Consider the following 922,746-nt stretch of genomic DNA (forward strand, 5'->3'; position numbering starts at 1 on the left):
TGCGGCGGAATTTAATTGCCTTGGTGCACCATTCGTAAGCGAATGTTACAAGTATTGGTGGGCTCCCACGAATTTGTTTAACTGATCAGCTTTTCATAACGTCAGCAAACTTTTGGCAACGGTTTTGCATGAATCGCGTAGAATGTTGCCTGATAACACTTGTAACAATACCACCATGGCTTCAGAGTTCACCTGGGAGGTCCGTGTCTACTACGAGGATACGGACGCGGGCGGCATCGTCTATTACGCGAATTACCTGAAGTTTTTCGAACGCGCGCGTACCGAATGGCTGCGCGCGATTGGTGTTGAGCAGCAGAAACTGCTGGAAGAGCACGACGCGATGTTCGTGGTGAAAAATGTCAGCGCGGACTATCATGCGCCCGCCAGACTGGACGATGCTCTACACTTGACGCTAGTTATCGAGAAGCTTGGTCGTGCCTCTGTCGTGTTCCGGCAGCAGGCATGGTGCGGCTCGACCCTGTTGAACACGGCTCATGTCAAGGTTGGTTGTGTCGATTCCGCGCTGCGCCCCTGCGCGGTGCCCGACGCCGTCGCCGGACACATGCGCGCCTACGTGAGCTGACCGGCCGGCCTCGGGCACTTTGCACTTCGACGGATTACCGGCATGCACCGTGCCCGTACTCACCAATTGCTTACTATTGTACAACTAATTTATAAATGAACGAGTCCCAAGATCTTTCCTTCATTGCCCTCATCTCCAATGCGCACCTGATCGTTCAGCTGATCATGGCGCTGCTGCTTGGCCTTTCCATCGTCAGCTGGACCTATATCTTCAAGAAATTGTTCGACGTGCGCGCCGCGCGCCGCCTGACGGTCGATTTCGAAAAGACCTTCTGGGCCGGCGGCAACCTGCACCAGCTGTACCAGGCCGCAGGCAGCAACCGCGCCAACAACGGCGCGCTGTCGCGCATCTTCGAAGCCGGCATGGGCGAGTTCATCAAGGGCAAGCAGGCGGTGGCCGCCAACCGTGAGACGTTCGATGGCGGCGCGCTGCTCGATGGCGCCCGCCGCGCGATGCGCGCGGCGTTCCAGCGCGAGATGGATGTGCTGGAATCGCACCTGGCATTCCTGGCGTCGGTCGGCTCCGTGTCGCCGTACATCGGCCTGCTCGGCACCGTGTGGGGCATCATGAACGCGTTCCGCGGCCTGGCCAACGTGCAGCAGGCCACGCTGTCGGCGGTGGCGCCGGGCATCGCCGAGGCACTGATCGCCACCGCGATCGGCCTATTCGCGGCCATCCCCGCCGTGGTGGCCTACAACCGTTTTTCGCATGATATCGACCGCCTGGCGATCCGCTTCGAAAGCTTCGTCGAAGAGTTCTCGAACATCCTGCAGCGTCAGTCGCGCTAGAACGAACGGAGACCACGATGGCTTCTTCCTTCAACAGCAGCATGCGTGGCGGCCGCGGCCGCAAGCTGAAATCCGAGATCAACGTCGTGCCGTATATCGACGTGATGCTGTGCCTGCTGATCATCTTCATGGTGATGCCGAGCTCGAACAATCCGAGTTCGATCGACTTGCCGCACGCGGAAAAATCGGTGCGTCCGCCGGATGCCTATATCCAGGTCACGCTCAAGCCCAATGGTGCGCTGTCGATCGGCATCGCGGGCAAGAATGCCGATGCGCCGGAAACGGCGCCGAACCGCGATGCCCTGGTGCGCAAGCTGGCAACGCTGCACGAGGACAATCCCGATTATCCGGTGCTGATCGCGGGCGACAAGGAAAGCAAGTACGACGACGTGATCCAGTTGATTTCCGAAGCGAAAAAGATGGGCATCAACCGCGTCGGTCTGGCGACGAAGTAAGGCATGGCGACAAATGAAGCAAACACGGGCGGCCCGTATCGGGTGCCCCGCAATGGCAGCGGCTGGCGCGCGTTCGGTCTCGCGCTGGCCACGCACGCGCTGCTGGTCCTGTTCCTGGTAATCGGCGTCAACTGGCAGAACACGCAGCCGGTGGCCGTGGAAGCGGAAGTGTGGGACCTGACCACGCAGCAGGCCGCACCGCCGCCGCCGCCCGCCGAAGCACCGGAACCGGAGCCTGCGCCCGCGCCGGAACCGAAGCCGGAACCGGCTCCACCGCCTCCTGCCCCGACGCCGGCTCCGCCGCCGCCGAAGGAAGTGACGCCGCCGAAGCCCGATCCGGAAATCGCGCTCAGGAAAGAGCGCGAGAAGAAGAAGGAAGAGGAAAAGCGCATTGCCGAGGAAAAGGCCGAGGAAAAGCGCAAGCAGAAGCTCGAGGACCAGAAGGAAGCCGAGCGGGAGCGCAAGCTCGCCGAGCAGAAGCAGAAGAAAGAGCAGGAAAAGCGGGAACGCGAGGAAGAAAAAGAACGCCTGGCCGAGGAAAAAGCGGCGGCCGAGAAGAAGGAACTGGCCGAGCAAAAGAAAAAAGACGACGAAGCCAAAAAGAAACAGCTGGCCGAGAAGAAGGCCGCGGAGAAGAAGGAATCCGATCGCCTGGCGAAAATGCGCGCGGATGAAATGCGGCGCATTACCGGCGCCGCTGGCGGCAGCAGCGGCACGGCCGAGAAATCGACCGCGCCGCGGATGGACGGCGGCTACGTGGCCGCCATCACGGCCAAGATCAAGAGCAACATCAGCTATGCGGGCAGCCAGGATGTTCCGGGCAATCCGCGTGCGGAGTTCAAGATTTCGCAATTACCGACTGGGGAAATCATTTCGGTCCGAAAGATCAAGAGCAGCGGAATTCCTGCCTACGATGCCGCCGTGGAGAACGCGATCAACAAGTCGTCGCCTCTGCCAAAAAAGAAAGACGGCACGGTGGAGCGGGATATCAATGCCAACTTCAATTTGAAAGACTTGCCTTGACGCGAAACATGAAAAAACTCAATACCCTGTTCATCACCGCCGGCATGCTGGCCAGTCTCACCGCCCAGGCGCAATTGCGCGTGGAAATTTCCGGCGTCGGCAGCAACCAGATTCCCGTGGCCGTGGCCGCCTTCGTCGACGAAGGCCAGTCGCCCACGCAGATCTCGTCCGTCATCAAGACCGACCTGGAGCGCAGCGGCGCCTTCAAGGTGATCGATGCCGGCACGATTACCGACATGAATGTCGATGCTTCCACCTACAAGGCGCGCGGCGCCGACGCGCTGGTGATCGGCACCGTGCAAAAGGGGGCGAACGGCACGTACGACGTGCGCTACAAGCTGATGTCGACGATTCAGAACAGCAAGCTGTCGCAGCTGGACCAGCAGGCGCCGGCGCAGTTCACCCGGCTGTCGGCCCACAAGATTTCCGACGACATCTATGAAAAGCTGACGGGCGTGCGCGGCATCTTCGCCACCCGCATCGCCTACGTGACGCAGCAGGGCCGCTCCTACCGCCTGGAAGTGGCCGACGCGGACGGCGAGAACGTGCAGCTGGCGCTGTCGTCGAACGAGCCGATCATTTCGCCGTCGTGGTCGCCGGACGGCACCAAGGTGGCCTATGTGTCGTTCGAGCAGAAGAAACCGGTGATCTACGTGCAGAACCTGATCACGCGCCAGCGCACCGTGATCGCCAACGAACGCGGCAGCAATTCGGCCCCTTCCTGGTCGCCGGACGGCAGCCGCATCGCGCTGGCCCTGTCGAAGACGGGCAACACGCAGGTCTATATCGCCAACAGCAGCGGCGGCGGCATCCGCCGCATCTCGAACAGCAGCGGCATCGATACCGAACCGCAGTTCTCCGCGGACGGCCAGTCGATCTACTTCACCAGCGACCGCAGCGGCGGCCCGCAGGTGTACCGCATGAGCGTGAACGGCGGCGACGCCCAGCGCGTGACCTTCAAGGGCACCTACAACATCAGCCCGCGTCTTTCCTCGGATGGCAAGACGCTGGCCTATATTTCCCGGCGCAACGGCAACTTCCAGCTCTATGTGATGGATCTGGCAAGCGGCCAGGAGCTACGTTTGTCGGATAACAGCAACGACCAGGCCCCGAGCTTCGCTCCGAACGGCAAGTACATCTTGTACTCGACCGAATCGGGCGGGCGCAAGGCCCTGGCGGTGGTGTCGGTGGACGGCCGGGTCAAGCAACGCCTGACCATTCAGGCCGGTGCAATCAAGGAACCCACCTGGGGTCCTTTCATGAAGTAAAACAGGCAGTAAAGACCTTTCACAACGACCAGGAGAATCAATATGCGTAACGTAAAAAGCATCGCCTTCATCATCAGCAGCGCCGCCCTGCTGGCAGCTTGCTCGAGCCCCGTCAAGGTTACCGAGCCGGCACCCGTAGTGGAAAGCAAGCCGACCGACACCACGCCACAGGCCGACAACACCCGTTCCGTGGCACCGGTGGAAACCAAGTCGCTCGACCCGCTGGACGATCCGCAAGGCGTGCTGGCACAGCGCAGCGTGTACTTCGACTTCGACAGCTATGTCGTGCGCGAAGATGGCAAGTCGGTGGTGTCGAACCACGCCGGCTACCTGACCAAGAACACCAGCCGCAACATCCTGGTTCAAGGCAATACCGATGAACGCGGCGGCGCCGAGTACAACCTGGCCCTGGGCCAGAAACGTGCCGAAGCCGTGAAGCGCTCGCTGGTCGCGCTGGGCGTGTCGGATGCGCAGGTTGAAGCTGTTTCGCTGGGCAAGGAAAAGCCGAAAGCCACCGGCAGCAACGAAGAGGCATGGGCGCAGAACCGTCGTGCCGACATCGTCTACAAGTAATTCCTGAATCCACCGATTCGGACACCCGTAACGGGGCAGCGCGCAAGTTATACTGCGCCCTGCCCCGTTTTTTCATTGAAAGCGCTTACGAACATGATCAAATTCGCCAAGACGGCTGTCGCACTGGCAGCCGCCGCCTTCTCCCTGCATGCCTCCGCCGGCGTGTTCGACGACGACGAAGCGCGCCGCGCGATCCTCGACCTGCGTGCCAAGGTGGAAGCGCTGTCGAAGGATCTCGCCTCCCGCATGGACACCAAGGCGGACAAGACCTCCACGCTGGACCTGATCGCCCAGCATGAACAGACGATGCAGGAAATCGCGCGCCTGCGCGGCCAGGTGGAAGTGCTGCAGAACGAAATCGAAGTAGCCTCCAAGCGCCAGAAGGACCTGTACGCCGACATGGACAAGCGCCTGCGCGCCCTGGAGCCGCGCCAGGTCGAGATCGACGGCCAGACCGCATCGGTCGACCAGTCCGAGCAGAACTCCTACGACGCGGCGATGCAGCAGTTCAAGGAAGGCAACTACGAAGGCGCCGCCACCGCGCTGCAAGCGTTCGTGCGGCGCTACCCCGGCTCGGCCTATGCCGCCAATGCCCAGTACTGGCTGGGCAACGCCTATTACGCGAACCGCGACTGCAAGGCCGCGATCGTGGCGCAGCAGGCGGTGGTCAAGAACTACCCGGACAGCCCGAAGGCCGCCGACGCGATGCTGAACATCGCCAGCTGCCAGACCGAGCTGAAGGCCGTCAACAACGCCAAGAAGACGCTGAACGAGCTGATCAAGGCTTACCCGAACACCGCGGCCGCGCGGACCGCCAAGGAGCGGCTGGGGAGCAAGTAGGAAGCGAGGGGAGCAGCAGTACAGTCCGGTTCGTCCGCCATGGGGTGACCACATGGAACGCAGCAGGAGTCGCGCGGAGCCGGCTTCTTGCCTGTGAGCGGGCAATGGCGTGCGCGCCATTGCCCGCCCGGCACCGGTGGACACGGGCACGAATGAAATTTCGTACGATTCGATGCTCCTAAGCATTTGACAGGAACGGCCGGGCCATCCTATAATCCCGCTTCTTTCGGAGGGTCGTTAGCTCAGCTGGTAGAGCAGCGGACTTTTAATCCGTTGGTCGCAGGTTCGAATCCCGCACGGCCTACCACTCGAAAGAAGCAGCGCAGTAACTAGTTTTGCAGGGGGTCGTTAGCTCAGCTGGTAGAGCAGCGGACTTTTAATCCGTTGGTCGCAGGTTCGAATCCCGCACGGCCTACCACTTGCACAATGTGTCGCGCAGTTGTTGTAGATGTTTGTTTTACCTTGGGTCGTTAGCTCAGCTGGTAGAGCAGCGGACTTTTAATCCGTTGGTCGCAGGTTCGAATCCCGCACGGCCTACCAAGATTCATCAGGAAAGCCCACGAATTCACGTTCGTGGGCTTTTTTGTTTCCGGCCAGTTCAGCGCCCGGGAATATCGCGCCATGCGCCATCGAGGCCGGCAGGCTTTACAGCAGCGCGTCGATCGCCGTCGTAATCTGCGCCTGCAAGCCGACGATATCGACGGTCGCTCCGGTGCCATGGGCGACCTCCGTGTAGATACCGTCGCCGTTACCGTCATGGAATACTTCAAACTGGGTCCGGGTGCCGTATGTCACGGTCTGCACCACGTATCCCTCCTCCGGCTGCGTATAGGCGACTGTGGTATTGCCATGGGTCGACACGGCAACCGTCGTGCCGTCCGCCTTGACGACCTGGGCCGCCGTCACCGTATCGCCGCTGAATGTGAAACTCAGGCGGTCGTACGGGTCGACATCGAGCGCCGTGGTCGCGCTGCCCAACGCGGCGAATGCCTGCGTGTCGGATGCGAGGTGATACGTGGTGCCGTCCGTCGACGTGAATTGAAGCGTCTCCAGCGTATTGCCGTGCACCGTTGTCGCGGTGATCGTGCCGCCCTCGACCGTGAAGCTCGTGGCGGCCAGTTTCGTGACATCGACCGTACGGACGTTGCCTGACCAGCCAACGGATTCGGAAACGGCCGTCACCGATCCGTCGGTCACGGTGAAGGTATAGGAACGCGCACTGGCCACCGTCGTGTCGAACGTCTTCACGTCCTGCGACAGGTGGTACAGCGTGCTGTCCGCCGTATCGACCGCATAGGTCGATACCTCGGTCGTCGTGCCGCGGGTGATGGTTTCGGTCACGGTGCCGGTACCTACCGTGAACGTTGCATCGGCAGGCAGTTTCACCGGGATGACATGGTCGCCGGCGACCCGCGCCAGGCCGGTCACCTGGCCGTCGGTGATCGTGAACTGGACATTGCCGGACACATAACCGGAAGATGAGTAGGGGTTGAATCCGTGATTCGAATTGAAATGGTCGTTACTACGCATAGGGCCGTCTCCAGGATTAAGAATGGAAATACGACTATAGGAGCGCCTTCTGTAAATCGGCGTTAAGCCGCGTAAATATATTTCTCAAAGAAAATTATTTAATCGCCCGATGCATATCGGCACCCGCACCCGTGTCACAAGGAAGACCGCAAAGCCGGTCTTCGCAGGGTTCATTTCAATCGGCGCATCAGCATTTGCTTGTCCACCGGTCGCATGTCTCGACCAGCCCCCCACTCCACTCCAGCCATCCCCCGTCATACACGGCAATCTCCGGCCACCCCATCAGCCACGCATAAAAGAACGCCAACGATGCCCGCCAGCCGGTGCCGCAATAAAACGCGATGCGCTGTTCGGCCGTGATCCCTTCCAGCTGCCACATCGCCGCAATCCCGGCGGCCGGCCGCATCGTGCCGTCGTCCAGCTGATAAGCGGTCATGCTGTTGACGTCGCCATCGTCACCCGCCCTGCCCCAGAGCGCGCCGGGGATGTCGCCCCGCGCGGCGATATAACTGTAGCCCGACACCTTGCCCAGGAATTCCGCCTCGCTGCGGATGCTGACAAGCGCGGTGTCGTTCCGGCCGAGCAGCGCGCGGGCCTGCGCCATGTCGGCCAGGAACTCGGGATGCGCGGGAAACGAAATGCCGAAACCGGCAACCGGAGACAACGACCGTGACGGCCCCGCCTCGCAGGAATGGCCGCCCGCCTGCCACGCGGCGAATCCGCCATCGAGCAGGCGCACATCCGTCACGCCCGCATACAGCATCAGGTGCGCCACCCGCGCCGCGGCCAGGTTGTTACGGCCATAGAGGATGACTGTCGTGTCGTGGCGAATGCCGCGCGACAGCAGCACGCGCAGCAGCGCCTCGTCAGGCACCTTGTTCCAGAGGGGCGGCTCCTCGATTTCGCAGGTATCCAGGTAGCCGGCACCGGGAATATGCGACGCCTCGAAGAAGTGCACGGCACCGCACCCCGTTTCGATCAGCCGGCAACCATCGCCAAGGCCACCGTGCAAGATCAGTGCCGCCAGTTCGTTCGCGCTGACGAGTTGCCGCGCCCGGACCAGATCCGCGCGACAGCCAGCTGCAGGAGGTAGATGAACGGGATTCAATGCAATTGCCGGAAGTTGGCCGTAGGCGGGCACGAGTAAAGAAGGCAGCCATTATATCGCTGCGACAATTCAGCAGGGAAAATCGCCGTTCCGGGAAGCGCGCGGGTACTGACAAAACTGATCTCTACAACGAACAATGGCTTTACATATTACTTCCATGCAATTACCAATCGCTTTTTTCATGCTCTTTACAACGCAGTAAAAAATTAAGCTTGAGCAAAATAATAAATCAGCAATAGTATTGTTGAGTTCCATTGCTTAATTTATATCAAGAAATGCGAACTGCCGCTGGGGGAAGCAGCGGATCAAAAGGGATCATGACAAGAGACACAACAACAAGACCACCGAGTAGAGCAAACCAAGTCGCGAAAGGACATTGCATGAGAATCAAGCCGTTCACCCCGTCGAACCACGGCGGGTTGCAGCAGATGCGCACCGCGCCGGGCGTGAAATCCTCCCTGGCGCTATGTGTCGCCCTTGCCTTTACTGCCGCTGCGCCGATCGCGCATGCCGCGAAGGCGGAAAATCCGGCAGTGTCCGTCGAGCGCGCCGCGCCTCATTGGCAAAGCACCGCCATTCCGGCAGCCTCGCTGACCGTTGGCGGCGCGACGAAAACGCCGTCGCTGAAGCTCAAGCGTTTCCACGCCGCCACGCTGGACAAGCCGGGCATGAAGGGCCTGACCGCGGGTGCGCCGCTCGAACGCGGCGACGGCGAAGTTCCCAATACCCTGACCATCTCGCTGCCCCATCCGGACGGCGGCTACCAGCGTTTCGCGCTGGTCGAATCACCGATCATGGAACCGGGCCTGGCAGCCAAGCATCCCGATATCAAGACCTACCGCGGCAAGGGCATCGACGACCCCACCGCCACGCTGCGCATGGACATCACCAGGCTGGGCCTGCATGCTTCCGTGCGTTCGCCGAACGGCGGCTGGTATGTCGACCCCTATTACCACCTGGACGACAGCCTGTATGCCAGCTATCACAGCCGCGACCTGACGAACCAGCATGGCCCGCTCGTCGAAGCCGCACTGGGCGAAGCGCAGCTGACGCTGTCCCGCGGTTTCTACAAGGAAGGCGACAACGTCGAAGTGCGCGGCCTGAACTTCGCGCCGGGCGCGACCGTCAACATCACCGTGCGTACCGAGGGCGAGGAAGGCGCGCTGCAGACCGTGGCCGCCACGGCGGACCGCAACGGCGTCGTGTCGCTGACGCTGCCGGCCGGCAGCACCGGCTCCTTCGAGGTCGTCGCCAGCGATGGCCGCGCCACCAGCACCGCGTCGTACCACGTGGTCGAGGCCACCTCGGCCGCCAGCGCCACCACCGGCAACCAGCTGCGCACCTATCGCCTGGCACTGGTGACCGATCCATCGTATGCCACCTACTTCGGCGGCTCGGCCAACGTGACGGCCGCCAAGGTCACGCTGATCAACCGCGTCACCCAGATCTACGAGGACGAAACCTCGATCCGCCTGGTGCTGATCGAAGGCACCGATGCGCTGAACCTCGATACCGCCGCGCAGATGACCGGCACCAACGGTCCCTGCGGCGGCGCGGCCTGCTACACCACCGCGCAGGCCTCCGGCTGCGCCAGCTCCACGCTGCAGCGCAACCGCATCGTGACCGGCCTGCTGGCCGGCGCCAGCAACTTCGATATCGGCCACATCGCGTTCGGCCTGAACGGCGGCGGCGTCGCCAGCCTGGGTGTCGTGGGCGGCAATGCCAAGGCACAGGGTTGCACGGGCGTGCCGACGCCGGTGGGCGACTATTTCGCGGTCGACTACGTGGCGCACGAGATCGGCCACCAGTTCGCCGGCAACCACACCTTCAACGGCGTCACCGGCAGCTGCGCCGGCGGCAACCGCAACCCGGAGACCTCGGTCGAGGTGGGCAGCGGCTCGTCGATCATGGCCTACGCGGGCATTTGCGCCGCCGATAACATCCAGCCGCACAGCGACCCGTACTGGTCGCAGCGCAGCTTCGATGAAATCACCGCATACGTCACCAGCGGCGAGACGCCGATCAACGAAGTGCAGGCGGGCGTGCTGCGCAACTTCACCGCCGACGGCCAGCAATTCCAGGTCAGCTGGAACGGTAACCTGTCCGCGCCGATCGTGCGCGGCTCCAACTACACGACCGCCGGCGTTCGGGCGGCGATCCAGGCGATTTCGGGCTGGCCGGCCGGCGCCACCGTCACCATCAGCGCACTGACGAACAACGGCTTCACGGTCACGTTCGGAGGCACGCTGGCGGCCACCAATACCGCGCAACTGCAGCTGGTGAACTTCAGCAGCGGCGTTACCGGCTTTACCGGCGAAATCGCGGCCGGCGGCCTTACCACGCGCGGCGGCAGCATCGCATCGACCGGCAACAGCGTACCGCTGGTCACGACGGCGGCCAGCTACACGATCCCGGTGCAAACGCCGTTCGCGCTGACCGGCAACGCCACCGATGCCGACGGCGACACGGTCACCTACCTGTGGGAACAGAACGACCGCGGCGCGACGGCCGGCACGGCACTGCTGAACAACGTGAAGACGAACGGCCCGCTGTTCAGCCAGTTCGGCAAGCGCGCGGTGGTGTCCAGCACCGACACGATCAAGTACAACTCGCCCGGCCAGAACCACGTCACGACCGATCCGACCCGCGTGTTCCCCGACCTGGACCAGATCCTGGCGAACAACACGAACGCGGAAACCGGCGCCTGCCCGACCCCGGCCGCCACGCCGACCGCGGCCGACATCGAGTGCTACGCCGAGTTCCTGCCGACCCCCGCCTACGTGGGCCGCCCCGGCACGAACGCCGCCCCGGCGTCGCTGAACTTCCGGCTGACGGCGCGTGACGGCCGTGGCGGCATCAGCAGCGCCGACACGCAACTGGTGCTGGCGCCCGCGGCCGGGCCGTTCCTGGTCACGTCGCTCAATTCGGCCGCCACGGTCGATGCCGGCACGGCACAGACGGTCACGTGGAGCGTGGCCAACACCAACGCGGCCCCGGTCGGCGTCGACAGCGTGAAGATCTCGCTGTCCACCGACGGCGGCAAGACCTGGCCGCACACGCTGGCCGCCAGCACGCCGAACGACGGCAGCGCCGCCGTCACGTTGCCGGCCGTGGCGACGACGGCCGCGCGCGTCAAGGTGGAAGCGATCGGCAACGTGTTCTTCGACGTGTCGAACACCAACTTCACGATCCGCCTGCCGGGCGACGTCAACACGGACGGTGTCGTAGACTGTGCGGATATTGGCGTCCTCCGCGCCGCGTTCGGCAAGCGCACCGGCCAGCCCGGGTTCGATGCGCGCGCCGACGCGGTCGTCGATGGCGTCATCGATGCGCGCGACCTGAACTACGTGGCACGCCGCGTAACGTCGGGAACGTCCTGCAACTGACCGCTGCCCAGCTCCTCCAGTTCCGCTGGAGCGCCAACCGGCCGGATCGTCTCCGGCCGGTGATACCATATGACTGCCCGGACCGGGCAACTAGGAGAAACAACATGAGTGGATGGAAGAAATACCTGGGCGCGGCACTGCTGAGCGCGGCAAGCGTACAGGCCTACGCAGCGGCGCTGACTCCCGTGGTGTCGCCGAATCCGGCAACCGTGGGCCAGACTGTCGTGCTCGATATCCAGCTGTCGGACGTGACCGACCTGTACACCTACCAGTTTTCGTTCTCGTTCGACCCGAGTGTGCTGCAGGTCACGGGTGTGACGGCGAGCAACTTCCTTGGCGGCGAGACGTTCCCCGGCGACATCGACAATACGGCCGGCAAGATTTCGTACGCCGCGGGCACGCTGATCGGTCCGGTTCCCGGCGTGTCCGGCACCGGCAGCCTGGGCACGATTTCGTTCCTGGCCATCGGCGCCGGCAGTTCCGCGCTGACGTTCTCGGAAACGCTGTTCTTCAACTCCGGCGGCGACGACATCGCCACCAGCCTCAACAGCGCTTCGCTGCAGGTGAGTGCCGTGCCCGAGCCAGCAACGTACCTGATGCTGGGCGTGGGCCTGATCGGCGTGGCCGCGCTGCGCCGCCGCCAGCTGGCCGGCCGCGCCTGAGCGGCGACTGACCGAACCGGACGGGCCCGCACGGCCCGCGCGAAATTACCGGGCTGCCTTGTGCAGCCCGGTGCTTTTCCGGCGGTTGAAGTGCACGCATCGACTTCCGGCCGCAAAGCGCCTATGCTGATCTTGCCACTACCGGAAAGGAACAGCATGGACTCCGATGCCATCCTCGTTGCGATCCTCGCCTTCTTGTCGCATGGCGTGCTCGACTGGAGCGCGTGGGCGATCGCTGCCTGCACGCTGGCGCTGACGCATGTCACGATCGCCGCCGTCACCATCTACCTGCACCGCTGCCAGGCGCACCGCGCGCTCACGCTGCATCCGCTGGCCAGCCACTTCTTCCGTTTCTGGCTCTGGCTCACCACCGGCATGGTCACGCGCGAATGGGTCGCCGTGCACCGCAAGCACCATGCGCGTTGCGAGCTCGACGGCGATCCGCACAGCCCCGCCGTGTTCGGCATTCGCCGCGTGCTGGCGCAAGGCTCGGAACTGTACCGGATCGAGGCGGCCAACCCGGTCACCGTGGCGCAGTACGGCACCGGCACGCCGGACGACGCACTGGAACGCCGCGTTTATTCGCGCTTTCAGTGGCAGGGCGTGGGCCTGATGCTGGTGATCGACGTGCTGCTGTTCGGCGCCATCGGCGTTACCGTCTGGGCGGTGCAGATGCTGTGGATTCCCGTCACGGCGGCGGGCGTCATCAATGGCCTGGGCCACTGGTGGGGCTACCGCAATTACGACGGCCCCCATGCCGCCACCAATATCGGCCCGCTGGGCCTGCTGATCGGCGGCGAGGAGCTGCACAACAACCACCACACCTACCCCACGTCGGCGCGCCTGTCCTCGCGCTGGTTCGAATTCGACGTGGGCTGGCTGTATATCCGCTTGCTGCAGGCCGCCGGGCTGGCCCGGGTAACGCGCGTGGCGCCGCAGCCGCGCCGCGCGGCCGCCAAGCCGGTGGCGGACCTGCACACGCTGCATGCGATCATCGCCAACCGCCACGAAGTGATGGCCCGCTATGCGCGCATGCTGCGGCGGGCTTGCCGGCACGATGCGAAACGGCCGCACGCCGTCACGTTCGACAAACCCTTCCTGGCCCAGGTCTACCGCCTGCTGCGCCGCGATCCGGGCCTGGTCACGGACGAGCAGGCCGCCTCGCTGGCGCTGTTCCTGCGCCACCGCAGCGCCCTGTACAAGATGCAGCAGTTGCGTGCCGAACTGGCCGAACTGTGGCAGCGCCAGCACGCCGGGCCCGAGGAGCTGCTGGCCCACCTGCGCCAGTGGTGCGAACAGGCCGAACGTTCCGGCATCGGCATGCTGCGCGACTTCGCCGCCCGCCTGCGCAGTTACGCCTGACACGCGAGACGCCCGACCTCCAGCGGCCGGCTTCCGGCATGGCCGGGCCGCCGGTTACAATCGGCGGTCTCCCTCCGTTTTCCGCCTCGATGCCGCACACCCTCGCCGCCCCCTGCTCCGCCGAACTGCTGATCAAGAAAAGCCGCTTCCTCGCCTGCGTGCAGCCGATGACCGACCGCGCCGCCGCGCAGGCCGTGGTGGCGCGCCTGAAGGCCGACCACCCGGGCGCGGCCCACGTGTGCTGGGCGCTGCTGGCCGGCGGCCAGTCGGCCGCCGTCGACGATGGCGAACCCAGCGGCACGGCGGGCCGGCCGATGCTCGACGTGCTGCGCCACCAGGACCTGGAAGGCGTGCTGGCCACCGTGGTGCGCTATTTCGGCGGCGTGAAGCTGGGTGCCGGCGGCCTGGTACGTGCCTACACCGACGGGGTGGCGCAGGCGCTGCTGAAGGCGGAACGCATCGCAATCGTCAAGGAGTGCCGCCTCGCCTGCTCGGTGCCCTACGCGATGGAAGGCCTGATGCGCCGCGAGCTCGATGCCGCCGGCGCCACGCTGCTGGCGGTGGCCCATGGCCACGACGTGGCGCTGGAATTCAGCCTGCCGGAAGCCGCGGCAAAAGCCCTGGTGGCACGCCTCAACGAGAGCGGCAACGGGCGCATCGCCTGGGTTAAAGATTAGCAACAGGTTTATTATTTCTAGCAACTATTTCACGATTGCCTGTATAGTTCCGCCTCCCAATTCAAGGAGGCATCATGAGCATGGCAAATTACCCTACCGAGGCAACCACCGTCGGTTCCCTGGCAAACGGAGGGCGGTTTTCCAGCACGATCGCAACCGTTGGCGAAATGGACTGGATCCGGCTGGAGCTCGATCCTGACGATGCATACCGGTTTACCGCCACCACGGCAGCGGGAACCGAACAGGCCATCTACATCATCGACAGGGCGCAACCCGACTGGCCGTTGTCCACCAATGTGACAGACCATTTCACCTACAACCCGCTGGCCAATCCGTACACGTACATACAGCCCGGCCACCAGTACTTCCTGCGGGTCGACAGCGCAATTGCCACGGCATATACGATCGGCATGACAGCCGCAGCGGACGACTACGGCAACAGCAGCGCCTCCGCCCGGGTATTGGCTGCGGGTGGCACGGCGGATGCCTTCTTCGACTATGCCGGCGACAGGGAACACTACAGCGTTTCTGCAACAGCCGGCCTCACCTATACCGTGACCGTGACGGCGGATACGATGGAAGCCGATGCCTGGCTGCGCGCCTTCAACGACAGGGACGCTACTTACTCGCGGCCAGATGGCGGCAACGCCTATGGAGGGCAAGGCGGGACGACCGTTACCATGTCCTTCCTGGCCACCGAAACGCGCGTCTACGACATCACCGTGGGCATGCCGAGCTACTCGACGCCAGCCTCGCCGGTGCACTACCAAGTAGCGGTCTCGGCCGCAGACAAGACCGGGCCTGCGGTAGTCTCCGCCACCAGCACCATCGACGGCCCGATCCGCATCACGTTCGACGAAGGGATCCGCCTTGGCAGCGGCACGATTTCCCTGGACGGCACGACGTGGGACATCGCCAGCGCGGCCGTGTCTATCGACGGCAATACGCTGACACTCAAGCCCGGCTTCAACCTGATGCCCTACCGGAATCCTATCGTTAGCATCAGTGCAAGCGCGCTCACGGACCTGACCGGCAATATCCGGAAAGACAGCTATTCCGAGGGAAATCACACGACCGTGAAAGTCGACGGTGTCTCTGATGGCAACCTGGTCGGGTCAAGCACCGGCGACTATCTGGGCTCGACGCTGCAGGGCACCAATGGCGCCTTAGACGTGGCTATCTACGGAGGCAAGCCAGGCGATTACACGTTTACCATCGGCAATGGCAAGGTCGAGGTCAGCAGGCCATGGAGCAGCTACCGCGACCTGCTCATCGACGTCGAGCGCGTCTATTTCTCAAAGAGCGCCGATGTGATGGCGTTCTCGCTGGATGGCGACCTCGGCCAGCTCTACCGCCTGTACCAGGCCGCGTTCGACCGCACGCCGGACAAGGCCGGGCTCGGCTATTGGACGGGATTGCGCGACGACGGCATGGCGCTGCACGCCATCGCACGCGAATTCATCGCCAGCAAGGAGTTCACCGACCTGTATGGCGCGAACAGCAGCAATGCAGCGTTCGTCGAAGCGCTGTACGAGAACGCCCTCCACCGGCCGGGCGAGGCGGCGGGCGTGACCTTCTGGACCGGCGCTCTGGACCAGGGTGTCGACCGCGCCAGCGTGCTGATCGGATTTAGCGAAAGCGCCGAAAACCAGCAGCTCGCACTGGGCACGCTCGGCAACGGCTTCAGCTACACGCCGTACGGCTGAAACAGCGTCTCAGCTGGCGGCCGGTTGCGCCCGGACGACGCCGATCCAGGTGGCGCGATGCCACAGCGCCTCGAGCGGACCCTGCCGGTGGCGCCGCAGCCACCATGCCGAGAACAGCCCTTGCAGCACCGCCAGCGCGATGCCGATCAGCAGGCAAACGGTCGCGCCCGTGACCTGGTACAGGCCCAGACCGAAACCGTAGTAGAGCGCGGTGCCCACCACCGACTGCGCCATGTAGCTTGTCAGGCTCATCCGGCCGAGCGGCGCGAAGGCGTTCAGCGCGCGGGGGAAAGTGCCGCGCTGGTACAGCAGCGCGAATACGGCAACGATCGCCCCCATCAGCGCGAAATTCGACCATGACTTGGCGATCGCCAGCAGCGGCCGCCGCAGCGCTTCGCCGGCCACGGCCGCATCGATATTTTCCGTTGCAAGATAGAGCGGCACGAAACACGCCAGCGCCAGCACCAGCATGCGCCGCCAGAACAGCCGGTTGGCATCGGTCAGCGCGAACACGCCGGCGCGGCCGGCCAGCATGCCGAGCATGAACAGCGCGGGAATCTGGAAGAAGCGGCCGTTTTCCCAGCTCCACAGCACGGCCGCGGCCTTGCCGTTCGTGAAATTGCCGGCATAGGTCTGCAGCAGCGTGCCCTGCGTCATGTAGTCGTTGGCCCGGCCGAAATATGCCCAGGAGGCCGGGTCCGCCAGTTTCGCGTCCGGCCGCGGCAGCGCCTGCACAACATCGACCCAGAGAAGAGGCTGCAGCAACAGCAGCGCCGCGATGGCCAGCACCCAGCGGATGCCCAGCCGCGCCACCGGCAGCAGCGCGAACGACATCACCGCGTAGTACGACAGGATGTCGCCCTGGTAGAACAGCGAGTTGACGAGCCCGAATGCCAGCAGCAACAGCATGCGCCAGGCAAAGCGGGGCCGGAAATCCTCGCCGGCAGCGGCGCGGCGCCCGAACTGGATGGCGAACGTCACCCCGAACAGCAGCGCGAAGATCAGGTAGGACTTGCCGCTGAACAGGAAGAACGCGGTATCCCAGATACCCTGGTCCAGCGCCACGAGCCATGCCGGCTGCCCGGCCGGCCGGTGGTACAGGTCGAAGTGCTCGATGTTATGCAGCAACATGATCGACACGATGGCGAAACCGCGCAGCGCGTCGACGAGATCCAGGCGGGAAGTGGTGGGCGGCATCGCTGTCCTGTCGGGAGTGAACGGTGCCGACGATTGTCGATGAAATCGTTATCAATTACCAGCGGCAAATGCGCCCGGCACACCGGTGCCAGGCCGCGGAGCTGCAGGAACACTGACGCCGGCTTGTCGTCCGCTCACCGCCGCCGGGGATGCCGCCGCCGGGACGACGTGTTCTGGTCCTGCAGCATCGAATCGACCCGCGCGGATGCCGCGCGCGACAGGTCCAGCGCCAGCTCGATATCGGGGAAATACTCCGGCAGCCGGTAGCCCAGCCACGCGTAGGCGGAATACAGGCGGCAGGTATCCTCGACTTCCTGCAGCGTCATGTGGTGCAGCTGGTAGTTGTCGGCTTGCAGCCGCGTGACGCGCTTCTTCGACAGCGCCACGCACCAGTTTTCCCACGCGCGCTGCAGGGCCACCACCTTGCTCGACACGGGCACCAGCGACAGCGCGAATTTCTCGGCCACCGTCAGGGGCAGCGTGTCGAGCCACTGGGCGCGCTCCATCTGGTCTTCCGTGATGCGCGGGTAGAAGAAGCCGTCCGGCACGTCGATGTTGTGGATGAAGCGCTTGAGCAGCTTGGCGAGCGAGGTTTCCTGCGTCACCGCCGCGATCCGGTGCAGGTGTTCCAGCGTGGGCGCCACCGCGAAGCCGCTGCTGTTCAGCGGCACCGGCTTTTCCTTCAGCAGCGAGCGCATCACCTCGTGGCTGTCCGCGTCGTAGCCGGCGACCAGGCCCTCTTCATGGATGCCGTAGCGGCCAGCGCGCCCGGCGATCTGGCGTGCCAGCGGCGCCGGGATTTCCTCTTCCTCGACACCGTTGAATTTCACCGTGGAAGTCATCACGATGCGCTGGATCGGCATGTTCAGGCCCATCGCGATGGCATCGGTGCCCACCACGATGTCGGCCTCGCCGTCGCGGAAGCGCTGCGCCTGCGCGCGGCGCACCTCGGGCGACAGGTTGCCGTACACGGTGGCGACCGAATGGCCCATCTCCGCCACCATGTCGCGCCACATCAGCACATCGCGCCGCGAGAACGCGATCAGCGCGTCGCCCGGCCGCAGGTTCTTCACCTTGCGCACCGCGCCGTCTTCCATCGACAGCGGTCCCTTGCGTTTCATCACGTGCACTTCGATCGGGCATTCGAGCCGCTCGGCCAGCGCTTCCACCGCGCGGCGCGCTTCGGGCGCGCCCACCAGGTACACGGTGCGGGCCGGGGCACCGCACACGGCCGCCGTCCATGCGGCGCCGCGGTCGCGGTCGGCCAGCATCTGGATCTCGTCGATGACGGCCACGTCGACCGGGGTGCGGGTATCGAGCATCTCCACCGTGCTGGCCACGTGCGTGGCGTCTTCGGCGAGGCGCCGTTCCTCGCCGGTGACGAGGCTGACCGCCAGCGGCTTGCCGTGATGCGTCACCTCCAGCAACCGTTCATAGTTTTCCAGCGCCAGCAGCCGCAGCGGCGCCAGGTACACGCCGCTGGCCGCCTTGGCCAGCGCTTCCATCGCCTTGTGGGTCTTGCCGGAATTGGTGGGGCCCAGCAACGCGATGAACTTGCGCGGCAGCCGGCGCGCCACCTCGAACGAGGCGGGATATTCGGCCAGGTTGATGCTCTGGCGGGTGCGTTCCGCGTGCTGCTCCTCGCGCTGCCGCTCCACCGCGTGGCCCAGCCGCTGCCGGATCCGGTCGAACACCGCGCCGGCCGGCTCGGAGGTCTGCACATCGTGCAGCGTATGCAGGAAATCCATCGGCGCCAGGCCGAATTCCTCGCACTCGGCGGCCAGTTCGGTCACGAACGCGGCCGCGCTGTCATGCAGTTCGCGCAGCGCCCGCTCGTTCGAGCGTTCGCGGATCAGCGCCGCGCGCGCTTCACTGTCGAGCTTGCGCCATTTCGACGGCTTGGCCAGCACGCCCTGCGCCGGCACCAGCGCATACGGCACGCGCAGCCCCGCCGTCTCGACAGTACCGTCGAAGCGCAGGAACACCCTGCCCTCCAGCTTCATCAGCGCGATACCGCGCTGCGCCAGGCCGAGCTCGAGGCTCAACCGGTCGTCATCAAGTTCTTCAGTCATTGCCAACGCGAGGTCTGGATGGGGCCACGAGTATAGCTCGCCTGCCCCGCGGCCTGCAGCACATCAGGGAACAGGCCGGAACCTTGCCCCGGGCCCGGTTCACGTGGCGGGCACCGCTGCCGTCGATATGGAAAATCAGGCTGCCGGCACCGCCGCGCGGGGGGCGCTGTTCCGATCGACCGCCAGCGATATTGCCAGCACGGCGATGCCGCCCAGCGGCAGCAGCGCGCCCACCAGCGCCGTCGATTGCAGGCCGTAGCCCGCCGCGATCGTCAGGCCGCCGGCCCAGGCGCCCAGCGCGTTGGCGATGTTGAACGCCGAATGGTTCAGTGCCGCGGCCACCGTCTGCGCATCGCCGGCCACGTCCATCAGGCGCGTCTGCACGGCCGGCACCACGGCGATGCCGGTGCCGATCAGGAACAGGTTCAGGCCGGCCAGCCACAGGTTCGAGCTCGTCCAGGCAAACGCCGCCAGTACCAGTGCTTCCCAGATCAGCACGCCGAAGATCGTCGCTGTCTGGTTGCGGTCGGCCAGCCAGCCGCCGGCCAGGCTGCCCACCGTCATGCCCACGCCGATCAGGCCCAGCAGCACGGAGATCTCCAGCGGCGACGCGTGGGTGAGCTGCTGCAGCGTGGGCGTCACGTAGGTGTACATTGCGAACATGCCGCCAAAGCCGATGGCCACCATCAGCAGCGTGAGCCACACCTGCAGGCGGCGGAACACGCCCAGCTCGCCGCGGATGCTGGAATTGCCGGCCGCGATGAACGGCAGGAACACGAACACCATCGCCACGGTCAGCAGCGCCAGCGCGCCGACGATCGCGAAGGCCGAGCGCCAGCCCATCACCTGGCCCAGCCAGGTGGCCAGCGGCACGCCGAAGATGTTGGCGACCGTCAGGCCCAGCATCACCCGGCCGACGGCCTGGGCCCGCTTGTCGGGCGTGACCAGCGCGGCGGCGACCAGGGCGGCCACGCCGAAATAGGCGCCGTGCGGAATGCCGGCCACGAAGCGCGCCAGGATCAGCAGGCCGGGGGTGGGCGCCAGCGCGCCGAGAATGTTGCCGACGGCATACATCAGCATCAGGATCATCAGCATCATCCGGCGCGGCATGCGCGCCATGAAGATCGTGATCAGCGGCGCGCCCACCACCACGCCCAGCGCATAGGCGCTGATCATGTGGCCCATGGCGGGCAGCGTGGTGCCCAGGTCCTGCGCCACCAGCGGCAGGATGCTCATCGACGCGAATTCGCCGGTGCCGATGGCCAGGCCGCCGATGGCCAGCGCCAGCTCGGCCATGCCGGCGCCGCGCGGCGCGATGATGGTGGGGAGGTTTGAATCGAGGTGGGATGCTTCTTGCATGATGCCGCCGGAAAAATGAAGCCGGGCAGGATAGCATGGTGCGGAAAATCGTGCTCGAGGCCGCCACGGCAAGCAAATCCGATTGCGTTATTGAATCAACAATGCGACGATTCCTGTGCAATACGCTGTCTTGCACGATCAGCACCTCCCGCGTGCCGGGTCATTCCTCCTTGCGCGGCTATAATGGCGGCCACCGGCGGCAGGCACATCTTCGACCGCCCAGCACCCACATACTGATCAGCATGCATGGATAACAAAGACGAGAAGCGCCGGCAAGTGATTCGCGCGATGCTGGCACAGCCCGGCGGTGCGGACGCCGCGGACCGGCACCTGCTGCCCTGGCGCTCGCTGGCGGTACACCTGAGCCCCCTGATCGGCGAGATGGGATTCGGCGCCCTGTACGGGCGCACGGGACGCCTGCTGGCCCGGCAGCACGGCTGGCTGACCGCCGGCACGTCGTCGCAGACACTGGACGCCTTGTTCAGCGCACTGAAGGAAGACCTTGCCAAGGCGGAACCAGCGCAGGCGGCGCTGGCCAACGAAGCCCTGTTGACCACGTTTACGCGGCTGCTTTCCGAGCTGATCGGCGAAGCGCTGACAACACAACTGATCGATACCGCGTGGAACGGCGCACAGGCACCAAACAATGCAGGGGAGCAGAAGTAAATGACCGACAAAGTGAGTTTGGGATTGCTGGAGACCGGTGTGCCGGGGCTTGACACCCTGCTGGGCGGCGGATTGGGCGAGTATTCCTTCAACCTGATCGCCGGGGCTCCCGGCAGCGGCAAGACCACGCTGGCGCACCAGATGATGTTCGCGCTGGCCACGACCGAACGGCGCGCGCTGTTCTTCACAGTGCTGGGCGAACCGCCGCTGAAGATGCTGCGCTACCAGCAGCAGTACAGCTTCTTCGAACTCGACAAGGTCGGCGGCGCGATCCGCTACGTGAACCTGGCCGATGACCTGCGCGGCGGCGATTTCTCCGGCGTGCTCGAACGCATCATGCAGGAGGTGGAGGCGTTTTCGCCCAGCCTGGTCTTCGTCGATTCGTTCCGCTCGGTGGCGCAAACGGCCAGGAGCGGCAGCGAAGGCATCGCCGACCTGCAGCACTTCATCCAGGAACTGGGCACGCGGATGACCAGCTGGCAGGCCACCACGTTCCTGATCGGCGAATACGTGCATGTCGAGGCCGAGGCCAATCCGATCATGACGGTGGCCGACGGCGTGCTGTCGCTGGCCCAATCCCAGCAGGACAATTCGATCGTGCGCAAGATCCGCATCGTCAAGATGCGCGGGCAGGCGCACATGGCCGGCATGCACACGTTCCGCATCAGCGATGACGGCGTTCGCATCTTCCCGCGCGTGCTGCCGCCACTGGCCGCGGACCGCCTGCCCGGCGTGCCGGTGGACCGCGATCCGCGCCGCGTTTCCATCGGCGTGCCGTCGCTCGACACGCTGCTGCACGGCGGCATCCCGCAGGGTCATTCGATTCTCGTCAGCGGACCCTCCGGCTCCGGCAAGACGATCCTCGGCACCCAGTTCCTGGCCGAGGGCGTGAGACAGGGCGAGAAAGGTGTGGCCTGCTATTTCGAGAAAGGCACGGCGCGGCTGCGCAATGCCGCGCTGGCCGAGATGGTGCAGGCCGGCCATGTGCGGATCGTGGAAAGCCGCGCCCTCGACCTGACCGCGGACGAATTGCTGGAAGACCTGCTGGCTGCGATCGACGAAACGGGCGCGAAGCGGGTCGTCATCGATTCGCTGTCCGAATTCCTGCTGTACCTGGCGCCGGAATTCCGCCGCGAATTCCGCCTGACCGTGTTCCGTATCCTGTCGAGCCTGGCAAAGCGGGGCGTCACCGTCATCCTCACGATGGGCACCGAGGACCGTTTCACCGAGCTGCGCTTTTCCGATTCCGAGATCGCGTTCCTGGCCGACGGCATCATCGCCACCCGCTACGTCGAGATGGCAGGCGAGCTGACGAAGGTGATCTCGGTCGTCAAGCTGCGCGGCTGCTCGCACAGCACCGCGCTGCGCGCGTTCCGCATCACCGACGCCGGCATCGAGGTCGACGATACCCGGGTGCGCTTCGACGGCATGCTGTCGGGCCACCCCTCCGCGCAGTCCGACGGCAGTTAGACGATGGCGGACCTGGAGCAGCAGCGCGACGACGATCCGCGGGACGTGGCGGAGCTGCGTGTCGCGCTGCGGCAGGCCCGCTTCGAAAACGACCTGCTGCGGGAGGCCAACACGCACCTGGTGCAGGCCACGGTCAATGCCCAAACGCTGCAGGACGAAGCGGAAGCAGCCAACCAGCGCCAGAACGAGTTCCTGGCGATGCTGGCCCACGAACTGCGCAATCCTCTGGCGCCGATCAGCATGGCGGCGGCAATGCTCGAACGCATGCCCGCCCCGAGCCCGGAGCTGGTCGCGCTGCGCAGCGTTATCAGCCGCCAGACCGAGCACATGGCCCGCCTGCTCGACGACCTGCTCGACGCGGCCCGCATCAGCAGCGGCCGCATCACGCTGGACGTGGCGCCGGTCACGCTGGCGGACGTGGTCGAACGTGCCGTCGAGACCGTGCAGCCCCGCATTGTCGAACGAGGGCAACGGCTGGCGGTGCGCCTGACGGCGCCGGACCTCACGCTGAACGGCGACCGGGTGCGCCTCACGCAGGTGTTCTCGAACCTGCTCGCCAACGCGTCCAAGTACACGCAGGACGGCGGCCAGGTCACGCTGGAAGCCGGCGCAGGCGAAGGAGAAGGCCGCGTGCTGGTCACGGTCAGCGACAACGGCACCGGCATCGCCGCCGACGTGCTGCCCCATATCTTCGACCTGTTCACCCAGGGGCCGCGTTCGCTGGCCCGCTCCGAAGGCGGCCTCGGCGTGGGGCTGAACGTGGTGCGCAACCTCGTGCACATGCACGGCGGTACCGTGCTGGGCCACAGCGCCGGCCCCGGCCTCGGCAGCATCTTCACGGTGGACCTGCCCTCCGGCGCGCCGGTGGCCGCCGCACCGCAAGACGCTCCGTCGGCGCAGGCTGCCCACGAGGCCTGCCGGGTATTGCTGATCGAGGACAACGTGGACGTGTGCGACACGCTGAAAGGCTTCCTGGAACTCGATGCGCACGAGGTGACAGCGGCCTACGACGGCGTTGCCGGCCTGGCGCAGGCACAGGCGGGCGGCTTCGACGTGCTGATCTGTGATATCGGGCTGCCGGGTCTCGACGGCCTGGAAGTGATCCGGCGCCTGCGCGCCGGCGGCAGCAGCCTCTATGCGGTAGCGCTGTCAGGCTACGGCCAGGCGCAGGACCGCGCCAATGCGATCACGGCCGGCTTCGACGAATACCTCGTCAAGCCGGTGCGGCCGGACAGTTTGCTGGCATTGATCGATTCGGAAGGCTGCCGGCAGCGCCGGCAGCGCTGAACCGGCGGTTCAAGGCCGGCAGCGGTTCAGGCCGGCATCACCGGCCGGGAACTGCACCGGCCGGTGACCGGCATCATGCCTTCTTCAGCGAGGCGGAAACCGGCAGCTTGCGGATACGCTGCCCAGTGGCTGCGAAGATCGCATTGCACAGCGCCGGCGCGATGCCCGAAGTGCCCGGTTCGCCGATGCCGCCCGGTTCGTCCCGGCTGGCCACGATGTGCACTTCCACGCGCGGCGCCTCGTTCATGCGCATGATCCGATAGTCGCCGAAGTTCGACTGCACCACCTTGCCGCCATCGAGCGTGATCTCGCCCCACAGCGCGGCGGTCAGGCCGAACACAATGCCGCCTTCGAGCTGCGCCACGATGCCGTCGGGGTTGACCGGCTGGCCGCAATCGAGCGCGGCGACGACACGGTGGACGGTCACGTCGCCATCCGGCCCCACCGACACCTCGGCGATCTGCACCATGTAGCTGCCGAACGCGAACTGGGCGGAAACGCCGCGGCCCACCTTGCGGCCGGCGATTGCTTTTAGTGGTTTATTCCAGCCGGCCTTCTGCGCGGCCAGGTTCAGCACGCCCAGCAGCCGCGGCGACTTGTCCAGCAGCGCGCGGCGGTAGGCCACCGGGTCCTGCTTCGCCGCATGGGCCAGCTCGTCGATGAAGCTTTCGACCACGAACACATTGTGCGTGGGCCCCACGCCGCGCCAGAACGCGGTGGGCACCGGCGGCTCGTGGCGCAGGTATTCCACGCGTAGCTCGGGGATCGAATACTGCAGGTCGGCCGCGCCCTCCACCGCATCGGGATCGACGCCGTTCTTCACGGCCGGCGGCGCGAAGCGCGCCATGATCGAGGAGCCCGTCACGCGGTGGAACCATGCGTGCGGCATGCCCTTGTCGTCGAGCTTCGCGGCGAGGCGGTCCAGGTAATACGGGCGATACATGTCGTGCTGGATGTCTTCCTCGCGGGTCCAGACGAACTTCACGGGGCCCGGCTTGGCCTTCACCTTGGCAAAGGCCACGGCCTGCGTCACGTAATCGACCTCCAGCCGGCGGCCGAAGCCGCCGCCCAGGTAGAAGTTATGCACCTTCACCTTTTCCAGCGGCAGGCCGGTCAGCTTCGCGGCGGCGCCCTGCGCCAGGCTGGGCACCTGGGTGCCGCAATACAGGTCGCAGCCGTCGGCGCGCAGGTCGACCGCGCAGTTCATCGGTTCCATCGTCGCATGCGCGAGGAACGGCGCCTCGTAGATCGCCTCGATCTTGCGGCCCGCTTTCGAGTCGCCTTCCAGCTCCTTGAGCGCGTTGCCCTTGTCGGTGGCGACGGCACCGGCGCCCTGCGACTTGGCCATCATGTCGGCCACGATCGACGCGGTCGTCACGCCGGCATTCGCGCCGGCTTCCCACTGCGGCGCCAGCGCCGCCAGGCCCTGCTTGGCGGCCCACATGTGATCGGCCACCACGGCCACCGCACTGCCGATCTTCAGCACTTCGCGCACGCCCGGCACGGCCAGCGCCTTCGGGTCGTTCGAGGCGATCAGCTTGCCGCCGACGACGGGGCTGGCGGCCACGGCGGCGATGCCCATGCCCGGCAGCTTCACGTCGATGCCGAACTGCGCGGTGCCGTCCACCTTCGGCGCCGAGTCGAGGCGAGCATGGTTCTTGCCGATCAGGGTGTACGCGCCCGGGTCCTTCAGCGTCACCGTTTTCGGCGCTTCCAGCTTTGCCGCGGCATCCACCAGTTCGCCGAAATGCAGCGTCTTGCCCGCGGCATTCGTGACGGCGCCGTTGGCCACGCGCAGCGTATCGGGCGCCACGTTCCACGTTTGCGCGGCGGCCTGCACCAGCACGGCGCGGGCGGCGGCGCCGGCCTCGCGCAGCGGCTTCCAGGCGCCGCGGATCGATGTCGACCCGCCCGTCACCTGCCCGCCCAGCAGCGGGTCGCTGTACAGGTTGTTGTCGGCCGGCGCATGCTCCAGCTTTACCTTCGCCAGGTCCACGCCCAGTTCCTCGGCGATCAGCATCGGGATCGACGTGTAGGTGCCCTGCCCCATCTCGACCTTGTGCATGACCAGCGTGACCAGGCCCTCGCGGTCGATGCGGATGAAGGCGTTCGGCGCCAGCCCGGGCGCGCGCTCCGACACCGCGGTGGCCGCGTGGCCCACCGCCTTCTCGGACGGCACTTCCTGGCGGTCGCTTTCCTTGCGGTTGCAGCCGGGCAGCACGAAGGCGACCAGCAGGCCGCCACCGGCGGCGGCGCCCACGCGCAGGAAACGGCGGCGGCTCGGGGAAATATCGTTCATGAATCCCATCGCGGTCTCCTTACTTGGCAACAGTGTTGGCGACAACCGCGGTGCCCGCGGCGATCTTGATCGCGGCGCGGATCCGGCCATAGGTGCCGCAGCGACAGATGTTGCCGGACATGGCGTTGTCGATGTCCGTATCGGTCGGCTTCGGCGTGGCGGTCAGCAGCGCGGTGGCGGCCATCACCTGGCCGGACTGGCAGTAACCGCATTGCACCACGTCGATCTTGCGCCACGCTTCCTGCACCCTGGCGCCGACCGGGTCCTGGCCGATCGCCTCGATGGTGACGATCTTCTTGCCCGCCGCGGCGGACACCGGCGTGACGCACGAGCGGATCGCCTGGCCGTCCAGGTGCACGGTGCAGGCGCCGCACAGCGCGACACCGCAGCCGAACTTGGTGCCGGTCATCCCGGCCACGTCGCGCAGGGCCCACAGGATGGGCATATCGTCCGGCACGTCGAGCGTCTTGTCGGTGCCATTGATGTTGAGGGTGGGCATGCGGGCTCCTTCTTTCTGTTGATGGTGATACAGCTGGCACAAAACGTGTAACTATAGGGCAATGACGGCGATCATGTCGTCCCAATGATAGACTCGCATCGCCTTCCAGCCAATTAAACTTCAGTATTAGATGACCGACCGCCGCCGCTTCCTGATCAACGCCCCGCTCGGCCTGCTGGCCGCCACCGCCACTGCCACCGGCACTGGCATTACAACCGCCGCCGCTGCCGCCGAACCGCCGCCCACGGCGGGTGCGCCACCCACCTTCGGCACGCTGCCCGCCGACGGGCCGCAGGTCACCGCCGCCACGTTCGCCGAGGCGGAAAAACTGCTGCAGGTCGCGCTGACGCCGGCGCAGCGCCAGATGGCGGCGCAGGCCTGGCCCACGTCGCTGGCGGGGCTGGCGAAACGCCGCACCGGACCGGCCAGGGTGCCGCTCGATCATGACCTGGTACCGATGTCACGTTTCGATCCGCTGCTGCCGGGCACGCAAGCCGGTCCGGCACGGGCGCGCTTCGTGCGCGGCTTCGCGGATCCCGGCCCGCTGCCGGCGGCCGATGCCGATATCGCCTACGCCAGCGTGGCGCAACTGTCGCGCTGGATCGAAGCGGGCAAGCTCAGTTCCGAACGGCTCACGCAGATCTACCTGGCGCGCTGCCGGCAGTTCGATCCGCGGCTGCGCGCCATCATCACGCTGCTGCCCGACCAGGCGCTGGAACAGGCGCGCGCGGCGGACCGCGAGATCGCCGCGGGCCGCTACCGCGGACCGCTGCACGGCATTCCCTACGGCGTGAAAGACCTGCTGGACACGGCGGGCATCGCCACCACCTGGGGCGCCGAGCCGCTGAAGGACCGCACCCCGGTGACCGATGCCGCGGTCGTCACGCGTTTGCGCGAAGCCGGCGCCGTGCTGCTGGCCAAGCTGTCGCTGGGCGCGCTGGCGATGAACGACATCTGGTTCGGCGGTCAGACGATGAACCCGTGGCTGCCGGAAGAAGGCGCGTCCGGCTCGAGCGCCGGCCCCGGTGCCGCGATGGCGGCGGCGCTGGTGGCGTTCACCATCGGCAGCGAAACCGGCGGCTCGATCGTCAGCCCCAGCATGCGCTGCGGCGTGACGGGCCTGCGGCCCACGTTCGGCCGCGTGCCGCGCACCGGCGCGATGACGCTGTGCTGGTCGCTCGACAAGCTGGGCCCGATGACGCGCTCGGTGGAAGACGCGATGCTGGTGCTGCGCGCGATCGGCGGCCCGGATGCCGGCGACCTGGCCAGCGTGCCGGCGAAGCTGGACTTCGATCCGGCCGTTCCGGTGCGCGGCCTGCGCATCGGCTACCTGCCCGAGTGGCTGCGCGAAGCCACGGACGTGGACCGCGCGGCGCTGGAACTGGCGAAGAAGGCCGGCATGAAACCGGTGCCGGTGGCGCTGCCGGACTGGCCCTACGGGTCGCTGAACACGATCCTGTTCGCCGAAGCGGCGGCCGCGTTCGAGGAATGGACATTGACCGGCAAGATGGAGCAACTGTCCGAACAGACGCCGGACGCCTGGCCGAACCTGCTGCGCGAGGCGCGCTTCCTGTCCGCCGTCGACTTCGTGCAGGCCGACCGGATGCGCCGCCTGGTGGCGCAGCGCATGGCGCAGATTTTCGCGCAGGTGGATGTGCTGCTGGTGCCTTCGCTGCGCGACGAGATGCTGGTCATCTCGAACCATACCGGCCACCCGTCGCTGACCCTGCGTACCGGCTTCGTGCAGGTGAGCGAGGCGCGCAGCGACTGGGCGCCCCACCCTTCCCGCCCGCTGGCGAAGTTCGCGCCGCCGCGGCGCGTGCCGCACGGCGTCACGCTGATCGGCCGCCTGTTCGACGAGGGCACGCTGGCGCGCGCCGGCATGGCGCTGGAACGGCTGGCAGGGGTCGCCAGCGAGCGGCCGCCCGGCTTCTGATCCGGCTTCCGGTCTTCCGCCGCCGTTTTACCCCGTTTCGCGGCGCCGGGCACCGGTTTCGTCGCAACCGGCTGGCCCGGCCGGCGGACCGGCAGCATGATGGCTCCGTCAACCCAACCAGGAGCCATCATGCTGCAACAGATCGTCGCCCACACTCCCATCCACGTCTGGCTGCTGCTGGCCTTCCTGGCCTGGCGCGGCATCGCGGCCAGCCGCGACGGCGAAGTGCCGCTGCGCCGCCTGGCCGTGCTGCCGGTCGTCATGCTGGTGTTGTCGCTGCAGGACATGGCCGGCCGCTTCGGCCTGCACGGCCTGCCGCTGGTCCTGTGGCTCGCCGGCGCCGGGATCGGCATGCTGGCCGCCTGGCGCATCACTTCGCCGGCGGCACCCGGCAGCGCACCGGGCATGGTGCTGCAACGGGGCAGCTGGCTGCCGCTGGCGCTGATCATGGCCATCTTCGCGGCGAAGTATACCGTGGCCGTGCTGTGCACCGTGCGGCCGGAACTGGCAACGCAAACCGGGTTTGCCTGCGCCACCTGCGCGCTGTACGGTGTCTTCAACGGTTTGTTCGCCGGCCGGGCGCTGCGTTGCCTGCCGCTGCCGCGCGCATTGCGGACTGCAGTCAGCCGCTGAGGCACGGCGCCTGCGCGGTGCACGATGCCGGCGGCGGCACCACGCCTGCCGGGCGCGCGGTCTCAGGCCACGTTTTCATCCTCGGCCTTCGCCTCCCGCATGGCCTGCGGTTCGAGATGCTCGGCGCTGACATTGAGCCAGATGAAGCCGCCCCACGCGAGAAGCAGCGCGGCCGCGCAGCCACCGATCACGCCGGCGTTGACCAGCAGTTCGGGGTGGCCATGCAGCGATTCGAACGCCGCCACCAGGCACTCGATCGACAGCGATACGACGACGACGATCAGGAAGCGCGACAGGAAGCGCCGTACCCGGGTCGGCGTGCTGATGCTCGTTTCCCGCTGCACTTCTTCTTCCAGCACGGTCTGCCCCAGCTCGAAGGCGGCGACGGCGATCGTCAACAGGCCGATGCACTCGAGGATGCGCACGAAGCGCGGCGGCGCTTCGGCGTCGACCGCGGCCGTCAGGGCTTCCCAGATTTCCCAGCCGGCCATGCCGACCAGCGCGGTGCCGCAGACGAAGAAGAAGATGGACACGGCGATGTAGCCGGCGCCAAACAGTTTCAGCATGAATTTCATTATGTTCCACATATATCGATATGCGGCAATATTCTCACGCTTGCCGGCCGGCAGTCGCACGCGAGCGACCGGACTTCGGTAAAATTCGTCAAAGCAATGCCCACACGATGGTTTGTCAATCGGGCGTGAACTGATTACCAAACTTTATTACCCCTCATTCACTTATCCTTTGTCAGGATCACGATGACATTCACCGTTCTGCTCAACCTCACTGCCGCCCTGCTCCTGCTCGGGTTCCTGTACAGCCAGCAACGCCGCCACGCGACCTTCACGGTCCGCGTGTTTTCGGCGCTCGGCCTGGGCGTGCTGTTCGGCGCTGCCCTCCAGGCGCTGTACGGCGCCGACAGTGCCGTGATCAAGACCACCGGCGAATACCTGGACATCGTCGGCGCCGGCTATGTGAAACTGCTGCAGATGATCGTGATGCCGCTGATCATGGTGTCCATCGTGGGCGCGATCCTGAAACTGCGCAACGCCACGTCGCTGGGCAAGATCAGCGTGCTGACGATCGGCACGCTGATGGCGACGACGGTCGTGGCGGCGGCGATCGGCATCCTGATGGCCAAGCTGTTCGGGCTGACGGCGGCGGGCCTGACATCGAGCGCGGCCGAGGTGGCGCGCGGCGCCTACCTGGAAGGCAGGCTGGCCGACGCGCAGGCGATCTCGCTGCCGAACATGATCCTGTCGTTCATCCCCGCCAACCCGTTCCTGGACATGACGGGCGGGCGCAAGACATCGACGATCGCCGTCGTCGTCTTCGCCGTGTTCGTGGGCATCGCGGCGATCGGCATTGCCGACAAGAAGCCGGAACTGTTCGTGTCGTTCGATCACGCGGTGAAGGTGGCGCATGCGATCGTGATGCGCATCGTCACGCTGGTGCTGCGGCTCACGCCCTACGGCGTGTTCGCGCTGATGGCGCAGGTGGTGGCCACGTCGAGCTATGCGGACATCGCGCACCTGATCGGCTTCGTCGCCGCCTCCTACTGCGCGCTGGCGCTGATGTTCTGCGTGCACCTGGCCATCGTGGCGGGCACCGGCCTGAATCCGCTGCGCTTCGCGAAAAAGATCCTGCCGGTGCTCACCTTCGCATTCACGTCCCGCAGCAGCGCCGGCGCGATCCCGATGAATGTGCAGACGCAGGTGCAGCGGCTCGGCACACCCGAGGGCATCGCCAATTTCTCCGCCTCGTTCGGCGCCACGATCGGCCAGAACGGCTGCGCCGGCATCTACCCGGCGATGCTGGCCGTGATGATCGCCCCCACCGTGGGCATCGATCCGTTCACCGTCGCGTTCCTGCTGCCGCTGCTGGCCGTGATCACGATCGGTTCGGTGGGCGTGGCCGGCGTGGGCGGCGGCGCCACCTTCGCCGCGCTGATCGTGCTGTCGTCGATGAATTTGCCGGTGGCGCTGGCCGGCCTGCTCATTTCCATCGAGCCGCTGATCGACATGGGCCGCACGGCGCTGAACGTTTCGGGCGCGATCACGGCCGGCACGCTGACCTCGCGCGTGATGGGCGAGACCGACGTGGCGGTATTCGACAGCGATAATGATACCGACGTCGACGCCGATATCGAACCGGCCGCCACCCCCGTCTGAGGGCACGGCCCGCGCGCGCACTTCGGTTGCGCCACCGTTTTGCAGTTTCGTCTAGTATTCGCAAACCGAATCACCAGGACGGACGGCGATGGAACAAAAGTGGCCTCAACAGATCTGGATCGTGCGGCACGGGCAAAGTGCCGGCAACGTCGCGCGCGACGCAGCGGAAGCCGCGTCGCAGTTTCTGATCGACATCGCGGATCGCGACATGGACGTGCCGCTGTCCGCGCTGGGCGAGCAGCAGGCCGCCGCGCTGGCCGGGTGGTTTGCCGCCATGCCGCCGGAAGAACGGCCCAACGTGGTGCTGTTTTCGCCTTATGTGCGGGCCCGCGAGACGGCGATGACCATCGTCAACAGCCTGCCGCGTGACGAACTGCTGACGGTCGCCACCGACGAGCGGCTGCGCGAAAAGGAATTCGGCATCATCGACCGGCTGACGCCGCTGGGCATCGCCGACAAGTTTCCCGAACTGCACGAGCAGCGCCGGCACGTGGGCAAGTTTTATTTCCGCCCGCCGGGCGGCGAAAGCTGGTGCGACGTGATCCTGCGCCTGCGCAACATGCTCGAAACGATCACCCGCGAATACCGCGGCGAACGGGTGCTGGTCGTGGGGCACCAGGTCATCGTCAACTGCTTCCGCTACCTGCTGGAACGGATGGACGAGGAGGCGATCCTGGCGATCGACCGCGCCGCCGATGTGCCGAACTGCAGCGTGACTTCCTACCGTTTCAAACCCGATGCCGGCAAGCGCGGCAAGCTCGTGCTCGAGCTGGAAAACTTCGTTGCTCCGCTGACTTCGACCGGCACGCCGGTGACGAAAAGCAAGGACCAGCCCGCCGCACCCAAGGCTTGACGCCAAGGCTCACAACAGGAACATCGATGACAACCGAGATCACCGCCGCCACGTTACGAGAATGGGCGCTGCCCGAACCCTCGTTCGACGACGACAAGGAAGGCCGCGGCCACGTGCTGATCGTGGGCGGCTCGCGTGAAATGCCGGGCGCCGTGATGCTGGCGGCCACCGCCGCGCTGCGTGCCGGTGCCGGCAAACTGACGATGGCCACGGCGGCCTCGGTGGCACCGCTGGTCGCCGCGGCGATTCCCGAGGCGCGTGTGATCGGCCTGGCTGAAACGAACGGCGGCGGTTTCACCGTGGAGGCGGCACGCCGGCTCGGCGAGCTCTTCGGAAAGCCCGGCAAGCCCAGCGCCGTGCTCGTGGGTCCCGGCATGCAGGACGATGCGGCCACGGCGGAACTGGTGCATGCGCTGCTGCCGCGCCTGGCGGGCGCGCGGGTGATCCTGGATGCCGCCGCGATGGGCGCGGTGCGCGCGCAAGGCGAGCCGCACCTGCTGGAAGAGCCGAAGGACATGGAGCATTTCCGCTTCAAGGAAGCGGTACTGATCACGCCGCACGCGGGCGAGCTGGCGCACCTGACGCGGCGCGACAAGCAACAGATCTGCGATGCGCCGCTCGATGCGGCGCAGGAAGCCGCCCGGCGCTGGAACGCGATCGTGGCACTGAAAGGCGCCACCACCGTGATCGCCACGCCGGACGGCCAGCAGTGGCAGCACCAGGGCGGCAATGTCGGCCTGGCGATTTCCGGCTCGGGCGATACGCTGGCAGGCATCATCGCCGGCCTCGCGGCGCGCGGCGCCACGCTGGAACAGGCTGCCGCCTGGGGGATCGCGCTGCATGCGTCCGCCGGCGAACAGCTGTCGATCCGGTATGGCGTGCTGGGTTACCTGGCACGGGAAATTTCGGCTGAAATACCGGCCCTGTTGAGAACGCTGGCCCCAGCCTGAGGGGACAGCGGCAAGTACCGGGACCTTGAAAAACCGCCGCGAGCGGTGCCGGACCTGGTCGAGAAGCGGCGCCGTACCCTGGTACGGCACGCCTCGGAGACCGGTGGCTGGCGCCGCGCAGGAGGGTTTCGAGGTTCCAATAATCAGGCATGTCTTGAACCGGCAACCATCCTGGCGGTCTAACGATACCTAGTGGTTTCGCCAATCTACCCACTTTTTAAGGAGTCGAAATGATGAAACTGAGCAAACCGTCCGCCCTGATCCTGGCCGCAGTGCTGGGTACCGCCGTACTGACCGGCTGCAAGAACCGCGATGCGGACACGCCGCCGGCAGACACCACGGCACCGGCCGTAACGCCGGACACGAGCACGACCCCGGCCGCACCGGCTACCCCGCCGGCCAGCGGCTCCAGCGACGCGGGTGCAACCGGCGGCGCAACGGGCGGCATGAACAGCGGCACCACCACCACCCCACCGGCCGACGGCAGCACCGCCACGTCGCCGACCGATGGCACGACGACCACCCCGCCGATCGAAGGCGCCAAAACGCCTGCAACCGACGCAGCCGGTACCACGCCGGCCCGCTGATCGGGGCCCGGCAATGAAAAAGCCGGCATCTCTTCGGAGATGCCGGCTTTTTTTACGTTCACCCCGGAATGCCCCACGCGTGGGGCATCGCCGTCAGAACTGGTAGTTGTAGGCCACGCCCAGCAGATTCATGTGCGTCTGCCAGGAGCCGCGCGTGGTTTCCCCATTGCCCGTGCAGGTCAGCAGGCCCGGACGGCAATCGTTCTTGTAGCTGCTGCTGGCTTCCTTGAAATCCAGGTACGTGTACGCCACGTCGATCGACGACTTCGGCGACAGTTTCCAGTTCGCACCGAACGACAGCTGGTTGCGGTCGGAATCGGGCAACGCGGCGTGGCGCAGCGCGTCGCTGCGCACCGGTGCCTCGTCGTGCGCGATACCGGCGCGCAGCATCACGCGCTCGTTCAGCTTGTAGTTCGCGCCCAGCGCCACGCGCACCGTGTTCTTCCACTGCTGGCGGATCACCAGGTCGCCATTGTCGGTATCGAGGAACTGGATGTTGATGTTCTGCATGCGCGAATTGCGCGTCCAGGTCACATCGAACATGCCGGCCCACTGCGCATCGAACTCGTGATAGCCGTTGATCGACAGCGTTTCCGGGGTGCGCAGTTTCACGAGCGCGGCGGAATCCTCGTGGTGCGAAGCGGCTTCGATGACACCGTTCACGACGCGGTCGGTGGTGACGGTGGAGAAGTCCCAGTCCGCGCCGCCGCCCAGATTGTGGTCGATGTGCGAGCGGTAGGCCACGCCCAGGCGCGTGCCCGGTGCCGGCGAATACAGGTAGCCCACGTTGAAGCCGTAACCCCAGTCCTTGCCCTCGACTTCGGCGCGGCCATCGCTGATGGAGCGCAGCGCCGCCGGATTGCCGCCCAGCGCGACGATCTGGCGGATCAGGGCGGCGCCGGTGCCGGCAGCCTGCGAAGCGGCTACCGAACCGGGCACATCCACGTTCTGGCCCAGGCTGGCCTTCATGAATTCGGCGGTCACGCCGAAGCCGAACGAGTGGCGCTCGTTCAGCTTGAACGACACCGACGGGTTCAGCGCGATGGCGGTCAGCTTCATGTCGGTCAGCGCGTAGCGGCCGGCCCAATCCCAGTCATACGACAGGTTGGCGCCGTACGGCACGAACGAGCCGAAGCCCGCCGTCCACTGGTCATTGATCTTGTGGCTGTAGTACAGCGAGGGAGCGGCGACCGCTTTCGGCGCGTACTCGTCCTGCAGCTTCTGGCCGCCGGTGGTGGTGCCGGTGAAGCGGGTCGAGCCGCTGTCCGAGTAGGTGGAATGCGGCACGAGTGCCGTCAAGCCGGTCATGAGCTGGCGGCCTTCCAGGCGCGACAGGCCGGCCGGGTTGGCAAAGATGGTGGAAGCGTCAGCCGCCTCGGCACCGTTGGCCTCGGCCGTGCCTTGCGACGATACGCTCTGCGAGCCGAAACGGTAGCCGGATGCGCCGGCAGTCGCGGACACGGTCGCCATCGCGGCCGTGATGATCAGGGTCAGGTATTTTTTGTTCAAGGTAGTCTCGCTGTCTATTCTTGCCATTCGAATAATTGCTCCCCTCTAACTTCCGGAGTTGCGGGGCCGAGAATACTACACTAAAGAAAATTTTGATACGAGCGTTCGTTTTCCGCACTGCAACATGTATCAAATCAGTTTTCGTAACAAATTGGTTGATGAAACCGCTAGACAATGCACCCTTTTTGGTTTTGATTTTTCCGCCCAAAACAGCACTTATAGCTGAGCTGGTTGCAACACCCCGCGGGGACTGGCACCGAATTTGTACAACACAGTTGCTTCAAACCGGGGTCAGACCCCGGTTTGAAGCAACATTTCCAAGAATCGGGGTCAGACCCCGGTTCTTGGAAATGTCGCCGGAATGAAAAAAGGGGCCGCTTGTGGCGGCCCCAATGGAGAAAGCGTTGGCGATCAGGCGGCTTCGGCCATCGGTGGCGGCGGCTTGTTGCCGCGGCCGGTGACCTTGTGCACGCCCTTCATGACCAGGCGGTAGATCAGCCGCACGAAGGTCAGCGCCAGGATGGCTTCGATGAATGTCAGCACGCCGGCGGTGAACACGTTCCAGCGCCGGGCACGGCGGCCGAACTTGGCGGCCATGCGGTCGCGGGTGATCTCGATGCTGTCGTAGAACGTGGGCACCATCAGCAGCGTCAGCACGGTGGAGGTGATCGTGCCGCCGATGATCGATACCGCCAGCGGACGGTAGAACTCGCCGCCCTCGCCGTGGCCGATCGCCACCGGCAGCATGCCGGCGATCAGCGCGAACGTCGTCATCAGGATCGGGCGCAGGCGCATGCGGCCGGCATACATCAGCGCATCCTCGCGGCCGTAGCCCTCCTCTTCGCGCTTGCGGGCCGCGTCCAGCAGCAGGATCGCATTCTTCGCCACCAGGCCCATCAGCATGATCACGCCGATCAGGCTCATCAGGTTGATCGTTCCCTTCGTCAGCAGCAGCGCGACCACCACGCCGATCAGCGACAGCGGCAGCGACAGCATCACCGCCAGCGGCGCCGTGAACGAACCGAACTGCATCACCAGGATCAGGTACATCAGGCCGATGCCCGATACCAGCGCGATGCCCATCTCGCTGAACACTTCCTGCATGTCCTTGCCCGAGCCGGCCACGGCCAGGCCATACCCAGGCGGGAAGTCCATGTTCTTCGCCAGCGCCATCGCGTCGGCCGTCACTTCGCCCGGCGAACGGCCCTGCACGTTGGCCGACACGGAAATCACGCGCTTGCCATCCTTGTGGGTGATCTTGGCGGGGCCCTTGCCCATCGTGATCGTGGCGATCTGGTCCAGCGGCACCATCTGGCTGGTGCCGGCCACGGCGATCGGCAGGCGCTCGATGTTCTCGGCGCGCATGCGGTCTTCGGGCGCCAGGCGCACCGCCACGTCGCGCGTCTCGCCGGTCGGATCGACCCAGTCGCCCACTTCGATACCGGCAAAAGCCACCCGCAGGGCGGAAGCGGCATCGCCCGCGCCGATGCCCATCGAGTTCGCCAGGCCGCGGTTCAGTTCGATCTGCAGCTCATCCTTCGGATCCTGTTCCGACAGGCTGACGTCCACCGCGCCCGGCACCTTGCGCAATTCCGCCATGAAGCGGCTGGTGATTTCCATCAGCTTGCGCGAATCCTCGCCCATGAACTCGATCTGCACCGGCTTGCCGGAATTGTTCGACAGGTCGTCCAGCACCATGTACTCGGCACCGACGAGCTGGGCCAGCTTGCCGCGCAGTTCACTCGCCACCTCGCCGGCGGAACGGTCGCGTTCGTTTTTCTTGCCGATGTCCACGTAGATGCGCCCGCCCGTCAGGTTCACGTAGCTGCTGGTATTCTTCGTTTCCTTGATCGCATGGGCCATCTCGGCCGCCTTGACCATCTTGATGCGGGAATACTCCAGGCTGCTCGACGATGGCGTGCGTACTTCGATCATGATCGTGCCGAAGTCGGAAGACGGCACGAAGCTGGTACCGCCGAATTTCGCCTGCAGGCCGATGGCGGCCACCAGGCTGGCAACGGCGATCACGGCCATCCAGCGGCGGTGATGCAGCGCCCAGGCGATCACGTTGCCGTAGCGGTCGGCCTGGTGGTCGAACCACGTGTTGAAGCGCTGCAGCAGCTTCTCGAAGCCCTTGCGTGGCATGTCGTGATGACCCGGCGGGTCGCCCCAGTAGGCCGACAGCATCGGATCGAGCGTGAACGAGATGAACAGCGAGACGGCGACGGAAGCGGTCACGGTCAGCGCGAACGGGCGGAACCACTCGCCGGTGATACCTGGCATGAACGCGACCGGAATGAACACGGCCATGATCGAGAACGTGGTGGCCGCGACGGCCATGCCGATCTCGTTGGTGCCGTTGATGGCCGCCGTGCGGCGGTCCGCACCCATCTGCATGTGGCGCACGATGTTTTCGCGCACCACGATCGCATCGTCGATCAGCACGCCGATCGCCAGCGACAGGCCGAGCAGCGTCATGAAGTTCAGCGTGAAGCCGCACAGCCACACGCCGATGAAGGCGGCGATCACCGAAGTGGGCAGCGACAGCGCCGTGATCAGCGTGGAACGCCACGAGTTCAGGAATGCGTAGACCACGAAGATCGTCAGGCCGGCGCCCAGCACCAGGGCCTCGATCACATTGTTCAGGCTGCTTTGGGCCTCCTCGCCGCCGTCATTGGTGATTTCCAGCGTGGTGCCCGATGGCAAGGTCTTTTCGATTTCCTTGACCATCTCGTGCACCGCCTTCGACACCGCGACGGTGGACGCGTCGCGCGAGCGGATGATCGAGATGCCCACGTTCGGCTGGTTCGAGCGCATCGACACGCTGTTGATCTCGGCAAAACCATCCGCGATCGTCGCGACCTGGCCCAGGCGCACGATCTCTTCGCCGCTGCGCTTGACGACGACCTGCTGGAAGTCTTCCGGACGCTCGATGCGGCCCACCAGGCGGATGCTCTTTTCGTCGAGCGAGCCGCGCAGCTTGCCGACCGGGGCGTTGGTATTCTGCATGCGCAGCGCATTGGTCACGTCGCTGACCGAGACGTTGTATTCGCGCAGTTTCTCGGCCTGCAGGAGCACCGACAGTTCGCGCCGCAGGGCGCCGTCGACATTGACGTTGGCAACGCCGTCGACGCCGCGCAGCCGGTCGGCCAGCACGTCCTCGGCCAGGCGCGAGATTTCCGCATGGCCCTGCGTTTTCGACGACAGCGAGAGCTGCATGATCGGCTGCGCGGAAACGTCGACGCGCTGCAGGATCGGCTCGCGCATCTCGACCGGCAGCTTGTAGCGCACGGCCGCGATGGCATTGCGGATATCGTCGGACGCTTCGATCAGGTTGCGCGTGAACGTGAACTTCATGCGGATCTGCGCCTGCCCTTCCGACGCGGTGCCCACCGTCTCGGTCACGCCGGTGATGCTCTGCAGCGATTTTTCCAGGCGGTTGACGATCTCGCGCTCCACCGTTTCCGGCGAGGCGCCGGGATACGGGATGGCCACGATGATCATCGGCACTTCCACGTCCGGGTTCTGGTTGACGCGCAGCTTCTTCAGGGCCATCAGGCCCAGCGCCATCATCGCGATGATCAGCACGATCGTCGCGACGGGCCGCTTGATACTGAAATTGGACAGGAACATGGTCAGTTTCCTTTGGCCGCCGCCGACTTGTCGCCGGCCGACGCCAGGTTCTTCGGCGTTACCAGCTGGACCGGCTGGCCGTCATGCACCGTGGAGCCGGGCGCGCGCAGCACCAGGTCGCCCGACGCGAGTCCGCTCTTCACCTGCCAGTGCCCGGTGCGTTCATCGCGCGCGCCGACCACCACGTTTACCTTCGACAGCTTGTTGTCGCGCACGCGCCAGGCGTAGCTCGTATCGCCGGCCTGGATCATTGCCGTTTCAGGCAGCATCAGCGCATCGCTGGTCTCGGTTTCGACACGGCCCTCGGCGTACAGGCCGGCCACGCGCGGCTGGATGCTGTCGGTGAACTCGACCAGCACCTCGACCTGCCGCGTGACAGCGTTTGCGGCAGGGTCGACGCGCTTGACCTTGCCCTGGAAATTCTGGCCGGGATAGCCGTTGACACGGAACAGCACGGGCTGGCCCACCTTGACCACGCCGATCTTGTCGGCCGAGACCAGGCCTTCGAAGCGCATGCTGTGCGGGTCGATCACCTTGATCAGTTCCTTGCCGATCTGGGCGGTGTCGCCGTTCGAGACCTTGCGCTCGCTGACGATGCCGTCGAACGGCGCGCGCACCAGCGTGCGGTCCAGCTGCTGGCGGGCGCCCACGGCGCGCGCCCTGGCGGCGGCCAGCTCGCTTTGCGCCGTGTTCAGGCGCACCTCGGCATCTTCCAGCGCCTGCATCGATGTCATGCCCGATGCGCGCAGTGTCTTGTTCCGTTCGAGCATGCGCTGGGCCTGGTCCACCACCTGCTTCGCATTGCGTACCGACTCCTCGGAAGAACCCAGGCTGTCGCGGATCGACGTGTCGTCGAGGCGCACCAGCAGGTCGCCCTTTTTCACCGGCTCGCCGTTTTCCTTCAGCACCTGCAGCACGATGGCCGATACCTCGGCGCGCAGGTCGGCGCGGCGTTCCGGCTGGACCGAGCCGGTGATCACGGGGCCGGAAGCCAGCGCATCGCTGTGGACCGTCAGCACATCTTCAGGTGCGATCAGGAGTTTGACTGCCTTCTTATCGTCACCCTTGGCGGCCCCCTCGGCCGCTCCGGGTGGTTTTCCGCAGGCGACGAGGCTCGTGGCGACGGCGAGAGCGATCAGGGTATTTCGCAACATGAAGAATCTCCGAGAGTTTTGGACTGCTGAGCTTGTTGAAGTACCGCTTGTTACGTTCGTTATATTTTTTGTACTACCGGGAGCGCCGAGTATGTCCAGTGCGATACAAGGTGTCAATTCGGCCGGGGCCAGACTGCGGGAAAATGTGGCTGGACTGCTGAAATACGCGGACAGGCTGCAAGGGTGCTGGCCGCTGAGCTGGCCAATGAGCTGGCCGCTGAGTTGGCCGCTGAGTTGGCCGCTGAGTTGGCCGATGACTGATGAATGAGCTGACAGGTGCGCCGGGCGGGCAGCCGACGGCGCACTCGGGGGGACCTCCGTCGTTGTCCACCCCGCTATACGGCGACGGCGTCAGCCCCTGCCGAACACGGCATGCACAAGGTGCCCGAGCGCGATGCCCGTCGCCAGGCCGCCGCAGATTTCGACCACGGTGTGGCCCATCCGTTCCCGCAGCCATTTATGGCCCGGCTTGCCTTCGGCAAGGCGGTTGATCGCCGCCGCCTGGCGGCCCACGTGCTGGCGCAGGCTGTTCGCGTCGATGATCACGATGAAGCACAGCGTGACCGCCGCGCCGAACGCCGGATGGCCGATGCCTTCGCGCAGCGCGATCAGGGTAGCCATGCTGGACACCACGGCGCTGTGATTGCTGGGAAAGCCGCCATTGCCCACCAGGTTGAATGCCCATTTGCGGGCACGAATACTGTTGATCAGGAATTTGATGGGGCCAACGGTGATCCAGGTGAGCAGCGGCGTGACGAGATAGGCGATATCCATGGGTTACTTTCGAGTTCCTTTTTGGCAATTCTTCATTATCGCAGAAGCCGGCTCCCCTCCGGAAGCAGACACAGTAAAATCGCCGGGGCTTTACATATAACTAATAAAACATTTCAATGAAGGATGGGGCATGAAGCATTTCAGGTTTTCAATCATCGTAACCGTCGTCCTGATGGTATTGGCCTGCTGGTGGGGGTACACCCAGCGCGGCATGGCCGGGCTGTTCTCGGCGCTGTGGATCACGGCCGTGCTGGGCGTGATGGAAGTATCGCTGTCGTTCGATAACGCGGTGGTCAACGCCTCCGTGCTGAAGGACTGGAACGCGTTCTGGCAAAAGCTGTTCCTGACGGTCGGCATCCTGGTGGCCGTGTTCGGCATGCGGCTGATCTTCCCGCTGGCGATCGTGGCGGTGGCAACCGGGCTGGACCTGTTCCAGGTCTGGACGATGGCCACCACCCGGCCCAACGAGTACTCGCGCCACCTGATGGACGTGCATGCCGAAGTGGCTGCGTTCGGCGGCGCCTTCCTGCTGCTGGTCTTCCTCAACTTCCTGTTCGATGACGAAAAGGAAGTGCACTGGCTGGGCTGGATCGAGCGGGCGGCCAACCGGATCGGCACCGGCAGCCTGTCGGTGCTACTCACGCTGATAGGCGTGCTCATCTGCACGGAACTGGTGTCCGAAGCGCACCGCTACGCCGTGCTGTACGCGGGCATCGTGGGTATCGCGATCTATCTCGCCGTCGGCTGGCTGTCCGGCCTGCTTGAAGAAAAGGAGCACGATGCAGACGGCAATGGCGGCGAACTCGGCAAGGCGGTGCAGCGCGGCAGCATCGGCGGCTTCCTGTACCTGGAAGTGCTGGATGCATCGTTCAGCTTCGACGGCGTGATCGGCGCGTTCGCGATCACCAGCGACGTGGTCATCATCATGCTGGGGCTGGCGATCGGCGCCATGTACGTGCGTTCGCTGACCGTCTACCTGGTGCACAAGGGCACGCTGGATGAATTCATCTACCTGGAACACGGCGCCCACTACGCGATCGGCATCCTGGCGGTGATCATGCTGGCCAGCGTGAAGTACCACGTGCCGGAGTGGTTTACCGGGCTGTCCGGGGTGGCGTTCATCGTCGTGTCGCTGTACTCGTCGGTGAAGTATCGCAAACGGATGGTGAACGAGTTGCGCATGCAGTAAGATCGCAGCAATTCAACTCTGACCAGCCGCCATGATCCAACGCACCCGACGCTCACCCCTCCTGATCCTCATCGGCATTCTTGTCGTGGCCGCCCTGCTGTTCTGGGCCTGGGCCATGGCCTCGCTCAACTTCTCGTATTCGGAAGGCGAGCGTAACGGCTTTTTGCAGAAATTCTCGAAAGTGGGCTGGTTCTGCAAGACGTGGGAAGGCGAAATGCTGCTGACCTCGATGCCGGGCGCGATCCCGGAGAAATTCCTGTTCAGCGTGCGGGACGACGCGGTGGCCGCCCAGCTATCCGCCGCGATGGGCAAGCGCGTGACGCTGACCTATGCCCAGCACAAGGGCGTGCCGACCAATTGCTTCGGCGAAACGGAATATTACATCGAGAAGGTTCTGGTGCAGTAACCGGCAAACGTTACCGAAGACCCGATCCTGATCCGCCGCGGCGGAGCAGGATCGGGTTTTTTTACGCTTGCAGCTTGCGCTGCACCACGGCCAGCGTGCGCTGGGCGGCTTCGTAGCGGGCGGTTTCCTGTTCCAGCAGCGACTGCTTGGCGGCCGCCAGCGCGGCGGTGGTGTCGGCGGCCTTGCGCTGCATGTCGGCGTGGGCCCGGGCCGCATCGAGCAGCGACTTCTGGTGCGCCGCTTTCTCCTGCGCGGCGGCGGCGGCGGCCGATTCCAGCATTTCGCGTTCGCGCAGCATTGCCGCGGCGGCCAGTTCGGCGTCCGCACGTTCGCGCGCGGTCGTGGCGATCGTGATTTCGCAGGCCATCCGTCCCTCGATCGCACGCGCGGTTTCTTCTTCCGCTGCAGCGGCGGCATGCTGTTGCGCGGTGTGCTCTTCCAGCTGGACCAGCGCGGCCTGTTCGCGTGCGACGAAAGCCCGCTCGGCATCGATCTGCGCCTGCAACGCGGCGGCTTTGGCCTGCTCGGTACGGGTCCGTTCGCGGTGCACCTCGGCCAGTTCGGCGCCGAGGCGGGCCTGCGCGGCGGCGGCCTGGGCGGCCTCCTTTTTCTGTTGCGCTTCCATTTCGCACTGTGCGGCCATCAGCGCCAGCGCGGCGGCTTCTTCGCGCACGGCGTCGGCGCGGCGGATATCGGCGGCGGCACTGCAGGCAAAGGCTTCGGCCTGCTCGCGCTCGGCGGCGGCACGGGCTTCGGCGGCCGCGGCGGCACGCTCTTCTTCGGCCAGGCGAGCCTTCAGCGCGGCGATCGCGTCCTGCTCGGCGGCGGCGCGGGCGTGTTCCGCTTCCAGCAGGCGCGCCGCATCGTCGGCTTTCTGGCGCGCCAGTTGGTTGGCGGCATCCAGCGCCGCGGCATGCTCGGCCAGCGTGGCCACTTCGGCGCCTTCGGCATCGTTGGTTGCCCGTGCCAGCGCCGCGGCGGCACGCGACAGTTCGGCCCGCTCATCGGCCAGCCGGGCGGCACGCTGCTGCTCTTCAGCGTCGGCATGCGCGGCATCGGCGGCGGCCTGCTCGGCCTGCTGGCGCAACCTGGCCTGTTCGGTGGCATGGCGCTCGGCGTCGAGCTTGCCGCGCGCATCGTATTCGGCCTGCTGTTCGGCCTGTACACGGCCCATCGCAACGGCGTGCAGTTCGCGGTCGGCGGCAATGCGCGCTTCGGTGGCGGCAAGGATGCGCGAATCGGCGTCGCGCCGGGCCTGCGCGGCGGTGGCCGCCATGGCTTCGAGGCGTTCGCGGTGCTGGGCCGTGTCGCGCACTTCCTTCTCGGTCTGCAGGCGCAGGTGCAGCGACAGCGCGGCGCTGCGGTCCGATTCGGCCTTGGCCAGCGCGATCGCTTCGCGTTCCTGTTCCAGGTGCGCCAGCGCGCGCGCTTCCTCGGCCGCATGCACTTCGGCGGCGGCGCGGGCGAACGCCGATTCCAGCGCCACCTGGTCGGCCCGTTCGCGCTGGCGCGTGGCTTCCAGCGCCCCGGCTTCGGCTTCGACCAGTTGCTGCGAGGTCTGGCGCGCGGAAAACGCCTGGCGTTCGCGCTCGCGGGCCAGCGTGGCCATGCGTGCATCGGCGGTGGCGATGCCGATCACCTCTTCCTTCGCGGCCTGCACGGCGGCCACGCGCTCGGCGGCCTGCAGGCGGGCATGATTGGTCTGGATCTGCAGTTCGTCGGCGGCCCGGGACGCCTGCTCGGCCAGGTGCGCTTCCGCTTCCATCTGTTCGGCGGCACGGCGGCGGCTTTCTTCCTCGGCGCGGGCACGCACCTCGGCGGCCTGGCGGATCTGGTTATCGGCTTCCACGCGGGCGCGCAGCTCGGCGGTTTCCTGCTTGACGGCTTCCAGCTTGGCCACGCTGGCCTTGGCGGCGGCCCGCAGGCTTTCCAGGCGCTCGCGGTTGGCGGCGATCACATCCTCGGCGGCCTGGGCATTCTGCAGCGCGACGGCGGCCGCGGCGGAATCCATCGCGGCACGGTCCTCGGCCAGTTCGCGGGCGCGCGATTCGGCATGGGCGCGGCTCTCGGCGGCGCAGGCGGCCTTGGCCTCTGCTTCCACCCGCGCGATCGCCTGCTGGATGGCGCGCATTTCCGCTTCGGCACGGCCCGATTTCGGCTCGGACATCGCTTCTTCGTTGCCGGATTCGGCCAGATCTTCACCAAGATCGTGGTCCACCTCCTCGGCGGAGTAGGCGACGTGCAGGGTTGGGGCCAGTTGTGCGTGCATGACAGTCTCGCTCGAGGGTTTCAGGGTTTCCGAGCTGTATTATCCCGGCCGCCGGCATGCGGCCAGCGACCGAGCAAAGCGGGTTTTCCCCGCCAATTCGCTGCTTGGTACCCGGAAATACCTGACAAGGCCTGTTGCTTGTCGTGGCAGCAACGAGATCGTACACTGAGCCATTCCGGCTGGACGCCTTCGGCGCAGACCGGTCATTGAAAGGAAAGCATGGACAGCAAACCGGAACAGATACAGGGCGCATGTCACTGCGGGTCGGTGAGATTTCTTGTCCGGCTTGCCGACGGGCTCGACACCGCGCGGCGCTGCAACTGCTCCTATTGCAGCATGCGCGGGGCGATTGCCGTGTCGGCGGCGCTGCAGGACATCGAAATCACCGCGGGTGCGGAATGGCTGACGCTTTACCAGTTCAACACCATGCAGGCAAAGCACTATTTCTGCTCGAAGTGCGGCATCTATACGCATCACCAGCGCCGGTCCGATCCGGGTCAATATGGCATCAATGCGGCATGCCTGGAGGGGATCAGCCCGTTCGATTTCAGCGAGGTTCCGGTGAATGAGGGGCGGATCCATCCCAGGGACAACCCTGTGCGCAAAGGGTCCGGCATTGCCGGTTACCTGCGATATTTTCCCGGGATGGATAATGAAGCGGGGTCACCCGATTCAATGAAGGTCGATGCCCCCGGTCGACCGGAACGGGACGTTCAAACCTGAAGGCGGATCTGCTTACTTGTTGCGGTTGGCAATCTCGTTGCCGACATAGCCGCCGCCGATGATCCCCGCCAGGGTGGCCAATTTCTTGCCATCGCCGCCGCCGATCTGGTTGCCGAGCAGGCCGCCAACCACGGCGCCTGTGCCGATGGCCACATAGTTCGGCTTGCTTTCCTGGACAATGGGCGCGGGAGCGCGCGCCACTTGCTCATGCCGCGCCTCATGGCTGCGAACCGGCGCCTCGCGCACGGGCTTGCGGGGCGCTTCACGGTACACGATTTCACGCACAACCGCGCGTTCCGGCACGGCCTGCACAGCCGGGGCCGGGGCCGGCACGATGACCGGCTGCTGCAGCGCTTGTGGAGAAGGCTGTTGCGCGGCCAGCTGCGCAGGGATCGGTTGTTGCGCATCATAAGGATGACGACCACCGATAGTTTGCTGTGCAGACAGGCTCATTGGAACAGTGTTCGCAGCCGGTTCGGCTTTGGTGGATGGCAGTATGCCGGTCAGGGCCGCAATACCGGTTGCGCTCAAGGCGATTACCGATACGGCAGCGGCCGCGAACAGTGGGTGGATACGGCTTGCGATAGCGATTTTTTCCATGTTTTTCTCCCGTGGGTCATTGATCTGCCTGTGGAAGCAGATTAAGGGTTGAAGCGCGCATGGAATAGACCTTGAGCTGTATCACTCGTTACCACTTGTAAAGGCATGCTGAATATAAGCGCTGCCGCGGAGATGCGGAAGGCATGGCTGGGACCAGTGCAGAAAGCGTCGAGGTTTCGCCAGCACGAGGTCCGACCTGGCAGACCTGGCAGACCTGGCAGCACGCCGCCACGCAGGCGGATGAACGCAGACCTGTGCGGGCAGCTGGGGACAAGCCGGATGACCGAGAGCGGCTGGGCATGGGTACCAGTCCGGCGATTGGCGGCCAGCCGCGCAGCCCTGCCAGGCGCTCAGGTCACACGGGCCACAGCGGCGGCTCGTCCATCAGCGCCACCTGCTCGCGCAGCTCCAGGATGCGGTCCTGCCAGTAGCGTTGCGTGTTAAACCACGGGAACGCGGCGGGAAACGCCGGGTCGTCCCAGCGGCGCGCCAGCCAGGCCGCGTAATGCATCAGCCGAAGCGTGCGCAGCGCCTCCACCAGGTACAGCTGGCGCGGGTCGAAGTCGGCGAAATCCTCGTAGCCGGCCAGGATATCGGACAGCTGCCGCACCATCTCGTGCCGCTCGCCGGACAGCATCATCCACAGGTCCTGCACGGCCGGGCCCATGCGGGCATCGTCGAAGTCGACGAAATGCGGGCCGGTATCGGTCCACAGCACGTTGCCGCCATGGCAGTCGCCGTGCAGGCGCTGCAGTGCCACGTCGCCGGCGCGATCGTAGCAGCGCCGGATGCCGTCCAGCGCCTGGCCGGCGATGGTGCGGTAGGCATCCACCAGTTCCGGCGGCAGGAAATCGTTGGCCAGCAGGTAATCGCGCGATTCGGTGCCGAAGGTGTCGATGTCCAGCGCGGGCCGGTCGGCGAACGGGCGCGTGGCGCCGATCGCATGGATGCGGCCGATGAAGCGGCCCGTCCATTCGAGCACCGCCGGGTCGGAAAGCTCGGGCGCCCTGCCCCCGTGCCGCGCGAAGACGGCAAAGCGGAAGCCTTCGAACGCATGCAGCGTGCGGCCATCGACCGCCAGCGGCGGCACCACGGGAATCTCCGCCTCGTGCAGTTCGGCCGTGAAGGCATGTTCTTCGAGGATCGCGGCGTCGCTCCAGCGGCCGGGCCGGTAGAATTTGGCGACCAGCGGCTTGCCATCCTCGATGCCCACCTGGTAGACGCGGTTTTCGTAGCTGTTCAGCGCCAGCAGCCGGCCGTCGCCGTACAGGCCCACGCTGGCCAGCGCATCGAGCACGCAGTCGGGGCCCAGCGCCGAGAATGGATGAGAGGAGGAAGTCGTCATCTCGCCATTGTACGGCGGTGGGCGGCAACGCTGACGTATATACTGTCGGATTACTTCAGAAAGAACACCATGCAACTCGATCAGCCCCTGTCGGACAAAGATTTCGACGAACTTGACCAATTCCTGCTGGGCGAGCGCAGCCCGGAAGATTCGATGACGATGGACCACCTGCACGGTTACCTGACCGCCATCGCGATCGGGCCGGAAACCATCATGCCCGCCGAGTGGCTGCCGCGCGTGTGGGGCGAGGACGGCAAGCAGGCGCCGAAGTTCAAGAATGGCAAGGAAGAAGAACGCATCGTCAACCTGATCATGCGCTTCATGAACGAAGTGCTGGTCACGTTCGAGGTGGCACCGAAGGAATTCGAGCCGCTGTTCGTCGAACACGAGCACGAAGGACAGACGCTGATCGATGCCGAGGCCTGGTGCTGGGGCTTCTGGGAAGGCATGGAGCTGCGCGCCGGCTCGTGGGACGAGATCTGGGATTCGGAAATCGGTGCCCTGATGCGCCCGATCTACCTGCTCGGCGCCGACGAGATCGAGGAAGCGGAACTGCCGGAAGTGGAAGACCCGGTCAAGGCGCACAAGCTGGCGCTGGAGATCGAGGCGAACCTGCCGACCATCTACAAGTTCTGGGTCCCGCGCCGCAAGGCCGCCGTGAGCACCGTCAAGCGCGAAGAGCCGAAGGTGGGCCGCAACGACGAATGCCCTTGCGGCAGCGGCAAGAAATACAAGAAGTGCTGCGGCGCGGATACCGCCGAATAAGCGTGCCGTAGCCGGCACGCGGCCGCGTCAGGCGGCCCGCCGCCTGCGCCGGGCCGCCGCGCCGAGGAACACGCCGCCCGCTGCCAGCAGTGCCCATGCCGAGGGTTCCGGCACGGCCGGGGTCAGCGTCCAGTTCAGGGCCACATGCGGCCCCATGTCGCAGGTGCTGAACGGCTGGCACCATTGCGCCAGCGGTACCGGCGCCTGCTGGTCGAACAGGAAACCGGACGCCAGCGCGGTGCCGTTGGCAAAATTGTCGTAGGCCGCGATCGTGAACAGGTAGGTGCCGGGCGCCAGCCCATATAACTGCAGGCCGGAATCGAACACCGTCTGCCCCGGCGCGACGAACGGATTGTCGTCGACCTGCGCGAGCTGCGCTCCGTCGCGCCAGACGGCGACGATCGGATCGAAATTCTGTCCGTCGAGATAGGAGTCCGTCCACGCCACCAGGTCCGATGCCTGCCCGATCGTGAAGGTGTGATGTATGACGTCGTTGTGCCAGGCGAGCTGGCCGCTGTACGAATCGGCGTTCGCCGCCGCGGCGGCGCACAGGAGAATGCCTGCGCAGATGGTGCGCAGCGCTGGAATGCCTGCCGCCGGAAAGCGTGGCCTTGGCGTGTATGGGTTGGTCATGTGGGGCTCCTTGCAAGGAAAGACCGCGCCGGATGGCGCACTCGTCTCTCTTCGCAAGGCCCGTACCAGCGGCACGCCGGCACTGTGAAGCCGCCCGTGCAGGCGGCGGCGCGGCGGCAAACCACGTCGCGGCTGTAAAGATTCCGGACGCCCGGACATTACCGCCTGTTATCGGCAACGGGGCAACATGGCCTGCGCATCCGGATTGCGCAGTACAGCTTCCGAATTACAGTTTGCGGATCACAGCCCGTGAATCACGGCCTGTGAATCACGGCCTGCGCATCACAGCTTGATGAAATGCTCGCGATAGTACTTCAGCTCCTCGATCGATTCGAGGATGTCGGCCAGCGCCGTGTGCTTCTGCGCCTTCTTGAAGCCGGACACCACTTCCGGCTTCCAGCGGCGGCACAGTTCCTTCAGCGTCGACACGTCCACGTTCCGGTAATGGAACACCGCTTCGAGCTTCGGCATGTAGCGCACCATGAAGCGGCGGTCCTGGCCGATCGTGTTGCCGCACATCGGCGCCTTGCCGGCCGGCACCCATTGCTTCATGAACGCGATCAGCTCGGCCTCGGCCTGCTCTTCCGTGACGGTGGAGACCTTGACGCGGTCGATCAGGCCGGAGCGGCCGTGCGTGCCCTTGTTCCACGAATCCATCGCGTCCAGCGTGGCGTCGGACTGGTGGATCGCCAGCACCGGGCCTTCGGCCAGCACGTTCAGGTGCATGTCGGTGATGACGATCGCCACCTCGATGATGCGGTCGGTTTCCGGTTCCAGGCCCGTCATTTCCATGTCGACCCAGACCAGGTTCATCTCGTTGGGACGCTGCTGCTGCGGGGCCACCGCCGCGGTGACGGAAGTATCGTTCGCTTGTGACATAATTCTCTCTTGGCCAAACTAAACCGCCATTTTCTCACAGGCACAGAATGTATTCACACGCGTTTTCATTATTGTTTGTCGCATTTTTGGTGCTGACGCTGGCCGTGCGCTTCTGGCTGGCGTCGCGCCAGCTGCGGCACGTGCTGGCCAACCGCGGCGCCGTGCCCGCCGAATTCGCCGGCACCATTCCACTGGCGGCGCACCAGAAGGCGGCCGACTACACGATGGCCCGCACCCGGTACGGCATCGTGACGATGTTCGTCAATGCCGTTGTGCTGGTGGGCTTCACGTTGCTGGGCGGCCTGCAATGGCTGTCGGTACAGGTGTTCGGGCTGACCGGCGGCGGCATGACATACCAGATCGGCCTGCTGGCGGCGTTCGCCGCGATCTCGGGGCTGATCGACCTGCCGGTCGACTGGTATCGCCAGTTCCGGCTGGAACAGCGCTTCGGATTCAACAAGATGACGCCGGGCCTGTTCGTCGCCGACATGCTGAAGGGCCTGCTGCTGGCCGTGGTGCTCGGCCTGCCGCTGGCGTGGATCGTGCTGGCGCTGATGTCGGGCGCCGGCGACCTGTGGTGGCTGTACGCGTGGTTCGTGTGGAGCGGCTTCCAGCTGCTGATGATGGTGCTGTTTCCCACCGTGATCGCACCGCTGTTCAACAAGTTCACGCCACTGGCCGACGAAACGCTCAAATCGCGCATCGAGAACCTGATGAAGCGCGTGGGCTTTGCCTCCAAGGGCCTGTTCGTGATGGACGGCTCGAAGCGCAGCGCGCATGGCAACGCCTACTTTTCCGGCTTCGGCGCGGCCAAGCGCATCGTGTTCTTCGATACGTTGCTGGCCCGCCTGGCGCCGCAGGAAATCGAGGCCGTGCTGGCGCATGAACTGGGCCACTTCAAGCTGAAACACATCGTCAAGCGCATCGTGCTGATGTTCGGCTTGTCGCTGGCGTTCCTGGCGCTGCTGGGCTGGCTGAAGAACCAGGTATGGTTCTACACCGGCCTGGGCGTGTCGCCGCTGATCGCGCCCGGCCAGAGCAACGATGCGCTGGCGCTGATCCTGTTCATGCTGGCCCTGCCGGTGTTCACCTTCCTGCTTGCCCCGCTGGGCTCGCTCAGCTCGCGCAAGCACGAATTCGAAGCGGACGCATTTGCCGCGCAACACACCGACGCGCGCGACCTCGTCTCCGCACTGGTCAAGATGTATGAAGACAATGCGTCGACCCTGACGCCCGATCCGCTGCATTCGGCGTTCTATGACTCCCACCCACCGGCATCGATACGGATCCGGCACCTGAATCGGCACCTGAACATGGCACACGCATGATTACCACCGCGGACCAACTGCGCACGCTGCACTGCGCCCACGCCACCGAGCCCCTGGCACCGGCCGAAGCGGCACGCCTGCTGGCGCTGCTCGACGGCTGGGCGATCGAAGCGGGCCGGCTTGTACGGGCTTACTCATTCTCCGACTACTACCAGACGATGTCGTTCGTGAACGCCATCGCCTATATCGCCCATTGCGAGGATCATCATCCGGAGCTGATCGTCGGCTACAAGACCTGCGTGGTGCGCTTCGAAACGCATTCCGTCAAGGGACTGTCGCTGAACGACTTCATCTGCGCCGCCAAGGCCGACGCGCTGGTGCGGGTGGCGGGCCGTCCATGAAAAAGGAACAACGCACCGGCATCATCATCGCCGCGCACGGCCGCCACTACCTGGCCGAATCGGAAGGCAGGCGGCTGCAATGCGTCACGCGCGGCAAGAAGACCAACGTGGCGGTGGGCGACATCGTCGAGCTGACGCTCACGTCGCCCGACCAGGCCGTCATCGACAAGATCCAGGAACGCAAGACCCTGCTGTACCGCTCCGACCAGTACAAGTCGAAGCTGCTGGCGGCCAACGTCACGCAGCTGTTCATCGTGGTCGCCACCGAACCGGGCTACACCGACGACCTGGTGTCGCGCGCACTGGTCGCCTCCGAGGCGGCCGGCATCGCCGCGCGCCTGATCCTGAACAAGGTGGATGTCACGGAGAACCTCGCGCATACCCGCCGGCGGCTCGAGATGTATACCGCCATGGGCTACCCGGTGCATGAAGTGTCGGCGAAAGGCCGGCCGGAACAGACCGTCGACGAACTGGCGCCGCTGCTGGCGGACCAGTCGACGATCCTGATCGGCCAGTCCGGCATGGGCAAGTCGTCGCTGATCAACCTGCTGATACCGGATGCCGACATCGCCACGCGCGAAATCTCGGCGGCGCTCGATACCGGCAAGCACACGACGACCTTCACCCGCCTGTACCACCTCGACGCGCATGCGACGGTGATCGATTCGCCCGGCTTCCAGGAATTCGGCCTGTACCACCTGTCCGAAGGCATGCTGGAACGGGCGTTCCGCGACTTCCAGCCCTACCTGGGCGGCTGCAAGTACTACAACTGCCGGCACCTGCTGGAACCGCAGTGCGCCGTGCTGGACGCCGTGCGCACCGGCAAGATCGCCAGGATGCGGCATGAGCTGTACGGGCAACTGCTGCACGAGTCGGCGCAGACCCTCTACTGATCATGGACCTGTTCGCCAGCGACGACGCGATTGCGCAGTGGGAGCTGGCCCTGCCGGAGCTGGCCGGCGCGGCGCGGTTGCCGGTGCTGGCGGAACTGGCCTGGCACCTGCGCCAGCGCGACACCAGCCGCGCCATGGCGCTGGCGGACGAAGCGGAACTGCTGCTGCCGGAACTCGATGCGCAGGCCCGGGGCGCCATCGCCGCCCGGCTGCAGCTGCTGCGCGCCGAGGGGCGCTGGCTGACGGGCGAACTCGATCGGGCCCGGTCGATGGCCGAAGGCGCGCGCGATGCGTTCCGCGCCATCGGCGACATGGCCGGCTGCGCCGATGCGCACTGGCTGTGCGCCTGGATCGCGGTCGACCGGGGCGACCACGCCTGCCGCGACCGCGAGCTGGAATGCAGCGCCGCGGCGGCCCAGGATGCCGGCGATGCGGAACGCGCCGCGATCGCCGAGGCGGCCAGTGCTCGCTGGGCCGTGCTGCGCGACCCGGAGACGGCACGCGCCCGCTGGGGTGCGCACTTCGATCCGGCCCTTCCGCGCCCGCCCGCGCTGGACTGCTGGATCAACGACTTTCTCGGCATGGCCGCCAGCCAGGCCAGCGATTTCGGCGGCGCCGTGCGCCACTACCTGCGCACCTGGGAAGCGGCGCTGGAAACCGGCCAGTTGCGCACCGCGATCATCGCCGCCACCAATATCGGTGAAAAATTCTCGCACCTGAACGACCATCACGCGGCGCTCGAATGGATGCAGCGCGCGCTCGATACCGCGCGGCCGAAGCAATGGCCGCGCAGCACGGCGGCGGCGCTGATGCACACCGGCGACACACTGAGGCGCCTGGGCCGGCTCGATGCCGCCGGCGAACTGCTGCGCGAAGCGCTGGACCTGCTGCGGCCCTATGCGAACAGCCGCCTGTACGCGATCGCGCTGCAGTACACGGGCGACCTGTGCCTGGCGCGCCACGATTACGCCGGCGCGCTCGATGCGTTCGGCCAGCTGTCGCTGCGGGCCGATGCATTGGACCAGGCCGATTTCCGCATGGTGGCGCGGCGCGGCGCCGCCCATGCGCTGTGCTTCCTGGACCGGCCCGGCGAGGCGCTGGTGCTGGCACAGGAAGCGGTCGGCCTGGCAGGCGGGCATCACAACGTCTACAACCAGGTGGCCGGCCTGCGCGTGCTGGCGCTGATCCACGGCCGGCACGCCCTGCCCGGCCCGGCCGGCATGGCGGAAGCCAGCCCCGCGCTGCATTACATCCGCCAGGCGCTGCGGGTGGCGGCCACCATCCAGGGCTACATCGTGCCCGGCGACCTGTACGACGCGCTCGGCGAAGAATATGCGCGTGCAGGCGACTATTGCGAGGCCTACATGGCGGCGCGTGCCGCCAGCGCCGCGCGCGTGAAAACGCACAGCCAGGAAGCGACGCACCGCGCGATGGCGATGCAGGTGCAGCGGCAGACCGAAAAGGAACGCGCCGAGGAACGCCACCATCGCGCGCTGGCGATGTCCGAAGCGGGCCGCGCCGAACTTCAGCAGCAGACCAGCGCCATCCTGCAGCGGTTGTCCGCGATCGGGCAGGAAATCACGATGTATCTCGATGCCAAGGGCATCTACGAGGTGCTGGACCGCCACGTGCATGCCCTGCTGCCGGCCTACGCCTTCGCCATCATGCTGCGCGCGCCGGGCGGTGCGGCGCTGGAGATGGCGTTCGGCACCGAAGCGGGCGCGCCCCTGGCACCGTTCACGATCGCGCCGGGCGACGCCACCGCATGGAGCCCGTGCTGCGTGGACGAACGGCGCGAGATCGTGGTGGACGACCTGGCGCGGCATGCGCCCGCCATCGATGGCTGCAGGCACTGCGCCAGCGCGCTGTTCGTGCCCCTGCTGCTGGGCGAGCGCGTGCTGGGCGCCATGAGCGTGCAGGCGCGCCAGCGTGCCGCCTATGGCGAACGCGAGCGGCTGATCTTCCGCACGCTGTGCGCCTATGGCGCGATCGCGCTCGACAACGCGCAGGCCTACCGCCAGCTGCAGGAAGCCCAGTCGCAGCTGGTGGCACAGGAAAAACTGGCGGCGCTGGGCGCGCTGATGGCCGGCGTCGCCCACGAGTTGAACACGCCGATCGGCAACAGCCTGCTGATCGCCAGCACGCTGGAACAGAAGACACTCGAGCTCGACCGCGCGCTGAACGGGCCAGGCCTGCGCCGTTCCGAACTGGCCGCCTATATCGCCGACGCGCACCGGGCGGCCGAGCTGGTGATGCGCGGGCTGCACAGCGCCGCCGACCTGGTGGCCAGCTTCAAGCAGGTGGCGGTGGACCGCACCACCGAACAGCGCCGCCGCTTCCAGCTGCACCAGGTGACGCACGAGATCGTGGCAACGATGATGAACCGTATCCGCGCCTCGAACCACCGGATCGGCTGCGACGTGCCGGAAGGGATCGAGCTGGACAGCTATCCCGGCCCGTTCGGCCAGGTGATCACGAACCTCATCAACAACGCGCTGCTGCACGCGTTCGAAGGGCGCGGCGGCGGCACCATGCAGCTGACGGCCGTGGCGGGACCGGACGGCAAGGTGACCGTGGTGTTCGCCGACGACGGTGCCGGCATCCCCCGGGAGCACCTGTCGCGCATTTTCGACCCTTTCTTCACTACCAAGCTTGGCCGCGGCGGCAGCGGCCTCGGCCTGTCGATCAGCTACAACATCGTGACCGGCCTGCTGGGCGGCCGGATCAGCGTGGCCAGCAACGGTGCCGGCACGACATTCACGCTGGAGCTGCCGCTGGTCGCTCCGGCCCACGACCCGGAGCGGCGGGTCTACTAGACGTTCGCAAAACCCCTTATAATGAACTTGCTAAGCTGGCTACCCGGGGCGAAGCTTTGGCGGTTTGACACGTTCGAGATGTTTCGACGCGTATTTCGGTGCGCGGCCCGATCCGCATTTCGGTGTGCGTTTCCGTTGTGCGTTTTATATGTTTCATACGTTGATCCGCACCGCCGCCCTGCCTCCCGGCAGTCTCGAACAATGCGCAGCACTCCGGTGCCGTCCAATTCGTCGTGAATATGTCCATACCAAAAAGTATCAAGCATTATCTCCAGTTTTCCGACTTCACCCTCGAAGAATACGAATATGTGATCGAGCGCGCGCACCTCATCAAGCGCAAGTTCAAGAACTACGAGATCTATCACCCGCTGATCGACCGCACGCTGGTGATGGTGTTTGAAAAGAATTCCACCCGCACCCGCCTGTCGTTCGAGGCCGGCATGCACCAGCTGGGCGGCGCCGCGATCTACCTGAACACGCGCGACTCGCAGCTGGGCCGCGGCGAACCGGTGGAGGATGCGGGCCAGGTGATGTCCCGCATGTGCGACATCATCATGGTGCGCACCTTCGGCCAGGAAATCATCGAGCGCTTCGCCGCCAATTCGCGGGTCCCCGTCATCAACGGGCTCACCAACGAGCACCACCCATGCCAGGTATTCGCCGACATCTTCACCTACTACGAGCACCGCGGCCCGATCGCGGGCAAGACGGTGGCCTGGATCGGCGACGCCAACAACATGCTGTATTCGTGGCTGCAGGCCGCCGAAGTGTTCGGCTTCCACGTGAACGTGTCCACGCCAAAGGGCTATGACATGGACATGTCGCAGGTTTCCACCAACCGTTTCACGCTGTTCGACAATCCGTCGGACGCGTGCGCCGGCGCCCACCTGGTCAATACCGACGTGTGGACCAGCATGGGCTACGAAGAGGAAAACGCGGCGCGCCTGAAAGCCTTCGACGGCTGGATCGTCGACAGCGCCAAGATGGCGCGAGCCGCGCCGGATGCGCTGTTCATGCACTGCCTGCCCGCCCACCGCGGCGAGGAAGTCGCGGCCGATGTCATCGACGGCCCGCAATCGGTGGTGTGGGACGAGGCGGAAAACCGCCTGCACATCCAGAAGGCACTGATCGAATACCTGCTGCTGGGCCGCATCGACGGCCAATAACTCCTGAACGGAACCTTGTCATGATCGACCATATTGGAATCATCGTCACCGATTTTTCAACCAGCCGCGCGTTCTACGAGAAGGCGCTGGCACCGATCGGTTATGGCAGGCTGATGGAACTGGGCCCGGAGATCACGGGCACCGTCCGGGTGGCCGGCTTCGGCGAGAACGGCAAGCCCGATTTGTGGATTTCCGAAGCCGCGCCAGGCAAACTTGCCGGCAATACGGTGCACGCCGCGGTACACGTTGCACTGCGCGTGACCAGCCGTGCGCTGGTGGAAGCGTTTTACGCGGCGGCACTGGCGGCTGGCGGGCGCGACAACGGCCCGCCCGGCATCCGCGCCCACTATCACCCTAATTACTTTGGCGCCTTCGTGCTGGACCCTGACGGGCACAACATCGAAGCGGTATGCCACGACCCTGTTTGAACGTAGATTGGAACTGCAATGAGCGACATTAAAAAAGTAGTCCTCGCCTATTCCGGCGGCCTGGACACCTCCGTGATCCTGAAGTGGCTGCAGGATCACTACCAGTGCGAAATCGTCACCTTCACGGCCGACCTGGGCCAGGGCGAGGAACTGGAGCCGGCGCGCGCCAAGGCGATCAAGTTCGGCATCAAGCCGGAAAACATCTACATCGACGACGTGCGCGAAGAGTTCGTGCGCGACTTCGTGTTCCCGATGTTCCGCGCCAATACCGTATATGAAGGCGAATACCTGCTGGGCACGTCGATCGCGCGTCCGCTGATCGCCAAGCGCCTGATCGAGATCGCCAACGAAACCGGTGCCGATGCGATCTCGCACGGCGCCACCGGCAAGGGCAACGACCAGGTGCGCTTCGAACTGGGTGCCTATGCGCTGAAACCGGGCGTGAAAGTGATCGCCCCATGGCGTGAATGGGACCTGCTGTCGCGCGAAAAACTGCTGAAGTACGCGGAAGACGCCGGCATCGCGATCGACATGAAGCACAAGAACGGCGGCGCGCCGTACTCGATGGACGCCAACCTGCTGCACATCTCGTTCGAAGGCCGCCACCTTGAAAACCCGAGCGCCGAAGCCGAGGAATCGATGTGGCGCTGGACCGTGTCGCCGGAACAGGCACCGGACGAGGCGGAGTACCTGGACCTGGAATACGAAAAGGGCGACATCGTGGCCCTGAACGGCAAGCGCATGAGCGCCGCCGAAGTGCTGACGGAACTGAACCGCGTGGGCGGCAAGCACGGCATCGGCCGGCTCGACCTGGTGGAAAACCGCTACGTGGGCATGAAGTCGCGCGGCTGCTATGAAACGCCGGGCGGCACGATCATGCTGAAGGGCCACCGCGCGATCGAATCGATCACGCTGGACCGCGAAGTGGCGCACCTGAAGGACGACCTGATGCCGCGCTACGCTTCGCTGATCTATAACGGCTACTGGTGGTCGCCGGAACGCGTGGCGCTGCAGACGCTGATCGACCACACGCAACAGACCGTGAACGGCTGGGTGCGCATCAAGCTGTACAAAGGCAACGTCATCGTCGTGGCGCGCGATTCGAAGACCGATTCGCTGTTCGACCAGAACATCGCCACCTTCGACGAAGACGGCGGTGCCTACGACCAGGCCGATGCCGGCGGCTTCATCAAGCTGAACGCGCTGCGCATGCGCATCGCCGCCAACGCACGCCTGAAGCGCGGCCAGTAATTGCCGGCGATCTAGTTTCGCTTGAACACCAAGGGCTGCCCCACGGCAGCCCTTTTTACATCCATTCACTCCCGCACGTGCACGCCGCGCGCGCGGAAAGTGATACATTGCCCACGACACGAACTCTTCGCATGCGACAGACACGATGATCCAGAACATGAGCATCAAGAACAAGCTGTACGCCGGCTTCGGCGCCATCCTTGCCATCATCCTGGTCCTGCTGGTCCTGGCATACAACAACTTCGCCCGGCTGTCCGAAGCGAACGGGTGGGACCGGCATACGATGCAGGTGATCCACGCGGTCGACGGCATCAGTATCGCCGTAATGGAAGTCCAGGCCGAGACCCGCGGCTATTACCTCACCGGCTCCGAGGTGCGCATGACCAAGGCGCGCGCGGAGCTCGCCAGGGTGCCCGCCACGATCGAGGCGCTGCGCAAGCTGGTGGTCGACAATCCGGCGCAGATGGCCCGCCTGCGCCAGCTCGAATCGCTGATCAACGCCTGGGTGCGCGACGTGGTCGATCCGGCCACCGCACGCCGGCGGCAACTGGCCGACACGCCCGGTGCCGCCGACGTGATCGGCCGCATGCCGCAATTCCAGCAGGGCAGCCCCGCGATCAGCGCCGTGCACGCGCTGCTCGACGAGATGCGCGCCGATGAAAACCGCCTGCTGGCATCGCGTTCGAAAGTCGCCGCCGACCTGCGCGCCGACATGAACACGGTGCTGCTGGCCGGCGGCGCCACCTGCGTGCTGCTGGGCATGGCGATCGTGTACCTGCTCACGCGCGCCATCATGGGGCCGCTGAACAACCTGACGAACGTGGTGGCGCGCGTCGCGGCCGGCGACCAGGGCGCCCGCGTGGAAGTCGTCACGCGCGACGAACTGGGCCAGGTAGGCACGGAATTCAACCGCATGGCGCAGGCGATCCAGGACAACCAGCAGCGCGAACGCGCCACCACGGACGAGCTGCGTTCGAAGGTCGATTCGCTGCTGGCGGTGGTTTCCAGGGCCGCTTCCGGCGACCTGACCGGCAAGGTGGAGATCGGCGGCAACGACGCCATCGGCCAGCTCGGCCATGGCCTGGCGCGCATGTTCGACAACCTGCGCCTGCTGCTCAACAACATCCAGAAGGCCGGCATCCAGGTCACCACCTCGGCCACCGAGATCGCAGCCTCCGCCAAGGAGCAGGAAGCCACCGGCGTCGAGCAGGCACAGACCAGCGTCGAGGTGCTGTCGACCACCAAGGAAATCTCGTCGAACACGTCGCAGCTGCTCAAGACGATGGAAGACGCCACCGCCGTGGCCGACTACACCACGACCGCCACCGCCGAGGCGCAGGAAAACCTGCGTCGCATGGATGCGACGATGCAGAACATGGTCTCGGCCACCGATTCGATCAACGCCAAGCTGGCTGCGCTGTCCGAGAAGGCATCGAACATCAACAGCGTGCTGACGACGATCACCAAGGTGGCCGACCAGACCAACATCCTGTCGCTGAACGCCGCGATCGAGGCCGAAAAGGCCGGCGAAGCCGGCCGCGGCTTCGCGGTGGTCGCCACCGAGATCCGCCGCCTGGCCGACCAGACCTCGGTATCGACGTGGGACATCGAACAGATGCTCAAGGAGATGCAGTCCGCCGTGTCCGCCAGCGTAATGGGCATGGACAAGTTCTCCGAGGAGATCCGCCGCAACGTGGGCGAGGTGCGCGCGGTCACCGACCACCTGTCCGGCATGATGGAAGAGGTGCGCAAACTGGCGCCGCAGTTCGACGCCGTGCTGCAGGGCATGCAGTCGCAGGCCGTGGGCGCACAGCAGATCACCGAAACGATGATGCAGCTGAACGACGCCACGCAGCAGACGGTGGAATCGCTGAAGGCTACCAGCGAAGCCGTGCACCAGCTGCAGTATGCGGCCACCGACCTGCAGACGTCCGTCGCCACGTTCGCGGTCAACGTCTGAGCCGGCTGCCATGAAGGTGCTGGTCTTCCATATCGGGCCTGACCGCTACGGCTTGCCGCTGGCGGCGATCCGCAGCGTGATGCCGCTGATGGCGCTGAAGGCCCTGCCGGGCGCGCCCGAGGCGGTGGCCGGCCTGATGAACCTGCACGGTACCGGCATTCCCGTGATCGACGTGGCGCTGATCGGCGGCGGCGCGGCGGCGGCGCGCCGGGCCGACACGCGCATCGTGCTGGTCGATTACACGGGTCCGGACGGGGCCGTGCATCCGCTCGGCCTGGTGACGGAACGCGTGCTCGGCGTGCGCGATGTCGACGATGCCGCGCTGGCGTCGGCCGGCGTGCTGGCCGCGCCCTTCCTCGACCGCGTGGCCGGCGACGCGCAAGGCATCGTGCAGCTGGTGGCACCCGACCGCATGCTGCCGGATGCGCTGCGCGCGCTGCTGTTCCAGGACGGACCGCGATGAACACGCTGCAGCGGCTGAGCGCGGCGACAGGCCTGAACCTGACGCGCGACACGGTCGAACGCGCCGTGCGCAGCCGGATGGCCGCCATCGGCATCGCCGACCGCAAGGCGTATGGGCAGCGCCTGGACGATGCCGAACTGGCCGCGCTGATCGAACTGGTGGTGGTGCCGGAATCGTGGCTGTTCCGCGATCCGCAGGCATTTGCGGTGGCGGCCGCCTACACGAAACGGCGGCTGGCGGCGGGCGAGCGGCAACTGCTGCGCATGCTGTCGATCCCCTGCGCCGGCGGCGAGGAACCCTATACGCTGGCGATGGCGCTGGTCGATGCCGGCGTGCCGCCCACCGCCTTCGCGATCGACGCGGTCGACCTGTCCACCGCGTGCATCGCCCGCGCGCAGGAAGGGCTGTACGGCCGCAACGCGTTCCGCGGCAAGGACCTGGGCTTTCGCGAACGCCATTTCACGCAGGAGGGGGAGGACCGGTACCGCATCGATGCGGGCCTGCGGCGGCGCGTGCGCTTTCGCCAGGGCAACCTGCTGACGAGCGAGCTGGCGCCGCCTGGCACGTACGACGTGATCTTCTGCCGCAACCTGCTGATCTATTTCGATACGCCGACCACCGCCGCCGCGATCGCGCGGCTGGCCGCGCTGCTGGCCGGCGACGGCGTGCTGCTGGCCGGCTACGCCGAAGTACCGTCGTTCATGCAGAACGGCTTCACGACGCTGCCCTACCGCCAGGCTTTCGCGTTGTGCAAGGAGAGCGCGCCGGAGAACGGGCCCTTCGCGGGATTGCCGCTGCCGGTCAACGACACGCCGGAGCGGCGCCGCAAGGTGCAGGACGACGTTGCGGCGTCCGACCGCCGCAAGTTGCCGGACGACCCGGCGCTGCGCGAGCGCCGCGCCGCGCTGCGGGGCGCTGTGCCGGCGGCCGTGCCGGGTATCCCCGTCCGCCCCGCTCCACGCCCTGCTCCACGCCCCGCGCTGCAGCCCGCCGCGGCTCCCCCGCCTGCCGCCGCCCCTGCCGCACCGGCGTCCGGCACGCTGGAATCAGCGCAGCGCCTGGCCGACCAGGGCAAACCGGGCGCCGCGGAAGCCATCTGCCGGACGCTGACCACCCGCGAGCCGGACAACGCTGGTGCCTGGTTCCTGCTGGGATTGCTTACCGAAGAGACGGCACCGGACGAGGCCCAGGGCCACCTGCGGCGCTGCATCTACCTGGAGCCCGACCATTACGATGCGCTGTGCCACCTGGCGCTGCTGGCGGGGCGCCGCGGCGACGCGGCGGCGCAGGACACCCTGCGCGAACGCGCTGCCCGCGTGTGGCGCCGGCGCCAGGCCGACCGGGCCGAATCATGAGTACCTGAACGATGAGACCAACCAGACCCTCCGATGTACCGGAAGACCGCCCGCGCAGCGAAGGCCGCGCGATCGACGACGCCTACCTGGACGAATGGGCCGAACACTTCCGCGCGCCGCTCGTCGAGACCGAACTGGCCGATGCTTCCGCCGTGGCATTCCGCGTGGGCGCCGAATGGCTGGCGCTGCCCACGCCGATGCTGCTGCGGGTCGCCCCCCATGTGGTGCCGCACCGGGTGCCGCACCGCACCGCGCGCGCGTTGCGCGGCATCGTCAACGTGGGCGGGCAGCTGTACCCGTGCGTGGCCCTGGCCGACCTGCTCGACATCGACGCCGATGGTGGCAGCGCCCGCACCGGCCGCCATACGTTCGCACGGCTGCTGCTGGTGCAGTGGGAGGGCCGCGTCTACGCGCTGCCGGTGGCGGACCTGCACGGCATCGTGCGCTATGCCGGCGCGCGCGTGCAACCGCCGGCGGCCACCATCAACAAGGGCACGCAGCGCTACCTGGCCGGCGTGGTGGCGGAGGGCGACCTGCGCATCGGCCTGCTGGATGCCGCACTGCTGGGCCCGCAACTGGCGAGGACGCTGCGATGAGGATGCTGCAATGAGCGACGACCTGTCCGGATTCTCGATGCTGGAACTGTTCCGCATGGAGGCGGAGAGCCAGACCCAGGCGCTGACCGACGGCCTGCTCTCCGTCGAACACCATGCCGATCCGGCGGACCTGGAGGCGATGATGCGTGCCGCCCATTCGATCAAGGGCGCCGCCGCGATCGTCGGGCTCGATGTGATCGTGCAACTGTCGCACGGCATGGAAGATGCGTTCATCGCCGCCCAGCACGGGCTGCTGAAACTGACGCCGAACCGTGTCGACGTGCTGCTGGCCGGCGTGGACCTGATCGTGCAGTGCTCGCACCTGCAGGAAAGCGGCCTGCAGGGCTGGCTGGGCGCGCACGGCGACACACTGCGCAGCACGATGGATGCGATCCGGAACATTGCGTTCCTGCCCGAACCGGTGGCCTTTGCGCCGGCGCCATCATCCACCCCCGTGCCGGTACCAGCTCCGGCACCGGCACCGTTCCTTGACGGGCCGGCACCAGCGCACCCGACGCCGCCCCGGCCGGCGGCATCGGACCCGGTGCAGGAGCCGGCGGAGCCGGGTATGGAATCGAATACGGAATCGAATACGGCACCGCGGCCGGCAGCGCAGCCCGAAGCACCGGCGCAGCGCGGCGGCAAGCCGGGCATGCAGTCCGACCGCCTGCTGTCGCTGGCCGGCGAGGCGCGCATCGCCGCGCACCGCATGCAGCCGCTGATCCAGGCGATGCAGCGCCACAAGCGCCACCAGGCGGCGCTGTTCACCGCGCTGGACGACTTGCAGGAAGCGATCGGCCGCAGCGGCGACCCGGTGCTGCGCGAAAAGGCCGCCCAGGTGCTGCAGCGCGGCCAGCCGCTGAAGCAGTTCGTGCTGGCGCACGTGGCGGACATGGAACAGTACGAGCGCCGCCTGCTGAACGTGGCCCAGGGCATGGTCGACGAAGTGCTGGCGCTGCGCATGCGGCCGTTCCGCGATGGCGTGCACCACTTTCCGCGCATGGTACGCGACCTGGCCCGCAGCCTGGGCAAGGATGTGCGGCTCGAGATCCGCGGCGAGGAAACCCTGGTCGACCGCGACATCCTGGCGCGCATCGAAAGCCCGCTGAACCACATGCTGCGCAACGCCGTGGACCACGGCATCGAATCGCCCGAGGCGCGGGTACGCGCCGGCAAGCCGCAGCACGGCACCATCGTCCTGGAAGCGCGCCACCGGGCGGGCATGCTGAACATCGAGATCCACGACGACGGCGGCGGCGTCGACCCCGAACGCATTCGCACCGCCGTGGTGGCGCGCCGCATGGCCGCCCAGGCGATGGCGGACACGATGTCGCACGCGGAGCTGATGCAGTTCCTGTTCCTGCCCGCGTTCAGCCTGAAGGCGGAGGTGACCGAGATTTCCGGCCGCGGCGTGGGCCTGGACATCGTGCACGACACGATCCGCGAGCAGAACGGCACGGTGCGGCTGGAATCGCAGCCGGGGCATGGCTTCCGGACCCACATCACGCTGCCGCTGACACAGTCGATCGTGCGTTCGCTGGTCGTGGACGTGGGCGGCGAAGCCTATGCGCTGCCGATCGTGAAGGTGGAGCGCGTGCTGCAGGTGCCGCGCAGCGCCATCCATACGCTCGAGAGCAAGCAGTTCTTCGAGTTCGATGGCGCGAACGTGGGGCTGGTCTCGGCCGCGCAGGTGCTGGAACTGGGCGAGATGACGCACCAGGAACTGCTGCCGGTGATCGTGGTCGGCACCGGCAGTCACCGCTACGGTCTGGTGGTCGATGCGATCCGCGGGGAACACAGCCTGGCCGTTCACAGTATCGACGCGATCTTCGGCAAGCTGCGCAACATCGCCGCCGCGGCCCTGCTGAACGACGGCGAACCGGTGCTGATCCTGGATGTATCCGATCTGCTGATGTCGATCGACAAATTGCTGGCCGAAGGCGGCCTACACCAATTGGCGCGCGCGGGCAACGCGGCAAGGCGTAAAATGAAACGCATCCTCGTGGTCGACGATTCACTGACGGTGCGCGAGATGGAGCGCAAGCTGTTGACGGGCCGCGGCTTCGAAGTCGATATAGCGGTCGATGGCATGGACGGCTGGAATGCCGCGCGCTCCGGCGATTACGACCTGGTCATCACCGATGTCGACATGCCGCGCATGGATGGTATCGAACTCGTGAACCTGATCAAGAAGGACCTGCACTTGCATACATTGCCCGTGATGATCGTGTCGTACAAGGACCGGCCGGAAGACCGCGCGCGCGGCCTGGCCGCCGGCGCCGACTACTACCTTACGAAAGGCAGTTTCCATGACGAGACGCTGCTCGATGCGGTGGCCGACCTGATCGGAGATGCGTTCCGATGAAAATCGGCATCGCGAATGACATGCCGATGGCCGCGGAGGCGCTGCGCCGCGTGATCGCCTCCACCAAGCTGCACCAGGTGCTGTGGATTGCCCGCACCGGGCTGGAAGCGGTGCGCATGTGCGCCGATTACCGCCCCGACCTGGTGCTGATGGACCTGAACATGCCCGAACTCGATGGCGTGGAGGCCACGCGCCGCATCATGGCCGAGTCGCCGTGCGCGATCCTGATCGTTACCGGGCGGCCGCAGGACAGCGTCAACAAGGTATTCCGCGCCCTGGGTGCCGGCGCGCTGGACGTGACCGCCACGCCGATGCTGCTGCCCGGCCACGACCAGGGCGGTGCCCAGTTGCTGGCCAAGCTGCGCACGATGGAAAAGCTGATCCGGCACAGCGGCGGCACGCAAGGCCTGCAACTGCGCCCTTCCCCGCCGCTCGCCGAACGCGCGGCACCGGCAAAGCGCACGCTGGTGGCGATAGGCGCGTCGACCGGCGGGCCGGTGGCGGTGGCGCGCATGCTGGCCGGCTGGCAGGCGCCGCCTGATTGCGTGATCGTGGTGGTGCAGCACATCGACGAGAACTTTGCCGACCACTTTGCCAGGTGGCTGGGCGACCAGCTGACGATGCCGGTGCGCCCGATCGAGCATCGCGATTCGTTGATGGGCGGCACCGTGATGATTGCAAAGAGCAATGACCATCTGGTACTGGATGAAAATCACCAACTGGGTTACGATGCGGTGCCGAGGGATTATGCTTACCGGCCTTCGGTCGACGTGTTCTTCCGCTGCGTGGCGCAGCACTGGCGCGAGGATGCCATCGGCATCCTGCTCACCGGCATGGGCCGCGACGGCGGCGAAGGCCTGCTGGCCATGCGCCGCGCAGGCAAGACCACGGTGGCGCAGGACCAGGCCACCAGCGCTGTGTACGGCATGCCGCGGGCGGCTGCCGAACTCGATGCCGCGCAACTGATCCTGCCGCTGGAAAAAATCGGCCCCTTCTTGCGCACCACTACTGGAGGCAAATCCTGAGGGCCGCCAGCGCTTAACCCTGATTTAGGAATGCCCGATGTCGCAGGCCTTCTCCGCTGGTGCGGAACCGGAATTTGCCCTCACGAACTTCAAGGTGCGCGTACTGCTCATCGACGACCAGTTGCTGGTGGTCGAAGCCGTGCGCCGCATGCTGGCCGACCAGCCCGACATCGAATTCCATTTCGTGACCGATCCGGCCAAGGCGGCCGATTGCGCCGAGCGGCTGCAGCCAACCGTGATCCTGCAGGACCTGGTGATGCCGGGCTGGGACGGTTTCGACCTGATTCGCCGCTACCGCGCCACGCCCCAGCTGCAGCATGTGCCCGTGATCGTGCTGTCGGCCCGGGATGAGGCCGCATCGAAGGCGCATGGCTTCGCGGTGGGCGCCAACGATTACCTGGTCAAGCTGCCGGACCGGCTGGAACTGCTGGCGCGCGTGCGTTACCACTCCGGCGCCTACATCAGCCGGCTGCAGCGCGACGAAGCGTTCCGTTTCCTGCGCGAGAGCCAGAACCACCTGGCCGAAGCGAATATCGAACTGCAGAAGCTGGCCGCGCTGGACAGCCTGACCGGCATTGCCAACCGCCGCCGCTTCGACAGCACGCTGCACAACGAATGGCAGCGCGGCCAGCGCGAGCGCCGCCCGCTATCGCTGCTGCTGTGCGATATCGACTGCTTCAAGCTGTACAACGACACGTTCGGCCACATGGCCGGCGACCTGTGCCTGAAAAAGGCGGCGGCCGTGATGACGGCCTGCCTGAAGCGCCCGGCCGACCTGGCGGCACGCTACGGCGGCGAGGAATTCGCGCTGGTGCTGCCCGATACGGATGAAGCCGGTGCACAGGCCGTGGCAGACGATTGCCTGCGCGCGCTGGCCGAACTGCAAATCGACAACCCGCAGTCGCCGCACACCATCGTCACGATGTCGATCGGGATCGCCACGCTGATCCCCGTCACCGGCAGCTCGCCGGCCGAGCTGGTGAACGATGCCGACCGCGCCCTGTATGCGGCCAAGGATGCCGGGCGCAACCGGGCCGTCAGCGCCTGGCCGTCGATCTAAGACGATCGATCAACCGCGTCTACACGAACACCGGCTCGGGCTCGAGCAGCACGCCGTAGCGCGCCTGCACGTCGGCCTGGATTGCCTGCGCCAGGCGTCGAACGTCGGCGCCGGTGGCGCCGCCATGGTTTACCAATACCAGCGCCTGCTTCGGATACACGCCCGCCGCGCCGAGGGTCCGGCCCTTCCAGCCGCACTGGTCGATCAGCCAGCCTGCCGCCAGCTTCTCGGTGCCGTCTTCCTGGCGGTGGTGCACGAGATCGGGAAACCGTTCCAGCAGCGCGGAGCACTGCGCGGCGCTCACCACGGGATTCTTGAAGAAACTGCCGGCATTGCCGATCACGGCCGGGTCCGGCAACTTGCGGCGCCGGATCGCGATCACGGCATCGGCCACCTGCCGCGCGGTGGGTTCGGCGCTTCCCCCTTGCGCCAGCGCATTGGCGAGCTCGGCGTAACGCAGGTTCGGCCGCCAGGCGCGCGGCAGCGCGAACGTGACATCGACGATAATCAGGCCGCGCCCGGCCTCGTGCTTGAAGATGCTGTCGCGGTAGGCGAAACGGCAGGCGGCGCCATCGAGCGTGCGCAGCGTTCCGGTAGCGGGATCGAAAGCGGTGAGGCTGTGGAACACATCCTTGGTTTCGAGCCCGTAGGCGCCGATGTTCTGGATCGGCGCCGCGCCCACGGTGCCGGGGATCAGCGCCAGGTTTTCCAGGCCGCCGAGGCCCTGCCCCAGCGTCCATTCGACGAAGCCGTGCCAGTTCTCGCCCGCCTGGGCGCGCACCAGCACGTGATGCCCCGTTTCGCCGGCGATTTCGCGGCCGCTGTTGGCCATGTGGAGCACCAAGCCGGGAAAGTCGCCGGTCAGCAGCAGGTTGCTGCCGCCCCCGAGCACCAGCCGCGGTAGCGCGGCCAGCGCGGGATCGGCCAGCACCGCCGCCAGCTGGCCCTCGGCCGTGATGCGCAGGTAATGCCGGGCACGCGCGGCGATGCCGAAGGTATTGAAGTCGCGCAGGGAAATATCGTGCTGGAGGGTCGGTTCTGGATACATGGCAAGCTGAGTAATTTGCTCGATTATAGAGCGCCGTAATAAAAACGATCGACCGTTCGTTGCGTGCGTCCGTTAAAATGTCGCCATCTCTTACGCGGCATTACCGCGAGCAATAAAAATTCGAAAGGAAACATCATGCCATCGTTTGACGTCGTATCCGAAGCGGACATGATCGAAGTGCGCAATGCAGTCGACCAGTCCAACAAGGAAATCACTACCCGTTTCGATTTCAAGGGCAGCGACGCGCGCGTGGAACAGAAGGAGCACGAGCTGACGGCCTTCGCCGACTCCGACTTCCAGCTGAGCCAGGTGAGGGACGTGCTGACCAACAAACTGGCCAAGCGCAAGGTCGACGTGCGCTTCCTCGACGAAGGCAAGATCGAGAAGATCGGCGGCGACAAGGTCAAGCAGGTGATCAAGGTGAAGAACGGCATCGAGACGGAGACGGCCAAGAAGATCACCAAGATCATCAAGGAAAGCAAGATGAAGGTGCAGGCCAGCATCCAGGGCGAATCGGTACGCGTGACCGGCGCCAAGCGCGACGACCTGCAATCGGCGATGGCGCTGCTGCGCAAGGAAGTGGCCGATACGCCGCTCGAGTTCAACAACTTCCGCGACTGATCCGGCTCCCGGCAGCCCCTGAGGATAGCAATGAAACGTGTTGATGATTTCCGCCTGCGGTTCGGCGACAAAGAGTACGTGCCCATCATGATCGGCGGCATGGGCGTGGATATTTCCACGGCCGGGCTGGCGCTTGAGGCGGCACGCCTGGGTGGTATCGGCCATATTTCCGATGCGATGGTGGAAGACGTTTCCGACCGCCGCTTCGACACCAGCTTCGTCAAGGAAAAGACCAAGCTCTACAAGTTCAACATCAATAACATGGACAAGGCGGTGGTGCAGTTCGACCTCGAGCGCCTGGCCGAAGCGCAGCGCCTGCACATCGGCAAGACCATGGAAGCGAAGAAAGGGCCCGGCCTGATCTTCGTGAACTGCATGGAGAAGCTGACGATGAACGGCCCGCGCGAAACGCTGCGCGTGCGCCTGAACGCGGCGCTCGATGCCGGCATCGACGGCATCACGCTGTCGGCCGGCCTGCACTTCAATTCGTTCGGCCTGATGGCGGACCACCCGCGCTTCCGCGACGCCAAGCTGGGCATCATCGTGTCGTCCGTGCGGGCGCTGCAGATCTTCCTGCGCAAGAACGCCAAGCTCGACCGCCTGCCCGATTTCGTGATCGTCGAAGGCCCGCTGGCCGGCGGCCACCTGGGCTTCGGCCTGGAAGACTGGGCCGAATACGACCTGCACCAGATCACCGGCGAGGTGCTGGCCTACCTGAAGCAGGAAGGCCTCGCCATTCCCGTGCTCGCCGCCGGCGGCATCTTCACCGGCAGCGACGCGGTCTCGTTCCTCGAGATGGGCGCGGCCGGCGTGCAGGTGGCCACGCGCTTCACGATCACGAAGGAATGCGGCCTGCCGGACAAGGTCAAGCAGGAATACGCGAAGGCCACGGAAGAAGACGTGATCGTCAACGGCATCTCGCCCACCGGCTACCCGATGCGGATGCTGCGCAACACGCCGGCGATCGGCACCAACACGCGCCCGGGCTGCGAGTCGTACGGCTACCTGCTGGACGCCAACGGCAACTGCTCGTACATCAATTCGTACAACCGCGAAGTGATGGCCAACGGCGGCAGCGACAAGGGCGTGAAGGTGATGGACAAGACCTGCCTGTGCACGCACATGCGCAACTTCAATTGCTGGACCTGCGGCCATTACACCTACCGGCTGAAGGACACCACGCACAAGCTGGCCGACGGCAACTACCAGCTCCTGAGCGCCGAGCACGTGTTCCGCGATTACCAGTTCAGCACCGACAACCAGATCGCGCTGCCGGCGCGCGAGGAAGCGGAAGCGGCTTAAGGAGTTCGGGTACTTCTCTTCGCGGCCGGATGCGAACAGTCGATGCAAACGAAACGGCGCGGCCCTCCAGGGGTCGCGCCGTTTTTCATGGTGCCGTCAGTGCCGCCCGGCGGCCGGCATGGCCCCCGGGTACAGCCGTTCCAGTACCCGCCGGGTGATACCCGCCAGCAGCGCGGTGGTGTGCGCGATGTCCGGATCTTCCTGGTCGCGCAGCGTGCGCCACAGCGGACCGAACTCCGCCTCGCGCAACGCGATGGCCTGCTCCACCTCATCCTGCCAGAACGCCGGCGCTTCGCTTTCGACGAAATTGCCGCGCCCGCGGCCGAAGTGGGCGACGGCGAGGTAACGCAGCACGTTGGTAACCAGCAGCGTGCGCAGGAATTCGTCGGACAGCGTGATCGACGGCGTGTTGCGGTCGGTGCCGGCATTGAAGCCCCAGGCGGCGCCGGCGAACGTGAGCGCGCCGATCACGCCACCCAGCAGCGCGCCGGTGCCGAGCGTGAGCCCGCCGGCGGCCAGGTCGGCGGAAAGACCGGTGGCGGCACCGGACACGATCGCGCCCAGCAACGCCGCCTGGCCTTTCTCGACCGGCGCCTTGACGACGAAGTTATTGCTGACGCGCGCATTGATCGTGGTGGCCGCGCTGGCATCGAGCCGGTGCAGCGACAGCAGGCTGACGGTGGCTTGCCCGATGCCGAGATTGAGGCGCGCGACGAGCGTGTTCATGGCCCGCTCCTGACGCTTGCGGTCGTCCCCCTTGCCGATACCCACCAGCTTCAGCGCGGAGCCCAGCATGCTCTTCTGCGCGGTCTCGACCACCTGCCGGTCGCGGGCCGCGTCGTGCAGCTGCTGCGCGATCACGGCCATCGACTGGTGGAAGCGCTGCGCGTTGTGCGCTTCCCACGCGGCCAGCAGGCGCTCGTGCGCCTGGCGCTTCGGTTCGGGCACCAGCCGCCCGAGCACTTCGTAGAATACATGCTCGTGCACCCAGCAGCGGGCGAACGCGTCGAGCGGCAGCACGTCGCGCACGGCGCCATACTGGCGCATGTGCTCGCGCCAGCGCAGTTGCTCGGCCTGTTCCTCGGCCGCCGGCCGCGGCGGCCCCATCTGGTTCAGCAGGACCAGCACCGGCTTGCCGAGCCATTCCAGGATGCGCATTTCCGAAGGCAGGTAGCCCGCATCCTCGGGCCGCTCGGCGGAATTGACGAGGTACAGCACGATGTCGGCATCGTCGCGCGCGGCGCGCAGCGCCTGCTGGCTGAGCCAGAACGGGCGGTCGCGATAGCGGTCGATCACTTCGCGCAGGAACCAGCCGATCGGGTTGCCGGCCATGGCGAGGCGCTTCATCAGCCGCACCGAATCGCCGAAACCGGGGGTATCCCACAGTACCAGGCGGTCGCCCTGCTCGGTGGCCTGCAGCGTGTGCGATTCATTCATGGCGGTCACGTGCGCGGCGTCGCGCACCTCGCCCACATCCATGCCCAGCAGCGTGCGGGCCAGCGTGGTCTTGCCGTTGTTGGTGTGCGAGATCAGGGCCAGCTGGATGGTTTCGCTCATGCGCCCTCCCCCCTGGCCGGCACTTGCGCCGCAAGCAGGTCGACCACGACGGGATCGGCGCCATGGAACACGCAGAACTCGCGCCACAGCTCGATCCGCTCGCGCACGCGTTGCGGATCGGGCGTGCGGCTGCTGAACGCCGATTCGTCGAGCAGCACGACGGCGCGCCCGGCCAGCGTGCCGGTTGCATGGGCAATGAAGGCGCCGTGGTTTTCCTTCTCGGGCGTGGCGGCCAGGCTGAACAGCAGGGCCGTCGATGTGACGCCGGGATCGCGCGGATCGAGTTCGCGCAGCGCGGCGGCCGGATCGGCGCCATACGCCACCGGGGGCAGCAGGCGCACGCGGGCCCGCTCGCCCAGCAGTTGCGCGGCCACCGCCTCGAGGCCGCGACTGCGCGCCTCATCCACCGTGAAGCTGTACGGCAGCACGCGCAGCGTGCCCGGCTCGCCACCGGCGGCGTCGTTCAGCTGGCGGAAGTACGGCTGGTCGAGATCGAGGGGAAAGCGGCGTTCCAGCAGCGCGGCGCGGCTGGCGGCAAACGCCGTGAACACGAGGCGCGGCAGGACAACCAGCAGCACCAGGGTTGCCGCGTACAGGTGTACCCAGCGGGCGCCGTCCACGGCCGCCGCCGGCGCGCGGGCGGCGAAGTGCAGCGCCTGCACATCGGCCAGTGTAAAACCCTGCAAGCCGAATACGGTGATCGCCGGCCAGAACAGGATGGCCAGCAGTTCGTGCACCTGCGCGGCGTCGAGGAACGTGCTTTCCCAGCCGGCGCCATATTGCGCCAGCATGCCGCGCGCATACAGCGACGCGATGGCGCCGGCGGCGAACAGCGCGGCACAGAGGTGGATCGTGCGCGACAGCCGCGCGCCGTTCAGCGGCGCGCTCAGCTGCGCCCAGTCGGCCATGAACGCATGGAGGCACGAGGACAACGCGTGCGGCATCTTGCGTGGCATTGCGCCCTTGCCTACCGACAGCGAGCGGATCCATGCCGCCCGGGCACGCGTGACGCCGGCCTTCGGAACGCACAGCCAGACCAGCATCACCACGTAGACGAGCAGGTTCCAGGCGATGATCGCCAGCAGCGGCGCCGACAGCAGGTCGACGCGGTGCGGGTCGGTGATCCGGTCCAGGCCGGCACCCAGCAGCAGGGCCAGCAACGGCAGCAGCCAGGCCGTCGCATGCAGCCCGGGCACGCGTTTAGCAAACGCCGCGAACGCCGCGTGCCGCTGGGACAACTTCTTGATGATCTGTTCGGAGCGCTGCTGCAGGAAATGTTCCGAAGTGGCAGGCCCCCTGGTTTCCGATGCCTGCCACTGCGCCAGCTCGCGGGCGGTCCGGTTGGCATAGCGGCGATCGTCGTCGCTGAGGATTTCACGCTTCTGGTCGGTGGTCTCGATCGCGCGGACCAGGACCACGTTGCGGGCCAGCTCTTCGTTCATGGACGTTCCTCTTCATTGAACGTCCATTGTAGCGTTCCCTCCGAACGGCAGTCGTACGTGCAGGGTACGGTGCGGGATGCGGCGCCGGGGGCAGTACGGGGCGAGAAGCCGGCCCCGCCGGCGATTGCCCGCGGGGCCGGGCGGCATGAGCCGTCAGCGCTTGCGCACTTTCAGCACATCCCCGGAGGCTTCCACGATGTCGAAAGGCGGCGCGGGCTGCTGCGCCGACATCCGGTCATCCGGCCCCGGCATGGCGGTCATGGCGTGGCCGGACGGATCGATGACGAGCGTTTCCCGCCCGCGCCGGCTGGACGGAAACGGAAAGGTGTCGCGCGGGCGGTAGACCTGGATATCCCCCTCGTCTTCTTCGAACGAGTGGGCCCAGGTCAGTGCCGCGCCCATGGTTGGTGGACGGTTTTCCATGGGTCTCCCGTCAGTGGTGCAACGTCAGCGACTGGGGCTGCGTATCCCTGGTGATGTCAGGGAGCGCGGGTTGCTGGGATACGGGTGTCGGTACCGGCAAATTACCCTGCGCCTCCCCACTCTCGCGAAACGCCGAGATCACGCCGCCCATGAACTCGTAATCGGTTGCCGACGGGCCCCATGCCGCGCCATCCCACCACTTGTGATAAAGCGCGCTGTCCGTGCCGGTAACGAAGATATCTAGCCGGTTCGGGCCCCAGGACGCCACGCGGGGTACCGACGTGCAAATGCCTCCCAGGTTCTCGTAACCGGTGAGCGATGGCCCCCATGCGGTTCCGTCGAACCATTTGTGGTACAGCGCGCTGTCGGTGCCGATGACGAACACATCGAGGCGGTTCGGCCCCCATGCCACCACTTCCGGCTGGCCCACGCAGATGCCGCCCATGCGTTCGAAGCCGTCGGCCGACGGCCCCCATGCGGAGCCATCCCACCATTTATGGTACAGCGCTCCATCGGTGCCGGTGACGAAGACGTCGAGCCGGTTCGGGCCCCAGGCGACGGCGCGCGGGGCCGACATGCAGATGCCTCCCAGCCGCTCGTAGCCGGTCGGCGACGGGCCCCATGCGGTTCCGTCGAACCATTTGTGATACAGCGCCCGGTCGGTGCCGATGACGAACACGTCCAGCCGGTTCGGCCCCCAGGAGACGATTTCCGGCTGCCCGATACAGATCCCGCCCATGTCCTCGTAACCGGTGAGCGACGGCCCCCAGGCGGTCCCGTCGAACCACTTGTGGAACAGCGCCCGGTTGGTGCCCAGCACGAATACATCGAGGCGGTTCGGGCCCCACGACACGATGCGCGGGTCGCCGGAGCAGATGCCGCCCATGTTTTCATAACCGGTCAGCGACGGGCCCCAGCCGGAGCCGTCGAACCACTTGTGGTACAGCGCACTATCGGTGCCGGTGACGAAGACATCGAGGCGGTTCGGCCCCCACGCCACCGCCTGCGGCACGCTGGTGCAGACGCCGCCCATGTGTTCATAGCCGGTCACCGACGGCCCCCAGCCGGCTCCATCCCACCACTTGTGGTACAGCGCGCGATCCGTGCCGAGCACGAACACGTCGAGCCGGTTGGGCCCCCATGCCACCACGGGCTCGGAGCTGGGCCGGTTGGACGTCGCCGCGTCCAGCCCGATGCTCGCGCGCACGCCGTCCAGGCATGCCTGCATGCGTGCGACCTGGCCGGCGGTGAACATCACCATCGCCCGGTCGTCGACATAATCCATGTAGTTCATGTACATGTCGCCGTTCGGGCCGTTGTTGCACGAGACATGGGGGAAAGTCGGTGCGCCGGTATTGGCGCCGCCCTGGTTCGGCGTATCGGCCACGTTGTCCGAGCCCGAACAGCCGGTGCCGTCGTCCCCCCAGATATGGAAGAGATCGAGCCAATGGCCGATTTCATGCGTGGTGGTGCGGCCGAGGTCGAACGGGGCCGCTGCCGTGCCGGTGGTACCGAACGCGGACTGCAGGCAGACCACGCCATCGGTCTGGGCCGGGCCGCCGGGGAACTGCGCGTAGCCGAGCAAGCCGCCGCCCAGCTGGCATACCCAGATGTTCAGGTAGCGATCCGCCGGCCATGCGTCCAGGCCGCCGCTGGCCGCCGACTTGACAGCATCGTCGTCGCTGAACGAAGCCACCGTGGTCTGCCGGCGCTCGACCCCCGTCGAGGGTGCGCCATCGGGGTCGGTGGTGGCGAGGAAGAATTCGATGCGGGAATCGGCTGCCAGCGGCAGGAACGGCGCCGGCGTCGTGCTCACATCCGGGTTGTTGCGGCGGAAATCGCGGTTCAGCACATCGATCTGGCTGGCGATCTGTGCATCGGAAATGTTTTGCTCCGCGGTATTCCAGACCACGTGCACGACGGCGGGAATCCGGGTGACGCCCGTGCGCTGCGGACTGGCTGCGCCCAGTTCATAGCGCTGCGCCTGCAGTTCGATGAAATCGCGCGCCCGCGCATAAGCGGGATTGGTCGACAGCAGCCGCCGGTGCACGTCCATGGTTGCGCAACGCCGCACCCGGGGCGGATTGGCACCACCCGACCCGCCAAAACCGGCCCCGCCCGATCCGCCCGACCCGCCCGATCCGCCCATGCCGCCTGACCCGCCATGACTGTTGCCGCCACCGTTCATTTCGCCACCGGGCATGCGGTCATTGCGGCTGTCCGCCCGTTCGGTCATGCCGCCGCCCGGCATGCCGCCTTCCGGTGCCCGCTTCGATACACCTGGCATGCCGCGATCGTTCGGGTCGACCAGCCCTGCCGGTTGTTCGCCGGCCATCTGGAAGTGGGACAAACCGTTGCCCTCGCTGGCTCGTACGCCTGTCGCACCGTTGGGTTCCGCACAGCCACAACCGTCGGTCGTTGGCGCAGCCGCGCCTTTCTGTTGTTTCGCTTTCATGCTGCCTCCTCCCTAGTCTAAGCACCACGTCATCACGCGCAATTCAGAGCGGACATGCGCCCTGCCTCCAGTCCACGGTGGACGGAGTTCCTGTTTTGATACTAGGACAAAATTCGACGAAGGCTTGCTTTATCGTCAGCACCGCAGCAAATTAATTTTGATCCGATGAGCACAGTGCGATAGGCAAAATGGAAGAGCGACGCCGGGCAGTGCCCGGCTGATCAACACCACGGACCTTGCTACGCTCCGGCATGTTGAAAGGCACGACTGTAAAACTGAATACTGGTAGCCGAGTATTGGTGTCAGTCACTTTTTCCAAAGGAAAAGGTGTCTGACACCGGCTTTCCCATGCGTTTCTGCCACACAAAGCAAAAAAACCCGCCAGCGATCGCTAACGGGGTTTTTCTATATAACAGCCTGGTTGAACCCACTTTCACGCTGGTTGCAGTAGCGACGTCTGGCAATGCCAGACGGAGCAATCGGCGCAAAGTGTCACGTCGGCCAATGGCCGGCGTGACGACGGCTCGGGACCTGGCGCCCAGTCCGCAGCGCCCTGCTGAAGCAGCGCTCCAAAGCAAAAAACCCCCATCTGCACTGAACGCGATCTTGAGCGCGTTCAGGCTGGTGGGGGTTTCTCTATATAACAGCCTGACGATAACCTACTTTCACACTGGTTGCAGCACTATCATCGGCGCAAAGTCGTTTCACGGTCCTGTTCGGGATGGGAAGGGGTGGGACCGACTTGCTATGGTCATCAGGCATGACTTGTACGTAGCGTCGCTCCCTGCTGGGCAGCGCAGCTACTAATCTGGAAGAAGTAAAGTTAAGGTAGTTCAAGCTGCATCGTCAAACACAGGCAAATGCTCCATAACCGTCAAGGTTATAGGGACAAGCCTTACGGGCAATTAGTATCAGTTAGCTTAATGCATTACTGCACTTCCACACCTGACCTATCAACGTCCTGGTCTCGAACGACCCTTCAAAGAGCTCAAGGCTCTGGGAAATCTCATCTCAAGGCAAGTTTCCCGCTTAGATGCTTTCAGCGGTTATCTCTTCCGAACTTAGCTACCCGGCAATGCCACTGGCGTGACAACCGGTACACCAGAGGTTCGTCCACTCCGGTCCTCTCGTACTAGGAGCAGCCCCCTTCAAATTTCCAACGCCCACGGCAGATAGGGACCAAACTGTCTCACGACGTTTTAAACCCAGCTCACGTACCACTTTAAATGGCGAACAGCCATACCCTTGGGACCGGCTACAGCCCCAGGATGTGATGAGCCGACATCGAGGTGCCAAACTCCCCCGTCGATATGAACTCTTGGGAGGAATCAGCCTGTTATCCCCAGAGTACCTTTTATCCGTTGAGCGATGGCCCTTCCATACAGAACCACCGGATCACTATGTCCTACTTTCGTACCTGCTCGACTTGTCGGTCTCGCAGTTAAGCACGCTTATGCCATTGCACTATTAGCACGATGTCCGACCGTACCTAGCGTACCTTCGAACTCCTCCGTTACACTTTAGGAGGAGACCGCCCCAGTCAAACTGCCTACCATGCACTGTCCCCGATCCGGATAACGGACCAAGGTTAGAACCTCAAATGAACCAGGGTGGTATTTCAAGGTTGGCTCCACGAGAACTGGCGTCCCCGCTTCAAAGCCTCCCACCTATCCTACACAGATTGATTCAAAGTCCAATGCAAAGCTACAGTAAAGGTTCATGGGGTCTTTCCGTCTAGCCGCGGGTAGATTGCATCATCACAAACATTTCAACTTCGCTGAGTCTCGGGAGGAGACAGTGTGGCCATCGTTACGCCATTCGTGCAGGTCGGAACTTACCCGACAAGGAATTTCGCTACCTTAGGACCGTTATAGTTACGGCCGCCGTTTACTGGGACTTCAATCAAGAGCTTGCACCCCATCATTTAATCTTCCAGCACCGGGCAGGCGTCACACCCTATACGTCCACTTTCGTGTTTGCAGAGTGCTGTGTTTTTATTAAACAGTCGCAGCCACCATTTTATTGCAACCCTTTCACCCTCATGGAGTAAACCATTCAAGCTACCGGGGCGTACCTTTTCCCGAAGTTACGGTACCAATTTGCCGAGTTCCTTCTCCCGAGTTCTCTCAAGCGCCTTAGAATACTCATCTCGCCCACCTGTGTCGGTTTGCGGTACGGTCTCGTATGACTGAAGCTTAGAGGCTTTTCTTGGAACCACTTCCGATTGCTTCGCAGCACATGGCCGCTCGTCCCGTTCCCTTGAATTACGTGCCCGGATTTGCCTAAGCACCTTCTATGAAACAGAAACTGACTATTCCAACAGTCAGACAACCTTCCGCGATCCGTCCCCCCATCGCATCATACGACGGTGCAGGAATATTAACCTGCTTCCCATCAGCTACGCATCTCTGCCTCGCCTTAGGGGCCGACTCACCCTGCTCCGATGAACGTTGAACAGGAAACCTTGGGCTTACGGCGTGCGGGCTTTTCACCCGCATTATCGCTACTCATGTCAGCATTCGCACTTCTGATACCTCCAGCATCCTTTACAAGACACCTTCGCAGGCTTACAGAACGCTCTCCTACCATATCTATTGCTAGATATCCGCAGCTTCGGTGACTGGCTTAGCCCCGTTACATCTTCCGCGCAGGACGACTCGATCAGTGAGCTATTACGCTTTCTTTAAATGATGGCTGCTTCTAAGCCAACATCCTGACTGTTTTAGCCTTCCCACTTCGTTTTCCACTTAGCCAATCTTTGGGACCTTAGCTGGCGGTCTGGGTTGTTTCCCTCTTGACACCGGACGTTAGCACCCGATGTCTGTCTCCCAAGCTCGCACTCATCGGTATTCGGAGTTTGCAATGGTTTGGTAAGTCGCGATGACCCCCTAGCCATAACAGTGCTCTACCCCCGATGGTGATACTTGAGGCACTACCTAAATAGTTTTCGGAGAGAACCAGCTATTTCCAAGTTTGTTTAGCCTTTCACCCCTATCCACAGCTCATCCCCTAATTTTTCAACATTAGTGGGTTCGGTCCTCCAGTGCGTGTTACCGCACCTTCAACCTGGCCATGGATAGATCACTTGGTTTCGGGTCTACACCCAGCAACTAGCGCCCTGTTCGGACTCGATTTCTCTGCGGCTCCCCTATTCGGTTAACCTCGCTACTGAATGTAAGTCGCTGACCCATTATACAAAAGGTACGCCGTCACGGAACAAGTCCGCTCCGACTGTTTGTATGCACACGGTTTCAGGATCTATTTCACTCCCCTCCCGGGGTTCTTTTCGCCTTTCCCTCACGGTACTGGTTCACTATCGGTCGATTACGAGTATTTAGCCTTGGAGGATGGTCCCCCATGTTCAGACAGGATTTCTCGTGTCCCGCCCTACTTGTCGCATACTTAGTACCACCGGTCTGGTTTCGCGTACGGGGCTATCACCCACTATGGCGCCTATTTCCAGAGGCTTCCACTACCAGTCCGACTATCATATGCAGGCTCATCCCATTTCGCTCGCCACTACTTTGGGAATCTCGGTTGATTTCTTTTCCTGCAGCTACTTAGATGTTTCAGTTCGCCGCGTTCGCTTCACACACCTATGTATTCAGTGAGTGATGACCTATAAGGCCGGGTTTCCCCATTCGGAAATCTTCGGATCAATGCTCGTTTGTCAGCTCCCCGAAGCTTATCGCAGACTTCTACGTCCTTCATCGCCTGTAATCGCCAAGGCATCCACCATGTGCACTTATTCACTTGTCCCTATAACCTTGACGGCTATCGGTATCAAGCATTTACTACTGTGTTTTGATGAGCTTTATTACTACCCTGAACATGCGATGTCTCGCACGTTCAATAAAACTTTACTTCTTCCAGATTGTTAAAGAACGAAACAGCAGTAGTCTCTAAAAGACTAAACCTAAAAGCGATATACACGCACTTACGTTTAAACTTTTGGTGGAGGATGACGGGATCGAACCGACGACCCCCTGCTTGCAAAGCAGGTGCTCTCCCAGCTGAGCTAATCCCCCAGGGATTTTCTTGTGCCTGATACGTGGTGGGTCTGGTTGGGCTCGAACCAACGACCCCCGCGTTATCAACACGGTGCTCTAACCAGCTGAGCTACAGACCCGCGCTACAACACGATTGCGGTACTACTGTTTCTTCTTCATTCGACAGTCGATAAGTGTGGACGTTTAATGAGCAAGGATTCCGAAGAATCGTGCCTACTCTAGAAAGGAGGTGATCCAGCCGCACCTTCCGATACGGCTACCTTGTTACGACTTCACCCCAGTCACGAATCCTACCGTGGTAAGCGCCCTCCTTGCGGTTAAGCTACCTACTTCTGGTAAAACCCGCTCCCATGGTGTGACGGGCGGTGTGTACAAGACCCGGGAACGTATTCACCGCGACATGCTGATCCGCGATTACTAGCGATTCCAACTTCATGCAGTCGAGTTGCAGACTACAATCCGGACTACGATACACTTTCTGGGATTAGCTCCCCCTCGCGGGTTGGCGGCCCTCTGTATGTACCATTGTATGACGTGTGAAGCCCTACCCATAAGGGCCATGAGGACTTGACGTCATCCCCACCTTCCTCCGGTTTGTCACCGGCAGTCTCATTAGAGTGCTCTTTCGTAGCAACTAATGACAAGGGTTGCGCTCGTTGCGGGACTTAACCCAACATCTCACGACACGAGCTGACGACAGCCATGCAGCACCTGTGTTACGGTTCTCTTTCGAGCACTCCCAAATCTCTCCGGGATTCCGTACATGTCAAGGGTAGGTAAGGTTTTTCGCGTTGCATCGAATTAATCCACATCATCCACCGCTTGTGCGGGTCCCCGTCAATTCCTTTGAGTTTTAATCTTGCGACCGTACTCCCCAGGCGGTCTACTTCACGCGTTAGCTGCGTTACTAAGTCAATTAAGACCCAACAACTAGTAGACATCGTTTAGGGCGTGGACTACCAGGGTATCTAATCCTGTTTGCTCCCCACGCTTTCGTGCATGAGCGTCAGTCTTGACCCAGGGGGCTGCCTTCGCCATCGGTGTTCCTCCACATCTCTACGCATTTCACTGCTACACGTGGAATTCTACCCCCCTCTGCCAAACTCTAGCCTTGCAGTCTCCATTGCCATTCCCAGGTTAAGCCCGGGGATTTCACAACAGACTTACAAAACCGCCTGCGCACGCTTTACGCCCAGTAATTCCGATTAACGCTTGCACCCTACGTATTACCGCGGCTGCTGGCACGTAGTTAGCCGGTGCTTATTCTTCAGGTACCGTCATGAGGCACGGATATTAGCCGTACCCTTTTCTTCCCTGACAAAAGAGCTTTACAACCCGAAGGCCTTCTTCACTCACGCGGCATTGCTGGATCAGGGTTGCCCCCATTGTCCAAAATTCCCCACTGCTGCCTCCCGTAGGAGTCTGGACCGTGTCTCAGTTCCAGTGTGGCTGGTCGTCCTCTCAGACCAGCTACTGATCGTCGCCTTGGTGAGCCTTTACCTCACCAACTAGCTAATCAGATATCGGCCGCTCCAGGAGCATGAGGTCTTGCGATCCCCCACTTTCATCCTTAGATCGTATGCGGTATTAGCGTAACTTTCGCTACGTTATCCCCCACTCTTGGGCACGTTCCGATATATTACTCACCCGTTCGCCACTCGTCAGCGGAGCAAGCTCCCTGTTACCGTTCGACTTGCATGTGTAAAGCATGCCGCCAGCGTTCAATCTGAGCCAGGATCAAACTCTTCAGTTTAATCTCTGTTTAAAGTCATTGCTGACTTGGTCGCCCATTCAAAATACTGACGAACCTTCTTGCGAAGGTTACGTTTATTTCTTATGAGCGTTTGATGCTATATTTTGAGCTGTCGGGGCCGAAGCCCCGGGCACATCATCAAACGCCCACACTTATCGACTGTTGATTGTTAAAGAATTCTGCTAGCTCGACAAAGCGTTGTGTTTGTCAGCAGAGGAGCGAGATTATCTGGTGTTTCGTGATAACCGTCAAGCTTCTTTTTGCCCCGCTTCAACTTGCCGTCGTCACTTTCGTGCCAACACGTTGCTGCGAGGGACAGAACTATAGCAACCCTCGTGCCGTCCTGCAAGCACTTTCTCGCGACTGCCGCCTGTCACCCTCTTTCCCGCTCCAGCCCCGCGTTTGCGCAGACTGTCGCATGTGGCTCGCCCTGGTGGACAGTTTTGCGTAACGTTATCTACACTTGCTCCCTTATATAGAGAACGGACGTCGTTGATGTTTCCCACGCCAAAAATTCAAGAGACCCTGAAGACTGTCCTGGCTTCGCTGCACAGGGGCTTCGACCAGACCGCTACATGGGTCACCCAATTGTCGTGGTGGAAGTTCTTCCTGTTTGCCGCGCTGGCACTGATCGCCGCATCGATCCTGCAGGATGAGCTGTTCTCGCCGACGATGGATGAAGACGTGGTAATCCGCTCCCACAAGCGCTCGGCCGGAGGCGGCGATACCAGCATCGTCATCGACGACAGCGGCATTCATTTCAATCCGCGCGGCGGCAAGCTGCGCAACCCGGCGCCGCCCGAGACACCGGAAACGCCGGAAGGCGCGGATGCGTCGACCGTACCGGCCCCGCCGGATGCCCCGGATGCCGACGATGCCGCCCCGGCTGCCCCGGCTGCCCCGGCTGCCCCTGCTGCTCCTGCTGCTCCTGCTGCCTCGGCTGCCCCTGCCGCCCCTGCCGCGAAGGCTGCACGCGCCGCGCCGGCCGTGACCGCGCTGCCGGGCGAGGAAGTGCACATCGAACTGCCGCCGCAGATTGGCGAAGAACTGTCGAATGCGCTGGAAGAAGCGGTGGACAATGCCGCCGAAGAAAAAGTCTCGCGTTACCACGAGCAGGCGTCGACCTGGTTCCAGAGCTTCATCTTCCTGCTCGTGCTGACGCTGTTCGGCATGAAGGCGCTAATGGGAGGCAAGAAAAAGGCAGAAGCGCAGACGCTGACCGCCAACGCCGCGGCCGAACGCGAATCGATGCAGCGCCAGCTCTCCGAAGCGAAGATGCAGATGATGCAGGCACAGGTCGAGCCGCACTTCCTGTTCAACACGCTGGCTTCGGTCGAGCACCTGATCGAGACGGACCCGCCGCGCGCCTCGGCGATGCAGCGCAGCCTGATCAAATACCTGCGCGCGGTGCTGCCGCAAATGCGCGACAACACCCTGATCACCAACCTTGGCCGCGAAGCGGACATGGTGCTGGCCTACCTGGCGCTGCTGAAAATGCGGATGGAAGAACGGCTGACGATCGACTTCGACATTCCCGACGGCCTGCGCAGCGCGGCGTTCCCGCCGATGATGCTGCAATCGATGGTGGAAAACGCCATCAAGCACGGCCTCGAGGGCAAACCGGAAGGCGGCACGCTGAAAGTGCGCGCCGACGTGGCGCACAGCAAGCTGCGCGTGATCGTCGCGGACAACGGTCTCGGCTTCGGCGCCAAGCCCAGCGACGGTACCGGCCTGGGCCTGATGACGATCCGCGAGCGGCTCAAGCTGCTGCACGGCGATGCCGGCCATTTGCGCATCGAAGCGAACCAGCCGAGCGGCGTGATCGCCACCATCGAGGTGCCCTACCAGCTTTCGGAAGGAACCCGCAAGTGAAAACCAGGGCGCCGTGGAATTCGCCGGCAGAATCACGGCGGAGCCATTGCGCGGCGTGCCGATTCATTGAATAATTGGCATCCACTGCCCCTTCATTTTGCGAACCCATGCCTACCGCGATTTTAGCCGACGACGAACGTTTGATGCGCGACCAGCTGCGCATGCGCCTGGGCCAGGTATGGCCGGAACTGGAGATCGTGGGCGAAGCCAAGAACGGCGACGAGGCGATCGATCTCGTCGATGAACTGCAGCCCGACTTCACGTTCCTCGACATCCGCATGCCCGGCAAGACAGGCATGGAGGCGGCCGCCGCGATCGGCAACAAGAGCCATGTCGTGTTCGTTACGGCCTACGACGCTTACGCGGTGGAAGCATTCGAACGCGGCGCGGTCGACTACGTTCTCAAGCCACCGGAGCAGGAGCGCCTGAAGATCACCGCCGAGCGCCTGAAGGACCGGCTGAACAAGCCTGCCGGCGACGTCAATGCCAGCGTGACCGCGATGCTGTCGCAACTCGCGGAAAAGATCACCGCGCCAAAACCGAAGTTCCTGCAATGGATCCAGGCCAGCATCGGCCAGGATCTGCGCATGATACCCGTCGAGGAAATCCTGTTCTTCCGCTCGGATGAAAAATATACCTGCGTGCAGACCGACAAGTTCGAAGCGCTGATCCGCAAGCCGGTGCGCGACCTGGCCGACGAACTCGATCCCGCGCTGTTCTGGCAGATTCACCGCGCCACCCTGGTCAATGTGAATGCGATCGAAGGCGTTACCCGCGATATCCGGGGGCGCCACCTGGTCATGGTCAAGGGACGGCCTGAAAAGCTGGAAGTCAGCCGCAGTTTCCTTCACCTGTTCAAGCAGATGTAAGCGCGACAGCAAAGCACACCGACGGATGGCCGGTGCCGCTGCGCCACGTCAATTCTTACCGAGCCCATCTGTATTAGGGTTTTCCGAGCGGCCCTTGGCCGAGAGGAGATCCAATGTCCATGTCACGACCCTTGCTGGTGGCGGCACTGCTGGTAGCGGTGCGCCTCGCCTGGCGGCTGGCCGCACCCCGCGCCATGTCGGCCGAGCAGCACGAAGCCGATGCGCGCGCGCGGATGGCCGGGCGCCGCGCGACCGACTATGCGCTGGAAAACATCCGGGAAGAAGAACGCGCCCACATCGCGCGCGAACTGCACGACGACCTGGGCCAGCTGCTGGCCACGCTGCGCGTAGACATGAGCCTGCTGCTGCAACTGCCGATTGCCGATGGGCCAACGCGCGATTTGCTGAACGGCATGGATGGCCGGCTGCTGTCCGCGATCACGTCGCTGCGCCGCATCGCCAGCAACCTGCGCCCGCATGCGCTCGATGAAGGCGGCCTGTACTTCGCATTGCAATCGCTGCGCCACGAGTTCGAGCAGCGGCATGCCGTGGCGTGCGAACTCGCCGCGCGCGAGGACGAACTGGTGCTCAATGACCGCTACAGCACGGCGATCTTCCGCATCGTGCAGGAATCGCTGACGAACATTGCGCGGCATGCACACGCGCAGCATGTGCACATCACGCTGCGCCGGCACCGGTCAACGCTGTACCTGACCATCGAGGACGACGGCCGGGGCATTGCCCAGGCCGACATGGAAAAGCCCTCGTCGTTCGGCCTGCTGGGCATGCGCGAGCGTGTCTGGGCCATTCGTGGCGATATCTCGATCACCGGCAGCCACCGGGGCACCAGGATCGAGATACACCTGCCCCTGCCGGAGCAGGCGCAGCTCTCCGGATAACACGCCTTCAAAAACAAAAACGCCCGGTTTGCACCGGGCGTCCTGGCTGCAATGCATTGCAGCGCTCCGTTACAGCGATTCCTCGCTGCGACTCGCTGCGAATGCGATCAGAACGTGTGGCGGATGCCCAGGTTGAAGCCGGTGTCGCCGCTGCCCACTTCATTGTTGTTGCCCACCGTGTAGCCGGCACCGTTCTTGTTGTCGATCTTCGCGTAAGCGATGTAGGCGCTCGTGCGTTTCGACAGCGCCTGCGTGTAGCCCACCGCCCACTGGCGCGCATCCTGGTTGTTGGCGGTCTTGTCGTTCTTGTTCATCCACGAAGCGATGACCGTGCCGCCGGTGTCGCCGACCGGCACCTGTACGCCCAGCAGGGCATCGTCGGCTTCGAGCGACGCGCGTGGAGCGACCGCGTAGCCGAAGGCGTTGGTCACCGGGATCGGCGAGCTGTTCAGGCCCTTGTCGCGCTCGAAGGCGGCGAAGACCTTGACGACCTTGAAGTCATAGTTCACGGCCAGCAGCGTGTTCTTGCCGTCATCGCGGTTCGCCGCCGGCGTCGTACCGGTAGCGGCAACGTCGTTGTTGCGGTTGTTGTACACCAGGCTGGCGTTCAGCGGACCTTGCGTGTAGTTGAAGCCGACGGAGAACAGGCGGCCGGCGGTGTTGTCGCCGGACTGCTCGCCCAGCGCGTACATGCCTTCCACGTAGAAGCCGGACCATTTCGGCGTCGTGTACACGATCGCGTTCGACACGCGGGTGTTCACACCGCCGGCCGGGAACAGGTTCTTGGCACTGCCTGCATAGCCGGCGCCGAACGGATCGGCGATCTTGGAGAGCGCGTTGTACAGCGGGTTGTACTGGCGGCCCAGGGTCAGGGTGCCCAGCGTCTTGCTGGACAGGCCCACGAACGCCTGGCGATTGAACAGCGTGCCGGTGCTGTCGACCGTGCCGTCGTCCAGCTTGTAGCCCGATTCCAGCGTGAAGATCGCCGACAGGCCATTGCCCAGGTCTTCGGTGCCGCGGAAGCCGAGACGGGACTGGCTGCCGATGCCGCTCGTGACCTTGGTCACGCTGCCGGCAGCGCCACCCGTTTCACGGACGATACCTGCGTCGACGATACCGTAGATGGTCACGTTCGACTGAGCATGGGCGGTGACTGCGAAGCTGCCGGCGATGAGTGCGGCCAGAGTAAGTTTTTTCACGTTGATGTTCTCTTGTTGAAGTTGGTTGGACTGTGAGACCGCTGCGGGTCTGACGCGGCGTATCATGCCTTCCAAATACTTCAACAATATGACATCGGCAAGTTATTACCGAAACACAACGGGAATTTCCTTACGAGCACTACCTTACTTCAGGCGCGCCATCGCCAGCCAGTAATGCGGCACCCGTTTGGTGCGGATGTCGCGTGCCGCCGTGCCGAGCCGCTTGCGCAGGAAACTGTCGGTCGGAAAATTCTTGAGGATCTCCAGGCGCTCGCCGGAAGGCAACGTGCGGAACTGGTAGGTGTTCCCTTCCAGGTCGGTGCGGGCGATGACGGTGCTGCTGCCGTCCACGTAAACGTTGTCCAGCAGGACCAACAGCACATCCTTGCCCAGCTTCGCACGCAGCCGGGCCAGATAACTGTCCTGCTCCTCGCGCTTCACGTGCGACCACCAGAAGGCGGCGAACACCGCCGTATATTCGCCAACGGCTTCCGGCAGGTCGAACGCATCGGCCTGCGCAAAGGTGACGTTGCCGCCTTCAATCTGGCGGGCACGGGCCAGCGCCAGCGCTTCCTCATTGATATCGATGGCATGCACCGATGCGGCGGCCGGCGCGATCACGCGCGTCCAGTAGCCGGTTCCGCAGGCAAGCTCCAGCACCTTGTGCCCGCTCAGCAGTTCTGCGATCTTCGGGCGCAGCGCGGCCAGGTCGGCCTGCCGTTCGGGCTTGTCGTACACGCGCTCGCAATCGGCCGCGGTCAGCGCGTAGTAACGCGCCAGTGTTTCATGATTCATAACTCGTAGTTTTCGTGCTCGCCGCGCATCGCCTGTTCCACCAGCTTGCGGTTCAGGGTTGGCGCCAGCAATTCAATGAACGTATAAATATAGGAGCGCAGATAAGCGCCCTGCTTGACGGCCACGCGCGACACATTCATGCCGAACAGGTGGCCGACTGAAATCGCCCGCAGGTTGCGGTCCCGCTCCGCGTCGAATGCCATGCCGGCGATGATGCCGATCCCCATCCCCAGCTCCACGTAGGTCTTTATCACATCGGCGTCGATGGCTTCGAGCAGCACGTCCGGCTTCAGGCCACGCAGCGAAAATGCGTGATCGATCTTGCTGCGGCCGGCAAAGGCCCCATCATAGGTAATCAGCGGGTACGACGCGATGTCTTCCAGCGTGACGGATTTTCCTTTGAGCAACGGGTGCTCTGGCGGCACCACCACCACATGTTCCCATTGGTAGCAAGGCAATGTGATCAGGCCGTCCACGCCGGCGATCGATTCGGTGGCGATGGCCAGGTCGGCCTGGTCGCGCTGCACCATCTCGGCGATCTGGCGTGGATTGCCTTGCAATAGCGATAATCTTACTTTAGGGAACTTCACCATGAAGGCCTGCACCACTTTCGGCAACGTGTAGCGGGCCTGGGTATGCGTGGTGGCGATCGTGAAGCTGCCGCTGTCCTGCGCCGCGTATTCCTTGCCGATGCGTTTCAGGCTGTCGATTTCCTGCATGATCAGCTCGACCGACTGCAATACCAGCCGGCCCGGCTCGGTCAGCCCCCGGATCCGCTTGCCATGGCGGGTAAAGATGTCGACGCCCAGCTCTTCTTCGAGCTCGATGATGGCTTTCGACACGCCGGGCTGCGAAGTGAACAGTGCCTTGGCGGCGTCGGTCAGGTTGTAATTCTGGCGGACGGCTTCCCGTACGAAACGAAGTTGATGAAGATTCATGTAGTTCCCGGCAGTAAGCCCGCTATTTTACGCTGAAGCTTATACCGCCTACGCATATAAGCAAATAAAGACTAAGTAGTTTGGAATAAAGCGTGAGTTTATTACGATACGGCCTACCTTGGGGACAACCTGCCGGTAAGCCCCGCCGGTAAGCCCTCGCTTTGCGATTATAGGAATTCCAATGTACCAATATGATCAATACGACCATCTCATCGTGCGGGAACGCATCGCGCAGTACCGCGACCAGGTGCAGCGCCGGCTGTCCGGTGAGTTGACCGAAGAAGAATTCCTGCCGCTGCGCCTGCAGAACGGCCTGTACATGCAGCGCCATGCGTACATGCTGCGGATCGCCGTGCCCTACGGCCTGCTGTCCACTGCGCAGATGCGCATGTTCGCCCACATCGCCCGCAAGTACGACCGCGGCTATGGCCACTTCACCACGCGCCAGAACATCCAGTTCAACTGGATCGAGCTGGAACACACGCCCGACATCCTGGCCGACCTGGCCTCGGTCGAGATGCATGCGATCCAGACCTCGGGCAACTGCATCCGCAACGTGACCTCCGACGAGCTGGCCGGCGTGGCCGCCGACGAGATCATCGATCCGCGCCCGTATGCCGAAGTGCTGCGGCAGTGGTCCACGTTCCACCCCGAGTTCATCGCCCTGCCCCGCAAGTTCAAGGTGGCGATCAACGGCGCGCTGGAAGACCGCGCCGCGATCGCGATCCACGACATCGGCCTGACCGTGGTGAAGAACGAAGCCGGCGAGATCGGCTTCAAGGTCATGGTCGGCGGCGGCATGGGCCGCACGCCGATCATCGGCACCACGATCCGGGAGTTCCTGCCGCGCGAACACCTGCTGACATACACCGAGGCGATCATGCGCGTGTATAACCAGTACGGCCGCCGCGACAACAAGTACAAGGCCCGCATCAAGATCCTGCTGAAGGCGATCGGCGCCGAGGAATTCGCGCGCCAGGTCGAGGAAGAATGGGCGGACCTGAAAGGCACCGAGGAAACCCTGACGCTGGAAGAAATGGAGCGCGTGATCGCCTACTTCCAGCCGCACCCGTACGAAGCGCTGCCGGCCATCGACCCGCGCACCGGCCACGAGGACAACAAGGCGTTCGCGAACTGGCTCGGCCGCAACGTCAAGGCGCACAAGCAGCCGGGCTACGCCGCCGTGATCCTGTCGCTGAAGAAGACCGGCGTGCCGCCGGGCGATGCCACCGCCGAACAGATGGATTTCATGGCCGACCTGGCCGACCGCTACAGCTTCGGCGAACTGCGCGTGACGCACGAGCAGAACATCGTGCTGGCGGACGTGAAGCAATCGCAACTGTTCGACCTGTGGAAGGAAGCCAAGGCGCATGGCCTGGCCACGCCGAACATCGGCCTGCTGACCGACATCATCTGCTGCCCGGGCGGCGACTTCTGCTCGCTGGCGAACGCGAAATCGATCCCGATTTCGGCCGCCATCGCGGAACGCTTCGACCACCTCGATTTCCTGCACGACATCGGCGACATCGAACTGAACATCAGCGGCTGCATCAACGCCTGCGGCCACCACCACGTGGGCAATATCGGCGTGCTGGGGGTCGACAAGGATGGCAGCGAATGGTACCAGGTGTCGATCGGCGGCGCGCAGGGTAACGCCACCGCGATCGGCAAGATCATCGGCCCGTCGTTCTCGGCGCACCAGATGCCGGAAGTGATCGACCGCCTGCTGCAGGTCTACCTGCGCGAACGCACGCTGGACGAAAAGTTCGTCGACACCGTGCAGCGCCTCGGAATCGCCCCGTTCAAAGAACACGTTTATGCCACGCCGATTACCGAACCGGGTCGCCTGGTAGGAGAAGACGAATATGCCTGACCAGAAAATCATCAAGGGTAACCAGATCGTCGCCGACGACTGGACCGTGCTGCGCCTCGAAGAAGGCCAGGAGCCTGCCACGGCGGAAGTCGCCGCCGGCAAGGTGATCGTGCCGCTGAAGGTCTGGCAGGCGCAGAAGGAAACGCTGGCCGGCCGCGCCGATATCGGCGTGTGGCTGAACTCCGACGAGCGCCCCGAGGAACTGACGGAAGAGTTGGCGGAAAATAAGTTCGACGTGATCGCCGTGAATTTCCCGAAGTTCACCGACGGCCGCGGCTACTCGATCGCCTACAACCTGCGCAAGCGCCTGGGCTACACGGGCGAGCTGCGCGCCATCGGCGACGTGCTGCGCGACCAGCTGTTCCAGATGAAGCGCACCGGCTTCGACGCCTACGCGCCGCGCCCGGACCGCAGCATCGAGGATGCGCTGAAGGGCCTGACGGTGTTCTCCGAAACCTACCAGGCCTCGGTCGACGACAAGCTGCCGCTGTTCCGCCGCCATGTCCGCACCACGGGCGTACGCGAGCACAACGACATCGGCTCGGGCATCTGAGGAAGCAAGGAACAAGCATGAGCAAGCTCGATTCTCTCGTTGCGGCCACCAGGCAGACCCTGGAGCTGATCGCACGCGAGTACACGCCAGCCGTATTCGCTTCCAGCCTCGCCGCGGAAGACATGGTGCTGACGGACCTGATCCTGAAAGCGCAGCTGCCGATCGGCATCTTCTCGCTGGAGACGGGCCGCCTGCACAAGGAAACGCTGGCGATGCTGGACCGCGTGAAGGCGCACTACGGCTACGACATCGCCCTGTACCGCCCGCAGCCGGCAGCCGTGGAAGACTACGTGGCGCAAAACGGCCTGAACGCGTTCTACGACAGCGTGGACATGCGGCGCGAATGCTGCCGCATCCGCAAGGTGGAACCGCTGGGCCGTGCGCTGGCCGGCAACAAGGCCTGGATCACGGGCCAGCGCCGGGCGCAGTCGAACACCCGCGGCACGCTGCAGGTACACGAGGACGATCCGGCGCACCTGATGGACAAGTTCAACCCGCTGGCCGACTGGTCCGAGGAAGACGTGTGGGAATACCTGCGCGCCAACGAAGTGCCCGTCAACGCGCTGCACGAGCAGGGCTACCCGTCGATCGGCTGCGAACCGTGCACCCGCGCGATCCAGCCCGGCGAGGATGTCCGCGCCGGCCGCTGGTGGTGGGAAAACCCCGAATCGAAGGAATGCGGGCTGCACGTCGTCGACGGCAAGCTCATTCGGATCAAATCCGTGGCCGCCTGAGGTTTGCGAACCCTGGTCCACAACAAGAGAAAAGACATGAACGCACTGGCAGAAAACAAGATTACCGGGCTGGAGGAATTGAATTCCCGCCACCTGGACGCCCTCGAATCGGAAGCGATCCACATCCTGCGCGAAGTGGCCGCGGAATGCAGCAATCCCGCCCTGCTGTTCTCGGGCGGCAAGGATTCGGTTGTCCTGCTGCGCCTGGCCGAAAAGGCTTTCCGCCCCGGCAAATTCCCGTTTCCGCTGGTGCACGTGGATACCGGCCACAACTTCGCGGAAGTGATCGAGTTCCGCGACCGCCGCGTGGCCGAACTGGGCGAGCGCCTGATCGTGGGCTCGGTCGAGGAATCGATCCGCAAGGGCACGGTGCGCCTGCGTAACCCGCAAACCGATTCGCGCAATGCCGCGCAAGCCGTGACGCTGCTGGAAACGATCGCCGAACACGGCTTCGACGCCTGCATCGGCGGCGCCCGCCGCGACGAGGAAAAGGCCCGCGCCAAGGAACGCATCTTTTCGTTCCGCGACGAATTCGGCCAGTGGGATCCGAAGGCACAGCGCCCGGAACTGTGGGACCTGTATAACACCCGCGTGCACCCGGGCGAGAACATGCGCGTGTTCCCGATCTCGAACTGGACGGAACTGGACGTGTGGCAGTACATCGCCCGCGAAAAACTGGCGCTGCCGTCGATCTACTTCGCGCATGAACGCCAGGTCATTCCGCGCAACGGCCTGCTGGTGCCACTGACGGACATCACGCCGCCACGCGAGGGCGAAACGGTGGAAACCCAGGTGGTGCGCTTCCGTACCGTGGGCGACATCTCGTGCACCTGCCCGGTCTCGTCCGATGCGGCCGATGTCGACGCGATCATCGCCGAGACGGCCGTCACCCAGGTCACCGAACGGGGCGCGACGAGGATGGACGACCAGACCTCCGAAGCCTCGATGGAAAAACGCAAGAAAGCTGGATACTTCTGATGAACGCCATGAACGAAAACCTGTCCCAACATAGTCTGCTGCGCTTCATCACCGCCGGCTCCGTCGACGACGGCAAGAGCACGCTGATCGGCCGCCTGCTGTTCGACAGCAAGGGCATCTTCGCCGACCAGCTGGCCGCCGTGTCGCGCGCCAAGCACAAGCGCACGGTGGGCGACACCATCGACCTGTCGCTGCTGACGGATGGCCTGGAAGCCGAACGCGAGCAGGGCATCACGATCGACGTGGCCTACCGCTACTTCGCCACGCCGAAGCGCAAGTTCATCATCGCCGATACGCCGGGCCACGAGCAGTACACCCGCAACATGGTCACCGGCGCCTCGACGGCCGACGCGGTGATCATCCTGATCGACGTGTCGAAGGTGAAGCTGCATGACGACGGCAGCGTGGACCTGCTGATCCAGACCAAGCGCCACTCGACGATCGCGCACCTGCTGCAGATCGAGCACGTGGTGGTGGCCGTCAACAAGATGGACCTGGTGAACTACGACCAGGTCGTGTACGACCGTATCGTCAAGGCCTACCAGGAGTTCGCGCAGACGCTGGGCCTGAAGGACATCACGCCGATTCCGCTGTCGGCGCTGACCGGCGACAACGTGGTCGAGAAAAGCGTCAACATGGGCTGGTACGGGGGCCCGACGCTGATCGAGCTGCTCGAATCGCTGTCCGTCTACGACGAATCGCACGAGTCGCCGTTCCGCTTCCCGGTGCAGCTGGTGGCGCGCCACAACGGCCACGAAGCCAACGACTTCCGCGGCTACATGGGCCGTATCGAAGCCGGCAATGTCAGCGTGGGCGACCAGCTGGTGGTGCAGCCTTCCGGCCATACCGCCACTGTGAAGGAAATCGTCACGTTCGACGGTTCCCTGCAGTCGGCCAGCGCCGGCCAGTCGGTCACGATCGTGCTGAACGAGTACGTGGACGTGTCGCGCGGCGACGTGCTGGCATCGTCCGCAAAGCCGGCCACGCTGCTCAAGCAGGTGAACGCGGACGTGTGCTGGCTGTCCGAGGAACCGCTGGACCTGCGCCGCAAGTACTGGCTCAAGCACGGCACCAAGCAGACGTCTGCAAAGATCACGAAGATCGACTCGATCCTTGACATCAACACGCAGCAGCGTCACGATGCCGAGGCGCTGAAGCTGAACGACGTCGCACGCCTTGCGTTGACCGTGCAGCAGCCGCTGGCCGCCGATGCCTATGACGACATCCGCGCGACCGGCGCCTTCATCCTGATCGATGAAGTCACGCACCAGACCGTGGCGGCCGGCATGATTCGGCTGTAACTCGGCTTTAATCCGCGCCTCGGCGCCCGGTTCGTTCGGTAATCTAACGCGTCATCAACACGGCCAGCACGGGAGTTCATTTGCCAGCAGTCGGAAAAGTTTATCTGGTGGGTGCCGGTCCGGGCGCCGCGGACCTGATCACTGTGCGCGGCGCGCGCCTGCTGGGCGAAGCCGAAGTCGTTCTCTACGATGCGCTGGTCACTCCCGAAATGCTGGCCCTGTGCCCGCAGGCCGACCTGATCTCGGTCGGCAAACGCGCCGGCCAGCGCTCCGCGGCGCAGGATTTCATCAACCAGCAGCTGGTCGACTGCGCGCGCAAGTATGCGCGGGTGGTGCGCCTGAAAGGCGGCGACCCGATGCTGTTCGGCCGCGCCGACGAGGAACTGACGGCGCTGGAAGCGGAAGGAATCGAAGTCGAGGTGGTGCCTGGCATTACCACGGCGGTCGCCGCCGCCGCGGCGGCCAAGCAACCGCTGACCAAGCGCGGCATCGCCCGCAGCGTGGCGTTCTTCACCTCCAGCACCGCGCCCGGCGAGGACGACCTGTCCGGCATTCCCTCCACCGACACGCTGGTGCAGTACATGGGCGGCCGCGAGGCGATCGCCACGGCGCAGCGGCTGCTGCAGCAGGGTCGCCGGCCGGAAACGCCGGTGCTCGTGCTGGAAAACGTGAGCCGGCACGACCAGCGCATCGAACGCATCACGCTGGCGAAGCTGGCCCACGGCCTTGCCACGCCGCACGGCCCGGTGCTGGTGATGCTGGGCGAAGCGATGGAAGCGCGTCCGCTGCAGGGCTCCTGACTTCCAGGCCGGCACCGGCCGCGAGATCCCGAAGGACACGCCGTCCTTCGCCTCCCGTTGCTTCCCCCTGTTTCTTCCCTTCCCTTCGGTTCCCTTCCTCCAGTACGTGCCGCACGCTGGCAGCGCCCGCCGGCCATGCCTATACTGCCGGGCTCCCATGCATTGCCTGCGCCACGGCAGCGCCACGATGCCTATAATGAAAGACGATGAAAGCCGATCCCGAACACAAATCCGACCGCGACCTGCCGGGTGATGCCGACCTGCCGGACGACGGCGACTTTTCCGACATGCTCAGCGAGATGCGCATCGTGCTGCCCGGCGCGCAGATGCTGGCCGCGTTCCTGATCATCCTGCCGTTCAACGGCGGGTTCCGGCACATCGTGCAGTCGGAAAAATATGTTTTCCTGGCCACGCTGCTCTTTGCCCTGACGAGCCTGATCCTGCTGTCGGCGCCCGCGGTGCAGCATCGCGTGATGCGCCCCCTGATGAATCGCGAACGTTTCAAGTCCCTGGCAACGCGGCAGATCGTGGCCGGCTCGGTCGCGCTCGGCATTGCGCTGGTACTGGGCACCAACCTGGTCGTGTCCGAAGTCTTCGGGCACCACGTGGGCCTGGTCGTGGCCGCGGTGATCGGCATCATCGTCGCCGCCGTCTGGTGGCTGCTGCCGCTCTGGCTCAAGCGCAATACGCGGATATAAGCCACTGAAGCTACAATACCGCCTTTGCAAATTTTCGAGGGCACCATGGGACAAGCACACGAGGTACTGGAACGGGCGCGGGCCGCGCGGCTGGAAGGCCGTCATGAAGACGCGCTGCGCGACCACCTGTGGTTCCACGAGAATGCCCTGTCGGTGGAGCCGGCCCTGGCAGGCGTGCGGCTGTCGTTCGCGCTGCGCGACTGGATCTACCTGGCCGAGCAATTCCCGCTGGCGCGCCGCGTGCTGCAGGGCCTGCGCGACCGCGACACCATGCGGCTGCTGAACGACAGCGAAGACGGCACCGTCGCACCGCGCGACCTGTTCCGCGACGTCGTCGCCATCAACAGCGCGCTGGGTGAGGAACGGGCCACGCACGACCTGTTCGTGCGCATCGACATCCAGGCGCCGGCCGTGGCGGCACAATGCGCCGACCTGGCGCTGCTCGCAATCGCGGCGGCCGAGGATTTCACGCTGGCACGCCGCTACCTCGGCGATCCGGCCGCGCGCGTGAGCGCGCTGGCCGCCAACCTGAACGCCTACACGGCAGAGCTGGTGAAGACGGCCGGCACGTCGTCGGCGCCGGCGCTGCTGTCGTTCGTGCTGAACTACACGAAGGAAGTACGGCTGGTGGTCGAGGTGCTGCGCCGCCAGGACGAGGATGAACTGGCCGAACAGGTTTCGCGGGCGGCACTGGAAGAGCTGAAGTCCGACGCGCTGCGCGATGCCGTGCAGCGGGAGTTCGAAACGCCGGGCGCCACGATCCAGGCCATGGTGGCGCATGCGCGCGCCAATGTGACCGAGCACTGACACGGGGCTGGTCCGGCTGGCCATCGACGCCCGCGAGTGCGGCGGGTATGATGCGGCGCCGGCACCGCTCGTGGCGACCCGCTTCGGTGGCCCTAAGCCGGACGGTACGGCGATCCTGAAGGCTCAGCCGCCGATGCCGGCATGCCAGCCGCGCCAGCGCCCCCGCTCGCGTTCGGCCAGCAACAGGCACTCGCCCACCCCGTCGGCGGCGATGACGGGCTGCCCCGTCTCATCCCACAGCGCGCTGCGCCCGGCACAACTCCAGCCGCCGGTCGGACCGCCATGGTTCGCCATGGCGACCGGCATCCCGTATTGCCGCGCATAGCCGCGCAGCAGGCCGGCATCGTGTTCGTAACCGTTCTCCGATACCAGCACGCTGGCGGCGTACAGGTCGGCTCCGGCCAGGGCCGCGGCGGCCGGATGCTGCGCATGCGCGATCTCGGCACACACGGCCAGCGCTATCCGCGCATCTCCCGCTACCAGGCCTGCGCCACCCTCGCCCACCGCGAACGCGGCCTCTTCGCCGGGATGCAGGTGCTGTTTTGTGTAGACCTGCATCGTGCCGCCTGGCAGGAATGACAGCGCGGCGATACGCGGCAGGCCCGACGTCTTCCATGGCGCGCCGGTGACCAGTACGATGCCAAGCCGCATGGCCGCATGGCGCAACGGCGCCAGTCGCGGATCATCGGCGTCCAGTGCCAGGCCCGCGGCCAGCGCCGGTTCGTAGCCCGTCAGCGCCAGCTCGGGGAGCAGCACGAGGCGCGCCCCGTGACGCGCTGCCGCTTCGGCCAGCACGACGTGGCGCGCGACGTTGGCGGCGATATCGCCCTTGACGACGACCGGCTGCGCAATGGCGAATGCTGCGATATCGACCGGCATCAGTCGGCCTTGGTTGGCCTTAGTCGACATCAACCAGCGCGCCCACGCAGTAGTCTGCAATCGCCTGCAGCACTGCCGCGTTCTCGCCGGCCGCTTCCACCACGCGTACCGCAAGCTGCGGATGCGCGGCGCGTACTTCGTCGATCATGACAGGCAGGTCACGCAGCACATGGCCGCCCTGCCCCAGGAATACCGGCACCAGCGTGATATCGGTGACGCCTTGCGCCACCAGAGCCGCCGTGCGCTCCGGCAGCCGCGGCGACATCAGCTCCAGGAAGGCAAGCGATACGTCCACGGCCGGCTCGCGCGCGGCCACGATGTCGCGCAGGCGTTCGAACGGCGCGGCCCAGCTGGCGGCGCGCGCGCCGTGCGCGAAGAGGATCAGGGCTTTTTTCATCTGCAGTTTCGCTTCGTTTGGTGATCCGCTAATGCCGGTCCACCCAGTATAGGGCCCCCAGTGCGAGGGCAAGGAATATCAGGCTCGGCATCACCGCCGTCACGAACGCCGGCAATGTGGACAGCACGCCGATATGCGAGAACAGCGTGTTCACCAGCAGGAAGCTGACCCCGATCATGATGCCGATGAAGATCTTCAGGCTCACACCGCCGCTGCGCGTGTGCAGGTAACCGAACGGCAGCGCCAGCGCCATCAGCACGAAGATCGCCAGCGGGTCGACCAGCTTTTTCCAGAATGCGATCTTGAAGCGCTCCGTCTGCTGGCGGTTTTCCTGCAGGTGGCGGGTGTAGACGGCCAGTTCGCTGGCCGACATGCGCTCGGGCTCCGAGGCCGACACGGACAGGATCTTCGGCGTGATCTCGGATATCAGCTCCTTGGTGGCATGCCGCTGCGTTTCGATCGCGCTGGTCTCCTGCGCGAAGTTGTTGCTCGACGTGGCTTCGCCCTTGAGCAGCGCCGGATTGGTGAAGTGGTTCTCGGTCACGTCCTGGAGCAGCCACACGTTGTTGCCCCGGTAGGCGCCGGTCTGCGCGGTGGTCAGCGTGCGCAGGCGGAAGCCATTGTCGAATTCGTAGAGTTTCACCCCGATCAGGCTGCCGTCGGGCCGCACTTCGCGCACGTTGAAGAAGCGCGAACCCAGCACGGTACCCTTCATGCCCTCGCTCTTGACGATGTCCTTCGTCCACAGGCCCGAGCGGAACTCGGACGACACCGTGGTGCCGCGCCCCGTCAGGTGCAGCCGTTCGCCGATCGGCGCGGTGCGCGGCGCGATCAGTTCGCCGAAGATGAACGTGACGATCACCAGGCCGATGCCGATCTTGAACAGCATCCAGCCCACCATCCGCGTCGACATGCCGGCCGCGCGCATGATCGTGAACTCGGAGGTCTGCGCGAACTGCGCCATCGTGTAAATGGTGCCGATCAGCGCGGCCACCGGCATCACCTCGTAGATATGCTGGGGAATCATCACCACCACGTAGAGGAATGCGTGCTGCATGCCGTAGCCGTTCTTGCCGACCATCGGCAGTTCGCCCGTCAGGTCCATGAAGCCCAGCAGGCCCAGGAATGCCAGCATCACGAAGGCGACCGCCTGCGTGATCGAGACGGCGAAATAACGCTGGAGGATGCTCATTTCGCCTCCTTGCGCTTGAACGACGCGAGCAGCGCGCGCGGATGCCAGCGGCTGTTCACGTTCAGGCGCCAGGCGAACAGCGCGATCACGGTCAGCAACGCTATCAGGTGCAGCGGCCACCAGCCCATGCCGAACGACAGCTTGCCCTGCTTGACCGTGCCCTCGAACAGCTTGACCGTATTGTTATAGGTGAAGAAGATCAGGATCGCGATGATCAGGTTGGTGGAACTGCCGGCCCTCGGGTTGACGAAGCCGAGCGGGATCGCCAGCAGCATCAGCAGCAGGCACGTGATCGGCAGCGAGATGCGCCACAGGATCTCGGCGCGCGCCTGGTTGGTCGGGATCTTGAGCAGTTCCATCGTGGGGATCGCGTTCACGGGCAGGCCCGCCGCATCGAGCTCCTGCGCCTGCTGCGCCACGCGCATGCTGTAGCTGTCGAACTCCATCGTCTGGAAGTCCGCCGCGCCGGGCATGCCCTGGTAGCGGCGGCCGTTCTTCAGCACCAGGTAGCGCTGGCCGTTGTCGCCCGTTTCGATGACGCCTTCCTTGGCGACGATGACGGAGGTGCCGCGCTCGTCCACCTGGTTGACGAACACGTTCTGCACCGAGGCCGTTTCGCCGGCGTTGCCCTCGACGAAGAAGATGCGGTTCGACGACGACGATTCCTTGAACTGCCCGGGCGACACCTTCTGCAGGTCTTCGCGCTTGGTGAAGCGTTCCACGTATTCGGCGCTTTTCTGCTTCGACCAGGGCGTGGCGTAGAACGCCAGCACGCCGGTCAGGAGGATGATCGGCAACCCGAACGTGAGCACCGGGCGGATCCAGGCGGTGAGGCTCTGGCCCGAGGCGAACCACACCACCATTTCCGAATCGCGGTAGCTGCGCGTCACGGCCAGCAGCACAGAAATAAAGCTGGTGAGGATCAGCACCGTTGGCAGATAATTCAGCGCTGCGAACGCGATCAGCGCGAGCACGTCGGATGAAGCGACCTTGCCCCCTGCGGCCTTGCCGAGGATGGAGATCAGGGTCCACGTCAGGATGATGGTGAACAGTACCGTGAAGGTAGCCCCCGCGGAGCTGATCAGCTCACGCCTCAGGGCACGTTGAAAAATCATTCGAAGCTTATAATTCGATAAGTGAGGTTACGTAACTGAATCCGCCGACAAGTCAGGCCAACAAGTTGCGCAACCAGGTTAAGCAACTGCGTTACCCGGTTCGTCCACAAGACGAACATGCGCGCACCTACGGAGAACAAAAATGGACTTTAGCATAAAAGCATTCGACACAAAAATCACCAGCGCGTCGGCGAAAACCGGCTGTGTCGCAGTGGCCGTATTCGAAAACAGGAAGCTTTCGCAGGCTGCCCAGGCGCTCGACGGCGCCGGCGACATCACGCGGGCACTGAAGTCCGGCGACATCACCGGCAAGGCCGGTTCCACCCTGCTGCTGCGCGGCCTGGGCGGCGTGGCCGCCGAGCGCGTGCTGCTGGTCGGCCTGGGTAACGCGGACAACGTGACCGAAAAAGGCTTCACCAGCGCCGTGCAGGCCGCGTTGAAGGTATTCGCCACGCTGGGCGCGGCGGACGCCATTATCGCATTGCCGCTGGAAGAACTGAAGGAGCGCGACGTGAACTGGGCGATCCGCACGGTGGTGGTCGCCGCCCGCGACAGCGTCTACCGCACCGACGCGCAAAAATCGAAGAAGGACCCGGCGCCGGCCGGTGTGAAGAAGATCGCGCTGGCCGTGCCGAACAACCCCGCCACCAAGCTGGCGCTGGCGCAGGCGATCGCGGTGGCCAACGGCATGCAGCTCACCAAGGATCTCGCCAACCTGTCGGCCAACGTCTGCACCCCGACCTACCTGGCCGAGACCGCGAAGAGCCTGGGCAAGGAATACAAGTTCAATGTGGAAGTGCTGGAGCGCAAGCAGCTCGAGGCGCTGAAGATGGGCAGCTTCCTGTCCGTGACGAACGGCAGCGACCAGCCGCCGAAGTTCATCGTCATCAAGCACATGGGCGGCAAGCCGAAGGATGCGCCGGTGGTCCTGGTCGGCAAGGGCATCACGTTCGACACGGGCGGCATCTCGATCAAGCCCGGCCCCGGCATGGATGAGATGAAATACGACATGGGCGGCGCCGCCTCGGTGCTGGGCACGTTCCGTGCGATCGGCGAGATGAACCTGAAGCTGAACGTGATCGGCATCGTGCCGGCGTGCGAGAACATGCCGTCCGGCCGCGCCACCAAGCCGGGCGACATCGTCACGTCGATGAACGGCCTGACGATCGAAGTGCTGAACACCGATGCCGAAGGCCGCCTGATCCTGTGCGACGCGCTGACCTATGCCGAGCGCTTCAACCCGGCCGCCGTGATCGACGTGGCCACGCTGACCGGTGCCTGCATCGTGGCGCTGGGCCACCACCACAGCGGCCTGTTCACGCGCGACGACGACCAGCACAACGCGCTGGCCGAGGAAATCGCCGCGGCCGGCCGCGCCACCGGCGACACCGTTTGGCGCCTGCCGATCGGCGAGCAGTACAACGACCAGCTGAAGTCGAACTTCGCCGACCTGGCAAATATCGGCACGCCGGGCGGCGGCTCGTGCACCGCCGCCGCGTTCCTGGAAAACTTCACGCGCAAGTACCCATGGGCGCACGTGGACATCGCCGGCACCGCCTGGAAATCGGGCGCCGCCAAGGGTGCCACCGGCCGGCCGGTACCGCTGCTGACAAACTTCCTGATCAACCGCGTGTAAGCCTTACCGCATTGCGCAACCGACGCCGCCCGGCTCGCCCCGGGCGGCGTTTTCATTTCATCTGCCGGTACAGCTGCCACGCCATCGCCCCCAGCACTCCCAAGCCGAGTGCCAGCGTGGCCCACAGGATGCCCTTGCGGGTGGTGGCGGAACCCGCTGCCTGCGCGGCGGCGCCCGGCTGGGGCGCCTGCTGCGGCGCCTGCCCCGGCGCCCGTGCCGCGGGCGGTGCCGCGGCCCGCTCGGGCCCGCCGGTGGCGCGTTCCAGATTGCCCAGCTCCGCGGCGGACAGGCCGGGCGCCACCTGTGCCAGCCCCCACGACGCCGGCCGGACATCGCCGCGGCCGTAGGCCAGCGTATAGGGCGCGCGTCCGCTCGCCAGGAAGACCAGCGTCGCCGGCGACCACGCCAGGTGCAGGGCGGGCCGGCTGCCGCTCGCGATCAGCGGCCGCAGCACCCAATGGTCGCTGTGCAGCGGCGCGATCGCCACTTCCCCCGACGCGCGCTCGCGGCCGCCCTGCCCGAACCGGTAGAACGTGGCGCGCAGCACGGGTTCGAATCGCCATGTCGTCCGCCGGCCGCCGCGCAGCGACGGCACCTCCCGGTAGCTGCCCAGTTCGGCGGGCAGGCTGATATTGTGCTCGGCGAAGCGCAGCCCTACCCGCTCCACGGGAATCGCGGGCGGCGACGGATACATCAGGTCGGCGCCCATCTTGCCGGCAACCGGTTGCACCAGCAGGCTTTCGACCGGGGCCGCGACCTCGCTGTAACGCACCGCTTCCGCGCGGACCGCGGCAAACTGCAACGGCTTGCCCGCCAGCCAGCGGATGCGCGCGTAGCGGAAGGCGCGCGGCGCGAACCCGATGCGGTCGCTGGCCAGCACTTGCCCGTCGCCGCTGACCATCCAGCTGACGTGGCTTTCGGCAACGCCCTGCCAATCCTTCAGGTCGTCGCTGATCTCGAGGCCGAGCTCGGCGTCGTAGCGGCTGGTGCCCGGCGGCAGCGTGAACTGCAGCGTATCGAAGGTGCGGGCCGCGCCGCCGGCACCCATGTCGAGAACGAGCGCCGACAGCACCGGCGCCGCCGGCTGCGTGCCCAGCGTGCGCGCCGCCACCGAAATCACGGTGCCGTCCGGCGCCCGGCGGATCTCGACACCGGCATCGATGCCTTCGCCGTCGGGCTGGGTGAACACTGGGAAGACGCGCACCGGCACGCCGGACCTGCTCGCCTGCGCGGCATCGAGCGGTGCGCGCAGCGCGAACGGCAACAGCGCGCCGTTCGCGTCGAACACGCGCAGGTCGTGCAGCTCGGCCGACCGCGCGTGCAGGTAGACGTTGCGCGGCAGCCGGTATTGCACCACTGCTTCCCGGCCGCTGACGTGCAGTTGCTGGTGATAGGCATACTGCGCGGGCGTCTCGGCCGCCGCCCATGCCGGCAGGCCGCTGGCCGCCAGCACACCCGCCGCGATCATGCGGAGGAATGCCTTCATGCCGTGCCTCCGCTTTTGCTTGCACTTGTGCTTCCGCCACGCACTGGCGGCTCCTGCCGCGGTGGCGCAGGATAAGGCGCCAGGTAGCCGATCGCCAGCATCAGCAGGCCCACGCCCACGAACGACACGATCCGCGCCATGCTGCCGCTGGCGGCCAGGTCCACGAGGAACAGCTTCGCGACCACCAGGCCCAGCATGGCCGCACCGGCCAGCCATGGCCCGCGCTGCAGGCGACCGACGGCGCGGCGCATCAGGATCAGTGCGGTCGCGCTCCAGACCAGCGAGAACGCGGCCTGCACGGCGCGCGATGCGAACAGATCATCCGCCCGGTACGGCAGATCCAGCCAGTGGGACGCACTGCGCAAGACGATCAGGTTCACCCAGGCGAAGGCCGCCGCCGCAGCGATCCATGGCAGCCGCGGCGCCCACGAGCGCGGCAGCGTGATGCCCGGCTCGCCGCGGCACAGCATCACCACCAGCACGGCCGCGAAACCGGTGGAGAGATCGAGCGGATTGGCCAGCGGCAGATACGGGAGCGGCGCCATCGCGCCATCCTGGGTCAGGTTCCACACCAACACGTGGAACACGGTCCATGCCGCCGCCAGCGGCAGCAGCGCCTTGCCATACCACTCCGGCACCGGCTTCACCGGCCAGCCGCCCGCGCGCACCCGGTACAGCAGCCAGCAGGCCACCGCCATCTGCACCCACAGCGGCACGAAGCGTGCCCACGAGCCGGTGGTTTCCCATCCCGCCTGCGCCAGCAGGTCGCGTTGCCCGGGGTCCCCCGTCAGCCACTGGCCGATCAGCAGGAATCCCAGCGGCCAGATCATCATCCAGGGTCCCGCGCAGCGCACCGTGTGCACCGCGAGCAGCGCTTCGCGGCCGATGTGCCAGCCGTTGCGCGGCCAGCGGTGCAGCAGGTATTCGCCCGCCGCCAGCAGCGCGGCCAGCGCGATCCAGTCTTTCACGAAAGGCAGGTGGCCGGCATGCAGCTCCAGCAGCATTTCGATCGTTGCCACCCCCAGCCCGGCCCAGCAGGGAGCGCTCAGCCAGCGCAGCGAACGCCAGCGCAGGCGCGGCGCGGCCCATGCCAGCAGCACGGACGACACGGCGAGGCACAGCGCATAGGCCGGCCACAGGTCGAGGAACGGCAGTAAGCGCCCGTGCGGCGCCATGCCGGTCCAGCCGGCCACATGGGCGGCACCGGTATCGAGCAAAGGGCCGAACCACCACAGCGCGGCCCACGCGAACATGGCCGGCGCGCCGCGCCGTGCCGCCGTTTCCCTCGTGTGGCCCATCTGCCAGGCGGTGAAGAACGCCGCCGCCGTGACCAGCACGACGCCGATCACCGGACGGCCGTCGCGCACCGCCTGCCACGACCATTGCCACGTGCCGGCGATTTCCACGAGCAGGGTCGCGCCGGCCAGCAGCTGCACCATCAGGCCAAGCCCGCGCGCGCCGCGCCAGCCCGCCCGCGCCGCCATCACCGACAGGGCCGCGCCAAGCAGCAGTGCCGTGCCGGCCAGCAGGTTGCCGCGCACCACGCCATCCGTGCGCAGCACGATCTCGGTCCAGGTACCTGCCAGCAGCCATGCCGTGGCAACGCACAACAACATCACGCCCAGCGTGTCGAAGGTGGTGCCGGGCGCCACCCCCTCGGCGCGGCTGAACAGCCGGGATGCCAGCCCGCTGCTGCCCGCCAGGACCAGGAACCCCAGCCACAGCCGCGCCTCGGCCGCCGTTCCCGACGCAACCGTGCCGGCCGCGAGCAGGAAGGCGAACCAGGCCCCCAGCTGCACCAGCAGGCCGAAGCGCCAGGTGCCGGCGCGGCCGTGCCGGAGGCCGAGCCAGGTGAGCGCCGCCCCTTCCACGGCCCAGGCCGCCGAAGTCCAGCGTCCGTCCAGCGCGAGCGGTACCGCGAGCGTGCCCAGTACCACGCCCATGGCCAGGAACGATTCGACCAGCAGGCGCAGCTTGTCGCCGCGCCGCCGCCACAGCGCCAGCGCCAGCGCGGCGTAGAAAACGCCGCCGCCGAGCGCGGAAAATGCCGCGCCGAAGGGCCTGTCGCCGACCAGCGCCCATTGCAGGGCCGCGCCCAGCAGCGGCGTGCCGTACACCAGCACGCCATCGACGTACCTGTTCGCACCGCCGGCCTGGCGCAGCGCGAAGATGATCGAGATGGCGGTAAAGAACACGAAGAACAGCAGCAGGAAGCACTGCACCGAAAAATAGTTCTCCGGCGTGTAGCGCTGCACGGCCCAGGCGATGCCGATCACCGCGGTGAAGGCCAGTCCCGCCACGTTGAGCGCGCGCCATGATCGTTTCAGCGCGATGGCCAGGATGCCGGCATTGAGTACGGCGTAGTACGAGAACAGCGCGATGTGGCTGCCCGTTCCGGACGATGTCAGGACCGGCGCCAGGAATCCGCCGCTGATGCCGAACAGCGCCAGCCATACGGCATTCTGCAGGACGGCCAGCAGGCAGGTGAACATGGTCAGCACGACCAGCAGTGCAAGCGCGGCGCCGCCAGGGATCAGCCCAACCATGCGGTACATGCCGAACACCACCAGCATCAGGATGGCCAGCGCAGTGCCCTGCACTGGCAGGCCGATGCCTCGGCGGGTGGTCCTGATGCGCCAGCCCCAGGCCAGAAGGGCGATGTCGGCGGCGGTGATCGCGGCGATCCGCAACTCGACGGGAATGTCGATGCGCACGGCCACGTACTTCAACAGGAAGCTGATGCCGATGAACAGGATGACCAGCCCGAGCTTGGCGACGAGGTTGCCGGTGACGAGCCAGCGCAGCGCCGCCTTCAGCGCGCGTTGTCCGGGGCCGGGTTCCGTGTCCGGCATCCGATGGCGCCACGCATCCGGAAGTTCGACCGTCGGGCGCTCCGCTGGCGGGGGCGTTGCGGGCGCTTCAGGCGGCACCGGCCGCGATGGACCGGACACGGGGGGACTGATGGGATAGAGGTTTGGCGGTGGTGTACTTGCCGGCGATGGACTCGCAGGAGATGTACTTGACGTCGGCGGGCTTGCCGGAAGCGGCCCGGCCGGCGAATTCGCCGATGGCGCAGGCACGACATCCGCCGGTACAGTCCCGGGCGGCGGCCCGCCATTTTCCGGTGGCTTTGCCTGCTGTGCGGAGCCGGCGGAAGCGGCGGTTACAGTCTCCGGACGCGGGACGCCGGCCGAGGGCGCGGCAGTCCGTTCAGGTCGCTGCGCCGGCTCCGGCGCGGGGCCGACCGGAATACCGCGCAGGCGATAACCCAGCTCCTCGATCCTGTTGCGTGTTTTATCAACGGCGTCTTCCAGCTTCCGGATCCTCGAATAAGCCCCGAGTACCGAAAACAACAGGATGACTGGCAAGAGGAGAATTCCCCCTGCGATGATCATCAACCCTTCCATCGCGCCTCCATTTCCGATTCTTCAAAGAAACGGCCATGTTAGGCAGTCGACATAAGCGCGTCGTGACCTAGCGCAGACGCGGCGTAGAGGAAAGATTCAATAAATAGCGGAACCGCCGGGAGGCTGCGGCGGTTTTGGCGGCGGGGGCGGCGGGGGCGGCGGCGGAGCGGGAGGCAATGCGGGCGGGGGCGCCGCTGCAACCGGCGGCGGCGGCGGTGGGACACGTTTCAACAGCACGGTCAATGTGCCCGGATAATCGAAGCCCGCTCCGGTCTGGCGGTCCACGAGCTGGCCGGTACCGGCCGTCAGCAGGATGTTGCCCCAGCGCGAGCTGTTCTGCCTTGGTGAGATCTCGTCGCGGACATAAACGTCATTGAGCCGGCAATCGACGGCCAGCGGTTTCGTGCTCTTGCGGATACGGACGCGGCCGGGCGACGTGACGAACCAGCGCCCCGCGTCGTTGGTGAGCACGCAGCCCACGCCCGCCACTTGCTGGTGGTCGAGCACGGTCTGCACCATCACATACTGTTCGGTCGATTCGGTCAGCGTCGCGCAACCGGCCAGCAAGGCAGCCAGTGCGGTGCCGGGCAACAGTGCCGGCACCGCGCTGCGCGGCAATACGGGCAAAACCGCGCGCGCGAACCATTGGAGAGACAGTGCCGATCGAAGAGACACCACCAGCGCCCGTCGTACGGGCGCCTCGGGCAGCCCGGCCGCAGTCGATACGGCAGGGTGCGAATGCACCTTGCCGCCCGAAAGCTTGCACCGGGTTGGCATCAGCGCTCAGTCGCCGTTCTTGGCGGCCTGCTGCTTTTGCTTCAGGCCCTGGATGACATGCATGATATCGTCCATGGCCGTGTTGTCCTTGCTTTTCAATGCCGAGAATGCATCCAGCACTTCGTTCAGCACCTGGTTGCGCACGGCTGCCTCGTCCGAAGCAATCACTTGCGGACGTGTTGCCGTGGCAGTGGCAGTCGCGGTGACGCCACGGGCGCCGGCCTTCTCAACGGCTTCCTTGGCTGCCTTGCGGCCACCGGGAGTCTTGCCGTGTTCCAGCGCTGCCTGCCAGATCAGCCAGCGGCGCTGCGTTTCGTATACCAGATATTCTTCCGGCTTGTCTTCGCGGCGACGGACGATGTGACCGTCCTTCTGAGCCCATGTTTCGAATGCAGATCGCATTTTCTTCCTTTACAAATGCTTTGCACGTTTCACCAATATTTCTCTATAGTACCATTCATTGTCGAAAAACAACACCGAAGATGACAGTATTTCGCAATGCGTGGCGTCGACGTCGCCTTGGCAAACCAGCCCGGGCACAAGCTGTTCGTTACGAACAAGCTAAGTATATTGCCCTTTTATGACGACGCTAAGCGAATTTTAGTACTATTTTGATAACGTGGAGGCAAAAACAGCAATAATTTATCAAAGTGGTCGCATTTTGCAACGAAGTTGCGTCTGAGAGTAGTCTTATTGTCTTCAATTGCTGACGCAGCGCAATTGAACTTCCGTACATTGTATTAGGTTTTTGCAACTTGCGGAGTACTCATTACGGTAATATGCGCCCCGAAATGACACGCTCACAAGGAATACTATGCAACTCGCCACCTGGAACGTCAATTCCCTGAATGTCCGTTTGCCGCACTTATTGCAGTGGCTCGCAGAAAACCCTGTCGATGTTATCTGCATTCAGGAAACGAAGCTTACCAATGACAAATTCCCGGTCGCCGCGATCGAAGCCGCCGGCTACGCGGTGGAATTCTCCGGGCAAAAAACCTACAACGGCGTGGCAATCCTGTCGCGTCTGCCAATGACGGATATCGTGCGCAATAATCCGCTTTTCCCCGATGAACAGCAACGCATTCTTGCCGCCACGATCGATGGCATCCGCGTAGTCTGCGCCTATGTACCGAATGGCCAGGCGGTCGACTCGGACAAATACAGATACAAGCTGGGCTGGATGGCGGCATTCCGCGACTGGCTGGCCGCCGAGCTGGCGCGCAATCCGCAGCTGGCGGTGCTCGGCGACTACAACGTGGCACCGGAAGACCGCGATGTACACGATCCGGCCGCATGGGAGGGCGAGGTCCATGTATCGCCGCGCGAACGGCAAGCGCTCGGCGCGCTGCTCGACGTGGGCCTTGCCGATGCATACCGCCTGTTCGACCAGCCGGAAAAAGCCTATAGCTGGTGGGATTACCGGATGCTGCGGTTCCAGAAGAACCAGGGGCTGCGCATCGACCATATCCTGCTTTCCAGCCCGCTGGCGGCGCGCTGCACCGGCTGCACCATCGACCGCGTGCCGCGCAAATGGAAGCAGCCTTCGGATCACACGCCGGTGATCGCCACGCTGGGCTGAAACAAGGACGTTGAACGACGCGGGCGCCGAAGTCGCGGGTACTGCGCAATGCGCTACGGCAGGCGTTCCAGCAGGTTCGCGGCGTTCGCGCCGGGCACCGGCTGCGAGAACAGGTAGCCCTGGGCGAACTGGCAGCCGCCATTCCGCAGCAGCGCGTAGTGCCCTTCCGTTTCCACGCCTTCTGCCACCACCGACAGTTGCAGGCTGTCCGACAGCGCGATGATCGCGGCCACGATCGCGCGGTCCTCGGCGCTCCTTTCCAGGTCCTTGATGAAGGCGCGGTCGATCTTGATCTTCTTCACGGGGAAGCGCTTCAGGTAAGCCAGGCTGGAATAGCCGGTGCCGAAGTCATCGATCGACAGGCGGATGCCCATCGCGTTGATCTGGCCCAGGATGTCCAGCGTCTGTTCGCCGTGCTGCATCAGCGCCGTTTCCGTGATTTCGAATTCCAGCAGGGCCGGGTCGATGCCCGTATCGATCAGGATGCGGCGGATCGCCGGCACCAGGCCACTGTGCATGAACTGGCGCGGCGACAGGTTGACGGCCAGCGGCACCGGCTTCAGGCCCTGCCGTTTCCATTCCATGCTCTGCTCGCAAGCGCGCCGGATCACCCATTCCCCCACCGGCACGATCAGGCCGTTTTCTTCGAGGATCGGGATGAACTTGTCCGGCCCCACCAGGCCGACGCCCGGCCGGCGCCAGCGCAGCAGCACTTCGAGGGAATGCAGCCGGCGCGTGCCGGTGTCGATGATCGGCTGGAAATGCAGCTCGAACTCGTTGTGCGCCAGGGCACTGCGCAGGCTGCTCTCCAGCTCGAAGCAGGAGGCGGCCGCATTCATCTTCTGGGTGAAGAACTGGTAGTTGTTGCGGCCGGCCGCCTTGGCGTGATACATCGCCGCGTCGGCGTGGCGCATCAGTGTTTCCACGTCCTGCCCGTCGTCCGGGCAAATGCAGATGCCGATCGACGGCGTGATGTGCAGCGTGTGCCCGTCGAGAGGAAACGGCAGCGCCAGCGCATCGATGATCTTCTGGGCCACCTGGGCCGCCTCGTCGCCGTCGCGGATATGCGGGGCCAGCACCACGAATTCGTCGCCGCCCAGCCGCGCCACCGTGTCGCTGGCGCGCACCGCCCGGCAAAGCCGCCCGGCCACTTCCTTCAGCAGCGCATCGCCGGTCACATGGCCGAGCGAATCGTTGATGGTCTTGAAGCGGTCCAGGTCGAGGAACATCACGGCCAGCAGCCGCCCGGTGCGCTGCGCGTTGAGCACGGCGCGCTCGAGACGGTCGGCCAGCAAGGCCCGGTTCGGCAAGCCGGTAAGGCTGTCGTGGTAAGCCATGTGGTGCACCCGCGCCTCCACCTGCCTGCGCTCGACGATCTCGCCCTGCAGCATCGCGTTCGCCCCGGCCAGTTCGGCGGTGCGCTCCAGCACGCGCACTTCCAGCTCGTCGCGTGCGCGGCGCACCGAGTCCGCCGCCTGCAGCAACGATTCCTCGGCGGCCTTGTGCTCGGTACGGTCCTCGGCGATCCAGATCGTGCCCTGCTCGGGCGACTCGGGATTGACCACGTAGGCGATCAGCTGGGCCCAGAACGTGCTGCCATCCTTGCGCCGCAGCTCGATCTCGGTCTGGAACGGCCGCGCGGCCGACAGGGCCGGCGCAGCCTGCGCGCTGAGCTCGTCATACGCGGCGGGCGACGGATACAGTGCCTCGCAGGCCAGGCCGATGGCCTCGTCGCCATCGTAGCGGAACATTTCTGCAAAGCCGCGATTGTGGCGCGTGATGGTGCGCTGGCGCGTGAACAGGATGCTGATCGACGCATTGTTCATCAACGCCTCGGTTTCCATCTGGGTCTGCCGCGACAGTGTCACGTCTTCCAGTATCCAGATCGTGCCGCCGTCGTTGTGCTCCTGGTCCACGGCCTTGGCACGCACGCGGCACCAGAACAGCGAGCCATCCTTGCGCTGGAAGCGGAACTCCTTCTTCTCGAACGGCCGGCCGCTGGCCAGCACCGGGCCGGCTTCGCCGCCGAATTTCTCGTACACCGCCTCGGACGGGAACACGGCCCCGGCATACATCCCCGTCATCTCGCCGGGCGTGTAGCCGAACATCGATGCGAAGCGCGGGTTGCAGCTCAGGATATGCCGGTTCTTGGAAAACAGGATACCGTCCGATGCATTGTCGAGGATCGCCTTCTGTTCCAGCAGCACCTTGCGGGTGGCCTCGGCCGCCGCGCGCTGCTCGCTGATATCTTCCACGATCCACACCATGCCGGCCGATTCGTCGGCGGGATCGACCGCGCGGCCGTGCGCGCGGCACCAGAAAAGAGCGCCGTCGCCCCGCTTCATCGGCGTTTCCAGCGTCACCGAGCGGCCCTGGTTCAGTACCGGCATCCATTGCCCGCGCAGGCCATCGAACTGCGCCTCGTCCGGATACAGCATCAGCGTCGGCCGGCCCTCCATCTCGTCGCGCGCATAGCCGAACATCTCGGCCGCGCGCAGGTTGCACTCCTGCACACGGTCATGCTTGCTGAAGATGATGCCGACCGCCGCGTTCTCGAGGATCGCGCGCTGTTCCAGCAGCGCCTTGCGCAATGCACGCTGGTCGCGCTGGGCCGCGCCGATATCCTGAAAGAGGATCGTGGCACCGGCTTGCGCCACCGGGGCCGGAAACGGCTTCGCGGTGAGCTGCACCGCCGCGTAGCGGCCGCCGGCGGCGACCATGCAGCTGTCCCACACGGCGGTTTCCGCGCCGGCCAGTGCTGCAGCCAGCGCGGCGGCGCTGTCGTTGCGCACATGCCGGGCAAACAGCTGCTCCAGCACCATGCCGCGCGGATCGCGGGCCAGCAACGCCTCGAGCTCGGCATTCGCCGCCATCACGATCCCGTCGCCATCGCACGCGCAGGCGGGCATGCCGATCAGCTGCAGCGCTTCGGCGATCGGGGCGACGTTCGTGGAGACAGGGTTCATGGAATCGGATTCATGGAATTACTTCAAGCAAAAATAACTGCCGCAAGGCAACTCAACGAGAAATCATAAACCAGCCATCCCGCAATAGCCATCCTGAAAGCACGAAGCCCGGCAGTGCCGGGCTTCGTTACAACAGATGGTTACAACATTGCCTGCAAACGGGAAGAATTACAGGTTAAAACCTTGCCAGTCAAGCCCCGTCCGGTGAAGCCGGTTCCGGCACACGGACATAACCTTCCATCAACACCCGGGCGCTTCGGCTCATGACCGCCTTCGTCACGTGCCACTGGCCGCCGGCCTCGATCGCCTCGGCGCCCACGCGCAGCGTGCCCGAGGGGTGTCCGAAGCGCACCGCCGTGCGCACGCCGCCACCGGCCGCCGAGTTCACCAGCGTGCCGGGAATCGCGGCGGCGGTGCCGATCGCCACGGCGGCGGTGCCCATCATCGCGTGATGCAGCTTGCCCATCGACAGCGCGCGCACCAGCAGGTCGACGTCTGCCGCCCGCACGGTTTTCCCGGAAGAGGCGGTGTAGGTGGCGGGCGGCGCCACGAACGCCACCTTCGGCGTATGCTGCCGCTGCGCCGCTTCGTCGACATGGCCGATCAGGCCCATGCGCACTGCGCCATGCGCGCGGATCGCCTCGAACATCGCCAGCGCCCGCGGGTCGCCGTTGATCGCATCCTGCAGCTCGCTGCCGGTATAGCCGACACTGGCGGCATCGATGAAGATCGTCGGAATGCCCGCATTGATCAGCGTCGCGCGCAGCGTCCCGATGCCGGGCACCTCGAGATCGTCGGCCACGCGGCCGGTCGGGAACATGGCCCCGCCGGCCCCCTCCTCGTCGGCCGCCGGGTCCATGAATTCCAGCTGTACCTCGGCGGCCGGGAATGTCACGCCGTCCAGCTCGAAGGCGCCGGTTTCCTGCACCCGGCCATCCGTCATCGGCACGTGGGCGACGATCGTCTTGCCGATGTTCGCCTGCCAGATGCGCACCACGGCCAGGCCGTTGTGCGGCACGCGGCCCGGCTCGACCATGCCGTTGGCGATGGCGAACGGGCCGACGGCGGCCGACAGGTTGCCGCAATTGCCGCTCCAGTCGACGAACGGCTGGTCGATCGACACCTGGCCGAACAGGTAGTCGACATCGTGGTCCGGCCGCACGCTCTTCGACAGGATCACGGTCTTGCTGGTGCTCGACGTGGCGCCACCCATGCCGTCGATCTGCTTGCCGTACGGGTCGGGGCTGCCGATCACGCGCAGCAGCAGCGCATCGCGCGCCGGCCCCGGCACGCGGGCCGCTTCGGGCAGGTCTTCCAGCCGGAAGAACACGCCCTTGCTGGTGCCGCCCCGCATGTAGGTGGCCGGGATTCTTGTTTGCGGTGGATGGGCCATCATGCCGCCTTGCTCGTGGCCTGGCCTGCCGAGGCCAGGAAGTCCTGCGCGAAGCGCTGCAGCACGCCGCCCGCCTCGTAGATCGCCAGTTCCTCGGCCGTGTCGAGCCGGCACAGCACCGGCACCGTCACGCTTTCGCCATTTTTCCGGTGGATCACCAGCGTCAGCATGGCGCGCGGCTGGCGCGCACCCGTCACGTCGAACGTTTCGGTGCCGTCGATGCCCAGCGTGAGCCGGTTGATGCCGCCGATGAATTCGAGCGGCAGCACGCCCATGCCGACCAGGTTGGTGCGGTGGATGCGCTCGAAGCCCTCCGCGACGATCGCTTCGACACCGGCCAGCCGTACGCCTTTCGCGGCCCAGTCGCGCGACGAGCCCTGCCCGTAATCGGCGCCGGCGATCACGACCAGCGGCTGCCGGCGCGCCATGTAGGTCTCGATCGCTTCCCACATGCGGGTGATCGTGCCTTCCGGTTCGATCCGCGCCAGCGATCCCGGCCTGACCTTGCCGTCGACCACCACCATCTCGTTCTTCAGTGTGGGATTGGCGAAGGTGGCGCGCTGCGCCGTCAGGTGGTCGCCACGGTGCGTCGCATAGGAGTTGAAATCTTCTTCGGGCAAGCCCATCTTCGCCAAGTATTCGCCTGCCGCGCTGTCCGCCATGATCGCGTTCGACGGCGACAGGTGGTCGGTCGTGATGTTGTCGCCCAACACCGCCAGCGGCCGCATGCCGGTCAGCGTACGCTCGCCGGCCAGCGCGCCTTCCCAGTACGGCGGGCGGCGGATATAAGTGCTTTGCCCCCGCCAGTCGTAAAGCGGAGCGACGGCGGCACCGGCGTCTTCCTGGCGCGCGAACATCGGGATGTACACCTTGCGGAATTGCTCCGGCTTGACGCTGGCGGCCACCATCGCATCGATCTCCTCGTCGCTCGGCCACAAATCCTGCAGCCTGACCGGCTTGCCGTCCGCATCGAGGCCCAGCACGTCCTTCTCGATGTCGAAGCGGATCGTGCCGGCGATCGCGTAGGCCACCACCAGCGGCGGCGAAGCCAGGAAGGCCTGCTGCGCATACGGGTGGATGCGGCCGTCGAAATTGCGGTTGCCGGACAGGACCGCCGTCGCATAGAGGTCGCGCTCGACGATCTCGCGCTGGATGACGGGATCGAGCGCGCCGGACATGCCGTTGCATGACGTGCACGCATACGCGACCACGCCGAAGCCCAGCTGTTCCAGTTCGGGCAGCAGCCCGGCTTCTTCCAGGTACAGGGTGACGGCCTTCGAGCCGGGCGCCAGCGAGGTTTTCACCCACGGCTTGCGCAGCAGCCCGTGCCGGTTGGCGTTGCGGGCCAACAGGCCGGCCGCGATCATGTTGCGCGGGTTGTTCGTGTTGGTGCAGCTGGTGATCGCGGCGATGATGACGGCGCCGTCCGGCATGCGGCCCGGCTCGTTCTCGACCACGCCGGCGATGCCGCGCGCGGCCAGTTCGGACGTAGGCACCCGCTTGTGCGGGTTCGACGGCCCGGCGATGTTGCGCACCACCGTCGACAGGTCGAAACGCAGCACGCGCTCGTACTCGGCGTTTGCGAGGCTGCCGGCCCACAGGCCGGCCTGCCGCGCATACAGTTCCACCAGCGCCACCTGGTCGTCCTCGCGGCCGGTCAGCCGCAGGTACTTGATGGTCTGCTCGTCGATGTAGAACATCGCGGCGGTGGCGCCGAATTCCGGCGCCATGTTGGCGATGGTGGCACGGTCGCCCAGCGTCAGCGCGGCAGCGCCCTCGCCGTAGAACTCGAGATACGCCGACACGACTTTTTCCTTGCGCAGGAATTCGGTCAGCGCCAGTACGGTGTCGGTGGCCGTGATGCCCGGCTGCGGCCGGCCGGTCAGCTCGACGCCGACGATGTCCGGCAGGCGCATCCACGAGGCACGGCCCAGCATCACCGTTTCCGCCTCCAGCCCGCCCACGCCCACGGCGATCACGCCCAGCGCATCGACCATCGGCGTGTGCGAATCGGTGCCCACCAGCGTGTCCGGGTAAGCCACGCCGTCGCCCACCTGCACGACCGGCGACATGCGCTCCAGGTTGATCTGGTGCAGGATGCCGTTGCCCGGCGGGATCACGTCGACGTTGCGGAACGCCCGTTTCGTCCACTCTATGAAATGAAAACGGTCTTCGTTGCGGCGATCCTCGATGGCGCGGTTCTTCGCGAACGCATCGGGATCGAAGCCGCCGCATTCCACGGCCAGCGAGTGATCGACCACGAGCTGCGTGGGCACCACCGGGTTGACGAGCGCCGGATCGCCGCCCTGCTCCGCGATCGCGTCGCGCAGGCCGGCCAGGTCGACCAGCGCGGTCTGGCCCAGGATATCGTGGCACACCACGCGCGCCGGGAACCATGGAAAGTCCAGGTCGCGCTTGCGGTAGATGAGCTGCTGCAGCGACGCGGTGAGCTGCGTGGCATCGCAGCGGCGGCACAGGTTCTCGGCCAGCACGCGGGACGTGTACGGCAGCTTGTCGTAGGCGCCCGCTTCGATCGCTTCGACGGCGGCGCGCGCATCGAAGTAATCCAGCGTGGTACCGGGCAGGTTCGTCCGGTACGCGGTGTTCATTTGAATGGTCACTTGGTTTCCTTGCTTGCCATGCCTGGCTTGATTACTTGCGTTCGGCGATTGGAACGAACTGTAGATCTTCCGGCCCAACGTAGTTCGCGCTCGGGCGGATGATCTTGTTGTCGATGCGCTGTTCGATGATGTGCGCGGCCCAGCCCGACGTGCGCGAGATGACGAACAGCGGCGTGAACATCGCCGTCGGCACGCCCATCATGTGGTACGACACGGCGGAGAACCAGTCCAGGTTCGGGAACATGTTCTTGACTTCCCACATCACCGATTCGAGGCGCTCGGCGATGTCGAACATCTTCAGCGAGCCGGCCTCCTGAGACAGGCCGCGCGCCACTTCCTTGATCACCTTGTTGCGCGGGTCGGAAACCGTGTACACGGGGTGGCCGAAACCGATCACCACCTCCTTGTTGGCCACGCGGGCGCGGATGTCGCTTTCCGCCTCGTCGGCATTCTCGTAGCGTTTCTGGATGTCCAGCGCCACTTCGTTGGCGCCGCCGTGCTTGGGTCCGCGCAGCGCGCCGATGGCGCCGGTCACGGCCGAATAGATGTCGGAACCGGTGCCGGCGACCACGCGCGCCGTGAACGTGGAAGCATTGAACTCGTGCTCGGCGTACAGGATCAGCGACGTGTGCATCGCCTTCACCCAGGAATCGGACGGTTTCTCGCCGTGCAGCAGGTGCAGGAAGTGGCCGCCGATCGAATCGTCGTCGGTTTCCACGTCGATGCGGCGGCCGGCGTGGCTGTAGTGGTACCAGTACAGCAGGATCGAGCCGAACGACGCCATCAGGCGGTCGGCGATGTCGCGCGCGCCGGCCAGGTTATGGTCTTCCTTCTCCGGCAGCACGCAGCCGAGCACCGAAGCGCCGGTGCGCATCACGTCCATCGGATGGGCGCCGGCAGGCAGCGCTTCGAGCGCCAGCTTCACGGCCTGCGGCAGCCCGCGCAGCGATTTCAGCTTGGCCTTGTAGCCCTTCAGTTCGCCGGCGGTGGGCAGCTTGCCGTGCACCAGCAGGTAGGCGATTTCCTCGAATTCGCAGGTATCGGCGACGTCGAGGATGTCATAGCCGCGGTAATGCAGGTCGTTGCCGGTCTTGCCGACGGAGCACAGCGCCGTATTGCCGGCGGTGACGCCGGACAGCGCGACGGATTTCTTTGGCTTGAAGGTGGTCTCGGTCATGCTGTCTCCTGTTATTTTTTCTGTGCCGCGAACAGCGCATCGAGGCGCTGCTCGAAGTGGTGGTAGTTGATGCTTTCATACAGTTCGTCGCGCGTCTGCATGGCGGCCAGCACGTTCTGCTGCGTGCCGTCGCGGCGGATCGCGCCATACACGTTCTCGGCCGCCTTGTTCATCGCGCGGAATGCGGAGAGCGGATACAGTACCAGGCTCACGTCAACCGAGCGCAGTTCGTCCACCGTGAACAGCGGCGTGGCGCCGAATTCGGTGATGTTGGCCAGCACCGGCACCTTGACCGCGTCGACGAAGCGGCGGTACATCGGCAGTTCCGTCATGGCTTCGGCGAAGATCATGTCAGCGCCCGCTTCCACGCAGGCGATCGCGCGGTCGATGGCGGCGTCGAGCCCTTCCACGGCCAGCGCATCGGTGCGCGCCATGATGACGAAGTCCCCGTCCGTGCGGGCATCGACGGCGGCCCGCACACGGTCCACCATTTCATCCTTGCTGACAATTTCCTTGCCGGGACGGTGGCCGCAGCGCTTGGCGCCCACCTGGTCCTCGATGTGCATCGCGGCGGCGCCGGCCTTGATCAGCGATTTGACGGTGCGCGCGATATTGAATGCCGAGGCGCCGAAACCGGTGTCGACATCGACCAGCAGCGGCAGGTCGCACACGTCGGTGATGCGGCGCACGTCGACCAGCACGTCGTCCAGGTTCAGCACGCCGAGGTCCGGCAGGCCCAGCGAGCCGGAGGCGACGCCGCCGCCGGACAGGTAGATGGCGCGGAAACCGGCGCGTTGCGCGAGCAGCGCATGGTTGGCATTGATGGCGCCCACGACCTGCAGCGGCGATTCTTCCCGGACGGCCTGGCGGAACGCGGCGCCGGCGGACTGAACACTCATGATGACCTTTCGAACACATTGAAGATGGAGTTTGCTTCGCAAGGGGCATGCCAGGCCTGCCCGGAGCCTGCAAGCCGTGTTGAATCAATAGCTTGCAACAACTTGACCAAGTGCGCACATGTTTCATTTGAAACGTTTGAAACATACCTGAACTATAATTGAAACATGATATATCCCCCTTCTGCCGAGCATGACAAGCCGGTCATCTGGACCGTTTCCATGTCGCGCCTGTCCGATCTGTTCCGCGACATCACGCCGGAATACGATGCGCTGGCCACGATCGAGCCGATCAATCTCGGTTTCGACGACGCGGTGCGCCATATCCGCGAGCGCCTTGCCACGGAGCGCTGCGACGCCGTCATCTCGGCCGGCTCCAATGCGGCATACCTGAAGGGCCGCCTGCCGGTGCCGGTGGTGGTGGCCAAGGCCAGCGGCACGGACATGATGCGCGCGCTGGCGCGGGCGCGCCGCGTGTCGGAGCGGATCGCCGTGGTTACCTACCAGCATCCGATGCCGGAACTGGCCGAATTCGCCGCCACGTTCGGCTTCGACGTGGCGCAGCGCACCTATGTGACGAAGGAAGATGCGCTGGCCCAGGTGGGCGAACTGAAGGCGGCGGGCATCCGCGCCATCGTGGGCGCCGGCCTGATCACCGATCTCGCCGGGCAGGCGGGGCTGACGGGGGTATTCGTGTATTCGTCGGCCTCGATCCGGCAGGCGTTCGACGACGCCCTGGAACTCGCCCGGCTGGCGCAGCTGGAGACGGGCTGGCGCGGCCAGCGCCGCGGCCGCGGCGGCGCCGCGCAGGATACGCTGCGCGCCCGCCACGGGCTGGCCGACCTGCGCGGCGAATCGGCGGCGATGGAAAAAGTGCGCCAGGCGGTCGTGCTGTATGCGCGTTCGAATGCCACGGTGCTGATCGAAGGCGAGACCGGCAGCGGCAAGGAGCTGGCGGCGCAGGCGATCCACCGCGCCGCGCCGCATGGCAGAGGGGATCAGCCGGGCCGCCCGTTCCTGGCCGTGAACTGCGGCGCGATCGCCGAATCGCTGCTCGAAGCTGAACTGTTCGGCCACGAGGAAGGCGCGTTCACGGGTGCGCGGCGCGGCGGCCGGGCCGGCCTGTTCGAAGCGGCCAGCGGCGGCACGCTGTTCCTCGACGAGATCGGGGAAATGCCGCTGGCGCTGCAAACGCGGCTGCTGCGCGTGCTGGAAGAGCGCGAAGTGGTGCGCGTGGGCGGCACGCGGCCGGTGCCGGTCGACGTGCGCATCGTCAGTGCCACCCACTGCGACCTGGCGCAGCGCGTGCGCGACGGGCGCTTCCGCGCCGACCTGTTCTACCGGCTGGCCGTGCTGCGCCTCGCCCTGCCGCCGCTGCGCGAGCGTACCGCCGACATCGTGCCGCTGGCGGAATGGTTGCTGCGCAACGCGCTGGCGGCGCTGGGGGTTCGCGCGCATCCCAACCTGCAAGCCGAACTGCAGGCGTGCGCGCCATTGCTGGCACGCCATGGTTGGCCCGGCAACGTGCGCGAGCTGCGCAACCTGTGCGAACGGCTGGCGCTGTTCCTGGCCGCGGAACCGCTGCAGGCATTGACGCCGGCCTTCGTGCTCGGCGTCGGGCCCGAACTGGCGGCCGGAGCGGACGGGATCGCGCCGCCCGCCGCGGCGGAACGCGTGACCGACGTGCTGCGCCGCTTCGACGGCCGGCGCGACGCGGCCGCGGCGTATCTCGGCATCAGCCGCACCACGCTGTGGCGCCGGCTGCGCGAGGAAGGCGGCGGCTGAGGTATCGCTTACCCGGCGCCACGCCTGCGCACCGTGGCGCACGTTCATCCTTGCGCCGTTCATCCTCGATTACTGCCGCTCGTCACGCCGCCGTTTCACGGCCCCCGTACCGGTGCGACGATGCATCGCAAGGAGGAATACCCATGAAACGTCATCCAAAGATCATTGCCGCCACCGTGGCGGCCTTCGCCGCCGTCCTGTTCGCCACCCTGCCCGCGCGCGCGGCCACCGCTTTCAACGTGGAAGTTTCCGGCAGCGGCCCCGCCGTGATCCTGATCCCCGGCCTCGCCTCGTCCGGCGACGTCTGGCAAGGCACGGTGGAACACCTCTGTGGCCCGCGCCAATGCCACGTGCTGACGCTGGCGGGGTTCGCCGGCCAGGCCGCCATCGAGGGCGAGCTGCTGCCGCAGGTGGAACGCCAGTTGGCCGACTACATCGCCGCCAACAAACTGGGCAAACCGGTCGTCATCGGCCACAGCCTGGGCGGCTTCGTGGCGATGAAGCTTGCCGCCGGACACCCGGACAAGGTCGGCAAGCTTGTCATCATCGATTCGCTGCCGGCGCTGGGCGCCACGCAGGTGCCGAGCGTCACGGCCGACCAGCTCAGGCAGATGGCAGCCGCCGCACGCGAACGCATGTTGAGCGGCGACGATGCGACCCTGGCCGCCAGCCAGCGCAAGACGGTGATGTCGATGGCGACCAAGCCGGCAGACGTGGACCGCATCGTCGGCTGGGGCCAGCGCTCCGACCGCAAGGCCGTCGCCGGCGCGATGTACGAGCTGCTCGCGACCGACATGCGCGACGACATTGCCCGCATCCAGGCCCCGACGCTGGTGCTCGGCACCTGGATCGCCTACAAGGACTACGCGCCGCGTGCCGCGATCGAAGGGGTGTACAGGACGCAGTATGCGAAGCTGCCCGGCGTGCAGGTGGAAATCGCCGACAGCGCGCGCCACTTCATCATGTACGACGACCCGGCGTGGATGTATGATCGGATCGACCGATTCCTGAAGTGAGCTTGCCCGCCGTGACATTGCCCGCTGTGAACTCACCCGCTGCGATCTTGCCGACCCCGCCCCGCCCCCTCCTTGCACGCGTAAACTGGTACTGGGCATGCCAGGCGCTGGGCTGGTCGGGCATCGCGCTGTTGCAGGCCGCCATGTTCGCCGGCAATCCGGGCGTGCTGGCGGTGGCATTGTGGACACTGGCGACGGGGCTGTTCGTTTCCGACCGCTGGCACGCATTCATCAAGCGCCGCGGCTGGGGGCAGCGCGGTATCGACTGGCGTCTGATGGCCGCATCGGCTTTCGTGCTGGCGCCCGTGACCGTCGCCGCGATCTCGCCGTCGTTCCACATCTTCATGCAGCCGATCACGAACTTTCGCTGGCTGCTTCCGGCGCTGGCCTCGTGGACCGGCAATTTCGTGGTGTGGAACCTGCTGTACACGATGGCGCTCTCGCTGCGCCGGGCCAACCGGTTCGAGGCCGAAACGCTGCGGCTCGAACTGCATGCCAAGGACATCGAATTGCGCGCGTTGCAGGCGCAGGTGAACCCGCACTTCTTCTTCAACAGCCTGAACAGCGTGCGCGCGCTGATCTACGAAGACCGCGAGGCGGCGGCACGGATGATCGACCAGCTCGCCGGCCTGATGCGCTATGCGCTGCAATCCGGGCACGCGGACACGGTGCCGCTTGCGGCGGAAATGGAAGCGGTGGAAGCCTACCTGGCGATCGAGAAGATCCGTTTCGAGGAACGCCTGCGCGTGCAGGTGGATATCGAACCGGGGCTCGAGCGGGTGATGATCCCGCCGATGTCGCTGCAGACGCTGGTCGAGAACGCAGTCAAGTACGGGGTCGAACTGAGTACCGCCGGCAGCGACATCCGCATCCGCGCCTGGCGCGGCGAGGGTGCCACGCTGATCGAAATCGCCAACGCGGGCGCGCTGCGCCGCATCGGCGACTCCACGCAACTGGGGCTGGCCAATGCGCGCAAGCGACTCGAGCTGGCGGTCGGCGGTGGCGCCAGCCTTGCGCTGGCGGAGCACGACGGCTGGGTGCGCGCCACGCTGCGCTTGCCGGGGGGGCCATGAATCGGGAACCGATGCGCGTGCTGCTGGTCGACGACGAACGCCTCGCGCGCGCCGAGCTGCGGCGCCTGCTCGCGGCCCATCCTGAAATCGCGGTCGTCGGCGAAGCGGCCAATGCGGAACAGGCCATCGCGCAAATCGCGGCCTTGCGGCCGGACCTGCTGCTGCTCGATGTGCAGATGCCCGGCGCCAGCGGCTTCGACCTGCTGCAGGCACTCGATACGGCGCCGGAGGTGATCTTCACGACCGCGTTCGACCAGTACGCGCTGCGGGCGTTTGAAGTAAACGCGCTGGATTACCTGCAGAAGCCGATCCAGGCCGGGCGGCTGGCCGCCGCGCTGCAGCGCGCCGCCCTTCGCCTCGGCATGACGCAGGCCGGCAAGCCGGCCGCGCCCGGCAAGCTGTTCATCCGCGACGGCGAGCGCTGCTGGTTCGTCGCGCTGGACAGCATCCGCCTGTTCGAATCGGAAGGCAATTACACCCGCGTGTATTTCGACGGCGTGCGGCCGCTGATGCTGCGCTCCCTGACGCAGCTGGAAGAACGCCTGGACCCGGAATGCTTCCTGCGCGCCAGCCGCCGGCACATCGTCAACCTCGCGTTCGTCGAGCGGATGACGGCCAACGCGGCCGGCGGGCTCGATCTGCTGCTGCCCGGCGGCATGACGGTGGAGGTGTCACGGCGGCGCGCGGCGCAGGTGCGCAGCCTGGGCCTGTAGATCGCCGGCCTGCCGATCAACGATGACTCAGTAGTTGAGCGCCGGGATCGCCTGCGGGCTGTAGGGCTTCACCGGCGCTTCCTTCACCTTCTTCTGCAGCATCTCGATCGCCACCTCCAGCTGGCGGTCGCGGCCCGCGAACGTGGCATGCGGCAGGTTGTCCACTTCCACGTCCGGGATCACGCCCACGCCTTCGATCAGCCACTGGCCCTTGTCGCTGTCGAACTGGCCCAGTTCGGCCACCCGCACCATGCCGTTGTCGGCCAGGCGGTTGCGGTCGCTGAGCCAGACGCCGGCGCCGGCGGTGCGCTTGCCCACCAGCGGGCCGAGGCCGAGCGCCTTCACGCCGGCGGCGAAGGTTTCTCCGTCGGAGTACGTGAGCTCATCGACCAGCACCACCAGGTGGCCGCGGAACGTGTTCTGCATGTTCGGCGAGGCCTGCCCGCCCGGATTGGTCCAGAATGCCCATGCCTTGCGCAGCAGCTTCTCGATGATCCAGCTGTCGATATTGCCGCCGCGGTTGCGGCGCACGTCGATGATCAGGCCGTCGCGGTCGACGTTCGCGTAGAAATCGCGCGCGAAGGCGGCGATGTCGTCGGCGCCCATCGCGCGCAGGTGCAGGTAGCCGATACGCCCGCCGGAAGCCTCGGCCACCTGCGTCGCGCGGCCCTGCTCCCAGTCGGCGTACTGCAGCGCGTCCTCCCTGGCGGCCGTGACCGGCAGCGCAATCACGGCGCGCGCCTTGCCGCGGTGCGGCCCGTCCTTCGGCTGCACGTGCAGCAGCACCTGGCGGCCCGCCTGGTTCAGCAGCAGGTCGGCGATGTCGCGCGCTTCCAGCACGCTCTTGCCGTTGACGGCCGTGATGATGTCGCCCTCCTTCACATCCACGTCCGGCTGCGCCAAAGGCGCCCGTTCGGCCGGCAGTTCAGGCTCGGTACGGTAGACGCGGTCGACCCGGTAGCCCGTCTTCACGCGCGTGAGCACGGCGCCCAGGCCCGACGGCGTGCCTTCCGGCGGCGCCTTCCTGATATCGCCGGGCTGGACCTGCGAATGCAATGCGCCCACCTCGGCCACCATCATGCCGAGGATGTCGTTGAGTTCCGCGCGGTCGGTCACGCGCTCCACCAGCGGCGCGTACTTGTCGCGCACGGCCACCCAGTTCACGCCGCGCATCTTCACGTCGTACAGGAAATCGCGGTGCATGCGCCACGCATCGTTGAACATCTGCTTCCATTCCTGCACGGGGCTCGAGACGATGCTCCAGTCCTCCACCCGCACGCGCGCCTTGCCGAGATCGGCAGGCTGCTTCGCGCCGGCGTCGACGACATACATCTCGCCCGCGCCGGTGGCCGCCACCGTGCGGTAATAGACATGCTTGCGGTCCGGCGCCAGGTCGAAATCGCGCACGTTCGCGGCGAACGTTTCCGGCTTCGGCTCGGTACGCGCGATCGCCAGCGTCTTCAGTGCCGGCTTGCCGTCCGCGCCATCGGCGTCGATGAAATACAGCCGCTTGTCGTCCACCGCCAGCCGGCGGTAGTTGCCGGCCGCGAGCGGCACTTCGAACAGCCGCCCCGCGAGCCCCTTGGAGACGATCGCCGGCAGTGCGGGTTTCGCCGGCCGAAGGGGCTCTTTCACCCCGCCTGCGGGTTCCCTGGCTACCTTGCCGTCGCCGGGCTGCGCCAGCTTGTCGACGACCTTTTCGACGGCCTTCTCGGCTGCCTTCTCTTCCGCCGTTTCAGCGGGCGGCGGCGCGGACTTCGACAGCTCGTCGTCCGGCTTGAACGGGAAGCGGTTGCCGGGCTGCAGCGCCAGCGCATACACGCCGGTCCGCTTGTCGAACACGGGACCCATGTTGCGGTCGCCCCACGGCGAACCGTTGGACAATTTGAAATTGCGCGCCGACAGGAAGTACAGCCAGCGGCCATCCGGCGAAAAGGCCGGATCGGCCGAGGTATAGCGGTCGCTGGTGACGAAGGCCAGTTCGGTCGACGCCAGGTTGTACAGGCCGATCTGGTCGCGCAACTGCGTGCTGGCGCTGCGCACGAACGCGATGTTGCGGCTGTCCGGCGACCATACCACGTCGTCGTGCTGGTCGATGCCGGCCTTGCCGGCGTCATCGACGAGGATCTGCTTGCGGTTGGCCAGTTCCAGCAGCCAGCAGCGGCCCTTCTTGTCGGTATGGGCGATCCACTTGCCGTCCGGCGACGGGTACAGCGCCCAGCGATGGTTGTTGCCGTCGCGGGTCAGCTGCTCGCCGTGGCCGGAGCCATCGGCGGCGAAGCGCCAGATCTCGTTTTCGCCGGTCGTGTCGACGATGGCGTAGACCCATTTCTCGTCGGCCGAGAACACAGCGTCGCGGGCGCGGGCGCCTTTCGGGATCGCGATCTCGACGCGACGCTGGCTGCCGGTCCCGGCGATCGTCACGCGGCCGCGCGCCGTCAGCACCACGCGCTCCTCCTTCGCGGCGAGCTGCACGTTCGTCAGCGCTTCCAGCGGCGAGCGGATCAGGCGGGTGCGCTGCTGGTCGAAGTCCGAAACCAGGCTGACCGGCAGCTGCCGCGTGGCGTTGCGCGCCAGGTCGAACAGGTACAGGTCGGCGCCCTGCTGGTAGACGACTCGGCCGTCGCCCAGTGCGGCGTTGCGCACGTCCCAGTCCTTGTGGGCCGTCAGCTGGCGGGCCGCACTGCCGTCCGGATTGGCCGTCCACAGGTTGTCGGTACCGCCGCGGTCGCTGACGAAGACCAGCATGCCCTGCCACCACATGGGCCGCCGGTCGTTGCCGCCGCTGTCCGGGAAGACGCGCTGCGCCTCGCTGCCGCCGTCGAGGTCGAAGCGCCACAGCTGCGCGTGGGCGCCGCCGCGGTAGTGGCGCACGTTATCGCCCGTCATGACCAGGCCGTGCCGGGTGAAGTAGAGCGTCTTGCCGGCATCGTCGAGGGTCGCGTCGTTGGCGTCCGCCACGGGAAACACGCGGCGTTCCAGCGTGGCGGGCTGCACGGCCGCGACGATGCGGTGCGCGCCCGGCCCGGTCGAGCGGAACGTGCTGACAAGGACCTCGCCCTGCGCGGTCCACCCCAGCACGGTCACGCCGCCGTTCTCGAACGTCAGCCGTTTCGGCAGGCCGCCGGCCAGCGGCATCACGTAGGCTTCCTGCGCGCCTTCGTAGCCGCCGGCAAAGGCGACCCACTGGCCGTCCGGCGAAATGGCCGCGTGCGTTTCCGCGGCGGCGTGCGTGGTCAGGCGCTGCGCCGGGCCGCCGGCGATACCGGTTTTCCACAGGTCGCCTTCGGCCGTGAAGACCACGACACCGGCACGCACGGCGGGGTAACGCAGGTAAGGGGTGGCGGCAACGGCCACGGCCGGCGCACCGGGCAGGCAGGCGGCGATGGCGATGGAAAGGAGCAGGCGGGAAACAGGCATTTGGCACGGTCACGGCAACGAAGAGGAGTCCGATTCTGGCACAGATTTCGACTCGGAAATGGCAGCGCTGGAACGGAAACAAGTGAACCGGGAACCGTGCCACTGGGTATGCCAGCGAGGAACACGTTGACAATGCGTGCCGGATCGACCGCCCGGGAGCGCATTGCGAGCTGGCGCTGGCCATCTTCATTGTGCGGGCCGGCGACGCGGCCACGGGGACAGGTGAACGCGCGGGCGCGCGAATGTAGCACAGCAGGCCGGCGTTGGCAGAGCCCGACGCCCGGGATGTTCAATTGTAAATATCATTGATGGGCTCGCTGGTCGACTTCTACGATGGCAGGCATCCCCTCACCGTCAAGGAGAATCGCCCATGAAGCGCACACCCCCTGTCATCCTCGCCCGCTTTGCCGCCTGCGCCCTGGCGCTTGCCGCCGCCCTGCCCGCCCACGCCGATTCCGTTACCGCCGTGGCGCAGCTGCAGGGCTGGGTCAACAGCAACGGCGGCAGCAATGAAGCCGCACCGCTCAACAACACCTACACGGGCAACGACACCGGCCTGCGCTTCAACAGCTGGGCGGCCTTCTTCATCCCGGCCGGCACCACGTGGAACTCGGCCACCCTGTCGCTGTCGCCCTCGGCTTACGGTGATGCGCCGGCGAGCGTGATCGGCATGTTCGATGTGGATGGCGGGCTGCAGCCATTCCTGAACACGTTCCACCCCGGCACCGGCGTCTACGACGACTTGGGTAGCGGGACGCAATACGCTGCCGCCACGCTGTACGACAGCCCCGTCGCCATCACGCTGAACGGCGCCGCGCTGGCCGACATCAACGGCGTCGCCGGATCGTATTTCGTCATCGGCTTCACGAACCAGACACTGAATGCCGTGTCGCCCGATGCGGGCGACGGGGGCATCTACCTGGGCGGCATCCGGGCGGAGCCGTTTATCGAACTAACGCTGTCGACCGTGCCCACCGTGCCGGAACCCGGCACGTATGCAATGCTGCTGGCCGGGCTCGCGGTCTCCGGCATAGCGGCGCGGCGGCGGCGGCGTAACGGCTGAGCCCGCTCCCCGCGACCGGTGCATGAAAAAACCGCTCTGCCCGAGCGGACGCACGAAAAAAAAACCGCTCCGGCCGAGCGGAGGCACGAGAAAAACTCGCTCCGGCCGAGCGGAGGCACGAAAAAAACCCGCTCCGGCCGAGCGGAGGCACAAAAAAAACCCGCTCCGGCCGAGCGGAGGCACGAAAAAAAACCCGCTCTGGCCGAGCGGGTTTTGCTTACGGAGGATTACTCCACTTCCACCGTTTCCGGCGGCGGCAGCGGTGCCGCATCGGGTTCCGGGAAGTCCAGCTTGATCTGGTCCTTCTCGTCCAGGTCGACCGTGACCCTGCCGCCAGTGACCAGGCGGCCGAACAGCAGCTCGTCGGCCAGCGCCTTGCGGATCATGTCCTGGATCAGGCGCGACATCGGCCGCGCGCCCATCAGCGGATCGAAGCCCTTCTTGGCCAGGAACTTGCGCAGGTGTTCCGTGAAGATCGCTTCCACTTTCTTCTCATGCAGCTGTTCTTCGAGCTGCATCAGGAACTTGTCGACCACGCGCAGGATGATCTCTTCGTCCAGCGCGCGGAAGCTGATGATCGCGTCGATCCGGTTGCGGAACTCCGGCGTGAACATGCGCTTCAGGTCGGCCATCTCGTCGCCGGTTTCCTTGGTGTTCGTGAAACCGATCGGCGCGCGCTGCAGTGCTTCCGCACCCGCGTTCGTGGTCATGATGATGATCACGTTGCGGAAGTCGGCCTTGCGGCCGTTGTTGTCCGTCAGCGTGCCATGGTCCATCACCTGCAGCAGGATGTTGAAGATATCCGGATGCGCCTTTTCGATCTCGTCGAGCAGCAGCACCGCGTGCGGCTTCTTGGTGATCGCTTCGGTCAGCAGGCCGCCCTGGTCGAAACCGACGTAGCCCGGCGGCGCGCCGATCAGGCGCGACACGGCGTGACGCTCCATGTACTCGGACATGTCGAAGCGGATCAGCTCGATGCCGAGGATGAAGGCCAGCTGCTTTGCCACTTCCGTCTTGCCGACGCCGGTGGGGCCGGAGAACAGGAACGAGCCGATCGGCTTGTCCTGCTTGCCCAAGCCGGCACGCGACATCTTGATGGCCGAGGCCAGCGCCTCGATGGCCGGGTCTTGCCCGAACACCGTGTTGCGCAGGTCGCGGTCGATCGTCTGCAGCTTGCTGCGGTCGTCCTGGTTGACGGTTTGGGGCGGAATGCGCGCGATCTTCGAGATGATCTCTTCGATTTCCGTCTTGCCGATGGTCTTCTTCTGTTTCGACTTCGGCAGGATGCGCTGCGCGGCACCGGCTTCGTCGATCACGTCGATGGCCTTGTCCGGCAGGTGGCGGTCGTTGATGAAGCGGGCCGCCAGCTCGGCCGCCGTCGACAGTGCCGACGCCGAATATTTCACGCCGTGGTGCTCTTCGAAGCGCGATTTGAGGCCGCGCAGGATCTGCACCGTCTGCTCGACGGTCGGCTCGTTGACATCGACCTTCTGGAACCGGCGCGACAGCGCGTGATCCTTCTCGAACACGCCGCGGAATTCCGTGAACGTGGTGGCGCCGACGCATTTCAGCTGGCCGTTGGCCAGTGCCGGCTTCAGCAGGTTCGATGCGTCGAGCGTGCCGCCCGAAGCGGAACCGGCACCGATGATGGTATGGATCTCGTCGATGAACAGGATGCCGTTCGGATTGTCCTTGAGCTGCTTGAGCACGGCCTTCAGGCGCTGCTCGAAGTCGCCGCGGTACTTGGTGCCGGCCAGCAGCGCGCCCATGTCCAGCGAATACACGACGGCATTCGCCAGGATCTCGGGCACCTCGCCCTGCGTGATGCGGTAGGCCAGGCCTTCGGCGATCGCGGTCTTGCCCACGCCGGCCTCGCCCACCAGCAGCGGATTGTTCTTGCGGCGGCGGCACAGGATCTGGATCACCCGGTCGACCTCATCCTCGCGGCCGATCAGCGGATCGATCTTGCCTTCGGCGGCGGACTTGTTCAGGTTCTGCGTGAACTGGTCCAGCGGGCTTTCCTTCGCCTGCCCTTCGGCCTGGGCGCCTTCTTCGACGCCTTCCGATGCCTTGGCCGCTTCGCCGGACTGGTCCTTGCGTACGCCATGCGAGATGAAATTGACCACGTCCAGGCGCGTGACGCCCTGCTGGTGCAGGTAGTACACCGCGTGCGAATCCTTTTCGCCGAAGATGGCCACCAGCACGTTGGCGCCGGTGACTTCCTTCTTGCCGTTCGAGGCCGACTGCACATGCATGATCGCGCGCTGGATCACGCGCTGGAAACCGAGCGTGGGTTGCGTGTCGACCTCGCCGGTGCCGGGCACGGTGGGGGTGTTGTCGCCGATGAAGTTGGTCAGTGTCTTGCGCAGGTCCTCGATATTGACCGCGCAGGCACGCAACACTTCGGCCGCCGAAGGATTGTCCAGCAGCGCCAGCAACAAATGCTCAACCGTGATGAATTCATGCCGTGCCTGCCGAGCCTCGACAAACGCCATGTGCAAACTTACTTCCAATTCCTGCGCAATCATACTTCCTCCATCACGCACTGCAGGGGGTGCCCCGCCTTGCGCGCATGCGTTAAAACGAACTCCACCTTGGTTGATGCGATATCTTTTGAGAACACGCCGCACACGCCTTTGCCGTAGCGATGCACACTCAGCATGATCTGTGTAGCCGTTTCCCGATCCTTGTTGAAATATTCCTGGATGATCGCGACCACAAATTCCATCGGAGTGTAGTCGTCGTTCAACAACGCCACCTGGTACATGGGGGGCGGCTTCAGCGTCTGCCGCTCCAGGACGGTCTCGGTGTCATGCTTGGTTGCCATACGCTTATATTCTAATGCTTTCGTGGTCGATGCAACGCCCGTTTAACTGGGCGTTTCCATTTGTCCTCAATCTTACGCGCTTTCCCGACTGGGCGCAGATGGCGCCCTGTGGCGCAAAATCAAGTCCCCCGGTGATTTCTCCTGTTGCAAAAATCGTACTATTGCCGCGACAAAGCGCTTGACACAAAAAATTGTTCCGCCAACAATGACATATCGACTCGTGCAGAAATGTACATGTTGATGAGAAGTGAGTTGTCGAGGAGGGGGCAGGGAAGCTTCTTGCTTTTATGGCTCGTGTGATTCGTTAATATTTGAAAGTTCTTTTTATTATGGCAACAGGTACCGTTAAGTGGTTCAATGACTCCAAAGGTTTTGGCTTCATCACTCCTGATGATGGCGGCGAGGATTTGTTCGCTCACTTCTCCGCAATCAACATGAACGGCTTCAAGACCCTGAAAGAAGGTCAAAAAGTTCAGTTCGAAGTCACGCAGGGCCCTAAAGGCAAGCAAGCTTCCAACATCCAGTCGAGCTGATCAACTCCCTCGATTGAAAAAACCCCGCTTCAGCGGGGTTTTTTTTGCCCAATTTTGCTTGCTCCAATATAAAACCCGCGCGTGGCGCGGGGTGCAAAGGCGGCATCGGCGCACCTTACATATTCTCGATCATCACTTCACCAAAGCCCGAACACGACACCTGCGTGGCGCCTTCCATCAGCCGGGCAAAGTCGTAGGTGACCCGCTTCGACGTGATGGCCTTTTCCATCGACGAGATGATCAGGCCGGCAGCCTCGGTCCAGCCCATGTGGCGCAGCATCATCTCGGCGGACAGGATCAGCGAGCCCGGGTTCACGTAATCCTTGCCGGCATACTTCGGCGCGGTGCCGTGCGTGGCTTCGAACATCGCCACCGAGTCGGACATGTTGGCACCCGGCGCGATGCCGATGCCGCCCACCTGAGCCGCCAGCGCGTCGGAGATGTAGTCGCCATTCAGGTTCAGCGTGGCGATCACGCTGTACTCGGCCGGGCGCAGCAGGATCTGCTGCAGGAATGCGTCGGCGATCGAATCCTTGACGATGATGTCCTTGCCCGTGCGGGGATTCTTCACCTTGCACCACGGGCCGCCGTCGATCAGTTCGCCACCGAATTCCTTTTGCGCCAGCGCATAGGCCCAGTCGCGGAAGCCGCCTTCGGTGTACTTCATGATGTTGCCCTTGTGGACGATCGTGACGGACGGCTTGTCGTTGTCGATCGCATACTGGATCGCCTTGCGCATCAGCCGCTCGGTGCCTTCGCGCGACACCGGCTTGATGCCGAGTCCGGACGTCTCCGGGAAACGGATCTTGCGCACACCCAGTTCTTCCTGCAGGAAGCGGATCAGTTTCTTCGCACCTTCCGACCCTGCCGCGTATTCGATGCCGGCATAGATGTCTTCCGAGTTCTCGCGGAAGATCACCATGTCCGTCTTGTGCGGCTCCCTGACCGGCGACGGCACGCCGGCGAACCAGCGCACCGGGCGCAGGCAGACGTACAGGTCGAGTTCCTGGCGCAGCGCCACGTTCAGCGAACGGATGCCGCCGCCGACCGGCGTCGTCAGCGGCCCCTTGATGGACACCACGTAATCCCTGACCACCTGCAGGGTTTCCTCGGGCAGCCACACATCGGGACCATACACATTGGTCGATTTCTCGCCGGCATAGATTTCCATCCAGCTGATCTTGCGGCTGCCGCCATAGGCTTTCGCCACCGCGGCATCGACCACTTTCAGCATCACCGGGGTGATGTCGACGCCGGTACCGTCGCCCTCGATGAACGGAATGATCGGCTGGTCCGGCACGTTCAGCGAAAAATCCGCGTTGACGGTGATTTTCTCGCCGTCGACCGGTACTTTGATATGTTGGTACATCGAGTTCTCCGAAGTGAAGCGACGCTGGCGGCGCCATGGTGTGTCATCCGCGAATGTCTTGTGAATGTCTTCTATAAGATATAAGACAACTGCCGATTATGCATCAGTATTTTAATGCCCGCCATGGTTTAGTCGGTACAATTCTGCAATGCTGATCTTACTTAACAAGCCATTCGGGGTATTGTGCCAGTTTTCCCCGCAGCCGGAGCGGCTGACACTGGCCGACTGCGTGCCGGTGCCGAATGTGTACCCTGCCGGGCGGCTCGATGCCGACAGCGAAGGCCTGCTGCTGCTGACCGACGACGGCAAGCTGCAGCACGCGATCGCCCACCCGGACCGGAAGGAAGCGAAGACCTACCTGGTGCAGGTGGATGGCGTTGCCGATGCCAGCGCACTGGCGCGGCTGCAGGCGCCGCTCGACCTGGGAGACTTCATGACGAAGCCGTGCCGCGCGGTACGGATCGCCGAGCCGGAATGGCTATGGCCGCGCAACCCGCCGATTCGCGCCCGGGCCGACAAGCCCACCTCGTGGCTGGCGATCACGCTGCAGGAAGGGAAAAACCGGCAGGTGCGCAGGATGACGGCCGCCGTGGGCCTGCCCACGCTGCGGCTGGTGCGCAGCGCGATCGGCGCCGTGTCACTGGCCACGCACCCGCTGATGCCGGGCGAATGGCGGGAAATCGAACCCGATGAATTGAAGGCCGACCCGCAGAGCCAGCCCAACGCTTAAGAAGCGCTTAGGTTAAGGAAAACAGGGCAACGGCCCGGCTATCATTGCGCCGTGGGACATTCCCCGCTCAGCCAAAGGAACCGATCATCATGTCGAAAATCATTGCCGCACTGGCAGCCACGCTGCTCGTCGCATCCACTTCCGCCTTCGCCGCCCCGGCGACGATGCATCACACCAAGGCCGCGCATGCCACGAACGCGCATGCGGCACCGCACAAGCACGCAGTCAAGCACAGCAAGCATGTAAAACAGCAGCCCCACGCCAAGGCGCGCAAGCGCCAGCATGCGGCCTGATCGCGCCACATTGAAATCGCGGGCTGCCAAGCAGGCGGCCCGCCCCTTCCGCTTCCCCTGCCCCTGTCGACGATGAAGACTGCCCTTGCCCTCGGCTTTGCCCTTTCCGCGCTGTTCGCCACTGGCGGCGCCTGCGCCCAGACCCAGCGCTTTGGCACGGCTACGCTGACGGCCGGCATGCATCTGATCAAGGCCGAGGTCGCGGCCACGGATGCGCAGCGCGCGCAAGGCCTGATGTTCCGCGAGGCCATGCCCGCCAACGCCGGCATGGTGTTCGTGTTCGACGCTCCAGCCCCGCAATGCATGTGGATGAAGAACACGCCCCTGCCGCTGTCGGTTGCCTTCATCGATGCCGGTGGCAAGATCGTCAACATCCGCGACATGCAGCCGCAAACGCTCGACAGCCATTGCTCGACCAAAGGCGTGCCCGTGATGTACGCCCTGGAGATGAACCAGGGCTGGTTCCGGCAGAAGCACATCAAGCCGGGTATGAAGATCGGCAACTTGCCGACCAAATAATGCGGAAGGTGCGGCCGGATCAAAGCGAAAAACCCGCGATGGCCAGGCCATGCGGGTTTTAGGTGTACACCTGTCTGGCGGCTGTTGCCGCCGCACGCGAACTTAGGCGGCCAGTGCCTTCAGGGCAGCTGCCAGGCGGCTCTTGTGGCGAGCGGCCTTGTTCTTGTGGATGATTTTCTTGTCAGCGATCGAGTCGATGGTCGACACGGAGGACTGGAAGATTTGCGTTGCAGCAGCTTTGTCGCCAGCCTGAATCGCCTTGCGGACAGCCTTGATGGCGGTACGCAGGGTGGAACGCTGTGCCGAGTTGTGGGCGTTTTGCTTGACTGCTTGACGAGCGCGTTTGCGCGCTTGTGCGGTATTTGCCATGGAATTTCCTAAATCGTTGTCAAAGTTCGTTTGCAAACAACAGCGTTTGCCAAACCGGTGCGTTCAGTCTGACCACGCAGGCCAACGCAGAGCTGGTCAACATCGATGTCTGCGTCACTGAATTCTGTACAGCCTTAAATTATAACGGTCTTTCGATGCCGGGGCAATTCAAAAAGCTACAAACTTGCTGAATTCATACACGGTGCCATTCACGAAATTGTAAGACTTGCACTGCAGCAGCGCCGCTATAATCTCGCCCCATGAACCTGCTCAGAACCCTTGCCGCCGTCTCCAGCATGACCATGCTGTCGCGTGTCACCGGGCTGCTGCGCGAAAGCCTGTTCGCCCGGGCTTTCGGTGCCGGCGCCTATACCGACGCCTTCAACGTGGCCTTCCGCCTGCCCAACCTGCTGCGCCGCCTGTTTGCCGAAGGCGCGTTTTCGCAGGCCTTCGTGCCGATCCTGGCCGAATACAAGAACCGCGAAGGCTTCGAGGCGAGCAAGACCCTGTCCGATCATGTGGCCAACTGCCTGGTCTGGGCCACCCTGCTCGTCAGCGCCGCCGGCATCATCGGCGCGCCACTGCTGCTGGCGGTGATCGCGGGCGGCCTGAAGCAGGATGGCGAAGCGTTCGATGCCGCGGTCTGGATGACCCGCCTGATGTTTCCCTATATAGCCTGCATGTCGTTCGTGGCGATGGCGGGCGGCATTCTCAATACCTGGCGCCAGTTCAAGATTCCGGCATTCACGCCGGTGCTGCTGAACCTGTCGATGATCTCGGGTTCGCTGTTCCTGGCGCCATGGCTGGAACAACCGGTCTACGCGCAGGCGATCGCCGTGTTCGTCGGCGGCCTGCTGCAGGTGGCGATCCAGGTGCCGGCGCTGGTCAGGATCGGCATGCTGCCGCGGTTGTCGATCAACCCCCTGGCGGGCCTGCGCGATGCCGGCGTACGTCGCGTGCTGAAGAAAATGGGCCCGGCCGTGTTCGCCGTGGCCGCCGCGCAGATCAGCCTGATGATCAACACGGCCATCGCCTCGCACTTGCGCGAAGGCAGCATTTCATGGCTCACCTATGCCGACCGGCTGATGGAATTTCCCACTGCCTTGCTGGGCGTGGCACTGGGCACGATTCTGCTGCCCAGCCTGTCGAAGGCCAGTGTCGACGGCGATCCGCAGGAATATTCCGCATTGCTGGACTGGGGCCTGCGCCTGACGTTCCTGCTGGCGCTGCCGGCTGCGGTCGGGCTGGCCGCGCTGGCCTTGCCGCTGGTGGCCACGCTGTTCCACTACGGCCAGTTCAGCGACGAGGCGGCGCTGATGTCGGCGCGGCCGCTGGTCGCCTACGCGGCCGGCCTGATCGGCATCATCCTCGTCAAGACACTGGCACCGGCGTTCTATGCGAAACAGGATATCCGCACGCCGGTGCGCATCGCGGTCGGGGTGCTGATCGCCACCCAGCTGATGAACCTGGTGTTCGTGCCTTACCTCGAGGTGGCCGGCCTGGCCCTGTCGATCGGCCTGGCCGCCTGCGTCAACGCCACGCTGCTGTTTACCGGCCTGCGCAAGCGCGACATCTATCGCCCCCTGCCCGGCTGGGGCAAGTTCTTCGCCCGGCTGGCTGCCGCGGTGGCGATCATGGGCGCCGCGGCCTGGTTCGGCGGCCAGCAGTTCGACTGGCTGGCCATGCGCGCCACGCCGCTGTTGCGCGCGGGTGCGCTGTTCGTGCTGATCGGTGCTTGCGGCGCCGTGTACTTCGGTGCCCTGTTCGCGCTGGGATTCCGGGTGCGCGACTTCCGGCGCACCGGCAAGTAACACCCTGCCTGCAGGGCAAGCGCCTTCCCGGCGCCGTACTGAAGCGATCGGCAGGAAAGAGGATGCGCGCCATGCCGCCGGGAAGCGCTGCCGCACCGGCCATGCGACGAACTCGACACCCGGCACGCCACACACGATACGCAGCACGCAACCACGCAAATTAATGGACGAAAAAAAACCCGCTGCCGAAGCAGCGGGTTTTTTATGGGTGAAACTAATTACGCCTGCTTCGACTTGCGACGGGCCAGGAAGCCCATGATGCCCAGGCCGCCCAGCAGCATGCCGTAGGTGGTTGGTTCTGGAACAGCAGCCATCACGCTGATGTTGCCGTCGTAGAAGGCTGCGCCTTTGGTCGTGCCGGCCAGGTTCAGTACGAACGGGGCGGTGGCGGACGTTTCGATGCCGACAAATTTCACCACTTTGCCGCCGGAGGTCCAGTCGCCCGACACGCCATTGAGCGTGGTCTTCGACAGGTCCCAGTTCAGGTACTGGCCGGCCACGCCGATGTACACGTCGTACACACCGCCAGCAACTGCGCCGGTGAAGGTCAGGACATCGTTGTTGCCTTCCAGGACGATACCAGCAACGTCGGCGCTGGAGAACTGAGCGTAGCCTTCAGCATTCAGTTCGATGGTCTGGTCAGCTGCGAAAGCGCCGAAGGAGGTGGCGGCCAGCAGGGAAGCAACAGCAAAGTTTTTCAGTTTCATGATTTATCCGTGAGAGAGTAGTAGCAGAGAGTAGTAGTAGTTAGTTCTTGTTTCGTCGCTGGTCAGTACATTGCTGAACTGCTGAGTAAGATCATAGCATAAGAACATCTTAAGATTACAAGAATCAATTGTAACTTTTTTATCTCAAGTATTTTTTTAGCAACAATGAGTGCGCATCAGGCACTTCTGCGTGTCGACGCGTCCTTCGACAGGTCAGGCAGCGTTGGGGTCGGCAGGCACCGGTTCAGGCTCGGCCGGCGACTCGGCAGGCTCTCCGGACTCGGCGGGCTGGACCGGCTCGGGCTCGGGCTGGGCCGGCTCGGCAGGCGGCAGGTCGGCTGGCTCGGATGGTTCGACGGGTTTCGGCGGTGTCCCGGGAGGCGGCGTCGGTGTCCCGGCAGCGGGCGTACCCGGAGTTGCACCACCGGTACCCGGCGTGAGCTGGCCTGGCTGGCCTGACTGACCTGGTTGGCCCGCCTGGCCGGGCTTGCCCTGCCCCGGCAGCAACGGATCCTGCCCGTCGAACGTGAATACCCATTCCGAGATCTTTTGCTTGCCCCCGAAAGCCTGGAAGCGCGACGGGAAATTGCCGATCTTGACCGGCTTCGCGGTGGACAGGCTGTAGATGCCCAGCACACCCTTGTCGCCCGCCAGGTAAACGATGCCCCATTCCGCCTTGCCCGTCATGGGGTCGACGAAGATCTTGCGCAGGTGGCGGCGCGTGCCGGGGAAGCGCGGGTCCTTCAGCAGGTCCTTCAGCGTAGGCGGCTGCTGCGGCTGCCCGGCTGTCGTGGCGGCGGCATAGCTTTTCAGCGCATTGCTGAACTGCTCGCCGATATGGAGCAGGTCCCGTTCGGCCTGTGCCCGCTGCAACGTGACGCCGAGGCGCACGGTGGCGGCACCGACCAGCGCGATGATGGCGACCAGGATGATGAGCCCGATATAGGTGAAGCCGCCGGCCGCGCCCGGCCGCTCACCATTCCGAATACGGCTTGCCGCTGCGGTCATTGCCGGGGGCTCCACTCTTGATGTCGGCAATGCCGCCCTGGGCAGGATCTTCCGGCGGCAGCAGTTGCCAGCTGTCGGCCGTCTCCGTGATCGGATCGACCGGCAGCGCACGCAGGTATTTTCTTTCCACCAGCTGCTCCAGCGATTCCGGATAACGCCCGGTGTCGCCGTAGAACTGGTCGATCACCATGCGCGTGTTGCGCAGGTTATCGGCCAGGATGATTTCCTTGGTCTTGTCCACGCTGGGGAAGTAACGGGGCACGGCCAGCGTCAGCAGCAGGGCAATGATGCCCAGCACCACCAGCAGCTCGATCAGCGTGAAGCCCCTGCCCGGCTTGCCGGCACGGGTAATTTGTTTCTTTACCATTTGCGATACGGGATGCCGTTCAGCCCCACCCTGTCGGAATTCGAAAACACGTCGTACACATCCTCGCCTTCGCGCGGCTCCTCGGGCTCGCTCGCGTAGCTGCGCTTGCCCCAGGTCTGCGCGGCGGCCAGTTCGCTGTCCGTCGCGAACGGATCGCGCGGCACGCGGCGCAGGAAGAAGATCTTGCCACGTTTCGGGTCGCGCAGGTCGGTCACGCCGTCGGCCAGCATTTCCAGGTTCTTCGGATACCCGGTGCCGCCGGTGGTCTTCGCGACGCGGCCATCGTCGTATGCCTGCTTGTAGTCGTCGATGGCCTTGCGGATCTGGTACAGCGCCGTGCGCAGTTCCTGTTCGTTGCGCCGCTGCACCGTCACCTGCGCCGTCGGGATCACCAGCGCCGCCAGCAGGCCAAGGATGGCCACGGTGACGAGCAGCTCGATCAGCGTGAAGCCGCGGCGGCGGGCGAACGGCACCTGCATCACTGGTTCTGCGCGGGCTGCGGCGTGGCAGCGGGCGGCACGGTGGTCTGTGGCGGCGGCGTGATCGGCAGCACCTGCACCGGCTGCTGCGTGACGCTCGATGCCGGCCCCGGCTGCGACGTCGACAACGGCACGCCGCTCGATGTGCCGGACTCCTGCGGAGTTCCCTGTGCAGGGGCCGGCAAAGTTCCCTGTGCAGGCACCTGGGGTACGCCGTTCGGCGCCGCGCCACGCTGCGGCAGGGGCACCAGCTCGCGCACGCTCAGCTCGGGCTTGCGGCGGAAGTTCGCTTCGGTACCGGCCGAAAACTCGGTGGCCGCAGCATCCGGGCGCTGCAGGTTGCGCACCAGGTGTGGCGTGATCGACAGCACGATCTCCGTTTTCTGGTTGTCATCGGTCTGCGTGCCGAACAGGCGACCGAGGATCGGCAGGTCGCCCAGCCCCGGGATCTTGTCGCCGCCGTTACGCTCTTCGCTGTTGATCAGGCCCGCAAGCACCTGGTTTTCGCCATCCTTCAGCTGCAGCATCGTCGATGCCTGGCGCGTACCGATCTGATATGCCGTGGTACCGGAGGCCGTTGTAATCGTGCGCACCAGGTTCGACACCTCGAGGGCGATGCGGATCGCCACTTCGTTGTTCAGGTAGATGGTCGGCTCCGCGTTCAACGTGAGACCCACGTCGATGTAGCTGACGCTTTCCTGCGAGAAGGTAGACGCCCCACCGGTCAGGGTGGTGGTAATCACGGGCACCTTGTCGCCGATCACGATCTTGGCTTTCTCCTTGTTGCGCACGCGAATGCGCGGGTTGGCCAGCAAATTCGAATCCGAATCGGTTCGGTTCGCGGTCGCCGTGGCGCTGAGGCTGGAAATCCCCAGCGTACGCCGGTTCAGGTTGTCGAGGTCGCTCAACGTCAGCACCGAGCCCGAACTGCTGATCAGCGGCGTCAGCGTCACACCGGTCGGCCAGGCAATGCCCAGCTCCAGCAGGCGGGTGCGCTTGATCTCGAGGATCTCCACTTCCAGCATCACCTCCGGCTCGGCCATGTCCTGCACCGCCACGATCTTCTCGGCCAGGCGGATGGCATCGGCGTTGTCGCGCATGATCACCAGGTTCAGCTTTTCGTCGGCCACCACGTCGCGCGACTTCAGGATCGTCTTCAGCGTATTGGCCACCAGCTTGGCTTCGGCATTGGCCAGGAAGAAAGTCTTGACGACGGTTTCCTGGTATTCCTTCAGCTTGGCCGCGATGTTCGGATAGATCAGGATCGTGTTCGCATCCATTACCTGCTGTTCCAGCTGGTTCGTCATCAGCAGGTAGTACACCGCCGACTCGACCGTGCTGTTCCTCAGCATGATCGTGGTGCGGGCGTCAGCCTTGACGTCCTTGTCGAACACGAAATTGAGTCCCGAGCGGCGCGAGATCACGTCGAACACCTGTTTCAATGGCGCATCGCGGAACTCGATCGTGATCGGCTGCCTGAAGGCCTTGGCCAGTGCCGTTTCGCCGCCGTTCGGCGGATTCTTTTCGGCGATCTCGCGCAGCAGCAGCCTGGCGCGCGGCTGGTCGGGCTTTTCGGCCACGATCGCCTCGAGCTTTTTCTTCGCCGCGTCGAATTCCTTCTTTTCGACCAGCGTGGCGGCCTCGGCCAGCAGCCGGTCATGGCGTTCCGCCATGTCGAGCGTGCGCAGCGCCATGCGCGCCCGTTCGTTTTGCGGATTGAGCGCCAGCACGCGCTGGATGTTCTGCAGCGCCAGTTCGCGCTGGCCTTCGGCGGTCTGGCGTTCGGCCTGGTCGAGGTAGCGCGTGACGGCGCGGTCGCGCGCCTGTAGGTACGCGGCGCGGTACTGCGCGTTGCCGGGCTCCTTGGTGAACGCTTCCTGCAATTTCAGCAGGCCCGCTTCCACCTGGTCTTTTTCGATCAGGTCGCGGCCGTCGCGAAACGCCATCTGGGCGGCACAGCCGGACAGCGCGAGCGCCAGCGCGGACAGCGTCAATACGCGGCGTATCGTGCCACCGCGGCTAGCGCGGCCACCGGGAATGTGCGTGTTCAATCCATGACTCCAATATTAAGCTGTTGCACCTGTTTCAGGGGCAGGTAGGTGAGCGTCAGCGTGGGCGGCGCGATGGCGTCGACGCGGTACATGCCGTCGATCACGGTGCCCACGCGCGCGATATAGGTGCGGTCGGGGCGGGCCAGGTAGACTTCCCAGGCGCCATCGGCCACGCCCTTGCCGAGTACCGTGAACGGCATCGGCGGCGCGGTCGGAGCCGGCGGTGCCGGCGGCGGGCCGCTCGGCGCTTCGGCTGCCGCGGGCGGCGGGTTCAGGTCCTGGCCGGCGAACACGCCGCCGCTGCCCTGGAATGCGCCCTCCCCGGTCGCGCCGATCAGTTCGGCGCGCGGCACCAGCCGCAGGATCGCACCGCCGGCCGGCGCCGCTGCCGGCGCACGCTCGGCGGCGCGCGGCGCGGCCACCGGTGCCCGGGCGCGCTCGACCGGTTCGGCCACGTCGCTTTCCGGCGTGTTGTCGCCGAAGACGACGAGGCCGGCCGCGATCGCCAGCGCGGCCACCATCAGCAGGTGCCGGGGTGTCACGGTGCTTCCTTCACGGTGTCTCCTTCAGGTACAACGTGATGCGCAGCCGGGCTTCGACGGTGGGGTCGGCGATCGTTTCGCGGCGGAAGCTCACTTCGTCCAGCGCGGCGAACGGTACCGCCGCCAGCCCCTCCAGCGCGAACTGCCAGATGTTGCGGTACGTGCCCTTCACGGGCAGCGCGATCTGGTACGTGGTCACGCCGCTGGCCTTGTCGAATGCCAGCTTGTATTCGCCCTGGCGCAGCACCAGGCCGGACTTGCCGGCCAGGTCGAACAGCGTTTTCACCTGCTGTTCGGCGTGGCGCTTCTCGCCCAGCGTGGCATAGAACAGTGCCAGGTTTTCATTGGCGGTCGGCGGCGCGGGCGCCTCCGCCATGGTGGAAGCGGCCGGCAGCGGCCGCGCCAGTTCCTCTTGGAGTGCCGCCCGCTGCGGCAACAGCCACGCCCAGGTGGCCAGGCCGGCCGCCAGCAGCGCCACGGCGATGCAGGCCGGGGCGCCGGCACGCATCGCGGCCAGGCGCAGCGCGAGCATCAGCGGTGCCAGCTGAATATCATTCCATCCATCATTCCACTGCCCCTTCATTGCGCCCTCCACTGCGCTTCGACCTGGAACCGGATCGCGTGGTTCGGATCCTGCTCGCCGATTTCATGCCGCACCAGCGCCGCGCCGGTAAAGAATTCCTGCTGCTTGAGCACCTGCACGTAACCCACCATGTCGTCGCTGTTGCGGGCCTCGGCCGTGATCTTCAGCAGCTGCTTCTTCGGATCGGGGTCGAGCGCGAGCAGCGCGATATTGGCCGGGGTGGCGGCGCCGATCGCATCCTCGAGCTGGCGCCACGGCACGTTCAGCCGCAGGATCGCGGCGTTGACGGCACTCGCCTGCGCTTCGGGAATCGCCACCTCGGCTATCCGTGCCGGGCGCTTCGACAGCGCTGCCTGGCTGGCACGAATGCGTTCGATCTGCTGTTCGCGCGCGGCACGCTGTTCGGCCATCTGCGTGGCGAACCACAGGCCGCCGGCGCACAGCGCGAGGCCGGCGATGCCCGCCGCCAGCAACGCCGGATGCAGCCGGTACAGCGCGCGCCGCCAGGTGGCCGGTGCGAAATCGATCTGCATCGGCTTCATGGTGCGCTCCCGGCAAGGGCCAGGCGGCCGGCGGCGGACAGCTCGTCGCCCTGTCCCGCATCGAGCCGCGTCACCGGAATCTGCCCTGCCGCCCCCGGTTTCGCCAGCGCGGCCGGCAGCGGGCCGCACAACTGCACCTGCGCCGGCGCTTCCAGTCCGAGCAGCAACGCCTCGCGCCCCAACATCTGCGCCAGCCAGTAATGATCGGCGCCGGGAGGCACCTGCAACGCGCGCACGGCGCGCAGCTGGCGGCCCTCGATCGCGGCCACGGTCAGCAGGCCGTCGTGCAGCTGGCCGAACCAGGCGCCCGGGCGGATCGCGCGGCACCAGCGGTTCCAGGCGGTGACGAAATGCGGCACCACCTGCACCACCTGCAGCCGGCTCTCCGCCGCCACCGCTTCCACCAGCGACAGCAGCGCGCGCGGCACGGCGGCGGCAAAGAACGGTTCGGTGCAATGCCAGTCGGCCGTGACGTGCCAGGCGGCCGGCCCTTCGCCATACAACGCATGGAAGCGCAGCGCCGCCGCTGCCTCGATGTCCGGCAGCCGCGCGGCACCGGGCGGCGGCGCCACCTGCCACAGCCGGCACAGTTCATCGGCCAGCACCACCGTGACCGGCCGGCCGGCCACGGCCTGCCCGGCCACCAGCGCCCGCAGTGCCTGGCCCAGCGGCTCGTTGCCGGGGCCGGCCACCGGCTGCTCGGCCAGCACGGTCGCCTTGCCGCCCCCCCAGCGCGATGCCGCCAGCAGGCTCACGGCGCCGGTGGCGACGCCCAGGCGCAGGACCTGTCCGAACGGCCTACGCATGGAGGGTTACCCGCTTGATCTCGGCCAGCGTGGTGCCGCCGCGCTTGACCACTTCCAGCGCCGCGTGGCGCAGGCTGCGCGTGCCGTTCGCGTAGGCGGCCTGCTTGACCTGGCGGATCGGCCGCTTCTCGACGATCAGTTCGCGGATCTCGTCGTTCAGCGTGAGGATCTCGGCGATCGAGCGCCGGCCCTTGTAGCCGGTGCCGCGGCAGTCGCCGCACCCCTTGCCGGCCTTGAATTCGTAATCGAACACGTCGGCGCGCGCCAGGCCCACGCTGGCCAGTTCGTTGTCGTCCGGCGTGTATTCGACCGCGCAGTGCGGGCAGTTGATGCGCACCAGGCGCTGGGCCCAGATGCCGTTCAGCGCCGACACGAACGCATACGGGTCGATGCCCATGTGCGTGAAGCGGCCGAACACGTCGAACACGTTGTTGGCGTGGACGGTGGTCAGCACCAGGTGGCCCGTCAGCGCCGACTGCACCGCGATTTCCGCCGTTTCGCGGTCGCGGATCTCGCCCACCATGATCTTGTCTGGGTCGTGCCGCAGGATCGAGCGCAGCCCCTTGGCGAACGTCAGGCCCTTTTTTTCGTTGACGGGGATCTGCAGGATGCCGGGCAGCTGGTACTCGACCGGGTCCTCGATCGTGATGATCTTCTCGCGGCCGTTGTGGATCTCGGTCAGCGCCGCGTACAGCGTAGTGGTCTTGCCGGAACCGGTCGGCCCCGTGACCAGCAGCATGCCGTAGGCTTCCTGCGCCAGCGTGCGCAGCGTGGCCAGCGACGGCGCATCGAAGCCCAGCGACTCGAGCGACAGCGAGCCGTACGATTCGATCATGGCGCGCTTGTCGAGCACGCGGATGACGGCGTCCTCGCCATGGATGCTGGGCATGATCGACACGCGCAGGTCGATCTCGCGCCCGGCCGACGACACGCGGAAGCTGCCGTCCTGCGGCACGCGCCGCTCGGCGATGTCCAGCTCGGCCAGCACCTTCAGGCGCGAGATGATCTGCTCGGCGACCTCGATGCCGCCGACGGCGGTGGCGTGATCGAGCACGCCGTCGACGCGGTACTTGACGGCCAGGCCGCCGGCCGTGCTTTCCAGGTGGATGTCGGAAGCGCCGGCCTTCAACGCGTCGTACAGCGTGGAGTTCACCAGCCGCACCGCGGGACTGGCCGCTTCCGACACCGAGGCGAACGACAGCACGGCGGCCGTCTTGCCGTCGCGCCGGCCGTTTTCGGTACCGGGCTGCAGCGAGTCGGTGGCGCGCGCCGATTCTTCCTGTTTCGACAGGTAGGCGGCGATGTCGGACTGCAGCGCCAGGCGCACGTGCAGCGGCGCGTGCGGTGTGGCGCGGGCCTGGGCCGACAGCCACGTTTGCAGGTCCAGGTCGAACGGATCGGCGATCACGCCGGTGAGCACGCCTTCCTGGGTGCGCAGCAGCACGCATTTGCGCGCCATCGCCTGCGACAGCGGCAACAGGTCGAAGGCCGGCGTGAAGGCCAGCATCTCCACCGTTTCGAGCACCGCGAGGCCGAACGGCAGCGCCAGCGCGCGCACCACCAGCCGCGGCTCCATGCCGGTCAGCGTTTCGAGTTCTTCCACCAGCGTGCGTTTCGAGGCGGCCTGGGCGGCGCGTGCCCGCGTCAGCAGCGCGTGGTCGATGGCAGCGACCGACGCGACGGCGGGTGCGATGGTGGAATTGAGGGCCGGATCGTTCAAGACATTTCTCCGGCAAGGTCAAAAATAGGCATGTACAGCAATACGACGATGGCGCCGACGATCAGGCCGATGCCGGCCATCAGCAGCGGCTCGAAGGTGCGCGTGAAACGGTCGATCCAGCGGGTGATCTCGCCGTCGTAGAAAGCGGCCGACTGGGTGAGCATCGGCCCGAGGTCGCCGGTGCGCTCGCCCACGCGCAGCATGCGCAGCGAGATCGGCGTGGTGAGCCCGTTGGCTTCGAACGCGGTGGACAGCGGCAGGCCCGATTCCACCGCCCCCTTGGCCAGCTGCAGCCCGCTCTTGACATTGGCCGATACCATGCCCTGTACGGTTTCCATGGCCTGCACGATCGTGACGCCGCCTTCGTTGAGCATGCCGAGCGTCAGGTACAGCCGCGACAGCTCATAGATCTTTACCCGCTCGCCGACCGCGGGCAGGCGCCCGAGCAGGCGCATCAGCCCCCCGCTCGCCATCAGCCTGCGCACGCCGGCGACCACGGCCGCGATCGTCAATACCAGGCCGCCCAGCAAGGCGCCCGTGTGTTCGCCGGCGAACTGCCCCCAGGCCAGCATGACCTGCGACATCCATGGCAGGTTGCGGCCGGCGCCCTGGTAGACCTCGGCGAAACGCGGCACCACGTAGCCGATCAGGAACATCGACACGCCGCCGCCCACCAGCAGCAGGATGCACGGATAAATCGCGGCGGACACGATCTTGGCGCGCACGATGTCGATGCGCTGCTGATAGTCAATGTAGCGCGCCAGCGAGCGCGGCAGGTCGCTGGTGCCTTCGGCGGCACGCACGATCCCCACGTACAGCGGCGGAAACAGCTGGGGCTGTTCAGCGAGCACGGTGGAAAAGCGCTGGCCTTCGCGCAGGCCGCCCAGCAGGCGCTCCAGCACACCGCGGGTGGCCGGACTGGCTTCCTTCTCCAGCAAGGCTTCGAGTGCCTCGACGATGCCGAGGCCCGCTTTCAGCAACGCCAGCAGTTCCTGGCTGAACAGGACGAGTGAGAGCGCCGCGGCCTTGCCGCGCCGCAGCGCGCCGCGCACCGGGCGGATGGCGCTGACGAACAGCCCGCGCGCCTCGACCTGGCGCCGCGCATCGGCTTCGTCGCGGCCATCGACCACGAGGTGGCCGATCACCATTTCCGGCGACAGGGTACGAACGTCGAACTGCATGGGATCGCTGCTGGGACGGGTTGATTAGGAAAATTCGCGGGACGATTCGGGGATACGCGGTAGATTCGCCGGCTATTGCGAGGAGATGTCGGCGTTGTCGCCGGTGCCGCCCGGCTGGCCGTCCTTGCCCAGTGACGTGATTTCATATTCACCGCGCGTGCCCGGCGCCTTGTACTGGTACACGCGCCCCCATGGATCGGGCGGCACGCTTTTCTTCAGGTACGGGCCGTTCCACTTGGCGCCCGCGGTGGCGGGCGCCACCAGCAGCGCGGCCAGGCCTTCTTCCGTGGTGGGATAGCGCCCCACGTCGAGCCGGTAGGTGTCTAGCGACTTTTCGAACGACTCGATCTGCGCCTTCGCCACGGTGACTTCGGACTTGCCAAGCTGCGAGAAATACTTGGGACCGACATATGCCGCGAGCAGGCCGATGATGACGATCACCACCAGCAGCTCGAGCAGTGTGAAACCACCGGCGCGCCGGTGCCCGGCTGCGCAGGGCACGTCATTCGCCACGCCATTCCGGCGCGCCGGCAGGCTCCAGTGCTGGCCCGCATCCGGCTGCTTACCACGCTTTACATCCATTGCTGCACACATCCGAAACAACCTCCGATTGCCGAGTTGACGGGGAAGGCTACCACGCCATTTAAGGTTTAGACAATTTTTTGTTTGCACATTGTCCTATACGCAATCTTGCAATCCGCCTGGAATGCTCATGGGAGAGGCCATTGCGATCCGTGGCGAAGCCGGGAAGATAGTCAGGCACGACCGCTCAATATCGCACCCATTCACTTCCCGCTTGCCCCCTGCCGAATGCCGTTCATTGATTTTACGTCAAAGAATAAACCGGAACTTCCGACTCAGCCGCACCAGGGCACTTGCAACAATTATCGAAACAAGCAGGACGACTATTGCCATCAATGTCGACCCGATATCCAGGAAAGGACGCAGCGCATACAGGACAAGAATGTGGACGAAATATATCGCACTCGAATAGAGTGCAACATGACCACCAGATCCATGAATTTTCATATTGAAGATACCGATGAATATCGCCGGGCACACCAATAACAGCGCCATATAATTATCAACCGACCCATCATTCCGATAATTTCCGAAATTAAAATACGCCTCCAGCACCAGCAAACCCAGGCCCGCTGCCGAAACGCACATCATCTGCAGTACGGTGAATTTCCGATGCAACTGGGTCTCGCTTATAAAATATCCGATATAGAAGAAAGGGAAGGAAAGGAACAGAAAATTCCTGTGGATCCAGGTAATATTGGCGAATCGATCGAGCTGGGTATTTGTGAAAACGTGATAATTTCCGGCATACTGTATTCCCACGCCGGCAACATAAAGCAGCAGCGCGGCAGCCAGCACCAGGTATCCTGGCAACCGCCTGAACGCCAGAACCAGCAAGCCGGCCCCGATCATTCCTGCAACATACCACAGGTGATAATATCCAACCGCCAGGATACGCACCGCCTTTATTAATCCGGAGACTGTCGGATCGATTTCCGGCACCCAGAAAAACAGATAAACCGCCGACCAGAACAGATACAATCCGCCAATGCGGGAAAACCATCCCCGCGCGCCATTTCTTTGCAAGACCGGGAAAAAGTAGTATCCGTTGATAATCAGGAAAATCGGCACGGCGATCCGGAAGATCCCCTCGCCCGTGAGAAATCCAAGCACCGGACTGACGTCATAAAAAATACCCACGTGCAGGCTGACCACCATGCAGGCGAGTGCCAGCTTCAAGAAATCAAGCGAAACATTTCTTTCGTGCAATTTCGAAGACCCGGACACGGCCGGTGTGGGATTTATTTGAGCAGATATTGACATGGCGACATGATAAATTTTTACTCGGCATGTTGCAAACAAATATAAGAAACATCGCCTGCGCCTGTGCACAGGATGCCCGACAGGCTGAACGACGTATACAGGGCACTCCATCAACAAAAGCGCGGAGCATTCTCCTCGCAGTATCGCAGCATCGTGCCCCGCGCGACAGCGTGGGCGCGGTTGCTGACGCCGAGCACCCGGTACAATCGCTGCAGGTGATTTTTCACGGTGAGCGCACTGATGCCGAGGATGCCGCCGATCTCTTCGTTGCTCTTGCCTTCGCGCAGCCAGCGCAGCACCTGCGTTTCCCGCAACGACAATGGCCGTCGCAGCGGCACCTCCGCGGGAGCCAGCCGCAGCAGTGCCAGGTGCAGGTGCGGCAGCAACAGACGCAGGAAGTGGGCCTGCCGCGCGCCGGGGCGCTGCGGCAGGTCGCACAGCATGAAGAAGGTGGAGCCGCCGGGCACCGGCGCGCTGCCGTGCGCCAGCAGGTTGCCGATGCCCAGCGCCGGCAGCCCGCCGTCGTCCTCCGCCTGCAGGGCCAGCGGCAGGCAGCCGCCCCCGCGCCAGCGCGCCGTTACTGCCGGCAGCCATCCGCTGCCGGGATCGCGGATGGCCTCGGCCAACGCCGGCGCCCCGGCGCCGCCGTGCAGCAGTTGGGCGCGCAGCACATCGCCGGCGCTGTCCAGTTGCGCGCAAACGAGCAGGCGGTGCGGCAGGACAGCCTGCAGCTGGCCCTGCGACCACAGGAACAGCTCGCGCGGTTCAGCCAGGTCCAGGCTGGTTTCGATCGCGTGCAGCAGGTATTCCTGCTCCTGGCGGCTGAGGATGACCAGGGCGTCCATCGCCGTCACGCGGGCACGAAGCGGTAACCGCTGCCGCGCACCGTTTCGATGTGGGCATGGCAGCCGCAGGGTGCCAGCGCGTGCCGCAGGCGGCCCACGTGGGCATCGACGGTGCGTTCGTCGAGATAGGCGTCCACCCCCCATACGCCGTCGAGCAGTTGGGAGCGTGTGTGCACGCGCTGCGGATGACGCATCAGGAAATCGAGCAGCCGGAACTCGACGCTTCCCAGCACGATCTGGCGGCTGCCTGCCATCACGCGCCGGGTGCCCGGATCGATCCGCAGGCCGGCCGCCGGCAAAGCCGGGCAGCGCCGCCGCATCACCGCGTTGATCCGCGCCAGCGTCTCGCGCGGCCCGAACGGCTTGGTCAGGTAATCGTCCGCCCCCGCTTCCAGCGCCAGCACCTTGTCCTGTTCGGCGGCGCGCATGGCGATCATGAGCAGCGGCAGGTCGGCCGTACGGGCCCGGGCGCGCAACCTCCGGATCAGCGACAGGCCGGACTGCCCTGGCAGGTCCCATTCGAGCAGCACGATGTCGGGCACCGTTTCGTCGATCAGCACCAGCGCGCTTTCCGCGTCGGAGGTACCGCGCACGGCATGGCCGGCCTGGCGCAGGTTATGGCCGAGCACCTGCTGCACGGCCGGATTGTTGTCGATGAGGAGTACCTGGATGGACATGGGTCGCCGCGTGACGAATTGACGTGGATCAAACTATGCAGGAAGGGCCGGTGTCCGGGCAAATACAATTTGGCGCGACCATTGATAGCTTGCGCGACTAAATGGGAAGAACCCGCCCGACAATGATCATCGAGCGACTTTGCGCTGCCAGCGCTCCCGATGCGGGCGCGGCCCCCGAGCCATGCCGGACCGATATTGCACCCTTGGCCACGACGGCCGAATGTCAGCCGAATGGCCTGACGCTGGTCATCGGCGCGGCGTCTTTCGCACCGGCGGCTGCATCGTTTTCCTGGAGCGTGCCCTCGATACCGTCCCATGCCTGCACCAGGGCGACCCAGCAGGCCAGGGTCGGATCGGTTCGGGTTGCCAGTGGAACCACGGCTGCGTCATCGCCGAGCTTTACATACCCTGCATGGTGCACTTCCGCCGCATCCGGCTGCCCGATTCGGTCGGCTGCGATGCCGGCACCGGTGCCCTGCGCGCTCACGGCCGTCGATCGCCGGCGCATCAGCAGCTCGAGCGTGCTTGCATTGCTGACGGGATAACTGATTGGACGAAGGGTGCGCATGCCATTACGCTCTCTGTGCTGGGTATGGGAATTACAACTTACTTGACATTTTAGCAAAAATCCTGGCATGAATGTCATGACGATAGCCATCGGCACGGCTGGCGTCTGCGAAAAAACAAACATTTTTATCCGGGTTTGCCGGGAATTTCACCCGGACACCGGCAGCGACCGTTTCGCTCGCCGGTGTTTCGATCCGGCGGGGCGGCGCCCTTCGGCATGACGCGCTTCACGCGCTCCGGCGGCAGCGTAAACGACGATCGCCGGCCTCATGAAGGCCGGCGATCGCATGCCTCTTCATGGCACGCTATGCGTGCCGCCTGTCAGGCACGCCTGCGAGCGGCGCCGGCGACCAGCATCGCGCCGATGCCCACCATCAGCCACGACGATGGTTCCGGCACGGCCGAGATCGTGGCGACAGCGGCATGGCTCTGGTAGGAGAGCACACCGGTGCCGCCCGCGGCCGCGGCCGGGGTCCACATGGCACTGACGAGACGTTTGTCAGCGGCGGTCGAGTTGCCCAGGTCCGTGGTCACGCCGGCGTTGAAGGCATACACCGCGAAGTCGGAGCCGTCGGCGGCGCCGGACAGGTTGACGTTGTCGCCGCTGAAGGTGACGTTGAAGCTCAGCACGCCGCCGAAGTTTACGGCGTGGAACAGGCTGTTGAAGTTCTCGCCGTTGCGGATCACGTAGCCGGACGCCAGCGAACCGGAGACCTGACTGGTGGTTTCCACCGCGGCATTGGCGTCGAAGCCCTGGAAGCCACTCAGCGTCACACTGGTGGCGGGCGATACACCCAGCGTGCCCGGGTTGTACTGGAAGTCGAGCCAGCCGGCGCCGCCGAACAGGCTGGTGTCGATGGTGACGGCCAGCGTGGTGTCGGCCAGCGCGGCGGTGCTGCCGAAGGCCAGCGCCAGCGCGGCGGCGGCGGTACGCAGTGTCAGAATGTTTGCAAGCATGATGTTTCCTTAGAAGTTACCGCTGAAGATTTTTGCCGTGTATGCCGGATTGACCTTGGCCGGATTGCGCAGCGTGAGCGGCACGGTGACCGAGGCGCCCGGGGCCAGGCCGCCGGCGACGCGCAGGTAGGGCGCGCCGTCATGCGTGCCGGCGGCGTTGACGACCGTGACACCGGCCGGCAGGCCGTCCAGTTGCAGCGACAGCGGTCCCTGCAGCGCGGTGGCGGAACGGTTCACCAGCGTGACCGAACCGGTGAACAGCTGCGTGACACGGTTGAAGCCCAGGCCGGTGGCGCTGACCTGCACGCTCGACGTGACGTTGCTGTAGGCCGGTGCCGACTGCAGGGACAGGCTGACGACCAGCGGGTCGTGGTCGGACGCGCGATATGGCTGCGCGTCGTACAGGTCCTGCGGCTTGCCGTTGGTGTTGTAGTCGATGACTTCCGGCTCGTCGGCGTTGTTATGCCACTCGGCGGCGCCGGCGATCTGCGCGCTGAGCGATGCGCTGGCCAGCGCGTGGTCCAGGTAGCCGGCTTCATGGCCGAACACGTAGGAATACGGCACGCCGGCCGGACGCGCGAAGCGTTCCAGCTGGTCGACGAAGCCCTTGGCCGTGATGGCGGTGATCGGGTCTTCCTTGCCATATGAGTTCATGTCGCCGATCAGCAGCACGTCCTGGTCGCCGGCGGCGGCCTGCACCTGCGGCACGAACGTATTCACGAGGCGCTGCGCCTGCGCCACGCGGGTGGCGTTCCAGCAGCTCTGGCCGTCGCCGTTGTCGGCGTCGAGCCCGGAGCCGGACGGGCAGCTGCCCTTCGACTTCAGGTGGTTCACGATCACGGAAAACTTCTCGCCGTTGGCGGCGCGGAACGTCTGCGCCATCGGCGGCCGGTTGTTGACGCTGTCCGCATCGGCCAGTGCGCCCCCGACCAGCGCGACGCTGGCAGGCTTGTAGATCATCGCCACACGGATCGCATCCGTGCCGGTCGCGCCCGGCTTCGGTACTACCGCGTAGACGGGTGCGCCATAGGCGGCGTTCAGGCTGTTGACCAGCACGCTGGTGGCGCTGTCGCCGTCGTTCTGGATCTCCATCAGCCCGACCACGTCGGCGTCGATGGCTTTCAGCTGGTTGACGATCTTGTCGCGCTGGCGCACGTATTCGGCCAGGTTGTCGGCGCCGCGGCAGTTGCCCTGGCTCGTCGAGTTGCCCACCGTGCAGCCCTGGCCGGTCTGGCCGGCGGCGTTGGTGCCGTTGGTGAACGTGGTGAAGAAGTTCAGCACGTTGGCGCTGGCCACCTTCACGTTGCCGGCCGGCAGCGCCGGCGCGGTCTCGCGCGGGTTGGCGCGGACGAGCGACGGCGCCACCGTCGGCTGCAGCTTGAAGCCTGCTCCGCCGCCGCCCAGTGCGCCGAAATCGATCACGCCGGTCAGGTCGTGCACCGTGTCGCCGGCGCGCACCGTATTGCCTTCGCCGATGTACGGGATCACGGTCGGCGTCACGAAAATGCCGTCGTCCAGCACGATGCGGTTGGCGGCGTTCGTGGCAGCCAGCGCCAGCGCTTCCGCGGAACGCGGCGCATAGCGGTTGGTCGGGATTTCGAGGCGTCCGGCGGACAGCGTCAGCTCGCCGCGCGCGCCCAGGTAGGTGGTCTGCGACACCGTCAGCGGCCCGGCGAAGCGCACCAGCATGCCTTCGACCTGGTCCAGGCGGGCGTTCGGCAGGGCGATGTTGGCAGGCACCAGACTGTGGCCGGATGACAGCACCGAGGTGGCCGTAACGTCCGTCATCTCGGTATACGAACGGTTCGCGCCGCTCGGAGTAAATTCGGTGATCTTGCCGGTGATGCGCACGCGCTGGCCAACGGCAACGCCGCCGGCGGCCGAAGCGCTGTAGATGAACAGGCCGTCGGACGTGGCGGGATCGCCGTCGCCGTTCGCGTCCTGCACGAAGAAGCCGCCGGCCACTTTGGCCGTGACGATGCCCTCGGTGGTCTGCACCGTGCCGGCGACCGGGCTGGCGGCGCCGCCGCCCTGGATCTGCGGGATGGTGCGGGTCACCGCCGCCAGCGGGCGCACGGCCACGTTGACCGTGCAGCTGGCTTCCTGCGCATCGTTGTTGGTGAAGCGGATGACGACCGGGTAGTCGCCCTGCGGCACGGTCCCGGCGACCGTCAGGCTGCCCGATGCGCCGCCCCCCGTCTCGCTGGCGGCCGTGAACGCCAGGCTGATGCCCGGCACCGGCGCGGACGTGATGGCGGCGGCGTTGACGATGCTGTCGGCGTCGCTGGCGGCCAGCAGCGCGGTGCCCGCGTAGCCCACGGCGACACCCAGGCTGGCCGGGCATTGCAGCACGATCGGCTTGACGATCGGCGCGCCGCACGAAAGTGCCGGCGCGGCGGCGTTGCGCGGCGCCGGCTCGGCCACCGTGAAGTCGGCGCGGTTGTCGTCGGTATCGACACAGCCGGCCTGGTTGCGCAGCACCGCCGTGGCGTTGGCCGTACCGCCGGCCGGCGCGGTGCCTTCGAAGAATCCGGCGCTGCCCCAGCCCACCAGGTCGACCAGCGCGCTGCTGGTCGGCGTGGCGCCGGACAGCGCCACATCGGAACTGACCAGCGCCACCTTGCCGCCGCTGCCGCCCATGGGGATGGTGCCGGTCGCGTCCGGTTCGAGGGCGACCGAGCCGCCGTTGCCGGTGGCCTGCTGGACCAGGTAATACTTGCCCGGCTCCAGTGTCACGGCCGGCAGCTTCGTGACTTGCCAGGTGCCGCCCGTGGTGCTGGCGTATTGCACGCTCCAGTTCGTCAGTTTGACCGCCGCGTCGCTCCGGTTGAACAGTTCGATGAAATCGGACTTCAGCGTGGCGCCACTGTTGCCGCCGCCTCCGTAGACCTGGCTGATGACGACGTCGGAAGCGGCAAGTGCCGGCACGGCAAGCCCGGCCAATGAGGTGGCCAGTGCGGTTGCCATGGCGGCGGCGAGCACGGTCTTGCGGCCCGGCGTAGGAGCGTGTGAATTCATTGTGATCCCTGCGATGTTGAAGATATGAATCGAATATTGCCAGTTACATATTAACTAAACGATATGACTCCTTAATGACAACTCGTTAGTCCGATCGGGCCAAGCAAACGGCCGCGGCGGATCGCCGCACACGGCAGCGGCAGGAACAGTGGCGGTGGACAAGGCACGGCTGCTCATCAATGAATAAGCGACATCTCCGGCAAGATCATTTCAACTTTCGCAAGAAACCATGATAACTTTGATTACAATAACCGACTGCAACCGATTAATTCTGCACAGGATATGAAATGATTTTCGTGACAGGCGGGGCCGGATTCATCGGCTCGAACTTCGTGCTGGACTGGCTGGCGCAAACGGACGAGCCGGTGCTCAACTTCGACAAGCTCACCTATGCCGGCAACCTGAACAACCTGGCATCGCTGAAGGACGACGCGCGCCACCTGTTCGTGCGCGGCGACATCTGCGACGGCGAACAGGTGCTGGCGCTGCTGCGCGAACACCAGCCGCGCGCGATCGTGCACTTCGCCGCCGAGAGCCACGTGGACCGCTCGATCCACGGCCCTGCCGAATTCATCAATACCAATATCAACGGCACGTTCGCGCTGCTCGAGGCGGCGCGCGCCTACTGGAGCGCGCTGCCGGACGCGGACAAGGCGGCATGGCGCTTCCTGCACGTCTCCACAGACGAGGTGTACGGCACGCTGGGACCAGGCGACCCGCCGTTTTCCGAGGACACGCCGTATGCACCGAACAGCCCGTATTCGGCCTCGAAGGCCGCTTCGGATCACCTGGTGCGCGCGTACTTCCACACGTATGGTTTCCCGACGCTGACGACGAACTGCTCGAACAACTACGGCCCGTATCACTTTCCCGAAAAGCTCATTCCGCTGGCGATCGCCAACGCGCAGGCGGGCAAGCCGCTGCCGATCTATGGCGACGGCCAGCAGGTGCGCGACTGGCTGTATGTCGCCGACCATTGCACGGCGATCCGCCGCGTGCTGGCCGACGGCAGGCCGGGCGAGGTGTACAACGTGGGCGGCTGGAACGAGAAGGCCAACCTGGATGTGGTGCATGCCTTGTGCGATCTCCTCGACAGCCTGAAACCGAAGCCGGACGGCACCAGCTACCGTGCCCAGATCGCCTATGTGAAGGACCGGCCGGGCCACGACCGCCGCTACGCGATCGATGCGCGCAAGCTCGAACGCGAACTGGGCTGGAAGCCGGCCGAGACGTTCGAGACCGGCATCCGCAAGACGGTGCAGTGGTACCTCGATCACCCCGAATGGGTGGCCGACGTGCAGTCCGGCGCCTATGCAAAGTGGGTGGAAACAAATTATTTCAACCGCGATGGATTCGCGCGCGATGAATCCAGGCACGAGACGACAGGTGGAGGCGCCGCATGACCATCGACCCGATCAGCCAGCGCAAGGGGATCATCCTGGCGGGGGGGTCCGGCACCCGCCTGTATCCGGTAACGACCAGCGTGTCGAAGCAGCTGCTGCCGATCTACGACAAGCCAATGATCTATCATCCGCTGACCACCCTGATGCTGGCCGGCATGCGCGAGATCCTGATCATCTCCACGCCGCAGGACACGCCCCGTTTCCGCGAGCTGCTCGGCGACGGCAACCAGTGGGGCTTGCAACTGTCGTACGCGGTGCAGCCCTCGCCCGATGGCCTGGCGCAGGCGTTCATCATCGGCCGCGAATTCGTCGGCGACGCGCCTTCGGCACTGATCCTGGGCGATAACATCTACTATGGCAACGATCTCGATGCGCTGCTGCGCAGCGCCGCCAGCCAGGCCGATGGCGCCACCGTGTTCGCCTACCACGTTCACGATCCGGAGCGCTACGGCGTCGTCGAGTTCGACGGCGGGCGCCGCGCGGTCAGCATCGAGGAGAAGCCGGCCGTGCCGAAATCGAACTATGCGGTGACCGGCCTGTATTTCTATGACCAGCGGGTATGCGACATCGCCGCTTCGATCCAGCCGTCGGCCCGCGGCGAGCTGGAGATCACGGACGTCAACAAGGCTTACCTCGAAGCGGGCAGCCTGCGCGTGGAACTGATGGGCCGCGGCATGGCCTGGCTGGACACCGGCACGCACGATTCCCTGCTCGATGCGTCGCAATTCATCGCCACCATCGAAAAACGCCAGGGCCTGAAAGTGGCCTGCCCGGAAGAGATCGCCTACCGCAAGGGTTACATTGACGCCGAACAACTGCGCCGCCTTGCCGAACCGCTCAGGAAAAACGGCTACGGCCAGTATTTGCTGCAGATCCTGCAAGATAAAGTGATCCCTCGATGAAAGTCACCCCCACCCCCATCGATGGCCTGCTGGTCATCGAACCGAACGTGTTCGGCGACGAACGCGGCTTTTTCTATGAAAGCTTCAATGCGCAGCGGTTCGCCGAACTGACCGGCGTACAACTGCCGTTCGTGCAGGACAACCACTCGCGCTCGGCGCGCGGCGTGCTGCGCGGCCTGCATTACCAGATCCGGCAGGCGCAGGGCAAGCTGGTGCGCGTGACGGCCGGCAGCGTGTTCGACGTGGCCGTCGACCTTCGCACGAGCTCGCCCACATTCGGCAAGTGGCACGGCGTCGAGCTGTCGGCCGAAAACAAGCGGCAGTTCTGGATTCCGCCCGGCTTCGCGCATGGCTTCGTCGTCACCAGCGACTTTGCCGAATTCCTGTACAAGACCACCGACTACTACGCGCCTGCGCACGAGCGCGCGCTGCTGTGGAACGATCCGGCCGTGGGCATCGACTGGCCGATCGATGGCGCCCCCCTGCTGTCCGCCAAGGACCGGAAGGGCCTGCCGCTGGCCGACGCGGAAGTGTTCGAATGACCGCGGCGATGAAGATCTTACTCACTGGCAGCACCGGCCAGGTCGGTTATGAACTCGAACGCAGCCTGCAGGGCCTGGGCGAAGTTATCGCCGTCGACCGTGGCCGGATGGACCTGTCGGACCTCGACCAGGTGCGCGACGTGATCCGGGCAACGCGGCCGCAGCTGATCGTCAACCCGGCCGCCTACACGGCCGTGGACAAGGCCGAAACCGAGCCCGAGCTGGCGCACCGCATCAACGCCGAAGCACCGGCCGTCATGGCGGCAGAAGCCAGGCTGCTGGGCGCGGCGCTGGTACATTATTCGACCGATTACGTGTTTTCCGGCTATGACGCTGCCGCGCGCGGCGAACACGATGCGACCGGTCCGCTGAACGTCTACGGCGCCAGCAAGCTGGCCGGCGAGCAGGCGATCGCCGCCTCGGGCGTGCCGCACCTGATTTTCCGCACCAGCTGGGTGTTTGGCATGCGCGGCAAGAACTTCCTGCTGACAATGCTGCGCCTGGCGAAAGAGCGCGACGAACTGCGCATCGTCGACGACCAGCATGGCGCGCCCACCTGGAGCCGCACGATCGCCGACACCACGGCGCTGATCCTGGCGCAGGCGCGTGCAGGCGGGCCGGACTGGTGGCAGGAAAACGGCGGTACCTATCATCTGTCGAGCCAGGGCCGCACCACGTGGTTCGGCTTTACCGCGGCAATCCTGGAAGAAGCGGGCATTGCCTGCAACCTGGTGCCCATCACGACGAACGATTACCCCCTGCCTGCGGCCAGGCCGCAGTACTCGGCGCTGTGTTCAGACCGCCTGCAGGAACGCTTCGTGCGGTTGCCGGACTGGCGCGATGCGCTGCGGCTGTGCCTGCATTGACCGGTGACCGGCACAGGGCCGCGCGGCCGCTGCCGATGCACCGTGCCGCCCCGGCGGCTCAGCGCCGGTAAGGGGCCGCCAGGGGTTCGCCAATGAATACCCCCTGCGCCGGCCAGGCAACGCTGCGCCAGTAGGCCTCGATCGCCGTGCTGCCGGCAACGTAATGGCGCAGCAGGACTGCCGGATTGGGGAACTTCTGCCAGAAATTGCACGGCTCGCTCACGGTGCCATAGCTGGCGGTGGCACCGGCCTGCAGCCAGCGCAGGCTGCTCATCTGTCCCTCTCCGAGCAAGTCGCCCCCGGTGGATGTCAGGTGATCGGCCAGCGCGCCCGGCAGGAATTGCAGCGTTTCCAGCCCCGTCACCTTCGCCTTGCCGGTCTGGTAGATCATGATGTCGCGCTTGCCCTCGAGCGCGTCATCGCGCAGCGTATGGATCGTCAGCTTGCGTTGCGGGATGGTGCCGGCCGTCGGGAAGAACCGGGCGCGGCTGTTGCGCGCCATTTCGCTGGTGAACAGGTAGTAGGCCCCGGCGGCGGGGGTGCGAAAACCGCTGGCCTTGCCGCGATCGATCAAGGCCTTGCCCTCCTCCACTGAGCCGGTCGGCAACAGCATTGCCAGCCGCATGCCCTTCTCCGCCGCGCCGGGCAAGCCCGTGGCATTGAAGTACGGACTGGGCTTGCCGGCCGCGCAGGTGTTGGCGCACTGGGCGGCGTCGAAGCCCAGTGCATAGGCAGCCGTGATGCTGTTGCATTCCACCGCATAAGGCGCCGTCCAGACCATCAGCACGGCCTGGACATCCGGCCGCAGCTTTCCGTCGATCTCCGCCTTCAACCTGCTGAACTGCTCTTCGGTGAGCTTGCGCGGCTTGCCCGGGATACGGACGTGCACGATGTTCGCTTCGGGAATGCCGCGCGCGATACGGTAGTACTCGCCCAACTCGACGCTGTTTGGTTCATCGTCGTTGATGACGATGCCCAGCTGGGCAGGCTGCAGCGCCGGTGCCGCCTGCGCGGCAGCCGCGGCCAGCAGCACCAGCAGGATGAGGAAGGGACGCAAGATCATGGGGCTCCAGAAGCAGACGAAAAAAACGGAAGCCGAAGCTTCCGTTTTCGATTATACCGTTTCGCTCCGGGCGCGGCGGCGCCCTGGCGTCAGGTGCGCTGGTAGACGTCCTCGAACCGCACGATATCGTCTTCGCCCAGGTAACTGCCGGACTGCACCTCGATCAGGTGCAGCGGCAGCTTGCCCGGATTTTCCAGCCGATGGTTCATGCCGATCGGAATGTAAGTCGATTCGTTTTCCGTCAGCAGCTCGACCTTGTCGCCGCACGTCACCTTGGCCGTACCGGACACCACGATCCAGTGCTCGGCGCGATGATGGTGCATCTGCAACGACAGCTTGCCGCCCGGATTGACGGTGATGCGCTTGACCTGGAAACGATCGCCGATATCGATACCTTCGTAGCAGCCCCACGGACGGTAAACCTTCGTGTGGTGCAGGTGCTCGGTGCGATCCTGGCACTTCAGGTGGTCCACCACCTGCTTCACGCGCTGCACCTGGTCCTTGTGCACTACCAGCACGGCATCGTTGGTCTCGACGACCACGACGTTATCGAGGCCGACCACGGCCACGCAACGGCTTTCGGCACGCACCAGCGAATTGCTCACGCCATCGAGGTAGACGTCGCCACGGGAGACGTTGCCGTTCTCGTCATGCTGCTGCACTTCCCACAGCGCGGACCAGGAGCCGACATCGTTCCAGCCGATCGCGGCCGGCACCACCACGGCATGACGGGTGTGCTCCATCACGGCGTAATCGATCGAGTCGGACGGGCTGGCCGCGAAGGCTTCCTCGTTCAGGCGGCAGAAATCCAGGTCGCGGTAGCCCTTCGACACCGCATCGAAGGTCGCGCTGGCGATCGCCGGCTGGAACTGCTGCAGTTCCTTCAGGTAGCTCTCCGCGCGGAACAGGAACATGCCGCTGTTCCAGAAGTAATTGCCCGCCGCGACAAAGCCTTCGGCAGTCGCCCGATCCGGTTTTTCAACGAATCGATCGACCTTGAAGCAATTGTCGCCGACCGGCAGCGGCTCGCCGCTCTTGATATAGCCGTATCCCGTCTCCGGGGCGGTCGGCACGATGCCGAACGTGGCCAGCGACCCATGTTCGACCAGTTCCGCCGCGCGCATGATCGCCTCATAGAACGCCTCGGTGTCGCTGATCACGTGATCGGCCGGCAGCACCAGCATCACCGCGTCGGCATCCACCGCCTTCAGGTAATGCGCGGCGGCGGCAACGGCCGGTGCCGTGTTGCGGCCTTCCGGTTCGAGCAGGATGCCCAGCGGCTTGACGTTGATTTCGCGCAGCTGTTCGGCGACCAGGAAGCGGTGTTCGTTACCGCACACGATCAGCGGCTGCATCAGTTCGGCCCGGCCATTCAGGCGCAGGGCCGTGTCCTGCAGCATCGTTTTGTCGGCAACCACCGGCAGCAACTGCTTCGGCAGCGCCGCGCGCGACAGTGGCCACAGGCGGGTGCCGGCGCCGCCGGACAGGATGACGGGATAAATTTTCATGCTTTTTTCTGTTCCAATGTTGGGATATCTTGTTCGTTGTCCCGGCGGCGGGCAGCGCGGCGGTCGCGTGCGTTGGCCCACTCATCGGAGTCGTACTGCGACACGTGTTTCATTTCGCCGGCACGGTCGACACTATAATCTTTGAAGACAATCAATTCTTCCAGCGTAACATCCGGTAACACACGCGTATATTCGAACAGAACGCTGCGCGTGACGGTTGCGCCGGAACAGATGTGGCTGCCGTGACCGATCCATGTCGGACCGATGATGTGGGCGCCGGCGTCGACCTTCACGCCCGAGCCGATATACACCGGCCCTTCGATCTTCGTGCCGCCGCTCCAGTCGATGCTGGTGTTCAGGCCGAGCCACAGCCCCTCGTCGACCTGGATGCCGGGCACTGCCATATTGGCCACTTCGCCCAGCAACACGCTTTGCAGCACTTCCCAGTAATCCTTAACGCTGCCGATGTCGATCCAGTTGAACTTGCGGGTCTGGCTGTAGAACGGCAGGCCCTTTTCGGCCAGCAGCGGGAACAGCTCGGAGCCGATGTCGAACGGCTGGTCGACCGGAATCAGGTCGATGACTTCAGGCTCGAAGATATAGATGCCGGTACTGACGCAATTCGATTTGGCCACCGACGGGTCGGGTTTTTCCTGGAACTCGCGGATGCGGCCATCCTCGTCGCTGACGACGACGCCATAGCTCGCCACCTTGTCCCACGGCACTTCACGCGTGATGACGGTTGCCAGCGCGCCCTTGCGGCGATGCTCGAACAGGGCCGATTTCAGGTCGAGGTCGATCAGCGCATCGCCGCACAGCACGATCGTGGTCTCGTCGAAGAAACCGCCGAATTCCTGGATCTTCTTGATGCCGCCGGCCGAACCGAGCGGCTCCGGTACCACTTCACCGTCGTCGTTGGTGTAGCCCTCGAAGGAATAGCCGATCTGCACACCGAACTGGTGGCCTTCGCCAAAATAATCTTCGATCTTTTCGTGCAGATAGCTGACGTTGACCATGATTTCCGTGACGCCGTACCGGGCCAGATGCTCGACCAGGTATGCCATCACGGGTTTGCCGAGGATCGGGATCATCGGTTTCGGTAGTTCGTACGTCAACGGCCGCACGCGCGTGCCTTTGCCGGCCGCGAGAATCATTGCTTTCATGTGAAGCCCCCTGGATAGTTATTTCGATGAAGACTGCCAGCGCCACGTGTCGGAACACATACGGGCAATGTCGAATTGTGCTTTCCAGCCGAGCTCGCGCTCGGCCTTCGCCGTATCCGCATAGCAGGCGGCGATATCCCCAGGTCGTCGGTCAACGATCTTGTAGGGGACTTGACGGCCGCTTGCAGCTTCGAACGCACGCACCATCTCGAGCACGCTGTTGCCGCGGCCGGTCCCCAGATTGTAGGTATATACGCCAGGAGCTGTCGCCAGCTTGTCCAGCGTCTTCACATGACCGATCGCGAGATCGACCACGTGGATGTAATCGCGCACTCCGGTGCCGTCCGGCGTGGGGTAATCGCTGCCGAACACGGACAGCGATTCCCGCTTGCCTTCGGCCACCTGCGCCACGTACGGCATCAGGTTGTTCGGGATGCCGCTCGGCGCTTCGCCGATCAGGCCGCTCTCATGCGCGCCCACCGGGTTGAAGTAGCGCAGCAGCGCGATCCGCCACGAGTCGTCCGACTTGTGCAGGTCGCGCAGGATCTCTTCGATCATCAGCTTGCTGCGGCCATATGGATTCGTTGCCGACAGCGGGGAATCCTCGGTGATCGGCACCGAGGCCGGGTCGCCGTACACCGTGGCCGACGAACTGAAGACGATCGACTTGACGTCGAACTTTGCCATCGTCTCCAGCAGCGCGACGCTGCCGGACACGTTGTTGTCGTAGTAGCGCAGCGGCTGCGCCACGGATTCACCCACCGCCTTCAGGCCGGCGAAGTGGATCACGGAATCGAACTTGCGCAGCGCGAAGGCGCGTTCCAGTGCGGCGCGGTCGCGGATATCCGCCTCGACGAATTCGAACGCCTTGCCGGTAATGCTCTGCACCCGCTCCTGCACCGAGCGGTCGGCGTTCGCGAGGTTGTCCACCACGACCACGTCATGGCCGGCCTTGACCAGTTCGACGACGGTGTGCGAGCCGATATAACCCATGCCACCGGTAACGAGAATGTTCATTCAGCTTCCTTTGTATGATGGGGGAACCGCACCGGGCAGCGGAGCATTGGCCGAGTACAGCCGCTCGTACGCCGCCAGCAGTTTCGGCGCTTCGTATTGCCATTCCAGCTCGTTGACCACGCGATGGCGGCCATAGGCCCCCATGCGTTCGCGGCGCGCCGGATCGTCCAGCAGTTCGGCGATCTTCCGCGCCATGTCGACCGGGTCGTTCTTGTTCGCGTAGAGCGATGCCTCCTGTGCCGACACCTTGCCTTCGACCAGGTCGAACTGCACGATGGGCTTGCCCAGCGCCATGTACTCCATGATCTTGTTCATCGTGGACTTGTCGTTCATGTCGTTCGCCACGTCCGGGTTCACGCATACGTCGGACGTGTTCAGCATTTCCAGCAGGTCCTGGTCAGGCACGCGGCCGGTGAACGTCACGTAGTCGGCAATGCCCATCTTCACGGCCAGCGCCTTCATCTGGTCGAGCGAGGTACCGCCGCCGACGAGACCGAAATGCACGTCCTTGCGGCCCATGTCGACGATCAGGTGGCGGGCGGCTTCCAGCAGCAGGTCGATGCCTTCCTGCGCGCCCATCACGCCGACATAGCCGACCAGGTAGCGCTTGCCCTTCTTCAGCGCTTCCACGGGCGGCAGCACGCGCAGGCGGTCCAGTTTCGGGCCGCTGCGCACGACATAGCAGCGATCCGGATCCATGCCGCCGCGCTCGATGGCGATGCGCTTGTACGACTCGTTGGTGGCGATCGACACGTCGGACGTCTTGAACGACCAGCGCTCGAACAGCACCATCAGCTTGTAGAAGAAATCGCGGCGTCCGAACTTGGCTTCGTACAGTTCCGGGTTGATGTCGTGGTGATCGAACAGGAACTTCTTGCCCATCGTGAGCTTGAAGAAGCCGCCGATCAGGAACAGCAGGTCGGGCGGGTTGCACGCGTGGATCACATCGAAGCCGTGCTTGAACAGCACCTTCCACGCCAGGCGGAAGGTGTGGAACAGCGCCGCCGAATATTCGATCGCGTAGCCCTTCGCGCCTTCCGCTTCGAGCGGGAGCTTGTAGCGGTAGATATGGATGCCGTCGACTTCTTCGTAACGGCCCTCGTAACCCTTGCCCGTCGGGCAGATGATCGAGACTTCGTAGCCGTTCGCATGCAGCGTGGTCGCTTCCTGCCACACGCGCCGGTCGAATGGCGATGGCAGGTTCTCGACCAGGATCAGGACGCGGCGGGGCTTGCCCCCTGCTTTGCCCTTACCAGCAGATACCATCGTACTGGCCTCCGCTTTGCTCCTTGCTGATGCGCACGAGGTCGACGATGTTCTGGCCATCCTTCAACAGGCCCGGGACCTGCTTGAATTCGGCGGCGCCGTTGCCGATCACCACGGTATCGGCGAAGGCCAGCACTTCCTCCATCGAGTTTACCATCAGCTTCGAGATGTGCGGAATGTGGTTCAGGATGTAGTCCTGGTTGGCGCCGGTCAGCGCGGCCAGGTTCACGTTCTTGTCATACAGTTTCAGTTCGTAGCCCTTGCCCAGCAGCGTCTCGATGACGTCGACCAGCGGCGATTCGCGCAGGTCGTCGGTGCCGGCCTTGAACGAGAAACCGAGGATGCCGATCTTGCGGGTGCCCTTGTCGACGATCATCTTCACGCCCTTTTCCACCTGCTTGCGGTTCGACGGCAGGATCGAATCGAGCAGCGGCAGTTCCAGGTCCAGCGAGCGGGCCTTGTAAGTCAGGGCGCGCACGTCCTTCGGCAGGCACGAGCCGCCGAAGGCGAAGCCCGGCTTCATGTAGTAAGGCGACAGGTTCAGCTTGGTATCCTGGCAGAAGATCTCCATCACCTTGTGGCCGTCGATGCCGACCGCCTTGCAGATGTTGCCGATCTCGTTGGCGAACGCCACCTTGACGGCGTGCCAGGTGTTGTCCGTGTACTTGACCATTTCGGCCGTGGCGACATCGGTGCGCACCAGCGGTGCGTCCATCTTCTCGTACAGCTTGACCAGCATCTCGCCGGCGCGCTCGTCGGACTCGCCGATCACGGTCTTCGGTGGATGGTAATAATCGTAGACCGCGGTGCCTTCGCGCAGGAATTCCGGGTTGTTGCAGACGCCGAAATCAACGCCGGCCTTCTTGCCGGAAGCGGCTTCCAGCGACGGGATCACGACCGAAGTCATCGAGCCCGGCAGCATCGTGCTGCGTGCGACCACCACGTGGAAACTATCCTTGTCCTTGATCGCGGCACCGATCTGCTCGCACACCTTGCGCACGTGCGACAGGTCCAGGTTGCCGTTCAGCTGCGACGGGGTGCCCACGCAGATCAGCGACATGTCGCTGCCGAGCACTGCATCGCGCACGTCGGTGGTGGCGCGCAGATGGCCGCTCTTGACGGTCGTCGCGATCATCTCGCCGATATCCTTCTCGATGATCGGCGTGGTGCCGGCGTTGATCAGGTCGACTTTCGTCTGGTTTGGATCGACGCCGATCACTTCATGTCCGTCGGTTGCCAGGCAGCCGGCAGACACCGCCCCCACGTAGCCCAGGCCAAAGATACTGATTTTCAAGATACTGCTCCTTAAATGTTTGATTTACCGCTTGCGATGTCGCCTGCCACGTCCAGCGTGATCCGGGTTTCGATCTCGGTCGTGCCGCCGATCCGGCCGCGCCACACGGCTGTCGTGATCGCGGCTTTTTCGTCGAACCTGCGCGAGATCCAGCCACTGATGGGGGCTTCGCTGCAACGCAACAATTCGGGCCGGTCGCCGAACGTACAGCTCATCCTTAATCCATTGTGCCGGCCATGCGCAACCAGGCCGTTCCCGTCCGCCTCCACCCGGCAGCTTTCGCCGAAGTGCCAGTGCAGGGCGATATCATGGTCGCCCCGGCATTCTAATATATCTTTTACAACAACAGCGTTACAATTTGCATCGAATTGTATGATGCGGCGGTGCAATACGGGGTCCGCCATCCTGCCGTAGCCATCGTGCTCGCCTTCAAATTGTTGCAAATCAGCATCAGCCGAATGGGCCAGCAGGCGTGCATTTGCCTTGCGCAACCACATGAAGTTGCCACCGATTTCCGACTGGTCCTGGCCATCGACCTGCACCGTATTGTGTGCGGCGGTACTGCGGAAATAATCGCGCCATGCCTTTTGCGTGTGATAGGCATATGTACCGGGATCGATCAGCAGCTCTTCGCCGCCGGCCGACAGCGTGAACGACAGCGCATCGGCGTGGCCGTGCGCGGCAATCGACAGGTAGCCCAGCGGCGCACAGTCGACGACGATGCGCACTTCGCCGGGATTGCCGAAGTTCTTGCCCAGCAGATAATAACCGCCTTCGGGGAAGGCCAATACCGGCCGTTCGGGCGCCTCGCCCAGCGCGTCCCACTGCCCGACGCCGCCGGCGCCGAACAGCCAGCGGTTCTTGTCGTCGAGTCCGCCAGCCTTGCGCTTGAAGTCGCCGCGCTTGAACAGCAGCGCGCAACTGGCGAGCAGCGAGCGATAGGGGCTCCAGCCGGCTTCGTAGGACAGGCGGACCATCTGGGCATCGTCGGCATCGCCCGTCATGGGAACATTGCCGCTCACATCCATCAGCGCCGCCACGAATTCGGCCAGCCGTTCGAGCCGTTCCAGGTAGGCCGCCGAGAAGCCGGCGCCGTTCGTCAGGCCGATGCGATGGCACAGCAGCATCATGTCCATCACCTCGTGCTGGTAATAGATCGCCTGCTCCTTGTTGACGCCGTCGGCAAAGTTCTGCTCCATCGCCTCCGCCTCGATGCCGCGCCGCGCCAGGGCTTCCCAGCGCGCGCTTTCCGGCCAGCACGGCCATTGCACGCTGGCCACGAACAAGCCCATGTATTCACCGAACAAGTGATTATTGGCCGACGAATGACGCGAAAAGTAGCCGCGGATGAAATGGCAGTGCTGATAGATGTTGTCGAGCCAGCGGCGCTGGAAGCGCTTGCCGTCGTCGCCCTTGAACAGGGCGCTGTCGGCGCCGCCCAGCAGCTGCCATGCGAAGGCCCAGTTCAACAGGCGCACAGCCAGTTCCAGCGAACTGGTCCAGTGCACGCCGATCGGGTACGGGCATTGATCGAACCAGGATTCCAGCAGCAGGCGCGCGCCGGCCGCATAGCGCTGGTCGCCGGTCGCGCGCCATGCCAGTGCCAGCGTGACGAGCTCGAGGTGCCGGCTGGGCTCCCACAGGTACTTGATATCGCCGACGACCGATTCGCGGCGGTAGTCGATGGCCTTGCCCAGCTTCATCGGCGCCACGGTACCGGTCTTCGGATCGCGGTTCCATTGTGGCGGGAAGCCAAGGTTGAGCCCGCGCATCGCGAAGACATTCCAGCGCCCGGCGAGGATCGCATCGGCCGCGGTGCGCAACGCGGCGGCGTCCACGCCCTGCGCCGGATCGCCGATGAACGTGGCGCCGAAGCGTGCCATGGCCGGGGCTGGCGGCGTGTGCGCGAGGCCGATGCCGACCTTGCTGGCCTTCTTTTGCGCCAGCTGCTGGACCCGCCAGAGGATTTCCGGCACGCCCATCAATTTCAGGCGATTGACCTTCCATGCCAGTGTACTCATGATTTCACCGCTCCCAGCGATTCGTAAAGACGTTCGACCTGCGGCAGGATCGCCTCGGCTGAAAACGATTGTTCGACCTTGCGGCGCGCCGCCTCGCCCATGCGGCGGGCCAACCCTTGATCGCTCAGCAATTGCTGCCAGCGGGCGGCGAGCGCGGCCACGTCGCCCGGCTCGACCAGGAACCCCTCGACCCCGTCGCTGACCGCTTCGGGAATGCCGCCGACCGGCGTGCTCAGGATCGGCAACCCGGCCGCCATGGCCTCGAGCACGCTCATCGGCAAGCCTTCGTTATAGGACGGCAACGCGTAAATCATCGCCTCGCTCAACGCCTGGCGCTTCGCATCGCCGCGCACCCAGCCCAGGAAGCGGACCTGCTGCGCCACGCCCAGCTCCGCCGCCGCCGCGCCGGCTTTTTCAACCTCGCCATCGCCGCCCATGTGCAACGACAGCGCCTGCCCATCCGGCAACGTGGCCATGGCGCCCAGCAGGTCGTATGTACCCTTGCGGGGACCGACACGGCCGAAGAACAGCGTACGGCCCGGCGTGCGGCGATTCCAGTCGGGGGCGGGTTGCGGCACCAGTACCGGGTTGTAGATCACCGACACCCGCGCCTCCGGACATACGCCTTCGATCCACTGCCGCCAGGTATCGGACAGCACGACCACCCGCGACGCATGACGGAACGTCGAGCGGATCAGGTGCTGCTTCAGCGCACCACTTTCCTTGCCGTAGAACACATGGAATTCGGCGCCGTGCAAGTGCAGGATCGACGGAATGCCGAACAGGCGCGCGCCGAGCATGAACATCGACTTGCGCCAGAAACTGGCGCGCGATGCGGTATGCACGTGCACCATCGACACTTGGCGACGCAGCAACATCGAGGCGAAACGCACCAGCGCGCCGCCGAAAGTCTTCAGTTTGACGGCGGCATTGCCGTCGCGGTGGGTCGACAGGTATTCGACCGGATAGCGATCGAATACGCCGCCATCGCGGTAGACGTTGATGACCGACGCAATGCCGCCCATCGTATCGGGATGGGTCCCGATCATTAGGATCTTCTTCATGTTCATTCGTGGAGACCGGCAGCGACCCGGGGCGGGTACTGCCGGGAGCCCTCAGGCCGCGGTACGCTCGCGGGTTTCGACCAGCTTGCGCTTGCCGTTCGGCGCCAGGGGAATATCCTGCACTTCCTCCAGATCGATATCGAAGAACGTGCCCCAGCGCTTGAGCTGCGCGCCGAGCACGAAATCCTTCTGCTCGGCGCTCAGCGGCCCGTGCTTGCCGACCACCGCCAGCCGGATCGCGCCGGGGCGCTTCTGCTGGATCTGGTACAGGCGGACAAAGTCCCACGTCACCTCGTCGATCACGACCGACAGCCCCGGAATCCGGTTACCCGTGCGGTCGATCAGGAATTCCTGCTCGCGGCCGTCGATCACTTCGCACACGCCATTCGCATCGATCTTGCCGAAGTCGTTGGTACGGTACCGGATCAGCGGCATGACATCGTTCCACAGCGACGTGCCGATGATCTCGGACGAAGCACCCTCCACCCGGTTTTCGTTGACGGCATACAGCGGCTCGAAGCGGTACGGCAGGTAGCGCCCGCCCTGGTAACCGCCGAACGCCAGGTTGGTGCGCTCCGATTGTCCGTAGCTCATCGATGCAGGCGCATGGAACAGGCCGTCGATCGCCGCGAGCTGCTGCTGGGTCACCGGCTCGGAAACGAGGAACACGGCCTTGACCTTGAAGTCCAGATCGCTGTCGCGGATGATTTCGGCCAGGGCCGAGGCCGAGCTCGGATACGCGTGCACGTAGGCTGGCTTGACCGTGTTCAGCGCGCTCAGGATATGACTGCGGTGCTTCGGGTCCATATGGTACGGCGACAGCATCAGGCGGTTGCCGATCACGCGCGTGGGATCTTCATGCGCCTGCCGGCGCGCATCCGCTCCGATCCGCAGGTACATGCTCTTGTCGAACGTAAAGCCGGTCTTGCCCCACTCGTGGGTCAGGAAGGCCTTCTCGATGTCGGCCAGGCGCTTGTTGCGCCACAGGCCGATGCCCTGGCCGGACGAGCCGCCGCTGGTCACGTAGTTGAGGAAGCGGGGATTGAGGCGCTCGTCGAGGAAATCGCGCTGGCGGCTCATCACCTCTGCCTTGGTGAGATAGGGGAAGCGCTGCAGCAGTTCGCGCGGCGATTCGTTGGCCAGTTGCGCCGCGCTCAATTTCATCGTTTCGCGGTAATACGGCACATGGGTGCACGCGACTGTCAGGATGTGCCGCAAGCGGGCATCCGCGGCGGCGCGGATCGTCTCCTGATCCGCGTCCAGCAATTTCATTACCTTGAAATAGGCTGGATGATAAAGCACGCGACCGGGGATGTACTTTCGGTACGCGTAGTATTTCTTTTCAAGAAAATCGATGTAACTCATCCGTTAACCTATGGAATACAAATATTGGGGTGCTTGCGGCGGTACGGCTGGAGACGGACTTCCGTCCGGCTGTCTTGCAGGTCCGCTCCCAAAAGCCGGGTCCACATGCCTGGCACCTTACGAGAGCGGGCGGTACGTACTACATGTCTAATTATAAACGTTTTACCCGGCCCGGCAGCAAGGATTGTGCAGCGCAGCACCAGCAGTATATCGACTACTTCGCAGCCAGTGCGCGATAACGCGCGGCCACGCGTGCAGCGATGGTGCGGTAACTGCGTTCCGCCTCGATGAACGCGGGGCCCCGGCCGGCACGCCGGCGCGCAGCCTCCGGGTCGCGCAGGATCCGGCCCAGCGCCTCGGCCATCGCGGCAGGTTCACTGGCCGTCAGCCAACCGGCTTCGCTGCTCTGCAGCACGATCTGCTGGTCCGGAATATCGTTGCCCACGGCAGGCATGCCGAGCGCAAGATATTCGAGCAACTTGGTCGGCGAGCTGACGTCGTACAGCCGGCCCCGGGGGATGTAGGAAACGGCGGCATCGGCGGCGGCCAGCAGTTGCCATGCCTCGATCGATGGCAGCCAGCCGGTGATGAGCATGGCGTCGCCCACCCCGCACTGTTTCGCATATTCCAGCAATTCAATCTCGTCCGAGGACGTGGCCGAATTACCGATCATGAGCAGGCGGGCCGTCGGATGCTGGGCCCGCAGCAGCACGAGCGCGTCGACCACGCGCTCGAGGTTGCGTGCCTTGTCCAGCGTGCCGAGATAGGCAATCAGCGGCACGTGCTCCCAGCCCGGGAGACGCCGTGGCGCCAGAGTGCGATCTTCCAGCAGCTCGGTATCCACCCCCATCGGTACCGGCGTCATGCGTTCGGCCGGGATGCCGCGGTCGCGAACATAATGCAGCATTGCATCGCTCTGGACGAAAACATGGTCGGCAGCCGGAAGTACGCATTTGTACAGCAAGGCTTCTTCCGCCCGTCCTTTCAGCAGGACAAGATAATTGCGGAAGGTTCGGCGGCGGGCCAGATTCGCCTCGGCACGCTCGACCCGCCCTTCGCTCATCAGGTAGGAAACCCAGTAATAGAACGGGATCCCTTTCAGGCGCGCCACGCACAATGCCAGCAGGCCGATCGTGACCATGTCGCGCACCTGGACGGCGGCATATTCGCCCCGCCGCGCCGACAGCAACATGCGCAGGCACAACCACCCATACGCGAGCTCCCTGCGCAGCCGGCTGCCATGGTAGGACGGCCGGGATGCCCGATTGAAGCCCTGCTGCGCGGCTACCGCCTGGGAAGGCATGCCGACCACGTCGCACTGCACGCCATGGCGAGGCAGGTATTTACCGAACAGGGTTGCCACGTCCACCCGGAACGTCGGCAAGGCCTCCGGCACGAACTGCAGAATTCTGACCGGCGATGATTGAACGCTGCTGGACGTATCGCCTGCCGGTGCGAGTTGTGGCTGTTGCTGTGGATGCTGCTGTGGTTGCCGCTCTTGTTGCATTCTGTCTTCCTTAAACTTGCTTCGCGACGACGCAGACCGGCGTGCATGAACGCACGCGCCGACATCCACTACATCATGGCCAGCGCCAGCGGGATCCATGATGACCGACCTGATATTCTCGGATGACGGGCGCCGCCCTGGTGCGGACTGGCCCGGGCGCCGCAGGCGGCGCCGGACAGGACACGGTTGCGAGCAGTGGCGAAACTGCCGTATAACGCCCAGCGGGCTGCAATCGTCGCTAAATCTTGCTAACACAAGTATAACGTTTATTGCCAGCAGTTGTTAGAAGACTTTCAATGGTCCGCCCGCGCCGGGGCGTGACCACATTGCACTATCAGCTCATGAATCCGAGGGTGGATTGACTGAAGTTGCCGATGTTCGGGAAGACATCCCGCAACTGGCTCGTGGACAGGCCGAACCATTTTGCCATCGTCGCGCCATATTGTTCGACCGAGATGGATGGCAACAGGGCCCCGCGCCCCACCTCCTGCTCGTGCCCGAGACCGATCGCTGGAAACGCGCCGTAGATATCCCGGCCCCGAACCGCGCCGCCAGCCACGATGTGGTGTCCGCCCCAGCCGTGATCGGTGCCATCGCCGTTGGTAACGAGCGTGCGGCCGAAATCCGAGGCGGTGAACATGGTCAGCTGCTCGCGCATGTTCGTTCCCATGATATTGCCGGACAGCTTATCGAAGTACGACAGTGCATGCGCCAGGCGTGCCATCAGATCGCCGTGGCGCGCGATCTGATCGGCATGCGTGTCGAAGCCACCCAGGCTGAGATAGAAAACCTGTCGGCGCACGCCGAGGCTGCTACGGCCGGCAATGACCCGTGCCACGGTCTGCAGCTGGACAGCCAGCGGGTTGACGGTAGCGACACCGGTTACCGGGTGCGGATACAACGACGGCTCGGGAATGCCTCCCGAGCCACTGGCGGCCATCGCGCTGGACAGGTAGGCCTGGGCCTCCATCGCGCGACGGGTGGTCGCCGCATATTCCTTGGCAATCAGGTTGTTCGACGGCGCAGTGATGATGTTCGCCAGCGGGTGGTTGTGTGCACCGAACAGCGTGGTGGTCATCGGGCGGATGGCAGTCACGCCGGCAGGCGCGAGCTGGTATTGCGTGAGGGTCCGGCCACTGACAAAGACGGCATTTTCAGCCGTGGAAATGCACGTGAACATATTGTTCGAATTGCCGGCGGCCACCATGTCGGCGATCCTCCCGCCCCAGCCGTATGCCGCCCCCTCGGGTTTGGACGATTGCCAGACCGATTGCTGGTCGTTATGCGAAAAAAGTTCGCGCGGCAATACGGCCGTACCATTTCGAAAGGCTGTGGCCGTGGTTGGCTGAACGAGTGGGCCGACGTTGGCCACGATCGCCGCACGGCCATCATCGAACATTTTCTTCAGCGCACCCAGTGCGGGATGAAGCGTGAATTCGCGCCCTGCCTGCGCGGTGACCGGCGAAAGCCGCAGCGCATCGGACGCACCAAGTGCAATGGGACTGGCACCGCTGGCGCGATAGCGCTGGTATTGCCGCCACGAGTCGGGATCGCATGCCAGCACCGTGTTATAGGCATCGTTGCCGCCGTTCAGGAAAATACAGATCAGCGCCTTGTAATCGTCCGCTGCGGAGGCATTCGCCGCAGCCCCCAGGCCTGCCAGAAGTGGAAGCGACTGCTGGCCGGCCAGAGTGAGCGCCGACGCGAGAAACCGGCGACGTGAATTGAAGTGATTCATATGTGCCTTATTTCATTACAAGATATTCAGGAGACGCCATGGTCAGGTAAATGGCCAGGTGAACACGCCTGAGCCTGGCGTTGCGCAACGTGAGGGCATTGACCCGCTGGGGAATCGGCAGCGTTTCGACCGACGCGATGATCTGTTCTCGCAACGATTCCGACATGTTTCCATTGGTAAGCAGCAGATCGATCCTGTCGAGCAGGGCCTCGGGATCGTCCGCCAGGCCGATCTCGGCGACATAATCGGGCTTGATATTGGCGTTCTGGCCAATGCCATACGGGATGGCGATTTCCATAAAGTTCAGATATCCCACGATGGAACTCTCGCCGGCAATCTGCATTTCCGGTGCGACGTAGCCCTCTGCCGCAAGCCCTGTCTGAGGTGGCGAATAGTTGGGCCGATAAAAGTTGAATACCGATGGCGAACGCATGACGTTCTGACCAATGCCGTTGAGCGGGTCTTCCAGCGTCCAGATGTCGTACAGGCCCGATGTCGACCGCGCATTGAAAGAGCGCAGCCAGTTAGCAAGGCGCAATACAGGTTCGCGCAGTTTGCCCAGTTCGGATTGCGTTCCCGACGCTGCTTCAGGATCGGTGAGAATTGCACGGATAACAGCCTGCATATCGCCGCGAACGCCTTCGCCATTGTTGGCAAACGCAGCCGCCACGCGGCCTACATACCCCGGGCTGGGATTGCTGGTCACCAGCCGCTGGATCAGCTGGCGGCCAATGAAAGGCCCGACATTGGGGTGGTTGAACAGCATGTCCAACGCCTGCGCCAAATCCGACTCCCCGGTTCCGCCGGCCGGAATGACGCTGCCGAGCACGCGTTTCTCCGAGGTCGAGTGATAGGTCGGATAGTTTTGCATCGGCAGGCAATCCTTGTAGGGATCCGAGTAGTTGTACATGCCGAGAAAACGGTTTTCGGTACGCGCTCCGCCGCCCCAGCTCCAGCCGGTAAATACCTTTGCCAGGCCTACGACGTCGTCGCGTGTGTAGGTAGGAACCGGCTGCTGGTTGACGAGTTTCACTGTCCCGTCCTGGTTCAGCTGATGCAGACCGATCGTCATCAACTGCATCAATTCGCGTGCAAAATTCTCGTCCGGCGTCGTGGAGTCGCTTTCCGGACGGTTTTGCATATGGGACAGGTAAATACCCATCATCGGACTGGTTGCCACGCCTTCCAGCAGTTGGCGGAAGTTCCCGAACGCATTCGTACCGAGCATGTCGTAGTAGCACGCCACGCCACGGGGATACATGCCGACCGCGCCGTCCTGGAACGAAATGACAAATATCTGCGACAGTGCATAAGTGACGCGCTGGCGCAGCTGATCTTCTCCGACGATCGCATATTTCCAGAACGTCTGGAAGAAATGGTTTTCATGGAGCACGGCGCCGGGGACCAGCCGCAGTGCGGTATTTCCCATCCACCATTTATGCAGAATCTGCCGCTTCGTATATTGGTCATCGAGCCAGGCATTCATGCCAATCTGGCTCACCCGCGTTATTTCCGGCATTGTCGGGCCAAATGTCGCCCGGCTGAGGAACGCGGATGCTTGCTTTAACGTCAGTTGATCATCGCTTACGACCGCCCGGGCTGCCAGCCGCACGCCGGCCATCTTTGCGCCGATGGCTTCAAGAACGCTCTGCTCCTCGCCTGCGCCTTGCGTTACTGTAGCGCTCGTAACGCTGCCCGATCCTTGTGCCGCCGCCTGGGAATCCGACTGCCCGGACTGATCGCCTCCGCCACACCCTGTCAGCAACAGCCCAGCCATAAGCATGAGTTTCCCGAAACTCAATTTTGTCATGCCTGCCTCATATGTTTGTCAACGAGCGAATTCTAGAGCTCCGAGTACTTTTGAGGTTTGGCAACAAATATTACCCAAACTAAAAGTTAAAATTCTTATATTTTTATGGGCGAAGTAATAGGTATTTTGGCAGAAGTTAGTTGATCTGTTTCTTCATGGAAAATTGCCTTGGAATGTTGACAGTAGAAAATATTTTGTAACTGTTGTTTTACCACACGTTTTTTGATTCATTTTACGACCTACCGTCGCTGTGTGATTTCCACGGTGTATATCAGGGTATTTTTGCGGCTTTGTGCTTCTGCTGAAGATAGCGGTAAATGCCTGCACACTAATGAAATTTTCAGTACGAAGACCGCATTTAGTGTCGGGAATTGGCGACACTAGTTGACGATGCATTATTGACAACGAATATTGGGTTGACGTGTTTGCACTATTGGACGAGGCTAATCTTCCGCAAACCATAAGAATGTGATATCGCTTTGGCACGGGGGGTTGCATAACCACACCAGCCAAAGTCTGCAGAAATTACCGCGCCCGCTTGCGATTTCCGACACCCCCATCGCTGTCTTGTCCAATGCAGATTTCGTAAAGACCAGATAGCGGCAGATCGGGTACAACGCAGGCCGACAATAGACCGGCATTGGCGGTGAAAGCGGTCCGCGGCAACGCAGCGGGTCTGGTTGTACAGGTTGCCGCCGGCCGGGCCGGATCACGGGCTTGTACTTGCAATGCGTGGAACTGGGGCGGTCAACAGCATCCACACGTACGTATCCACGCGGTTGTGCATGTACCGGAGACGAGCGGACAGCGAGTTGCCTTGATTCGATCATTCGTCGAGGCGCTGTTCGCATTAACTATGCAATGCTCCAAGGCAGGGAATCTTTTAGCAGCCTGGTCTCTAGCAACTGTTTTTGGCGACACCGATTCGCAGCCAATGGGCCGCTAAGGGTCCATTCGGCGGTATCGAGCACGCGTTGCCAGCCCGTGTAGTTGGCCAGGTAGCGGCTCGCCACGCCATGGAAGCGGCGCAACCAGGTGTTGAAGCGGCTGTGCCAGCCGTTGACATTGTTCAGGTGGATCGCGCCCCGGACGTGGATGCCACCCCGTCCGTTGATCGCTTCGTGTGTGACAAGGCCCCCTCGGGCAAATGTCCCATAGGCCTTTGCGCCGTCACTGATCAGTAGAACGTCACGACTTAGTACAGGCAGCAGATGCGGCGCGAGTTGCCAGGCACTGACAGGCCCGCGGCCGGTAACGAATTCGTGTGTCGTCCTGCCTCGGTCGCGCGCCACGGGGATGCAGTCCATTTCGCGGCTGATGCCAGGGCGTGCCGCCTTGCCACCGCGCCGCCGCGCAGGGCGGTTCAACTGACGTGAACCCTTTTGCGATTCCAGAAGACAGGTCTCATCCGCCTCGACGGCGCCTGACAATTGCGCAGGGCGCTCGCGGCGCACTCCGGCGATAAAGCGGTGAGGCCATCTGAAACTCGTCGAGCGGGCCACGGCGACGCGCCGGGCGGCATCGCGCACGGTGCGCAAGTCGAGCAGACACTGCAGATACGACAGCCATTTGCCGCGATGCCGCAACCGCGCCAGCGGCGTGCCGGTCAGCGCGTTGTAGCTACGCCCGCATTCCATGCAGCGATACCGTTGCAGGCCATTGGCCTGGCCGCAGCGGTAATGCCGCGGGCATCCGCAATGCGGCCAAGGACACTGGCCGGCCGCCTGTTCGATGAAAGCCGAGACAATCGCCATACGACGACGATACAGTGAGCCACTCCGCAGGCTGGCCACCTGTTGATCGGTCAACGGCTCCTGGGCAAGTGCTTGAAACAGTGCGACAAAGCCAGCGGAGTCCATGTTGGCTCCTCGTCTGCATGAGTTACCTCAACAAGGAGTAAGACAGTGTCTGACTCGATTGGCTCCCTGAGTTAGCGCTGACAGCGCCTTCGTCGAGGTATGCCGGATCGAATGCCTGCCGGCGCGGTTACCGGCTGACGGGGACGTGGCATTGGGCGAACAGCGTAGCGCAGCCCCCTGCAACAGGGAATGCTTACGCCCGCCATGCCCGAGGAAGTGCCGGCGTGCTTCCGGCGGGAGGACATGGCTCCAGAAAGTGGCAGTCGAGACGCAAATCGCCCCCAATACGGGGTATTGGGGGCGATTTGAAATACATGCCACTTTTCTGCGCGGCAAGCCCTTCGCCAGTCCCACGTCAAAAGACAGACAACTATCGTCGCCGTGTGGGATCAAGGACATCGGTTGCCAAGGCCCGACCGGCCTGGCGACCGGTGGCCGCCCGAAGGCGGCCGTGTTGATGAGACCGGTCAGCTAAAATGTCCGACCCGACCTGGATCAGCGCGGCAAGGCAATGGTTTGGGTACCGATCTTCAGCGTGCGCCCGGTTGCCGTGGTGCTCATTTGCACTGTGAGGTTTTTGCATCCAACGTCCAGCAGCATCAGGAACTCAGCCGTCGTTGCCGAAGTGGTGCGGACGTACGTGCCATGGTCTTCGACATTGCCGGCAAGAACCAAGCCCCCAGCCCGTTTTTCAAAGCTTTGGCCGGTCGAGATCGGACGAATACAGACCGATTTGCCTTGCGTGGTAACCGTGACATTGCCGTTCGCATCCGCGACGATCGGAGACAGTGTATGGAAATTCCACTCGAACTTGCGAGGAACAGGCGACGCCAGCTGGTCAAGGATAATCACGGCATCGGACCCACGGACGTACCAAAGGCGACGTTCAGCCTTGGTCAGCGCCTTGCCATAGGCAGCTTCGGCGAGACCGGCCACATAGCCAATTGCACCGGTATCGGAGAACGAGACGACTTTCCCGTTATTCGCCTTCGTCTCGCGGTAGCCGGTAATCAGCTGACCGACGCCGCCGTCATAAGTGATCGCATTGTGGGCCTTGGTCTGGCGATACCAGTTGTTCCAGTTCGGAGAGTCATACCAGTCATACCAGCCCGATTCCGTCAGCAGGGCCACGCCCCCCTTTTTCAACACGAACGAGTTCTGGTCGCCGTGGCTGTGGTTGAACGAACCGTAAGGGCTCGACTTGAAATATACCGAAGTACGGTTGCTGTCACTCATGTTGCTGTGGAATGCCGCCCAGCCGATCGTAGGAAAGACTGCCGAATTCGGCGGCGCCACCGTGGTCGTGACCTTGTTTACCGGCATTGGATACTCGCCCTGCAGATAGGAGACAGGATCTTCGCCACTCGTCAGGTTCTGTGCATACCATTTCGCCTGGGGGGTAGGCACCCGCAAGGCCAGAGCCTTCATGAACTTCATCTCCGGCTTCGACTCATGTGAATCGCCAAACAGATGGTTTTTCGAGCCAGGCGGCATGAACTGCATGAAGGAATTCAGGAAACCATTCACCCACGGAAGTTCGAGCATTTTTACGCCAGTGGCGCGTGCCAGCGGCTGCCATATCTGCAGGAAAATGTCGATCGAGTATTCGCCGTAGGCCGTACCGTTGGCATAGCCGCCTTCCGGGCCGCTCCATGGGCTGAGCGAAGACACGTAGTGCCGGTAGGCGAAATGGAACCACGTCTCGGCTTCCGGGAATTCGCCCATGACCAGCGCGGACGTCAGCGCCAGGACGCCCACATTGGTGCCGCCGTGCGAGTCGAGAGGGTATTGATCCATGTCCGCTTTGCTTTTGGAAAGCTGGGTATAGATCTCTTGTCCGCGCACGCGAACGATCTCGAGCCAGCGCGCACGGCGCGGGGCATCGAGCCCGGTCGAAAGCATGTCCACGCTCTTGGCCAGCATCAGCGCAATCTGGCGTGTCGCCTGATCCTGGTTGACATAACTGGTAGGACCAGTGGGGCTCATGGCGGCCATCTCGTCGCCGCGCCGGATGGCTTCGGTCAGGTAACGCTGCTCATTCGTCATGGCATACAGCAGCGATGATGCTTCCAGCTGGCGCGAGAGCTTCTGGATTGCCGAGCGGATGGCGCTCGTCTGCGCAACGTTCGCCGCGGTTTGCAACGTACCAGTCACCAATGGCCAGTCGGAATCCTTCGCCTGGGGCAGATCGGCTGCCAGACGGATGACTTCGTTGCTCAGCCATACCACATATTGCCCACGCTCCGCCTTCAGCGCGGCATCCCAGTTCTTGTACAGGGGCATGCGTTCCTGCAGGCTGCGCGGCCGCTCCCGGCCAGTGATCCGCTTCACCAAGTCACTGTCTTCCGGCACGACAAACTGCTTCGAGGCATCGGAGATGATAAAGCCGCGATCATCGGACCAGATCGTTCCATTGGCAGGCCTGACGCGCCACGTATAAGTACCGTTTGGCAACGCCACGGACGGCAGATACCAGTTTCGCGTCGCCGACGCGGTTTTCACCACGGTCGTTCCCGAGCGAATCTCGATGATGTAGGAGGCCGGGTTCGTACTATGACGGGCCCACCTGAACGTTGGCGGATTCTGGATCTGCAGCTGCAAGTTCGATGGATTCGGTGCGACAACGAGCGGATCCGTAGAGCTTGCCCAGTCTGCATGTGCTGAACCGCAGAACAGCATCGCCGTGGTAAGCGCAGCCATGCCGAAGGTTCGTATGGAAAGTTGTGTCATCTAGGGGTTCTCCGCTACATAGGAAGGTAGGAGCGTGGCAAAGTCTCGCAGCACGATCATTCGACATGCGCGCCATCACAGGAAGCCCCAATTATACTTGGGTTGCCGTACGCCAACTAAGTCAGCGCTCAAAATTACGACACTTCTGCGAAAAAAAGATTGGCAATTCAAAAATGTCAAGAACCTTATGCGACATGACGGCATAGGCTAGCACGTAGCCACAACAGGTGATGTCCGGCATACGGAAGGTATCGCCCATGGCGCAACGCCCCGCATGGACACAAAAATTTCTTCAATGCAACTTCACGGGCATGTTGTACCGTCCGCCCCCGGGCCGGGCCGGGCGACGGAACTCTGCCTCTTCCAGGCGGCAGGCATGCGTGCAGTAACCGGAGTGGAGAGAAGACAATGCCATCAGTAATTAACACCGTCCCAGGCCCCACAACCGTCGCCGTCATCGTGGCAGCCCTTTCGGCGAGCGATATCGCCGGTGAACGGAAAGATTGAGTCTTCAGCCCAGACCACACGGGCGCGTCACAAGCTACGGCCCAGCGAAATGCGCTGTATATCGCCTCGGTGCGGAGAGCCGGGCTGCGTAGCACCTGGCACCGTGGACAGCAGACAGACATGACAGCAGCAACGGTCGAAAAGTCCATTTCGAAGTCTGCGGGAAGGGCTTTCGGACCTGGAGAATGCGAACCGTGCCATATGTCTACGGCCTGCCGCCCGTAAGTCTGCCCGGCAAGGCATCGACGCGCAGTAGTTCGGACGCCGGTCATTCCCGGCCGTCAAAGCTTGCGCGATTGCCAGGCTTGCCGGCATCGGTTTGGCGTCCAGGCCGGCGTCCGGACCGGCGAGACGTCCAAGAATCTTGCTAACAACCAGTGGCCGGATCGCGCGGCTATGGTTCCAGGCTTCAGACCGCATCGAGGCGAAGGCGTAATGCCATACGCCAGCAACACCGCATTCTTCAGCTTGAAGATACTCGAAGGCAGGCGCCTGCCCCCTGCCCTCCTCGGCATTCCATACATCGTCAGATATATACGGCCGCACGCGGATAAAATCGGTTGAGAGCTAATTTTATTACCACAGGCATTATTGTTCCGCACAGCGCGAGCAAAACGAAATAGATAATAAACCAGGCGTCGCGATAGGGAACCAGCGGCAAGAGTATCCCCTTCATCAAGCCGATGAAGATTGTGTTCATCAGATAAATAGATAACGTGTGATTCCCAAGGAAAACCAGTTTTTCGGCCACGATGCCCCGGGCGGCTTGCGCAGCTACCAACGCGGCTGGAATCGAGAGCGTTCCAACAAACCATTTCGGAAGCCAGTCCACCAGAATGCAATAGGCAATGGCGATGACAAACGGTGCCACCCAGAACAACAAATAGCGCGTGGAAAGAACGCCCGACGCCAGGCGATTCCAGTTCTGCCCAATAAGAATACCGGCGGCGAAGAACGGAATATATTCGACGATCGCCGAAATATTGAGCAATTCAGGCCACTGGAACTGATTGAGCAGGATACCGGCACCCAGCAAATACCATGGGACGCGGCGCTCATCCATCTGCAACATCCATGGAATGAGAAGAAAATACCAGGCCAGAACCTGGATATACCATAAAAAAGCCGAGGGAGATTGCATCGGGTACAGCACGATTTTCACGATGCCACTGACCATACCATCGGGAAGATTGTCTACATGCATAAATTGATGCGCAAACAATTTACCGCCGACGATAATCACCCCGAACAGCAGGTAGGGAATCATCAGAGTGCGGACCCGCTTGGCCACCAACTCCCCTACTGCTGACCACGATTGCCGGTGCCGCCACGACAGGCCCAAACTTATGCCAGAAAGAGCCATGAACAGAGGCATGTGGAATTTATAGAGCGCCCATTTGAGCGTCATGTACCACTCCGCCCCCGGGACAGTACCTCGTGACACCACATGCCCCAGCACGACGCATATAATCGCCCCGCCTTTAGCGATATCCAGCGCTTCAACGCGTTTCATCTACTGCTGTTCCTCTGCTAATCTTTTAATATCAGGCACCGGTAACGGCTGCCCCTGAAGGGGAAGGCATGCCCGAGTTGCCAAGTGCAATGCTATTGCCAAACAATTCCTCGACGCCAAACGCTTGTCTACTGTCATCGATATAAAGCAGTCCTCTTCTCCCTTTGCTGCGGGAGGTGTTGCCATTGTGGTTCCATCTCCGTCGGCGACTGGATGGCTTTTGCCTGCGGAAGCCTATAAGCCGTCAAGACTGCAAGCAGGAGCAAATGGGCCATGGTATCCAGATTAAAACCCGTCATATCCAGCGGAACTTCACTGACTCCTCGCATCACAATGATCAGGAACAAGGCTATTGACAGACCGCCACTTGCCTGGGCAGTACGCAGCGATAACACAAGCAATATTGCCACATAAATGCCGAGCCCGATCAACCCCACCGTACCGGCACTCGATGCGCTTTGAAAGAACTGACTATGGGCATGCACCGCCCCCGGGATACCAATGCTGATCTGGAACGGCAGATTCCAGATAGTCAAACCATGGCCGAAGATCGGGTTTCTGTAGAATTCCTCCATCGCAACGCGCCATATCGCATCGCGCCCGGTAAAGGATGCAAGATCGGCACCGGCCTTCGTCGAAGACATCCGGTCGATGGCACCGCCGACGTCGCCGAACATAAAGAGCAAACCGACCATGGTCGATCCCAACATTACGGCGAGAATGATTAACAACGGCAGTTCAGGCCTGCGTGGATCTCCGAAGCGCGCGGCCAATACGGGCCGATAACGATAGAAAGTAATACAGGCCGCGGCAAGCATGAAAGCTACCCAACTGGTTTTCGACTGAGTCAGCAACAGTGAAAATATACCCAGTGCCCAGGCGCAACGATTCAGCCAGCTACGCATGAATGGATGGTGCCACAGGCATAACAGGCATACGACGGACAAGGGCCCCATCGAGTTTGGTCCAGGGGCAAGGCCTGAATAACGCGGCATGAAAGGGATCAGCCCGTGGTAAGAAAACTCGAGGACTTTCGTCGGTCGAATGACCATCATCAGTGCACTGGCCAGGAGGAACATCAGGCAGGCATTGCGGAGCGATTTTATCGTCAGCTCGGCATCATTGGCGCTGAATAACAATATGCACTGGCCGAACAACGCCATGTAGATATATTCATGCGACAAGCTGGGGTATCGGCCGAAAAAAGCCGGCGCAACGACATTCGTCAGCACAAATACCCAAAAGCCGATGGCAAGCAGCTTCGGTATCGGCTTTGCTTCGCGCAGGTGCACGAGACGATGCAGAATTCGTTCACCACAAGCCAGAAGCACGAATACGGAACTCAACCGGCTGAACCAGGTTGCGATCGGGTGATTACCGCCCGGCACCATCGACGGCAAATCCGAACCGAGATTCAGATTGCGGCTCGACAACGCAATACCGAGCGCGACAGCTGCGAGCATTGCATAGAAAACATACGGTACAAGCCCATGCTCCCGCTTATTACCCCAGTGCATTGCTAGTGCGAGACAACCCAGCGTGGCGAATGCCAAGAGGGCAACGATCAGGGTTAGCAATATTTCAGTCATGGCAGGATCTCGGTGATACAGTGCTCTCGAACAAAATGTACAGGCGTAGCCTGCAGCGTATCAGTTCAGTGAAACGTGCCAAATGTTAACCACATGGCATCCAGTGATTTAAAAATTCCGTACTACGACTCGCTCGATACCCATGGCCCGACAGTCGGCCGGCAAGGAAGCGAATACCAAAGACAGCGGAGGCATGCCGGCAACGCCCGATCCGTTATCCGGTGCAGCCACCAGAACAACGGCCGAATTACATTGCCGATATTTCGTGGCAACGTACTGTGACGATACGATTACTTGCCGAAGCATCGAACAACAAAACCAGAACCCGACCCGTGGTCCGCCCGGCAATCACGCGATCGGTTATCGATGTTCATCCTTGGCCGACCATGACTGCCTTCTGCGATGCGCTATAGAGCTGTCGCGCCTGACATCAATGACACTGCGGTGTACTGCAAGCGTTTTCGATCATATCACAGTGACAACGAGTAATTTCATGATGCGATTATTTAGTGATTATAAGAAATAAGTTCTTTCTTGCAACAACTACGAGCCACGGATACTAGGCGCGTGCAGGTGCCGATGATTCGGCCCGCAGTCAAGTCCCACGACCTTGCGATGTTCTCGATGCGTCGATCTTGTCCAGCAAGCTGGCGGAACGGCGATGATCGAACTTACGGGCGAACAGCTTGCCGGATGCATACAGCTGGTCAAAATCGCGGTCAACGAGGATCGCGGGGTCTTCGCGTTCCGGGTTCCAATCAATGTAATGCAGCGACGCCTTGTTTTCGTTCTTCATTTCGCCGGGTGGGCGGTGGCCATCCACATCGAACAGGTTCAACGTGGATGCATGGGGCGAGTTCAGGACAATGGTCTGGAAAAAGATCTCATCGCTACAGGAAACGCTGCGAAAGAAATCGATAAATCCGCGATTACGTGGTTCATGCGTGAAATCGACGATATGGCGTGCAATCGGCTGGCTGATGCACCAGGAAGTCGAACCGCGGTAGGGCTGCATGCCGTCGATGAATTTCCGGTCAGGCATGCGCGAGCAAATCTCCTTGACGATCCTGCCAGCCGCGCGCTGCAAGAAGCGAGTAGGCAACATGGCATATGCATCGTAGAAGCAATGTTTTCGAATCTTGTTGATCATAGCGGTCCCGTCCGCCAAAGCATAGAAGTTCATATAGCTGCGGCCCGGGTGACGGCCCAGAACTTCAAGAAGATGGCTATGCGAGTACAGGGGATAGTCGCGACCGCTGAGGAATATATAATAATCGTGAGCACCGGCCCGCACGGCCTGCTCCAGCAATCGCAGCATCGATTCGACTTGCGAATATCCGCCCCAGCTCACTTTTACCGGATTTGGCACGAAAGCGACCGGCACGCCGGGACATGCGGCAGCGAATGGTGCGGGATCGCTTTTTGCATCGATATGCGCATATATTGCCACGTCCTCCGCATGGACAGCAGCAACAAGCCGCCCGAAAAGTTCCGGCTGGTCGTGGGCCAGTATCATATAAGCAATCCGCATTATTTCCTCATTATTCAATTCATTCGCGGCCAGTGAAAATCAGCATGCCCGACAATGGCAATGCCGTGCCGTGCTGTCGGTGCCAGCGATGCAGGCGGGCGCGACGCTGCAAGCTGCGTATCCGGGCGCTTGACCATTTCGTCGTGGATACTGAACGGCAACTGTTATCGCAGGTCACGACGAAGGCGCAGCGCGAGATGCTCATGTCAAACGGGGTTAAAAAAGGTATGCATTCCGGTGGGGCCTGTACAACGCGACTGGACAAATACGAACGCTGCCAGAACTGATTTCCCGTGACAAGTGCCTCCTGCTAACCCGCCTGTGCTCTTCCGCCCCGCCATTTTCGGAACCGAAGTGCCATTTTTGGCGAAAATCCTGCCACCATCAGCAGGGAAATCAGCCAATGCTGGGAACATGCGCGCCAGCCGAGCCGTAATTGACGGAATGCCTCGGCGCGATCACCATACTCCAGGTACTCGCGTGCCAACGCGGAGCGGGAATCCCCCACCAGCCTTAATGCGGAACGACGTTGTTCCCCGGTCAGCTGCCCGCTCAATGCGCGCTGCTGCAGACGTTCAAAATAAGGCAACATGCCTTTGGGACGGAGCATCATCAAACTTCCGGGCACATCGATCCGATAGCCCACAAGCATTACCGAACAATAAAGGAGCGTGAATTTTTCGCTCAGACGGAACCATAAGTCCTGGTCCTCCCCATGGGATTCGCCCACCGGGAAACATGGCTGCATTGCCGCCAGCTGCATGCGCCGGATCGCCACTGAGTTGGTATGCACCCCCGGATGATGTTGGCGCAACAACTCGTAATAATTACTCTGCACTGAAACCGGCAAAGGCTGTGGTGGCCTGGACAAATCGCCCGGTACATATTCCAGAGCCCGGTGATAAGCACAACCAAAGAAAACAATCTCCGGATGTTCGGCTGCGAGCGCTGCAACAGTTTCCAGGTAATATGGTCCGTACCAATCGTCGGCATCGAGAAAAGTCACGATGTCGCCCGTAGCGGCATCGATACCGCGATTACGCGCCCGCGACACCCCGCCGTTGGGCTGCCTGATCAGTTTTACACGTTCATCGTCGATCGCACCTACGATGGAAGGTCCATCGTCGGTAGAGCCGTCATCGACGACAATTATCTCGAAATGCCGATAGGTTTGCCCCAGCACCGACTGGATAGTGTCATATACATATCTTCCCTTATTATACAAAGGGATAACAACGGAAAACGATAACATTATGAAAAACCTCTATTTCGCATAATTGACTTCCTGCTCCGGCGCGCGCATTGTGGGCGATTGGCAAACTGCATCCAGTCAGCACGAAAGTTAATAACAATCAGCAATTCTTCAATACGGAAGCCAGTCTGCGCCTATTAAGCAAATGCCAGGAACCCGCTTGTCCCCAATCCTCGTACCGGGTGCCGGATCGCCTTGGCGGCAAACCCGGGCGACAACTTCCCGCCACGTGCGGGCAGTGGAAAATCGACCTTGAACGCTGCAGCCGGCTGTCTGGCGGATGTCCGTCACCGGTGGCGGCGGGATTAACCGCCAGCCACGAAGCCTGTTTCGACAGCCTTGTCCCCGCCACTGCCGCCGGGAAGTGCAAGACGTATTGACCAGGGCTTTCCGTACTGTCGTGCTCCCGATGCAGGACTAATACAGGAGCCTCTGACCAGCGGCGCCGCATTGGCGGCAATGACAGTAACTACCATTTCCGCCATGGCAGTTTCTCACCCGCATTTAGAGCGTAAATAGCCGTCCAGCCGCGCAGGAACCGGGGGGCTGAACCGCCCGAGCAGCTCGATCACCGTACGGCCGAGTACATTTGGCCACGCGAGTACGAGGACCACTGGCAGCAGGGTTCCGCAAAGGGCTCCTGCGGCGAATTGCACTGCCGGGATCTCGCCCGCCGCCGCGCCCATTCCGCCCATGCAGCCGGCCGCGGTAACCGCCATTAACAGTGCCGCTCGCCATGCGATGCCCAGCAGGCTGGCAGCATCGGCCTTGACACGAAGGCAAGCCGTCGTGGCGATGACGAGGGCCCGCGCCAGCAGGGTACCGCTGGCAACGAATGCTACGGCTACCGGCCCCTGCCCGGCAAAAAGCCACAGTGCCACCCCTGCACCCAGCAGGACCGGCACCTGCAACAGGCTCTCAAGGTGCTTGCCGCCGGTATTCCACAGGATAGGCGTCGACAATCCCCAGCATACATAGGCCGGCATCGCAAGCGCCAGGATCGACAACACGGAGCCGGAGGTTTTCCATGCGGGGCCGTACATCGTTGCAATGAGCGGCGACGCAACGCACGACAGCAGCACGAACGCTGGCGCGATCAGGATCCACACACTGGCCTGCACCGACAGGTAGGCGGAACGCAAACGCCCGGGATCGTCTTGCAACTTTGCGCCGGTGGCAAGGAAAGCTGGCTGTAGCGCCGAGATGAACAAGGAGTTGGGTGTATTCGCCAGGTTATAACCCACCGTGTACAGCCCTACTGCATGCGCGTTCAGGAAGCGCCCCAGCAAGAAGCGATCAAGGTTGTTCAGGAACCAGTTGCACAGGTTGGTGAAGAATACGGTCACGCCGATCGAAGTCGACCGCCGCGCACCTTCGTACCACAGCAGCGGTTTGAGCGAATGCGGTGATTTGATGAAGGTCAACACCAGCGCAGATACCGATTGCGAAAGCCATGCGCCAACCAGTGCCCATACCCCTGCCCCCTGCCACGCCATCGTAACGCCGACGAGCAGATAGCCGATTACGTAGCTGGTGATCTGAATGATGTTCAACATACGAAAATCGAGCTTGCGGCGCAACAGATTGGTACCAGGCGTTACCAATGCACTTGAAATGCATGTCAAGCTCAGCCAGCGGATAATCTCCACCACGCGGGGCTCGTTGAAATACTTGGCAATCCATGGGGCCAGCGTGAACAGCAATACGGCCGATGCGATGCCTGACACCATCTGCCAGGTCACGGCAAACCGAATGTCCTCGTCGGTCAACGTCTTGTGCTGCACCAGCCCCCATGAAATGCCGAAATCGGCAAGAAAAGCGCTGAGGGTCAGGACCAGCAGCCCCATTGCGAACAGACCATAGCTTTCCGGCCCCAGCAGGCGGGCCAGGATCACCTGGGTCAGTATCTGGAGACCAAAGCGGATGACTGTTCCTACCGCCGCCCACTTGACGGCGGTAACGCTCTTCCGGTTGATATCGCTGCTCATTTGAAGCCACCTGCCTGCACAACTTTACCCATCAGAAAGTGCCGATCAAGCGCGTGCGCTCCTGCGGCGGCAGGCTGGCGATCAGCGAGCGAACGAAATCCTTGTGGATGCCGAACGCGCGCGTGGTGTCCGTATCGATCGTCGATACGCGCACCAGCATCCCATCCGGGATCGTGCCGGTCAGGCCGATGCGCAATTCCTGGATACGCTGGTCGATGCCACTGCGGGTGACCTTGTCGCCGATGGTGACCCAGTATGTGATCGGTTCGCTGCGCCCGCCAGCCACGGCAAGCAGGTTCCGCACGGGCAGCACGCCTTGCTGCAACTGCACCTCGGCAGGAACATTGCTGCGCACATCGAAGCCCTGGGCTGTATAGCACGTCTCGGGCTTGTGCAGACCCATCTGGTCGCTCTGGTCACCGCCATAGGCCATCGACAGCATCACCCGTGCGCCTTCGCGGTTGATATAAGTACGCGACAGCGTCTGGTTGTAGATGCGGTTCAGGCGCGCCTGCGTATCCGGGTCGACCTGCAGGGGAATCACCGTCGGATCGAGGCGCCATTCGCCGAAGGCTTGCGGGATCTGAGTTTCCAGATCGAACCGGGCGCGTTTATCCGCCATCTTGGCGGTAGGTGCCACGCCATAGGTAACGGCCGCAGTCGATGCCATCAACACGAACAGCACTGCGCTCAAGGTCATTCTTTTCATGCTTTTGCTCCATGCGGCGCGCGACGACGGACAAACCATTGCAACAGCGTATCGACGGAAAGGATCAGGATCAGCGCCGTTATGAACAGCACCATGCCGGCAAACCCGTGCAGGAAGCCCTGCCCCGCCTCGTCGCCCAGGTAATACGTGACCAGGGTCAGCACGATCACACGGATCACGTTGGCGGTGAAGGAGATCGGGATGATCAACAGCGCCAGCGTCAGGTTACGAAACCCCGAGGTATGCCGTACGACATTCAGGTAGAACAGGCCCAGCGCTTCCAGCGTCAGCAGGGTCTGCAGGCCGGCGCACGCATCGGCCACCAGCAACTGGTACTGGCCAATCTGCAGGATCACGCCGCTGCGGGCAATCGGCAACCCGGCCGAGTACAGGATGTGCTCCACCACGTACGAAACCGCCATCTTCATCGGCATTGTCAGGGCGCTGACCACCGGGCCCGGCAGCGGGACGAGGAACAGCATGAAGAAGAACGGGAACCACAGCACGCGCATTGCCGGTTTGCCGCGCGTGAGCAGCAGCAGACCCACCGAGAGCACCAGCAACGACAGGATTTCGAACGACAGGATATGCTGCGAGCGGCCGAGAACGTACAGTGGCAGCGAGATGGCGAGCAGTACCCAGCCGCTGGATGTGGGCTCGGCCGGCTTCGTCATCATCAGCGGCGTCTTGCGCCATATCAGCCACAGCGACAGCGCCAGGATGATCGGGCCATGCGCCTGTTCTTCCGTGGTCCAGGTGCCGGTAAACAGGCGGTAGAGCGTTGGACCCAGCAGGCACAGGAAGCCCGCGGCGATGGGCAGGAATTCCGGTGCCGGCTTGCGCCATACGGCCTGGTCTTCCTGCGCTGACAGTTTCTCGGCCATGTCCATCAGAAGCTCACCAGGACGGAACCAACGATCTTCACCCCATTTTGGGCCAGCTGATCGCTCAGCTTGATGACCTCGTTCAGGGGTGTGACATCCTTGCGGGAAACCAGCAAAACACCGCCGGCACGTGCGGCAACGGCAAGCGCATCCGATCCCGTGCCGCCCGCCGGCACGTCATACAGCACCACGTCGAAGCGGCTTTCCAGCTGCACGCCCAGCGCCGTGAAGCCGTCACGGCTCAACAATTCCTGCGGGTTCGGCGGCAGCGTGCCGGCACCGAGCACCGACAAATCGACGAACGACTCGATCCGCGTTACCGCGTTCAGATCGGCCCGGCCGGCCAGCACGTCCGACAACCCCTGCCGCTGCGCGAGGTTGAACACTTCATGCTGGCGCGGCTTGCGCAGGTTGGCGTCCACCAGCAGGGTCTGTTCACCCAGTTGCGAAAACACGACCGCCAAGTTGGCCGCGAACAGGCTTGCCCCATTCCCGGCCTGTGCGCTCATGATCACCAGCGATTTGTGACCCCGGGCAAACCAGCGCAGCATCAGCTGGCTGCGCACTGCGCGCAGTGCTTCCACCTGCGGGCTGAACGGGTTATAGGCAGCCACCAGTTGCGGCGAGTACTTGCCTTCACCCGGCTGCAGGTAGGGATAGTCGAACTGGCGTGCCAGCACCTGCTGGATATCGGCTTCCGTGACGAGGCCGAGGCGCTGCGCCGCCTCGCCGAAGCGGATACCCAGTTCCTTCTGCATGCGCAGCACGCGTTCTGCGCCTTCCGGCGTGATCTTGCCCGTCTCCAGCAACAGGCCACCGATGCTCGTCCCGGCATTTCGGGCCGGGGTAGCGGCGGCCAAGGGAATAGTTGCTTGGTTCATCACAATCTCCAACAAATCAGGTTAAACGCGGACGACGCGGCAGCAGGGATCCCAGGGCACCGGTACGGCGCTGGCTGGTCTTGTTCCACTCGATCGCGCCCAACAGCGGAATATCGAGCGAATCGGACAGGTCGCCCGCGGAACGTACGCGGCGATCCAGCAGTTCCAGCACGAAGGCAAGGCCAAAGCCGAGCAGGATGCCGAGGAATACGGACAGCAGCACATTGCGGAACACTTTCGGACCGTCCGGTTCGGTCGGCACGACCGCCGGGTTCAGGATGGCGATATCCGACTGTTCGGCCTGGCCCTCGATACGGGTCTGGGAACCGCGCTGCGACGACACATCGAATGCGCGCTGGGCATTTTCGACATCTCGCAACAGCACGTTCATTTCGTCCCGCGTGCGGTTCAGTTCCAGCACCTTGGCTTTTTGCGCCGCCAGTGCTTCGCGGATCTGCGCCTCGCGCTGGCTCAGCACCGTGGCATTGTTGCCGACGCTTTGCGACGTCAGGCGGATCTGTTCGTCGAGTTCGCGGCGCAGCTTGGCCACTTCGGCCTGTGCGCTCAGGTATTGCGGGTGATTGCGGCCCAGGCGCTGCCCTGCTTCGGCCAGTTTGCCTTCGGCGCCGCCCAGGGTCAGGCGCAGGTTCTGAATGACCGGGTTGCTCGCCACGTCCGGCGATGCCGCCATGCTGCCGCTGGCCATGCTCTTGCGCGAGCTGGCTTCCATCAACTGCGCCTGGGCCGCCACCAGCTGCGCGGACAGATCGTTCAGGCGATTCGACTCCACATCGAGGCGGTTGTCGACGCTGACGATGCCATGCTCCTGCTGATACTTCGACAGGCGGCTCTGCGCCTGTTCCACGTTGTCGCGCAACAGCTTGGTTTGCTGGTCGAAATAATGCGACGCGCGGCGCATCGGGTCGACTTTCAGCTGCACGGTGGCGCGCATGTATTCTTCCGCGAAGGCATTGGCCACGGCGGCGACGAATTGCGGCTCGGAGCCGCTGAAAGCCACATCGACCACGCTGCTCTCGCGCGACGGGGTCACGTCGAGCTTGCGCAACAGCAGGCCGGCAAGCCAGCTGTTGATCGAGCCGACGCCGCCCGTCGCTTCCTGGAACTGGGCCTGGACAGCCGGGCTGTTGGCCAGTTGCAGACGCTCGACCACACGGATCGCAACGTTCTTGCTGCCGATGATGTCGAGTTGCGTTGCCATGTAGGCGGGCAGCAGCTGGCCCGGCATCATCACGCCGGTCAACGGATCGACGCCCTTGTAGTTCAGCAGCAGGGTACTGCTGGCCTTGTAGGACTTCGGCAGCAGCAGGCTGACTGCGAGCGCGGCTAGAACGACCACCAGCAGTGTGCCGATGATCACTTTTTTGCGCGCCCAGAGGATCAGCAACAGTTGAGTGAGATTCATGAATACACCTTAAACTTGAGAAACGGAATCTGTGTCAGAACAGGCTTTCCTTGACATAAACGATGTCGTCGGTCTTCAACAGATCGTCGTGCTTGGCATCGATGACCTGGATCTTTCCTTCCGCATCGCGGCGCTTGATGCGCATGCCGCGTTCGGTGCCGCGTGGCGTCAGGCCACCGCCTACCGCCAGCGCCTGCAGCACGGTCATCGAACGCTCGAGCTTGAAGGCGCCCGGGCGCTGCACTTCACCGTAGATATAGAACCGTGGCGCGCGCTCGACATACAGGATGTCGTCGGCCGACAGCTCGACGTCGCGCTGCAGTTCGCCGGTGCGCAGCATCTCGACGATATCCAGGGTTTCCTTGGTCACGGCGCCGTTGCGCTTGCGGATCAGGGTCACGATATCGGAACCGTCGAGATTGGCGCCGCCGGCGAGGGCGAGCATGTCGAGCACGGTACGCTTGCCCTCGATCGGATAACGGCCAGGACGGTTGACCAGGCCCAGCACGGATACCTGCTGGCTGGACAGCGAAGTGACCAGGATCGTTACCTGCGGCTTGCGCAGGAACCCGCCGCTTTCCAGCAGGCCGGCGATCTTCTTCTCGGCTGCCGGAATTTCCAGGCCGCCCACCTGCACCGGCCCGATCAGCGGGAACGTCAGGATGCCGCTCTGGCCGATACGCGTCTCCACGTTCAGATCCGGACTGCCGTAGACGGAAATCCGCACCACGTCACCGGCACCCAGCGTTGCATCGGCGGCATTGGCCAAACCCATGGCAAAAGTCATCAACCCTGCCAAAACCCACATAACGATACGTTTCATATTAGTTTTCCCCGATTTCGTTGATATCGTGATGTTTATTTCAGACCAGCAACGCCCCGCGCGTTAACGTCCTCGGACGTTGCCGGGCTCGTTGCCGTCGCCGGCGCAGGGGCCGTGGCCGGTGCAGGAGCGGCGGCAGGCGCCGTTCCCGCCGCCGCTGCCGCCGCAGGCTTGGCTGGCTGGTTCATGTATTCGATCTTCGCCGTCGCGCGCAACTGCTTGATCGCCGCATCCGCGGCTTCCTTGTTCTTCTTGTTGAACAGGAACTGTTCGATCTGCGGACCGGCCTGTTCCAGTGCGATCGGCGCATCCTTCGTGTCGGCGATCGAAATGAGCAGGCTGCGCGTGCCTTCGCGAACGATGAACAACTGGCCCTTCGGCATCGCCAGCAGGCGCGTGCTCAATTCAGGCGGCAGTTCCGTCGTGCTGCGCACAAGCTGGGCGCGGGCGTACTTGACCTTGTTCTGGTCCAGGAAAACTGCCACTTCTTCCAGCGACTTGGAGGAATCGATGGCTTTCTTCACATCGTCGTTGAGGTCCGCGGTGGCGAGCACCAGCTGCCGCATGTCGAATTGCTTGCGGTTCGAGAACAGCTGCGGGTTCTGGGTGTAGTAGGCCTGAACCTCCTCCTTCGTGGGCCGCGCCACCGTGCCAACCCGCTTTTGCAGGTAAGCCTGGGCGATGATCGTCGCCTTGGCACGTTCGATGGCCTGCACGACCTTCGGATCGCGGTCCATCTTTTCCTTGACGGCTTCGCCCTGCAGCAGCTGTCGGTCGATCAGCGACTCGAGCAGCTGCTTGCGGGCAGCTTCCTGCTGAGCCACCTGTGGATTGACGCGCGTCAACTCCTCATTCAACTGCATGACGGTGACCTCTTCGCCATTCACGCTCGCCAGTGCCTGGCCCTGCTTTTTCTCGGCCTTTTCGCCACAGGCGGTCAATGCGGCGGCAGCCAGTACGAGCAGGCCGGCACGCAATACCTGGCGATGACGGAAGCGGCCATGGGAGGATGCCAGGCTGTGGTATTCAGATTGTTTCAAGAGATTTCTCCGGTTCCATGAGTTGCGCCGTGGCAGACAGCCGGGCAAGCGGTTCTGTAAATTTACAAGATATCAGATTAGAATCAATTTGACAACATATATTACTTATAGGCATCAGCCCAAAGTGGCTAGTATTGCAACATCTGGCATTGTATCGAATAACTTTCGCCAGTCGATTCAAATTAACGGTGCTTAAGGTTCGCTTCAGTGAGCGTTTTCCCGTGCCAGCACGACCTTCACGGTCTTCAGGATAATCCACAGGTCCAGCCATAGCGACCAATTGCGGAGGTAATCGAGGTCGTACCGGATGCGCGCTTCCATCTTGTCGAGTGTCTCGGTTTCACCACGGAAGCCGTTGACCTGCGCCCAGCCGGTGATGCCCGGCTTGGCCTTATGGCGCAACATGTATCCCTTGATCAGCTTGCGGTACTGCTCGTTGTGCGCGACCGCATGCGGGCGTGGGCCGACGATGCTCATCCGTCCCTGCAACACATTGATAAACTGCGGCAACTCGTCCAGCGAACTTTTGCGCAGGAAGGCGCCGACCTTCGTCACCCGCTGGTCATTCTTCTTGGCCTGCACGACGGCGGCGCCGTCTTCCGTCACCGTCATCGAGCGGAACTTGTAGACATAAATCTGTTCGCCATACAAGCCATAGCGGCGCTGGCGGAAAATCACCGGACCTGGCGAGCTCAACTTCACGGCGATCGCGATGGCCAGCATGATCGGCAACAGCAGCAACTGGATGACCAGGGCCAGCACGATATCGCTGGCCCGTTTCAGCAGGCTGTTAAAGCCCGTAAACGGCGTTTCGCAAATGGCAATGACCGGCATGCCGCCCACGTTGTCGAACCGGGCCTGCATCAGGTCGAACACATAAATGTCAGGCAGGAAATAGACCGACGCTGTCGTATCCTGCAGATCGTCCAGCAATTTGCGAATGCGCGGCTGCGCCGAAATCGGCTGGCTGACAAAGATCATCTTGATGTTGTTCTCGCGCACATAAGCAGCCACATCGCACATCTTGCCCAGGATCGGATGTTGCAGGTCGTGGGGGCGCCGGTCTTCCATGCGGTCGTCGAAAAATCCACGTACCTGCATGAAAAGATTCGGATAACGCTCGATCGTGCTCGCGAATTTGATGCCGACATCGTTGGCCCCGACGACCAGCACGGAACGCACCTCGCTGGCCTTGGCCGGATCCGAACCTACCTTGCGCACCGCCAGGTGGCTCACCAGCAGCATGAAGGGCGTGGCAATGAACCAGCCGAGCACCACGCGATCCTCGTAATGATACGCGAGCCCGCTCACGTTGCCGAGGAAGACAAGGATCACGGCCGTGACGAGCCAGCCGCCGATGATGTCACGCGAATAGGCCAGCATGCGGCCGCTGCGCCAGGTGCGATAGGGATCGATGTGCTGGTAAACGGCGGACGAAATGAAGAATGCGAGGATCATCAGCACCAGCGAATAACCCGTGAAAGGGTCGCCGAACAACATCGAACACGCGTAGAGCGTGCCCATGATGATCAGGGGATCGAGAACGCGCTGGAAAAACGAAATGAGGGGAATATCGTTAATGGTCATTACACTGCTTCTTTAGAACTGCACGCTGGCATTGATCGAGATACCATTTGCGCGGTAGTCGCTGGTGCCGGCAAGGGGGCTGCCGTTGCGGTTTTCGCGGAACGCCGTCACGCCGAGCTGGCTGCGCAGGGTCGGCGCATAGCTCAGGCCCAGCTGCACGCTGTTGAGCTTGTCGCGCGTTTCGCCCGTGAAGGTGGAGGTGGACAGCTGCTCGAACTCGCGCGTCTCGTGCCGCACGTTGGCAGTGGCCTGTACTTTTGCCGAGATATCCCATGCGGCGCCAAGACTGCCGCCCTTGTTCAGGCTGTTGCTTACAACCAGACTTTCCACGGCGGCAAACTCGCGCCACAGATCGGCGGTGAACTTGACCTTGCCGAGCGGCGCCCACACGACTGTCGCACGGCCGTTCGCACCGCTCGCATCGCGGCTCGATGTGCGCTCGTACTTGCGCTTGGCATAGCCCGCCAGCACCTGGATGTTCGTGACGCCGGAGAACCGCCAGTTGATGTTGGCCTTGAGCTCGTCCTGCGTGTAGTTGCTGTCCAGCGTGACACCGCCGATCGTGCGCGGGTTCAGATATTCCCCCTTCAGCTGGCGGGCCACCAGGCCGACCCGGCTGCCGCTCGGCGCCAGGTAATCCACACCTGCTTCCGCCGCGTCCTCGGTGCGGTTGTTTACGCGCTGCACGACGAGCTCGTACTCGTACTTGTTCCGTGCGTATCCGGCACGCACCTGCCACCTGGGATGCAATTTCCAGGCGCCATTGAGATAGGCGCGGCGCGATGTCCGCAGGTTCCGCTGGCTGGTGTTGTAATCCGAAAACGGCGTGAGTGTCTCTACATAGTTACCGCCGACATTGCCGGAAAGGCGGTTGCCCACCTCCCACGCCAGATCCGCCTTGAAATCCTTGCCGTTGTAGTCGAACTGGTCGTAATGATCGAACGTGACCCGCGATATCTTGGCGGTAGCGGTCAGGCGCTGCCTGCCGAACGGCCGATCCACAATAATCCCTGCCTGGCTTTGCGTCATCCGGTCCGACATCTGCGTAAAGGCAGACGCTTCCTCCGCCAGCCGCAGCAGATTGTCATCGTAGGTATAGCCGATCGCGACGAAGGGATGAATCGTGTCACTGATTTCCGCGGATGCTGCACCGCAATACAACGCTGCGGCACAAGCCACCGGCAGCAGGCGGCACCGGATGAATGCACTAGAACTCAACATTATGATGTGGTCTTTCCAAGTATTAACTAACCTGCAATCTTACCAGTACGTCCAGTTGGCAGTCGCAACGACCCAGACGCCAAGCAGGCCGTTGGTGACGGCGTGCGCCAGGACCGCGGTCCAGAGATTGCCGGTTCGCATATAGAGCAGGCTGTAGGCGATCCCGGCAACGATGCCGGCGAGCCATAGATTATGCTCGACCCCGAATAATATCACACTGACAATACACGCCTTCAGGCCGACGGCAGCAGGAATCACGTTGAGGAAGTCGTTCCGCTCAATCCAGCGCATCAGGAACGACCGCCAGAACAGTTCCTCCATGACCGGCACCACAAGCGCGGCGCCGGCAATGCGCAGCGTTACCAGCAGCCAGTCGATGCGGCCATCGGCCGCGGTCGGGTTGAAACCGGCGGAAACGCCCATCTGCATCCAGGCCGCATCCAGGTTGACCCACAGCACCAGCACCAGTACGCCGACGGCGACAGCAGCAGCGAGCGCCGTCCAACGGACCGGCTGCCATGCCAGCTCGGCATAATGCCGGCGGTATATCCACAGCACCGCGACCACCGCGGCGATCTTCACCGGGTAAAGCCAGCGCAGGTCGTCGGTGGTCAGGCCCAGCCGGGCCAGCAGATCGGCAATGGCGATGAACGCCATGTAGATGGCGAATGGCAGGATACGTGCGGTGGAAGCCCGCTGGAAGAAGCCCGCAGCCTCGGCGGTCGGGATGGCGGCGGGGGTGGGAGATCGTTTTTGCTGGGCCGTCATGAACAGTTGCTCTCGTGTGATTGCGGGCCACTCCCGCGGGCCCAGTTTTTGCCTATTTTACAACATCATCATTCAGATGACGAAGCAAAACGTGCATCATAGCAATCAAGCGGGCAGCAACCGCCGATTCTGACGAATATTTGTTGCACTGCGATGAAATCGCCACATTGTCATGCGCGCGACTCGAATGTCTCCCATCGCTCCAGCGCGTTCATCAGTTCCGTGTCGATGGCGGCGATGCGTTGCTGCACCGCCGTTGCCTCGGCCGGCGTCTTCTTGTAGAAGTCGGGATCGGCGAGCGTGGCGTTCAGCGTGCCCTGCTCTTCCTCGAGCGCGGCAATGAGCCCGGGCAGCGCATCGAGCTCGCGCTGCTCCTTGAAGCTCAGCTTTTTCTTTGCCACCGGGGCCGGCGCGGCAGGCACGGCCTCCCGGGCCTTTGCTTCGCCCTTCTTCGATACCGCCGCCGCGGGAGCGCTCGCGCGCATGCGCTCCCAGTCGCTGTAGCCGCCGATGTATTCGCGCCATGCGCCGCCGCCTTCGGCGACGATGACCTGCGTGACGACGTTATCGAGGAACATGCGATCGTGGCTGACCAGGAACACGGTGCCCTTGAAGTCCTCGAGCAGCTCTTCCAGCAACTCGAGGGTATCGATATCGAGGTCGTTGGTCGGCTCGTCCAGCACCAGCACGTTGGCCGGCTTGGCGAACAGGCGTGCAAGCAACAGGCGGTTGCGCTCGCCACCGGACAGCGTGCGCACCGGCGAACGGGCCCGTTCTGGTGCAAACAGGAAGTCGCCCAGGTAACTCATCACGTGCTTTTTCTGACCGTTGATTTCAACCCAGTCGCTGCCCGGCGCGATGGTTTCGGCCAGGCTGGCTTCCTCGTTCAGCTGGGCGCGCATCTGGTCGAAATACGCCACCTGCAGCTTGGTACCCTGCTTGACGGTACCGCCGTCCGGCGCGAGCTCGCCGAGGATCAGCTTGAGCAGCGTGGTCTTGCCGGCGCCGTTCGCGCCGATCAGGCCCACCTTGTCGCCACGCAGGATCGTCGCGCTGAAGTCGCGCACGATGGAGCGCTCGCCGAAGCCCTTCTGCACATTGTCCAGTTCGGCCACGATCTTGCCGGAACGTTCGCCGGATGCCACTTCCAGCTTGACCTGTCCCTGCTGGTCGCGACGGACGGCGCGCTGGTCGCGCAACCGTTCCAGCCGGCGCACGCGCCCCTCGTCTCGGGTGCGGCGCGCCTGCACGCCCTTGCGGATCCACACTTCTTCCTGCGCCAGGAACTTGTCGAACTTGGCGTTTTCGATTTCCTCGATCGCCAGCTGCTCGGCCTTGCGCTCCTGGTAGGCGCTGAAGTTGCCGGGATACGACATCAACTTGCCACGGTCGAGTTCGACGGTGCGCGTCGCCACGTTGTCGAGGAACGAGCGGTCGTGGGTGATGAACAGCACGCTGCCGCGGAAATCGCGCAACAGGCCTTCGAGCCACTGGATCGACGTGAAGTCGAGGTGGTTGGTCGGTTCATCGAGCAGCAGCACGTCGGGGCCGGCAACGAGCGCGCGCGCCAGCGCCACGCGCTTCTGCATGCCGCCCGAAAGAGTCTTCATCAGCGCATCCGGTCCCAGGCTCAGCCGCTCCAGCGTCTGCTCCACCTTGTTGTTGATGCTCCACGCATCGGCCGCATCGAGGCGCACCTGGATCTGGTGCATCCGCTCCATCAGCGCATCGTCGTCGCCCTGCCCGAACTGGCCGGTCAGCGCATCGTATTCCTTGAGCAGTGCAGGCAATTCGCCCAAACCGGACGCGACGGCATCGAACACCGACATTTCGGGATCGAACACGGGCTCCTGTTCCACATACGCGATGCGCAGCCCCTGCTGCATGACGAGCAGGCCGTCGTCGAGCTTTTGCTGACCCGAAATAATTTTCAGCAGCGACGACTTGCCGGTGCCGTTGCGGCCGATCAGGCCGACGCGCTCGCCGGTTTCCAGCGAAAACTCGGCATGGTCGAGGAGTGCATGGTGGCCGAAGGCCAGCTGCGCGGAAGAGAGGGAAAGGACTGCCATGATCAACTTTTTAATGCGTGGAACCCGGCATTGTACCGACACCCTGCATTCAGCACGAAAAATTTCCATCGCCTCGGCTATAATTGCGCTCGCCTTGCGTCCTCCCCGTAGCACAATGGATAGTGCACATGCCTCCTAAGCGTGGGATACTGGTTCGATTCCAGTCGGGGGGACCACCGACCGGCATGACATAGGTCCGCATCAAACTTCGGTCTGCATCAACATCGGCTTGCATCTAGAACCCGCCCCACCCTTCCGGCATGGCGGGTTTTTTTATTGTCCATCAAGCCTGGCGAGCCTTGCCGCGGCGGCGGCGTGCGCCCAGGCCGACCAGCGCCAGCCCCACGCCCAGCATCGCATACTGACCTGGTTCCGGCACCGCCGTAACGCCGAAGCTGTAGTTGACGCTGTTGAGCCCCGCTGCCGCGTAGCCCAGTCCGGTGACACTGGCAGCGCCCCGGAATGCGCCGTCGACGGCGATTGCCGAATGGGACGTCACTGGCGTGCCGACCGCCAGCGGAACCGTGCCCGAATCCGAGCCGCCCGAGTACATCTCGTAGTAGAAGTATGCCCACTCGACGCTGCCGCCGATCTCCTCGCCGGGGGCGAAAACCCCACTGCTGAACGCGCCACTTGTATAGACGTTTTCAAGATCGTAGGTGCCGAATCCGCTGCTGCCGGTCGACTCTACCGTGGCGGAGCCAGTCGAGGCGATATCGTTGTTCAGTCGATATCCCGTGTGAGCGACGGCGATCAGACTGCGTTCGAATGTACGCGTGAAATCCACGCCAGCCGTGAAGACCGGTCCCTGGTACGGATCGGCCGCGCCTTCGCTGACGTTCGCGCGCTCGTAGACATTGCCCGGGCTGACAGAAATCGAATTGCCGCTTACCGTGGCCCCCAGGGTCCAGAAATCGGCATCGTAATAGAAGTCGACGTTCGTTCCACTGACCTTGACATAATCTGCTGCCTGGGCCGCACCGGCAGCCAATGCGAGCACTGCTGCGATGTATTGCGATACGCAATGTTTCATTTTGATCCCCTAGAGAAGATGTGCAGGGCTCCCGGCGAATGCCGATCCCGTCGACAGAAGATAACAGAAAGTCAATACAAGAATACAACCGGCGTTGCTTTTTTTGTTCTCTGTTGTTTGCCTGGAACGAGGAGAATCGGATAGCCGCACATGTGCAACGAATCGGCCAGCGTTTCGGTCACAAACTGGCGTTCGATGCACCAGATGTCGATCATACAATTACTATTTTTTCGTTGAAATACGCGGAAATACGCTGCCCGCCAGCCAGCCGGGACAGTCTGGATCCATGCTTTATTGTCCAGTTCGCTTTATATATTTCGTGCAAAAAGAGGATTGCGTTACTTGGACGTACAGCGCGGTAATCCGGTGGCGACCCGACTGCATCTTCGCGGCCCGCGACCACATCGGGAAGATGTACCGGCAGCGGCTCGCCCCCTCCGCAATGCAACCGGGATTGCACTGCAGCTGTGCCAGGCCAGCCAAGTGGTGCATTCAATATTGGAATATGGAAATAATAGAATCTCGAGAAGAACAAGTAATGACTCGTGATCAACATCGTAAATTTCATGAAACTATGAAAACGGCATTCCGTTCAGTTCCGAAAATTCGGTTAATACGTGCAAATCAAGCCAGCCCGCTTCGGGTTGCATGGGCTGCTGGCGCAAGCAGTATTCGACCAAACAATAAATTTCATCTGACAAATTACCTTGAAGAAATTAATATTACATATGAAGGACATGCGTATACTTCATCACAATAAAATTCTCAGTTGCTTATACCAATATCAGGATAATCAGGAATTAATGAAACACCCATCCATCGCTTTATTGTAAAATTTCCATCTTTTGATTTCTGGAGCCGACATGCGCATTACCTGGCACGCCGCCCCCGCCCGCGACTGCAATTGTTTGAAGCAGTGCGATACATTCCAAAACCCGGCCGAGTGCGGCAGGATCGCACGATGATCCGCTCATTCGAAGGCGCACGCGGGCTGGCCGCGCTGCTGGTGGCGCTGTTCCACCTGCATCTTGCCCTGTTCGTGCCGTTCATCGCGCAAGGCTACCTGTTCGTCGACCTGTTCTTTGTTCTCAGCGGGTACCTGATCTGCTCGATCTACACGGAGCGGCTGACACAGCGCGACCAGTTCGCGCCATTCATCGTCCGGCGCTTCGGCAGGCTGTTTCCGCTGCTGATCGCCTCCACGATCGTCTACCTGCTGGTCGTCAATGGCGTTGCCTTCGTCAAGAACGAGGCGGTGGCACGCGGGCTGACGAAGTTCTCCAGCGGCATATCCGCCGTGCCATATACGGTACCCACGCTGGCCGAACTGTCGGCCACGGTGACGATGACCCACGCACTGGGACTGTTCGACCGGCTGATCCTCAATTCAGTCAGCTGGAGCATCAGCGTCGAGTTCTACACCTACCTGCTGTTTGCCGCCATGTGCCTGCTGGCGCCCGCCCGATTCCGCATGGTTGTGTTCGGGATGCTGGCAATCGCCGCGTACATCGTGACCGTCATCGCCAGCGTGGTGCGCCACGATTGTTTTGCAGCAGGTCATTGCATGGACGTTACCTATGATTTCGGCTTTGCGCGGTGCGTGGCGGCGTTCTTCCTCGGTGCGCTCACCTGGCATGCGGGCCGGGGCCTGGGGCAGGTGAATGACCGGACACGTTCGCGCCTGCAATGGATTGCGCTGACGGCCCTCGTGCTGATCTTTTCACTCGTCGAACGGATGCCGGTGCTGACTTTCGCATGTCCGCTGGTATTCGCGCTGCTGGTATTTTCCCTGGAGCGCGACACCGGCCCGCTGGGCACCCTGCTGCAACGCCCCGTGTTCCAGTTGCTGGGAGAACGCTCGTATTCGATCTACATGGTCCATCCCATCCTCTTGATGGTGCTCGAACCGGTGCGGAAGAAATTGCACCAGCTGCCGGGCGGTGACGCGCTGCTGCTGGTCGCGTATGTCTGCATCGCGATCTGGATCGCCGGCTATAGTTACCGGTGGATCGAGGCCCCCTGGCGGGGTTACTTCAACCGCATCGCAGACCGGTTGACGCCGCGCAGGGCAGCCGACGCCGCTCCGCGGTCACAGGTGCGCAGGCGAGTCTGATGTCATTCCGCCGCCGGCCCGGCCCGCCGGGCTCCGGCATCACCGCGGCGGCTTCCATCTCAAATCCGGGCACATGCTTCCGTCAGCCCGGCCAGCATCGCATCAAATAACCGTGGCGCGTGATAATTGGTGATAATTAGACAACTTTTCAACGCTACAATGGCGTCCATGACATTCGTGACAATCGATGAAAGGGACGCATGAAATATCAAAAACCACTTGCTCTTGCTGCATTCGCACTGCTCACCACCGTCAATGCCAGTGGTGCACCGGTAGTCGTGGAATACACGGCTTCAATCGGAAATATTTGCGCCTGGCAAGGCGAGACCTGTGTCGGCATGGCCAGTTCTGCCGCCCCCGGTTTCACCATCGCGGTCGGCGAGCAGGTTACCGGGCGCTTCAGCTATGACGATGCCACCCGGATGACCGAAGACGCATTGGGCTATCCCTACAGGGGCCTGCTGGTCGGCCAGTTTACGCAGTCGCTCACGTTCGGCAGCGGGGCCACGGTTTCAGCGAGCTACGGTCACGGTATCCACATGAGCGACTCGGACAATTACGACCATATTCTCACGGAAGGTTACGACCGGACCGATCTTTCCGGTACCTACGCGATCCTGCGCAACCGGTTCGAGAACGTGACGCAAAGCGGCGTGGCACGGCCATACTTCCTGCCGACGGCGGGCGAATGGCAAAACTACTCGACAACCGGAAGTACCTTTGAATTCATTTCGGGCGTGAACGTGACCGGCAACATCACCAGTTTCCGGGTGTTGTCCGCGGTCCCGGAACCGGCCACCCATGCGATGCTTCTCGCAGGTCTCGTGCCTGTCCTGCTCCGCAAACGCAGGACTACGCAACGCAAGGCATGACGGCACGCGCCCATCGTTCGCACATGAGGCGATGGGCGCGCCCCGCCTGGCACGCCGGATACGATGGCGGCTGCATCACCGGCAAGCACCGGATCCGGTGGCACACCCGTTCCCGCAGCCGCGCCTACGTTCCAGGCACCACCGCCGTCGCCTCGATTTCCACCCGCGCACGCGCCTCCATCAGCCCGGCCACCGCCACGGCCGACATCGCCGGGTAGTGGCTGCCGATCACCGCTCGATATGCAGCGCCGACGGCGTGCCGGGCAAGCAGGTATTCCTCGCGGTCGACGACATACCAGGTCATCCGCACGATGTGCGCGGGCGCCGCGCCAGCCTCGGCGAGCACCTGCACAATGTTTTGCAGCGCCTGCCGCGTCTGCGCGGCGAAATCGTCGCTCTCGAATACGCCTTCGGCATTCCATCCGACCATGCCGCTGACGAACACCATCCGTCCGCTGGCTGCCACGCCGTTCGAATATCCCTTCGGCCGTGGCCAGCCGGGTGGTTGCAGGATCTCCATCATCGTCCTTTTGGCGGCGCTGCGCGCAGCAGCTCGCGCGCGATGATCAGCTGCTGCACTTCCGTCGCGCCTTCGTAGATGCGCAGCGCGCGGATCTCGCGGTACAGGCGCTCGACCGTCGTGCCGCTGACCACGCCCTGCGCGCCGAACATCTGTACCGCCGCGTCGATCACCCGCTGCGCCGTTTCCGTCGCCGTCATCTTCGCCATTGCCGCTTCCTTCGTGATCCTTGCACCGCTGTCGCGCAACCACGCCGCGCGGCAGGTGAGCAAGGCGGCCGCATCGATGTCCGTCGCCATCTGGGCCAGCCTGACCTGCGTCAGCTGGAAGTCGGCCAGCGTCTGCCCGAACATCGTGCGCGAGGCGGCATGGGCCAGCGCCTCATCGAGCGCGCGCCGCGCGAAGCCCAGAGCCGCCGCGGCAACCGACGTGCGGAACACGTCGAGCGTCGCCATCGCCACCTTGAAGCCCTGCCCCGCTGCACCGACCAGGCAATGCGCGGGGGTCCGGCAGCCCTCGAAGCGCAGGCGCGCCAGCGGGTGCGGCGCGATCACGTCGATGCGTTCGGCGATCGCCAGCCCCGCCGCGTCGGCGTCGACAATGAAGGCGCTGATGCCGCGCGCCCCCGGTGCTTCGCCGGTGCGCGCGAACACCACGTAGAAATCGGCGATGCCGCCATTGGAGATCCAGGTCTTTTCGCCATCGAGCACGTAATGGTCGCCGTCGCGCACCGCCGCGCATTGCAGCGCCGCCACGTCGGAGCCGGCCTGCGGTTCGGACAGCGCGAACGCCGCGATCGCGTCGCCGCGCGCCACGCGCGGCAGGTACGCCTCCTTCTGCGCCGCGCTGCCGAACAGGCTGATCGCGCCCGAACCGAGCCCCTGCATCGCGAACGCGAAGTCCGCCAGGCCTTCGTGCCGCGCCAGCGTCTCGCGGATCAGGCACAGCGCGCGCGTATCGAGCGCATCGCCACTGCCGCCGTATCGCTTGCCGCCGACCGCGTGCCGCAGCCAGCCCGCTTCGCCCAGCTGCCGCACCAGCGCGCGGCAGGCGGCATCGACGTCGCTGCCGTGCGCACCGTGCAGGCGCGTGGCCGCCCACGCATCCAGGCTGCGTTCCAGGTCGCGGTGGCGCTGTTCCAGGAAGGGCCAGTCCAGGTATGCCTTGTCCGCCATGTCAGTCTCCTTCGAAGGCCGGTTTCTGTTTCGCCACGAACGCGTGGTAGGCGCGGTGGAAATCGTTGGTGGCCATGCAGATCGCCTGCGCCTGCGCTTCCGCCTCGATCGCTTCATCGACGCCCATGTTCCACTCCTGCTGCAGCATTTTCTTTGTCATGCCGTGCGCGAACGTCGGTCCGCGGGCCAGGTTGCCGGCAAGCGCGCGGGCGGCATCGAGCACCGTCTCCGGTGCGTGCAGCGCATTGAAGAAGCCCCAGCGCTCGCCTTCGGCGCCGGACATGGAACGCCCCGTGTACAGCAGCTCGGCGGCCCGGCCCTGGCCGATCACGCGCGGCAGCAGCGCGCACGCGCCCATGTCGCAGCCGGCCAGCCCCACCCGGGTAAACAGGAACGCGGTCCTGCTGCGCTCCGTGCCGAGGCGGATATCGGACGCCAGCGCCAGCATCGCCCCGGCACCGGCGCAGATCCCGTCGATCGCGGCGATCACCGGCTGCGGGCAGGCGCGCAGCGCCTTCACCACGTCGCCCGTCATGCGCGTGAAGGCCAGCAGGCCCGGCATGTCGAGCCGCGTCAGCGGGCCGATGATCTCGTGCACGTCGCCGCCCGAGCAGAAGTCGTCGCCGGCCCCGGCGATCACCACGGCCTTCACGTCGTCCGCCTGTGCCAATGCGCGGAACAGGTCGCGCAGTTCGGCATACGAATCGAACGTCAGCGGGTTCTTGCGTTCCGGCCGGTTCAGCGTGACCGTGGCCACGCCCCCTTCCACCGCGAACAGGAAGTGCCGCGCGGCGTAGTCCGCCAGCGTGGCGCGGTGGCCGGGCAGCGCATGCGGTTGCCCCTGCAGGTATTTCATGGTTTCTCCTCGCGGGCGTCGGGGTGCCCGATTTTTGCCCGATTTTTGTCCGATCGATTCTCGTTGTTCAGGATCGTTCGCGTTGCAGATTGCGTTCCAGCTGTGCCTTGCCGGCCAGGTACTGTTTCGGCCACGGCATCGCGCGGTAGCCGATGCGCGCCGCTTCCGTCAGCGTCCAGGCCGGGTTGGCCAGGTGCGGCCGCCCGACCGCGCACAGGTCGGCGCGGCCAGCCGCGATGATGCCGTTGGCATGATCCGCCTCGTGGATGGCGCCGACCGCCATGGCCGCGATGGCGGCTTCGTTGCGCACGCGGTCGGCGAACGGGGCCTGGTACATGCGGCCGAACACGGGCTGTTCCCGCCTGCTGACCTGGCCGGACGAGCAATCGATCACGTCCGCCCCGGCCGCCTTGAACAGCCGGGCGACAAGCACCGCGTCATCCGGCGTGATGCCCCCTTCCACCCAGTCGTGCGCCGAAATGCGCACGCTCATCGGCTTGTGCGCCGGCCACGCGGCGCGCATCGCGGCAAACACGCGCAGCGGGAAGCGGCAGCGGTTTTCCAGGCTGCCGCCATGCTCGTCGGCGCGCTGGTTGGTCAGCGGCGAGATGAACGACGACAGCAGATAACCATGCGCGCAGTGCAGTTCCAGCCAGTCGAAGCCCGCCTCGTCCGCCGCGCGCGCGGCGTGCACGAAATCGGCTTCCACCCGGTTCATGTCGGCTTCGGTCATCTCGCGCGATATTTGCGACACGCCTTCGAGGTACTGTTGCGGCGATGCCGACACCAGCGGCCAGTTGCCCTCGGCGAGCGGCCGGTCGATGCCGTCCCACATCGCGCGGGTGGAACCCTTGGCGCCCGCATGGCCGAGCTGGATGCCGATCATCGCATCGCTCGCGGCATGCACCGCGTCGACGACGCGGCGCCATGCGCGCGTGTGTTCCGGCGCGTACAGGCCGGGGCACCAGGGCGTGATCCGCGCATCGGCCGATACGCAGGTCATCTCCGCCATCACCAGCGCGGCGCCGCCGGCCGCGCGCGCGCCCAGGTGCAGCAGGTGCCAGTCGCCGACCACGCCATCCACGGCGCTGTACTGCGCCATCGGCGATACCACGATACGGTTCTTCAACACCAGGCCGCGCACCCTGAACGGCGTAAACATCGGCGGAATCGCCAGGTCCGCGGGCGGCGCCAGTCCCGCCTGCGCAAAGGCCCGCCGCGCGAACCAGCGCTCGTAGTCCGCCACGTACGCCGCGTCGCGCAGGCGCAGGTTTTCATGCGAGAGGCGCTGGCTGCGCGCCAGCATCGCATAGGCGAACTGCGGCGGCGCCAGGGCGGCGTAACGCGCCACGTTCTCGAACCACTCCATCGAATTGCGCGCCGCGCTCTGCAGCTTGAGCACCTCGACGGCGCGTTCCGCTTCGTAGGCGGCCAGCGCCGCGCGCAGGTCGCCGTCACCGTCGATACAGCGGGCCAGCGCGATCGCGTCTTCCAGCGCGAGCCTGGTGCCGGAACCGATCGAGAAGTGAGCCGAGTGCGCCGCGTCGCCCACCAGCACGACCGGCGCGGCGGCTGCCCCGGCATGCCAGTGCACCCACCGATCGCACACGATGCGGGGAAAGCGGCGCCACATGTCCGGCCCGCGCAGGTGGGCCGCGTTCGACAGCAGCGGGTGGCCGTCGAGCCGGTCGGCGAACAGCCGCTCGCAGAACGCGATCGATTCCTGCTGCGTCATCTCTTCCAGCCCGGCCGCGCGCCACACGGTTTCCGGCGCCTCCACGATGAAGGTCGACGTGCCGGCCTCGAACTGGTAGATGTGGGCCTGGAACCAGCCATGCGGCGTCTCGCGGAAATCGAACGTGAAGGCGTCGAACCGTTGCGTGGTGCCCAGCCACGCGAAGCGGCACCGCGGCTGCGCTTCCGGTGCATCGGCCCGCGGCGCGAACGTTTCGGCATGGCGTGCGCGGATGCGGCTGTGCAGGCCGTCGGCGGCGATCACCAGGCCGGCCCCGTAGCGTGCCGCCAGCGCCTGCTCGTCCGTGGCTTCCGTTTCGAACACCAGCTCCACGCCCAGTTCCTCGCAGCGGCGCTGCAGGATGGCCAGCAGCCGCCTGCGGCCGATGCCGGCGAACCCGTGGCCGCCGGAGCGCACCCGTTCGCCCCTGAAGAACACCTCGATGTCGTCCCAGTGGTTGAACGCTGCCAGGATGCCGCGCGCGCTCGGCTCGTCCGCCGCCACCAGCCTGTCCAGCGTCTGGTCGGAAAACACGACACCCCACCCGAACGTGTCGTGCGGCCGGTTGCGCTCGACCACGACCACGCGCCGTGCCGGCACCGCCTTCTTCAGCAGCAATGCGCTGTACAGCCCGGCCGGGCCGCCGCCGATGCAGAGCACGTTCATGACTGGCGCAGCCGGAAGCGCTGCAGCTTGCCCGTCTCGGTGCGCGGCAGCGCGGCCGCGAACACCACGCGGCGCGGGTACTTGTAGGGCGCGATCTCGCCCTTGACGAATGCCTGCAGCGCCGCCGCCAGCGCAGGCGTGGCGTCGAATCCGGGCCGCAGCACCACGTGCGCCTCGACGACCTGCCCGCGCTCCGCGTCCTCCCGCCCCACCACGCCGCATTCGGCCACGGCCGGATGGCGCAGCAGCGCGTCTTCCACTTCCGGGCCGGCGATGTTGTAGCCGGCGGAGACGATCATGTCGTCCGTGCGCGAACGGTAGTAGAAATAGCCGTCGGCATCCATCTCGCAGGCGTCGCCGGTAAGGTTCCAGCCGTTGCACACGTAATCCTTCTGCCGCGCATCGTCGAGGTACCGGCAGCCGGTCGGCCCTTTCACGGCCAGCCGTCCCACCACGCCGGGCCCCACCGGGTTGCCCCGCGCGTCGAGCACGCAGGCGCGGTAGCCGGGCACTACCTTGCCGATGGCGCCGGCACGCACCTCGTCGCCGGCGGCGGAGATGAAGATGTGCAGCATCTCGGTCGAGCCGATGCCGTCGATCATGGCCAGCCCGGTCGCCCGCCGCCAGGCCTCGCGCGTGGCCACCGGCAGCGCTTCGCCGGCCGACACGGTTTCGCGCAGGCTGGACAGGTCGTACCGCGGCGCCAGCGCCGCCATCTGCCGGTACGAGGTGGGCGCCGTGAAGCAGACCGTGGCGCGGTACCGTTCGATGGCCGCCAGCAGCGTTTCGGGCGTGAGTTTTTCCAGCAGCACCGCGGATGCCCCTGCCCGCAACGGGAACAGCAGCAGCCCGCCCAGGCCGAACGTGAAGGCCAGCGGCGGCGTGCCGATGAACACGTCCGACGCCCGCGAGCGCAGCGTGTAACGCGGAAAGCAGTCGCAGATCGCCAGCACGTCGCGATGGAAATGCATGGTCCCTTTCGGCACGCCGGTGGTGCCGGAAGTGAAGCTGATCAGGCACACGTCGTCCGCCGCGGTGTCGCAGGGGGCGAACGTGGCCGGCACTTGCGCCATCAGCGCTTCGAGTCCGTCGCCGGCATCGCTGCCGGGGCCGAAATACACGACAGGCGGCAGGTCCGGCACGGCATCGAGATCGGCGCGCAGCGCAGCCGCGCACAGCACGGCATCGACCTGCGCCTTCGCCGCGATCGCGGCCAGCTCGCGCGTGCGCAGCAGCGGCATCGTGGGCACGGCGACCAGCCCCGCCTTCAGCACGGCCAGCAGGGCGGCGGCCATCAACAAGGTATTGGTGCCACGCAGCAGCACGCGGTTGCCAGGCACGAGCGCCATCGGCCCGCGCAGCACATGGGCGATTCGGTCGACATGTTCCTGCAGCTGCGCATAGGTCCACTGCGCATGGTCGCCGGCCAGCGCCAGGCGCGCGCCGCATCCTTCCGCCACCTGGCGATCCAGCAACTCGGCAACGCAGTTGATCCTCGGCGGATAGCACAGCCCGGGCAGTTCGCACAGCAGTTCGGGCCACAGACCGGCGGGCGGCAGGTGGGCGTGCGCGAACGGATCGGCGTGCGCACTGGCCGAACCGTGGAGGGAATGGTCCATGATCGCCCCGTGATGGATGGTTGGACTGGCCACTTACTGTAGGCGCGAATCAGCCGGCGAACAAGCGCGGACCGCGCCGCGCGCCGTTGCCCGCCCGGGCGCGGTCACGCGGGTATCCGGGACCATGCGGAAGATTGGGCAACACTCGGGAACACTCAGCCACGCAGGCGCTGTGCCTGGCGGCGCACCATGTCGAGCACGGCCGCAAGCGCGGGGGCCAGCGCGGCCGCGGTGGCGGGCGCCTCGGCCAGCAGCGCGGCGGCCCCGTGCAGGCCGAGCATGGCGCAACCGCCGCGCAGCCGCTCCAGCCGCACAGCGGCCTCGTCGCGCGCGCCGCTTGCGAGGAGCCCTTCGATTTCCGTCCTGGCGGCCAGCAGCTGCGTCTCGAACCCGGCCAGGTAGGCTTGCAGCCGGTCGGCATCGATGCCCAGCCGCGCCAGCGTGGCGGCCGGCGCCTCGGCGTGCAGCGGCGCCGCCGCATCGAGAGCATCGAGGGCCGCGAGTTGCGCCCGCACCTGTGCCGGTTCGAACGGCTTGACGATGTATCCGGTGGCGCCGGCCTGCAGGGCCAGTTCCACCGTGTCGCGGTCGTTGGCGGAAGACACCACCACGAACGGCAGCGCGGCCAGGGCACTGTCGCCACGCACCTTCTGCAGCAACTCCATGCCCGACAGCCGCGGCATGCGCAGGTCGCAGAAACAGGCGGCCGGCCGCAAGCCCGCTGCCAGCTGCTGCCACGCATCGGCGCCATCCTCCGCTTCGACGATGTCATAGCGGCCGCAGCTGTCGATCAGGTGCATCAGCATCATCCGCGACACCACGTCGTCGTCGACTACCAGAACTTTCATCACTCTCCCCATCCGGCCACGCGCCGGCGCGCTGCGATTATAACCACAGGGCCGGCGCACGGAAATGCCGCCTTGCAGTCGAGTCCGTGTCACACGGTGCCTGGCACCGATGTGACACGAGCTCATCCGCAAGCCCGACACATGTCACACGGTGCCTGGCACCGATGTGACACGAGCTCATGCGCTGCCGCCGCTCGGCGCTACCAGCCGCCCCAGCAGCGCATGCAGCCGCGGCAGCTTGTGCCGGATCGCCGGCCACAGCGCGCGGTCGGCAGCACGTTCCAGCTCGGCACACAGGGCCTGCAGTTCGATCTCCTGCAGGTAGGCGGCGCTGCCCTTCATGCCGTGGAACAGGCGGCCGGCGGCGTCGGCGTCGGCGGCGCCCAGGGCCGCGTCCAGTTCGTCCAGCTTGCCCGGCAGGTCGGCCAGGAAGGCATCGCGCAGCCGCAGGCGCAGCGCGCCGGCCGCGTCGATGCCGGGCGCCGGCGCCGCCGGCGGCTGCCCGCCGTCGATGCCGAACATCGCATCGAGTTCCGCCACGGTGGGGCGCGGCGCCGCCCCGTGCGGCGGCACCAGCGGCGGCAGCGGGTCGAGCACGATGCCGCGCGCCAGCTGGCGCTCGATGGCCCGCGCCAGCTGCAGGTGCAGCGCGCCTTCGTCGATCGGCTTGGTGAGGAAATCGTCCATGCCCGATGCCAGGTAGCGGCTGCGGTCTTCCTCGCTGGCGTTGGCCGTCAGCGCGATGATCGTCAGGTCGCGGTCGCACACGGGCGCCCCGGCCGGGCCGCCGGCGCGGATCGCGCGCGTGGCCGTGGGTCCGTCCAGTTCCGGCATGCGGCCATCCATCAGGATCAGGTCATACCGTGTCTGCGCGCACGCCGCCACCGCCAGCGCGCCGTTGCCCACGATGTCCACGCCGTGGCCCAGGTCTTCCAGCATCATGCGGATGATGATCTGGTTGGTCGGAAAATCTTCCGCGCACAGCACCTTGAGCCGGTGCGTGTGGGGTTCGCGGGCCGCCTGCGGCGCTAGCAGGGGCGGCACGCCGTCGCACAGCGGCAGCGTGAACGAAAAGACGCTGCCGGCGCCCGGCGTGCTGAGCGCGCCGATCGTGCCGCCCATCAGCCCCACCAGCTGGCGGCAGATCGCCAGCCCGAGGCCGGTGCCGCCGTAGCGCCGCGTGGTGGTGGCATCGGCCTGCTCGAATTTCTCGAACAGCCGCGGCAGTTCGGCGGGCGGGATGCCGATGCCGGTATCCTCGACCGTGAAGCGGATCAGCGCGCAGCCCCCGTCGCCGCTGCCGATGCGCTCCACGCGCAGCATCACATGGCCGCGCTGCGTGAACTTGAACGCGTTGCCCACCAGGTTGACCAGCACCTGCCGCAGGCGGGTCGGATCGCCGACGACGAAGTGCGGCAGGTCGCGCCCGTAGTCGATGCGAAATTCCACGCCCTGCGCCGCCGACTGTTCCTCGAACAGGCTGGCCACGTTCTCCACCGTGGCGGCCAGCGCGAAGTCGATCGTCTCGACCGTGAGCTTGCCCGCTTCGATCTTGGAAAAGTCCAGCAGGTCGTTGATGATCGACAGCAGCGACTGCGCATTGGTCTGCCCGCGCTCGATCTGCTCGCGGGTCGTGGCATGCAGCGACCGGTCGCGCAGCGCGAAGCCCAGCATGCCGATCACGCCGGCCAGCGGCGTGCGCATCTCGTGGCTCATGTTGGCGAGGAATTCGGACTTCTGCCGCGTGGCGTCCTCGGCCCGTTGCGCCGCATGGCGCAGCCGTTCGTCGCGCTGCTCGAGTTCGTGCTTCTGCTCGATCAGCAGCCGGTTCTTCATCTCCACCTCGGCCGTGCGCAGGCTCACCTGCTGCTCCAGGCGCATGTGCTGGCTGCGCAGCACGTGCGTCCGTGCGCGGTAGAGGCCGAACACGCCGCCCAGCAGCACCAGCAGCGCCAGCGTGCGGAACCACCAGGTGCGCCACACCGGCGGCAGGATCGTGATCGCCAGCTCGGTCGGCTCGCCCCACACGCCATCCTTGTTGGCGGCCTTCACGCGGAACACATAGCGGCCCGGGTCGAGATTGGTATAGGTGGCGAAGCGCTTGGCGACGCCGGTGCTGACCCAGTCGCGGTCGAAGCCTTCGAGCTGGTAGGCGAAGCGGTTGTTCTGCGGCCACGCGTAATGCAGCGCCGCGAATTCGAGCGAGAACACGGAATCGCGGTGATCCAGCGTCAACGCGGACGTGGCCTCGATCGCGCGGCGCAGGATCACATCGCCGTCCGGCCGTGCCACGCCGGGGCGCACCGTCTGGTTGAAGATCTGGAAATCGGTGATCGCCACCCTCGGGGCCATGCCGTTCGGGCGCACGGCCGCCGGGTCGAACGCGGTGATGCCGTTGAAGCCGCCGAAGTACAGCGTGCCGTCCGGCGCGGCAAAGGCCGAACCGTCGAAATACGCGCCCTCGATCGTGCCGTCCGCACCCGAGTAGTTGCGCACCCGGCCGGTGGCCGGGTCGAGGCTGGACAGGCCGCTGTTGGTCGACAGCCACAGCTTGCCCTGGCGGTCCGGCAGGATCGCCGCGATCGCATCGTCGGCCAGCCCGTCCTGCCGGGTGTAGCGGCGGAAGGTGACGCCGGCGGCGGTCTGCCGCATCCGGTTCAGGCCGGAGGCGGTGCCCACCCACAGCGTGCCCTGCGCATCCTCGTGCAGGTAGTGCACTTCGTTGTGCGACAGGCTGCCGGGATCGCGCGGATCGTGCTGGAAGTGCCGGAAGCGCCCGGTGCCCCGCTCCAGCATCGCCACGCCGTTGAAGGTGCCCACCCACAGGTTGCCGCGGCTGTCCTCGAGCACCGGCCGCACGACATCGTCGGCCAGGCTGGCGCGGTCGCGCGGGTCGTGGCGGAACGCGCGGATCGCGCCGGTGGCCGGATCGAGCGCATACAGCCCCGCCTTGCTGGACACCCAGATCGTGCCGGCCCGGTCGCCGTAGACATAGCGCACCGTGTCGAGCTCCGGGTTCCCGCGCGACAGCAGCGCCGGCCCGAAGCGGCCATCTTCCGGATCGAAGCGGCGCACCCCGGCGCGGCTGCCGACCCACAGCGTGCCGCCGGGCGTACGCCACAGCGCCGTCACGTTCGCGTCGCTGGTGCCGTTGCCGACGTGCGGCATGCGATACAGCCGGCTCTCCCCGGTGGCCGGATCGTACAGGCTGAGGCCGTCGTTGTTGCCCACCCACAGCTTGCCGCCGCCGGCATCGACGATCGCACGCACCCGGTTGTCGGTCAGCGATGCCGGCTGGTCCGGGTTCTTCACCAGCCGGGCAAAGCCGCCGCTCGACAGGTCCACGCGGCTCACGCCGTTGAACCAGGTACCGACCCAGAACGTGCCGGTGCGGTCGCGGAACAGGGCCGACACGTAATCGTCGGCCAGGCTGTGCGCATCGCCCAGCTCATGGCGGTAGCCGGCGAAGCGGCCCGTTTCGGGCTGCCAGCGGAACAGCCCGTCGTTGCGCATGCCGGCCCACACGGTGCCGTCGGGATCCTGGTAGATGTTCGTCACGCTGCCGGCCGGCAGCCCGGCACTGTCGGGCAGGCGCTCGCGCCGCGGCGCGTCGGCCTGCGCCGTCATTCGCCAGCGCTCCATGCCGGCGTGCGTGCCGACCCACAGCGTGCCGTCGCGGTCGGCCAGCAGCGACTGCACCGCCACGGCCTGCCTGCCGGGTGCCCTGACGGTAAAGTGCACCATCCCGCCAGCGCCGGGGAGCAGCAGATCCACGCCGGCCGGGGTGCCAATCCACAGCCGGCCCGCGCTGTCGCGTGCCAGCGCATTGATCTGGTCGTGCGCCAGGCTGCCCGCGTCGCCCGGCACGTGGTGGCGGATCGTGAACCGGCCGGTCTCCGGGTCGAATTGCTGCAGGCCGTCGGCGGTGCCGATCAACAGGCCGCCGGCGCCGTCGTCGACGATCGCGCGCACGTGCAGGTTGCCGTTGCCGCGCTGCCGCGGCTCAACCGGGCGGTAGTGCGTGAAGCGCTGGGCCAGCGGGTCGAACAGGTCCAGGCCGTTGTCGGTGCCGACCCACAGGCGGCCGGCCGGGTCCACGTGCAGCACGCGCACCCAGTTTTGCGACAGGCTGTGCGGATCGGACAGCGCATGCTGGTAGATCACCGTGCGGTAGCCGTCATGGCGCGCCAGGCCGCCCTGCGTGCCGAACCAGATGAAGCCCTGGCGGTCCTGCACGATGGCCAGCACCGATTCCTGCGGCAAGCCATCCTGCACGCTGAGCTGCTCGAAGCGCAGCGTGCGCGGCGGCGCGGCCGCCGCCAGCTGGCAGAACAGGGGCAGCGCCAGCAGCAGGCACGGCAGAAAGTGGCGCACGCTCCAGGTCATCATGTCAAGCCGTCAGTTACCGAAAAACGCCAGCACGTCGGCACGCCGGGCATGCGTGTCGCGCTGGCCCAGGCGGATCAGCTCGTTGGTGTAGCTCGATTCGAACAGCAGGTAGGATGCCAGCGCGGCGCCGCGCGCCTCGGTCGCGCCGATCCCCGACAGCATGGCCCGGATCGGCGCCGGCAGGCTGCCCACGTGGCGCGCCGCGATATCGTCCAGCCGCTCGGATGGCGCGATCACCAGCAGCTCCACGGGCCGCAGCGGCGTGCGTTCGAGCAGGTCGGCGGGCAGCATCGACAGCGTGCTGTTGATGCGGTTCAGGCGTTCGATGTCCATCGACAGGCCGTCGAGGAAGATCGACGACAGCGCATGGCCGGCGATCTGCGCCAGGCTGGGATAGCGCGCCGCCTCCCCGCCGCCGTTGCGCGCCTTCTCGGTGAGCCGGCCGGCGCCGACCACCAGCACCTTGGTCGCGCCCAGGTGGATCGCCGGCGAGATCGGCGCCAGCTGGCGCATCGAGCCGTCGCCGCAGTACTCGCGCTGGCCGCCCACATACAGCGGCGTGGCCGGGAAGATGAACGGGATCGCGGAAGAGGCCAGCAGGTGTTCGACGCCGATCTGGTCCTGCAGCGCCACCCGCTGCATGCGGATCCACGGCGCGATCTCGGCGGCGGTCTGGTAGAACGTGATGTGCTGGCCGCCCGTGTAGGACGACGCGGTGACGGCCACCGCGTGCAGCAGCCCTTCCTGCAGCACGCCGTCGAGCCGCGGCAGGTCGAGCATGCGGTGCAGCAGGTTGACCAGCGGTGTGTTGTTCAGCAGCGACGCGGGCGGCGCCGCCCGCCACTTGCGCAGCAGCCAGCCGAACGACAGCAGCGACAGCCAGCGCGCACCGGAGCGCAGCACGCCGAGCGAATCGGCGCGGTACACCTGCTCGACGGTGATGTGGGACCACACATCCATCAGCTTGGCCACGCTCTCGCCGAAGTTGTCGGCACGGCAGGCCAGCGCGGTGGCATTGATGGCGCCGGCCGAGGTGCCGCAGACGATCTGGAACGGGCAACGCGCCGGTGCCCAGCCTTCGTCCCACAGGATCTCCGCAATCGCCTGCAATACCCCGACCTGGTAGGCGCCCCGCGCGCCCCCACCGGTCAGGATCAGGCCGGTCTTTTTTTTCATTCCCATTTACCAAGGGTAACACGACAGGGAACGTCCCGAAGGGTCTCCCGGTGCCGCACTGTTGCCTGGTTGCCTCTTCCGGCTGCTCCCCCCGGCCGCGTCGGTTGCGGAGCAGATCATCGGAACCAGGGGTATCTCGCCCGCTTGGGCCGGGTGATATGATACGGGCATATTCTGCCCACAAAAGCCAGGCAGGCGGCGCAAGCGCGATTTCGGACACATGACCGCGGCGTTGCAGGCACCCGGCGCCCCTTCTCCGGGGCCACCGCTCTCCCCGGGCGTTTTCCCAAGCTGATCCAGCAAATCGCCCGCGGCCATGCAGCAGGTGTCCATGGAAGGAAAGTCCAGATGATTACCGATACGCCGCCAGTACGGGAAGACGCAAGCGGGGCGACCCATTTCGTGCGTTTCTACCAGGATGACGAGGCGCTGCTGGCCGAGGTCGCCGAGTTTCTCGATCGCGGCTTGCGCGGGGGCGGCCCGGCGATCGTCATCGCCACGCACGACCACCTCTGCGCGCTGCGCCGCCGGCTGGCGGGGCTCGGCTCCCTCGACGGCCGGCGCGGCTGGTTCCCGGGCGAACTGGTCATGCTGGAAGCAGCCGATGCGCTGGCGCAATTCATGATCGACGACTGGCCCGACGAACGGCGCTTCGACGACGCCATCGGCACCGTCGTGCGCCGGGCCGCCGCGGCGGGAAAGCCGGTACATGCCTTTGGCGAAATGGTGGCGCTGCTGTGCGCGCAGGGCCTGTACGACGCAGCGGTGCGCCTGGAGCAGCTGTGGAACGCGCTGCGCGAGGAATGCCGGTTTTCGCTGTGCTGCGCCTATCCGTGGGAATTGTTCCCGACCGGTGAACAGGCCGCCGCCTTCGGGCGCATCTGCGCGGAACACGACCATGCCTGCCCGCACCACCACGAGGACGCGGCGCCCCGGCGGAACGCCTCCTTGCAACAGGCCCTGCTGGAGCAGGAAAACCGCGCGCTGCGCGGCGAAGTCGCCCGGGCAAGGGAAGCGGAGTACACGCTCAGGCAGCGCGAACGGGAACTGGCCGATTTCGTCGAAAATGCCGCCGAAGGGCTGCACCGGGTCGGCCCGGATGGCGTGATCCTGTGGGCAAACCGGGCCGAACTGGCGTTGCTGGGCTACCGCTGGGAAGAGTACATCGGTCACCATATCGCCAGGTTCCACGCCGACCAGCCCGTGATCGGCGACATCCTGCGGCGCCTGCAGGCGGGCGAAACGCTGCACGACCAGCCGGCCCGGCTGCGCTGCAGGGATGGATCGATCCGGCACGTCGTCATCAATTCGAATGCCTGCATCGAAAACGGCGCGCTGCGCTATACCCGCTGCTTCACGCGCGACGCCACCGAGCGCCGCCTGCTGGAGGAGGCGCACCGGCACAGTGAGACGCTGGTCGCGGAACTTTCCCATGCCAACCGTGCCAAGGATGAATTCCTGGCAATGCTGGCCCACGAGCTGCGCAACCCGCTGGCACCGATCAGCGCCGCCGCCCAGTTGTTGACGCTGGCCATCGACGATCCGGAACGCATCCGGCACGCGGCCGCCGTCATCGCGCGGCAGGTCGGGCACATGAAGGGGCTGATCGACGACCTGCTCGACGTGGCGCGCGTAACGCGCGGGCTGGTCGTGCTGGTGCGAAGCCCGCTCGACCTGCGCGATGTCCTGCCCGAGGCGCTCGAACAGGCTGCGCCATCGATGCACGCGCGCCGCCACGAACTGGTGCTGGATTTACCGTCGGAACCGGCGATGATCGACGGCGACCGCAAGCGCATCATCCAGGTGCTTGCCAACATCGTCGACAACGCGGCCAGGTTCACGCCCGACGGCGGCCGGATCAACATCCGGCTGTCGGTCGCCGGCGACGATGTCGGCCTGTCGGTCACGGACAATGGCATCGGCCTGGACGCCGGGCTCGCGACGCGGATCTTCGACCTGTTCGCCCAGGGCCACCGTACGCCCGACCGGACCCAGGGCGGGCTGGGGATCGGCCTGGCACTGGCCAGGCGCCTGGTGGAATCCCATGGCGGCACGATCTCGGCGCGCAGCGACGGCCCGGGCCAGGGCAGCACGTTCACGCTGCGCCTGCCGCGCCTGGCAGCCAGGCTGCCCGGCGCGTCGGGCACGCCAGCCTGACGCCGGCGCCGCGCCAGTCCGTCACCCGGTCCAGCCGGGCGATCAGTCGCCCCGGACGATGCCCTCGCGCCGCGGATCGGCGCCGCCGAACCACAGCTCCTGGCCATCGCGGCGGATGCGCCCGATACCCTGCAGCCCGGAGTTCTGGTCGAACTCGCGCACCTCGTGGCCCCTGGCCTTCAGCCGGGCGATCACGTCGGCGCCCACGCGGCCCGCTTCGAGCTCGGTGGGGCCGTTGCGGCTGCCGAAGTTGGGCAGGCTGATGGCCTGCTGCACATCGAGGTTCCAGTCCAGCGTGCCCACCAGCACCTTCATCACGTAGTTGATGATCGTCGAGCCGCCCGGCGAACCCGTGGCCAGCACCAGCCGGCCGGGTTCGTTCCCGCCCGTACGCTCGAATACCAGCGTGGGCGACATCGCGCTGCGCGGGCGCTTGCCCGGCTGCACGCGGTTGGCGATCGGGCCGTTCTCGTCGGCCGCGTCGAACGAGAAGTCGGTCAACTGGTTGTTCAGCATGAAGCCGTCGACCATCTGGCGCGAGCCGAAGGCGTCTTCCACGGACGTGGTCATCGACAGCCCGCCGCCGTACTGGTCGACCGCCACCAGGTGCGATGTCGAGGGCCGGTCGAGCGCCGTGTCGGTGCCCCACGCCACCTGCATGCCCTGCGGCGTGCCGGCTTGCGCGCTGCCCATCGATCTGTCGCCGATCAGCGCGGCGCGCTGCGCCAGGTAATTCCTGTCCAGCATCGACGCGATGCCCTTGCCCGGCAAGGGGATGAAGTCCGTGTCGGCCACGTAGCGGTTGCGGTCCGCATAGGCCAGCCGCCCCGCCTCGGAGAACAGGTGGATCGCTTCGGCATCGAGCTGGCCCTCCACCGGCGGATGGGCGGCGATCGGCGTGTTTTCGAGGATGCCCAGCATCTGTGCCACGGCGATGCCGCCGGACGACGGCGGCGGCGCGCCGCACACCTTCCACTTGCGGTAGTCGGCGCACACGGGATCGCGCTCCTTCGCCCGGTAATCGGCGATGTCCTTCACCGTCAGCAGGCCCGGATTGGTCGGATGGTTCGCCACCTTGGCGGCGATGTCGCGCGCGATGCGGCCCTTGTAGAACGCGTCGGCGCCGCCGCGGGCGATTTCCCGCAGCGATTTCGCCAGCTCAGGATTCTTCAGCACATGGCCGACCGGACGCGGCTGGCCGTCCCTGTCGTAGAAGTAAGCCGCGGCGACGGGGTCGCGCGGCAGCCGCGCCTGGTCATACCTGAGCAGCGCGTTCAGGCGCGGGCTCACGGCGAAACCCCTGTCGGCCAGTTCGATGGCCGGTTCGAACAGCTTCGCCCACGCCAGCTTGCCATGCTTGCGGTGTGCCAGTTCCAGCATGCGCACCACGCCGGGGGCGCCGGTCGAGCGGCCGCCGACGATGCCCTGCTCGCGCGACACCGGCTTGCCGTCCTTGTCGAGGAACAACCGCTCGGTGGCGGCCATCGGCGCCGTTTCGCGGCCGTCGTACGAATGCACCTTCCTGCCGTCGTACAGCACCAGGAATGCGCCGCCGCCGATGCCCGACGACTGCGGCTCCACCAGCGTGAGCACCATCTGCGTGGCAATCGCGGCATCGATCGCGCTGCCGCCCTGTTTCAGCATCCGGTAGCCCGCCTCGGTGGCCAGCGGATTCGCCGCGGCCACCATGTAGCGACGTGCGACGGCGCCCTGCTTCTCGGCATAGCCGGTGGCGATTTCGGGGGCACGCTGCAAGGCTGCGGCATCCTGCGCCAGCGCGGCGGGGCCGATGCACAGCAGCGCCGCGGCCAGCGCCACGCGCGTGGAATAAAGTCGGGTCATCGGTTCTCCCAAAAAAGCAAAACGCGCGACGGCGGTCGCGCGTTCTTGGTGATTGGTAACTATAGCCGCTAACACAGGCAGGGCAAGGCGCATCGTCGAAGACAGTACTTCAGTACGGCAAGACGAATGCAACGCAGCCATGTGGCCTGTGTCAGTGACTGAATGCTACCTTATTTCGGCTGCATCCGTATGGCACCGTCGAGCCGGATGGTTTCGCCGTTGAGCATCACGTTCTCGATGATCGCCTTCGCCAGGTGCGCATACTCGGCCGGCTTGCCCAGCCGCGGCGGAAACGGCACCATCTTGCCGAGCGCTTCCTGCACCTCGTCCGGCATGCCCAGCAACATCGGCGTCTCGAAGATGCCGGGCGCGATCGTCATCACGCGGATGCCGCTGCGCGACAGGTCGCGCGCCATCGGCAGCGTCATCCCGGCCACGCCGGCCTTCGACGCGGCATAGGCGGCCTGCCCCATCTGGCCGTCGAACGCGGCCACGGAGGCCGTGTTGACGATCACGCCCCGTTCGCCGTGCTCCAGCGGCTCCAGCCGGCTCATCGCATCGGCCGCCAGCCGGCACATGTTGAACGTGCCGACCAGGTTGATGCCGATCGTGCGCGCGAACGCGTCGAGCGGATGCGGACCTTCCTTGCCGACCGTTTTCGCCGCCGGCGCCACGCCGGCGCAGTTGACGATGCCCCGCAACGGTCCCAGCTCCTGCGCGGCGGCCACGACGGCGATACCGTCCGCTTCCTGCGTGACGTCGCAGCGCACGAACCGGCCGCCCAGCTCGAGCGCCAGTGCCGCGCCGGTCTCCGCCTGCAGGTCCGCCAGCACGACCTTGCCGCCGGCTTCGGCCAGCGTGCGTGCCGTCGCGGCGCCCAGTCCGGAAGCGCCGCCGGTGATGATGAATACGTTGTCCCTGATCTGCATGCCGTCTCCTTTGGTTTACGTTTACGTAAGCGTCAATTGACAGCATTGTAGCGTCATTACATGCAGCGGACAAAGCCTCCCACGGTGGTGCAATGCCGGCCCGTCGCACTTCTCGTCACGCCGGTACCGTTGCCCTGGAACGTGGTGCCGGCCGCATCGCGGCAGACGTTACCCACGCAGGCAGTGGGCGACGGCCGGGTCGGCGTCGGCGTGGCGAACGCGCCGGGGGCGGGACTGGTGTAGGGAGAGGGATTGCCGGGGGATGGATTGACGGCCGGCGGCACCGGCGGCACCGGGGCGGCCGGATACGGCGAGCGTGGCTCCAGCGTGGCCGAAGGCAGCACCGGCCGTGTTTCAGGCGTGGTATCGGGAATGCCGATGTGGGTACCCCGGTAGTCCTGCTGCGGCACCGGTCTTCGGGGCATCGGCCGCTGCGCCGGGGCCGTACGGCACGGCTCGGTTTCCAGGCTGCGGCCATCCGCGCCGAGCCTGCAGACGGGCAGGCTGGCATAGGCTTGCCGGTCGGCCGCGGCATCCTGCCGCGCAAGCACGGGCATCGAAACAAGCGCGCATGCCAGTACGGCGGCCAGCACGGCGGCGAACAAAGGGAAAGCGGGGAAACGGAATGGCGGCATGACAGACCCCAGGCGGAACGGCGTCCTCATGATACGCCGCCCTTCCCGGGCCCTGCCGCACCGCTGCGCGGCTGGCGCCGGCTGTCCGCTCAGCGCCTGACGGCAGGCGCCGCCGGCAGCGCCTGGGGCGCCCCCGTCGCCACGTGGCTCTTCTCCACCATTCTCGCCTGTATCCGGTCGGGCGTCACGGCCAGCCAGCCCGTCGTCGGCAGCAGCGGCACCAGCAGCAGCGCGACGATGTTGATGATCTTGATGAGCGGATTCACGGCCGGGCCGGCGGTATCCTTGTACGGGTCGCCGACCGTGTCGCCGGTCACGGCCGCCTTGTGCGCGTCGGAGCCCTTGCCGCCATGGTTGCCGTCCTCGATGTATTTCTTGGCGTTGTCCCACGCGCCGCCGCCGGTAGTCATCGAGATCGCCACGAACAGGCCGGTGATGATCGTTCCCATCAGCATGCCGCCCAGCGCGGCCGGCCCCAGCAGCATGCCCACCAGTACCGGCACCACCACGGGCAGCAGCGACGGCAGGATCATTTCCCGGATCGCCGAGGCGGTCAGCATGTCCACCGCCTTGTCGTACTCGGGCTTGCCCGTGCCGTCCATGATGCCCTTGATGTCGCGGAACTGCCGGCGCACCTCGATCACCACCGCGCCCGCCGCGCGCCCCACCGCCTCCATCGCCAGCGCGCCGAACAGGTAGGGAATCAGCCCGCCGATGAACAGCCCCACGATCACCATCGGGTTCGACAGGTCGAAGCGGATGTCGATGCCACGCGAGTCCAGCGCATGGGTGTAGTCGGCGAACAGCACCAGCGCGGCCAGGCCGGCCGAACCGATCGCATAGCCTTTCGTCACGGCCTTGGTGGTGTTGCCGACCGCATCGAGCGGATCGGTGATCGCCCGCACCGATTCCGGCATGCCGGCCATTTCGGCGATGCCGCCGGCATTGTCGGTGACCGGCCCGTAGGCATCGAGCGCCACCACGATGCCGGCCATCGACAGCATCGACGTGGCCGCGATCGCGATGCCGTACAGCCCGGCCAGCTCATAGGACACCAGGATCGCGATGCACACGGCCAGCACCGGATAGGCCGTCGATTTCATCGATACGCCGAGCCCGGCGATGATGTTGGTGCCGTGCCCGGTGGTGGATGCCTCGGCGATATGCCGTACCGGCTTGAAGTCGGTGCCCGTGTAGAACTCGGTGATGTACACCATCAGCCCGGTCAGCACGATGCCCACCACGGTCGCACCCATCATCTGCCAGCGCATGTCGTAGTCGGTCCACACCAGCCACGTGACGACGGCGAAGCCGATCAGCGACAGGATCGCCGACCACCACAGGCCCGTGTACAGCGCCGACATGATCTTCTTGCCGGGCTTGGCCTTGACGAACAGGCAGCCGACGATCGACGCCAGGATCGACACGCCGCCCAGCAGCAGCGGATACAGGATGGCCTCGCTGGGCATGTCGGTGATCATCAGCGCGCCGAGCAGCATCGTCGCGATCAGGGTCACCACGTAGGTCTCGAACAGGTCGGCCGCCATGCCGGCGCAGTCGCCCACGTTGTCGCCCACGTTGTCGGCGATCACGGCGGGATTGCGCGGATCGTCCTCGGGGATGCCGGCTTCCACCTTGCCGACCAGGTCGGCGCCCACGTCGGCGCCCTTCGTGAAGATGCCGCCGCCGAGACGGGCGAAGATCGAGATCAGCGAGGCGCCGAACGCCAGCCCGATCAGCGGCTTGATCACGTCATGGTGCGACAGGTTCGGCGCCGGGTAGGCGCCGCTGGCGAACGCGGTCAGCATCCAGTAGAACAGCGCCACGCCCAGCAGGCCCAGGCCGACCACCAGCAGCCCGGTGATCGCGCCGCTCTTGAAGGCCACGTTCAGGGCCTGGTTCAGGCCGATCGAGGCGGCCTGCGCCGTGCGCACGTTGGCGCGCACCGACACGTTCATGCCGATGAAGCCGCAGGCGCCGGACAGCACCGCGCCGATCAGGAAGCCCAGCGCCGTCTGCACGCCGAGCAGGTAGAAAATGGCAATGAGGAGGATGACGCCGACGATGGCGATGGTGCGGTACTGCCGCGCGAGGTAGGCGCCGGCGCCCTGCTGGATCGCCGCCGCGATCTCCTGCATGCGGGCGTTGCCCGCATCCTGCGCCAGGATCCAGCTGCGCGACCACAGCCCGTATATCACCGCGATGACGCCGCACGCCACCGCAAACCACAGACCTGCTGCCATATGTCCCCCTCTTGTGAACCAACGTTATCGAATTACGCAAACTTCATCACGCCGCGCGGGGCGGCAAACGAAACGATGCAAACGAAAACTGCGGCTGCGGCCAAAGGGGGCCGGCAAAAAAAACGGACCGCGCGGGTCCGTTTTTGAAATCTTATTCCGCCAGCGCGGCGAACGCGCGGTCGCGGATCTGGTCGACGGCGCCGACCCCCTCGATCTTGCGGTATTTCGGGGCTGCTGCGTCGCCCGACTTGGCCCACTCGTTGTAATAACCGAGCAGCACTTCGGTCTGGTTGTGGTACACCTCGAGGCGCTTCTTGACGGTCTCGGCCTTGTCGTCGTCACGCTGCACCAGCGGCTCGCCGGTGATGTCGTCGAGGCCTTCGACCTTCGGCGGATTGAACTTGACGTGGTACACGCGGCCGGAGCCCGGATGGCAGCGGCGGCCATCCATGCGTTCGATGATCTGCTCGTCCGGCACGTCGATTTCAAGCACGAAGTCGATCTTCACGCCGGCGTCCTTCATCGCGTCGGCCTGGGCGATCGTGCGCGGGAAGCCGTCGAACAGGTAGCCATTGGCACAGTCCGCTTCTTTCAGGCGATCCTTGACCAGGCCGATGATGATGTCGTCGGACACCAGCTGGCCGGCATCCATCACCGCTTTCGCGGCAATCCCCAACTCGCTGCCGGCCTTGATGGCGGCCCGCAGCATATCGCCGGTCGAGATCTGGGGAATGCTGTACTTTTCCTTGATGAAGTTGGCCTGGGTACCCTTGCCGGCACCGGGTGGTCCTAACAGAATGAGACGCATGAAGATTCCTAAAACGATTTTAATAATTTGATGGTACGTGTGTCAGTTGTGACGAAACTTACCACAAAACGCCGGCCCTACGCCACTTCGGGAGGCCGTTTGACATGCAAAAACGTCAAACGCTCAAGCGAAGTGAGCGCGGACCCGTTCCAGGTCTTCGGGGGTATCGACGCCGGGTGCCGGCGCCGCGTTGGTGACGTGCACGGCGATAGGATGGCCATGCCACAGCACGCGCAGCTGTTCGAGCGCTTCGATGCTCTCCAGCGGGGAGACTTCGAGCCGCGGATACGCCTGCAGGAAATCGTTGCGGTAGGCATACAGGCCGATGTGGCGCAACGGCAGGTAGCCGTCGGGCAGCGCGGCAGGACGAGACTGCGCCGCCTGTGCGAACGCGTCGCGCGCCCAGGGAATCGTGGCGCGGCTGAAATACAGCGCGCGGCCTGCCCGGTCCAGTACCACTTTGACCACGTTCGGATTGAACGCATCGGCCACCTCGTGCAGCGGATGCGCGCAGGTGGACATCGGCACATCGGCGCCGATGCGGGCGGCGCAGGCGGCCAGCAGCGCCGGGTCGATCAGCGGTTCGTCGCCCTGCAGGTTGACGACCACCGCCTGGGGCGGCAGGTCGAGGGCGCGCGCCACCTCGGCGATACGGTCGGTACCGGACGGATGATCGTCGCGCGTGAGCATCGCCGCGATGCCGTGCGCGGCGCACGCTGCCAGGATCGACGGGTGATCGGTGGCGACGATGATGCGGCCGGCGCCCGACAGCGCGGCGCGCTCGGCCACGCGCACGACCATCGGCTTGCCGCCAAGGTCGGCCAGCGGCTTGTCCGGCAGCCGGGTCGATGCCAGCCGCGCGGGAATGATGACGGTGAAGGTCACGGCAGCCGCCCGCTTATTCGACGGTGTCCTGCAGCGTGCGGGCCTCGTCGGCCCACATGATCGGGATGCCGTCGCGGACCGGATAGGCCAGGCGGTCGCCGCGGCAGATCATTTCCTGGGCTTTTTTATCGTATTCCAGCGGGCCCTTGCAAACAGGGCAGACCAGGATGTCAAGCAAACGTGCGTCCACGGCATTTCTCCACAATGTGTTCGATGAGCGCGGCATCGATCTGCGCGTTCACCGGAACGACCCACAGCCGGGGGTCGTTCCTCAGTTCTTCGATGTGCGCACATTTTACTGCATCCTTCTCGGTCATCAGGATCACTTCCGCCTCCACGTGCGCGAAGGGGCGGTCGAGAAAATCGTGATGATCGGGCAGCGGCAGTTCCTGGAACGCCAGCCCGGCATCGGCCAGCATGCGGAAGAAGCGCCCCGGGTTGCCGATGCCGGCGGCCGCCACCACGCGCCCGCGCCCGCCGATATGGCGCAGCGGTACGCGGTCGCGGCGGTCGCCGAGGCGTTCGGCGCAGTCGCCCGCCAGCACCATCTGCCAGGGGCGGCCGCCCACCCTGGCCGCCAGGCGCGGCGTCAGCGCCGGCGCATTGACCACGGTGACGTCGCGCCGGCGCGAAGGCGGTTCGCGCAGCGGCCCGGCCGGCAGGGTCCAGCCGTTGCCGACGCCCCGGCCATCGAACAGCACCACTTCGACATCGCGCTGCAGTGCATAGTGCTGCAGGCCGTCGTCGGTGACGATCACGTTCACTTCCGGGTGCGCGGCCAGCAGCGCCCTGCCCGCCTCGGCGCGGTCGCGGCAGACGAACACCGGGCAGGCGGCGCGGGTGGCGATCAGCACCGGCTCGTCGCCCGCCTCGGCAGGCGTGGACAGCGCGGTGACGGCGCGCGGCCCGGCGGGGCTTGTCCCGCCGCCCTTGCCGCCGAAGCCGCGCGAAATCACGCCCGGCGTCAGGCCCGCCGCGCGCAGCCGCTCGACCAGCCAGATCGTCAGCGGCGTCTTGCCCGTGCCGCCGATGAAGATGTTGCCCACCACGATCACGGGCACCGGCAGCCGGCTCGATTTCAGCACGCCGGCCCGGTACAGCCAACCGCGCAGGGCCGTCAGCGCGCGGAACAGCAGCGATACGGGATACAGCGCGCAAGCCAGCGGGCCGCGCCTGAGCCAGGCGCGGGTGAGGGTCGATTCGAGGTTCATTGGTCGCGAGTCAGTGGATCGGAAGCCGCCGGCCGTGGGCGAACGGGATGGCGTGACGGGCCACGCTTGTTTTCCACGCTTGTTTTCCACCCTTGTTTTCCACGCTTACTTGCCGGCCCCGGTCTGCGCCGCGAACGTCAGCTTGCCGAAACCGGCGATGCGCGCCGCCTCCATCACGTTGACCACCATCTGGTGCATCGCGAACTGGTCGGCATTGACCACGACCACCGGGTCGCTGCCCGGCTTCGCCGCCGCTTTCAGCACCGACGCCAGCCCGGCCACGTCGCGGAACGAGACCTGCTCGCCGTTGATCGTGTAGTTGCCCTTGGCATCGACCGTCACGTCGATCTGCTCCGGCTTTTCGGCCGCCTTCTGCGCATCGGCCGTGGGCAGCGTGATCTGCAGCTCGGTGAACTTGCTGTAGGTCGTCGTCACCATCAGGAAGATCAGGATCACCAGCAGAACGTCGATGAACGGGATCAGGTTGATCTCCGGGTCTTCCCGGCGCGCACCCTTGCGAAAATTCATGTGCCTTGCCCCCCTGTACCTGGACGCATGTGCGCGCTCACTGGCGCGCGCCGTGGACCACGTCGACGAAGCGCACGGCCTGCTGCTCCATCTGGATCACGTAGCCGTCCACCAGCGCGCGGAAGTGGCGGTAGAACACCAGCGTGGGCATCGCGATCGCCAGGCCGAAACCGGTGTTGTACAGCGCCACCGAAATGCCGTGCGCGAGCTGCGTGGGGTTGTTGCTGCCGGAGCCCGCGCCGAACAGTTCGATCATGCCGACCACCGTGCCGAACAGGCCCATCAGTGGCGCCAGCGAAGCGATCGTGCCCAGCGTCGTCAGGAAGCGCTCCAGCGTGTGGGCGACACCGCTGCCGGCTTCCTCGATCGATTCCTTCATCACCTCGCGCGGCGCGCTGACGTTGCGCAGCGCGGCGGACAGCACCACGCCCAGCGGCGAACTGGTCTCGAGCTTGCCGAGGATCTCGGGCGTGATGTTGCCGCTGCGGTAGACGCGCACCACCTCGTCGAGCAGGTTGGGTGGAATGATCCGGGCCTGCCGCAACGTCATCAGACGCTCGATGACCAGCGCGGTGGCAACGATGGAAGCGATCAGCAGCGGCCAGATCGGCCAGCCGGCGGCTTGAAAGATGGCGAGCAAAACGAACTCCTTGTAAAAGCGCAGACGCGCAATGTAGCGTGTTGCCGAGGTGGCGGCAAGTGTGGACAGGCACGATGTCCCCGCCTGGGACCCCGTGCGCGCCGCTGCGCCACCATCGCCTGCCATGTTTTGCACAAATTCTGTGGAAAAGACTGTGCGCAATGCCGACTCAACATTATAAGTCATTGATTTATAAGTAAAATACTTTGTAGCACATTTTTTGAGCAAAGGCTATGCCGCCAGCCGCCCGGGGTTCTTCACAACTTCTGTGGACAATATTGTTGGCAACGCTGCCGGCATGCATGCAAGTCGTTGTTTAAGCAGGTAATTTTCAATGTGCGCAAAATGCTTGCAGTACCGCGGCAAGACCCGTCCCGGGCAGGCGGCCTTCTGCACAGTAACTGTTGATAAGATTGTTGGCAAGGCACTCCGGAGATTGGAAAGTCTTTGATTTATAAGGATAAAATAACAAAGCTCAAAAATGAGGCAATGGCAGGAAATTGCCGGTTTTTTTGCTCGACTGGCCGGGCTGCTCTCCTTCTGCACAAAATCTGTGGACAATATTGTGCGCAATGCGGCTGGTAAGCCGCAACCCTGTTGATTCTTAAGGAAAAAACGTCAACGCCCAAAAATTAGGCAGACGCGGCGAAGACGATGCGGTTGCAGGTACCCCCGAAAAGATGGCCTTTCTGCACAGCTTGTGTGGATAAAATTGTGGGAAAGCAGGAAAATCGGAGCGCAACCCGTTGATTTTCCTGATAAATATTTTCGTGCGGAAATTTTTGGCAAGCGCCTGGAAGTTGTCCACGTTCCCCACAGATTCTGTGGATATCTTTGTGTGTAAGAATCTGCACTGTAGGGGAAGTCCTTGATTTGTAAGAATAATCTTACGCTGCCCACGAATGCGGCAATCGTTTTTATCCTTATAAATCAGCAGGTTGGAAATACACCTTGCTGTTTTAAGCGAGATATGACATAAGCATGACCGCTTGATGACTCTGTGGACAGAATCCGCGATGACTAACCGATGACTACCTTCGACCGCCCCGATTCAGCCCCCGGCCAGAGCGCCGTGATCACTGTCAGCGCGCTGAACCAGGCCGTCTCCCGGCTGCTGGAACGGTCTTTTCCATTGACCTGGATCGCCGGGGAAATTTCCAACTTCACGCGTGCCAGTTCCGGGCACTGGTATTTCACGTTGAAGGATGACGCCGCACAAGTGCGCGCCGTGATGTTCCGCGGCCGTGCCCAGTATGCCGGCTTCGTGCCGCGCGAAGGCGACAAGGTCGAGGTGCGCGCGCTGGTGACGCTGTACGGCCCGCGTGGCGACTACCAGATCAACGTGGAGGCGATCCGCCGCGCCGGCGTCGGCGCGCTGTTCGAAGCCTTCATGCGCCTGAAGGAGCGCCTGTCCGCGGCCGGCCTGTTCGACGAGGACCGCAAGCGCGCCCTGCCCCTGTTTGCCCGCACGATCGGCATCGTCACCAGCCCGCAGGCGGCGGCGCTGCGCGACGTGCTGACCGCCCTGCGCCGCCGCGCGCCGCACGTGAAGGTGGTGCTTTATCCCACGCTCGTGCAGGGCCAGCTGGCCGCCGAGCAGATCGCGCTGGCGATCCGCACCGCTTCGGCGCGCGCCGAGTGCGACGTGCTGCTGGTCTGCCGCGGCGGCGGCAGCATCGAGGACCTGTGGTGCTTCAACGATGAGGCGGTGGCCTATGCAATCGCCGAATGCGCCATGCCGGTGATTTCCGGCGTGGGCCACGAGACCGATTTCACGATCGCCGATTTCGCCGCCGACCTGCGCGCCGCCACGCCCACCGCGGCCGCGGAGCTGGCCGCCACACCGCGCGGCGACTGGCTTGCATCGTTGCGGGCCGACGCCACCGACCTGCACCGCGCGATGCGCCGCACGCTGAACGACGCCGCGCAAACGCTCGACCACCAGAGCCGCCGCCTGCTCAGCCCCACGGCGCGGATCCGCCAGCAGCGCCTGGCCCTGCTGGCGCTGTCGACGGCGCTGATGCATGCCACGCGCACACCCGTCAACCAGTCACGCCACGCGCTGGAACGCCTGGCCGGACGGCTGGCCGCGCAGCGACCGGACACGCGCGCCGCGCGGGCGCACCTGGGCGCATTGCAGCACCGCTGCGCCGTCAACATGGCCAGCCGCGTGCAGCGCGAACGCGAGGCGCTCGGCGCGCTGGCCGCGCAGCTCGAAATGCTGAACCCGCAACGCACGCTGGAGCGCGGCTACGCGATCATTGCCGACAGCAAGGGCGCGATCCTGCGCTCGCCGGCACAGCTGCAGCCGCGCCGCAAGCTGCGCGTGCGGCTGGCCGAAGGCAGTGCCGACATCACCGTGTCCGGGGTACAACCCACGCTTTAAAGTCGTTCTAGTATGTTAATCTTGCCTGTCGGTACACCCACGAGATAACAATTGAACAAACCAACAGCGCCAGCAGTGGCAGCCGGGCCTTCGACCCTGCTCGACGTCGCCCGGGAGGCGGGCGTCTCACCGTCGACCGTATCGCGCATCCTGAACGGCACGGCCCGCGTATCCGACGACAAGCGGCAAGCCGTGATGAAGGCCATCGCGCGCACCAACTTCGCGCCGAACCTGATGGCGCAGGGCCTGAAAAAGGGCCGCTCGCACACGATCGGCATCATCGTGCAGGACATCTCGTCGCCGTTCTTCGACGAGACGCTGCACGGCGTCGACGACGGCCTGAAAGGCACCGGCTATGCGTCCGTCATCGTCACCGGCCACTGGAGCGCGCTGGAGGAAGCGGACCGGATCCGGCTGCTGCTGGCGCGCAAGGTGGACGGCATCATCCTGCTCTCCGGCAACCTGCCGGACGAAGAATTGCTGCACTTCGCCACGCAGCGGCCGATCGTCGTTACCGGCCGCGCACTCGATGCGCCGAATGCGCTGGGCTTCACGATGGACAACGAGCATGGCGCCTACCTGGCCGTGCAGCACCTGATCGAACTGGGCCACCGCCGCATCGCGTTCGTGTCGGGGCCGCCCAGCCATGCGGATGCATCGAGCCGCCTGCGCGGCTACCGCAAGGCGCTGGAAGGCGCCGGCATCGCCGTCGACCCGGCACTGGTCGTAGAAGGCAACTTCCACGAGAACAGCGGCCTGATCGCGATCAACCACCTGTTCGAGACGCGCCAGGAGTTTTCCGCCGTGTTCGCGGCCAACGACCAGAGCGCCTATGGCGTGCGGCTGGCCCTGTATCGCAAGGGCGTGCGCGTGCCGGAAGACGTGTCGCTGGTGGGTTTCGACGACCTGCCCGGTTCATCGTTCACCACGCCGCCGCTGACCACGGTGCGCCAGCCGCTGTACGAGATCGGCCTGACCGCGATCACCGCGCTGCTGCGGCTGATCAGCGGCGACCGGGTGCCCACGCGCGTACCGCCGGTCGAACTGGTGATCCGCGAGACCACGCTGCCGCGCTGACGCGCCTTGCACGGCACGGCGGCCTGGCGCAGTTATCTGAAGCAAGCGGGAAAACGCAGTCGATCCGATATACGCGGTCGCGCAGGCTCACTATTCGAAAGGGTTTCGGCAGGGCGGCGGGGGACGCATTACAATGATGGGCGTTTTGAAAACGTTGATTCTTCAGTCCCCTCATAAGGAAATACACATGGAACATACTCTGCCTCCCCTGCCGTACGCCAAGGATGCCCTGCTGCCGCACATCTCGGCTGAAACGCTGGAATACCACTACGGCAAGCACCACCAGGCTTACGTCACGAACCTGAACAACCTGATCAAGGGCACCGAGTTCGAGAACCTGTCCCTGGAAGAAATCATCAAGAAATCCTCCGGCGGCATCTTCAACAACTCCGCGCAGGTGTGGAACCATACGTTCTTCTGGCACTGCATGGCACCGAACGCCGGCGGCGCGCCGACCGGCCCGGTGGCCGACGCGATCAACGCCAAGTGGGGTGCGTTCGACAAGTTCAAGGAAGAATTCTCCAAGTCGGCCGTCGGCAACTTCGGTTCCGGCTGGACCTGGCTGGTGAAGAAGGCCGACGGTTCCGTCGACATCGTCAACACGTCGAACGCCGCCACGCCGCTGACCACCGAGAACAAGCCGCTGCTGACCGTGGACGTGTGGGAACATGCGTACTACATCGACTACCGCAACGCGCGTCCGAAGTTCGTTGAATCGTGGTGGAACCTGGTCAACTGGGAATTCGTGAACCAGAACTTCGCCTGAATGTGACGTGCTCCGGTTCCGGGGCACGGTTCGGCAAACGGCCCGCCTCGCGCGGGCCGTGTCGTTTGATCGGGGCGTTGTTCGCATTCACTGTGTAATGCTTCAAGGAATGGAAATTTTTCAGCAAACTGGCCCGACTTCCCGCGAAAAGCGCCTTGATCAGCCATAACCTTCGTAGCGCGACCGCTTCGTGGCCCCCTCCCTTCCCCGCTTTGCCTTGATATAGATCAAAGCCCAACCGTCCCTCCTGATCGCATGCTGGCGGTTCGCATCGATTACATTGGCTGGCAGGCAGCACCGCGCCTTCCTGAACGCCTCGAACCCATTCCGCAACCATGCGGCAGGAGACCGACATGAACCAGTTCCCCCGCGATTTCCCGCACACCCTCACCGGTTTCGGCGGCGATCCGTCCCTGAACCAGGCCCAGCACCGGGAAGCCTGCAGGAAATGCCCGGTCATCCTGATGCACGGCAACGGCGGCAATTCGGTGCATCCCAAGTACGGCATGGTGATCATGAAAGGGTTCCTGAAGGAGGCCGGCTACCAGGATTGCGAGTTGTGGTGCTGCGATTACCTCGGCGAAAACAACGAGGCCGCGCCGATACCGGGCGTGCACCGCGACCACATCGACGCCGTTCGCGGCTTCATCGACGACGTGCGTGCCTACCTGGGCGTGGCCAGGGTGGATTTCATCGGCCACTCGCTCGGTTGCGGGATGGTCAACGGCTACCTGCGGGGGCTGCAGCCGGACGGCCAGTGGAACAGCGCCGACCACCGCCTGCATGCGGCCGGAACCTTCGTCAGCCTGGCCGGCGCCCAGTACGGTCTCGGACAGTTCAGTTCGGACGAATTCCGCACGGGCGGCGAATTCGAAACGCTGTCGCATCAATTTCGCGACGTATCCAGCGACGACACCCCGTCCGGCAGCAGCGACAGCTCGGCACAGATCGCGCCGATCGACGCATGGAAGGTCGCCACGTCGCTGGACGACGACCTCGTCAATTATGTCGCCGTGATCGCGCGCGGCGACTTCGTCGACCAGCAGCATCGCGACACGAGCCGGCGCCACGGCGCCCATCTCAACCTGGTGCGCGACCTTGGCGCCGGGCTCGGCGGCCATGAAAAGGTCATCAAGAGCCAGGCCGTGTTCGACGCGTTCAAGGGTTACCTGAACCGCTATCCGCCCATCCCGCCGGTGACGTTCACGGTCGACAGGAACAGCGGCAACTACGGCACGAACCTGCAGGTCACCGTCACGGTATCGCCGCCCGGTGCCACGGTCGCCTATACCGCCCGCCGCGTCACGAAAGCCGTGACGGCGGGCTACCTCGCCGAGTCGGTGGCCGAAACGCTGGAAGGCGCGCTGCCGCACAACGGCACGCTGACACTGGCCCATGACGGCGCCTGGGACGTGCGCTTCTCGTCAGGCACCGGCGACGCGCTCGAACGCGCGTACGGCGTCAACGCAGCCATCCCGAACCTGACCATCGTTACACCGGAAAACCCGCCCTTCCAGGTCAGCCTGGAAGTGGTGACCAGCACCGACAAGGGAACGGTGTACTACAGTACCGACAAGGTGGGCTGGCTGGCGCAGTCCACGGTCTTCATCCGCGAAACCGCCACGCTGCATTTCATCGCGATCGATGCCGATGGCCTGGCGTCGCCCATCGTGTCGCGCTCGTTCCTGAAGAAGCCGGTGGAATTCGTGAAGGCCACGCTGACGGAGCATTTCCTCGCGCACCGGCTCGACGTGGGTGAATACGTCGACCTGACGGTGGAACTCGGCGGCAATGCCGTGATCACACTGTATTTCATCGACAACGACTGGGTGCGCGATCCCGACACGCCCGAAGTGGCGCCCGAGCCGCCGGGCATCACGCTGTCGGACGATTCCGGCGTCAAGACCGGGCCGTTTACGCTGACCGTGGCCGCGCACCATGCCACCGATGCGGCGCCGGCCATTCATTACACGCTCGATGGTTCCACGCCGACCCGCCGCTCGCGCGGCTTCACGTCGCCGGGGCGAATCGTGTTCGATACGGCCGGCACGAAAACACTGAAATGCCGTGCCCGCGACGCGGCGGGCAACTGGTCCGACACGGTAACCAGGACCTACCGGCTGGAGTTCGGCCACCAGCCTCCGGCGATCCGGTGCGACAGGCCCGGCGGCGTTTACGGACGCGCGTTCCATACCGTGATCTCCGGCCCCGACGAGCATGCCATCGTGTACTACACCGAAGACGGCTCCGACCCCGCCGATGGCCGGAACCCGGGCAGGAAATCCTTCGAAGGCAGCAAGCGCTTCCACATCCGCGGCAATGGTCCGCATGCGATCCTGTGCCATGCGAAGGACGGCGCCGGCGGCGAGACCGCCGGCGCCTTCGGCTGGCGGATCGACGATCACCGGTATCCGGAAACCCGGATCGCGCCATCGGCCGGCGGCAGCTTCGTCGACGGGGTCCGCATCGAACTGGAAGCCGCCGGACCGTGCGCATGGACCCGCTACACGCTCGACGGCAGCGAACCGTCGGACACCAACGGTGAAACCTATACGGCGCCGATCCTCCTCGACCGCTGCGCGCGCCTGCGCTTTCGTTCGATGGGCCCGGCGGGGCAGCTGGAACCGGTGCGCAGCGCGGACTTCATCGTGACCCGGCACCCGGACCAGCTGGCATTCGACAGCGACCCGCGGCACACCGGCTACCTGGTCGCCCGGCGCGGCGCCGGTGCCGGCGCTCCCGGCCACGCCGGCGAGGCGATATTCGCCGGCACGGGAAGCCTGCTCAGGATCGGCGACGATGGCGGCGGGCGCGCCGAGGCGAGGGCCTTCGTGCACTTCGACACCTCATCCCTGCCGGACAACGCGGCAATCGGCAATGCGTGCCTGGAAGTGACTTTCCATGGCAAGTCCGGCGATCCGTGGGGCGGCGGCGGGACGGTCGCGATCGACGTGCAACGCGGCTACTTCGGTTCGTCGCGCAACCTGCATGCGGGCGACTGGGATGCCGCGGCAACGGCCGAAGGCGTCGCGCAGATCGGCGGCTTGTCGCCCGGCACGTGCCGGTCCGACGATTTCTCCCAGGCCGGCCTGCAAGCGATCAACAGGGCGGGCGTCACGCAGATCCGGCTGCGGTTGACCGCTCCCGCCGGCGCGCCGTCCGGCGCCTGCCTGCTGCTCGAAGGGGGCGCGCAAGTCAGGCTGCATGTCACGCTGGCCAGCCCGGACCGGTAACGCCACGGCGGGGCAGCGCGGTGCGGCAAGCCGGCCTGCACCCGTGCTATCATCTTCCGAAAGCTCGCCGCCCGGCGGGCTTTTTCTTTGCTGGAGAAACGATGACCTACACCGCATCCCGCCACCGTTATGAAACGATGCAATACCGCACCTGCGGGCGCAGCGGCCTGAAACTGCCGGTGCTGTCGCTGGGCCTGTGGCACAACTTCGGCGATACCACGGCCACGGCCACGCAGCGCGACATGCTGCGCACCGCGTTCGACCACGGTATCACCCACTTCGACCTGGCCAACAACTACGGCCCGCCATACGGCAGTGCCGAAACGAACTTCGGCCGCATCTTCCGCGACGATTTCAAGCCCTATCGCGACGAGCTGATCATTTCCACGAAGGCCGGCTGGGACATGTGGCCCGGCCCCTACGGCCAGGGCGGCGGCTCGCGCAAGTACCTGCTGGCCAGCCTGGACCAGAGCCTGCAGCGCATGGGACTGGACTACGTGGACATCTTCTATTCCCACCGTTTCGATCCGGACACGCCGCTGGAAGAAACGATGGGCGCGCTGGCGCACGCCGTGCAGCAGGGCAAGGCGCTGTACGTGGGCATTTCGTCGTACTCCGCCGACAAGACCGCGGAAGCGCAGCGGCTGCTGGCGGAATGGAAGGTGCCGTGCCTGATCCACCAGCCGTCCTACAACATGCTGAACCGGTGGATCGAAACGGAGGGACTGCTCGACACGCTGGGCCGCCAGGGTATCGGCTGCATCACGTTCACGGCGCTGGCGCAGGGCATCCTCAGCGACAAGTACCTGAACGGCATCCCGCCCGATGCGCGCGTGAACCGCCCCGGCGGCGGCTCGCTGCTGCCGGCCCACCTGTCGGAGGAAAACCTGCGGCGCGTGCGCGGCCTGAACGATATCGCCAGTGCGCGCGGCCAGTCGCTGGCGCAGATGGCGCTGGCCTGGGTGCTGCGCGATCCGCGCATCACGTCCACGCTGATCGGCGCCTCCAACAGCGCGCAGATCCGCGAGAACATCGGTGCCCTGGAGTACCTTGCGTTCACCGATGAGGAACTGGCCGCCATCGATGCGCTGGCCCAGGAAGGCGGCATCAACCTGTGGGCCGGGTCGTCGGCGACCTGATCCCGGATGCGGCCGTGCACGGATGAGCCCGTGAATACCATGGGATCAACCCCGGAAGTGGACACGGCCGCGTCAGTAAATCACGGCCGCGTCAGTCGATCGCCGGACCGTCGTCAGACGATCCCGCCGTTGGCGCGCAGCGTCTGGCCGTTGACCCAGCTCCCCGGCCGCACCAGGAACGCCACCGCCTCGGCGATGTCTTCCGGCTGGCCCAGCCGCTCCAGCGGCGCCATCTTCGCCAGCCGCTCGACCTGCTCGTCCGTCTTGCCGGTCAGGAACAGGTCGGTCGCGGTCGGCCCCGGCGCGATCGCGTTGACGGTAATCCCCTTGCCGCGCAACTCCTTGGCGAGGATGTTCGTCATCGTCTCCACGGCCGCCTTGGTCGCGGCATAGACCGCATAGCCGGGCAGCGCCAGCCCGACCACGCTGGTGGAGAAATTGACGATGCGCCCGCCGTGCGCCATCCGCGTCGCGGCTTCGCGCAAACCGTTGAACGTGCCCTTCACGTTGACGGCGAACAGCCGGTCGAACGTGGCGTCGTCAGTGTCCGCGACGTGCGGCAATGCCGGGGGCAGGATGCCGGCGTTATTGACCAGCACATCGACGCGGCCGAAGCGTTCGATGGCCGCATCGAACAGCGTGCGCACGGCGGCGGGGTCGGCGACGTCGGCCTGCACGGCGGCCGCCCTGCCACCCTGCCCCTCGATCGCCGCCACCACCTGCGCGGCTTCCCGCGCACCGCCCGCATAGTTGACGATGACCGCGTAGCCGTCGGCGGCGAGGCGCTGCGCGATCGCCGCGCCGATGCCCCGCGATGCCCCGGTGACGATGGCGACCTGCCGCTCCGTGCTTGCTTGATTGTTCATTTCACTGCTTTGATTGCTCATTTAACGGCTCCGTGACTGGTTTCGATGCAGGCCAGTATGAATCATGCAGGGTTGCCGCGGGTGCGCGTGTTCGCCGACCGGCTGGCCGAAGCGATGGCCGGTGCCGCCGATCTTGACTGGCGGAATGGTGCGTCGTCCAGCGGGTGCCGCCGGGTACGATAGCGTTTCAGCAACGCGCACGCATCGGCCAACCGATAACCGGCGCGCATCAGCCAACCGATCACAGTCAATACGACGAAGGAGCACAGCATGCGTTTGAAACGACTCTCGGACCAGGTCATCGTCATCACCGGCGCCACCAGCGGCATCGGCCTGACCACGGCCCGCATGGCGGCCGCCCGCGGCGCGAAGGTGGTGCTGGCAGCACGCGGCGAGGAAGCCCTGGAACAGCTGGAACAGCAGTTGCGCCAGCGCGGCGCGGAAGCGCTGGCCGTGCCGACCGATGTCGGCAAGAAGGATGAAGTGCATGCGCTGGCCCAGGCCGCCATCAAGCGCTTCGGCCGCATCGATACGTGGATCAACAACGCGGGCATCTCGATCTTCGGCCGTGCCGAGGAAGTGACGGAAGAAGACAATCATCGCCTGTTCCAGACCAATTTCTGGGGCGTGGTGAACGGCTCCCTGGAAGCGGTGAAGCACCTGCGCAAGGATGGCGGCGCGCTGATCAACCTGGGCAGCGAACTGTCCGAGGTCGCCGTGCCGCTGCAGGGCATGTACGCCGCATCGAAGCACGCGGTGAAGGGCTACACGGATGCGCTGCGGATGGAGCTGGAGCATGACAAGCTGCCCATTTCCGTCACGCTGATCAAGCCCGCCGCGATCGACACGATGTTCTCGGTCCATGCGCGCAACTACATGGACGTGGAACCGAAGCTGCCCGAGCCGATCTACCCGCCGGAAATGGTGGCCGAGGCGATCCTGGACGCGGCGCAGCACCCGAAACGCGATGTCTTCGTCGGCAATGCGGCGAAAGCGAACGCCATCGGCGGCTTCACGCTGCCCAGCCTGTTCGACAAGCTGGGCGCCACGGCCATGTGGAACCAGCAGCGCACGAACAAGCCGTCGCGCTGGACCCGCAGCGACGCGCTGCACTCTTCCGACCCGCAGCAGGAACTGCAGCAGCGGCTCGGCACGCAAACGGTCGATGGGGGCACCACTTACCGCGCCAGGTCGCCTCTGAAGCTGGCACTGCTCGGTGGCGGCGCGCTGGCCGCGGCATGGTTCCTGACCCGCCAGAATGGCGAGGCGGGCCAGCGCGGCAACAGCTGACGCCGCAAGCAACAGGCACGCGAGGCCGGCCCGGAGTCATCCGGGCCGGCCTTTTTATTGGCGCTGCCGTAGTGGCTGAACAGTGCTTGCTGCGTGAGCCATCATTCGTGGCGAACTCTTGACGCAATAACCATCATTCACCAATCAAGTTTTTAACAATAAACCTCTTGCTCCGGTCAGATTGCAATCGCTATACTGCGCAATGTTGTACGACAACTGACAACCACCCCACCATAATCAATCCATAAGGGGCTTACCGGAGGCACCATGGGCAACAGCATTCCCAGTATCAAACCAACCCGCGCGCGCTGGACGATCCTCGCGATCCTGTTCATCGTCACCACCATCAATTACGCCGACCGTGCCACGATTTCGATCGCCGGCCCGGAACTGAGCAAGCAGCTGGGCCTGTCGCCGGTCGAGATGGGGCTGATCTTCTCGGCCTTCTCATGGTCCTATGTGCTATGCCAGCTGCCCGGCGGCTGGCTGCTGGACCGTTTCGGCACCAAGATCGTGTACTTCTTCTCGATCTTCCTGTGGTCGCTGTTCACGCTGGCCCAGGGCTGGGTCGGGTTCTTCAGCGGCGGCGCCGCCGTCGCCATGCTGTTCACGCTGCGGCTGATCGTCGGCGCGGCCGAGGCACCGTCGTTTCCGGGCAATAGTCGTCTGACAACCTCGTGGTTTCCAACCGCGGAACGGGGCACGGCGGCGGCCATCTTCAACTCGGCACAGTACTTCGCCACCGTGCTGTTCGCGCCGATCATGGGCTGGCTCGTGCATACCTACGGCTGGGAAAGCGTGTTCTTCGTGATGGGCTCGCTCGGCGTGCTGATGGCGTTCGCCTGGCTGAAATTCGTCCATGGCCCGCGCCAGCACCCGCGCGCGAACGCGGCGGAACTCCAGCATATCGAAAAAGGCGGCGCACTCGTCGACCTGGAAACGACCGGCCTGCTCGCCGCCGACCGGCCGCAGATCGACACCTGGTCGTGCCTGAAACAGCTGCTGTCTTCGCGCATGCTGCTGGGCATCTATATCGGCCAGTACAGCATCAACACGCTGACCTACTTCTTCCTGACATGGTTCCCCGTATACCTCGTCAAGGAACGCCACATGACGATCCTGAAGGCCGGCTTCATCGCCGCGCTGCCGGCGATCGCCGGCTTCCTGGGCGGGGTACTGGGCGGCATCATCTCGGACCGGATGATCAAGCGGGGCTACAGCACCTCGGTGGCGCGCAAGACGCCGATCATCGGCGGCATGCTGCTGGCCACCACGATGGTGCTGTGTAACTACGTGGAACAGGACTGGGTGGTGGTGGCCGTGATGGCGCTGGCATTCTTCGGCAAGGGCATCGGCGCGCTGGGCTGGGCCGTGGTCGGCGACACATCGCCAAGCCAGGCAGGCGGCATGAGCGGTTCGCTGTTCAACATGTTCGGCAACGTGGCCGGCATCACCACGCCGATCGTCATCGGCTTCATCCTGCAGGCCACCGGCTCGTTCTACGGCGCGCTCGTGTTCGTCGGCGCCAACGCGCTGGTGACGGTGCTGTGCTACCTGTTCCTGGTGGGCGAGATCAAGCGGTTCGAGTTCAGCAAGCCGGTGATCAAGACGGCCGCCGCTGCCTGACGACGGATTGCAAGACGTAAAACGGGGCCTGGCGGCCCCGTTTTACGTTCCCTGCGCGTTTTGTGCGTGTTACCCGCGCGGCATCTCCGCCGCGCCTGCCTGCATCACGCGCCGCGTTCGATATCGTCCGCTTCGCGTTCGCCGTCCAGCGTTACGGTTTCGATATGGTCGACGTCGATGTCGGCGCCATCCGGTGCCGTGGTATCGCGGCCGGCCGTCGCCCGCTCGCCGGTGCCGCCCGAATCGGAATCGCTGTCGAGATCGGCGTCACCCAAGTCCGGCCCCGCCGTGCCGCCGGCCGTGCCCAGGTCGTCATCCTCGTTGGTACCGCCGTCGAGATTGGTTTCCTCGATCTGCTGGGCCAGCCCGGATCCGCCCTGGACATCGCTGCCGGAATCGGACGTATCGCTGGGTCCGAGCGCCCCGGTGCCGTGGCCGCGGCCCAGCACGCGGTCCGGCGCGGTCGGAAAGTTATCGGGATCGAGTGTGCTGCTGCCTGACATAGTGCCTCCTGTTGATTGCGTGGCCGCCACTGCGGCGTTGCAAAGACTGTAACAGCCCGATCCGAACCACGTCGCACTTCAGAACCCATACCCTTGTCGCTCCGGCCGTTCCCGATGCGATTCCAAAACTCGCCCGGCGAATGTCCGGCACCCATTCAGGCGCTGAATCTCACATATCAAAAAACGTTATTTCAGTAATGAATAATTCAGGCATATACTGTGTTCATCAACTGGAGGAACATCATGAAAACCGCAACCACCCTGATCGCCGCTTTGACCCTTGCCTCGGCCGGTGCCGCTTTTGCCGCGGAAGAACCTGCCAACGCGGCTGCCGTCGCCACCTCGACCGCCGCTGCCGCCGGCACGACCACGGTCGCCATCACGCAGCAGGCACCCAGGCAGCAGGGCCGGACCCGCGCCGAAGTGAAGGCGCAAGTGATCGCCGCGCGCAGGAACGGCACGCTGATCGAAACCGAAGCCGACATGGACGTCGCCCAGACCCGCAAGCACTACGCACAGTAAAACCCCTGCAGTCAGCGCCGATGCCGCGTGCCGCCCGAATTTCGCCGCCGTGTTCGCCGCGGCCGGCCCCCGCTTTTGCCGGTACTGTCGCCATCATGTTCGCACTGGTCCTTGCCGGTTGCGCGGACATGGGCAATGTCAAGCCGCAATCGCACCTGTTGCCGGCCAATGACCTGGCGGCCGGTGCCGCGATCGGCGCCGCCGTGGCGCCGGATGCGAAATGGCCGGCCGAACAGTGGTGGCATGCCTTCGGCGATCCGCAGCTCGACCGGCTGATGGACGCGGCGCTGGCCGGCAATCCCGGCCTGAAGGCGGCGCAGGCGCGCGTGCGGCAAGCCGCCGCGCTTGCGGACCTGGTCGATGCCGCCGGCAAGCCACAGCTCGCCGCCAACGCGGGCACCACCCGCGAACGCTTTGCGGCCCATGCTTCCGTGCCGGCACCGCTGGCCGGCAACTGGGCCTGGTACAACTCGGCCACGCTGAACGGCTCGTACGACCTGGACCTGTGGGGCCGCCATCACGACATGCTGGCCGCCGCGCTGGGCGATGCGCGCGCCGCCGCGGCCGAAGCGCAGATGGCGCGCCTGTCGCTGCAGGCCGCGGTGGTGCGCACCTACATCCAGCTGTGGTACCGCCATGCATTGCAGGACAGCATTGCCGACAGCCTCGCGCAGCGGCACCGGATCCTCGAGATCGTGCGCCGCCGGCAGGCTGCCGGGCTGGCCAGCATGATCGACGTGGCCACCATCGAAAACACGTTGCCGGCTGGCCGGCGCGAGCACGAGCAGGTCGGCGAATCGATCGCGGTGCTGCGCAACCAGCTGGCGGCACTGGTCGGCAAGGGACCGGGCGACGCCGAGACGATCGCCCGGCCAGCGCCGGCCCTGCGGCAGGCCGCCACGCTGCCCGGTGCACTGCCTGCGGAACTGCTGGGCCGTCGCCCCGATATCGCCGCCATGCGCTGGCGCGTCGAGGCAGCCGGCAAGCGCATCGAGGGGGCCCGCGCGGCGTTCTATCCGAACCTGAACCTGGTCGCATTCGCCGGCCTGCAGTCGTTCGGCTTCACCCGTTTCTTCGACGCATCGGCCCGCACGCTCGGTTTCACGCCGGCGTTCAACCTGCCCATCTTCGAAGGGGGCCGGCTGCGCAGCCAGCTGGCGGCCGAAACAGCCGCGTACGACGCGGCCGTCGAACAATACAACGGCACGCTGGTCGGCGCCCTGGCCGAGGTGGCAAATGTTGTAGCAAAGATACAGTCATCGGATGAACAGCAACACCTTGCCGAGCATGCGCTGGCCACCGCCAGCCGGGCACATGCGCTGGCCGACAAGGCGTACCGGAGTGGCATCACGGATGCTACCGACGCCCTGCGGGCACAGCTGTTATTGCTGGGTGAACGGGACCAGCTGCTGCGCGTGGAAAGCGAGCGGCTGGACAATTATGCGAGCCTGATGGCGGCGCTCGGCGGGGGTGCCGGAATGGAGGAAGGCATCTAAAAACAATTTACCTTTGTGCAACCACTAGTACAATCCATGTATTGACAGATCTATTGCACAGGAGTGCGCCAATGAGCAGTTTTGACGCGACAAACAAGCGGTTGAAGACCATCCACGAACGGATGCCGGCATTTCCGGAAGACTTGATGCGCTTGCTCCGCATGACCTACCACGTGCAAAAACGCATGAAGGACTTGTCGAACGCGGTGCTGCGCAAGTACGACCTGGTCGATGCCAGCTACATGGTGCTGGCGGTGCTGTACGGCTCGGAGAATGAAACATCCACCGCCTCGACGCTGGGCGAGGCATGCATGGAAAAGCCGGCCAACCTGACGCGGGTGTGCAACGACCTGGAAACGCAGGGGCTGATCACGCGTGGCAACCGCCCTGGCGACCGCCGCTGCGTGATGATCTCGCTGACCGACAGCGGCCGCAGCCTGATCGAGCAGGTGATGCCCGAAGTGTGGGGCCGCACCACGCGCGCCTATGAGGGCCTTTCGGCGGAAGACCTGCGCTTGCAGGAGCAGCTGTTTGCCCGGCAGCTGGAAAACCTGGACAACATATAACGGTCCCTTGCTGCGGCGGGGCTGTTCAAGAAGAACATGACACCCGAACCCGCAGCCCCCTCCGCCCTTCCTTGCCTGCACTGGCTGCGCCGCGAACTGCGCGGCTGGGCCGACGCCGACGGCGAGCGCGTGCTGTTCGTCGTGCGCACGCTGGCCGCCGCGTATGCCGCGCTGTGGCTCGCGTTCCGCCTCGGGCTCGATTCGCCGGCCACGGCGATGACCACGACCTTCGTGCTCGCGCTGCCCTCCTCCGGCCAGGTGCTGGAAAAGGCGCTGTACCGCCTGCTGGGCACGATCGTCGGCTGCGCCGCGGCACTGGCTCTTACCGCGCTGTTCCCGCAGCAGGCGCCGCCGCTGTTCGCCGGCCTGGCGCTGTGGATCGCGCTGTGCACGGCCGGCGCCTCGATGCACCGCAACCAGCAGTCCTACAGCTTCGTGCTGGCCGGGTACACGGCCTGCATGATCGTCGTGCCCGCGCTCGATGCGCCGGCGGGCGTGTTCGCGCTGGCGGTCACGCGCACCACCGGCGTCGGCCTGGGCGTGCTGGTGGCGGCGGCCGTGCACGACGTACTGCTGCCCCGCCGCCAGGGCCTGCAGGTCATGCGCACCGTGCAGGCGCGCCATGACCGCTTCCTCGGCTTCTGCCGGGAGGTGCTCGAACACCGGCTGCCGCCCGCCGAAGCGGAGCTGAACCACCTGCGTTTCGCGGCGGACATCGCGGCACTGGAATCGGGCCGCGCGGCCGCATTCTTTGAAGCCGGTCCGGCGCACACGCGCCAGCTGCACGCCTTCAACGGCGCCTTCATGACGGCGCTGACCACCTTCCATACGCTGCATCGGCTGCTGCACCGGCAACGGCACGAAACCGCCTCGCCCGTGCCGGCGCTGATCGAACCGCTGGAGGCACTGGTCGCGCAGGCACTGGCCCCGGGTGCCGATGCTTCGCTCGCCGGCCTGCCCGCCGCACTGGAACAGGCGGCCGGAGCCGGCCGCGCAGAGCTGCCCGCGGACGACGGCGCAGATGCCCGCCGCTGGCGCATCGACTTCGATACCGCCGCCAAACTGGCCGCGCGCTTCGCGCACGACCTGGCAGCATTCAACGGCATCCACGACAGCCTGGCGCACAGGAAGTGCATGCAGGTCAGCGAGCCGCTGGCGTACGCGCCGAAGACGCCGCCCGGCATCGTTGCCGCCAGCGGCCTGCGCGCCGCCTGCGCGATGCTGGCCGCCGCCACGCTGTGGTACTGGCTGGCGTGGCCGGCGATGGCCAACGCACTGGTCATGACCACCATCTTCTGCGCCCTCGCATCGGGCTCGCCGCGCCCCACGGCGATGGTCAGGCAGGTGCTAACCGGCTTCGTGATCGGCGCCCCGCTCATCTATGCCACCGAGTTCCTGCTCGTCGCGCGGGCCGACGGCTATCCGATGATGATGCTGGCCACGGCGCCGCTGCTGGCCTTCGCCGCCTGGCTGATGACCGATCCGAAACGCGCCGGCGTGGGCATCGGCATGGCGATGTTCAGCAGCCAGTTCCTGGCACCGGCGAACGTGATGCACTATGACGCCGGTGCCGTCATCAACAACATGCTGAGCCAGCTCGGCGGCGTGCTGCTGGCCTTCGTGATCTTCCACGTGGTGCTGCCCGGGCACACGATGGGCAACCGCGCGCACGTGGCGGCGGCGCTGTGGCGCGAAGCGCTGGCGGCGTGCACGGCGCGGCTGCGCGGCCGCGGCGAACGGCTGCGGCACCGCTTCGACAACCGGGTGCGCGACCTGCTGGCGCAGCTGAACGCGGCGGCCGGTTCCGCGCCGTCGCCGGAAACGCGCGCGGTGGTGCGCCAGGGCCTGACGTTGCTGGAGCTCGGCCATGCCATCATCGAGCTGCGCACGCTGTTGCGCGCGACCAGTCCCGGCCCCGTTGCCGGGGTGCTCGACGGCACGCTGCGCGCACTGGCCGCCTGGCTGGCCGCGCCGCGCGAGGACACCCGCACCGCCGCGATCTACGCCGTGCAGGCCGCCGGCCCCACCGTGCGCGCCGGCCTGGACAAAGCCGCCGGCGACGATGCGGCACGCCTGCGGCTCGCGCTGACCGGCCTGCACTCGATCCATACCTCGCTGCTGGACCAGGCGCCGCAGCCCCTGCCCGCCGCTACCGCTGTTGCCGCTCCTGCTGTCCCACCCGTCAACCCGAATGGAACCCCCGATGCCCCGTGAACTGTCGATCTTCGGCCTGCTGATCCCCACCCTGCTGCCGCTGTTCTTCGCCAGCATGCTGCTGCAGGGCGTGCTGGACCGGCTGCTGGGCGCGGCCGGCGTGTATCGCCACATCTGGCATCCGGCGCTGGCGCGCCTGGCGCTGTTCGCCTGCATTTTCGGCGGCCTGACCGCCGCCCTGTACCACTGACGCTACGTTCCCTTCTTCATCAACCTCAACCGGAAAACCTCACCGTGACCTTCGCCGTCAAGCTCTTTCGCACCCTCGTCACCCTGCTGCTCGCCGCCGCCGCGCTGTATGCCGGCAAGGCGGGCTGGGACCACTACATGGAATCGCCATGGACGCGCGACGCCCGCGTGCGGGCCGACGTGGTGACGATCGGCGCCGACGTGGCCGGCGTTGTCACCGGGGTGCGCGTGCGCGACAACCAGTTCGTGCAAAAGGGCGACGTGCTGTTCACGGTGGATGACGAGCGTTACGAGAGCGCGCTGGCTTCCGCCGATGCCGCGCTGGCCGCGCAGCATGTGGAAAAGACGCGCCGCGGCAGCGAGGCGAAACGACGCGCCGGCCTGGACGACGACGTGATCCCGCTCGAGAGCCGCGAGTCGGCCGCCTATGCCGCCGGTACCGCCGGCGCCCAGTACCGCGGCGCGCTGGCCGCGCGCCGGCTGGCGAAGCTGAACCTCGAACGCACGGTGGTGCGCGCCCCCGTTTCCGGCTACGTCACGAACCTGCACGTGCACCCGGGAGACTTCGCCGCCGTGGGCGCGCCGAAGCTGGCGCTGATCGACGGCGCGTCGTATTACGTGATGGGTTATTTCGAGGAGACGCGACTGCCGCTGCTGAAGGCGGGCGCCCTCGTCGACGTGCGGATGATGGATGGCGTGGCGCTGCGCGGCCACATCGAAAGCATCGCCCGCGGCATCACCGACCGCGACGCCGCCACCGGCCGCGAACTGCTGGCCGACGTGAACCCCACGTTCAACTGGGTACGCCTGGCCCAGCGCATCCCGGTGCGCATCGCCCTCGACACCGTGCCGAAACACGTGCCGCTGGTCGCCGGCACCACATGCACAGTGACGATCACGCAGCCGCCACGCAAGAAAGTTGCCTGAAACCGGGGGTGGAGCAGGGGTTTCGCGGAGCATGCTCCGCGCCTGCGAAACGGTGCAGGCTTGCAAGCCTGCACTCCTCCCAGACGGAATTCCTGAAAATGCTCGTCAGCTCTCGGCCCCCTTGCCGCCCAGCTTCGGCCGCCGCCGCGGGGCGGCATCCGACTGGCGCCGGATCAGCGAGAAGTCCATTACGATATGCTCCGGGGCCTGCACGGCGCCATCGCGCTGGGCGCGGATTTGCCGGACCAGGAACTGCACCGCCATTTCCGCCATCTGCGCGATCGGCTGGCGCACGGTGGTCAGCTCCGGCCAGATCGTGGTGGCCAGCGCCGTATCGTCGAAGCCGGCCACGGTCAGGTCGCCCGGCACATCGAGGCCCAGGCGGTGGGCGATGGCCACGGCGGCGGCGGCCATGTCGTCGTTGCTGGCGAAGATCGCCGTGGGGCGCTGCGCCAGGCCCAGCAGGATCTCGGCCGCGTCGAGGCCGGAACGGTACGTGAACATGCCCTGCACCACCAGCTCGGCCGCGCCGTCGGCGCCCTTGTCGGCGATCGCGGCACGGTAGCCTTCGAGCCGGCGCGCGGAAGCGGTCTGGTTCGGGTGGCCGATGATGAAGCCGATGCGGTGGTGGCCCAACGCGATCAGGTGGCTCGTCATCTCGTAGGCGGCATGGTAGTCGTCGATGGAGACGGCGCCCACGCGCAGGTCCGGCTGGCCGCAGGCGACGGTGGCCGCCGGCATGTCAGCCTGCGCGATCAGTTCGATCAGTTCGGGCGTATCGCACAGCGGGGGCGGCAGGATGATGCCGTCGACGCCGTTCTCGATCAGGCGGCGCGAATGCGCTTCCCACGTGTGCCCGTCCTCGCAGTTTTCCACCACGAGCTGCACGTTATGGATGCTGGCCTGGTTCAGCAGGCCGACAAGGAACTCGCTCAGGTAGCCGGCCGACGGGTTCGAATACAGGAAGCCGATGCGGATCGCGCGCGCCCCGGCGAGGCGGCGCGCGGCCTGGTTCGGCACATAGTTCAGCGCCGCCACGGCCTCGTCGACCTTGCGCCGCGTGGCCGGGCGCACGTTCGGGTCGCCGTTCATCACGCGCGATACCGTCATCGGCGACACGCCGGCCAGCTTGGCGACGTCGGACATCGTCGGCACGCCGGGCTTCTCGCCTTTGCGCGCCACCGGCGCCGCCCCATCCCCCGGCGTGCCATGCGCCTTCGCCTGTATTTTCGTCATCGGACTGTACTTATCGAATTGTTATTCGCGGACTCTAACATACGCGCTTCCAGGCGTATCCGCAGCCGGCATTCTAGCATTCGGGGGAGCCGATGTTTGCGCGCACATCGGCCCTTTATCCCGATTTTCAGTGATGCCCGGCGGCGTACGGGAACTTGATCGCCTTGTACTGTTCCAGCGTGCGCTCCGGCTTCTTCACGCCCGGCGGCAGCGGCAGCCCGGAGACGGACTGGAAGTACGCCAGCGAGGCATCGCGCCACCAGCGCGCCTCCTTCACCTGGGTATCCAGCCGCTGTGCGACCTCGTCGTAACGGCGCTCGTCGACCAGCGGCTTCAGCTTCTCCCAACGGGCCCGCAAGCCTTCCGCCTCGGTCACGCCGCGGTCGTAACGCGCGACGAGTTCATTCCACAGCGTGCGGCCGGACGGCATCGCGTAATCCCACGGCAGGTGGTGGAACCACAGCAGCAACTGTTCCGGCGTGGTGCGCGGATCGGACCAGCGCGCCGCCACGCCCGGCGCATACTGCGCCAGCGCCTTGCTGCCGCGCGCGGTGCGGTCGAAGCCGATGCCCTCCTTGTCGGCCTTGTGGTAGTAGGTAGGGTTCCAGTCGGGCCGGCCCAGGTTGTCCACCCACGGGCCGGGGCCATGGTGGTGGCCGGTATCCATCAGGTGGTGCAGGCCGAGCGGCGTCATGTAGTCCACCACCGCCTCGCGCGAGCGCATCATCATGTCGACGATCTGCGCCACGGCCTGCGGATCGCGGCTGAAGGTCTGCGCCGCCCACTCGCGCGCGAAGGCGCGCGAGTCGCCCTGCGGATCCCACGCGAAGCGGCCGTAGGCATACCAGTTGGCCTGGTCGAAGTGCGAGCCGCTCCAGGTGCGCGAGCTGCCGATGTTGGCCACGCCGGCCATGCCGGTGGGGCGCTTGCCGTGCTCCGTGTCCTCGAGCACCTGGGCGACGGTGAGGCCGCCCGGGCGCTGCATCGTGTCGGCCTTCAGCACTTCCTCGAACAGCGGGCCCAGGTAGGCCATGTGCATCGCGAAGCCCAGGTATTCCTTGGTGATCTGGAACTCCATCATCAGCGGCGTGTGCGGCATGGCGCCGAACAGCGGGTGGAACGGTTCGCGCGGCTGGAAGTCGATCGCGCCGTTCTTCACCTGCACCATCACGTTCGGGGCGAACTTGCCGTCCAGCGGCTTGAATTCGTCGTAGGCCTGCTTGGCGCGGTCGTCCGGTTTTTCCGCCGCGTACACGAATGCGCGCCACATCACGATGCCCTTGTGCGGCGCCAGGGCGGCGGCCAGCATGTTGGCGCCGTCGGCGTGGGTACGGTGGTAATCCTGCGGGCCGGGCTGGCCTTCCGAATTGGCCTTGACGAGGAAGCCGCCGAAGTCGGGAATCACGCGGTAGATTTCGTCGGCCTTGGCGCGCCACCATGCCGCCACTTCCGGCGCCAGCGGATCGGCCGTCTTCGTTTCCTTTAGCTCGAGCGGCGTGGACCAGCGCGCCGACAGGTAGACCCTGATGCCGTACGGCCGCAGCACATCGGCCAGCGCGGCCACCTTGGCGATCCATGGCGCGGTCAGGATCTCGGCCTTCGAATTCACATTGTTCAGCACCGTGCCGTTGATGCCCAGCGACGCATTGGCGCGCGCATAGTCGACATATTGCCGGTCGCGGATATCCGGCAGCTCCCACCAGTTCCAGATCGACTGGCCCGAGTAGCCCCGTTCCACCGTGCGGTCCAGGTTGTCCCAGTGGTTCAGCACGCGCAGCTGCAGTTTCGGCGCCGAGCGTTCGTCGATGGCGGCGAGCGCCTTGCCGGTGCCGATCGCGCGCAGCAGGCCGAAGGCGCCGTACAGCAGGCCGATATCATCGTTCGCCGCGATCACCGTCACGCGCTTGCCCGCCAGCGTGGCGCTTTTCAGCAGGTAGCCTTCGCGGCCCAGCTCCGCCAGGCCGTCGGCCTTGAAACCCTGCGGCAGCGCGCCCGACTTCGCCAGCACGATGGCGCCGTCGGCCACCTGCGTGCCCGAACCGGGCGTCTTGCCCGTCATGCCCTGCAGGCCACGGCGCAGTTCGTCGATGGCGGCGCGGACCGTGGGCGATGCCGCGCCGTTGTAGACGATGGCCCTGACGTGCTGCTGCACCTGGCCGGCTTGTTGCAATGGACGGTACCGCAACCAAAGCTCGTAGCCGTCCTCTTCCACCGCATGCGCGGGCGCCAGCACGACCACCAGCGACAATACCGCCGCCAGCGCTCCGCCGACAATCCGCATTTTGTCTCCTGCGCCGCGTGCTCGGGCACAGACCGCAGTAGCACTGGCGCTGCCAGCGCTCCGGTTCCAAATCCACATGTTGTCTCCGTTGTTTTTTGGTAGCGCAACCGTTTGCACCGTTTTCGATGTTAGCGTAACCTTCAAGCGCACGCCACATAAATAAACACGGCCATCGAGCCGTACAGGAGACAACATGACCACCAACCGCCGCGACGTGCTGCGCCTCTTGGCCGGCACCGCCTGCGCCGCCACCCTGACTCCGCTGTTCGCCGCCGACCCGCAGCCGTTGAAGGCCATCGGCGCGGCCAAGGGGCTACGTTTCGGGAATGCCCTCGGCTACAAGTACTTCAAGGATCCCGCGCACCGCGCATTGATGGCGCGCGAATGCAATGTCATCGTGGCCGAGAACGAGACCAAATGGCCGGCCCTCGAACCGAAGAAGGGCCAGTTCAACTTCGGCCCGGCCGACGAAATGTACGCATGGGCCCGCAAGGAAGGCATGCAGGTGCGCGGTCACAACCTTGTGTGGCAGCCGGAGAAATGGCTGCCGGCATGGGTCGCCGCGCACGACTTCGGCCAGGGCTCCCGCGAAGCCGAGCGCCTGCTGCGCGAGCACATCACCACTGTCTGCAAGCATTACGGCACCGCTATCTACAGCTGGGACGTGGTCAACGAGGCGGTCGACCCGACCACGGGCGGCATGCGCGCCAACGTGTTCACGCAGCGGATGGGCGCGGTCGAGCAGGTCGACTTCGCGTTCCGCGTGGCACGCGAACAGGCGCCCCACGCGCAGCTGGTCTACAACGACTACATGCGCGAGGATGCCGGGAGCGCGAAGCACCGCGCGGGCGTATTGACGTTGCTGCGCGAGCTCAGGAAACGCGGCACGCCGGTGCAGGCGCTGGGCATCCAGAGTCATATCGGTTCCTGGGACGACGTCCGGCAGCAAACCGACCCGTTGCGCGACTGGCGCGCCTTCCTCGATGAAGTAACGGGCATGGGCCTCGACCTCCTGATCACCGAGTTCGACGTCAACGACCGCATGCTGCCGGCCGACTTCGCGATGCGCGACGCCGGCGTGGCCGCGCTGGCGAAGGATTACCTCGACGTCACGCTCTCCTACCCGCAACTGAAGGACTTCCTGCTGTGGGGGCTGTCCGACAATGTCAGCTGGCTGCAGACGTGGGACGAGGCCCCGCGCAAGGACAAGCTGCCGCAACGGCCCTGCCCTTACGACGGCCAACTGCGCGCCAAGCCGCTGCGCGACGCCATCGCCGCCTCGCTGCGGGCGATGCCGCAACGCACCGCCTGACGTCAACTGCCGAGTCCGTGTCACTTTGGTGCCTGGCACCAAAGTGACACGGACTCGGCCTTGACGGCAATGCGCGGATGCGCGGTGCCCATTCCCGCCCGCCCGGGTTCCTGCAGGTATAGTGACGCCTCTTGCAAGCAGGAGGCCGTCCATGTCCAATCAACGTATCGTCCCCATCGCCATCGCGCTGTTGCTGCTGCTGGCCGCGGCATTCTGGCATTTCTCGCCCTACCTCACGCTGCATGCGATGCGCAGCGCGGCCAGGGCGCACGATGCGGCGGCGCTGGCGCCGCACGTCGACTTCCCGCGGGTGCGCGAGAGCCTGAAGCGCCAGCTTCACGCTGCGACGGAGCGCAAGGCACGGGACGCCGCCGGCACCGGGACCGGTCTTGCGCAAGCCGGCGCCGCCTTCGGCGCAATGCTGGGCAACCTTGTCGCCGACAAGCTGGTCGATTCGCTGGTCACCGCGGAGCGCCTGGCGGATGCGATGCGCGAAGGACAGATCGCAGGGCAGGCGGAAGACGAAAACGAAGGACAGGCGGCTACCGCCGGGAAGGCGGAAAAACGCTGGACGTTCGAACGCGACGGCGCCGACGTCTTCATCGCCCGGGCGCTCGACAGCCGGAACGAGCCGGCCGTCGGGTTCGTGTTCGAGCGGCGCGGCTTCGCGACCTGGCGCCTGGTGAGCGTCGAACTGCCGCGACCGCGCGAATGACGGCGGCGGCCCGCCTCCCCGGCCTTCACTTCACCCGCGGGCTCTCCGGCGGCCCCAGGTAGCTGGCCTTCATCCCGCCCGCGTCGACCACCACCTTCTGCAGCACCACGGCCGGATCGAGGGCCCAGATCTTCAGCACGTGCGCACCCGGTCTGGCCACCACATGCCTCGTGGTGAACAGCGCGGCGCCATCGCCGACGATCTTTTCCCAGAACTTCTCCGATGCATCCGCATGCAGGTTGACGATCTGCGGCGCCTCGTCGTCGAACGCGACCGCGTAGCGCAGGCCCGCCCCCGGCTGGAATTTCAGGGTCGGCGCCACCGTGACCTGCACGTTCACGTTGCCGGTACTGAACAGGTGCATGTCGTATTCCAGCCGCATGCCGTCGCCCGGCGCCAGCGCCGGCGCATCCACCGGCAACGTCGTCATGCCGGACAGGGTGCGCCCGTGGTCGGGCACGTTCAGCCATTCGCGGCCCGGCGCGGCGACCGCGCGGGCATAATGCTCCGCCTCGATCGACACCACGCCGTGCGTCTCGACGAAACCGCGCACCGGCCCCGTGCCGGCCGGCTTGTGCACCGGCACCTCGATCTTCGCTTCGCCGGCAGGGCCGGTGACGAACAGCGTCGCACTGGCGGCACCCGGCGGCACCTGGTCCCAGCGCGCATCGACGGCGATGCGCTGCACCTTGTCCACCGTGCCGGAGGGTTTGTCGATCACGATCCACGGCTCGCTCGCGCGCACCGAATACCTGAACGGCGTGCCGCCGCGGTTGAACAGTTCCACCGTGCGCGGCTTGCGCTCGAAGGCATCGAGCGCCGGCAGCTTCAGCCCCTGCGCATCCGGCCACACGCCTTCGCTGCCCTCGACGGCCACGCCCAGCTCGCCGGCTTTCGGCACCTGGACCTCGCTGACCGCCGGCATCACGTTGCGCGGCGGCTGCTGCCAATACGTGTAGCCCAGGTGCGTCTGCGCCATCATGTGGTTCCATTTTCCGCCGTTGATCGCATGGTAGCGGCGCGTCAACGCGGCATCGTCGCGAAACAGCGCGCGGGTACGGTCGGCCATGTCGTTGGTGGCCGCCCTGCCCTGCTTCGCATACAGCCGGTTCAGGCCCGCCGCCGCATACAGTTCGTTGACGATGGCGCCCGCTTTCACCGGATGCAGCACCAGCTGGTAGAACGCGTCGCGGCGCTCCTTCGGCAGCGCGGCGGAGATCTTTTCCGCGCGGGCTTCGAGGGCACGGTACTCGGCCACGATGCGGGCCGATTCATCGTAGTTCACGTGGCTGTACGTTTCCGGTTCCAGCATTTCGGGCCGGCGGCGGCTGTTGTACCTGGCATATTTCGCGACGATGTCGGCGATATCGGCGGCGTGGCGCGGACCGAACTCGCGCGCCGCCCACAGCCGCTGGTATTCCTGCAGCCGGTCGGCCGGCCACGCGGCGGGATTCCACGCGTAGGCCAGGAAGAATTCCATCGGCACTTCCATCGGCTTCAGGTCGCCCACGTTGACGATCCACATGCGCGTGGCTTCGTGCTTCCACGCCAGGTGCATCTGTTCCCACACCTTCGGCAACGGCGTCACGTTCAGCCACTTGTAGTTGCGCGGGCCGCCCACGTAGTCGAAATGGTAGTAGACGCCCGCGCCGCCGGCGCGCTTGCGCTCCTGCTGCGTGGGCAGCCGGCGGATGTTGCCCCAGTTGTCGTCGCACCACAGCAGCAGCACGTCGTCCGGCACGCGCATGCCCTGCTCGTAGTAGTCCTGCACTTCCTTGTACAGCGCCCAGGCCTGCGGCACCTTCGTCACGTCCGGGTCCAGTTCCTCGGCGATCAGCTTGCGCTGGTCGGCCACTATCCTTTCCAGCAGCGCCACGTTCGAATCGCGCGACATCGGTTCGTCGCCGTCGCCGCGCATGCCCAGCGTGACGAATTTTTCGTAATCGCGCGTCTTCTTCAAACCGTCGCGCCAGAAGTCCTTCAGCACGCCCTCGTTGCGGCTGTAGTCCCATGGCCCCTTGCCGTAGCGCGACCACTCCTTGTGGGCGCGCATCATCGGCTCGTGGTGCGAGGTGCCCATCACGATGCCGTATTCGTCGGCCAGGCGGCCGTTTTCCGGATCGTCGTCGAAGAAGGCCGCATCCCACATCGCCGGCCACAGGTAATTGCCGCGCAGGCGCAGGATCAGTTCGAACACGCCCTTGTAGAACTTGCTGTTGTAGCCGCCGTAGCGCTGCTTGGCCCAGCCGGTCAGCGCCGGCGCCTCGTCGTTCAGGAAGATGCCGCGGTATTGCACCACGGGCGCGTCGTCGACCGCGGTGCCGGCCCGGGCGTACAGCGCCTTGCGTTTCACGGGCGGCACGTCGGCCCACCAGTACCACGGCGACACGCCGATCTGCTCGGAGACTTGATAGATGCCGTAGATGGTGCCGCGCTTGTCGCTGCCGGCGATCACCAGCGCGCGCTGCACGCCTGGCATCGGGTTGCGCACCGTGCGCACCAGGTAGCCCTCCCACTTGCCGCGGATCGGCGCCACGTCGAGCATGCCCGACTTCGCCAGGCCGTCGATCAGCGCGCTCTTGCCGACGGTGCCGACGATGACGGCGTCGATGCCGATCGGCGAGCCCGGATGCCGGACCTTGTGCAGCGCCGGCTTCACGCCGCCCACGCGGGCGACATCGGCCTGCAGGTCGCCGGTCGCGCGCAGCACGCCCGCATGATCGTTCGCATCGACGAAGATCGGCGCGGCCCGCCCTTTCGCCAGCAGTTCGACCGCGTCGGCGTTGTCGCGTTCGAAGGCAATGAACGGTGCCAGGCCGAGTGCCTGCCCGGCCGAGGAAAGCTGCAGCAGCAGCGCCAGCAGGATGAAACGTGCGATCGTCACTCAGTCTCCCAGCGGTTCGTAGTCGAACCGGTCGAAATCGGCCGGCGCGCCCACGGCCATCATGCCCGCGAACACACCGGTAAAGCCGCCCGCGTCTTCCGACGACAGCGCCGCGGTCGGCGCGCTGCCCAGTACCACGGGCGCCCCGCCGTCCTGCGCGTAGCTGAATTCGTAGCGATCCGGCCACGCCCGTACCTGCAGGTCGACGGCGCCGGCCGCCAGCGCCGCCGATGCCACGACCTTTGTTTCGCCCTTGATGCGCGTAACCAGCTCCACGCGGCGCGCCGCGTCGCTGCCGCCGATGCGCAGCTGGTAGTGGTTGTTCTCGTTCTGCCGCAATGCCAGGCCAGCATACTGGCCCGGCCCGTCCGGCCTGAATTCCACGCGCGTGGCGATCCGCGCGTTCAGGTGCTGCTGCCGCCGCGCCACGAAGGCCGGCGTCGCCACGTCGTCCAGCGTTGCCTTGTTGCCGTTGACACGCAGGAAGCCGGCCCGCTCCGTCAGCGAGTACAGCCCGGTGGACGGACCGCGCAGGAACGTCCAGTACAGGTCCAGCTTCGGCCCGTCGAACCCGTTGCGCACCGGTTCTTTCGGCCACGGCGCCGACGGCGGCAACCCGGCCGCGCTCATTTCCAGCGCCAGCGGTTTGCCGCCGTTGACGACGGGCCAGCCATCCTTCCATGTCACGGGTGCCAGCAGTGTTTCGCGGCCCAGGTGGTGCCTGTTTTTTCCATCCTCCCTGTTCGGCCGCACACCAAGCAGTACCATCCACCACGTGCCGTTTTCGGCCTGCACCAGGTCGCCGTGGCCGGTGGCCTGCAGCGGCAGTTCCGGATGATCGCGGTGCGACAGGATCGGGTTGCCCTTGTGCGCCTCGAACGGGCCGGACGGCGACTTCGAGCGCGCCACCGTGATCTTGTGATCGTACGACGTGCCGCCTTCGGCGATCACCAGGTAGTACCAGCCGTTTACCTTGTACAGGTGCGGTCCCTCCGGCCACACGCCGCCGGTGCCGCGCCAGACCGGTTTCGGTTCTTCCAGCAGTTTCCCGGACTTGATGTCGATGCGGGCCTGGACGATGCCGCCCTTCTCCCCGCCGTCGTGGCGCGTGTAGTACACGGTGCCGTCGTCGTCGAAGAACAGCGACGGATCGATCCATGGCGTCTTTTCCTCCATCCACACGGGTTCCGACCACTCGCCGGCCGGATCTTTCGTATGGACGATGAAATTGCCGCCGCTCTCGACGTTCGTCGTGATCAGGTAGAAATTGCCGCCTTCGCAGCGCAGCGTGGGCGCATAGATGCCGCGCGATGCCCGCTGCCCCTTCAGCGGCAGTTGCGATTCGCGGGTCAGCGCATGGCCGATCTGCTTCCAGTGCACCAGGTCGCGGCTATGGAAGATCGGCACGCCCGGAAAATACTCGAAGGTGCTGTTGGCCAGGTAGTAATCCTTGCCGACCCGGCAGATGCTGGGGTCCGGATGAAAACCCGTGATGACGGGATTGCGGTAGGCGGGCGCGCCCGGCGCTCCGGCAGCTTGCGCCGCCGCCAGCAGCAGCGCGGATGCAAACAGCGCCGCCCTCATTTGGCACCGCCGCAAGTGGTGCGCAGCGCCTGCAGCGGCACCGCCTCGGCCAGCGCACGCAGGCCCGGGATCGACGGATGCAGGCCATCGTTGTCGTATTCCTTGCGCAGCCTGTCCGGCTGCTGCGGGTCGCGCAGCGCGGCATCGAAATCGGCCACGGCGTCGAACACGCCGGACTTGCGGATCCAGTCGTTCAGTTGCTGGCGGTCCGCCTCGTTCGCGGCGGCGGGCCGGTAATAGTCGCTGCCGGCATAGGGCGTGACGGTGGCGCCGATCACGCAGATGCCGTGCGCATGCGCGCGCTCGACGAGCTGCCTGTGCGCCAGCTGCAAGTCCTCGACCAGCTTGGCGCGCGCGGCGGGGATATCCTCGCCGTTGCGGCGCAATACGCCCAGGTCGTTCACGCCGATCATCACCACCGCGTGCGTGACGCCGGCGCGGCCGATCACGTCGCGGTCGAAGCGCGACGCCAGGTTGGGGCCGAGCCCGTCGCGCAGCATCCGGCCGCCGCCGATGCCGACGTTGACCACGCCCATCGGCTTGCCGCCCCGGGCGATGCGGCCGGCCAGCACGTCCGGCCAGCGGTCGTTGCCGTCCGTCGTGGTGCCGTAGCCGTCGGTGATCGAATCGCCGACCGCCACCACGGCGCCCACGTCGCGCGGCGCCTGCACTTCGACGTCGGACAACATGTACCAGCGCGTGATCTTCTCCGCACCGCTCCATGCGGCATCCAGCGTGCGCTGGCCTTTCGCCACGAAGCTGGTCGCGCGCGAACCGGGGTGGCCGGTCTGTTTCGACGGCGCGCCGTTGAAGTACAGGGAGACGGCGATATCGGCACCGGCCTTGTGCGGCATCGCCACCACGTCGCTGTAATACTCGGCGCCGGCGGGAATCATCACGGAAGTGCGGCCGCCGAAGGTCAGCGCCTTCGCCGACTGCGGATCGATATCCGGACTGCCGGGCCCTTTCGCCAGGCCGATGCCGGCCGCTTCCACTACCAGCGGGGTGACGCCGAACACATTGCTGATGCGGATGCGCAGCCTGTCGCCGCCGAGCGCCACGTGCACGACCTGGCGCAGCGTCGCATCGCGCCAGTGCTCCTGCGGCAGTTCGTTCTGGGGTTCCGGCGCCATCTGGGCCGCCCCCCACGAGGCCACCCAGTGCCAGTCCTTCGGGGATTGGGCCGCGCTGGCCGGGTTTGTCCCGGTAGCCAGCAGCAGGCCGGCCGCGAACAGGGCGGCGCCGCGGGCGCGCAGCCCGGTGTAAGTTCCTTGCATGTTTGTCTCCGCTTGTTATCGGTTTTATCGCAGGCGTGCCGCTCAGGGGGCACTGCCCGGCATTTTTTCGTGCAGCACGCGGTGCATGTTGTAGCGCTATCTTCACTCTCCGGCTTTGCCGAGCTTTACATCGCGGAGATGTTGACTTGCCACGTTAATTCGCGCAAACTGCAAAATGTTAGCGCTATTCATTTTAGGCCAGGGCGATGGTACAGGCAACATATAATAACGAGACGAATGTGGCGGCGAAGACCCCGGTGATCACCTCGATGCAGGTGATTCCCGTGGCCGGCCACGACAGCATGCTGTTCAACCTGTGCGGCGCGCATGGCCCCTATTTCCTGCGCACGCTGGTGCTGCTGAAGGATAGCGCGGGCAATACCGGCATCGGCGAAGTGCCCGGCGGCGCCGGCATCACCAGGGCGCTGGAAAATTCGATCCCCCGCGTGGTCGGCACCCAGGTCGGCCGCTTCAACCGCACCCTCAACGCCGTGCGCGAGGGCATTGCCGGTAAAGCGCAAGGCCCGCAAACGCTGCGGCACCAGGTCACCTCGGCCGCCGAGGCGGCCGTGCTGAAACAACCCCACGAAATCAACCTGCGCCTCGAGAACGTCGTCACGGCGATCGAGGCCGCATTGCTCGACCTGCTCGGCCAGCACCTCGGCGTGCCGGTCTGCGAACTGCTGGGCTCCGGCCAGCAGCGCGACAAGGTGCCGATGCTCGCCTACCTGTTCTACATCGGCGACCGCACCCGTACCGACCTTCCCTATCTCGAAAGCTCCGGCACGGGCGACGACTGGTATGCGATGCGCCACCGCGAAGCGGTCACGCCGCAGGCGATCGTCGAACAGGCCGAAGCGACCGTGGCGCGCTATGGCTTCCGCGACTTCAAGCTGAAGGGCGGCGTGATGCGTGGCGACGAGGAAATGGAAGCCGTCGCCGCGATCAAGAAACGCTTTCCCGATGCGCGCGTGACGCTCGATCCGAACGGCGCCTGGTCGCTGGACGAAGCGATCCGCCTGTGCCGCAACCAGGGCCACGTGCTGGCCTACGCCGAAGATCCGTGCGGCCCGGAAAACGGCTACTCGGGCCGCGAGATCATGGCCGAGTTCAAGCGCGCCACCGGGCTGCCCACGGCCACCAACATGATCGCCACCGATTGGCGGCAGATGGCGCACTCGCACCTGCTGGGCGCGGTGGACATCCCGCTGGCCGACCCGCACTTCTGGACCATGCAGGGATCGGTGCGCCTGGCGCAGCTGTGCCAGGAATGGGGCATGACATGGGGCTCCCATTCGAACAACCACTTCGACGTGTCGCTGGCGATGTTCACGCACGCGGCAGCCGCCGCGCCGGGCCGCATCACGGCGATCGACACGCACTGGATCTGGCAGGAAGGGCAGGCCCGCCTGACCCGCGAACCGCTGCAGATCGTGGGCGGCGAAGTGGCCGTGCCCGATCGCCCCGGCCTGGGCATCGAACCCGACCTGGACCGCATCGCCGCCGCGCACGCGCTGTACCTGAAGGTGGGAACGGGCGCGCGCGACGATGGCATGGCCATGCAATATTTGATTCCCGGATGGACGTATTCGCCCAAGCTCCCCAGCCTGGGCCGCTGAACCCGATTCAGATTTCATCCATAACCAGAACAAGAGGAGACTCACATGAAGGAAGCGCCAATTTCGTCACTGCTGCCCGCCGACCTGCCGCAGGCACTGCTCGTGGGCCGCGTATGGCGGACCGGTGATATCGACGGCCCGGCCGTCGTGGCTGTCCGTAACGGCGAGGTGTTCGACATCACCCGCCACGCATCGACCGTATCGGAACTGTTCGAACGGAACGACCTGGTCAATATCGTGCGCTCGGCACCGGGCGAATCGCTCGGCCGCGTCGAAGTGTTGATCGAGAACGCGCTGTCGGCCGCTCCGGCCGCCGATGTGCCGCGCCTGCTGGCACCGAACGACCTGCAAGCCATCAAGGCCTGCGGCGTGACGTTCGCCGTGAGCCTGCTGGAACGGGTGATCGAGGAACAGGCCGGCGGCGTGCCCGCCCGCGCCGAACAGCTGCGCGGCGAACTGCTGGCATCGATCGGCGCCGACCTGTCGAGCATCAAGCCCGGCTCGCCGCAGGCCGAACAGCTGAAAAAGGAATTCATCAGCCGTGGCGCCTGGTCGCAGTACATGGAGGTGGGCATCGGTCCGTATGCCGAAGTGTTCTCGAAGTCGCAGCCGATGTCGGCGGTGGGCTTCGGCGCCGACGTGGGCCTGCATCCGGAATCGAAGTGGAATAACCCGGAACCGGAAATCGTGCTGGCCGTGACGAGCCAGGGCAAGCCGATCGGCGCCGCGCTGGGCAACGACGTGAACCTGCGCGACATCGAAGGCCGCAGCGCGCTGCTGCTCGGCAAGGCCAAGGACAACAACGGCTCCTGCTCGATCGGCCCGTTCATCCGCCTGTTCGACGACAGTTATTCGCTCGACAGCGTGCGCAATGCCGAAGTGCGCCTGACGATCGAAGGTGACGACGACGACTTCGTGCTCGACGGCGTGAGCCTGATGAAGCAGATCAGCCGCGACCCGCTCGACCTGGTCGGCCAGACCTGCGGCGCGCACCACCAGTACCCGGACGGCTTCATGCTGTTCCTCGGCACCATGTTCTCCCCCATCAAGGACCGCGACGCCAAGGGCGGCGGGTTCACGCACCACAAGGGCGACCGCGTCACGATCGCCAGCCCCGCGCTTGGCGCATTGATCAACCATGTCCACCGCAGCGATGAAATCGCGCCATGGACGTTCGGCGTTCGCGCCCTGTACAACAACCTGGCCCGCCGCGGCTTGCTGGGTGATGCAACTGGAGGTAAGTAACGATGGCTGGCGAAACGACTCAAGGCGAACGGACACCGTTTGAATATGCCACCTATCCGGACCTGAAGAACAAGCGTGTCGTCGTGACCGGCGGCGGCACCGGCATCGGCGCCGGCATCGTCGATGCGTACGTCAGGCAGGGCTCGCAGGTGGTGTTCCTGGACATCGACGACGAACCGTCGCAGCGGCTGGCCGCCGGCTATCCCGGCGCGGCGCACCAGCCGCGCTTCATCCATTGCGACATGACCGATGTCGAAGCGCTGAAGAAAACGTTTGCAGACATCGAACGCGATATCGGCGGCGTCGATATCCTGATCAACAACGCGGCCAATGACCACCGCCACGCCGTGGCCGACGTGACCCCGCAATACTGGGACGACAGCCTGGCCGTGAACCTGCGCCACCAGTTCTTCTGCGCGCAGGCCGTGGCGCCCGGCATGAAGGCCGCCGGCGGCGGCGTGATCCTGAATTTCGGTTCGATCTCGTGGTACCTGGCGCTCCCGCAGCTCACGCTGTACATGACCGCCAAGGCGGCCATCGAAGGCCTCACGCGCGGCCTGGCCCGCGACCTGGGCGGCGACGGCATCCGCGTCAACACGGTGATCCCCGGTTCGGTCAAGACGCCGAAGCAGATGGCGCTGTGGTACACGCCGGAAGGCGAAGCCCAGATCATGGCTTCGCAACTGCTGAAGGAACGCATCGAACCGGAAGACGTGGCGGCGCTGACGCTGTTCCTGTCGTCGAACCAGGCGTCGCGCTGCACCGGCCGCGACTACTTCGTGGACGCCGGCTGGTACGGAGACGGCAAATGACGGCGGGAACCGGCGCGACCCCGCGCTGCATCTGGCCGCTGGGCGCCACGCTGGGCGAAGGCCCCGTCTGGCATCCGGCCGAGCAGGCGCTGTACTTCGTCGACATCAAGCAGCACAAGCTGCACCGGGTCGATGCGGACGGCGGCAACACGCGGACATGGGACATGCCCGGCGAGACCGGCTTTGCCCTGCCCGTCGACGGTGGCGGCTTCGTCTGCGGCCTGGCCGGCAAGCTGGTGCGATTCGATCCGGCGACCGGCGCATTCACGCCCGTTACCGAGTTCGAAGCGGACCGTCCCGGCAACCGCCTGAACGACGGCCACGTGGCGCATGACGGCGCGATCTGGTTCGGCTCGATGGACAATGCCGAAACGTCGGCCTCGGGCGCCCTGTATCGCTATGACGGCGAGCTGACGAAGCACGACGACGGCATCATCATCACCAACGGCCCGGCGTTTTCCCCGGACCGCAAGACCTTCTACCACACCGACACGTTCGGCAAGACCGTCCACGCGTTCGACGTCGAGGCGGACGGCACGCTTGCCAACAAGCGCGTGTTCGCGACGATCGCCGAACCCGGCTGGCCGGACGGCACGGCCGTCGATGCCGCCGGCAACGTGTGGGTCGCCGTGTTCCGCGGCGCCCGCGTGGAACAGTACTCGCCAGCCGGCGAACTGCTCCAGGCCATCGCCTTCCCGGTACCGAACGTGACGAAGATCGCGTTCGGCGGCCCGGACCTGAAAACCGCATTCGCCACGACCGCCACGAAAGGCCTGAACGACGAAGAACGCGCCGCCGCACCGCTTGCCGGCGGCGTGTTCGCGTTCCCCGTCGACGTGCCCGGGCTGCCGCAGCACCTGATCGCATTGGACCCAGCAAAATGACCCGCCGTTACCGTTCCCAGGACTGGTTCGACAATCCGGACCACATCGACATGACCGCGCTGTACCTCGAGCGCTTCATGAATTACGGGATCACCCCGGACGAACTGCGCAGCGGCAAGCCGATCATCGGCATCGCCCAGTCGGGCAGCGACATCAGCCCGTGCAACCGCATCCACCTGGAGCTCGCCAAGCGCGTGCGCGACGGCATCCGCGATGCCGGCGGCATCCCGATGGAATTCCCGCTGCACCCGATCTTCGAGAACTGCCGCCGCCCCACCGCCGCGATCGACCGCAACCTGGCCTACATGGGACTGGTGGAGATCCTGCACGGCTACCCGATCGATGCCGTGGTGCTGACCACCGGCTGCGACAAGACCACGCCAGCGCAGCTGATGGCCGCCGCCACCGTGGACATCCCGGCCATCGTGCTGTCCGGCGGCCCGATGCTGGACGGCTGGCTCGACGGTGAGCTGGTCGGTTCCGGCGCGGCGATCTGGAAAGGCCGCCGCCGCCTGGCCGCCGGCGAGATCGACAACGAGAAATTCCTGGAAATCGCCGCCGCGTCGGCCCCTTCGGCCGGCCATTGCAACACGATGGGCACCGCGTCGACGATGAACGCGATCGCCGAAGCGCTGGGCATGTCGCTGACCGGCTGCTCGGCGATCCCGGCGCCGTACCGCGAACGGGGCCAGATGGCCTACGAGACGGGCCGCCGCATCGTGGCGATGGCCGAGCAGGACATCCGCCCTTCGTCGATCCTGTCGCGCGACGCGTTCCTGGACGCGATCGTCACCAACGCGGCGATCGGCGGCTCCACCAACGCGCAGCAGCACATCATGGCGATGGCCCGCCACGCCGGCGTGGAAATCCACACGGAAGACTGGATGAAGTACGGCCACGACGTGCCGCTGCTGCTGAACATGCAGCCTTCCGGCAAATACCTGGGCGAGCGCTTCCACCGCGCCGGCGGCGTGCCGGCCGTGATGTGGGAACTGGAACAGAACGGCCTGCTGCGTTCGGACCGCCCGACGGTCACCGGCAAGTCGCTCAAAGAGAACCTCGTGAACCGCGAAACGGGCGACCGCGAGATGATCTGGCCGTTCGCCGCGCCGCTGAAATCGAAGGCGGGCTTCTTCGTCCTGTCGGGCAACCTGTTCGACTTCGCGATCATGAAGACGTCGGTGATCTCGGACGAGTTCCGCGCCCGCTACCTGAGCCAGCCGGGCAACGAAGGCGTGTTCGAAGCCCGCGCCATCGTGTTCGACGGTTCGGACGACTACCACAAGCGCATCAACGATCCGTCGCTGAACATCGACGAGGACTGCATCCTGGTCATCCGCGGCGCCGGCCCGATCGGCTGGCCCGGTTCGGCCGAAGTGGTCAACATGCAGCCGCCCGATGCGCTGATCAAGCGCGGCGTGAAGAACCTGCCGACGCTGGGCGACGGCCGCCAGTCCGGCACGTCGGACAGCCCGTCGATCCTGAACGCCTCGCCGGAATCGGCCGTGGGCGGCGGCCTGGCCTGGATCCGCACCGGCGACACGATCCGCGTGGACCTGAACAACGGCACCGCCAACATGCTGGTCGACGAGGCCGAGATCGAGCGGCGCAAGGGCGACGGCATCCCGCCGTTCCCGGCCAGCCAGACGCCATGGCAGCAGATCTACCGCTCCACCGTGGGGCAGATGCAGTCGGGTGCCGTGATGGAACTGGCGCTGGAGTACAGGAATATCGGCGAGGTCCTGCCGCGGCATAACCACTGACGCATTGGTGTCGGACACCTTTTTCCGGGCGCCTTTTCCGGAAAAAGGATGTCGGACACCGGTTTTCGCATGCGTCCGGCTACGGCAGGGAAAACCGGTGTCTGACACCGTTGAAGCGGTGCCCTGGCGCCAACCAGCAATTCGACATTGAACGATGAACTGACAAGAACCATCCATTCCATCCAAAGATAACAACAACAGGCCACAGGCCACCCATCTCAGGAGACACACATGAAGTTGAAGATCGCCATCGCGAGCGTCCTGCTCGCCCTCTCTTCCGGCGCCGCCCTGGCCGACGCGAAAAATCCGAAAATCGGTTTCTGCATCGACGACCTGCGCCTCGAGCGCTGGACGCGCGACCGCGACTACTTCGTCAAGGAAGCCGAGCGCCTCGGCGCGAAGGTGTACGTGCAGTCGGCGGACGCCAGCGAACAGCGCCAGATCTCGCAGATCGAGAACCTGATCTCGCGCGGCGTGGACGTGCTGGTGATCGTGCCCTACAACGCCACGGTGCTGAACAACGCGATCCGCGAAGCGAAGAAGGCCAAGATCAAGGTGGTGTCGTACGACCGCCTGATCCTCAATTCCGACGTGGACGCCTACATCTCGTTCGACAACCAGAAGGTGGGCGAGCTGCAGGCCGAGGCGATCAAGGCGATCAAGCCGAAGGGCAACTACTACCTGCTCGGCGGCGCGCCGACCGACAACAACGCCAAGATGCTGCGCGAGGGCCAGCTGAAAGTGCTGCAGCCGCTGATCGACAAGGGCGACATCAAGGTGGTCGGCAAGCAGTGGGTCAAGGACTGGAGCGCATCGGAGGCGATGTCCATCGTCGAGAACGCGCTGACCGCGAACAACAACAAGATCGACGCCATCGTCGCGTCGAACGATGCGACGGCCGGCGGTGCGATCCAGGCCCTCACCTCGCAGAAGCTGCAGGGCAAGGTGCCCGTGTCCGGCCAGGATGCCGACCTCGCGGCGGTGAAGCGCGTGATCGCCGGCACGCAGGCGATGACCGTGTACAAGCCCCTTAAACTCATCGCCACCGAGGCGGCGAAACTTTCCGTGCAGCTGGTGCGCAACGAGAAGCCGGCGTTCAACTCGCAGTACAACAACGGCAGCAAGCAGGTGCCCACGTTGCTGCTCAAACCCATCCCGCTGACGAAGGCCAACGTGCAGGTGCTGGCCGACGACGGGTTCTACTCGAAGGCCCAGCTGACCGCCAATTGACCGGGAAGGATAACTGAGCGCATGAGCGACTACCTTCTCGAGATGCGCCGCATCGTCAAGCAGTTCGACGGTGTGCGCGCACTGAACGGCATCGACATCAAGGTGAAGGCCGGCGAATGCGTCGGCCTGTGCGGCGAGAACGGCGCAGGCAAATCCACGCTGATGAAGGTGCTGTCCGCGGTCTACCCGCACGGCACCTGGGACGGCGAGATCGTCTGGGATGGCACGCCGCTGCAAGCCACGTCGATCCGTGAAACGGAAGCCGCCGGCATCGTCATCATCCACCAGGAACTGATGCTCGTGCCGGAACTGTCGGTGACTGAAAATATCTTCCTCGGCAACGAGATCACCTTGCCCGGCGGGCGGCTCGACTACGACACGATGAACCGCCGCGCCAACGCGCTGCTGGCCGAGCTGAACATCCGCGACGTCAACGTGGTGCTGCCCGTGAAACAGTACGGCGGCGGCCACCAGCAGCTGATCGAGATCGCCAAGGCCCTGAACAAGAACGCCCGGCTGCTGATCCTGGACGAGCCGTCGTCTTCGCTGACCACGTCCGAGATCCGCATCCTGCTCGACATCATCCACAAGCTCAAGGCCAAGGGCGTCACCTGCATCTACATTTCGCACAAGCTCGACGAGATCGCGGCGATCTGCGACACGATCGTGACGATCCGCGACGGCCAGCACATCGCCACCACGCCGATGCGCGACATGAGCGTGGAAAAGATCATCGCGCAGATGGTCGGGCGCGAGATGAACCAGCTCTACCCGGAACGGCGGCACACGCCGGGCGACGTGATCTTCGAGGCGAAGCACGTGACGTGCTGGGACCCGGACAATCCGCAGCGCAAGCGCGTGGACGACGTGTCGTTCACCTTGCGCCGCGGCGAGATCCTCGGCATCGCCGGACTGGTCGGCGCGGGGCGCACCGAACTGGTGTCGGCGATCTTCGGCTCGTATGAAGGCCAGTACCAGGCCGAGGTGTGGTACGACGGGCAGCGCCTGGATACCGGCACGCCGCTGAAATCGATCCGCGCCGGCCTGGCGATGGTGCCGGAAGACCGCAAGCACCATGGCATCGTGCCGGACCTGTCGGTGGGCCAGAACATGACGCTGGCCGTGCTGCAGCAGTTCTCGCATGGCAGCCGCATCGACCAGGACGAGGAACTGCGGGTGATCCGCGGCGAGATCGGCAGGCTGAAACTGAAGACCGCCAGCCCGTTCCTGCCGATCACCGGCCTGTCGGGCGGCAACCAGCAAAAGGCCGTGCTGTCGAAACTGCTGCTGACGAATCCGAAGATCCTGATCCTCGACGAACCCACGCGCGGCGTGGACGTGGGCGCCAAGTTCGAGATCTACCAGCTGATGCTGAACCTGGCCGCCGAAGGCATCTCGATCATCATGGTGTCGTCCGAACTGCAGGAAGTGCTGGGCGTTTCCGACCGCGTGCTCGTCATCGGCGAGGGCGAACTGCGCGGCGACTTCGTCAACACCAACCTGACGCAGGAAATCCTGCTGGCCGCCGCCCTGGCGCAACCGCTCCACTGAAGGGCTTCACGGATATATCCCATGAAAAGTAATCTCCTTAAAAAACTGTTCACGCAGTACAAGATGCTCGCCCTGCTGGTCGCCATCGTGCTGATCTGGGGCTTCTTCACGTCGATGACGGAGGGCGGCTTCCTCACGCCGCGCAACATGTCGAACCTGATGCGGCAGATGGCGGTCACCGGCATCCTGGCCTGCGGCATGTCGCTGGTGATCATCGCCGGCGAGATCGATCTTTCCGTCGGCTCGCTGCTGGGCCTGCTGGGCGGCGTTGCCGCCGTGCTGGACGTCACGCACGGCATGAGCCTGCCCGTGAACATGATTGCCGTGCTGGCGGTGGGCCTGTTCATCGGCCTGTTCAATGGCTACCTGACGGCTTACCTGCATATCCCGTCGTTCATCGTGGGCCTGGGGGGCATGCTGGCCTACCGCGGCATCCTGCTCGGCGTGACCGATGGCGTGACCATCGCTCCCGTGTCGGAGGAATTCGTCTACATCGGCCAGGGCTACCTGCCGCCGCTGTGGGGCATCGTGCTGGGCGTGGCGCTGTTCGCGGTCGCCGTCTTCCTCACCTGGCGCCAGCGCCAGAGCCGCGCGCACCATGGGCTGGAGCAGGCGCCGGTCTGGCGCGACGGCCTGCGGCTGGCCATCATCGGCGCCGTGCTGTTCGGCTTCGTGACCACGCTGAACAGCTATGAAGGCATTCCGCTGCCGGTGCTGCTGCTGCTCGCGCTGCTTGGCATCTTCACCTACATGACGACGCAGACCGTGTTCGGCCGCCGCATCTACGCGGTGGGCTCGAACATGGAAGCGACGCGCCTTTCCGGCATCAACGTGAAAGCCGTCAAGCTGTGGATCTTCGGCATCATGGGCCTGATGTGCGCCCTCGCCGGCCTGATCAACACGGCGCGCCTCGCGGCCGGCGCGCCATCGGCCGGCACCTCGGCCGAACTCGATGCGATCGCCGCCTGCTTCATCGGCGGCACGTCGATGCGCGGCGGCGTCGGCACCGTGTACGGCGCGCTGATCGGCGCGCTGGTCATGGCCAGCCTGGACAACGGCATGTCGATGCTGGACGTCGACACGTACTGGCAGATGATCGTCAAGGGCGCGATCCTGACCCTGGCGGTCTGGGTCGATGTGGCCACCCGCGCAGGCAAGCGCTGACACAGCGCGTTTGCCCGGGCGCTATCCCATCCTGCAGGCAAGCGCTGATCGGCGCGCTTGCCCGGGCGCCATTCCATCCTGCAGGCAAGCGGTAAATATAAAAATTGGAGACACGATGCACCAAGACTCAAACAACGGCCGGCGGCGCTTCCTGGCCACCGTGGCCGCGGCCGGTGCCGCCGGCGCGGCCCCCGCGATGTCGTTTGCAGCGGCCGCCCGCCCGCTCTACAAGGATCCGGCCGCGCCCGTGCCGAAGCGGGTCGACGACCTGCTCAAGCGGATGACGCTGGAAGAAAAGATCGCGCAGATGGATTGCGTGTGGAACGACAAGGGCAAGATCGAGGACAACGGCGCCTTCTCCGCCCCGAAGGCGGCAAAGGTCTATCCGAACGGCATCGGCATGCTGGCGCGGCCATCGGACCGCCAGGGCAAGTCCGACGCGGGCGGTGCCGTGGCGGCCGGCGACGACGGCGCCCGCCCGAACCGCGGCGCGCAGGAGACGGCGAACTACGTGAACGCGGTGCAGAAATGGGCCGTCGAGCAGACGCGCCTGGGTATCCCGCTGTTCATGCACGAGGAAGCGCTGCACGGCTACGCCGCGCGCGACGCCACCTCGTTCCCGCAGGCGATCGGGCTGGCTTCATCGTTCGATACCGACCTGGTGACGCGCGTGTTCTCGGTGGCGGCGCGCGAGATGCGCGCGCGGGGCGCGAACTTCGCGCTGGCACCGGTGGTGGACGTGGCGCGCGAGCCGCGCTGGGGCCGCATCGAAGAGACCTTCGGCGAAGATCCGCACCTGTGCGCGGAAATCGGCAAGGCCGCCGTGATCGGCTTTTCCGGCACGTCGCGCCAGCTCGCCGGGGACAAGGTGCTGACCACGCTGAAGCACATGACGGGCCACGGCCAGCCGGAATCGGGCACCAACATCGGCCCGGCCGAGGTCAGCGAGCGCACGCTGCGCGAAGAGTTCTTTCCGCCGTTCGAGCGGCTCGTGCGCGAGACCACCGTGGCCGCGATCATGCCGTCGTATAACGAGATCGGCGGCGTGCCGTCGCATGCCAACCGGTGGATGCTGAACGATGTCGCCCGCAAGGAATGGGGCTTCCAGGGCGTGATGGTGTCCGACTACATGGGCATCAAGGAACTGGTCACGCGCCACAGGATGGCCGCCACGCCGAAGGAAGCGGGATACTACGCGGTGAAGGCCGGCGTCGATATCGAAACCCCCGATGGCCACGGCTATCGCCACCTGGCCGAGCTGGTCAGGGAAGGCAAGGTCGCAGAGGCCGAGATCGATGCGATGGTGCGCCGCATCCTCGCGCTGAAGTTCAACGCCGGCCTGTTCGAGCAGCCGTATGCCGATGCGCAGGCGGCGGACGCCCGCACCGCGACGGCCGCCGACGTGGCGCTGGCGCGCGAAGCGGCGGCCCGCTCGATGGTGCTGCTGAAGAACGACAAGGGCGTGCTGCCGTTGCAGCCGAAGAAAGTCGGCAAGCTGCTGCTGCTGGGCACGCACGCGAAGGACACGCCGATCGGCGGCTATTCCGACGTGCCGCGCAAGGTGGTGTCGATCCACGAGGCGCTGGCCGCGGAAGCGAAGGCGCAGGGCTTCGGCTTCGATTACCGCGAAGGCGTGCGGATCACCGAGGAGCGCATCTGGGGCAAGGACGAGATCCGGTTCACGGCGCCGGACGTCAACGCGAGGCTGATCGCCGAAGCGGTAGCGGCGGCGAAATCGGCCGACACGATCGTCATGGTCCTGGGCGACAACGAACAGACCAGCCGCGAAGCGTGGGCCGACGGGCACCTGGGCGACCGCGCCACGCTGGACCTGATGGGCCAGCAGAACGACCTGGCAAAGGCCATCTTCGACCTGGGCAAGCCCACCGTGGTGTTCCTGCTGAACGGCCGGCCGATGACGATCAACCTGCTGGCCGAGCGCGCCGATGCGATCGTCGAAGGCTGGTACCTGGGCCAGGAGACGGGCAATGCCGCGGCGGATGTGCTGTTCGGGCGCGCCAACCCGGGCGGCAAGCTGCCGGTATCGTTCGCCCGCAGCGTGGGCCAGCTGCCGATCTTCTACAACCACAAGCCTTCGGCCCGGCGCGGCTACATCGACGGCAGCACGAAGCCGTTGTACCCGTTCGGTTTCGGCCTGTCGTACACGAAGTTCGACATGTCCGCGCCTCGGCTGAAGAAGGCCACGATCCGGCCGGACGAATCGACGCAGGTCGAAGTCGACGTGGCCAACGTGGGCCCGGTTGCCGGCGACGAGGTGGTGCAGATCTATATCCGCGACGACATCTCGTCCGTGACGCGCCCGGTGCTGGAACTGAAGGCCTTCCGGCGTGTGACGCTGCGGCCGGGCGAGAAGAAGACGCTGGTCTTCGACATCCGACCGGCCGACCTGGCGTTCCACAACATCGACATGAAACGCGTGGTCGAACCCGGCAGTTTCACCATCCATGCGGGGCCGGACAGCGTGCAGCTGAAGTCGGTGAAGCTGCTGGTGGGCTGACGCGTCGATTGCCCCCGCAAACAGCGCCGGCGCGCCGCTTCAAAGGTGTCCGACACCAATGCGGCGACTTTCGACGACGTGTCGATCCGCCATGAAAAAAGCCCGCGACGCGGGCTTTTTTCATTGGCGAACAACGCTTACTTTTCCGGCGACAGGTGCCCCATCGCATAGCCGAGGTGCTGCCACCAGTGCTCGCGCGAGCGCACGGTCAGCAGGCAGGTCTTGTTGACCTCCTCCTTGAACACGCGGTCCTGGCATTGCTTCGTGATCAGCGCATGGCGCTGGTTTTCCGCATTGACCAGCGCGGCGCCCATCCAGCCGGCCAGGATCACGAGCAGGATCACCAGGCTCCAGGCGAGATGGTTGACGTTGCTGACGCTGAACAACCGCTTTTCATCGGGTTCCAGCGCATCGTACAGCTTCATGATGCCTTCTTCGCGATCCGTCATGGCTACACCCCAGTTTCAACTTCGTTTCTTCAGTTGCTAATCTACAATTACCTGGAGTACTCAAATTATTAAGTTACTCAAGCTAACCGAAATTACCCGCGGTTACTTCCGCGGTTACGTTTCCGCAGTTACTTCTTCTCCGCGACCTTGGCCACCAGCTGGTCGAGCACGGCGATCGTCTGCCGGCCGGCCTGGACTTCGGAAGCGCCGGCGCCGCCGGCGATCGTCGGCGAGGTCATGTAGCGGCCATCGACGACCAGCGTGGGCGCGGAACTGACCTGGTACTTGGAGATCAGCGTGCCCAGTTGCTTCATCTTAGTCTGTACGCTGAACGAATTAAAGAGCTGTTCGTAGCGCGCCTTGTCGATGCCGTTCTTGAGCAGGAACTGCTTCACTTCGTCATCGCTGCGGTAGATGCGCTGGCGCTCGCCGTGGATGGCGCGCAGGATCTTGCCGTGCACGGCTTCGGTCTGGCCCATCGCTTCCAGCGTCACGTACGCATGCGCCAGCGGATCGGTCGGGCTCTGGGCGAAGTGCAGGCGGCGGAACGAGATCTTGTCGCCCTGCTTTTTCACCCACTCTTCCAGCAGCGGATCGAGCGCGTAGCAGTGCGGGCACGTGTACATGAAGAACTCGATGACCTCGACCTTCTTGCCCTGCGCGGCCACCGGCACCGGCGTGCTCAGGGTCGTGTAGCCCGGCCCGGCGGCATGGGACGTGGCGGTGAACGTGGCGGACATCGCCAGCATCGCGGTGGCGGCAAGCATGAGGCGGCGCGTGGAACGCATGATCTTCCTTCCAGGTTAAGGTCGCATGAAAATACAAACGCCGCGAGATTACCATTTTTTGCGGCAACGTAAGTAGCGTGGCGCGAATTTAGCTCTGAAGGGTTAAGGCTGGGTTAAGGCCGGGTTCGCGCGCGCCGGCGAGGACAAAGGGTTGCCGGACAAGCATGCCCATCGTTATAGTGGCCATACCATCATCCGAACCAGGAGCAGCATGCGCGTCCTGCAATCCCTCGCGGCCGCCGCGGCAGCCGCCCTCCTGCTGTTCCAGCCGGTGCCGCGAGCACAGGGCGTGCCAGCCCAGCCGCCCCGGGACATCCCGTTCGCACCACCCCACGCGGCAGCCGTGGCCACGCCAAGCAGTCCCGGCGCCTGGGGCGGGATACGCACCGGCACCGAAGCCACGCTGTCCGACCGCGTGGCGAACTACCGGATCGAAGCCACGCTCGATCCGGTGCGCCACACGATCGACGGCCGCCAGCAGCTCGCCTGGCGCAACCGCAGCGACCGCACGGTGCACAGCGTGTACCTGCACCTGTACCTGAATGCGTTCCGCAACGGCGACAGCACGTTCAACACCGAGCTGCGCGCCCAGGGGCTTGCCGACGGCATGGGCGAAGGCGAATGGGGCTACATCGAGCTGCGCGACGTGCGCCAGGACGGGGCGGCCGTACCGTGGACATTCGTGCAACCGGACGGCGGTCCGAAGACGGACCGCACCGTGGTACGCCTCGACCTGCCCCGCGGCGTGGCGCCCGGTGCCGCCACCATGCTGGACATCGCGTTCTTCGACCAGCTGCCGCGCGTGACGGCCCGCACCGGCTGGTTCGGCACCTTCCACCTGGTGGCGCAATGGTTCCCGAAGATCGGCGTGCTGGAACTGCCGGGCGAGCGCGGCGCCACCGCCGTGCGCTGGAACGTGCACGAATACCACACCGATTCCGAGTACTACGCCGACTTCGGCCATTACGACGTGAAGCTGACCGTGCCGCGCGGATACACGGTGGGCGCCACCGGCGCGCTGCAGGGCCCTCCGGTGGAACGGGACGGCCTCGTCACGCACCATTACGCGCAGGGCGACGTGCATGACTTCGCCTGGACGGCCGACAGCCGCACCGCGCCGCCGCTGCGCGCCACGTGGACAGGACGCGATCCGGCAGGAAAGACAAGGCCGGTCGCCATCACCGTGCTGTATCCGCCCGACTATGCATCGAACGCCGCGCCGGTGCTGGAGATGACGAAAAAGTCGCTGGACTATTTCGCCCGCAAGCTGGGCCCCTACCCCTACGACACGCTGACCGTGGTGATCGCGCCCTTCAACGCGGCGCACGCCGGCAGCATGGAATACCCGACCTTCTTCACCGCCGACAGCGTGCGCGACCCGTCGCCAGGCACGCGCGACCGGCACGACCTGGACTTCGTCACCGTGCACGAGTTCGCGCACAGCTATTTCTACGGCATCATTGCCAGCAACGAGTTCGAGGAACCGATGCTCGACGAAGGGCTGAACGAATACTGGAACGCCCGCATGCTGGGCGAACGGCCCGTGACGTTGCGCCTCGCGGCATCGCTGCGGGGCGGCGCGTTCGCCTTCGGCGGCTTTCCCGGCGAACGCTTCGACATGCCGCGTCCCGCATCGGCCGATCCGCTCGGCGCCAACGCGTACGACCGGATCGACGGCATCAATTCCGTCTACGCCCGCTCCGCCGTCATGCTGCACGACCTGGAAGCGCAGCTGGGCACCGAAACGATGGACCGCGCTTTCCGCGAATACTACCGGCGCTGGAAGTTCCGCCATCCCGGCGTGGCCGACCTGCGCGAAACGCTGGCCGAGGTCAGCGGGCAACGGGCGCTGGTCGAGGCGGTGTTCGCACAGCAGGTGTACGCGGCGCAGGCGGTGGACGACCGTATCGCCTCGCTGGCCAGCGAAGAAATAGGTCCGCAGCCCGGCTACGCGGCCAGGGATGGCAAGCTGGTGGAAGTCACGCAGCGCATGCTCGAAGAAGGCGCCTCCGGCCCACCACGGTACCGCACGACCGTCGTGGTGCGCCGTGGCGGGGCCGCCGTGCCGCAGGTACTGGCCGTCACGTTTGCCGACGGCAGCCGCGAAACGGTGCGCTTCGACGGCGCGGCAAGCTGGCGGCGCTTCGCATGGGACAAACCGGTACGCGCCGTGTCGGCCGAACTGGACCCCGAGCGGCGCCACCTGCTCGACGTTAACAAGCTGGACGATTCGCGTACCCTCGAACCGGATGCCGGCGCCACGCGCCGCTGGACCTTCGATCTTGCCGCCGTCTTCCAGACCCTCCTCGCCCTGATCGCCACGTTATGAAACCTTTGCGAACAACATTGCACGCCGCGCGCACCGCGCTGCAGTGGCGCCTGCTGCTGCTCTGGCTGGCCTGCCTGCTGCTGCCTGCCGCCCTGCTGGCCGTGCCGGTGGGGCTGGTACTGTCGGAACAGCTCGACCACTCGGTCCATGCGCCGGCGCTGGCCCGCGCGCTCGACCTGGTGGCGATCGCCGATCTCGGCACCGGAATCGACCGCAACGGCAAGCCGCTGACTGCCGCCGCCGCCGCCGCGGTGTTGCTGACGCTGCTGTTGTCGCCGCTGCTGACGGGCGCCGCCGTGGCGGCGGCACGCGCGCCGGAACGCCTGCGGTGCCGGGAACTGCTCGCCGGCGCCGCCATCCAGTATCCGCGCATGTTCCGCATGCTGCTGTGGGGCGCGGTCCCGCTCGGCGTGGCGGCTGCGCTGGGCAGCCGGCTCGCCGAGGCGGCGGACGGCCGCATGGAGCGGGCGATCGCCTGGAGCGATGCACAGCCATGGCAGGTGGGCGCGGCCGTGGCGGCGGTGCTGCTGGTGCTGCTGGCGAACCTGACGCTGGACACCGGCCGCGCCGCGCTGGCGATCGACCTGCGCCGCACGTCGGCCGTCAAGGCGTGGTGGCGCGGGCTGGCCCTGGTGCGGCAGCGGCCGGGCGGCGTGCTGCTGGCGTGGGCCGGGCCGACCGTCGCCGGCCTGCTGCTTGCCGCGCTGCTGGCCTGGGGCCGGCTGCACGTGCCGGCCATCGGCCTTGCCGGCACGGCCGGCGCGCTGCTGCTGGCGCAGCTGATCGTGCTGGTGCTGGCGTGGATGCGGATGACGCGGCTGTTCGCGCTGGTGGCGCTGGCGCGGCGCCAGGCGGGGCCGGCGCAGCTGCACTGAGCGCCTTGCGGGACCGGACGGTTACCAGTTCACCGTCAGACTGCGCCGACCGATTCGAACATCAGTATCGAGATTTTGCGGGTTGCCGCGGCGCGCCGCCGGCCGTATATTCATGGCGTTCGAAACGATGGAGTGCAGCATGTTGCCCACTTATTTCCTGTCGCATGGCGGCGGACCCTGGCCCTGGATGAAGCAGGAATTCGGCGGCGCGTACGACGTGCTGGATGCGTCGCTGCGCGACATTCCCCGCCAGGCCGGCGGCAAGCCGGCGGCGGTGCTGGTCGTGACCGCGCATTGGGAGACGCCGGAATTCGGGCTGTCGGCCGGCGCGCAGCCCGGCATGATCTACGACTACGGCGGCTTCCCGCCGCACACCTACCAGATCCGCTACGGCGCGCCCGGTTCCCCCGCGCTGGCCGCACGCGCGCAGGCGCTGCTGCGGGAAGCCGGCATCGCCGCCGGACTCGATGCCGAACGCGGCTTCGACCACGGCACGTTCTCGGCGATGTACCCGGTGTTCCCCGAAGCGGACGTGCCGATCGTGCAGCTGTCGCTCAAGCGCGGGCTGGATCCGTTGGAACACCTGGAAGCGGGCCGCGCACTGCGGCCACTGCGCGACGAAGGCGTGCTGATCGTGGGCAGCGGGCTCAGTTACCACAACCTGCGCGCCTTCAACGGCGCCGGCGCGGCCGCCTCGCACCAGTTCGACGACTGGCTGCGCAAAGCGATGGCACTGCCGCCGAAGGAGCGCGGCATCGCGCTGATGAACTGGGAGCACGCCCCCGCCGCGCGCGCCGCCCATCCGCGCGAGGAACACCTGCTGCCGCTGATGGTGGCGCTCGGCGCCGCCGAGGAGGAAGCGGCCGCCGTCGTGTACCACGAGGACGCGTTCATGGGCGCCCTGGCCGTCAGCAGTTTCCGGTTCGGATAGCAGCAACGGCATGGGTGACGTTCGCGCCTGAACGTCTGGTGTCCGACGAATTTTTCCAGAAAGCCGGAAAAATTGTCCGACACCTTCGAAGCCGAAGCATTGGTGTCCGACACCTTTTTCCGGGCGCTTCATCCGGGAAAAGGATGCCGGACACCGGTTTTCTTCACCCATTCAGGAAATGGTGTCAGGAGCGACGGAATGCCTGCCATCGCCGCTTGGCAGGCACGGAGCATGCGCCGGCCGGATCAGGTCCCCCGCTTGCCCTTCATCCGCTCGGCTTCCTTCTCGGCGGCCTTCGCCGCGGCCAGTTCCGCCTTGACGCGCTCAGCCTCGGTGAACGCGGCCAGCGCGGCGGCGCGGGTCTCGGGGGTTTCCAGCGAGATGCGGCCGAGCGCGCCGCTGCGGTAATCCTGCAGCAGCATGTGCGAGGCCTTTTCATAGTCCCAGTCGCCGCCGCGGATGCGGTAGCCGCGCTTTTGCGCCAGTCCCTCGACGACGGCGATGGCATCCATCTCCGCCGTCTTGAAGCCGTAGCGGGCGGCCAGCAGTTGCGGGTAGCGCCGCAGCAGTTCGCCGGCCAGCCACTCGGCCACTTCTTCCTCGATCAGCGCATTGGCGCCGATCGCATGGCTGGCGGCCAGCGCCAGGCCGTCGCTCGGCATGGCGATCTTCGGCCACAGCAGGCCCGGCGTATCGATGATGGCGGTGTTCTTGTCGAGGTAGATCTTTTGCTGGGTTTTCGTCACGGCCGGCTCGTCGCCCACTTTCGCCACGCGGCGTTTCAGCAGCGCATTCATCAGCGTGGACTTGCCCACGTTGGGAATACCCATGATCATCAGCCGCAGCGGCTTGGTCGGCACGCCGCGGTGCGGCGCCAGCGCGCGCGCCTTGTCGATCACCCTGGCCACGTCGGCCGGTTTCTTGGTCGTCATCGCGTACGCGGTCACCGCGTCGTCCTGCTCGAAGTACCGGACCCACGCGGCGGTGGCATCGGGATCGGCCAGGTCGATCTTGTTCAGCACCTTCAGGCACGGCTTGGCGCGGAACTTGCGCAATTCCTCGACCAGCGGGTTGGTGCTCGCCTCCGGCAGGCGGGCATCGACGACTTCGATGACGACGTCCACATCCGCCATCTGTTCGGCCGCCTTCTTCTTGGCGGCGTTCATGTGCCCGGGGAACCATTGAATGGCCATGCTGTTACCTTCTGAATGTCTGAAACAATCCGCTATTTTACCGGCACTGCCGGCGCTGGTACCATCTGCGTCTCCCCTGTTTTCCGTCCACAGCCGCCGTATCCATGAAATACTCCGCCGCCCTCCTCCTGTTCGTTGCCGTTTCGGCATCGGCGCAACCCGTCGTCGAAGTAAGCACCGTGCGCGACCCGGAACTGAAATCCTACGCGACGATGGTCAAGGGCCTCGACGCGTTCGACGCCGAGCGCAGCCGCGCGCCGCAGGGGACGCTGCGCTTCCTCCTGCGGCCCGCCAGCCGCGAGGACAGCCTGCAGGGCCTGCAACTGAAGATCGTCGGCGACCGGGTGACGCTGCCGGTGGCGCTCGATGCCGACGGCGGCTTCAGCCTGCCGCGCAGCACGGCGGCGCTCGATGACGATGCCGAACTGGTACTGAACAGGAAACGCCATTCGTTCCGCTGGCGGCCCGAAGTGCGCAGCCCGGGCGTGCCGGCGGCCGCCCGGCGGCTGGGCGACCTGCGCGTGCAGTGCGCCGTGCAGTGGGCGATCGAGCAGGAAGAGCTTGCGCCGCCGGCGCGCGCCGCGCTGTCGGCTACCGGCGGACCGTGCCGCTCGATGACGATGCACATGGGCTTCGATGCGCCGGCGCCGCTGCAGGGCGCCTGGCTGCGCGACGGCGAACGCCGCGAACCGATTCCCGTCAACCGCCATTACCGGCGCGTGTTCAACCCGCCGCTGGCGGACCGCTCGTGGAGCGACGACACGCTGGTGGAATTCCACTACGTGCGCTGAACGCATGCACGATCACGCCGCCCGTTGCGGAGCCATCCTCGGCGCCTGCCCCTGGCTGATGGAAGCGCTGGCAGCGGTGCGGTCGCTGCCGCTGCGGGGCTGATCCCGGGCGGTTCAGATCTCGGCCAGCGCCTTCACGTGCGCCACCACGCTGCGCCCCAGCGCGGACAGGTTGTAGCCGCCTTCCAGGCAGCTGACGATGCGGCCCTTCGCATGCAGCTTCGCCACTTCCATCATCTGCTGCGTCATCCACGCGTAATCCGCTTCCACCAGGCCCATGGTGCCCAGGTCGTCTTCGCGGTGCGCATCGAAGCCGGCGGAAATGAAGATCATCTGCGGCCTGAACGCATGCAGCGCCGGCAGCCACTGTTCGAGCACCAGCCGGCGCACCACGTCGCCTTTCGTGCCGGCCGGTACCGGCACGTTGACGCGGTTGGGCGTGACCGGCAGCGGTTCCGTGTACGGGTAGAACGGGTGCTGGAAAAAGCTCGCCATCAGCACGCGCCGCTCGTCGCGGAACGCTTCCTCGGTGCCGTTGCCGTGATGGACGTCGAAATCGACGATCGCCACCCGTTCCAGGCCGCGCGCGTCGAGCGCATGGCGCGCCGCGATCGCCACGTTGTTGAACAGGCAAAAGCCCATCGGCACCGACGGCCGCGCATGGTGGCCGGGCGGACGCACCGCGCAGAATGCGTTGTCGATCTCGCCGTCGATGACCGCGTCGGTGGCCGCCACCGCCGCGCCGGCGGCGCGCAGCGCGGCCGTCCAGCTGTGGCGGTTCAGCGACGTGTCGCCGTCGATCGGATAGTAATCGTCGCCCTCGTGCGGCTGGCTTTGCACGATGGCGATCGCGTTCGGCGTGTGGTTGCGCGCGATGGCCGCCATGTCGGCGAGCGGCGCTTCGCGATGATCGAGCAGGTCGTCGATGTGGGCATTGATCAGCTGGTCGGCGATGGCCTGCAGCCGCGCGGGGCACTCGGGATGCCACTCGCCCATTTCATGGCGCCGGCAATCGGGGTGGCTGTAGATGGCTGTGCTCATGTCGCAAATTTCTTTAATGCATCAGTCTTGCTGATCGTAACGCATCGATCGTGACTCATGCAGGGTAGAATGGTCCTCATCAGGGCCAACTATAACAGGAACCATGTACACGAAATTGCATGCCGTTGCGCGCCAGGTGGGCAGCCTCATCGTGGGCAAGGACATGCAGATCCGGCAGTCGCTGGCCTGCCTGCTGGCCGGCGGCCACCTGCTGCTGGAAGATGTGCCGGGGGTGGGCAAGACCACACTGTCGCACGCGCTGGCGATTTCGCTCGGCCTGCAGTTCAACCGCGTGCAGTTCACCAGCGACCTGCTGCCGGCCGACGTGGTGGGCATTTCCGTCTACGAGCGTGAAAAGAACGGCTTTGCCTTCCACCCCGGCCCGATCTTCACGCAGGTGCTGCTGGCCGACGAGATCAACCGCGCCACGCCGAAAACGCAATCGGGCCTGCTGGAAGCGATGGAAGAACGGCAGGTCACGGCCGATGGCGTGACGCGGGCGCTGCCCGAGCCGTTCTTCGTGATCGCCACGCAGAATCCCACCCACCAGATCGGCACGTTCCCGCTGCCCGAATCGCAGCTCGACCGCTTCCTGATGTGCCTCACGCTGGGCTACCCCGACCCGGCCGCCGAGCGCGCGCTGCTGGCCGGCGAGGACCGCCGCAGCATGCTCGGGACCCTGCCCGCCGCGATGACCGCCACGGAGCTCGCGGCCGCGCAGCGCGGCCTGCGCGCGATCCACACGTCGGCGGCGCTGATCGACTACGTGCACGCGCTGGTGCTCGCGTCGCGCGGCAACGGCTCGTTCGCCGAGGGTCTTTCGCCGCGCGCCGCGCTGGCGCTGGTGCAGGCAGCCCGTGCCTGGGCGGCGCTGGAAGGCCGCGACCATGTGATACCGGAAGATGTGCAGGCCGTGCTGGTGCCCGTGTGCGCGCACCGGCTGCGGCCCGTGAAATCCAGCCAGGGCGTGGCGCTGGCCAGCCGCGAGCTGGTGCTGCAGCTCCAGAAGTCGGTACCGGTCTAGCGATGCTCGAAGCGTTCTGGCGCCGCGTGTTCCGGTTCGAGCGCCGCAAGGCGCGCGATGGCGACGTGGTGCTGACGCTGCGCCGCGTGTACATCCTGCCGGCACGCGCCGGCATGGCGTTCGCGGTGCTGCTGGTGCTGATGCTGATCGGCGCCACCAACTACACGCTGGGCCTGGGCTTCGCGCTCACTTTCCTGGCCGGCGCCTGCGCCATCGCCGACATGGTGCTGACTGTGAAGAACCTGGCCGGCCTGCGGCTGGCCGGCGGCCGCGCCGCCCCGGTGTTCGCCGGCGACGCGGCCCGGTTCGAGATCGCGCTGCACAACGGCGGCAGTGCCGGCCGCTATGCGATCCGCGTGCGCTTCGGTACCGACGGCGCCACCGAACACCCGGCCGACGTGCCGGCGCACGGCAGCGCCGCGCTGGCGCTCGCCCTTCCCGCCCCCGAACGGGGCTGGCTGCGCGCCCCGCGCATCCGGCTCGAGACCCGTTTTCCGCTCGGCCTGTTCCGCGCCTGGAGCTGGTGGCAGCCCGACCTGCGCGTGCTGGTCTACCCGCGCCCGGAAAGCCCGGCACAGCCGCTGCCGGTGCGCGGCGCCGCCAGCGAGGAAGGCCACGGCGAAGTGGGCCTGGACAACTTCGCCGGCATCCGCAGCTACCAGCCGGGTGATCCGCTGCGCCACCTGGCGTGGCGCCAGATCGCCCGCCTGGCGCCGGAAGACGGCGGCCAGCTCGTCACCAAGCATTTCGAAGGCGGCGCGGTGGCCGAGCTGGCGCTCGACTTCGCGCAGCTGCCGCCGCACCTGGACCTGGAGCTGCGGCTGGCGCGCATGACCCGCTGGGTGCTCGACGCGGAACAGCGTGCGCTGCCCTATTCGTTCCGCCTCGGCCATCACCATTACGTGGCCGCTCTCGGCGACGCCCATCGCGCCGCGTGCCTTGCCGCGCTGGCGTTGCATGGCCGGGAGGCTTTGCCATGATGGGCGCCGGGCCCCTCACGCGCGACAAGCAGGACACGCTGCTGCTGGTCGCCGCGGCGCTGCTGGTGATCGCGCCGCACTTCGCGCACCTGCCGTGGTGGATCATCGGCACCGTCTGCGTCACGCTGCTGTGGCGCGTGCTCCTGACCTGGCGCGGGCGCCGCCTGCCCTCCGCCTGGCTGCTGCTGCCGGTGGCGCTGATCGCGATGGGCGGCGTGTTCCGGTCGTTCGGCACGCTGCTGGGCCGCGACGCCGGCGTGGCGATGCTGGCGCTGCTGCTCGCCTTCAAGCTGCTGGAGATGCACGCCAAGCGCGACCTGTACGTGGTGCTGTTCCTCAGCTTCTTCCTGATGCTGACGAATTTCTTCTACTCGCAGAGCATGCTGACGGGGCTGGCGATGGCCGCCACGGTCGTGGTGCTGCTGGCGGCGCAGATCACGTTCCAGTACACGGGCATCGTGCCGCCGCTGGGCCAGCGCCTGCGGCTGGCCGGCCGGATGTTCCTGCTCGCCGCGCCGCTGGCGGCGGCGCTGTTCGTGCTGTTCCCCCGCGTCGAAGGGCCGCTGTGGGGCATGCCGACCGACACGCCCGGCCCGAGCAGCGGCATCTCCGACACGATGGCGCCCGGCACGATGACGAACCTGGCGCTGTCGGAAGATGTGGCGTTCCGCGCGCGCTTCGATGGCGCGGCGCCGGCGCAGCGGCGGCTGTACTGGCGCGGCGTGGTGCTGAGCCACTACGACGGCCGCACCTGGACCCGCATCGGCGGCCGCCTGTACCGCCGCGACGGCGACGCGATGACCCTGCGCGTGACCGGCAAGCCCGCCCCCTACGAGGTGACGCTGGAGCCCAGCGCGCGGCGCTGGCTGTTCACGCTGGAGCTGACGCCGCCGGCCCTGGACGTGCCCGGCGAACGGGTCGGCGTGACCGACGAACTGGAGAGCTTCACGGTGCGTCCGCTGCACCGGCGCGTGCGCTACCGTGCCGCCGCCTATCCCGAGTACGCGGTGCAGCCGGCGCTCGATGCGGCATTGACGGGCAAGTGGCTGCAATTGCCGCCCGGCTTCAACCCGGCCGCTTACGAACTGGGCCGCACGCTGCGCAGGGATGCCGGCGTCGACGACGGCCGCGTGATCGCGCGGGTGCTGGCCATGTTCCGCAAGGAACGCTTCGCCTACACGCTGCAGCCCCCGCTGCTGGGGCGCAATGCCGTCGACGAGTTCCTGTTCGTCACCCGGCAGGGCTTCTGCGAACACTACGCCGGCGCCTTCGTCGTGCTGATGCGGGCCGCCGGCATTCCGGCACGCGTGGTAACGGGCTACCAGGGCGGCGAACTCAACCCCGTCGACCGCTACATGACGGTGCGGCAATCCGATGCCCATGCGTGGGCCGAGGTGTGGCTGGCCCACCGGGGCTGGGTGCGGATCGATCCCACGGCCGCGGTGGCGCCCGACCGGGTGACGCTGGGCCTGCGCGGCGCGCTGCCGCAACAGTCGCCGTTCGGACTGGCCGCTTTGCGCAGCGACAAGGATTCGTGGTTTTCGCAACTCCGCTTCCGGTTCAATGCAGCAAATAATGCCTGGAATCAATGGGTGCTGGATTACAATCCTGAACGGCAAAGAAATTTCCTTGCGGAACTAACCGGATGGGTGGTCGACTGGCGCGCCCTTGCCGCCGTGCCCGCGCTGCTGGCGCTGGCCTGGCTGTGGCGCCAGCTTCGTGCGCGGCACCGCCGCGATCCCGTGCAGACTGCGTGGGAGCGGTTCTGCGTGTTGCTGGCGCGGCGTGGCGTGCGGCGCGCGCCCGACGAGGGACCGCACAGCCTCGCGTGCCGTGTGGCGGCGTTGCCGCTGCCGGACGACAAGAAAGCGGCGATGGCCGAATTTCTGGCACTGTATGCCGCGCTGCGCTACCGCGCGCTGGATGACGATGAACGAACCCGGTCGGCTCGCCGGCTGGCCAAACTGCTGAGCCTGTCACGATGAATGTCATGAACAACAAGACCCTGCTTACCCTGCTGCTGGCGGCAAGCGTCGCCGCCACGAGCCTGTTCCCGTCCCAGTTGCTGGCCGCGCCCGCTGAAACGGCCAAGGCGAAAAAAGCCAAGGCCGCAACGAAAGGAAAGAAAAAGCCGGCCAGGAAGGCCGTTTCCGCCCCCGTAAGCGACTACTACACAGGCGAATTCGTCAATTTCAACCAGTGGAAGGAAGTCCAGCAATTCACGGACGAGATGGCGACGAAGCACGGCTTCACCCGCTCCGAACTGGAAACGTTGATGGGCAATGTGCGCTACCTCGATTCGGTGGTGCAGCTGGTCAAGCCGGCGCCCCCGGGCAAGCCGAAGAACTGGACGGTATACAGCAGCCGATTCATCGAACCGATCCGCATTGCCGCCGGGGTGCGCTTCTGGAACGAGAACGCCGAGACGCTGGCACGCGCCGAAGCGCTGTACGGCGTGCCGGCCGAGATCCTCGCCGGCGTGATCGGCGTGGAAACGATCTATGGGCGCGACACGGGGCGCTTCCGCGTCATCGACACGCTGACAACGCTGGCGTTCGCCTACCCGGTGGCGCCGAACCGCGAGGCGCGGATGGCGTTCTTCCGTGGCGAACTGGAAGCCACGCTGCTGTATGCGCGGCAGACCGGCATCGATCCCCAGTCACTGCAGGGCTCCTTCGCGGGCGCCGTGGGCCTGCCGCAATTCATGCCCAGCAATATCCTGAAGTACGGGGTGGACTTCGATGGCGACGGCCACATCGATCTGCGCAATTCCACGGCGGACGCGATCGGCAGCGTGGCGTCCTTCCTGGTGGGCCATGGCTGGCAGCGCGAACAGCCGGGACAGATCGTCTACCCGGCCACGGTATCGCCGGCGCGGGCATGGGAACGCTTCGCGGACGGCAGCCTGGAAGCGAAATTCCGGCCGGAAGACTTGACCGCGGCAGGCATCGTCACCACGTCGACATTGCCGCCGGACATGTTGTATGGCCTGGTGGATTTGCAGAACGGCTCCGAGCCGACGGAATACTGGGTGGGAAGCAACAACTTCTACACGATCACGCAGTACAACCGCAGCTATTTCTATGCGATGTCGGTGGTGGAACTGGGACGCTCGATCCGCCTGGCCAGGCCATGATGGCCGGGTGGCCAGGTGTAAAGGTACGTAATGCCGCTTGAAAAGTTGCTTTTTAGAATGTAACGTATGAGCAAATTCATTGCTCAAATTCGTTGCTCGCACTATTGCTTCCAATGCAGCATTGGTGATAAGTTTTATATTACACTTAAACTTGTATGATTGACAAAGTCGGGGCTGCTCATTCGGTTTATCTACCACAATAAGTACGGTAGAATTCTCACAGATTGTTGCAATGCGACAACGGCGTCATCAAAGAGACATATTTTTTTATTGCTCTTGAGTATGAGATTGCTGATTGTTGTACAATTGTGTATATATTATGAAACTTGTTATCCCGGAATCGTGTGTCGATCGTTCCTCAGTGAAGAGAAACTTCCACGCCCAGCATGAGCTCCGAGTGATTCTTTGCAGAACAACTTTACAGAAGGAACAGACGCATCATGACAAACCAAGTCGGCATTGATATGAACAACGATTCGGACGGCGATGATCTGCTGCAGTACAATCCGAACCGTCTGCTGGATACGCTGATCGAAAATCTGCGCCTGAAAAACGACGCCGCATTGTCCCGCGCGCTTGAAGTGGCACCACCGGTGATCAGCAAGATCCGCCACCATCGCCTGCCCGTTGGCGCTTCGCTGCTGATCCGCATGCACGAGGTGAGCGATCTGTCGATCCGCGACCTGCGCTACCTGATGGGCGATCGCCGCAACAAGTTCCGCATCAGCGACAAGCAGTTCAAGCCGAAGGAAGGCGAAACGCCGGCGGCAAGCAGCACGAACAACAACAGCAACAGCTGATTGTAAAAAAAGCCGGGCTAGCCCGGCTTTTTCCTTATGCGGGGAAGACCCCGGTCGACAGGTAGCGGTCGCCCCGGTCGCAGACGATGAACACGATCGTCGCGTTCTCGACCGTTTGCGAAATGCGCAGCGCGATTTCGCAGGCGCCAGCCGCGGAAATGCCGCAGAAAATCCCCTCCTCGGCCGCCAGCCGGCGCGCCATGCGCTCCGCCGCCGCCTGCGACACCGATTCGATCTGGTCCACGCGCGCCTTGTCGAAGATCTTCGGCAGGTAGGCTTCCGGCCACTTGCGGATACCCGGGATCGACGAGCCCTCTTCCGGCTGGGCGCCGATGATGCGCACGTTGCCGTTCTGCTCCTTCAGGTATTGCGACACGCCCATGATCGTGCCGGTGGTGCCCATGGCCGATACGAAGTGCGTGATCTTCCCTTCGGTATCGCGCCAGATTTCCGGACCGGTCGATTCATAGTGGGCGCGCGGGTTGTCGCCGTTGGCGAACTGGTCCAGGATGATGCCCTTGCCGTCGCGCTGCATCTGCTCGGCCAGGTCGCGCGCGTATTCCATGCCACCCGTCTTCGGTGTCAGCACGATCTGCGCGCCGTACGCGGCCATGCTCTGGCGGCGCTCTTCGGACAGGTTTTCCGGCATCAGCAGCACCATCTTGTAGCCGCTGATCGCCGCCGCCATCGCCAGCGCGATGCCGGTGTTGCCGCTGGTGGCTTCGATCAGCGTATCGCCCGGCTTGATATCGCCCCGCTCGGCCGCCCGGCGCAGCATCGACATCGCCGCGCGGTCCTTGACGGAGCCGGCCGGGTTGTCGCCCTCCAGCTTGCCCAGGATGATGTTGTTGCGCGCCGCGGCTTCCGCGCCCGGCAGGCGCACGAGCTGGACCAGCGGCGTGTTGCCGATCGTGTCGGCAATAGTTTTGTAGGCCATGCGTTCGCTTCTTCTCTTCGCCAAAAGAAGCATTTTAATCCGGTTGCCGTTTGGTTGCTCGCGATGGCTCCAAGGCTCAGCCCGTGTCCACCCTGGGGTCAACCCTGAAATAGGACACGATCTCAGCCCTGGTACGGTTCAGCCCGTGTCCGGAAAAGAGGTTGACCCGAGGTGGACACGACCTCTGCGGTATTACGTTACCGGCATGGCTTCAGCGCCGCGCCTTGCCGTCGCTGTCGAACAGGTGCCAATACTGCGGAGCGGCGCCCACGGTGGCGCGCTGGCCGGGGTCCCAGGTGCTGTTGCTGTCGGCGCGGGCGACCAGGGCTTCGCCGGTGCTTTCCGTTTGCAGGTAGACGTAGCTGAAGTCACCCAGCAGTTCCACGGTCTGCACCACCGCGGCGATGCCGTCGCCTGCGCCGGCCAGCACCACGTGCTCCGAACGCAGGCCGAGCGTGACGGGGGCGCCGGCGGGAAGGCCGGCCGCGGTCGGCAGCGCGATGCCGCCGCCGGCGGCCAGCGTAATGCCGCCACTGCCGTCGGCCGCGCCGCGCAGGAAGTTCATCGCCGGCGAACCCATGAAGCCGGCGACGAACAGGTTGTCGGGCCGGTTGTACAGGTCCAGCGGCGCGCCCACCTGCTCGACCTTCCCGCCGCGCAGCACCACGATGCGGTCGGCCAGCGTCATCGCCTCGACCTGGTCGTGGGTCACGTAGACCATCGTGCTTTTCAGGGTCCGGTGCAGGTTCTTCAGTTCGATGCGCATCTGCACGCGCAGCGCCGCGTCGAGGTTCGACAGCGGCTCGTCGAACAGGAACACTTCCGGATGGCGCACGATCGCCCGGCCGATCGCCACGCGCTGGCGCTGGCCGCCGGACAGTTCCTTCGGCTTGCGCTCGAGCAGCGCCTCGATGCGCAGGCTGGCGGCGGCGGCCAGTACCTTGTCGCGGATCGTTGCGGGGGGCGTGCCCGCCAGCTTCAGCGCGAACGCCATGTTGTCATACACCGTCATGTGCGGATACAGCGCATAGCTCTGGAATACCATCGCGATGCCGCGCTGCGCCGGCGGCACGCTGGTCATGTCGCGGCCGCCGATGGCGATGGTGCCGCCGTCCGGCTCCTCGAGCCCGCAGATCGTGCGCAGCAGCGTGGACTTGCCGCAGCCCGACGGTCCGACGAACACGACGAATTCGCCGTCGCCGATGTCCAGGTCGATCCCGTGCAGGATCGTGGTTTCGGCGAACTGCTTGCGCACGCCGCGAATCTTCAGGTCCGCCATGTTCTAGGCTCCTCCCAGCAGGATGTCGACGCCGTGCGGTCCGCCATCCCGCAGCAGCGGAATGCGCGCCACCCCATCGGCGATATTGAGCTGCACGCCGTCGAGCGTGGCGGCGATCACCTTCGCCGCCGTGCCGTTCGGACTGCGCACCGCGACGTTGCAGGAACCGCCGCCCGGCAAATTGTAGTGCACGTGGAATTCCGGCCAGTCGTCCGGGATGCGCGGCGCCACCACCAGCGTATCGCCGTTCTCGATGGTGAAGCCGAGCACCGATTCCAGGCCCACCCGGAACATCCAGCCCGAGGAGCCCGTGTACCATGTCCACCCGCCGCGGCCCACGTGCGGCGCGGCGCCGTACACATCGGCCGCGATCACGTACGGCTCCACCTTGTAGATGTCGGCCGCCGCCTTGTCGAGCGCATGGCTGACGGGCGAGAGCATCCGCAGCAGCCGCGCGGCACGGTCGCGGCGCCCCGCCTCGGCCAGCGCCCGCACCGCCCAGCAGGCGGCATGCGTGTACTGGCCGCCGTTCTCGCGCACGCCGGCGACATAGCCCTTGATGTAGCCGGGATCGTGCGGCGTGTCGACGAACGGCGGCGTGAGCAGCCGGATCAGCTTGTCGTCCTCGGAGACCAGCTGCGCCTCCATCGCATCGAGTGCCTGGCGCGCGCGGTCCGGCGGCGCCGCGCCGGAAATCACCGCCCAGGCCTGGGCCAGCGCATCGATGCGGCACTCGTCGCTGTCCTTCGAGCCGAGCACGGCGCCGTTGTCGTAATAGGCGCGGCGATACCATTCGCCATCCCAGCCGGCATCGTTCAGCGCCTGGGCCAGGTGCGCCAGGTACTCGCCGTAGGCCTTCACGCGCGCGGTGTCGCGCCGCCCCTCGCAGAACGGGATGAAGTCGCGCAGGATGCGGGTCAGGAAAAAGCCCATCCACACGCTCTCCCCCCTGCCTTCGCGGCCCACGCGGTTCATGCCGTCGTTCCAGTCGCCGGTACCCATCAGCGGCAGGCCATGCGCACCCCGCGTCAGCGAGCGGTCCAGCGCACGGCAGCAATGTTCGTACACGTCGGCGCTCGTGCCCGACAGCGCGGGCTTCAGGTAATGCTCGTCCTCCCCTTCGGCGAGCCCGCGCCCGGCGAGGAATGGCGCCACTTCATCGAGAACACCCAGGTCGCCAGTCGTGTCGATGTAGAAGGCGGTGATGTACGGCAGCCAGCACAGGTCGTCCGAGAAGCGCGTGCGCAGGCCCTGCTCCACCGGTGCCGGATGCCACCAGTGCAGCACATCGCCTTCCTCGAACTGGTGGGCGGCATGCAGGCAGATCTGTGCGCGCGCCAGGTCCGGCCGTGCATAGATCATTGCCGAGGCGTCCTGCAGCTGGTCGCGGAAGCCGAATGCGCCGCCGGACTGGTAGAACGCCGAGCGGCCCCAGATCCGGCACGACAGGTTCTGGTACGTGAGCCAGCCGTTCATCATCAGGTCCAGTTCCTTGACCGGCGTATCGATGCGCACGGCACCCAGTGTTTCGCGCCAGAAGGCCAGCACCCCCTCCAGCGCGGCCTGTACCGCTCCCTCTTCGCGATAGCGCTCCACCAGCGCGAGCGCGGCTTCCCGCCCGCCCGTATCGCCTTCCTGCGTTTCGCCCAGCAGGAACACGCAGCTGACCGATTGGCCCGGTACCAGGTCGTACACGGCCTGGAACGCCGCGCACGGATCGAGCCCGCCGCCGGACGCATGGTCGAGCGCCGGCACGGCCAGCCCGGCAGGCCGGCTGGTGGCGCCGTGCCGGCCAAGGAACGCGGCGCGGTCGGCGGTGAAATGCGTGGCCCGGGCGCCGGGCGCCACGGCCGCCGCGAACGTGATGCCGTCGGCGAATACACCGGCCTGCGCATTGGTGGCCAGCAGGACATCGCTCCCGGCCGCCGCGAGCGCGGTAACCACGTAGGGGCTGCTGTCGGCCGGCGTGGCGCCCAGTACCAGCTGCTGGCAGGAATACAGCGACACCCGGCGCGGCCGGCCGCTGTCGTTGGTGACCGTGAGCCGCACGATCTTCACCGGATCGTGGCGCGGCACGAAGACCGTCGTTTCCTGCCGCAAGCCGTGGCTGGCATGGTCGAAGCGGCTGTAGCCGAAGCCATGCCGCGCTTCGTAGGGCGCGGCGGCCGGCACCGGGCCGGGCAGCGGCGACCAGAATTCGCCGGTATCTTCGTCGCGCACGTACAGCGCCTCGCCGTGCGGATCGGCCACCGGGTCGTTGAACCATGGGGTGAGGCGGTGCAGGCGGCTGTTGCGGCTCCATGTATAGCCGGCGCCGCCGTCGCTGACCAGGCAGCCGAAGGTCTCGTTCGAGATGGCATTGCTCCATGCCAGCGGCGGGCGGCGCAGCTGGTGCGTGTGGCGGTCCCAGTCCATCCGGATCACGTATTCGTCGCCGGCCGCGTTGAAGCCGCCATAGCCGTTGAAGAACCGGAGTTCCTCGTGCGCGGTTTCCCGCCGCGGCGCGGAAACGCCCTGCAAGGCCGGTGTACGGCGCGACGGCGGCTTCGCCGCATGGCCGTCGGGCCGCGACAGCGCCGGCAGATTGCCGCGTATGACGAGGTGCGCGGTGCGCTCGAAGTGCGCAAGGTGGCCGGGCGCGAAGTCGGCGGTACGCCGTACCAGCAGTCCCTGCTCGACGGCGGTGCCGTTGCCGTGCTCGTCGAGCACCAGCATGTTCAGGTTCAGGCCCTTGGCCTGCCAGTAGCGCCGCGCCGACAGCAGTGCCCGCAGCATCAGGTCGTCCTGCCCGGCGGTGTGCACGACGGCCAGCTCGCCGGACGGCACCTCGTACCGCGCCGTATCGGCCGGGCCGGGGGAGATCGCCGGCCCGGCCGCGGCGGTGCTTCCCCCTGCCGCGCGCACCGCGGACTGCCCGTACATCACGGCGGCGGCCAGCTGGTGATAATACTCGGCCTGCGCAGCCGGCAGCCCGACCTGTTCGAGCAGCACGGTTTCGCGCAGTTGCGCGTCGCCCAGTATCGCGGGCATGTTCATGCCCGGCAGTTCGCGTGCCAGCGCCAGCGCCTCGTCGCGGGTAGGCGCGGAGCCGAGCATGAACACGAGGCGCGCCTGTTCGCCGGTACCGAGCGCCAGCGTGCGCCGCAGCGCCATCGCCGGGTCGAGCACGTTGCCGGCGGTGCCGGACAGCGTTTCCTCGTCGATGCCGCGCGGATGGCAGGGGCCGCGCCCGCGGCCCATGAAGCGGGCGCGGTCCGTCTCGAACTGGGGATCGGTGCCGCCCAGCGCGGCGTTGACCATCCACAGCCCCGGTTCATTCGCGCCGCGCGGCCGGCGGTGCGCCAGCAGCGCGCCGGTGGCGGCATCGTGCCAGGTCTGCACGAACAGCTTCGAGAATGCGGGATGCGACGCCTCGTCCGCCTGGCGGGCCAGCACGACCTCGAGGTAGCCCGTCAGCTCGATGAGCCGCGAGCGGCCGGACAGGTTGGTGACGACGATGCTGCGCAGCTCCACGTCCTTGTCCGGGTGCACGGCCACTTCCATGCGCGCGAGGATGCCGTGCGCCGATACCTCCAGCCACATGCTGGCGCCGCCGGCGCCGGCGGCCCGCTGCAGGTCGGGGTCGTGCGTGGCGGCGCACGGCTGGGCGCCGATCGACCACAGGTCATGGGTTTCGGCGTCGCGCAGGTAGAAGAACCAGCCTTCGGCGTCCGTCACGCGGTCGCCGTGCCAGCGCGTCAGCGCGATATCGCCGGCACGGGCGAAACCGCTGCCGGATTCGGTGATCAGCGTGGTCAGCCGGCCGTTCGACAGCAGCCGGGCGTTGGGCGGCAGGTGCGCCGCGTTCAGGTGGGTGCCGGTCGGGCTTGCGGTGGCCATGGGGTTTCCTTCACTCTTCGTGTTTCAAACAGGTGCCGTTGCTGCGGCGGTCTTCACGGGCGGCGCGCTGTCCAGCAGCGACGATACCATGCGTGCGCGCGTGCCGACGCCCCGCTCGCGCGCCGCGGCCAGGGCCGCCGTGCCGGCAGGGGCATGGCACCGGGTTCATGGACCGGCCTTCCCGGCCGGGATGCGGATGGCCAGCGTGGCGGGCAGCTTGCGGATCGTGACGGCGCCATTCGTTACCGGCACCGGGCTGCCGTTCAGCCGCGCGGGGCCGGGCCGCCCGTCATAAGGCCAGCGCAGCACGAGGCCGCCGGGCGGGACAGCCATGCCGGCTTCGATGCGCAGCAGCAGTTCTCCCGCGCCGCGCCGCAGGCTGTAGCTCAGCGGGCCATACGGCGTGCGCAGCCGGCGGATCGCGATGCCGGGGCCGTCCAGCCAGTCCAGGGGGATGCCTTCGGCCAGCAGCAATGCATGTTCGGGCTCGCGTTCGTACGCGAACGAGTCGAGCGCGGCGCGCATGAAGTCCGAAGCGATCCAGCCATGCGGCATGTCGCCCAGGAAGCGCGGCGTGCGCGGGTCGCGGCCGACCACCTCGGCCCAGCCGTTCCATGCGCGCGGCCGCTGGCCGGCGTAGAAATACGCGAGCAGCTGTTCGGCCCGGGCGCGCCAGCCCAGCCGCACGAACGCGCTGGCATTGCGCAGTTCGTACGGCGTGTAGTCCTCCCAGGCCATGGTGCCGTCGCGCCGCGCGATGAAGAAATTCCAGTAACGGCGGTAGGTTCCCTCCAGCAGATCGCCCGGCAGGTACCGCTGCTCGCCCCCCGGGGTCAACCCGATGGTCGTCGACGTGGCATCGAAGTCGCCCAGCTCGGCCGCGCCGGGCAGGTAATCGATGCCGTGCCGCGTTGCCGCGGCGCGCAGCGAGGCAAGCAGGTCGCTCCGGAATTCATCGCGCTGCCGGGCCAGCCGGCGCGCATCGGCGCGGCGGCCCAGTGCCCCGGCAATGGTCGCCGCATCCTTGTAGCCGCGCAGCGCCCAGAAGTCGTCCCAGTAGGAATGCATCGGCTTTTCGGCATACCCCTCGTGGCTGATCGAGGCGGGCATCAGGCCGAACAGGGGCGTGCCCCGTTGCGCCGCCGTGCGTTCGGACTGGCGCAACGTCTCCATGTAGCGCGCCGCCGCGTCGACCCGCGGCCACAAAGCCTTCAGCGCGGCCCTGTCGCCGGTGTAGCGGTACAGCTCCGCCGCCAGGAAGATCAGTTCGCCGTGGCTGTCGTTTTCCGGCACGGGGTCGGCGCCGCGCGCGTCCACGCAGCACGGCACCTTGCCGTTGCCGAACTGGTAGGGGGCATACCAGCGCAGGTAATCGACCGCGATCTCCGGCAAGCCCATTCGCAGCAGCGCTTCGGACATCATCGCGCCGTCGCGGATCCACGAGCGCAGGTACGAGCGCGTGCCGGGCTGGATCGCCGCGCCGTCGCGCGTCATCAGGATGTGCGCCAGCGACGAACGCAGCGTATCGGCCATGTGCTGCCCCGCCGCCGGCACCTGCAGCCCCACCCCGTTCAGGCGCGCGCGCCATGCCTGCGCCACGCCGGCCTGCGTGCGGTCGAGCCAGGCGATGCCGTCGGCCGGCGCCGCGAACTCCCCCGTCAGCGGCGCGACGACGCCGAACACGGCGGCGCCCCGTGGCGGCAGTTGCACCTTCCAGCGCAGCGTGCCCGAAGCCATGCCGGTGTCGTCGCGCACCACGCGGTTCGTGTCGCCGCCTTCGAACGGCAGCAGGCCCGCGTCGAGCGAGGACAGCCGCACCGCCGGTGGCCCGTTCACCGGCGCGCCCAGCGGGACGAAGCGGCTGGCGCCGGCGGTCAGCGCGGCGCCGTCCCACGCGATGTCGCGGATCGGCGCATGGCCGCCCGGCGTGTTCAGGAACTGGCGCGGCGCGTTCACCTGGAACGGGCGCGCCGCCAGCACCAGTTCCAGCGCCTGCGGCACGTCCCGCAGGTTGCGCAGCTCGTAGCGGGCCAGCAGTTGCGACGACGCTGGCGTGCCGGCCGCCGCCGCGGTCGTCGTCAGCGTCCAGCCGGGAGTGCGCCAGTGCACCGACGGAACCGGCAGGTAGCCGTCCTGCAGCGAATGCGTGATGTCGACGTCCGCCCAGCCGTGCAGCGTGCCGCCGGCCAGCACGAACGGCTCCAGCGCGGGGCCGCCCCGCACCGGTTCGATCGCGCCATCCTCGGACAGCAAGGCGCTGTGCCGCCCGCCGCCGTCGATGCCCACCAGCGTCCAGTATGGCTGCTGCCCCGAGAAGCCGCGCGGATAGCGGCCCTTCGGCGCGCCGACGGCCAGCGCGGCGACGAAGTCGTTGGGCGTGGCGCCGAACGCCAGGTCCTTGAGCTCGACTTCGGCCAGCGCGTAGCTTTCGGCCGGTCCTTCCCGGAGCAGCAGCCGCACGTAGCGCGCCTCCGATTCCGGCAGCCGCAGCGCATCGGTGCCGCCGTTGCCGTCGCGCACGCTGCGCACGGCATGCCACGCCTGCCCGTCCGGCGACAGGGCCACGTCGTAGCGGCTTGCATGCCGGCCCGGCAGCCAGTGCAGCACAAGGCCGCCGAACTCGCGCACGGTGCCCAGGTCCACCGTCAGCTCCTCGCGCGGGCCGCCCGACGATCGCCAGGCCGTGCCGGCCTTGCCGTCGACCGCCAGCGCCGCCGGGGCCGCGGCGGAACCCGCGTCCGCCCGCAAGGCCGGCCACGCCGCAGGCGGCGGTGGCAGCACGCGCAGTTCCAGCTCGTCGATATCGATCGAGCCCTTGCCGCCGCTGCCGGCGCTGACGACGAATTCGATGTTGTCCGCCCGCCGCAGCGTGCGGTCCTTCGCCGGCCCCCAGGCGAACGCCACCTGCCGCTTCCTGAAGCGCACCCGCGTCCAGTCGCCCGGGAAGGCGTGGTCCGGCAGCCGGTACCACCACACGTTGTCGCCGGAGGCGTCGGTGAGCTTGAATTCGAAATGGTTGGCAGGCGCATCCGCCCTGACCATGAAGGAGATTTCGTAATTGTCCGGCAGCTCCAGCGGCAGCGGGCGGCGGGCGAAGGCGTAGCCGGCCTTGCCGCCGAAGTCGAAGTCCAGCCGCAGCGCCCGCCCCTTGTAGCCGGCGACCGGCGCGGCGGCGGCCGCCACGCCGTCGGACGCGCGGGCCTGCCACGGCGCCAGCGATTCGAAATCGTCGAGCACCTGCTGGGCCTGGGCCAGCGCCGGCAGCAACAGCGGTATCGCGAGCCATGCCCTCATCCCTTCACGCTCCCCACCAGCAGGCCCTGGATGTAATAACGCTGCAGCCCCAGGAACAGCAGCAGCACCGGCACGATGGTCAGCACGGCGCCGGCCATCATCAGTTCGCTGTCCTGCACGTGCTCGCGCGACAGCGAGGCCAGCGCCACCGGCAGCGTGTACAGTTCCTGGTCGGTGAGCACGATCAGCGGCCACATGAAATCGTTCCATGTGCCGAGGAACGTGAAGATCGCCAGCGTGACGAGGATCGGCGTGAGCAGCGGCAGCACGATCGACCGGAAGATGCGCCACTCCCCCGCCCCGTCCATCCGCGCCGCTTCGAGCAGCGCGTCGGGAATCGTCAGCGCATACTGCCGCACGAGGAAGATGCCGAACACGGACGCCAGCGCGGGCACCAGCACGGCGCCATACGTGTTGACGAGCCCCAGGTATTTCAGCAGCAGGAACAGCGGCAGCATCGCCACCTGGGCGGGAATCACGAGCGCGCCCAGCAGCGTCCGGAAGATGCGCTCGCGGCCGCGAAAGCGCAGCTTGGCGAACGCATAGCCGGCGCTCACGTTGAACATCAGCGACAGCACCGTGGCGCCGGTCGACAGCAGCGCACTGTTGAACACGTAGCGCCCGATGCCGGCATGCGCGAACAGGGCCCGGTAGTTGGCCAGCGTGGCTTGCGCCGGCAACAGGGGCGGCGGAAACGCGCTGGCCTCGCCCGGCCGCATCAACGATACGGACACCATCCATGCCAGCGGGAACACGGCCAGCAGACCGGCCAGCAGCACCGCGCCGTTCACCAGGATCTTCCTCATCCGTCGATCCCCCGCGCCACGCGCAGCTGCAGCAGCGTGACGGCGAACATGATCGCGAACAGCACGAACGCCACGGCCGACGCCACGCCCAGGTTCCACCACTTGAAGCCCTGCTCGTACATGAAGTACAGCACGCTGACGGTGCTCTGCACGGGGCCGCCCTGCGTCATCACGTAGGGCTCGGCGAACAGCTGGAAATAGCCGGCCATGCTGAGGATGCTGACCATCACCAGCGTGGGGCCGAGCATCGGCCATGTCACCCAGCGGAACGCCGCCCACGTGCGCGCGCCATCGAGTTCGGCCGCCTCGTACAGGTCGCGCGGAATGCTCTGCAGCCCGGCCAGCAGGATGATCATGTTGTAGCCGAAGTTCTTCCACACGGCGAACAGGATGATGGCCGGCATGGCCCAGTCGGGATCTCCCAGCCAGTCGACCGGCCCGATGCCGAACCACGACAGCGCGTAGTTCAGCATGCCGTAGCGGGTGTGCAGCACGTAGCGCCAGATGACGGCGACCGCGACGAGCGACGTGACCACCGGCGCGAAGTACGCGGTGCGGAACAGGCCCTTGAGCCACGTGACGCGCGAGTTCAGCAGCAGCGCGGCGCCCAGCGAAGCGGCGATCGACAGCGGCACGCCGGCGGCGACGAAGTAGAACGTATTGCCGAGCGCGCGCCAGAACAGCGGCGTCTGCAGCAGTTCGATGTAGTTGCGCAGGCCCACGAAGCGCAGGTTGGCGATATCGGCCAGCGCGTAGATGTCGAAGTCGGTCAGGCTCATCGCCAGCGCGGCGGCCACCGGCAGGAAAAAGAACACGAGGATCGCCAGCAGCGCCGGCGCCACGAAGCACCATGCCGCCCGCCCGTTCACGCGCGCCGCTCCCGGTCGAGCATCCAGCGGCGCTTTCCCAGGATGCGGTCGGTCTTCGCATCGAGCTCGGCGGCGGCGGCATCGACGGCGATGTCGCCGTGCGCCACCCGCTCGCCCATCGAGCGCAGTTCGGCCAGGATGTTTTCCCATTCCGGCACGCGCGGCTCGGGCCGCACGTTTTCCAGCTGCGCGCGGAACGGCCGCGCATGCGGATCGCCGGCCAGGCGGGGATCGGCCCAGTTGGCGCGGCGCGGCGGCAGGTTGCCGGTCAGCGCGTTGAACTTCGCCGCCGTGTCGACCCGCGACAGGTACTCGACCAGCTGCCATGCCGCCCCCTTGTGCCGCGATCCGGCCGCCACGGCCAGGCTGGAGCCGCCTGCCAGCGAGGCGGCGGGACCGTGCGGCCCCGGCAGCAGGGCCGTGGCCCACGTGTGCTGCCTGTCCGGCGCGACGCGCCGCCGGAACTCGCCGATGTTCCATGGGCCGGACATGTAGAACGAGATGTATTCGGTGCTGAACTCGTGGTAGACGTTCGACACGCGCTCCATCGGCGCCAGCCGCTCCCGGTACATGTCGGCATAGAGCTGCAGCGCCCGGCGGAACGACGCGCTGCGGAAGTTGCCGTAGCGGCCGCCGTCGCGCAGCAGTTCCTCCGGCTGCTGCAGCGCCAGCACCAGCAGCGGCGCGAACTCCTCGTGCGGCAGCAGGATCACGTACTTGTCCGGCCCCACCAGCTTCTTCACCGCGCGCATCGCTGCCATCCAGCCCTCCCAGGTGGACGGCATGCGCGCGTAGCCGGCCCGCGCGAGCAGCTCGCGGTTGTAGAACATCACCCGCGTGTCGACATACCACGGCACGCCGTACAGCCGGCCGTCGACGACGTTGGTGTTCCAGATGCCCTGGAAATAGTCCTGCGGGTCGAGCGTCGCCGATGCCGCCACCCGCGCGTCGAGCGGCTCGATGGCGCGCAGGGCCTGCAGCTCGGCCACCCACGTGTTCCCGAGCTGGAACAGGTCCGGCATCGCATCGCCGGCGAACGCCGTGAGCAGCTTTTCATGCGCGGCGGTCCACGGCAGCTGCTGCACCGCCACCTTCACGCCCGGGTGCAGCCGCTCGAATTCGGGGATCAGCGCGGTGACCACTTCGCCCTCCCGCCCCATGGCCCAGAACTTCAGTACGGTGGCGCCGTCGCCTGACGACCGCGAGCACGCCGGCAGGCCGGCGGACAGGCCGCCCGCCAGCATGGCGTGCAACGCGCGGCGGCGGGCCGGCTTCACTTGTCGAGCCACCCGCCGGTGAAGCCGGCCCGCACCAGCCCCGTGCGGATGGCGGGATTGGTGCGCATCACGCGCCAGACGAAATCGTTGCGGTAGTTTTCCGTCATCGCCAGGATAGGGCCCTGGTCGATACCCAGGTAATCGCCGGCCACCCAGCCCTTGCCGGGCACCACCTTGCCGTGGCGGAGCACGGCCTTGAATTCGAAGCTGGGATTGAACGCATCCAGGAAGCCGTAGCGGCCGTAGATCAGGTCGCCGTAGCGTTCCTTCATGGCCACCACGGCGGGAATCGTGATCTCGGGCGCGAACGGCAGCGAGCCCGCCACGGCCGTCGGCGCCAGCGTGCAGTCGTCGTAGTGCGCCAGTCCGCCCATGCCGCGCGCCGCATAGGTGCGGAACGGGATCTTCCGACCCTGCCATGCGAACGTGCCATCCACCGGGCCGTCGCTGGCGGTGATGCCCCAGATGTCCGCGCCGTAGCCCTTGCAGCCGAGCGGATTCTCGATCGCGTAGTCGCGCTGCGCGTAGGTGGCGCGGCGGCTGTTCTCGAAATAGTCGATGCCCTTGCCCCGCATGTACTCGTCGCGGATGCCGCGGAAATCGATCCACATGTGGCTGTACTGGTGCACGAACAGCGAAGGGAACGTCAGGTGCGGCCGGGGTTCGGCGCCATACGGCGGCGCGCCCCAGCTGCGCTCGTAGGTGCCGGTCCACGCCCGCCACGCCTCGGGCCCCAGCGCGTGCGCGGGCTCGGGAGAGCCCAGCGCCAGCACGTACAGCAGCATCGCCTCGTTGTAGCCCCGCCAGTCGTACGGAATGAAGCCCTTCTCCGGCCGCCAGCCCAGCGTGACGGCCGGCGGGTTGGCCGCCGCCCACTTCCAGTCGACGCGCGCGTAGATCTCGGCGGCCAGGCGGCGGATTTCCACTTCCTCGTCTTCCTCGCGGTCGAAGTACGACTGCGCGAACAGCGCGCCGGCCAGGAACAGCGCCGTGTCGATCGTCGACAGTTCCACGTTGCCATGGCGCTGGCCCGTCTGCATGTCGAGGAAGTGGTAGAAGAAGCCCTTGTGGCCGGCCATGCCCGTGCGTGCGTCGCCCTGCGGCGCATTGCGGAAGAAGCGCAGCGTGACGAGGGTGCGCTCGCGCGCCTGCGCCCGCGTGATGTAGCCGCGCTCGACACCGATCGGATACGCCGTGAGCCCGAAGCCGACGGCGGCCACGCTGGAAAACGACGGCGCGGGGTGCCGGTCCGGCACCAGGCCGTTGGCCGGGTTGGCCGTCTCCCAGAAATAGCGGAAGGTACGCTCCTGCAGGTCGTCGAACATCGGCGGCAGGGGATTGGCCGCCAACGGGGGCGCGGATGTCACGCCCGCGAGCAAGAATGCAACGGCGGCCAGTTCGCGGCGCATGCGCATGGTCCGCCCCTCAAAACGCGTACCGCGCCGACAGCTTCAGCGTGCGCATCGGACCGCCCATCGAGTTCGCCAGTGTCACGTTCGGGTTGTCGCCGCCGTAGCGGTTCGGGCTCGCCGCGCCCGGCCCGCCGGTCCAGCCGTCGTAGCCGCCGTAGTTGATGCTGTTGAACAGGTTCAGCACGTCCGCCCGCAGCGTCAGCGCGCCGAAGCGGAACTGCACGTCCTTGGCCAGGCCCACGTCGACCTGCTTGAAGTTGTCGCCGTCGCCCTTGATCGACACGCAGTCGTTGAAGCTGACATGGCAATCCGTTATCCGGTACGGCAGGCCCGAGCCAAACGTGGCCTTGCCCGACAACAGAAGGCCCCACGGCAGCAGGTCGCCGGACGTGGCCGCGACCACCAGCCGGTGCTTTTCCACCACCGTCGACGGATTCCACTGCCCCGGGTACCGGCCGTAGGTCCAGTTGAAGATGTCGTTGGTCCATTCCTTGTTGGTGGTCTGCGCGTCGCTGTACGTGTAGGTGGCCGACACGCTCCAGCGCGAGGCGCGCGAATACGGCTTGTCCACCTTCAGGTATACGCTTTCCGCCCGGGCCTGGCTGATGAAGTCGCCCAGCACCAGCGTGCTGTACGGCGGCACCGACCCCCACAGCGGATCGATCGGGCTCTGGGTGCCCCAGCCGCCCTGCGGATCGCGGTTGCCGCCGAACCAGTTGAACTGGTTGCGGCTGCGCGAGTTCGTGTAGCCCACCTCGCCGTTCCAGATGCCCAGCGCCTGGCGCAGGCCGAAACTGAACTGGTCGGTATAGGGTGCCTTGTGGTCGTTGCGGATCAGCCAGACCTCGCCGTTGGTCTGGGCATTCTTCTGCAGTTCGTCGAGCGCGTAGTTCGCCACGGCGCGGTCGTACGCGCGCCCCCAGCCGCCGAAGATCACCGAGCTGCGGTCGCCCTTCAGGTCGTACGAGAAGCCGAGGCGCGGCTGCCACGCGTCCTTGAACGCCTTGCGGCTGTTGCCGGTGCTGATGTAGTTGCCGATCTCCACACCGCCCCTGGCCAGCGATTGCGCATAGGTCTGGCCGGCCGGCGCGCCTTCGCGCGGGTCCTGCCGGCCGAAGATCGCCATCCGGTCCGCCGGCGTCGCGTAGCCGTCGTTGAGCATGTTGTTCTCGTAGTCGTAGCGCAGGCCCAGGTTCAGTTCCAGCTGCGGCGTGGCCTGCCAGTCGTCCTGCAGGTAGATGCCGTACTGGGTGTTCTTGAAGTTCACGCCCACCGGTGGAATCGCCGGGTCGGTCTTCGTCACGCGCGGCACGCCGGTGACGTTGTCGATCAGCTGCTCGAGCATGTCGACCGCGCGCGCCGTGCCGGACAGGTCGTATTCCATCCATTTGATCTTGATGCCGCCCTTGATCGTGTGCCGGTCCAGTCCCGTCCACGTCAGGTCGTCCTGCAGCAGCAGGCCCTTCTGCTGGCGGAACTGGGCATTCGGCGAGCCGCCGGCGATCAGCACTTCCTTCACGTTGGCGGGATCGTTGCTGGGCGAGATCAGGTACTTGATATACGGGTCGGTGGCCGACGAGTGGGGATTCCACGTGTACTTTTCGTGGCCGATCCGGGCTTCGTTGACGAAGTTGTCCGTGGTCCAGGTGTGCTTGACGTCGAGGCGGTCCTCGTCGTTGTCGCGCGCCACCTCGTTGCCGGGCAGCGAAGTGAGCCTGTTTTCCGGCACCAGGTCGGTTTCGCGGCGCACGCGCAGCGTGGCTTCGAGCTCGTGCTCGTCGGAGATGCGCGCGTTGAGCTTGGCCAGGAACAGGTCCTCGTCGAACTTCGACACGGTGGGGCCCTGCTGCGCCAGCAGCGACGGCACGATGCCCGCGTTCGGCAGAAGGTTGGCGTTCTGGGCGACGACCTGGCGCGGATCGTCGATCTTCTTGCCTTCATAGGCCAGGAAGAAGTGCGCCACGTCCTTCCTGATCGGGCCGCCCAGCGTCATGCCGAACTGGTCCTGCTTCGAGTCCGGGCGCGCAATGCCCTGCGCCTCGGCCTTCTTCTGGAACGGGTTCATCGCCGTCACGCTGGTGCCGGTATGGTCCCAGAACACGTCGCCGTGCAGTTCGTTGGTGCCCGATTTCGTGACCGCCGTAATGGCGGCGCTGGACACCTGGTCGAACTCGGCCTTGTAGTTCTGCGCGATCACCTTGTATTCGGCGATGGCCGACTGCGGGAACGGGTTGCCGCGGCTGGAATCGAGGCCCGACACGCCGCCGCGCAGGATGTTGTTCTTCTGGCTCACGCCGTCGATGAACACGTTGACGTTGTCCTGGTTCTGCGCGCCGCTGCGCAGCGTGACGTTGCCGGACTGGTCGACATCGAACCGCACGCCTGGCGCCAGGTCGGCGAACGACAGGAAATTGCGGGTGACCTGCGGCAGCCGCTCGATCTGCTCGCGCGAGACGGACGTGCCGACCTCGGACGTCCTCACGTCGCGCCGCTGCGCCGAACCGGTGATGACGATGCGCTGCGGCTGCCCGTCGGCGGGGGCCGCCGTGTTCAGGTCCAGCGTGCTGGTCTGGCCCACGGCCAGCGTGACCGTCTCGGTGGCCTGCGTGCCCACCTGGATGCGGTACGAGCCCGGCGCCAGGCCGGTCAGCACGTAGCTGCCGTCGCCGCGCGTGGCGGTGCGGTATGCGTAGCCGTTGGCCTCGTTGACGGCCACGACCGGGGTACCGGCCGGGCTGGCGGCGCCGGCGGCCGTGACCTGCCCGCGCAGCGTGGCGGTCGACAGTTGCGCCGATGCCGGCACGGTGGCCAGCAGGGCCGAAGCCAGCGCCGCGGCCATCGCGGACAGCCGCAGCGGGCGGTGGAACGAAGTGCTCTTCATGTCAGTCTCCTTTTCTTGGAATCCTGCCCGTTGCCGGGGATACGGACGTGGTGCCGCTGGAAGCGCGCACGACGAGCTGCGCGTCCAGCGTATCCGCGACGGCGCCGGGTACCGCACCGGCGACGTTCGCAATGCCGGTTCCTACCTGGGCGATCAGCCGGCGCAGCGCCTGCGCGCCCATGTCGGCGATGGGCACCCGTACAGTGCTCAGGGCCGGGGTCACGTAGCGGGCCACGGGAATATCGTCGAAACCGGCCAGCGCGATATCGTCCGGCACCCTGACGCCGGCCGCCTGCAAGGCGATCTGGACGCCGATCGCCATCATGTCGTTGGCGGCGAACACGGCACGCGGATGGCGCCTGCTTTGCGCCAGCGCGGCGCCGACACGCGTGCCCGATTCCTCGGTGAAGTCGCCCGCGTACACGGTGGCGCGCGCGCCGGGTACCAGCGCCGCCAGCGCCGCGCGATAGCCGCGCAGGCGTTCCTGCGCCTCGAAATTGCCGGCCGGGCCCGTAATGAAGGCGATGCTGCGGTAGGGCGCCAGGTGTTCCACCATTGCCCAGGCCGCGCTGTAGTTGTCGATCGAAACCGACGAATAGGCGCCACCGCCGGCGCCACTGTTGAGCAGCACGATCGGCAGGCGCTCGGGCAGGTTGGCCGCCAGGAACGCCGCGTCGACATGCGGCGACATGACCAGCAGGCCGTCGACCCGCCCGCGCATCGCATGGATCGCGGCGACCGCCTCGTCGGCGCCGCCGTGCAGGCTGGCCACCAGCAGGTGCAGCCCGCTGCTGCGCGCGGCGCGGTCGATGCCGCGGATCATCTCGGAAAAATACTCGCCATAGAGGTCCGGCAGCAGCACCCCCACCGTATTGGTGAGGCTCGTGGACAGGCTGCGCGCGCCCACGTGCGGCACATAGCGCAGCTCCTTCATCACGGCAAGGATATGGGCGCGCGTTTCATCGGTCACGGTGGCGTGGCCGTTCAGCACGCGCGAGACCGAAGCCACCGATACGTTTGCCGCCTGCGCCACATCCTTGATGGTGACCGCCATATCGCTCCCCCGGGTGCCCGGCCCTGCTTCCTGCCTCATGATCCATGACCCATGGCTCATCGCCCATGATTCGTGTTTCATGTTCATGTAACCGGTTACAGCGCGGCATTATAAAAGCGGCCCTCCGAAGGCCGCGTTCTTTTGAACGAATGTAAGCGTTTACATTTGGGCATGCAAAGACTTTATTTTTGCAATGTAGGCATCGCGCCACATCTGCCGAACGGGTTAACCGGCCCGCTCGCCGCACTTCCGGCCAAGGTGATCGGCTACACTGGCGCAGCCACCATCCACCACGCAGGAACCAGCAATGGCCGACATGCACCTTTCCCCACCCCCGATCGATCCCGAACTCATTCCTTCGTCGCCGCGCGGGGAGGCGGCGCCGCACATGCCGCAGAACCTGGAATCGCGGCGGTACCAGATGTTCCCCGTGCTGGCCGAGGCGGAGATCAGGAAGCTGCAGCGCTTCGGCACGCTGCGCACGTACGACAACGGCGTGCGCATCCTCGAAGCGGGGCATACCACGTTCGGCCTGATCGTCACCCTGTCCGGCCACATCGCGATCAGCCGCTACGACGGCCTGGGCAACTCATGGCCGATCACGGAACACGGCCGCGGCGAGTTCACCGGCGAAGTCTCGCAACTGGCCGGGCGCCCTACCCTCGTCAACGCGTTCGCCGTCGGCGAAGTCGAAGCGCTCGTGATTTCCCCCGAGAACCTGCGTGCGCTGGTGATCGCCGAGGCCGAACTGGGCGAGCGCATCGTGCGCGCGCTGATCCTGCGCCGCGTGGGGCTGCTGGAAGCCAATTCGGGCGGCCCCGTGCTGGTGGCGCCGGCCGGCCACCAGCGGCTGCACCAGTTGCGCAGCTTCCTGTCGAGCAACGCCTATCCGCATACCGTGCTCGACCCGAAGCTGGACGAACAGGCGCGCAGCCTGTGCGAGTACTACCAGCCGGGGCCCGACGACTGGCCGCTGGTGGTGTGCCCGGACGGCAGCGTGAAGAAGAACCCGACCAATGCCGATATCGGCCGCTGCCTGGGCCTGCTGCCGGAGCTCGATGAACAGAAGGTGTGGGATGTGATCGTCGTCGGTGCCGGCCCGGCCGGGCTGGCCACGGCCGTGTATGCCGGCTCGGAAGGCCTGTCGGTGCTGGCGCTCGAACAGCGCGCGTATGGCGGCCAGGCGGCGGCCAGTGCCCGCATCGAGAACTACCTGGGCTTCCCGACAGGAATCTCGGGCGGCGCGCTGGCCGGCCGCGCCTACGTGCAGGCGCAGAAGTTCGGCGTGGAGATGGCGATCCCGGCGCCGTCGGCGCGGCTGATCTGCGACACCTATCCGCTCGAGGTGCAGCTTGCCGACGGCAAGCGGATGAAGGGGCGCACCGTGGTGCTGTCGTGCGGCGCGCGCTACCGCCGCCCGGCGCTGGACAACATCGCCCAATTCGAGGGCCGTGGCATCTACTACTGGGCTTCGCGCATCGAAGCCAACCTGTGCCAGAGCGAGGATGTGATCCTGGTCGGCGGCGGCAATTCGGCGGGCCAGGCGGCCGTGTTCCTGGCCGGCCACGCCAAGCGGGTGCACATGGTCATTCGCGGCGAGGGCCTGAAGGCAACGATGTCGACTTACCTGATCGACAGGATCAAGGCCGCGCCGAACATCGAGCTGCACGCGCACACGGAAATCGTGCGGCTCGAAGGCGATGACGACGGGCTGAAAGGCGTGCGCCTGCGTAACAACCGCACCGGCGAAGAACATGACTCCGGCGTGTGCCGCGTGTTCCTGTTCATCGGCGCCGATCCGAACACGGACTGGCTCGGCGACTGCGGCGTGGACGTGGATGCGCAGGGTTTCATCCGCACCGGCCACGACGTGACGAAGGCGCAGTGCCGCGCCAACTTCGACCAGGGCATCTATCCGAAGGACCAGCCGCAGCGCGCGGCGCTGGAGACCAGCGTGCCGGGCGTGTTCGCGATCGGCGACGTGCGGGCCGGCTCGACCAAGCGGGTGGCGGCCGGCGTGGGCGAAGGCGCGCAGGTGGTGTCGCAGATCCACGCGTTCCTGGCCAACCTGCCGCTGGCGGTGTAAGCACCGGCGGGGCCGGCGCTGATCGGCTTATCCGCCGGCGCGGGCGCGGCGGCGCGCGGCGCCGAGGGCCAGCAGGCCGGCGCCCAGCATCGCATGCGTGGCGGGCTCGGGAACCGGGCTGACCGCCGCATCGATGGCGTTGTAGACGATCCGGTTCGACCAGGCCGCGTCCAGCGGATTGCCGTCGGACGTGACCAGGTTGACGTTGAACGCGACCACGGTACCGGCGCCATACTGGCGGTAGCCCAGCAGTGCCGCGCCGTCCTCCCACTCGAGCACCGGCGTCGCGCCTTCGGCGAACGCCGTGCCGACCTCGCGGCCGATCGTCGCGCCGCCCGCTTCCGGCAGGGTCACGCCCTGCAGCAGCCGGTCGCCGGCGGCCAGCGCGGTGATGCCCGGCTGGGTTTCGGCGAGCACGGCATGGTGGTATTCGCCGACGACCGACAGGCCGGCGCCGATGCCCTTGTACGTCATGCTGAGCGGCTGCAGGATCAGTGTGCCGCCGTTGTAGACGAATGCGTCGAGGGCCGCGCCATAAAACGTGGTATCGAACGTGCCGTCGAGAATCAACACGTCCAGGCCGGCCCAGTCGCGCTCGTCGAGCCGCGTGAACGTGCTGACGGTGTCGCCGCGCTGCGCGAGATTGTCGGCCAGTGTCGGGGTATGGAAATGGCTCCAGCCCATGCCGACATTGGCGGCCTGCGCTGGAGCGGCCAGCGCCAGCAGCAGCGCCGCGGTGAGGGTGCCGAACGGTTTGAACATGGGAATCCTCGCCAGGTTTAAAAGTTACTAATGGCAAGTATTATATACAGAAAGAAATATATTCCCTCAATCAATTAGCTGTTTTGCAGGCTGGCGATATCGGCTGTGGCGTATCGGGCACGCGGCCCGGCCGGCGGCAAGGGGCGGCGGATCGCCGCTTTGAATGAAGCAAAAAAACCCGGGCACGGGGCCCGGGTCGTCCGATGCCGGCAAAGCTTACTTCTTCGCCGTGTCCTTTTTCGCTTCCGCCACCTTCACCGGCGCGCCGTCGCGCGATTTGCCATTCACCTGCAGCCCCGCCTCGGACAGCTTGGTGGCGTTCTTCTCCCCGACGCCTTTCACGCGCTTCTCGAAATCGGCCCAGTCCTTGAACTCACCCTTTGCCCGCTCATCCAGGATCGCTTTCGACTTGGTCGGGCCGATGCCCTTGATCGTGTCCAGCGCGGCCTGGTCGGCCTTGTTGATGTCGACCTGGGCAAAGGCGATGCCCATCGTGGCAACGACAGCGGCAACGGCGAGCAATAGTTTTTTCAGCATGGTGACCTCCGTGAGTTGATGGTGACGCATTTGCGCCCCGACACAGAATAGCGGACTGAAGTGGAGTGCACAGCCGGATAACACGCGCCATTGCGGCCGGTCAGCGGGCTCATCGATGAGAGGAACTTCCACCCGGCGCCATTTTTTGCCCGGCTACATGCCGCGGAAGCGCGCCTGGAACCGCTGGCTGACCGGCAGGCGTGCCGGATGATTGCGCAGCGTCAGCCACATGGCACCGTCGGCATCGCGCATGGCGGCGGCGATCCGGCGTACCGCCACCACGTAGCCCCGGTGCACCTGCCAGAAGCCGGCATCGGCGAGCATGTCCGCCAGTTCCTTCAGCGGCGTGCGGATATGGGCTTCAAGGCGGTCGGTAACCACGCGCGTGTACTTGGCCTCGGCGGCAAAATACACGATGTCGTGCAGGTCGATGAAATGAATGGTCTGGCCGACCGATGCCTGGATCCACGCGGGCGCGGCGGCCGGCTGCAGCCGCTGCGCGACCTGCGCCAGGTCCGGCGGCGGCAACGCGATGCGCTCCCGCACCCGTGCCACCGTGCGCGCCAGGCGCACCGGCTCCACCGGTTTCAGCACGTAGTCGAGCGCCCCCTGGTCGAACGCGGCCACCGCATGCTCGTCGTAGGCGGTGACGAACACCACGTGCGTGCGGCCACCGAACGTGCGCGCCACGTCGAGGCCGGAGATGCCGGGCATGCGGATATCCAGGAACGCCAGGTCGGGTGCCAGCTCGCGCCCGAGCCGCAGCGCCTCGTAGCCGTCGGCCGCCTCGGCGACCAGTTCCGCTTCGGGCCACAGCTGCTGCAGCTGCTCGCGCAATGCGCTGCGCAGCAGTGGCTCATCATCGGCGATCAGCATCCGGGGGCGTATCGTCATGCCTGTGCTCCTTCCTTCAGCGGCAATGTGAGCTCGGCCTCGGTCCAGCCGCCGGTGCCGGTGCGCAGTGCGAAGCCGGCGCGCCCGCCATACAGCGCGGCCAGCCGTTCGCGCAGGTTGCGCAAGCCGATACCGCTGCCCAGCACGGTGGCGCCGGGGCCCGCCCCATCGTCGGCGACGAGGATACGCAGCACGCCATCGCCGGCCGAGGCGGATACCCGCACGTTCACCTTGCCGGGCTTGGGCTCCACGCCGTGACGGATCGCGTTCTCCACCAGCGTCATCAAAACCAGTGGCGGCAAATCCGCTCCCAGCAGGCCGGCCGGGCAATCGACCTGCGCGACGAGCCGGTCGCCGAAGCGGATCGCCATCAGCGCCAGGTAGTGTTCGGCCAGCTCGCACTCGCGGCCCAGCGTGGACGACGCGGTGCGCAGGTCGGGCAGCGCCGCGCGCAGGTAGGCGATCAGGTGATCGAGCATGCGCACCGCCTGGTCGGGCGCGTGCAGCGCCAAGTAGCGGGTGTTGGCCAGGGTGTTGAACAGGAAATGGGGCTCGACCTGGGCCTGCAGCGATTTCAGCTGCGCCTGCAATGCGGCGTGCTTCAGGTTCGCCAGCTGCAGCGCCTGGGCCTGGCGCTGGGCGTTCACCAGCGGAACGCCGAACATCGCCACGCCGAATGCCAGCGCGCAGCCGAACAGCTGCGTGTCGTCCAGCATGGCGGGAGTGGCCGTGTCGCACGCGCGATACACGCGCACGGCAACCCACGCGCCCGCCGGCAGCGCCATGGGGATGAGCAGCCAGATCCATAGCCAGCGCGCGGCGGGCGGCAGCACGCGGCGCAGCAATGCCACGCCGGCGTTGACCACTGCCGCCGCGGCAAGCAAGGCCGCGAACAGCGCGCACCATGCCTCGGCATGCAGCAGCCAGCCAGCCCCCGCGAGGCCGGCCGCCAGCGCGGCGCTGATGAAGGCATGGCGCGGCGTGCCGGCGAGCTGGCGCAGCGCCTGCTGCGGGCCGGGCCACGGCGTGGCCGCCGCCGGTTCGCCCATTTACAGCGAAGGCCTGGTGGCCAGGTTCTTGTCCATGCGCAGGCTGTCGACCGGCACGTCCTTGCCGACGACTTCGAGCTTGAGATCGTCGATCCACACGGTGCCCTTGCCGGCGCCGATCACGCCGAAGGCCACCACGCTGGCATCCTGCGGCACGTCCAGCGTGACGCTGCGCGGTTGCCAGCCCGTGGTGCCGCTGATCGGCTTGTCGGCGCTGTTGTAGAAGGCGGCACCGGGCTGGCTGGGGCGATCGACCCGCATCCACAGGCCGCTCCATTTGGAGATATCGCGCGTGCGGACCTGCGCCGTGAAGCGCACCCGCTTGCCCGCATAATCCGCGGCGGAAATCTGCTGCATCAGCGTGCCCCAGCCATCGCCGTCGCCCCGCACCTGCCGCAGGAACTTGGCATTGCCGCCGCGGGCGAAGCCGTCGGCATCGATGCCGATTTCATACTGGTCGGGCGCCTGGCCCGCCTTGACCCAGGGGTCGCCCAGGCTCTTCGCCGGCGAGGCAATGGCAACGACTGAAGCGGCGGCAATGGCCGCCATGACGACGAGATGCGGTTTCATACGGTGCTCTCCGAAAGGCATGACAAAGGTGTCATGCCGTTACTGTGCCGCCTGACCTGCCCCTGTGGCAGCGATGCGACGGGCGCGCCGCCCGCCGGACGAACGCCGCACCGGCGCGATGAACGCGCCGGCCGGTCAGCCGCCGAACAGCTCTTCGCGCGTGACGGTGGCGGTGCCCAGCTTGCCGACGACGATGCCGCCGGCGCGGTTGGCCGTCTGCACCGCGTCCTGCCAGCCTGCGCCGGCGCCCAGCATGGCCGCCATCGTGGCGATCACCGTGTCGCCCGCGCCGGAGACGTCGAACACCTCGCGCGCGGCGGCCGGGATATGGAACCGGTCATCCTTGGTGTACAGCGTCATGCCCTCTTCCGAGCGGGTCAGCAGCAATGCCTCGAGCAGCAGCGATTCGCGCAGGTTCTGCGCCTTCGCCGTCAATTGCTCCTCGCTGTTCCAGCTGCCGACGATGCGTTTCAGCTCGCCCTTGTTCGGGGTGAGCACCGTGGCGCCCGTGTAGCGGGTGAAATCGTCGCCCTTCGGGTCGACCATCACGATCTTGTTGGCGGCGCGCGCGGCCATGATCATGTCGGACACGTTGACCAGGCTGCCCTTGGCATAGTCGGACAGCACGATCACATCGTGGTCGGGCAGCAGCGCGCGGTATTGCAGCAGCTTGTCGCGCAGGACCACGTCGCTGGGCGGTTCCTCGAAATCGATGCGCAGCATCTGCTGCTGGCGGCCGATCACGCGCAGCTTGATGATGGTGGAGATCGCCTCGTCGCGCTTCAGGTAGCTGTGGATGCTGCCGCCGGCCAGCAGCTGTTCGACTTCGGTACCCGCTTCATCGGCGCCGACGACGCCCAGCAGGCCGGCGCGGGCGCCCAGCGCCGCCGCGTTGCGGGCCACGTTGGCGGCGCCGCCCAGGCGCGCTTCGCGTTTTTCGACGCGCACGATCGGCACCGGCGCTTCCGGCGAAATACGGGCGACTTCGCCGAACCAGTAACGGTCGAGCATGACGTCGCCGACGACGAGGAGGCGGACTTTGTCGAGGGCGGGAGGAGTGTAGGTGGTGAGGGTCAAGGCGGATCCTTCAGATTTCGCGTCTCGGGCCGAGGCGAATCGTTGATTCAACAATGCCAACCCCGGCCGTTCGCCGTCGGGGCTGGCGTGCAGATGGGTCAGTTCATCACATTCAGTTCTTCGGTGCGGCGCGGCGGGTAGGTTTCCCAACGGCTACAGCCCGGGCAGTGCCAGTAGAACTGGCGCGCCTTGAAGCCGCAGTGGCTGCACTGGTAGCGCGCCAGCTTTTGCGTGTAGCCGTGCACCAGGTTCTGCACCAGCGACAGCTCGGCCAGCACGGTCGGCGAGGCGTCCAGCATGCGGGCTTCCAGGAACTTGTCGAGGCCCAGCAGGGTCGGCGTGCGGCGCAGCTCGTCGCCGACGAGGTTGCGCGCGGCTTCCACGCCTTCCAGGTCCAGCACGGCCTTGAACACCACTTCCAGCAGGTCGATCGACGAGGCCTGCTGCAGGTACGACTTCAGCAGCGACAGTCCTTCTTCCGAACGATTGACCTTCCTGTAGCCATCCATCAGCCGCTGGGCGACCAGCGCCACGTGCGGCACGCTCTGCTGCTCGACACGGCGCCACATCGCCAGCGCGCCTTCGGCATCGCCCCGGGCCAGATGCACGTCGCCGCACAGGATGGTGGCGCGCACGCTGGTGCGGTCGGCCTGCAGCGCCTTGTCCAGCAGCGGCATCGCTTCGTCGGGATGCATGTGCACCAGCGCATCCTGCGCCAGCTCGCAGTAGAACTGCGCGATCTCCTTCTGGCGCGAACCGGCGCCCGCTTCCTGCAGCGCCAGCGCGGCTTCGATGGCGCGCTGCCATTCCTTTTCGCGCTGGTAGATTTCCAGCAACGCGCGGCGGCCCTGCACCGCGTACGAGGTGTCCAGCAGGCGGGTATAGGTTTCCTCGGCGCGGTCCAGCAGGCCGGCTTTCAGGTAATCCTGGCCCAGTTCATATTCGGCGTGCGCGCGCTCGTCGGCCGGCAGGTCGGGGCGCGACAGCAGGTTCTGGTGCATGCGGATCGCCCGTTCGGTCTCGCCGCGGCGGCGGAACAGGTTGCCGAGCGCGAAGTGCAGCTCGGTCGATTCCGGGTCCTGCTTGACGATGTCGATGAACGAATCGACCGCCTTGTCCGGCTGGTCGTTCAGCAGGTGGTTCAGGCCCTTGAAGTAGCCGCGCGGCAGCGTGCGCGATTCCGATACCAGTTGCCGGATATCGACGCGCGCGGCAATCCATCCCAGGCCGAAGAATGCCGGGATACCCAGTAACCACCAGAGTTCGAATTCCATGTGTTCTTGTTTGTTCTTGTTTGTGCTTCGATAAAACGTGAGGGCGCGCACCGGACCATATCGTCGCGCGGCGGCATCACTGCTGCGCGTTCACGCTGTCGGGCGCGCGGTTGACCTGCAGCGCGGCGCTTTGCAGGGTGGCGATGGTGATCTTTTGCCGCGTCGCTTCGCGGCGCTGGCGAACGATCGAGGGAGTCAGGGCGAGCACGCCGAGGGCGGCGCCGGCCACGAAGAAGGCCAGCAGCAGCAGCACCAGGGGGCCGCGCAACTCGTAATTGAGGAACAGGTGCAGGTCGACTTCCTGCGTGTTTTTCAGGGCGAAGCCGAAGAACAGCACGAACAGCACGATGCCGACGACAGTGGAAATGATTTTCATGCTTTAGCGTTCCCGTTTGCTTCCCGTATCAGAAGACCGGATATTACCGCTTTTGGGGCCGATCCCGAAACGTCCGGACGATAAAAAAGGGCAGGCTCGCGCCCGCCCCTTTTCGACTATCCGGTGCAGAGACTTCAATCCTCGATGATCGGTTGCCCGACCATCGCATCCACACGCTCGCGCAACTGCTTGCCCGGCTTGAAGTGCGGCACCCGTTTTTCGGGCACCATCACCTTGTCGCCGGATTTCGGGTTGCGGCCGATGCGCGGTGGCCGGCTGTTCAGGGCAAAGCTGCCGAAGCCCCGGATCTCGATGCGCTGGCCGGCCGACAGGGCACCGGTCATCGCGTCGAGAATGGTCTTCACGGCATACTCCGCATCCTTTGCCACCAGCTGCGAATAACGCTCAGCCAGGCGGTTGATCAGTTCGGACTTGGTCATCTGCGTTCCAGAAAAAAAGTCTGTCGGTAATTAGTTCTTATTATCGAACTTGGCCTTCAGCAGTGCGCCCAGGCTGGTGGTGCCCGATGCGGCGTTGCTGTCGGATGCCATCTTCTGCATCTGCTCGGCGGTTTCAGCATTGTCCTTGGCCTTGATGGACAGCTGGATGCTGCGTGCCTTGCGGTCGATGTTGATGACCAGGGCTTCGACGGAGTCGCCAACCTTCAGGTGCGTGCCGGCATCTTCCACGCGGTCGCGGGAGATTTCGGAAGCGCGCAGGTAGCCTTCGACTTCTTCGTTCAGCTGGATCACGGCGCCTTTCGGCTCCACCGATTTCACGGTGCCGGTAACCAGCGAGCCTTTGTCGTTCAGGGCTGCGAAGTTGTTGAACGGGTCGCCTTCCAGCTGCTTCACGCCCAGGGAGACGCGCTCGCGCTCGACGTCGATGGCCAGAACAACGGCTTCCAGTTCGTCGCCCTTCTTGAACTTGCGCACGGCTTCTTCGCCGGCTTCGGTCCAGGACAGGTCGGACAGGTGCACCAGGCCGTCGATGTTGCCGGCCAGGCCGATGAACACGCCGAAGTCGGTGATCGACTTGATCGCGCCGCGCACTTTGTCGCCCTTCTTGTGGGTGACGCCGAAGTCATCCCAAGGATTGGCCTTGCACTGCTTCATGCCCAGCGAGATACGGCGACGCTCTTCGTCGATCTCCAGGACCATGACTTCGACTTCGTCGCCCAGCTGCACGACCTTGTTCGGGGCCACGTTCTTGTTGGTCCAGTCCATCTCGGAAACGTGCACCAGGCCTTCGATGCCCTGTTCCACTTCCACGAACGCGCCGTAGTCGGTCAGGTTCGTCACTTTGCCGAACAGGCGGGTGCCTTGCGGGTAACGACGGGACAGACCGGTCCAAGGATCGTCGCCCAGCTGCTTCACGCCCAGCGAAACGCGGTTCTTTTCCTGATCGTATTTCAGGACTTTCGCGGTGATTTCCTGGCCAACCGTCAGCACTTCCGACGGGTGACGCACGCGGCGCCATGCCAGGTCGGTGATGTGCAGCAGGCCGTCGATGCCGCCCAGGTCCACGAACGCGCCGTAGTCGGTGATGTTCTTGACGACGCCGGTCACGACCGTGCCTTCCTTCAGCGTTTCCATCAGTTTCTGACGCTCTTCGCCCATCGATGCTTCGATGACGGCGCGGCGGGACAGAACGACGTTGTTACGCTTGCGGTCCAGCTTGATGACCTTGAATTCGAGGGTCTTGCCTTCGAACGGGGTCGTGTCCTTGACCGGACGGGTGTCGACCAGCGAACCCGGCAGGAATGCGCGGATGCCGTTGGTCAGAACGGTCAGGCCGCCCTTGACTTTGCCGTTCACGGTACCGGTGACGATCTCGCCCGATTCCATTGCTTTTTCCAGTGCCAGCCACGATGCCAGGCGCTTGGCCTTGTCGCGCGACAGGATGGTATCGCCGAAACCATTTTCCAGCGATTCGATGGCCACGGAAACGAAGTCGCCTACTTTGACTTCCAGTTCGCCCTGGTCATTCTTGAATTCTTCAACGGGGATGAAAGCTTCCGATTTCAGGCCGGCGTTCACGATCACGAAGTTGTGATCCAGACGCACGACTTCAGCGGAGATCACTTCGCCAGAGCGCATGTCTTGACGTGACAGGGACTCTTCGAAGAGGGCTGCGAAACTTTCCATTTAAATTAATTCCAGGTTATCCAGCAAGGCTCGCAAAATGCGACTTCAACTGGGTTAGGGGTTGATACATGCCGGGGGCGGACAGAGCACGCCCCGGCTCCAAGCTCACACTGCTCGACTACGACTCTACTCAGCTACCTCCCGGCGGCCGCATACCATCCCAGCACCTGTTCTACGGCGGCTTCCACCGTCATGTTCGAGGTATCGAGTACATGCGCCCCCTCTGCGGGGACGAGAGGTGCGATGGCCCGGTGGGTATCCCGGTCGTCGCGCGCTTTCAAATCCATCAGGAGGTCGTCCATGTTAGCAGAAAATCCCTTGCCGATCAATTGCTTATAACGGCGATCCGCGCGCGCTTCGACACTTGCAGTCAGGAACACCTTTAATTGTGCGTGGGGAAAGATTACTGTGCCCATGTCGCGGCCGTCTGCCACCAGGCCGGGGGCCTTGCGAAACCCCAGCTGCAGGCCGAACAGCGCCTGGCGCACCGCGGGCAAGGCGGCGATCTTCGACGCCGTATTGCCCACCTCCTCCGCGCGGATCGCTTCCGTCACGTTCTCGTTGGACAGGAAAATGGCATCGCCGGAAAAGTGGATATGGAGGTGCTCGGCAAGTTTCGCAAGAGCATGCTCATCGGTCAGCGGCGTCTGGCGGCGCAGCGCCTGCAGCGCCGTCAGGCGGTACAGCGCACCGGAATCGAGCAGGTGGAAGCCGAGTTTCTCGGCGACCTTGTGGGCAACGGTCCCCTTGCCGGAGGCGGTGGGGCCGTCGATCGTGATGACGGGAATGTTCGTGGTAGGCATGAAGCGGATTTTAACCCGCTTATAAATGAGGGACGGACCCTGTTTTTAAGGAAATTTCCTCAAAAACAGGGTCCGTCCCTATTTTTTGCTTTTAATATTTGGCGTCGTGCGCGATACCCGCGAACGCGGTGAAGTAGTCGGGGAACGTCTTCGCCACGCATTTCGGATCGTTGATGCGCACCTCGGCGCCACGGCGCGCGGCGCCGTCGAGGGAGGCCAGCGAGAAGCACATCGCCATCCGGTGGTCGTCGTAGGTGTCGATCGCGGCGGCCGACAGCACCTTCGGCGGCGTCACCTTCAGGTAGTCGGCGCCCTCCTCCACGTCGGCGCCCAGCTTGCGCAGCTCGGTGGCCATGGCGGCGATGCGGTCGGTTTCCTTGACGCGCCAGCTGGCGATGTTGCGCAGCGTGCTCGTGCCTTCGGCATACAGCGCGGCGATCGCGATCGTCATCGCGGCATCCGGGATGTGGTTGAAATCGGCGTCGATGGCCTGCAGCGGACCGGAGGATTTCGCTTCGATCCAGTTGTCGCCCATCGTGATCTGCGCGCCCATCTGCTGCAGCGCGTGCACGAAGCGCACGTCGCCCTGGATCGAATCGCGCCCCACGCCTTCCACCCGTACCGGGCCGCCGGCGATCGCGCCGGCCGCCATGAAGTACGAGGCCGACGACGCATCGCCTTCCACGTGGATGTTGCCCGGGCTCTGGTAGCGCTGGCCGGATGGAATGGTGAACGACTGCCATTCATCCTGCTCCACCGTTACGCCGAAGCGGCGCATCAAGTTGAGCGTGATCTCGATGTACGGCTTCGAGATCAGCTCGCCCTCGACCTCGATCGTCACGGCATGGGCATCGGCCATCAGCGGCGCCACCATCAGCAGCGCGGTGAGGAACTGGCTCGACACGTTGCCGCGTACCGACAATTTGTTCGTATCGAACCGGCCATCGCGGATATGCAGCGGCGGGTAGCCGGGGTTGCCCGTGTATTCGATGCTGGCGCCCACGGCGTTCAGCGCGTCGACCAGGTCGCCGATCGGCCGTTCATGCATGCGCGGCACGCCGCTCACTTTATAGTCGCCGCCGATCACGGCCAGCGCCGCCGTCAGCGGGCGGATCGCCGTGCCGGCATTGCCCATGAACAGCTCGGCCTGGCGGTTCGGGAAGCTGCCGTTGGCGCCCTGCACGCGGTGGATCGTGCGCGCGGTGCCGTTCACGGCGGACGTGGGTTCTTCCGTCCATTCGACGCCCAGCGCGCGCAGGGCGGCCAGCATCACCTGCGTGTCGTCCGAATCGAGCAGGTCGACGATCTTGGTTTCGCCTTCGGCCAGCGCGGCCAGCAGCAGGATGCGGTTCGAGATGCTCTTGGAGCCCGGCAGGCGGACAACGCCTTCCACGTGCATGACCGGCTTCAGGTCGATGTAGGGCGGGTGGTTCTGCTCAGCCATGATGGATATCCTTTGTACTTTGTGATGCGTGCAGGATCATTCTGCATTGTCTTTGGGGGGCGGCGTTTCGGCCGCCTCGATCGCCTCGATCCAGCGCCGGCGGGCGCGCTGCGCGTTGCCGTACACGGCTTCGAGGGTGGCGCCGTCGCCTGCCGCCAGGCGTTCGCGCAGGTGCGCCAGCTGCGCCATGTAGGCGTCGAGCTCGGCCAGCAGCGCGGCCCCGTTGGCCAGGCTGATGTCGCGCCACATTTCCGGCGACGAGCCGGCGATGCGCGTGAAATCGCGGAAGCCGCTGGCGGCATACTGGAACAGCAGGTCCGCGTGCGGCTTGCCGGCGATGTCGTCGACCAGCGCATAGGCCAGCAGGTGCGGCAGGTGGCTGACGGAGGCGAACACCTTGTCGTGCTCTTCCGGCGTGAGGCGATGGATGATCGCACCGCAGGCCTGCCATGCCGACGTCACGCGCTCCACGGCCTGGGGCGGATTTTCCGCCAGCGCCGTGACGACGAATTTCTTGCCGACATAAAGGTCGGCGATCGCCGCATCCGGCCCGTTGGTTTCGCGCCCGGCGATCGGATGGCCCGGCACGAACTGGCCGATGCGCGCGCCCAGCGCGGCGCGCGCGGCCGCCACGACATCGGCCTTGGTGCTGCCGCAGTCGGTGATGACCGTGTGCGCGTCCAGGTACGGCAGCAGCGCGGCCAGGATGCGGCCGGTCTGCGCCACGGGGGTGGCCAGCACCACGAGATCGGCCCCCGCTATCGCCTTCGCCACCGCTTCCGGCGCGGTGGCCGCCTCGTCGACGATGCCCAGTTCCACCGCGCGCAGCGCCGAGGCTTCGGAGCGGTCGATGCCGACCACGTGCCGCACGCGGCCCGCGGCCTTCAGCGCACGCGCGAACGAGCCGCCGATCAGGCCGACGCCATAGATGACGACCTTGTTCATGCCACCATCACTCTGCCTGGCCTTCGGCCAGCGCCTTTTGCAGCGCCGAGATCAGCACCGCGTTCTCCTGCGGCAGGCCGATGGAAATGCGCAGCCATTCCGGCAGGCCGTAATTGCCGACCGGGCGCACGATGACACCCTGCTTGAGCAGCGCCAGGTTGACGCGCGCCCCGGCGCCCGGGTCGTCGCCGACCTTGACGAGCACGAAGTTGCCGTACGACGGCACGTACTGCAATCCCATCTGCTCGAACGCTTCGACGAACTGCCGGTAGCCGGCGGCGTTGTTGCGCGCGCCCTGCTCCAGGAATGCCGTGTCGTTCAGCGCCGCGATCGCGGCGGCCTGGGCCAGCGAATTGACGTTGAACGGCTGGCGGATGCGGTTCATCAGGTCCGTCAGGTGCGGCTGGGCCAGGGCGAAGCCCACGCGCAGGCCGGCCAGGCCATAGGCCTTCGAGAACGTGCGCGACACCAGCAGGTTCGGGTACTGGCGCACCCAGGCGGCCGACTCGTACTGGTCTTGTGCGGCCAGGAATTCGTTGTAGGCCTCGTCCAGCACCACCACCACGTTCGGCGGCACCTTCCGCAGGAACGCTTCGATCTCGGCGCCGGGAACGAACGTGCCGGTCGGGTTGTTCGGGTTGGCGATGAACACCAGACGGGTATCCTCCTCGATCGCGTCCAGCATCGCGTCCAGGTCGTGGCCGTGGTCCTTCGCCGGCACCACGATGTGGCGCGCGCCGAGGCCCTGCGTGGCCAGCGCATACACGGCGAACGAGTACTGCGCGTAGACGACCGACTGGCCCTTCTCGACGAACGCGTGGGCGGCGATTTCCAGGATATCGTTGGAGCCGTTGCCGAGCGTGACCCACTCGGCCGGCACGTCGTAGCGCTTGGCCAGCGCCTGTTTCAGGTCGAAACCGTTGGCATCCGGGTAGCGGCCCAGTTCGGCGATGGCCTGCGCCATCGCCTGGCGGGCCGATTCGGGCACGCCGAACGGGTTTTCGTTGGAAGCGAGCTTGACGATGTTCGCTTCGTCGAGGCCGAACTCGCGCGCCACTTCCGAGATGGGCTTGCCTGCCTGGTAGGGAGCGATCGCGCGGACGTAGTCGGGACCGAACTGCTTGGACATGGTTTCTCTCTCTGTTTGTAAATTCAGTTCAGGCTGGTCGGGTAGGAGCCCAGCACCTTGAAGAAGGCGGCGTTACTGTTGAGTTCGGCAAGCGCCTGCGTCACGGCCGGGTTCTGGACGTGGCCTTCGATGTCGACATAAAAATAGTACTCCCACGTGCCCACGCGCGCGGGGCGCGATTCGAAGCGCGTCATCGACACGCCGTGTTTCGCCAGCGGCGCGAGCAGCTGGTACACGGCACCGGCCTTGTTCGGCACGGCCAGCACCAGCGACGTGCGGTCGCTGCCCGAAGGCCCCGGCTGCAACTGGCCGACGATGACGAAGCGGGTACGGTTGTGCGGATCGTCCTGGATGTGGCCGTTGACGACGCCCAGGTTGTACTGCCCGCCGGCGATCTCGCTGGCGATCGCCGCCACCGTGGGATCGAGGCTGGCCAGGCGGGCCGCCTCGGCGTTCGACGCGACGGCGCGCCGCTCCACGTGCGGATAGTTCTCGTTGAGCCAGACCTGGCACTGCGCCAGCGCCTGCGAATGCGCGCAGATGGCGGTGACGCCCTCCATCGTGCCGGTCTTCGTCATCAGGCTGTGGTGCACGGCGATGGCCACTTCGCCGCTGATGATCAGCGGTGTCTGCAGCAGCAGGTCGAGCGTGCGGTTGATCGCGCCTTCGGACGAGTTCTCGACCGGGACGACGCCGAATTCGGCGGTGCCGGCCTCGGTGGCGCGGAACACCTCGTCGATCGACGCGCACGGCAGCCCTTCGACCGCATGGCCGAACTGCTGGTACACGGCCTGCTCGCTGAATGTGCCGGCCGGGCCCAGATAGGCGACGGTGACGCGCTTCTCCAGTGCCCGGCAGGCCGACATGATCTCGCGGAAGATCGTTTGCGCCTCGGCGTCGCCGATCGGGCCGGGGTTGCGCTCGGCCACGCCGCGCAGCACCTGCGCTTCGCGCTCGGGACGGAACACCGGCGCGTTGGTTTCGGCTTTTACATGCCCCACTTCCTGCGCGACCTTGGCGCGCTGGTTCAGCAGGGACAGGATCTGCGCATCGATCGAATCGATCTGGTCGCGCAGGGGTTTCAGTTTGTCTGTCATGGTTGGCTTTGATCTTTGCGAAACGCCGGCCGGAGCCGGCAAATGCAAGTGAGAGTTACCGGCGGAGGCCCGGCCTTGCAAGGCCGGACCGTTCAGCAGGCGCAGAGCATGCTCCGCGAAGGTTCAGCCTTACATGGCTGAACCGCTCAGCAGGCGTAGAGCGTGCTCTACGAAATCCCTGCCTCGCCCCCTGCCTCACCGCCCCGCGAACTCGTTCAGGTAATCGACCAGCGCCTGTACGCCTTCGATCGGCATCGCATTGTAGATCGATGCGCGCATGCCGCCGACGGACTTGTGGCCCTTCAGCTGCAGCAGGCCGCGCGCCTTGGCGCCGGCGAGGAATGCTTCGTTCTGCGATTCGTCGCGCAGGTAGAACGGTATGTTCATCCGCGAACGGTATGGTGGGGCGACGCGATTCCGGTAAAAATCGTCCGCATCCAGTGCCGCGTACAGCAGCCCGGCCTTTTCGATATTGCGTTGCTCCATCGCCGCCACGCCGCCGTTCTTCAGCAGCCACTGGAACACCAGGCCGGCGATATAGATGCCGTAGGTGGGCGGCGTGTTGTACATGGATTCGTTGTCGGCCACGTTCCTGAAATCGAACGCGGACGGGCAGACCGGCAATGCGTGCCCGATCAGGTCGTCGCGCACGATGACGACGGTCACGCCGGCCGGGCCGATGTTCTTTTGCGCGCCGCCGAATATCAGGCCGTATTTTGCCACGTCGACCTGGCGCGACAGGATGTGCGACGACATATCGGCCACGATCGGCACGCCGGCCGGCACATCCGGCACAAAATCGATCTCGACGCCGTCGATCGTCTCGTTGGTGCACAGATGCAGGTAGGCCGCATCCGGCGTCAGGTTCCACTCCGACTGCGGCGGCACCGTCGTGAAGCCGCTGGCCTCGGCCGAGGCGGCCACGTTCACCTTCGCGTAGCGTGCCGCTTCCTTGATCGACTTGCCGGACCACGAACCGGTGCGGATGAAGTCGATCGTCGCGCTCTCGCCTTTCCTGCCCACCAGGTTCAGCGGGATCACGGCATTCTGCGACAGTCCGCCGCCCTGCATGAACAGGATGCGGTAGTTGTCCGGCACGGCCAGCAGCTCGCGCAGGTCGCGCTCGGCGGCGCGGTAGATCGAGATGAACTCGGGGCCGCGGTGGCTCATCTCCATCACCGACATGCCGCTGCCGTGCCAGTCCAGCATTTCGGCGGCGGCCTGCTGCAGCACTTCTTTCGGCAGCACGGCCGGGCCGGCGGAGAAGTTGTAGATCGTGCTCACGGTGTTTCCTTATTTCTGTTTCTGGTTCAGTTCCTGCATCAGCTTGTTCATGCGCGGCGTGATGATCTGCTGCCCGACCTGCATGCCTTCGCCCATCAGTTGCGGCATCAGGCGCAGCGACTTGACGCCCACCGGCGTCTTGTAGAAGGTGGCCAGCTGGCGCATCTCGTCGACCGTGTAGTGGCGCGCGTAGATCGGCACCATGGCTTCGAGCATCTCGTCCACCAGCGCCGGGTCGGCGTACATGCGGCCGATCGCGTCCACCACCTTCGGCAAGCCCTGCTCCAGCTCGGCCAGCTTTTTCGTGCGCTCCGCATCGGACAGTTTCGGATCGTTGCGCACCGCGCCCTCGGCGCCGGACTTGATCATGGCCGGCATCGCGGCGGTCATCTGCCTGAACGATGCCGACACCACGTTACGGTAATCCATGGCCACCAGCAGCTCGCGCACGGCGGCGGCGGCGGCGGGATCGACGGCGGCCTGGGCGGCCGGCGCCGGGACGGCGGCCTGGGCCAGCGCGGACGAACTGGCGGTGGAAGCAACAGCGGCAACGGACAACAACAGGACTGCGGCGATTTTTTTCATATTCTTATGCACATTTCGTTGGTCTGAAAAACCGCGGGCCCGTTCGATCGCTCGGACGGGCCCGCGGGCTGGCTTATTCCGCTGGAGAATCGTCGGCTGGCAAATCGTCTCCGGCCGCATCGTCGTCCGCAGAATCGTCGCCCGCGGAATCGTCGTCCACGGTACCGGCGGCGCCCGCCACGACCGGCATCTCGGCGGCCGCTTCGATCAGGCTTTCCACCTCGTCCGCATCCGGCTCGACGATGCGCTGCAGGCCGGACAGGTGCGTGCCGTCCTCGACGGCGATCAGCGTGACGCCCTGCGTGGCGCGGCCCATCTCGCGGATCTCGGACACGCGGGTACGGATCAGCACGCCGCCGGTCGTGATCAGCATGATCTCGTCGTTCGGTTCGACCAGCGTGGCGGCAACGACTTTACCGTTGCGCTCGCTCGTCTGGATCGCGATCATGCCCTTGGTGCCGCGGCCGTGGCGGGTGTACTCGGTGATCGGGGTACGCTTGCCGTAGCCGTTCTGGGTGGCGGTCAGCACGGTCTGCTGCTCGTTTTCGGCAACCAGCAGCGCGATCACGTTCTGGCCTTCGTCCAGGTTCATGCCGCGCACGCCGCGCGCCGTGCGGCCCATCGGGCGCACGTCGTTCTCGTCGAAGCGCACGGCCTTGCCGGCGTCGGAGAACAGCATCACGTCGTGCTTGCCGTCGGTGAGCGCGGCGCCGATCAGGAAGTCGCCCTCGTCCAGGTCGACGGCGATGATGCCGGCCTTGCGCGGGTTGGAGAAGTCGCGCAGCGGCGTCTTCTTCACGGTGCCCAGGCTGGTGGACATGAACACGTAGTGATCTTCCGGGAACGAGCGGTTCTCGCCCGACAGCGGCAGCACCACGGTGATCTTTTCATTGTCCTGCAGCGGGAACATGTTGACGATCGGCCGGCCGCGCGAGTTGCGCGAGCCTTGCGGCACTTCCCACACCTTCAGCCAGTACATCCGGCCGCGGTTGGAGAAGCACAGGATGTAGTCGTGCGTGTTGGCGATGAACAGCTGGTCGATCCAGTCCTCGTCCTTGGTGGCCATGGCCTGCTTGCCGCGGCCGCCGCGCTTCTGCGCGCGGTATTCGGAGATCGGCTGCGATTTCATGTAGCCGAGGTGCGACAGCGTCACGACCATGTCCTGCGGCGTGATCAGGTCTTCCGTGCCCAGGTCGGTGGCGTTGTGCTCGATCACGGAGCGGCGCGCATCCTTGGCGCCGTATTCGGTGACGGCGGCCGTCAGCTCGTCGCTGATGATCGTCGTCACGCGGGCCGGCGTGGCCAGGATGTCCAGCAGATCGGCGATCTGCGCCATCACGTCCTTGTATTCGTTGACGATCTTGTCCTGTTCCAGGCCGGTCAGGCGCTGCAGGCGCATCTGCAGGATTTCCTGCGCCTGGTCGTCGGACAGCTTGTACAGGCCATCGGGCTGCATGCCGTAGTGCTTCGGCAGGTGCTCGGGGCGGAACGCATTGATGTCCACCTTGTCGCCGTCGCCGGTGCGTGCCAGCATTTCGCGCACCAGCGACGAATCCCAGGCGCGTGTCATCAGCTCGCTCTTCGCCACCGGCGGCGTGGGCGCGGCCTTGATGATGGCGATGAAATCGTCGATGTTGGCCAGCGCCACGGCCAGGCCTTCCAGCACGTGGCCGCGTTCGCGCGCCTTGCGCAGCTCGAACACGGTGCGGCGCGTGACCACTTCGCGGCGGTGCGACAGGAACACCGACAGCAGGTCCTTCAGGTTCATCAGCTTGGGCTGGTTGTCCACCAGCGCCACCATGTTCATGCCGAACGTGTCCTGCAATTGCGTCTGCTTGTACAGGTTGTTCAGCACGACTTCCGGCACTTCGCCGCGCTTCAGTTCGATCACCACGCGCATTCCCGATTTGTCGGACTCGTCGCGGATATCGGAAATGCCTTCGAGCTTCTTGTCGCGCACATTCTCGGCGATGCGCTCGAGCAGCGACTTCTTGTTGACCTGGTAAGGCAGCTCGTCGACGATGATCGCCGTGCGGCCGCCATCCTTGCCGTATTCCTCGAAGTGGGTCTTGGCGCGCATGACCACGCGGCCGCGGCCGGTACGGTAGCCGTCACGGACGCCCGAGACGCCGTAGATCGTGCCGCCGGTCGGGAAGTCCGGTGCCGGGATCAGCTCGATCAGTTCGTCGATCGTGCAATCCGGGTTGGCCAGCACGTGCAGCGCACCGCTGATCACTTCGGCCAGATTGTGCGGCGGGATGTTCGTCGCCATGCCCACCGCGATACCGGACGAGCCGTTGATCAGCAGGTTCGGCACGCGCGTCGGCAGCACCGTCGGCTCTTTTTCCTTGCCGTCGTAGTTCGGCTGGAAGTCGACGGTTTCCTTGTCGATATCCGACAGCAGTTCGCCGGCGATCTTGTCCAGGCGGCACTCGGTATAACGCATGGCGGCGGCGGCATCGCCGTCGATCGAGCCGAAGTTGCCCTGGCCATCGACCAGCGTGTAGCGCAGCGAGAAATCCTGCGCCATCCGCACCAGCGTGTCGTAGATCGACGCGTCGCCGTGCGGGTGGTATTTACCCATCGTTTCGCCGACCACGCGGGCGCACTTCACGTAGGCGCGGTTGTAGTGATAATTACTTTCGTGCATGGAGTACAGCACGCGGCGGTGTACCGGCTTCAGGCCATCGCGTGCATCCGGCAAGGCCCGGCCCACGATCACGCTCATGGCGTAATCGAGGTAGCTCTTGCGCATCTCTTCTTCGAGGGAAATAGGGATTGTTTCTTTTGCGAATTGATCCATTGGCGGGTCGATCTTCTCTGACGTTGGTTCAGGCTGCTTGGGCGTGCAGACAATCGCACGATTTTACCATGGGGGCATGTACCCCGGCCGATCCGGTTCTTTCCCCTCGGCCACACGGCGCCATGCCCGCGAAAAGCGCGGCACAATGGGTCCCGTCGAGGCCCCCTGGCACGGTTTCGCGGCAAGGAACGCATGCAGGCCGCCGGGAGGCCCGCATGCCGGCCTCATGTAATCGTGCCGACATATTCACGCCTTATGATCCCCGATCATTATTGTCGACGTTGCAACAAAACAACATCTTGGTCGAATGCGGCACGCGTCCTGATCGGAGCGCGATTCGTGCGATGCTGATGCGTATGGCAAAATGACGGAAATACAAACTTGGCTGAATCGCAAAACGGCAGTCGGCCACCCTCGTCGCGTAACAGACTCACTGTGATGAACGGCGGGCAACATGTTAGTATTCGCGCCGTTCGCACACTTGAGCACCATATGTCGCGCGGCGCAGGCTGCCGATATCACCCCGAAAGGAAACAAAAACATGAAAAAACTGATCTCCAGCATCTTCGCAGCGTCGGCCGTTCTTGCTGGCTCCGTGGCCGCGCAGGACAAGCCGACCGCGCCGCCTTTCGCGCCCGTGACCCAGGATATCCAGGCAGTCAAGCCGACCAGCGCCTACGTGCAGGATGCGCGCGGCGTGATCGCCCGCAATCCGTTCGGCCTGTGCTGGCGCACCGGCTACTGGACGCCGGCCGACGCGGTGCCAGGCTGCGACCTGCCGATCTGCGTGGAACCCGAGCGCCTGGAAAACGGCAAGTGCGTGGCCCCGCCGCCGCCTGTCGCACCGACTCCGGCTCCGGCCGCCACCCCGGCTCCGGTCGTCGCGCCGGTGCCAACGTCTGAAAAAGTCAGCTACAACGCCGATGCGTTCTTCGACTTCGACAAGGCCGTGCTGAAGCCGGAAGGCAAGCAGGCCCTGGACGAGCTGAGCGGCAAGCTGGGCGGCATCAACGTCGAAGTGGTGATCGCCGTCGGCCACACCGACTCCGTGGGCTCGGATGCCTACAACGAGAAGCTGGCCGTGCGTCGCGCCGAATCCGTCAAGGCATACCTGCTGTCGAAAGGTGCCGATGCGAACCGCGTGTACACCGAAGGCAAGGGCGAGAAACAGCCGGTCGCCGACAACAAGACCGCCGAAGGCCGCGCGAAGAACCGCCGCGTGGAAATCGAAGTCGTCGGTACCCGCAACAAGTAATCCCCGGCTCATGCCATGAAAATCCCGCTCCGGCGGGATTTTTTTTGTTTGAAGATTTCCCGGAGCCGAAGCCAGCCCCCCAAAATGGCAGTCAATTTCCTGAAACCGGGGTCAGACCCCGGTTTCAGGAAACTTTTTGTCTTCAGGCACTGATCAGCCGCCGAGCTCGCTGGTTGTAAAACAACATCGGGGACAGTCCCCGAATTTTGACAACATTTCAACCTGGAACTTTTTCAGCTGTGCTTTGGAACCCGGCAAATACCCGTTATGATGCCGACATGAACGCAAACGCCGACCCACTTGAATTGCAGAAATTCAGCGAGCTGGCCCACCGCTGGTGGGACCCGACGTCCGAATTCCGCCCCCTCCACGACATCAATCCGCTGCGCCTGGAATGGATCAACGCGCGCGCCCCGCTGGCGGGCAAGAACGTGATCGACATCGGCTGCGGCGGCGGCATCCTGTCCGAATCCATGGCCAAGAAAGGCGCCAACGTCACCGGCATCGATCTGTCGCAGCGGGCCCTGAAGGTGGCCGACCTGCACAGCCTGGAATCGGGCGTGCCGGTGCGCTACAAGCTGATCGCCGCCGAAGAGATGGCGGCCGCCGAACCGGGCCAGTTCGACGTGGTCACGTGCATGGAAATGCTCGAGCACGTGCCGGACCCGGCCGCGATCGTGCGCGCCGCGGCCACGCTGGTGAAGCCGGGCGGCCACGTGTTCTTCTCGACACTGAACCGCAACCCGAAGTCGTACCTGTTTGCCGTGCTCGGCGCCGAGTACCTGCTGCGCTTGCTGCCGAAAGGCACGCATACCTATGAAAAATTCATCACGCCGGCCGAACTGTCGCAGTATGCGCGCAGCGCCGGCCTGCAGGTGGAAAGCCTGAAAGGCATGGGCTACAACCCGCTGACCAAGTTCTATTCGCTGAACAACGACACCAGCGTGAATTACCTGGTGGCGTGCACCCGCCAGGCATGATCCACGGGCGGCCCGGCCGCCCTCTTTCTTCCCGATTCCTACCATGAGCTTCACGACCGCACCGCGCGCCATCCTGTTCGACCTCGACGGCACGCTTGCCGATACCGCCCCCGACCTGGCCGCCGCCGTCAACCGGCTGCGCACCGACCGCGGCCTGGCGCCGACGGCCTACGAGATCCTGCGCCCGACCGCTTCGGCCGGCGCGCGCGGCATGATCGGCGCCGCATTCGGACTGAAGCCGGAAGATGACGGCTTCGACGAACTGCGCGACGGATTCCTCGGCTACTACGAGAATGCGCTGATGGTGCACAGCTCGCTGTTCGCCGGCGTCGGCACGCTGCTCGCGGGCCTGGCCGACAACGGCCTGGCCTGGGGCATCGTCACCAACAAGGCGGCCCGCTTCACCGACCCACTGATGCCGCTGATCGGGCTCGATCACGCGGGCTGCGTGATTTCCGGCGATACGACGCCGCATCCGAAGCCGCACCCCGCGCCGCTGTTCGAGGCGGCACGGCGCCTGGGCCTGGCGCCGGAGCAGTGCTGGTACGTGGGCGACGACCTGCGCGACATCCAGGCCGGCCGCGCCGCCGGCATGCGCACCGTGGCGTGCCAATGGGGCTATTGCGGCACGACCGAGCCGGCGAGCTGGAACGCCGATCACCTGGTCGATACCCCGGAAACGCTGCTGGCCCTGGTGCTCGAATCCGTCGACGGTGTCACGCTGGCCGCGTGAGCAGGCTGGCCGCCGGTGACGCCATGCAAGATTATATTGCCGTACGCCAATAAAACAGCGTACCATAGTGGTCATACACGATAATTAGTCAGCAACTTTCCCGGGGAGGCAGCAATGCCTGGTGAAGACGCAACCGAACAGCCCCGCATTCCGCGCAGCAGTGCGCCGCAAGAGTGGACAGCCTCGGTCGCAGAAACCAAATTCTACTGGTACGACTTGCTGGTCGGCGGCGGTCCGCTCCCGGACTTCCGCGATCCGGTGGGCCGCTACCTGCGCCGCATGCAATTCGCCATCGATGGCACGATGGAAAAGCGCCTGCTGTACCTGCTCGTCTCGCGCCCGCGCGTGCGCATCGACGTGCAGCGCAACGTCAGCTGGAGCTTTTTCTCGCTGAAGCTGACGGTTCCCGTGCTCATCGGCGAGGAAGAGCGCAAGAGTACGATCACGATCGATCTCGACGTGCCGTTCGAAGCCACCTACAAGAAGCCTCTCGTGCAGTTGCAGGACAAGTTCCTGCTGCTGAACTGGGGCGCGCTGGTGGAGACGTTCAGCATCCACGACCTGATCCAGCGCTTCGATACCGGGCTGACTTTTCCGTCCACGGTCCTGTATGTGGGCCAGACGCACGACCCGGCAGGCCGGCTCGCCAAGGGCCAGCACTCGCCGGTCAACCGCGCGCGCAACGCCGGCATGCTGGACAGCGACATGTTCCTGCTGATCCAGCGCTTCGATGTGAAGGTGGACACCGCCGCGACCGACCTTTCCGAGGAAGCATCGATGCGCACGCACGTGGACATGCTCGAGGGCGCGCTGATCGGCTACTTCGAGGGGCCCACGTCGCGGCTGCGCAGTGAAATGGAACAGGGCAACCGCCGCGACCACCTGGCGGAACTGCAGCATACGTACTGGCTCGAAAAACTCACGGTCGACCTGGGATTCCAGGGCGCCGACCACTTCCACGATCTCGGCTCTCCCGTGGCCGCGCTGTCGCGCCGGCACCTGTTCGAATGCGTGTTCACCGCCGGCCGGCCCGTCACCCGGCGCCTGGGCGACAACGCCCGCCCCCTCCCCGTCCTGCGTGCCTGAAGGCATGCCTGAGCGGGCCGTGGCGCACGACAGCGCACATCGGCCTGCACGGCGGCCACGTTTGGAGTACAATCACCTTTCCTTCTGTGGGGACGACCTGGTTTCGACGTGGGTTGCAAAGCAGCGCAGGGCATACCGAGGGCTGGTTACCTCGTAAATACACCCAGAAACAAACTAACTGCAAACGATAACTCGTACGCACTGGCAGCTTAATCGCTGTTAGCTCCACAACACCTCGTCCCTGGGGTGGGCCGTCAAAAGCTGTGGAGTCATTTACAGGGACTCGCGCTCGGAGGGGTCACTTCGAAGAGCGCTAAATCTAAGGTGAATCGCCTGTACACAGCGTGCACGTCCGCGTTGTACGGGTTAAATTAAATGGCAGTGCTAAGTATGTAGAACTGTCTGTGGAGTGCTTGCGGACGCGGGTTCGATTCCCGCCGTCTCCACCACCGAACAAAAGAAAAAGCCCCTAGCTCGCTAGGGGCTTTTTCTTTTGTTCTCTGGTTCCGACCGCGGGAATGGAAGCCGCGTCCATCGGACGCGGGGCTTTGGCGGGGTTTCGCCGAGCACTGCTCGGCGCCGCCAAAGCGACGTGCGCTTGCAAGCGGCTTTGGCGGGGTTTCAGCGAGCACTGCTCGCTGCCGCCACAGCGGGTTGCGCTTACCAGCGCAACCCTCCGGGCTCTCCGATTCGCCCATTCACGACATCGCTCCGCGATGTCGCTACCGCCCGGCGGGCTTGCTTGAACTACTGCATTGCTCTTACGGTTCCGAATGCGGGAATGGAATCCGCGTCCGTCTCCGACGAATGCGGGGCTTTGGCAGCATTCCAGCGAGCACCGCTCGCAACCGCCAAAGCGGATCGCGCTTGCCAGCACAACCCTCCGAGCTCTCCCATTCGCCCATTCCCGATATCGCTTGGCGATGCCGCCACCGCCCGGCAGGCTTGCTTGAGCCCATCCCATCGCTTACAGCCAAAAACCTGTCTGTAATATCCAACACTTTCAGTTGCAAACCAATCGAAACACCCAGTATTGCAAACCAATCTAGAATGCCCCGCTTCAGTGATACGCCCCCGGGAGCTTTTCATGCAGTTGGATCGACGACGAAATACCGAACTCGCGCGCGCCATCGACAGCGCCATACTTCTCGACGCATCCGTCAGCGCTGTGCATGCGTGGACGACCCTCCATCAGCTCGGCGTGAAACGCAGCTGCATTCCCCGGTTACTCGGCATCCAGGGGCAACGCAGGCGCCGGGCATCGATGCCGGCAAGACATCCTGCCCTGCCCGATTGTCGCAGGTAGCGGGCACGTACACACATCTGCCCCAAATCGATTCGTTGCCCCGCAGGTCGGCATTGAACGGCGGCAGCGCAAAGCTTGCTCGCACGATGCGATGCAGGCGGCTGCATGGCCGATGCGCCCGCACGCATCCGGCCCGAGAATAAGTATCCGGCCCAGAATAAGCATCGGCCCGCAATAAAAAAACCCGGGCATGCCCGGGCTTTTTGCTGATACCACCTTTGCCGGAACCGGGGTCCCGGCAAGCACAATCCGATTACTTGGCCCCGCCGTTGATCCGCGCCACGAACTCGCTGGCGCTCAGCCCGCCCAGTCCCAGCTTTTCGAGCGTGCGTGCCTCGGCGTGGAAATCGCGATCCAGCAACCCGCTCGCGATGACGATCAACGCATCCGCGTTCGGGGTCGGCACATCCAGCAGGCGTCCCAGCGAAGCCATCAGTGCCAGGCCCATCGGCACGTCTTCGGTGATGTAACGCGTCTGCAGGGTCGACGGGCCTTTCGGTCCGCCTTCCTGCGCGTAATGGAGGAACGCCTCGAGTGCCGGCTTCGACAGGTCGTCGCCGGTACGGAACTGCCATTCGTCGAAATAAGGCGTCGGCTTGCCGCCCGCGGCGGCGATGACCGCCATTTTTTCCGCATCGAGGCGGTGCACCAGGTTCATCACCGATGGCGTGAAGCCTTCGCGGTACATCCAGAACTCGCCTTGCGCGAACTCGACCCGGCTGGCCGACAGCAAGGTGCCGAGCGTATGTCCGATGATGTTCGGATTATGCAGGGCCGACTCGACAACGTTGTTCCGTGCCGCCACGTAGGTCTCGAACAGGCTGGCTGCAATGGCCAGCCCTTCCGTGCTGCGCTCCTTCGGCAGGAAGGCCAGCGCGTTGCGCACGTTCTTGAACAGCACGTTGACGACGCCCGGGGAGATGATGCGCGCATCGTAGGGCAGGCTCTCGCCTTCGGCCAGGATGAAGGCCTGCTTTTCCTGGTACGGCAGGAAGTAGCACGTTCCCATGTATCCCGGCGCCAGCAGTACCAGCTGGCCCGCGCTCAGGTAAGGGCCGATCAGTTCGGCCACGGCGGCATGCTGGGTGCTTTGGGTGGTGATCATGACAAAGTCGGGGCGCACTTCGAATGCCTCGTTCACGTCACGGGTGACGAGCGCATATTTCGCCGTCGACGTTGCGCCATCTTCCGGATCGCTGACTACGGTGATCTCGCGACGTTCCTGCAACAGGTTGAAGTTTTCGTCGTGCAGGGAGTGGGACGTCTTCAGGATCGTCACCCGGTGCCCCGCCTGCGACAGGATTGCACCATGGGCGCAGCCAGCGTTGCCGGCACCAACCATCAAAACGTTCATGTAGCCTCCAGTAAAAAGGAAATAGCGGTAAAAAAAAGACAAAACTGCGCCGATTATAATCGATTGCCTTATGAAATTGTTGAAACAATAACAATAATTAATTTCTTTTAGACACTATCGTTTGACTCCAGGCACTCCGGCCATGTCGCCGTTCGCCCGGCAACCCGCGCAGTAACCGACTGTACGAATCTCTCCAGCAAGCGCAGGACGAATGCACGCCGCGGCAAGCATGCAACCGTACGGTTTGCGCAGTTCGGCACCATCCCAGCAAGGATAGCCGCCAGGCAGGTTGTCGAGTTGTCGTGTTTCAAGTTCGATGACTCGGCGCCATCCCCGCATGCATCGCCCTGCCGTGCTCATCCACAAATCGCTCGATCGGCTCCTCGAATATGCGGGGGTTACCTGCAATACTGAAGTCACCCGTCGGGAAATCCCGTCGGGCCCCTCCTCCCATCCACCCTTGAACGAAAGAGAACGCCATGAACATCACGAAGTTCTTCCGTGCGGCGATCGCCGCCACCGCGCTGCTCGTCGGGTTCGCGCACACCGCGCAGGCCGACATCGTTACCTGGACCGGCGACACCACCGCCGGGCCAACATTCGACCGCCCGTTTGCGGACTTTTCGGATCTTTCCCCGAACGGACCCGGCGTTCGCTACAACACCATCGCGTTCGCGGTGGACGAGGATGGGGAATATGCCTTCACCCTGCATGGACTGGGGTTCGACACTTTCCTGCTGCTGTATGAGAACGCGTTCGATCCGAACGCCGCGCTGACGAATGGCGTGGCGGCGAACGACGACCTGCTTAATACCAGGACTTCCGGTTTCCCTGCCGAGCTGAGTGCCGGCACGCAATATTTTGCCGTCGTAACGGGTTTCGAAGCGGGAGAAGCAGGCCAATACTCGCTGACGGTCAGCGGCGACGGCACGATCAGCGCAGTGCCGGAGCCATCGGCCTGGCTGATGCTCGCGTTTGGTCTCACGGCACTGGCCTGCAGGCAGCGCTGCAAACCGCAGCGTTGACTCTGCAGGAAGTGCCGCGCAGCGGAGCGGTGTCGGGTTTTCAAGCCAGCCTCGCAGGTGCACTAGCGGTTCGGCGTTACCACCGCTGTGGTTTTTGGCCAACACCTCCGCGAGCATACAATGTTCGCGGATTTCAGCATGCTCCCCAGCAGTGACATAGCCATGCGGAAAATTTAAATTCCTATAAAAAATCGCATATCGAAAACTTAAAAAATACTTAATGCCGCTTGCTTACACGGTAAAAGTTCATGCCATACTGATATCGTCCGTTGAGTTATCTCTTCGGCAAATATCCCTCCCCACTTGAAGAAAAGAGAACCTTATGAACGTCACGAAGTTCTTCCGTGCAGCAATCGCCACAAGCGCGCTGTTCGTCGGTCTCGCATCCACTGCCAGCGCCGAGATCGTTACCTGGACCGGTGATACGACTGGCGGCGCGACGGTGGATTTGACCCCCTTCGAAATCGATGGCGATGCAGTTCCTTATTTTGCAACGACCTTCACCGTCGATGCCGATGGTCCATACTCGTTCCTGCTGACGGGCACGTACGGTACCGACACCGTCACGCTTCTGTACGAGAACTCGTTCGACTCGTCGGATGCGACCGTCAACTTCCTGAACGGGTCGGATGACGACGTGACGATCAACACCTCCTCCTTCGCCGAGGAATTGACCGCCGGCACCACCTATGTATTCGTGGTAACTGGCTACAACAATACCGACTTCGGCAAGTACAGCGTGACGATCGAAGGCCCTGGCCTGGCCAGCGTCTCCGCCGTACCGGAACCTTCGACCTACGCAATGCTGGGCCTGGGCCTGGCAGCGGTCGGTTTCACGGCGCGCCGCCGCAAGGCACTGAAGTAAGCGACCAGAGCGGAGCCGGGTGCTCCGCTTTTTTTATGTCTGTTCGATTCTTTGCCACGTGATTACCCATCATTCCCATAAGGAAACGCAATGAACTTTGACAAGCTCCTCCGTGCAGTGCTCACGATCTGCGCGCTGTTCGGACTCATGAGTACAGCGAAAGCCGATTTCCACATCCAGCGCGGTGATACGACCAATAGTCCGACACTGGACGTTGGTGCCATTTACTTAGACGCCGGCAACGCCGTGCCATACGATGTGCTGACGTTCGAGGTAAGCCAGGCCGGCACCTACCAGTTTCTTGTCATGGCCGAATATGATAGCGCTACCTTCCTTTATGCAAGCGATTTCGATGTGACATCTCCGACCAGCAACCTGCTTCGCCACAATAACGACCTGCTGTCGCCGGACACCTCGGGATTCGTCGAGTTCCTGGTACCGACCGTGCGCTACGCGCTGGTCGTGAGCGGCCTCCATGACAACGATTTCGGGAAGTACAGCCTGACCATTGGCGGACCCGGCAGCGTGATCGCCGCAGTTCCAGAACCGTCCACCTGGCTGATGCTGGGCCTCGGCCTCGCGGCCGTCTCGTTTGCACGGCGCGGCGCCGTGCAGCGCTGATGCCCCGCCGTTCCCGACTTCGCCATCCATCTTGCAAGGAAACGTCATGACCATCAAAAAAATTCTCCGTACCGCGCTTGCCGCATGCGTGCTGTTCGCCGGCTTTGCCGGCACGGCCAGCGCGGAATTCTTTTCGCATGTGGGCGATTCCACCGGTGCGCCAACCTGGGACGTGGACGCCGCCTTCGACGCCCCTGGAACCATGGTGCCCTATGAATCGTTCGATTTCCATGTCGACGCGGGCGGCGCTTACAAATTTTTGGCCGCCGCCAGGTTCGACAGCATGATCATCCTTTACGAAGGCGGCTTTGATGCCTCGGCGCCCAACCAGAACCGGATCCGGTTCAATGACGATATCCTCTCGCCCAACACATCCGGTTTCGTGACGAGCCTGACGGCCGGCCTGCAATACACGTTCGTCATCACCGGCTTTAATGATTCTGAATATGGCGCCTACACGTTCACGATCGGCGGGCCGGGCAATATCATTCCCGGCCCTGTCACGATCGGTGCACCCGTGCTGGCGGTACCCGAACCATCGACATGGCTGATGCTCGGCATCGGCCTGGCCGCCGTAGGGTACGCGGCGCGGCGCAAAACATCGCAGGCTTGACGGACAGCGGCGGAGCGATGGCTCCGCTGTTTTCGTCTGCCTGTCCTCCTACATCCCGTGCGCGCGCGCGCCTATGCCGGCACGATGCACCTCGTCCTAAGATGGTTGCCACGCAAATCTGACAAGGAGACCATCATGTCGAACGAAGACAAGCAAGGCCGCAAGCTGGAGCAGATCACCAAGGATGGCACCGGCAGTGCGGCATCGATGGGCACCGGCGGCACCGGCCGCTCGGATACCCGCACGGAAGCCGAAAAGGGTTATGACGAAGCGGTAAACCGCCCGTGGGAAGGCAGCCAGCAGTCGGCCGGGCGCACGGATGACCTGCTGTCCGACGGCAGCGACGCCGATCGCGACGGGCAAGGATTCGCCGGCGGCACGCGCGACCAGGATGCGGAAGGCAGCGGCGATATGCGCAACCGTACCGGTGCGGGCGCCGGCAACCAGCAGAGCGGCCAGGCGCCGGACCAGCAGGACGATCGCCAGCAAAGCCTGTCCGGCGGTGGCCGCGCCAACGATCCGACCGGCCTGCAGGGTGCCGCCGGCAACCAGCAATCGGGTAGTTAATGAAGTAGTCAAGCGCGAGTAATTGAGCGCGGGCAGTCAAGCGGCTAGTCAAGCTGACGAAACGGCCCGCATTCAGGCCCCATTGACCAGTCCCGCCGCCCGGTGCGCCGAGCGCCGCGTTGGGCAATGCCGCTTCCAGGCCCGGCCCGCCCCCACCGGCGCCCCGGGCATATCGCGTGCCGCATAGCCGCCATTCCCGGCAGTCCGACACGCTTCCCCGATGTTCAGGCAGAATGCCCCCTCTACTCATCAGGGAGCCGTTCATGATCCATGAAATCGCCGAAATCACCATCAAGCCCGACACGCACGCAGCCTTCGAGGCCGCCGTGCGGGAAGCCGTGCCGCTGTTCCAGCGCGCCGCCGGCTGCCTGTCGATACGCATCGAGCGCACGATCGAGCGCCCGGAAACCTATCGCCTGGTGATTGGCTGGGCAACGCTCGAAAATCACACGGTGGACTTCCGCGGCAGCGACGATTTCCAGGCGTGGCGCGCGCTGGTGGGCGGCTTCTTCGCGGAGCCGCCAAGGGTCGAACACACCGAAACGGTCGTGAACGGCTTCTGAGGCATTTTGCTGGGGATCGTGCGGGCCCGGCACTGGCCGGCCTGCGCATCGGGCGCCGCTCTTGTTGTTATTGCAGCACAATGGTGGCAGGACAACCAATACAGGAACTGCCATGCCAGACACCATTCACCGCAACTTCAAGACGGTCGAGGATGCCGAGGCCGCCCGCGCCGCGCTGCTGGACGCCGGCTTTCACGGCTCGGCCGTGCAACTGAACCTGCACGACACGCGCGCCACCGATACCGCCACGCTGGCGGTCGACAACATCATGGACTCGCTGACGCCGGACGACGCGGACAATACCGATCACCCGGCGCAGCGCCCCGCCGCGCTGCTGTCGGTCGATGTCGACACGGACGACAGGCGCGAACAGGCCAACACGATCATGCTGCGCTACGGCGGCGCCGAAGCCTGATCCGCCGTCACCCGCGCTTCACCTCACCTCATGCGGCAGGATGCTCGAACACCTGCCGCAGGTAGGCGAGGAACGTTTCATCCTTGCTCATCGTCTTTCCCGGCGAATCCGACAGTTTCGCCACCGACTGGCCATTGCAGCGCACCAGCTTCATCACGATGTTCAGCGGCTTCACGCCCAGGTCGTTCGTCAGCCACGTGCCGATACCGAAGCCGGTCATGATGCGGTCGGCGAAGTGGCGGTACAGGAAGATGGCCTTGTCCAGGTCCAGCCCGTCTGAAAACACCAGGCGCTTGGTATGCGCGTCGATGCGCAGCCGCGCGTAGTGCGCGATCGCCTTCTCGCCCCACTCGACCGGGTCGCCCGAATCATGGCGCAGGCCGTCGAACAGCTTGGCGAAATACAGATCGAAGTCGCGCAGGAACGCATCCATGCCCACCACGTCCGTCAGCGCGGTACCCAGGTCGCCGCGGAATTCCTGCACCCAGTCTTCCAGCGCGGCCTTCTGGAAATCGCGCAGCCGCACGCCGAACGCCTGGAACGACTGCATGTACTCGTGCGCCATCGTGCCGATCGGGTGGATCTTGTAGCGCATCGCCAGGTAAACGTTCGACGTGCCCTTGAAGAATTCCGGCACCTCGGCGGCCAGCCGGCGCACCACCTCGTCGTGCCACGCGCCCGAGTAGCGGCGGCGCACGCCGAAGTCCGAGAATTCGAACGGGTTGCGCTGCATCGGCTGCTGGCCGAACACCTTCAATGCCGCGATCTTCGCATCGAGCCGGCGGCGCCCTTCGGCCAGCGCGGCTTCGCCGTCGAAGCGGCGGAAATACAGTTCGTTGACGATGTACAGCACGAAGATCTCGAAGCCCATCACGTGCACCTGCGGGCCGCGCGCGTGGACCAGCAGCTCGTCGCCATCCGTTTCCACGGTGATGAACTTGCGCTGGAAGCGGAACACGGTCAGGAAGTCGACGAAGTCGCTCTTGATGTAGCGCAGCGAGCGAAGGTACTCGAGCTCCTCTTCGCGGAACGTCATCGTGCACAGGTGATCGAGCTGCCGTTCGATTTCATCCTTCAGCTCGGCAAGCGGATAGGCGGGCTGGTTGCGGCACTTGAATTCATACTCGGCGTTCGCGCCGGGATGCCAGTGCAACAGCGCCTGCCACATCGAGAACTTGTACAGGTCGGTTTCGAGCAGACTGCGGACGACGGGCTGGAAAGGCATCGGCTGCGGGCTCGACTGGGGGATCAACCGAGGGCTCAACGGGGTGGTCAACTGCGTGGTCGCGTAGGATGTCATAGGAAGTCTACTGAGGTAGCAACTGGGGAGGCAACTGCCGGGGCAACTGCGCAGGCATCGGTGTTCCGGTCATGTCAGCGCCCCGCGTTCAGCAGCAGTTCCTGCAGCACGTCCGAGGATTGGGCAAACCCCACGCCGGCGGTGCGCATGCGTTCGAAGAACGCCGCCTGCTGCGCCTCGAAACCCTGCACGGGGCTCATGCAATCGGTGATCAATACCAGTTTCGACGCATGGGCGCCGAAGCGTTCGGCGATGTGCTCCACCGTCGACTTCACGCAGTGGCTGCCTGCCTCGCCGGCAATGTAGACGCGGTCGGAGTCCTCCAGGCTGTCGAGCAGCCGGCGGTTTTCCTGGGTATCGGGCTCGCCGGCGACGGGCACCTCGGCCATCACGGCCGAATAATGCTCGGTCCATGGATTGGACCCCTTGGCGACCTTCGCCACCACGCCCAGCGCCGCATCTTCCCAGCGGTTATAGGCGGCGCGCACGGCATCGTGCACGTTATGGCCCCAGGTGCCGATCTCGCAGTGCACCGGCCACACCATCAGGCGATAGCGGCCGGCCGCTTCCAGCGTGTCGAGATAGGCCAGCGCGCGTTCGCGCCCGTGCGGATCGCGCGGCAGGAAGCGGGCGGCGCGCACGTCGGCCGCGGTGATTTCGGTGAAGGGGCTGACCGGGCCGCCATCGCCGGCCACCCAGAACGTGGGATGCGCGACGTGGTAGCGGTGATGCGAGTCGAGCGTGACGGTGATCGCGGCGATGCCGGCACGCCCCCGTTCGATCAGCTGCGCCAGCCGCAGCATGTCGGCATGCGCGCCGGGCACCGGCAACGCCGGCATGTGCGCCCGGCCGGTGGCCGCATCGACCGGCAGGTGCCCGGGCGGCAGGTCGCAAAAATCGTTCTGTGGATCGATGACCAGCAGGTGCAGACGGTCTTTCATGGATGGGCTCCGTTGAACGGCAACCCCCATCATACCGGCTGGCACGGGATCGTACAAAACATGCACAAAACCGCACTGCCGGGCGACAACCTTTGCGCAAGATCAAAAAATGTCCTGGGGCCAGGCCCCGGGACATTTTTTGCGTCAAATCAAACAAGATCCGGCGCTGCGCCCCGGATTGCTGGCGGCATCAGGCGGCCAGCGCATCGATCGATTGCCGGCTTTTCGCCAGCGTGGCGGCCAGCGCCTGCTCGCCCAGCGCCACGCCCTCGGCCTGGATGAAGGTGATGTCGGTGATGCCAAGGAAGCCCAGCACGGCGCGCAGGTACGTGGCCAGGAAGTCGTAGCCGGCGGCCGGCCCTTCGCTGTAGACGCCGCCGCTGGCGGTGAACACATAGACCTTCTTGCCGCCGGCCAGGCCGACCGGGCCGGTTTCGGTGTACTTGAACGTGCGGCCGGCGCGGGCGATGTGGTCGATATAGGCTTTCAGGCCCGACGGCACCGAGAAGTTGTACATCGGCGCGCCGATCACGATCACGTCGGCGGCCAGCACTTCGTCGACCAGCTTGTCAGACAGCTTCACGGTGAACGCCTGTTCGGCGTTGCGCGCCTCGGGCGGCGTGAAGAACGCGCCCAGCATTTCCTCGGTCAGGTGCGGCACCGGGCTGGCGGCCAGGTCGCGCTCGACGATCGTGTCGTGCGGGTGGCTGGCCTGCCACTTGGCGATGAACTCGGCCGACAGCTGGCGCGACAGCGAACCGGAAGACCGCACGCTGCTGTTGATGTACAGGACGTTTGCCATGATGAACTCCTCGAAAAGTGATGAATTGCAGCCATCATAGAACGGGATTAATATCGATGAAATCCACTTATTTTCAATCTTTACAATCGATTTTCTTGATATGCGAGACCCCGGCCTTCCCTCCCTCGACCAGTTGCGCGTATTCATTGCCGTCATCGACCATGGCGGCTTCGCCCACGCCGCGCGGGCGCTGCACCGCACGCAGTCGGTCATCAGCTATACCATCGCCAACCTCGAAGAGCAGCTGAACGTCCCCCTGCTCGACCGCAGCCGGCGCAAGGTCACGCTGACGGAGGCGGGCAAGGCGCTGCTGGCCGATGCGCGCGCCGTGTCGGCCAAGGTGGACGACATGCGTGCCCGCGCCAAGGCGCTCGGCGCCGGGCTGGAGGCGGAGCTGTGCCTGGTGGTCGACGTGATGTTCCCGATGTGCCTGCTGGTCACGCTGCTCGAATCGTTCCAGCGCGAATACCCCACCGTGGCGCTGCGGCTGCACACGGAGGCATTGGGCGGCGTGGCGCAGATGGTGCTCGACGGCCGCTGCCAGCTGGGCATCAGCGGCATGCCGGTGCACCTGCCGGACAACGTGGACCGGCAGCTGGCCGGGCACGTGACGATGATGCCGGTCTGCGCCCCCGGCCATCCGCTGGCGCGGTTCGAGGGCGTGGTGCCCACCGCCGCGCTGCGCGAGCACCTGCAGCTCGTGCTCACCGACCGCAGCCCGCTCACGGCCGGCCAGGATTTCGGCGTGCTGGGCCGGCGCGACTGGCGCTTGGCCGACCTGCATTCGAAGCACGCGCTGCTGCGCGGCGGCCTCGGCTGGGGCAGCATGCCGGAGGCGATGATCGCCGAGGACCTGGCACGCGGCCGGCTGGTGCGGCTGAAGCTGCAGGATGGCGATGCGCTGCAATACCCGCTGTTCGTCATCCACCGCGGCGACCATCAGCCGGGCCCCGCGGCGCGCTGGCTGCGCCAGCGGATCCTCGATGTCGACTACACGCTGCCGCACGGCGCGTATTGACTGCTTTCCTGATGCTTCCTACACGGCTACGGCGTGTGCGCTGACACCCCCGAACGCGTCGGAGTCCTACGATAAACCCCTGCCGGGGCGCACCACAGACCGCCCCGGACCACGACTTCGGAAAAGGAGATCCCATGACCAGGGAAAAGGACACGACCACGACGAAGGATGCAGGCGACTTCACGCAAAGCGGCAACCATGCCGCGGGCGGACCGGCCAACGACACCACGCAGGTCAACAGGGCACCCAACATCGATCCGGCATCGACCAGGCAACGCGACAAGGCGGAAACCTCGGGCGGAACCGACTTGGAAAAGGAGAAACGGAAATGACACAGCAATCCATCGGCGGCCGTAACGCACAGGACGGCATCAGCGGCACTCCATCCGGCACGCAGGGTGCCGACAGCGGCCAGGGCATCAACCAGGGCGGCCAGAACCAGCAGAGCTCGCAGGGCCACACGGACCATTCCGTAGCCTCGCCGGGCAACCGGGGCGGCATGCAGGGCGGCATCACCAACAGCGGCTCGGTGCAGCTCGATCCACAGGAAAGCAACCGCGATCGATACGGCGACCAGGAAACGGGCGCCACGTCGGGCGAAGTGGGCGATGGCCGCAGCCGGCAGCAGGTCGCCGTCAGCGGCAGCCAGGCCACGCAGCACAGCAAGGGGCGCGATGACGGCGCGCTGCCGAAAGGTGGCCGCAACCCGCAGTCCGTCGACAGCACGGACGGCACGGGCGAAGGCGGCCTGACGCAGGCGACGCCTGTCCAGCAGCAGCAAAGCAAGCCGCGCGCCGGCACGGGCGGCGGCCACGGCGGCCAGCACTCGGGCGGCATGGGCGGCGAAAGCGGCGGCGCGCTGCACAACGTGGGTGCGCAAAGCGGCCAGACGGGCCGTGGCGGCCTGGGCGGCAACAATGCCGGGATGCAGGGCGGCAGCGAGGGCAACCAGCAGTCCGGCGACAATCCTGGCAACAGCATGGGCGACAGCGGCCTGGCCGATGACGACCTCGACACGCTGCAGGCCGGGGCGACGGGCGGCGAACGCGCCGGCATGGGCAAGCGCGGCAACAGCCAGCAGTCCGACAAGGCCGGCAATGCCCAGGGCGGCATGCGGCAAAACCAGACCGTGCCGAACAACCGTAGCGACAATGAGCAGGCCGACCGCCAGCTCGGCATGCAGGGTTCGCAGGGCGACCCGGGTCATGACATCGACGACCTGGGCAACAAGCAGTCCGGCGGCGGCGGCTCGCGGGGCGGGACCGAAGACCAGCGGTAGGCGGGCAAGCGCGATCCGGTGCATGGCACCGGATGTGCCCGGCGTCACCGGCCCCCGTGCCCGGCACCGATCCCTTCCGGATCGATGCCGGGCACTTTCACGTCGACTTCAAGCCCGCGGCCCGCAAGCGTCGCCGCAACCGCCGGACCTCTTCGGTGAGGTCCACCACCAGCGCGGCCACTTCGTCGTTCGCATCGAAATCCCGTTCGACGCGCAGCAGGCTGCGCGCGCGCACCAGGTCGACACTGGTGAAGCGCCAGGCTTCCGGCGCCGCTTCGGTGCCGCCGAGCAGGATGCCGGTGCGTACCCGCTGCACCACCCAGCCCGGTTCCACGGCGCAGGCCTGCGCCAGTTCGTCGAGCGTCAGCGCCGTCTCGTCGAGCGGCACCGCGCGAATCGGTAGTTCGCCAGTCATTGGATCACCCTCCTCACAGCCCGCGGCGCGGATCGAATTTCAGGTCGCGCGCCATCTGTTCATACAAAGCTTTCGCCTGCGGCGTGTTCGCCGGCGGCAGCGCGATCTCCAGCAGCAGGTACAGGTCGCCCGCCGGCGCGGCGGCCGTGCCGGGAATGCCGCGGCCCTTCAGACGCAGCTTGCGCCCGCCCTGCGAATCGGGCGGCACGGTGACCGACACGCGGCCGGACGGCGTGGCCACCTCGATGCCGGCGCCCAGCGCGGCTTCCCACGGCGCCACCGGCACCGTCTGGTACACGTCGCGCCCTTCCACGCGGTAGCGGCGGTCTTCGGCGAAGCGGATCTCCAGGTACAGGTCGCCCGCCGCGGCACCGCCGCTGCCGGGCTGCCCCTGACCAGCCAGCCGCAGTTGCTGGCCTTCGGTCACGCCTTTCGGAATCGTCACGTCCAGCGTGCGCTCGCGCGTGACCACGCGGCCATGCTCGTCGGCCTGCGGCACGCGCAGGCCGATCGTACGGCTGGCGCCGTGATAGGCATCGGCCAGCGCGATCTCGATGACGGCATGGGTGTCATCGCCCCGCATCGCGAAGCCGTGCCGGCGGCCGCCGCCGACATGGGCGAACAGGTCCTTGAAGAAATCGCTGTCGGCCCCGCCGTCGGCCGATTCGAAGCCCGAGCCCCAGTCCGGCGGCGGCCGGAATCCGCCACCTTCCGGCTGCCGGTATTGCGCGCTGCCCAGTTCGTCGTAGGCCGCCCGTTTTTCCGCGTCGCCCAGCACGCCGTAGGCTTCGTTCAGTTCCTTGGTCCTGACATCGGCGTCGGCTTCCTTGCTGACATCGGGGTGGTACTTGCGCACCAGCTTGCGGTAGGCCTTCTTGATGGCGTCGGCGTCCGCGGTCTTCGGCACGCCCAGCACGGCGTAGTAATCCTTGTACTCCACGATCGGTTCTCCTTGTCGGGTTTCCTCTGCTGCCGCTTTTCGTTGATGAGAAGGTTACAACAAAATCGTCGCCGCGGCATTCATGCACCAGGGTGGTGCCCGCACCCCCCATCTGTGGGTAGAATGCCAAGTTCCTTATCGTCGAGTCGCAGCCAATGCCTTATTCGTTCACGTTGCCCAATATCCGCCAGGAAGCCAGAGCCCTGTGGCAGCTGGCCTGGCCCGTCCTGATCGGGCAGCTGGCAACCGTGGGTATGGGCGTGGCGGACGTGGCGATGACGGGCCACACCAGCGCCGCCGAACTGGCCGCCGTGTCGCTCGGCGCCTCCGTCTGGTCGATCATCCTCGTCACCGTCAACGGCACGATGATGGCGGTGAACACCGTTGTCGCGCACCAGGTGGGCGCCGGGGCGTTCGACAGGATCCCGCACTCGGTGCGGCAGTCGCTGTGGAAGGCGGTGGGCGTGGGCATCGTGGCCGCGCTGGCGGCCAACCTTGCCACGCTGCTGTTCGATCACCTGCAGCTGGAACCCGAAGTGAACGCGCGCGCCTCGATGTTCGTGCACATCGTCAGCATCGGCCTGCTGCCGTTCGCCGCCTACCGGGCGCTGTACGGCTACAGCGCCAGCATCAACCAGACCAAGCCCGTGATGGTGATCGCGCTGATCGGCCTGGCCGTCAACATCGCCGTCAACTGGCTGCTGGTGTTCGGCAACCTGGGGTTTCCGAAGATGGGCGCGCTGGGCTGCGCGGTGGCCACCGGCACCGTGGTCTGGCTCGACCTGCTGGCGATCGTGATGTGGATTCGTATCGCGCCGGCTTACCGGGATTCCTATCCGTTCGACAAATGGGAATGGCCGCACTGGCCCGAGGTATGGAACATGCTGAAGCTGGGCGTGCCGATCGGCGTCACGTACTTCGCCGAGGTCAGCGTGTTCGGCGCCGTCAGCCTGCTGGTGGCGCGCTTCGGCGTGGTCACCGTGTCGGCGCACCAGATCGCGCTGAACTTTTCGTCGCTCACGTTCATGGTGCCGCTGTCGTTCGGCATCGGCATGATCGCCCGCGTGGGGCAGGCGCTGGGCGAAGGCAATCCGCAGCGCGCCCGCTTCGCCTCGTTCGTCGGCCTGTGGATGTCGGTCGGCTTCGCGGTGCTGTCGGCGCTGTTCATCGCGCTGTTCCGCCACCAGATCGCCGCCGCCTACACGTCCGACGTGGCGGTGCGCGAAATGTGCGCGCACCTGCTGCTGTTCGCCGCGCTGTTCCAGCTGTCCGATGCCGCGCAGGTGGCGGCGTCGTGCGCGATCCGCGGCTACAAGGTCACGCGTGGGCCGATGGTGATCCAGCTGATCGCGTTCTGGGGCGTGGCGTTGCCGCTGGGCTGCGTGCTCGGGCTGGCGCCGCAATGGATTCCGTTCGCCCCGGACGAGCCGATGTCCGCCACCGGCTTCTGGATCGGCCTGGTGCTGGGCCTGACGATCGCGGCCGTGCTGCTGACGCTGTTCCTGCAGCGGCTGTCGCGGCAGCGCGCGCTCGCTCCGGCCTGAGGACCGCCAAAACGTGCCGAAGGAAAGTCGGCGGTAGCCCTTGCATTCCGAACTTTCGCGCCTCGCCAGAGGCTGCTGAGTCTGGTATCGTTTTGCGATTTACTCGCAACAGCAAATCGTTTACACCAGGCTCGCAGCCGCGCCGCTCCCGGTACAGCCTGGTATCGTTTTGCGATGTACAGACCATAACAGATCGTTCACTTCGGGACTTCCATGCGCACCGCTCTCAGTATCCTGGCCCTGCTGGCCGCCGGCACGGCATCCGCCGACCGCCTGACCCTCGACCGCATCTACAGCGATCCCGCGCTTGCCGGCAACGGCGTGCGCGCGCTGAAGGTATCGCCGGACGGCGCCCGCGTGACGTTCCTGCGCGGCCGCCCGGACAACCAGTTCCAGATGGACCTGTGGGAGTTCAACCTGAAGGACAAGTCGACCCGCCGCCTGGTCGACTCGAAAGTGCTGGTCGCCGAGGAAAACCTGTCGGACGCCGAAAAGGCGCGCCGCGAGCGCGAACGCACCGCCGCGCTGAAAGGCATCATCAACTACAGCTGGTCGCCGGACGGCAAGCGGCTGCTGGTACCGATCGCCGGCAACCTGTACCTGATCGACGTAGCCAGGCCGGATGCGGCGCGCCTGGTCGCCTCGGGCAACGTGACCGATCCGAAGATCTCGCCGAAAGGCAAATACGTGTCGTTCGTGCGCGACCAGAACCTGTACGTGATCGACCTGGCCACCGGCCAGGAAAAGGCGCTGACGACCGATGGCAAGGGCACGCTGCACAACGGCGAAGCGGAGTTCGTGGCGCAGGAAGAAATGCACCAGTTCACCGGCTACTACTGGGCCCCGGACGATTCCGCGGTGGCCTACCGCCGCTACGACGAAGCGCAGGTGCCGATCGCGCGCCGCTTCGAGATCTATCCCGACCGCACCGAAGTGATCGAGCAGCGCTATCCGGCCGCCGGCGATAAAAACGTGGTCGTGGAACTGCGCATCGTCAACCCGGTCACCGGCGAAACGAAGAACGTGGACCTGGGCGCCGAGAAGGACATCTACCTGGTGCGCGCCGACTTTTCCGCCGATGCGAAAAAGCTGCTGTTCCAGCGCCAGGCGCGCGACCAGAAGAAGCTGGAACTGGTCGCCGTCGATACCGCCACGCTGGCGCAGAAGGTGCTCGTCACCGAAACGTCGAAGACGTGGACCGACATCAGCGACGACCTGCGCTTCCTGTCCGGCGGCAAGGGATTCATCTGGTCGTCCGACCGCACCGGCCGCAACCACCTGTACCTGTACGACATGGACGGCAACGTCAGGCATGCGCTGACGCAGGGCGAATGGGGTATCGACAACCTGCTGGCCGTCGACGAGAAGGCGGGCAAGGTGTACTTCTCGTCCAACAAGGACGCGGTGATCGACAAGCAGACCTATTCCGTGTCGCTCGACGGCGGCAATGCCGGCAAGCCGGTACGCGTGACGCAGGCCGACGGCTGGCACGACACCACGTTCGCGCGCAACGGCCAGCTGTTCGTGGACACCTGGTCGGACCCGGCCAACCCGCCGCAGGTATCGATCCGCAAGCCGGATGGCGCGATCCTCACGTGGCTGGAAAAGAACGAGGTCAACGCCGCGCACCCGTACTACAGGTACAAGTCCGATCACCTGCCGGTGGAATACGGCACGCTGCCGGCGAAGGACGGGCAAACGCTGTACTGGTCGATGATCAAGCCATACCGCTTCGATCCGGCGAAGAAATATCCGGTGTACCTGTCCACCTACGGCGGCCCGACCGCGCAGCACGTCACGCGCAAGTGGGGCGACACGTTCGACATGTACATGGCGCAGCAGGGCTATGTGGTGTTCCGCCTGGATAACCGCGGTTCCGGCCGCCGCGAGCGCGCGTTTTCCGATGCGATCTACCGCAACCTGGGCAAGGTGGAAGTGGAAGACCAGCTGGCCGGCATCGACTTCCTGGGCAAGCAGGGCTTCGTGGATGCGAAGCGCATCGGCGTGTATGGCTGGAGCTATGGCGGCTTCATGGCGTTGCGCCTGCTTTCCCAGGGATCGGACAGGATCGCCGCCGGCGTTTCCGGCGCGCCGGTCACCGACTGGGCGCTGTACGACACGCACTACACCGAACGCTTCATGGACAAGCCATCCGAGAACAAGGAAGGCTACGCCGACAGCACCGTGTTCGCGCATGTGGACGGGCTGAAATCGAACCTGCTGCTGATCCACGGCATGGCGGACGACAACGTGCTGTTCACCAACACCACGAAGATGATCGACGCCCTCGTCAACCGCGGCGTGCAGTTCGAACTGATGACCTACCCGGGCGCCAAGCACGGCGTATCGGACCGCAAGCAGCGCAAGCACGTGCAGGTCAATATCGATGCGTTCTTCCGCAAGCACCTGAAGCCGGAGACGGTGCAGTAACCGGCGGCGCTTGATTTATTGGTGGCGAAGCAGGGGTTTCAAGGAGCATGCTCCTTGCCTGCGGCGCGTCATGCAAGCATGGCCCTCTCCGGACACCGGTTTTTCCATGCGTATCAGCCCCGTTTCACATGCTATCGGTCTGCAACCGAAAACCGGTGTCGGACACCAGGCCCTGCGCCGATGCATTCGATAGCGGGCACCGCAAAACAAAACAGCCGCCCTCGGGCGGCTGTTTCACTTCCGGCATCAGATCGAACCTTACAGACCCTGGCGGTTGCCGCGGTTCACGACCTTGGCATCGTCGACTGCGTCTTCGACAGCTTCGCGGGCATCGCCCACTTTTTTCTGGACCTTGCCTTCTACCTGGTTTGCCACGCCCTTGGCCTGCTGCTTCGAGCTGCCAACCAGCTCACCGGCTTCCTGCTGGATCTTGCCGCCGATTTCCTTTGCCTTGCCTTTGATTTGATCGCTGTTCATGGTGAGCTCCTTTATGTAGTGCGGCTCGGCGAACCCCGATGGTTCGCTGCCTCTGGCACACGCTGTAGTGCGTGTGCATGGAGAAATAATACGATCCGCAAGCGCGATCATCCGTTCGTTCCCTAACATTGCAAAAACAATCAGCTACCGGCGGTCGGGGTTAAGGCCTGCTTAAGGGTCGCTCGAGGGCCGCGGCAGCTTTACCAGACCCGTACGCGCGCCTCCGGCGGCAGGTACAGCTTCTGGCCGGGCTGCACGTCGAACGCCTTGTACCAGTCGTCGATATTGCGCACGGTATAGGTGCGCCACTGGGCCGGCGCATGCTCGTCGGTAGTGACCTGGTTGCGCAGCGCGGCCTCGCGCGGCTTCGTGCGCCATGCCTGCGCGTAGCCCATGAAGAACTGCCGGTCCGTCTCGAGGCCGGCCTTGGCGCCCTGCGACGCATGGTAGGCATCCAGCGCGGCCGCCAGGCCGGCCAGGTCGGCCAGGTTCTCCGCCAGCGTGAGCTGGCCGTTCAGTTTCAGGTCCGGGAAAGCCTCGTAGGCCGAGTACTGCGCCACCAGCGACTGTGTGGCCTTGGCGAAGTGCTCGCTATCCGCTTTGGTCCACCAGTCGCGCAGGCGGCCCTTCGAATCGAATTCGGCGCCGATGTTGTCGAAACTGTGGCTGATCTCGTGGCCGATCACGGAGCCGATGGCGCCATAGTTCACCGCGTCGCTGCCGTTCGGATCGAAGAACGGCGGTTGCAGGATCGCGGCCGGGAAATTAAGCGCATTCTGCATCGGCATGTTGACGGCATTGACGAGCTGCGGCGGCATCGACCACTCCTTCGGATCGACCTTCGTGCCCAGCCTGGCCAGCTTGAGCCGGTAGCGGAACTGGTCGGCACGGTACGCATTGCCGAACGCATCGTCCGGCTTCACCTCCAGGCCATCGTAGGACGTCCATTTTTCCGGGTAACCCACGCCCACGTACAGCGCCTTCAGCTTGGCATGCGCTTCACGCTTGGTGGTCGGCGCCATCCAGTCGAGCCGGTCGATCCGCGCGTGGAAGGCGTCGACGATGTTGGTGACCATCTGCTCCACCTTGACTTTGGCTGCCGGCGGGAAATACTTATCGACATACATCTTGCCCACCGCTTCCGGCATCGCCTCGTTGAGCCACACCAGGCTGCGCTTCCAGCGCGCCGACAGTTCCGGCGTGCCGCTCAGCGTGCGGCCATAGAACTCGAAGCGCTGGTCCACGAACGCCTTCGGCAGCGTACCGCCATACTGGTTGACAGTGTGGAAGGCGAGCCAGTCCTTCCATGTCTGCACCGGCATCTCGGCCACGAGCGCGGCGGCGCCGATGATTGCGCGAGGATGATAGACGATGAATTTCTTTTGCTTGCCCAGGCCGGCGCTGGCGAAGAATGCCTTCCAGTCGAGGCCCGGGGCCCTGGCCGCGAACTCCCTGGCGTCCCATTGATTGTTCGCCTTTTGCATATCGGACGATTCTTCGCGCGCGCCATGCGCCTGCGCTAGCTTGCGTTCCAGCTCGAACACGCGGGCCGCCCGCTCTTCCGGCTCGGAAAACCCTGCCAGTTTCAGCATCGCGGCAATGTGCGCCTGGTAAGCCGTGCGCAGGCGGCTCATCCGCTCGTTTTCTTCCAGGTAGAACGCCCGGTCCGGCATGCCGAGGCCGCCCTGCAGCAGGTAGGGCACGTAATTGTCGGGGTCGGTAAAGCCTTGGGCGATCCACACGCCGAACAAGTTCTCGGTATTGAAATCGGTGGCGTTGAGCGGATCGACATCGGCGCGCAGGCTGGCGCCCAGCGCCCGCGTCAGGCCGGCCTTGTCGCGGATCGCCGCGATCTTGTCCAGCACCGGTTTCAGCGGCGCGGTCCCACGCGCCTCGATGCCGGCTTCATCCATGAGCGCGCTGTAGTAGGTGGCGACCCGTTTCGCATCGCTCGCCCCCGGCTGACGGCCGGCGGCCTCGATCAGCTGAAGGATGCGCTGGTTGGTTTCCTCGACCAGCGCATTGCCGGCGCCCCAGCTGCTGCGGTCGGCCGGGATCTCGGTGGCGGCCAGCCATTGGCCGTTGGCGAACGCATAGAAATCGTCGCCCGGCAGCACGGCGGCCGCCGCGGCTTGCTGCCGGTCCGGGGCCGCGGTGGGTTGCTGCGCATGGGCATTGGTAAACGCCAGCGCGGCGCACAGTGCCACGGCGAGGGTACTCGTCCGCGGCGGACGGCGCAGTACGCGGAATGCTTGCATAAAGTTCCTTATTATTGATGTGAATGAATTTCGTGGCGTGGTACGCCAGCCTGCACTGTAGCCCCTGGCGCGGCATCGCGGCGAGCGCCGTGCGACAGGCTGCACAAATCGTGGATAGGCTGCAGAGGTCTGGAATTTTGGCGCGCAGGATAGTGGCAGCCGGAATACCCTTCCCCGCGCCGGAAAATCCGCTATAGTTCACCTGGAGCAACAATTATGAGGAGAGCACGATGACACTGGAGGATTTGTTCGATCAGGCCACCGCGCTGCCGACAGCGCCGAAGGTCGTCCAGGAACTGGTCGCCAGCTTCGACAAGGCATCCGTATCCACCGAGGAAATCGCCAGGCTGGTGGCGCTCGACCCGGTGTTGAGCGCCAAGCTGCTGCGCCTGGCGAACTCGGCCTATTACAACCTGTCGCGCAGCATCGGTACTGTCGAGGATGCCGTGCTGATGCTGGGTTTCGTGGCCGTGCGCACGCTCGTCATCAGTTCCGGGCTCGTCAACGGCTTCAAGTCGGTGACCGGGCTCGACCTTGGGCACTTCTGGCGCTTCAGCATGCGCACCGCCGTGGCGGCGAAGTGGATCGCCAAAAAGACCCGCGACAACGGCGAACTGGCGTTCACGATCGGCATGATGCACGCCATCGGCCAGCTCGTGATCCATGCATCGATGCCGGCCAAGGCGGCCGCACTGGACGCGATCGCGGCACCGCTCGACGGGCGGCGCCTTGCCGTGGAACGGGAAGCCCTGGGCTTTACCTATGCCGCCGTGGGCGCCGAACTGGCACGGCGCTGGCAGTTCCCCGCCGTGTTCTCGGATGCCATCGCCGCCTTCCCGGCCCCCCTCGAGCGCGGCGCGGTGGACCGGCTGGCGGCGATCGTCCACCTGGCGGCCTGGCGCGCCCGGGCGATGGAGGAAGCGGACAGTGGGCAGCCCACCGGGGATTTCCCGCAGGACGTGGCCGATATGCTGGGGCTGGACGCCGACGTCATCGAGGAAATGCCGCCGCTGGACGAGCTGGCCGCGGGCCTGGACGAGATGATGAAATAGCAAGTTATTGTGCAGCCGGCCATGGCAAAATTTCTTTTCAAAATTTTTCAAAAAGGCCTAAAGTTTTTTCCGCGCCCGACGTAAATCATGACAAGCAGTACTCCGATCACGATTACGTTTTGAAAAGCGGGCATGCCATGACCTCGACCGAAGTCCTCTCGATGTACGAAAATATTGCCGGACTGACCAATAAAATGGTCGTGGCCGCGCAGGTCGGCGACTGGAACACGCTGGACCGCCTCGAGAACGGTTGCGCCGCGCAATCCGTGGCCACGCTGGGCGGCGTGCCGGCACTGGAAGGAAACGCCCGCCAGCGCAAGATCGACCTGCTGAAGCAGATCATGGCCAACGACCGCGCGATCCGCGACGTGACGGAACCGTGGATGGGCCGGCTCAACGGCTGACCCGCGGCGGCGCTCGGCAGGAGCAAGCCGCCGAATAGTTTCCTGGATTTGAAAAAAGCGCCCGCGGGCGCTTTTTTTATTGCCCTCGCCGCGACATCAGCCTTTCAGCGGCGCGGCCACCCCCGGGGCCGGCACCGGGCCGGCGGTGGGTTCGGTGCGCGCCGGCGCATCGTCGTCGTCGCGGCTCCAGCTTTGCCGCACGATCGGACTGCGCCGCATTTTTGCCTTGCGGATGAAGTGGACGATGACGCCGAAGATCGCCAGCAGCACGAGGCTGCCGGCGAACAGGAACGTGAGCAGCTTCGGGCGGGAGATCTTGATTTCCTTCTTCGGTTCCGGGGGTGGCGGTTCGGCCGCCTTTTTTTCCTCCGGCTTCGGTTTGGGTTCCTCGACGGTGGCCACCGCCGCGCTGGTGGTCGCGGCGCTGGCCGTTACCTGTTCGCCGCCGGGTTCCCCAGGTTGCGCAGCACCGGGTTTGACGGTTTCGTCCGCTGCCGCCGTGGCCTGGACCGCAGCGTGGGCAACGGCTGGCGCTGCCGGAGCCTGTGCCGGTCCGTCTGTCGCTGCTGCTGGTGCCGCCGCCATTGCCGCGGCACCAGGCTTGGCTGCCCCGGCCATCTGCGCCGGCGCGTTGGCCGGTGCGGCGGCCTTCGGTGCCCCGGGAGCCGCCGGCTCCGCCTTGCCCGCGGCGGGCATGGCCACGCGTGCCGCACCGGCCGTGTTCGATATCCCCAATTGCGCCTGCAGGGTCTTCAGCTTGCCTTCCAGCTCGGCCAGCTTGTTCAGCATCGCGGCATCGGCCTGGGCCGCGGCAGGTTGAACGGTAGCTGGTTGAACAGTGGCAGGTTGGCCCGCGGCCGGCCTGGCCGGCGAAACGGATGCCGGTGCCGCGGCGAGCTTTTCCTGCCCTGCTGCGCCCTTGCTCGCGCTGACTCCCGCTTCCACGCTGGCCCGCGTGGCGCGTGCCGCCTCGGCCAGGTCGGCCTTCGATGGCAGGATCGACCGCGCCGCGACCTTTTTCTCGCCTTGCGGTTCCGCTTCCTTTGCCTGCTCCGTTGCCGTTTCCTTCTCCGGTTCGTTCTTCGCCACGGCCGGCTTCGCGGGCTTCGCCCCACGCCTGAAATCGTCGGCGGAGGATGCGTGCTTCAGGGCCTCCTTGCGTACCTCCTGCCGGCCTGGCGTGGATGCATCCTTCTTTTCCTCGCGCAGCGCGACCTTGCCGCCGCGCGCACTGAAAGCCCGTTCGACGGCGTCGAGCATTTCCCTCTCGCCGCCGGTCGCTTCCTTGCCGGGCGACGCCAGCGCCACCAGGCCCGCGACCTTGTCGCTGCCGGCGCGATGCACAGCCGGCCTGCCGGCACGCCCGACGGTGGACGGGGCCGGCGCGGCCGCCGCCGGCGCATTGGCGGCCACGGCAGGCGCAGGCGCCGGAACGGCTGCAACAACAGGTGCAACGGCGGGCGCGGGCGACAGCCACAGCGTAACGCTCCGTACACGTTCCTTGCCGCCCGAGACCAGCTGGAAGTACAGGTGCAGCACCTCGGCCTGCACCGGCGCGCTCGTCGTCACGTGCAGCACACGGCGGCTGTCGCGCCGGACGATCGAGATCGCGGCCCCCGCCAGCGCCGGGTTCATCTTCACGCTGGCCCCCTGGAACACGTCCGGTCGTGCCAGGCGTACCTGCAGGTCCGCCATCTCCTGGGCGGTCAGGTCGGTCAGTTCGATATCGGCGGCCAGCGGCTGGCCGGCGAAAGAACGCACCGAGGCGTCGCCGAGTTCGGCGGCTTGGGTACCGCCGGCGGCGGCCAGCGCCAGCACGGCCAGGCGGGAAGAACGTAGCAGGAGCGACATGTTTGTTGGATTCAGAATCGAAAATTTCCGGAGCGTAAGTGTTTAACGGCGGAAATTCTCAATCTTTGAGCGCCCGAACCGAAATTCGTCCCTGGGTTACACTTATTGCAATCACATCCGACAGAGGAAGCCATGGACTACAGAACCGAGCGTGACAGTTTTGGACCGATCGACGTGCCGGCACAGCAACTGTGGGGCGCGCAAACGCAGCGTTCGCTGCATCACTTCCACATCTCCACCGAAAAGATGGCGCCCGAACTGGTCGCTGCGCTCGCCAACGTCAAGCGCGCGGCCGCCAGGGTCAACGTCGAGCTGGGCGTGCTCGATGCCGCGAAGGCCGATGCGATCGTGCGCGCCGCGGACGAAGTGCTGGAAGGCCGGCACGCGGGCGAGTTCCCGCTGTCGGTGTGGCAGACGGGTTCCGGCACCCAGTCGAACATGAACATGAACGAAGTGCTGGCCAACCGCGGCTCCGAGCTGCTGGGCGGCGTGCGCGGCGAGGAGCGGCGGCTGCACCCGAACGACGATGTCAACAAGGGCCAGTCCTCGAACGACATCTTCCCCACCGCGATGCACGTGGCGGCCGGCGTGGCGCTGGCCACCGACGTGCTGCCGGCACTGCGCCAGCTGCGTGCCACGCTGGCCGGCAAGTCGCAGGCGTTCGCCGATATCGTGAAGATCGGCCGCACGCACCTGCAGGATGCCACGCCGCTGACGCTGGGCCAGGAGTTCTCCGGCTACGTGGCCCAGCTCGACCTTGCGGAGCGCACCATCGAACACGCGCTGCCGGCGGTGCTGCAGCTGGCCGCCGGCGGCACCGCGGTCGGTACCGGATTGAACTCCCATCCGGAATACGCGCCGCGCATCGCCGCCGAGCTGGCCGCGCGGCTGCAGCTGCCGTTCAAGAGCGCGGACAACAAGTTCGCCGCGCTGGCCGGCCACGAGGCGCTGGTGGCCGCGCATGGCGCGCTGAAAACGCTGGCGGCGGGCCTGTTCAAGATCGCCAACGACGTGCGCTGGATGGCCTCCGGCCCCCGTTCGGGCCTGGGCGAGATCACGATCCCGGAAAACGAGCCGGGCAGCTCGATCATGCCGGGCAAGGTCAATCCCACGCAGTGCGAGGCGCTCACGATGCTGTGCGCGCAGGTGTTCGGCAACGACGTGGCGATCACCTTCGGCGGCGCTTCCGGCAATTTCGAGCTGAACGTGTACAAACCGCTGATCGCGCACAACTTCCTGCAGAGCGCGCGCCTGCTGGCGGACGGCATGCGCAGCTTCGACGAGCACTGCGCCCGAGGCATCGAACCGAACCGGGCCCGGATCGGCGAGCTGATGGAACGGTCGCTGATGCTGGTGACGGCGCTCGCCCCTCACATCGGGTATGATCGCGCCGCGCAAATCGCCAAGCACGCCCAGCACGAAGGCACCACGCTGAAGGAGGCGGCGCTGGCGCTGGGCTTCGTGACGGCCGAACAGTTCGACGAGTGGATCGTGCCGCTGGCGATGACGCAGCCGGGCGCCAGGGGCTGATCCCCTCGCCGTGGCCGGAACGCCGCGGCGTGCATGTCACGAAACAGGGTCTGGACCGGATGGGGAACCGGCGTGCCGGACCGGCATGCGACATGCACGCCGTGGCGTAAAGTGTACAATTAAACAATTAATTTCCGGCCGCCATCGGATGAGGTTAAAATGGAAAAAGTAGATTTTGAGTTAACGTCGGAATTCATCGAACTGAACCAGTTACTGAAGCTTGTCGGCCTGTGCGACAGCGGCGGTGCCGGCAAGCAGATCGTGGCCAGCGGCGAAGTACGGGTGGACGGCAAGCAGGAATTGCGCAAGACCGCCAAGATTCGCGCCGGCCAGAAGGTCTCCATCGGCGACGTGCGCATCGCCGTGCTGGGTCAGAAAGGTGCCGGCGGGGCTTAACCTGTCGCAATCCCTGTGCCACGGCGGCGGCTATAGTGGACAGGATCACCTATCCGGAGCGCGCGCATGGACCACCTCGACCCTTCCCGATATCCCGAACCTTCGCGGTCGGCATCGGAATCGCATTCCCAGCCACATTCACAGCCACAGTCGCAAGCCCACCTGCCCTCGCAGCCGCAGCCCGTGCAACAGCGCCTGATCGGCGATCTGCAGCAGGTAATCGACACCGCGGAAGACCTGCTCCACTGCACCGATGGCGCGCGCGATGGCGCCTATCGCGCTGCCCGTGAAAAGCTGGCCCACGCGCTGGCCGTGGCGAACGAGGAGCTGCAACGCTTCGAAGATACCCAGATCGAGCGCATGATCGCCGCCACGCACGAGGCCAGCCTTCGCCATAACGATTGCACCGGCGAAGCACGGCTGTTCCGCGCCTTCCATTGACCCGCATCGCCGGGTTCTGAGCGGACTGCCCGGCCCACAGCCGATCGGCCTGCCTGATCGAGCTGCCTGATCGAGTTGCCTGATCCGGCTAACCTGGGCGCGCCGCACAGGAGCTGCTTTCGCAAAGGCCCCCGGAGCTGCTCCGGCAGCCTGTTGCTACTGCTCCCCGTCATCCGCCATGCGCAGGGCCGCGAACGCGCCATGCGCCATCGACCGCTGCAGCCAGGCGGCGAAATCGAACCGCGCATCCGCCGCCAGCGCCGCATCGATCGCCGCGCCCACGGTCGCCCCCTCTTCCAGCGCGGACAGCGCGCGGTACCCGGCCGTATCCAGCGCCAGCACGTCCGGCTGCCATCCGGGCCGGTGCACCAGGCCATGGCTCGCTTGGGCAATGTCGTCCGGGAACGGCACGCCGCGGCCAGGCTGGTGGGCCTGCCACAGCGGCACCACGGCCCAGCGCGACGAAAACACGGTCGCGGCCGGATGCGGCACCAGCCGGCACCCCTCGAACGCCGCCGGCGCAAGCCCGGCCAGCGCCGCCGGTGCCAGCGGTTCCGCGTCGGCGGCATGGGAGGCGCGGTGCAGCAGCCATTCCAGCCTGGCCATGTCCGGCAGGTATGGCAGCCCGGCCACGTGCGGAAAGTCGTCGAGGAAGGAGGCAAAGCCGGTGCCGAAGGTGTTCAGGTCGGCGTCCGCGGCCGGGTGGCGCATGCCGTATTCGCGGGCCAGCGCGGCGAAGAAATCGTCGCCGACCAGCTGTGCGACGACGGGACAGGCCGCGGCCAGCACCCGGGTCCAGGTCCCGGCCAGGTTACGCCGGTAGACCGCCAGCCGCGATGCCGGCGGCGCCGGCTGCAAGGCAGCCGCGAACGCGCCTTCCCGGTCCGGCGACAGCAGCGCCCCGGCAAAGTCGTACTGCATCGCGGCCAGGTCGGCCAGCCCGCCCGGATCAGGTTCGCGCGCGGGTACCCGTGCCGGCAGCGGCCGTGCCGCCTGCGCCGGCACCATGGGCGCCAGCGCCAGCCGCGCGGCGGCCTGGTCCGCCTCGGCCAGCAGCACCTCCAGCGGCGGCACGCCGGCATCCCATTCGATCAGCGTGGGAATGGCGCCGAAGCGCTCCAGCGCCGCCTCGTACAGGCGCCATACCGGCGCGGCGATCGCGGCACCGTGGTGGTCGATGACGGCGTCCGGTGTCACGAGGTGGCCGCCGAGATGGAATTCGCCGACCTGCCCCGGTTCGATGGCCGCCAGCGCGGCCAGCGCATCTTCGCCGTGGTTGCACTGGTTGACATACAGGTTGTTGATGTCGAGCAGCAGTCCGCAACCGGTGCGGCGTGCCAGCGCCGCCATGAACTCCGCCTCGCTCATCGCATCGGCCGCGAAGCGCACATAGGCCGACACGTTCTCGACCAGGAGCTGCCGTTTCAGCACATCCTGCACGCGCGCCACGCGTCCTGCCACGAGATCGAGCGTGGCGTCGTCCAGCGTCAGCGGCAGCAGGTCGTGCAGGTGCCGGCCGGGCACGGCGCCCCAGCTCAGGTGTTCGGAGACGAGAAACGGCTCGATGCGTTCGGCCAGCGCGCGGATGCGCTCCAGGTGGTCCGGCGCGATGCCGTGCGCGGAGCCCAGCCCGAGGCCGACGCCATGCAGGCTGACGGGATAGTCGCGCCGCAGCCGGTGCAGCACGTGCACGTCGCGGCCGCCTTCGGCCAGGTAATTCTCGGTGTGCACCTCGAGCCAGCCGGCGCGCGGCCGGCCCGCGAGGAAATCGCGGTAGTGCGGCGCCCGCAGGCCGACGCCGGCGAGAACTGCCTGAGCGGCCATCGGGTTCAACCGGCCGGCCGCTTATTTGGCCGGCGGCGTGGGCTTGCCGCCCAGCTTTTCGCAGGAGCCCTTCGGTACCCACTTCCACTCGGTCGGCGCGTTGTCGGTGGCGGCCATCGACGCGCAGCCGTGCTTGCCGTCCGACGACGCGCAGTCGTTCTGGCCGGCTTTCGCCACGCCATAGCACTTTTCCTTGTCGGCGCCGCCGCCCATCTGTGCGTTCGCGGAACCCGCGGCGCAGGTCGCCGCCAGCGCCGCGGCAATCATTGCTGCCTTGTTCATCATTGCATTCCTGTTCGAGTACGTGACGGGCATCGGCACGGGCAGCAGCATGCGGAGAAACGCAAGCATGCCGCCCGGCGCGCCAAACCCGTCGATTCTAGCGAAAAGTTTCCTGGAAATGGGGTCCTACCCCGTATTTCGGCAACAAAAAAACCCGCGGTCCACGAGGGACAGCGGGTCAGCGCGCTCGGGGGCACGCTCAAGCCGGGTTGTTCAAGCTGCGCATCTCAAGCCGTAGTATTGACGCGATTACCCAGGTGCGAAGGCAGGTTCGGGGTGGCCGGCAACGCTTCCAGCAGCGCCGCCGCGGACGACGCCTGTACATCCATCGCCTTCTTCAGCACGGCCATGCTGACGTCTTGCCTGGTATTGGTCTCGGCTATCGTCGTCGACAGGCGTGCAATGCTCATTGCGTCCATCATTCCTCCACTTTGCTGCGCCTCGCCACGAGGCCTGTCATACCTTTACGGAAGAGTCACGTCGAACTTGATGCCGGCGGCGGCATTTTTTTCAGCAGCCAAGCCAGCACGGCCTCGCGGTCGTCGAGGTCGAGCCATTCGACGTGCCGCGCCAGGCCGGCCGGGCGCGGCAGCGTCGAGGCGACGGCCACGATGTGCGGATCGTCCGGATACAGCGGCCCCTTGTCGCCCACGTCGCGGTGGATTTCCAGCTTGTCGATCGGCCAGGCCTTGAAGCCTTCCACCAGCGTCAGGTCGGCGGGCGCCAGCCGGGCGACCTGCTCGTCGAGCCCCGGTTCCGCGGCGCCGCGCAGTTCGCGCATGATCGCGAACCGGTACGGCGACGCCACCATCACCTCGGCGGCACCGGCGCGGCGCAGGCGCGCACTGTCCTTGCCGGGCGGTTCCAGTTCGAGATCGTGATGACTGTGCTTGATGACGTTGACCTTGCGGCCCTGCGCCGCCAGCCGGCCGATGAGATATTCCAGCAACGTCGTCTTGCCGCTGCCCGAACGGCCGACGATGCCGATGACCGGCCCAGCGCCCGCAGGTGTTTGCTCCATTGTTGCTCCTGTACGAATGGGGCAATTATACGAGCAAGGAAGCGGGAAGCACCGCGCGTCGGGCGCGGTGGGGCGACACACGAAACCGGGGGCCGGCGCGGTGGGCGGCCGGCTCCGCGCGGCTGAACGGTTTACGGCTCGGGGCGGAACGGGCCGTCGCGGCGCCCCTTGCCCATCAGGCACAGCAGGACCACGCAGGCCAATACGACAACGAGCGCGCCCGGCTCGGCCGCGGCACCGTCGGGCAGGGCGGCACGTACCGGCGCGGCGGCGGCCAGCAGGGGCAACGCATGCAGGAAGGAAGGCTTCATGAGGTCATTCCGAGAAGTTATCGAGATGCCAAGCATGACAATCCTGTATGACGGCACGATGACGTTGCCAATCGTGCGCCACGGTTCGGCCGGCCGGCACCGCCGCCCGCCTTCCTTCCCGCGCCGGTGATCGCCTCGCCGTTCCGTTCGCTCAGTACGGCATCCTGTAGCGGTAGCCCCGGAATGCGAACACGGCGCCTTTCGGCTCCAGCCGCTCCAGCACCAGGCCCGGCGCCACTTCGTCGCCTTCGCGCCGCAGCACCTTGTCGATCAGGATCAGCCGGTCGGCCGGGTTGGGCGAATACATGTAGCCGCTCATCGCCACCGGCGGTATGGCGCGCCGGATCGGCTCCGGCAGGTCGCGCAGCGCCTGCACCGGCTCTTCGCGCGCCGGCTCGTCCGCCTTGGCCACGGCAGCCGGGGCGGCAGCCACGGGTGGTTCGGCGCGTCGCGCCGGTTCCGGCGGCCTGGCGGCAACCGCGGGCGGCTGCTCCCTGGGCGCGGGGGCGGAGATTGCCGGTACAGGCGCCGCCGGCACTGGCGCGGCTGCGGCCGGGGGCGGGCAGCCGACGCGGGAGCGGCGGCCGGCGCCGCGGATAATGGCGCCGTCATAACAGGCGCCGCGACAGCCGTTGGCGCTCGCGCACCTGGGTCCGGTTGCGCGGGCGCGGCAGCCTGCCGCCATACGACGGCCGCCAGGCCGGCGATGACGACACCCATCACCGCCATGACGGCCAGCAGCGGCTTGCGCGGCGTGGCGGGCGCGGCCGGGGCATCGGGCACCGGCGCGTGGATGGTCGGCGTTTCGCCCAGTTGCCGCTCGGCCTGCGCTTTTTTCAATGCTTCGAGAATATAGGACATGTCACTTCCCCCCGGCCGCCGGCGCCAGTCGCGGCTCCGGGTTGGGCATGCTGACGTCACCCAACAGGCTCAGCCGGATAAATGTTTTCGGCCCGGCCACGCCGTCGGCCTTCAGTTGCTGGGCAGCCTGGAACCGCCGCAGCCGGTCCAGCGTTTCGCCATCGAGCGGTGCGCCGTCGCGCGGCCGGGTGCCGCCGGCCCACTGGGCCAGCCGGCGCGCCAGCCAGTCGACTTCGGCGCCGCGGTCGCCGGGGGCCAGCTGCTCGCGCCAGCCGGGCGGCGCGCGCCAGAACGTGGTGAAGGTGCCGCCGTAACGGTTCTCCAGCGCCGTCCGGGTGACCGCCTGGCGCCGGCCGCCGATATCGAGCGTGCCTTCCCGTTCGCCCAGCGCCAGCAGCAGCGCATGGGTCGGCGTTGCGGGATCGTCGTTCAGCGTCACCATCGCCGGCCGGTCCAGCAGACGCAGCTCGTCCAGCGTGCCGCGCGTGGACAGGCAGCGCAGGTTGTGCCGCGGCGCCCCGGCGCAGACATCGCCCTGCCCCGCCGTCACGCCCCACAGCGCGGCGAGGCGGCGCAGCGTGCTTTCGCTGCCGCTGCCCTGCAGCCGGGTGGGTACGGCCACCGCTGGCACGGTAGCCGATGCGGGGGCGGATGCAGCCGCCGCTGACGCGGCGCCCATGGCCGCCCGTGGTGCCGGCTGGCGCGGCGCCAGCTGCCATGCGGCGGCGGTCAGCACGGCGCCGGCCAGCACGCCGCCGGCGACCAGTGGCCAGCGCGGGCGTTCGCGCGGGGCATCGTGCGCGCCGAATACTTCCTGCGCGGCGCGGCGCACGATCCTGCGCGTCACCTGCGCCCTGTTTTCCACGTAGGCGCCGAGCAGCGCGCGGTCGCACAGCAGGTTGATGCGGCGCGGCACGCCTTTCGTCAGCGCGTGGACCCGCGCCGTCACGTCGGCCGGGAACGGCGGCGGCCCCGCCAGCCCGGCCACCGCCAGCCGGTGCGCGATGTATTGCGCCGTCTCCGCGGCCGTCAGCGAACCGAGGTGGTAGCGCGCGATCACGCGCTGTGCCAGCTGTTCCAGTTCGGGCCGTGCCAGCATCGTGCGCAGCTCGGGCTGGCCGATCAGGATGATCTGCAGCAGCTTGCGTTCGCTCGTTTCCAGGTTGGTCAGCAGCCGCAACTGCTCGAGCACGGCGGCGGACAGGTTCTGCGCCTCGTCGATCACGAGCACGTTGTTCTCGCCGCGCGCATGGCTCTCCAGCAGGTGCCGGTTGATCGCATCGACGTAGTGCTTCACGGTGGCCGCGCCTTCTCCCTCGGGCAGGGCGATGCGGAACTCGTCGCACACCGACTGCAGCAGTTCCTCCACCGACAGCTTCGGATTGAAGATATAGGCCAGCCGGCAACCGGCCGGAACCTGTTCGATGAAGCAGCGGCACACGGTGGTCTTGCCGGCGCCGATCTCGCCCGTCAGCAGCACGAAGCCGCCGCCGCCTCCCACGCCGTACAGCAGGTGCGCGAGCGCTTCGCGATGGCGTTCGCTCATGAACAGGTAGCGCGGATCGGGCGCGATGGAAAACGGGCTGCGGGTGAGGTTGAAGAATCGGTTGTACATGAAAATTCCGGGGCCGTTCTGGTGGCAACTTGGCGTAACTTGGCTCAGCGCTTCCTAGCGCAGCGCGGGCGGCAGCGGCTTGAACTTGGCGCAGTAGATCTTGGCACGGCGGTCCGCGTAGGCGATGCGCCCGCCGGTGGACGTCTCGCGCACCGGCGTGGCGGAACCGGCGACCGCCGCATAGCGCAGGCCGTCGCGCTGCGTGATCGCCGCCGCCAGCTTCTCGGGCGTGGTGTCGGCGACCGCGCCGATGAAGCGATAGGGAAACGTTTCATCGCTGACGATCACTTCCCGCACGGGAAAGCCCCACAGCTTCGCTTCGGGCGTGCGAAACCACCACGCGCCGCCCTCGCGCTTGTAGGGCTGGCCGAACCAGCGCACCATGTAGTCGAAATAATACCGGTTCGATGTCTGGTCGCGGCACAGCAGGCCATTGCCCAGCACGACACCGAAATGCGTGGGTACCTTCGCATGCGAAGGCATGCCGGCCACGCCCAGCGCCACCATGCAAGCCACCCTGGCGACGGCGGCCAGGTACCTGGCCAGCCCTGTAGCCGCGGCTGCCGCAGTTGCCGCAGTTGCCGCAGTTGCCGCAGTTGCCGCAGTTGCCGCAGTTGCTTCCAATGCCGCTACAGCTTCTGCAGCCATTTGCGGTTGGCGGCGATCCTGGCCCTGGCCGATTCCGGCAGTGCTTCGTAGCAGCCCGGATACTGCTTCAACGCGCTTTCGCTCACCTGCTTTTCCTGCCCGTTGATGAGGAAAACATAAAGCGTTCCGCCCTGATCGGTTTTTCTGGTCCCTATGTACTTGATCATTTACGACATTCCTCCGGAGTGCATTATGACACCTTCGTGCAACGCCCGGCATTCCGGCCAGCCGATTTCCGCCGATCGTTATCAATTCGCTACGACCCATGCGCCAGACTGTGCTCTAATAAGAAGGCTCAAGTCGGGACGGGATCGTGATGAAAATTCTTCGTGCAGTTGCACTATCGCTTGCCGCCGCCACCGTCCACGCGGCTCCTGCATCCGTCCGCCATCCTGTCCGCAATGCCGCCCCGTTCGTCACCTGGCACATGGCCGACCTGCAGGATGTAACCCAGGCGTGGTACTTCACCGGCGAAGCGCTGGCCAGCCACGCTCGCGACGGCGCGCCGTGGGCCGGCGACCGCCCCCTCCTCCGGCACGCCGATGCCGACCTGGCATCGCCGCCGCCCGCCGTGCCGGCAGTGCCGCCCCAGGTCGTGGTTCCACCCACCATCCCCGAACCGCGCATGGCATCGATGCTGCTGGTCGGGCTGGTACTGATCCTGCTGCGCGTGAACCGCAAGGAAGAACGGTTCGGCTGAGCGGTATCCGTGCCCGGAATCGGCATCGCGGCACGCTACGCCCTCCATTTTTCTGTGCTATTTGCGCCATCCATCGCGCGATAACGCGGCCGGCACCGCGTTTTCTCCACTTTGTCCCGCCACCCTCGCGCCGGGCCTGCCGTTGGCTTATCGTCATGCTTCCACCAACGAGGCCATCACCATGAACCGACTCCTGCCCGCGCTTGCCCTGCTGACCCTGACCGCCGTCCCGCATGCCATCCTTGCCGCTCCCGCGCAGGAGCGCGCCACCGAGACGCGCAACATCGGCGCCTTCAGCGCGATCGACATCGCCGGGCCGTTCGATGTGCACGTGGATGCCGAGGCGCCGCGCGCGTTGCGGCTGAGCGGCACGGCGAAAGACCTGGCCGACATCGAGACCTTCGTCGAGCGCGACACGCTGGTGGTGCGCCGCAAGGCCCGCAACGGCTGGCACTTCAGCTTCGGCAAGCACACCGAGCCGGTGATCGTGACGATCGGCGCGCCGCTGCTGAAAAGCCTGAAGAACGGCGGCAGCGGCGACGTGCGGCTGGACCGCGCGCGCGGCGAAACGCTGCAGCTGACGGTAACCGGCCCCGGCGACCTGGAGGCGAACGGCAATGTGCGCGAACTGGCCGTGCGCGGCAGCGGCAGCGGCGACATCGACCTGCGCGGCCTGCGCGCGGCCACGCTGCGGGTCAAGATGAGCGGCCCCGGCGACGTGGAAGCGGCCGGCGTCACGCAGGAACTGGCGGCCGACGTCACCGGCTCCGGCGACCTCGACGTAAGGGACGTGCAGGCGGACAGGGTGAGCACCACGCTCACCGGCCCCGGCTCGGTCGCACTGCACGGGCGCAGCCGCGCGATCCACGCCACGCTGGCCGGGTCCGGCGACCTCGATGCCTGCGGCCTGGCGGTGGAAAGCGCCAGCACCAGCCTCTCCGGCCCCGGCAGCGCCTGTGTGGCCGGCACCATCCGCAAGTTCGATGCCCAGGTACGCGGTTCCGGCGACCTGGAGGCGCGCGGCCTGCAGACGCAAAGCGTGCGCGTGGCGCTGGACGGGCCCGGCGCCATGAAGCTGGGCGGCACGACCGGCCTGCTGGAAGTTTCCGTCAGCGGTTCGGGCGATTTCGACGGCCAGGAACTCACCGCCGGCCGCGCCGTCGTCCGGGGCCACGGGCCGGGCAATATCGACCTGCAACGCGTGACGGACACGCTGGACGCCGAACTGCGCGGCTCCGGCGACCTGACCGCCGGGGTGGACGCGAAAAGCGTGCGCCTGACGCTGGCCGGCCCGGGCGGCGTGCACCTCGAAGGCCGCACCGCCCGCCTGACGGCCCAGCTGACCGGGTCGGGCAATGTCGACGGCAAAACGCTGCAGGCGGAGCAGGCCCAGGTGTCGGTGCGCGGTCCCGGCAACGCGGTCGTCAACGTGCGCGGCAAGGTCGAAACCTACCACCGGTCGGACGCGTCGCGCCTGGTCACGATCGACCGCGACGGCATGCGCGAAACGCACTGACGTTTCCCCGTCACCGCCCGGCACCGTGCCGGACCAGAACCCGGCCGCGCGCCGGGTTCTTGCATCTGGGGGCAGGCAAACCGGTACCATCGAATACCAAAGACCATACCATTTTAAGATTCATAATAGTCGTTTAAAAACAATAGGCTATGCTCAGTTTTTCGGTTTCGCGCAATACCGCCCCATACACATATACAATACCAGTTAAATACCTGTTGACAAGCCGGTTGCCCAACCCTATAGTCAGCACGACTCTTAACTGACCATACCCATGATCGAATACCTGATCGGCGTCGACGGCGGCGGCACGGGCACCCGCGTGCGACTTGCCCGTCCCGACGGCACCTTGCTGGCCGAGGGCGGCAGCGGCCCTTCCGCCCTGCTGCATGGCATTGCGAACGCCTGGAACGCCGTCGAGCAGGCGGTCGCGGCGGCATTCGCCGCGGCCGCGATCCCGATGCCCGGGCGCGCGGCCATCGCCATCGGGCTGGGCCTGGCGGGCGTGCACAACAAGGGGTGGGCGGCGGACTTCATCGGCGCCAATCCCGGCTACGCGGCGGTGGCGCTGGAAACCGATGCCTACACCACGGTGCTCGGCGCGCACGAAGGCCGGCCCGGCGCGATCATCGCGCTCGGCACCGGCAGCGTTGGCGAGGCGTTGCGCGAGGATGGCAGCCGGTGCGAAGTGGGCGGCTGGGGCTTCCCGGCCGGCGACGAGGCGGGCGGCGCGTGGATCGGCATGCGTGCCGTGAACCACGCGCAGCACGTGATCGACGGCCGCGCCGCCGGCAGTGCGTTCGCCGATGCCGTCATCGGGGAGTGCGGCGAGAATGGCGTCGATGCCGGGGCCGGCGAGAGGGGCGATCCGGGCATCGGCGAAGGCGCCGGCCGGCGCGATGCCGTCCAGCGCTGGCTCGCCGGCGCCACGCAGACCCGCTACGCGCAACTGGCGCGCATCGTGCTGGCGCATGCTGGCGGCGACGATACGGCGCGCGCGATCATGATCGAGGCGGGCCGCCAGGTGGGGCTGATCGCCGGCGCGCTGGACCTGGCCGGCAGGTTGCCGATCGCGCTGTGCGGCGGCCTGGCCGAACCGATGCGCGCTTTCCTGCCCGGCGACCTGCTGGCCCGCATCGTGCCGGCGAACGGCGATTCCGCCGCCGGCGCGCTGCGGCTGGTCCGGCGCAGCCTGGCCGAGGGCGAGCCCACCCGTCCGGCCCAACCTTCCCCCAAGGAGTAGACCGTGCCGGCCCGACTGCGCGATTTCCATCCCGATGCGGCGAGCGACACGCCGCTGTACATGCAGCTGGCGAACCGGCTGTCCGACGGCATCGCCGGGGGCGACTGGCGCGCCAACGAGGCGCTGCCTTCCGAGCGCGTGCTGTCCGATGCGCTGAAGATTTCGCGCGTCACGGCGCGCAAGGCGATCGACCTGCTGTGCGACCGCGGCATGCTCACGCGCCGGCGCGGTTCCGGCACCTACATCACGCCCAAGCTGGAACAGCCGCTGTCGCGCCTGACCAGTTTTTCCGAAGAACTGCGCCAGCGCGGCTTCACCGCCGGCTCGCGCTGGCTGCAGCGCGAGATCGGCATCGCCGCGCCGCTGGAACTGCTGTCGCTCGGCCTGTCGCCCAACGTGCCGGTGGCGCGCCTGAAACGGCTGCGCACGGCGGACGACGTGGTGATGGCGATCGAGACGTCGACGATCCCCGCCACCTACATCCCCGATCCGCAGCGCGTCACCGATTCGCTGTACGGCTACCTGGAAGCGCACGGCACGGTGCCGATGCGGGCGCTGCAGCATATCCGCGCGATCAACGCCAGCGCCGAACAGGCGCGGCTGGCCAACATCGCGCCCGGCACGGCCATGCTGCACATCACGCGCGTGAGCTACCTGGAGAGCGGCGCCGCGGTGGAACTGACCCACTCGTGGTGCCGCAGTGATTATTACGAATTCGTAGCGGAGTCGCGTCGATGAACGATGCCAGCAAGGCAGCAAGCAAGACCAATACCCTGCGGGGCAATATCCTCACCCCGGGCGGCTGGATCGCCGGCACCGTGGCCTTCGGCGAGCGCATCGGCGATATCGCCGGCAACGCCGCCGACCCGCAGGGCAATGCCGACGACTACATCCTGCCCGGTTTCATCGACCTGCACGTGCATGGCGGCGCGGGGCGCGACGTGATGGAAGGCGGCGACGCGGTCCGCGCGATCGCCGCGATCCACGCCCGCCACGGCACCACCAGCATCCTGGCCACGACGATGACGGCGCCGCCGGAAGACATCGACGTGGCCCTGGGCGCGATCGGCGCCGCCGTGGAGAAACGCGGCAAGGGGGAATCGCGCGTGCTGGGCGCGCACCTGGAAGGGCCGTACATCAATTCGGGCAAGCTGGGAGCGCAACCGAACTTCGCGCGCGCCGCCACGCTGGCCGAGGTCAAGCGGCTGGAAACGCTGGCCCCGTTGCGCGTGATCACGGTGGCGCCGGAAATCGCCGGCCACCTGGCGCTGGTGCGCGAACTGGCCGACGAAGGCGTGCGGGTGCAGATCGGCCACACACTGGGTTCGTATGAAGACGGCGTCGCCGCGCTCGAACACGGCGCGGCCGGCTTCACCCACCTGTTCAACGCGATGAGCCCCCTGCACCACCGCGAACCGGGGATGGTGGGCGCGGCGCTGGCGCATGCCCAGTTCGCCGAGCTGATTCCCGACCTGCTGCACGTGCATCCCGGCGCGATCAAGACCGCGCTGCGGGCGATCCCCCGGCTCTACTGCGTGACCGATTCCACGTCCGCCACCGGCATGCCGGACGGCGAATACATGCTGGGCCGGCACACGGTGCAGAAATGCATGGGCGGCGTGCGGCTGCCGGACGGCACGCTGGCCGGCAGCACGCTGACGCTGGACCAGGCGCTGCGCAACCTGGTGGGCCTGGGGCTCGAGCTGGCCGACGCGTCGGCCCGGGTTTCCACGCATGCCGCCGATTACCTGGGACTGGAAGAACGCGGCCGCCTGCGGGCCGGCGCCTGGGCGGACATCGTGGTGCTCGACCGGAACCTGAAACTGAAAGCCGTCTACATCGAAGGAGAATGCATTGACCTCAATGATGCTTAAGGAAGCGCTGTCCGCGGCCGACTGCGTGGCCGGGCAACTGGCGCACGACGCCGACCGCTACGCGGAGCTGGGCCGCCGGCTCGCCGGCACGCCGTTCGCCACGGCGCTGACGGTGGCGCGCGGCAGCTCGGACCACGCATCGAACTACATCGCCTACCTGATCATGGCGCGGCTGGGGCGCGTGGTGGCATCGCTGCCCATGTCGCTCGTCACGCTGCACAAGTCGCCCCTGATCACGCGCGACACGCTGACGATCGCCGTGTCGCAGTCGGGCCAGAGCCCGGATGTCGTCGAGCCGATCCGCTATTTCCGCGACGGCGGCGCTACCACCATCGCGCTGGTCAACGACATCGACTCGCCGCTGGCGCACGCCGCCGAGTGGGCGATGCCGCTGCGCGCCGGCAAGGAACAGAGCGTGGCCGCGACGAAGAGCTTCATCACGTCGCTGGTGGCGGGCGCGCGGCTGGTGGCCAACTGGCAGGACGATCCGGAACTGAAGGACGGCCTGGCGGCGCTGCCCGATGCATTGACCGCGGCCACGCAGGCCGACTGGCAGCAGGCCATCGACGTGCTCGCGCCGGCCCGCAACATCATGGTGGTCGGCCGCGGCATCAGCTTCCCCGTGGCGCTGGAAGCATCGCTGAAATTCAAGGAAACCTCGGCGCTGCAGGCCGAGGCCTTCTCCGGCGCTGAGATCAAGCACGGCCCGATGGCGCTGATCGAGGAAGGCTATCCGCTGCTGATCTTCGCCACGCGCGGCCCCACGCAGGCCGGCCTGCTGGCGCTGGCCGACGAGATGCGCGGCCGCGGCGCGCGCGTGCTGCTGGCCGCGCCGGACGATGTGGCGCAGCGCGACCTGACGCTGCCGGTGGCGGCCACGCCGGACCTGGACCCGATCGTGGCGATCCAGGCCTTCTACGTGATGGCGGCGAGGCTGTCGGCCGCGCGCGGGCTCGATCCGGACAAGCCGAGGCACCTGTCCAAGGTTACAAGAACAAACTGAATTCGCACGCCGGATCGGCGAACTGAAATCGCGAACTGGAATCGCCAACCGGCATCGCCAGCCGCCTGGCGCCCGGCGCGGCACGGCTGGCGGCGGCATGCTCGCCGGCCCTCCCCTCTCAACGTCATTCCGTGCCCGGCATGGATGGAGCATCTCCAATGAATGAACAACACAGCGCACTGCGCAAGCTGGCGGGCCGGCTGATCATGATCCGTTTTCCCGGCACCGAACTCGACGCGGCCACCGCCGGCTTCCTGCGCGACAACGGCATCCGCGCCGTGTGCCTGTTCCGCGGCAACATGACCGATGCCGCGCAGCTGTCGAAGCTGACGGCCGACCTGCGCGCCGTGCTCGGCCCCGAGGCGCTGATCGCGATCGACCAGGAAGGCGGCGCCGTGGTGCGCTCCACCTGGGTACCGGCGCCGCCGGCGGCGATGGGCCTCGGCGCGGCCGACGACACCGGCCTGGCCCGCCGCACCGGCGCAGCCGTGGCCCGCGCCGTGAAGGCGCTCGGCTTCAACTGGAACTTCGCGCCGGTGCTGGACCTGAACAACAACCCGCACAACCCGGTGATCGCCGAGCGCTCGTTCGGCGCCGCGCCGCAGCGCGTGGCCGAACTGGCGATGGCGTGGATGGAAGGCAGCCATGCCGAAGGCATCGCCTGCTGCGTCAAGCACTTTCCCGGCCACGGCGACACCAGCGTCGATTCGCACCGCGACCTGCCCACCGTCGACAAGCGGCGCGACGAGCTCGAAGCGTTCGAGTTCGCGCCGTTCCGCATCGCCGCGCCCGTGGCACCGGCGGTGATGACGGCGCACATCGTCTATCCCGCCATCGATGCCGACAACCCCGCCACGATGTCCCCGGCGATCCTGGACGGCATCCTGCGCCGCGAATGGCACTACGACGGCGTGATCATCACCGACGGCATGGACATGCACGCGATCGCCGGCCGCTACGGCGTGGGCAACGCGGCCGTGCGCGCGCTGGCCGCGGGTGCCGACATGGTGATGGCGCTCGGCACCCCGCAAACGCAGGACGAAACGCTGGACGCCATCGCGCTGGCCATCGCCGGCGGCACCATCACCCGCGCCCGGGTCGACGCGAGCCTGGCCCGGCTGGACGCGCTGGCCGGCAAATATCCGATCGAGCCGCGCGCCTACCACGAAGAGGCAGCCGACCGCGAAGTGATGGCCGAAGGCTGGCGCCGCGCGCTCACTGGCCGCGGCAACCCGCAACGCCCCGCCTCCGGCGGCAAGGTGCGGCTGGTGGTGCGGCAGGATGTCGTCAGCGATGGTGTTTCCGAGGCCGGCGTGCCGGCGGCCAGGGTGGCCGAATCGCTGGGCCGGCTGTACGACGTGGAACTGGTGACGTTCGCCGACGCCGAAAGCTTCGACTGGCCCGCGCTGCCGCGCGATGGCCGCTACACGATCCTGGCTTCCACGTCCCGCCTGCGGTACGGCCCGCGGGCGCGCGCCACGTGGCGCCCCGACCTGCACCTGGCGCTGTGGAACCCTTACCAGGCGCTCGACATCGATGCGCCGGCACTGCTGACCTACGGCTTCGCCGCGCCGGCGCTGGAAGCGGTCAACGCCTGGCTGGCCGGCGAGCTGGAAGCGGCCGGCACGTGCCCGGTGCCGGGCTTCGCATAACCACCAACATCACGGGAGAGACGATGCCGAACGCCGCCGCAGCCAGCCCAGGACGCAACCCGCCGTTCTGGGTGCCCACGCTGTACCTCGCCCAGGGCCTGCCCTTTTATGCGATCGCCGTGATCGCGGCGCAGATGTTCAAGAGCATGGGCGTGGCCAACGACGAGATCGGGCACTGGACCGCCGCGATCGGCATGGCATGGGTGCTCAAGCCGCTGTGGAGCCCGTTCCTGGAACTGGCGCCCAGCAAGAAGAGCGTGGTGGTCACCTTCCAGCTGGTCGGTGGCGCCTGCATGGGCGCGGTCGCGCTCGCGCTGCAGCTGCCGGCCTGGTTCGCCGCCTGCGTGGCGATGCTGTGGCTGGTGGCGATCAGCGCCGCCACCCACGACATCGCGTGCGACGGCCTGTATATCGCCAGCCTCAGCAAGAAGCAGCAGGCGCAGTATGCCGGCTGGACCGGCACCTTCTTCAACGCCGGCCGCTTCATTTCGATGGGCGGACTGGTGATCCTGGCCGGCTACCTGGAAAAGACCCGCGGCATCGTGGCGGCATGGACGATCATCTTCGGCATCCTGGCGGCGACGATGGTCGCGCTGGGCCTGTACCACGCCTGGTCGCTGCCGGCGGCGCGCAACGCCGCCGGCGCGCAGCACACGGCGGCGGGCATCGCCCGCACGCTCAAGGAAGTGATCGTCGACTACCTGAAGAAACCGGGTATCTGGGTATCGATCCTGTTCATCATCCTGTTCCGGGCCGGCGAGGCGCAGGTACAGACCATCGGGCCGCTGTTCCTGCGCGATGCGATCGACAAGGGCGGCCTCGGGCTGTCCACCGCCGAAGTGGGCCTCGTGTACGGCACCTCGGGCACGGTGGCGTTCATCGTCGGCTCGATCGCCGGCGGGTACTTCACTTCGTGGCTGGGACTGCGCCGCGCGATCCTGCCGCTGATCCTGGCGGTGAACCTGCCCAACCTCGTGTTCTGGTACCTGTCCACCTGGCATCCGCACGACCTGGTGATCATCGGCGCCGCGCTGTCGGCCGAGATGTTCGGCTACGGCTTCGGCTTCGTCGGCATCATCCTGTACATGATGCAGGTGGTCGCGCCGGGCAGGTACACGACCGCCCATTACGCGTTCTCGACCGGCATCATGCAGCTCGGTTTCGTGCTGTTCAAGTGGGTCAGCGGCGATATCCAGGCGGCGCTCGGCTACCAGCGGTTCTTCGTCTGGGTACTGCTGGCGGCCATTCCCGTGGCCGTGCTGTCGCAGTTCATTCCGATGGATTCGCGGGTGGCGCAGGATGCCGAGCAGCCGGGCGGCGAGCCGGAGGCCGCGACGGCACGATAAGGCGTGACCCACGACGATTTGAGTGCGCTACCAATAGCGCCGGGGAAGGTTCCGTAGTATCTTTACGCGTCGCGGCAATTGCGTAAGTAGAAACACTATCGTTATTGAAATTTATGGGACAATAAGTGTTTGTCCCTTGATTGAAGGATTTTTTCATCATGCCCCAGTTCCGTCTCGCCCGCATCAGCCTCCTGCTGGCTGCCATCGGCCTGAATGCCGCTTCCGCGCTGACCGGCGCGGCCTACGCTCAAGACAAGCCCGCAGCCCCGGCCGAGGCACCGAAGGACACCGTGCGTCCTGAGATCTTCAAGCTGGTCGATCCGGCCCAGATCAAGCCGCTGATGGATGCCAAGAATTACGACGAAGTGAAGAACCGGCTGGCGCAGGCCGATGCGCTGCCGAACAAGAGCGTGTACGAGGACTTCGTGCTGAACCGCATGCGCATCTCGCTCGCTTCCGCCACCAACGACAACGCCACGCTGACGAAGGCGCTGGAAGCGGTGATCAACTCCGGCAAGCTGCAGGCGGCCGAACAGCGCGACTTCGTGCTGGCGCTGGCGAACCAGTACTACAACAGCAAGGACTACGCCAAGGCGATCACCTGGTTCAACCGTTACCAGACGGAAACGGGCGACACCAAGGTACGCCAGTACATCATCCGCGCGCACTACTTCAACAACGACTTCGCCACCGCGAAGACCGAGCTGCAGAAGGACCTCGAAGCCCACCAGAAAGCCGGCACCACGCCGAAGGTGGAAGAGCTGCAGCTGCTGGCCAATTCCGGCGCCAAGACGAAGGACCAGGCCACCTACCTGCTGGCCCTGGAAAACCTGGTGCGCTACTACCCGAGCGACGACTACTGGCTCGACCTGCTGAGCCGCACGCAGGGCAAGGCCAGCTACTCGAACCGCTTCGCGCTGGACGTGCTGCGCCTGGAAAAGGCCGCCGTGTCGAAGATGGCCGCCGAAGAGTACACCGCGCTGGCCGAACTGGCGCTGCTGGCGGGCCAGCCGATCGAAGCCAAGCAGGCACTCGATGCCGGCTTCGCCAACGGCGTGCTGGGCACCGGCAACAAGGCTGGCGAGCACAAGAAGCTGCGCGCGCAGGCCGACAAGCAGGCCGCGGACGACACGAAGAACATCGGCACCGGCGAAGCCTCGGCGCGCAAGTCGAAGAACGGCACCGGCCTGATCAACCTGGGCTACGCCTACGTGACGCTGGGCCAGTTCGACAAGGGCATCGCGCTGATCCAGGAAGGCATCGCCAAGGGCGGCCTGCAGAACGCCGACGATGCCAAGCTGCGCCTGGGCTACTCGTACGCGCTGGCCGGCCGCAAGGACGATGCCATCAAGACGCTGCAGGGCGTGACCGGCGCCGACGGCCGCGGCGACCTGGCGCGCTACTGGATCATGTGGGTGAACCGCCCTGCCGCCGGCGCGGCGCAGGCGCAGGCTGCCCAGTAATCCCCACGCGCTTCGCGCATGAAAAAGCGGGAACGGCCGATGGCCGTTCCCGCTTTTTTTATCGCGCCAGAAAGTGCCGGCGCCACCGAAGCCCTGGTGCCTGACATTTTTCCGGATGCTTTACCTGAAAAAGGTATCAGGCACCGGTTCTCCCTGGCGACCCCGCCAAGCTTCAGCGCCCTCCCGCAAACCCCGTGCGAAACGCCGCATCGAACGCCCCGGCAGGACCGCTCATCCCGCTGCACCGGTCGCTGGCCCCCTGTACCGGCACCTCGCACGGCCTGTCGCGATCCAGCGACCACCAGTGCAGCCCGGCCAGGCCCATCTCCCTCACCGCCATGCCCAGCATGCGCGCATCGTCGAGCGTGAAATCGTTGCGCGGCACGTCGTTCACGCCGATCATCGGCGTCACCTCGATCTGCGCAAGCGGGATGCCGTATTTCGCGTGCACGTTGCGCACCGCCTGCACCGCCGACCGGCCCATGTCGCATACGTCGCCGCGCAGCACGCACACGTCGGCCGCCGGCGGGCCGTAATCCATCACCATCAGGTTGAAGGTCCAGTCCTTCAGCGTGCTGGCGCGCACCGCGGCGAGGATCGTCTCGCCCAGCGCGTTCAGGCTGCGCCCGCTGCCGTCCGATGCCGCGTGCGTGCCGACAGTAAACGAGAAGCGCAGGTGGGGGCGCTTTTTCTGCGCGGCCGCGGCGCGCTGCACCATCGAGGCGATCTGCTCCTTCGTCTGCTCCGCCTCGATGTCGAAGTCGATGCCGGCCAGGTGTTTCGAATCGTAGCGGGCGATGAAGCGTTCCATCGCTTCGTCGGTGGCGCAGGTGAACACGCCGCCCTGCCCGCCCGTGGAAATGATGTAGTCGACGCCCGCCTTTGCAAACGCCGCCACGTTGGCCGAGGCGACCTGCGCGCCGCCCTGCGCGCGCCACGCTTCGCTGCCGCATTCGCCGGTGGCGAAGGCCCAGGTCAGCGCCGCAGGCTTGCCGGCCAGGTATGGCGTGGCATCGCGCGCGCCGATGACGTTGTCCGGCGCGGCGTTCACAGGCAGGAATTTGTAGGCGCTGACGATCACGCGCGGCGCGGCCAGCACGGCCGGCCCGCACAGCGCCAGCAGCGCGGCAATCACGAATTTTCTTGTCTTCACGGAGTCTCCATGGCCTGCGCCAGCACGCCGGCCTTGGTCAGGCCGCCGGCCGCCGGCGCGGTCCACCAGTAGTTGACCATGGTGTTCAGCACGCCGATCGATTCGACGTGATGCCACCACAGCGAGGGAATGTACAGCGCGTCGCCCGGTTCCAGCTCGGCGACGATGGCGTGCCGCAGCGCTTCGCGGAAGCGCGGGAAACGTTCGAAATCCGGTGCGCGGAACGACACGAGGCTGATCGGCGTGGGCGTGGGCGCGAAGTCCAGCGGACCGAGATACAGGTTCGCCACCTGCGCCGGCGGGAACAGCGTGAAGCGGCGCCGGCCGCTGACCACGCAGGCAAGATTGTGCGACTCGTCGAAATGCGCCGGCGTGACCACCTCGTTGCCGAGCCACAGCCGCGGAGCGATGCCCGGATCCCCCAGCCGATCGACAAGCGGCGCCCGGTTTTCCTGTGCGAAGCCGGGCAGGCACTCGTCCAGCAGCGCGCTCTGCATCGCCACCGCCGGCGCCGCCGGGAACTGCGAATAGCGCGCCACCTGCTCGAGCACCGCCGCCACCGTGCGCTTGCCGCGCACGAAGTTGAAGCCCCGCATGTCGGGCGAGTAGAACAGGCGGCCCTTCTCCTGCGGCGGCATCAGCACCGTGTCGCACGCCGCGCCTTTGTCGAAGCGCAACAGGTAGCGGCACAGCGCCTCCGGCGACTGCCGCGCCATCGCCACGGCCGGCCAGTGGCCGACGTGCCCGCGCAATACCACGGGTCGCTGCGCCGCCAGCGTTTCGACAAGGCGGCAGGCATCGACATCGAACAGTTCAGGCGCTGGAGTGGTCATCACGGAACAAATAAATTGCCAAAAACCGGGGTCAGACCGGTGCGCCGGACTGCCCGGTTCCAGGAAATATTTCCCAAAACTGGGGTCAGACCGGTGCGCCGGACCGCCCGGTTTCAGGAAACATTGCGGGTGGGATCAGTACTTGAACCGCAGGCCGGCGTAGTACTGCGCGCCGTTGGCGTAGAAGCGGGCGGGCTGGTCCTTGTTGTACACGTAGTTCTTCAGGATCGGCTCGTTCATGTTCTGGCCGCTGACGGTCAGGACCACGTTCTTCGTGATGTTCCAGTTCAGCGAAGCGGAGAGCTGCCCCACCGAATCCTGGTACAGCGGCGTGCCCCGGTCCTGCGCGGCCAGGTACGACGAGCGCCACGCGTAGCCGATGCGCACGTTGAACCGGTCGTTCTCGTAGTACGCGCCGACGTTGGCCGTGGTCTTCGATGCGCCCAGCATGTCGCACGGCTCGGACGAGGTGCTCGTCTGCGTGGCCGGGCAGCTGCCGAAGTCCTGCTTCGAGTCGGACAGCGTGACGTTGCCGTCCACGCCGAAGCCCGCGCCCAGCGGCATCTGCAGCGCCAGCTCCAGCCCCTTCACACTGGCATCCACGTTGATCGGCGACGTGATCGTGTAGGTGGCGAACGTCGGCTGGCCGGACTGCTGCGAGGCGCGGCTGTCGATGAAGGTGCCGGTGCTGCTGCCGTAGCCCACGTAGTTGTGCAGGTCCATGTAGAACAGGCCGACGGAGGCCAGCGCGCGCGGCGCGAAGTACCACTGCAGCGTGGCATCGAGGTTGTTCGACAGCGTGGGTTTCAATGCCGCGTTGCCGCCGTTGCCCGTATGCGTTTCGTCCGTCAGCGACACGGTGCCGCCCAGCGCGCCGAAGTCCGGCCGCGTCATCGTGCGCGAGGCGCCGAAGCGGGCGACGAGATCGCTCTTCACGTCGAACCGCAGGTTCAGGCTCGGCAGGATTTCCGTGTGGTTGTTCTCGATGCGCGTCTGCTGCACGAAGCCGCCCCACGGGAACGCCGGCAGGTTCGCGCCCGGCAGCTGGTTCGGCAGGATCTGGTAGCCGTTCGACTCGCCCTCGGTGCGCACCACGCGCACACCCAGGTTGCCGCTCCAGCCCTCGCCCTCCATCTCGGTCGCCACGTAGGCGGCCTTGGTCTTTTCCTTCAGGTTGAACATGTCCGGGTAGTAGATCCGCTCGGCGCTGCGGTTCGAGTGCTCGTTGCCCCAGGCCTGCAGGATCGCCGGGTCGAGTTCCCACACGTTGCGCGGGAAGTCGCCGCCCAGGTCGGCCGCGAAGTCGCCCGGATAGGTGTTGCCGTTCCAGGCCGGGTTGGTCGACGCCGAGCCGGGCACGGTGTTGGCCCAGTTCGGCCCCTGCGAGATGGCGAAGTTGCTGCGCTCGTGGTCGGTGCCGCGCAGGCCGAACTTGATTTCCCTGAACGTGTCGTTGTCGAGGCGGAAGGCGGCATCGATCTGGCCGTAGGTCTCTTCGTCCGACGTGGTGGCCGGGCTGTAGCCGAACACCCAGTCCAGCACAGTGCCGGTGAAGACGGACGTATCGATGCTGGGGAACTTGACGGTGGCCGGCGAGCCCAGGCCGTTCAGCTGGTAGCTGACGCCCGAGTTGTTGATGTCGCCCTCGTACACGCCCTGCGACGGCGTGGCGCCGGTACCGCGCGTCTTGCCCACCAGGCCGGACAGGGTCAGCCTGTCGTTGACGCGCCATTTGCCCTGCAGGTCCAGGAACTCGGATTTCGCGTATGCGCCTTCGCGCACGATGTCATCGACGATGCCGTAGCGCAGCGGGCTGGCCGCGGTGCCCTTGTTGCTGTAGTTGACCGACGTCAGCGTGCCGTTGCGCACCGTGTACGAATCCGGCACCACGTTGCCGCCGATGGCACCGCTGCCGTTCATGTCGGTCATGTAGTTGCGGTTGTAGTTCGACGCTTCCAGCTTCGAATTGAAGTAGGTGGCTTCCATCGAGAAGTCGCGCGACGGCTTGATCTGCGCCGCGACCAGGCCGCCCTTGCGGTGGCGTTCCTGCGTGAACAGCGAGGAGCCGATCAGGCGCGGATACCACACGTTGGCCAGGTCCGGCCGGGCCTGCGCCAGGGCGCTCGTCGGCGCGATCTGCGTGTATTGCAGCAGCTCCTGGCCGTCGCGGCGCAGGCTGCGCTTCTCGGAAAAGCCCTGCACCATCACGCCGAACGTGTTGGTGGCGTTCTTCCAGTTGATCAGGCCCGAGAATTGCGGGTCGGTCTTTTCGGCCAGCGTGGAGTACACGGCCTGCACCGAACCTTCCAGCGACAGCTGTTCCTTGAAGTCGAGCGGGTGGCGGGTGATCACGTCGACCGAGCCGGCGGCGCCGCCTTCGATCATGTCGGCGGTGGGCGCCTTGCGCACGATGACCTGGCCGACGATTTCCGAAGGCAGCAGCGAATACGATGTGGTGCGCCCGACCGCGCCGCCCACTTGGTCGAGCACGAACCAGTCGCCGGACGACACCGCATGGCCGTTGATCGTGGTCTGCGTCAGGGAAGGCGCCGTGCCGCGCAGGCTCACGCGGTCGTTCTCGTCGAAGCCGCCGGAGCCGGCCGCCGAGGAACTGATATTCACGCCGGGCAGTCGCTGCAGCGAATCGGCCACGTTCTTGTCCGGCATCTTGCCGACGTCTTCGGCGGTGATGACTTCCACGTTCGCCGCCGCGTTGCGCTTGACGGCCAGCGATTGCTGCAGCGCGGCGCGGATGCCGGTGACGATCACCGCTTGCGGCTCGTCCTGCGGGCCCGCCGGCTGTGCCGCGGCCTGTTGTGCCTGGGCCGGTGCGGCGATGCCGAGTACCAGGATCGCGGCGGCAGCCGCCGCGGGCGTCAGGCGATTGATCGCCGGGCGGTGGTTGTGTTGTTGTGCTGCCTGGATGCGCTTCATTTACTCCCCCTTGATGTGAGCCCTGGTAGTTCCCTCGGGCCAGTCCGTTTCCCAGATTCCCGTCCGCCGCGCCGCCGGTACGCCGCCAGCGGCACGGCTGCGAATCCCTTGCAACTTTCAAAACCAATCGAGCGCCAATATAACCCCATCCAATACCACAACACTACCAATTTCCAGCTTTTTTTATAATGTTGTATCGGGAATACATACCACTTGTCTTCAAAATGGCAGCAGATAGCGCTAACTGCCCCTAAGACGGGGCGAGGCATCATGCGGACCGCTTTATGTATGGTCTTTTTTTGGTATTATCGACGCGGCCATCGAGGCATCAGCCGGCATCCCGCACGGCGTTGCGGCGCGATGGAAATGGACCATTCGGGGAGAACACGTTGACTTCGCTGGCGGAAATCATGCGCGGCATGGGGCAGACCGGTCTGCCGCTGTACCAGCAGTTGCAGCGGGCGCTGCGGGAAGCGATCGACAGGCGCGTCTTTGGCCCGGAGGAAGCGCTGCCGGCCGAGCGGCAACTGGCCGCCGGCCTGTGCGTTTCCAGGATCACCGTGCGCAAGGCGATCGACGGCCTGGTCGACGAGGGCCTGCTGGTGCGGCGCCCCGGTTCGGGCAATTTCATCAACACCCGCATCGAAAAGAACTTCGCAAAGCTGACCTCGTTTTCGGAAGACATCCGCGCACGCGGCCGCGTTCCGCGCAGCGTGTGGCTCAAGCGCTCGGAGGGCACCGTGACGCCGGAGGAAGCGCTGCGCCTGCGGCTGTCGCCGGGCGCGCCGGTCTACCGCTTCAACCGGATCCGCTTTGCCGACGACATGCCGATGTGCCTGGAATATGCGACGATCGCCGCCGGCGCCCTGCCCTCGCTGGATGTGGTGGACGTGTCGATGTACGAAGCGCTGGAGAAGACCGGCCACCGGCCCGTGCGCGCGTTGCAGCGCCTGTCCGCGCTGCTGCTCAACGCCGAGCAGGCACAGTTGCTGCAAACGCGCGAGGGCGATGCCGGCCTGGCCGTCGAACGCCTGGGATTCCTGCGCGACGGCCGGGCGGTGGAATTCTGCCGGTCGATCTTCCGCGGCGACATGTATGACTTCGTGGCGGAGCTGAACGCACCATAGGCGCAGCCGGTATCGCTGCAGGCTTTGCTGCGGGTTTTACTGCCCGCGTCGCTGCCAGAGGCCGGCATCGGCCTCCGCAGCCCTGCCGCGGAAGGAATTGCCGGCCAGGCGCCTGCCCGGCCGGCCGGCATGCCTACTTCGCCTTCGACTCGTCCCCTGCCACCACCACCACCAGTTTGGCCGGGTCCACGTGCTTGCGGAATGCGGCATTGACCTGCTCCAACGTCAGCGCCTGCAGCTTCTGTTCATGCTGCTTGCTCCACTCGAACGTGCGGTCCAGGTAAAGGTAGTTGCTCCACGCGCTGGCGACCACGCCGTCGCGGCTGCGGTTCTGCAGGCGCTGCTGCAGCAGGCCCGACTTGGCGCCCGCCACTTCGGCGGCCGTGAAGCCTTCCTTCAGCGCGCGGGCCAGTTCCTCGCGCACCGCCGCTTCCAGTTTCTTGAGGTTCTGCGGCGCCGCGATCGCGCTGATCGAGAAGTGCGATGCGCGGTCGATGTCGCCCACCGCCAGGTTCGAACCGCCGCCGTACGACAGCCCGTCCTTCTGGCGGATGCGGTCCATCAGCCGCGACTTCAGGCCGCCGTCGCCGAAGATGAAGTTGGCCAGTTCCAGCGCGGGGAAGTCGGGATCGTCGCTGCGCAGGTCGAGGTTCACGCGTGCCGTGTAGAAGCCGTTTTCCTTGTCCGGCGTATCGATCGCCTTGCGCGTGGCGGCACGTTCCGCGTTCGCATCGAGGATGCGCGCATACGCAGCCTTGCTGTCCCAGCCGGAGAGCGTCTCGCCGATCGTCCTGCTCACCGCTTCCTTGTCGAAGTCGCCCACGATCGCCATCTCGCCGTGCGAGGCGCCGTAGAACTCGCGGTAATAAGCCTTCACGTCATCGAGCGTCATCGTCTTCAGGGCGGCCAGCTGCTCGTCGACCGTCATCACGTCGCGCGGATCGCCCTTCGGCCAGTGATCGAAATATTCCTCGATCGCCTGGCTGGCACGCGCCTGCGGCTCGTTGCGGTTGGCCTCGATGCCGACGATCCACTGCTGGCGCAGCTGCTCGAATTCGGCCTCGGGGAAAGCCGGCTCCTTCAGCACGTGCGCCATCAGCCGCAGCGCTTCGTCAAGGTGTTCCCGGGTAGTATCGAAGTGATAGACGCTGCCGCCGCTCATCTTCAGCTTGGACATCGCATCGGCCAGTTGCGCGCGCGTGTACTTGGCCGTGCCGCGGGTGAGCATCTCGCCGGCGACCGCCGAGACCATCGACTTGCCGAACTGGTTCTTCTCGTCGCCCCAGTGCAGGCGCAGGTCCACCGCCACCGTCTCGCCGCGGTTCTTCTTCGGCAGCAGCGCCACTTCCAGCCCGCCGATCTTCCTGATCTCCGTGCGCTTCATGATGTTGTCCTGGCTCGGATCGAAGTTCTCGGACGTGAGCACGCTCTCCTTCGCCTGGTAGTCCTTCATCACCTCCTGCACGGTGGGCGCCGGGCCGATCGTGGCGCGCTGCGGCGCGTCTTCCGGCAGGAACAGCCCCACCACGCGGTTGTCGCGTTTCAGGTAGCGGCCCGCCGCCTCGGCCACCTGCGGCGCGGTGATCTTCGGCAGGCTGTCGCGGCCCTGGAACAGCAGGCGCCAGTCGCCCAGCGCGATCTGCTCGGACAGCGCAACGCCGACCTGCTGCGGGTCGTTCAGCGCCTTCTCGATGCCGTTGGCGAAGTTGCGCCGGGTGCGCTCCATTTCCTCGGCGGTCGGCGGCGTCTTCGCGAAACCTTCGACGGCTTCCACCAGCGCGTCGCGCACCGGCTCGACCGGCTGCCCGGCCTTGACGACGGCACCGAACATCTGCAGCCCCGGCGCATAGCCGGTCTGGCCGAAGCTGAACACCTGCGCCGCCTTGCCCGTTTCCACCAGCAGCTTGTGCAGGCGGCCGTTCGGCGTATCGCCCTGGATGTCGCTCATGAACTGCAGCGGGTCGGCATCGGGATGCAGGCCGGCCGGCACCTTGTAGCCCACCAGCACCAGCTGCACGTCGCCCTTGCGGCGCACGGCGAACTGGCGCTCCCCATCCTGCGCCGGCTCGACCGTCCAGAACGGCGGCAGCTTGCGCTTCGGCTTCGGAATCGCGCCGAACGACTTGCCGATCCATGCCAGGGTCTGCGCGGGATCGAACTTGCCGGCCACCAGCAGCACCGCGTTGTCCGGCTGGTACCAGGTGCGGTAGAACGCCTGCAGGTTCTCGATCTTCACATTCTCGATGTCGCTGCGGTTGCCGATGGTCGAGCGGCCGTAGCTGTGCCAGTCGAAGGCCACGCTTTCCATGCGCTTCATCAGCACGCCGAACGGGCTGTTCTCGCCGGACTCGTATTCGTTGCGCACCACGGTCATCTCGGAGTCGAGATCCTTCTTCGCGATGAACGATTTCGTCATCCGCTCCGCTTCCATGTCCAGCGCCCACTTCAGGTTGCCGGCGCTGGCCGGGAACACTTCGTAGTAATTGGTGCGGTCCTGCGACGTGGTGCCGTTGAAGTTCATGCCCCGTTCGGCGAACTGCTGCGGGATGTTGCGGTTCTTCGGCGCCCCCTTGAACATCAGGTGTTCCAGCAGGTGCGCCATGCCCGTCTCGCCATAGTTTTCATGGCGCGAGCCGACCAGGTACGTGACGTTGACGGTGACCGTGGGTTTCGAGGAATCGGGAAACAGCAGCACCTTCAAGCCGTTCGGCAGGCGGTACTCGGTGATGCCTTCGACGGACGGGCCTTTCACCACGCCGGGCGGCAGGGCCTGGCCATGGACCACGGGAGCAACGAACGTGAGGGTAAGGATGAAAAAATTCGAGGACAGCAGTGCTGCGGGAAGGGAGGCACGGCGTAGGGTCATGTGGTTTCGCGGTCGTGTTGGCAAAACCGTATCCTACGCCGACGATGCCCGGCGTGGAAGTGACCGACGCTTAAGGAACCTTCTTGTCGCCGGAGTCGGGCAGCAGGCAGGCGTCCACCACCTGCAGCTTGTTGTCGGTGGCGAATTGCCGGACGAAGTGATAGGCCATCGGCTCGATGCCCTTCAGCGCCTCGTCGACGACAACGGCCTTGACGCCTTCGATCATCGTCGGCCGCACCAGCGGCGAGTACTGCAGGTGGGCATTGCGGCCGCCGGTGCCCGCGGGCCGGAAGCATGACATCACACCGCACAGGCGATCGGCCCAGTCGCTGGGACGGAATTGCTTGCCGTCGGTGGTAAGCCCAAGAATGAAGAACTCGCTGGCCATAGGCTGTTATAGGCTGGATGCAGGGTCGTGGAGAAAGCGCTGAGTATTATATCTTATAGAAGACCTGGGCGCCCCGGTACCCGACTGCCGCGGGAGGGAATGGCAAATAAAGTCCGCTCGCCATCCGCCGTCCCGGGGCCGCCGGCGCGCCGTGCCGGCTGCGCGATTGCAAGGCACGCACGACCAGCATTGTAAGCGGGTTGGCGCGAATGCGGCTTTCCGCATTGCGCGAATGGCGATCTGCCGGGAATGCGGGTCGGCGGACGCGGGCCGGCAGGCACGGGCCATCAGCCCAGCGCCATCGCGCCCGACATCAGCAGTAACAGCAGCATCCACAGCAGCAGCGCGCGCCACACGAGGCCCACGGTGCTCTGCAGTGCGCGCACGCTGGGCTCGTCGCCCGGCAGCGTTTCCACTTCGACGTCGCTGATGTCGACGGTGGCGGCATCGGCCGGCACCATCTTGGCGGCGTTTTCCTGCGGCGTGCCGAGGCGCACGCCCATCGCGCCGCCGCCGGCTGCCAGGATGATGCCGATCGCCTCGTCGCGCCAGCGGTGAGCGAAGTTACGCCAGGCGTAGATCGCATCCTCGAAATTGCCGACGATGGCAAAGGCCACCGCCGTCAGGCGCGCGGGAATCCAGTCGATCCAGTAGAACGCCTTCGCGGCGAACTGGCCGAATGCCTCGTTGCGCATGTGATCGGGTTCGTTCCAGGCGCGCGCCAGGTATTCGGAGACGCGGTACATCACGGCGGCGGCGGGGCCCAGCGGCAGCAGGAACCAGAAGAACACGCCGAACACGTTGCGGTGCGTGGTGATCAAAGCCTTTTCGACGGCGATGCGGGCGATCTCGTTCGTTTCCAGGCCGACGGTATCCTGCCTGGTCCATTCGGCCAGCAGCGCCCGCGCGGCGGCTTCGTCGCCCGCGTTCAGCGCCAGCTGGATCGACGTGAAATAGTGGCTGTAATGCCGGAAGCCCAGCGTGAGATAGACGATCAGCACGTTCCAGGCGAATGCGCCCAGGATCAGGTTATAGCGCAGCAGGACCCAGTAGACCAGCGCGGTGGGCACCATCAGCGCCGCCATCATCAGGAACCAGCCGATGCGGCCATGACTCGCATGCCCGGCGTTGAACCAGGTTTCCATGCGCACCGCGAACAATTTGATGTTGGCGTAGATCGGGTTATCCGCGCGCAGCGGCTTCATCTGCTCAAGCAGCAGCGCGCAGAGAATCGAAAGAAAGGTCATCTAAATCCCTTGGGGTGCAATGTGCGCTACGATAGCCTAAGCGCGCAAGAAATGAAACAGATTGCGCAGCATCCCCGCCGTGGCGCCCCAGATGAAATGGCGTTCGTAAGGCATCGTGTAGAACGACCTTTTCTGCCCCTCCTGCCCGCCCGGCAGCGCGATCGAACGCACCTCGTGGTGCGCCCCATCCATCAGGAACGCCAGCGGCACTTCGAAGATCTCGGCCACTTCGAACGGGTCGGCCTTCATGGCGAACGGCGGCTTCACCAGGGCCACCACCGGCGTTACCGCGTAGCCGGTTCCCGTGTGGTAAAGGGGCAGCTTGCCCAGGATCTCGATGTGGCGGCGGTGCAGGCCGATTTCCTCTTCCGTTTCGCGCAACGCGGTATCGACGGCATCGACATCGTCATGCTCGGCCCGCCCGCCGGGAAAGGCGACCTGCCCGGCATGGTCGTTCAGGTGCGCGGTGCGCCGCGTCAGCAGCACCGTCAGCCCATGCTCGCGCTGCACAAGCGGCACCAGCACCGACGCCGGCGTGGGTTGCGCCGTGACGGATTGCGATTCGTCGACTTTCTCCGGGTCCCAGGCGACCGGCGCTGCGAAGCGTTCGCGCAGCCAGCCGGCGTCGAGGCGGTCGAGCGCGACCGGCGGTTCGCCGGCATGGGCGTCGATGGGCAACTGGGCGGGATCGAAGAGCGGCTTGGCCAAGGTGGTCTCCAGGATGGTTACGCAGGTAACAATTCCTGCAGGTATGGGCGCATTGCACGAAAAAAAGGGGGCCTGTGAAGGCCCCCTTTTCAAGTACCGACGAAGACCGTCGATTACTCTGCTGCTTTGGCCACGGCAACGCGGCGTTGTGGCAGTTTTTCCTTGATACGTGCGGATTTGCCCGAACGCTCGCGCAGGTAGTACAGCTTGGCGCGACGGACGTCACCACGACGCTTCACTTCGATCGAAGCGATCAGCGGGGAATACAGCTGGAAGGTACGCTCGACGCCTTCGCCGGACGAGATTTTACGAACGATGAAGTTCGAGTTCAGGCCACGGTTGCGGCGGGCGATCACGACGCCTTCGTAAGCCTGGGCGCGCTTGCGCGTGCCTTCGACCACGTTCACGTTCACCACCACGGTATCGCCAGGGGCGAAATCGGGGATGCTCTTGCCCAGGCGAGCGATTTCTTCCTGCTCGAGTTGCTGAATCAGATCCATTTTATGACTCCAGTAACCATCTTGCCGGCGCACGTTTCGGTAGCCCGGTAGAGGATGGGGTTATACAAGCGGGCCACGATTGGCCCGCACGGTTACAGCACGGTTACAGCACTTCCACTACCAAACTGCTACTACTGCGCAGGTTTTGCCGAACCTGCCAAAAACTTTTCATCCTGCTTGCTCAGGAGCCCGGCGTCGCGGGCTTTCTCGAGCAGATCGGGACGCTTGTCCGATGTCGCCTCGAGCATCCGCTCGCGGCGCCACTTGTTGATCTCGGCGTGGTTCCCGCCCATCAGCACGGGCGGCACGGCGACACCTTCATACACTTCGGGCCGCGTGTAATGCGGCGAATCCAGCAGGCCGTTGACGAAGCTGTCCTCGACGGCCGATGCATCGGTGTTCAGCACGCCGGGCAACAGCCGCACCACCGCATCCATCAGCGCCATCGCCGGCAATTCGCCGCCGGACAGGACGAAATCGCCGAGGCTGATTTCCTCGTCGACGCAGCGGTCCAGCAAGCGCTGGTCCACCGCCTCGTAGCGGCCGCACAGGATCACGAGCCCGGGTTCGCTCTTCAACTCCACCACCTTCGCATGCGTCAGCGGCCGGCCTTGCGGGGACATGAACACCACGCGCGGCGCCGGCAACCCGGCCACGACCTGGCGCGTTTTCGCGGCGGCAATCGTTGCCTCCAGCGGCTTCGCCAGCATCACCATGCCGGGGCCGCCGCCGTAAGGGCGATCGTCCACGGTACGGTGGTTGTCGGTTGTGAAATCACGGGGATTCCACAGGTTCAGGCCCCACCGCCCCTGCTCGTGGGCACGGCGCGTAACGCCGGACTGCGTGAGCGCGGCGAACATCTCGGGGAACAGGGTAACAACGTCGAACTGCATCGGATTCGGATCTTCGCGGCTGGCGCGGCACTCAGTAATCGAGGCCCCAGTCCACGACGATCTTCTTCGCAGCCTTGTCCACCGTGATGATGAACTGGTCAACGAACGGGATGAGACGTTCATCGGTGGATTGCGAACCGTCCGGCGCGGCGGCAGGCGTCACGCGCAGGATCGATTGCGGTCCGTTGCTCATCATGTCGTGCACCACGCCCAGGCTTTCGCCCTGCTGGTTTTCGACTGCCAGTCCGATCAGGTCGGACCAGTAGAATTCATCTTCATCGTCCAGTTTTGGAAACTGGCTGCGCGGGATGAAGACCGCGGCGCCCTTCAGCGCTTCCGCCCGGTCGCGATCGGCGATCTCGACCAGTGTGGCGACCACGTCGCCCGAATGCATCTTGGCCCGTTTGACTTCGACGCCATGCAGGCCCGGCTTGTCCAGCCACCAGGTTTTAGCGTGCAGCAAGGCATCGGCATCCGTGGAGAACGGACGAATCCGCACTCCGCCAACCAGACCGTAGGCCCCGAAAATGAAGCCTACCTGTACCAGGTCGTCCGGAACCTGCGCGGGACTCTGCGCAGCAACCACCGCTGCGTTATTCCCGGACTCGCTCTTGCTGCTCAAACCGCTCAAACCTGCGAAAACTTAAACTGCTTTGCCGGAGTTGATCAGACGCTCGACAGCCGGGGACAGCTGTGCGCCCACGCCTTGCCAGTAAGCCAGACGGTCTGCAGCAACGCGCAGAGGCACTTCCTGGCCCGATGCCATCGGGTTGTAGAAACCGATGCGCTCGACGAAGCGGCCGTCACGACGATTGCGGGAATCGGTTGCAACGATGTTGTAGAAAGGGCGCTTCTTGGCACCACCACGAGCTAAACGAATAACGACCATAATATTTCCAAAAAGTGTGCTGAGACGAAAAAAGCCGCCGATTATAGCGTGCTTCTTCATTGCCCAGCAAGAATTAATGACGATGGTGAGAGTTGGGGCAATCCATGATTATCGCTTACTTAACGGCGATCGGCAATCGTAAATTGGCGTCGCCCGGGTATCGGCAGTCGTTCCGCCCGACACAAACGGCGAAATTTGCCCGATACTGCGAGGTTCCCGGAAACTTTGCCATTCAAGCATGTCGCACAAAAACAAGACACTGGCCACGCTGCTTGCCTTCATCCTCGGCGGAGTGGGCATCCACCGCTTTTACCTGAAGGGCGGCAAGGACCGCTGGGGCTGGCTGCATGCCGCCGCCCTGCCCGCCTGCGGCATCGTGATGAGCGCGGCACCGCGGGCGGACTGGTATTTCTGGTACCTGCCGCTGACACTATCGGTGCTGGCCGCGTGCATCGAGGCGCTGGTGCTGGGCCTGATGCCGGATGAAAAGTGGGATGGCCGATACAACGCCGGCTCCGGACGCCGCAGCGATTCGCGCTGGCCGCTGGCGGTGATCATCGTCGCCACGCTGATGGTGGGTGCCGGCCTGCTGATCGCCACGCTCGCCCGCTTTTTCGACCTGCTGTACACGGGCGGCGCCTACGGTTGAGTCCACGGCATTTTCGCAATTACAACAGATTACAATTTGCCAAGCGTGCGGGGCTGCAGGGCGCCTATACTGCGCCCATCAGACATTACCTGGAGCAATCATGAAATTCCGCACTGCACTTTCCACGACCCTCGCCACGCTCGCCCTGTCCACCACGCTGATGGCAGGCGCCCACGCCGATCCGCACCACAAGAAACGCGTTTGCAACGATTGCGGGAAGGTGACCGGCGTGCGCGTCGTGGAACAGCATGGCAAGGGTGGCGCCACCGGCGTCATCGTCGGCGGCCTGGCCGGCGGCCTGCTGGGCAACCAGGTCGGCAGCGGTACCGGCCGCGACCTGGCCACCGTGGCCGGCGCCGTCGGCGGCGCCTATGCCGGCAAGCATATCGAAGGCCGGATGAAAACCGACAAGACCTGGAAGGTCAGCGTGCGTTACGAAAACGGCCGCACCGGCACGTACAGCTTCGCCGACGACCCGCACATGCGCAAGGGCGACCGCGTGCGCAAGGATGGCAACGGGATCGTGCGGGGCTGATCAGGCGCCATGAACATGGCGCCACGCTCTGCGTTCGAGGCGCTATTGCCTCGGCAGGGCCTGGTGTGAATGGATAGCTGGAAGAACGGGGCCTCCGAAATGCCGGAGCGCCCCGTTTTTTATGGCTGCCTCAGCCTTCGGCGACTCAGAACATCGCTTCCGGCAGCGCCAGCACGCCGGCATGGCCGTCGACGATGGCGGCGCGCATCGCGGTCGATTGCGCCACGAAGTGGTCGGCAAAGAAGCGCGCGGTGGCGATCTTGGCCTGGTAGAAGGCCGCGTCGCCGCCGCCGGACGACAGCTTCTGCTGTGCGATCAGCGCGGCGCGGGCCATCTGCCAGCCGCCCAGCACGATGCCGGCCAGCTTCAGGTAGGGCACGCTGCCGGCGAACACGGCCTTCACATCGCTTTTCGCATTGCCCAGCACGAAGTCGACCACCGCTTCCAGGTCGGCCGCGCCCTGCTCCAGGCGCGCACGGATCGACGAAAAGTCGGCGGCAAAGTCGCCACCTTCGAGCTCGCCCAGCTGCGTGGCGGTCGCGCGGGCCTGCGCCAGCAGGTGCTTCGCCACCTTGCCGCCGTCGCGCAGCGTCTTGCGGCCGACCAGGTCGTTGGCCTGGATCGCCGTGGTGCCTTCGTAGATCGTCAGGATCTTGGCATCGCGGTAGTGCTGCGCGGCGCCCGTCTCCTCGATGAAGCCCATGCCGCCGTGCACCTGCACGCCGTCGCGCGCCACGTTCTCGCTCATCTCCGTCGACCAGCCCTTGATGACCGGCACCAGGTACTCGTACACGGCCTGGTGGGCGGCGCGCGTTTCCTCATCCTGGTGGTGGTGGGCGATGTCGTGGAAGCCCGCGCCCACGTAGGCCAGCGCGCGCGCGGCCTCGGTCTGCGCACGCATCGACATCAGCATGCGCCGCACGTCCGGGTGGTGAATGATCGGCACCGGGCCGCTGGAGCCGGCCACGTCGCGCGACTGCACGCGGTCGCGGGCGAATGCGACAGCCTTCTGGTATGCGTTCTCGGCCAGCCCGATGCCCTGCATGCCCACGCCGAAGCGGGCCGCGTTCATCATGATGAACATGTATTCGAGGCCGCGGTTTTCCTCGCCCACCAGTGTGCCGATCGCGCCGCCGTGGTCGCCGAACTGCAGCACCGCCGTGGGGCTGGCCTTGATGCCCAGCTTGTGCTCGATGGAGACGCAGTGCACGTCGTTGCGCGCCCCCGGGGAACCATCGGCGTTCACCATGAACTTCGGCACGATGAACAGCGAGATGCCCTTCACGCCCGGCGGCGCGTCCGGCGTACGCGCCAGCACCAGGTGGGCGATGTTCTCCGTCATGTCGTGCTCGCCGTACGTGATGAAGATCTTGGTACCGAACACCTTGTAGGTGCCGTCGCCCTGCGGCTCGGCACGGGTGCGCACGGCGGCCAGGTCGGAGCCGGCCTGGGGCTCGGTCAGGTTCATCGTGCCGGTCCACTTGCCCGTGACGAGCGGCTCCAGGTACGTGGCCTTCTGTTCGTCGCTGCCGGCCGTCAGCAGCGCCTCGATGGCGCCGTCGGACAGCAGCGCCACCAGTGCGAACGACAGGTTCGCCCCATGCAGCATTTCCACGCACGGCGTGCCGATCAATTTCGGCAAGCCCTGGCCGCCGAATTCCTGCGGGTGCTGCAGGCCTTGCCAGCCGGCGTCCGCGAACTGGCGGAACGCTTCCTTGAAGCCTTTCGTCGTGGTGACCTGGCCGTCGTGCCAGTAGCTCGGCTCCTTGTCGCCGGCGTGGTTCAGCGGCTCGATCACGCCGCTGACGAACTTGGCGTTCTCTTCCAGCACGGCTTCGGCGGTGTCGCGCGTGGCGTCTTCGCAGCCGGGCAGCGCGCTCACGGCATCCAGGTTGGCCAGTTCGTTCATCACGAACAGCATTTCTTTGATCGGGGCGGTATAGCTCATTGTCGTCTCCAAAAAAAAGCCACGGTGGCCGGGCGGTGGTGCCTGGCCAGCGTGGCTCGTTGTCAGCTCGTTGCTTGGTGGGGATCAGCCCAGTTCTTTGACCAGTGCCGGAACGATGTCGAACAGGTCGCCGACGATGCCGTAATCGGCCACCGAGAAGATCGGCGCTTCCGGGTCCTTGTTGATCGCCACGATCGTCTTCGAATCCTTCATGCCGGCCAGGTGCTGGATCGCACCGGAAATACCGACCGCGATGTACAGCGTCGGGGCAACGATCTTGCCGGTCTGGCCCACCTGCCAGTCGTTTGGCACGTAGCCCGCATCGACGGCTGCGCGCGAGGCGCCCATGGCGGCGTTCAGCTTGTCGGCCAGCGGTTCGAGCACCTTGAAGTTGTCGGCCGAGCCGATGCCGCGCCCGCCCGACACGATGATCTTCGCGGCCGTCAGTTCCGGACGGTCCGACTTGGCCACTTCGCGGCCCACGAAACTCGACTTGCCGGAATCGGCGACGGCGGCCAGGTTTTCCACGGCAGCCGAGCCGCCGGTCGACGCGGCGGAATCGAAACCGGTGGTGCGCACGGTGATGACCTTGACCTTGTCGGACGACTGCACGGTGGCGATCGCGTTACCGGCATAGATCGGGCGCTCGAACGTATCGGGCGAATCGACCCTGGTGATTTCGGAGATCTGCGCCACGTCCAGCTTGGCGGCCACGCGCGGCAGGATGTTCTTGCCGTAGGCGGTGGCGGGAGCCAGGATGTGCGAGTAGTTGCCGGCCACGGCCAGGATCTGCTCGGCCACGTTCTCGGCCAGGCCGTCGGCGAAATGCGGCGCGTCGGCCAGCAGCACTTTCGTGACGCCGGCGATCTGCGCGGCCTGCTGCGCGGCGGCCGCGGCGTTCGAGCCGGCGACCAGGACGTGGACTTCACCGCCGGCTTGCGCCGCCGCGGTAACGGTGTGGTGGGTGCTGCCTTTCAGGCTGGCGTTGTCGTGTTCTGCGATGACGAGTGCGACCATGATGTGTGATTCCTGTATTTAGATGACTTTGGCTTCGGTGCGCAGCTTCGACACCAGCGTGGCAACGTCCGGCACCATGACGCCGGCGGAGCGCTTGGCCGGCTCGGCCACTTTCAGCGTCTTCAGGCGCGGCGTCACGTCCACGCCCAGGTCTTCCGGCTTGACCGTTTCCAGCGGCTTTTTCTTGGCCTTCATGATGTTCGGCAGCGTCACGTAGCGCGGCTCGTTCAGGCGCAGGTCGGTGGTGACGATGGCCGGCAGCGTCAGGGCCAGGGTTTCCAGGCCGCCGTCCACTTCGCGGGTCACGGTGACCTTGCCGTCTTCCAGCTCGACCTTCGAGGCGAACGTGGCTTGCGGCCAGCCCAGCAGCGCAGCCAGCATCTGGCCGGTCTGGTTCGAATCGTCGTCGATGGCCTGCTTGCCCAGGATGATCAGCTGCGGCTGCTCCTTGTCGGCCAGCGCCTTCAGCAGCTTGGCCACCGCCAGCGGCTCCAGTTCGACCGTGGTCTCGATCAGCACGCCGCGATCGGCGCCGATCGCCATGCCGGTGCGCAGCGTTTCCTGGCACTGCGCCACGCCGGCGGAAACCGCCACCACTTCCGTCACCTTGCCCGATTCCTTCAGGCGCGTGGCTTCTTCCAGGGCGATCTCGTCGAACGGGTTCATCGACATTTTGACGTTGGCGATATCGACGCCAGTGCCGTCGGACTTCACGCGCACCTTGACGTTGTAGTCGACCACGCGCTTGACAGGTACCAGGACTTTCATGGGATGCCTTTGGGAAAAATGATAGTGAAATGGGCTAGATTATAGAAGTTTTTCTAGGCCGGTACGGAATTAAAGCACGACCGTACGATTTTAGGTTAGAAGCGCGCCTCTAAAAAGAAGATTGTTCGTGCAATCGGGTCGACAGCAACGAAAGATTTTGCGTGGGACAAACAACGAGGGACAGTCCTGCTGCCAGGAAACTGTCCCCTTGTGTGCTGGTGACGGCGGCCGCAGCCAGGCGCCACCGGAAATGCGTCAGCGGTGCCGCAATCTCACTTGCGCTGCATCAGGAAAGTAAATTCAGCGCCCTGCTGCACGTGCGACAGCAACGGATTGCCGGTCTGCTTGGCGAACGCCTGGAAGTCGCGCACGGAACCGGGGTCGGTTGCCACGATGCGCAGCACCTGACCGCTCTCCAGTTCGGCCAGGGCCTTCTTCGCCTTCAGGATCGGCAGCGGACAATTCAGCCCGCGTGCGTCGATTTCCTTGTGAAATTCCATAATTTCGGTATCGAGTAAAGTTTCGCTCATCAGATTCTCACCAAATGTTGTGCTGATTCAGGACAGTCTACTCCAAAAAGTGCGCCTTGACGCAGTGCACCAAAAGAGTTCCCATCTCGTTGCAAATTTGCAACGTATGATTCATTAATGGAAAGACGAGCTGGAGACAGCGGGTAAAGGCCGCAGTATAGACCTAAAATGCGCCCTGCCGCAGTGCGTCATGAACAAGCCTGGATGCACCGCGGGGTAGCACTGCACCCATGAAACTGGCTCATACCATGGTTGACCCGACTACTTTTGGTAACCGGGAACTGTTCCCATGATCTTGGAGCAGCACGCAATGCGGACGGGTATAGCTTATTTTGCGGATGAGTGCACAGATTGCGCTATTGACTCCTCACATGGCAGTAAAGTGTTGCCCGGCAGCGCCTCCCTGCCGCCCGCGGTGCCTCCTGGTAGCATTGGCCCTGCTCCTTCGCATTGCTTTATCGCAGTGCTTTCTATAACGCAGCTGACGCGCGTCGAGTTGACGCTTTTCCAGCATGCGATGCTCAAAAGAAAAAACGCTCCTGCAGGCTGCTTGACGGATAGAATTGAATAGAATTTCATGTCGTTCCGCTACCTATAATGGCTGGTTAGATCACTATAGGAGGCCATATTGAATAAAATTTTTACTCCACTGATCATTTGCGCCCTGCTGTCGGCCTGCGGCGGCGGCAATAACGATACCAGCCCGGTCACGGCAGCACCTGCACCCGCACCTGTCCCTGCGGCTGTGCTGACCCTGTCCAGCCCGACAATCCGGACCATCGGCAATGGCAGCGCCATTCCGCTGACCGCCAAGCTTTCCACCGCCGGCACGATCAACTGGAAACTGGCACCCGGCGCGCCGGGCACGCTCAGCGCAAGCACCGGCGAGACCGTGCGCTACCTGCCGCCGGCAAGCTGGTCCGGCACGCCCGCCGCCGTGACAGTGACCGCCAGCGGCGACGGCGCCAGCACGGCATTGACGCTGGCCGTGGCACCGGAGCCCGGCCAGCCTGGCGTGACCTGGCTACGATGGCGCAACGAAACCGACCCGACAATGCTTCAAGTACAGGATGGGGGGACGGACATGGCAGGCAATGCCTATGTATTGCTGCAGGTCCGCGTCACGCCAAGCAGAAAAGGGCCGGTTAACCTGGCCAAGATCGCGCCGGACGGCACGATCACCTCCCTGATCGGCACGACGTGGTTCGGTCAGCCCGCCGAGAACGGTAAAGATATCAGCGCCACATCGGGCGTCACGGCCGATCGCGCAGGCAATGTGTATCTTGGCATTCCATTGTATGGCCTGGGCAATTATCCTGGCCCGCTGATCCTGAAGGTCACGCCATCGGGCGCCTGGTCCGTACTGGCGGGCGGCGGCGCGACCACCGCGATCAAGGACGGCACCGGGAGCGAGGCTCAATTCCTGTATCCGGGAATTGCCGGCATTGATAATGAAGACAATATATACGTTCTGGACGGCAATACGCCACGCAAGGTGACGCCGGCCGGTGTCGTGACGACGCTGCCAGCTTTGCCGGCCAGCCTGAATGCCGACATGGACGGCAACACCTACAGGATCTCCGAGGACAAATTGTTGCGCATATCGCCCGACGGCAAAGCCGACGAGGTCACGGGCGTGCTGTACTGTAAGGACCGGCCTGCCGGTTCGACCGCCGGTTGCCTGGGTACCGATGCCCGAAAGGTGCTTCCCCTCAGCGGTGCCTCGCTTGTCGTGTTTGGCGAGGCAGTTTACCGCGTGGTCCTGAAGCACTGAACCCTGCCCGCGCCGGCAATATTCACGCCGGGCGCGGCGGCGCAGCCTCATGAAAAAGGCGGCCTCGGCCGCCTTTTTCATTGAAGCATGCGCACTTACACGCGCTGTTCCACCCAGCCCTGCACGCCTGCCAGGGCTTCCGGCAGCGCGGCCGGATTGGTGCCGCCGGCCTGCGCCATGTCCGGCCGCCCGCCACCCTTGCCGCCCACCTGCTGGGCAACGAAGTTCACCAGTTCGCCGGCCTTGACCCTGCCGATCGAATCGGCGGTCACGCCGGCGATCAGGCTGACCTTGTCGCCGTTGACGGAGGCCAGCACGATCGCCGCCGTCTTCAGCTTGTCCTTCAGCTTGTCCATCGTCTCGCGCAGCGCGTTCACGTCGGCGCCTTCCAGCGTGGCCGCCAGCACCTTGATGCCCTTGATGTCGATCGCCCGGGTGGCCAGCTCGTCGCCCTGGCCGGACGCCAGCTTCGATTTCAGCGCGTTCAGTTCCTTTTCCAGCGACTTGACCTGGTCCTGCACCTGGCCGATACGGGACGTGATCTCTTCCGGCGTCGATTTCAGCGCCGATGCCGCTTCGTTGAGGCGGCGCGTCATCGCCTGCACCAGCGCCAGCGCGCCCTCGCCCGTCACGGCTTCCACGCGGCGGATGCCGGCCGCCACGCCGCCTTCGGAAACGATCTTGAACAGGCCGATGTCGCCGGTGCGGGTGACGTGCACGCCGCCGCACAGTTCCTTCGACGAGCCGATATCGAGCACGCGCACTTCATCGCCGTACTTCTCGCCGAACAGCGCCATCGCGCCGTGCTTCACGGCGTCGTCGAACGACATGTGCTGCGCCTTGACCGGATGGTTTTCCAGGATCTCGGCATTGACGATCGCCTCGACCTGCGCGATCTGCTCGGCAGTCAGCGGTGCGTTGTGGCTGAAGTCGAAACGGGTCTTGTCGGGATCGACCAGCGAGCCCTTTTGCGCCACGTGGCCGCCCAGCACTTCGCGCAGCGCCTTGTGCATCAGGTGCGTGGCGGAGTGGTTGCGGATCGTGCGGCCGCGCTTGACGGTATCGACCTGCGCCGACACCTTGTCGCCCACCTTCAGCGCGCCGTTTTCCAGCACGCCGTGCTGGCCGAACACGTCCGCCTGGATCTTCAGCGTGTCGTCCACGGTGAACTTCGCCGTGGTGCTCCGGATCAGGCCCTGGTCGCCCACCTGGCCGCCGGATTCGGCATAGAACGGCGTGCTGTCCAGCACCACGATGCCCGCTTCGCCGGCCTGCAGTTCCTGCACGGAGGCGCCGTTCGAATACAGCGCGATCACGGTCGAATCGAATGCCAGCTGCTCGTAGCCGACAAAGCTCGTCTTGGCGCCGGTGTACTCCACGTTGGCGGCCATCTTGAACTTGCCGGCCGCGCGCGCGGTGCGCTTCTGGTTTTCCATCGCCTCGGCGAAGCCCGCTTCATCGAGCGTCACGCCGCGTTCGCGGCAGATGTCGGCCGTCAGGTCCAGCGGGAAGCCATAGGTGTCGTACAGCGTGAAGGCGGTGCCGCCATCGAGCTTGTGCGGATCCTTCACCAGCTGCGCTTCGAGGATCTTCATGCCGTTTTCCAGCGTTTCGCCGAAACGCTCTTCCTCGGTCTTCAGCACCTGCTGCACGTACGCCAGCTTGTCCGACAGTTCCGGATAGGCGGTGCCCATTTCCTTGTCCAGGTCCTCGGCCAGCTTGTAGAAGAACGGTTTTGTCTGCCCCAGCTTGTGGCCGTGGCGCAGCGCGCGGCGGATGATGCGGCGCAGGACGTAGCCGTGGCCTTCCGAACTCGGGATGATGCCGTCGACGATCAGGAACGCGGCGGCGCGGATGTGGTCGGCGATCACGCGCAGCGACTTGCTTTCCAGGTCTTCCGTGCGGGTTTCGCGGGCGGCGGCCTTGATCAGGCTCTGGAACAGGTCGATCTCGTAGTTGCTGTGCACGTGCTGCAGCACGGCGGCCAGGCGCTCCATGCCCATGCCGGTGTCCACGCACGGCTTCGGCAGCTTCGTCATGTTGCCCGCTTCGTCGCGGTTGTACTGCATGAACACCAGGTTCCAGATCTCGATGAAACGGTCGCCGTCTTCCTCGGCCGAGCCCGGAGGGCCGCCCCAGATATCGGCGCCGTGGTCGTAGAAGACCTCGGTGCACGGGCCGCACGGGCCCGTGTCGGCCATCTGCCAGAAGTTGTCCGACGCGTAGCGGGCCCCCTTGTTGTCGCCGATGCGGATGATGCGCTCTTTCGGCACGCCGATCTCGTTGGCCCAGATGTCGTAGGCTTCGTCGTCTTCCTGGTAGACGGTCACGGTCAGCTTCTCGGCCGGCAGGCCGTACACCTTGGTCAGCAGTTCCCACGCGTAGGCGATCGCGTCGCGCTTGAAATAGTCGCCGAAGCTGAAGTTGCCCAGCATCTCGAAGAAGGTGTGGTGGCGCGCCGTGTAGCCCACGTTCTCCAGGTCGTTGTGCTTGCCGCCGGCGCGCACGCAGCGCTGCACGGTGGTGGCGCGCGAATACGGACGCGTATCCAGCCCCAGGAACACGTCCTTGAACTGCACCATGCCCGAGTTCGTCAGCAGCATGGTCGGATCGTTGCCCGGCACCAGCGGGCTGGAACGGACGATCGTGTGGCCCTTGGACTCGAAGAATTTGAGGAACTTCTCGCGGATTTCGGATGATTTCATGTTGGTGGCTTAGGTACGCTGAAGGCGGGCGCGCGCGCCCTGGCTCGAATGCAAAACGTTGATTATATAACGCTCGGCGTCAAATGAAGTCGGCCGGAAGCAGGTCGATCCGGTCGGTGCAGAGTGCGTCCACGCCCCAGTCGAGCAGCGTGCGCGCCCGCGCCGGGTCGTTGACGGTATAGCAAAACAGGCCGAACCCGGCGCTTTTCACGGCCTGCGCCAACGCCGGCGTCAGTCTCCGGTGGTCGGCGTGCACCGCCACCACCCCCAGTTCACGCGCCTGCCCTTCCCAGTCGGGGGGCAACGCCCCGAACAGGATCGCACGGGGCAGTTCCGGGGCCGCGGCGCGGGCGGCGCGCAACGCGGCGGTACTGAACGAGGACAGCAGCGGCAGCCCGGCGCTGTCCGTCTCCCGCGCGAACAGCGTGCGGACGGTCCCGGCGACCCACCGGCCGGTGGCCTCGTCGTGCCCCGGCGCCGGCTTGATCTCGACATTCATCCAGATACCGTGGGCCTTGCAGTATTCGGCGAACGGCACGAACAGCGGCACCGGCTCGCCGGCGAACGCCGCGCCGAACCAGCCGCCGGCATCGCGTTTCACGAGGTCGAAGGCATCCGTGTCCGGCACGCTGCCGGAGCCGGGTACGGTTCGGCCGAAATCTGCATCGTGGATGACGACGCCGATACCGTCGCGCGACAGCATCACGTCGAACTCGACGGCGCGGTAGCCGTGGCGCAGGCCGGCGGCCAGTGCTGCCAGCGTGTTTTCCGGCGCGGTCGTGCCGCCGCCGCGGTGCGCGATCATGGTTGGATAGGGCCACATGGTTGCCACACTACCATGCGTCATGACGAACGAAGCAGGAACGAGGCGAAAAAAGGCCGCTTCGTTGTTGGCGAAGCGGCCCTGCAAAGCGCCGGTCGAGCCCGCAGATGGTCCCCACGGCGGGGTCTGCCGCGGCGCTGGTCCGGGACATGGACCCCGGCGCCGTCGCCCCAACTCAATGAAGGTGTTGCTTGAACTCGATCAATTCATTGTGCATGTGATTCACGGCCGATTTCATCTGGCCCGACAGCGGCAGGCCGCTGGTGCATACACGGCGCGCGCGGGCGCCCAGGAGTTCCATGTCGGCCACCAGCTTGGCGATGCGCAGGGGATCGCGCAACGCCAGGATTTCACCGATGCGGTCGGACTGCCGGTCCAGCTTCTGGATATAGTCGCGCAATTCGCCCGGCAAATGGCGCTCGGCGGACAGCGCGTGCGCGGCCTGAGCGACGGCGAGCCGGATGCTGTCGAGTCGGCTTCGGATTTCCTGTTCTCCCATGTTTCCTCCCTCGATTGACGCGGCACCCGATGCGCCGCTGCATGCTTGGAGGGGCGGGAGCCGGGAAGGTTGCATGAGTCCGCCTTACGTTTGAGCGGGCTCAACCTTTAGGGTCCCGGCCTTCGGGCGCCGGTCTCCAGGTCAGGCCGCCAAAGGGGCCGGCGCCATCCCGACCGGCACCAGGCTGCGCAGCCGCAGCGCGATCAGCAGGCCCGATGCCAGCAGCGTGGCCAGCAGTGTCACCACGCCCGCCCAGCCGCCGTATGCCCACAGCACGCCGCACAGCCAGCCCACCACGCTCGACCCCAGGTAGTAGAAGAACAGGTACAGCGCCGATGCCAGCGCCTGCGGCGCACGGGCACGGCGACCTACCCAGCTGCTGGCCATCGAGTGCGAGGCGAAGAAGGCGAACGTGAACAGCGCCATGCCGGCGACGATCGCCACGAGGTTGTTGGCCAGGGTCAGCAGCAGGCCGGCCAGCATCGCCCCCATGGTGGCCCACAGTACCTTCCTGCGGCCCAGCCGGTCCGCCAGCCGGCCGGCCCAGACCGAGCTGTAGATGCCCAGCAGGTACAGGAACGAAATGCCGCCGACGATGCCCTGGCGCAGCGAGAACGGCTCGCCCAGCAGGCGGAAGCCGATGAAGTTGTACGCACTCACGAAGCAGCCCATCAGCAGGAACGCCAGTGCGAACAGCCATGGCAGGCCATCGTCGGCAAGGTGGCGGCGCAGTCCGGCCGCGATGCCGGTCAGGCCGCCCTGCGCCGGCCTGAAGTTGCGCGACGGCGGCAGGCTGCGCCAGAATTCCCATACCGCGTACAGGCCGGCGACGCCCATCGCGGCCAGCGCGACCCGCCACGAGAACGCGTCGGACAGCGTGGACGTCACCACCCGCCCCAGCATGCCGCCGAACGCGCTGCCGCTGATGTACAGGCCCATCGACAGGCCCAGCGATTCCGGTTCGATCTCCTCGCTCAGGTATGCCATCGCGACCGCCGGCATGCCGCCCAGCCCCAGCCCCAGCAGCGCCCGCGCCACCAGCAGTTGCGGGTAGCTGCCGGCCATCGCGCAGACGAGCGTCATCACCGCAGCCAGGAACAGCGCCGTGACCATCAGGCCCTTGCGGCCGATGCGGTCCGACACGATCGACGACAGCAGCAGCGAGACCGCCAGCGCGCCCGTCGACACCGACAGCGACAGGCTGCTTTGCGCCGGCGTCAGCGAAAACTGGTGCGCCAGCAGCGGCATCAGCGGCTGCACGCAGTACAGCAGCGAGAAACAGGAAAAGCCGCCGAAGAACAGCGCGCGGTTGGTGCGCCTGAAGGCGGGACTGGCGGGAGAGATGCGCTCCATGGTGATGTGCTTTCCAAATACGATGCAGCCATCGTAGGCTTGCCCTGTACTACAGTCCAATATATATTTGAGTCATCATTAATACTTTAAAGCGATAACATGGAGCTGCGACACTTGCGCTATTTCGTTGCCGTGGCCGAGGAACTGAGTTTCACGCGCGCGGCCGAGCGGTTGCACATCGGCCAGCCGCCGCTCTCCCAGCAGATCCAGGCGCTGGAGCTCGAAGTGGGTGCGCGGCTGTTCGAGCGCAGCAAGCGCTGGGTGCGGCTGACGGAGGCCGGCAAACTGTTCCTGGCCGATGCGCGGCGGGTGCTGGCGCTGGCCGAGCAGGCCAAGGAAACCGCCCGGCGCGCGCAACGCGGCGAGGCCGGCGAACTGCGCGTGGGCTTCACGTTTTCGACGCCGTTCACGGCGCTGTTCGCTTCCGTGGTGCGGCGCTACCGGCAGCGCTATCCCGGCGTGCTGCTGACGTTCCACGAGATGGCCACGCTGCCGCAACTGGCAAAGCTGGAGGCACGCGAACTGGACCTGGGCTTCGTGCGCTCGGTCAGCGTGCCGATTCCCGACACGATCACGATGACGACACTGCGCCACGACCCGCTGCGGCTGGTGCTGCCCTCGGATTCGCCGCTGGCCGCGATGGCAACGGTCACGGTGAAAGACCTGGAAGGGCTGCCGTTCGTCATCTTCCCGAAAGATGCCGGGACCGGCATCCACCCGCAACTGTTCCGCATGTGCCGGGCCGCCGGCTTCACGCCGCAGATCGCGATGGAAGCGGGCGAAGCATCGACGATCATCGGCCTGGTCGCCGCCGGCTGCGGCATTTCCGTGCTGCCGAGTTCCTTCGAGGGCATCCACATGGAGGGCGTGGTCTACCGGCCGCTGGCCGACCCGCAGGCCACCACCGCGCTGATGCTCGCCCGGCGCAGCGAAGGCGCCGGGCCGCTCGTCGAGGCGTTCGTTGCCCTGGCCGAGGCCGCTTCCGCGGAAGGTTAGTCACAGGTCGCAACGGCGGACGGTCCGATGTTGTCGAATGCTCGAAAAAAATGGCGCTGTTCGCATTAGCTGTGCAATGCTCCAAGGAACGGAACTTTTTCAGCAAGCTGATCTTTAGCGATGGCTTCCGACGACGCCCACGCGCAGCCATTGGGCCGGTAGCGCCAGCTGGGCCGCGTCGAGCACGCGTTGCCAGCCGGTGTAATTGGCCAGGTAGCAACTGGCCACCCCGTTGAAGCGGCGCAGCCAGGTCTTGAAGCGGCTGTGCCACCCGTTGACGTTATTGAGGTGAATCGCGCCCCGGGCACGGACGCCGGCGCGAACGTTGAGGGCTTCGTGGGTAATATTGGCCGCGTGAGCAAAAGTTCCGTATGCCTTGGCACCATCGCTGATCAGCAGCACATCGCAACGCAAGACAGGGAGCAGGTGACGCGCCAGATGCCGCGCGCTGACCGGGCCTCGCCCGGTAACGAACTCGTGCGTCACCCTGGCACGGTCGCGGGCGACCAGGATGCAGTCCAGCTCGCGGCTGATGCCGCGGCGTGCCGCCTTGCCGCCACGCTGCCGCGCCGGGCGGTTCATCTTTCGCGAGCCTTTTTGCGATTCCAGTAAATATGTTTCGTCTACCTCGACCATGCCTGCCAGTTGCGCCGGGCGTTCGCGGCGCACGCCGGCGATAAACCGGTGGCGCCATCGGAAGCTCGTCGAACGGGCGACGTCGACGCGCCGGGCGGCATCGCGTACCGTGCGCGAATCAAGCAGGCACTGTAGGTATGGCAGCCATTTGTCGCGATGGCGCAATCGTGCCAGCGGCGTGCCGGTCAGCGCGTTGTAGCTGCGCGTGCACGCCATGCAGCGATAACGCTGCAGGCCATTGGCCTGCCCGCAGCGATGCCGCCGCCCGCAGCCACAGTGCGGGCAAGGGCACGCGCGGGCGGCCTGTTCAACAATGCCGAGGCAATTGCCACGCGACGACAGTGCCACGAGCCACGCTTCCAGGCTGGCGACCTGCTGATCAGTCAATTGCTCCTTGGTGAGTGCTTGAAACAGTCCGGCAAAGCCTGCGGGGTCCATGTTCGCTCCTCGTTTGCATGAGTTACCTCAACAAGGAGTAAGACAACGACCAGTTCGACTGGTTCCCCGATTTACCGCTAACAGCGCCAAAAAAATCGGAGCCGGGCTCCGATTCGGGTATGGCTTCGATCCGGCTTGCCCGGCCCCGGACGACCGTCAGTCGTAATCCGGGTCCAGTTCCGAGCCGGCGTAGTTTTCCAGTTCGGCGAACAGGGTCTTCATCGCGGTGCGGCCGGGGATGTGCTGCAGCACGGTGCAGCCCTGGCGATACAGGTCGATACGGTGCAGCAGCACCGGATGGTGCTGCACCGGCACGGCGGCCACCAGTTCGGCCCAGCCGGTCTCGAAATCGGGCTTCTTCGCGCGCACCGCTTTCACGAAGCGCTCGAAATCCTTCTGGCCGGTGCGGGCCACGATGCGCCCGGCGCCTTCGACGGCAAAGATGATCGCCAGCGCGATCACGCCTTCCGCATTCAGGTCGGCATCCTTGACGGGCCCACCGGTGTTGTGTCGGCGCAGCCAGTTGGCGAAGCGGACCACGGCCTGCGCCTCCTGCCGCTGCTTGAACTGTTCCTGGTAGCGTGCCGGGCCGGTCCAGTTCGCGTTGGCGTCCGTCAGGCAGATGTCGAAGAAGATGTCGCGCAGGCGGCGCTGGGCGTATACCGGATCCTGGTCGTATTCTCCCACCAGCGTGTCTTCGGGCATCGCCGCCAGGTCCTTCAGCTGGCGAAAGCCCGCCTGGAACGCCGCCTCGGCGCCGTTATCGACGAGGAAGTCCAGCGCGGCTTCGTCGCTGTCCACGGCCAGCAGTTCCTCGAGGCCCAGCGACACGCCGCCCACCGTGAGGTTGACGGCTTTCTGGATGCCCTCGACGGTCCGGTGGTTGGTGAACTTCTCGGCGACCATCACGGTGATGCCGGCCAGCTCGTCGGCCAGCGTCACCGCGGCGTCCGGACGGGTATCGCCCGGCAGCAGCTTGATCACGCGCGTGAGTCTCGGCAGGTTTTCGCGTACGAGTGCCGGCAGCATCAGCTGAAGATCCCCGTTCCGAGGGTGCGGCGGTTGCCGCGGGCACTGGCGGTGCGGGTGCTCGGCACCTGCTTGCGCAGGCGGTACAGCAGCTCTTTCGTCGAGCGCTGCAGCACTGCCGGTTCTTCGTCGTCCGGGTCGTCGGAGTACTCGGCATCGGCCAGGTCGGCGCTGTGGCGGAATTCGGGGAACAGCTCGAACAGAGCGCGGTCCCAGCCATCCTCGCTGGCCTGCGCGAGCGCCACGGCCAGCGGTACCACATCGCTGTCCGACGACGACTGCGCCGTGATGTAGGAACCCTTCGAGATCACCTCGCCGGCCACTTCCAGCATTTCCTTCGGTGCCAGCGAAAACACGATCGCGAACGCGGTGGCGCCCCAGTCGGATGCGGAAGCTTCCTGCAGCAGTTCGCGGCGGCGCTCCTCGTCGTCGGTGCCGAACACCACGCTGTGGATGTGCGTGAACAGCGCCTCGGCGATGCGCTCGGGATCGTCCTCGATCATATCCTCGTTCCAGGTGGCGGCGATGTAGGCCAGGCTCTCGGCCCATGCCTTCGGCGGCACCAGCAGCGTGGCCAGCGACAGCTTGCCGCCGTCGAAGCCGGCCATGTGCAGCGCCGTCACGTGCGGCGGAAGGGTTTGCAATACTTCGGACACGACCAGGTCGCCGTGCTGCTCGGCCGCTTCGGCGAAAGCCTGCTCGGCGTGGCTCAGCGAGCCGGCCAGCACCAGTTCCGTGACCTGCTTGCTGATCGCGGGCAGATAGGACTTTTCGTCGGACATCAACGCTCTCCTTCCTGGTCGAACATCTGGGTGAAGTCGTCGCTGGCGCCGCCTTCTTCTTCATCGTCGTCGCCGTCATCGCCTTCGGCGAGCTGGTCGAGCGACATGTCGTCGTCGTCCCACATGCGCGGATGCTTGTGCAGGAATGCGGTGACGATGGCCTGGCGGCCCAGGTCGGGATGGTTTTCCTCGATGGCTTCGAGCATCTTCGCCGCTTCGCCCGCCGGGCACGAGACGGCGCCGAACACGCGCGCAGTGTCGCCGAACTCGAAATCCTCGGCATCGGCCAGCAGCGCCTTCGGATCGGCGATGTCGATCACGTCCACCAGCGCGAACGCCATCATGTTCAGGTCCTCGATGCCGGCGCCGTTGGCGTACTCGGTGACCAGCGCCTTCGTCATGGCCTGGTAATTCTTGCGGTCCGGCGGATCGCCGAGGATGCCCTCGACCTGTTCGGCCAGCTCACGCGCCTGGAAGGCGAACTCGGGGTGTACTCTTCTCATTGCTAACTCTCTAAAATTGCTTTGTTCGGCCATGGTCGGCCCGATGCGACGTCGTTCGGCCTCAGCTGGCCGGGAGCGTGACGCCGTGGAGGCCGAAAACGGAGCGCCACAGCTGGTACGCTTCCGCTTCCGGATCGATGATGATCCGGTGGTTCAGGCTCTGGTTGTATTCTTCCCGCTTCACCGGGTCGGACAGTACTTCGTAGGCCTTGACGATGCCCTTGAAACGGGCATCGGCGCCCGGCTCGGGATTACGGTCCGGGTGGAAACGCATCGCCAGCGAACGGTAGACCTTTTTGATCTCGTCGTCCGTCGCGTTGGGGGCCACGCCGAGCACATTGTACAAATTATCCATGGTGTAACTCTCAGGTAAAAACGAGGGCGTAAGGGCGAATTATCCTATAGAAAACCATCGGCCGTCCTCCGCGCAGGCGTGCGTACGGTAAAATGGCCGCCAATCGACTCCCCTACTTGCCTTCGTACATGAGCAACGACAAAAACAGCGCCAAAGGGGCAGCAGCCGCTGCTCCCGCACCAAATTTCCTCCGCAACATCGTCGAACACGACCTGGCCACCGGCGCGCACCAGCGCGAGGGGCTGCCTTCGGTGATCACCCGCTTTCCGCCGGAACCGAACGGCTACCTGCACATCGGCCACGCCAAGTCGATCTGCCTGAACTTCGGCCTGGCGCGGGACTATGACGGCCGTTGCCACCTGCGCTTCGACGACACCAATCCCGCCAAGGAAGAGCAGGAATACGTCGACTCGATCATCGACAGCGTGAAGTGGCTGGGCTTCGACTGGCAGAGCAAGGACCCCGCCGGCGGCGGCGACCACCTGTACTATGCCAGCGATTACTTCGACCGCCTGTACGAGATGGCCGAATACCTGATCACGGCCGGATACGCCTACGTGGACAGCCAGAGCGCGGAAGAAATGGCGGCCAACCGGGGCAATTTCAATACGCCGGGCGTGAATTCGCGCTTCCGCGACCGCCCCGCCGCGGAATCGCTGCAACTGTTCCGCGACATGAAGGCCGGCAAGTATGCCGATGGCGAACACATCCTGCGCGCGAAGATGTCGGAAGACGCCATGTCGTCGCCGAACATGAACCTGCGCGACCCGGCGATCTACCGGATCCGCCATGCGCACCACCACCGCACCGGCGACAAGTGGTGCATCTACCCGATGTACGACTACACGCACCCGATCTCCGATGCGCTGGAAAACATCACCCACTCGGTCTGCACGCTGGAATTCCAGGATCACCGCCCGTTTTACGACTGGCTGCTCGACACGCTGTCGAAAGGCGGCTTCTTCACGCAACCGGTACCGAAACAGTACGAGTTCTCGCGCCTGAACCTCACCTATATCGTCACGTCGAAGCGCAAGCTGCGCCAGATGGTCGAGGAAGGCATCGTCGACGGCTGGGATGACCCGCGCCTGTCCACGCTGGTCGGCATGCGCCGCCGCGGGTTCACGCCGGAAGGCATCCAGCTGATGGCCGAACGCACCGGCGTGACGAAATCGGATGGCTGGATCGATTTCAGCGTGCTGGAAGGCGCCGTGCGCGAAGACCTGGACCCGAAGGCGCCGCGTGCCATCGCCGTGCTGAAACCGTTGAAACTGATTGTCGACAACTTTGCCGCCGGCGAGAGCGTCGAGTGCAGCTCGCCGGTCCATCCGCACCACCCGGAACTGGGCAACCGCACGTTCCCATTCACCCGCGAACTGTGGATCGAGGAAGAGGATTTCATGGAAGTACCGTCGAAAGGCTACTTCCGCTTCTATCCGCCGATCGGCGACCAGCCGGGCGCGCGCGTGCGCCTGAAATACGGCTTCGTGGCCGAATGCACCGGCTACGACAAGGATGAACACGGCAAGGTGGTCGCGGTGCACGTCAACTATTTCCCGGACAGCAAATCGGGCACGGAAGGCGCCAACAGCTACAAGGTCAAGGGCAACATCCACTGGGTCAGCGTGGCCACGGCACTGGAGGCGGAAGTGCGCCTGTACGACCGCCTGTTCACCGACCCGCAGCCGGATGCCGGCGGCAAGGATTTCAAGGAATTCCTGAATCCGAACGCCAAGGAAGTCGTGACCGCCTACCTCGAGCCTGGCCTGAAGGATGCGCAAGCCGAGCAGCGCTTCCAGTTCGAGCGGCACGGCTATTTCGTGGCCGACCGCGTCGACTCCACGCCGGGCAAACCCGTGTTCAACCGGATCGTCACGCTGAAGGACAGCTGGGGCAACGCAAGATAAAGAGTCTGTAAAGCAAGGCCGCCCATGAGGCGGCTTTTTTCCAAGTGTGGCGGATGGGCCGGCTTGCAGCCCCCCACCCGCCACCTCATGCGCCGGCCGTTGGCGGTGGTTACAACACCACAGCCACGGCCGGTTGTCCACGACAGCGGAGATGAGGGCTGCGTCCGCCGCAACGGTTAGTGTCCGATAGTGGCTTTGTTCTTGACGCAGCTCATGTCGACTGCCTATATTTTGACCACGCACACTGCCCTTGCCACGCCATCCATGAACCAGCCACTGTCCGGAAAACTGCACGAAGCCAAACCGTCCTGGTGGAGCGGCGTGCTGCTGTCGATGCTGGTCGGCGCGGGTTTCTACGCGTGGATGGCCAATTCGCTGGAAAGCGAGGCGCTGGAGCGGTTCCGCAACCAGGCCCGCAGCATCCAGTACAACATCGCCGGCGGCATCAAGGCGTGCACGGACGTTCTGCGTGGCACCGCCAGCCATTTCCAGGCCAGCGAAGACCTGTCGCCGCAGAGCTTCCACCGCTATGTGCGGGGGCTCGACATTCCGCACAACTTCCCGTCGATCGCCACCATCAACTTCGCGCAGTACGTACCGGACGAGCGCCGCGCCGCGTTCGAGGAGCAGATCCGCGGCGCGGCAGTGCGCGAACTGGGCTATCCCGAATTCCGCATTTCGCCGCCGGGCAAGCGCCCGTACTACACGGTGATCACGCTGCTGGAGCCGATGTACGGCGCCAAGGGCAAGTTCGGCTACGACCTGTCGGCCCGTTCGCAGGTCGCGCAGGCGCTCGAGCAGGCGCGCGACACGGGCGCGATTTCCACTTCCGGCTTGCCGGTGCAGTTGCCGGAAGCGCCCACGCAGTTCGGCATGCCGCTGCGCCTGCCGGTCTACCGGGCCGAGATGCCGGTCGATACCGTGGCCGACCGCCGGGCCGCCTACGTGGGCTCGGTGGGTATCGGCTTTTCGGTACCGCGCCTGGTGGAGGCGGCAATGGTCGATACACCGGTGCGCGAAATTCGCGTGCGGCTGTACAGCACCGTCGCCGGCGCTGCGACGAACGGCAACCAGCCGAACGGCCACCTGTTGTTCGACAGTGTGGAAGCGTCCGCCGGACAGGCGCCGCCCGGCCATCACGTGCAGCTGAGCCTGCCGGTGAATTTCAATGGCCGGCTGTGGCAGGTGTATTTCGATGCGCCGCGCGCGGCGCTGTTCTCCAGTTTCGATGGTTACCTGCCGTGGCTGGCCGCGCTGGTCGGCTTCGTCAGCACGCTGCTGATGTACGCGCTGTTCCATGCCCAGGTATCGTCGCGGCGGCGCGCGCTGCAGATGGCGCGCGACATGACGCGCGAACTGCGCGACAGCCAGGCCAAGCTGCAACTGTCGCACCAGCGGCTGCGCCGGCTGGCCGCGCACGCCGAACAGATCAAGGAAGAGGAGCGCAAGCGCATCGCGCGCGAGATCCACGACGACCTCGGCCAGAACCTGCTGGCACTGCGGATCGAGGCCGATATCCTGGCCAACCGCACATCGGTGCGCCATCCGCGGCTGTATGCGCGCGCCAGTGCCACGCTCAAACAGATCGACGACACGATCCGCAGCGTGCGCAACATCATCAACGACCTGCGGCCCAATGTGCTCGACCTCGGCCTGTCCGCCGCGGTCGAATGGCAGATCACCCAGTTCCGCAAGCGCTCCGGCATCGAGTGCGAAGTACTCGACCCCGACGGCACCCCGGACGTGGACGACCGCTGCGCCGTGGCCCTGTTCCGTGTGTTGCAGGAGTCGCTGAGCAATATCCAGCAGCACGCCCGCGCCACGCACGTGCGGGTCGAACTGCGCCAGCTCGGCGGCACGCTGCGCATGATCATCGCGGACAACGGCATCGGCCTGCATGACGGCAGCCGCAACAAGAATGGCTCGTTCGGCCTGGTCGGCATCGAAGAGCGCATGAGCCTGCTGGGTGGCGATTGTTCGATCATCAGCCGCCCGCATGGCGGCACCACCGTCACCGTCACGGTACCCGTAGCGTGGCGCGCAACGCAGCCGGCAGCCGGAGAATTCGTCAATTAAAGTGATAGTTCGATATAGCAACTTATTCCATAGAAGTCTTCTATAGTTTGAGGTAGGTCAATAGTCATTTTCAAGCAAAGGCAACAATAGGCCTGTCTTGAAAACATTGACCCACCTCAACAACAGGAGATGAATATGGCTGACTTCAAAGCAATCGAAGAACTGGACCTGGACCCCATCAAGGTCAAGCTGATGCACGCGGAATCCGGCGAGGGGTGGAGCCTGGAACATGCCGACGCGGTGGAAAAGGAATACCGCCGCTTCCTGGTGCTGATGAAGAAATACCCCGACGAACAAACCGCGCCGTTGATGGACGTCGATACGTTCTGGCACTATCACATCCTGGATACGTTGAAATACGCGGCCGATTGCCAGGCCGTGTTCGGTTACTTCCTGCATCATTTCCCCTATATCGGCCTGCGCGGCGAGGACGACGAGGAAGCGCATCACAACATGGGTGCGCGCATGAAGGAACTGTACGAAGAGACCTTTGGCGAGGATTACATCCGTACGGGGGCGACTGCCTGGTCGGGCCGTGCCCTGGCATCGGCGGACGCACGGACCGCATGGTCGGGTGCGGCCACTACGTCACCGGCGGCACAGACCGCGTGGTCGGGTGCTGCCACCTCCTCCCCAGCGGCACGGACTGCATGGTCGGGTGCGGCTACAACGTCACCGGCGGCACGGACTGCATGGTCGGGTGCGGCTACAACGTCACCGGCGGCACGGACCGCATGGTCGGGTGCGGCCACCTCCTCCCCGGCGGCACCGGAGGCAATGAAGGGTTCCGCACAGCCGACGGTCTACCCGCTGTACACCGTGCGCCCTCGGCTGACGCAATCCGTCGCCTGATACCGTAGCACAACGCTTTGTTGCGGGATTGCAACGGCTGTCCCGCGCATCGCTCCCGTGGCTCCTCTCTGAGCCCCGCGCACGATTGAAACAGTTCCTTGCAATCTGCGATCCATTACCTATACTGGGATTTGTTGATATTTCCACGCGTCAACATCAATTCGATTGTGGCATCGTTACTCAGAGCCATCAACCATCAGAGAGGACCCCCATGATTTCTTCAGAACATTTCAACCCTATCGCCGAACTCGACCTGGAGCCGATCAAGGTCAAGCTGATGCACCAGGAATCCGGCGAAGGCTGGTCGCTGGAAAAGGCCGATACCGTCGAGTTCGAGTACCGCCGTTTCCTGTACCTGATGAAGATGTTCCCGAACGAACAGACCGCACCTCTGATGGATGTGGACACTTTCTGGCACTACCACATTCTCGACACGATGAAGTACGCGGTGGACTGCGACAAGGTGTTCGGCTATTTCCTGCACCATTTCCCTTACATCGGCCTGCGCGGCGAGGATGATGTGGCGGCGCACCAGCGCGTGGGCGACCGGATGAAGGAACTGTACGAGGAAACATTCGGCGAGGCTTACCTGCGCAACGCCGACGCCGCCTATTCGGGCCGCATCAGCACCGATGCCGCCTATCCCGGCCGGATCGGCACCGAAACCGCTTACTCGGGCCGCATCGACGCCGCCACGGCTTATTCCGGCCGCATCGGCACCGAAACCGCTTATTCCGGGCGGATCGGCGCCGCTGGCCAGGCCGGTACGCAAACGGCATATTCCGGCCGTATCGCCAGCGGCACCGCATACTCCGGCCGCGTTGCGTATTCGGGCCGCGTCAGCGAGCCGACCATCGCGGCGAAGGCTGCCTATTCAGGCCGGATCAGCGAGCAGAATGTCAGCGCCAGCACGGCTTATTCCGGCCGCATCGGCGCTGAAACGGCCTATTCCGGCCGAGCCGCGATCGCAACCACGACCGCCTATTCGGGCCGCATCGAGGCCGCACCGGCGCAGAACGGCTTCTACACGGAGCGCCCGCGCCTGGCGTGATCCACGCATCCGCACGAAAAAAAGGCCGGCCCCTGAACAGGGCCGGCCTTTTTTCATGGCGATGGCGCGACGCTCAATGCGTCATCAGGTCGCGAAGTTCGCGGATCGAATAATCGCTGACCTCGTGCATGCGGATCAGGATCGTGGCACCGATCGGCAACGTGTTGTGGCGGATCTTGCTGATGACGGGAGGCGCCACTTCGAGCGCGCGGGACAGGGCCGCATCGTTCTTCAAATCGAGTTTCGAGATGATGGCGTCAAGCACGCGATTCGGGTTGTACGAAGGGGAAGCGGTCAGATCTTTCAGGAATGACATGTTCAGACTTTGTATAAAAGCAGCAGGTTTACCAGGTGTTCGCCGATTTATGATCGGTCTCGCGCGCGATAAAACAACCGCACACGGCGGGTTGGTTCGCATTCGGACAATATGGTACACGCGATTGCTTTAATTTTGGCAACTTTTGTGAGAATGTGAGAGATTTCCCGCGTTTTTATGTGCTAGAAAACCGGCCGGCCGATCGGCGGGGAACGGCAGCACCAGCCAGTACCAGGTCACGGCCGTAAGCGCGGCGAGCTCGGCCAGCACGATCGGCAACAGCATCGCCGCGGCCTCCGGCTGCGCTGCCGGCAACTGATGCCAGCCCAGCTCGCGCCGCAGTTCGGCCGGCGACGGCAGCGGCAGCGGCACGCCGGCGCGGGAAGAAACCCGGCGCCGGGCCATCCATGCCCGTACTTCTTCCTTGCTGGGGTGCCGGCGGTTCGCTTCCATACGACCTCCTGAAGATGTCTGCCTACGTTAGTCGCAAGCGACAACCACACGTTTGCGCGACGTCAACCCTACCGGCCCGCCGTTACGCTTTGTAGACCTTCGGCAACAGTCGGATAGCGCAAGCGCAAGCGCAACTCACGCTTGAGCCTGCCATTTGCAAGTTGCCGCGACTCCGACATGAACGACAGCAGCGTTGGCGATACCACCTGCGCCAGCGCCGGGCGCGGCAGACGGGGCGGGCGCGGCAGGCCAACCGCGTCGGCCACCGCATCGAAGTAATCGGCCATCCGCAGCCGGCTGTCGTCCACCGCGTGATAGACGCGCTGCGGCTGCCCGCGGTGCAGCGCCGCCCGCACCAGCGCGGCCAGGTCGTCCGCGTGGATGTGGTTCGTGTAGACATCGTCCGCTTCGGCCAGCGCGGGCGTGCCCTGGCGCAGGCGCTCGATGGGCAGCCGGTCCGCCGCATAGATGCCGGGCACCCGCAGGATCGACAGGCGGCCGCGCGCGCGGCGGGCCCAGTCGCGCAGCACGCGTTCGGCATCGACCCGGCGCCGCGCCCGGATATTACGGGGCGCCACCGGCTGCGTTTCGTCGACCAGGCGGCCGCCGAGGTCCCCATACACACCGGTCGTGCTTACATAAACGACCTTTGCCGCCTCGGGTAGAATGGCGATCACATTGCGCGTGCGGGTATCGAGCTCGCCGGTACCCGGCGGCGGGGCCAGGTGGATCACCGTGTGGGCCAGGCCGGCAAGGCGGCGCAGCGTGGCGGGCCGGTCCAGGTCCGCCAGCACGGGCACCGCGCCTGCCGCGCGCAGTTCGCCGGCATTGGCGGCATCGCGGGTGACGGCAAAGACGCGGTAGCGCGCGCGCAACAGGGGCAGCAGCCGCATGCCCACGTCGCCGCAGCCGAGGACCAGCAGGCGCGGCTTGCCGGGGTGCGGCTTGCCGCGCCGCCGGGCGGATTTTTGTTTGCTATGGATTTTCATCTCAAGGATTGTATGACGTTTCAGATTACTGTTCAGCCCAGCGGCCACCAGTTCGCGTGCGACGATGACGAAACCGTGCTGGCGGCCGCGATGCGGGCGGGCGTCGGGCTGCCGTATGGCTGCAAGAACGGCGCCTGCAGTTCCTGCAAGGGCAAGGTGGTGGCCGGTTCGATCACCCACAAGCCGCACCAGCGCCGCGCACTGAGCGAGGAAGAAGAAGCGCAGGGCATATCGCTGTTCTGCTGCGCGATTCCCCATTCCGACCTGGTGATCGCCGCCCGCGAAGTGGCCGGCAGCGGCGATTTCCCCGTCAAGAAAATGCCGTCGCGCGTGACCACGCTGGAAAAGGTGGCGCCGGATGTCATCGTGATGACGCTGCAATTGCCTGCCAACGAGGTGCTCGAATACCGCGCCGGCCAGTACATCGAATTCCTGCTGCGCGACGGCAAGCGCCGCAGCTACAGCATGGCCAGCGCGCCCGGCACCGGCCCGGTCTCGCTGCACATCCGGCACATGCCGGGCGGCCTGTTCACCGACCAGGTATTCGGCACGCTGAAAGAGCGCGACATCCTGCGCTTCGAAGGCCCGCTGGGCACGTTCTTCGTGCGCGAAGATTCCGACAAGCCGATGGTGCTGCTGGCCTCGGGCACCGGTTTCGCGCCGATCAAGGCGATCGTCGAGCAGATGCGCTCTTCCGGTTCGGATCGCAAAATGGTGCTGTACTGGGGCGGCCGCCGGCCCCGCGACCTGTACATGCACGCGCTGTGCGAGCAATGGGCGCGCGAACTGCCGAACTTCAGCTACGTTCCCGTGGTATCGGATGCGCTCGACGAAGATGGCTGGACCGGCCGCACCGGCTACGTGCACCAGGCCGCGGTGGCCGACCTGCCCGACCTCTCGGGCTGGCAGGTCTATGCCTGCGGCGCGCCGATCGTCGTCGAATCGGCCAAACGCGACTTCGTTGCGCAATGCGCGCTGCCGGAAGACGAGTTCTACGCCGACGCCTTCACTACCGAAGCCGACCTGGCCCAACCCTGATCCCGAGCGCGATCCCGGTCCCCGCCGGCCCGCCCGGCCGGGCGGGACCGCGTATTCTTCACTGAATACTCACCCTGATCGCTTCATGTCCACATCCAACGGCTTCGCCGTCCTGCGCCACCGCAATTTCTCGTTCTACCTCGCCGCCCGAATCCTCGGCACCCTCGCCGTGCAGATGCAGAATGTCGCCGTCGGCTGGCAGGTGTATTCGATGACGCACAACCTGTTCTACCTGGGCATGATCGGGCTGGCGCAGTTCGCGCCATTCCTGCTGCTGATCCTGCCGGCCGGCCATGCCGCCGACCGCTACAACCGCCGCAACATCGTCACCGCCTGCCTGGCCACGCAGCTGGTCGTCGGCCTGCTGCTGCTCGCGTTCGCCCACAGCGGCATGACCGCGGTGTGGCCGGTCTTCGCGGTGCTGGTGCTGTTCGGCAGCGCCCGCGCGTTCATGGGGCCGGCCACGCAGGCGATGCTGGTGAACCTGGTGCCCCAGCAAGACTTCAGCAAGGCCGTCGCCCTCTCCTCCTCCAGTTTCCACGTGGCCGTGATCGCCGGGCCTTCGCTGGGCGGCCTGCTGTACATCCAGGGCCCGACCGCCGTCTACTCGATCGCCGCCGTGCTGTTGCTGGTCGCAACAGTGCTGATGGCGAGCACGAAGGCGCCACCGCAAGCCTCGCACCGCGAGCCGGCCACATGGCACAGCGTGCTGGAAGGGCTGCGCTTCGTGATGTCGCGCCCGATCGTGCTGGGCGCCATCTCGCTGGACCTGTTCGCCGTGCTGTTCGGCGGCGCCACCGCCCTGCTGCCGGCGCTGGCCCACGACGTGCTGCATGCGGGCCCGGAAGCGCTGGGACTGCTGCGCAGCGCGCCCGGCGCCGGCGCCGCGTTGTGCTCGGTCGCGCTGGCGTTCTTCCCGATCACGCGGCGGGTCGGCGCCTGGATGTTCGGCGGCGTGGCCGTGTTCGGCGTGGGCACCGTGGTGCTGGGCACCACCACCACGTTCGCCATCGCTCTTGCCTGCCTGCTGCTGATGGGCGCCGGCGACATGATCAGCGTCTACGTACGGCACCTGCTGGTGCAGTACGAAACGCCGGACGCGATCCGCGGCCGCGTCAGCGCCGTGAACTCCGTGTTCATCGGCGCCTCGAACGAACTGGGCGAATTCGAATCGGGGGTGACCGCCGGCTGGATGGGGCTGTCGCGCGCCATCGTGTTCGGCGGCGCCGCCACCCTCGTCGTCACCGGCGCATGGATCAAACTGTTCCCCGTGCTCGCGAAGATGGACCGCTTCCCGCACCACGAAAAGGAACTGGCCGGGCAGGCGAAGTAAGTGTTATGGCCTGCGCGGCGGATTTCCTCCAATCTCGCGACTTGCTCTTGAAAACCGGACAATGTGCTGCACTTAACAACAGGAAGGCACCGTACCGCGTAATATCGAGCAACAGCACAACGAGGAGGAGTAACGATGCAAGTTCAAGTCAACACCGACAAGTCCATCACCCATGATGCCAGCCTGGACCAGCACGTGGAAAACGTGGTCCAGTCCGCCCTGCAGCGCTTCGGCGAGCACATCACCCGGGTCGAAGTCCACCTTGGCGACGTCAACGGCAGCCAGAAATCGGGCGGCAACGACAAGCGCTGCATGATGGAAGCCCGCGTGGCCGGCCTGCAGCCGATCGCGGTGACCGACCATGCAAGCGAGGTGCGCCAGGCGATTTCCGGTGCTTCAAGCAAACTGGTGCGCGCACTCGACACCGCCCTCGGCAAGCGCAGCGACGTCAAGCACAATACGCCCGTCGCCGACCTGGTCGAGCCCGATCCGGTCCCGGCCGACGACTGATCAGCCCCCGGCCAGCGCGCGCAGGTACGACAGCCCGGCCAGTGCCCGGCTGCCGTACCAGGACATCATCTCCCCATCCACCAGCTGCACCGGCTTGCCGAGCTGCTTTTCCAGCGCGTCGGCATGCGCTTCCGTAAACCGGTACGGCTCGGTGGACAGCAGCACCTGGTCGATGTCCGCCACCAGCGCATCGCTCCAGTCGAAACGGGGATAGCGCGCCGCTCCGGCGCCGTGGTCCTGGCCTGTCGCCGGCGCCATCGCCGGCACGCTCCAGCCGATTTCCGCCAGCATCGCCGCGATATACGTATCGCGCGACACCGTCATCCACGGATCCTGCCAGATGCAGTACAGCACGCGTTGCGGTGGCCCTTTCGGCATGGCGCGCAGCGCGGCCAGCCCGGCGGCAAAGGCATCGGACCAGCGCCGCGCCGCCTCTTCCACGCAGAACACGCCGCCCAGCAGGCGGGCCAGCGCCAGATTGTCCTCGGGCTGTTGCGGGTGGGTGACGATCACGTGCGGCACGAACCCGGCAAGCAGGTCGGCCGTCGGCTTTTCGTTTTCATCGATGTTGACGACCACGTGGGTGGGGGCCAGCGCGCGGATCCGGTCCAGGTTGACGTCCTTGGTGCCCCCCACCTTGGCAATGTCGCGCACCACGTCCTTCGGATGGATGCAGAAGCCGGTGCGCCCCACCAGCCGGCCGGCCAGCCCGAAGTCGCACAGCATCTCGGTAATCGAGGGTACCAGCGAGACGATGCGGGCGTTCGGATCGGGGCGGTGCGGCTGGCCGAGAGCGTCGATGAGACTCATGTTGTAAGAGTAAGTAAAAGTAATGGTTTGAAACAAGTTCAGCCGCGTTGCAGTGGCTTTCATGCGCTATCATGGCATGACTTCCTGGAACCCCCGCCGTGAAACTACTCAGCACGTTCGCCGCCTCCCCATACGACATCGCCGCCCTGCAGCTGTTCCGGGATGCCGATGCCGCCAGTGCCGCCACCCTGCTTGCGCACTGCCCGGTCATGCTGGCGGCCGCCGGCGAAGTGATTTCGAGCCCGGCCAGCCCCCAGCTCGTGATCGTGCTGCGCGGCGCGCTGGCCGATGCCACCGGCGACGGTGCCACGACCAGGATCCTGCCGGGAGAAAGCGCCGGCGAGCAATCGGTGCTCGACGGCGAGGCCGACCTGTCCGGCCTGAAGGCGCTGGAAGAAAGCGAACTGCTGCTGGTCGATGCCGACCTGGCGTGGCGGCTGATCGAAGAATCCGACGGCGTGGCGCGCAACCTGCTGCGCTTGCTGTCGTTCCGCATCCGCGCGGCCAGCATGCAGTTGCGCCGGCGCCAGAAGCTGGGCGAGTTCTACCGCCAGCTGTCGCTCAACGATGGCCTGACGGGCCTGTACAACCGCGCCTGGCTGAACGACGTGCTGCCGCGGCTGGTTTCCACCGCTCATGCGACCCGCGCGCCGCTGTCGCTGATCATGCTCGATCTCGATCACTTCAAGGGCTTCAACGACCGCCATGGCCACCTGCAGGGCGATGGCGCCTTGCGCCTGGCGGCACGGGTACTGGCCGGGGCGCTGCGCCCCGCCGACTTCGCCGTGCGCTACGGCGGCGAGGAAATGATGGTGATCCTGCCGGACACGGCCGGCCCCGTGGCGGCGGGCGTGGCCGAGCGGCTGTGCGAATGCATGCGAGAAGCCGTGGTGTTCGACGACATGCGCCTGCCGCTGCCGCATATCACCGCGTCGTTCGGCGTGGCCTGCCTGCTCGATGGCGGCGACGATCACGCGCTGATCGCCGCGGCCGACAGTGCGCTGTACCGCGCCAAGGCCGCCGGCCGCGACCGCGTGGCGGTTGCCGCCTGACCGTGGAGATGCCGTGCCGGTTGCGCCATGGCGGCCGTGCCGGGCGACGCGTTACGCGGCTTCCTTCTCTTCCTTCGGCTGCGCCATCCTGGCCGCGAAGCTGTCGAACCCCCTGGTGACGAATTCGTAGGTCTTGTCGATGTTCGCGGCCACGTCGCCGCCCAGCGCATTCAGGCCCTTCAGGATATCGCGCGCTTCCTTGAACCCCTGTTCGACGCCGCCCTTCACCGCGTCCATGAACTTTTGCAGCGCCGCGTCGTCTTCCATCTGCGGATTCTGCCGCTTGAAGACTTCATAAAACCCGCTGGCCAGCGACACGATGCGGTCGGCCGTCGCCTGCGGCGAATTGTCCTGGCGGGCGGCGTTCTGCACCGCGTTCTCGCCCAGCTCGGCCCGCAGGGCTTCGTTGATGCTGGTGATGGCCGACTTGTACAGCAACGCCTGCGGGTTGCCGCCGACGCCGATCGAGATCGTCGCCGACGCTTCCATGATCGACACGTTCAGCTGCAGCTTCGCCCGGGCGGCGGTCACTTCGCCCTGGTTCGCCACCTTCGAATCGGTGGAGATGGCCTTTGAATTGAGGGAAACGCTATTTGCCACGATAATCTCCGGTTATGACACGACTAAGCCACTCATGAGCAACCACACCTTTCTCTGGCACGACTACGAAACGTTCGGCATCGTGCCGCGCCGCGACCGTCCCGCGCAATTTGCCGCCATCCGCACCGACGCCGACCTGAACGAGATCGGCGAGCCGGTCATGCTGTACTGCAAGCCTGCCGACGACTACCTGCCCGACCCGCAGTCCTGCCTGATCACCGGCATCACGCCCCAGCATGCCCTGCGCGAAGGCGTGCCCGAGCACCAGTTCGCCGCCACGATCCAGGCGCTGTTCGCCGAGCCGGGCACGGTCGGGGTCGGCTACAACACGATCCGCTTCGACGACGAAGTCACGCGCTTCCTGTTCTGGCGCAACCTGATCGATCCCTACGCCCGTGAATGGCAAAACGGCTGCGGCCGCTGGGATCTGCTGGACGTGGTGCGCATGTGCCACGCGCTGCGGCCCGACGGCATCGAGTGGCCTCAAGGTGATAACGGCAAGACCAGCTTCAAACTTGAATTATTGACATCAGTCAACAATTTAACGCACGAGGCGGCGCACGACGCACTGTCCGACGTGCGCGCCACGATCGCGCTGGCGCGGTTGATCCGCCAGCGCCAGCCACGGCTGTGGGACTTTTGCCTGGCGCTGCGCGACAAGGGCCGCGCGGCGGATGAAATGGGCCTGCATCTCGCCCGCGAGCTGCGCAAGCCGTTCCTGCATGTCTCGGGCATGTTTCCGGCCGAACGGGGCTGCCTGGCGCTCGTGTGGCCGCTGGGCCAGCATCCGACCAACAAGAATGAAGTACTGGTCTGGGATTGCAGCCACGACCCGCGCGAACTGTTCACGCTGGACGCGGACACCATCCGCACCCGGCTGTTCAGCCGCGCCGAGGCGCTGCCGGAAGGCATGAGCCGGCTGCCGATCAAGAGCGTGCACCTGAACAAGTCGCCCATGCTGGTGGGTAACCTGAAGACGCTCAGCCCGGAGATGGCGCAGCGCTGGGGCATCGACATGGAACTGGCGCTGACGCACGCGCAATACGCGGCCGACGGCCCCGACCTGGCCGCGCTCTGGGAGCAGGTGTTCCACCGGCCGCCGGCCGAGCCGGCCGATGTCGACGAAGACCTGTATGGCGGCTTCATCGGCAAGGAAGACCGCCGGCTGCTCGACACGCTGCGCCGCGAAACGCCGCAAAAGCTGGCAGTGGCGTCGCCGCACTTCCAGGACGACCGGCTGGCCGAACTGCTGTTCCGCTACCGCGCCCGCAATTTCCCGGACACGCTGTCGGAACAGGAACACGAGCACTGGGAGCAGCACCGCGCCGCGCGGCTGCTGGAAGGCGCCGGCGGCGCCCGCAGCGTCGACCAGCTGTTCGGCGAGATCGACCACCTGGCGCAATCGGCCGACGAGCGCGCCGAAGCGATCCTGGGCGCGCTGTACGAGTACGCCGAGATGATCGTGCCGCAGTCGTATTGATACCGAAGGAAAAAAGACCCTGTTTGGAAAATTGGGGACGGACCCTGTTTTCGACGGCCCCGCGATGCGGTCCGTCCTTGTTCGCGAGCCTGTTTTTCAGCGCTGTTTCAGCGGTGGGCGTTGATCACCAGGCGCGTCTCTTCGGCCACGCGGCGCGCGGCGGCGGCGAAGTCCTCGCCCGCCCGCGGCGCCGCGTACAGGATCGCGCGCGACGAATTGATCATCATGCCGGTGCCGGCATCCGTGCGGCCGGCGCGCACCGTGGCTTCGATGTCGCCCCCTTGCGCGCCGATGCCCGGGATCAGCAACGGCATGTCGCCGACGATCGCGCGCACGGCGTGGATCTCTTCCGGGAAGGTGGCGCCCACCACCAGCGCGCACTGGCCGTTGCTGTTCCACTTGTCGGCCACGAGCTGCGCCACGTGCTGGTACAGCGGCTTGCCGTCCACCTCGAGGAACTGCAGGTCGGAACCGCCCGGGTTCGACGTGCGGCACAGCACGATCACGCCGCGGTTCCATTCCATGTACGGCTCGACCGAATCGGAACCCATGTACGGGCTGACCGTGACGGCGTCCGCGCCGTAGCGGTCGTAGGCTTCACGCGCATACTGCTTCGCGGTGGCGCCGATGTCGCCCCGCTTCGAATCGAGGATCAGCGGAATATGCGGGTACTTGTCGCGCAGGTAGGCGCTGATGCGCTCGAGCTGCCCTTCAGCGCCCAGGGCCGCGAAATACGCGATCTGCGGCTTGAAGGCGCAGGCCAGGTCGGCGGTGGCGTCGATGATCGCGGTGCAGAAGCGGTAGATGCCGTCCGGGGTACCGCGGAATTGCGCCGGCAGGCGCTCCATGTCCGGGTCCAGGCCCACGCACAGCAGCGAGTCGTTGGCGGCCCAGGCGGCATTCAGTTTGTTGATGAAATTCACGGCGGCCCCTTAGTCAGAAAATTTGCAAACCCCGCATTATAGCGGCCGGCCCCCGCCCTTCCAGCTATGTGCTGCACCGAACAATACGATCCTGGCCGAGCATGTATAGTGCCTTCAACACCGGAACGTGTCATTTCAAGGAGGAAGCATGCGCAACAACTTCGTACGCTGGATCATGATGGGCCTGCTGACGGCCGTATTGTCTGGCTGCGGCTACAACGACTTCCAGAGCAAGGATGAAGCCACCAAGGCAGCCTGGGGCGAAGTCGTCAACCAGTACCAGCGCCGGGCTGACCTGATTCCCAACCTCGTCAACACGGTGAAGGGCTATGCTTCGCACGAGCGCGAGACGCTCGAGGCGGTCACGGCGGCACGCTCGCGGGCCACCAGCATCCAGGTGACGCCGGAGGTGCTGAACAATCCCGCCGCCTTCCAGAAATTCCAGCAGGCCCAGGGCGAACTGTCGTCGGCGCTGTCGCGGCTGATGGCGGTGTCCGAGCGCTATCCGGACCTGAAGGCCGACACCAGTTTCCGCGACCTGCAATCGCAGCTCGAAGGCACGGAAAACCGCATCACGGTGGCACGGCAGCGCTACATCACCACGGTGCAGGATTACAATGTGCTCGCGCGCCGTTTCCCCACCAACCTGACGGCAATGATGTTCGGCTATGAAGTCAAGCCGAGCTTCACGGTGGAAAACGAGAAAGCCATCTCGACCGCGCCGACCGTCGACTTCGGTGCCAAGAAGTAAAACGAGTGATAACAAGTGATTGCGGGAGCTGAGAACGTCATGCCGCTGGGTCCGCAGGACAATGCACCACCCGCCGCCCCGCGGCGGCGCACGCGCGAACACCCTTCCGAAGGCAAATGGCTGGGTACCGCCGAGGCCACCAACGAGCGCGACGTGCGCGGCCCCGGCCGCCGGCGCGGCTTGCGCGGTCTGGTGCGCCGGCCGTCGAAGGGCTGGCTGGGCCACTGGATGGTGCGCTACCTGGTCCTGGTCGTGCTGCTGTGCTGTGCGCTGCTGTTCGTCGAAGCGGCCCGGGCGCAGGCCCCCCAGGCCGATCCTTTCGTGCCGGTGCCGGAACTGAAGGCGCGCGTCACCGACCAGGCCGGCATGCTGACGGCACAGCAGCGCGGCGCGCTCGAATCCGTGCTGGCCGACCATGAAACCCGCACCGGCAGCCAGATCGCCATCCTCCTCGTGAAAAGCACCGCGCCGGAGGCGATCGAGCAATACAGCATCCGCGTCACGGATGCCTGGAAGCTGGGCCGCAAGGGTGTCGACGACGGCGTGCTGCTGGTGGTGGCGAAGGATAATCCTTCCTCGCTGCGCCGCCTGCGCATCGAGGCCGGCCGCGGCGTGCAGGGCGTGCTGACCGACGCCCAGTCGAAGCGCGTGCTGCAGGATGTGATCGCGCCACACTTTCGCAACAACGATTACTACGGCGGGCTGAGCGCGGGCGTATCGGCCATCGCCACCTTGCTGGACAAGGAACAATTCCCCGCCCCCGCCGCCAAACCCGCGCAACAGGCGCGACAGGCGCAGGCGGACGGCATCGGCGGGTGGATCTGGCCGGCCATCCTGTTCGGCGCATTCGTGCTGCTGCCGATGTTTCGCGGCCGTGGCCGCGGACGCAGCAGCGGCCTGCACCGCTCGGGCTGGGGCTCGAATGCCGCCGGCGTACTGATCGGCAGCGCGCTCGGCAGCGCCCTGGGCAATGCCCACCGCGGTGGCGGCGGCTTTGGCGGCGGCAGCTTCGGTGGCGGTTTTGGCGGCGGCGGCGGCGGCACATTCGACGGCGGCGGCGCCTCGGGAGACTGGTAATGGATGCGATTGCACGCTGGCGCCGCGCGTTGCGCCACCTGACGACAGGCTCCGGTACCGGCCGGCGCTGCTTCCCCGAACCGGTACTGGCCGATATCGCCGCCGCGATCGCGGCAGGCGAGCAGCGCCATCGCGCCGAAGTGCGGCTGGTCGTCGAGCCTGCGCTGCCATTCGGCGCGGCGCTGGACGGCATCGCCAACCGCGACCGCGCCCGCGAACTGTTCGCGCAATACGGCGTGTGGGACACGGAAGAAAACTGCGGCGTACTGATCTACGTGAACCTGGCGGACCACGCAGTCGACATCGTGGCCGACCGCAATGTGGGGCGCCGGATCGCGGAAGACGAATGGCAGGCCGTATGCCGCACGATGACCCAAGCCTACAAGCGCGGCGAGTTCGGCGGTGGCACCGTGGCCGCCCTGAACGCCCTGGCCGACCTGCTGGAACGGCATTTCCCGGCCGACGGCGCGCGACCCAACCAGTTGCCCGACGAAGCCGTGATCCTGTGAACTGCCCTCCCGTCGCTGCGATGATTCCTGCGCAACCAGGCATTATCGCCAAGTGAGCGCCAGGCGCGTCCGGCGAAAAGGCGGAGTTACCCGCACAGTTATTCGAAAAAATAATATCTATTATCGAAAATCAAAATTGGACGAATATGTGGCGATGCAGCATGATTACACCTGTCTCCACTATTCTCCTCCAAGATAATAGTTTGAAGCCCGCCAAACCAGCGGGCTTTTTTTTTGGCGCGGCCAGCGCCAGATCAAGGGAGTTTGCGCGCTGTCATGGCGACGTCACATTGATTCCTTATACTGAATTCATCTGCCACACATGCAACCGATATGCGTGGTGGCAGTTCAGGTGTGCTTCGGCACACCGCTCCGAATTCGCATTATTCCCATTGCCGCCATCCTTCGGCGTACTGGCAAGTGCACCGGCGTCGATGCACCCGAGGTCGCTTCATGATCGCTGCATCGATTATCGCTGCATCGATTATCGCTGCATCGATTGTCGATACGTCGATCGTCAATGCCTCGATCGTCGATCCGGCGATTGCCGGTCGATCCACCATCTCTTGGCCCGGACAGGGTTTTGCCCGCCGCACCGGCGGGCTCTTTTTCCCTTCCATGCTATGGTTACGCTTTACCAATACGATGTATCGCCCCGTGCTGAAACTACTCCATCTCCTGCTGCTGACCTCCGTCCATTCCCGCTTGCGCTATTGGGGCGCCATGGTGCTGTTCGCGCTGATCGTCATCATCGGGTCGATTCCCGGCGCCCGGGCCGATGCGGCCGAGGTCGCGTCCGGCGTCGTGCTGCACTCGTGCGCGTACGCGGTACTGACATTCCTGGTGTTTACCGGCAGTAGCGGCACGCCGGCCCAGCGCACCTCGAAAGCCGTGCTGACGATCGCGGCAATGGGTGCCTTCGATGAAATGGTGCAGAGCTTCCTGCCCTACCGCCACGGCGCGGTCGGCGACTGGATGGTCGACTGCACTTCCGCCATCGTGACGTCCACGCTGCTGTGGACATTGTGGACCACCCGCAAGGTTCCGACCTGAACGGCAGACTCCGCGCCATCGCGGGCTGAATGCCAGCGCAGAACCGGCCTGGATGCCGGCCGGGGGCCGTGCTCCCGGTCGCGTCAACGCTTCCGGCAATCGTTTTCAATATCGGCAAACACTTGCCGGCGACGGTTTTCACGGGCAGAATCCCAATCGTGTCCTAGGCGCATCCGGCCGGCCTGCACATCCATGTCGATCTTGCGCAGCATGGCTTTCGTCTGGCGTTGCCGTTGCAACCCCACCATGCCGCCGGTGGCATGCTCGGCATCGAGGCGCATGTCCACCAACTGTTCCACCTTTGCCAGCCGGACCAGCGCATACAGCGCCTGGCGCAACACATGCCGCTTGCGCCGGCCACCCGGCCCGCCATAAGCTGCGTCGACAAGATCCGCGATCACCGTTTCCGTCCGATGCTTGAGCATAATTACCCTTATAGTTGTCTAATACAATACTTATGCGAGTAATTATCAAGCTGCATCGAACCCAACAGTTTGATTTGCATCAAGCGTCATCTTCATGGCGCGAACGCATCGGTCCGTGACGGTCCACAATATATTCGGGCATGGAGCCCATTCGGAGACAGCCGTGAAAAATATACCCGGTAACGCAGCAAGCCGTTTCGCGGGCCACCCCGCCCTGCCGCGCATTGCACTGGCCGCATGCGTGCTGCTGGCCGGCTGCGCCGGCACGCAGGGCGGATCGGGCGTGGCGGATAACGCGGGCATGGCCACCGGCCATGCCGAAGGCCGGAGCGATGGCGCCGGGATCGCCGCCACCGCAACGGGCACCACGGACACCACCCGGATCGGCACGGAGGGATGCCCCGGAATTGGCAGCGATGCCCCCCGGCCGGGAGAGCCCGGCTGCCCGCCCGCCGGGCAGGATGCGGCCATGCAGAGATTGCAGGGGGTGGTGCAGCAGATCGAATGGATACCGGTCCGCGAGGCGGAGATCGGCGTCAGCGGCGCCCTGGGCGCGGCTGCCGCGGGCGGCATCGTCCCCGGCATGGGGGCGCCGGGAGGCTACCGCATCACCTTGCGCACCGATGACGGCAGCGTGCAGAGCGTTGTGGTGGCAACACAGCCGGACTTCAATGTCGGCGAGCGTGTCACCTACAGCAATGGCGCTATCGCCCGGCAATAATGCACCGGCGCCAGGCGGGCAGTTCCAGGCGGCAGCCCGGCGTCAGGACTTGCGGCCGCCTTCCTTCAGTACATTTTCTCGACATCGTAGCCGCGGCGGCGCAGCAGCTCGGGAATGCTGTCCTCGCCCACGAGGTGCAGCAGGCCGATGCCCACGAAGGCCACGTCGTCGCTACGCATGATGGCTTCGATGTGCGCCGTCATTTGCGGGTTGCGCTGGCGCAGCAGCGTGCGGTCCATGAAGGTGGCCGTCACCGAGTCGCCCGCGGTCAGCTCGCGCGCCAGGGCGGCGATCCGCGCCGCGTCGGCGGTGCTCCATGCATCGATCAGGCCGGCCGACTTTTGCACGGCCTTGCCGTTTTCCAGGTCGTCCAGGTTTTCCAGCAAGTATTTCTCCTGCTGCGCATCGTCCAGCGAAGCAAACAGGCTGAGCTGGTAATCGGCCGTTTCCAGCTCGCGCACGGGCTTTCGCTGCTTTACCGCGGCAGACAGCAGGAAACCCTCGACGCCATTGCTGCGGTGGTAACCGTGCTTTTCGATCTCGCCGCCCACCAGGATATTGGCCACCAGCCATGGGCGGTATCCCTCGACCGTCGCAAGCGGAATGCCCGCCTTTGCCAGCGCTCCCTGCAGCCGTGCCAGCGCGTACGGCGACAGGTGACGCGTGATGGACTCGCCGGCCGGATAACTGCCGTACTTCGCCAGCGCCCGCTGGAATGGCTCGGAGGCACGGGTATCGAGTTCGAGCACGAGCGAGCTGGCATGATCCAGCGCGCGGGTCACTTCCGGCTCGAGCGGAAAAAAGCCCTGCTTGCCCACGTGGATGGTACCGAACAGGTAGCTGGTCTTGCCGTCATGCTGCACACGGTACAGCGCACCGCGCCGGGGAACGGGCTTCAGTTCGATCGGCTCCGCGGCTGCCACCGCGTTGGGGACATTCATTTCCATACTGTTGACGGACCACGAAATAAACAGGGCAACAACGAAAGTCAGATAGCGCAGCATGCAAGATTCCCGGCCCGCCTTTTGAATAAGGCCGGCATCGATCCGAAAGATGAACGGTAATGCCCTGGAGTCCGCCGGGCACTGGCTGGCGACCGCGTAAAAGCGGTTCTATTGCTGATGGTAAAGGAATTTGCGCCCTGAGGAAAATTATTTGTGGAGGGCGAAGAAAAAAGGCCGGGTTGAAACAACAATGTGTTTCGACTTCGGCCACATGGTCATCGGATAAATATTTATCTAATATCTTTATTCGATTGCCAGCATTGCTGGCATTTTGTCACGCCCAGGGAAGCGCCGATTTAATTCTGGTCGATGATATTAGTCTCCCGGGGCCAGGATCGCCGCTACGAATGGATCAGCGCTTCTGCGGTACACAATCGATTTTCGACTTCCCGCATTAACTTCCGCACGCCGTCACGCGAACTTGCGCAACCAGTGGACTCATGACCCGAGATCCGGCATATACCCGCCCGGACAGGACAGCGAAACAATTACCCGCTGTCACCGGTGCTCAAGCTATGGTACCTTCGCACAACATTCATCAGCGTTTACGCCGCTCCCCGTCCCCGTGCAGCCACCATCCCTCGCCTATCCGCGCCTGCCAACCATCCGTTTCAGGCTTGCGCTGCTGGTGCTCAGTTGCGTGCTGCCCGCCGCGATTGTCTCGGCATTCCTGATCTACGATCACTACCGTGTCGAACGCGCCAGCCTGCTGGGCGAGGCGATGGCGACCGCGCGCTCGATGGTTTCCGTGGTCGACCGCGATTTCGATACCGTCGTCACGGCGCTGACGGCGCTGTCGGTGTCCGACGATATCGACGAGGCCGACATCGCAGAATTCCGCCGGCAGGCCGGCAATGTGCATGCGATCCTGCCGATCACCGAAATCGTGCTGTACGAGGCGCAAAGCGGGCGCCAGCTGATGAACACGGCCCGGCGGGAGCAGGCGCAACAGGCGGCCGCCCCCGGCAACGCCGGCTTGCTGCACGAAGTGCTGCGCACCACCCAGCCGGTCGTCACCGGCCTGACACCAGGCCGCGCCGGGCAGACGATCACGGTCGGCGTGCCGGTCGTGCGCGACGGCGCGGTGCGCTACATGCTGGCGGCGCAGGTGCTGCCGGCCTCGCTGGGCGCGATCCTGCGCGACCAGCAGGTGCCCGCCACGTGGCGCGCGGCGATCCTGGATGGCGACCTGCGCATCGTCGCGCGCAATGTCGACATCGAGCGCTACCTCGGCACCCTGCCCTCGGCCGACGTGGTCGAGCGCATGCGCCGCCAGATCGAGGACACGTTCGAGGGCGCCACCGTCGACGGCAATCGCGTCGTGATGCTGTACAGCCGCTCCATCAAGTCCGGCTGGAGCGTCACGCTGGGCGTGCCGCACGCGAACCTGACCGCCGGCCTGATGCGAACGCTCGAATCGCTGATCATCGCCACCGTCGTGATCCTGGCGCTGGGGCTGGGCATGGCCTGGCTCGTGGGCGGACGCATCGCCCACTCGGTGCAGGCACTGATCGAGCCGGCGACCGCGCTGGGCACCGGGCAGGTCGCCAGGCCCGCGCTGGTCGATTTTTCCGAGGCCCAGCAGGTGGCCGATTCGCTGGTGCGCGTTGCCGCCGCGCTGGACGATGCGCGTCGTCGCGCCGACAACGAACTGCGCGAACGCCGCGCGGCCCAGGAAGCGCTGCAACTGGCGGACCGCCGCAAGGACGAGTTCCTGGCCACGCTGGCGCACGAATTGCGCAATCCGATGGCGCCGCTCGTCAACGCGCTCGAGATCATGCGCCTCGGCGGGCCCGGCAAGCCGCCGCCGCCGAACGTGCTCGACATTATCGAACGCCAGCTGAAACAGATGGTGCGCCTGGTCGACGACCTGCTCGACGTTTCGCGCATCACCACGGGCAAGCTGAGCATCCGCGAAGAGGCGATGCTGCTGCAGGACGTCGTCACGCATTCGCTGGAAACGGCCAGCCCGCTGGTGGCGCAGCGCCGCCATGCGCTGTCGGTGCACGTGCCGGAGGCACCCGTGGTGCTGCACGGCGATGCGACCCGCCTCGCGCAAGTGCTGTCGAACCTGCTCAACAACGCCGCCAAGTACACGCCGAACGGCGGCCGCATCGCGCTGCAGGCAGTGTGCCTGCATGGGCCGGACCGCGTGCGCATCGAAATCAGCGACAACGGCATCGGCATCGCCGCCGACGTACTGCCGCACGTGTTCGACATCTTTTTCCAGGCCGACCGTTCGCTGGGCCGCGCCCAGGCGGGCCTGGGCATCGGGCTGTCGCTGGCGCGACGGCTCGTCGAGTTGCATGGCGGCACGCTGACGGCATCGAGCGCCGGGAAGGACTTGGGCAGCACGTTCGCACTGGAGCTGCCGCTGGCCGATGCCGATGCCGTCCCCGCGCCGGAGCACGATGCCGGCGCTGCGCCGCTGCCGCCCCTGCGCGTGCTGGTCGCCGATGACAATATCGACCATGCCAATACGTTGCGCACACTGCTGATCGCCGCCGGACAAACGGTCAATGTGTGCTACGACGGGCTGTCAGCGCTGCATTGCGCCGAAAGCTTCGATCCCCACATCGCCTTCCTCGACATCGGCATGCCGCGCATGGATGGCTATGAGCTGGCGCGGCGGCTGCGCGCCGAGCCGCGGCACCGCGACTGCCTTCTGGTGGCCGTCACTGGCTGGGGCCAGGACAAGGACCAGCAACGCTCGCGAGCGGCCGGTTTCGACCGGCACATCGTCAAACCCCTGCCGCCGTTCCAGCTGCGCGCCCTCCTGCAGGATCGCGCCAGCCGTGGGACAATGTACGACTCCGTTTGAGTTTTGCCTCCGGCCACGCCCGAAACGGGAACTTTGCAATGAAAGGCAGGGGTCGCGTCCATCCATCGGCGCAGCCCTCGAATACCATATGATTCCACTGTCGATACTCGATCTTTCCCCCATCGCCGAAGGCAGCGACGCCGGCGAATCGCTGCGCAACACGCTGGCGCTGGCGCAGCACGGCGAACGCTGGGGCTTCAACCGCTACTGGCTGGCCGAACACCATGGCATGCCGGGCATCGCCAGCGCCGCCACGGCCGTCGTCATCGCCCACGTGGCCGGCGGCACGAAGACCATTCGCGTCGGCGCCGGCGGCGTGATGCTGCCGAACCACTCGCCGCTCGTCATCGCCGAGCAGTTCGGCACGCTCGAAGCGCTGTTTCCCGGCCGCATCGACCTGGGCCTGGGCCGCGCGCCCGGCTCGGACCAGACCACGGCGCGCGCGCTGCGCCGCAACCTCGGCTCCGATGCGGACGAATTCCCGCAGGACGTGCTGGAACTGCAGGATTACATGAGCGACTCGCCGCGCCAGCGCGTGCTGGCCGTGCCGGGCCTGGGCGCCAAGGTGCCGCTGTGGATCCTCGGTTCGAGCCTGTTCGGCGCCCAGCTCGCCGCGCACCTGGGCCTGCCTTACGCGTTCGCCTCGCACTTCGCGCCGCAGATGATGATGCAGGCGGTGGCGTTTTATCGCGACAACTTCAAGCCGTCGCCGCAGCTGGCCAAGCCCTACGTCATGCTGGGCTACAACGTGTTCGCCGCCGACACGGATGAAGAGGCGCAGTTCCTCGCCACGTCGATGCAGCAGGCCTTCGTCAACCTGCGCACCGGCCGGCCGTCGAAACTGCCGCCGCCGCAGGCGGACTACCGCGCCACCCTCGGCCCGCAGGAAAACGCCATGCTGGACTCGGTGCTGTCGTGCACCGCCACCGGCTCCCGCGCCACCGTGGCCGCCCAGCTGAACGCCTTCATCGCCAGCACCCGGCCCGACGAACTGATGGTCACCTCGCAAATCCACGACCACCAGGCCCGGCTGCGCTCGTACGAAATCCTCGGCGAGATCCTCGCGGCCGGCTAGGCGTCCGGCAATATTGCCTGAATTCGGGGACTGTCCCTATTTTCTGGAAATATTCCAGAAAATAGGGACAGTCCCCGGGGCTTTTTGCGCAACGGATAGCAGGATTTTTGCGGACAAAACAACGGCCCGGCTGCGCTTTCCGTCCGGCTCTCCAGCTGGCGCCCTTGGACACCTCAATTTAGTACCGCCTGAATATATTTCCCAAAACCGGGGTCAGACCCCGTTTTCAGGAAATATTTCCTATTATGGGGGACTGTCCCCCGAAGTTTTAAAGCAACAGAAGGAGTAGCAGTGCACGTCCAACAACAAGAACAACAAGATATTTCCGCCGCCATGGTGTGGCTGATGGCAACGGCGACGGGCCTCATCGTCGCGAACCTGTATTACGCGCAGCCGCTGGTGGGGCCGATCAGCCGGGCGACGGGGCTCGATCCGGGCGCGGCAGGCCTGATCGTCACGCTCACGCAGATGGGCTATTGCCTGGGCATGCTGTTCATCGTGCCGCTGGGCGACCTGGTCGAAAACCGCAAGCTGATCGTCATGGCGCTGGCCGGTACCGCCTGCGCGCTGGCCGTGGCCGCGTTCAGCACCAGCGCGGCGCTGTTCCTGGTGGCGATGTTCTGCATCGGCCTCGGCTCGGTGGCCGCGCAGATCATCGTGCCGTTCGCAGCGCACCTGGCCAGGGAAGAAACCCGCGGCCAGACGGTGGGCACCGTCGTCAGCGGCCTGCTGCTGGGGATCATGCTGGCGCGGCCCGTGTCCAGCCTCGTCACCGATGCCTCCAACTGGCACGTGATCTTCGTGCTCTCCGCGGTGCTGACCGCCGGCCTGGCGCTGGTGCTGCACCGCCGCCTGCCGCAACGCGAACCGGACCATGAAAGCACCTACCCTGCGCTGCTCGCATCGCTGTGGCACCTGCTGAAGACCACGCCGATCCTGCGCCGCCGTGCCGCCTACCAGTTCTGCATGTTCGGCGCCTTCAGCCTGTTCTGGACCACCGTGCCGCTGATCCTCGCCAGCCCCGCGTTCGGCCTGTCGCAGACCGGCATCGCGCTCTTCGCGCTGGCCGGCGTGGCCGGCGCCCTCGCGTCGCCGATCGCCGGCCGCCGTGCCGACCAGGGCAAGTCCCGCTCGACGACGGCAATGGCCCTGATCGCCGGCGTGCTGTCGTTCGCCGCGCCGCTGCTGGTACACGGCGGCCGCACGTTCGAACTGGCCTTGCTGGTGGCGGCGTCGATCGTGCTGGACAGCGCCGTCTCCGCCAGCCTGGTCACCGGCCAGCGGGCGATCTACGCGCTCGGCGCCGACATCCGCTCGCGCTTGAACGGCCTGTACATGGCGATCTTCTTCCTGGGCGGCGCGATCGGCTCGTCGGCCGGCGGCTGGATGTATGCCCACCATGGCTGGCAGGGCGTGCTGGCGACGGGACTGATGTTCCCCGCCGCCGGCCTGCTGGTGTTCGCCACCGAGCGCAGGTAACCGGACCCGCCGCTCATACCTTGATGAACCAGCGCCGTCGCCACATCCCCCAGGCGACGGCGAACATGGCCAGCACGAACGCCACCGCATGGAGCAGCGAAGCGGCCTTCGGCGACACCGGCAGCGCCGCGATCGGCGCATACAGCGCCGCGCTCCAGCCGAAGTGGCCGATCGCGTTCGCCGCCAGGCCGGACAGCGCATACAGAAACAGCGCATTCATGCCGAAGATGACGAGCGGTCGCGCCAGCGCCGCGGCGCGCGCCCGCAGCGCGGTGGACGGCGCCGCATCCAGCAGCCAGTAGAAGGCCCCGAACACCAGCAGCGCCCAGCCCGTGGTCATCACGCAGAACGACGTGGTCCACAGGCTTTTGTTGACCGGCATGAGCACCACGTCCAGCATCGCGCCGGCCAGCACGAACGCCAGCCCGGCCAGCAGCATCCAGACGGTGCGCCCGGCGTCATCGACATGCGCGGCCAGCCACCTGCCGGCGAGCACGCCGAAAAGCTGGCTGCACAGCGCGGGAACGGTCGTAAACAGTCCTTCCGGGTCCCATGTCTTCGCCGGCGCCCACAAGTGCCCGGGCATCAGCATGCGGTCGATCCACGATGCCGCGTCACCGCCCTTCTCCAGCACGCCCGCGGCGATGGCGCCGTCGGCGCCCGGCACCGGCAACAGCAGCATCACGCCGCTGTAAAGCGCCAGCAGCGCGGCGATCCACCCGAGCTGCGCGCGCCAGCCGAAGTAAACGACGATCGGCGCCGCCAGCGCGGTGCACAGCGCGATCCGCTGCAGCACGCCGGGAATGCGCACGGTGGCGAAATCGAACGCGGGAAACAGGTTGAGGAACAGGCCGATCGCGAAGATCAGCGCCGCCCGCCGCCACAGCCTTGCGAGCAGCGCGGGCCGGTCGGCGCCGGCATCGGCCTGGCGCCCCAGCGACAGCGTCATCGACACGCCGCCGATGAACAGGAAGAAGGGAAAGATCCAGTCGGTGAAGGTCCAGCCGTGCCAGTCGGCATGCGCCAGCTGGGAATACAGGTTGCCCCAATCGCCGGGATTGTTCACCAGCAGCATCGCGGCGATCGTGAAGCCGCGGAAGGCGTCGAGGGAAAGCAAGCGTTGCGAAGGCATCCTGGAATCCCCGGGCATGGTCGAGCGCCGAATATAGAGCACGCCGTCATCGCTGTCCATCGCCGCGCCCCGGCGCCCCGGGTCACGCCAGCTCGCGCGCCTTGATGTCGGCGATCGGGCCGAGGATCGTGTTGTCGAACGCGGCCCGGCCGGTGCCTTCGGCCAGCTTGCGGGGGAAGTCCGGGTTGGCCAGCGCGCCGCGGCCAAGGGCCACGATGTGCGCGCCGCCGTCCAGTACCTGCGCGGCGCGCGCCGGGTCGTGCAGATTGCCGTTGGCGATCAGGGTGGTGCCCGGCGCATACCGGCGTGCCAGTGTCGCCAGGCTGTCGGCGCCGCCCGGGAACGCCGGCTGCCACGCTTCGAACTCGGTCACGTGGATGAAGTCCAGGCCCGCATCCGCCAGCGTGCCGAACACCGCTTCCGCATCCGCCTCGCCGCCGCCCCACTTGTGCGTGAAGTCGTTGACCTTGCCCTGCGAGATGCGCATGCCCACCGGCATATCGTCACCCACCGCCGCGCGCACCGCGTCGCACACGGCCACGAGCAGTTTCAGGCGCTGGTGGGTAGTGCCGCCCCAGCCATCGGTGCGCAGGTTGGTGTGCGCGGTCAGGAACTGGTCGAGCAGGTAGCCGTTGGCGCCATGGATCTCGATCCCGTCGAATGCGGCCGTGCCGATCGCGCGGCGCGCGCCGCGCTTGCGCCGGCCAGCGTCACCGCCAGCGGCGTGCTGCGCGCCACGGCGCCGGAAGTGTTCGGCCAGAGCGCCATCATGCCGCTGATTCCGCAATTGCTGGCCGACCACCCGGCGCTGCGCGTGGACCTGCGCCTGACGGACCGAATCGTCGACCTGGTCGGCGAAGGCCTCGATGTGGCGCTGCGCATCGCCCCGCTGCGCGACTCGGCGCTGGTGGCGCGGCGCATCGCGGGCAACCCCCGCATCCTGTGCGCATCGCCCCGCTACCTGAAGCGGCACGGCACGCCGCGCACCGTGCAGGAACTGGCATCGCACCAATGCCTGGTCCTGCAGGGCCTGAACGGGTGGACGTTCAACGACGGCGCACGCACCGTGCAGGTCGACGGCGCGTTCGCCAGCACCAGCGTGGGCGCGATCCGCGCCGCCGCCGAGCAGGGCCTCGGCATCGCCCGCCTCACCTGGTGGGACGTGCGCCAGCCGCTGGCCGAGCGCAAGCTGGTATCGATCGCGCTGCGGGATGGCGATCCCGGCGAGCAGGATGTGTGGGCACTGCTGCCCACGCGCCGCTACACGCCGCTGCGCGTGCGCATCTTCCTCGACGCGCTCACGGCGGCGCTGGCGGCCGCGTGACAACGGGCGGCGTCCGGTTGACGCCCGGCCGCGCGTTCACCGATACTTCGCGCATGACTTCGTACATCGGCCGCTTCGCCCCCTCTCCCACCGGTCCCCTGCACCTCGGCTCGCTCGTGGCGGCGATGGCCAGCTACCTCGACGCGAAGGTGCACGAAGGCCGGTGGCTGGTGCGCATCGAGGATGTCGACCGCGACCGAAACGTGCCCGGCGCCGATGAGCACATTCTCGCGTCGCTGCGGCGCTGCGGCATGGCGTGGGATGGCGAGGTCACGTGGCAAACGCGCCGCGGGGACCTGTACGAAGCGGCACTGCTTCAACTGGCGCCGCACGTCTACCCGTGCGGCTGCTCGCGCCGGGAAATCGCCGATTCACAGACCCGCCTGCAAACGCGGCTGGCCCTGCCACCCAACGCCACCCTCGTCTATCCGGGCACGTGCCGCGCCGGCCTGGCGCCGGGCAAGGCGCCGCGCGCACTGCGGCTGCGCACGCCGCTGCCCACCTGCGTGATCGGCTTCGAAGACCGCTGGCACGGCCATGTCGAGCAGGACATCGCGACCGAAGTCGGCGATTACGTGATCCGCCGCGCGGACGGCTTCTGGGCCTACCAGCTCGCCGTGGTCGTCGACGACGCCGCGCAAGGCATCACCGACATCGTGCGCGGCGCCGACCTGCTCGACTCCACGCCCCGCCAGCTCTACCTGCAGGAGCTGCTGGGCGCGCCGCACCCGCGCTACCTGCACGTGCCCGTGGTGGTCAATGCCGATGGCGAAAAACTGTCGAAGCAGACCGGCGCGGCGGCGTTCGACAACGGCGCGCCGCCGGCGCAATTGCTGGCGGGCAGCCTACTGCCCGCGGCCCGCTTTCTCGGCATGGAAATCCAGGCCGGCACCATCCCCGCGTTCTGGCGCGCCGCCGTGCCGGCGTGGGAAAACCTGCTGCGCGACCGCGGCGGCCTGTAAAGCCGGCCTGTAAAGCTTGGCTGCATGGCCGGGCAGCAAAACGGTACTGTAGCGGTGCGCCGGCCCGCGCCGCGCCGTCGTAGCATGGGCGCCCCAAAGGAGCCCCTCATGAAACCACTTTCCATTCTCCTGTGCGCGCTGGCCGCACCCGCCCTTGCCCAGCAATCCGTGCCGCCGTCCGTCGGTCCGGCCGGCGCGCCGAAAAGCACCAAAACCCAGGTACTGGAAGCCGGCGCCAAGGTATTGCAGAGCGCGGCGCCGATGCGCGGCTTCGACATTTACCTCGTCGGCTTCCACCCGATGAAGGACGCGCCCGAGCTGCAGATGGAGGCCCACCACTGGTGCCACCAGCGCAACGAGGATTTCGCGCAGTGCATCCTGTTCGACGGCAACACGGCCGCGGCCAACATGAACGGCGTCGAGTACATCATTTCCGAGAAGGCCTACCAGCTGCTGCCGGTAGCCGAGCGCAAATTCTGGCACCCGCACAACGGCGAGATCCTCAGCGGCCAGCTGGTGGCGCCGGGCCTGCCGGATGCGGCCGAGAAAGCGCTGATGAAGACCAAGATGAACAGCTACGGCAAGACCTGGCATACCTGGAACACGGGCCACGAAGGCCATACCGGCGAAGCGCTGCCGCTGGGCGAGGCGCAACTGGCATGGTCGTTCAGCCGCGACGGCGAAGCAATGCCGGCAATGGTGCAGAAGCGCGACCGCAAGCTCGGCATCGACAGCGCGGCGAAACGGCGCGACCGCGCCGACCTTCGGGCATTGGCCAGGCCGCAACCGGGCGTGGATGCGCTGAAGGGCAAGTTCGCCCGGCCAACGACGCCGATTCCAGGTGTCGTCGACGCGTTGCCCAGGCCTGCGGTGAACTCAGCGGAACAATAGCGCGTGCCTTTGTAGGACTGGTCCTCCGCGCGATCGTGGGCTGGCGAACAGACCCATGGATGGCTCCGGCGCACACTGCCTCCATCGTTCGAACAGGAGGTGAATCATGCGCCGTGCCATTCTTCCCGCTGCCCTCAGCCTGGCCTTGCTGGCCGGCTCGGGCGCGCTCGCCAACGACCAGATCTACAAATGCATCGATCCGAACGGCGCCACGCTGTTATCCGACAAGCCATGCGCCGTGATCGAATCCGTGCCGGCCGACACGGCGCCGGCCGAAGGCGTAACGGTTTCCGGCGACGTTGCCGCGCAGCCCGCCGTCGAGCAGGGGCGCGGGCAAGTCGCCAAGGAATACTACAAGCTGCCGACGGCTGAAGTCGACCAGGGCAATGGAACAGGAAACCGCTCGCCAGCACCCCGCCGAAGGTCGACGTGGCCACGCTGAAGGCCGCCCGGCTGAAGCTGGAACTGGAAGACAAGACGGCGTCGCTGCGCCAGGCCAGCCTCGACTGAGTGTGGCGCCAGGGCGACACCCTGGCTTGCATGAATTAAGTCATTGCGCGCATCGGCCGTCCGCACCAGTACTGCGGTGGCTTGCAGAGTGAAGTCTCCCGCCCTTGCCGCTAGCGCTACCAAAGTTTGTTCATCGCTCCGCATTCCCTGGCGGACACATCCGTATTGACGTGGCACTTTGTTACAAATAATTCATCTTTCCTCTTTGACACATGGTTGGCTGCCTGCCGAGAATGGTTTGCCGCGTTGATCAAAAATCAACCGTACCGGCGACCCCGGTCGCGGCAATTTTGGTGCTCACTCAACCACAACAAGGAATGCACATGAAGATGAAGCAGGCTTACATGGTGTTGGCATTGGCGTTTGCTGCGGGCGGTGCCGCCGCGGCCACGACGGACTTTTCTTCCGGCACACAAGGCTGGCAGGGAACCCAGCCGGCGGACGGCAATGGCTATTCGGCCATCGACACGTCGCTGGGCAATGACGCACCGGCCTACCGCACGGTCATCAACAACTTCGGTATCACGTTCGCCAACAGCACGAACGCCGAATTCGTGCGCGACTATACGGCGACCTCGGCAGTAACATTCGGCATCGACGTGCTGACGCAGCAGGTCAGCTACTTCGGCCAGGACGTCACGCGCGACCTGGTGCTCGAGCTGCGCGACTATGACAACGCCGGCAACGGGCTGCCTTACACCAGCGTGTGGTACACGATCGGCACGCTGGACGCCTCGGTGGGTGGCTGGCAGCACTTCTCCGTGACCATCGGCGACACGTCGGCCGGCGGCCTGCCGTCGGGCTGGGGCGGCTACGGCGCCGAGGATGCGGTCGGCAATCCGTTCCTGCCGGCGGACCGCACGTTCGCCAGCGTGCTGGCCGGCGTCGATGAAATCGCCTTCACCACTTACAAGCCGGGCTTTGCGTATGGCTTCACCGACTTCGACGTTGCCGTCGACAACATCAGCGTCAGCGCCGTGCCGGAACCGGGCACGTACGCGATGCTGCTGGCCGGCCTGGGCCTGGTGGGCGCCGCCGCCCGCCGCCGCCGTGGCTGATGCCTGACGCCTGATCATGCTCCCCGGCGCGGCGCGGCCGCACGCGCCGGGGAACGGGACGGCGATCGCCTGGTGCGGATCGCCGTCATCCTTGCGTTCCCGGCTGCAGTCGTACTCCAGGCCGTGCCCGCTGCCATGCCTGATGCCGCTCTTGTTGCCCTCTGTTGCCGTCGTTCCCTGCCGTCACGTTTCGCTCGATGCCGGCTCTATAATGCGCGGTCTGCCGATTCCGCGAGAGAGCCATGAGCACACCCGATCCCCGTCCCGCCGTCGTCCTGCTGCACAGTTCGATGAGTTCGCGCAGCCAGTGGGCCGCGCTGATGGCCGCGCACGAAGCGCGCTACCGTTTCATCGCGCTCGACCTGCTAGGCTACGGCAAGGCGCCGTTCCCCGATGAAGCGATGCGTTCGAACTTTTCGCTGGCGCACGAAGTGGCGGCCGTGCAGGCCGCGCTGGCATCGCACCTCGGCGAAGACGAACCGTTCCACCTGATCGGCCATTCCTACGGCGGCGCCATCGCGTTGCGGCTGGCGCGCACGGCGCCCGCGCGGATCCGCTCGCTGGCCGTGTTCGAACCCGTCGCCTTCCACCTGCTTGAGGCTGCCGATCCCGGCCGTGCCGAAGTGAGCGCCGTCATCGCCGCGATCGAAGCCGCCGCCACGGCGGAAGAAGCGACGCGCAGCTTCATCGACTACTGGAACGGGCCCGGCGCCTTCGACGCGATGCCGGCTCCCGTGCGCGAGCGCTTCACGGCCCAGGTGGCCAAGGTGAAGCTCGACTTCGTCGCCCTGACCGGCGACCCCGCCACGCTGCGCGACATGGCGGCGATCGGCATCCCCGCCCTCGTGCTCACCGGCCGCGCCGGCCCCGCTTCCACCCGCGCCGTGGCCACCCGCCTCGCCGCCGCCCTCCCCCGCGCCGCCACCGCCCGGACGCCCGGCGGCCATATGGCCCCCATCACGCACGCCGCCGACGTCAACCGCGAACTGGTCGACTTCCTGCAAAAGGTTTCCTGAAAGCGCGCCGTCCGGCGATCCGGCCTGCCCGGCATTCCGGCAGCGCTACTGTTCAAGCTATCCGGTGTCGGACACCTGAAGGTGTCGGACACCGGTTTTCGCCAGCGTGCAGCCGATATTCACGCAAAAAAACCGGTATCCGACGACAGCGACGCAAGCTGTCTGCAATGTCGAAATTCGCTCATCTGAACGGTATCAGGATCTTCCCCGGTTTTTTGGAATCATCAGCGGGCGCTGGCCGGTTCCAGCCGGAACACGCTCATCGTCCGCACCAGTGCGCGGCCCTGCTCTTCCAGGCTGGCCGAGGCGGCGGCGGTCTGTTCGACCAGTGCGGCGTTGTGCTGGGTGACGTCGTCGATCTGCGTGATCGCGATGTTGACCTGCTCGATACCCGAGCTTTGCTCGCTGGACGCCTGCGAAATATCCTGCACCAGGCCGGCCACGCGTTGCACGCTGTCGAGGATCTTCGCCATCGCTTCGCCCGCGCTGCCGGCCAGCGCGTTGCCGGCGCCCACCTTGGCCACGCTGGCATCGATCAGCGCCTTGATTTCCCTGGCGGCGGCGGCCGAACGCTGCGCCAGCGTGCGCACTTCGCCGGCCACCACGGCGAAGCCGCGCCCCTGCTCGCCGGCACGCGCCGCTTCCACGGCGGCGTTCAGCGCCAGGATGTTGGTCTGGAACGCGATGCCGTCGATCACGGCGATGATGTCGACGATGCGGCGCGAGTCTGCGTCGATCTCGCCCATCGTGCTCACCACGCGCAATACCGCGTCGCTGCCCTGCCGAGCCACGCCGGTAGCGGCGCGCACCAGCGTATCGGCATTGCGCGCATGCTCCACGTTCTGCCGCACCGTCGCCGTCAGTTCCTCCATCGATGCCGCCGTCTCTTCCAGGTTGGAGGCCTGCGATTCGATCCGCGTCGACAGGTCGGCGTTGCCGCTGGCGATGTCGGCGGTGGCGGCGCTGATCGCGTCCACGCTCACGCGCACGTCGCCGACGATGCCCCGCAGGCTTTCGTTCATGTCGCGCAGCGCGCGCAGCATCTGCCCCACTTCGTTCGGCGGGCCCACGTCGATGTCGCCGGCCAGGTCGCCGGCGGCCACGCGCTGCGCCACCAGCACCGCGCGATTCATCGGCACCGTCACCGAGCGCGCAACCAGCAGCCCGGCCAGGCCGGCCAGGCCCACCAGCACCGCCAGCGCGGCGATCATCAGCGCACGGTCGCGTTCGAAGTCGGCGATGCGTTCCTCGAACACGGTATGGAGCACTGCGCGCGATGCGTCGTTCAGCGCGAACAGCGCGTCGATCGTTTTCGTGGCGTCGCCGAAGAAGGCATCGGAAGATGCCGTGATCTCGGCCGCCGCCACCACTTCGTCGCCGGCGCGCCGCGTCAATGCGCGCACCGCGTCGGCGCTTTCCTTCATCCGCGGCCCCAGTTCGGCGGCAAAGCGCGGATTGGCGCGGGCCGCCTTGTCGAAGGCGTTCATGGTCTGCGCCAGCCGGTCTTCGGCACGCGCCAGCAGCGCCGAGACGGCGAAGCGCTCTTCCGGCGAACCTTCATGGCGCGTCAGCAGAACCGCTGCGCGCGCCCGCAGCTTGCCCAGTTCCTCGGTGAGCACCGGCATCTGGAACACGGTCGCCTGCAGCAGCTGGTAGGTGTCGCGCTCCGGGTCGAGCGACAGGCCGTAATGGTCGCCGATCAGTTCCTGCAGCCGCATCAGCCGCAGCACGATCGAGGAATGGACGGCAAAACTGTCCGCCGGCGCGATGTCCTTGCGCGCAACCGCCGCGGCCACGCCTTGCCAGTCGCGCCTTGCGCCATCCCGCAAGGCGGCCAGTTCGCCATCGCCGGTGGCCGCGACTGCCGCATCGATGGCGTCGAAGGCCGCGTCGGCTTCCCGCTGCTTGGCGGCGCGGCGCGCTTCGGCATCGCCGCCGGCCAGCACCATCGCCGACAGGCCGCGGTGCTGCTGCGCCAGCCGCACGCCTTTCAGCACATCGGCCACCGCCGGCATGCCGGCCAGCTCGGCTTCGTAGGCGGCCCGCGCCTTTCCCGCCTCATGCAGGTACAGCCAGCCGGGGATCGCCGCCATCGCAAGCGACAGCACGGCCAGGAAAAGAAATTTGTGGGAAAGCTTCAGGCGGGAAAGGAACGGCGCGAACATCGGGTAATCTCCAGTCGACACGGCATGCTGACGAAGATTCTATCCCGCAACAAATGACGCAATGCAACAAAATTGAAGAAAACGAATAATGTCGGATCGCGCAGACAGTCGCGTCCCCTGACCGATGGCGAAATCGCCTGCTGCAGCAAGCTGTTCGGCACGGCGGTCGACTACACGCGGGTGCGCATCCATGCGCGCGGCTGGTTTTTCGGCTGGCAGTGGCGCCACACGGCGATGGCGCCGGATGGCCATATCTGGTTCCTGCGCGACGATTACCGCGACGATTTTTCGCGCGAGCCGGCGTGGCGGCTGCTGTGGTTCATCCACGAGATGGTGCACGTGTGGCAGTGGCAGCTGGGTTATCCGGTGATGTGCCGCGGCGCGCTGCGCGCCGGCCTTTCCTACCGCTACCTGCTGCTGCCGGACCGCCGCCTGGGCGATTTCAACATGGAAGCGCAGGGCGACCTGCTGGCGGACTGGTTCGCGCTGCGCTGGCTCGGCGAGCCCGGCGCGATGCGCCAGCGCCAATACGCGCAGGATGCCTGGCTGTTCGAAAACGTGCTGGGCGATTTCCTGGCCGACCCGGCCAACCCGGCCAGCCTGCCGCGCCTGCCGTTGCCGTTCGCCGCGCGCACGATGGCGCTGCTCAGGAAACGGCGCTCTGCCTGAGCCACTCGGCCAGCGCATCCTGCGGCAGCGGGCGGCTGTACAGGTAGCCCTGCCCCTTGTCGCATTGCAGCGCGCGCACCACGTCGGCCTGTTCGAGCGTCTCGATGCCCTCGGCCACCGTGTTCATGCCCAGGCTTTGCGCCACTTTCACGGTCGCCTCGATCAGCACCCGATGGTGATGGCTCGTTTCGCTCTGGCTGACGAACGAACGGTCGATCTTGACCGTGTCCACCGGCAGCAGGTGCAGGCTGGCCAGCGACGAATAGCCGGTGCCGAAATCGTCCAGCGCGAGCGTGATGCCGAGCGCCTTCAGTTCGTGCAGCCGCAGCTGCACGTCGGTATCCTGTGCCGCCAGGCTTTCCGTCACCTCGAGCTGCAGGCGCTGCGGATCCATGCCCGTTTCACCCAGGATGCGCGCCACCGTGCCGGCCCATTCGCGCTGCCCCAGCTGCGCGCGCGACAGGTTCACCGCCAGCAGCCGCGGCGCCAGCTCGCCCAGCTCGTGCTGCCAGCGCACGAAATCGCGGCAGGCCCGCTCCAGCACGAAATCGCCCAGCGCGCCGATCAGGCCGCACTCCTCGGCCACGCCGATGAACTCGAACGGCGGCACGACGCCGCGCACCGGGTGCTGCCAGCGCACCAGCGCCTCGACGCCGGCCGAGCGGTCGGTGCCGCCATCGGAGCGCAGCGCCACCACCGGCTGGTACACCACGAACAGCTGCTCGGCCTGCAGCGCCAGGCGCAGGTCGGTCTCGATATCGGTGCGGCGGGCGGACCGCTCGCGCATCTCCGCTTCGAAGCGCACGAAGCGGGCCCCGCCGGCACGCTTGGCTTCCACCATCGCGATGCCGGCATCGCGCAGCAGCGCGTCGGGCTCGTGGCCATCGCCCCACGCGATGCCCACGCTCATGTTGCACACCACGTCGTGCCCCTGCAGATGGAAGGCGCGGCCGATCGCGCCGATCAGCCGGGCGGCCACGCTTTCGGCATCCTCGACGCGGCGCAATCCGTCGAGCACCACCACGAATTCGTCGCCGCCCACGCGCGCCGCCAGCTGGCCGCTGCGCTGGCCCAGCGGAAGGCGATCGGTGGGGGGACGCAGCACGTTGCGGATGCGCTCGGCCACCATCACCAGCAACTGGTCGCCCGTTGCCTGGCCCAGCGTGTCGTTCACCTGGCGGAACCGGTCGCAGTTCATGAACAGCACCGCGAAGCCGCCATCGTCCTTGCCGCCGCTGTCCCGCTCCAGTATCCTGCGCAGCTCCTCGTGGACGGCGCTGCGGTTCGGCATCCGCGTCAGCGCATCGGTGCGCGCCGCGGACGAAAGGCGGGTGGCCAGCCGCTCCTGTTCACGCTGCGCCTCCAGCGTGATGTCGGTGACCGCGGCCATCAGCCGGTTCCGGTCGATCTTCATCACCGACAGCGACAGCACCTGCGGGCCGTCGCGCCCGTCCGGCGCGTCGATCCGCAAGCCTTCGACGACCACGCCGGACGGCGTGTCGCAACGGGCAACCCTGTCGCGCAGATCCGCCGCCGCGGCGCCGAAGATGGCGAACAGGTTATCGAGCGCGCCTTGCGGCGCCAGCGGCATCAGCAATTGCGCCGCCATCGGGTTCAGCATGTCGATGGCGCCTTCGATGTCGGCCTGCAGCAGGCCGATCGGCGTGCGGTACAGGAACTGCATCAGCGCCTCGTAGGCGAGCTTGTCGTCGTGCTCCATCATGCGGCGACGCCCGGCAGGTCGGCGGTCCAGCAGACCACGCGGTTGCGGCCGCCGGCCTTGGCGGCATACAGCGCGCGGTCGGCGCGCTTGAGCAGGTCGTCGATGTTGCCTGCCTGCGCGTCCGCCAGCACCACGCCGGCACTGACGGTGAACGTGACCGCCGCGCCGTCCGCACGCACGGTCAGGCCTTCGACGGCCGCCAGCACGCGCCGTGCCACGGCGCAGGCCTGCGTGATCCCGGTCGACGGCAGCAGCACGGCGAATTCCTCGCCGCCCAGCCGGGCCACCACGTCCACGGCGCGGAACGTGGTGCGCAGCGCTTCCGCGAAGGCGCGCAGCACCGCGTCGCCCACCGGGTGGCCGTGCGTATCGTTGACGAGCTTGAAATGATCGAGGTCGAACAGCGCCACCGCCACCGGCCGCGGATAACGGCGCGCGCGGCCCAGTTCCAGCTCCGCGGCGTGGAAGAAGCCGCGGCGGTTGGCAACGCCGGTCAGGTGGTCGCTGAACACGGCCTGGCGCCAGCTCTCGCTGGCATCGCGCCGGTCGGTGATGTCGCGCAGGACCAGGCAATAGGCCGGATCGGTGTCCGGTGCCGCCGGGTCGCGCTCCGGCAACGGCGAAATCATCGCGCTGGCCCAGAACGGCGTGCCGTCGGCGCGCAGGCGCAGGCCTTCATCCAGGCTCCAGCCGCTGCCGTCGGCCTCGCGCAGCAGGTCTTGCGCATGTTCCGGCGTGGTCGTGTCGCCGGGCTCGAACACCGCGTACGGCTGGCCGACGACCGACCGGGTGTAGCCGGTCACGCGGCCGATGCTGTCGTTCCATTGCTCGATCCGGCCGGCGCCATCCAGGCTCACGAGCGCGTAGTCGGAAACACTGGCCAGCAGAGCGTTGAGCCACGCGTCGCTCTGGCGCAGCTGGCGGTCGCGCTGCACCTGCAAGGTCACATCCTGCAACACGCCCATCAGGCGCGCCGCGTCGAGCTTGACGATCGACAGGGCCAGGATGCGCGGCCCGGCACGCCCGCCGCCGCCGTGCAGGTGGATGTGCAGGCCATCGCAGATCTTGCCGCGCGGCGCCGTGAACTGCTGGCACAGCGTGCGCACTTCCGGCGCCACGTCCTGCAGAGCGGTGAACAGGTTGTCCAGGCAGCCGTCGCGCGACAACGGCATCAGCAGCTGGGCCGAAATCGGGTTGATCAGCGTGATCGCGCCATCGGTCCCGGCCTGCACCAGGCCCACCGGCGCCAGGTACAGGAACTGCATCAGCGCCTCGTGTTCGGCCGCCAGGTCCAGGCCCGCGGCGGCGCCGGCATCAGCACCGGCATCAACGCCCGCGTCGGCGCAGGAGCGGGGAACCGGTTCCGGCGCGAGACCGGAAGCAGGGCCGGGGCCGGACATGGGGCTGTCGTTCACGGCTGCCGCTGCACGAGCACGTAACGCGTGGCGGCGCCGGGCAGCGCCAGCAACCGCAGGCGCACCCTGGCCGGGCGCATCCGCAGCGTCAGCACATAGGAAATCGTTTCGTCGAGGGTAGCACCGTCGGCCTGCGCATCGTCGAAACGCTGTGCCACCATGAAGTTGTTCATGCACGGCGCAACGCTGGTGAAGAACGGCTGCCCCACCACGCTCTGCGGCGACAGGCCGGCCGCCTGCGACTCGAAGCGGTTGTAACGCCGCACCACGGTCGCCTCGTCGAATCCGATGACGCCAAACCCCAGCTCGTCGAGCTGTTCGTCGGTGAGCGCGGCAAGCCGCTGGTCCAGGTCGGGCTGGTCGAATGCTAGGGCGTTCATCGTCACTCCGTGTAAAAAAGCGCAAGGGATCTGGCGCAAGCACCACGAACCTGAGCAAGTCAGGTTGATGCGCGGCAATAGATGCTGACACGTGCATATCGGCCTGTCAATCCACGCACGGTTGAAAGTTACTATTTTCCCCCTCTGGAAACAGGCTTTTGCCGAGGGTAACGAAACGCGGTCCGGCTCCATACGATGCTAGCATCAAACTTCGAGTCACCCATTAACTCACTGGAAAAGGAACGCATCATGACCATGACCAAAGCAACCAAAGCGATTTTCGCAGCAGCCCTGTGCTTCGGCCTGGCCGCCTGCAGCACCACCGGCACGGATTCCAGCAGCGGCGCGAGCGACAGCTCGGCAACCGGCGCGGGCGCAACGTCCGGCAGCAGCTCCATGAATTCCGGCACCGCGGGTTCGACCACCTCCGGTTCCAGCACGTCCGGTTCGACCGATTCGAGCCAGTGGAATCAAACCGGCAACACGCCGGCCACCGCCACGCCGGGCACGTCGCCTACCAATCCGAGCAACGCCGACGACAACTCGGTCAAGAAATAACGTTGCGTTGCGATTGAACCGGTGGCCCGCTTCGGCGGGCCATTTTTTTTACCTGATCTGCGCCGGATTTCTGCCGGTTCGGGCCGGTCTATGGCAGCGCCAGCCGGTAGCGCAGCTTGCTCCGCTCCCCGCGCGAATACGTGGCATACGATGGCGGCACCGGCACTTCTTCCACGAGCTCGCAGCCAAGTCCTTCCAGCGTGCGCCGGCAGGCGGCGTTGTCCGGCGTGGTGGTGATCCACACCGGATCGAGCCCGAGCCGCGCCACTTCCGGCAGCAGCGCCCGCACCGCCAGCCCGGCAAAGCCGTGGCCACGGTGCGCCGCTTCGACGGCAAAGCCGATCTGCCCCAGCAGGTGCGTGAAGACGTGGGTATGACCGTTGCGCAGGCTGATTGTGCCCACGCGGATGCCGCCCGCCACGATGTGCCAGCGCCAGGCACGCACGCCCCATGGCGAACCGGCTGCACTGTAAGCGGTGTGCAGCACCAGTTCCACGCAGGCAGCGCGGTCGTCATGAAAGGGTGTGGCGGACGGCAAGGACAAGATCTGCTGGCAGGTTCGTTATGAGCCGCCAGCTTACCACCGCCGGCGCCATGCGAGGCCGGTATCGGACACGATCCCGGCGCCTCTATTACCCCGCCTTCGCACGTCGCCGTTTCGCTTGCGACACAGACCCGGTATACGGCAAAATCGTCTTTTACATGCACAACTTCGCGATACTTCATTCATCTTTCGGCAATATTATGCATCCTTCACGATTTCGGCTTGCGACGCCGGTACTGTCGCTGATGGCTGCGCTGCTGCCGGCGGCCGTGAGGGCCTTGCCCGCGCATGCGCCGCAAGCCCGGCATGCGCCGGGCCTCGCCACCCTGATCAACGCGTACCGTGCCGCGCCCGGAACGTGCGCCGGCATGCCGGCCACGCCGGTACCGCCCCTCGCCGTGGAACCGGCCCTGTCGCAGATCCACATCGCCACCGGCACCTTCCTCGAACCGGCGCTGGAACGCGCCGGTTATCCGGTCGAACATGCCGAGGCGCTGTTCGTCTCGGGCGCCAGCGAACCGGCCGAAGCGATGCAGGCGCTGCGCGACAAATACTGCACGCGCCTGCTGGGCGACGGGATCTCCGCCGTCGGCACCATCCGCGTGGCCGATGGCTGGCACGTGGTGCTGGCACGCCCCGAAAAGCGCGAGCTGCCGCAAGCCGACGGCATCGGCGAGGAAACCCTGGCCGCCGTCAACGCTGCCCGCGCCGCGCCGCGCAAGTGCGGCGATGAACAGTTCGGCGCCGCGCCGCCGCTGCGCCTGAACCGCGCGCTCGACGCGGCGGCCCTGTCGCACAGCCAGTACATGGCGCAAGTGCGCTACTTCAACCACCAGCAGAAGAACGGCAGCGTGGTCGGCGACCGCGCGCTGCGCGCCGGCTACCGGTGGCGCACGATTGGCGAGAACATCGCTTCCGGCCAGCGCACTGCGCAGGAAGCGGTCGAAGGCTGGCTGGACAGCCCGGGCCACTGCGCCAACATCATGAACGCGGCCTTCGTGGAAATGGGGGTCGGCTATGCCGTCAACCCGGCCCGCGGCACGCTGTACTGGACCCAGGTGCTGGCCCGCTGAACGTGCCGGCGCGATGCGGCGCCTAGAGGGAATTTCGTACATCCTTCACCGCCTGCGCCGCGGCCCGGGCTATTTCGGCGATGTCCTGGTCCTTCCGCCGGTCGAGCCAGCGCACCACGCCGCCCAGCAGCCACCACGCGGGCAGCCCCGCGACCACCAGCAGCGGCACGGCCACCACCGCCACGCCCAGCGCGGGATCGATGCCGCACAGCGCCATCACCGAGCCGGCCGACACGAACAGCGTGGGCCACCAGGAATGCAGCGCCACCAGCAGGAACGGCCCGATGATCGCCGCCATCGACGTGGCGCAGATGAACCGCACCCATCCTTCCCGGCGGGTGCGGGGCCACATGAACAGGAACGTCAGCACACAGGCCAGCGCGCCGGCCAGCAACGGCGCTGCAAAGAGTGTGAGAAGCGCGCTGCCGGCCGCGCCGATTACGATGGTCATGGTGCCTGTCTCCTGGTGGATGTCGCGGCCCGGAAGTTCCCAGCTGTTGCTTGAGTGAACTCAAAAAAGCATCAGACCGCTTGCAATCGACTTTATCAATTGATATAGTCCGAGTCAAGCGTTTGCTAATCTATCGAAAACGGCGCCCCATGGATCGATTTTCCACGGCGGTTTTTATCAATCGTCTGCATGTCTTCTTTTGCATGCCTTCCTTTGCATGACACCTTCTGCATGAACATCTACAGACATCGGCGGGAGCGACTTGCTTCCCTGATCCACGACCAGCATGGCGGCACGCGCAAGGCACTGGCGGAGGCCAGCGGCTGGAGCGAGGCACGCATCTCGCAGATCCTTTCCTCCACTTACCGCGAGGGCCGCGCGTTCAGCGAAAAGATCGCCCGCAAGCTTGAAAACGACCTGTCGCTGCCGGCGATGTTCTTCGACCATGGCGCGATCGCCCCGGCCGAGGAGCCATCGATGGCGCCCAATTTCCTGCGCGTGCGCCCGTTCGATGCGCACAGCCCCGGCATCGTGCAGATCCGCCGCGTGCGCCTGCGGCTGTCCGCCGGCATCGTGGGCTTTGCCGTCGAACCCGATGAAGAAGCGGGCGCCTCGTTCGGCGTGGAAACCGACTGGCTGGCGCGCAACCGCTTCGATCCGGACGAGCTGCTGGCCCTCGAAGTGACCGGCGAAAGCATGGAACCGCGCCTGTACAAGGGCGACCTGGTGGTGGTCAACACGGCCGACAAGACACCGGCGGACGGCCAGGTCTTCGCCGTCAACTACGAGGGTGAAACGGTGGTCAAGCGGCTCACGCGCGATGCCGGCAACTGGTGGCTCACCTCCGACAACCCGGACGTGCGCCGCTTCCCGCGCAAGCTGTGCGATGGCGCCACATGCCTGCTGATCGGCCGCGTGGTGCTGAAGAAAAGCGAGAACATCTGATGCCGGAGCGCCGCCTGGCGTGCATGTTCGTCGATGGCGTGGAAAACGCCGGCACCCAGTCGCTGCACTTCATCGGCGGCGCGCACGACCACATCCTGCTCGATGTGCCCGGCGCCGTGGCCGAACTGTGCATCTGGGTCAGCGTGGAGGCCCAGGCGGCGGCGCCGCTGCGCAAGCTGGCATTGTCGCTGTGGGCGCACGGCATGGAAATCGACTGGATCACCTACGAGGATGCGGCCGTGGCGCCGCCCGAAGGCCGGCACGGGCCGGCCTACACCGTCGACCACATCTTCAGCATTCCCGCCTGGCTCACGTTCCGCGATTGCGTGTTCGAAGTGCGCGCCGCGGGCGACAACGCGGCGATCGGCACCGCGTTGCTGACCCTGGAGCTGCCGCCGCCTTTCTAAAGCTGCTCCCGGTACATATTCAGGCCAGGGCACCGTGGCGGCGCGCCATCATGGCGCCCGCCACCCTGCCGCCGACGCGCTTGCCGACGGCGATCATCGGCTGCTCCACGAGGTGGAACGCGAGGTACGGGAAGACCAGCGCCATCGCCACGAATGCCCCCGCCTGCACCGCGAGCGGCAGGTGGTCCAACGAGCGGAACGCCACCATCAGCGCAGCGAAATGGGTGAGATAAATACCGTAGCTGTACTTGGCCACGATATGGCTGGCGCGATTGAGCCAGCGCGCGGACAGTTCGCCGAACCATGGAATCGCCAGCCCGAGCAGCAGGCACGTGATCCAGCGCGGACCCATCTGGTTTCCGTCGGACGCCACCCACGGTAGCGCGGCCAGCAACACCGCCGGCGGCCACAGCCACCCGGGCAGCACGCCGTGCCGGCCGAAGCGCCACGCGACCAGCCCCGGCAGGAAGCACGGCGCGTAATCGAGCACCAGCAGCCGGCCGGAAATCTCGGGCCGCAGGTGCGCGATCGGCAGCGCCAGCAGCCAGGCGCCAACCATCCACCACGCGGGGCGGCGGCGAAACGCCATGAACAGGAACGGCAGCGCGCAGTACATCTGCAATTCGAGCGGCAGCGTCCACAGGCCGCCCACCATCGATTCCTCGAAGACCAGGTTTTGCGTCAGCGTGAGGTTGGCCAGCAGCTGGCGCGGCGTCCATGCCGATCCGGGCAGCGCCGCCGCGACCAGCACGCACACGATCGCCAGCGGATAGATGCGGAACACGCGATGCACGAAGAACTCGGCCACGCGAGGCCAGCCCCACAGGCGGCTGCGCTCGAGGGAGCCCATCAATACATAACTGGTGTGGACAAAGAACATGATCACGCCGAGCTGGCCGACATGGTGCAGCAGTTCGCTGGACTGGCGCGTGACGATGATGACCGCATGTGAGCAGAACACGCACAGCACGGCGGCCGCGCGCACGAAATCCAGGTTGGCGCCGGCCGGGTGCATTGCCTGGCCCGTGCCCTTCGCAGCGGCGTTCATGCGGCGATCCTTTCAGGCCGCGGCGCATCGCCGCCCGACCATTTACGATTGAGCCAGCGCCGCGCCGGCCCCTCGATGAGATAAAAACTCGCTACCCCCAGGCACAGCGACAGCGCCAGCCCGGCCAGGCGCTGGGCCCACGAGCCGTCGCCATACAGGTAGGCCGGCTGCTGCCACAGGTACAGCGAATACGACCACAGCCCCAGCATCCGCAGCGGCTTCCACGACAGCACGCGCTGCACCAGCGGCGTGGCCGATGGCAGCAGGTTCACCGCCAGCGCGAACAGCAGGCCGCCCGCGTAGGTCTGCACCAGCACCGGCACCGACCACCATTGCGTGAGCATCGCCGCGCCGAAGATCGCGCCCCAGGCCGGTGCCGGCACCGCGATGCGGCGCTGGCCGATCAGCAGGTACAGGAACACCGAGGCGAACAGCGTGAAAGCGGCGATCTCCGTATGCAGCAGCATGCCCGTCAGCGCGCGGCCTTCGTGGTGCGTCACGTACCATGCGCCCGCCACGATGCTGATGCCCATGCACAGCGTGACGGCCAGCAGCATCCGGCTGCCCGAGCGCCCCGCCGCGACGGCCATCCCCGCCAGCAGCAGGTAACTGTGCTCCTCGACGCACAGCGACCAGAAGTGCCCGACCGGCAGCACGGCATGCCCCAGTTCGCCCGGAAAGTAGTTGAACGTGAACGTGGCCGCGGCCAGCAGCTCGGACCATGAAACCGGCATGCCGGCAAGCGCGCAGCCCAATACCACCACGGCCAGGTACACGTACGCCGCCGGGAATATGCGCGCGACGCGGCGGCGCAGGAAGTGCCCCACGGGCACGCGCTGCGTGATCAGCAGCCGCACCATCAGGAAGCCGGACAGCGCAAAGAACAGCCGCACGCCCACCGCCCCCATGTTCACGCCGGGCACCGGCAAATAGTGGCCGACCAGCAGCAGCAGGATCGCCAGGCCGCGCCAACCGTCGAGGTACGTGAGCTGTTCGGAGCGCATGCGGCCTCCTGCCGGGTAAAAAAGGTATTGTCATTTGTTATTTTATTTTTGGCAAGCTTTCGCGGGGAGGCTGTTGCAAGCCCGCTCCTCAGGACCGGGCAATCCAGGAATATTTCTCAAAACCGGGGTCAGACCCCAGTTTTTGGAAATATTCCTGAAAACCGGGTCGCGGGAGCGTAAGGCCGAGCCTCACCCGCTACGCAGGCGAGGAGGATGCTTCGCCGGAATCCATCGATCAAGCCGATGACTATTCCCGCCCCGCCATCCATGACCCCGCCGTTTTCCGCTACCTTTCCCCGATGAGCATACGATTCGCAGTCACCCTCGCCTGCCTGCTCGCAGGCGTTGGCATGGGCCAGGGCGCGGCGCACGCGGCGCCGGCCTACAAGCCCGAGGCACCGTCCCTCGTCCCCAACCTGCAGGGCCGGCTCGACCGGCCGCTGCGCTACCGCCCAGAGGGCGCCGACTTCGTCATCGACGAGGGTCGCGAGTTCTTCAACCGCCCGCTCTACGGCGGCAACACGGCGTTCCGCGTGGACGGCGGCGACCGCCCCGAGTTCGCGCTGTACCTGCCGGGCCGCGGCGGCAACCTGCGCCTCGGGGTACGCACGAAGGGCGGCACGCTGTGGCTGCACGAGGCGCGGCATGTGCAGACCCGCTATCGCCCCGGGGAACTGCATTACGAGATCGCCGACGGTCTGCTGGGCCCGAACGGGCGTATCCGGGTGGCGGCCGTGGCCTATGCCGCGACCGAAGGCCTGGCGGTGGAAATACGGGGCGAAGGATTGGCCGCGGGCGCCGAACTGGTATTCGCCTTCGGCCCCGGCAACGGCCAGCGCGGCCGCCGCGACGGCGACATCGGCACCGAGCGCGTGCCCATCGGCGAATTCTTCCAGTTCTCGCCCGCGTTCGCGCGCGGCGCGAAGTTCGACGTGTCCGGCCACGGCTTCACGGTCGCCACCGCGAAGGCCACCATCAGCATGACAATGGGCACCAGCGTTGGCACCAGCGTTGGCACCACCGCCGGCGCCGCGCCGCAAGTATGGAAAGCGCCCGCCGGCCAGTGGAATGCGTTACCCACGCTGCTCGCCTCCGCCGGCATCGGGGCGGGCGACGAAAACGTCGCCGTCGGCCGCGTGCCGCTCGGCGCGGCACCGGTGCACCTGGCGCTGCAGGTCGTGGCGCGCGAACAGCCCCGCGAGCAGCAGGTCTATCGGGAAGCGGGCGCCAGCGACGACAGCGGCAAGCGTCAAACCCTGCTGCCACGCTTCACGCCGGCCGAACTGCCGCAACGCTTCGCCGACGCCACCGGCCACTTCGCCCGGCTGCGCAACCACGTGCGCATCGAAACGCCGGACCCTTACCTGGACGCCGCGATGGGCGCGCTGAACGTGGCGGCCGATGCGGTGTGGGACGATACCCAGCAGGCGATCATGCACGGCGCCGTGGCGTGGCGCACGAAACTGCTGGGCTGGCGCGGCCCATATGCGCTCGATGCGCTGGGCTGGCACGAGCGCTTCCGCCGCAATGCCGATGCGTGGACCGTGCGCCAGGATACATCGCCGGTTCCCGGCTCGCCGCCGCCGCCCGAGCGCGCCACCAACCTCGCCCGCAACGAGGAAGGACTGCATTCGAACGGCGACATGAGCAAGTCGCACTACGACATGAACATCGGCTTCGTCGACGCGCTGCTGCGCCACCTGCTGTGGACCGGCGACATGGATTACGCGCTCGCCGCCTGGCCCGTGCTGGAGCGCCACCTGGCGTGGGAGCGCCGGCTGTTCCGCCGCGAGTTCGGCCCGTCGAAACTGCCGCTGTACGACGCCTATGCCGCCATCTGGGCCAGCGACGACCTGTTCTACAACGGCGGCGGCGCCACCCACACCACCGCCTACAACGCCTGGCACAACACGATGGCCGCGCGTATCGCCCGGCTGATCGGCAAGGACCCGGCGCCTTACGAAGCGGAAGCCGCGGCCATCCACCGCGCGCTGCGCGAGCAGCTGTGGATGCCGGAACGCGGCGCATTCGCCGAATACCGCGACGCCCTGGGCGGCCGGCAGCTGCACCCCAGCTACGCGCTGTGGACCTTCTATCACACGCTCGATTCGCGTGTGCCCACGCCGTTCGAGGCGGCGCGCATGGCGGCCGACCTGGACCGCCACCTGCGCCCGATCCCGGTACGGGGCCCCGGCGTGCCGGCCGACCGCCCGTATGCGGTGCTGCCCACCACGGACTGGATGCCGTATTCCTGGTCGATCAACAACGTGGTGATGTCCGAGAACCTGCATACGGCCCTCGCCTACTGGCAGGCGGACCGCGCCGAGACCGCGTTCGCCCTCGCGAAAGGCGCGCTGCTGGCCAGCCTGTATATGGGCATCAGCCCGGGCAACATCGGCAGCATGAATTACCTCGACGTCTACCGCCGCGAATCGCAGCGCGACTTCGCGGACGGCTCGGGCGTGATGTCCCGCGCGCTGGTCGAAGGCCTGTTCGGCGTGCGGCCCGATGCGCTGGCGGGCGTGCTGACGGTGCGGCCGGGCTTCCCCCACGACTGGCACCACGCGCGCCTCGCGCACCCGGACGTGGCCGTGGCCTGGCGCCGCGACGGCAATCACGAAACGTGGACGGTCAGCCAGCACGGCAAGCGCTTCCGGACGCTGGCCTTGCAGGTACCCGCCCGCGCCGCCGAGATCGCGGCCGTGACGGTGGATGGCAAGCCGGCCCGCTGGCAAGCGGAAGCCGGCGCCGTCGGTGCGCCGCGCCTGCTGGTGGAGGTGCCGCTGCACGCCGCCGTGACGATCGATATCGCCTGGCGCGGCGACGCCATCGAGGACGCGCGCGCGGCCCCGGCGGCGGCCGCTCCAGGCAACGGTTTCATGCGGGACGGCTCGACCCGGGAAGGTTTTACGCAAGAAGGTTTTACGCAAATGCGCCAGGGCGACTTCACCTGGTGGCGCGCCGCGCCGTCCGCGCCGCCGCCATCGGCCTGCACCCTCGAAGGCCCCGGCTGGACTGCCGGCGCGCCGGTGCGTTCCCGGCACGTCGAACTGGCGTTCAACGACCGCGTGACGGAGCTGTTCAAGCCGTTCAAATACCTGTCGCCCCGTTCGGCGCACGTCACGCTGGCCCTGCCGGCGCAAGGCGCCGGCGCCTGGGCCGGCCACGTCAACGAATTGCCGGTCGTCGACGATGCCGGCCTGCGCGCGCTCGGCGGCACGCTGCGGCTGCCGAACGGGCTGTCGTTCGCCACGCCCGTCGCCGGCGCCAACGTGGCATTCACCTCGCTGTGGGACAACTACCCGCGCGATACCACCGTGCCGCTGTCCGGCCGGGCGGCGCGCGCATTCCTGCTGATGGCCGGTTCCACCAACCACATGCAGAGCCGCATCGACAACGGCGAGATCGTGGTGGCGTATGCCGACGGCACCACCGCGCGCACGCCGCTGCGCAACCCGGACAACTGGTGGCCCGTCGAGCGCGACTACTTCACGGACGACTACCAGTTCCCGCTGTGCGGCGCGCTGCCCGTGCGCGTGGACCTGAAGACGGCCATGGTACGGGTGCCCGACCCCGCCACGTTCAAGGGCGCCGGCCGCGAAGCCATCGACGGCGGCGCCGCCACGGTGCTGCAGGTGCCGCTGGACCGTTCGAAGACGTTGAAGAGCGTGACCGTGCGCACGCTGGCCAACGATGTCGTCATCGGCCTGATGGGGGTGACGCTGGACCGGTGAACCTGCACCGGCAACTCCGCACGCGACAACCTGACCTGGAGATGTTCAACCATGCAATTCGCCACGACCGCCGGCAGCACGCTGCTGTGCTCCACGCTGATCGCAACGACAATGTTCATTCACACCGCAAGGGCTGGAAACATGGAAAAAGAGTGCTCCGTCAAGCTGCCCGGCATCCACTTCACGAAGTGCCTGAACGACGCCGACCGGAAAGCCACCGTGGCCGGCGATGCGGTCACCATCGTGGCCGGCGCGAAGCAGGATTATTTCAACGACCCGGACGACAAGCTGTCGAACAACACGGCGCCGGTGCTGCTGACCAGAGTCGACAACACCAGGCCGTTCACGTTCGTGGCCCGGGTGGCGCCGCAGTTCAAGGCCACGTATGACGCCGGCGCGCTGTACCTGTTCGTGACCGAAAAACTGTGGCAGAAGTTCGCCTTCGAACTGGACGAACGCGGCACCACGCGGATCGTGAGCGTGCGCACGATCGACACCTCCGATGACGCCAACCACGATCCCGTCAGCGACAAGGCCACTTACCTGAAACTGTCGTCCGACACGAAGACCGTGGGCCTCTACTACTCGAAGGACAAGACCACCTGGCACCTCGCACGGCTCTACAGGAACAGCTATCCGGCCACCGTGTGGCTGGGGCTGAGCGCGCAATCGCCGCTGGGCGACGGCAGCGGCACGGCGTTCACGGCGCCGGTGCTGACGAAGGAAAGCGTGAAGGATTTCAGGCTGGGGAACTGAGGGGCGGGCCGTCACCTGCTGCAGATCGGCCGTCGAAGCGCTTGCCGCCTGCCGCGCGATCGGCGGCCCGCCGGCGTCGGGCAGGCGCACGGTAGCTTCGACCAGCAGGATGATGCGGAAACATCCGTGCAATCTTATCGCCCCAGTCATGGTTATCTGGCGCCGATGGCCCGCGTGACCGCACGCATCACGTCGAGATCGGCTTCCGTAGCCGGCAGCTCGATGGCGCAGCGCTTGCCGGTGCGCGGATTGAACAGCCCTACGCTGAAGCGGGCGGGTTCGCCCTCGCTGTGCGTGGCGCGAAAGTTCCACTGCTTCCTGCCGATGCGCACCACGAGTTCGGGAGCATCGTCGCACGTCGAGACGCCGAGCTGGGTGCGGGGCAGCGCCCGGCCGCCGTTATCCGCCGCCAGGTGCAGCAGGATGAAGTGCAGCACATCGGCCACCGAATACATCCGCAGCACGGGCGCGATCCGCTCGATGGTGCTGGCCGACGTGATGAACCAGTGCGGGCACGGGCACTCGTTCAGCAGATTCTGCAGCGGCGCGTGGCACTGGTGGCAGCAGCCCTGTTCGCGGGCCGCCAGGAAGCGCTCGCGGCGGCGCGTGTCGCGGCCGAACGGGGCCAGGGCGGCGATGCCGCGGGCCAGCGGATCGGCGCTCGCGGCCGGCGGTGCGGGCATGGCCGGCGCGCGCGGCTCCGCCACCGGATGGGAGCGGGCTGGCATGGCGCCCGGCCATGTCCGGCCGGCCAGGCGTTCGGTGTCGGGCGTTACCCGTTCGGCTGTTCCAGTATTCATTCCCACCTCGCTCTGTTGTCTCACATGATTTGACGAACGGCGGGCGGATTTCCTCCGCTGAAACGAGAAAATGTTTACCTTGACAATTAGATGTCGATTGAATTCTAATTTGGATGTTGATCATCATCTTACTTGCCAGGGAGTTTTCATGGGTACCAGGACTTTTCTCGTTGCCGGCGCCACCGGCGATACCGGCCGCCATACCGCGCACGAGCTGCTAGCCGGCGGGCACGCGGTTCGCGCCTTCGTGCACCGGGTCGATGAGCGCTCGGAAGCGCTGCGCGCCGCAGGCGCGGACATCGTGACCGGCGACCTGCTCGATATCGATGCCGTGCGCGCGGCGCTCGATGGCGTGCACGGCGCCTACTTTGTCTACCCGCTGCGCCCCGGCCTGCTCGATGCCACCGCGTATTTCGCCCAGGCGGCGCGCGAAGCCGGCACCGGCGTCGTGGTCAACATGTCGCAGATCTCGGCTCGACGCGATGCCGCCAGCAATGCCGCGCGCAATCACTGGATCGCCGAGCGGGTGTTCGACTGGTCCGGCGTGCCGGTGGTGCACGTGCGCCCCACCTATTTCGCCGAGTGGCTGCTGTATCCGCACGTGCGCGCGGCGATCCGCGACGAAGGCCTGATCAAGCTGCCGTTCGGCACCGGGCGCCACGCGCCGATCGCCGCCGAAGACCAGGGCCGCGCCATCGCCGCCCTGCTGGCCGATCCGGCACCGCACCTCGGCCGCACCTACACGCTGAACGGCCCGGAAGAGATGGACGAACATGGCATCGCCGCCGCTGTCGGCGAGGTGCTCGGCCGCACCATCAGCTACCAGCCGATTTCCATCGACGAGTACCGCGCGCGGCTCGCCGCCACCGGCCTGTGGCCGTACCTGATCCAGCACCTGGTCGAAGTGGGGATCGACTGCAGCAACGGCGTATTCCGGGGCACCGACCGGATCATCGGATCGCTCACCGGCAAGGGGCCGATGACTGTGCAGGCATTCGTCCGCAAGCATGCCGCTGCATTCGGCTGAACGCACGCACCTCGAAAGGAACAGCATGAACTTCCCGCGCTTCTTCGTCGACAGGCCGATCTTTGCCGTGGTGCTGTCGGTGATCGTGTTCGTCGCCGGCCTGCTCTCGATCCTGAACCTGCCGGTTTCCGAATACCCGAACGTCGTGCCGCCTTCGGTGGTGGTGCGTGCCCAGTACCCGGGCGCCAATCCGAAAGTGATTGCCGAAACCGTGGCCACGCCGCTAGAGCAGGAGATCAACGGCGTCGAGAACATGCTTTACATGTCGTCGCAAAACACGTCGGACGGCGCGCTCAAGCTCACCGTCACCTTCCGCATCGGCACCGATATCGAACAGGCCGAGACGCAGGTGCAGAACCGCGTGCAGCGCGCGCTGCCGCGCCTGCCGGACGAAGTGCGCCAGATCGGCGTGACAGCGGCGAAGACGTCGCCCAACCTGACCATGCTGGTGCACCTAGTATCGCCGGGCGGCGAATACGACGACCTGTACCTGCGCAACTACGCCGTGTTGAACGTGAAGGACCGGCTGGCGCGCATTGGCGGCATGGGCGACGTCAACCTGCTCGGCTCGGGAGAGTATGCGATGCGTATCTGGCTCGACCCGCAAAAGGTGGCCGCGCGCAACCTTACGGCCGGCGACGTGGTGACGGCGATCCGCGAGCAGAACCTGCAGGTGGCGGCCGGCGCGATCGGCGCAGCGCCCTCGCGCGACAGCCAGTTCCAGCTCACCATGAACACGCGCGGGCGCCTGAAAACCGAGGAAGACTTCGGCCGCATCATCGTGCGCACCAATACCGACGGCGCCACCACGCGCCTGAAGGACATCGCCCGCATCGAACTGGGCAGCGGCTCCTATGCGCTGCGCGCCCTGCTCGACAACAAGCCGGCGGTGGCAATGGGCATCTTTTCGCTGCCCGGCGCGAACGACCTGCAGTTATCGAGCGATGTGCGTGCCACGATGGATGAACTGGCAAGGGATTTCCCCAAAGGCGTGGAGTACCGCATCGCCTACGACCCCACGATGTTCGTCCGTGATTCGATCCGGGCCGTGATCGGCACACTGCTCGAAGCAATCGCCCTGGTGGTGATCGTGGTGATCGTGTTCCTGCAGACCTGGCGCGCCTCGGTCATTCCGCTCCTGGCGGTACCGGTATCAATCGTGGGCACCTTCGCCGTGATGCTCGGCCTGGGCTTCTCGATCAACACACTGACCCTGTTCGGCCTCGTGCTGGCGATCGGCATCGTGGTGGACGATGCCATCGTGGTGGTGGAAAACGTGGAGCGCAACATCGGTGCGGGCCTGTCGCCGCGCAATGCAACGATCCAGGCAATGAAGGAAGTCTCCGGCCCGATCGTCGCCATTGCACTCGTGCTGTGCGCCGTGTTCGTGCCGATTGCGTTCGTGGCAGGGTTGACCGGCCAGTTCTACCGCCAGTTCGCGCTGACGATCGCCATCTCCACGGTGATCTCGGCGTTCTGTTCGCTGACGCTGGCGCCGGCGCTGTCGGCCGCCCTGCTGCGCCCGCACCACGCGCCGCCCGACCTGCTCACACGCTGGATGGATCGGCTGTTCGGGCGCTTTTTCCGCTGGTTCAACCGGGTATTCGGCCGCGTCTCGCACCGTTACGAGGCCGGCGTGAAGGGCGTGCTGCACCGCAAGTCCGCTTCGCTCGGCGTGTACGCGGTGCTCGTTGCCGGCGCCGTGGTGATGTTCCAGGTGGTGCCGGCCGGGTTCGTGCCATCGCAGGACAAGGGTTACCTGGTCGGCTTTGCCCAGTTGCCGGAAGCCGCCTCGCTCGACCGCACCGAGGCCGTGATCCGGCGATTGGCCGATACGGCGCTCGGCGTGCCGGGTGCCCGCAATACCGTGGCTTTTCCCGGCCTGTCGGTCAACGACCTGACCAACGCACCCAACTCCGGCATCACGTTCGTGGGCGAACTGGCACCGGAAACACGCAACAGCGAGGAGACGAGCGGCCCCGGCATCGCGGCTGGGATCAACCGGCGCGCCGGCGCGATCCAGGATGCGTTCATCATGGTGTTCCCGCCGCCGCCGGTGAATGGCCTGGGCACGATCGGCGGCCTGAAGATGATGGTGGAAGACCGCGCCAATCTGGGCTACGATGCGCTGTACCACGCTACCCAGGCGCTGGTCGACAGGGCACGCGCGGCCCCCGAGTTGGCCAGCGTGTTTTCCGGCTACCAGATCAACGTGCCGCAGCTGTACGCCGACATCGACATCACCCGTGCCCGCCAGCTCGGCGTGCCGCTGCCCGCCATCTACCAGGCGCTGCAGGTGAACCTCGGCTCCTACTATGTGAACGACTTCAACGGGTTCGGCCGCACGTTCCAGGTGCGGGTGCAGGCCGATGCGCGATTCCGCTCGCAGGTGGGCCAGATCGACCAGATCAAGGTGCGCAGCGACAGCGGCGGAATGGTGCCCCTTTCCTCGCTGGTGCGCATCAGCGACACCTATGGACCGGACCGCGTGCAGCGCTACAACAACTACACGGCGGCCGACCTCAACGCCGCGCCGGCGCCGGGCTACTCTTCCGGCCAGGCGCAGGCCGCGCTCGAACGGCTGGCGCGCGACAGGCTGCCGAAGGGTATGGGCTTCGAGTGGACCGAGCTGACCTATCAGAATATCCTGTCCGGCAATACGCTGCTGTACGTGTTCCCTCTGTGCGTGCTGCTGGTGTTCCTGGTGCTCGCCGCGCAATACGAAAGCTGGACCCTGCCCCTTGCCGTGATCCTGATCGTGCCGATGTCGATCCTGTGCGCGCTGGCCGGCGTGAAGATAACGGGCGGCGACCGCAACATCTTCACGCAGATCGCGCTGTTCGTGCTGGTAGGGCTGGCATCGAAGAACGCGATCCTGATCGTGGAATTCGCGCGCGAGCTGGAAGAGCACGGTCGCGGCGTGGCGGCGGCGGCCATGGAAGCATGCCGGTTGCGCCTGCGGCCGATCCTGATGACGTCGATCGCCTTCATCATGGGAGTGCTGCCTCTGGTGTTCTCGCACGGCGCCGGTGCCGAAATGCGCCACGCGATGGGCGTTGCCGTGTTTGCCGGCATGCTGGGCGTGACGCTCTTCGGCCTGTTCCTCACACCGCTTTTCTATGTACTGCTGCGCACGTTCGCCCTGCGACTGGCCGCGCGTCGCGCGGCTCATGCGGGCGCTGAAGTGGAGATTTGATTAGAATGCACTCAACATCCAAATTATCGCAACGGAGGACAGGAACATGAGGAAATCACGCGCCGAAGCGGCCGTCACACGCGAACGCATCGTCGAAGCGGCATCGGCAACCTTCCGCCGCCAGGGCATCGCCGCCACCGGACTGGCCGACCTGATGGCCGGCGCCGGGCTGACACACGGCGGTTTCTACAAACATTTCGCGTCCAAGGAACAGGTGGTCGCCGAGGCCGGCGCGCGCGCCATTGAACAAACGAGCGAGACCATCGGCGCCGCCATGGCGCAGGCGACGGCAAAGGGCGACGTGCCGCTGCGGCGCGCCATCGACACCTATCTGACCACGCAGCACCGCGATCATCCGGAAACCGGTTGCGCCTTCGCCGCGCTGGGTCCGGAACTGGCGCGCGAAGGCGAAGCCGTGCGGGTCGCGGCAGGTACCGGCATGGAACGCCTGATCGAGGTATTCGGCCAGGGGGCCAGCCGTGCCGATGCCGTGGTGGCGCTGTCGGCCATGGTGGGCGCGATGACGCTGGCACGGCTGGCGCCGACCGAGGCGGCATCCGCGCAGATCCTGGACCTGGTGCGCGCGCATTTGCTGGCGCACCTGACCTCCGGCGATGACGCTTCCTGAAACCGGCCACGGCCGCGGCGCGCTGCGCACGCGCAGCCTGCACAGCGGCGACTACGCCATCACGCGCCTCACGCAGCATGGCGGCGCCCATGTGGAACTGGTGCAGGAGCAGCCCGGCGACGCCTATATCCTGATGGTGAAACTGCGCCCGCCGCACAGCTTCGAGCTGTTCGTCGGCGGCGAGCCGCGCCTGCGCGTACGGGAGCAGGCGGGCCAACCCGGCAGCCTGTGCCTGGTGCCGCGCGAAGCAGGCGTGCGCCTGGCGCTCGATGCGCCATTCGACATGGTGCAGTTCGACTTTCCACAGCGCGCGCTGGAGGAATGGGCGGCGGCACACGGCATGCCGGCACCGAGCCCGCTGCGCCTTCCTCCGCCCGGCACCTGCGATCCCGCGGTCGCCGCCCTGGCCGGCGCCCTGCTGCCGGCCCTCGAAAAGCCGGCGCGGGTTTCGCCGCTGTTCGTCTCGCACGCCACCCAGGCACTGGCGGCGCACCTGCTGCATACCTATGGCGGCCGGGCCGTGGCGGTCGGGCGTGGCGGGCTGGCGCCGTGGCAGGAACAGCGCGCCAAGGAAAAGTTGCGCGCGCATGCCGATGGCCATGTCCGGATCGCCGACGTGGCGGCGGAATGCCGCCTGTCGCCAGGCCATTTCGCCACGGCCTTCAAGCGCAGCACCGGCTGTTCGCCCACGGCGTGGCTGGCCAGCCAGCGCATCGACAACGCGCGGGCGCTGCTCAGGCGCCACGACCTTTCGCTGTCCGAAATCGCCAGGGCCGCGGGCTTTTCCGACCAGGCGCATTTCACGCGCGCGTTCGCGCGGGTGGTCGGCATGCCGCCGGGCGCGTGGCGGCGGCAGCTTTGAACCGGCCACCAGTCTATCTATCGATAGGCTGGTGTACACTTGCATCTCCGATCATCCACGAAGACATCACGATGCGCACCCAGGCCGATACCCGCGAACAGATCATGGTTGCCGCCCGCAGGATGGTGCAGGCGCGCGGCTACAACGCGCTCAGCTTCCGGGACCTGGCCGGCAGTGTCGGCATCAAGAGCGCCAGCGTGCACTACCACTTCCCCACCAAGGGCGACCTGGGCGCCGCGCTGGCACAGCGCTATACCGAGGATGGCGTGGCATACCTGGATGCCCTGGCGGGCGAAGGGCTCGACTACCGCGCATGCCTGGCCCGCTACGTGGCGGTGTTCCGACGCGCGCTGGAAGACGGCAACCGCATGTGCCTGTGCGGCATCATGGCAGCGGAGAATGAAGATTTGCCGGAAGCGGTGCGCGCCGAAGTGGCGGCCTTCACGAATGCCAACGTGGCATGGCTGTCCACGCTGGCGGCCGAACGGCGGCCCGGTACATCGCCCGAACTGGCGCGCGCCCGCGGCGCAGCCATCTACGCCGCCGTGGCGGGTGCCCAGCTGGTGGCGCGCGGACGGAGCGATATCGCCGTCTACGACGCCATCATGGGGGCATTCGCCGACACGGGGCTGTTCGACTGATTACCGCTGGCCTGGGAGAAGCTAAAATCCCAGGCGCCGCAGGTCTTCCGGCAGCATCTGCTGCCCGCCGCGCCCTTTCACGCTCGGCAAATCGGACACGCGCCCCAGCCATTCGTGCAGCGCATCGAGCTCCGGCGGCACCGCGATGCCCGCGGCACCGGCGAACCAGATCCCGGCCAGCAGCGTGATATCGGCCATCGAGAAACGTTCGCCCGCCACCCAGGGGGCGGCACGCAGCACGTCATTGAAGTAACGCAGGCCCTCGGCCGCACGGCGTCCCTCGCGCTCGCCCCACTCGGCGCGGCCCGCCCAATCCTGGCTCTTGAACGCCTGCAGCGCATTGCCCAACCCCGGGGTGGCGTGGTGAAAATAGTGGCCGACCGGGTCCAGCACCTCGCTCTCGGCGCGCCGCTGCATCATGTGGATCAGGCCCTTCTCGCGCGGCGTGCGGCCGGTAAGCACCGGGTTGCCATCGAGATTGTCGAGGTATTCGGTAATCGCGGTGCACTCCGACAGCAGAGTGCCATCGTCCAGTTCCAGCACGGGCAGTACACCGAGCGGATTCTTCGCCAGAAATGGCCCGGCCTTGTGCTCCGCGCCGATCAGGTCGACATCGACATATGCGACATCCCTGGCAAGCCGCTTTTCAGCGAGCACGATGTGGATGCGGGCGGGGTTGGGAAAGCCGGGGCGTTGGTACAGTTTCATTGGAACTCCTAGGTTTATCTATCGGTAGATAGATAATAAGTTTGGGCGTTTTGGAGCGTCAATGAATAGCGGCTTGGGGTGTGCGCGGGCCGGAAACCGGGGCAAAGGGGCGTCGATCCATGCAAATCCCCGCAATCGCCTGGCTGCTGCCGAGCTGCGAGGTTCACGCGGCTTCTCTGGAGGGCGCGCCTCGAAGATGGGTGATTGATGCACCACCGTAGTGGGTGTAAGCTGAAGCCTGGCAGCCGATGAGCTTGCAATGCGCGAAGGATCGACCATGAAGCTGGTTCAATGCACGTCCACCGGACAAGATGGCTGGCTCGGCCTCCGACAGGCACTCTGGCCCGAAGGAGTGCCGGCCGAGCACATCGCGGAGATGCAGTTTTTCCTCGATCACCCTGGCAGGTTCTTCCAGCTCGTGGCGTATGAAGGCGATAATCAGCCGGCTGGCTTTGTCGAAGCAGCGTTGCGCGGTGACTACGTGAATGGCACTGACAGCTCGCTCGTCGCTTTCCTCGAGGGGCTCTATGTCGCCCCGGGGTACCGCCGCATGGGCATCGGCACACTGCTGATCGCCGCCGTCATCGCATGGGCCAAGGCCTGCCACTGCACCGAGCTCGCTTCGGATGCGCTGCTGGACAACGAAGGCAGCCAGGCCATGCACCGCGCCCTCGGATTCACGGAAACGGAACGCGTGGTGTTCTTCCGCAAGCTGATTCCATAGCCTCGTCGCAGACGGGCTTGTGCGCGTCTTTCGACGACGCAGGATCGCTCCGACAGCATGTCCAAATGTACGCGCGATTGTCAGATCGCCGACGCTCGAGCACTGGTGTCAGACACTTTTTTCTAAAGGAAAAAGGTGTCTGACACCGGTTTTCCCGTGCGTTTCGACTCTCCAAAGCAAAAACCCCCCGACCAGGCTCACGATTCATCGTGAGCGGACGGGGGTTTCTCTATATAACAGCCTGATTGAACCCACTTTCACACTGGTTGCAGCAGCGAAGCCCGGCAATGCTGGGCTGAGCAATCGGCGCGATTAATCAGCAATGCCCGGCGGAGCACAAAAACCATGGACAGCGAGCCCAGTCCGCAGCGTCCTGCTGAAGCAGCGCCCCAAAGCAAAAAACCCCCATCTGCACTGAACGCGATCTTGAGCGCGTTCAGGCTGATGGGGGTTTCTCTATATAACAGCCTGACGATAACCTACTTTCACACTGGTTGCAGCACTATCATCGGCGCAAAGTCGTTTCACGGTCCTGTTCGGGATGGGAAGGGGTGGGACCGACTTGCTATGGTCATCAGGCATGACTTGTACGTAGCGTCGCTCCCTGTCGGGCAGCGCAGCTACTAATCTGGAAGAAGTAAAGTTAGGGTAATTCAAGCTGCATCGTCAAACACAGGCAAATGCTCCATAACCGTCAAGGTTATAGGGACAAGCCTTACGGGCAATTAGTATCAGTTAGCTTAATGCATTACTGCACTTCCACACCTGACCTATCAACGTCCTGGTCTCGAACGACCCTTCAAAGAGCTCAAGGCTCTGGGAAATCTCATCTCAAGGCAAGTTTCCCGCTTAGATGCTTTCAGCGGTTATCTCTTCCGAACTTAGCTACCCGGCAATGCCACTGGCGTGACAACCGGTACACCAGAGGTTCGTCCACTCCGGTCCTCTCGTACTAGGAGCAGCCCCCTTCAAATTTCCAACGCCCACGGCAGATAGGGACCAAACTGTCTCACGACGTTTTAAACCCAGCTCACGTACCACTTTAAATGGCGAACAGCCATACCCTTGGGACCGGCTACAGCCCCAGGATGTGATGAGCCGACATCGAGGTGCCAAACTCCCCCGTCGATATGAACTCTTGGGAGGAATCAGCCTGTTATCCCCAGAGTACCTTTTATCCGTTGAGCGATGGCCCTTCCATACAGAACCACCGGATCACTATGTCCTACTTTCGTACCTGCTCGACTTGTCGGTCTCGCAGTTAAGCACGCTTATGCCATTGCACTATTAGCACGATGTCCGACCGTACCTAGCGTACCTTCGAACTCCTCCGTTACACTTTAGGAGGAGACCGCCCCAGTCAAACTGCCTACCATGCACTGTCCCCGATCCGGATAACGGACCAAGGTTAGAACCTCAAATGAACCAGGGTGGTATTTCAAGGTTGGCTCCACGAGAACTGGCGTCCCCGCTTCAAAGCCTCCCACCTATCCTACACAGATTGATTCAAAGTCCAATGCAAAGCTACAGTAAAGGTTCATGGGGTCTTTCCGTCTAGCCGCGGGTAGATTGCATCATCACAAACATTTCAACTTCGCTGAGTCTCGGGAGGAGACAGTGTGGCCATCGTTACGCCATTCGTGCAGGTCGGAACTTACCCGACAAGGAATTTCGCTACCTTAGGACCGTTATAGTTACGGCCGCCGTTTACTGGGACTTCAATCAAGAGCTTGCACCCCATCATTTAATCTTCCAGCACCGGGCAGGCGTCACACCCTATACGTCCACTTTCGTGTTTGCAGAGTGCTGTGTTTTTATTAAACAGTCGCAGCCACCATTTTATTGCAACCCTTTCACCCTCATGGAGTAAACCATTCAAGCTACCGGGGCGTACCTTTTCCCGAAGTTACGGTACCAATTTGCCGAGTTCCTTCTCCCGAGTTCTCTCAAGCGCCTTAGAATACTCATCTCGCCCACCTGTGTCGGTTTGCGGTACGGTCTCGTATGACTGAAGCTTAGAGGCTTTTCTTGGAACCACTTCCGATTGCTTCGCAGCACATGGCCGCTCGTCCCGTTCCCTTGAATTACGTGCCCGGATTTGCCTAAGCACCTTCTATGAAACAGAAACTGACTATTCCAACAGTCAGACAACCTTCCGCGATCCGTCCCCCCATCGCATCATACGACGGTGCAGGAATATTAACCTGCTTCCCATCAGCTACGCATCTCTGCCTCGCCTTAGGGGCCGACTCACCCTGCTCCGATGAACGTTGAACAGGAAACCTTGGGCTTACGGCGTGCGGGCTTTTCACCCGCATTATCGCTACTCATGTCAGCATTCGCACTTCTGATACCTCCAGCATCCTTTACAAGACACCTTCGCAGGCTTACAGAACGCTCTCCTACCATATCTATTGCTAGATATCCGCAGCTTCGGTGACTGGCTTAGCCCCGTTACATCTTCCGCGCAGGACGACTCGATCAGTGAGCTATTACGCTTTCTTTAAATGATGGCTGCTTCTAAGCCAACATCCTGACTGTTTTAGCCTTCCCACTTCGTTTTCCACTTAGCCAATCTTTGGGACCTTAGCTGGCGGTCTGGGTTGTTTCCCTCTTGACACCGGACGTTAGCACCCGATGTCTGTCTCCCAAGCTCGCACTCATCGGTATTCGGAGTTTGCAATGGTTTGGTAAGTCGCGATGACCCCCTAGCCATAACAGTGCTCTACCCCCGATGGTGATACTTGAGGCACTACCTAAATAGTTTTCGGAGAGAACCAGCTATTTCCAAGTTTGTTTAGCCTTTCACCCCTATCCACAGCTCATCCCCTAATTTTTCAACATTAGTGGGTTCGGTCCTCCAGTGCGTGTTACCGCACCTTCAACCTGGCCATGGATAGATCACTTGGTTTCGGGTCTACACCCAGCAACTAGCGCCCTGTTCGGACTCGATTTCTCTGCGGCTCCCCTATTCGGTTAACCTCGCTACTGAATGTAAGTCGCTGACCCATTATACAAAAGGTACGCCGTCACGGAACAAGTCCGCTCCGACTGTTTGTATGCACACGGTTTCAGGATCTATTTCACTCCCCTCCCGGGGTTCTTTTCGCCTTTCCCTCACGGTACTGGTTCACTATCGGTCGATTACGAGTATTTAGCCTTGGAGGATGGTCCCCCCATGTTCAGACAGGATTTCTCGTGTCCCGCCCTACTTGTCGCATACTTAGTACCACCGGTCTGGTTTCGCGTACGGGGCTATCACCCACTATGGCGCCTATTTCCAGAGGCTTCCACTACCAGTCCGACTATCATATGCAGGCTCATCCCATTTCGCTCGCCACTACTTTGGGAATCTCGGTTGATTTCTTTTCCTGCAGCTACTTAGATGTTTCAGTTCGCCGCGTTCGCTTCACACACCTATGTATTCAGTGAGTGATGACCTATAAGGCCGGGTTTCCCCATTCGGAAATCTTCGGATCAATGCTCGTTTGTCAGCTCCCCGAAGCTTATCGCAGACTTCTACGTCCTTCATCGCCTGTAATCGCCAAGGCATCCACCATGTGCACTTATTCACTTGTCCCTATAACCTTGACGGCTATCGGTATCAAGCATTTACTACTGTGTTTTGATGAGCTTTATTACTACCCTGAACATGCGATGTCTCGCACGTTCAATAAAACTTTACTTCTTCCAGATTGTTAAAGAACGAAACAGCAGTAGTCTCTAAAAGACTAAACATAAAAGTGAACTCGTCACGCTTACGTTTAATATTTTGAGTAGATGCGTTGGTGGAGGATGACGGGATCGAACCGACGACCCCCTGCTTGCAAAGCAGGTGCTCTCCCAGCTGAGCTAATCCCCCAGGGATTTTCTTGTGCCTGATACGTGGTGGGTCTGGTTGGGCTCGAACCAACGACCCCCGCGTTATCAACACGGTGCTCTAACCAGCTGAGCTACAGACCCGCGCTACAACACGATTGCGGCACTACTGTTTCTTCTTCATTCGACAGTCGATAAGTGTGGACGTTTGATGAGCAAGGATTCCGAAGAATCGTGCCTACTCTAGAAAGGAGGTGATCCAGCCGCACCTTCCGATACGGCTACCTTGTTACGACTTCACCCCAGTCACGAATCCTACCGTGGTAAGCGCCCTCCTTACGGTTAAGCTACCTACTTCTGGTAAAACCCGCTCCCATGGTGTGACGGGCGGTGTGTACAAGACCCGGGAACGTATTCACCGCGACATGCTGATCCGCGATTACTAGCGATTCCAACTTCATGCAGTCGAGTTGCAGACTACAATCCGGACTACGATACACTTTCTGGGATTAGCTCCCCCTCGCGGGTTGGCGGCCCTCTGTATGTACCATTGTATGACGTGTGAAGCCCTACCCATAAGGGCCATGAGGACTTGACGTCATCCCCACCTTCCTCCGGTTTGTCACCGGCAGTCTCATTAGAGTGCTCTTTCGTAGCAACTAATGACAAGGGTTGCGCTCGTTGCGGGACTTAACCCAACATCTCACGACACGAGCTGACGACAGCCATGCAGCACCTGTGTTACGGTTCTCTTTCGAGCACTCCCAAATCTCTCCGGGATTCCGTACATGTCAAGGGTAGGTAAGGTTTTTCGCGTTGCATCGAATTAATCCACATCATCCACCGCTTGTGCGGGTCCCCGTCAATTCCTTTGAGTTTTAATCTTGCGACCGTACTCCCCAGGCGGTCTACTTCACGCGTTAGCTGCGTTACTAAGTCAATTAAGACCCAACAACTAGTAGACATCGTTTAGGGCGTGGACTACCAGGGTATCTAATCCTGTTTGCTCCCCACGCTTTCGTGCATGAGCGTCAGTCTTGACCCAGGGGGCTGCCTTCGCCATCGGTGTTCCTCCACATCTCTACGCATTTCACTGCTACACGTGGAATTCTACCCCCCTCTGCCAAACTCTAGCCTTGCAGTCTCCATTGCCATTCCCAGGTTAAGCCCGGGGATTTCACAACAGACTTACAAAACCGCCTGCGCACGCTTTACGCCCAGTAATTCCGATTAACGCTTGCACCCTACGTATTACCGCGGCTGCTGGCACGTAGTTAGCCGGTGCTTATTCTTCAGGTACCGTCATGAGGCACGGATATTAGCCGTACCCTTTTCTTCCCTGACAAAAGAGCTTTACAACCCGAAGGCCTTCTTCACTCACGCGGCATTGCTGGATCAGGGTTGCCCCCATTGTCCAAAATTCCCCACTGCTGCCTCCCGTAGGAGTCTGGACCGTGTCTCAGTTCCAGTGTGGCTGGTCGTCCTCTCAGACCAGCTACTGATCGTCGCCTTGGTGAGCCTTTACCTCACCAACTAGCTAATCAGATATCGGCCGCTCCAGGAGCACAAGGCCTTGCGGTCCCCTGCTTTCATCCTTAGATCGTATGCGGTATTAGCGTAACTTTCGCTACGTTATCCCCCACTCTTGGGCACGTTCCGATATATTACTCACCCGTTCGCCACTCGTCAGCGGAGCAAGCTCCCTGTTACCGTTCGACTTGCATGTGTAAAGCATGCCGCCAGCGTTCAATCTGAGCCAGGATCAAACTCTTCAGTTTAATCTCTGTTTAAAGTCATTGCTGACTTGTCTTGAATTCCCACCATTGGCGGAAATTCACTCTCAAGATACTGACGAACCTTCTTGCGAAGGTTACGTTTATTTCTTGTGAGCGTTTGATGCTATATTTTGAGCTGTCGGGGCCGAAGCCCCGGGCACATCATCAAACGCCCACACTTATCGACTGTTGATTGTTAAAGAATTCTGCCCTTGAAGGCCTTGCCACTTTGTCGACAAATCGTTGTGTTTGTCAGCAGCAGAGAGGCGAGATTATCAGGTGTTTCATGCATCTCGTCAACTCTTTTGTTTCCAGTGCTTTCCAATTCGATAGCACCTTCAACACCTCGCTGCACCTGCATTACTGCGTTGCTTGCTGCGAGGGACAGAACTATAACAAAGCTCCCTGAGCTCTGCAAGAGGCTCCGCAACAAATCGCATTCCAGTCCGCCGCCCTCCCGATAACAGTTTTCCATCGGCGAAAATACGGCTATTCTTTCGACAAGATTCCGCAACACAACTTAACCTTGCCGCACACCGGCAGGCCACTGCTCTCGTTACGACGCCTTATCGTGCCCAACTGATGCTGAAAGCCGACCAGATCCTTGCGCTTGCTCCCGATGCCGCATCCGCGAAAGCAGGATCGCAGCTTGCCGCTCCCGCCAAATGGGGCGGGCTAGGCCTGAACGGCAACGCACTGTGGGGCGAATGCCAGGGCAGCGGCAAGCTTCCCTATCGCACCCAGATCGACCTCGGCGAACCCGCCTTCAAATGCTCCTGCCCGAGCCGCAAGTTTCCGTGCAAGCATGGCCTGGGCCTGTATCTTCTGCGCGCGGCCGAACCTTCGCTCTTCAACGAAAGCGAAGCGCCGCAATGGGTAAGCGACTGGCTCGACGGGCGCAAGGCGCGCCGCGAGAAGAAGGAGGAACCGGCAAGCGAACGATCTCCCGAAGCCGCCGCCGCCGCCGCCGCCCAGGCACGCAAGCGTGAAGACAAGCGCGCGCAAAACATCGCCAATGGCCTGGCCGACCTGCAAACCTGGCTGGAAGACCTGGCCCGCGACGGCCTGGCCACGGTGCGCGAGCGCGGCCCCGCCTTCTGGGAAACCATGGCCGCGCGCATGGTCGATGTGCAGGCCGGCGCGATCGGCAACCGGCTGCGGCGCGCATCCGGCCTGTGCTTCCAGGCGGCCAATCCCGACTGGGAGCGCCAGCTGGCCGCCGAGCTCACCTCCCTGTACATGCTGTGCGAAGCCCATGGCCGGCTGGACGCGCTGCCGGCGCCCCTGCAAGCCGATGTGCGCACGCTGGTCGGCTGGACCGTGCCGCAGGAAACCGTGCTGGCCGGGCCGCCCCTTGCCGACCGCTGGCAGGTACTGGCCCAGTACACGGCGGACGAAGCCCGGGTGCGCTCGCGCACGACCTGGCTGCGAGGTGCCGGCAGCGGACGCTGGGCGATGCTGCTGCACTACGCGGCCGGCGAACAAGGCTTCGATGTGCCGCTTGTGGCGGGAACCGAATTCGATGGTGCCCTGTGTTTCTACCCGGGCGCCTGGCCGCTGCGTGCGCTGATCGGTGAACAGTCGGGAACGCGCCCCATCGGGTCGATCGCTTCATCGCCCGAATTCGACACCGCGCTCGACGGCTACGCCGCCGCACTGGCGGTGCAACCCTTCATCGACCGCTACCCCATGATGCTCGACGCCGTGGTGCCCGACAGCGCAAGCCGCAACACCCTGCGCAGCGCCGACGGGCGGCTGGTCGCGCTGCATTCCTCGTTCCGGCATGCGCTGCACCTGCTTGCGCTCAGCGGCGGCCATCCGGTCACCGTTTTCGGCGAATGGGACGGCGCCTGCCTGCTGCCCCTGAGCGTGTGGCACGGCGGCCGGCTGTTCAATTTCGGCACGGAGTTCAGGTCATGACGGCACCCGTCCCGCTGCACAAGCACCTGCTCGTCGGCACCGCCCGCGCGCCGCTGCCCGCCGGGCTGCTGGAGGCGGAGCTGGCCGGTGCCGCCGGCACGGCACTCGATGCGCCCGGGATCGCGCCCGAGCGGCGCCTTCTGCTCGCCGCGGGCGCGGCTGACCTGTGGGCACGCGCCGGTTACCTGCCGCCGCCGGCGCCGGCCGCCCCGCCTTCGCCCAGCGCGCCGGAACGGCAGCCGGCCTGCCCCTTGCCGGCGGAATCCATCCTCCGGCGACTGCTGCAGGATGGCCACCCGCCGTCGCTGCAGGCCGAGTGGCTCGATCTCCTTGCCGGCAAGCCGGCACGCCTGCCGGAACGCTTCCTGCCCGACGTCCTGGCCCTGGCCACCCGCCAGCCCGGCCTCAGGCCGCGCGTGCACCCGGTGCTGGGCATGCGCGGCCAGTGGCTCGCGGCGCTCGAACCGGCATGGGCGTGGGCGGCCCGCCGGCAGGATGACGCCGAGGTACAGCAGGCATGGCACGACGGCACGCTGGAGCAGCGCGTGGCGGCCCTCGAACGCTGGCGGCACGTGGATGCAGCCGCCGCGCGCGCGGCGCTGGAATCGACCTGGCCCGGCGAGCCGCCCGAGAACCGGGCGGCCCTGCTCCCGTGCCTCGGCACCGGCCTGGAGACGGCCGACGAAACTTTTCTCGAAGCGGCACTGGACGACCGGCGCAAGCCCGTGCGCCAGGCCGCGCAACGGCTGCTGGCGGGCCTGCCGGGCTCGAAGCTGTCGCAACGCATGGTGACGCGCGCAACGCCGCTGCTGTATGCCGAAAAGCGCATCCTGCGCGGTACCCGGCTGGTGGTGACACCGCCCGCGGAGCGCGATGCGGCAATGATCCGCGACGGCGTCGGCGATGGAAAATATCCCGGGCTCGGCGAAAAGGCCGGGTGGCTGGTGGACATCCTCGCGGCAATCGCCCCATCGCACTGGTCCGCGGTGCTGAACCTGTCGCCGGACGAGTGCATCGCGCTGAGCGCCGCCACCGACTACCAGGAAGCCCTGCTGCTCGGCTGGACGGGCGCCCTGCAGCTGCACCTGGCGCACGCGCCCGCGCCGGAGCTGCTGGCCTGGCTGGAAGCGTGGACCCGGATCTGGCTCAAGGCCGACGGCACGGTGCGCTATCAGAATGCATCCGCCTTCGTGGGCGCGTATGCCGCCTTGCCCGCGCCGGCCGTGCACGCGATGCTGCTGCAGCTGGTCGAAGCCAGTCGCGCCCCCTGGGAGGAGGCCGACGCCGCGCTGGCCGGGCTGCTGCACCAGCTGGCGGACGCCACGCCCGCGCCGTGGCCCGCGGACCTCTCGCATGCGATCGCGCGGCGCCTGCTGGGCGCCCTGCCCGTGCTGTCGGCGCGCCAATGGGAATTGCGCTCCGCCCTGCCCGCGCTGGCGGCAGTGCTCGACCCGGCCGCGGTGCTCGAAGCCGCGCACCAGTGGCCTGGCCTGGCGGACGATCCGCATGGCTGGCAGGCCCCCGTCGACCAGTTTTTCCACCTCGTGCGTTTTCGCCACGAGATGATCCTTTCATTCCAGGAGCCCGCATGACCGCACTCACCACCGTCCTTCGCCAGCACGCCGAGGACCAGTACGCGACCGAGCTGGAGGCATTGATCGCCAGCGACACGCGCCAGCGCCCGCCACGCTGGAAGATGTCGCCCTGGGCGGTATCGACCTACCTGCTGGGCGGGAAACTGGAAAACGGCGTGGAGATCAGCGCCAAGTACATCGGCAACCCGCGCGTGATCGAGATCGCCGTCGCCACGCTGGCGACCGACCGCGCACTGCTCCTGCTGGGCGTGCCGGGCACGGCCAAGTCGTGGGTATCGGAACACCTGGCGGCGGCCATCAGCGGCGATTCGACCCTCGTGGTGCAAGGCACCGCCGGCACCGGCGAAGAAGCCATGCGCTATGGGTGGAACTATGCGCAGCTGCTGTCGAAAGGCCCGTCGCTGGAGGCGGTCGTGGCCAGCCCGGTGATGCGCGCCATGCGCGAAGGGAAGATCGCGCGCGTCGAAGAGCTCACGCGCATCGCCGGCGAAGTGCAGGACAGCCTGATCTCGATCCTGTCCGAGAAGGTGCTGCCGATCGCCGAACTCGACGACGAAGTGCAGGCGCAGAAAGGCTTCAACATCATCGCCACCGCGAACGACCGCGACCGCGGCGTCAACGAACTTTCCAGCGCCCTGAAGCGGCGCTTCAACACCGTGGTGCTGCCGCCGCCGCGCACCGCGGACGAGGAAGTGCGCATCGTGCAGACGCGCGTGGCCAGCATGGGCCGCGCGCTCGAACTGCCGGGCGAGCTGCCCGCGCTCGAGGAGATCCGCCGCATCGTGACGGTGTTCCGCGAACTGCGTGAAGGCCTCACGGCGGACGGCAAGGTGAAGATCAAGGCGCCCACCGCCAGCATGAGCACGGCCGAAGCGATTTCCGTCATTACCCACGGCATGTCGCTGGCGGCCCACTTCGGCGACGGCGTGCTGCGCGGCGCCGATCTCGCCGCCGGCATGGTCGGCGCGATCGTCAAGGACCCGGTCCAGGACCGCGTGGTAATGCTCGAATACCTGGAGACGGTGGTCAAGGAACGCGACGGCTGGAAGGACCTGTACCGCGCCTGCCGCGACGTGATGGCGTAACGCCGGGAAAGCGATGAGCGTACACCTGTTCGGCATCCGCCACCACGGCCCCGGCTGCGCTCGCAGCCTGGTCGACGCGCTGCAGGCCTTGCAGCCGGACTGCATCCTCGTCGAGGGTCCGCCCGAAGCGGATGCGCTGCTGGCCCATGTCGGCGAACCGGGGCTGGTCCCGCCGTGCGCCCTGCTGGTCTATGCGCCGGCGGCGCCGCAACGCGCCGTGTTCTATCCGTTCGCCGAGTACTCGCCGGAATGGCAGGCGATCCGTTACGCCAACGAGCACGCCGTGCCGGTGCGCTGGTGCGACCTGCCGCAAGGGTACCGGCTGGCCGGCGCGCAAGGTGCGGAGGATGGCGATGCGCCGGCCGACGTGGCCGATGTTCTCGCTGAGATTGCGGCCGATATTCCGGCCGATGTACAAGCAGATGTTGCGGCCGATGTTCCGGCTGATGTTCGGACCGATGAGCAGGCCGCGCCGTCCACCCTGCGCAGCGACCCGCTGGCCTGGCTGGCGGAGGCGGCGGGCTTCAGCGACACCGAAACCTGGTGGGATCACTTGGTGGAACAGCGCAGCGACGGCCTGGACCTGTTTGCCGCGATCGCGGAAATGATGACGGTGGTGCGCGAGCAGATCGGCGGGCGGGAAAATGTGCAGGAAGATCTTCTCGAGCTGCGCCGCGAGGCATACATGCGCAACTCGATCCGGGCCGCCGAGAAGCAGGGATGGCAGCGCATCGCGGTGGTCTGCGGCGCCTGGCATGTGCCTGTGCTGGCGCGCATGCCGGCGGCGAAGCGCGACAACGACCTGCTCAAGGCGCTGCCGAAGGAAAAGCTGGCCGCGACCTGGGCGCCGTGGAGCTACGGCAGGCTCACCTTCGCCAGCGGCTATGGCGCCGGAGTGGTGGCGCCGGGCTGGTACCAGCATGTGTGGGAGCGGCGCGAACAGGCCAGCCTGCACTGGCTGACCGACGTCGCCACGCTGCTGCGCCGGCACGACCTCGACGCCTCGCCGGCGCACATCATCGAAGCCTCGCGCCTGGCCGACACGCTGGCGGCCCTGCGCGAACGCCCGCGCGCCGGGCTGGACGAACTGATGGAAGCCGTGCGCGCCGTGTTCTGCCACGACAGCGAGCTGCCGCTGCAACTGATCCGGCGCGAGCTGCTGGTCAAGGACCGCCTGGGCGAGGTACCGGCTTCGGTGCCGACGCTGCCGCTGGTGCAGGATGTGCAGGCCCGGCAAAAGCGCCTGCGCATGCCGGTGCGCGCGGATACCGTCGATCTCGATCTCGACCTGCGCCAGGCGCCGCACCTGGAAAAAAGCGTGCTGCTGCACCGGCTGGCGATGCTCGGCATCGCGTGGGGCAGCCGCCAGGTCGTGCGCGGCAAGAGCGGTACCTTCCATGAGCTGTGGCGCCTGGCATGGCAGCCCGAGTTCGCGATCGGCCTGATCGAGGCGAGCCTGTGGGGTGCCACGCTGGAAGATGCCGCCACCGCCCGCGCGGTAAGCCGCGGCGCGGCGGTGGCCGACCTGGCGGCGCTCACCGGCCTGATGGAGGAAGTACTTCTGGCCGACCTGCGCGCCGCGGTGGCGCCGCTGATGGCCCGCATCCAGGATGCCAGCGCGCTCACCACCGACCTGGGCTTCCTGCTGGCCGCCCTGCCGCCGCTGGTCAACGTGCTGCGCTATGGCAGCGTGCGCGGCACCGACACGGCCGCGCTGTCGAACGTGGTCGACGGCCTGGTGGCGCGCGCGTGCGTCGCCCTGCCCTTCGGCGTGCGGGGCCTGGCCGATGAAGCGGCGGCACAGCTGCTGGCACGGCTCATCGCCGGCGACGGCGCGATCCGCCTGCTGCAGAACGACGAACATGGCGCCGCCTGGTTCGCGGCGCTCGCGAGCGCCGTGCGCAGCGAAGCCACGCATCCGCTGCTGGCCGGGCGCGCGGTGCGCATCCTCACCGAACAGGGCCACTGGCCGATGGGCGAAGCGTCGCGCCACCTGGTGCTGCTCTGTTCGCGCGCGGTGGCACCGCTGGCGGCGGCCCAGTGGCTGGAAGGCTTCCTGCAGGGCAGCGGCCCCCTGCTGGTGCACAACGACGAACTGTGGCACGCCATCGATGGCTGGGTGCTGTCGCTGCCGGCGGAGACGTTCATCGAGCTGCTGCCGCTGCTGCGCCGCACCTTCGGCAGCTTCCAGGCGCCGGAGCGGCGGCAACTGGCGGAACGCGCGAGCGCCGGCGCCGCGGGGGCGGCCGGAGCGGCAATCGCATCGGCCCGCGGCGGCATGCACGCGGTCGATCCGGTGCGCGCGCGGCGCGTGCTGCCGGTGCTGGCAACGATATTCGGCGGCGCCGCGGCGCGGGAGGCAGTGCATGACCAATGATTTCGACCGGACGGAAGCCGCGCGCCGCTGGCGCCTCGTGCTCGGGGGCACCGCCGCCGACACGCCGCTGGCCCCGGCCGACCTGGCCATGGACCGGGCGCTCGACGCGCTGTATGGCGCCGAGCCGGGCACGCCGCGCGGCGGGCTGGGTGCCTCGGCGCCGAACGTGGCACGCTGGCTGGGCGATATCCGCCAGTACTTCCCTTCCACCGTCGTGCAGGTCATGCAGAAGGATGCGCTCGACCGGCTCGGCCTGCAGCGCATGCTGTGCGAACCCGAAATGCTGCAGGCGGTCGAACCCGACGTGCACCTGGTCGCCACCTTGCTGAGCCTGAACCGCATCATGCCGAACAAGACGCGCAGCACGGCGCGCGCGGTGGTGAGCAAGGTCGTGCGCGAGCTGGAGGCCAAGCTGGCCAGCCCGTTGCGCCAGGCCGTCACGGGCAGCCTGAACCGGGCCACCCGCAACCGCCGGCCGCGCCATAACGAGATCGACTGGATGCGCACCATCCGCGCCAACCTGAAGCACTGGCAGCCGGACTATCAAACCATCATCCCGGAAACCCGGATCGGCTTCGGCCGCAAGGGCCAGTCGCTGCGCGACATCGTGCTGTGCATCGACCAGAGCGGATCGATGGCGCCGTCCGTCGTGTATGCCAGCGTGTTCGCGGCCGTGCTGGCCAGTATCCGGGCCGTCAGCACGTCGGTGGTGGTGTTCGATACCGCCGTCGTCGACCTCACGCCGCTGCTGTCGGACCCGGTCGAGGTGCTGTTCGGCACCCAGCTGGGCGGCGGCACCGACATCAACCGCGCGCTGGCGTACAGCCAGGGGCTGGTCCGGCGGCCGAAGGACACGATCTTTGTGCTGATCAGCGACCTGTACGAGGGTGGCCGCAACGACGAGATGCTCCGGCGCGCGGCGGCGATGATCGCCAGCGGCGTGCAGTTCATCGTGCTGCTGGCCCTGGACGACCAGGGCGCGCCCTCGTACGACAAGAGCAACGCCGCGCAGCTGGTGGCGATGGGCGCGCCCTGCTTTGCCTGCACGCCCGACCTGTTCCCCGACCTGATGGCGGCGGCGATCAAGCGCACGAGCCTCGAACAGTGGGCGGCAAAGGCGGGCATCGTTCACGTGTGAGCGGGGGCCGGTCGCCGCCCGCTGCCCGCTTCGATCCGGATCGGAAACACGTACCCGGGTGCGGGAACGCGGCCCCCTGCCGTGCGCATCAATGCACGAGTTCTTCCGGCACCGGGGCGGGCAGCTTGCCAGCGGCTTTCGATGCCGTCCTGCGCCGCCGGAAGATGAACCCTCCCAGCATGCAGCACAGGCCGATGCCGATACCGGCGACCGGCAGCGGCATCGGAAACGGCTCCGCCTCCGCCACGCTGGAGCGATCGCGCAGCGCCGCGGGGAACGGACGTGGCGCGACCGGCACGATTTTCCAGTCGGCCTGATTCGCCGGCACCCGCGCGCGGAATTCATCGAACGAGAAGACCGGCGCCGAACCCGTCGCACGGCTGGACGGAATTTGCGGAATACGCACCACAAAAATGGCGTCGACATCGCTCCTGAGCTGCTGTTCGTACGCGGTCAGCGTGCGCTGCGCGCCGGCAGCGCCGACAATCCGCAGCAGGTCGAGCCCCGCGGCCTCGAACGCCACTGCAGGCAAGAGCCGCGTTTGCTCCTCGTTCAGGTAATCGTAGATCTTGCGGCCGCCCTGCAGGCTGCCATCCGTGGCGGCGACATAGGCATATGCCGCGAGCGATTTCAGCGGCGCGGTCGGCCCGCGCTTCGGAATGTGCCAGCCAAGCGAATCGAAGACGTCGATACTGATCCCCGCGCAGTTCGCGCTCGTGTGCCGGTACTGGAAATCATGGCGGTAGAAATGGTTGAACACGCGCTGCACGCCGCCCTGGAACGCCGCCGCCGTGCGTTCGTTGTTCAGCACCGCGACCAGCATGGTGGATGGGCGGTAGTACTGCTGGCCGCTGTTCAGGTCCATCAGGTAGTTATCCATCGGCAGCGTCGCGGCGACGATGCCCTTTTCGCTGACCGAGTCCAGGTTGTAGAAATTGTTGACGGCCCAGTCGGACCATTCCCCGCGGTTGCCGATACGGCCGGTCGCCACGGCGAAGTGCCCGCCCAGCGATTCGTCGTCGTCGCCCTGTGCGCCATTGAGCACGAACCCCAGCACCGCCTTCCGCTTCCAGTCGCCGGGCTGGCTGGGGTGCCGTTGCCACAGCAGGCGCGTTTCGATCCCGCGCATCGCCTTCACCGGCTCGCGCACGAACGCGGCCAAGTCCGGCGACTGCGGCTGCGGCCTGCCTCCCATCGCGGCTGGCTCGAACCTGAAATCGGCGGGCCAGATCGTGCGGGCGACAAATACCTCCTTTGCGCCCGTACGATCGATCGCGCCGCGCATGCGCACCTCGCGCCCGGCGAAAAACCTCGCGGTATCGCCATTGGCATAGGAGAGGTTGGTGGCGAGCCTTGGCACGAGCCGGATATCGAGTTCACTCCCTGCCGCGGTGCGAACACGCCTGGCATCGGGCAGCATGACCGCATCCTCGAGGATGTTCGGCGCGCCGATCCATACCAGGGAGGGATATGCGAGCTTTTCATTCGCCGATGCTGCGGCCCACTGCGCGACATCGCTTCGCCTGTCGGCCCCTCGCGCAAAGCCGGACACCGCAACGCCCGGTCCGGGCACGGCAATCAGCTCGTTTTCGAAATACCACAACCCTTGTTTCGGCACCGCGCAGTCGGCGCATTTGCCGGTACGCAGAAGCATGGTGTCGGTCCGCAGTAATCCAATTGATTCCGACTCCAGTGCGCCCTTGATCCCGACTGAGGCCGGGCTTGCGATACATGCTCCAGCACAAGCCAAAGCGGCAACCACGGCAGCGGCTGCATCTGGAAGTTGTCGGGCCATGGTCACTCCTTACTCGCTGGAAAGAGCAGAGCTTACCTCGGCCAATATCGTTTGAAATTGATTGGCAGCAATACCCTTCAAGAGCCAAAATCCCCTGCGGCAAAGACTAACGTCCGGCGTCTTCCAATCGCTGGCGTATGGCGCCCCTGGCCGGACTGCTGTGTTAACTAGTGGCCAGGCTGGATGACAGTACCCTCGACGATGTACACGCGCGAGGTAGCAGATTGATGGCGTATAGGCATCAACTTCCGGTAGGCAGGAGAGTCGTACCAAGCCTGCGCCTTTTCCTTACTGTCGAATTCGATGACAACCATGCCGCCGTTGGGACCATCTCCTTCAAGCCCGCGGATTTTTCCCCCGCGTACGATGTAGCGACCGCCAAATGGCAGGAATGTCGATTCGACCTGTGCGCTGTATGGCTTCATTCCCTCACGGTCAGTCACGACGAATTCCGAGATATAGAATGCCCGCGGTGTGCCTGAAGGTATTTCCTACACGTGCAGGACAATGCTGGCGGCGAGGGCGAGGACGGCTGTTGTAATCAAACGCCGCATGCCGTATTTCATTTTCATGGATCTCCTTGTGACCAGTAGAGCTGCGTTTTCCGCGGATGCGGCCAGCTTGCGTGTCAGCACGCTTCACACGGTATCCTCATCCTGCCGCTTTCTTGCCCGATCCTCTGGCCGTGCTGCAAATCCATAGGCAGTAATCTCGTCCCGCCTTATCCTTGTGACGAAACTGGAGATCATCACCATGCACCTGCTTGCCGGTTCTACGCCGTTCTCACCGACTCGTCGTGAAGAATTACGGGCGCAACTAGCCAGTCGCGCTGCATCGCTGATTGGCTCGGCATCGAACTTGCCAACCTCGATCCCTGGACTGACCCTGTATCGCTATACAGCTCCCACGTTGCCGGATTCGGTAACGTATGAGCCCAGCATGGCGGTGGTCGTGCAGGGGCGGAAGCGCGTGACGCTGGGCCGCACCAGTTTCGACTACGGGCCTTCCCACTTCCTGCTGACTTCGCTGGACCTGCCCGTCACCAGCCAAGTCATCGAAGCAAGTCTGGAGGTGCCTTACCTGTGCTTGCGACTGAAGTTGGATATTGCGATGGTGAGGGAACTGCTCAGCCGGCAGCCGGACCTAGCTACGCGGTGGCACAACAGTCAGCCCGCAATGACGACCGCCGAGACGACTGCCGAATTTCTCGATGCATTTTGTCGGCTGATCGACCTGCAGCGTGCTCCGCAGGACATCGAGTTCATGAGCGAGCTGATTCAACGTGAAATCGTTTACCGGATCTTGCAAAGTGCTGAAGGACAGCGCCTGCGCTCGATTGCAAGCATGGGGGACAGCGGCCAACGAACAGCCAAGGCAGTCGAATGGATCCGCGATAATTATAGAAAACCGTTGCGCATGGAAACACTGGCCCACGTCGCATGCATGGGCGTATCGACACTACACCACCATTTCCGGGCGCTGACATCGATGACCCCGCTCCAGTATCAGAAGCGGCTCCGTTTGCATGAGGCGCGGCGGCTTATGTTGATGGATGGCCATGATGCCGCAAGCGCGGCCTTCGGGGTGGGCTACGAAAGTGCCAGCCAGTTCAACCGCGAGTACAGTCGCGCCTTTGGCCAACCTCCATTACGTGATGTGCGCGCCCTACGCGTGGTGGGAGATCGTGAATAAAGTACTGATATCGGCCCGAGTACTTACTGACGCTGCGTTCAATGAAGGAGTGAAGAATGATTGGTTTCAATACAAAACACGCTCGGAAACGTGAAGCCCGGCCCCGGTCGATGGCGGAGCTGGCTCGAAGACTCCTTGCCCCGATCGTCGCTGCCTGGTTATTGCTTACTTTGGACTACGCCCATGCCCAGGAGCGACAAATGATGGTTCGGATCTCTGAGATTCAGATACATGCAGAATATCTCGAGCGGTACAAGGAGATTCTGGTAGAAGAAGCGGAAGCGTCGATCAGGCTCGAAGCGGGAGTGATTGCCATTTTCCCGATGTATCAGCAAGAAGATCCTACCCAGGTCAGGATTCTTGAAATGTATGCTGATCGTCAAGCGTATGAGGCCCATCTCAAGACTCCACATTTTCAAAAATACAAAACTACAACACTCCCCATGGTTAAATCGTTGAGGCTGATAGATATGCACGCGATGGATGCGCAAACGATGGGCAAGATGTTCAGGAAGATGGATGGGATGCCGTAGATATTCAGCATCCTGTGCTCGGGGTTGTAGCCGCAGCATGCTACAACATTGCATTTCTACTGCCACGATACCGCAGCCGAATTTCAAGCAACCCTAAGACCAGGGGCTGGGTCAGACCCGCCGGGTCTGACCCCGGATTCTGCCGCTGGGGTTAATGTCGATTCGACGGCGCAAAGCAAAAAACCCCCGCCAGATTCTTCTGGCGGGGGTTTCTCTATATAACAGCCTGACGATAACCTACTTTCACACTGGTTGCAGCACTATCATCGGCGCAAAGTCGTTTCACGGTCCTGTGAGTGGAGCGACGTCGGGCAATGCCCGGCGGAGCACAAAAACCATGGACAGCGAGCCCAGTCCGCAGCGCCCTGCTGAAGCAGCGTCCCAAAGCAAAAAACCCCGCCAGCGATCGCTAACGGGGTTTTTCTATATAACAGCCTGACGATAACCTACTTTCACACTGGTTGCAGCACTATCATCGGCGCAAAGTCGTTTCACGGTCCTGTTCGGGATGGGAAGGGGTGGGACCGACTTGCTATGGTCATCAGGCATGACTTGTACGTAGCGTCGCTCCCTGCTGGGCAGCGCAGCTACTAATCTGGAAGAAGTAAAGTTAGGGTAATTCAAGCTGCATCGTCAAACACAGGCAAATGCTCCATAACCGTCAAGGTTATAGGGACAAGCCTTACGGGCAATTAGTATCAGTTAGCTTAATGCATTACTGCACTTCCACACCTGACCTATCAACGTCCTGGTCTCGAACGACCCTTCAAAGAGCTCAAGGCTCTGGGAAATCTCATCTCAAGGCAAGTTTCCCGCTTAGATGCTTTCAGCGGTTATCTCTTCCGAACTTAGCTACCCGGCAATGCCACTGGCGTGACAACCGGTACACCAGAGGTTCGTCCACTCCGGTCCTCTCGTACTAGGAGCAGCCCCCTTCAAATTTCCAACGCCCACGGCAGATAGGGACCAAACTGTCTCACGACGTTTTAAACCCAGCTCACGTACCACTTTAAATGGCGAACAGCCATACCCTTGGGACCGGCTACAGCCCCAGGATGTGATGAGCCGACATCGAGGTGCCAAACTCCCCCGTCGATATGAACTCTTGGGAGGAATCAGCCTGTTATCCCCAGAGTACCTTTTATCCGTTGAGCGATGGCCCTTCCATACAGAACCACCGGATCACTATGTCCTACTTTCGTACCTGCTCGACTTGTCGGTCTCGCAGTTAAGCACGCTTATGCCATTGCACTATTAGCACGATGTCCGACCGTACCTAGCGTACCTTCGAACTCCTCCGTTACACTTTAGGAGGAGACCGCCCCAGTCAAACTGCCTACCATGCACTGTCCCCGATCCGGATAACGGACCAAGGTTAGAACCTCAAATGAACCAGGGTGGTATTTCAAGGTTGGCTCCACGAGAACTGGCGTCCCCGCTTCAAAGCCTCCCACCTATCCTACACAGATTGATTCAAAGTCCAATGCAAAGCTACAGTAAAGGTTCATGGGGTCTTTCCGTCTAGCCGCGGGTAGATTGCATCATCACAAACATTTCAACTTCGCTGAGTCTCGGGAGGAGACAGTGTGGCCATCGTTACGCCATTCGTGCAGGTCGGAACTTACCCGACAAGGAATTTCGCTACCTTAGGACCGTTATAGTTACGGCCGCCGTTTACTGGGACTTCAATCAAGAGCTTGCACCCCATCATTTAATCTTCCAGCACCGGGCAGGCGTCACACCCTATACGTCCACTTTCGTGTTTGCAGAGTGCTGTGTTTTTATTAAACAGTCGCAGCCACCATTTTATTGCAACCCTTTCACCCTCATGGAGTAAACCATTCAAGCTACCGGGGCGTACCTTTTCCCGAAGTTACGGTACCAATTTGCCGAGTTCCTTCTCCCGAGTTCTCTCAAGCGCCTTAGAATACTCATCTCGCCCACCTGTGTCGGTTTGCGGTACGGTCTCGTATGACTGAAGCTTAGAGGCTTTTCTTGGAACCACTTCCGATTGCTTCGCAGCACATGGCCGCTCGTCCCATTCCCTTGAATTACGTGCCCGGATTTGCCTAAGCACCTTCTATGAAACAGAAACTGACTATTCCAACAGTCAGACAACCTTCCGCGATCCGTCCCCCCATCGCATCATACGACGGTGCAGGAATATTAACCTGCTTCCCATCAGCTACGCATCTCTGCCTCGCCTTAGGGGCCGACTCACCCTGCTCCGATGAACGTTGAACAGGAAACCTTGGGCTTACGGCGTGCGGGCTTTTCACCCGCATTATCGCTACTCATGTCAGCATTCGCACTTCTGATACCTCCAGCATCCTTTACAAGACACCTTCGCAGGCTTACAGAACGCTCTCCTACCATATCTATTGCTAGATATCCGCAGCTTCGGTGACTGGCTTAGCCCCGTTACATCTTCCGCGCAGGACGACTCGATCAGTGAGCTATTACGCTTTCTTTAAATGATGGCTGCTTCTAAGCCAACATCCTGACTGTTTTAGCCTTCCCACTTCGTTTTCCACTTAGCCAATCTTTGGGACCTTAGCTGGCGGTCTGGGTTGTTTCCCTCTTGACACCGGACGTTAGCACCCGATGTCTGTCTCCCAAGCTCGCACTCATCGGTATTCGGAGTTTGCAATGGTTTGGTAAGTCGCGATGACCCCCTAGCCATAACAGTGCTCTACCCCCGATGGTGATACTTGAGGCACTACCTAAATAGTTTTCGGAGAGAACCAGCTATTTCCAAGTTTGTTTAGCCTTTCACCCCTATCCACAGCTCATCCCCTAATTTTTCAACATTAGTGGGTTCGGTCCTCCAGTGCGTGTTACCGCACCTTCAACCTGGCCATGGATAGATCACTTGGTTTCGGGTCTACACCCAGCAACTAGCGCCCTGTTCGGACTCGATTTCTCTGCGGCTCCCCTATTCGGTTAACCTCGCTACTGAATGTAAGTCGCTGACCCATTATACAAAAGGTACGCCGTCACGGAACAAGTCCGCTCCGACTGTTTGTATGCACACGGTTTCAGGATCTATTTCACTCCCCTCCCGGGGTTCTTTTCGCCTTTCCCTCACGGTACTGGTTCACTATCGGTCGATTACGAGTATTTAGCCTTGGAGGATGGTCCCCCCATGTTCAGACAGGATTTCTCGTGTCCCGCCCTACTTGTCGCATACTTAGTACCACCGGTCTGGTTTCGCGTACGGGGCTATCACCCACTATGGCGCCTATTTCCAGAGGCTTCCACTACCAGTCCGACTATCATATGCAGGCTCATCCCATTTCGCTCGCCACTACTTTGGGAATCTCGGTTGATTTCTTTTCCTGCAGCTACTTAGATGTTTCAGTTCGCCGCGTTCGCTTCACACACCTATGTATTCAGTGAGTGATGACCTATAAGGCCGGGTTTCCCCATTCGGAAATCTTCGGATCAATGCTCGTTTGTCAGCTCCCCGAAGCTTATCGCAGACTTCTACGTCCTTCATCGCCTGTAATCGCCAAGGCATCCACCATGTGCACTTATTCACTTGTCCCTATAACCTTGACGGCTATCGGTATCAAGCATTTACTACTGTGTTTTGATGAGCTTTATTACTACCCTGAACATGCGATGTCTCGCACGTTCAATAAAACTTTACTTCTTCCAGATTGTTAAAGAACGAAACAGCAGTAGTCTCTAAAAGACTAAACATAAAAGTGAACTCGTCACGCTTACGTTTAATATTTTGAGTAGATGCGTTGGTGGAGGATGACGGGATCGAACCGACGACCCCCTGCTTGCAAAGCAGGTGCTCTCCCAGCTGAGCTAATCCCCCAGGGATTTTCTTGTGCCTGATACGTGGTGGGTCTGGTTGGGCTCGAACCAACGACCCCCGCGTTATCAACACGGTGCTCTAACCAGCTGAGCTACAGACCCGCGCTACAACACGATTGCGGCACTACTGTTTCTTCTTCATTCGACAGTCGATAAGTGTGGACGTTTGATGAGCAAGGATTCCGAAGAATCGTGCCTACTCTAGAAAGGAGGTGATCCAGCCGCACCTTCCGATACGGCTACCTTGTTACGACTTCACCCCAGTCACGAATCCTACCGTGGTAAGCGCCCTCCTTACGGTTAAGCTACCTACTTCTGGTAAAACCCGCTCCCATGGTGTGACGGGCGGTGTGTACAAGACCCGGGAACGTATTCACCGCGACATGCTGATCCGCGATTACTAGCGATTCCAACTTCATGCAGTCGAGTTGCAGACTACAATCCGGACTACGATACACTTTCTGGGATTAGCTCCCCCTCGCGGGTTGGCGGCCCTCTGTATGTACCATTGTATGACGTGTGAAGCCCTACCCATAAGGGCCATGAGGACTTGACGTCATCCCCACCTTCCTCCGGTTTGTCACCGGCAGTCTCATTAGAGTGCTCTTTCGTAGCAACTAATGACAAGGGTTGCGCTCGTTGCGGGACTTAACCCAACATCTCACGACACGAGCTGACGACAGCCATGCAGCACCTGTGTTACGGTTCTCTTTCGAGCACTCCCAAATCTCTCCGGGATTCCGTACATGTCAAGGGTAGGTAAGGTTTTTCGCGTTGCATCGAATTAATCCACATCATCCACCGCTTGTGCGGGTCCCCGTCAATTCCTTTGAGTTTTAATCTTGCGACCGTACTCCCCAGGCGGTCTACTTCACGCGTTAGCTGCGTTACTAAGTCAATTAAGACCCAACAACTAGTAGACATCGTTTAGGGCGTGGACTACCAGGGTATCTAATCCTGTTTGCTCCCCACGCTTTCGTGCATGAGCGTCAGTCTTGACCCAGGGGGCTGCCTTCGCCATCGGTGTTCCTCCACATCTCTACGCATTTCACTGCTACACGTGGAATTCTACCCCCCTCTGCCAAACTCTAGCCTTGCAGTCTCCATTGCCATTCCCAGGTTAAGCCCGGGGATTTCACAACAGACTTACAAAACCGCCTGCGCACGCTTTACGCCCAGTAATTCCGATTAACGCTTGCACCCTACGTATTACCGCGGCTGCTGGCACGTAGTTAGCCGGTGCTTATTCTTCAGGTACCGTCATGAGGCACGGATATTAGCCGTACCCTTTTCTTCCCTGACAAAAGAGCTTTACAACCCGAAGGCCTTCTTCACTCACGCGGCATTGCTGGATCAGGGTTGCCCCCATTGTCCAAAATTCCCCACTGCTGCCTCCCGTAGGAGTCTGGACCGTGTCTCAGTTCCAGTGTGGCTGGTCGTCCTCTCAGACCAGCTACTGATCGTCGCCTTGGTGAGCCTTTACCTCACCAACTAGCTAATCAGATATCGGCCGCTCCAGGAGCATGAGGTCTTGCGATCCCCCACTTTCATCCATAGATCGTATGCGGTATTAGCGTAACTTTCGCTACGTTATCCCCCACTCTTGGGCACGTTCCGATATATTACTCACCCGTTCGCCACTCGTCAGCGGAGCAAGCTCCCTGTTACCGTTCGACTTGCATGTGTAAAGCATGCCGCCAGCGTTCAATCTGAGCCAGGATCAAACTCTTCAGTTTAATCTCTGTTTAAAGTCATTGCTGACTTGGTCGCCCATTCAAAATACTGACGAACCCTCTTGCGAAGGTTACGTTTATTTCTTATGAGCGTTTGATGCTATATTTTGAGCGATCGGGACCGAAGTCCCGGGCACATCATCAAACGCCCACACTTATCGACTGTTGATTGTTAAAGAATTCTGCCCTTGAAGGCCTTGCCACTTTGTCGACAAATCGTTGTGTTTGTCAGCAGCAGAGAGGCGAGATTATCAGGTGTTTCATGCATCTCGTCAACTCTTTGTTTTCAGCGCTTCGCGCTTCCAACACCTCGCTGCACCTGCTTTACTGCGTTGCTTGCTGCGAGGGACAGAACTATAACAAACGCCCCTCACCTCTGCAATAGCTTTCAAGAAAATTCCCGTTCCCGCAACGCCGCGAATTGCACAGTACCCGCTACGCGCGAAGGCACTCCAGCGATCAACTGCATTTCATTTCGATCTTCCGCGGCTCACCCGGCACAGGCTTGAACATCGTGATCGTGCATTCCCTGGTTCGTTCGTCGAGCCGGCGCGAGATCGAAATCTCGCCACCCTCGCCATACGTGCAATCGAGCCAGACATGGTTCGGGCGTGCATCCGGTGCAAAGCCGTAGCTGGTCGAGACCAGTTCCTTGTCCTTGTGTATTTCCTTGCCGGGCCGCGTCTGCGAGCTGCCGGGAGGCCCGGCCGACATGCCGGCGGCGTAAAGCTTCAATGGCGCTTCGATGCGCGGCACCCAGCCCGCCGCGGCGGTGATCCTGATCGCCTGCGGCTGAAGCTCCGTCGGGCAAGTGACCAGCCTGTCCAGGGCCGCGGCATGGGGTGCGATGGAAAGCAGCGCCGCGGCAGCCAGCATTCCAGAGATGGGGTTCGTGCCAGTCATTCGGTCACCGGGTAGGCCTGCGTTGTCGTAAGGGTGCGAGTATATCCCGCTACTACACGCCTATATAGCAGGTGCGGCAACCCGCTGATACCGGGCGTCGGATGGTCACGCAGGTACCGTGTGACGAACCCGGGCGCGTCCGGTAGCGCAATGCCCGGCCGAACGGCGATTTCTTTCCACACCCAAGTTACACTATCCCTACTGCGATTGCTGCGTAGACGATCCGGCTGCATGAATCCGGCCGTGATTCACTCTATCGCCGCGCAAGATCGGCCAATCCATTCATGAAAGGTGGAAGCATGTCCAAGTCATTCGACGAAACCGGCTTCTGGAACAAGGTGGGCAGGTTCGCCAAGGCCGCCGGCCACGAAGTCATTGAAAAAGCCCTGTGGCTCTATTTCGCCGCCCAGCGACCGGAAACGCCCAAGTGGGCCAAGGCCACCATCTACGGCGCCCTGGCCTATTTCGTGCTGCCGTTCGATGCGATCCCCGATCTGATACCCGTGGCCGGCTATACGGACGACCTGGCCGCGCTTGCCGCGGCAATCGTGAGCGTGGCGTCATATATCGACGACAGCGTGAAGCGGCAGGCGGAAGAGCGCATGTCGGCGTGGTTCGGCCCGCTGCTGCCTGAAACGGAAAGCTAGGCGAAATAAAACGATCGCCCGCGAATTGCGGGCGATCATCGGGAACTGAACGATACCTGGCCGCCATGCCTCCGTGGAGTGGTGCCCGCCGGGGGCACCAGCGCATCAGAGACCGAGCTCGCTCAGGCCAGGATGATCGTCGGGCCGGCGGCCCAGGGGCCAGTGGAACTTGCGGTCCGCTTCCCTGATCGGCAGGTCGTTGATGCAGGCGAAGCGGCGCGCCATCAGGCCGTTTTCGTCGAACTCCCAGTTCTCGTTGCCGTAGGAGCGGAACCAGTTGCCGGAATCGTCGTGCCATTCGTAGGCGTAGCGGACGGCGATGCGGTTGCCGTCGAAGGCCCACAGCTCCTTGATCAGGCGGTAGTCGAGTTCCTTGGCCCACTTGCGGCCCAGGAACTGCACGATGGCGCTCCGGCCGGTGACGAACTCGGCGCGGTTGCGCCAGCTGCTGTCCGGCGTATAGGCCAGGCTCACCCGTTCGGGATCGCGGGCATTCCAGCCGTCTTCGGCCAGGCGCACTTTCGTCATCGCGCTTTCGCGGGTGAACGGGGGAACGGGTGGACGCGATTCGCTGCTGCTCATGGGTATTCCTTTCATTGGGTGGGTGCCTGTGCCGTGCCGATCAGCTCGCGCAGCATCGCCAGGCCATCCGGATCGGCGGCCAGTTCCGCCAGTTCCGGTATCGAAAACCGCTGCGTGATGTGCTGCGGGCAGTTGATGTCGAGCGCCTCGACCGTGATCACGCAGGCGTGCTCGACCCGTGCACGATAACCCGGCATTTCCAGGCGCGCGAGCAGTTCCGGGTCGTCTTTCCTTTCCACCATGCGCGCCCTGCCCCAGATCTTGACGCGGCCGCGGATGCGGTAATCCATCAGGATCAGCATCACCCTGCCGTCATGTTCCAGGTTGCCGGCCGAGATGTACTGGCGGTTGCCTGCGAAGTCCGCGAAGGCGACCGTGTGCTCGTCGAGCACCTTCAGGAAGCCGCGCGGGCCGCCACGGTGCTGCACATAGGGCCAGCCCGTTTCGCCCACGCTGGACATGAAGAAGGTATCCACGTCCTCGATGAATGCTTTGTCATACGCCGTCACGCTGTCGTGCGCCGGCACGTCGGCCTCGAGGCGCGCATTCATCGCGCGGCTGCCGTTGCGCTCCTGGACGCGGCGGACGGACGGTGTGTAGGCAATGGTCGAAAAAGCGCGTGCCATGGTCGACTCCTGTGAAAGGTGATGGTTTGATTTCCCGTTGAGATAACTATGCTCCTTTATGGCGGGAATAAGAATACCGATAGAATGCAGAAGACTCTTTCTTCAGCTGGAATAATATGGACCGCCTGTACCTGATGACCGTGTTCATCGCCGTGGCCGAGGCCGAGAGCTTTTCCGTCGCGGCGCGGCGCCTCTCCATATCGCCCCCGGCGGTAACCCGCGCCATCGCCACCCTCGAGAAGCGGCTGGGTGTGCGGCTGCTCACCCGCACCACCCGTTTCGTGCGTGCGACGGAAGCCGGCCTGCGTTACCTGGAAGACGCGCGCCGCATCGTCGCCGAGGTGGACGAGGCGGACGAAGCGGCCATCGGCATCAACGCCGTGCCGCGCGGGCGCCTGATGGTGACCGCGCCGGTGCTGTTCGGCCGGATGTTCGTGACGCCGGTGGTGGTGGACTACCTGCGGCGGCATCCGGAAGTGACGGTGTCCGCCCTGTTCGTCGACCGGGTGGTGGCCCTGGTGGAGGAAGGGCTCGACGTGGGCATCCGGATCGGCCACCTGCCCGATTCCAGCCTGCAGGCGATCCGGGTGGGCCAGGTGCGCAGCGTGCTGTGCGCCGCGCCGGCCTACCTGGCCGAGCACGGGGTGCCGGAGCTTCCCGAAGACCTGGCGGAACATGTGCTGATCAGCTCCAGCGGTTCGTCCGTGGACCCTGCCTGGAAATTCATGCGGGATGGAAGCGTGGTGTCGGTGAAGGTGCAGCCGCGGCTGATCATGTCGACGAACGACAGCACCATCGAGGCTGCGCGCAGCGGCTTCGGGATCGCGCGGTTGCTGTCTTATCAGATTGCCTCGCTCGTGGCGAGCGGCGAGCTGCGGATCGTGCTGGCGGAGCATGAGATGGCGGCCCTGCCGATCCACGTGATCCACCGGGAGGGGCGGCAGTCGGCGGCCAAGGTGCGCGGATTCGTGGACCTGGTGGTGCAGAGGTTGAGGGGGGACGGGGCCTTGCGGTAGGTACTTTTAACTAAGCCGGTCTCGCGAGGGCTGGCCACGAAATTTTCCGTGTCGCACCCGCCGGCAGCGGGCGGAACGGCCAATTTTTTTCGCGCACAAGTTACACTACACCCCTCCGATCGATCCGTTCGCCAGGCTCCCTGTCATATCGGCACGGTTCGATCATGGCTATCCTGGCGCGGCACGGGCCGCGCCGCAACAAAAAAAATCCTGAACATGAAACACGACTCCGAAATCGTTCGCCAGCTCGACGCTGCCGAAGACACCTACAAACGCAGCCGCCTGCGCACCATGGAGCGCGTGGCACTGGGCCTGCTCCTCGTGGCGGCCGCGCTGTTTGCCGTTGCCCGCTCCCAGCAGGGGCAGCATCCTTTCTGGGGCTACCTGGAAGCCTTCGCCGAAGCGGCGATGGTGGGCGCGATCGCCGACTGGTTCGCCGTGGTCGCCCTGTTCCGCCACCCGCTCGGCATTCCGCTGTGGCATACGGCCATCATCCCGAACAGCAAGGCCAGCATCGGCACCAACCTGGGCAGCTTTGTCGAAAACCATTTCGTCACCGAGGAAAACGTTGCGGAGCGCATCCGGCAAGCCGACCTGGCCGGCCGCGCCGGCGAATGGCTGCGCGATCCGGCCAATGCCGCGCAGGTGGGCAAGGTACTCACCGGCGTGCTGGCGCAGGCGCTGGACAAGGTGGACGACGAATCGATGCGCGAGCGCATCCGCGATTTCGCAGCCGCGGAACTGGGCAAGCTGGATTTCTCCGGGCTGGCCGGCGGCTACCTGGACACGATGATCGGCAAGGGCGCGCCGCAGGCGCTGCTCGACCCGCTGCTGGAAAAGCTGATCACCTGGCTGGGCGACGAGAACAACCACGAGACGGTGGGCGACTTCCTCGTGCAGTGCTTCTCGATCGAGAATGCCATGGTGAAGTCGATGCTGCTCGGCTATACGCCGAAGGTGATCGGCTCGCTGCGCGAGCAGGCGGTCAATGTGCGGATGGATCGCGCGCATCCGCTGCGGGCGCGGGTCGATAGCTGGCTGGCGGAGAGCGCACTGCGCTTGAAGGCCGATCCCGAGTGGAAGGCGTCGGTGGCGCGGTACCAGGTGGATGCGCTGCACGGCGAGGAACTGCAGGCCACGCTGGGCGGGATCTGGGATGCGATCCGGGCGCGGGTGCAGGCGGACCTGGCGGGCCCGGAGCCGGTGATCGCCGCAACCGTGCGGCAGGTCGTGCAGGAATGCGGGCGCCTGCTGGAGGCCGACGAGGGCGTGCGGGGCTGGGTCAATGCCGCCATCGAATCGGGAAGCGCGGCGCTGGTTCGCCGGTATCGCGGCGAGGTGGGCAAGTTCATCGAGAAGCAGCTGGAGAAGTGGACGAAGGAAGAGATGAGTTCGCGCATCGAACTGGCGATCGGGCGGGATCTGCAGTTCATCCGGATCAACGGCACCCTGGTCGGCGGTCTGGTCGGCATACTGATTCACGCGGTGGTCGTGGCGGCGTGATCGGCTTGCCGGCCCCGGAGACGGGTCCGTCGCCCGATCAGTCCAGCAGGGCCGCAAGCTCCTCCGGCGTCCCCATCGGAAACGCCTCCCTCAGGAATTCCAGGAAAGCCGATACGCGGGCGCTCAGCAGCCGGCGCGACGGATAGAGCGCCCACAGTTCGACAGGCGGCTCCTCGATGTCGCCCCAGTGCACCAGCGTGCCGTCCGCCAGGTCGCGGCTTGCGAGCGATATGGGCAGGCACGCCACACCGACGCCGGCCCGCACCGCGTCGCGCACCATCACGAGCGATGACAGGCACAGCACCGGATCGGCCGTGATGCGCGATCGCCCCGCCGGCGTGACGACCTCCCAGGCGGCCACCCCGCCGGGGGTTCCGCGCACCACCGCGGGCACGGGAGAATCGTCCGCCGGGCGCACTACCGCCGGGCTCGCAACCACCACCAGCCGGTCGCGCAGGAAAACCCGCCCCACCAGGCTTTCATCCGGGCGCGGGTTTACGCGGATCACCAGGTCATAGCCTTCCTCCACCATGTCGACCGCCCGGTCTTCCGTGGTGATTTCCACACGCACTTCCGGATAGCGCAGCGCGAAACGCGCCGCCAGCTTGCCCATGGCCGTCTGTGCGAACAGCAGCGGCACGCTGATGCGCAGGCTGCCGCGCGGCTTGCCGGCACCCGAGGAGATCGCCGCGGCCGTTTCGTCGAGTTCGGTCAGCAGGGCCGACGTGCGCTCGTGAAGCGCCCGCCCCTCTTCCGTGAGCTTCAGGGCACGCGCGCCCCGTTCGAACAGGCGGAGCGCCAGGCCGCTTTCCAGTTCCGCCACGCGGCGGGAAAGCGTGGCCTTCGGGCGGCCGCTGGCGCGGGCGGCGCGGCCAAAGCCCCCGTGGCGGGCAACGAGGTTGAAATCGGCGAGTGCAAGCAAATCCATATGTTCCACCATTGAGACAGCATGTCCAAATATACCGTCTATCGGGCCACGGCTGGGACGCCTAACATGTGAAACATCATCAACCCACAACCCGGAGTATTCAAATGACCATCCCTGTTACCGGCGTACTCGTTCGCGATCCTTCGAAAGCCGCCTTCCCCGGCGGCGTGGATGTCGTGCCGGTTGCGGCTTCGGCCTGATCTTCCACCCTGTTGCCATTTACATTCTTGAGGAGTTCATCATGATCTATTCGACTGCTGCCGTTGTCGTGAATCCGGAAGGCGAAGCGCCGCTGACGCGCGAGCAGGCCTGGGCAGGGCTGGTGCTCAAGGCCCGCGATGCGCGGCTGTTCCTGCCGCCCGGCCTTTGCACCCGGTGCGACGTGGTGGAGGAAAGTGCGACGCATATCGTGCGGGAGGCCACGATCGCCGGGGATGCGTTGAGGGAAATCATCAGCTTCGAGCCGCTGGCCAAGGTGTCGTTCTTCCAGGCCGGCGGGCCGCGTGAAGGCGTGATCGTCAACGAGCTGTTCGAAGACGAGCACGGGTTGCTGTGGCTGCGCTTCTATTGCTACCTGGGACTGCGGGGAAAGGAGCCGGGCGGGCTGGAAGAGCAGCAGGAGCAGGCGTGGATGGATGGCGACAACGGCTATCGGACGGCATTGCTGTCGACGCTGAAGCGGACCAGGGAACTGGCCGGCGAGGGGCGGCTGGTGCCGGATGGCGGGGCCACGCTCGCCTGACTGTCCGGCACCGTGGCGAGCCGGAGAGCTCGCCACGCCCGATCCGCTACGGGCTTGCAGGCCCGGCCTGCCGCCGGGCCGCGCCGCGGTCAATACCTGTCGTCGAACGCAAAGATGGGCTTGCGCGACTTCCACTGCCCGGCCGTGAAATCCGGAAAGTCCAGCGTCTGGAAATTTTGCGCGATCGACTGCTCGGACAGCGGCGTGATGGCGCTCCACGTCACCGCATCGTAGATGTCGATCGGCATCGGCGCCTGTGCCTTCAATGCTTCCACGAACGCGTGGATGACGAAGAAGTCCATGCCGCCATGGCCCGCGCCTTCCGCGGTCTTGGCATACTTGCGCCACAGCGGGTGCTCGTATTTGTCCTGCCACGCCTGGAACGCATCCCACTCGTGCGGCTTGCTCTGGCCTTCGATATGGATCGATTCGTTCAGGTCCATCCACAGGCCGTGCGTGCCCTGCACGCGGAAACCGATCGAATAAGGGCGCGGCAGCGAAGTATCGTGCTGCAGGATGATCGTCTCGCCGTTCTCGCAGGCCAGCGTGGTGGTCACCACGTCGCCCAGCTTGAACGCGGTCTTCGCATTCGGATGGCTGGCGCCACCCTGCTTGACGACATAGTCGTGCAGCCCGCGCGCCTTGGTGGCGAACGTGTTGATGCGCGTGAACCGGTTACCGCGGTTGATGTTGGTGTACATCGCGCACGGGCCGATGCCGTGGCTCGGATACAAATCGCCATTGCGCCGCACCGAGTGCTCCGTGCGCCAGCGTGCTTCCGACCAGCCCTTGGCGCCGTATTCCACGCCGCCGCCATACGGCCGGGCCGGATCGCCGCTGTTGAACTTCACGGCGCGCAGGTCGTGCTGGTAGCCGCCCTGCAGGTGCACCAGCTCGCCGAACACGCCGGCGCGCACCATCCGCAGCACGGCCATCACGTCGCGGCGGAAGCACACGTTCTCCAGCAGCATGTAGGGTGTGCCGGTCTTGAGCTGGGTGTTCAGCACATCCCAGTGATCCTGCAGCGTGATGCCGGCGACCACCTCGCAGCCGACCGGAATCTTCGCCTGCATCGCGGCGATCGCCATCGGCGCATGCCACTCCCATGGCGTTGCAATGACGATGCCATCGAGCTTCCCGGCATCGAGCATGCGCCTGTAGGCTTGCGGGTCGCGGTCTTCGCCATAGGTGACGGGCTTGGGCTTGCCGAATTTGGCGACCTGGCCGAGCGCCTTGCCCAGCATGACCGGTTCGATATCGCACAGCGCCGCCACCTCCACGTCGTCGCGGCGCAGCAGTTCCTGCAGCAGCACCTGGCCGCGCATGCCGGTGCCGATCATGCCGATGCGCACCTTCTTGCGCGTTGCCGCCAGGGCCGCGGGCAGCATCATGGTGCCGGCAAGCGCGGCGCCTGCCGCGATAAAGTCACGTCGGGTAAAAACTGGTTTCATGGTTCTCCTTGTTGTCGTTATTGCGGCAGGCTATTGACGTCCACCGCCGGTTGCTGGCCGGTCGCCGGCCGGCTGAAGTTCTGGTTGACCGGTACATAATCCGCGAAGAAGCCGCCGTTGCGCAGGTAGAACCGGCCATTCTCCAGCCCGCCCGCGTAATCCATGCGCTGCGCGTTGGTCACGGTGGCGTCGCCCGTCAGGCGGCCGGCGGTCGCTTCGGACCACGTGCCGTTCGCGTTGCGCGCCCACTGGTTACCGTACAGCACGCGGCGCCCCGCAAAGCCGTTGGTGTCGATGAAATTCTCGAGGAACGAGTGGTTCCCGGTGAGATAGGTATTCGTGGCGGGGCGCTTCCACGTTGCCATGTAGCGCCAGCTGTTCGTCTCCGGTGCGAAGAACCACGCCGAGAACAGGGTGGCTCCGGCGCCGTCCGGCCGCGCGCGGGTAATGAACCGGTAGGTATTGCCAGCGATCCAGTTGTACACCAGGTAGGCCTGGCCGCCGGTGCCCTCGCCGCCGAAGCTGTTGTCCACCACGCCCGCGCCCTTGCCCACCAGCGTGGTCTTCGCGCCGCTGTCGGCATCCCATACCGAGAACAGGATCCAGCGCTCGGTGGCGGATTTGACCTGAATGCCGAAGTAGCCGCCGCTGAAGCCGTTGGCCATGAAGTAGGAGCCGGCCGGATCCTGGCCGACCGGGATGGTCATCTCGTTGTAGAAGTACTCGGTATTGGCCGGCGTGGTGTAGCCCATGTGCACGGAAGGTCCGCGGCGCGACCAGTAGTAATTGGCGGGGTCGCTGGCGTAGTTCACGGTGGACGCTGTCGTCACCTTCAGCGCGGACACGTCGCCGAAGTAGCCGCCATCCTTGCTGACGCCCTGCAGGTCCACCTTCACGTAGCCGGGCGCCGCCACGTTGACGGTACCGACCGGGTAGGTCTTGCTCGTGGCGCCGGCCAGCGCCACCGTGAACGGCGTGCCGTTGACCGTCACGCGGATCGTGCTGTTATTGCTGCCGGCAAGGCGCGCATCGAGCGCCAGCGTCACGGCGCCCGCGGAAGCCATACGGAACCAGGCGCTGGCAACGGTGCCGGCGTTCGTCCAGTTGGCCAGGCCGTTGTCGTTGATTTCCGCCGACGCCGGCGCCGCGGTGATGAAGGCGTTGCCGGCCAGCGCCACGGTGGACGTGGTACCGCTGGCGGCTGGCGCGGCGTCCGGTTGCGACACGGCGGCCTGCGTCTGTGCGGCCGTCGGGCCGGTGCCGGTACTGGCACCACCTCCACCGCAGCCGGCCAGGAACAGTGCAGCGCAATACAGGAATGTGCGACGTTGTTTCATGATGGCTTCCTCCTAGAATTGGTATTCCGCGGTCAGGCGCACGGAGCGCGGCGCGGTGCGGCTGGCGACCTGCAGGTAGTTCTTGGCGATGGCGCCGCCGTCTTCGCGGGTTTCGTTGTAGCGCTGCACGGTCTGGCGGTCGAACAGGTTGAACACGTCCACCTTCAGGCTCAGGCCCCTGGCGAAGCGCGGCATGTACGCCACATTCACGTCGAGCAGGGCCTGCCACGGCAGGCGCCCCTGGCTGCCGCGCGGCGTGGCCACGCCGTTGCAGTAGAAGTAGGCGGCGCCGTAGTCGTGGTCCCACTTCAGGTCCGCCGGCAGTTCGCCGATGCAGTTGCGCGGCGCGCCCGAGGTCACGTTCAGGTTGCCGCCGACGGTCCATTCCGGCGCCACCTGCGCGAAGCCGTAGGCCTTGATCGAATGGCGCCGGTCGCCGGGCAGGTAGCCGTAGGCGTTGTACATCAGCTCCTTGTGGTCGTCGCTGACCGTCAGGCCCACGTCGCCGCCGCCGATGGTATCGGTCTGGCCTTCCATGTTGCCCTTCAGCGCGGAGAGCGTGTAGGTGAGCTTGCCATACCAGCCGTTGGAGAACGGGTGCTCGACGAAGAAGTTCAGCGCCTTGTACGTGCGCGCCGGCTTCGGCGTGCCCCACTCGGCCGCCGAAATATCCACCCGGCGCGCGCCCTGGCCATCGGCGAAGTCGATCCACAGCGCGTTGTCGCGGCCCGGGTTGATGATGGCGCACTGGAAGCCGCCCCAGTTGCCCGTGTCCACATTGTTGCGCGCGGCCCAGGCGTCGATCGGGCGCTGGTCGCAGGTGTCGTCGTTGGTATCGTTCAGGCGGCGATACAGGCCGCTCGCGCCGATCACCAGCTGCTTGCTCAGCGCCTTCTCGAAGCCGAGCGACAGCTCGTCCTGCGACAGCGGTTCGAGGCCGATCGCGGTCACTTCGCGCGCGTTGCGGCTCTGGCCATAGGCGTTATTGGCGGAATACGGCTTGCCGATCTGGTGCAGGCCGGTCGGCGCGCCGGTGACCGGGTCCACGCCGGTGTAGGTGAACAGTTCGCTGGTCGACGTGAACGGCGCCGCCATGTTGCTCGACAGGTTCGACGGCACCGGCAGGTGGTAGCGCCCGGCATTGGCGAAGAATTTCACCGAGCCGTCGCCGTTGAAATCCCACGTCGCGCCCAGGCGCGGCGCCAGCATGTTGCGCTGCGAGATGAACGCGTCGCCGGTGCTGGTGTAGTTGGTGAACTGTTCGCGGCGCAGGCCCAGGTCCAGCAGCACGCGCGGCGTGACCTGCCAGTGATCCTGGATGTATTGCGCCGACTGCTCGCTCGTGGGATTGGCCAGGTTGGAGTACACGTCGCGGCTCACGTAATAGCCCTGCGCGCCGAACCCGCCGCCCTGCGCCGGCGTCTCGAACGCGCCGTTGATCGGGCGGCTCGGATCGGCGGCCTTGCGGTAGCTCCAGCGGTAGCCACCCGCCAGCGTGAAGCCCACCATCGAATCGACGTCGATGCGGTCGATGCCGCCGCGCAGCGAATGGTTGCCGAGGCGGTATTCGATATCGAGGCGCCGGCCCTTCTGGCGGTCGCTCGATGCCGGGTCGACCAGGTTGCCGGTCACCGTCTGGGGCGTCGGGTAGGCAAGGCCCGGCACCTGCACGGTGGTGCCGGCCGAGACCTGCGGCAGCGATGGATCGTAGCCGGCCGGCGTGCGCACGTGGCCGGTGCGCGATTTGCCGTACAGGGCCGTCACGGTCAGGCTGTCGGTGATGTAGCCGGTGTATTTGAAGATATCGATGTTGGCGCCCGGCGCCGCCGCCGCGCCGCAGCAGTTGGTGGTGCTTTCGCCGGCGTTGCCGGGAACGTCGTTGCGCGCCTTGGTGTCGTAGCTGAAGCCGTAGGCACGGCTGCTCGACCTGGTGCGGTCGTACAGCTTGGTGTATTCGAAGCGGTGGTCCTCGGTGAGGTTGAAGTCGATCTTGGCGGTGGCGCGGTCCACGGTGGATTCGCCGCGGCTCCAGCCGGTTCTCAGGGCGGTGGCCGATGCGTCGCTGGTGGCGCCGATGCTTTCGCTGTCGGTTTTCGTGCGCTCCAGCGCGACGAAGGCGAACAGCCGGTTGCGGATGATCGGGCCGCTGCCGTACAGGCCCGCGACCTTGCTGGTGCTGGTGTTGTCCTCGTTCCAGTACAGCAGCTTGCCGTCGGTGGCCGGGTTCGCGCCGGTGTTCGGGTAGTAAGTATTCTTCGGCGAGCCTTTCAGGCCGCCCGGTATCGTCGACAGCTTGCCGCCGAATTTGAAGTCGTTGCCGCCGCTCTTGGTGGTGATGTTCACCACCCCGCCGGTGGAGCGCCCGAATTCCGAGCCATAGCCGCCGGTCAGCACCTGCAGGTTGGAAATGGCGCCGAACGGCAGTTCGGAAGCGCCCACCTGCGTGAGGATGTTCGTGACCGGGAAGCCGTTCACGTAGAACGCGTTTTCCGACTGGCCGGAGCCGCCGATGGAGGGCGCGTTGCCGTACTGGCTGTTGGTGCCGCGCGCCACGCCGGGCGTGAGCTGCACGACGGACGCCACGTCGTTCGCCACCGGCAGCGTGCGCAGTTCCTTCGCCGTGAACACCACGCCGTTGTTCGTGTTGGACACATCGATCACCGTGCGTGCGCCCCGCACCACCACCGTCTGCCCCGCTTCCTCCTTGCCGCGGAAGTTGACTTCCGCGCCGCTGCCCACCACCGCCTCGATCTCGCGTGTATCGTCCACCGTGCCGTTGCGCAGCACGCGCAGCGCATAGCGGCCGGGCGGCATGGAGTTGGCCACGTAGCGCCCCGCCGCATCGGGCACCAGGGAACGCTGCGCGCCGGTATCCAGGTTTTCCAGCACCACGGTGGCCCCCGCGGGCGACGCCACCTCGCCGTAGATCGTGGTCGTGGCGTTCGACTGGGCGATGGCAGGGCTGCCCGCGGCGGCCATGGCCAGCCCGGCCAGGACCGCCGTCGCCTGGCGAATCGCGTTGTTGCGTAATCTGAAGCGGGTGTGATGCATGCTCAACTCTCCGTCGGTTTATGTTTTCGTTTTACGTTCGAAAGACCCTGTAATTACTCTAGAAATAAAAGCAAACGGGGTCAACAAAAAGAAAGAAAAAATAAAAGAAAATTCGTTCATATCTTTCGTATTGGCTCGCAATCGATTTGATTACTTTCGAATTCGTGGCAAAACTGGTACACGACTGGAACGCCATCGTGTCACGAACTTTCTTTTTGCTTTCGTATTTGACTTTTCGAAAATAAAACTTCACTATCGTTCCAACCTCAACAGAAAATTCTTTCGATGACTACCTTATTCGAGCGAACGAGCACCGGCTGGCGCGATATCGGCGGCCTGGATACCGCGGAAGAAATCGCCCACCAGCCCGCACTCTGGGAAGCGTTGGCCACGCACCTGGGCGCCATGCGGGAGCGCATCCAGGCATTCCTGGGCGACAGCCTGCGCGACCCGCGCCAGACCGTGATCCTCACCGGCGCGGGCAGCTCCGCCTACGTGGGCGAGATCATCGCGGACGAAATCAATGCCGCCTGGCCGTGCCAGGTGCGTGCGATTCCCACCACCAGCCTGCTGACCCACCCCGCCCTGTACCTGGAAGCCGGCGCGCCCACGCTGCTGGTGTCGTTCGCCCGCAGCGGCAACAGCCCGGAAAGCACCGCCGCCGTGCAGCTGGTGCGCGACCTGGCGCCGGCCGCGCGCTTCCTCAACATCACCTGCAATGCGCAAGGGGCGCTGGCGCGGCAAGGCGAGCACGATGCCGGCACCCTGAACCTGCTGATGCCCGCCGCCAGCTGCGACCGGGGCTTCGCCATGACGAGCAGCTTCAGCTGCATGCTGCTGGCGGCCCTGTGCGCGCTCGATCCGGACTTCCAGCCGGAGCACATGGCCACGCTGGCGGAGCTGGGCCGGCAGGCCATCGACGGGTGGTCGGCACCGGTGGCCACGCTGGCTGCGCAACCAGTCTCGCGCGTGATCTACCTGGGCAGCGGTCCTCTCGAGGCGCTGGCCCGGGAAGCGGCGCTGAAGATCATGGAACTGACCGCGGGCCGGGTCATGACGATGGCGAACAGCGCGCTGGGCTTCCGCCACGGCCCCAAGGCCGCGGTGAACGGCGAAACGCTGGTGCTGCTGTTCCGCAGTGCCGATGCGCTGTCGCGCCGTTATGAGGAAGACCTGCTCGCCGAACTGCGGCGCGATGGGGTGGCCCACGCCGTGCTCGCCATCGGCACGGGCGGCGAGTTCGGCATCGACACGCCGCCCTGGCCGGACGCCTGGCTGGCGCCCCTGTGGCTGCTGGCGGCGCAGCAGTACGCGCTGCACCAGTCGGCGCTGCTGGGGCTGCGGCCCGACAATCCGTTCACGGGCGGCATCGTGAACCGCGTGGTGCAGGGCGTAACCATCCATCGCCATGACGAATCCTGAACGCGGCTACCACGGCATCGACATCGGCGGCACCAAGATCGAACTGGTGGCCTTCGTTGCCGGCAATGGCGACGGGGCATCGCTGCATGAAGCGCATCGGGAGCGGATCGCCACGCCCGGCACCGATTTCGCCGAATTTGTTGGGGCCATGCAGGGCCTGGTGGCCCGGGCCGACGCGGCGCTGGGCCTGCGCGCGCCGGTGGGCATCGGCCTGCCCGGCGTGGTCGACAACGCCACCGGCCGCCAGCTCAGCTCCAACGTGCCGGCACTGAACGGCCGGCTGGTGGCCGAGTCGCTGCGCCAGGCCCTGGGGCGCCCGGTCGCCATCGGCAACGATTGCCAGTGTTTCGCCCTCTCCGAGGCGCAGGGCGGCGCGGCCGACGGCCTGCCCACGATGTTCGGCGCCATCCTCGGCACCGGCGCCGGCGGCGGCTACTGCGTGGGCGGCCGCCTGCTGCGCGGCGCGAACGGCGTGGCCGGGGAATGGGGCCACTGGACGCTGCCGGCGGCGCAGCTGGAACAGTACGGCTTGCCCCTATTGGACTGCCCATGCGGGCGGCGCGGCTGCCTGGAGCGCTATGTGTCCGGCCCCGGCCTGAGTCGCATGCACCGCCATTTCGGCGGCGGCGACGAAATGCCGCTGACCATCGTCGCCCGCGCGCAGGGCGGATCGGAGATCGCCCTGCGCACGCTCGACGTGCACACCGACCTGCTGGGGCATGCGCTGGCCAGCCTGGTGCTGTCGCTCGATCCCCATGCGATCGTGCTGGGCGGCGGCCTGTCGCAGCTGGCGCACCTGTACCAGCGGCTGCCGGCGGCGATCGGCCGCCACCTGTTCCACGGCGTGTGCACGCCCGCCGTGCTGCCGCCCGCCTTCGGCGACGCCGGCGGCGCGCGCGGCGCGGCGCTGCTGGCGCGGCAACAACCCGATAAATGACGACCGAGATTGACTGAGCTAGTGATCATGACGAATAACGTTTCCCCCTCCCCCGTCCAGCAGGTCATCGCTGCCCATCGCCGCGGCGAAGCCGCGGGTCTGTACAGCGTGTGCTGCAGCCACCCGAGCGTGCTGCGCGCCGCCATGCGCGTGGCCGCCACCTACGGCACCGTGCTGCTGGTGGAGGCCACGTCGAACCAGGTCGACCAGTTCGGCGGCTACACCGGCATGACGCCGCCGCAATTCCGCGACTACGTGCACGAGCTGGCGCGCGCGCAGGGTTTTCCGCTGGAGCGGCTGGTGCTCGGCGGCGACCATCTCGGGCCGAACGCGTGGCAGGGGCTCGATGCCGCCACGGCCATGGACAATGCGGAAACGCTGGTGGCGGCCTACGCGGCGGCCGGCTTCCACAAGATCCACCTCGACTGCTCGATGCGCTGCGCCGACGATCCGCAGGTTCTGAGCGACGAGCTGATCGCGACGCGCTCGGCGCAGTTGTGCATCGTGGCCGAACAGGCCGCGGCCGATGCGGGCCTGCCGCCGCCGTTGTACGTGATCGGCACCGAGGTGCCGGTGCCGGGCGGCGAGGCGAACCTGGCGCAGGCCGGCGCCGTGACCGCGCCCGAAGCGGCGCGCCGCACGCTCGACGTGCACCGCCAGGCGTTCCTGGCCCGGGGCCTGCATGCCGCCTGGCGCCGCGTGATTGCCATGGTGGTGCAGCCGGGGGTAGACTTCGACCACAGCAACATCCAGCACTACGATGCGGCGCAGGCGGCGGCGCTGTCGGCGTTCGTGGCGGGGCAGCCGGGCATCGTGTTCGAGGCGCACTCCACCGACTACCAGCGCGAGTCGGCCCTGCACCGGATGGTGCGCGACCATTTCGCCATCCTCAAGGTGGGCCCGGCCGCCACGTTCGCGCTGCGGGAAGGCCTGGCTTCGCTGTGCCACATCGAGGCGGAGCTGGTGCCGCCCGGGCAGGCCTCGCGCCTGATGCAGGTGCTGGACGAAGCGATGCAGCGCCAACCCGCGCACTGGGCCAGGCATTATCCGGGTACCATGGCCGAGCAGCGCCTGCTGCGCCGCTATGGCCTGAGCGACCGTTGCCGGTATTACTGGGGCGAGGCGCCGGTGGCCGCCGCGGTGGCGAAGCTGCTGGCCAACCTCGATGCGGTGGACATGCCGCTTTCGCTGCTCAGCCAGCACCTGCCGGAGCAGTACCTGGAGGTGCTGCAGGGCCGGCTGGCGGCCAGCGCGGGCGCGCTGCTGGAGCACAAGATCGGCCGGCTGCTGGCGCAGTATGCGCGCGCCTGCAACCGCAATGCGGCGGCCGATGACGTAGTGCCCGCCGGCGCGTCGGCGGAAACCGCGGCGGCGATCTTCTAGAACACAATCCGCGAACTTTTTTTATATCGGTACCACGAACATGCGACATACCAGCCAACGCCGCGCCACGATCCTGCAGGCGCTCACCCAACATGGTTCGGTGCAGGTCAACGAACTGGTGGAACGGCTGGGCGTTTCGGCGGTAACGATCCGCACCGACCTCTCGGCGCTGGAAGCGCAAGGCCTGGCCACGCGCAGCCATGGCGGCGCCACGCTGGCGCGCACGCCGCCCACCGAGCACACGGTGCCACAGAAGGATGCCATCAACCACGAGCAGAAGGCGCGCATCGGCGCCCATGCGGCGCGCATGGTGGAACCGGGCGACAACATCATCATCGATTCGGGCACCACCACCATCTCGCTGGCGCGCCACCTGCGCGATGCGCAGGGCGTGACCGTGATGACCAACGGCCTGAACATCGCCTGGGAACTGGCCGACGCGCCCGGCGTGGACCTGATCCTCACCGGCGGGCTGCTGCGCAAGCAGTCGCTGTCCATCCAGGGCACGCAGGCCGAAGCCTGCCTGCAGGCCTACAGCTTCGACAAGCTGTTCCTCGGTGTGGACGGTTTCGACCTGCAGTTCGGCGTGACCACCCATCACGAGGCGGAGGCCAGCCTGAACCACAAGATGGTGGAGCGGGCGAAAAAAATCATCGTGCTGGCCGACGCCTCCAAGTTCGGCCGCGTGAGCCTGCACCGCATCGTGCAGCTGGACCGCGTGCACACCGTGATCACCGACGCCGGCATCAGCGACGAATACCGCGACGGCCTGCTGCAGGCCGGCATCGAACTGCAGATCGCCGGATGACGCCATGCTGAGCGGACGCATTCTCACGCCGGGCGGCTGGATCGACGGCAGTATCGACTTCGGCCAGCGCATCAGCGAGATCCGCGCGGACAGCAGCGTGGACACCGCGCTGACCATCCTGCCCGGCTTCATCGACCTGCACGTGCACGGCGCGGCCGGCGCGGACATCATGCAGGGCGGCGATGCCGCCGCCACCATCGCGCGAGCGCATGCGCGGCACGGCACCACGGCGATGCTGGGCACCACGATGACCGCCACCGACAACTCGATCCGCCGCGCGCTGCGCGGCATGGCGCCCGTTATCGAACAGCGGCCAGCGGGCGGCGCGCGCATGCTGGGCGCGCACCTGGAAGGCCCGTTCCTCAGCATCCACCGGCTGGGCGCGCAGCCCGCCGACGCGGTGGTGGTGGGCAGCATGGACCTGGTGCGCAGCTACCACGAGCTGGCGCCGATCCGCGTGATGACGCTGGCGACCGAGGTGGCCGACCACCTGGCGCTGATCCCGCAGCTGAACGCGCTGGGCATCCGCGTGCAGATCGGCCACAGCAACGGCACGTATGAAGACGGCGTGGCCGCGCTGAAGGCCGGCGCGGCCGGCTTCACGCACCTGTATAACGGCATGACGGGGCTGCGCCACCAGGAGGCCGGCATCGTCGGCGCGGCGCTGGCCCATGCCGAGTATGCCGAGATCATTCCCGATCTGCAGCACGTGCAGCCGGGCGCGATCCTCGCCGCCCTGCGCGCCATCCCCCGGCTGTATGGCATTACCGACGCCACGTCCGCCACCGGCATGCCCGATGGCGAATACGGCCTGGGCAGCCAGCTGGTCTACAAGTGCCGGGGCTGCGTGCGCCTGGCCACCGGCTCGCTGGCGGGCAGCGTGCTGACGATGGACCAGGCGCTGCGCAATTTCGTCGGCCTCGGGCTGGACCTGGCCGACGCGTCGAACCGCCTGTCGCTATACCCGGCCGATTACCTCGGCGAGGCCGCACGCGGCCGCCTGGCGCCCGGCGCCTGGGCGGACATTGTGGTGCTCGACGCCGACCTGCAACCGGTGGCCGTCTTCGTCGAAGGCGAAGCCATCGACCTTTCCTCCAACCAGCCGTAAAACTTACAACGATAGGGCGCCATGGGATTCCTACTCTTCATCGCGGGGCTGGGCGGCCTGCTGTACGGCATCGACGTGGGCATCATCGCAGGCGCCCTGCCCTATCTCGAATCCACCGCCTCGATGGCGTGGCGCCTGAGCGCGCAGCAGCTCAGCTTCATCGTGGCCGCGGTGCTCCTGGGGTCGGTGCTGTCGTCGCTGTTCGCCGGCGCCCTGGCCGACTGGATCGGGCGGCGCTGGGCGATGACGCTGGCCGGCGTGCTGTTCACGCTGAGCATTCCGCTGATCGCCCTGTCGGACGGCTACGTACCGCTGCTGCTCGGGCGCTTGCTGCAGGGCGTGAGCGGTGGGCTGATCGGCGTGATAGTGCCTTTGTATCTGGCCGAGTGCTTGCATGCGCGGCATCGCGGGCGCGGCGCTGCCTTGTTCCAGCTGCTGCTGACGATCGGCCTGGTGGCGGCGGCGGTAATCGGGCTGCTGCAGGCACATTCGGTGGAGTCGGCGACCGTCGCGGCGGGGCAGCTGGCGGAGGCGGAACGCGCGGCGGCCGTGTTTGCGGCCAAGGATCATGCGTGGCGGAGTATTTTCTGGTGGTGTCTCACGCCGGGGATCGTGTTCACGGTCGGATGCCTGCTGCTGGCCGAGTCGCCGCGGTGGCTGGCGCGGCGGGGGCGGATGGAGGATGTGCGGGCTGCGCTGCTGCGTACGCGGCCTGCGGATGAAGTCGAGGTTGAGCTGCGCGAGATTCAGTTGGCGCTGGCGCCGGGTGTGGGCGCTGGCGCTGGCGCTACGTCGTCGGGTTCTTCGGGCCGTGCGGTCGAACCGCTGCTGAGCCGCCGTTATGTGCTGCCTTTCCTGCTGGCTTGCCTGATCCTGGCGCTGAATCAGGCTACCGGTATCAATTCGGTGCTGGCGTATGTGGTCAATATCCTGAATCAGGCTGGCTTGCCTGGCAGCGCCGCGAATACCGCCGATGTAGCGCTGAAAGTGCTCAATGCGCTGATGACCGTTGTTGCCGTGGTGCTGGTCGACCGGAAGGGGCGCAGGTTTCTGCTGATGCTGGGGACTGGGGGATCGTGACCGCCCTGCTGGCGGCCGGGCTGCTGTTCCGCAGCGCCGAGGGGGAGCAGCGGGATGTGCGGCCGGTGCTGCAGGCGCGCGTGCAGTCGGATGGGCTGGCGCTGCGGCTGTCCGACGACACGCTGCGGTCTCTTGGCGTTAGTGATGGGTCGCCGGTGCAGCTGACGGTTGCCTATGCCTATGGGCCGTTCACCAATGTGCAGACGCGGCGCAGTGACGATGCGGCGCTGCCGGAGCTGCGCATGCGTCGTGAGGATACCGTACAGCCGGACAGCGTGATCGGGGCGTTCTTCCGCAAGCTGCATCTGAATCCGTTTGCCGATCCGGCCGAGGGGCTGCGGGCGCCGTTGACGATCGAGCGCGCCGATATCGCCGCCGTGCCGTCCAGCGCGCATGGATGGCAGGTGGCGTTGGCCATGTGTTTGTTTGTCGCCAGCTTTGCCGTGGGGCCGGGGGTTTGTGTTTGGCTGGCGCTTTCCGAGTTGATGCCTACTCGCATCCGCTCGAATGGGATGAGCATTGCGCTGCTGGTGAACCAGTTTGTGTCGACCATGATTGCTGCCCTATTTCTGCCGACCGTGGGGCAGTATGGGTATGCGACGATGTTCTTTGCGTGGGCGGGGTGTACGGTGGTGTATTTCCTGACGGCGGCGTTTTTGTTGCCGGAGACGAAGGGGAAGACGTTGGAGGAGATTGAGGCGCATTTCGGGCGAAAGTAAGCGGCGATTCGGAGACTTGATTGCCCAGATCGATGTCCGCGGCGGTCAACATGAAGGACCTGTTGCTGGCACGTTGAGATTTTATTACTGCTGAGTGCGCCAGGGATGTACAAGGATTACTATCCGGAGAGTACGACATCCATGTGCCGTGTTCCCGGGGAGCGAACCATGCGCCAGCTGCTTGTATCGATCGCAGTACTCTTTGGTTTGATCTGCGGGGCAGCTCGCGCCGCGCCCGTTCAAAGCAGTTTCGCCGCCGATGCGGACTCCAATACCTGGGATTGCCGCTACCTCCCCGATCGAGGGTCATGTTCGAGTCAAGGCACCTTCACCCCGCCGAACGGGACCACGACCCAGTGGGCAACCGGCGCCAGTTCCAGCGCCTCCGATATCCGCGGCGAAGCCTGGTCGCTGGCGGTTGCGGATCCTGGCTCGTACCTGCCGCTCCTGAAAACATACGCTTCGAGCAACCCGAACTACGTCAGTCCATCGGGTGGCACCAGCATGGCCGATGCCAATGTCTGGGCGGTGCAAGGTTACCGCTACACCGGCACCACGGCGTTCACCCTGACGCTGACCGCAACACTCGACACCGTCATCTCGGCCAACGCGGCCAACTTCGCCGGCAATCATTCGCTGCTGGCGGTCAGCCTGTTCGGCACCGACAACTACACATTCAATTACGATCCGGCCACCCGTACCGGCAGCACTTGCCCGATTACCGGCCCGATCAACCCGCAGTTCTGCGGCCAGGGCCCTGCGATGTACGCGCACTACCACGAGTTCCTGGAAGATACGGGAACCGCGGTAGCAACCCTTTCCTATACGTTGTCTCCCGGCCAGACCTTTTATGTCGGCGCCTTCATCGATGCCAACGTGTGCTGCGGCGGCTCGGTGGACTCTTCCCACACGCTGACGATGCTCTTCAACGATGCCTCGATGCTGGTGGATTTTCCCGTGGCGCTTGTGCCCGAGCCGGGCGGCTGGATGATGTTGCTGGTCGGGGTGGTGATGTTGGGTGGGTGGAAAGGTCGGCGAAAGGCGTAGCTCGCCGGGAAGCCATCCTGACTCACGAATTCTTTACGTGGAATCCGGCTCAAGGCCTGCGAGCTCGTTTGTGAATAACGGCGCTGGCGCTCGCGGAGAATTATTCTCAATGGTAGCGTTGTTGGGGTAGTTGGGGCAAGGATGGGATCGATGTGGGGCGCGGGATTGGCTATCGGCCAGATCAAACGAGCGGGCGCTCTGGGTCAGTGCGCAATGTGCCGTGCACCGCGTTGGCCGATTCCGAGAAGCATAAGACGCCGCAGGTTGCGGAATACTTGACGCGGGATGTCGCCACCATGACGAAATTGCCGCTGCTGGTGGCAAGCTTTCGCTAATCCGCGCTGAAGTTTCCGCATGTAGCGATCAGCGTCGCCCCACATGAAGTCTTGTGCCCGTCATAGGCGACTGGCACGCCGTCGACCGAGTTGCTATCGCTGCCTTCCACGATGGTGCATGTGCCATGGCCCGGCACCGGGCACGAACATTGGTCGCCCACGCAGGCGACAGGCTTGCCATCCACGAGGAAGTATGTCGCCTTTACAAAGATGACCATGCCGCCGTGGGAGGTTGGATCGCCGAGCCGGATGATGTTTTTCATGACGGCTCCTTGACCAGTTTCCACACAGTTGGTGTACTCAGCGTGAATGTTTTGCGACGGCCGAAAAGCGGCTCCGGGCCCAGCAATTCTGCTTGCGGCATTTTGACGCCTTGGACAAATTTTTGCGTGGTGCCACCGACGACATCGTAACCATTGGCGTGGTCCACGCATGACCACTGGCCGCTTGCAGGACAAGGCGTGCCGGCTTCGGCGCGTTCGGGAGGCATTGAAGGTTCCGGCTTCGCTGTTTCGACCTTGACGGGCCGCGGGCGGAGGGAGCCAGATATCTGGTCCCACAAGGCTTGTACTTCCTTGTCGGACAGGCTCGAATTAACTGGTTTACCGGGGCGGCCGATACCTGTAGTGAGCTCAAGTACCAAGAATGGCTTCATGGCGTCGGTCTTTATCGAATCCGATTCCCACCTGTAACTATGAGCACGCGTTCCGTTATTTTCCTTTACCCGCTCCGAAGACTCTTCTCCCGGTATGCCATTGATCGAACGGCGGCCCTCGAATATTGGTTGAAATGCGAACGGAAAATCAATTCGCGCTGAACTGTCCGCTGATCGCTGCAGCAATGTTTTTTGCTTTGTTACACCACTCATTGAATTAAGGGCAATAGCAACATCAGGATGTTTTGAGTCGCCAGTAAACATTACGACAGACTCGCGTGGCACTTGATCATGAGCCGGAAGAGGCACAGGCACTGTGTCAAGGATAATCCCATTATCAAAACAAAAACCTGGCTTACCAGGCAGATCATTGGATTGTCGGTATCTCATATTTACAATAATCTTCATAACCTCATCAAAATCTTCCTTATCAGCGATCTCAAGGAAAAGACGAAAGCTGACTTCCTGAATTCTGACTAGGGCTTCAATCGAAAACCATTCATTATCCACTCGTTTTCCATGGGCAATATGATAACTCCAGTTGCGACCGAAGGAGAATATTTTACCAGTAGCATGCTGCATTTTTAAATCACGCACATTCTCCAGACTAGCTAAATCTCTTTCATTTTTTTGCGCAGCTAATTCTATATTTCTCTCAATAATCCTGGCATTGAATTCCTCCATAGTTTCAGACTTATCTGACGAAATTTGCACACCAGAAACCCTAGCATCACCGTAAGAAAATTCGAATTTTTCCGGAACATCTACTGCAAACCTTCCTACGCAAATTGTTTTAATCGCCATGTTTTTCTCATCAACTCGCATATCCGACCTCCCAACAGAAAAATTCCTTGATATTCCCACAGTCGGCATTCCAACCATAGACGCCAAAAATAATAATTTTATTGAGATATTCATGATTCCAATATAGCCCTAGCTATCAACTGAAAGGTCAACATCATTACTGAAGAATTAGAAAATACGTTTTGATGATCGAATCCGGAAAGCATAAATGTCTTCTTGACTCCCCCCAAAACTCCAGCACCAGAAGTCGCAGGCACAGTTCCATCCCCATCCTCATCCTGGATAGAAGGAGTAAATAGTAAATTGCGACCGTCTTTAATCTCTACTGACCGATGACCATTGAAGGTACTCGAAATTTGCTTCCCTAAAAATAGAATATCTGGCGTTACTCTCTGACTGCCATATTCGATCCATGTATAACGGCCGAAAGATAGGTGTTGAGAATCAGATCCATAAATAGCAAATGAATTCGGATGATAATATATATCCAATATTTTTTCATGAAACTTGGCTGCTTGATCAACCGATTGCTGCATCTTCTTTACTGCATGCTCTTTATGCTCATTAGCTGGATCAATTAACTCAGGCTGAAACAATCGGTACCAAGTAGTTACATCTCGATAGAACTTATAAGGATTTTCAATAGGAATTCTCTCTACTAAACCACTCTTGTTTTCTTCATCATTCTGCCGAATAAACAACCAAGGCTTGGGATACAGATGTGTAGGTAAAAGCTCCAATGCCCCGGGTGCATGAGCCATAACTGCATTCGTTTCTGCCGAAGTACGCCCTGCGATTTCAGCAAATGCATCTGCTGTTGCGTTTTCGAGTTTTCCGTTGCTTGGGCTGAATGTTTCTGTACCACAAGCAATCCTCCGATAGCAAACAGGCGCACCTAAGGCTGGCATACAGACATGTATAATGCCCCTTATTTTTTCAGGAATCTTTTTTGCACAAGCACGTGCAACTAGGCCGCCCATTGAATGGGTAACCACCATAACCTTCTCACACTCTCGCCCTAGAGAACTGTAGTGAGAAATAATTTGTTCTATACGCTGACTTAACCGATCCGCAGAGTTTTCGTTTGACAATAGCCAGTTATATCCAAACGCATAAATTGGATACCAGTACCCAGCAAGATTCTCAATCTCTGCAAGTTGAAAATCTGCAAGAATTTCGCTTTTCACTCCCCGCCAAAGCTTTCTATCATATTGATTTAAGCCAATCCAATTCGAACTAATTGTAGGTGGTTGGCTCTCCCAGCCGCATTGCAAAAATTTACCAAACTGCAGCTTTAGAGCGATAAGTAGGCCACCATAGCTTGACCAATGTATTTCGCCCCACCCGTGACTTCGTGCATAGCCTTCATCAACTTCACCAAGAGTCATATGACCTTCAAATTCAATGGCTCCACTTGAATCCACTTCAAGGGTGTGACCGTTCAGTATTTTTTGACGCTCGGCTGGCTCGCGCTTTTTCCATACACCAACTTCATTCATCCCTTCTGCTGCCCCATTTGGTGGACGCCAAGCTGCCTCTCCTGGTCTCAAAATTTCGTTCTTCTGCGCGCCTTTCTTCATGCTAGCCCTCAAGTTCGTCCCCATTATTCCTGGCACAACAATAATCGGCATTACCTTTGTTGGTGGCACGGAAATCCGGGCTCGAACGCGGCAGGCTTTAGGCGACAGCGTGGTTGTAGCTCGTAACGTGCCATCCTTTAAAGCCGATAGATGACCAATTGGCCGAGTAGGCTCTTTACCGTTCGATGCCATAATGACCTCACAAGGGTTTGTCTTCCGGATAGATAATCACATTTATTTCGCCAAGCTCTTCGCTAGTAACGAGCTCAGTACGTCCTTCGCTATCTGTAATGCCCTCAATTGCAGAGCCGTCCGGCAGCTCAAGTCGATACCGACGCCCGGCTACTGGTTTGTCATTCTGCGAGCTGATCAGTACGACACGTTCATCGGTCTCCATCTTCGTGCTAGGAAACTTGATGTCCGCAGCACTTCCACCGCCGCCTTTGACATGCTCGAATGACGCGGATCTGATCGTATAGGCGTCGGTACACTGCTGGATCACCTTGCCGTCGCCGTAGTCGACCTGAGCTCCCTTGCTCGCCAGACGGATCTCCGGAGCCTGCAGCTCGATCCGCTTGCCAGCGTTGATCTTCACAGTGCCGGTAGCAGTAAGCTCGATATCACCGTTATGGCTCTGGATCACCACGTTGCCCGACGCCGCAATCAACTTCATGCCCAACTTGTGGGCAAACAGGCTGATACCGCGCATGGCGCGCACCAGCACATTGCCGCCAGCGGCGACCTGGGCATCTTTTATAGATAGCAAATCGAGTGCGGTCTGTGCAGCGACGGCAACGTTGCGTTCGCTGGCGAGCAGAATGCCTTCCGGTGCACTGGCGGCGATGACTGCGGCCGGCGCCTTTGCACCGTCCCACTTGCTGATTTTTTCGCAGAGGCGTTCCAGCTCTCCCTGCAAAGCGTCATCACCTGAATGCGTCTGGGCCATGCTGCTCAGTTGTTCAGCCACTGCATTAAGCATGGCCGCGGTGCCAATCAATTCACTGCGGCTCAATTGGCTGCCATCACGATCAGCCCTTGCAGATATCAGGATGCCGCCAGGCCCACGGATTGCGACAGCACTCTCAGCCCGCAATTCGGCACCATCGCCTCGCGGCTCTGCGTATCCGCTCGCTCGCGGCGTTGTCAGCATGCCCAGATTCAACTGTGCAGCGCTGTGGTCACTTCCCAGCTGCGCACTGATCTGCCCCTTCGTATCATCAAACCGCAACTGATTCCCACGCCGCCCACCCTTCACTTCCCTGCTGCGAATCCCGGACAGATACCGGTTTCCCGGCAAGTCCCCCGCCTTGCTCAATGCCGGCGGCGTGGCATGCTGGTTGTACATCTGCCCCACGATCACGGGCTTGTCCGGATCGCCGCCCAGGAAGGAAACCAGCACCTCGCTGCCCACCCGCGGCAGGGAGAGCGATCCGCACTGGTCATAGCCAGGCCCATTCCCCGCCCAGCTGGTTGCCACGCGCACCCATGCCGAATCGGATTCACGGTTCGACGCACCCGGATTGGAAATGTGGTCTTCCTCCCGCGTGCCTGGAAAGCGAATCTTCACCCGCCCCATCGCGTCGCAATGCACTTCTTCGCTTTCCGGCCCGACCACGATGGCGCTCTGCATGTGCACGGGCGGCAGATCCACGCGCGGGTCATATGCTGGCACCAGCGCAATGCCGCGCCGTACCGCGGTGAACTGCATCTTCACTGGCCGCCTGTTCAGGTCGTCATTCGCCCAGCCGCTGCGGGCGAACAGCCCTGCAACCCGGTCGGACAAATCCCTCGGCAGGTTGTTCTGCACGGCGATGTGCAATTCGGTGATGACAAATTCCCGATCGATATCCTGGTGCCGGTCGATCTCGGGATGGCCGGCCAATGCAAAGTATTCGCCCACACGAAAATCGCGTACCGAGCCCTCGCCGGTAAAACACTTCGTTTCAAAATCGTGCCGCTTCATCGCCAGGCCGCCGAGCGCCCTGAAGTCGGCAGGGCTGTCGCCGGCATGCGGCATCAGCACCTGGTAGTCATCCAGCACAGCGCCCAGCCTGTGTTCTTTCGGGCCCTGCCTCGCTTCGCCTTCGGTGCGCATGTGCATCAGGTCCGATGCGAGCGGTGCCCGGTAATCCCAGCTGTACCGCGCCACGGACGAAGGCTGCAACGTGCGCACCGCGTTCCAGGCGGTGATGCTGTCGCGCTCCTCGGTCGATGCGTCACGGTGGTAGCGCACGGTGCCGGCCGCGTTTTCCTGCGCGCTCTCGTAGCGGTTCAGCAGGCACATGCGGTGTGCCGGGAGTTTTTGGGTAGCGTCGGGTCGGAAGAACCATGCGATGCCGCGGCGTTTCAGCAGTCGCCGGATGAATGCCGCATCCGATTCGTTATGCTGCATCGTGAATTCCCGCCGCGGGTATTGCATGTTGTCGAAGATGTTGTCCGTCTCCAAAGCGATGACCGTGCCCAGCATCGGGTTCTGGCGCAGCCATTCGCTCAGCATGCCCTGCACGATCTCCGGTTCGGTGAGGTTGCGGAACACACGTGTGTTGATGCGCTTTTCAAGCACGGCGAGCACGTCGCGGATCACGAGCTGGTAGCTGGCCAGGCCGCCGTCGCTATCGCCGGCCCAGGCTTCGGTGACCACGCCGCAAACGCTGCGCAGCTTGCCTCGGTCGGTCACGATGTCGATCGCGGCGGGCAGCGCGATGAACTCCTTCAGTGGCAGGTTGGCGTCCAGCGCCATGCACTGCACGCGGTACTCGAAACCGCCGCAGAAGGTTTCGTGGCCGTCCACGCGCTGTGGCAGCAGCACGTCTTCCATCATCATGGAGGGATGATCCACCCGCAGCCGCAACGGGCGGGCTGCGGTGACGAGGTCGCGATGGGCCACCAGGAAATTGACGAAGGCACCGGTGATGTTCATGGTGGATCCTAGGCAGGAGATTGCGGGCCAAGCTGCTGCGTGCCCCGTATCAATACCTGGCCATCCTTCCCGAGCACGTGGAGACGGAGGAAATTGGGCGCAGTCAAGTAATAGGCGAAGAAGCGTTCCATTAACTGCGCAAATACCGAGATGCTGCGGCCCTTGAAAGCCGCCTCGTCGATGGTGAGGCTTACCTCGTATCCGTACTGCAGGGTACAGTGATCCAGGAACTCGACCCACTCCTGGATCCTGCAACGCGAGACATCAACAATGCCGGATAGCTGCTGCGCCGTCACCACGCAATCGGGTCGTGCATGCATCCGCAGCAAAGAAAGCAGGGTCGGCAAGTGCATCTGCGTCATGCTCTGATGGTTGGCGTGAGCGAAGGCAACCAGTTCCCAGTGCGCATCAGGCTGGTCTGCCAGGAGCAACGGTGCGGTCGGTTTGCTCAACATGCGGATCGGGCGGCCGCCGATATCCTGGTCACTGGTCAAATCGCCGTCGGGGCTGCCGATCCGCAGGGAACATGGCAGATCGCCGTTGGTGCAGGTCACCCGCACGTCCACCGTCCCTTCGTCGAGCTCGACCGGCTTGGGTACACGGTCGACAAACGACACGGTGTCCGGCGTTCCGTAGGTGGCATCCGCAAGCTCGAACAGCCAGAAGTACGGGGTGTTGAGCTTCTTCGCAAGAAACCATGACAAATCGATGGCTGCGCCGCCGCGAGTCGCGTTCTGCAACAGCTGCATGGCATCGATGCTATACACGACGGCTTTCGCATTGCCCACGTGTGGCACGGCCAGGTTGTATTTGTTGCGGCTCTTGCGGAGGCGGATCGGTGTAGTTGCGTGCGAAAACATGTTGATGACGGGCGTGCAGCCTAGCTGTAACGCCGTCGCCGGCAGCGCGCGCAGCAGGTCAGCCGTCGTATGGTGCAGGTCGGGCAGGAGCAGGTGCAGCACCAGGCGCCGCGTGCCTGCCGGGCAGTGCGCCAGCACCGCTTTCAGGTCGATATCGAAGAAGTCGAACTTGTCGGGGAATGCAAAGTATTCCGTCAGCAGGCGCAGGCTACCTTCCTGGCGCCATGGCGTTGGCAGCAGCGCTTCGTTTTTCAAAGCACCCACAGGTGAAAACGGCGGCGCAGGCAATTTATGCCATTGCTGTTCCGATTCCACGCAGGTGCACAGCGAACGCATGAAGATCGCGTCGTAAAGTGCAGCACGCGCCGGGCCATCGGCATCGATGTACACGCGCATTGGCGAATTGGTGGCTGCACCGAAAGCGATGGCCGGATCGGTGGTCTCGATCGTGATCGCGATACCGCAGCCGACACCGGTTGGGATGTCAGGCGTGGCTGGCACGTCGACGCGCGGCATGAACCGGGCGGTGACCAGGATCGGTGCCTGGACCACATCGTAGACGGTGCGGAACCCGCACGACGATGTGCCCTTGCTGCGCAGCTCGGTGCCGCGCGGAATGGATGTGACCGAAGAGCCAGCCATGGCGCCGATCTGCACTACCGAGCAGGACGGGATTGGACGCAGGTAGAACGGCGATTGAATACCGAGCAGGTCATTCGTGAGTCGCACATAGCCATATTCCAGCTTCCTGGCGAGATGGGCGCATAGCAATGCGGTGCCGTGCATGACACGCTGCACACCGGGATCGGAGCTTTCTCCGCCAGAGATCTTAAGCATTCCGGCAGCATCGGGGAAGCAATAGGCAAACTCACTTATTCCGTGGCGCAGGTGGGTGAGTTCGCGTCCATAGTGCGGAAGAATTTTTTCCATGAGGCACTTTCCTGTAAGAAAGCTGATGATTGCATGGGAGAACTACAGGTTTTTTGATGCTGCGCAGGTGTCGCGTGCATAGGCATCAGTCAGCGGGGTAGTGGAAATGCCTGCGCTGCAGGGCAGGCGACAAGATGCGGCGACAGCCCGCAAACTGATCGCACTGCAACTATTTACGACCAGCTAAATGATGAATATGCTTTTGGTACTCACGGGTAGCGCTCCTAGGCCGGAGACTGCGGCCCATACAGCAGCGCGCCCTTGATCAACACTTGGCCATCCATCCCAACCACGTTGAGGCGGAGGAAATGCGGCCAGACCAGGTAGTAGACAAAAACCCGTTCCATTACCCGTGCGAAGACGGAGATGCTGCGTTCAGCGAACGCCGCTTCGTCGATGATGAGAGTTACCTCGTGCCCTTTTGTCAGCGCGGAGCCCACCTTGAACTTGAGCCATTCCTGCACCACGCAGCGCGACACGCCGAGAATGCCGGTCAATTGCCGCGCCGTTATGGCGCACTCGGGCCGGGCATGCATGCGCAGCAGGAACATCAAAGCCTTCAGGTCGACCTGCGTCTGGCTCCGGTGGCTTGCGTGGCCGACACTGATCACTTCCCAGTGGCCTTTCGGCGTATCCGCGAGGAGCAGCGAGGAAGATGGCTTGCGCAGCAGACGGATCGGACGGCCGCCGATATCCTGGTCGCTGGCCAGATCGCCTTCCGGACGGCCGATCGGCAGCGAACATGGCAGGTCGCCGTTGGTGCAAGTCACCTGCACGTCCACGGTGCCCGCATTCAGGTCCAACGGCTCTTGCACCTCGTTGACGAACGACACCGTGTCCGTCGTCCCAAAGGATGCATCCGCGAGCTCGAGCAGCCAGCAATGCCGGGTATGGAAATCTTTTTCGTAGAACCACTGCATGTCGATGGCCATGCTGCCGGCGTCCGTCTTGTGCAGCAGTTTCATGGTATCGATGCTGTACACGGTGCTTTTCGCGTCGCCAATACGGGGCACAATCAGGTCGTACGTCCTGCGGCGCTTGCGGAGACGGATCGGCGTTGCCGCGTGTGCAAACATGTTAATGACGGGCGTGCAGCCCAGCCGCAGTGCCGTTGGCGGGAGCGTGCGCAACAGCTCGGGCGTGGTCGTGTGTTGCAGGTCCGGCAGGAGCAGGTGCAGTACAAGACGGCGCGGGTCGGCCGAGCCGTTTGCCAGAACCGCCTTCAGGTCGATATCGAAGAAGTCGAACTTGTCGGGGAACGCAAAATATTCCGTCAGCAGGCGCATGCTCTCCTCCTGTTGCCATGGCGTTGGCAGCAGCGCGTGTTCTTTCGAGAAGCCTACCGGCAAGAGCGGCAGCGCCGGCAACTTGCGCCATTGCTGATCCGACTCGACGCAGGTGCACCTGTTGCGCATGAACAGCGCGTCATACAGTGCGGTGCGTATTGGGCCATCAGCATCGATGAACACGCGTACAGGGGAACGTGCGACTTCATCGAGGGTGATGGCCGGGTCGGTGGCTTCGATCGCGATCGCGATTCCGCAGCCAATTCCTGGTGGAAGGCGAAGCGTGGTTGGTACATCGGGGCGGGGAATGAACCGGGCGGTGATCGTGATAGGGCCAAGCGTCACTTCGTAGGCGGTGCGAAAACCATACGGCGTTGAGCCTTTGGTGCGCAGGTGGGTGCCGCGCGGGATGGTGGTGATCGTGGGGCTACCAGTGTCTTCCACCTGCGCTACCGAACATGAGGGAATGGGACGCAGGTAGAACGGCGCCTGGATGCCGAGCAGGTCGTTCGTGAATCGTGCATGGCCGTAGTCGATCTTACGGGCGATGCGGGCGCACAGCAGCGCCGTGACCTGGAGAAGGCGCTGGATGCCGGAGTCGGAACATTCTTCGCCGGAGATGCCAAGCTTGCTGGCCAGCTTGGGGAAGCGTTGGGCGAATTCGGCCATCAGCTGGCGCAGGAGGAAGAGCTGGCGTTCGTAGTATGGGAGGAGTTTTTCCATGCGGCACTTTCCGGTGGGAAAAGTGATGATTACATGGAGAGGTGGCGGTTTTTTTGAGGTTGCTCAATGGGCCGGTGCGTGGTGATCGGCAAGTGCGGTAGGTGAAGATGCTTGTGCTTCAGCACAGCATGTAGAAAAGCATGTGCGCAAAAATCCTTGCCAGAACAGAGCGGAGCATACGACGCGCGCCCTTGCCGCGCGCCGCCGTTGAGCCACCGCCGCCCGCAAGCGGGCGCCGGCGCCTCAACGACAAATGGGCGATTCGGATAGGGCTGCGCTTGCAAGCGTGCGCCCTTCGAATCCCCGCCGCAGGGCCCGCAGGGGCCCTACTTCTCTCCGGCAGGAATGAAAAAGGCCACCCGAGGGTGGCCTTTTTTCTGTATTCCTGGCGGAGAGACGGGGATTCGAACCCCGGTTAGGCTATGAACCTAAACACGCTTTCCAGGCGTGCGACTTAAACCACTCATCCATCTCTCCTGCTCTCCCGCATCGCGAGAGGCGCAAATTATAGCAGTTGGGTTGTAGAGTGCAAAGTTTTTTCGAAGAAAGGTACGCAGGCATCAATGCGGCGGGCTCGACAGCCGAAAGCAGGCCTCGAAAGCCCCGGGCTGAAGAGCCGGGAACAGGTCCCAACCGCGAGAACCGGGACCCGTCCCCTACCGCCGCGGGTTAACCCAGCCAGCAAGCAGCTCAGGCGCTTTCCTTGAGCTGCTCCAGGATCGCCGGGTTCTCCAGCGTGGAAACATCTTGCGTGATCGACTCGCCCTTGGCCAACACGCGCAGCAGGCGCCGCATGATCTTGCCGGAGCGGGTCTTCGGCAGGTTGTCCCCGAAGCGGATCTCCTTCGGCTTGGCGATCGGCCCGATCTCCTTGCCTACCCAGTTCCGCAGGTCGGCAGCCAGCTTCTTGGCATCCTCCCCGGTAGGCCGCGCCTGCTTCAGCACCACGAAGGCGCAGATCGATTCGCCGGTGGTCTCGTCCGGCCGGCCGACGACTGCCGCTTCGGCCACCAGCGGGTTGGCCACCAGGGCGGATTCGATTTCCATCGTGCCCATGCGGTGGCCGGACACGTTCAGTACGTCGTCGATGCGGCCGGTGATGGTGAAGTAGCCGGTGTCCTTGTTGCGGATCGCGCCGTCGCCGGCCAGGTAGTACTTGCCGCCCAGCTCCTCGGGGAAGTAGCCGGCCTTGAAACGTTCCGGGTTGTTCCAGATGGTGCGGATCATTGAAGGCCATGGGCGTTTCACGACCAGGATACCGCCCTGCCCGTTCGGCACGTCGGCGCCGGATTCGTCCACGATGGCGGTCATGATGCCCGGCAGCGGCAGCGTGCAGGACCCCGGCACCATCGGCGTGGCGCCCGGCAGCGGCGTAATCATGTGGCCGCCCGTTTCCGTTTGCCAGAACGTGTCCACGATCGGGCACTTTTCCTGGCCAACGTTACGGTAGTACCACATCCAGGCTTCCGGATTGATCGGCTCGCCCACGGTGCCCAGCAGGCGCAGCGAGGAGATATCAAAACTCTTCGGATGCACCTTGTCGTCCGCTTCCGATGCCTTGATCAGCGAGCGGATCGCGGTCGGGGCCGTGTAGAAGATCGATACCTTGTGCTTCTGCACGGTTTCCCAGAAGCGGCCCGCGTGCGGGTAAGTGGGCACGCCTTCGAAGATGATCTGCGTGGCGCCGGCGGCCGTGGGGCCGTAGGCGATGTACGTGTGGCCGGTTACCCAGCCGATGTCGGCGGTGCACCAGTACACGTCGCTCGGCTTCAGGTCGAAGGTCCACTTCATCGTCAGCGCGGCCCACAGCAGGTAGCCGCCGGTGGCGTGCTGCACGCCCTTCGGCGTGCCGGTGGAGCCGCTGGTGTACAGGATGAACAGCGGGTGCTCCGCTTCCACCCATTCCGGCTCGCACTCGGCGCTCTGCTTGTCCACCAGGTCGGAGAGCCAGATGTCCCGGCCTTCCGTGAAGCCCACGTTGCCGCCGGTGCGCTTGTACACGACCACGTTCTTGATCGTGTCGCAGCCGCCCAGCGCCAGCGCTTCGTCCACGATGGCTTTCAGCGGCAGCTGCTTGCCGCCGCGCAGTTGCTCGTCGCCGGTGATCACGGCCACGGCGCCGGCGTCGATGATGCGCTCCTGCAGGCTCTTGGCCGAGAAGCCGCCGAACACCACGGAGTGCGTGGCGCCGATGCGCGCGCAGGCCTGCATGGCGGCCACGCCTTCCACGGACATGCTCATGTAGATCACCACGCGGTCGCCCTTCCTGATGCCGAGCGATTTCAGGCCGTTGGCGAACTTGCACACTTTCTCGTGCAGCTCTTTATAGGTGACGTTGGTGACCTTGCCGTCGTCCGCCTCGAAGATGATGGCGGTCTTGTCGGCGTTGCCGTTGGCCAGGTTGCGGTCCAGGCAGTTGTACGACACGTTCAGCTTGCCGTCCTCGAACCACTTGTAGAACGGCGCGTTGTCTTCGTTCAGCGTGCGGGTGAACGGCGTTTGCCATTCCACGTGCTCGCGCGCCAGGCGGGCCCAGAAGCCTTCGTAGTCGCGCTCGGCTTCGGCGCACAGCGCGTTGTAGGCTTCCATGCCCGACACGGTGGCCTGCGTGACGAACCGCGCGGGCGGCGCGAACACGCGCGATTCCGGCTGGCCTTGCTGCTCGGTGGTTTGTGCTGGTGCGTTCATGCTTGTCTCCATTGTGGTAGTTGTTTGCCATGACAGTACGGCGGGGCGCTTACAGTGCCCTTACAGGGCATTTTTCACCGGCGCCGCTGTCGGCAAGGGCAATACTTTCATTTTAGTCACATTTCTTAAACAGCGATGAAACGGCGCCACAGGGGCCCGTGCGGGCCGCTGAAAATGGGGCCTTGAGCTGCGGCAAGAAGCTGACGAGTGTAGAATGTCGGGGGTTTTTATCCGCATTTATCACAGGAGTTGCTACTCGATGTCCGATCCGAATCACCCGCACGCACGCCGCATCAATCCGATCGCCTCGTTTATCTTCATGTCCCGCTGGTTGCAGCTGCCGCTGTACCTGGGTCTCATCCTGGCGCAGTGCGTGTATGTCTTCCACTTCTGGGTCGAACTGAAGGATCTGATCGGTGCCGCACTGGGCAACGAAGCGGCGCTGCAGCACATCATCGCGGCCGTCACCGTGCCGAACGCGCCGCCGCCGACAAAACTCAACGAGACCACCATCATGCTGGTGGTGCTTGGCCTGATCGACGTGGTCATGATCTCCAACCTGCTGATCATGGTGATCGTGGGCGGTTATGAAACCTTCGTCTCGCGCATGCACCTCGAAGACCATCCGGACCAGCCGGAATGGCTGTCGCACGTGAACGCCTCGGTCCTCAAGACCAAGCTGGCCACGGCGATCATCGGCATTTCGTCGATCCACCTGCTGAAGACGTTCATCAACGCCCAGGTGTACGACGCCAAGACGCTGCTCGCGCAAACGGGCATCCACGTTGCATTCCTGCTGTCCGCCATGGCGATCGCTTATACCGACCGCTTGATGACTGGCACGCAAAACGGTTCCAAGCATCACTAATCCAGCCAATCGCAAGAGAAAAGTCATGACCATCATCAAGCAAGACGACCTGATCGAATCCGTGGCGGCAGCGCTGCAATACATCAGCTATTACCACCCTGCCGACTACATCCAGCACCTGGCCCGCGCCTACGAATCGGAGCAGAGCCCGGCCGCCAAGGATGCGATCGCGCAGATCCTGACCAACTCGCGCATGTGCGCCGAGGGCAAGCGGCCGATCTGCCAGGATACCGGCATGGTCAACGTGTTCCTGAAGATCGGCATGGGCGTCCGCTTCGAAGGTTTCAGGGGCACGGTCACGGATGCAGTCAACGAAGGCGTGCGCCGCGCGTACAACTTCGCGGACAACAAGCTGCGCGCATCGATCGTGGCGGACCCGCACTTCGAACGCAAGAACACCAAGGACAACACGCCGGCCGTGGTGCACATGGAACTGGTCGAGGGCAACACGGTGGAAGTGGGCGTCGCGGCCAAGGGCGGCGGCTCCGAGAACAAAACCAAGTTCGTGATGCTGAACCCATCGGACTCGCTGGTGGACTGGGTGCTCAAGACGGTGCCGCTGATGGGCGCCGGCTGGTGCCCGCCGGGCATGCTGGGTATCGGCATCGGCGGCAGCGCCGAGAAGGCGATGCTGCTGGCGAAGGAATCGCTGATGGAAGACATCGACATGTTCGAGCTGAAAAAGCGCGGCCCGCAGAACAAGCTCGAAGAGCTGCGCATCGAGCTGTGCGACAAGGTCAACGCGCTGGGCATCGGCGCGCAGGGCCTGGGCGGCCTGACGACCGTGCTGGACGTGAAGATCAACATGTATCCGACCCACGCGGCTTCCAAGCCGGTGGCGATGATCCCGAACTGCGCGGCGACCCGTCACGCGCACTTCGTGCTGGATGGCTCCGGCCCGGCTTACATCGAGCCGCCGAAGCTGTCGGACTGGCCGGACGTGTCGTGGGCGCCAGATACCGAGAAATCGAAGCGCGTGGACCTGAATACGCTGACCAGGGAAGAAGTGGCATCGTGGACCCCGGGCCAGACGCTGCTCCTGAACGGCAAGATGCTGACCGGCCGCGATGCCGCGCACAAGCGCATCCAGGACATGCTGGCCAAGGGCGAGGAACTGCCGGTGGACTTCACCAACCGCGTGATCTACTACGTGGGCCCGGTGGACCCGGTGCGCGACGAGGCGGTCGGCCCGGCCGGCCCGACCACGGCCACCCGCATGGACAAGTTCACCGACATGATGCTGGAGAAGACCGGCCTGATCTCGATGGTCGGCAAGGCCGAGCGCGGCCCGGTGGCGATCGAATCGATCCAGAAGCACGGCTCGGCCTACCTGATGGCCGTGGGCGGCGCCGCCTACCTGGTCTCGAAGGCGATCAAGAGCGCCACCGTGGTCGGCTTCGCCGACCTGGGCATGGAAGCGATCTACGAGTTCGACGTGGTCGACATGCCGGTGACCGTGGCCGTGGATTCCACCGGTACTTCGGTGCATACCACGGGGCCGAAGGAGTGGTCGGTGAAGATCGAGTCGTTGAAGAACGCGGCGGCTGCTGCGGTGCCGGCTTGACTTCAAGTAGCACGCTCCTTGCCTGCCAGGTAAGCGGATTTCGATACCGCTCGAGCTACTGGTGTCGGACACCTTCAGGTGTCGGACACCGGTTTTCGCCAGCGTTTGTCGACTCCGGTGCTGAAAACCGGTGTCCGACACCGAAAACCCGGTGTCCGACACCAGTCCCTCGACGCTGCATGCAGTCTCGAACGTCCCTGGTGCACGACATTACTCTTCGGGCACCGGTTTTGCGTCTTGCACAGGCTTGATCTCTCTTCATCTTTAACCTGGAGCCCGTGATGACCCAGCCCGTCCGCGATACAACTGCCGTGAATGCGAATTCCCCGATCGGGGTGTTCGATTCCGGCCTGGGCGGGCTCTCCGTGCTGCGCCATATCCATGCGCAGCTGCCGCACGAGCACCTGATCTACTTCGCCGATTCCGGCCACGCGCCCTACGGCGGCCGCTCGGAAGAATGGGTGGTGCAGCGCTCGCTCGCCATCGCCGCATTCCTGTTCGGGCAAGGCAGCAAGGCGCTGGTGGTGGCCTGCAATACCGCCACCGTGGCCGCCATCAAGGCGATCCGCACCGAGTGGCCGGGCATGCCGATCGTCGGCGTGGAACCGGGCCTGAAACCCGGCGCCGCGGCCACCCGCTCCGGCAAGGTCGGCGTGCTCGCCACCGACCGCACGCTGCACAGCGAAAAATTCCTCACATTGCGCGACCAGGTCGCCAGCGCCACCGGCACCGAGTTCCTGCTGCAGCCGTGCATCGGGCTCGTCGACCAGATCGAGCTGGGCCAGCTGGGCTCGGAAGCGACGATGGCACTGCTGGACCAGTACGTGGCGCCGCTGCTCGATGACGGAGCCGATACGCTGGTGCTGGGCTGCACGCACTACCCGTTCGTCGAAGAGCAGATACGCGACGTGGCCGCGCGGCATGCGTCGCACGATGCTTCGTCTCCCGTCACGCTGATCGACACCGGCGACGCCGTCGCCCGCCAGCTCGCCCGCCTGCTCGAAGGCGCCGGCCTGCAGCGCCCCGCCGGCGTGCCCCACCTGCGCGGCTACACCACCGCCAGCCCCGCCGTGCTCGCCGAAGCCTTCCGCACCCTGCTCGCGCTCACCCCGCAAGTCGAAGGCATCGAAGTCTAAAAAATAGGGACGGACCCTGTTTTTGAGGAAATTTCCTGAAAAACAGGGTCCGTCCCTGGTTTTGAGGAAATTTCACGAAAATAGGGGTTTGCCAAATGCCAATCGGCTGTATATAATGCGGCCTCTGTTGCACAACTGGTGAAACAGAAAATGTAGTTCAGTGGTGGCTGTAGCTCAGTTGGTAGAGTCCAGGATTGTGATTCCTGTTGTCGTGGGTTCGAGCCCCATCAGCCACCCCACCGAATTCGATGAAGAAGGTCACCCGCTCCGGCAGGTGGCCTTTTTTGTTTTCCGGAGCATCGAGATGCAAATCGCTGGACAAACCCTCACCCGCGCCGATGTGGAAGCGGCCCTCGCCCACGGTACGCCCGCCTTCCAGGATTGCGACCTCGACGGTGCCGACCTGTCCCGGCTCGACCTGCGCGGCGCCTCGTTCACCGGCTGCAGCATCGCCGAGACGTCGTTCTACGCGGCCACGCTGGCGCACACGTCATGGCGGCGCTGCCGTGGCCGGCAGGCGGATTTCGAGGCGGCCGATCTCACGGATGCGCAATTCCACAGCTGCGACCTGAACAACAGCAGCTGGCGCCGCACGCGCCTCGCTTCGGCAACGCTCAAGAGCTGCAAGCTCACGGGTGCCAGTTTCGAGGAAGCGGCCCACCTTGGCCTCACGTTCGACGAATGCCTGCTGATCGGCGCGGACCTGCGCCGCATGTCGTTCCGCAAGGCGAAGCTGCCGCAGCTCGATTTCTCCGATGCCGACCTGGCCGCGTGCGATTTCCGCGACGCCGTGTTCGAAGGCGGCAGCCTGCGCAATGCGAACCTGAAGCAGGCACGCTTCGACAATGCCGACCTGCGCGAAGCCGATCTCGGCGGTCTTACCCTGGCCGATGTGAAACTGTTCCAGGGTGCCTGGATCACGCCGCGCCAGGCCGCCGAACTGGTCAGCGAGCTGGGCTTGCGGGTCGCCTGACACGACGCGTCATCCGAACCGTTGTTCCGCCGGACGATCGTTTTAAAAATTTCCACCAAGTTGCGCTACGGAACTTTTTTGCCGGTAGAATATTGGTATTACCAAATACCAATAAGCCTCCCATCATGTCCGAAGCCGCTACCCTCTCGAAAGAATTCACCACGTACAGCAAGGACACCCCAACCGAGCGCCCGGGCCTCGATGGGCGGGCCGGCGTGTTCGTTCCGACCGAACTGATGGACATGGGCAGCACGACGGCGATCCGCAAGGGTGCCGGCATCGTCGGGTTTGGTAATCCCGACGGCACGCTCACCGTCTACTTCGAAGCCAACCGTTTCGATGACAGCAGCCTGCACAAGTGGGAAAACAAGGTGCGCAAGGCGTATGACCGCCTGGTAATGGTGGCGCCCACCGTATCGAAGGCGAAGATGAACGCCTCCACGATGGAGCTGGTCGGCCACATCGACGGCGCCGGCATCAGCATCAAGCATCCGGAATTCCTGGTGGCCTGGCTGAAGCAGTCGGACGCGCTCGACACGGCGCCGGAAAGCAACGTGATCACGTTCGGCCGGCGTTGAACGCGACCGAAAAACAACAGCGTAAAAGCAAAATGCGCAGGCCTGACGGGCTGCGCATTTCCACGAGCATTATTCCTACAATTTCGCGAACCTTTTACCGATGATTCCGCAGCGCCGCTCTCTTAAGATAGCTTTAAGTCAAAAGGAGCACATCATGTTACGGCACATCCCTCTCACCTTCGGTACCCTGCTGCTCGGCATCGTCGGCGCATCCACCTATCTGCTGTGCTCCACCGATATGATGCATAACGCGACGTTCTTCCTGCTGCACTAAGCCCTTCGGCAGCAGGAAGACCGTTCGCGATCAGCGCCGGCCCCAGCCACGTCCGCGGCCATAGCCGCCATGGCCCCAGCCGCGCCCGCTACGATTGCTGAACACGAAGTCCAGGCCGATCGACACCGGCGGGTACCAGTATGACGGTCCGCCATATCCATATACCGGCGCAGGTGCATATACGGGCTGCGGTACGTAGACCGGTTGCTGCACGTAAGTGACGGTCGGCGCAGGCATCGGCTCGGTGGTGTACGTCACCGACGACCCAGCGCGGGCCGCGGTGCCCGGCGCCACCGGCGTGACGGAAACGGTGCGCCACGCATACGGATCGACGGGCTGTGCGGCGTAATACGGGCCCGGCACGGCACAGCCGCCCAGCAATGCCGCCACGCCCAGCAAGCCCGCAGGCAAAATCAACGATCTCTTCATGATGAATCTCCTTCCCAATAATGAACTATAGGGAATTTTTGGCGTGCGTGCCGTGGATTTACACACGGTTACAGCGGCCAACAACGTTGAAACGAATGCGGAAAACCGGGCGCAACAGGCGTTGGAAAAACATGACGGCATACGGACGTCGAATAAAAAACCGCGCGTTCCTCTCTCAATGAACGCGCGGCCGTAAATCGTCAAACAAATTAGTGCTTCCTGTCCTGCTTCTTGCCGCCGCCGGCGCCTTCGTTGCTGCCGGCCTTGGTGTGGCTCGCCGCGTCCTTGCCCTGCTTCGCTTTCTTGTCCGAAGGCGTTGCCTTGGCATCAGCTTCGGTGGCGGACTGCTTGTTCTGGGACCCCGTCGATTTCGATTGCGCCATCGCTTCCTCCGTTGGTTGATTTGTAAAATTCAATATACGGTATGTGGCAATTAACGGGCGCACGTTCGTTTGTATCGTGCGGGGGGTGCGGATTCGATGCCTGCATCGGAATCCGTCCATGAATCGAACTAGATATACGGTATGTCGCACTGGTCGAGCGCGCGCCCATTCTGGTCCAGGCGCTGGGCACAGATCTCGAAGCGCATGCCGTAGTCGAGATCGATGCGGTACACCTTTCCGTAGGGCAGCGCCACGCCCTGCTGCGTGGCCTTGCGGTATTGCAGCGCGGGCACGTCGGCGGGGATCGCCATCGACGTGTGGAAGTTGCGGCGCCGGTCCTGCTGGCGCCGGTGCACGTCCACCAGCAGGTCCAGGTCGAGCGTGATGCCGCCGTTCATGTAGTCATAGCGGCTGATATTGCGCGATGCGCTCAGCACGCCCCACGCGCACGGCACCGCCGCGGCCCCCGCCTTTGCCGGGCAGTTGTTGATCTGCGCGAGCGGGAAGATTTCCTCGTGGCCGGCCAGCGTTGCCAGCGGCCAGGTGGTGCGCACGCCGTCGCGCTTGCCGGATAGCGGATTGGTCCACGTCATCGCGTTGATGACGGAAACGGTCTGCTGGGCGCGCACCGGGTCGTTCTGGTTGCGCATCATGCTGCAACCGGACAGCAGCGTCAGGGACATCAGGGACAGGCAAAGCGGCGTTTTCATGGATCGCAGTCGATTGATTCGGGTCACTTATCTATAACGATTTACTACACCGAGATTAACAGATGTGCGCGCGTGTAACCAAACGGCGCAACCGCCGGCGGAAAGAAGACGAAAAAGGGGACGAAGCAGAGGACGAAAAAAAGCCGGCATGCGCCGGCTTCGGGAGGCAAACAAAAATGTGAAACCAGGGGAAATCAGTCCAGCTTCCAGGCGTAGTCGACCTTGGCCCAGGTCTCGGCCGGCGCGCCGTCCTTCGAGCCCGGCTTGAACTTGCAGGCGGACAGCGACTTGATCGCCGCCTTGTCCAGGTTCTTGAAGCCGCTCGACTTGTCGAGCTTGGAATCCTTCACATCGCCGCCGGCCGACACCAGGAACGACATCGACACGGTGCCCTGCTCCTCGTTCATCAGCGAGGCCTTCGGATAATCCGCCTTGCAGTTCTTGCTGTCGAAAGAAGCCGGCACTTCCGCGGCGGATGCAGCACCCGCGAAGATCACCGCAGCCATCACACCCATCCAACGCTTGTTTGCAGACATCTGATTTCCCCTTTTTTATTCAGTTCAGTTGATTACAGTGCCCAGACGTAGTCGACCTTGGTCCAGGTCTGCGCCACGGCGCCATCCTTCGTGCCCGGCTTGAACTTGCATGCGGACAGCGCCTTCACGGCGGCCTTGTCCAGGTTCTTGAAGCCGCTCGACTTTTCCACCTTCGATTCCACCACTTCACCGCTGGCCGATACCAGGAAGGCCATCGACACGGCGCCCTGCTCTTCGTTCATCAGCGAGGCCTTTGGATATTCGGCCTGGCATTTGCGGGCATCCACGGATGCCGGCACTTCGGCGGCGAAAGCGGCGCTCGAAACCAGGGTTGCAGCGATAAAACCGATCAGGTGCTTGTTCATGTTTTTTTCCAGAGATTAGTTAAAGTTTAAATTTCGGTACTGCGGATTCGATGCTTGCGATTCAATACTTTGTGACTCAATACTTTGTGATTCGATGCTTGCGGCTTGAAGCTTTCGCTTCGATACTCAGAATTCTTCCCACTCGTCGCCGGCGGTGGCCGCGGCAGCCACTTTCTTCGGCTTGGCCGTGGTAGCGCTATGAGCGATGGCCTGCGCCGGCTTGCGGGCCGGTGCCGGTTTCGCCACCGGCCTGGCCACCTGCTTCACGCTGGCGGTGGTCGGCACGGCCTTCGCGGCGGTGGCCACGGCGGCGATCACGGCGCGCTCTTCGCCCGCTTCCAGCTTGAAGATCGACACCACGCGGGTCAGTTCGCCGGCCTGGTCCTGCAGGCTTTGCGCGGCGGCGGCGGCTTCTTCCACCAGCGCGGCGTTCTGCTGCGTCATGCTGTCCATCTCGATGATCGACTGGTTCACCTGCTCGATGCCGGCGCTCTGTTCCTGGCTGGCACTGGCGATCTCGCCCATGATGTCGGTCACGCGGCGCACCGAGGCCACCACTTCGTCCATCGTCACGCCGGCCTGGCCCACCAGCTTCGAACCGCGCTCCACCTTCTCGACGGAGTCGCCGATCAGGCCCTTGATTTCCTTCGCGGCGTTGGCCGAGCGTTGTGCCAGGTTGCGCACCTCGGAGGCCACCACGGCGAAGCCGCGGCCCTGTTCGCCGGCACGTGCCGCCTCGACGGCGGCGTTCAGCGCCAGGATGTTGGTCTGGAAGGCGATGCCGTCGATCACGCCGATGATGTCGACGATCTTCTTGGCCGATTCGTTGATCGAGCTCATCGTGTCCACCACCTGCGACACCACGGCGCCGCCCTTGCTGGCCACGTCGGAGGCGCTGGCGGCCAGCTGGTTGGCTTCACGGGCGTTGTCGGCGTTCTGCTTCACGGTGGAGGTCAGTTCTTCCATCGCCGAAGCGGTCTTTTCCAGCGACGATGCCTGCATTTCGGTACGGGACGACAGGTCGATATTGCCGGCCGCGATTTCACGGGAAGCGGTGCCGATCGTTTCGGTACCCACCCGCACCTGGCTGACGATGCCCACCAGGCTGTCGCGCATTGCCGCCATCTCGGCCAGCAGGCTTTCCTTGGCGGCAGCCGAGGTGTCGATCGTTACCGACAGGTCGCCGTCGGCGATGCTGCCGGCGATCGACGCGGTGTAATCCGGTTCGCCGCCCAGCTGCTTGAGCAGGCCGCGGGTGATGACGATGGCGGCGATCACGGAGATCAGCACGGCCAGTACGCCCATGCCGATCATGAAGTTGCGGGCGCTGACGAAGCCTTCGCGGGCATCGATCGTCAGCTGCTTGTTCACCTTGTCTTCGAGCGCGCCCAGCTGGTCCAGCGCTTCCATCCATTTCTTCTGCGCCGGACGGATTTCCTTGATCAGCACGCGGGTGGCGCTCATCGCGTCGTTGGCCAGCCAGAACTGCGAAGCGCGTTCGATGGCGGGCATCGCCAAGGCTTCATGCTCCTTGATCTGCGCCAGCAGTTTCTTTTCTTCCTGCGACGCTTCGACCGCGAACTTGGCTTCCAGCTTTTTCAGCTCGGCTTCGTACTTGGCGGTCTGCTCCTTCAGGCGGGCGAATTCCGGTTCCATGTCGGCCGCGTCCGACATCAGCGTCAGCACGCGCAGCGAGCCGATACGGTCGGCCACGTTGTTGCGCATGTCGATCACGATGCGGGTCACCACGTTGTTCACGGTTACCACGTGATCGAGGCGATCCTGGATCTGCGCCAGGCGGAAGATGCCGACGACGGTCACGGCGACCAGGAAAGCCAGTACCAGTGCGAAACCGAGTGCCAGACGGCTACCCACCTTCATTTTGCTCAAATTCATTTCGGCTCTTCGTTGTTAGCGGTTGTTGTAGATGCCCGGTGAGAAGATTTACCCAACTCACTTAAAATTGCCACTGCGCAATTACTGACAGTAACAAAGATTGACTGCGAATGCAAAACAAGAGGAAGAAAACGCGAAACGGCTGTGGTTTTTCCTTCCTGCGACACACTTTCGCGGCCTGGATGAAGGCCAGTAAAAATGTGTCCATAAGGAAATTATAGTTCTGGTGATTGCCGAGCGGCAAGCGAAATCCTACGCAGAAATGCGTATTGAGATTTTCTATGGGGAAATTACGACAAACAGCGCGAAATGATCGTAAAAGTGAGCGTTTCGCGTCATTTATGAACTAAAACAGGGCATTAATGCCCTGAAATGGCGCGTGATGGCGATTCTGGTGCGGGCCGATTCAGCCCGGATTCGGGTGTTCGATTCTGGTGTCTGACACCGGTTTCAGTGCCAATCATTTAGACGAAACCGATATCGGATAAAGGTTTTCCAGCCAACCACGCGGTTGGCCTGGCGTCGAACAAGCACTCAGGTCCGATGCCGGACACTACTATCCTGGACGTACCACCCGTGCCCTCACCGCCTGAACGCCTCCAGCAGCAACCCCGGATCCCCCGCCGCCAGCCGCTTCGAATCCGATAGCGTCTGCCGGAACTGCCGCGCCCCCGGCAGGCCCTGCATCAGCCCCAGCATATGCCGCGTGATCGTGTTCAGCTTCAGCCCGCGCCCGCCCTCCTTCGCCAGCTGCGCGGCGATATAAGGCATCATCGCGCGCAGCACTTCCTCGCGGTTCTTCACCGGCGCGGTATCGCCGTAATACTTGCTGTCGAACGTGGCCATCAAATAAGGGTTGTGATACGCCTCGCGGCCCAGCATCACGCCATCCACGTGCGCCAGGTGCGCATCGATCTCGGCTTCGGTCTTGATGCCGCCGTTGATCAGGATCTCGAACTGGGGGAAATCGCGCTTCAGGCGATAGGCGTATTCGTACTTGAGCGGCGGAATCTCGCGGTTTTCCTTCGGCGACAGTCCCTTCAGGATCGCGTTGCGGGCATGCACGATGAACGTGGTGCAGCCGGCATCGGCTACCTTGCCGACGAAATCGCGCACGAAATCGTAGCTTTCCGTCTCGTCGATGCCGATCCGGTGCTTGACGGTCACGTCGATCGATACCGCGTCGCGCATCGCCTTCACGCAGTCGCTCACCAGTTCGGGCTCGGCCATCAGGCATGCGCCGAACGCACCCTTCTGTACCCGCTCGGACGGGCAGCCGCAATTGAGGTTGATCTCGTCATAGCCCCATTTCTCGCCCAGCTTCGCGGACGTGGCCAGGTCCTTCGGATCGCTGCCGCCCAGCTGCAGCGCCACCGGGTGCTCTTCGTCGTTGAAGCGCAGGTGGCGCTCCACGTCGCCATAGACCAGCGCGCCGGTGGTCACCATTTCCGTGTACAGCCAGGTGTGCTTCGTGATGTGGCGGTGGAACACGCGGCAGTGGCGGTCGGTCCAGTCCATCATCGGGGCCACGCTGATGCGGCGGCCGCGGTAGGGACTGGATTCTTCTGCGTTCGCGTCTGGGGCGGAGGTGTCTGGCTGCATGGCTGGTATCACTGGGTATGAAGATTAATCACCTGAATTCACGACGCAGTGCGGCGGATTTGCTACGAAATGGCATCGGAAATAAGGATTCGAGGTCGATGGCGCGTCCAGGCCAGGCGCGGGCGCTGCAGGCCGAAACAGACCTTCCCGACGAAGGATGGGCAACGGCGGGGCCCGCGACGGGCGAAGCGGACGGCGCCAAGGCACGGACAGGTGCGCATCATATCAAAAATGGCTGTGGCTGGCCTGATCGGCCCCGGCACGAAGATATCCGCGCTGCCAGGCCTTTCGGGAACAACAAGGCAGCCGTACTGGAGGAATTGGTAACACAACGGCCTCAGGCAAGAGCATACTCAAGCCTCTCATGACCGTAGTGAATGCCATGAACTCGAAGGCACGCTTGGACCTTTTGACCGCGCAGCATGTGGTCGTCGGCCTGATCTTCCAGGAAATGCTCAGCACGCCCGAAGCGGATGCGTACCTGCAGACTGCAAATGTTCCAGGACATGTCGTAAGCCGTGTGCTTTTTTCCGCCCACAAGCGCAAATGCGATCCGGATCGCCGTTCTCTCCAGGAGAACACGGATACTGCGGAGCAAACGATTTCCGTATTGAACGACCGGCGCAGCGCCCGGCGAAGGCCAGACCTGCACTACGATTGCCGGAGGAAAAATTACCTGCTCGCCGCCTATGTCAACGCGGCGCTTCGATCAGGCTATCCGCGAGCCGAGAAAATTCTCGCCAATGAAAATGCTCCGCAGGAGCTGATCGACAGAGTACGGAACAGGCTGCTCGGCATCATTACAGACGCCCCCGTTGCGGCACTGCGACACTATGGCTGAGCAGTGGCGGCGCGCATACACGCCCACCTGACTGCCAGCCCGCCTACCGCATCCGCCGCATCACCGCCGGCACGATGCGCCGGTGCACGGGCGCCACGAACAGCATGTAGACATGGCCCAGCAGCCGGTGAACATGCACCACGGTCGACATCGAAATTTCGCCATCGCGCCGGTAGACGGACACCTGCACGTCCAGGTGCCGGTCCGAGTCGCCGAGGATCGCTTCGTCGTCGCTCACGTGCAGCAGCGTGAAGATGCCGATCCGGTCGCCGGGGCGGTAGGCGCTGGCGGGCCTGGCGCGGTCGATGGCGCCCAGCGCGCCGAGATCCTTCAGCCCGAGCCGCGAAACGATGGCATTGCGCAGCGCCATCAGACGGTCGACCCAGCGCGGCGTGTGCACCACCGTGTCGAGATAGAACTGCAGCGCGGAACGGGGATCGGGCGCCAGCGCCATGCGGTAGCTGTCGTGGAAGTGCGCACTTGCGGTGGCGCCGTGCAGCCGGCTCGCGGCTGGAACCGGTTGTTTGATGATCGTGGCCGTCATCCGGGCAGCTTATCACCCGCGCCCCAATCGGTCACGTGCCGGGTGCGGCCAGGCGGCCAGCTGCCCGTTCCGGACCGGCTGGCTTACTGCTCACATTATTGATTGAATCATCCGTTTGCGTTGACACTTGCTGATCGACTCCCGATACTCGTTTGCCATTCCTGCAAGCATGCTGTCAACCTGCGAGAACACATGACCAATCGATTCCTGCCTGCCGCCGCCGCGTTTGTCGTCTCCGCTGCCTTCGCCCTTCCCGCCGCCCATGCCGAAAAGCTGACCATCACCGTCACCAACCCGCTCGACGGGGCCCGCCCAGCCGAGACGATCACGGTGCCGTGGTCGGAGGTCAACCGCGTGCTGCCCGGCGCGGCGCTGCAGAAGATCGCCGTGCGCGACGCCGCCGGCAATCTGCTGCCCTACCAGGTGACGAACGTGGCGCCGCAGGCGAAGGATCCGGAAAACCGCGGCATCGCCTATGGTGAACTGATCTTCCAGCACGACTTCAAGGCCGGCGAAAAGAACGCCACCTTCACCGTGGAGAAAACGGAAACCGTGTCGCCGCCGTTCCCGACCAAGGTGCACGCGCGCTACGTGCAGGAGCGCCTGGACGACTTCGCGTGGGAGAACGACAAGGTGGCGCACCGCACCTACGGCCCGGCCCTGGGCGCGCCGGCACCGGCCGGCGGCGGCAAGGAAGTGCTGGTCACCAGCGGCAACGACATCTGGTTCAAGCGCGTGCCCTACCCGATCGTGGACCGCTGGTACAACAAGGGCCACGACCACTACCACGTGGACCAGGGCGAAGGCATGGACATGTACAACGTGGGCCGCACGCTGGGCGCCGGGGGCACCGGCATCTGGGATGGCTCGAAGCTGGTTTCCGCGCGCAACTACGCCACCTGGAAAGTGCTGGCGAACGGCCCGGTGCGCGCGATCTTCGAGCTCTCCTACGACGCGTTCGACGCGGCCGGCACCAAGGTATCGGAAGTGCGGCGCTTCACCGTGGATGCCGGCCACTGGTTCGACCGGATCGACAGCACGTTTACCTTCACCGGAATGCCGCAGCTGAACGCCGTCGTGGGCCTGAACAAGACGCCGACCGACAAGGGCCAGGACCCGTCGATCGCCACCGACCGCGTGCCGGCCGACGGCTCGCTGCGCCAGTGGGTCACGCAGAAGAGCAACGACTCGTTCGGCGTGGCCGTGGTGGTGCCGACGGCGAAGGAAGCCGGCTCCGACGGGGCCAACGATTTCGTGATCGCCCCGGTCACCTCCGGCAAGCCGCTCACGTACTACGTGGGCGCCGCGTGGAGCCGTGCCGGCGAGATCAGGACGAAGGAGGAGTGGGCGCGGCAGGTGGCGCTGCAGGCCGCGCGGGCGAAGGCGCCGGTGAAGGTGGAGTTGGCGGCGGTGAAGTAAGCTGAAGCTTCCGGTGTCGCCGGTGCTTCTGGTGTCGGACACTTTTTCTGGGCGGTTCATCCAGAAAAGGTGTCGGACACCGGTTTTCCCATGCGCTTGCAGCCAGCCCCGGCATAGCGGCTTTCAGGAGCACCGGCACGGGGCACCGAAAACCGGTGTCCGACAAATTTTTCTGGATAACCCGCCCAGAAAAAATTGTCCGACACCAGACCCTCAAGCGCCGCCGGTGCCCCGCGTGCCATCCGTACTCCGCTGATTCCTTCCAGCGCCCGCATGGCTCCTGGCCTCCACGCCCTTGAACACAACGCAGCCAACCATTCCCCTTCTACTCATGAAGACACTTCCCCTCGCCCTCCTCCTCTCCCTGGCCACACCCGCCGCCTTCGCCGCCATGCCCGTCGAAGGGTGGCGCTTCGACTTCTCCGCCAAACCGGCACCGGGCTACACGGCCGTGCCGCCCGCCGCCCCGTACGACGCCGCGCGCGGCTTCGGCTTCGAACCCGGCAACACGGCGGCCGCCACGTTCTTCTCGGCTGACGTCCCGGAAGGGAACGTGGCCGTCACCGTCACGCTGGGCCCGGGCACGCACACGATCAAGTCCGAGGTGCGCCGGCTGATGCTGGAGAACGTCGTGGTACCCGCCGGGCAGACGGTCACGCGCACGTTCGTCGTCAACACGCGCACGCCGGCGATCGCCGCGCACAACGGCGTGAAGGCCGGCATCGTCAACCTGAAGGTGCCGCGCGAAACGGTGCAGGAGGCGTGGAACTGGGACAGGCGGCTCACGCTGGAAATCCACGGCGGCGCCGACAAGGTCGAGATCAGGCCCGTGGCGCTGCCCACCATTTTCCTGCTGGGCGATTCCACCGTCAGCGACCAGCCGGGCGAGCCGTATGCCAGCTGGGGCCAGATGCTGCCGCGCTTCTTCAAGCCGGGCATCGCCGTGGCCAACCACGCGCAATCGGGCGAGACCTTCCGCGATTCGCTGGCACGCCGCCGCATCGACAAGATCGTCTCGCAATTGCAGGCGGGCGACGTGGTGCTGCTCCAGTTCGGCCACAACGACCAGAAGCAGATCAAGGCGGGCAACGGCGGGCCGTTCACCACCTACAAGGCCGAGCTGCGCCAGCACGTGGAGATGGTGCGCGCCGCCGGCGGGCTGCCGGTGGTGGTGTCGTCGATGGAGCGCCGCCGCTTCGATGCCAACGGCAAGGCCAAATCGACATTGACCGATTACGCCGCCGCCGCCAGCCAGTCCGCCGCGGAACTGAAGGTGCCGTACATCGACCTGAACGCCACCAGCAAGGTGATCTACCAGGCGCTCGGCGTGGAAGGCTCCAAGGCCGCGTTCGCGCTGCCGGCACCCGACAAGCTCGATAACACGCACCATAGCAACTACGGCGCCTACCTGCTGGCCAAGGCCATCGTCAACGGCCTGCAGGACGCGAAGCTGCCGGTGGCCCTGCAGATCGTGGACGGCTTCGCATTCGATCCGGCCCACCCAGATCCGTTCGACAGGTTCGCCGTCGTGCCGAGCCCCCGCTACACCAACGAACGCCCGCTGGGCGATGAAGCCAACCGATGATCAGGACACTCCTCGCGGCGGCATTGCCGACTTTCAGCCTGATGATCTGTGCCCTGCCCTGCATGGCCGCCGACGGCTACCTGTTCGCCTACTTCACGAAGAACGGCGAGGACGGCCTGCACTTCGCCGCCAGCACCGACGCCTACAGGTGGGAGAAGGTCGGCGGTGGCAGGAGCTTCCTCGCGCCGAAGGTGGGCAACGCGAAACTGATGCGCGACCCGTGCATCGTGCGCGGGCCCGACGGCACGTACCACATGGTGTGGACATCCGGCTGGAACGAGGACAACATCGGCTATGCCTCGTCGAAGGATCTGATGAACTGGTCGGAGCAGAAGGCCCTGCCGGTGATGGCGCACGAACCGGGCGTGCTGAACGCGTGGGCGCCCGAGATCGTGTACGACGACAGGCGCGGGGAATTCCTGATCTTCTGGGCATCCACGGTGCCGGGCAAGTTCACCGAGACCGCCGGCTCGTCGGAGCAGAAATACAACCACCGCATGTACTACACGACGACGAAGGATTTCGTCACCTTCGCGCCCACGCAGCTGTTCTACGATCCGGGCTTTTCCGTCATCGACGCCACGTTTGTGAAGGCGAACGGCCGGAACTGGCTGGTGGTCAAGGACGAAACGGTGAAGCCGCCGCGCAAGTACCTGCAGGTGGCCGAGGCGCCGGACCTGCGCGGGCCGTTCAAGCCGCTGTCGGCGCCGATCACGCCGCCGGACCTGTGGGTGGAAGGCCCGACCGCGATCCAGGCGGGGCAGGACGTGATCATGTACTTCGACGCGTACACCACGAAGCACTACGGCGCGCTGCGCTCGCGCGATCTGAAGACGTGGGAAGACGTGACGGACCGGATGCACTTCCCGGACGAAGGCACGCCGGTGCGCATGCGGCATGGCACGGTGATCGCGGTGCCGGAAGAGGTGCTGGCAAGGCTGGGTGCACAGGAAGGCAAAGCGAAAAAGTAAAAACGCGTAAAGCCCGGTGAACACTATGTTACTTAATGTATGAAGCGGGAAATAATAGCGGTATCCGTGCGCTGTACAATCGCGCACATTCACCTACTACCGTCCCCTTTATGCAAAGCCGATATCGCCGCCATGCAGCCCTGACCCTGGTGGCTCCAGCCTTGCTGTGCCTTCCAGCGCTGGTTTCCGCGCAACAGCAAGCCACCAGTACAACCGGTCCCGCAGCCACCGCCGGTACCACCACCGGTACCGTCACCGCCAGGCCGGCCGTAACGCCAGAATCGCCGAAAAATCCTGAACCCGCGGCCGCCGGCACGATGCAGACCGTGACCGTGGTGGCGGAACGCCCGGCCGAGCAGATCGACCGCTCCGTCTACGATGTCAAGGCCGAAGTGGTCACGCCCAGCGCCTCGGCCGCCGACGTGATCGCCAACGTGCCGAACGTCACCGTCGACCAGGATGGCAAGGTCGCCATCCGCGGCAACCAGAACGCGCAGATCTTCGTGAATGGCAAGCGCTCGGCCATGTTCTCCGGCACCAATGCCGGCGATGCGCTGAACAGCTACCCGGCCGAGGCGCTGGAAAGCATCGAAGTCATCACCACGCCGGGCGCGGAATTCGGTTCCGAAGGCGGCAGCGGCCCGATCCTGAACCTGGTCACGCGCCGCGTGCGCCCGCCCGGTTCGCAGGGCGGTGTGTCCGTCGACGCGGGGCCGGAGGGCCGCAAGGGTGCGTCCCTGAACGGCAGCTACAACGACGGACGCCTGCAGGTGGAAGGCAACATGCGCGCGATGCGCAATATCGCGGAGCGCAAGGGCTGGTCGGATACCGATACCCAGGTCGGCAACACGGTGTGGAAGACGCACCGCGAAACCAGCAGCCGCACGCCGATGGACATGCTGAACCTGACGCCGACCATCAGCTACAACGTGGGCGAGACGGACCGCGCCACCGCCGCGATCATGTTCAACCGGTCGCAGCGCAGCACCGATTCGAACGAGTACTACCAGACCTATCACGGCAGCGCCTCGCCGTACGAGGAATACAACCGCTCGATCGACCGCGACAACAGCTCCACGATGTACCAGGTGGCGCTGGGCTACGAACGCAAGCTCAATGCCACCGACAAGCTGAACTTCGACCTGCGCACGTCCGGCAACAGCTCCGATACCAGCAGCCACAACCTGAACAGCTACGTGGTGGCACCGCCCACCGGGGCGCGGCCGGAGAGCACGAACGGCAACGACGTATCGAACCGGGTGACGGAGTTCAGCGTCGATTACTCGCAGCGTATCAGCCCCCGCTTCAACTTCAAGGCCGGAGCGAAAGTGGGCCGCACCAGCGGCACGTCGGATGCGGACTACTTCAACATCGATCCGCTGACGGGCGAGGAAGTGATCGACGAGGACCGTGCCAGCGCCTTCAAGAATACCGAGAAGACGTATGCCGTCTACATATCGCCGAACATCCGCCTGACGGACAACTGGACCGTGCTGCCAGGCCTGCGCTACGAGAGCGTGAGCCGCCATATCGACTACATCAACCAGAACAATTCGACGAGCGATTCGAGCAAGAAGCTGCTGCCGAGCCTGCACCTGCAGTATGGCTGGGGCGAACGGGGCGCCACCGTGACCGGCGCTTACTCCCGCCGCATCAGCCGGCCGTCGCTCAACGACATCAACCCGAACCTGCAGTATGTCGACGACCAGAACTACAGCCAGGGCGATCCGCGCCTGGCGCCGACCTACGGCGACAAGTACGAACTGAAGTACACGGATACGTGGGGCTGGGTGAACAGCAACATGTCGCTGTTCCGCGAAAAGGACAGTCCGCTGCTGGGCCGCTTCCTGACGCCGGTGCCGGGCAGCACCGCCGTCGTCAGCGAGGCCGTCAATTTCGGCGCCAAGACCAACGACGGCATCAGCTGGAACCTGCAGGCCAAGCCATCTCGGGAAGTGCAGCTCAATGCCACGCTGGGCTTCCGGCGCGTCAACCAGTCCTACCTTGCCACGCAGACCAACGCCGACGGCGCCAAGTACTCGGTCGAGACGGAGCGCTCGCAAAACACGCCGACCCTGCAGCTGCGGGCGGAATACAGCGGCTTCGAAGGCCACCGGCTGCAGTTGAACGGCAACTACACGGGCACGCAGCTGAACGGCCTGTACGTCACCCAGGCGAACTGGCAGGTTCATGCCGCATGGATGTGGCGCCTCACGCCCCAGATCTCGCTGCGCACCAGCATCCGCGACATCTTCGACAGCAACGTCAACAAGACTTCGCAGATCACGGAAACAGTGCGGCAGTTCAGCTACAGCGAGCAGCAGGGCCGCACGTTCTCGGTCGCACTGAGCTACAACTGGGGCGGCGTGAAGGGCGACCCGAGCCTGCGCAACAACCCCGGCATGTTCCGCAACCCGGGCGACGGCCCGCGCGGGCCGGGGCCCGGCGGCTTCGGGCCGGGCGGGCCAGGCGGCGGCTTCGGCCCCGGCATGTAAGCACAAAGGCAGCCTCCGGCTGCCTTTTTTCCCGGTGCGCCGATATCGTCGGCGTAACAACCTGGTGTCAGACACCGGTTTTCCCTTGCGGTTTCGCCACCGGTTTTCTCCTGCGCTCTTCCCCTTCACTCATTCTCCTCTCCTCTCCAATCAACAATGCGAGCAATCCGCTCACCGCATTGCACCGCTCTTTCATATCGGCTACTGTCATGCCGTGACACAAGCGTACGAACTACAAGCGCGAATCGCACGCGCGGCCACATTCAACCTCGGAGACGATTGTTCAAGTGAAGAAGACCCTGTTCAAAATGAAGGCCGGCCGGCTGTTGATCGGCACCCTGATCGCCTGCACCTCCCTGTCCGCCATGGCGCAGGAAGCCCCGCCCCCGCAGGAAAAAGGCCCGGCCGCGGCCGATGCGATGCTGCACGCGCTCGAAGTCAAGTACCCGAACCCGTACCGCGCGATGGAAGCGGCCGAGGTGAAGTCGGTGCTGGACCGCGTGTTCGCCTACCTCGACGCCACCACGCCCGCCGAGTTGATCAACAAGACGTCGCACGCCCCCATCGCGAAGCTGGACAAGGCCGATCCGGAAGCGGTGCTGAAACCCGGCGACTTCCGCCTGACCAGCTATGAATGGGGCGTCACGTATGCCGGCATGCTGGCCGCCGGCGCCGCCACCGGCGACAAGCGCTATACGGAGTACACGACCAAGCGCCACCAGCTGCTGGCCGATCTCACGCGCCTGTACCTGCCGGGCGTGAAGGCCGATCCGGTCAACTCGCAGGCGCCGATCAAGAGCTTCCTGAATCCGCACGCGCTGGACGATGCCGGCGCGCTGTGCATGAGCTTCCTGCAGGCGAAGAACGCCGGCTCGAAGGTGGACTACACCCAGCTGGTGGACATCTGCGGCAAGTTCGTCACCGAGAAGGAATACCGGCTGCCGGACGGCACGCTGGCGCGCGGCGGCCCGGATGGCAAGGGCGGCAACAAGCAGCGCCCGCTGACCAACACGCTGTGGCTGGACGACATGTTCATGGGCGTGCCGACCATCGCGCTGATGGGCAAGCACACCGGCAACGCCAAATACTATGACGACGCCGTGAAGCAGGTGCTGCAGTTCTCGAAGCGCATGTTCAACCCGCAGCTGGGCATCTACATGCACGGCTACGTGGAAGGCCTGCGCGACCACCCGGAACTGCACTGGGCACGCGCCAACGGCTGGGCCATCATGGCGATGGTCGAGGTGCTCGAAGTGCTGCCGAAGAACCACAAGGGCTACAAGGCCGTGGAAGCGCAGCTGCGTGCCCATGCGAAGGGCCTGGCGAGTTACCAGCACAAGGACGGCCTGTGGCACCAGCTGATCGACCGTAACGACTCGTACCTGGAAACGTCGGCTACCGCGATCTACACGTATGCGATCGCGCGCGCCGTCAACCGCGGCTACCTGGACAAGGAATCGTACGGCCCGATGGCCAACCTGGCGTGGAACGCGGTGGCCGGCAAGGTCAACGCGAAGGGCGAGATCGAAGGTATCTGCGTGGGCACCGGCATGGCGTTCGACCCGGCGTTCTACTACTACCGCCCGACCAGCACCCGCGCCGCGCACGGCTACGGCCCGCTGCTGCTGGCCGGCGCCGAGATCATCGAGATGAACAAAAAGTTCAAGTACGGCCTGAACGACAGCGGCTTCATGTACCAGGGCCAGCGTTAAACACTTGTCGATTTGACGACCATGCGGCTGCGCTCCCCTGCGGGACCGCAGCCGTTTTTTATCCGCGGGAGAGGAATCAGGAAATGAAAACAACGATGACACGCTGCGCGGCAGCCGTGGCGCTGGCGATGGCGGCGACCGCATGCGGCACCTCTGGCACCTCCGGCACGCAGGCCACGGCCACCGTGGCCGCGCCGGGCCAGGCGGCAACGATCGCCACGGCGATGGTGCCGGCGAAGACCGCGATGCAGCTGGAAAAACTGGACCGCGGCGCCGTCGCGGTGCGCGGCAAGGATGGCGTGCTGGTGAGCTGGCGCGCGCTGGCCACCGATGCGCCGGGCCTGGCGTTCAACGTCTACCGGGATGGCAGGAAACTGAACGCGGCGCCGATCGCCACGTCGACCAACTTCACGGACACCACCGGCGGCACGGGCAACTACGACGTGCGCGAAGTGGCCAACGGCGTGGAAGGTATGGCCAGCAGGGCGCTGGCCATCGACGGCTTCCTGACGATTCCGCTGCAGCGCCCTCCCGGCGGCACGACGGCCGACGGCAAGGAATACACGTACAACGCCAACGACGCGTCGGTGGGCGACCTCGATGGCGATGGCCAGTACGAGATCGTGCTGAAATGGGACCCTTCCGCATCGCAGGACAACTGCTGCGCGGGCTTCACCGGCAACGTGCTGCTCGACGCCTACCGGCTCGACGGCAAGCTGCTGTGGCGCGTGAACCTGGGCCCGAACATCCGCGCCGGCGCGCACTACACGCAGTTCCAGGTGGCCGACTACGATGGCGACGGCAAGGCCGAAGTGATCGTCAAGACGGCGGACGGCACGCGCGACGGCGCCGGCAAGGTGATCGGCGACGCGGCGGCCAATTGGGTCAGCGGTAGCGGCGAAATAGAACAGGGCGACCGCACCGGTTCGCGCCGCACGGAAGACGGCAAGCTGATGGCCGGCCTGGTCGGCCGCATCCTGAAGGGTCCGGAATTCCTGAGCGTGTTCGAAGGCGCCACCGGGCGCGTGCTCGACACCATCCCATACCCTTCGCGCCGTGGAGAAAACGGCGACAGTCCTTCCGCCGACGAGCTGAAGGCGCGCTGGGGCGACGGCTACGCCAACCGAAGCGACCGCCACCTGGCCGGCACCGCCTGGCTGGACGGCAGGCATCCGAGCGCCATCTTCGCCCGCGGCTATTACGCGCGCACCACGATCGCCGCCGTCGATTTTTCGGGCGGGAAGCTGAAGCAGCGCTGGTACTTCGATTCCGAAGCGTCCGGGGTGCCGAAGGGCTATTCGGGCCAGGGCAACCACCAGCTAGGCGTGGCCGACCTCGATGGTGACGGCCGGCACGAGATCCTGTACGGCGCAATGGCGCTGGACGAGGACGGCAAGCCGCTGTGGACCACCGGCATGGGCCACGGCGACGCGATGCATGTCTCCGACCTCGACCCCATCCGGCCCGGCCTGGAAAAATGGGGCGTGCACGAGAACATGACGATGTCGAAGAACGTGGGCGCCGCCATGCTCGATGCGCGCACCGGCCAGGTGCTGTGGTCCACGCCCGCGACGAAGGACACGGGCCGCGGCGTGGCCGGGGACATCGATCCCCGCTTCCCCGGCGCCGAGGCCTGGTCGGCCGCCTCGCCGAACCTGTACGACGCGCGCGGCAACGTGATCGCACCCACGCACCCGCGGCAGGTGAACTTCATGGTGTGGTGGGACGGCGACCTGCAGCGCGAACTGCTCGATGGCACGAAGGTGTCGAAGTGGGACTGGCGGACCTCGCAGTCGAACGTCGTGCTCGACGCGGAAGGCACGGCCTCCAACAACGGCACCAAGGCCAATCCCGCGCTGTCGGCGGACCTGTTCGGCGACTGGCGCGAGGAAATCATCTGGCGCGCGGCGGACAACAACAGCCTGCGCATCTACTCGACCCCGATCCCCACCACGCACAAGCTGACCACGCTGATGCACGACCCGCAGTACCGCGCCGCCATCGCGTGGCAGAACACGGCGTACAACCAGCCGCCGTGGCCTTCGTATTACATCGGCGAGGGCATGCCGAAGTAGCTGTTTTCCGCAGCCGTCGAGCTTCTGGTGTCAGACACCGGTTTTCTGATGCGCTTGCAACCGGCTGACGAAAACCGGTGTCCGACACCCGCGACCCGGGTGTCCGACACCAGGCGGCGGTCACAGGTTCTTCTATTCTTTCACCGCCGGCGCGGCAGCCGGTACCTGCCGGCCTTTGCCCGACAGCCACTGATCGACCACTCCGCCCGGCAAGCCCTTCACCGCGGCCACCACGCTCCGCGCATTGAACTCGGCCCCGGCCTCGTTCGTATGCGTGCGCGCATCGCTGAAATACGTGTCGACGACCTTGGCGCCGGCGCGGCGGTAGCCCTCGGTGATGACCATCGTCAGGTCGGCGAAGCGGGCGCCGTGGCGCTGCGCCACTTCGCGGTCCCAGCTGGCGAAGTTCTCGAAATCGCGGCGGTCTTCCCACGCATCGCGGTGCGGGATCGGCGACAGCAGCACGACCGTGGCGCCCTTCGCCTTCGCATCCTGCACGAAGCGCGCCATGTACCAGCCGAACGTGTGCACCTGTTCGACCGTGCCGTCCGGCTTCTGGTCTTCCACCGTTTCGGGCCCGGTGCCTGGACCGGAGGCGCGGCCCTTGCCCGCCGGGTCGCCGATCCTGCCGCCATCGTTGTGGCCGAACTGGATCAGCACCACGTCGCCGGCCTTCAGCGCGTCGAGCACCTTCTGCCAGCGGCCCTCGTTGTAGAACGTGCGCGTGCTGCGGCCGCCGATCGCGTGGTTGACGACGTTGGCCTTGCCCGCATCGAAGTACGGCGCGATACGCTCGCCCCAGCCGGTGTGGCCGCTGGCGCCGCCGCTCTTCACGGTGGAATCGCCGACCAGGTGCAGCGTAGGCAATGCGGCGTTCGCGGCCTGCTCGGCCTTGACGGCATTCGCGTCGACGACCGGGCGTTCGTCCTCGTTGGTCGGGATCGCCCTGCCGCGCTCGTTCAGCGCGGCGACCAGCTGCCGCAGGCCGAGCGCCTTGATGCCGCCCACCACGATCTGCGCGTTCAGGTCGGCGCCGGCCCGGTTGGTGTGCACCGATTCGTCCGGCGTCACCAGCGGGAACAGCTTCATCACCGCGTCGCGCCCGATCTCGTCGTAGCGGCGCGCGGCCAGTTCGTTCAGGTCGATGAAGCCGGCGTTTTCGCGGCGCGCCACCTCCTTCGCCCAGCCGGCATAGTCGTCGGCGTTGCGGCGCACTTTACCATCGTCATTCCAGCGCTTGCGGGGGATGGGCGAAACCACCACCGGCGTGGCGCCCTTCGCGCGGACCTGGGCGATGTACTGGCCCAGGTACCAGCCGTAGCTGTGCACCGTTTCGCGCTGTTTCGTCAGCAGGTTGTCGATCTCTTCCACTTCATCGCCCGTGCCGCGGATCGTGCCGCGCGCGCGGCTGGTGTCGTTGACGGGGCTGGCGTCGTTGTGCCCGAACTGCATCAGCACCACGTCGTCCTTCTTGACCAGCGCGAGGGTGCGCTGCCAGTGGCCGCTGGTGACATAGGTGCGGCTCGACAGCCCGCCGACGGCGCGGTTGACGACGTTGATCTTCGCCGCGTCGAAATAGTTCGCGATCGGGTTGCCCCAGCCCCACTGGCCGGCCGGGCCCTTGCCCTGGCCGTCGTCGTGGCCGTTGCGCACCGTGGAGTCGCCGATCAGGATCAGCGACGGCAGCGCGGGATTCGCCGGTTCCGGCAGCACCACCCGGGCCTTGGCCGGGTCGGTGTTCACCGCCGCCGGCAATGGCGCCTGGGCATTGGCGAAGGCATTGAAGAGGGTGAAAAGGAAAAGGGTCTGGAGGTATCGTTTCATGAACCCATTCTACGGCAGCGGTTTTCACGAGGGCCGCGCCGGCTTTCAAACGATCAGGAAGATGAGTGGAGCCCTTGTACGAATGCGCGCACAATCGGCCATTTTCCACCCGAACGTGCACACACCGATGAAAACTTCCCTGCTGTTGCGTGCCGCCGTGTGCGCGGCGCTCTGCCTGACCACCGCCGCGCATGCCGGCATCGGCCAGCGCTTTCCTTCCGAACGCAAGATCGTCAAGGACCCGGTCACGGGCACCGCGCTGACCTTCCTCACCAGCGCGCCCGGCAAGGGCGACTCGAAGATCTACCCGACGCACCCGCAATGGACGTCCGACGGCAAGTGGCTGGTGTTCCGGTCGAACCGCGTGGCCGGCGAGGCGATGGCCGTCAACGAGGCCACCGGCGACCTGGTGCAGGTGACCGAGGGCGGCTTCACGGGCATGCTGAACATCGCGCAAAAGTCGATGAAGCTGTTCTTCATGCGCCAGGCACCCGAGAAGGGCGTGCTGCAGATCGTGGAGGTGGACCTGGCCGCCGTGTTCCGCGACAGCGCGGCCGGAAAGATGAAGGCGCCCGGCGCCTACCAGCGCGTCGCCGGCACCACGCCGGCCGGGCTGGAAGCGGGCGGCGACATGGCGCTCGACGCCGACGAGGAATGGGTCTACTTCCGCGTGGGCCGCGACGCGGCGGCGAAGCACCTGGCGCCGGGCGCGAAGATCGAGGCGAACTTCGGCCCGCGCAACATGGGCGCGGGGCCGAACGGCATCGCGCGGATGAACGTCAAGACTGGCGAAATCCGGCACGTGGTGTCTGTCGGCTTCCAGATCGGCCATATCCAGGCCAACCTGTGGAACCCGGGCGAGATCGTGTTCTGCTGGGAGACCGGCGGCAAGTCGCCGCAGCGCACCTGGACCGTGCGCTCGGACGGCAGCGGCCTGCGCCCGCTTTATCCGGAAGCGCCGTACGAATGGGTGACGCACGAGGCGGTGATCACGAAGGATGAAGTGGCGATGGCGCTGATGGGCCACCGGCCGGTGAAGGACGGCGGCGGCGGCGTGGCCGCGCCGGCCACCGGCGTCTACGGCGCCAATCCCGGCCAGGATGCCGCCTGGGGCGACGCCGGCACGCGCGAAAAGCCGACCGGCCTGGCCATCGTCAACCTGCGCACCCGCGAGATGACGATCGCCGGGCAGACTCCGTCGGGCAGCGGGCTGTGGCACGTGCACGGCTCCGCGGACGGCCGCTTCGCCGTCGGCGACGATTTCTCGCGCTCGCTGTGGCTGATCGACCGGAAGACGCGCGAGATGAAACTGCTTACCACCGGCCACAAGGACACCGCCGCCGACCACCCCCACCCCACCTTCAACGCCGACGGCACGAAGATCCAGATCCAGTCTGCCATGCTGTCGGCGGACGGCAAGTCGATGAACATCGTCGTCGTGCCCGTGCCGGAGGAGTGGCTGAAGCGGAAGTGATGCGAGTACGGCTGAGTTCGTGTCACTTTGGTGCCTGGCACCAATGTGACACGAGCTCAGCCATTTTCGATGTGGCATGTCACTCTGGTGCCTGGCACCAATGTGACACGGCCTCGGCAGTTCACGATGCCATCAGAGCTTTTCCAGCGTCACATTGCGCAGCTGGTACGGTGCGCCTTCGAGCTGGAAGCCGATGCGGCCCTCGGCGGGTCTGGCGCTGGTGATGCGGTTCTGCGCGATGCCGTTGATCGTGACGTCGATGGTGCCGTCGCGGCTGACGATGTCGGCGCTGTTCCATTCGCCGGCGGGGCGTTCGCTGTCCTGGCCGGTGCGGGCCTTGATGACGGGCTGGGCGCCGGGGGCGCTGGTCGGCGGTTCGGCGAACGTGGCGGCGGCCATCGGCAGCAGGTCGCCGGCGGCGCCGTGCTTGGTCTGCACCTGGATGCTGGTGGGCCACACGCGGTCCATCGGCCCGTCCGAAATGTGCAGCAGCACGCCGCCGTTGCCGGGCTTTTCCGTCCAGCGCCATTCGACGTGCAGCCGGTAGTTGCGGTAGCTGGCGGTGGTGGCCAGGAAACCGGCGGGCTTGCCCGCCGACGCGATCACGCCGTCCGGCCGCAGCGTGAACACATCGCCCGCCGCGGCGGCCGGGTCGGTACGCAATTCCCAGCCGGCGAAGGCGCGGCCCGCATCCCGCAAATTGAACAGATCATCCGCGCTGGCGGACGCACACAACGCCAGCAGTCCCGTGCACAATATCCTTTTGACCATTACACTCCCCGCTCATGAAAAAAATTGTCCTGCCCATCCTGCTCGCCATGACCTTCGCCTGCTCCATCAACGCCTCCGCCGCCGCGCCGACCGTCCTTCCCCTGTGGCCCGAAGGCGTGCCCGGCCTGAAGAACATCGGGCCGGAGCAGAACGGCAAGGGGTATATCCAGAACACGTCGAACCCCACGCTCACGCTGGTCGGCCCCGCGGTCGACCGCCCGAACGGCACCGCCGTCATCGTGGCGCCGGGTGGCGGCTACGTGCGCCAGTCGGTCGATCGCGAAGGAACCCAGTATGCCAACTGGCTCGGCACACTAGGCGTGACCACGTTCGTGCTGAATTACCGCATGCAGGAGTATGGCCACCCCGCCCCGTTGCAGGACGTGCTGCGCGCCGTGCGCCTGCTGCGTTCGCGCGCGGCCGAATTCGGCATCGACCCGCAGCGCATCGGCGTGATGGGCAGCTCCGCCGGCGGCCACCTCGCGGCCAGCGCCGGCACGCTGTTCGACCACCCGGCAGGCCGCACCGGCGCGGCGCTGGACAAGGTCGATGCCCGCCCCGATTTCCTGGTGCTGATGTACCCGGTGATCGCGATGGAAGGCCCGGCCGCGCACATGGGTTCGCGCAAGGCCCTGCTGGGCGACAAGCCTTCGGCCGAACTGGTGCAGCTGATGTCCGTCGACCGCCAGGTCACGTCGCGCACGCCGCCCACGCTGCTGATCCACACCCAGGCCGATACCGCGGTGCCGGTCGAGAACAGCATCCTGTTCTACCAGGCGCTGACAAAAGCGAAGGTGCCGGCCGAGATGTACCTGTTCGAACAGGGTGCGCACGGCATGGGCATGCGCGACGGCCTGGCCAACGCTTCCCAATGGCCGCGCCGGGCCGAGGAATGGCTGCGCGCCCGCGGTTTGCTGACGCCCGCCACGCCGGCGAAGTAATCCCCGCCGGACCCGGAGGGCGCCCGGCGCGATCAGCCGGGGCCCGGGCCGGCGGGCCGGCCATCCGTGTTTCCCACAGCCCGTTCGGCCCGCGCCTCTTTCTCTTCCTCCTGCTTCTCCTCTTCCTCGATCTCTTCCTCGACCTTTTCCTCGATGCGCCGGTCCGGCACCAGCCACATCACGGCAACCGCCGCGTAGGCCAGGAACCCGAACCACGCTGTCACGAACGACAGGCCGATGCCCGCCAGGTACAGGAAGATGGAATACTTGCCCTTGTGGTCTTCGCCGATGGCTTCGGCCAGCGTGGCGTTCTTCGGATGGTTGGAAATGAGCCGCCGCGCCAGCAGCGAGTAGGAGAACGCGCACATGCACAGCACCACCCCGTAGGCGGCCGTCGGCGCCGTCTCGAAATGGTTTTCGCCCATCCAGCCGGTCACGAACGGAATCAGCGACAGCCAGAACAGCAGGTGCAGGTTGGCCCACAGCACGCCGCCGCTGACCTCCTTCACGGCATGCAGCAGGTGGTGATGGTTGTTCCAGTAGATCCCCACGTAGATGAAGCTGAGCACGTAGCTGATGAAGACGGGCCATAGCGGCAGCAGCGCGCCGAAATCGGGATCGTGCGGCACCTTCAGTTCCAGCACCATGATTGTGATGATGATGGCGATGACGCCGTCGCTGAAGGCTTCCAGCCGGTTCTTGCCCATGTGGTCTTCCGTTCGCCGTTGTTGTTTGATCGTCAGCGAACGATACTCCAAACCCGGGCTGGCCGCCGTTATGCACCCTTGCCGGCAAAATGGAACAGCCGCGGCAGCGCCCATTCCTTCGGCCGGGTATTCGGCTCGCCGTCGGGGTCCACCTCCATCAGATCCGCCATGTAGTCCCACCACCGCTTCATCACCGGCTGCCCCGGCAGCTCGGCGATCGGCGCGCCATCCCTCACCTTCAGCACCGCGAACAGCGACAGCGTGTCTTCATCGAGGAAGATGGAATAATCGAAGATGCCGGCGTTGCCCAGCGCCTCGGCCAGGTCGGGCCACAGCTCGTCGTGCCGGCGCCTGTATTCCTCCACCACGCCGGGCTTCAACTGCATCCTGAATGCCTTCGTGGTGTATGTCGTTACCTGATTGGTCATTTGATCGCCATCTTCTTCAGTTCGGCGGCGGCCTGCATGAAGCCGCCCACGCCATAGTTATAGCTCGACGACGGCCGGTAGTGCGCCGGCTCGGCGCCCGTCTGCTGGATGCCGCCCAGGCGGCCGTCGGCGTAGATGTGCTTCGTCACCAGCGCGGTCCAGGCTTTTTCGATCACCGGGCGGTACGTCTTCTCGTCCAGGTAGCCGTTGTTCACGCCGTAGGCCATGCCATGGATGAACATCGCCGCGCCGGAAGTTTCCGCCAGCGGCCACGCCTGCGGATCGAGCAGGCCGGCATGCCACTCACCGTTGTCGTCCTGGATCGATGCCAGCTTGGCGGACATCTCGCGTAATTGCTGCACGTAGAACGGCCGGTTCGGATCGTCCTTCGGCGTCAGTTCCAGCACCTTGGCCAGGCCGGCCATCACCCAGCCTTCGCCGCGCGACCAGAAGATCTTCTTGCCGTTCGGCTCGCGCTTGTCCGGCGCCTCGTATGCGGTGTCGCGCGCGAACAGATGTTCTTCCTTGTCGTACAGCAGGTCGTAGCTTTTCTTCCATTGCTCGTGCACGTAGTCGGCATACTTCTGCTCGCCGGTGGCCTGCGCCATCTTCAGCCACACCGGCGGCGCCATGAAGAGCGCATCGCACCACCACCATGGCAGGCGCGGGTCGCCCGGGCGCAGCGTGTCGAGGTCGATCAGCACGTCGAGGTATTTGCGCAGCGTGGCGATCTTTTCCGGGCTCGGCTCCTGCAGATACAGGTCCAGGTACATCTGGCCGATGCTGATGTCGTCCGCGTTCGGATACGGCCCGGCGCGCAGCGACCAGCCGAAGCCCTTGGCCAGCTTCAGCATCGCATCGCGGTATTTCGTGTCGCCGGTGGCCTTCGAGGCTTCCATGAAGCCGGCGTAGGCCACACTGGCCGTCCAGATCTGGTCGGTATATTCCTTCGTTCGGCGCAGCTGCCAGTCGGCCACCTTGCGCAGCACCTTGTCGACATCCTTCTTCGTGATCGCCGGCGACAGGTCGGTGGCCAGCGGGCCGGCATCTTCCGGCGCGTCGCCGAACTTGCGCCGGATATCCTTGTCGATGATCGCCTGCATCGCCGGCGTGGGCTGCGGGTAATCCTGCCGGGCATCCTGCGCATGCAGGGCGCAGCTGGCGCACAGGGTCAGGACGCCAAAGGCCAGCCTGGTGAAACGCGGTTGCATGGTTTTTTTCATGACTTGTCCTGTTCTTCAAAGCTCTTCTTCGAGGGGTCTTCCTTCACGGCGCGCGGCTGCACCACGAAGCTGCCGGCCGGCAGGCCGCGCACGGCCTTGCCGTCTTCCAGTTCGACCGGCTTGCCCAGCGCCAGGCGGGCGTTCTCGAACGTCCAGCCGGCGATGTCGTGGATGTGGCCGCCCTGCTCGGCCTGGATGTCCAGGTTCTTCAGCGTGAAGCGCGTTGCCGGCTTTTCCTTGAAGCTGTCCACCTCGAACGCCGTCTTCGCGCCGGTGGCCTTGATGTTCCAGATCCGAACGTCGCGCAGCTGCGCCATGCCCTGCTCCTTCGGCACCGGCGTGGCCAGCACCTTCCAGTACGGCGGAACATCCTTCACGTCGTCCGGGATCTTCGCGTAGCTGTAGCTGGGGTTCCAGTTCATCGTAATGCGCAGTACCACCGGCGTGCCCTTCATCGTGAAGTCGTGCAGGCGGATGTTCTCGCCGAAGCCGCCGCGCGTGTGGGCCGACTTGAACAGGATGCCAACGGGCACCTTGTCCAGCACGGTGATGTTGTAGGCCTCGATGTTGCGGAAGCCGCCCGACGTTTCGCTGCCGAACGTGAAGCCGGCCGCGCCGGAGCGGATGATCGAATCGCGCACCACGACATCCTCGGTGCGGCGCGCCACGCGCAGGCCGTCCGAATCGCGGCCGGCCTTCATGCACAGCGCATCGTCGTTGACGTCGATGTCGGCATTGGCCACCAGGATCTTGCGCGACGAATCGATGTCGATGCCGTCCGTCGACGGGCCCAGGCCGTCCTGGTTGTTGCGGATGATCACGCCGTCGATCGTCACGTCTTCCGAATAGCAGATATGCACGGTCCAGAAGCCGGCGCGCTTGAGCAGCAGCCCGCCGCCCAGCTTCACCTGCTTGGAGTCGAACACCTGGATCAGGCGCGGGCGCTGCGCGTCGTAGTCGGAGGCCCAGCGCAGGCCGCGCGGTTCGTACTGCTTGCGCAGGGTCCAGTAGCTGTCCCAGAACACCTTGCCGTCGCCGTCGATCGTGCCTTCGCCTTCGATCCTGGCGTTGTCCTGCTTGTAGACGTTGACCAGCGCCGCGGGCCATTTCATCTCGATGCCGGCGATGCGGGTGGGCAGTACCGGGTAATCCCTGATGTCCTGCGATCCCAGCAGGGTGACGCCCTTGCCGATCCGCAGCGTGACGCCGCTCTTCACGAAGATCGAGCCGGTGAGATACGTCCCGGCGGGGAATACCACGGTGCCGCCTTGTTTCGCGGCCGCGTCGATGGCGGCCTGGATCGCCTGCGTGTTTTTGGTCTTGCCGTCCGCCTTCGCGCCGTATTGGTCGACGCTGAAATCGGCGGCGTGGGCGATGCCGATCGCGGCGGTCAGCAGCATTGCCGCGAGCGCGCGTAGCCATCTGGTCATGGGGTCTCCTCCGTGTTTTTATAGGTGCAGCGTGCCTGGTGTCGGACACCTTTTTCCGGACGCTTTATCCGGAAAAAGGATGACACTATTTCCGGATGAGTCGTCCGGAAATAGTGTCAGACACCAGTTACTCAGGCGTCCCGGGCGCACGAAAGCCTGCCCACGGCGTGGGCAGGCTTCCTCGGCGCAGGATCAGACGATGCCGCTGCTGCTGGCGCCGGCCTTGGCCGGGCGGCGCTCGGCGGCGCCGTCACGGTAGCCGGACGAACGGTACGCGGCGACCGGGTCGGCGGCGCCGCCGGCGCGCACGCGGGCCATCGCCAGGATCGCCGACACGTCGGTGCGGTAGGCTTTCTTCAGCGTTTGCGCGGCGTTCAGCACGTCGTTCGATTCCTGGAAGGCGCGCAGCGCGTTGCGGTCCACCAGCGCGGCCTGCACGAAGGCGCGCTGCACTTCCACGGCGGAAGACATCAGGCTTTCGATCGGGTCGGTCACGTTGTGCGACTGGTCCAGCATGTAGGCCGGCGCGAAGTCGGTGGCCGCGCTCTTTGCGCGTTCCGCCGCATCGGCCAGCTCGTTGAAGACCAGGAACAGCTGGAACGGGTTGATCGAGCCGGAATCCAGGTCGTCGTCGCCGTACTTGCTGTCGTTGAAGTGGAAGCCGCCCAGCTTGCCGAATTGCGCGAGGCGCGCCACGATCATCTCGATGTTCGTGTTCGGCGCGTGGTGGCCCAGGTCGACCAGGCATTTCGCCTTCGGGCCCAGTTCCGTGGCGGCCGCGAAGCTGGTGCCCCAGTCGGCGATCACGGTGGCGTAGAACGCCGGTTCGAACAGCTTGTGTTCGATGAACACGTTCCAGTCGGCCGGCAGCGCGCCGTAGATGTCGCGCATGCTGTCCAGGTAGCGTTCCAGCGCACCGCGCAGGTTGCTCTGGCCCGGGAAGTTGGCGCCGTCGCCCACCCACACGGTCAGCGCCTTGGAACCCAGCTTCCGGCCCAGTTCGATGCAGTCGATGTTGTGCTGCACGGCCTGCGCGCGGGCGGCGCCCGATTGCGCCGTCAGGCTGCCGTATTTGTACGTGTGTTCCTGGCCCTGCTGGTCCTGGAAGGTGTTCGAGTTCACGGCGTCGAAGCCCAGGCCATAGCCGTCGGCCAGTTCCTTCAGCGCGGCCGGGTCGTCGGTGCGGTCCCACGGGAAGTGCAGCGACACGGCCGGCGTGGCGCGCGTGAGCTGGTTGATCACGGCGCAGTCTTCCAGCTTTTCGAACACGTTGCGCGGCTCGCCGCGGCCAGGGAAGCGGGCGAAGCGGGTTCCGCCGGTGCCGGCGCCCCAGCTCGGCACTGCCACGGCGAAGGTGCCGGCGATCGCCGTGAGCCGTTCGATGTCGACGCCGCGGCGGGCCAGGATGCCGCCCAGCGCGTCGTAGTCGGCCTGCAGCGTGGCCTGCTGCTGCGCGTTATGGTCGCCTACCAGGCCAACGTCGATTACTGCGTTCTTGATATCGGTCATTTCGTCTCCTTCAGTACTGCCGCCGCGTAGGGACGCGGCGGCTTTCGTTTGGCTATTTATTCTACTTTGGCTGGAGCGCTGCGATCAGCGGGTGAACGCACCGGCATTGCCGGCATCCACGTTGAGCACGTTGCCGGTGCTCTTGCCCGCCTTGTCGCTGGACAGGAAGTAGACGGCTTCGGCGATGTCTTCCGGCAGCACCGAGCGCTTCAGCATGCTGCGGTCGCGGTAGAAGGCTTCCACGTCGCCTTCCTCGATCTTGTTCGACTGGGCGCGTTCCTGCTTCCACTTGCCGTCCCAGATCTTCGAGCCCTTGATCACGGCGTCCGGGTTGACCACGTTGACGCGGATGCCCAGCGGCGCGCCTTCCAGCGCCACGCAGCGCGCCAGGTGGATCTCGGCGGCTTTCGCGGTGCAGTAGGCCGATGCGCCGGCCGATGCGACCAGGCCGTTCTTCGAGGCGACGAACACCATGCTGCCGCCCAGCTTCTGCGTCTTCATCATGCGGAAGGCGGCGCGGCTGGCCAGGAAGTAGCCCTTGACGAGGATATCCTGGTTACGGTCCCACACTTCGACCGTGGTGTCTTCCAGCGGTGCCGAGGAGGCGATGCCGGCGTTCGAGATCAGCAGGTCCACGCCGCCGAAGCGCAGCGCGGCCTCGGTGAACACGGCTTCCACCTGCTCTTCGCTGGTGATGTTGCCGGTGATCGTGGCCACGTTGTCCTTGCCGGCCACTTTCGCCAGCGCCGCCTTGGCTTCTTCCAGCGCGCCGCCGTCGATGTCGGTCAGCAGCACGCAGGCGCCTTCGGACAGCAGCTGCTTCGCCACCGCCTGGCCGATGCCGCCGGCGCCGCCGGTCACGACCGCGATGCGGCCGGCCAGGCTTTTCGGTTTCGGCATGCGCTGCAGCTTTGCTTCTTCCAGCAGCCAGTATTCGATGTCGAACGCTTCCTGCTCCGGCAGGCCCACGTAGGTGTCCACGCCGTTCGCGCCGCGCATCACATTGATCGCGTTGACATAGAACTCGCCGGCGATGCGCGCGGTGGCCTTGTCTTTCGCGAACGACAGCATGCCCACGCCCGGGATCAGGTAGATGATCGGGTTGGCGTCGCGCACCGCCGGGCTGTTGTCGCGCTTGCAGCGCTCATGGTAAGCCTTGTAGTCGTTGCGGTAGGCTTCCAGGCTGTCGTCCAGGCTGGCGGCCACGGCATCGAAGTTCGGATTGGCCGGGTCGAAGTCGACGACGAACGGGCGGATCTTGGTGCGCAGGAAGTGGTCCGGGCAGGACGTGCCCAGCGCTGCCAGCGGCGCCAGGTCGGCGCTGTTGACGAATTCCAGCACGGTGTCGGAATCGTCGAAGTGGCCCAGCTTGTATTCGGTCTTGCTGATCTTGCCGCGCAGCAGGGGCATCAGTTTCGCGGCGAACGCGGCGCGCTCTTCGGCCGGCAGCGATTGCCCTGCCTGGCCACCGAACACCGGCTGGGCGATGTTCGCTTCCAGCCATTCCTCGGCGCGCTTGATGATCGCCAGCGTGGTTTCGTACGCTTCCTTGGCGGTATCGCCCCAGGTGAACAGGCCGTGGCCTTCGAGGATGATGCCCTTCAGGTGCGGCTGCTCGGTGGACAGCTTTTCCAGGTCCAGCCCCAGGTCGAAGCCCGGGCGCTTCCATGGCAGCCAGCCCAGCACGCCTTCGAAGATCTTTTCCGTCAGCGCGCGGCTGTTGGCCGTGGCGGCGATCGCGATCAGCGAATCCGGGTGCATGTGGTCGACGTGCTTTTTGTTGATGTAGGCATGCAGCGGGGTGTCGATCGAGGCGGCGCGCGGGTTCAGGTTGAACGTGGCGTGCGGCAGGTAGGCCACCATCTCGTCTTCGTGCTCCAGGCCGCGGTAACGCTTCTTCAGCGCGTGCAGCTTGTCCAGGTAGAGGGTCGAGAAGCCGTCCAGCTTGATGCTGCCCAGGTCGCCGCCCGAACCCTTCACCCACAGGACCTCGACCTCTTCACCCGTCAGCGGGTCTTCCATCACCACCTTCGCGGACGTGTTGCCGCCGCCGAAGTTGGTGATGCGCAGGTCCGAGCCCAGCAGGTTGGAGCGGTACAGCAGCAGCTCCGGTTCGCTCATCGTCGAGGCCTTCTCGTCGTCCCAGAGCGACGTGATGGGCTGTTTCTGCTTCGGTTGGTTCATGTGGTCTCCATCGTTGATTTGCATTCGGTTTTGCCCCGCTTCGGCTGCAATGAATCGCCTTTGGAGCAAGCGGAGTCAGTAGAAATCAGAGCCCGCGGGGGTGTCAATGCACAAGCGCTCAACATCGTGACCAAGAATGAATTAATCATTTACTTGAGCGAAATGATTAGAACGTGACGCAACGGTTTCACAGAAAATCACATAATTGATCGCAGGGTGATTGACCGGATGGTTTGAAAGGGGGTAGCCTTGCCCTTAATAAATAGACCACTCACGGCACCCCGCTGCGAAGTAGGATCACACAAGGAGACGGAAACATGGTGAATCACAAGCGCCGTAAACGTTTGCTCAAGCTGCTCGCCGAGCACCACACCGCCAGCGTTCCCCAGCTGGTCGAATGGCTGAGCGCCTCCCCCGCCACCGTGCGCCGGGACATTTCCTGGCTGGCTGCGCGCAACCTGCTCACCCGCACCCGCGGCGGCGCGGCGAACCTGGCCCAGAAGAAGCGCAACCTCACGCTGACGAGCGAGACTTTCGACCACAACATCCAGTGCTTCGCCGACCGCAAGCGCGCCATCGCCCGCTACGCGGCCGGCATGTGCGAGGAAGGCGAAACGATCGTCATCAATGGCGGCACCACCACGTTCATGATGGCGGACTTCCTGGTCGACAAGCACCTGAAGATCCTGACCAATTCGTTCCTGATGGCCGAGCGCCTGCTGGTGTCGTCGGAAAACGAAGTGATCCTGCCTGGCGGCAAGGTGTACCGTGAGCAGAACGTGATTCTTTCGCCGTTCGACAACGATATCACGCAGCACCACTACGCGGCCAAGATGTTCATGAGCGTCTACGGGTTGTCGCTGCTGGGCCTGATGGAAGCCGACCCGCTGCTGATCCAGGCCGAGAAGCGCCTGATCGGCCAGGCCGAGGAACTGATCGTGCTGGCGGACAGCTCCAAGTTCGCCAAGAAGGCCGGCCTGATCCTGTGCGGCCTCGACCGCGTTTCCTGCGTGATCACCGATACCTATGCCTCCGATGCCGCCGTCCAGCTGCTCGAGCAATCCGGCGTGAAGGTGGTGACCGTGGCGCCGGAAGCGGTGCCGCCCCAGCTCGGGTCGCTGCAATTCTCGCACGGGTTCGACTTCCCGGCTTCATCGCTGTTCCATCCGGAGGCTGCACATTGAAACGCAAGACTTTTATCCTCGCAGCGCTGGCTGCCGCGGTCTCGATGACCGGCATGACCGGCTGCGGCCAGAAAAGCGACCAGCCGGCAGCCGGCGCGAACGGTGAGAAAATCCAGGGTCAGAAAATTCGTATTGCGATGGTCGTGAAAAGCCTGGGCAACGGCTTCTTCGATGCCGCCCACACGGGCGCCAAGGAAGCGGCCGCGCAGCTGAAGGACGTGGAAATCATCTATACGGGCCCCACCACGCCTTCGGCCGAGGGCCAGATCGAGATCGTCAATTCGCTGATCAGCCAGAAGGTCGATGCCATCGTCATCTCGGCCAACGATCCGAACGCGCTGGTGCCGATCGCCAAGAAGGCCATGCAGCGCGGCATCAAGGTGGTGTCGTTCGACAGCGGCCTGGCGCAGGAAGGCCGGCTGATGCAGCTGAACCCGTCCAACGCCGAACTGATCGCCCGCAAGCAGCTGCAGATGGCGGCCGATTCGATCGGCGGCGCCGGCGAGATCGCCATCCTGTCCGCCTCGGCGCAGGCCACGAACCAGAACATCTGGATCGACGTGATGAAGTCGCAGCTGAACGGGCCGGAATTCTCGAAGCTCAAGCTGGTGGCCACCACCTACGGCGACGACCAGTCCGACAAGAGCTACCGCGAGGCGATCGGCCTGCTGCGCAGCTACCCGAACCTGAAGGCGATCATCGCTCCCACCACCGTGGGCATCGTGGCGGCATCGAAGGCCATCGTCGACGAGAACGTGGTGGGCAAGGTGTTCGTCACCGGCCTGGGCCTGCCTTCCGAAATGGCCGGCCACGTGAAGAGCGGCGCGGTCAAGGAATTCGCGATCTGGAATCCGATCGACCTGGGGTATGCGGCCACCTACGCGGCCTACGACTTCGTCAAGGGCGCGGCGGATGCGAAAGCGGGCGGCAAGTTCGCCGCCGGCCGGATGGGCACCATCGCGATCGACGCGAAAGGCGAGGCCGCGATGGCCGAACCGTTCACGTACAACCGCGGCAACGTTGATCAATTCGCCAAGATTTTCTAAGCCATGCAACAGACAACGAACACACCTGCCGGGAGTGCCATCCCGGCGGGCGAGGCCGTGCTACGCCTCGAAGGCATCTGCAAGCGGTTCGGTGGCGTGACCGCGCTCAACAAGATGTCGCTCACGGTGCGCGCCGGCGAGGTGATGGCCTTGCTGGGCGAGAACGGCGCCGGCAAGTCCACCCTGGTGAAAACGCTGACCGGCATCTACCAGCCGGACGAAGGCACCATCACGCTGGGCGGCGAAGCCGTATCGTTCGCCAACGCGCAGGATGCGATGCGCGTGGGGATCACCGCGGTGCACCAGGAAAGCGTGATGTTCGACGAGCTCACCGTGGCCGAGAACATCTACGTGGGGCGCCAGCCGCAAAAGGGCGGCCGGATCGACTGGAGCCGCATCGAGCACGAGGCCGAGCAGCTGTTCGCGCGCCTCGAAGTGCCGCTGCCGGTGCGCACGAAAGTGAAGGACCTGTCGGTGGCCCAGCGCCACTTCGTGGAAATCGCCCGGGCGCTGTCGCAGGATGCCCGCGTGGTGATCCTCGATGAACCGACCGCCGCCCTCTCGCAGCGCGAGATCGGCGAGCTGTACCGCATCATCAACCAGCTGAAGGCGGCCGGCACGGCCATCATCTTCATCACCCACAAGTTCGACGAGATCTACGCCGTGGCCGACCGCTACACGGTGCTGCGCGACGGGCAGTACATCACCGAAGGCGTGCTGGCCGACATCACCGAAGGCGAGCTGGTCTCGCTGATGGTGGGCCGCGCCGTGAGCCAGGCTTACCCGAAGGCGGATGTGACGCCGGGCGCCACGCTGCTCGAAGTGAAGGACTTCTGCCACCCGACCGAATTCCAGGACGTCAGCTTCTCGCTGCGAAAAGGCGAGATCCTGGGCTTCTACGGCCTGGTCGGCGCCGGCCGCTCCGAGGTGATGCAGGCGATCTTCGGCCTCACGAAACCTTCGCGCGGCACCGTGACGATCGACGGCAAGCCCGTGAACATCGGCTGCGCGGCCGACGGCATCGCCCATGGCATCGCCTACGTGCCGGAAGACCGCCAGCACCAGGGCGCGCACCTGTCGCTGCCGATCCTGCACAACATCACGCTGCCGATCCTGGACAAGATGGGCTGGTTCCTGCGCGGCGGCAAGGCAAAGCGTGAATCGCTGGCCGTGGCGCGGCTGTACAGCGAGCAGCTCGAACTGAAGGCGCACCACCTGCGCCAGAACGTTTCCGAACTCTCCGGCGGCAACCAGCAGAAGGTGGTGCTGGGCAAGTGGCTGGCCACGAATCCGAAAGTGATCATCCTCGACGAACCCACGAAGGGCATCGACATCGGTTCGAAGGCGGCGGTGCACCGCTTCGTCGGCGAGCTGGTGAGGCAGGGATTGTCGGTGATCCTCGTGTCGTCCGAACTACCGGAAGTGCTGGGCCTGTCGGACCGCATCGTGGTGATGCACCAGGGCCGCGTGGAGCGCGAATTCTCGCGCCTCGAAGCGACCCCGGAAAACGTGTGCGCGGCCGCCTCGGGTGCCGTGCTGGAGGAAGCGGCGTGAACGCATTCAATCTGAAGTCAATGAAACGCGAACTGCTGCTGGCCGGGTCGATCGTGGTGCTGATCGTCGGCGTGGGCCTGCGCGCGCCGGTGTTCGTCACCGGTGCGAGCCTGGCCAACCTGCTGACGGACAGCACCCTGCTGATCATGCTGGCGCTGGCGCAGATGCTGGTCATCGTCACGCGCGGGGTCGACCTTTCCGTGGCGTCGAACCTGGCACTGTCGGGCATGGCGGCCGCCCTGCTCGCGGCGCACAACCCGGGCCTGCCGCTGCCGGCCATCGTGCTGGCCGCCGCGGCGCTGGGCCTCGTGCTGGGACTCGTCAACGGCTACCTGATCGGCTACCTGGACCTGCCGGCGATCGTCGTCACGCTGGGCACGATGAGCGTGTACCGCGGGCTGGTGTTCGTGCTGTCCGGCGGCGCATGGGTGTCGTCGCACCAGATGCCGGCCGACTTCATCGCCTTCCCGCTGGCGCGCCTGCTGGGCGTGACGCACCTGGTGTGGATCGCCGCGCTGGCCGTGCTGGCGGCATGGTACCTGGCTGGCCACAGCCGCTTCGGCCGTGACCTGTTCGCGATCGGCAACGCGCCTTCGAGCGCCCGCTATGTGGGCATCCCGATGGCGAAGCGCCTGCTGTGGACCTACGGGATTTCCGGCCTGGTGGCCGGCCTGTGCGGCTACCTGTGGGTGGCACGCTACGCGGTGGCCTACACCGAGATCGCCTACGGCTTCGAATTCACCGTGATCGCCGCATGCGTGATCGGCGGCATCAACATCGCCGGCGGCACGGGCTCCGTGTTCGGCGCCGTGCTGGGCGCGCTGTTCCTGGCCGTGATCGGCAACGCGCTGCCGGTGGTGAAGGTATCGCCGTTCTGGCAAAGCGCGCTGACCGGCGCCGTGATCCTGGTCGCCGTGCTGATCAACGCCCGCGACCGCAAGAAGGAAGGCCGGCAGATCCTGCCGCTGCACCTCGACAACCATCACTCGCCAGTCCGGAGTGCCGCGTGAACACCATGACCGCCACCACCAAAACACCCGAAACGACGCCGCCGCAAACACCCGCCGCCAGCGGCTCGCGCTACACGATCCTCGACCAGCCCCGCTTCGGCATCAAGGGCGTGCTGGGCAAGTGGGAAACCCTGCTCGCCCTGCTCCTGCTGCTGGTCTTCATCGTCAACGGCGCGCTGCTGCCGCACTTCCTGGATCCGTACAACCTTGCGGACGGCACGTTCAACTTCAGCGAGAAGGCCCTGATCGCGCTGCCGATGGCGCTGTTGATCATCTGCCGCGAGATCGACATCTCCGTGGCCGGCATCCTGGCGCTGTCGTCGGTGGCGATGGGGCTGGCGATGAACGCCGGCTTCCCGCCCGCCTCGCTGCTGTTCGTGGCGCTGGCCACCGGCATCGCCTGCGGCACGCTGAACGGCGTGCTGGTCACGCGCTTCGGCCTGCCCGCGATCGTGGTCACGATCGGCACCGTGTCGCTGTTCCGCGGCCTGGCGTCGGTGGTGCTGGGCGACAAGGCCTTCACCGGCTACCCGCAGCTGATGACGGACTGGGGGCAAGGGTACTTTCTTGATTTCATCCCGCGCGAATTCGTGATCCTGCTGGTGTTCGCGGCCATCTTCGCGTTCGTGCTGCACGCCACGCGGTGGGGCCGCCGCATCTACGCGATCGGCAACAACCCGATCGCCGCGCGGTTTTCCGGCATCGAGGTGGACCGCTACCGCCTGGTGCTGTTCATGCTCACCGGCGCGATGGCCGGCCTGGCGGCGTTCCTGCTGACGGGCCGCATCGGTTCCACGCGCCCGAACATCGCGATGGGCTGGGAACTGGAAGCGATCACGATGGTGATCCTGGGCGGCGTTTCCATCGCCGGCGGCGCCGGCACGATCGGCGGCGTGATGCTGGCCGTGCTGACGCTGGGCACGGTGACCTACGGCCTGTCGATGGCGAACATCCCGGGCATCTACATGACGATCGTGATCGGCCTGCTGCTGCTGGTGACGATCGCGCTGCCGCGGCTGTTGCGCGGCAGGAAGGTGGCAAAATGAGAGGTGGCCAAATGACCAGGGATCAATCGGAAGCTCGTGCAATCATCGTGCTCGACATTGGCAAGACCAACGTCAAGCTGGCGCTGATCGACGCCGCCGGCAACCAGCTGACCGAACGGCGCCGCGCCAACACGGTGCTGCGCGACGGGCCGTATCCGCACCACGACACCGAAGGCATCTGGAACTGGATGCTCGACACGATCCGCGACTTCGCGGCGACCACGCCGGTGCGGGCGATCGTGCCGGTCACGCATGGCGCCACCGCGGCGCTGGTCGACGATGCCGGGTTGGTGCTGCCGGTGCTCGACTACGAGTTCGAGCCGCCGGCCGCGCAGCGGGAAGACTACATCGCGCAGCGGCCCGCGTATGACACGACCTATTCGCCGTCGCTGCCGGCCGGCCTGAACCTGGGGCGGCAGCTGGCGTGGCTGGCCTGGGCTTATCCGGCCGATTTCGCGCGCACGAAACACATCCTGATGTATCCGCAGTACTGGGCATGGCGCCTCTCCGGGGTGGCGGCCGGCGAAGTCACGTCGCTCGGCTGCCATACGGACCTGTGGCAGCCGTCGCGCCAGCAGTATTCGCAGCTGGTCGAGCGGATGGGCTGGAACCCGCTGATGCCGCCGCTGCGCAATGCCTGGGATGCGCTGGGGCCGCTGCGCCCCGACCTGATCGAGCGCACCGGGCTGCCGGCCGATTGCCAGGTGGTGTGCGGCATCCACGACAGCAATGCCTCGCTGCTGCGCCACCTCGATGCGAAGGGCAGCCATGCGGCGCCGCCGGCCGTGCTGTCGACCGGCACCTGGGTGATCGCCGCCCTGCCCGGCGGCCCGCTGGACGATTTGCGGGAAGCGTCGGACATGCTGGCCAACTGCAGCGCGCTGGGCCAGCCGGTGCCGTGCATCCGCTTCATGGGCGGCCGCGAATTCGGCGCGCTGGCCGGCACCGACGCCGCGCCGTGCAGCGTGGCCGACCTGCAGCAGATCATCGACCAGGACTCGTACGCCCTGCCCGCGTTCGCCGAAGCGGGCGGCCCGTTCGCCGGCCGCACCGGTTCCGTCGTCGGCCCCGCGCTGCCGACCGATGCCGAACGCACCGCGCTGGCCACGCTGTACTGCGTGCTGATGAGCGACTGGTGCCTGACCGCGCTCGGTTCGGCGGGCGACATCGTCATCGAAGGCAGCTTCACCAACAACCCCCACTTCGCCCCGCTGCTCGCCGCCCTGCGGCGCGGCCAGCAGGTGACCGTCACCGACGACGCCAGCGGCACCACGTGCGGCGGCTGGATGCTGGCGCACTGGGGCACCGCCCCTTCGACCCGCTCGCACACCGCCGAGCCGATCGCGCTGCAGGGATGGCCGCAGTACCGCGAACGGTGGCTGGCGCAGTTGCTTTGAAAACAAACTGGGACGTACTCCTATTTAGAAGAAATTTCCTCTAAATAGGGGTACGTCCCCAGTTTTTCCAGGTTTCACTTTTCCCAAAAAAATAGGGACGCAAAAGTAGGGACGGACCCTGTTTTAGAGGAAATTTCCTGTAAAACAGGGTCCGTCCCTATTTTTTAGGTGGCGCTATTTTTTGTCGGGGACGGGGACGCCAAAGTCCGGCGTGCCGTCGGCCCGCCATGCTATCGCCTGGGCACGCGTGTGCCGGTCGGGGTTGCGCAGCGGGTCGCCCGCGATGTCGCGGTAATTGCGCGCATGGTAGACGAGGATATCGGTCTTGCCATCCGGCGTGGTGGTAAACGAATTATGGCCCGGGCCGTACTGGCTGTTCGCCGCGCTGCTGGCGAACACCGGCTGGGCGGACTTGGTCCATGACTTGCGGTCGAGCAGGTTGGCGCCTGCCGGTGCCGTCAGCATGCCGAGGGCATAGTTGGCGTCGGTGGCCGAGGCGGAATACGTGAGGAACACGCGGCCGTTCTTCACCAGCACCGCGGGCGCCTCGTTGACGGCGTGCCTGACCTTCTCCCAGTCGTATTCCGGTTCGGTCAGCAGCACGGCCGGGCCGGAGATCGACAGCGGCGTGTCCATCGGCGCGATGTAGATGTCGGTCTGCTTTTTGTCGCCCTCCTTCGGCCTCTGCGTCCACAGCAGGTAGCGCCTGCCGTCCAGCGCGAACGTGGTGGCGTCCAGCGCGAACGACTCCCAGCCGGTCTTCAACTGACCGCGTTCCTTCCACGGACCGCGCAGCGGGTCGTCGGATTCGCATTCGAGCACGTACAGGCGGATTTCCCAGATCTTGTCGGCGCGGCCGGCGGTGAAGTAGATAAACCACTTGCCGTCGATTTTATGCATCTCGGGCGCCCAGATGTGCGCGCCCATTTCACCTTGCGCATGCTTGCGCCAGACCGTGTGCGCTTCGGCGGCGCCCAGCGCATCGAGCGAGCGAGCGCGCCGCACTTCGATGCGGTCGTATTCCGGCACGGTGGCGGTGTAGTAGTACCAGCCATCCGGCTGCAGGGTGACGTGCGGGTCGGCGCGCTGCTTCACGAGGGGATTGTCGAAGGCCGGGACAGGGGTGGCCTGGGCAAGGGCGGTGGCGGGAAGGACCGTGGCACCCGCCGCGGCGCACACGAAAAAAACCGCGGGCATGAAGCCCGCGGTCCGTTGGAACGCTGATGGCATATTCAGTTCTTGAAGGAGACGCTCAGGTAGTAACGGCGGCCCGGGAACGCAAGCTCGTTGACGCGGAACTGGTCGCCCGCATCGGTGATTTCAGCCTGGTCGGTCAGGTTCTTGCCCTCCAGCGAGAAGGTGATGTTCTCGCTGTAGCGGTACTGCAGTTTAGCATCGAGGTAACCGGTTTTTTCCGAAAAATTCGGGTTGCCCGACACGTCGTTGCCGCCCGTGTAGTAGCGGTCGCGGTGGTTGTAGGCCACGCGCGCATTGATCGGGCCGCGGTCATACCACAGTGCCGCGTTGTAGCTGTTCTTCGACAGCCCCGGATACGGCAGCACGCTGCCATCGAGGGTGTTCAGGCGTTCGGTACCCGGCGCATACTTGTAGTTCATGCGCGTGAAGTTGGTATCCACGCCGAAGCCGCCCAGCCAGCCCGGCAGGAACGTGAACGCCGTGCGGGCCGTCACCTCGATGCCCTTGGTGGTGGCGCCCTCGCCGTTGACCGCCCCCGTCACGTCCCACAGGCGGCCATCGCCGTACACGTCGACATCCTTCTGCAGGTTCTTCTCCAGGATGTAGCTGGAGATCTTCTTGTTGAAGAACGCCACGCTGACCTGGGTGTCGGCGCTCGGGTAATACTCGAGCGACAGGTCGGTATTGGTGGCGCGGAATGGCTTGAGCTTCGGATTGCCGGCCGTGCAGTCGTCGGCCGTGCCGTCGCCGCCCACCAATTCGCTGCCGCTGTTGGCGATGCACGAGATGTTCGGTGCCAGCAGGTCGATGCGCGGCCGCGACATCACCTTGCCCCAGCCCAACCGCACCAGGAACGTGTCCGGCACCAGCCAGGCCATCAGGTTGGCGCTCGGCAGCACGTCGTGGTACTCGTTGTCGACCGTGGCGATGCTGTTCGAGATGATGTAGTCGGTGTAGGCCGTCGAGTTGTTGGCGCCGGTGCGGAGGCGGTAACGGTAGGACGACGAACCCGTCGCGCGGCTGCGGGTCCCCGTGTAGCGGGCGCCGACATTGCCGGTGAAGCCGTAGCCGAGCAGTTCGGAGTCGAAGTCCAGGCGGGCGTAGGCGGAGCGCACGTTTTCCTCGGACTTGTAGGCCGGGATCTGCGGATAGGTCTTGCCGTCGCTGCCCGGCGCGCTGGTCAGGTAGTCGTGGTTGAAGTGCGACGTGTCGAAGTTCGGCGCCGCGGCGGCGTAGTTCGGCGTCGTCCAGCCGGCGGGCAGGTTGCTCACCTTGTCGTAGCCATTGAAGAACGTGCCCGGGGTGCGGCCGATGATCGAGCTGACCAGCGCCTGCATCTGGGCCGCGGTGGCGTAATTCGTCGCGTAGCTGTTGTTCAGGAACGATTGCGTCTCCGGCGAGCGGATCACGCCCGAGGTGTTCAGCGGATCGTAGATCAGCGTCTGGTTGACGTTGGCGCTGATGATGCCCACGTCGTCGGCCGTGGTGGAGAGATCGTTGCTGTTCAGGTAGCCGCCGCCGTTGTACTGGCGGCCTGTCGACTTGCGGGCCTGGGCGCCGACCCACAGTTTCGAGAAGAAGCCGTCGAGGCGGTATTTGGCGTCGATCTTGGCCTGGTCTTCGGTATTGCGCGTTTCCGACGGACGGTACTGCAACTGCACCTGCGTGTACGAGCTGGCGTCATCCGGCGAATAACCGCTCGGGAACGTGAAGTGCGGCAGGCCCTGGGCATCGAGCGCGACCTTCAGGCCCGGCGCGTTCTGCGTCAGCACCACGTTGTTGCTGTCGCTGAAGTAGTCGGACGACGACGTGCCGACCAGGCCTTCCACTTCCAGCCGGTCGCGCTTGAAGGTGAAGCCGCTGGACAGGTAGCGCGAACGGATATCGAGCTCATAGTCGCGCGCCGACGTGGAGAACGCGCCCTGCCCGCCCTGGCCGCCCACGTTCAGGCAGTTGCCCACCGTGTATTCGGTGACGTAGTGGTTCTGCACCGTCATGCCGGCCGGCGTGCCCGTGGTCGGGATGGCCGTGCAGGTGCCGCCGGATCCGATGCCGCTGGCGTTGTACACCGGCGCCTTGCCGGCGCTGGCCAGGCGGTTGACGTTTTCGAATGCCGTGCCGAAGTTGCGGTCGTTCAGGCGCTGGTCCTGCTTGTTGTCCTGGTAGCTCACGTAGGCATTGAAGCTTTTCGAGAACTCATACTGCGCGGTCACCTCGGCGGACGAGCGCTTGTGATCGCGCGTCCACATGCCGTAGCGCGCGATGCCGGGCGAGTAGTCGTACCACTGCTTGAGGCAATCGGTCTTGGGCGTGCCGGTCAGCGCGTCGCATCCGGCCTGGCTGCCGATCGCGGCAAGCGCCGGGTCCTTGCTCACCACCGTTTTTTCGGCCGATGCATCCCAGTCGCGCAGGAAGCGCCACGACGTGTTGCGCGCATAGTCCTGCTGCGTGAGCACCTTGTCGTAGACGAAGTTGCCCATCAGGCCCAGCTTGTTGTCGAAGTATTTGTCGGCCAGCAGCAGGCTGCCGCGCGGCTGCACGCCGCCGCGGCTGGACGACTGCTGCCCGGACGCGGTGGCGGCGACTGTCGGCTTCTTGAAGTCCAGCGGCTTGCGGGTCTTTACGCTGACGGTGCCGCCCACGCCGCCTTCGGTCATGTCCGCGGTCACGCCCTTGTACACGTCGATGGACTGGATCAGTTCCGAAGCCAGTTCGCGCAGTTCGGCGCCGCGGCCGGCCCCACCGCCGGTGGACAGCACCGACATGCCGTTGATCTCGACACGGTTCAGGTCCGGCTCCACGCCGCGGATGGCCACCTGCGAGCCCTCGCCGAACGAACGGGACAGCTGCACGCCGGTGATGCGCGACAGCGCCTCGCCCACGTTCTTGTCGGGGAACTGGTTGATGTCTTCGGCGATGATCGAATCGGACACCGTGGCGTTGCGGATCTTGCGGTCGATCGCGGAAGCGACCGATTTGCGCGTGCCGGTCACGACCACGACGCTGCCTTGCGAAGGATCGGCAGCCGGCGCGGCGGCCGGCGCAGCCTGCTGCGCTTCCTGGGCCGCAGGCGCAGTAACGGGTGCGGCCGTGGCGGTTGCCTCCTGCGCCATGGCGGCATGCGCGGCCAGCATCAATGCGGCGATCGCGAAAACGGTCCTGCGGTTCAGGCGGCCGGCCGCCTGCACGTTGTTGGTGTGCCTGGTCAATTGCTTCTCCTCCGAATGGCGGCTCCTGATAGAGCCTTTTATATTTGAATCAACTCCGGAGGATTCTATGTGAGGTACGTCGTCGTACAACTTCAACTCAGCAACAAATCACCAACATGAGCAAGAGTGACTTTTGCTCACCGAAATGATCAGTCGATGTAAATTCTTGCGCAGTTTTTCGCGCAATTTGTATCAAGATGTTACCGGCTGTCGTGTTTTCGCACGTTCGATATTTATTGCAGTGCAACATCTGAGCGGTTCCTGCGTGGATCATGCAGGCGAAAAAAAACCCGCCGGTCTTGCGACCCGGCGGGTTTTTCGATTCGGCCAGGCCGAACGGCTTACGCGTCGCGCGAAGCCTTTTTACGCTCGTGCTCTTTCAGGTAACGCTTGCGCAGGCGGATCGATTTCGGGGTGATCTCGACCAGTTCGTCGTCCTCGATGAATTCCACGGCGTATTCGAGCGACATCTGGATCGGCGGCACCAGGCGCACCGCTTCGTCGGTACCCGACGAGCGCACGTTGGTCAGCTGCTTGCCCTTGATCGGGTTCACGACCAGGTCGTTGTCGCGCGAGTGGATGCCGATGATCATGCCTTCGTACACCGGATCGTTGTGCGACACGAACATGCGGCCGCGGTCCTGCAGTTTCCAGATCGCGTAGGCCACGGCGGCGCCGTCGTCCTGCGAGATCAGCACGCCGTTGCGGCGGCCAGCCAGCTCGCCGCGCGTGTTGTCGACCGGCGCGTAGGCGTCGAACACGTGGCTCATCAGGCCGGTGCCGCGCGTCAGCGTCATGAACTCGCCCTGGAAGCCGATCAAGCCACGGGCAGGAATGCGGTACTCCAGGCGCACGCGGCCCTTGCCGTCCGATTCCATGTTCTGCAGGTCGCCGCGGCGGCGGCCCAGTTCTTCCATCACGCCGCCCTGGTTGGCTTCTTCCACGTCCACCGACAGGTTTTCATACGGCTCGTGGCGCACGCCATCGACCATCTTGAACACCACGCGCGGACGGGAAACGGCCATCTCGAAGCCTTCGCGGCGCATGTTTTCGATCAGGATCGTCAGGTGCAGTTCGCCGCGGCCGGACACTTCGAAGATCGTGTCGTCGTCGGTCGGTGCCACGCGCAGTGCCACGTTGGCCTTCAGTTCCTTGTCCAGGCGGTCGCGCAGCTGGCGCGACGTGACGAACTTGCCTTCGCGGCCGGCCAGCGGCGAGTTGTTGACCATGAAGTTCATCGTCAGGGTCGGCTCGTCGACGGTCAGCATCGGCAGCGGGTCCGGGGTATCCGGTGCGCACACGGTCGAACCGATGCCGATTTCCTCGATACCGTTGATCAGCACGATGTCGCCGGCAACGGCTTCATCGACCAGCACGCGCTCCAGGCCCTTGAAGTTCAGCACCTGGTTGATGCGGCCCTTGATCGGGGTAGCGCCCGGGCCATCGACCACGACGATGTCCTGGCCGGCCTTGATGCGGCCGCGCGAGATGCGGCCGATGCCGATCTTGCCCACGTACGACGAGTAGTCCAGCGACGTGACCTGCATCTGCAGCGGGCCGTCCGGATTGTCGTCGCGCACCGGCACGTGCTTCAGGATCGCTTCGAACAGCGGCTTCATGTCGCCTTCGCGCACATCTTCCGTCAGGCCGGAGTAGCCGTTCAGGCCCGATGCGTAGACGATCGGGAAGTCCAGCTGCTCGTCGTTGGCGCCCAGCTTGTCGAACAGTTCGAACGTGGCGTTGATCGCCCAGTCGGCGCGCGCGCCCGGACGGTCGATCTTGTTGACGACCACGATCGGCTTCAGGCCCAGCGCCAGCGCCTTGCGGGTCACGAAGCGGGTCTGCGGCATCGGGCCTTCCTGGGCATCGATCAGCAGCAGCACCGAGTCGACCATCGACAGCACGCGCTCCACTTCGCCGCCGAAGTCGGCGTGGCCCGGGGTGTCGACGATGTTGATGTGCGTGCCTTCATACTCAACGGCGCAGTTCTTCGACAGGATCGTGATGCCGCGTTCCTTTTCGAGGTCGTTCGAGTCCATGACGCGGGTGTCGACCTGCTGGTTTTCACGGAAGGTACCGGACTGGCGCAGCAGCTGGTCCACGAGGGTCGTTTTGCCATGGTCGACGTGGGCGATGATGGCGATGTTGCGAATTGCGCGTTTAGTAGTAGACATAGTCGTTGTGTTTAGTAAAACTGATGGGACGCCGAAGCTGCTGGGTACTGATGAATGCGAACGGCTGCTGAGCAGGCGCCCCGGCAAATGCGGATGCACTGAACCCACTAGTATAGCATGGCGTTGTGACAGCTCAAAGACAGGGCTCTTTCAGTTCCCGCTGTGTGACCTGTCCAACGGAACTGCCGTTGTATTACTGGCATGCTAATGTGATTCTCCGCCAGGAACCCCATGAGCGACCGAACACCCGACCTGGGCATCGTTTTCAATGCCCTGCCCACGCCCTACCTGCTGCTGGCCGCCGATTTCACGATCGTGCAGGCCACGGATCTCTACCTGCGCGCCAACGGCACCACGCGCGCGCAACTGATCGGCAGGAATGTCTTCGACGTGTTCGGCGGCAATCCCGTCGATCGGCTGGACAACGACCTGACGATGGCGAACCTGCGCGCCTCGCTGACGCGCGTGCTGGAGACCGGGCGGCCGGATGCGATGCCGGTGCAGCGCTATGACATTCCCGCGCCCGACCGGCCGGGCGAATTCCTGCAGCGGCACTGGAGTCCCGTCAATACCCCGGTGCTCGACGACGCCGGCAACGTTACCGCCATCGTGCATTACGTGAAGGACGTGAGCGCGCGGGTGCGCGGCTATGCGCGGCGCGATGCGCTGGTGCGCCTCTCCGACGCCTGGCGCGACCTGCGCTCGCCGCGCGAGATCGTGTTCACGGCGCTGGCCATGCTGGGCGAGCTGCTGGGCGTGGACCGGGTGTCCTACGGGCGCTACAACGACGCCACCGATACGCTCTACGTGGGCCCGGACTGGTGCCGACCGGGCATCCCCTCGCTCGAGGGCACGGTGCGGCTGCGCGAATTCGGCACTTTCGTGGACGACATGCAGCTGGGCCACGCGGTGGTCATCGACGACGTGGCGCGCGATCCCCGCACGGCGGCCCACGCGGAACCGTTCCGCCGCCATCATGCGCAGGCGTTCGTCGACATTCCCGTGATCGAGCTCGGGCGGCTGAAGAGCATCCTCGTGATCAGCGACACGCTGCCGCGCCACTGGGCGCCGGACGACGTGGCGCTGATGCGCGAATTCGCCGAGCGTATCCGCACCGCCAGCGAACGGGCGCGCAGCATGGAGGCGCTGGCCACCAGCGAGGCGAAGTTCCGCACGATCACGAACGCGATGCCCCAGATGGTATGGTCGACGCTGCCGGACGGCTACCACGACTACTACAACGAGCAGTGGTACGAATACACCGGCATGCCGCCCGGCACGACGGACGGCCCGCGATGGAACGACATGTTCCACCCGGACGACCGCGAGCGTGCCTGGGCGACCTGGCGGGACAGCCTGGCCACCGGCGAGGTGTACGAGATCCAGTACCGGCTGCGCCACCACTCCGGCGAATACCGCTGGACACTGGGCCGCGCGATGCCGGTGCGCGACGAAAGCGGCCGCATCGCGCGCTGGATGGGCACCTGCACCGACATCCATTCGCAGAAGCTGGCCGAGGCTGCGCTGCGCGAGGCGGCCCTGCGCAAGGATGAATTCCTGGCCATGCTGGCGCACGAGCTGCGCAACCCGCTGGCGCCGATCGGCACCGCCGCCCAGTTGCTGAAGACGGGGCTGGCGGACGAAAAGACCCGCGTGGTGGCCAGCGACATCATCACCCGGCAGGTGCGGCACATGGCGCACCTGGTCGACGACCTGCTCGACGTGTCGCGCGTGACGCGCGGGCTGGTGCAGCTGAACATGGCGGAGCTGGACATGGCGGACGTGGTGGCCAGCGCCGTCGAGCAGGCATTGCCGCTGATCGAGGAACGCCGCCACGCGCTCGACCTGCACCTGCCGGATCATCCGGCCGCCGTGCAGGGCGACCGCACCCGGCTCGTGCAGGTGATCGCCAATGTGCTCAACAACGCGGCCAAGTATACGCCGCCCGGCGGACGGATCGCGCTGCGGCTGGACGTGGCGGACGGCCAGGCCCGCGTGGCGGTGCGCGACAACGGCAACGGCATCGCCCCCACGCTGCTGCCGCACATCTTCGACCTGTTCATCCAGGGCGAACGCAACCCCGACCGTGCCCAGGGCGGCCTGGGGCTGGGCCTGACACTAGTGAAAAGCATCACCACGCTGCACGGCGGCGCGGTGACGGCGCACAGCGACGGCCCGGGCCGCGGCAGCGAATTCACGATCCGCCTGCCGGTGCGCGGCGAAGCGGCCGTGCCGGCGCTGGCGGCCCCCATCGAAGACACGCCCGCGGCGGCGCGCGCATTGCGCCTGCTGGTCGTGGAAGACAATCCGGACGCCGCCGGCGTGCTGGCCGAACTGCTGCGCACCGAAGGGCACGACGTGGCCGTGGCGGAAGACGCCGAAACCGCGCTGCGCCGCGCCGACCTGGCGGCGATCGACGCCTTCATCCTCGACATCGGCCTGCCCGGCATGGACGGCTACACGCTGGCGCGGCTGCTGCGCGGCGACCCGGCCACCGCCGGTGCCACGCTGATCGCGCTGACCGGCTACGGCCAGCCCAGCGACCGCGCGCAGTCCCACGCCGCCGGGTTCAACCGGCATTTCGTCAAGCCCGCCGACCCGGCCGAACTGCTGGTGGCGCTGCAGGCGGTATAAGCCGGCCCTGCGTCAGGCCCCCTTGCCCCGGCGCCGCGCCGTCCAGCCAAGCATGCCCAGGCCGGCCAGCAGCATCGCATACGTGCCCGGTTCCGGCACGGCCGCGACCGACACATGGAAATTGTCGATCGACGACCACACGCCCGGCTGCTGCCCGGCGGTGACGGTCAGCGAGACCAGGTTCGCGCTGGAGACGAAGCCGACGAACGAATGCACGTCCGGGTTCTCCAGCGTGAACGAGACCGTGGCGCCGGTGCTGTCGGTGGCGGTCAGCAGCAGGCTGGCGGCGGCGGTCGGATGGCTGTAGGTGTCCGAACCGAAGAAATTGCCGCCGGCCCCGGCCACGCCGTCCTGCAGCGCGAACGTGGTGGTATCGGTGCGGTTCTGCGAAGTCAGCCAGAAATCCACGTAATCGCTGGTGCCGGCCCAGATGGCCGGGGCTTTCGGCCCCGCGCTCACGCTGTACGCATAGTCGCCGGCCTGGCGCGGTATCTGGTCGAAGTACATCTGCTGGATCAGGTCGTTATAGTTGTCGACACCGGTATTGCCGACGGCGGCCAGGTACGACGCCTGGTTCGTGAAGGTGGTGATTTCTGCCTGCGCGGAACCGGCGCACAGCAGCAATGCGGAAGCGATGGTCGCGGCAACGGCCGCGGCGGAAGGAATTGGACGCAAGATGGAACTCCAGGAAGATGATCGAAGGGTGCCGCTTGCGGACGCGGGGCGCATCGTGTGCGCCGGCGTTCGCCGCGGCATCGGGAAGGCGCCCCATGAGCGGCCTTCCGGCGCATGATTGCGCGCTGGTGCCGGCTATCGCGGGCTGGACGATCCCTGGTTCTGCCGGCGCCGCGCTGTCCAGCACAGCATGCCCAGGCCGCCAAGCAGCATCGCCCAGGTGCCGGGCTCCGGCACGGCGGCCACGGACAGGTGCAGGTTGTTCACGGTCGGCCAGATGCCGTAGCCGTCGGCGCCGAGCTGGTCGCCCGTGGCCACCGACAGCGACACGATCCGCGCATCGGACACGAAACCCAGGAAGGAGGTGGGCACCGGATCGGTGATCGTGTAGGTCAGCGTGGCGCCCGTGCTGTCCGTGGCGGTGACGGTGATGTACGGTGCGAACACCGTGTAGCCGGCGATATCGGAACCCCAGAAATACCCGCCGGCCCCCGCGATCGGCGTACCGAACGTGTCGAAAGTGATCGAGTCGGTACGGCGGCTGGAGCTGAGGTACCAGTCGATATCGTCGTCGCTGGCGCCATAAGCGCGCGTGTTGCCGGGACCGGTCGTGGCGACATAGCTGATGTCGCCCGCGGTGCGGGGGAACGGCGTGTCGTACGGTTCGATGTCAAGGTCGTCGAACGTGTCGACCCCGGTGGTGCCGACCGCCGCGAGGTAGGCGGACTGGCTGGTGTAGGTGGTGAGTTCGGCACGAGCCGCGGAAGCGGCCAGCAGCAGCGTGGTGGAAAGGACGGCGGAAGCGAGAACGGTGGTAACCGGGCGATGCGTCTTGCGCACAGTGTGCTCCTTGTGGAAGTGGATGAGGAAGACTTTCGGGTTGCTCTCCGGCCGGAGAATCCCCAATGTAGCGCTACCAACATGCCGGCTCAACAGGAATTTCGGAAACAATAATAATGATGATTAGTTACAGGCGGATCGTTGCTGGCTGGTCAAAGGCACCTGATGGGGGAATTGACATTGCCGGCCGGATGACACGGGAATCCAGACGAAGATCGGTGGCCAGCCGCGACGACGGACCGGCGGTTCTTTACGAGAACATCGGCGAAATACGGGCGAAAACCGGTGTCCGACAACCCCTGCGGGGTGTCCGGCATCAGGCTTCTCCGACGCCCACGGATGTTCCGCCGGCGGGTGCGCAGCTCACTGCGCGGCGGCGATCAGCCGCTCGGGCTTGAGGATGGCCCACTGTTCGAACAGCCCGGTGCCGAGCAGCCGCCCGCCCTCTTCCGCCGGCGCATACACGCGCACGCGGCCTTCGTACGGCGCCGGCGTGACCATGCCGGGCTCCTTGCCCAGCGGCAGCCGCTGGCCCTGCAGGAAGCGCTTGGCCAGTTCGGCGGTCAGGTCGATGCGGGGAAAGGTCGACAGCAACGCGTCCACCGGGGCCAGCAATGACAAGGGCGCGGCGTGCGCCGACACTTCTTCCAGCGTGACCATGTTCGATGCATCGAGCGCGCCCACGCCGGTGCGCCGCAACGCGTTCAGGTGCGCGCCGCAGCCGAGCGCGGCGCCGATATCTTCGCCCAGCACGCGGATATAGGTGCCCTTGCTGACCGTGGTTTCCAGCCGCAGGAACGGCGCCTCGTACGACAGCAGGACCAGTTTGTGAACGACGACGGCGCGCGCTTCGCGCTCGAGCGTGATGCCGGCACGCGCGTATTCGTACAGCGGCTTGCCGTCGCGCTTGAGCGCCGAATACATCGGCGGCACCTGCGCGATCGGGCCGCGGAACCGGGCCAGCACCGCTTCGATTTCTTCGACCGTGATGGTGGCCGCGTCGCGGCGCAGCGTCTCGTCGGGCTCGACGACCTGCCCTTCGGTGTCGCCGGTATCGGTGCGCACGCCCAGGTGCACCGTCGTCACGTAGGTCTTGTCCGCTTCCAGCAGGTCCTGCGAGAACTTGGTGGCCTCGCCGAAGCACAGCGGCAGCAGGCCCGTGGCGAACGGATCGAGCGTGCCGGTGTGGCCGGCCTTCTTCGCGTTCAGCACGCGCTTGGTGCGGATCAGCGCATCGTTCGACGACAGGCCCACCGGTTTATCCAGCAGCAGCACGCCGTCGACGAGGTCGCGCACCCGCTTCACGCGCGCCGGCTGGTCCTTCGACTTCGCCTGCGGCTTCACGTCTTCCGTCATTCTTTCGCCGCGCCGCCAGTGTCGCCGGCTGAGCCGCCCGCGTCTTCTTCATAGTCGGCCGCGCGCGTGGCGTTGGCCTTGTCGATCAGCGCCGACATCGCAATGCCCCGCGAGGCGGAGGTGTCGTGCACGAAGTGCAGCTGCGGCAGCGTGTGGATGTGCAGGCGCTTGCCCAGCTGGTTGCGCAGGTAGCCGGCGGCGGCCTGCAGGCCGGCCAGCGTGGCCTTGACGGTATCGGGATCGTCCTTGAGCATCGTGAAGTAGATCTTCGCATGCGCGTAGTCCGGCGTGAGCTGCACCTCGGCCAGCGTGAGCATGCCCACGCGCGGGTCCTTCACTTCGAAGGCGATCAGCTCGGAAAGGTCTTTCTGGATCTGGTCCGCCACGCGCAGGCCGCGCGACGGGATCGATTTACTGTGTTTTGCCATGATGTATTTACCAAAAAAATAATGGCGGGTGGCGCCCACCTCCGCTGTTACGCGGAAGGGGGCGGCACCCGCCACGGATACCGCGTGCCCCGATTACAGGGTACGTGCCACTTCCTGGATTTCGAACACTTCCAGGGTGTCGCCAACCTGGATGTCGTTGTAGTTCTTCAGCGACAGGCCGCACTCGAGGCCGGCGCGCACTTCTTTCGCGTCGTCCTTGAAGCGCTTGAGCGATTCGATCTCGCCGGTCCACACAACGATGTTGTTGCGCAGCAGGCGAACCGACGAAGCACGCTTGACCACGCCATCGGTGACCAGGCAGCCGGCGATCGCGCCGACCTTCGACACCAGGATGACCTGGCGAATCTCGACCTGGCCGGTGATGTGCTCGCGCTTCTCCGGTGCCAGCATGCCCGACATTGCCGCCTTCACCTCTTCGATCGCGTCGTAGATGATGTTGTAGTAGCGGATGTCCACGCCGTTGGCTTCGGCCAGCTTGCGCGCCTGTGCATCGGCACGGGCGTTGAAGCCGATGATGACCGCTTTCGAAGCCGTCGCCAGGTTGACGTCGGATTCGGTGATGCCGCCCACGGCCGCGTGCACGATCTGCACCCGCACCTCGGAGGTCGACAGCTTTTGCAGCGAACCCACCAGTGCTTCCTGCGAACCCTGCACGTCGGTCTTGACGATCAGCGGCACGTTCTGGACTTCGCCTTCGGCCATCTGGTCGAACAGGTTCTCCAGCTTGGCGGCCTGCTGCTTGGCCAGCTTGACGTCGCGGAACTTGCCTTGACGGAACAGGCCGATTTCACGCGCCTTGCGCTCGTCCGCCATCACCATCACTTCTTCGCCGGCGGCCGGCACTTCGGTCAGGCCCTGGATCTCGACCGGGATCGATGGCCCGGCTTCGGCCACCGACTTGCCATTCTCGTCCAGCATTGCACGGACACGGCCATACGACGAACCGGCCAGCACCACGTCGCCACGCTTCAGCGTACCAGACTGCACCAGGATCGTTGCGACCGGGCCGCGGCCCTTGTCCAGGCGTGCCTCGACCACCAGGCCACGGGCCGGCGCTGCGACCGGGGCCTTCAGTTCCAGCACTTCGGCCTGCAGCAGCACGTTTTCCAGCAGCGTGTCGATGCCCTGGCCCGTTTTCGCGGACACCGGCACGAACGGCGCTTCGCCGCCGTATTCTTCCGGCACCACGCCTTCGGTGATCAGTTCCTGCGTGACGCGCTCCAGGTTGCCGCCCGGCTTGTCGATCTTGTTGATCGCCACCACCAGAGGCACGCCGGCCGCTTTCGCGTGGGCGATCGCTTCCTTCGTCTGCGGCATCACGCCGTCGTCCGCCGCCACCACCAGGATGACGATGTCGGTCGCTTTCGCACCGCGGGCACGCATTGCCGTGAAGGCTTCGTGGCCCGGGGTATCCAGGAACGTGATCATGCCGCGCGGCGTGTCGACGTGGTAAGCGCCGATGTGCTGCGTGATGCCGCCGGCTTCGCCCGACGCGACTTTCGCACGGCGGATATAGTCCAGCAGCGAGGTCTTGCCGTGGTCGACGTGACCCATGACGGTAACGACCGGTGCGCGCGACGTCGATTCGTAGTGCGTTTGCTCGCCCTGGTCGGCCAGCAGCGCTTCCGGATCGTCCTCGGCGGCAGGGAATGCCTTGTGGCCCATTTCCTCGACGAGAATCATCGCCGTTTCCTGGTCCAGCACCTGGTTGATCGTGCACATCTGGCCCAGCTTCATCAGCTGCTTGATCACCTCGGAAGCCTTGACGGCCATCTTGTGGGCCAGTTCGGCCACGGTGATGGTTTCCGGCACGTACACTTCCTTGACGATCGCTTCCGTTGGTGCCTGGAAGTTCGATTCGCGGTCATCGCTGTGCGAGTTGCGGCCACGGCCGCCACGGCCACCACCGGCACGCCAGCCATCGCGGCCGCCGGTCGGCGCGGCATTGCCGCCACGGCCCTTGCCGCCGCCCGGCGCGCCACGTTTCTTGGCATCGTCCGACCAGGTCGACGACACGTTGGCCGACTTGATCGACTTGCGATCGCCCGGCTTTTTATCGTCTTTCTTGTCGGCCGTGGCCGGCGTGGTGGTGCCAGGTTTCTTGTCGGCCGGCTTGTGCAGCGTGCCGGCCGGTGCTGCCGGCTTGGCGACCACGGGTGCCGGTTCCGGCGCCTTGATCACGCGGCGCGGCTGCGCCATCATGGCCTTGATCTGGGCCACTTCGTCGGCCACGGCTTTACGCGCACGGTCGGTTGCTTCGGCGCGCTCTGCGGCTTCCCTGGTGGCCTGCTCGGCCTTTTTCTTGGCTTCCTCGGCGTCGGCCGCGCGTTTCTTGTCGGCGGCTTCGGTATCGGCCTGCTTCTGCGCGTCGCGGGCACCGGCCTTCTCGGCGGCGGCCTTGTCGGCAGCCGCTTTCTTGGCTTCCTCGTCGGCGCGGCGCTTGGCGTCCGCTTCTGCAGCAGCGGCGGCCTTGGCTTGCGCTTCCTTCTCCGCGTCCAGGCGAGCCAGGCTCTCCTGTTTCTCGCGCAGGTCCGCCTCCTGGCGAGCGATCAGCTCGGCCTGGCGGCGCGCATCTTCCTCGCGGCGGGCGTTCTCGGCCTCGTCGACCACCGGTGCCGCCGGAGCGGGCGTGGTGGTCGCGGGCAGGTCGTCGCGCTGCACGAAGGTGCGTTTCTTGCGCACTTCAACCTGGATCGTGCGGGTCTTGCCGGAGGCATCGGCCTGCTTGATCTCGTTGGTTTCCTTGCGCGTGACGGTGATCTTCTTCTTTTCCGATTGACCACCGGCGCCGTGGGCGCGGCGCAGGTGCTCCAGCAGCTTGTCCTTATCATCTTTCGACAATGGATCTGACGCCGAGCTCTTCTCGACGCCGGCAGAACGCAGCTGCGTCAGCAGCAGGTCTGCAGGCATCTTCAGTTCGGTGGCAAATTGGGCTACGTTGTTACTCGCCATTCAGTCCTCTTTTCTATGTGTCGCGTAGATGATAATTAAGCTTGCTGGTGTGGGGGCCAGGGCGCTCAGGCCCGTGCCGCCTCGGCCAGCGACCATGCCTTGGCTTGCAGACCCTTGGCGCGATCGTCGTATTTGCTATCGACCAGCTTCATTTCATCGTCGGTCACATCTTCAAATTCATTTTTAATCAGTTCACTCGCACGGTCCGTCGACAGCGCCAGGATGGCCCCGAATTCGTCGTAGGCCAGGCCGGCGAACTGTTCCAGCGTCTTGATGCCCGCCAGACCCAGCTTGCCCGCCGTAATGCGGTCCATGCCTTCCAGGCCGACCAGGCCTTCGTCCATACCTTCGAGGCCTTCTTCCGACGCGATCGCTTCCGTGACCAGCGCATCCCGTGCCCGGGTACGCAGTTCGTTGACGGTCTCTTCGTCGAATGCTTCGATCTCCAGCATCTCGGAGATCGGCACATAGGCGATCTCTTCCAGGCTGCTGAAGCCTTCCTCGACCAGGATGTCGGCCACTTCCTGGTCCACATCGAGCTTTGCCATGAACAGCGAACGTACCGCCGCCGTTTCCTGGGCCGCCTTGTTGGCCGATTCCTCGGCCGTCATGATGTTGATCTTCCAGCCGGTCAGCTCGGAAGCCAGGCGCACGTTCTGGCCGGAGCGGCCGATCGCGATTGCCAGGTTTTCCTCGTCGACGACGACGTCCATCGCATGCTTGTCCTCGTCGACCATGATCGACGACACGTTGGCCGGGGCCAGCGCGCCGATCACGAACTGCGCCGGATCTTCGGACCACAGCACGATGTCGACGCGTTCGCCGCCCAGCTCACCGGTCACGGCCTGCACGCGCGAACCGCGCATGCCGACGCAGGTGCCGATCGGGTCGATGCGCTTGTCGGCCGTGAACACGGCGATCTTGGCGCGCACGCCGGCATCGCGGGCCGCGGATTTAATTTCCAGCATGCCCTGCTCGATTTCCGGCACTTCCAGCTCGAACAGCTTCATGATGAATTCCGGCGCGGTGCGCGACAGGATCACCTGCGGGCCGCGCATGTTGCGGTCCACGCGAAGGATATAGGCACGCACGCGGTCGCCGATGCGCAGGTTCTCTTTCGGGATCATCTGGTCGCGCGGCAGGCGCGCTTCGATCTTGCCCGATTCGACGATCGCGTCGCCGCGTTCCATGCGCTTGATCGTGCCGGTCACCAGCGCGTCGCCGCGCTCGAGGAAGTCCTGCAGGATCTGTTCGCGTTCGGCATCGCGCACGCGCTGCAGCACGACCTGCTTGGTATCCTGCGCGAAGCGGCGGCCGAATTCCACCGATTCGATCGGCTCTTCGATGTATTCGTCGACTTCGATATCGGGGATCTGCTCCTTGGCTTCGAACAGCAGCACTTCCTGGTCGGGCAGCTGCAGGCCGGCTTCGTCGGGTACCACGTGCCAGCGGCGGAAGGATTCGAATTCGCCGGAATCGCGATCGATCGAGACGCGGATGTCCACTTCGCCTTCATAGCGTTTCTTCGTGGCTTGCGCCAATGCGAATTCGAGCGCGCCGAATACCACGTCCTTGTCGACGTTCTTCTCGCGCGCAAGCGCGTCCACCAATAACAAAACTTCGCGACTCATGCTTTGCGGCTCCTAAAATCCACCTGTGGCACCAAACGTGCCTTATCCATATCCGCGAGCGTGAAATTCAGCACCGCAGGACCATCTTTACTTTCAAATTCAATTCCCAGCTGGTCACCCTCGGGTGCCTGCAGGATGCCCTGGTAGGACTTGCGGTTGGCGGTGCCCGGCAGCGCGACGCGCAGCTTGACGATGGCCTCGGAGCCGGCAAAGCGCTCGAAGTCGGCCAGGCGGCTCAAGGGCCGGTCCAGGCCCGGCGACGAAATCTCGAGCCGCTCATAGGGCACGTTTTCCACCGTCAGCACGTGCGACAGCTGGTAACTCACCGTGGCGCAGTCTTCCACCGTGATCGGGCCCTTTTCCTCTGCTTCCGCAGGGGGGAAATCGATATACACGCGCAGCAGGCCGCGTTCGGCCCGTTCGAAATCGACCAGGTCATAGCCGAGACCCGCGACGGTCTTCTCAATCAGTTCCGGCAGTTGCAAAGGAAAATCTCCAGATCGGGGTCGGCGCGCATGGCTGCCGCGGACCCGTAAAAAAATAGCTTACTGAACAGCTGACTTTCGCGTACTTTTCAGTAGGCAAAAAAAAAATGGGCAACTGCCCATCTTCTTGTACTACGGCCCTACCACTGCCCGCCAGATGAAAGCACTATCAGGGGCGAACCCCTCGTCAGAAACTTTTATTAGGCCGCTTATTATAACGGCATATCCATTACGCTGCAATGCCGCATAGGCAACGCGGACGCCGTTACAACAGAGTCAAGGTTGGTTTTTGATACTGCCGGAAGCAGTAAAACCCGGGAGGATACAAGGCCTGCCATGGCGCCCAGTATGGCGCCACGAGCCTGCAGACTTCTGATATGAGGCTGCTTTATCAGAAATCAACCTTTTCTTCTACGCGGCATGCCGTGATCCGTCGCGCCGCCGCGCGGCTGCGCGCCCCGGCGTTGCGGCTGGGCACCGAAGCCGAACGTGGTCTGCAGCGGATCGGGCTGGCGCGGACGCCCGCTCTTGGCCTGTTGCGGACGGCCACTGCCCTGCTGCGGACGGCCGCCCTGGTCGCCCAGGCCAGCGCGGCCGGCACCGGCCGGACCGCGCGCGGGACGGCCGCCGGTACCGGCACCGAAGTAGCTGCCGGCACCCTGGCCACCCGGACGGCCACGCGGGGCCTGCGGGAACGGATCGGCGTTTTTGTTGGAAACATCCATCCGGTTGAAGTTCGGTTCGTTCTCGCGCTCGCGATCCCGGCCGCCACCGCTGCGCTTTTCGCCGCGCTCGCCCCGCTCGCCGGCATTGCCGCGCCCGTTGCCGTTGCGCTCGCCGCCATTGCGCTCGTTGCCGCGCTCGTTGCCGCGCTCGTTACCGTTACGCTCGTTACCGTTGCGTTCGTTGCCACGTTCGCCGGCATGGGCCGCCTTCGGCTCGCCGCCGGCGGCCTTCTTCTCGACACCCACGAACGCCATCAGGTCGCGCACGGTGTTCTCTTCCATTTCTTCCCAGCGGCCGCGCTTCAGGTTCGACGGCAGCGTCAGCGCGCCATAGCGGGTACGGATCAGGCGCGAGACGGTCAGGCCGATCGCCTCGAACATGCGGCGCACTTCGCGGTTGCGGCCTTCGCCGATCACCACGCGGTACCACTTGTTGACGCCTTCGCCGCCGCCATCGACAATCTTCGAGAACTGCGCCATGCCGTCTTCGAGCTCCACGCCGGCCAGCAGCTTCTGGCGCATGCCTTCTTCCAGCTCGCCCAGCGTGCGCACGGCATATTCGCGGTCGATGTTGTAACGCGGGTGCATCAGGCGGTTCGCCAGGTCGCCGGAGGTGGTGAACAGCAGCAGGCCTTCGGTGTTGAAGTCCAGGCGGCCCACGGCCAGCCACTTGCCGACCTTCATCTGCGGCAGGCGGTCGAACACCGATGGACGGCCGTCCGGATCGTCGTGCGACACGATTTCGCCGGCCGGCTTGTGGTACACCAGCACGCGCGGCGGCTTCTTGCTGACCTTACGCTGGATCAGCTTGCCGTTGATGCGCACCGCGTCGTTCGGCAGGATGCGCTGGCCGATATGGGCCGGCTCGCCGTTCACCGACACGCGGCCGGCAACGATCAGGTCTTCCATGTCGCGGCGCGAACCCAGGCCCGCCTCGGCGAGCACCTTGTGCAGCTTCGGCGCGTCATCCTCGGCCGTCAAGTCGCGGCGCACGGTTTTCGGCTGGCCCTTGCCGCGGGCGCCGTCTTCCCGGTCGAACGCTTCGGACGTGACGAACGAGAACACGGCATCGGCTTCGCTCGGCTTGCCATTGGCGCCTTGCGCACCCTGGCGCCCCTGGCCGCGGACCTGGGCGCCCTTGCCCTTGCCTCGGGCGTTCTTGTCGTTGCGGTTGCCGCCTTGCGCGGCACCCTGGTTGTTGCCCGGGCCATTGCCACGGTTGCGGCCGCCATCCTGGCGTGGCGCCTCGTCGCGCGCGGCGCCTTCCTGTGGCGCGGCTTCGGCCTGCACCGGTGCGGATTGCTCGCCCGGTTGCAGCTCGGCCACCGCCGGTTGCGCATCGGCCACCGCCGGTGCCGCCTCGGCCTTCAGGGCCTCGCGCACGGCGCGCTCGGCGCGCATCTGGCGCGGGCCGCGCGGGGTGCGGGGTTTCCTGGTCGCGGCATCGGCATCCGCTTCCGCAGCCGACTGGGCTTCGGGTTGCGCTACCGGCGCGGCCGCGGCCACGTCGGCCGCCGGCGCCTGCACGGCTTCGGCCGTCTCGGCCTTCGGCTTGCGGGCGCGCGGCTTCTTCACGGGCGCGGCGGCGTCCGCCGGGGCCAGGGCTTCCACGGGTGCGCTGTCGGCCACCGCGGCGGCGGGTTCCGCCTTCTTGCGGGTGCGTTTCGGCTTTGCCGGCGCCTCGGCCGGTGCGGCCGCCACTTCGGCAGGCGCCGCCGGTGCAGCCGATACAGCTGGTACCGCAGCGGCTTCCGCCGCGATCTGCGCCTTGGTGCGACGCTTCGGCTTCACGGCCGGTTCAGCCGGCGTGCCGGTCTCGGAGATATTGTCAGTATTGTTCATGCGTGTTTTCTTGGGTGGGCTCAGCGTCAGGCGCCTGCACCGCATCGGTGGCGGGTGCTTCCCCGGGCGCTACATTGTCAGTGGCATCGGCGGCATGTGCCGCCTTCTCGAAATTCTCCTGCAGCGCGGCTTCGAGCAACTCGATCGAATTGGCGTTCTGCGGATCGCTGATTTGCTGCAGAGGCGGCAGCTGGGACAGCGACTGTAAGCCCAGGTCGTCCAGGAACTGTTTCGTGGTACCGAGAAGCGCCGGGCGGCCCGGCACGTCGCGGTAGCCGACGGCATCGACCCAGCCGCGCTCTTCCAGCATCCGGATGGTCTGCGAATTCACGGCCACGCCGCGGATTTCCTCGATATCGCCACGGGTAACAGGCTGGCGATACGCAATGATCGCCAGTGTCTCGAGCGTGGCCCGCGAATACTTTTGCGGCTTGTCCGGATTCAGGCGGTCCAGGTACTGCTTCATTCCGGGCCGGCTCTGGAAGCGCCAGCCGGATGACAGGCTCACCACTTCGATCCCCCTGCCCTCCCAGTCCTGCCGCAATTGTTCCAGCAGGCCACGGATCTCATCGGCGCCGATGCCGTCGCCCAACGGGCGGCCGGCCTCGTCGACATCGACGAACAACCGTCGCAGGCTGTGCATCGACAACGGCTCACGCGCGCAAAGCAGCGCGGTTTCGAGGACTTTTTTCGCCTCAGCTGTATCCATATGCCAAATTGTGGTCGCCGCCGGCAGCGGCGGCAGCAGCGACATTGCGGCAAACGCTCATGCCGGAAATTCCGGGATCAACAATGCCGGGATCAAGATCAAGTTCAGAGGAGCAAATAGGTCAAAGTGGAGAGAAGTGTTTTCAAGACCTGAAAACCTTGTCGGGCTTACCCGGAAGAATTGCCGGATCGGGTGGCGCCGTTTCATCCAATGTCGCGCATTGTACTCCATAAAACCATGCGTGGTGCAATTCGTGGCGGTGAATTGAAACAGCAAGGGCGGCGCAAAACGGCGCGGGCATCACGCCGGGTTTGCGTGGGACAGCAAAGGTCAGCCGGCCAGCCGTTCGGCCAGGATCGCGGAAACGCCCAGGAACGCCGGGTATTCGGCGGTGATGACGAACACGGGGATCGCCGACAGGTACTGGCGGAAGCGGCCCTTCGCTTCGAAGCGGGCACGGAAGCCCGAACGGTCGAAGCGCTCGCCCAGCTTCGGCACGATGCCGCCGCCGATATAGATGCCGCCCTGCGCGCCGAGCGTGACGCCCAGGTTGCCGGCGATCGTGCCCAGCATCGCGCAAAACGCCTCGATCGCCTCGTCGCACAGCGCGCAGTCGCCCTCGAGCGCGCGGCGCGCGATCTCGGCCGGCGTGAGCGCCTCGGCCGGCACCTTGCGGATATCGGCCAGCGCTCGGTAGATCAGCCCGATACCGGCGCCGGACATCAGCCGTTCGGCCGACACATGCTCGAACTCGCGCCAGGCGAACTGCAGGATCGCCACTTCGGTCTCGTTGACGGGCGAAAAGCTGACATGGCCGCCCTCGGACAATAGCGCCGTCCAGCCCGACGGCGACGGGATCAGGCCCGATACGCCCAGCCCGGTGCCGGCGCCGATCAGCCCGAGCGGCGTATCCGGCACCGGGGTGCCGCCGCCGACCTGGCGCTTGTGCGCGCCGAGGAACGGCAGCGAACGCGCCAGCGCGGTGAAGTCGTTGACCACCGCAAGCACGTCGAAGCCCACTTCCTGGCGCATCGCCTCGATCGAGAATGCCCAGTGGTGGTTGGTCATCTGCACGAAATCCGTGTTGACGGGATTGGCGATGGCGATCGCGCCATGGCGCACGGCGGGCGCGGCGGCGGCCACATCGGGCAGCGCGAGGTAAGCCTTCAGCGCGGCTGCCAGCGTGGGATACCCGGCGCCCGGCAACACATGGATATGGCTCACCTGGCCCGGCGCCGACTCCAGCGCGAAGCGGGCATTGGTGCCGCCCACGTCGGCCAGCAGCCGGGGTCCGCCGGGAAATACGGAAACGAGGGTCTGCTGCGCGGGTGTCGACATGGCGTTCATGGCACGTGAGAAGAAGGATGAAGCTCAATGCTAGCGGATTTCTTGGCGAACGCGCAAGAGTTGAGTGTAGTTTGGGTACAAAATCACGGTCATCACCCTGATATACCAAAAAACTGATTGGTAGTATGACTACGCCCTGTGTTTCCGTAAAAACCCGTGCGAGCAGTGGCAGGTGAATCCCGCAATGACCGAAACCGGGCAGTCCTGCCTTCAAGGCTGGCGCCGAATGCTGAATGTTGCCCAAAACCGGGGTCTGACCCCGGTTTTGGGCAACATCTATACAGGTTCAGCGCCGTTCAGGTTCACCGCTGTCCGTCGGCTACAGGAATCTGCTCGGCGACGACCAGCGTGTCGCCGGCGCGGAAAGCGGTGTTCCAGGCCTCCAGCCCGCCGTGCAGCGGCCTGGCCAGCGTGTAGCCCTGGCCGTGCAGCTGCTTGGCCACGCTGGCGGCGGTCACGTCATTCGGGCAGCTGCAGTAGACCACAATGTGCCGGTCGCGCGGCAGCGCGGCCAGCAGGCTGGCCAGGTTGCCGTCGACGGGCAGCGCGCCGGGTACCGGCGGGTCCAGCTGCCGGGCGGTGGCGCTGCGGGCGTCGACCATCACCGGCTCGTGGCCGGCATCGAGCAGGTCGCGCAGCTGGTCGACGTTGATCCGCTCGGTCTGCATCGCGCGCTGGAAGCGGCGCCGTTCGATATATTTGAACAGCACGAACAGCACCAGCAGGGTGCCCAGCACGGCCAGCGCGGTGCCGCCCATCGTCGACAGCACTTCCAGCACTTCGTCGATGTTTTCGTTGAAATACACGCCGATCAGGATGCCGGTCAGGCTCCACAGCAGCCCGCCCAGCAGGCTGAAGGACATGAACAGCGGCAGGGACGTGCCCATCGCGCCGGCCATCGGCGGCGCGATCGTGTTGAAGCCGGGGATGAACTTGGCCACGATCATCGATTTCGGGCCCCATTTCCTGAAATTGTCTTCCGTCTGGGAGACGCAGTAATCGGGCGAAAGGGAGATCCTGCACAGCACCTTCAGGATGCGCTTGCCGTAGCGGCGCCCGGCGCTGAACCAGAACAGGTCGGCCATCACGCAGCCGCACAGCGCCACCGCCAGCACGCCGGCCAGCGGCGTGCCGCCGTTCATCGCCAGCGCGCCGGACACGATCAGCACCGGATACGCGGGAATCGGCGCCCCCATCTGTTCGACCAGGACGACGAAAAAGACGATCAGCACGCCGTATTCCTGCAACAGATAGATCAAGTTCGCCATAGTTCCGCCATCTTACTCCACGCCACGGGGAAACGCCGACAACAACCTGCGCGTATACGGGTGTTGCGGGTTGCGGTACAACTCGTCCGCACCGGCATATTCGACGACCTCGCCGCCGTGCATCACCATCACCTGGTCGGAGATGTATTTCACCACCGCCAGGTCGTGCGAGATGAAGATGTACGACAGCGCGAATTCGTCCTGCAGGTCCTGCAGCAGGTTCAGCACCTGCGCCTGCACCGACACGTCCAGCGCCGACACCGATTCGTCGCAGACGAGGATTTCCGGCTTCATCGCCAGGCAGCGGGCGATCGCGATGCGCTGGCGCTGCCCGCCGCTGAACTCGTGCGGGTAGCGGTGCAGCGCCTGCGCCGGCAATCCCACGCGCTCCAGCAACCCCGTGGCCATCGCCACCCTGTCGGCGTCATCCGTGCCGATACGATGCAGGCGCATCGGTTCGAGCAGGATCTGCCCGACCGTGAAGCGGGGGTTCAGCGACGCATACGGGTTCTGGAAGATGATCTGGATGCGTCGCTTGTACGGGTGGTACTCCCGGTCCGGCATGGCCAGCAGGTCGCGCCCTTCGAACAGCGCGCTGCCGCCGGTGGCCCGGTGCAGCCGCAGCAGCGTGAGGCCCACGGTGGTCTTGCCGGAGCCTGATTCGCCGACCACGCCCAGCGTTTTCCCGCGCGGCAGCTGGAACGACACATCCTTCACCGCCCGGAATTCGCGCTTGCCGAACAGCCCTTCCCCCCTCCAGAAGCTCTTGGAGAGCTTGCGCACATCGAGGATGATCTCGTCGTCCGGTGCATAGCCGCGCGTGCGCTGGGGCACCGCCTCGGCCACGCGGCCCTGCGCCATGTAGTCGGCGATCACGGGCAGGCGCACCGGCCGCGCATCGAGCGTGGGCCGGCAATGCAGCAGCGCCCGCGTGTACAGGTCGCGCGGCGCGCCGAGCACCTGGCGTGCCGGGCCCGCCTCGCGGATCTCGCCGTGGCGCATCACGATCACATGGTCGGCGATCTCGCCCACCAGCCCCAGGTCGTGCGTGATGAACAGCACCGCCATGCCCCGCTCGCGCTGCAGCCGGGCGATCAGCTCGACGATCTGCTTCTGGATCGTCACGTCCAGCGCGGTGGTCGGTTCGTCGGCGATCAGCAGCTTCGGCCCGCAGGCGATCGCCATCGCGATCATCACACGCTGCTGCTGCCCGCCCGACATCTGCCCCGGATACGCATCGATCTTCACGGCCGGATCGGGAATGCCCACCTCGTCGAGCAGTTCCAGCGTGCGCACCCGCGCCTGGCGCCGCGTCATGCCCAGGTGGCGGCGCAGCACCTCGCCCACCTGGAAGCCCACCGTGAACACGGGATTGAGCGAGGACATCGGTTCCTGGAAGATCATCGCGATGTCGCGGCCGCACAGCGCGCGGCGTTCGCCCGCCGGCAGGCGCAGCACGTCGCGGCCGTCGAACAGGATGCTGCCGGCCGGATCGATGACCGTGGACTCCGGCGGCAGCAGCCCCATCACGGCCAGCGAGCTGACCGACTTGCCGCTGCCCGATTCGCCCACCAGCGCCACCGTGGCATTGCGGGGCACGTCGAACGAGATGCCCTTCACCGCTTCGGCGGTGGTGCGCCTGTCGACCCGGAACGCGATGCGCAAATCGCGCACCGCCAGCAGCGGCTCCCCGCCCGGTTCACTCGAAGGCTGGTCCGGAAAGTCATCCATCATTTCACCTTCGGATCGAGCGCATCGCGCAGCGCGTCGGCGAACAGCGAGAATGCCGTCACCAGCACCGCCATCGCGGCCGCGGCGGCCGCCAGCTGCCACCACTTGCCCAGCAACAGTTCATTCTGCGCCTCGTTCAGCATCGAGCCCCACGACACCACGCCGGCCGGCACGCCGAAGCCCAGGAACGACAGGATCACCTCGGCCTTGATGAAGCCCACCACCAGGATAGACACCTGCACAAGCGCCACGTGGCTCACGTTCGGGAAGATGTGCACGAACATCCGGCGCCACGCGGAGGCGCCGATGGCATCGGCCGCCATCACGTACTCGCGCGCCTTGTGCCGAATGTACTCGGCGCGGATCAGCCGGTAAGGCCCGGTCCAGCCGGTGAGGCCCAGGATCAGCACGATCGTCGCCACGCCTTTCGCCTGCAGCACCGCGGCCACCGTCAGGATCATCAGGATCGACGGGATCGACGTGAACACGCTGTACAGCCACGTCAGCAGGTCGTCGACGATGCCGCCGAAATAGCCGGACAACGCGCCGAGCAGCGTGCCGAGGCCCACCGCGAGGAACGCGGCGACGATGCCGATCACGATCGAGGTCTCGGCGCCCTTCACCGTTTTCTTCACGATGTCGTGCCCCCACTTGTCGGCGCCGAAGGGCAGCGTGGGCCGGCGTTCGGGCGCCGCGCCCCCATCGGGCAGCGCGGCGCGCAAGACCGCCAGGTCGCCGGCCAGCGGATCGAACGGGTTCGCGCGCGCCGGCACCGCCGGCGCGGCGGCAGCGCCGGCGGCGGCCGTATCGGCAACCGCGGCACCCAGGAACGACGGCGGCGCGTAGTTTACGCCCGCCTCGCGCTCCCAGTCGGCGGCCACCAGGCCGGCGCCCGACAGGGCGATCAGCACCAGCCAGCCGGCGACGACGGCCAATGCCGCCATCGCCAGCCGGTCGGCGCGCAACCGGCGCCACGCCAGCGTCCACAGCCCGGCCGGGGTGGTGGCGAGGTGGGCGAGGTGGGCGTGCAGGCCGCTCATCCCGGCTGCACCCGCGGGTCGACGGCCCGGTACAGCAGGTCGGTCAGCAGGTTGAACACCATCGTGGCAAAGGCCACGTACACGGTGATCGCCTTGATGACGGGGAAATCGCTGCGCTCGACGGCGAGGATGACTTCGCGCCCGATGCCGGGAATGCCGAAGAAGCGTTCCAGCAGGAAGGCGCCGATCAGCAGCGCCGGCAGGCTGGCCATCACGTGCGTGATGATCGGGATCGCCGCGTTGCGCAGCACGTGCACCCACATCACGCGCCGTTCCGGCAGCCCCTTGGCGCGCGCGGTGCGCACGTAATCCTGGTTTGCCTCGTCGAGCACGAAGCTGCGGTACAGCCGCAGCGTGGGCGCCACCGAGACGGCCAGGCCGATAAGGACCGGCAGCGGCGCGTAGCGCAGCAGGTTTTCGCCCAGGCTGTCGCCCCAGCCCTGCACCGGGAACAGGCCCAGGCGGTAGGCCAGCCCGTACTGGAACGCGATGATGTAGACGAGGATCGAGACCGACATGGCCGCCGTGCAGGCCACCATCACCGCCCGGTCGGTCAGCGAACCGCGCACGAATCCGACCGCCAGTGCCAGCGCGATGCCGATCAGCGTTTCCAGGATGGTCAGCGGCACCAGCACCGTCAGCGACGGCCCCAGGCGCGAGGAGATGATGTGCCCCACGCTTTCGCCGGTGGCCCAGCTCTGGCCGAAATCGAAGGTGACGACCTGTTTCGCGAAGATCAGCAGCTGCACGTGGTACGGCTCGTCGACCCCGAGCTGGCGGCGGATACCGGCGATCGCATCAAGGCTCGACATCTTCCCGGCCAGCACATAGGCCGGATCGCCGCCGACCCAGTTGAACAGCACGAACACCAGCAGCACGACCCCGAGCATCGTGGGCAGCATCTGCCACAGGCGGCGCAACAGGAATGGAAGCATGAATGGATGGAACAGCGCGCAGGCCGGGACGAAAACCACACGATAACGTAAAACCTTGCAACACGGCAGTTTTGCGTTTTAACCGAACAAAGTTGCTACGCGAAAATTTGGATAAAGAAGTGTATCAATTCATCCACAGGGTTTTGATCCTTAAATATTTCATTAACAAAGATTCAAAATCGCCGACGATCAACACAGAAGTGACCAAGATACGAATATAGCCGCGAATTAATTGCATTCCATATACCGATCATGGCATGCGCGACCATAGAAATGGATTCACTCAGACAACTTTTTATTTGACCGTCCATCTCGCCGGGTGATTACATGCAGCCTCAAGGAAGCTGAGCGCTTCCTGAACACGAGCCACGGAACACGCACACAAGGCAGGCTTTTGTAGCTCATCGGAAATTATTAGTGGAGGTAGCACCCATGGTAGAGAAAATGATGGCACGTTCAGTTCGCCTGTTATTCACGGGCAGCATGATGGCCACGCTGGGCTTGGCAGGCACGGCCGCCGCCCAGGACAGCACGACGATGCAACGCGTCGAAGTCACCGGTTCGAGCATCAAGCGCGCCAGCGCCGAAACCGCATCGCCGGTCCAGGTGATCGGCCGCGACGAACTGCTGCGCTCAGGCAAAGGCACCGTCTCCGAATACCTGCAGACCCTGACCGTGGACGGCGCCGGCTCGCTGCCGACCGGCTTCGGCAATGGCTTCGCCGCCGGTTCCACCGCGATTTCGCTGCGCGGCCTGGGCGCCACCTCCACGCTGGTGCTGCTGAACGGCCGCCGCATGGCGCCGTTCGCCCGCGCCGACGACGGCCAGAAAAGCTTCACCGACCTGTCCACCGTGCCGATGCAGATCGTCGAGCGCATCGAGATCCTGAAGGACGGCGCTTCGTCGACCTACGGCGCCGACGCGATCGCCGGCGTGGTCAACATCATCCTGCGCAAGGACGTGCAAGGCCTGGAAATCAAGGCCGACACCGGCTGGTCGCGCTACGACGACGGCAAGGCCAACAAGGCCTCGATCACGTACGGCATCGGCGACCTGGATGAAGACAAGTTCAACTGGGTGGTCAACGCCGAGTACAACCAGTCGGACCGCATCAAGAACAGCGACCGCGCCAATCGCCGCGGCCACATCGGCAACGGCGACCTGCGCGCCTACGGCTTCCCGGTCGGCACCCAGTTTGCCGGCGGCTACATCAACGGCCCCAACAGCGTCAGCCCGTCGACCACCGGCATGGTGCGCGATCCGAAAACCACGAACTACGTGAACCTGCCGGGCTGCTCCACGCTGTCGGCCACCACGAACCAGACCGGCGCGAACGGCGGCTGCCTGTATTACGCCGACCAGTGGCGCGACATGCAGCCAGAGATCGAGTCGCTGAACCTGTACACCAAGGGCACGCTGCAGATCAACCCGGCCACCCAGGCCTACGTGGAAGTGGGCTACTCGAAGCGCTCGACCGCGTTCACGATGACGCCGCCGTCGATCACGCCGACCGTGGCCTTCCCGCCTAACGCGCAAACGCCGCAGGGCTTCATCAACTACGGCAACGCCAACCTGATGGGGGCCACCCACCCGCAGAACCCGTTCCGCGTCACCCCGCAAAACCCGGTCGGCGCGGCCGCACGCGTGCGCTACATCGCCGGCGACATCGGCCCGTCCGAGCGCAACGCGGACAACGAATTCCGTCGCTTCGTCGTCGGCGTCAAGGGCTCGGCCGCCGGCTGGGACTATGACACCGGCTTCACCTACTCCGATTCGAAGCTGGACCTGCTGTACACGAACATGCTGAACATGAACGTGCTGACGCAGGCGCTGAGCAACCCGGCATCGCAGTACTTCCCGTACTACATCGGCACGGAAGCCTACCGCAACCCGGCCTCGCTGTACCAGGCGATGGTGGTCAACGCGATGTCGCACTCGAAGACCAGCCTGTCCGTGATCGACTTCAAGGCCTCGCGCGAACTGCCGATCGCCCTGCCGGGCGGTAACATCGGTCTGGCACTGGGCGCCGAGCACCGCCGCGAGAAGGTGTCGAACCCGTCGCTGGCCGGTTCCGAGAACGGCTCGATCAACTCGAGCTACGTGGCCGCGTTCGGCGACGCGAAGGTGTCGGCAATCTACGCCGAGATCCTGGCGCCGCTGCTGAAATCGGTGGAACTGTCCGCCGCCGTGCGTTACGACAAATACGACAACTTCAACTCGACCACGCCGAAAGTGGGCCTGAAGTGGACGCCGGTGCGCACCTTCGCGCTGCGCGGCACGTACACCGAAGGCTTCCGCGCTCCGGGCGCCGCCGAAGGCAGTTCCGCTTCGCAGTCGACCGGCACCTCCACCGTGCGCGATCCGATCCGCTGCCCGAACAACGTTCCGGCCGCCGGCGGTGCCACTTCGACCGACTGCGCGATTCCTGTCGCCGCCGTCAAGGTCGGCGATGCCAAGCTGCAGCCGGAAACGTCGAAAGGCGTGACGCTGGGCATGGTCTGGGATCCGTTCGAAGGCACGTCCGTGGCGCTGGACGGCTGGAAGATCAAGCGTGAAAACGAGATCAACCCGCTGCCGTACAACGAAGCGGCGGCCCTGCCGACCGCGATCCGCAACGACAACAACCTGGTCGTGGGCGGCGTCGTGCAACCCGGTACCGGCACGCTGGTGCTGACCCAGGCACCGTACCGCAACTCCAGCTACACCGAGATCTCGGGTGTCGACCTGGATGTCAAGCAGCGCCTGCGCCTGGGCGACTGGGGCCGCGCCACGCTGGGTGTGGTGGTGACGCACGTGGCATCGTGGTCGCGCCATGAAAGCGCGACGACCGTCTACCAGTTCGCGGGCACGCATGGCAACTGCGATACGTCGAACTGCGCCGGCACGCCGAAGAACAAGGTCAACCTGTCCGCATCGTGGGACATCAACGCCTGGAACTTCAGCGGCAACCTGAACTGGCGCGACAAGATGAAGAACATCTACTTCGAAGGCGGCCCGTGCGCCTCCACGCTGGCCAACGGCCAGCCGGGCACGAAGGATTGCGAAATCGCCTCGTTCACGACGCTGGACCTGTCGACCCGCTTCAACGTCAACAAGCAGCTGACGCTGTTCGCCTCGGTGAACAACGCGTTCGACAAGATCGCCCCGCTCGATCCGCTGACCTACGGCGGCATCAGCTACAACCCGATGGATTCGTCGGGCGCGATCGGCCGTTACTTCAAGATCGGCGCGAGCTACAAGTTCTTCTAACCTGAAGCTGTAGCAAAAAAGCAAGGGCGTCCCGCGAGGGGCGCCTTTTTTTTGCGCCTTCTTGTTGTAGCAACACTACAATTCGTTGTTGAATTTCCACACCTCCAATGGCTATCCATCGTTTACTCCATCAATGCAAGAAGAGCGATGTTGGCAAGATTTACCAGCAGAAAGTGTTTCAATCACATCATTGATCGTTTGAAATTCCTCTCGGTCACATCCTGTTACAAAAACTGCGCGGTCTTTACGATTGACGGCCCGCCGCCACGAATGGTTTCATCGCCCCCCTGGAGAAACCAACCCAGTGTTCCTCCAGATCGGGAGCCACGCAGCAGATCAGTTGTACCGCTCGCTGAACCACTTTTGGAGGCAGTAACCATGATGGAAAAAATGATGGCCCGCTCGGTCCGCCTGCTGTTCGCGGCCGCCGGCATGAGCGCCGCCGCCGTGCCGGCACTGGCACAGACCCAGGACGCGCCGATGCAGCGCGTGGAAGTCACCGGTTCGAGCATCAAGCGCGCAACCGCCGAGACCGCATCGCCGGTCACCGTGATCAACAGCGACGAGCTGCTGCGCTCCGGCAAGGCCACCGTCGCCGAATACCTGCAGACGCTGACCGTGGACGGCGCCGGTTCGCTGCCGGCCAGCTTCGGTTCCGGCTTCGCCGCCGGCTCCACGGCGATCTCGCTGCGCGGCATGGGCGCCACGTCCACGCTGGTGCTGCTGAACGGCCGCCGCATGGCGCCGTTCGCCCGCGCCGACGACGGCCAGAAGAGCTTCACCGATTTGTCCACCGTGCCGATGCAGATCGTCGAACGCATCGAGATCCTGAAGGACGGCGCTTCGTCGCTGTACGGCGCCGACGCGATCGCCGGCGTGGTCAACATCATTTTGCGCAAGGACTTCACGGGTCTCACCGTGCGGGGCGAGACCGGCTGGTCGCGCTACGACGACGCCAAGCAGAACAAGGCTTCGATCACCTACGGCCAGGGCGACCTGGATGCGGACAAGTACAACTGGGTGTTCAACGCCGAATACAACCAGAGCGACGAGCTGAAGGCGGCCGACCGCGCCGGGCGCGACTGGATCGGCCACGGCGACATCCGCCCGTGGGGCTATGGCCTGGCCACGCAATACGCGGGCGGCTACATCACCAACGGCGCCGCCTCGGCCGGCCCGACCGGTGCGCTGCTCAATCCTTCGACGGGCCAGTACGTGGCGCTGCCAGGCTGCGCCAACTTCTCCACTTCCGCGCAGGGCGACCCGCGCGGCGGCTGCGTGTGGCACCAGGACCAGTTCCGTTCGATGAATCCCGAGATCGAATCGGTCAACCTGTACACCCGCGGCACGTGGCAGATCAGCGAGAACCTGCAGGCGTTCACCGAACTGGGTTACTCGGAGCGCAAGACGTCGTTCACGATGACGCCGGGCGCGACGTCCTCGACCGTGGTGTTCCCGGGCGCGAACGGCGGCCCGAACCAGCTGATCAACTACGGTTCCGGCATCCTGATGGACGCCACCCACCCGCAAAACCCGTACGGCCAGGACGTGCGCCTGCGCTACTCGCTGTGGGACCTGGGCCCGTCGGTGCGTAACGGCAAGAACGCGTTCAACCGCTTCGTCGTGGGCCTGAAGGGTACCAACGCCGGCTGGGACTGGGAAACGGGCTTCACCCGCTCCGAGTCGAAGCTGGACCTGGCGTGGACCAACATGATCAACATGAACGTGCTGAACGCCGCGCTGTCGAACCCGGCCAGCCAGTTCTTCCCGTACTACATCGGCGCCGAAGCCGGCAAGAACTCGGCGGCGTTCTACGATGCGCTGCGCCGCACGGCCACGTCGCACTCGACCACCCGCCTGACCACGGTGGACTTCAAGGCATCGCGCGAACTGCCGGTGGCCCTGCCGGGCGGTAACATCGGCCTGGCGATCGGCGGCGAACACCGCCAGGAAAAGCTGGACAACCCGAGCCTGTCCGGTTCGGAGAACGGCTTGATCAACAGCAGCTACACCGCGGCATTCGGCGACACCAAGGTATCGGCCGTCTACATGGAAGCGCTGCTGCCGGTGTGGAAGACCGTCGAAGTGACGGGCGCGCTGCGTTACGACCACTACGAAAACTTCAATTCCACGACGCCGAAGCTGGGCGTCAAGTGGACGCCGGCGAAGAACTTCGCGCTGCGCGGCACGTACACCGAAGGCTTCCGCGCGCCATCGGCCGCCGAGAACAGCGTGCTGTCGCAGGCGGTCGGTTCCGCTTCGGCGCAGGATCCGGTGCGCTGCCCGACCGTGAACGGCGTGCCGACCGCGCGCCCGGGCGCCAGCCAGGGCGACTGCTCGGTCTCCGTGTCGTCGATCAAGATCGGCAACCCGGCGCTGAAGCCGGAAGAGTCGAAAGGCTACACGCTGGGCATGGTGTGGGACCCGTTCGACGGCACCAGCCTGTCCGTCGATGCGTTCAAGATCAAGCGCGAGAACGAGATCAACCCGGTGTCGTATGCCGAAGCGGCCGCCTCGCCGACCGCGGTCCGCAACGACAACAACCTGCGTGACGCCAACGGCGCGATCATCCCGAACTCGGGCACGCTGCTGGTGGTGTCGGGCGCCTACCGCAACTCGTCGTTCACCGAGGTGGAAGGCGTGGACATGGAAGTCAAGCAGCGCCTGCGCCTGGGCGACTACGGCCGCGCCACGCTGGGCCTGACCTGGACCCACATCCACTCGTTCCTGCGCGCCGAATCGCCGACGCTGCAATACGAGTTCGCCGGCACGCACGGCAACTGCGACACGTCGAACTGCATGGGCACGCCGAAGAACAAGGTGAACTTCACCGCTTCGTGGGACATCGGCGCGTGGAACTTCAGCGGCAGCGCCAACTGGCGCGACAGCATGAAGAACATCCGCTACGAAGGCGCACCGTGCGCATCGCAATACGCGAACGGCACCGTGGCACCAGGCAACTGCGAGCTGGCATCGTTCACGACGGTCGACCTGTCGACCCGCTGGAACGTCAGCAAGCAGTTCACGCTGTTCGCCTCGGTCTCGAACCTGTTCGATCGCGTCGCCCCGCTGGACCCGCTGACCTACGGCGGCATGAGCTTCAACCCGCTGGACAACTCCGGCGCCGTGGGCCGCTACTTCAAGTTCGGCGCGCAGTACAAGTTCTTCTGATCCCCATCTGAAGCGCTACAGGCGGCCCCTTGCGGGGCCGCTTTCTTTTTGTGGCATCCCAACAACGGGACAACCGGGACGCCGTACCGCCCCGATTTTTACAACACTTCCCGCATCGCCTTTGCAACGATCATGGTTGAATACATAGATAAATCATCCATCTATGTACTTACCATTCTTCCATAACCATTTTGCTTCCATGGCAATTTTTTGGCAGAAGCCCGTCACTTTTGCTTACATCAGCCGAACAAAAATTGACAAGAAGCATGTGTAGATGGTTTCATACGCACCCCCGTGATTATTTGTGAGAATTGCAGGGGCTGACGGTCACTGAATAACAGTAACTTCCAGTTGCAGCGTGGGCTGCGCCGGTCTCCGCCTTACCCGGGCGGCGGCCGTTTTGTCGTTCGCAATAACCCCTGAAAGAAGTTTCATGATTGAGAAAGTTTTGTCTCGCTCCCTGCGCGTGATGTTCGCGGGCAGCCTGGCGATGGGCATGCATGCCGCGACCGCGCAGGAAGCCGCCGAGCAGCCCATGCAGCGCGTTGAAATCACCGGTTCGTCCATCAAGCGCATCGCCGCCGAAGCGTCGCTGCCGGTGCAGTCCTTCTCCGAGAAGGACATCAAGAAGACCGGCGTCACCACCGTCACCGATTTCATCCAGCAGATCCCTGCCATGCAGGGCTTCACGTCCGCGGCCGCGTCGGTCGGCGGCGGCGGCGGCGGCATCACCACCGCATCGATCCACGACATCGGCGAGCAGTACACGCTGGTGCTGCTGAACGGCCGCCGCATCGCGCCGTCCAATTCCGGCACCACGATCGACCTGAACTCGATCCCGCTGTCGGCCGTGCAGCGCGTGGAAGTGCTGACCGACGGCGCCTCCGCGCTGTATGGCGCCGATGCGATTGCCGGCGTGGTCAACTTCATCCTGAAGAAGGGTGCATCCGACTGGCAGATCGACGCCAAGTACAACAACCCGGAGCGTTCGGGCGGCGCATCGAACTCGGTGTCCATCTCGAAGGGCTTCGGCGACATCGACGAAGACGGCTACAGCGTGTTCTTCTCGGCCAGCCACGACGTGCAAAAGTCGCTGAAGGCTTCGCAGCGCGACTTCGCCAAGAGCGGCTTCATCGACTTCACCGACCCGGCCACCGGCCGTGCGCTGCAGTTCGCGACCGGTTCCTCGCGCGCGCTGCCGGCCAACGCCGCGGTGCGCTACACCGCTGCCGACGGCACGTCGAAATCGGTCAACCTGAACCCGTATGCGCTGTCGCACAACGGCGCCTGCGCGCCGCTGAACGCCAACCTGTATGGCGACGGCAACTGCTACTTCGATTCCTCGTCGACCATCGAGATCAACCCGGAAACGAAGCGCGACGGCGTGTTCAGCTCGGGCGAGCTGAAGCTGGGCAATAGCGGCTTCAAGGCGTTCTACGATCTGGCCTTCACGAAGGCCAGCGTGACGTCGGCCATCGCGCCGTTCCCGGCGCAGTTCTCGATCGCCCAGGGTTCCGGGCTGTACAACCAGTACATCCTGCCGTACCTGACCGCCGAGCAGGCGGCCGGCGTGACGAGCGTGAACGCCAACTACCGCCTGATGGAAATGGGCAACCGCACGTACGACTACGGCACCAAGGCGACCCACATCGTGGCCGGCGTCGACGGCAATGCGTTCGGCTGGGACCTGAACTCCGCGTTCACCTGGTCGCGCAACCGCCAGAAGACCGACTACGTCAGCGGCTTCCCGCTGGCATCGAAGTTCGAAGCGGCGATCGCCGCGGGCCAGCTCGATCCGTTCAGCTACGGCCTGGGCGACATGCCCGAGTCGATGCGCAACACGCTGCTGGGCACCGGCTTCTCCGGCCTGTACCAGACCCAGACCGTGATCATGAAGGGCTGGGATGCGCGCGGCTCGCGTGAAGCGTTCAAGCTGCCGGGCGGCTCGGCCATGCTGGGCGTGGGCGTCGACTACCGCGACACCAACTTCCACATGGACAGCGAGAAGGTCGCGGAAAACGTCGAGATCCTGTACGACGGCGGCGCCGTGGACAGCGGCTACCACCGTGCGAACGCCGGCGCCTACGCCGAACTGATGATGCCCGTGACGAAGAAACTGGAAGTGACCGCCTCGGCGCGCTACGACCGGATCGGCGCCACCAAGGACAACAACGGCGGCAGGACCTACGGCAATACCGAAAGCGCCAACACCTGGAAGCTGTCGGGCAAGTTCTCGGCCACCAACAACCTGATGTTCCGCGCCGCGGCCGGCACCGGCTTCCGCGTGGCGAACATGCAGCAGATCGCCGGCGTCCAGGAAGACTGGGGCGTCACCGCCGGCACCTACCAGTGCCCGCTGGCCGGCACCGGCCATCCGCTGGCATCGTATTGCACCGGCGTGAACCGCACGCAGTTCGAGGCATTCCGCTCGGGTAACGCGAACCTGAAGCCGGAGAAGTCGAAGCAGTGGTCGATCGGCACCGTGTGGGAGCCGTTGAACGGCCTGTCGCTGGCGCTGGACCTGTGGAACGTGGAAATCCGCGACCAGGTAACCGACGTTGCCGAGTCGCAGATCTTCGCCGACCCGGCCAAGTACGCCGACCTGTACACGACCAAGTACGTGAACTCCACCAAGTCGAACGAGCTGGCGGTCATCTACGCGCCGATCAACATCGGCAAGACGGAAAACCGCGGCATCGACTACGACCTGACGTACAAGATGAACGTGTGGGGCGGCCGCCTGACGAACCGCCTGGCCGGCACGTACCTGCTGCGCTCGCGCTACACGGAGCCGGGCACGGACGACGTCTGGACCACCAGCCTGAACCGCTACGGCATCAACGACAAGGTCAGCTTCCGCCACGTGATCCGCGCGTCGACGTCGTTCGAAACCAAGCAGCTGACGCACACGCTGACCGCCAGCTACCGCAACGGCTACGTCGACAAGGCGTGGACGGTGGACGACTGCGTGGTGATCGTGGCCGGTTCGGCCGGCGAATGCGCCGCCGTCACGCTGGACGTGCCGAGCTACACCACGTTCGACTACCAGGTGGCGTACCGCCCGATGTCCAACGTGGAAATCTCGGCCGGCGTGCTGAACCTGTTCGACCGCGACCCGCCGCTGTCGCTGCGCAACGCCGGTTCGCACCAGATGGGCTACAACCCTGCCTACTCCAGCGCGCTGGGCCGGCAACTGTACCTGTCCGGTTCGTACCGGTTCTGATGGCCCGGGGCCTGACGGCCCCTGCGGTCAAACGAAAAGCGGCGCCTCGTGCGCCGCTTTTTTTATTGCCAAAAACCGGGGGTGAAGCAGGGGATTCAAGGAGCATGTTCCTCGCCTGCGAAACGGTGCAGGCTTGCAAGCCTGCACTCCTCCCAGACCCCGAATTTGAGAAATGTTTCCTAAAACCGGGGTCAGACCCCGAATTTGAGAAATGTTTCTTAAAACCGGGGTCTGACCCCGGTTTTTGGCAACTCTTGTTGTTACTCGCCCTTCAGCCGGCGCTGGCGTACGGCGTCGGCCAGCTGGTCGAGCACCTGTTCGCTCGACTCCCAGTCGATGCAGCCGTCGGTGACGGACTGGCCGTAGGTCAGTTCCTTGCCCGGCACCAGGTCCTGGCGGCCGGCGACGAGGTGGGATTCGATCATCACGCCGACGATGCGCGTGTCGCCGCCGGCGACCTGGCCGGCGATGTCGGCGCAGACGGGCACCTGGTTTTCCGGCTTCTTCGAGCTGTTCGCGTGCGAAGCGTCGATCATCAGGCGGGCGGCCAGGCCATGGCCGGCGATGGCCTTGCTGGTTTCCTCGACGCTGGCGGCGTCGTAGTTCGGCGCCTTGCCGCCGCGCAGGATGACATGGCAATCCTCGTTGCCGCTGGTCGACACGATCGCCGAGTGGCCGCCCTTCGTCACCGACAGGAAATGGTGCGGCTGCGAAGCGGCCTTGATGGCTTCGACGGCGATCTTGATGTTGCCGTCGGTACCGTTCTTGAAGCCCACCGGGCACGACAGGCCGGATGCCAGCTCGCGGTGCACCTGCGATTCGGTGGTGCGCGCGCCGATCGCGCCCCAGGCGATCAGGTCGGCGATGTACTGCGGACTGATCACGTCGAGGAACTCGGTTCCGGCCGGCAGGCCCAGCTCGTTGATGTCGCGCAGCAGCTCGCGCGCCATGCGCAGGCCGTCGTTGATGCGGAAGCTGTTGTCCATGTACGGGTCGTTGATCATGCCCTTCCAGCCCACCGTGGTGCGCGGCTTCTCGAAGTACACGCGCATGACGATTTCCAGCTCGCCCTTTAGCCGCTCGCGCACCTTGACCAGGCGCCGCGCATATTCCATCGCCGCCTTCGGATCGTGGATCGAGCACGGGCCGACGACCACCATCAGGCGGTCGTCCTGGCCGTGCAGGATGCGGTGCAATGCCACCCGCGCGCTGGAGGCCGTGGCGGAAGCGGCTTCGGTGCAGGGGAATTCGCGGATCAGGTGCGAGGGGGGCGTCAGTTCCTTCATCTCGCGGATGCGCAGGTCGTCGGTGCGTTGCATGGTGCTCTCCTGGAAAAATTCGGCTTGAACAACGTAAGGGGTAGAAATCGGGGTAAAAAAAAACCGCCATCGCTGGCGGTTTCTTCGTATCTGCTGGACTCGTTCGCTGCTTCTGCTTACGTGCACCGGCCTTTACTCAACCGCCTGGAGGCAGGGAGCCAAAAGTAAAAAAAGCCGGTAAAGAAAACGAAGCGGTGCATGGATCGGGTCCTTGGAGTTGAGTTCACTATAACAACAAGATCTGAGGTTTGGCAAGATATTGTTTGGCGCCGGCGCCGCATTTCCGCAGAACGATGCTGACCGCCATGCTCAGCACCTGCCAGCGTGTGCCACCACCGTGGAGCAACACGGCTGCGGCGGTCGAGCAATGGTGGCCTGGACCGCCGTGCCATGACGCCGTTGCCGCCGGCAAGCTATTACCAGGCGAAAATTTTCATATATGTGACAGCAGGGAACTTCATTTATCAACCAGAAACGCGGTTACAACGCATCACCAGCTTCAAAGTGCCGAAAAATCTATATTTAAGGTTAAATTAAGCTTTTATCCGGTAAATTCCGCGCTCCCCGCAGCGCGGTAGCGTTCTCGTTATTGAAAAACAGCACGAAATTGCAATGGTCCAGCCCCTGCCAAAATAGAGGCTGTTCTCCATAAAAAATCCTCCGCTTTCGAGGCTGCCACCATCTGCTCTCATACGCATCACATGACTACAAGATCAGTCTTCTTGCACCCATCTCCCATCATCCGGATGCTTTATTACCTTTTCGTACTTCCCAGAGAACAATTCTTTGATTAAACAAAATTTAACATTTAGATATGAAATTGCGATCCAATGCAGTATCGCCACGAATCTTGTTGTTGCGCACATGAGACATTACGGTTTCGCAAAATCTTTAACTCCTATATAACTTTCTCCTCTCACGAAAACATTGGACAACTTTTCCGGAGTATCACGATGAAACCTATAAAAATCCGCCCAATGACGGGCATGCTGCGACGGGCCTTCCCGATCGCCGCGCCGCTGCTGCTGACAGTGCTGTCGGCACACGTACAGGCCCAGACCGTGACCAACACGCCCGCGGCCGCCGCACAACCGATCCAGCGCGTCGAGATCACGGGTTCGAATATCCGCCGCTCGCAGGCCGAAACGGCTTCGCCGGTGCAGACCGTGAACCGCGCCGACATCGAAAAATCCGGCAAGACCACCGTGGCCGAACTGCTGCAGACGCTGGCGGTCGACAACCAGGGTTCGGTGCCGACCACGTTCGGTAACGGCTTCGCTGCAGGCGCTTCGGGCATTTCCCTGCGCGGCCTGGGTTCCGCTTCCACGCTGGTGCTGCTGAACGGCCGCCGCATCGCGCCGTACGGCCTGGCCGACGACGGCCAGAAAGTGTTTGCCGACCTGAACATCATTCCCGCCGAAGCTGTCGAACGCGTCGAGATCCTGAAAGACGGTGCCTCCGCGATCTACGGTTCCGACGCCATCGCCGGCGTGGTCAATGTCATCCTGCGCAAGGATTACGTGGGTACCACCGTGCGCCTCTCCCAGGGCCTGTCGAACGAAAGCGACGGCGGCGACACCCGCCTGGCCGTCACGCACGGCGTGGGCGACCTGGAAACGGACAAGTACAACTTCCTGTTCTCGGCCGAATACGGCAAGAAGCGTGAAGTGTGGAACCGCGACCGCGCCGACCGTGGCGCCGTCGGCCGCGCCGACCTGCGCGACTTCGGCTTCTCGGCGCAGGAAGCGCTGGGCGGTACCGGCGCGATCGTTGCCAACAACAGCGCCGGCAGCTCGGTGGTGGGCAACGTGCGCAATCCGCTCAACAACAATTATTACAGCCGCGGCAGTACGGCGGCCGGCAACGGCTTTACCCGCACCTTCCCGGGCGCGGCGTGCTCGAACTTCACGAACCACCCGCAGGGTGATCCAGGCGGCGGCTGCCTGACGGATGCGACGCAGCAGTACAACCAGATCCAGCCGCGCCAGGAAACGCTGAACCTGTTCGGTCGCGCCACCTTCCAGCTGAACAACGACTGGCAGGCCTATGTGGAACTGAACGGCTATCACAGCGATTCGGACTCCTCGTCCACGCCGTCCGGCATCAGCGGCAGCGTCGGCTATCCCGGCGGCCCGGTCAACAACGCCAATGTGTCGCTGGGCGCCACGCACCCGGACAATCCATACTTCGGCAGCGCCGCGCGCCTGCGCTACATCGCATGGGACGTGGGCCCGCGTACCAGCGCCATCGAAACGAACTTCACGCGCGCCGTGGCCGGCATCCGCGGCACGGCAGGCGGCTGGGACATCGACAGCGCCCTGCTGTACTCGCAGAGCAAGACCAACCGCCAGCAGAGCGGCTACCTGCAGCGCGACGTGGCCTTCGCGCTGCTGAACCCGAACGATGCTGCAAACGTGGCATCTGCCCGCGCCACCAGTGCCGCCTACGCAGGCCTGCCGGCGGGCAGCTTCTGGCGCATTGGTGAAAACTCGGGCCTGAACTCGCAAGCCCTGTACGACGCACTGTCGCCGACGCTCTCGAACGACGCTACCACCAGCATCGCCGTGGCCGACGTGAAAGCGTCGCGTGAGTTCGGCCAGTTGCCGGGTGGTGCGATGGGCATCGCCATGGGCGCCGAGTTCCGCCATGACGAGACGGAGCTGAATCCGACGTCGGGCACCGACCGCGGCAACATCATCGGCCTGGGCTACTCGGCCTACGAAGGCCAGCGCAACTCGGCGGCACTGTATGCCGAGTTCCTGGCGCCGGTGCACTCCACGCTGGAACTGTCCGCCGCGCTGCGCTACGACCACTTCAACGACGTGGGCAACTCGTACACGCCGAAAGCGGGCTTCAAGTGGACGCCGGTGAACAGCTTCGCACTGCGCGGCACGTTCGCCCGCGGCTTCCGCGCACCGAGCGCGGCCGAGAACGGCCGCGGCGGCCTGGCGGCATTCTCCACGTCGGACGACCCGGTCCGTTGCGCACTGGGCGTCACGTCCGCCTGTGCATCGTCGTCCGTGGCCGTGATCACGTCGCCGAACCCGGACCTGTCGCCGGAAAAATCGAAGAGCTTCTCGCTCGGCGCCGTGTGGGATCCGCTGCCACGCACCAGCATCTCGCTGGACGCCTGGCAGATCGAACGCAAGAACGAGATCAACCAGGAAACCACCTCGGCCGCCATTGCCGCGGGTAACGTGGTACGCGATGCGGGCAGCTCGCAGTTCGCCGGCGACCCGGGCGCGATCGTGGCCGTGCTGACGAACTACATCAACTCCAACTCGACCAAGGTCAATGGCATCGACCTGGACGCACGTACCTCGTACACGATGGGCGATGCCGGTACGCTGACGGCCAATGTCACCTGGACGCACATGCTCAAGTTCGAGCGTACCGACCTGGAAGGCAACACGGTCGACTACGCCGGCACGCACGGCAACTGCGACGCGACGAACTGCATGGGCACGCCGGATAACCGCGTCAACCTGGGCCTGGGCTGGGAGCGCGGCCCGCTGCGCATCAACGGCGTGGTCAACTACCGCGGCAAGTTCGACAACACGCTGTTCAAGGACGATCCCGACGGTTGCGCATTCCACTTCGCCAACGGCGACGACTCGCCGAACGGTTGCAAGATCGGTTCGTTCACGACGCTGGACCTGACCGCGAAGTACCGCTTCACAAGCAAGGCCGAGCTGTTCGCCACGATCCAGAACGTGTTCGACAAGGAACCGCCGCTGGATCCGCTGACCTACGGCGCCGCCGGCTACAACCCGCTGGACTACAGCGGCGCACTGGGCCGTTACTTCCAGGTAGGCATGCGCTACACGTTCTAAGCTGGCAAAACTGTCATCGTTACAACAAAAATGGGCCTTCGGGCCCATTTTTTTTATTACTGATTTGTGACCGATCAATACCGTGTCAAAGTGTCATTGCGAGCTGATGACCATAAGTGAAAACATCGGCTACTTCTGAGCAGTTCCCCATGCGACTACTTGAGGAGAAACCCCGTTCATGAACCATCCCCGCCTGCCCCGACCTTTCCACTCCATCCGCCCGCTGTCCCTCGGCCTCGCCATTCTTCCCTTTGCATTGACGCCGCTTGCCGCCTACGCCCAGCAGGCCGAGGAAGGCCAGATCGCCCGCGTGGAAATCACCGGCTCGTCGATCAAGCGCATCCAGTCCGAAACGGCCACGCCGCTGACGGTGTTTCGCGCGGAGGAATTCATCAAGCAGGGCCTGACGACGGCGCAGGAAGTGCTGGACCGCATTCCGTCGAACCAGACCAGCTTCGGCGCGGCCAATGCCGTGGGCGGCAATGCCAGCGGCCTGCCCACCGGCGGCCAGGCCACGGCGGACCTGCGCGGCCTGGGCGGCGACAAGACGCTGGTGCTGCTGAACGGCCGCCGGCTGGCCACCCACCCGTACGACGGCGCCAGCGTCGACCTGAACCTGATCCCCGTGGCGGCGCTGGAACGCGTGGAAGTGCTGCGCGACGGCGCCTCGGCGATCTACGGCACCGATGCGATCGGCGGCGTGATCAACTTCATTACCAAGCGCAGCGTGGACCGCGCCACCATCGCGCTGGAAGCCACCTTTCCGGAAGAGACGGGCGGACGCGAGCGGCGCGCCAACCTGACCGCCGGCGGCGGCGACCTGGAGCGCGACCGCTGGGCCGTGCTGGGCGTGCTGGACTGGCACAAGCAGGATGTGCTGACATCGCAGCAGCGGCCGTTTTCCGCCACCGGCGTGATTCCGTCGCGCGGGCTGAACATCACCTCCGGCACCACCTTCCCCGGCAATTATTTCGATCCGGTCACCGAAGCGCAGGGCAACCCGGGCAATGCCACCGGCTGCAACCCGCCGCTGTCCGTGCCGCATCCCACCAACGGCACCTGCCGGCAGGATTACACGCGCCAGATCGACAACACGCCCGAGCAGGAACACGTGACGGCCTACGGCAAGGCCAGCATGAAGGTGGCGGCCGACCACACGGCATCGGTGGAACTGCTGTACTCGGTGAACAACGTGAATGCGCGCACCGCGCCGCCGCCGCAGACCGGCCTGGTACTGCCGATTACCAGCCCGTACTACCCGGGCAATTCGGGCGGCGTGCCGGCGCAGGCCGGGCTGTCCGGCGAGCCGCTGAGCGTGAACTGGCGCCCCACCGAGGCCGGCCAGCGCCAGATCAGGTCGAAAGGTTCGGGCACGCGGCTGACCGGCGCGCTCGAAGGCCTGGTGGCCGGCTGGGATTACCAGGGCGGCCTGAGCTTCGCCGTCAGCCGTTCCGAGGAAGAGTTCACCGGCGGCTACGTGACCGACGCCACGTTCGCGGCCGGCGTGCTGAACGGCATCCTGAACCCGTTCGGGCTGCAGAACGAAGCGGGCCGCGCCTACCTGGCCAGCACCGCGCTGCGCGGCCGCGTGCAGGATGCCAGCAACCGGCAGACGTCGTTCGACCTGAAGGCCAGCCGCGAGCTGTTCGATATGGCCGGCGGCAAGTTCGCGGTGGCGTTCGGCACCGAGCTGCGGCACGAGAAGGCCGACTTCAACGTCAACCGCGACATCGCCGGGCAGGCGTCCAGCTCCGGGCTGTCCGGCTCGCTGTCGAAGGACGGCAGCCGCACCGTGCAGGCCGTGTTCGGCGAGCTCAGCGCGCCGTTCCTGAAGAACGTCGAAGCGTCGCTGGCCGCCCGCTACGACCACTACAGCGATGCCGGCAGCACGTGGAACCCGAAGGCTTCGCTGCGCTTCCAGCCGAGCCAGGCCTTCGTGCTGCGCGGCTCGGCCAGCACGGGCTTCCGCGCCCCGACGCTGTTCGAGAAAAACGCGCCGCTGTCGCGCAACGACACCAGCAATACCTACGACGATCCGATCCTGTGCCCGGGCGGGGTGCCGCAGCCGGGCGCCAACCCGCTGCGCGACTGCGATCTGCAGCAGTTCAAGCTGGAGGGCGGCAATTCGGACCTGAAGCCGGAAAAATCGCGCACCTACTCGATCGGCGCCGTCATCGAGCCGATCCCCGCGCTGACGCTGACGGTGGATTACTGGGACATCCGCCTGCGCGACAAGATCGGCGCGCTGCCCGAGCAGACCATCTTCGGCGACTTCGCCAAGTACCGCGACCGCTTCCTGCGCTTCCCGGACGGCTCGCCGAACGCGATCCTGGACCTGAACGAAAACCTCGGCAAGGTCAAAACGGACGGCGTCGACGTCAGCCTGACGGCGCGCACGCCGAACCAGAGCTGGGGCGCGCTGTCGTTCACGCTCGACGGCACGTGGGTGCACAGCTATGAATACCAGAACGAGCGCGATGGCGAATTCGTGCAGAACGTGGGCCGCTACGCGGACAACTTCGTGGTCTTCCGCTGGCGCCACAACGCCGCGCTGACGTGGCGCGGCGGCCCGTGGAGCGCCACCATCGCCCACAACTTCAAGACGCGCTACGACGACCAGAACCTGGTCGAGCCGCAGTACTTCAACCGGGTGTCGTCGTACGGGCTGGTAAACCTTTCCGGCACCTACACCGGCTTCCGGAACATCTCGCTGACGGCCGGCATCAAGAACGTGCTCGACAAGGAACCGCCGTTCTCGAACCAGGGCACGCTGTTCCAGAAGGGGTACGACCCGCGGTATACCGATGCGATCGGGCGGGCGTTGTATTTGCGGGGGTCGTACACGTTCTAGGCGAAGCCGGAAGCACTGGTGTCGGACACCGGCTTCATCGGTGTCGGACACCGGTTTTCGCCGATATTTTGCCGGCTTCGGCGCTGAAAACCGGTGTCCGACACCTGACGGTCGGTCCGCCGCAGCGGTCCGACACCAGCATGCGGCAGCTGTCGGCTAATGCAAAAAGGCGCCGGAGGCGCCTTTTTCATGGGGAGCGGAACGGCGTCAAGCGGTGCCGCCGACGGTTACGCCGTCGATCCGCAGCGTCGGCTGGCCGACGCCGACCGGCACGCTCTGCCCTTCCTTGCCGCACACGCCCACGCCCGGGTCGAGCTTCATGTCGTTGCCGATCATCGACACGCGGTTCAGCACGTCCGGGCCGTTGCCGATCAGGGTGGCGCCCTTCACCGGGTAGGTGACCTTGCCGTCCTCGATCATGTAGGCTTCGCTGGCCGAGAACACGAACTTGCCGTTCGTGATGTCGACCTGGCCGCCGCCGAAGTTCACCGCGTACAGGCCGTTCTTCACCGAGGCGAGGATCTCGGCCGGGTCCTTGTCGCCGGCCAGCATGTAGGTGTTCGTCATCCGCGGCATCGGCAGGTGCGCGAACGATTCGCGGCGGGCGTTGCCGGTGACCGGCATCTTCATCAGGCGCGCGTTCAGCGTGTCCTGGATGTAGCCGCGCAGGATGCCGTCCTCGATCAGCGTGGTGCACTGCGTGGGGTTGCCTTCGTCGTCGATGTTCAGCGAGCCGCGGCGATCCTGCAGGGTGCCGTCGTCGACCACCGTCACGCCCTTGGCGGCGACGCGCTCGCCGATACGGCCGGCGAACGTGGACGAGCCCTTGCGGTTGAAGTCGCCTTCCAGGCCGTGGCCGATCGCCTCGTGCAGCAGGATGCCGGGCCAGCCCGGGCCCAGCACGACCGTCATCGGGCCGGCCGGCGCCGGGCGCGAATCGAGGTTGACGAGGGCGCCCTTGACGGCTTCCTCGGCATACTGCGTGAGCAGTTCGTCGGTGAAGTAGGCATAGTCGTAGCGGCCGCCGCCGCCGGACGAACCCATCTCGCGGCGGCCATCCTGTTCGACGATGACGGTGACCGACACGCGCACCAGCGGGCGGATGTCCGCCGCCAGCACGCCGTCGCTGCGCACCACCAGCACCACGTCGTATTCGCCGGCCAGGCCGGCCATCACCTGCACCACGCGCGGATCTTTTGCGCGGGCGATCTTTTCCACGCGCTCGAGCAGTTTCACCTTCGATGCGGCGTCGAGCGACCCCAGCGGATCGTGCGGCAGGTACAGCGAGCGGCCGCCCTGCTGCGACAGGCCGCCGGCCACCTTGATCTTGCCGGCGCCGGCGCGCGCGATGGTGCGCGTGGCGGCCGCCGCGTCCAGCAGCGCCGCTTCGGAAATCTCGTCGGAGTACGAGAACGCGGTCTTCTCGCCGGACACGGCGCGCACGCCCACGCCCTGGTCGATCGAGAAGCTGCCGGTCTTGACGATGCCTTCTTCCAGGCTCCACCCTTCGTTCTTAGTGAACTGGAAGTACAGGTCGGCGTAGTCGACCTTGTGCGTGAACATGGTGCCGAGCGTCTTGATCAGCTTGCCTTCGTCCAGGCCGAACGGGGTCAGCAGCACGTCGCGCGCGACGGCCAGCGAAGAGAGGTTCGGTTCGAATGGTTTCATGTTGGAGTTCCCGAGCTATGACTGGGTGTCATTGTAGTGGATTGGCAGCGCGGCCGCCGTGCAGCACATCCCCGCGATTACATCGTGCGATGCCGCAGCGCGGGCAGCTTCTGCCGCACGCTGGCGATCAGTTGGTGGTCGATGCGCCCGCCGGCGACGCCCTCGCCTTCCTCGACGATCGCGCATACCTCGCCCCACGGGTCGATCAGCTGGCTGTGGCCCCACGTGCGGCGGCCGTTGACGTGCGTGCCGCCCTGCGCCGCGGCCAGCACGTAGCACTGGTTCTCGATCGCGCGGGCGCGCAGCAGCGTGTCCCAGTGCGCGGCACCCGTGGTGTACGTAAACGCGGCCGGCACCACGATCAGGTCCACCGGCCCCATCGCGCGGAACAGCTCGGGGAAGCGCAGGTCGTAGCAGATCGCCATGCCGACCTTGCCGGCGCCGGTATCGACCGTGCCCACGTGCCTGCCCGGCACGATGGTGCGCGCCTCATCGTACGATTCGCTCTCGTTGGCAAAGCCGAACAGGTGGATCTTGTCGTAGCGCGACACCTGCGCGCCGGCCGGATCGAACACCAGCGTGGTGTTGAGGACCTTGCCGGCCTCCCCGCTGACGAGCGGCAGCGTGCCGCCGAACAGCCAGACGCCGTGCGTGCGCGCCAGGCCGGCCATCGCCTGCTGGATGATGCCGCTGCCGAGCTGCTCGGCCACGACCACCTTGTCGGTATCGGCCCGGCCCATGATCGGCCAGTATTCCGGCAGCACCACGAGGCCGGCGCCGTCCGCCACGGCCTGCCCGACCAGGCGGCGGGCGGTGGCGATGTTCTCTTCCACGCTCGGGGTGGAAACCATCTGGATGGCGGCAACGGCGCTGGCTGGGTTGGCTGATTCGGTCATGCGCTTCTCCTCACTGGGTTCGACTGGATGTTTGCCCATCCGGCACGGCGGTCCGTCCCGGATCGGCCTTGTTCGTGGCGAGCTTGGTGATGACGGGCGATTTCCACGGCCCCGTCACCTGCATCTGGTAGGTCAGCGCCTTCATCATCGGCGCCGACAGGAATAGCTGGGCCAGGTAACTGCCGAGCCCGATCACAGGGTTCACGGCCAGCGCATACACCAGCGGCGCGGTGCCGAAGTTGAGCTCCGGGATCACCACGACGTGCAGGTTCGTCGACTCGTTGGCGATATCCGCCGTGCCCGCCATCAGCACGGTGGCCTGCACGCCATGCATCTTCAGGTTCTCCGTCTTCACGATGCCGCGGTCGATGACGGCATCGGCCGTGATGCCGTCGAACGCCAGGCCTTCCGAAAACACGTCGTGGAAGTCCAGCTTCAGCAGCCGCGGCAGCGCCTGCAGGCTCAGCACGCCCAGCAGCTTCGCCGCGCCCGGGTCCTGCTTCAGGAACTGACCCTTTTCCACGTTCAGTTCCAGCTTGCCGGCCAGCGTGGGGATGTCGAGCGAATACGGCAACCCGTTCCATGCGATGTCGCCGGACAGCTTGCCCTTGCCGCCCTTGACGGTATCGGCAAAGCCGAAGCGTTCCAGCAGCTTGCCGGCATCGGCGATGTCCAGATTGAAGTTCAGCGCCGTGCTGTTGCGCTCATTGCCCTGGTCGCTTCGTCCGCCGCCGCGGCTCACCCAGCGGCCGGTGCCGTGCAGCGCGCCGTCGGCGTTGACCAGCGCCAGCTTCGACACGCGCCACTCGCGCGACGATGTGATCAGTGCATTATAGGCCTGCAATTCCAGGCTTCCCAGCGGCCGGTTGAACAGTTCGAAGCGCTCGGCCATGATGTCCAGCGCCGGGATCGCCGGCGAGCCGGCCGATTTTTCCAGCAGGTCCTTGACTTCGCCGGCGGCCGATTCCGGGATGATCAGGCTCGACAGCCGGGCCGTCACCTTGCCCAGTCCGCGGCCGGTCGGCGCCTCGTTCCATGTGATGTAGCCGTTGGCCTGCTTCGAATCGATGCTGGCCTGCCACGCGCCGGCGCGGTGGGTGGCGCCCAGCACCACGCCGTCGAGCTTGCGGCCGCCGAGGATCAGCGCCTCGGTGCGCGCCGCCATCGTTTCCGGGATCACGTATTGCGACAGGTTCGGGCCGTCGCCAGCGGCGCCGCCGTCCGTGCCGCCACCACTGTTCGCGCCGGCGATATCGGTGCCCAGCGCCAGCCAGTCGTCCACGTTCAGCGACTTCGTGCTGACATTGAGCGCCATACCGCTGTCCGGTTCCGGCGCCGGCACGTTGACGCCGATGCCGCCGCGCACCAGCCGCCATGGCCCGCGTTCCAGGCCATGGACCTCGCGCTGGCGCTGCCAGGCGGCCGCCACGGTATTGCCCAGCGAGAGGCGGATATCGTCGCGCGCCAGCCCGGCGTCGTTCGCGGCCGCGCCGTTGAGCACGAAGTGCAGCGGCAGCGCGTCGGCGGCGTTCTTCACCAGCGGCGCCGGGAAATCCAGCCCCACGCCCGTCAGCAGCGATTCGACCACCACCTGGTACTGGCGGTTGTGCGCCGTGATCAGCCCGTTGTAGCGCGCGCTGCCATTGAAGTGCTTCGCCAGTTGCTGCATGGCGGCCGACGGATACGTGCGACGCAGGCCGTCCGCCGTGACGTTGCCGCCGATGCGCACGGCGATCGTGCCGTCGCGCTGCGTGCCGCCGCCCACCGTCAGCTGGCCGCCCAGCAGCGTGCCGTTCAGGCCGTTCAGGTTGACGCCATGCTCGTCGAACTCGATCTTGCCGGTGGCCAGCAGCACGGGCGGCATGTCGTTCCACAGGGTCACGTCGTTGCCCTGCAATTGCAGTGTGCCGTTGACCTTGCTTTCGCGCAGCCTGGCCAGGGGCAGGTTCAGCTTCAGCGCCAGTTTCGCGTTGCCGCTGGCCGTGGTCTGGTCGGTGAAGTGGCCGATCCATTCCAGCACCGGGCTGTGCGTCACATAGCGCAGGAAATCGCCCATCGCGCCGGCCGCGTTGCCGTCGATTTCCAGGATGCTGTCGTGGTGGATCAGGTCGGCGATCACCGCTTTCACGCCGGCCAGGTTGACGTTGCCGGTCCTTGCCGTGTCGGCGTGGATTTCCATGCGCGCCCGCTCGAACACGAAACCGCCGCGGATGCCCTCGGCCAGCGGCCATAGCGGCGACTTGCCGTCCGGCGCGAAATGGGCCGGCTCGTAGTTCAGCTTGCCGTCGAGGATGCGGCCCGCGATGCGGAATTCGCCCGCCTTGTAATCCGGCGTGTCGGCCGCGAACGGGAAACGCGCCAGGTCGCCGGCCAGGCGCAGCGACACATCGTGCGCGGTGCCGCCCTGCAGCGCGCCGGTGAGCCAGGCCTTCAGGTGTGGCGGGGTGGCGACCGGCAGGTAACGGCCGATGCTGTTGATCGTGAAGCCGTCGAGCGAGCCGGTGAGGTCGGCGATGCCGGGGCCGCCTGGCTTGCCGTTCTTGCCGTCCCTGCCTTGACTGTCGGGCAGCCAGTGCGTGCCGGCCAGCACGCCCGTCAAGCCTTCCTGGTCGAACTCCAGCCTGCCGAGCTTGATGCGCAGGCCATCGTCTTCGCGTGCCCAGCTGGCGTCGAGCTGCAGTTTCCTGAACGGCATTGCCGCCGTGTCGAACCAGGCCGGCATGTCGAGCACCAGGCCGGGCGCATCGAGCGCGATGCGCCCGCCGTCGCTGGCGGCATCGATGCTGCCGGTCAGCCGCTCGAAGCCCGGCAAGGCGGGCAGCGCCGGCAGCGCCGTGCCGGCCTTGCCGCCGGCCGCGTCGTTCACGACGGCGGCGCGCGCGGCCAGGGCGTTCATGCCGAGCTCGCGCAGGTCCGCCTTGACACGCCATTTCACGGGGCCCGGCTGCCCGGGCGCCGACAGCGAACCCTGCCACTGCGCCTGCAGGTTTTCCACGCGGCCGCGCGGCGCCAGGGCGGCCAGCAGGTCGCGCTGCGCGGCCGGCAGCGGCAGCCGCGTGGCCAGCTCGGCCAGCGTCTTCAGGTCCAGCGCCGGCGCCGACACCTCGGTGCGCGCCGGCGTGTTCTTCGTTGCCGGGGTCGTGCGCTCGGCCACGGTGGTCGGCAGCAGCGTGGCGCCGTCGCGCGTGCGCAGCGTCAGGCCGGTCACGCTGGCGCGGTGGCCGTACGTGCCCGGCGGCGCATCGCGGTCGGCGCCGCGCGGCGCCTTGTCCTCGCTGAACGCCAGGCGTCCGCCCAGCGCGGCCACGTCGAGCCGCGGCAGGCCGGCGCCGAGCGTGGCCACCACGTTTTCCAGCGCCACGTCCGCCGTCACCCCCGTCAGCCGGGCGCGATCGATGTCGAGCCAGGCGCGCAGGCCGCCGCGGCCCGATTCCATCTCGTGCGGGTAGGGAATGTGCGGTTTCCAGGCCGCCAGGTCGGCCCCGCTCACGGCCGCATACAGCGTGCCGCGCCATTGCCTGACATCGGCCGCGTGCTGCGTGAACGCGGGCTGTTTGAAATCGGCGCGGATGTCGAGCAGGCCGCCGAGCGCGCGCGGCGGCGCGGCCTTGACGCCGAACCGGTGCCGGCCCCAGCTGTTGTGCAGCACCACGTTCACATCCTGCAAGGCCAGCGGCGCGGTGCCGCGCAGCGCATCGGTCCACGCGACGCGCCCTTCGCGGATGACGATTTCGCGCTGCGCCAGCAGCCAGTCGGCGCCGCGGCCGTCATCCTTGCGCGTGCCGTCGACCAGCACGCCGGCCACATGGATCCGGCCATCGGCATCGCGCCGCACGTCCAGGTCCGGACGGATCAGTTCCAGCGATTCGAAACGCACGCCGAGCGACGCCAGGCTCCACCAGGACAGCGTGGCGGACACGCTGGGCAGCCGCAACGCCTGCCGGCCGGTGCCGTCGCGCAGTACCACGTCGCCCAGGAACAGGTTCGGCCGCAGGCCGGACCAGGAAGCATAGATACGGTCGATCGTGACGGGATTGCCGGCGGCGCGGCTGGCCAGGCGCTCGATATCGTCCTTGTAGTGGTCGATGTTGGGCAGCACGACCCAGCGCAGCGCGAGGAACAGCAGCGCCAGCGCGAAATACACGACCAGCACCAGCTTGATCGTGAAGCCGAGCACATGGTGGGTGGCCAGGTTGCACAGCCGGTAGGCAGTCTGGAGACGGTGCCAGCGCGCAACCAACAGGCCTTCGCCCGGCGGGCCCGCGTCGCTCGCCTTCTGTTCTGCCGTTTGTTCCGTCAACACTGATTCCCAGGCCCGGCCGCCCTTGAATATGGTTCGGCGGCAATAAAAAGATACTGTTCGTGCACGCCTGGCGATTGCCCGGGCGCGAGAGGTGCCCATTCTACCCCAAGGCCCGGTTAAACTAGCCCGCACGAAGCTGACCATTACACAACGTTACGAAGCTTATTGATCCTTATCGCCCCTTCATCTCCCTCTTCCATGCCCAACTCGCCTTCCGTTTCCGATTCCCGTTTCTACCAGCGCTGGCTCGCCGCGGCGCCCGACCGCCAGGCCAAGATCGATGCGCTGGTCCGACAGCCGCTGGACACCGCCGACCTGGACGCGATGCTGGCCGTGGAGCGCGACAGCGCGGGGCCGTCTCCCCTGCCGCTGGCGCGCGGCATGCGCCGGCTGCGCAACCTGCTGATCGCCGGCCTGATCCGGCGCGACCTGGAAGGCAACGCCGAGCTGAACGAGGTGGTGACGGCCGTGACGCGGCTGGCCGATTTCGCGATCCGCTCCCACCTGGCCGAGCTCGATGCCGAGATGCGCGCGGCGCATGGCGTGCCCACCGGGGCCGAGTCCGGCATTGCACAGGAACTGATCGTGCTGGCGATGGGCAAGCAGGGCGGCTTCGAACTGAACGTGTCGTCCGACATCGACCTGATCTTCGTCTATCCGGAGGATGGCGACACGGTGCCCACGCAGCCGGGCCAGCGGGTGCTGTCGAACCACGAGTACTTCGTGCGCCTCGGCAAGAAACTGATCGCGGCGATCGCCGAGATCACCGAGGACGGCTTTACCTTCCGGGTGGACATGGCGCTGCGGCCGAACGGCGGTTCCGGCCCGCTGGCGGCCAGCCTGGGCATGGTCGAGCAGTACCTGATCGTGCAGGGCCGCGAGTGGGAACGCTACGCGTGGGTGAAGGCGCGCGCCGTGACCGGCCGCGCCGAGGATATCGCCGCGCTCGATGCGATCGTGCGGCCGTTCTGCTTCCGCCGCTACCTGGACTTTGGCGTGATCGACGCGATCCGCACGATGCATGCGCAGATCCGCGCCGAGGTGAACCGGCAGGAACGGCTGCACCCGGAGCGCAGCCATAACGTGAAGCTGGGCCGGGGCGGCATCCGCGAGATCGAATTCCTGGCCCAGGTGTTCCAGCTGATCCGCGGCGGGCGCGACCCCAGCTTGCGCGACCGCTCCACCCGCGCCACCCTGCGGCAGCTGCCCGAGAAGGGCCTGCTGGCACCGGAAACCGTGGCGCAGCTGCTGGGCTCGTACACCTTCCTGCGCAACCTGGAACACCGGCTGCAATACCTGGACGATGCGCAGACCCACACGCTGCCGCCGAACGACGCCGACCGCGAAACGGTGGCGCGCATGATGGGCCTGCCCGATACGGCCACCCTACTGGCCAAGCTGGAAGGCCACCGCCTGTTCGTGGCCGAGCAGTTCGACGCGATGTTCGCCGAGAAGGCGGGCGACGACGAGATCGATCCGGCCACCAGCAACGATTGCGCCGACCCGGACAACATCGAGGCGATCGAATCGCGCTTCGCCAGCCTGGGCTACGACAATCCCTCCGCCGCGGCGCGCCGGCTGATCGGCACGTGGACGGCGCCGCGCGTGCAGTCGATGCCCGAAGCGAGCCGCCAGCTGTTCGTGGCGCTGATCAACTCGGCATTGCCGCGGATTGCCCGCGCGGCCGAGAACAACCCGGTCGGCACGCAGCTGGGCACGCTGGGCCGGCTGCTGGACTTCCTGGAAGCGATCGCGCGGCGCTCCTCGTACCTGTCGCTGCTGACCGAATACCCGCACACGCTGGAGCGCGTGATCGACATGATGCATGCCAGCGCCTGGGCCGCCACGTTCCTGACGCAGCACCCGATCCTGCTCGACGAGCTGCTCGACGAGCGCATCCGCAACGCCGTGTTCGACCCGGTGACGCTGGCGCGCGACCTCGACGGCCAGCTGGCCGTGTACGAAGGCGATACCGAGCGCCAGCTCGACATCCTGCGCGAAGTGCACCACGCGCAGCTGTTCCACCTGCTGGCACAGGACCTGGCCGGCGACCTGACGGTGGAAAAACTGGCCGATTACCTGTCCGAACTGGCCGACGTGATCGTGGCCGCCGTGGTCCATGCCGCGTGGAAGACGGTGGCGAAACGCCACCGCGAGATCCCCAGCTTCGCCGTCATCGCCTACGGCAAGCTCGGCGGCAAGGAGCTGGGCTACGTGTCCGACCTGGACGTGATCTTCCTGTACGACGACGACGACCAGGAAGCGCCCGGCCTGTACGCCAAGCTGGCGCAGCGCTTCATCACGTGGATGACCACGCACACATCGGCCGGCATCCTGTTCGACATCGACACCGCCCTGCGGCCGGATGGCGCCAGCGGCATGCTGGTATCGTCCGTGACGGCGTTCGAGCGCTACCAGAAACAGTCGGCATGGGTGTGGGAACACCAGGCGCTCACGCGCGCCCGCTTCGGCTCCGGCGATGCCGGCATCGGCCGGCGCTTCGAGGAAATCCGCCGCGAAGTGCTGCGCAACCCGCGCGTGACCGGCGAAGAACTGAAGCGCGAGGTGCTGTCGATGCGCCGCCGCATGCACGAGGCCTACCCGGACCGGCCCGACAGCTTCGACCTGAAGCAGGATGCCGGCGGCATGATCGACATCGAATTCATCGTGCAATACCTGGTGCTGCAGCATGCCGGGCAGTACGAGGAATTGACGGCCAACCGGGGCAATATCGCGCTGCTGCGCATCTGCGGCGCGCTGGGGCTGGTCGATGTCGCCCTGGCGGAGCAGGTCGGCGATGCCTACCGGGCGATGCGCAAACTGCAGCACCAGATCCGGCTGCAGGGCGGCGAGCAGTCGCGGGTGGCCCCGGCGCGGGTGGCGGTGCACGCGGCGAATGTGCGGCGCCTGTGGAGCGAAATCTTCGGCGACGAGCCACAGTGATTCCGGGTCGAATGGTTACATTCACAAACAATTCATAACAATATTTTACGAAAGTGTTGCATGTAACATGAAAGTAACAATTACTTTATAAATATTATTGACGTAGATTAACCCGACGTTGTCAGATGCAAGATCGTCCTGTGCGCGACCATGCACCGGGGCGGCCCTGTGACAACTGCCGGAGTTAATGAATGTTGAAAGAAACCACCCTGTCCCGTTCGGTCAGGCTGATCTGCGCCGCTGGCGCCGTTGGCCTGTTCGCCCTTCCCGCCCATTCGCAAACGGCCGCGCCCGAGGACCAGCCGGTCCAGCGCGTGCAGATCACCGGTTCGGCGATCAAGCGCATCGATGCGGAAACCGCCGTGCCCGTCACCGTCGTTAAGATGGAAGACATGAAGGCCCAGGGCATCACCACCGTGGAGCAGGTGCTGTCCACCGTCTCGGCCATGCAGGCCACGCAGGGCACCAGCCAGGTCGTGGGCCTGGGCACCGGCGGCGCCTCGTTCGCCGACATGCGCGGCATCGGCGAGAACAAGACGCTGGTGCTGCTGAACGGCCGCCGCCTGGCGAACAACGCGTTCGACAGCTCGGCGCCCGACCTGAACATGATTCCGTTCGCGGCGATCGAACGGGTGGAAGTGCTGCGCGACGGCGCTTCGTCGCTGTACGGTTCCGACGCCGTGGGCGGCGTGATCAACTTCATCACCAGGAAAGACTTCACCGGTGGCATCGTGACGGTCGGCGGCGATTCGCCGCACCACCAGGGCGGCCAGAGCCTGAACACCAATATCGGCCTGGGCTATGGCAATCTGGACACGGACGGCTGGAACTTCTTCGCCATGGGCGACTTCCAGAAGCAGCGCGCCATCGGCGGCCTGGACCGCGATTTCAACACGCGTTACGCGGGCGGTCTGTCGGGTAGCACGAGTCCGGCCAACTACTACCAGGCCGGCGATTCCGGCAATCCGGCCTCGCCGAGCTGTACCAGCGCGCCGAACCTGGTGCCGGACGGTACCAGCTGCAAGATGACGACGTCGAGCTTCGTCGACTACGTGCCGCGCTCCGAGCGCGCCACCGGCCTGTTCAAGGGCACCCTGAAGCTGCCGAACAACCACGAGCTGGGCCTGGAATACCTGGTCAGCCGCAGCAAGGTGGAAAGCGCGATCGCGCCGGTGCCGTACGGCGGCCTGATCATGAACCGCACGCTGGCCAACGGTTCGCTCAACCCTTACTACCCGGGCAATCCTGGCGCCGTAACGCCGAACATCGAGCTCGATCCGGCCTTCACCGGCGAAACGGGCCTGCCCGAAGGCGCCCAGCCCGGCTACATCAACGTAATGTGGCGTAACCTGCCGGGCGGCTCGCGCGCCGACGAAAACATCAACCGCCAGCAGCGCTTCGTCGCTTCGCTGTCCGGCAACGTGGCCGGCTGGGATTACCAGACCGCGCTGTCGTACAACGAGAACAAGGTCAAGGTCAACCTGAATGGCTACAGCGACGGCAACATCATCACCCAGGGTGTGCTCGATGGCGTGATCAATCCGTTCGGCGACCAGACCGCGGCGGGCCTGGACCTGATCCGGTCCGCTGCGCTGAACGGCAATATCCAGAACGCCAAGGGCACCACCAAGACGCTGGACTTCAACGCCAGCCGCGAACTGTCCGACTGGCTTGGCGCCGGCCGTTCCGCCGCGCTGGCCGTGGGCGCCGTGGCGAGCCGCGAGAACTTCGTGATGGCGTCGAACACCGAGTACGCCGAGAAAGTGGTGGCCAGCACGGGCATCGATCCGACCGCGCATAACGAAGGTTCGCGCAATGTCTATGCCGCGTACGCCGAGCTGAACGTGCCGCTGCTGAAGACGCTCGATGTGACCGCTGCCGTGCGCTACGACAAATACAGCGACTTCGGCAACAGCACCAATCCGAAGGTCAGCTTCCGCTGGCAGCCGGCGCAGGAAGTGCTGGTGCGCGGTTCGTATTCGACGGGCTTCCGCGCGCCGTCGTTGTACGAGATCAACTCCTCGCAGACCTATACCAACACGGCCACGCAGAACGATCCGGTGAACTGCCCGAACGGCACGCCGATCCCCGGCAAGGGTTCGGCCACCAACTGCCGCGTGCAGTTCCAGAAACTGCTGGGCGGTAACCAGAACCTGGATCCGGAAGAGTCGAAGAACGCCACGCTGGGCATCGTCTACGAAGGCGTGAAGAACCTGACGCTGTCGGCCGACCTGTGGGCGATCAAGCTGGAACACCAGATCGACAGCCTGTCCGAGGACGACGTGTTCGCCAACGGCGCCAAGTACGCCGCGCTGTACCACCGCAACGCGGCCGGCAACCTGTCGATCGACGGTTCGCAGTGCGTGACGGTCACCAACTGCGGCTATGTCGACCTGCGCACGCAGAACCTGGGCAACATCAAGACCCACGGCGTCGACCTGGCCGCCCAGTACCGCCTGCGCACCGGCGCCTACGGCACGTACAACTTCGCGCTGAACAGCACGTGGGTGCACGGCTTCAAGTACCAGGCCTCCGAAGGCGGCGAATGGATCGACCGCCTGGGCGCCTACCGCGGCACCGGCCCGGTGTTCCGCTGGCAGAACACCGCCAACCTGCGCTGGAACCTGCGCGAGCTGAGCGCCGGCCTGACGGCGAACTACAAGTCGGGCTACCTGGACGCGGACAACGCCTTCGAGGAAAACCACCGCGTGGCGTCGTACACCACGTTCGACGGCTACCTGTCGTGGACGCAGCCGAAGGGCTACGCGATCACGTACGGCGTGCGCAACCTGTTCGACCGCGAACCGCCGCTGTCCTACCAGGAAGACACCTTCCAGGCCGGCTACGACCCGCGTTTCGCCTCGGCGACCGGCCGTACTTTCTACGTGCGCGCTTCGTACAGCTTCTAAGCTGAACGTTGTTCCATGCAGCCCCGCCGGTTCGCGCCGGCGGGGCTTTTTCATGCCTGCCGTTTCCAGCACGCCAGCCTTTGCCGTCCTGGACACCGAAGTTGCGCCGTGTGACATTTGGTGAATTTTGCAGCATTATTTTTCTGATAAGCTCGCCGGCGCATGCACCTACCGCATGCCGTCGATACGCCGGCTCTCCGCCGGACGATGACGCCCGACCCACTCTTCTCCCGACCACTCTTCCTCTCGACACGATCATGAAGCACTACACAATGGCCGGAATGGCGACGATCTCCCTTTCACTGGCCGGCGCCCTGCTTTCGGCGAATGCGACAGCCAGTCCGGAGACGGCCCGCCAGAACCTGGTTGCCAACATGCGCCAGGCAGGGCTCGACACGACGCAGATGGCGGGCGCGAAGGCGGCGCCCACGCCGATCAGGCACCTGTATTCGCTCAGCGATTCGCAAGGCAAATTCCTGTCGTTGATCAATGAAGCGGGCACCTTCTTCGGCGGCACCGGCGGCTACCAGGTCATCCAGGCAACGGGCTTGCCGCGAAAAATGACGGATGGCGAAATGGCGGCATTACGCCGCGAGATGATGGACAACCTCGATGTCGGCAAGCTGATCAAGGTGCAGTATGGCGACGGCGGCGGCCGGAAAATCCTGCTCTTTTCGGCCATCGATTGCCCCGCGTGTCACAGCTTCGAAACCGTCACCGCCAAGATCGGCAAGCTGGACACGACGTACTACGTGATGCCGGGCACCCTGCAGGACATCGCCCAGGGCGGGCTGCAAAAGATGGAAACGGTAACCCGTATCTGGTGTGCCGCGGATAACGAAGCCGCCTGGAAAAACTTCTGGGCAAACAAGACGGTGCCGGATGCGCGCAGTTGCGATATCGATCCGAAGTCGGCGGAGCGCAGCTATGTGCTGCTGCGCGACATCCTGTATTCGGTGGGCATCAAGGTGGTCGGAACGCCTACCGTCATCCGCGAGGATGGCACGATCCTCAAGCGCCCGAAGGAAATCGAGGCATTCCGCAACGCCTTCGGCCCTGCCGGCCTGGCCGGCCTGCCCGCATCCCCGGCGCCGGTGTGGCTTGCCGATGCCGGCCTGGTTGCCGGCGGCACGGCCGTTGCAGCGCCGGCCAGCCCCGCCGCGCAGCCGGGCAAGATCAACACGAAGGATGTATTGATGAAGCTGTTCAAATAAAGCCACCTCACCAAGGAAAAAACAATGAACAAACGCTCCACCGTTGCAACGCTCTTCATTTCAACCGCATTGCTGGCCGGCTGCGGCGACAGCAAGGACGCCAAGCTCTCGGAAATGAACGAGCCGGAAATTGCCAAGGAGTTGCAGGAGGAACTGACGCCGGAAGAACGGAAGCTGTTGCAGACTTATGTCATCAAGCACACGATGAAAAACGATATCGACTACAAGATGACGGTGGAAGACGCGATCGACGCCCAGCGTGAAGAAAACGAAGAGATTGCAAAGATCCAGAAGCGCGCAGCCGAAGTGGCGAACGAGATCCGCTGAAGCGACCGGCCAAGACATTCGACGTACGCATTTCTACCGATTCCAGGCTGAACGTTGCATAACCAAGCCCCGAAACCGGTTCCCCTTTCCAAAATTTTCTGTTCAGAAAAACTGGGGACGTACCCCTGTTTCCAGGAAATTCTTAGGCAGGGTCGCTCACCCAGTAAGTTTCCCTAAAACCAGGGTACGTCCCCAGTTTCGCCGGGAGGCAACAAAAAAGGCGCCGGGAGGCGCCTTTTGCGTTGCTGCGGGAGCGATTACTTCGCGTTGAACAGCGCGACGGTGGTGTCCAGCATGCGGTTCGAGAAGCCCCACTCGTTGTCGTACCACGACGAGACCTTCACCAGGCGGCCGGAGACTTTCGTCAGCGTGGCGTCGAAGTTCGACGATGCCGGGTTGTGGTTGAAGTCCACCGAGACCAGCGGTTCGGTCTGGTACGTCAGCACGCCTTTCAGCGCGCCTTCGGAAGCATCCTTCATGATCTGGTTGACTTCTTCGACGGTGGTGTCGCGCTTGGCGATGAACGACAGGTCGACCAGCGACACGTTGATGGTCGGCACGCGGATCGCGAAGCCGTCCAGCTTGCCGTTCAGTTCCGGCAGCACCAGGCCGACAGCGGCGGCGGCGCCGGTCTTGGTCGGGATCATCGACTGGGTGGCGGAACGGGCGCGGCGCAGGTCTTCATGCATCACGTCGGTCAGCACCTGGTCGTTGGTGTACGAGTGCACGGTGGTCATCAGGCCGTTTTCCAGGCCGATCGTGTCGTTCAGCGGCTTGACCAGCGGGGCCAGGCAGTTGGTGGTGCACGATGCGTTCGAGATCACGGTGTCCGACGCCTTCAGCACGCCTTCGTTGACGCCGAAGACGATCGTCGCGTCGACATCCTTGCCGCCCGGTGCGGAGATGATGACTTTCTTGGCGCCGCCCTTCAGGTGGGCCGAAGCCTTTTCCTTGGTGGTGAAGAAGCCGGTGCACTCCAGCACGACGTCCACGCCCAGCTCGCCCCATGGAATTTCCGAAGGGTTACGCTGCGCGAACACGCGGATCTTGTCGCCGTTGACGATCATGAAATCGCCGTCGACTTCCACGGTGCCGTTGAACTTGCCATGGGCCGTGTCGTAGCGGGTCAGGTGCGCGTTCGACTGCGCGTTGCCCAGATCGTTGATGGCCACGATCTGGATGTCCTGTTTCTTGCCGCCTTCGTAGAAAGCGCGCAGCACGTTGCGGCCGATACGGCCATAGCCGTTGATAGCTACCTTGATCGTCATTACATGTACTCCTGATTAAAGAAAATCGGTTTTTATAGCCGCCAGCACGAGCCCCATGGCTGCGTTGCATTCGTCTCGCCGTACCAGAGTACTGTCTTCGACGATGCGCCTTGCCCTGAGGCTCATGCTGGCGGCTCCTTATCGTGGAACGCCCCAATACAGGATTGGGGCGCGAGGTTCTTTATGCAGCGAAGGTTATACTTTAACTACGGCTTTAGCCTTGGCCACCACGTTCTCCACCGTGAAGCCGAAGTGCTTGAACAGCACGCTGGCCGGCGCGGATTCGCCAAACGTGTCGATACCGACCACGGCGCCTTCCAGGCCCACGTACTTGTACCAGAAAGCGGTCACGCCCGCTTCGATCGCCACGCGCGGAATGCCCTTGCCCAGCACGGCCGCTTTATAGGCGGCGTCCTGGCGGTCGAACACGTCGGTCGATGGCATCGACACCACGCGCACGGCAACGCCTTCGGCCTTCAGCGCGGAGGCGGCGCCCATCGCCAGTTCCACTTCGGAACCGGTGGCGATCAGCACGACTTTCGCGTCGGCGTCATCGGCCAGGATGTAGCCGCCCCTGGCGATGTCGGCGATGGCCTGCTCGGTGCGCTCCTGGAACGGCAGGTTCTGGCGCGAGAAGATCAGCGTGCTCGGGCCATCCTTGCGCTTGACCGCTTCGCCCCATGCCACCATCGATTCGACGGTATCGGCCGGGCGCCAGTTGTCCAGGTTCGGGATCAGGCGCAGCGACGAGACGTGCTCGACGGACTGGTGGGTCGGGCCGTCTTCGCCCAGGCCGATCGAATCGTGCGTGAACACGAAGATCGAACGCTGCTTCATCAGCGCGGCCATGCGCAGCGCGTTGCGGCTGTAGTCGGAGAACGTGAGGAACGTGGCGCCGAACGGGATGTAGCCGCCATGCAGGGCCACGCCGTTCATGATCGCGCTCATGCCGAATTCGCGCACGCCGTAGTTGACGTGGTTGCCCGGCTTGCCGGACCGGATGTTGGTCGACTCTTTCCAGTTCGTCAGGTTCGAGCTGGTCAGGTCGGCCGAGCCGCCCAGGAATTCCGGCAGGATCGCCGACAGCGCCTGGATCGCGTTCTGCGAGGCCTTGCGGGTGGCAATGGTTTCCTTCTTCTCGACGCAGGCGGCAATGGCGGCCTTCAGCGTGTCGTCGAAGCTGGCCGGCAGGTCGCCGTTCATGCGGCGCTTCAGTTCGGCAGCCTCGGCCGGGAAGGCGGCGGCATACGCGTCGAACTTCGTGTTCCATTCGGTTTCGTACGAAGCGCCCTTGTCCTTGAAGTCCCACGCGGTGGTGACTTCTTCCGGCACGATGAACGGCTCGTGGCCCCAGCTGATGTATTCGCGGACGGCGGCGATTTCCTTGTCGCCCAGCGCGGCGCCGTGCACCTTGTCGCCGCCCTGCAGGTTCGGCGAACCCTTGCCGATGACGGTCTTGCAGCAGATCAGCGTTGGCTTGTCGGCTTTCTTGGCCGCTTCGATGGCGGCGTCGACAGCGGTCACGTCATGGCCATCCACGTCGCGGATCACGTTCCAGCCGTAGGCTTCGAAACGCTGCGGCGTATCGTCGGTGAACCAGCCTTCCACCTTGCCGTCGATCGAGATGCCGTTGTCGTCGTACAGCGCAATTAATTTACGCAAACCAAGTGTACCGGCCAGCGAGCACACTTCGTGCGAGATGCCTTCCATCAGGCAGCCGTCGCCGACGAACGCGTACGTGTAGTGATCGACCACGTCATGGCCCGGCTTGTTGAACTCGTTCGCCAGCAGCCACTCGGCCAGCGCCATGCCGACCGCGTTGGCCAGGCCCTGGCCCAGCGGGCCGGTGGTGGTTTCCACGCCCGGCGTGATGTCCACTTCCGGGTGGCCCGGCGTCTTCGAGTGCAGCTGGCGGAAGCCGCGGATGTCGTCCATCGACACATCGTAGCCGGACAGGTGCAGCAGCGCGTAGTGCAGCATCGAGCCGTGGCCGTTCGACAGCAGGAAGCGGTCGCGGTTGACCCACTTCGGATTGGCCGGGCTGTGGCGGTGGTGGCCGCTCCACAGCGCGACGGCGATCTCTGCCATGCCCATCGGCATGCCGGGGTGGCCGGAGTTGGCTTTCTGGACGGCGTCCATCGCCAGCGCGCGGATCGCGTTGGCCATCTGGGTGTGGGGAAGCTTAGCGTTCATAATCAGTTGGAGCGGGAGGTTGGGAATTCCGGGGGCTACAAGCCGTTTCGAGCAGGCTACCGTACTGACACCATGCTGAAACCGCCTTGGCTGCGTAGCCCGCTATTTTACCAGAGGCCGCGGCCGCAGCTTAAAATCAGTGCATTTTGGACTTACTTCAATACCGATGCCACGCTTTTACATCGACGCCCCCCTTGCTTGCGGCCAATTGCTGGACCTGCCGGCCGAGGTGGCGCACCACATCCACGTCGTCCGGCTCGCACCGGGCGATACGCTGACGCTGTTCAACGGCGCAGGCGGCCAGTACGACGCGGTGCTGACGGAAGTCGGCAAGAAAAAGGCGACGGCCGAGCTGCGCGCGTTCGACCCGCGCGAAGCCGAGCTGCCCTACCCCGTGACGCTGGCGCAGGGCTTGCCCGAAGGCACCAAGATGGACTGGATCGTCGAGAAGGCCGTCGAGCTGGGCGTGGCCGCCGTGCAGCCGCTGGCGGCGCGGCGCTGCGTGGTGCGCCTGTCCGCCGAGCGGGCAGAAAAAAAACTGGAGCACTGGCGCGGCGTCGTGGTGGCCGCCGCCGAGCAGAGCGGGCGCAACCGGCTGGCCACGGTGGCCGGGCCAGCCGAGTTCCGCGACTGGATCGGCACGCCGGCGGATGGGCCGCGGCTGCTGCTGTCGCCGCGCGGCACGCAATTGCTGACGGCATGGGCACGGGACGCGGGGCCGCAGGCGGTGACGCTGCTGGTGGGGCCGGAAGGCGGCTTCACGGACGAGGAAGAGGATGCCGCGGTGCGCGGCGGGGCGGTGATGGTGACGATGGGGCCGCGCGTGCTGCGCACGGAAACGGCGGCGCTGGCAGCGGTGTCGATGCTGGCGGCGCTGTGGGGCGGGATGTAACGATAATGCGGCAGCCATAAAAAAGCCCGCGGAGCGATTCCGCGGGCTTCTTTGTTGCTGCCGGCAAGCCGGCAGCAAGGCTTCGATCAGTTGAAACGTACGTTGTACTCGGCGGAGAAACGTGCCGAACGGGGAGCCGAACGGTAGATCTGTGCTTCGTACAGTGCGTAACGAGCCTGGTTGGTATTGTAGCGTTCGTACACCTTCTGCACGTTCTGGTCGTTCAGCACGTTGAATACGTCGACCTTCAGCGCCAGGCCCTTGATGAACGTCGGCCTGTACACCACGTTCAGGTCCAGCGTTTTTTCCCACGGCAGGCGGCCCACGGTCCCGCGCGGCGACGGCGTGTTCTGGCTGCCGGTCGCGCCGAAGCAGTAGTGCGAAGCGGACTGGTAATTGTAGTCCGTCCCCACGGTGGTCGGGTTGGTACCCGAGCACGAACGCGGACGACCCGAAGCCAGGACGGCGGCGCCGCCAACGGTGATTTGCGGCGTGACGTCGTAGAAGCCGATCGCTTTCACCTGATGCTTGCGGTCGTTCGGCAGCAGGCCGTACGCGTAATCCATCAGCTCCGGGTAGTCCCACGTCTGCGTGGCCGCCACGTCGCCCTGGCCGGTCGATGTGTCGGACAGCGTCTGGCCTTCGGTATTACCCTTGCTGCGGGACAGCGTGTAGTTCACCTTGGCATACCAGCCGTTGCGGTACGGGTGTTCCAGGAAGAAGTCCAGCGCCGTGTAGGTACGTTTCGCCTTGTCGAAGCCCAGGTCTTCCTTGGACAGGTGCACCTTCGTGTAGTTGCCGTTCAAGCCGTAGTCGACCAGGAAGTCGTTGGCTTCGCCCGGGTTGAACGATGCGCAAGCGAAGTGCCAGTCGCCGGACACGGCGATATTGTTGGCGGCGGCATAGGCTTCGAACGGACGGCCATCGCAGGTATCGTCGATAGTCGACTGCAGCTTGCGGTAGGTGACCTTGGCGCCGAAGTTGAAGTCTGGCGTGAGCGATTTCTCCAGGCCCAGCGTCAGCTCGTCCTGGAACGAAGGCTTCATGTCCAGTGCGGCAACGGTGTTCGGATCCTTGGCCTGGCCGAATTCGCTGTTGGCCGACAGCACGCCGGTGACCGGGGTCAGGCCGGTCGGGGCGCCGTTGGCATCCGTGCCGGTGTACGTGAAGTACTCGTCGACGCCCAGCGAACCGTTGGCGCCACGCAGCGCGATCATGGTCGGCATCTGCACGGTATAGCGGCCGACACTGCCGAAGACCTTGAACGATGCATCACCCTTCACGTCCCACACGGCCGAAGCGCGCGGAGCGATCTGGTTCTTCATCTCGATGTACTTCGTACCATCCTGGTTGGCGTTGAAGAAGCCTTCGCGGCGCACGCCGACGGTGACGGCGATGTCCTTCGTGACTTGCCAGCGGTCTTCCAGGTATTGGGCATCCTGGCCGGCGAACGCGTTCGACACGGTCGACCTGCGGTTACGCTGAACGTAGTAGCCCTGGGAAGCATAGCCGCCCAGCCCGGCCAGGGCCGGCACTTCGCCACCTGGCACGGCGAAGCTCTGGCCCGGCGTCGGCGTCTTGCCGTAGATCCACAATGCACCACCAGCCAGCTGGTCACCGGCGTTCATCGACTTCATCTTGTTGTTATCGATACCGGCCTTCAGCGTGTGGTCGCCAATGCGGTATTCGATATCCAGGCGCTTCGAGATGACTTCGTCACGCGCGCCGTTGAATGGCTGGTCGTCGGAGAACGTCTGGCCACCGTTATAGTTCAGGCCCGGCACCTGCGTATCCGGCAGTGCCGACACCTGTGCCAGGGTCGGGTTATAGCCTTCCGGTGCATAGATGTGCTCAGCCTCGGACTTGCCGAACAGCGCAGTCACCGTCAGGTCTTCCGTCAGGTTGCCCACGTAGCGCAGGATCTTCGCTTCGCCGCCGTTCGGGTTGAACGGGCCGTATTCCTCATGCGTAGCCGAATTGACGGTGCTGCCCACGGCTCGCGTGGCGTAATTGTACGAACGGTACTGGGTGTCCGTTTCCGGCAGGTCACCCAGCGTCGTGAACTCAAGACGATGGTTGTCGGAGATGTTGTAGTCGAGCTTGAAGAAATAGCGGTTCGTCTTCGTCTCGTAGTCGCGCCAGCCGTTGTCAGCCAGCGTCAGCGCGGTGCGCGCCAGGTACACGCCACTGCTTTCCAGGCTGGTCTGCTCCAAGGCGGCGAACATGAACAGCTTGTCCTGGATAATCGGGCCTCCGACATAGGCGGAGTACTGCTTCTGCTGCACCTGGTTGTCTTCGCGGCGCAGACGCAGCGTGCCATCCGTGGTGGTCGGGAATGCGCCGGTGTTGGCGTAATAGTAATCCTGGTATTTCGCGCGGGTCGACTTCGGCGTGATCGAAGCCAGGCCGCCTGCTTCCCACGTGTTGGTGCCGGACTTGGTGGTGATGTTCATCACGCCGCCGACCGAACGGCCGAATTCCACACCGTAGCCACCCGTCAGCACCTGCGCCTGGGCGATGGCGCCGAACGGCAGTTCGAACGCACCCAGCTGGGTCAGCGGGTTGGTGACAGCGAAGCCGTTGATGTAGTACGCATTCTCGGAGGCGCCGCCGCCACCGAAGCTGGCGCCGGCCGAGTAGGTCGGGTCGCCGCGCGTGGTATTCGGTGCAAGCTGGACGATCGCCTCGACAGTGCGGGCGATCGGCAGTTTTTCCAGTTCACGCGCAGTGAACGTGGCGCCATTGGTGGAGTTGGAAATATCGATGCGGCTGCGGCGTCCGGTCACCTGGACCGCGGTCAGCTCCCCGGTTGCAAAGACGGCTTCGACGCCCGAGCCGGCCAGCACTTCGAGCTGCGTGGTGCTCACGGCAGTGCCACCCTTTTGCAGGGTAGCGGTGTAGCTGCCGATCGGGAGATTCGTGACGCGGAAAGTGCCGTTGGGCTCGATGGTCGTGGTACGAGTCTGGTTCGTGTCGTTGCTCTTCACGATGATCGTATCGCCCGCGCCCGCGGAAACCTTGCCATAGACGGAACCGGCGGCATTCGACTGCGCCATGACTGCTGGCGCAACTGCCATTGACAGCGTGCCTGCCGTGAACGCTACTTGCAGCGCACGAACCAGAACAGTTTTTCTCAACATTTTTGTATTTCCTCAATTTATAAGCTTGTTCGGTAGAAAAGCTTATGGCGAAACCGTCTTGGCGGATCCGCCATAACCGGCACAGCTCGATTTATATGTCCCAACAATTCCTGCCGAATCGCCTTTTGGACGACTCCACCAGACACTCATTGATCACCGTCAATTGCGGTCCGATAGCAAATCTGACCACACGGCTAATTCGCGTGTCAATTGGGAAAGATTTTTTTGCGGCTCAGATACAACAGTTGCGACAAAATACATACAGAAAGGCGCGGAAGTGGTGCGATTCCTGTCTGTTGTGGGGCATGCACCATCCTGGAACATGGCTCCCTGGCTGACTCTGCGGCCGGTGCCGGGTACAATGGAGGGTTCCGCGCGCCGCCCTTCTGCCGGCGCCCAGCCGACTTCTCGAAATAAATGCCATGCTCCGTTTAAATGAAATCAAACTGCCGTTGAACCACGAAGAACCCGCTCTGAAAGAAGCGATTCTCGCAAGGCTGGGCATTCCAGCCGAAGCCCTTTTGCAATTCACCGTGCACAAGCGCAGTTACGACGCGCGCAAGAAATCGCAGATCGTGCTGATTTATTCGGTGGACCTGGAAACCACCGACGACGCCGGCGTGCTGGCCCGCAACGGGCGCGATGTGCACCTGATGCCGTCGCCGGACATGGCGTACCGGTTCGTGGCCCACGGCGTGAACCGCGACGGCGCCCAGCCCCGCCCTGTCGTGATCGGCATGGGCCCGTGCGGGCTGTTCGCCGCGCTGATCCTGGCGCAGATGGGACTGAACCCGATCGTGCTGGAACGGGGCAAGACGGTCCGTGAACGTACCAAGGACACGTTCGGCTTCTGGCGCAAGCGTGCGTTGAACCCGGAATCGAACGTGCAGTTCGGCGAAGGCGGCGCCGGCACCTTCTCGGACGGCAAGCTGTACAGCCAGATCAAGGACCCGCGCCACCTGGGCCGCAAGGTGCTGACCGAGTTCGTGAAGGCCGGCGCGCCGGAAGAGATCATGTACGTCAGCAAGCCGCACATCGGCACCTTCCGCCTCGTCAAGATGGTGGAAGCGATGCGCGAGGAAATCGTGGCGCTGGGCGGCGAGATCCGGTTCGAGCAGCGCGTGACCGACTTCGATATCGAGGAAAAGAACGGCGTGCGCCAGCTGCGCGGCCTGCAGCTCGCCACCGGCGAGCGCATCGCCACCCACCACGTTGTGCTGGCCGTCGGCCACAGCGCGCGCGACACGTTCCAGACGCTGTTCGATCGGGGCGTGTACGTGGAGGCCAAGCCGTTCTCGATCGGCTTCCGCGTCGAGCACCCGCAATCGCTGATCGACACCTGCCGCTTCGGCCCGAATGCCGGCCACCCGATCCTGGGCGCGGCCGACTACAAGCTGGTGCACCACGCGAAGAACGGCCGCGCCGTGTACAGCTTCTGCATGTGCCCCGGCGGCACGGTGGTGGCGGCCGCTTCCGAACCGGGCCGCGTGGTCACGAACGGCATGAGCCAGTACTCTCGGGCGGAACGCAACGCCAACAGCGCGATCGTGGTATCGATCACGCCGGACGACTATCCGGGCGGGCCGCTGGCCGGCATCGAATTCCAGCGGCGGCTGGAGGAAGCGGCATTCCGGCTGGGCGGCGAGGACTACAACGCGCCGGGCCAGTTGATGGGCGACTTCGTGGCCGGCCGGCCGTCCACCGAGTTCGGCGCCGTGGTGCCATCCTATAAACCGGGCGTGCACCTGACCGACCTGGCCGAGATCCTGCCGGACTACGCCACCGAGGCGCTGCGCGAGGCGTTCCCCGCGTTCGACCGCCAGGTGCGCGGCTACTTCAAGCACGACGCGGTGCTGACGGGGCTGGAAACGCGCACGTCGTCGCCGATCCGCATCAAGCGGCGCGACGACGACCTGCAGAGCATGAACACGCGCGGGCTGTTCCCGGCCGGCGAAGGCGCCGGCTACGCGGGCGGCATCCTGTCCGCCGGCGTGGACGGCATCAAGGTGGCGGAAGCCGTGGCGCTGTCGATGGCGCAAGCCGACAACGCCTGACGGTCAGGCCATAGCTACAACCAGCGCCTTGCGAAAGCGCTGGTACCGACAGAACGGAACCGGCAAAATCGCAGCGCAAGCTGCGGTCCACCCCGCGCTTACGGCGAATATGCTCGTCGTGAAGCTTTACTGCCTGCTCGCGTACGCTGACTACGGCGCGATAATCCATTGGACTGTTAGTCACTTTTAGAAAACCTGCAATAGGGGAAAAAGACTCCTATCAAACAGAGAAAATGGTTTTCATTCGAATTATATTCAATATAACACTGAATGATAGATTGAAATTTCGGTGAACGTCTTGGGCGGGGTACGCTTTACCGATGCGGCAGCAAACATGATCAATATTTAGATTCTCATCGGCCGTATGAGGCCATGAGCAGCATGAGCTCGTGTGGCAAGGGCATAGCGCGAGAATTGAGATTTATCCAATCATGAATGATAAAGAACCTGCCAAGGTAACATCTGGCAAGCCGATATGAGCTGCTTTCGATCTTATCCGACATCGGCGCACCCCGAATGCAAAGATGGAATCTGGAGATACATGATGAAAAATGCCCCAGTGGCCGCAGGCGAACGCAGCGACAGCAGTTTCATCAGGCCATGCCCTCTTACCAGCGCACCGATGGCAGGGCCAGCCATCGGTGCGCTATACATCCCATGAAAAATCTATCGTTCTATTGAATCTCCTCTTCTTTAGCGTCTGGATACTCTGGACACAGAATTCCAGCGCAAGGCAAGGCGGTCCGGCAAGGCAGCTGATTTGACGCTATATAGTTCGTAGTTCTGATGCCCCATTCCATCACCATAGGCCCGTAACATGGCATATGTCCCCAACCGGCCGGGTTTCCCTGCTCATCCATGAACTCGTAGTCAGTAGAATACATCCTCATGGCATTCGCGGCACCGAGAACTGCCAAACCCAAGCTGAACAGACCGACTGCCAAAGCCAAACGCTTTTTCATCATCATTTTCTCCGCAATCCATTCGGGCACCATTACCCGGCATCCAATTCTAACGCAACCTGCATAACGGTCAACAAATTTTTAAACTAGCGATATAATAGTCAAATAATAATGTTTAAACACGCTCTTGAAATTATCCAAGTGGTATCAGGAATATTCGTTAAGGGACTGGAGTAAATGTATGTGCCCAGGCGAAGACGTTGGATACGCGTGCGGCATTCTCTCGACCGGCATGGACGGCATCAAGGTGGCGGAAGCCGTGGCGCTGTCGATGGCGCAAGCCGATCATTGCTGAGGCCCGGAGAGCCGCCAACACGAGCCGCAGGGCAACGCGTATCGTCGAGACAGTACTTCAGTACGGCGAGATGGTGCAACGCAGGCATGTGGCCGGTATCAGTGGCTCGGCTATAACCAGCGGGCCTTGCGGAACTTGCGGTACAGGTAGAAGCTGGCCGAGAACATCGTCGCCAGCGCCACCGGATAGCCGTATTTCCATTTCAGCTCCGGCATGACCTCGAAGTTCATGCCCCAGATGCCGGCGAATGCCGTCAATACCGCGAAGATCGCGGCCCAGGCAGCAAGGCGCTTGTTCACCTCCCCTTCATCGAGCGCGATCATCGACAGGTTCACCTGGATCGCAGTGGCGATCGTGTCGCGCATCGAATCGAGGATGCCGTTGATGCGGGCCAGGTGGTCGTGCACGTCGCGGAAGTACTCCTGGCTGCTCACGCACACGGCCGGCACCCGCCCGCCGTGCAGCTTGCCGATCGCGTCGAGCAGCGGCGCCACCGCATGGCGCAGTGTCATCACTTTCCGCTTCAGTTCGTACAACTGCTCGATGTTGTCGCGCTGGGAATCGCCCGTGAAGATACGGTCCTCGATCTGCTCCAGCTCGGATTCCAGCGCATCGACCAGCGGAAAATAACGGTCGACCACGGCATCCATCAGCGCATACAGCACGAAGCCGGCGCCGTGCCGCAGCAGGTGCGGCTCGCGTTCCGCGCGCGCCCGCACGCCGAGGAAACCGTGCGAGCTGTTCTGGCGCGAAGACAGCACGTAGTTGTGGCCGACGAAGATGTCGATCTCGCCGAGGACGAGCTCGTCCTTCTCCATCTCGACAGTCTTGACGACCACGAACAGCGAATCGCCGTATTCCTCGATCTTGGGACGCTGGTGGCCGCGCTGCGCATCCTCGACGGCCAGCTCGTGCAGGCCGAACTCGTGCTGCATCTCGGCGATCTCGGGCGCGCTGGCATCGCGCATCGCCACCCACACGAACGTATCGTCGCGCGCCACGTAGTCGCTGATGTCGGCCACCGGAAGGTCGGCCAGCTTGCGGCCGTTTTGATATGCGACGCAGTTGATCAGCATTTGTGAATTCCAAGAAAAAAGCCCCCGGCTGTGACACCGGGAGCTTACCTGAAATTCGCTTATTGCTGAGTCCATGTCCACAGGCTGATCAGTTAGATTAAAAGAGCGCCTAACAAAACCTCTCGCATACCTCCAACAGATGAGTGAGCAGGCAAGTGAGAGAAAAGCTTGGTGGATGTAGGCTCGCCGTTCATAACGGATGCGCAGTCTGCAAAAACGGTTTAGCGGCCCAGGGTGCGTTCAGCGACCCATCATGATCGCTCAATCCTTTCGCGTGTGACTCGATGCTGTAGCGTACGATCCGTGCTGAGATTTCCCGCCGGCACAGCCGGAGCGCATGTGCTCTCGAAGTGCACGCTCGATCAGCGTGTAGCTTACCTGGACGTTTCCGCACGCGGTCGGCCAATCCTTTAATAGCTGGGATCGATTCTATGAGCGAGATGAGCAGTCGCGAATCGTGGAATTGAACGCTCGTCATTGGAGATGCCAGTGGCAGGCTACGCTGATCAACTAGTAAATCGTGTTTGCAGCCGAGTTTGCCTCACTCCGCCGGGTTTCAGTGAGTATGCTCACCGCTACCCAGTACCGGTACGCTCGACGCATCAATGTAAGCTCGATCCCACACAATCTAATCATAATGTCCCAAGCGCCGCATAACGGGCTCATGGACGCGCTGCCAAACACCGGCTTGCATCCATTCGAGCAGGGAACGCCAGCTCGTCATGCCGCTCCCGTACCCAAGCTCACGCGGCAGTACTTCAACGTATTCTGGTTCTGGGAACAAACAGAATGCGTGTCAGAACTGCATGATCGTTGATTCGCGGTCGCCCATCTTTTGGCGATCGACTGTGAGCAGGAAGATGAGCTTCTATAGCGACCGAAGGTCGTTGGGGAGAAGCGCTTGGACCATGCATCAGCCCGGTTGCGAACACAGCCGTCCTCCTAATGCCCGGACTGCGGCCATGTACGTCCGCATCCACACCCGAAGTAAACGTTCTACTGAAAATATTCAACCGCTTCCAACCAAAAATGGCTACCCGTGGCAGATGCGCTTTTTTACTCAGCGTCGAGCAGAGCGTTCGCTCGGTAGTACCGTGGCATAAAACCATTCGTCGAGCATTTGTTTTTCAAAACGCAGTACGTCACCATTGTAATAGCGGTTCGCTCGATTGGAAAAACCCATGTCGCGTAATGTCACCTCACCACTATGCACTGTTTGCCCGCTGCTTTCGATTTCGAACTGCAACTCGATACGAGGCCAGTCCAAGCTGCTATAGGTACGTAAGCTGCTAACTGAGCGTCTCGGAATTTCACGGCCAGCCATGTCGACATCCTTAATATCGATGCGCAAAGTCTGCCCTGGAGGTAACTCTGCGCCTAGCTTGCCAAAGTGTTTGGTCAGCTCTCGCAAGGCCCGATCGCGGTCACGCTGATCGGAGGGAAAGTCTGAGAAACGCTCGGGCTGAACGTAGTTAACTACTACTTCTGCGCAAACACCGCCTGCGCCCAGCGCCAGCAAGCTGGTAAGCGCTAGTTTCCGAATTAAGTTCGTCATCATGCTCCCCTTTTCCGTTGTGGCTTCTACCAAACCGTTTCTATAACTATACGCCGTTTTGAAAAAGCCTGCTTTCACGATTTGATTAATTTTGTATTGTTCTGTTGGCACTTGGCTTGGCCCGCGTCTGGCGATTGCTTTTAGCATCGAAGATGAAATCGGGACGACTGAAAGTGCCGTTGTGATGCTCCAATTTATCCCATACCGGGCGTAAGGAGCAATCTCTTTGTTGACCAGCCATCCCCGTAGCAACACGGTAGTTCGTGTCACCCACTAGACGACGCGGTTTAATCGCGCACTTTTCTCGGCACGATCAATCATTGTTTTGGTGGCTTCGACCTCTGCTGTTTTGCTCACTGCCGAAGCCTCGGAAGCGACAATTATTCCAGCCTTTAAATCGATGAGGTCATCAGTGGAGTAGGCAAAAATTGCCAGTCCTGCAGCCGCAGTCCAAGTTACCGCTGGGGCACTTAAAGAAATTCTTTTCGGTGGTGGGGCACCGGATTGGCATGCTCCAACGCTGCCAAATACTCGCGCAGCGGCCGACTTGCCTGCGCTGGGTTACCCCAATCGATACCGGCATCGCCTGGGCGAGATTGTTGACGCTGGGCGTCAGCCTTGATCATGCTCCCGGCTGCTGTAATGCACGGGTGCTCCTCTCTGCCCTGCTACATGCTCGAATAGATCAGCGACCTGCTCCCATTCGGGGTTTGTCAGGTTGGTGGTGTACGGCGATATGTCCTCACGCCGGTGCGCTGCCGTCTAGCCATTACGCTCAGCACCGTCGGCTCGTCCCGCATATATCCTGCGCGTCGACTTGAGTCGTACGATTCCTTGCGCAGCTAACGCGACGAATCGTTGCAGCGCATACCCGCAGCCACATCGGTGTTGCAGCTCGTCGGCGATTTCTTGCAAGCGGGCCTGTGTACGCTCTGCCACGATATCCCGCAAAACTGCACTATGCTCATGCTTCAATGCTGGCGGTCTGCCGCGAGCATTCAATGCTGGTGGTCTGCCGCCAACATTGAATGCCCGCTTGGTACCGTTAAGTGGATCTTTCGTTGCCATGGCATGCTCCTTTCACATCGGAATAGCATGCCACACCCACGTTATTGATTTGTCTACGCCCTCTAAGCCGCACTGCGGCTCAATCCTCCTTCGCCCCGTCGATCCCCAGCTCGGCGATCTTCCGCGTGATCGTATTGCGCCCGATGCCCAGCCGCACGGCGGCATCGTTCTTGCGCCCGTGCGTGTATTTCAGGGCGGTGCGGATCAGCGCCGATTCGAACTGCCGGCCCAGCACGTCCATCACATCCTGCTGCCCGTCGGACAGCATCGTGGCGGCCTGCAGTTCCAGCAGCGACAGCCAGCCATCCGGCCCTTGCGCGGCCGGGGCGGCCGCCGAGGCGAACGGCAGGTGGTGCGACGCGTTGTGCGCCGCGGGCACCGGCAGCTCGGGCGCGGCCTGCATCGCGCTCTGCCCTTCGGACAGTTCGAGCGGCAGGTCCTTCACTTCCACGGTCTGGCCCGGGGCCATCACGGTGATCCAGTTGCACAGGTTTTCCAGCTGGCGCACGTTGCCCGGCAAGTCCAGGCCTTGCAGGAACGTCAGCGTGGCATCGCTCATGCGCTTGGTTTCCACGCCGAGCTGCCGGGCGCTCTGCACCAGGAAGTGGCGCACCAGGATGGGGATATCCTCGCGGCGCTCCCGCAAACTGGGCAGCCGCAGCCGGATCACGTTCAGTCGGTGGTACAAGTCTTCGCGGAACAGGCCATCCCGCACGCGCTGCTCCAGGTTCTGGTGCGTGGCGGTGATGACGCGCACGTTCGCCTTCAGCGGCTGGTGGCCGCCGACGCGATAGAAGTGTCCGTCGGACAGCACGCGCAGCAGCCGCGTCTGCAGGTCGAACGGCATGTCGCCGATCTCGTCGAGGAACAGCGTGCCGTTTTCGGCCTGTTCGAAGCGGCCGCGCCGCGTGGTCTGGGCGCCGGTGAAGGCACCCCGTTCGTGGCCGAACAGTTCCGATTCGAGCAGGTCCTTCGGGATCGCCGCGGTGTTCAGCGCGATGAACGGCTGCGCCGCGCGCGGGCTGTGCTTGTGCAGCGCGCGCGCCACGAGTTCCTTGCCGGAGCCCGACTCGCCGGTGATCAGCACCGTCACGTTCGATTGCGACAGGCGGCCGATCGCGCGGAACACTTCCTGCATCGCCGGCGCCTGGCCGAGGATCTCGGGCGTGTCGGCCGGGCCCGATTCCACGCTGGCTTCGCGCAGGCTCTCGTCGAGCGCGCGGCGGATCAGTTCCACGGCCTTGTCGATATCGAACGGCTTGGCCAGGTATTCGAAGGCCCCGCCCTGGAAGGCCGCCACGGCGGAATCCAGGTCGGAAAACGCGGTGATGATGATCACGGGCAGGCCCGGCAGCCGCGACTTCACCAGTTGCAGCAGGTCGAGGCCGGAGTCGCCCGGCATGCGGATGTCGGATACGAGCACCTGCGGCGTTTCGTACTCCAGCGCGGCGATCGCATCGCGCGCATTCGCAAAACTCTTGGTGACGAGGTTTTCCCGCGCCAACGCTTTTTCTAGTACCCAGCGGATCGATTCGTCGTCATCGACAATCCAGATTGGCTTCATATGTGATGTGCTTCCCGCAATTTGGATTCATCAGGGATTCCGGCAACCTGCCCCGCTGCTTATGGCAAAGGCAGCAGGATGCGGAAATCCGTATAGCCGGGCCTGCTCTCGCATTCGATGACGCCCATGTGCTGGTGCACGAAGGTTTGCGCCAACGTCAGACCCAGGCCGCTGCCGCCATCCCGGCCCGATACCAGCGGGTAGAAGATGCGGTCGCGGATCTGGGGCGGAATGCCCGGTCCGTTATCGATGATATGCAAGTCTAATGCCAGGTTATAACGGACCTTTGCCAGCGTCACTTGCCGGGCCACGCGGGTCTTGAACGTGATCTGCGCATCGCCCGTTTCCACGCGGTCGGCCAGGGCCTGCGCCGCGTTGTGGGCGATGTTCAGCACGGTCTGGATCAGTTGCTCCTTGTCGCCGCGGAACTCGGGCAGCGAGGCGTCGTAGTCGCGCACGATCGCCAGGCCGGCGGGGAATTCGGCCAGCATCAGGCTGCGCACGCGCTCGAGCACTTCGTGGATGTTGACGTCGCCCACGATGTGCGGGCGGCGGTGCGGCGCCAGCAGGCGGTCGACCAGCGTCTGCAGCCGGTCCGCCTCCTTGATGATCACCTGGGTGTATTCGCGCAGCTGCTGCAGGTGCAGCGGCGGCAGTTCCATCTCGAGCAGTTGCGCCGCGCCGCGGATGCCGCCCAGCGGATTCTTGATTTCATGCGCCAGGTTGCGGATCAGTTCCTTGTTGACCTGGCTCTGGTCCAGCAGGCGCTCCTCGCGGTCCAGCTTCATCTGCTGCACGGTTTCGCGCAGTTCCAGCAGCACGTTGCCGTCCGGCTCGTCCATCGCGCTGGCGATCGCGTGCACGTGCAGCGATTCGCGCGTGGGGCGCTCCAGCGTCAGTTCCTGGCGCAGGTCGGAGAACTTGTGCGCACGCGCCTGGCCGATCACGTGCTCCAGCTCTGCGGGATGGGAGAACAGGTCGCACAGCCGCTGGCGCGACAGCGCCTTCATCGAACTTTCCAGCATGTTCTCGGCGGCCGCGTTGGCGAAGGCGATGCGGCCGTCCTTGTCGACGATTACCACGGCCGAAGCCAGCAGGTCGAGGCCCGCGAGCGTGTGCGAACGCGGGATGGCACCCGCCGCCGCCGCCGCGGCACGGGCGATATTGGTCACAATTTTCATCGTATGTTCGCGATCTCGCGCTGTAGTGCTGCCACGTTCTGTTCCGAGCGGGCGATGGCGTCGCGCAGGCTGGCCACCCGCTCCTGGTACTTGGCATAGTTGCGCTCGTCGCCGCGCCGTTCCGGCTCGCCGTTGTTGAATTCGCGGCGCAACTCGCCAAGCTTCTGCATTTCGGCGTTCAGTTCGTCGGTGAGGATCTGGCGGCGGTCGGCATCGCGGGCCCGCTGTTCGGCCGTGTCCACGCGCGGAAACGCGGACGGGCCGGCGGCGCGGGGCGCAGCGGCCGCCGGCGCACCCGGGTTCGCGGACGACCCGGCACCCTGCGCCCGGGGCCGTGCCGGCTCCCTTGGCGGCGCGGGAATGGCCGCGCCCGGCAGATCGAGCAGCACGCACTTCTTGCCCCTGATCTGGCGATCCGTGTATTCCTTGCGCCCTTCGGCATCCGAACAGCGGTAAATCTGCGCCCCGGCACCAGCCGTGGCCAACATGAAAACCAGTAACAACGAGCAGCGTGCGATCATGCCCCGACTATACAACAACCGAAAAAAAACGCGAGGAAGGCTGATGCCCTCCCCGCGCTGGTGGCTACCGGTAATTGGAGACCGGCAGCGTCGCCATTACAGCGAGTAGTACATGTCGAATTCGACCGGGTGCGTGGTCTGGCGCATGCGGGTCACTTCCGTCATCTTCAGTTCGATGTAGGCATCGATCATCGTGTCGCTGAACACGCCGCCGCGGGTCAGGAACTCGCGGTCCTTGTTCAGGTGATCCAGCGCTTCTTCCAGCGAGGCGCAGACGGTCGGGATCAGCGCATCTTCTTCCGGCGGCAGGTGGTACAGGTCTTTCGACGCTGCTTCGCCCGGGTGGATCTTGTTCTGCACGCCATCCAGGCCGGCCATCATCAGCGCGGCGAAGCACAGGTACGGGTTCGCCAGCGGGTCGGGGAAGCGCGTCTCGATGCGGCGGCCTTTCGGGTTCGCCACGTGCGGGATACGGATCGACGCGGAACGGTTGCGTGCCGAGTAAGCCAGTTTGACCGGCGCTTCGTAGCCTGGCACCAGGCGCTTGTACGAGTTGGTGCCCGGGTTGGTGATCGCGTTCAGCGCCTTGGCGTGCTTGATGATGCCGCCGATGTAGTACAGCGCGAAGTCGGACAGGCCGGCATAGCCGTCGCCGGCGAACAGGTTCTTGCCGTCTTTCCAGATCGACTGGTGCACGTGCATGCCCGAGCCGTTGTCGCCCACGACCGGCTTCGGCATGAAGGTGGCGGTCTTGCCGTAGCTGTGCGCCACGTTCCAGATCACGTACTTCATGTTCTGCGTCCAGTCGGCGCGCTCGACCAGCGTCGAGAAGCGGGTGCCGATTTCATTCTGGCCGGCGCCGGCCACTTCGTGGTGGTGCACTTCGACCGGGATGCCCATCGATTCGAGGATCAGGCACATTTCCGAGCGCATGTCCTGGAACGAATCGACCGGAGGTACCGGGAAGTAGCCGCCCTTGACGGTCGGACGGTGGCCGCTGTTGCCGCCTTCGATGTCCTTGTCGGTCGACCACGACGCTTCGTCGGAATCGATCTTGACCATCGCGCCGGACATGTCGATCTTCCACTTCACGGAGTCGAAGATGAAGAATTCAGGTTCCGGGCCGAAGTAGGCGGTGTCGCCCAGGCCGGACGATTTCAGGTAGGCTTCGGCGCGCTTGGCGATCGAGCGCGGGTCGCGGTCGTAGCCCTTGCCGTCCGATGGTTCGATCACGTCGCACTGCATGAACAGCGTGGTCTCTTCAAAGAACGGGTCGATGTTGGCGGTGGATGGATCCGGCATCAGGATCATGTCCGATGCTTCGATGCCTTTCCAGCCGGCGATGGAGGAACCGTCGAAGGCATGGCCGCTTTCGAACTTGTCGATATCGAAGTGGGATACGGGCACGGTGACGTGCTGTTCTTTACCACGGGTATCGGCAAAACGGAAATCAACGAATTTGACTTCGTTGTCTTTTACCATCTTCAGGACTTCTTCGGCGGTCAATGCCATTACGTATCTCCTAAGTGAAAAGGGCTGCCGTCACGTAGTGCGGCGAAAACTTGTAGCTCTTAATGCACGAAGCGTGCCAGCAAGAAGCTTCTATCGATATGCAGCGAGTTACATTGATCTTGCTCCCTACGGAAACTAAAATCATCCGTACGGAAACACTAGCCGGAACGCACCAATATTGCGCAACGCATCGTGCGCCCAGTTTTGGTGCAAGGCGATCATTTTGCACCAGTTTTGAACAGTTCGCCCCAAAATGTAGCATCAATGTCCAGGCGGCATTCTACGCCCCATTCGGGCTTTCGACGATAGACACAAATCCTAAGGAATTAACGCCAAATGAGCACCAACGACATACTCGAGCGCGCCCGCGAACGCGGCAATGGCCTGCCCTATGCTGGAGCAGTCACGCCCCGGGAAGCCCACGAGCTCATCCGGAGTAACCCGACCGTACGCCTGATCGACGTGCGCACCGACGCCGAACGCGACTGGGTCGGCCGCGTGGCCATTGCCGAGGCGCAGCATGGCGCGGTGCAGTGGAGCACCTATCCGGGCGGCGTGCCGAACCCGGAATTCATCGAGCAGCTCGCCGCCGTCGCCGGCAAGGACGACGTGCTGCTGTTCCTGTGCCGCTCCGGCGTGCGCTCGCGGCATGCCGCCAGGCTCGCCACCGAGAACGGCTTCGCCAACAGCTTCGATATCCTGGAAGGTTTCGAGGGGGACAAGGACGGCGAGGGACACCGGAAAAGCGTGGGCGGGTGGTGCAAGGCGGGATTGCCGTGGGTGGGCGCCTAAACTGCCGAGGCCGTGTCCCACTGGTGCCAGGCACCAGTGGGACATCCAATAGCCGAGGCCGTGTCACATGGTGCCAGGCACCGGTGGGACATCTGACTGCCGAGGCCGTGTCACATGGGTGCCTGGCACCGGTGGGACATCCAACTGCCGAGGCCGTGTCACATCGGTGCCAGGCACCAGTGGGACATGGACTCAGCCGTGCGATTACAGCGCATACGTCGCCCGGGCGTACACGAACCGGCCGGAGCGGCCGAACGGGGAGTAGTTCGTGAACGGGGCGTTGCCGGTGGTGTTCAGCGCGGCCGGGTAGGCGTCCGGGTACTGGTCGAACAGGTTTTCCGCGCCCAGCGCCAGCGACAGCCGCTTGTTGACGGCCCAGCGCCCTTCCAGGTCCACCAGCGTTTTCGCCGCCATCACGTGGTCCAGCGACGCCGTGGTGCCCGGCGTGAGCACCTTGCCGTAGCGCGTGGCGCGCAGCGTGGCGCCCCATGGGCCCAGGTTCCACGTGCCGCTGGCGGTGAACTTGGTCTTCGGCGTGCCCTGCTCGAACGTCAGCACGTTGACGCGGTCGAACAGCACCGGTGCCGGGGCCAGCGCGGCCAGTTCGGCCGTCTGCGGCACCTTGGTCACTTCGGTATCCGTGTAGTTGCCCGCCAGCGTCAGGTCGAATCGGCCGGCCTGGCCCAGGCTCCACGGGTAGTTCAGCACCACGTCGACACCCTTGGTGGTGGTGTCCACGCCGTTGATGAAGAAGCGGCCGCCGCCCACGCCGGGGAAGCCGTTGGCGGTCAGGAAGTTGCGCACGTTGGCCTGCGTGAGGTTCTCGGACAGCACGATGCGGTTGCGGATGTCGATCTTGAACGCGTCGACCGTGAGGCTGCCGCGCCCCAGTTTCGTCACCGCGCCCAGCGAGAAGTTGGTGGACTTCTCGGCATCGAGCGGCTTCGCGCCCAGCGCCACGGCGGCCGGATCGGTGGGCTTGAACGTGGTGATGTCGAACGGCACGCCGTTGATGAAGTTGGTCGACGTCGACGTGAAGAACTGCTGCTGCATCGACGGCGCGCGGAAGCCGTTCTGCACCGAGCCGCGCAGCGCGAACGACGGCGTGAAGTCGTAGCGGCCGGCCAGCTTGCCGGACCAGTTGCTGCCGAAGTCCGAGTAATGCTCGCCGCGCACGGCGAACGATGCCAGCAGCGCCGGTAGCAGGTTCGCTTCCACGTCCGCGAACACGCTGTACGCGGTGCGGTGGCTATCCGATTCGTCGCTCGGACGGAAGCCCGGGAACACCTGCGCGCCCGAGGCGGTGGGCAGGCCCGACGCCAGCAGCGCGCCGCCGTTGCGGTACGAATCCGGCTCGCCCGCTTCCAGCTTGTACCCTTCCCTGCGCGCCTCGGCGCCCAGCGCCACGTTCAGCGGCGAAGCCAGGCCCACCTCGAACTGGCGCACGCCGGAGATGTTGTACGTCAGCTGGTCATACGAGAAACCGCCGGCGTCGAACTCGGTCTTGCTGGCGGCGCCCAGCGAGCGGTTCAGCGTGTTCTGGATCGTGAAGTCCATCTTGTTCTTGCCGTAGCTGAAGGACGAATCCATGTCCCAGCCGTCCAGCGTCCACGTCAAGCCGGCCGCGGCGGAGAAGTCGTCCACCTCCGGCGCGATGATGGGCAGGAAGCCGTCCGGGTAGATCTGGATCGTGTTGTTGTCCTGCAGCGCGCGGCGGAAGAAGCCGCCCGATTCCGCTTCGCGCTTCTGGTAGCTCGCCCAGCCGTACCATTTCAGGTTCTCGCTGACCTGGCCGCCGGCGTTGGCGAACACGGTGGACTGCTTCAGCTCCGGTTCGCCGTACCACGCGTTGAAGCGGTTGATCGTGGCCTCGCGCGGATCGAATTGCCCGTTCACCAGAGGATATTGCTGGCGCGTGTCGTAGCCGCTGCGCTCCGTGTGTTCCTGGTCCTTGTACTCGGCCGCGATGGTGAGATACCCGGTCTCGCCCAGCGCGAGGCCTTTCCACAGGCTGACGGTGCCGGTGCCGCCGTCGCGCCGCTCGCGGTCGGTCTCGGTGCCCCAGTTGGCGCCGGCCACCGGCGGCGTGACCGCGAAGCCGTATTCGGTGATGCGCTTGCCGTAGCTGACCGTCGCCTCGCCGCCGGTTTTATCGGTGCGCAGCCGGATGTTGACCACGCCGGCGATCGCATCGGAACCGTATTGCGCGGAGGCGCCGTCGCGCAGCACTTCGATGTTCTTCACGATGCCGGTGGGGATCGTGTTCATGTCGACGGCGGCCGAGCCGCGGCCGATCGTGCCGTTCAGGTTCACCAGCGACGACGTGTGCCGCCGCTTCGAGTTGACCAGCACCAGCGTCTGGTCGGGGGCCAGGCCGCGCAGCGTGGCGGGGCGGATCGTATCCGTGCCGTCGGCCAGGCCGGGACGCGGGAAGTTCAGCGACGGCAGCGCCACCGACAGCGCCTGCGTGATTTCCGGCACGCCGGTGTTCTTGATCATGTCGGCCGAGATCACGTCGACCGGTGCCGTGGTATCGAGCACGGTGCGGTTCGAGACGCGCGTGCCGGTGACGACGACGGTGGCCTGGTTTTCTTCGGCGGCGGGTTGTTGGGCGGAAGTCTGCTGGGCGGCGGCGTGGCCGGCGAACAGCGAAGCGATGGCGGCGGCGAGAAGTGCCTTGGCTGGTAACGTATTCCGGTGCATCCTGATCCCTTGTGTAAGTGATGTGGCGTGAAGAATAACGAGCCCATCATCGGGGCCAGCGTGGCGGAGTGTCAAACCTGTAGCGCTACCGGAACATGAAATTGTCGTAAGATTTACACGGTATTAACACGTAATCGCGCCGAACAAAGTCCTTACGCCGACGTCTCCACGATGCCTTCCGGCGTGCCGCCCATCAACCCGACGATCCGCTGCCGCACGAAATGCACGTGGCTGCGCAGGCCATACAGGTCGTTGGCGAACGACAGCGGGATCGACAGGTGGTTGACGCGGTCCTCGATCTCGTTCAGCCGCTCCAGTTGCGCGGCGTAGATCGCGCCGCGGTCTTCCTTCGCCACCTCCACCGCATCCTCGATCGCCCCCTCCACCGTGCGCAGCTGGCCGTACCAGCGGTAGATCCGCGAACGCACGCGCCACACATACAGCGGCGGCACGATCTTCGACAGCGGCAGGATCAGGGCCGACAGCGCCAGCAGCAGCACCCACATGCGGTCGAGGAAATTGGCCAGCCAGAAGCTCATGTAGCGCTGCAGGAACGGTGCGCCATCCTTGTAGTACTTGGCCGCTTCGTCGGCCACGGGAATCTCGGTGTACTTCGCGGAAGGGAACTGGCCCTGCTGCTGGAACCACCCCGCCCCGCCGTGGATCTTCGCCGCGGCCTGCACGAACAGTTCGACCAGCGCCGGGTGCAGGTCGTCGCGCGCGACCAGCGTGGCGGTCGGCGCGATCAGGTGGTAGTCGCGCGCCGGCAGGTCGCGGCCGAAATCGACGATGCCGTGCGGCAGCGTCACGTGCGAAAGGAACGGCAGGCGGCGCGTGTAGGCTTCCGCCTGGCTGAAATCGAACAGGACGATGCCGGGCGTCTGCAGCAGCATCTGGATCAGCGGATCGTCCGCGGCGGCGGCGAACACCAGGCCGTCGATGCGGCCTTCCAGCAGTTCCACCGTGGCCGGCGTGTTGTCCAGTTGCGTGGTCTGCAGTTCTTCCCGATCGACGCCGTTCACTTCCAGGATCTGGCGCACCAGGCGCGGCGTGCCGCTGCCGCGCGCGCCGATGTTGATCTTCAGGCCGCGCAGCTGCGTGAGCTGGTTCAACGGCGGTGCGCCCTCTTTCGTGCGCAGGAACAGCCACACCGGTTCCGTGAAGAGGCTGCCCAGCGACACGAGGCCGCGGCGCTCCGCCTCGGCCTGGTCGGTGGAGCCGCTTTGCACGAAGGCGATGTCGGTCCTGCCTTCGCCCAGCAGCTTCAGGTTGTCGCGCGAGCCGTGCGAGCCTTGCAGCGTGACGGCGATGCCTTCCTTCTTCAGCAACTCCTGATACTTCTTGCCAAAGACATCGTAGGCGCTGTTGTCCTGCCCCGTGCCCAGTACCACCTTGCGCGGCGGCGCCGGGTCGACGATCAGGTAGGCGGCAACGCACACGGCGGCGATGCCGAGGATCGTGGGACCGGCGGAAGCGGCCAGGTCGCGCAGCGAAAAGCTGGTGAACTTCTTCAGGCGGTTCATCGTGGAGCGGAGGACGGGTTTCATCATGGCGGGCACGATGCCAAAGAATGATAAAAGATGCAAGACCGGTTGATCATCCTTATGATACGCGCTGGCTTCGCAACCGCAGGGAACCGATGAGGACACCGCTTCTGGAACTGACGCTGGCACTGCTGCTGGCCGCGCCGTTGCCCGGCCTGGCCGGCGCGGCGCGGTGGCATGAATTCGACTACTACAAGGGCAACGTCCTGGGCAGCGTGCATGGCGAAGGCGAAGAACGCCTCGCGCTGCTGCTGCGGGCCAGCGTGAACGGCACCAGCTGCTGGCTGCAGCTCGATACCGGCGCCCCGGCCGCCGTCCACTGGCACACGCTTCGCCCCGACGGCACGGCGCCCGCTCCCGTGACCGTGACGGTGCGCATCGGCGACGTGGAAAAAACCCTGGCGGCCGATGCGGCCAATCTCGCACCGCTGCGGCAGCCTTCCTGCGGTGTCATCGGCACCGCCGGCAACGCGTTCTTCGAACACGGCACGCTGGCGCTGGATTTCAGGGACGGCCGCCTGGCCTTCGCGCCGGGTTCCGCGCTGCGCGACGTGGCGGCCGCGCAGCCGATGCTGTACCTGCGCTCGGGCGGCCCGGGTGGCCATCCGCTGCTGCCTGCCACGCTGCCCGACGGCCGCAGCGGCCACCTGCTGTTCGACACGGGCGCGGCCCGCTTCGGGCTGGCCGCGATCGACGCGCAGGGCTGGCGGCAGCTGGCGGGCGACCGGCCATTGCTGCGCACCTTCGGCGCCGGGAACGTGACGGACCGGTCCCCGCTCGCGTGCCGCGATGCCGCCTATCCGGAGTCGATCGTGGTGGGGGCGTACACGATCGCGCCGGGCATGGTGTCTTTTTGCGAAGGGCGGCCGTTCCAGCTGGCGCAGCCGCTGCTGGGCATCCTCGGCGTGAAATCCGTGGGCGCGCGCCAGGTGACGCTCGATTACGTGGCGCAGCGCTGGCTGCTCGGCGAACCCGGGCGCTCGCTCGACACCCGCTGAAAGCGAAAAACCGGCGGCGGGAACCCCTGGGGGGTATCCGTCGCCGGTTTCATCGGCCGCTTCGGCTCAGCCGCCGCAGGCCTTCACCGGCGCGCCCAGCGCGGCGGCGGCAGCCGCCACCGACGAATCGGCGGGCGGCGTGGCGGCCTGGTTCGGCTCGATCAGCGGCATCAGGCTCGGAGCCAGTACCGTCAGCAGTTGCACCGGCAGCGCGCTGGTGAAGTCGTAGTTCTTCGATTCCGGGCCGCGCACGTAGGCGGTCATGCTGCCGAAGAAACGCTCGCCGATGTTGAACACGAACGTCGCCGAACGGTTCACGTAGCGCGATTCGATCAGCCGGCCGCCGCCGGCATACACGTCGAAACGCTGGTCGCCGGTACCGGTCTTGCCGCCGACCGGGATATTGGTGCCGTCCGCCGCCACGAAGGCGGTCTTGGCGCGCTTCGCGGTACCGTCCGACACCACGCCGCGGATCTCGTCGGCCGCCACGCGCGCCACTTCCGGCGCCAGCACGCGTTCCGCCGCCACCTTCTCGGCGCGCACCACCTTCGTGTCGTACGGCGTGCCTGCCGCGAAGTGCAGCGATTCCACGCGCTGGATCGGCTTGCGCACACCGCCGTTGACGATGATGCCCATCATCTCGGCCAGCGCGGCCGGGCGGTCGGCCGACGCGCCCAGCGTGGTGGCATACGACGGCACCAGCGAGCCGAACGGGTAGCCCATTTTCTTCCACTGGCTATGGATGCCGATGAATGCCTCCATCTCCAGCAGGCCGGCGATGCGGCGATCCTGCGCATGCTTGCGATGGGTCTTGAACAGCCACTGGTAGACTTCCTGGCGCTCCTTCTCCGAGGCGGCCACCACCTTCGACAGCGTGGCGCCCTCGTGCTGGCGCAGGTAGGCGACCAGCCACAGTTCCAGCGGATGCACGTTGGCCAGGTAGCCGCGGTCGGCCAGGTTCCACTTGTCCATCGCGTACTGCTCGTACATCTTTTCCAGCCGTTCCTGCGGCACTTCGTTCTGTTCGAGCAGGTTGCCGTTGACGAACATCGCGAACTCGCCGATCGATGCCTGCGGGAACAGCGTGCGGTGGATGTTCGCCAGCCGCAGCGGCGTGGGACGGATGCTGTCGACCAGGATCTTGTCCAGCTCCGACTTCGGCTTGCCCTTGTACTTGGCATAGAAGCGGTTCAGGAACTCCTTGCCTTCCTTGTCCGCGAAGCGGGCCAGGTATTCGGCGCGGCGCGGATCGTCCGAATCGGCCAGCAGGCTGGCCGAGGAACCCGGCATCTGGAACATGTAGTACTTGACCACGTCGCGCATCAGCCGCACGAACAGCAGGTTGGTCGAGCGGCGCAGGCCTTCGCGCACCGTCAGGATGCGGCCGTTGTCTTCCTTGGAGAAGTTGCCGAAGTAATGCAGCCCGCCGCCGGTGAAGAAGCCCTCGCCCGGGTTGCCGGAATAGGTGCGTTCCATCGCCGCGTTCAGCATCGCCGTCAGGTCGCGCTTGTCCATCGGCGTGATCGACAGCCATTCGATGCCCCAGGCGGTCAGCCGGTCCTTCGGGTCGAACTGCACGGCGCCCAGTTCGTCCGCGCTCTTGCCGCCGTACTTCCTGTACAGCTGGTCGACGATGTCGAGGTAGGTGACCAGCGTGCGCAGCTTGGCCGTGGAACCCAGGTCCAGCTTGGCGCCTTCGTTGATGTCCAGCGGCTGGTCGTAGTTATCGGTCTGCACGCGCAGGTAGTTCACCTTGTCGCCCCGCTCCAGCAGCGTGAAGCTGTAGACCACGCTGGCCGGATCGCCGTTGCCCAGCATGCCCTTGCCGGTCAGGCCCGCGGCCTCGGCCACGGTGGCATCCTTCAGGTCGCGCAGCATGGTGGCGACGGCGCGCTGGGCGTTGGCGTCCAGCGTGCTGACCACCGACAAATCGAGCCGGTCCAGGTTGTACATGCGGTTGTCGCCCAGCAGGTTCGCCAGGTGCACGCGCACCGTGTTGGCGGCCTTCTTCGTGACATAGCTGACCGGCGGCGCGGCCTGCAGGCCGTTGCCCTTGGCCGGGCGCAGCTTCTCCTTCAGCGCGGCGTCGCGCAGCGCCGGCGTGATGATGCCGTTGTCCGCCAGCAGGCGCAGGTGGCTGTTGGCCAGCGTTTCCAGGTCCTGGTCGCCGTCGCCCAGGTAATAGCTGGGGCGGCGCTGCGCGATCAGCAGCGACAGCGCTTCCTTGAACGCCAGTGCGCTGCCCGGCTGGTCCATGCGGCCGGACAGCAGCGCGTTGATTTCGTTGAAATCGCGGCCATACCAGACCCACATGCCGTCGCCGATGCCGTTCACTTCGCCGTAGCCCGGCTTGGCCGACAGCGGCACCGTGTTGAGGTAATCGACCACGATCTGGCGGCGCACCGCCGACGTGTCCTCGCCCTGCTGGTAGGCCCTCAGGGTGGCCGAGACCATCTGCTGCAGCTTGTCCTTCATCGAGCCGGTGCGGCCCTCCGGCGAGTGGCGGTACTTTTCGATCTGCGTGGCCAGCGTGCTGCCGCCGGCGGCACGGCTGCTGCCCAGGCCCACGGCGCTGGCCGATTTTTCCAGGATCGCCTTCGACAGGCGATCCCATTCCACGGCCGGGTTGCGCTTCGGATAGGTGTTGTCCAGCAGCTCGCGGTTCTCGATGAACAGCAGGCTGTGCACCAGTGCCGCCGGCGCCTGCTCGAAGCCCGGGTAGATCCGCTCCGGGTAGCTGGCCGTGAACAGCGGCTGAGCGCGGCAGTCGTAGATCGTGAGGCCGGTGCGGGTTTTTTCGCGGAACGTGGTGAACACGCCCATGTCCGCCAGCTGCACCATCTTCGGCGAAAAGCGCGACTGCGCCTGCACCTGGTAGTCGCGCTGTTTCAGGCGCTCCAGGTAATCGGGAATGTTGGCATAGCCCAGGCGCTCGTCGTACGGGCTGTCGTGCGGGAAGCGGATCGCGTTGCTGGGGCCGGGTTCGACCTTGTAGTTGAGCTGCTTGACCACGCCGGTGAAGTACTTCGCCTGCATCGTGGAAGTGCGGGATTCGTGCACCATCCACCAGATCGCCAGCGACAGCAGGACCAGCATCAGCACGATGAATGCGTTACGGGAGCGACGGCTCTTGGGCTCGGACGGCGGCGGCGTGGCTGCCTGTTCGTCGTCCAGGCCCGGCCTTTCTTGGTCGTATTGGGAAGACATAGGTTCTGCTACTTTGGTTCTGCTACTGGGTTCTGCTGAAGGAGTTTTGCTGCCGGTTCTGCCGGGAAGTTCCGCTCCCGGGGATTGCGCCATCCGGATTCCGCCGCCGGTGTCCGGCAGCCGCGTTGTGCGGCGCGGAATGCGCACAGCTTATTGCCATTGCACCACATCGCATCGATGTGCACGGGTCAACAGGACGAATATTGTGGAAGGTCCCATTATTTTCGCAAAAAAACAACGAGACTGATCTGCAAGCAACAGTCTCGTCACCGGCCCGTCACCGGGCTGTCATCCCGCCGTCATCCGGCCACGCCGTTTTCACACAGGCGCGTATTCGGCGCGCTGCGCATCGAGCCCGGCGCACAGCCGCACGAAGGCATCGGCCACCTGTGACGGATCGCCCTTCACGCCCAGCTCGATGTGCCGGCGCGTTTGCGCATCGCCCACGCTGGGCAGGCTGAACACTTTCACGCGCGGCCACGTGGCCTCGATTTCCACCATCAGCGGCGTCAGCGCCGACTCGGCGACCTCGTACACCAGCACCGCCTGTTCCGTGTGCGGGGCGCGGTTGAACAGGTGCGCGTAATGCGTGTCGAGCACCCATTCGATCATCGGCCACGCCATCACGGGAAAGCCCGGCACAAAATGGTGGCTGCCGAGCGAGAAGCCGGCCACGTTGTTATAGGGGTTCGGGATCAGTTCGGCGCCCTCGGCGAACTCCGCCATCTTGAGCCGCTGCAGGTTGTCCGGCGCGTTCAGGTCCGCCTCCCTGCCCTCGTCGCGCGCCACCTGCAGCACGCGCTGGCGGATGTTCTCGGCGCCTTGCGGGTGCAGCAGCAGCGGGCGGCCCAGCGCGGCGGCCGCGGCCTGGCGCGTGTGGTCGTCCGGCGTGGCACCGATGCCGCCGGTGGAAAACACGATGTCGCCGCTGGCGAACGTGCGCCGCAAGGTGGCGGTGATGCGTGCTGGATCGTCGCCGATGTACTCGGCCCAGCCCAGCTGCAGGCCGCGCGCGGCCAGCAGCTGCACCACTTTCGGCAGGTGCGCGTCGACGCGCTTGCCGGACAGGATTTCGTCGCCGACGATGATCAGTCCGATCGTCCTGCTGTCCGCCGTATTGTCCACATTGCCGCTCGCTTTGCTGCTCACTTTGCTGACTTCGCTGACGCTATTGCTCATGTCGTCTCCAGGTCCTTCGTTGATCCGCCGCGGGCGCGCAGTTGCGACAGGGCTTCAAGACAATAATACTGAAACCATAATCCGGTGAAGATAAAAATAAGCACATACAGCCACACGGCCGCGGCCAGCAGGAACGGGAACAGCACCACGGCGATCGCGGCGCCGCCGATCCACACGATCGCCGGCAGCGAACCGGCCATGCCGGAAGCCACGCCGATGGCCAGCAGCGGCCATTTCTTCTCGCGCTGGAGGACGCCGATTTCCTCCGCGCTGGCATGCTCGGACAGGGCGTCGTAGCTCATCACGCGCGACGTCAGCCAGCCCCACAGCAGGGCCGACGACACGATCGCCAGCGGCGGCACCGCATACAGCGGCAGCAGGCAAAGCCAGATCACGATGAACACCAGGAACAGCGAGATCGCCTTGCCGATGCCCTTGACGAGGCTGCCGCCCTGCTTCTTCTCCAGATGCGGGTAGTGGCGGTCGCCCACGTGTTTCACGATCGCCGGCACCGCCGCCACGCCGATGAAGATCAGCGCCGTCAGGATCATCAGCGGCAACAGCAGCAGCATCGCGAACAGCGGCACCACCACGGTCTTCAGCATGGCCAGGCCGATGGTTTCCAGCCACTGGCTCGAATACTGGTACAGCTCGAAATCGAAGAAGTGGCCGGTCAGCCAATCCAGCAGGGGCTGCAGCGTGAAATACAGCACCACGCCCCATACCCCGATCGACAGCAGGAACGGCACCGCCGACAGGATCAGCATGCGGCCGTGCAGCTGCGACAGCACCGCGCGGCCATAGGCATTCAATACACCGCGCATCAGTGCGCCCTCCGCCGCCGCGCGAATTCGACCATCCGCTTCATCCCCAGCCATTGCTGCCGCCAGAAGCCGCGGCCGTAATCGCGGCCGGGCACCACTGTGCCGTCGGCGTTCGTGCGGGCCACCTGGTCGCGCACGCCGGTGCGGGCGAACGCGGGCGTGAAGTTCGCGGTGCGGAACAGCAGGTCCCACACCGGCAGGATCACGGCGAAATTGCAGCCGCCGAGCGAGCCCGTGCCGCGCGATTCATGGCCGATGCCGGCCGCGTGGTGCAGCCGGTGATAGCGCGGCGAGACCAGCAGCCGTTCGCCGATCCGGCCGAAATGGATGCGCACGTTGGCGTGCTGCAGGCTTTGCAGGATGCGCGACAGCGACACCAGCAGCACATACTGCCCCGGCGGTACGCCGATCGCCAGCGCGATCAGCGCCAGGTACAGGTCGCGCAGCAGGTCGTCGAGCAGGTGGTTGCGGTCGTCGCTCCACAGGTTCATGTCCTGCTGGCTGTGGTGCAGGCTGTGCAGTCCCCACCACCAGCCGATGCCGTGCTGGGCGCGGTGATACCAGTAATCGAAGAAGTCCAGCACCACGAAATACACGAAGAAGCTGGCCAGCGGATGCATGTCCGTGACCAGGTTTTCCAGGTTGAAGGGGCGCACGTTTTCCAGGCGCAGCCAGGCGGTCATGTGGTCCATCAGCGGATCGAGCGTGAAGAAGACCAGCACCGGGAACAGGCCGATGCGATGCAGGAAGGTGTAGGTGAAATCGTTCCAGCGGGCGCGGCGGTCGGCAAAGGCGTGTACGGGGATCGCGGCTTCCAGCGGCCGCAGCACCAGGAAGATCAGCGCGATCTCGCAGATGCCGATCAGGAACCACTCGGTGCCTTCGAACGCATCCTCGAGCAGGTCGCCGAAGCCGGCGTGGTACATCACCGGTTCGATCACGGCCTGGAACAGCCAGCCCTGGGCCTGTGCGAACCAGTCGATAAGAAGTTGCATCATTTCAGTTTGTTTTTTTGTGCATTTTATCCGAATAGCCGGGATGTTCGCGCAGCGTGGCAAAACAGAAGCCCTTGCGTTCGAGTCCGGCCAGCAGGGGCTCCAGGTTGGCCGGCGCCCACGGGTCCTTGCGCGACCAGATGCCCATGTGCGCCATGAAGATGTCGCCATCGCCGAGCCCGGCCAGCGACTGCTTCAACAATAACGCGTTCGGGTAACGGGCCGATGACAGCTCGTCGCCGGAAAATCCGGCTGGCGACCAGCCCACGTGCGCGTAGCCGCAACCACGCGCGGCGGCCAGCGTGCGCGGCGACGTCTTGCCGCCCGGGGCGCGCCAGAGGGGATCGAGGCCATGCCCGGTCAATTCCATGAACCGCGCGTCGACGCGGCGGATCTCGTCGCAGAACCGTGCGGCGTCCCAGCTGGCCTGCCTGCCCGCCCCGCCGCCGAATTGCGGCCGGACCACGATCTCGCCGTTGGCGCCATCCTTCACGTAATACACGTGGTCGAAGGTATGCGAGCCGAACGCATGGCCTTCGGCCACGCGGGCCCGCCAGAACGCCGCCCACGAAGGGTCGAGCGACCAGTCGCCGCGCACCGTTTTCTCGTTGGCCAGGAAGAATGTGGCTTTCGCGTTGTGCCGCTTCAGCGTGGCCGCGATCAGTTCGGCCTGCGACTGGCTGCCGGTATCGAACGTGAGGTATACCGTGCCGCGGCACTGCGGTGCGCCGGCGAAGGCAGGCAGGGCCGCCACCAGGGCGGCGGCGGCACCCGCGCAGATCAGGCGAAGGGCCATGCGGGATCTACAGGCGCGCGGACGAATTGGCGAAGAACACGCCGTGCGGCGAACGGCCGACCGGAATCATTTTCGTCAGCTTGCGGGTCGCCAGGTCGATCACCGCCACCTTCTTGATCCAGCGCAGCGTGACCCACATCGTCTTGCCGTCGGCGGTGATTTCCATGCAGTCGGGACCGCCGGGCACGTTGATCTGGCCAACGTTCTCGAGCGTTTTCTGGTCGATGATGTTGATCGAGTTGGCGACCCGGTTCGACACGTAGGTATAGCGGCCGTCGCCCTGCGCGCGGAAGTTGTGGGCGCCGGCGCCGGCCTTGATGCGCTTCACGGTCTTGCGGGCGCGCCAGTCGATCACTTCCACGTAATCGCTGCCCATGATGCCCACCAGCAGGTAACGGTCGTCCGGCGTCATCGCGATGCCGGCCGGGAGCTTGCCGACGGGGAGCGTCCAGCGCACCGTGCCGCTGGCGAGGTCGATCGCGCTGACCTGGTCGCTGCCTTGCTGCGTGACGAACGCCATCGTGCTTTTCGCATCGAAGGCCACGTGGCTCGGCAGTTTCGGCAACGGAATGCGCTTCGTCAGCGTGAAGTCGCGACCGTTGTAGCGGTACAGGTCCACGTGATCGAGCCGTAGCGCCGTGGACACGAAATACTTCTGGTCCGGCGTGAAACCGATCTGGTACGGGTCGAGCACATCCTTGATGCGGCGCTGCACCTGGCCCGATTTCGGATCGAGGAACACGAGTTCGTTGCCCATCGAACTGGCCACGATCACCGATTTGTTGTCCGGCGTGGGCATCAGGTGGTGCGGCTCCTTGCCGACCGGGAAGGTCTGCAGGCTGCGGTACGATTTCTGGTCGAGCAGCTGCACGGTGGCATCGCGCGAATTGAGCACGACCACGACATTGGCATGGACGGCCTGCGCGGCCAGAACGCCTGTCAGGCTGGTGGCAAGCAGGACGCGGCGGAAATTGCGGAACATGGGAACTCGCGGCAAGGAGGTAGGAAGCCTTCATTTTAAGGCCAATACCGAACGCGACAGGTATATCCCACACCTTTGCATGGGCATTCATTGCGTCGGTGCGCGGGGAATACAACGGCTTTCCATAATGGCATTGCCGCCTTGGCCATATTCTTCAAGGAATGCCGGCGCATGCCGCTGCGCGGGTGCCTTGCCGCGCTCCACTAGCCCCCCGGCGGCCCCTTGCACTACAATCGTCAACCCGAACGAACATTTTTAAGGAATGCCATGTCCATCACCACCACCCCATCCGGCCTGCAGTACGACGACGTCACGACCGGCGAAGGCGCCGAGGCGAAAGCCGGCCAGAACGTCACCGTGCATTACACCGGATACCTGCAGAATGCCGATGGCAGCAAGGGCGCGAAATTCGACTCCAGCAAGGATCGCAACGACCCGTTCGAATTCGCGCTGGGCGCCGGCATGGTCATCCGCGGCTGGGACGAAGGCGTGCAGGGCATGAAAGTCGGCGGTACCCGCCAGCTGATCATCCCGGCCGACCTGGGCTATGGCGCGCGCGGCGCCGGCGGCGTGATTCCGCCGAACGCCACGCTGATCTTCGACGTCGAACTGCTGGGCGTCTGATGCGGCTGCCGGCACCGATGCGCTGGCCGTTGCTCGCCGCGGCTGCCCTGCTGATGGCGGCGTTGTCCGGCTGCACCGTGGTCGCCGTCGGCGCGGCCGTGGTCGGTGCCGGCGTGACGGTCGCCTCGACCGCGGTCGACGTGGGTGTCGCTGCCGGCAAGGGAGTCGTCTACGTGGGCAAGGCCGCCCTGTCGGACGATGACGACGAAGAGGACAAGAAGAAGTAAGGAAGACGGGACAACCGTCGATTCAGCGAAGGCGCCCCTGCGGCGCCTTTTTTCACGCCTTCCCCAATCGTTTTATAGCCGCTGAGACAAGCCACAGGGCAAGGCGCATCGTCGACAGTATTTCAGTACGGCGAGGCGATGCAACGCCGCCATGTGGTTTGTATCAGCGGCTATCAGCGTTGCCAGCCGCGCTGGATGGCCTCCTGCTCCGCTTTCGCATCGAGCGGGTCGCCGGATATGCGCTGGTCGATCGCCGCTTCCACCGGCGGCGGCAGCTCGGTGGCGGTGGCATTGGCGGCAGTGTTGGCGGGGGCGGCCTGCAGCGGCCGCGGATTGTGCATTACCAGCGGCAGGCGCCATTCCTGCCCGGTCTTGCAGGCCAGGCCATCGATTTCGGCCGTGCCGGTGCCGCTGGCGAAGCTGCGGCAATAACTGCCGTCCGCGGACACGAACGACATGCCGATCCGCACCGCGCCGGCCGCCCGCGCCGCCGCGCTGGCGGCCATGCCCGCGGCACCGGGAGGCACCGAAGGCTGCTGCTCGAGCGCGGTAACGAGGCGGCCCTGCGCCGTCAGCGTGCCGTCGCGGCTGGCGATCAGGTCGATTTTTCCGTCGTCGGCCGTCATGTACGACAGGCCGAACGTGCCGGCCAGCAAGCCCAAGACGAGCACCCCGGCCAACGCCATCCATTCCGGCCACGCCCAGCGGCGCTCGCGCGTGGCCTTGCGCGCCGCCAGCTGGGTGGCTTCGCGCCGCGCCCGCACGGTGTCGAGGCTGACGACGGTGGCCTGGCGCTGCGGCCGCATGCGCTGCGCATCGTCGCCGGGCGCGAAACCGGCGAACACGTTGCTGCGGCGCGTCTTGTACGAGGCAACGCGCCGGGCCAGCGCCAGATCGCTGGAACAGGCCTGCTCCACCGCGCGGCGCGTGGCCGCATCCAGTTCGCCATCGGCATATGCCATCAGGGTTTCGTCGGAAAAGCTCATGATGTAGGCCCGCCTGTGTTCACGCAACGAACCTTCATATTAGCACCGGCTCGACCCGGTCCCGCGCCCGTCTTGCAGCCGCGTGTCGCGCATCATGGCCCCGGCCGCCGCGCCGGCATGCCATGGGTTCGGTGTGCACCGCAGCAGCCCAGTAGCCATATGGGTTTCTGTTGTTTCAAAGGATTACTTTCCGCAAATATTGTGCTAATCTGCGGCCTCTATTAACCACGGAGGTAGTAATGAAAAAAGGCGAACTGATTGCAGAATTCGCGAAGCGTACCGAAATGTCCGGTGCCGCCGCCAACGACGCAGTGAACACCCTGATTGCCATCGTTACCGAGCGCCTGAAAAAGGGTGACACGGTCGGCATCACCGGCTTCGGCACCTTCTCGGTTGCCAAGCGCGCTGCTCGCAAAGGCCGCAATCCTGCAACCGGCGAAGCGATCAAGATCGCCGCGTCGAAGACGCCGAAGTTCTCGGCGGGCGCCACGCTGAAAGCGGCAGTGAACCCGGCCAAGAAGAAGTAATCGCGCGGATTTCCATACGGCGGTTCAGGGCCCGGTCGCCTCGGGTCCTGAACCGCCGTAGTCATTTGGAAGGGTTGCTCTACAGTTTCCACCGCCGGATGCGCCGCCGTTTTGTATGATGCGCAGACCGAAACCCACGAGGACATCCATGAGCCTGCAACAACAATTCGACCAGGCGGTCGCCGATTCGAAAAACCTGCCGGAACGCCCGGACAACATGACGCTGCTCAAGCTCTACGCGCTGTTCAAGCAGGGCTCGAGCGGCGACGCGACGGGCGAGCGTCCCGGCATGACGGACTTCGTCAACCGCGCCAAGTACGATGCCTGGGCGGGCCTGCAGGGCACGTCGCAGGATGACGCGCAGCAGCAATACATCGACCTGATCACCGACCTGAAAGGTTGAGGGTCGAAACGATCGATGGCTGACCGGCCGGTCCGCCATTGCCGGCAGCCGCCGGCCTCCCTCCCGCCGGCCAGCTCGTCAGCCGGGGGCAAACACCTTGCGCATCTTCTCGGCGACCTTGCTCCGGATCGCCGGCGCGAAAGCGCCATACAGGAATCCCAGCTTGATCCGCATCTGCGCCTGGTTTTCCAGCAGCGTGAGGGTACCTTCGACACCGCTTTTCTCGAACCTCAGCACGTCGCCCTGCCACCGGCAGGAAAGACCCAGCTCGTGCGCCAGCTTGTCGGCCACCTGCTGGGCCGCGGCACGCGCGACGTCGGGCGCAAGGTTGTGGGGTTGGGTGATGTTGATCATTCGGGCGCCGGGCAAAAGGCGCAATGATGCCATAAAGACCTGTCTGGCGAGCAACGCGGTCCGTGCGGCGCTCGCGCCCTACAGCAGCCGGAACGCGGCAAGCGCCACGGCTGTCGGCGGCAGTGCCGCCAGCAGCAGGTTCACCGCCGAGACCGTCTCCAGCGCGAAGTACCCCTTGAGGATGGACATGCCGGCCGGATTGGGCGCATTGGCGATCACCGTGAGGCCGCCGCCGGCCACCGCGCCCGTCACCAGCGCATACTTGAACTCGTCGCCGAGGCCTTCCACGAGCGAACCCAGGTAGGTGAGCGCGGCGTTGTCGGTGATGGCCGTCAGCGCCGCGGCGCCGTAGAACACGGCGTCGCTGCTCATGCTCATCAATGCCGGCTGCAGCCACCACTGCTGCTGCCCGCCCAGCACGACGAGGCCGGCCAGGAAGAACGCCACCAGCAAGCCCTCGCGCAGGATCAGCCGGTCCTGGAAGCGCGCATAGGCATGGGCCACGCCGAGGAAGAACAGGAACAGTCCCATGAACACCGGCGGATGGTGCGCGAACACCACCACGCCGGCGAGAAATGCCAGGTGCACCAGCACCAGCGGAAACGGCACCGGCGCCTCGGCGGCGGTGGCGGCGGGACGGTGCGCCGCCAGTTCGCGCGCGAACAGCGCGGTGACGCCTGCCGCGTTGACGAGCACCGCCAGGGCCGCCTTCCAGCCGATGTGCGCCATCATGAACGGCAGGTCCCAGCCCCATTTCGCCGCCACCATCAGCACCGGCGGCGCGGCATACGGCGTCAGCGTGCCGCCGATCGACACATTGACGAACAACACGCCCAGCGTGGCGTACTTCAGCCGTTCCGTAATGTTGCCGGAAAAGATGCGTTCGGCCAGGATCAGCGCGGCCAGCGTCATGGCGGCCGGCTCCGTGATGAACGAGCCCAGCAGTGGCACCAGCGCCAGCACGAGAAAGTAGGTCCCCACGCTGCCGGACAATGGCAGCGCCCGCGCCAGCAGCGCCACCGCCCCCTTCGTCGTCTGCAGGATCGGCCGGGTGGCGGCGATCACCATGATGACGAACACGAACATCGGCTCGGTAAAATTGCGGCTGTCCAGGTAAGCCACCGCGGAGCCGGTGCCGGCCGTGCTGCCGATGAACGCCACCAGCACCAGCGCCCAGAAGCCGAACACCACTTCGACTTCGCCCAGCAGGTGCCAGATGCCCGCATGCACCGGGAAGCGGTGCGCGCCCCGTTCGAACACCTTCGCGGTGAACGTGTGCAGGATGGCGACCGCGAACAGCGCCGCGCCGGCGATCTCGATGGTGCTGGGCGTCATGCATTTCCTCCGAAACAGTCAGCTCGACATTGTAAGCCGGCAATGACGACGCAAGACGGACAGCCTGGAGTTTGCAGGGTGATTCGGGCGGCCGGCGCCGCGCGCGGGCAACGGCGCGCGGCGCATTTGCTTATATGTATTGTGTCTAAGCCTGAATTGTGAGAAAGGGGAAATTGCCCTAAAATACAGTGCTTTGCTGAAGTTGGGATTGTTTTATCGACCGCTTCACACCAACATTGATAGGACTGCTATGACCCACGTTGTCACCGAATCTTGCATCGCCTGCCGGTATACGGACTGCGTCGATGTTTGCCCGGTAGATTGTTTCCGCGAAGGCCCGAACTTCCTGTCCATCGACCCCGATGAATGCATCGACTGCGCCGTGTGCGTGGCCGAGTGCCCGGTCAACGCCATTTTCGCGGAAGAAGATGTGCCGTCCGACCAGCAGCACTATATCAAGCTCAACGCGGACCTGTCCCGCAACTGGCCTTCGATCACGAAGACCAAGCCAGCCCTGCCGGAAGCCGAGCAGTTCAAGGACGTCAAGGAAAAGCTCAATTTGCTGGTGCGCTAACGGCAGCTCCCTCCGGCACCTTTGCGCCGGGCATGGTTTCATGCCCTCGCGCGCAGGCGTGCCGCATTTGAATTCACAGGATAGAAAATCGTCATGAATATCGTCAGCACCCCTCCAGGTGGCTTCCATGAAACGGACGCCGTCATCATCGGCGCCGGCCCCGTCGGCCTGTTCCAGGTCTTCGAACTGGGCCTGCTGGAAATCAAGGCCCACGTGATCGATTCGCTGGCGGCCGTCGGCGGCCAGTGCGTGGAGCTGTACCCGGACAAGCCGATCTACGATATTCCCGCGATCCCTTCCTGCACCGGCCAGGAATTGACGGACGGCCTGCTCAAGCAGATCGAACCGTTCGGCGCCACGTTCCACCTGGGCCAGGAAGTGACCCTGGTGCACAAGCGTGAAGACGGCCGTTTCGACGTTGAAACCAGCCTGGGCACCAAGCTCATCACGAAAACCATCTTCATCGCCGCCGGCGTCGGTTCGTTCCAGCCGCGCACGATGAAGGTGGACGGCCTGGAAGCCTTCGACGGCTCGCAGGTGTTCTACCGCGTGAAGGACCCGGCGCAGTTCGAAGGCAAGAACCTGGTCATCTGCGGCGGCGGCGATTCCGCGCTGGACTGGGCGCTGAACTTCGTCGGCAAGGCCGAGTCCGTGGTGCTGCTGCACCGCCGCGAGGATTTCCGTGCAGCACCGGCATCCGTTGCGAAAATGAAGCAGCTGTGCGAAGACTATGAAATGCAGCTGATCATCGGCCAGGTTTCCGGCATCGAGCAGAAGGATGGCAAGCTGTCCGAACTGCGCGTGACCGGCGCGGACGGCGTGACCCGCCGCGTGCCGCTGGACATGCTGCTGGTGTTCTACGGCCTGTCGCCGAAGCTGGGTCCGATTGCCGAATGGGGCCTGGACATCGAACGCAAGCAGCTGAAGGTGACGTCGACCGAGAAGTTCGAAACCAATGTGCCGGGTATTTTCGCCGTGGGCGACATCAATACGTATCCGGGCAAGAAAAAACTGATCCTGTCGGGCTTCCACGAGGCCGCGCTGGCCGCCTTCGGCGCCGCGCCCTACATCTTCCCGGACAAGAAGATCCACATGCAGTACACCACCACGTCGCCAAAACTCCACAAAGTTCTGGGCGTCGAATCGCCGGTCTTCGACTGAAAACCGGCCACCTGGGAGTGAACTTAGGTTGATATAAGTATCTCTTACCGGGGCTTCAGACGAGTCCTACAAAAAAGCAGCGGAAACGCTGCTTTTTTTGTTTCACGGGCACTATTATCGTGAGAACCAAGGGGTTCATTTCCTCATTTTGTTGCTTTACTGCACGTTCCTGACAGCAATCTGAAAATGCTTTACGTCAAGAACAAACGGCCTATAATGGACTTATGATTTCTGCGCTGCACGTTTTGTTGCAGTGCACATGACCCGGGAATACCTATGCTTTACCAACTTCACGAGATGCAACGTACCTTCCTGAACCCGCTGATGCAGTGGGCGGAAGCCTCTTCGAAACTGTTCAGCAACCCGGTATCGCCGCTCGCCCACACGCCGTTTTCGCAACGGATCGCCGCCGGCTACGAGTTGCTGTACCGCCTGGGCAAGGATTACGAAAAACCGCAGTTCGGCATCGATACCACCACCGTCGACGGCAAGCCGGTATCGATCATCGAGCATGCCGAAGTCACGAAGCCGTTCTGCCGCCTGCTCCACTTCCGCAAGGATGTGCGCGACGACCTGAAGCAGCCGACCGTGCTGCTGGTGGCGCCCCTGTCCGGCCACCACTCGACGCTGCTGCGCGACACGGTACGCGGCCTGCTGCCGGAACACGACGTCTACATCACCGACTGGACCGATGCGCGCATGGTGCCGCTGTCCGATGGCGCGTTCCATCTCGACGATTACATTTATTACGTACAGGACTTCATCCGCCACCTGGGACCGGACGTGCACGTGATTTCCGTGTGCCAGCCAACGGTGCCGGTGCTGGCCGCGATCTCGCTGATGGCGTCCAACAACGATCCGAAGCTGCCGAAGACGATGACGATGATGGGCGGCCCGATCGACCCGCGCAAATCGCCGACCGCCGTGAACAACCTGGCCATCGAAAAACCGTTCTCGTGGTTCGAGAACACCGTGATCTATCCGGTGCCGCCGAATTACCCGGGCTTTGGCCGCAAGGTCTACCCCGGCTTCCTGCAGCATGCCGGCTTCATCGCGATGAACCCGGGCCGCCACGCGCAATCGCATCGCGAGTTCTACATGCAACTGGTGCGCGGCGACGACGACTCGGCCGAAGGCCACCGCAAGTTCTACGACGAGTACAACGCCGTGCTCGACATGCCGTCCGAGTACTACCTCGATACGATCAAGACCGTGTTCCAGGAACACCGCCTGCCGAACGGCACGTGGGAAGTGGGCGGCCAGCTGGTGCGCCCGCAGGATATCAAGAACGTCGCGCTGCTGACCGTCGAAGGCGAACTGGACGATATTTCCGGCGCCGGCCAGACGCAGGCCGCCCACGAGCTGTGCAGCGGCATTCCGGCCGACAAGCAGGAAGACTACGTGGTGCCGGGCGCCGGCCACTATGGCATCTTCTCCGGCCGCCGCTGGCGCGAGCTGGTGTGCCCGAAGATCACCTCGTTCATCCGGCAACACGCCTGAGCCGCACGTATTCGCGGATATCTTCGGGTATCCGCAACGACTGGCCGCCCTCCCGGGGCGGCCTTTTTCATGGCAGGCAGTAACGCCTGGGCCGCCAGGGCGCGGCTACCGGCATCAATTTCCCGGCACCCCGAGCTCTCCGACCCGCCGCCAGTAATCCTTCTCCACCTGGCCGAAGTCGACGCCCTTCGCCGCGTCGTTGAACGCCCGCTGCTGCACGAGCCCGGCCTGCGTGCGCTTGAAGCACACATGCACCGGCCGCTCGCGGAACAGCCGTTCGTTGACGGCGACGCGATCGCGATCGACCGGGCCGAACCGCGTGGCGAGCAGGTAGCGCAGCACGCGCCGCTCCATCAGGATCGCCGGGAAACGCCGCGCCAGCAGCTTGCGCAGGTTGGTTTCGTCATTGACGGCCTCCTCCACGTCGAGCCGCCCCTGGCGGGCCAGCGCATCGAACTCGTCGCCGTTGGCGAAGCCGCCCACGGTACCGATGCGCACGCCACGCAGGTCGGCCACCTGCGCGGCGCGCACGGGTTTGTCCTTCAGGTAGACCAGCACCGTCAGCGTGTTGCCGACCGGCGCCGAGAAATGGCACAGCGTTTCACGTTCGGGGGTGCGCCACACCGCAAGGAAGCCGGCGTAGCGGCTGTCTTTCAGGCCCAGTTCCATCGCGCGCTTCCACGGAAAATAATCGATGCGGGCGGTGTAGCCAAGGCGGTCGAGCACGGTGCGCAGCATCGCCCCGGACAGGCCGTCGTCCGGCAGGTCGTCGCTGACGAAGGGCGGCCATTCCTCGGCCGCGAAGCGGATCGTTTGCGGCGTTTGCGCCACGACAGGAGTGACAGCGCCAGCGCACACACAGGCGAGTGCGCAAGCGCGCAGGCCTGGCAGTGCCCGATGGAACACGCCATGCCATATCTTGCGCGACAATCCGGGCATCGAATCGGGCATGAAATCGGGCATGAAGACAGCCGGCAGGCGGCGCGCGCTCATGCGGGACGTGTCTCGACAAAGGTCGGCTTTGCTTTGGTCATGAGCCGATGCTCCCACAAAGCGCAGCCAAAGCCAAGCGCGCCTTGCGTTATGCAACAGAACGCGCCGGCCCGATATGGCACGACCCGCCGCGAATGAAGGATAATGCGGCTTTGCAGCAGTGACGCCCACCTTGACTCACACCGTGACCGACCAGAAGCCCCTCGCCGACCGTATCGAAGACGTCTTGCCGCAGACGCAATGCACGAAGTGCGGCTATGCCGGCTGCCGGCCGTATGCGGAAGCGATCGCGGCGGGCGAGGCGCCCATCAACCAGTGCCCGCCCGGCGGCCACGAGGGCATCGTACGCCTTTCCGCCGTGACCGGTTACCCCGTCATCCCTCTGAACCCCGAGAACGGGCTGGAGCGGCCGCGCGCGGTGGCCTTCATCGACGAGGCGCTGTGCATCGGCTGCACGCTGTGCATCCAGGCCTGCCCGGTCGACGCGATCATGGGCGCGGCCAAGCAGATGCACACCATCATCCCCGAGCTGTGCACCGGCTGCGACCTGTGCGTGAAGCCGTGCCCGGTAGACTGCATCGTGATGTACCCGGTGACCGAGGCCACCGGCTGGAATGCCTGGTCGCAGGCCGACGCCGATGCCGCGCGCGACCGCCACGATTTCCGCCTGGCCCGCCTGAAGCGCGAGCGCGACGAAAACGATGCGCGGCTCGCCGCCAAGGCGCAGGCCAAGATGGCGGCCGTCGACAACCTCGCGCCGGCGAACGATGCCGAGCTGGCGGAAAAGGAACGCAAGCGCGCGATCATCGCCGCCGCGATGGAACGCGCCCGCCTGAAGGCGGAGGCAGCCAAGGCCGCCGCCGCCCAGGACAACAAACCCGACCAATGAACGCAGCCAAACGCCACGAAATCTTTCGCCGCCTGCGCGAAGCCAATCCCCATCCCACCACCGAGCTCGAATACACCACGCCGTTCGAACTGCTGATCGCCGTGCTGCTGTCGGCGCAGGCCACGGACGTGGGCGTCAACAAGGCCACGCGCAAGCTGTACCCCGTGGCGAACACGCCGCAGGCGATCCTCGACCTGGGCCTGGACGGGCTCATCGCGTATATCCAGACCATCGGCCTGTTCAACACCAAGGCGAAGAACGTGATGGCCACGTGCCGGATCCTCGTCGACCAGCACGGCGGCGAAGTGCCGCGCGACCGCGAGGCGCTCGAAGCGCTGCCCGGCGTGGGCCGCAAGACCGCCAACGTGGTGCTCAATACCGCCTTCGGCGAACCGACGATCGCGGTGGACACGCACATCTTCCGTGTTTCGAACCGCACCAATATCGCGCCGGGCAAGACGGTGGACATCGTCGAGCAGAAATTATTGAAGTTCGTGCCGAAGGAATTCCTGCAGGATGCCCACCACTGGCTGATCCTGCACGGCCGCTACACGTGCATCGCCCGCAAGCCGCAGTGCTGGAACTGCATGATCGTGGATCTGTGCGAATACAGGGACAAGACGCCGGCGCCGAAGGTGGTTTGAAGCGACAGCTGGGGGCGGTTGCGCTGCAGGGTCTGTCCCCGCCAGTCGTTGCCGCTGAACGCAACTGCCGGCGTTGATCGAGGGGACTGACCCCGGTTTTTTTGCGTGCAGCTGGCGGTTGAGCAGCTGGGGCCCATCCCCGCCGGTTGGCGGCCGTGACGCAGTCGTTGGCAGGGATCGAGCTGCCAGCTGGACTGGATGTCCACACTTACCGGGGACAGCCCCCTGCGGCTCACCCGGAAATGGTGTAAGACACCTGCCCCCTGCTGCCCGACGTTTATAGCAGCACCATGTTATCCCGGTGGATCAGTTCCTTCCCCTCGACATACCCGAGGATGGACTCGATCTCCGCCGACGGCTTGCGCAGGATGCGCCGGGCTTCGCCGCTGGTGTAGTTGGACAGGCCGCGGGCGATCGCCACGCCGCCCTGGCTGATGCAGGTGATGACGGCGCCGCGGCCGAATTCGCCGCGCACCTCGGTGACGCCGATCGGCAGCAGCGACTTGCCTTCGCGCGACACCTTTTCGATGGCGCCGGCATCGATGACGACCTGGCCCGCCGTGTGCAGGTGATCGGCCATCCACTGCTTGCGCGCGGTGAGGTGGCCGGTCTGCGCCTGCAGCTCGGTGCCGATCGCTTCGCCGGAGGCCAGCCGCGTCAGCACCTCGTCCTCGCGCCCGAACGCGATCACGGTGTGCGCGCCGGACTTGGCGGCGCGCCTGGCGGCCAGGATCTTGGTCAGCATGCCGCCGCGCCCCAGGCTCGAGCCGGCGCCGCCCGCCATCGCTTCGAGCTGCGGGTCGCCGGCGATGCCGCTGGTGATCAGGAAGGCCGCCGGGTCCTTGCGCGGATCGGCGGAGAACAGGCCGCGCTGGTCCGTCAGGATGATCAGCGCATCGGCCTCGATCAGGTTGGCCACCAGCGCGCCCAGCGTGTCGTTGTCGCCGAACTTGATTTCATCGGTGACGACCGTGTCGTTCTCGTTGATGATCGGCACCACGCCCAGCGACAGCAGCGTGGTCAGCGTGGAACGCGCGTTCAGGTAGCGTTCGCGGTCGGCCAGGTCGGCGTGCGTGAGCAGCACCTGCGCGGTGCCGATGCCGTGCGCGCGAAAGCTCGTTTCGTAGATCTGTGCCAGGCCCATCTGGCCCACGGCGGCGCAGGCCTGCAGTTCATGGATGTCGGTGGGGCGGTGCTCGAAGCCCAGGCGCAGCATGCCTTCGGCGATCGCGCCGGAGCTGACCAGCACGACCTGTTTGCCCAGCGTTCGCAGCGTGGCGATCTGTGCGGCCCAGCGCGCGATGGCGGCCTGGTCGAGGCCCCGGCCGTCGTTGGTGACGAGCGAGGAACCGACCTTGACGATGACGCGGCCGGCTTTCTGGACAACGGAATGTGTGATGCGCGAATTCATGGGGCGGCAAACTCTTATTGAAGGACTGGATCAAGTGCTGAAGTCGCCGGGCCGGTCGCCCTGCTTTGCCGCTGACGCCGCCCGCTCCGCGGGTGACGGATCGGGCAGGTAACAGTTGAGAGAATTTTAACCGGTAACGCGTGCGCTTACCGGGGCGGGATGCAAAAAGGGCCCGCGTGGCGGGCCCTTGGGAGGTAACGGACGGCGATCAGTCGAGGATCTTGAAACGCGGATCGTCCGGATCGATCGACGAGATGCCGCGCGCTTCCTCGGTCATCTGCGTTTCGCCGGCACGCTGCTCGCTGTGGCGCATCTTTTCCAGGTACAGGTAGATCGCGTTGACGAGTTCCTGCGTGCCTTCGCGGCCGAGCGCGGAAATCTCGAAGACCGGGCCCTTGAAGCCGAACTTCTTGACGAAGTCCTTCACGCGCTTGGCGCGCTCCGCTTCCGGCACCACGTCGAGCTTGTTCAGCACCAGCCAGCGCGGCTTGTCCAGCAGCGCTTCGTCGTACTTTTCCAGCTCTTTCACAAGCGCCTTGGCTTCCTTCACCGGGTCCACCGTGGCTTCGAACGGCGCCAGGTCGACGATGTGCAGCAGCAGGCCGGTGCGCGACAGGTGGCGCAGGAACTGGTGGCCGAGGCCCGCGCCTTCGGCGGCACCCTCGATCAGGCCTGGAATGTCGGCGATCACGAAGCTTTTTTCATGCGACACGCGCACCACGCCCAGGTTCGGGTGCAGCGTCGTGAACGGATAGTCGGCAATCTTCGGGCGCGCGTTCGACACGGCCGTGATGAACGTCGACTTGCCGGCGTTCGGCATGCCCAGCAGGCCCACGTCCGCCAGCACCTTCAGTTCCAGGCGCAGTTCGCGGCGTTCGCCTTCCTTGCCGTCGGTTTTCTGGCGCGGCGCGCGGTTGGTCGACGTCTTGAAGTGGATATTGCCCCAGCCGCCCTCGCCGCCCTTGGCCAGCATTTCGACCTGGCCATGCTCGGTCATGTCGGCGAGCATCTCGCCGGTCACGTCGTCGATGATCAGGGTGCCGACCGGCACGCGCAGCGTCACGTCGGCCGCGCCCTTGCCGTAGCAGTCGGAGCCGCGGCCCGGTTCGCCGTTGTCGGCGCGGTGCATTTTCGAATAGCGGTAGTCGACGAGCGTGTTGATGTTACGGTCGGCCACGGCCCAGATGGTGCCGCCGGTGCCGCCGTCGCCGCCGTCCGGGCCGCCGAATGGGCGAAACTTCTCACGCCGGAAAGAGGCGCAGCCGTTGCCGCCGTTACCGGCAATGACTTCGATGCGTGCTTCGTCGATGAACTTCATATCTACCGCCTGAAAATGAAAAAGGCTCCACCGATGGCAGAGCCTTTCGATAACAAAGGCTCGCGCCTTACATCACCGTGTGGGCTGAATTACTGAGCAGCCGGAACGACGGTAACGAACTTGTTGTTGCCTGCGCCCTTGACCACGAACTTGACCACGCCGTCGACCAGTGCGAACAGGGTGTGGTCCTTGCCGGTGCCAACGCCTTCGCCGGCGCGGACTGGGGTGCCACGCTGGCGGATGATGATGCCGCCGGCGTTGATCGTTTGACCGCCGTAAACCTTAACGCCCAGGCGCTTTGATTCGGAATCGCGGCCGTTGCGGGTAGTACCGCCACCTTTTTTGTGTGCCATTTATTGCTCCTTGATTGAAGAATTCAGATAACAGCGATTAGCCGTTGATCGAAACGATTTGGATTTCGGTGTAGTTCTGGCGATGGCCCTGGTGCTTCTGGTAGTGCTTACGACGGCGCATCTTGAAGATCTTGACCTTGTCGTGACGACCTTGGGAAACCACTTTCACGAGAACCGTTGCACCTTCAACCAGTGGAGCACCAAACTTGATGCTGTCGCCCGCGCCAACGGCGAGGACTTGATCGATGGTGAGTTCGGAACCAATGTCAGCAGGTATCTGTTCTACTTTGAGTTTTTCGCCAGCGACAACTTTGTATTGCTTGCCACCGGTTTTTATGACCGCGTACATGATTTGAAACCTCATCAAATGTTAAGAAAATTCCCCTGCTCGACACCCGCGTCGACGGTACCTTGACGTGGGCGGAACTCAGAGAACCAACGATTATACATGCATGCCAAAATGCCGTCAAAAACTAATTCACAAAGCCTGGCGCTCGTGGTATGTCGGCAACTAAAGACGTGCATGTCGTATAATCGCGGCACTTCAAACCCGACCGTAGCAGGCTCGCCTTGTCCACCCAATCCACCAGCCAGAACAACATCATCAGCACCATCGCGGCCGACATGGACGCCGTCAACGGCGTGATCCGCCAGCGACTGCACTCGGAGGTGGCGTTGGTCAACCAGATCGCTGAATACATCATCAGCGCCGGCGGCAAGCGGATCCGCCCGGTACTGGTGCTGCTGGTGGCGAATGCCTACAAGTATGACGGCGCGGCGCACCATGAACTGGCGGCGGTGGTCGAATTCATCCACACGGCCACCCTGCTGCATGACGACGTGGTCGACGAATCGTCGCTGCGCCGCGGCCGCGCCACGGCCAATGCGCTGTTCGGCAACGCCGCCTCCGTGCTGGTGGGCGATTTCCTGTACTCGCGCTCGTTCCAGATGATGGTCTCGCTGAACAATATGCGCGTGATGCAGATCCTGTCGGACGCCACCAACGTGATCGCCGAAGGCGAAGTGCTGCAGCTGCTGAACATGCACGATCCGGATGTGAGCGAAGAAGCTTACCTGAAGGTGATCCGCTCGAAGACGGCCAAGCTGTTCGAGGCGGCCGCGGAACTGGGCGCGCTGGTGGCCGGCGCGAACGACGGGCTGATCGCCGCCGCCGGCGAATACGGCCGCTCGCTGGGCACCGCGTTCCAGCTGATCGACGACGTGCTCGATTACGCCGGCGACGCCACCGAGATCGGCAAGAACGTCGGCGACGACCTGCGCGAAGGCAAGCCGACGCTGCCGCTGATCTACCTGATGGAACACGGTACGGAAGAGCAGCGCCAGCTGGTGCGCTCGTGCATCGAAACGGGCGACGAACAGCACTTCGACGCCGTGCTCTCGGCAATCACCGCCAGCGGCGCCCTCGATTACACGCGCCGCGCCGCCGAAGTGCAGGCCGACCGCGCCACCGCGGCGCTGGCGGGCATGCCGGAGAGCCGCTACAAGGATTCGCTGCTGCAGCTGGCCCGCTTCGCGGTGGACCGCACGCATTGAGCGGATCGCACTGAACGCCGGCCGCGGTCTTGCGCCGCATTTGCTCATCACGGGCGTGCCGGCATGGCGCCCCGAGCAAGATGGTGATCGTTTCCACCCGTCTCCGGCAAAGCCGCGCCCCTTCCACCGCATTGGCTGGAACACAACTATAATCGGCGTTCCCACAGAGGACGTCCACCCATGAGAAAAAACCCCGCCCCGGGCGAATCCCCCGCCGCCGAACCGCGGCTGTACCGCGTCGTTGCCGGCCGCGTCCAGCAAATGATCCAGGACGACAACATCGGCCCCGGCGAACGCCTGCCTGCCGAGCGTGAACTGGCCGCCAGGCTGTCGGTCAGCCGCGCCTCGCTGCGCGAGGCGCTGATCGCGCTGGAACTGGGCGGCGTGGTCGAAGTGCGCGGCGGTTCCGGCGTCTATGTCTGCGAACAGCCGCTGCCGGCGGACGTGCCGGAAACCGGCCCCGGCCCCTTCGAAGTGCTGGCCGCGCGCCGCATGATCGAATCGGAAATCGCCGCCATCGCCGCCAAGGCCGCCACCGGCGCCGCCGTCGATGCGATCCTGAAGGCCGTGGAGCAGATGGAGCGCCACCACGAAGACCGCGCCAGCAACGAGATGGCCGACCGCAACTTTCACCTGGCGATCGCCCGCGCCACCGGCAACACCGCGCTCGTCGGCGTGGTCGAATACCTGTGGAACAACCGCGGCTCGCTGTGGCACAAGCTGAAGGAACACTACCAGACCGAGGAACTGCGGCTGCAGACGCTGCCGGACCACCGTAAAATCCTCGAAGCCATCGCCTCCCACGACGCCGCCGGCGCCCGGCACGCCATGCGTGCCCACCTGGAGCGCGTCACGCGCACGTTCTCGCGCGGCTGATTCCCCGCTTCTGACATACCTGCTCCTGCCGGGTTCGTGTCACATTGGTGCCAGGCACCGATGTGACACGAGCCCGGCCATATTCAGGCATGCGCTGGCCCCGCAAGTAATTTTCGAGTTTCCCGCACCACGGATCAGGTTCATCCGTGGTCGCCCACCTTGCTTAACTGGCCAGACCAATCTAGAATGGCCTGACCAAAAAGCCACGCCAACCCGACGGAGACAAGGTGAAAAACTCGAAGAAACTGCTGGCCGCCCTGGCCTGCTGCACGCTGCTGGGCGCCGCCCATGCCGAAGGCCCCTTCCGCAATACGGACAACAAGAACCTGAAGGATGTCTCCGAAGGCACCTATCCCGTGCCGTACAAGATGCCGGTCGTGGCCGAGATCACCGAGCAGCTGAACCGGATCCGCGCCTACATGGATCACGCCACGCCGACGTCCGTCGTCAACCGCAAGACCGGCGCGCCGATCACGGACTTCAAGACCCCCGTGGCCGACGCGGCCTTCGCGGAAGCGGCCGGCGACTACGGCATCATGGTGTACGAGATGGGCGTGGTGCATGCTGGCCTGATGAGCGCCGCGGAAGCCACCGGCGACAAGCGCTTCACCGCGATGACCAAGCGCCACTTCGACTTCTTCGGCCAGACGCTGCCCTACTTCCGCGCGCAGGAATCGAAGTTCCACCTGGAGCGCCAGAACAGCTTCGCGCGCTTCATCGATCCCCGTTCGCTGGACGACACCGGCTCGATGTGCGCCGCGCTGATGCGCGCCAAGGCGGCGAAGATCGGCCCGGACCTGTCGTGGATGATCAACAGCTGCAACGACTGGGTGTCGAACAAGCAGTTCCGCCTGGCCGACGGCACGATGGCCCGCAAGCGCCCGCAGGCCGTTTCGCTGTGGGGCGACGACATGTACATGGCCATTCCCGCGCTGGCCGAGGCGGGCCGCATGACGGGCGAGCGCAAGTACTTCGACCTGGCGGTGGCCAATGTGCTGGGCATGTCCGAGCGTCTGTACAACCCGCAGCTGAACCTGTTCACGCACGGCTGGCACGAGCACGTGCCGAACGCGCCGCGCTTCTATTGGGCCCGGGCGAACGGCTGGGCGGTCGTGGCGATGAGCGACCTGCTCGACGTGCTGCCGAAAGACCACCCCGGCTACGACAAGGTGCTGAACCAGCTGCGCTCCACGCTGAAGGGCATCGCCGAACTGCAGTCCGGCACCGGCCTGTGGCACCAGATGATCGACCGTAACGACTCGTACCTGGAAACGTCCGCCTCGGCGATGTTCACCTACGTGATCGCCCACGCGATCAACCAGGGCTGGATCAACCCCACCACGTATGGCTCGGTCGCGCAGGCCGGCTGGGTGGCCCTGACCACGAAGATCAACGACAAGGGCCAGGTCGAAGGCACCTGCGTGGGCACCACCCTCGCATCGGACCAGGTCTACTACTACAACCGCCCGACCAGCGTGCACGCGCTGCACGGCTACGGCCCGGTGCTGCTGGCCGGCGCCGAGATGATCAAGCTGCTGAAGAACCCGAAGGTGAGCGTGGAGTACAAGCTGCGCACCTACCATTACCAACCGAAGGATGGCGGCAAGACCGACTACCGCGAACACCAATAAGGGATGACGATGACCCGTACCACTTTCAAGCTGGCGACAGTTTCCGCGCTGCTGCTGGCAGCGAACATCGGCAATGCCGCCGGCCTGCGCGTGACGCTGTCGCATGACCTGGACAGCGCCCGCCCGTCCGAGACGGTGACGATCGCGTGGAAGGACGTGAACGCCGCGCTGCCCGGCGCCCTGATCCAGCGCATCGCGGTGAAGGATGCCAGCGGCAAGGTGGTGCCGTTCCAGGTGACCAACGTGGCGCCGCACGCCAAGGACCCGCAGAACGTGGGCGCCGCCTACGGCGACCTGATCTTCCAGCACAGCTTCAGGGCCGGCGAGAAGAGCGCCACCTACACGGTGGAAAAAACCGAGACGATCGCACCGGTGTTCCCGGCGCAGACATCGGCCCGCTACATCCAGGAACGCCTGGACGATTTCGGCTGGGAGAACGACAAGCTGGCGCACCGCACCTACGGCCCCGCGCTGATGGCGCCGGCGCCGGCGGGCAGCGGCAAGGAAGTGCTGCAGACCTCCGGCCTGGACCTGTGGTTCAAGCGCGTGCCGTATCCGATCGTCGACCGCTGGTACAACAAGGGCCATGACCATTACCACAAGGACGAAGGCGAAGGCATGGACTTCTACAACGTCGGCAAGTCGCGCGGTGCCGGCGGCACCGGCGTGTGGGATGGCAAGACGCTGCACGTGTCGGCCAACTACGCCGGCTGGAAGGTGCTGGCCAATGGCCCGATCCGCTCGATCTTCGAGCTGCGCTACGACAGCTGGGACGCCGCCGGCACGGCGGTCACGGAAGTCAAGCGCTTCACGGTGGATGCCGGCCACCAGCTGGACCGCATCGACAGCACGTTCGAGTTCAAGGGCCCGTCCACGCTGACGGTGGCCGTGGGCCTGAACAAGACGCCGACCGACAAGGGCGAGAACGGCGTGGTCGACGTCAAGCGGGACAAGGCATCCGGCACGCTGCTGCAGTGGATCGAGCAGCGCAGCAAGGGCGCGTTCGGCACGGCCGTGATCCTGCCGGGCGCGCAGGAATTCACGGATGACGCGCTGAACAATCTCGTGCTGGCGCAGGTGAAATCGGGTGAGCCGCTGCGCTATTACGCCGGCGGCGCGTGGAGCGGTGCGAAGGAGATCACCACCGCGGCGCAGTGGCAGGCTTACGTGGCCGACTTCGCGAAGCGGGCCGCGAGCCCGGTGAAGGTGAACCTGCAGGCGCAGCCTTGAACACGATGGCCTGAAGGTTACAGACCCCGTTCCGGCAGGGCCGGCGCAATTGGAGTTGCGCCGGCCCTTTGCTTTTCCTTACAGGATTTCATGCACCAGGGCGGGCGGCCGGCACAGCCGCACGCCCTTCTCCGTGACCACGAACGGGCGGTTGATCAGCGCCGGATGGGCGCTCATCGCGTCAAGCAGCTGGTCGTCCGTCAGCGCCGCATCGGCGAGCTTCAATTGTTCGTACAAGTCGCCCTTGTCCCGCATCGCGCCGCGCGGCGTGAGACCCGCGCGGGCGATGATGTCCGCCAGTTCGGCGCGCGTCGGCGGATTCTTCACGTAATCGATGATCACGGGTTCGATGCCCGCTTCGCGGATCAGCGCGAGTGCGCCGCGCGAATTGCTGCATGCGTTGTTGTGGTAGATGGTAATGGGCATGGGAACTCCGGGCGTTGTTTTGACAGGGCCGGATGATAACGGAAGCAGGTGCGCAAAGGCTTCGTGGGAGCCGGGCACTCGACGCTTCGTGCCGGACAGTTGTCACCAATCGTGAAATCTGATGTAATAATGCCTACACCGTCGGGGTGTAGCTTAGCCCGGTAGAGCGCTACGTTCGGGACGTAGAGGCCGGAGGTTCGAATCCTCTCACCCCGACCAAATTCCTCGCTTCAAATCAATCACTTACGAAGCCAGCTTTCTGGCTTCTCATGTCCATCCTGCTGAACGGCCAATTGATACGACTCTTCGGCGGTTCGACTTTGGCTGCGCGATCGGCACAAACAGGGGATCAGCAGGACGACACAATGCTTGGCTATGGCAATGGGGCTTGTCTCGCCGGTGTCGTAAACCTGCCCACGTCAATCGGCCAAATCCCAGCGGACAAAGTACAGTCATCAGATTGCGCGGAGCTCCGCTGAATTGGGGGGTGAAACATTGCAATTGCCGTGTCAACGCGGTTAGCCGATCGTACGGCACGCCTATCCAAACCTGCTGATACCGGTCAGAGCGGGCTATCTATGAGGACTTCCCGAGTTCTTCGGATGCGATATGCGCCAGGTCAAGCAAGGCATGCAGTTCCGAACTGCGAAGCTTTCGTGGCTCACGATCGATGACGCACAGCGTACCAAGCACGTGGCCGGTCTTGCCACTTACCGGAACGCCGGCGTAGAAGCGAATGCGTGGTTCGTTCTGGACAAGAGGGTTGGTGAAAAATCGTGGATCACTTGCGGCATCCTCGACAATAAAGGGCTCCGTACCCAGTACTGTATGCGAGCAGAATGCCCATTCGCGTGGGGTTTCCTGTGCATCGAGCCCTACGCGCGCCTTGAACCACTGCCGTGTAGATGTCAGCAGGGAAATGAGTGCAATCGGTGACCCGGTTGCGAGCGATGCGAGCCGCACTATTCGATCAAAACGCTGTTCCGCAGCGGTATCGACAAGCCCGGAACCATACAGGGCTTTCAGCCGATCCTGCTCGCTCCGACTGACAGGGTAGCCAGGATGTGCCTTGGCCAAAAATTCAGCAGCCGGTATCGTGGAGGTACTCATTTCACCGGCGACGGCATACCGGGCCTCATCGGGGAGCGGGGCCAGTTGCAGCAAATGCCCAATTTCATCAAACCTTGTCCGACGATGCCCGCCCGGAGTTTTCCAGGAAACGATCAGGCCGTTTTCCATCCACGCCTGTACAGTGCTCGTCGCTACGCCCAGGATCCGTGCCACTGCCGTGGTAGTAAGAATACTATCCTTGTCCAAAACCGGTATATCCTTCCATCAGCTGCCACAAGATCCGATGCCACACCGGATCGCCGCCAGTCCTGCATCCTTAATGGATTGCCAATGTGATTGATGCTGGCCTGCCCAATTGGGACGGCGCCAGCTTTTGCTTCCTCAACGATGCAATCTCTGGCTGAATCCGGAAAACCGCCGCCTGTGCCGCCAGCTCGGCAGCTTGTTCATGCAACGATGCCGATGCAGCAAATGCTTCTTCAACCAAGGCAGCGTTTTGCTGGGTACCAGCGTCCATCTCCGAAACCGCGCGGTTGATCAATTCGATGCCCTGGGCCTGTTCGGTACTGGCATCGCTGATTTCCGTAACGATCCGTGTCACCGATTCGATATTGTCCACTACTTCATCCATTGTCCGGCCAGCCTCGGCGACCAAGGCGCTACCGGCGTCGACTTTTGCCAGCGAGTCTCCGATCAGTTCCTTGATCTCCTTCGCAGCGGCTGCCGAACGATGCGCCAGCGCCCTGACTTCCGATGCAACCACGGCGAAGCCACGTCCATTGTCACCTGCACGCGCAGCTTCCACTGCCGCATTCAAGGCGAGGATGTTGGTTTGAAACGCGATGCTGTCGATGGTGCTCGTGATCTCGGCGATCCGTCGTGCACTGCTGTCGATGGTACCCATGGTTGCCACAACCTTCCCTACGACAGCGCCGCCCCTGTTGGCGACGTCGCTGGCAAGCCTGGCCAGGCGACTCGCCTCACGTGCACCCTCACCATTCTGCTTTACCGTTGCAGTGAGCTCGTCCATTGCCGAGGCGGTTTCTTCGAGCGATGCGGCCTGCTGTTCGGTACGAACGGACAGATCGCGGTTACCATCTGCAATCTGTGCCGATGCCGCGGCAATCCCGTCTGTTCCATTGCGGACCTGGCCAACAATCGTTGCGAGTTTTTCAGACATCGTATTCAGGGACGACAACAGCCGGGCGAATTCGTTATTGCCACGTACTTCGGCGCGCGTGCTCAGATCTCCTTCTGCCACACGGCGTGCCACCGTAATGGCTTGATCGAGCGACCGGGTGACAGTGTTGGTCATGAACCGCCCCGCGATAATGCTCAGAATCAGGGCTGCCACCAGGCCTGCGCCCAACCACATCGTAGCGGAGTCAATGCGGGAATCGATGAGAAGACGATTCTTTTCGGCCCGTTCGTGCAGGTAGGCGGTGAGCGCTTTTGCATCCGCATCGCCGGCACGGTATGTCGGGTTGATCGTCCTGATGAGAATGGTCTGAGCCTCATCCCATTGACCGGCTCCGATGGCACGCGCTGCAGCAGAAGTACTTTCGGTACCAAGCTTGCCACTTGTCTCGAACCACTTGTCAGCAAGTACCTTCTCCTCCTCGGACGTGATGCCACTCCGGTAGGTCTCCCAGAGCTTGCGAATGTCGACGACGTTCCGGTCAATCACACCGTAGTGGATGTCGAGCGGGTGATCATGCATCGCCGCGTATTGGGTTCCGGGATTGTGCTGGAGGGCCTGCAGAACCTGGCTACGGCTTCCTTCCATGCGGAGACGAATTTTGTCTACTGTTGCCTGCGCCGTAACATCGGACAGGTGAATTTCCTGCAATGCATTCACTGCGTAGCGTGTCAGGCTGAGGCCCGACATGCCAACGGCAATTACCAGGGCAATGAGGGCACAGAGGGTACCGATCATCAGCGTTCGTACAGAGATTTTGTCAAGCATGGCGGGATCCAGGAAATGAGTAATTTGAGCAACCGGAAGCAATCTTGCATCACATATTGCCGTACGTCAACTCAATTTCGTCAAAATCGTCAAATTACGCAACGCTCTCGGGAGCGATCTGGCAAGCCCCACCAACAGGCCTCTGACTGGTTCACCGCAGCCAAACCGGTACTGTGGAGATACCATCCGGGTTCAGAGACTCCTTCGTGCAACTTAACCGGCTGTCGGCCGTACAGTACGATTCCAAGCGCCAGAACACTAAAGCTCTGCAATAATGGCAACTTTTTACCCATCACTTTTCCGACAATGAAGGTCAGAACGCACATCGCACTGCTTGTCGCAGCCATCCTGGTGCCTACGATCCTGTTCTCGGCAGCAGTGTTGAACGTATTGCTTACCGCCGAGCGCAAGGCGGCACTACGCAGCATGCAGGAATTGGCACGTGCCTCTGTCAATGTGATGGATCGTGAAATGACGTTTGCCATGGCTACTGCGCAGGCCTTGAGTACGTCACGAAACCTGCATGAGGGAAATTTTGAAGCGTTTTATGCCCAAGCGAAAACGACCAATTCAGATCGCGCCATCAGCGCCGCCCTCATCGATGAAACCGGCCAGCAGGTCTTCAATACCGTCCGTCCATTTGGAACACGCATACCCGCCCCCAATGCGGCAGCCAAGGCACGTGTCAAGAAAGTGATCGATGGCGGCCGGCCGGTCTTTAGCGACCTCATCAAGGGCAGCGCAACAGGAAAGTTCGTGGTCAGCGTTGAATATCCGGTCACCATCCATGATGGGCGACGTTTTGTCGTCAACGAATGGATGTTTTCCGAACACCTCAATGCACTCCTGCCAGCAAACGATATCCCGGCATCGTGGCTGATTTCCGTGTTCGACAAACGGGGCATCACCATTGCGCGCAATATCAACCCGGACAAATTCGTCGGCAAACCTCCAAGGCCCGAAAGGCTGCGCACCATCCTTGCCGGATTCGAAGGGCTTTCGCGAGCCTATACCCGTGACGGTATCGAGATGCATGGCGCCTGGGAGCGTTCTTCCATCACAGGATGGTCGGTTGGCGTAGGTGTGCCGGTATCCGAGATCGAAAAAATCGCCGTGCATTCCGTTGCACTGACAGCAGGTGGATTTCTCATTACGATACTTCTGGCCGTTGCAGGCGCCATGCTGTTCAGCCGAAGGCTGATCAGTGCGATAGATCAGGCATCCGCTTCGGCCGAGGCATTACCGGCATATCGTATTCCTCCTGTCGCAGACCTCCGTGTCGAAGAGATGAACCGGCTGCAAATGGCACTGCATCGTGCGGGGCACCTGCTTGTGGCCGGCGAAGCAACCAGACAACGGAGCCTGGAAGAAGCAAAGAATGCTCGTATCCATGCAGAACAGGCACAAAAAATTGCCGAGGACCAGAATCGGGCGAAAGACGAATTCCTGGCGATGCTGGGGCACGAACTACGTAATCCATTGGCGGCAATCGCATCGGGCGTCACATTGCTCAACATGCCTGACATCGGGAGCGAACGCTTCTCAAAAGTAAAAGCCATCATACAGCGACAGACCCGGCATTTGAGCCATCTGGTCGACGAGCTGCTTGACGCTCATCGCATTCTCAGCGGCAAAATCAGGCTCGCAAAAAGTCCAACCGATCTGAAGGTTGTCGTTGAATCCTGCCTGGCATCGCTTGAAGCCCGCGGCGCGACCAGGACACATGAAGTGAGCGTTTTCGCGTCCTCCGCTGTGGTCCAGGCCGATCCCACGCGCCTGGAGCAGATGATCTGTAATCTGCTCGACAACGCGCTGAAATACACTCCGGAAGGGGGATCCATTACTTTAAGGGTCCTGGCGAAAGGCGAGGACGCGATTGTGGAAGTGACCGACAGCGGCATCGGCCTGTCACCGGAGCTGCTGGACAAAGCCTTTGATGTGTTTGTGCAAGGCAAAGTGATCAATCGAGCGAAAGGCGGCCTGGGGATCGGACTGGCGGTCGTCAATTCGCTTGCCAAACTGCATGGAGCAGAGCTGACGGCATACAGCGCAGGAATCAACCAGGGCAGCACGTTTACGTTACGTTTCCCGCTCGCCGCCGCCGACCCTGCAGCGTTACCGCAGCGAACAGCAGGAGCGGCAGGTACCGCCCGGGTGCTTATCATCGAAGACAACCGCGACGTAAGAGAAATGACGTCACTGATTCTTTGCGAACTCGGGTTCGCGGTTCATACCGCAGTCGATGGCGAAAGCGGTCTCCAGGCAGCATCGACAATCCTGCCCGACGTCGCATTGGTTGACATCGACCTTCCCGGCATATCCGGGTATGAAGTTGCTGAAAAATTGAAGAGCGACTGCGCGACAGAAGGGATCAAGCTTATTGCCGTGACCGGGTATGGGCAGGCTACGGATCAGCAAAAAGCACGCGATGCCGGCTTTGAAATGCATTTGACAAAGCCCGTACCCATCGAAGAACTTGCGGACGCGATTGCATATGTGACCCGGCAGGAGCCCGACCCCAGATAGCCAGTCCGCTCATATTAACGAAGCGCTGATTCAATGCTCGTGGATGAGATTGGTGCCGAAAGGGACGGGCAACACGTGAACGCAACCCGGAAATTCGTTCAATCCGTCGAGCTGTGCGCATGGCAAGGAAACCCTTGTATCTCGCTACGGTGTGACAGCCTGCATGTAGCGGCCCACACGATAGAACCGTGTTTGCAGAAAAAGCACAACCGTCCTATTATTATGTTCATAAATAAAATACAACGTTGTCACTTTCATTCGGGAATCCGCACTTCGCACTGCCGGCTACCGGGCAAACCAACTCATCAACCTGAGGCAACTATTGCATCCCATACCCTACACCCCCGATATCGAAGCCATCGCCGAAGACGAAGCCACCCTCGCCAATGACATCCTGGAGCAGATGGCAGCCTCCTCCCGCTGCGCCTTCGAACGCCACCGCCACGCGATCCGCGACGCCCATGCGAAGTCGAACGGCGTGCTCAAAGGCGAACTCGTCGTTCACCCCAACCTCCCTCCGGAACTCCGGCAAGGCATCTTCGCCACGCCACGCACGTACCAGGTCGTGGCCCGCTTGTCCTCCGCACCCAGCGACATCCACTCCGACAAGATCCCGGCGCCGCGCGGCTTTGCGGTCAAGATCATGGGCGTCGATGGCGAACGCCTGACGCCGGAGCTCGGCGGCGCCAACCAGGATTTCCTGATGGTGAATTTCCCGGCCCTGGCATTCGGCACGATCGCCAAGTACAAGACGATGCTGTCGCTGCTGGAGGCCAATGCCCACGCGCCGGATACGCTGCAGCGCCTGGTCGCGGGCACCGCGCACGGCGCCAAGGGGTTGCTCGAAGCGGTGGGCGGCACGGCCGGCGCCACGCTCGACGGGCTGGCGCGCGACAACCACCATCCGCTCGGCGAGACCTATCACACGCAGGCGGCGATCCGTTTCGGTAGCCATGTCGCCAAGCTGGCATTGCGCCCGGTGTCGGACGGCGTGCGCAGCCTGACCGGAAAGGATGTGCCGGACGTTGGCTACGCGACGATGCGCGACGTGATCTCGGAACACTTCGCGCGGCAGGGTGCGGAGTACGAACTGGCGGCGCAGCTGTGCGTCGATCTCGAACGGATGCCGGTCGAGGATGCCGCCATCGCCTGGCCGGAAGAGCTGTCCCCACACCGGCCGATCGCCACGCTGCGCTTCCCGCCGCAAGCGAGTGCGAGTCCGGCGCGGCAGGTGTATGGCGACGACACGCTCTCGTTCAACCCGTGGAACGCTGTCGAAGCGCATCGCCCGCTGGGCGGCATCATGCGCATCCGGCGCGCCGCCTACGAACGCTCCAGCGCCTTCCGCCATGCGATGAATGCGCGGCCTCGCATCGAGCCCTCCCGGCACTCCGACATCCCCGATTAAGGCCTCCCATGACCGACGAACGTAAAAACAAAAGTACCGACAAAACCACCGACCCGCGCCTGGACGATGAAACCACGCTGCAGGCGATCCGCCGCAGGATCGACGCCGTGGCGCACGATGCGCCGCACCTTGCGAAGATCGCGCTCGAAGCGATGGTGCGCAAGCATAATCCCGACCTGAAAGGCAGCGCCGATTCGGCCGGGCGCGTCGGCAGACAGTCCGGCAACGTGTCGGAACTGACGGCGATCGCGCCGCTTAAGCCTGGCGGCGCGGAGCGCCTGCGCCGCATCTTCGATCTCACCAACGGCAACATGGATGGCGCGCAGCGCGTGTCCACGCTGCACGACATGCGCTTTGTCTTCTTCGACAACGATACGCGCATCCTGTTCGCCACGACCTACGACGGCGATTGGGATAGCTACATCAACGACTTCGCCACCAAGATTCCGGAACTGATGGATCTGCTGTTCGCGAATATCGAAGGGTGGCCGGGCATCGACAGCCCCGCGGTCAAGGATTTCATCGCCGCGCACCAGATCGATGCGGCGGGCTGGTTCGTCGCCAATCCGCAGGTCACCGTCGTCGACACGCGGCGCTTCCAGCGGATGGACAAGGCGCTGGCCGTCTTCCTGGACGCGATGGCCGCCAATCCGCCGCGCGATGAAGCGACGCGCCAGGCGCTCGAAAAGCTGGGCGCGGCGCTGTCGCAGCCGGAAGGAGTGGATTACTGATGAGCATGCTGAGCGATTTCACGGCGCGCCTGCGGCGCGAACACGTCACGCTGGCCCTGGATGACATCCAGGCGCTGATCCTGCGCTCGCGCCCGGAACCGTATGTGGGCATCCATGCGATGCTGCATATCGACGATGCCGCGGGAGGGCGCGATCTGCTTGGCCGGATTGCCGCGCATATTCCTTCCGCGGCCGGCTGGACCGACGAACGCGAAGCCTGGATGGGCATCGCGCTCAGCTTCGAGGGCCTGAAGGCGCTCGAAGTGCCCGAGGCGTCGCTGGCCAGCTTTCCCCTGCCCTTCCAGCAAGGCATGGCGCGGCGCGCGGAACAGCTGCGCGACGTCGGCGAAAACGCACCCGAGCACTGGGACGAGGCATTCCGGCCCGGCACCTGCCATGTCGCGCTGACGATCTATGCCCGCGACGATGCCGCGCTCGAAGTAGCGCTGGCCAGGGCGATGACCGAGCTCGAACGATCGCACGGCGTTACGCTGGTCGGCAGGCATGCGTTCGGGGCCGATGCCGATGCGAAGAACCCCTTCGGCTTCCGCGACTCGATCTCGCAACCGGCGATCGCCGGCAGCGGCGTGGCGCCGCTGCCGGGACAGGAGCGGTCGATCGCCGCCGGCGAGTTCATCCTGGGCGAGAACAGCGAAACCGGCGCGCCGGTCGCCATGCCCGATCCGCTGGAGCTGGGCAGGAACGGCTCTTTCGTCGTGCTGCGCAAATATGAGAGCCGGGCCGGGGCGTTCAACGACTTCGTTCGCGCGCATGCGGACGGCGAGGCCGGCGAGGAATTATTGGCGGCCAAGATGGTCGGCCGCTGGCGCAGCGGCGCGCCATTGCCCCTGGCGCCCGACCACGACGACGCGGCGCTCGGCGCCGACCCGGCGCGCAACAACGGCTTCGATTTTTCGCGGGATCCGCGCGGCCTGGCCTGCCCGCATGCCGCGCACATGCGCCGGCTGAACCCGCGCGACAGCCATCTCACCATCCTGACCGATGTCAATATCCACCGGATCATCCGGCGTTCTTCCACCTTCGGGCCCAAATGGCGCCGCGACCTGACCGCCAGCGACGATGCCGCGCAGGAGCGCGGCATCTTCTTCATCTTCATCAGCGCGCGCGCCTACGACACGATCGAGTTTTTCCAGCAGGAGTGGATCAATCGCGGCAATTTCATCGACCTGGCCGAAGAGCGCGACCCCATCGTGGGGCTGCACGAAACGGCAGGCAGCTTCACGATGCCGCAAAGCCCCGTGCGGCGCCGGGTCGACGGCATCACCACGTTCAACCGGCTGCGGGGCGGCGAATACCTGTTCATGCCGTCGCTGACCGCCCTGCGCTGGATTGCCGGCGCCGCTTGGCGATAATGCGCGGCGACGGGGTCTTCTACCCCGCCACCGCCACCTTCAGCGGCGGCGCCGCCAGCGGCGAGGCGATGCCGCTGCCGCGCACCGAGGCCGCCTGCCCGTCGAACTGGTAACCGCATGCATCGTGCACCTCCCAGGCGCCATCGCCCAGCAAATGCAGCACGTGGGTATGGTGGCGCAGCACCGCGGGGCGGTGGGCGATGCTGATCAGGGTCGTGCCGCTGTCGCGCAGGCGCGCATACAGCGACGCTTCGTTGCCGCTGTCGAGGGCGCTGGTCGCTTCGTCGAGGATGACGATGCTCGGCCCGTGCACCAGCACGCGGCCGAAAGCCAGGCGCTGCTGCTCGCCGACGGACAATTTCTTTTCCCAATCCTGCACGGCATCGAGGCCGCCGACGCGCTCGGCCAGCCGCGGCAGGTGAACCTGTTCCAGGATTTCCAGCAACTGTTCGTCGCTCAGGCTTGACGTGGTGCTGGGGTAGATGAGCTGGCTGCGCAGCGTGCCCGACTGCAGATAGGGCTGCTGGGGCAGGAAGAAGAAATCTTCCTGCGGCGGATGGTGGATCACCCCGCTGCCCGTGTGCCACAAGCCCGCGATGGCCCGCAACAGCGAGCTCTTGCCGCAACCGCTGTCGCCGGTGATGAGCAGGGCGTCGCCCGGCTTCAGTACCAGCGTCAGGTCCTTGATGAGCACCCGTTCGGATTGCGGCGGATGCAGCGTCAGGGCCTCCAGTGCGAGATGCTTGCCGGGACGGGTCTGGATGCGCGGGTGCCTGTCGGCCACCGCGGTCTTCGGTTCCGCATCGGGCAGCATCAGCGCGGACAAGGCCTGCAGGCGGCCGATGCCCGCCACGAAGCGGCTCAGGCTTTCGAAATTGTCGACGATGATGCCCACGGCGGCGAGCACGGCGGTAAATGCGCCGGCCGCCTGGATTGCCCGCCCCACTTCCAGCTCCCCCGACAGCACGCCCTTGGCCAGGATGATGAACGGCAGCACCAGCGTGAGCTGGCTGAAGGTGCGCTGGAACAGGTTGAGGGAACGCTGCTTCTTGATCAGCCTGGAAAAATTATGGATGACCTTGTCGAACTTGCTGTCGATGTGGGCGCGCTCCTGGGCTTCGCCGCGGTAGAAGGCGATCGATTCGGCATTTTCGCGCAGGCGCATGAGGCTGAAGCGGAAATCCGCCTCGCGCCGCAGCTGCCAGAAATTGAGCTGGATCAGCGGGGTGCCGAACACATAGAGCGCCACGACGGTGCCCACCAGCGCATACACCGCCAGCACGCCCACCAGCAGGTGCGAAATCGACCACAGCACGGCGCTGAACGCCACCAGCTGCATGATCGAACCCAGGAAGATCAGCAGGAAATGGGTGGACCGCCCGGTGAACGTGTTGATGTCCTCGCTGATGCGCTGGTCCGGGTTGTCGATCTCGCTGTCCGAACCGAGCTCGTAGTACTTGCGCCCCTTCAGGTAGCCATCGAGGAAGCGGCTGGTGAGCCAGCGCCGCCACTGGTTGGCGAACAGGTCGCGCATGTAGTAGTAAAACGCGTAGATCGGCACCGCGAACGCCAGGATGAACAGGCAGGTGTGCACCGATGTCCAGAAGCGGTCGCCATTCTTGCCCGCCAGCGCCGACGTCATTTCGCCGGCCTGGTTGTTCAGCATGACCGCCAGCTGGGTCTCGACCAGCATCAGCACGATCAGGAGCAGCAGCAGGAACCAGGCCTTCTTTTTTTCTTCCTCCTGCCAGTAGGGTTTCGCCACGCTGACGAATTGTTTCCATGCCGCAAGCGACAAGGGCGCCGGGCGGCGTCTTTTCTTTGGTACCGGCGAAGCCTCGTCAGTTGCAGCGTCGGTGTTCGGGGAGGCAGGGGTGCTCATTTTCGGTAATTCCATTAAACGTCCAGGGTTCGAACTCGCCGGCTCGATGCTCAAGCATACGACCTGGCACGCACCCGTTCAGTGCGGAAACAGACATAGTGACTATTACGCCGGAAGGGACGGGGAGAACGGGCAAGTGCCGATGCGGGTTGCCATGGGACCACGCTCCAGGGCACCGTCGGCCTTAGAATGGGCAGTACAGCACGGACAACAACGACATGGAGACAACATGCACCAAAGCCTGAGCTATGTACACGGAGCGCACGACGTTCCGCTCATCGGTGAAACGATCGGCCCCTTCCTCGCCGGCATCGCGCAACGCCATGGCGACAACGAAGCGCTCGTGGTGCCGCACCAGGGCGTGCGCTGGACTTATACGGAAATGAACGCGCGGGTCACCAGCCTGGCGGCCGGCCTGCTCGGGCTGGGGTTGCGGCCCGGCGACCGGGTCGGCATCTGGTCGCAGAACTGCGCCGAATGGGTGCTGGTGCAGTTCGCCACCGCGCGCGCCGGCCTGATCATGGTGAACATCAACCCGGCCTACCGGCGCGCCGAACTGGAATACGTGCTCGACAAGGTGCAGTGCGCGGCGCTGATTCTCGCCCCGGCATTCAAGTCGAGCGACTACCTCGCGATCGCCGACGACGTGGTGCCCGAACTCCGGCAGAGCCCGCCCGGCAAGCTGCGGTCGGCGCGGTTGCCGCACTTGCGGCACGTGATCCGGCTGGGCGCCGGCAAGACCCCGGGGATGCTGAACTTCGACGACCTGCTTGCGCCACCCTGCGCGGAAAGGCTAGCCGACCTGGCCGCCATCGAGGCCGCCCTGCAGTTCGACGACCCGGTAAACATCCAGTTCACTTCCGGCACGACCGGGTCCCCGAAAGGCGCCACGCTCACGCACCACAACATCCTGAACAACGGCTTCTTCATCGGCGAGGCGATGCGGCTCACGGACCGCGACCGGCTGTGCATTCCGGTGCCGCTGTACCACTGCTTCGGCATGGTGCTCGGCAATCTCGCCTGCGTGACGCATGGCGCCACCATGGTGTTCCCTGGCGAGAGCTTCGAGCCGAAGGCGGTGCTGGAAACGGTGCAGGCGGAACGGTGCACGGGCCTGCACGGCGTGCCGACCATGTTCATCAGCCTGCTGGACCATCCCGACTTCGGCAGCTACGACCTGGCGACACTGCGCACCGGCATCATGGCCGGCTCGCCCTGCCCCGCCGAAGTGATGGGTCGCGTGATCGACAGGATGCACCTGGCCGAGATCACCATCGCCTATGGCATGACGGAAACGTCGCCGGTGAGTTTCCAGAGCTCGGTGGACGATCCGGTGGCGCTGCGCGTGGCCACGATCGGCCGCGTGCACCCGCACCTGGAAGTGAAGATCGTCGACGCGGACGGCCGCATCGTGCCGCGCGGCGTCAAGGGCGAGCTGCTCACGCGCGGCTACTCGGTCATGCTCGGCTACTGGGGCGACGAGGAAAAGACCCGCGAGACGATCGACGCGGCGCGCTGGATGCACACGGGCGACCTGGCCGTCATCGACGAGGCGGGCTTCGCGGCCATTGTCGGCCGCGCCAAGGACATGGTGATACGGGGCGGCGAGAACATCTATCCGCGCGAGATCGAGGAATTCCTGTACCGGCACCCGAAAGTGCTCGACGTGCAGTGCGTGGGCGTGCCGGACCCGAAGTATGGCGAGGAACTGTGCGCCTGCGTCGTGCTGCGGCCCGGAACCGAAGCGAACGAGGACGAGATCCGCGACTTCTGCCGGGGGCAGATTGCGCACTACAAGGTGCCCCGCTACGTTCGCTTCGTGCCCGGCTTCCCGATGACGGTGACGGGAAAGATCCAGAAATACCTGCTGCGCCAGCAGGTGACAACGGACCTCGGCCTGGCGGATTGAAAACGGGACAGGGCATGGGCCCTGCCTCCGGCTTACTTCGCTTCGCCCGGCGTCAGCGCCTGCACCCCGGCCGACACGTAGACCAGCGGCGCATTCCAGTTGATCGCCACCTCGTTGCTGGCATACGAGCACGCGTGGTCGAGGTACGACCTGGCCGGCAGCGGCGACGGGTACGGCGCCGGGCAATCCTTCTTGTCCTGCTGCCCGGGCTGCGGCCCGCCGGCGATCCAGCCCGGCACCGGCGCCGCGATGCCGTCGGCTTCCGATGGCCGGTGGTGCGGGTGCAGCGGCGACCTGGCGCCGTAGCCGGTCACGAACGACATGCCCAGCGCGTTACGCCCCAGCACATGGTCCAGGCCCGCCTGCGCCGCATCGAGGTATTCGCGCTTGCCGGTGAGCCGGTAGCCGTGCAGCAGCACCATCGACTGGTTCAGCGCCACGGCGCTGCTGCCCCACACATAGTCGGCCGGCTGCATCGCGATGCCGTACGCCGACTTCTTCCAGGCCGCGGCCAGGCTGGCGGACAGCGTGTCGATCCGGCTGGCGATCAGCGCCCCGTCCGCCGCCGCGCCGAGACTCTTGCGGTGACGTGCCAGCGACATCCACGCCAGGCCTCGCACTTCGGCCCACGACGGCACCGTCGCCTGCAGCGCCGGCGCGTTCATCGCCTTGTAGAAGGCGGCGTCGCCGGTGGTGATGAACAGCTCGGCCGCGGCCCAGGCGAATTCGTCGCTCGCGTCGTTGTCGCCGTATTCGCCGGTCGCCACGTCCTTCGGCTGCCGGTAATATTGCTTCGGATGCGCCTGCGCCCACCGCCATGCCGCCTGCGACGCCGCCAGCATGCGCGCCGGCATGCCGGGCAGCTGCTGTTCGTACGGGGCGAACACGCGGCTGGCGGTGGCCATCACCGCGGCGAAATCGAGCGCGGCGGCCGTGGTCTTCTGCACCACGTAGCGCGGCTGCGTGGCCCGGTCCGGCATCACCATGCCGTCGAAGCCCAGGTTGGTCAGCTTGTGATACACGCCGCCGTCCGCCGGGTCCTGCATCGTGAGCATCCACTCCAGGTTCCACAACGCCTCGTCGAGCAGGTCCGGCAGGCGGTTGCCGCTTTCGGGAATGTTCAGTGCCTGCGCCCGGAACAGATCGGGGAAATCTTCGAACGCGGCCAGCAGCGTGTACGTGGAAATGCCGGAGTTGACGATGTACTTGTTGTAGTCGCCCGCGTCATACCAGCCCTTGGGACTGGCGATGACGGTACCGGCCGGCCGGCCCGGCGAGGCGGCCGAGGCATGGACCAGCACGCGCGTATCCGGATGTCCCGCCGCCCTGGCGAACACCCCGGCATGCCGTTCGTCCAGCGCCATGCCCGCGCGGTTGAAATAGAACGCCTTGATCGACGCGGCGTTCACCGCCTGCAGGACGGCCGGGCCGATGTGGAACGGCGGCGAATCGGGCAGGCCGGCCACCCTTGCCTGGTAGCGGCCCGGCGTTGCCAGCTGCGTGAACGTGGCCAGCCGCACCCTGTCGCCGGCCTCCGGCGCCGCTGTTGCCGGCGCCAGGGTACCGGTTTGCACCACGGTATCGGTGCCGGCCTTGACGATGGCGAAGGTGCGCGCTTCGCCTTCCGGTACCACGGCGACCTTGGCGGCGCCCGGCATGAAACCGAGCTGGTTGACGTGGATGGCGGCCGTGGCCGGCTGCGCTGCCCAGGCGGGAGCGGCGATGCAGGCCAGTGGAACCAGCGGTACCAGCGGTACCAGCAGCGGTACCAGCAATGCCGGAAGTCCGCCGGGACGGCGGTTGGTCAGTGTGTCGTGTCTCAATGTTTCATTCCTTCGCGATGCGCCATGATGAAATCGTTTTCACTGCATGGTCGCGCACTTTCGAAAGAAGAGCAACAGGATTGCGGCCCCCACGCCTGCCAATCGCAGGCGCCGGAGGCTACTGATCGTAACCGCACTTTCGAAAGAAGAGCAACAGGATTGCGGCCCCCTCGTCTGCCAATCGCAGGCGCCGGCGGCTACTGGTCGTAACCGCACTTTCGAAAGAAGAGCAACAGTATTGCGGCCCCCACGTCTGCCAATCGCAGGCGCCGGCGGCTACTGGTCGTAACTATGGAAGAACGGCTGGTAGACGTCCCGTGCCGGCTCCGGCTTGCCGAACCACCGCGCCAGCGCCGCCGGCCACTGCTCCCCCACCGGCACCAGCGTGAACGTGCCGGCGATACGCGGCGTGGTTTCCGCGGGATGGGCCAGCTCGGGCGTGGTGCCCTTGTTGCCCAGGCTGCCGATGATCGCGTTATGACTGAGCAGCGTGCGCTCGCCGTCGCGCTCCACGGCCACGTCGCCGGGCGCCATGGACAGGGCGAAACCGCGCCCGCGCGCGCCCGTCAACAGCGCCAGTTCCGTGCCGCGCCGGTTGCCCTGGAAGCGCAGGTCGGCACGGTTCAGGTGGAATACGCCGAACTCGTTCAGCACGTCCTTGCCCGGATAGCCGGCATGGGGGCCCTGGCCGATCCAGCGGAACTCGCCGGTGCCGGCCGGCGCCACGACGGAGAGCCCCGCTTCCGACAGCAGCCCCGATGCATTCACGGGCGCGAACGAGTAGCTGACGGCAATGGCGCCGTTGCGCCCGATCTCCAGCCGGTAGCCGCCCTGCAGGCCTTCCTTGTCCCGGGGCCGGTCAACTGCCTGCGAAGGCGCCGGGGCGGCACCTTGCACCAGGTCGTCGAACCGCTGCGGCGCGCCCGCCGGCGCATCCGGCTGCAGCTTCGCATCGAAGGGCAGCGGATAGCGGCCGGACACCGCCACCACGACGTTCCCGTCGTGCCGTTCGACCTTCACCTGCGCATTTTCCAGCCGGGTCAGCATGGAAGGCAGCCACAACCCCGATTGCTTCGCCCGCAGCGCTTCCGCCATCAACGGCTTGCGCCCGCTGTGCGGATGGATGCCGTCCACCAGCACATTGCCGGCGCGATCGCGGATCGTCGCCTGCCCGGAAGCGCGCTGCACCGCCAGCGTCCACCCCGGCAGCGTCACCGTCACCTGCGCCGCGCTTTCGCGCACCACCGGCACGCCCTGCGCCGGCAGCTTGCTTGTCCACCGGTCGCGCGCGGCACCGGGCAGTTCCAGCGCCACGGCGCGCTCGCTGACCTGCATGCCGTTTTCGTCCACGGCCCGCACGTCCAGCGCCAGCACATCGTCACCCGCGCCGGCGGGGATGTCCACGGGGATGCGCACCGTTTCACTGCCGTGCGCCGCCGCCGTCAGCGCGGTGCTGCCCTGCCCGATCTCGCCGCCGTTGCGCAGCAGCGACCAGGACAGCCGCATGCCGCCGAGCGAACGGAAGTCGTGGCGGTTTTCCACCGTCAGCGCGATGTCCTGCCGCCCGGGCACCACCTTCGCGCTACGCTCGGTGAACCGCACCGGCGCATACACCTTGCGCATCTGCCAGTAGTCCGCCTGCGGCGTGCGGTCGGCGTAGGTCACGCCGTCGGTACCGTCCAGCCCGTGGGTATCGTAGAACCGGTGCGCGTCGAGCCAGGCCTGCCGCGTGGGCTTCGACGGGTCCACCGGCTCGGCACTGGTGCGCAGGATGCCCTGGTCCATGAAGTGCCAGACCGCGCCGCCGGCGAACACCGGGTGCCGCTGGATCAGTTCCCACTGCTCCTGCAGCCGGTCCGTGGCCAGGCCGAGCGCATGCGCATACTCGGTGAAGATGGTCGGCCGGGTCAACGTGCGCGCATACTCGGCCACCTTGGCATTGGCCGGATAATGCGGCGCGTGGATATCGACCCACTCGGGAATCTTGCCGTAATTGGCGGCGAAATAGCTGCCGATCTTCGGATACGTGACCGGGCGCGAAGGATCGAGCCGCTTTGCCAGGCGCCCCGCTTCCAGTTCCGCGTCGTTGACGGGGTTCTCGTTGCCGATGCTCCAGACCAGCACCGAGGCGCGGTTCCGGTCGCGCGCGATCGTGGGTTCCACGCGCGCCAGGATGTTCTCGCGGTATTCCGGCTTGTCCAGGTTCTTTTCGCCATGGCCGATCGACACCTCGTCCATCACGTAGAAGCCCATCTCGTCGCACAGTTCCAGCAGGCGCGCGTCCGGCGGGTAGTGCGACGTGCGGACGAAATTCACGTTCCCCTTCTTCATCAGCGCCAGGTCGGCGCGCATCCGCGCTTCGCCGATCGCCCGGCCCCGCACGGGATCGAGGTCATGGTGGTTCACGCCGCGCAGCTTGACGGGCCGGCCGTTCAGCAGCAGCACCTGGCCGGCGATCGTCACCTCGCGCAGGCCGATCCGTTCTTCGACCTCCTGCACCACCTTGCCGCCGGTGGACACGGTCAGCCGCAGCCGGTACAGCGACGGCGTCTCGGCCGTCCATAGTTTCGGCTGCTCGACACGGATCTTGCCGGCATGCCGCGACTCGCCACCGCGCGGCAGCACGACGTCGCCCGCTTCGCTGCCGTCGGGCGCCAGCAGCCGGGCGCGCACTTCGCCGCCGGCCCCGCCCAGCGCCACGTCCACGGACAATTCCGCCGCGCCGTCCGCCAGCAGCTTCGTGGCGGTGGCCAGGTCCCGCACGTGCGTGGCCGGCACCGAGAACAGCGTCACGTCGCGGTAGATGCCCGACAGCGACCAGTCGTCGTTCAGGTCGAACTCGTAGCCGTGCGGCCTGGTGACTACCTTCACGGCCAGCACGTTGTCGGCTTCCGGTTCGAGCATGTCGGTAACGTCGAACGTGTGCCGGTTGAAGGCGCTGGCGGACGACTGGCCGGCCTTTTTCCCGTTGACCCAGACCTCGTAGCCGAACGCCACGCCCTCGAAGCGCAGGAAGGCCCGCCGGCCCTGCCAGCCGGCCGGCATGCGGAAGGTGCGGCGGTACAGGCCCGTGCCTTCCTTCAGGTCGTCGCCATACGACGGTTCGGCGAATCCCTGCAGTTCCCAGTTCGACGGTACGGCGATGGTCTGCCACGCCGCGGCATCGAACTGGCGCGCCTTGAAGCCGGCGTCGGTGCCGGCGTCGGTGCCGGCCGCGGCGCCGGGCAGGTACCGGAACGACCAGTCGCCGTTCAGGGAGCGCGAGAACGCCCGGTCGCTGGCGGGATACGCCTCGGCGGCGCACACGGCGCCGGCGGCGAAGGCGGCGGTGAGCGCTACTGCAGGAAGGAGCTTGGGAATGATCATGGGTAGGCAGTCGAATGGATGGTCGCACCTTGCCGGCAAACGCAAGTCCGTCAGGCGGAAGTGGCCGAAGAATCGGGCCGCCAGCGTCCTGGCCGGGTCCTTTGCAGCGAAGATAAAGCAATCCCGGCAACTTGCATGGCGGCGCGTGGAAATACTCACACTGCTGAGCGGAGGATTGGCACTGTCTCCCTGTTCCGCCGGATTTGCCGGCGATCGATCATCCTGGTTGTTTGTCATGAACAATCCCGCGTCCGATTGGACCGTCCCGACAGGGAAACGCGGTATCGCGCTACCATGCCCCGATGGATACGACCGACACCCTCCACCCCCGCCCCCAACTGACCCGTCCCGACTGGACCAGCCTCGATGGCGTCTGGGAATTCGCGTTCGACGACGAAGACCTGGGCCGCGGCGACGGCTGGCACGACGGCCGCGCACTGCCGCGGTCGATCGAGGTGCCGTTCCCCTACCAGAGCGAGCGCTCCGGCATCGGCACGAAGGACGTGCATGAAATCGTCTGGTATGCCCGCACGTTCGAGGTGCCGCCGGCGTGGCGCGGCGACGAACCGGAACCGCGCGACCTGCTGCTGCACTTCGGCGCGGTGGACTACAGCACCGAGGTCTGGATCAACGGCCGGCTGGCGGGCCGCAACCGCGGCGGCCACGTGCCGTTCTCGTTCAACATCGCGCCGTTCCTCGTCGATGGCGCCAACCGCATCACGCTGCGCGTGGAAGACCGGCAGGACATGTACCAGCCGCGCGGCAAGCAGTCGGCGTCCGGCAAGCCGGTGCGCATCTATTACTGGTGCACCACGGGCATCTGGCAGACCGTGTGGCTCGAGCCGGCGCCGCCGGTGCGCATCGATGCGCTGCGCTGGCTGGAGACGGAGCCGGACGGCCGCCTGTCGTTCGAAGTGCACCTGCACGGGCCGGCCGCCGCGTGGACCGTGGAAGCCGACGTGATCGATGAGGCCGGCAACCGGGTCGCCTTCGCGCAGGCGGAAACACGCTTCGCCACCGCCACGCTGGATGTGCGGATCGACGCGCCGCAAGCCTGGTCGCCCGACCGGCCGTACCTGTACGGCGTGCGCGTGCGCCTCGCCGCCGGCGGCCGGGTGCTCGACGAAGTGGGCTCCTATTGCGGCCTGCGCCGCTTCGAGGCGCACGACAGCCACTTCCACCTGAACGGCCAGCGCACGTTCCTGCTGATGGTGCTGGACCAGGGCTACTGGCCCGATACCAACCTGGCCGCGCCGTCGGCCGGGGCGCTGCGCGACGACGTGGAATGGATCAAGCGGCTGGGCTTCAATGCCGTGCGCAAGCACCAGAAGATCGAGGACGAGCGCTGGCTGTACTGGTGCGACCGGCTCGGCCTGATGGTCTGGGAAGAAATGCCGAGCACGCGCAACTGGTCGCTGGAAGCGGAGGAGGCGCTGCTGGCCGAATGGGAACGCGCCGTGACGCGCGATGCGGGGCACCCGTGCATCGTGGCCTGGGTACCGCTGGTGGAAAGCTTCGGCTTCCCCGCCCTGTACCGCCATCCGGGCCAGCAGGCGTTCATCGAGAAACTCGTGCTGCGCACGCGGCGGCTCGATCCGGGCCGCCTGGTCGTCGACAACGACGGCTGGGAGCATACCGACCTCACCGACATCTGCTCGATCCACGACTACACGCAGCCCGGCGAAAAGCTGCGCGACCGCTATGCCGAAACGCTGGCGACCGGCGTGCCGCCGGCCAAAGGCTGGTACAAGGACAAGCCGCTGTTCCTGGCCGGCGGCCAGTACCGGGGGCAGCCGGTGGTGCTGTCCGAAGTCGGCGGCTTCCTCAGCGAACCGGAAGCGGCAGATGCGCCGCGCGACCGGCTGTTCGACTACTACGGCAGCGTGCGTTCCGGCGACGAGCTGCTGGAGCGCTACCGCGACCTGATCGAGACCCTGGGCACCCTCACTTTCCTGGCCGGCGCCTGCTACACCCAGTTCACCGACGTCGAACACGAAAAGAACGGCCTGCTCACGTTCGACCGCCAGCCGAAAGTCGACCCCGAACAAGTTGCCGCCCTGCACCACGCACTGCTGGAGCGCTACCGCAACGGTTAACAGGCTTACTAATACTAGCTTGCTGATACAAGCTCGCTGATACTGTCGAGCTCGTGTCACATTGGTGCCAGGCACCAATGTGACACGAGCTCTAGCATATGCAAGCGAAATTTTTCTATACGGAAGCTTCTATTGTGTGGCGAGGAAATGTTTCAAACCGTATCATTGCGTGTTGGGTGGAGCTGTTACACTAGTTTGTTAGACTATTTTCGGAGATCGCATGAGCATGGCAACGACGGGCCACCTGGCCAAGATCCTGACCGACAACCAGGATGTACTGCTGGAAGGCTGGCTGGGCGGGATGCTGTCCCGCATGGTGCGCCGTGACAAGGTGGCCGAGGGCGAAATCCGCCAGCAGGCCGGGCGGTTCATCCAACTGGTCGTCAAGGCCGTGGAAAAGGACCCGACCTACGATTTCGAAGCATCGGCATGGACCGAAGTGCGCCACCTGCTGGCCGAAATGTCGGCCGCGCGCGTCCGCCAGGGCTTCACGCCCACCGAGACCGCCACGTTCATCTTCTCGCTGAAGGAACCGCTGTTCACGCAGCTGCGCACCTACCTGGCGGGCGACCAGGCCGCGCTGGCGGCCGAAGTGACCGAAACGGGCACCCTGTTCGACCGCATGGGCCTGTACACGGTCGAGGAATACCAGCGCAGCCGCGAAAGCGTGATCATGCGCCAGCAGCAGGAACTGCTGGAATTGTCCACGCCGGTGGTGCAGCTGTGGAAGGATGTGCTGGCGCTGCCGCTCATCGGCACGCTGGACAGCGCGCGCACGCAGGTCGTGATGGAAAACCTGCTCCAGAAGATCATCGAAACGGGCGCATCGATCGCGATCATCGACATCACCGGCGTGCCGACCGTCGATACGCTGGTGGCCCAGCACTTGCTGAAAACAGTGGCCGCCGCCCGCCTGATGGGTGCCGACTGCATCATCAGCGGCATCCGCCCGCAGATCGCCCAGACCATCGTGCACCTCGGCGTGAACCTGGAAGACGTGACCACCAAGGCCACGCTGGCCGATGCCTTCCTGGTGGCGCTGAAACGGGTCGGCGCCACCGTGGTTCGCGCCGAAACGGCCTTCTGAGGCAGCCATGGAACGCATTCCGATACTGAAAATGGGCGACATGCTGCTCGTCACGATCCAGGTCGACATGCACGACCGGCTCGCGATGACGCTGCAGGACGACCTGACATCGCGCATCGTGAAGGACCGCGCCCGCGGCGTGCTGATCGATATCTCGGCGCTCGATATCGTCGACTCGTTCATCGGCCGCATGATCAGCAACACGGCGGCGATGGCGCGCATCCTCGATGCGCGCACGGTACTGGTCGGCATGCAGCCGGCCGTGGCGATCACGCTCGTCGAGCTGGGCCTCACGCTGCATGGCGTGCGCACGGCACTGAACGTCGAAAAAGGCGTGCAGCTGCTGAAACAGACCGCGGAATAACCGGGAAAGGCGCGCCTTGAGCTATAACGACGTCGATGCGACAGTGCTGCCGGTCCGTTCCGACGAGGATGTCGTGCGGCTGCGGCAATCCGTGCGCGAACAGATGATCGCCGCCGGCTTTTCGCTGATCGACCAGACCAAGATGATCACGGCTGCCAGCGAGCTGGCCCGCAACACGCTGCGTTACGGCGGCGGCGGCGAGGCCTATCTGGAAAAGCTGCTGAAAGGCGCGCGGCGCGGCGTGGGCCTGACGTTCGTCGATCACGGTCCCGGTATCCCGGATATTCCCCGCGCGCTGACGGACGGCTACACGTCCGGCGGCGGCATGGGGCTCGGTTTGTCCGGCGCGAAGCGCCTGGCCGATGAGTTCGAACTTGAATCAGCACCCGGCCAGGGCACTACCGTAAGAATCTGCAAATGGAAACCATACTAGCCGCGCACTACCGCCAGAGTTGCCATCCGCTTGCGGACAGCAGCCAGGTCGCGGCAGTGCGCCGCGCAGCCGTCGAGCTGTGCATCAAACTCGACTTCGACGAAACCGCCGCCGGCGAGGTGGCGATCGCCGTCACCGAGGCGGCCACCAACATCCTCAAGCATGCCGGGCATGGCGAGATCGTGCTGCGCCCGCTGGTCCACCGGGGCGTGCACGGCATCGAGATCCTTGCGCTCGACAGCGGCCCCGGTATGGCCAACGTGGCCGCCAGCCTGGCGGACGGCCGCTCCACGGCCGGCAGCTACGGCGTGGGGCTGGGCGCGATGCGCCGCCTGTCCACCGATTTCGACATCTACAGCGCCCCGGGCCGCGGCACCGCCGTCATGATGACGCTGTGGCCGCGCCCGGCCACGCCCCCCACGCCCGCCGATACGGCCCGCGATGCGCCGGCGCTGCGCTGGGGCGCGGTATGCCTGCCGATGGATGGCGAATACCTGTCCGGCGACAGCTGGGCGCTGGCGCACGACGCCACCTCGGCCACGGTGATGGTGGCCGATGGTCTCGGGCACGGTCCCCTGGCGGCCCAGGCTTCCGAGCTGGCCGCCACCACCCTCGCCGGCGCGCCAGAACTGCCGGCCGGCACGCTGCTGGAAGACATGCACGCGGCGCTGCGGCCCACCCGCGGCGCCGCGGCCGCCGTGGCCCGCATCGACATGCTGGGCGACAGCCTGACGTTCGCCGGCGTCGGCAACATCGCCGCGCACCTGATCACGGGTGACGAGCGCCGTCAGATGGTGTCGCACAACGGCATCGTGGGCAGCAACATGCGCAAGGTGCAGGTCTTCGATGCGCCGTGGACGGACGACACGCTGATGGTGCTGCATTCGGACGGCATCAATTCGCGCTGGCACCTGGGCGATTATCCCGGCCTCGCCGCCTGCCACCCGGCCATCGTGGCGGGCGTGCTGTACCGCGATTTCAGCCGCGGCCGCGACGACGTCACGGTGTTCGTGCTGCAGGATCGCCAGGGATGGCGGCCATGATTCCGGCGTTGGCCGGCGCCGTGGCGGCCAACGCCGCGCACGCGCGATCGCGGGCGACGCCGGCGGGATGGCCATGACCCTGCGCATCCTCAACCTTCGCATCGAGCGTGAAATCGACGTGGTCGCTTCGCGCCAGCGGGCGCGCCAGATCGCCGCGCTGTGCGGCTTCAATGCGCAGGACCAGGCGCGCATCGCCACCGCCGTGTCGGAGCTGGCGCGCAATGTCTACAGCTATGCCGGCAGCGGCCGCGTGGAGTTCGCCGTCGAAGGCGTCACCGCGCCGCAGTTGCTGGTGATCCGCATCGAGGACAAGGGCCCCGGCATCGCGCACCTGGACGTGGTGCTGGCCGGCCGCTACCAGTCGCGCACCGGGATGGGCATGGGCATCATCGGCGCGCGCCGGCTGATGGACCAGTTCGACATCCAGACCGCGACGGACGGCGGCGCCGGCACGGGCACGGGTACGGGCACCGTCGTCACGCTGAAGAAGCTGCTGCCGTACGAAGCGCCGCTGATGACGGCGGCCAGCGTGGGCGAAATGAGCGCGCAGTTCGCCGTACTGTCGCCGGACGTGTCGGTATCCGAAGTGCAGCAGCAGAACAGGGAGCTGCTGGCCACGCTGGCCGAGCTGAAGACGCGGCAGGACGAGCTGATGCAGCTGACCCGCGAGCTGGAGGATACCAACCGCGGCGTGGTCGCGCTGTACGCCGAGCTCGATGAAAAGGCCGACCACCTGCGCCGCGCGGACGAGATGAAGACGCGCTTCCTGTCGAACATGACCCACGAGTTCAGGACGCCCCTGTCGTCGATCCGTGCGCTGACCCGGCTGCTGCTCGAGCGCGTGGATGGCGAGCTGTCGCCGGAACAGGAAAAACAGGTGCGCTTCATCCTGAAGGGCGCCGAATCGCTGACCGAACTGGTGGACGACCTGCTCGACCTGGCCAAGATCGAAGCGGGCAAGATCGACGTGCGCGCCGCGCCGTTCGAAGTGAACGACATGTTCTCGGCGCTGCGCGGCATGCTGCGCCCCCTGCTGGTGTCCACCACCGTGGACCTGATCTTCGACGAGCCGGAAGGCCCCGTCACGATGATGACGGACGAGGCGAAGCTGTCGCAGATCCTGCGAAATTTCATTTCGAACGCGCTGAAGTTCACCGAAACCGGCCATGTGCGCGTATCGGCAACGCTACTCCCGAAAGGCGACGCGGTGCGCTTCGACGTCGAGGATACCGGCCTCGGTATCGCTCCCGAGCACCAGCAGCTCATCTTCGAGGAATTCTCGCAGGTGGAAAACCGCCTGCAGCATCGCGTCAAGGGCACCGGACTGGGGCTGCCGCTGTGCAGCAAGCTGGCCGCCCTGCTGGGCGGTTCGGTGACCCTGAAGAGCACACCCGGCGTGGGCTCCACCTTCTCGGCCGTGATCCCGGTGCTGCATGACGACATGCCGGAGCCGCAGATATTCCAGCCCGACATGGCCGAGGGCGGCGGCACCCCCGTGCTGGTGGTGGAAGACGACCGCTCGACCCAGCTGCTGTACCGCAGCTACCTGCGCAAGACTTCCTATCGCGTGATCGCCGTGCGCAGCGTGTGGGAAGCCGAACAGGCGTGGACCGTCGAGCAGCCGGCCGCGGTGATCCTCGATCTCTACCTGAACGGCGGCGACAGCTGGCACTGGCTCGCCAAGATCAAGGACGACGAACGCCGCAAGGGGGTGCCGGTCATCATCGCCTCCGAAGTGGCGGACCGCCAGAAGGCGTTTTCGCTGGGGGCGGATGCTTATCTCGGCAAACCCGTCGGGCGCGACGAACTGCTGGCGCAATTGAACGCTCTCTGTCATCAAGTGAGACCATCATGAAGGCAACCCCGCTCAGGCCCGTGATCCTGAATGTCGACGATACCGACGCCGCCCGCTATGCGAAAACCCGCATCCTGCAGCGCGCCGGCTTCCATGTCATCGAAGCAGGCAGCGGCGGCCTGGCGCTGCAGCTGGCACTGGAACAGAAGCCGGACCTGGTGCTGCTCGATACCAAGCTGCCGGACATCAACGGCTTCGACGTGTGCCGCCAGCTCAAGCAGGATCCGCACACGTCGATGGTGCTGGTGCTGCAGACTTCCGCGTCGTACCTGTCGTCGCCGGACAAGGTGCGCGCGCTCGACAGCGGTGCCGACAATTACCTGTTCGAGCCGATCGAACCGGAAGAACTGGTGGCCAACGTGCGCGCGCTGCTGCGGCTGGGCCACGTGGAGCGCGAGCTGCGCGACATGGATCGCCGCAAGGATGAATTCCTGGCGATCCTGGCGCACGAGCTGCGCAACCCTCTGGGCCCGATCCGCAACGCCGTCGAACTGCTGCGCAGCCTCGATCCGCATTCGTCGCCGGCGCAGGAGAATGCCCGGCGCGTGATCCTGCGCCAGACCGACCACATGGTGCGGCTGGTGGACGACCTGCTGGACGTCTCGCGCATCTCGCAAGGCAAGATCGCGCTGCGCCGTTCCGAGGTGGAACTGTGCGGCCTGCTGAAAAGCGCGGCCGAAACGGCCGAGCCGAACGTCGCCGCACGCCAGCATGTGCTGGCCGTGAAGCTGCCCGATCACGAGATCTGGGTCGATGGCGACAGCGTGCGCCTGACCCAGGTGGTGGGCAACCTGCTCAACAACGCGGCAAAGTTCACGGCGCCGGGCGGTCGCATCGTGCTGTCCGCCTGCCTCGAAGGCACCCAGGCCGTGATCCGCGTGACGGACAACGGGATCGGCATCGCGCCGGAACTGGCGGACTCGATCTTCGACCTGTTCGCGCAGGCCGGCCATTCGCCGGACCGCGTGCAGGACGGGCTGGGCATCGGCCTGTCGCTGGTGCGCACGCTGGTGAACCTGCATGGCGGCACCGTCGCCGTGCACAGCGAAGGCGCTGGCAAGGGCAGCACGTTCGAAGTGCGGCTCCCCACGCTGGCACGCACGCCGCAGGCCGACGATACCGATTGCAGCGCCGCCCCGGTGCCCGGCAAGCCGGCGGACGCGCACCGCATCCTGGTCGTCGACGACAACGTGGATTCGGCCGAGATCGTGTCGGCGCTGCTGGAATTCGCCGGCCACGAAGTGCACATGGCGCACGACGGCGCCGGCGCGATCGAGGCGGCGCTGCGGCTGCGGCCGGACGTGGTGTTCCTCGATATCGGCCTGCCCGACATGAGCGGTGTGGAAGTGGCGGAGAAGCTGCGCGGCTACCCGGAACTGGCGAAAACGGTGCTGATCGCGCTGACCGGCTACGGCCAGGACAAGGACCGGATGAGCGCGATGGCCGCCGGCTTCAACCACCACCTGACCAAACCGGTCAACATGGAAACGCTGAACGACACGGTGCGCACGTTCATGCGCCGGTAACGGCACCCCGGCAAGGGGCCGGTGTCGGAACTTGAAAAACCTGAACCTGGACGCCGCGAACGACTGCCGAGCGGCGGGTGTCGGACACCATTCCCTGGATGAATCTCCCAGGAAGTAGTATCCGACACCGGTTTTCCGTCGCGTTCCCCATCACGCGATGACGGCCCCCGCTTTTCCTTACCTGGCGCCAGCCGCAAACCACGCACCCACCTCCGCCCTTTCCTCCTCCGTCATATTGGTCAGGTTCCCGATCGGCATTGCCTTCAGCTCCACCACCTGCTTGTGGATCTGCAGCGCCTGCCGCCGCACCTGGTCGGGCGTGTCGAACACGACACCGGCCGGCGCGGTGGCGAAGCCGGGCTGCGTGGGGCGGGCGGCGTGGCACGACACGCAGCGCCGGTCGACGATCGCCTTGACGCGCGCGAACTGCGCGGCGGGATCGGCCTGCCGCGCGACAGCGGCCGGCTTCGGCGGCGCGATCATCACGGCGACGGCCAGCAGCAGCGCCACGCCGATGGCCGGATAGCGCCATTCGACGCGGCCCTTGTGCCGCACATTGAAGAAGTGGCGGATGAACACGCCGGCCGCCATGATCAGCGCCAGCACGAGCCATGCATGTTCGTGCCGGTACGTCATCGCGTAGTGGTTGCTGATCATGATGAACAGCACCGGCAGCGTGAAATAGTTGTTGTGCACGCTGCGCTGCTTGGCGCGCAGGCCGTGCACCGGGTCCGGCCTGCCGCCGGCCAGCATCGCGTTCACCATCTTGCGCTGACCGGGAATGATCAGCATCGCCACGTTCGCCACCATGATCGTGCCGATCATCGCACCCACGTGGATGTAGGCGGCGCGGCCGGACAGCAGGTGCGTCAGCGTCCACGCGGCGCCGGTCAGCAGCGCGAAGACCACGATGCCGAACCACAGGTCGTGCTTGCCCAGCGGCGAGCGGCACAGCAGGTCGTACGCGATCCAGCCGGCGACCAGCGAGCCCAGGCCGATACCGACCGACTGCCATGGTGTGACGTCCGCCACCGCCCGGTCGATCATCATCGCCTGCGCGTTGAAATAGTAGGCGATCGTCAGCAGCGCAAAGCCCGACAGCCACGTGGAATACGCCTCCCACTTGAACCAGTGCAGTTCCTCCGGCAGTTCGGCGGGCGCCACCAGGTACTTCTGCGGGTTGTAGAAGCCGCCGCCGTGCACCGCCCACAGCTCGCCCGTCACGCCCTTCTTCGCCAGGTCGGAATCCGGCGCCGGCGGGCGGATCGAGTTGTCCAGCCAGACGAAGTAGAACGAGGCGCCGATCCAGGCGATGCCTGTGATGATGTGCAGCCAGCGCACGAGCATGTTCAGCCATTCCAGGCCGTAGGGGATGAGGTAATCAATGGTGTCCATGGGCTTGTCGTCGCGTCTTGGCTTGGATGGGACCGCGTCATGGCCACGCTTTTGCCACGTTATTGCCGATGTTGTGGCCGTTGTGCGGATTGTGGCTATCTTCAGTCGATACACCGATTGTCGTGCACGCGACATGAAAGTTCACGTATATTCGCCATATCCGTATCCGTATAGACACAGCCATTGCCATGTCCGCCCTGCCGCAACATCTCGACCTGCACCTGATCCGCATCCTGTACCTGCTGCTGGTGGAGAAAAACGTTTCACGCGTGGCACTGAAGCTGAACCAGCCGCAGCCATCGATTTCCGCCTCGCTGCGCAAGCTGCGCGAACTGACGGGCGATCCGCTGCTGGTGCGCGGCGCACGCGGCATGGTGCCCACGCAACATGGCGAAAGCCTGCTCAAGCCGGCCAAGCGCATCCTCGACGAGACGGAGAACCTGTTCGTCAAGAAAGCGCCCTTCGCCCCGCAGGAAGAGGCGCGCACGTTCCACATCGCCGCGCCGGATTACCTGGACAGCCAGTTCCTGCCCAGCGTGGTCGCGCTGCTGCGGCGCGGCTCGCCGAAGAGCCGCGTGGTCATCCACAGCCTGGGGCCGGGTGTCGATTACGTGCGCCTGCTGTCGGACGGCGACATGGACCTGGTGATCGCCAACTGGGACGAGCCGCCCCAGCACCTGCATATCTCGAAGCTGTTCGAGGACCCGATCGTGTGCGCGATGCACGCGGCCAGCCCGTATGCGAAGCGCACCGCCGACGATGCGATGACGCTGCACGATTACCTGACGCTGCCGCACGTGGCGCCGTCGCAGATGGTGCAGGGTACGATCGGCGTGATCGACGCCTTTCTCGACCGCCAGGGCCTGCGCCGCAACGTGGCGGTGGAGTCGGCCTATTTCGGCCTGATCCCCTACATGCTGGTGCAGTCCGACCTGATCCTGACCACCGGCCGCCAGTTCGTGCAGTTCTACGAAAAGACGCTGCCGCTGAAGATCTTCACCGTGCCCGTCAAATTCCCGCCGATGCGCTTCTACCAGCTGTGGCACGAGCGGGTGCACCAGTCGCCGGAGCACAAGTGGCTGCGCGACCAGGTGACGAGCGCCGCCAAGGCGCTGGTGAAGGGGCGCTAAGGATTGAAGGAACCGGTGCCGGACACCACGTCTTGTGTGGTGTCCGGCACCGGTTCCCGTTCGCATGCCGCCTGCTCATCCGCCCACGCCCATGTGCACGCCGAGCAGCAGCAGCGTCGCGAAGAAGCACCGCCGGAACACCCGCGGTTCGAGCCGTTCGCGCAGCCGGGTGCCCAGCGCCAGCCCCAGCAGCGCAGGCAACTGGGCGGCGAACGACATGCCGGCATCGGCCGGTTGCCACGCGCCATGCCCGGCCAGCAATACCGCCAGCGCCAGCGTCGACACGGTGAACGACAGCCCCATCGCCTGCACCAGCGCTTCCTTCTCCAGCCGCAGCGCCTGCAGGTAAGGCACGGCGGGCAGCACGAACACGCCGGTTACCGCCGTCAGGATGCCGGTCGCCACGCCGACCGCCGGACCCAGCCACCATTCCTGTTCCGCGCGCACCCGCCACTGCCATGACGACAAGCCGAGCAGCGCATACAGCACCAGCGCCACGCCGAGGATCGCCTTGCCTTCGCCGCCGGCGAACAGGGCGCCGCCCAGCAGCGTGCCGGCGCACACACCCAGCAGCATCGGCCGCAGGCGCAGCCACGCCGCATACAGGCCCTTGCGCTCCAGCATCTGCCAGATGTTCGTCAAAAGCGAAGGCACCACGAGGATCGCGGCCGCCTGCAGCGGCGGCATCACGAGGCCCAGCAGCGCCATCGCCACCGTGGGCAGGCCCATGCCGGTCACGCCCTTCACCATGCCCGCCAGCACGAACACCACGCAAATGTAGAGAAGATGGTTTTCCATGGAAGCCAGTATGCCGCCGGCCAGTGCCCCTGGAAATGTGGAATATACTGCTCCAGCCTTCGTCCCGGACGAAGGCTGCGACAAGAAGGGCAAGAAAACAAAGCTGGAGAAAAACATGCGATTCGACCTGACCGACCTGAAACTGTTCCTGCGCGTGGTGGAAACCGGCAGCATCACCGCCGGCGCCGCCCAGGCCAACCTGGCCCTGGCCTCGGCCAGCGCGCGGGTGCGCGGCATGGAAGACGTGCTCGGCGTGCCGCTGCTGGAACGCAGCCGCCGCGGCGTGGAGCCCACCGCCGCCGGCCGCACGCTGCTGCACCATGCGCGGCTGATCGCGCAGCAGATGGAAAAGATGCGCGCCGACCTGGGCGAATACGCCACGGGCCTGAAAGGCCACGTGCGCCTGCTGTGCAATACCTCGGCGCTGACGGAGTTCCTGCCCGATGCGCTGGCGGCGTTCATGGCCGCGCATCCGCACGTCAACGTCGATCTCGAGGAGCGCCTGTCCAGCGACATCGTGCAGGCGATGCGCGACGACCTGGCCGATATCGGCATCGTCACCGATTCGGTCGACAGCAGCGGCCTTGAAACGCGGCTGTTCTGCGAAGACCGCCTGGTGCTCGCGCTGCATCCCGGCCACCCGCTCGGCAAGGGTTTGCGGCGCAATGCCGCCCTGCCCTTTGCCGCCGCGGTGGAGCACGACTTCATCGGCCTGGCCGGCGACAGCGCGCTGCAGATGTACCTCGGCGAGCAGGCGACCCGGCTGGGCAGGCGGCTGCGCTACCGCGTCCGCGTGCGCAGCTTCGATGCCGTGTGCCGGATGGTGGCAAGCCGCGCCGGGCTGGCCGTGCTGCCCGAATCGGCCGTGGTGCGCTCGCGCGACGCGGCGAACGTGAGGGTGGTGAAGCTGGCGGATGCGTGGACGAAGCGACGCCTGCTGCTGTGCACGCGCAGCTACGCGGACCTGCCGGGCTATGCGCGGGAACTCGTCGATGCGCTGGCGGTCGCGCAGTCCGCGACGGCATAGCTGTGCGACAATCCCGTGCTTGCATTTACCGGACCACAGCATGGAAAACTTCGCACGGCGGCGCGACCGCTTCGACCTCTTCGACGGCATGGACAGCCCGGCCGTCAACCTCTCGTTCCCGCTGGAGCTGCCGGATCCGCGTCCATGGTGCAAGGCCAACGGCCTGCCGCCGTTCCACGTGCTGCTGTGCGCCATCCTGCGCGCGGTGCTGAAGGTGGAAAACTTCCGCTACCGGATCCACGATGGCGAGGTGTTCATGATCGACCGGCTGATTCCTGCGTTCACGGTGATCAACGAGAACAACGACCTCAATTTCGCGATGTTCGACTGGTCGGACGATCTGCGCACGTTCGTGGCGCGCGGCAGCGCCGCCCGCGAGGCGGCATCGAACATGACGGCGCTGAACGCCCACTACAGCACCCTGTCGCCACGCGAAGCTAAGCACCAGGTGCATGTCACGTGCATCCCCTGGCTCGCCTTCACCTCGATCCAGCACCCGGTGGCGACGCTTGCCTGCCCCGACATTCCATCGATCGCCTGGGGCAAGTTCCGCGACGGCGCGCCGGGCGAACTGCTGCTGCCGTTCTCCGTGCAGGCGCACCACGGCTTCGTGGACGGCTTCCACATCCACCAGCTGGCGCAGCAGATCGCCGCCGAGCTGGCGGCGATAATTGCCGAAGGCTAGACCACCTTCGCCCGCTCCAGCATCGCGTGCAGCAGCACGTTGCAGCCGGCCTCCAGGTGCGCCGGCTGCGCATCCTCGATCTCGTTGTGGCTGATGCCGTCCTTGCACGGCACGAAGATCATGCCCGATGGCGCCAGTCGCGCCGCGTAGATCGCATCGTGCCCGGCGCCGGACACCACGTCCATCGTCGAATAGCCGAGCTTCGCGGTGGCGCTGCGCACGGCGCCGACCACGTCCTCATGGAACGGGCACGGCGGGTAGTACGACACGCGTTCGAGCTTGATGCCCAGGCCCGACTCGGCCGCGGTCCTGTCGATGAACGCCGTCATTTCCTCGTGCATCCGGTTCAGCAGCTCGTCGTTCACGTTGCGCAGGTCGATCGAGAACTTCACTTCGCCGGGAATCACGTTGCGGCTGTTCGGGAACACCTGCATCATGCCCACCGTGCCGCGGCCGTATGGCGGGTAGCGGTTGGCGATCGCCACCACCTCGGGAACGATTTTCGCCGCCACCTGCATCGCGTCGCGCCGCAGGTGCATCGGCGTTGGGCCGGCATGCGCTTCCATGCCGGTCACCGTGCAGTCGTACCACGACAGGCCCATCACGGCCGGCACCACGCCGATCACCTTGTCCGCGTCTTCCAGAACGGGGCCCTGCTCGATGTGCGTTTCGAAATAGGCGCCGATCGGATGGTCGCCCGGCGCCTGGTCGCCACGATAGCCGATACGTTCGAGCTCCTCGCCGACCGTCCTGCCGTCGACATCCTTTGCCGCGTACGCATGTTCCAGCGTGAACGCGCCGCAGAACACGCCGGAGCCCATCATCACGGGCACGAAGCGCGAGCCTTCCTCGTTGGTCCAGAAGGCCACCTCGATCGGCGCCTCGGTCCGGATACCGTGGTCGTTCAGCGTACGCACCACTTCCAGGCCGGCCAGCACGCCGTAGTTGCCGTCGAACTTGCCGCCGGTGGGCTGCGTGTCGATGTGGCTGCCCGTCATCACGGGCGGCAGCGCATCGTCCGTGCCGGCGCGGCGCATGAACACGTTGCCGATCTGGTCGATGGTGACCGTCATGCCGGCCGCCTTCGCCCAGCCGACGACGAGGTCGCGGCCCTGCCGGTCCAGGTCCGTCAGCGCCAGCCGCTTCACGCCGCCCTTCTCGGTGGCGCCGATCTGCGCCAGCTCCATCAGCGCATCCCACAGCCGCTTGCCGTCGACCCGCAGCGCATCCGTGGTCGTTTCAGTCTTTACCGCTTCCGTCATGTCGTTCATCTGGTACCCTTCAGTTCGGGGAAATCGGCGTGAATGCGGGGCGGTCGACGTGCCGGCCGGCACCTTCGACGGCCATCAGCTCGCCGCGGTGGAACACCATCTTGCCGGCGGCGATCGTGGTACTGGGAATGCCTTTCACGGTGCGGCCCTCGAAGACGTTGAAGCCGCCTTTCGCGAACTGGGTCTTCGCCGAGATCGTGCGGGTGCCCGCCGGATCCCACACGACGAGGTCCGCATCGGCACCAGCCTGCACGACACCCTTGCGCGGGTAGATATTGAAGATCTGTGCGGCATTCGCCGACGTCACCTTGACGAACTCGGAAGGCGTCAGCAATCCGCCGCCCACGCCTTCATCCCAGATCACGGCCATCCGGTCCTCGACACCGCCGCAACCGTTCGGGATCTTCGTGAAATCGTCGCGGCCGGCCGCCTTCTGCGCCTCGCAGAACGTGCAGTGGTCGGTCGCCGTCGTGTGCAGGTTGCCGCCGCGCAGGCCTTGCCACAGCGCGCGCTGGTGCTCCTTGCTGCGGAACGGCGGGCTCATCACGTGGCCGGCGGCGAAATCGAAGTCCGGGTTCTGGTACACGCTGTCGTCGATGATCAGGTGCCCCGCCAGCGCCTCGCCGTAGACGCGCTGGCCCAGCGCGCGGGCGCGGGTGATGGCATCGAGCGATTCCTTGCACGACACGTGCACGATGTACAGCGGCGTGTTCAGCACGCCGGCGATCGCGATGGCCCGGTTGGCGGCTTCCGCTTCCACCGCCGGCGGGCGCGACAGCGGATGGGCCGCGGGCCCGGTGATGCCCTTCGCCAGCAGGTCGCGCTGCAACTGGTACACCAGTTCGCCGTTCTCCGCGTGCACCGTGGGGATGGCGCCCAGTTCCAGCGAACGCCTGAAACTCTTCACCAGCGTTTCGTCGTCCGCCATGATCGCGTTCTTGTACGCCATGAAGTGCTTGAAGCTGTTCACGCCATGGTCGCGCACCAGCACGCCCATCTCTTCGTGCACGCGGTCGGACCACCACGTGATCGCCACGTGGAACGTGTAGTCGCCGGCCGATTTCGCGGCCCAGCCGCGCCACTGGTGGTAAGCCTCCAGCAGCGGCTGCTGGGGGTTCGGGATCACGAAATCGATGATCGTCGTGGTGCCGCCGGCCAGGCCGGCCGCCGTGCCCGTGTAGAAATCGTCGGCCGTCACGGTGCCCATGAACGGCAGGTTCATGTGCGTGTGCGGGTCGATCCCGCCGGGCATCACGTACTGGCCGGATGCGTCGACGGTCTGCGCGCCGGCGGGAACGTCCAGGTTGTCGCCGACGGCGACGATCCTGTCGCCGTCGCACAGCACGTCGGCGCGGAAGGCGCGGTCGGCGTTGACGACGGTACCGCCTCGGATGATCAGGCTCATTTTGTGTCTCCATTCAGGACCGGCGTTGCCGGGTGCAGCTTGCCTGCGCGCGCGGGAGCACGCATCAGTACGCCGTAGACGGCGGCGGCGATGGCGATGCCCACGAACCAGGCATACGTGTAGATCGTCTTGAACGCATCGCCCACGTCCGGGAACGATGCCGGGAACGCCGCGTTCAGGAAGCCGGGAATGTTCGGCAGCACGCCGGCCACGAAGGCGGCGATGGCGGCCGTGTTCCAGCCGTTGCGGTACGAGTAGGCGCCGTCGTCGCGGTACAGTTCCGCCACGTTCAGCTCCGTCTTGCGCACCAGGTAGTAGTCGACGATCAGCACGCCGGCGATGGGGCCCAGCAGCGCCGAATAGCCGATCAGCCACGTGAAGATGTAGCCCTGCGTGGTTTCCAGCAGCTTCCACGGCATCATCGCCAGCGCGATGCCGGCCGTGATGTAGCCGCCGGTGCGGTACGAGATGCGTTTCGGCGCCAGCGCGGAAAAGTCATACGCAGGGCCGACCAGGTTGGCGGCCAGGTTGACGCTGACGGTATCGACCAGCAGCACGATCAGCGCGACCAGCACGGCCACGCCGGTCATGCGCGCGGCCAGGTCCACCGGGTCCCAGATCGCCTTGCCGTACAGGACGACGGTGGCGGACGTGACGATGACGGCCAGCGCGGCCAGCAAACCCATCGGCACCGGCAGGCCGACCGACTGGCCCACGATCTGGTCCTTCTGCGACTTGGCGAAGCGGGTGAAGTCGGGAATGTTCAGTGCCAGCGTGGCCCAGAAGCCCACCATCGCCGTCAGCGACGGCCAGAACGCGATCCAGAACTGGCCTTCCTTCGGCTGGCCGGGGGCGAACTGCGACGGCTTGTCCAGCAGCGGGCCGAAGCCGCCCGCCTTTTCGTACACCCAGTACAGCAGCACGAAGCAGATCAGGATCTTCAATGGCGCGGTGTACGTTTCGAGCTTGCGGATCGAATCCATGCCGTGCACGATGTACCAGAACTGGATCGCCCAGAATGCCAGGAAGCATGCCAGCTGCGCGCCGTTGATGCCGAGCACGGCGAGCTTGTCGCCGCCGATCTCGTGCCCCATCAGCACACCCAGCAGCGTGTAGATCATCTGGCCGCCGAACCACGTCTGGATGCCGTACCAGCCGCAGGCCACGATGGCGCGCATCAGCGCCGGCAGCTTCGCGCCGGCCGTGCCGAACGAGGCGCGCGCCAGCACCGCGTAGGGAATGCCGTACTTGGTGCCGGCATGGCCGATCGCCAGCATCGGCACCAGCACGATCGCGTTCGCCAGGAACACGGTGATCACCGCCTGCCACGCCGACATGCCCGCTTCGACCAGGCTGGCCGACAGCGTATAGGCCGGAATGCACATCACCATGCCGACCCACAGCGCCGCGAAGTGGTACCAGAGCCACGTTCGCTGTGCGGCGGAAGTGGGCGCGAGGTCTTCGTTCCACAGGTGGGGGTTGGCTTTGATGTCGTGATTCACTTGGACTCTCCTCGATTGCTGAACAGGTGCGTACTGTATGGTGTCGGGTACCTTCTGGAGGCGTTTCCCGAAAAGGTGTCCGACACCGGTTTTTTTTATGGAGCTGCCTTACGCCGCGGTCGGCACCTGCTCCGCCCGAGGATTGCGCGGATCCTGCGTCCAGTTCAGGTATCCCTTGCCGGTCTGCTGCGGGACCATCGTGATGCAGCCCTGCACGGGACACGTGATCTCGCACAGGTTGCAGCCCACGCATTCGCTGTCGATGACTTCGTAGGTGCGCTTGCCGGTGGCTTCGTCCACCAGCCGGGCGACGGCCTGGTGCGACGTATCCTCGCAAGCCACGTGGCAGCGGCCGCAGCCGATGCAGTCCGCCTGGCTGATGTGCGCGATCGTCTTGAAATTCATGTCCAGGTACTTCCAGTCCGTGGTGTTCGGCACCGCCCTGCCCCGGAATTCCTCGATCGTGCGGTAGCCCTGGCTGTCCATCCAGCGCGACAGGCCGTCCTTCATTTCCTCGACGATACGGAAGCCGTGCAGCATCGCCGCGGTGCACACCTGCACGCAGCCGGCGCCCAGCGCGATGAACTCGGCGGCGTCGCGCCAGTTGTTGATGCCGCCGATGCCGGAAATGGGCAGGCCGCGCGTTTGCGGATCGCGGGCGATCTCGGCGACCATGTTCAGCGCGATCGGTTTCACCGCCGTGCCGCAGTAGCCGCCGTGCGTGCTGGCCGAGCCGACCGTGGGCAGCGCCACCATCCTCTCCAGGTCGATCGACGTGATGGAATTGATCGTGTTGATCAGCGAGACCGCGTCGGCGCCGCCACCGTGGGCCGCGCGGGCCGGCTGGCGGATGTCGGTGATGTTCGGCGTGAGTTTCACGATCACCGGCAATTTGCTGTGCTTCTTGCACCACGCGGTGACCATGCCCACGTATTCCGGCACCTGGCCCACGGCCGCGCCCATGCCCCGCTCGGGCATGCCGTGCGGGCAGCCGAAATTGAGCTCGATGCCGTCCGCGCCGGTGGCTTCCACCTTGGGCAGGATGTCGGCCCAGTAGTGTTCCTCGCACGGCAGCATCAGCGAGACCACGATCGCACGGTCCGGCCACGCTTCCTTGACGGCGGTGATCTCCCGCAGGTTGATTTCCAGCGAGCGGTCGGTGATCAGCTCGATGTTGTTGAAGCCGATGACTTCGCGGTTCTTGCCGTAGATGGCCGAATAGCGCGACGACACGTTGACGGCCGGCGGGTCCTCGCCCAGCGTTTTCCAGACCACGCCGCCCCAGCCCGCCTCGAAGGCGCGGATCACGTTGTAGGCCTTGTCGGTGGGCGGCGCGGAGGCCAGCCAGAACGGGTTCGGAGACTTGATGCCGCAGAAGTCGATGGCGAGGTTATTGAATTCGGCACTCATGATTATGCAGCCTCCAGTTTCGATGAAAGTTCGGCGTGGATCGCCAGCGCGGCCAGCTTGCCGTGCTGCACGGCCTGCACGGTCAGGTCCTGTCCCGGCGCGACGCAGTCGCCGCCGGCGTAGATGCCGGGCAGCGCGGTGCGGAAGTGTTCGTCGACATGAATCCTGTCACCGTCGCGCCCCAGCAGCGTGGCCAGCGGATCGGCCAGCGATGCGTCGGCCATCGTCTGCCCGATCGCCTTGAACACGGCGTCGGCGGCGATCTCGAACGTCTCGCCGGTGCCCGCCAGGCGGTTGCCTTCCAGCCGGGTCTTCTCGAAGCGCATGCCGCGCACGCGGCCGGCGGCATCGAGCAGCACTTCCTGCGGCTGTGCCCACGTGACCATGCGCACCTGGTTGGCCTTGGCGATTTCCTGTTCGTGGTGCGTGGCGCTCATCGCATCGAAGCCGCGGCGGTAGACCAGCGTCACTTCTTCCGAACCCAGGCGCTGCACCTGCACGGCCATGTCGATCGCCGTGTTGCCGGCGCCGATCACGATCGCTCGCTTCGGTACCGGCAGCGCGGCGAGATCCTGCGCCTGGCGCAGTTCGGCGATGTAGTCGACGGCGGCCAGCAGCCCTGGCGCGTCCTCGCCCGTCAGGCCCAGCCGGCGGCTGGCGCCGAGGCCCAGGCCGAGGAACACGGCGTCGTAATCGGCATGCAGGTCCTTCAGGTGCAGGTTGTCGCCCAGCTTCTGGCCCAGGCGGATCTCGATGCCGCCGATGCCCATCAGGAAATCCACTTCGCGCTGGGCGAAATCGTCCGTGAGCTTGTACTTGGCGATGCCGTATTCGTTCAGGCCGCCGGCCTTGTCCTGCGCCTCGAACACGACGACGTCGTTGCCCAGCATTGCCAGGCGGTGCGCGCACGACAGGCCCGCGGGCCCGGCGCCGACGACGGCGATCCTGCGGCCGGTCGATTTCGCGCGCTGGAACGGGTGCGCCGTGAAGCTCATGTTGTCGGTGGCATAGCGCTGCAGCAGCGCGATCTTCACCGGCTGGCCTTCGGCATCGTGGTTGCGCACGCAGGCATCCTCGCACAGGATCTCGGTGGGACAGACACGGGCGCAGCTGCCGCCGAAGATATTCTGCTTCAGGATGCCCAGCGCGGCGCCATCGACGTTGCTGTCGTGGATGTTGCGGATGAAGCTGGCCACGTCGATGTCCGACGGGCAGATGCGGGTGCACGGCGCGTCGTAGCAGTACAGGCAGCGTGCCGCTTCGATCGCGGCCTGGCGGGCATTCAGCGGCGGGGCGAGGTCGGTGAAGTGGGTGGCCAGCTCGCCGTTCGTGGCGCTGGGATGGGGGATGTAGTTCAGTGAGTCGAGCATGGTTCTGGTTCCTGGCTGAATGGCTGAAAAACCTGGTTGCTGCTTCCCTGTGCGATGGCGTGCTGCCCTGCGGTGCCGGGCAGCGCCATCGCGGCGCGCACCAACGCTTACTTCATCTGTGGGAATGCAAATTCCGCGCCAGCAGTGGCAGTGTTCGGCCAGCGCTGCATCACGGCCTTGTGCCGCGTGTAGAAACGCACGCCTTCGGGGCCGTATGCATGATGGTCGCCGAACATGCTGCGCTTCCAGCCACCGAAACTGTTGAATGCCATCGGCACCGGCAGCGGTACATTCACGCCCACCATGCCCACCTGGATCTGGCGCACGAATTCGCGCGCCACGCCGCCATCGCGCGTGAATACGGCCACGCCGTTGCCGTATTCATTGCGGTTGATCAGCTCCACGGCGCTGCCCACGTCCGGCAGCCGCATCACGCACAGCACGGGGCCGAAGATTTCTTCCTTGTAGATCGTCATGTCCGGCGTGACGTGATCGAACAGGGTGCCGCCGACGAAGAAGCCGTTCGGCCGGTCCGCGACCTTGAAGTTGCGCCCATCGACGACGAGCTTCGCGCCCTGCTCCACGCCTTCGCCGATCAGGCGCTCGATGCGCTGCTTGGCGGCGAGCGTGACGACGGGCCCCATTTCGGCATCGTGCGCCATGCCGTCGCGTACTTTCAGTGCGGCCGTGCGCCGTTCCAGTGCGCCCACCAGCGCGTCGCCCGCATCGCCGATCGCGACGACGACCGAGATCGCCATGCAGCGTTCTCCGGCCGAGCCGTATGCCGCGCCCATCAGCGCGTCGACCGCCATGTCCATGTCCGCGTCGGGCATCACCACCATGTGGTTCTTCGCGCCGCCCAGCGCCTGCACGCGCTTGCCGTGCGCGCTGCCTTTCGCGTAGATGTATTCTGCGATCGGCGTGGAACCGACGAAGCTCACGGCCTGCACGTGCGGGTGCTCGATCAGCGCGTCGACCACATCCTTGTCGCCCTGCACGACGTTGAACACGCCATCCGGCAGGCCGGCCTTCTTCAGCAGTTCGGCATGCAGCAGCGCCGGCGAAGGATCGCGTTCGGAAGGCTTGAGCACGAAGGTATTGCCGCATGCGATCGCCACCGGGAACATCCACATCGGCACCATCACGGGGAAGTTGAACGGCGTGATACCGGTCACGACGCCGAGCGGCTGGCGCATCGACCAGGCGTCGATGCCGCGCGCGATCTGGTCGGTGAATTCGCCCTTCAGCAACTGCGGGATGCCGACCGCGAATTCGACGACCTCGATGCCGCGCGCCACCTCACCGCGCGCGTCGGCCAGCGTCTTGCCGTGCTCGCGCGTCAGCATCGCCGCGAATTCCTCGGTGTGCTGCTGGCACAGCTGCAGGTACTTCGCCAGCACGCGGGCGCGAGCCAGCGGCGGCGTGTCCGCCCAGGCGGGAAACGCGGCATGCGCGGCCTGCACGGCGGCGTCCACTTCCTCCACGGTGCCGAGCGCCACGCGGGCCACCGGCTCGCCGAGCGCGGGGTTGTAGACGTCGGCGTAGCGGCCGCTGCGCGTATCCGCTTTCGCGCCGTTGATGTAATGGGTAATGGTATCGATGTCGCTCATGGAGAGTCTCGTTCAGGTTGTCGTATGGAGAGGGTCGGACAGGGGTTCAGGACAAATCAGGACAGGTTCAGGACAGCAGAGGGTCAGGCTAACAGCGTATCGGGCGGCACGTAGTCGTAGCCCAGGTCGCGGGCCACGGCTTCGTACGTGACCTTGCCCTGGCAGACATTGAGGCCGTTCTTCAGGTGGGGGTTGCCTTGCAGGGCCTTGCTCCATCCCTTGTCGGCCAGCGCCACCGCATGGGCGATGGTGGCGTTGTTCAGCGCGAACGTGGACGTGCGCGCGACGGCGCCCGGCATGTTCGCCACGCAGTAATGCACCACGCCGTCGACGACGAACGTGGGATGTTCATGGGTGGTCGGGCGCGACGTCTCGAAGCAGCCGCCCTGGTCGATCGCCACGTCCACCACGACGGCGCCCGCCTTCATCTTCGCCACCATCTGGCGCGTGACGAGCCTGGGCGCCGCGGCGCCCGGCACCAGCACGCCGCCGATGACGAGATCGGCATCGAGCACCGCTTCCTCGATCGTGTGCGCGTTCGAATACATCGTCTGCACGCGGTTGCCGAACACCAGGTCGAGCTGGCGCAGGCGATCGACGTTCTTGTCCAGCACCGTCACGCGCGCGCCCATGCCGACGGCGATCTGCAGCGCATTGGTGCCGACCACGCCGGCGCCGATGATGGCCACATGGCCGGGTGCCACGCCGGGCACGCCGCCCAGCAGCAGGCCCATGCCGCCCTTCGATTTTTCCAGGTGGGCGGCACCGGCCTGCACCGCCATCCGGCCCGCCACTTCGCTCATCGGCGCCAGCAGCGGCAGGCCGCCGTTCGGGCCGGTGATGGTTTCGTAGGCGATGCAGACGGCCCCCGATTCGACCAATGCCTGCGTTTGCGCCGGATCGGGGGCAAGGTGCAGGTAGGTGTAGAGGATCTGGCCGGCGCGCAGCAACGCGCATTCCTGCGGCTGCGGTTCCTTGACCTTGACGATCATCTCGGCACGCTCGAAGATTTCGCGGGCGGTGTCGACGATCGTGGCGCCGGATGCCGCGTACATCGCATCGCTCAGGCCGATGGCGGCACCGGCGTTGCGTTCGACGAGCACGGGGTGGCCGCGCAGTGTCAGTTCCTTCACGCTGGCCGGGGTGAGGCCGACGCGCGATTCCTGGATCTTGATTTCCTTGGGTACGCCGATGAGCATGGTATGTCTCCTGGCTGGCTTGGGGTGGGGAGGCGTGTTGCGGTCTTGCGGTGTTGCAGTATTGCGGCGCATCCAGTGGTGGCCGGTGTTCAGCGGCCAACCACTATCGCTTGTGGCGATCGATACGCATGCCGCCAATGAAACGGCGGATTCCGTTTAACCGCCAAAACTTACTCGAGCTCTTTCAGGATCTTCGCCAGCTTGCCGAACAGTTCATCGATATGCCGCTTCTCGAACACCAGCGGCGGCGACAGCGCGATGGTGTCGGCGGTAACGCGGATCAGCACGCCGTCGGCGAACGCCTTCTTGAATGCCGCGTAGGCGCGGGCGCCGGGCTTGCCGGGAATCGGCGCCAGCTCGATGCCGGCGATCAGCCCGATGCAGCGCAGATCGATCACGTGCGGCAGGTCCTTCAGCGAGTACACCGCGTCGGTCCAGTATTCCTGCAGGCCGGCGGCATGCTCGAGGATCTTCTGTTCCTCGAACACTTCCAGCGTGGCCAGCGAGGCGGCGCAGGCCAGCGGGTGGCCGGAGTAGGTGTAGCCGTGGAACAGCTCGATGCCGGCCGGCGAATCCATGAACGCGTCGTGCACGAAGGCCTTCGTGAACACGGCGCCCATCGGCACGGTGCCGTTGGTGAGGCCTTTCGCGGTGGTCATCATGTCCGGTTCGACGTCGAAGTAGTCGGAGGCGAACGGCGTGGTCATGCGCCCGAAGCCGGTGATCACCTCGTCGAAGATCAGCAGGATGCCGTGCTTCGTGCACAGCTCGCGCAGCCGCTTCAGGTAACCCTTCGGCGGGATCAGCACGCCGGTGGAGCCGGCCACCGGCTCGACGATCACGGCGGCGATCGTGGAAGCGTCGTGCAGCGCGACGATGCGTTCGAGCTCGTCGGCCAGGTGCGCGCCATGTTCCGGCTCGCCGCGCGTGAAGGCGTTCTTTTCGAGGTTGTGGGTGTGCGGCAGGTGGTCGACGCCCGGCAGCAGGGTGCCGTACTGCTTGCGGTTACCGGCGATGCCGCCGACCGAGATGCCGCCGAAGCCCACGCCATGGTAGCCGCGCTCGCGGCCGATCAGGCGGGTGCGCGACGCTTCGCCGCGCGCCTTGTGGTAGGCCAGCGCCATCTTCAGCGCCGTGTCCACCGCCTCCGACCCGGAGTTCGTGTAGAACACGTGGCCGAAACGGTGATTGGTGTAGGCCATCAGCTTTTCGGCCAGTTCGAACGCGGTCGGGTGGCCCATCTGGAACGTGGGCGCGAAGTCCAGCGTGCCCACCATTTCACGCACGGCCGCCACGATCTTCGGCTGCGCGTGGCCGCACGGCACGCACCACAGGCCGGCGGTGCCGTCGAGCACTTCGTTGCCGTCGACATCCTTGTAGTGCACGCCGGCGGCCGAGGCCAGCAGCCGGGGGCTGGCCTTGAAGTCGCGGTTGTTCGTGAATGGCATCCAGAAGGCTGCCATCGATTCGGGTGAATGCTCGGGTCGGTTCATGGATTCTCCTCGGGGCACGTGGCCCGCAAAATTCTTTACCAGTTGGCAAAATGATGATGCAATAATAGACACGCCGTTCACTCCGGCAAATATACACAATCGGCAAGGCGTTCCAACCGTACAGGTCATAAAACCACTACAGTTACAGCATGGCAGCCAGACCCATCAAATCGCAGGAAACCCATGAAGTCGTCGCCTGGCCGGCGATCGCCATCGAGCGGGCCGGCAAGGGCAGCCTGGTGGAAAAGATCGTGGCCGTGCTGACGGCCATGATTTCGAGCAAGGAACTGCGGATCGGCACCAAGATGCCCTCGGTGCGGCAGTTCGCGAAGTGTAATGGCGTGAGCACCTTTACAGTCGTCGAGGCCTATGACAGGCTCGTCAACCTGGGTCTGCTGTCGTCGCGGCGCGGTTCCGGCTATTACGTGGCGCGCCACGACATCGCCGCGCACCTGCCGCCCGTCATCGTGGCCGGGCCGGTCACGGTGGATGCCCTCACCTCCGACCTGTACTCGGGCGTCTCCGACGCGCTGCCGGTGGGCGCCGGCTGGCTGCCGCCCGAATGGTATGGAGAAGACACGATCCTCGACGCGGTGCGCCATGCGATGCGCATTCCCGCCAACCGGCTGCGCGGCTACGGCCATCCGCTGGGTTTTCCGGCGCTGCGCCAGCACGTGGCGGCGGTGCTGACGGACGAGCTGTTCCCCGTCGAGGCGGATCAGGTGCTGCTGACGCACGGCGCCACCCACGCGTTCGACCTGATTCTGCGCACGCTCACGCGCCCCGGCGACACGGTGTTCGTCGAGGACCCCGGCTACAGCAACCTGCTGTCGCTGATCCGCCACCATGGCTGCAACGCCGTGGGCATTCCGCGCGGCGAACACGGCCTCGATCTCGACGCGCTGGCGCGGGAGGCGCGCCAGGCGCAGCCCAAGCTGATGTTCGTCAACACGGTGCTGCAGAACCCGCTGGGCACGTCGCTGTCGCAGGCGCAGGCGCACCGGCTGCTGGCGATGGCCGAGCAGTTCGACTTCTGGCTGGTGGAGGACGACATCTACCGCGATCTCGCCGGCAAGGGCGAGGCATCGCTGGCGGCGATGGACGGGCTGCGCCGCGTGATCCGCGTGGGCAGCTTTTCCAAGATCCTGTCGCCGGTGCTGCGCGTGGGATCGATCTGCACCTCGGGCCCGCTGATGCCGGAGCTGGTGCGGGTGAAGATGCTGACGGGCCTGACCACGTCGGAAGTGAACGAACGCGCCGTGTACCACGCGGTCACGGCGCGGGCATATCGCAGGATGGTGGAAAAGCTCGTGGCCCAGCTCGACGAGGGGCGCGAACGCACCATCGAGGCGCTGGCCGAGGTGGGCATGGAACCGGTGGCGCGGCCGCGCGGCGGCATGTTCGTCAGCGCCGGCTGGAACGTGCCGCCGGCGCCCGGCTACAACGCCCGCACGATCGCCGATGCCGCGCTGCGTGCCGGCATCCTGCTGTCGCCGGACGAATTCTTCCTGCTGCGGCCCAGCACCACGATCTGGTTCCGCTTCAACGTGGCGTATGCGCACGACCCGGTGCTGCGCGCCTTCCTGCAGTCCGTATCACGGCCGTCCGCATTGCGGCAATGACCATGGAGAAACCATGACCGGCAAGAACGCAGTGCGCGCCGGCGCCGCCTCGCGCCGCATGCAGAACCGTGACCGGCTCGAAGCGGACATCGCCGCCGTTGCCGTGCGCGTGTTCGCCGAATGCGGCTACGAAGGCACGTCCGTGGCGGCGATCGCCGAAGGCGCCGGCCTGTCGAAGCAGAACCTGATGTACTACTTCCCCACCAAGCAGGAGCTGTACGCGCGCGTGCTGGACGGGGTGCTCGACGACTGGCTGGAGCGCATGTCCAGCCTGGCGCAGGCGGGCCAGGACGATGCGCCGGCCGCGCATCCGGCTGATCTTTTACGCGCCTACGTGCAGGCCAAGCTGAGGTTCTCGCGCGAGCAGCCGTATGCGTCGCGCGTGTATGCGATGGAAGTGATCGGCGGTGCCAAGCTGTATGGCGATCAGATCAGGGAGCGCGTGGTGCCGGTGCTCAAGCGCGACATCGAAGTGTTCGAGCGCTGGATCGCGGCGGGACGCATGGCGCCCGTCAATGCCACGCACCTGCTGTTCGCCATCTGGGCGATGACGCAATCGTACGCCGATTTCGCCGCGCAGATGGCGCTGGTGCTGGACCGGCGCCAGTTGCAGAAGAAGGATTTCGACGAAGCGGAGGAAACGATCGTGGGGCTGGTGCTGGCGCTGATCCAGCCGCACGGCGGCTGAATTCTCCCTGGCTTTTCTTGCCCCGGCCGGCCACATGGCGGCCGGCTTTCCCTGCCCGGCCGCACAGCGGCCGACATTCTATTCGTTGCGCGTGAACTGTTCCTGGCGGCGGCGCAGGCCGCCGATGCCGAACACCGCCAGGCCCGCCATGATCATCGCCACGATGCTCGGCTCCGGTACCGGCGACAGGAAATCCACGTTGCCGGTGAACGGCTGCACGTGCACCTGGGCCTGCAGGTCCAGCGCGCGGGCGAACAGGCCGCCTTCGATGTCCGCCGTGTTCGTCACCAGCGCATCAGTGGCCAGCACGGCGCCGCCGAACTGGGAGCTGATCGTCAGGCTCGTGGCATCGTAGAAGTTCCAGATGACCTGGCTGCCGATATTGCGCGCGCCGCCGCCGAGGAAATTGGCATGGATCGATGCGGTCGTCACGTTCGAATTCATGATCACCGTGGTGGCGCCGTTCAGGTTGAACTCGAATTCGTTCAGCGTGAACAGCGTGTCGTCGAAGCCGGTCAGGTCGAACACCGCCACGCCGGTGGCATCGGCCCTGGCCGTGAAGACGGCTTTCGAGCCGCTCATGTCGACGTTGCTGCCGGTCGATTTCAGTTGCGCCATCGAGTTCGACAGATTGCCCAGCACCGTGCCGAACGCGGTCGACGCGGCGGCCGCGCTGCCCGTCGTGAAGTCCGCCGCCAGGCCCTGGTATGCGCCGCCGTTGATGGTGGTATTGGCCTTCTCGCCGGCCACGGTGCCGCCGCCGTTGATGTTCGTGTTCGCCGCGGCACCGCCCACATAGGCACCGCCGTTGATGCTCGAATTGGCCACGCTGCCGGCGATCGTCGCGCCGCCGTTGAAGGTGGAGTTCGCGACCGTGCCGGCCACCTGCGAGGCGCGGTTCAGCGTGGAGTTCGACACGTTGCCGCCAACCACATTCGTGCCCTCGTTGACCGTCACGCCATCGATCGAGCCGCCCGTGACCAGGCCGCCACGGTTGACCGTCACACGGTTCCGGTTGCCCCATGCATCGGTGGCATAGGTCACGCTGCCGGCCGTCAGGCCCGCGTAGTCCGATGCCGGCGCCCTGTCGAGCTGGTTGCCGTATTCGCCCCCGGTCACGCTGCCGGCGGCCCAGGTGCGGCCATGCACGTGGCCGCCCGGCGTGGCGGTGATGTTCGTCAGCGACACGGCATTCATCTGGTTCAGCACCTGGGTCGCAGTCAGGGGCGCGGCGGCGGGCGCCGCCTGGACAGCCACGAATGGCATGGAAAATACAGTGGACAGTGCGGCGGCGAGCAGGCGTTGGCGTAACATGATTTCCCTTGTGATTATTTTATATATGCAATTTTTGTTTCCAATAGGATAGCATATTTATATCTCGATTAACGCAGCTCAACGAAAATGCCGGTTCTTATTGCGCATTCATGTTGCTTGCAAGCCCCACTCATCCTCCGCCGCCGCAGGTCATCCCGCGAAAATTCCCGTTCGTCGGATCGCCGTTCCGCCGCGCCGGGCCTCGCGCTACAGTGAACCCACTGCAAACCATGGGGGCCATCGATGAAGACCGTCAATAAAACCTGCACCGAGACGTTGCGCGAAGCGTATGACGGCACCGTGCGCATCGTGCGGCACGCGATGCGCCGGCTGGAGCGGATGCCCTGGCCGTCACTGCTCGTCGTGTGCGTGATGCTGGCGCTGCTGATCACGGCGCTGCCGCTGGCGTTGACCCTGTTCGTGCTGTTCCTGCTGGTGAAGCTGGCGGCCAATGCGCTCGGTTCGAACCGGCACCAGGCGCACCGGCACGATCACGCCCGGCCGCATGGACAATAGGCCGCCGATGAAGACAGCCGCAACAGGCGCCCGCGGCGCGCTGGGATTCGTGCGCGAGCTGGGCGAAACCGCCAGCTCGCTGTGGTGGCAGTTCTTCGACTGGCTGGCGCAGGTGCCGATGCGCCAGCTCGTGATGACATGGCTGCTGGCGCTGCTGCTGACCGCCACGCCGGCGATCCATCCGGAACAGGCGGTGGCGTTCATCTTCATCTCGCTGGGCCTGAAGGTGCTGGCGGGCGGCAAGCGCAAGGCCGAGATCGAGGCGCGCCGCGCATCCGAGCAGGCCGGCACCGAGGAGCTGGAACGCCGGCTGGTCGAAGCGCGCATGGCCGCGCTGCAGGCCCAGGTGGAGCCGCACTTCCTGTTCAACACGCTGGCATTGATCGGCCAGCTGATCGAGACCGATCCGCCGCAGGCGGCGCAGATCCACCAGCACCTGATCGACTACCTGCGCTCCACGTTGCCGCAGATGCGCTCGCGCGGCAACGGCACGCTGGCCCGGCAGATCGCCCTGTCGCGCTCCTACCTGGCGATCATGCAGGCGCGAATGAAGACGCGGCTGGCCGTGTCGATCGACGTGCCGCCCGAACTGGAGAGCGCCACGTTTCCGGCGATGATGCTGCAGATCCTGATCGAGAATGCGATCAAGCACGGGCTCGAACCGAAGATCGAAGGCGGCCGGATCGATATCCGGGCGTCGGGTACCGGCACGATGCTGCAGGTGGATGTGCAGGATGACGGCGTGGGCTTCTCGCGCTACGCCGGCGACGGCATCGGCCTGGCCAACGTGCGCGAGCGGCTCAAGCTGATGTACGGCACGCGCGCGGAACTGCAGATCGAAACGCCGGCCGAAGGCGGCTGCCGGGCGTCGATCCGGGTGCCGTTCGCACCGGATATCTTTGCCGATCAACATAAATGAGGGCCCGCAGATGAAAAACCCTACCGCGCTGATCGCCGACGACGAGGAACCGATGCGCGACATGCTGCGCGCCCGGCTGGCCGAATGCTGGCCGGAGCTGGCGATCGCGGCCGAAGCGGCGAACGGCGTGGAAGCGATCGCGCTGGCCGGCCGGCACCAGCCGGACGTGGTGTTCCTCGATATCCGCATGCCCGGGCTGTCCGGCATCGAGGCCGCGCGGATGCTGTTCAACCGCTGCCACATCGTGTTCGTCACCGCCTATGACCAGTATGCGATCGAGGCATTCGAGCAGGGTGCGCTGGACTACCTGCTGAAACCGGTCGGCGGCGAGCGCCTGAAGACCACCTGCGCGCGGCTGAAGGAGCGCATCGGGCAACGGCCGGCCGATATCGCGGTGCAGCTGTCGCGGCTCCTCGACGGGCGCGGCGGCGGCGGCAACAGCGGCAATCATGGCGGCAGGCGCGAGTACCTGCACTGGATCCAGGCACAGGTGGGCAGCAGTTTGCGCATGATCAGCACGCGCGAGATCCTGTTCTTCCAGGCCGACGAAAAATATACCCGGGTGCAGACGGCGCAGGGCGAAGTGCTGATCCGCAAGACGCTGAAGGAACTGGCGGACGAGCTCGATCCGGACGAATTCTGGCGCATCCACCGCTCCACGCTGGTGCGCGTGGATGCGATCGCCGAAGTCACGCGCGACCTGCGCGGCAGGCAGATGGTGCGCGTGAAGCACTGCGCGGAACAGCTCGAAGTCAGTCGCGGCAACACCCATTTATTCCAGCAAATGTAACGCTGTTGCGCGTCCGCCCGCCGGCCGGCCGGCAATGCCCGACTCCGCTTGCCCCGCCTTGTGCACTGGTCTATATTGGGGTTTCGCCTACCAGTTACCCGAACCCGCCACAGACAGGGAGCAGCGTAATGACGACCTCCATGACGACCCCCATGACGCCCCACAAGACGCCCCACAAGACGGCCAGCCCCCATACGACGATACCCAGTAATACGCGTGCCACGATCATGCCTTGCCTGCGCTACCGCAATGCCCCCGCCGCCATCGAATGGCTGTGCAGCACGCTGGGATTCGAAGCCACCCTCGTGGTGCGCAACGAGGATGGCACGGTCGCCCATGCCCAGCTCACGTTCGGCAACGGCATGATCATGCTGGGATCGGTCTTCGATACCGAGTATGGTCGCCTGCTGAAGCAGCCGTCGGAAACCGGCAGGTTCGTCACGCAAAGTTCCTACCTTGCCGTCAACGATGCGGACAAGGTGCACGAGCGCGTCATGGATGCCGGCGGCGAAGTCGTGCTGCCGCTGCAGGACGAGGATTATGGCGGCCGCGGCTTCACGTGCCGCGACCCCGAAGGCCACGTGTGGAGCATCGGCACCTACGATCCGTGGGCCGAGGCCGAACGGCCGCGCTGACCGGGCTTTACCGGCTCAGCCCGCTTCGCGTTCCAGCGCCGCGACCAGCTCGCAGTCGGCCACCTGTACCGGGCGGATGCCGATACGGTCGCGATACAGCGGCGGCAGGCTCCGGCACAGCGCTTCGAGCGCGCCGGGCGCCATCGCGGGCCGAACGTATTGCAACTGCGCCGGGTTCTCCGGCCGCAGCGCCCCTTCCATTGTCGAACCGTAGGCCCCCAGCTCCATGAAGCTGTGCGCGCCCTCGTCCGGCCCCACCGCGCACACGAAGGTGCCGTCCTTCGGGTGCCCGAGGTAGCGGCGCACTTCCTGCTGGCGTTCCACGCCGGCTCCCGCCATCAATTTATGGCGCAGCAGCGCGTAATTCCGCGTGCATTCCATGAACGCGGTGCGGATGCCCGATTGCGTCTGCCTGCCATGGCAGCACAGCAGCAGGTTGCCGAACGCATCGAGCAACGCCACCGCGTTGCCGGAGCCGCCCTGCGCGCGGTCGCGCTCCATCGCGTGCAGCAGGTAGGGGGCCAGGCCGGCATCGGGCCGCTGCGGCGTGGCGCGGTAGGTCAGCGCATCCGGGCAGGCACGCTTCAGTGCCCGCACGATCGGGTGTTCCGCCGGCAGCGTGGCGGGATCGAGCAGGCCGGAGCGGGGCGGATCGGTGTCGAACAGGTCCATCACCGCTTCGGTGGTGGCTTCGAACACCAGCGAACACAGGGCTTGCGTGGGTTCGGCGATCGTCTTGCCGATGAAGAACGGCGGCGGCGGCGCACCGCCGGCGTCGCGCGCATACGACGACGATCCCAGCACGGCCGGGTAGGCAAAGGTCTCGCGCGCACGCGCGCGCAGCGCTTCGGGCAGCGCGGCGAAGGTGCCCGCGCCGTCGTGATTGATGCCCGCCTTGCCGTCGTTCGCGGCCACGACGACGTTGAACCCCGCCGCCAGGATCGCCCCCGCGCACATGCAGCACGGATCGAGCGACGTGACGATCGTGATCTCTCGCGGCGGCGGCAGCGCCCTGCCCTTCGCACCTTCCGCGTAATACCAGTCGACCAGCTGGCGCTCGCCGTGCGCGGTCGGGTCCCAGATCAGGCCATCGCGGATCACCTGGTTGTGCACCGCCTGCAGCACGTTGCCGAAGCCGTCCAGCATCACCGCGCCGACGCCGAACGTGCCCTGCGTCTTCGCGGCGATGGCCTCGAGCGATGCGATGGTGACGGCCGCCTGGACGTCGATGGTTTTTTTCACGGGGCGCCCGGTCGCGGAAGGATCACCTGCGCTGCAGGTCCTGGCCGCCGAACGCGTTCGGCAGCTGGGCCGCGGCGGTAGTCTCGAACACGTCGCCCGTCAGGTTCGTCAGCACCACCGGCAGCGCGTTGCCGCCCAGTTCCAGGATCACCTGGCGGCAGGCGCCGCACGGCGCGATCGGGCCATCGGTCTCGCCCACGACGACGAGCTTGTCGAAATCGCCCGGCTTGTAGCCATGCGCGATCGCGCTGAAGAACGCGGTGCGCTCGGCGCAGTTGCACAGGCCGTACGAAGCGTTCTCCACGTTACAGCCATGGAAAACCCTGCCGTCGCTGGCCAGCAGCGCCGCACCCACCTTGAAGCTGGAGTACGGCGTATAAGCCTTCAGGCGTGCCGCCTTGGCTTCCTCGATCAGTTGTTCGGTGTTCATCATCATGTTTCCTGAATGCGGGGCGGTACGGCGAACCGGCTGTCCCGCTGTTGCGAAACAACCGATTGCAAATTGGGGACTGTCCCCGGTGTTGTTTTACGACCGAACTGTAAAATCGGGGACTGTCCCTGTTGTTGTTAAAAATCGGGGACTGTCCCTGTTATTTTTATGGGCGGATCGTGCGGTAGACGATCGGGTTCGCGGCCGGGGCCGTGTCGGCGATCGTGTAGGCGGCCTGCACGTCGGCGATCGCGCGCCGGGCGGCGGCTTCGGTGCGGGCATGCACGTACGCCAGCGGCTGGCCTGCTTCGATGCGCTGGCCCAGTTCGGCCAGTTCCGTCAGGCCGACGGCGAAGTCGATCGTGTCCTGCGGGCGGGTGCGGCCGCCGCCCAGGGCGACCACGGCCAGGCCGATGTCGCGGGCGTTCGTGGCGGAGGCGTAGCCCGATCGCAGTGCCGGTACCGGCACGATGATCGGCGCCTTTTCCAGGTACTTGTCCGGGTCCTGCATCAGGTCGGCCGGGCCGCCCAGCGCGGCGACCATGCGGCCGAAGCGGTCGGCGGCTTCGCCGGAATCGAGCGATGCCTGCAGCTTGCCGCGCGCTTCCTCCTCGTTGGCGGCCAGCTTGCCCAGCACCAGCATCTCGGCGCACAGCGCCAGCGTGACTTCGTGCAGGCGCGCCGGGCGCGACTTGCCGGTCAGGTAGTCGATCGCGCAGCGCACTTCGACGGCGTTGCCGGCGGCGGGCGCCAGCGATTCGCTCATGTCCGTCAGCAGTGCCGAAGTGAGCGTGCCGGCGCCGTTGCCGACGTGGACGATCGACTCGGCCAGCTCCACCGATTTTTCATAGGTGGGCATGAACGCGCCGCTACCGGCCTTCACGTCCATTACCAGCACATCGAGGCCGGCGGCCAGTTTCTTCGACAGGATCGACCCGGTGATCATCGCCACCGATTCCACGGTGCCGGTCACGTCGCGGATGCCGTAGAAGCGCTTGTCGGCCGGTGCCAGCGAAGCGGTCTGGCCGATGATGGCCACGCCCACTTCCTTCACGACCTTGCGGAACAGTTCGTTGTCCGGCACGGTGGTGTAGCCGGGGATCGAGTCGAACTTGTCCAGCGTGCCGCCGGTGTGGCCCAGGCCGCGGCCCGAGATCATCGGCACGAAGCCGCCGCACGCGGCGATCATGGGGCCCAGCAGCAGCGATACCAGGTCGCCCACGCCGCCGGTCGAATGCTTGTCCATCACCGGACCGGGCAGGTCCAGCGATTGCCACTCCAGCACGTCGCCGGAATCGCGCATGGCGAGCGTGAAGGCAACGCGCTCGTCCATCGTCATGTCGTTGAAGTAGACGGCCATCGCCAGCGCGGCGATCTGGCCTTCCGTCGTTTCACCGGTGGTGATGCCGCCGACGAAGAAACGGATTTCCTCGGCGGTCAGGGTGCCCTTGTCGCGCTTCTTGCGGATGATTTCCTGGGGGAGGTACATGTGTTTTTCTTTCCTGCTTAATCCAGCCTGCCAAAGCGTCGCAGCCTGGGGATCGATCTTCAACGAACGTTTTGAAGCCCTGCAAAACCGTCGCGAGCGGCAGCAGTTCCAGCCAGGAAGCGCAGTCGTACTCAAGTACGACGAGCACCGCAGGCCGGAAATGCAACGCGCAGCAGGTTTGGCAGGCTTCCCTCAGACCCCGTACGGAATCCAGATATTCTTCACCTGCGTCACGTGCTGCAACACGGTGCGCCCGGCGGCCTGCTGCGTGCTGAACCAGTCGCGCCCTTTCGCGCCGCCGGTCCACGTGCGCTTCAGCGAACCGGCCGACAGCCGCTCCACTTCGGCGCAGCCTTCCGCCGAGCCGTCGTGGCGCCATACCGCGTCGATATCGGCGTGCGTGGCCAGCGTGCGCGCCAGCTCGTCGGCGCTGCCGGTGACGATGTTGACCACGCCGCCCGGCAGGTCGGACGTATCGAACACCTGGTACAGGTCGGTCGCCGACAGCGGGTATGCCTCGGAAGGCACGGCCACCACGCGGTTGCCCACGGCGATCGCCGGGGCCACCAGCGAGATGAAGCCCAGCAGCGGGTTCTCGTTCGGGCAGACGATGCCGATCACGCCGATGGCTTCGTTCAGCGCCACGGTGATGCCGTGCATCGGCGGCTGGTGCGCGGCGCCGTCATATTTGTCGGCCCACGCGGCCCAGTAGAACAGGCGTTCCACGGAAGCCTGCACTTCTTTTTCGGCGTCCTTCGAACCGGTCTGGGCGGCGATGCGCTCGGCGAACTCGCGGCCGCGGGCGGCCAGGTTCTCGGCGATGTAGTACAGCACCTGCGCGCGGTTGTGCGCGGTGGCTTTCGTCCAGCCGGCGGCCTTGTGCGCGGCTTCCACGGCGTTGCGGATGTCCTTGCGGCTGCCCTCGCCCACTTCGGCGATGAAGGCGCCGTCGGCTCCGTGGACCGCGCGGCTGTAGGCGCCATCCGGGCGGGCCTGCTTGCCGCCGATGTACAGCTTGGCCGTGCGGTCGATGGCGAAGGCGCCGGCAACCGGCGCCACGGCCTTCGAAGCCGCCTTCACGACCGCTGGCAGCGCCGGACGCGCATCCTCGCTCACCGGCACCAGGTATTCATACAGCCCTTCGCGCCCGCCTTCGCGGCCATAGCCCGATTCCTTGTAGCCGCCGAAGCCGCACGCGGCATCGAACTGGTTCGCCGTGTTGATCCACACCACGCCGGCCTTGATCTGCGGCGCCACGTCCAGCGCCAGGCTGATGTTCTCGGACCAGACGCACGCGGCCAGGCCGTACACGGTGTTGTTGGCCAGCTGCACCGCCTCGGCCGGCGTGCGGAAGCTCATCGCCACCAGCACCGGGCCGAAGATCTCGGCCTGTGCCACGGCAGCCGACGTGGACGCGCCCAGGATCAGCGTGGGCGGGAACCACGAACCGTCGGCCGGGATTTCGCAGGCCGATGGTTGATAGATCTCGCAGCCTTCGGAACGCGCCGCTTCCACCAGGCCATGGATGCGCTGGCGCTGGACCGGATCGACCAGCGCGCCGATGTCCATCGACTTGTCGAGCGGCGAACCGAGGCGCAGGTTGTCCATGCGGCTCTTCAGTTTTTTCAGGAAGCGTTCCTCGACCGATTCCTGCACCAGCAGGCGCGAACCGGCGCAGCATACCTGCCCCTGATTGAACCAGATCGAATCGACCAGGCCTTCCACGGCCGCGTCCAGGTCGGCATCGTCGAACACGATGTACGGCGACTTGCCGCCCAGTTCCAGCGACAGCTTCTTGCCGGTGCCGGCCGTGGCTTCGCGGATCAGGCGCCCCACTTCGGTCGAGCCGGTGAACGCCAGCTTGTCGATGCCTTCGTGCTTCACGATCGCTTCGCCGGTGCGGCCATCGCCGGTGACGATGTTGACCACGCCGGCCGGCACGCCCGCCTGCACGCAGATCTCGGCGAACAGCAGTGCGGACAGCGGCGTGTACTCGGCCGGCTTGAACACGACCGTGTTGCCGGCGGCCAGCGCCGGGGCGATCTTCCACGCCAGCATCAGCAGCGGGAAGTTCCACGGCACGATCTGGCCGACGACGCCCACCGGGCGGTGATTCGGGAATTCTTCATCGAGCAGCTGCGCCCAGCCAGCGTGGTGGTAGAAGTGACGCGCCACCAGCGGCAAATCGGCATCGCGCGTTTCGCGGATGGTCTTGCCGTTGTCCAGCGTTTCCAGCACGGCGAACAGGCGCGCGTGCTTCTGCATCAGGCGCGCGATCGCGTACAGGATCTTCGCGCGGCCATGGCCGCCCAGTGCGGCCCATGCCGGCTGGGCGCGGCGCGCGGCCGCGACGGCGCGGTCCACGTCGTCGGGCGTTGCCTGCGTCAGCTCGGCCAGCGGCTTGCCGTCGGCCGGGTTGGTCGATGCGAACAGCTCGTTCGCGTCACCCTCGGGCTCGGACCACGCATTGTCGACGAACAGGCCGAACTTGCGGCCATGCTGGTCCAGCCACGCTTGCGCTTCTTTCTGGCTCTCGGGTGCGGGGCCGTATTCCATGGTATTCAGGATCTCGTTGATGGTAAGTGCGGTTGGCATGGCGATTCTCTTATGGTTGCGCGTGACGGTGGACGGCCGAATAATTGCCGGTCACGTAGTGTTCCAGCTGGCGCTCGATGTCGGTCAGCAGGCTCGATGCGCCGATGCGGAACAGGTGCGGTTCCAGCCACTCGTTGCCCAGTTCCTCCTTCATCACCGTCATGTATTGCAGCGCGGCCTTGGCCGTCGACACGCCGCCGGCCGGCTTGTAGCCGATCTGGAAGCCGGTGCGCTCGTAGTATTCGCGGATCGCCCGCACCATCACGAGGGATACGGGGATCGTGGCGTTCACGCCTTCCTTGCCGGTGGAGGTCTTGATGAAGTCGGCGCCGGCCATCATGCACACCCACGATGCCCTGGCCACGTTTTCCAGCGTGACCAGGTCGCCCGTCGCCAGGATCGCCTTCACATGCGCTTCGCCGCAGGCCTGGCGGTAAGCCAGCATCTCGTCGTACAGCGCCTGCCAGTTCCCGGTCAGCACGTGCTGGCGGGTGATGACGATGTCGATTTCCTGCGCACCGTCGGCGACCGACAGTTCGATCTCGCGCACTTTCGTTTCCATGCTCGTCAGGCCGGCCGGGAAGCCGGTCGACACGGCGGCGATCGGCAGGCGGCCCCGCAGCACCTTGTCGGCGTGGCGGATCATCTCGTGGTACACGCAGACGGCACCCGTCTTCAGGTTGCGCTCCTGCAGTCCCAGCGCTTCGACGAGGTCGGTGCGCAGCGGCCGCATCGCCTTCATGCACAGGCGCTCCACGCGGCCCGGCGTATCGTCGCCGGACAGGGTGGTCAGGTCGATCAGCTCGATCGCCTTGACCAGCCACGCGGCCTGGTATTCCTTCTTCACGGTGCGGCGGTTCGCCAGCGACGCGGCGCGGCGTTCGGCGGCCGCCTTGTTGACGTGGATGTGGTTCAGCCAGCCCAGGTCGAGGCCGATGGCCTCGTTGCGCTTGAAGTCTTTGCCGGAGGGGTTGCTCATAACAGGTTGGTTCCGTTGGAAAGGGGTTTCACGCCAAGGTGATGCGCGATGGTCTGGCCGATGTCGGAGAACGTTTCCGAGATGCCCAGCGCGCGGCCGGCCACGCCGGGGCCGAAGAAGATCATCGGGATATGCTCGCGCGTGTGGTCGGAACCGGGCGACGTGGGATCGCAGCCATGGTCGGCGGTGATCACGACCAGGTCGCCGTCCTTCAGCCTGGCGATGAACTCGGGCAGCCGCGCATCGAGTTCGTGCAGCGCCTGCGAGTAGCCCTGCACGTCGCGGCGGTGGCCGAAATGCATGTCGAAGTCGACGAAGTTCACGAACGTCAGCGACTTGTCGCCGGCCTGCCCTTCCACTTCCAGCAGCCGCTCGAACAGGGCCATGTTGTCCGGGCCCTTCACCACGCGCGACACGCCCTGGCCGGCGTAGATGTCGCTGATCTTGCCCAGCGCGATCACTTCGCCGCCGGCATCCTTCACGTGGTCCAGCAGCGTGGGGCCGGTTGGCGGCACGGCGTAGTCGTGCCGGTTGGCGGTGCGCTTGTAGTTGCCGTCGCTGCCGAGGAACGGGCGCGCGATCACGCGGCCGATGTTGTACGGCTTCACGAGTTCATAGGCCTTCTCGCACATGTCGTACAGGCGATCGAGGCCGAAGAGTTCCTCGTGCGCGGCGATCTGCAGCACCGAGTCGGCGGACGTGTACAGGATCGGCTTGCCGGTGGCCACGCTCTCGTCGCCCAGCTCGGTGATGATCGTGGTGCCCGATGCGTGGCAGTTGCCCAGGAAGCCCGGCACGCCGGTCAGTGCCTGCAGCTGGTCCGTCAGCTCCTTGGGGAACGTGGGCACCATTTTCGGGAAGTAGCCCCAGTCGAACAGCACCGGCACGCCGGCGATTTCCCAGTGGCCGCTCTGCGTATCCTTGCCCGTCGACTGTTCGCGCGCGGCGCCGTAGGCGGCGGTAAAGCCTTCGCGCATGTCGAAGCCGGGCGCCCAGGTGCCGCAGGCGGCATGCGCGGCGGCCGCGAGGCCCAGCTTTTCCAGCGCCGGCAGCGCCATCGGCTTGCCCTGATCGGCAGCCCACTTGGCGATGTGGCCGAAGGTGTTGGTGGCGGCGTCGCCATATTTTTCGGCGTCCGGCGTGGCGCCGAGGCCGAAGGAATCGAGCAGGAGGATGAATGCGCGTGACATGGTGTGGTCCCTGAAAGTTCAAGGGCGGCCGAAGCCGCCCTGTGGTTCGTTACGCTTTTGCGAGATTCGCAAAGAACGCCTGGATCAGTTTCACCAGGCTTTCGGCGCCCACGGCCGCGTATTTCAGCGTCTGCTCATGGGACAGCGGGAACGGCGACAGGCCTTCGGCCAGGTTGGTGACGACGGACACGCCCACCACCTTCAGGCCGCAATGACGGGCCGGCACCACTTCCGGCACCACCGACATGCCGACGACATCCGCGCCCAGGCGGGTGAACGCGCGGATCTCGGCCGGCGTTTCGAAGCTCGGGCCCGAGTAGGCGATGTACACGCCTTCGTGCAGCGTGATGTTCTGCGCCGCCGCGGTGTCCTGCAGCTGCTTGCGCAGGTCGGCGTCGTACGCGTTGGCCATGCTGAAGAAGCGCGGGCCGAAACGTTCGTCGTTCGGGCCGATCATCGGCGAGCCCGGCAGGAAGTTGATGTGGTCGTTCAGCGCCACCAGCGAGCCGGCGTCGACTTCAGCGCGCAGCGAACCGGCCGCGTTGGTCACGAACACGAATTCGCAGCCCAGCAGTTTCAGCGTGCGGACAGCGCTCGTCATCACACCCAGGCCATAGCCTTCGTAGAAGTGGCCGCGGCCCTTCAGGCACACGACCGGCACGCCGGCCAGGTTGCCCAGCACCATCTGGCCCGCGTGGCCATGCACGGTGCTGATCGGGAAGCCCGGCAGCTCGTCGAAACCGATCGAGACGACATCGGTCATCTGGTCGGCCAGCACGCCGAGGCCGGAACCGAGGATCAGCGCGGCGCGCGGCGCGAAGCCGGCCGGCATGCGGGAGCGCACGATGGCGGCGGCCTGGAAGGGGGAATTGTTCGACATAGGTTCTCGCTAAGGTTCTTCTGGATGGGCACGCCGATGACTGGTCGATGGCGGGCTGGGGCACGCGACACTATGCATCATGGGCGATATGTATAACAAATACCAATTTTCTTTGTCATTTATATCCAGTACGTATAAATTGGCCACTATTATAGCCATTTGACAGCGAACAAACATCTGTTTACGATGGTCGACATATGTTTGCAAGCATTTCCTCGTGAAGCGACAGGCAAGGAACCATGAGCAAGAAAGAACAACTTTACGGCCTGATCCGTGCCAATCCGTTCATCTCCCAGCAGGAGATGGCAGAGGCGCTCGGCCTGTCGCGTTCCGCCGTGGCCGGCCATGTCGCCAGTCTGATCCGCGAGCGCCGGCTGGTGGGCCGCGCCTACGTGCTGCCGCAGGAACGGGGCGTGCTGTGCATCGGCGCCGCCAACCTCGATCGCAAGCTGCGCACGGTGGCGCCGCTGCAGATGGGCACCTCGAACCCGGCCACCGCCGGCGAAACCTTCGGCGGCGTGGCCCGCAACATCGCCGAGAACCTGGCCCGCCTCGGCACGCCGTGCGCGCTGCTGACGGCGCTGGGCGATGATAGCGCCGGCCAGGCACTGCGGGCGCACGCCCGGCATTGCGGCATCGACATGACCGGCACGCCGGTGCTGCCGGGCGCCGCCACCGGCACCTATACGGCCGTGCTGGACGCCGGCGGCGAAATGGCCGTGGCACTGGCCGACATGGCGCTGTATGAACAGCTCACGCCCGGCTTCATCGCTAGCCGCCAGGCGCAGCGCAATGCGGCGTCGCTGGTGATCGCGGACCTGAACCTGCCGCACGATACCGTCGCGCTGCTGCTGGACGAAGCGCGGCGCGACGGCATTCCCCTGGCGATCGTGGCCGTGTCGCAACCGAAAATGGCGCGGCTGCCGCGCGACCTGGCCGGCCTGCGCCTGCTGATCCTGAACCGCGGCGAACTGGAAGAGCGCGCCGGCCGCCCGCTGCCCACCGAGGCGGCGTTGCGCGATGCGTGCCGCGCCGTGCAGGCCGAGGGCGCGCGCGACGTGATCGTCACCTGCGGCGCGGCCGGCGTGTATTACACGTACGGCAACACGTACGGCGACACGGATACCGCCAAGGCAGGCGACCTGCAATGGCTGCCGGCCCATGACGTGGACGTGGTCGACGTGACCGGCGCCGGCGACGCGTTCTCGGCGGCCGTCTGCTGGACGCTCGCCCAGGGCGAAGCCGATCTCGCCGAAGCCTGCGCCCGCGGCCTGCGCGCCGCCGCGCTGACCGTGCAGAGCACCCATACCGTATTCCCCGCGCTGACGGCCGCCCTGCTCGGCGCACCCACTCTCACAGAACAGGAATGACCATGCACCAGTACCTCTCCTTCTCGCCCGAAGTGGCGAACGCGCGCACCTCCGGCAAGCCGGTCGTGGCGCTCGAATCGACGATCATCTCGCATGGCATGCCGTACCCGCAGAACGTGCGGACGGCGCAGGAAGTCGAGCAGATCATCCGCGACGGCGGCGCCGTGCCCGCGACGATCGCCGTCATCGAAGGCAGGATCTGCATCGGCCTGACGCCGGAACAGCTCGAATTGCTGGGCAATTCGCCGGAGGCGCTGAAAGTGAGCCGCCGCGACCTGGCCTACGTGCTGTCGCAGGGCAAGCTGGGTGCCACGACCGTGGCCGCCACGATGATCTGCGCGCAGCTGGCCGGCATTTCCGTGTTCGTCACCGGCGGCATCGGCGGCGTGCACCGCGGCGCCGAGACCAGCTTCGACATCTCGGCCGACCTGCAGGAACTGGCGCAGACCAACGTGGCTGTCGTCTGCGCCGGCGTGAAGTCGATCCTCGATATCGGCCTCACGCTGGAATACCTGGAAACGCATGGCGTGCCGGTGGTCAGCGTGGGCCAGGAAGGTTTTCCGGCGTTCTTCACGCGCGAGAGCGGCTTCAACGCCGACTTCCGCCTCGACACGCCCGCCGAGCAGGCCTCGTTCATCCGCACCAAGTGGGCGCTGGGCCTGAACGGCGGCGTGGTGGTGGCCGCGCCGGTGCCGGAAAGCGACGCGATGCCGAAGGAGGAAATCGACGCCATCACGCTGCAGGCACTGCAGGAAGCGCAGGAAAACGGCGTGGCGGGCAAGAAGGTGACGCCGTTCCTGCTGGCCCGCATCAAGACGCTGACGGCCGGCCGCAGCCTGGCCACGAACATCGCGCTGGTGAAGAACAACGCGCGCGTGGGCGCCGCGCTGGCCCGCGCGCTGCTCGAGCATCCCATCACCTGATTGCCTGACCGAACCGCCGCCATGTCGATCGACCTGAAGCAACTGAAGTATTTCCTCGCCGTCGCCGAAGAGAAGAGTTTTTCCCGGGCCGCCGAGCGGCTGCACATCTCGCAGCCGCCGCTGTCGCAGCAGATCATGAAGCTGGAGGCGGAACTGGGCGTGAAGCTGTTCGCCCGCACCACCCGCAGCTTCGAGCTGACGGTGGCCGGCCGCGCGCTGATGAACGAAGCGGCCGAGCTGCTGGCGAAGATGCGGATGACGATCGACACCGTGCGCCAGATCGACCGTGGCGAGGTGGGCCGGCTGCGCGTGGGCATCGTCGGCTCGGCGATGTGGGGCCCGATCCCCAGCCTGCTGGAGGAATTCCAGGGCAAGTACCCGCGCGTGACGTGGACGATCCACGAGCTCGGCCCCACCGTGCAATACGAAGCGCTGCGCGCCAAGCAGATCGACGTGGGATTCTGGCGCGAGCCGCGGCTGGACGAGACGGACCTGAAGAACGACAGCCTGCGGCAGGAACTGTGCTTTCGCGAGAACGTGTGCGTGGCCGTCAACGAGCACCACCCGCTGGCGAAGCAGGAGGCGATCGAGCTGACCGACATCGCCGACGAGCCGATGCTGACCCTGGCGCTGGACAAGTCCGCGTTCCCGCGCTACCTGCTGCAGTGCTGCGTGAACGCCGGGTTCGAGCCGGCCATCTTCCAGGAAGCCAATGAACCGCAGACCTTGCTGGCGATGGTCGGCGCCGGGCTCGGCGTCACGCTGATGCCGGAGACCACCAGCCGCATTGGCTGGCCCGGCGTGGTGTTCCTGCCGATCCGCACCAATCCGCCTTCCGCGAACCTGTACATCACGTACACCACCACCGACGATGCGCCGGTGGTGCGGGCGTTCCTGAACATCCTGCGGCCGCCGGAGCGGTAAGAAACCCGGGGCAGGTCTTGCTGCCACAGGATTCGGGCAGCCTGGTGTCCGACACTTTTTCTGGATGACTCATCCAGAAAAAGGTGTCAGGCACCGGTTCTTTTACGCCAACGACAACATCAGAAATTCATCTTGAACTGCACGCCATACGTGCGCGGTTCGTTCAGGATGCCGGTCAGGTTGTTGAAGTCGATCGCGCCCACCGATTGCACTTCGTCGGTGATGTTGCGGCCGTACAGGGCCAGGTCGTACTTGCCGTCGCCCCACTTGTAGCCCACGCGCAGGCCGCCTTCCAGCAGGTCCTTGGCCTTGTACTCGACCGCTTCGTACAGGAAGAAGTTATACGACGAGCGGTACGACCAGTCGGTGAACGCATACACTTCGCCGTTGGCCACCGGGGTGGCGTATTTCAGCGTGAAATTGTGCTGCCATTTCGGCGCGCGCGGCAGCGGGTTGCCGTCGATCAGGGCCACGCGGCTGCCGTTCACGAACGAGACCGGGTTCGTCACCGTGCAGCCGCTGCCGCACGGCAGCACGAACAGGCTGCCGTCCTGGATCTCGGTATCGTTGTAGCTGGTGCCGAACGTGGCCGAGAAATTCTGCGACAGGTTGGCCTGCAGGTCCAGCTCGACGCCCTGCCCGATTGCCTTGTCCGCGTTCAGCAGCTGGTTCATGTTGACGTTGCCGCTGCCGGCCGTCAGCTGCTTGTCCTTGACGCGGTAGCGGAACACGGTGGCGGCCAGGCGCGCGCGGCGGTCGAACAGGTCCTGCTTGACGCCCGCTTCATACGACAGCACCTTCTCGGCGCCGGCCATCGACGGCTGGCTGGTCAGGTCGTTCAGGCGGCCCTGCATCGACGGCGCGCGGTAGCCGGTGGCCACGCGCACGAACACGTTGGTGTCGCGGTTGACCACGTAGGTACCCGATGCATCCCAGCTGATGTTGGTGGAATCGTCGGACAGCGGCAGGTAGGTGCGGCCGGTGGTCTCGATGCGCTGCGCGACGAAATCCTTCTTGTCGCTGGTGTAGCGCAGGCCGCCGCGCAGCTTGAGGCGGTCGCTGACGGCGTAGTTCAGCGAGCCGAAGGCCGCCCACGACCTGGCGTTCTGCGTCTGCGTGGCGTAGTTCGGCACTTGCGGATTGCCTGGCGCCAGCGAGTTGAACGCGATGCTGTCGATCGTGATGTCTTCCTTGAAGTAGAACAGGCCGGCGATCCACTGCAGCGGGCTCTTCGTGTTCGACTCGGCGCGCAGTTCCTGCGAGATCTGGCGGTGGTTCGGGATCACGTCGGCCGTTTCGACCACGAACGGGATGAAGCCCGGCCCGTACGGCGGCGCGTACACGGCGCCGTAGCCGCCATCGACGTCGGCGCGGCTGAAGAACTCGAGCTTTTCGTAGCCCGTGATCGAGTGCAGCGTGATGCCCGGCAGGTCCCATCGCAGCCGCACATTGCCGCCCTTGTTCTTCAGGTGCTGCTCGTTGACGCCGTCGCTTGGGTAGCTGCCGAAGTCGAAGCCGTCGACCAGTTCGTTCGTGCCGGCCTTCAGGATGTTGGCGCGGAACAGCGTGGCGGTGCCGTCCATGTCGCGGCCGTGCACGTTGAACAGCGCCGAGAAATCGGCCGACGGCTTGTACAGCACCTGCAGGCGCGCGGCGTTGTCCTTGTAGCCTTCGAATTCGCGCGTGCCGGTGGCACGGTTGTTGTCGACCCGGTCGCCACGGTGCTGCGACGAGCCTGCGAAGCGGATCGCCACCGTGTCGCTGACCGGGATGTTGTACGCGCCATCCACGTTGCGCACGCGGTCCTTGCCGAAGCCGGCGGCCAGGTAGCCTTCCTGCTTGAACACGGGCTTGGCCGAATCGAACTTGATCACGCCGGCCGGCGAGTTGCGGCCGAACAGCGTGCCCTGCGGGCCGCGCAGCACTTCCACCTGGTCCACGTCGAACACCGGGAAGCCTTTCAGCATCGGGTTTTCCTGCACGATGTCGTCCATCACCAGGCCCACCGGCTGCGACGCGTTCAGGTCGAAGTCGGTATTGCCCAGGCCGCGGATATAGAAGCGCGGGAACGTGCGGCCATAATCCGATTCGATGCTGACCGATGGCGAACGACCGGACAGGAAGCGGATGTCCTGCCCGCCGGAGGTCAGCACGTCGAGCTTCTCGCCTTTCACGGTGGCGATGGACATCGGCACATCCTTGATGTTTTCCGCGCGGCGCTGCGCTGTGACGATCACCGTTTCGAGCTGGCCCGGCTGGGTGGCCTGGGCGGCGGTGTCCGTCGCCTGGGTTTCCTGTGCCGACGCGAACGGGAAGGCGGTTGCGATGGCCAGCGCCATCAGGGTCCGGTGGGTCGATTTCATGGGTGCCAGTTCCTTTATTGTTGGCGTTACATCATGGCAATTGGGTAATAACCGCCGATGCTACACGAACGAAACTGGCCCTACCAACAACCTTATTGAGATGTTTTCAATATAAATTCTTTAAAAAAAAGGTATTTGTCATACATATCACCCCCATGCAATAGTGCGCAGTCAGCCCCGGCCCGGCCGCCAGGCGGCCCCAGTGGAAGCGATCATTTCGGGGTTTTGTCGTGACACCAGAAGTGGAGCGAAAACAACAGCGGCAGGGTACGGCGGCCTGCACATGGCAGCTCACCGGCTGTTGCGTGATTCCAACAGCGAATGTGGACCGTGGAAAAAAATGCAATGAACGGAAAACTGGACGGCAAGACAAATGCTGAGCAAAGCTTCTAAACATGCGCCTTTCATGGCGCCGACGCCCGGCGGCCTACATGTTGCGCTCGCAAAAACTATACAATAGCGGACTTCCAGGAGCCTTTTCATGAAAATCAAACAACTTTCCATGATGATCGCCGCAGTTGCGGTTTCGACGAGCGCATTCTCGGCCACTCCGAAACTGGGCATCGTCTACGACGCGGGCGGCAAGTTCGACAAGTCGTTCAACCAGTCCGCCTTCGAAGGCGCTTCGCGTTTCAAGAAAGATACCGGTATCAACTTCATCGAAGTGCAGGCTTCTTCGGATACCCAGGCCGAACAGGTGCTGCGTGGCCTGGCCCGCAAGAAGCTCGACATGATCGCCTCGATCGGCTTCGCGCAGACGCAGGCCGTGCAGAAGGTGGCGAAGGAATTCCCGAACGTGCGCTTCGTGCTGATCGACGGCGTTGCGCAAGGCGCCAACGTGAACTCGATCACGTTCAAGGAAGAAGAAGGCTCCTACCTGGCCGGCGTGGCCGCCGCGATGGCGTCGAAGTCGAAGAAGCTGGGCTTCATCGGCGGCATCGACATCCCGCTGATCCGCACCTTTGCCTGCGGCTACGCGCAGGGCGCGAAATCCGTCGACAAGAAAGCCGAGATCGTGCAGAACATGGTCGGCACCACCGCCGCCGCCTGGAACGATCCGGCCAAGGGCGGCGAACTGGCCCGCTCGCAGTTCGACCGCGGCGTGGACGTGGTGTTCGCCGTGGCCGGCGGTTCCGGCATGGGCACGCTGCAGATGGCCAAGGAAAAAGGCAAGCTGGCGATCGGCGTCGATTCGAACCAGAACCACCTGTACCCGGGCACGATGCTGACCTCGATGGTCAAGCGCGTGGACAATGCCGTGTACGACAGCTTCACGCAAATGAAGAACGGCACCTGGAAAGGCGGCGTGACCGCCAAGGGCATCAAGGAAGGCGGCGTGGACTGGGCGCTGGACGCCAACAACCGCAAGCTGATCACGCCGGAAATCGAAAAGCGCGTGCTCGGTGCCCGCAAGGACATCATCGATGGCAAGACCCGTGTCATCGATATCCGCTCGGGCACTGCCTGCCCGGTCTGATCCACCTGCATCACGAAAAGAAACGCGCCGCCGGAGCCCTGCTCCGCGGCGCGTTTTTCAGTAAAACACGACCTGAAAACTCCTATGCAGCCAGCTGTTGAATTCCGCGGCATCTCCAAGCACTTTGGCGCCGTGAAGGCGAATACGGACGTCAGCTTCTCGATCGCCAAGGGCGCCATCCATGGCCTCGTGGGCGAGAACGGGGCCGGCAAGTCCACGCTGATGAGCATCCTGTACGGCTACTACCATGCCGATGGCGGCGCCATCCTGCTGGACGGCCGCGAATGCCAGATCCGTTCCAGCCAGGAGGCGATCCGCCTCGGCATCGGCATGGTGCACCAGCACTTCATGCTGGTCGAGAACATGACGGTGCTCGACAACGTGATGCTGGGCACCGAGGGTGGTTTCCGCCTGGCCTCGCACCGTGCCGAAGCCGAGGCGAAGCTGCGCGAGATCTGCGCGCGCTACCGCCTCGACGTCGACCCGCTGGCCACGATCCACGACCTGTCCGTGGGCGCGCAGCAGCGCGTGGAAATCCTCAAGCAGATCTACCGCAGCGCCAGCATCCTGATCCTGGACGAGCCGACCGCCGTGCTGACGGCGCAGGAAACGGCATCGCTGTTCGAGATCCTGCGGCTGTTCAAGGAACAGGGCAAGACGATCATCCTGATCACCCACAAGCTGCAGGAAATCATGGACATCACGGATACCGTGACCGTGATGCGCGCCGGCCGCGTGGTGGGCGCCGTGCAGACCGCGCAAACCTCGAAGGAAGAGCTGGCCAACATGATGGTGGGCCGGCCGATCGAGAACAACCTGCCGCGCGGCCCCTACAAGCCGGGCGCGCCGGTGCTGGAAGTGAAAGGCCTGCAGCTGAAGGACAGCGCCGGCGTTGCGCTGCTCGACGACATCGGTTTCACGCTGCGCGCCGGCGAGATCGTGGCGATCGCCGGCGTTTCCGGCAACGGCCAGAGCGAGCTGATGGAAATCCTGTCCGGCATGCGCCTGCCGACCGGCGGCCAGGCCGATTTCGAAGGCAAGGCGCTGCCCTTCAGGCGCGGCGACGCGGACGGCCTGCCGCTGGTGTTCCGCAACCTGGGCATCGCCCACGTGCCGGAAGACCGGCTGCGCGACGGCGTGGTGAAGAACTTCTCCGTCATGCACAACACCTTCCTCGGCTACCAGGACCATATCAAGGGCCGCTGGGGGCTGTTCGACTTCAAGCACATCGCCGAGCGCTGCGCCGGCCTGCTGAAGGAATTCGACGTGCGCCCGCCGAACCCGGACCTGCGCATCGGCCTGCTCTCCGGCGGGAACCAGCAGAAGGTGGTGATCGCCCGCGAGGTGCTGGCGAAACCGAAGCTGATGCTGGTGGGCCAGCCCACGCGCGGCGTGGACATCGGCACCATCGAGGCCATTCATACGCAGTTACTTGCATTGCGCGATGCCGGCGTGGCGATCCTGCTGGTGTCCGTGGAGCTGGAAGAAGTGCGCGCGCTGGCCGACCGCATCCTCGTGATGTGCGGCGGCCGCATCACCGGCGAATTGCCGATCAATGAATTCGACACCACCCGCATCGGCCTGCTGATGGGCGGGATGCACAAATCATGACAACCAACGATATGCCACGCTGGGCAACCGGCATCGTCCTGCCCATCCTGAATCTGCTTTCCGCCTTGCTGGTCACCGCGCTGGTGATCCACCTGCTGGGCGAGAATCCCGTCGAATCGATGCAGATCCTGATCAACAGCGCCGTCGTCAATCCGGAAGGCCTGGCCTACACGCTGTTCTACGCGTCGACCTTCGTCTTCACGGGCCTGGCGGTCTCGGTGGCGATGCAGGCGGGCCTGTTCAACATCGGCGCCGAAGGGCAGATGTACCTGGGCGGCCTGGGCATCACGCTGGCGATGCTGGCGTTCGACGCCACGCTGCCATGGTTCCTGCTGATCCCCGCCGGCATGATCGGCGCGGCACTGTTCGGCGCGCTGTGGGCGTTCGTTCCCGGCTACCTGCAGGCGAAACGGGGCAGCCACATCGTCGTCACCACGATCATGTTCAACTTCATCGCCGCTTCGCTGATGAACTTCGTGATCGTGCGCTTCCTGATCCCGCCGGGCGAGCAGAACACCGCCTCGCGCGTGTTCTCCGCCGGCGCCGAACTGCCGCGCCTGTCGGACTGGCTGCCGTGGCTGGGCGATACGCCGCTGAACATCAGCCTGTTCCTGGCGATCGTCGCGCTGGCCGTGTATGGCGTGATGGTGTCGCGCTCGTCGTGGGGCTACAAGCTGCGCGCCACGGGCCTGAACAAGCATGCCGCGCACTATGCCGGCGTGAAGATCTCGACGACGATCATCGTGACGATGCTGATCTCGGGCGCGCTGGCGGGCCTGGGCGCCGTCAATTCGATGATGGGTTCCACGCATTACCTGTCGCTGAATTTCGTCGGCGGCGCCGGCTTCATCGGCATCGCGATCGCGCTGATGGGCCGCCAGCACCCGGTGGGCATCTTCCTGTCGGCCCTGCTGTTCGGCGCGCTGACCCAGGGCGGCTTCGACCTGTCGCTCGAGAAGCCGAACATCCCGCCCGAGATGGTGATTCTCATCCAGGGCCTGATCATCCTGTTCTGCGGCGCGATGGAATACCTGTACGCACCGGCGCTGATCAAACTGATCAAAGGAAAACAAGCATGAGCTTCGAAGACCTCCACCTGGGCAGCATCGTCGTCTCCACCGTGCGCAACGCGCCGGTATTGATCTTCGCGGCCATGGCCGGCCTGTTCGCGGAACGCTCCGGCGTCATCGACATCGGCCTGGAAGGCAAGATCCTGGCCTCGGCATTCGTTTCCGCCGCGGTGGCCTTCACCACGCAGAACCCGTGGTACGGCATCCTGGCCGGCATCGCCGTCTCGGTGGCGATCGCGCTGCTGCAGGGCTGCATCGCCATCACGCAAAAGGGCAACCAGTTGGTGGCCGGCATCGCCATCAACATCACGATGAGCGGACTGACGTTCGTCGTGGCGCAGTACTTCTTCCAGCAGGGCGGCCGCACGCCGGACCTGGGCGAGGCGCGGCTGTCGGAAATCGTGCTGCCCGGCAGCGCCGCGGTGGCGGACGTGCCGGTGATCGGCTGGATCTGGACGCAGCTGCTGGGCGGCCACACGGTGCTCGTCTACCTGGCGTTCGCTCTGGTGCCGCTGGTGCACTGGGTGCTGTACCACACCCGCTTCGGCCTGCGGCTGCGCGCCTGCGGCGAGAACCCGCACGCCGCCGACGCGGCCGGCGTTTCCGTCGAACGCACCCGCTATGCGGCGATGCTGATCGCCGGCATCCTGTGCTCGTTCTCCGGCGCCTATCTCGCCATCGTGCAGAGCGGCTTCTTCCTGCGCGACATGTCCGCCGGCGCCGGCTACCTGGCGCTGACCGCCATGGTGTTCGGCAACTGGCGCCCGTTCTACACCTTCCTCGGCTGCCTGATGTTCGGCTTCTTCGGCGCCGTGCAGATCCAGCTGGAAGGCGTGGACCTGCCGGTCGTCGGCCGCATTCCGGGCGCGCTGATCCAGATGGTGCCGTATGTCGTCACCGTGATCGTGCTGGCCGGACTGATGGCCAAGTCGGTCGCCCCGAAGGCGATCGGCGTGCCGTTCGTGAAGTCGCGCTAAGCCGTCCCTGCCCCACCGAAAGCCTGCGCGACCCGCAGGCTTTTTTCTTGCCGCAATATTGCCCAGAACCGGGGTCAGACCCCGGTTCTGGGCAATGTTTCTCAAAACTGGGGTCTGGAAGGAGAGACGGCCAGCAGGCCATCTCTGCTATGCAGGCGGAGTGCAATGCACTCCGAAACCCCTGCTCCCGCCTCCGGTTTTTGGCAACACTTTGGTGGAAACAACGGTCAGCGGGTCGCGAACAGGTGCAGGGCGGCGTGCTGCAGCAGCATGATGGTCTTGCCGTCCTCGATGCGGCCGTCGGCGGTCATGGCGAGGGCGGTGTCGATGTCGAGTTCGAGCACTTCGATGTCTTCGCCTTCCGCGGCGATGCCGCCGCCGTCGCCGGCACGCTGGCTGGATTCGTATTCGGCGACGAAAAAGTGCAGCCGCTCGGTGACGGAGCCGGGGCTCATGAAGGCGTCGAACACGCGCTGCACGCGGTCGACGCGAAAGCCCGTTTCCTCGGCCGCTTCGGCGCGGATGCGTTCTTCCGGCGACGCGGCGTCGAGCAGGCCGGCGGGGGCTTCGACCAGGTAGCCGTCATGCGTGCCGCCGTAGCCGAATGCGGGAAAGCGGAACTGCCGCACCAGCACCACGGTGCGCCGCGCCAGGTTGTAGAGCAGGATCACGGCGCCATGGCCGCGGTCGTACGTTTCGCGCGACATGGTCTGCCAGCTGCCGTCGCGCCGGCGGTAGTCGAACGTGGTTTTCTTCAGCAGGTACCAGTCGTTGGACAGCGTGGTGACGTCGCGAATGCGCACGTGCATGATGGCTCCTCGGCGTTGAACTGTTTTTAGCGTATCATGCGATATCGTGTAATTTCAAGGAATTTCGTGCAATGCTGACCCGCCAGCGCAAGGAGCTGCTGCTCCGCCTCCTGAAGGAAGAAGGACAGATCGTCGCGAAGACGCTCAGCGAATCGCTGGGCCTGTCCGAGGACACCATCCGCCGCGACCTGCGCGAGCTGGCGAAGGAAGGCCTGCTGCAGCGCGTGCACGGCGGCGCCCTGCCCGCGTCGCCCGCCGAAGGCAACTTCGCCGTGCGGGCCACGTTGTCGACCGATGCCAAGCCGGCCATCGCGCGTGCCGCGGCGGCAATGATCCAGCGCGGCCAGGTGGTGTTCATCGATGGCGGCACCACGGCCGTGCAGCTGGCGCGCGCCCTGCCCCGCGACCTGCGCGCGACCGTGATCACGCATAGCCCGTCGGTGGCGGTGGAACTGGTCGGCCATCCGGACATCGATGTGATCATCATCGGCGGCCGCCTGTTCAAGCACTCGATCGTGGCGATGGGCGCGGCGGCGGTGGAGGCGGTGAGCCAGTTCCGCGCGGACCTGTTCTTCATGGGCGTGTGCAGCCTGCACCCGGAAGCCGGCATCACGACGGGGGATTTCGACGAGGCGGCGATGAAGCGCGCGTTATCAAAAGCGGCCGCGCGCACGGTGGTGCTGGCGTCGCCGGAAAAGCTGGGCACCGCGGCGCCGTTCCAGATCGCGCCGCTGGCGACGGTCGACCACATCGTCGTGAACCGGGAAGTGGACGACGCGCTGCTGGCGCCGTACCGGGAGATGGGGATCGAGGTGACGCTGGCGTAAAACCGGAGCCTGTCACCGATTTTCGTGACGCCGGCATGGAAGCTGCGACACCGGATGCTCAGCCGCCGCGAATGATCACGCCTCCGGCCAGATCTCCTTCAGCAGCGCGGCCAGGTTGTACCCGCCCTTGACCAGCTGCTGCCGCGCCAGCGCGGACGACGGCACCGGGTAGTCGTCCGGCACGACCAGCGCCCATACCTTGTAGCTTTCGCCGCTGCTCTTCGACTTCACCGTGCTGGCGGCACCCAGCGTGACATCCATGTGCGCCAGTTTCGAGATTGCCAGGGAGTCGTTGGCCCACTGGTAGGGCCAGGTGGCCGCGTCGCCCGTGTTCACCGGTACCGACGGCTTCCTGTCGATCGCGTACTGCGCGAACTGCTCCGGCGTGCGGGTGCCGGAGCGGCGGAACGCATAGTCGACCACGGTGCTGTCCCAATACGAGTGGAACGGCTTCGTCTTCGGCGTGCCGGTTGGCGCACCTGCCATCGCACCTGCCGGCGCCTCCTTCGGCGCGCCGGGCGGAATCGCCCTGTTGCCGATCGACGTGATGAAGGCATCGTCCAGCTGCAGGTTGTTGCCGCCGCGCGAATCGAAGATGTTCAGTTCGTCGATCTCGGCCTTGGTCTTCGGCACCACGAAGCGCCCATCCTTGCCGACGAACGCGGCGCCCACGTGCAGCGGCTGGTGGATGTCGCCGGCCAGGTGCGCCACCACCAGCAAGGCCTGGCGCGGCGTGAACCTGTGCGGGTTGGTCTGCGGCGTGTCCTTGCCCTGCAGGACCAGGATCGCGGATTTGAGCGTCTGCACGATGTCGTCCTCGAACGTGCCGGCGGCGTGGTCGTGGTAGGCGCCCAGCTGGAACGGCACGTCCGTGTAGTGATACTCGGAATGCTTGGGATTGGCTGCCACGTAGGCCGCCATTTCCGGCGTCTGCGGGCCGCACCAGTTGCCCTTCACGCAGTCGGCCCACACGGCGACCGATTCCAGCGTTTCGCCCGGCAGCAGCAGCGCGGCGATGCGTCGTTCGGCAACGCTGCCCTTGAGCAGCTTGGCGGCGATGGCGCCCACGGCGCGGTGGCCATCGGCGCCCCAGGCCAGGGCGGTCGATGGTGCAACGGTGGCGAAGGCGCCGGCCAGCGCCAGCATGCATGCGAGTCGTTTCATTGTTCGGAAGCTTTCTGTGGTTTCGGGTAGTCCCTGTTGATGTCGAGCGGCTGCGCATACGGCGAGCTCCACACCTGTTCCTGCAGCGCGGCCAGGCGCCGCGCCATCTGCTCGTTGCGCATCACGATTTCGAGATTGCGCGACAGGTCGAAGTAGCCGCCGGCCCAGTTGCTGGTGCCCACCCACGCCAGCTTGCCGTCGATGACCATCGTCTTCGAATGGATCACGCGCGCGAACGGAATGAAGCCGGTCGATGCCTTCGGCAGCGTGACGACGCGGATCTCCACGTTCGGCAATACCGCGAGGCTCTTCAGGTAAGGCAGCGTGGCATGTTCGAGATTCCAGTTCGACACCATCAGCTTCACTTTCACGCCGCGGTTGGCGGCCGAGCGCACGGCGTTGTCGATCACGGCGTAGTACGGCCGCGTGCCTTTCGGGCCGTACGACAGCGGCGCGTAATCGAGCAGCTGCACGCGCACTTCTTCCTTCGCCTCGGCCAGCAAGGCCGGCAGGCCGGTCTCGGAATCGGCGACGCCGGGCGGGTTGTAGGCCGCCGGACTGGCCAGCAGGTAGGAAGGCTGCGCCAACGCGGTGGACAATGCGCCGGCCGGCGCCGCGGCCGGTTTCTGCTGCAGCGGCGCCACCGCGCGGCCCTGCGCCAGCTGCGCCTGCGCGCGCCAGTCCTGCTCGAAGATGGCGTGGATCTGGCCGACAATGGCCGCATCGTCGACCAGCAGGCCCGTTTCATGGATGTGCGTGAACGCGCGCCAGTCGAAATTCTGGCTGCCCACGAATGCCCGCTTGCCGTCGGCGATCACGTACTTGGCGTGGATGATGCCGTTGCCGGTGAGCTGGCTGAAGTCGAGGATGCGCATTTCCAGGTTCGGGATCGCGCGCAGCCGGTCCAGCGTCGCGGCGTCGGACAGCCCGACACCCTTCTTGTCGAGCAGGAAGCGGATCTTCACGCCGCGCTTGCCGGCGGCCGCCAGGCGGTCGATCACCTTCTCGAACGGCGCGCCGGGCTGGCTGGCCGCGTAGAACTGGCCGATCGCGATGTCGCTTTTCGCGTTGTCGAACAGTTCGCACCAGACGGTGACCGGATCGCGCAGGTCGGCGTTGGCCAGCGTGGTTTCAACCGGCGCGGTCTGCACCAGTTCGAAGCCGGGAATGCGGAAGTCGGCATGGGCGCTGCCGAAGCACGCGGCGAGCACGCCGCACAGGATCACATGTCTGAACTGCGGTTTCATCACTGGTTCCTTATTGAATCCGCTGGATGCGCGGCTGCGCGGGCGCCTGGCCCGCCGGTTTGCCTTCCCGCTCGCGGCGCACCAGGTAGGCGGTCAGCGAATCGAAGTCGGGGATGCCCGTCTCGGCGCGGTTGGTGCCTTTCGCGAACTCCGGGAACGCGTCGTTGCCTTCGGCAAGGAAGTTGTTGGCGGCCACGCGGTACATGGCGTTGTCGTCCAGCGGCACGCCGCCCACCGAGATATCCGACACCCGCGCGCCCTCCGGTTTCCTGGCATCGTACTTGTAGGTGAAGCCCTCGGATACCTGCAACAGGCCGCGCACCTTCACCTTGTCCGCCACCCACTGCTGCTCGAGCAGCGTACGGATCTGCGCTCCGGCCAGGTCCATCACCACGAGCGTATTCCCGAACGGCAGCGTGGCCAGCGCCTGGCCTTTCGACACCACGTTGCCGGCGCCCGTTTCCAGGTTCTGGCGGATGCCGCCGCGGTTCATGAAGCCGATCTGCGCGCCGAACGGCCTGCCGGCCATCAGCGCGGCATCGGCCACCAGGTTGCCGAGCGCCGATTCGTCGGCATTGTCGCCGCCGCGCGTGACGGCCGGCACCGCGATGCGCGCTACCGGCCTGGCCAGTTCGCGGTTGCTGCGTTCGCGCAGCGCGGCCAGATATGCCGCGGCCTTCGGCTCGGCCGGGAAAGCGCCCTGCTCGATGACGACGTTGCGCGCACCGACATCGACGATGTTGCCGGTGGCCTTGTCGACCACCAGCCTGATACGCGACAGCATGTGCCCGCCCATCTGCGCCTGCGTGACGACGGTGTTGCCCACCTTGCACAGGTAACCCTTGTGCGAGTGGCCGCTGATCACGAGCCTGATGGCCGGATCGAGCCGCTGCACCACCGGCACCAGGTCGCCTTCCAGGTTGTCGCAGTATTGCTTGTTGTATTCGGATTCGGTGCGGCCGCCTTCGTGGATCAGCACGACGAACGCGCCGACGCCCTGCGCGCGCAGTTCAGGCAGCAGGCGGTTGACGGCATCGGCTTCATCGCCGAAACGCAGGCCGGCGATGCCGGAGGCGGCCACCACGTCGGTGGTGCCCTTCAGCACGGTGCCGATGAAGGCGATCTTCACGCCCTTCGCTTCGAGGATGCGGTAGGCCGGCAGGATCGTCTTGCCGCTTTGCGCGTCGACGACGTTGGCCGCCAGATAGCCGAACTTCGCGCCGCCGAAGCGGGCCTCGTACCGGCAGGCCTTCTCCGGCCGCGGCGAATCGCAGCCGCCATGCTGCTGGCGCAGCAGTTCCTTGCGGCCGCCGTCGAATTCGTGGTTGCCGGCCGAGGTGACGGCCAGGCCCAGCATGTCCAGCGCGGCGATGGTGGGCTCGTCGGCCCACATCGCGGACAGCGCCGGGCTGGCGCCCACCATGTCGCCGGCGCCCACGAGCAGCAGTTCGCCGTCTTCGCGGCGCCACTGGGCCAGCGCGCCGGCCAGCGTGTCGATGCCGCCCGCCATCACGGTGCGCGGCGCCGTGTCGCCCACGCCGGCATACGTGAATCTGGTCGCTTCGAGGTTGCCGTGCAGGTCGTTGAGCGCCACCAGGTTGACTTCCGCGGTCGGGTTGGACGGCGGCGTTGCGCACCCGGCCAGCGCGGTCAGCGCCGCGGCCAGGGCCAGTGAAAGGGGTGAATGTTTCATGAGGAAGATGGGAGACGTGACCATGTATTGTACCGGCGCGGGCCGGGCGAAAAAAGCGCCGCGGGGCCGTGGAGACATTACGTTACAGATGAAAAAAAACCGGCACAGCGTGCCGGTTTCCTCTTTCAGGCGATACGGAGCCGAATCTTAGAATTCGTACTTGACCGATGCCTGCAGGGCCCACTGCGATTCGCCCTTGACCTGGCGCACGTCCAGGTCTTCGACCTTGTCGCGCAGCTGGTAGATGTAGCGGCCCTGGGTATCCAGGCCCACCACGTCGACGAACGAACGGGCTTGCGCGCCGTTGGACTGGAACGCCACTTCGTTGATGCGGCCCCATTTCTTGTTCAGCAGGTTGCCCACGTTCAGGATATCGAACGTGAACACGCCCTTGGAACCTTGCCACAGGCCCGGCACTTCCTGGGAGATGCGCATGTCGAAGCTGTTGGTCCACGACGAGAAGCTGTTGTTGCGCTTCACCACGCCGCCGGCCGAGTTGCGCAGGCCGCGGTACTGGTTGACGATCGACCAGAACTTCTCTTCGTTCGCGTGGCTGGTGGCGCTGTCGCCGGCGAAGGCCACTTCACCCGAACCGAACGCGGTCGGAATGTACATCAGGTCGTTGCCGGCCAGGCCGTCGCCGTTCATGTCGTTGTTGGTGGTCCAGCTGTACGGCTTGCCGGAACGGCCTTCATAGAACACGCCCAGCGTGGTGCGGTAAGCGCCGAAGAAACGCTTCTGGAAGCTGACCGAGCCGCTGATGCGATCCTTCACCAGGTAGCTGGAATTGGCTTCCACTTCCTCGTTCGGGTTGAATACCGAACGGCCGGCCCAGTTCGAGTTCGACGTGGACGACGTCAGCGGCGACACTTCGGTCGACTCGGTGTAGGTATACGCCAGGTTCCAGGCGAAGCCGCCGACCATCGGACGGCTGACCTGCAGCGTGGCCAGGCTGCTGCCGCCATGCTTGGTGTTGGTGGCGACCAGCACGTTGGCGAAGCTCTGGTTCGAGCCGGCACGGCTGCGCAGGGTGCTGCACGAGCCGCTCGTCAGGCTGTTGCCGCTGGCATCCCAGCAAGCCTGGTTGTAGCCCTGTGCGGTGTAGTACAGATTCCGGCCATCCTTGCCGGTACGGGTCGGTGCGCCGATGTTCAGGTTGCGGTAGTAGATCGCGTCGCGCGCATCCGTCTGCAGGTATTCCGCGCTCAGCGTCATGCCATACCATGGCAGTTCGTGATCGAGCGCCAGGTTCATCTTGCGCACGGAAGGGTTGCGCAGGCCCGGGGCCAGCACGTCGACCGAAGCGGCCGACGGCGTACCGGTGAAGGTTGGCTGGTTGTTGATGTCCGGGCTGAAGATGCCGCCGGTGGTCGCGCAGTTGGCGAAGCCGGTGATGCCGCAACCGACCGTCGCCGTGGCCACGCCGGCGTTCTGGAACGGGTTGCCCAGCCAGACGCTCATTGCCGCACCCTGGAACAGGCCGGCACCGCCGCGGATCTGCGTACGGCGTTCGCCGTCGATCTTGTAGTTGAAGCCCACGCGCGGCTGCCACAGCTTCTGGCCGTCCAGCGTGTTGCTGTTATTCAGGCCGAATCCGCCCGTTGCACGGCCCGCCGCATTCACCGCGCCCGGCGCTGCCGCCAGGGCCGCGTTGAACAACGGACGCTCCGGCACATCCACCTTGTCCAGGCGCACGCCGGCCGACACCGTCAGCTGCGGCGTCACGGTCCAGGTGTCCTGCACGAACACGCCCGTATTCTTCATCGTGAACTTGGCGACCGCGTCTTCCAGCGTGTAGCCGGCGTTGGCGACCTGGGTCTGGTACGAGAGCGGGCGGCCGCGGCGGAAGTTTTCCAGCACGGCCTGCTCGACCGAAGTGGCATTGCCGCAACCGGTCGAGCCCATCGTGGCACCACCCAGGAACTCGTAGGCCAGGCCCGTCTGGCAGGCGAACGTATAATTGCCATACACATTCTGCAGGAACGCGTTGTAGATGTCGTTCTTCTGGTAGTCGGCGCCGAACTTCACTTCATGGTCGCCCAGCAGCCAGTTGGCACCCACGTAGTAGTCGTCCGTCTTCGTGCCCAGCACGTTGCGGTGGCGGCTGTTGTCGGTACCGAAGTTGACGAAGCGGTTGCCGGTCGACAGGCCGGCCGGCGCGCCGGCGGCCAGCGGACCGGAAATGCGCAGGCCCACCGTCGGCAGTTGTGCATTCACCTTCGGCACACTGTCGTAGTCGCGGGTGGACAGCTTGATCTCGGTCGAGAACGTCGGCGTCCAGTCGGACGTCAGCTGGGCAACCTTGGTCTCGATCGTCTTGTTCTGCTGGTACCACTGCGAGTTCAGCGAAATACCGGTGGCGGTCAGGCCGGAGAAGAACGGCTCGGACTGTTCGGTCTTGGACCAGCGGAACATCGCGCGGTGATCGTCGCTGATGTTCCAGTCCAGTTTCAGCAGCTTGTCGGTCACGGACAGCATCGTGCCGCCAGGAACCACGGAGCTGCCGATATCCAGGCCGTAGGTATTCTTGGCAATGGCCGTGGCCTGGTCGATCGTGTTCTGCGTCACACCCACGTTCGTCATCGAGCTGCCAATCGGGCCGAACGACGGCGCCGCGCGGGTCGATTCCAGCTTTTCGTAGTTGGCGAAGATGAACAGCTTGTCCTTGATCAGCGGGCCGCCGACCGTGGCGCCCTTGGTCGTTTCCTTGAACTTGGCCGGATCGTAATAGGTGCCGTCGGTCTGGTTGAAGCGCTCGCCGGCCATCTTGTCGTTACGGAAGATGTAGTAGACGCTGCCCTTGACATCGTTGGTGCCGGACTTGGTCACGGCGTTGATGTTGCCGCCCGTGTAGCCCTTCTGGGTGACGTCGTAGTTGGCGACGTTGACCTGCACCGACTGGATCGCCTCGATCGAGATCGGCTGCTTGGCGGTCGGAGAGCCGGAAGCTTCCAGGCCGAACGTGTCGGAAACGGCCACGCCGTCGATCGTCAGCGAGTTGTAGCGACTGTTCTGGCCGGCCACAGAGATTTCGCCCCGTTCCTTGTCGGTCTGCGACACGCGGGGGTCGGTGCGTGCGTAGTCCTGCAGGTTGCGGTTGATCGACGCCTGGATCGCCAGTTCCGTCGGGCCGATGTTGGTGCCCGTGCCCATCGCCGTCTTCGAGAAGCGGTCGTTGCGCACGTTGGTGCCCGTGACGGTCACGGTCTGCATTGCCTGGCCCAGCTGCGCATCCACGGCGGCCGTTTCGGCCAGCGCGATGAACACGCCGTCACGCTTTTCGGTCACGCCGTTCTGCGTGATCGTGATCGTGTACGGACCACCCACGCGCAGGCCGCGGGCGACATAGCGACCCTGGGCATCGGTGGTGACGTTGCTGACGGAACCGGACTCCACGTGAAGGATGGTGACCTGCGCGCCGGCGGCCGGGTTGCCGTCCGCGCCCGAGATACGACCGCCGATGGCGGAGGTCGTGTTCTGCGCGACGGCTGGCAGCGCCGCCAGTGCGATAGACAGGCTCAGTGCGATCTGCGTAAGCCGGAGCCGTTTGTGATTCATCATATTTACCCCAAAATGGACGAATTTAATGACAGTTAAGTGCAAGATTGGTGAATCCACACTTGCTGTCACGCTTTACTTTGTGTTGCAAACTGCTTTGCCAACCCGAGAGCTTAGCTGGACAGAATGTCATCTCCGTGACATCTCTATTTCAGTTTCATGACATGCCTGGAACCTTCACGTTCGTGCATGACTACCAGTCAACTATGCATGAGTGTTAAAAACGTGACTAATTCGATTTAGCAATCGCATTTATATGCGGACGCAATAAATCGATGCGCTGAGCGCGTAAAAACGTTTATTTCTCTCTCGGGGGGCTGTCGGCGGGATTATAAGTGCGGCACCGTTACGTGAAATTATTTCATTTAGAAATAATAAAAATGGTGCAGGCTTGCTACAAAACTGTAGCGCAATGGCCACACTATTAGCAGGAAAGAAAGCAAATGAGGCAAGGAATAATGAGACAAGGAATCGGGTCCGATCACGGCCGTTGCAGCCGGAATCGTGGGCCCGATTCCCATGGATGCCCAGGCCCCGGCCTTCGTCGGCGGCGCCTGGCTGGCTCCCGTTACCTGCGGCTACCGGGCAGCGCGCCGGCGATTTCCGCTTCGAACTTCGCGAACCGCTCGTCGAGCTGCCCCAGCAGGCGCTTGCGGTCCGCCTCGCCCAGGAACGCGTGGCGGATGCTGTCATACGACAGCTTCTTCACTTCGGCGTAGTCGGTCTTGTAGCGGGTGGCGAACAGCATGTACTCGCTCGACAGGCTGTGGCGCGTGACGCCCGCGTCGTCGGTGGAGATCACGAACGGCACGCCGTACCGGCGATACAGCTCGATCGGGTGTTCCTCGTTCTTCACCCCGAGGATGAATTCATTGCTGGTGAGGTTCACCTCGACCGGGATACGGCGCTCGCGCATCGTCTTCATCACGGCCAGCGCATTTTTCTCGTGGGCGATGTCGATGCCGTGGCCGATGCGGTTCGCGCCCGCCACGTTGACCGCCTCGGCGATGTGGAACGTCAGCCCTTCCGGCGGCACGATACCGAGGCGCAGTTCGCCGGCGTGCAGCGCCGTCTTCACGTCCGGATACTTCGCTTTCAGGAAGCGGAACATGCGCATGTGCAGGCTGTAGTCGCGCATCGATACGTGCAGGCTTTCCTGCCCCACGATGTTGACGCCGACGATCAGCGGATTGGCCTGTGCCAGCTTGAAGCTGGCCAGCATCTGCGAAAACACGATCGACGGCGACAGGAAGCGCAGCACGTAAGGCTGGTAGCGCATCGTGAAGCGTTCGTCGTCGATGCCGGCGGCGCTTTTCTCCACGTTGGCGATGTAGTCGGCGATGCCCCTTGCAAAGGCGGGATTGCCTTCCAGCTGCGCGGTCAGCTTCGCCAGCGAAGCATCGAGCTGCGCCGGGTCGAAACCCGGCGCGGCGATCATGTTGTCGAAGGCGGGGTCCGGCGTGATCGGCGCGAGCTCGAAGATGGTCTCGATGTACGACAGGTTTTCGGCGATCGCCCGCGCCTTCAGCGTGCGCAGGCCTTCGTTCGTGTTGGTCGATGCCACCGGGCCGAAGTAGCCGAAGGTATCGAAGAAGGTCTGGTCCGGCGGCACCCGGTCGCCGCCGTGGTTATCGAAGTCGACCGTCGACCATTTCTGCAGCAGCTTGCGGTAGGTGTCGTTGTCGGCCACCAGGTCGGCGCCGGAAACACAGGTGCGCAGCGGCGCCGGCTTGGCGCGCTCGGCTTCCAGCGCGGCCTTGTCGCTGGTGATGCGGAAGTTGACCTTGCTCACGCAATAGCCCTGCTTGTCCACCCACTCCAGGTACTGCTCGGCGTAGATCGCGCCGGAGTAATGGTGATGCAGGTCGCCGCCCTTCGGCATCATCGTCATGAACATCGTCAGTTCGGCCGTCCTGGCCGGGCTGGCGACCAGCGTGGCGAAATGGCGCTTGACGATCTCTTCGTTGCCGCCCTTCTGCGCATGGGCGCCGCAGGCGAATGCGGCGGCGAGCGCCGCGGCGATGAGGCGTGGGGTGATGCCGGTTTTACCTGCTCGTTGCATGGGGACTCTCTCCGTATGGTGAGAAAGTCAGCTCTCCCGCTTGTGCACCGGCTTGCCGGCCGAGTACGTGGCCGCGATCACGCGGTCGTCGCCCAGCAGGGCCAGCGCGAACAGCATCTCCTCGAGGCTTTCCGTGCGGGCCGTGCGGCGCGCCAGCAACGGCGTGGCCTGCGGATCGAGCACGATGAAATCGGCCTCGTTGCCGGCGGCCAGGCTGCCGATCGTGCCGTCGAGATGCAGGCTGCGCGCGGCGCCCAGCGTGGACAAATAGAACATGCGCAGCGCGGGCAGGTAGCTGCCTTTCAAGCGCGCTACTTTATAGGCTTCATTCATCGTTTGCAACATCGAGAACGACGTGCCGCCGCCCACGTCCGTGGCCAGCGCCATCAGCATGCCGGCCTTGTCGGCTTCCTCGAAATCGAACAGGCCGCTGCCCAGGAACAGGTTCGACGTGGGGCAGACGGCCGCCGCCGACTTCGTTTCCGCCAGGCGGGCCCGGTCGCCGTCATCGAGCCAGATGCAGTGGCCGAACACGGCGCGCGGGCGCAGCATGCCGTAATGGTCGTACACGTCCAGGTAGCTGCGCGCCTTCGGGTACAGCTGCTGCACCCACTTGCATTCGTCCTCGTTCTCGGAGACGTGGGTCTGCAGGTAGGTATCCGGATACTGGCGGGCCAGCGCGCCGGCCAGCTCCATCTGCGCCTCGGTGGACGTGGGCGCGAAGCGCGGCGTGATCGCGTATTGCGAACGGCCGTGGTTGTGCCAGCGCTTGATCAGTTCCTCGCTTTCGCGCGCTCCCTGCTCGGCCGTATCGCACAGGAAGTCCGGGCAGTTCCGGTCCATCATCACCTTGCCGGCGATCATGCGCAGGCCGCGCGCTTCGCTGGCGGTGAAGAAGGCATCCACCGATTGCGGGTGCACGGTGCAGTACACCAGCGCCGTGGTGGTGCCCACGCGCAGCAGCTCGTCGAGGAAGAATTCGGCCACGCCGCCGGCATGGGCCGGGTCGGCGAACGCGCGCTCGGTGGGGAACGTGTACTTTTCCAGCCATGGCAGCAGGCCCGGCGCCGGGGAGGCGATCATGTCCGTCTGCGGGTAGTGGATGTGCGCGTCGATGAAGCCGGCCGTGATGATCTTGCCGCGGTAATCCGTCACCGGCGTGTCCGGCGGCAGCGTGTCGTGCAGCTGCGACCAGTCGCCGGCGGCCCGGATCTTGCCGTCGGCAACGATCAGCAGGCCATCCTCGTACCACGAGTGCGCCCGTTCGCTGAAGGCCGGGTCGGCATGGAAGGTCAGCAGGCCGGCGCGGTAGGCCTGCACGTTGGGGGTAATGGACATGTCAACTCTCTTGCAGGGCGGGCTGGCGCGGCATCGCGGCGGCGGCGAGTGCCTGCGCTTCCCAGGTGATCAGTAATTGTGCCGCCACGGAGACGGCGATGGCGGCGGGGGCCTTGTCGGTGATGCCGGGCACGCCGATCGGGCAGACCATCGCGCCGATCCGGTCCGCCGGAAAGCCGCGCGCGGCCAGGCGGCGTTCGAACAGCACGCGCTTCGTCTTCGAACCGATCAGGCCGAACCAGCCCACGGTCTCGCGCGCCAGGATCGCCGCGCACAGGCGCTCGTCCAGCGCATGGCTGTGGGTCAGCACGAGATAGCTGGCGCCGGGCGGGGCCGATGCTACCACGGCTTCCGGCGTATCGGTCGCCTCGATGACCACGTTGGCGGGAACGTCCGGCGGGAACATGTCGTCGCGCTCGTCCACCCAGGTGACGGTGCACGGCAGATGGGCCAGTGCCCGAACGATCGCCGCGCCGACGTGGCCGGCGCCGAACAGCACCAGGTGCGAGGCCGGCGCGGGAACCGGATCGACGAGCCAGCCGTCCGGCAGGACGATAGCGCTCGCAGTGCGCGGGAAGTGCCGCGGCACCTCCGCTTCGCCGGCGACCAGCGTGCCTTGCGCATCGAACACGGCGTTACGCGGCCGGCCGGCGATCGACGCCACGCGCCAGTAATCGCCGCGCCGCTCCGTTTGCACCCTGCGCAGCGTGGCAAGCGCCTCGGCCACCGATCCCGCGACCGGCTCGAACGACAGCCAGACGACGCCGCCGCAGCACTGCCCCAGGCTGGGGCCGAGGCCGAAGCGTTCGTAGCGCACTTCCGCCGCGCCGGACGCCAGCATCCCGCGCGCGATTTCCACGGCGCGCATTTCGAGATGCCCGCCGCCGATCGTGTCGTGCAGCGTGCGCGCCGTCACGAGGAACTTCGCGCCGGGCTCGCGCGGCGCCGATCCCTCGACCCGCGCCACCGTCACCAGCACCGCCGCGGTGGCGGCTGTCGTCAGCCATTCGTTCATGATTTCACCAATTTTTCCAGGGCAATGGCAAGCGCTGCAGAAAACCGGTGTCGGACACCGTCGAGACGGTGTCCGACACCGGATAATCAGCCAACTATCGGCCGACCGTCGCGGTCACGGCATCGATCGCGCGCAGGATTTCCTCGCTGGTGGCCGGCGCGTTCAGCGGCGGGCTCACCTGGTGGTTGCCCACGGCCGAGATGGCGTCGCGGATCGCGAAGAACACCGAGAACGGCAGCAGCAGCGGCGGTTCGCCGACGGCTTTCGAGCGGTGGATGCTGTCGGCCACGTTCGGCTGGTCGAACAGGTTCACGCGGAAGTCCTGCGGGCAGTCGGAGATGCCCGGGATCTTGTACGTGGACGGCGCATGCGTCATCAGCTTGCCGCCGGCGTTCCACCACAGCTGCTCGGTGGTCAGCCAGCCCATGCCCTGGATGAACGCGCCTTCGACCTGGCCGATGTCGATGGCCGGGTTCAGCGACGTGCCGGCATCGTACAGCGCATCGGCGCGCACCAGGCGCCATTCGCCGGTCAGCGTGTCGACGACCACCTCGGCCACCGCCGCGCCGTAGGCATAGTACGAGAACGGGTTGCCGTTCATCGACTTCGGATCCCACGACAGGTGTGGCGTGGCATAGAAGCCGTCCGACCACAGCTGCACGCGCTTCAGGTAGGCCTGCGCCACCAGCGTGGCGAAGCGGATCGATTCGCCGTTCACGTGCACGTGGTCGTCGTGGAACTTCACCGCCGAGGCTTCGCCGCCGTGCAGCGTGACGGCGAAGGCGGCCAGCCGCTCCTTGATCTGCCGCGCCGCGTCCTGCGCCGCCTTGCCGTTCAGGTCGGCGCCCGTCGATGCCGCCGTGGCGGACGTGTTGGCGACCTTGCTGGTATCGGTGGCGGTGATGCGCACATGGCTCAGGTCCAGGCCCAGTTCGTGCGCCACCACCTGCATCACCTTGGTGTTGACGCCCTGCCCCATCTCGGTGCCGCCGTGGTTGACGAGCACCGAGCCGTCGACATACACGTGCACCAGCGCGCCTGCCTGGTTCAGGTGGGTGACGTTGAACGCGATGCCGAACTTGAGCGGCGTGAACGCCAGGCCCTTCTTCAGCACCGGGCTGGTGGCGTTGAATTTCTCGACCGCTTCGCGCCGGGCACGGTATTCGCTGGTCGCTTCCAGTTGCGCCGTCAGGGCCGGCAGCACGTTGCCCGCCACGAGCTGGCCGTAAGGCGTGGTATTGCGTTCCTCGATGCCGTAGAAATTCAGGCGGCGGATGTCCAGCGCATCCTTGCCCAGCTCGCGGGCGATCTCGTCGATGATGTATTCGATCGCGATCGCGCCCTGCGGGCCGCCGAAGCCGCGGAACGCGGTGTTCGACTGGGTGTTGGTCTTGCCGGCGGCGGCGCGGATATCGGCGTCCGACAGGTAGTAGCAATTGTCGAAGTGGCAGATGGCGCGGGTGGCGACGGGGCCGGACAGGTCGGCCGAGTAGCCGGCGCGCGACGTCATGTCCACCCGGGCGGCGACGATGCGGCCTTCGTCGTCGTAGCCCACCTCGTATTCATAGTAGAAGCAGTGGCGCTTGCCGGTGACGATCATGTCGTCGTCGCGGTCGGCGCGCAGCTTGACCGGCACCTTCAGCTTGAACGCCGCGAGGGAGGCGGCGACCGCCCACAGCGCCGACTGCGATTCCTTGCCGCCGAAGCCGCCGCCCATGCGGCGGCACTCGACCTGGATATTGTGCGAGTGCAGGCCCAGCGCATGCGCGACCACGTGCAGCATCTCGCTCGGGTGCTGGGTGGAGCATTGCAGGAAGATGCCGCGGTTTTCCTTCGGGATCGCGTAGGAAATCTGGCCTTCCAGGTAGAACTGCTCCTGGCCGCCGACGAACAGTTCGCCCTTGACCACGCGGCTGGCGCGTTCGAACGCGGCTTGCGCATCGCCGCGCTCGAGCCGCATCGGCGGCAGCACGTACGAGCCGGCGGCCTTGGCTTCCTGCGGCGTGAAGATGGCCGGCAGTTCGTCATACGTGATGACGGCCTTGCGGGCGGCGCGGCGCGCATTGGTGTGCGTGTCGGCAACGACGATGAAGATCGGCTGACCCACGTACTGCACCAGGCCGGGCGACAGGACGGGATCGTCGTGGATGATCGGGCCGCAGTCGTTGACGCCGGGGATATCCTTGGCGGTGAACACGGCGACCACGCCGGGCGAATTCTTCACCGGGTCGAGATCCATGGCCGTGATGTTGGCGTGCGCCTTGCTGGACAGGCCCAGCGCGGCGTGCAGCGTGCCGTGCAGCTCGGGGATGTCGTCCGTGTAGGTGGCCTGGCCCAGCACGTGCAGCTCGGCCGATTCATGCTTGCGCGACAGGCCGACGCCGGCCCAGGCGGCGGCTTTCAGTTCGGGGATGGCGGGATGGTTCATGGCTGTCTCCTCAGGCGGCAAAGGCGTTGACGTCGCTGGCCGCCAGAGGCGCATCGAGTCGGGTTTCGAACCAGAAGCGGCGCAGCAGGTTCTGCGCGGTGCGCATCCGGTAGGTGCTGGAAGCGCGCATGTCCGACAGCGGCGCGTAGTCCTGCGCCAGCGCGGCCATCGCATCGGCCAGCGCCTCTTCGGTCCAGGCGCGGCCGTTCAGCGCGGCTTCGGCCAGCGCGGCGCGCTTCGGCGTGCCGGCCATGCCGCCGAACGCGATGCGCGCGGCCTTGACGATGTCGCCGTCGAACTCGAAGGCGAAGGCGGCGCACACGGCCGAGATATCCTGGTCGAAGCGCTTGGCCAGCTTGTAGGTGCGGAACGCCACGTTCGGGCGCGGCAGCGGCACGCGCACGGCGCGCACGAATTCGCCCGGCCGCATGTCCTTCTTCATGTAGTCGAGGTAGAACGCGTCCATCGGCAGCGTGCGGTCGCCTTCGGCGCCGTGCAGCACCACCTCGCTGCCCAGCGCGATCATCCACGGCATCGAATCGCCGATCGGCGAGCCGTTGGCCACGTTGCCGCCCAGCGTACCGGCGTTGCGGATCGGCAGCGACGCGAAGCGCTGGCGCAATTCGCCCAGCTCGTCCGGATAGTACTCGCACAGTTTGCCGTAGGCCTCGTCCAGCGCGACGCCGGCGCCGATTTCCAGCATAGTCCCATCGAGGGACACGTTCTTCAGCGCATCGACGTGGCCCAGGTAGATGATGTCGTTCAGCACGCGCATCTGTTTGGTGATCCACAGGCCCACGTCGGTGGAGCCGGCCAGCAGCGTGGCGCCCGGGCGCTCGGCGCGCAGTTGCGCCAGCTCTTCGAGCGTGCGCGGCGCGTGGAACGTCTGGCCGTTCGCGGCATAGGTGGCCAGCTTGTCGCGCTTGAGCGCCTGCAGCTGCGCCGCCACACCGGTCGTGTCGAACTGCACGGCGGGCAGTTCCGTCATGCGCCGCGCCGCGTCGATGATCGGACGGTAGCCGGTGCAGCGGCACAGGTTGCCAGACAGGCAATCGTCGATTTCCTTCCGTTCCGGCGTGCGGCCTTCCACTTTCATGTACATGCCCCACAGCGACATGGCGAAGCCCGGCGTACAGAAGCCGCATTGCGAACCGTGGCATTCGACCAGCGCCTGCTGCACCGGGTGCAGGTCGCCATTGGCCTGCTGCATGTCCTCGACCGTGAACAGCGCCTTGCCGTCCAGCGTGGGCGTGAGCTGGATGCAGGAATTGACGGCCTTCAGCTCGACGTTGCCGTCGACGAGGGTGCCGACGAGCACGGTGCAGGCACCGCAGTCGCCTTCGGCACAGCCTTCCTTGGTGCCGGTGCAATGCAGGTCTTCGCGCAGGTGCTGGAGCACCGTCTGCGTGGTATCGACACCCTGCACTTCGTGCACGGCGCCGCGGAAGTAAAAGCGGATCGGTTCGGACATGTTGGCCTCGCGGTAGTATCAGGTTGTAAGCCTAACACCCGCGACCAATCCACCTATAAGCAATTGCAGATGAGCCTTATCAGCGACAGCGCATGAAGCAACTTTATGCGATCGGGCTCATTTGCGCTTGTGCCAACGTTTCACGGCCTGGCGAACTGCCGGTCGTGGAACTCGAAGCGGGCACGGTCTTTCGGATCGTACGCGCCCGACTGGACATCGAGCCGCATTACGTTCGCACCCGCCCGGGACACCCGCGGCCAGGCCGGCAGGCCGGCGCCGTTCGGATCGCCCTGCCGGATGAAGTTGGCGAAGTAGGCCTGCATGGTGCGCGAGACGGCGCGGTCGTCGTCCGTCCACGCATACACCTTGTTGCCGTCCAGGTTACTCATCGCGTATTCGATCTCGGCGGAATGGACAGCGCCGGCGGCGGCCGGCTGGCCGTCGACGGTGGCCGGCCGGGGGCGCGTGTAGTAATACCGCCACGTCGGTGCCGCCTTCGCATGCAGGTCGATCCATTTCCACGTGCCGTAGACGATCCAGCGGTCGCCCGACAGGTCGCGCGCGGCGTCGGCCACGTCGTAGTCGTAGACGCGTGCCGCCTCGGCGGCCTCGGCGCCATAGAATTTTTGCAGCACGGCCTGGAAGCGCTCCGGCGTCGGCTCCTGGTTGTCCAGGATCGCGCCGGCATGCATTTCCTGCGAATTCCAGCCGGCCAGCAGCGGCACGGGCGCCTGGCGGCCCGCGGTGTAGCTGTCCAGCGGCGCACGGTCGAGCACATGGCCGTCGGTGACGATGCCGAAGCGCGGCGCGTCCGGCTTGCCCTGTGCCTGCAGCAAGGCTTCGGCCGGCGCCGCGCGCAGGTCCTGCAATGTGGCCAGGCCCAGGCTTTGCGCAAAGGCCACGCCCTGCTGCTCCGCTTCGGCCAGCGGCGGCGCGCCGCGCCGGCCCAGTACGGAACCGCTTTCGCCGATCGCGCGGGCAAACAGTCCTTTCGACATCGGCATGATCATCTGCGCGCTGACCGAATACGAACCGGCCGATTCGCCGGCGATCGTCACCTGCGCCGGATCGCCGCCGAAGGCCGCGATGTTCTTCTTCACCCAGGCCAGTGCCGCCGCCTGGTCCATCAGCCCGTAGTTGCCGGACGCTTTATGCCTGCTTTCGGCCGTCAGTCCGGGATGGGCCAGAAAGCCGAATACCCCGAGACGGTAATTGACCGTCAGCGCCACGATGCCCTGCCTTGCCATGGCCGCGCCTTCGTAGCGGGGCTCGGAGCCGTCGCCGGTGACCAGGCCGCCGCCGTGGAAGTACACCAGCACCGGCAGTTTTTTCGCGGCGGCCTTCGCGGGTGCCCAGACGTTAACGTAAAGGCAATCTTCGCTGGCCGCGGGCGAGCGGAACACCATGTCGGAAAACAGCGGCAGTTGCAGGCAGCGGTTGCCGAAGTCGCCCGCCTGGCGCACGCCCTGCCAGGGCCGCACCGGCTGCGGCGCCTGCCAGCGCAGCGCGCCGACCGGCGGCGCGGCGAACGGGATGCCCCTGAACGCGCGCACGCCGTCCTCGACGCGGCCCTCGATCCGGCCGCCCTCGATTTTTACGGTGGCGGCGGTGGTGGAAGGCGCCGCGGCCTGGGCAATGGTGGCCGCGGCGGCCAGCAGGATGCCGGCGGATGCTGATTTCATCGTGTTGTCTCCATCGTGGTTATGGTTTTGTCGCCGCACCGGGGCGGCCGTATTCCTGGATCAGCCGGGCCAGCAGGTAGATGCGCGGCGCGATGCTGTCCACTTCTGCGTATTCGTCGGCCGTGTGGATGCCGCCGCCGACGATGCCCAGGCCATCGAGCGTGGGCACGCCGGCCGCGAAGACCAGGCTGGCATCGGCTGCGCCGCCGGTGCTTTCCAGCGTCAGCTTGCGGCCGATCTCGGCGTAGACCGCGGCGGCTTTCCGCGCCAGCCCATCGGTGACGGGGCTGGGCGGCATCGGCGGGAAGCCCCGTTTCAGCGCCAGCGCCACCCTGGCGTCCGGCACCAGCTGGTTCGCGGCGATGCGGCGCAGGTCGCGCTCGACGCGGTCGAATTCGTCCGGCGTCTTCACGCGCACGTCCGCCGTGGCCTTCGCGTGGTCCGGGATCACGTTGCTGCGGTCGCCGCCCCGGATGACGGTCCAGCTGACGGTGGTTTCCCTGCCATCGTCGCCGAGGCGGGACAGCTGCACGACCTGGTGCGCCGCTTCCAGCGCCGCGTTGACGCCCTGCTTCGGCGCCACGCCGGCGTGCGAAGCCTTGCCGGTCACTTCCAGCTCGATCTCGCCGCTGCCCTTGCGCGCCACCACCAGCCCATCGGCCGCGCGGCCCGGTTCCAGGTTGAAGGCCACGTCATGTTCGCGCGCCAGCCGCTCTATCAGCGCGCGCGTGCCCTCGGAGCCGGTCTCCTCGTTCGTGTTGAGCAGGATGGTGAGCTTGCCGAAGTCCGCGCCGGTCAGCAGCCTGCCGGCCCCGATGGCGATGACGATGCCGCCTTTGTCGTCCATGATGCCGGGGCCGTAGGCGCGCCTGCCTTCCACCCGGAACGGGCGTTTCGCGGCGGTGCCGTCGGCGAACACGGTATCCATGTGGGCAACGAGCAGCACGCGGCCCTTCCCCGTGCCGCTGCGCGTGGCCACCAGGTTGTGGCCGGCCGCCGGCGAGGCCGGCAGCTTCTCGATGCGAAAGCCCTGCCGCGCCAGCTCGGCCGCGGCGATGGCGCCCACCGCATCGAGCCCCTTCGCGTTGAACGTGCCGGAATCGATGTTGACGAGCTTCTCCAGCAGCGCCAGGGCGGCCGGCTGCTGCGCTTCCGCCTGCTTCAGCAGCGCGGGGTTGGCCGACGCCGTTCCCGGTGTTGCTCCCAGTGTTGCCAATGCCAGCGAAATGCCGGCCGCGAGCTTGCGCATGTGATATCTCCCCGATAACATCCGATCATAGCTCAGTGTGCTGAACGATGTGCGCAACTGCCGAGCCTGTGTCAAGGAGCCAGACCCCATGACACGAGCTCGGCAGGAGGTGCGAGGTTGCACCACGTACATCATTCCCGTAGAATTTGCGGCTCTGCGGCCGCATTTGCCGCGATACCTTCCCCACGCCTTGGACAACATTCCCTTATGGGTGCAGCTCCTTGCACTCGCCTGCCTGATCTTCCTGTCGGCCTTTTTCGCGATGGCCGAAACCGCCCTGATGGCGGCCAACCGCTTCCGTTTGCGCCACGAGGCGAAGCGGGGCAGCCGCCGCGCGATTGCCACGCTGTGGCTGCTGGAGCGTACCGAGCGCCTGCTGTCGCTGGTACTGATCGCCAACACGCTGCTCAACGCGATGGCGATCGCGCTGGTGACGGCGATCGCCATCAACCGCTTCGGGCTGGAGGAACACGTGATTCTGATCTCGACCGGCGCGGTGGTGTTCATGTTGATCGTGCTGGCGGAGATTTCGCCGAAGATCATCGGCGCCCGCTATGCGGACCAGGTCGTGCTGCCGGCCAGCCTCGTGCTGCGGCCGCTGCTGCGCGCCGCCAGGCCCCTGATCTGGTTCGTGCACCTGTTCGTGGAAACGCTGCTGCGCGCGTTCCGGGTCAAGCCGGCCGGCAATCCCCATGAATCGGGCCTGTCCGCGGACGAGCTGCGCTCGGTGCTGCTGGAAGCGGGCAACTTCATCCCGCAGAAGCACCGCAGCATCCTGCTGAACCTGTTCGACCTGGACAAGATCTCCGTCGAGGACGTGATGACGCCCCGCGCGCAGATCGAGGCGCTGAACCTGGCGGTGCCGGTCGACGAGATCAAGCAGCAGCTGACCACCTGCTATCACAACAAGCTGCCCGTCTACGACGGGGAGATCAACCAGATGGTCGGCATCCTGCACGTGCGCAAGGCCATCGCGCTGCTCAACGAGGAGGACGAACTGACCGTGGCGCACTTCCGCGCGCTGCTGTCCGAACCCTACTTCATCCCGCAGGACACGGCCGTGTTCGCGCAGCTGCAGAACTTCCAGGAGCTGCGCGAGCGGCTGGCGATCATCGTCGACGAATACGGCGAGGTGCAGGGTCTCGTCACGCTGGACGACATCATCGAGGAAATGATCGGCGAATTCACGACGTCGACACCATCGGCCAGCCGGGCCGACACCTTCGGCTGGGATGCCAGGTCCACCTGCCTGCTGGAGGGCACCACCGCCCTGCGCGACATCAACAAGCGGCTGGGATTAAACTTTCCGCTGGACGGTCCGAAAACACTGAACGGGCTGTTGCTGGAATACCTGCAGGATATCCCGGACGCGCCGATCAGCGTGCGGATTGGCAATTGCACCATAGAGGTTGTACAGGTGCAAAATCAGCGCGTGAAAGTCGCCAAATTGCGACAGCTGGACAGGTAACACCGCTTTACAAAAGTGATGCCTGCGGGCATCATCGCTTGATTGCCCTCATCTTTCACGCGCGGTCCCATCGTCGTTCCTACATCTATGGCAGCAGTCCAACCCACGACGGCATCAGGCGCTCCCCTGCCGGGACTGGCGCGGGCCCTGTTGCAGGCCGGCCGCCTCACTTCCGCGCAGGCCGATGCGCTGCTCAAGCGCGCGGGTACGGAAAAGCAGCCGTTTATCGACGTGCTGCTCGGCAGCGGCGTCATCGGCGCGCGCGACCTGGCCGCCTTTTGCGCCGAAACGTTCGCCTACCCGATGCTCGACCTGCACACGGTCAACGTGGCCGCCCTGCCCCACAAGATCATCGACGAAAAGCTGATGCAGAGCGGGCGCGTGGTGGCACTGGCCAAGCGGGGCAACAAGATGTCGGTGGCGATTTCCGATCCCACCAACACACAGGCGCTGGACCAGATCAAGTTCCAGACCGAATCGTCGGTGGAGCCGGTGATCGTGCCGCACGATGCGCTGCTGCGGCTGCTGCATGAACTGAGCAAGAACAGCGAACAGCTGATGGGCGAGCTGGCCGGCGACGACAGCGAGATCCAGTTCGCCGAGGAAGGCGACGCGGCGGCTGCGGAAGCGCCGTCGACGGACATCGAGGATGCGCCGATCGTGCGATTCCTGAACAAGATGCTGATCGATGCCGTCAACATGGGCGCCTCGGACCTGCACTTCGAGCCGTTCGAGAAGTTCTACCGGATCCGCTTCCGGGTCGACGGCGTGCTGGTCGAGCATGCGCAGCCGCCGATCGCGATCAAGGACAAGCTGGTGTCCCGCATCAAGGTGCTGGCCCGGCTGGACATCTCGGAAAAGCGCGTGCCGCAGGATGGCCGCATGCGGCTGATCGTGTCGCCCACGAAAACGCTCGACCTGCGCATCTCCACGCTGCCCACGCTGTTCGGCGAAAAAACGGTGATGCGTATCCTCGATGCCACGCAGGCGCAGATGGGCATCGATGCGCTGGGCTACGAGCCGGACCAGCGCGCGCTGCTGCTCGATGCGATCGCCCGGCCCTACGGCATGGTGCTCGTGACCGGACCGACGGGTTCCGGCAAGACCGTGTCGCTGTACACGTGCCTGAACATCCTGAACAAGCCCGGCATCAATATCTCGACGGCGGAAGACCCGGCCGAGATCAATCTGCCCGGCGTGAACCAGGTGAACGTGAACGACAAGGCCGGGCTGACCTTCCCGGTGGCGCTGAAATCGTTCCTGCGCCAGGATCCCGACATCATCATGGTCGGCGAGATCCGCGACCTGGAAACGGCGGACATCGCGATCAAGGCGGCGCAGACGGGCCACATGGTGTTTTCCACGCTGCACACGAACGATGCGCCATCGACGCTGACGCGCCTGATGAACATGGGGGTGGCGCCGTTCAACATCGCCTCGTCCGTCATCCTGATCACGGCGCAGCGCCTGGCGCGCCGTTTGTGCACGTGCAAGAAGCCGGTCGACATCTCGCCGGACCTGCTGCTGCGCGCCGGCTACCGGGACGAGGACCTGGACGGCGGCTGGAAGCCCTACGGCCCGGTGGGCTGCGAGCGCTGCAACGGCTCCGGCTACAAGGGCCGCGTGGGCATCTACCAGATCATGCCGATCTCGCCGGCGATCGAGGCCCTGATCCTCGCGCACGGCAATTCGATGCAGATCGCCGCCCAGGCCCAGGCCGAAGGCGTGAAGTCGCTGCGCCAGTCCGGGCTGGTGAAGGTGAAGGCAGGGTTGACGAGCCTGGAAGAAGTGCTGGGTTGCACGAACGAATAGGGATAGAGGACATGGCACACGCGGGCGGCATCAAGGAATCCATCTTTGCCTGGGAAGGCAAGGACAAGACGGGCAAGACCGTGCGCGGCGAACTGCGCGCGGGCGGCGAGGCCGTGGTCAACGTGACCCTGCGCAGGCAGGGCATCATGGTCACCAAGGTCAAGAAGAAGGTGTACCGCTCCGGCAAGAAGGTCACGGACAAGGACATTTCCCTGTTCACCCGCCAGCTGGCGACGATGATGAAGGCCGGCGTGCCGCTGCTGCAGTCCTTCGACATCGTGGGCAAGGGCCACGCCAATCCCTCCGTGTCGAAGCTGGTGATGGACCTGCGCGCGGATATCGAAACCGGCACGAGCCTGAACCAGGCGTTCCGCAAGTTCCCGCTGTACTTCGATCCGCTGTTCTGCAACCTGGTCGGCGCCGGCGAGCAGGCCGGCATCCTGGAAGACCTGCTGACCCGGCTGGCGATCTACAAGGAAAAGACGCTGGCGATGAAGGCCAAGATCAAGTCGGCGCTCACGTATCCGATCGCGATCCTGGCGGTGGCGTTCATCGTCACGGCGGTGATCATGATCTGGGTGGTGCCGGCGTTCAAGGAAGTGTTCTCCAGCTTCGGCGCGGACTTGCCGGCACCCACGCTGGTGGTGATGGCGATCTCCGAATTCTTCGTCGACTGGTGGTACATGATCTTCGGCGGCCTGTTCGCGGCGATCTACTTCTTCTTCCAGGCGTGGCGGCGATCCCTCGGGATGCAGCAGGCGCTGGACCGGCTCCTGCTGCGCGTGCCCGTGTTCGGCGACGTGATCAGGAAGGCGACGATCGCGCGCTGGACGCGCACCCTGTCGACCATGTTCGCCGCCGGCGTGCCGCTGGTCGAGGCGCTCGACTCGGTGGGCGGCGCCGCCGGCAATGCCGTCTACCTGGAGGCCACGCGCAAGATCCAGAGCGACGTCTCCACCGGCGTGAGCCTGACGGTGGCGATGCAGAACGTGGAAGTGTTCCCGAACATGGTCACGCAGATGGTGGCGATCGGCGAGGAATCCGGCGCGCTGGACGCGATGCTGGGCAAGGTGGCCGACTTCTTCGAGGAAGAGGTCGACGAGGCGGTCGCTTCCCTGTCGTCGCTGATGGAGCCGGCGATCATGGTGATCCTCGGCGTGCTGATCGGCGGGCTGGTGGTGGCGATGTATCTGCCGATCTTCAAGCTGGGGTCGGTGGTCTGAGCCTGGCCGCCGCGGTTTCCGGAAGACGTCACGGTATCAGGAACACTGCGCGGTGCATGCGCAGTGTTCCCACGAGATGCGGCAGCGACTTTGCGCTGCTGCCGGCAGCTGCCCGGCCAGGCCGGCATCAACGGCTCCGCACCACCCGCCACACGGTATTGGCCAGGTCGTCAGCGATGATCAGCGCCCCGCGCGGGTCGACCGTCACGCCGACCGGACGCCCGCGCGTCTTGCCATCGGCATCGCGGAAGCCGGTAACGAAGTCGACCGGCTCGCCGGCGGGCATGCCGCCCCTGAACGGCACGAAGATCACCTTGTAGCCGACGGGCTGGCTGCGATTCCAGCTACCGTGCTCGCCGACGAATGCCCCGTTGGCATATTGTTCTCCCATCGCCGGCAGGGAAAAACTCAGGCCGAGCGCTGCGACGTGCGATCCCAGGCTGTAATCGGGCTTGACGGCGGCGGCGACCTTGTCGGGGCGCCGCGGCATGACGCGCGTGTCGACGTTCTGTCCCCAGTAGCTGTACGGCCAGCCGTAGAAGGCGCCTTCGCGCACCGAGGTCAGGTAGTCCGGTACCAGGTCCGGTCCCAGTTCGTCGCGTTCGTTCACGACCGCCCACAATTTTCCGGTGTCGGGGTGCATCGCCAATGCCGTCGGGTTGCGCAGCCCGGTCGCATAGGGCTTGTGGGCGCCCGTCGCGGCGTCGATCTGCCACACCATCGCGCGGTCGAGCTCAGCCTCCATGCCGCGTTCGGTGATATTGCTGTTCGAGCCGATGCCGACATACAGGGTGCGCCCGTCGGGGCTGATGGTGAGCGCCTTCGTCCAGTGATGATTGATTTCGGCAGGCAGCCTGGCGATGCTGGCCGGCGGCCCGCCGGCCCTGGTCTGGCCCTCCTGGTAGTTGAAACTGACCAGTTCACCCTGGTTTGCCACGTACACCTTGCCATTGGCGAACGCGAGGCCGTAAGGCGCGTCGAGTTTTTCCGCGAAGACGGTCTTCAACTCGTATTGGCCGTCGCCATCGGCATCGCGCAGCAAGGTCAGGCGATCGCCGCCTTCCACCTTGGTATTGCCTTGCGCCTTGATGTAGCCGGCGATGACGTCCTTGGGCTTAAGCTTCGCGGCATGGCCGCCGCGCCCTTCCGCGACGAGGATATCGCCATTGGGCAGCACCAGCGTCTGCCGCGGAATCTTCAGGTCGGTGGCGATCGCGGCGATGCTGAAGCCCTTCGGCACGGTCGGCTTTTGACTGCCCCATGCCACCGGCTCGGCGATCTTCATGCTGGGCAGCAAACCGCGCTCGGGTTGCGGCAGCGTGGGGTCGGGCCCGCGCGCCTGCTGGCCATCTCCCTTGTCGGCGCATGCGGTCAGCAACAGCGCCATGCCCAGCAATGCCAGTGGCTTTATCGGCTTTATCGGCTTTATCGGCTTCATTTCGCCACCTCCGGACGCGTATCCAGGCTGATCCACGTCGCGATGCAGGCCAATGCGGCAACGATCACCGACACGATCAATCCTTCCGGCATCGCCGCCCAGGCGTCCTTGGCATGGACGAAGGCGTTGCCCAGTCCCAGTACCCAGGTTGCCAGCAACAGCAGCAGGCCGATCAATGGACGCCCTGTCCTGTGCCGGGCACGGAGCAGGCCCGCCACGGAAAGTAGCAGGGCAAGACCGCCGAAGAGCAGGCCGCCGGCGATGAGCCACGATGCAAAATTGCTCCACTGGATCTGGTAGCTTCGATAGTAGGCCGCATCGCTCGCCAATGCACCGAGAAACAGGGGAACCGTTCCGGAGAGCAGGATGGCATGCAGCCGTCCCGGCGGGTGTCGATGAATCGGGCCGTTCGTTATGTGTGCTGACATTGCATGGTCCTCGTCGTAGGTTTCGCTTGGCGAATCGTATCGATATTACAAATATCCTGTCGCATAGCTGAGGCCGGAGCCGGTACCGCTACAGGAGCTTCGGCCCCGCCGCGTCGCACAGTGGCGGCGTGGAGCCATCTGCAGAGAGTCCGTCTGCAAATGGCGAGCGGTGGTGTAAGCTCTGGTTTTCATCTGCCGGCCTGGTGCGCAGGGCGCCACGGAACCCACACATGCTCGAGTCACTCTTTCTTTTCTCCCCTCCCGCCACCCTCCCCGCCGCGATCGTCGCCGCCATCTTCGGCCTGCTGGTCGGGAGCTTCCTGAATGTCGTCATCTATCGCATGCCGAAGATGATGCAGCGCGAATCGGACAATTACGTGGCCAGCGAATCGGGCTTGCCACTGCCGCACACGGACCGCTTCAACCTGATGGTGCCGCGCTCGCGCTGCGGCCACTGCGGGCACCAGATCACGGCGCTGGAAAACATCCCGGTGGTCAGCTGGCTGGCGCTGGGCGGCAAGTGCCGCAGCTGCAAGACACCCATCTCCGGCCGCTATCCGGTCATCGAGGCGCTGACCGGCGCGCTGTCGGCGGCGCTGGTGTGGCAGTTCGGCAGCGGCTGGACGGGCCTCGCCACACTGCTGTTCGCCTACCTCCTGGTCGCGATGACGTTCATCGATGCCGATACCAGGCTGCTGCCGGACGACCTGACGTACCCGCTGCTGTGGGCCGGCCTGCTGGTGAACCTGAACGGCACCTTCGTGCCGCTGGCGGACGCGGTGATCGGCGCCGCCGCCGGCTACCTGGTGCTGTGGTCCGTCTACTGGCTGTTCAAGCTGCTGACCGGGAAGGAAGGCATGGGCTACGGCGACTTCAAGCTGCTGGCCGCGCTGGGCGCGTGGCTGGGCTGGACGATGCTGCCGACGATCATCCTGCTGTCGTCCATCGTGGGTGCGCTGGTCGGCATCGGCCTGATCCTGTTCGCCAAGCGCGGGCGCGACAACCCGATCCCGTTCGGCCCGTACCTGGCGGCGGCGGGCATGATCGCGCTGATGTTCGGTCCGCAGATCGCGGCGTTCACGAGCCGGCTGCTGGGCGTGGCATGAACGGTGGCCTGGGAGGGGGCGTGGAAGGGGGCGTGGAAGTGGGCACGACGCGCAGGTTCACCGTCGGCCTGACGGGCGGCATCGGCAGCGGCAAGAGCGTGGTCGCGCGGCTGTTCGCCGGACGGGGCGCGGATATCGTCGATACCGACCGGATCGCGCGCAGTCTCACCGCGCCGCATGGCGCCGCGATGCCGGCGGTGCTGGCCGCGTTCGGCGACGGCTTCGCCGATGCGCACGGCGCGCTGGACCGCGCGAAGATGCGCGCGCTGGTGTTTTCCGAGCCCGATGCGAAGCGCCGGCTGGAGGGCATCCTGCACCCGATGATCCGCGATGCCGTGCTGGCCGAGAGCCTGCTGGGCACGGGGCCGTATGTGATCTTCGATATTCCCCTGCTGGTCGAGTCCGGCACATGGAAGGACCGCGTGGACCGCGTGCTCGTGGTCGACTGTCCCGAAGCGGTGCAGGCGGCGCGCGTGGTGGCGCGCAGTGCGCTGCCGGCCTCGCAGGTGCAGGCCATCATGGCGGCGCAGGCGCCCCGCCAGGTGCGGCTCGCCGCCGCGGACGATGTCATCGACAACGGCGGCGAACTGGCCGCGCTGGCGCCGCAAGTCGACCGCTTGCATGCAACTTACTTAACGATGGCTGAAGAAGGGGTGAAGAACTGGTAAAAAACAATTAACAACGTTTGTATTTTTGCCTCGCATGGTTCAGAATCACGGGCATATTTCAGGCCCACCAACGAGGGATTCACTTTGATCGTCTATGAATATCCTTTCAACGAGCGCATCCGCACGCTGCTGCGCCTGGAGGACCTGTACGAGAAGTTCAAGTTTTTCCTGAACCAGGAACATGCGCTGCAGCACCACGTGGCGCTCGCCACGATCTTCGACATGCTCGAAGTGGCCGGCCGCGCCGATCTGAAATCCGACCTGCTGCAGGAAATCGAGCGCCAGAAGCAGACGCTGATGGGCTACCGTTCCAACCCCGCCGTGCAGGCCGAGATGCTCGATGCAATCCTCGAGGAACTCGACAGCGTGTCGTCCGCGCTGGTCGCCTCGCAGGGCAAGACGGGCCAGAACGTGCGCGACAACGAATGGCTGATGAGCATACGGGGCCGCACGATCATTCCCGGCGGCGCCTGCGATTTCGATCTGCCGTCGTATTACGCGTGGCAGCAGCAGCCGTTCGAGCAGCGCTACGGCGACATCGTCACGTGGTTCGCGCCGCTGGCGCCGCTGTTCGACGCGCTGGCGATCGTGCTGCGGCTGCTGCGCGATTCCGGCTCGACCAAGAAGATGATCGCCAACGCCGGCAGCTACCAGCAGATGTTGCAGGGTAAGGTGTTCCAGATGCTGAGGCTGACGGTCGATGCGTCGCTGGGTGCGATTCCGGAAATCTCGGCCAACAAGTACATGCTGTGGGTACGTTTCACCAGCCAGGGCGGCGACTGCAAGCCGAAGCCGCTGGAAGAGGACGTGCCGTTCGAATTGACCCTTTGTAATTTCTGACTATGCCAACCGTTGTCGACTGCCCCACCTGCGGCAAGAAAGTGGAGTGGAGCGAGAAAAACAAGTTCCGCCCCTTCTGCTCCGAACGCTGCAAACAAATCGACCTGGGTGCCTGGGCCGAGGAAAAATACACGATCCCCGGCGCCATTCCCACCGATCCGCTCGAGGAAGACAAGCAGTAGCGTTGCTGGTGTCCACCAGTGGCTGCCGGGACGCTCGACGAACATCGGTGCCTCAAAACCGGTGACAGGCTCCGAATTTTGAGAAACATTTCAAATTAATGGGAGCCTGTCACCGATTTTCCGATTTTCAGGAACGCTCGATCCACTGCAGCAGCGGGATCGTGGCCGGCAGCAGCGGCTCCACGCTCACCGCCCCCTGCCACGCGAACGCCTGCCCTTCCAGGCTTTGCGGCTCGCCGCGCCACGCGCGGCTGATGAAGAAGTGCAGCCGCACGTGGGCATGTTCGTACACGTGCTCGACGCCGCACCATTCGTCGGCGGCAATCACTTCGATGCCCAGTTCTTCCATGAATTCGCGCTTGAGCGCGGCGAGGATGGTCTCGCCCGGGTCCACCTTCCCGCCGGGGAATTCCCAGTAGCCGGCGTACGGCTTGCCCGCCGGGCGCTGGCCCAGCAGCACGTCGCCGTTCGGCTTCATCAGGATGCCGACCGCCACGTCGATCGGCCTGGCGCTATCCGTCATGCCGCGCCTTCCGCGCCCGCCTCCGGTGCCATCCTGCCGGCATGGTCGCGCGCGAACTGCCACGCGACGCGGCCCGAGCGCGAGCCCCGCTGCAGCGCCCAGCGCAGCGCGTCGCCGCGGGCTTCCTCGATCTGCGCCGGCGTGCAGCCGAACGTGGACAGCCAGTGCGCAACGATGGCCAGGTAATCGTCCTGCTTGAACGGGTAGAACGACAGCCACAGTCCGAAGCGCTCGGACAGCGAGATCTTTTCCTCGACCGTTTCGCCGGGATGCAGGTCGCCGTCCTCGTCGTGCCGGTAGCTCATGTTCTCGGACATCTTTTCCGGCAGCAGGTGCCGCCGGTTCGACGTGGCGTAGATCAGCACGTTGTCCGATTGCGCGGTGACCGAACCGTCCAGCGCCACCTTCAGCGCCTTGTAGCCGCTCTCGCCTTCCTCGAACGACAGGTCGTCGCAGAACACCACGAAGTGCTCGGGCCGGCCGGCCACCAGGTCGATGATGTCCGGCAGGTCGGCGAGATCGGCCTTGTCCACTTCGATCAGCCGCAGGCCCTGGCCGGCGAACCCGTTCAGGCACGCCTTGATCAGCGACGATTTGCCGGTACCGCGCGCGCCCGTCAGCAGCACGTTGTTGGCCGGGCGGCCCGCCACGAACTGGCGGGTGTTCTGCTCGATCTGCGCCTTCTGGACCGCCACGTTATGGAGGTCGTCCAGCGTGATCTTCGATGCGTGGGCGACCGGCTGCAGCCACCCGGCGGTGCCGCCGATGCCGCTGCGTTTGCGCCAGCGGAATGCGAACGCCGCATTCCAGTCCGGTGCCGGCACGGCCGGCGGCAGCAAGGCCTCCACCCGCGCCAGCACGCTTTCGGCGCGGGCGAGGAAGGTCGCCAACGAGTCTTCCGGCCCCGCCATCAGGAGCGGTAATCCGCGTTGATCGACACGTAGTCGTGCGACAGGTCGCAGGTGTACACGGTGGCGGCGGCGCTGCCGCGCGCCAGTTTCACGCGCACGGCGATTTCGCTCTGCTTCATCACGCGCTGGCCGTCTTCTTCCTTGTAGTCCGGGTTGCGGCCGCCGTCCTTCGCCACCCACACATCGTCCAGCCACAGGTTGATCTTCGAGACGTCGAGATCCACGCCCGCATAGCCGATCGCGGCCAGGATGCGGCCCAGGTTCGGGTCGGAGGCGAAGAACGCCGTCTTCACCAGCGGCGAGTGGCCGATCGAGTAGGCGATCTTGCGGCACTCTTCCACGGATTCACCTTCTTCCACCGAGATCGTGATGAACTTGGTGGCGCCTTCGCCGTCGCGCACGATGGCCTGCGCCAGGAACACGGACAGTTCGGTGACGGCGGCGGCCAGTTCGCGGTATTCGGCCGAATCGACCGAGTTCACTTCGAGCGTGCCGGCGCCGGTGGCGACCAGCATGAACGAATCGTTGGTGGACGTGTCGCCGTCGATCGTGATGCAGTTGAACGACTGGTCGGCTGCTTCCTTCACCAGCACGTCGAGCACGTTCTGCGCCACCTTCGCGTCGAACGCCAGGTAGCCCAGCATCGTGGCCATGTTCGGCTTGATCATGCCGGCGCCCTTGCTGATGCCGGTCAGCGTGACCGCGTGGCCCGCGATCGTGACCGTGCGCGAGCCGGCTTTCGGCTGCGTGTCGGTGGTCATGATGCCTTCGGCCGCGTTGAACCAGTTGTCCGCCTTCAGGTTCTGCACGGCGGCGGGCAGGCCGGCCGTGATCTTGGCCACCGGCAGCGGTTCCAGGATCACGCCGGTGGAAAACGGCAGGATCTGCTGCGCATCGATGCCCAGCTCGGCCGCCAGCGCTTCGCAGGTGGCGCGTGCGTTGGCCAGGCCCGCCTCGCCGGTGCCCGCATTGGCGTTGCCCGTATTGACGAGCAGCGCGCGGATCGGCTTGCCGCCGGCATTCACGGCCGCCAGGTTTTCTTTTGAAATCTGCACCGGCGCCGCGCAGAAGCGGTTCAGCGTGAACACGCCGGACACCGTGGCGCCCTCGGCCAGCTTCATCACCAGCACATCCTTGCGGTTCGGTCTCTTGATGCCCGCTTCGGCGTAGCCGATTTCGATACCGGCGACAGGTTTCAGCTCAGCGGCGACAGGAATGGGGGAATTGACGGCCATGTGTATTCTCGTGCGGGTTGGTGGAATCGCTATTGTAATACCTGTGACAACAGGAAGCTGCAGGTGACCGGTGGTCGTCTGATGACTTGTATTTTTTTGTAGAAATAGTGTCCTGGCCTGCCTGGAATGTCGGCAAAAGTTCACAAAATGCGACAGTGACTTTCATGTTTTATATCCTTTAGGAAATAAAACTTGATGCCCCTCAGCAATATCCAATAAGGTAGAGACCGCATGCACTCTGTCGTAGACAACGCGCCGCTCCCTTACCTCCGCAGCGGCCTCGCGGCAAGCACTACCCCATACAAAACATTCTTCGAATCGGACTCCTCAGCATGAAATTGAAACTGTCAGCAGCATTCGTCCTGGGCGCCCTGTGCCTGATGCAGGCCAGCGCCGCCACGCTCGGCAACGACAACCTGTCGATCACCGGCTTCGGCACCCTGGCCGCCGCCAGGAGCAACACGGACGACGCCCGCTTCACCCGCGCCAACCAGCGCGAAGGCACGGCCGGCACGAACACGATCGGCCTCGACTCCAACCTGGGCCTGCAAGCCACCTACACGTTCTCGGACAAGCTGTCCGCCACCACGCAGATCCTGTCGCGCAAAACGACTGGCGACAGCTTCACGACCGAACTGGCGTGGGCCTTCGTCAAGTACAAGCTGAACGACGATGTGTCGCTCCGCCTGGGCCGCGTGGTGGTGCCGGCGTTCCTGATCTCCGACTACCAGAACGTGGGCTACGCGAACACGATGATGCGTCCGCCGATCGAGATGTACGGCCAGAACATCATTGAAAACGTCGACGGCGTGGACGTCAACTGGCAGCATGGCTTCGGCGACACCAACGTGACCGCCCAGGCATTCGTGGGCGTGGCACGCGGCAAATCGTACGTGGCGTCCGACCGCTCCGAACCGCGCTACCAGGCCCCGGCCGCCGGCTTTGCCGTCAGCGCCGAGCATGGCCCCGTCACGCTGCGCTTCGCGCACGTGCAGGGCAAGATCAAGGCGACCAACGTCAAGCCGATCAACTCGCTGACGAACACGCTGACCTCGGTGGGCTTCGCGCAACTGGCCAGCGACATCACGCTGAAGGAAGAAAAGCGCGTGGCGTTCACCTCCGTGGGCCTGCTGGCCGACTGGAACAACATCGTGGTGCAGTCCGAATACGGCATGCGCCGCGCCAAGGATCCGTCCTACCTGAGCGAGAGCAACGCCTGGTACACGATGGTCGGCTACCGCTTCGGCAAGGTGCTGCCGTACTTCGCGCACGCCAAGCTGGACGGCAAAGGCTCGAACATTACCGTACCGGCCACGCTGGCACGCATCCCCGCGCTGAACGCCGGCGTGAAGAACCTGCTGGCCGGTGCCAGCCAGTCGTCCGACCTGGTCGGCGTGCGCTGGGACTTCGCTTCGTCGGCCGCGCTGAAGGTGCAGGTCGACCGCGTGAAGCCGGGCGCCAAGAACGGTTTCCTGTCCGATGTGACGCCAGCCGGCGTGGGCAAGAAGGTCACCGTGGTCGCCGCTGGCGTGGACTTCGTTTTCTAAGGACTACACATGAAAAAGATCACCATCACCCTGGCCATCGCCGCCCTCACCGCGGCGGCCGCAGTATTGCCCGCCTCGGCTTTCGCGGAGACGGTTGTCATCGTCAGCGCCAAGAACCCGGCGACCCGCATGTTCTCCGAACAGGCATCCCAGTTCTTCCTCGGCAAATCGACGATGTTCACGCCGGTCGACCAGGCCGACGGCTCGGCGATCCGCAACGAGTTCTACAAGAAGGTCACCGACAAGGACGCCGCCCAGGTGAAAGCCATCTGGTCGAAACTGGTCTTTACCGGCAAGGCGCAGGCGCCAAAGGAGTTCAAGACGAGCGCCGAGGTGAAGAAGGCCGTGGCCGACGATCCGAAAGCGATCGGGTATATCGAGAAATCGGCCGTCGACGATACCGTCAAGGTCATCCTGACGCTGCAGTAAGCCCCGCAGCAAGCCCCCTGTGCGGATGCAAGAAGCCCGGCCATGCGCCGGGCTTCTTGCATTCAGTCTCCAGGGATGTTCCTGGCGAGCCGCTGGCCATCGCGCAGGAAGCCGTGCCGCTCGTAGAAGCGGTGCGCATCGAGCCGGCGATCGCTGCTCGTCACTTCCACCTTCACACAGCCCGCCGCTGCGAACCACTGCTCGGCAGCGCCGATCAGCGCGCCGCCGACCCCGCTCCCCCGGTGGCGCTCGTCGACCACCATGCTGGTGATGCGCCCCAGCTGGCCGGCCATGTGGAAAAGGGGCAGCGCATGCAGGCTGATGCTGCCGACGACTTCGCCATGCAGGACCGCGACAAGGATACGGTCCGCCGGGCTGGCACCCAGCGCCTGCAGCTTGTCCCGGACCTGCGCGGGCGCAAGCTCATAGCCGAGCTGGCGCAGCAGGCCTGCCAGTACGGTGTGATCATCGGGTTGCGCTACCCGTATCGCGGGCACGTCGGTTGGGAATGGCTTCGTCATCGCGGATGACCTCGCGGTTGGGATGGAAAGACTGCAGGCGAAAAAAAAGCCGGGGCGCGCCCCGGCTTTTTTCAACTCGACATCAAGCCAGCCTGCCGTGGCAAGCCTTGAACTTCTTGCCGCTGCCGCACGGGCACGGATCGTTGCGGCCGACCTTCGGCCCGATCTGCACCTGCGCATCCGGCATGCCGGCGGACGTGGGGGCCAGCAGTTCTTCCGGCGCCGCGTTCGGATCGAAGTCGGCGTGCTGGAAGTGGATGTTTTCCACATGCGACGAGGACAATGCCGCTTCGGCCGCTTCGACTTCCTCGCGCGACTGGATGCGCACCGTCATCACCAGGCGCACCACTTCGTTCTTGATCATGTCCAGCATCTGGGCGAACAGTTCGAACGCTTCGCGCTTGTATTCCTGCTTCGGGTTCTTCTGCGCATAGCCACGCAGGTGGATGCCCTGGCGCAGGTGATCGAGCGCGGCCAGGTGTTCGCGCCAGTGGCTGTCCACCGCCTGCAGCATCACGCTGCGCTCGAAGCCGCCGAACGCTTCCTTGCCGACGATCGCGATCTTGGTGTTGTACTGCTCGTCCGCAGCCGCGGTCACGCGCTCGACCAGGTCCTCGTCGGTCAGGTTGCCTTCCTTTTCCAGCATCCCGGCCAGCGGCACGTCGATCTGCCACTCCGAAGCCAGCACGGCCTGCAGCGCCGGCACGTTCCACTGTTCCTCGACCGATTCTTCCGGCACGTACTGGCGCACCAGGTCGGTGAACACGCCGTGGCGCAGGTTCTGGATCATCTCCGAGATCTCGGTGGCTTCCAGCAGCTCGTTACGCTGCTGGTAGATCACCTTGCGCTGGTCGTTGGCCACGTCGTCGTATTCGAGCAGCTGCTTGCGGATGTCGAAGTTGCGCGCTTCGACCTTGCGCTGCGCCGATTCGATCGACCGCGTGACGATGCCGGCCTCGATCGGTTCGCCTTCCGGCATCTTCAGGCGTTCCATGATCGCGCGCACGCGGTCGCCGGCGAAGATGCGCAGCAGCGGATCGTCCAGCGACAGGTAGAAGCGCGACGAACCCGGATCGCCCTGGCGGCCGGAACGGCCGCGCAGCTGATTGTCGACCCGGCGCGATTCATGGCGCTCGGTGCCGATGATGTGCAGGCCGCCGGCCGCCACCACCTGCTCGTGCAGCGCCTGCCAGCCGTCGCGCAGCTTTTGCGCGCGGGCTTCCTTGTCGGCGTCGGACAGGTTCGCATCCGCCTCGAGGAGCTTGATCTGGTTCTCCAGGCTGCCGCCCAGCACGATATCGGTACCACGACCGGCCATGTTGGTGGCGATCGTGATGGCCTTCGGCGAGCCCGCCTGGGCGATGATTTCCGCTTCGCGGGCGTGCTGTTTCGCGTTCAGCACGTTGTGCGGCAGCTTGGCCTTGTCGAGGATCGACGCCAGCAGTTCGGAGTTCTCGATCGACGTGGTGCCGACCAGTACCGGCTGGCCGCGCTCGTAGCAGTCGCGGATGTCGGTGACCATCGCCTGGTATTTCTCCTGCGCCGACTTGTACACCTGGTCCTGCTTGTCCTTGCGGGCGGACGGGCGGTTCGGCGGGATCACCACGGTCTCGAGGCCGTAGATGTCCTGGAATTCGAAGGCTTCCGTGTCGGCGGTACCGGTCATGCCGGACAGCTTGCCGTACATGCGGAAGTAGTTCTGGAACGTGATCGAGGCCAGCGTCTGGTTCTCGTTCTGGATCTTGACGCCTTCCTTCGCTTCCACGGCCTGGTGCAGGCCGTCGGACCAGCGGCGGCCCGTCATCATCCGGCCCGTGAATTCGTCGACGATCACCACTTCGCCGTTCTGCACCACGTAGTGCTGGTCCTTGTGGTACAGCGCGTGCGCACGCAGCGCCGCATACAGGTGGTGCACCAGCGTGATGTTGGCGGAGTCGTACAGCGAGGCGCCTTCCGGCAGCAGGCCCATGCCCGTCAGGATCGATTCGGCCTTCTCGTGGCCGGCTTCGGTCAGCAGCACCTGGTGCGCCTTCTCGTCCTTCGTGTAATCGCCGGGCACTTCGATGCTGCCCTTGCCGTCCGGCTTTTCCTCGCCGATCTGCAGGGTCAGCATCTTCGGCACTTCGTTGATCTTGTGGTACAGGTCGGTGTGGTTCTCGGCCTGGCCGGAAATGATCAGGGGGGTGCGCGCCTCGTCGATCAGGATCGAGTCGACTTCATCGACGATCGCGTAGTTCAGGCCGCGCTGCACGCGGTCGTTGAGGTCGAACACCATGTTGTCGCGCAGGTAGTCGAAGCCGAACTCGTTGTTGGTGCCGTACGTGATGTCGGCGGCATACGCCTGCTGCTTGACCGAATGCTCCATCTGCCCCAGGTTGACGCCCGTGGTCAGGCCCAGCCAGCGGTACAGCTTGCCCATGGTTTCGGCGTCGCGCTGTGCCAGGTAATCGTTGACGGTCACGATGTGCACGCCCTTGCCGGACAGCGCGTTCAGGTAGGCCGGCAGGGTTGCCGTCAGCGTCTTGCCTTCACCCGTGCGCATCTCGGCGATTTTCCCGTAATGCAGCACCATGCCGCCGAGCAGCTGCACGTCGAAGTGGCGCATCTTGTATACGCGCTTCGACGCTTCGCGGCATACCGCGAAGGCCTCGGGCAGCAAATCGTCCAGCGCTTCGCCGGCTGCGACGCGTGCCTTGAAGGCAGGCGTTTTCGCCTGCAGTTCGGCGTCCGACAGCTTTTCGTACTCGGGTTCGAGGGCGTTGATTGCCTTGACGGTTTTTTGGTATTGCTTGAGCAGCCGTTGGTTACGGCTGCCGAAAATCGCGGTCAGTAAGGACATGCTTGAATTCTTGAGTAAATGCCGTTTAAAAGAAGCTCGCTTCGCGACCTCGCCCAAAGCCTGTGGCAAAAGACCATGATTTTAGCACGGGGGTACTTGGGGATGGCCCGCCGGAAAGACAATAGCCTAAATGCAAATCGCCGCCTGCACCGCGGCCCTGGCCATTATCGTCCGGCACCGGCAGCGGCCCGCACCGCCGATGCTGCACGCACGGCGCGGCTATGCTATGTTTCGCGCATGCGATTCAACTCCCCCAACCAGAACCGGAATGCGGTCGAAGCCACGGACTTCCTGCGCCGTCACGACCGCCTGGCCCCGCTGCTGCCGGCCGTGCAGCGCATGGCCAAGCTGCAGCAGGATTGCGCGAAGGTCTTGCCGACCGCCTTCAGCTTTTGCGAAATCCTGTCGTTCGAGGCCGGGCAACTGGTGCTGTCGACGCCGAATGCGTCGCTTGCCGCCAAGCTTAAACAGCAATTGCCAAAGCTGCAAGACGCGCTCGCTAAAAAAGGGTGGCAGATCGACAACATTCGCCTGAAGGTGCAAATGATGCGGGTCATGACCACGCCGCCCGTGGAGCGGCGCCAGCTCGTCATTCCCGAGGTGGGGGTGGAATCGTTCGCGCAGCTGTCCGAGGCGCTCGAACCGAGCAAGCAGAATGCGACGCTGATCGCGGCGCTGCGCGCCCTGGTGGCGCACCGCCGCTAACCCTTCTCTTCTCAGTTATAAGACCATTCCTGGTCCATCTGCCTGGCATACGACGGCGGCGCCTGCTCGGCGGAATCGTAGGTGACGATCTCGTACGCATCCGGATTGGCCAGCAGTTCGCGCAGCAGCTTGTTGTTCAGCGCGTGGCCGGACTTGTGCGCCTCGTAGGCGCAGACCAGCGGGTGGCCGATCACGTACAGGTCGCCGATCGCATCGAGGATCTTGTGGCGCACGAATTCGTCGTCGTAGCGCAGGCCGTCGGGATTGAGGATCCGGTACTCGTCCATCACGATCGCGTTTTCCAGCGAGCCGCCGCGCGCCAGGCCGATCCCGCGCAGCATTTCCACGTCCTGCATGAAGCCGAACGTGCGCGCGCGCGCCACCGCCTGGATATACGACTGGCTGCCGAAATCGATCTGCGCGCGCTGCGCGGTGCCGTCGACGGCCGGGTGGTTGAATTCGATGAAGAAGTCCAGCTTGAAACCGTTGTGCGGCACCAGGCGCGCCCATTTCTCGCCGGCGCCCTGCCCTTCGCGCACTTCGACCGGCTTCGTGATGCGGATGAATTTCTTCGGCGCGCCCTGCTCGGCGAGGCCGGCCTGCTGCAGCAGGTAGACGAACGACGATGCCGAGCCATCCATGATGGGGATCTCTTCGGCGGTCACGTCGATGTACAGGTTGTCGATGCCAAGGCCCGCGCAGGCGGACATCAGGTGTTCGATCGTCGACACGCGTGCGCCGTCCTTGATCATCACGGTGGCCATGCGGGTATCGCCGATTTCCAGGGGCCCCACAGGGAATACCACCGGCGGATCGAGATCCACGCGTGCGAAGATGATGCCCGTGTCGGGCGGAGCCGGGCGCAAGGTCAGTTCGACCTTGGTGCCGGAGTGCACGCCGACACCGGTGGTGCGGACTTGTTCTTTGATCGTACGTTGTTTCATTTCACGATTATATCGAGTTTCCCCCACCCGCGTTCCCTCTGCAAAAAGGCATAAAGGCAAGACAATATGCGGGTTTCACGGGTGTTCCGCCTCCTTGTGCACCGCCTCGCGCCGTACCAGGTAAATGCCGCTGCCGATGATGATCGCCGCCCCGCTCAGGGTCCACCGGTCGGGCAGCGTGTTCCACAGCGCCCAGTCGATCGCCACGCTCCAGGCCAGCGCCGTGTACTCGAACGGCGCCACGATGGAAGCCTTGCCGATGCTGAACGCCTTGGTAATGGCAAGCTGGCCGAAAAACCCGGACAGTGCCAGCGTGGCGATCACCGGCCAGTCGTCCCACCGCAGCGCCACCCACCCCGGCCAGGCCAGCGGCAGCGCGCCGCCGCCGATCATTACCAGCAGCCAGAACATGATCTGCTGGTTCGAATCGGTGCGGGAAAGGATGCGGCTGGCGATGGCGGACACCGCATAGCATGTGGCCGCGCCGAGCACCGCCAGCCCGGCCAGGGAAATGAAACTGGTGCCTTCCGGCCGCAGCACCACCAGCACGCCGGCAAGCGCAACGCCGATGGCAAGCCACTGCATGCCGTCGACCCGCTCCTTCAGGATGAACACCGACAGCGCCGCGATCAGTGCCGGCGCGATGAAGAACACGGCATAGGCTTCCGACAGCGGCAGCGACTTCAGGCCGTAGGCGAACATGGTCAGCATGGCGATGCCCAGCGCGCCGCGCAGCAACTGCAGCGGCCAGTTCACGTCCAGCATGCCGCGGAACCCGCCACGCCAGGCGATGTACGAGCATACCAGCGGCATCGATGAAAACGCCCGCAGCACCGTCACCTGCATCGCGGGATAGCGGGCAGCGAGCAGCTTCATCGCAGTGTCCATGATCGAGAACATCGCGACGGCGGCGATCATCGCGTAAATACTGTGCAGGTTTTCCTTGGCGTGCGGTTTCAAGGGTTGTTCCATGTCGTGGCGGGCTGGACATTGTAGCCGTCGCGATGGAAATATTTCCGGAATCCGGGAGCATCGCAGTGATTCGGGAGCATTGTTCTCCGCCTGCGCAGCGGAGATGGCATGCAGGCCAGCTCTTCCGGACTCCGTCTTCAGGATATTTACTATTGGAAGGGCCGAACGTGCGCGGCACGGGGACGGTATGATATTCGGATGACCAAGCCCACCTCCCAGCCAAAGACCCCTGCCCTGTTCGACGTGCACGATTCGCCGATCCACGGCAAGGGCGTATTTGCCCGCCGCAAGATCCCGGCGGGTACCCGGATCATCGAATATACCGGCGAGATCGTCGACTGGGATGAAACCTGCCGCCGCACAGCCGAAAAAGGCGGACCGATCAACCATACGTTTTTCTTCACGCTGGCCAGCGGCCTGCTGATCGACGGCGGCGCCGGCGGCAACGATTCGCGCTTCATCAACCATTCGTGCGACCCGAACTGCGAAGCGATGGAAGAAGACGATCGGGTGTTCATCCACACGCTGCGCGATATCGAAAAAGGCGAGGAACTGCGCTACAACTACGGCCTGATCTATGACGAACGCCACACGCCGGCCGTCAAGAAGGCGTTTGCCTGCCGTTGCGGCGCCCCCAACTGCACAGGCCTGATGCTGGCGCCGAAAAAACGCAGCCGCGGCAAGAAGGCGGCCGGCTGATTGTTACAATCGTAGCCAATCTACAACGTTGCCATATCGCACGATTGTGAATTCGGCGACGCACCGGCATTCCCCCGGAAGGGGCATGGTTTTTTTGCCGGACCCCTCGTTGCCGTCTTCCTGCACATTACACGTATGTCGTGAAAATTCCATGCAGAAAAATCATATTTCTCATGTAAATCATTGCCGTCAATAACTTTGTAACGGTCGAGATAGCGCTACCGCAAGCCACGCCGCCGCTCCGCATAATGAAATCCCTGCAAACAACAAGGATTCACAATGAAAAGCTTGGCATTACACCTGCTGGCCGCATCCGCGCTGGCAGGGATGGCGCAAGGCGCCGTGGCCAGCGCCACAAGCGCGGGCGGGCTCGGGGCGGTCACGATCACGCTGGTCGACCTCGATCCCAACGACGGCATCACCCCTTCGATCCGTTTCGCGACCGACGCCGACGGGATCGACGGCGGCACGGTCAGCGGGGAACTGCGTTCGTGGACGGCCGATGGCGAAAGCTTCCGCGAATTCCGCAGCCAGGGAACGGGCCCCGCGTCGCTCGTCGCCGCCGGGCGCGATACCGCGATGGCCTCGGCCGGCGGCAGCGTCACGGGCCTGGCGGGCGCCGGCTTTTCAGCGCTTGCCGCACAGGGCCAGGCCGGCAGCGGCGCCACGGCGCGCGGCTCGTATGACGTGAGCGCGCAGTCGGCATGGGTGGGCTTCACGCTGTCCGCCAACACGGCGGTGCAATTCTCGGCCAGCGGCTGGGCGCAGGGATCGACATCGACGGGCGGCGACCCGGCCACCGGCTGGGACGAGGCCGGCGGCGCGCTGGTGGCGCTCAGCGCGGGCGGCCCCGATGGCGGCGGCAGCATCGTGTGGGACGACGACGAGCGGATCGCCACCGCCAGCTACACGCTCGACGGCGCCGGCAACGTGCACGGCGACGCGCAGTCGTGGAGCGGCCTGCTGGGGGTCTCGTTCAGCAACGCGACGGGCGCCAGCGCGGACGGCATCTTCACCGCCGAAGTCCGCGCGTTCGGCCACTCCGCCGTTTCCGCCGTGCCCGAACCGGCAACGGGCGTGATGCTGCTTGCCGGCCTGGGCCTGGTCGGCGCCGGCGTGCGCCGGCAACGCACGTGCCGGCCAGCCATGTGCCGCACCGGGAAGGAGAGCGCATGACACGCCGTCTCCTTGCCGCCGCGTGCCTGATGGCGGCCGCCTCCGGCGCCATGGCCGCCGCCAGCAGCAGCGTGCACATCAACGGTGTGACGATCACGCTGACCGACCTCGACCCGAACGACGGCATCGCCGCATCGGCCACGATGATGCACGGCAGCCAGCCATACCTGAACATCGGCGCGGCCAGTTTCGACCCCGCCTACAGCAACGACGCCTACGCGGCGGTGGGCACGCACGGCGGCAGCGGGCTCGCCGGTTCGGTCGGCACCACATTCGCGCACTCGTCCGCCACGATCGCCGGACAGTCGTCGATCGTCGGCTTTTCCGGCATCGCGCTCGATGGCGGCGCGCTGAGCACCGCCGCCGGGTATGGCGAGTACGGTGCGACGGCCGCGCCGTACACATCGATGAACGTGCAGGTGGCGGCCAATACCCGGGTCACGGTCACGTTCGACGCGAGCATCGACGTGGCGACGACGGTGGGCCTGGATACGGCCGGCAATGCCGAGCGCGCGATGGGGCGGATCCTGATGGCGTTCGACGGCCTGGACGCCGATGGCGCCAATGTCGTCGACGAGCAATGGCAGGAACTGCTGGCAGGATACCGGCTGGATGACGCCGGCAATGTGCTGGGCGACAGTTACCACTGGGCCGGCCAGCTGTCCGTGAGCTTCTCGAACCGGAGTGCGAGCGGCACGGTGGCGTCGCTGTACAGCGAAGGCGTCATCGGTGGAAATTCGGTCGTCAGTGCGGTGCCCGAGCCGGCCACGTACGGCATGCTCCTCGGCGGCCTGGCGCTGCTGGGCGCCGCGGCACGGCGCCGGCAGGCCGCAGTCTGACCGGCTGAAACGGCGATGGCGCCCGGAGGCGCCATCGTGGGGCATGGCGCCGAAGTCAGCGCCACGCCGGTTCATTCGTGGACGCTTACAGCTGGCCCAGCAGCGTCTCCGCGTTCGACACCTCGAACTTGCCGCCCTGTTCGATGTTCAGCTGCGTGACGACGCCGTCTTCGACCAGCATCGAGTAGCGCTGCGAGCGGGTGCCCATGCCGAACTTGGAGAAGTCGGCATCCAGGCCCAGCGCCTTGGCGAACGCGGCATTACCATCGGCCATCATGCGCACGATGTTGGTGGCCTTCTGCTCGCGGCCCCAGGCGCCCATCACGAAGGCGTCGTTGACCGAGACGCACCAGATCTCGTCCACGCCCTTGGCCTTGAATTCCTCGGCATGCTGCACGAAGCCCGGCACATGCTTGGCCGAGCAGGTTGGCGTGTAGGCGCCCGGCAGGCCGAAGATCGCGATCTTCTTGCCCTTGACGAGGTCCTGCACGTTGAAGGTATTCGGGCCCAGCGAACAGCCTTCGGTTTCGACTTCGACGAATTCGGACAGCGTGCCTTCCGGCAGCTTGTCGCCGATCTTGATGGTCATGGTGGTTCTCCTCTGATCTCGTGCAGACAAAAAAAAAGCCGACCAGGGTGGCTGCACCCTGGCGGCAGCTCCGGCAAGTATGCCAGAGCGCGAGCGAATCCGCTCGAAGGCGCCGTCCCCTCTCACGTAGGCCGGCGCGGCGCGGGCTCCCGAAGGAACCCCGCAAATACTGCTTCAGTCCGCCTGCTTGCGCAGGAACGCCGGAATGTCGTACGTTTCCATGCCGTTCTTTTCCATCGCGCGCACCTGCTCGGAAGCCGATTCGCGGCGCCATACGGCCGGCGCCTTCATGCCTTCGAACGAATGGCCGCCGGCGGCGCCCATGCCCGCCGCGACCGATGCGGCAGCGCCGCCCAGGCCGGCCTGCGGGTTCAACGGGTTGTTGTGCGTGCCCGTGCGCAGCATCTGCTGCGGTACCAGCTGCACGTGCTTCTTGTTCTTGCCCAGGCCGGTGGCCACGACGGTGACGCGGATCGAATCGCCCATCGAATCGTCGTAGGCGATACCCTGCGCGATCGAGGCATCGGGCGCGGCGAAGGCGCGCACGGCGGCCATCACTTCCTTGATCTCCTTGCCCTTCAGGCCGCGGCTGGCGGTCACGTTGACCAGCACGCCGCGCGCGCCGGACAGGTCGATGCCGTCGAGCAGCGGCGACGCCACGGCCTGTTCGGCGGCGATGCGCGCCCGGTCCACGCCGGCGGCGGTGGCGGTGCCCATCATCGCCTTGCCCTGCTCGCCCATGATCGTCTTCACGTCGTTGAAGTCGACATTGATGTGGCCCGGCACGTTGATGATCTCGGCGATACCCGCCACCGCGTTGTTCAGCACGTCGTCGGCATGCTGCAGCCACTCGATCAGCGATTCGTCCTCGTAGATCTCTTCGAGCTTCTCGTTCAGGATCACGATCAGCGAGTCGACATTCTGCGACAGCTGCTCCAGGCCCTCATCGGCGATCTCCATGCACTTCTGGCCTTCGTGCGAGAACGGCTTCGACACCACCGCCACCGTCAGGGCGCCCAGCGATTTCGCCACTTCCGCCACGATCGGCGCGGCGCCGGTGCCGGTGCCGCCGCCCATGCCCGCGGCGATGAACACCATGTGCGCACCGCGCAGCGCATCCTCGATGCGGGCGCGCGATTCCTCGGCCAGCTTGCGGCCGACATCGGGCTTCATGCCCGCCCCCAGGCCGGTCTCGCCGATCTGGATGATGTTGTCGGCCTTGGAAGCCGACAACGCCTGGGCATCGGTATTGGCGGCGATGAATTCCACCCCGCTCATGCCCTTGTTGATCATGTGCTGCACCGCGTTACCGCCCGCGCCGCCAACACCGACCACTTTGATCACCGTTCCCAGTGACGCGTTATCGACCATATCGAACTCCATGATGTGCTCCTAGTTTGAATGCGCTCTTGAACGCCGTCCTTCATATCGGTAGAAGGCCAGCAGGTTGAAGATCACGTTGTACCTTGAAAATAATACGCTCTTTGTTACCGTCCCGGGTGCCCCGCAGGCCGCTAAAGCTGCAGTAGTTCAAATTAAGACGCCTGGACTTTGCCAATGCACAGCCAGCATCCGATAACTTGAACCGCCACGCGCAGCGGGTTGGCGGGCTCCCCGTCAGAAATTACCGAGAAACCATTCCTTCATGCGTTGCCAGACCGCCTTCACGGACCCATCCTGGCGCGTCACGATATGCCCGCGCAAATACTGCTTTTTCGCCTCCAGCAAAAGACCGAGCACGGTGGCGTAGCGGGGGCTGCGCACCACGTCGGCCAGCTGGCCGCGATAGTCCGGCGTGCCGAGGCGCGCCGGTTTCAGGAAAATGTCTTCCGCCATTTCGACCATGCCGGGCATGATCGACGAGCCGCCGGTCAGCACGATGCCGGAGGAGAGCACGCCCTCGTAGCCGGATTCGCGCACGACCTGGTGCACCATGGCGAACAATTCCTCCACGCGCGGCTCGATGACCGCGGCCAGCGCCTGGCGCGACAGGTTGCGGGTGCCCCGGTCGCCCAGGCCCGGCACTTCCAGGTGCTCGCCCGGATCGGCCAGCACCTGCTTGGCCACGCCGTAGCGGATCTTGATCTCTTCCGCTTCGGAGGTGGGCGTGCGCAACGCCATCGCGATATCGTTGGTGATCTGGTCGCCGGCGATCGGAATCACCGCCGTATGGCGGATCGCGCCGTCCGAGAACACCGCGACGTCGGTGGTGCCGCCGCCGATATCGATCAGCACGACGCCCAGTTCCTTTTCGTCCGGCGTCAGCACGGCATCGGCCGATGCCATCGGTTGCAGGATCAGGTCGGAGACCTCGAGCCCACAGCGCCGCACGCACTTGACGATGTTCTGCACCGCGCTCACCGCGCCGGTAACGATATGGACCTTCACTTCCAGCCGGATGCCGCTCATGCCGATGGGCTCGCGCACGTCTTCCTGGCTGTCGACGATGAATTCCTGCGGCACCGTGTGCAGCAGCTGCTGATCAGTAGGAATGTTAACGGCCTTTGCCGTTTCAATGACGCGCGCCACGTCGGTGGACGTGACTTCCTTTTCCTTGATCGCCACCATGCCGCTCGAATTGAAGCTGCGGATATGGCTGCCCGCGATGCCCGCGTACACATTGCGGATCTTGCAGTCGGCCATCAGCTCGGCCTCCTCGAGGGCGCGCTGGATGGACTCCACGGTCGCTTCGATGTTGACCACCACGCCCTTTTTCAGGCCCTTCGATTCGTGCTGTCCCAGCCCGATCACTTCGTGGCGGCCATCGCCCATCACCTCGGCCACCACGGCCACCACCTTCGAGGTGCCGATGTCGAGGCCGACGATCAGGTTTTTCGCGTCTTTTGTCATTGTTTTGCTCGTTAAATTCGTTTCGCTCTGCCCTGGCTTGCTGCAGCTTATTTCTTGGTCTTTTCGGCCGGTATCTTCAAGTTCGTCGCCGACAGCGCCAGCCCGTTCTGGTACCGCATGTCGATCGTTTCAATGTCCTGCACGCGCGTGGCCAGCTGCGGCCAGACCGACACCAGCCGCGCCACGCGGTCGCGCAGCATCGTCGGCGTCTGCTCGCGGCCCAGCGCCACGCTGGTGCCGTTGTTCAGTATCACCGTCCACGCGTAGCGGCTCGACAGGGCCAGGCCTTCCGGCACCAGCTTCGCCGGCGCGAACCACTTGCGCAGCTCGGCGTAGCGGGACAGCACTTCCTTCTCGCTGCCGTCCGGTCCGGAAAACTGCGGCAGCTCGTGATCTTCTTCCGCCTCGGCCAGGTTGGCGGTAAATACATCGCCCTTCACCGACAGCAGCCGGCCGTCTTCACCCCACGTGCCCAGCGCTTCGTGCTCTTCCACTTCGACGATCAGGCGGTCGGGCCATTCGCGCCGCACGGTGGCGCGCCGCACCCACGGCACCGCCTCGAACACCTGGCGCACCTGCTCCAGGTTCGCCGTGAAGAAGTTGCCGCGGATGCGGCCCTGCGTGCCGTTCGTCAGCGTCAGCAGGTTGACGTGGCGCAGCTCGGCCTGCCGCATGGCCTCGACGCGGATCATGCGCAGGTCGAACACCGGCCGGTGCGCGATCCACCAGATGCCGGCGGCGACGCAAACGGCGAACACCAGCGCGACAATGCCGCTGGCGGTTGCGTTCAAGGCTTTCGCGTCGTGCCACATCGGTGCTTATGCCCTCTTGTTCTTCAACCGCGCCGTGCGCAGGATTTCCACGCACAGCGCTTCGTAGGACAGGCCTACCGCGCGCGCCGCCATCGGCACCAGCGAGTGGCTCGTCATGCCGGGCGACGTGTTCACTTCCAGCAGGAACGGCCGGCTGTCGCTGTCGCGCAGCAGCACGTCCACGCGCGCCCAGCCCTCGCAGCCCAGCGTGCGATAGGCCGCCACGGCGATGCGGCGCATTTCCGCCTGCACCGCTTCATCGAGCTGAGGCGGGCAAAAATACTGCACGCTGTCGGTGAAATACTTGTTCTGGTAATCGTAGTTGCCTTCCGGCGCGGCGATTTCCACGACCGGCAGCGCGCGCACAGCGGCGCCGGTGCCCAGCACGGCAACCGTGAATTCGCGGCCGGTGATGAAGCTCTCAGCCAGCACGTCGTCGTCCAGCTTCGCCGCCACGTCGTACGCCGCCTGGAACGCCTCCACCGCGCCGACCTTGGTGATGCCGATCGAGGACCCCTCGTGCGGCGGCTTGACAATCAGCGGCAGGCCCAGCTTTTCCGCCACGGCCGGCAGGTCGGACTGCGCATCGAGCAACGCGTACTCCGGTGTCGGCAGCCCGGCTTCGAGCCACAGGATCTTGGTGGCGATCTTGTCCATGCCCACCGAGCTGGCCATCACGCCGCTGCCCGTGTAGGGTATGCCCAGCAGTTCCAGCGCGCCCTGCAGCGTGCCGTCCTCGCCCAGGCGGCCATGCAGCGCGATGAACACGCGGTCGAATTTTTCCGCTTCCAGTTCGCCCAGCGAGCGCTGGCCCGGATCGAACGGGTGCGCATCGATGCCCTGCCCGCGCAGCGCTTCCAGCACGCCTGTGCCGGACATGATGGAAACCTCGCGCTCGGCGGAACTGCCGCCGAACAGCACGCCGACCTTGCCGAACGATTGCGCTTCTTCCTTCGTGATGGCCGCGCTCGTGCCGATGTTCGTGCTCATGTTCGTGCCCATGTTCGTGCTCATGCCTTGTAATTGACCAGTTTCGCGGGAACGCCGCTGATCGAACCCGCCCCCATCGTCAGGACCACGTCGCCGTCCCGCACCAGGTTCATGATCGTTTCAGGTACGTCGCCGATGGTTTCGACGAATACCGGCTCGGTCTTGCCGCGCGCGCGGATCGCGCGCACCAGCGAGCGGCCGTCGGCGCCCACGATCGGCGCTTCGCCGGCCGGGTAGACTTCCACCAGTACCAGCAGGTCCACCACCGACAGCACGCGGGCGAAGTCCTCGAACAGGTCGCGCGTGCGGGTGTAGCGGTGCGGCTGGAACGCCAGCACGAGGCGGCGGCCCGGATACGCGGCGCGCGCGGCGGCCAGCGTCACTTCCGTTTCCACCGGGTGATGACCGAAATCGTCGACCAGCGTGAAGGTACCGCCCGCGTTGCCGTTGCCCTGGATGGCGATGTCGCCATACCTGGTGAAGCGGCGGCCCACGCCGGCGAAACCGGCCAGGCCGGCCTGGGTGGCGCTGTCTTCCACGCCGATTTCCCGCGCGATGGCCACGGCCGAGCAGGCGTTCTGCACATTGTGCATGCCGGGCTGGTTCAGCACGATGTCGAGATCCGGGAAACCTTCCTGCAGCACGGTGAAATGCATCTGCGTGCCGATGGCGCGGGCATTCACGGCGCGCACTTCGGCGTCTTCCGAGAAACCGTAGGTGGTGACCGGCTTGGTGACCTTCGGCAGGATGCTGCGCACGTGCGGATCGTCGATGCACAGCATCGCGCGGCCGTAGAACGGCAGCCGGTGCGTGAAATGCACGAACGCCTGCTTCAGCTTGTCGAAATCGTGTTCGTACGTCTCCATGTGGTCGGCATCGATGTTGGTGATCACCTCGATCATCGGCGCCAGGTTCAGGAACGACGCATCCGACTCGTCCGCCTCGGCCACCAGGTACTCGCCCGAACCCAGCTTCGCGTTGGCGCCGGCCGCGGTCAGGCGGCCGCCGATCACGAACGTGGGATCGAGGCCGCCCTGCGCCAGCACCGATGCGACCAGCGACGTGGTCGTGGTCTTGCCGTGCGTGCCGGCGATGGCGATGCCGCGCTTCAGGCGCATCAGTTCGCCCAGCATCACGGCGCGCGGCACGATCGGGACTTTCTTCGCGCGCGCGGCGACGACTTCGGGGTTGTCGGCCGCGACGGCGGTGGACGTGACGACGGCATCCGCGGCGCCGATGTGTTCCGCCGCGTGGCCCTGGAACACTTTCGCGCCCATGTCGCCGAGGCGCTGCGTGACAGCCGAGCTGCCCAGGTCCGAGCCGGTGACGTTATAGCCGAGCGTGAGCAGCACCTCGGCGATGCCGCTCATGCCGCTGCCGCCGATGCCGACGAAGTGAATGTTTTTGACCTTGTGTTGCATTTATCTTCTCAAGCCAGTTGTTCGAGTACGTTCGCGATCGCGTCGTTCGCGTCGCGCTTGCCCACCGCGTGCGCCGCCTCGGCCATGCCGCGGCAGGCGTTGCGCGTCAGCGTCTGCAGCAGCGCCGCGAGGCCCTGCGCAGTCAGTTCGGTTTGCGGCATGTGGATCGCCGCGTTCTGTTTCGCCAGCCACTGCGCGTTGTCGCGCTGGTGGCTGGTGGTCGATGCCACCAGCGGCACCAGCACGCTGGCCACGCCGGCCGCCGTCAGTTCGGAAACGGTGATCGCGCCGGCCCGGCAGATCACCACGTCCGCCTGGGCGTAGGCGCTGGCCATGTCGTCGATGAAGTCGACCACGCTGGCCTGCACGCCGGCCTGCGCGTAGCCGGCGCGCAGCGCATCGATGTTCTTCTTGCCGGACTGGTGCGTCACGATCGGCCGCTCGCCTTCCGGCAGCAGGGCCAGCGCGGCCGGCAGCGCATCGTTCAGCGCCTTCGCGCCCAGGCTGCCGCCGACCACCAGGATACGCAGCGCGCCTTCCCGGCCTTCGAAGCGCCGGGCCGGCGCCGGCAGGTCGAGGATTTCCCTGCGCACCGGATTGCCGGTCACCACCGCCTTGCCGGCCGCGCGGCCGAAATCGGCCGGGAAGCCGAAGCACACCTTCGAAGCCACCGGCACCAGCGTCCTGTTCGACAACAGCAACGCCGCATCGGCGTTGACGAGCACCAGCGGCACGCCGCGCAGCTTCGTCATCATGCCGCCCGGCACGGTCACGTAGCCGCCCATGCCCAGCACCACGGCGGGCTTGCGGCGCCCGATGATGCCGTAGCAATCCCAGAATGCCTTCAGCATCTTGAGCGCGCCGCTTACGGTATGGCCCAGGCCTTTGCCGCGCATGCCGGAGAAGTGGACCACGTCCATCATCACGCCGGCCTTCGGCACCAGGTCGCCTTCCATGCCGTGCGATGTGCCCAGCCAGGTCACGTCCCAGCCACGCGCGCGCATCGTCTGCGCGATCGCCAGGCCGGGGAAGATGTGGCCGCCGGTGCCGGCGGCCATGATCACCAGTTTCTTCATTGGCTTGCTCATGTACGGCCGCCCCGCATCAGTACCCGGTTCTCGTAATCGATGCGCAGCAGGATCGCCAGGCCGAGGCAGTTGACGACAATGCCGGTGCCGCCATAGCTCATCAGCGGCAACGTCAAGCCCTTGGTGGGCAGCAGCCCCAGATTGACCCCCATGTTGATGAATGTCTGGATGCCGATCCAGATGCCGATGCCCTTGGCGACCAGGCCGGCGAAGGTCTGGTCGATGGCGATCGCCTGGCGGCCGATCTCGAAAGCGCGTTTAACGATCCAGTAGAACATTCCGATGACAGCGAGCACGCCGATCAGCCCCAATTCCTCGCCGATCACCGCCAGCAGGAAGTCGGTATGCGCTTCCGGCAGGTAATGCAGCTTCTCCACGCTGCCGCCCAGGCCCACGCCGAGGATCTCGCCGCGGCCGAACGCGATCAGCGAGTGCGTGAGCTGGTAAGCCTTGTTCAGCGCGTTTTCTTCTTCCCACGGATTCAGGTAGGCGAAGAAGCGGTCGCGCCGGAATTTCGACAGCGCGATGATCGAGACGAAGATCGTCACCAGCATGCCGGCGATGCCGCCGAACCAGATCGCGTTCACGCCGCCCAGGAACAGGATGCCCATCGCGATGCAGACGATCACGCCGAACGCGCCCAGGTCGGGCTCGAGCAGCAGCAGCAGGCCCACCACGCTGACCGCCAGCGCCATCGGCAGGAAGCCCTTGGTCAGCTTGTGCATGTATTCCTGCTTGCGCACCGTGTAGTCGGCCGCGTACAGCACGATGAACAGCTTCATCAGCTCGGAAGGCTGCAGGTTGTAAATCTTTAGCGACAGCCAGCGCCGGCCGCCGTTGACCACCACGCCGACGCCCGGAATCAGCACCAGCACCAGCAGGAACAGCGTGCCGATGAACAGGTACGGCGCCCAGCGCTGCCAGATGGCGACGGGAATGCGGAAGGCCACCAGCCCCACCAAGCCCGAAATGACGAGGAACGTGGCCTGGCGTGTCAGGAAATACGAGTTCTTGAACGTGGCGTACTTCGGCGAATCGGGCAAGGCGATCGACGCCGAATACACCATCACCATGCCGAGCAGCAGCAGCAGGATGATCACCCACAGCAGCGGCTTGTCGTATTCCATCATGCGCGACTGGCGCGAACGGATATCGATCGGGGTGACCGATGCCGCGCCGGAAAACTTGAATGGCAGCTGGAAGGCCATCAGATCTCCTGCCCGGCGTCGAGCGCGATGTCGCGCACGGTGTCGATGAACACCTGGGCGCGATGCGCGTAGTTCCTGAACATGTCCAGGCTGGCGCAGGCCGGCGACAGCAGCACGGCGTCACCGGCATGGGCCAGCGCCGCGGCGCGCTTCGTGGCTTCTTCGAGCGTGCCGAAATCTTCCAGCCGCACATTGGTGCCTTCGAGCGCGGCGCGGATGCCCGGCGCATCGCGGCCGATCAGCACCACGGCGCGCACGTAGCGCGATACCGGGCCGGCCAGCGGATCGAATTCCTGGCCCTTGCCGTCGCCGCCGGCGATCAGCACGATCTTCTGCCCTTCGCCGCCGAAGCTCTTGCCGAGGCCGTCGATGGCGGCCACGGTGGCGCCCACGTTGGTGCCCTTGCTGTCGTCGTAGAACTCGACGCCGTTGAGCGACGCCACCAGTTCCACGCGGTGCGGCTGGCCCTTGTAATCGCGCAGGCCGTGCAGCAGCGGCGCGAACGGCAGGCCGATCGCGCGGCACAGCGCCAGCGCTGCCAGCGCATTGGCGGCGTTGTGCGTGCCGCGGATCTGCAGCGCATCGGCAGGCATCAGCTTCTTCACGGTGGTTTCGACCGGTGGCGCGGGCTCGTGCTTGCGGCGCTTCCTTGCCGGCTCGGCATCGTCCGCCGGCTCGGCCGTGGCCAGCCACCAGATGCCGCGCTCGTTGACGAGGCCGAAACCGTGCAGGCCTTCCGGTTCGCCGGTGCCGAAGGTGACATTGGTGCCCGCCGGGTTGGCCATCCGCATCGTCCACGCATCGTCGCGATTGAGCACGCGCACCGTGTGCTCGCCGAAGATGCGCGCCTTGTCGTCCGCGTAGGCCTGCATGGTGCCGTGCCAGTCCAGGTGGTCCTGCGTGATGTTCAGCACGGTGGCGGCATCGGCCTGCAGCGAAGTCGTGGTGTGCAGCTGGAAGCTGGACAGTTCGAGCACCCAGGCTTGCGGCAGGCAGTGTTCCAACTGCGCGGCCTCCATCGCCTCGCGCAGCACGTCGAGCGCGGCCGGGCTGATGTTGCCGGCCACTTTCACCGACAGGCCGGCGCGTTCGCACAGCTGGCCCGTGAGCGTGGTGACGGTGGTCTTGCCGTTGGTGCCGGTGATGGCGATGACCTTCGGCGCGTAGGCGCGGTCGGCCTTCAGCCAGGCCAGCGCCTGCGCGAACAGCTCGATCTCTCCCCAGACGGGGATGTTCGCCGCCCGGGCCGCCGGCAGGATTTCCGACAGTTCCCGGTCCGGCGCCAGCCCGGGGCTGACGGCGACGAAGTCCACGCCGTCGAGCAGCGCGGCATTGAACGGGCCGGAAACGAACTGCGTGCCGGGCACCGCTTCGCGCAGCGCCGGCAGGCGGTCCGGCACGCCGCGCGTATCGGCCACGCGCAGCAGCGCGCCGCAGCGGGCGAGCCACTGCGCCATGGCCAGGCCCGATTCGCCAAGGCCCAGCACCAGCGCGATTTTGCCGTTATAGATCATGTTCGTCGAATCTCGTCTTCTATCGCAGTTTGAGGGTCGAGAGGCCCACCAGCACCAGCATCATCGTGATGATCCAGAAGCGCACCACGACCTGGGTTTCCTTCCAGCCCTTCTGTTCGAAGTGGTGGTGCAGCGGCGCCATCAGGAACACGCGGCGGCCCTGGCCATAGCGCTTCTTGGTGTACTTGAACCAGCCCACCTGGATGATCACCGACACGGTTTCGGCAACGAAGATGCCGCCCATGATGAACAGCACGATTTCCTGGCGCACGATGACGGCGATGGTGCCCAGCGCGCCGCCCAGCGCCAGCGCGCCCACGTCGCCCATGAATACCTGCGCGGGGTGCGTGTTATACCAGAGGAAGGCCAGGCCCGCGCCGGCCATCGCGCCCACGAAGATGATCAATTCGCCCGCGCCCGGGATGTGCGGGATGAACAGGTATTTCGAATAGTTCGCGCTGCCGGTCAGGTAGGCGAACAGGCCCAGCGCGGAACCGACCATCACGGTCGGCATGATGGCCAGGCCATCGAGGCCATCGGTGAAATTGACGGCGTTCGACGAGCCCACGATCACGCAGTAGGTCAGCGCGATGAAGCCCCACACGCCCAGCGGGTAGCTGATCGTCTTGAAGAACGGCACGATCAGGTCGGCCTTCGGCGGCAGGTCCATCGAGAAGCCGGACTGCACCCAGTTGAAGAACAGCTTGAACACTTCGGCCGGCGTGGGGGCCGATACGGAAAACGCCAGGTACAGCGCGGCGGCCACGCCGACCAGCGACTGCCAGAAATACTTCTCGGCCGAGCGCATGCCTTCCGGGTCCTGTCGCACCACCTTGCGGTAGTCGTCCACCCAGCCCACCGCGCCGAAGCCGAGCGTGACCACGATCACCGGCCAGATCAGCCGGTTCGACCAGTCGCACCACAGCAGCGTGGAAACGCCGATCGCGATCAGGATCAATACGCCGCCCATCGTGGGCGTGCCATGTTTTTTCAGGTGCGTTTGCGGGCCGTCGGTGCGCACGGCCTGGCCGTACTTCATCGCCGTGAGCTTGCGGATGACGGCGGGGCCGGCGACGAGGCCGATCAGCAGCGCCGTGATCGTGGCGAACACGGCGCGGAAAGTGATGAAATTGAAGACGCGGAATGCGCCGATATCGTCCTGCAGGTACTGTGCGAGCCAAAGCAGCATGATCAGTGTGGTTCCTTGTTAGCTTGTTGCGATCCAATCAAATGCTGCACGACGCGCTCCATCTTCATGAAACGGGAGCCCTTGATCAACACCGTGGTGTCCGGCGTCACTGCCGCGTCGACCGCCGCGAGCAATGCGTCGAACTGTTCGAAATGACGAATGCCCGCCGCAGTGACCTTCGTCATGTGCTGCGCCAGGGCGCCCGTCACGAGCACCTGTTCGATGCCCTTCTGTGCCGCGTAAGCGGCGATCTCTTCGTGGAATTCCCTGCCCTGGGTGCCCACTTCGCCCATGTCGCCCAGCACCAGCACGCGTGGCGCCGGGCTGCCCGCCAGCACGTCGATCGCGGCGCGCACCGAATCCGGGTTCGCGTTGTACGTATCGTCGATGACGACCGCGCCGCAGGCGGCCGCCTTTTTCTGCAGCCGGCCGCTGACCGGCGCGAAGCTGTCCAGCCCCGCCTTGATGCGGTCGAACGATATGCCGGCGGCAGCCGTGCAGGCCACGGCGGCCAGCGCGTTGCGCACGTTGTGTTCGCCGGCTGCCTGCAGGCCGACATAGAACTGGACCAGTTCCCCATCGCTGCAGCGGATCGACACGAACATCTGATTGCCGAAATCGGCCGGGCGGAACGTGCAGCTCACATCGGCCTCCTTGGTCAGGCCGAAGGTGATCGTGCGGCGGCTGCCGGCCAGCTCGCGCCAGATCGGGGTGAACTCGTCGTGCGACGGGAACACCGCCGTGCCGTCGGCCGGCAGGGCCGCCAGCGCGGAACCGTTTTCGCGCGCCACCGCTTCCACGGTGTGCATGAACTCCTGGTGCTCGCGCTGGGCATTGTTCACCAGGGCGATGGTGGGCGCGGCAATCCGCGCCAGGCGGCCGATCTCGCCCGGGTGGTTCATGCCCAGTTCGATCACGGCCGAGGAATGGTGCGTGGCCAGCCGGAACAGGGTCAGCGGCACGCCGATTTCGTTGTTCAGGTTGCCGCGCGTGGCCAGCCGGTCTTCTTCGCCATGGGCGGCGGCCAGGATGGCGGCGATCATTTCCTTGACGGTGGTCTTGCCGTTGCTGCCGGTGACGCCGATCACCGGCAGGTCGAACTGGCTGCGCCACCAGCGGGCGATCTGGCCGAGGGCCGCCAGCGTGTCGGGCACGAGGATGACGGGAAGCGTGGCGGGCGGGGTCCAGCCGTCGGGCAGTTTTTCGACGACCACGGCGGCCGCCTGCCGCGCCACCTGCGGCAGGAAATCGTGGGCATCGAACGTTTCGCCGCGCAGCGCGACGAACAGCGCGCCCGGCGCCACGGTGCGGCTGTCGGTCGAAACGCCGTCGAAGGCCACCCCGGCAACGGGCTGGCCCGATGTGGTGTCGAACAGGCGCGCGTCGTCCAGCGCGCCCAGAATCTGGTCCAGCGTGGCGCGCATCAGTTCTGCCTCATCATCGTCAGTCGGGCGGTCAATGCAAGCTGGGCATGGTCGGCGTCGGAGAACGGCAGCTTCTTGCCCTTGATCTCCTGGTACGGCTCGTGGCCCTTGCCGGCCACCAGGATCACGTCGTTCTTCGCCGCGTGCCTGACGGCGGAAAGGATCGCGGCGGCGCGGTCTTCGATGGCCTGCGCCGGGCGGGCGGCATCCATGCCGGCCACGATCTGCGCGATGATCGCGTGCGGATCCTCGCTGCGCGGGTTGTCGCTGGTGACCAGCACATGGTCCGCCGCCTGCGCGATGCGGCCCATTTGCGGGCGCTTGCCCGGATCGCGGTCGCCGCCGCAGCCGAACACGCACCACAGCGCGCCGCCACGGTCGCTGGCCACCGGCCGCAGCGCTTCGAGGGTCTTGTCCAGCGCATCCGGGGTGTGGGCGTAATCGATGACGACCATCGGCGCATCGTTGCCGCCCGCCAGCTGCATGCGGCCCGGCGGCGGAGTCAGGGCCTCGATCGCGTCGACGGCGGCGCGCAGCGGCATGCCTTTGGCCAGCAGCGCGCCCAGCACGCCCAGCGCGTTGCTGACGTTGAACGCGCCGACCAGGCGTGTCTTGACCTGCGCGGCGCCGTAGGGCGACTCGAGGTGGAATTCGGTGCCGGCGCTGCGGCTCTTGACCTGGCTGGCGCGCAGCATGGCGAACCGGGGCAAGCGCGCGCCCAGTTGCGCGGCCAGCTGCGCCGCCTCGGTATCGTTCTTCAGCGTGTAGCCGATTACCTGGCCAGCCGTGGCCTGCCCGGCCATGCGCACGCCGGCCGGGTCGTCCAGGTTGATCACGGCAGTCTTCAGGCCGGGCCAGGCGAACAGTTTCGCCTTGGCCGCCTCGTAGGCTTCCATCGAGCCGTGGAAATCGAGGTGGTCGCGCGTCAGGTTGGTGAACAGCGCCACGTCGAAATGCATGCCGGCCACGCGCCCCTGTTCCAGGCCGATGGACGATACCTCGATCGCCAGCGAGCGGGCGCCGGCGGCGCGGCATTCGTCCAGCGTGCGGGCCAGCAGCACCTGGTCCGGCGTGGTGTAGCCGGTGGCCATGAATTCGGGCTCGGCGCGGCCGGAGGCGGCGCCAGGGAACAGGCCCACGCCCAGCGTGCCGATGACGGCGGCGGTTTCGCCGGCGCGCGACAGCGCATGGCCCAGCCACACGGCGGACGACGTCTTGCCGTTCGTGCCCGTGATGCCCACGGTGAACATGCCGGCGTCCGGCATGCCGTAGGCGGCGTGCGCGATCGGGCCGGCCCGCAGCTTCAGGTTCGCCACCGGCAGGCTGGCCACCTTCCAGGCGGAATTCCAGGTGAAGCCTTCCGGGTCGTACAGCACGGCCGCGGCGCCCTGCCCGATCGCCTGCTCTATATAGGTGCGGCCGTCGCCGGCATCGCCGGTGCCGTTGGCCGGATAGGCGAAAAATACGTCGCCGGCGCCGATCCGGCGCGAGTCCGAGGCCAGCTGGCCGTTCGGCGCGGCTTCCCTGATCCAGTTGCCGATGGTGTTGGTGTCGTCGTTATTGTTCATGTCTGTCATTACATGGCCTCCCCTTCGTTGCCCGTCGGGGCCACGATTTCCGTCACGGTGGAATCGGGAGGCACATTCATGGCGCGCAGCGCGTTCTCTGCGACCTTGGCGAAAGTGGGCGCGGCCACCTGGCCGCCGTACTTGCCGCCCTGGGTCGGCTCGTCGATCATCACCGCGATGATGAAGCGCGGCGCGGACAGCGGCACGATGCCCACGAAGGAGCCAATATATTTGCGCGGCATCGCGTAGCGGCCGTTTTCCGCCTTGTAGGCGGTACCGGTCTTGCCGCCCACGCGGTAGCCCGGAACCTGGGCCTGCTTGGCGGTGCCATCCTTGCCGGTGACGACCATCTCGAGCATCTCGCGGATCTGGCGCGCGGTCTGCGGCTTGATGATCTGCTGGCCCTGTGGAATCTCGTGGCTTTTCTCGAACGTGAGCGGGATCGTGTCGCCGTCGCGCGCGAACATCATGTATGCGCGGGACAGCTGGATCAGCGACACGGAAATGCCGTTCCCGTAGCTCATCGTGGCCTGCTCGATCGGCCGCCAGTTCTTGTACGGGCGCACGCGGCCCGCCACGGCGCCGGGGAAGCCCCATTTCGGCTGCTGCCCGAAGCCGACCTTGGTAAACATTTCCCACATGTCCTGCGCCGGCATCGACAGGGCGATCTTCGAGGTGCCGATGTTCGACGACATCTCCACCACCTGCTGCACGCTGATCACGTGGTGCGCCTTGGTGTCGCTGATGGTGCGGTCCTTGATCGTGAGGCGGCCGGACCCGGTGTCGATATTGGTGTGCGGCGTGACCACGCCCTTGTCCAGCGCCAGCGCGACGGTCACCGGCTTGAGCGTGGAACCCGGTTCGAACGAGTCCGTCATCACGCGGTTGCGCAACTGCGCGCCGGTGAGCTTGCGGCGGTCGTTCGGGTCGTAGCTGGGATAGTTCGCCAGCGCCAGCACCTCGCCGGTATGCACGTCGAGCACCACGGCGGCGCCGGCCTTGGCCGCGAATTTCTCGACCGCGGCCTTCAGCTGGGTAAAGGCGATGTACTGGATCTTCGAATCCACCGACAGCACCAGGTCCTTGCCGTCGTGCGGCTCGTGCTTGGCGCCGATATCCTCGACGATGTGGCCGAGCCGGTCCTTGATCACGCGGCGCGAACCGGTCTGCCCCACCAGCGTTTTCTGGTGCGCCAGCTCCATCGATTCCTGGCCCACGTCTTCCACGTTGGTGAAGCCCACCACGTGCGTCATCACTTCGCCCTGCGGGTAGAAGCGCTTGTATTCCTTGCGGGTGTCGATGCCGTCGATCTTCAGTTTAGCGATCTGGTCGGCCACGTCCTGCTCGACCTGCCGCTTCAGGTAGACGAAGTTGCGGTCGGAATCGAGCTTCTTGCGCAGGTCGGCTTCGCTCATCTCGAGCAGGCCGGCCAGCGCGCGGATCTTTTCCGGCGGCGCCTGCAGCACATCGTCCGGAATCGCCCAGATGGCCTTGACGGGCACCGACGATGCCAGCACCTGGCCGTTGCGGTCCATGATCTTGCCGCGCGTGGCCGGCAGTTCGATGGTGCGCGCGTAACGGATTTCGCCCTGCTTCTGCAGGAACTGGGTGGACACGCCCTGCAGCCACAAGGCCCGCACGCCCAGCGCCGCGAACGCGGCGAACAGCACGAACAGCACCACGCGCGAACGCCAGGTCGGCAGCCGCACCGCGAGCACGGGGCTTTTCGAGAACGACACGCCTTTCGAGGCGGCTACCCGGGAACTTGCGGCATTCGAGCGGCTCATTCTGCGTCCTCCGTCAGGTACTGGGTGCGCGCCGGCGTGAGCTGGGTCATGCCCAGGTCGCGGTGGGCGATATCTTCGATGCGGGCATGCTTGCCCAGCGTGGACTGGTCCAGCTGCAGTTGCGCCCATTCGATGTCGAGCTGGCGCGCCTTGGCCTGCGCCCGCTCCAGTTCGATGAACAAATGGCGCGCCTGGTACTGCGCGTTGACGAGCGACAGCGCGCAACCCACCAGCAGCGTGGCCAATACGGCGCTGAGCTTGCCTGTCATGCCGGCTTCTCCTGTTTGGGCAGGCGCATGGCCACCCGCATCACCGCCGAGCGGGCGCGCGGGTTTTCATCAACCTCCCGCTCGGACGGCTTGATCTTGGCCAGCAGCTTCACTTCCGGCTGCGGCAGGTCGGCGGCGCGGATCGGCAGCCGGCGGTCCGGCTGCGGCACATTGGCGCGCTCGGCGAGGAAGCGCTTGACGATGCGGTCTTCCAGCGAATGGAAGCTGATGACGGCGATGATGCCGCCCGGCGCCAGCGCGTCGTAGGCCTGCTTCAATCCGGCCTGGAGGTCCTCAAGCTCTTGATTGATGTGAATCCGGATAGCCTGAAAGGTGCGTGTGGCCGGATCCTTGCCCTTCTCCCGGGTTTTGACCGCGCCTGCCACGATGCCGGCAAGCTGTCGTGTGCTTGAAATCCGTTCGACTGCCCGGCGAGCAACAATCGCCTTTGCAATCTGAAAAGCAAACCGTTCTTCCCCATAATCCCTGATCACCTTTTCAAGAGTCTGTTCCGATTCCGTGGCCAGCCATTCGGCCGCGGAGATGCCGCGCGTCGTGTCCATCCGCATATCGAGCGGACCGTCGTTCCGGAAAGAAAAGCCGCGCGCGGCGTCATCCACCTGCGGCGACGAGATACCCAGGTCGAGCAGCACGCCGTCGACCTGGTAGATGCCCCGCTCGGCGAGGGCGTATGTCATGGTGGCGAAACTGTCGTGGACGATCGTGAAGCGCGCATCGTCCACCTGCCGGGCGGTGGCGATCGCCTGCAGGTCCTTGTCGAACGCGACCAGGCGGCCGTTGGCCCCCAGGCGCGACAGCAGCAGGCGGCTGTGGCCGCCGCGGCCGAACGTGCCGTCGACGTAGATACCGTCGGCGCGCGTGCCGGCAATGGCAAGCGCGTCGACCGCTTCGTCCAACAGCACCGTACGATGCTGGAATTCTGGCACCGCTGTTGTCATCATCTTGCGGGCCTTTAGAAGGAAAAATCGGAGAGTGTGTCCGGCATGCCGACGTCGATCGTGGCCTGCTCGTTTTCGGCGCGTTTGACCGGGTCCCAGATTTCAAAGTGCGTCAGCATGCCGGACAGTACGATCTCGCGGCCCAGTCCGACTGCAGCGCGCAGTTCCGGGGCCACGAGGATGCGGCCAGCCGAGTCCATTTCGACATCGCTGGCATTGCCCAGCAAAATGCGCTGCCAGCCGCGCGCGGACATCGGCCACGCGGCGATCTGGTCGCGCTTGGCGTCCCACACGGGGCGCGGATACATCAGCAGACAGCCGTCCGGGTGCTTCGTCAGCGTGAGGCGACCTTCGCACTGGATCGTCAGTGCGTCACGATGCTTGGCGGGAATGGACATCCTGCCTTTCGCATCGAGAGTGATCGCGGAAGCGCCCTGGAACACGGCTGTACTTTCTCTTTGGAACTAAGGTTTGGAATTAACTGTCGTTGATTTGGGTGGCGCCGTTTCCGCCCCGGTATCCCACAAAACCACACTTTTTCACACAGGTGCCCACTTTAGTGGACGGCACGACAGTGGTCAAGCGATTTCCAATAGGTAAATCCCGATTTTTACTAATGAAATTAAGGACTTAGCGCGTATCGTTCAAGCAGTCTCACGTCAGAAAACATCGACAAATCAGGTACCTATGCCATTTAGTGCATGTGCTACCTCATCTGCAACACAGCATGAAACAAATCCAAGTGGCAAAAAATAAAATTTGAAGGAAAGACAATATTGATCTAGCGCAATGGCTTAGTGGCGAGTTGACAACGGTGACCGCAAAGGGGTTCAAAGCAGGAAGTGTCGCCGTTTCCCGACACGTGGACGGCGCAGGTGCGGGGTTGGAGGCGCAGTAAGCGCTATCGGCGGGAGTTCTTGGAGATATCAATAAAACAATATTTTCGATGGCGTTCGGCAGTTTTCAAATTCCCTGAAAGTTCTTCATGGAAATGAGTTGTATAGACAAATTCATGATTTTGGCCAACCGGAACCGCGGGATTATACGCATGTTTTTTGGCTTGCAGTTCAATAGCAACTATATGATTTTCATACAGCTTCGATGAATAGACGGCACTTATGAAATGGGCAAGGCATGTACGAATTCAGCCGCGCTATTAATGAGCCCGTGCTGCGATATAACCGGGTCTGGCGCAGCCAGATAAACCCGGAAGCGGCTGCTCAATATGCCGTTGTAGCCCGATAATCAATCCAGCTCCCACCCCCGCGACCGCTCCACCGCCCGGCCCCACCGCGCCAGCAAGGCACCGCGCCGGTCCTCCGACATCGCCGGCTCGAACCGCCGCTCGCACTGCCACTGCGCGGCAATCTCCTCCTGCGAAGCCCAGAAATGCACCGCCAGCCCGGCCAGGTAAGCGGCGCCCAGCGCGGTGGTTTCCGTCACCCGCGGCCGCACCACGGGCACGCCCAGCAGATCGGCCTGGAACTGCATCAGCATGTCGTTGCGCGCCGCGCCGCCATCGGCGCGCACTTCGAGCACCGGGCGCGCGGCATCGCGCTGCATCGCCGCCAGCAGTTCCGCGCTCTGGTAGGCGATGGCTTCCACGGCGGCGCGGGCGATGTGGGCGGCGGTGCTGCCGCGCGTGAGCCCGACGATCGTGCCGCGCGCATACTGGTCCCAGTGCGGCGCGCCCAGGCCCACGAACGCGGGCACCAGCATCACGCCGCCGCTGTCCGGCACGGATGCCGCCAGCGCTTCCACGTCGCTCGATTTCTCGATGATGCCCAGGCCGTCGCGCAGCCACTGCACGGTGGCGCCGCCCATGAACACGCTGCCTTCGAGCAGGTAGCACGGCTGCATGCCTTCCCCGCTGTGCAGGCGCCAGCCCACCGTCGACAGCAGCCGCTGGTGCGACACGGCCGGCTGGCTGCCGGCATGCATCAGCATGAAGCAGCCGGTGCCATAGGTGTTCTTGACCATGCCGGGCACGTGGCAGGCCTGGCCGAACGTGGCCGCCTGCTGGTCGCCGGCGATGCCTGCCACGGGGATCGGGCTGCCGAACAGGGCCGCGTGGGTGGCGCCGATCTCGCCGCTGGAGGACACGATCTCCGGCAGCACCGCTTCGGGAATGCCGAACAGCGCCAGCAGGTCCGCGTCCCAGCGCATCAGATGGATGTTGAACAGCATCGTGCGCGAAGCGTTGCTCACGTCCGTCACGTGGCCGCCGCACAGGTTGAACACGAGCCAGCTGTCGACGGTACCAAAACACAGCTCGCCCTGTTCGGCGCGCGCGCGGGCGCCCGGCACGTTGTCGAGCAGCCAGGCCAGCTTGGTGGCGGAAAAATAGGCGTCCAGTTCGAGGCCGGTGCAGTCGCGGATCAGCGCCGCCTTGCCGGCGGCGCGCAGCGCCTCGCATTGGTCCGACGTGCGGCGGTCCTGCCACACGATGGCCGGCGCCACGGGGCGGCCGGTGGCGCGCTCCCACAGCACGGTGGTTTCACGCTGGTTGGCGATGCCGATGGCGCACACCTGGGCGGGGCGCACGCCCGCTTCGCGCAGCACCTGGCGTGCCACGGTGAGCTGGCTGGTCCAGATATCGCCGGGATCGTGCTCGACCCAGCCGGGCCGGGGGAAATGCTGGGGGAATTCCTGCGCGGCGCAGCCGCGGATGCGGCCTTCGTGATCGAACAGGATGGCGCGCGAACTGGTGGTGCCCTGGTCGAGGGCGAGGATGTAGTTCTTCATGACCGAATTTAGTGAAGCAAGCCGATAGGCCGGATTCTGTTACGGCGCCGAAGCGCTATGACAGCCATTCCTCTAGGCGACGGATTGCTCCGCCGCTCAAGCTTTCTACCCGCACGCTCCGCGAGCAGCATCATCGCGTGCCTATTTGAAATTGCACCAGGTGGAGGTTACCGCGTTTCACCGTAACTTAATACGCTCGTCTCTGTGGCCCTGTTCCTCGCCTTATACCCCCTGAAGGGCTTTCGGCGGACGGCCGTTAACCGTCACCCCGCTCTGTGGAGTCCGGACCTTCCTCCCGCCAACGCATTGCTGCGCCGGCCAGCGGCTGTCTGGCTTGCTTCGGGCGCTATTGTACCGCATGGCCGCCGGCCGGGCCGGAAAGCGAAAATTGTTGTCGCCATTTCAAAAGCCCATGGCCGGCACCGGCTCTAGAATGCCGCATCACTTGACGAGGCCCACATGACCCACCCTTCCCGTTCCGGCGGCCAGATCCTGGTCGATGCACTGAAAATCCACGGCGTCGATACCGCCTTCGGCGTGCCCGGCGAAAGCTATCTCGACGTGCTCGACGCGCTGCATGAATCGGGCATCCGCTTCGTGATCAACCGCCAGGAAGGCGGCGCTGCGTTCATGGCCGATGCCTACGGCAAGATGACCGGCAAGCCCGGCATCTGCTTCGTCACGCGCGGTCCCGGCGCCACCAACGCATCGATCGGCGTGCACACCGCCTACCAGGATTCCACGCCGATGGTCCTGTTCATCGGCCAGGTGGGCGGCGACTTCATCGACCGCGAAGCGTTCCAGGAAGTGGACTACCGCCGCATGTACGGCCAGATGGCGAAGTGGGTGGCGCAGATCGACCGCGCCGACCGGATTCCCGAGTATCTCGCGCGCGCCTTCCAGGTGGCCACCAGCGGGCGCCAGGGCCCCGTGGTGCTGGCCCTGCCGGAAGACATGCTGGTGAAGCAGGCTGCCGTGCCGGATACGCACCGCTACCAGCCGGTGCAGGCGAGTCCGTCGCAGGCGCAGGTCGACACGCTGCGCGGCATGCTGGCCGGGGCACGGCGCCCGCTGCTGCTGATCGGCGGCAGCGGCTGGAACGAACAGGCCTGCGCGGACATCGCCCGCTTCGCCGAAGCGAACCACCTGCCGGTGGCCTGCGCGTTCCGCTACCAGGACCTGCTCGACAACGACCATCCCCACTACATCGGCGACGTGGGCATCGGCATCAACCCGAAGCTGGCCGCGCGCGTGCGCGATGCCGATGTGCTGATCGCGCTCGGCCCCCGCCTGGGCGAAATGACGACGGGCGGCTATTCCGTCATCGAGGCGCCGCTGCCGCGCCAGCGGCTGGTGCACATCCACGCCAGCATGGAAGAACTGGGCAGCGTGTACCAGGCGGAATTGATGATTGCCAGCGGCATGCCGCAAGCGGCCGCGATGCTGGCCGCCATGGCGCCGGTCGAGGCACCGGCATGGGCGGACAGCGTGGCCGCGGCGAAAGCGGAGCTGAACGCATGGCAACAGCGCCCCGCCATCTTCCAGGACGGCCAGGCGCCGCTGGACCTGTGGCAGGTGGTGCAGGAGATCGATGCGCTGGCGCCGCACGACGTGATCATCACGAACGGCGCCGGCAACTACGCCACGTGGGCGCACCGCTTCCACCGCTATGGCGGCATGCGCACGCAGCTGGCGCCGACCAGCGGCGCGATGGGCTACAGCGTGCCGGCCGGCGTGGCCGCCAAGATCGTCGACCCCGGCCGTACGGTGGTCACGTTTGCCGGCGACGGCGAATTCATGATGAACGGCCAGGAGCTGGCCACGGCCGTGCAGTATGGCGCGGGCCTGATCGTCATCGTGTTCAACAACCGGATGTTCGGCACCATCCGCATGCACCAGGAGCGCGAGTACCCGGGCCGGGTGTCGGGCACGGACCTGGAAAACCCGGATTTCGCCGCGCTGGCGCAAGCCTATGGCGGCCAGGGCGAAGTGGTGGAACATACCGCGCAGTTCGCGCCGGCATTCGGGCGCGCGCTGGCCTTTACGCGGGAACGCAGGCTGCCGGCCGTGATCGAACTGCGCTACGACGGCAACCTGATCACGCCGGGCGCCACGCTGGAGACGATCCGCGCGAATGCACAGGCGTCGAAGCCAAGGTAAAAAATCATCCCTGCGACGGCGGCACCGCTTCCCACTTCGGTGCCGCCGGCTCGTCTGTCGGCGCCTTCTTCCCGACCGGGCAGGCGCGGCAAGCCTTCGGCTTTTGCGCAAAGTCGCGCACCTTCTGCAATGTCATCGGCAGCGCTTCGTCGCCGCAGTAGCCGCCGTCGAGCGTCAGCGTGTTGCCGTCCGCCGAGAACTTGCCGCTGAGCGTGCGCTCCGCCTCCTCGGGCGGCTGCACCGTGAAATACATCAGCTTGCCGCGCGGGTCGATATTGACATCGCTGGCCACTACCGGCCACGACAGGCCGCCCGCCGTGTATTCATAGATCACCGTATCCACCTCGGCAAAGCGCTGCAGCGTGATGCGCTGGCCGCCGAACTCGCCGCCGGGCTGCACGCACAGGTCCGAATACACCGCCATGCCGTAGCGCGGCAGGCCGCCCTTCTCCGGCACGGCTTTCTTCGCACCCGGCGGCGCGGCGGCGGCAAGCGTGGCGGCGAAGGTACAGGCGAACCACAGGCCAAGGGCGACGCGGGATCTTGTTTTCATTGGACGGTCGGCGAAGTGAATTTGGCGTCATTCTAACGCACGAAAAAAAACCGGCCGCGAGGGCCGGTTTTCATGTGGTACTGAAGGAAGCTTAGAACGAGTGACGCACGCCCACGTTGAAGGCGCTGTCGCCCGAACCGACTTCGGTGTTGCCACCAACGGTGAATGCTGCACCGTTCTTGTTGTCGATCTTGGCGTACGACACGTAGCCGGTGGTGCGCTTCGAGATGTCGTGCATGTAGCCGATGGCCCACTGCTTGGCATCGCGGTTGACGGCTTCGCGGTCATCCTTGTAGATGAACGAAGCGATGACCTTGCCCGTGTTGCCAGCCACTGGCACTTGCACGCCCAGCAGGCCGTCGCGGCTGTCGCGCGATGCAGGGATCGCCACGGTCGTGTAGGCGATGCCGCCGGTCACGCCGTTGATCGTGCCGCTGTTCGGGTAGGCGATGCTGTTCAGGCCCTTGCTGGCGTTGTACATGAAGTAGGCTTTCGCCACTTCGAAGTTGTAGTTCACTGCCAGCAGGCTGTTGTGGCCGATGCCGCGCTCGACTGCCACGGTGGTGGCGGTGGAAGCGGTGTCGTTGTTGCGGTTGTTGTACGCCAGGCGGGCGTTCAGCGGGCCGTTGGTGTACGACACGGCAGCGCTCAGCTGGCGGCCGGCCGACGATTCGGACTGTTCGCCGAAGCCGTAGAACACTTCACCGGAGAAACCGTTGAAGACCGGGGTCTGGTACACGACAGCGTTGCTGTTACGCACGTTGATGCCGCTGGCCGGGAACAGGTTCTTGGCCGAGCCGGCCAGGCCGGCGGCGAACGGGTCGCCAACCTGCACCAGCGCGTTGTACCAAGGAGTGTACTGACGACCGACCGTCAGCGTGCCGGCGGTGGTGGAACGCAGGCCCACGAATGCCTGGCGGTTGAACAGCGTGTTGGACGCGTCCAGCTGGCCGTCGTCGACCTTGTAGCCCGTTTCCAGGGTGAAGATCGCGGACAGGCCGCCACCCAGGTCTTCCGTACCGCGGAAGCCGATACGCGAAGCATTGGCGACGCCGGACGACACCTTGGTGACGTTGCCGTCTTTACCGCCGCGCTCGGCGACGATACCGGCGTCAACGATACCGTAGATCGTTACATTCGACTGTGCAAAGGCGGCGCTGCTCATGGCGCCCAGAACTGCAACGGAGATTAGAGTTTTTTTCATTACATTTCCTTCAGTTGTGTTGCGTGTAAAAAGATTCAGCAACGGCTAAATTCGGTCTTGCGGTGCCGGTAGCCCAGCTGGCTCCGGACCGCTTATTGGTGAGGGCAAACCCCGATTTGCCACTGTGCCGCGATCCCCTGGTAAGGGTGCGGCGTTCACTTATTGTCGCGGCCGATTCAATCGCACCGTCTTGTTATCAGTGCGCTTGGCACTGGAGGCGGCACTATACTGATGGTTTGCCAATCCATCAAGTGTAAAGATGCTCACCAGCTGGGCCAGGCTGGAGGCCTGATCCTGCATGCTGTGCGATGCGGCAGTGGCTTCTTCCACCAGCGCCGCGTTCTGTTGCGTCACGGCGTCCATCTGCGCAATCGCTTCATTCACCTGCACGATGCCGGCGCTCTGTTCCTGGCCAGCCACGGTGATTTCACCCATGATGTCGGTCACGCGGCGCACGCTGACGACCACTTCCTCCATCGTGCTGCCGGCCTGGTTGACCAGTCGCGTGCCGGCCTCGACCTGGCCGACGGAATCGCTGATCAATTCCTTGATTTCACGGGCCGCCGCGGCGGACCGCTGTGCCAGGTTGCGCACTTCCGACGCCACGACCGCGAAGCCGCGGCCCTGTTCGCCGGCACGGGCAGCTTCCACCGCCGCGTTCAGCGCCAGGATATTGGTCTGGAAGGCGATGCCGTCGATCACACCGGTGATGTCCGAAATCTTCTTCGCCGACTCGTTGATCGAGCCCATCCGCTCGACCACCTGCGATACGACCTGGCCGCCCTGCTCCGCGATCGCCGAAGCATTCACGGCAAGCTCGTTGGCCTGGCGCGCGTTGTCCGAATTGTGGCGCACGGTCGACGTCAGTTCTTCCATCGATGCCGCCGTCTCTTCCAGTGAACTGGCCTGCGCCTCGGTACGGCCCGACAAATCCATATTGCCCGCCACCACCTGCTGGGCCGCGCTCGCGATCGTGTCGGTAGCGTGGCGTACCTGGCCGACGATGTTGGCCAGGCTGTCGCGCATCGACTTCATCGCGAACAGCAGGCTGGTATCGTCACCGGCGCGGGTGCGCACTTCCACGTTCAGTTCACCGGCCGCGATCTGGTTGGCCAGCGCCACCGCATACTGCGGTTCGCCGCCCAGCGTCTTCACGAGCCAGCGGGTGATCAGCAGCGCCGCCAGCGCGCCGAGCACCACCGACATGAGCAGCAAGCCTGCGATCCAGGCGCGCGACGCATTGTATACCTGATCACCAAAACTTGCCGCCTCGCTGCCGCCCTCGCCATAATATTTGACCAATTTGTCTACCTGGCCGCGCAAAGCAACGATCAATTTGTTGGATTCACCACGAATCAGCTTCTTCGCCAGGGGCATGTCGCCGGCGCGCACGGCGGCGCGCAGCTTCGCGTCTTCCGCCATGTAGCGATCCCACAACGTCAGGAATTCGCTGTACAGCGCCTGCTCTTCAGGCGTCTTGATCAGGGCCACATATTCGTCCTGCATCTTCTTCAGGTCGACCAGGTCGTTGGCGATCACCTTGTCGTACTTGTCCAGGTCGGCCACGTCTTCCGAGATGATGTATTGCAATTCGCGGGTGCGCACGCGGGCGATCTGCGACTTGATGTCCTGGATCACGCGCATCGCCGGCATCCACCGCGACGACAGGTTGCTGGCCGTGGCATTCACCTTGGCCAGCTGGTTGATCGAAAAGAGACCGACGATGGCGGTCAGTAGCAGGACGACCGCGAAAGCCAGGCCCAGCTTGGTGGAGAGCTTGCGCTCGGTAAGCCAATTCATTTGAATTCCTTGTGAAGATAGAAGACGAGTTGCTGTGTGGCAAAATTTTAGCGCATCGCAGGAAGCGATGTGTCGTTCCATTGGCTTTATGTCCAGCACAAATTTAAATGTGTCGTTTTTCCGCGTGCTCAGAGTTACATTGATGTCCTGCTACAACATCTTGTAGAGCAGACAAACTTCCCCGTCGTTGCAGGCTTCATGCCTATATATTTCACTTATGAAATAAATTAGTTGCCTCACCGCACCAATCCAGCTTGAACAAAATGTTGAGCTAGCTCAGAATGCGGTCATTCATTGCCGTACGGCAATTTCAGTTCAGCCCAGTGCAATCCCGTTCAGGAGCCTTCATGTTTTCGTCTATCGAGCAGTCCGGCAATATCGCAGTTGTACAAACCAATTTCACCTGGGGCGAGGACTTGCCTCGCGTAATTGCCATCGTCGAGCGCCATTTCGACGACTTCAACGGCAACGGTTTCTATCCGCATCCCGACGAGGAAGCGCTGCAGCGCGAACTGCTGGCAGTGCCGACGCTGCGCGACTTCGCCGCCAGCCTGGAAGGCCGCAAGGCACGCGGCCTGGCCATCACGGGCCTGGGCCTGGCGGGCCTGTCCGAAGCGCATCGCAATGCCGTGCTGTACGCGATCGCGCTGACGCAGGGCTTTCCCACCTCGACCGACCAGCGCACCAAGCGCGTGGCGTGGGATGTGCGAGCCCGCCCGGGCAGCCAGTCGAAGTTCGTCACGTTCTCGGAACGCACCGGCAATGCCGACATGCACACCGACTCGTCGTTCTACCCGATGCCCGAAGAGCAGTTCCTGCTGTACGTCGTCTCGTCGGCCCGCTGCAACGGCGGCGAATCGCTGCTGATCGACGTGGAAGACATCGTGGCCGAGCTGAAAAAAACCGAGCAAGGCCGTGCTGCCTATGCGCTGCTGTGCACGGCGCAAGTGCCGTTCCGCGTACCATCGGTGTATGCCGCGGGCGACGACCAGGTCGAGCTATTCTACGCACCGGTCTTCCATGCCGACGGGCTGGCGATGCGGTGGCGCTACGATTCGATTGAAAAAGGACTTGCAGCCTGCCCGGAACTGGCCACGCCGGATCTGGTGGCCGCCCTGACCCTGCTCAACGGGATCATCGAGGAGCACGCGCCCCGCTTCGTGCGCCAGTTGCCGGACGATACGCTGCTGTGGGCCGACAATCACCGCACGCTGCATGGCCGCGCCACGTACACGGACCCGGGCCGCCACCTGATCCGCATCCGCATTTCGACCACGCCGAACGCACACCGCATCGGCCCGTCCGGTATTTCGGCGGACTGATCGGCATAGAATCACACCATGCTTGCTTCCATCATTCCCGTATTCCTGATCATCCTGCTGGGCGTGGCGATCCGCCGCTTCGGCTGGATGCCGGCCGACTTCTTCCCGTCGATCGAGAAGTTCTCGTACAACATCGCCTTCCCGGCCATGCTGTTCGCCGGCACGGCCCGCCTGTCGTTCGAAGGCGGCGAAGTTGCCCAGCTGGCCCTGGCCACGCTGCTGCCCACGTTTGCCGTGGTGCTGCTGACGCTGGCAGCGCTGCTGCTGCTGCCGGCATTGCCCGGTGCCAGCCGCTCCTCGGTGATGCAGGGCGCCATGCGCCCGAACACGTATTTCGGGCTGGCGGTGGCCGCACTGTTCTTCCCGCCGGAAACGTCATCGCTGGTGATGCTGGCCCTGGCGCTGTGCCTGCCGGTGGTGAATGCGCTGTCCGTGGTCGCGCTGGCATGGTGGAGCGGCAGCAAGCCGAACTTCGGCACCGTCGCCAGAACGCTGGCAAAAAACCCGATCATCCAGGCCACGCTGGCCGGCGTGATCGTCAGCGTTGCAGGCATCAGCCTGCCAAAGGAGCTGATGAATACGCTCGACATCCTCGGCAAGGCGGCCACGGCGCTCGGCCTGCTGTGCGTGGGCGGCGGTCTCGTGTTCTCGCTGGAAGGCACGCGCCCGGCGGCGCTGACCGTGACTTCCGTGCTGAAACTGCTGGTGATGCCGCTGCTGGCCGCCCAGGTGTGCCTGCTGCTGGACGTGGGGCCGGAAGCGGCACTGGCTGCGTGCTTCTACTGCGCGCTGCCAACAGCGCCGAACGCCTATATCATGGCGAAACAACTGGGAGGCGATGCCCGCCTGATGGCCTCGCTGATTACGCTGCAGACCTTGCTGGCCGTGATCACCGTGCCGTTGAGCCGGCAGTTCATGCCATGGCTGGGCGCCTGACCCCCGCCATTTAACACTAGCGCAACAATTTTTTACGTTTCGTTTGTCCACGACACAGGTGGACGAAAACAGTAAATAAAATGCATCCATCCCGCTTGTCTTTCTATGTCATGGACAAGTCATATGGGGTGGCGATCGGCCCATATCCTTCGGGAGAGCGCTGTAATTTTTCCCCAGGAAAAGGCATTAGAATGCTGCACGCCCAATGCTGGAGTACCCCGCGCAGATGAACAACCCGATGCCTTTTTCGCCAATGCCGTGCACGATCAGCGATGTCGAGCGCGATACCGGTGTGGCCAAGGAAACCCTGCGCGTATGGGAACGGCGGTACGCGTTTCCGCGGCCGGAACGCGATCCGTTCGGCGAGCGGTTGTACCCGGTCGACCAGGTGCACAAGCTGCGCCTCGTCAAGCGGCTGATCGACCTGGGCTTCCGGCCCGGCAAGGTGATCGGTTATACGGCACAGGAGCTGCAGGCGCTGGCCGAGAAGGCGGCGGTCGGCAACCGGCCGGTGGTGCGCGGCGCGGCCGAACTGCAACCTTACCTCGACCTGTGCCGCGCGCACGACAGCGACGCGCTGCGCCGCAAGCTGTCGCAGGCGCTGCTGGTAATGGGATTGCGCAATTTCGTCATCGACCTGATGGCCCCGCTGACGGCGGCGATCGGCGATGCCTGGGCCTGCGGCGACCTCGGCGTGTGGCAGGAACACCTGATCACGGAAACGCTGCAGATGGTGCTGCGCAGCGCGATCTTCTCGATGCCGCCGCCCAATGCGCCGGGAGGCGCGCCGAGCCCGCGCATCCTGCTGACCACCACCCCCCAGGAAAAACACGGTCTCGGTCTGCTGATGGCCGAGGCCCTGATGGTGGCCGAAGGCGCCGGCTGTTACTCGCTGGGGCCGCAGACACCGCTACCCGATATCGTCGACGCCGCCCGCGCGCTGCGGGTCGACGTGGTGACGCTGTCGTTCTCGACATCGATGAACACCCGCCATGTACTCGATGCGCTGAAGGAATTACGGGCCCGGCTGCCGGAAACGGTGGCGCTGTGGGCCGGCGGCAGCAATGTCGCGCTGCGCCGCCGCGCAGCGTCGTTCGTGCAGGTGCTGACGCTGAGCGACGTGGGCGACATGCTGGCCGACTGGCGCCACGAGGCGCGCGCACGTACCGCGGCCTGATCGGGCAGCCGGGTCGTGGCGGCCTCGCGGCAACACTGCGGCGGCCTGACGGATGTGAGCGAAAAACGGCCGCGAACAACCCGGTGAATCCGGGAAATACCCTTTCAACAAGGTTTTCAAGGGCGCTCTGGTAGAATAGCCGGCGCAAGAAAACCATTCCCAGCGTGTTTCCGGCCCCGAGCGGCCGCAGCCTCCACGACACATGTTCAGCTTCTTCAAGAAAAAAACCGTCACGCCCGACGTGCCGCCGGCCGCACCTGCCGGCGTGGCACCCACATTGGCCCCGTTGTCGCCCCCTCCCGTGGCGCCTTCAGCGCCTGCGCCCACCGAACCGGCCGCGCCCTTCGCGTTCGACGTCGAGACGGCGCCGCGCCCGGAACCGAAACAATCCTGGATGAGCCGGCTCAAGGCCGGCCTGTCGAAGACCTCCGCCAACCTGTCCGTGCTGTTCGTCGGTGCCCGCATCGACGACGAGCTGTACGACGAGCTCGAAGCGGCGCTGCTGATGTCCGACGCCGGCATCGACGCCACCGAATACCTGCTCGAAGCGCTCAAGCGCAAGGTCAAGGATGACAAGCTGCTCGATGCCGCCGCGGTGAAGGTGGCGCTGAAGTCGCTGATGATCGACCTGTTGCGGCCACTGGAAAAACCGTTCGTGCTGGGCCGGCACCAGCCGACGGTGATGATGATCTCCGGCGTCAATGGCGCCGGCAAGACCACCACGATCGGCAAGCTCGCCAAGCACATGCAGGCGCACGGCCAGTCCGTGCTGCTGGCCGCCGGCGACACATTCCGCGCCGCCGCGCGCGAGCAGCTGATGATCTGGGGCCAGCGCAACAACGTCACCGTCATCTCGCAGGAGTCCGGCGATCCGGCCGCCGTGTCGTACGACGCGGTGCAGTCCGGCAAAGCCAAGGGCACCAATGTGGTGATGATCGACACCGCCGGCCGCCTGCCGACGCAGCTGCACCTGATGAACGAGCTGCAGAAGATCAAGCGCGTGATCGGCAAGGGCATGGATGAGGCGCCGCACGAAACGCTGCTCGTCATCGACGGCAACACCGGCCAGAACGCGCTGACACAGGTCAAGGCGTTCGACGATGCGCTGCAGTTGACCGGCCTGATCATCACCAAGCTCGATGGCACCGCCAAGGGCGGCGTGCTGGCCGCGATCGCGCGCGTGCGCCCGGTGCCCGTGTACTTTATCGGCATCGGCGAACAGATCGAGGACCTGCAACCGTTCGACGCCGAGGAATTCGTCGAAGCGCTGCTCGGGTGACGAACTGAAAAAACCATGATCGAATTCGTCAACGTCACCAAGCAATACACGACCGATGTCACCGCGCTGCGCAACGTCTCGCTGACCGTCGGCAAGGGCGAGCTGGTCTACCTGGCCGGCCCTTCCGGGGCCGGCAAGTCCACGCTGCTCAAACTGATCGCCGCGATGGAGCGCCCTTCCTCGGGCCAGGTCACCGTCAACGGCACCGATATCGGCCGGCTGAAAAGCGCCGGCGTGCCGTTCCTGCGCCGCAACCTGGGCCTGATCTTCCAGCAGCAGCGGCTGCTGACCGACCGTTCCGTGCTGGCCAATGTGATGCTGCCGATGCTGGTGACGGGCCGCACCCGCGCGCAGGCGGAAGACCGCGCCCGCGCCGCGCTGGACAAGGTGGGCCTGCTGGACCGGGCCGCCGCCAGCCCGCTGGCGCTGTCCGGCGGCGAGCAGCAGCGCGTGTCGATCGCCCGCGCGATCGTCAACCGGCCGCAGATCATTCTGGCCGACGAACCGACGGCCAACCTGGACCGCGCCAGCGCCAACAAGGTGTTCGATGCGCTGCGAGCCTTCAACAAGGCCGGCGTGACGTGCCTGATCTCCACCCACGACGAACTGGTGCTGGAGGGCGCCAGCCGCGTGATCGAGCTGAAACAGGGTGCATTGCAGGGCGATCCCGTGGCGGAGGCGCCATGAGCGTATGGCTGCGCCAGCACGGGTTTGCGCTGGGGTCGGCGCTCGTGCACCTGCGCCGCGCGCCCGGCTCCTTCTTCTTCAATATCCTGGTGGTGGCGATCGCGCTGGCGCTGCCGTTCGCCGGCGTGACGGTGCTGGACAATATCCGGCCGATGTCCGAACAGCTGGCCGTGGACCCGGAACTTTCCGTGTTCCTCAAGCAGGACTTGCCACGCGAGCACACCGAAGGCATGGCCGGCTCGCTGCGCGCTGTGGCCAAGGACGCCAAGATCATCTTCGTGCCGCGCGAAAAAGCCCTCGAGGAATTGCAGGAAAAGAACGGCGTGGCCGGCGTGATCGAAACGCTCGGCGACAATCCGCTGCCGGACAGTTATATCGTGCGGCTCAACGCCTTCCAGAGCGCGGCCGAAGGCAACGATGTGGACAGGATCGCGGACCGCATCGGCGCCATTCCCGGCGTCGAATCGGTGCAGGTCGACTCGGCGTGGGTCAAGCGGCTGGCCGCGCTGCTGGGCGTGCTGCGCGTGGGGCTGCTGCTGCTGGCCGCCACGCTGGGCACGGTCGTGGTGGCGGTCGTGTTCAACACCATCCGCCTGCAGGTGCTGACGCAGCGCGAGGAAATCCTCGTATCGCGGCTGATCGGCGCCACCGATACCTACATCCAGCGCCCGTTCTACTACACCGGGGCATTGCTGGGGCTGTGCGCCGGCGCCGTGGCGCTGGGCGCGGTGGCGCTGTCGCTGCAGCCGCTGAACGCGGCGATCGCCGAGTTCGCACGGCTGTACGCGTCGGAATTCCAGCTGGCGCCGCTGGAACCGGTGGCGATGGGGCTGCTGCTGGCCCTGTCAGCCGGCCTTGGCCTGGTCGGCGCGGCATTGTCGGTGCGGCGCCAGCTCGCCCGCCTGTCCTGATCCGGGAGCGGCCCGCCCTTGCAATCGGGCGGGCCGCCCTTATCTGTTTGTTCACACCCTCCTGCCGGCGTACAACATCGTTGGCTGCGCTCCTACACGCCTGCCCGGGCCATCGTGCGTTCACGCACAGAGCCCGTTGTCGCCTCTCGATAATCTTGTCATACATCCTTTGGTCCAGCTCAAGTTCTGATCAGTAACACGCCGGCGAGCGGATCGAATGAAACCCCGCCATATCCCTAACGGTTAGTATCTGTCCATAGTACTTAGGCTATCGAAGCCATAGAATTCTGGTCATTGGCACTCGACCAGGGAGAGTGCTAAGATATGTTCAAACGCAACGTTGAATGGTAAGTATCTTGACAGAAGGCACTTGCCTGGTGTTAAGACCGAATTAAGTTCAACACTGCATGCTGTATGCAAAGGTTCGCTGCAATCCCGCCGCGGAGCCACGCAATACCCTTCGAGTGAGGAAATGAAAATGACTACCATGTCCGCACCTTCCGCCCTGGTCCCAACCGGTACGACTGCGCTCGGACTCGGGTTCAGCGGCAACCTGGGCAACCTGGATGCCTACATTTCCGCCGTCAACCGCCTGCCGATGCTGACGCACGAGGAAGAGGTATCGCTGGGTCGCCGCCTGAAGGAAAACAACGACCTGAAAGCGGCCGAAAAGCTGGTGCTGTCGCACCTGCGGCTGGTGGTGTCGATCGCCCGCGGTTACCTGGGCTATGGACTGCCGCACGCCGACCTGATCCAAGAGGGCAATATCGGCCTTATGAAAGCCGTGAAGCGCTTCGACCCGGACCAGAACGTGCGCCTTGTATCCTATGCGATGCACTGGATCAAGGCCGAGATGCACGAGTACATCCTGAAGAACTGGCGCCTGGTGAAGGTGGCGACGACGAAGGCGCAGCGCAAGCTGTTCTTCAACCTGCGCAGCCACAAGACCGGCCTGGATGCGATGACACCGGACCAGATCGACGCGCTGGCGAAAACGCTGGACGTGAAGCGCGAGGAAGTGATCGAGATGGAAACCCGCCTGTCCGGCCGCGACATCGCGCTGGAATCGCCGACCGACGATGAAGACGACAAGTTCTCGCCGATCGCCTACCTGTCGTCCGACCTGTCGGAGCCGACCAAGGTGCTGGAAGCGGAACAGGTCACGCGCCTGCAGTCGGAAGGCCTGGAAACGGCCCTGTCGAAACTGGACCCGCGTTCGCGCCGTATCGTCGAAGCGCGCTGGCTGGCCAACGACGACGGCTCCGGCGCCACGCTGCACACGCTGGCCGACGAGTTCGGCGTTTCCGCCGAGCGGATCCGCCAGATCGAATCCGCCGCGCTGAAGAAAATGAAGGGTTCGCTGGCCGCGTTCGTATAACGCGCCTGCCTCCTTCCCCAACCCGGCCTTCGCGCCGGGTTTTTTATTGCCGAAAACCGGTGACAGGCTCCGATATTTTTGAAACATTTCTCGAAAATCGGAGCCTGTCACCGACTTTTTTGCAACTTTATTTCGCGAACCAGTGATTTCCTGGCAGCCATAGCTCAGCAGTGCGACGCCTGCCGTAGCAATTTGATAACCTTGCCGTTCAGCCTTAGCCGCATGGAGGAGATATGCAAGCCAGGCTCTACGGAATCATCGGCTGCATGCTGACGTTCGGCGTGGTGGCTGCCTGCTCGATCGACAGCACGCAAGCGGAAGCTGCCGGGCAAGCTGCGACGGGCAAGCCGCGCAAGACCAGCGCCGTCTATGCGCTGCGACAGGGCGAGAGCGTGATGCTGGCGCCCGGCACCCGCCTGAAGCTGGAACGGATCAACGACAGCCGCTGCAAGCAGGGCGCCGTCTGCGTGTGGGCCGGCTACATCAGCTACTCGTTCACGCTAACGAGCCCTCACGGCACGCGCAATTTCGTGCTGGCCGAGAACATGCCGAACGCCAAGCCCGTCGTCACGCAGGATGGCCTGACGTTCGCGCTGGAAAAACTGGAACCGCCCGAACCGCCCGCCCTGCACGCGCCGGCGCCGGATTATCGGGTAAGCTTGCGTGTATCGATAGCACAACCGGCACAACCGGCCCAACGGGCCCAGCCCGCCAAAACATGACCCAGCGTCTCGTCGCCACGATCCTCCTGACCGCCATCGGCACGGTCGCCATCGCGAAAACGCCGGTCGCCACCGGCACCGGCGGCGCAGTCGCCACGATCAGCGAGCAGGCGTCGCAATCGGCAATGGCGATCCTGAACCGGGGCGGCAATGCGATCGACGCGGCCGTGGCGGCCGCGGCCACGTTGGGCGTGACGGACCCGTTCAGCTGCGGCATCGGCGGCGGCGGCTTCATGGTGGTGTACCTGGCCAGGGAGAAGCGTGTGATCGCGATCGATCACCGCGAAACGGCGCCCGCCGCCTTCACGCCCGCGGTATTCCTCGACAACGGCAAGGAAATGGATTTCGAGACCGTGGTGGCCAGCGGCCAGTCGATTGGCGTGCCCGGCACCGTGCGCGGCTGGGATGAAGCGCTGCGTCGCTACGGCACGATGTCGTTCAAGGATGTGCTGGCCCCCGCGATCGACGTGGCCTCGAGAGGGTTCACGGTGACCGCAAACTTCAGCCGCCTGGTGGATGGCAACACGGAAAAATTCCGCCGTTTTCCCGCCACTGCGGCGTTGTACCTGAAGGATGGCAAGGCGCTGCCGCCCGGCACGCTGCTGAAGAATCCCGACCTGGCGCGCACTTACCGCACGCTGGCCAGGGGCGGCGCGAAGGCGTTCTATGAAGGGCCGCTGGCGCGCGCGATCGTCGATGCCGCGAGGCGCCCCGCTACCGCCCCCGGCATGACGGTACCCGGCGGCACGATGACGCTGGCCGATCTCGCCGACTACGAAGCGCGCATCCGCCAGCCGGTGCGCGGCACCTACCGCGGCTACGAGCTGTACGGCATGCCGCTGCCCAGCAGCGGCGGCGTGACCGCGTTCGAGGCGCTGAACATCCTGGAAGGCTGGAACCTGAAGGCGCTGCCGCGTGCGCAGGCCGAGCACCTGTACCTGGAAGCGAGCCGCCTCGCGTTTGCCGACCGCAACGCCTACCTGGCCGACCCCGAATACACCGATGCGCCGGTGGCTGGCCTGCTCAGCAAGGAGTACGCGGCGCAGCGCAGGAAGACGATCGATCCCGCGCGCGCCGCCGCCGGCCCCGTGCCGGCCGGCGATCCGTATCCGTTCCAGCAGGATGCCAGCGTGCCGCTGCGCCCCGCGACCGCGAAGCTGCAGCAGGAAAGCGCGCACACCACGCACCTGGCCGTCTCCGACAGCCAGGGCAATATCGTGTCGTACACGTTCACGATCGAATCGTGGGGCGGCAGCGGCATCGTGGTGCCCGGCCACGGCTTCCTGCTCAATAACGAGATGACCGATTTCGATTTTTCCGGCCCCGCACCGAACGTGCCGGAAGCGGGCAAGCGCCCGCGCAGCAGCATGGCGCCCACGATCGCGCTGAAGGATGGCAGGCCGGCGTTCACGATCGGCAGTCCGGGCGGCGCCACGATCATCACCACGGTGCTGCAGACGATCGTCAACCACGTCGACCTCGGCATGCGGATGGACCAGGCGGTCGACGCGCCCCGCCTGTCAGAGCGCAACGGCGCGGCAACGGACGTGGAGCCGGGTTTTGCCGGCAGTGCCCAGGCCACCGCGCTGGCGCCATTCGCGCAACGCTGGTCGAACCAGCCGGAAGAGATCGGCGCCGCCAACGCGCTGGTGTTCAACCAGGACGGCACGGTGACCGCCGTCAGCGAAGGCCATCGCCACGGTACCGGCAGCGCACTGGTGCAGAAAAAAGCGCACTGAGGCAGCCAGACCAGGGCAGCCGCGCCGGGCGGCTGGCCGATGCGGCCCGCTTCCGCCGGCCCTGTCGGCTTACATCGGGTCACAGTTGTTCACGCGGATTTACCCCTCCAGGGGGCCTTGCCACCTAGGCAGCGCTTGACATTGTCGCTACAATGAGAATCGTTCTCATTCTCATCGACAGGAAGCCATGCTGCCCCAGACCCTCTCCGTGCGCCCCACTCCCCTTGCCCTGGCCGCCGCGCTGCTGTGCGGCGCCGTCCAGGCAGCTCCGGACATCCCGGCGCCGGAAGAAGCCGAGCAGCAGATGCAGACGGTCGTCGTGCAGGGCACCGCGGCCGATGACAGCCACACCGCAAAAAGCAGCAAGGGTTCCGCGCGCCTCGACCTGTCGCTGCGCGAAACGCCGCAATCGGTGTCCGTGGTCACGCGCGCGAAGCTCGACGACTTCCAGCTCGATTCCGTCAACGACATGCTCGACACCGTGACCGGCGTCACCGTCGAGCGCGTCGAGAACGACCGCACGTACTATACGTCGCGCGGCTTCGATATCACCAACTTCCAGTACGACGGCGTGGGCACCCCGTTCGTATCCGGCCTCGTGACGGGCGATTTCGACACGGTGATCTATGACCGCGTGGACGTGGTACGCGGGGCCAACGGGCTGATGTCTGCCACCGGCAATCCGTCCGCCACCGTCAACTTCATCCGCAAGCGCCCGACGATCCCGTTCCAGGCATCGGCCAACGTCACCTACGGCTCGTGGGCCACGAAACGCGCGGAAGCCGACATCTCCGGCGCGCTGAACGAGGAAGGCACGATCTCGGCCCGCATCGTCGGCGCCTACGAGGACGGCGATTCGTACATCGACCGCTATTCCTCGAAGAAGAAGGTGTTCTACGGCGTGGTCGAAGCGAAGCTGACGGACGACACCACGCTCACCGTGGGCCACTCCAGCCAGATCAACGACACGAAAGGCGGCATGTGGGGCGCGCTGCCGCTGTACTACACCGACCTGACGCCGACCGACCTGCCGACCGGTTATTCGACAGCCGCCGACTGGGCGCGCAACCACGTCAGCGACCAGCGCACGTTCGCCGAACTCGTCCACCAGTTCGGTAACGGCTGGCGCGCACAGGCCACCGCCACGCGCTCCACCACCAGGTCCGACGGTAAACTGTTCTATACCTACGGCACGCCGGACCGCGCCACGGGCCTCGGGTTGAAATCCTACCCGTCGCTGTATGCATCGGACCTCGAACAGAACCTGCTCGACGCCTCGGCCACCGGCCAGGTCACGCTGGGCGGCCGCAAGCACGACCTGACATTCGGCGCCAACTGGTCGCGCTCCACGCTCGACGATGTGTCGCACTACGGCCAGGGCATCGGCACCGGCCTGGTGTCGCTGGACCAGTGGACCGGCGCGTACACCGAGCCCACGTTCGACGCTTCGACCGACGGCAGTTCGTATGTCGACAAGCGCAGGTCCGTTTACGCGGCCGCGCGCTTCAACCTCGCCGATCCGCTGAACCTGATCACCGGCGTCACGTACACGAAGGCCGACAGCACCGGCACCGCGTACGGCGTGACCCGCTTCAAGTCCGCCTCGAAGGCCACGCCGTACGTGGGCCTGACCTATGACCTGACGCCGGCGCTGACCGCGTACACCAGCTACACGGAGATCTTCAATCCGCAGAGCGAGACCGATGTCAACGGCGTCACGCTCGATCCGATGGACGGCAAGACGGTCGAGGCGGGCCTGAAAGGCGAATGGTTCGACGGCAGGCTGAACGCCGCCGCCTCGGTGTACAAGACCAGGCAATTGAACACCGCCGAGCAGGTCGGCCAGACGGGCACCAAGGCCTACTATCGCGGCATCGATGCCGAATCGAAGGGCATCGAATTCGACCTGTCCGGCGAAGTGGCCAAGGGGTTGCAGGCCAGCGCCGGCTTCTCCGTGATGAACCTGGAAGACGACGCCGGCAACGCCGCCAAGACGTACATGCCGCGCCGCCTGCTGCGCCTGTCCACCACGTACCAGTTGCCGATGCTGCCGCAGCTGCGCGTCGGCGCCACCGCCAACTGGCAGGACGATATCTACCGCAACGAGGCCGACGGCGCCGTGATCCGCCAGCCGTCGTACGCCACGCTGGGGCTGATGGGACGGTACGACATCAACCGGCAACTGTCGGTGGCCGTCAACGTCAACAACGTGACGGACAAGAAGTACCTGACCAGCCTGTACTGGAGCCAGAGCTACTACGCGGCGCCGCGCAATGCCAGCGTGACGCTGAACTGGAAGTACTGAGCCGGCGACTCATTCACGCTTCATCCACGTCTCATCCATTCCTGGCGCGCAGGTCGGGCGGGGCTTCGGCCCGCTCGTGCATGCCGTAATCGCGCATCACGGCGGCGATGCGCAAACGATAATCCGCGAACAGCGCATCGCGCCCCGCCTTCTGCGCGGCACGGTGCGCCTCGATATCGCGCCACTGTTCCAGCGCCGACTCGTCGCGGAACACCGACAGCGACAGCAGCTTGCCGGGATCGGCCAGGCTCTGGAAGCGCTCGACGGAGATGAAGCCGTCGATCCTCTCCAGCAGCGGCCGCAGCGACGCGGCGCGATCGAGATAGGCCTGCCTGTGTTCCGGATGCGGCGTCACTTCGAAAATCACGGCGATCATGTTGCCTCCTGCTCATCGATAAAGTGCGGCATGCGGGCGTTGACCGATGGCCGGTAGCGCCAGGCCACGCGGGACAGCGGCCGCAGCGCCGGCAATACGTGCAAGGCCTGCGCGACGATCGCTCGTGCCGTCGCGTGGCCGGGGCACGCATGGCGGCCATGCCCGAAGCCGGCCGTGTCCCTCCCCCGTACACCGGCAAGGACGAGCAGGAACGCCTGTCCGGCCGGCACCCGCACGCCGGCGATCGTCACGTCGCGCGCGGCGAAGCGGCGCGTGTTGTGGATCGCCGGATCGCGTGCCATCACGTCCACCACCAGTTCCGCCGGACCGGCAGCCGCGCCGCGCAGGCGGGCGACAATGCAATTGCCGAGCAGCCCCGCCGTGGCTTCATGCGTCTGCGTCATCAGTCCGGCCAGGTTGGCGAGCATCGTGTGCTCGTCCGGCCATGGGGCCTGCACCAGCGCAGCCAGCAGCGCCGTCCGTGGCCCGCATTGCACGAGCCGCCGCAAGGCATCGAGCAATGCCTGTGCCGCCACCGCCCCCGCCGCGAGTTCGGCGGCTGTGGCCAGCGGCGACAGGCATGCGACAAACCGGCCCACCGCTGCCGCGACATCCGGCAACTGCTCATCCGCAAAGCCCAGCAGGCTCGCCACCGTTTGCACCGGTACGCCGCACACGAACGCGTTCAGTGCGGCGGCATCGTCGACGGCATGCGCCGCGCCGGCGGCAATATGGGCCGCAATCCTGGCGGCAACCGTGCCCGCACGTTCAGCCACCTGCGCTGGCGGCAGGCGCGCCAGTGCGCCTTGCAGCGAAGCCTTCGGCGCCGCGTGACGCGCGCCGTCGTTCATCCGCACCAGTGCACCGAACAGTCGCGCCGCCGCCCCGGCCAGTGCCGCCGGCACCGGCTCATGCACCGGCCGCACGCCGCAATCCGGATGCGCCAGCACTTCGCGCACCGTGGCAGGATGCGCCACCACCCAAAGGCGCAGCCGTTCGTCGCGGCGCGGCGCCTCGTGTTCCGCCAGGGCCGCGTAATACGGATACGGGTCCGGGTGCGTGACGGCGGCCACGGCGTCGGCCGGCCAGTGATCGGTGTGCATGCTGCTCCTTTGCTTGATTGAACGGATGCAGTATCCTGAAAAACCCCCAGCGATACTTCGACGGAGACCGAACCATGGATGCAGCACGCTCGCACGCCGATACCGATACCGATTCCGATACCGACGGGCGCCTGGCCCGCATCGCCGCCGCCATTGCGGAACCGGCCCGCACGCGCATGCTGTGCAGCCTGCTGGACGGCCATGCGCGCACCAGCACCGAACTGTCGGCGGTGGCCGGCGTCAGCCCGTCGACCGCCAGCGCGCACCTGGCCCGGCTGCAGGAGGACGGCCTGCTGCGGCAGCTCGCGCAGGGCCGGCACCGCTATTACAGCCTGGCCGGCGGCGAAGTGGCCGCCGCGCTGGAAGCGCTGCTCGTCGTTGCGGGGGTACGGCGCGCACCGTTCCAGCCGCGCACGCCCGATCGCCTGCGCGAAGCCCGCACCTGCTACGACCACATGGCCGGCACCGTGGCCGTGGCACTGAACGATGGCTTCGTGGCGGCGGGCTGGCTGGCCGAACACGACGGCGAATACATCTTGTCGGCGGAAGGCGAGGAACGGTTCGCGGCGCTGGGGCTGGACATTCCCGCGCTGCGCCGCCAGCGCCGCCGCTTCGCCTGCCCGTGCCTGGACTGGAGCGAACGCCGGCCGCACCTGGGCGGCGCGCTGGGCGCCGCGTTGCTGGCGCTGGCACTGCGGCAAGGCTGGGTCGAGCAGGACCTCGACAGCCGCGCCCTGGCCGTGCCGCCGGCGGGCCGGCGCCGCATGCAGGCCGCGCTGGGCCAACTGGACGCGCTGTAGATAGCAGCGTGAATCGCAGCGTGAATCGAAGCCTAAATCGCAGGTGCAGGAATAAGCACGGATTAAGACTCGCGCCCGATGATGGAATTCCACAACCATTTCCAGGGAAGAGTCGACATGAAAGAAGCCATCCGTGCCAACAAGGGTTTCATCGCGTTCCTGCTGCTGTTCGGCATCTTCCGCACCGCGGTGGCGGACTGGAACCCGATCCCGTCCGCTTCCATGCGCCCCAATCTGCTCGAGGGCGACGTGGTGTTCGTCAACCGCCTTGCCTACGACGTCAAGGTTCCGCTGACCGATATTTCGCTGGCGCGCACCGGCGAGCCGCAAAGGGGCGACGTGGTCACGTTCTCGTCGCCGAAGGACGGCACCCGGCTGATCAAGCGCATCGCCGCGCTACCCGGCGACACGGTCGAGATGCGCGGCGAACGGCTGCTGATCAACGGCCGCCAGGCCGCCTACACGGTGCTGGGCAACGGCACCGAACATATCGACGCGCTGGGCGACCTGGCGGCGCTGCACCTGCGCGAGCATAGCGGCGATGCCGACTACCGTATCCAGGTGCTGCCGCAGGTCAGCGCGATGCGCGACTTCGGCCCGGTGCAGGTACCGCGCGACAGTTACCTGATGCTGGGGGACAACCGCGACAACAGCGGCGATTCGCGCGTGTTCGGCACGGTACCGCGCGCGCTGCTGATCGGCCGCGCCGAACGCATCCTCGTTTCCGCCGACATCAAGGGCAACTGGCAACCGCGCACGGACCGTATCGGCATGAGCCTGCGCCAGGAGTAATGCCGGCGTTGGCGCGCGCACTTGCGTCAATGTTAAGATCGGCGCTCCCCAGCTGAACGGCGAGCGACATGATCGAATTCGATGGCCTGGCCAAGCGCTACGGCGCTTATGAAGCGGTGCGGCCCCTGACCCTCGCGGTGCGGCGCGGCGAGGTATTCGGCTTTCTCGGCCCGAACGGCGCCGGCAAGACGACCACGATCCGGATGATGATGGGCATCCTCGTGCCCAGCGCGGGCCGGGTGCTGGTCGACGGCCTCGATTGCCATGCGGGCGCCGCCGAAGTGAAGCGCCATGTCGGTTACCTGCCCGACAATCCCATCTTCTACGATTACCTGCGCGGCCGCGAGATCCTGCAATTCGTCGGCGAAATGCACGGCCTGCCGCGGCATGCCGCCGCCACCCGCGCCGAAGGGTTGCTGGCCGAATTCGGGCTCGACGACGTGTCCGAGGAATTCGCCGTGAACTATTCGATGGGCATGAAGAAGAAGCTGGGGCTGGCATGCGCGCTGGTGCACGACCCGGCCGTGCTGATCCTCGACGAGCCGATCAACGGCCTGGACCCGCGTGCCGCGCGCGACGTGCAGGAACTGCTGATAGGCCGCGCGGCCGCCGGCAAGACCATCTTCGTCTCCACCCACCTGCTGGACATGGCGCAGCGCATGTGCGACCGGGTGGGGATCATCCACCGCGGCACGCTGGTGGCGACCGGCGCGCTCGACGAGCTGCGCGACGACGGCGATACGTCGCTCGAGGAAGTGTTCCTGCGGTTGACGGACGAAACGGACAAAGTGGCGCCGCAATGAACGGCCACCCGCCCGTGGGCACCGTGCGCGCCGCCTGGCTGCTGGCCCGGCTGCGGCTGCGCCGCCTGCTGAACCTGGCCACCGTGTCCCTGCGGCGCAAGCCCGGCGCCGGCCGCGCCGCCACCGCCGGCAAGCGCCGCGGCCGCTGGATCCTGCCGCTGGTGATGGCGCTGATGATGACGCTGGCGTTCTCGCACCTGTCGCACCAGATCGTCGTAAACCTGCATTGCGAGCTGACACCGGGCGATGTGTGCGCCGGCCAGGTCGATGCGGCCGGCCGCGAGCGCGTGGCCACGGACGACATGCGCGAAGCTCCCTTCACTTCCGGACTGGCGCGCGGGCTGGCGATGGAACTGTGGCTGCTCTGGCTCGTGGCATTGCTGGTGCCCCTCGGCAGCCGCGAACTGGCGCAGCCGGACTGGGACCTGGAATGGCTGGTCACGCTGCCGGTGCGCCGCAAGGGGCTGCTGTGGGCACGCGTACTGGAACGCACGGTCACCAACCCCACGGGCTGGCTGGTGCTGTGGCCGGCCGCGCTGATGATCGGCTGGCATGCCGGGCTGGACTGGACGGCGCCGCTGGCTGCCACGGTGGCGGCGCTGGCCCTGCTGGCGCTGGCCGCGGCAGTGCGCACGCTGGTCGATACGGGCCTGCGGCTGTCGCTGCCGCCGTCGCAGCTGCGCAACCTGCAGGCGGCGATCTCGGTGGCGGCGATGCCGCTGATTTACCTCGTCATCGCGCTGTCGACCGGCGCCAACGGCATGACCATGGGCTGGGCGCGCGCGTGGCCGGCGTGGACATTATGGACTCCGCCCGGCCTCGTGGTGCAGTGGCTCGATGCCCGCGCCGCGCCGGCGGCGATCGGCTTCGGCGCGCTGCTGGCGCTGCAGGCGGCGCTGTTGCTGGCGGCCGCCCTGGCGCTGCTGGAGCGCCAGTTGTCGACCGGGGTGGTGGCCGCCAGCTCGCGCGAGGCGGCACGGGCGCAGCGGCCACCGCCCGCGACCCGGCGCGCCCTGCCCGGTACCGCGCTGCAGCGGCGCGAATTGCAACTGCTGGCGCGCGATCGCACATTCCTCGTGCAGAGCCTCGTGGTGCCGCTGGTGATCATCGGCAGCCAGCTGTTCTTCACGGGCCGGATGGATGCGATGACGGAACTGGCCACGGACGGCGCGCTGCTGGCATCGATCGCGTTCGGGCTGGGCAGCTACGTGCTGCTGCTGTCGGCATTCCAGACGATCAACACGGAAGGCCAGTCGCTGTGGCTGCTGTACACCTTCCCCGCCACGCTGGAGCGGATGCTGCTGGAAAAGGCCCGCTTGTGGGCGGCGCTGGCGATGGTCTATCCCGCCGCCGTGTTCGCGGTCGGCATCGGCCTGGGGCCGGCCATCGATGTCGACCTGATTGCGCGGATCGCCCTGGTGGCGCTCGGCGTTCCGGTGTTCGCGCTGATCGCGGTGGCGCTGGGCGTCTTCGCTTCGGATCCGCTGGCGCAGGAAGCCGGGGCGCGCGTGCGGCCCACGTACGTGTACCTGTATTCGGTGCTCGCGGCGCTGTACGGCTACGCGTTGTACACCACCGAGTGGGCGCACCGCGCGGCCGTGGTGGTGCTCCTGGCCGGGCTGGCGCTGGCGCTGTGGCAAAAGGCACGCGACCACCTGCCCTATCTGCTGGACCCGACGTCGGCGTCGCCGCCGCGCGTCTCCGCGGCGGACGCCATGATTGCCGCGCTGCTGTTCTTTGCCGCGCAGGTGATCGCGCTCGCCGTCATCCACCGTGGCGGCGGCCTGCCTTCGCTGTCGGAGCTGGCGCTGGCACTGGCGATCAGCGGCGCCACCGTGTGGGCGCTGATGCGCTTCGTGTACTGGCGCATGGGCACGAACGGCGTGCCCGTGTTCCGCCACGGGCCGGTGCTGCCGGCCGTGCTGGCCGGCGCCACGTGGGCGGTGCCGGCCATCGCGGCCGGCGTGCTGTGGCTGCTGGTGGTGCGTCACTTCGGCCTCGGCCAGCTGAAGCCGGACGGCGCCATCGCGCTGCCGCTGCTGCTGGCCATCGCGTGCGTGGCCGCGCCGTTCTCCGAGGAATTCATCTTTCGCGGCCTGCTGTTCGGCGGCCTGCGCCGCTCGCTGCCCTTCATGGCGGCAGCCGTGGCCAGCGCGGCGCTGTTCGCCGTCGTGCATCCGCCGTTGTCGATGCTGCCGGTGTTCGTGCTGGGCCTGTGCACCGCGTGCGCCTACGGGCGCAATGGCGGCCTGCTGGCCCCGGTGGTCACGCACGCGCTGTACAACGGGGTGATGATCTTCATCCAGGCCTGAACGGCCGGGGCGCGGCTACAGCAGGCGCTGCGGGAACAGCGCGCCGATCGCCCACAGCGTCAGTGCGCCCAGCGCGCTGACGGCGGCCGTCACCACCACGATCATCAGCGGCAGGTGGTGCTCGGCCAGCTCATCGGCCAGCACGATCGTGCCCAGCGCCACGATCAATTGAAGCGGCACGATGACGCGCAGGCGCCGCGGCGCCAGCGGATAGCCGCGCCGGTACAGGTTGCGCGCAACGAGTACCACCGGCCCGCACAGCACGGCCAGGAACACGGCGACGATCAGGATCAGTTGCAGCAGGCGCATTCTTGGTCATTCCTGGAAAATTGTCAGCATACTGCAGCCACCCGCCAGTAATGCAGGAATATTTCTGGGCAAAAAAAGCGGTGGCCGGAAACCGGACCACCGCGAAGGGAAGCGCGCCATGGGGCAGGCGCAGGTGAAACTCGGTACATGCTGCATGTTCGTGCACGGCGGCGCGGGGCCGCCGTGGCTCACTTGCGGCGCTGCTTCTACAGCCACTGCATTGCAGCGCTGCGGTTGCGGCGCTTGTTACAGGTGCGGTGCGACTTGCGGCAGCAGCTCTTCGAAGGTGCGGCCGGTGCCGTTTTCGCCGATCGCGTGCATTTTCCATTCGCCGTTGTGGCGGTACAGCTTGGCCATGATCTGGGCGCTGTGCGAGCCCTGCACGGACAGGTCGAAACGCGCCACTTCCTTGCCGTTGTTGGCATTCAGCAGGCGGCAATACGCGTTCTGCACTTGCGCGAAGCTCTGGCCGGTGAAACTGTTCACGGTGAACACGATGCTCTTCACGTTGGCGGGCACCTGCGCCAGGCTGACGCTGATCTGCTCGTCGTCGCCATCGCCGGCGCCGGTGCGGTTGTCGCCCGAGTGCACCACGCTGCCGTCGCGGCTTTTCAGCTGGCGGAACCAGATCGTGTCCACCGGCTTGTTGGCCTCGTCGAACAGCAGGCACGATGCGTCGAGGTCGATGTCGGCGCTCTTCGCGCCGAAGCCCAGGAAGCCCTTGCTCTTCACGGAATCCCAGCCCAGGCCCATCGTCACATGCGTGAGCGCGCCGCCGGCTTCCTTGTCCAGAGAGATCTTCTGGCCCTTCGTCAAATTCACTGACATCACATACTCCTTCTCAATGCCGGCGGCTGAAAGGCCGCCGGCAGCCATGCGTTTTACTGAAGACTCAAACGGACACGCCGTAGCTCGTTGCCAGGGCGGCCAGGCCGCCCTGGAAGCCCTGGCCCACGGCGCGGAACTTCCAGTCGGTGCCGCTGCGATACAGCTCGCCGAACACCATCGCCGTTTCCGTCGAGCTGTCTTCGGACAGGTCGTAGCGCGCCACTTCCTGGCCGTTGGCGCTGTTCACGCAGCGCACGAAGGCCTTCTGCACCTGGCCGAAGTTCTGGCGGCGGCTCTCGGCATCGTGGATCGTCACGCAGACGGCCACGCGGTCGACATCGGCCGGCACTTTCGTCAGGTCGACGTTCACCGTCTCGTCGTCGCCGGAACCTTCGCCGGTGCGGTTGTCGCCCGAGTGCACGATGGCGCCGTCGGTGGACTTCAGGTTGTTGTAGAAGATGAAGTCCTGATCGCTGCGCACCTTGCCATCCGTTTTCAGGATGAACGCCGAACTGTCGATGTCGAATGCCGCGCCGTCGGTGTTGCGCACGTCCCAGCCCAGGCCGATGGTCAGTTGCGACAGACCGGGAGCTTCCTTGCTCAGGTTGACGTTACCGCCTTTTTGCAGACTGATTGCCATGATCGATTACTCCTTCGTTGATTGAGACACCTTGCTTGCATACGCAGCGCGACTGGTGTCATGTAGCGCGCCGCGATTCCTTGTGGAGGGAGCTTACCCCCTCCTGCCCTCACGCCATGGCGAGGGCCGCCTGCCGTTTCCGGTACTGCAGCGAAGACCACACCGAGGCCGCGATGAAGGCCACGCCGATCAGGCCGGTGAAGATCTCGGGTACATGGAACTTCATGCTCGCCAGCATGATCACGGCCAGGATGCCGATCGCATAGTGGGCGCCATGCTCCAGGTACACATACGCATCGAGCGTGCCCTTCTCCACCAGGTACACCGTCATCGAGCGCACGAACATCGCGCCGATCGCCAGGCCCACCATGATGATGACCACGTCCTTCGTGATGGCGAACGCGCCGATCACGCCGTCGAAGCTGAACGATGCGTCGAGCACTTCCAGGTACAGGAAGCCGCCGATACCGCCGCGCTTGACCATCTCGCCCACGCCGCTGTCGCCTTCCTCGCCCGCTTCCAGGTAGCTCGACAGCGCATCGACACCAACGTAGATCAGCAGGCCCCACAAGCCGGACAGCAGCACCGCCAGCTTCTGGCCTTCGCCCACCAGCGACATGCAGCCCAGCAGCGTGCCCAGCGCCACGATGATCGAGATCGACGAGATCTTGCCCAGCGAACCGAGTTTCTTCTCGAAGTTGCCCAGCCAGTGCGTTTCCTTTTCATGGTCGAGCACGAAGTTCAGGAACACCATCAGCAGGAAGATGCCGCCGAAAGCCGCCACTTCGGCATGGTGCTCGGTCAGGTGGCGCGAATATTCGTCCGGGTTGTTCAGCGCCAGCGTCCACACCTCCGTCAGGCCGATGTCGGCCGCCACGGCCACGATCACCAGCGGGAACAGCAGCCGCATGCCGAACACGGCGATGATGATGCCCACGCCCAGGAACAGCTTGCGCCAGAAGTCGTCCCACGTCTTCAGCACCGAGGCGTTGACCACCGCGTTGTCGAACGACAGCGAGATTTCCATCACCGCGAGAATGACGGCAACGCCCAGTGCGGACAGCGCGCCCGCGATGCCTGCGTTCCGGTAACCCCACCACCCGGCGATCGCCAGGCAGAGGGCCGTTACCAGGAATGAGATCCTGAAATGTTTCATCGGATACTTCTTTCTTTATTGATCAATGTCACGCAGTGTAGAGAAAACCATCGATTAGAAAAATAGTAGATTCTGTGAACCTGACTTCGTAAAAACCGAAGCATCAGCTTCCATCGGGCAAGCCATCAGGGCAGTTGCGCCGCCCCCGGCACCTCGGCGGCAAGGCCCGCCGTCGCGACGTGCGTGCCGAAATGCCGGGCGCGGGCGATCACGGCGTTGGCCCAGTTGCGGTGCGTGGCCACTTCGCACATCGAATCGTCCATCCTGAACACGGCGGGCGCGTCGCGCTCCAGGATGCGCTGCGCCATTGCCACCTCGGTGGGTTGTACGCGGAAATGCTGCTCGATCAACTCGATCTGTGAAGGGTGGATCGCCGTCTTGCCCACCATCCCGTAGGCGATGTCCTGCTGCACTTCCTGCGCCAGCAGCGCCGGGCAATCCAGGTGCTCGAACACCGGCGACGTCAAGCGGAAGCCATGCGGCCGGAACGTCGTCACCAGGCTGGCGATCACGGGCCCCAGCGGCGACTGGTAGATGGTCATGTCGCGCGACCGGCGCAGCCCCAGCAGCGCCAGCAGGTCGTTGCCGCCGATCCGCAGCGCCAGGATGCGGTGCGCCACGTCCGGTGCCGCCAGGCGCAGGCGCATCGCGCGCATTTCCGCCGGGTCGAACACTTCGGCCGTTTCCAGCGTGGGCATCAGCAGGTGGCGGGTATCGGCCAGCGGACCCAGGTAGTCGTCCAGGTTGTCGCGCGTGGCCTTGGGAATCACGAAACCGGTCAGTTTCCCGGCGCCGTTCATCGCGAGCACGCGTTTCAGCACCTCGGCGTTGCGCACGCGCACGAAGCGGTCGAGCCGCGCGTCCGGGTGCATCGTCTCCAGCGTATCGGCAAGGCAGGCCAGTGCGAATTCGAGTTCGCGTTCGGCCACCGCGTCTTCCGTGCAGAAGATCACCGACCGCAGCGACGCCATCCGCTCGCCGTTCGCGATGCCGGGCAGGTGCTTGTGGGTCGCCGGCACATACAGCGATGCGCCTATGGGTTTGTCATGCATCGCTTCCCCTCCTGATCAGTGAAACGCCCTGGTAGGGCAATGTCCGGTCGACCACGACCGGCACTTCTTTTTCGTGCGCGAGCAAATTCAGGTGCGCCACGTCGGCCGCTTCGCGGTCGCGCAGGATGAGCAGCCGCGGCACGCGCCGCAACAGCACGCGCGTGGCTTCGCCGATCCCCGGCTTGATCAGGTTGATGTCGGCGATGTCGTAGCGCTGCGCCAGCGCGGCCAGGCAGGCGCGCGACGTGGCCGCGGCACGCTCCCTGTCGAGGGGCACCGCGGCGGGCACACCGCTTGCCGCGATGTCCAGCGCGGCGGGCACACCGCTTGCCGCGATGTCCAGCGCGGCGGCGGCGATGTCGTCGGCGAAGGCGCGCGACCGGTCGTGCGCGGCGAGTTCCCCGTAGACCACGCAGCCATGGAAATCTTCCGGCCCGATGTCGCCATTGACCACGGTACGGCTGACCAGGCCCGATACGGTGGCATTCAGGATGCTCGACGGGATCAGGTAATCGTCCGCCGAGCTGGCGCAGGCGGCGGCGCCGGCCAGGTCCGACAGCACGAACAGGCCGCTGTCGATCGCCACGCCGTACCGCGCGTTGAACAGTCCGACGGACCGCTCCAGCTCGCGGGCGATCACGCCCTTGCCGGTCCAGCCGTCGACGAACACGATCGATTCCGGCGCATGCCGCGCCACGATCGTGCGCAGCGCGACCTCGTCGATCCCCCGGTCGCGGATGATCGATACCGAATAATGCACGACCTCGCGCCGCAGCACGCCATCCAGCAGGCGCCTGACGATCACGCCGACCGGCGTGCCGGCCCGCGCCAGCGACACCAGCGTGACCGGGCCGGCCCGGCGCGCGGCGATCAGGTGTGCAAGGCGCAGGCAATCGTGCGCCATCCGCGCGCGGTTGGCATGGCATGCGGCGTCGAACAGGGCCAGGTGCCGGCTGGACGGCGGCGACTCAGCCGACAGCATTTCGCTGTAGTGCCTGCGGCCCGACTGGATCAATGCCTCCTTCTCCCGTACCGACACGAAGGCACGGCCGGGCAGCCGCTTGAGCAGGAAGCGCACGTCGTCCTGCCGGTAGCTCCCCGAAAATCCCGCGGACGCGCCCGCATTGGCCATGGTCATAGCGCGCCCACCGTCAGTGCCGACAACTGCGTGCCGTTCGGGATGATGGCGTAATCGCAGGCCGCCATGAAGCGGGCGTCGGAGCGGCTGTCGCCCATGCCGAACGTCATGATCTCGCCATGCTCGTCGCGCAGCCGGGCTTGCAGGTATTCCACCGCGCGGGCCTTGTTCAGCCGTTTCGGCAGCACCGCCAGGTTGTTGCCGTTGCGGTGCAGGCAGAAGTCGCCGCCCTGCCCGGCGAGCCATGGCGCCACGGCCTCGCGTTCGATCGCGTCGAGCCGTGCCATGTCCCGCTCCGGGTCCTTCACGTTCACATAGAACGGCAGGCCGAGATCCTCCACCAGCCGCGCCCGCGCCGGCATGCCGGCCCGTCGCGCGTAGTCGTCGATCACGGCCAGCACCTGCCGCAGGCCAGGCAAGGCGGTGGCCATGTCGTCGCGCATGCGCGCCAGCCACACGGGGTCCGGCTGCCCGTCGGGCGCCAGGATGATGCCGCCGAAGTCGACGATCCGGTAGTGCGTGAACGGATAATCCACGCGCGCCAGCCCGTCGCGATCGCGCGCCGTGGTCGGGATCAGCGTCATGCCCTGGCCGACCATGGCGAGAAAGGCGCGCTGCCGCCCGTTGGTGTACGAGTTTGCCGAGCCATCCTTCAGGAACGCGATCGGGCGCAGCTCATCGCGGGTATCGCACTTGCGCAGCGAATGGAACAGCGTGTCGTCCAGGTCGACAAACAGGAACTTGTTCACGACGCGGCTCCATCGGCGACGTCGACCTGCCGGCCGGACCGGAAATGCACCAGCCGGCCGCCGACCTGCGCGGCCAGGTCGCGCAACGCGTCGTTTGCGGGGGTTTCATGGCAGACGAACACGTGCGCGTACTGTCCGGGCAGCAGGTTGTAGACGTAATTGGCGATGCCTTCGCCGTAATTGTCGGCAAACGCCAGCCGGCTGCCGATCGCGCCCCATTCGAGGATCGGCGAACGGGTGGTCGACTGCACGCGGACGTCGATGCCGCGCTCTTCCAGCGCGCGCGCCAGCAGGAACGGCGCATGCATGAATTCGCCCGTGCCGAGAACGAGCACGCGTTCGCCCGGAGCGGCCATCGACGCCAGCGTGTCGACGGTTGCCGCCGGGACGGTCAAGGATTGCGACAATCCCGCGCGGCCGAAGGCACCGCCGACAGCGACGCCGCCCGCCGCGCCGACCACCTGCGCCGGCGCCGTTTCCGGAAAGCTTTCCCCGGCGGTGAATTCGAAGCTGCCGTTCAGCGCCGCACCGTGCGACACCGGCAGGCCGATGCCGCCGGCCAGCGCATTGGCCGCCTGCGCGCCCATGAAATTGGTGAGCGTGGCCAGGTGCACGTGTTCCAGCGCCGGATTGAGCGTGCGGCAGGCCGCCGCCAGGTTGCGGAACGTGGTGCCGGTGCTGGCTTCGTCATCGACCAGCACGAGCGTGCGGGCGCGCAGGAACAGGGCGTGCAGCGCCGGGTCGGCGGGCAGGTGCAGGAACTGGCGCGGCGCATGGCTGTGCGGTTCGGCGAATTCGATCAGGGGCGCGCCCTCGATCCGGTAGCGCGTGGTGTGCAGGAACAGCGCCTCGTGTTCCGGGGCGCGCCGCAGGTGGGCCTCGAACACGCCCTGCCCGAGGCCGATCGCCGTCTCGGCCAGCGCGATGAACACCGCGGGGCCGGGTAGGCCGGGGGGCAGCTGCGCGGCCAGCGCATCGTGCAGCCCGGCCATCACGCCGGGCCGCGACGGCCAGTGCTTGCCGAGCACCTTGCTGACGAACAGGAAGCCGCGCTTGGCATTGGCGCGCGCGCCGAAGCCGAGCAAAGCGTCCAGCGGATAGGCGGGCAGGCTGGCCGCCGCATCGGTGGACACCCGCAACACGCCGGTCGGCATGGCGACCTCGCGGAAATCGCCCGCACGCTTGCCGAGTTCGTCGTCCATGCAGCGGTCGTTCATTGCATGCCCTCCAGTTCGATGGCATGCGACCACTCGCCGACACGAACGCCCGCGCGCACCGCCGGAATTTCCAGCTGCCCGTAGCCCCGGTCGAACCCGGCCAGTGCCAGGTACGGCAGCGCGGGCCCGGCCATGCAGGCCATGCCGACGCCGCCGGACATGCGCGGATTGATTTCCAGCAGCCGCATCTGCCCGCCGCTTTCGCGGAACTGCACGTTGAACACGCCGTTCAGGCAGTACGCGGCGGCCAGCCGCGCCACGGCGTCGAGGATCACGGGCTGCGGATCGATGACCTGGCCGGTCCCCTCCTTCGCCAGCTTGCGGCGCGGTACCGCGCAGACGAGACGGCCGTCGTCGGCCACGCAGTCGACACTGTATTCCAGGCCTTCGAGGAACTCCATCAGCAGCATCGTGCGGAACTTTTCCAGCCCGGCCAGGCCGGCGCGCAGGTCCTTCAGGCCGATCTGGTACTGGTCGCCGGCCATCAGGATCTGCGCGCTGCTGCGTTCCTCGTCCAGTTCGGCGAAGCCCAGACCGTACACGGACTTCGACGGCTTGACGCACAGCTTCGGGTACTTCGCGCGCAGCGCGGCATGGCCGGCATCGAACTCCGCCAGCGTGGTGAACGGCACGGTTTCCGGCGGTGCCGCGATGGGCAATTCCACGGTTGCGTAGAACTGCGCCTTGTCGTGCAGCAGCGCCAGCACTTCGGGACTGGCCACGGCCAGCACCCGGGTGCCGATCGCGGCGAAGCGCTCCCTGGCACCGCTGACCAGGGCCGCCTCGCGATGGGGAACGAAGATGCCGATATCCCACCGCTGGCAGAATTCGAGGCACCATTCCAGGTAGTCATTGCCGCTGACGGGCGGCTCCAGCTCGAACTGGTGGGCCGCATGGGCGGCGACCGTCTTGCTGCCCGCCGAGTACACCAGGTGGTAGCGCCCGGCGCTGTCGTACTGCCGGATCAGGGTCATCGCGTTGTAGATCGATGAAAATGTTCTGTTGTACCAGACTCGCATATGCCCTCGTTGGCGTAAATATTGGTGTAGACAAGCAACCGGCAGGCCGCGCGGCGCGGCCTGCCGGAATATCGAAAGCGGTGGCCGGTTGCCCGGGCCACCGCAAGGCAGCGCGCCATGGGACAGGCGCGGGTCGAACACGGTATCTGTTGCGTGTCTCTGCGCGGCGGCCCGGGACCGCCGCGACGTCGCACTACCACGCTGCTGTTACAGCCCTTCATTCGCAGCAGCGCTTTCCTTACAGGTGCGGCGCGACCTGCGGCAGCAATTCCTCGAACGTGCGGCCGTTGCCGTTTTCGCCGATCGCGTGCATCTTCCATTCGCCGCCGTGGCGATACAGCTTGGCCATGATCTGGGCATTGTGCGAACCCTGCACGGACAGGTCGAAACGCGCCACTTCCTTGCCGTTGGCCGCGTTGACCAGCCGGCAGTAGGCGTTCTGCACTTGCGCAAAGCTCTGGCCGGTGAAGCTGTTCACGGTGAACACAATGCTCTTCACGCTGGCCGGTACCTGCGCCAGGTTGACGCTGATCTGCTCGTCGTCGCCGTCGCCCGCGCCGGTGCGGTTGTCGCCGGAGTGCATCACGCTGCCGTCGCGGCTTTTCAGCTGGCGGAACCACACCACGTCCACCGGCTTGTTGGCCTCGTCGAACAGCAGGCACGACGCATCCAGGTCGATGTCGGCGCTCTTGCTGCCGAAACCGAGGAAACCCTTGCTCTTCACGGCATCCCAGCCCAGCCCCATCGACACCTGCGACAGCGCGCCGCCGGCTTCCTTGTCCAGAGAGATCTTCTGGCCCTTCGTCAGATTGACCGACATGTCATCCTCCTCGTCATTGCGCTCACCGATGGATTCACCGGTGAGCTCCCTGCCATGTTTGTTACTGCGGCTTGCTGCTCGACAGCCAGGACAGGAATGCCGCGCGGCTGCGCGAGCACACCACGACCTTGCCGTTGCCGGAGAAGCGCAGCACCATCCCTTCGCCGCTCGTCACGCTGTTGACCAGGTTGCCCAGGAAACCGGCGCTGCGGTTGGTCGACACCGAGATCTCGTAGCGCAGCGAGCTGTCCCAGCACACCACGTGCGAGTTGTCGATCGTGATGTCCTTGCCGGCTACCACGTCCAGCGTGGCCACCGAGCCGAAGCCCGATACCACCAGCTGGCCGTTGCCGGCAGTCTCCGTGATGAAGAAGCCGCCGGTCTGGCCGAACAGCGCGGTGCCCACGTTCTGGGTGCGCACCTTCAGGTCAACGCTCGAGGTGGCCGCCACGAACGCGCCGTCGCTGATCATGTACTGGCGCTGGCCCACGTCGAGCACCTGCATCGCGCCCGGCAGCGTGGGCGACAGCAGGCAATCGCCATCGCCCTTGACGGCCTCGATGTGCTGCTGGAAGAACGATTCGCCGTTGGCGAAGGTGCGCATCAGCGCCGCCCCCAGCCCGCCGTTCATCTTGCCTTTCAGCTCGAGGGCCGACTCCATCATCACCATGGCGTTCGATTCGCAATAGATCTTCTCGCCATGGCGCAGGGAGACGTGCAGGAACGGATCCTCTTCGCCGGTAATGGAAAAGACAGGCATGCTTACACCGCCACGCCGTAGCTGGTGGCCAGCGCGGCCAGGCCGCCCTTGTAGCCCTGGCCGACGGCGCGGAATTTCCAGTCGCTGCCGTTGCGATACAGTTCGCCGAACACCATCGCCGTTTCCGTCGAGCTGTCTTCGGACAGGTCGTAGCGCGCCACTTCCTGGTTGTTGGCGCTGTTCACGCAGCGCACGAAGGCCTTCTGCACCTGGCCGAAATTCTGGCGGCGCGCTTCGGCATCGTGGATCGTCACGCAGACGGCGATCTTGTCCACATCGGCGGGAACCCGGGCCAGGTCCACCTGCACGGATTCGTCATCGCCCTCGCCCTCGCCGGTGCGGTTGTCCCCGGAGTGCACGATTGACCCATCGGTGGACTTCAGGTTGTTGTAGAAGATGAAGTCCTGGTCGCTGCGCACCTTGCCGTCGGCTTTCAGCAGGAAGACCGAACTGTCGATGTCGAATGCCGCGCCGTCGGTGTTGCGCACATCCCAGCCCAGGCCGATGGTCAGTTGCGACAGACCGGGGGCTTCCTTGCTCAGGTTGACGTTGCCGCCTTTTTGCAGACTGATTGCCATGATCGATTACTCCTTGAAATAAAAGACACCCTTCTTCCCGACACGGCGCATCGGTGTCGTGCGTGCGCCGCGGTTCTTGCGGGGAACCCCCGCCTGGTTCTACTTAGTTTGCCACCAAGTTTGCCACTTATTTACTTGTTTTTCCCTTAAATCCCCAATCCCGTCATACGATGGCTGCGGCTTGCTGCCATTTACGGCAGCAAGCCGGTGGCCATCCGGGGCGGCGATGAAGGCCACGCCGGCCACGCCTGCCAGCCTCGTATGCGATAGGGGCCGTCCTGTAACGATCAATTGTCTGTTTGATCAATGTCACGTAGTGTAGAGGAAGGCTTCCAATTGAAAAATAGAAGATAATGTGAACTTTACTGCGTAAAACCCGAACCATGAAAACCAGCGGCATCAATTTCCGCCACCTGTATTTCTTTCGCGTGGTGGCCGCGGAAGGCAGCGTGACGCGTGCAGCCGAGCGCCTGGGACTGGCGATCCAGACCGTCAGCGCGCAGTTGTCCGCGCTCGAGCAATCGGTGGGCAAGCAGCTCCTGACGCAGCAGGGCCGCCGCCTGGTGCCCACCGAAGCCGGCCGCGTCGCGCTGACCTATGCCGAGCAGATCTTCGAGCTGGGCGACCGCATGCAGGAAGCGTTGAACGAGGCCGATGCGGGCCGCACCCGGCTGACGGTGGGCATCTCCGATTCGCTGCCCAAGCTGATCGCCTACCGCCTGCTGCGCGCGGCCTTCGACATGAAAGTGCCGGTCAAGCTGGTGTGCGTGGAGCGCGAGTTCGAATCGCTGCTGGCCGATCTGGCGCTGCACAAGCTGGACGTGGTGCTGACCGACCGTTCGGTGCGCGCCTCGGCCAGCCTGCGCGTGTACAACCACCTGCTGGGTGAAAGCGAGATGCTGTTGTTCGGTACACCCGAGCTGGCGCACCGGTATGGCCGCGAGTTCCCCGCCACACTGAACGGCGCGCCGCTGCTGCTGCCGACGCGGAACAACGCGCTGCGCGGCCGCATCGACGAATGGCTGCTCAAGCACGACGTGCGGCCGGACGTGGTGGGCGAATTCGAGGACAACGCCATGCTGACCACCTTCGCGCGCGACGGCCTGGGCCTGTTCTTCGCCCACGCCAGCCTGGAGAAGGATATCGAACTGCAATACGGCGCGATCCCCGCCGGCACGGCCACCGAACTGCGCGAACAGTTCTATGCGATCTCGAGCGAGCGGCGCATCAAGCATCCGGCGGTGGAAGCGATCATGGCGGCGAACACGGGGCTGTTCACGGTGTAAGGGGTGCAAGGGCGCACCCCGCGCCGCCCCGGAATTGCGCCGCTTCGGTCCGGGTCGGATAAGATGTATGTTTTAACTACCCGCTTCGATGAATTCCGCACCATTGCGCGCCATGCCGCGCGGTGACGAAAGCAGTCGAAGTGCGTCCTATGCATAATCTACTGCTGGTCCTCCTTGCCTTCTTCCTCGTCGCACTGAACGGTTTTTTCGTTGCCGCCGAATTCGGCATCGTGACACTGCGCCGCACCCGCGTGCGCGCCATCGCGAAAACACAGGGGCTCAGGGGCCGCATCCTCGAAAAAGTCCATGGCCAGCTCGATGCTTACCTGTCCGCCTGCCAGCTGGGCATCACGCTGGCCTCGCTGGGCCTCGGCTGGATCGGCGAACCGGCGTTTGCCGGGCTGCTCGAACCGCTGCTGTTCGGTATCGGCATCACGTCCAACGAGGTGGTGCACGGCATTTCGTTCATCTTTGCCTTCGTCACGATCTCGTTCCTGCACATCGTCGTGGGCGAGCTGGCGCCCAAGTCGCTGGCCATCCGCGTGCCCGAAGCGGTCGCCGTGTGGTGCGCGCTGCCGCTGTACGGCTTCTACTGGGCGATGTACCCGGCGATCTGGGTGCTGAACAAGAGCGCCAACATGGTGCTCCATCTCGCCGGCCTGCGCGGCACGGGCGGCCACGACTCGCATTATTCGACGGACGAACTGAAGCTGATCCTGCGCACCAGCCAGCCCGGCGAGAAATTCAACAAGGACGAGCGCAACATCCTCGCCAACACGCTCGATTTCTCGCAGCTGCGCGTATCGGACCTGATGCGGCCCATCAACGAGGTGATCGCGCTGCACGCTTCCCGCCCGCTGACGGCGAACCTGGAAACCGTGGTGCGCAACCGCTTCTCGCGCTACCCGTATTTCGACGAGGACGGCAACTCGGTGCTGGGCGTGGTGCACCTGAAGGACCTGTTCTTCGCGCAGCAGTCCGGCAAGCCGATCACCACGTTTACGCCGTTCCTGCGGCCGGTGGAGACGATTTCCGCGCGCACGCCGGCAATCGAGCTGTTCCGCCGTTTCCGCGAGGGTGCGCCGCACTTCGCGCTGATCGGCGAAAAGGGCAAGCGCCCGGTGGGCTTCCTGACGCTGGACAACCTGCTCGGCGCGATGGTCGGCGAGATCCACGATGAATTCCGCCTGAACGAAAACGACTGGCTCAAGCAGGAGGACGGCGCGCTGATCGGCAAGGCCAGCCTGCCGATCTTCTCGCTGGAGCGGATGCTGGGCATCGACATCGAAAACGAGGAACTGGGCCTGGACGAGGTGGAATCGGTGGGCGGCCTGATCATGCTGAAGCTGGGCGACATCCCGAAACAGGGGCAGCGCGTGAGCTTCAACGCATTCGACCTGGTGGTGCGCAAGATGAACGGCCCGCGCATCCTGCTGGTGAAAGTCATCCCGCGCACGGGCCGCACGTCAGAGGACGAGCAGGACTGACGTTGCATTCCATATAATGGGGTCTTTCACCCGCCGTGGAGGACCCGCATGCCCCGTCTCCGATTCATTCTCCCTGCCCTGCTGCTGGCCGCCGCCGCGTCGGCGCACGCCGCGCCGCAATACGTGGAAGTGGGCACGCCGCTGCCGCGCTTCCACCTGCTGAAGGAAGGCAGCCACCGTTACCTGCGCTACCTCCGCTCCGCCGACGGCAATACCGCCCTCGACATCTGGCAGCGCGACATCCACTTCGACGGCAAACAGATGCAGATCCGGCAGCGCTGGGACGCGGTCGGCAAGGCGCCTTCCGTGAAACGCCTCGAATCCACGTTCGAGGCCGGCACCTTTCGCCCGTACACGCACGTGCGCATCACGGAAAAGGATGGCAGGAAGACCGTGGAAGGCTTTGCGTTCGCCGCCGGCAAGATCACCGGCATGGCCGAGCTGCAGGACAACACGCAGAAGAACCTGGCGGTGGAATCGAAGGAAGCGGCGTTCAACTTCGAGGCCGACATGGAACTGCTCCAGGCGCTGCCGCTGGCCGACGGCTACGAGGCCCAACTGGTGTTCTACCATGCCGGCGGCGCCGCCGCCCCGGCGCGGTATACCTTCAGGGTGGCCGGCAGCGAAGCGATCGCCGGCCCCGCCGGCCCGGTCGACTGCTGGATCGTCACCACCGACTACAACGTGCCGGGCAGCCTGTCGAAATTCTGGTACGCCAAGGGCACACAGCTGATGGTGAAGCAGGAGAGCCCGTTGCCGGATGGGCGCACGCTGGTCAAGACGCTGTTGAACTGAGTGTGGCTGTCGAGGACTTCGGTGTCGGACACCGGTCCTCGCGCACGGCACGTTGTTCCTATGGCGCCGCCTCGCCCTGTTCGTGCTCCGGCCGGTGCGGGCTGACCGGGTTGACATTGGTCCAGTTGCGCAGCAGGCCGAGGGCCACGGCGAGCAGGGTCGGGCCGATGAACAGGCCGACGAAGCCGAAGGCGATCACGCCCCCCATCACCCCCAGCAACACGAGCAGGAACGGCAGGCTGGAGCCGCGGCTGATCAGCATCGGCTTGACGACGTTGTCGACGCCGCTGATCAGGAACACGCCCCACACCGCCATGAAGATCGCCCAGCCGGTGCTGCCCTGGTAGAACAGCCAGATCGCGGCGCCGCCCCAGATCAGCGGCGGGCCCACGGGAATCAGCGAGAACAGGAACGTGGCCACGGCCAGCAGCGCGACGGCCGGCACGCCGGCAATCATGAAGCCGGCGGCGGCGACAAAGGCCTGCGCCAGCGCGGTGCCCAGCAAGCCGTACATCACGCCGCGTACCGTGCGGCTGACGGTATCGGCCACTTCGGGCGCATGCTCGCCCATGATCTTGCCCATGCCGATCGACAGCGCCCTGAGCAGCGTATCGCCATCGCGGTACAGGAAGAAGCTGACGAAGGCGGCCAGGCTCACCTGCGCCACCCCGCTGCCCAGCACGAGGCCGCCGCCCAGCAGGAAGTGGCGTGCCGGTTCCATGAAGCGCTTGGCGGTGTCGATCAGCTGCTCGCGGCTGCTGATCAGGTTCTGCACATAGTGGTAGGCCGTCTCGCCGATGACCGGGATGCCGCGCAGCCAGTCGGGCGCGACCATCGTGCCGGATGCCAGCGCGTCGCGCAGCGCGCGGTAGACATTGCCGGCATTGTCCGCCACGTTCCATGTGACGAGCGCCAACGGCAGGATGATCAGCAGGATCAGCGACACCGTCATCACGGTGGCGGCGAGCGTGCGCCGGCCGCGCAGGCGGTGCAGCAGCCGCTGGAACATCGGCCAGCTGGAAATCGTGATCGCGCAGGCGAACAGCACGGCGGGCAGGAACGGCCGCAGCACCCACAGGCAGCCGATGACGAGGAACACGATCGCCGCGAGGCGGGTATAGGGTTGAAAGCGTTTTTCCATGCGGCGGCATCCTCCGGGGTATGCCGCCGCAAATGGGGACGACCTGCCAGGGATGCAAGCTTGGCACGAATGCAGCGCGGCCCCGTGGAGGGGCCGCGAGGGCTTGCAATGCGGAAGGGGCTAGCGGATCAGGACAGCAGCTGCTTCAGGTCGTGCACGACCGGCTTCGTGCCCTGCGCGTGGCGCAGGAACAGGCGCACCTTGCCCTGCTTGTCGAACACGAAGCTGCCTGCCGTGTGGTCGATCGAGTAGGTGGCCGGATCGTCCTTGCCCGGCACCTTCTGGTAGAACACCTTGAACTCCTTGGCCGTCTGGGCGATTTCGGCCGGCGTGCCGTACAGGCCTGTAAAGCGCGGATCGAACGCGGGCACGTACTGCTTGAGCAGTTCGGGCGTGTCGCGCTCCGGGTCCAGCGTCACGAACAGCACCTGCACCTGGTCGGCCTGCGGGCCCAGTTCCTTCATCACGGCGGCCATTTCGGCCATCGTGGTCGGGCACACGTCCGGGCATTGCGTGAAGCCGAAGAACATCACTACCACCTTGCCCTTGTAGCTTTCCAGCGTGACCGGCTTGCCGTTGTGGTCCTTCAGCGAAAAACCCTTGGCATGGGTGGCGCCGGTGATGTCGACGTTGACGAAATTGGCGCGTTTTTCGGAGCACCCCAGCAGAACACTCAGGAAGAACAGCGCGGCAAGCAGTTTTTTCATGTCAGATCCGGATGTAGTGATCGAGCAGCAGCGCGCCGAACAGCAGCGCCAGGTACAGGATCGAGAAGGCAAAGGCCTTGCGGGCCAGCAGGTCGCTGTAGTTGCGCCAGATGCGCCAGCCGTACCACAGGAAGACGGCATCGAGCACGACGGCGCAGGCCAGGTAGATCGTCCCGCTCATGCCCACGGCGAACGGCAGCAGCGTGGTGGCCGCCAGCGCGATCGAATACAGGAACACGTGGAACTGCGTGAACGCCATGCCGTGCGTGATGGGCAGCATGGGCAGGCCGGACTTGGCGTAATCGTCGCGGCGATACAGTGCCAGTGCCCAGAAATGCGGCGGCGTCCACAGGAAGATGATCAGCACCAGCAGCCAGGCCTGCATCGGCACGTCGTTGGCCACGGCGGCCCAGCCCAACGCCGGCGGCATCGCGCCCGACAGCCCGCCGATGACGATGTTCTGCGGCGTGGCCGGTTTCAGGATCATCGTGTAGATGACGGCGTAGCCGACGAAGGTGACGAACGTGAGCCACATCGTCAGCGGGTTCACCAGCGCATACAGGATCCACATGCCGGCGCCGCCAATGATGCTCGAAAAGATCATCGTCTGTGTGGGCGTGATCTCGCCGCGCGCCATCGGCCGGCGCGCGGTGCGGGCCATGCGCGCGTCGATCTCGCGCTCGGCCAGGCAGTTGACGGCGAACGCGGCGCCCGCCAGCAGCCAGATGCCGATGGTGCCGGCCACCACCACGCGCCAGTCCGGCAATTCGTCGGTAGCGAGGAACATGCCGATCACGGCGCAGAACACGGCCAGCTGTGTCACGCGCGGCTTCGTCAGCGCCCAGTACTGGGCGATGCGGCTGGTCTGGCGATGGGTTGCGGCTTGGGCGGTCATGGAGTGGGGGTCAAAAAACTGGCCCGGTAGTTTACCATGGTCAGGAAAAGCACGAGGGCGGCCGCCCCCGCGTTGTGCAGCACGGCGATCGTGAGCGGGAAGCTCAGGTAGATCGTGGCCACGCCCGTCAGGGCCTGCAGCACCAGCACGATGCCGATGCCGATCACCGGTTTGCGCAGCACCGCCACCCGCCACGCCCGCCAGCATGTATAGCCGAGCACGATGAAGACGACGAGCGCGAAGTTGCGGTGCACCCAGTGGATCGCCGTCAGCGCGGAAAACGGCAGGTAGTGCCCGGCGGAGGTCTTGCCCAGTTCGCGCCACAGGTGGAAGCCGTGTTCGAAATCCATCTCCGGGATCACCTTGCCGCCGCCGCACAGCGGGAACTCGGTGCAGGCCAGCGTCGCATAGTTGGTGCTCACCCAGCCGCCCAGGAACAGCTGCACCAGCACCACCGCGCCGGACAGCGCGGCCAGCCAGCGGATGCGCCGCAGCGCCGGCGGGGTCACGCCGGCGTTGCCGAACGGATGCGTTGCATGGTCCTGCAGGCCGCCGAACCAGGTCAGCAAGGCCAGCATGCCCATGCCGAGCAGCAGGTGGGTCGTCACGATCACCGGCTGCAGCTTCAGCGTGACGGTCCAGGCACCGAAAGCACCCTGCAGGCAGACGACAAGGAACAGCATGGTCGGATAGCCCGGCCGGTAGCCGGCCTTGCGTTCGCGGCGCCAGCGGTACCAGGCGACGCACATCATCGCCATGATCAGCACGCCGATGGCCATCGCGAAATAGCGGTGGATCATCTCGACCCACGCCTTGAACATCGTCACCGGGCCGGTCGGCTGCAGCAGCTCGGCGGCGCGGATTTCCGCGTGCGCCAGGAACGGGTTGGCCAGGCCGTAGCAGCCGGGCCAGTCGGGACAGCCCAGGCCCGAGTCGGTCAGGCGCGTGAAGGCGCCGAACACGATCAGGTCGAAGGTGATGAACACGCTGATCCACACCAGCTTGCGGTACTTGTTGACGTCACTGGAAATCCAGACCATCGACAGCGGCAGCAGCGCGACGATCAGGGCGGTGATGGCCATCTGGGCCAGCGTGGTGTGATGCATGGTGTTCCTGTCATGATTCAGCCGGAAGATCCGGCTGGAAGAGCCGGCTGAACGAGTCAGCCTGAATACGGGTCAGGCCGGACTCGTGGTCCGGCCGGATCGGGTGCCGCCACCGGGCCGGCGGGCACGGCGGGCCCAGCCCGCGCATCAACCGATGGCCGATGCCTTCAGCAGCTTGCCGATATCCTTCTTCATCTTCGCCGGGTCGGGGTTCTTCGGGAAGCGCATCATCAGGTTGCCGCGCGGGTCGATGATGTAGATGTGCTCCTCGGCCTTGCCGCCGGCTTCCACCGGCAGCCACTTGTCGACGGTGCCGGCCGGCGCGCGCAGCATGCGGGTGCCGTCGTTCACGCGCATCAGCAGCGTGTCGAGCGGCTGCTCGTCCGTGATCAGCCACACGCGCTCCACGCGGTCCATCTCCTTGCCCTGCATCGTGCGCAGCTGGCGCATCGTGAACAGCTGGTCCTGGCATGCCTGTCCACAATCGGAGCCGCCGGCCTTCAGCATGATCCACTTGCCGTTCAGCGATTGCAGCGTGACCGGGTCGCCGGCCAGCGTGCGCGTGGCCATTACCGGCATGGGCCGCTCGCGCGGGTCGATCAGGGTACCGTAATTGTTGCGGGAGCTGGGTTTGATCACGTAATACGTGATGTACGACGCCACGAGCGGCGATGCGCAGACCGCCAGCACCGCGAACAGCTTCCAGCGCCCGCGCGCCCTATTGATGGTTTTTTCTGCCACTGCGAAATCCGCTGATGATAAAGAACAGGAAGGCCGTCAGCGCCAGCGCATACCACTGGAACGCATAGCCACGGTGTTTGTCGACGCCCAGGTCGGGCTTTGGCCAGTCGCGCAGCAGCGCGCCCTCGCTGCCGTCGGCGGAGGTCTGCTCGAGCACGAACGGGTGCATGGCCAGGCCACTGGCGGCGGCCACCTGCGCCACGTCGGCATTCTGCACGATCGCGCCGGCGGTGAGCGCGGGCGCTTCGCCCAGCTGCATCACATGCCCGGCGGTCGGCTTGGCCACGCCTTCGATCGTGACCGGGCCCTGTGGCGTTGGATAGGCCGCGATGCGCTGGCGGTCGGCCGCGTCGCGCGGCAGCCAGCCGCGCGCCACCAGCACGTGCATCGCCGTGCCCTGGATGCGGAACGGCATCAGCACGTAGAAGCCGGCGCGGCCGTCATGCGGGCGGTTGTCCAGGTACAGCGGCCAGTCGACGAACGTTCCGGTGGCGGACACGCGCCGGAATTGCGCCTGCGCCAGCGGGATCGGCGCCGCACCCGCCACCAGCGGCGCGGCGGCGCTGCCGCCGGCAAGCTCGGTGGCAACCGCCACTTTTTCGTCGGCACGGCGGTCCTGCCACTGCCCCAGCGCGATGCCCAGCACGACCAGCAGCAGCGTTGCCACGAACGGCACGGGTTTAAAACGGAAAGCGATACGCATTACAATGAAGCTCCACCTTTCCGGCCCTTAGCCACCATGAAAATTTTCGTTGCCATCGCATTCATCCTGATCATCGGCAGCCTGGGCTCCGCGCTGTTCTACCTGATGCGCGGCAAAGGCGGCAATCCCCGCATGGTGCGCTCGCTGGCATTGCGCGTGGGCTTGTCGGTGGCGCTGTTCATCATCATTCTCGTGCTGAACCGGATGGGGTACATCCAGCCGACGGGGATCCGGTAAGGCACAAACAAAAAAGCCGCAGTGACTGAGCCACTGCGGCCTTGCTGTCAGCGCAGCCGATTATAGCGCCGCCTTACAGCCAGTAGACTATGACATAAAGTCCCAGCCACACGACGTCGACGAAGTGCCAGTACCAGGCCGCGCCTTCGAAGGCGAAGTGGTTCTCCGGCGTGAAGTGCCCTTTCAGTACCCGGAACAGCACCACGGACAGCATGATCGCGCCCATCGTCACGTGGAAACCGTGGAAGCCGGTCAGCATGAAGAACGTGGAACCGTAGATGCCCGACGTGAGCTTCAGGTTCAGTTCCTGGTAGGCGTGCATGTATTCGTAGACCTGGAAGCCCATGAACACCGCGCCCAGCAGGATCGTGGCGGCCAGCCACAGCGCGCACTTGCTGCGCTTGCCGGCCTGGATCGCATGGTGCGAGATCGTCAGCGTGACGCCGGAAGCGAGCAGCAGCGCCGTGTTGATCGTGGGGATCGGGAACGGGCCCATCGTGTTGAAGGTGTCCACCACGCCCGCCGGGCCGGCATTGCCCCATTGCGGCAGGAAGTCCGGCCAGATCATCTTGTGGTCCAGGTCCCCCAGCCACGGCATCGAGATCACCCGCGCATAGAACAGCGCGCCGAAGAACGCACCGAAGAACATCACCTCCGAGAAGATGAACCAGCCCATCGACCAGCGGTACGAGTTGTCGATGCGCTTGCTGTACAGGCCGTCCTGGGATTCATGGATCGCGTCGCCGAACCAGCCGTACAGCACGGCCAGCATGGCGGCGATGCCGACCAGGCAGACCAGCTTGCCCCATGAGCTGTCATTGACCCAGGCCGACGCGCCGATCATCGTCACCAGCATCGACATCCCGGCCAGCATCGGCCAGCGGGACGGGCCGGGCACGAAGTAATACGGTGCTTGCTTCGAATTCATCTTCATCTCCTCGCGAACTTTCGAATTTACAAACTTCTTATCGGGACGCCCTACTGACTTTCGATTTTCTTGTATTCAGTATTGCGAACTTATCAGGGTGATACCACGATCTTGACGATGACGATCAGGATGCCGATGAACACCGCGACACCGAGCAATCCGGCGACGATCACGTGGATCGGGTTCAGCTTGCCCGGGTCCTGCTCGAAATCGCTCTTGCGGCGCAGCCCCACGAACGACCACAGCACCGCCTTCAATGAATAGAGAAAGGACGGTTTGCGCTCGTTCACAATTGCGCCGCTCTTGCAGCAGCTGCCGCTTTCGGTGCCTCTGCCAGGCCGCCGATCTCGATGAACGTGTACGACAGCGTGATCGTCTGCACTTCCTTCGGCAGCTTCGGATCCAGGTAGAACATCACCGGCATCTGCTTCGCCTCGTGCGCCTGCAGCGTCTGCTGCTTGAAGCAGAAGCATTCCACTTTCTTGAAGTGCGGGGTGGCGCTCTGCGGCGCATAGCTCGGCACTGCCTGCGCATTCACCACGCGGCCCTGCGAATTGACCACTTCGTACACCACGGTCACCATCTCGCCCGGGTGCACGGTCACGCTGCTGGTCGTGGGACGGAACCGCAGCGTGCCCTGCACGTTGCTGTCCAGCTCCACGGTGATCTTGCGGCTACGGTCGACCTGCGTGTTGTCCGGCGGCGCCACCGTGCCATCCTTCTGCGTCAGCACGTTAATGCCGAGCACTTCGCAGATGTGCTTGTAGACCGGGATCAGCGCGTAGCCGAACCCGAACATCGCCACCGCGATCACGACCAGCTTGCCGAGCAGCTTGCGGTTGTCTTCGTTCATGGCCGGCCGCTCAGCCCAGCAGGCGCCGGGCGATCACGGCAACGAAGAACACGAGCGCAATCGACGCCAGGATCAGGGCCAGCCGCAGGTTGCTCTTTTTCGGGCTCATATCGTTACCTCCAGCGAACCGGCGCTCACTTCACCAGCGGCGGCGTTTCGAACGTGTGGAACGGCGCCGGCGACGGCACGGTCCACTCGAGGCCTTCGGCGCCTTCCCACGGCTTGTCCGCGGCCTGCTTGCCGCCGCGGATCGTCGGCAGCACCACGCAGAACAGGAAGAATACCTGCATCAGGCCGAAGCCGAACGCGCCGACCGACACGAGCGCGTTGAAGTCCGTGAACTGTGCCGGGTAATCGGCATAGCGGCGCGGCATGCCGGCCAGGCCCAGGAAGTGCATCGGGAAGAACGTGATGTTGAACGTGACCAGCGACACCCAGAAGTGGATCTTGCCCATCGTTTCGTTGTACATGTGGCCGGTCCATTTCGGCGCCCAGTAATAGAAGCCGGCGAACAGCGCGAACAGCGAACCGGCCACCAGCACGTAGTGGAAGTGCGCCACCACGTAGTAGGTGTCGTGCACCTGGATGTCGATCGGCGTCACGGCCAGGATCAGGCCGGTGAAGCCGCCGATCGTGAACACGAAGATGAAGCCCACGGCGAACAGCATCGGCGTCTCGAACGTCATCGAGCCCTTCCACATCGTGGCGATCCAGTTGAACACCTTCACGCCGGTCGGCACCGCGATCAGCATCGTGGCATACATGAAGAACAGCTGCGACGTGACCGGCATGCCGGTGGTGAACATGTGGTGTGCCCAGACGATGAACGACAGGATCGCGATCGACGCGGTGGCGTACACCATCGATGCGTAGCCGAACAGCGGCTTGCGGGCGAATGCCGGGATGATCTGGGAAACGATGCCGAACGCCGGCAGGATCATGATGTACACCTCGGGGTGGCCGAAGAACCAGAAGATGTGCTGGTACATCACCGGGTCGCCGCCGCCGGCGGCGTTGAAGAACGAGGTGCCGAAGTGACGGTCGGTCAGCGTCATCGTGATGGCGCCGGCCAGCACGGGCATCACGGCGATCAGCAGGTAGGCGGTGATCAGCCAGGTCCAGCAGAACATCGGCATCTTCATCAGGGTCATGCCGGGTGCGCGCATGTTCAGGATCGTGACGATGATGTTGATGGAACCCATGATCGACGACGCACCCATGATGTGCATCGCGAAGATCGCCATGTCCATGCCCGGGCCCATCTGGGTGGACAGCGGCGCGTACAGCGTCCAGCCGGCGGCGGTGGCGCCACCCGGCGCGAAGAACGAGCCGGCCAGCAGCAGCGCCGCGGGCGGCAACAGCCAGAAGCTGAAGTTGTTCATGCGGGCGAAGGCCATGTCCGACGCGCCGATCTGCAGCGGGATCATCCAGTTCGCGAAACCGACGAACGCCGGCATGATGGCGCCGAACACCATCACCAGGCCGTGCATCGTGGTGAGCTGGTTGAAGAACTCGGGCTGGAAGAACTGCAGGCCCGGCTTGAACAGCTCCATGCGGATCATCAGCGCCAGCACACCGCCGGATAGCAGCATGATGAACGAGAACCACAGGTACAGCGTGCCGATATCCTTGTGGTTGGTGGCGAACAGCCAGCGGCGCAGGCCGCTCGGGTGATCATGTGCGTGATCGTGGCCGTGATCGTGCGAATGGTCGTGGCCGTGATCATTGGCCACATCGTGGCCGTGTTCGATCGTAGTCGTGCTCATCGTAAAGCTCCTGTTTACTTACGTGCTGCCACAATTTCAGCCGGTTGAACGATGTTTTCCGCTGGCTTGTTCGACCAGTTGTTCCGCGTGTAGGTGATGACCGCGGCAATGTCGGTGTCCGACAGCTGTTTCCAGGCCGGCATCTCGGCCGGATACTTGCCCGACTTCTGCCCGTTCAGCAGGATGTGGATCTGGTCGCCCTTGCCGCCGTTGACGACGGCCGAGCCGTCGAGCGGTGCGAACGCGCCCGGTACGCCCTTGCCGTTGGCCTGGTGGCACACGGCGCAGTTGGCGGAGTACACCTTCTCGCCCTTGGTCTTCAGTTCGTCGATGGTCCAGGTCTTGTTCGGATCGTCGGCCAGCGCGGCCATTTCCGCCTTCTTCGTGTTGACCCAGGCCGTGTACTCGTCGGCCGTGACGACCTTCACGACGATCGGCATGAACGCGTGTTCCTTGCCGCACAGTTCCGCGCAATTGCCGCGGAACGTTCCGGTATGCTCGGACCTGAACCACGTATCGCGCACGAAGCCGGGAATCGCATCCTGCTTGACGCCGAACGCGGGGATCATCCATGCGTGGATCACGTCCGTGGCGGTGGTGACGATGCGGATCTTCTTGTTGACGGGGACGACCACTTCATTGTCGACTTCCATCAGGTAGTTCTCGCCGCGCGCCTCGGTGGCGGGCGCGCCCGGCGCGCCGATCTGCGCGCGCGGGGTGGACAGGTTCGACAGGAACGAGATGCCCTCGCCTTCCCCCTTCAGGTAGTCGTAGCCCCATTTCCACTGCATGCCGGTGGCCTTGATGGTGACATCGGCATTCGACGTATCCTTCATGCCGACCACGGTGCGCGTGGCGGGCAGCGCCATGCCGATGACGATCAGGAACGGCACCACCGTCCAGGCGATTTCGACGAGGGTGGATTCATGGAACGTGGCCGCCTTGTGGCCGACCGACTTGCGGTGCTTCAGGATCGAATAGAACATCACGCCGAACACGGCGACGAAGATCACCAGGCAGACGATCATCATCCAGTTGTGCAGCGTGTAGATTTCCGCGGCGATCTGGGTGGCGGCCGGCTGCAGGTCCAGCTGGTTCGCTATGGGCCCGCCGGTGCCGCCCGTTGCCGCCGTGTAGGTGCCGCTCGTCGCCGGTGTCGTCGCTGCCGTCGCTGCCATGGCCGGCAAGCTGGCCGACGCCGCCAATGATGCGGCCAGCAACGATGTAAGTCGCTTCGCAAGTTTCATATGATCCCCAAAACCAACCCAAGATATAAGAAAAATTTTTTATGCGGCGACTTGAGTGAGTAAGTCGCCGTCGTACAGTCTCGTGCATTCAACACCTGTGGCCCCTTGTTGGAACCACGACCGTTGCCACCGGCAGACCCGATATCGCCGATGACGCGGGCTATTGATGCCTTGCTGATTGATGCCTTGCTGAATTCCGGCCAGTCCATGTCAGGATCTTGTTGTCCGTATGGAAAAAGGTAGCCAAAACAGTCAAGGATTATAAGCAGTATTTCTGAGCAGTTTCAAGGTAAATTGCTCCTCTGTTAATGCTGCAATGCCACAACTCCCGCTACCGTTTTGGCGGCTTCGGGCTGAAATGAATGATGGCTTCGCCATCCTTCGTAAGTCTCGCTTCGGGCTTGAAAGCATGCCCGTAAATCACCTCGAACGTCAGTGCGATCTTGCCATCCGGACGGCGTTGTTTTTCCAGTCCCGCGAACAGCTTCTCACGGGCTGAACGGCTGAGCAAGCCTTTACGTACGGTGTTCAAGGGGTTGCCGCCCAGTGCCCGCACGTCGGCCAGCAGTTTGGCCGGATCGTCGTAGGTGACGGTGATTTTTTCCATGTCCATCACCGGCGTGGAGAAGCCCGTTTCGATCAGCTGATCGCCGAAATCATGCATGTCGACAAATGGCAGTGTATGGGGTGCAAGATCGATATCGGTAAACGCAGAACGTACTTCCTGTAAGGAGTCCGGACCAAAGCACGAGAACATCAGCAGGCCCTTCGTGCGCAGCACGCGGCGCCATTCGGCGAACACGCGGTCCGGCTGCGGGTGCCAGTGCAGCGCCAGGTTGGACCAGACCAGGTCGACGCTGGAGGCGGCCAGGGGCAGGTCGGCGAAATCGCCGCATACCAGGTCGATGCCGCTCTTGGCCGGCAGCAGCCTGCCGATCAGGCGATTCAGGCCCCTGGCGCCCTGGCCGTCGATCGTCCTGAGCATCGGCACGGAAGCATCGATGCCCAGGATCTGGGCGGCGGCATACGATTTCTGCAATGTTGCGAGATCGCCACCGCCGCCGCAGCCGGCGTCCACCACGCGTTGCGGCGCCAGGCGCACCAGTTGCAGGCGGTCGTGCATCCGGGATGCGATCTCGCGGCGCAGGAAATCGGCGTCGCGCAGGCGCTCCGGGCGGGCGAACAGGGAACGGACGCGCTCCAGGTCGATCGGGGCGGACAGTTTCGGGGGACGGGCGGGGGCTTGCATGGGAATTCTTGGGTTGAGTGCGATAATGTGCGCAGTCTACATGCTTGGAGCGAATCGATGGCGACGGCGATGGCAAAGGCATTGGCGGGCCCGTTGAGCGCCCTGCTGCCCTGCCCGTGCGTGCTGTGCGGCGCCCACGGCCGGCAGGCGCTGTGCCCGCCTTGCCGCGCGCAGTTCGCCGGCGCCACCGAAGTGCGCTGCCCGGTGTGCGCGGACCCGCTGCCCGCCGGCTCCGGGGTACTCGTCTGCGGCACCTGCCTGGCTCGCCGCCCTGCCTACGATGCGACCCTGGTCGCGGCAGCGTACGCGCCGCCCTGGGACCGGCTCGTGCTGGAACTGAAATTCGGCGGCCAGCTGGCGCACGCGCGGCTGTTCGCCGAACTGCTGGCCGATGCGGTGCGCGCATTGCCCTCCGCGCTCCCGCCCGCGGTGCCTCCCTTCGTTGCGCCGACGCTGCTGTGCCCGGTGCCGTTGGGGCCGGGGCGTCTCGCCGAGCGGGGCTTCAACCAGGCGCTGGAGATCGCCCGGCCGCTCGGGCGCCTGCTGGGTATCGCCGTGGCGCCGCGGCTGGCCGTACGGGTGCAGGAAACGTCGGCCCAGAGCACGCTGCACGGCAGCCGGCGCCGCGCCAACGTCGCCCACGTGTTCGCCGTGCCGGACCGCGCGCTCGTCGAGGGCCGGCATATCGGCATCGTCGACGATGTGATGAGCAGCGGCCAGACGCTGGGCGAACTGGCCGCCGTGTTCAAGCGCCACGGCGCCGCGCGGGTAACGAACCTGGTGTTTGCCCGCACGCCGCCGCGCAGGTAGCAGGTCATGACAATGAAGTGACGTCCATGGGTGACGTCGATAGCAAGGAGAATGCGTTGTTCCACGTAGTACTGGTCAATCCAGAGATTCCGCCGAATACCGGCAACGTCATCCGGCTGTGCGCCAACACGGGCGCGCAGCTGCACCTGATCGAACCGCTGGGCTTCCCGCTCGACGACGCCAAGATGCGCCGCGCCGGGCTCGATTACCACGAGTATGCGCGGATGCAGGTGCACAAGGACTGGGATGCGTTCCTGGCCGCCGTGGCCCCTGCCCCGGCCCGCATGTTCGCCATGACGACGCATGGCTCCACGCCGTTCGCGCAGTTGTCGTTCCAGCCGGGCGACGTGTTCGTGTTCGGCTCCGAGACGCGCGGGCTGGCCCCGGAGTTCCGCGAGACGTTCCCGTTATCGCAGCGCATCCGGCTGCCGATGAGGCCGGGCAACCGGAGCCTGAACCTGTCGAATACCGTGGCCGTGGTGGCGTATGAGGCCTGGCGTCAGAACGGCTACGACGGCGGTTCGTGACACGGCGTCCGGTGTTGGCATAAAGGCACGAAACACCGTATAAGTATCCCATCATCATGTGGATGGAGCTGCTATGTTCGACATGGACCTGCCATGGTGGGAATTCATCGCGCGTGGCGCCATCGTCTACTGTTTCCTGTTGCTGATGGTGCGCATCACGGGCAAGCGCACGATCGGCCAGTTCACACCGTTCGACCTGCTGATCGTGATGCTGCTGTCCGAGGCGGTGTCGAATTCCATGACGGGAGGCGATGAGTCGCTGCCGGGCGGCCTGATCATTGCCACCACGCTGATCGTGCTGAACGTGGCCATCGCGGTCGCCTCATCGCGCAGCCGGAAGATCGCCGACCTGGTCGACGGCCGCCCCGTGCTGCTGGGCCGCGACGGCACGATCTACGATGATGTCGTCAAGAAGTGCCGCATGTCGGCGGGCGATGTCGAGCAGGCGCTGCGCGAGGCCGATTGCCCGCTCCACAAGATGAAATGCGCGTTCCTCGAAGCGGATGGCAAGATCACGATCCTGCAGAACTGAATTCGCGCACCTTGGCCAGCAGTTTGCTGGTCGAGCGGTCGTGCTCGAAGTCGATCGCCACGGCCTTGCCGCCATAGGCCAGCACCGCCTGCCCTTCCGGAATCGCCGTCATGTCGTAGTCGCCGCCCTTGGCGTAGATTTCCGGGCGCGCTTCCAGCACCACTTCGAGCGCCGTGTCCTCGTCGAACGGCACCACCAGGGCCACCGACTCGAGCGCGGCCAGCACGGCCATCCGGTCGTCCAGCGTATTGAGGGGGCGGTCGTCGCCCTTGCCCAGGCGCTTGACGGAAGCATCGGTATTGGCGGCCACCACCAGCGCGGCGCCCAGCGCGCGCGCCTGCGCGAGGTAGGTGACGTGGCCGCGGTGCAGGATGTCGAACACGCCGTTGGTCACCACCACGGGCTTGGGCAGCGCGGCAACGCGGGCGCGCAGTTGTTCACGGGAGCAGATCTTGTCTTCGAACTGGGGCATGGGAAAATTCGCGCAAAGGGTGGACCCGCATTATAAAGTCAGGCGTGCCGCCGGCGCCGCCGCGGCCACGACTGGCGATACATGGCCAGCCCCTGAAAACCATTCCGTTACAATAGCGCCGTCCGGATCGCCCAGGTTGCATTGACTTTATGACACTTACCGAACTCAAATACATTGTCGCCGTCGCGCGCGCCAGGCACTTCGGCCACGCCGCCGAGGCGTGTTTCGTGGCCCAGCCCACGCTGTCGGTCGCGATCAAGAAACTCGAGGACGAGCTGGGCGTCGTGCTGTTCGAGCGCGGCGGCGCCGAGATTTCCGTCACGCCGCTGGGCGCGCAGATCGTGGCCCAGGCCGAGCGCGTGCTGGAGCAGACCGCCGCGATCAAGGAGCTGGCCAAGCAGAACAAGGATCCGCTGGCCGGGCAACTCCGCCTCGGCGTCATCTACACGATCGGCCCTTACCTGCTGCCCCCGCTGGTGAAGACGATGATCGAGAAAACCCCGCAGATGCCGCTGATCCTGCAGGAGAACTTCACCGTCAAGCTGCTGGAACTGCTGCGCCAGGGCGAGCTGGACGCGGCTATCATGGCGCTGCCGCTGCCCGAACACGGCATGGCGATGCAGACGCTGTACGACGAGCCGTTCGTGGTGGCGATGCCGAACCACCACCCGTGGACCAGGCGCAAGAGCATTCCCGCCGAAGACCTGAAAAGCGAAACGATGCTGCTGCTCGGCGCCGGCCACTGCTTCCGCGACCAGGTGCTGGAGGTGTGCCCGGAGATGGCGCGTTTTTCCTCGCCCGGCAACGGCATGCAGCGCACCTTCGAGGGCTCGTCGCTGGAAACCATCCGCCACATGGTGGCCTCCGGCATCGGCCTGACGGTGCTGCCGCGCGCCTCGGTACCGGACATGGATGCAAAGGACGGCATGCTGCAGTTCCGCCATTTCGACGAACCGCAGCCGTCGCGCCGCGTGGTGATCGTCTGGCGCAAGAGCTTCACGCGCAAGGCCGCGATCGACGCGCTGTGCGAAGCCATCGGCCAGATCCACCTGCCCGGCGTGATCGGCGTCGAAGCCACTGCCTGAGGAGCCCGCACCATGCACGCGCCCGCCCCCGCCGCCAGCAAGCTCCAGTTGTATTTCCGTCTCGTACGGCTGGACAAGCCGATCGGAACCGTGCTGCTGCTGTGGCCCACCCTGTCGGCCCTGTGGCTCGCCTCAGGCGGCGTGCCCGACTGGCGCCTGCTCGCGATCTTCACCCTCGGCACGTTCCTGATGCGCTCGGCCGGCTGCGCCGTCAACGACTATGCCGACCAGGACTTCGACCGCCACGTCAAGCGTACGGCGGACCGCCCGATCACCAGCGGCCGCGTCAGCGGCAAGGAGGCGCTGGCGCTGGCCGCCGGCCTGGCGCTGGTGGCCTTCCTGCTGATCCAGCCATTGAACACGCTGGTCAAGCAACTGTCCGTGGCGGCTTTGGTCATCGCGGGCACCTACCCGTACTTCAAGCGTTTCTTCGCGATCCCCCAGGCGTACCTCGGCATTGCCTTCGGTTTCGGCATTCCGATGGCCTTCGCCGCCGTACGGAACGACGTGCCGGCCTGGGCCTGGGTGCTGCTGCTCGGGAATGTGTTCTGGGCCGTGGCGTACGACACCGAGTACGCGATGGTCGACCGCGACGACGACCTGAAGATCGGCATCAAGACCTCGGCCATCACCTTCGGCCGCTTCGACGTGGCCATCGTGATGCTGTGCTATGGCGTGCACCTGGCCATCCTGCTGGCCGCCGGCGCGTATTTCGGCCTCGGCATCTGGTACGCGGCGGGCTTGGCGGTGGCTGCCGCCTGCGCCGTGTATCACTGGTTCCTGATCCGTGGCCGCGAACGTGCGCCTTGTTTTGCCGCATTCCGCCACAATAACTACCTGGGAGCGGCCGTATTTGCCGGCATCGCGCTCGATTACGCACTGCGCTGACGCTAAGTTGCAGCAATTCGTTGCAGCAATTCGTTGCAGCAATTCGTTGTAGCAATTTATTTGCGCAATTCGTTCGCGCATCATGTTGCTAATACAGCAACACCATCAGGCAATCGGTAATCGAACACAGCCGGCAGGCTGCCGCCGCCTATACTGGACTTTCCAGCCAACACAATATGAGGCGACCATGGATCAGACGACGAACAACACGAACACCAGCAAGACCGCCAACGACGTGATCGAGGCGCGCGACCGCCTGGTAGGCGACCTGAAGACCGCGATCAGCGATGCGGAGCAATGGCTGCGCGGCGCGGCCGGCGGCAATGGCGCGGACCTGGGCGAAGTAAAATCCAGACTGCAGGAAAAACTGCGCACCGCCAAGGAAGACCTGCTGAAAGTCGAAGACACCGTGCTGGCCAAGTCGAAGGCCGCGGCACAGTGCGCCGACACCTACGTGCACGATAATCCGTGGCGCGCCGTGGTCATCGGTGGCGTCGTCGGGCTGCTGGCCGGCGTGATCATCTCGCGCGACTGACCTCGTCAGCCTATGCAGGAAACGGCCCGCACCGCGGGCCGTTTTCATGTCAGCGGCGCTTGTTCCGCGTGAGGTCCGGCGTGCAAGCCGGCGTATGAAAGCACAGCGCCAGCAGCCAGCCGCCGAACGAGAACAGCTTCCAGCACGCGCCGAAGCTCAGGAAATACAGCATCGCCTGGCTGGCATTCATGGCGGCGGGGCCGGGCAAGCCGGCACTGTCGATCAGGTAGCCCGTCGCAAACGTGGCCAGCAGGCTGACCAGCGCCACGAACCACAGCTTCTTTTCCAACCCGTCCATCAATCGTCCCTGCCCAGCTGCTCGCCCAGTTCCCTGCCGCGCGCGGCGGCGGCCTTCACCGCGGTGACGATCGCGGCCTTCACGCCGCTCTCTTCCATGCTGGTCAGCGCCGCGTAGGTCGTGCCGCCCGTCGACGTGACGCGTTCGCGCAGCACGTTCACCGGTTCGTCGGAACGGGCCGCTAGCTCGGCGGCGCCGCTGAACGTGGCCCTGGCCAGCTCGATGCCCTGCTCCGCTGTCAACCCCAGTTCGACGGCGGCCTGCTGCATCGCCTCGATGAAATAGAACACGTAGGCCGGCCCGCTGCCGGACACGCCGGTCACCGCGTCGATCTTCGCTTCATCGTCGAGCCACACCGTGCCGCCGACCGCCCGCAATACCTGGTCGGCCGCCAGGCGCTGCGCTTCGGTCACGCCGCCCGACGCGACGAGGCCGGAGATGCCCATGCCGATCAGCGCCGGCGTGTTCGGCATGCAGCGCACGATCGCGCCGTAGCCGCCGAGCCAGCGCGACAGGTCGGCGCTGCGGATGCCCGCCGCGATCGACAGCACCAGCGGCGCATGCGCCGCGCCGGCCAGCAGGGGCACCAGCGGCGCCACGGCTTCGCGCATGCTTTGCGGCTTCACCGCCAGCACGATCACCTCCGCCCCGGTCACGGCGGCATCGATCGACGCGGCCGTCGTCACGCCATGCCGGGCATGCAGCGCTTCCAGCGCGGCCGGGCTCGGATCGACGACGTGGATGCCGGCGCCCGGCGTGACCTTGCCCGCCAGGCCCGCGATCAGCGCGGCGGCCATGTTGCCGCCGCCGATGAATGCAATCTTCATTGGATCTCCTCTAGTTTGACGTTCCTGCTTGTCGTTTATTTGTTGTATTTACTTGTCATACGTGCGGCTGCCAAAGATGGCGCTGCCGACGCGCACTATCGTGGCGCCTTCGAGGATGGCTGCCCGCAGGTCCGCGGACATGCCCATCGACAGCGTATCGAAATCCGGCCCGAACCGGCCGCGCAATGTTTCGAAAATTTCACGCACGGCGGCAAAGGCCGCGCGCTGCGCCGCGAAGTCCTCCACCGGTTCCGGGATCGCCATCAACCCGCGCAGCCGCAGGTTCGGCAGCCGCGTCACCGCTTCGGCCAGCGCCGCCACCTCGCCCGGGGCGGCGCCACTCTTGCTGGCCTCGCCGCTGATGTTGACCTGCACGCACACGTTCAGCGGCCCCAGCGCTTCCGGCCGCTGTTCGGACAGCCGCACGGCGATCTTCTCGCGCTCGACCGTATGGACCCAGTCGAAATGCCCGGCAATGGGCCGCGTCTTGTTGCTTTGTATCGGGCCGATGAAGTGCCACGCCAGGCCGCGGCCGGCCAGGGCGGCGATCTTGTCGACGCCCTCCTGCACATAGTTTTCGCCGAAGGCGTGCTGTCCGGCCTCGACGGCGGCAAGCACGGCATCGGGCCCGAAGGTCTTCGATACGGCCAGCAGCTGCACGCTCCCAGGCGCGCGCCCCGCCTCGCGGCAGGCGGCCACAATGGCATTTTCGACAGCTTGCAAACGATCTGGTATTCCGGACATAATCAGAAGCGCCAGCGGACAGCTGGCATTATTTTTAAGGCACAGGGATTATAAATGGACATCTCCGATCTGCTCGCGTTCTCCGTGAAGAACAAGGCTTCCGACCTGCACCTCTCGGCGGGCCTGCCGCCGATGATCCGCGTGCACGGCGATGTCCGCCGGCTCAACGTGGAAGCGCTGGATCACAAGGAAGTGCATCGCATGATCTATGACATCATGAACGATTCGCAGCGCAAGGCCTACGAGGAAATGCTGGAAGTGGACTTCAGCTTCGCGATCCCCGGCCTGGCCCGCTTCCGCGTCAATGCCTACAACCAGGACCGCGGCGCATCGGCCGTGCTGCGCACGATCCCGTCGAAGATCCTGACGCTGGAAGACCTGAACGCGCCGAAGATCTTCGGCGACTTCGCGCTGAAGCCGCGCGGGCTGGTGCTCGTTACCGGCCCCACCGGTTCCGGCAAGTCGACCACGCTGGCGGCGATGGTGAACCACCTGAACGAGCATGAATACGGCCACATCCTCACGATCGAGGATCCCATCGAATTCGTGCACGAATCGAAGAAGTGCCTGATCAACCAGCGCGAAGTGGGGCCGCACACGCTGTCGTTCAGCAATGCGCTGCGCTCGGCGCTGCGCGAAGACCCGGATGCGATCCTGGTCGGCGAGCTGCGCGACCTGGAGACGATCCGCCTGGCGCTGTCCGCCGCGGAAACGGGCCACCTGGTGTTCGGCACGCTGCACACATCGTCGGCCGCGAAGACGATCGACCGCATCGTCGATGTATTCCCGGCCGAGGAGAAGGAAATGGTACGGGCCATGCTGTCCGAATCGCTGCAGGCAGTGATCTCGCAAACGCTGCTGAAAACGAAGGATGGCGCCGGCCGCGTGGCCGCGCACGAGATCATGGTGGGCACGCCGGCGATCCGCAACCTGATCCGCGAAGCGAAAATCGCACAGATGTACTCGGCGATCCAGACCGGCAGCAACGCCGGCATGCAGACGCTGGACCAGAACCTGACGGACCTGGTGCGGCGCAACGTGATCTCCGCCGCCACCGCCCGCTCGGCCGCGAAGATCCCCGAAAACTTCCCCGGATAAGCGGCCATGGAACGCGACCAGGCCAGTAAATTCATGTTCGACCTGCTGCGCCTTATGGTGAGCAAAAAGGGATCGGACCTGTTCATCACCGCCGGGTTCCCGCCGGCGATGAAGATCGACGGCAAGCTCACGCCCGTATCAAGCCAGCCGCTGACGGCCGCCCACACCGCCGACCTGGCCCGTTCGATCATGAACGACAAGCAGGCCGCCACGTTCGAGCAAAGCAAGGAAGCGAACTTCGCGATCAGCCCGGGCGACCTGGGGCGGTTCCGCGTCTCGGCGTTCGTGCAGATGAGCGCCACGGGCATGGTGCTGCGCACGATCAACAGCAAGATTCCCGACCTGGACGAGCTGGCCCTGCCGCCGGTGCTGAAGGACGTCGTGATGTCCAAGCGCGGCCTGGTGATCATGGTCGGCGCCACCGGTTCGGGCAAGTCGACCACGCTGGCGGCGATGGTCGGCTACCGCAATGAGCACAGCCACGGCCACATCATCACGATCGAGGACCCGGTCGAATTCGTGCACCCGCACCGCAACTGCATCGTCACGCAGCGCGAGGTGGGCGTGGATACCGAAGACTGGGAAGTGGCGTTGAAGAACACGCTGCGCCAAGCGCCGGACGTGATCCAGATCGGCGAGATCCGCGACCGCGAGACGATGGACCACGCGATCGCGTTCGCCGAAACGGGCCACCTGTGCCTGGCCACGCTGCACGCCAACAGCGCCAACCAGGCGCTGGACCGCATCATCAACTTCTTCCCGGAAGAGCGGCGCCAGCAATTGCTGATGGACCTGTCGCTGAACCTGAAGGGCATGATTTCGCAGCGGCTGATTCCGCTGAAGGAAAGCCGCGGCCGCGCGGTGGCGATCGAAATCATGCTGAACTCGCCGCTGATTTCCGACCTGATCTTCCAGGGCAAGGTGCACGAGATCAAGGAACTGATGAAGAAATCGCGCGAGCTGGGCATGCAGACGTTCGACCAGGCGCTCTTCGATCTCTACGAAGCCGACAGGATCAGCTACGAGGATGCGCTGCGCAACGCCGATTCCGTCAACGACCTGCGCCTGGCGATCAAGCTCGAAGGCAAGGGCGCGAAAGACCGCGATTTATCTTCCGGCACCGAGCATCTCGGCCTGATCTAGTGGCGAAGGAGACCCCATGAGCACCGTATTCGATTTTTCCGCCGTCGGCCTGGCCGGCCAGCCGGTCAACCTGGCCCAGTACCACGACCAGGTGCTGCTGATCGTGAACACCGCCAGCGCATGCGGCTTCACGCCGCAGTACGCGGGCCTGGAAAAGCTGCATGAACGCTTCCAGGGCCGCGGCTTCGCCGTGCTCGGCTTCCCGTGCAACCAGTTCGGCGCCCAGGAAAAGGGCACCCACGAGGAAATCGGCGCGTTCTGCGAAAAGAACTATGGCGTCACGTTCCCGCTGTTCGCCAAGATCGACGTCAACGGTGCCAATGCCCACCCGCTGTTCCAGCACCTGAAGAAGGATGCCCCCGGCCTGCTGGGCACCGAAGCCATCAAGTGGAACTTCACGAAGTTCCTGGTTCGCAAGGACGGTACCGTGGCGAAGCGCTATGCGCCGGCGACCAAGCCGGAAGAGATCACCGGCGATATCGAGGCGCTGCTGGCGGGCTAGACCCGGCGGCGGCCGGGATGCGACCGCGCACGGCATCGAAGCCGACCGTGTCCCGGCACGGTCAGAAACGCGGCAGCCCGGGATGCGGCAGCACGCCGTTCGTCACGCGCTGGCGGCCGAACTCGGCGCAGCGGTGCAGCGTGGGAATCGCCTTGTCGGGATTGAGCAGCGACGGCGGATCGAACGCCCGCTTGACGCCGAAGAACGCGGCCAGTTCGGCTGGCCGGAACTGCACGCACATCGAGTCGATCTTCTCGATGCCCACGCCATGCTCGCCGGTGATCGTGCCGCCCACGGCCACGCACAGCGCCAGGATCTCGGCGCCGAAGGCTTCGGCGCGGGCCAGTTCGTCCGGCACGTTGGCGTCGAACAGGATCAAGGGGTGCAAATTGCCGTCACCGGCATGGAACACGTTGGCACAACGCAGGCCATACTTGACCTCCATCTGCGCGATGCCGGCCAGCACGTGGGCCAGGTGCTTGCGGGGGATGGTGCCATCCATGCAGTAATAGTCGGGCGAGATGCGGCCGGCGGCGGGGAACGCGTTCTTGCGGCCGGACCAGAACCTGAGCCGCTCGGCCTCGGTGGACGATACGGCGATGGCGCCGGCGCCTGCCGCCCGCAGTACTGCCGTCATGCGCGCGATCTCGTCCTCCACTTCCTCGGGCGTGCCGTCCGCCTCGCACAGCAGGATGGCCGCCGCGTCGAGATCGTAGCCGGCGTGGACGAACGGCTCGACCATGCGCGCGGACGTCCGGTCCATCATCTCCAGGCCGGCGGGAATGATGCCGGCCGCGATTACGTCCGCAACGGCGTTGGCGCCGGTGACGATGTCGCCGAACGAAGCCATGATCACGCGCTGCAGTGCCGGCTTCGGCACCAGCTTCACGGTGACCTCGATGACGATGCCCAGCATCCCTTCGGAACCGATGAACACCGCCAGCAGGTCCAGGCCGGGCGCATCCGGCGCCGCGCTGCCCAGCTCGATGATGTCGCCCCCGATCGTGGCCACGCGCACGCGCAGCACGTTGTGCACCGTGAGGCCGTATTTCAGGCAGTGCACGCCGCCGGAATTCTCGGCGACGTTGCCGCCGATCGTGCAGGCGATCTGCGACGATGGATCGGGCGCGTAATACAGCCCATGCGGCGCGGCCGCCTCGGAAATGGCGAGATTGCGCACGCCGGGCTGCACGACGGCCGTGCGCGAATACGCGTCGAGCCGCACGATGCGGTTCAGCCTGGCGGTGGACAGCACCACGCCATCGGCGATCGGCATCGCGCCGCCGGACAGGCCGGTGCCGGCGCCGCGCGGCACGATCGGCACGTCCATCGCGCGGCAGACACCCAGCACCGCCACCACCTGCGCCTCGTCCTCCGGCAGCGCCACGATCATCGGCGGCTGGCGGAACGCCGACAGGCCGTCGCACTCGTACGGCCGGGTATCCTCGAGGCGGGACAGCACGCAATGGGCCGGCAGCACGGCGCACAGTGCCCGCGCCACGTCGCGCTGGCGGCTTTCAGTGAACGGCGCGTGGCTGGCGTGCGGCGTGGTCATGGACCGATTGTAGGGCGAAACGGCAACGCATGGGGCCAGCCAGGGCGATTCTGGCGTATGCTCGCACCTTTCATCATACGGAGACGAGCATGGGCAACCGGCTATCGAAGATCGCGACCCGCACGGGCGACAACGGCACCACCGGCCTGGGCGACGGCAGCCGCACCCGCAAGGACAGCGTGCGCGTGCACGCCATGGGCGATGTCGACGAATTGAATTCGAACCTGGGCGTGCTGCTGTGCGAGCCGCTGCCAGACGAGCTGCGCGACGAACTGGTGGCGATCCAGCACGACCTGTTCGACCTCGGCGGCGAACTGTGCATTCCCGGCTACCAGCTGATCAAGGAAGAGCACGTGGAGCGGCTCGATGCGCTGCTGGAGAAATACAACGGCACGCTGCCTGCGCTGACGGAATTCATCCTGCCGGCCGGCTCGCGCGCCGCGTCGCTGGCGCATGTGTGCCGCACCGTGTGCCGGCGCGCCGAGCGCAGCATCGTCACTCTGGGCAGCGAGGAAACGCTCCACGACCACCCGCGGCAGTACGTGAACCGCCTGTCGGACCTGCTGTTCGTGCTGGCCCGGGTGCTGAACCGCTTTGCCGGCGGCAGTGACGTGCTGTGGCACCACGAGCGCAAGCGGAGTTAATAGAAAACCTGCGGAAAATCAAGGCGCTGTTAGCGGTAAATCGGGGAACCAGTCGAACTGGTCGTTGTCTTACTCCTTGTTGAGGTAACTCATGCAGACGAGGAGCGAACATGGATCCCGCAGGCTTTGCCGGACTGTTTCAAGCACTCACCCAGGAGCAATTGACTGATCAGCAGGTCGCCAGCCTGGAAGCGTGGCTCGTGGCACTGTCGTCGCGTGGCAATTGCCTCGGCATTGTTGAACAGGCCGCCCGCGCGTGTCCTTGCCCGCACTGTGGCTGCGGGCGGCGGCATCGCTGCGGGCAGGCCAATGGCCTTCAGCGTTATCGTTGCATGGCGTGCACGCGCAGCTACAACGCGCTGACCGGCACGCCGCTGGCACGATTGCGCCATCGCGACAAATGGCTGCCATACCTGCAGTGCCTGATCGATTCGCGTACCGTGCGCGATGCGGCCCGGCGCGTCGACGTCGCCCGTTCGACGAGCTTCCGATGGCGCCACCGGTTTATCGCCGGCGTGCGCCGCGAACGCCCGGCGCAACTGGCAGGCATGGTCGAGGTGGACGAAACATATTTACTGGAATCGCAAAAAGGCTCGCGAACGCTGAACCGCCCGGCGCGGCAGCGTGGCGGCAAGGCGGCACGCCGCGGCGTCAGCCACGAACTGGACTGCATCCTGGTCGCCCGCGACCGTGCCAGGGTGACGCACGAATTCGTTACCGGGCGAGGCCCGGTCAGCGCGCGGCAGCTGGCGCGTCACCTGCTCCCTGTGTTGCGTTGCGATGTGCTGCTGATCAGCGATGGTGCCAAGGCATACGGAACTTTTGCTCACGCGGCCAATATTACCCACGAAGCCCTCAACGTTCGCGCCGGCGTCCGTGCCCGGGGCGCAATGCACCTCAATAACGTCAACGGGTGGCACAGCCGCTTCAAGACCTGGCTGCGCCGCTTCAACGGGGTGGCCAGTTGCTACCTGGCCAACTACACCGGCTGGCAACGCGTGCTCGACGCGGCCCGGCTGGCGCTACCGGCCCAATGGCTGTGGGTGGGCGTCGCCGGAAGCCATCGCTAAAGACCAGCTTGCTGAAAAAGTTCCGTTCCTTGGAGCATTGCACAGCTAATGCGAACAGCGCCAAAATCAACGAATGTCCTGGGGCCAGGCACCAGGACATTTACTGCGCAAGATCAACTGCGCAAGGTCGGCGGGTTCGATCAGCCCTTGCCGCCATCCGGATGCACCTGCAGGTACGAACCGGCGCCGGCGCCGGCGCTCAGCAGCCAGGCGGTCATCAGCAGGAAGACCAGCAGCATGGCGAACAGCGTGCCGGCACGGCGTGCGTCGGCGGGCGTTTCGAAGACGGGCCGCTTGCCATAGCCGATGCCGAGGAAGTACGCGGCGAAGACCGTGGCCAGGTAATGCACGGCACCGAACATCTCGCCCAGCTCGCCCTTGCGCGGGTGATCGATCACCAGGTGGGAAATGGCCACCAGCACGATGTAGATCACCGATGCCGACAGCGGCGGCAGATACAGGCCGAATTTCTCGACGAAGTCGCGGATCGCCGGGCGCTTGCGCGCCAGCAGCGGCAGCACGATGTTGTGCGTGAGGCCGACGATGGCGATGATCTTCAGCAGGATCGTCTTGTGGATGCTGCCCTTCTCGCCGATGGCGAGGTTGTGCAGGTTGGTCTCGCCCTGGCGGTTGTTGTGGGCGAAGTATTCGGGCGTGGCGATGTTCAGGATGCGCTGGAACCAGCTGATTTCCTCCAGCGCGGCCAGCGCCACGATACCGGCCAGGCCGGCCAGCGCCAGCAGCACCAGGTCCACTCTGCGCCCGCGCTGCCAGTGCTCGACCGCGGCGAAGGCCAGCAGGCCCGACGTGACCGCGAAGCACAGGAACTGCATCCATTCGACGATGCCGTCTTCCACCAGCAGGCGCCACAGCGCCGCCTGGTCGCCGGACCACGCGATCGCCAGGCCCATCACGAACACATTGATGAGGACCGCCACGGCGATCACCGGATGAATGTACCACTTGTTCTGTACCACGTATTACTCCCTGACGGTTTGAAGTTGTTCGATGACGGCGGCCGGCACCGGCGGGGTGGCCAGTGCGGTTGCCATTGCCGGCTCGGGTGCGGGTTCGTGGCCCGGCTCCAGTGCGGGCATGCGGGCACCGGCGGCCTGGCGCATGCCGGCAACGACGGACGAGACCAGCGCCCATGACCACAGCAGCGGATCGAGCAGCGCGTCCCACAGGTTCCCCGTCGGCAGGCGCAGCAGCGCATGCAGCAACAGGCCCGTCATCAGCGCCAGCGCCGGCTGCACGGCATGGCCGCGGAAGATGGCGAACGCGCATGCCGCGATCGCGCAGCAGCCCAGCAGCGGCGCCCCGACGGCGCCAAAGCCGCCATAGTACAGGCCCAGTGCCACCACCCCGAACGTATCCAGGTAGAGCACCACGCCGATCAGCACGAGCGGCAGCGCCACGGCCAGCGGCAGCATGAATCGGGGAGCCGGCTCCTGCCGGCGCGCCGCGAGGAGCGACATCAGCGCGCAGCCCGCCAGCAGGCCGCTGGGATACTGGAAGGCCAGTGTCAGCCACCAGGCCGGCGACCATTCGCCCGGCAGCGACGCCAGCACGATGACGGCGGCGGCCGCCGCGCCCTGGCGCCGGGGCGCGGACCCGTGCAGGGAAGCTGGCACATATGCGTTCAGAAAGCGGGCCGCAAACGCGGCCAGCATCGCCACCAGCACCAGCGCCCACGCCACTTTTCCATAGACGATCTGCAAGGCGAGATCGGGCAGGGTCATAACCGGTCCTTTCCAGGGGTGATGCGCAGCAGGTGATGGGCGATCGACCGCCGCTGGTGCGTATAGGTGATGTGCAGCTTGTCGCCCACCTGGTGCATCGTCGGGTAGGAGAACTCGTCGCCCGGCTTGCCGCTGACGATGTCGGCCAGCGGGCGCCACGTGCGCGCATCGGTCGACAGCGCCAGCGACAGCACGTTGCGGTCCGAGCCGCCCGCCGCCACATGGTTGTACAGCATCAGGAAGCTCCCGCTGGACAGGCGCAGCGCCGCCAGCGAGGTGCTCTGGTTCGCCAGTTGCGTGGGCGCCAGGTCTTCCCAGCTCGCCCCGCCGTCCCGGCTGATCGCCTGCTGCACGCGCTGGCCCTCGCCCGCGTCGCGCATCCAGGCCCGCACTTCGGTCGCCGATACCGGCACGATCGCCGGCTGCAGCGACGAGGTGCCGCTGCCGATCCGGGCGATGCGCCGCGGCTCGCCGCCGGCATCGAACGCCATCAGCATCGGGTACTTGTTACCGATTTCGAAATAGACAGGCAGCCACCAGCCGCCGTCGGCCAGCGCCACGGGCGCCGTGCGCACCAGCGTGCTGGTGTTGAACAGCGGCGACATCGGCAGCACGCGGCGCACGGTGAAGCTGGCGCCGTCATCGTGCGACAGCAGCTGCACGATGCGCGCGGCGGCCCAGCCGCCCAGGCCGGTGGCCACCACGTACAGGTGCAGCGTACCGTCGGGCGCGGTCCAGGCCACCGGGTTGCCGATGCGCCGTATGCCGTAACCGAGTGCCTGGCCCAGCGATTCGCGGCTGGCCACCACCCAGTTGTCGCTCCACGCGCCGTTGACCCAGCGCGATGCATAGACTTTCACATCCGGCCCGCTTTCGCGGCTGCCGGCCCACCAGAACGACACGAGTTTTCCGCCGGGCAGCGCGGCCAGCGCGCTCGCGTGGGCGGATGGCACGCCGCGCGGCATCGGGATGATGGCCCGGCTGACTTCGCTCAAGGTAATGGATTTTGGTGCGGCGACCGTGGCGACGGCGGGCCGCTCGACCTGCCGTGTGCCGTGGCTCCAGCGCAGCGCTTCGGCCGCCATGGCGCTCGCTGCGGCAATGATGCAAGCCAGCGCGACCAGGCGAGTGGTGCGCCGGACAGGTGGGCGCCCTGCTCCCATTCCGTCTCCCGAAAGGTGGACATGAGAACAGATACCGTGTTTCCCCGCCCAATATGAATACCGGCTTGCGTGCCATGATGTGCCACAAGCCTTGCTTTGATTTTCGTCAACGTTTTGCGTAGACGAAAGTCGGTATGCTACAGGAAAAAGTAAAAGAGGGGGTAAGCCAGCCATTCGGGCGGCTGATTATTGCAGCCCACTTAACCGAACGGCAATGTTTCAACTTGCCGCGAGTAACCGGGGCACCCGGCTGCCGGTCGAGCACATGTCGATGACAAATAAAAACGGCGCCGCGGCGCCGTTCTGTCGTGTTTGCCGGACAAACATCGCCGGTGGCGATCACGGTCAGCCGTTGCTGACCACCAGCCGCGGTTCGCCGCCCAGGAAGCGCGCCTTGACCGACCTGGCGATGCCGTCCGCATCCAGTCCGACGCTGGCCAGCAGCTTGGCCGGGTCGCCGTGATCGATGAACTTGTCCGGCAGCCCCAGCATCAGCAGCGGCTTGACGATGCCCGCTTCGGCCAGTGCTTCGGCCACGGCGGCACCGGCGCCGCCCATCACGCAGCCCTCTTCCACCGTGACGAGATAGTCGTGCGACGCGGCCAGTTCCTTCACCAGCGCCACATCCAGCGGCTTCACGAAACGCATGTTCGCCACCGTGGCGTCGAGCTGCTCGCCGGCCTTGAGCGACGGCGCCACCATCGCGCCGAACGCGAGGATCGCCACGCGTTCGCCCTGGCGGCGCAGTTCGCCCTTGCCCAGCTCGATCGTCGTCAGCGCCGTCGACATGGCCGCGCCGATGCCGGCGCCGCGCGGGTAGCGCACGGCGGCCGGGCCCGGATACTGGTACGCGGTCGTAAGCATCTGGCGGCATTCGTTCTCGTCCGACGCCGCCATCACCACCATGTTCGGAATGCAGCGCAGGTACGCCAGGTCGTAGTTGCCGGCGTGCGTGGCGCCATCGGCCCCCACCAGGCCGGCGCGGTCGAGCGCGAACGTCACGTCCAGGTTCTGCAGCGCCACGTCGTGGATCAGCTGGTCGTAGGCGCGCTGCAGGAATGTCGAATAGATCGCCACCACCGGCTTGAGGCCTTCGCAGGCCAGCCCCCCGGCGAACGTGACGGAATGCTGCTCAGCGATGCCCACGTCGAAATAGCGGTCCGGGTATTCGGCATGGAAGCGCACCATGCCGGAGCCTTCGCGCATCGCCGGCGTGATGCCGACCAGGCGCTTGTCGGCGGCCGCCATGTCGCACAGCCAGTTGCCGAACACCTCCGTGTACGTCATCTTGGCCGGCGCGGTGGCCGGCTTGATGCCCTCGGCCGGGTTGAACTTGCCGGTGCCGTGGTACAGCACCGGCTCGGCCTCGGCCAGCTTGTAGCCCTGGCCCTTCTTGGTCACCACGTGGAGGAACTGCGGCCCCTTCAGGTTGCGGATGTTCTGCAGCGTGGGGATCAGCGAATCGAGATCGTGGCCGTCGATCGGGCCGATGTAGTTGAAGCCGAATTCCTCGAACATCGTGGCCGGCACCACCATGCCCTTGGCATGCTCTTCGAGCTTCTTCGCCAGTTCCAGCATCGGCGCCGGCAGCACCGACTTGCCGACATTTTTCGCCGCCGCATAGAACTGGCCGGACATCAGCCGCGCCAGGTAGCGGTTCAGCGCGCCCACCGGCGGCGAGATCGACATGTCGTTGTCGTTCAGGATCACCAGCAGGTTGCAGTCTTCTTCCACGCCGGCGTTGTTCAGCGCCTCGAACGCCATGCCGGCGGTCATCGAGCCGTCGCCGATCACGGCGATGGCATGCCGCTGCTCGCCCTTGATCCTGGCGGCCAGCGCCATGCCCAGCGCGGCGGAGATCGACGTGGACGAGTGCGCGGTGCCGAACGTGTCGTATTCGCTTTCCACGCGGCGCGGGAAGCCGGAGATGCCGTCGAACTGGCGCAGCGTGTGGAACTGGCAGCGCCGGCCGGTGAGGATCTTGTGCGCGTAGGTCTGGTGGCCCACATCCCACACGATGCGGTCGTGCGGCGTGTTGAATACGTAATGCAGTGCGACGGTCAGTTCGACGGTGCCCAGGTTCGACGACAGGTGGCCGCCCGTCTTCGACACGGAATCGAGCAGGAAGCTGCGCAGCTCGTCGGCCAGCGGCGTCAGCTGGGTGCGCGGCAGCTTGCGCAGGTCGGCCGGGTTGTTGATGGTTTCAAGGAGTTTCATTTATGCCTTCCGCTGCACGATCAGGTCCGCGAGTTCGCGTAAGCGCAGTGCGTCGTCGCCGAAGGCGGCAAGGGCCGCATGGGCTTCGCGCCGCAGTTGTTCGGCCAGGGCGACCGATTCGTCGAGCCCCAGGATCGAGACGTAGGTGGGTTTATTGTCGGCCGCATCCTTGCCGGCCGTCTTGCCCAGGGTGGCCGAATCGGCCGTTGCATCGAGCACATCGTCCACCACCTGGAATGCCAGGCCGATAGCGCGGCTGTAGGCATGCAGCGCGTGCAGCTCGGCATCGTCCAGGCTCTTGCCGGCCAGCGCGCCCAGCACGACCGAGGCGCGCAGCAGCGCGCCCGTCTTGAGCTGATGCATGCGTTCCAGCTGTTCGAGCGTGAGGCTGATGCCTACGCTGTCCAGGTCGATGGCCTGGCCGCCGCACATGCCGCCCGAGCCGGCGGCATCGGCCAGCAGCCGCACCATCGCCAGCAGCCGCGCCGGTGGCACGTTTTCACAGCCGGCCAGCACGGTGAACGCCTGCGATTGCAGCGCGTCGCCGACCAGCAGCGCCGTCGCCTCGTCGTAGGCCACGTGCACGGTGGGTTTGCCGCGGCGCAGGTCGTCGTCGTCCATGCACGGCATGTCGTCGTGCACCAGCGAATACGCATGGATCATTTCCACGGCGGCGGCGGCGCGCGACAGGGCCGCCGCATCCGCGCCGAACAGCGCGCCGGCCGCATACACCAGCAGCGGGCGCACCCGCTTGCCGCCGCCCAGCAGCGCATAGCGCATCGCCTCGTGCAGCTTCGCGGGCGCCGCTTCGGCCGCCGGCAGGTAGGCGGACATATCCGCCTCCATGCCCGCCTGCACGCCGCGCATCCAGTCCTGGAACGTGACCGCTTCGAACGTTTCCGTCATGGCGCGCCCTCGTCGCCGTCGGCGAAGGGCTTGAGCATGTCGCCTTCCAGGATCTTGACCTGCGATTCGACCTTGTCCAGCTGGCCCGCGCAATATTTCACCAGTTCGGAACCGCGCGCATAGGCGGCAACCGACGCCTCCAGCGGCAGCTGCCCGGATTCCATCTGCGTGACGAGCTGCGCGAGCTCGGCCATCGCTTCCTCAAAGGAAGCGGGCGCGGTGTTCGAAGCCGCGTCGTTTGCGCCGTTAATTTGTTTGACCATGGTACGTAAATTGGACTCAATCGCCAGTGTAGCCCGTTATTTTAGAACAAAGTGTCGCGGACGGTCCAAAATGGCAACCCGGCCGGGCTTGGCATGTTGCAATTGGTGGAACACGGCGTAAAGCAGCGAGTGAAGCATTCAATTCGTGGAACGTGCCCAGCGCTTGCGAAACGGTACAGCCATGCAAGCCTGGCCCTTCGCGTTCCGCCGCCCTGCCCCTGCATAACGGCTGCACGTTGCAAGAGCTGCGCCTGTCCACAATGACCAGGCGGACTCCACCGGGAATCGAAACCGGGCACAATGCCGGGCACCGCGGGGGATGGAACGAAGATTTATCGGCAGAACTATGCCAGTCGGGCTATAATCTCCGGTTCTGTCCGAAATACCGTTCTCATACTTTGAATTCAGGTCTTTGCGGATTCTGTCTCTTCTTGGTTGCCGTACTTTAAATTAAGGGGGGTTGGGATGTCCGATCTGGGTACCCACGCCAGGCTCGCGCGCTCGAATGCGCAACTTCCGGTCCACGTCTATTTTGACGAAGCGCTTCTGCGGCGTGAAATGCAGCAATTGTTCCAGGATGGCCCCCGTTACGTGGGCCATGAACTGATGGTACCGAATGCCGGCGATTTTGCGACGCTCGCCGCGGAAAACGAAGGCCGCATGCTGGTTCGTAACGCGAACGGCATCGAACTGCTGTCGAACGTGTGCCGTCATCGGCAGGCGCTGATGTTCAATGGGCGCGGCAATGCCAGCACGATCGTCTGTCCGCTGCACCGCTGGACCTACGACCTGAAAGGGGAACTGATCGGCGCGCCGCATTTCCCGGAAACGCCGTGCCTGAACCTGCCGAAAGCCCCGCTGCAAAGCTGGAACGGCCTGCTGTTCGAGCAGAACGGCTTCAACGTGATGGACAAGCTGAAGGACATGTCGGTCACAAAAGACCTGGACTTCACCGGCTACATGCTCGATCACGTGGAAGTGCACTACTGCGACTACAACTGGAAGACCTTCATCGAGGTCTACCTCGAGGATTACCACGTCGAACCCTTCCACCCCGGCCTGGGAGGCTTTGTTTCCTGCGACGACCTGCGCTGGGAATTCGGCGCCGACTATTCGGTGCAGACGGTGGGCGTCAACCGCGGCCTGCAGAAATCCGGCTCCGATGTGTACCAGCGCTGGCATGAACAGGTGCTGAAGTTCCGCAACGGCGAGGCGCCGCCGTACGGCGCGATCTGGCTGACGCTGTATCCGAACATCATGGTGGAGTGGTATCCGCACGTGCTCGTGGTGTCCACGCTGTGGCCGGAAGGCCCGAACCGCACCAAAAACGTGGTGGAGTTCTATTACCCCGAAGAGATCGTGCTGTTCGAGCGCGAATTCGTCGACGCGGAACGCGCGGCCTACATGGAAACGTGCGTCGAGGACGACGAAATCGCGCAGCGGATGGACGCCGGCCGCAAGATCCTGCTGGATCGCGGCACATCGGATGCGGGGCCGTACCAGAGCCCGATGGAGGACGGCATGCAGCACTTCCACGAGTGGTACCGAAGTAAGATCGCCGTATAAAATAAAATCAATCATCGAGGGGACAGATCCGGATCGCAACGGACTGTCCCCTCGAATTTTTCCGGGAAGGAAGTTTTAATGCAATCGCTGTGGATGTTGTTCGCCAGTTTCCTGTTTGCCGCCATGGGCGTGTGCGTGAAGCTCGCCTCGGACATGTTCTCCACCTCGGAGATCGTGATGTACCGCGGGATCGTCGGCGTGACGGTGCTGCTGGCGCTCGTGCTGATCCAGGGCGGCACCCTGAAGACCCGCTTCGGCATGGGCCACCTGTGGCGCAGCGTGATCGGCGTGATCTCGCTGTGGCTGTGGTTCTTCTCGATCGCCAAGCTGCCGCTGGCCACCGCGATGACGCTGAACTATCTGTCGCCGATCTGGATCGCCGTCTGGCTGTTCGCGCACGGCTGGTGGCATGCCAAGAACAGGATCGCCTGGCCACTGCTGGTGGCGGTGGCGATGAGCTTCGTGGGCGTGGTGCTGCTGCTGCAGCCCGCCTTCCAGTCCGACCAGCTGGTGTATGCGCTGATCGCCATCGGCTCGTCGGTGCTGACGGCGATGGCCTACATGCAGGTACGCAAGCTGGGCCTGGCCGGCGAGCCCGAATACCGCGTGGTGTTCTATTTCGCGTTGATGAACGTGGTGGCCGGCCTGGGCGGCCACGTGGCCGAAGCCGGCGGCGGCCCGGTGGTCTTCCATTCGCTGAACACGGGCCACGGCTTCCTGCTGCTGCTGGGCATCGGCCTGTTCGCGACGGCCGCGCAGATCACGATGACGCGCGCGTATCGCCTCGGCAACACGCTGGTCGTCGCCAACCTGCAATACACCGGCATCGTGTTTTCCAGTATCTGGGGCGTGCTGGTGTTTGCCGACACGTTCGACTGGCACAGCTGGCTGGGCATCGCCATCATCCTCGCCTCCGGCAGCGCCGCCACGTTCTACAATACGAAGAGCACCGAGCGCGGCAAGGCCGTTGCCGCGACGGATCCGATTGCCAGCGAAGTTTGAGGAGACCGTATGCATAGCACCCTGATCGATGCCGCCACCCTGGCCAGCCATGTCGACGACCCGAAATGGCTCGTGCTGGACTGCCGCCACGACCTGATGAATCCGGCCTTCGGCCGCGAAGCGTTCGCCGCCGGGCACCTTCCCGGCGCGCAGTTCGCCAGCATCGACGACGACCTGTCGGGCCCGAAGACCGGCACCGGCGACACGTTCCGCGGCCGGCATCCGTTGCCGGACCGTGCGGCGCTGGTCGCCACGCTGCGCCGCTTCGGCATCGATGACGACAGCCAGGTGGTGGCCTACGACGCGCACGGCGGCATGTATGCGGCAAGGCTGTGGTGGCTGCTGCGGTCGGTGGGGCATGAAGCCGTGGCCGTGCTCGATGGCGGCCTGCCGGCATGGCAGGCCGCGGGCCAGTCCTTGACGACGGAACCGGCGCCGGTCCGTCCCGCCGGCTCGATCGCCGAACGGCCTGCGCTGACGCGCGCGGTGTCGGTGGAGGATGTGGTGGCGAACCTGGCCACGGGGGCATTCACCGTGGTCGACGCCCGCGCCAATGACCGCTTCCGCGGCGAGAATGAAACGATCGACCCGGTCGGCGGCCACATCCCCGGCGCGAAGAACCGGTTCTTCAAGGACAACCTGCAGGCCGACGGCACGTTCAAGCCCGCCGCGCAGCTGAAGGAAGAGTTCGCGCCGCTGTTCGCCTCCCCTGCCGCAGCCGTGATGCAGTGCGGCTCGGGCGTGACGGCTTGCCACAATTTGCTGGCGCTGGAAGTGGCCGGCTTGCCGGGTGCCGCGCTGTATCCGGGTTCGTGGTCGGAGTGGTGCGCTTCGGCGGAACGGCCGGTGGCGACGGGGGCCTGAGCCCCTGCAGCCGTCTTCCGTTGAACGGCAGTACGGCGTTTATTACGTCTCTTGGCGGGGAAACCAGCACTGCACGGCCAGCAGGGCGATCAGGACGGCTTCCCCGATCTCGAATAACGCATTGCCCCCGTCGGCGAGCCGCTGCATCACCGTCCACCATCCGTTCCAGCAGAGGCTGGCCACGTAACAGCCGACCAGGAGCCCTGCGGTTCCACATCTTGCGCCCTGGGCAGTGAAGACACGTTCAACGAAATCAGCAGCAGGCCGATGAGTGAAAGCGCCGGCACGATCGCCCAGCTGGACGTGGAGTTCAGGAAGAAAACATAGCCGAAGGCCCTGAGCGCGACGACCGGGAGGGCGGCGATGACAGCGAGCGCGTAGACAGGGCGGGATGTCGGCAATCGTAAGATGTGGCTGAGACTCACGTTTTATCTGCATGTAGCTGGGCGATGCAAACATGCTCGCACGAAACTGAGCGAATACACAATTTTTCGAGCAATTATGTATCCGTCATGACGCGGTTGATTCCAGCTACCCTGTAATTACCACCACTATTTTCCCCACTGACCGATGCGATACCTTCAGATCTCCCGTGCCGCAGCGGCCTTCAGCGTTTACACAGTCCACGCCATTGCTTCCGGCACGTGAACCAAGATGCGATCACGGCGAAAGCGGTTGGTTTAAAAAGCACTGCTACAGCACCTGTCAAAACTACAATTGCGGTGCTTAACAATATCGAAACCATCAAACCCTTAAATCGCCTTTATTTCATTGCAGCTATCGTTCTTTCGACGAACATTCCAATTCAAACCACATCGTTGAATATCATTCCTTCAACCAAGGGATCGAAGCCGTCAGGAAATACTGTATTTCCATTATATTTGCAACCGCTAAATTTTGCGCCTTCCCACATCGCATTGACCAAATTAGCGTTCGAGAAATCCGCGCCATATATTCCATTTTCATTGGAAAAATCTCCATTCCGAAGATCGGCACTTATCAATTGAGCATACTGAAAGTCTGCACCACTAAATATCCCAGATTTCATACTCACATTCTTCATGCTACAACGGTAGAATGTGGCAGTCCAACAGTCAGCCCCATTAAGGTTTGCGTGGTCGAGTACTGCATCACAAAAATTTGCACCCTCCAATTGTGCGCCTCGCAGATCTGCATTACGGAAATCTGGTCCATCGAAATCTTTATCCGCAAGAGATCGTACTTCGATATGAAGTGCGCTCCCATCACTTGACTTGATATTCAGCACATCTTTCTTTGTCATATGAAGGCCTGCAATACTAGAAGTCAATCACTATGCAACAACCTAAGCTCGTTCTCGGCAAGAATCAGATAGCACGCGGCTATCCGACGCTTTCTTTTGTAAATTATGAGTTACGCTTGGTCATTTTGGCACGCAACTTCCTGATAATCAGAAGCATCACTGCTGTCGCCGAAAGCGCAATCAGGAAAGACATAAGGAATCCAATTAAAAAAAATGGATCAATATGCCCGAGTTGCAGAAATACGAAAACTTGAAAGAGAGCTGCGGCGCAGAATGCCGTCAAAGGCAGAACGAACCACGCGTTCTTGACGTACTTTTCAAAGACAAACGTCAGACTAGCCGCAAGCACAAAAACAATCACATACGACAGCATGGTTTTCTCCGATTGAAGCTTTTACTTTCTTTTTCGTGCCTGATGTAGTTGTCCCCCGGCATGCGAAGGTTGAACGTCAGCACACCCGCTCGGGTTCTCGTTCGGCGGCTGCAACCCGAACGGATCGGCGTCATCCCAGCGCCAGCGGATCGCATTGTCGGTCGCCTGCGTGATCACACGCGGCGTGCCCAGGTGATCGTTGTAGATATAGAACACGTTCGGCGTGAACACCTGGCTCGGTGCCGTGCCGGTCACGGTCTGCGTCAGCAGGGCTACCGGTTCATTGCCCAGATAGACGATTTCGCGCTGCATCCGGCCCGTGCTCTTGCTGTACTCGCCGATCAGGGGGCCTTCTTCGTCGTACACGAACACGTCGCCGTTGCTTTTCTCGACCCGCTGGCCGAGGCCTTTGTAACGGGACTGCATGACAGTACTGCCGTTGGTCACCTTGATCAGCCGCCCGCGTGGGCTATACCCGTACTGGATCGTACCGTCGTTCAGCAGGTTGCCGGCAGCGTCGTAGGTGTTCGACTTGGCCGGTGCCGGGCCCGTAGTGCTCACCAGCCGGTTGCTCGACGGGCTGATGGTCAGCGTGTGCGTCGTGGCACTGGCCATCAACATGATGCAATTGTAGTTCAGGTCGTAATAGTCATTTCTGATTTAATATATTTAGTGTTATATGCACCGTATTTTTATGCCCCGTACCAAGGCGTGCTGATTGTCGGCCATGCGCAATTCTTTTTTTCCATTCCTAGAGAGCATAATAGAAAGCCTTCCCAAGCTAGGCCCAAGACGATTTTTCGCTGTATGCAGTCCGTGCCCTTGCTTTACTGGCAGATCAGGTAGCGTTTTTCGTCGTACACAACCATGTTTCCATTGCTTTTCGCAACCTGCTGGCGGAGGCCGTTGTAGCGGGACTGCATGACGGTGCCTCTGCCGGCCTGCCTTATTGGAACTGACATCGAAATTTAGCATCGCTAAACATATGCGCCTTCAGGTACGGGTTCTAGCAAAACCTTATCAAAATAGACTGATGACCTCGCTTCGGCATTAGGCAGATACCTTCTCGCGCCCGACTGCGACATCTGCATCGACGTTGGCATCTCTGTACCACCGTCCTAGCAAATTGGCACCGATGCCAAGGTCGCGGGCGATCGCCGCCTTGCTCGCACCAAGCTGTCCTATCAGCTTGACTGCTTCACGCTTAATATTTTCTGAGAACAACCGTCTTTCACGTGCTATGCAATACCTCCGATAGGAACATAATACCTATTGGAGGTGTCCGTCGCTTTGGAGGAAGGCGATAGTGTACTTGTCAGACGGCTCTACAGAAGAAACTAGTCGCAGCTGCGATCGTCTGAGCACCGAAGAACTAGCATTTCTAGCGTCTCATATGCGCGCGTCAAGGTATCATCATCATATTCCTGTTGCTCTGCTAACCAAAGAATCCATAGCTGAACAACTCTACACTCTGCAACGGTAAGAAGAGTCCATCGATCAGTGAAGAAGTCATCCCACAAATCGACGTCCGGGCTACGATCCAACATATTGATGAGAGCAGCTACCACCAGCAAATCTGAATTATTTTCTTTAACTACGGCAGATAAAATACTAGGCAAAAAATAACAAAATGCCAGCGGAGTAAACGCATAGATCGAATCTGAATGAATATGCCACTCTTCATAAGTTATAGACTGCCAATTTCGACCAATAAAATATGAGGCCTCGTCATACTCAAACGTCGCAGCATGGGTCGACGGAACGACATTGGCCGGCACTGTACGACTAGAAAATGCTACGGCTATCTCAGTCAAGATTTTCACTTCAAAAAATTCCCACAATTGCCAACATTTTTCCAAGCGTCAGCTTGGGCTTGCTGGTGCCCCAAATCCCCTCCACTCCAGCATTTCTGGTCACGTTGCGCTCTTGCGGATGCAAGATCGATCCATGCGCGATAACGCTCCTGCAGTTGACCTCGAGACATACCTGCCTTACAAGCGCCCAACTTTCCGGCTCGATATTTTGCATCTTGGACCTTTTTATTGAGCTCATCACATTTTGGACCGGATGTGCAAAAATCTTCGATAGCGCTGCCGGCTGCTGAACCAATTGTTCTTCCTATGCCAGGGTTGCCAAAACGGCCACCGATTGCGCCACCAATAATACCTCCCAGCTGGGCACCAGTTGCAGCCAATCCTTCCGGATCAATAAATATGACTGGATTACCGCCAGCGTAGGCATATGTATTAACCCCGCCATCGATACCGATCGGATCACTCTGCACATACCTACCCAGCTGCGGATCATACTCCCTGAAGTAATTGTAGAACAAATTACTCTCGCGATCGTAATACTGCCCCGGCATGCGCAGGTTGAACGTCAGCGCGCCCTTGCCGCTCGGATTCTCGTTCGGTGGCTGCAACCCGAACGGGTCGCCGTCATCCCAGCGCCAGCGGATGGCGCCATCGGTGGACTGTGTGATCATCCGCGGCGTGCCAAGGTGATCGTTGAAGATATAGAACACGTTGGGCGTGAACACCTGGCTCGGTGCCGTGCCGGTCACGGTCTGCGTCAGCAGGGCTACCGGTTCATTGCCCAGGTAGACGATTTCGCGCTGCATCCAACCCGTGCTCTTGCTGTACTCGCCGATCAGGTGGCCTTCTTCGTCGTACACGAACACGTCGCCGTTGCTTTTCTCGACCCGCTGGCCGAGGCCGTTGTAGCGCGACTGCATGACGGTACTGCCGTTGGTCACCTTGATCAGCCGCCCGCGTGGGCTATACCCGTACTGGATCGTACCGTCGTTCAGCAGGTTGCCGGCAGCGTCGTAAGTGTTCGACTTGGCCGGTGCCGGGCCCGTGGTGCTTACCAGCCGGTTGCTCGACGGGCTGATGGTAAGCGTATGGGTCGTGGTGCCGGCTGTCATCGACAGGCGATTGTCGTTCAGGTCGTAGCTGTAGCGGTACGTGGACGTGCCCGTGGCCGAGACCAGCCGGTCCAGGTTATCGTAATCGAACGCCTGTTTCCTGGTCGGCAGGCTCGTTCCGGTGTCGGTCGTCGCCGTGATGCGATTGGCCGCATCGAAGGTCAGCACGCGACGCAATCCGGTCTTCGCGGGATCGCCGAGCCAGTACCAGTTCATCCGGCCATCGAGATCGAAGCCCCGGGCGTATTCATTCGGTTTGGCAGCAGTGTGATCTCCCCACGCCCACCAGCGCGTCTGCCCCGTCGCGGTATATGTGATCCACTTTAGCAGCGGCGTACTCACGGCAGTGTTCGTGCCGGTACCGCTGGTATTGGCAGGATTGAGCGTGATAGCGCTCAGCCGCCCCGCACTGTCGTAGTTGTACACGAGCCGGTTGCCCGAGGGGTAGGTAACCGTCTTGATCTTGCCGGCCTCGACGCCTGAACTGCCTCGTCTTCACATCAATCCGTGAAGAACCTTTTTTACAGCCCCCGCGCCGCGGCGGCCTTCAGCGTTTGCGCAATCCACGCCATCGCTTCCGGCACGTCGTAATTGCCGGCATGCGGCTGGTTCCACGCCAGCCGGTAGTTCACCTCCTGCACCTTCGGATCGGCCTGCAGGGCGCGCGTGAGATTGATCGACACGGTGAAGGCCGTGTCGCGATCGCGGGTGCCGTGCCGCACGTACCAGTATGGCGCCGTCTCGGCGGTGGTACCGATATAGGCCAGCGGGTTGATCAGCTTCACCTGCCCCATGACCGGCGTAGTGGCGAGGCTGAAGTGACGGCTGCCGGTGATGCCGGTATCGTCGTAGCCGATGCCGTCGCCGTGCACGTCGTTGTTGTCCCAGGCGTACTCGGTGAAGTTGCTGTATTTCTGGCTGGCCGTGCCGAAAAGGTTCGATTCGCCGCTGGCCGCCGTGATTGTCATGCCGGTCTGGTCGAACGCCGGCGCGGCCTTCAGCGTGGCTTGCGTGGCCACGAACTTCAGGTATTTGGCCATGTCGATCGATACCACTTTCTTCGTGCCGTTGTCCACGTCGAGCCAGTCGTTGGTATAGGTGCCGGTTGTGGGACCGCTCGCATACGTCATCTGCTCGCCCAGGTCCGGAATCGTGCCGCCGGCGGCCATGTACACCTCGGCCGAACGGGTTACTTCCTGCCGGATCTGGTCCATCATGTTGTCGGAGTTGAGTGCGGCGCCGCTACCGTTGGCCAGCTTCAGGCCCTGCTGGTAGGCGGGGAATTTTGCCGCCAGCTGCGCGCTGCCGGCTGGATTGGGATTGCGGCCCACCGCGGCGCGCGTGCCGAACGTGGTGTACAGCCATTCGTAGGCCAGGTCGGCATTGCCCAGGTCCGTGATCGGGCAATACGCATTGATCGCGAGCACGTCGTCGCGCAGTGTGCTGCCGCCGTTCGCGTCAATGCCCGCGGCGCCGGCCGAGGCCAGGTATGGCAGGTAATCGGGGCTGTTGCCGGAAGTGCCGATGATCGACGACAGTCCACCGCCGCCGCTGGTGCCGTTGACCACGATGCGGCTGGCGCTGCCCGGCATGCGCGCATCGTTCAGGCGCAGGTAGCGGATTGCCGCTTTCGCATCAACCACCTGGGATGGCACCTTGCCGGGATAGCTGCCGTCCGCCGCCGTCAGGCCGCGGCCGCGCGTGGCCACGTCGATATAGACGTAACCAGCCTTCAGTGCGGCGCCCACGTTGCTGGTGGTACTGTTGAAGCTGGCGCCATCGGCGACGCTGGCCTTGATGTAGCTGGCAAACCAGCCGCTGTTGTTGACGGCGAAGTACAGCGCCGTATCCGTGTTGGCGGCAACGCTTTCCGGCACGAAGATGTTCATGCTCTGGTAGCCGCATGTCGGGTTGGCGATCGTGCTGCTGGCCCCTGTCAGGCTTGTCTGCGTAGCCGACATGGCGACCGGCTTCGCCACATAGCACACCTCCTTGTACCAGCGCACCGGCACCTGCACGCCGTCGATCGTGATGTTGATCGTGGTGTATTTCGTGCTGTCGAACGCCAGTGCGCTGTCGGAAACGCCAACGAGCGCGTTGTCGTTATCCGATCCGCATGCGGTCAGTGCCAGCAGCATGGCCGCAGCGGCGGCGCAGGCTTTCAACGGGGTGTTTTTTTGATGCATGAAGTCTCCTGGTTGTAATGGTGAATGCGCGTAGGCGCACGCTGCCCTGGCACGACGATGCCGGGCAAAAAGGGCGAAAAGGGAAAACTGGCGAGCCGGGTGGCGCGGCTATGTGCAGGCCGCCGGGGCGGACAACGGAATCGGAGCGGTGCGGTGGAACTGCGGTGTCATGTTCGTCTCCTCGCGGCGGCCGACCGGCTGCCGGTGTTTGCGCCGGGTGCACCTGCTGCGGCCACGGCTGTGTCGAGGAAAGTATATGCGGGCCCTTTCGGGCCACGATTGCGTTTCGCTGCTTGAAGAATGCTTTTTACTTATCGGTCTCGGTGCGCCGTGGTGCGCTGCCGGATCGCGTCAGCTGCCGCAACCACCACCGCCGCAGCCGCCGCCACAACCGCTGCCGCAACTGCTGCCGCCATCGCTGCTGTCGCAGCCTGCGGTGGCGGGATCGCAGGCATCGCCGGCGCCGTGCACGACGCTGGCGAAAGTCCCGTTGCCCTCATGCTGTCTGCAGCGCTGCAGCCATTGGTCGTAATCCTCCTGCGCGATCAGCCCTGCGGCAAGCAGGAAATCCGGCTCCGCCGCGGGATGGGCTTGCGCCGTATCGGCTGGCCGTCCCCGCCGGTTCATCGGCGAAAAAATCACCGAATTGCCGCGCGCCTGCCAGGCAAAGCCGTCCGGCATGCGCAGCGCGTGGTCCGTGGCGAACAGGCTCGGCACGTAGGGGCCCGCCAGTGCAAGGTCATCCAGCGCGCGAGCGGTGACCAGGGACATTGCCATCGGCAGCATCATGCCGCCGCCCATGTCGGCCGCTTCTACATGGGGAATTCGCCGGCCGAAATGCCGTTCGCAAAAGTCGTCCAGCGAGGCGGGAGAGTAACGCAGCCATGCGTGCCAGACCGAGTCCGCCGCCTTGGAAGGCAACGCACAAGGACGGTTGCTGCGCTCGACGCACTCGAAGAAAACCAGCAGCGCGTCGGCGGCACGGGCGTAAAAAAAGGCATCGCTCGGGATGCCTTGGAATTCGAAGCGCGCGGTGCGCGACCAGTAATCGTATAGCCCGGGGGGCATGTCGCACAGCAGCCTGCGCCGGGGTGAAGTGATGCGAAGACCGATGGCGCGGGCGGCGCGAAGCGTACTTGAAAGCTGCTTCAGCATGCTGATCTCCTTTGTCGTTTTTCTTGAGGTCATGCTAGGCCATGTTCATGACGGGTCCGTGACATGCGAAGCCGTGCTTGACCGGCGTCAGCCCTGTGCCGCGCGGCCGTCAGGAGCGCCTGCGCAGGGGCGTGTCGAGATTGCGTTCGTTACCTGGAGGTTGCTCTACTTATTGGGCGGAAGTGCGACAACGATATGGAAGGGCTGCGTGATGTAAAAATGGCGCCGGCATGCCAACGGCATGACCGGCGCCACGTGACGACAAAAGTCGCTCAGACCGTTTCAACTTCCTTCCTGCGGCGGCGCGCGGCAAAGCCGACCAGCGCCAGGCCACCGGCCAGCATCGCATACGTTGCCGGTTCCGGCACTGGATTGATGGCGATATCGGAATTGAAGCGCAGCGAGCCGTACAGGCTTGGACCGTATGGGCCATTTGCCTCGTCATATTGACGGAAGTCGACGGCGAAGCTTTCCAGATCGCCGGTCACGCCATAGCTGATTTCCAGCACATTGAACCAGCCGTACAGCCGATTGTTGCCGCGGCCGTTGCCGGACACATCCAGACCCGGACGGGTCGGCGAATTAAACGGGAAGCGGGTGGCGCGGTCGTAAAAACCGGCCTGCAATGCCTGGCCATCGTTGGTATTCGTGACCGGATTATAGCTTGGCGCCGCGAACTGGAAAGTCCAGGAGTCGCCGCCATCGTAGCTGATCTGAACACCGCTTTCCGCCGTGCCGTAATTCGCACTGGAAAAGAAAATCCCTTGGTCGCCATGCGTCCATGTCACTTCGGGCACGCCGATACCGCCGCCGACATAGCTGCCCGGTTCCGTGTGCAGATAAACACTGGCGCTATTGGCAATCGCGGCATGGCTCAGCGACGAGCACAGCAATGCGGCGATCGGAGCGAATCGAAACAGTTTCATCAAAGAAGTCATTTTTATCCTAATGGCTTGAAGTTATGTGTAGAGAACTACATTAAAAATTATATAACACTTCATAAGAAATGTTATTTTTTTCATAACTACTTATTAGGAAGTAATTCGTGACTTTTATATTACTACTAATGAAGCAAAGCACCCGGTCGTTTATTCAAAACACGCACCATTGCTGCCTGTATCGAATTGCGCTGCAGGCAAATAAAGAAAACGCATTCGATAACCGATCTCAGTGCCGCCCGGCCGTCAGGAACAGCACGATTGCCACGCCCAGCGCGATCAGCAGCACCTGCGGCACGGTTTCCTTCATCGTGGCGCGGCGCTGCATCTGCGGCATCAGGTCGCTGACGGCGATATAGATGAAGCCGGACGACGCGAACACCAGCACATAGGGAATCAGGTTGCTGGCGCGGTCCAGCGTGAAATAGCCGAGCAGGCCGCCGGCCACGGCCAGCAGGCTGCACAGCAGATTGTAGATATAGGCCCGCGTGCGCGAAAACCCGGCGTTGAGCAGCACGATGAAGTCGCCGATCTCCTGCGGGATTTCATGGGCGATGATGGCCACGGCGGCCACGATGCCCAGGTGCGGGTCGGCCAGGAACGCGGCGGCGATCAGGATGCCGTCGGTGAAATTGTGCATGCCGTCGCCGACGAGGATCATCCAGCCGGCGCGGCCGGCTTCGTGCGCGTCGTGACCGTGCGCGTGATGGTGGCCGTCGCCTTCGTGGTGGTGCGAGTGGCGCAGGATCGCCAGCTTTTCCAGCATGAAGAATGTCAGCAGGCCGGCCAGCAGCGTGGCGAACAGCGTGCGCGGGTCGGCGCCGGATTCAAACGCCTCCGGCAGCGCGTGCAGCAGCGACGTGGACAGCATGATGCCCACCGACAGGCTGACCATCCGCTCGACGACCCGCGACAGCAGCGTGAATGAAAACAGCGCCGCCGCCGTAATGCTGGCCGCGCCGGCGAGCGTGGTCGCCAGCAGGATTGAAATGAGTACGGGGTCGATTTTGGAGCCTCTTGTGCGCTTTACTGCGCGCGCAACACCGGGGCCCGGGCAGCGCGCAAACCGGACATTTTACCGTCCAGCCCGCGCTTCTGCTGAAAATACAGTATCAATAAGAGAAAAACAGGGGCGGCAACCGGGCTGTATCAGGCCACGCCGTGCTGCTTGAACCAGTCCAGCGCCCGCTTCCAGCCATCCTTCGCATCCGCTTCCACGTAGCTCGGGCGGTAGTCGGCATGGAAGGCGTGGCCGGCGTTTTCATAGATGACGAACGTGGAACCGGACTTTCCTTTCGCCAGCTCGGCCTTCATCTTTTCCACGGAGTCCAGCGGAATGCCGGTGTCCTTGGCGCCATACAGGCCCAGGACCGGCGCCTTCAGCGTGGCAGCCACGTCGACAGGATGCTTGGGCGTATTGGGAGTGGATTCCCCTAGCAACCTCCCGTACCATGCCACGCCGGCCTTCACTGCCGGGTTGTGCACGGCATACAGCCACGTGATGCGGCCGCCCCAGCAGAAACCGGTGATGCCCAGCTTGTCCGCCGAGCCGCCGTTCTGGCCGGCCCATGCCACGATCGCATCCAGGTCCTTGAACACCTGGATATCCGGCGTCTTGCTGATGATGTTCTTTTGCAGGTCGGCGATCGACGCTTCCTTCTGCGGATCGCCCTGGCGCGCGAACAGGTTCGGCGCCAGCGCCAGGTAGCCCTGCTTTGCAAAACGGCGCGCCACATCGGCGATGTGTTCGTGCACGCCGAAGATCTCGGAAATCACGAGGATCACGGGCAGCCCGGCCTTGCCGGCGGGCTGGGCGCGGTACACCGGGACCGGATAGCCGTCGACGGTCACCGTCACGGTGCCGGCGGTGAGGCCTTCGCTGTCGGTCTTCACCACCGTTTCGGCGCTGACGGGCAGCACGGCGGCGGCGAAGCCGGTTCCCAGCGCGGCCTTCAGCAGGTCGCGGCGGCTGATGCCTTCCGCTTCACCGATCAGGCTGGCGGCATCGTTGTGCAGGTCTTTCATGGATTCTCCGGGAGTAATGTATTGGGAAATTGAAACACAGCGGTAGTAAAAAGCCAACAACAAAAAACCCGGGACAGACCTATGTTTAGAAGAAATTTCCTTTAAACAGGGGTCTGTCCCGGGTTTCATGGCCCGGGTACCCGAAATGCAGTGCCGAATGTACGGAGGCCCCTGCAGACGCATGCGCAAACTCAATGGGCGGAGGCCCCTGCCGACGCATGCGCAAATTCAATGGACGGAGGCCCCTGCCGACGCATGCGTCGTCAGTGGGCCTCCTCCCAATTCTTCCCGACGCCCACCTCGGCGACGAGAGGCACCTTCAGCTCGGCGACGCCGGCCATCAGTTCCGGCAGGGTTTCCCGCACCAGCGCCAGTTCGTCGTCCGGCACTTCGAGCACCAGCTCGTCGTGCACCTGCATGATCATGCGCGTTTTCAGGTTGTCCGTTTCCAGCCAGCCCTGCACGGCGATCATCGCCAGCTTGATCAGGTCCGCCGCGGTGCCCTGCATCGGCGCGTTGATCGCGGCGCGTTCGGCGCCCTGGCGGCGCGGGCCGTTCGGGGAATTGATCTCCGGGAGCCACAGCCGGCGGCCGAACACCGTCTTCACGTAGCCGTTCGCCTTCGCTTCCAGGCGTGTCTCGTCCATGTAGCGCTTCACGCCATGGAAGCGCTGGAAGTAACGGTCGATGTAGTTCTGCGCGGCGGTGCGGTCGATGCCCAGGTTGGCGGCCAGGCCGAACGCGCTCATGCCGTAGATCAGGCCGAAGTTGATCACCTTCGCATAGCGGCGCTGCTCGCTGTTTACTTCATCCGGCGGCACGCCGAAGATTTCGGCGGCCGTGGCCCGGTGGATGTCCACGCCTTCGGCGAACGCGCGCAGCATCGCTTCATCTTCCGAGATGTGCGCCATGATGCGCAGCTCGATCTGCGAATAGTCGGCCGAGACGATATGGCTGCCTTCCGGCGCGATGAACGCCTCGCGGATGCGGCGCCCTTCCGCCGTGCGGATCGGAATGTTCTGCAGGTTCGGATCGCTCGATGCCAGGCGGCCGGTCACCGCCACGGCCTGCGCGTAGTTCGTGTGCACGCGCCCCGTCTGCGGGTTGATCATCTTCGGCAGCTTGTCGGTGTACGTGGACTTCAGCTTGGCCATGCCGCGGTATTCCAGCAGCACCTTCGGCAGCGGGTAATCCTCGGCCAGCTTCTGCAGCACTTCCTCGTCGGTGGACGGCGCGCCGCTCGGCGTCTTCTTGACGACCGGGAGCTTGAGCTTGTTGAAGAAGATCTCGCCGATCTGCTTCGGCGAGCCCAGGTTGAACGGCCCCTCGGCCAGTTCGTAGGCCTTCTGTTCCAGTTCGACGATGCGCGCACCCAGTTCGTTCGACTGCGTGGCCAGCAGGCCGGCGTCGATCAGCACGCCGTTGCGCTCGATCGTCTGCAGCACCACGGCGGTCGGCAGCTCGATGTTCCGGTAGATTTTCGTCAAGCCTTCGTCGCCGGCCACGTGGCCATGCATCGCCATGTGCAGGCGCAACGTGATGTCGGCGTCTTCCGCGGCGTAGTCGGTGGCGCGCTGCAGTTCCACCTGGTCGAAGCAGATCTGGCCGGCGCCCTTGCCGCACACTTCCTCGTAGGCGATGGTCTTGTGGTTCAGGTGGCGCATCGCCAGGCTGTCCATGTCGTGCGTGCGGTGCGATTCGAACACGTACGACTGCAGCAGCGTGTCGTGCACCACGCCGCGCAGCTTCACGCCGTGGTTGGCGAAGATGTGCGCGTCGTACTTCAGGTTCTGGCCCAGCTTCGGCTTCGTGGCGTCTTCCAGCCAGGGTTTCAGCTTTTCCAGCACGCGCTCGCGCGACAGCTGGTCGGGCACGCCGGCATAGCGGTGCGCCACCGGGATGTAGCAGGCCAGGCCCGGCTCGGTGGCCAGCGAAATGCCGACCAGCTGCGCGTTCATCGGTTCGAGCGATGTGGTTTCCGTGTCGACGGACACCAGCTCGGCGGTATCGATCCGTTCGAGCCATTCGTCCAGCTGGGCTTCGGTCACCACCAGGTCGTAGCGCACGTTGGCCGGCGGTTCGGCGAACATGTCGCCGGTCGGGCCTTCCGGCGCGGCCGGGCCGGTCTGGCCGGGCACTTGCGCGGAGGGCGTCAGCGCCTTCAGCTCGCGCAGCAGCGTCTTGAAGCCGTATTTGTTGAAGAACGCCAGCAGCGATTCGTGGTCTTCCTCGCGCGCCACCAGCGATTCGGAGATCGACATCATGTGCTGCGCCAGGTCGCAATCGGTCTTCACGGTGATCAGTTCGCGGCCCTTCGGCAGCCATTCCAGCGCCGCCTTCAGGTTGGCGCCGACCGCGCCGCCGATCTTGTCGGCGTTGGCGATCACGCCTTCCAGGCTGTCGTACTGCGCCAGCCATTTGACGGCCGTCTTCGGCCCGCATTTGGCCACGCCGGGCACGTTGTCGACCGTGTCGCCGATCAGGGTCAGGTAATCGATGATGCGGTTCGGCGGCACGCCGAACTTGGCGATCACGCCCGCTTCGTCGAGCTTTTCGTTGCTCATCGTGTTGATCAGCGTGACGTGCGGCGTGACCAGCTGCGCCAGGTCCTTGTCGCCGGTGGAGATGATCACGTCCATGCCGTTCTTCTCGGCGGCCACGGACAGCGTGCCGATCACGTCATCGGCCTCCACGCCCTCCACCATCAGGATCGGCCAGCCCATCGCCTTCACCGCTTCATGGATCGGCTCGATCTGCAGCGACAGGTCGGACGGCATCGATGCCCGCGTGGCCTTGTATTCCGGGTAGAGGTCGTCGCGGAAGGTCTTGCCCTTGGCGTCGAACACGCAAGCGATGTACGCGGCCGGGTAATCGGCGCGCAAGCGGCGCAGCATGTTGACCATGCCGTGCATGGCGCCGGTCGGATGGCCGTCCGGGCTGCGCAGGTCCGGCAGCGCATGGAAGGCACGGTAGAGATAGCTGGAACCGTCGACCAGCAACAAAGTCTTTTGCATGAGTGCAAGTAATGGATAACAAATGGGGAACAACCGCGGCTCGCGGCTAATCAGGCATTATCGCAGAGAACATCCGGCGGCGAATCGTGCGCTCCCGCCGGAGAAATCGGCAGTTCGCAGCGGAAACGGGTGTCAGTTTGTTACAATGGTCCGTACACCAATATCATGGTTCTCCTAAAAGGTTCCGCCCATGCGCCCGTCCCGCCTTGCCCTCCCCTGCGCCGCCTTCCTGCTCATCCTGGCCGCCGGCTCCGCCAGTGCCCAGTCCGGCACGCCGCCGAAGCTGGAACCGGTGCAGGATAGCGATACGCCGATCACCGTCACGCCGAAATCGGGCCGCGAAGGCACTACCACCACGGTGCGCCGCGAAGGCGGCCGCATCGCCGAGGAAACCGTGCACGCCGGCGGCAGCACCTATTCGGTGAAGCCGGCCAGCCCGAACAGCACCCAGCTGCAGGGCGACGCAGGCGGCCCGCAGGTGCGCGGGCCGCAATGGACCGTGATGGAATTCGATATCGCCAAAAAACAGAAACAGCGCAGTGCCGATGCCGCAGCCGCGGCGGAAAACGCGGCCGACGTGCCGCCGCCTCCCCCGATGCCACCCGTAAAGGAGTGATGCGGCGTTCCGGCCCGGGCGCGGCACCTTCCCGATCGCGCCCGGGGCAGTCATTCCCACCCGAACTTTCATAGATTCTCATGGCAGTCTTTACCTCGGTCAGCCTGGACGACGTCCAGCCCTGGATCGCGCAATTCCCCCTCGGCCGTGCGCTGGCCCTCAAAGGCATCGCATCCGGCATTGAAAACAGCAATTTCTTCCTGACGACGGAACGCGGCGAATACGTCCTCACCATTTTCGAAAACCTCGACTTCGAGCAGCTGCCGTTCTACCTGCAGCTGATGCGCCACCTGGCCGGCCACGGCGTGCTGGTGCCGGCGCCGGTACCGAACGACAAGGGCGAACTGTGCGTGGCGCTGCACGGCAAGCCGGCCGCGATCGTGTCGAAGCTCGAAGGCAGTTCCGAACTTGCTCCACAGCCGGTCCATTGCGCCGGGGTGGGCGCGATGCTGGCGCGGATGCACCTGGCCGGCCGCGACTTCCCGCTGCACCAGCCGAACCTGCGCGGCCTGGCATGGTGGCACTTCGCCACGCCGGCCGTGCTGCCGCACATGCCGGAGCCGGAAGCCGCGCTGCTGCGCGCCGAAATGCACTTCCAGGAAGCGTTCCATGGCAGCGACCTGTACAAGCGCCTGCAGCAGGGGCCCGTACACGCCGACCTGTTCCGCAACAACGTGATGTTCGACGGCGAGCGCCTGACCGGCTTCTTCGACTTTTACTTTGCCGGCTGCGACACCTGGCTGTTCGACGTGGCGGTAACGGTCAACGACTGGTGCGTGGACCTCGATACCGGCGTGCTCGATGAGGCGCGCGTACGGGCGTTCCTGGATGCATACCACGCGGTGCGGCCGTTTACCGCGGACGAGCAGGAAGCATGGCAGCCGATGCTGCGTGCCGGCGCACTGCGCTTCTGGCTGTCGCGCCTGTACGACCTGCACCAGCCGCGCGCGGCGGAAATGCTGACACCGCACGATCCGACGCACTTCGAGCGTATCCTGCGCGAACGCATCGCCACGCCGGCACCGGGTCTCGCCGCATGAACCCGACACCGGCAAGGATGGGATGGGACTGGGTAAAGCAGGGCTTCGGCATGCTGCGCAAGCAGCCGGCCGGGCTGACGGCGCTGTTCTTCGGCTACATGCTGGTATCGATGTTGTTGAACATCCTGCCGCTGGTGGGCGCGATCGCCCACGCGGTGCTGACGCCCGTGTTCGTGATCGGTTTCCTGCGCGCCGCGCGCGACGTGGAGGCGGGCCGGATGGTACTGCCCCGCACGCTGATCACCGGCTTCCGGGAACCGGCCTTCGGCAGGCTGTGCAAGCTGGGCGGCCTGCACATCCTGGCGATCCTTGCCGCCGTGACGATCATGATGCTGTTCGCCGATACGGACGTGCTGAAAGGCAAGTCGCCCGAAGACCTGCAGCCGTCCCTCGCGCTGATGCAGGAAGTGATCCGCTTCCCGGGCCTGCAGGTCGGCTTCTTCCTGTATGTGGCGGCGCTGCTGGTGATCACGTTCGCCGCGCCGATTGTCTGCTGGAACGGCATGGGCCCGGGCAAGGGGCTGTTCTACAGCTTCTTCGCGATCAAGCGCACCGCCGGCGCATTTCTCGTGTTCGTGCTGAGCCTCGGCGCGATCGCGTTCGGCACCATGATGGTATTGCGCCTGGTGTTCGGCGCCGGCGCGGTCGGGCAGGCACTGATGGGCATGGTATCGGTGCTGCTGTTCGGCATCGGCCATATCGCACTGTATTTCCCCTATACACATATCTTCGGGCCGTTACCGGACGACAAGGCGGCGCCCCCGGTGCCCTGACGCGCGGCCGGGTTTGCGGTTGCCGCGCAGGCGCCGCACTGCCCGGCCTCAAGCGGGTTTCAACAGGTGCCCCGGCGCATCGACCAGTATAATGGGAGGATGCAGAATCTCCTCCACAACCTCAATCCCGAACAACTCGCCGCCGTCACCCTGCCGCCGCAAAACGCCCTGATCCTGGCCGGCGCCGGCTCGGGCAAGACGCGCGTGCTGACCACGCGCATCGCCTGGCTGATCCAGACCGGGCAGGTGTCGCCGGGCGGCATCCTGGCCGTCACCTTCACGAACAAGGCGGCCAAGGAAATGCTGGCGCGCCTGTCGGGAATGATGCCGATCAATACACGCGGCATGTGGATCGGCACCTTCCACGGCCTGTGCAATCGCCTGCTGCGCACCCACTACCGCGATGCCGCCCTACCCCAGTCGTTCCAGATCCTCGACACGCAAGACCAGCTGTCGATGATCAAGCGCATGCTGAAGGCGCATAACGTGGATGACGAGAAGTTTCCGCCGAAATCGGTGATGTACTTCATCAACAACAACAAGGACCAAGGCCTGCGTGCCGGCCAGGTCGAGGCGTACGACGCCAACGAACGCAGGCTGGTGGAGCTGTACCAGCTGTACGACGACCAGTGCCAGCGCGAAGGCGTGGTGGATTTCGCCGAACTGCTGCTGCGCACGTATGAACTGCTGAGCCGGAACCAGCCGCTGCGCGAGCACTACCAGCAGCGCTTCCGCCACATTCTCGTCGACGAGTTCCAGGATACCAACAACCTGCAGTATGCGTGGCTGAAGCTGATCGCCGGCCACGGCGCGGGGCACGGCGGCGCGCTGTTCGCGGTGGGCGACGACGACCAGAGCATCTATGCGTTCCGTGGCGCCAACGTGGGCAACATGGCCGCGTTCGAGTCCGAATTCTCGGTGAAGAACCTGATCAAGCTGGAGCAGAACTACCGCTCGCACGGCCACATCCTCGATGCGGCCAACGTGCTGATCGCGAACAACAGCCGCCGCCTGGGCAAGAACCTGCGCACGGACGCGGGCCATGGCGAACAGGTGCGCGTGTACGAGGCCACATCGGACCTGCAGGAAGCGCAGTGGATCGTCGACGAGGCGAAGAACCTGATCCGCGAAGGGTCGCCACGCAGCCAGATCGCGGTGCTGTACCGCTCGAATGCACAATCGCGCGTGATCGAGCATGCGCTGTTCTCGGCCGCCATTCCCTACACGGTGTATGGCGGCCTGCGCTACTTCCAGCGCGCCGAGGTGAAGCACGCGATCGCCTACCTGCAGCTGATGGACAATCCGCACAACGATTCGGCATTCCTGCGCGTGGTGAACTTCCCCACGCGCGGCATCGGCGCGCGCACGCTGGAGCAGTTGCAGAACGCCGCCGAAACGTATGGCATCTCGATGTATGCGGCGGTGCCCTACATGGTCGGCAAGGCCGGCTCCTCGCTGGGAGCGTTCGTCAAGCTGGTGGAAGGCGTGCGGTTCGAAACGCAGCAGATGGCGCTGCCCGAACTGGTGCGCATCACGCTGGAATCTTCCGGCCTGCTGCAGCACTACGCCAACGAGAAGGAAGGCGCCGACCGCGTGGAAAACCTGGAGCAGATGGTCAGCGCGGCCACCCAGTTCGTGGGCGAGGAAGGCTACGGCCAGGGCGCGCCCGCGCACCTGGGCCCGCCGGCCGACGCGCAGGCGGGAGCGGCCATCGTCAATGCCGATGGCGTGGAGATCATGGATGCGGATGCGCCGCTGTCCACCGTGATGTCGCCGCTGTCGGCGTTCCTGGCGCACGCGTCGCTCGAAGCGGGCGACAACCAGGCGCAGGCCGGCCAGGATGCGATGCAGCTGATGACGGTGCACTCGGCCAAGGGCCTGGAATTCGACAACGTGTTCATCACCGGCCTGGAAGAAGGCCTGTTCCCGCACGAAAGCAGCTCGAAGGAAGAAGGCGGCGTGGAGGAGGAACGGCGGCTGATGTACGTGGCGATCACGCGCGCCCGCAAGCGCCTCTACATGTGCTTCTGCCAGACCCGCATGCTGCACGGGCAAACCCGCTACAACGCGAAGTCGCGCTTCTTCGACGAACTGCCGGAGGAATCGCTGAAGTGGCTGTCGCCGCGCGTGCAGTCGCACTGGTTCGCGAACAAGAAGGCGCAGTGGGAAGACGTGAAACTGGACGGCGGCAGCGACAACGCGATCGCCCAGCGCATCGCGCAAAAGGCCACCACCGGCTCAGGCTGGCGCATCGGCGAATCGGTGGCGCATGCCAAGTTCGGCGAGGGCGTCATCGTCAACCTCGAGGGCAGCGGCGCCAATTGCCGCGCGCAGATCAATTTCGGCAGCGCCGGAATGAAGGTGCTGGATCTGTCGGTGGCGAAGCTGGAGCGGCTGGGCAGGTAGCTGGCGGTGCGTGAAAACCGGTGTCGCCCGGCCAGGCATTGCCTTGCCGGGGCCCTTCGGGGCGGCTGACACCGGAATTTGCGATCGTTCCGGTTATCCCTGCTTGCCCCCCACCTCCGCAGCCTGCCCCTTGCGCAGCGCCTCATCGATCAGCGCCCGCGTTGCCCTGTCCGCCGCGGTGCTCAACCGGCCCTGCTCGCGGCCCAGTTCATCCATCTTCCGCCCCAACACATCCATTGGCGCCGACAACTCGGCCATCCGCGCGTGCAGCGTTTTCAGCGGCTCACGGCTGCCATCCACTTTCCCGGCTTCATGGGCCATCGTTTCCGACAGGCGGGCCATGCGCTGCTGCAGTGGCTCCATCTGCTTCTGCACCAGTTCCATCTGGCGCGACAATGCTTCGCGGCGCTGCACGCTGTCCGTCGATGCCATCCGCCCGGCCAGCTCCTCCAACCGCCGGCCCAGGCGTTCCTGCATGCGGGCAAGCGCGCTCAACTGATGCTCGGTGTTGTGCGCCAGCTTGTCGTCGAACGCGGCGGCAACGTGGGCGCTGATCTGCTCGCCGAGCGCTTCCATCTGCCTGCCCTGCCGTTCCATCGAAGCGCCCTGTTTTTCCATGGCGGCGCCCAGCTTTTCGGTCGGTGCCCAGGCATCGCGCACCCTGGCCACCAGCGCGGGATCCTTGACGACGTAGGACTTGCCATCCTTCCTGAACCAGATGAAATCGCCCTTGAATCCTTCCTTCGCGCATTGCAGGTCGTCGATGTCGCGCGTGTCGAACGCGCCCACCCGCATCGGCGCACTGCCGCCGCGGACGATCGCATACGATTCGAGCGACCGGCCCGGATGGACGATGTGGATGCCTTCGTTCAGCCCGAGCCGCGGGGCCGGTGGAGCAGCCGGGGCAGCCGGGGCGGCTGGTGCCGCTGGGGCCGGTGGAGCAGTCGGGGCGGCTGGCGCGGCCGGTGCGGCTGGTGCCGCCAGCGCGGGAACGGCAGGCACAGCCATTTTGGCCATCGGTGGAGCTTCGGGTGCTTCGGGTGCTTCGGGTGCTTCGGGTGCCTCGGGTGCTTCGGGTGCCTCGGGTGCCTCGGGTACCTCGGGTGCTTCGGGCACTTCCGGCGGCGCGGACCAGCCGGCATCCTGCAGTGCCGGCGCGCGGGCCGGCGACATGGCCTGCGCATCCGGCTGCGCATGGGCATACAGCATCATGCAGGCGGTGCACAGGCCCAGCAAGGGAGTGGCGATCTTCCAGCTGAGCGGCTGCGCGGCGGGGCGCACCAGGCGTTTGATACGGGACATGAGGTCTCCTCCGTGTGCCGCGGGGGCAAAATGCGAAGTGGAGAACTGGAACTTGTCCAGTTCCGACAAGGCCAGGGCCAGCCGCCGTGGCTCGCCGAGCACGCTTGCGGCAAGGTCGTCGGCAATCTGTTCCCGTTCGATGCGGATGCGCTTGCTCAACATCCACACGCCGGGGTGGTAGAACAGCAGGATCTCGATTGCACTCTGCACCAGGTTCACCAGGTAATCGTGGCGCCGGATATGCGCGAGTTCGTGTGCCAGCAACGCTTCCAGAAAATGTGGCGGCATGCCGGTGACCAGCGATGCCGGCAGCAGCACGATCGGGCGCCAGCAGCCGGCCGTCATCGGTCCTTCCAGGTCTTCGCCGGAGACGCCGAGGCGGATCGGGCGCCGGATGCCGATGCGCAAGGCGAGGCGGTCCAGCCGCTCCTGCCACCCGGCATCCGGCTGGTAATGGCCGGCCAGCGTCCGCTGCCGGATCCACTGCAGGCCCAGCGACAGCCGCAGCGTCATCAGCGCCGCACCGCCGGCCCACAGCAGCACCAGCCATGGCATCTGCCGGCGCAGCAGGTATTCGAACGATGTCAGCTGGTCCGCGTCGACCAGCACCGGCACGTGCGCGGCGGGAATCGCGCCCGCGCCCACGGCCCCCAGCAGCGGATCGTGCGGCACCGGCATTGCGTAGCCGGACTGCAGCGCTTCCTGCATGCGCCAGGCGATGCCGCCCACCGGCAGCGCCGCGCACAGCAGCAGTGCCGCGCACGCGACGGCGTAGCGGGCCTGCGGCCGGGCGTTGCGCAGCAGGTGCAGGGCCAGCGCGGCGGCGCAGCTGATCAGGAACCCCTGCCAGACGAAGTGCAGCAGCGACCAGCCAATCGCGGGAACCAGCGTATCGAACAGGCTGTTCATGCCGCGCCTCGCGCGGCAGCGCTTGTGGCCGCGCGCGTGAGCGCGGACCGGTTGTCGTGATTCGTCATGACGCGGCTCCTGGTGAAGTGAAAACCAGATTAAGGCAAGTAGAAAACTTTGTCTAGAACTTTTTGTCTACATTGCCGTGCGACGGGCTCATTGAACTGTAGTCATCGGCCGATGGGACGTGCGGGGATTTGCGACGGATTGCAGGATTGGCGGAGTGGAACGCAGGGACCTCAGCCGAGATGCACGTACTGCACGTTCAGGGTGATCATCTCGCTGTAGCGCAGTACGAACGAATCGCCATCGACAGCATAGAAGCGGCTGGCCTCCGCCGCGCCGTCAGCGGTACCGGGTTTGTCGTTTGCCAATGGCCGGCGGGCAACGCCCTGCAGCACCAGCCGGTCGAGCTGACCTTCCGAGTCGAAGTAGAAATTATCCAGCACGCCGGTGTACAGCATCGCTTCCTTTCCGACCTCGACGATTGCAGCGACGATGACGAAATCCGGTGCCTCTTCCTCTGGGAAATCCGCGCCGGTGAGCAGGTAATACCAGGGCGCTTCGTGAAACCGCAACATGGGACGCAGCGGCGACGAGGCTCGATCGAGGCGATAGGTGGTTATCGCCCAGCGCAACAGCATCGGGAAAGCAAATGACGCAAACAACAACGTCACGAAATATGCCGCGATCCAGCTGAAGTCCTCCGCCACGGCAGCGACCGCTGCGATCTGGCTGGCCGGAGCGGACGACAGAAGCTGCATTAGCACGATGGGCTCGAACTGCTGACCGAACAGCAGGTACGACAGCGCCAGCCATGCCAGGTGAGCGACCGCGGCGGACATCACGGCACCGGCTGCGATGCGGCCGAACGGCGAGAAATCCAGGGAGGTGCGCTCGACCCGCTTGAAGCGAATGCGGAAAATGAAGCCGGGAAGAAGAACGAGAAAGACGATGAGCGCAGGCAGGGCCACGTTCATGGATCGAAGCCGCCGGCCTGTTCAGGCAGCTTTGGCTTTGGGAACGATCCGGGGACTGATTTTTACTGTTTCACCGTTAGGCCGGCGAAATTCGAATTCGCTGCGCGGTGCCCCATCGGATGCACCGCGGGTAAGAAACTCGCGCAAATGCTTCCGGGCGACCGGATCGGCAAGGACTTCGGATGCCAGCTGGCTTTTGAGCGCTTTCATAATCTGCACTATGCCACATTTCAAAGCCTGATGGCATGCCCGTTGTACTTGCGCCCTGTCAGGCGCCGTGCCCGGGCGCCGGCCAGCCCTGCGGGCGGGCGGCGCCGGATTGCATCAATACATCACGACCGAGCGGATCGACTCGCCCTTCTTCATCAGGTCGAAGCCTTCGTTGATCTGGTCCAGCGACAGCTTGTGCGTGATCAGGTCGTCGATGTTGAGCTTGCCGTCCATGTACCAGTCGACGATCTTCGGCACGTCGGTGCGGCCGCGCGCGCCGCCGAAGGCCGAGCCCTTCCATTCGCGGCCGGTCACCAGCTGGAACGGACGGGTGGAAATTTCCTGGCCGGCCGCGGCCACGCCGATGATGATCGACTTGCCCCAGCCCTTGTGGCAGCACTCGAGCGCCTGGCGCATCAGCGTGGTGTTGCCCACGCACTCGAAGCTGTAGTCGGCGCCGCCGTCGGTCAATTGAATGATCGCGTCGACCACGTTTTCCACGTCGTTCGGGTTGATGAAGTGGGTCATGCCGAACTTGCGCGCCATCGCTTCGCGCCCCGGATTGATGTCCACGCCGATGATCTTGTCCGCGCCGACCATCTTCGCCGCCTGGATCACGTTCAGGCCGATGCCGCCCAGGCCGAACACGACCACGTTCGCGCCCGCTTCCACCTTGGCCGTGAACAGCACGGCGCCCACGCCGGTGGTGACGCCGCAACCGATATAGCAAACCTTGTCGAACGGCGCATCTTCGCGGATTTTCGCCAGCGCGATTTCCGGCACCACGATGTAGTTGGAGAAGGTGGAGGTGCCCATGTAGTGGAAGATGGGCTGGCCGTCGATGGAAAAGCGGCTGGTCGCATCCGGCATCAGGCCGCGGCCCTGCGTGGAGCGGATCGCCTGGCACAGGTTGGTCTTCTGCGACAGGCAGAATTTGCATTGCCGGCATTCCGGGGTGTACAGCGGAATGACGTGGTCGTCCTTCTTCAGGCTTTTCACGCCCGGGCCGACGTCGACGACGACGCCGGCGCCCTCATGGCCGAGAATGGCCGGGAAAATGCCTTCCGGATCGGCGCCGGACAACGTGTAGTAATCGGTGTGGCAAATGCCGGTGGCCTTGATCTCGACGAGGACTTCGCCTTCCCTCGGCCCGCCCAGTTCGACCTCTTCGATCGTCAGCGGAGCGCCCGCCTTCCATGCCACTGCTGCCCTGGTTTTCATTGTTCGTTCCTGTTTTGGGAAAAACCGCCATGATAACGACAAATCCGCAAACGCTCACTTGCAAACGCTTATTTGAAGCCGGCGCCAGCGGAAGCGCTAACGGCTAACGGCTAACGGCGAGATCGAGCTCCAGCAGGCGGCACACCGACTGCCACAGCTGGCGCGGCGAGGTCCATGGTTTCGGCAGGTAGGCATGCGCCTGGTGATGCAGGCTGGGCTGGCGTGCCGAGTACAGCAGCACCGGGGTATGGCAGCCGCGCGCGCGCACGGCATCCGTCAATACCTGGCCGTCGCCGTCCGGCAGGTCGGCGTCGAGGATGATCAGGTCGAATTTCTCGTCTGCCAGCCGGGCGGCGGCCGCTTCCATCGTCGGCGCGCGGCTGACACGGATTTCCGGCACCAGCAGCGTGGCAAGAATCAGCGCGGTGGAATCGTCGGCATCCACGTGCAATACGTGGGGGGCGGGCGCCAGCGGCTTGCAGGCCTCGAAGGCATCGGTCATGTTCATGGTTTTCTCCGCGTACGAAAGATGCAGGAGCTGGAGCCATGCGCCGCGGATGCGGGGTCGGTTGGTATCCAGGTTGCAGTCGGCGGAGCTGGGCCGATGAAAATTACGACACGGCCGCGATGGTGAGGCAGCCGTAACATTGATGGTTGCACCAAGTAAGCTAGTGCACAGAGGAAAGCTTACTCTACTTAATTCCTATTGGAAACAATTATTTCTTGTAGCGGGAATTGAATGCCGCATGCAGGCTGTTCAACGTTTCTTCGGCGGTCAGCAACTGGTCCGCCACTTCGTTGACCTTGCGCCGGCTCGAACGGGCGTGATCGCGCAGCACTTCGAACGCGGTATTGCGGTCGGTCTGGAACTTGCACATCAACAACCCCACCGCGAGGCTCGTTTCGCGGCCGGCGGCCAGTGCGGCGTTCAGGTTCAGTTCGGTGCGGCGCAGCTGGCGGATCTCGTCCGCCCGTGCCAGGCCCGCTTCGAAGGCGGGCATCAGCTGCTTCTCGTCGACCGGCTTGACGAGGAAGCCGACGGCGCCGTACGCCGCCGCCTGCTTGCCGGCATCGGCATCGCCGCGGCCGGACAGGAACATGAACGGCACCGACGTTTCACGGTTCAGCTGCTTGGCCAGTTCCAGGCCGGACATGCCGGGCATGTGGATGTCCAGCAGCGCCATGTCCGGCTCGCGTTCGGCCACCAGGCGCAGCGCATGGTCGGCCGAATGGGCCTGCACCGTTTCATAACCGGCATTGCGCAGGACGACGCTGAGGAATTCGGCAAGCAGCTGGTCGTCGTCGACGATCAGAATCAGGCGTTTCACGGCGGCGGGTGCGGGCATGTCAGGAGTCGGATGAATGAACTTGGACCGATTATACGGGCGTTTAACTCTCCGGCAAGGGGATTTACTGTCGCATGGGGCGGACGATGGGCGGGCACCACACCCGCTCCTTCATTGCCGTGCTGCCAGTTTCCCGAAGGCCGCGGCCGCGGCTGCCACGTCCGGCGCGCCATACACGCTGCTGATCGCCGCCACCATGTGCGCGCCGCGCGCCATCAAGGGCGCCGCGTTCTCCGGCGTCATGCCGCCGATGACGACACAGGGCACGCGCACGGCGGCAAGGGCGTCGTCGATGATCGACGGCGGCGTGGTCACCGCGTAACGCTTGACGCGCGACGGATAGAAGCCACCGAACGCCACGTAGCTGGCGCCGGCGCGCTCGGCATCGATGGCCAGCTGCAGGTCGCCGTAGCACGAAGCGCCGACGATCCTGTCCGGCCCGACGATGGCGCGGGCCTGCGCCACGGACGCGTCGGTGCCGCCCACGTGCACGCCGTCGGCGCCGAGCTCGCGGCACAGTTCCACGTAATCGTTGACGATGAACGGCACGCCGTAGCGGCGGCACAGCGCCAGCAGCGCGCCGGCCTGCTCCAGCCGCAAGGCCGGCGTCGCCGTCTTGTGGCGGTACTGCAGCAGCGCCACGCCGGCGCCCAGCGCGGCCTCGGTGCGCGCCAGCAGCGCGGCGGTGTCGTCCCAATCGGGAGTAACGAGATAGAGTCCCTGCATGATTGTCTCCTGTGGTGTGGCAGCGCGGCGGTATGCGCTAGCGCAGCGGTATGCGCTGGCCGATGGCGATCGCATACGACGCCTCCAGCGTGCGGTGGGTATAGGCCTGCGCCCGGGCGAGTGCCTGGGCGACCGAGATCTGCTGGGCCAGCAGCGCGGCCACGGCGGCGGCCAGCGTGCAGCCGCTGCCATGGAAGCCGCCATCCAGCCGCGGCCAGTGCCAGTTCTGCTGGCGTGCCGGGCCCAGCCAGCGGTTGATCACGGAATTGCCGTCGGCATGCCCGCCGGTGACGAGCACGTGTTCGCAGCCGAGGTGCCGCAGCACCTGGGCATGCGCCAGTTCCGCCACGTCGCTCGACGGCGGCGGAATGTCCTGCCGGTGCGCCCTGGCCAGCGCGGCGGCCTCGGGGCCGTTCGGCGTGATCACGGTCACCAGCGGCAGCAGCGGCGCCAGCGCGGCGATCGCATTGCCGCGCCCCAGCCGGTCGCCGTTGCCGCTGGCCAGCACCGGGTCCAGCACCACCGGCAGCGCCGGGTTTTCCTCGCGCAGGCCGGCGATCACGCGGGCGATCGCCAGCGCATTCTCGGCGCTGCCCGGAATGCCGATCTTGACGGCACTGATGCGGAACGCCGCGGCCACCGCCAGCGCCTGGCGCATCACCACGTCGTGCTCGACCGGCAGCACTTCGTGCACGCGGTTGTTGTCCTGCACGGTCAGCGCCGTGATCACCGGCAGCGGGTGGGCATCGAGCGCCGCGATGGCGCCGACATCGGCGGCGATGCCGGCGCCACCCGAAGGATCGGCGCCGGCGAACACCAGCACGCAGGGGCGATGGGTCATAGCTGATCCTTCATAACTGATCCTTCATGGCTGGTCCTTCATGGCTTCCGCTCTTCCATGGCCGACGTCACAGGATGCGGCCGGCCATCGGCGACGATGGCGACGCCGCGAACTTGCGCGGCATGCGGCCGGCCAGCCAGGCATCCCGTCCCGCCTCGACGGCCAGCCGCATCGCGCGCGCCATCCGCACCGGGTCGCGCGCCGCCGCGATGGCGGTGTTCATCAGCACGCCGTCGCAGCCGAGTTCCATCGCGATCGCCGCATCGGATGCCGTGCCGACGCCTGCATCGACCAGTACCGGCACGTTGGCCTGCTCGATGATCAGCGACAGGTTCCATGGATTGAGGATGCCCATGCCGGAACCGATCAGCGACGCCAGCGGCATGACCGCCACGCAGCCGATGTCTTCCAGCATGCGCGCCTGGATCGGATCGTCGCTGCAGTAGACCATCACGTCGAAGCCATCCTTCACCAGTTCCCTGGCGGCGACCAGCGTTTCGGGCATGTTGGGGAACAGCGTTTTCTCGTCGCCCAGCACCTCGAGCTTGACGAGCTTGTGGCCATCGAGCAGCTCGCGCGCCAGTTGCAGCGTGTAGACGGCATCCTTCGCCGTGTAGCAGCCGGCCGTGTTCGGCAGGATCGTGAACTCGGACGGCGGCACCACGTCCAGCAAATTCGGCGCATGCGGATCCTGGCCGATGTTCACGCGGCGGATCGCCACCGTGATGATTTCCGCGCCGGCCGCCAGCGTGGCCGCGCGGGTCTGGTCGAGATCGCGGTACTTGCCGCTGCCCACCAGCAGGCGGGAACGGTATTGCTTGCCTGCGATGGTCAGCAGGTCACTGTTTTCGTTTTGGTCCAGCATGATTTCTCCTCAATTCAGCCGCCGCCGATGGCGCGCACGATATCGACCCGGTCCTGCGCCTGCAATGCCACGTCGTCCCAGCGCTGCCGCGGCACCACGCTGCGATTGACCGCCAGCGCCAGCGCCTGCCCTTCCAGTTGCAGCGCCACCACAAGTTCGTTCAAGGTCTGCCCCGGCGGCAACACCCGGGGCGCTCCGTTCAGCACGATTTCCATTCTTGAACCTCTAAAGATCGCGAAAAACAGGGACGGTCACATCGGGGACTGTCCCTGTTGTGGGTTTGCTACGCTTTTTGGTACAGCTGGCTGCCGGTCTTCACGAACTCGATGGCTTTTTCCTGCATGCCGCTGGCGGCGTATTCGCGCACTTCCTGGGTGATCTTCATCGAGCAGAAGTGCGGGCCGCACATCGAGCAGAAGTGGGCCACCTTGGACGATTCCTTCGGCAGCGTTTCGTCGTGGTACGAGCGGGCGCGGTCGGGGTCGAGGCCGAGGTTGAACTGGTCTTCCCAGCGGAATTCGAAGCGCGCTTTCGACAGCGCGTTGTCGCGGATCTGCGCGCCCGGGTGACCCTTTGCGAGGTCGGCGGCGTGGGCGGCGATCTTGTAGGTGATCATGCCTTCCTTGACGTCGTCCTTGTTCGGCAGGCCGAGGTGCTCCTTCGGCGTCACGTAGCACAGCATCGCGGTGCCGTACCAGGCGATCTGCGCGGCGCCGATGCCGGAAGTGATGTGGTCGTAGCCCGGCGCGATGTCGGTCGTCAGGGGGCCGAGCGTGTAGAACGGCGCCTCCGCGCACTGCTCCAGCTGCAGGTCCATGTTTTCCTTGATCAGCTGCATCGGCACGTGGCCGGGGCCTTCGATCATCACCTGCACGTCGTGCTTCCAGGCGATCTGCGTGAGCTCGCCCAGCGTCTTCAGTTCGCCCAGCTGCGCGGCATCGTTGGCGTCGTAGATCGAGCCTGGGCGCAGGCCGTCGCCCAGGCTGAACGACACGTCGTACGCCTTCATGATTTCGCAGATGTCCTCGAAATGCGTGTACAGGAAGTTTTCCTTGTGATGCGCCAGGCACCACTTGGCCATGATCGAGCCGCCCCGCGAGACGATGCCCGTCAGCCGGTTCGCCGTCAGCGGCACGTAGCGCAGCAGCACGCCGGCGTGGATCGTGAAGTAGTCGACGCCCTGCTCCGCCTGCTCGATCAGCGTGTCGCGGAAGATTTCCCACGTCAGGTCCTCGGCCTTGCCGTTGACCTTTTCCAGCGCCTGGTAGATCGGCACCGTGCCGATCGGCACCGGGCTGTTACGCACGATCCATTCGCGCGTTTCGTGGATGTGCTTGCCGGTCGACAGGTCCATCACCGTATCGCCGCCCCAGCGGATCGCCCACGTCATCTTCTCGACTTCCTCGCCGATCGACGACGTGACGGCCGAATTGCCGATGTTGGCATTGACCTTCACGAGGAAATTGCGGCCGATGATCATCGGCTCCAGTTCCGGGTGGTTGATGTTGGCGGGGATGATGGCCCGGCCGCGGGCGATCTCGTCGCGCACGAATTCCGGCGTGATCTCGGCCGGGATGGCGGCGCCGAACGATTCGCCGCGGTGCTGCCGGCCCAGCAGTTCGGCCATCTTCGTGCCCATCGGGCCGGATGCCGCCAGTTCCGCGATGTACTCGCGCCGGCGCAGGTTTTCGCGGATCGCCACGAATTCCATCTCCGGCGTGACGATGCCGCGCCGCGCGTAGTGCATCTGCGTGACGCAGGCGCCGGCCCGGGCGCAGCGCGGCAGCCGGTGCAGGTTGAAGCGCAGCGCTTCCAGCGAGGCGTCGGCCAGCCACGCCTTGCCGTAGTCGGACGTGGGCCCGGCCAGTTCTTCCGTATCACCGCGCTCCGCGATCCAGCCGGCGCGCAGCGGCGCCAGGCCGGCGCGGATGTCGATCGGCACCGCAGGATCGGTGTAGGGGCCGGAGGTGTCGTACACCGTGACCGGCGGATTGACTTCGTGGCCGAACGACGCCGACGTGTCGGCCTGGGCGATTTCGCGCATCGGCACGCGGATGTCCGGCCGGCTGCCGGTCACATGGATCTTGCGGGAATTGGGCAGCGGCGCAACGGCGGCGCTGTCGACTTCGGCCGTACTGGCCAAAAATTTTTGGTGGGCGTTCATTTGGCTCCTTTGGGCAGGAGCCAGCAAAGGAGGTCCGGATGCGTGCACCCGTGCGGCATGGGTACAAGGATCCTTATGCTTCCCTTCGCTGGCATTATCCAGATCAGGTTCGGAGGGTATTTCTCACCCGCGCACGGCTGTAGCCACGCGCAGGACCCCTAGCGTTTTGCCGCCTTCGTTGAAAGCAGCGACGCCATTATAGACACGAACCGTGCCTTAACTGCAAGCCCCAACGCCTATAATCGGTATCTCGACGAAAGGATAACGATGCATAAACGGGTGGCCGCCGCGCTGGCGGCGGTGATGGTGATGGGGGCCGCGGCTGCGGCGGAACCGCAGGCGGAATCGAGGACGGCCACGCCGGCCGAGCAGGAATCGTTCATCGACTGGTACGGCAGCACGCATGAAGGCCGCGGCCTGCTGCGGCCGCAGTTCAATGTGACCCGTGAAAAGGGCAAGCGCGGCAAGCGCCGCGTCACCGCCACTGTCGATGGCGGCGCACAGCGCGCGGTACTGCCGCTGTGCCGCCAGCCCCGCGCCGTGTACGAGCACGATCCGCGCGGTCGCAAGGAAAACCGCTGGCGCGAAGCCGGGCCGGCGCAGACGCTGGTCTGGATCCACCACGCCAGCCGGTGCGGCGCCCAGCCCGAAACGCCGGTGCGCCTGCTCCAGCCGTTGCCGGAAATGGAAATCCTGATGCTGCTCCAGCAGCATGCATCCATCCTCGGCAGCGCCCGCCTGCTGATGGCCGGGAACACCTCCTGCGCGCCGTCGCGTTCGCGCGGGTACCGCCTCACCGGCCTCGATCGCGGCAAGGACGGCCTGCCGGTGCTGGTATTCGAAAGCGACATCGCCGGCGAGGCGCGCGTATCGGTGCGCCGCAGCCGCAACGAACTGCTGCCGTGGAGCGTGGCCTGCGCCGGCCCGCGCTGACGGAAACAGGTGGCCGTTGCTCCCAGGACACAACCTACTGTTCGTCGCTCATCCTCTCTGATAAGCTTGCATCAGACCTCCAACGGCCCTGTCCCAGCCGTGACTGATGCCGACCCGCATCGCCATATCGCATCGCCGACCGTCGCCCAGCCAGCGCGACGCATCCGGATGCCCATCGTCCCTTATCAGAATCCACAAGAAAGCGAGCGACCATGCGGACCAACTTGCCCGTCACCGCCCAGGAAGTCCTTCTCGAAGAAGGCAAGACCATCGTTTCGACGACGGACCTGCAAGGCAACATCACTTACGCCAACCCGTATTTCATCGACATTTCGGGCTTTACCGAGGAAGAGCTGATCGGCGCGCCGCAGAATATCCTGCGCCATCCGGACATGCCGGTCGAGGCGTTCGCCGACATGTGGGCGACGGTGCGCAAGGGCCTGCCCTGGACCGGCATGGTCAAGAACCGCTGCAAGAACGGCGATTTCTACTGGGTGGCGGCGAACGTCACGCCGGTGATCGAGAACGGCAAGCCGGTCGGCTACATGTCGGTGCGCACCAAGCCGGGCCGCGACATGGTGGCGCAGGCCGCCGCGGCATATGCGGTATTCCGGGATGGCAAGGCACAGGGCCAGCGCATCAGCCGCGGCAAGGTGGTGGCGGATGGCCCGCTGCAGCGCCTGTGGACCGGCATGCGCCTGTCGCTGGCGGCGCGCGTGGCGCTGGCCGGCGTACTGCCGGCCGTGGCCCTGGCAGCCTGCGCGGCCAGCCTGTTCAACAACGGCGGCAATGTGCTGGCCACGTTCGCCGTGCTGGCGGCACTGGCCGCGCTGTACCTGGGCTGGACGCTGCATGGCGCGATCGTGGCGCCGCTGCGCGCGGCCACCCACCATGCGCGGCAGATGGCCGGCGGCGACCTGACCGCGACCGTCGATGTGACGCGCGACGACGAAGCGGGCGAGCTGCTGGCCGCGCTGCGCCAGATGAACGTCAACCTGCGCAGCATCATCGGCGACGTGCGCAGCAATTTCGAACTGATCGAACGGGCCACCGGCGAGATCGCCAGCGGCAACATGGACCTGTCGGGCCGCACCGAATCGCAGGCATCGAGCCTGCAGGAAACCGCGTCCAGCATGGAGCAGCTCAATTCGACGGTGCGGCAAAGCGCCACCAACGTGGCGGACGCGGACCGGCTGGCCGGGCATGCCGCCGACATGGCCGGCCAGGGCGGCGACGTGGTATCGCAGGTGGTGGCGACGATGGGCGGCATCAGCGCTTCGTCGCACCGCATCCTCGACATCATCGGCATCATCGACGGCATCGCGTTCCAGACCAATATCCTGGCGCTGAACGCGGCCGTGGAAGCGGCGCGCGCGGGCGAACAGGGCCGCGGTTTCGCGGTGGTGGCTTCCGAGGTGCGTGCGCTGGCCCAGCGCTCCGCCTCGGCGGCGAAGGAAATCAAGACGCTGATCGACCAGTCGATCGACAAGGTCGATGCCGGTACGCAGCTCACCAGCAGCGCCGGCGCGATCATGGCCGATGTCATCGCCTCCGTGGCGCAGGTCAAGCAGGTCATGAACGATATCTCGCAAACGGCCACGGAACAGAGCACGGGCATCGGCCAGGTCAACCAGGCGGTCGCCTCGATCGACGACATCACGCAGCAGAATGCCGCGCTGGTCGAGCAGGCCGCCGCCGCGGCCGGCGAGCTGGTCCAGCAAACCCGCTGCGTGGCACAGGCGATCGCCGTGTTCAAGGTGCAGGGCCAGGCCGCGACGCGGGGCATGTCCCGCGGACAGCCGAGGTTGGCAGCTTGACTGGATAACGACCGCGCCCGCCGGGCGCCGGGGAACCGTGCGCGATTTCCACATCATGGGGCGCCGGCCGATGCCGGGGCCCCTGCCTGTTTTATAATGGTCGTTTTCGCCAAAATCTCACGCCCCGATCATGGAATTAGCCAAGTCTTTCGAGCCCGCCGACATTGAACAGTTCTGGCGCAGCGAATGGGAAAAGCGCGGTTACTACGCCGCGTCGATGGACCTTTCGCAGCCCGCCTTCAGCATCCAGCTGCCACCGCCGAACGTGACCGGCACGCTGCACATGGGCCACGCGTTCAACCAGACCATCATGGACGGCCTGACGCGTTACCACCGCATGCTGGGCCATAACACGGCCTGGATCCCGGGTACCGACCACGCCGGCATCGCCACGCAGATCGTGGTGGAGCGCCAGCTCGACGCGCAAAAGATCTCGCGCCACGACCTGGGCCGCGAAAAGTTCATCGAAAAAGTCTGGGAGTGGAAGGAAAAATCGGGCTCCACGATCACCGGCCAGATGCGCCGCCTGGGCACGTCGCCGGACTGGGACCGCGAGTACTTCACGATGGACGAGCCGCGCTCGAAGATCGTTTCCGAAGTGTTCGTGCGCCTGTTCGAGCAGGGCCTGATCTACCGCGGCAAGCGGCTGGTCAACTGGGACCCGGTGCTGGGCACCGCCGTTTCCGACCTGGAAGTGGCGTCGGAAGAGGAAGACGGCTCGATGTGGTACATCAAGTACCCGCTGGCCGACGGCAGCGGCTCGCTGACCGTGGCGACCACCCGTCCCGAAACGATGCTGGGCGACGTGGCCGTGGCCGTGGACCCGACCGACGAGCGCTACGAAGCGCTGGTGGGCAAGATGCTCACGCTGCCGCTGGTGGGCCGTGCAATCCCGATCATCGCCGACTCGTATGTCGACAAGGCGTTCGGTACCGGCTGCGTGAAGATCACGCCGGCGCACGACTTCAACGACTACGCCGTGGGCCTGCGCCACAACCTGGACATGCCGTCGATCCTGACGCTGGATGCGAAGATCGCCGACAACGCGCCGGAAGCCTACCGCGGCCTGGACCGCTTCGCCGCGCGCAAGCAGATCGTGGCCGACCTGGAAGCGCAAGGCCTGCTGGAACAGGTCAAGCCCCACAAGCTGATGGTGCCGCGCGGCGACCGCACCGGCGTGGTCATCGAACCGATGCTGACGGACCAGTGGTTCGTGGCGATGAGCAAGCCGGCGCCGGAAGGCACGCACAATCCGGGCAAGTCGATCACCGACGTGGCGCTGGAAAAGGTGGCTTCGGGCGAGATCAAGTTCGTGCCGGAAAACTGGACCACCACCTACAACCAGTGGCTGAACAACATCCAGGACTGGTGCATCTCGCGCCAGCTGTGGTGGGGCCACCAGATCCCGGCGTGGTACGACGAAGCCGGCAACATCTTCGTTGCCCGCACCGAGGAAGAAGCGGTTGCCAAGCAGCAGGCCGCCGGCAGTACCGGCGCGCTGCGCCGCGACAGCGACGTGCTCGATACGTGGTTCTCGTCCGCGCTGGTGCCGTTCTCCACGCTGGGCTGGCCGGAACAGACGCCCGACCTGAAAGCCTTCCTGCCCTCCTCCGTGCTGGTGACCGGCTTCGACATCATCTTCTTCTGGGTTGCCCGGATGGTGATGATGACCGCCCACTTCACCGGCAAGGTGCCGTTCGAGACCGTGTACGTGCACGGCCTGGTGCGCGACTCGCAGGGCCAGAAGATGTCGAAGTCGAAGGGCAACACGCTCGACCCGATCGACCTGATCGACGGCATCGGCCTGGAAGAACTGGTGGCGAAACGCACCACCGGCCTGATGGACCCGCGCGCCGCAGGGAAGATCGAGAAGGCCACCCGCAAGGAATTCCCGGAAGGGATCGCGGCCTACGGCACCGACGCGGTGCGCTTCACGATGGCCAGCTACGCCTCGCTGGGCCGCAACATCAACTTCGACCTGGGCCGCGCCGAGGGCTATCGCAACTTCTGCAACAAGCTGTGGAATGCCACCCGCTTCGTGCTGATGAACACCGAGGGCAAGGATTGCAGCGCCAGCGATGCCGACCTGTCGCAGGCGGACAAGTGGATCGTCTCGCTGCTCAACCGCACCGAGCAGGAAGTGGCCAAGGGCTTCGCCGACTACCGCTTCGACAACATCGCCACCGCGATCTACAAGTTCGTGTGGGACGAGTACTGCGACTGGTACCTGGAACTGGCCAAGGTGCAGGTCCAGCAAGGCACCGAAGGCCAGCAGCGCGCCACCCGCCACACGCTGCTGCGCGTGCTGGAAGTGGTGCTGCGCCTGGCGCACCCGGTGATTCCGTTCGTGACCGAACAGCTGTGGCAGACGGTTGCTCCCCTTGCCGGCAAGGGCGAGACGGAAGGCAAGTCGATCATGGTGCAGCCGTACCCGATCGCCAACGAGTCGGCCATCGACACGGCCGCCGAAGCCTGGATCGCCGAGCTGAAGGCCATGACCGACGCCACCCGCAACCTGCGCGGCGAGATGAAGCTGTCGCCCTCCGTGCGCGTGCCGCTGATCGTGGAAACGACCGACGCCGACCGTGAAAAGATCACCGCGTTCGCACCATACGTGCAGATGCTGGGCAAGCTGTCCGAAGTGCAGATCGTGGCCGCGCTGCCGGAATCGCCGGCAGCCGTCTCCGTGGTGGGCACCACGAAGCTGATGCTGAAGGTGGAAATCGACGTGAAGGCCGAGCGCGAGCGCCTGTCGAAGGAAATCGCCCGCCTGGAAGGCGAAGTGGCCAAGGCTTCCGGCAAGCTGTCGTCGGAAAGCTTCGTGGCACGCGCGCCGGCCGCCGTGGTCGCGCAGGAGCAGGAACGCGTCGCCACGTTCTCGGCCACGCTCGATAAACTGCGCGAGCAGTTCGCCAAGCTGCCGGCCGCGTAAGTTTTTCGCCGCCTGCAAAAGCCGGACCGGGTTCGCCCGCTCCGGCTTTTTTATTGGCCGGACCGGGTTTGCCCGCTCCGGCTTTTTTATTGGCCGGATGCACGGATCATGAACTCGAAATATGGCCAGGAAAACAAGGATCTGTGATCTAATTAAAGTCTTATTAATAAAACAACATAATGAGCGACTTCATGAAAAAAACCCTCTACTTCCTTGCAGGCCTAGCCATGGCAGGCGCCGCCCAGGCCGAACGCTACACGATCCACTACACTACATCGATCCAGACGATCGAGAACAGCGAGTCTCCTACCGGATCATTCTCATCGGCTACTGCCGGCGATCACGTAATCAGCCTCGGCGACACCGTCACCGGCCGTTTTACCTTCGATACCGAATCGCAGGTACTCCAATACTCGGACCAAGCCGCGACCGGGCTTGCGGAGTACGGATACGATCAAGCCACGACGAGCGTTGTCCAGTTCGACAAAAGCGGCTACAGCCAGGCTTCTAGCCCGGGTATCAGTACCGTCTGGGTCTTCGACCGAAAGGTAAGCACCTATGGTAATGACAGCGTCTCGTTCAATGCCCCCACGTGGCTCGACCATCCAGGTTATATCTCGGTTGTCGACCTGTCCTTCGTGGCGCCATTCGACACCTTGAATGGCCTGGCAGTGCCTACTACGGGCTTGTACGGAATGAACGGATGGTTCCAGTACAGCTACAGCTACTTCACCGATGAAGGCCAGACAAACTTCATCTTCCGGGGAGCATTGACCTCCATGTCGCTGGTATCTGCCGTTCCGGAACCCGGCACCTACGCGATGCTGCTGGCCGGCATTGGCCTGGTGGCATGGCGCCGCCGCGTCCTCGGCTGATCGAGAACGAGGCGCTTCCCCAGGTTCCTTGCGATACATGGAGCCGGCCCGGGTTCGCCCGCGCTGGCTTTTTTATCGCCTGCGCTACACTGCCGGGATAACCATTTCAAGGAGACCCGATGCCTGCCCTGACTTCCCCTGCGCTGCTTTTCGCTGCCATGTTCACCGCGTCCCTGCTTGCCCCCTTGCCCGCTCTCGCCGACAACGCTTCCGCCGTCGGCCTGTGGAAGAACATCGACGACCAGACTGGCAAGCCGAAAGCCGAGATCCGCATCAGCGAATCGAACGGCGTGCTGCACGGCCGCATCGAAAAGCTGTACCGGCCCGCCGGCGAGGACCAGCATCCGATCTGCGACAAGTGCACGGGCGAGGACAAGGGCCGGCCGATCATCGGGCTGTCGATCATCGACGGCATGAAGAAGGATGGCGACGGCTATGCGGGCGGGACGATCCTCGATCCGGAAAACGGCAAGGTGTACAAGAGCAAGATGAAGCTGGTGGAGGGCGGCAGGAAACTCGAGGTGCGCGGGTATATCGGGGTGCCGGTGCTGGGGCGGTCGCAGACGTGGGTGCGGCAGGAATAGCGGCAACGCTTCCCGGGCAAAAAACGGGGGCCGAAGCCCCCTGAATCACAACACTTCCTGCCACTTGGCGCTGGCGGAATGATCCCTCACATGCAGTACAGCTTTCACGACCGGCAGCGATATCGTTCGCCTTGCCTGTCGCGTTCAGTGAACTGCCTTGCAGGGACTTTCCTGTCGGTTGCTCGCCGGTCAGCTTGGTGCTGTCGCTAAACCTGGCGCATTCCATGCAAGGCATTATGCCGATAAGGGCGGCGCAAGGATTCAGCGAGATTGCCTGAAATTTGTAAGCCGGAAGCGACAAATTGGGCGCTGATGGAAGCGGTACAACAACGCCGGCACCCTGCTCCCATCACCGGCCGGAAGCGGATCAGTCGCCCAGAGAAAGTTTCTTCTTCAACGTGATCTCGAACAGCTTCGGCCACCGCTTGCCGGTGACGAACAGGCGCTTGTGGTCGGCATCCCAGGCAATTCCGTTCAGCACGTTATCCGAACCGGGTGCGACGTCGGCCAGCTCGTCGAGACCCTTCAGGTCGATCCAGCCGCGCACCTGGCCTGCGAACGGGTCGATACGGGCGATGCGGTCGGTCTGCCACACGTTCGCGTAGATTTCGCCATCGACCCACTCGAGTTCGTTGAGCCGCGTGACGGGCACGCCTTCCACCGTGACGCGGATGCGGCGTGTCACGCGCATCGTTTGCGGGTCCAGCACGCGGATGAACTCGGTGCCGTCGCTCATGTAGAGCCGCTTGCCGTCGCTCGTCAGGCCCCAGCCCTGGCCCTGGTAGGCGAAGCTGCCCAGCTGTTCGAACGAATCGATATCGAAGATGAAGCCGACGCCGTTGGTCCACGTGAGGCTGACGATGCGCTCGCCGGCGGGCGCGATGCCTTCGCCGAAGACATTCGCCGGCAGGTCGCGCTTTTGCAGCACCTCGCCCGTTTCGATGTCCACCTTGCGAAGCGTCGAGGCGCCATACTGGCCGGTGCTTTCGTACAGCACGTCGCCGCGGTAGAACAGGCCCTGCGTGAACGCACCCGCATCGTGCGGGTAGGTATTCCTGACGGAATAGCCATACACCGGCACGGCGGCCTCGGCGAGCGCGCAGCAGGCAAGGGCCAGCGTGGCGAAAAAGGTGCGGTTCAACATGGGCAGCATGGTCGGCCTCCAGTCAATTGTTATCGATTACTTCGGCAGATGGCGGCGCAAGTGGCCATCGAGCGCGTTGGCGAAGCGCTGCCGGTCCGCCTGCCCGTAGGCGGACGGGCCGCCGGTGTCGACGCCGCTGCCGCGCAGTTCGTCCATGAACGCGCGCATCGTCAGCTGTTGCGCGATGTTGTCCGGCGTATAGAAGTCGCCGCGCGGATTGAGCGCATGGGCGCCCTTCTCCAGTATATCGGCTGCCAGCGGAATGTCAGCCGTGATTACCAGGTCGCCCGGTTCGGCCAGCCGCACGATTTCGCGGTCGGCCACGTCGAAGCCGGACGGCACCTGCACCGAGCGCACGAATTTCGACGGCGGCACGCGCAGCAACTGGTTGGCGACCAGCGTGACGTCGATCCGCACACGCTCGGCTACCCGATAAAGGATTTCCTTGACGGCGCCCGGGCACGCATCCGCATCGACCCAGATCTTCATCGGCCGCCCGTTCGCGGCGCCTGCATCGTCCGCGGTTACCACAGTTCGCCGGTCAGGCTGGTGCGCGGCGGCTTCAGGCCGAAGTGCTCGTAGGCGACGGGCGTTGCCACGCGGCCGCGCGGCGTGCGCTGCAGGTAGCCCTGCTGGATCAGGTAAGGTTCGAGCACGTCCTCGATCGTGTCGGCCGCCTCCCCGATCGCGGCGGCCAGGTTGCCGACGCCGACCGGGCCGCCGTTGAACTTGAACAGCACGGCTTCGAGCAGCTTGCGGTCCATCACGTCGAAGCCCACGGTATCGACGTCGAGCATCACCAGCGCCGCATCGGCGACATCCTTCGTGATGTCGCCATTGCCCTTGACTTCGGCATAGTCGCGCACGCGGCGCAGCAGGCGGTTGGCGATACGGGGCGTGCCGCGCGCGCGGCGGGCGATTTCCACGGCGCCCGTGTCGTCGATGTTCGCTTTGAGCAGCGTGGCGCTGCGCAGCACGATCTTGGCCAGTTCCTCCGTCGTGTAGAACTCCAGGCGGGCGACGATGCCGAAGCGGTCGCGCAGCGGGTTGGTCAGCATGCCGGCGCGGGTGGTGGCGCCAACCAGCGTGAACGGCTGCAGGTCCAGCTTCACGGACCGCGCGGCCGGGCCCTCGCCGATCATGATGTCGATCTGGTAATCCTCCAGCGCCGGGTACAGGATCTCCTCGACCACCGGCGACAGGCGGTGGATCTCGTCGATGAACAGCACGTCGTTCGCTTCGAGGTTGGTCAGCAGCGCGGCCAGGTCGCCCGGGCGTTCCAGCACGGGGCCGGAAGTCTGGCGCAGGTTCACGCCCATCTCGCGCGCGATGATGTTGGCCAGCGTGGTCTTGCCCAGGCCCGGCGGGCCGAACAGCAGCGTGTGGTCCAGCGCCTCGCTGCGGCCCCTGGCGGCGGAGATGAAGATCTCCAGTTGGTTGCGGATCTTTTGCTGGCCGACGTATTCGTCCAGCAGCTTGGGGCGCAGCGCGCGCTCGATCGCTTCCTCGTTCGGCGACGAGGGCGCGGCATCGATGATGCGCTGTTCGGTGAAGTTATCGGTCTGGATGCTCATTGCTCATTCACCCTTTGGACAGTGCCTTCAGCGCCTGCTTGATGCCGTCGGAGACCGAAGCACCGGCCGGGACGGACTTCAGCGCCAGCAGCGCTTCCTTGTCGGAGTAGCCCAGCGAGATCAGCGCGTTCAGCACGTCGGACTGCGCATCCGGCACCGCGGCGACGCCGCCCACCGCGCCCAGGTCCGCGCCCAGCTTTCCCTTCAGTTCGAGCAGCAGGCGTTCGGCCGTTTTCTTGCCGATGCCGGGCACTTTCACGAGGCGGCCCGCTTCCTGGCGCGTGACGGCCTGCGCCAGGTCGGCGATGGACATGCCGGACAGGATCGCCAGCGCCATGCGCGCGCCGATGCCGCTGATCTTGATGAGCTGCCGGAAGACGACGCGCTCCTCGGCATGGCCGAAGCCGTACAGCAGGTGCGCATCCTCGCGCACCGTCAGGTGCGTGAACAGGGAAACGCGTTCGCCCGTGTGTGGCAGGTTGTAGAACGTGCTCATCGGCACATCGACCTCGTAGCCGACGCCCTGCACGTCGACCAGGAGTTGCGGCGGATTTTTTTCAAGCAGAACACCGGAGAGACGTCCGATCATGGCCAGGCCTTAAATTGAATGTTGGGTGAAGTTTAGCCGACCAGGCGGCCGCGCTTCATGTGCAAGCCGGTCATGCCGGTCGCGGCGATGGCGAGCAGCGTGTCGTGCGAGTTGGCGTGGCAGATCGCCACGCCGAGCGCGTCGGCCGCATCGGTGCCGGGCAGTCCCGGCAGCGCCAGCAGCCGCGACACCATCAGCTGCATCTGCTCCTTGACGGCCTTGCCGGAACCGGTGACGGCCTGCTTGATCTGCGTGGGCGAATATTCGGCCACCGACAGCGCCCCGCTCACGAGGCCGCAAATGGCGGCGCCGCGCGCCTGCCCCAGCAGCAGGGTCGATTGCGGATTGACGTTGACGAAGACTTTTTCGATGGCGGCGCAATCGGGCTGGTAAGTGGCCGTGAGTTCGGTCACGCCGTCGAGGATGACCTTCAGGCGCGTGGGCAGGTCCCCTTCGCCGCTCTTGATGGTGCCGGAGGCGATGTAGCGCAGCTTCGTGCCCTGCTTGTGGATGACGCCGAAGCCGGTGGTGCGCAGGCCAGGGTCGATGCCGAGAATGATCATCGCTTGATTGTATGCAGTAAAGAAAGCGCCCGCAACTCGCGGGCGCCGAATGGTGCAGCGTTACTGCCGGGTTCGTGTCCACAACGGGGGCAACCCCGTAAACGGACACGAGCTCAACTGTACTAACGATGAGCCCGTGTCCGAAAACGGGGTTGACCCCAGGTGGACACGAACTGAACGCTTATCAGTGGCGGAAGTGACGCGTGCCCGTGTACAGCATCACGACACCGCGCTCGTCGGCGGCATCGATCACTTCCTGGTCGCGCATCGAGCCGCCCGGCTGGATCACGCAGGTGGCGCCGGCATCCACGACCACGTCCAGGCCGTCGCGGAACGGGAAGAACGCGTCGGAGGCGACCACGGAACCGGCCAGCGTCAGGCCGGCGTTCTGCGCCTTGATCGAAGCGATGCGCGCGGAATCGATGCGGCTCATCTGGCCGGCGCCCACGCCCAGCGTCATGTTGTTGCCGCAGAAGACGATCGCGTTCGATTTCACGAACTTCGCCACCTTCCACGCGAACATCAGGTCGACCAGCTGCTGCGGCGTCGGCTGCTTCTTCGTGACCACGCGGGTATCGGCCAGCAGCACGTTCTTCGAGTCGGCCGCCTGCACCAGCAGGCCGCCGCCCACGCGCTTGAAGTCCATCGCATTCACCCCGTCGCCCAGGGCGATTTCCAGCAGGCGCACGTTCTGCTTGGCGGACATGATTTTCTTCGCTTCATCCGTAAACGACGGTGCGATCAGCACTTCGACGAACAGCTTGGCCAGCTCGGTGGCGGCAGCGCCGTCGACTTCCACGTTGAAGGCGATGATGCCGCCGAACGCCGAGGTCGGGTCGGTCTGCAGCGCGCGGCTGTAGGCTTCGACGGCGGAGCCGCCCAGCGCCACGCCGCACGGGTTGGCGTGCTTGACGATCACGCAGGCGGCCGGCTGGTCCATGCCGGAGAAGCTCTTCACGCATTCCCACGCGGCATCGGCGTCGGCGATGTTGTTGAACGACAGTTCCTTGCCCTGCAGCTGGCGGTAGTTCGCCAGCGCGCCCGGCACGGCCTTCGTGTCGCGGTAGAAGGCGGCGCCCTGGTGCGGGTTTTCGCCGTAGCGCATGTCCTGCACCTTTTCAAACGCCACGTTGAGCGTTTGCGGATAGGCGCCGCGGTTGGCGTGCGCACGGTCCGGGCCCAGGCTGGACAGGTAGTTGGTGATCGCACCGTCGTAGGCGGCAGTGTGCGCGTACACCTTCTTTGCCAGGTTGAAGCGGGTCTCGTAGCTGATGTAGCCGGGCGAGTTGTCCGTGGTCTTCAGCTCGGCCAGCACCACGCCATAGTCGGACGGATCGCAGATCACCACCACGTCCTTGTGGTTCTTGGCCGCCGAGCGCAGCATCGCCGGGCCGCCGATATCGATGTTCTCGATCGCGTCGTCCAGCGTGCAGTCGTCCTTGGCCACCGTGGCCTGGAACGGGTAGAGGTTGACGACCACCATGTCGATCGTTGGAATGCCATGCTCATCCAGCTTGGCCATGTGCTCCGGGAAGTCGCGGCGGGCCAGGATGCCGCCGTGCACTTTCGGGTGCAGCGTCTTCACGCGGCCATCCAGCATTTCCGGGAAGCCGGTGTAATCGGCGACCTCGGTAACGGCCAGGCCGTTTTCCTGCAGCAGCTTGGCGGTGCCGCCGGTGGACAGGAGTTTGACGCCCATCGCCGACAGGGCACGGGCGAAATCCAGAACGCCGGTCTTGTCGGAAACGGAGATGAGAGCTTGTTTGATCATGGCTGTGGTCCAGGTTGAAAATCTTGTCGTTGAGCAGCCGCCGGCGCTGGTGGCCGGTCGCAGCCACGTCGCGAAACCTCGCCGGGCGGGACAAAAAGCTTTACAGCAGGCCGTGCTCCTGCAATTTCTTGCGCAGCGTATTGCGGTTGATGCCCAGCATCTGCGCGGCGTGCGACTGGTTGCCGTCGGCGCGGTGCATCACCACTTGCAGGATCGGCCGTTCGACGGTCATCACGACCATGTCGTAGATGTTCGACGGTTGCTGTTCGCCCAGGTCGTTGAAATACTCTTCGAGGCTCTTCGTGACAACTTCCTGGATACTTTCTTTGCTCATGTTCTTCTATTTAACGAAATAATTTGCCGATCTGGCGCCAAGTCAGGCGGCCAGCATGTCTTCGGCGAGGCGGTATTGTAACCGCTCGCCATGCTTCCATTGGGATTCAAAGAAGCTGTCCACGGCGCGCAATTGTTCGACGGTGGACTCGAGACGGTTCATCTCCTGCCGGAAATCCTCCCCGCCCGGGAGGTCGCGCACATACCAGCCGATATGCTTGCGCGCGGTGCGCACGCCGAGGTATTCGCCATAGAAGGCGTAGTGGGCGCGCAGGTGTTCGTCCATCAGCTTGCGCACCTCGAGCACCAGCGGCGGCGGCATGTGGGTGCCCGTTCGCAGGTAATGTTCTATCTCGCGGAAGATCCATGGCCGGCCCTGGGCGGCGCGGCCGACCATCACGGCATCCGCGCCCGTCCGGTCGAGCACGAAGCGGGCTTTTTCGGGCGTGGTGATGTCGCCGTTGGCCACCACCGGGATCTTCACGGCGGCCTTGACGGCGGCGATGGTGTCGTACTCCGCGTCGCCGGTGTAACCGTCGGCCCGGGTGCGGCCATGCAGGGTGAGCATCTGGATGCCGGCGTCTTCGGCGATGCGGGCGATATTCAATGCATTCTTGTTCGCGCGATCCCAGCCGGTGCGAAATTTCAGCGTGACGGGCACCGGTACCGCTCCCACCACGGCATGCAGGATCTTTTCCACCAGGTCTTCGAACTGCAGCAGCGCCGAGCCGCACCAGTTGTTGCACACCTTCTTCACGGGACAACCCATGTTGATGTCGATGATCTGGGCGCCTTTGTCCACGTTGAAGCGGGCGCAATCGGCCAGTTCCTGCGGATCGGAACCGGCGATCTGCACCGCTTTCGGCTCCATCTCGCCGGTATGGTCGGTGCGGCGCGAGCTCTTTTCGCTGGCCCACACGCGCGGATTGGCCGCCGCCATTTCGGAGACGGCATAGCCGGCCCCCAGTTCCTTGCAGAGTTGCCGGAACGGCCGGTCGGTAACGCCCGCCATCGGGGCGACGAACACGTTATTGCGCAACTGATAAGGACCGATTTGCACTGGGGTATCAAATGAGAATTGCCGGAGGAACCTGCAATTCTAACCCAAGCACTGCTCATTTAATACGCACGAATTTGTATTAAACAGGTGGGTGTGCAGCTTTCCGGTTATGAAACAATGAGTTATACAAGGAAATTTTTCGGACGGGCGTGCGCGCCAAGCAGGTATTTTTCCCCGGTTGACATAAAACAAACGCTACGGGATCATTTAGATAGCGCTAACAACGGCGCTGGACGTGGCAACAAAAACAACCATGGAGATGTGCATGACGATCACCCCTACCCGGCTCGCGGCAGCGATTGCTTCAGCCTTCCTGCTTGCCGGCAATGTCTCGGCAGCCCCGCTGGCGACACTGGACCGCAATGGCGCCTTTGTCTCGGTCGAGGCGTACGGCCCCAACATCCTGCACGTGACGATCGCGGTGGACAAGGCCGAGGTGTTGAAGGGACCGGGCTACGGGATCATCGCGCAGCACACGGACAACAAGGCATTCCAGCACCGCCCCGCCGCCGACGGCGACACGTTCAGCTCGAACGGCATGACGCTGCGGATCAATCCGGCGCCGGCGCCGCAGATTCCCACGCAAAGCCAGAAGTACTTCGCGCCGTCGCTGGCGCCGGTCGGCCTGGACGTGCGCGATGCCCAGGGCCGGCAGATCCTGAAGATGACGGGCTGGGAAATGTCGCCGCAGACCGTCAATGGAGAAAAGACGTACCAGGTCGGCGCCGAGTTCGCCGCGCCGGCCGACGAGCATTACTACGGCATGGGCCAGAACCAGGAATCGCTGTCCGGGCTGGACCTGCGCGGCCGCACGCTGGACTGCAAGCACTGGTACGACGCGCCGGGCGGCGAAACGGTGTGCGTACCGTTCATGGTGTCGTCGAAGGGCTACGGTATCGTGTGGGACAACCCGTCCGCCACCCGGTTCAGCGCGGCGGTACTGGGCACTACCAGGTTCCAGTCGAATGTGGGCGAGCGGGTCAGCTTCTTCGTCATCACCGGCAAGAACGCCGCGGAACTGTATGCCGGCTATGCCCGGCTGACCGGCAGGACGCCGATTCCACCGAAGGCCGCGTTCGGCCTGATCCAGTCGAAGGCGCGCTATGACAGCCAGCAGGAAGTGCTGCGCATCGCCAACACGTATCGCCAGAAGCGCTATCCGCTGGACATCATGGTGGTCGACTGGTTCTACTGGACGCGGATGGGCCAGCTCGACATCGATCCGGCGCAGTATCCCGATCCGGAAGGCATGAACAGGCAGCTGCACGACCTTGGCATGCAGTCGATCATTTCGATCTGGCCGCGCTTCGAAACCTCGGGCCGCTACTTCAATGAGCTCGATGCCAAGGGTTACCTGCTGAAGGACAAGGACGGCAAGTCCGTCGACGGCCTGCCGTTCCGCTCGGACCGTACCGGCGGCCTGATCGACTCCACCAACCCGGCCGCCCGCAAGTGGTTCTTTGAAAAAGTGCGCGACAACATCCTGTCGCGCGGCTTCGACTACCCGTGGCTGGACGAGACCGAACCCGACCTGGTGCCGGATGGCTTCCATTACTCGGTCGGCACGGGCGACCGCTACCGCAACCTGTTCCCGCTGGTGCACACCGAAGGCTTTGCGGAAGGCATGCGCGCATGGAAGCCGAACCGCCGCGCGCTGATCCTGTCGCGCGCCGCCTACCTGGGGTCGCAGCGCACCGGCGCGCTGTTCTGGTCGTCCGATATCAAATCCACCTGGGAAGCGCTGGCGCGGCAGATCCCGACCGGGCTGAACATGACAGCCTCCGGCATCGCCTACTGGGGCAACGACATCGGCGGCTGGCAGAACCTGCCGCAGACCACCGAAGCCACGAAGGCGCCGCTGCTCGATCCATCGGACGCGCGGGGCGTCGTCGGCCAGAACCACGACTACCCGGAATTGCACACGCGCTGGTTCCAGTACGGCACCTTCACGCCGACCCTGCGCCTGCACGGCTCACGCAAGGAAGCGGAACTGTGGTCGTTCGGCAAGGGGGCCGAAGCGGTCATGGCCAAGTTCAACGCGCTGCGCTACCAGCTGATTCCCTACATCTACAGCCAGGCGAAGATGACGTACGACACCGGCGCGCCGTTCATGCGGCCGCTGTGGATGGACTTCGGCAGCGACCCGAACGTGGCCAACATCGGCACGCAGTACATGTTCGGCCCGGCGTTCCTGGTGGCGCCGGTCACGGAGCAGGGCCAGACGGAAAAGAACGTCTACCTGCCCGCCGGTACCGACTGGTACAACTGGTGGACCAACGAAAAGCTGGCCGGCGGCCAGTGGGTGAAGGTGGCCGCGCCGATCGACCAGATCCCGTTGTTCGTGAAAGCCGGCTCGATCGTGCCGCTGGGCGCCGCCGTGCAGTCCACCGCCGGCCGGCAGGCGATCGAGCAGATCCTCGTCTATCCGGGCAAGGGCGATGCCGAGTTCGCGCTGTATGACGACGACGGGCTGACGTACGACTACGAAAAGGGCAGGAACGTGGTCACCGGCAAGCTGCGCTGGAAGGAATCGGACGGTACGCTGAGCGCCACCGGCGGTGCGCCGGGCTTCGCCGCCTCGGCACCGAAGCTGGTGAAGGTCATCGGGCGCTGAAAGCAAAAACCGGTGACAGGCTCGATTTTCAAGAAACATTTCAAGTCAATCGGAGCCTGTCACCGGTTTGTTTGCAACCGATCAGACGATGTCGTCCAGCGCCTGGGCCAGGTGGTCGACCTCGCCCCACTGCGTCAGCGCGAGCTTGCCGCCGGCAAAGGTAAAGCGGTTGATGCTGGCGTTGCGCACCTGGAAGTCGCGCGGGCTGTCCAGCGTCATTTCACGGGCGGCCCGGTAAGCGCATTCGAGCACGCCGCCGTGGGCGACGATCGCCAGCTTGCGGCCGGGATATTGTCCGGCCCAGCGGCCAATGGCCGCGATGCAGCGCTCGTAGAAATGGCGGAAGCTTTCGGCATGGCGTTCGCCGTGCGGCATCACCGAATCCACGTGCCGCCCCTGCCAGGCAGCGAAGTGGTCGGGATAGCGCTCCTCGATCTCTGTATACAAGAGGCCTTCGAACACGCCGTAGCCGCGCTCGCGCAGTTCACGGTCGGTATGGAACGGCACATGGTGGAACGACGCCACGGCCTCGGCCGTATGCATGGCCCGCTGCAGGTCGGAAGCGACGATGGCCGCCAGCGGTTCCGCGGCCAGCGCCCGTGCCAGCGCGGCCGCCTGGCGCCGGCCCGCATCGTTCAGGCCGATGTCGAGGTGGCCCTGCAGCCGGCGCACGGCATTCCATGCCGTTTCGCCATGACGGATCAATAACAGCTCCGTACCCGCCTGTTCCGTCATGCTTTCCCCGATCCGCTCAGTCATCCGCCCGCTCATGCGCGTTTCAATGTATAGGTGCCTATGATCTGCGCCTCGTCCAGGATGTGGCCGTGCAGCGCCGCCAGCGCCTGCTGTGCCGTGAAGTCGCCTTCGACCGGCAGTTGCGGCACGTCGATCGCATACAGGCGGAAAATATAGTGGTGCACCCGCTCGTCGTTCCATGGCGGGCACGGGCCGTCGTAGCCGAAATAACGGCCGCTCATGTCCGGATCGCCGTCGAACCAGCCCGTATAGTCGTTCAGGCCATGGCGCATCCGCACGCCGGTATCGGCAATCGCGGGCCCCGGCTTGCCGCGCGGCGTCACGCCCTCGGCATGCGAACCGGCGGGCAGGCTGCGCACGGTTGGCGGAATG

At 65.0% G+C, this 922,746-nt stretch carries 754 protein-coding genes, 13 tRNA genes, 9 rRNA genes, 2 other RNA genes, 2 pseudogenes and 1 riboswitch (1 of these 781 cut by a window edge); of the genes and pseudogenes, 335 read left to right on the forward strand and 445 right to left on the reverse strand.

Features of this window, described 5'->3' with window-relative positions:
- Positions 1–175: 175 nt before the first annotated feature.
- The 10 genes from ybgC to GJV26_RS05525 all read left to right on the forward strand — a co-directional run bounded on the left by ybgC (position 176) and on the right by GJV26_RS05525 (position 6,070).
- Positions 176–583, forward strand: a complete 408-nt coding sequence (gene ybgC, locus GJV26_RS05480; protein ID WP_155707943.1) for a tol-pal system-associated acyl-CoA thioesterase — start codon at positions 176–178, stop codon at positions 581–583.
- A gap of 95 nt (positions 584–678) precedes the next feature.
- On the forward strand, positions 679–1,371 hold the full coding sequence (gene tolQ / locus GJV26_RS05485; protein ID WP_155707944.1) for a protein TolQ: 693 nt from the start codon (positions 679–681) through the stop codon (positions 1,369–1,371).
- A 17-nt stretch (positions 1,372–1,388) separates the two neighbouring features.
- Positions 1,389–1,826, forward strand: coding sequence for an ExbD/TolR family protein (locus GJV26_RS05490; protein WP_155707945.1), 438 nt, complete (start codon positions 1,389–1,391; stop codon positions 1,824–1,826).
- Positions 1,827–1,829: 3 nt separating this feature from the next.
- Complete coding sequence (gene tolA / locus GJV26_RS05495) at positions 1,830–2,849, forward strand: cell envelope integrity protein TolA (RefSeq protein WP_155707946.1); 1,020 nt, start codon at positions 1,830–1,832, stop codon at positions 2,847–2,849.
- A gap of 8 nt (positions 2,850–2,857) precedes the next feature.
- On the forward strand, positions 2,858–4,117 hold the full coding sequence (tolB, locus tag GJV26_RS05500) for a Tol-Pal system beta propeller repeat protein TolB (protein WP_155707947.1): 1,260 nt from the start codon (positions 2,858–2,860) through the stop codon (positions 4,115–4,117).
- Positions 4,118–4,159: 42 nt separating this feature from the next.
- The gene (gene pal / locus GJV26_RS05505) at positions 4,160–4,690 is read left to right on the forward strand and encodes a peptidoglycan-associated lipoprotein Pal (protein ID WP_155707948.1); all 531 of its coding nucleotides are present in this window, start codon (positions 4,160–4,162) and stop codon (positions 4,688–4,690) included.
- 93 nt (positions 4,691–4,783) lie between these two features.
- On the forward strand, positions 4,784–5,530 hold the full coding sequence (gene ybgF / locus GJV26_RS05510) for a tol-pal system protein YbgF (RefSeq protein WP_155707949.1): 747 nt from the start codon (positions 4,784–4,786) through the stop codon (positions 5,528–5,530).
- Between the two features lie 231 nt (positions 5,531–5,761).
- Positions 5,762–5,837, forward strand: a tRNA-Lys gene (locus GJV26_RS05515).
- A 35-nt stretch (positions 5,838–5,872) separates the two neighbouring features.
- Positions 5,873–5,948, forward strand: a tRNA-Lys gene (locus GJV26_RS05520).
- 46 nt (positions 5,949–5,994) lie between these two features.
- Positions 5,995–6,070: transfer RNA gene (locus tag GJV26_RS05525), tRNA-Lys, on the forward strand.
- Positions 6,071–6,175: 105 nt separating this feature from the next.
- Here GJV26_RS05525 and GJV26_RS05530 read toward each other — a convergent pair.
- Together GJV26_RS05530 and GJV26_RS05535 are read right to left on the reverse strand one after the other, a co-directional pair.
- The gene (locus GJV26_RS05530) at positions 6,176–7,060 is read right to left on the reverse strand and encodes a hypothetical protein (RefSeq protein WP_155707950.1); all 885 of its coding nucleotides are present in this window, start codon (positions 7,058–7,060) and stop codon (positions 6,176–6,178) included.
- Positions 7,061–7,247: 187 nt separating this feature from the next.
- Positions 7,248–8,168, reverse strand: coding sequence for a sulfurtransferase (locus GJV26_RS05535; protein WP_216643110.1), 921 nt, complete (start codon positions 8,166–8,168; stop codon positions 7,248–7,250).
- A 380-nt stretch (positions 8,169–8,548) separates the two neighbouring features.
- Here GJV26_RS05535 and GJV26_RS05540 point away from each other — a divergent pair, with 380 nt between their 5' ends.
- From GJV26_RS05540 to GJV26_RS05560, 5 genes are all read left to right on the forward strand, one after another.
- Positions 8,549–11,554, forward strand: coding sequence for a reprolysin-like metallopeptidase (locus GJV26_RS05540; protein WP_229419182.1), 3,006 nt, complete (start codon positions 8,549–8,551; stop codon positions 11,552–11,554).
- 104 nt (positions 11,555–11,658) lie between these two features.
- Positions 11,659–12,216: a cohesin domain-containing protein gene (locus GJV26_RS05545; RefSeq protein WP_155707952.1), complete on the forward strand. Its 558-nt coding sequence runs from the start codon at positions 11,659–11,661 to the stop codon at positions 12,214–12,216.
- A gap of 171 nt (positions 12,217–12,387) precedes the next feature.
- Entirely contained in the window at positions 12,388–13,578 is a 1,191-nt protein-coding gene (locus GJV26_RS05550; RefSeq protein WP_189442234.1) for a DesA family fatty acid desaturase, read from the forward strand.
- An 89-nt stretch (positions 13,579–13,667) separates the two neighbouring features.
- Positions 13,668–14,255, forward strand: coding sequence for an IMPACT family protein (locus tag GJV26_RS05555; RefSeq protein WP_155707954.1), 588 nt, complete (start codon positions 13,668–13,670; stop codon positions 14,253–14,255).
- Between the two features lie 74 nt (positions 14,256–14,329).
- The gene (locus GJV26_RS05560; RefSeq protein WP_155707955.1) at positions 14,330–15,961 is read left to right on the forward strand and encodes a DUF4214 domain-containing protein; all 1,632 of its coding nucleotides are present in this window, start codon (positions 14,330–14,332) and stop codon (positions 15,959–15,961) included.
- A gap of 9 nt (positions 15,962–15,970) precedes the next feature.
- On the opposite strand, the gene GJV26_RS05565 is transcribed toward GJV26_RS05560, so the two are convergent.
- The 3 genes from GJV26_RS05565 to GJV26_RS05575 all read right to left on the reverse strand — a co-directional run bounded on the left by GJV26_RS05565 (position 15,971) and on the right by GJV26_RS05575 (position 20,589).
- Positions 15,971–17,158 carry a DUF418 domain-containing protein gene (locus GJV26_RS05565; RefSeq protein WP_155707956.1) on the reverse strand — a complete coding sequence of 396 codons (1,188 nt, stop codon included), beginning with the start codon at positions 17,156–17,158 and terminating at the stop codon, positions 15,971–15,973.
- Between the two features lie 134 nt (positions 17,159–17,292).
- Positions 17,293–19,230, reverse strand: a complete 1,938-nt coding sequence (locus GJV26_RS05570) for a helicase-related protein (protein WP_155707957.1) — start codon at positions 19,228–19,230, stop codon at positions 17,293–17,295.
- 135 nt (positions 19,231–19,365) lie between these two features.
- Complete coding sequence (locus GJV26_RS05575) at positions 19,366–20,589, reverse strand: MFS transporter (RefSeq protein ID WP_173346156.1); 1,224 nt, start codon at positions 20,587–20,589, stop codon at positions 19,366–19,368.
- A 246-nt stretch (positions 20,590–20,835) separates the two neighbouring features.
- On the opposite strand from GJV26_RS05575, the gene GJV26_RS05580 reads away from it, so the two are divergent.
- The 3 genes from GJV26_RS05580 to GJV26_RS05590 are packed head-to-tail and all read left to right on the forward strand — an operon-like array spanning position 20,836 to position 24,012.
- On the forward strand, positions 20,836–21,255 hold the full coding sequence (locus GJV26_RS05580; RefSeq protein WP_155707958.1) for a hypothetical protein: 420 nt from the start codon (positions 20,836–20,838) through the stop codon (positions 21,253–21,255).
- Entirely contained in the window at positions 21,256–22,725 is a 1,470-nt protein-coding gene (locus GJV26_RS05585) for an ATPase domain-containing protein (RefSeq protein WP_155707959.1), read from the forward strand. It begins immediately after the preceding gene.
- Positions 22,726–22,728: 3 nt separating this feature from the next.
- The gene (locus tag GJV26_RS05590; RefSeq protein ID WP_155707960.1) at positions 22,729–24,012 is read left to right on the forward strand and encodes a hybrid sensor histidine kinase/response regulator; all 1,284 of its coding nucleotides are present in this window, start codon (positions 22,729–22,731) and stop codon (positions 24,010–24,012) included.
- 73 nt (positions 24,013–24,085) lie between these two features.
- Here the strand turns inward: GJV26_RS05590 and GJV26_RS05595 are convergent, their stop codons facing one another.
- Positions 24,086–26,320 (reverse strand): xanthine dehydrogenase family protein molybdopterin-binding subunit, encoded by a 2,235-nt coding sequence (locus GJV26_RS05595; RefSeq protein ID WP_216643111.1) that lies wholly within the window; start codon positions 26,318–26,320, stop codon positions 24,086–24,088.
- 10 nt (positions 26,321–26,330) lie between these two features.
- A complete protein-coding gene (locus tag GJV26_RS05600; RefSeq protein WP_155707962.1) occupies positions 26,331–26,810 on the reverse strand; it encodes a (2Fe-2S)-binding protein in 480 nt (159 codons plus the stop codon).
- Between the two features lie 130 nt (positions 26,811–26,940).
- Between GJV26_RS05600 and GJV26_RS05605 the strand changes: the two genes are divergently transcribed.
- Both GJV26_RS05605 and GJV26_RS05610 read left to right on the forward strand, forming a co-directional pair.
- Positions 26,941–28,746 (forward strand): amidase, encoded by a 1,806-nt coding sequence (locus tag GJV26_RS05605; RefSeq protein ID WP_155707963.1) that lies wholly within the window; start codon positions 26,941–26,943, stop codon positions 28,744–28,746.
- A 129-nt stretch (positions 28,747–28,875) separates the two neighbouring features.
- Positions 28,876–29,379 carry a DUF6622 family protein gene (locus GJV26_RS05610; protein WP_155707964.1) on the forward strand — a complete coding sequence of 168 codons (504 nt, stop codon included), beginning with the start codon at positions 28,876–28,878 and terminating at the stop codon, positions 29,377–29,379.
- Between the two features lie 62 nt (positions 29,380–29,441).
- On the opposite strand, the gene GJV26_RS05615 is transcribed toward GJV26_RS05610, so the two are convergent.
- On the reverse strand, positions 29,442–29,945 hold the full coding sequence (locus GJV26_RS05615; RefSeq protein WP_229419183.1) for a hypothetical protein: 504 nt from the start codon (positions 29,943–29,945) through the stop codon (positions 29,442–29,444).
- Between the two features lie 192 nt (positions 29,946–30,137).
- Between GJV26_RS05615 and GJV26_RS05620 the strand changes: the two genes are divergently transcribed.
- From GJV26_RS05620 to GJV26_RS05635, 4 genes are all read left to right on the forward strand, one after another.
- On the forward strand, positions 30,138–31,550 hold the full coding sequence (locus GJV26_RS05620; RefSeq protein ID WP_155707966.1) for an L-cystine transporter: 1,413 nt from the start codon (positions 30,138–30,140) through the stop codon (positions 31,548–31,550).
- An 88-nt stretch (positions 31,551–31,638) separates the two neighbouring features.
- Complete coding sequence (locus tag GJV26_RS05625; RefSeq protein ID WP_155707967.1) at positions 31,639–32,403, forward strand: histidine phosphatase family protein; 765 nt, start codon at positions 31,639–31,641, stop codon at positions 32,401–32,403.
- Positions 32,404–32,429: 26 nt separating this feature from the next.
- A complete protein-coding gene (locus GJV26_RS05630; protein ID WP_155707968.1) occupies positions 32,430–33,353 on the forward strand; it encodes an NAD(P)H-hydrate dehydratase in 924 nt (307 codons plus the stop codon).
- 230 nt (positions 33,354–33,583) lie between these two features.
- Complete coding sequence (locus tag GJV26_RS05635) at positions 33,584–33,940, forward strand: hypothetical protein (RefSeq protein ID WP_155707969.1); 357 nt, start codon at positions 33,584–33,586, stop codon at positions 33,938–33,940.
- Positions 33,941–34,033: 93 nt separating this feature from the next.
- On the opposite strand, the gene GJV26_RS05640 is transcribed toward GJV26_RS05635, so the two are convergent.
- From GJV26_RS05640 to GJV26_RS05655, 4 genes are all read right to left on the reverse strand, one after another.
- Entirely contained in the window at positions 34,034–35,449 is a 1,416-nt protein-coding gene (locus GJV26_RS05640) for an OmpP1/FadL family transporter (protein WP_155707970.1), read from the reverse strand.
- A 411-nt stretch (positions 35,450–35,860) separates the two neighbouring features.
- Positions 35,861–39,082: an efflux RND transporter permease subunit gene (locus GJV26_RS05645; protein WP_155707971.1), complete on the reverse strand. Its 3,222-nt coding sequence runs from the start codon at positions 39,080–39,082 to the stop codon at positions 35,861–35,863.
- A gap of 2 nt (positions 39,083–39,084) precedes the next feature.
- Positions 39,085–40,236, reverse strand: a complete 1,152-nt coding sequence (locus GJV26_RS05650; RefSeq protein ID WP_155707972.1) for an efflux RND transporter periplasmic adaptor subunit — start codon at positions 40,234–40,236, stop codon at positions 39,085–39,087.
- A gap of 351 nt (positions 40,237–40,587) precedes the next feature.
- Positions 40,588–41,010: a divergent PAP2 family protein gene (locus GJV26_RS05655; protein WP_155707973.1), complete on the reverse strand. Its 423-nt coding sequence runs from the start codon at positions 41,008–41,010 to the stop codon at positions 40,588–40,590.
- A gap of 130 nt (positions 41,011–41,140) precedes the next feature.
- On the opposite strand from GJV26_RS05655, the gene GJV26_RS05660 reads away from it, so the two are divergent.
- On the forward strand, positions 41,141–42,199 hold the full coding sequence (locus GJV26_RS05660; protein ID WP_155707974.1) for a DUF475 domain-containing protein: 1,059 nt from the start codon (positions 41,141–41,143) through the stop codon (positions 42,197–42,199).
- Between the two features lie 31 nt (positions 42,200–42,230).
- A complete protein-coding gene (locus tag GJV26_RS05665; RefSeq protein WP_155707975.1) occupies positions 42,231–42,605 on the forward strand; it encodes a DUF8785 domain-containing protein in 375 nt (124 codons plus the stop codon).
- A gap of 61 nt (positions 42,606–42,666) precedes the next feature.
- Here GJV26_RS05665 and GJV26_RS05670 read toward each other — a convergent pair whose 3' ends face one another.
- The gene (locus tag GJV26_RS05670) at positions 42,667–44,874 is read right to left on the reverse strand and encodes a coiled-coil domain-containing protein (RefSeq protein ID WP_155707976.1); all 2,208 of its coding nucleotides are present in this window, start codon (positions 44,872–44,874) and stop codon (positions 42,667–42,669) included.
- 219 nt (positions 44,875–45,093) lie between these two features.
- On the opposite strand from GJV26_RS05670, the gene GJV26_RS05675 reads away from it, so the two are divergent.
- The gene (locus GJV26_RS05675; protein WP_155707977.1) at positions 45,094–45,597 is read left to right on the forward strand and encodes a GFA family protein; all 504 of its coding nucleotides are present in this window, start codon (positions 45,094–45,096) and stop codon (positions 45,595–45,597) included.
- A 12-nt stretch (positions 45,598–45,609) separates the two neighbouring features.
- Here GJV26_RS05675 and GJV26_RS30535 read toward each other — a convergent pair whose 3' ends face one another.
- Both GJV26_RS30535 and GJV26_RS05685 read right to left on the reverse strand, forming a co-directional pair.
- Positions 45,610–46,197 carry a glycine zipper 2TM domain-containing protein gene (locus tag GJV26_RS30535; protein WP_155707978.1) on the reverse strand — a complete coding sequence of 196 codons (588 nt, stop codon included), beginning with the start codon at positions 46,195–46,197 and terminating at the stop codon, positions 45,610–45,612.
- Positions 46,198–46,552: 355 nt separating this feature from the next.
- Entirely contained in the window at positions 46,553–47,542 is a 990-nt protein-coding gene (locus GJV26_RS05685) for a serine/threonine protein kinase (protein WP_155707979.1), read from the reverse strand.
- Between the two features lie 69 nt (positions 47,543–47,611).
- Here GJV26_RS05685 and GJV26_RS05690 point away from each other — a divergent pair, with 69 nt between their 5' ends.
- Positions 47,612–48,307, forward strand: coding sequence for a UPF0149 family protein (locus GJV26_RS05690; RefSeq protein WP_155707980.1), 696 nt, complete (start codon positions 47,612–47,614; stop codon positions 48,305–48,307).
- A 27-nt stretch (positions 48,308–48,334) separates the two neighbouring features.
- Here GJV26_RS05690 and GJV26_RS29880 read toward each other — a convergent pair whose 3' ends face one another.
- On the reverse strand, positions 48,335–48,940 hold the full coding sequence (locus GJV26_RS29880) for a DVUA0089 family protein (RefSeq protein ID WP_189441757.1): 606 nt from the start codon (positions 48,938–48,940) through the stop codon (positions 48,335–48,337).
- A gap of 282 nt (positions 48,941–49,222) precedes the next feature.
- The gene (gene orn, locus GJV26_RS05700) at positions 49,223–49,819 is read right to left on the reverse strand and encodes an oligoribonuclease (protein ID WP_173346157.1); all 597 of its coding nucleotides are present in this window, start codon (positions 49,817–49,819) and stop codon (positions 49,223–49,225) included.
- A gap of 47 nt (positions 49,820–49,866) precedes the next feature.
- Between orn and GJV26_RS05705 the strand changes: the two genes are divergently transcribed.
- The 14 genes from GJV26_RS05705 (at position 49,867) to GJV26_RS05770 (ending at position 66,866) form a co-directional block, all read left to right on the forward strand.
- Positions 49,867–51,147 (forward strand): M48 family metallopeptidase, encoded by a 1,281-nt coding sequence (locus GJV26_RS05705; RefSeq protein WP_155707981.1) that lies wholly within the window; start codon positions 49,867–49,869, stop codon positions 51,145–51,147.
- Complete coding sequence (locus tag GJV26_RS05710) at positions 51,144–51,488, forward strand: 4a-hydroxytetrahydrobiopterin dehydratase (protein ID WP_155707982.1); 345 nt, start codon at positions 51,144–51,146, stop codon at positions 51,486–51,488. The genes GJV26_RS05705 and GJV26_RS05710 overlap by 4 nt, the downstream gene beginning before the upstream one ends.
- Positions 51,485–52,381 (forward strand): ribosome small subunit-dependent GTPase A, encoded by an 897-nt coding sequence (gene rsgA / locus GJV26_RS05715; protein WP_155707983.1) that lies wholly within the window; start codon positions 51,485–51,487, stop codon positions 52,379–52,381. Before GJV26_RS05710 ends, rsgA begins: the two co-directional genes overlap by 4 nt.
- A 2-nt stretch (positions 52,382–52,383) precedes the next feature.
- Positions 52,384–55,197 (forward strand): ATP-binding protein, encoded by a 2,814-nt coding sequence (locus GJV26_RS05720; protein WP_155707984.1) that lies wholly within the window; start codon positions 52,384–52,386, stop codon positions 55,195–55,197.
- A 239-nt stretch (positions 55,198–55,436) separates the two neighbouring features.
- Complete coding sequence (gene argF, locus GJV26_RS05725) at positions 55,437–56,363, forward strand: ornithine carbamoyltransferase (RefSeq protein WP_155707985.1); 927 nt, start codon at positions 55,437–55,439, stop codon at positions 56,361–56,363.
- A 20-nt stretch (positions 56,364–56,383) separates the two neighbouring features.
- Positions 56,384–56,791 carry a VOC family protein gene (locus tag GJV26_RS05730; RefSeq protein ID WP_155707986.1) on the forward strand — a complete coding sequence of 136 codons (408 nt, stop codon included), beginning with the start codon at positions 56,384–56,386 and terminating at the stop codon, positions 56,789–56,791.
- An 18-nt stretch (positions 56,792–56,809) separates the two neighbouring features.
- A complete protein-coding gene (locus GJV26_RS05735; protein WP_155707987.1) occupies positions 56,810–58,042 on the forward strand; it encodes an argininosuccinate synthase in 1,233 nt (410 codons plus the stop codon).
- A gap of 157 nt (positions 58,043–58,199) precedes the next feature.
- Positions 58,200–60,002: a methyl-accepting chemotaxis protein gene (locus tag GJV26_RS05740; RefSeq protein ID WP_308807618.1), complete on the forward strand. Its 1,803-nt coding sequence runs from the start codon at positions 58,200–58,202 to the stop codon at positions 60,000–60,002.
- A 10-nt stretch (positions 60,003–60,012) separates the two neighbouring features.
- A complete protein-coding gene (locus GJV26_RS05745; protein ID WP_155707989.1) occupies positions 60,013–60,465 on the forward strand; it encodes a chemotaxis protein CheW in 453 nt (150 codons plus the stop codon).
- Positions 60,462–61,820 carry a CheR family methyltransferase gene (locus GJV26_RS05750; RefSeq protein ID WP_155707990.1) on the forward strand — a complete coding sequence of 453 codons (1,359 nt, stop codon included), beginning with the start codon at positions 60,462–60,464 and terminating at the stop codon, positions 61,818–61,820. The genes GJV26_RS05745 and GJV26_RS05750 overlap by 4 nt, the downstream gene beginning before the upstream one ends.
- Before the next feature lie 11 nt (positions 61,821–61,831).
- Entirely contained in the window at positions 61,832–62,416 is a 585-nt protein-coding gene (locus tag GJV26_RS05755; RefSeq protein ID WP_155707991.1) for a chemotaxis protein CheW, read from the forward strand.
- 10 nt (positions 62,417–62,426) lie between these two features.
- Positions 62,427–64,781: a hybrid sensor histidine kinase/response regulator gene (locus GJV26_RS05760; protein ID WP_155707992.1), complete on the forward strand. Its 2,355-nt coding sequence runs from the start codon at positions 62,427–62,429 to the stop codon at positions 64,779–64,781.
- Entirely contained in the window at positions 64,778–65,806 is a 1,029-nt protein-coding gene (gene cheB, locus GJV26_RS05765) for a chemotaxis-specific protein-glutamate methyltransferase CheB (protein ID WP_155707993.1), read from the forward strand. Before GJV26_RS05760 ends, cheB begins: the two co-directional genes overlap by 4 nt.
- A gap of 37 nt (positions 65,807–65,843) precedes the next feature.
- The gene (locus tag GJV26_RS05770) at positions 65,844–66,866 is read left to right on the forward strand and encodes a diguanylate cyclase domain-containing protein (RefSeq protein ID WP_155707994.1); all 1,023 of its coding nucleotides are present in this window, start codon (positions 65,844–65,846) and stop codon (positions 66,864–66,866) included.
- Between the two features lie 19 nt (positions 66,867–66,885).
- Here GJV26_RS05770 and murB read toward each other — a convergent pair whose 3' ends face one another.
- Complete coding sequence (gene murB / locus GJV26_RS05775) at positions 66,886–67,914, reverse strand: UDP-N-acetylmuramate dehydrogenase (RefSeq protein ID WP_155707995.1); 1,029 nt, start codon at positions 67,912–67,914, stop codon at positions 66,886–66,888.
- A 135-nt stretch (positions 67,915–68,049) separates the two neighbouring features.
- Here murB and GJV26_RS05780 point away from each other — a divergent pair, with 135 nt between their 5' ends.
- Together GJV26_RS05780 and GJV26_RS05785 are read left to right on the forward strand one after the other, a co-directional pair.
- On the forward strand, positions 68,050–68,535 hold the full coding sequence (locus GJV26_RS05780; RefSeq protein ID WP_155707996.1) for a YajQ family cyclic di-GMP-binding protein: 486 nt from the start codon (positions 68,050–68,052) through the stop codon (positions 68,533–68,535).
- Positions 68,536–68,565: 30 nt separating this feature from the next.
- Positions 68,566–69,837 (forward strand): nitronate monooxygenase, encoded by a 1,272-nt coding sequence (locus GJV26_RS05785; protein WP_155707997.1) that lies wholly within the window; start codon positions 68,566–68,568, stop codon positions 69,835–69,837.
- Between the two features lie 96 nt (positions 69,838–69,933).
- On the opposite strand, the gene GJV26_RS05790 is transcribed toward GJV26_RS05785, so the two are convergent.
- The 9 genes from GJV26_RS05790 to GJV26_RS05830 form a co-directional block, all read right to left on the reverse strand.
- A complete protein-coding gene (locus GJV26_RS05790; RefSeq protein ID WP_155707998.1) occupies positions 69,934–71,394 on the reverse strand; it encodes a DUF3482 domain-containing protein in 1,461 nt (486 codons plus the stop codon).
- Positions 71,391–72,836: a DUF2868 domain-containing protein gene (locus tag GJV26_RS05795; protein WP_155707999.1), complete on the reverse strand. Its 1,446-nt coding sequence runs from the start codon at positions 72,834–72,836 to the stop codon at positions 71,391–71,393. Before GJV26_RS05795 ends, GJV26_RS05790 begins: the two co-directional genes overlap by 4 nt.
- A 153-nt stretch (positions 72,837–72,989) precedes the next feature.
- Complete coding sequence (locus GJV26_RS05800) at positions 72,990–73,259, reverse strand: hypothetical protein (RefSeq protein WP_155708000.1); 270 nt, start codon at positions 73,257–73,259, stop codon at positions 72,990–72,992.
- A gap of 10 nt (positions 73,260–73,269) precedes the next feature.
- The gene (locus GJV26_RS05805; RefSeq protein ID WP_155708001.1) at positions 73,270–75,714 is read right to left on the reverse strand and encodes a DUF8189 domain-containing protein; all 2,445 of its coding nucleotides are present in this window, start codon (positions 75,712–75,714) and stop codon (positions 73,270–73,272) included.
- 646 nt (positions 75,715–76,360) lie between these two features.
- Positions 76,361–76,473, reverse strand: a 5S ribosomal RNA gene (rrf, locus tag GJV26_RS05810).
- 125 nt (positions 76,474–76,598) lie between these two features.
- Positions 76,599–79,473: ribosomal RNA gene (locus tag GJV26_RS05815) — 23S ribosomal RNA — on the reverse strand.
- A 193-nt stretch (positions 79,474–79,666) separates the two neighbouring features.
- A tRNA-Ala gene (locus GJV26_RS05820) sits at positions 79,667–79,742 on the reverse strand.
- 24 nt (positions 79,743–79,766) lie between these two features.
- Positions 79,767–79,843: transfer RNA gene (locus GJV26_RS05825), tRNA-Ile, on the reverse strand.
- A 103-nt stretch (positions 79,844–79,946) separates the two neighbouring features.
- A 16S ribosomal RNA gene (locus GJV26_RS05830) occupies positions 79,947–81,477 on the reverse strand.
- The 16S, 23S and 5S rRNA genes sit together here with 2 tRNA genes alongside, the layout of an rRNA operon.
- 495 nt (positions 81,478–81,972) lie before the next feature.
- Here GJV26_RS05830 and GJV26_RS05835 point away from each other — a divergent pair.
- The 3 genes from GJV26_RS05835 (at position 81,973) to GJV26_RS05845 (ending at position 85,117) form a co-directional block, all read left to right on the forward strand.
- Positions 81,973–83,349: a sensor histidine kinase gene (locus GJV26_RS05835; protein WP_155708002.1), complete on the forward strand. Its 1,377-nt coding sequence runs from the start codon at positions 81,973–81,975 to the stop codon at positions 83,347–83,349.
- Between the two features lie 107 nt (positions 83,350–83,456).
- The gene (locus GJV26_RS05840) at positions 83,457–84,218 is read left to right on the forward strand and encodes a LytR/AlgR family response regulator transcription factor (RefSeq protein WP_155708003.1); all 762 of its coding nucleotides are present in this window, start codon (positions 83,457–83,459) and stop codon (positions 84,216–84,218) included.
- Positions 84,219–84,331: 113 nt separating this feature from the next.
- A complete protein-coding gene (locus GJV26_RS05845) occupies positions 84,332–85,117 on the forward strand; it encodes a sensor histidine kinase (protein ID WP_155708004.1) in 786 nt (261 codons plus the stop codon).
- A gap of 107 nt (positions 85,118–85,224) precedes the next feature.
- On the opposite strand, the gene GJV26_RS05850 is transcribed toward GJV26_RS05845, so the two are convergent.
- From GJV26_RS05850 to GJV26_RS05860, 3 genes are all read right to left on the reverse strand, one after another.
- Positions 85,225–86,316, reverse strand: coding sequence for a porin (locus GJV26_RS05850; protein ID WP_229427908.1), 1,092 nt, complete (start codon positions 86,314–86,316; stop codon positions 85,225–85,227).
- 144 nt (positions 86,317–86,460) lie between these two features.
- Complete coding sequence (locus GJV26_RS05855) at positions 86,461–87,111, reverse strand: class I SAM-dependent methyltransferase (RefSeq protein WP_155708006.1); 651 nt, start codon at positions 87,109–87,111, stop codon at positions 86,461–86,463.
- On the reverse strand, positions 87,108–88,049 hold the full coding sequence (locus GJV26_RS05860; RefSeq protein ID WP_155708007.1) for a CysB family HTH-type transcriptional regulator: 942 nt from the start codon (positions 88,047–88,049) through the stop codon (positions 87,108–87,110). The genes GJV26_RS05855 and GJV26_RS05860 overlap by 4 nt, the downstream gene beginning before the upstream one ends.
- Before the next feature lie 181 nt (positions 88,050–88,230).
- On the opposite strand from GJV26_RS05860, the gene GJV26_RS05865 reads away from it, so the two are divergent.
- The 8 genes from GJV26_RS05865 (at position 88,231) to GJV26_RS05900 (ending at position 95,793) form a co-directional block, all read left to right on the forward strand.
- The gene (locus tag GJV26_RS05865; protein WP_155708008.1) at positions 88,231–89,922 is read left to right on the forward strand and encodes a nitrite/sulfite reductase; all 1,692 of its coding nucleotides are present in this window, start codon (positions 88,231–88,233) and stop codon (positions 89,920–89,922) included.
- Positions 89,915–90,475 (forward strand): DUF934 domain-containing protein, encoded by a 561-nt coding sequence (locus tag GJV26_RS05870; RefSeq protein ID WP_155708009.1) that lies wholly within the window; start codon positions 89,915–89,917, stop codon positions 90,473–90,475. The genes GJV26_RS05865 and GJV26_RS05870 overlap by 8 nt, the downstream gene beginning before the upstream one ends.
- Before the next feature lie 17 nt (positions 90,476–90,492).
- On the forward strand, positions 90,493–91,209 hold the full coding sequence (locus GJV26_RS05875; RefSeq protein ID WP_155708010.1) for a phosphoadenylyl-sulfate reductase: 717 nt from the start codon (positions 90,493–90,495) through the stop codon (positions 91,207–91,209).
- Between the two features lie 36 nt (positions 91,210–91,245).
- Positions 91,246–92,187 carry a sulfate adenylyltransferase subunit CysD gene (cysD, locus tag GJV26_RS05880; protein ID WP_155708011.1) on the forward strand — a complete coding sequence of 314 codons (942 nt, stop codon included), beginning with the start codon at positions 91,246–91,248 and terminating at the stop codon, positions 92,185–92,187.
- Positions 92,187–93,488, forward strand: coding sequence for a sulfate adenylyltransferase subunit 1 (locus GJV26_RS05885; RefSeq protein ID WP_155708012.1), 1,302 nt, complete (start codon positions 92,187–92,189; stop codon positions 93,486–93,488). Before cysD ends, GJV26_RS05885 begins: the two co-directional genes overlap by 1 nt.
- Before the next feature lie 80 nt (positions 93,489–93,568).
- Entirely contained in the window at positions 93,569–94,288 is a 720-nt protein-coding gene (cobA, locus tag GJV26_RS05890) for a uroporphyrinogen-III C-methyltransferase (protein ID WP_155708013.1), read from the forward strand.
- A gap of 206 nt (positions 94,289–94,494) precedes the next feature.
- Positions 94,495–94,986 carry a DUF6328 family protein gene (locus GJV26_RS05895; RefSeq protein ID WP_155708014.1) on the forward strand — a complete coding sequence of 164 codons (492 nt, stop codon included), beginning with the start codon at positions 94,495–94,497 and terminating at the stop codon, positions 94,984–94,986.
- A 45-nt stretch (positions 94,987–95,031) separates the two neighbouring features.
- Positions 95,032–95,793 (forward strand): hypothetical protein, encoded by a 762-nt coding sequence (locus tag GJV26_RS05900; RefSeq protein WP_155708015.1) that lies wholly within the window; start codon positions 95,032–95,034, stop codon positions 95,791–95,793.
- A 123-nt stretch (positions 95,794–95,916) separates the two neighbouring features.
- Here GJV26_RS05900 and GJV26_RS05905 read toward each other — a convergent pair whose 3' ends face one another.
- The 4 genes from GJV26_RS05905 to lptF are packed head-to-tail and all read right to left on the reverse strand — an operon-like array spanning position 95,917 to position 99,376.
- On the reverse strand, positions 95,917–96,672 hold the full coding sequence (locus GJV26_RS05905) for a carbon-nitrogen hydrolase family protein (RefSeq protein ID WP_155708016.1): 756 nt from the start codon (positions 96,670–96,672) through the stop codon (positions 95,917–95,919).
- Between the two features lie 19 nt (positions 96,673–96,691).
- Entirely contained in the window at positions 96,692–97,069 is a 378-nt protein-coding gene (locus tag GJV26_RS05910; RefSeq protein ID WP_155708017.1) for a sirohydrochlorin chelatase, read from the reverse strand.
- A 28-nt stretch (positions 97,070–97,097) separates the two neighbouring features.
- Positions 97,098–98,261 (reverse strand): LPS export ABC transporter permease LptG, encoded by a 1,164-nt coding sequence (gene lptG, locus GJV26_RS05915; RefSeq protein WP_155708018.1) that lies wholly within the window; start codon positions 98,259–98,261, stop codon positions 97,098–97,100.
- On the reverse strand, positions 98,258–99,376 hold the full coding sequence (lptF, locus tag GJV26_RS05920) for an LPS export ABC transporter permease LptF (RefSeq protein WP_155708019.1): 1,119 nt from the start codon (positions 99,374–99,376) through the stop codon (positions 98,258–98,260). The genes lptG and lptF overlap by 4 nt, the downstream gene beginning before the upstream one ends.
- 142 nt (positions 99,377–99,518) lie before the next feature.
- Between lptF and GJV26_RS05925 the strand changes: the two genes are divergently transcribed.
- Positions 99,519–101,012: a leucyl aminopeptidase gene (locus GJV26_RS05925; protein ID WP_155708020.1), complete on the forward strand. Its 1,494-nt coding sequence runs from the start codon at positions 99,519–99,521 to the stop codon at positions 101,010–101,012.
- Positions 101,013–101,064: 52 nt separating this feature from the next.
- Here the strand turns inward: GJV26_RS05925 and GJV26_RS05930 are convergent, their stop codons facing one another.
- The 4 genes from GJV26_RS05930 to GJV26_RS05945 all read right to left on the reverse strand — a co-directional run bounded on the left by GJV26_RS05930 (position 101,065) and on the right by GJV26_RS05945 (position 107,084).
- Positions 101,065–102,498, reverse strand: coding sequence for a DUF3999 family protein (locus tag GJV26_RS05930; RefSeq protein WP_155708021.1), 1,434 nt, complete (start codon positions 102,496–102,498; stop codon positions 101,065–101,067).
- Complete coding sequence (locus GJV26_RS05935) at positions 102,495–105,350, reverse strand: DUF2339 domain-containing protein (protein WP_155708022.1); 2,856 nt, start codon at positions 105,348–105,350, stop codon at positions 102,495–102,497. The genes GJV26_RS05930 and GJV26_RS05935 overlap by 4 nt, the downstream gene beginning before the upstream one ends.
- Before the next feature lie 651 nt (positions 105,351–106,001).
- A complete protein-coding gene (locus tag GJV26_RS29885) occupies positions 106,002–106,682 on the reverse strand; it encodes a hypothetical protein (RefSeq protein ID WP_189441719.1) in 681 nt (226 codons plus the stop codon).
- A 6-nt stretch (positions 106,683–106,688) separates the two neighbouring features.
- A complete protein-coding gene (locus GJV26_RS05945) occupies positions 106,689–107,084 on the reverse strand; it encodes a phiTE_015 family protein (protein WP_155708023.1) in 396 nt (131 codons plus the stop codon).
- A gap of 412 nt (positions 107,085–107,496) precedes the next feature.
- Here GJV26_RS05945 and GJV26_RS05950 point away from each other — a divergent pair, with 412 nt between their 5' ends.
- On the forward strand, positions 107,497–108,261 hold the full coding sequence (locus tag GJV26_RS05950; RefSeq protein ID WP_155708024.1) for an exodeoxyribonuclease III: 765 nt from the start codon (positions 107,497–107,499) through the stop codon (positions 108,259–108,261).
- A gap of 53 nt (positions 108,262–108,314) precedes the next feature.
- On the opposite strand, the gene GJV26_RS05955 is transcribed toward GJV26_RS05950, so the two are convergent.
- The 5 genes from GJV26_RS05955 to prpB form a co-directional block, all read right to left on the reverse strand.
- Positions 108,315–111,227 (reverse strand): bifunctional diguanylate cyclase/phosphodiesterase, encoded by a 2,913-nt coding sequence (locus GJV26_RS05955; RefSeq protein WP_155708025.1) that lies wholly within the window; start codon positions 111,225–111,227, stop codon positions 108,315–108,317.
- A 190-nt stretch (positions 111,228–111,417) separates the two neighbouring features.
- The gene (prpF, locus tag GJV26_RS05960; RefSeq protein ID WP_155712271.1) at positions 111,418–112,620 is read right to left on the reverse strand and encodes a 2-methylaconitate cis-trans isomerase PrpF; all 1,203 of its coding nucleotides are present in this window, start codon (positions 112,618–112,620) and stop codon (positions 111,418–111,420) included.
- Positions 112,620–115,229, reverse strand: coding sequence for a Fe/S-dependent 2-methylisocitrate dehydratase AcnD (acnD, locus tag GJV26_RS05965; RefSeq protein ID WP_155712272.1), 2,610 nt, complete (start codon positions 115,227–115,229; stop codon positions 112,620–112,622). The genes prpF and acnD overlap by 1 nt, the downstream gene beginning before the upstream one ends.
- Positions 115,230–115,272: 43 nt before the next feature.
- Positions 115,273–116,418 carry a bifunctional 2-methylcitrate synthase/citrate synthase gene (gene prpC / locus GJV26_RS05970; RefSeq protein ID WP_155708026.1) on the reverse strand — a complete coding sequence of 382 codons (1,146 nt, stop codon included), beginning with the start codon at positions 116,416–116,418 and terminating at the stop codon, positions 115,273–115,275.
- A gap of 11 nt (positions 116,419–116,429) precedes the next feature.
- Complete coding sequence (gene prpB, locus GJV26_RS05975) at positions 116,430–117,317, reverse strand: methylisocitrate lyase (RefSeq protein WP_155708027.1); 888 nt, start codon at positions 117,315–117,317, stop codon at positions 116,430–116,432.
- Positions 117,318–117,482: 165 nt separating this feature from the next.
- Between prpB and prpR the strand changes: the two genes are divergently transcribed.
- The 4 genes from prpR to GJV26_RS05995 all read left to right on the forward strand — a co-directional run bounded on the left by prpR (position 117,483) and on the right by GJV26_RS05995 (position 121,901).
- The gene (gene prpR / locus GJV26_RS05980; RefSeq protein WP_155708028.1) at positions 117,483–119,099 is read left to right on the forward strand and encodes a propionate catabolism operon regulatory protein PrpR; all 1,617 of its coding nucleotides are present in this window, start codon (positions 117,483–117,485) and stop codon (positions 119,097–119,099) included.
- Positions 119,100–119,242: 143 nt separating this feature from the next.
- Positions 119,243–120,115 carry an alpha/beta fold hydrolase gene (locus tag GJV26_RS05985; protein WP_155708029.1) on the forward strand — a complete coding sequence of 291 codons (873 nt, stop codon included), beginning with the start codon at positions 119,243–119,245 and terminating at the stop codon, positions 120,113–120,115.
- 47 nt (positions 120,116–120,162) lie between these two features.
- A complete protein-coding gene (locus tag GJV26_RS05990) occupies positions 120,163–121,188 on the forward strand; it encodes a sensor histidine kinase (protein WP_229419184.1) in 1,026 nt (341 codons plus the stop codon).
- A complete protein-coding gene (locus GJV26_RS05995; RefSeq protein WP_229419185.1) occupies positions 121,185–121,901 on the forward strand; it encodes a LytR/AlgR family response regulator transcription factor in 717 nt (238 codons plus the stop codon). Before GJV26_RS05990 ends, GJV26_RS05995 begins: the two co-directional genes overlap by 4 nt.
- A 27-nt stretch (positions 121,902–121,928) precedes the next feature.
- Here the strand turns inward: GJV26_RS05995 and GJV26_RS06000 are convergent, their stop codons facing one another.
- Positions 121,929–125,321, reverse strand: a complete 3,393-nt coding sequence (locus GJV26_RS06000; protein WP_155708030.1) for a S41 family peptidase — start codon at positions 125,319–125,321, stop codon at positions 121,929–121,931.
- A 370-nt stretch (positions 125,322–125,691) separates the two neighbouring features.
- On the opposite strand from GJV26_RS06000, the gene GJV26_RS30090 reads away from it, so the two are divergent.
- The gene (locus GJV26_RS30090) at positions 125,692–126,384 is read left to right on the forward strand and encodes a PEP-CTERM sorting domain-containing protein (protein ID WP_155708031.1); all 693 of its coding nucleotides are present in this window, start codon (positions 125,692–125,694) and stop codon (positions 126,382–126,384) included.
- A gap of 227 nt (positions 126,385–126,611) precedes the next feature.
- Here GJV26_RS30090 and clpA read toward each other — a convergent pair whose 3' ends face one another.
- Both clpA and clpS read right to left on the reverse strand, forming a co-directional pair.
- Positions 126,612–128,912, reverse strand: a complete 2,301-nt coding sequence (clpA, locus tag GJV26_RS06010) for an ATP-dependent Clp protease ATP-binding subunit ClpA (protein WP_155708032.1) — start codon at positions 128,910–128,912, stop codon at positions 126,612–126,614.
- The gene (gene clpS / locus GJV26_RS06015) at positions 128,909–129,211 is read right to left on the reverse strand and encodes an ATP-dependent Clp protease adapter ClpS (protein ID WP_130185626.1); all 303 of its coding nucleotides are present in this window, start codon (positions 129,209–129,211) and stop codon (positions 128,909–128,911) included. Before clpS ends, clpA begins: the two co-directional genes overlap by 4 nt.
- A 329-nt stretch (positions 129,212–129,540) precedes the next feature.
- On the opposite strand from clpS, the gene cspE reads away from it, so the two are divergent.
- Entirely contained in the window at positions 129,541–129,744 is a 204-nt protein-coding gene (gene cspE / locus GJV26_RS06020) for a transcription antiterminator/RNA stability regulator CspE (RefSeq protein ID WP_055937397.1), read from the forward strand.
- Between the two features lie 115 nt (positions 129,745–129,859).
- Here the strand turns inward: cspE and icd are convergent, their stop codons facing one another.
- The gene (icd, locus tag GJV26_RS06025) at positions 129,860–131,113 is read right to left on the reverse strand and encodes an NADP-dependent isocitrate dehydrogenase (RefSeq protein WP_155708033.1); all 1,254 of its coding nucleotides are present in this window, start codon (positions 131,111–131,113) and stop codon (positions 129,860–129,862) included.
- A 148-nt stretch (positions 131,114–131,261) separates the two neighbouring features.
- Between icd and GJV26_RS06030 the strand changes: the two genes are divergently transcribed.
- The 3 genes from GJV26_RS06030 to GJV26_RS06040 all read left to right on the forward strand — a co-directional run bounded on the left by GJV26_RS06030 (position 131,262) and on the right by GJV26_RS06040 (position 132,655).
- Positions 131,262–131,843, forward strand: coding sequence for a pseudouridine synthase (locus GJV26_RS06030; protein ID WP_155708034.1), 582 nt, complete (start codon positions 131,262–131,264; stop codon positions 131,841–131,843).
- Between the two features lie 89 nt (positions 131,844–131,932).
- On the forward strand, positions 131,933–132,136 hold the full coding sequence (locus GJV26_RS06035; protein WP_155708035.1) for a hypothetical protein: 204 nt from the start codon (positions 131,933–131,935) through the stop codon (positions 132,134–132,136).
- A 72-nt stretch (positions 132,137–132,208) separates the two neighbouring features.
- Entirely contained in the window at positions 132,209–132,655 is a 447-nt protein-coding gene (locus GJV26_RS06040) for a DUF192 domain-containing protein (RefSeq protein ID WP_155708036.1), read from the forward strand.
- Between the two features lie 102 nt (positions 132,656–132,757).
- Here GJV26_RS06040 and rpsT read toward each other — a convergent pair whose 3' ends face one another.
- A complete protein-coding gene (rpsT, locus tag GJV26_RS06045) occupies positions 132,758–133,024 on the reverse strand; it encodes a 30S ribosomal protein S20 (RefSeq protein ID WP_130185630.1) in 267 nt (88 codons plus the stop codon).
- Between the two features lie 260 nt (positions 133,025–133,284).
- Here rpsT and murJ point away from each other — a divergent pair, with 260 nt between their 5' ends.
- On the forward strand, positions 133,285–134,835 hold the full coding sequence (murJ, locus tag GJV26_RS06050; RefSeq protein ID WP_155708037.1) for a murein biosynthesis integral membrane protein MurJ: 1,551 nt from the start codon (positions 133,285–133,287) through the stop codon (positions 134,833–134,835).
- A 218-nt stretch (positions 134,836–135,053) separates the two neighbouring features.
- On the opposite strand, the gene GJV26_RS06055 is transcribed toward murJ, so the two are convergent.
- The 18 genes from GJV26_RS06055 to GJV26_RS06140 all read right to left on the reverse strand — a co-directional run bounded on the left by GJV26_RS06055 (position 135,054) and on the right by GJV26_RS06140 (position 152,730).
- Positions 135,054–135,542, reverse strand: coding sequence for an FxDxF family PEP-CTERM protein (locus GJV26_RS06055; protein ID WP_155708038.1), 489 nt, complete (start codon positions 135,540–135,542; stop codon positions 135,054–135,056).
- A gap of 213 nt (positions 135,543–135,755) precedes the next feature.
- On the reverse strand, positions 135,756–136,550 hold the full coding sequence (locus GJV26_RS06060; RefSeq protein ID WP_155708039.1) for a type II secretion system protein: 795 nt from the start codon (positions 136,548–136,550) through the stop codon (positions 135,756–135,758).
- The gene (locus tag GJV26_RS06065) at positions 136,516–136,917 is read right to left on the reverse strand and encodes a type II secretion system protein (protein WP_155708040.1); all 402 of its coding nucleotides are present in this window, start codon (positions 136,915–136,917) and stop codon (positions 136,516–136,518) included. Before GJV26_RS06065 ends, GJV26_RS06060 begins: the two co-directional genes overlap by 35 nt.
- Positions 136,911–137,396 carry a type II secretion system protein gene (locus GJV26_RS06070; protein WP_155708041.1) on the reverse strand — a complete coding sequence of 162 codons (486 nt, stop codon included), beginning with the start codon at positions 137,394–137,396 and terminating at the stop codon, positions 136,911–136,913. The genes GJV26_RS06065 and GJV26_RS06070 overlap by 7 nt, the downstream gene beginning before the upstream one ends.
- Positions 137,396–139,447 carry a secretin GspD/PilQ domain-containing protein gene (locus GJV26_RS06075; protein WP_308807619.1) on the reverse strand — a complete coding sequence of 684 codons (2,052 nt, stop codon included), beginning with the start codon at positions 139,445–139,447 and terminating at the stop codon, positions 137,396–137,398. Before GJV26_RS06075 ends, GJV26_RS06070 begins: the two co-directional genes overlap by 1 nt.
- On the reverse strand, positions 139,444–139,989 hold the full coding sequence (locus GJV26_RS06080; protein ID WP_371866445.1) for a hypothetical protein: 546 nt from the start codon (positions 139,987–139,989) through the stop codon (positions 139,444–139,446). The genes GJV26_RS06075 and GJV26_RS06080 overlap by 4 nt, the downstream gene beginning before the upstream one ends.
- 10 nt (positions 139,990–139,999) lie before the next feature.
- Entirely contained in the window at positions 140,000–140,572 is a 573-nt protein-coding gene (locus tag GJV26_RS06085; protein WP_229419186.1) for a hypothetical protein, read from the reverse strand.
- Entirely contained in the window at positions 140,569–141,114 is a 546-nt protein-coding gene (locus tag GJV26_RS06090) for a hypothetical protein (RefSeq protein WP_155708042.1), read from the reverse strand. Before GJV26_RS06090 ends, GJV26_RS06085 begins: the two co-directional genes overlap by 4 nt.
- Positions 141,111–141,920, reverse strand: coding sequence for a hypothetical protein (locus tag GJV26_RS06095; protein ID WP_155708043.1), 810 nt, complete (start codon positions 141,918–141,920; stop codon positions 141,111–141,113). Before GJV26_RS06095 ends, GJV26_RS06090 begins: the two co-directional genes overlap by 4 nt.
- Positions 141,913–143,640, reverse strand: a complete 1,728-nt coding sequence (locus GJV26_RS06100) for a GspE/PulE family protein (protein ID WP_155708044.1) — start codon at positions 143,638–143,640, stop codon at positions 141,913–141,915. The genes GJV26_RS06095 and GJV26_RS06100 overlap by 8 nt, the downstream gene beginning before the upstream one ends.
- Positions 143,637–144,821 carry a type II secretion system F family protein gene (locus GJV26_RS06105; protein ID WP_155708045.1) on the reverse strand — a complete coding sequence of 395 codons (1,185 nt, stop codon included), beginning with the start codon at positions 144,819–144,821 and terminating at the stop codon, positions 143,637–143,639. Before GJV26_RS06105 ends, GJV26_RS06100 begins: the two co-directional genes overlap by 4 nt.
- 72 nt (positions 144,822–144,893) lie before the next feature.
- The gene (gene gspG / locus GJV26_RS06110; protein ID WP_155708046.1) at positions 144,894–145,403 is read right to left on the reverse strand and encodes a type II secretion system major pseudopilin GspG; all 510 of its coding nucleotides are present in this window, start codon (positions 145,401–145,403) and stop codon (positions 144,894–144,896) included.
- Positions 145,404–145,652: 249 nt separating this feature from the next.
- Positions 145,653–146,777: an acyltransferase gene (locus GJV26_RS06115; RefSeq protein WP_308807650.1), complete on the reverse strand. Its 1,125-nt coding sequence runs from the start codon at positions 146,775–146,777 to the stop codon at positions 145,653–145,655.
- Positions 146,777–147,511, reverse strand: coding sequence for a LuxR C-terminal-related transcriptional regulator (locus tag GJV26_RS06120; protein ID WP_155708048.1), 735 nt, complete (start codon positions 147,509–147,511; stop codon positions 146,777–146,779). The genes GJV26_RS06115 and GJV26_RS06120 overlap by 1 nt, the downstream gene beginning before the upstream one ends.
- A gap of 5 nt (positions 147,512–147,516) precedes the next feature.
- A complete protein-coding gene (locus tag GJV26_RS06125) occupies positions 147,517–148,188 on the reverse strand; it encodes a response regulator (protein WP_155708049.1) in 672 nt (223 codons plus the stop codon).
- 223 nt (positions 148,189–148,411) lie between these two features.
- Positions 148,412–148,879: a hypothetical protein gene (locus GJV26_RS06130; protein WP_155708050.1), complete on the reverse strand. Its 468-nt coding sequence runs from the start codon at positions 148,877–148,879 to the stop codon at positions 148,412–148,414.
- Positions 148,880–149,076: 197 nt separating this feature from the next.
- Positions 149,077–149,712, reverse strand: coding sequence for an NF038129 family PEP-CTERM protein (locus GJV26_RS06135; RefSeq protein ID WP_155708051.1), 636 nt, complete (start codon positions 149,710–149,712; stop codon positions 149,077–149,079).
- 9 nt (positions 149,713–149,721) lie between these two features.
- A complete protein-coding gene (locus GJV26_RS06140; RefSeq protein ID WP_155708052.1) occupies positions 149,722–152,730 on the reverse strand; it encodes an ExeM/NucH family extracellular endonuclease in 3,009 nt (1,002 codons plus the stop codon).
- A 287-nt stretch (positions 152,731–153,017) separates the two neighbouring features.
- Between GJV26_RS06140 and rfbB the strand changes: the two genes are divergently transcribed.
- From rfbB to rfbD, 4 genes are read left to right on the forward strand one after another with little or no spacing between them, the layout of a single operon-like run.
- Positions 153,018–154,133, forward strand: coding sequence for a dTDP-glucose 4,6-dehydratase (gene rfbB / locus GJV26_RS06145; protein WP_155708053.1), 1,116 nt, complete (start codon positions 153,018–153,020; stop codon positions 154,131–154,133).
- Entirely contained in the window at positions 154,130–155,035 is a 906-nt protein-coding gene (gene rfbA / locus GJV26_RS06150) for a glucose-1-phosphate thymidylyltransferase RfbA (RefSeq protein ID WP_155708054.1), read from the forward strand. The genes rfbB and rfbA overlap by 4 nt, the downstream gene beginning before the upstream one ends.
- Positions 155,032–155,577 carry a dTDP-4-dehydrorhamnose 3,5-epimerase gene (gene rfbC / locus GJV26_RS06155; RefSeq protein WP_155708055.1) on the forward strand — a complete coding sequence of 182 codons (546 nt, stop codon included), beginning with the start codon at positions 155,032–155,034 and terminating at the stop codon, positions 155,575–155,577. The genes rfbA and rfbC overlap by 4 nt, the downstream gene beginning before the upstream one ends.
- 8 nt (positions 155,578–155,585) lie before the next feature.
- Positions 155,586–156,443 carry a dTDP-4-dehydrorhamnose reductase gene (rfbD, locus tag GJV26_RS06160; protein ID WP_155708056.1) on the forward strand — a complete coding sequence of 286 codons (858 nt, stop codon included), beginning with the start codon at positions 155,586–155,588 and terminating at the stop codon, positions 156,441–156,443.
- A 58-nt stretch (positions 156,444–156,501) separates the two neighbouring features.
- Here the strand turns inward: rfbD and GJV26_RS06165 are convergent, their stop codons facing one another.
- The 29 genes from GJV26_RS06165 to GJV26_RS06305 all read right to left on the reverse strand — a co-directional run bounded on the left by GJV26_RS06165 (position 156,502) and on the right by GJV26_RS06305 (position 197,633).
- Positions 156,502–157,506: a TIGR03790 family protein gene (locus tag GJV26_RS06165; RefSeq protein WP_155708057.1), complete on the reverse strand. Its 1,005-nt coding sequence runs from the start codon at positions 157,504–157,506 to the stop codon at positions 156,502–156,504.
- A gap of 89 nt (positions 157,507–157,595) precedes the next feature.
- Positions 157,596–159,014, reverse strand: coding sequence for a mannose-1-phosphate guanylyltransferase/mannose-6-phosphate isomerase (locus GJV26_RS06170; protein ID WP_155708058.1), 1,419 nt, complete (start codon positions 159,012–159,014; stop codon positions 157,596–157,598).
- Positions 159,011–160,177 (reverse strand): nucleotidyltransferase family protein, encoded by a 1,167-nt coding sequence (locus GJV26_RS06175; RefSeq protein WP_155708059.1) that lies wholly within the window; start codon positions 160,175–160,177, stop codon positions 159,011–159,013. Before GJV26_RS06175 ends, GJV26_RS06170 begins: the two co-directional genes overlap by 4 nt.
- Positions 160,178–160,195: 18 nt before the next feature.
- Complete coding sequence (gene galE / locus GJV26_RS06180; protein ID WP_155708060.1) at positions 160,196–161,194, reverse strand: UDP-glucose 4-epimerase GalE; 999 nt, start codon at positions 161,192–161,194, stop codon at positions 160,196–160,198.
- Entirely contained in the window at positions 161,195–162,460 is a 1,266-nt protein-coding gene (locus tag GJV26_RS06185; RefSeq protein ID WP_155708061.1) for a glycosyltransferase family 4 protein, read from the reverse strand.
- Positions 162,444–163,754, reverse strand: coding sequence for a nucleotide sugar dehydrogenase (locus GJV26_RS06190; RefSeq protein ID WP_155708062.1), 1,311 nt, complete (start codon positions 163,752–163,754; stop codon positions 162,444–162,446). The genes GJV26_RS06185 and GJV26_RS06190 overlap by 17 nt, the downstream gene beginning before the upstream one ends.
- 11 nt (positions 163,755–163,765) lie before the next feature.
- Positions 163,766–165,775, reverse strand: a complete 2,010-nt coding sequence (locus GJV26_RS06195; RefSeq protein ID WP_155708063.1) for a heparinase II/III family protein — start codon at positions 165,773–165,775, stop codon at positions 163,766–163,768.
- Positions 165,772–166,839 (reverse strand): glycosyltransferase family 4 protein, encoded by a 1,068-nt coding sequence (locus tag GJV26_RS06200; protein ID WP_173346159.1) that lies wholly within the window; start codon positions 166,837–166,839, stop codon positions 165,772–165,774. Before GJV26_RS06200 ends, GJV26_RS06195 begins: the two co-directional genes overlap by 4 nt.
- 51 nt (positions 166,840–166,890) lie before the next feature.
- Positions 166,891–168,105, reverse strand: a complete 1,215-nt coding sequence (locus GJV26_RS06205) for a phenylacetate--CoA ligase family protein (RefSeq protein WP_155708065.1) — start codon at positions 168,103–168,105, stop codon at positions 166,891–166,893.
- 313 nt (positions 168,106–168,418) lie between these two features.
- The gene (locus GJV26_RS06210; protein ID WP_173346160.1) at positions 168,419–169,711 is read right to left on the reverse strand and encodes a glycosyltransferase; all 1,293 of its coding nucleotides are present in this window, start codon (positions 169,709–169,711) and stop codon (positions 168,419–168,421) included.
- 334 nt (positions 169,712–170,045) lie between these two features.
- On the reverse strand, positions 170,046–171,449 hold the full coding sequence (locus tag GJV26_RS06215) for a DUF1501 domain-containing protein (protein WP_155708067.1): 1,404 nt from the start codon (positions 171,447–171,449) through the stop codon (positions 170,046–170,048).
- 7 nt (positions 171,450–171,456) lie between these two features.
- Positions 171,457–173,259: a DUF1800 domain-containing protein gene (locus GJV26_RS06220; protein ID WP_155708068.1), complete on the reverse strand. Its 1,803-nt coding sequence runs from the start codon at positions 173,257–173,259 to the stop codon at positions 171,457–171,459.
- A gap of 854 nt (positions 173,260–174,113) precedes the next feature.
- On the reverse strand, positions 174,114–175,118 hold the full coding sequence (locus GJV26_RS06225) for an IS1595 family transposase (protein ID WP_229419187.1): 1,005 nt from the start codon (positions 175,116–175,118) through the stop codon (positions 174,114–174,116).
- A 495-nt stretch (positions 175,119–175,613) separates the two neighbouring features.
- Complete coding sequence (locus GJV26_RS06230; RefSeq protein WP_229419188.1) at positions 175,614–177,848, reverse strand: heparinase II/III domain-containing protein; 2,235 nt, start codon at positions 177,846–177,848, stop codon at positions 175,614–175,616.
- A 1,033-nt stretch (positions 177,849–178,881) separates the two neighbouring features.
- Positions 178,882–179,868 (reverse strand): acyltransferase family protein, encoded by a 987-nt coding sequence (locus GJV26_RS06235; RefSeq protein ID WP_155708069.1) that lies wholly within the window; start codon positions 179,866–179,868, stop codon positions 178,882–178,884.
- A gap of 134 nt (positions 179,869–180,002) precedes the next feature.
- Positions 180,003–181,457: an O-antigen ligase family protein gene (locus GJV26_RS06240; protein WP_155708070.1), complete on the reverse strand. Its 1,455-nt coding sequence runs from the start codon at positions 181,455–181,457 to the stop codon at positions 180,003–180,005.
- A gap of 595 nt (positions 181,458–182,052) precedes the next feature.
- On the reverse strand, positions 182,053–182,973 hold the full coding sequence (locus GJV26_RS06245) for a beta-1,6-N-acetylglucosaminyltransferase (RefSeq protein ID WP_173346161.1): 921 nt from the start codon (positions 182,971–182,973) through the stop codon (positions 182,053–182,055).
- Positions 182,974–183,298: 325 nt separating this feature from the next.
- Complete coding sequence (locus GJV26_RS06250) at positions 183,299–184,240, reverse strand: glycosyltransferase family A protein (RefSeq protein WP_155708072.1); 942 nt, start codon at positions 184,238–184,240, stop codon at positions 183,299–183,301.
- Between the two features lie 494 nt (positions 184,241–184,734).
- Complete coding sequence (locus GJV26_RS06255; protein ID WP_155708073.1) at positions 184,735–186,228, reverse strand: lipopolysaccharide biosynthesis protein; 1,494 nt, start codon at positions 186,226–186,228, stop codon at positions 184,735–184,737.
- A gap of 31 nt (positions 186,229–186,259) precedes the next feature.
- Positions 186,260–186,937, reverse strand: coding sequence for an exosortase-associated protein EpsI, B-type (gene epsI / locus GJV26_RS06260; protein WP_155708074.1), 678 nt, complete (start codon positions 186,935–186,937; stop codon positions 186,260–186,262).
- Positions 186,934–187,821 (reverse strand): exosortase B, encoded by an 888-nt coding sequence (gene xrtB, locus GJV26_RS06265; protein ID WP_155708075.1) that lies wholly within the window; start codon positions 187,819–187,821, stop codon positions 186,934–186,936. The genes epsI and xrtB overlap by 4 nt, the downstream gene beginning before the upstream one ends.
- Before the next feature lie 5 nt (positions 187,822–187,826).
- The gene (epsG, locus tag GJV26_RS06270) at positions 187,827–188,702 is read right to left on the reverse strand and encodes a chain length determinant protein tyrosine kinase EpsG (RefSeq protein ID WP_155708076.1); all 876 of its coding nucleotides are present in this window, start codon (positions 188,700–188,702) and stop codon (positions 187,827–187,829) included.
- A 16-nt stretch (positions 188,703–188,718) separates the two neighbouring features.
- Positions 188,719–190,125 (reverse strand): chain length determinant protein EpsF, encoded by a 1,407-nt coding sequence (gene epsF, locus GJV26_RS06275; protein WP_155708077.1) that lies wholly within the window; start codon positions 190,123–190,125, stop codon positions 188,719–188,721.
- Positions 190,126–190,159: 34 nt separating this feature from the next.
- A complete protein-coding gene (gene epsE / locus GJV26_RS06280; RefSeq protein ID WP_229419189.1) occupies positions 190,160–190,900 on the reverse strand; it encodes a polysaccharide export protein EpsE in 741 nt (246 codons plus the stop codon).
- An 83-nt stretch (positions 190,901–190,983) separates the two neighbouring features.
- Entirely contained in the window at positions 190,984–191,988 is a 1,005-nt protein-coding gene (locus GJV26_RS06285; RefSeq protein WP_229419190.1) for an EpsD family peptidyl-prolyl cis-trans isomerase, read from the reverse strand.
- A 204-nt stretch (positions 191,989–192,192) separates the two neighbouring features.
- Complete coding sequence (locus GJV26_RS06290) at positions 192,193–193,575, reverse strand: undecaprenyl-phosphate glucose phosphotransferase (protein WP_155708079.1); 1,383 nt, start codon at positions 193,573–193,575, stop codon at positions 192,193–192,195.
- 12 nt (positions 193,576–193,587) lie between these two features.
- Positions 193,588–194,754: an XrtB/PEP-CTERM-associated polysaccharide biosynthesis outer membrane protein EpsL gene (gene epsL / locus GJV26_RS06295; RefSeq protein WP_229427907.1), complete on the reverse strand. Its 1,167-nt coding sequence runs from the start codon at positions 194,752–194,754 to the stop codon at positions 193,588–193,590.
- An 81-nt stretch (positions 194,755–194,835) separates the two neighbouring features.
- Positions 194,836–195,564, reverse strand: coding sequence for a CAAX prenyl protease-related protein (locus GJV26_RS06300; RefSeq protein ID WP_155708081.1), 729 nt, complete (start codon positions 195,562–195,564; stop codon positions 194,836–194,838).
- A 170-nt stretch (positions 195,565–195,734) separates the two neighbouring features.
- Positions 195,735–197,633, reverse strand: a complete 1,899-nt coding sequence (locus GJV26_RS06305; RefSeq protein WP_155708082.1) for an ATP-binding cassette domain-containing protein — start codon at positions 197,631–197,633, stop codon at positions 195,735–195,737.
- A gap of 101 nt (positions 197,634–197,734) precedes the next feature.
- On the opposite strand from GJV26_RS06305, the gene GJV26_RS06310 reads away from it, so the two are divergent.
- Positions 197,735–197,809: transfer RNA gene (locus GJV26_RS06310), tRNA-Arg, on the forward strand.
- Between the two features lie 107 nt (positions 197,810–197,916).
- Here GJV26_RS06310 and GJV26_RS06315 read toward each other — a convergent pair.
- Both GJV26_RS06315 and GJV26_RS06320 read right to left on the reverse strand, forming a co-directional pair.
- Positions 197,917–198,666 (reverse strand): PEP-CTERM sorting domain-containing protein, encoded by a 750-nt coding sequence (locus tag GJV26_RS06315; protein ID WP_155708083.1) that lies wholly within the window; start codon positions 198,664–198,666, stop codon positions 197,917–197,919.
- Positions 198,667–198,737: 71 nt separating this feature from the next.
- On the reverse strand, positions 198,738–198,881 hold the full coding sequence (locus GJV26_RS06320) for a hypothetical protein (RefSeq protein ID WP_155708084.1): 144 nt from the start codon (positions 198,879–198,881) through the stop codon (positions 198,738–198,740).
- A 746-nt stretch (positions 198,882–199,627) separates the two neighbouring features.
- On the opposite strand from GJV26_RS06320, the gene GJV26_RS06325 reads away from it, so the two are divergent.
- Entirely contained in the window at positions 199,628–200,779 is a 1,152-nt protein-coding gene (locus GJV26_RS06325) for an acyltransferase family protein (protein ID WP_155708085.1), read from the forward strand.
- Between the two features lie 200 nt (positions 200,780–200,979).
- The gene (locus GJV26_RS06330; RefSeq protein WP_155708086.1) at positions 200,980–201,651 is read left to right on the forward strand and encodes a PEP-CTERM sorting domain-containing protein; all 672 of its coding nucleotides are present in this window, start codon (positions 200,980–200,982) and stop codon (positions 201,649–201,651) included.
- 124 nt (positions 201,652–201,775) lie between these two features.
- Here the strand turns inward: GJV26_RS06330 and GJV26_RS06335 are convergent, their stop codons facing one another.
- The 8 genes from GJV26_RS06335 to GJV26_RS06370 form a co-directional block, all read right to left on the reverse strand.
- Entirely contained in the window at positions 201,776–202,171 is a 396-nt protein-coding gene (locus GJV26_RS06335) for a RidA family protein (RefSeq protein ID WP_155712280.1), read from the reverse strand.
- Positions 202,171–203,346 carry an acyl-CoA dehydrogenase family protein gene (locus GJV26_RS06340; RefSeq protein WP_155708087.1) on the reverse strand — a complete coding sequence of 392 codons (1,176 nt, stop codon included), beginning with the start codon at positions 203,344–203,346 and terminating at the stop codon, positions 202,171–202,173. The genes GJV26_RS06335 and GJV26_RS06340 overlap by 1 nt, the downstream gene beginning before the upstream one ends.
- Before the next feature lies 1 nt (position 203,347).
- Complete coding sequence (locus GJV26_RS06345) at positions 203,348–204,202, reverse strand: enoyl-CoA hydratase family protein (RefSeq protein ID WP_155708088.1); 855 nt, start codon at positions 204,200–204,202, stop codon at positions 203,348–203,350.
- A gap of 67 nt (positions 204,203–204,269) precedes the next feature.
- Positions 204,270–206,603 carry a bifunctional salicylyl-CoA 5-hydroxylase/oxidoreductase gene (locus GJV26_RS06350; RefSeq protein ID WP_155708089.1) on the reverse strand — a complete coding sequence of 778 codons (2,334 nt, stop codon included), beginning with the start codon at positions 206,601–206,603 and terminating at the stop codon, positions 204,270–204,272.
- Entirely contained in the window at positions 206,600–208,222 is a 1,623-nt protein-coding gene (locus GJV26_RS06355) for an AMP-binding protein (RefSeq protein WP_155708090.1), read from the reverse strand. The genes GJV26_RS06350 and GJV26_RS06355 overlap by 4 nt, the downstream gene beginning before the upstream one ends.
- Before the next feature lie 155 nt (positions 208,223–208,377).
- Positions 208,378–209,070, reverse strand: coding sequence for a response regulator (locus GJV26_RS06360; protein WP_155708091.1), 693 nt, complete (start codon positions 209,068–209,070; stop codon positions 208,378–208,380).
- A 177-nt stretch (positions 209,071–209,247) separates the two neighbouring features.
- A complete protein-coding gene (locus GJV26_RS06365) occupies positions 209,248–213,459 on the reverse strand; it encodes a two-component regulator propeller domain-containing protein (RefSeq protein ID WP_155708092.1) in 4,212 nt (1,403 codons plus the stop codon).
- Positions 213,460–213,468: 9 nt separating this feature from the next.
- Entirely contained in the window at positions 213,469–214,641 is a 1,173-nt protein-coding gene (locus GJV26_RS06370; RefSeq protein ID WP_155708093.1) for a patatin-like phospholipase family protein, read from the reverse strand.
- 342 nt (positions 214,642–214,983) lie between these two features.
- On the opposite strand from GJV26_RS06370, the gene GJV26_RS06375 reads away from it, so the two are divergent.
- Entirely contained in the window at positions 214,984–216,792 is a 1,809-nt protein-coding gene (locus tag GJV26_RS06375; RefSeq protein ID WP_155708094.1) for an ATP-binding protein, read from the forward strand.
- 42 nt (positions 216,793–216,834) lie between these two features.
- On the opposite strand, the gene ggt (GJV26_RS06380) is transcribed toward GJV26_RS06375, so the two are convergent.
- The 10 genes from ggt (GJV26_RS06380) to GJV26_RS06425 all read right to left on the reverse strand — a co-directional run bounded on the left by ggt (GJV26_RS06380) (position 216,835) and on the right by GJV26_RS06425 (position 226,513).
- Positions 216,835–218,634: a gamma-glutamyltransferase gene (gene ggt / locus GJV26_RS06380; protein ID WP_155708095.1), complete on the reverse strand. Its 1,800-nt coding sequence runs from the start codon at positions 218,632–218,634 to the stop codon at positions 216,835–216,837.
- Positions 218,635–218,804: 170 nt separating this feature from the next.
- Positions 218,805–219,563, reverse strand: a complete 759-nt coding sequence (locus GJV26_RS06385; RefSeq protein WP_155708096.1) for a 3-hydroxyacyl-CoA dehydrogenase — start codon at positions 219,561–219,563, stop codon at positions 218,805–218,807.
- Positions 219,564–219,619: 56 nt separating this feature from the next.
- A complete protein-coding gene (locus tag GJV26_RS06390) occupies positions 219,620–220,198 on the reverse strand; it encodes a hypothetical protein (protein ID WP_155708097.1) in 579 nt (192 codons plus the stop codon).
- Between the two features lie 89 nt (positions 220,199–220,287).
- The gene (locus tag GJV26_RS06395) at positions 220,288–222,441 is read right to left on the reverse strand and encodes a sodium-translocating pyrophosphatase (RefSeq protein ID WP_155708098.1); all 2,154 of its coding nucleotides are present in this window, start codon (positions 222,439–222,441) and stop codon (positions 220,288–220,290) included.
- 151 nt (positions 222,442–222,592) lie between these two features.
- A complete protein-coding gene (gene adk, locus GJV26_RS06400) occupies positions 222,593–223,249 on the reverse strand; it encodes an adenylate kinase (RefSeq protein ID WP_155708099.1) in 657 nt (218 codons plus the stop codon).
- A gap of 123 nt (positions 223,250–223,372) precedes the next feature.
- Positions 223,373–224,134, reverse strand: a complete 762-nt coding sequence (kdsB, locus tag GJV26_RS06405) for a 3-deoxy-manno-octulosonate cytidylyltransferase (protein ID WP_189441715.1) — start codon at positions 224,132–224,134, stop codon at positions 223,373–223,375.
- A 13-nt stretch (positions 224,135–224,147) separates the two neighbouring features.
- Positions 224,148–224,324, reverse strand: a complete 177-nt coding sequence (locus GJV26_RS06410; RefSeq protein ID WP_189441713.1) for a Trm112 family protein — start codon at positions 224,322–224,324, stop codon at positions 224,148–224,150.
- On the reverse strand, positions 224,305–225,345 hold the full coding sequence (lpxK, locus tag GJV26_RS06415; protein ID WP_155708101.1) for a tetraacyldisaccharide 4'-kinase: 1,041 nt from the start codon (positions 225,343–225,345) through the stop codon (positions 224,305–224,307). Before lpxK ends, GJV26_RS06410 begins: the two co-directional genes overlap by 20 nt.
- Before the next feature lie 105 nt (positions 225,346–225,450).
- Positions 225,451–225,873 (reverse strand): ExbD/TolR family protein, encoded by a 423-nt coding sequence (locus GJV26_RS06420; protein ID WP_155708102.1) that lies wholly within the window; start codon positions 225,871–225,873, stop codon positions 225,451–225,453.
- A gap of 37 nt (positions 225,874–225,910) precedes the next feature.
- Positions 225,911–226,513 carry a MotA/TolQ/ExbB proton channel family protein gene (locus GJV26_RS06425; RefSeq protein ID WP_155708103.1) on the reverse strand — a complete coding sequence of 201 codons (603 nt, stop codon included), beginning with the start codon at positions 226,511–226,513 and terminating at the stop codon, positions 225,911–225,913.
- Positions 226,514–227,540: 1,027 nt separating this feature from the next.
- On the opposite strand from GJV26_RS06425, the gene xseA reads away from it, so the two are divergent.
- From xseA to mgrA, 5 genes are all read left to right on the forward strand, one after another.
- Positions 227,541–228,899, forward strand: coding sequence for an exodeoxyribonuclease VII large subunit (gene xseA / locus GJV26_RS06430; RefSeq protein ID WP_155708104.1), 1,359 nt, complete (start codon positions 227,541–227,543; stop codon positions 228,897–228,899).
- A gap of 51 nt (positions 228,900–228,950) precedes the next feature.
- A complete protein-coding gene (locus GJV26_RS06435; protein WP_155708105.1) occupies positions 228,951–229,976 on the forward strand; it encodes a LacI family DNA-binding transcriptional regulator in 1,026 nt (341 codons plus the stop codon).
- Between the two features lie 187 nt (positions 229,977–230,163).
- The gene (sodB, locus tag GJV26_RS06440) at positions 230,164–230,742 is read left to right on the forward strand and encodes a superoxide dismutase [Fe] (RefSeq protein WP_155708106.1); all 579 of its coding nucleotides are present in this window, start codon (positions 230,164–230,166) and stop codon (positions 230,740–230,742) included.
- Positions 230,743–231,095: 353 nt separating this feature from the next.
- Entirely contained in the window at positions 231,096–233,975 is a 2,880-nt protein-coding gene (locus GJV26_RS06445) for a chitobiase/beta-hexosaminidase C-terminal domain-containing protein (protein ID WP_173346162.1), read from the forward strand.
- 101 nt (positions 233,976–234,076) lie between these two features.
- Entirely contained in the window at positions 234,077–235,114 is a 1,038-nt protein-coding gene (mgrA, locus tag GJV26_RS06450) for an L-glyceraldehyde 3-phosphate reductase (protein WP_155708108.1), read from the forward strand.
- Between the two features lie 113 nt (positions 235,115–235,227).
- Here the strand turns inward: mgrA and GJV26_RS06455 are convergent, their stop codons facing one another.
- On the reverse strand, positions 235,228–235,980 hold the full coding sequence (locus tag GJV26_RS06455) for an SDR family oxidoreductase (protein WP_173346163.1): 753 nt from the start codon (positions 235,978–235,980) through the stop codon (positions 235,228–235,230).
- Positions 235,981–236,250: 270 nt separating this feature from the next.
- Here GJV26_RS06455 and GJV26_RS06460 point away from each other — a divergent pair, with 270 nt between their 5' ends.
- Both GJV26_RS06460 and GJV26_RS06465 read left to right on the forward strand, forming a co-directional pair.
- Positions 236,251–237,270: an SDR family oxidoreductase gene (locus tag GJV26_RS06460; protein ID WP_155708110.1), complete on the forward strand. Its 1,020-nt coding sequence runs from the start codon at positions 236,251–236,253 to the stop codon at positions 237,268–237,270.
- Positions 237,271–237,537: 267 nt separating this feature from the next.
- Entirely contained in the window at positions 237,538–238,896 is a 1,359-nt protein-coding gene (locus GJV26_RS06465; RefSeq protein ID WP_155708111.1) for an MFS transporter, read from the forward strand.
- A gap of 104 nt (positions 238,897–239,000) precedes the next feature.
- Here GJV26_RS06465 and GJV26_RS06470 read toward each other — a convergent pair whose 3' ends face one another.
- Positions 239,001–239,399 (reverse strand): hypothetical protein, encoded by a 399-nt coding sequence (locus GJV26_RS06470; RefSeq protein ID WP_155708112.1) that lies wholly within the window; start codon positions 239,397–239,399, stop codon positions 239,001–239,003.
- A 243-nt stretch (positions 239,400–239,642) separates the two neighbouring features.
- Between GJV26_RS06470 and GJV26_RS29895 the strand changes: the two genes are divergently transcribed.
- The 6 genes from GJV26_RS29895 to GJV26_RS06500 all read left to right on the forward strand — a co-directional run bounded on the left by GJV26_RS29895 (position 239,643) and on the right by GJV26_RS06500 (position 245,313).
- On the forward strand, positions 239,643–239,921 hold the full coding sequence (locus tag GJV26_RS29895; protein WP_189441711.1) for a DUF4148 domain-containing protein: 279 nt from the start codon (positions 239,643–239,645) through the stop codon (positions 239,919–239,921).
- A 95-nt stretch (positions 239,922–240,016) separates the two neighbouring features.
- Entirely contained in the window at positions 240,017–241,417 is a 1,401-nt protein-coding gene (locus GJV26_RS06480; protein WP_155708113.1) for an efflux transporter outer membrane subunit, read from the forward strand.
- Between the two features lie 71 nt (positions 241,418–241,488).
- Entirely contained in the window at positions 241,489–241,983 is a 495-nt protein-coding gene (locus GJV26_RS06485; protein ID WP_155708114.1) for a MarR family winged helix-turn-helix transcriptional regulator, read from the forward strand.
- Positions 241,984–242,019: 36 nt separating this feature from the next.
- On the forward strand, positions 242,020–244,197 hold the full coding sequence (locus GJV26_RS06490; RefSeq protein WP_155708115.1) for an FUSC family protein: 2,178 nt from the start codon (positions 242,020–242,022) through the stop codon (positions 244,195–244,197).
- Entirely contained in the window at positions 244,187–244,387 is a 201-nt protein-coding gene (locus tag GJV26_RS06495; protein ID WP_155708116.1) for a DUF1656 domain-containing protein, read from the forward strand. Before GJV26_RS06490 ends, GJV26_RS06495 begins: the two co-directional genes overlap by 11 nt.
- 44 nt (positions 244,388–244,431) lie before the next feature.
- Complete coding sequence (locus tag GJV26_RS06500) at positions 244,432–245,313, forward strand: HlyD family secretion protein (protein WP_229427906.1); 882 nt, start codon at positions 244,432–244,434, stop codon at positions 245,311–245,313.
- A 105-nt stretch (positions 245,314–245,418) separates the two neighbouring features.
- Here the strand turns inward: GJV26_RS06500 and GJV26_RS06505 are convergent, their stop codons facing one another.
- Positions 245,419–246,549, reverse strand: coding sequence for a LacI family DNA-binding transcriptional regulator (locus tag GJV26_RS06505; protein ID WP_155708117.1), 1,131 nt, complete (start codon positions 246,547–246,549; stop codon positions 245,419–245,421).
- A gap of 127 nt (positions 246,550–246,676) precedes the next feature.
- Positions 246,677–248,830 (reverse strand): alpha-glucuronidase family glycosyl hydrolase, encoded by a 2,154-nt coding sequence (locus GJV26_RS06510; RefSeq protein WP_155708118.1) that lies wholly within the window; start codon positions 248,828–248,830, stop codon positions 246,677–246,679.
- A gap of 193 nt (positions 248,831–249,023) precedes the next feature.
- Between GJV26_RS06510 and GJV26_RS06515 the strand changes: the two genes are divergently transcribed.
- Both GJV26_RS06515 and GJV26_RS06520 read left to right on the forward strand, forming a co-directional pair.
- Positions 249,024–250,142 (forward strand): endo-1,4-beta-xylanase, encoded by a 1,119-nt coding sequence (locus GJV26_RS06515; RefSeq protein ID WP_155708119.1) that lies wholly within the window; start codon positions 249,024–249,026, stop codon positions 250,140–250,142.
- A gap of 151 nt (positions 250,143–250,293) precedes the next feature.
- Positions 250,294–250,857 (forward strand): DUF2939 domain-containing protein, encoded by a 564-nt coding sequence (locus tag GJV26_RS06520; protein WP_155708120.1) that lies wholly within the window; start codon positions 250,294–250,296, stop codon positions 250,855–250,857.
- Between the two features lie 25 nt (positions 250,858–250,882).
- Here GJV26_RS06520 and GJV26_RS06525 read toward each other — a convergent pair whose 3' ends face one another.
- The 3 genes from GJV26_RS06525 to GJV26_RS06535 are packed head-to-tail and all read right to left on the reverse strand — an operon-like array spanning position 250,883 to position 256,602.
- On the reverse strand, positions 250,883–253,741 hold the full coding sequence (locus GJV26_RS06525) for a glycosyl hydrolase 115 family protein (protein ID WP_189441853.1): 2,859 nt from the start codon (positions 253,739–253,741) through the stop codon (positions 250,883–250,885).
- Positions 253,742–255,325: a glycoside hydrolase family 43 protein gene (locus GJV26_RS06530; RefSeq protein WP_155708121.1), complete on the reverse strand. Its 1,584-nt coding sequence runs from the start codon at positions 255,323–255,325 to the stop codon at positions 253,742–253,744. It abuts the gene before it with no gap.
- Positions 255,322–256,602 (reverse strand): SGNH/GDSL hydrolase family protein, encoded by a 1,281-nt coding sequence (locus GJV26_RS06535; protein WP_155708122.1) that lies wholly within the window; start codon positions 256,600–256,602, stop codon positions 255,322–255,324. Before GJV26_RS06535 ends, GJV26_RS06530 begins: the two co-directional genes overlap by 4 nt.
- Before the next feature lie 206 nt (positions 256,603–256,808).
- Between GJV26_RS06535 and GJV26_RS06540 the strand changes: the two genes are divergently transcribed.
- The 9 genes from GJV26_RS06540 to GJV26_RS06580 all read left to right on the forward strand — a co-directional run bounded on the left by GJV26_RS06540 (position 256,809) and on the right by GJV26_RS06580 (position 269,388).
- A complete protein-coding gene (locus tag GJV26_RS06540) occupies positions 256,809–258,221 on the forward strand; it encodes an enolase C-terminal domain-like protein (protein WP_155708123.1) in 1,413 nt (470 codons plus the stop codon).
- 45 nt (positions 258,222–258,266) lie between these two features.
- The gene (locus GJV26_RS06545) at positions 258,267–259,466 is read left to right on the forward strand and encodes a fumarylacetoacetate hydrolase family protein (protein WP_155708124.1); all 1,200 of its coding nucleotides are present in this window, start codon (positions 258,267–258,269) and stop codon (positions 259,464–259,466) included.
- 2 nt (positions 259,467–259,468) lie between these two features.
- Positions 259,469–260,278: a D-xylose 1-dehydrogenase gene (gene xylB, locus GJV26_RS06550; RefSeq protein WP_155708125.1), complete on the forward strand. Its 810-nt coding sequence runs from the start codon at positions 259,469–259,471 to the stop codon at positions 260,276–260,278.
- Positions 260,275–261,162, forward strand: coding sequence for an SMP-30/gluconolactonase/LRE family protein (locus GJV26_RS06555; RefSeq protein ID WP_155708126.1), 888 nt, complete (start codon positions 260,275–260,277; stop codon positions 261,160–261,162). The genes xylB and GJV26_RS06555 overlap by 4 nt, the downstream gene beginning before the upstream one ends.
- Positions 261,159–262,925 carry an IlvD/Edd family dehydratase gene (locus GJV26_RS06560; RefSeq protein WP_155708127.1) on the forward strand — a complete coding sequence of 589 codons (1,767 nt, stop codon included), beginning with the start codon at positions 261,159–261,161 and terminating at the stop codon, positions 262,923–262,925. The genes GJV26_RS06555 and GJV26_RS06560 overlap by 4 nt, the downstream gene beginning before the upstream one ends.
- 231 nt (positions 262,926–263,156) lie before the next feature.
- Positions 263,157–264,155, forward strand: a complete 999-nt coding sequence (xylF, locus tag GJV26_RS06565; protein ID WP_155708128.1) for a D-xylose ABC transporter substrate-binding protein — start codon at positions 263,157–263,159, stop codon at positions 264,153–264,155.
- Between the two features lie 21 nt (positions 264,156–264,176).
- The gene (gene xylG / locus GJV26_RS06570) at positions 264,177–265,706 is read left to right on the forward strand and encodes a D-xylose ABC transporter ATP-binding protein (protein WP_155708129.1); all 1,530 of its coding nucleotides are present in this window, start codon (positions 264,177–264,179) and stop codon (positions 265,704–265,706) included.
- A gap of 21 nt (positions 265,707–265,727) precedes the next feature.
- Complete coding sequence (locus GJV26_RS06575; RefSeq protein WP_155708130.1) at positions 265,728–266,870, forward strand: sugar ABC transporter permease; 1,143 nt, start codon at positions 265,728–265,730, stop codon at positions 266,868–266,870.
- 115 nt (positions 266,871–266,985) lie between these two features.
- Positions 266,986–269,388: a glycoside hydrolase family 3 N-terminal domain-containing protein gene (locus tag GJV26_RS06580; RefSeq protein WP_155708131.1), complete on the forward strand. Its 2,403-nt coding sequence runs from the start codon at positions 266,986–266,988 to the stop codon at positions 269,386–269,388.
- Between the two features lie 137 nt (positions 269,389–269,525).
- On the opposite strand, the gene GJV26_RS06585 is transcribed toward GJV26_RS06580, so the two are convergent.
- Positions 269,526–269,837, reverse strand: coding sequence for a hypothetical protein (locus GJV26_RS06585; protein WP_155708132.1), 312 nt, complete (start codon positions 269,835–269,837; stop codon positions 269,526–269,528).
- A 128-nt stretch (positions 269,838–269,965) separates the two neighbouring features.
- Complete coding sequence (locus GJV26_RS06590) at positions 269,966–270,625, reverse strand: thiol:disulfide interchange protein DsbA/DsbL (protein ID WP_229419191.1); 660 nt, start codon at positions 270,623–270,625, stop codon at positions 269,966–269,968.
- A gap of 211 nt (positions 270,626–270,836) precedes the next feature.
- Here GJV26_RS06590 and GJV26_RS06595 point away from each other — a divergent pair, with 211 nt between their 5' ends.
- The 3 genes from GJV26_RS06595 (at position 270,837) to GJV26_RS06605 (ending at position 274,760) form a co-directional block, all read left to right on the forward strand.
- On the forward strand, positions 270,837–272,954 hold the full coding sequence (locus tag GJV26_RS06595) for a M1 family metallopeptidase (protein ID WP_155708133.1): 2,118 nt from the start codon (positions 270,837–270,839) through the stop codon (positions 272,952–272,954).
- Positions 272,955–272,959: 5 nt separating this feature from the next.
- On the forward strand, positions 272,960–273,829 hold the full coding sequence (locus GJV26_RS06600; protein WP_155708134.1) for a hypothetical protein: 870 nt from the start codon (positions 272,960–272,962) through the stop codon (positions 273,827–273,829).
- Between the two features lie 139 nt (positions 273,830–273,968).
- Complete coding sequence (locus GJV26_RS06605) at positions 273,969–274,760, forward strand: DODA-type extradiol aromatic ring-opening family dioxygenase (RefSeq protein ID WP_229419192.1); 792 nt, start codon at positions 273,969–273,971, stop codon at positions 274,758–274,760.
- A gap of 245 nt (positions 274,761–275,005) precedes the next feature.
- Here the strand turns inward: GJV26_RS06605 and ylqF are convergent, their stop codons facing one another.
- Positions 275,006–275,926, reverse strand: coding sequence for a ribosome biogenesis GTPase YlqF (ylqF, locus tag GJV26_RS06610; RefSeq protein ID WP_229419554.1), 921 nt, complete (start codon positions 275,924–275,926; stop codon positions 275,006–275,008).
- A gap of 131 nt (positions 275,927–276,057) precedes the next feature.
- Between ylqF and GJV26_RS06615 the strand changes: the two genes are divergently transcribed.
- A complete protein-coding gene (locus GJV26_RS06615; RefSeq protein ID WP_155708137.1) occupies positions 276,058–276,744 on the forward strand; it encodes a hypothetical protein in 687 nt (228 codons plus the stop codon).
- A gap of 114 nt (positions 276,745–276,858) precedes the next feature.
- Here the strand turns inward: GJV26_RS06615 and GJV26_RS06620 are convergent, their stop codons facing one another.
- Positions 276,859–277,785: a histone deacetylase family protein gene (locus GJV26_RS06620; RefSeq protein ID WP_155708138.1), complete on the reverse strand. Its 927-nt coding sequence runs from the start codon at positions 277,783–277,785 to the stop codon at positions 276,859–276,861.
- 103 nt (positions 277,786–277,888) lie between these two features.
- Between GJV26_RS06620 and GJV26_RS06625 the strand changes: the two genes are divergently transcribed.
- The 5 genes from GJV26_RS06625 (at position 277,889) to GJV26_RS06645 (ending at position 283,725) form a co-directional block, all read left to right on the forward strand.
- Positions 277,889–278,809 (forward strand): AAA family ATPase, encoded by a 921-nt coding sequence (locus GJV26_RS06625; protein ID WP_155708139.1) that lies wholly within the window; start codon positions 277,889–277,891, stop codon positions 278,807–278,809.
- A 2-nt stretch (positions 278,810–278,811) separates the two neighbouring features.
- On the forward strand, positions 278,812–279,789 hold the full coding sequence (locus tag GJV26_RS06630) for a DUF58 domain-containing protein (protein ID WP_155708140.1): 978 nt from the start codon (positions 278,812–278,814) through the stop codon (positions 279,787–279,789).
- Positions 279,786–281,774: a transglutaminase TgpA family protein gene (locus GJV26_RS06635; RefSeq protein WP_155708141.1), complete on the forward strand. Its 1,989-nt coding sequence runs from the start codon at positions 279,786–279,788 to the stop codon at positions 281,772–281,774. The genes GJV26_RS06630 and GJV26_RS06635 overlap by 4 nt, the downstream gene beginning before the upstream one ends.
- 5 nt (positions 281,775–281,779) lie before the next feature.
- Positions 281,780–282,925, forward strand: coding sequence for a lytic murein transglycosylase B (mltB, locus tag GJV26_RS06640; RefSeq protein WP_155708142.1), 1,146 nt, complete (start codon positions 281,780–281,782; stop codon positions 282,923–282,925).
- 440 nt (positions 282,926–283,365) lie between these two features.
- Positions 283,366–283,725, forward strand: coding sequence for a hypothetical protein (locus tag GJV26_RS06645; RefSeq protein ID WP_155708143.1), 360 nt, complete (start codon positions 283,366–283,368; stop codon positions 283,723–283,725).
- Between the two features lie 34 nt (positions 283,726–283,759).
- Here GJV26_RS06645 and cysM read toward each other — a convergent pair whose 3' ends face one another.
- The 10 genes from cysM to GJV26_RS06695 form a co-directional block, all read right to left on the reverse strand.
- Positions 283,760–284,662 carry a cysteine synthase CysM gene (gene cysM / locus GJV26_RS06650; RefSeq protein WP_155708144.1) on the reverse strand — a complete coding sequence of 301 codons (903 nt, stop codon included), beginning with the start codon at positions 284,660–284,662 and terminating at the stop codon, positions 283,760–283,762.
- 211 nt (positions 284,663–284,873) lie between these two features.
- Positions 284,874–285,941, reverse strand: a complete 1,068-nt coding sequence (locus GJV26_RS06655; protein ID WP_155708145.1) for an ABC transporter ATP-binding protein — start codon at positions 285,939–285,941, stop codon at positions 284,874–284,876.
- 3 nt (positions 285,942–285,944) lie between these two features.
- Entirely contained in the window at positions 285,945–289,820 is a 3,876-nt protein-coding gene (locus tag GJV26_RS06660) for a GH36-type glycosyl hydrolase domain-containing protein (RefSeq protein WP_155708146.1), read from the reverse strand.
- Positions 289,821–289,985: 165 nt separating this feature from the next.
- Entirely contained in the window at positions 289,986–293,114 is a 3,129-nt protein-coding gene (locus GJV26_RS06665; RefSeq protein ID WP_155708147.1) for a discoidin domain-containing protein, read from the reverse strand.
- A complete protein-coding gene (locus tag GJV26_RS06670) occupies positions 293,111–293,920 on the reverse strand; it encodes a carbohydrate ABC transporter permease (protein WP_155708148.1) in 810 nt (269 codons plus the stop codon). The genes GJV26_RS06665 and GJV26_RS06670 overlap by 4 nt, the downstream gene beginning before the upstream one ends.
- Positions 293,917–294,789, reverse strand: a complete 873-nt coding sequence (locus GJV26_RS06675) for a carbohydrate ABC transporter permease (RefSeq protein ID WP_216643114.1) — start codon at positions 294,787–294,789, stop codon at positions 293,917–293,919. The genes GJV26_RS06670 and GJV26_RS06675 overlap by 4 nt, the downstream gene beginning before the upstream one ends.
- The gene (locus GJV26_RS06680) at positions 294,786–296,066 is read right to left on the reverse strand and encodes a sugar ABC transporter substrate-binding protein (RefSeq protein ID WP_216643115.1); all 1,281 of its coding nucleotides are present in this window, start codon (positions 296,064–296,066) and stop codon (positions 294,786–294,788) included. Before GJV26_RS06680 ends, GJV26_RS06675 begins: the two co-directional genes overlap by 4 nt.
- Complete coding sequence (locus GJV26_RS06685) at positions 296,063–297,481, reverse strand: glucoamylase family protein (RefSeq protein ID WP_155708149.1); 1,419 nt, start codon at positions 297,479–297,481, stop codon at positions 296,063–296,065. Before GJV26_RS06685 ends, GJV26_RS06680 begins: the two co-directional genes overlap by 4 nt.
- A 10-nt stretch (positions 297,482–297,491) precedes the next feature.
- Positions 297,492–300,359 carry a TonB-dependent receptor gene (locus GJV26_RS06690; protein WP_155708150.1) on the reverse strand — a complete coding sequence of 956 codons (2,868 nt, stop codon included), beginning with the start codon at positions 300,357–300,359 and terminating at the stop codon, positions 297,492–297,494.
- A 1-nt stretch (position 300,360) separates the two neighbouring features.
- On the reverse strand, positions 300,361–301,413 hold the full coding sequence (locus GJV26_RS06695; RefSeq protein WP_155708151.1) for a LacI family DNA-binding transcriptional regulator: 1,053 nt from the start codon (positions 301,411–301,413) through the stop codon (positions 300,361–300,363).
- Between the two features lie 307 nt (positions 301,414–301,720).
- On the opposite strand from GJV26_RS06695, the gene GJV26_RS06700 reads away from it, so the two are divergent.
- Positions 301,721–303,499: an FAD-dependent oxidoreductase gene (locus GJV26_RS06700; protein WP_371866446.1), complete on the forward strand. Its 1,779-nt coding sequence runs from the start codon at positions 301,721–301,723 to the stop codon at positions 303,497–303,499.
- 27 nt (positions 303,500–303,526) lie between these two features.
- On the opposite strand, the gene GJV26_RS29900 is transcribed toward GJV26_RS06700, so the two are convergent.
- The 18 genes from GJV26_RS29900 to gyrA all read right to left on the reverse strand — a co-directional run bounded on the left by GJV26_RS29900 (position 303,527) and on the right by gyrA (position 322,275).
- On the reverse strand, positions 303,527–304,261 hold the full coding sequence (locus tag GJV26_RS29900; RefSeq protein WP_216643116.1) for a PEP-CTERM sorting domain-containing protein: 735 nt from the start codon (positions 304,259–304,261) through the stop codon (positions 303,527–303,529).
- Positions 304,262–304,477: 216 nt separating this feature from the next.
- On the reverse strand, positions 304,478–304,828 hold the full coding sequence (locus GJV26_RS06710) for a ComEA family DNA-binding protein (protein WP_155708152.1): 351 nt from the start codon (positions 304,826–304,828) through the stop codon (positions 304,478–304,480).
- A gap of 123 nt (positions 304,829–304,951) precedes the next feature.
- The gene (locus GJV26_RS06715; protein WP_155708153.1) at positions 304,952–305,692 is read right to left on the reverse strand and encodes a LytR/AlgR family response regulator transcription factor; all 741 of its coding nucleotides are present in this window, start codon (positions 305,690–305,692) and stop codon (positions 304,952–304,954) included.
- Positions 305,689–306,741: a sensor histidine kinase gene (locus GJV26_RS06720; protein ID WP_155708154.1), complete on the reverse strand. Its 1,053-nt coding sequence runs from the start codon at positions 306,739–306,741 to the stop codon at positions 305,689–305,691. Before GJV26_RS06720 ends, GJV26_RS06715 begins: the two co-directional genes overlap by 4 nt.
- A complete protein-coding gene (locus GJV26_RS06725; protein ID WP_155708155.1) occupies positions 306,742–307,311 on the reverse strand; it encodes a transcriptional regulator in 570 nt (189 codons plus the stop codon).
- 135 nt (positions 307,312–307,446) lie between these two features.
- Positions 307,447–308,388, reverse strand: a complete 942-nt coding sequence (rfaE1, locus tag GJV26_RS06730) for a D-glycero-beta-D-manno-heptose-7-phosphate kinase (RefSeq protein ID WP_260114798.1) — start codon at positions 308,386–308,388, stop codon at positions 307,447–307,449.
- A gap of 98 nt (positions 308,389–308,486) precedes the next feature.
- Positions 308,487–309,662, reverse strand: a complete 1,176-nt coding sequence (gene lapB, locus GJV26_RS06735; RefSeq protein ID WP_155708156.1) for a lipopolysaccharide assembly protein LapB — start codon at positions 309,660–309,662, stop codon at positions 308,487–308,489.
- Between the two features lie 76 nt (positions 309,663–309,738).
- Complete coding sequence (locus tag GJV26_RS06740; protein WP_155708157.1) at positions 309,739–310,038, reverse strand: LapA family protein; 300 nt, start codon at positions 310,036–310,038, stop codon at positions 309,739–309,741.
- Between the two features lie 134 nt (positions 310,039–310,172).
- Positions 310,173–310,478 carry an integration host factor subunit beta gene (locus tag GJV26_RS06745; protein ID WP_130185742.1) on the reverse strand — a complete coding sequence of 102 codons (306 nt, stop codon included), beginning with the start codon at positions 310,476–310,478 and terminating at the stop codon, positions 310,173–310,175.
- A gap of 30 nt (positions 310,479–310,508) precedes the next feature.
- Positions 310,509–312,185 (reverse strand): 30S ribosomal protein S1, encoded by a 1,677-nt coding sequence (rpsA, locus tag GJV26_RS06750; protein WP_155708158.1) that lies wholly within the window; start codon positions 312,183–312,185, stop codon positions 310,509–310,511.
- A 134-nt stretch (positions 312,186–312,319) separates the two neighbouring features.
- On the reverse strand, positions 312,320–312,988 hold the full coding sequence (gene cmk / locus GJV26_RS06755) for a (d)CMP kinase (protein ID WP_155708159.1): 669 nt from the start codon (positions 312,986–312,988) through the stop codon (positions 312,320–312,322).
- 91 nt (positions 312,989–313,079) lie between these two features.
- Positions 313,080–314,432: a 3-phosphoshikimate 1-carboxyvinyltransferase gene (gene aroA / locus GJV26_RS06760; RefSeq protein WP_155708160.1), complete on the reverse strand. Its 1,353-nt coding sequence runs from the start codon at positions 314,430–314,432 to the stop codon at positions 313,080–313,082.
- A gap of 36 nt (positions 314,433–314,468) precedes the next feature.
- Entirely contained in the window at positions 314,469–315,377 is a 909-nt protein-coding gene (locus GJV26_RS06765; protein WP_155708161.1) for a prephenate dehydrogenase, read from the reverse strand.
- A 7-nt stretch (positions 315,378–315,384) separates the two neighbouring features.
- A complete protein-coding gene (gene hisC / locus GJV26_RS06770) occupies positions 315,385–316,506 on the reverse strand; it encodes a histidinol-phosphate transaminase (RefSeq protein ID WP_155708162.1) in 1,122 nt (373 codons plus the stop codon).
- Positions 316,507–316,529: 23 nt separating this feature from the next.
- Entirely contained in the window at positions 316,530–317,603 is a 1,074-nt protein-coding gene (pheA, locus tag GJV26_RS06775; RefSeq protein WP_155708163.1) for a prephenate dehydratase, read from the reverse strand.
- A 195-nt stretch (positions 317,604–317,798) separates the two neighbouring features.
- Positions 317,799–318,887 (reverse strand): 3-phosphoserine/phosphohydroxythreonine transaminase, encoded by a 1,089-nt coding sequence (serC, locus tag GJV26_RS06780; RefSeq protein WP_189441850.1) that lies wholly within the window; start codon positions 318,885–318,887, stop codon positions 317,799–317,801.
- A gap of 9 nt (positions 318,888–318,896) precedes the next feature.
- Positions 318,897–319,472, reverse strand: coding sequence for a DUF2059 domain-containing protein (locus GJV26_RS06785; RefSeq protein WP_155708164.1), 576 nt, complete (start codon positions 319,470–319,472; stop codon positions 318,897–318,899).
- Positions 319,473–319,545: 73 nt separating this feature from the next.
- Entirely contained in the window at positions 319,546–322,275 is a 2,730-nt protein-coding gene (gene gyrA / locus GJV26_RS06790) for a DNA gyrase subunit A (protein WP_155708165.1), read from the reverse strand.
- 541 nt (positions 322,276–322,816) lie between these two features.
- On the opposite strand from gyrA, the gene ompA reads away from it, so the two are divergent.
- The 5 genes from ompA to ssrA all read left to right on the forward strand — a co-directional run bounded on the left by ompA (position 322,817) and on the right by ssrA (position 326,778).
- Positions 322,817–323,530, forward strand: coding sequence for an outer membrane protein OmpA (gene ompA, locus GJV26_RS06795; RefSeq protein WP_155708167.1), 714 nt, complete (start codon positions 322,817–322,819; stop codon positions 323,528–323,530).
- Between the two features lie 278 nt (positions 323,531–323,808).
- Positions 323,809–324,510 carry a bifunctional 2-polyprenyl-6-hydroxyphenol methylase/3-demethylubiquinol 3-O-methyltransferase UbiG gene (ubiG, locus tag GJV26_RS06800; RefSeq protein ID WP_155708168.1) on the forward strand — a complete coding sequence of 234 codons (702 nt, stop codon included), beginning with the start codon at positions 323,809–323,811 and terminating at the stop codon, positions 324,508–324,510.
- Positions 324,511–324,553: 43 nt separating this feature from the next.
- Complete coding sequence (locus GJV26_RS06805; protein WP_155708169.1) at positions 324,554–325,243, forward strand: HAD family hydrolase; 690 nt, start codon at positions 324,554–324,556, stop codon at positions 325,241–325,243.
- Positions 325,244–325,357: 114 nt separating this feature from the next.
- The gene (locus GJV26_RS06810; protein WP_155708170.1) at positions 325,358–326,329 is read left to right on the forward strand and encodes a hypothetical protein; all 972 of its coding nucleotides are present in this window, start codon (positions 325,358–325,360) and stop codon (positions 326,327–326,329) included.
- Between the two features lie 88 nt (positions 326,330–326,417).
- Positions 326,418–326,778: a transfer-messenger RNA gene (gene ssrA, locus GJV26_RS06815) on the forward strand.
- Between the two features lie 1,110 nt (positions 326,779–327,888).
- Here the strand turns inward: ssrA and GJV26_RS06820 are convergent.
- On the reverse strand, positions 327,889–328,989 hold the full coding sequence (locus GJV26_RS06820; protein ID WP_155708171.1) for an NAD/NADP octopine/nopaline dehydrogenase family protein: 1,101 nt from the start codon (positions 328,987–328,989) through the stop codon (positions 327,889–327,891).
- Positions 328,990–329,468: 479 nt separating this feature from the next.
- Between GJV26_RS06820 and GJV26_RS06825 the strand changes: the two genes are divergently transcribed.
- The 7 genes and pseudogenes from GJV26_RS06825 to GJV26_RS06855 all read left to right on the forward strand — a co-directional run bounded on the left by GJV26_RS06825 (position 329,469) and on the right by GJV26_RS06855 (position 333,658).
- Entirely contained in the window at positions 329,469–330,014 is a 546-nt protein-coding gene (locus tag GJV26_RS06825) for a PEP-CTERM sorting domain-containing protein (RefSeq protein WP_155708172.1), read from the forward strand.
- Between the two features lie 373 nt (positions 330,015–330,387).
- A pseudogene (locus GJV26_RS29905) lies at positions 330,388–330,879 on the forward strand (FxDxF family PEP-CTERM protein); the annotation flags it as partial.
- Positions 330,880–330,969: 90 nt separating this feature from the next.
- A complete protein-coding gene (locus GJV26_RS06835) occupies positions 330,970–331,500 on the forward strand; it encodes a PEP-CTERM sorting domain-containing protein (protein WP_155708174.1) in 531 nt (176 codons plus the stop codon).
- A 46-nt stretch (positions 331,501–331,546) separates the two neighbouring features.
- Positions 331,547–332,113, forward strand: coding sequence for a PEP-CTERM sorting domain-containing protein (locus tag GJV26_RS06840; protein WP_155708175.1), 567 nt, complete (start codon positions 331,547–331,549; stop codon positions 332,111–332,113).
- A 135-nt stretch (positions 332,114–332,248) separates the two neighbouring features.
- On the forward strand, positions 332,249–332,680 hold the full coding sequence (locus tag GJV26_RS06845) for a hypothetical protein (RefSeq protein ID WP_155708176.1): 432 nt from the start codon (positions 332,249–332,251) through the stop codon (positions 332,678–332,680).
- A 263-nt stretch (positions 332,681–332,943) separates the two neighbouring features.
- Positions 332,944–333,243: an antibiotic biosynthesis monooxygenase family protein gene (locus GJV26_RS06850; RefSeq protein WP_155708178.1), complete on the forward strand. Its 300-nt coding sequence runs from the start codon at positions 332,944–332,946 to the stop codon at positions 333,241–333,243.
- Between the two features lie 112 nt (positions 333,244–333,355).
- Positions 333,356–333,658, forward strand: a complete 303-nt coding sequence (locus tag GJV26_RS06855; RefSeq protein WP_155708179.1) for a hypothetical protein — start codon at positions 333,356–333,358, stop codon at positions 333,656–333,658.
- Positions 333,659–333,686: 28 nt separating this feature from the next.
- Here GJV26_RS06855 and pncB read toward each other — a convergent pair whose 3' ends face one another.
- The 3 genes from pncB to GJV26_RS06870 form a co-directional block, all read right to left on the reverse strand.
- Complete coding sequence (gene pncB / locus GJV26_RS06860; RefSeq protein WP_155708180.1) at positions 333,687–334,883, reverse strand: nicotinate phosphoribosyltransferase; 1,197 nt, start codon at positions 334,881–334,883, stop codon at positions 333,687–333,689.
- Positions 334,884–335,032: 149 nt separating this feature from the next.
- Positions 335,033–335,899, reverse strand: coding sequence for a cysteine hydrolase family protein (locus GJV26_RS06865; protein WP_155708181.1), 867 nt, complete (start codon positions 335,897–335,899; stop codon positions 335,033–335,035).
- 190 nt (positions 335,900–336,089) lie between these two features.
- Positions 336,090–336,701, reverse strand: coding sequence for an FMN-dependent NADH-azoreductase (locus GJV26_RS06870; RefSeq protein ID WP_155708183.1), 612 nt, complete (start codon positions 336,699–336,701; stop codon positions 336,090–336,092).
- A 100-nt stretch (positions 336,702–336,801) separates the two neighbouring features.
- Between GJV26_RS06870 and GJV26_RS06875 the strand changes: the two genes are divergently transcribed.
- The 3 genes from GJV26_RS06875 to GJV26_RS06885 all read left to right on the forward strand — a co-directional run bounded on the left by GJV26_RS06875 (position 336,802) and on the right by GJV26_RS06885 (position 338,998).
- Positions 336,802–337,719 (forward strand): LysR family transcriptional regulator, encoded by a 918-nt coding sequence (locus GJV26_RS06875; RefSeq protein WP_155708184.1) that lies wholly within the window; start codon positions 336,802–336,804, stop codon positions 337,717–337,719.
- A 134-nt stretch (positions 337,720–337,853) separates the two neighbouring features.
- On the forward strand, positions 337,854–338,051 hold the full coding sequence (locus tag GJV26_RS06880) for a hypothetical protein (protein WP_155708185.1): 198 nt from the start codon (positions 337,854–337,856) through the stop codon (positions 338,049–338,051).
- A complete protein-coding gene (locus tag GJV26_RS06885; protein WP_155708186.1) occupies positions 338,048–338,998 on the forward strand; it encodes a hypothetical protein in 951 nt (316 codons plus the stop codon). The genes GJV26_RS06880 and GJV26_RS06885 overlap by 4 nt, the downstream gene beginning before the upstream one ends.
- A 97-nt stretch (positions 338,999–339,095) precedes the next feature.
- On the opposite strand, the gene GJV26_RS06890 is transcribed toward GJV26_RS06885, so the two are convergent.
- A complete protein-coding gene (locus tag GJV26_RS06890; RefSeq protein ID WP_155708187.1) occupies positions 339,096–339,413 on the reverse strand; it encodes a chaperone modulator CbpM in 318 nt (105 codons plus the stop codon).
- A gap of 13 nt (positions 339,414–339,426) precedes the next feature.
- Positions 339,427–340,353, reverse strand: coding sequence for a DnaJ C-terminal domain-containing protein (locus GJV26_RS06895; protein WP_189442070.1), 927 nt, complete (start codon positions 340,351–340,353; stop codon positions 339,427–339,429).
- 155 nt (positions 340,354–340,508) lie between these two features.
- On the opposite strand from GJV26_RS06895, the gene GJV26_RS06900 reads away from it, so the two are divergent.
- Both GJV26_RS06900 and GJV26_RS06905 read left to right on the forward strand, forming a co-directional pair.
- The gene (locus tag GJV26_RS06900; RefSeq protein ID WP_155708188.1) at positions 340,509–341,897 is read left to right on the forward strand and encodes an MATE family efflux transporter; all 1,389 of its coding nucleotides are present in this window, start codon (positions 340,509–340,511) and stop codon (positions 341,895–341,897) included.
- Between the two features lie 213 nt (positions 341,898–342,110).
- On the forward strand, positions 342,111–344,327 hold the full coding sequence (locus tag GJV26_RS06905) for a S9 family peptidase (RefSeq protein ID WP_155708190.1): 2,217 nt from the start codon (positions 342,111–342,113) through the stop codon (positions 344,325–344,327).
- Positions 344,328–344,585: 258 nt separating this feature from the next.
- Here the strand turns inward: GJV26_RS06905 and GJV26_RS06910 are convergent, their stop codons facing one another.
- Positions 344,586–344,804 carry a CsbD family protein gene (locus GJV26_RS06910; RefSeq protein WP_155708191.1) on the reverse strand — a complete coding sequence of 73 codons (219 nt, stop codon included), beginning with the start codon at positions 344,802–344,804 and terminating at the stop codon, positions 344,586–344,588.
- Between the two features lie 200 nt (positions 344,805–345,004).
- Positions 345,005–347,062: a M13 family metallopeptidase gene (locus GJV26_RS06915; RefSeq protein ID WP_155708192.1), complete on the reverse strand. Its 2,058-nt coding sequence runs from the start codon at positions 347,060–347,062 to the stop codon at positions 345,005–345,007.
- 230 nt (positions 347,063–347,292) lie between these two features.
- Here GJV26_RS06915 and GJV26_RS06920 point away from each other — a divergent pair, with 230 nt between their 5' ends.
- Both GJV26_RS06920 and GJV26_RS06925 read left to right on the forward strand, forming a co-directional pair.
- Positions 347,293–348,114, forward strand: a complete 822-nt coding sequence (locus GJV26_RS06920) for an HDOD domain-containing protein (protein WP_155708194.1) — start codon at positions 347,293–347,295, stop codon at positions 348,112–348,114.
- Positions 348,115–348,251: 137 nt separating this feature from the next.
- Positions 348,252–348,518, forward strand: a complete 267-nt coding sequence (locus GJV26_RS06925; RefSeq protein ID WP_155708195.1) for a flagellar protein FliT — start codon at positions 348,252–348,254, stop codon at positions 348,516–348,518.
- A gap of 96 nt (positions 348,519–348,614) precedes the next feature.
- Here GJV26_RS06925 and GJV26_RS06930 read toward each other — a convergent pair whose 3' ends face one another.
- Entirely contained in the window at positions 348,615–350,369 is a 1,755-nt protein-coding gene (locus GJV26_RS06930) for a type IV pilus assembly protein FimV (protein WP_155708196.1), read from the reverse strand.
- A 132-nt stretch (positions 350,370–350,501) separates the two neighbouring features.
- On the opposite strand from GJV26_RS06930, the gene fumC reads away from it, so the two are divergent.
- From fumC to GJV26_RS06945, 3 genes are all read left to right on the forward strand, one after another.
- On the forward strand, positions 350,502–351,899 hold the full coding sequence (gene fumC / locus GJV26_RS06935; RefSeq protein ID WP_155708197.1) for a class II fumarate hydratase: 1,398 nt from the start codon (positions 350,502–350,504) through the stop codon (positions 351,897–351,899).
- A 159-nt stretch (positions 351,900–352,058) separates the two neighbouring features.
- Positions 352,059–352,295, forward strand: a complete 237-nt coding sequence (locus GJV26_RS06940; RefSeq protein ID WP_155708198.1) for an RNA-binding S4 domain-containing protein — start codon at positions 352,059–352,061, stop codon at positions 352,293–352,295.
- Between the two features lie 183 nt (positions 352,296–352,478).
- Positions 352,479–352,736: a DUF883 family protein gene (locus GJV26_RS06945; protein ID WP_229427968.1), complete on the forward strand. Its 258-nt coding sequence runs from the start codon at positions 352,479–352,481 to the stop codon at positions 352,734–352,736.
- 156 nt (positions 352,737–352,892) lie between these two features.
- Here GJV26_RS06945 and bufB read toward each other — a convergent pair whose 3' ends face one another.
- From bufB to GJV26_RS06985, 8 genes are all read right to left on the reverse strand, one after another.
- On the reverse strand, positions 352,893–354,560 hold the full coding sequence (bufB, locus tag GJV26_RS06950) for an MNIO family bufferin maturase (protein ID WP_155708199.1): 1,668 nt from the start codon (positions 354,558–354,560) through the stop codon (positions 352,893–352,895).
- 21 nt (positions 354,561–354,581) lie between these two features.
- Complete coding sequence (locus tag GJV26_RS06955) at positions 354,582–354,842, reverse strand: BufA1 family periplasmic bufferin-type metallophore (RefSeq protein ID WP_216643201.1); 261 nt, start codon at positions 354,840–354,842, stop codon at positions 354,582–354,584.
- A 227-nt stretch (positions 354,843–355,069) separates the two neighbouring features.
- On the reverse strand, positions 355,070–355,252 hold the full coding sequence (locus GJV26_RS06960) for a YjfB family protein (protein ID WP_308807620.1): 183 nt from the start codon (positions 355,250–355,252) through the stop codon (positions 355,070–355,072).
- A 65-nt stretch (positions 355,253–355,317) separates the two neighbouring features.
- Positions 355,318–355,863, reverse strand: coding sequence for a molybdopterin-guanine dinucleotide biosynthesis protein B (mobB, locus tag GJV26_RS06965; RefSeq protein WP_155708200.1), 546 nt, complete (start codon positions 355,861–355,863; stop codon positions 355,318–355,320).
- A 131-nt stretch (positions 355,864–355,994) separates the two neighbouring features.
- Positions 355,995–356,174: a hypothetical protein gene (locus GJV26_RS06970; protein WP_155708201.1), complete on the reverse strand. Its 180-nt coding sequence runs from the start codon at positions 356,172–356,174 to the stop codon at positions 355,995–355,997.
- A 151-nt stretch (positions 356,175–356,325) separates the two neighbouring features.
- Positions 356,326–356,607 carry a general secretion pathway protein GspB gene (locus tag GJV26_RS30665; protein WP_371866447.1) on the reverse strand — a complete coding sequence of 94 codons (282 nt, stop codon included), beginning with the start codon at positions 356,605–356,607 and terminating at the stop codon, positions 356,326–356,328.
- A 429-nt stretch (positions 356,608–357,036) separates the two neighbouring features.
- Positions 357,037–358,650, reverse strand: coding sequence for an ExeA family protein (locus GJV26_RS06980; protein WP_155708202.1), 1,614 nt, complete (start codon positions 358,648–358,650; stop codon positions 357,037–357,039).
- A 54-nt stretch (positions 358,651–358,704) separates the two neighbouring features.
- Positions 358,705–359,157, reverse strand: coding sequence for a hypothetical protein (locus tag GJV26_RS06985; RefSeq protein WP_155708203.1), 453 nt, complete (start codon positions 359,155–359,157; stop codon positions 358,705–358,707).
- A 457-nt stretch (positions 359,158–359,614) separates the two neighbouring features.
- Here GJV26_RS06985 and GJV26_RS06995 point away from each other — a divergent pair, with 457 nt between their 5' ends.
- The 9 genes from GJV26_RS06995 (at position 359,615) to GJV26_RS07035 (ending at position 370,092) form a co-directional block, all read left to right on the forward strand.
- The gene (locus GJV26_RS06995; RefSeq protein WP_155708205.1) at positions 359,615–359,998 is read left to right on the forward strand and encodes a hypothetical protein; all 384 of its coding nucleotides are present in this window, start codon (positions 359,615–359,617) and stop codon (positions 359,996–359,998) included.
- A gap of 181 nt (positions 359,999–360,179) precedes the next feature.
- Positions 360,180–361,514: a GIN domain-containing protein gene (locus GJV26_RS07000; RefSeq protein WP_155708206.1), complete on the forward strand. Its 1,335-nt coding sequence runs from the start codon at positions 360,180–360,182 to the stop codon at positions 361,512–361,514.
- A 271-nt stretch (positions 361,515–361,785) separates the two neighbouring features.
- The gene (locus GJV26_RS07005; protein ID WP_155708207.1) at positions 361,786–362,754 is read left to right on the forward strand and encodes a glucosamine kinase nucleotide-binding domain-containing protein; all 969 of its coding nucleotides are present in this window, start codon (positions 361,786–361,788) and stop codon (positions 362,752–362,754) included.
- A gap of 60 nt (positions 362,755–362,814) precedes the next feature.
- Positions 362,815–363,492 carry a GntR family transcriptional regulator gene (locus tag GJV26_RS07010; RefSeq protein ID WP_155712295.1) on the forward strand — a complete coding sequence of 226 codons (678 nt, stop codon included), beginning with the start codon at positions 362,815–362,817 and terminating at the stop codon, positions 363,490–363,492.
- A complete protein-coding gene (gene nagA / locus GJV26_RS07015; RefSeq protein ID WP_155708208.1) occupies positions 363,489–364,628 on the forward strand; it encodes an N-acetylglucosamine-6-phosphate deacetylase in 1,140 nt (379 codons plus the stop codon). Before GJV26_RS07010 ends, nagA (GJV26_RS07015) begins: the two co-directional genes overlap by 4 nt.
- The gene (locus GJV26_RS07020) at positions 364,618–365,631 is read left to right on the forward strand and encodes an SIS domain-containing protein (protein ID WP_155708209.1); all 1,014 of its coding nucleotides are present in this window, start codon (positions 364,618–364,620) and stop codon (positions 365,629–365,631) included. The genes nagA (GJV26_RS07015) and GJV26_RS07020 overlap by 11 nt, the downstream gene beginning before the upstream one ends.
- A gap of 158 nt (positions 365,632–365,789) precedes the next feature.
- Positions 365,790–367,283: a beta-N-acetylhexosaminidase gene (nagZ, locus tag GJV26_RS07025; RefSeq protein WP_155708210.1), complete on the forward strand. Its 1,494-nt coding sequence runs from the start codon at positions 365,790–365,792 to the stop codon at positions 367,281–367,283.
- A 23-nt stretch (positions 367,284–367,306) separates the two neighbouring features.
- On the forward strand, positions 367,307–368,629 hold the full coding sequence (locus GJV26_RS07030; protein ID WP_155708211.1) for an MFS transporter: 1,323 nt from the start codon (positions 367,307–367,309) through the stop codon (positions 368,627–368,629).
- A gap of 158 nt (positions 368,630–368,787) precedes the next feature.
- Positions 368,788–370,092, forward strand: coding sequence for a tetratricopeptide repeat protein (locus GJV26_RS07035; protein WP_155708212.1), 1,305 nt, complete (start codon positions 368,788–368,790; stop codon positions 370,090–370,092).
- Between the two features lie 172 nt (positions 370,093–370,264).
- Here GJV26_RS07035 and GJV26_RS07040 read toward each other — a convergent pair whose 3' ends face one another.
- From GJV26_RS07040 to GJV26_RS07050, 3 genes are all read right to left on the reverse strand, one after another.
- Positions 370,265–371,245: a glycoside hydrolase family 18 protein gene (locus tag GJV26_RS07040; RefSeq protein ID WP_155708213.1), complete on the reverse strand. Its 981-nt coding sequence runs from the start codon at positions 371,243–371,245 to the stop codon at positions 370,265–370,267.
- Positions 371,242–372,078 (reverse strand): cupin-like domain-containing protein, encoded by an 837-nt coding sequence (locus GJV26_RS07045; RefSeq protein WP_155712296.1) that lies wholly within the window; start codon positions 372,076–372,078, stop codon positions 371,242–371,244. Before GJV26_RS07045 ends, GJV26_RS07040 begins: the two co-directional genes overlap by 4 nt.
- 135 nt (positions 372,079–372,213) lie before the next feature.
- Positions 372,214–375,012 (reverse strand): TonB-dependent receptor, encoded by a 2,799-nt coding sequence (locus tag GJV26_RS07050; protein WP_155708214.1) that lies wholly within the window; start codon positions 375,010–375,012, stop codon positions 372,214–372,216.
- Positions 375,013–375,401: 389 nt separating this feature from the next.
- Between GJV26_RS07050 and GJV26_RS07055 the strand changes: the two genes are divergently transcribed.
- Entirely contained in the window at positions 375,402–376,139 is a 738-nt protein-coding gene (locus GJV26_RS07055; protein ID WP_155708215.1) for a GntR family transcriptional regulator, read from the forward strand.
- 133 nt (positions 376,140–376,272) lie between these two features.
- Here GJV26_RS07055 and GJV26_RS07060 read toward each other — a convergent pair whose 3' ends face one another.
- The 8 genes from GJV26_RS07060 to rpsP form a co-directional block, all read right to left on the reverse strand.
- Positions 376,273–379,005, reverse strand: coding sequence for a M16 family metallopeptidase (locus GJV26_RS07060; RefSeq protein WP_155708216.1), 2,733 nt, complete (start codon positions 379,003–379,005; stop codon positions 376,273–376,275).
- 70 nt (positions 379,006–379,075) lie between these two features.
- Positions 379,076–379,393: a DUF3579 domain-containing protein gene (locus tag GJV26_RS07065; protein ID WP_155708217.1), complete on the reverse strand. Its 318-nt coding sequence runs from the start codon at positions 379,391–379,393 to the stop codon at positions 379,076–379,078.
- A gap of 287 nt (positions 379,394–379,680) precedes the next feature.
- A complete protein-coding gene (locus GJV26_RS07070) occupies positions 379,681–380,640 on the reverse strand; it encodes a CobD/CbiB family protein (protein WP_155708218.1) in 960 nt (319 codons plus the stop codon).
- Positions 380,641–380,676: 36 nt separating this feature from the next.
- Positions 380,677–381,348 carry a CoA pyrophosphatase gene (locus tag GJV26_RS07075; protein WP_155708219.1) on the reverse strand — a complete coding sequence of 224 codons (672 nt, stop codon included), beginning with the start codon at positions 381,346–381,348 and terminating at the stop codon, positions 380,677–380,679.
- A 113-nt stretch (positions 381,349–381,461) separates the two neighbouring features.
- Positions 381,462–381,848: a 50S ribosomal protein L19 gene (gene rplS / locus GJV26_RS07080; protein ID WP_155708220.1), complete on the reverse strand. Its 387-nt coding sequence runs from the start codon at positions 381,846–381,848 to the stop codon at positions 381,462–381,464.
- Positions 381,849–381,979: 131 nt separating this feature from the next.
- Entirely contained in the window at positions 381,980–382,741 is a 762-nt protein-coding gene (trmD, locus tag GJV26_RS07085) for a tRNA (guanosine(37)-N1)-methyltransferase TrmD (RefSeq protein WP_155708221.1), read from the reverse strand.
- Positions 382,742–382,772: 31 nt separating this feature from the next.
- Entirely contained in the window at positions 382,773–383,363 is a 591-nt protein-coding gene (gene rimM, locus GJV26_RS07090) for a ribosome maturation factor RimM (RefSeq protein ID WP_155708222.1), read from the reverse strand.
- Between the two features lie 21 nt (positions 383,364–383,384).
- Entirely contained in the window at positions 383,385–383,630 is a 246-nt protein-coding gene (rpsP, locus tag GJV26_RS07095) for a 30S ribosomal protein S16 (protein ID WP_155712297.1), read from the reverse strand.
- Between the two features lie 238 nt (positions 383,631–383,868).
- Here rpsP and GJV26_RS07100 point away from each other — a divergent pair, with 238 nt between their 5' ends.
- On the forward strand, positions 383,869–384,279 hold the full coding sequence (locus GJV26_RS07100) for a TM2 domain-containing protein (protein ID WP_155708223.1): 411 nt from the start codon (positions 383,869–383,871) through the stop codon (positions 384,277–384,279).
- Positions 384,280–384,379: 100 nt separating this feature from the next.
- Positions 384,380–384,814 carry a glycine zipper 2TM domain-containing protein gene (locus GJV26_RS07105; protein WP_155708224.1) on the forward strand — a complete coding sequence of 145 codons (435 nt, stop codon included), beginning with the start codon at positions 384,380–384,382 and terminating at the stop codon, positions 384,812–384,814.
- Between the two features lie 145 nt (positions 384,815–384,959).
- Here the strand turns inward: GJV26_RS07105 and GJV26_RS07110 are convergent, their stop codons facing one another.
- From GJV26_RS07110 to GJV26_RS07125, 4 genes are all read right to left on the reverse strand, one after another.
- On the reverse strand, positions 384,960–386,762 hold the full coding sequence (locus tag GJV26_RS07110; RefSeq protein WP_155708225.1) for an acyl-CoA dehydrogenase: 1,803 nt from the start codon (positions 386,760–386,762) through the stop codon (positions 384,960–384,962).
- Between the two features lie 84 nt (positions 386,763–386,846).
- On the reverse strand, positions 386,847–387,779 hold the full coding sequence (locus GJV26_RS07115; RefSeq protein WP_155708226.1) for an electron transfer flavoprotein subunit alpha/FixB family protein: 933 nt from the start codon (positions 387,777–387,779) through the stop codon (positions 386,847–386,849).
- A gap of 18 nt (positions 387,780–387,797) precedes the next feature.
- Entirely contained in the window at positions 387,798–388,547 is a 750-nt protein-coding gene (locus GJV26_RS07120) for an electron transfer flavoprotein subunit beta/FixA family protein (RefSeq protein WP_155708227.1), read from the reverse strand.
- 272 nt (positions 388,548–388,819) lie between these two features.
- Entirely contained in the window at positions 388,820–389,047 is a 228-nt protein-coding gene (locus GJV26_RS07125) for a sulfurtransferase TusA family protein (protein WP_130190229.1), read from the reverse strand.
- A gap of 658 nt (positions 389,048–389,705) precedes the next feature.
- Here GJV26_RS07125 and GJV26_RS07130 point away from each other — a divergent pair.
- Positions 389,706–390,851 (forward strand): NHL repeat-containing protein, encoded by a 1,146-nt coding sequence (locus GJV26_RS07130; RefSeq protein ID WP_155708228.1) that lies wholly within the window; start codon positions 389,706–389,708, stop codon positions 390,849–390,851.
- Positions 390,852–390,946: 95 nt separating this feature from the next.
- Here the strand turns inward: GJV26_RS07130 and alaS are convergent, their stop codons facing one another.
- The 4 genes from alaS to GJV26_RS07150 form a co-directional block, all read right to left on the reverse strand.
- Positions 390,947–393,556, reverse strand: coding sequence for an alanine--tRNA ligase (gene alaS, locus GJV26_RS07135; RefSeq protein ID WP_155708229.1), 2,610 nt, complete (start codon positions 393,554–393,556; stop codon positions 390,947–390,949).
- Between the two features lie 79 nt (positions 393,557–393,635).
- Positions 393,636–394,379, reverse strand: a complete 744-nt coding sequence (gene ugpQ / locus GJV26_RS07140; protein WP_155708230.1) for a glycerophosphodiester phosphodiesterase — start codon at positions 394,377–394,379, stop codon at positions 393,636–393,638.
- Positions 394,380–394,554: 175 nt separating this feature from the next.
- A complete protein-coding gene (locus GJV26_RS07145; RefSeq protein ID WP_229419194.1) occupies positions 394,555–394,953 on the reverse strand; it encodes a hypothetical protein in 399 nt (132 codons plus the stop codon).
- 66 nt (positions 394,954–395,019) lie between these two features.
- Entirely contained in the window at positions 395,020–396,231 is a 1,212-nt protein-coding gene (locus GJV26_RS07150) for an MFS transporter (protein ID WP_155708231.1), read from the reverse strand.
- 99 nt (positions 396,232–396,330) lie between these two features.
- Between GJV26_RS07150 and GJV26_RS07155 the strand changes: the two genes are divergently transcribed.
- A complete protein-coding gene (locus GJV26_RS07155) occupies positions 396,331–397,227 on the forward strand; it encodes a LysR substrate-binding domain-containing protein (RefSeq protein WP_155708232.1) in 897 nt (298 codons plus the stop codon).
- Between the two features lie 114 nt (positions 397,228–397,341).
- Here GJV26_RS07155 and GJV26_RS07160 read toward each other — a convergent pair whose 3' ends face one another.
- The 5 genes from GJV26_RS07160 to GJV26_RS07180 all read right to left on the reverse strand — a co-directional run bounded on the left by GJV26_RS07160 (position 397,342) and on the right by GJV26_RS07180 (position 400,970).
- Positions 397,342–398,301 (reverse strand): IS1595 family transposase, encoded by a 960-nt coding sequence (locus GJV26_RS07160; RefSeq protein ID WP_155708233.1) that lies wholly within the window; start codon positions 398,299–398,301, stop codon positions 397,342–397,344.
- A gap of 156 nt (positions 398,302–398,457) precedes the next feature.
- Positions 398,458–399,330 (reverse strand): hypothetical protein, encoded by an 873-nt coding sequence (locus tag GJV26_RS07165; protein WP_155708234.1) that lies wholly within the window; start codon positions 399,328–399,330, stop codon positions 398,458–398,460.
- Positions 399,330–400,112, reverse strand: a complete 783-nt coding sequence (locus tag GJV26_RS07170) for a hypothetical protein (RefSeq protein ID WP_155708235.1) — start codon at positions 400,110–400,112, stop codon at positions 399,330–399,332. The genes GJV26_RS07165 and GJV26_RS07170 overlap by 1 nt, the downstream gene beginning before the upstream one ends.
- Positions 400,112–400,615 (reverse strand): hypothetical protein, encoded by a 504-nt coding sequence (locus GJV26_RS07175; protein ID WP_155708236.1) that lies wholly within the window; start codon positions 400,613–400,615, stop codon positions 400,112–400,114. Before GJV26_RS07175 ends, GJV26_RS07170 begins: the two co-directional genes overlap by 1 nt.
- Before the next feature lie 61 nt (positions 400,616–400,676).
- Entirely contained in the window at positions 400,677–400,970 is a 294-nt protein-coding gene (locus GJV26_RS07180; protein ID WP_155708237.1) for a DnaJ domain-containing protein, read from the reverse strand.
- 128 nt (positions 400,971–401,098) lie between these two features.
- Between GJV26_RS07180 and GJV26_RS07185 the strand changes: the two genes are divergently transcribed.
- The 4 genes from GJV26_RS07185 (at position 401,099) to GJV26_RS30100 (ending at position 406,856) form a co-directional block, all read left to right on the forward strand.
- Positions 401,099–402,877, forward strand: a complete 1,779-nt coding sequence (locus GJV26_RS07185; protein ID WP_155708238.1) for a glutamine--tRNA ligase/YqeY domain fusion protein — start codon at positions 401,099–401,101, stop codon at positions 402,875–402,877.
- Between the two features lie 264 nt (positions 402,878–403,141).
- Complete coding sequence (locus GJV26_RS07190; RefSeq protein WP_229419195.1) at positions 403,142–404,953, forward strand: CHASE domain-containing protein; 1,812 nt, start codon at positions 403,142–403,144, stop codon at positions 404,951–404,953.
- A gap of 135 nt (positions 404,954–405,088) precedes the next feature.
- The gene (locus GJV26_RS07195) at positions 405,089–405,805 is read left to right on the forward strand and encodes a UCP032817 domain-containing protein (protein WP_308807622.1); all 717 of its coding nucleotides are present in this window, start codon (positions 405,089–405,091) and stop codon (positions 405,803–405,805) included.
- Between the two features lie 85 nt (positions 405,806–405,890).
- A complete protein-coding gene (locus GJV26_RS30100) occupies positions 405,891–406,856 on the forward strand; it encodes a UCP032817 domain-containing protein (RefSeq protein ID WP_229419196.1) in 966 nt (321 codons plus the stop codon).
- A gap of 73 nt (positions 406,857–406,929) precedes the next feature.
- Here the strand turns inward: GJV26_RS30100 and GJV26_RS07205 are convergent, their stop codons facing one another.
- From GJV26_RS07205 to GJV26_RS07215, 3 genes are all read right to left on the reverse strand, one after another.
- Positions 406,930–407,172 (reverse strand): hypothetical protein, encoded by a 243-nt coding sequence (locus GJV26_RS07205; RefSeq protein ID WP_155708240.1) that lies wholly within the window; start codon positions 407,170–407,172, stop codon positions 406,930–406,932.
- Positions 407,173–407,301: 129 nt separating this feature from the next.
- Positions 407,302–407,625, reverse strand: a complete 324-nt coding sequence (locus tag GJV26_RS07210; RefSeq protein WP_155708241.1) for a hypothetical protein — start codon at positions 407,623–407,625, stop codon at positions 407,302–407,304.
- 68 nt (positions 407,626–407,693) lie between these two features.
- Positions 407,694–408,614, reverse strand: a complete 921-nt coding sequence (locus GJV26_RS07215) for an NAD-dependent epimerase/dehydratase family protein (RefSeq protein WP_155708242.1) — start codon at positions 408,612–408,614, stop codon at positions 407,694–407,696.
- Positions 408,615–408,626: 12 nt separating this feature from the next.
- On the opposite strand from GJV26_RS07215, the gene GJV26_RS07220 reads away from it, so the two are divergent.
- From GJV26_RS07220 to GJV26_RS07230, 3 genes are all read left to right on the forward strand, one after another.
- Positions 408,627–409,652, forward strand: coding sequence for a CDP-6-deoxy-delta-3,4-glucoseen reductase (locus GJV26_RS07220; RefSeq protein ID WP_155708243.1), 1,026 nt, complete (start codon positions 408,627–408,629; stop codon positions 409,650–409,652).
- 85 nt (positions 409,653–409,737) lie between these two features.
- A complete protein-coding gene (locus GJV26_RS07225; RefSeq protein WP_155708244.1) occupies positions 409,738–410,985 on the forward strand; it encodes an MFS transporter in 1,248 nt (415 codons plus the stop codon).
- A 135-nt stretch (positions 410,986–411,120) separates the two neighbouring features.
- The gene (locus tag GJV26_RS07230; RefSeq protein ID WP_155708245.1) at positions 411,121–411,495 is read left to right on the forward strand and encodes an HPF/RaiA family ribosome-associated protein; all 375 of its coding nucleotides are present in this window, start codon (positions 411,121–411,123) and stop codon (positions 411,493–411,495) included.
- On the opposite strand, the gene GJV26_RS07235 is transcribed toward GJV26_RS07230, so the two are convergent.
- Entirely contained in the window at positions 411,496–412,305 is an 810-nt protein-coding gene (locus GJV26_RS07235) for a helical backbone metal receptor (RefSeq protein ID WP_155708246.1), read from the reverse strand.
- A gap of 98 nt (positions 412,306–412,403) precedes the next feature.
- Here GJV26_RS07235 and GJV26_RS07240 point away from each other — a divergent pair, with 98 nt between their 5' ends.
- Positions 412,404–413,357 (forward strand): GGDEF domain-containing protein, encoded by a 954-nt coding sequence (locus GJV26_RS07240; protein WP_189442092.1) that lies wholly within the window; start codon positions 412,404–412,406, stop codon positions 413,355–413,357.
- A gap of 51 nt (positions 413,358–413,408) precedes the next feature.
- Here GJV26_RS07240 and GJV26_RS07245 read toward each other — a convergent pair whose 3' ends face one another.
- A complete protein-coding gene (locus GJV26_RS07245; RefSeq protein WP_155708247.1) occupies positions 413,409–413,957 on the reverse strand; it encodes a DUF5610 domain-containing protein in 549 nt (182 codons plus the stop codon).
- 34 nt (positions 413,958–413,991) lie between these two features.
- On the opposite strand from GJV26_RS07245, the gene sbcB reads away from it, so the two are divergent.
- Entirely contained in the window at positions 413,992–415,437 is a 1,446-nt protein-coding gene (gene sbcB / locus GJV26_RS07250; RefSeq protein WP_155708248.1) for an exodeoxyribonuclease I, read from the forward strand.
- 107 nt (positions 415,438–415,544) lie between these two features.
- Here sbcB and pyrF read toward each other — a convergent pair whose 3' ends face one another.
- Positions 415,545–416,360 carry an orotidine-5'-phosphate decarboxylase gene (pyrF, locus tag GJV26_RS07255; protein WP_189442090.1) on the reverse strand — a complete coding sequence of 272 codons (816 nt, stop codon included), beginning with the start codon at positions 416,358–416,360 and terminating at the stop codon, positions 415,545–415,547.
- Positions 416,361–416,508: 148 nt separating this feature from the next.
- Between pyrF and GJV26_RS07260 the strand changes: the two genes are divergently transcribed.
- The 4 genes from GJV26_RS07260 to GJV26_RS07275 all read left to right on the forward strand — a co-directional run bounded on the left by GJV26_RS07260 (position 416,509) and on the right by GJV26_RS07275 (position 419,750).
- A complete protein-coding gene (locus tag GJV26_RS07260; protein ID WP_155708249.1) occupies positions 416,509–417,111 on the forward strand; it encodes a LemA family protein in 603 nt (200 codons plus the stop codon).
- Positions 417,112–417,339: 228 nt separating this feature from the next.
- Positions 417,340–418,188: a TPM domain-containing protein gene (locus tag GJV26_RS07265; RefSeq protein ID WP_155712302.1), complete on the forward strand. Its 849-nt coding sequence runs from the start codon at positions 417,340–417,342 to the stop codon at positions 418,186–418,188.
- Positions 418,188–418,697 (forward strand): TPM domain-containing protein, encoded by a 510-nt coding sequence (locus tag GJV26_RS07270; RefSeq protein WP_155708250.1) that lies wholly within the window; start codon positions 418,188–418,190, stop codon positions 418,695–418,697. Before GJV26_RS07265 ends, GJV26_RS07270 begins: the two co-directional genes overlap by 1 nt.
- A 453-nt stretch (positions 418,698–419,150) precedes the next feature.
- Complete coding sequence (locus GJV26_RS07275) at positions 419,151–419,750, forward strand: VanZ family protein (protein WP_229419198.1); 600 nt, start codon at positions 419,151–419,153, stop codon at positions 419,748–419,750.
- Between the two features lie 83 nt (positions 419,751–419,833).
- Here GJV26_RS07275 and GJV26_RS07280 read toward each other — a convergent pair whose 3' ends face one another.
- Positions 419,834–420,175, reverse strand: coding sequence for a hypothetical protein (locus GJV26_RS07280; protein ID WP_155708251.1), 342 nt, complete (start codon positions 420,173–420,175; stop codon positions 419,834–419,836).
- A gap of 163 nt (positions 420,176–420,338) precedes the next feature.
- Here GJV26_RS07280 and GJV26_RS07285 point away from each other — a divergent pair, with 163 nt between their 5' ends.
- Complete coding sequence (locus tag GJV26_RS07285; RefSeq protein ID WP_155708252.1) at positions 420,339–420,896, forward strand: hypothetical protein; 558 nt, start codon at positions 420,339–420,341, stop codon at positions 420,894–420,896.
- A gap of 65 nt (positions 420,897–420,961) precedes the next feature.
- Here the strand turns inward: GJV26_RS07285 and GJV26_RS07290 are convergent, their stop codons facing one another.
- Positions 420,962–421,837, reverse strand: a complete 876-nt coding sequence (locus tag GJV26_RS07290) for a TraB/GumN family protein (RefSeq protein ID WP_155708253.1) — start codon at positions 421,835–421,837, stop codon at positions 420,962–420,964.
- A gap of 122 nt (positions 421,838–421,959) precedes the next feature.
- Between GJV26_RS07290 and GJV26_RS07295 the strand changes: the two genes are divergently transcribed.
- The 4 genes from GJV26_RS07295 to GJV26_RS07310 all read left to right on the forward strand — a co-directional run bounded on the left by GJV26_RS07295 (position 421,960) and on the right by GJV26_RS07310 (position 427,275).
- Complete coding sequence (locus GJV26_RS07295) at positions 421,960–422,298, forward strand: hypothetical protein (protein ID WP_155708254.1); 339 nt, start codon at positions 421,960–421,962, stop codon at positions 422,296–422,298.
- A gap of 167 nt (positions 422,299–422,465) precedes the next feature.
- On the forward strand, positions 422,466–424,721 hold the full coding sequence (locus GJV26_RS30670) for a hybrid sensor histidine kinase/response regulator (RefSeq protein ID WP_155708255.1): 2,256 nt from the start codon (positions 422,466–422,468) through the stop codon (positions 424,719–424,721).
- An 88-nt stretch (positions 424,722–424,809) separates the two neighbouring features.
- A complete protein-coding gene (locus GJV26_RS07305; protein WP_155708256.1) occupies positions 424,810–425,796 on the forward strand; it encodes an LLM class flavin-dependent oxidoreductase in 987 nt (328 codons plus the stop codon).
- Positions 425,797–426,129: 333 nt separating this feature from the next.
- Entirely contained in the window at positions 426,130–427,275 is a 1,146-nt protein-coding gene (locus GJV26_RS07310) for an MFS transporter (protein ID WP_155712304.1), read from the forward strand.
- A 13-nt stretch (positions 427,276–427,288) separates the two neighbouring features.
- On the opposite strand, the gene GJV26_RS07315 is transcribed toward GJV26_RS07310, so the two are convergent.
- Positions 427,289–428,407: an acyltransferase family protein gene (locus GJV26_RS07315; protein WP_155708257.1), complete on the reverse strand. Its 1,119-nt coding sequence runs from the start codon at positions 428,405–428,407 to the stop codon at positions 427,289–427,291.
- 82 nt (positions 428,408–428,489) lie between these two features.
- On the reverse strand, positions 428,490–429,194 hold the full coding sequence (locus tag GJV26_RS07320) for an oxidoreductase (RefSeq protein WP_155708258.1): 705 nt from the start codon (positions 429,192–429,194) through the stop codon (positions 428,490–428,492).
- Here GJV26_RS07320 and GJV26_RS30110 point away from each other — a divergent pair.
- The 6 genes from GJV26_RS30110 (at position 429,177) to GJV26_RS07345 (ending at position 434,168) form a co-directional block, all read left to right on the forward strand.
- Positions 429,177–429,731 carry a substrate binding domain-containing protein gene (locus GJV26_RS30110; RefSeq protein ID WP_229419199.1) on the forward strand — a complete coding sequence of 185 codons (555 nt, stop codon included), beginning with the start codon at positions 429,177–429,179 and terminating at the stop codon, positions 429,729–429,731. The genes GJV26_RS07320 and GJV26_RS30110 overlap by 18 nt on opposite strands.
- A gap of 53 nt (positions 429,732–429,784) precedes the next feature.
- Positions 429,785–430,693 carry a tRNA glutamyl-Q(34) synthetase GluQRS gene (gluQRS, locus tag GJV26_RS07325; RefSeq protein ID WP_229419200.1) on the forward strand — a complete coding sequence of 303 codons (909 nt, stop codon included), beginning with the start codon at positions 429,785–429,787 and terminating at the stop codon, positions 430,691–430,693.
- A 108-nt stretch (positions 430,694–430,801) separates the two neighbouring features.
- Positions 430,802–431,584, forward strand: coding sequence for an OBAP family protein (locus GJV26_RS07330; protein WP_155708260.1), 783 nt, complete (start codon positions 430,802–430,804; stop codon positions 431,582–431,584).
- 106 nt (positions 431,585–431,690) lie between these two features.
- The gene (locus GJV26_RS07335; RefSeq protein ID WP_155708261.1) at positions 431,691–432,026 is read left to right on the forward strand and encodes a DUF4124 domain-containing protein; all 336 of its coding nucleotides are present in this window, start codon (positions 431,691–431,693) and stop codon (positions 432,024–432,026) included.
- A gap of 391 nt (positions 432,027–432,417) precedes the next feature.
- On the forward strand, positions 432,418–433,152 hold the full coding sequence (locus tag GJV26_RS07340; protein ID WP_155708262.1) for a PEPxxWA-CTERM sorting domain-containing protein: 735 nt from the start codon (positions 432,418–432,420) through the stop codon (positions 433,150–433,152).
- 242 nt (positions 433,153–433,394) lie between these two features.
- The gene (locus GJV26_RS07345) at positions 433,395–434,168 is read left to right on the forward strand and encodes an alpha/beta fold hydrolase (RefSeq protein WP_155708263.1); all 774 of its coding nucleotides are present in this window, start codon (positions 433,395–433,397) and stop codon (positions 434,166–434,168) included.
- Positions 434,169–434,392: 224 nt separating this feature from the next.
- Here the strand turns inward: GJV26_RS07345 and GJV26_RS30540 are convergent, their stop codons facing one another.
- The gene (locus tag GJV26_RS30540) at positions 434,393–436,333 is read right to left on the reverse strand and encodes a methyl-accepting chemotaxis protein (protein ID WP_155708264.1); all 1,941 of its coding nucleotides are present in this window, start codon (positions 436,331–436,333) and stop codon (positions 434,393–434,395) included.
- 72 nt (positions 436,334–436,405) lie between these two features.
- On the opposite strand from GJV26_RS30540, the gene GJV26_RS07355 reads away from it, so the two are divergent.
- The gene (locus GJV26_RS07355) at positions 436,406–437,002 is read left to right on the forward strand and encodes a Rhs element Vgr protein (protein ID WP_195826279.1); all 597 of its coding nucleotides are present in this window, start codon (positions 436,406–436,408) and stop codon (positions 437,000–437,002) included.
- Here GJV26_RS07355 and GJV26_RS07360 read toward each other — a convergent pair.
- From GJV26_RS07360 to GJV26_RS07370, 3 genes are read right to left on the reverse strand one after another with little or no spacing between them, the layout of a single operon-like run.
- Positions 436,980–438,725: a putative bifunctional diguanylate cyclase/phosphodiesterase gene (locus GJV26_RS07360; protein WP_229419201.1), complete on the reverse strand. Its 1,746-nt coding sequence runs from the start codon at positions 438,723–438,725 to the stop codon at positions 436,980–436,982. The genes GJV26_RS07355 and GJV26_RS07360 overlap by 23 nt on opposite strands.
- Positions 438,722–440,140, reverse strand: a complete 1,419-nt coding sequence (locus GJV26_RS07365) for a sensor domain-containing diguanylate cyclase (protein WP_229427972.1) — start codon at positions 440,138–440,140, stop codon at positions 438,722–438,724. The genes GJV26_RS07360 and GJV26_RS07365 overlap by 4 nt, the downstream gene beginning before the upstream one ends.
- Positions 440,137–440,520 (reverse strand): phosphonate transporter, encoded by a 384-nt coding sequence (locus GJV26_RS07370; RefSeq protein ID WP_155708265.1) that lies wholly within the window; start codon positions 440,518–440,520, stop codon positions 440,137–440,139. The genes GJV26_RS07365 and GJV26_RS07370 overlap by 4 nt, the downstream gene beginning before the upstream one ends.
- Before the next feature lie 249 nt (positions 440,521–440,769).
- Between GJV26_RS07370 and GJV26_RS07375 the strand changes: the two genes are divergently transcribed.
- Positions 440,770–441,078 carry a hypothetical protein gene (locus GJV26_RS07375; protein ID WP_155708266.1) on the forward strand — a complete coding sequence of 103 codons (309 nt, stop codon included), beginning with the start codon at positions 440,770–440,772 and terminating at the stop codon, positions 441,076–441,078.
- 88 nt (positions 441,079–441,166) lie between these two features.
- On the opposite strand, the gene GJV26_RS07380 is transcribed toward GJV26_RS07375, so the two are convergent.
- Positions 441,167–441,622, reverse strand: a complete 456-nt coding sequence (locus tag GJV26_RS07380) for a GNAT family N-acetyltransferase (RefSeq protein ID WP_155708267.1) — start codon at positions 441,620–441,622, stop codon at positions 441,167–441,169.
- 200 nt (positions 441,623–441,822) lie between these two features.
- On the opposite strand from GJV26_RS07380, the gene GJV26_RS07385 reads away from it, so the two are divergent.
- On the forward strand, positions 441,823–442,695 hold the full coding sequence (locus GJV26_RS07385; RefSeq protein WP_155708268.1) for a CAP domain-containing protein: 873 nt from the start codon (positions 441,823–441,825) through the stop codon (positions 442,693–442,695).
- A 22-nt stretch (positions 442,696–442,717) separates the two neighbouring features.
- Here the strand turns inward: GJV26_RS07385 and GJV26_RS07390 are convergent, their stop codons facing one another.
- Positions 442,718–443,146, reverse strand: a complete 429-nt coding sequence (locus tag GJV26_RS07390; protein WP_155708269.1) for a hypothetical protein — start codon at positions 443,144–443,146, stop codon at positions 442,718–442,720.
- Between the two features lie 231 nt (positions 443,147–443,377).
- On the opposite strand from GJV26_RS07390, the gene GJV26_RS07395 reads away from it, so the two are divergent.
- Together GJV26_RS07395 and GJV26_RS07400 are read left to right on the forward strand one after the other, a co-directional pair.
- Entirely contained in the window at positions 443,378–444,091 is a 714-nt protein-coding gene (locus GJV26_RS07395; RefSeq protein ID WP_155708270.1) for a S24 family peptidase, read from the forward strand.
- Positions 444,091–444,498 carry a hypothetical protein gene (locus tag GJV26_RS07400; protein WP_155708271.1) on the forward strand — a complete coding sequence of 136 codons (408 nt, stop codon included), beginning with the start codon at positions 444,091–444,093 and terminating at the stop codon, positions 444,496–444,498. The genes GJV26_RS07395 and GJV26_RS07400 overlap by 1 nt, the downstream gene beginning before the upstream one ends.
- 19 nt (positions 444,499–444,517) lie before the next feature.
- Here the strand turns inward: GJV26_RS07400 and GJV26_RS07405 are convergent, their stop codons facing one another.
- Both GJV26_RS07405 and GJV26_RS07410 read right to left on the reverse strand, forming a co-directional pair.
- The gene (locus GJV26_RS07405; protein ID WP_155708272.1) at positions 444,518–445,546 is read right to left on the reverse strand and encodes an acyltransferase family protein; all 1,029 of its coding nucleotides are present in this window, start codon (positions 445,544–445,546) and stop codon (positions 444,518–444,520) included.
- Positions 445,543–446,550, reverse strand: coding sequence for an acyltransferase family protein (locus GJV26_RS07410; protein ID WP_155708273.1), 1,008 nt, complete (start codon positions 446,548–446,550; stop codon positions 445,543–445,545). The genes GJV26_RS07405 and GJV26_RS07410 overlap by 4 nt, the downstream gene beginning before the upstream one ends.
- Before the next feature lie 299 nt (positions 446,551–446,849).
- On the opposite strand from GJV26_RS07410, the gene GJV26_RS07415 reads away from it, so the two are divergent.
- Both GJV26_RS07415 and GJV26_RS07420 read left to right on the forward strand, forming a co-directional pair.
- Positions 446,850–450,284 carry a DUF4450 domain-containing protein gene (locus GJV26_RS07415; protein WP_155708274.1) on the forward strand — a complete coding sequence of 1,145 codons (3,435 nt, stop codon included), beginning with the start codon at positions 446,850–446,852 and terminating at the stop codon, positions 450,282–450,284.
- Positions 450,285–450,335: 51 nt separating this feature from the next.
- Positions 450,336–451,040 carry a DUF1349 domain-containing protein gene (locus tag GJV26_RS07420; protein WP_155708275.1) on the forward strand — a complete coding sequence of 235 codons (705 nt, stop codon included), beginning with the start codon at positions 450,336–450,338 and terminating at the stop codon, positions 451,038–451,040.
- A 152-nt stretch (positions 451,041–451,192) separates the two neighbouring features.
- Here GJV26_RS07420 and GJV26_RS07425 read toward each other — a convergent pair whose 3' ends face one another.
- Positions 451,193–451,840: a hypothetical protein gene (locus GJV26_RS07425; protein ID WP_155708276.1), complete on the reverse strand. Its 648-nt coding sequence runs from the start codon at positions 451,838–451,840 to the stop codon at positions 451,193–451,195.
- Between the two features lie 148 nt (positions 451,841–451,988).
- Here GJV26_RS07425 and GJV26_RS07430 point away from each other — a divergent pair, with 148 nt between their 5' ends.
- From GJV26_RS07430 to GJV26_RS07450, 5 genes are all read left to right on the forward strand, one after another.
- Complete coding sequence (locus GJV26_RS07430) at positions 451,989–452,867, forward strand: NmrA family NAD(P)-binding protein (protein WP_155708277.1); 879 nt, start codon at positions 451,989–451,991, stop codon at positions 452,865–452,867.
- Between the two features lie 25 nt (positions 452,868–452,892).
- Positions 452,893–456,063, forward strand: a complete 3,171-nt coding sequence (locus GJV26_RS07435; protein WP_155708278.1) for an efflux RND transporter permease subunit — start codon at positions 452,893–452,895, stop codon at positions 456,061–456,063.
- Positions 456,064–456,109: 46 nt separating this feature from the next.
- Entirely contained in the window at positions 456,110–456,691 is a 582-nt protein-coding gene (locus GJV26_RS07440; protein WP_155708279.1) for a TetR/AcrR family transcriptional regulator, read from the forward strand.
- Positions 456,678–457,553 carry a helix-turn-helix transcriptional regulator gene (locus GJV26_RS07445; RefSeq protein ID WP_155708280.1) on the forward strand — a complete coding sequence of 292 codons (876 nt, stop codon included), beginning with the start codon at positions 456,678–456,680 and terminating at the stop codon, positions 457,551–457,553. Before GJV26_RS07440 ends, GJV26_RS07445 begins: the two co-directional genes overlap by 14 nt.
- A gap of 71 nt (positions 457,554–457,624) precedes the next feature.
- Complete coding sequence (locus GJV26_RS07450; protein ID WP_155708281.1) at positions 457,625–458,194, forward strand: TetR/AcrR family transcriptional regulator; 570 nt, start codon at positions 457,625–457,627, stop codon at positions 458,192–458,194.
- A gap of 21 nt (positions 458,195–458,215) precedes the next feature.
- On the opposite strand, the gene GJV26_RS07455 is transcribed toward GJV26_RS07450, so the two are convergent.
- The gene (locus tag GJV26_RS07455; protein ID WP_155708282.1) at positions 458,216–458,902 is read right to left on the reverse strand and encodes a glutathione S-transferase; all 687 of its coding nucleotides are present in this window, start codon (positions 458,900–458,902) and stop codon (positions 458,216–458,218) included.
- Between the two features lie 277 nt (positions 458,903–459,179).
- Between GJV26_RS07455 and aac(6') the strand changes: the two genes are divergently transcribed.
- Entirely contained in the window at positions 459,180–459,626 is a 447-nt protein-coding gene (aac(6'), locus tag GJV26_RS07460; protein ID WP_155708283.1) for an aminoglycoside 6'-N-acetyltransferase, read from the forward strand.
- A gap of 466 nt (positions 459,627–460,092) precedes the next feature.
- Here aac(6') and rrf (GJV26_RS07465) read toward each other — a convergent pair.
- The 5 genes from rrf (GJV26_RS07465) to GJV26_RS07485 all read right to left on the reverse strand — a co-directional run bounded on the left by rrf (GJV26_RS07465) (position 460,093) and on the right by GJV26_RS07485 (position 465,223).
- A 5S ribosomal RNA gene (gene rrf, locus GJV26_RS07465) occupies positions 460,093–460,205 on the reverse strand.
- Positions 460,206–460,330: 125 nt separating this feature from the next.
- A 23S ribosomal RNA gene (locus GJV26_RS07470) occupies positions 460,331–463,206 on the reverse strand.
- Between the two features lie 206 nt (positions 463,207–463,412).
- Positions 463,413–463,488 (reverse strand) — tRNA-Ala (locus tag GJV26_RS07475).
- A 24-nt stretch (positions 463,489–463,512) separates the two neighbouring features.
- A tRNA-Ile gene (locus GJV26_RS07480) sits at positions 463,513–463,589 on the reverse strand.
- A 103-nt stretch (positions 463,590–463,692) separates the two neighbouring features.
- A 16S ribosomal RNA gene (locus GJV26_RS07485) occupies positions 463,693–465,223 on the reverse strand.
- A 579-nt stretch (positions 465,224–465,802) separates the two neighbouring features.
- On the opposite strand from GJV26_RS07485, the gene GJV26_RS07490 reads away from it, so the two are divergent.
- From GJV26_RS07490 to GJV26_RS07510, 5 genes are read left to right on the forward strand one after another with little or no spacing between them, the layout of a single operon-like run.
- Positions 465,803–467,140 carry an SWIM zinc finger family protein gene (locus GJV26_RS07490; protein ID WP_155708284.1) on the forward strand — a complete coding sequence of 446 codons (1,338 nt, stop codon included), beginning with the start codon at positions 465,803–465,805 and terminating at the stop codon, positions 467,138–467,140.
- Positions 467,137–468,732, forward strand: coding sequence for a DUF5691 domain-containing protein (locus tag GJV26_RS07495; RefSeq protein WP_155708285.1), 1,596 nt, complete (start codon positions 467,137–467,139; stop codon positions 468,730–468,732). Before GJV26_RS07490 ends, GJV26_RS07495 begins: the two co-directional genes overlap by 4 nt.
- Entirely contained in the window at positions 468,729–469,820 is a 1,092-nt protein-coding gene (locus tag GJV26_RS07500; protein WP_155708286.1) for an ATP-binding protein, read from the forward strand. The genes GJV26_RS07495 and GJV26_RS07500 overlap by 4 nt, the downstream gene beginning before the upstream one ends.
- A gap of 13 nt (positions 469,821–469,833) precedes the next feature.
- Positions 469,834–472,197 carry a DUF5682 family protein gene (locus GJV26_RS07505; RefSeq protein ID WP_155708287.1) on the forward strand — a complete coding sequence of 788 codons (2,364 nt, stop codon included), beginning with the start codon at positions 469,834–469,836 and terminating at the stop codon, positions 472,195–472,197.
- Complete coding sequence (locus tag GJV26_RS07510) at positions 472,187–473,335, forward strand: VWA domain-containing protein (protein ID WP_155708288.1); 1,149 nt, start codon at positions 472,187–472,189, stop codon at positions 473,333–473,335. The genes GJV26_RS07505 and GJV26_RS07510 overlap by 11 nt, the downstream gene beginning before the upstream one ends.
- A gap of 88 nt (positions 473,336–473,423) precedes the next feature.
- Here GJV26_RS07510 and GJV26_RS07515 read toward each other — a convergent pair whose 3' ends face one another.
- Positions 473,424–475,130: a hypothetical protein gene (locus tag GJV26_RS07515; protein ID WP_155708289.1), complete on the reverse strand. Its 1,707-nt coding sequence runs from the start codon at positions 475,128–475,130 to the stop codon at positions 473,424–473,426.
- A gap of 167 nt (positions 475,131–475,297) precedes the next feature.
- On the reverse strand, positions 475,298–475,618 hold the full coding sequence (locus GJV26_RS07520) for a DUF1330 domain-containing protein (RefSeq protein WP_371866555.1): 321 nt from the start codon (positions 475,616–475,618) through the stop codon (positions 475,298–475,300).
- Positions 475,619–475,883: 265 nt separating this feature from the next.
- Between GJV26_RS07520 and GJV26_RS07525 the strand changes: the two genes are divergently transcribed.
- Together GJV26_RS07525 and GJV26_RS07530 are read left to right on the forward strand one after the other, a co-directional pair.
- A complete protein-coding gene (locus GJV26_RS07525) occupies positions 475,884–476,822 on the forward strand; it encodes an AraC family transcriptional regulator (protein WP_155708290.1) in 939 nt (312 codons plus the stop codon).
- 56 nt (positions 476,823–476,878) lie between these two features.
- A complete protein-coding gene (locus GJV26_RS07530) occupies positions 476,879–477,355 on the forward strand; it encodes a putative quinol monooxygenase (RefSeq protein WP_229419202.1) in 477 nt (158 codons plus the stop codon).
- Between the two features lie 433 nt (positions 477,356–477,788).
- Here GJV26_RS07530 and rrf (GJV26_RS07535) read toward each other — a convergent pair.
- The 6 genes from rrf (GJV26_RS07535) to GJV26_RS07560 all read right to left on the reverse strand — a co-directional run bounded on the left by rrf (GJV26_RS07535) (position 477,789) and on the right by GJV26_RS07560 (position 483,792).
- A 5S ribosomal RNA gene (rrf, locus tag GJV26_RS07535) occupies positions 477,789–477,901 on the reverse strand.
- A gap of 125 nt (positions 477,902–478,026) precedes the next feature.
- Positions 478,027–480,902: ribosomal RNA gene (locus GJV26_RS07540) — 23S ribosomal RNA — on the reverse strand.
- 206 nt (positions 480,903–481,108) lie between these two features.
- Positions 481,109–481,184, reverse strand: a tRNA-Ala gene (locus tag GJV26_RS07545).
- A 24-nt stretch (positions 481,185–481,208) separates the two neighbouring features.
- Positions 481,209–481,285 (reverse strand) — tRNA-Ile (locus GJV26_RS07550).
- A 103-nt stretch (positions 481,286–481,388) separates the two neighbouring features.
- Positions 481,389–482,919, reverse strand: a 16S ribosomal RNA gene (locus GJV26_RS07555).
- 456 nt (positions 482,920–483,375) lie between these two features.
- Positions 483,376–483,792 carry an STY0301 family protein gene (locus GJV26_RS07560; protein WP_155708291.1) on the reverse strand — a complete coding sequence of 139 codons (417 nt, stop codon included), beginning with the start codon at positions 483,790–483,792 and terminating at the stop codon, positions 483,376–483,378.
- 326 nt (positions 483,793–484,118) lie between these two features.
- Here GJV26_RS07560 and GJV26_RS07565 point away from each other — a divergent pair, with 326 nt between their 5' ends.
- Positions 484,119–484,466, forward strand: a complete 348-nt coding sequence (locus GJV26_RS07565; RefSeq protein WP_155708292.1) for a YkvA family protein — start codon at positions 484,119–484,121, stop codon at positions 484,464–484,466.
- Positions 484,467–484,571: 105 nt separating this feature from the next.
- Here GJV26_RS07565 and GJV26_RS07570 read toward each other — a convergent pair whose 3' ends face one another.
- Positions 484,572–485,048, reverse strand: a complete 477-nt coding sequence (locus GJV26_RS07570) for a nuclear transport factor 2 family protein (RefSeq protein ID WP_155708293.1) — start codon at positions 485,046–485,048, stop codon at positions 484,572–484,574.
- 11 nt (positions 485,049–485,059) lie between these two features.
- The gene (locus tag GJV26_RS07575; protein ID WP_155708294.1) at positions 485,060–485,674 is read right to left on the reverse strand and encodes a pyridoxamine 5'-phosphate oxidase family protein; all 615 of its coding nucleotides are present in this window, start codon (positions 485,672–485,674) and stop codon (positions 485,060–485,062) included.
- Between the two features lie 116 nt (positions 485,675–485,790).
- On the opposite strand from GJV26_RS07575, the gene GJV26_RS07580 reads away from it, so the two are divergent.
- Together GJV26_RS07580 and GJV26_RS07585 are read left to right on the forward strand one after the other, a co-directional pair.
- A complete protein-coding gene (locus GJV26_RS07580; protein WP_155708295.1) occupies positions 485,791–486,690 on the forward strand; it encodes a LysR family transcriptional regulator in 900 nt (299 codons plus the stop codon).
- Positions 486,691–486,906: 216 nt separating this feature from the next.
- A complete protein-coding gene (locus GJV26_RS07585; RefSeq protein WP_155708296.1) occupies positions 486,907–488,193 on the forward strand; it encodes a DUF445 domain-containing protein in 1,287 nt (428 codons plus the stop codon).
- Between the two features lie 37 nt (positions 488,194–488,230).
- Here GJV26_RS07585 and GJV26_RS07590 read toward each other — a convergent pair whose 3' ends face one another.
- On the reverse strand, positions 488,231–489,121 hold the full coding sequence (locus GJV26_RS07590; protein ID WP_155708297.1) for a LysR family transcriptional regulator: 891 nt from the start codon (positions 489,119–489,121) through the stop codon (positions 488,231–488,233).
- Between the two features lie 241 nt (positions 489,122–489,362).
- On the opposite strand from GJV26_RS07590, the gene GJV26_RS07595 reads away from it, so the two are divergent.
- Positions 489,363–489,863, forward strand: coding sequence for an AtaL-like protein (locus GJV26_RS07595; RefSeq protein WP_155708298.1), 501 nt, complete (start codon positions 489,363–489,365; stop codon positions 489,861–489,863).
- 89 nt (positions 489,864–489,952) lie between these two features.
- On the opposite strand, the gene GJV26_RS07600 is transcribed toward GJV26_RS07595, so the two are convergent.
- The 3 genes from GJV26_RS07600 to GJV26_RS07610 are packed head-to-tail and all read right to left on the reverse strand — an operon-like array spanning position 489,953 to position 495,702.
- Entirely contained in the window at positions 489,953–491,314 is a 1,362-nt protein-coding gene (locus tag GJV26_RS07600; RefSeq protein WP_155708299.1) for a Gfo/Idh/MocA family protein, read from the reverse strand.
- A 17-nt stretch (positions 491,315–491,331) separates the two neighbouring features.
- Complete coding sequence (locus GJV26_RS07605; RefSeq protein ID WP_155708300.1) at positions 491,332–492,651, reverse strand: DUF3472 domain-containing protein; 1,320 nt, start codon at positions 492,649–492,651, stop codon at positions 491,332–491,334.
- Positions 492,652–492,663: 12 nt separating this feature from the next.
- Complete coding sequence (locus tag GJV26_RS07610; protein ID WP_155708301.1) at positions 492,664–495,702, reverse strand: TonB-dependent receptor; 3,039 nt, start codon at positions 495,700–495,702, stop codon at positions 492,664–492,666.
- 285 nt (positions 495,703–495,987) lie between these two features.
- Between GJV26_RS07610 and GJV26_RS07615 the strand changes: the two genes are divergently transcribed.
- The 8 genes from GJV26_RS07615 (at position 495,988) to GJV26_RS07645 (ending at position 504,206) form a co-directional block, all read left to right on the forward strand.
- Positions 495,988–497,124 carry an SIS domain-containing protein gene (locus GJV26_RS07615; protein WP_155708302.1) on the forward strand — a complete coding sequence of 379 codons (1,137 nt, stop codon included), beginning with the start codon at positions 495,988–495,990 and terminating at the stop codon, positions 497,122–497,124.
- Positions 497,111–498,061, forward strand: coding sequence for an ROK family protein (locus tag GJV26_RS07620; RefSeq protein WP_155708303.1), 951 nt, complete (start codon positions 497,111–497,113; stop codon positions 498,059–498,061). Before GJV26_RS07615 ends, GJV26_RS07620 begins: the two co-directional genes overlap by 14 nt.
- A gap of 27 nt (positions 498,062–498,088) precedes the next feature.
- Positions 498,089–499,444: a D-tagatose-bisphosphate aldolase, class II, non-catalytic subunit gene (locus tag GJV26_RS07625; protein WP_155708304.1), complete on the forward strand. Its 1,356-nt coding sequence runs from the start codon at positions 498,089–498,091 to the stop codon at positions 499,442–499,444.
- Between the two features lie 40 nt (positions 499,445–499,484).
- Positions 499,485–500,252 carry a DeoR family transcriptional regulator gene (locus tag GJV26_RS07630; RefSeq protein ID WP_155708305.1) on the forward strand — a complete coding sequence of 256 codons (768 nt, stop codon included), beginning with the start codon at positions 499,485–499,487 and terminating at the stop codon, positions 500,250–500,252.
- A 4-nt stretch (positions 500,253–500,256) separates the two neighbouring features.
- The gene (gene nagA / locus GJV26_RS07635; RefSeq protein WP_155708306.1) at positions 500,257–501,360 is read left to right on the forward strand and encodes an N-acetylglucosamine-6-phosphate deacetylase; all 1,104 of its coding nucleotides are present in this window, start codon (positions 500,257–500,259) and stop codon (positions 501,358–501,360) included.
- A gap of 21 nt (positions 501,361–501,381) precedes the next feature.
- Positions 501,382–502,440, forward strand: coding sequence for an MFS transporter (locus GJV26_RS30125; protein WP_229419203.1), 1,059 nt, complete (start codon positions 501,382–501,384; stop codon positions 502,438–502,440).
- A complete protein-coding gene (locus GJV26_RS30130; RefSeq protein ID WP_371866448.1) occupies positions 502,437–503,159 on the forward strand; it encodes an MFS transporter in 723 nt (240 codons plus the stop codon). The genes GJV26_RS30125 and GJV26_RS30130 overlap by 4 nt, the downstream gene beginning before the upstream one ends.
- Positions 503,160–503,327: 168 nt before the next feature.
- Positions 503,328–504,206 carry a PEP-CTERM sorting domain-containing protein gene (locus GJV26_RS07645; RefSeq protein WP_155708307.1) on the forward strand — a complete coding sequence of 293 codons (879 nt, stop codon included), beginning with the start codon at positions 503,328–503,330 and terminating at the stop codon, positions 504,204–504,206.
- Positions 504,207–504,537: 331 nt separating this feature from the next.
- Here GJV26_RS07645 and GJV26_RS07650 read toward each other — a convergent pair whose 3' ends face one another.
- The 8 genes from GJV26_RS07650 to acs all read right to left on the reverse strand — a co-directional run bounded on the left by GJV26_RS07650 (position 504,538) and on the right by acs (position 516,987).
- Positions 504,538–504,804, reverse strand: a complete 267-nt coding sequence (locus GJV26_RS07650) for a PAAR domain-containing protein (RefSeq protein ID WP_155708308.1) — start codon at positions 504,802–504,804, stop codon at positions 504,538–504,540.
- Complete coding sequence (locus tag GJV26_RS07655; protein ID WP_155708309.1) at positions 504,801–506,114, reverse strand: T6SS immunity protein Tli4 family protein; 1,314 nt, start codon at positions 506,112–506,114, stop codon at positions 504,801–504,803. The genes GJV26_RS07650 and GJV26_RS07655 overlap by 4 nt, the downstream gene beginning before the upstream one ends.
- Positions 506,111–507,580, reverse strand: a complete 1,470-nt coding sequence (locus tag GJV26_RS07660; RefSeq protein WP_173346164.1) for an esterase/lipase family protein — start codon at positions 507,578–507,580, stop codon at positions 506,111–506,113. Before GJV26_RS07660 ends, GJV26_RS07655 begins: the two co-directional genes overlap by 4 nt.
- 199 nt (positions 507,581–507,779) lie before the next feature.
- On the reverse strand, positions 507,780–510,500 hold the full coding sequence (locus tag GJV26_RS07665; protein ID WP_229419204.1) for a type VI secretion system Vgr family protein: 2,721 nt from the start codon (positions 510,498–510,500) through the stop codon (positions 507,780–507,782).
- Between the two features lie 8 nt (positions 510,501–510,508).
- Positions 510,509–512,290: a type VI secretion system baseplate subunit TssF gene (gene tssF / locus GJV26_RS07670; RefSeq protein WP_155708311.1), complete on the reverse strand. Its 1,782-nt coding sequence runs from the start codon at positions 512,288–512,290 to the stop codon at positions 510,509–510,511.
- 224 nt (positions 512,291–512,514) lie between these two features.
- The gene (gene tssF / locus GJV26_RS07675; protein ID WP_155708312.1) at positions 512,515–514,299 is read right to left on the reverse strand and encodes a type VI secretion system baseplate subunit TssF; all 1,785 of its coding nucleotides are present in this window, start codon (positions 514,297–514,299) and stop codon (positions 512,515–512,517) included.
- Between the two features lie 386 nt (positions 514,300–514,685).
- Positions 514,686–514,776: transfer RNA gene (locus GJV26_RS07680), tRNA-Ser, on the reverse strand.
- Positions 514,777–514,989: 213 nt separating this feature from the next.
- A complete protein-coding gene (acs, locus tag GJV26_RS07685) occupies positions 514,990–516,987 on the reverse strand; it encodes an acetate--CoA ligase (RefSeq protein WP_155708313.1) in 1,998 nt (665 codons plus the stop codon).
- Between the two features lie 259 nt (positions 516,988–517,246).
- On the opposite strand from acs, the gene GJV26_RS07690 reads away from it, so the two are divergent.
- The 6 genes from GJV26_RS07690 to GJV26_RS07715 all read left to right on the forward strand — a co-directional run bounded on the left by GJV26_RS07690 (position 517,247) and on the right by GJV26_RS07715 (position 522,106).
- Entirely contained in the window at positions 517,247–517,855 is a 609-nt protein-coding gene (locus tag GJV26_RS07690) for a YqhA family protein (protein ID WP_155708314.1), read from the forward strand.
- Positions 517,856–517,880: 25 nt separating this feature from the next.
- Positions 517,881–519,419: a fumarate hydratase gene (locus GJV26_RS07695; protein ID WP_155708315.1), complete on the forward strand. Its 1,539-nt coding sequence runs from the start codon at positions 517,881–517,883 to the stop codon at positions 519,417–519,419.
- A gap of 281 nt (positions 519,420–519,700) precedes the next feature.
- Positions 519,701–520,555 (forward strand): glutamate racemase, encoded by an 855-nt coding sequence (gene murI / locus GJV26_RS07700; RefSeq protein ID WP_155708316.1) that lies wholly within the window; start codon positions 519,701–519,703, stop codon positions 520,553–520,555.
- A gap of 163 nt (positions 520,556–520,718) precedes the next feature.
- Positions 520,719–520,794 (forward strand) — tRNA-His (locus tag GJV26_RS07705).
- Between the two features lie 65 nt (positions 520,795–520,859).
- The gene (locus GJV26_RS07710) at positions 520,860–521,528 is read left to right on the forward strand and encodes a pentapeptide repeat-containing protein (protein ID WP_155708317.1); all 669 of its coding nucleotides are present in this window, start codon (positions 520,860–520,862) and stop codon (positions 521,526–521,528) included.
- 125 nt (positions 521,529–521,653) lie between these two features.
- Positions 521,654–522,106, forward strand: a complete 453-nt coding sequence (locus tag GJV26_RS07715; protein ID WP_155708318.1) for a hypothetical protein — start codon at positions 521,654–521,656, stop codon at positions 522,104–522,106.
- 304 nt (positions 522,107–522,410) lie between these two features.
- On the opposite strand, the gene GJV26_RS07720 is transcribed toward GJV26_RS07715, so the two are convergent.
- The 7 genes from GJV26_RS07720 to dusA all read right to left on the reverse strand — a co-directional run bounded on the left by GJV26_RS07720 (position 522,411) and on the right by dusA (position 528,301).
- Positions 522,411–522,809 (reverse strand): hypothetical protein, encoded by a 399-nt coding sequence (locus GJV26_RS07720; protein WP_155708319.1) that lies wholly within the window; start codon positions 522,807–522,809, stop codon positions 522,411–522,413.
- 209 nt (positions 522,810–523,018) lie between these two features.
- A complete protein-coding gene (locus tag GJV26_RS29775; RefSeq protein WP_173346166.1) occupies positions 523,019–523,192 on the reverse strand; it encodes a hypothetical protein in 174 nt (57 codons plus the stop codon).
- Between the two features lie 128 nt (positions 523,193–523,320).
- Positions 523,321–523,902 carry a hypothetical protein gene (locus GJV26_RS07725; RefSeq protein WP_155708320.1) on the reverse strand — a complete coding sequence of 194 codons (582 nt, stop codon included), beginning with the start codon at positions 523,900–523,902 and terminating at the stop codon, positions 523,321–523,323.
- Positions 523,903–524,096: 194 nt separating this feature from the next.
- Positions 524,097–524,408, reverse strand: coding sequence for an energy transducer TonB (locus GJV26_RS07730; RefSeq protein ID WP_229419205.1), 312 nt, complete (start codon positions 524,406–524,408; stop codon positions 524,097–524,099).
- A gap of 62 nt (positions 524,409–524,470) precedes the next feature.
- Positions 524,471–524,803 carry an energy transducer TonB gene (locus GJV26_RS07735; protein ID WP_155708322.1) on the reverse strand — a complete coding sequence of 111 codons (333 nt, stop codon included), beginning with the start codon at positions 524,801–524,803 and terminating at the stop codon, positions 524,471–524,473.
- Between the two features lie 126 nt (positions 524,804–524,929).
- Positions 524,930–526,699: a methyl-accepting chemotaxis protein gene (locus tag GJV26_RS07740; RefSeq protein WP_229419206.1), complete on the reverse strand. Its 1,770-nt coding sequence runs from the start codon at positions 526,697–526,699 to the stop codon at positions 524,930–524,932.
- Between the two features lie 582 nt (positions 526,700–527,281).
- Entirely contained in the window at positions 527,282–528,301 is a 1,020-nt protein-coding gene (gene dusA, locus GJV26_RS07745; protein WP_155708323.1) for a tRNA dihydrouridine(20/20a) synthase DusA, read from the reverse strand.
- 364 nt (positions 528,302–528,665) lie between these two features.
- On the opposite strand from dusA, the gene GJV26_RS07750 reads away from it, so the two are divergent.
- Positions 528,666–529,142, forward strand: a complete 477-nt coding sequence (locus tag GJV26_RS07750) for a hypothetical protein (RefSeq protein ID WP_155708324.1) — start codon at positions 528,666–528,668, stop codon at positions 529,140–529,142.
- Between the two features lie 43 nt (positions 529,143–529,185).
- Here GJV26_RS07750 and GJV26_RS07755 read toward each other — a convergent pair whose 3' ends face one another.
- A complete protein-coding gene (locus GJV26_RS07755) occupies positions 529,186–529,686 on the reverse strand; it encodes a DUF2867 domain-containing protein (protein ID WP_155708325.1) in 501 nt (166 codons plus the stop codon).
- A gap of 192 nt (positions 529,687–529,878) precedes the next feature.
- Between GJV26_RS07755 and GJV26_RS07760 the strand changes: the two genes are divergently transcribed.
- Entirely contained in the window at positions 529,879–531,105 is a 1,227-nt protein-coding gene (locus GJV26_RS07760) for a DUF4861 family protein (RefSeq protein WP_155708326.1), read from the forward strand.
- A 56-nt stretch (positions 531,106–531,161) separates the two neighbouring features.
- Here GJV26_RS07760 and GJV26_RS07765 read toward each other — a convergent pair whose 3' ends face one another.
- On the reverse strand, positions 531,162–531,380 hold the full coding sequence (locus GJV26_RS07765) for a hypothetical protein (protein WP_155708327.1): 219 nt from the start codon (positions 531,378–531,380) through the stop codon (positions 531,162–531,164).
- A 56-nt stretch (positions 531,381–531,436) separates the two neighbouring features.
- On the opposite strand from GJV26_RS07765, the gene GJV26_RS07770 reads away from it, so the two are divergent.
- From GJV26_RS07770 to GJV26_RS07790, 5 genes are all read left to right on the forward strand, one after another.
- Positions 531,437–532,690, forward strand: coding sequence for a rhamnogalacturonan acetylesterase (locus GJV26_RS07770; protein WP_155708328.1), 1,254 nt, complete (start codon positions 531,437–531,439; stop codon positions 532,688–532,690).
- A complete protein-coding gene (locus GJV26_RS07775) occupies positions 532,687–533,661 on the forward strand; it encodes a glycoside hydrolase family 43 protein (RefSeq protein WP_155708329.1) in 975 nt (324 codons plus the stop codon). The genes GJV26_RS07770 and GJV26_RS07775 overlap by 4 nt, the downstream gene beginning before the upstream one ends.
- A 161-nt stretch (positions 533,662–533,822) precedes the next feature.
- Positions 533,823–536,156 carry a TonB-dependent receptor gene (locus GJV26_RS07780; protein WP_173346167.1) on the forward strand — a complete coding sequence of 778 codons (2,334 nt, stop codon included), beginning with the start codon at positions 533,823–533,825 and terminating at the stop codon, positions 536,154–536,156.
- A 287-nt stretch (positions 536,157–536,443) separates the two neighbouring features.
- Positions 536,444–537,868, forward strand: a complete 1,425-nt coding sequence (locus GJV26_RS07785; RefSeq protein WP_229427950.1) for a glycoside hydrolase family 88/105 protein — start codon at positions 536,444–536,446, stop codon at positions 537,866–537,868.
- Positions 537,869–537,951: 83 nt separating this feature from the next.
- Positions 537,952–539,943, forward strand: coding sequence for a rhamnogalacturonan lyase (locus tag GJV26_RS07790; protein WP_229419207.1), 1,992 nt, complete (start codon positions 537,952–537,954; stop codon positions 539,941–539,943).
- 132 nt (positions 539,944–540,075) lie between these two features.
- On the opposite strand, the gene GJV26_RS07795 is transcribed toward GJV26_RS07790, so the two are convergent.
- A complete protein-coding gene (locus GJV26_RS07795; RefSeq protein ID WP_155708331.1) occupies positions 540,076–541,767 on the reverse strand; it encodes a rhamnogalacturonan acetylesterase in 1,692 nt (563 codons plus the stop codon).
- A 127-nt stretch (positions 541,768–541,894) separates the two neighbouring features.
- Here GJV26_RS07795 and GJV26_RS07800 point away from each other — a divergent pair, with 127 nt between their 5' ends.
- Positions 541,895–543,241 (forward strand): TolB-like translocation protein, encoded by a 1,347-nt coding sequence (locus tag GJV26_RS07800; protein WP_155708332.1) that lies wholly within the window; start codon positions 541,895–541,897, stop codon positions 543,239–543,241.
- 132 nt (positions 543,242–543,373) lie between these two features.
- Here the strand turns inward: GJV26_RS07800 and GJV26_RS07805 are convergent, their stop codons facing one another.
- Entirely contained in the window at positions 543,374–544,012 is a 639-nt protein-coding gene (locus tag GJV26_RS07805) for a 3-keto-disaccharide hydrolase (RefSeq protein ID WP_155708333.1), read from the reverse strand.
- A gap of 14 nt (positions 544,013–544,026) precedes the next feature.
- On the opposite strand from GJV26_RS07805, the gene GJV26_RS07810 reads away from it, so the two are divergent.
- The gene (locus tag GJV26_RS07810; RefSeq protein ID WP_155708334.1) at positions 544,027–544,953 is read left to right on the forward strand and encodes an alpha/beta hydrolase; all 927 of its coding nucleotides are present in this window, start codon (positions 544,027–544,029) and stop codon (positions 544,951–544,953) included.
- Between the two features lie 137 nt (positions 544,954–545,090).
- Here GJV26_RS07810 and GJV26_RS07815 read toward each other — a convergent pair.
- The 6 genes and pseudogenes from GJV26_RS07815 to GJV26_RS07840 all read right to left on the reverse strand — a co-directional run.
- Positions 545,091–545,660 (reverse strand): annotated as a pseudogene (locus GJV26_RS07815) (TMEM175 family protein); the annotation flags it as partial.
- Positions 545,661–545,728: 68 nt separating this feature from the next.
- Positions 545,729–546,088, reverse strand: a complete 360-nt coding sequence (locus GJV26_RS07820) for an L-rhamnose mutarotase (RefSeq protein ID WP_216643119.1) — start codon at positions 546,086–546,088, stop codon at positions 545,729–545,731.
- Positions 546,085–547,311, reverse strand: a complete 1,227-nt coding sequence (locus GJV26_RS07825; RefSeq protein WP_229419208.1) for a glycoside hydrolase family 88/105 protein — start codon at positions 547,309–547,311, stop codon at positions 546,085–546,087. Before GJV26_RS07825 ends, GJV26_RS07820 begins: the two co-directional genes overlap by 4 nt.
- Positions 547,308–548,741, reverse strand: coding sequence for a glycoside hydrolase family 28 protein (locus GJV26_RS07830; RefSeq protein ID WP_155708336.1), 1,434 nt, complete (start codon positions 548,739–548,741; stop codon positions 547,308–547,310). Before GJV26_RS07830 ends, GJV26_RS07825 begins: the two co-directional genes overlap by 4 nt.
- Positions 548,742–548,933: 192 nt before the next feature.
- Complete coding sequence (rhaI, locus tag GJV26_RS07835; RefSeq protein WP_155708337.1) at positions 548,934–550,250, reverse strand: L-rhamnose catabolism isomerase; 1,317 nt, start codon at positions 550,248–550,250, stop codon at positions 548,934–548,936.
- A gap of 84 nt (positions 550,251–550,334) precedes the next feature.
- A complete protein-coding gene (locus GJV26_RS07840) occupies positions 550,335–552,434 on the reverse strand; it encodes a bifunctional rhamnulose-1-phosphate aldolase/short-chain dehydrogenase (RefSeq protein ID WP_155708338.1) in 2,100 nt (699 codons plus the stop codon).
- Positions 552,435–552,751: 317 nt separating this feature from the next.
- On the opposite strand from GJV26_RS07840, the gene GJV26_RS07845 reads away from it, so the two are divergent.
- From GJV26_RS07845 to GJV26_RS07870, 6 genes are read left to right on the forward strand one after another with little or no spacing between them, the layout of a single operon-like run.
- A complete protein-coding gene (locus GJV26_RS07845) occupies positions 552,752–553,618 on the forward strand; it encodes a DeoR/GlpR family DNA-binding transcription regulator (protein WP_155708339.1) in 867 nt (288 codons plus the stop codon).
- Positions 553,615–554,664 (forward strand): rhamnose ABC transporter substrate-binding protein, encoded by a 1,050-nt coding sequence (rhaS, locus tag GJV26_RS07850; protein WP_229419209.1) that lies wholly within the window; start codon positions 553,615–553,617, stop codon positions 554,662–554,664. The genes GJV26_RS07845 and rhaS overlap by 4 nt, the downstream gene beginning before the upstream one ends.
- A gap of 3 nt (positions 554,665–554,667) precedes the next feature.
- Positions 554,668–556,218, forward strand: a complete 1,551-nt coding sequence (locus GJV26_RS07855) for a sugar ABC transporter ATP-binding protein (RefSeq protein WP_155708340.1) — start codon at positions 554,668–554,670, stop codon at positions 556,216–556,218.
- Positions 556,215–557,228: an ABC transporter permease gene (locus tag GJV26_RS07860; protein ID WP_308807669.1), complete on the forward strand. Its 1,014-nt coding sequence runs from the start codon at positions 556,215–556,217 to the stop codon at positions 557,226–557,228. Before GJV26_RS07855 ends, GJV26_RS07860 begins: the two co-directional genes overlap by 4 nt.
- 5 nt (positions 557,229–557,233) lie before the next feature.
- On the forward strand, positions 557,234–558,274 hold the full coding sequence (locus tag GJV26_RS07865; protein ID WP_155712318.1) for an ABC transporter permease: 1,041 nt from the start codon (positions 557,234–557,236) through the stop codon (positions 558,272–558,274).
- Between the two features lie 11 nt (positions 558,275–558,285).
- Entirely contained in the window at positions 558,286–559,671 is a 1,386-nt protein-coding gene (locus GJV26_RS07870) for an FGGY-family carbohydrate kinase (RefSeq protein ID WP_155708341.1), read from the forward strand.
- A gap of 174 nt (positions 559,672–559,845) precedes the next feature.
- On the opposite strand, the gene GJV26_RS07875 is transcribed toward GJV26_RS07870, so the two are convergent.
- The 3 genes from GJV26_RS07875 to typA all read right to left on the reverse strand — a co-directional run bounded on the left by GJV26_RS07875 (position 559,846) and on the right by typA (position 566,251).
- The gene (locus GJV26_RS07875; RefSeq protein ID WP_173346168.1) at positions 559,846–560,868 is read right to left on the reverse strand and encodes a glycoside hydrolase family 43 protein; all 1,023 of its coding nucleotides are present in this window, start codon (positions 560,866–560,868) and stop codon (positions 559,846–559,848) included.
- Positions 560,869–560,903: 35 nt separating this feature from the next.
- Positions 560,904–564,077 carry a TonB-dependent receptor gene (locus tag GJV26_RS07880; protein WP_229419210.1) on the reverse strand — a complete coding sequence of 1,058 codons (3,174 nt, stop codon included), beginning with the start codon at positions 564,075–564,077 and terminating at the stop codon, positions 560,904–560,906.
- A 341-nt stretch (positions 564,078–564,418) separates the two neighbouring features.
- Complete coding sequence (gene typA, locus GJV26_RS07885) at positions 564,419–566,251, reverse strand: translational GTPase TypA (protein WP_155708343.1); 1,833 nt, start codon at positions 566,249–566,251, stop codon at positions 564,419–564,421.
- Positions 566,252–566,482: 231 nt separating this feature from the next.
- Between typA and GJV26_RS07890 the strand changes: the two genes are divergently transcribed.
- Positions 566,483–568,885 carry a hybrid sensor histidine kinase/response regulator gene (locus GJV26_RS07890; RefSeq protein ID WP_155708344.1) on the forward strand — a complete coding sequence of 801 codons (2,403 nt, stop codon included), beginning with the start codon at positions 566,483–566,485 and terminating at the stop codon, positions 568,883–568,885.
- A gap of 12 nt (positions 568,886–568,897) precedes the next feature.
- Here the strand turns inward: GJV26_RS07890 and GJV26_RS07895 are convergent, their stop codons facing one another.
- The 14 genes from GJV26_RS07895 to GJV26_RS07960 all read right to left on the reverse strand — a co-directional run bounded on the left by GJV26_RS07895 (position 568,898) and on the right by GJV26_RS07960 (position 586,870).
- Positions 568,898–569,560, reverse strand: coding sequence for a PEP-CTERM sorting domain-containing protein (locus GJV26_RS07895; RefSeq protein WP_229419211.1), 663 nt, complete (start codon positions 569,558–569,560; stop codon positions 568,898–568,900).
- Positions 569,561–569,695: 135 nt separating this feature from the next.
- Positions 569,696–570,400, reverse strand: a complete 705-nt coding sequence (locus GJV26_RS07900) for a PEP-CTERM sorting domain-containing protein (RefSeq protein WP_229427951.1) — start codon at positions 570,398–570,400, stop codon at positions 569,696–569,698.
- Positions 570,401–570,763: 363 nt separating this feature from the next.
- Positions 570,764–571,756 (reverse strand): tRNA pseudouridine(55) synthase TruB, encoded by a 993-nt coding sequence (truB, locus tag GJV26_RS07905; protein ID WP_155708346.1) that lies wholly within the window; start codon positions 571,754–571,756, stop codon positions 570,764–570,766.
- Positions 571,753–572,184 carry a 30S ribosome-binding factor RbfA gene (gene rbfA, locus GJV26_RS07910; protein ID WP_155708347.1) on the reverse strand — a complete coding sequence of 144 codons (432 nt, stop codon included), beginning with the start codon at positions 572,182–572,184 and terminating at the stop codon, positions 571,753–571,755. Before rbfA ends, truB begins: the two co-directional genes overlap by 4 nt.
- Positions 572,185–572,277: 93 nt before the next feature.
- Positions 572,278–575,157, reverse strand: coding sequence for a translation initiation factor IF-2 (gene infB, locus GJV26_RS07915; protein WP_155708348.1), 2,880 nt, complete (start codon positions 575,155–575,157; stop codon positions 572,278–572,280).
- Between the two features lie 65 nt (positions 575,158–575,222).
- On the reverse strand, positions 575,223–576,788 hold the full coding sequence (gene nusA / locus GJV26_RS07920; protein WP_155708349.1) for a transcription termination factor NusA: 1,566 nt from the start codon (positions 576,786–576,788) through the stop codon (positions 575,223–575,225).
- Positions 576,785–577,273, reverse strand: coding sequence for a ribosome maturation factor RimP (gene rimP, locus GJV26_RS07925; RefSeq protein WP_155708350.1), 489 nt, complete (start codon positions 577,271–577,273; stop codon positions 576,785–576,787). Before rimP ends, nusA begins: the two co-directional genes overlap by 4 nt.
- A gap of 398 nt (positions 577,274–577,671) precedes the next feature.
- Positions 577,672–579,840, reverse strand: a complete 2,169-nt coding sequence (gene rluB / locus GJV26_RS07930; protein ID WP_155708351.1) for a 23S rRNA pseudouridine(2605) synthase RluB — start codon at positions 579,838–579,840, stop codon at positions 577,672–577,674.
- Positions 579,827–580,549: an SMC-Scp complex subunit ScpB gene (gene scpB, locus GJV26_RS07935; RefSeq protein WP_155712321.1), complete on the reverse strand. Its 723-nt coding sequence runs from the start codon at positions 580,547–580,549 to the stop codon at positions 579,827–579,829. The genes rluB and scpB overlap by 14 nt, the downstream gene beginning before the upstream one ends.
- A 330-nt stretch (positions 580,550–580,879) precedes the next feature.
- Positions 580,880–581,896, reverse strand: coding sequence for a glucokinase (locus GJV26_RS07940; protein WP_155708352.1), 1,017 nt, complete (start codon positions 581,894–581,896; stop codon positions 580,880–580,882).
- Positions 581,897–582,198: 302 nt separating this feature from the next.
- Positions 582,199–583,164, reverse strand: a complete 966-nt coding sequence (locus GJV26_RS07945) for a DedA family protein/thiosulfate sulfurtransferase GlpE (protein ID WP_155708353.1) — start codon at positions 583,162–583,164, stop codon at positions 582,199–582,201.
- Positions 583,165–583,176: 12 nt separating this feature from the next.
- Positions 583,177–584,898 (reverse strand): ABC transporter ATP-binding protein, encoded by a 1,722-nt coding sequence (locus tag GJV26_RS07950; protein ID WP_229419212.1) that lies wholly within the window; start codon positions 584,896–584,898, stop codon positions 583,177–583,179.
- A complete protein-coding gene (locus tag GJV26_RS07955; protein ID WP_155708354.1) occupies positions 584,895–585,935 on the reverse strand; it encodes an ABC transporter permease in 1,041 nt (346 codons plus the stop codon). The genes GJV26_RS07950 and GJV26_RS07955 overlap by 4 nt, the downstream gene beginning before the upstream one ends.
- The gene (locus GJV26_RS07960) at positions 585,932–586,870 is read right to left on the reverse strand and encodes an ABC transporter permease (RefSeq protein ID WP_155708355.1); all 939 of its coding nucleotides are present in this window, start codon (positions 586,868–586,870) and stop codon (positions 585,932–585,934) included. The genes GJV26_RS07955 and GJV26_RS07960 overlap by 4 nt, the downstream gene beginning before the upstream one ends.
- A 444-nt stretch (positions 586,871–587,314) precedes the next feature.
- On the opposite strand from GJV26_RS07960, the gene GJV26_RS07965 reads away from it, so the two are divergent.
- From GJV26_RS07965 to GJV26_RS07975, 3 genes are all read left to right on the forward strand, one after another.
- On the forward strand, positions 587,315–590,119 hold the full coding sequence (locus GJV26_RS07965; RefSeq protein WP_229419213.1) for a TonB-dependent receptor: 2,805 nt from the start codon (positions 587,315–587,317) through the stop codon (positions 590,117–590,119).
- Positions 590,120–590,497: 378 nt separating this feature from the next.
- Positions 590,498–593,290: a TonB-dependent receptor gene (locus tag GJV26_RS07970; protein WP_229419214.1), complete on the forward strand. Its 2,793-nt coding sequence runs from the start codon at positions 590,498–590,500 to the stop codon at positions 593,288–593,290.
- A gap of 433 nt (positions 593,291–593,723) precedes the next feature.
- Positions 593,724–596,513 (forward strand): TonB-dependent receptor, encoded by a 2,790-nt coding sequence (locus tag GJV26_RS07975; RefSeq protein WP_155708356.1) that lies wholly within the window; start codon positions 593,724–593,726, stop codon positions 596,511–596,513.
- A gap of 260 nt (positions 596,514–596,773) precedes the next feature.
- Here the strand turns inward: GJV26_RS07975 and aroG are convergent, their stop codons facing one another.
- Entirely contained in the window at positions 596,774–597,832 is a 1,059-nt protein-coding gene (gene aroG, locus GJV26_RS07980) for a 3-deoxy-7-phosphoheptulonate synthase AroG (RefSeq protein ID WP_155708357.1), read from the reverse strand.
- A 953-nt stretch (positions 597,833–598,785) separates the two neighbouring features.
- Between aroG and GJV26_RS07985 the strand changes: the two genes are divergently transcribed.
- Together GJV26_RS07985 and GJV26_RS07990 are read left to right on the forward strand one after the other, a co-directional pair.
- Positions 598,786–601,665: a TonB-dependent receptor gene (locus GJV26_RS07985; RefSeq protein WP_229419215.1), complete on the forward strand. Its 2,880-nt coding sequence runs from the start codon at positions 598,786–598,788 to the stop codon at positions 601,663–601,665.
- Positions 601,666–601,843: 178 nt separating this feature from the next.
- Positions 601,844–604,516 carry a TonB-dependent receptor gene (locus GJV26_RS07990; protein ID WP_155708358.1) on the forward strand — a complete coding sequence of 891 codons (2,673 nt, stop codon included), beginning with the start codon at positions 601,844–601,846 and terminating at the stop codon, positions 604,514–604,516.
- A gap of 207 nt (positions 604,517–604,723) precedes the next feature.
- On the opposite strand, the gene tldD is transcribed toward GJV26_RS07990, so the two are convergent.
- The 3 genes from tldD to GJV26_RS08005 form a co-directional block, all read right to left on the reverse strand.
- Positions 604,724–606,184 carry a metalloprotease TldD gene (gene tldD / locus GJV26_RS07995; RefSeq protein ID WP_155708359.1) on the reverse strand — a complete coding sequence of 487 codons (1,461 nt, stop codon included), beginning with the start codon at positions 606,182–606,184 and terminating at the stop codon, positions 604,724–604,726.
- A 77-nt stretch (positions 606,185–606,261) separates the two neighbouring features.
- Positions 606,262–607,080, reverse strand: a complete 819-nt coding sequence (locus GJV26_RS08000; protein ID WP_229419216.1) for a carbon-nitrogen hydrolase family protein — start codon at positions 607,078–607,080, stop codon at positions 606,262–606,264.
- Between the two features lie 10 nt (positions 607,081–607,090).
- Complete coding sequence (locus GJV26_RS08005; RefSeq protein WP_229419217.1) at positions 607,091–611,380, reverse strand: YhdP family protein; 4,290 nt, start codon at positions 611,378–611,380, stop codon at positions 607,091–607,093.
- Between the two features lie 201 nt (positions 611,381–611,581).
- On the opposite strand from GJV26_RS08005, the gene glnE reads away from it, so the two are divergent.
- The 4 genes from glnE (at position 611,582) to GJV26_RS08025 (ending at position 618,776) form a co-directional block, all read left to right on the forward strand.
- The gene (gene glnE / locus GJV26_RS08010) at positions 611,582–614,326 is read left to right on the forward strand and encodes a bifunctional [glutamate--ammonia ligase]-adenylyl-L-tyrosine phosphorylase/[glutamate--ammonia-ligase] adenylyltransferase (RefSeq protein WP_155708361.1); all 2,745 of its coding nucleotides are present in this window, start codon (positions 611,582–611,584) and stop codon (positions 614,324–614,326) included.
- A gap of 191 nt (positions 614,327–614,517) precedes the next feature.
- Complete coding sequence (locus GJV26_RS08015; protein WP_155708362.1) at positions 614,518–617,235, forward strand: TonB-dependent receptor; 2,718 nt, start codon at positions 614,518–614,520, stop codon at positions 617,233–617,235.
- 257 nt (positions 617,236–617,492) lie between these two features.
- Positions 617,493–618,449 carry a thioredoxin domain-containing protein gene (locus tag GJV26_RS08020; protein WP_155708363.1) on the forward strand — a complete coding sequence of 319 codons (957 nt, stop codon included), beginning with the start codon at positions 617,493–617,495 and terminating at the stop codon, positions 618,447–618,449.
- A gap of 24 nt (positions 618,450–618,473) precedes the next feature.
- Positions 618,474–618,776, forward strand: coding sequence for a hypothetical protein (locus tag GJV26_RS08025; RefSeq protein WP_155708364.1), 303 nt, complete (start codon positions 618,474–618,476; stop codon positions 618,774–618,776).
- 257 nt (positions 618,777–619,033) lie between these two features.
- Here GJV26_RS08025 and gap read toward each other — a convergent pair whose 3' ends face one another.
- A complete protein-coding gene (gene gap / locus GJV26_RS08030; protein WP_155708365.1) occupies positions 619,034–620,044 on the reverse strand; it encodes a type I glyceraldehyde-3-phosphate dehydrogenase in 1,011 nt (336 codons plus the stop codon).
- 195 nt (positions 620,045–620,239) lie between these two features.
- A complete protein-coding gene (gene tkt / locus GJV26_RS08035) occupies positions 620,240–622,237 on the reverse strand; it encodes a transketolase (protein WP_155708366.1) in 1,998 nt (665 codons plus the stop codon).
- A 166-nt stretch (positions 622,238–622,403) separates the two neighbouring features.
- Between tkt and GJV26_RS08040 the strand changes: the two genes are divergently transcribed.
- Positions 622,404–623,129 carry a 16S rRNA (uracil(1498)-N(3))-methyltransferase gene (locus GJV26_RS08040; RefSeq protein ID WP_155708367.1) on the forward strand — a complete coding sequence of 242 codons (726 nt, stop codon included), beginning with the start codon at positions 622,404–622,406 and terminating at the stop codon, positions 623,127–623,129.
- Between the two features lie 86 nt (positions 623,130–623,215).
- Here the strand turns inward: GJV26_RS08040 and GJV26_RS08045 are convergent, their stop codons facing one another.
- Positions 623,216–626,185 (reverse strand): TonB-dependent receptor, encoded by a 2,970-nt coding sequence (locus GJV26_RS08045; RefSeq protein ID WP_229419218.1) that lies wholly within the window; start codon positions 626,183–626,185, stop codon positions 623,216–623,218.
- Positions 626,186–626,691: 506 nt separating this feature from the next.
- Here GJV26_RS08045 and GJV26_RS08050 point away from each other — a divergent pair.
- Entirely contained in the window at positions 626,692–628,323 is a 1,632-nt protein-coding gene (locus GJV26_RS08050) for an NAD(P)/FAD-dependent oxidoreductase (RefSeq protein ID WP_155708369.1), read from the forward strand.
- A gap of 1,367 nt (positions 628,324–629,690) precedes the next feature.
- Here the strand turns inward: GJV26_RS08050 and corA are convergent.
- The 7 genes from corA to glnA all read right to left on the reverse strand — a co-directional run bounded on the left by corA (position 629,691) and on the right by glnA (position 638,057).
- Positions 629,691–630,656: a magnesium/cobalt transporter CorA gene (gene corA / locus GJV26_RS08055; protein WP_155708370.1), complete on the reverse strand. Its 966-nt coding sequence runs from the start codon at positions 630,654–630,656 to the stop codon at positions 629,691–629,693.
- Between the two features lie 1,060 nt (positions 630,657–631,716).
- Entirely contained in the window at positions 631,717–632,466 is a 750-nt protein-coding gene (locus GJV26_RS08060; RefSeq protein ID WP_155708371.1) for a DUF3016 domain-containing protein, read from the reverse strand.
- 215 nt (positions 632,467–632,681) lie between these two features.
- Positions 632,682–632,837: a hypothetical protein gene (locus GJV26_RS08065; RefSeq protein WP_155708372.1), complete on the reverse strand. Its 156-nt coding sequence runs from the start codon at positions 632,835–632,837 to the stop codon at positions 632,682–632,684.
- 521 nt (positions 632,838–633,358) lie between these two features.
- Positions 633,359–634,843, reverse strand: coding sequence for a nitrogen regulation protein NR(I) (ntrC, locus tag GJV26_RS08070; protein WP_155708373.1), 1,485 nt, complete (start codon positions 634,841–634,843; stop codon positions 633,359–633,361).
- A 59-nt stretch (positions 634,844–634,902) separates the two neighbouring features.
- Entirely contained in the window at positions 634,903–636,024 is a 1,122-nt protein-coding gene (gene glnL, locus GJV26_RS08075) for a nitrogen regulation protein NR(II) (protein ID WP_155708374.1), read from the reverse strand.
- On the reverse strand, positions 636,021–636,512 hold the full coding sequence (locus GJV26_RS08080) for a DUF4124 domain-containing protein (protein ID WP_155708375.1): 492 nt from the start codon (positions 636,510–636,512) through the stop codon (positions 636,021–636,023). Before GJV26_RS08080 ends, glnL begins: the two co-directional genes overlap by 4 nt.
- Before the next feature lie 129 nt (positions 636,513–636,641).
- Positions 636,642–638,057, reverse strand: a complete 1,416-nt coding sequence (gene glnA, locus GJV26_RS08085) for a type I glutamate--ammonia ligase (protein ID WP_155708376.1) — start codon at positions 638,055–638,057, stop codon at positions 636,642–636,644.
- A gap of 336 nt (positions 638,058–638,393) precedes the next feature.
- Here glnA and GJV26_RS08090 point away from each other — a divergent pair, with 336 nt between their 5' ends.
- On the forward strand, positions 638,394–638,849 hold the full coding sequence (locus tag GJV26_RS08090) for a rhodanese-like domain-containing protein (protein ID WP_155708377.1): 456 nt from the start codon (positions 638,394–638,396) through the stop codon (positions 638,847–638,849).
- Positions 638,850–639,053: 204 nt separating this feature from the next.
- On the opposite strand, the gene GJV26_RS08095 is transcribed toward GJV26_RS08090, so the two are convergent.
- Positions 639,054–641,552: a TonB-dependent receptor plug domain-containing protein gene (locus GJV26_RS08095; protein WP_155708378.1), complete on the reverse strand. Its 2,499-nt coding sequence runs from the start codon at positions 641,550–641,552 to the stop codon at positions 639,054–639,056.
- 152 nt (positions 641,553–641,704) lie between these two features.
- Positions 641,705–643,099, reverse strand: a complete 1,395-nt coding sequence (locus GJV26_RS08100) for a TAXI family TRAP transporter solute-binding subunit (RefSeq protein ID WP_229419561.1) — start codon at positions 643,097–643,099, stop codon at positions 641,705–641,707.
- 92 nt (positions 643,100–643,191) lie between these two features.
- On the opposite strand from GJV26_RS08100, the gene GJV26_RS08105 reads away from it, so the two are divergent.
- Positions 643,192–644,094 (forward strand): hypothetical protein, encoded by a 903-nt coding sequence (locus tag GJV26_RS08105; RefSeq protein WP_155708379.1) that lies wholly within the window; start codon positions 643,192–643,194, stop codon positions 644,092–644,094.
- Between the two features lie 66 nt (positions 644,095–644,160).
- On the opposite strand, the gene GJV26_RS08110 is transcribed toward GJV26_RS08105, so the two are convergent.
- The 6 genes from GJV26_RS08110 to GJV26_RS08135 form a co-directional block, all read right to left on the reverse strand.
- Positions 644,161–647,301 (reverse strand): transglycosylase domain-containing protein, encoded by a 3,141-nt coding sequence (locus GJV26_RS08110; RefSeq protein WP_155708380.1) that lies wholly within the window; start codon positions 647,299–647,301, stop codon positions 644,161–644,163.
- A gap of 318 nt (positions 647,302–647,619) precedes the next feature.
- Positions 647,620–648,480, reverse strand: coding sequence for a competence/damage-inducible protein A (locus tag GJV26_RS08115; protein WP_155708381.1), 861 nt, complete (start codon positions 648,478–648,480; stop codon positions 647,620–647,622).
- Positions 648,477–649,304 carry an EI24 domain-containing protein gene (locus GJV26_RS08120; protein WP_155708382.1) on the reverse strand — a complete coding sequence of 276 codons (828 nt, stop codon included), beginning with the start codon at positions 649,302–649,304 and terminating at the stop codon, positions 648,477–648,479. The genes GJV26_RS08115 and GJV26_RS08120 overlap by 4 nt, the downstream gene beginning before the upstream one ends.
- Positions 649,304–650,302: a sterol desaturase family protein gene (locus GJV26_RS08125; RefSeq protein ID WP_155708383.1), complete on the reverse strand. Its 999-nt coding sequence runs from the start codon at positions 650,300–650,302 to the stop codon at positions 649,304–649,306. Before GJV26_RS08125 ends, GJV26_RS08120 begins: the two co-directional genes overlap by 1 nt.
- A 1-nt stretch (position 650,303) precedes the next feature.
- Complete coding sequence (locus tag GJV26_RS08130) at positions 650,304–651,095, reverse strand: polysaccharide deacetylase family protein (RefSeq protein ID WP_155708384.1); 792 nt, start codon at positions 651,093–651,095, stop codon at positions 650,304–650,306.
- Positions 651,096–651,102: 7 nt separating this feature from the next.
- Positions 651,103–652,077 (reverse strand): YncE family protein, encoded by a 975-nt coding sequence (locus GJV26_RS08135; RefSeq protein ID WP_155708385.1) that lies wholly within the window; start codon positions 652,075–652,077, stop codon positions 651,103–651,105.
- 267 nt (positions 652,078–652,344) lie between these two features.
- On the opposite strand from GJV26_RS08135, the gene GJV26_RS08140 reads away from it, so the two are divergent.
- Positions 652,345–652,701: an FKBP-type peptidyl-prolyl cis-trans isomerase gene (locus GJV26_RS08140; protein ID WP_155708386.1), complete on the forward strand. Its 357-nt coding sequence runs from the start codon at positions 652,345–652,347 to the stop codon at positions 652,699–652,701.
- Complete coding sequence (locus GJV26_RS08145) at positions 652,701–652,928, forward strand: hypothetical protein (protein WP_155708387.1); 228 nt, start codon at positions 652,701–652,703, stop codon at positions 652,926–652,928. The genes GJV26_RS08140 and GJV26_RS08145 overlap by 1 nt, the downstream gene beginning before the upstream one ends.
- 173 nt (positions 652,929–653,101) lie before the next feature.
- Here GJV26_RS08145 and GJV26_RS08150 read toward each other — a convergent pair whose 3' ends face one another.
- Complete coding sequence (locus GJV26_RS08150; RefSeq protein ID WP_155708388.1) at positions 653,102–653,914, reverse strand: anti-sigma factor family protein; 813 nt, start codon at positions 653,912–653,914, stop codon at positions 653,102–653,104.
- Between the two features lie 239 nt (positions 653,915–654,153).
- Between GJV26_RS08150 and GJV26_RS08155 the strand changes: the two genes are divergently transcribed.
- Complete coding sequence (locus GJV26_RS08155; protein WP_132136728.1) at positions 654,154–654,441, forward strand: HU family DNA-binding protein; 288 nt, start codon at positions 654,154–654,156, stop codon at positions 654,439–654,441.
- Positions 654,442–654,589: 148 nt separating this feature from the next.
- The gene (locus GJV26_RS08160) at positions 654,590–654,844 is read left to right on the forward strand and encodes an acyl-CoA-binding protein (protein ID WP_155708389.1); all 255 of its coding nucleotides are present in this window, start codon (positions 654,590–654,592) and stop codon (positions 654,842–654,844) included.
- 78 nt (positions 654,845–654,922) lie between these two features.
- On the opposite strand, the gene GJV26_RS08165 is transcribed toward GJV26_RS08160, so the two are convergent.
- Entirely contained in the window at positions 654,923–655,198 is a 276-nt protein-coding gene (locus tag GJV26_RS08165; RefSeq protein WP_155708390.1) for a polyhydroxyalkanoic acid system family protein, read from the reverse strand.
- A gap of 78 nt (positions 655,199–655,276) precedes the next feature.
- Positions 655,277–656,533 carry a putative Na+/H+ antiporter gene (locus GJV26_RS08170; protein ID WP_155708391.1) on the reverse strand — a complete coding sequence of 419 codons (1,257 nt, stop codon included), beginning with the start codon at positions 656,531–656,533 and terminating at the stop codon, positions 655,277–655,279.
- Positions 656,534–656,783: 250 nt separating this feature from the next.
- Here GJV26_RS08170 and fdxA point away from each other — a divergent pair, with 250 nt between their 5' ends.
- The 3 genes from fdxA (at position 656,784) to GJV26_RS08185 (ending at position 659,768) form a co-directional block, all read left to right on the forward strand.
- On the forward strand, positions 656,784–657,107 hold the full coding sequence (fdxA, locus tag GJV26_RS08175; protein WP_155708392.1) for a ferredoxin FdxA: 324 nt from the start codon (positions 656,784–656,786) through the stop codon (positions 657,105–657,107).
- A gap of 93 nt (positions 657,108–657,200) precedes the next feature.
- On the forward strand, positions 657,201–658,268 hold the full coding sequence (locus GJV26_RS08180) for an NAD(P)/FAD-dependent oxidoreductase (protein WP_155708393.1): 1,068 nt from the start codon (positions 657,201–657,203) through the stop codon (positions 658,266–658,268).
- 276 nt (positions 658,269–658,544) lie between these two features.
- Entirely contained in the window at positions 658,545–659,768 is a 1,224-nt protein-coding gene (locus tag GJV26_RS08185; RefSeq protein ID WP_155708394.1) for a polyhydroxyalkanoate depolymerase, read from the forward strand.
- Positions 659,769–659,882: 114 nt separating this feature from the next.
- On the opposite strand, the gene GJV26_RS08190 is transcribed toward GJV26_RS08185, so the two are convergent.
- Complete coding sequence (locus tag GJV26_RS08190; protein ID WP_229419219.1) at positions 659,883–660,761, reverse strand: substrate-binding periplasmic protein; 879 nt, start codon at positions 660,759–660,761, stop codon at positions 659,883–659,885.
- 184 nt (positions 660,762–660,945) lie between these two features.
- On the opposite strand from GJV26_RS08190, the gene rsxB reads away from it, so the two are divergent.
- Entirely contained in the window at positions 660,946–661,650 is a 705-nt protein-coding gene (gene rsxB / locus GJV26_RS08195) for an electron transport complex subunit RsxB (RefSeq protein WP_189441768.1), read from the forward strand.
- Positions 661,647–662,294: an endonuclease III gene (nth, locus tag GJV26_RS08200; protein ID WP_155708396.1), complete on the forward strand. Its 648-nt coding sequence runs from the start codon at positions 661,647–661,649 to the stop codon at positions 662,292–662,294. The genes rsxB and nth overlap by 4 nt, the downstream gene beginning before the upstream one ends.
- Before the next feature lie 277 nt (positions 662,295–662,571).
- Here the strand turns inward: nth and proB are convergent, their stop codons facing one another.
- The 4 genes from proB to rplU form a co-directional block, all read right to left on the reverse strand.
- On the reverse strand, positions 662,572–663,705 hold the full coding sequence (proB, locus tag GJV26_RS08205) for a glutamate 5-kinase (protein WP_155708397.1): 1,134 nt from the start codon (positions 663,703–663,705) through the stop codon (positions 662,572–662,574).
- Positions 663,706–663,913: 208 nt separating this feature from the next.
- Positions 663,914–665,023 carry a GTPase ObgE gene (gene obgE / locus GJV26_RS08210; RefSeq protein ID WP_155708398.1) on the reverse strand — a complete coding sequence of 370 codons (1,110 nt, stop codon included), beginning with the start codon at positions 665,021–665,023 and terminating at the stop codon, positions 663,914–663,916.
- 89 nt (positions 665,024–665,112) lie between these two features.
- Positions 665,113–665,376 (reverse strand): 50S ribosomal protein L27, encoded by a 264-nt coding sequence (gene rpmA, locus GJV26_RS08215; RefSeq protein ID WP_155471762.1) that lies wholly within the window; start codon positions 665,374–665,376, stop codon positions 665,113–665,115.
- A 37-nt stretch (positions 665,377–665,413) separates the two neighbouring features.
- The gene (rplU, locus tag GJV26_RS08220; protein ID WP_130185982.1) at positions 665,414–665,725 is read right to left on the reverse strand and encodes a 50S ribosomal protein L21; all 312 of its coding nucleotides are present in this window, start codon (positions 665,723–665,725) and stop codon (positions 665,414–665,416) included.
- A 221-nt stretch (positions 665,726–665,946) separates the two neighbouring features.
- Between rplU and ispB the strand changes: the two genes are divergently transcribed.
- The 4 genes from ispB (at position 665,947) to GJV26_RS08240 (ending at position 670,667) form a co-directional block, all read left to right on the forward strand.
- Positions 665,947–666,930, forward strand: coding sequence for an octaprenyl diphosphate synthase (ispB, locus tag GJV26_RS08225; protein WP_260114799.1), 984 nt, complete (start codon positions 665,947–665,949; stop codon positions 666,928–666,930).
- Between the two features lie 180 nt (positions 666,931–667,110).
- Entirely contained in the window at positions 667,111–667,806 is a 696-nt protein-coding gene (locus GJV26_RS08230; RefSeq protein WP_155708399.1) for a FadR/GntR family transcriptional regulator, read from the forward strand.
- A gap of 227 nt (positions 667,807–668,033) precedes the next feature.
- Complete coding sequence (locus tag GJV26_RS08235) at positions 668,034–669,437, forward strand: glycoside hydrolase family 88/105 protein (protein ID WP_189441759.1); 1,404 nt, start codon at positions 668,034–668,036, stop codon at positions 669,435–669,437.
- A 9-nt stretch (positions 669,438–669,446) separates the two neighbouring features.
- On the forward strand, positions 669,447–670,667 hold the full coding sequence (locus GJV26_RS08240) for a BT3233 family polysaccharide utilization protein (RefSeq protein WP_229419220.1): 1,221 nt from the start codon (positions 669,447–669,449) through the stop codon (positions 670,665–670,667).
- Positions 670,668–670,745: 78 nt separating this feature from the next.
- Here the strand turns inward: GJV26_RS08240 and arsC are convergent, their stop codons facing one another.
- On the reverse strand, positions 670,746–671,093 hold the full coding sequence (gene arsC / locus GJV26_RS08245; RefSeq protein WP_155708402.1) for an arsenate reductase (glutaredoxin): 348 nt from the start codon (positions 671,091–671,093) through the stop codon (positions 670,746–670,748).
- A gap of 142 nt (positions 671,094–671,235) precedes the next feature.
- On the opposite strand from arsC, the gene GJV26_RS08250 reads away from it, so the two are divergent.
- Positions 671,236–671,312: transfer RNA gene (locus tag GJV26_RS08250), tRNA-Pro, on the forward strand.
- A 357-nt stretch (positions 671,313–671,669) separates the two neighbouring features.
- Here the strand turns inward: GJV26_RS08250 and GJV26_RS08255 are convergent.
- Positions 671,670–672,410 (reverse strand): GAF domain-containing protein, encoded by a 741-nt coding sequence (locus GJV26_RS08255; protein ID WP_260114800.1) that lies wholly within the window; start codon positions 672,408–672,410, stop codon positions 671,670–671,672.
- A 70-nt stretch (positions 672,411–672,480) separates the two neighbouring features.
- The gene (locus GJV26_RS30545) at positions 672,481–674,130 is read right to left on the reverse strand and encodes a methyl-accepting chemotaxis protein (protein WP_155708403.1); all 1,650 of its coding nucleotides are present in this window, start codon (positions 674,128–674,130) and stop codon (positions 672,481–672,483) included.
- A gap of 351 nt (positions 674,131–674,481) precedes the next feature.
- On the opposite strand from GJV26_RS30545, the gene GJV26_RS30675 reads away from it, so the two are divergent.
- From GJV26_RS30675 to GJV26_RS08280, 4 genes are all read left to right on the forward strand, one after another.
- The gene (locus tag GJV26_RS30675; RefSeq protein WP_173346169.1) at positions 674,482–676,656 is read left to right on the forward strand and encodes a hybrid sensor histidine kinase/response regulator; all 2,175 of its coding nucleotides are present in this window, start codon (positions 674,482–674,484) and stop codon (positions 676,654–676,656) included.
- A 322-nt stretch (positions 676,657–676,978) separates the two neighbouring features.
- Positions 676,979–678,064, forward strand: a complete 1,086-nt coding sequence (locus tag GJV26_RS08270; RefSeq protein WP_173346170.1) for a catalase family protein — start codon at positions 676,979–676,981, stop codon at positions 678,062–678,064.
- Between the two features lie 8 nt (positions 678,065–678,072).
- On the forward strand, positions 678,073–678,795 hold the full coding sequence (locus GJV26_RS08275; RefSeq protein WP_155708405.1) for a hypothetical protein: 723 nt from the start codon (positions 678,073–678,075) through the stop codon (positions 678,793–678,795).
- A complete protein-coding gene (locus GJV26_RS08280; RefSeq protein WP_155708406.1) occupies positions 678,795–680,168 on the forward strand; it encodes a Dyp-type peroxidase in 1,374 nt (457 codons plus the stop codon). Before GJV26_RS08275 ends, GJV26_RS08280 begins: the two co-directional genes overlap by 1 nt.
- A gap of 19 nt (positions 680,169–680,187) precedes the next feature.
- Here the strand turns inward: GJV26_RS08280 and GJV26_RS08285 are convergent, their stop codons facing one another.
- Positions 680,188–681,933, reverse strand: coding sequence for an ABC transporter ATP-binding protein/permease (locus GJV26_RS08285; RefSeq protein WP_371866449.1), 1,746 nt, complete (start codon positions 681,931–681,933; stop codon positions 680,188–680,190).
- A 346-nt stretch (positions 681,934–682,279) separates the two neighbouring features.
- Here GJV26_RS08285 and GJV26_RS08290 point away from each other — a divergent pair, with 346 nt between their 5' ends.
- Positions 682,280–683,959 (forward strand): AMP-binding protein, encoded by a 1,680-nt coding sequence (locus GJV26_RS08290; protein WP_155708408.1) that lies wholly within the window; start codon positions 682,280–682,282, stop codon positions 683,957–683,959.
- Positions 683,960–683,991: 32 nt separating this feature from the next.
- Here the strand turns inward: GJV26_RS08290 and GJV26_RS08295 are convergent, their stop codons facing one another.
- Together GJV26_RS08295 and GJV26_RS08300 are read right to left on the reverse strand one after the other, a co-directional pair.
- Positions 683,992–685,782, reverse strand: a complete 1,791-nt coding sequence (locus GJV26_RS08295) for a glycoside hydrolase family 9 protein (protein ID WP_229419222.1) — start codon at positions 685,780–685,782, stop codon at positions 683,992–683,994.
- A 276-nt stretch (positions 685,783–686,058) separates the two neighbouring features.
- Positions 686,059–689,148 carry a glycoside hydrolase family 2 TIM barrel-domain containing protein gene (locus GJV26_RS08300; protein WP_173346171.1) on the reverse strand — a complete coding sequence of 1,030 codons (3,090 nt, stop codon included), beginning with the start codon at positions 689,146–689,148 and terminating at the stop codon, positions 686,059–686,061.
- 302 nt (positions 689,149–689,450) lie between these two features.
- Here GJV26_RS08300 and GJV26_RS08305 point away from each other — a divergent pair, with 302 nt between their 5' ends.
- The 7 genes from GJV26_RS08305 (at position 689,451) to GJV26_RS08335 (ending at position 697,552) form a co-directional block, all read left to right on the forward strand.
- Positions 689,451–691,244: a glycoside hydrolase family 2 protein gene (locus GJV26_RS08305; protein WP_155708410.1), complete on the forward strand. Its 1,794-nt coding sequence runs from the start codon at positions 689,451–689,453 to the stop codon at positions 691,242–691,244.
- Between the two features lie 220 nt (positions 691,245–691,464).
- Complete coding sequence (locus GJV26_RS08310; RefSeq protein ID WP_155708411.1) at positions 691,465–692,331, forward strand: STAS domain-containing protein; 867 nt, start codon at positions 691,465–691,467, stop codon at positions 692,329–692,331.
- Positions 692,332–692,338: 7 nt separating this feature from the next.
- Complete coding sequence (locus GJV26_RS08315) at positions 692,339–692,695, forward strand: STAS domain-containing protein (protein WP_155708412.1); 357 nt, start codon at positions 692,339–692,341, stop codon at positions 692,693–692,695.
- 16 nt (positions 692,696–692,711) lie between these two features.
- Entirely contained in the window at positions 692,712–693,128 is a 417-nt protein-coding gene (locus GJV26_RS08320; protein ID WP_229419223.1) for an anti-sigma regulatory factor, read from the forward strand.
- Complete coding sequence (locus GJV26_RS08325; protein ID WP_155708413.1) at positions 693,113–694,171, forward strand: ATP-binding SpoIIE family protein phosphatase; 1,059 nt, start codon at positions 693,113–693,115, stop codon at positions 694,169–694,171. Before GJV26_RS08320 ends, GJV26_RS08325 begins: the two co-directional genes overlap by 16 nt.
- A 73-nt stretch (positions 694,172–694,244) precedes the next feature.
- Positions 694,245–696,026 (forward strand): ATP-binding protein, encoded by a 1,782-nt coding sequence (locus tag GJV26_RS08330; RefSeq protein WP_155708414.1) that lies wholly within the window; start codon positions 694,245–694,247, stop codon positions 696,024–696,026.
- Positions 696,023–697,552, forward strand: coding sequence for a response regulator (locus tag GJV26_RS08335; RefSeq protein WP_155708415.1), 1,530 nt, complete (start codon positions 696,023–696,025; stop codon positions 697,550–697,552). Before GJV26_RS08330 ends, GJV26_RS08335 begins: the two co-directional genes overlap by 4 nt.
- 177 nt (positions 697,553–697,729) lie before the next feature.
- Here GJV26_RS08335 and GJV26_RS08340 read toward each other — a convergent pair whose 3' ends face one another.
- Entirely contained in the window at positions 697,730–698,947 is a 1,218-nt protein-coding gene (locus GJV26_RS08340) for a urate hydroxylase PuuD (RefSeq protein ID WP_155708416.1), read from the reverse strand.
- A 188-nt stretch (positions 698,948–699,135) separates the two neighbouring features.
- Here GJV26_RS08340 and GJV26_RS08345 point away from each other — a divergent pair, with 188 nt between their 5' ends.
- Entirely contained in the window at positions 699,136–700,077 is a 942-nt protein-coding gene (locus GJV26_RS08345) for a LysR family transcriptional regulator (RefSeq protein ID WP_155708417.1), read from the forward strand.
- A gap of 75 nt (positions 700,078–700,152) precedes the next feature.
- Here GJV26_RS08345 and GJV26_RS08350 read toward each other — a convergent pair whose 3' ends face one another.
- Positions 700,153–700,875, reverse strand: a complete 723-nt coding sequence (locus GJV26_RS08350) for a sulfite exporter TauE/SafE family protein (RefSeq protein ID WP_155708418.1) — start codon at positions 700,873–700,875, stop codon at positions 700,153–700,155.
- A gap of 115 nt (positions 700,876–700,990) precedes the next feature.
- Between GJV26_RS08350 and GJV26_RS08355 the strand changes: the two genes are divergently transcribed.
- Both GJV26_RS08355 and GJV26_RS08360 read left to right on the forward strand, forming a co-directional pair.
- Positions 700,991–701,902, forward strand: a complete 912-nt coding sequence (locus tag GJV26_RS08355; RefSeq protein WP_155708419.1) for a LysR family transcriptional regulator — start codon at positions 700,991–700,993, stop codon at positions 701,900–701,902.
- A 40-nt stretch (positions 701,903–701,942) separates the two neighbouring features.
- A complete protein-coding gene (locus GJV26_RS08360) occupies positions 701,943–702,587 on the forward strand; it encodes a CatA-like O-acetyltransferase (protein WP_155708420.1) in 645 nt (214 codons plus the stop codon).
- Here GJV26_RS08360 and GJV26_RS08365 read toward each other — a convergent pair.
- The 8 genes from GJV26_RS08365 to aptA form a co-directional block, all read right to left on the reverse strand.
- Entirely contained in the window at positions 702,584–703,858 is a 1,275-nt protein-coding gene (locus GJV26_RS08365; protein WP_229419224.1) for a Zn-dependent hydrolase, read from the reverse strand. The two genes, GJV26_RS08360 and GJV26_RS08365, sit on opposite strands and share 4 nt — an antisense overlap.
- Positions 703,859–703,868: 10 nt before the next feature.
- Positions 703,869–705,263: a dihydropyrimidinase gene (gene hydA, locus GJV26_RS08370; RefSeq protein ID WP_155708421.1), complete on the reverse strand. Its 1,395-nt coding sequence runs from the start codon at positions 705,261–705,263 to the stop codon at positions 703,869–703,871.
- Positions 705,260–706,765, reverse strand: a complete 1,506-nt coding sequence (locus GJV26_RS08375) for an NCS1 family nucleobase:cation symporter-1 (protein ID WP_189441744.1) — start codon at positions 706,763–706,765, stop codon at positions 705,260–705,262. The genes hydA and GJV26_RS08375 overlap by 4 nt, the downstream gene beginning before the upstream one ends.
- A gap of 108 nt (positions 706,766–706,873) precedes the next feature.
- Positions 706,874–708,175 (reverse strand): NAD-dependent dihydropyrimidine dehydrogenase subunit PreA, encoded by a 1,302-nt coding sequence (preA, locus tag GJV26_RS08380; protein ID WP_155708422.1) that lies wholly within the window; start codon positions 708,173–708,175, stop codon positions 706,874–706,876.
- 2 nt (positions 708,176–708,177) lie between these two features.
- Positions 708,178–709,545 carry an NAD(P)-dependent oxidoreductase gene (locus GJV26_RS08385; protein WP_155708423.1) on the reverse strand — a complete coding sequence of 456 codons (1,368 nt, stop codon included), beginning with the start codon at positions 709,543–709,545 and terminating at the stop codon, positions 708,178–708,180.
- A 107-nt stretch (positions 709,546–709,652) separates the two neighbouring features.
- Positions 709,653–711,155, reverse strand: coding sequence for a CoA-acylating methylmalonate-semialdehyde dehydrogenase (locus GJV26_RS08390; protein ID WP_155708424.1), 1,503 nt, complete (start codon positions 711,153–711,155; stop codon positions 709,653–709,655).
- 83 nt (positions 711,156–711,238) lie between these two features.
- Positions 711,239–712,354, reverse strand: a complete 1,116-nt coding sequence (gene ald, locus GJV26_RS08395) for an alanine dehydrogenase (protein WP_155708425.1) — start codon at positions 712,352–712,354, stop codon at positions 711,239–711,241.
- A gap of 170 nt (positions 712,355–712,524) precedes the next feature.
- Positions 712,525–713,847, reverse strand: coding sequence for an omega-aminotransferase AptA (gene aptA / locus GJV26_RS08400; RefSeq protein WP_155708426.1), 1,323 nt, complete (start codon positions 713,845–713,847; stop codon positions 712,525–712,527).
- Between the two features lie 149 nt (positions 713,848–713,996).
- On the opposite strand from aptA, the gene GJV26_RS08405 reads away from it, so the two are divergent.
- Both GJV26_RS08405 and GJV26_RS08410 read left to right on the forward strand, forming a co-directional pair.
- Positions 713,997–715,469 (forward strand): aminotransferase-like domain-containing protein, encoded by a 1,473-nt coding sequence (locus GJV26_RS08405; RefSeq protein ID WP_155708427.1) that lies wholly within the window; start codon positions 713,997–713,999, stop codon positions 715,467–715,469.
- Between the two features lie 13 nt (positions 715,470–715,482).
- Entirely contained in the window at positions 715,483–716,157 is a 675-nt protein-coding gene (locus tag GJV26_RS08410; RefSeq protein WP_155708428.1) for a TetR/AcrR family transcriptional regulator, read from the forward strand.
- A 78-nt stretch (positions 716,158–716,235) separates the two neighbouring features.
- Here GJV26_RS08410 and GJV26_RS08415 read toward each other — a convergent pair whose 3' ends face one another.
- Positions 716,236–717,471 carry a choice-of-anchor A family protein gene (locus GJV26_RS08415; protein WP_155712335.1) on the reverse strand — a complete coding sequence of 412 codons (1,236 nt, stop codon included), beginning with the start codon at positions 717,469–717,471 and terminating at the stop codon, positions 716,236–716,238.
- A gap of 243 nt (positions 717,472–717,714) precedes the next feature.
- Between GJV26_RS08415 and GJV26_RS08420 the strand changes: the two genes are divergently transcribed.
- The 4 genes from GJV26_RS08420 (at position 717,715) to GJV26_RS08435 (ending at position 720,331) form a co-directional block, all read left to right on the forward strand.
- On the forward strand, positions 717,715–717,987 hold the full coding sequence (locus tag GJV26_RS08420; protein WP_155708429.1) for a hypothetical protein: 273 nt from the start codon (positions 717,715–717,717) through the stop codon (positions 717,985–717,987).
- 7 nt (positions 717,988–717,994) lie between these two features.
- Positions 717,995–718,906 carry a sensor histidine kinase gene (locus tag GJV26_RS08425; RefSeq protein ID WP_155708430.1) on the forward strand — a complete coding sequence of 304 codons (912 nt, stop codon included), beginning with the start codon at positions 717,995–717,997 and terminating at the stop codon, positions 718,904–718,906.
- A gap of 10 nt (positions 718,907–718,916) precedes the next feature.
- On the forward strand, positions 718,917–719,696 hold the full coding sequence (locus tag GJV26_RS08430; protein ID WP_155708431.1) for a LytR/AlgR family response regulator transcription factor: 780 nt from the start codon (positions 718,917–718,919) through the stop codon (positions 719,694–719,696).
- Between the two features lie 152 nt (positions 719,697–719,848).
- A complete protein-coding gene (locus GJV26_RS08435) occupies positions 719,849–720,331 on the forward strand; it encodes a VOC family protein (protein WP_155712336.1) in 483 nt (160 codons plus the stop codon).
- A gap of 15 nt (positions 720,332–720,346) precedes the next feature.
- Here the strand turns inward: GJV26_RS08435 and GJV26_RS08440 are convergent, their stop codons facing one another.
- From GJV26_RS08440 to xapA, 7 genes are all read right to left on the reverse strand, one after another.
- Positions 720,347–721,573 carry a nucleoside deaminase gene (locus GJV26_RS08440; protein WP_189441742.1) on the reverse strand — a complete coding sequence of 409 codons (1,227 nt, stop codon included), beginning with the start codon at positions 721,571–721,573 and terminating at the stop codon, positions 720,347–720,349.
- A 22-nt stretch (positions 721,574–721,595) separates the two neighbouring features.
- On the reverse strand, positions 721,596–722,003 hold the full coding sequence (locus tag GJV26_RS08445) for a cytidine deaminase (RefSeq protein ID WP_155712337.1): 408 nt from the start codon (positions 722,001–722,003) through the stop codon (positions 721,596–721,598).
- Between the two features lie 166 nt (positions 722,004–722,169).
- Positions 722,170–723,492, reverse strand: coding sequence for a thymidine phosphorylase (gene deoA, locus GJV26_RS08450; RefSeq protein WP_155708432.1), 1,323 nt, complete (start codon positions 723,490–723,492; stop codon positions 722,170–722,172).
- A gap of 192 nt (positions 723,493–723,684) precedes the next feature.
- The gene (locus tag GJV26_RS08455; protein ID WP_371866450.1) at positions 723,685–726,087 is read right to left on the reverse strand and encodes an aldehyde dehydrogenase family protein; all 2,403 of its coding nucleotides are present in this window, start codon (positions 726,085–726,087) and stop codon (positions 723,685–723,687) included.
- Positions 726,088–726,097: 10 nt separating this feature from the next.
- Positions 726,098–727,066, reverse strand: coding sequence for a deoxyribose-phosphate aldolase (gene deoC / locus GJV26_RS08460; RefSeq protein ID WP_155708433.1), 969 nt, complete (start codon positions 727,064–727,066; stop codon positions 726,098–726,100).
- A complete protein-coding gene (locus tag GJV26_RS08465; protein WP_155708434.1) occupies positions 727,063–728,256 on the reverse strand; it encodes a phosphopentomutase in 1,194 nt (397 codons plus the stop codon). Before GJV26_RS08465 ends, deoC begins: the two co-directional genes overlap by 4 nt.
- A gap of 49 nt (positions 728,257–728,305) precedes the next feature.
- Positions 728,306–729,136 (reverse strand): xanthosine phosphorylase, encoded by an 831-nt coding sequence (xapA, locus tag GJV26_RS08470; protein ID WP_155708435.1) that lies wholly within the window; start codon positions 729,134–729,136, stop codon positions 728,306–728,308.
- 239 nt (positions 729,137–729,375) lie between these two features.
- Between xapA and GJV26_RS08475 the strand changes: the two genes are divergently transcribed.
- Genes GJV26_RS08475 through GJV26_RS08485 form a run of 3 tightly spaced genes read left to right on the forward strand, consistent with a single transcriptional unit; the run spans position 729,376 to position 732,353 of the window.
- A complete protein-coding gene (locus tag GJV26_RS08475; protein ID WP_155708436.1) occupies positions 729,376–730,506 on the forward strand; it encodes a carbohydrate kinase in 1,131 nt (376 codons plus the stop codon).
- Between the two features lie 2 nt (positions 730,507–730,508).
- The gene (locus tag GJV26_RS08480; protein WP_155708437.1) at positions 730,509–731,429 is read left to right on the forward strand and encodes a pseudouridine-5'-phosphate glycosidase; all 921 of its coding nucleotides are present in this window, start codon (positions 730,509–730,511) and stop codon (positions 731,427–731,429) included.
- 21 nt (positions 731,430–731,450) lie between these two features.
- The gene (locus tag GJV26_RS08485; protein ID WP_155708438.1) at positions 731,451–732,353 is read left to right on the forward strand and encodes a LysR family transcriptional regulator; all 903 of its coding nucleotides are present in this window, start codon (positions 731,451–731,453) and stop codon (positions 732,351–732,353) included.
- A 119-nt stretch (positions 732,354–732,472) separates the two neighbouring features.
- Here the strand turns inward: GJV26_RS08485 and GJV26_RS08490 are convergent, their stop codons facing one another.
- Positions 732,473–734,716 (reverse strand): TonB-dependent receptor, encoded by a 2,244-nt coding sequence (locus GJV26_RS08490; RefSeq protein WP_155708439.1) that lies wholly within the window; start codon positions 734,714–734,716, stop codon positions 732,473–732,475.
- A gap of 481 nt (positions 734,717–735,197) precedes the next feature.
- On the opposite strand from GJV26_RS08490, the gene GJV26_RS08495 reads away from it, so the two are divergent.
- The 4 genes from GJV26_RS08495 (at position 735,198) to GJV26_RS08510 (ending at position 739,851) form a co-directional block, all read left to right on the forward strand.
- Positions 735,198–736,193, forward strand: coding sequence for a BMP family lipoprotein (locus GJV26_RS08495; protein ID WP_155708440.1), 996 nt, complete (start codon positions 735,198–735,200; stop codon positions 736,191–736,193).
- Positions 736,194–736,277: 84 nt separating this feature from the next.
- Positions 736,278–737,804 carry an ABC transporter ATP-binding protein gene (locus GJV26_RS08500; protein WP_155708441.1) on the forward strand — a complete coding sequence of 509 codons (1,527 nt, stop codon included), beginning with the start codon at positions 736,278–736,280 and terminating at the stop codon, positions 737,802–737,804.
- Positions 737,801–738,883, forward strand: a complete 1,083-nt coding sequence (locus GJV26_RS08505; protein ID WP_155708442.1) for an ABC transporter permease — start codon at positions 737,801–737,803, stop codon at positions 738,881–738,883. Before GJV26_RS08500 ends, GJV26_RS08505 begins: the two co-directional genes overlap by 4 nt.
- Entirely contained in the window at positions 738,880–739,851 is a 972-nt protein-coding gene (locus tag GJV26_RS08510; RefSeq protein ID WP_155708443.1) for an ABC transporter permease, read from the forward strand. Before GJV26_RS08505 ends, GJV26_RS08510 begins: the two co-directional genes overlap by 4 nt.
- A gap of 227 nt (positions 739,852–740,078) precedes the next feature.
- Here the strand turns inward: GJV26_RS08510 and GJV26_RS08515 are convergent, their stop codons facing one another.
- Positions 740,079–740,660 (reverse strand): NUDIX domain-containing protein, encoded by a 582-nt coding sequence (locus tag GJV26_RS08515; protein ID WP_155708444.1) that lies wholly within the window; start codon positions 740,658–740,660, stop codon positions 740,079–740,081.
- A 71-nt stretch (positions 740,661–740,731) separates the two neighbouring features.
- On the opposite strand from GJV26_RS08515, the gene GJV26_RS08520 reads away from it, so the two are divergent.
- Positions 740,732–741,487: a DeoR/GlpR family DNA-binding transcription regulator gene (locus tag GJV26_RS08520; RefSeq protein WP_155708445.1), complete on the forward strand. Its 756-nt coding sequence runs from the start codon at positions 740,732–740,734 to the stop codon at positions 741,485–741,487.
- Between the two features lie 75 nt (positions 741,488–741,562).
- On the opposite strand, the gene GJV26_RS08525 is transcribed toward GJV26_RS08520, so the two are convergent.
- From GJV26_RS08525 to GJV26_RS08575, 11 genes are all read right to left on the reverse strand, one after another.
- Positions 741,563–742,651: a S1/P1 nuclease gene (locus GJV26_RS08525; protein ID WP_155708446.1), complete on the reverse strand. Its 1,089-nt coding sequence runs from the start codon at positions 742,649–742,651 to the stop codon at positions 741,563–741,565.
- Positions 742,648–743,898 (reverse strand): phospholipase D-like domain-containing protein, encoded by a 1,251-nt coding sequence (locus GJV26_RS08530; protein ID WP_155708447.1) that lies wholly within the window; start codon positions 743,896–743,898, stop codon positions 742,648–742,650. The genes GJV26_RS08525 and GJV26_RS08530 overlap by 4 nt, the downstream gene beginning before the upstream one ends.
- Positions 743,899–743,908: 10 nt before the next feature.
- A complete protein-coding gene (locus tag GJV26_RS08535) occupies positions 743,909–745,591 on the reverse strand; it encodes a bifunctional metallophosphatase/5'-nucleotidase (protein ID WP_155708448.1) in 1,683 nt (560 codons plus the stop codon).
- Positions 745,592–745,738: 147 nt separating this feature from the next.
- Complete coding sequence (locus GJV26_RS08540) at positions 745,739–749,152, reverse strand: TonB-dependent receptor (RefSeq protein WP_155708449.1); 3,414 nt, start codon at positions 749,150–749,152, stop codon at positions 745,739–745,741.
- A gap of 565 nt (positions 749,153–749,717) precedes the next feature.
- On the reverse strand, positions 749,718–751,211 hold the full coding sequence (locus GJV26_RS08545) for an adenosine deaminase family protein (protein ID WP_155708450.1): 1,494 nt from the start codon (positions 751,209–751,211) through the stop codon (positions 749,718–749,720).
- A gap of 27 nt (positions 751,212–751,238) precedes the next feature.
- A complete protein-coding gene (guaD, locus tag GJV26_RS08550) occupies positions 751,239–752,549 on the reverse strand; it encodes a guanine deaminase (protein WP_155708451.1) in 1,311 nt (436 codons plus the stop codon).
- 1 nt (position 752,550) lies between these two features.
- A complete protein-coding gene (xdhC, locus tag GJV26_RS08555) occupies positions 752,551–753,564 on the reverse strand; it encodes a xanthine dehydrogenase accessory protein XdhC (RefSeq protein ID WP_155708452.1) in 1,014 nt (337 codons plus the stop codon).
- Positions 753,565–753,658: 94 nt separating this feature from the next.
- The gene (gene xdhB / locus GJV26_RS08560; RefSeq protein ID WP_155708453.1) at positions 753,659–755,992 is read right to left on the reverse strand and encodes a xanthine dehydrogenase molybdopterin binding subunit; all 2,334 of its coding nucleotides are present in this window, start codon (positions 755,990–755,992) and stop codon (positions 753,659–753,661) included.
- A gap of 10 nt (positions 755,993–756,002) precedes the next feature.
- Entirely contained in the window at positions 756,003–757,463 is a 1,461-nt protein-coding gene (gene xdhA / locus GJV26_RS08565) for a xanthine dehydrogenase small subunit (RefSeq protein ID WP_155708454.1), read from the reverse strand.
- A gap of 140 nt (positions 757,464–757,603) precedes the next feature.
- On the reverse strand, positions 757,604–759,145 hold the full coding sequence (locus GJV26_RS08570; protein WP_155708455.1) for a carboxylesterase/lipase family protein: 1,542 nt from the start codon (positions 759,143–759,145) through the stop codon (positions 757,604–757,606).
- A gap of 19 nt (positions 759,146–759,164) precedes the next feature.
- Positions 759,165–760,394 (reverse strand): glutamate carboxypeptidase, encoded by a 1,230-nt coding sequence (locus GJV26_RS08575; protein WP_155708456.1) that lies wholly within the window; start codon positions 760,392–760,394, stop codon positions 759,165–759,167.
- A gap of 190 nt (positions 760,395–760,584) precedes the next feature.
- On the opposite strand from GJV26_RS08575, the gene GJV26_RS08580 reads away from it, so the two are divergent.
- The 3 genes from GJV26_RS08580 to GJV26_RS08590 all read left to right on the forward strand — a co-directional run bounded on the left by GJV26_RS08580 (position 760,585) and on the right by GJV26_RS08590 (position 764,897).
- Entirely contained in the window at positions 760,585–761,862 is a 1,278-nt protein-coding gene (locus tag GJV26_RS08580) for an HlyC/CorC family transporter (protein WP_155708457.1), read from the forward strand.
- Between the two features lie 87 nt (positions 761,863–761,949).
- Positions 761,950–763,674 carry a type IV-A pilus assembly ATPase PilB gene (gene pilB, locus GJV26_RS08585; RefSeq protein ID WP_155708458.1) on the forward strand — a complete coding sequence of 575 codons (1,725 nt, stop codon included), beginning with the start codon at positions 761,950–761,952 and terminating at the stop codon, positions 763,672–763,674.
- An 11-nt stretch (positions 763,675–763,685) separates the two neighbouring features.
- Positions 763,686–764,897, forward strand: a complete 1,212-nt coding sequence (locus GJV26_RS08590) for a type II secretion system F family protein (protein WP_155708459.1) — start codon at positions 763,686–763,688, stop codon at positions 764,895–764,897.
- Positions 764,898–765,024: 127 nt separating this feature from the next.
- Here GJV26_RS08590 and GJV26_RS08595 read toward each other — a convergent pair whose 3' ends face one another.
- Positions 765,025–766,284 carry a PQQ-dependent sugar dehydrogenase gene (locus GJV26_RS08595; protein ID WP_173346329.1) on the reverse strand — a complete coding sequence of 420 codons (1,260 nt, stop codon included), beginning with the start codon at positions 766,282–766,284 and terminating at the stop codon, positions 765,025–765,027.
- A gap of 47 nt (positions 766,285–766,331) precedes the next feature.
- Positions 766,332–766,763, reverse strand: coding sequence for a DUF2231 domain-containing protein (locus GJV26_RS08600; RefSeq protein WP_155708461.1), 432 nt, complete (start codon positions 766,761–766,763; stop codon positions 766,332–766,334).
- Between the two features lie 230 nt (positions 766,764–766,993).
- Between GJV26_RS08600 and GJV26_RS08605 the strand changes: the two genes are divergently transcribed.
- From GJV26_RS08605 to yacG, 4 genes are all read left to right on the forward strand, one after another.
- Positions 766,994–767,869: a prepilin peptidase gene (locus GJV26_RS08605; protein ID WP_155708462.1), complete on the forward strand. Its 876-nt coding sequence runs from the start codon at positions 766,994–766,996 to the stop codon at positions 767,867–767,869.
- On the forward strand, positions 767,866–768,537 hold the full coding sequence (gene coaE, locus GJV26_RS08610; protein ID WP_155708463.1) for a dephospho-CoA kinase: 672 nt from the start codon (positions 767,866–767,868) through the stop codon (positions 768,535–768,537). Before GJV26_RS08605 ends, coaE begins: the two co-directional genes overlap by 4 nt.
- A gap of 84 nt (positions 768,538–768,621) precedes the next feature.
- Positions 768,622–769,377: a cell division protein ZapD gene (zapD, locus tag GJV26_RS08615; RefSeq protein WP_155708464.1), complete on the forward strand. Its 756-nt coding sequence runs from the start codon at positions 768,622–768,624 to the stop codon at positions 769,375–769,377.
- A 2-nt stretch (positions 769,378–769,379) separates the two neighbouring features.
- Positions 769,380–769,559, forward strand: coding sequence for a DNA gyrase inhibitor YacG (yacG, locus tag GJV26_RS08620; RefSeq protein ID WP_155708465.1), 180 nt, complete (start codon positions 769,380–769,382; stop codon positions 769,557–769,559).
- Between the two features lie 127 nt (positions 769,560–769,686).
- Here the strand turns inward: yacG and GJV26_RS08625 are convergent, their stop codons facing one another.
- The 3 genes from GJV26_RS08625 to argJ are packed head-to-tail and all read right to left on the reverse strand — an operon-like array spanning position 769,687 to position 772,228.
- On the reverse strand, positions 769,687–770,082 hold the full coding sequence (locus GJV26_RS08625; protein ID WP_155708466.1) for an NUDIX domain-containing protein: 396 nt from the start codon (positions 770,080–770,082) through the stop codon (positions 769,687–769,689).
- Complete coding sequence (locus GJV26_RS08630; RefSeq protein WP_155708467.1) at positions 770,079–770,993, reverse strand: ATP-binding protein; 915 nt, start codon at positions 770,991–770,993, stop codon at positions 770,079–770,081. The genes GJV26_RS08625 and GJV26_RS08630 overlap by 4 nt, the downstream gene beginning before the upstream one ends.
- Positions 770,993–772,228, reverse strand: a complete 1,236-nt coding sequence (argJ, locus tag GJV26_RS08635) for a bifunctional glutamate N-acetyltransferase/amino-acid acetyltransferase ArgJ (RefSeq protein WP_155708468.1) — start codon at positions 772,226–772,228, stop codon at positions 770,993–770,995. Before argJ ends, GJV26_RS08630 begins: the two co-directional genes overlap by 1 nt.
- 332 nt (positions 772,229–772,560) lie before the next feature.
- Between argJ and GJV26_RS08640 the strand changes: the two genes are divergently transcribed.
- The gene (locus GJV26_RS08640; protein ID WP_229419225.1) at positions 772,561–773,775 is read left to right on the forward strand and encodes a hypothetical protein; all 1,215 of its coding nucleotides are present in this window, start codon (positions 772,561–772,563) and stop codon (positions 773,773–773,775) included.
- 9 nt (positions 773,776–773,784) lie between these two features.
- The gene (locus GJV26_RS08645) at positions 773,785–774,204 is read left to right on the forward strand and encodes a type 2 periplasmic-binding domain-containing protein (protein ID WP_155708469.1); all 420 of its coding nucleotides are present in this window, start codon (positions 773,785–773,787) and stop codon (positions 774,202–774,204) included.
- A 62-nt stretch (positions 774,205–774,266) separates the two neighbouring features.
- On the opposite strand, the gene GJV26_RS08650 is transcribed toward GJV26_RS08645, so the two are convergent.
- Both GJV26_RS08650 and secA read right to left on the reverse strand, forming a co-directional pair.
- Positions 774,267–774,725, reverse strand: a complete 459-nt coding sequence (locus GJV26_RS08650; RefSeq protein WP_155708470.1) for a GNAT family N-acetyltransferase — start codon at positions 774,723–774,725, stop codon at positions 774,267–774,269.
- An 82-nt stretch (positions 774,726–774,807) separates the two neighbouring features.
- Positions 774,808–777,564: a preprotein translocase subunit SecA gene (gene secA, locus GJV26_RS08655; protein WP_155708471.1), complete on the reverse strand. Its 2,757-nt coding sequence runs from the start codon at positions 777,562–777,564 to the stop codon at positions 774,808–774,810.
- Positions 777,565–777,666: 102 nt separating this feature from the next.
- Between secA and GJV26_RS08660 the strand changes: the two genes are divergently transcribed.
- The gene (locus GJV26_RS08660; RefSeq protein WP_308807623.1) at positions 777,667–778,269 is read left to right on the forward strand and encodes a DciA family protein; all 603 of its coding nucleotides are present in this window, start codon (positions 777,667–777,669) and stop codon (positions 778,267–778,269) included.
- Between the two features lie 11 nt (positions 778,270–778,280).
- On the opposite strand, the gene lpxC is transcribed toward GJV26_RS08660, so the two are convergent.
- Together lpxC and GJV26_RS08670 are read right to left on the reverse strand one after the other, a co-directional pair.
- Complete coding sequence (gene lpxC / locus GJV26_RS08665) at positions 778,281–779,213, reverse strand: UDP-3-O-acyl-N-acetylglucosamine deacetylase (protein WP_155708472.1); 933 nt, start codon at positions 779,211–779,213, stop codon at positions 778,281–778,283.
- A gap of 75 nt (positions 779,214–779,288) precedes the next feature.
- Positions 779,289–780,131, reverse strand: a complete 843-nt coding sequence (locus tag GJV26_RS08670; RefSeq protein ID WP_155712341.1) for a DMT family transporter — start codon at positions 780,129–780,131, stop codon at positions 779,289–779,291.
- 252 nt (positions 780,132–780,383) lie between these two features.
- Here GJV26_RS08670 and GJV26_RS08675 point away from each other — a divergent pair, with 252 nt between their 5' ends.
- The 3 genes from GJV26_RS08675 (at position 780,384) to GJV26_RS30155 (ending at position 782,899) form a co-directional block, all read left to right on the forward strand.
- The gene (locus tag GJV26_RS08675; protein ID WP_155708473.1) at positions 780,384–780,884 is read left to right on the forward strand and encodes an SET domain-containing protein; all 501 of its coding nucleotides are present in this window, start codon (positions 780,384–780,386) and stop codon (positions 780,882–780,884) included.
- A 279-nt stretch (positions 780,885–781,163) separates the two neighbouring features.
- Positions 781,164–782,060 (forward strand): PEP-CTERM sorting domain-containing protein, encoded by an 897-nt coding sequence (locus GJV26_RS29910; protein ID WP_155708474.1) that lies wholly within the window; start codon positions 781,164–781,166, stop codon positions 782,058–782,060.
- A complete protein-coding gene (locus tag GJV26_RS30155) occupies positions 782,057–782,899 on the forward strand; it encodes a PEP-CTERM sorting domain-containing protein (RefSeq protein ID WP_229419226.1) in 843 nt (280 codons plus the stop codon). The genes GJV26_RS29910 and GJV26_RS30155 overlap by 4 nt, the downstream gene beginning before the upstream one ends.
- 85 nt (positions 782,900–782,984) lie before the next feature.
- Here the strand turns inward: GJV26_RS30155 and GJV26_RS08690 are convergent, their stop codons facing one another.
- From GJV26_RS08690 to rnpB, 18 genes are all read right to left on the reverse strand, one after another.
- Positions 782,985–783,488: a peroxiredoxin gene (locus GJV26_RS08690; RefSeq protein WP_155708475.1), complete on the reverse strand. Its 504-nt coding sequence runs from the start codon at positions 783,486–783,488 to the stop codon at positions 782,985–782,987.
- 174 nt (positions 783,489–783,662) lie between these two features.
- Positions 783,663–784,871 carry a cell division protein FtsZ gene (ftsZ, locus tag GJV26_RS08695; RefSeq protein ID WP_155708476.1) on the reverse strand — a complete coding sequence of 403 codons (1,209 nt, stop codon included), beginning with the start codon at positions 784,869–784,871 and terminating at the stop codon, positions 783,663–783,665.
- 234 nt (positions 784,872–785,105) lie between these two features.
- On the reverse strand, positions 785,106–786,338 hold the full coding sequence (gene ftsA, locus GJV26_RS08700; RefSeq protein WP_155708477.1) for a cell division protein FtsA: 1,233 nt from the start codon (positions 786,336–786,338) through the stop codon (positions 785,106–785,108).
- 47 nt (positions 786,339–786,385) lie between these two features.
- Positions 786,386–787,150 carry a cell division protein FtsQ/DivIB gene (locus GJV26_RS08705; protein WP_155708478.1) on the reverse strand — a complete coding sequence of 255 codons (765 nt, stop codon included), beginning with the start codon at positions 787,148–787,150 and terminating at the stop codon, positions 786,386–786,388.
- Between the two features lie 6 nt (positions 787,151–787,156).
- Entirely contained in the window at positions 787,157–788,140 is a 984-nt protein-coding gene (locus tag GJV26_RS08710) for a D-alanine--D-alanine ligase (protein WP_229419569.1), read from the reverse strand.
- A 20-nt stretch (positions 788,141–788,160) separates the two neighbouring features.
- Positions 788,161–789,561, reverse strand: coding sequence for a UDP-N-acetylmuramate--L-alanine ligase (murC, locus tag GJV26_RS08715; protein ID WP_155708480.1), 1,401 nt, complete (start codon positions 789,559–789,561; stop codon positions 788,161–788,163).
- A gap of 8 nt (positions 789,562–789,569) precedes the next feature.
- Positions 789,570–790,637 carry an undecaprenyldiphospho-muramoylpentapeptide beta-N-acetylglucosaminyltransferase gene (gene murG / locus GJV26_RS08720; RefSeq protein WP_155712342.1) on the reverse strand — a complete coding sequence of 356 codons (1,068 nt, stop codon included), beginning with the start codon at positions 790,635–790,637 and terminating at the stop codon, positions 789,570–789,572.
- Between the two features lie 8 nt (positions 790,638–790,645).
- A complete protein-coding gene (ftsW, locus tag GJV26_RS08725) occupies positions 790,646–791,857 on the reverse strand; it encodes a putative lipid II flippase FtsW (RefSeq protein ID WP_155708481.1) in 1,212 nt (403 codons plus the stop codon).
- Entirely contained in the window at positions 791,857–793,371 is a 1,515-nt protein-coding gene (murD, locus tag GJV26_RS08730; protein WP_155708482.1) for a UDP-N-acetylmuramoyl-L-alanine--D-glutamate ligase, read from the reverse strand. Before murD ends, ftsW begins: the two co-directional genes overlap by 1 nt.
- A gap of 19 nt (positions 793,372–793,390) precedes the next feature.
- A complete protein-coding gene (gene mraY, locus GJV26_RS08735) occupies positions 793,391–794,560 on the reverse strand; it encodes a phospho-N-acetylmuramoyl-pentapeptide-transferase (protein WP_155708483.1) in 1,170 nt (389 codons plus the stop codon).
- Positions 794,561–794,562: 2 nt separating this feature from the next.
- Positions 794,563–795,984 carry a UDP-N-acetylmuramoyl-tripeptide--D-alanyl-D-alanine ligase gene (locus GJV26_RS08740; RefSeq protein ID WP_155708484.1) on the reverse strand — a complete coding sequence of 474 codons (1,422 nt, stop codon included), beginning with the start codon at positions 795,982–795,984 and terminating at the stop codon, positions 794,563–794,565.
- Entirely contained in the window at positions 795,984–797,561 is a 1,578-nt protein-coding gene (locus GJV26_RS08745) for a UDP-N-acetylmuramoyl-L-alanyl-D-glutamate--2,6-diaminopimelate ligase (RefSeq protein ID WP_155708485.1), read from the reverse strand. Before GJV26_RS08745 ends, GJV26_RS08740 begins: the two co-directional genes overlap by 1 nt.
- A complete protein-coding gene (locus GJV26_RS08750; RefSeq protein ID WP_155708486.1) occupies positions 797,561–799,339 on the reverse strand; it encodes a peptidoglycan D,D-transpeptidase FtsI family protein in 1,779 nt (592 codons plus the stop codon). The genes GJV26_RS08745 and GJV26_RS08750 overlap by 1 nt, the downstream gene beginning before the upstream one ends.
- Positions 799,336–799,608: a cell division protein FtsL gene (gene ftsL / locus GJV26_RS08755; RefSeq protein WP_155708487.1), complete on the reverse strand. Its 273-nt coding sequence runs from the start codon at positions 799,606–799,608 to the stop codon at positions 799,336–799,338. The genes GJV26_RS08750 and ftsL overlap by 4 nt, the downstream gene beginning before the upstream one ends.
- Positions 799,605–800,570 (reverse strand): 16S rRNA (cytosine(1402)-N(4))-methyltransferase RsmH, encoded by a 966-nt coding sequence (gene rsmH / locus GJV26_RS08760; RefSeq protein WP_155708488.1) that lies wholly within the window; start codon positions 800,568–800,570, stop codon positions 799,605–799,607. The genes ftsL and rsmH overlap by 4 nt, the downstream gene beginning before the upstream one ends.
- Before the next feature lie 11 nt (positions 800,571–800,581).
- Entirely contained in the window at positions 800,582–801,010 is a 429-nt protein-coding gene (mraZ, locus tag GJV26_RS08765; RefSeq protein ID WP_189442027.1) for a division/cell wall cluster transcriptional repressor MraZ, read from the reverse strand.
- A gap of 802 nt (positions 801,011–801,812) precedes the next feature.
- Positions 801,813–803,312: a glycerol kinase GlpK gene (gene glpK, locus GJV26_RS08770; protein ID WP_155708490.1), complete on the reverse strand. Its 1,500-nt coding sequence runs from the start codon at positions 803,310–803,312 to the stop codon at positions 801,813–801,815.
- 9 nt (positions 803,313–803,321) lie between these two features.
- Positions 803,322–803,653: RNase P RNA component class A (gene rnpB, locus GJV26_RS08775), an RNA gene on the reverse strand.
- 118 nt (positions 803,654–803,771) lie between these two features.
- On the opposite strand from rnpB, the gene GJV26_RS08780 reads away from it, so the two are divergent.
- On the forward strand, positions 803,772–805,472 hold the full coding sequence (locus GJV26_RS08780; RefSeq protein WP_155708491.1) for a thiamine pyrophosphate-binding protein: 1,701 nt from the start codon (positions 803,772–803,774) through the stop codon (positions 805,470–805,472).
- A gap of 4 nt (positions 805,473–805,476) precedes the next feature.
- Here the strand turns inward: GJV26_RS08780 and GJV26_RS08785 are convergent, their stop codons facing one another.
- The 3 genes from GJV26_RS08785 to GJV26_RS30550 all read right to left on the reverse strand — a co-directional run bounded on the left by GJV26_RS08785 (position 805,477) and on the right by GJV26_RS30550 (position 809,029).
- Positions 805,477–806,025: a hypothetical protein gene (locus tag GJV26_RS08785; RefSeq protein ID WP_229419227.1), complete on the reverse strand. Its 549-nt coding sequence runs from the start codon at positions 806,023–806,025 to the stop codon at positions 805,477–805,479.
- A gap of 91 nt (positions 806,026–806,116) precedes the next feature.
- Entirely contained in the window at positions 806,117–807,229 is a 1,113-nt protein-coding gene (locus tag GJV26_RS08790) for a porin (protein WP_155708492.1), read from the reverse strand.
- Between the two features lie 159 nt (positions 807,230–807,388).
- Positions 807,389–809,029, reverse strand: a complete 1,641-nt coding sequence (locus GJV26_RS30550) for a methyl-accepting chemotaxis protein (RefSeq protein WP_155708493.1) — start codon at positions 809,027–809,029, stop codon at positions 807,389–807,391.
- A gap of 347 nt (positions 809,030–809,376) precedes the next feature.
- Here GJV26_RS30550 and GJV26_RS08800 point away from each other — a divergent pair, with 347 nt between their 5' ends.
- The 10 genes from GJV26_RS08800 (at position 809,377) to GJV26_RS08845 (ending at position 821,485) form a co-directional block, all read left to right on the forward strand.
- Positions 809,377–810,351, forward strand: a complete 975-nt coding sequence (locus tag GJV26_RS08800) for a TauD/TfdA family dioxygenase (RefSeq protein ID WP_173346172.1) — start codon at positions 809,377–809,379, stop codon at positions 810,349–810,351.
- Between the two features lie 18 nt (positions 810,352–810,369).
- Positions 810,370–811,287 (forward strand): AEC family transporter, encoded by a 918-nt coding sequence (locus GJV26_RS08805; RefSeq protein WP_155708495.1) that lies wholly within the window; start codon positions 810,370–810,372, stop codon positions 811,285–811,287.
- 238 nt (positions 811,288–811,525) lie between these two features.
- The gene (locus GJV26_RS08810) at positions 811,526–812,464 is read left to right on the forward strand and encodes a MerR family transcriptional regulator (RefSeq protein ID WP_229419228.1); all 939 of its coding nucleotides are present in this window, start codon (positions 811,526–811,528) and stop codon (positions 812,462–812,464) included.
- Between the two features lie 202 nt (positions 812,465–812,666).
- Positions 812,667–813,743 carry a signal recognition particle-docking protein FtsY gene (ftsY, locus tag GJV26_RS08815; protein WP_155708496.1) on the forward strand — a complete coding sequence of 359 codons (1,077 nt, stop codon included), beginning with the start codon at positions 812,667–812,669 and terminating at the stop codon, positions 813,741–813,743.
- Between the two features lie 15 nt (positions 813,744–813,758).
- Positions 813,759–814,430 (forward strand): cell division ATP-binding protein FtsE, encoded by a 672-nt coding sequence (locus GJV26_RS08820; protein WP_155708497.1) that lies wholly within the window; start codon positions 813,759–813,761, stop codon positions 814,428–814,430.
- A complete protein-coding gene (gene ftsX / locus GJV26_RS08825; RefSeq protein WP_155708498.1) occupies positions 814,427–815,341 on the forward strand; it encodes a permease-like cell division protein FtsX in 915 nt (304 codons plus the stop codon). Before GJV26_RS08820 ends, ftsX begins: the two co-directional genes overlap by 4 nt.
- A gap of 478 nt (positions 815,342–815,819) precedes the next feature.
- A complete protein-coding gene (gene rpoH / locus GJV26_RS08830; RefSeq protein WP_155708499.1) occupies positions 815,820–816,719 on the forward strand; it encodes an RNA polymerase sigma factor RpoH in 900 nt (299 codons plus the stop codon).
- Between the two features lie 233 nt (positions 816,720–816,952).
- The gene (locus GJV26_RS08835) at positions 816,953–817,441 is read left to right on the forward strand and encodes a hypothetical protein (protein WP_155708500.1); all 489 of its coding nucleotides are present in this window, start codon (positions 816,953–816,955) and stop codon (positions 817,439–817,441) included.
- Entirely contained in the window at positions 817,438–819,180 is a 1,743-nt protein-coding gene (gene ggt, locus GJV26_RS08840; protein WP_155708501.1) for a gamma-glutamyltransferase, read from the forward strand. Before GJV26_RS08835 ends, ggt (GJV26_RS08840) begins: the two co-directional genes overlap by 4 nt.
- 187 nt (positions 819,181–819,367) lie before the next feature.
- Positions 819,368–821,485 (forward strand): TonB-dependent siderophore receptor, encoded by a 2,118-nt coding sequence (locus GJV26_RS08845; protein ID WP_155708502.1) that lies wholly within the window; start codon positions 819,368–819,370, stop codon positions 821,483–821,485.
- 31 nt (positions 821,486–821,516) lie between these two features.
- Here GJV26_RS08845 and GJV26_RS08850 read toward each other — a convergent pair whose 3' ends face one another.
- Positions 821,517–821,861: an antibiotic biosynthesis monooxygenase family protein gene (locus GJV26_RS08850; protein WP_155708503.1), complete on the reverse strand. Its 345-nt coding sequence runs from the start codon at positions 821,859–821,861 to the stop codon at positions 821,517–821,519.
- Positions 821,858–822,964, reverse strand: a complete 1,107-nt coding sequence (locus GJV26_RS08855) for a cytochrome P450 family protein (protein ID WP_155708504.1) — start codon at positions 822,962–822,964, stop codon at positions 821,858–821,860. Before GJV26_RS08855 ends, GJV26_RS08850 begins: the two co-directional genes overlap by 4 nt.
- Positions 822,965–823,038: 74 nt before the next feature.
- On the opposite strand from GJV26_RS08855, the gene GJV26_RS08860 reads away from it, so the two are divergent.
- The 4 genes from GJV26_RS08860 (at position 823,039) to GJV26_RS08875 (ending at position 827,671) form a co-directional block, all read left to right on the forward strand.
- Positions 823,039–823,764: a helix-turn-helix domain-containing protein gene (locus GJV26_RS08860; RefSeq protein WP_155708505.1), complete on the forward strand. Its 726-nt coding sequence runs from the start codon at positions 823,039–823,041 to the stop codon at positions 823,762–823,764.
- 117 nt (positions 823,765–823,881) lie between these two features.
- Positions 823,882–824,556 (forward strand): signal peptidase I, encoded by a 675-nt coding sequence (gene lepB / locus GJV26_RS08865; protein WP_155708506.1) that lies wholly within the window; start codon positions 823,882–823,884, stop codon positions 824,554–824,556.
- Between the two features lie 68 nt (positions 824,557–824,624).
- Positions 824,625–825,359 carry an ABC transporter ATP-binding protein gene (locus tag GJV26_RS08870; protein WP_155708507.1) on the forward strand — a complete coding sequence of 245 codons (735 nt, stop codon included), beginning with the start codon at positions 824,625–824,627 and terminating at the stop codon, positions 825,357–825,359.
- The gene (locus tag GJV26_RS08875; protein WP_155708508.1) at positions 825,356–827,671 is read left to right on the forward strand and encodes a type II CAAX endopeptidase family protein; all 2,316 of its coding nucleotides are present in this window, start codon (positions 825,356–825,358) and stop codon (positions 827,669–827,671) included. Before GJV26_RS08870 ends, GJV26_RS08875 begins: the two co-directional genes overlap by 4 nt.
- Positions 827,672–827,686: 15 nt before the next feature.
- Here GJV26_RS08875 and GJV26_RS08880 read toward each other — a convergent pair whose 3' ends face one another.
- From GJV26_RS08880 to GJV26_RS08935, 12 genes are all read right to left on the reverse strand, one after another.
- Positions 827,687–827,980 (reverse strand): hypothetical protein, encoded by a 294-nt coding sequence (locus GJV26_RS08880; RefSeq protein WP_155708509.1) that lies wholly within the window; start codon positions 827,978–827,980, stop codon positions 827,687–827,689.
- Between the two features lie 246 nt (positions 827,981–828,226).
- Positions 828,227–828,808 (reverse strand): TerD family protein, encoded by a 582-nt coding sequence (locus tag GJV26_RS08885; RefSeq protein WP_155708510.1) that lies wholly within the window; start codon positions 828,806–828,808, stop codon positions 828,227–828,229.
- 64 nt (positions 828,809–828,872) lie between these two features.
- Entirely contained in the window at positions 828,873–829,448 is a 576-nt protein-coding gene (locus GJV26_RS08890) for a TerD family protein (protein WP_155708511.1), read from the reverse strand.
- 109 nt (positions 829,449–829,557) lie between these two features.
- A complete protein-coding gene (locus tag GJV26_RS08895; protein WP_155708512.1) occupies positions 829,558–830,604 on the reverse strand; it encodes a DUF475 domain-containing protein in 1,047 nt (348 codons plus the stop codon).
- A gap of 125 nt (positions 830,605–830,729) precedes the next feature.
- Complete coding sequence (locus tag GJV26_RS08900; protein WP_155708513.1) at positions 830,730–831,656, reverse strand: HpcH/HpaI aldolase/citrate lyase family protein; 927 nt, start codon at positions 831,654–831,656, stop codon at positions 830,730–830,732.
- Positions 831,649–832,794 (reverse strand): cysteine protease StiP family protein, encoded by a 1,146-nt coding sequence (locus GJV26_RS08905; protein ID WP_229419229.1) that lies wholly within the window; start codon positions 832,792–832,794, stop codon positions 831,649–831,651. The genes GJV26_RS08900 and GJV26_RS08905 overlap by 8 nt, the downstream gene beginning before the upstream one ends.
- Positions 832,791–833,543 carry an HAD family hydrolase gene (locus tag GJV26_RS08910; RefSeq protein ID WP_189442029.1) on the reverse strand — a complete coding sequence of 251 codons (753 nt, stop codon included), beginning with the start codon at positions 833,541–833,543 and terminating at the stop codon, positions 832,791–832,793. Before GJV26_RS08910 ends, GJV26_RS08905 begins: the two co-directional genes overlap by 4 nt.
- The gene (locus tag GJV26_RS08915) at positions 833,540–834,760 is read right to left on the reverse strand and encodes a phosphoribosyltransferase domain-containing protein (RefSeq protein ID WP_229419230.1); all 1,221 of its coding nucleotides are present in this window, start codon (positions 834,758–834,760) and stop codon (positions 833,540–833,542) included. The genes GJV26_RS08910 and GJV26_RS08915 overlap by 4 nt, the downstream gene beginning before the upstream one ends.
- Positions 834,757–835,779: an ATP-grasp domain-containing protein gene (locus tag GJV26_RS08920; RefSeq protein ID WP_155708514.1), complete on the reverse strand. Its 1,023-nt coding sequence runs from the start codon at positions 835,777–835,779 to the stop codon at positions 834,757–834,759. The genes GJV26_RS08915 and GJV26_RS08920 overlap by 4 nt, the downstream gene beginning before the upstream one ends.
- 238 nt (positions 835,780–836,017) lie before the next feature.
- Complete coding sequence (locus tag GJV26_RS08925) at positions 836,018–836,599, reverse strand: TerD family protein (RefSeq protein ID WP_155708515.1); 582 nt, start codon at positions 836,597–836,599, stop codon at positions 836,018–836,020.
- A 61-nt stretch (positions 836,600–836,660) separates the two neighbouring features.
- Positions 836,661–837,359 (reverse strand): TIGR00266 family protein, encoded by a 699-nt coding sequence (locus tag GJV26_RS08930; RefSeq protein ID WP_155708516.1) that lies wholly within the window; start codon positions 837,357–837,359, stop codon positions 836,661–836,663.
- Positions 837,360–837,361: 2 nt separating this feature from the next.
- Positions 837,362–837,937, reverse strand: coding sequence for a TerD family protein (locus GJV26_RS08935; protein ID WP_155708517.1), 576 nt, complete (start codon positions 837,935–837,937; stop codon positions 837,362–837,364).
- A gap of 383 nt (positions 837,938–838,320) precedes the next feature.
- On the opposite strand from GJV26_RS08935, the gene GJV26_RS08940 reads away from it, so the two are divergent.
- The 3 genes from GJV26_RS08940 to GJV26_RS08950 all read left to right on the forward strand — a co-directional run bounded on the left by GJV26_RS08940 (position 838,321) and on the right by GJV26_RS08950 (position 841,505).
- Positions 838,321–839,223, forward strand: coding sequence for a LysR family transcriptional regulator (locus GJV26_RS08940; RefSeq protein WP_155708518.1), 903 nt, complete (start codon positions 838,321–838,323; stop codon positions 839,221–839,223).
- A 149-nt stretch (positions 839,224–839,372) separates the two neighbouring features.
- Positions 839,373–840,710 carry a hemolysin family protein gene (locus tag GJV26_RS08945; protein WP_155708519.1) on the forward strand — a complete coding sequence of 446 codons (1,338 nt, stop codon included), beginning with the start codon at positions 839,373–839,375 and terminating at the stop codon, positions 840,708–840,710.
- A 48-nt stretch (positions 840,711–840,758) separates the two neighbouring features.
- Complete coding sequence (locus GJV26_RS08950; protein WP_155708520.1) at positions 840,759–841,505, forward strand: DUF3108 domain-containing protein; 747 nt, start codon at positions 840,759–840,761, stop codon at positions 841,503–841,505.
- A gap of 58 nt (positions 841,506–841,563) precedes the next feature.
- Here the strand turns inward: GJV26_RS08950 and GJV26_RS08955 are convergent, their stop codons facing one another.
- The 6 genes from GJV26_RS08955 to GJV26_RS08980 all read right to left on the reverse strand — a co-directional run bounded on the left by GJV26_RS08955 (position 841,564) and on the right by GJV26_RS08980 (position 846,798).
- Positions 841,564–842,646, reverse strand: a complete 1,083-nt coding sequence (locus tag GJV26_RS08955; protein WP_155708521.1) for an AI-2E family transporter — start codon at positions 842,644–842,646, stop codon at positions 841,564–841,566.
- Between the two features lie 128 nt (positions 842,647–842,774).
- A complete protein-coding gene (locus GJV26_RS08960) occupies positions 842,775–843,353 on the reverse strand; it encodes an SCO family protein (protein WP_155708522.1) in 579 nt (192 codons plus the stop codon).
- 1 nt (position 843,354) lies between these two features.
- Positions 843,355–844,248 carry a heme o synthase gene (gene cyoE / locus GJV26_RS08965; RefSeq protein WP_155708523.1) on the reverse strand — a complete coding sequence of 298 codons (894 nt, stop codon included), beginning with the start codon at positions 844,246–844,248 and terminating at the stop codon, positions 843,355–843,357.
- Positions 844,245–845,354: a COX15/CtaA family protein gene (locus GJV26_RS08970; RefSeq protein ID WP_229419231.1), complete on the reverse strand. Its 1,110-nt coding sequence runs from the start codon at positions 845,352–845,354 to the stop codon at positions 844,245–844,247. The genes cyoE and GJV26_RS08970 overlap by 4 nt, the downstream gene beginning before the upstream one ends.
- A 147-nt stretch (positions 845,355–845,501) precedes the next feature.
- A complete protein-coding gene (locus GJV26_RS08975; protein ID WP_189442306.1) occupies positions 845,502–846,095 on the reverse strand; it encodes an SCO family protein in 594 nt (197 codons plus the stop codon).
- Complete coding sequence (locus tag GJV26_RS08980; protein WP_155708524.1) at positions 846,073–846,798, reverse strand: SURF1 family protein; 726 nt, start codon at positions 846,796–846,798, stop codon at positions 846,073–846,075. Before GJV26_RS08980 ends, GJV26_RS08975 begins: the two co-directional genes overlap by 23 nt.
- A gap of 36 nt (positions 846,799–846,834) precedes the next feature.
- Between GJV26_RS08980 and GJV26_RS08985 the strand changes: the two genes are divergently transcribed.
- On the forward strand, positions 846,835–847,035 hold the full coding sequence (locus GJV26_RS08985) for a twin transmembrane helix small protein (RefSeq protein WP_155708525.1): 201 nt from the start codon (positions 846,835–846,837) through the stop codon (positions 847,033–847,035).
- Positions 847,036–847,108: 73 nt separating this feature from the next.
- On the opposite strand, the gene GJV26_RS08990 is transcribed toward GJV26_RS08985, so the two are convergent.
- From GJV26_RS08990 to GJV26_RS09020, 8 genes are all read right to left on the reverse strand, one after another.
- Positions 847,109–847,969 carry a cytochrome c oxidase subunit 3 gene (locus GJV26_RS08990; protein WP_155708526.1) on the reverse strand — a complete coding sequence of 287 codons (861 nt, stop codon included), beginning with the start codon at positions 847,967–847,969 and terminating at the stop codon, positions 847,109–847,111.
- 86 nt (positions 847,970–848,055) lie between these two features.
- A complete protein-coding gene (locus tag GJV26_RS08995) occupies positions 848,056–848,253 on the reverse strand; it encodes a DUF2970 domain-containing protein (protein WP_371866451.1) in 198 nt (65 codons plus the stop codon).
- The gene (locus GJV26_RS09000) at positions 848,250–848,816 is read right to left on the reverse strand and encodes a cytochrome c oxidase assembly protein (RefSeq protein ID WP_155708527.1); all 567 of its coding nucleotides are present in this window, start codon (positions 848,814–848,816) and stop codon (positions 848,250–848,252) included. Before GJV26_RS09000 ends, GJV26_RS08995 begins: the two co-directional genes overlap by 4 nt.
- A gap of 10 nt (positions 848,817–848,826) precedes the next feature.
- A complete protein-coding gene (locus GJV26_RS29915; RefSeq protein ID WP_216643121.1) occupies positions 848,827–848,925 on the reverse strand; it encodes a cytochrome oxidase small assembly protein in 99 nt (32 codons plus the stop codon).
- A gap of 25 nt (positions 848,926–848,950) precedes the next feature.
- The gene (ctaD, locus tag GJV26_RS09005) at positions 848,951–850,582 is read right to left on the reverse strand and encodes a cytochrome c oxidase subunit I (protein WP_155708528.1); all 1,632 of its coding nucleotides are present in this window, start codon (positions 850,580–850,582) and stop codon (positions 848,951–848,953) included.
- 14 nt (positions 850,583–850,596) lie between these two features.
- Positions 850,597–851,829, reverse strand: coding sequence for a cytochrome c oxidase subunit II (coxB, locus tag GJV26_RS09010; RefSeq protein ID WP_155708529.1), 1,233 nt, complete (start codon positions 851,827–851,829; stop codon positions 850,597–850,599).
- Positions 851,826–852,038: a hypothetical protein gene (locus tag GJV26_RS09015; RefSeq protein WP_155708530.1), complete on the reverse strand. Its 213-nt coding sequence runs from the start codon at positions 852,036–852,038 to the stop codon at positions 851,826–851,828. Before GJV26_RS09015 ends, coxB begins: the two co-directional genes overlap by 4 nt.
- A gap of 122 nt (positions 852,039–852,160) precedes the next feature.
- Positions 852,161–853,078 carry a methyltransferase domain-containing protein gene (locus GJV26_RS09020; RefSeq protein WP_155708531.1) on the reverse strand — a complete coding sequence of 306 codons (918 nt, stop codon included), beginning with the start codon at positions 853,076–853,078 and terminating at the stop codon, positions 852,161–852,163.
- Positions 853,079–853,147: 69 nt separating this feature from the next.
- On the opposite strand from GJV26_RS09020, the gene GJV26_RS09025 reads away from it, so the two are divergent.
- From GJV26_RS09025 to GJV26_RS09035, 3 genes are all read left to right on the forward strand, one after another.
- Entirely contained in the window at positions 853,148–853,888 is a 741-nt protein-coding gene (locus GJV26_RS09025) for a ComF family protein (RefSeq protein ID WP_229419232.1), read from the forward strand.
- Positions 853,889–853,944: 56 nt separating this feature from the next.
- Positions 853,945–854,415: a tRNA (uridine(34)/cytosine(34)/5-carboxymethylaminomethyluridine(34)-2'-O)-methyltransferase TrmL gene (trmL, locus tag GJV26_RS09030; RefSeq protein ID WP_155712351.1), complete on the forward strand. Its 471-nt coding sequence runs from the start codon at positions 853,945–853,947 to the stop codon at positions 854,413–854,415.
- 73 nt (positions 854,416–854,488) lie between these two features.
- On the forward strand, positions 854,489–854,947 hold the full coding sequence (locus GJV26_RS09035; RefSeq protein WP_155708533.1) for a DUF421 domain-containing protein: 459 nt from the start codon (positions 854,489–854,491) through the stop codon (positions 854,945–854,947).
- Here GJV26_RS09035 and GJV26_RS09040 read toward each other — a convergent pair.
- Positions 854,928–855,419: an adenylyltransferase/cytidyltransferase family protein gene (locus GJV26_RS09040; RefSeq protein ID WP_155708534.1), complete on the reverse strand. Its 492-nt coding sequence runs from the start codon at positions 855,417–855,419 to the stop codon at positions 854,928–854,930. The genes GJV26_RS09035 and GJV26_RS09040 overlap by 20 nt on opposite strands.
- Positions 855,420–855,568: 149 nt before the next feature.
- Here GJV26_RS09040 and GJV26_RS09045 point away from each other — a divergent pair, with 149 nt between their 5' ends.
- The 3 genes from GJV26_RS09045 to GJV26_RS09055 all read left to right on the forward strand — a co-directional run bounded on the left by GJV26_RS09045 (position 855,569) and on the right by GJV26_RS09055 (position 857,927).
- The gene (locus GJV26_RS09045; RefSeq protein WP_155708535.1) at positions 855,569–856,504 is read left to right on the forward strand and encodes a hydrogen peroxide-inducible genes activator; all 936 of its coding nucleotides are present in this window, start codon (positions 855,569–855,571) and stop codon (positions 856,502–856,504) included.
- Positions 856,505–856,516: 12 nt separating this feature from the next.
- Positions 856,517–857,392 carry a 4-hydroxybenzoate octaprenyltransferase gene (gene ubiA, locus GJV26_RS09050; protein WP_155708536.1) on the forward strand — a complete coding sequence of 292 codons (876 nt, stop codon included), beginning with the start codon at positions 856,517–856,519 and terminating at the stop codon, positions 857,390–857,392.
- Between the two features lie 187 nt (positions 857,393–857,579).
- A complete protein-coding gene (locus tag GJV26_RS09055) occupies positions 857,580–857,927 on the forward strand; it encodes an ElaB/YgaM/YqjD family protein (protein WP_173346173.1) in 348 nt (115 codons plus the stop codon).
- Between the two features lie 49 nt (positions 857,928–857,976).
- Here GJV26_RS09055 and GJV26_RS09060 read toward each other — a convergent pair whose 3' ends face one another.
- Genes GJV26_RS09060 through GJV26_RS09070 form a run of 3 tightly spaced genes read right to left on the reverse strand, consistent with a single transcriptional unit; the run spans position 857,977 to position 859,796 of the window.
- On the reverse strand, positions 857,977–858,225 hold the full coding sequence (locus GJV26_RS09060; protein ID WP_155708538.1) for a hypothetical protein: 249 nt from the start codon (positions 858,223–858,225) through the stop codon (positions 857,977–857,979).
- Positions 858,225–859,052, reverse strand: coding sequence for a pyrroline-5-carboxylate reductase (proC, locus tag GJV26_RS09065; RefSeq protein WP_155708539.1), 828 nt, complete (start codon positions 859,050–859,052; stop codon positions 858,225–858,227). Before proC ends, GJV26_RS09060 begins: the two co-directional genes overlap by 1 nt.
- A gap of 48 nt (positions 859,053–859,100) precedes the next feature.
- A complete protein-coding gene (locus GJV26_RS09070; RefSeq protein ID WP_155708540.1) occupies positions 859,101–859,796 on the reverse strand; it encodes a YggS family pyridoxal phosphate-dependent enzyme in 696 nt (231 codons plus the stop codon).
- A 54-nt stretch (positions 859,797–859,850) separates the two neighbouring features.
- On the opposite strand from GJV26_RS09070, the gene GJV26_RS09075 reads away from it, so the two are divergent.
- From GJV26_RS09075 to GJV26_RS09085, 3 genes are read left to right on the forward strand one after another with little or no spacing between them, the layout of a single operon-like run.
- The gene (locus tag GJV26_RS09075; protein ID WP_155708541.1) at positions 859,851–860,894 is read left to right on the forward strand and encodes a type IV pilus twitching motility protein PilT; all 1,044 of its coding nucleotides are present in this window, start codon (positions 859,851–859,853) and stop codon (positions 860,892–860,894) included.
- A gap of 6 nt (positions 860,895–860,900) precedes the next feature.
- Positions 860,901–862,037, forward strand: coding sequence for a PilT/PilU family type 4a pilus ATPase (locus tag GJV26_RS09080; protein ID WP_155708542.1), 1,137 nt, complete (start codon positions 860,901–860,903; stop codon positions 862,035–862,037).
- Positions 862,038–862,053: 16 nt separating this feature from the next.
- Positions 862,054–862,539 (forward strand): glutathione peroxidase, encoded by a 486-nt coding sequence (locus GJV26_RS09085; RefSeq protein WP_155708543.1) that lies wholly within the window; start codon positions 862,054–862,056, stop codon positions 862,537–862,539.
- Positions 862,540–862,600: 61 nt separating this feature from the next.
- Here GJV26_RS09085 and GJV26_RS09090 read toward each other — a convergent pair whose 3' ends face one another.
- Entirely contained in the window at positions 862,601–864,094 is a 1,494-nt protein-coding gene (locus GJV26_RS09090; protein ID WP_155708544.1) for an FAD-linked oxidase C-terminal domain-containing protein, read from the reverse strand.
- Between the two features lie 89 nt (positions 864,095–864,183).
- Here GJV26_RS09090 and GJV26_RS09095 point away from each other — a divergent pair, with 89 nt between their 5' ends.
- On the forward strand, positions 864,184–864,738 hold the full coding sequence (locus tag GJV26_RS09095; RefSeq protein ID WP_155708545.1) for a cob(I)yrinic acid a,c-diamide adenosyltransferase: 555 nt from the start codon (positions 864,184–864,186) through the stop codon (positions 864,736–864,738).
- Between the two features lie 110 nt (positions 864,739–864,848).
- Positions 864,849–865,808, forward strand: a complete 960-nt coding sequence (locus GJV26_RS09100) for an IS1595 family transposase (protein WP_155708546.1) — start codon at positions 864,849–864,851, stop codon at positions 865,806–865,808.
- Between the two features lie 140 nt (positions 865,809–865,948).
- Here GJV26_RS09100 and GJV26_RS09105 read toward each other — a convergent pair whose 3' ends face one another.
- The 6 genes from GJV26_RS09105 to GJV26_RS09130 all read right to left on the reverse strand — a co-directional run bounded on the left by GJV26_RS09105 (position 865,949) and on the right by GJV26_RS09130 (position 872,099).
- A complete protein-coding gene (locus GJV26_RS09105) occupies positions 865,949–866,785 on the reverse strand; it encodes a hypothetical protein (RefSeq protein ID WP_189441916.1) in 837 nt (278 codons plus the stop codon).
- 3 nt (positions 866,786–866,788) lie between these two features.
- Entirely contained in the window at positions 866,789–867,550 is a 762-nt protein-coding gene (locus GJV26_RS09110) for a hypothetical protein (protein ID WP_155708547.1), read from the reverse strand.
- Entirely contained in the window at positions 867,547–868,713 is a 1,167-nt protein-coding gene (locus GJV26_RS09115) for a sialidase family protein (RefSeq protein ID WP_155708548.1), read from the reverse strand. Before GJV26_RS09115 ends, GJV26_RS09110 begins: the two co-directional genes overlap by 4 nt.
- 345 nt (positions 868,714–869,058) lie before the next feature.
- The gene (gene dxs, locus GJV26_RS09120; RefSeq protein WP_155708549.1) at positions 869,059–870,930 is read right to left on the reverse strand and encodes a 1-deoxy-D-xylulose-5-phosphate synthase; all 1,872 of its coding nucleotides are present in this window, start codon (positions 870,928–870,930) and stop codon (positions 869,059–869,061) included.
- Positions 870,931–871,836 carry a polyprenyl synthetase family protein gene (locus GJV26_RS09125; RefSeq protein WP_155708550.1) on the reverse strand — a complete coding sequence of 302 codons (906 nt, stop codon included), beginning with the start codon at positions 871,834–871,836 and terminating at the stop codon, positions 870,931–870,933.
- Complete coding sequence (locus GJV26_RS09130; RefSeq protein WP_155708551.1) at positions 871,833–872,099, reverse strand: exodeoxyribonuclease VII small subunit; 267 nt, start codon at positions 872,097–872,099, stop codon at positions 871,833–871,835. Before GJV26_RS09130 ends, GJV26_RS09125 begins: the two co-directional genes overlap by 4 nt.
- Positions 872,100–872,564: 465 nt before the next feature.
- Between GJV26_RS09130 and GJV26_RS09135 the strand changes: the two genes are divergently transcribed.
- The 3 genes from GJV26_RS09135 (at position 872,565) to GJV26_RS09145 (ending at position 875,531) form a co-directional block, all read left to right on the forward strand.
- Positions 872,565–873,665, forward strand: coding sequence for an aromatic ring-hydroxylating oxygenase subunit alpha (locus GJV26_RS09135; protein ID WP_155708552.1), 1,101 nt, complete (start codon positions 872,565–872,567; stop codon positions 873,663–873,665).
- 78 nt (positions 873,666–873,743) lie between these two features.
- The gene (locus GJV26_RS09140) at positions 873,744–874,667 is read left to right on the forward strand and encodes a DMT family transporter (RefSeq protein WP_155708553.1); all 924 of its coding nucleotides are present in this window, start codon (positions 873,744–873,746) and stop codon (positions 874,665–874,667) included.
- A gap of 9 nt (positions 874,668–874,676) precedes the next feature.
- Positions 874,677–875,531, forward strand: coding sequence for a sulfurtransferase (locus GJV26_RS09145; protein ID WP_155708554.1), 855 nt, complete (start codon positions 874,677–874,679; stop codon positions 875,529–875,531).
- A gap of 805 nt (positions 875,532–876,336) precedes the next feature.
- On the opposite strand, the gene GJV26_RS09150 is transcribed toward GJV26_RS09145, so the two are convergent.
- The 12 genes from GJV26_RS09150 to polA all read right to left on the reverse strand — a co-directional run bounded on the left by GJV26_RS09150 (position 876,337) and on the right by polA (position 889,430).
- Positions 876,337–876,813 (reverse strand): pentapeptide repeat-containing protein, encoded by a 477-nt coding sequence (locus GJV26_RS09150; RefSeq protein ID WP_155708555.1) that lies wholly within the window; start codon positions 876,811–876,813, stop codon positions 876,337–876,339.
- Between the two features lie 103 nt (positions 876,814–876,916).
- On the reverse strand, positions 876,917–877,186 hold the full coding sequence (locus GJV26_RS09155; protein WP_155708556.1) for a hypothetical protein: 270 nt from the start codon (positions 877,184–877,186) through the stop codon (positions 876,917–876,919).
- Between the two features lie 21 nt (positions 877,187–877,207).
- A complete protein-coding gene (locus GJV26_RS09160; protein WP_155708557.1) occupies positions 877,208–877,807 on the reverse strand; it encodes an RHS repeat protein in 600 nt (199 codons plus the stop codon).
- Between the two features lie 429 nt (positions 877,808–878,236).
- On the reverse strand, positions 878,237–878,410 hold the full coding sequence (locus tag GJV26_RS30680) for a transposase (protein WP_155708558.1): 174 nt from the start codon (positions 878,408–878,410) through the stop codon (positions 878,237–878,239).
- Between the two features lie 113 nt (positions 878,411–878,523).
- A complete protein-coding gene (locus GJV26_RS09170) occupies positions 878,524–879,009 on the reverse strand; it encodes a hypothetical protein (protein ID WP_155708559.1) in 486 nt (161 codons plus the stop codon).
- Positions 879,006–880,538, reverse strand: coding sequence for an RHS repeat-associated core domain-containing protein (locus GJV26_RS09175; RefSeq protein ID WP_155708560.1), 1,533 nt, complete (start codon positions 880,536–880,538; stop codon positions 879,006–879,008). Before GJV26_RS09175 ends, GJV26_RS09170 begins: the two co-directional genes overlap by 4 nt.
- Before the next feature lie 95 nt (positions 880,539–880,633).
- Positions 880,634–882,298, reverse strand: coding sequence for a subtype B tannase (locus tag GJV26_RS09180; RefSeq protein WP_155708561.1), 1,665 nt, complete (start codon positions 882,296–882,298; stop codon positions 880,634–880,636).
- Positions 882,299–882,649: 351 nt separating this feature from the next.
- Entirely contained in the window at positions 882,650–883,453 is an 804-nt protein-coding gene (locus tag GJV26_RS09185) for a UCP032817 domain-containing protein (RefSeq protein WP_155708562.1), read from the reverse strand.
- 272 nt (positions 883,454–883,725) lie between these two features.
- Positions 883,726–884,391, reverse strand: a complete 666-nt coding sequence (locus tag GJV26_RS09190) for a PEP-CTERM sorting domain-containing protein (RefSeq protein WP_229419233.1) — start codon at positions 884,389–884,391, stop codon at positions 883,726–883,728.
- Positions 884,392–884,620: 229 nt separating this feature from the next.
- Positions 884,621–885,325, reverse strand: coding sequence for a ZIP family metal transporter (locus GJV26_RS09195; RefSeq protein ID WP_371866556.1), 705 nt, complete (start codon positions 885,323–885,325; stop codon positions 884,621–884,623).
- 215 nt (positions 885,326–885,540) lie between these two features.
- Positions 885,541–886,416 (reverse strand): dienelactone hydrolase family protein, encoded by an 876-nt coding sequence (locus GJV26_RS09200; protein ID WP_155708564.1) that lies wholly within the window; start codon positions 886,414–886,416, stop codon positions 885,541–885,543.
- 263 nt (positions 886,417–886,679) lie between these two features.
- Positions 886,680–889,430: a DNA polymerase I gene (gene polA / locus GJV26_RS09205; protein ID WP_155708565.1), complete on the reverse strand. Its 2,751-nt coding sequence runs from the start codon at positions 889,428–889,430 to the stop codon at positions 886,680–886,682.
- A gap of 190 nt (positions 889,431–889,620) precedes the next feature.
- Here polA and GJV26_RS09210 point away from each other — a divergent pair, with 190 nt between their 5' ends.
- The 4 genes from GJV26_RS09210 (at position 889,621) to GJV26_RS09225 (ending at position 894,265) form a co-directional block, all read left to right on the forward strand.
- A complete protein-coding gene (locus GJV26_RS09210) occupies positions 889,621–890,046 on the forward strand; it encodes a hypothetical protein (protein WP_189441912.1) in 426 nt (141 codons plus the stop codon).
- Between the two features lie 80 nt (positions 890,047–890,126).
- Complete coding sequence (locus GJV26_RS09215) at positions 890,127–891,086, forward strand: homoserine kinase (RefSeq protein ID WP_155708566.1); 960 nt, start codon at positions 890,127–890,129, stop codon at positions 891,084–891,086.
- Positions 891,083–891,859, forward strand: a complete 777-nt coding sequence (locus tag GJV26_RS09220; protein WP_155708567.1) for a BPSS1780 family membrane protein — start codon at positions 891,083–891,085, stop codon at positions 891,857–891,859. Before GJV26_RS09215 ends, GJV26_RS09220 begins: the two co-directional genes overlap by 4 nt.
- A gap of 99 nt (positions 891,860–891,958) precedes the next feature.
- Positions 891,959–894,265: a UvrD-helicase domain-containing protein gene (locus GJV26_RS09225; protein WP_155708568.1), complete on the forward strand. Its 2,307-nt coding sequence runs from the start codon at positions 891,959–891,961 to the stop codon at positions 894,263–894,265.
- A 93-nt stretch (positions 894,266–894,358) separates the two neighbouring features.
- Here the strand turns inward: GJV26_RS09225 and GJV26_RS09230 are convergent, their stop codons facing one another.
- The 11 genes from GJV26_RS09230 to thiC form a co-directional block, all read right to left on the reverse strand.
- Positions 894,359–896,476 carry a M56 family metallopeptidase gene (locus GJV26_RS09230; protein ID WP_173346174.1) on the reverse strand — a complete coding sequence of 706 codons (2,118 nt, stop codon included), beginning with the start codon at positions 896,474–896,476 and terminating at the stop codon, positions 894,359–894,361.
- Between the two features lie 239 nt (positions 896,477–896,715).
- The gene (locus GJV26_RS09235; protein WP_155708569.1) at positions 896,716–897,456 is read right to left on the reverse strand and encodes a DUF6338 family protein; all 741 of its coding nucleotides are present in this window, start codon (positions 897,454–897,456) and stop codon (positions 896,716–896,718) included.
- A 21-nt stretch (positions 897,457–897,477) separates the two neighbouring features.
- Positions 897,478–897,666 (reverse strand): hypothetical protein, encoded by a 189-nt coding sequence (locus GJV26_RS09240; protein WP_155708570.1) that lies wholly within the window; start codon positions 897,664–897,666, stop codon positions 897,478–897,480.
- Positions 897,667–897,780: 114 nt separating this feature from the next.
- Positions 897,781–898,887 carry an S-(hydroxymethyl)glutathione dehydrogenase/class III alcohol dehydrogenase gene (locus GJV26_RS09245; RefSeq protein WP_155708571.1) on the reverse strand — a complete coding sequence of 369 codons (1,107 nt, stop codon included), beginning with the start codon at positions 898,885–898,887 and terminating at the stop codon, positions 897,781–897,783.
- 103 nt (positions 898,888–898,990) lie between these two features.
- A complete protein-coding gene (locus GJV26_RS09250) occupies positions 898,991–899,395 on the reverse strand; it encodes a response regulator (protein WP_155708572.1) in 405 nt (134 codons plus the stop codon).
- A 208-nt stretch (positions 899,396–899,603) separates the two neighbouring features.
- A complete protein-coding gene (locus GJV26_RS09255; RefSeq protein WP_155708573.1) occupies positions 899,604–900,233 on the reverse strand; it encodes an ANTAR domain-containing response regulator in 630 nt (209 codons plus the stop codon).
- Positions 900,234–900,344: 111 nt separating this feature from the next.
- Positions 900,345–900,959, reverse strand: a complete 615-nt coding sequence (gene thiE / locus GJV26_RS09260; protein WP_155708574.1) for a thiamine phosphate synthase — start codon at positions 900,957–900,959, stop codon at positions 900,345–900,347.
- 37 nt (positions 900,960–900,996) lie between these two features.
- Entirely contained in the window at positions 900,997–901,800 is an 804-nt protein-coding gene (thiD, locus tag GJV26_RS09265; protein WP_155708575.1) for a bifunctional hydroxymethylpyrimidine kinase/phosphomethylpyrimidine kinase, read from the reverse strand.
- A gap of 67 nt (positions 901,801–901,867) precedes the next feature.
- Positions 901,868–902,665 carry a thiazole synthase gene (locus GJV26_RS09270; RefSeq protein ID WP_155708576.1) on the reverse strand — a complete coding sequence of 266 codons (798 nt, stop codon included), beginning with the start codon at positions 902,663–902,665 and terminating at the stop codon, positions 901,868–901,870.
- Positions 902,666–902,679: 14 nt separating this feature from the next.
- Positions 902,680–902,880, reverse strand: a complete 201-nt coding sequence (gene thiS / locus GJV26_RS09275) for a sulfur carrier protein ThiS (protein ID WP_155708577.1) — start codon at positions 902,878–902,880, stop codon at positions 902,680–902,682.
- 68 nt (positions 902,881–902,948) lie between these two features.
- Entirely contained in the window at positions 902,949–904,829 is a 1,881-nt protein-coding gene (thiC, locus tag GJV26_RS09280; protein WP_155708578.1) for a phosphomethylpyrimidine synthase ThiC, read from the reverse strand.
- 63 nt (positions 904,830–904,892) lie between these two features.
- Positions 904,893–904,999: riboswitch (TPP riboswitch) on the reverse strand.
- A gap of 97 nt (positions 905,000–905,096) precedes the next feature.
- Between thiC and GJV26_RS09285 the strand changes: the two genes are divergently transcribed.
- The 5 genes from GJV26_RS09285 (at position 905,097) to GJV26_RS09305 (ending at position 911,970) form a co-directional block, all read left to right on the forward strand.
- Positions 905,097–905,762 (forward strand): hypothetical protein, encoded by a 666-nt coding sequence (locus GJV26_RS09285; RefSeq protein WP_155708579.1) that lies wholly within the window; start codon positions 905,097–905,099, stop codon positions 905,760–905,762.
- A gap of 212 nt (positions 905,763–905,974) precedes the next feature.
- Positions 905,975–907,579 (forward strand): methyl-accepting chemotaxis protein, encoded by a 1,605-nt coding sequence (locus tag GJV26_RS09290; RefSeq protein WP_155708580.1) that lies wholly within the window; start codon positions 905,975–905,977, stop codon positions 907,577–907,579.
- Positions 907,580–907,709: 130 nt separating this feature from the next.
- Positions 907,710–910,511 carry a valine--tRNA ligase gene (locus tag GJV26_RS09295; protein WP_155708581.1) on the forward strand — a complete coding sequence of 934 codons (2,802 nt, stop codon included), beginning with the start codon at positions 907,710–907,712 and terminating at the stop codon, positions 910,509–910,511.
- Positions 910,512–910,702: 191 nt separating this feature from the next.
- Positions 910,703–911,386, forward strand: coding sequence for a PEP-CTERM sorting domain-containing protein (locus tag GJV26_RS30175; protein WP_229419235.1), 684 nt, complete (start codon positions 910,703–910,705; stop codon positions 911,384–911,386).
- Positions 911,387–911,505: 119 nt separating this feature from the next.
- Positions 911,506–911,970, forward strand: a complete 465-nt coding sequence (locus GJV26_RS09305) for a DUF2147 domain-containing protein (RefSeq protein ID WP_155708582.1) — start codon at positions 911,506–911,508, stop codon at positions 911,968–911,970.
- Between the two features lie 367 nt (positions 911,971–912,337).
- Here the strand turns inward: GJV26_RS09305 and GJV26_RS09310 are convergent, their stop codons facing one another.
- The 8 genes from GJV26_RS09310 to dusB all read right to left on the reverse strand — a co-directional run bounded on the left by GJV26_RS09310 (position 912,338) and on the right by dusB (position 919,004).
- On the reverse strand, positions 912,338–913,123 hold the full coding sequence (locus GJV26_RS09310; RefSeq protein WP_229419236.1) for a glutaminyl-peptide cyclotransferase: 786 nt from the start codon (positions 913,121–913,123) through the stop codon (positions 912,338–912,340).
- Between the two features lie 27 nt (positions 913,124–913,150).
- Positions 913,151–913,603, reverse strand: coding sequence for a YaiI/YqxD family protein (locus tag GJV26_RS09315; RefSeq protein WP_155708583.1), 453 nt, complete (start codon positions 913,601–913,603; stop codon positions 913,151–913,153).
- Between the two features lie 35 nt (positions 913,604–913,638).
- Entirely contained in the window at positions 913,639–914,688 is a 1,050-nt protein-coding gene (ruvB, locus tag GJV26_RS09320) for a Holliday junction branch migration DNA helicase RuvB (protein WP_155708584.1), read from the reverse strand.
- Between the two features lie 7 nt (positions 914,689–914,695).
- On the reverse strand, positions 914,696–915,277 hold the full coding sequence (ruvA, locus tag GJV26_RS09325; RefSeq protein WP_155708585.1) for a Holliday junction branch migration protein RuvA: 582 nt from the start codon (positions 915,275–915,277) through the stop codon (positions 914,696–914,698).
- Between the two features lie 32 nt (positions 915,278–915,309).
- Complete coding sequence (gene ruvC / locus GJV26_RS09330) at positions 915,310–915,840, reverse strand: crossover junction endodeoxyribonuclease RuvC (RefSeq protein ID WP_155708586.1); 531 nt, start codon at positions 915,838–915,840, stop codon at positions 915,310–915,312.
- A gap of 184 nt (positions 915,841–916,024) precedes the next feature.
- Positions 916,025–917,611, reverse strand: coding sequence for a bifunctional phosphoribosylaminoimidazolecarboxamide formyltransferase/IMP cyclohydrolase (gene purH, locus GJV26_RS09335; RefSeq protein WP_155708587.1), 1,587 nt, complete (start codon positions 917,609–917,611; stop codon positions 916,025–916,027).
- Positions 917,612–917,711: 100 nt separating this feature from the next.
- Complete coding sequence (locus tag GJV26_RS09340; RefSeq protein ID WP_131147721.1) at positions 917,712–917,945, reverse strand: helix-turn-helix domain-containing protein; 234 nt, start codon at positions 917,943–917,945, stop codon at positions 917,712–917,714.
- 42 nt (positions 917,946–917,987) lie between these two features.
- Complete coding sequence (gene dusB / locus GJV26_RS09345; RefSeq protein ID WP_189441909.1) at positions 917,988–919,004, reverse strand: tRNA dihydrouridine synthase DusB; 1,017 nt, start codon at positions 919,002–919,004, stop codon at positions 917,988–917,990.
- A gap of 265 nt (positions 919,005–919,269) precedes the next feature.
- Between dusB and GJV26_RS09350 the strand changes: the two genes are divergently transcribed.
- On the forward strand, positions 919,270–921,618 hold the full coding sequence (locus GJV26_RS09350; protein ID WP_155708588.1) for a glycoside hydrolase family 31 protein: 2,349 nt from the start codon (positions 919,270–919,272) through the stop codon (positions 921,616–921,618).
- 81 nt (positions 921,619–921,699) lie between these two features.
- Here the strand turns inward: GJV26_RS09350 and GJV26_RS09355 are convergent, their stop codons facing one another.
- Entirely contained in the window at positions 921,700–922,377 is a 678-nt protein-coding gene (locus GJV26_RS09355) for a histidine phosphatase family protein (RefSeq protein ID WP_229419237.1), read from the reverse strand.
- An 8-nt stretch (positions 922,378–922,385) separates the two neighbouring features.
- Positions 922,386–922,746: the 3' portion of a YbhB/YbcL family Raf kinase inhibitor-like protein gene (locus GJV26_RS09360; RefSeq protein ID WP_155708589.1), read on the reverse strand. It continues 269 nt past the right edge of the window; the window shows 361 of its 630 coding nt (coding positions 270–630); the start codon falls outside the window, past its right edge — the gene reads right to left on this strand; it ends in the stop codon at positions 922,386–922,388.

The organism is Pseudoduganella dura, from assembly GCF_009727155.1.
Taxonomy (GTDB): domain Bacteria; phylum Pseudomonadota; class Gammaproteobacteria; order Burkholderiales; family Burkholderiaceae_D; genus Rugamonas; species Rugamonas dura.

Bases quoted from the DNA above. Each gene is read 5' to 3' on its own strand.
- ybgC (WP_155707943.1), top strand. From the start codon at position 176: ATGGCTTCAGAGTTCACCTGGGAGGTCCGTGTCTACTACGAGGATACG.
- tolQ (WP_155707944.1), top strand. From the start codon at position 679: ATGAACGAGTCCCAAGATCTTTCCTTCATTGCCCTCATCTCCAATGCG.
- GJV26_RS05490 (WP_155707945.1), top strand. From the start codon at position 1,389: ATGGCTTCTTCCTTCAACAGCAGCATGCGTGGCGGCCGCGGCCGCAAG.
- tolA (WP_155707946.1), top strand. From the start codon at position 1,830: ATGGCGACAAATGAAGCAAACACGGGCGGCCCGTATCGGGTGCCCCGC.
- tolB (WP_155707947.1), top strand. From the start codon at position 2,858: ATGAAAAAACTCAATACCCTGTTCATCACCGCCGGCATGCTGGCCAGT.
- pal (WP_155707948.1), top strand. From the start codon at position 4,160: ATGCGTAACGTAAAAAGCATCGCCTTCATCATCAGCAGCGCCGCCCTG.
- ybgF (WP_155707949.1), top strand. From the start codon at position 4,784: ATGATCAAATTCGCCAAGACGGCTGTCGCACTGGCAGCCGCCGCCTTC.
- GJV26_RS05530 (WP_155707950.1), bottom strand. From the start codon at position 7,060: ATGCGTAGTAACGACCATTTCAATTCGAATCACGGATTCAACCCCTAC.
- GJV26_RS05540 (WP_229419182.1), top strand. From the start codon at position 8,549: ATGAGAATCAAGCCGTTCACCCCGTCGAACCACGGCGGGTTGCAGCAG.
- GJV26_RS05545 (WP_155707952.1), top strand. From the start codon at position 11,659: ATGAGTGGATGGAAGAAATACCTGGGCGCGGCACTGCTGAGCGCGGCA.
- GJV26_RS05555 (WP_155707954.1), top strand. From the start codon at position 13,668: ATGCCGCACACCCTCGCCGCCCCCTGCTCCGCCGAACTGCTGATCAAG.
- GJV26_RS05560 (WP_155707955.1), top strand. From the start codon at position 14,330: ATGAGCATGGCAAATTACCCTACCGAGGCAACCACCGTCGGTTCCCTG.
- GJV26_RS05565 (WP_155707956.1), bottom strand. From the start codon at position 17,158: ATGCCGCCCACCACTTCCCGCCTGGATCTCGTCGACGCGCTGCGCGGT.
- GJV26_RS05570 (WP_155707957.1), bottom strand. From the start codon at position 19,230: ATGACTGAAGAACTTGATGACGACCGGTTGAGCCTCGAGCTCGGCCTG.
- GJV26_RS05575 (WP_173346156.1), bottom strand. From the start codon at position 20,589: ATGCAAGAAGCATCCCACCTCGATTCAAACCTCCCCACCATCATCGCG.
- GJV26_RS05580 (WP_155707958.1), top strand. From the start codon at position 20,836: ATGGATAACAAAGACGAGAAGCGCCGGCAAGTGATTCGCGCGATGCTG.
- GJV26_RS05585 (WP_155707959.1), top strand. From the start codon at position 21,256: ATGACCGACAAAGTGAGTTTGGGATTGCTGGAGACCGGTGTGCCGGGG.
- GJV26_RS05590 (WP_155707960.1), top strand. From the start codon at position 22,729: ATGGCGGACCTGGAGCAGCAGCGCGACGACGATCCGCGGGACGTGGCG.
- GJV26_RS05595 (WP_216643111.1), bottom strand. From the start codon at position 26,320: ATGGGATTCATGAACGATATTTCCCCGAGCCGCCGCCGTTTCCTGCGC.
- GJV26_RS05600 (WP_155707962.1), bottom strand. From the start codon at position 26,810: ATGCCCACCCTCAACATCAATGGCACCGACAAGACGCTCGACGTGCCG.
- GJV26_RS05605 (WP_155707963.1), top strand. From the start codon at position 26,941: ATGACCGACCGCCGCCGCTTCCTGATCAACGCCCCGCTCGGCCTGCTG.
- GJV26_RS05610 (WP_155707964.1), top strand. From the start codon at position 28,876: ATGCTGCAACAGATCGTCGCCCACACTCCCATCCACGTCTGGCTGCTG.
- GJV26_RS05615 (WP_229419183.1), bottom strand. From the start codon at position 29,945: ATGCTGAAACTGTTTGGCGCCGGCTACATCGCCGTGTCCATCTTCTTC.
- GJV26_RS05620 (WP_155707966.1), top strand. From the start codon at position 30,138: ATGACATTCACCGTTCTGCTCAACCTCACTGCCGCCCTGCTCCTGCTC.
- GJV26_RS05625 (WP_155707967.1), top strand. From the start codon at position 31,639: ATGGAACAAAAGTGGCCTCAACAGATCTGGATCGTGCGGCACGGGCAA.
- GJV26_RS05630 (WP_155707968.1), top strand. From the start codon at position 32,430: ATGACAACCGAGATCACCGCCGCCACGTTACGAGAATGGGCGCTGCCC.
- GJV26_RS05635 (WP_155707969.1), top strand. From the start codon at position 33,584: ATGATGAAACTGAGCAAACCGTCCGCCCTGATCCTGGCCGCAGTGCTG.
- GJV26_RS05645 (WP_155707971.1), bottom strand. From the start codon at position 39,082: ATGTTCCTGTCCAATTTCAGTATCAAGCGGCCCGTCGCGACGATCGTG.
- GJV26_RS05650 (WP_155707972.1), bottom strand. From the start codon at position 40,236: ATGTTGCGAAATACCCTGATCGCTCTCGCCGTCGCCACGAGCCTCGTC.
- GJV26_RS05655 (WP_155707973.1), bottom strand. From the start codon at position 41,010: ATGGATATCGCCTATCTCGTCACGCCGCTGCTCACCTGGATCACCGTT.
- GJV26_RS05660 (WP_155707974.1), top strand. From the start codon at position 41,141: ATGAAGCATTTCAGGTTTTCAATCATCGTAACCGTCGTCCTGATGGTA.
- GJV26_RS05665 (WP_155707975.1), top strand. From the start codon at position 42,231: ATGATCCAACGCACCCGACGCTCACCCCTCCTGATCCTCATCGGCATT.
- GJV26_RS05670 (WP_155707976.1), bottom strand. From the start codon at position 44,874: ATGCACGCACAACTGGCCCCAACCCTGCACGTCGCCTACTCCGCCGAG.
- GJV26_RS05675 (WP_155707977.1), top strand. From the start codon at position 45,094: ATGGACAGCAAACCGGAACAGATACAGGGCGCATGTCACTGCGGGTCG.
- GJV26_RS30535 (WP_155707978.1), bottom strand. From the start codon at position 46,197: ATGGAAAAAATCGCTATCGCAAGCCGTATCCACCCACTGTTCGCGGCC.
- GJV26_RS05685 (WP_155707979.1), bottom strand. From the start codon at position 47,542: ATGACGACTTCCTCCTCTCATCCATTCTCGGCGCTGGGCCCCGACTGC.
- GJV26_RS05690 (WP_155707980.1), top strand. From the start codon at position 47,612: ATGCAACTCGATCAGCCCCTGTCGGACAAAGATTTCGACGAACTTGAC.
- GJV26_RS29880 (WP_189441757.1), bottom strand. From the start codon at position 48,940: ATGACCAACCCATACACGCCAAGGCCACGCTTTCCGGCGGCAGGCATT.
- orn (WP_173346157.1), bottom strand. From the start codon at position 49,819: ATGTCACAAGCGAACGATACTTCCGTCACCGCGGCGGTGGCCCCGCAG.
- GJV26_RS05705 (WP_155707981.1), top strand. From the start codon at position 49,867: ATGTATTCACACGCGTTTTCATTATTGTTTGTCGCATTTTTGGTGCTG.
- GJV26_RS05710 (WP_155707982.1), top strand. From the start codon at position 51,144: ATGATTACCACCGCGGACCAACTGCGCACGCTGCACTGCGCCCACGCC.
- rsgA (WP_155707983.1), top strand. From the start codon at position 51,485: ATGAAAAAGGAACAACGCACCGGCATCATCATCGCCGCGCACGGCCGC.
- GJV26_RS05720 (WP_155707984.1), top strand. From the start codon at position 52,384: ATGGACCTGTTCGCCAGCGACGACGCGATTGCGCAGTGGGAGCTGGCC.
- argF (WP_155707985.1), top strand. From the start codon at position 55,437: ATGTCCATACCAAAAAGTATCAAGCATTATCTCCAGTTTTCCGACTTC.
- GJV26_RS05730 (WP_155707986.1), top strand. From the start codon at position 56,384: ATGATCGACCATATTGGAATCATCGTCACCGATTTTTCAACCAGCCGC.
- GJV26_RS05735 (WP_155707987.1), top strand. From the start codon at position 56,810: ATGAGCGACATTAAAAAAGTAGTCCTCGCCTATTCCGGCGGCCTGGAC.
- GJV26_RS05740 (WP_308807618.1), top strand. From the start codon at position 58,200: ATGAGCATCAAGAACAAGCTGTACGCCGGCTTCGGCGCCATCCTTGCC.
- GJV26_RS05745 (WP_155707989.1), top strand. From the start codon at position 60,013: ATGAAGGTGCTGGTCTTCCATATCGGGCCTGACCGCTACGGCTTGCCG.
- GJV26_RS05750 (WP_155707990.1), top strand. From the start codon at position 60,462: ATGAACACGCTGCAGCGGCTGAGCGCGGCGACAGGCCTGAACCTGACG.
- GJV26_RS05755 (WP_155707991.1), top strand. From the start codon at position 61,832: ATGAGACCAACCAGACCCTCCGATGTACCGGAAGACCGCCCGCGCAGC.
- GJV26_RS05760 (WP_155707992.1), top strand. From the start codon at position 62,427: ATGAGCGACGACCTGTCCGGATTCTCGATGCTGGAACTGTTCCGCATG.
- cheB (WP_155707993.1), top strand. From the start codon at position 64,778: ATGAAAATCGGCATCGCGAATGACATGCCGATGGCCGCGGAGGCGCTG.
- GJV26_RS05770 (WP_155707994.1), top strand. From the start codon at position 65,844: ATGTCGCAGGCCTTCTCCGCTGGTGCGGAACCGGAATTTGCCCTCACG.
- murB (WP_155707995.1), bottom strand. From the start codon at position 67,914: ATGTATCCAGAACCGACCCTCCAGCACGATATTTCCCTGCGCGACTTC.
- GJV26_RS05780 (WP_155707996.1), top strand. From the start codon at position 68,050: ATGCCATCGTTTGACGTCGTATCCGAAGCGGACATGATCGAAGTGCGC.
- GJV26_RS05785 (WP_155707997.1), top strand. From the start codon at position 68,566: ATGAAACGTGTTGATGATTTCCGCCTGCGGTTCGGCGACAAAGAGTAC.
- GJV26_RS05790 (WP_155707998.1), bottom strand. From the start codon at position 71,394: ATGAGCGAAACCATCCAGCTGGCCCTGATCTCGCACACCAACAACGGC.
- GJV26_RS05795 (WP_155707999.1), bottom strand. From the start codon at position 72,836: ATGAACGAAGAGCTGGCCCGCAACGTGGTCCTGGTCCGCGCGATCGAG.
- GJV26_RS05800 (WP_155708000.1), bottom strand. From the start codon at position 73,259: ATGGAAAACCGTCCACCAACCATGGGCGCGGCACTGACCTGGGCCCAC.
- GJV26_RS05805 (WP_155708001.1), bottom strand. From the start codon at position 75,714: ATGAAAGCGAAACAACAGAAAGGCGCGGCTGCGCCAACGACCGACGGT.
- GJV26_RS05835 (WP_155708002.1), top strand. From the start codon at position 81,973: ATGTTTCCCACGCCAAAAATTCAAGAGACCCTGAAGACTGTCCTGGCT.
- GJV26_RS05840 (WP_155708003.1), top strand. From the start codon at position 83,457: ATGCCTACCGCGATTTTAGCCGACGACGAACGTTTGATGCGCGACCAG.
- GJV26_RS05845 (WP_155708004.1), top strand. From the start codon at position 84,332: ATGTCCATGTCACGACCCTTGCTGGTGGCGGCACTGCTGGTAGCGGTG.
- GJV26_RS05855 (WP_155708006.1), bottom strand. From the start codon at position 87,111: ATGAATCATGAAACACTGGCGCGTTACTACGCGCTGACCGCGGCCGAT.
- GJV26_RS05860 (WP_155708007.1), bottom strand. From the start codon at position 88,049: ATGAATCTTCATCAACTTCGTTTCGTACGGGAAGCCGTCCGCCAGAAT.
- GJV26_RS05865 (WP_155708008.1), top strand. From the start codon at position 88,231: ATGTACCAATATGATCAATACGACCATCTCATCGTGCGGGAACGCATC.
- GJV26_RS05870 (WP_155708009.1), top strand. From the start codon at position 89,915: ATGCCTGACCAGAAAATCATCAAGGGTAACCAGATCGTCGCCGACGAC.
- GJV26_RS05875 (WP_155708010.1), top strand. From the start codon at position 90,493: ATGAGCAAGCTCGATTCTCTCGTTGCGGCCACCAGGCAGACCCTGGAG.
- cysD (WP_155708011.1), top strand. From the start codon at position 91,246: ATGAACGCACTGGCAGAAAACAAGATTACCGGGCTGGAGGAATTGAAT.
- GJV26_RS05885 (WP_155708012.1), top strand. From the start codon at position 92,187: ATGAACGCCATGAACGAAAACCTGTCCCAACATAGTCTGCTGCGCTTC.
- GJV26_RS05895 (WP_155708014.1), top strand. From the start codon at position 94,495: ATGAAAGCCGATCCCGAACACAAATCCGACCGCGACCTGCCGGGTGAT.
- GJV26_RS05900 (WP_155708015.1), top strand. From the start codon at position 95,032: ATGGGACAAGCACACGAGGTACTGGAACGGGCGCGGGCCGCGCGGCTG.
- GJV26_RS05905 (WP_155708016.1), bottom strand. From the start codon at position 96,672: ATGCCGGTCGATATCGCAGCATTCGCCATTGCGCAGCCGGTCGTCGTC.
- GJV26_RS05910 (WP_155708017.1), bottom strand. From the start codon at position 97,069: ATGAAAAAAGCCCTGATCCTCTTCGCGCACGGCGCGCGCGCCGCCAGC.
- lptG (WP_155708018.1), bottom strand. From the start codon at position 98,261: ATGAGCATCCTCCAGCGTTATTTCGCCGTCTCGATCACGCAGGCGGTC.
- lptF (WP_155708019.1), bottom strand. From the start codon at position 99,376: ATGATTTTTCAACGTGCCCTGAGGCGTGAGCTGATCAGCTCCGCGGGG.
- GJV26_RS05925 (WP_155708020.1), top strand. From the start codon at position 99,519: ATGGACTTTAGCATAAAAGCATTCGACACAAAAATCACCAGCGCGTCG.
- GJV26_RS05930 (WP_155708021.1), bottom strand. From the start codon at position 102,498: ATGAAGGCATTCCTCCGCATGATCGCGGCGGGTGTGCTGGCGGCCAGC.
- GJV26_RS05935 (WP_155708022.1), bottom strand. From the start codon at position 105,350: ATGCCGGACACGGAACCCGGCCCCGGACAACGCGCGCTGAAGGCGGCG.
- GJV26_RS29885 (WP_189441719.1), bottom strand. From the start codon at position 106,682: ATGCCAACCCGGTGCAAGCTTTCGGGCGGCAAGGTGCATTCGCACCCT.
- GJV26_RS05945 (WP_155708023.1), bottom strand. From the start codon at position 107,084: ATGCGATCTGCATTCGAAACATGGGCTCAGAAGGACGGTCACATCGTC.
- GJV26_RS05950 (WP_155708024.1), top strand. From the start codon at position 107,497: ATGCAACTCGCCACCTGGAACGTCAATTCCCTGAATGTCCGTTTGCCG.
- GJV26_RS05955 (WP_155708025.1), bottom strand. From the start codon at position 111,227: ATGAACCCTGTCTCCACGAACGTCGCCCCGATCGCCGAAGCGCTGCAG.
- prpF (WP_155712271.1), bottom strand. From the start codon at position 112,620: ATGGCCCATCCACCGCAAACAAGAATCCCGGCCACCTACATGCGGGGC.
- acnD (WP_155712272.1), bottom strand. From the start codon at position 115,229: ATGAACACCGCGTACCGGACGAACCTGCCCGGTACCACGCTGGATTAC.
- prpC (WP_155708026.1), bottom strand. From the start codon at position 116,418: ATGACCGAGACCACCTTCAAGCCAAAGAAATCCGTCGCGCTGTCCGGC.
- prpB (WP_155708027.1), bottom strand. From the start codon at position 117,317: ATGAGTGTTCAGTCCGCCGGCGCCGCGTTCCGCCAGGCCGTCCGGGAA.
- prpR (WP_155708028.1), top strand. From the start codon at position 117,483: ATGATATATCCCCCTTCTGCCGAGCATGACAAGCCGGTCATCTGGACC.
- GJV26_RS05985 (WP_155708029.1), top strand. From the start codon at position 119,243: ATGAAACGTCATCCAAAGATCATTGCCGCCACCGTGGCGGCCTTCGCC.
- GJV26_RS05995 (WP_229419185.1), top strand. From the start codon at position 121,185: ATGAATCGGGAACCGATGCGCGTGCTGCTGGTCGACGACGAACGCCTC.
- GJV26_RS06000 (WP_155708030.1), bottom strand. From the start codon at position 125,321: ATGCCTGTTTCCCGCCTGCTCCTTTCCATCGCCATCGCCGCCTGCCTG.
- GJV26_RS30090 (WP_155708031.1), top strand. From the start codon at position 125,692: ATGAAGCGCACACCCCCTGTCATCCTCGCCCGCTTTGCCGCCTGCGCC.
- clpA (WP_155708032.1), bottom strand. From the start codon at position 128,912: ATGATTGCGCAGGAATTGGAAGTAAGTTTGCACATGGCGTTTGTCGAG.
- clpS (WP_130185626.1), bottom strand. From the start codon at position 129,211: ATGGCAACCAAGCATGACACCGAGACCGTCCTGGAGCGGCAGACGCTG.
- cspE (WP_055937397.1), top strand. From the start codon at position 129,541: ATGGCAACAGGTACCGTTAAGTGGTTCAATGACTCCAAAGGTTTTGGC.
- icd (WP_155708033.1), bottom strand. From the start codon at position 131,113: ATGTACCAACATATCAAAGTACCGGTCGACGGCGAGAAAATCACCGTC.
- GJV26_RS06030 (WP_155708034.1), top strand. From the start codon at position 131,262: ATGCTGATCTTACTTAACAAGCCATTCGGGGTATTGTGCCAGTTTTCC.
- GJV26_RS06035 (WP_155708035.1), top strand. From the start codon at position 131,933: ATGTCGAAAATCATTGCCGCACTGGCAGCCACGCTGCTCGTCGCATCC.
- GJV26_RS06040 (WP_155708036.1), top strand. From the start codon at position 132,209: ATGAAGACTGCCCTTGCCCTCGGCTTTGCCCTTTCCGCGCTGTTCGCC.
- rpsT (WP_130185630.1), bottom strand. From the start codon at position 133,024: ATGGCAAATACCGCACAAGCGCGCAAACGCGCTCGTCAAGCAGTCAAG.
- murJ (WP_155708037.1), top strand. From the start codon at position 133,285: ATGAACCTGCTCAGAACCCTTGCCGCCGTCTCCAGCATGACCATGCTG.
- GJV26_RS06055 (WP_155708038.1), bottom strand. From the start codon at position 135,542: ATGAAACTGAAAAACTTTGCTGTTGCTTCCCTGCTGGCCGCCACCTCC.
- GJV26_RS06060 (WP_155708039.1), bottom strand. From the start codon at position 136,550: ATGACCGCAGCGGCAAGCCGTATTCGGAATGGTGAGCGGCCGGGCGCG.
- GJV26_RS06065 (WP_155708040.1), bottom strand. From the start codon at position 136,917: ATGGTAAAGAAACAAATTACCCGTGCCGGCAAGCCGGGCAGGGGCTTC.
- GJV26_RS06070 (WP_155708041.1), bottom strand. From the start codon at position 137,396: ATGCAGGTGCCGTTCGCCCGCCGCCGCGGCTTCACGCTGATCGAGCTG.
- GJV26_RS06085 (WP_229419186.1), bottom strand. From the start codon at position 140,572: ATGAAGGGGCAGTGGAATGATGGATGGAATGATATTCAGCTGGCACCG.
- GJV26_RS06090 (WP_155708042.1), bottom strand. From the start codon at position 141,114: ATGAAGCCGATGCAGATCGATTTCGCACCGGCCACCTGGCGGCGCGCG.
- GJV26_RS06095 (WP_155708043.1), bottom strand. From the start codon at position 141,920: ATGCGTAGGCCGTTCGGACAGGTCCTGCGCCTGGGCGTCGCCACCGGC.
- GJV26_RS06105 (WP_155708045.1), bottom strand. From the start codon at position 144,821: ATGCAGTTCGACGTTCGTACCCTGTCGCCGGAAATGGTGATCGGCCAC.
- gspG (WP_155708046.1), bottom strand. From the start codon at position 145,403: ATGGATGTAAAGCGTGGTAAGCAGCCGGATGCGGGCCAGCACTGGAGC.
- GJV26_RS06115 (WP_308807650.1), bottom strand. From the start codon at position 146,777: ATGGAGTGCCCTGTATACGTCGTTCAGCCTGTCGGGCATCCTGTGCAC.
- GJV26_RS06120 (WP_155708048.1), bottom strand. From the start codon at position 147,511: ATGGACGCCCTGGTCATCCTCAGCCGCCAGGAGCAGGAATACCTGCTG.
- GJV26_RS06125 (WP_155708049.1), bottom strand. From the start codon at position 148,188: ATGTCCATCCAGGTACTCCTCATCGACAACAATCCGGCCGTGCAGCAG.
- GJV26_RS06130 (WP_155708050.1), bottom strand. From the start codon at position 148,879: ATGTTTGTTTTTTCGCAGACGCCAGCCGTGCCGATGGCTATCGTCATG.
- GJV26_RS06135 (WP_155708051.1), bottom strand. From the start codon at position 149,712: ATGCTTGCAAACATTCTGACACTGCGTACCGCCGCCGCCGCGCTGGCG.
- GJV26_RS06140 (WP_155708052.1), bottom strand. From the start codon at position 152,730: ATGAATTCACACGCTCCTACGCCGGGCCGCAAGACCGTGCTCGCCGCC.
- rfbB (WP_155708053.1), top strand. From the start codon at position 153,018: ATGATTTTCGTGACAGGCGGGGCCGGATTCATCGGCTCGAACTTCGTG.
- rfbA (WP_155708054.1), top strand. From the start codon at position 154,130: ATGACCATCGACCCGATCAGCCAGCGCAAGGGGATCATCCTGGCGGGG.
- rfbC (WP_155708055.1), top strand. From the start codon at position 155,032: ATGAAAGTCACCCCCACCCCCATCGATGGCCTGCTGGTCATCGAACCG.
- rfbD (WP_155708056.1), top strand. From the start codon at position 155,586: ATGAAGATCTTACTCACTGGCAGCACCGGCCAGGTCGGTTATGAACTC.
- GJV26_RS06165 (WP_155708057.1), bottom strand. From the start codon at position 157,506: ATGATCTTGCGTCCCTTCCTCATCCTGCTGGTGCTGCTGGCCGCGGCT.
- GJV26_RS06170 (WP_155708058.1), bottom strand. From the start codon at position 159,014: ATGAAAATTTATCCCGTCATCCTGTCCGGCGGCGCCGGCACCCGCCTG.
- GJV26_RS06175 (WP_155708059.1), bottom strand. From the start codon at position 160,177: ATGAAAGCAATGATTCTCGCGGCCGGCAAAGGCACGCGCGTGCGGCCG.
- galE (WP_155708060.1), bottom strand. From the start codon at position 161,194: ATGAACATTCTCGTTACCGGTGGCATGGGTTATATCGGCTCGCACACC.
- GJV26_RS06185 (WP_155708061.1), bottom strand. From the start codon at position 162,460: ATGGTATCTGCTGGTAAGGGCAAAGCAGGGGGCAAGCCCCGCCGCGTC.
- GJV26_RS06195 (WP_155708063.1), bottom strand. From the start codon at position 165,775: ATGAGTACACTGGCATGGAAGGTCAATCGCCTGAAATTGATGGGCGTG.
- GJV26_RS06200 (WP_173346159.1), bottom strand. From the start codon at position 166,839: ATGAAGAAGATCCTAATGATCGGGACCCATCCCGATACGATGGGCGGC.
- GJV26_RS06210 (WP_173346160.1), bottom strand. From the start codon at position 169,711: ATGCAACAAGAGCGGCAACCACAGCAGCATCCACAGCAACAGCCACAA.
- GJV26_RS06215 (WP_155708067.1), bottom strand. From the start codon at position 171,449: ATGAATCACTTCAATTCACGTCGCCGGTTTCTCGCGTCGGCGCTCACT.
- GJV26_RS06220 (WP_155708068.1), bottom strand. From the start codon at position 173,259: ATGACAAAATTGAGTTTCGGGAAACTCATGCTTATGGCTGGGCTGTTG.
- GJV26_RS06225 (WP_229419187.1), bottom strand. From the start codon at position 175,118: ATGGACTCCGCTGGCTTTGTCGCACTGTTTCAAGCACTTGCCCAGGAG.
- GJV26_RS06230 (WP_229419188.1), bottom strand. From the start codon at position 177,848: ATGACACAACTTTCCATACGAACCTTCGGCATGGCTGCGCTTACCACG.
- GJV26_RS06235 (WP_155708069.1), bottom strand. From the start codon at position 179,868: ATGAAACGCGTTGAAGCGCTGGATATCGCTAAAGGCGGGGCGATTATA.
- GJV26_RS06240 (WP_155708070.1), bottom strand. From the start codon at position 181,457: ATGACTGAAATATTGCTAACCCTGATCGTTGCCCTCTTGGCATTCGCC.
- GJV26_RS06245 (WP_173346161.1), bottom strand. From the start codon at position 182,973: ATGATACTGGCCCACGACCAGCCGGAACTTTTCGGGCGGCTTGTTGCT.
- GJV26_RS06250 (WP_155708072.1), bottom strand. From the start codon at position 184,240: ATGTTATCGTTTTCCGTTGTTATCCCTTTGTATAATAAGGGAAGATAT.
- GJV26_RS06255 (WP_155708073.1), bottom strand. From the start codon at position 186,228: ATGAGCAGCGATATCAACCGGAAGAGCGTTACCGCCGTCAAGTGGGCG.
- epsI (WP_155708074.1), bottom strand. From the start codon at position 186,937: ATGAAAAGAATGACCTTGAGCGCAGTGCTGTTCGTGTTGATGGCATCG.
- xrtB (WP_155708075.1), bottom strand. From the start codon at position 187,821: ATGGCCGAGAAACTGTCAGCGCAGGAAGACCAGGCCGTATGGCGCAAG.
- epsG (WP_155708076.1), bottom strand. From the start codon at position 188,702: ATGAACCAAGCAACTATTCCCTTGGCCGCCGCTACCCCGGCCCGAAAT.
- epsF (WP_155708077.1), bottom strand. From the start codon at position 190,125: ATGAATCTCACTCAACTGTTGCTGATCCTCTGGGCGCGCAAAAAAGTG.
- epsE (WP_229419189.1), bottom strand. From the start codon at position 190,900: ATGGGTTTGGCCAATGCCGCCGATGCAACGCTGGGTGCCGGTGACGTG.
- GJV26_RS06290 (WP_155708079.1), bottom strand. From the start codon at position 193,575: ATGACCATTAACGATATTCCCCTCATTTCGTTTTTCCAGCGCGTTCTC.
- GJV26_RS06300 (WP_155708081.1), bottom strand. From the start codon at position 195,564: ATGACGGCCCAGCAAAAACGATCTCCCACCCCCGCCGCCATCCCGACC.
- GJV26_RS06305 (WP_155708082.1), bottom strand. From the start codon at position 197,633: ATGGCAGTCCTTTCCCTCTCTTCCGCGCAGCTGGCCTTCGGCCACCAT.
- GJV26_RS06315 (WP_155708083.1), bottom strand. From the start codon at position 198,666: ATGAAACATTGCGTATCGCAATACATCGCAGCAGTGCTCGCATTGGCT.
- GJV26_RS06320 (WP_155708084.1), bottom strand. From the start codon at position 198,881: ATGATCGACATCTGGTGCATCGAACGCCAGTTTGTGACCGAAACGCTG.
- GJV26_RS06325 (WP_155708085.1), top strand. From the start codon at position 199,628: ATGATCCGCTCATTCGAAGGCGCACGCGGGCTGGCCGCGCTGCTGGTG.
- GJV26_RS06330 (WP_155708086.1), top strand. From the start codon at position 200,980: ATGAAATATCAAAAACCACTTGCTCTTGCTGCATTCGCACTGCTCACC.
- GJV26_RS06335 (WP_155712280.1), bottom strand. From the start codon at position 202,171: ATGGAGATCCTGCAACCACCCGGCTGGCCACGGCCGAAGGGATATTCG.
- GJV26_RS06340 (WP_155708087.1), bottom strand. From the start codon at position 203,346: ATGGCGGACAAGGCATACCTGGACTGGCCCTTCCTGGAACAGCGCCAC.
- GJV26_RS06345 (WP_155708088.1), bottom strand. From the start codon at position 204,202: ATGAAATACCTGCAGGGGCAACCGCATGCGCTGCCCGGCCACCGCGCC.
- GJV26_RS06350 (WP_155708089.1), bottom strand. From the start codon at position 206,603: ATGAACGTGCTCTGCATCGGCGGCGGCCCGGCCGGGCTGTACAGCGCA.
- GJV26_RS06355 (WP_155708090.1), bottom strand. From the start codon at position 208,222: ATGGACCATTCCCTCCACGGTTCGGCCAGTGCGCACGCCGATCCGTTC.
- GJV26_RS06360 (WP_155708091.1), bottom strand. From the start codon at position 209,070: ATGAAAGTTCTGGTAGTCGACGACGACGTGGTGTCGCGGATGATGCTG.
- GJV26_RS06365 (WP_155708092.1), bottom strand. From the start codon at position 213,459: ATGATGACCTGGAGCGTGCGCCACTTTCTGCCGTGCCTGCTGCTGGCG.
- GJV26_RS06370 (WP_155708093.1), bottom strand. From the start codon at position 214,641: ATGGGAATGAAAAAAAAGACCGGCCTGATCCTGACCGGTGGGGGCGCG.
- GJV26_RS06375 (WP_155708094.1), top strand. From the start codon at position 214,984: ATGATTACCGATACGCCGCCAGTACGGGAAGACGCAAGCGGGGCGACC.
- ggt (WP_155708095.1), bottom strand. From the start codon at position 218,634: ATGACCCGACTTTATTCCACGCGCGTGGCGCTGGCCGCGGCGCTGCTG.
- GJV26_RS06385 (WP_155708096.1), bottom strand. From the start codon at position 219,563: ATGCAGATCAGGGACAACGTATTCATCATCACCGGCGGCGCTTCCGGA.
- GJV26_RS06390 (WP_155708097.1), bottom strand. From the start codon at position 220,198: ATGCCGCCATTCCGTTTCCCCGCTTTCCCTTTGTTCGCCGCCGTGCTG.
- GJV26_RS06395 (WP_155708098.1), bottom strand. From the start codon at position 222,441: ATGGCAGCAGGTCTGTGGTTTGCGGTGGCGTGCGGCGTCATCGCGGTG.
- adk (WP_155708099.1), bottom strand. From the start codon at position 223,249: ATGCGTCTCATTCTGTTAGGACCACCCGGTGCCGGCAAGGGTACCCAG.
- lpxK (WP_155708101.1), bottom strand. From the start codon at position 225,345: ATGAACCTCGAATCGACCCTCACCCGCGCCTGGCTCAGGCGCGGCCCG.
- GJV26_RS06420 (WP_155708102.1), bottom strand. From the start codon at position 225,873: ATGAATTTTCGCAAGGGTGCGCGCCGGGAAGACCCGGAGATCAACCTG.
- xseA (WP_155708104.1), top strand. From the start codon at position 227,541: ATGACTACCTTCGACCGCCCCGATTCAGCCCCCGGCCAGAGCGCCGTG.
- sodB (WP_155708106.1), top strand. From the start codon at position 230,164: ATGGAACATACTCTGCCTCCCCTGCCGTACGCCAAGGATGCCCTGCTG.
- GJV26_RS06445 (WP_173346162.1), top strand. From the start codon at position 231,096: ATGAACCAGTTCCCCCGCGATTTCCCGCACACCCTCACCGGTTTCGGC.
- mgrA (WP_155708108.1), top strand. From the start codon at position 234,077: ATGACCTACACCGCATCCCGCCACCGTTATGAAACGATGCAATACCGC.
- GJV26_RS06455 (WP_173346163.1), bottom strand. From the start codon at position 235,980: ATGAACAATCAAGCAAGCACGGAGCGGCAGGTCGCCATCGTCACCGGG.
- GJV26_RS06460 (WP_155708110.1), top strand. From the start codon at position 236,251: ATGCGTTTGAAACGACTCTCGGACCAGGTCATCGTCATCACCGGCGCC.
- GJV26_RS06465 (WP_155708111.1), top strand. From the start codon at position 237,538: ATGGGCAACAGCATTCCCAGTATCAAACCAACCCGCGCGCGCTGGACG.
- GJV26_RS06470 (WP_155708112.1), bottom strand. From the start codon at position 239,399: ATGTCAGGCAGCAGCACACTCGATCCCGATAACTTTCCGACCGCGCCG.
- GJV26_RS29895 (WP_189441711.1), top strand. From the start codon at position 239,643: ATGAAAACCGCAACCACCCTGATCGCCGCTTTGACCCTTGCCTCGGCC.
- GJV26_RS06480 (WP_155708113.1), top strand. From the start codon at position 240,017: ATGTTCGCACTGGTCCTTGCCGGTTGCGCGGACATGGGCAATGTCAAG.
- GJV26_RS06485 (WP_155708114.1), top strand. From the start codon at position 241,489: ATGAGCAGTTTTGACGCGACAAACAAGCGGTTGAAGACCATCCACGAA.
- GJV26_RS06490 (WP_155708115.1), top strand. From the start codon at position 242,020: ATGACACCCGAACCCGCAGCCCCCTCCGCCCTTCCTTGCCTGCACTGG.
- GJV26_RS06495 (WP_155708116.1), top strand. From the start codon at position 244,187: ATGCCCCGTGAACTGTCGATCTTCGGCCTGCTGATCCCCACCCTGCTG.
- GJV26_RS06505 (WP_155708117.1), bottom strand. From the start codon at position 246,549: ATGACGAAAATACAGGCGAAGGCGCATGGCACGCCGGGGGATGGGGCG.
- GJV26_RS06510 (WP_155708118.1), bottom strand. From the start codon at position 248,830: ATGCGGATTGTCGGCGGAGCGCTGGCGGCGGTATTGTCGCTGGTGGTC.
- GJV26_RS06515 (WP_155708119.1), top strand. From the start codon at position 249,024: ATGACCACCAACCGCCGCGACGTGCTGCGCCTCTTGGCCGGCACCGCC.
- GJV26_RS06520 (WP_155708120.1), top strand. From the start codon at position 250,294: ATGTCCAATCAACGTATCGTCCCCATCGCCATCGCGCTGTTGCTGCTG.
- GJV26_RS06530 (WP_155708121.1), bottom strand. From the start codon at position 255,325: ATGAGGGCGGCGCTGTTTGCATCCGCGCTGCTGCTGGCGGCGGCGCAA.
- GJV26_RS06535 (WP_155708122.1), bottom strand. From the start codon at position 256,602: ATGCAAGGAACTTACACCGGGCTGCGCGCCCGCGGCGCCGCCCTGTTC.
- GJV26_RS06540 (WP_155708123.1), top strand. From the start codon at position 256,809: ATGGTACAGGCAACATATAATAACGAGACGAATGTGGCGGCGAAGACC.
- GJV26_RS06545 (WP_155708124.1), top strand. From the start codon at position 258,267: ATGAAGGAAGCGCCAATTTCGTCACTGCTGCCCGCCGACCTGCCGCAG.
- xylB (WP_155708125.1), top strand. From the start codon at position 259,469: ATGGCTGGCGAAACGACTCAAGGCGAACGGACACCGTTTGAATATGCC.
- GJV26_RS06555 (WP_155708126.1), top strand. From the start codon at position 260,275: ATGACGGCGGGAACCGGCGCGACCCCGCGCTGCATCTGGCCGCTGGGC.
- GJV26_RS06560 (WP_155708127.1), top strand. From the start codon at position 261,159: ATGACCCGCCGTTACCGTTCCCAGGACTGGTTCGACAATCCGGACCAC.
- xylF (WP_155708128.1), top strand. From the start codon at position 263,157: ATGAAGTTGAAGATCGCCATCGCGAGCGTCCTGCTCGCCCTCTCTTCC.
- xylG (WP_155708129.1), top strand. From the start codon at position 264,177: ATGAGCGACTACCTTCTCGAGATGCGCCGCATCGTCAAGCAGTTCGAC.
- GJV26_RS06575 (WP_155708130.1), top strand. From the start codon at position 265,728: ATGAAAAGTAATCTCCTTAAAAAACTGTTCACGCAGTACAAGATGCTC.
- GJV26_RS06580 (WP_155708131.1), top strand. From the start codon at position 266,986: ATGCACCAAGACTCAAACAACGGCCGGCGGCGCTTCCTGGCCACCGTG.
- GJV26_RS06585 (WP_155708132.1), bottom strand. From the start codon at position 269,837: ATGACGGATCGCGAAGAAGGCATCATGAAGCTGTACGATGCGCTGGAA.
- GJV26_RS06590 (WP_229419191.1), bottom strand. From the start codon at position 270,625: ATGCGTTCCACGCGCCGCCTCATGCTTGCCGCCACCGCGATGCTGGCG.
- GJV26_RS06595 (WP_155708133.1), top strand. From the start codon at position 270,837: ATGCGCGTCCTGCAATCCCTCGCGGCCGCCGCGGCAGCCGCCCTCCTG.
- GJV26_RS06605 (WP_229419192.1), top strand. From the start codon at position 273,969: ATGTTGCCCACTTATTTCCTGTCGCATGGCGGCGGACCCTGGCCCTGG.
- ylqF (WP_229419554.1), bottom strand. From the start codon at position 275,926: ATGAACGCCGCCAAGAAGAAGGCGGCCGAACAGATGGCGGATGTGGAC.
- GJV26_RS06615 (WP_155708137.1), top strand. From the start codon at position 276,058: ATGAAATACTCCGCCGCCCTCCTCCTGTTCGTTGCCGTTTCGGCATCG.
- GJV26_RS06620 (WP_155708138.1), bottom strand. From the start codon at position 277,785: ATGAGCACAGCCATCTACAGCCACCCCGATTGCCGGCGCCATGAAATG.
- GJV26_RS06625 (WP_155708139.1), top strand. From the start codon at position 277,889: ATGTACACGAAATTGCATGCCGTTGCGCGCCAGGTGGGCAGCCTCATC.
- GJV26_RS06630 (WP_155708140.1), top strand. From the start codon at position 278,812: ATGCTCGAAGCGTTCTGGCGCCGCGTGTTCCGGTTCGAGCGCCGCAAG.
- GJV26_RS06635 (WP_155708141.1), top strand. From the start codon at position 279,786: ATGATGGGCGCCGGGCCCCTCACGCGCGACAAGCAGGACACGCTGCTG.
- mltB (WP_155708142.1), top strand. From the start codon at position 281,780: ATGAACAACAAGACCCTGCTTACCCTGCTGCTGGCGGCAAGCGTCGCC.
- GJV26_RS06645 (WP_155708143.1), top strand. From the start codon at position 283,366: ATGACAAACCAAGTCGGCATTGATATGAACAACGATTCGGACGGCGAT.
- cysM (WP_155708144.1), bottom strand. From the start codon at position 284,662: ATGGCCTACAAAACTATTGCCGACACGATCGGCAACACGCCGCTGGTC.
- GJV26_RS06655 (WP_155708145.1), bottom strand. From the start codon at position 285,941: ATGGCGGACCTGAAGATTCGCGGCGTGCGCAAGCAGTTCGCCGAAACC.
- GJV26_RS06660 (WP_155708146.1), bottom strand. From the start codon at position 289,820: ATGGCCACCGCAAGCCCGACCGGCACCCACCTGAACGCGGCGCACCTG.
- GJV26_RS06665 (WP_155708147.1), bottom strand. From the start codon at position 293,114: ATGAGGGCATGGCTCGCGATACCGCTGTTGCTGCCGGCGCTGGCCCAG.
- GJV26_RS06670 (WP_155708148.1), bottom strand. From the start codon at position 293,920: ATGAGGAAGATCCTGGTGAACGGCGCGGTGCTGCTGGCCGGTCTGCTG.
- GJV26_RS06685 (WP_155708149.1), bottom strand. From the start codon at position 297,481: ATGCGCATGCGCCGCGAACTGGCCGCCGTTGCATTCTTGCTCGCGGGC.
- GJV26_RS06690 (WP_155708150.1), bottom strand. From the start codon at position 300,359: ATGAAGAGCACTTCGTTCCACCGCCCGCTGCGGCTGTCCGCGATGGCC.
- GJV26_RS06695 (WP_155708151.1), bottom strand. From the start codon at position 301,413: ATGGCGGTCACCATCAAGGATGTGGCGCAGGCGGCAAACGTATCGGTG.
- GJV26_RS06700 (WP_371866446.1), top strand. From the start codon at position 301,721: ATGGCCGACATGCACCTTTCCCCACCCCCGATCGATCCCGAACTCATT.
- GJV26_RS29900 (WP_216643116.1), bottom strand. From the start codon at position 304,261: ATGTTCAAACCGTTCGGCACCCTCACCGCGGCGCTGCTGCTGGCGCTG.
- GJV26_RS06710 (WP_155708152.1), bottom strand. From the start codon at position 304,828: ATGCGTCACCATCAACTCACGGAGGTCACCATGCTGAAAAAACTATTG.
- GJV26_RS06715 (WP_155708153.1), bottom strand. From the start codon at position 305,692: ATGACGATACGCCCCCGGATGCTGATCGCCGATGATGAGCCACTGCTG.
- GJV26_RS06720 (WP_155708154.1), bottom strand. From the start codon at position 306,741: ATGGGCGAACCGGCGGCGGCCACGCCGTGGCCCGGCCCGCAGCAGGCG.
- GJV26_RS06725 (WP_155708155.1), bottom strand. From the start codon at position 307,311: ATGAAACCGCATCTCGTCGTCATGGCGGCCATTGCCGCCGCTTCAGTC.
- lapB (WP_155708156.1), bottom strand. From the start codon at position 309,662: ATGGAATTCGAACTCTGGTGGTTACTGGGTATCCCGGCATTCTTCGGC.
- GJV26_RS06740 (WP_155708157.1), bottom strand. From the start codon at position 310,038: ATGAAAATCATTTCCACTGTCGTCGGCATCGTGCTGTTCGTGCTGTTC.
- GJV26_RS06745 (WP_130185742.1), bottom strand. From the start codon at position 310,478: ATGACCAAGTCCGAACTGATCAACCGCCTGGCTGAGCGTTATTCGCAG.
- rpsA (WP_155708158.1), bottom strand. From the start codon at position 312,185: ATGGAAAGTTTCGCAGCCCTCTTCGAAGAGTCCCTGTCACGTCAAGAC.
- cmk (WP_155708159.1), bottom strand. From the start codon at position 312,988: ATGCCTACCACGAACATTCCCGTCATCACGATCGACGGCCCCACCGCC.
- aroA (WP_155708160.1), bottom strand. From the start codon at position 314,432: ATGGCTGAGCAGAACCACCCGCCCTACATCGACCTGAAGCCGGTCATG.
- GJV26_RS06765 (WP_155708161.1), bottom strand. From the start codon at position 315,377: ATGAACAAGGTCGTCATCTATGGCGTCGGCCTGATCGGCGGCTCGTTC.
- hisC (WP_155708162.1), bottom strand. From the start codon at position 316,506: ATGTCCAAGCAGTTCGGTCCCGACTACGTCCGCGCGATCGCTCCCTAC.
- pheA (WP_155708163.1), bottom strand. From the start codon at position 317,603: ATGACAGACAAACTGAAACCCCTGCGCGACCAGATCGATTCGATCGAT.
- GJV26_RS06785 (WP_155708164.1), bottom strand. From the start codon at position 319,472: ATGAAAAAAATCGCCGCAGTCCTGTTGTTGTCCGTTGCCGCTGTTGCT.
- gyrA (WP_155708165.1), bottom strand. From the start codon at position 322,275: ATGGATCAATTCGCAAAAGAAACAATCCCTATTTCCCTCGAAGAAGAG.
- ompA (WP_155708167.1), top strand. From the start codon at position 322,817: ATGAAAAAACTGATCTCCAGCATCTTCGCAGCGTCGGCCGTTCTTGCT.
- ubiG (WP_155708168.1), top strand. From the start codon at position 323,809: ATGAACGCAAACGCCGACCCACTTGAATTGCAGAAATTCAGCGAGCTG.
- GJV26_RS06805 (WP_155708169.1), top strand. From the start codon at position 324,554: ATGAGCTTCACGACCGCACCGCGCGCCATCCTGTTCGACCTCGACGGC.
- GJV26_RS06810 (WP_155708170.1), top strand. From the start codon at position 325,358: ATGCCTGGTGAAGACGCAACCGAACAGCCCCGCATTCCGCGCAGCAGT.
- GJV26_RS06820 (WP_155708171.1), bottom strand. From the start codon at position 328,989: ATGAACGTTTTGATGGTTGGTGCCGGCAACGCTGGCTGCGCCCATGGT.
- GJV26_RS06825 (WP_155708172.1), top strand. From the start codon at position 329,469: ATGAACATCACGAAGTTCTTCCGTGCGGCGATCGCCGCCACCGCGCTG.
- GJV26_RS06835 (WP_155708174.1), top strand. From the start codon at position 330,970: ATGAACTTTGACAAGCTCCTCCGTGCAGTGCTCACGATCTGCGCGCTG.
- GJV26_RS06840 (WP_155708175.1), top strand. From the start codon at position 331,547: ATGACCATCAAAAAAATTCTCCGTACCGCGCTTGCCGCATGCGTGCTG.
- GJV26_RS06845 (WP_155708176.1), top strand. From the start codon at position 332,249: ATGTCGAACGAAGACAAGCAAGGCCGCAAGCTGGAGCAGATCACCAAG.
- GJV26_RS06850 (WP_155708178.1), top strand. From the start codon at position 332,944: ATGATCCATGAAATCGCCGAAATCACCATCAAGCCCGACACGCACGCA.
- GJV26_RS06855 (WP_155708179.1), top strand. From the start codon at position 333,356: ATGCCAGACACCATTCACCGCAACTTCAAGACGGTCGAGGATGCCGAG.
- pncB (WP_155708180.1), bottom strand. From the start codon at position 334,883: ATGCCTTTCCAGCCCGTCGTCCGCAGTCTGCTCGAAACCGACCTGTAC.
- GJV26_RS06865 (WP_155708181.1), bottom strand. From the start codon at position 335,899: ATGAAAGACCGTCTGCACCTGCTGGTCATCGATCCACAGAACGATTTT.
- GJV26_RS06870 (WP_155708183.1), bottom strand. From the start codon at position 336,701: ATGGCAAACGTCCTGTACATCAACAGCAGCGTGCGGTCTTCCGGTTCG.
- GJV26_RS06875 (WP_155708184.1), top strand. From the start codon at position 336,802: ATGCGAGACCCCGGCCTTCCCTCCCTCGACCAGTTGCGCGTATTCATT.
- GJV26_RS06880 (WP_155708185.1), top strand. From the start codon at position 337,854: ATGACCAGGGAAAAGGACACGACCACGACGAAGGATGCAGGCGACTTC.
- GJV26_RS06885 (WP_155708186.1), top strand. From the start codon at position 338,048: ATGACACAGCAATCCATCGGCGGCCGTAACGCACAGGACGGCATCAGC.
- GJV26_RS06890 (WP_155708187.1), bottom strand. From the start codon at position 339,413: ATGACTGGCGAACTACCGATTCGCGCGGTGCCGCTCGACGAGACGGCG.
- GJV26_RS06900 (WP_155708188.1), top strand. From the start codon at position 340,509: ATGCCTTATTCGTTCACGTTGCCCAATATCCGCCAGGAAGCCAGAGCC.
- GJV26_RS06905 (WP_155708190.1), top strand. From the start codon at position 342,111: ATGCGCACCGCTCTCAGTATCCTGGCCCTGCTGGCCGCCGGCACGGCA.
- GJV26_RS06910 (WP_155708191.1), bottom strand. From the start codon at position 344,804: ATGAACAGCGATCAAATCAAAGGCAAGGCAAAGGAAATCGGCGGCAAG.
- GJV26_RS06915 (WP_155708192.1), bottom strand. From the start codon at position 347,062: ATGCAAGCATTCCGCGTACTGCGCCGTCCGCCGCGGACGAGTACCCTC.
- GJV26_RS06920 (WP_155708194.1), top strand. From the start codon at position 347,293: ATGACACTGGAGGATTTGTTCGATCAGGCCACCGCGCTGCCGACAGCG.
- GJV26_RS06925 (WP_155708195.1), top strand. From the start codon at position 348,252: ATGACCTCGACCGAAGTCCTCTCGATGTACGAAAATATTGCCGGACTG.
- GJV26_RS06930 (WP_155708196.1), bottom strand. From the start codon at position 350,369: ATGTCGCTCCTGCTACGTTCTTCCCGCCTGGCCGTGCTGGCGCTGGCC.
- fumC (WP_155708197.1), top strand. From the start codon at position 350,502: ATGGACTACAGAACCGAGCGTGACAGTTTTGGACCGATCGACGTGCCG.
- GJV26_RS06940 (WP_155708198.1), top strand. From the start codon at position 352,059: ATGGAAAAAGTAGATTTTGAGTTAACGTCGGAATTCATCGAACTGAAC.
- bufB (WP_155708199.1), bottom strand. From the start codon at position 354,560: ATGGCCGCTCAGGCAGTTCTCGCCGGCGTCGGCCTGCGGGCGCCGCAC.
- GJV26_RS06955 (WP_216643201.1), bottom strand. From the start codon at position 354,842: ATGAACAAGGCAGCAATGATTGCCGCGGCGCTGGCGGCGACCTGCGCC.
- GJV26_RS06960 (WP_308807620.1), bottom strand. From the start codon at position 355,252: ATGAGCATTGCACGCCTGTCGACGACGATAGCCGAGACCAATACCAGG.
- mobB (WP_155708200.1), bottom strand. From the start codon at position 355,863: ATGGAGCAAACACCTGCGGGCGCTGGGCCGGTCATCGGCATCGTCGGC.
- GJV26_RS06970 (WP_155708201.1), bottom strand. From the start codon at position 356,174: ATGAAGCCTTCCTTCCTGCATGCGTTGCCCCTGCTGGCCGCCGCCGCG.
- GJV26_RS06980 (WP_155708202.1), bottom strand. From the start codon at position 358,650: ATGTACAACCGATTCTTCAACCTCACCCGCAGCCCGTTTTCCATCGCG.
- GJV26_RS06985 (WP_155708203.1), bottom strand. From the start codon at position 359,157: ATGGTGGCGCTGGGCGTGGCCGGCATGCCTTCGCATGCGAAGGTACCC.
- GJV26_RS06995 (WP_155708205.1), top strand. From the start codon at position 359,615: ATGAAAATTCTTCGTGCAGTTGCACTATCGCTTGCCGCCGCCACCGTC.
- GJV26_RS07000 (WP_155708206.1), top strand. From the start codon at position 360,180: ATGAACCGACTCCTGCCCGCGCTTGCCCTGCTGACCCTGACCGCCGTC.
- GJV26_RS07005 (WP_155708207.1), top strand. From the start codon at position 361,786: ATGATCGAATACCTGATCGGCGTCGACGGCGGCGGCACGGGCACCCGC.
- GJV26_RS07010 (WP_155712295.1), top strand. From the start codon at position 362,815: ATGCAGCTGGCGAACCGGCTGTCCGACGGCATCGCCGGGGGCGACTGG.
- nagA (WP_155708208.1), top strand. From the start codon at position 363,489: ATGAACGATGCCAGCAAGGCAGCAAGCAAGACCAATACCCTGCGGGGC.
- GJV26_RS07020 (WP_155708209.1), top strand. From the start codon at position 364,618: ATGATGCTTAAGGAAGCGCTGTCCGCGGCCGACTGCGTGGCCGGGCAA.
- nagZ (WP_155708210.1), top strand. From the start codon at position 365,790: ATGAATGAACAACACAGCGCACTGCGCAAGCTGGCGGGCCGGCTGATC.
- GJV26_RS07030 (WP_155708211.1), top strand. From the start codon at position 367,307: ATGCCGAACGCCGCCGCAGCCAGCCCAGGACGCAACCCGCCGTTCTGG.
- GJV26_RS07035 (WP_155708212.1), top strand. From the start codon at position 368,788: ATGCCCCAGTTCCGTCTCGCCCGCATCAGCCTCCTGCTGGCTGCCATC.
- GJV26_RS07045 (WP_155712296.1), bottom strand. From the start codon at position 372,078: ATGACCACTCCAGCGCCTGAACTGTTCGATGTCGATGCCTGCCGCCTT.
- GJV26_RS07050 (WP_155708214.1), bottom strand. From the start codon at position 375,012: ATGAAGCGCATCCAGGCAGCACAACAACACAACCACCGCCCGGCGATC.
- GJV26_RS07060 (WP_155708216.1), bottom strand. From the start codon at position 379,005: ATGACCCTACGCCGTGCCTCCCTTCCCGCAGCACTGCTGTCCTCGAAT.
- GJV26_RS07065 (WP_155708217.1), bottom strand. From the start codon at position 379,393: ATGGCCAGCGAGTTCTTCATTCTTGGGCTTACCACCGACGGCAAGCAA.
- GJV26_RS07070 (WP_155708218.1), bottom strand. From the start codon at position 380,640: ATGACCTTTCTTTCGATTCTCTGCGCGCTGCTGCTTGAGCAGATGAAG.
- rplS (WP_155708220.1), bottom strand. From the start codon at position 381,848: ATGGATCTGATTCAGCAACTCGAGCAGGAAGAAATCGCTCGCCTGGGC.
- trmD (WP_155708221.1), bottom strand. From the start codon at position 382,741: ATGCAGTTCGACGTTGTTACCCTGTTCCCCGAGATGTTCGCCGCGCTC.
- rpsP (WP_155712297.1), bottom strand. From the start codon at position 383,630: ATGGTCGTTATTCGTTTAGCTCGTGGTGGTGCCAAGAAGCGCCCTTTC.
- GJV26_RS07100 (WP_155708223.1), top strand. From the start codon at position 383,869: ATGTCGCACAAAAACAAGACACTGGCCACGCTGCTTGCCTTCATCCTC.
- GJV26_RS07105 (WP_155708224.1), top strand. From the start codon at position 384,380: ATGAAATTCCGCACTGCACTTTCCACGACCCTCGCCACGCTCGCCCTG.
- GJV26_RS07110 (WP_155708225.1), bottom strand. From the start codon at position 386,762: ATGAGCTATACCGCCCCGATCAAAGAAATGCTGTTCGTGATGAACGAA.
- GJV26_RS07115 (WP_155708226.1), bottom strand. From the start codon at position 387,779: ATGGTCGCACTCGTCATCGCAGAACACGACAACGCCAGCCTGAAAGGC.
- GJV26_RS07120 (WP_155708227.1), bottom strand. From the start codon at position 388,547: ATGAAAGTCCTGGTACCTGTCAAGCGCGTGGTCGACTACAACGTCAAG.
- GJV26_RS07125 (WP_130190229.1), bottom strand. From the start codon at position 389,047: ATGGAATTTCACAAGGAAATCGACGCACGCGGGCTGAATTGTCCGCTG.
- alaS (WP_155708229.1), bottom strand. From the start codon at position 393,556: ATGAAATCATCCGAAATCCGCGAGAAGTTCCTCAAATTCTTCGAGTCC.
- ugpQ (WP_155708230.1), bottom strand. From the start codon at position 394,379: ATGTGGCCCTATCCAACCATGATCGCGCACCGCGGCGGCGGCACGACC.
- GJV26_RS07145 (WP_229419194.1), bottom strand. From the start codon at position 394,953: ATGCAACCTTCCCGGCTCCCGCCCCTCCAAGCATGCAGCGGCGCATCG.
- GJV26_RS07150 (WP_155708231.1), bottom strand. From the start codon at position 396,231: ATGGAGCGCATCTCTCCCGCCAGTCCCGCCTTCAGGCGCACCAACCGC.
- GJV26_RS07155 (WP_155708232.1), top strand. From the start codon at position 396,331: ATGGAGCTGCGACACTTGCGCTATTTCGTTGCCGTGGCCGAGGAACTG.
- GJV26_RS07160 (WP_155708233.1), bottom strand. From the start codon at position 398,301: ATGGACCCCGCAGGCTTTGCCGGACTGTTTCAAGCACTCACCAAGGAG.
- GJV26_RS07165 (WP_155708234.1), bottom strand. From the start codon at position 399,330: ATGCTGCCGGCACTCGTACGCGAAAACCTGCCGAGACTCACGCGCGTG.
- GJV26_RS07170 (WP_155708235.1), bottom strand. From the start codon at position 400,112: ATGTCCGACGAAAAGTCCTATCTGCCCGCGATCAGCAAGCAGGTCACG.
- GJV26_RS07175 (WP_155708236.1), bottom strand. From the start codon at position 400,615: ATGAGAAGAGTACACCCCGAGTTCGCCTTCCAGGCGCGTGAGCTGGCC.
- GJV26_RS07180 (WP_155708237.1), bottom strand. From the start codon at position 400,970: ATGGATAATTTGTACAATGTGCTCGGCGTGGCCCCCAACGCGACGGAC.
- GJV26_RS07185 (WP_155708238.1), top strand. From the start codon at position 401,099: ATGAGCAACGACAAAAACAGCGCCAAAGGGGCAGCAGCCGCTGCTCCC.
- GJV26_RS07190 (WP_229419195.1), top strand. From the start codon at position 403,142: ATGAACCAGCCACTGTCCGGAAAACTGCACGAAGCCAAACCGTCCTGG.
- GJV26_RS07195 (WP_308807622.1), top strand. From the start codon at position 405,089: ATGGCTGACTTCAAAGCAATCGAAGAACTGGACCTGGACCCCATCAAG.
- GJV26_RS07205 (WP_155708240.1), bottom strand. From the start codon at position 407,172: ATGTCATTCCTGAAAGATCTGACCGCTTCCCCTTCGTACAACCCGAAT.
- GJV26_RS07210 (WP_155708241.1), bottom strand. From the start codon at position 407,625: ATGGAAGCGAACCGCCGGCACCCCAGCAAGGAAGAAGTACGGGCATGG.
- GJV26_RS07215 (WP_155708242.1), bottom strand. From the start codon at position 408,614: ATGAAAATCCATAGCAAACAAAAATCCGCCCGGCGGCGCGGCAAGCCG.
- GJV26_RS07220 (WP_155708243.1), top strand. From the start codon at position 408,627: ATGACGTTTCAGATTACTGTTCAGCCCAGCGGCCACCAGTTCGCGTGC.
- GJV26_RS07225 (WP_155708244.1), top strand. From the start codon at position 409,738: ATGTCCACATCCAACGGCTTCGCCGTCCTGCGCCACCGCAATTTCTCG.
- GJV26_RS07230 (WP_155708245.1), top strand. From the start codon at position 411,121: ATGCAAGTTCAAGTCAACACCGACAAGTCCATCACCCATGATGCCAGC.
- GJV26_RS07235 (WP_155708246.1), bottom strand. From the start codon at position 412,305: ATGAGTCTCATCGACGCTCTCGGCCAGCCGCACCGCCCCGATCCGAAC.
- sbcB (WP_155708248.1), top strand. From the start codon at position 413,992: ATGAGCAACCACACCTTTCTCTGGCACGACTACGAAACGTTCGGCATC.
- GJV26_RS07260 (WP_155708249.1), top strand. From the start codon at position 416,509: ATGCGCAACAACTTCGTACGCTGGATCATGATGGGCCTGCTGACGGCC.
- GJV26_RS07265 (WP_155712302.1), top strand. From the start codon at position 417,340: ATGGTGCGCTACCTGGTCCTGGTCGTGCTGCTGTGCTGTGCGCTGCTG.
- GJV26_RS07270 (WP_155708250.1), top strand. From the start codon at position 418,188: ATGGATGCGATTGCACGCTGGCGCCGCGCGTTGCGCCACCTGACGACA.
- GJV26_RS07275 (WP_229419198.1), top strand. From the start codon at position 419,151: ATGATCGCTGCATCGATTATCGCTGCATCGATTATCGCTGCATCGATT.
- GJV26_RS07280 (WP_155708251.1), bottom strand. From the start codon at position 420,175: ATGCTCAAGCATCGGACGGAAACGGTGATCGCGGATCTTGTCGACGCA.
- GJV26_RS07290 (WP_155708253.1), bottom strand. From the start codon at position 421,837: ATGAATGTCCCCAACGCGGTGGCAGCCGCGGAGCCGATCGAACTGAAG.
- GJV26_RS07295 (WP_155708254.1), top strand. From the start codon at position 421,960: ATGCCCTGGAGTCCGCCGGGCACTGGCTGGCGACCGCGTAAAAGCGGT.
- GJV26_RS07305 (WP_155708256.1), top strand. From the start codon at position 424,810: ATGATTCCACTGTCGATACTCGATCTTTCCCCCATCGCCGAAGGCAGC.
- GJV26_RS07310 (WP_155712304.1), top strand. From the start codon at position 426,130: ATGGTGTGGCTGATGGCAACGGCGACGGGCCTCATCGTCGCGAACCTG.
- GJV26_RS07315 (WP_155708257.1), bottom strand. From the start codon at position 428,407: ATGCCTTCGCAACGCTTGCTTTCCCTCGACGCCTTCCGCGGCTTCACG.
- GJV26_RS30110 (WP_229419199.1), top strand. From the start codon at position 429,177: ATGCCGCTGATTCCGCAATTGCTGGCCGACCACCCGGCGCTGCGCGTG.
- gluQRS (WP_229419200.1), top strand. From the start codon at position 429,785: ATGACTTCGTACATCGGCCGCTTCGCCCCCTCTCCCACCGGTCCCCTG.
- GJV26_RS07330 (WP_155708260.1), top strand. From the start codon at position 430,802: ATGAAACCACTTTCCATTCTCCTGTGCGCGCTGGCCGCACCCGCCCTT.
- GJV26_RS07335 (WP_155708261.1), top strand. From the start codon at position 431,691: ATGCGCCGTGCCATTCTTCCCGCTGCCCTCAGCCTGGCCTTGCTGGCC.
- GJV26_RS07340 (WP_155708262.1), top strand. From the start codon at position 432,418: ATGAAGATGAAGCAGGCTTACATGGTGTTGGCATTGGCGTTTGCTGCG.
- GJV26_RS07345 (WP_155708263.1), top strand. From the start codon at position 433,395: ATGAGCACACCCGATCCCCGTCCCGCCGTCGTCCTGCTGCACAGTTCG.
- GJV26_RS30540 (WP_155708264.1), bottom strand. From the start codon at position 436,333: ATGTTCGCGCCGTTCCTTTCCCGCCTGAAGCTTTCCCACAAATTTCTT.
- GJV26_RS07360 (WP_229419201.1), bottom strand. From the start codon at position 438,725: ATGATGGAGCACGACGACAAGCTCGCCTACGAGGCGCTGATGCAGTTC.
- GJV26_RS07370 (WP_155708265.1), bottom strand. From the start codon at position 440,520: ATGAACGCCCTAGCATTCGACCAGCCCGACCTGGACCAGCGGCTTGCC.
- GJV26_RS07375 (WP_155708266.1), top strand. From the start codon at position 440,770: ATGACCATGACCAAAGCAACCAAAGCGATTTTCGCAGCAGCCCTGTGC.
- GJV26_RS07385 (WP_155708268.1), top strand. From the start codon at position 441,823: ATGCATCCTTCACGATTTCGGCTTGCGACGCCGGTACTGTCGCTGATG.
- GJV26_RS07390 (WP_155708269.1), bottom strand. From the start codon at position 443,146: ATGACCATCGTAATCGGCGCGGCCGGCAGCGCGCTTCTCACACTCTTT.
- GJV26_RS07395 (WP_155708270.1), top strand. From the start codon at position 443,378: ATGAACATCTACAGACATCGGCGGGAGCGACTTGCTTCCCTGATCCAC.
- GJV26_RS07400 (WP_155708271.1), top strand. From the start codon at position 444,091: ATGCCGGAGCGCCGCCTGGCGTGCATGTTCGTCGATGGCGTGGAAAAC.
- GJV26_RS07405 (WP_155708272.1), bottom strand. From the start codon at position 445,546: ATGAACGCCGCTGCGAAGGGCACGGGCCAGGCAATGCACCCGGCCGGC.
- GJV26_RS07410 (WP_155708273.1), bottom strand. From the start codon at position 446,550: ATGCGCTCCGAACAGCTCACGTACCTCGACGGTTGGCGCGGCCTGGCG.
- GJV26_RS07415 (WP_155708274.1), top strand. From the start codon at position 446,850: ATGAGCATACGATTCGCAGTCACCCTCGCCTGCCTGCTCGCAGGCGTT.
- GJV26_RS07420 (WP_155708275.1), top strand. From the start codon at position 450,336: ATGCAATTCGCCACGACCGCCGGCAGCACGCTGCTGTGCTCCACGCTG.
- GJV26_RS07425 (WP_155708276.1), bottom strand. From the start codon at position 451,840: ATGAATACTGGAACAGCCGAACGGGTAACGCCCGACACCGAACGCCTG.
- GJV26_RS07430 (WP_155708277.1), top strand. From the start codon at position 451,989: ATGGGTACCAGGACTTTTCTCGTTGCCGGCGCCACCGGCGATACCGGC.
- GJV26_RS07435 (WP_155708278.1), top strand. From the start codon at position 452,893: ATGAACTTCCCGCGCTTCTTCGTCGACAGGCCGATCTTTGCCGTGGTG.
- GJV26_RS07440 (WP_155708279.1), top strand. From the start codon at position 456,110: ATGAGGAAATCACGCGCCGAAGCGGCCGTCACACGCGAACGCATCGTC.
- GJV26_RS07445 (WP_155708280.1), top strand. From the start codon at position 456,678: ATGACGCTTCCTGAAACCGGCCACGGCCGCGGCGCGCTGCGCACGCGC.
- GJV26_RS07450 (WP_155708281.1), top strand. From the start codon at position 457,625: ATGCGCACCCAGGCCGATACCCGCGAACAGATCATGGTTGCCGCCCGC.
- GJV26_RS07455 (WP_155708282.1), bottom strand. From the start codon at position 458,902: ATGAAACTGTACCAACGCCCCGGCTTTCCCAACCCCGCCCGCATCCAC.
- GJV26_RS07490 (WP_155708284.1), top strand. From the start codon at position 465,803: ATGCTGAAAGCCGACCAGATCCTTGCGCTTGCTCCCGATGCCGCATCC.
- GJV26_RS07495 (WP_155708285.1), top strand. From the start codon at position 467,137: ATGACGGCACCCGTCCCGCTGCACAAGCACCTGCTCGTCGGCACCGCC.
- GJV26_RS07500 (WP_155708286.1), top strand. From the start codon at position 468,729: ATGACCGCACTCACCACCGTCCTTCGCCAGCACGCCGAGGACCAGTAC.
- GJV26_RS07505 (WP_155708287.1), top strand. From the start codon at position 469,834: ATGAGCGTACACCTGTTCGGCATCCGCCACCACGGCCCCGGCTGCGCT.
- GJV26_RS07510 (WP_155708288.1), top strand. From the start codon at position 472,187: ATGACCAATGATTTCGACCGGACGGAAGCCGCGCGCCGCTGGCGCCTC.
- GJV26_RS07515 (WP_155708289.1), bottom strand. From the start codon at position 475,130: ATGGCCCGACAACTTCCAGATGCAGCCGCTGCCGTGGTTGCCGCTTTG.
- GJV26_RS07525 (WP_155708290.1), top strand. From the start codon at position 475,884: ATGCACCTGCTTGCCGGTTCTACGCCGTTCTCACCGACTCGTCGTGAA.
- GJV26_RS07530 (WP_229419202.1), top strand. From the start codon at position 476,879: ATGATTGGTTTCAATACAAAACACGCTCGGAAACGTGAAGCCCGGCCC.
- GJV26_RS07560 (WP_155708291.1), bottom strand. From the start codon at position 483,792: ATGCTGGCTGCCGCGGCGCTGCTTTCCATCGCACCCCATGCCGCGGCC.
- GJV26_RS07565 (WP_155708292.1), top strand. From the start codon at position 484,119: ATGTCCAAGTCATTCGACGAAACCGGCTTCTGGAACAAGGTGGGCAGG.
- GJV26_RS07570 (WP_155708293.1), bottom strand. From the start codon at position 485,048: ATGAGCAGCAGCGAATCGCGTCCACCCGTTCCCCCGTTCACCCGCGAA.
- GJV26_RS07575 (WP_155708294.1), bottom strand. From the start codon at position 485,674: ATGGCACGCGCTTTTTCGACCATTGCCTACACACCGTCCGTCCGCCGC.
- GJV26_RS07580 (WP_155708295.1), top strand. From the start codon at position 485,791: ATGGACCGCCTGTACCTGATGACCGTGTTCATCGCCGTGGCCGAGGCC.
- GJV26_RS07585 (WP_155708296.1), top strand. From the start codon at position 486,907: ATGAAACACGACTCCGAAATCGTTCGCCAGCTCGACGCTGCCGAAGAC.
- GJV26_RS07590 (WP_155708297.1), bottom strand. From the start codon at position 489,121: ATGGATTTGCTTGCACTCGCCGATTTCAACCTCGTTGCCCGCCACGGG.
- GJV26_RS07595 (WP_155708298.1), top strand. From the start codon at position 489,363: ATGATCTATTCGACTGCTGCCGTTGTCGTGAATCCGGAAGGCGAAGCG.
- GJV26_RS07600 (WP_155708299.1), bottom strand. From the start codon at position 491,314: ATGAAACCAGTTTTTACCCGACGTGACTTTATCGCGGCAGGCGCCGCG.
- GJV26_RS07605 (WP_155708300.1), bottom strand. From the start codon at position 492,651: ATGAAACAACGTCGCACATTCCTGTATTGCGCTGCACTGTTCCTGGCC.
- GJV26_RS07610 (WP_155708301.1), bottom strand. From the start codon at position 495,702: ATGCATCACACCCGCTTCAGATTACGCAACAACGCGATTCGCCAGGCG.
- GJV26_RS07615 (WP_155708302.1), top strand. From the start codon at position 495,988: ATGACTACCTTATTCGAGCGAACGAGCACCGGCTGGCGCGATATCGGC.
- GJV26_RS07620 (WP_155708303.1), top strand. From the start codon at position 497,111: ATGACGAATCCTGAACGCGGCTACCACGGCATCGACATCGGCGGCACC.
- GJV26_RS07625 (WP_155708304.1), top strand. From the start codon at position 498,089: ATGACGAATAACGTTTCCCCCTCCCCCGTCCAGCAGGTCATCGCTGCC.
- GJV26_RS07630 (WP_155708305.1), top strand. From the start codon at position 499,485: ATGCGACATACCAGCCAACGCCGCGCCACGATCCTGCAGGCGCTCACC.
- nagA (WP_155708306.1), top strand. From the start codon at position 500,257: ATGCTGAGCGGACGCATTCTCACGCCGGGCGGCTGGATCGACGGCAGT.
- GJV26_RS30125 (WP_229419203.1), top strand. From the start codon at position 501,382: ATGGGATTCCTACTCTTCATCGCGGGGCTGGGCGGCCTGCTGTACGGC.
- GJV26_RS07645 (WP_155708307.1), top strand. From the start codon at position 503,328: ATGCGCCAGCTGCTTGTATCGATCGCAGTACTCTTTGGTTTGATCTGC.
- GJV26_RS07650 (WP_155708308.1), bottom strand. From the start codon at position 504,804: ATGAAAAACATCATCCGGCTCGGCGATCCAACCTCCCACGGCGGCATG.
- GJV26_RS07655 (WP_155708309.1), bottom strand. From the start codon at position 506,114: ATGAATATCTCAATAAAATTATTATTTTTGGCGTCTATGGTTGGAATG.
- GJV26_RS07660 (WP_173346164.1), bottom strand. From the start codon at position 507,580: ATGAAGAAAGGCGCGCAGAAGAACGAAATTTTGAGACCAGGAGAGGCA.
- GJV26_RS07665 (WP_229419204.1), bottom strand. From the start codon at position 510,500: ATGAACATCACCGGTGCCTTCGTCAATTTCCTGGTGGCCCATCGCGAC.
- tssF (WP_155708311.1), bottom strand. From the start codon at position 512,290: ATGGAAAAAATTCTTCCGCACTATGGACGCGAACTCACCCACCTGCGC.
- tssF (WP_155708312.1), bottom strand. From the start codon at position 514,299: ATGGAAAAACTCCTCCCATACTACGAACGCCAGCTCTTCCTCCTGCGC.
- acs (WP_155708313.1), bottom strand. From the start codon at position 516,987: ATGAACGCACCAGCACAAACCACCGAGCAGCAAGGCCAGCCGGAATCG.
- GJV26_RS07690 (WP_155708314.1), top strand. From the start codon at position 517,247: ATGTCCGATCCGAATCACCCGCACGCACGCCGCATCAATCCGATCGCC.
- GJV26_RS07695 (WP_155708315.1), top strand. From the start codon at position 517,881: ATGACCATCATCAAGCAAGACGACCTGATCGAATCCGTGGCGGCAGCG.
- murI (WP_155708316.1), top strand. From the start codon at position 519,701: ATGACCCAGCCCGTCCGCGATACAACTGCCGTGAATGCGAATTCCCCG.
- GJV26_RS07710 (WP_155708317.1), top strand. From the start codon at position 520,860: ATGCAAATCGCTGGACAAACCCTCACCCGCGCCGATGTGGAAGCGGCC.
- GJV26_RS07715 (WP_155708318.1), top strand. From the start codon at position 521,654: ATGTCCGAAGCCGCTACCCTCTCGAAAGAATTCACCACGTACAGCAAG.
- GJV26_RS07720 (WP_155708319.1), bottom strand. From the start codon at position 522,809: ATGAAGAGATCGTTGATTTTGCCTGCGGGCTTGCTGGGCGTGGCGGCA.
- GJV26_RS29775 (WP_173346166.1), bottom strand. From the start codon at position 523,192: ATGGCGCAATCGAAATCGACGGGGTCCCAGAACAAGCAGTCCGCCACC.
- GJV26_RS07725 (WP_155708320.1), bottom strand. From the start codon at position 523,902: ATGAAAACGCCGCTTTGCCTGTCCCTGATGTCCCTGACGCTGCTGTCC.
- GJV26_RS07730 (WP_229419205.1), bottom strand. From the start codon at position 524,408: ATGGCTGCGGTGATCTTCGCGGGTGCTGCATCCGCCGCGGAAGTGCCG.
- GJV26_RS07735 (WP_155708322.1), bottom strand. From the start codon at position 524,803: ATGAACAAGCACCTGATCGGTTTTATCGCTGCAACCCTGGTTTCGAGC.
- GJV26_RS07740 (WP_229419206.1), bottom strand. From the start codon at position 526,699: ATGAATTTGAGCAAAATGAAGGTGGGTAGCCGTCTGGCACTCGGTTTC.
- dusA (WP_155708323.1), bottom strand. From the start codon at position 528,301: ATGCAGCCAGACACCTCCGCCCCAGACGCGAACGCAGAAGAATCCAGT.
- GJV26_RS07750 (WP_155708324.1), top strand. From the start codon at position 528,666: ATGACCGTAGTGAATGCCATGAACTCGAAGGCACGCTTGGACCTTTTG.
- GJV26_RS07755 (WP_155708325.1), bottom strand. From the start codon at position 529,686: ATGACGGCCACGATCATCAAACAACCGGTTCCAGCCGCGAGCCGGCTG.
- GJV26_RS07760 (WP_155708326.1), top strand. From the start codon at position 529,879: ATGACCAATCGATTCCTGCCTGCCGCCGCCGCGTTTGTCGTCTCCGCT.
- GJV26_RS07765 (WP_155708327.1), bottom strand. From the start codon at position 531,380: ATGCGGGCGCTGGAAGGAATCAGCGGAGTACGGATGGCACGCGGGGCA.
- GJV26_RS07770 (WP_155708328.1), top strand. From the start codon at position 531,437: ATGAAGACACTTCCCCTCGCCCTCCTCCTCTCCCTGGCCACACCCGCC.
- GJV26_RS07775 (WP_155708329.1), top strand. From the start codon at position 532,687: ATGATCAGGACACTCCTCGCGGCGGCATTGCCGACTTTCAGCCTGATG.
- GJV26_RS07790 (WP_229419207.1), top strand. From the start codon at position 537,952: ATGAAAACAACGATGACACGCTGCGCGGCAGCCGTGGCGCTGGCGATG.
- GJV26_RS07795 (WP_155708331.1), bottom strand. From the start codon at position 541,767: ATGAAACGATACCTCCAGACCCTTTTCCTTTTCACCCTCTTCAATGCC.
- GJV26_RS07800 (WP_155708332.1), top strand. From the start codon at position 541,895: ATGAAAACTTCCCTGCTGTTGCGTGCCGCCGTGTGCGCGGCGCTCTGC.
- GJV26_RS07805 (WP_155708333.1), bottom strand. From the start codon at position 544,012: ATGGTCAAAAGGATATTGTGCACGGGACTGCTGGCGTTGTGTGCGTCC.
- GJV26_RS07810 (WP_155708334.1), top strand. From the start codon at position 544,027: ATGAAAAAAATTGTCCTGCCCATCCTGCTCGCCATGACCTTCGCCTGC.
- GJV26_RS07820 (WP_216643119.1), bottom strand. From the start codon at position 546,088: ATGACCAATCAGGTAACGACATACACCACGAAGGCATTCAGGATGCAG.
- GJV26_RS07825 (WP_229419208.1), bottom strand. From the start codon at position 547,311: ATGAAAAAAACCATGCAACCGCGTTTCACCAGGCTGGCCTTTGGCGTC.
- GJV26_RS07830 (WP_155708336.1), bottom strand. From the start codon at position 548,741: ATGACCAGATGGCTACGCGCGCTCGCGGCAATGCTGCTGACCGCCGCG.
- rhaI (WP_155708337.1), bottom strand. From the start codon at position 550,250: ATGACCGATATCAAGAACGCAGTAATCGACGTTGGCCTGGTAGGCGAC.
- GJV26_RS07840 (WP_155708338.1), bottom strand. From the start codon at position 552,434: ATGAACCAACCGAAGCAGAAACAGCCCATCACGTCGCTCTGGGACGAC.
- GJV26_RS07845 (WP_155708339.1), top strand. From the start codon at position 552,752: ATGGTGAATCACAAGCGCCGTAAACGTTTGCTCAAGCTGCTCGCCGAG.
- GJV26_RS07855 (WP_155708340.1), top strand. From the start codon at position 554,668: ATGCAACAGACAACGAACACACCTGCCGGGAGTGCCATCCCGGCGGGC.
- GJV26_RS07865 (WP_155712318.1), top strand. From the start codon at position 557,234: ATGACCGCCACCACCAAAACACCCGAAACGACGCCGCCGCAAACACCC.
- GJV26_RS07870 (WP_155708341.1), top strand. From the start codon at position 558,286: ATGACCAGGGATCAATCGGAAGCTCGTGCAATCATCGTGCTCGACATT.
- GJV26_RS07875 (WP_173346168.1), bottom strand. From the start codon at position 560,868: ATGCCCGCGGTTTTTTTCGTGTGCGCCGCGGCGGGTGCCACGGTCCTT.
- typA (WP_155708343.1), bottom strand. From the start codon at position 566,251: ATGTCTACTACTAAACGCGCAATTCGCAACATCGCCATCATCGCCCAC.
- GJV26_RS07890 (WP_155708344.1), top strand. From the start codon at position 566,483: ATGAGCGACCGAACACCCGACCTGGGCATCGTTTTCAATGCCCTGCCC.
- truB (WP_155708346.1), bottom strand. From the start codon at position 571,756: ATGACGGAAGACGTGAAGCCGCAGGCGAAGTCGAAGGACCAGCCGGCG.
- rbfA (WP_155708347.1), bottom strand. From the start codon at position 572,184: ATGGCAAAACACAGTAAATCGATCCCGTCGCGCGGCCTGCGCGTGGCG.
- infB (WP_155708348.1), bottom strand. From the start codon at position 575,157: ATGGCGAGTAACAACGTAGCCCAATTTGCCACCGAACTGAAGATGCCT.
- nusA (WP_155708349.1), bottom strand. From the start codon at position 576,788: ATGAGTCGCGAAGTTTTGTTATTGGTGGACGCGCTTGCGCGCGAGAAG.
- rluB (WP_155708351.1), bottom strand. From the start codon at position 579,840: ATGAACAATACTGACAATATCTCCGAGACCGGCACGCCGGCTGAACCG.
- scpB (WP_155712321.1), bottom strand. From the start codon at position 580,549: ATGGATACAGCTGAGGCGAAAAAAGTCCTCGAAACCGCGCTGCTTTGC.
- GJV26_RS07940 (WP_155708352.1), bottom strand. From the start codon at position 581,896: ATGAACGCCATGTCGACACCCGCGCAGCAGACCCTCGTTTCCGTATTT.
- GJV26_RS07945 (WP_155708353.1), bottom strand. From the start codon at position 583,164: ATGGCGAACTTGATCTATCTGTTGCAGGAATACGGCGTGCTGATCGTC.
- GJV26_RS07950 (WP_229419212.1), bottom strand. From the start codon at position 584,898: ATGATGGATGACTTTCCGGACCAGCCTTCGAGTGAACCGGGCGGGGAG.
- GJV26_RS07955 (WP_155708354.1), bottom strand. From the start codon at position 585,935: ATGAGCGGCCTGCACGCCCACCTCGCCCACCTCGCCACCACCCCGGCC.
- GJV26_RS07960 (WP_155708355.1), bottom strand. From the start codon at position 586,870: ATGCTTCCATTCCTGTTGCGCCGCCTGTGGCAGATGCTGCCCACGATG.
- GJV26_RS07965 (WP_229419213.1), top strand. From the start codon at position 587,315: ATGATGGCACGTTCAGTTCGCCTGTTATTCACGGGCAGCATGATGGCC.
- GJV26_RS07970 (WP_229419214.1), top strand. From the start codon at position 590,498: ATGATGGAAAAAATGATGGCCCGCTCGGTCCGCCTGCTGTTCGCGGCC.
- GJV26_RS07975 (WP_155708356.1), top strand. From the start codon at position 593,724: ATGATTGAGAAAGTTTTGTCTCGCTCCCTGCGCGTGATGTTCGCGGGC.
- aroG (WP_155708357.1), bottom strand. From the start codon at position 597,832: ATGCAACGCACCGACGACCTGCGCATCCGCGAGATGAAGGAACTGACG.
- GJV26_RS07985 (WP_229419215.1), top strand. From the start codon at position 598,786: ATGAAACCTATAAAAATCCGCCCAATGACGGGCATGCTGCGACGGGCC.
- GJV26_RS07990 (WP_155708358.1), top strand. From the start codon at position 601,844: ATGAACCATCCCCGCCTGCCCCGACCTTTCCACTCCATCCGCCCGCTG.
- tldD (WP_155708359.1), bottom strand. From the start codon at position 606,184: ATGAAACCATTCGAACCGAACCTCTCTTCGCTGGCCGTCGCGCGCGAC.
- GJV26_RS08000 (WP_229419216.1), bottom strand. From the start codon at position 607,080: ATGACCGAATCAGCCAACCCAGCCAGCGCCGTTGCCGCCATCCAGATG.
- glnE (WP_155708361.1), top strand. From the start codon at position 611,582: ATGCCCAACTCGCCTTCCGTTTCCGATTCCCGTTTCTACCAGCGCTGG.
- GJV26_RS08015 (WP_155708362.1), top strand. From the start codon at position 614,518: ATGTTGAAAGAAACCACCCTGTCCCGTTCGGTCAGGCTGATCTGCGCC.
- GJV26_RS08020 (WP_155708363.1), top strand. From the start codon at position 617,493: ATGAAGCACTACACAATGGCCGGAATGGCGACGATCTCCCTTTCACTG.
- GJV26_RS08025 (WP_155708364.1), top strand. From the start codon at position 618,474: ATGAACAAACGCTCCACCGTTGCAACGCTCTTCATTTCAACCGCATTG.
- gap (WP_155708365.1), bottom strand. From the start codon at position 620,044: ATGACGATCAAGGTAGCTATCAACGGCTATGGCCGTATCGGCCGCAAC.
- tkt (WP_155708366.1), bottom strand. From the start codon at position 622,237: ATGAACGCTAAGCTTCCCCACACCCAGATGGCCAACGCGATCCGCGCG.
- GJV26_RS08040 (WP_155708367.1), top strand. From the start codon at position 622,404: ATGCCACGCTTTTACATCGACGCCCCCCTTGCTTGCGGCCAATTGCTG.
- GJV26_RS08045 (WP_229419218.1), bottom strand. From the start codon at position 626,185: ATGGCGCAGTCGAATGCCGCCGGTTCCGTCTATGGCAAGGTTTCCGCG.
- GJV26_RS08050 (WP_155708369.1), top strand. From the start codon at position 626,692: ATGCTCCGTTTAAATGAAATCAAACTGCCGTTGAACCACGAAGAACCC.
- corA (WP_155708370.1), bottom strand. From the start codon at position 630,656: ATGCTGATCAACTGCGTCGCATATCAAAACGGCCGCAAGCTGGCCGAC.
- GJV26_RS08065 (WP_155708372.1), bottom strand. From the start codon at position 632,837: ATGATCAAGGCTGACGCCCAGCGTCAACAATCTCGCCCAGGCGATGCC.
- ntrC (WP_155708373.1), bottom strand. From the start codon at position 634,843: ATGAAGCCAATCTGGATTGTCGATGACGACGAATCGATCCGCTGGGTA.
- glnL (WP_155708374.1), bottom strand. From the start codon at position 636,024: ATGAAAATTGTGACCAATATCGCCCGTGCCGCGGCGGCGGCGGCGGGT.
- GJV26_RS08080 (WP_155708375.1), bottom strand. From the start codon at position 636,512: ATGTTGGCCACGGCTGGTGCCGGGGCGCAGATTTACCGCTGTTCGGAT.
- glnA (WP_155708376.1), bottom strand. From the start codon at position 638,057: ATGGCATTGACCGCCGAAGAAGTCCTGAAGATGGTAAAAGACAACGAA.
- GJV26_RS08090 (WP_155708377.1), top strand. From the start codon at position 638,394: ATGAGCACCAACGACATACTCGAGCGCGCCCGCGAACGCGGCAATGGC.
- GJV26_RS08095 (WP_155708378.1), bottom strand. From the start codon at position 641,552: ATGCACCGGAATACGTTACCAGCCAAGGCACTTCTCGCCGCCGCCATC.
- GJV26_RS08100 (WP_229419561.1), bottom strand. From the start codon at position 643,099: ATGAAACCCGTCCTCCGCTCCACGATGAACCGCCTGAAGAAGTTCACC.
- GJV26_RS08105 (WP_155708379.1), top strand. From the start codon at position 643,192: ATGAGGACACCGCTTCTGGAACTGACGCTGGCACTGCTGCTGGCCGCG.
- GJV26_RS08110 (WP_155708380.1), bottom strand. From the start codon at position 647,301: ATGTCTTCCCAATACGACCAAGAAAGGCCGGGCCTGGACGACGAACAG.
- GJV26_RS08115 (WP_155708381.1), bottom strand. From the start codon at position 648,480: ATGAGCAATAGCGTCAGCGAAGTCAGCAAAGTGAGCAGCAAAGCGAGC.
- GJV26_RS08120 (WP_155708382.1), bottom strand. From the start codon at position 649,304: ATGCGCGGTGTATTGAATGCCTATGGCCGCGCGGTGCTGTCGCAGCTG.
- GJV26_RS08125 (WP_155708383.1), bottom strand. From the start codon at position 650,302: ATGATGCAACTTCTTATCGACTGGTTCGCACAGGCCCAGGGCTGGCTG.
- GJV26_RS08130 (WP_155708384.1), bottom strand. From the start codon at position 651,095: ATGGCCCTTCGCCTGATCTGCGCGGGTGCCGCCGCCGCCCTGGTGGCG.
- GJV26_RS08135 (WP_155708385.1), bottom strand. From the start codon at position 652,077: ATGTTCCGCAATTTCCGCCGCGTCCTGCTTGCCACCAGCCTGACAGGC.
- GJV26_RS08140 (WP_155708386.1), top strand. From the start codon at position 652,345: ATGTCCATCACCACCACCCCATCCGGCCTGCAGTACGACGACGTCACG.
- GJV26_RS08145 (WP_155708387.1), top strand. From the start codon at position 652,701: ATGCGGCTGCCGGCACCGATGCGCTGGCCGTTGCTCGCCGCGGCTGCC.
- GJV26_RS08150 (WP_155708388.1), bottom strand. From the start codon at position 653,914: ATGAGCTTTTCCGACGAAACCCTGATGGCATATGCCGATGGCGAACTG.
- GJV26_RS08155 (WP_132136728.1), top strand. From the start codon at position 654,154: ATGAAAAAAGGCGAACTGATTGCAGAATTCGCGAAGCGTACCGAAATG.
- GJV26_RS08160 (WP_155708389.1), top strand. From the start codon at position 654,590: ATGAGCCTGCAACAACAATTCGACCAGGCGGTCGCCGATTCGAAAAAC.
- GJV26_RS08165 (WP_155708390.1), bottom strand. From the start codon at position 655,198: ATGATCAACATCACCCAACCCCACAACCTTGCGCCCGACGTCGCGCGT.
- GJV26_RS08170 (WP_155708391.1), bottom strand. From the start codon at position 656,533: ATGACGCCCAGCACCATCGAGATCGCCGGCGCGGCGCTGTTCGCGGTC.
- fdxA (WP_155708392.1), top strand. From the start codon at position 656,784: ATGACCCACGTTGTCACCGAATCTTGCATCGCCTGCCGGTATACGGAC.
- GJV26_RS08180 (WP_155708393.1), top strand. From the start codon at position 657,201: ATGAATATCGTCAGCACCCCTCCAGGTGGCTTCCATGAAACGGACGCC.
- GJV26_RS08185 (WP_155708394.1), top strand. From the start codon at position 658,545: ATGCTTTACCAACTTCACGAGATGCAACGTACCTTCCTGAACCCGCTG.
- GJV26_RS08190 (WP_229419219.1), bottom strand. From the start codon at position 660,761: ATGAGCGCGCGCCGCCTGCCGGCTGTCTTCATGCCCGATTTCATGCCC.
- nth (WP_155708396.1), top strand. From the start codon at position 661,647: ATGAACGCAGCCAAACGCCACGAAATCTTTCGCCGCCTGCGCGAAGCC.
- proB (WP_155708397.1), bottom strand. From the start codon at position 663,705: ATGAATTCGCGCATCACACATTCCGTTGTCCAGAAAGCCGGCCGCGTC.
- obgE (WP_155708398.1), bottom strand. From the start codon at position 665,023: ATGAAGTTCATCGACGAAGCACGCATCGAAGTCATTGCCGGTAACGGC.
- rpmA (WP_155471762.1), bottom strand. From the start codon at position 665,376: ATGGCACACAAAAAAGGTGGCGGTACTACCCGCAACGGCCGCGATTCC.
- rplU (WP_130185982.1), bottom strand. From the start codon at position 665,725: ATGTACGCGGTCATAAAAACCGGTGGCAAGCAATACAAAGTTGTCGCT.
- GJV26_RS08230 (WP_155708399.1), top strand. From the start codon at position 667,111: ATGAGAAAAAACCCCGCCCCGGGCGAATCCCCCGCCGCCGAACCGCGG.
- GJV26_RS08240 (WP_229419220.1), top strand. From the start codon at position 669,447: ATGACCCGTACCACTTTCAAGCTGGCGACAGTTTCCGCGCTGCTGCTG.
- arsC (WP_155708402.1), bottom strand. From the start codon at position 671,093: ATGCCCATTACCATCTACCACAACAACGCATGCAGCAATTCGCGCGGC.
- GJV26_RS30545 (WP_155708403.1), bottom strand. From the start codon at position 674,130: ATGCTTGACAAAATCTCTGTACGAACGCTGATGATCGGTACCCTCTGT.
- GJV26_RS08275 (WP_155708405.1), top strand. From the start codon at position 678,073: ATGACCGACGAACGTAAAAACAAAAGTACCGACAAAACCACCGACCCG.
- GJV26_RS08280 (WP_155708406.1), top strand. From the start codon at position 678,795: ATGAGCATGCTGAGCGATTTCACGGCGCGCCTGCGGCGCGAACACGTC.
- GJV26_RS08290 (WP_155708408.1), top strand. From the start codon at position 682,280: ATGCACCAAAGCCTGAGCTATGTACACGGAGCGCACGACGTTCCGCTC.
- GJV26_RS08300 (WP_173346171.1), bottom strand. From the start codon at position 689,148: ATGATCATTCCCAAGCTCCTTCCTGCAGTAGCGCTCACCGCCGCCTTC.
- GJV26_RS08305 (WP_155708410.1), top strand. From the start codon at position 689,451: ATGGATACGACCGACACCCTCCACCCCCGCCCCCAACTGACCCGTCCC.
- GJV26_RS08310 (WP_155708411.1), top strand. From the start codon at position 691,465: ATGAGCATGGCAACGACGGGCCACCTGGCCAAGATCCTGACCGACAAC.
- GJV26_RS08315 (WP_155708412.1), top strand. From the start codon at position 692,339: ATGGAACGCATTCCGATACTGAAAATGGGCGACATGCTGCTCGTCACG.
- GJV26_RS08325 (WP_155708413.1), top strand. From the start codon at position 693,113: ATGGAAACCATACTAGCCGCGCACTACCGCCAGAGTTGCCATCCGCTT.
- GJV26_RS08330 (WP_155708414.1), top strand. From the start codon at position 694,245: ATGACCCTGCGCATCCTCAACCTTCGCATCGAGCGTGAAATCGACGTG.
- GJV26_RS08335 (WP_155708415.1), top strand. From the start codon at position 696,023: ATGAAGGCAACCCCGCTCAGGCCCGTGATCCTGAATGTCGACGATACC.
- GJV26_RS08340 (WP_155708416.1), bottom strand. From the start codon at position 698,947: ATGGACACCATTGATTACCTCATCCCCTACGGCCTGGAATGGCTGAAC.
- GJV26_RS08345 (WP_155708417.1), top strand. From the start codon at position 699,136: ATGTCCGCCCTGCCGCAACATCTCGACCTGCACCTGATCCGCATCCTG.
- GJV26_RS08350 (WP_155708418.1), bottom strand. From the start codon at position 700,875: ATGGAAAACCATCTTCTCTACATTTGCGTGGTGTTCGTGCTGGCGGGC.
- GJV26_RS08355 (WP_155708419.1), top strand. From the start codon at position 700,991: ATGCGATTCGACCTGACCGACCTGAAACTGTTCCTGCGCGTGGTGGAA.
- GJV26_RS08360 (WP_155708420.1), top strand. From the start codon at position 701,943: ATGGAAAACTTCGCACGGCGGCGCGACCGCTTCGACCTCTTCGACGGC.
- GJV26_RS08365 (WP_229419224.1), bottom strand. From the start codon at position 703,858: ATGAACGACATGACGGAAGCGGTAAAGACTGAAACGACCACGGATGCG.
- hydA (WP_155708421.1), bottom strand. From the start codon at position 705,263: ATGAGCCTGATCATCCGAGGCGGTACCGTCGTCAACGCCGACCGCGCC.
- preA (WP_155708422.1), bottom strand. From the start codon at position 708,175: ATGAGTGCCGAATTCAATAACCTCGCCATCGACTTCTGCGGCATCAAG.
- GJV26_RS08385 (WP_155708423.1), bottom strand. From the start codon at position 709,545: ATGCTCGACTCACTGAACTACATCCCCCATCCCAGCGCCACGAACGGC.
- GJV26_RS08390 (WP_155708424.1), bottom strand. From the start codon at position 711,155: ATGAGCGACATCGATACCATTACCCATTACATCAACGGCGCGAAAGCG.
- ald (WP_155708425.1), bottom strand. From the start codon at position 712,354: ATGCTCATCGGCGTACCCAAGGAAATCAAGATCCAGGAATCGCGCGTC.
- aptA (WP_155708426.1), bottom strand. From the start codon at position 713,847: ATGAACCGACCCGAGCATTCACCCGAATCGATGGCAGCCTTCTGGATG.
- GJV26_RS08405 (WP_155708427.1), top strand. From the start codon at position 713,997: ATGGCAGCCAGACCCATCAAATCGCAGGAAACCCATGAAGTCGTCGCC.
- GJV26_RS08410 (WP_155708428.1), top strand. From the start codon at position 715,483: ATGACCGGCAAGAACGCAGTGCGCGCCGGCGCCGCCTCGCGCCGCATG.
- GJV26_RS08415 (WP_155712335.1), bottom strand. From the start codon at position 717,471: ATGTTACGCCAACGCCTGCTCGCCGCCGCACTGTCCACTGTATTTTCC.
- GJV26_RS08420 (WP_155708429.1), top strand. From the start codon at position 717,715: ATGAAGACCGTCAATAAAACCTGCACCGAGACGTTGCGCGAAGCGTAT.
- GJV26_RS08425 (WP_155708430.1), top strand. From the start codon at position 717,995: ATGAAGACAGCCGCAACAGGCGCCCGCGGCGCGCTGGGATTCGTGCGC.
- GJV26_RS08430 (WP_155708431.1), top strand. From the start codon at position 718,917: ATGAAAAACCCTACCGCGCTGATCGCCGACGACGAGGAACCGATGCGC.
- GJV26_RS08435 (WP_155712336.1), top strand. From the start codon at position 719,849: ATGACGCCCCACAAGACGCCCCACAAGACGGCCAGCCCCCATACGACG.
- GJV26_RS08445 (WP_155712337.1), bottom strand. From the start codon at position 722,003: ATGAACACCGAACAACTGATCGAGGAAGCCAAGGCGGCACGCCTGAAG.
- deoA (WP_155708432.1), bottom strand. From the start codon at position 723,492: ATGTACCTCCCCCAGGAAATCATCCGCAAGAAGCGCGACAAGGGCACC.
- GJV26_RS08455 (WP_371866450.1), bottom strand. From the start codon at position 726,087: ATGCCAACCGCACTTACCATCAACGAGATCCTGAATACCATGGAATAC.
- deoC (WP_155708433.1), bottom strand. From the start codon at position 727,066: ATGAGCAACCCCTCCGGCAAAGACTTCAAGCGCAACGAGGCCATCGGC.
- GJV26_RS08465 (WP_155708434.1), bottom strand. From the start codon at position 728,256: ATGTCACGCGCATTCATCCTCCTGCTCGATTCCTTCGGCCTCGGCGCC.
- xapA (WP_155708435.1), bottom strand. From the start codon at position 729,136: ATGTCGAACAATTCCCCCTTCCAGGCCGCCGCCATCGTGCGCTCCCGC.
- GJV26_RS08475 (WP_155708436.1), top strand. From the start codon at position 729,376: ATGAGCAAGAAAGAACAACTTTACGGCCTGATCCGTGCCAATCCGTTC.
- GJV26_RS08480 (WP_155708437.1), top strand. From the start codon at position 730,509: ATGCACCAGTACCTCTCCTTCTCGCCCGAAGTGGCGAACGCGCGCACC.
- GJV26_RS08485 (WP_155708438.1), top strand. From the start codon at position 731,451: ATGTCGATCGACCTGAAGCAACTGAAGTATTTCCTCGCCGTCGCCGAA.
- GJV26_RS08490 (WP_155708439.1), bottom strand. From the start codon at position 734,716: ATGAAATCGACCCACCGGACCCTGATGGCGCTGGCCATCGCAACCGCC.
- GJV26_RS08495 (WP_155708440.1), top strand. From the start codon at position 735,198: ATGAAAATCAAACAACTTTCCATGATGATCGCCGCAGTTGCGGTTTCG.
- GJV26_RS08500 (WP_155708441.1), top strand. From the start codon at position 736,278: ATGCAGCCAGCTGTTGAATTCCGCGGCATCTCCAAGCACTTTGGCGCC.
- GJV26_RS08505 (WP_155708442.1), top strand. From the start codon at position 737,801: ATGACAACCAACGATATGCCACGCTGGGCAACCGGCATCGTCCTGCCC.
- GJV26_RS08510 (WP_155708443.1), top strand. From the start codon at position 738,880: ATGAGCTTCGAAGACCTCCACCTGGGCAGCATCGTCGTCTCCACCGTG.
- GJV26_RS08515 (WP_155708444.1), bottom strand. From the start codon at position 740,660: ATGCACGTGCGCATTCGCGACGTCACCACGCTGTCCAACGACTGGTAC.
- GJV26_RS08520 (WP_155708445.1), top strand. From the start codon at position 740,732: ATGCTGACCCGCCAGCGCAAGGAGCTGCTGCTCCGCCTCCTGAAGGAA.
- GJV26_RS08525 (WP_155708446.1), bottom strand. From the start codon at position 742,651: ATGAAACGACTCGCATGCATGCTGGCGCTGGCCGGCGCCTTCGCCACC.
- GJV26_RS08530 (WP_155708447.1), bottom strand. From the start codon at position 743,898: ATGAAACCGCAGTTCAGACATGTGATCCTGTGCGGCGTGCTCGCCGCG.
- GJV26_RS08535 (WP_155708448.1), bottom strand. From the start codon at position 745,591: ATGAAACATTCACCCCTTTCACTGGCCCTGGCCGCGGCGCTGACCGCG.
- GJV26_RS08540 (WP_155708449.1), bottom strand. From the start codon at position 749,152: ATGATGAATCACAAACGGCTCCGGCTTACGCAGATCGCACTGAGCCTG.
- GJV26_RS08545 (WP_155708450.1), bottom strand. From the start codon at position 751,211: ATGCAACGAGCAGGTAAAACCGGCATCACCCCACGCCTCATCGCCGCG.
- guaD (WP_155708451.1), bottom strand. From the start codon at position 752,549: ATGTCCATTACCCCCAACGTGCAGGCCTACCGCGCCGGCCTGCTGACC.
- xdhC (WP_155708452.1), bottom strand. From the start codon at position 753,564: ATGAACGAATGGCTGACGACAGCCGCCACCGCGGCGGTGCTGGTGACG.
- xdhB (WP_155708453.1), bottom strand. From the start codon at position 755,992: ATGAACCATCCCGCCATCCCCGAACTGAAAGCCGCCGCCTGGGCCGGC.
- xdhA (WP_155708454.1), bottom strand. From the start codon at position 757,463: ATGTCCGAACCGATCCGCTTTTACTTCCGCGGCGCCGTGCACGAAGTG.
- GJV26_RS08570 (WP_155708455.1), bottom strand. From the start codon at position 759,145: ATGAAATCAGCATCCGCCGGCATCCTGCTGGCCGCCGCGGCCACCATT.
- GJV26_RS08575 (WP_155708456.1), bottom strand. From the start codon at position 760,394: ATGCGCAAGCTCGCGGCCGGCATTTCGCTGGCATTGGCAACACTGGGA.
- pilB (WP_155708458.1), top strand. From the start codon at position 761,950: ATGGCAGCAGTCCAACCCACGACGGCATCAGGCGCTCCCCTGCCGGGA.
- GJV26_RS08590 (WP_155708459.1), top strand. From the start codon at position 763,686: ATGGCACACGCGGGCGGCATCAAGGAATCCATCTTTGCCTGGGAAGGC.
- GJV26_RS08595 (WP_173346329.1), bottom strand. From the start codon at position 766,284: ATGGCGCTGTTGCTGACCGCATGCGCCGACAAGGGAGATGGCCAGCAG.
- GJV26_RS08600 (WP_155708461.1), bottom strand. From the start codon at position 766,763: ATGTCAGCACACATAACGAACGGCCCGATTCATCGACACCCGCCGGGA.
- GJV26_RS08605 (WP_155708462.1), top strand. From the start codon at position 766,994: ATGCTCGAGTCACTCTTTCTTTTCTCCCCTCCCGCCACCCTCCCCGCC.
- coaE (WP_155708463.1), top strand. From the start codon at position 767,866: ATGAACGGTGGCCTGGGAGGGGGCGTGGAAGGGGGCGTGGAAGTGGGC.
- yacG (WP_155708465.1), top strand. From the start codon at position 769,380: ATGCCAACCGTTGTCGACTGCCCCACCTGCGGCAAGAAAGTGGAGTGG.
- GJV26_RS08625 (WP_155708466.1), bottom strand. From the start codon at position 770,082: ATGACGGATAGCGCCAGGCCGATCGACGTGGCGGTCGGCATCCTGATG.
- GJV26_RS08630 (WP_155708467.1), bottom strand. From the start codon at position 770,993: ATGGCGGGGCCGGAAGACTCGTTGGCGACCTTCCTCGCCCGCGCCGAA.
- argJ (WP_155708468.1), bottom strand. From the start codon at position 772,228: ATGGCCGTCAATTCCCCCATTCCTGTCGCCGCTGAGCTGAAACCTGTC.
- GJV26_RS08640 (WP_229419225.1), top strand. From the start codon at position 772,561: ATGAAATTGAAACTGTCAGCAGCATTCGTCCTGGGCGCCCTGTGCCTG.
- GJV26_RS08645 (WP_155708469.1), top strand. From the start codon at position 773,785: ATGAAAAAGATCACCATCACCCTGGCCATCGCCGCCCTCACCGCGGCG.
- GJV26_RS08650 (WP_155708470.1), bottom strand. From the start codon at position 774,725: ATGACGAAGCCATTCCCAACCGACGTGCCCGCGATACGGGTAGCGCAA.
- secA (WP_155708471.1), bottom strand. From the start codon at position 777,564: ATGTCCTTACTGACCGCGATTTTCGGCAGCCGTAACCAACGGCTGCTC.
- GJV26_RS08660 (WP_308807623.1), top strand. From the start codon at position 777,667: ATGGCCCGCCGGAAAGACAATAGCCTAAATGCAAATCGCCGCCTGCAC.
- lpxC (WP_155708472.1), bottom strand. From the start codon at position 779,213: ATGAAACAACGTACGATCAAAGAACAAGTCCGCACCACCGGTGTCGGC.
- GJV26_RS08670 (WP_155712341.1), bottom strand. From the start codon at position 780,131: ATGATCGCCGCCGTCGCGATGTTCTCGATCATGGACACTGCGATGAAG.
- GJV26_RS08675 (WP_155708473.1), top strand. From the start codon at position 780,384: ATGACCAAGCCCACCTCCCAGCCAAAGACCCCTGCCCTGTTCGACGTG.
- GJV26_RS29910 (WP_155708474.1), top strand. From the start codon at position 781,164: ATGAAAAGCTTGGCATTACACCTGCTGGCCGCATCCGCGCTGGCAGGG.
- GJV26_RS30155 (WP_229419226.1), top strand. From the start codon at position 782,057: ATGACACGCCGTCTCCTTGCCGCCGCGTGCCTGATGGCGGCCGCCTCC.
- GJV26_RS08690 (WP_155708475.1), bottom strand. From the start codon at position 783,488: ATGACCATCAAGATCGGCGACAAGCTGCCGGAAGGCACGCTGTCCGAA.
- ftsZ (WP_155708476.1), bottom strand. From the start codon at position 784,871: ATGGAGTTCGATATGGTCGATAACGCGTCACTGGGAACGGTGATCAAA.
- ftsA (WP_155708477.1), bottom strand. From the start codon at position 786,338: ATGACAAAAGACGCGAAAAACCTGATCGTCGGCCTCGACATCGGCACC.
- GJV26_RS08705 (WP_155708478.1), bottom strand. From the start codon at position 787,150: ATGTGGCACGACGCGAAAGCCTTGAACGCAACCGCCAGCGGCATTGTC.
- GJV26_RS08710 (WP_229419569.1), bottom strand. From the start codon at position 788,140: ATGAGCACGAACATCGGCACGAGCGCGGCCATCACGAAGGAAGAAGCG.
- murC (WP_155708480.1), bottom strand. From the start codon at position 789,561: ATGCAACACAAGGTCAAAAACATTCACTTCGTCGGCATCGGCGGCAGC.
- murG (WP_155712342.1), bottom strand. From the start codon at position 790,637: ATGAAGAAACTGGTGATCATGGCCGCCGGCACCGGCGGCCACATCTTC.
- ftsW (WP_155708481.1), bottom strand. From the start codon at position 791,857: ATGGCCTTCCAGCTGCCATTCAAGTTTTCCGGCGCGGCATCGGTCACC.
- murD (WP_155708482.1), bottom strand. From the start codon at position 793,371: ATGATCTATAACGGCAAAATCGCGCTGGTGCTGGGCCTTGGCGAATCG.
- mraY (WP_155708483.1), bottom strand. From the start codon at position 794,560: ATGCTGCTTTGGCTCGCACAGTACCTGCAGGACGATATCGGCGCATTC.
- GJV26_RS08740 (WP_155708484.1), bottom strand. From the start codon at position 795,984: ATGCGCGCCACGCTGGACCAGATTCTGGGCGCGCTGGACGACGCGCGC.
- GJV26_RS08745 (WP_155708485.1), bottom strand. From the start codon at position 797,561: ATGACAGACATGAACAATAACGACGACACCAACACCATCGGCAACTGG.
- GJV26_RS08750 (WP_155708486.1), bottom strand. From the start codon at position 799,339: ATGAGCCGCTCGAATGCCGCAAGTTCCCGGGTAGCCGCCTCGAAAGGC.
- ftsL (WP_155708487.1), bottom strand. From the start codon at position 799,608: ATGACAGGCAAGCTCAGCGCCGTATTGGCCACGCTGCTGGTGGGTTGC.
- rsmH (WP_155708488.1), bottom strand. From the start codon at position 800,570: ATGATGACAACAGCGGTGCCAGAATTCCAGCATCGTACGGTGCTGTTG.
- glpK (WP_155708490.1), bottom strand. From the start codon at position 803,312: ATGAAGAACTACATCCTCGCCCTCGACCAGGGCACCACCAGTTCGCGC.
- GJV26_RS08780 (WP_155708491.1), top strand. From the start codon at position 803,772: ATGACCCACCCTTCCCGTTCCGGCGGCCAGATCCTGGTCGATGCACTG.
- GJV26_RS08785 (WP_229419227.1), bottom strand. From the start codon at position 806,025: ATGAAAACAAGATCCCGCGTCGCCCTTGGCCTGTGGTTCGCCTGTACC.
- GJV26_RS08790 (WP_155708492.1), bottom strand. From the start codon at position 807,229: ATGAAAAAAACTCTAATCTCCGTTGCAGTTCTGGGCGCCATGAGCAGC.
- GJV26_RS30550 (WP_155708493.1), bottom strand. From the start codon at position 809,029: ATGAATTGGCTTACCGAGCGCAAGCTCTCCACCAAGCTGGGCCTGGCT.
- GJV26_RS08800 (WP_173346172.1), top strand. From the start codon at position 809,377: ATGTTTTCGTCTATCGAGCAGTCCGGCAATATCGCAGTTGTACAAACC.
- GJV26_RS08805 (WP_155708495.1), top strand. From the start codon at position 810,370: ATGCTTGCTTCCATCATTCCCGTATTCCTGATCATCCTGCTGGGCGTG.
- GJV26_RS08810 (WP_229419228.1), top strand. From the start codon at position 811,526: ATGCCTTTTTCGCCAATGCCGTGCACGATCAGCGATGTCGAGCGCGAT.
- ftsY (WP_155708496.1), top strand. From the start codon at position 812,667: ATGTTCAGCTTCTTCAAGAAAAAAACCGTCACGCCCGACGTGCCGCCG.
- GJV26_RS08820 (WP_155708497.1), top strand. From the start codon at position 813,759: ATGATCGAATTCGTCAACGTCACCAAGCAATACACGACCGATGTCACC.
- ftsX (WP_155708498.1), top strand. From the start codon at position 814,427: ATGAGCGTATGGCTGCGCCAGCACGGGTTTGCGCTGGGGTCGGCGCTC.
- rpoH (WP_155708499.1), top strand. From the start codon at position 815,820: ATGACTACCATGTCCGCACCTTCCGCCCTGGTCCCAACCGGTACGACT.
- GJV26_RS08835 (WP_155708500.1), top strand. From the start codon at position 816,953: ATGCAAGCCAGGCTCTACGGAATCATCGGCTGCATGCTGACGTTCGGC.
- ggt (WP_155708501.1), top strand. From the start codon at position 817,438: ATGACCCAGCGTCTCGTCGCCACGATCCTCCTGACCGCCATCGGCACG.
- GJV26_RS08845 (WP_155708502.1), top strand. From the start codon at position 819,368: ATGCTGCCCCAGACCCTCTCCGTGCGCCCCACTCCCCTTGCCCTGGCC.
- GJV26_RS08850 (WP_155708503.1), bottom strand. From the start codon at position 821,861: ATGATCGCCGTGATTTTCGAAGTGACGCCGCATCCGGAACACAGGCAG.
- GJV26_RS08855 (WP_155708504.1), bottom strand. From the start codon at position 822,964: ATGCACACCGATCACTGGCCGGCCGACGCCGTGGCCGCCGTCACGCAC.
- GJV26_RS08860 (WP_155708505.1), top strand. From the start codon at position 823,039: ATGGATGCAGCACGCTCGCACGCCGATACCGATACCGATTCCGATACC.
- lepB (WP_155708506.1), top strand. From the start codon at position 823,882: ATGAAAGAAGCCATCCGTGCCAACAAGGGTTTCATCGCGTTCCTGCTG.
- GJV26_RS08870 (WP_155708507.1), top strand. From the start codon at position 824,625: ATGATCGAATTCGATGGCCTGGCCAAGCGCTACGGCGCTTATGAAGCG.
- GJV26_RS08875 (WP_155708508.1), top strand. From the start codon at position 825,356: ATGAACGGCCACCCGCCCGTGGGCACCGTGCGCGCCGCCTGGCTGCTG.
- GJV26_RS08880 (WP_155708509.1), bottom strand. From the start codon at position 827,980: ATGCGCCTGCTGCAACTGATCCTGATCGTCGCCGTGTTCCTGGCCGTG.
- GJV26_RS08885 (WP_155708510.1), bottom strand. From the start codon at position 828,808: ATGTCAGTGAATTTGACGAAGGGCCAGAAGATCTCTCTGGACAAGGAA.
- GJV26_RS08890 (WP_155708511.1), bottom strand. From the start codon at position 829,448: ATGGCAATCAGTCTGCAAAAAGGCGGTAACGTCAACCTGAGCAAGGAA.
- GJV26_RS08895 (WP_155708512.1), bottom strand. From the start codon at position 830,604: ATGAAACATTTCAGGATCTCATTCCTGGTAACGGCCCTCTGCCTGGCG.
- GJV26_RS08900 (WP_155708513.1), bottom strand. From the start codon at position 831,656: ATGCATGACAAACCCATAGGCGCATCGCTGTATGTGCCGGCGACCCAC.
- GJV26_RS08905 (WP_229419229.1), bottom strand. From the start codon at position 832,794: ATGACCATGGCCAATGCGGGCGCGTCCGCGGGATTTTCGGGGAGCTAC.
- GJV26_RS08915 (WP_229419230.1), bottom strand. From the start codon at position 834,760: ATGAACGACCGCTGCATGGACGACGAACTCGGCAAGCGTGCGGGCGAT.
- GJV26_RS08920 (WP_155708514.1), bottom strand. From the start codon at position 835,779: ATGCGAGTCTGGTACAACAGAACATTTTCATCGATCTACAACGCGATG.
- GJV26_RS08925 (WP_155708515.1), bottom strand. From the start codon at position 836,599: ATGTCGGTCAATCTGACGAAGGGCCAGAAGATCTCTCTGGACAAGGAA.
- GJV26_RS08930 (WP_155708516.1), bottom strand. From the start codon at position 837,359: ATGCCTGTCTTTTCCATTACCGGCGAAGAGGATCCGTTCCTGCACGTC.
- GJV26_RS08935 (WP_155708517.1), bottom strand. From the start codon at position 837,937: ATGGCAATCAGTCTGCAAAAAGGCGGCAACGTCAACCTGAGCAAGGAA.
- GJV26_RS08940 (WP_155708518.1), top strand. From the start codon at position 838,321: ATGAAAACCAGCGGCATCAATTTCCGCCACCTGTATTTCTTTCGCGTG.
- GJV26_RS08945 (WP_155708519.1), top strand. From the start codon at position 839,373: ATGCATAATCTACTGCTGGTCCTCCTTGCCTTCTTCCTCGTCGCACTG.
- GJV26_RS08950 (WP_155708520.1), top strand. From the start codon at position 840,759: ATGCCCCGTCTCCGATTCATTCTCCCTGCCCTGCTGCTGGCCGCCGCC.
- GJV26_RS08955 (WP_155708521.1), bottom strand. From the start codon at position 842,646: ATGGAAAAACGCTTTCAACCCTATACCCGCCTCGCGGCGATCGTGTTC.
- GJV26_RS08960 (WP_155708522.1), bottom strand. From the start codon at position 843,353: ATGAAAAAACTGCTTGCCGCGCTGTTCTTCCTGAGTGTTCTGCTGGGG.
- cyoE (WP_155708523.1), bottom strand. From the start codon at position 844,248: ATGACCGCCCAAGCCGCAACCCATCGCCAGACCAGCCGCATCGCCCAG.
- GJV26_RS08970 (WP_229419231.1), bottom strand. From the start codon at position 845,354: ATGCATCACACCACGCTGGCCCAGATGGCCATCACCGCCCTGATCGTC.
- GJV26_RS08980 (WP_155708524.1), bottom strand. From the start codon at position 846,798: ATGCGTATCGCTTTCCGTTTTAAACCCGTGCCGTTCGTGGCAACGCTG.
- GJV26_RS08985 (WP_155708525.1), top strand. From the start codon at position 846,835: ATGAAAATTTTCGTTGCCATCGCATTCATCCTGATCATCGGCAGCCTG.
- GJV26_RS08990 (WP_155708526.1), bottom strand. From the start codon at position 847,969: ATGAAGATGAATTCGAAGCAAGCACCGTATTACTTCGTGCCCGGCCCG.
- GJV26_RS09000 (WP_155708527.1), bottom strand. From the start codon at position 848,816: ATGAACGAAGACAACCGCAAGCTGCTCGGCAAGCTGGTCGTGATCGCG.
- GJV26_RS29915 (WP_216643121.1), bottom strand. From the start codon at position 848,925: ATGAGCCCGAAAAAGAGCAACCTGCGGCTGGCCCTGATCCTGGCGTCG.
- ctaD (WP_155708528.1), bottom strand. From the start codon at position 850,582: ATGAGCACGACTACGATCGAACACGGCCACGATGTGGCCAATGATCAC.
- coxB (WP_155708529.1), bottom strand. From the start codon at position 851,829: ATGAAACTTGCGAAGCGACTTACATCGTTGCTGGCCGCATCATTGGCG.
- GJV26_RS09015 (WP_155708530.1), bottom strand. From the start codon at position 852,038: ATGGACTGGCCGGAATTCAGCAAGGCATCAATCAGCAAGGCATCAATA.
- GJV26_RS09020 (WP_155708531.1), bottom strand. From the start codon at position 853,078: ATGCAAGCCCCCGCCCGTCCCCCGAAACTGTCCGCCCCGATCGACCTG.
- GJV26_RS09025 (WP_229419232.1), top strand. From the start codon at position 853,148: ATGGCAAAGGCATTGGCGGGCCCGTTGAGCGCCCTGCTGCCCTGCCCG.
- GJV26_RS09035 (WP_155708533.1), top strand. From the start codon at position 854,489: ATGTTCGACATGGACCTGCCATGGTGGGAATTCATCGCGCGTGGCGCC.
- GJV26_RS09040 (WP_155708534.1), bottom strand. From the start codon at position 855,419: ATGCCCCAGTTCGAAGACAAGATCTGCTCCCGTGAACAACTGCGCGCC.
- GJV26_RS09045 (WP_155708535.1), top strand. From the start codon at position 855,569: ATGACACTTACCGAACTCAAATACATTGTCGCCGTCGCGCGCGCCAGG.
- ubiA (WP_155708536.1), top strand. From the start codon at position 856,517: ATGCACGCGCCCGCCCCCGCCGCCAGCAAGCTCCAGTTGTATTTCCGT.
- GJV26_RS09055 (WP_173346173.1), top strand. From the start codon at position 857,580: ATGGATCAGACGACGAACAACACGAACACCAGCAAGACCGCCAACGAC.
- GJV26_RS09060 (WP_155708538.1), bottom strand. From the start codon at position 858,225: ATGGACGGGTTGGAAAAGAAGCTGTGGTTCGTGGCGCTGGTCAGCCTG.
- proC (WP_155708539.1), bottom strand. From the start codon at position 859,052: ATGAAGATTGCATTCATCGGCGGCGGCAACATGGCCGCCGCGCTGATC.
- GJV26_RS09070 (WP_155708540.1), bottom strand. From the start codon at position 859,796: ATGTCCGGAATACCAGATCGTTTGCAAGCTGTCGAAAATGCCATTGTG.
- GJV26_RS09075 (WP_155708541.1), top strand. From the start codon at position 859,851: ATGGACATCTCCGATCTGCTCGCGTTCTCCGTGAAGAACAAGGCTTCC.
- GJV26_RS09080 (WP_155708542.1), top strand. From the start codon at position 860,901: ATGGAACGCGACCAGGCCAGTAAATTCATGTTCGACCTGCTGCGCCTT.
- GJV26_RS09085 (WP_155708543.1), top strand. From the start codon at position 862,054: ATGAGCACCGTATTCGATTTTTCCGCCGTCGGCCTGGCCGGCCAGCCG.
- GJV26_RS09090 (WP_155708544.1), bottom strand. From the start codon at position 864,094: ATGACCACGCCGCACGCCAGCCACGCGCCGTTCACTGAAAGCCGCCAG.
- GJV26_RS09095 (WP_155708545.1), top strand. From the start codon at position 864,184: ATGGGCAACCGGCTATCGAAGATCGCGACCCGCACGGGCGACAACGGC.
- GJV26_RS09100 (WP_155708546.1), top strand. From the start codon at position 864,849: ATGGATCCCGCAGGCTTTGCCGGACTGTTTCAAGCACTCACCCAGGAG.
- GJV26_RS09110 (WP_155708547.1), bottom strand. From the start codon at position 867,550: ATGACCCTGCCCGATCTCGCCTTGCAGATCGTCTATGGAAAAGTGGCG.
- GJV26_RS09115 (WP_155708548.1), bottom strand. From the start codon at position 868,713: ATGGGAGCAGGGCGCCCACCTGTCCGGCGCACCACTCGCCTGGTCGCG.
- dxs (WP_155708549.1), bottom strand. From the start codon at position 870,930: ATGAAACTCCTTGAAACCATCAACAACCCGGCCGACCTGCGCAAGCTG.
- GJV26_RS09125 (WP_155708550.1), bottom strand. From the start codon at position 871,836: ATGACGGAAACGTTCGAAGCGGTCACGTTCCAGGACTGGATGCGCGGC.
- GJV26_RS09130 (WP_155708551.1), bottom strand. From the start codon at position 872,099: ATGGTCAAACAAATTAACGGCGCAAACGACGCGGCTTCGAACACCGCG.
- GJV26_RS09135 (WP_155708552.1), top strand. From the start codon at position 872,565: ATGTCCGATCTGGGTACCCACGCCAGGCTCGCGCGCTCGAATGCGCAA.
- GJV26_RS09140 (WP_155708553.1), top strand. From the start codon at position 873,744: ATGCAATCGCTGTGGATGTTGTTCGCCAGTTTCCTGTTTGCCGCCATG.
- GJV26_RS09145 (WP_155708554.1), top strand. From the start codon at position 874,677: ATGCATAGCACCCTGATCGATGCCGCCACCCTGGCCAGCCATGTCGAC.
- GJV26_RS09150 (WP_155708555.1), bottom strand. From the start codon at position 876,813: ATGACAAAGAAAGATGTGCTGAATATCAAGTCAAGTGATGGGAGCGCA.
- GJV26_RS09155 (WP_155708556.1), bottom strand. From the start codon at position 877,186: ATGCTGTCGTATGTGATTGTTTTTGTGCTTGCGGCTAGTCTGACGTTT.
- GJV26_RS09160 (WP_155708557.1), bottom strand. From the start codon at position 877,807: ATGTTGATGGCCAGTGCCACGACGCACACGCTGACCATCAGCCCGTCG.
- GJV26_RS09180 (WP_155708561.1), bottom strand. From the start codon at position 882,298: ATGCATCAAAAAAACACCCCGTTGAAAGCCTGCGCCGCCGCTGCGGCC.
- GJV26_RS09185 (WP_155708562.1), bottom strand. From the start codon at position 883,453: ATGCTGAAGCAGCTTTCAAGTACGCTTCGCGCCGCCCGCGCCATCGGT.
- GJV26_RS09190 (WP_229419233.1), bottom strand. From the start codon at position 884,391: ATGACTTCTTTGATGAAACTGTTTCGATTCGCTCCGATCGCCGCATTG.
- GJV26_RS09200 (WP_155708564.1), bottom strand. From the start codon at position 886,416: ATGAAAGACCTGCACAACGATGCCGCCAGCCTGATCGGTGAAGCGGAA.
- polA (WP_155708565.1), bottom strand. From the start codon at position 889,430: ATGCAAAAGACTTTGTTGCTGGTCGACGGTTCCAGCTATCTCTACCGT.
- GJV26_RS09210 (WP_189441912.1), top strand. From the start codon at position 889,621: ATGCGCCCGTCCCGCCTTGCCCTCCCCTGCGCCGCCTTCCTGCTCATC.
- GJV26_RS09215 (WP_155708566.1), top strand. From the start codon at position 890,127: ATGGCAGTCTTTACCTCGGTCAGCCTGGACGACGTCCAGCCCTGGATC.
- GJV26_RS09220 (WP_155708567.1), top strand. From the start codon at position 891,083: ATGAACCCGACACCGGCAAGGATGGGATGGGACTGGGTAAAGCAGGGC.
- GJV26_RS09225 (WP_155708568.1), top strand. From the start codon at position 891,959: ATGCAGAATCTCCTCCACAACCTCAATCCCGAACAACTCGCCGCCGTC.
- GJV26_RS09230 (WP_173346174.1), bottom strand. From the start codon at position 896,476: ATGAACAGCCTGTTCGATACGCTGGTTCCCGCGATTGGCTGGTCGCTG.
- GJV26_RS09235 (WP_155708569.1), bottom strand. From the start codon at position 897,456: ATGAACGTGGCCCTGCCTGCGCTCATCGTCTTTCTCGTTCTTCTTCCC.
- GJV26_RS09240 (WP_155708570.1), bottom strand. From the start codon at position 897,666: ATGAAAGCGCTCAAAAGCCAGCTGGCATCCGAAGTCCTTGCCGATCCG.
- GJV26_RS09245 (WP_155708571.1), bottom strand. From the start codon at position 898,887: ATGAAAACCAGGGCAGCAGTGGCATGGAAGGCGGGCGCTCCGCTGACG.
- GJV26_RS09250 (WP_155708572.1), bottom strand. From the start codon at position 899,395: ATGAACATGACCGATGCCTTCGAGGCCTGCAAGCCGCTGGCGCCCGCC.
- GJV26_RS09255 (WP_155708573.1), bottom strand. From the start codon at position 900,233: ATGCCCGCACCCGCCGCCGTGAAACGCCTGATTCTGATCGTCGACGAC.
- thiE (WP_155708574.1), bottom strand. From the start codon at position 900,959: ATGCAGGGACTCTATCTCGTTACTCCCGATTGGGACGACACCGCCGCG.
- thiD (WP_155708575.1), bottom strand. From the start codon at position 901,800: ATGACCCATCGCCCCTGCGTGCTGGTGTTCGCCGGCGCCGATCCTTCG.
- GJV26_RS09270 (WP_155708576.1), bottom strand. From the start codon at position 902,665: ATGCTGGACCAAAACGAAAACAGTGACCTGCTGACCATCGCAGGCAAG.
- thiS (WP_155708577.1), bottom strand. From the start codon at position 902,880: ATGGAAATCGTGCTGAACGGAGCGCCCCGGGTGTTGCCGCCGGGGCAG.
- thiC (WP_155708578.1), bottom strand. From the start codon at position 904,829: ATGAACGCCCACCAAAAATTTTTGGCCAGTACGGCCGAAGTCGACAGC.
- GJV26_RS09285 (WP_155708579.1), top strand. From the start codon at position 905,097: ATGCATAAACGGGTGGCCGCCGCGCTGGCGGCGGTGATGGTGATGGGG.
- GJV26_RS09290 (WP_155708580.1), top strand. From the start codon at position 905,975: ATGCGGACCAACTTGCCCGTCACCGCCCAGGAAGTCCTTCTCGAAGAA.
- GJV26_RS09295 (WP_155708581.1), top strand. From the start codon at position 907,710: ATGGAATTAGCCAAGTCTTTCGAGCCCGCCGACATTGAACAGTTCTGG.
- GJV26_RS30175 (WP_229419235.1), top strand. From the start codon at position 910,703: ATGAAAAAAACCCTCTACTTCCTTGCAGGCCTAGCCATGGCAGGCGCC.
- GJV26_RS09305 (WP_155708582.1), top strand. From the start codon at position 911,506: ATGCCTGCCCTGACTTCCCCTGCGCTGCTTTTCGCTGCCATGTTCACC.
- GJV26_RS09310 (WP_229419236.1), bottom strand. From the start codon at position 913,123: ATGCTGCCCATGTTGAACCGCACCTTTTTCGCCACGCTGGCCCTTGCC.
- GJV26_RS09315 (WP_155708583.1), bottom strand. From the start codon at position 913,603: ATGAAGATCTGGGTCGATGCGGATGCGTGCCCGGGCGCCGTCAAGGAA.
- ruvB (WP_155708584.1), bottom strand. From the start codon at position 914,688: ATGAGCATCCAGACCGATAACTTCACCGAACAGCGCATCATCGATGCC.
- ruvA (WP_155708585.1), bottom strand. From the start codon at position 915,277: ATGATCGGACGTCTCTCCGGTGTTCTGCTTGAAAAAAATCCGCCGCAA.
- ruvC (WP_155708586.1), bottom strand. From the start codon at position 915,840: ATGATCATTCTCGGCATCGACCCTGGCCTGCGCACCACCGGCTTCGGC.
- purH (WP_155708587.1), bottom strand. From the start codon at position 917,611: ATGATCAAACAAGCTCTCATCTCCGTTTCCGACAAGACCGGCGTTCTG.
- GJV26_RS09340 (WP_131147721.1), bottom strand. From the start codon at position 917,945: ATGAGCAAAGAAAGTATCCAGGAAGTTGTCACGAAGAGCCTCGAAGAG.
- GJV26_RS09350 (WP_155708588.1), top strand. From the start codon at position 919,270: ATGACGATCACCCCTACCCGGCTCGCGGCAGCGATTGCTTCAGCCTTC.
- GJV26_RS09355 (WP_229419237.1), bottom strand. From the start codon at position 922,377: ATGACTGAGCGGATCGGGGAAAGCATGACGGAACAGGCGGGTACGGAG.